The 922,746-nt window shown below is 57.9% G+C and carries 775 protein-coding genes, 8 tRNA genes, 1 other RNA gene, 8 pseudogenes and 2 riboswitches (2 of these 794 only partly in view); of the genes and pseudogenes, 356 read left to right on the top strand and 436 right to left on the bottom strand.

The annotated features are described in order from the left end of the window. The 7 genes in view from ACZ5K9_RS13135 to ACZ5K9_RS13105 are tightly spaced (at most 43 nt apart) and all read left to right on the top strand, a layout consistent with a single transcriptional unit that may run on beyond the window. Nucleotides 1–420 carry the 3' portion of a DHH family phosphoesterase gene (locus ACZ5K9_RS13135; RefSeq protein ID WP_464273976.1) on the top strand. 537 nt of this gene lie to the left of the window's left edge, so the window shows 420 of its 957 coding nt (coding positions 538–957); its start codon lies off the left edge, out of view; its stop codon occupies nt 418–420. Next, entirely contained in the window at nt 413–1,435 is a 1,023-nt protein-coding gene (gene truB, locus ACZ5K9_RS13130) for a tRNA pseudouridine(55) synthase TruB (protein WP_464271781.1), read from the top strand. The genes ACZ5K9_RS13135 and truB overlap by 8 nt, the downstream gene beginning before the upstream one ends. After that, entirely contained in the window at nt 1,419–1,688 is a 270-nt protein-coding gene (gene rpsO, locus ACZ5K9_RS13125; protein ID WP_464271780.1) for a 30S ribosomal protein S15, read from the top strand. Before truB ends, rpsO begins: the two co-directional genes overlap by 17 nt. Nucleotides 1,689–1,731: 43 nt before the next feature. Continuing rightward, nucleotides 1,732–3,828 (top strand): polyribonucleotide nucleotidyltransferase, encoded by a 2,097-nt coding sequence (gene pnp, locus ACZ5K9_RS13120; RefSeq protein WP_464271779.1) that lies wholly within the window; start codon nt 1,732–1,734, stop codon nt 3,826–3,828. Between the two features lie 10 nt (nt 3,829–3,838). After that, nucleotides 3,839–5,089: a M16 family metallopeptidase gene (locus ACZ5K9_RS13115; RefSeq protein ID WP_464271778.1), complete on the top strand. Its 1,251-nt coding sequence runs from the start codon at nt 3,839–3,841 to the stop codon at nt 5,087–5,089. 11 nt (nt 5,090–5,100) lie between these two features. Beyond that, nucleotides 5,101–5,886, top strand: coding sequence for an MBL fold metallo-hydrolase (locus ACZ5K9_RS13110; protein ID WP_464271777.1), 786 nt, complete (start codon nt 5,101–5,103; stop codon nt 5,884–5,886). 10 nt (nt 5,887–5,896) lie between these two features. Continuing rightward, on the top strand, nt 5,897–6,832 hold the full coding sequence (locus tag ACZ5K9_RS13105) for a universal stress protein (RefSeq protein WP_464271776.1): 936 nt from the start codon (nt 5,897–5,899) through the stop codon (nt 6,830–6,832). 193 nt (nt 6,833–7,025) lie between these two features. On the opposite strand, the gene fdhF (ACZ5K9_RS13100) is transcribed toward ACZ5K9_RS13105, so the two are convergent. From fdhF (ACZ5K9_RS13100) to ACZ5K9_RS13060, 9 genes are all read right to left on the bottom strand, one after another. Next, the gene (fdhF, locus tag ACZ5K9_RS13100; protein WP_464271775.1) at nt 7,026–9,071 is read right to left on the bottom strand and encodes a formate dehydrogenase subunit alpha; all 2,046 of its coding nucleotides are present in this window, start codon (nt 9,069–9,071) and stop codon (nt 7,026–7,028) included. A gap of 54 nt (nt 9,072–9,125) precedes the next feature. Continuing rightward, entirely contained in the window at nt 9,126–9,926 is an 801-nt protein-coding gene (locus ACZ5K9_RS13095; RefSeq protein ID WP_464271774.1) for a 4Fe-4S binding protein, read from the bottom strand. Continuing rightward, nucleotides 9,919–10,458, bottom strand: a complete 540-nt coding sequence (locus ACZ5K9_RS13090; protein ID WP_464271773.1) for a hydrogenase iron-sulfur subunit — start codon at nt 10,456–10,458, stop codon at nt 9,919–9,921. Before ACZ5K9_RS13090 ends, ACZ5K9_RS13095 begins: the two co-directional genes overlap by 8 nt. Before the next feature lie 44 nt (nt 10,459–10,502). After that, a complete protein-coding gene (locus tag ACZ5K9_RS13085; RefSeq protein ID WP_464271772.1) occupies nt 10,503–14,951 on the bottom strand; it encodes an NAD(P)-binding protein in 4,449 nt (1,482 codons plus the stop codon). Between the two features lie 25 nt (nt 14,952–14,976). Further along, complete coding sequence (locus tag ACZ5K9_RS13080) at nt 14,977–15,666, bottom strand: response regulator (RefSeq protein ID WP_464271771.1); 690 nt, start codon at nt 15,664–15,666, stop codon at nt 14,977–14,979. Between the two features lie 253 nt (nt 15,667–15,919). Beyond that, entirely contained in the window at nt 15,920–17,359 is a 1,440-nt protein-coding gene (locus ACZ5K9_RS13075; RefSeq protein WP_464271770.1) for a sigma-54-dependent transcriptional regulator, read from the bottom strand. Further along, nucleotides 17,356–18,582 (bottom strand): ATP-binding protein, encoded by a 1,227-nt coding sequence (locus ACZ5K9_RS13070; protein ID WP_464271769.1) that lies wholly within the window; start codon nt 18,580–18,582, stop codon nt 17,356–17,358. The genes ACZ5K9_RS13075 and ACZ5K9_RS13070 overlap by 4 nt, the downstream gene beginning before the upstream one ends. Before the next feature lie 472 nt (nt 18,583–19,054). Next, nucleotides 19,055–19,393 carry a P-II family nitrogen regulator gene (locus ACZ5K9_RS13065; RefSeq protein ID WP_464271768.1) on the bottom strand — a complete coding sequence of 113 codons (339 nt, stop codon included), beginning with the start codon at nt 19,391–19,393 and terminating at the stop codon, nt 19,055–19,057. 83 nt (nt 19,394–19,476) lie between these two features. After that, nucleotides 19,477–20,691: an ammonium transporter gene (locus ACZ5K9_RS13060; protein ID WP_464271767.1), complete on the bottom strand. Its 1,215-nt coding sequence runs from the start codon at nt 20,689–20,691 to the stop codon at nt 19,477–19,479. A 543-nt stretch (nt 20,692–21,234) separates the two neighbouring features. On the opposite strand from ACZ5K9_RS13060, the gene ACZ5K9_RS13055 reads away from it, so the two are divergent. Next, nucleotides 21,235–21,561, top strand: a complete 327-nt coding sequence (locus tag ACZ5K9_RS13055) for a DUF2845 domain-containing protein (RefSeq protein ID WP_464271766.1) — start codon at nt 21,235–21,237, stop codon at nt 21,559–21,561. A 2-nt stretch (nt 21,562–21,563) separates the two neighbouring features. On the opposite strand, the gene ACZ5K9_RS13050 is transcribed toward ACZ5K9_RS13055, so the two are convergent. After that, nucleotides 21,564–21,920, bottom strand: a complete 357-nt coding sequence (locus ACZ5K9_RS13050; RefSeq protein ID WP_464273975.1) for a response regulator — start codon at nt 21,918–21,920, stop codon at nt 21,564–21,566. Nucleotides 21,921–22,184: 264 nt separating this feature from the next. On the opposite strand from ACZ5K9_RS13050, the gene ACZ5K9_RS13045 reads away from it, so the two are divergent. From ACZ5K9_RS13045 to ACZ5K9_RS12975, 15 genes are all read left to right on the top strand, one after another. Next, nucleotides 22,185–23,258 (top strand): MASE3 domain-containing protein, encoded by a 1,074-nt coding sequence (locus ACZ5K9_RS13045; RefSeq protein ID WP_464271765.1) that lies wholly within the window; start codon nt 22,185–22,187, stop codon nt 23,256–23,258. 23 nt (nt 23,259–23,281) lie between these two features. Then, nucleotides 23,282–24,469, top strand: coding sequence for a sensor domain-containing diguanylate cyclase (locus ACZ5K9_RS13040; RefSeq protein ID WP_464271764.1), 1,188 nt, complete (start codon nt 23,282–23,284; stop codon nt 24,467–24,469). Between the two features lie 112 nt (nt 24,470–24,581). Continuing rightward, nucleotides 24,582–25,676, top strand: coding sequence for a sulfurtransferase (locus ACZ5K9_RS13035; RefSeq protein WP_464271763.1), 1,095 nt, complete (start codon nt 24,582–24,584; stop codon nt 25,674–25,676). A gap of 6 nt (nt 25,677–25,682) precedes the next feature. After that, nucleotides 25,683–26,237 (top strand): YeeE/YedE thiosulfate transporter family protein, encoded by a 555-nt coding sequence (locus ACZ5K9_RS13030; RefSeq protein WP_464271762.1) that lies wholly within the window; start codon nt 25,683–25,685, stop codon nt 26,235–26,237. After that, nucleotides 26,234–26,776 carry a DUF6691 family protein gene (locus ACZ5K9_RS13025; protein WP_464271761.1) on the top strand — a complete coding sequence of 181 codons (543 nt, stop codon included), beginning with the start codon at nt 26,234–26,236 and terminating at the stop codon, nt 26,774–26,776. The genes ACZ5K9_RS13030 and ACZ5K9_RS13025 overlap by 4 nt, the downstream gene beginning before the upstream one ends. Next, nucleotides 26,763–27,386, top strand: coding sequence for a hypothetical protein (locus ACZ5K9_RS13020; protein ID WP_464271760.1), 624 nt, complete (start codon nt 26,763–26,765; stop codon nt 27,384–27,386). The genes ACZ5K9_RS13025 and ACZ5K9_RS13020 overlap by 14 nt, the downstream gene beginning before the upstream one ends. 391 nt (nt 27,387–27,777) lie before the next feature. After that, nucleotides 27,778–28,641: a branched-chain amino acid ABC transporter permease gene (locus ACZ5K9_RS13015; protein WP_464271759.1), complete on the top strand. Its 864-nt coding sequence runs from the start codon at nt 27,778–27,780 to the stop codon at nt 28,639–28,641. A 7-nt stretch (nt 28,642–28,648) separates the two neighbouring features. Continuing rightward, nucleotides 28,649–29,539: a branched-chain amino acid ABC transporter permease gene (locus ACZ5K9_RS13010; protein ID WP_464271758.1), complete on the top strand. Its 891-nt coding sequence runs from the start codon at nt 28,649–28,651 to the stop codon at nt 29,537–29,539. Further along, nucleotides 29,536–30,303, top strand: coding sequence for an ABC transporter ATP-binding protein (locus ACZ5K9_RS13005; RefSeq protein ID WP_464271757.1), 768 nt, complete (start codon nt 29,536–29,538; stop codon nt 30,301–30,303). The genes ACZ5K9_RS13010 and ACZ5K9_RS13005 overlap by 4 nt, the downstream gene beginning before the upstream one ends. Continuing rightward, nucleotides 30,293–31,030 carry an ABC transporter ATP-binding protein gene (locus ACZ5K9_RS13000; protein ID WP_464273974.1) on the top strand — a complete coding sequence of 246 codons (738 nt, stop codon included), beginning with the start codon at nt 30,293–30,295 and terminating at the stop codon, nt 31,028–31,030. The genes ACZ5K9_RS13005 and ACZ5K9_RS13000 overlap by 11 nt, the downstream gene beginning before the upstream one ends. Nucleotides 31,031–31,158: 128 nt before the next feature. Beyond that, complete coding sequence (locus ACZ5K9_RS12995) at nt 31,159–32,310, top strand: ABC transporter substrate-binding protein (protein ID WP_464271756.1); 1,152 nt, start codon at nt 31,159–31,161, stop codon at nt 32,308–32,310. Between the two features lie 219 nt (nt 32,311–32,529). Continuing rightward, complete coding sequence (gene hutU / locus ACZ5K9_RS12990; protein WP_464271755.1) at nt 32,530–34,239, top strand: urocanate hydratase; 1,710 nt, start codon at nt 32,530–32,532, stop codon at nt 34,237–34,239. 17 nt (nt 34,240–34,256) lie between these two features. Beyond that, nucleotides 34,257–35,174, top strand: a complete 918-nt coding sequence (gene ftcD / locus ACZ5K9_RS12985) for a glutamate formimidoyltransferase (RefSeq protein WP_464271754.1) — start codon at nt 34,257–34,259, stop codon at nt 35,172–35,174. After that, on the top strand, nt 35,171–36,418 hold the full coding sequence (hutI, locus tag ACZ5K9_RS12980) for an imidazolonepropionase (protein ID WP_464271753.1): 1,248 nt from the start codon (nt 35,171–35,173) through the stop codon (nt 36,416–36,418). Before ftcD ends, hutI begins: the two co-directional genes overlap by 4 nt. A 19-nt stretch (nt 36,419–36,437) precedes the next feature. Continuing rightward, nucleotides 36,438–37,073 (top strand): cyclodeaminase/cyclohydrolase family protein, encoded by a 636-nt coding sequence (locus ACZ5K9_RS12975; RefSeq protein WP_464271752.1) that lies wholly within the window; start codon nt 36,438–36,440, stop codon nt 37,071–37,073. 244 nt (nt 37,074–37,317) lie between these two features. Here the strand turns inward: ACZ5K9_RS12975 and ACZ5K9_RS12970 are convergent, their stop codons facing one another. The 4 genes from ACZ5K9_RS12970 to ACZ5K9_RS12955 all read right to left on the bottom strand — a co-directional run bounded on the left by ACZ5K9_RS12970 (nt 37,318) and on the right by ACZ5K9_RS12955 (nt 40,027). Further along, complete coding sequence (locus ACZ5K9_RS12970) at nt 37,318–38,103, bottom strand: ABC transporter permease (RefSeq protein ID WP_464271751.1); 786 nt, start codon at nt 38,101–38,103, stop codon at nt 37,318–37,320. Next, nucleotides 38,100–39,020, bottom strand: coding sequence for an ABC transporter ATP-binding protein (locus ACZ5K9_RS12965; protein ID WP_464271750.1), 921 nt, complete (start codon nt 39,018–39,020; stop codon nt 38,100–38,102). The genes ACZ5K9_RS12970 and ACZ5K9_RS12965 overlap by 4 nt, the downstream gene beginning before the upstream one ends. Before the next feature lie 346 nt (nt 39,021–39,366). Beyond that, nucleotides 39,367–39,442 (bottom strand) — tRNA-Arg (locus ACZ5K9_RS12960). A 153-nt stretch (nt 39,443–39,595) separates the two neighbouring features. Next, nucleotides 39,596–40,027, bottom strand: coding sequence for a hypothetical protein (locus ACZ5K9_RS12955; RefSeq protein WP_464271749.1), 432 nt, complete (start codon nt 40,025–40,027; stop codon nt 39,596–39,598). A gap of 632 nt (nt 40,028–40,659) precedes the next feature. Here ACZ5K9_RS12955 and ACZ5K9_RS12950 point away from each other — a divergent pair. Next, nucleotides 40,660–40,965, top strand: a complete 306-nt coding sequence (locus tag ACZ5K9_RS12950) for a hypothetical protein (RefSeq protein WP_464271748.1) — start codon at nt 40,660–40,662, stop codon at nt 40,963–40,965. 35 nt (nt 40,966–41,000) lie between these two features. Here the strand turns inward: ACZ5K9_RS12950 and acs are convergent, their stop codons facing one another. Then, nucleotides 41,001–42,938: an acetate--CoA ligase gene (gene acs / locus ACZ5K9_RS12945; RefSeq protein ID WP_464271747.1), complete on the bottom strand. Its 1,938-nt coding sequence runs from the start codon at nt 42,936–42,938 to the stop codon at nt 41,001–41,003. A 1,114-nt stretch (nt 42,939–44,052) separates the two neighbouring features. Here acs and ACZ5K9_RS12940 point away from each other — a divergent pair. The 3 genes from ACZ5K9_RS12940 (at nt 44,053) to ACZ5K9_RS12930 (ending at nt 47,162) form a co-directional block, all read left to right on the top strand. Next, the gene (locus ACZ5K9_RS12940) at nt 44,053–44,385 is read left to right on the top strand and encodes a hypothetical protein (protein WP_464271746.1); all 333 of its coding nucleotides are present in this window, start codon (nt 44,053–44,055) and stop codon (nt 44,383–44,385) included. Between the two features lie 38 nt (nt 44,386–44,423). After that, nucleotides 44,424–45,149 carry a DUF72 domain-containing protein gene (locus ACZ5K9_RS12935; protein ID WP_464271745.1) on the top strand — a complete coding sequence of 242 codons (726 nt, stop codon included), beginning with the start codon at nt 44,424–44,426 and terminating at the stop codon, nt 45,147–45,149. Nucleotides 45,150–45,251: 102 nt separating this feature from the next. Then, on the top strand, nt 45,252–47,162 hold the full coding sequence (locus ACZ5K9_RS12930) for a PAS domain-containing hybrid sensor histidine kinase/response regulator (RefSeq protein ID WP_464271744.1): 1,911 nt from the start codon (nt 45,252–45,254) through the stop codon (nt 47,160–47,162). Here the strand turns inward: ACZ5K9_RS12930 and ACZ5K9_RS12925 are convergent. Beyond that, entirely contained in the window at nt 47,149–48,702 is a 1,554-nt protein-coding gene (locus ACZ5K9_RS12925; RefSeq protein WP_464271743.1) for a DHA2 family efflux MFS transporter permease subunit, read from the bottom strand. The two genes, ACZ5K9_RS12930 and ACZ5K9_RS12925, sit on opposite strands and share 14 nt — an antisense overlap. Then, a complete protein-coding gene (locus ACZ5K9_RS12920; protein ID WP_464271742.1) occupies nt 48,699–49,973 on the bottom strand; it encodes a hypothetical protein in 1,275 nt (424 codons plus the stop codon). Before ACZ5K9_RS12920 ends, ACZ5K9_RS12925 begins: the two co-directional genes overlap by 4 nt. A gap of 350 nt (nt 49,974–50,323) precedes the next feature. Between ACZ5K9_RS12920 and glyQ the strand changes: the two genes are divergently transcribed. Further along, the gene (gene glyQ / locus ACZ5K9_RS12915) at nt 50,324–51,208 is read left to right on the top strand and encodes a glycine--tRNA ligase subunit alpha (RefSeq protein WP_464271741.1); all 885 of its coding nucleotides are present in this window, start codon (nt 50,324–50,326) and stop codon (nt 51,206–51,208) included. Nucleotides 51,209–51,269: 61 nt separating this feature from the next. Beyond that, nucleotides 51,270–53,341, top strand: a pseudogene (gene glyS / locus ACZ5K9_RS12910) (glycine--tRNA ligase subunit beta). A gap of 226 nt (nt 53,342–53,567) precedes the next feature. Here glyS and ACZ5K9_RS12905 read toward each other — a convergent pair. Then, the gene (locus ACZ5K9_RS12905) at nt 53,568–53,876 is read right to left on the bottom strand and encodes a hypothetical protein (protein ID WP_464271740.1); all 309 of its coding nucleotides are present in this window, start codon (nt 53,874–53,876) and stop codon (nt 53,568–53,570) included. 136 nt (nt 53,877–54,012) lie between these two features. Here ACZ5K9_RS12905 and ACZ5K9_RS12900 point away from each other — a divergent pair, with 136 nt between their 5' ends. Further along, a complete protein-coding gene (locus ACZ5K9_RS12900) occupies nt 54,013–55,338 on the top strand; it encodes an IS1380 family transposase (RefSeq protein WP_464270963.1) in 1,326 nt (441 codons plus the stop codon). Nucleotides 55,339–55,516: 178 nt separating this feature from the next. Here ACZ5K9_RS12900 and ACZ5K9_RS12895 read toward each other — a convergent pair whose 3' ends face one another. After that, nucleotides 55,517–56,422 carry an MFS transporter gene (locus ACZ5K9_RS12895; RefSeq protein WP_464271739.1) on the bottom strand — a complete coding sequence of 302 codons (906 nt, stop codon included), beginning with the start codon at nt 56,420–56,422 and terminating at the stop codon, nt 55,517–55,519. 231 nt (nt 56,423–56,653) lie between these two features. Between ACZ5K9_RS12895 and ACZ5K9_RS12890 the strand changes: the two genes are divergently transcribed. Beyond that, on the top strand, nt 56,654–57,325 hold the full coding sequence (locus tag ACZ5K9_RS12890) for a YiaD family glycine zipper/OmpA-like lipoprotein (protein WP_464271738.1): 672 nt from the start codon (nt 56,654–56,656) through the stop codon (nt 57,323–57,325). A gap of 171 nt (nt 57,326–57,496) precedes the next feature. Here ACZ5K9_RS12890 and rsmG read toward each other — a convergent pair whose 3' ends face one another. Next, a complete protein-coding gene (rsmG, locus tag ACZ5K9_RS12885) occupies nt 57,497–59,017 on the bottom strand; it encodes a 16S rRNA (guanine(527)-N(7))-methyltransferase RsmG (protein ID WP_464271737.1) in 1,521 nt (506 codons plus the stop codon). Between the two features lie 58 nt (nt 59,018–59,075). Between rsmG and ACZ5K9_RS12880 the strand changes: the two genes are divergently transcribed. The 14 genes from ACZ5K9_RS12880 (at nt 59,076) to ACZ5K9_RS12815 (ending at nt 76,379) form a co-directional block, all read left to right on the top strand. Next, nucleotides 59,076–59,897 (top strand): RluA family pseudouridine synthase, encoded by an 822-nt coding sequence (locus tag ACZ5K9_RS12880; protein ID WP_464271736.1) that lies wholly within the window; start codon nt 59,076–59,078, stop codon nt 59,895–59,897. A gap of 107 nt (nt 59,898–60,004) precedes the next feature. Then, the gene (locus ACZ5K9_RS12875) at nt 60,005–60,547 is read left to right on the top strand and encodes a nitroreductase family protein (RefSeq protein WP_464271735.1); all 543 of its coding nucleotides are present in this window, start codon (nt 60,005–60,007) and stop codon (nt 60,545–60,547) included. 231 nt (nt 60,548–60,778) lie between these two features. After that, complete coding sequence (locus ACZ5K9_RS12870; RefSeq protein ID WP_464271734.1) at nt 60,779–63,454, top strand: DUF3458 domain-containing protein; 2,676 nt, start codon at nt 60,779–60,781, stop codon at nt 63,452–63,454. A gap of 765 nt (nt 63,455–64,219) precedes the next feature. Next, nucleotides 64,220–64,609 carry a Fur family transcriptional regulator gene (locus tag ACZ5K9_RS12865; RefSeq protein ID WP_464271733.1) on the top strand — a complete coding sequence of 130 codons (390 nt, stop codon included), beginning with the start codon at nt 64,220–64,222 and terminating at the stop codon, nt 64,607–64,609. A 181-nt stretch (nt 64,610–64,790) separates the two neighbouring features. Continuing rightward, a complete protein-coding gene (rbr, locus tag ACZ5K9_RS12860) occupies nt 64,791–65,366 on the top strand; it encodes a rubrerythrin (RefSeq protein WP_464271732.1) in 576 nt (191 codons plus the stop codon). A gap of 68 nt (nt 65,367–65,434) precedes the next feature. Next, nucleotides 65,435–66,631 carry an FprA family A-type flavoprotein gene (locus tag ACZ5K9_RS12855; protein WP_464271731.1) on the top strand — a complete coding sequence of 399 codons (1,197 nt, stop codon included), beginning with the start codon at nt 65,435–65,437 and terminating at the stop codon, nt 66,629–66,631. A gap of 328 nt (nt 66,632–66,959) precedes the next feature. Then, nucleotides 66,960–68,276: a cytochrome ubiquinol oxidase subunit I gene (locus ACZ5K9_RS12850; protein WP_464271730.1), complete on the top strand. Its 1,317-nt coding sequence runs from the start codon at nt 66,960–66,962 to the stop codon at nt 68,274–68,276. 27 nt (nt 68,277–68,303) lie between these two features. Further along, nucleotides 68,304–69,368, top strand: a complete 1,065-nt coding sequence (cydB, locus tag ACZ5K9_RS12845) for a cytochrome d ubiquinol oxidase subunit II (RefSeq protein WP_464271729.1) — start codon at nt 68,304–68,306, stop codon at nt 69,366–69,368. A gap of 326 nt (nt 69,369–69,694) precedes the next feature. Continuing rightward, complete coding sequence (qrcA, locus tag ACZ5K9_RS12840) at nt 69,695–70,252, top strand: menaquinone reductase multiheme cytochrome c subunit QrcA (protein WP_464271728.1); 558 nt, start codon at nt 69,695–69,697, stop codon at nt 70,250–70,252. Between the two features lie 70 nt (nt 70,253–70,322). After that, nucleotides 70,323–72,731, top strand: a complete 2,409-nt coding sequence (locus ACZ5K9_RS12835) for a molybdopterin-containing oxidoreductase family protein (RefSeq protein WP_464271727.1) — start codon at nt 70,323–70,325, stop codon at nt 72,729–72,731. Nucleotides 72,732–72,805: 74 nt separating this feature from the next. Next, nucleotides 72,806–73,567 carry a menaquinone reductase iron-sulfur cluster-binding subunit QrcC gene (qrcC, locus tag ACZ5K9_RS12830; RefSeq protein ID WP_464271726.1) on the top strand — a complete coding sequence of 254 codons (762 nt, stop codon included), beginning with the start codon at nt 72,806–72,808 and terminating at the stop codon, nt 73,565–73,567. Nucleotides 73,568–73,604: 37 nt separating this feature from the next. Then, on the top strand, nt 73,605–74,846 hold the full coding sequence (gene qrcD, locus ACZ5K9_RS12825; protein ID WP_464271725.1) for a menaquinone reductase integral membrane subunit QrcD: 1,242 nt from the start codon (nt 73,605–73,607) through the stop codon (nt 74,844–74,846). A gap of 273 nt (nt 74,847–75,119) precedes the next feature. Beyond that, nucleotides 75,120–75,908, top strand: a complete 789-nt coding sequence (locus tag ACZ5K9_RS12820) for a hypothetical protein (RefSeq protein WP_464271724.1) — start codon at nt 75,120–75,122, stop codon at nt 75,906–75,908. A gap of 24 nt (nt 75,909–75,932) precedes the next feature. After that, nucleotides 75,933–76,379, top strand: coding sequence for a hypothetical protein (locus tag ACZ5K9_RS12815; protein WP_464271723.1), 447 nt, complete (start codon nt 75,933–75,935; stop codon nt 76,377–76,379). A 140-nt stretch (nt 76,380–76,519) separates the two neighbouring features. On the opposite strand, the gene nadB is transcribed toward ACZ5K9_RS12815, so the two are convergent. Continuing rightward, on the bottom strand, nt 76,520–78,199 hold the full coding sequence (gene nadB, locus ACZ5K9_RS12810; protein ID WP_464271722.1) for an L-aspartate oxidase: 1,680 nt from the start codon (nt 78,197–78,199) through the stop codon (nt 76,520–76,522). 207 nt (nt 78,200–78,406) lie between these two features. On the opposite strand from nadB, the gene ACZ5K9_RS12805 reads away from it, so the two are divergent. The 3 genes from ACZ5K9_RS12805 to ffs all read left to right on the top strand — a co-directional run bounded on the left by ACZ5K9_RS12805 (nt 78,407) and on the right by ffs (nt 80,452). Next, on the top strand, nt 78,407–79,075 hold the full coding sequence (locus ACZ5K9_RS12805; RefSeq protein WP_464271721.1) for an HAD family hydrolase: 669 nt from the start codon (nt 78,407–78,409) through the stop codon (nt 79,073–79,075). A 13-nt stretch (nt 79,076–79,088) separates the two neighbouring features. Continuing rightward, nucleotides 79,089–79,829, top strand: coding sequence for a hypothetical protein (locus ACZ5K9_RS12800; RefSeq protein ID WP_464271720.1), 741 nt, complete (start codon nt 79,089–79,091; stop codon nt 79,827–79,829). 366 nt (nt 79,830–80,195) lie between these two features. Beyond that, nucleotides 80,196–80,452: signal recognition particle sRNA large type (gene ffs, locus ACZ5K9_RS12795), an RNA gene on the top strand. Between the two features lie 48 nt (nt 80,453–80,500). Here ffs and ACZ5K9_RS12790 read toward each other — a convergent pair. Then, nucleotides 80,501–80,953, bottom strand: a complete 453-nt coding sequence (locus tag ACZ5K9_RS12790) for a hypothetical protein (protein ID WP_464271719.1) — start codon at nt 80,951–80,953, stop codon at nt 80,501–80,503. Between the two features lie 127 nt (nt 80,954–81,080). On the opposite strand from ACZ5K9_RS12790, the gene ACZ5K9_RS12785 reads away from it, so the two are divergent. From ACZ5K9_RS12785 to ACZ5K9_RS12765, 5 genes and pseudogenes are all read left to right on the top strand, one after another. Continuing rightward, nucleotides 81,081–82,727 carry a BPL-N domain-containing protein gene (locus tag ACZ5K9_RS12785; protein WP_464271718.1) on the top strand — a complete coding sequence of 549 codons (1,647 nt, stop codon included), beginning with the start codon at nt 81,081–81,083 and terminating at the stop codon, nt 82,725–82,727. After that, nucleotides 82,727–85,510 (top strand): bifunctional [glutamate--ammonia ligase]-adenylyl-L-tyrosine phosphorylase/[glutamate--ammonia-ligase] adenylyltransferase, encoded by a 2,784-nt coding sequence (gene glnE / locus ACZ5K9_RS12780; protein ID WP_464273973.1) that lies wholly within the window; start codon nt 82,727–82,729, stop codon nt 85,508–85,510. Before ACZ5K9_RS12785 ends, glnE begins: the two co-directional genes overlap by 1 nt. 526 nt (nt 85,511–86,036) lie before the next feature. Next, a complete protein-coding gene (locus ACZ5K9_RS12775) occupies nt 86,037–87,167 on the top strand; it encodes a class II glutamine amidotransferase domain-containing protein (protein WP_464271717.1) in 1,131 nt (376 codons plus the stop codon). Further along, nucleotides 87,131–88,765: a glutamate synthase-related protein gene (locus tag ACZ5K9_RS12770; protein ID WP_464271716.1), complete on the top strand. Its 1,635-nt coding sequence runs from the start codon at nt 87,131–87,133 to the stop codon at nt 88,763–88,765. The genes ACZ5K9_RS12775 and ACZ5K9_RS12770 overlap by 37 nt, the downstream gene beginning before the upstream one ends. 28 nt (nt 88,766–88,793) lie before the next feature. Then, nucleotides 88,794–91,132 (top strand): annotated as a pseudogene (locus ACZ5K9_RS12765) (FAD-dependent oxidoreductase). 258 nt (nt 91,133–91,390) lie between these two features. Here the strand turns inward: ACZ5K9_RS12765 and murI are convergent. From murI to ACZ5K9_RS12725, 8 genes are all read right to left on the bottom strand, one after another. Next, nucleotides 91,391–92,203: a glutamate racemase gene (gene murI / locus ACZ5K9_RS12760; protein ID WP_464271715.1), complete on the bottom strand. Its 813-nt coding sequence runs from the start codon at nt 92,201–92,203 to the stop codon at nt 91,391–91,393. A 24-nt stretch (nt 92,204–92,227) separates the two neighbouring features. Continuing rightward, nucleotides 92,228–93,040, bottom strand: coding sequence for a hypothetical protein (locus ACZ5K9_RS12755; RefSeq protein ID WP_464271714.1), 813 nt, complete (start codon nt 93,038–93,040; stop codon nt 92,228–92,230). Between the two features lie 256 nt (nt 93,041–93,296). Continuing rightward, nucleotides 93,297–94,556, bottom strand: coding sequence for an iron-containing alcohol dehydrogenase (locus tag ACZ5K9_RS12750; RefSeq protein WP_464271713.1), 1,260 nt, complete (start codon nt 94,554–94,556; stop codon nt 93,297–93,299). 399 nt (nt 94,557–94,955) lie between these two features. Continuing rightward, complete coding sequence (locus tag ACZ5K9_RS12745; protein WP_464271712.1) at nt 94,956–95,780, bottom strand: DUF169 domain-containing protein; 825 nt, start codon at nt 95,778–95,780, stop codon at nt 94,956–94,958. A 57-nt stretch (nt 95,781–95,837) separates the two neighbouring features. Continuing rightward, nucleotides 95,838–96,629, bottom strand: coding sequence for a hypothetical protein (locus tag ACZ5K9_RS12740; protein ID WP_464271711.1), 792 nt, complete (start codon nt 96,627–96,629; stop codon nt 95,838–95,840). A 34-nt stretch (nt 96,630–96,663) separates the two neighbouring features. Continuing rightward, nucleotides 96,664–97,161, bottom strand: a complete 498-nt coding sequence (locus ACZ5K9_RS12735) for a YbaK/EbsC family protein (protein ID WP_464271710.1) — start codon at nt 97,159–97,161, stop codon at nt 96,664–96,666. Between the two features lie 178 nt (nt 97,162–97,339). After that, nucleotides 97,340–98,050: an orotidine-5'-phosphate decarboxylase gene (gene pyrF, locus ACZ5K9_RS12730; protein WP_464271709.1), complete on the bottom strand. Its 711-nt coding sequence runs from the start codon at nt 98,048–98,050 to the stop codon at nt 97,340–97,342. Beyond that, the gene (locus ACZ5K9_RS12725; RefSeq protein WP_464271708.1) at nt 98,051–99,313 is read right to left on the bottom strand and encodes a glycosyltransferase family 4 protein; all 1,263 of its coding nucleotides are present in this window, start codon (nt 99,311–99,313) and stop codon (nt 98,051–98,053) included. 72 nt (nt 99,314–99,385) lie between these two features. Between ACZ5K9_RS12725 and ACZ5K9_RS12720 the strand changes: the two genes are divergently transcribed. The 6 genes from ACZ5K9_RS12720 to ACZ5K9_RS12695 all read left to right on the top strand — a co-directional run bounded on the left by ACZ5K9_RS12720 (nt 99,386) and on the right by ACZ5K9_RS12695 (nt 105,137). Then, nucleotides 99,386–101,062 (top strand): glycosyltransferase family protein, encoded by a 1,677-nt coding sequence (locus ACZ5K9_RS12720; protein WP_464271707.1) that lies wholly within the window; start codon nt 99,386–99,388, stop codon nt 101,060–101,062. Next, nucleotides 101,062–101,910 (top strand): HAD family hydrolase, encoded by an 849-nt coding sequence (locus ACZ5K9_RS12715; protein ID WP_464271706.1) that lies wholly within the window; start codon nt 101,062–101,064, stop codon nt 101,908–101,910. Before ACZ5K9_RS12720 ends, ACZ5K9_RS12715 begins: the two co-directional genes overlap by 1 nt. Before the next feature lie 21 nt (nt 101,911–101,931). After that, nucleotides 101,932–103,299: a glycosyltransferase family protein gene (locus ACZ5K9_RS12710; RefSeq protein WP_464271705.1), complete on the top strand. Its 1,368-nt coding sequence runs from the start codon at nt 101,932–101,934 to the stop codon at nt 103,297–103,299. 640 nt (nt 103,300–103,939) lie between these two features. Continuing rightward, nucleotides 103,940–104,080: a hypothetical protein gene (locus tag ACZ5K9_RS12705; RefSeq protein WP_464271704.1), complete on the top strand. Its 141-nt coding sequence runs from the start codon at nt 103,940–103,942 to the stop codon at nt 104,078–104,080. Further along, a complete protein-coding gene (locus ACZ5K9_RS12700; protein ID WP_464271703.1) occupies nt 104,077–104,280 on the top strand; it encodes a hypothetical protein in 204 nt (67 codons plus the stop codon). Before ACZ5K9_RS12705 ends, ACZ5K9_RS12700 begins: the two co-directional genes overlap by 4 nt. Nucleotides 104,281–104,846: 566 nt before the next feature. Next, nucleotides 104,847–105,137, top strand: a complete 291-nt coding sequence (locus ACZ5K9_RS12695) for a hypothetical protein (RefSeq protein WP_464271702.1) — start codon at nt 104,847–104,849, stop codon at nt 105,135–105,137. A gap of 108 nt (nt 105,138–105,245) precedes the next feature. Here ACZ5K9_RS12695 and ACZ5K9_RS12690 read toward each other — a convergent pair whose 3' ends face one another. The 3 genes from ACZ5K9_RS12690 to recD2 all read right to left on the bottom strand — a co-directional run bounded on the left by ACZ5K9_RS12690 (nt 105,246) and on the right by recD2 (nt 109,545). Further along, nucleotides 105,246–105,440, bottom strand: coding sequence for a hypothetical protein (locus ACZ5K9_RS12690; RefSeq protein WP_464271701.1), 195 nt, complete (start codon nt 105,438–105,440; stop codon nt 105,246–105,248). 290 nt (nt 105,441–105,730) lie between these two features. Continuing rightward, nucleotides 105,731–107,230: a hypothetical protein gene (locus tag ACZ5K9_RS12685; RefSeq protein ID WP_464271700.1), complete on the bottom strand. Its 1,500-nt coding sequence runs from the start codon at nt 107,228–107,230 to the stop codon at nt 105,731–105,733. 98 nt (nt 107,231–107,328) lie between these two features. After that, nucleotides 107,329–109,545: an SF1B family DNA helicase RecD2 gene (gene recD2 / locus ACZ5K9_RS12680; RefSeq protein ID WP_464271699.1), complete on the bottom strand. Its 2,217-nt coding sequence runs from the start codon at nt 109,543–109,545 to the stop codon at nt 107,329–107,331. Between the two features lie 92 nt (nt 109,546–109,637). Here recD2 and ACZ5K9_RS12675 point away from each other — a divergent pair, with 92 nt between their 5' ends. From ACZ5K9_RS12675 to trpA, 9 genes are all read left to right on the top strand, one after another. Further along, nucleotides 109,638–109,874: a hypothetical protein gene (locus ACZ5K9_RS12675; protein WP_464271698.1), complete on the top strand. Its 237-nt coding sequence runs from the start codon at nt 109,638–109,640 to the stop codon at nt 109,872–109,874. 458 nt (nt 109,875–110,332) lie between these two features. Continuing rightward, the gene (gene aroF, locus ACZ5K9_RS12670; RefSeq protein WP_464271697.1) at nt 110,333–111,391 is read left to right on the top strand and encodes a 3-deoxy-7-phosphoheptulonate synthase; all 1,059 of its coding nucleotides are present in this window, start codon (nt 110,333–110,335) and stop codon (nt 111,389–111,391) included. Nucleotides 111,392–111,409: 18 nt separating this feature from the next. After that, a complete protein-coding gene (locus ACZ5K9_RS12665; RefSeq protein ID WP_464271696.1) occupies nt 111,410–112,954 on the top strand; it encodes an anthranilate synthase component I family protein in 1,545 nt (514 codons plus the stop codon). Between the two features lie 18 nt (nt 112,955–112,972). After that, nucleotides 112,973–113,560, top strand: coding sequence for an anthranilate synthase component II (locus ACZ5K9_RS12660; RefSeq protein ID WP_464271695.1), 588 nt, complete (start codon nt 112,973–112,975; stop codon nt 113,558–113,560). Continuing rightward, entirely contained in the window at nt 113,550–114,578 is a 1,029-nt protein-coding gene (gene trpD, locus ACZ5K9_RS12655) for an anthranilate phosphoribosyltransferase (protein WP_464271694.1), read from the top strand. The genes ACZ5K9_RS12660 and trpD overlap by 11 nt, the downstream gene beginning before the upstream one ends. 26 nt (nt 114,579–114,604) lie before the next feature. After that, the gene (gene trpC, locus ACZ5K9_RS12650; protein WP_464271693.1) at nt 114,605–115,426 is read left to right on the top strand and encodes an indole-3-glycerol phosphate synthase TrpC; all 822 of its coding nucleotides are present in this window, start codon (nt 114,605–114,607) and stop codon (nt 115,424–115,426) included. A 69-nt stretch (nt 115,427–115,495) separates the two neighbouring features. Further along, the gene (locus ACZ5K9_RS12645) at nt 115,496–116,146 is read left to right on the top strand and encodes a phosphoribosylanthranilate isomerase (RefSeq protein WP_464271692.1); all 651 of its coding nucleotides are present in this window, start codon (nt 115,496–115,498) and stop codon (nt 116,144–116,146) included. Continuing rightward, on the top strand, nt 116,143–117,393 hold the full coding sequence (gene trpB / locus ACZ5K9_RS12640) for a tryptophan synthase subunit beta (protein ID WP_464271691.1): 1,251 nt from the start codon (nt 116,143–116,145) through the stop codon (nt 117,391–117,393). The genes ACZ5K9_RS12645 and trpB overlap by 4 nt, the downstream gene beginning before the upstream one ends. Beyond that, the gene (gene trpA, locus ACZ5K9_RS12635; protein ID WP_464271690.1) at nt 117,390–118,187 is read left to right on the top strand and encodes a tryptophan synthase subunit alpha; all 798 of its coding nucleotides are present in this window, start codon (nt 117,390–117,392) and stop codon (nt 118,185–118,187) included. Before trpB ends, trpA begins: the two co-directional genes overlap by 4 nt. A 434-nt stretch (nt 118,188–118,621) precedes the next feature. Here the strand turns inward: trpA and glnA are convergent, their stop codons facing one another. The 6 genes from glnA to ACZ5K9_RS12605 all read right to left on the bottom strand — a co-directional run bounded on the left by glnA (nt 118,622) and on the right by ACZ5K9_RS12605 (nt 128,349). Further along, the gene (gene glnA, locus ACZ5K9_RS12630) at nt 118,622–120,034 is read right to left on the bottom strand and encodes a type I glutamate--ammonia ligase (RefSeq protein ID WP_464271689.1); all 1,413 of its coding nucleotides are present in this window, start codon (nt 120,032–120,034) and stop codon (nt 118,622–118,624) included. Nucleotides 120,035–120,213: 179 nt separating this feature from the next. Continuing rightward, entirely contained in the window at nt 120,214–122,820 is a 2,607-nt protein-coding gene (gene glnD, locus ACZ5K9_RS12625; RefSeq protein WP_464271688.1) for a [protein-PII] uridylyltransferase, read from the bottom strand. An 85-nt stretch (nt 122,821–122,905) separates the two neighbouring features. Beyond that, on the bottom strand, nt 122,906–123,244 hold the full coding sequence (locus tag ACZ5K9_RS12620; protein WP_464271687.1) for a P-II family nitrogen regulator: 339 nt from the start codon (nt 123,242–123,244) through the stop codon (nt 122,906–122,908). Then, entirely contained in the window at nt 123,241–124,890 is a 1,650-nt protein-coding gene (locus tag ACZ5K9_RS12615) for an NAD+ synthase (protein WP_464271686.1), read from the bottom strand. Before ACZ5K9_RS12615 ends, ACZ5K9_RS12620 begins: the two co-directional genes overlap by 4 nt. Nucleotides 124,891–125,165: 275 nt before the next feature. Further along, nucleotides 125,166–126,713: a sigma-54 interaction domain-containing protein gene (locus ACZ5K9_RS12610; RefSeq protein WP_464271685.1), complete on the bottom strand. Its 1,548-nt coding sequence runs from the start codon at nt 126,711–126,713 to the stop codon at nt 125,166–125,168. 55 nt (nt 126,714–126,768) lie between these two features. Beyond that, a complete protein-coding gene (locus tag ACZ5K9_RS12605; protein ID WP_464271684.1) occupies nt 126,769–128,349 on the bottom strand; it encodes a DUF4301 family protein in 1,581 nt (526 codons plus the stop codon). Nucleotides 128,350–128,525: 176 nt separating this feature from the next. On the opposite strand from ACZ5K9_RS12605, the gene ACZ5K9_RS12600 reads away from it, so the two are divergent. Further along, complete coding sequence (locus ACZ5K9_RS12600) at nt 128,526–129,320, top strand: MlaA family lipoprotein (RefSeq protein ID WP_464271683.1); 795 nt, start codon at nt 128,526–128,528, stop codon at nt 129,318–129,320. 16 nt (nt 129,321–129,336) lie between these two features. Then, the gene (locus ACZ5K9_RS12595; RefSeq protein ID WP_464271682.1) at nt 129,337–130,314 is read left to right on the top strand and encodes a calcium/sodium antiporter; all 978 of its coding nucleotides are present in this window, start codon (nt 129,337–129,339) and stop codon (nt 130,312–130,314) included. A gap of 36 nt (nt 130,315–130,350) precedes the next feature. Here ACZ5K9_RS12595 and cobA read toward each other — a convergent pair whose 3' ends face one another. From cobA to ACZ5K9_RS12560, 7 genes are all read right to left on the bottom strand, one after another. After that, nucleotides 130,351–131,874 (bottom strand): uroporphyrinogen-III C-methyltransferase, encoded by a 1,524-nt coding sequence (gene cobA / locus ACZ5K9_RS12590; protein WP_464271681.1) that lies wholly within the window; start codon nt 131,872–131,874, stop codon nt 130,351–130,353. Between the two features lie 64 nt (nt 131,875–131,938). Continuing rightward, nucleotides 131,939–132,874 carry a hydroxymethylbilane synthase gene (gene hemC / locus ACZ5K9_RS12585; protein ID WP_464271680.1) on the bottom strand — a complete coding sequence of 312 codons (936 nt, stop codon included), beginning with the start codon at nt 132,872–132,874 and terminating at the stop codon, nt 131,939–131,941. Nucleotides 132,875–132,926: 52 nt separating this feature from the next. Beyond that, complete coding sequence (locus ACZ5K9_RS12580; RefSeq protein ID WP_464271679.1) at nt 132,927–133,160, bottom strand: FmdB family zinc ribbon protein; 234 nt, start codon at nt 133,158–133,160, stop codon at nt 132,927–132,929. A gap of 51 nt (nt 133,161–133,211) precedes the next feature. Continuing rightward, nucleotides 133,212–133,589, bottom strand: a complete 378-nt coding sequence (locus ACZ5K9_RS12575) for a cyclophilin-like fold protein (RefSeq protein ID WP_464271678.1) — start codon at nt 133,587–133,589, stop codon at nt 133,212–133,214. Next, the gene (locus ACZ5K9_RS12570) at nt 133,567–134,241 is read right to left on the bottom strand and encodes a GSU2086 family protein (protein WP_464271677.1); all 675 of its coding nucleotides are present in this window, start codon (nt 134,239–134,241) and stop codon (nt 133,567–133,569) included. Before ACZ5K9_RS12570 ends, ACZ5K9_RS12575 begins: the two co-directional genes overlap by 23 nt. Before the next feature lie 306 nt (nt 134,242–134,547). After that, entirely contained in the window at nt 134,548–135,177 is a 630-nt protein-coding gene (locus tag ACZ5K9_RS12565) for a D-sedoheptulose-7-phosphate isomerase (protein WP_464271676.1), read from the bottom strand. A gap of 49 nt (nt 135,178–135,226) precedes the next feature. Continuing rightward, nucleotides 135,227–136,231: an aminotransferase class IV gene (locus ACZ5K9_RS12560; protein ID WP_464271675.1), complete on the bottom strand. Its 1,005-nt coding sequence runs from the start codon at nt 136,229–136,231 to the stop codon at nt 135,227–135,229. 212 nt (nt 136,232–136,443) lie between these two features. Between ACZ5K9_RS12560 and ACZ5K9_RS12555 the strand changes: the two genes are divergently transcribed. Continuing rightward, nucleotides 136,444–137,142, top strand: a complete 699-nt coding sequence (locus ACZ5K9_RS12555; RefSeq protein ID WP_464271674.1) for an HAD family hydrolase — start codon at nt 136,444–136,446, stop codon at nt 137,140–137,142. Continuing rightward, nucleotides 137,123–137,983: a PAC2 family protein gene (locus tag ACZ5K9_RS12550; RefSeq protein ID WP_464271673.1), complete on the top strand. Its 861-nt coding sequence runs from the start codon at nt 137,123–137,125 to the stop codon at nt 137,981–137,983. The genes ACZ5K9_RS12555 and ACZ5K9_RS12550 overlap by 20 nt, the downstream gene beginning before the upstream one ends. Nucleotides 137,984–138,249: 266 nt before the next feature. Here ACZ5K9_RS12550 and thiD read toward each other — a convergent pair whose 3' ends face one another. From thiD to ACZ5K9_RS12510, 8 genes are all read right to left on the bottom strand, one after another. Further along, complete coding sequence (gene thiD, locus ACZ5K9_RS12545; RefSeq protein WP_464271672.1) at nt 138,250–139,065, bottom strand: bifunctional hydroxymethylpyrimidine kinase/phosphomethylpyrimidine kinase; 816 nt, start codon at nt 139,063–139,065, stop codon at nt 138,250–138,252. 172 nt (nt 139,066–139,237) lie between these two features. Next, the gene (locus tag ACZ5K9_RS12540; RefSeq protein ID WP_464271671.1) at nt 139,238–140,386 is read right to left on the bottom strand and encodes a thiamine-phosphate kinase; all 1,149 of its coding nucleotides are present in this window, start codon (nt 140,384–140,386) and stop codon (nt 139,238–139,240) included. Further along, nucleotides 140,383–141,033: a thiamine phosphate synthase gene (thiE, locus tag ACZ5K9_RS12535; RefSeq protein ID WP_464271670.1), complete on the bottom strand. Its 651-nt coding sequence runs from the start codon at nt 141,031–141,033 to the stop codon at nt 140,383–140,385. Before thiE ends, ACZ5K9_RS12540 begins: the two co-directional genes overlap by 4 nt. Before the next feature lie 242 nt (nt 141,034–141,275). Beyond that, entirely contained in the window at nt 141,276–142,445 is a 1,170-nt protein-coding gene (locus ACZ5K9_RS12530; RefSeq protein WP_464271669.1) for a type IV pilus twitching motility protein PilT, read from the bottom strand. Between the two features lie 44 nt (nt 142,446–142,489). Continuing rightward, entirely contained in the window at nt 142,490–143,572 is a 1,083-nt protein-coding gene (locus ACZ5K9_RS12525; RefSeq protein WP_464271668.1) for a type IV pilus twitching motility protein PilT, read from the bottom strand. 24 nt (nt 143,573–143,596) lie between these two features. Then, nucleotides 143,597–144,241 carry a metallophosphoesterase family protein gene (locus ACZ5K9_RS12520; RefSeq protein ID WP_464271667.1) on the bottom strand — a complete coding sequence of 215 codons (645 nt, stop codon included), beginning with the start codon at nt 144,239–144,241 and terminating at the stop codon, nt 143,597–143,599. A gap of 10 nt (nt 144,242–144,251) precedes the next feature. Beyond that, nucleotides 144,252–145,178 (bottom strand): radical SAM protein, encoded by a 927-nt coding sequence (locus ACZ5K9_RS12515; RefSeq protein ID WP_464271666.1) that lies wholly within the window; start codon nt 145,176–145,178, stop codon nt 144,252–144,254. A 15-nt stretch (nt 145,179–145,193) separates the two neighbouring features. Continuing rightward, complete coding sequence (locus ACZ5K9_RS12510) at nt 145,194–145,823, bottom strand: MBL fold metallo-hydrolase (RefSeq protein WP_464271665.1); 630 nt, start codon at nt 145,821–145,823, stop codon at nt 145,194–145,196. Between the two features lie 239 nt (nt 145,824–146,062). Between ACZ5K9_RS12510 and ACZ5K9_RS12505 the strand changes: the two genes are divergently transcribed. The 3 genes from ACZ5K9_RS12505 to ACZ5K9_RS12495 all read left to right on the top strand — a co-directional run bounded on the left by ACZ5K9_RS12505 (nt 146,063) and on the right by ACZ5K9_RS12495 (nt 150,861). Further along, nucleotides 146,063–147,157, top strand: coding sequence for a hypothetical protein (locus tag ACZ5K9_RS12505; RefSeq protein ID WP_464271664.1), 1,095 nt, complete (start codon nt 146,063–146,065; stop codon nt 147,155–147,157). 34 nt (nt 147,158–147,191) lie between these two features. Then, on the top strand, nt 147,192–150,149 hold the full coding sequence (locus tag ACZ5K9_RS12500) for a DEAD/DEAH box helicase (RefSeq protein ID WP_464271663.1): 2,958 nt from the start codon (nt 147,192–147,194) through the stop codon (nt 150,147–150,149). A 100-nt stretch (nt 150,150–150,249) separates the two neighbouring features. Further along, nucleotides 150,250–150,861: a UpxY family transcription antiterminator gene (locus ACZ5K9_RS12495; protein WP_464271662.1), complete on the top strand. Its 612-nt coding sequence runs from the start codon at nt 150,250–150,252 to the stop codon at nt 150,859–150,861. A 155-nt stretch (nt 150,862–151,016) separates the two neighbouring features. Here ACZ5K9_RS12495 and ACZ5K9_RS12490 read toward each other — a convergent pair whose 3' ends face one another. Beyond that, nucleotides 151,017–152,387: a molybdopterin molybdotransferase MoeA gene (locus ACZ5K9_RS12490; RefSeq protein ID WP_464271661.1), complete on the bottom strand. Its 1,371-nt coding sequence runs from the start codon at nt 152,385–152,387 to the stop codon at nt 151,017–151,019. Between the two features lie 67 nt (nt 152,388–152,454). Between ACZ5K9_RS12490 and ACZ5K9_RS12485 the strand changes: the two genes are divergently transcribed. Beyond that, complete coding sequence (locus ACZ5K9_RS12485) at nt 152,455–152,895, top strand: winged helix-turn-helix domain-containing protein (RefSeq protein WP_464271660.1); 441 nt, start codon at nt 152,455–152,457, stop codon at nt 152,893–152,895. A 195-nt stretch (nt 152,896–153,090) separates the two neighbouring features. Here ACZ5K9_RS12485 and sucD read toward each other — a convergent pair whose 3' ends face one another. Next, nucleotides 153,091–153,969, bottom strand: a complete 879-nt coding sequence (gene sucD / locus ACZ5K9_RS12480; protein ID WP_464271659.1) for a succinate--CoA ligase subunit alpha — start codon at nt 153,967–153,969, stop codon at nt 153,091–153,093. Nucleotides 153,970–153,980: 11 nt separating this feature from the next. Then, nucleotides 153,981–155,144 carry an ADP-forming succinate--CoA ligase subunit beta gene (gene sucC, locus ACZ5K9_RS12475; RefSeq protein ID WP_464271658.1) on the bottom strand — a complete coding sequence of 388 codons (1,164 nt, stop codon included), beginning with the start codon at nt 155,142–155,144 and terminating at the stop codon, nt 153,981–153,983. A gap of 272 nt (nt 155,145–155,416) precedes the next feature. Between sucC and gatB the strand changes: the two genes are divergently transcribed. Further along, nucleotides 155,417–156,865, top strand: a complete 1,449-nt coding sequence (gene gatB, locus ACZ5K9_RS12470) for an Asp-tRNA(Asn)/Glu-tRNA(Gln) amidotransferase subunit GatB (RefSeq protein ID WP_464271657.1) — start codon at nt 155,417–155,419, stop codon at nt 156,863–156,865. A 76-nt stretch (nt 156,866–156,941) separates the two neighbouring features. Further along, the gene (gene mtnA / locus ACZ5K9_RS12465) at nt 156,942–158,003 is read left to right on the top strand and encodes an S-methyl-5-thioribose-1-phosphate isomerase (RefSeq protein ID WP_464271656.1); all 1,062 of its coding nucleotides are present in this window, start codon (nt 156,942–156,944) and stop codon (nt 158,001–158,003) included. A 111-nt stretch (nt 158,004–158,114) separates the two neighbouring features. Here mtnA and radA read toward each other — a convergent pair whose 3' ends face one another. Beyond that, nucleotides 158,115–159,482 (bottom strand): DNA repair protein RadA, encoded by a 1,368-nt coding sequence (radA, locus tag ACZ5K9_RS12460; RefSeq protein WP_464271655.1) that lies wholly within the window; start codon nt 159,480–159,482, stop codon nt 158,115–158,117. Between the two features lie 535 nt (nt 159,483–160,017). Between radA and trxA the strand changes: the two genes are divergently transcribed. From trxA to ACZ5K9_RS12405, 11 genes are all read left to right on the top strand, one after another. Continuing rightward, nucleotides 160,018–160,350, top strand: a complete 333-nt coding sequence (gene trxA, locus ACZ5K9_RS12455; RefSeq protein WP_464271654.1) for a thioredoxin — start codon at nt 160,018–160,020, stop codon at nt 160,348–160,350. Nucleotides 160,351–160,433: 83 nt separating this feature from the next. Continuing rightward, entirely contained in the window at nt 160,434–161,375 is a 942-nt protein-coding gene (gene trxB / locus ACZ5K9_RS12450; protein ID WP_464271653.1) for a thioredoxin-disulfide reductase, read from the top strand. 35 nt (nt 161,376–161,410) lie between these two features. Beyond that, entirely contained in the window at nt 161,411–162,175 is a 765-nt protein-coding gene (locus ACZ5K9_RS12445; protein WP_464271652.1) for an outer membrane protein assembly factor BamD, read from the top strand. A gap of 96 nt (nt 162,176–162,271) precedes the next feature. Further along, complete coding sequence (rho, locus tag ACZ5K9_RS12440; RefSeq protein WP_464273972.1) at nt 162,272–163,519, top strand: transcription termination factor Rho; 1,248 nt, start codon at nt 162,272–162,274, stop codon at nt 163,517–163,519. 146 nt (nt 163,520–163,665) lie between these two features. After that, entirely contained in the window at nt 163,666–163,899 is a 234-nt protein-coding gene (gene rpmE / locus ACZ5K9_RS12435) for a 50S ribosomal protein L31 (protein ID WP_464271651.1), read from the top strand. A 102-nt stretch (nt 163,900–164,001) separates the two neighbouring features. Continuing rightward, on the top strand, nt 164,002–165,072 hold the full coding sequence (gene prfA, locus ACZ5K9_RS12430) for a peptide chain release factor 1 (RefSeq protein ID WP_464271650.1): 1,071 nt from the start codon (nt 164,002–164,004) through the stop codon (nt 165,070–165,072). Nucleotides 165,073–165,094: 22 nt separating this feature from the next. After that, nucleotides 165,095–165,973: a peptide chain release factor N(5)-glutamine methyltransferase gene (gene prmC / locus ACZ5K9_RS12425; protein ID WP_464271649.1), complete on the top strand. Its 879-nt coding sequence runs from the start codon at nt 165,095–165,097 to the stop codon at nt 165,971–165,973. A gap of 52 nt (nt 165,974–166,025) precedes the next feature. Then, the gene (murA, locus tag ACZ5K9_RS12420) at nt 166,026–167,279 is read left to right on the top strand and encodes a UDP-N-acetylglucosamine 1-carboxyvinyltransferase (RefSeq protein WP_464271648.1); all 1,254 of its coding nucleotides are present in this window, start codon (nt 166,026–166,028) and stop codon (nt 167,277–167,279) included. A 316-nt stretch (nt 167,280–167,595) separates the two neighbouring features. Beyond that, nucleotides 167,596–170,232: a DNA internalization-related competence protein ComEC/Rec2 gene (locus ACZ5K9_RS12415; RefSeq protein WP_464271647.1), complete on the top strand. Its 2,637-nt coding sequence runs from the start codon at nt 167,596–167,598 to the stop codon at nt 170,230–170,232. Nucleotides 170,233–170,656: 424 nt separating this feature from the next. Beyond that, nucleotides 170,657–171,016: a response regulator gene (locus ACZ5K9_RS12410; RefSeq protein ID WP_464271646.1), complete on the top strand. Its 360-nt coding sequence runs from the start codon at nt 170,657–170,659 to the stop codon at nt 171,014–171,016. A gap of 89 nt (nt 171,017–171,105) precedes the next feature. Beyond that, complete coding sequence (locus ACZ5K9_RS12405) at nt 171,106–172,137, top strand: sigma-54 interaction domain-containing protein (RefSeq protein ID WP_464271645.1); 1,032 nt, start codon at nt 171,106–171,108, stop codon at nt 172,135–172,137. A 31-nt stretch (nt 172,138–172,168) separates the two neighbouring features. Here the strand turns inward: ACZ5K9_RS12405 and ACZ5K9_RS12400 are convergent, their stop codons facing one another. From ACZ5K9_RS12400 to ACZ5K9_RS12390, 3 genes are all read right to left on the bottom strand, one after another. Continuing rightward, nucleotides 172,169–173,431 (bottom strand): TIGR03790 family protein, encoded by a 1,263-nt coding sequence (locus ACZ5K9_RS12400; protein ID WP_464271644.1) that lies wholly within the window; start codon nt 173,429–173,431, stop codon nt 172,169–172,171. A 611-nt stretch (nt 173,432–174,042) separates the two neighbouring features. Beyond that, a complete protein-coding gene (locus tag ACZ5K9_RS12395; protein ID WP_464271614.1) occupies nt 174,043–175,368 on the bottom strand; it encodes an IS1380 family transposase in 1,326 nt (441 codons plus the stop codon). A 407-nt stretch (nt 175,369–175,775) separates the two neighbouring features. Further along, entirely contained in the window at nt 175,776–176,834 is a 1,059-nt protein-coding gene (locus tag ACZ5K9_RS12390; protein ID WP_464271643.1) for a glycosyltransferase family 2 protein, read from the bottom strand. A gap of 655 nt (nt 176,835–177,489) precedes the next feature. Here ACZ5K9_RS12390 and ACZ5K9_RS12385 point away from each other — a divergent pair. Together ACZ5K9_RS12385 and ACZ5K9_RS12380 are read left to right on the top strand one after the other, a co-directional pair. After that, nucleotides 177,490–177,720 carry a DNA methyltransferase gene (locus ACZ5K9_RS12385; RefSeq protein ID WP_464273971.1) on the top strand — a complete coding sequence of 77 codons (231 nt, stop codon included), beginning with the start codon at nt 177,490–177,492 and terminating at the stop codon, nt 177,718–177,720. A 232-nt stretch (nt 177,721–177,952) separates the two neighbouring features. Beyond that, nucleotides 177,953–180,292, top strand: coding sequence for a multicopper oxidase domain-containing protein (locus tag ACZ5K9_RS12380; protein ID WP_464271642.1), 2,340 nt, complete (start codon nt 177,953–177,955; stop codon nt 180,290–180,292). Between the two features lie 90 nt (nt 180,293–180,382). On the opposite strand, the gene ACZ5K9_RS12375 is transcribed toward ACZ5K9_RS12380, so the two are convergent. From ACZ5K9_RS12375 to ACZ5K9_RS12195, 37 genes are all read right to left on the bottom strand, one after another. Continuing rightward, a protein-coding gene (locus ACZ5K9_RS12375; protein WP_464271224.1) for an IS3 family transposase occupies nt 180,383–181,782 on the bottom strand; the annotation gives its coding sequence in 2 pieces (ribosomal slippage) (nt 180,383–181,431 and nt 181,431–181,782; 1,401 coding nt in all). Nucleotides 181,783–182,676: 894 nt separating this feature from the next. Further along, a complete protein-coding gene (locus ACZ5K9_RS12370; protein WP_464271641.1) occupies nt 182,677–182,985 on the bottom strand; it encodes a hypothetical protein in 309 nt (102 codons plus the stop codon). Nucleotides 182,986–183,602: 617 nt separating this feature from the next. Next, entirely contained in the window at nt 183,603–184,106 is a 504-nt protein-coding gene (locus ACZ5K9_RS12365; protein ID WP_464271640.1) for a hypothetical protein, read from the bottom strand. A gap of 473 nt (nt 184,107–184,579) precedes the next feature. Then, entirely contained in the window at nt 184,580–185,293 is a 714-nt protein-coding gene (locus ACZ5K9_RS12360; RefSeq protein WP_464271639.1) for a class I SAM-dependent methyltransferase, read from the bottom strand. Between the two features lie 207 nt (nt 185,294–185,500). After that, complete coding sequence (locus ACZ5K9_RS12355; protein ID WP_464271638.1) at nt 185,501–187,951, bottom strand: hypothetical protein; 2,451 nt, start codon at nt 187,949–187,951, stop codon at nt 185,501–185,503. 379 nt (nt 187,952–188,330) lie between these two features. After that, on the bottom strand, nt 188,331–189,695 hold the full coding sequence (locus ACZ5K9_RS12350) for a phenylacetate--CoA ligase family protein (RefSeq protein ID WP_464271637.1): 1,365 nt from the start codon (nt 189,693–189,695) through the stop codon (nt 188,331–188,333). Between the two features lie 21 nt (nt 189,696–189,716). Further along, entirely contained in the window at nt 189,717–191,690 is a 1,974-nt protein-coding gene (gene asnB / locus ACZ5K9_RS12345; protein ID WP_464271636.1) for an asparagine synthase (glutamine-hydrolyzing), read from the bottom strand. Between the two features lie 305 nt (nt 191,691–191,995). Continuing rightward, nucleotides 191,996–193,294, bottom strand: coding sequence for a hypothetical protein (locus ACZ5K9_RS12340; protein ID WP_464271635.1), 1,299 nt, complete (start codon nt 193,292–193,294; stop codon nt 191,996–191,998). A gap of 47 nt (nt 193,295–193,341) precedes the next feature. Beyond that, the gene (locus ACZ5K9_RS12335) at nt 193,342–194,472 is read right to left on the bottom strand and encodes a glycosyltransferase (RefSeq protein ID WP_464271634.1); all 1,131 of its coding nucleotides are present in this window, start codon (nt 194,470–194,472) and stop codon (nt 193,342–193,344) included. Nucleotides 194,473–194,479: 7 nt separating this feature from the next. Beyond that, nucleotides 194,480–195,481 (bottom strand): polysaccharide deacetylase family protein, encoded by a 1,002-nt coding sequence (locus tag ACZ5K9_RS12330; RefSeq protein ID WP_464271633.1) that lies wholly within the window; start codon nt 195,479–195,481, stop codon nt 194,480–194,482. Between the two features lie 12 nt (nt 195,482–195,493). Beyond that, a complete protein-coding gene (locus ACZ5K9_RS12325; RefSeq protein WP_464271632.1) occupies nt 195,494–198,277 on the bottom strand; it encodes a hypothetical protein in 2,784 nt (927 codons plus the stop codon). Nucleotides 198,278–198,672: 395 nt separating this feature from the next. Beyond that, a complete protein-coding gene (locus ACZ5K9_RS12320; protein ID WP_464271631.1) occupies nt 198,673–199,779 on the bottom strand; it encodes a glycosyltransferase family 4 protein in 1,107 nt (368 codons plus the stop codon). A gap of 36 nt (nt 199,780–199,815) precedes the next feature. After that, on the bottom strand, nt 199,816–200,760 hold the full coding sequence (locus ACZ5K9_RS12315; protein ID WP_464271630.1) for an O-antigen ligase family protein: 945 nt from the start codon (nt 200,758–200,760) through the stop codon (nt 199,816–199,818). A 426-nt stretch (nt 200,761–201,186) separates the two neighbouring features. Next, complete coding sequence (locus tag ACZ5K9_RS12310; protein ID WP_464271629.1) at nt 201,187–201,951, bottom strand: hypothetical protein; 765 nt, start codon at nt 201,949–201,951, stop codon at nt 201,187–201,189. Between the two features lie 12 nt (nt 201,952–201,963). Next, entirely contained in the window at nt 201,964–202,956 is a 993-nt protein-coding gene (locus ACZ5K9_RS12305) for a sulfotransferase (protein WP_464271628.1), read from the bottom strand. A 19-nt stretch (nt 202,957–202,975) separates the two neighbouring features. Next, complete coding sequence (locus tag ACZ5K9_RS12300) at nt 202,976–204,448, bottom strand: lipopolysaccharide biosynthesis protein (protein WP_464271627.1); 1,473 nt, start codon at nt 204,446–204,448, stop codon at nt 202,976–202,978. A gap of 145 nt (nt 204,449–204,593) precedes the next feature. Beyond that, nucleotides 204,594–204,806 (bottom strand): hypothetical protein, encoded by a 213-nt coding sequence (locus ACZ5K9_RS12295; protein WP_464271626.1) that lies wholly within the window; start codon nt 204,804–204,806, stop codon nt 204,594–204,596. Nucleotides 204,807–204,818: 12 nt separating this feature from the next. Further along, nucleotides 204,819–205,505: a phosphatidylserine decarboxylase gene (locus ACZ5K9_RS12290; RefSeq protein ID WP_464271625.1), complete on the bottom strand. Its 687-nt coding sequence runs from the start codon at nt 205,503–205,505 to the stop codon at nt 204,819–204,821. A 239-nt stretch (nt 205,506–205,744) separates the two neighbouring features. After that, entirely contained in the window at nt 205,745–206,077 is a 333-nt protein-coding gene (locus ACZ5K9_RS12285) for a hypothetical protein (protein WP_464271624.1), read from the bottom strand. Then, the gene (locus ACZ5K9_RS12280; protein WP_464271623.1) at nt 206,074–206,940 is read right to left on the bottom strand and encodes a HesA/MoeB/ThiF family protein; all 867 of its coding nucleotides are present in this window, start codon (nt 206,938–206,940) and stop codon (nt 206,074–206,076) included. Before ACZ5K9_RS12280 ends, ACZ5K9_RS12285 begins: the two co-directional genes overlap by 4 nt. Next, a complete protein-coding gene (locus tag ACZ5K9_RS12275; protein ID WP_464271622.1) occupies nt 206,930–208,165 on the bottom strand; it encodes a glycosyltransferase family 4 protein in 1,236 nt (411 codons plus the stop codon). Before ACZ5K9_RS12275 ends, ACZ5K9_RS12280 begins: the two co-directional genes overlap by 11 nt. Nucleotides 208,166–208,171: 6 nt before the next feature. Next, nucleotides 208,172–209,404 carry a non-hydrolyzing UDP-N-acetylglucosamine 2-epimerase gene (wecB, locus tag ACZ5K9_RS12270; protein ID WP_464271621.1) on the bottom strand — a complete coding sequence of 411 codons (1,233 nt, stop codon included), beginning with the start codon at nt 209,402–209,404 and terminating at the stop codon, nt 208,172–208,174. Between the two features lie 57 nt (nt 209,405–209,461). Further along, nucleotides 209,462–210,643, bottom strand: coding sequence for a DegT/DnrJ/EryC1/StrS family aminotransferase (locus ACZ5K9_RS12265; protein WP_464271620.1), 1,182 nt, complete (start codon nt 210,641–210,643; stop codon nt 209,462–209,464). Between the two features lie 55 nt (nt 210,644–210,698). Further along, nucleotides 210,699–212,300 (bottom strand): Gfo/Idh/MocA family oxidoreductase, encoded by a 1,602-nt coding sequence (locus ACZ5K9_RS12260; protein ID WP_464271619.1) that lies wholly within the window; start codon nt 212,298–212,300, stop codon nt 210,699–210,701. A 721-nt stretch (nt 212,301–213,021) separates the two neighbouring features. Then, nucleotides 213,022–214,269 (bottom strand): TIGR03087 family PEP-CTERM/XrtA system glycosyltransferase, encoded by a 1,248-nt coding sequence (locus ACZ5K9_RS12255; RefSeq protein WP_464271618.1) that lies wholly within the window; start codon nt 214,267–214,269, stop codon nt 213,022–213,024. A gap of 36 nt (nt 214,270–214,305) precedes the next feature. After that, a complete protein-coding gene (wecB, locus tag ACZ5K9_RS12250; RefSeq protein WP_464271617.1) occupies nt 214,306–215,415 on the bottom strand; it encodes a non-hydrolyzing UDP-N-acetylglucosamine 2-epimerase in 1,110 nt (369 codons plus the stop codon). 115 nt (nt 215,416–215,530) lie between these two features. Further along, nucleotides 215,531–216,577, bottom strand: a complete 1,047-nt coding sequence (locus ACZ5K9_RS12245) for a FemAB family XrtA/PEP-CTERM system-associated protein (protein WP_464271616.1) — start codon at nt 216,575–216,577, stop codon at nt 215,531–215,533. A 99-nt stretch (nt 216,578–216,676) separates the two neighbouring features. Then, the gene (locus ACZ5K9_RS12240; RefSeq protein ID WP_464271615.1) at nt 216,677–217,045 is read right to left on the bottom strand and encodes a VanZ family protein; all 369 of its coding nucleotides are present in this window, start codon (nt 217,043–217,045) and stop codon (nt 216,677–216,679) included. Between the two features lie 443 nt (nt 217,046–217,488). Continuing rightward, entirely contained in the window at nt 217,489–218,814 is a 1,326-nt protein-coding gene (locus tag ACZ5K9_RS12235) for an IS1380 family transposase (protein ID WP_464271614.1), read from the bottom strand. A gap of 151 nt (nt 218,815–218,965) precedes the next feature. After that, entirely contained in the window at nt 218,966–219,373 is a 408-nt protein-coding gene (locus tag ACZ5K9_RS12230; RefSeq protein ID WP_464271613.1) for a four helix bundle protein, read from the bottom strand. Between the two features lie 132 nt (nt 219,374–219,505). After that, nucleotides 219,506–220,216, bottom strand: coding sequence for an exosortase C-terminal domain/associated protein EpsI (locus tag ACZ5K9_RS12225; protein WP_464271612.1), 711 nt, complete (start codon nt 220,214–220,216; stop codon nt 219,506–219,508). Between the two features lie 84 nt (nt 220,217–220,300). Further along, the gene (locus ACZ5K9_RS12220; protein WP_464271611.1) at nt 220,301–221,671 is read right to left on the bottom strand and encodes an outer membrane beta-barrel protein; all 1,371 of its coding nucleotides are present in this window, start codon (nt 221,669–221,671) and stop codon (nt 220,301–220,303) included. A 96-nt stretch (nt 221,672–221,767) separates the two neighbouring features. Next, nucleotides 221,768–222,373: a polysaccharide biosynthesis/export family protein gene (locus ACZ5K9_RS12215; RefSeq protein ID WP_464271610.1), complete on the bottom strand. Its 606-nt coding sequence runs from the start codon at nt 222,371–222,373 to the stop codon at nt 221,768–221,770. A 111-nt stretch (nt 222,374–222,484) separates the two neighbouring features. Beyond that, the gene (locus ACZ5K9_RS12210) at nt 222,485–223,882 is read right to left on the bottom strand and encodes a TIGR03013 family XrtA/PEP-CTERM system glycosyltransferase (protein WP_464271609.1); all 1,398 of its coding nucleotides are present in this window, start codon (nt 223,880–223,882) and stop codon (nt 222,485–222,487) included. Nucleotides 223,883–223,896: 14 nt separating this feature from the next. Further along, nucleotides 223,897–224,724 (bottom strand): polysaccharide biosynthesis tyrosine autokinase, encoded by an 828-nt coding sequence (locus tag ACZ5K9_RS12205; protein ID WP_464271608.1) that lies wholly within the window; start codon nt 224,722–224,724, stop codon nt 223,897–223,899. Between the two features lie 216 nt (nt 224,725–224,940). Continuing rightward, nucleotides 224,941–226,512, bottom strand: coding sequence for a GNVR domain-containing protein (locus ACZ5K9_RS12200; RefSeq protein ID WP_464271607.1), 1,572 nt, complete (start codon nt 226,510–226,512; stop codon nt 224,941–224,943). Continuing rightward, nucleotides 226,496–227,971, bottom strand: coding sequence for a sigma-54 interaction domain-containing protein (locus ACZ5K9_RS12195; protein WP_464271606.1), 1,476 nt, complete (start codon nt 227,969–227,971; stop codon nt 226,496–226,498). The genes ACZ5K9_RS12200 and ACZ5K9_RS12195 overlap by 17 nt, the downstream gene beginning before the upstream one ends. A 1,124-nt stretch (nt 227,972–229,095) precedes the next feature. Between ACZ5K9_RS12195 and ACZ5K9_RS12190 the strand changes: the two genes are divergently transcribed. The 9 genes from ACZ5K9_RS12190 to ACZ5K9_RS12150 all read left to right on the top strand — a co-directional run bounded on the left by ACZ5K9_RS12190 (nt 229,096) and on the right by ACZ5K9_RS12150 (nt 244,352). Then, on the top strand, nt 229,096–230,304 hold the full coding sequence (locus ACZ5K9_RS12190; protein WP_464271605.1) for a PilZ domain-containing protein: 1,209 nt from the start codon (nt 229,096–229,098) through the stop codon (nt 230,302–230,304). Between the two features lie 64 nt (nt 230,305–230,368). Then, nucleotides 230,369–232,792, top strand: a complete 2,424-nt coding sequence (locus ACZ5K9_RS12185) for a tetratricopeptide repeat protein (protein ID WP_464271604.1) — start codon at nt 230,369–230,371, stop codon at nt 232,790–232,792. Between the two features lie 226 nt (nt 232,793–233,018). Continuing rightward, nucleotides 233,019–233,813 (top strand): N-acyl amino acid synthase FeeM domain-containing protein, encoded by a 795-nt coding sequence (locus ACZ5K9_RS12180; RefSeq protein WP_464271603.1) that lies wholly within the window; start codon nt 233,019–233,021, stop codon nt 233,811–233,813. A 235-nt stretch (nt 233,814–234,048) separates the two neighbouring features. Continuing rightward, nucleotides 234,049–234,915 (top strand): N-acyl amino acid synthase FeeM domain-containing protein, encoded by an 867-nt coding sequence (locus ACZ5K9_RS12175; protein WP_464271602.1) that lies wholly within the window; start codon nt 234,049–234,051, stop codon nt 234,913–234,915. Between the two features lie 262 nt (nt 234,916–235,177). Then, a complete protein-coding gene (locus ACZ5K9_RS12170; RefSeq protein WP_464271601.1) occupies nt 235,178–237,382 on the top strand; it encodes a ThiF family adenylyltransferase in 2,205 nt (734 codons plus the stop codon). A gap of 35 nt (nt 237,383–237,417) precedes the next feature. Beyond that, nucleotides 237,418–238,236, top strand: a complete 819-nt coding sequence (locus tag ACZ5K9_RS12165; RefSeq protein WP_464271600.1) for an outer membrane lipoprotein-sorting protein — start codon at nt 237,418–237,420, stop codon at nt 238,234–238,236. A gap of 11 nt (nt 238,237–238,247) precedes the next feature. After that, entirely contained in the window at nt 238,248–240,398 is a 2,151-nt protein-coding gene (locus ACZ5K9_RS12160) for a DUF1302 family protein (RefSeq protein WP_464271599.1), read from the top strand. Between the two features lie 91 nt (nt 240,399–240,489). Further along, complete coding sequence (locus ACZ5K9_RS12155) at nt 240,490–242,847, top strand: efflux RND transporter permease subunit (protein ID WP_464271598.1); 2,358 nt, start codon at nt 240,490–240,492, stop codon at nt 242,845–242,847. Further along, a complete protein-coding gene (locus tag ACZ5K9_RS12150) occupies nt 242,844–244,352 on the top strand; it encodes a B12-binding domain-containing radical SAM protein (protein WP_464271597.1) in 1,509 nt (502 codons plus the stop codon). The genes ACZ5K9_RS12155 and ACZ5K9_RS12150 overlap by 4 nt, the downstream gene beginning before the upstream one ends. A gap of 131 nt (nt 244,353–244,483) precedes the next feature. On the opposite strand, the gene pepA is transcribed toward ACZ5K9_RS12150, so the two are convergent. Next, the gene (pepA, locus tag ACZ5K9_RS12145; protein WP_464271596.1) at nt 244,484–245,317 is read right to left on the bottom strand and encodes a flocculation-associated PEP-CTERM protein PepA; all 834 of its coding nucleotides are present in this window, start codon (nt 245,315–245,317) and stop codon (nt 244,484–244,486) included. Between the two features lie 624 nt (nt 245,318–245,941). Here pepA and ACZ5K9_RS12140 point away from each other — a divergent pair. Next, a complete protein-coding gene (locus ACZ5K9_RS12140; protein ID WP_464271595.1) occupies nt 245,942–246,820 on the top strand; it encodes a transposase in 879 nt (292 codons plus the stop codon). A 1,158-nt stretch (nt 246,821–247,978) separates the two neighbouring features. Here the strand turns inward: ACZ5K9_RS12140 and ACZ5K9_RS12135 are convergent. The 18 genes and pseudogenes from ACZ5K9_RS12135 to rpsB all read right to left on the bottom strand — a co-directional run bounded on the left by ACZ5K9_RS12135 (nt 247,979) and on the right by rpsB (nt 265,233). Then, complete coding sequence (locus ACZ5K9_RS12135; RefSeq protein ID WP_464271594.1) at nt 247,979–250,252, bottom strand: tetratricopeptide repeat protein; 2,274 nt, start codon at nt 250,250–250,252, stop codon at nt 247,979–247,981. Continuing rightward, nucleotides 250,249–251,214: a hypothetical protein gene (locus tag ACZ5K9_RS12130; protein ID WP_464271593.1), complete on the bottom strand. Its 966-nt coding sequence runs from the start codon at nt 251,212–251,214 to the stop codon at nt 250,249–250,251. Before ACZ5K9_RS12130 ends, ACZ5K9_RS12135 begins: the two co-directional genes overlap by 4 nt. A gap of 209 nt (nt 251,215–251,423) precedes the next feature. Then, a complete protein-coding gene (locus ACZ5K9_RS12125; protein WP_464271592.1) occupies nt 251,424–251,867 on the bottom strand; it encodes a PaaI family thioesterase in 444 nt (147 codons plus the stop codon). 861 nt (nt 251,868–252,728) lie between these two features. Beyond that, nucleotides 252,729–253,094: a hypothetical protein gene (locus tag ACZ5K9_RS12120; RefSeq protein ID WP_464271591.1), complete on the bottom strand. Its 366-nt coding sequence runs from the start codon at nt 253,092–253,094 to the stop codon at nt 252,729–252,731. A gap of 375 nt (nt 253,095–253,469) precedes the next feature. After that, a tRNA-Glu gene (locus ACZ5K9_RS12115) sits at nt 253,470–253,547 on the bottom strand. 155 nt (nt 253,548–253,702) lie between these two features. Then, nucleotides 253,703–253,778 (bottom strand) — tRNA-Lys (locus ACZ5K9_RS12110). 93 nt (nt 253,779–253,871) lie between these two features. Then, entirely contained in the window at nt 253,872–255,215 is a 1,344-nt protein-coding gene (locus tag ACZ5K9_RS12105; protein WP_464271590.1) for an ABC transporter substrate-binding protein, read from the bottom strand. Beyond that, on the bottom strand, nt 255,212–256,546 hold the full coding sequence (der, locus tag ACZ5K9_RS12100) for a ribosome biogenesis GTPase Der (protein ID WP_464271589.1): 1,335 nt from the start codon (nt 256,544–256,546) through the stop codon (nt 255,212–255,214). The genes ACZ5K9_RS12105 and der overlap by 4 nt, the downstream gene beginning before the upstream one ends. Nucleotides 256,547–256,552: 6 nt before the next feature. After that, on the bottom strand, nt 256,553–257,227 hold the full coding sequence (locus tag ACZ5K9_RS12095) for a hypothetical protein (RefSeq protein WP_464271588.1): 675 nt from the start codon (nt 257,225–257,227) through the stop codon (nt 256,553–256,555). Nucleotides 257,228–257,426: 199 nt separating this feature from the next. Continuing rightward, nucleotides 257,427–258,134: a tRNA (adenosine(37)-N6)-threonylcarbamoyltransferase complex dimerization subunit type 1 TsaB gene (gene tsaB, locus ACZ5K9_RS12090; protein WP_464271587.1), complete on the bottom strand. Its 708-nt coding sequence runs from the start codon at nt 258,132–258,134 to the stop codon at nt 257,427–257,429. A 64-nt stretch (nt 258,135–258,198) separates the two neighbouring features. Continuing rightward, entirely contained in the window at nt 258,199–259,287 is a 1,089-nt protein-coding gene (rseP, locus tag ACZ5K9_RS12085; protein WP_464271586.1) for an RIP metalloprotease RseP, read from the bottom strand. 152 nt (nt 259,288–259,439) lie between these two features. Next, a pseudogene (locus tag ACZ5K9_RS12080) lies at nt 259,440–260,600 on the bottom strand (1-deoxy-D-xylulose-5-phosphate reductoisomerase); the annotation flags it as partial. A 3-nt stretch (nt 260,601–260,603) separates the two neighbouring features. Beyond that, nucleotides 260,604–261,431 carry a phosphatidate cytidylyltransferase gene (locus ACZ5K9_RS12075; protein ID WP_464271585.1) on the bottom strand — a complete coding sequence of 276 codons (828 nt, stop codon included), beginning with the start codon at nt 261,429–261,431 and terminating at the stop codon, nt 260,604–260,606. A gap of 145 nt (nt 261,432–261,576) precedes the next feature. Further along, complete coding sequence (locus tag ACZ5K9_RS12070; RefSeq protein ID WP_464271584.1) at nt 261,577–262,332, bottom strand: isoprenyl transferase; 756 nt, start codon at nt 262,330–262,332, stop codon at nt 261,577–261,579. A 9-nt stretch (nt 262,333–262,341) separates the two neighbouring features. Then, nucleotides 262,342–262,899 carry a ribosome recycling factor gene (gene frr / locus ACZ5K9_RS12065; protein WP_464271583.1) on the bottom strand — a complete coding sequence of 186 codons (558 nt, stop codon included), beginning with the start codon at nt 262,897–262,899 and terminating at the stop codon, nt 262,342–262,344. Then, nucleotides 262,880–263,629, bottom strand: a complete 750-nt coding sequence (pyrH, locus tag ACZ5K9_RS12060; protein ID WP_464271582.1) for a UMP kinase — start codon at nt 263,627–263,629, stop codon at nt 262,880–262,882. Before pyrH ends, frr begins: the two co-directional genes overlap by 20 nt. A 4-nt stretch (nt 263,630–263,633) precedes the next feature. Continuing rightward, nucleotides 263,634–264,227, bottom strand: a complete 594-nt coding sequence (tsf, locus tag ACZ5K9_RS12055) for a translation elongation factor Ts (RefSeq protein WP_464271581.1) — start codon at nt 264,225–264,227, stop codon at nt 263,634–263,636. Between the two features lie 184 nt (nt 264,228–264,411). Next, nucleotides 264,412–265,233, bottom strand: a complete 822-nt coding sequence (rpsB, locus tag ACZ5K9_RS12050; RefSeq protein WP_464271580.1) for a 30S ribosomal protein S2 — start codon at nt 265,231–265,233, stop codon at nt 264,412–264,414. Between the two features lie 171 nt (nt 265,234–265,404). Between rpsB and cysQ the strand changes: the two genes are divergently transcribed. The 4 genes from cysQ to ACZ5K9_RS12030 all read left to right on the top strand — a co-directional run bounded on the left by cysQ (nt 265,405) and on the right by ACZ5K9_RS12030 (nt 269,809). After that, entirely contained in the window at nt 265,405–266,214 is an 810-nt protein-coding gene (gene cysQ, locus ACZ5K9_RS12045; RefSeq protein WP_464271579.1) for a 3'(2'),5'-bisphosphate nucleotidase CysQ, read from the top strand. A 520-nt stretch (nt 266,215–266,734) separates the two neighbouring features. Further along, complete coding sequence (locus ACZ5K9_RS12040; RefSeq protein WP_464271578.1) at nt 266,735–268,096, top strand: TrpB-like pyridoxal phosphate-dependent enzyme; 1,362 nt, start codon at nt 266,735–266,737, stop codon at nt 268,094–268,096. Nucleotides 268,097–268,118: 22 nt separating this feature from the next. After that, the gene (locus ACZ5K9_RS12035) at nt 268,119–268,409 is read left to right on the top strand and encodes a hypothetical protein (protein ID WP_464271577.1); all 291 of its coding nucleotides are present in this window, start codon (nt 268,119–268,121) and stop codon (nt 268,407–268,409) included. 422 nt (nt 268,410–268,831) lie between these two features. Next, nucleotides 268,832–269,809 (top strand): SphA family protein, encoded by a 978-nt coding sequence (locus tag ACZ5K9_RS12030; protein WP_464271576.1) that lies wholly within the window; start codon nt 268,832–268,834, stop codon nt 269,807–269,809. A 17-nt stretch (nt 269,810–269,826) separates the two neighbouring features. Here ACZ5K9_RS12030 and ACZ5K9_RS12025 read toward each other — a convergent pair whose 3' ends face one another. The 6 genes from ACZ5K9_RS12025 to ACZ5K9_RS12000 form a co-directional block, all read right to left on the bottom strand. Next, on the bottom strand, nt 269,827–271,035 hold the full coding sequence (locus ACZ5K9_RS12025) for a citrate/2-methylcitrate synthase (RefSeq protein ID WP_464271575.1): 1,209 nt from the start codon (nt 271,033–271,035) through the stop codon (nt 269,827–269,829). Between the two features lie 105 nt (nt 271,036–271,140). Then, complete coding sequence (locus ACZ5K9_RS12020) at nt 271,141–271,908, bottom strand: alpha/beta hydrolase family protein (protein ID WP_464271574.1); 768 nt, start codon at nt 271,906–271,908, stop codon at nt 271,141–271,143. Between the two features lie 107 nt (nt 271,909–272,015). Continuing rightward, on the bottom strand, nt 272,016–272,513 hold the full coding sequence (locus ACZ5K9_RS12015) for a putative molybdenum carrier protein (protein WP_464271573.1): 498 nt from the start codon (nt 272,511–272,513) through the stop codon (nt 272,016–272,018). Further along, on the bottom strand, nt 272,510–273,313 hold the full coding sequence (locus ACZ5K9_RS12010) for a double zinc ribbon domain-containing protein (RefSeq protein WP_464271572.1): 804 nt from the start codon (nt 273,311–273,313) through the stop codon (nt 272,510–272,512). The genes ACZ5K9_RS12015 and ACZ5K9_RS12010 overlap by 4 nt, the downstream gene beginning before the upstream one ends. Nucleotides 273,314–273,390: 77 nt before the next feature. After that, nucleotides 273,391–274,623 carry an isocitrate dehydrogenase (NADP(+)) gene (gene icd, locus ACZ5K9_RS12005; protein WP_464271571.1) on the bottom strand — a complete coding sequence of 411 codons (1,233 nt, stop codon included), beginning with the start codon at nt 274,621–274,623 and terminating at the stop codon, nt 273,391–273,393. Then, nucleotides 274,586–275,551, bottom strand: a complete 966-nt coding sequence (locus ACZ5K9_RS12000; protein WP_464271570.1) for a 50S ribosomal protein L11 methyltransferase — start codon at nt 275,549–275,551, stop codon at nt 274,586–274,588. The genes icd and ACZ5K9_RS12000 overlap by 38 nt, the downstream gene beginning before the upstream one ends. 198 nt (nt 275,552–275,749) lie before the next feature. Here ACZ5K9_RS12000 and kdsB point away from each other — a divergent pair, with 198 nt between their 5' ends. From kdsB to ACZ5K9_RS11965, 7 genes are all read left to right on the top strand, one after another. Further along, the gene (gene kdsB / locus ACZ5K9_RS11995) at nt 275,750–276,496 is read left to right on the top strand and encodes a 3-deoxy-manno-octulosonate cytidylyltransferase (protein ID WP_464271569.1); all 747 of its coding nucleotides are present in this window, start codon (nt 275,750–275,752) and stop codon (nt 276,494–276,496) included. 1,492 nt (nt 276,497–277,988) lie between these two features. Further along, nucleotides 277,989–279,167, top strand: coding sequence for a glutamine-hydrolyzing carbamoyl-phosphate synthase small subunit (gene carA / locus ACZ5K9_RS11990; protein WP_464271568.1), 1,179 nt, complete (start codon nt 277,989–277,991; stop codon nt 279,165–279,167). A gap of 25 nt (nt 279,168–279,192) precedes the next feature. Further along, a complete protein-coding gene (carB, locus tag ACZ5K9_RS11985) occupies nt 279,193–282,411 on the top strand; it encodes a carbamoyl-phosphate synthase large subunit (protein WP_464271567.1) in 3,219 nt (1,072 codons plus the stop codon). Between the two features lie 198 nt (nt 282,412–282,609). Next, entirely contained in the window at nt 282,610–284,040 is a 1,431-nt protein-coding gene (gene purF / locus ACZ5K9_RS11980; RefSeq protein ID WP_464271566.1) for an amidophosphoribosyltransferase, read from the top strand. Between the two features lie 64 nt (nt 284,041–284,104). Next, nucleotides 284,105–285,088: a KpsF/GutQ family sugar-phosphate isomerase gene (locus ACZ5K9_RS11975; protein WP_464271565.1), complete on the top strand. Its 984-nt coding sequence runs from the start codon at nt 284,105–284,107 to the stop codon at nt 285,086–285,088. A 6-nt stretch (nt 285,089–285,094) separates the two neighbouring features. Beyond that, entirely contained in the window at nt 285,095–286,024 is a 930-nt protein-coding gene (locus tag ACZ5K9_RS11970) for a hypothetical protein (protein WP_464271564.1), read from the top strand. Further along, nucleotides 286,006–287,859 carry a M48 family metalloprotease gene (locus ACZ5K9_RS11965; protein WP_464271563.1) on the top strand — a complete coding sequence of 618 codons (1,854 nt, stop codon included), beginning with the start codon at nt 286,006–286,008 and terminating at the stop codon, nt 287,857–287,859. The genes ACZ5K9_RS11970 and ACZ5K9_RS11965 overlap by 19 nt, the downstream gene beginning before the upstream one ends. A gap of 62 nt (nt 287,860–287,921) precedes the next feature. Here ACZ5K9_RS11965 and ACZ5K9_RS11960 read toward each other — a convergent pair whose 3' ends face one another. Together ACZ5K9_RS11960 and queD are read right to left on the bottom strand one after the other, a co-directional pair. Further along, nucleotides 287,922–289,133, bottom strand: coding sequence for a DUF2333 family protein (locus tag ACZ5K9_RS11960; RefSeq protein ID WP_464271562.1), 1,212 nt, complete (start codon nt 289,131–289,133; stop codon nt 287,922–287,924). A gap of 28 nt (nt 289,134–289,161) precedes the next feature. Next, nucleotides 289,162–289,536: a 6-carboxytetrahydropterin synthase QueD gene (gene queD / locus ACZ5K9_RS11955; protein WP_464271561.1), complete on the bottom strand. Its 375-nt coding sequence runs from the start codon at nt 289,534–289,536 to the stop codon at nt 289,162–289,164. Between the two features lie 217 nt (nt 289,537–289,753). Here queD and ACZ5K9_RS11950 point away from each other — a divergent pair. The 6 genes from ACZ5K9_RS11950 (at nt 289,754) to ACZ5K9_RS11925 (ending at nt 293,922) form a co-directional block, all read left to right on the top strand. After that, nucleotides 289,754–289,830, top strand: a tRNA-Met gene (locus tag ACZ5K9_RS11950). Nucleotides 289,831–290,005: 175 nt separating this feature from the next. Next, nucleotides 290,006–290,293 carry an integration host factor subunit alpha gene (locus ACZ5K9_RS11945; RefSeq protein WP_464271560.1) on the top strand — a complete coding sequence of 96 codons (288 nt, stop codon included), beginning with the start codon at nt 290,006–290,008 and terminating at the stop codon, nt 290,291–290,293. A gap of 94 nt (nt 290,294–290,387) precedes the next feature. Beyond that, complete coding sequence (locus ACZ5K9_RS11940; RefSeq protein WP_464271559.1) at nt 290,388–291,452, top strand: MlaE family lipid ABC transporter permease subunit; 1,065 nt, start codon at nt 290,388–290,390, stop codon at nt 291,450–291,452. 48 nt (nt 291,453–291,500) lie between these two features. Further along, entirely contained in the window at nt 291,501–292,280 is a 780-nt protein-coding gene (locus ACZ5K9_RS11935; RefSeq protein ID WP_464271558.1) for an ABC transporter ATP-binding protein, read from the top strand. An 11-nt stretch (nt 292,281–292,291) separates the two neighbouring features. Next, nucleotides 292,292–293,293 carry an MlaD family protein gene (locus ACZ5K9_RS11930; RefSeq protein ID WP_464271557.1) on the top strand — a complete coding sequence of 334 codons (1,002 nt, stop codon included), beginning with the start codon at nt 292,292–292,294 and terminating at the stop codon, nt 293,291–293,293. After that, on the top strand, nt 293,290–293,922 hold the full coding sequence (locus tag ACZ5K9_RS11925) for an ABC-type transport auxiliary lipoprotein family protein (protein WP_464271556.1): 633 nt from the start codon (nt 293,290–293,292) through the stop codon (nt 293,920–293,922). Before ACZ5K9_RS11930 ends, ACZ5K9_RS11925 begins: the two co-directional genes overlap by 4 nt. A 230-nt stretch (nt 293,923–294,152) precedes the next feature. Here ACZ5K9_RS11925 and dnaA read toward each other — a convergent pair whose 3' ends face one another. Further along, the gene (dnaA, locus tag ACZ5K9_RS11920) at nt 294,153–295,517 is read right to left on the bottom strand and encodes a chromosomal replication initiator protein DnaA (protein WP_464271555.1); all 1,365 of its coding nucleotides are present in this window, start codon (nt 295,515–295,517) and stop codon (nt 294,153–294,155) included. A 552-nt stretch (nt 295,518–296,069) separates the two neighbouring features. On the opposite strand from dnaA, the gene ACZ5K9_RS11915 reads away from it, so the two are divergent. Together ACZ5K9_RS11915 and ACZ5K9_RS11910 are read left to right on the top strand one after the other, a co-directional pair. Further along, entirely contained in the window at nt 296,070–296,636 is a 567-nt protein-coding gene (locus ACZ5K9_RS11915; RefSeq protein WP_464271554.1) for an HD domain-containing protein, read from the top strand. Between the two features lie 224 nt (nt 296,637–296,860). Continuing rightward, a complete protein-coding gene (locus ACZ5K9_RS11910) occupies nt 296,861–297,808 on the top strand; it encodes a D-alanine--D-alanine ligase family protein (protein ID WP_464271553.1) in 948 nt (315 codons plus the stop codon). Here the strand turns inward: ACZ5K9_RS11910 and ACZ5K9_RS11905 are convergent. The 28 genes from ACZ5K9_RS11905 to ACZ5K9_RS11770 form a co-directional block, all read right to left on the bottom strand. After that, nucleotides 297,760–298,707, bottom strand: a complete 948-nt coding sequence (locus tag ACZ5K9_RS11905) for an iron transporter (RefSeq protein ID WP_464271552.1) — start codon at nt 298,705–298,707, stop codon at nt 297,760–297,762. The two genes, ACZ5K9_RS11910 and ACZ5K9_RS11905, sit on opposite strands and share 49 nt — an antisense overlap. Nucleotides 298,708–298,736: 29 nt before the next feature. Further along, nucleotides 298,737–299,351, bottom strand: coding sequence for a hypothetical protein (locus tag ACZ5K9_RS11900; RefSeq protein ID WP_464271551.1), 615 nt, complete (start codon nt 299,349–299,351; stop codon nt 298,737–298,739). Nucleotides 299,352–299,436: 85 nt separating this feature from the next. Continuing rightward, a tRNA-Phe gene (locus ACZ5K9_RS11895) sits at nt 299,437–299,512 on the bottom strand. Nucleotides 299,513–299,563: 51 nt separating this feature from the next. Next, on the bottom strand, nt 299,564–300,607 hold the full coding sequence (locus tag ACZ5K9_RS11890; RefSeq protein WP_464271550.1) for a hypothetical protein: 1,044 nt from the start codon (nt 300,605–300,607) through the stop codon (nt 299,564–299,566). Next, nucleotides 300,604–301,404: an RsmE family RNA methyltransferase gene (locus tag ACZ5K9_RS11885; protein ID WP_464271549.1), complete on the bottom strand. Its 801-nt coding sequence runs from the start codon at nt 301,402–301,404 to the stop codon at nt 300,604–300,606. The genes ACZ5K9_RS11890 and ACZ5K9_RS11885 overlap by 4 nt, the downstream gene beginning before the upstream one ends. 126 nt (nt 301,405–301,530) lie before the next feature. Then, nucleotides 301,531–302,319, bottom strand: a complete 789-nt coding sequence (locus ACZ5K9_RS11880) for a prepilin peptidase (RefSeq protein WP_464271548.1) — start codon at nt 302,317–302,319, stop codon at nt 301,531–301,533. 21 nt (nt 302,320–302,340) lie between these two features. Then, a complete protein-coding gene (gene topA / locus ACZ5K9_RS11875) occupies nt 302,341–304,680 on the bottom strand; it encodes a type I DNA topoisomerase (protein WP_464271547.1) in 2,340 nt (779 codons plus the stop codon). A gap of 91 nt (nt 304,681–304,771) precedes the next feature. After that, entirely contained in the window at nt 304,772–305,917 is a 1,146-nt protein-coding gene (gene dprA, locus ACZ5K9_RS11870; RefSeq protein ID WP_464271546.1) for a DNA-processing protein DprA, read from the bottom strand. Nucleotides 305,918–306,168: 251 nt separating this feature from the next. Further along, nucleotides 306,169–307,935 (bottom strand): SPFH domain-containing protein, encoded by a 1,767-nt coding sequence (locus ACZ5K9_RS11865; protein ID WP_464271545.1) that lies wholly within the window; start codon nt 307,933–307,935, stop codon nt 306,169–306,171. Next, a complete protein-coding gene (locus ACZ5K9_RS11860) occupies nt 307,932–309,518 on the bottom strand; it encodes an SPFH domain-containing protein (RefSeq protein ID WP_464271544.1) in 1,587 nt (528 codons plus the stop codon). Before ACZ5K9_RS11860 ends, ACZ5K9_RS11865 begins: the two co-directional genes overlap by 4 nt. 299 nt (nt 309,519–309,817) lie before the next feature. Next, nucleotides 309,818–312,133 carry a molybdopterin-dependent oxidoreductase gene (locus ACZ5K9_RS11855; RefSeq protein WP_464271543.1) on the bottom strand — a complete coding sequence of 772 codons (2,316 nt, stop codon included), beginning with the start codon at nt 312,131–312,133 and terminating at the stop codon, nt 309,818–309,820. Between the two features lie 67 nt (nt 312,134–312,200). Beyond that, nucleotides 312,201–313,076: an NADH-ubiquinone oxidoreductase-F iron-sulfur binding region domain-containing protein gene (locus tag ACZ5K9_RS11850; protein ID WP_464271542.1), complete on the bottom strand. Its 876-nt coding sequence runs from the start codon at nt 313,074–313,076 to the stop codon at nt 312,201–312,203. A 42-nt stretch (nt 313,077–313,118) separates the two neighbouring features. Beyond that, the gene (locus ACZ5K9_RS11845) at nt 313,119–314,540 is read right to left on the bottom strand and encodes an NADH-quinone oxidoreductase subunit N (RefSeq protein ID WP_464271541.1); all 1,422 of its coding nucleotides are present in this window, start codon (nt 314,538–314,540) and stop codon (nt 313,119–313,121) included. A gap of 22 nt (nt 314,541–314,562) precedes the next feature. Further along, nucleotides 314,563–316,038, bottom strand: coding sequence for a complex I subunit 4 family protein (locus tag ACZ5K9_RS11840; protein WP_464271540.1), 1,476 nt, complete (start codon nt 316,036–316,038; stop codon nt 314,563–314,565). Between the two features lie 71 nt (nt 316,039–316,109). After that, nucleotides 316,110–318,059 carry an NADH-quinone oxidoreductase subunit 5 family protein gene (locus ACZ5K9_RS11835; protein WP_464271539.1) on the bottom strand — a complete coding sequence of 650 codons (1,950 nt, stop codon included), beginning with the start codon at nt 318,057–318,059 and terminating at the stop codon, nt 316,110–316,112. 69 nt (nt 318,060–318,128) lie between these two features. Beyond that, the gene (nuoK, locus tag ACZ5K9_RS11830; RefSeq protein WP_464271538.1) at nt 318,129–318,437 is read right to left on the bottom strand and encodes an NADH-quinone oxidoreductase subunit NuoK; all 309 of its coding nucleotides are present in this window, start codon (nt 318,435–318,437) and stop codon (nt 318,129–318,131) included. Next, nucleotides 318,434–318,961: an NADH-quinone oxidoreductase subunit J family protein gene (locus ACZ5K9_RS11825; protein WP_464271537.1), complete on the bottom strand. Its 528-nt coding sequence runs from the start codon at nt 318,959–318,961 to the stop codon at nt 318,434–318,436. The genes nuoK and ACZ5K9_RS11825 overlap by 4 nt, the downstream gene beginning before the upstream one ends. Further along, complete coding sequence (locus ACZ5K9_RS11820) at nt 318,958–319,398, bottom strand: NuoI/complex I 23 kDa subunit family protein (RefSeq protein ID WP_464271536.1); 441 nt, start codon at nt 319,396–319,398, stop codon at nt 318,958–318,960. The genes ACZ5K9_RS11825 and ACZ5K9_RS11820 overlap by 4 nt, the downstream gene beginning before the upstream one ends. Before the next feature lie 59 nt (nt 319,399–319,457). Beyond that, nucleotides 319,458–320,444 carry an NADH-quinone oxidoreductase subunit NuoH gene (nuoH, locus tag ACZ5K9_RS11815; protein WP_464273970.1) on the bottom strand — a complete coding sequence of 329 codons (987 nt, stop codon included), beginning with the start codon at nt 320,442–320,444 and terminating at the stop codon, nt 319,458–319,460. Between the two features lie 82 nt (nt 320,445–320,526). Then, complete coding sequence (locus ACZ5K9_RS11810) at nt 320,527–321,648, bottom strand: NADH-quinone oxidoreductase subunit D (RefSeq protein ID WP_464271535.1); 1,122 nt, start codon at nt 321,646–321,648, stop codon at nt 320,527–320,529. Then, nucleotides 321,641–322,114 (bottom strand): NADH-quinone oxidoreductase subunit C, encoded by a 474-nt coding sequence (locus tag ACZ5K9_RS11805; protein WP_464271534.1) that lies wholly within the window; start codon nt 322,112–322,114, stop codon nt 321,641–321,643. The genes ACZ5K9_RS11810 and ACZ5K9_RS11805 overlap by 8 nt, the downstream gene beginning before the upstream one ends. Nucleotides 322,115–322,116: 2 nt before the next feature. Continuing rightward, entirely contained in the window at nt 322,117–322,632 is a 516-nt protein-coding gene (locus tag ACZ5K9_RS11800) for an NADH-quinone oxidoreductase subunit B (RefSeq protein WP_464271533.1), read from the bottom strand. Then, on the bottom strand, nt 322,605–322,994 hold the full coding sequence (locus ACZ5K9_RS11795) for an NADH-quinone oxidoreductase subunit A (protein WP_464271532.1): 390 nt from the start codon (nt 322,992–322,994) through the stop codon (nt 322,605–322,607). The genes ACZ5K9_RS11800 and ACZ5K9_RS11795 overlap by 28 nt, the downstream gene beginning before the upstream one ends. Nucleotides 322,995–323,006: 12 nt before the next feature. Next, the gene (locus ACZ5K9_RS11790; protein WP_464271531.1) at nt 323,007–324,860 is read right to left on the bottom strand and encodes an NADH-ubiquinone oxidoreductase-F iron-sulfur binding region domain-containing protein; all 1,854 of its coding nucleotides are present in this window, start codon (nt 324,858–324,860) and stop codon (nt 323,007–323,009) included. A 10-nt stretch (nt 324,861–324,870) separates the two neighbouring features. Then, on the bottom strand, nt 324,871–325,341 hold the full coding sequence (locus ACZ5K9_RS11785) for an NADH-quinone oxidoreductase subunit NuoE family protein (RefSeq protein WP_464271530.1): 471 nt from the start codon (nt 325,339–325,341) through the stop codon (nt 324,871–324,873). Nucleotides 325,342–325,515: 174 nt separating this feature from the next. After that, nucleotides 325,516–326,640: an ATP-binding response regulator gene (locus ACZ5K9_RS11780; protein WP_464271529.1), complete on the bottom strand. Its 1,125-nt coding sequence runs from the start codon at nt 326,638–326,640 to the stop codon at nt 325,516–325,518. 176 nt (nt 326,641–326,816) lie between these two features. After that, nucleotides 326,817–327,239, bottom strand: coding sequence for a response regulator (locus ACZ5K9_RS11775; RefSeq protein ID WP_464271528.1), 423 nt, complete (start codon nt 327,237–327,239; stop codon nt 326,817–326,819). 155 nt (nt 327,240–327,394) lie between these two features. After that, entirely contained in the window at nt 327,395–327,979 is a 585-nt protein-coding gene (locus tag ACZ5K9_RS11770; protein ID WP_464271527.1) for an N-acetyltransferase family protein, read from the bottom strand. Nucleotides 327,980–328,281: 302 nt separating this feature from the next. Between ACZ5K9_RS11770 and proC the strand changes: the two genes are divergently transcribed. From proC to ACZ5K9_RS11740, 6 genes are all read left to right on the top strand, one after another. Continuing rightward, nucleotides 328,282–329,130 (top strand): pyrroline-5-carboxylate reductase, encoded by an 849-nt coding sequence (gene proC, locus ACZ5K9_RS11765; RefSeq protein WP_464271526.1) that lies wholly within the window; start codon nt 328,282–328,284, stop codon nt 329,128–329,130. A 37-nt stretch (nt 329,131–329,167) separates the two neighbouring features. Then, entirely contained in the window at nt 329,168–331,321 is a 2,154-nt protein-coding gene (locus tag ACZ5K9_RS11760) for an acetate--CoA ligase family protein (RefSeq protein ID WP_464271525.1), read from the top strand. A 130-nt stretch (nt 331,322–331,451) separates the two neighbouring features. Then, nucleotides 331,452–331,877, top strand: coding sequence for a Crp/Fnr family transcriptional regulator (locus ACZ5K9_RS11755; RefSeq protein WP_464271524.1), 426 nt, complete (start codon nt 331,452–331,454; stop codon nt 331,875–331,877). A 15-nt stretch (nt 331,878–331,892) separates the two neighbouring features. Beyond that, nucleotides 331,893–332,393 carry an OadG family protein gene (locus tag ACZ5K9_RS11750; protein WP_464271523.1) on the top strand — a complete coding sequence of 167 codons (501 nt, stop codon included), beginning with the start codon at nt 331,893–331,895 and terminating at the stop codon, nt 332,391–332,393. Between the two features lie 63 nt (nt 332,394–332,456). Then, nucleotides 332,457–333,581: a sodium ion-translocating decarboxylase subunit beta gene (locus ACZ5K9_RS11745; protein ID WP_464271522.1), complete on the top strand. Its 1,125-nt coding sequence runs from the start codon at nt 332,457–332,459 to the stop codon at nt 333,579–333,581. A gap of 44 nt (nt 333,582–333,625) precedes the next feature. Next, complete coding sequence (locus tag ACZ5K9_RS11740) at nt 333,626–334,306, top strand: CBS and ACT domain-containing protein (protein WP_464271521.1); 681 nt, start codon at nt 333,626–333,628, stop codon at nt 334,304–334,306. Between the two features lie 72 nt (nt 334,307–334,378). Here the strand turns inward: ACZ5K9_RS11740 and ACZ5K9_RS11735 are convergent, their stop codons facing one another. The 7 genes from ACZ5K9_RS11735 to ACZ5K9_RS11705 form a co-directional block, all read right to left on the bottom strand. After that, nucleotides 334,379–335,083, bottom strand: a complete 705-nt coding sequence (locus tag ACZ5K9_RS11735) for an ABC transporter ATP-binding protein (protein WP_464271520.1) — start codon at nt 335,081–335,083, stop codon at nt 334,379–334,381. A 5-nt stretch (nt 335,084–335,088) separates the two neighbouring features. Beyond that, the gene (locus ACZ5K9_RS11730) at nt 335,089–335,808 is read right to left on the bottom strand and encodes an ABC transporter ATP-binding protein (RefSeq protein WP_464271519.1); all 720 of its coding nucleotides are present in this window, start codon (nt 335,806–335,808) and stop codon (nt 335,089–335,091) included. Further along, on the bottom strand, nt 335,805–336,791 hold the full coding sequence (locus ACZ5K9_RS11725) for a branched-chain amino acid ABC transporter permease (protein ID WP_464271518.1): 987 nt from the start codon (nt 336,789–336,791) through the stop codon (nt 335,805–335,807). The genes ACZ5K9_RS11730 and ACZ5K9_RS11725 overlap by 4 nt, the downstream gene beginning before the upstream one ends. A gap of 16 nt (nt 336,792–336,807) precedes the next feature. Continuing rightward, entirely contained in the window at nt 336,808–337,683 is an 876-nt protein-coding gene (locus ACZ5K9_RS11720) for a branched-chain amino acid ABC transporter permease (protein ID WP_464271517.1), read from the bottom strand. A gap of 81 nt (nt 337,684–337,764) precedes the next feature. Next, a complete protein-coding gene (locus ACZ5K9_RS11715) occupies nt 337,765–338,958 on the bottom strand; it encodes an ABC transporter substrate-binding protein (RefSeq protein WP_464271516.1) in 1,194 nt (397 codons plus the stop codon). Between the two features lie 280 nt (nt 338,959–339,238). Next, nucleotides 339,239–340,210: a queuosine 5'-phosphate N-glycosylase/hydrolase gene (locus ACZ5K9_RS11710; protein WP_464271515.1), complete on the bottom strand. Its 972-nt coding sequence runs from the start codon at nt 340,208–340,210 to the stop codon at nt 339,239–339,241. Between the two features lie 95 nt (nt 340,211–340,305). After that, on the bottom strand, nt 340,306–341,631 hold the full coding sequence (locus ACZ5K9_RS11705; RefSeq protein WP_464271514.1) for a CCA tRNA nucleotidyltransferase: 1,326 nt from the start codon (nt 341,629–341,631) through the stop codon (nt 340,306–340,308). 105 nt (nt 341,632–341,736) lie between these two features. On the opposite strand from ACZ5K9_RS11705, the gene ACZ5K9_RS11700 reads away from it, so the two are divergent. After that, a complete protein-coding gene (locus tag ACZ5K9_RS11700) occupies nt 341,737–341,868 on the top strand; it encodes a hypothetical protein (protein ID WP_464271513.1) in 132 nt (43 codons plus the stop codon). A gap of 352 nt (nt 341,869–342,220) precedes the next feature. Further along, complete coding sequence (locus ACZ5K9_RS11695; RefSeq protein ID WP_464271512.1) at nt 342,221–343,735, top strand: 2-isopropylmalate synthase; 1,515 nt, start codon at nt 342,221–342,223, stop codon at nt 343,733–343,735. A gap of 395 nt (nt 343,736–344,130) precedes the next feature. Here the strand turns inward: ACZ5K9_RS11695 and ACZ5K9_RS11690 are convergent, their stop codons facing one another. From ACZ5K9_RS11690 to rlmD, 4 genes are all read right to left on the bottom strand, one after another. Continuing rightward, nucleotides 344,131–345,282 carry an AI-2E family transporter gene (locus tag ACZ5K9_RS11690; RefSeq protein ID WP_464271511.1) on the bottom strand — a complete coding sequence of 384 codons (1,152 nt, stop codon included), beginning with the start codon at nt 345,280–345,282 and terminating at the stop codon, nt 344,131–344,133. A gap of 69 nt (nt 345,283–345,351) precedes the next feature. Next, nucleotides 345,352–345,969 (bottom strand): tetratricopeptide repeat protein, encoded by a 618-nt coding sequence (locus ACZ5K9_RS11685; protein WP_464271510.1) that lies wholly within the window; start codon nt 345,967–345,969, stop codon nt 345,352–345,354. A gap of 101 nt (nt 345,970–346,070) precedes the next feature. Beyond that, nucleotides 346,071–348,341, bottom strand: coding sequence for a PBP1A family penicillin-binding protein (locus tag ACZ5K9_RS11680; RefSeq protein ID WP_464271509.1), 2,271 nt, complete (start codon nt 348,339–348,341; stop codon nt 346,071–346,073). Further along, nucleotides 348,338–349,756: a 23S rRNA (uracil(1939)-C(5))-methyltransferase RlmD gene (rlmD, locus tag ACZ5K9_RS11675; RefSeq protein ID WP_464271508.1), complete on the bottom strand. Its 1,419-nt coding sequence runs from the start codon at nt 349,754–349,756 to the stop codon at nt 348,338–348,340. Before rlmD ends, ACZ5K9_RS11680 begins: the two co-directional genes overlap by 4 nt. Before the next feature lie 135 nt (nt 349,757–349,891). Here rlmD and ACZ5K9_RS11670 point away from each other — a divergent pair, with 135 nt between their 5' ends. Genes ACZ5K9_RS11670 through ACZ5K9_RS11660 form a run of 3 tightly spaced genes read left to right on the top strand, consistent with a single transcriptional unit; the run spans nt 349,892 to nt 353,332 of the window. After that, nucleotides 349,892–350,746, top strand: a complete 855-nt coding sequence (locus ACZ5K9_RS11670; protein WP_464271507.1) for a UbiA-like polyprenyltransferase — start codon at nt 349,892–349,894, stop codon at nt 350,744–350,746. A 10-nt stretch (nt 350,747–350,756) separates the two neighbouring features. Next, nucleotides 350,757–351,494: a bifunctional demethylmenaquinone methyltransferase/2-methoxy-6-polyprenyl-1,4-benzoquinol methylase UbiE gene (gene ubiE / locus ACZ5K9_RS11665; RefSeq protein WP_464271506.1), complete on the top strand. Its 738-nt coding sequence runs from the start codon at nt 350,757–350,759 to the stop codon at nt 351,492–351,494. Then, nucleotides 351,491–353,332, top strand: coding sequence for a menaquinone biosynthesis decarboxylase (locus ACZ5K9_RS11660; RefSeq protein WP_464271505.1), 1,842 nt, complete (start codon nt 351,491–351,493; stop codon nt 353,330–353,332). Before ubiE ends, ACZ5K9_RS11660 begins: the two co-directional genes overlap by 4 nt. A 5-nt stretch (nt 353,333–353,337) precedes the next feature. Here ACZ5K9_RS11660 and ACZ5K9_RS11655 read toward each other — a convergent pair whose 3' ends face one another. Further along, on the bottom strand, nt 353,338–354,594 hold the full coding sequence (locus ACZ5K9_RS11655) for a ketopantoate reductase family protein (protein ID WP_464271504.1): 1,257 nt from the start codon (nt 354,592–354,594) through the stop codon (nt 353,338–353,340). 60 nt (nt 354,595–354,654) lie between these two features. Here ACZ5K9_RS11655 and ACZ5K9_RS11650 point away from each other — a divergent pair, with 60 nt between their 5' ends. Next, entirely contained in the window at nt 354,655–356,985 is a 2,331-nt protein-coding gene (locus tag ACZ5K9_RS11650) for a cysteine synthase (RefSeq protein ID WP_464271503.1), read from the top strand. On the opposite strand, the gene ACZ5K9_RS11645 is transcribed toward ACZ5K9_RS11650, so the two are convergent. After that, nucleotides 356,936–358,093, bottom strand: a complete 1,158-nt coding sequence (locus ACZ5K9_RS11645) for a KamA family radical SAM protein (RefSeq protein ID WP_464271502.1) — start codon at nt 358,091–358,093, stop codon at nt 356,936–356,938. The two genes, ACZ5K9_RS11650 and ACZ5K9_RS11645, sit on opposite strands and share 50 nt — an antisense overlap. A gap of 206 nt (nt 358,094–358,299) precedes the next feature. On the opposite strand from ACZ5K9_RS11645, the gene ACZ5K9_RS11640 reads away from it, so the two are divergent. Beyond that, nucleotides 358,300–359,577, top strand: a complete 1,278-nt coding sequence (locus tag ACZ5K9_RS11640; RefSeq protein ID WP_464271501.1) for an AmpG family muropeptide MFS transporter — start codon at nt 358,300–358,302, stop codon at nt 359,575–359,577. Between the two features lie 133 nt (nt 359,578–359,710). Here the strand turns inward: ACZ5K9_RS11640 and ACZ5K9_RS11635 are convergent, their stop codons facing one another. From ACZ5K9_RS11635 to ACZ5K9_RS11595, 9 genes are all read right to left on the bottom strand, one after another. Beyond that, the gene (locus ACZ5K9_RS11635) at nt 359,711–360,235 is read right to left on the bottom strand and encodes a GNAT family N-acetyltransferase (protein ID WP_464271500.1); all 525 of its coding nucleotides are present in this window, start codon (nt 360,233–360,235) and stop codon (nt 359,711–359,713) included. Nucleotides 360,236–360,531: 296 nt separating this feature from the next. Next, the gene (locus ACZ5K9_RS11630; protein WP_464271499.1) at nt 360,532–361,188 is read right to left on the bottom strand and encodes a cation efflux transmembrane domain-containing protein; all 657 of its coding nucleotides are present in this window, start codon (nt 361,186–361,188) and stop codon (nt 360,532–360,534) included. An 89-nt stretch (nt 361,189–361,277) separates the two neighbouring features. Next, entirely contained in the window at nt 361,278–361,721 is a 444-nt protein-coding gene (locus ACZ5K9_RS11625; RefSeq protein ID WP_464271498.1) for a PPC domain-containing DNA-binding protein, read from the bottom strand. A 71-nt stretch (nt 361,722–361,792) separates the two neighbouring features. After that, complete coding sequence (locus ACZ5K9_RS11620) at nt 361,793–362,926, bottom strand: radical SAM protein (RefSeq protein ID WP_464271497.1); 1,134 nt, start codon at nt 362,924–362,926, stop codon at nt 361,793–361,795. A gap of 196 nt (nt 362,927–363,122) precedes the next feature. Next, entirely contained in the window at nt 363,123–364,133 is a 1,011-nt protein-coding gene (gene hypE / locus ACZ5K9_RS11615; RefSeq protein WP_464271496.1) for a hydrogenase expression/formation protein HypE, read from the bottom strand. A 281-nt stretch (nt 364,134–364,414) separates the two neighbouring features. Then, nucleotides 364,415–365,542, bottom strand: a complete 1,128-nt coding sequence (hypD, locus tag ACZ5K9_RS11610) for a hydrogenase formation protein HypD (RefSeq protein ID WP_464271495.1) — start codon at nt 365,540–365,542, stop codon at nt 364,415–364,417. 277 nt (nt 365,543–365,819) lie between these two features. Continuing rightward, entirely contained in the window at nt 365,820–368,243 is a 2,424-nt protein-coding gene (hypF, locus tag ACZ5K9_RS11605) for a carbamoyltransferase HypF (protein WP_464271494.1), read from the bottom strand. Further along, a complete protein-coding gene (gene hypB, locus ACZ5K9_RS11600) occupies nt 368,192–368,854 on the bottom strand; it encodes a hydrogenase nickel incorporation protein HypB (RefSeq protein WP_464273969.1) in 663 nt (220 codons plus the stop codon). Before hypB ends, hypF begins: the two co-directional genes overlap by 52 nt. A gap of 12 nt (nt 368,855–368,866) precedes the next feature. After that, nucleotides 368,867–369,223: a hydrogenase maturation nickel metallochaperone HypA/HybF gene (locus ACZ5K9_RS11595; RefSeq protein ID WP_464273968.1), complete on the bottom strand. Its 357-nt coding sequence runs from the start codon at nt 369,221–369,223 to the stop codon at nt 368,867–368,869. Between the two features lie 248 nt (nt 369,224–369,471). On the opposite strand from ACZ5K9_RS11595, the gene ACZ5K9_RS11590 reads away from it, so the two are divergent. Further along, nucleotides 369,472–370,449, top strand: coding sequence for a cation diffusion facilitator family transporter (locus ACZ5K9_RS11590; protein WP_464271493.1), 978 nt, complete (start codon nt 369,472–369,474; stop codon nt 370,447–370,449). 396 nt (nt 370,450–370,845) lie between these two features. Here the strand turns inward: ACZ5K9_RS11590 and ACZ5K9_RS11585 are convergent, their stop codons facing one another. Next, nucleotides 370,846–371,811, bottom strand: coding sequence for a methionyl-tRNA formyltransferase (locus ACZ5K9_RS11585; RefSeq protein ID WP_464271492.1), 966 nt, complete (start codon nt 371,809–371,811; stop codon nt 370,846–370,848). Nucleotides 371,812–372,195: 384 nt separating this feature from the next. Between ACZ5K9_RS11585 and ACZ5K9_RS11580 the strand changes: the two genes are divergently transcribed. Continuing rightward, nucleotides 372,196–373,290, top strand: coding sequence for an enoyl-CoA hydratase/isomerase family protein (locus tag ACZ5K9_RS11580; protein WP_464271491.1), 1,095 nt, complete (start codon nt 372,196–372,198; stop codon nt 373,288–373,290). Nucleotides 373,291–373,880: 590 nt separating this feature from the next. Here the strand turns inward: ACZ5K9_RS11580 and galE are convergent. Genes galE through ACZ5K9_RS11560 form a run of 4 tightly spaced genes read right to left on the bottom strand, consistent with a single transcriptional unit; the run spans nt 373,881 to nt 376,899 of the window. Then, nucleotides 373,881–374,846 (bottom strand): UDP-glucose 4-epimerase GalE, encoded by a 966-nt coding sequence (gene galE / locus ACZ5K9_RS11575; protein WP_464271490.1) that lies wholly within the window; start codon nt 374,844–374,846, stop codon nt 373,881–373,883. Between the two features lie 19 nt (nt 374,847–374,865). After that, a complete protein-coding gene (gene pyrE, locus ACZ5K9_RS11570; RefSeq protein ID WP_464271489.1) occupies nt 374,866–375,471 on the bottom strand; it encodes an orotate phosphoribosyltransferase in 606 nt (201 codons plus the stop codon). 9 nt (nt 375,472–375,480) lie between these two features. Then, nucleotides 375,481–376,629 carry a cysteine desulfurase family protein gene (locus ACZ5K9_RS11565; RefSeq protein ID WP_464271488.1) on the bottom strand — a complete coding sequence of 383 codons (1,149 nt, stop codon included), beginning with the start codon at nt 376,627–376,629 and terminating at the stop codon, nt 375,481–375,483. Between the two features lie 27 nt (nt 376,630–376,656). Then, nucleotides 376,657–376,899, bottom strand: coding sequence for a hypothetical protein (locus ACZ5K9_RS11560; protein ID WP_464271487.1), 243 nt, complete (start codon nt 376,897–376,899; stop codon nt 376,657–376,659). A gap of 217 nt (nt 376,900–377,116) precedes the next feature. Between ACZ5K9_RS11560 and ACZ5K9_RS11555 the strand changes: the two genes are divergently transcribed. The 6 genes from ACZ5K9_RS11555 to ACZ5K9_RS11530 all read left to right on the top strand — a co-directional run bounded on the left by ACZ5K9_RS11555 (nt 377,117) and on the right by ACZ5K9_RS11530 (nt 384,025). Beyond that, nucleotides 377,117–377,653 (top strand): metal-dependent transcriptional regulator, encoded by a 537-nt coding sequence (locus ACZ5K9_RS11555; RefSeq protein ID WP_464271486.1) that lies wholly within the window; start codon nt 377,117–377,119, stop codon nt 377,651–377,653. Nucleotides 377,654–377,676: 23 nt separating this feature from the next. Then, the gene (locus tag ACZ5K9_RS11550) at nt 377,677–377,895 is read left to right on the top strand and encodes a hypothetical protein (protein ID WP_464271485.1); all 219 of its coding nucleotides are present in this window, start codon (nt 377,677–377,679) and stop codon (nt 377,893–377,895) included. A gap of 237 nt (nt 377,896–378,132) precedes the next feature. Continuing rightward, nucleotides 378,133–379,203, top strand: coding sequence for a heat-inducible transcriptional repressor HrcA (hrcA, locus tag ACZ5K9_RS11545; protein ID WP_464271484.1), 1,071 nt, complete (start codon nt 378,133–378,135; stop codon nt 379,201–379,203). Between the two features lie 102 nt (nt 379,204–379,305). Further along, nucleotides 379,306–379,914: a nucleotide exchange factor GrpE gene (gene grpE / locus ACZ5K9_RS11540; protein ID WP_464271483.1), complete on the top strand. Its 609-nt coding sequence runs from the start codon at nt 379,306–379,308 to the stop codon at nt 379,912–379,914. Nucleotides 379,915–380,012: 98 nt separating this feature from the next. Further along, nucleotides 380,013–381,929 (top strand): molecular chaperone DnaK, encoded by a 1,917-nt coding sequence (gene dnaK / locus ACZ5K9_RS11535; RefSeq protein ID WP_464271482.1) that lies wholly within the window; start codon nt 380,013–380,015, stop codon nt 381,927–381,929. Nucleotides 381,930–382,105: 176 nt separating this feature from the next. Further along, the gene (locus tag ACZ5K9_RS11530; protein WP_464271481.1) at nt 382,106–384,025 is read left to right on the top strand and encodes a penicillin-binding protein activator; all 1,920 of its coding nucleotides are present in this window, start codon (nt 382,106–382,108) and stop codon (nt 384,023–384,025) included. 36 nt (nt 384,026–384,061) lie between these two features. Here ACZ5K9_RS11530 and cobT read toward each other — a convergent pair whose 3' ends face one another. Both cobT and ACZ5K9_RS11520 read right to left on the bottom strand, forming a co-directional pair. Next, a complete protein-coding gene (cobT, locus tag ACZ5K9_RS11525; RefSeq protein ID WP_464271480.1) occupies nt 384,062–385,126 on the bottom strand; it encodes a nicotinate-nucleotide--dimethylbenzimidazole phosphoribosyltransferase in 1,065 nt (354 codons plus the stop codon). Between the two features lie 116 nt (nt 385,127–385,242). Next, nucleotides 385,243–385,409, bottom strand: a riboswitch (cobalamin riboswitch). Between the two features lie 35 nt (nt 385,410–385,444). Next, nucleotides 385,445–385,720: a DUF3303 domain-containing protein gene (locus ACZ5K9_RS11520; RefSeq protein WP_464271479.1), complete on the bottom strand. Its 276-nt coding sequence runs from the start codon at nt 385,718–385,720 to the stop codon at nt 385,445–385,447. A 187-nt stretch (nt 385,721–385,907) separates the two neighbouring features. On the opposite strand from ACZ5K9_RS11520, the gene ACZ5K9_RS11515 reads away from it, so the two are divergent. After that, a complete protein-coding gene (locus ACZ5K9_RS11515) occupies nt 385,908–386,360 on the top strand; it encodes a cytochrome c3 family protein (RefSeq protein WP_464271478.1) in 453 nt (150 codons plus the stop codon). Between the two features lie 385 nt (nt 386,361–386,745). Here ACZ5K9_RS11515 and ACZ5K9_RS11510 read toward each other — a convergent pair whose 3' ends face one another. From ACZ5K9_RS11510 to ACZ5K9_RS11485, 6 genes are all read right to left on the bottom strand, one after another. Next, on the bottom strand, nt 386,746–386,931 hold the full coding sequence (locus ACZ5K9_RS11510) for a ferredoxin (protein ID WP_448383542.1): 186 nt from the start codon (nt 386,929–386,931) through the stop codon (nt 386,746–386,748). A gap of 255 nt (nt 386,932–387,186) precedes the next feature. Further along, complete coding sequence (locus ACZ5K9_RS11505) at nt 387,187–387,504, bottom strand: TusE/DsrC/DsvC family sulfur relay protein (protein ID WP_464271477.1); 318 nt, start codon at nt 387,502–387,504, stop codon at nt 387,187–387,189. Between the two features lie 41 nt (nt 387,505–387,545). Then, a complete protein-coding gene (locus ACZ5K9_RS11500) occupies nt 387,546–389,003 on the bottom strand; it encodes a cobyrinate a,c-diamide synthase (protein ID WP_464271476.1) in 1,458 nt (485 codons plus the stop codon). Between the two features lie 57 nt (nt 389,004–389,060). Next, entirely contained in the window at nt 389,061–390,161 is a 1,101-nt protein-coding gene (gene dsrB / locus ACZ5K9_RS11495; protein WP_464271475.1) for a dissimilatory-type sulfite reductase subunit beta, read from the bottom strand. 11 nt (nt 390,162–390,172) lie between these two features. Next, nucleotides 390,173–391,447, bottom strand: a complete 1,275-nt coding sequence (dsrA, locus tag ACZ5K9_RS11490) for a dissimilatory-type sulfite reductase subunit alpha (protein WP_464271474.1) — start codon at nt 391,445–391,447, stop codon at nt 390,173–390,175. Between the two features lie 132 nt (nt 391,448–391,579). Continuing rightward, the gene (locus ACZ5K9_RS11485) at nt 391,580–391,816 is read right to left on the bottom strand and encodes a dissimilatory sulfite reductase D family protein (RefSeq protein WP_445891342.1); all 237 of its coding nucleotides are present in this window, start codon (nt 391,814–391,816) and stop codon (nt 391,580–391,582) included. 322 nt (nt 391,817–392,138) lie between these two features. Between ACZ5K9_RS11485 and ACZ5K9_RS11480 the strand changes: the two genes are divergently transcribed. Both ACZ5K9_RS11480 and ACZ5K9_RS11475 read left to right on the top strand, forming a co-directional pair. Then, complete coding sequence (locus ACZ5K9_RS11480) at nt 392,139–392,756, top strand: tetratricopeptide repeat protein (protein WP_464271473.1); 618 nt, start codon at nt 392,139–392,141, stop codon at nt 392,754–392,756. 129 nt (nt 392,757–392,885) lie between these two features. Continuing rightward, the gene (locus ACZ5K9_RS11475; RefSeq protein WP_464271472.1) at nt 392,886–393,389 is read left to right on the top strand and encodes an FKBP-type peptidyl-prolyl cis-trans isomerase; all 504 of its coding nucleotides are present in this window, start codon (nt 392,886–392,888) and stop codon (nt 393,387–393,389) included. Nucleotides 393,390–393,474: 85 nt separating this feature from the next. Here ACZ5K9_RS11475 and ACZ5K9_RS11470 read toward each other — a convergent pair whose 3' ends face one another. Beyond that, nucleotides 393,475–393,810 (bottom strand): hypothetical protein, encoded by a 336-nt coding sequence (locus tag ACZ5K9_RS11470; protein WP_464271471.1) that lies wholly within the window; start codon nt 393,808–393,810, stop codon nt 393,475–393,477. A gap of 11 nt (nt 393,811–393,821) precedes the next feature. Beyond that, nucleotides 393,822–394,817, bottom strand: coding sequence for a siroheme decarboxylase subunit beta (gene ahbB / locus ACZ5K9_RS11465; protein WP_464271470.1), 996 nt, complete (start codon nt 394,815–394,817; stop codon nt 393,822–393,824). 117 nt (nt 394,818–394,934) lie between these two features. Here ahbB and glgA point away from each other — a divergent pair, with 117 nt between their 5' ends. Then, entirely contained in the window at nt 394,935–396,395 is a 1,461-nt protein-coding gene (glgA, locus tag ACZ5K9_RS11460; protein WP_464271469.1) for a glycogen synthase GlgA, read from the top strand. Between the two features lie 147 nt (nt 396,396–396,542). Here glgA and mgtE read toward each other — a convergent pair whose 3' ends face one another. Then, on the bottom strand, nt 396,543–397,904 hold the full coding sequence (mgtE, locus tag ACZ5K9_RS11455; RefSeq protein WP_464271468.1) for a magnesium transporter: 1,362 nt from the start codon (nt 397,902–397,904) through the stop codon (nt 396,543–396,545). A 227-nt stretch (nt 397,905–398,131) separates the two neighbouring features. Between mgtE and ACZ5K9_RS11450 the strand changes: the two genes are divergently transcribed. After that, a complete protein-coding gene (locus tag ACZ5K9_RS11450) occupies nt 398,132–399,205 on the top strand; it encodes a 4Fe-4S dicluster domain-containing protein (RefSeq protein ID WP_464271467.1) in 1,074 nt (357 codons plus the stop codon). 737 nt (nt 399,206–399,942) lie between these two features. Here the strand turns inward: ACZ5K9_RS11450 and ACZ5K9_RS11445 are convergent. The 3 genes from ACZ5K9_RS11445 to ACZ5K9_RS11435 are packed head-to-tail and all read right to left on the bottom strand — an operon-like array spanning nt 399,943 to nt 402,138. Next, a complete protein-coding gene (locus ACZ5K9_RS11445) occupies nt 399,943–400,686 on the bottom strand; it encodes a hypothetical protein (protein WP_464271466.1) in 744 nt (247 codons plus the stop codon). 54 nt (nt 400,687–400,740) lie between these two features. Continuing rightward, nucleotides 400,741–401,070 (bottom strand): zinc ribbon domain-containing protein, encoded by a 330-nt coding sequence (locus ACZ5K9_RS11440; protein WP_464271465.1) that lies wholly within the window; start codon nt 401,068–401,070, stop codon nt 400,741–400,743. Nucleotides 401,071–401,094: 24 nt separating this feature from the next. After that, nucleotides 401,095–402,138 carry a DUF933 domain-containing protein gene (locus ACZ5K9_RS11435; protein ID WP_464271464.1) on the bottom strand — a complete coding sequence of 348 codons (1,044 nt, stop codon included), beginning with the start codon at nt 402,136–402,138 and terminating at the stop codon, nt 401,095–401,097. Between the two features lie 53 nt (nt 402,139–402,191). On the opposite strand from ACZ5K9_RS11435, the gene ACZ5K9_RS11430 reads away from it, so the two are divergent. Beyond that, nucleotides 402,192–403,763 carry a hypothetical protein gene (locus ACZ5K9_RS11430; RefSeq protein WP_464271463.1) on the top strand — a complete coding sequence of 524 codons (1,572 nt, stop codon included), beginning with the start codon at nt 402,192–402,194 and terminating at the stop codon, nt 403,761–403,763. 308 nt (nt 403,764–404,071) lie between these two features. Here ACZ5K9_RS11430 and obgE read toward each other — a convergent pair whose 3' ends face one another. The 3 genes from obgE to rplU form a co-directional block, all read right to left on the bottom strand. Then, nucleotides 404,072–405,115, bottom strand: coding sequence for a GTPase ObgE (gene obgE / locus ACZ5K9_RS11425; RefSeq protein WP_464271462.1), 1,044 nt, complete (start codon nt 405,113–405,115; stop codon nt 404,072–404,074). An 80-nt stretch (nt 405,116–405,195) separates the two neighbouring features. Next, complete coding sequence (gene rpmA / locus ACZ5K9_RS11420; RefSeq protein ID WP_464271461.1) at nt 405,196–405,465, bottom strand: 50S ribosomal protein L27; 270 nt, start codon at nt 405,463–405,465, stop codon at nt 405,196–405,198. Then, nucleotides 405,455–405,844 (bottom strand): 50S ribosomal protein L21, encoded by a 390-nt coding sequence (gene rplU, locus ACZ5K9_RS11415; RefSeq protein ID WP_464271460.1) that lies wholly within the window; start codon nt 405,842–405,844, stop codon nt 405,455–405,457. Before rplU ends, rpmA begins: the two co-directional genes overlap by 11 nt. 440 nt (nt 405,845–406,284) lie before the next feature. Between rplU and ACZ5K9_RS11410 the strand changes: the two genes are divergently transcribed. Beyond that, the gene (locus ACZ5K9_RS11410) at nt 406,285–407,631 is read left to right on the top strand and encodes an aspartate aminotransferase family protein (RefSeq protein WP_464271459.1); all 1,347 of its coding nucleotides are present in this window, start codon (nt 406,285–406,287) and stop codon (nt 407,629–407,631) included. 413 nt (nt 407,632–408,044) lie between these two features. On the opposite strand, the gene ACZ5K9_RS11405 is transcribed toward ACZ5K9_RS11410, so the two are convergent. From ACZ5K9_RS11405 to ACZ5K9_RS11395, 3 genes are read right to left on the bottom strand one after another with little or no spacing between them, the layout of a single operon-like run. Continuing rightward, a complete protein-coding gene (locus ACZ5K9_RS11405; protein ID WP_464273967.1) occupies nt 408,045–408,722 on the bottom strand; it encodes an amino acid ABC transporter permease in 678 nt (225 codons plus the stop codon). Beyond that, a complete protein-coding gene (locus tag ACZ5K9_RS11400) occupies nt 408,722–409,474 on the bottom strand; it encodes an amino acid ABC transporter ATP-binding protein (RefSeq protein ID WP_464271458.1) in 753 nt (250 codons plus the stop codon). Before ACZ5K9_RS11400 ends, ACZ5K9_RS11405 begins: the two co-directional genes overlap by 1 nt. A gap of 21 nt (nt 409,475–409,495) precedes the next feature. Beyond that, nucleotides 409,496–410,158 (bottom strand): amino acid ABC transporter permease, encoded by a 663-nt coding sequence (locus tag ACZ5K9_RS11395; RefSeq protein WP_464271457.1) that lies wholly within the window; start codon nt 410,156–410,158, stop codon nt 409,496–409,498. A 580-nt stretch (nt 410,159–410,738) separates the two neighbouring features. On the opposite strand from ACZ5K9_RS11395, the gene ACZ5K9_RS11390 reads away from it, so the two are divergent. The 4 genes from ACZ5K9_RS11390 to murJ all read left to right on the top strand — a co-directional run bounded on the left by ACZ5K9_RS11390 (nt 410,739) and on the right by murJ (nt 416,364). Beyond that, the gene (locus ACZ5K9_RS11390; RefSeq protein WP_464273966.1) at nt 410,739–411,725 is read left to right on the top strand and encodes a TAXI family TRAP transporter solute-binding subunit; all 987 of its coding nucleotides are present in this window, start codon (nt 410,739–410,741) and stop codon (nt 411,723–411,725) included. Between the two features lie 115 nt (nt 411,726–411,840). Beyond that, nucleotides 411,841–413,931, top strand: a complete 2,091-nt coding sequence (locus tag ACZ5K9_RS11385) for a TRAP transporter permease (RefSeq protein ID WP_464271456.1) — start codon at nt 411,841–411,843, stop codon at nt 413,929–413,931. Further along, complete coding sequence (locus tag ACZ5K9_RS11380) at nt 413,932–414,780, top strand: beta-keto acid cleavage family enzyme (RefSeq protein ID WP_464271455.1); 849 nt, start codon at nt 413,932–413,934, stop codon at nt 414,778–414,780. Between the two features lie 6 nt (nt 414,781–414,786). Next, the gene (gene murJ / locus ACZ5K9_RS11375; protein ID WP_464271454.1) at nt 414,787–416,364 is read left to right on the top strand and encodes a murein biosynthesis integral membrane protein MurJ; all 1,578 of its coding nucleotides are present in this window, start codon (nt 414,787–414,789) and stop codon (nt 416,362–416,364) included. Here murJ and ACZ5K9_RS11370 read toward each other — a convergent pair. Genes ACZ5K9_RS11370 through ACZ5K9_RS11360 form a run of 3 tightly spaced genes read right to left on the bottom strand, consistent with a single transcriptional unit; the run spans nt 416,303 to nt 419,904 of the window. Then, nucleotides 416,303–418,264, bottom strand: a complete 1,962-nt coding sequence (locus ACZ5K9_RS11370; protein ID WP_464271453.1) for a molybdopterin biosynthesis protein — start codon at nt 418,262–418,264, stop codon at nt 416,303–416,305. The genes murJ and ACZ5K9_RS11370 overlap by 62 nt on opposite strands. Before the next feature lie 21 nt (nt 418,265–418,285). After that, nucleotides 418,286–419,098, bottom strand: coding sequence for a carbon-nitrogen hydrolase family protein (locus tag ACZ5K9_RS11365; protein WP_464271452.1), 813 nt, complete (start codon nt 419,096–419,098; stop codon nt 418,286–418,288). Continuing rightward, nucleotides 419,095–419,904 (bottom strand): endonuclease/exonuclease/phosphatase family protein, encoded by an 810-nt coding sequence (locus ACZ5K9_RS11360; RefSeq protein ID WP_464271451.1) that lies wholly within the window; start codon nt 419,902–419,904, stop codon nt 419,095–419,097. The genes ACZ5K9_RS11365 and ACZ5K9_RS11360 overlap by 4 nt, the downstream gene beginning before the upstream one ends. Nucleotides 419,905–420,352: 448 nt before the next feature. Between ACZ5K9_RS11360 and ACZ5K9_RS11355 the strand changes: the two genes are divergently transcribed. Continuing rightward, nucleotides 420,353–420,715, top strand: a complete 363-nt coding sequence (locus ACZ5K9_RS11355; protein WP_464271450.1) for a hypothetical protein — start codon at nt 420,353–420,355, stop codon at nt 420,713–420,715. A 38-nt stretch (nt 420,716–420,753) separates the two neighbouring features. On the opposite strand, the gene ACZ5K9_RS11350 is transcribed toward ACZ5K9_RS11355, so the two are convergent. Then, the gene (locus tag ACZ5K9_RS11350; protein WP_464271449.1) at nt 420,754–420,945 is read right to left on the bottom strand and encodes a hypothetical protein; all 192 of its coding nucleotides are present in this window, start codon (nt 420,943–420,945) and stop codon (nt 420,754–420,756) included. Nucleotides 420,946–421,203: 258 nt separating this feature from the next. On the opposite strand from ACZ5K9_RS11350, the gene ACZ5K9_RS11345 reads away from it, so the two are divergent. The 3 genes from ACZ5K9_RS11345 (at nt 421,204) to ACZ5K9_RS11335 (ending at nt 422,955) form a co-directional block, all read left to right on the top strand. Further along, the gene (locus tag ACZ5K9_RS11345) at nt 421,204–421,806 is read left to right on the top strand and encodes a YceI family protein (RefSeq protein ID WP_464271448.1); all 603 of its coding nucleotides are present in this window, start codon (nt 421,204–421,206) and stop codon (nt 421,804–421,806) included. 54 nt (nt 421,807–421,860) lie between these two features. Continuing rightward, nucleotides 421,861–422,544: a transglutaminase-like domain-containing protein gene (locus ACZ5K9_RS11340; RefSeq protein WP_464271447.1), complete on the top strand. Its 684-nt coding sequence runs from the start codon at nt 421,861–421,863 to the stop codon at nt 422,542–422,544. Nucleotides 422,545–422,622: 78 nt separating this feature from the next. After that, nucleotides 422,623–422,955 (top strand): AF1514 family protein, encoded by a 333-nt coding sequence (locus tag ACZ5K9_RS11335; protein WP_464271446.1) that lies wholly within the window; start codon nt 422,623–422,625, stop codon nt 422,953–422,955. A gap of 12 nt (nt 422,956–422,967) precedes the next feature. Here ACZ5K9_RS11335 and ACZ5K9_RS11330 read toward each other — a convergent pair whose 3' ends face one another. From ACZ5K9_RS11330 to ACZ5K9_RS11310, 5 genes are all read right to left on the bottom strand, one after another. Next, nucleotides 422,968–423,744, bottom strand: a complete 777-nt coding sequence (locus tag ACZ5K9_RS11330; RefSeq protein ID WP_464271445.1) for a S1 family peptidase — start codon at nt 423,742–423,744, stop codon at nt 422,968–422,970. Between the two features lie 113 nt (nt 423,745–423,857). Continuing rightward, on the bottom strand, nt 423,858–424,631 hold the full coding sequence (locus tag ACZ5K9_RS11325; RefSeq protein ID WP_464271444.1) for a histone deacetylase family protein: 774 nt from the start codon (nt 424,629–424,631) through the stop codon (nt 423,858–423,860). Then, nucleotides 424,597–425,574 (bottom strand): sugar phosphate isomerase/epimerase family protein, encoded by a 978-nt coding sequence (locus tag ACZ5K9_RS11320; RefSeq protein ID WP_464271443.1) that lies wholly within the window; start codon nt 425,572–425,574, stop codon nt 424,597–424,599. Before ACZ5K9_RS11320 ends, ACZ5K9_RS11325 begins: the two co-directional genes overlap by 35 nt. A 2-nt stretch (nt 425,575–425,576) precedes the next feature. After that, entirely contained in the window at nt 425,577–426,377 is an 801-nt protein-coding gene (gene xth, locus ACZ5K9_RS11315) for an exodeoxyribonuclease III (RefSeq protein ID WP_464271442.1), read from the bottom strand. 23 nt (nt 426,378–426,400) lie between these two features. Next, the gene (locus ACZ5K9_RS11310; protein ID WP_464271441.1) at nt 426,401–428,302 is read right to left on the bottom strand and encodes an ATP-dependent helicase; all 1,902 of its coding nucleotides are present in this window, start codon (nt 428,300–428,302) and stop codon (nt 426,401–426,403) included. Between the two features lie 180 nt (nt 428,303–428,482). Here ACZ5K9_RS11310 and gatC point away from each other — a divergent pair, with 180 nt between their 5' ends. From gatC to ACZ5K9_RS11295, 3 genes are all read left to right on the top strand, one after another. Further along, a complete protein-coding gene (gene gatC / locus ACZ5K9_RS11305) occupies nt 428,483–428,770 on the top strand; it encodes an Asp-tRNA(Asn)/Glu-tRNA(Gln) amidotransferase subunit GatC (protein WP_464271440.1) in 288 nt (95 codons plus the stop codon). A gap of 28 nt (nt 428,771–428,798) precedes the next feature. Continuing rightward, nucleotides 428,799–430,259 (top strand): Asp-tRNA(Asn)/Glu-tRNA(Gln) amidotransferase subunit GatA, encoded by a 1,461-nt coding sequence (gene gatA / locus ACZ5K9_RS11300; RefSeq protein ID WP_464271439.1) that lies wholly within the window; start codon nt 428,799–428,801, stop codon nt 430,257–430,259. 134 nt (nt 430,260–430,393) lie between these two features. Further along, nucleotides 430,394–432,481 (top strand): DUF342 domain-containing protein, encoded by a 2,088-nt coding sequence (locus ACZ5K9_RS11295; protein WP_464271438.1) that lies wholly within the window; start codon nt 430,394–430,396, stop codon nt 432,479–432,481. A gap of 394 nt (nt 432,482–432,875) precedes the next feature. Here ACZ5K9_RS11295 and glgC read toward each other — a convergent pair whose 3' ends face one another. The 7 genes from glgC to mfd are packed head-to-tail and all read right to left on the bottom strand — an operon-like array spanning nt 432,876 to nt 441,826. Further along, nucleotides 432,876–434,153 carry a glucose-1-phosphate adenylyltransferase gene (gene glgC, locus ACZ5K9_RS11290; RefSeq protein ID WP_464271437.1) on the bottom strand — a complete coding sequence of 426 codons (1,278 nt, stop codon included), beginning with the start codon at nt 434,151–434,153 and terminating at the stop codon, nt 432,876–432,878. 23 nt (nt 434,154–434,176) lie between these two features. Further along, entirely contained in the window at nt 434,177–434,665 is a 489-nt protein-coding gene (locus tag ACZ5K9_RS11285; protein ID WP_464271436.1) for a peroxiredoxin family protein, read from the bottom strand. Between the two features lie 29 nt (nt 434,666–434,694). Next, nucleotides 434,695–435,393 (bottom strand): cytochrome c biogenesis protein CcdA, encoded by a 699-nt coding sequence (locus ACZ5K9_RS11280; RefSeq protein WP_464273965.1) that lies wholly within the window; start codon nt 435,391–435,393, stop codon nt 434,695–434,697. Nucleotides 435,394–435,442: 49 nt separating this feature from the next. Next, entirely contained in the window at nt 435,443–436,222 is a 780-nt protein-coding gene (gene recO, locus ACZ5K9_RS11275; protein ID WP_464271435.1) for a DNA repair protein RecO, read from the bottom strand. A gap of 7 nt (nt 436,223–436,229) precedes the next feature. After that, a complete protein-coding gene (locus tag ACZ5K9_RS11270; protein WP_464271434.1) occupies nt 436,230–437,117 on the bottom strand; it encodes a helix-turn-helix domain-containing protein in 888 nt (295 codons plus the stop codon). A gap of 48 nt (nt 437,118–437,165) precedes the next feature. Next, nucleotides 437,166–438,158, bottom strand: a complete 993-nt coding sequence (locus ACZ5K9_RS11265) for a peptidylprolyl isomerase (protein WP_464271433.1) — start codon at nt 438,156–438,158, stop codon at nt 437,166–437,168. Further along, complete coding sequence (gene mfd / locus ACZ5K9_RS11260) at nt 438,155–441,826, bottom strand: transcription-repair coupling factor (RefSeq protein WP_464271432.1); 3,672 nt, start codon at nt 441,824–441,826, stop codon at nt 438,155–438,157. The genes ACZ5K9_RS11265 and mfd overlap by 4 nt, the downstream gene beginning before the upstream one ends. 223 nt (nt 441,827–442,049) lie before the next feature. On the opposite strand from mfd, the gene selA reads away from it, so the two are divergent. Next, nucleotides 442,050–443,471 (top strand): L-seryl-tRNA(Sec) selenium transferase, encoded by a 1,422-nt coding sequence (selA, locus tag ACZ5K9_RS11255; protein WP_464271431.1) that lies wholly within the window; start codon nt 442,050–442,052, stop codon nt 443,469–443,471. Nucleotides 443,472–443,545: 74 nt separating this feature from the next. On the opposite strand, the gene ACZ5K9_RS11250 is transcribed toward selA, so the two are convergent. After that, nucleotides 443,546–444,790 (bottom strand): MFS transporter, encoded by a 1,245-nt coding sequence (locus ACZ5K9_RS11250; protein WP_464271430.1) that lies wholly within the window; start codon nt 444,788–444,790, stop codon nt 443,546–443,548. Nucleotides 444,791–445,027: 237 nt separating this feature from the next. On the opposite strand from ACZ5K9_RS11250, the gene ACZ5K9_RS11245 reads away from it, so the two are divergent. Continuing rightward, entirely contained in the window at nt 445,028–445,351 is a 324-nt protein-coding gene (locus ACZ5K9_RS11245) for an IscA/HesB family protein (protein WP_464271429.1), read from the top strand. 97 nt (nt 445,352–445,448) lie between these two features. Here ACZ5K9_RS11245 and ACZ5K9_RS11240 read toward each other — a convergent pair whose 3' ends face one another. From ACZ5K9_RS11240 to ACZ5K9_RS11155, 18 genes are all read right to left on the bottom strand, one after another. After that, nucleotides 445,449–447,107, bottom strand: a complete 1,659-nt coding sequence (locus tag ACZ5K9_RS11240; RefSeq protein WP_464271428.1) for an ABC1 kinase family protein — start codon at nt 447,105–447,107, stop codon at nt 445,449–445,451. Nucleotides 447,108–447,147: 40 nt separating this feature from the next. Next, on the bottom strand, nt 447,148–447,468 hold the full coding sequence (locus ACZ5K9_RS11235; protein WP_464271427.1) for a phasin family protein: 321 nt from the start codon (nt 447,466–447,468) through the stop codon (nt 447,148–447,150). A gap of 59 nt (nt 447,469–447,527) precedes the next feature. Next, nucleotides 447,528–448,442: a DnaJ domain-containing protein gene (locus ACZ5K9_RS11230; RefSeq protein ID WP_464271426.1), complete on the bottom strand. Its 915-nt coding sequence runs from the start codon at nt 448,440–448,442 to the stop codon at nt 447,528–447,530. Between the two features lie 158 nt (nt 448,443–448,600). Beyond that, nucleotides 448,601–450,367: a radical SAM protein gene (locus ACZ5K9_RS11225; RefSeq protein ID WP_464271425.1), complete on the bottom strand. Its 1,767-nt coding sequence runs from the start codon at nt 450,365–450,367 to the stop codon at nt 448,601–448,603. 217 nt (nt 450,368–450,584) lie between these two features. Continuing rightward, on the bottom strand, nt 450,585–451,763 hold the full coding sequence (gene ftsZ, locus ACZ5K9_RS11220; RefSeq protein WP_464271424.1) for a cell division protein FtsZ: 1,179 nt from the start codon (nt 451,761–451,763) through the stop codon (nt 450,585–450,587). 137 nt (nt 451,764–451,900) lie between these two features. Then, entirely contained in the window at nt 451,901–453,124 is a 1,224-nt protein-coding gene (gene ftsA, locus ACZ5K9_RS11215; protein ID WP_464271423.1) for a cell division protein FtsA, read from the bottom strand. 52 nt (nt 453,125–453,176) lie between these two features. Continuing rightward, nucleotides 453,177–454,001: a cell division protein FtsQ/DivIB gene (locus tag ACZ5K9_RS11210; protein ID WP_464271422.1), complete on the bottom strand. Its 825-nt coding sequence runs from the start codon at nt 453,999–454,001 to the stop codon at nt 453,177–453,179. Further along, nucleotides 453,998–454,909: a UDP-N-acetylmuramate dehydrogenase gene (gene murB / locus ACZ5K9_RS11205; protein ID WP_464271421.1), complete on the bottom strand. Its 912-nt coding sequence runs from the start codon at nt 454,907–454,909 to the stop codon at nt 453,998–454,000. Before murB ends, ACZ5K9_RS11210 begins: the two co-directional genes overlap by 4 nt. Further along, nucleotides 454,906–456,318, bottom strand: coding sequence for a UDP-N-acetylmuramate--L-alanine ligase (gene murC / locus ACZ5K9_RS11200; RefSeq protein WP_464271420.1), 1,413 nt, complete (start codon nt 456,316–456,318; stop codon nt 454,906–454,908). Before murC ends, murB begins: the two co-directional genes overlap by 4 nt. A gap of 9 nt (nt 456,319–456,327) precedes the next feature. Continuing rightward, nucleotides 456,328–457,506 carry a putative lipid II flippase FtsW gene (gene ftsW, locus ACZ5K9_RS11195; RefSeq protein WP_464271419.1) on the bottom strand — a complete coding sequence of 393 codons (1,179 nt, stop codon included), beginning with the start codon at nt 457,504–457,506 and terminating at the stop codon, nt 456,328–456,330. A gap of 15 nt (nt 457,507–457,521) precedes the next feature. Next, entirely contained in the window at nt 457,522–458,946 is a 1,425-nt protein-coding gene (murD, locus tag ACZ5K9_RS11190) for a UDP-N-acetylmuramoyl-L-alanine--D-glutamate ligase (RefSeq protein ID WP_464271418.1), read from the bottom strand. An 83-nt stretch (nt 458,947–459,029) separates the two neighbouring features. Next, nucleotides 459,030–460,445 carry a UDP-N-acetylmuramoyl-tripeptide--D-alanyl-D-alanine ligase gene (locus ACZ5K9_RS11185; RefSeq protein WP_464273964.1) on the bottom strand — a complete coding sequence of 472 codons (1,416 nt, stop codon included), beginning with the start codon at nt 460,443–460,445 and terminating at the stop codon, nt 459,030–459,032. Next, nucleotides 460,445–462,031 carry a UDP-N-acetylmuramoyl-L-alanyl-D-glutamate--2,6-diaminopimelate ligase gene (locus tag ACZ5K9_RS11180; RefSeq protein ID WP_464271417.1) on the bottom strand — a complete coding sequence of 529 codons (1,587 nt, stop codon included), beginning with the start codon at nt 462,029–462,031 and terminating at the stop codon, nt 460,445–460,447. The genes ACZ5K9_RS11185 and ACZ5K9_RS11180 overlap by 1 nt, the downstream gene beginning before the upstream one ends. After that, nucleotides 462,028–464,022, bottom strand: coding sequence for a penicillin-binding protein (locus ACZ5K9_RS11175; protein WP_464271416.1), 1,995 nt, complete (start codon nt 464,020–464,022; stop codon nt 462,028–462,030). Before ACZ5K9_RS11175 ends, ACZ5K9_RS11180 begins: the two co-directional genes overlap by 4 nt. Before the next feature lie 61 nt (nt 464,023–464,083). Further along, a complete protein-coding gene (locus ACZ5K9_RS11170) occupies nt 464,084–464,347 on the bottom strand; it encodes a hypothetical protein (protein WP_464271415.1) in 264 nt (87 codons plus the stop codon). A gap of 34 nt (nt 464,348–464,381) precedes the next feature. Then, nucleotides 464,382–465,320: a 16S rRNA (cytosine(1402)-N(4))-methyltransferase RsmH gene (gene rsmH / locus ACZ5K9_RS11165; protein WP_464273963.1), complete on the bottom strand. Its 939-nt coding sequence runs from the start codon at nt 465,318–465,320 to the stop codon at nt 464,382–464,384. A 217-nt stretch (nt 465,321–465,537) separates the two neighbouring features. Continuing rightward, a complete protein-coding gene (locus ACZ5K9_RS11160) occupies nt 465,538–465,993 on the bottom strand; it encodes a division/cell wall cluster transcriptional repressor MraZ (protein ID WP_464271414.1) in 456 nt (151 codons plus the stop codon). Nucleotides 465,994–466,168: 175 nt separating this feature from the next. Then, complete coding sequence (locus tag ACZ5K9_RS11155; protein WP_464271413.1) at nt 466,169–467,407, bottom strand: HlyC/CorC family transporter; 1,239 nt, start codon at nt 467,405–467,407, stop codon at nt 466,169–466,171. 215 nt (nt 467,408–467,622) lie between these two features. Between ACZ5K9_RS11155 and ACZ5K9_RS11150 the strand changes: the two genes are divergently transcribed. After that, complete coding sequence (locus tag ACZ5K9_RS11150) at nt 467,623–467,817, top strand: hypothetical protein (RefSeq protein WP_464271412.1); 195 nt, start codon at nt 467,623–467,625, stop codon at nt 467,815–467,817. Between the two features lie 125 nt (nt 467,818–467,942). Here the strand turns inward: ACZ5K9_RS11150 and acpP are convergent, their stop codons facing one another. From acpP to ACZ5K9_RS11130, 4 genes are all read right to left on the bottom strand, one after another. Further along, the gene (acpP, locus tag ACZ5K9_RS11145) at nt 467,943–468,188 is read right to left on the bottom strand and encodes an acyl carrier protein (RefSeq protein WP_464271411.1); all 246 of its coding nucleotides are present in this window, start codon (nt 468,186–468,188) and stop codon (nt 467,943–467,945) included. Next, nucleotides 468,170–469,111: a TetR/AcrR family transcriptional regulator gene (locus tag ACZ5K9_RS11140; protein WP_464271410.1), complete on the bottom strand. Its 942-nt coding sequence runs from the start codon at nt 469,109–469,111 to the stop codon at nt 468,170–468,172. The genes acpP and ACZ5K9_RS11140 overlap by 19 nt, the downstream gene beginning before the upstream one ends. A gap of 470 nt (nt 469,112–469,581) precedes the next feature. Then, nucleotides 469,582–470,046: an NUDIX hydrolase gene (locus ACZ5K9_RS11135; RefSeq protein ID WP_464271409.1), complete on the bottom strand. Its 465-nt coding sequence runs from the start codon at nt 470,044–470,046 to the stop codon at nt 469,582–469,584. Nucleotides 470,047–470,067: 21 nt separating this feature from the next. Next, complete coding sequence (locus ACZ5K9_RS11130) at nt 470,068–470,793, bottom strand: thermonuclease family protein (protein WP_464271408.1); 726 nt, start codon at nt 470,791–470,793, stop codon at nt 470,068–470,070. A gap of 162 nt (nt 470,794–470,955) precedes the next feature. On the opposite strand from ACZ5K9_RS11130, the gene ACZ5K9_RS11125 reads away from it, so the two are divergent. The 5 genes from ACZ5K9_RS11125 to ACZ5K9_RS11105 all read left to right on the top strand — a co-directional run bounded on the left by ACZ5K9_RS11125 (nt 470,956) and on the right by ACZ5K9_RS11105 (nt 476,349). Next, on the top strand, nt 470,956–471,546 hold the full coding sequence (locus ACZ5K9_RS11125; RefSeq protein ID WP_464271407.1) for an N-acetyltransferase family protein: 591 nt from the start codon (nt 470,956–470,958) through the stop codon (nt 471,544–471,546). A gap of 44 nt (nt 471,547–471,590) precedes the next feature. After that, nucleotides 471,591–472,697: a M20 family metallopeptidase gene (locus ACZ5K9_RS11120; protein ID WP_464271406.1), complete on the top strand. Its 1,107-nt coding sequence runs from the start codon at nt 471,591–471,593 to the stop codon at nt 472,695–472,697. Between the two features lie 194 nt (nt 472,698–472,891). Next, entirely contained in the window at nt 472,892–473,404 is a 513-nt protein-coding gene (locus tag ACZ5K9_RS11115; RefSeq protein ID WP_464271405.1) for a DUF2914 domain-containing protein, read from the top strand. A gap of 6 nt (nt 473,405–473,410) precedes the next feature. Next, nucleotides 473,411–474,868, top strand: a complete 1,458-nt coding sequence (locus ACZ5K9_RS11110; RefSeq protein WP_464271404.1) for a diadenylate cyclase — start codon at nt 473,411–473,413, stop codon at nt 474,866–474,868. A gap of 509 nt (nt 474,869–475,377) precedes the next feature. Then, entirely contained in the window at nt 475,378–476,349 is a 972-nt protein-coding gene (locus tag ACZ5K9_RS11105; RefSeq protein WP_464271403.1) for an adenylate/guanylate cyclase domain-containing protein, read from the top strand. 23 nt (nt 476,350–476,372) lie between these two features. Here ACZ5K9_RS11105 and ACZ5K9_RS11100 read toward each other — a convergent pair whose 3' ends face one another. From ACZ5K9_RS11100 to ACZ5K9_RS11055, 10 genes are all read right to left on the bottom strand, one after another. Continuing rightward, nucleotides 476,373–477,773 carry a hypothetical protein gene (locus ACZ5K9_RS11100; protein ID WP_464271402.1) on the bottom strand — a complete coding sequence of 467 codons (1,401 nt, stop codon included), beginning with the start codon at nt 477,771–477,773 and terminating at the stop codon, nt 476,373–476,375. 359 nt (nt 477,774–478,132) lie between these two features. Then, a complete protein-coding gene (locus ACZ5K9_RS11095; RefSeq protein WP_464271401.1) occupies nt 478,133–478,747 on the bottom strand; it encodes an indolepyruvate oxidoreductase subunit beta in 615 nt (204 codons plus the stop codon). Nucleotides 478,748–479,143: 396 nt separating this feature from the next. Next, on the bottom strand, nt 479,144–481,006 hold the full coding sequence (gene iorA, locus ACZ5K9_RS11090) for an indolepyruvate ferredoxin oxidoreductase subunit alpha (protein WP_464271400.1): 1,863 nt from the start codon (nt 481,004–481,006) through the stop codon (nt 479,144–479,146). 18 nt (nt 481,007–481,024) lie between these two features. Next, on the bottom strand, nt 481,025–482,350 hold the full coding sequence (locus ACZ5K9_RS11085) for a phenylacetate--CoA ligase family protein (RefSeq protein ID WP_464271399.1): 1,326 nt from the start codon (nt 482,348–482,350) through the stop codon (nt 481,025–481,027). A gap of 51 nt (nt 482,351–482,401) precedes the next feature. Further along, nucleotides 482,402–483,133, bottom strand: a complete 732-nt coding sequence (locus tag ACZ5K9_RS11080) for an ABC transporter ATP-binding protein (RefSeq protein WP_464271398.1) — start codon at nt 483,131–483,133, stop codon at nt 482,402–482,404. Nucleotides 483,134–483,226: 93 nt separating this feature from the next. Then, nucleotides 483,227–484,063 (bottom strand): ABC transporter ATP-binding protein, encoded by an 837-nt coding sequence (locus tag ACZ5K9_RS11075; RefSeq protein WP_464271397.1) that lies wholly within the window; start codon nt 484,061–484,063, stop codon nt 483,227–483,229. Between the two features lie 3 nt (nt 484,064–484,066). Next, nucleotides 484,067–485,050, bottom strand: a complete 984-nt coding sequence (locus ACZ5K9_RS11070) for a branched-chain amino acid ABC transporter permease (protein ID WP_464271396.1) — start codon at nt 485,048–485,050, stop codon at nt 484,067–484,069. A 5-nt stretch (nt 485,051–485,055) separates the two neighbouring features. Next, nucleotides 485,056–485,958 carry a branched-chain amino acid ABC transporter permease gene (locus tag ACZ5K9_RS11065; protein ID WP_464271395.1) on the bottom strand — a complete coding sequence of 301 codons (903 nt, stop codon included), beginning with the start codon at nt 485,956–485,958 and terminating at the stop codon, nt 485,056–485,058. A gap of 99 nt (nt 485,959–486,057) precedes the next feature. Further along, nucleotides 486,058–487,242, bottom strand: coding sequence for an ABC transporter substrate-binding protein (locus ACZ5K9_RS11060; RefSeq protein ID WP_464271394.1), 1,185 nt, complete (start codon nt 487,240–487,242; stop codon nt 486,058–486,060). Nucleotides 487,243–487,519: 277 nt separating this feature from the next. Beyond that, nucleotides 487,520–488,083 carry an FKBP-type peptidyl-prolyl cis-trans isomerase gene (locus ACZ5K9_RS11055; protein WP_464271393.1) on the bottom strand — a complete coding sequence of 188 codons (564 nt, stop codon included), beginning with the start codon at nt 488,081–488,083 and terminating at the stop codon, nt 487,520–487,522. A gap of 291 nt (nt 488,084–488,374) precedes the next feature. Here ACZ5K9_RS11055 and pgeF point away from each other — a divergent pair, with 291 nt between their 5' ends. The 3 genes from pgeF to ACZ5K9_RS11040 all read left to right on the top strand — a co-directional run bounded on the left by pgeF (nt 488,375) and on the right by ACZ5K9_RS11040 (nt 491,265). Then, nucleotides 488,375–489,190, top strand: a complete 816-nt coding sequence (gene pgeF / locus ACZ5K9_RS11050; protein ID WP_464271392.1) for a peptidoglycan editing factor PgeF — start codon at nt 488,375–488,377, stop codon at nt 489,188–489,190. A gap of 276 nt (nt 489,191–489,466) precedes the next feature. Then, entirely contained in the window at nt 489,467–490,339 is an 873-nt protein-coding gene (locus tag ACZ5K9_RS11045; protein WP_464271391.1) for a dihydroorotate dehydrogenase electron transfer subunit, read from the top strand. After that, on the top strand, nt 490,285–491,265 hold the full coding sequence (locus tag ACZ5K9_RS11040; protein ID WP_464271390.1) for a dihydroorotate dehydrogenase: 981 nt from the start codon (nt 490,285–490,287) through the stop codon (nt 491,263–491,265). Before ACZ5K9_RS11045 ends, ACZ5K9_RS11040 begins: the two co-directional genes overlap by 55 nt. A gap of 63 nt (nt 491,266–491,328) precedes the next feature. Here the strand turns inward: ACZ5K9_RS11040 and ACZ5K9_RS11035 are convergent, their stop codons facing one another. Next, a complete protein-coding gene (locus ACZ5K9_RS11035; RefSeq protein ID WP_464271389.1) occupies nt 491,329–491,916 on the bottom strand; it encodes a flavodoxin family protein in 588 nt (195 codons plus the stop codon). A gap of 167 nt (nt 491,917–492,083) precedes the next feature. On the opposite strand from ACZ5K9_RS11035, the gene ACZ5K9_RS11030 reads away from it, so the two are divergent. From ACZ5K9_RS11030 to serA, 6 genes are all read left to right on the top strand, one after another. After that, entirely contained in the window at nt 492,084–493,217 is a 1,134-nt protein-coding gene (locus ACZ5K9_RS11030; protein WP_464273962.1) for an ABC transporter substrate-binding protein, read from the top strand. Nucleotides 493,218–493,739: 522 nt separating this feature from the next. Next, nucleotides 493,740–494,666: a branched-chain amino acid ABC transporter permease gene (locus tag ACZ5K9_RS11025; RefSeq protein ID WP_464271388.1), complete on the top strand. Its 927-nt coding sequence runs from the start codon at nt 493,740–493,742 to the stop codon at nt 494,664–494,666. A 15-nt stretch (nt 494,667–494,681) separates the two neighbouring features. Then, nucleotides 494,682–495,704, top strand: coding sequence for a branched-chain amino acid ABC transporter permease (locus tag ACZ5K9_RS11020; protein ID WP_464271387.1), 1,023 nt, complete (start codon nt 494,682–494,684; stop codon nt 495,702–495,704). Next, nucleotides 495,705–496,481: an ABC transporter ATP-binding protein gene (locus ACZ5K9_RS11015; RefSeq protein WP_464271386.1), complete on the top strand. Its 777-nt coding sequence runs from the start codon at nt 495,705–495,707 to the stop codon at nt 496,479–496,481. It begins immediately after the preceding gene. Further along, nucleotides 496,474–497,193, top strand: a complete 720-nt coding sequence (locus ACZ5K9_RS11010; RefSeq protein WP_464271385.1) for an ABC transporter ATP-binding protein — start codon at nt 496,474–496,476, stop codon at nt 497,191–497,193. The genes ACZ5K9_RS11015 and ACZ5K9_RS11010 overlap by 8 nt, the downstream gene beginning before the upstream one ends. A 15-nt stretch (nt 497,194–497,208) precedes the next feature. Then, nucleotides 497,209–498,789, top strand: a complete 1,581-nt coding sequence (serA, locus tag ACZ5K9_RS11005; protein ID WP_464271384.1) for a phosphoglycerate dehydrogenase — start codon at nt 497,209–497,211, stop codon at nt 498,787–498,789. A gap of 436 nt (nt 498,790–499,225) precedes the next feature. On the opposite strand, the gene ACZ5K9_RS11000 is transcribed toward serA, so the two are convergent. The 3 genes from ACZ5K9_RS11000 to ACZ5K9_RS10990 form a co-directional block, all read right to left on the bottom strand. Continuing rightward, a complete protein-coding gene (locus ACZ5K9_RS11000) occupies nt 499,226–499,861 on the bottom strand; it encodes a GAF domain-containing protein (RefSeq protein ID WP_464271383.1) in 636 nt (211 codons plus the stop codon). 877 nt (nt 499,862–500,738) lie between these two features. Then, nucleotides 500,739–501,812: a branched-chain amino acid aminotransferase gene (locus tag ACZ5K9_RS10995; RefSeq protein WP_464271382.1), complete on the bottom strand. Its 1,074-nt coding sequence runs from the start codon at nt 501,810–501,812 to the stop codon at nt 500,739–500,741. Nucleotides 501,813–501,888: 76 nt separating this feature from the next. Next, complete coding sequence (locus ACZ5K9_RS10990; protein WP_464271381.1) at nt 501,889–502,617, bottom strand: amino acid ABC transporter ATP-binding protein; 729 nt, start codon at nt 502,615–502,617, stop codon at nt 501,889–501,891. 246 nt (nt 502,618–502,863) lie between these two features. Between ACZ5K9_RS10990 and ACZ5K9_RS10985 the strand changes: the two genes are divergently transcribed. From ACZ5K9_RS10985 to selB, 4 genes are all read left to right on the top strand, one after another. Further along, nucleotides 502,864–502,955: transfer RNA gene (locus tag ACZ5K9_RS10985), tRNA-OTHER, on the top strand. A gap of 69 nt (nt 502,956–503,024) precedes the next feature. Then, the gene (locus ACZ5K9_RS10980; RefSeq protein ID WP_464271380.1) at nt 503,025–503,486 is read left to right on the top strand and encodes a hydrogenase iron-sulfur subunit; all 462 of its coding nucleotides are present in this window, start codon (nt 503,025–503,027) and stop codon (nt 503,484–503,486) included. A 76-nt stretch (nt 503,487–503,562) separates the two neighbouring features. Then, on the top strand, nt 503,563–504,099 hold the full coding sequence (locus tag ACZ5K9_RS10975; RefSeq protein WP_464271379.1) for a hypothetical protein: 537 nt from the start codon (nt 503,563–503,565) through the stop codon (nt 504,097–504,099). A 13-nt stretch (nt 504,100–504,112) separates the two neighbouring features. Beyond that, complete coding sequence (selB, locus tag ACZ5K9_RS10970) at nt 504,113–506,080, top strand: selenocysteine-specific translation elongation factor (protein WP_464271378.1); 1,968 nt, start codon at nt 504,113–504,115, stop codon at nt 506,078–506,080. Between the two features lie 173 nt (nt 506,081–506,253). Here the strand turns inward: selB and ACZ5K9_RS10965 are convergent, their stop codons facing one another. The 22 genes and pseudogenes from ACZ5K9_RS10965 to ACZ5K9_RS10860 form a co-directional block, all read right to left on the bottom strand. Next, a complete protein-coding gene (locus ACZ5K9_RS10965; protein ID WP_464271377.1) occupies nt 506,254–506,637 on the bottom strand; it encodes a hypothetical protein in 384 nt (127 codons plus the stop codon). Between the two features lie 300 nt (nt 506,638–506,937). Then, nucleotides 506,938–507,675: an ABC transporter permease gene (locus ACZ5K9_RS10960; RefSeq protein ID WP_464271376.1), complete on the bottom strand. Its 738-nt coding sequence runs from the start codon at nt 507,673–507,675 to the stop codon at nt 506,938–506,940. Continuing rightward, the gene (locus ACZ5K9_RS10955) at nt 507,672–508,508 is read right to left on the bottom strand and encodes an ABC transporter ATP-binding protein (protein ID WP_464271375.1); all 837 of its coding nucleotides are present in this window, start codon (nt 508,506–508,508) and stop codon (nt 507,672–507,674) included. Before ACZ5K9_RS10955 ends, ACZ5K9_RS10960 begins: the two co-directional genes overlap by 4 nt. Nucleotides 508,509–509,171: 663 nt before the next feature. Beyond that, nucleotides 509,172–509,789: a class I SAM-dependent methyltransferase gene (locus tag ACZ5K9_RS10950; RefSeq protein ID WP_464271374.1), complete on the bottom strand. Its 618-nt coding sequence runs from the start codon at nt 509,787–509,789 to the stop codon at nt 509,172–509,174. A gap of 219 nt (nt 509,790–510,008) precedes the next feature. Next, on the bottom strand, nt 510,009–510,902 hold the full coding sequence (locus ACZ5K9_RS10945) for a TonB-dependent receptor domain-containing protein (protein ID WP_464271373.1): 894 nt from the start codon (nt 510,900–510,902) through the stop codon (nt 510,009–510,011). Between the two features lie 584 nt (nt 510,903–511,486). Continuing rightward, nucleotides 511,487–511,933: pseudogene (locus ACZ5K9_RS10940) on the bottom strand (TonB-dependent receptor); the annotation flags it as partial. Nucleotides 511,934–511,958: 25 nt separating this feature from the next. Continuing rightward, on the bottom strand, nt 511,959–512,600 hold the full coding sequence (locus ACZ5K9_RS10935) for an FmdE family protein (protein ID WP_464271372.1): 642 nt from the start codon (nt 512,598–512,600) through the stop codon (nt 511,959–511,961). Nucleotides 512,601–512,727: 127 nt separating this feature from the next. Further along, nucleotides 512,728–515,016, bottom strand: a complete 2,289-nt coding sequence (locus tag ACZ5K9_RS10930; protein WP_464271371.1) for a TonB-dependent receptor — start codon at nt 515,014–515,016, stop codon at nt 512,728–512,730. A gap of 238 nt (nt 515,017–515,254) precedes the next feature. Continuing rightward, nucleotides 515,255–516,352, bottom strand: a complete 1,098-nt coding sequence (locus ACZ5K9_RS10925) for an iron ABC transporter substrate-binding protein (protein ID WP_464271370.1) — start codon at nt 516,350–516,352, stop codon at nt 515,255–515,257. A 409-nt stretch (nt 516,353–516,761) separates the two neighbouring features. After that, nucleotides 516,762–517,106 (bottom strand): annotated as a pseudogene (locus ACZ5K9_RS10920) (ATP-binding cassette domain-containing protein); the annotation flags it as partial. Nucleotides 517,107–517,189: 83 nt separating this feature from the next. After that, on the bottom strand, nt 517,190–518,203 hold the full coding sequence (locus tag ACZ5K9_RS10915) for a FecCD family ABC transporter permease (RefSeq protein WP_464271369.1): 1,014 nt from the start codon (nt 518,201–518,203) through the stop codon (nt 517,190–517,192). A gap of 366 nt (nt 518,204–518,569) precedes the next feature. Then, the gene (locus ACZ5K9_RS10910) at nt 518,570–518,761 is read right to left on the bottom strand and encodes a CooT family nickel-binding protein (protein WP_464271368.1); all 192 of its coding nucleotides are present in this window, start codon (nt 518,759–518,761) and stop codon (nt 518,570–518,572) included. Continuing rightward, entirely contained in the window at nt 518,754–519,176 is a 423-nt protein-coding gene (locus tag ACZ5K9_RS10905) for a DUF3842 family protein (protein WP_464271367.1), read from the bottom strand. The genes ACZ5K9_RS10910 and ACZ5K9_RS10905 overlap by 8 nt, the downstream gene beginning before the upstream one ends. Before the next feature lie 168 nt (nt 519,177–519,344). Further along, the gene (locus ACZ5K9_RS10900; protein WP_464271366.1) at nt 519,345–520,262 is read right to left on the bottom strand and encodes an energy transducer TonB; all 918 of its coding nucleotides are present in this window, start codon (nt 520,260–520,262) and stop codon (nt 519,345–519,347) included. Next, entirely contained in the window at nt 520,259–520,669 is a 411-nt protein-coding gene (locus ACZ5K9_RS10895; RefSeq protein ID WP_464271365.1) for an ExbD/TolR family protein, read from the bottom strand. The genes ACZ5K9_RS10900 and ACZ5K9_RS10895 overlap by 4 nt, the downstream gene beginning before the upstream one ends. Before the next feature lie 6 nt (nt 520,670–520,675). Next, nucleotides 520,676–521,326: a MotA/TolQ/ExbB proton channel family protein gene (locus ACZ5K9_RS10890; protein ID WP_464271364.1), complete on the bottom strand. Its 651-nt coding sequence runs from the start codon at nt 521,324–521,326 to the stop codon at nt 520,676–520,678. A gap of 196 nt (nt 521,327–521,522) precedes the next feature. Then, complete coding sequence (locus ACZ5K9_RS10885) at nt 521,523–522,407, bottom strand: ABC transporter ATP-binding protein (RefSeq protein WP_464271363.1); 885 nt, start codon at nt 522,405–522,407, stop codon at nt 521,523–521,525. Beyond that, nucleotides 522,404–523,444, bottom strand: a complete 1,041-nt coding sequence (locus ACZ5K9_RS10880; protein ID WP_464271362.1) for a FecCD family ABC transporter permease — start codon at nt 523,442–523,444, stop codon at nt 522,404–522,406. The genes ACZ5K9_RS10885 and ACZ5K9_RS10880 overlap by 4 nt, the downstream gene beginning before the upstream one ends. Then, a complete protein-coding gene (locus tag ACZ5K9_RS10875; protein ID WP_464271361.1) occupies nt 523,431–524,357 on the bottom strand; it encodes an ABC transporter substrate-binding protein in 927 nt (308 codons plus the stop codon). Before ACZ5K9_RS10875 ends, ACZ5K9_RS10880 begins: the two co-directional genes overlap by 14 nt. A 21-nt stretch (nt 524,358–524,378) precedes the next feature. Then, nucleotides 524,379–526,370, bottom strand: a complete 1,992-nt coding sequence (locus ACZ5K9_RS10870; RefSeq protein ID WP_464271360.1) for a TonB-dependent receptor plug domain-containing protein — start codon at nt 526,368–526,370, stop codon at nt 524,379–524,381. 419 nt (nt 526,371–526,789) lie between these two features. Beyond that, nucleotides 526,790–526,974, bottom strand: a riboswitch (cobalamin riboswitch). 38 nt (nt 526,975–527,012) lie between these two features. Beyond that, nucleotides 527,013–527,867 (bottom strand): 3-methyl-2-oxobutanoate hydroxymethyltransferase, encoded by an 855-nt coding sequence (gene panB / locus ACZ5K9_RS10865; RefSeq protein ID WP_464271359.1) that lies wholly within the window; start codon nt 527,865–527,867, stop codon nt 527,013–527,015. Then, nucleotides 527,824–528,786, bottom strand: a complete 963-nt coding sequence (locus tag ACZ5K9_RS10860) for a ketopantoate reductase family protein (protein ID WP_464271358.1) — start codon at nt 528,784–528,786, stop codon at nt 527,824–527,826. Before ACZ5K9_RS10860 ends, panB begins: the two co-directional genes overlap by 44 nt. Before the next feature lie 433 nt (nt 528,787–529,219). On the opposite strand from ACZ5K9_RS10860, the gene ACZ5K9_RS10855 reads away from it, so the two are divergent. From ACZ5K9_RS10855 to ACZ5K9_RS10830, 6 genes are all read left to right on the top strand, one after another. Beyond that, nucleotides 529,220–529,549, top strand: a complete 330-nt coding sequence (locus ACZ5K9_RS10855) for a hypothetical protein (protein WP_464271357.1) — start codon at nt 529,220–529,222, stop codon at nt 529,547–529,549. 57 nt (nt 529,550–529,606) lie between these two features. Beyond that, nucleotides 529,607–530,317, top strand: coding sequence for an RNA polymerase sigma factor (locus ACZ5K9_RS10850; RefSeq protein WP_464271356.1), 711 nt, complete (start codon nt 529,607–529,609; stop codon nt 530,315–530,317). After that, nucleotides 530,314–530,910: a hypothetical protein gene (locus ACZ5K9_RS10845; protein WP_464271355.1), complete on the top strand. Its 597-nt coding sequence runs from the start codon at nt 530,314–530,316 to the stop codon at nt 530,908–530,910. The genes ACZ5K9_RS10850 and ACZ5K9_RS10845 overlap by 4 nt, the downstream gene beginning before the upstream one ends. A 40-nt stretch (nt 530,911–530,950) precedes the next feature. Beyond that, a complete protein-coding gene (locus ACZ5K9_RS10840) occupies nt 530,951–531,430 on the top strand; it encodes a DUF3106 domain-containing protein (protein ID WP_464271354.1) in 480 nt (159 codons plus the stop codon). 12 nt (nt 531,431–531,442) lie between these two features. After that, nucleotides 531,443–531,883, top strand: a complete 441-nt coding sequence (locus ACZ5K9_RS10835) for a 4Fe-4S dicluster domain-containing protein (protein ID WP_464271353.1) — start codon at nt 531,443–531,445, stop codon at nt 531,881–531,883. Nucleotides 531,884–532,023: 140 nt separating this feature from the next. Next, nucleotides 532,024–533,769 carry an aldehyde ferredoxin oxidoreductase N-terminal domain-containing protein gene (locus ACZ5K9_RS10830; protein ID WP_464271352.1) on the top strand — a complete coding sequence of 582 codons (1,746 nt, stop codon included), beginning with the start codon at nt 532,024–532,026 and terminating at the stop codon, nt 533,767–533,769. Between the two features lie 47 nt (nt 533,770–533,816). Here ACZ5K9_RS10830 and ACZ5K9_RS10825 read toward each other — a convergent pair whose 3' ends face one another. Continuing rightward, nucleotides 533,817–534,248, bottom strand: coding sequence for an acyl-CoA thioesterase (locus ACZ5K9_RS10825; RefSeq protein ID WP_464271351.1), 432 nt, complete (start codon nt 534,246–534,248; stop codon nt 533,817–533,819). Between the two features lie 405 nt (nt 534,249–534,653). On the opposite strand from ACZ5K9_RS10825, the gene ACZ5K9_RS10820 reads away from it, so the two are divergent. After that, the gene (locus tag ACZ5K9_RS10820; protein ID WP_464271350.1) at nt 534,654–535,697 is read left to right on the top strand and encodes a patatin-like phospholipase family protein; all 1,044 of its coding nucleotides are present in this window, start codon (nt 534,654–534,656) and stop codon (nt 535,695–535,697) included. 578 nt (nt 535,698–536,275) lie between these two features. Then, nucleotides 536,276–537,013, top strand: a complete 738-nt coding sequence (locus tag ACZ5K9_RS10815) for an HAD family hydrolase (RefSeq protein ID WP_464271349.1) — start codon at nt 536,276–536,278, stop codon at nt 537,011–537,013. A 223-nt stretch (nt 537,014–537,236) separates the two neighbouring features. Here ACZ5K9_RS10815 and ACZ5K9_RS10810 read toward each other — a convergent pair whose 3' ends face one another. The 7 genes from ACZ5K9_RS10810 to ACZ5K9_RS10780 are packed head-to-tail and all read right to left on the bottom strand — an operon-like array spanning nt 537,237 to nt 544,431. Continuing rightward, nucleotides 537,237–538,574: a CaiB/BaiF CoA transferase family protein gene (locus ACZ5K9_RS10810; RefSeq protein ID WP_464271348.1), complete on the bottom strand. Its 1,338-nt coding sequence runs from the start codon at nt 538,572–538,574 to the stop codon at nt 537,237–537,239. A 32-nt stretch (nt 538,575–538,606) separates the two neighbouring features. Next, nucleotides 538,607–539,941: a CaiB/BaiF CoA transferase family protein gene (locus ACZ5K9_RS10805; protein WP_464271347.1), complete on the bottom strand. Its 1,335-nt coding sequence runs from the start codon at nt 539,939–539,941 to the stop codon at nt 538,607–538,609. 49 nt (nt 539,942–539,990) lie between these two features. Beyond that, entirely contained in the window at nt 539,991–540,698 is a 708-nt protein-coding gene (locus tag ACZ5K9_RS10800; RefSeq protein ID WP_464271346.1) for a CidB/LrgB family autolysis modulator, read from the bottom strand. Further along, entirely contained in the window at nt 540,695–541,033 is a 339-nt protein-coding gene (locus ACZ5K9_RS10795; RefSeq protein WP_464271345.1) for a CidA/LrgA family protein, read from the bottom strand. The genes ACZ5K9_RS10800 and ACZ5K9_RS10795 overlap by 4 nt, the downstream gene beginning before the upstream one ends. Then, on the bottom strand, nt 541,030–541,746 hold the full coding sequence (locus ACZ5K9_RS10790) for a FadR/GntR family transcriptional regulator (RefSeq protein ID WP_464271344.1): 717 nt from the start codon (nt 541,744–541,746) through the stop codon (nt 541,030–541,032). Before ACZ5K9_RS10790 ends, ACZ5K9_RS10795 begins: the two co-directional genes overlap by 4 nt. Beyond that, a complete protein-coding gene (locus tag ACZ5K9_RS10785; RefSeq protein WP_464271343.1) occupies nt 541,743–543,044 on the bottom strand; it encodes a (Fe-S)-binding protein in 1,302 nt (433 codons plus the stop codon). Before ACZ5K9_RS10785 ends, ACZ5K9_RS10790 begins: the two co-directional genes overlap by 4 nt. 1 nt (nt 543,045) lies before the next feature. Beyond that, the gene (locus tag ACZ5K9_RS10780) at nt 543,046–544,431 is read right to left on the bottom strand and encodes an FAD-linked oxidase C-terminal domain-containing protein (protein ID WP_464271342.1); all 1,386 of its coding nucleotides are present in this window, start codon (nt 544,429–544,431) and stop codon (nt 543,046–543,048) included. A gap of 597 nt (nt 544,432–545,028) precedes the next feature. On the opposite strand from ACZ5K9_RS10780, the gene ACZ5K9_RS10775 reads away from it, so the two are divergent. The 5 genes from ACZ5K9_RS10775 (at nt 545,029) to ldhH (ending at nt 551,180) form a co-directional block, all read left to right on the top strand. Beyond that, nucleotides 545,029–546,186, top strand: coding sequence for a TRAP transporter substrate-binding protein (locus ACZ5K9_RS10775; protein WP_464271341.1), 1,158 nt, complete (start codon nt 545,029–545,031; stop codon nt 546,184–546,186). Between the two features lie 84 nt (nt 546,187–546,270). Next, the gene (locus ACZ5K9_RS10770) at nt 546,271–546,771 is read left to right on the top strand and encodes a TRAP transporter small permease subunit (protein WP_464271340.1); all 501 of its coding nucleotides are present in this window, start codon (nt 546,271–546,273) and stop codon (nt 546,769–546,771) included. Nucleotides 546,772–546,794: 23 nt separating this feature from the next. Beyond that, entirely contained in the window at nt 546,795–548,138 is a 1,344-nt protein-coding gene (locus tag ACZ5K9_RS10765; RefSeq protein ID WP_464271339.1) for a TRAP transporter large permease, read from the top strand. Nucleotides 548,139–548,433: 295 nt separating this feature from the next. Further along, entirely contained in the window at nt 548,434–548,991 is a 558-nt protein-coding gene (locus tag ACZ5K9_RS10760) for a LutC/YkgG family protein (RefSeq protein WP_464271338.1), read from the top strand. Further along, entirely contained in the window at nt 548,988–551,180 is a 2,193-nt protein-coding gene (gene ldhH / locus ACZ5K9_RS10755) for an L-lactate dehydrogenase (quinone) large subunit LdhH (RefSeq protein ID WP_464271337.1), read from the top strand. Before ACZ5K9_RS10760 ends, ldhH begins: the two co-directional genes overlap by 4 nt. Before the next feature lie 180 nt (nt 551,181–551,360). Here the strand turns inward: ldhH and ACZ5K9_RS10750 are convergent, their stop codons facing one another. Beyond that, on the bottom strand, nt 551,361–553,355 hold the full coding sequence (locus tag ACZ5K9_RS10750) for an acyl CoA:acetate/3-ketoacid CoA transferase (protein WP_464271336.1): 1,995 nt from the start codon (nt 553,353–553,355) through the stop codon (nt 551,361–551,363). 329 nt (nt 553,356–553,684) lie between these two features. Further along, nucleotides 553,685–555,010, bottom strand: coding sequence for an IS1380 family transposase (locus tag ACZ5K9_RS10745; protein WP_464271335.1), 1,326 nt, complete (start codon nt 555,008–555,010; stop codon nt 553,685–553,687). An 889-nt stretch (nt 555,011–555,899) separates the two neighbouring features. On the opposite strand from ACZ5K9_RS10745, the gene bioB reads away from it, so the two are divergent. Continuing rightward, the gene (bioB, locus tag ACZ5K9_RS10740) at nt 555,900–556,874 is read left to right on the top strand and encodes a biotin synthase BioB (RefSeq protein ID WP_464271334.1); all 975 of its coding nucleotides are present in this window, start codon (nt 555,900–555,902) and stop codon (nt 556,872–556,874) included. A gap of 1,757 nt (nt 556,875–558,631) precedes the next feature. On the opposite strand, the gene ACZ5K9_RS10735 is transcribed toward bioB, so the two are convergent. Then, complete coding sequence (locus ACZ5K9_RS10735; RefSeq protein WP_464271333.1) at nt 558,632–559,267, bottom strand: HAD family hydrolase; 636 nt, start codon at nt 559,265–559,267, stop codon at nt 558,632–558,634. A gap of 85 nt (nt 559,268–559,352) precedes the next feature. On the opposite strand from ACZ5K9_RS10735, the gene ACZ5K9_RS10730 reads away from it, so the two are divergent. From ACZ5K9_RS10730 to ACZ5K9_RS10715, 4 genes are all read left to right on the top strand, one after another. Further along, complete coding sequence (locus ACZ5K9_RS10730; RefSeq protein ID WP_464271332.1) at nt 559,353–560,810, top strand: Type 1 glutamine amidotransferase-like domain-containing protein; 1,458 nt, start codon at nt 559,353–559,355, stop codon at nt 560,808–560,810. A 99-nt stretch (nt 560,811–560,909) separates the two neighbouring features. Further along, nucleotides 560,910–561,941, top strand: coding sequence for a GNAT family N-acetyltransferase (locus tag ACZ5K9_RS10725; protein ID WP_464271331.1), 1,032 nt, complete (start codon nt 560,910–560,912; stop codon nt 561,939–561,941). Between the two features lie 158 nt (nt 561,942–562,099). Beyond that, nucleotides 562,100–563,428 (top strand): glycosyltransferase, encoded by a 1,329-nt coding sequence (locus ACZ5K9_RS10720; protein ID WP_464271330.1) that lies wholly within the window; start codon nt 562,100–562,102, stop codon nt 563,426–563,428. Further along, entirely contained in the window at nt 563,379–564,071 is a 693-nt protein-coding gene (locus ACZ5K9_RS10715) for a PIG-L deacetylase family protein (protein ID WP_464271329.1), read from the top strand. The genes ACZ5K9_RS10720 and ACZ5K9_RS10715 overlap by 50 nt, the downstream gene beginning before the upstream one ends. A 206-nt stretch (nt 564,072–564,277) precedes the next feature. On the opposite strand, the gene ACZ5K9_RS10710 is transcribed toward ACZ5K9_RS10715, so the two are convergent. Next, a complete protein-coding gene (locus tag ACZ5K9_RS10710; protein WP_464271328.1) occupies nt 564,278–564,916 on the bottom strand; it encodes an MBL fold metallo-hydrolase in 639 nt (212 codons plus the stop codon). 227 nt (nt 564,917–565,143) lie between these two features. Then, the gene (locus ACZ5K9_RS10705; protein ID WP_464271327.1) at nt 565,144–566,901 is read right to left on the bottom strand and encodes a proline--tRNA ligase; all 1,758 of its coding nucleotides are present in this window, start codon (nt 566,899–566,901) and stop codon (nt 565,144–565,146) included. A 241-nt stretch (nt 566,902–567,142) separates the two neighbouring features. Here ACZ5K9_RS10705 and ACZ5K9_RS10700 point away from each other — a divergent pair, with 241 nt between their 5' ends. Then, complete coding sequence (locus tag ACZ5K9_RS10700; protein ID WP_464271326.1) at nt 567,143–568,117, top strand: YkgJ family cysteine cluster protein; 975 nt, start codon at nt 567,143–567,145, stop codon at nt 568,115–568,117. A 208-nt stretch (nt 568,118–568,325) separates the two neighbouring features. On the opposite strand, the gene ACZ5K9_RS10695 is transcribed toward ACZ5K9_RS10700, so the two are convergent. Further along, nucleotides 568,326–568,697 (bottom strand): hypothetical protein, encoded by a 372-nt coding sequence (locus tag ACZ5K9_RS10695; RefSeq protein ID WP_464271325.1) that lies wholly within the window; start codon nt 568,695–568,697, stop codon nt 568,326–568,328. A gap of 208 nt (nt 568,698–568,905) precedes the next feature. Here ACZ5K9_RS10695 and ACZ5K9_RS10690 point away from each other — a divergent pair, with 208 nt between their 5' ends. Further along, nucleotides 568,906–571,476 (top strand): CHASE4 domain-containing protein, encoded by a 2,571-nt coding sequence (locus ACZ5K9_RS10690; protein ID WP_464271324.1) that lies wholly within the window; start codon nt 568,906–568,908, stop codon nt 571,474–571,476. A gap of 173 nt (nt 571,477–571,649) precedes the next feature. Here ACZ5K9_RS10690 and ACZ5K9_RS10685 read toward each other — a convergent pair whose 3' ends face one another. Both ACZ5K9_RS10685 and ACZ5K9_RS10680 read right to left on the bottom strand, forming a co-directional pair. Next, nucleotides 571,650–572,582 carry an NAD(P)-dependent oxidoreductase gene (locus tag ACZ5K9_RS10685; RefSeq protein WP_464271323.1) on the bottom strand — a complete coding sequence of 311 codons (933 nt, stop codon included), beginning with the start codon at nt 572,580–572,582 and terminating at the stop codon, nt 571,650–571,652. 269 nt (nt 572,583–572,851) lie between these two features. Continuing rightward, entirely contained in the window at nt 572,852–573,742 is an 891-nt protein-coding gene (locus tag ACZ5K9_RS10680; protein WP_464271322.1) for a flavodoxin family protein, read from the bottom strand. A gap of 209 nt (nt 573,743–573,951) precedes the next feature. On the opposite strand from ACZ5K9_RS10680, the gene ACZ5K9_RS10675 reads away from it, so the two are divergent. Both ACZ5K9_RS10675 and ACZ5K9_RS10670 read left to right on the top strand, forming a co-directional pair. Then, complete coding sequence (locus ACZ5K9_RS10675; protein ID WP_464271321.1) at nt 573,952–575,292, top strand: cyclic 2,3-diphosphoglycerate synthase; 1,341 nt, start codon at nt 573,952–573,954, stop codon at nt 575,290–575,292. Nucleotides 575,293–575,367: 75 nt separating this feature from the next. After that, nucleotides 575,368–576,315, top strand: coding sequence for a carbamate kinase (locus tag ACZ5K9_RS10670; RefSeq protein WP_464271320.1), 948 nt, complete (start codon nt 575,368–575,370; stop codon nt 576,313–576,315). A 154-nt stretch (nt 576,316–576,469) separates the two neighbouring features. Here the strand turns inward: ACZ5K9_RS10670 and ACZ5K9_RS10665 are convergent, their stop codons facing one another. Further along, complete coding sequence (locus tag ACZ5K9_RS10665; protein ID WP_464271319.1) at nt 576,470–577,585, bottom strand: putative NPN-dependent ornithine cyclodeaminase; 1,116 nt, start codon at nt 577,583–577,585, stop codon at nt 576,470–576,472. Nucleotides 577,586–577,838: 253 nt separating this feature from the next. Between ACZ5K9_RS10665 and ACZ5K9_RS10660 the strand changes: the two genes are divergently transcribed. The 15 genes from ACZ5K9_RS10660 to ACZ5K9_RS10590 all read left to right on the top strand — a co-directional run bounded on the left by ACZ5K9_RS10660 (nt 577,839) and on the right by ACZ5K9_RS10590 (nt 590,927). Then, a complete protein-coding gene (locus tag ACZ5K9_RS10660; protein ID WP_464271318.1) occupies nt 577,839–578,777 on the top strand; it encodes a selenium metabolism-associated LysR family transcriptional regulator in 939 nt (312 codons plus the stop codon). Nucleotides 578,778–579,250: 473 nt separating this feature from the next. After that, nucleotides 579,251–580,342 (top strand): YedE family putative selenium transporter, encoded by a 1,092-nt coding sequence (gene yedE / locus ACZ5K9_RS10655; protein ID WP_464271317.1) that lies wholly within the window; start codon nt 579,251–579,253, stop codon nt 580,340–580,342. Between the two features lie 11 nt (nt 580,343–580,353). After that, nucleotides 580,354–580,572, top strand: coding sequence for a sulfurtransferase TusA family protein (locus ACZ5K9_RS10650; RefSeq protein ID WP_464271316.1), 219 nt, complete (start codon nt 580,354–580,356; stop codon nt 580,570–580,572). Between the two features lie 5 nt (nt 580,573–580,577). After that, nucleotides 580,578–581,132 (top strand): putative Se/S carrier protein, encoded by a 555-nt coding sequence (locus ACZ5K9_RS10645; protein WP_464271315.1) that lies wholly within the window; start codon nt 580,578–580,580, stop codon nt 581,130–581,132. Further along, on the top strand, nt 581,120–582,001 hold the full coding sequence (locus ACZ5K9_RS10640) for an NAD(P)H-hydrate dehydratase (protein ID WP_464271314.1): 882 nt from the start codon (nt 581,120–581,122) through the stop codon (nt 581,999–582,001). Before ACZ5K9_RS10645 ends, ACZ5K9_RS10640 begins: the two co-directional genes overlap by 13 nt. After that, nucleotides 581,994–583,049 (top strand): selenide, water dikinase SelD, encoded by a 1,056-nt coding sequence (gene selD / locus ACZ5K9_RS10635; RefSeq protein ID WP_464271313.1) that lies wholly within the window; start codon nt 581,994–581,996, stop codon nt 583,047–583,049. Before ACZ5K9_RS10640 ends, selD begins: the two co-directional genes overlap by 8 nt. Before the next feature lie 253 nt (nt 583,050–583,302). Further along, on the top strand, nt 583,303–584,235 hold the full coding sequence (locus ACZ5K9_RS10630) for a metal ABC transporter solute-binding protein, Zn/Mn family (RefSeq protein WP_464271312.1): 933 nt from the start codon (nt 583,303–583,305) through the stop codon (nt 584,233–584,235). After that, nucleotides 584,232–585,020 carry a metal ABC transporter ATP-binding protein gene (locus tag ACZ5K9_RS10625; protein ID WP_464271311.1) on the top strand — a complete coding sequence of 263 codons (789 nt, stop codon included), beginning with the start codon at nt 584,232–584,234 and terminating at the stop codon, nt 585,018–585,020. The genes ACZ5K9_RS10630 and ACZ5K9_RS10625 overlap by 4 nt, the downstream gene beginning before the upstream one ends. Further along, a complete protein-coding gene (locus tag ACZ5K9_RS10620; protein ID WP_464271310.1) occupies nt 585,013–585,825 on the top strand; it encodes a metal ABC transporter permease in 813 nt (270 codons plus the stop codon). The genes ACZ5K9_RS10625 and ACZ5K9_RS10620 overlap by 8 nt, the downstream gene beginning before the upstream one ends. A gap of 11 nt (nt 585,826–585,836) precedes the next feature. Continuing rightward, nucleotides 585,837–586,274 carry a Fur family transcriptional regulator gene (locus tag ACZ5K9_RS10615; RefSeq protein WP_464271309.1) on the top strand — a complete coding sequence of 146 codons (438 nt, stop codon included), beginning with the start codon at nt 585,837–585,839 and terminating at the stop codon, nt 586,272–586,274. 288 nt (nt 586,275–586,562) lie between these two features. After that, entirely contained in the window at nt 586,563–587,165 is a 603-nt protein-coding gene (yedF, locus tag ACZ5K9_RS10610) for a sulfurtransferase-like selenium metabolism protein YedF (protein ID WP_464271308.1), read from the top strand. A gap of 92 nt (nt 587,166–587,257) precedes the next feature. Then, complete coding sequence (locus ACZ5K9_RS10605) at nt 587,258–588,694, top strand: DNA integrity scanning protein DisA nucleotide-binding domain protein (protein WP_464271307.1); 1,437 nt, start codon at nt 587,258–587,260, stop codon at nt 588,692–588,694. A gap of 126 nt (nt 588,695–588,820) precedes the next feature. After that, nucleotides 588,821–589,636 (top strand): sugar phosphate isomerase/epimerase family protein, encoded by an 816-nt coding sequence (locus tag ACZ5K9_RS10600; RefSeq protein WP_464271306.1) that lies wholly within the window; start codon nt 588,821–588,823, stop codon nt 589,634–589,636. Between the two features lie 27 nt (nt 589,637–589,663). Beyond that, nucleotides 589,664–590,350: a CDP-alcohol phosphatidyltransferase family protein gene (locus ACZ5K9_RS10595; RefSeq protein WP_464271305.1), complete on the top strand. Its 687-nt coding sequence runs from the start codon at nt 589,664–589,666 to the stop codon at nt 590,348–590,350. 4 nt (nt 590,351–590,354) lie between these two features. Continuing rightward, a complete protein-coding gene (locus ACZ5K9_RS10590; protein ID WP_464271304.1) occupies nt 590,355–590,927 on the top strand; it encodes a nicotinate-nucleotide adenylyltransferase in 573 nt (190 codons plus the stop codon). Between the two features lie 91 nt (nt 590,928–591,018). On the opposite strand, the gene ACZ5K9_RS10585 is transcribed toward ACZ5K9_RS10590, so the two are convergent. Next, entirely contained in the window at nt 591,019–591,390 is a 372-nt protein-coding gene (locus ACZ5K9_RS10585) for a hypothetical protein (protein WP_464271303.1), read from the bottom strand. A 245-nt stretch (nt 591,391–591,635) separates the two neighbouring features. Between ACZ5K9_RS10585 and ACZ5K9_RS10580 the strand changes: the two genes are divergently transcribed. The 13 genes from ACZ5K9_RS10580 (at nt 591,636) to ACZ5K9_RS10520 (ending at nt 604,617) form a co-directional block, all read left to right on the top strand. Then, on the top strand, nt 591,636–592,112 hold the full coding sequence (locus ACZ5K9_RS10580) for a PilZ domain-containing protein (RefSeq protein WP_464271302.1): 477 nt from the start codon (nt 591,636–591,638) through the stop codon (nt 592,110–592,112). Nucleotides 592,113–592,405: 293 nt separating this feature from the next. Then, complete coding sequence (gene cooS, locus ACZ5K9_RS10575) at nt 592,406–594,289, top strand: anaerobic carbon-monoxide dehydrogenase catalytic subunit (protein ID WP_464271301.1); 1,884 nt, start codon at nt 592,406–592,408, stop codon at nt 594,287–594,289. Between the two features lie 128 nt (nt 594,290–594,417). Further along, complete coding sequence (locus ACZ5K9_RS10570; RefSeq protein ID WP_464271300.1) at nt 594,418–594,864, top strand: 4Fe-4S dicluster domain-containing protein; 447 nt, start codon at nt 594,418–594,420, stop codon at nt 594,862–594,864. Further along, nucleotides 594,861–596,921, top strand: a complete 2,061-nt coding sequence (gene fdhF, locus ACZ5K9_RS10565) for a formate dehydrogenase subunit alpha (RefSeq protein WP_464271299.1) — start codon at nt 594,861–594,863, stop codon at nt 596,919–596,921. Before ACZ5K9_RS10570 ends, fdhF (ACZ5K9_RS10565) begins: the two co-directional genes overlap by 4 nt. Nucleotides 596,922–596,924: 3 nt before the next feature. Next, entirely contained in the window at nt 596,925–597,401 is a 477-nt protein-coding gene (locus tag ACZ5K9_RS10560) for a 4Fe-4S dicluster domain-containing protein (protein ID WP_464271298.1), read from the top strand. Between the two features lie 75 nt (nt 597,402–597,476). Continuing rightward, a complete protein-coding gene (locus ACZ5K9_RS10555; RefSeq protein ID WP_464271297.1) occupies nt 597,477–597,941 on the top strand; it encodes a 4Fe-4S dicluster domain-containing protein in 465 nt (154 codons plus the stop codon). Between the two features lie 308 nt (nt 597,942–598,249). Then, nucleotides 598,250–599,059, top strand: coding sequence for an IclR family transcriptional regulator (locus ACZ5K9_RS10550; RefSeq protein ID WP_464271296.1), 810 nt, complete (start codon nt 598,250–598,252; stop codon nt 599,057–599,059). Beyond that, complete coding sequence (locus tag ACZ5K9_RS10545; protein ID WP_464271295.1) at nt 599,056–599,904, top strand: beta-keto acid cleavage family enzyme; 849 nt, start codon at nt 599,056–599,058, stop codon at nt 599,902–599,904. The genes ACZ5K9_RS10550 and ACZ5K9_RS10545 overlap by 4 nt, the downstream gene beginning before the upstream one ends. A 187-nt stretch (nt 599,905–600,091) precedes the next feature. Continuing rightward, complete coding sequence (locus ACZ5K9_RS10540; RefSeq protein ID WP_464271294.1) at nt 600,092–601,285, top strand: ABC transporter substrate-binding protein; 1,194 nt, start codon at nt 600,092–600,094, stop codon at nt 601,283–601,285. Nucleotides 601,286–601,374: 89 nt separating this feature from the next. Continuing rightward, complete coding sequence (locus tag ACZ5K9_RS10535; RefSeq protein ID WP_464271293.1) at nt 601,375–602,238, top strand: branched-chain amino acid ABC transporter permease; 864 nt, start codon at nt 601,375–601,377, stop codon at nt 602,236–602,238. A 123-nt stretch (nt 602,239–602,361) separates the two neighbouring features. Then, nucleotides 602,362–603,183 carry a branched-chain amino acid ABC transporter permease gene (locus ACZ5K9_RS10530; protein ID WP_464271292.1) on the top strand — a complete coding sequence of 274 codons (822 nt, stop codon included), beginning with the start codon at nt 602,362–602,364 and terminating at the stop codon, nt 603,181–603,183. Between the two features lie 8 nt (nt 603,184–603,191). Further along, entirely contained in the window at nt 603,192–603,923 is a 732-nt protein-coding gene (locus ACZ5K9_RS10525; RefSeq protein WP_464271291.1) for an ABC transporter ATP-binding protein, read from the top strand. Then, the gene (locus ACZ5K9_RS10520) at nt 603,916–604,617 is read left to right on the top strand and encodes an ABC transporter ATP-binding protein (protein WP_464271290.1); all 702 of its coding nucleotides are present in this window, start codon (nt 603,916–603,918) and stop codon (nt 604,615–604,617) included. The genes ACZ5K9_RS10525 and ACZ5K9_RS10520 overlap by 8 nt, the downstream gene beginning before the upstream one ends. On the opposite strand, the gene ACZ5K9_RS10515 is transcribed toward ACZ5K9_RS10520, so the two are convergent. Beyond that, on the bottom strand, nt 604,618–604,851 hold the full coding sequence (locus ACZ5K9_RS10515) for a MoaD/ThiS family protein (protein WP_464271289.1): 234 nt from the start codon (nt 604,849–604,851) through the stop codon (nt 604,618–604,620). A 159-nt stretch (nt 604,852–605,010) separates the two neighbouring features. Between ACZ5K9_RS10515 and ACZ5K9_RS10510 the strand changes: the two genes are divergently transcribed. Beyond that, complete coding sequence (locus ACZ5K9_RS10510) at nt 605,011–606,840, top strand: aldehyde ferredoxin oxidoreductase family protein (RefSeq protein WP_464271288.1); 1,830 nt, start codon at nt 605,011–605,013, stop codon at nt 606,838–606,840. 272 nt (nt 606,841–607,112) lie between these two features. Here the strand turns inward: ACZ5K9_RS10510 and ACZ5K9_RS10505 are convergent, their stop codons facing one another. The 9 genes from ACZ5K9_RS10505 to ACZ5K9_RS10465 all read right to left on the bottom strand — a co-directional run bounded on the left by ACZ5K9_RS10505 (nt 607,113) and on the right by ACZ5K9_RS10465 (nt 617,672). Beyond that, a complete protein-coding gene (locus tag ACZ5K9_RS10505) occupies nt 607,113–608,312 on the bottom strand; it encodes a thiolase family protein (RefSeq protein WP_464271287.1) in 1,200 nt (399 codons plus the stop codon). Nucleotides 608,313–608,328: 16 nt separating this feature from the next. Beyond that, entirely contained in the window at nt 608,329–609,186 is an 858-nt protein-coding gene (locus ACZ5K9_RS10500; protein ID WP_464271286.1) for a 3-hydroxybutyryl-CoA dehydrogenase, read from the bottom strand. 72 nt (nt 609,187–609,258) lie between these two features. Next, entirely contained in the window at nt 609,259–609,930 is a 672-nt protein-coding gene (gene rpe / locus ACZ5K9_RS10495; RefSeq protein ID WP_464271285.1) for a ribulose-phosphate 3-epimerase, read from the bottom strand. A 242-nt stretch (nt 609,931–610,172) separates the two neighbouring features. Further along, nucleotides 610,173–611,513: a 16S rRNA (cytosine(967)-C(5))-methyltransferase RsmB gene (rsmB, locus tag ACZ5K9_RS10490; RefSeq protein WP_464271284.1), complete on the bottom strand. Its 1,341-nt coding sequence runs from the start codon at nt 611,511–611,513 to the stop codon at nt 610,173–610,175. Further along, nucleotides 611,513–612,289, bottom strand: a complete 777-nt coding sequence (locus ACZ5K9_RS10485; protein ID WP_464271283.1) for a DUF116 domain-containing protein — start codon at nt 612,287–612,289, stop codon at nt 611,513–611,515. The genes rsmB and ACZ5K9_RS10485 overlap by 1 nt, the downstream gene beginning before the upstream one ends. 21 nt (nt 612,290–612,310) lie before the next feature. Further along, a complete protein-coding gene (gene fmt / locus ACZ5K9_RS10480; RefSeq protein WP_464271282.1) occupies nt 612,311–613,288 on the bottom strand; it encodes a methionyl-tRNA formyltransferase in 978 nt (325 codons plus the stop codon). Then, nucleotides 613,255–613,767 carry a peptide deformylase gene (def, locus tag ACZ5K9_RS10475; RefSeq protein WP_464271281.1) on the bottom strand — a complete coding sequence of 171 codons (513 nt, stop codon included), beginning with the start codon at nt 613,765–613,767 and terminating at the stop codon, nt 613,255–613,257. The genes fmt and def overlap by 34 nt, the downstream gene beginning before the upstream one ends. 111 nt (nt 613,768–613,878) lie before the next feature. Next, entirely contained in the window at nt 613,879–616,350 is a 2,472-nt protein-coding gene (gene priA / locus ACZ5K9_RS10470; protein WP_464271280.1) for a replication restart helicase PriA, read from the bottom strand. Next, entirely contained in the window at nt 616,347–617,672 is a 1,326-nt protein-coding gene (locus tag ACZ5K9_RS10465) for a peptidoglycan DD-metalloendopeptidase family protein (RefSeq protein WP_464271279.1), read from the bottom strand. The genes priA and ACZ5K9_RS10465 overlap by 4 nt, the downstream gene beginning before the upstream one ends. Nucleotides 617,673–618,236: 564 nt before the next feature. On the opposite strand from ACZ5K9_RS10465, the gene ACZ5K9_RS10460 reads away from it, so the two are divergent. The 6 genes from ACZ5K9_RS10460 (at nt 618,237) to ACZ5K9_RS10435 (ending at nt 623,211) form a co-directional block, all read left to right on the top strand. Next, entirely contained in the window at nt 618,237–618,509 is a 273-nt protein-coding gene (locus ACZ5K9_RS10460) for an HU family DNA-binding protein (protein ID WP_464271278.1), read from the top strand. Between the two features lie 103 nt (nt 618,510–618,612). Beyond that, complete coding sequence (locus ACZ5K9_RS10455; protein WP_464271277.1) at nt 618,613–619,338, top strand: nucleoside phosphorylase; 726 nt, start codon at nt 618,613–618,615, stop codon at nt 619,336–619,338. A 106-nt stretch (nt 619,339–619,444) separates the two neighbouring features. Next, entirely contained in the window at nt 619,445–620,497 is a 1,053-nt protein-coding gene (locus ACZ5K9_RS10450) for a DUF1786 domain-containing protein (RefSeq protein ID WP_464271276.1), read from the top strand. Beyond that, a complete protein-coding gene (ligA, locus tag ACZ5K9_RS10445) occupies nt 620,494–622,524 on the top strand; it encodes an NAD-dependent DNA ligase LigA (RefSeq protein ID WP_464271275.1) in 2,031 nt (676 codons plus the stop codon). The genes ACZ5K9_RS10450 and ligA overlap by 4 nt, the downstream gene beginning before the upstream one ends. A gap of 65 nt (nt 622,525–622,589) precedes the next feature. Beyond that, complete coding sequence (locus ACZ5K9_RS10440; RefSeq protein WP_464273961.1) at nt 622,590–622,874, top strand: acylphosphatase; 285 nt, start codon at nt 622,590–622,592, stop codon at nt 622,872–622,874. Between the two features lie 4 nt (nt 622,875–622,878). After that, entirely contained in the window at nt 622,879–623,211 is a 333-nt protein-coding gene (locus ACZ5K9_RS10435; RefSeq protein ID WP_464271274.1) for a hypothetical protein, read from the top strand. Here ACZ5K9_RS10435 and tilS read toward each other — a convergent pair. The 3 genes from tilS to ACZ5K9_RS10420 all read right to left on the bottom strand — a co-directional run bounded on the left by tilS (nt 623,208) and on the right by ACZ5K9_RS10420 (nt 627,162). Further along, nucleotides 623,208–624,620: a tRNA lysidine(34) synthetase TilS gene (tilS, locus tag ACZ5K9_RS10430; RefSeq protein WP_464271273.1), complete on the bottom strand. Its 1,413-nt coding sequence runs from the start codon at nt 624,618–624,620 to the stop codon at nt 623,208–623,210. The two genes, ACZ5K9_RS10435 and tilS, sit on opposite strands and share 4 nt — an antisense overlap. Continuing rightward, nucleotides 624,617–625,435 carry a hypothetical protein gene (locus tag ACZ5K9_RS10425; RefSeq protein WP_464271272.1) on the bottom strand — a complete coding sequence of 273 codons (819 nt, stop codon included), beginning with the start codon at nt 625,433–625,435 and terminating at the stop codon, nt 624,617–624,619. The genes tilS and ACZ5K9_RS10425 overlap by 4 nt, the downstream gene beginning before the upstream one ends. Nucleotides 625,436–625,836: 401 nt before the next feature. Then, nucleotides 625,837–627,162 (bottom strand): IS1380 family transposase, encoded by a 1,326-nt coding sequence (locus ACZ5K9_RS10420; RefSeq protein WP_464271271.1) that lies wholly within the window; start codon nt 627,160–627,162, stop codon nt 625,837–625,839. A 140-nt stretch (nt 627,163–627,302) separates the two neighbouring features. Between ACZ5K9_RS10420 and ACZ5K9_RS10415 the strand changes: the two genes are divergently transcribed. The 3 genes from ACZ5K9_RS10415 to ACZ5K9_RS10405 all read left to right on the top strand — a co-directional run bounded on the left by ACZ5K9_RS10415 (nt 627,303) and on the right by ACZ5K9_RS10405 (nt 630,510). Further along, nucleotides 627,303–628,202, top strand: a complete 900-nt coding sequence (locus ACZ5K9_RS10415) for a phosphoribosylaminoimidazolesuccinocarboxamide synthase (RefSeq protein WP_464271270.1) — start codon at nt 627,303–627,305, stop codon at nt 628,200–628,202. Nucleotides 628,203–628,208: 6 nt separating this feature from the next. After that, nucleotides 628,209–629,231: a hypothetical protein gene (locus tag ACZ5K9_RS10410; protein WP_464271269.1), complete on the top strand. Its 1,023-nt coding sequence runs from the start codon at nt 628,209–628,211 to the stop codon at nt 629,229–629,231. A gap of 82 nt (nt 629,232–629,313) precedes the next feature. Beyond that, the gene (locus ACZ5K9_RS10405) at nt 629,314–630,510 is read left to right on the top strand and encodes an SPL family radical SAM protein (protein WP_464271268.1); all 1,197 of its coding nucleotides are present in this window, start codon (nt 629,314–629,316) and stop codon (nt 630,508–630,510) included. Between the two features lie 205 nt (nt 630,511–630,715). Here ACZ5K9_RS10405 and ACZ5K9_RS10400 read toward each other — a convergent pair whose 3' ends face one another. Beyond that, entirely contained in the window at nt 630,716–631,966 is a 1,251-nt protein-coding gene (locus ACZ5K9_RS10400) for an IS110 family RNA-guided transposase (protein ID WP_464271267.1), read from the bottom strand. Nucleotides 631,967–632,233: 267 nt separating this feature from the next. Between ACZ5K9_RS10400 and ACZ5K9_RS10395 the strand changes: the two genes are divergently transcribed. Next, entirely contained in the window at nt 632,234–633,265 is a 1,032-nt protein-coding gene (locus ACZ5K9_RS10395; RefSeq protein ID WP_464271266.1) for a thioredoxin domain-containing protein, read from the top strand. A gap of 145 nt (nt 633,266–633,410) precedes the next feature. On the opposite strand, the gene ACZ5K9_RS10390 is transcribed toward ACZ5K9_RS10395, so the two are convergent. The 4 genes from ACZ5K9_RS10390 to ACZ5K9_RS10375 all read right to left on the bottom strand — a co-directional run bounded on the left by ACZ5K9_RS10390 (nt 633,411) and on the right by ACZ5K9_RS10375 (nt 637,220). Next, nucleotides 633,411–633,611, bottom strand: a complete 201-nt coding sequence (locus ACZ5K9_RS10390) for a (Fe-S)-binding protein (protein WP_464271265.1) — start codon at nt 633,609–633,611, stop codon at nt 633,411–633,413. A 282-nt stretch (nt 633,612–633,893) separates the two neighbouring features. Further along, nucleotides 633,894–635,366, bottom strand: a complete 1,473-nt coding sequence (locus tag ACZ5K9_RS10385) for a sigma-54-dependent transcriptional regulator (RefSeq protein WP_464271264.1) — start codon at nt 635,364–635,366, stop codon at nt 633,894–633,896. After that, complete coding sequence (locus ACZ5K9_RS10380) at nt 635,350–636,882, bottom strand: two-component system sensor histidine kinase NtrB (protein WP_464271263.1); 1,533 nt, start codon at nt 636,880–636,882, stop codon at nt 635,350–635,352. The genes ACZ5K9_RS10385 and ACZ5K9_RS10380 overlap by 17 nt, the downstream gene beginning before the upstream one ends. Then, nucleotides 636,879–637,220 (bottom strand): hypothetical protein, encoded by a 342-nt coding sequence (locus ACZ5K9_RS10375; protein ID WP_464271262.1) that lies wholly within the window; start codon nt 637,218–637,220, stop codon nt 636,879–636,881. The genes ACZ5K9_RS10380 and ACZ5K9_RS10375 overlap by 4 nt, the downstream gene beginning before the upstream one ends. A gap of 581 nt (nt 637,221–637,801) precedes the next feature. Here ACZ5K9_RS10375 and ACZ5K9_RS10370 point away from each other — a divergent pair. Next, nucleotides 637,802–638,710 carry a glycine cleavage system protein H gene (locus ACZ5K9_RS10370; protein ID WP_464271261.1) on the top strand — a complete coding sequence of 303 codons (909 nt, stop codon included), beginning with the start codon at nt 637,802–637,804 and terminating at the stop codon, nt 638,708–638,710. Nucleotides 638,711–639,052: 342 nt separating this feature from the next. On the opposite strand, the gene ACZ5K9_RS10365 is transcribed toward ACZ5K9_RS10370, so the two are convergent. The 7 genes from ACZ5K9_RS10365 to ACZ5K9_RS10335 form a co-directional block, all read right to left on the bottom strand. Next, on the bottom strand, nt 639,053–639,640 hold the full coding sequence (locus tag ACZ5K9_RS10365; RefSeq protein WP_464271260.1) for a hypothetical protein: 588 nt from the start codon (nt 639,638–639,640) through the stop codon (nt 639,053–639,055). A 6-nt stretch (nt 639,641–639,646) separates the two neighbouring features. Next, nucleotides 639,647–641,047: a sigma-54-dependent transcriptional regulator gene (locus ACZ5K9_RS10360; RefSeq protein ID WP_464271259.1), complete on the bottom strand. Its 1,401-nt coding sequence runs from the start codon at nt 641,045–641,047 to the stop codon at nt 639,647–639,649. 9 nt (nt 641,048–641,056) lie between these two features. Next, the gene (locus ACZ5K9_RS10355; protein ID WP_464271258.1) at nt 641,057–642,559 is read right to left on the bottom strand and encodes a two-component system sensor histidine kinase NtrB; all 1,503 of its coding nucleotides are present in this window, start codon (nt 642,557–642,559) and stop codon (nt 641,057–641,059) included. Nucleotides 642,560–643,040: 481 nt separating this feature from the next. Next, the gene (locus ACZ5K9_RS10350; RefSeq protein ID WP_464271257.1) at nt 643,041–646,418 is read right to left on the bottom strand and encodes an FAD-dependent oxidoreductase; all 3,378 of its coding nucleotides are present in this window, start codon (nt 646,416–646,418) and stop codon (nt 643,041–643,043) included. 178 nt (nt 646,419–646,596) lie between these two features. Further along, entirely contained in the window at nt 646,597–647,121 is a 525-nt protein-coding gene (locus ACZ5K9_RS10345; protein ID WP_464271256.1) for a 4Fe-4S dicluster domain-containing protein, read from the bottom strand. A 69-nt stretch (nt 647,122–647,190) separates the two neighbouring features. After that, nucleotides 647,191–649,284 (bottom strand): molybdopterin-dependent oxidoreductase, encoded by a 2,094-nt coding sequence (locus ACZ5K9_RS10340; RefSeq protein WP_464271255.1) that lies wholly within the window; start codon nt 649,282–649,284, stop codon nt 647,191–647,193. A gap of 34 nt (nt 649,285–649,318) precedes the next feature. After that, on the bottom strand, nt 649,319–649,684 hold the full coding sequence (locus ACZ5K9_RS10335; protein ID WP_464271254.1) for a response regulator: 366 nt from the start codon (nt 649,682–649,684) through the stop codon (nt 649,319–649,321). A 649-nt stretch (nt 649,685–650,333) separates the two neighbouring features. Between ACZ5K9_RS10335 and ACZ5K9_RS10330 the strand changes: the two genes are divergently transcribed. Together ACZ5K9_RS10330 and ACZ5K9_RS10325 are read left to right on the top strand one after the other, a co-directional pair. Further along, nucleotides 650,334–651,638, top strand: a complete 1,305-nt coding sequence (locus ACZ5K9_RS10330) for a sulfite exporter TauE/SafE family protein (protein WP_464271253.1) — start codon at nt 650,334–650,336, stop codon at nt 651,636–651,638. 108 nt (nt 651,639–651,746) lie between these two features. After that, on the top strand, nt 651,747–652,277 hold the full coding sequence (locus ACZ5K9_RS10325; RefSeq protein ID WP_464271252.1) for a hypothetical protein: 531 nt from the start codon (nt 651,747–651,749) through the stop codon (nt 652,275–652,277). On the opposite strand, the gene ACZ5K9_RS10320 is transcribed toward ACZ5K9_RS10325, so the two are convergent. Both ACZ5K9_RS10320 and ACZ5K9_RS10315 read right to left on the bottom strand, forming a co-directional pair. Continuing rightward, nucleotides 652,244–653,905, bottom strand: coding sequence for an acyl-CoA dehydrogenase family protein (locus ACZ5K9_RS10320; protein WP_464271251.1), 1,662 nt, complete (start codon nt 653,903–653,905; stop codon nt 652,244–652,246). The two genes, ACZ5K9_RS10325 and ACZ5K9_RS10320, sit on opposite strands and share 34 nt — an antisense overlap. A 12-nt stretch (nt 653,906–653,917) precedes the next feature. Beyond that, nucleotides 653,918–655,156: a J domain-containing protein gene (locus tag ACZ5K9_RS10315; protein ID WP_464271250.1), complete on the bottom strand. Its 1,239-nt coding sequence runs from the start codon at nt 655,154–655,156 to the stop codon at nt 653,918–653,920. Between the two features lie 161 nt (nt 655,157–655,317). On the opposite strand from ACZ5K9_RS10315, the gene ACZ5K9_RS10310 reads away from it, so the two are divergent. The 3 genes from ACZ5K9_RS10310 to fliW all read left to right on the top strand — a co-directional run bounded on the left by ACZ5K9_RS10310 (nt 655,318) and on the right by fliW (nt 657,532). Beyond that, nucleotides 655,318–656,184 (top strand): HDOD domain-containing protein, encoded by an 867-nt coding sequence (locus ACZ5K9_RS10310; protein WP_464271249.1) that lies wholly within the window; start codon nt 655,318–655,320, stop codon nt 656,182–656,184. 445 nt (nt 656,185–656,629) lie between these two features. Further along, complete coding sequence (gene csrA / locus ACZ5K9_RS10305; RefSeq protein ID WP_464271248.1) at nt 656,630–656,866, top strand: carbon storage regulator CsrA; 237 nt, start codon at nt 656,630–656,632, stop codon at nt 656,864–656,866. 210 nt (nt 656,867–657,076) lie between these two features. After that, nucleotides 657,077–657,532 (top strand): flagellar assembly protein FliW, encoded by a 456-nt coding sequence (gene fliW / locus ACZ5K9_RS10300; protein WP_464271247.1) that lies wholly within the window; start codon nt 657,077–657,079, stop codon nt 657,530–657,532. 62 nt (nt 657,533–657,594) lie between these two features. On the opposite strand, the gene ACZ5K9_RS10295 is transcribed toward fliW, so the two are convergent. From ACZ5K9_RS10295 to ACZ5K9_RS10220, 16 genes are all read right to left on the bottom strand, one after another. Beyond that, the gene (locus tag ACZ5K9_RS10295; protein WP_464271246.1) at nt 657,595–657,957 is read right to left on the bottom strand and encodes a hypothetical protein; all 363 of its coding nucleotides are present in this window, start codon (nt 657,955–657,957) and stop codon (nt 657,595–657,597) included. Between the two features lie 35 nt (nt 657,958–657,992). Next, nucleotides 657,993–658,439 (bottom strand): flagellar export chaperone FliS, encoded by a 447-nt coding sequence (gene fliS, locus ACZ5K9_RS10290; RefSeq protein ID WP_464271245.1) that lies wholly within the window; start codon nt 658,437–658,439, stop codon nt 657,993–657,995. A gap of 29 nt (nt 658,440–658,468) precedes the next feature. Continuing rightward, nucleotides 658,469–658,840, bottom strand: a complete 372-nt coding sequence (locus ACZ5K9_RS10285) for a flagellar export chaperone FliS (protein WP_464271244.1) — start codon at nt 658,838–658,840, stop codon at nt 658,469–658,471. 27 nt (nt 658,841–658,867) lie between these two features. Further along, nucleotides 658,868–660,181: a flagellar filament capping protein FliD gene (fliD, locus tag ACZ5K9_RS10280; RefSeq protein ID WP_464271243.1), complete on the bottom strand. Its 1,314-nt coding sequence runs from the start codon at nt 660,179–660,181 to the stop codon at nt 658,868–658,870. A 230-nt stretch (nt 660,182–660,411) separates the two neighbouring features. Next, the gene (locus ACZ5K9_RS10275; protein WP_464271242.1) at nt 660,412–661,245 is read right to left on the bottom strand and encodes a flagellin N-terminal helical domain-containing protein; all 834 of its coding nucleotides are present in this window, start codon (nt 661,243–661,245) and stop codon (nt 660,412–660,414) included. 106 nt (nt 661,246–661,351) lie between these two features. After that, a complete protein-coding gene (locus ACZ5K9_RS10270) occupies nt 661,352–663,025 on the bottom strand; it encodes a glycosyltransferase family 4 protein (RefSeq protein WP_464271241.1) in 1,674 nt (557 codons plus the stop codon). A 20-nt stretch (nt 663,026–663,045) separates the two neighbouring features. Next, nucleotides 663,046–664,494: a glycosyltransferase gene (locus ACZ5K9_RS10265; protein WP_464271240.1), complete on the bottom strand. Its 1,449-nt coding sequence runs from the start codon at nt 664,492–664,494 to the stop codon at nt 663,046–663,048. After that, nucleotides 664,454–665,827 (bottom strand): tetratricopeptide repeat-containing glycosyltransferase family 2 protein, encoded by a 1,374-nt coding sequence (locus ACZ5K9_RS10260; protein ID WP_464271239.1) that lies wholly within the window; start codon nt 665,825–665,827, stop codon nt 664,454–664,456. Before ACZ5K9_RS10260 ends, ACZ5K9_RS10265 begins: the two co-directional genes overlap by 41 nt. Before the next feature lie 153 nt (nt 665,828–665,980). After that, nucleotides 665,981–667,564, bottom strand: coding sequence for a CgeB family protein (locus ACZ5K9_RS10255; RefSeq protein ID WP_464273960.1), 1,584 nt, complete (start codon nt 667,562–667,564; stop codon nt 665,981–665,983). A 42-nt stretch (nt 667,565–667,606) separates the two neighbouring features. Beyond that, entirely contained in the window at nt 667,607–668,734 is a 1,128-nt protein-coding gene (locus ACZ5K9_RS10250) for a tetratricopeptide repeat protein (protein ID WP_464271238.1), read from the bottom strand. 336 nt (nt 668,735–669,070) lie between these two features. Further along, on the bottom strand, nt 669,071–671,407 hold the full coding sequence (locus ACZ5K9_RS10245) for a glycosyltransferase (protein WP_464271237.1): 2,337 nt from the start codon (nt 671,405–671,407) through the stop codon (nt 669,071–669,073). A 47-nt stretch (nt 671,408–671,454) separates the two neighbouring features. Beyond that, on the bottom strand, nt 671,455–673,725 hold the full coding sequence (locus tag ACZ5K9_RS10240; RefSeq protein ID WP_464271236.1) for a glycosyltransferase: 2,271 nt from the start codon (nt 673,723–673,725) through the stop codon (nt 671,455–671,457). Between the two features lie 124 nt (nt 673,726–673,849). Continuing rightward, a complete protein-coding gene (locus ACZ5K9_RS10235; RefSeq protein WP_464271235.1) occupies nt 673,850–677,578 on the bottom strand; it encodes a glycosyltransferase in 3,729 nt (1,242 codons plus the stop codon). 587 nt (nt 677,579–678,165) lie between these two features. Then, complete coding sequence (locus ACZ5K9_RS10230) at nt 678,166–678,645, bottom strand: FkbM family methyltransferase (protein WP_464271234.1); 480 nt, start codon at nt 678,643–678,645, stop codon at nt 678,166–678,168. A gap of 370 nt (nt 678,646–679,015) precedes the next feature. Then, nucleotides 679,016–680,938: a glycosyltransferase gene (locus ACZ5K9_RS10225; protein ID WP_464271233.1), complete on the bottom strand. Its 1,923-nt coding sequence runs from the start codon at nt 680,936–680,938 to the stop codon at nt 679,016–679,018. Between the two features lie 511 nt (nt 680,939–681,449). Continuing rightward, on the bottom strand, nt 681,450–684,521 hold the full coding sequence (locus tag ACZ5K9_RS10220; protein WP_464271232.1) for a methyltransferase domain-containing protein: 3,072 nt from the start codon (nt 684,519–684,521) through the stop codon (nt 681,450–681,452). A gap of 1,255 nt (nt 684,522–685,776) precedes the next feature. Between ACZ5K9_RS10220 and ACZ5K9_RS10215 the strand changes: the two genes are divergently transcribed. After that, the gene (locus ACZ5K9_RS10215; RefSeq protein ID WP_464271231.1) at nt 685,777–687,102 is read left to right on the top strand and encodes an IS1380 family transposase; all 1,326 of its coding nucleotides are present in this window, start codon (nt 685,777–685,779) and stop codon (nt 687,100–687,102) included. A 114-nt stretch (nt 687,103–687,216) separates the two neighbouring features. On the opposite strand, the gene ACZ5K9_RS10210 is transcribed toward ACZ5K9_RS10215, so the two are convergent. Continuing rightward, nucleotides 687,217–688,336, bottom strand: a protein-coding gene (locus ACZ5K9_RS10210) for an IS3 family transposase (RefSeq protein ID WP_464271230.1) whose coding sequence is annotated in 2 segments (ribosomal slippage) — nt 687,217–688,069 and nt 688,068–688,336 — 1,122 coding nt in all. Because the reading frame shifts where the segments join, the coding sequence is not laid out codon by codon here. 1,559 nt (nt 688,337–689,895) lie between these two features. Between ACZ5K9_RS10210 and ACZ5K9_RS10205 the strand changes: the two genes are divergently transcribed. From ACZ5K9_RS10205 to ACZ5K9_RS10180, 6 genes are all read left to right on the top strand, one after another. Beyond that, nucleotides 689,896–691,295, top strand: a protein-coding gene (locus ACZ5K9_RS10205; RefSeq protein ID WP_464271224.1) for an IS3 family transposase whose coding sequence is annotated in 2 segments (ribosomal slippage) — nt 689,896–690,247 and nt 690,247–691,295 — 1,401 coding nt in all. Because the reading frame shifts where the segments join, the coding sequence is not laid out codon by codon here. A 68-nt stretch (nt 691,296–691,363) separates the two neighbouring features. After that, nucleotides 691,364–691,702, top strand: coding sequence for an IS3 family transposase (locus ACZ5K9_RS10200; protein ID WP_464271229.1), 339 nt, complete (start codon nt 691,364–691,366; stop codon nt 691,700–691,702). An 88-nt stretch (nt 691,703–691,790) separates the two neighbouring features. Further along, on the top strand, nt 691,791–692,147 hold the full coding sequence (locus ACZ5K9_RS10195) for an integrase core domain-containing protein (RefSeq protein WP_464273959.1): 357 nt from the start codon (nt 691,791–691,793) through the stop codon (nt 692,145–692,147). Nucleotides 692,148–692,415: 268 nt separating this feature from the next. Continuing rightward, entirely contained in the window at nt 692,416–693,645 is a 1,230-nt protein-coding gene (locus ACZ5K9_RS10190) for a lipopolysaccharide biosynthesis protein (RefSeq protein WP_464271228.1), read from the top strand. Then, the gene (locus ACZ5K9_RS10185) at nt 693,642–694,397 is read left to right on the top strand and encodes a class I SAM-dependent methyltransferase (protein WP_464271227.1); all 756 of its coding nucleotides are present in this window, start codon (nt 693,642–693,644) and stop codon (nt 694,395–694,397) included. Before ACZ5K9_RS10190 ends, ACZ5K9_RS10185 begins: the two co-directional genes overlap by 4 nt. Before the next feature lie 54 nt (nt 694,398–694,451). Beyond that, nucleotides 694,452–694,877, top strand: a complete 426-nt coding sequence (locus ACZ5K9_RS10180) for a hypothetical protein (protein WP_464271226.1) — start codon at nt 694,452–694,454, stop codon at nt 694,875–694,877. A gap of 249 nt (nt 694,878–695,126) precedes the next feature. Here the strand turns inward: ACZ5K9_RS10180 and ACZ5K9_RS10175 are convergent, their stop codons facing one another. Then, on the bottom strand, nt 695,127–695,261 hold the full coding sequence (locus ACZ5K9_RS10175) for a hypothetical protein (RefSeq protein ID WP_464271225.1): 135 nt from the start codon (nt 695,259–695,261) through the stop codon (nt 695,127–695,129). Between the two features lie 621 nt (nt 695,262–695,882). Continuing rightward, nucleotides 695,883–697,282, bottom strand: a protein-coding gene (locus tag ACZ5K9_RS10170) for an IS3 family transposase (RefSeq protein ID WP_464271224.1) whose coding sequence is annotated in 2 segments (ribosomal slippage) — nt 695,883–696,931 and nt 696,931–697,282 — 1,401 coding nt in all. Because the reading frame shifts where the segments join, the coding sequence is not laid out codon by codon here. Nucleotides 697,283–697,443: 161 nt separating this feature from the next. Between ACZ5K9_RS10170 and ACZ5K9_RS10165 the strand changes: the two genes are divergently transcribed. Together ACZ5K9_RS10165 and ACZ5K9_RS10160 are read left to right on the top strand one after the other, a co-directional pair. Then, nucleotides 697,444–698,076, top strand: a complete 633-nt coding sequence (locus ACZ5K9_RS10165; RefSeq protein WP_464271223.1) for a class I SAM-dependent methyltransferase — start codon at nt 697,444–697,446, stop codon at nt 698,074–698,076. After that, nucleotides 698,073–699,254 carry a glycosyltransferase family 9 protein gene (locus ACZ5K9_RS10160; RefSeq protein WP_464271222.1) on the top strand — a complete coding sequence of 394 codons (1,182 nt, stop codon included), beginning with the start codon at nt 698,073–698,075 and terminating at the stop codon, nt 699,252–699,254. Before ACZ5K9_RS10165 ends, ACZ5K9_RS10160 begins: the two co-directional genes overlap by 4 nt. Here the strand turns inward: ACZ5K9_RS10160 and ACZ5K9_RS10155 are convergent. The 5 genes from ACZ5K9_RS10155 to ACZ5K9_RS10135 all read right to left on the bottom strand — a co-directional run bounded on the left by ACZ5K9_RS10155 (nt 699,231) and on the right by ACZ5K9_RS10135 (nt 704,662). Continuing rightward, a complete protein-coding gene (locus tag ACZ5K9_RS10155) occupies nt 699,231–700,121 on the bottom strand; it encodes a glycosyltransferase (RefSeq protein WP_464271221.1) in 891 nt (296 codons plus the stop codon). The genes ACZ5K9_RS10160 and ACZ5K9_RS10155 overlap by 24 nt on opposite strands. Before the next feature lie 39 nt (nt 700,122–700,160). Next, on the bottom strand, nt 700,161–701,225 hold the full coding sequence (locus tag ACZ5K9_RS10150; RefSeq protein WP_464271220.1) for a glycosyltransferase family 4 protein: 1,065 nt from the start codon (nt 701,223–701,225) through the stop codon (nt 700,161–700,163). 241 nt (nt 701,226–701,466) lie between these two features. Then, nucleotides 701,467–702,210 (bottom strand): class I SAM-dependent methyltransferase, encoded by a 744-nt coding sequence (locus ACZ5K9_RS10145; protein ID WP_464273958.1) that lies wholly within the window; start codon nt 702,208–702,210, stop codon nt 701,467–701,469. Between the two features lie 26 nt (nt 702,211–702,236). Further along, nucleotides 702,237–703,463, bottom strand: coding sequence for a glycosyltransferase family 4 protein (locus ACZ5K9_RS10140; RefSeq protein WP_464271219.1), 1,227 nt, complete (start codon nt 703,461–703,463; stop codon nt 702,237–702,239). 329 nt (nt 703,464–703,792) lie between these two features. Further along, the gene (locus ACZ5K9_RS10135) at nt 703,793–704,662 is read right to left on the bottom strand and encodes a glycosyltransferase family 2 protein (protein WP_464271218.1); all 870 of its coding nucleotides are present in this window, start codon (nt 704,660–704,662) and stop codon (nt 703,793–703,795) included. Between the two features lie 378 nt (nt 704,663–705,040). Between ACZ5K9_RS10135 and ACZ5K9_RS10130 the strand changes: the two genes are divergently transcribed. From ACZ5K9_RS10130 to ACZ5K9_RS10065, 14 genes are all read left to right on the top strand, one after another. Next, nucleotides 705,041–705,997: a DMT family transporter gene (locus ACZ5K9_RS10130; protein ID WP_464271217.1), complete on the top strand. Its 957-nt coding sequence runs from the start codon at nt 705,041–705,043 to the stop codon at nt 705,995–705,997. A 717-nt stretch (nt 705,998–706,714) separates the two neighbouring features. Next, entirely contained in the window at nt 706,715–707,503 is a 789-nt protein-coding gene (locus ACZ5K9_RS10125) for an SAM hydrolase/SAM-dependent halogenase family protein (protein ID WP_464271216.1), read from the top strand. 232 nt (nt 707,504–707,735) lie between these two features. After that, on the top strand, nt 707,736–707,978 hold the full coding sequence (locus ACZ5K9_RS10120; RefSeq protein WP_464271215.1) for a hypothetical protein: 243 nt from the start codon (nt 707,736–707,738) through the stop codon (nt 707,976–707,978). A 226-nt stretch (nt 707,979–708,204) separates the two neighbouring features. Next, nucleotides 708,205–709,035 carry an undecaprenyl-diphosphate phosphatase gene (locus tag ACZ5K9_RS10115; RefSeq protein WP_464271214.1) on the top strand — a complete coding sequence of 277 codons (831 nt, stop codon included), beginning with the start codon at nt 708,205–708,207 and terminating at the stop codon, nt 709,033–709,035. 3 nt (nt 709,036–709,038) lie between these two features. After that, the gene (locus tag ACZ5K9_RS10110; RefSeq protein ID WP_464271213.1) at nt 709,039–709,671 is read left to right on the top strand and encodes a YqaA family protein; all 633 of its coding nucleotides are present in this window, start codon (nt 709,039–709,041) and stop codon (nt 709,669–709,671) included. A 24-nt stretch (nt 709,672–709,695) separates the two neighbouring features. Then, entirely contained in the window at nt 709,696–711,294 is a 1,599-nt protein-coding gene (locus ACZ5K9_RS10105; RefSeq protein WP_464271212.1) for a peptide-binding protein, read from the top strand. A 98-nt stretch (nt 711,295–711,392) separates the two neighbouring features. Next, nucleotides 711,393–712,391 (top strand): ABC transporter permease, encoded by a 999-nt coding sequence (locus tag ACZ5K9_RS10100; protein WP_464271211.1) that lies wholly within the window; start codon nt 711,393–711,395, stop codon nt 712,389–712,391. A gap of 21 nt (nt 712,392–712,412) precedes the next feature. Continuing rightward, nucleotides 712,413–713,480: an ABC transporter permease gene (locus tag ACZ5K9_RS10095; RefSeq protein WP_464271210.1), complete on the top strand. Its 1,068-nt coding sequence runs from the start codon at nt 712,413–712,415 to the stop codon at nt 713,478–713,480. Nucleotides 713,481–713,563: 83 nt separating this feature from the next. After that, nucleotides 713,564–714,934, top strand: a complete 1,371-nt coding sequence (gene xseA / locus ACZ5K9_RS10090; protein ID WP_464271209.1) for an exodeoxyribonuclease VII large subunit — start codon at nt 713,564–713,566, stop codon at nt 714,932–714,934. A gap of 125 nt (nt 714,935–715,059) precedes the next feature. After that, nucleotides 715,060–715,497, top strand: a complete 438-nt coding sequence (locus ACZ5K9_RS10085; protein ID WP_464271208.1) for an exodeoxyribonuclease VII small subunit — start codon at nt 715,060–715,062, stop codon at nt 715,495–715,497. A gap of 37 nt (nt 715,498–715,534) precedes the next feature. After that, entirely contained in the window at nt 715,535–716,440 is a 906-nt protein-coding gene (locus tag ACZ5K9_RS10080) for a polyprenyl synthetase family protein (protein ID WP_464271207.1), read from the top strand. Nucleotides 716,441–716,755: 315 nt separating this feature from the next. After that, nucleotides 716,756–718,666: a 1-deoxy-D-xylulose-5-phosphate synthase gene (gene dxs / locus ACZ5K9_RS10075; protein ID WP_464273957.1), complete on the top strand. Its 1,911-nt coding sequence runs from the start codon at nt 716,756–716,758 to the stop codon at nt 718,664–718,666. Continuing rightward, nucleotides 718,638–719,432 carry a TlyA family RNA methyltransferase gene (locus tag ACZ5K9_RS10070; protein ID WP_464271206.1) on the top strand — a complete coding sequence of 265 codons (795 nt, stop codon included), beginning with the start codon at nt 718,638–718,640 and terminating at the stop codon, nt 719,430–719,432. Before dxs ends, ACZ5K9_RS10070 begins: the two co-directional genes overlap by 29 nt. Before the next feature lie 11 nt (nt 719,433–719,443). Next, nucleotides 719,444–719,902, top strand: a complete 459-nt coding sequence (locus ACZ5K9_RS10065; RefSeq protein WP_464271205.1) for a 23S rRNA (pseudouridine(1915)-N(3))-methyltransferase RlmH — start codon at nt 719,444–719,446, stop codon at nt 719,900–719,902. A 92-nt stretch (nt 719,903–719,994) separates the two neighbouring features. Here ACZ5K9_RS10065 and ACZ5K9_RS10060 read toward each other — a convergent pair whose 3' ends face one another. Next, nucleotides 719,995–720,213, bottom strand: a complete 219-nt coding sequence (locus ACZ5K9_RS10060) for a NifU family protein (RefSeq protein WP_464271204.1) — start codon at nt 720,211–720,213, stop codon at nt 719,995–719,997. Between the two features lie 217 nt (nt 720,214–720,430). On the opposite strand from ACZ5K9_RS10060, the gene hpt reads away from it, so the two are divergent. Genes hpt through ACZ5K9_RS10040 form a run of 4 tightly spaced genes read left to right on the top strand, consistent with a single transcriptional unit; the run spans nt 720,431 to nt 723,397 of the window. Beyond that, nucleotides 720,431–720,991 carry a hypoxanthine phosphoribosyltransferase gene (hpt, locus tag ACZ5K9_RS10055; protein ID WP_464271203.1) on the top strand — a complete coding sequence of 187 codons (561 nt, stop codon included), beginning with the start codon at nt 720,431–720,433 and terminating at the stop codon, nt 720,989–720,991. Beyond that, nucleotides 720,975–721,781, top strand: coding sequence for a zinc-ribbon domain-containing protein (locus ACZ5K9_RS10050; RefSeq protein ID WP_464271202.1), 807 nt, complete (start codon nt 720,975–720,977; stop codon nt 721,779–721,781). The genes hpt and ACZ5K9_RS10050 overlap by 17 nt, the downstream gene beginning before the upstream one ends. Nucleotides 721,782–721,802: 21 nt before the next feature. Beyond that, nucleotides 721,803–723,083, top strand: a complete 1,281-nt coding sequence (gene serS, locus ACZ5K9_RS10045) for a serine--tRNA ligase (RefSeq protein WP_464271201.1) — start codon at nt 721,803–721,805, stop codon at nt 723,081–723,083. Nucleotides 723,084–723,115: 32 nt separating this feature from the next. Further along, a complete protein-coding gene (locus ACZ5K9_RS10040; protein ID WP_464271200.1) occupies nt 723,116–723,397 on the top strand; it encodes an HU family DNA-binding protein in 282 nt (93 codons plus the stop codon). Nucleotides 723,398–723,637: 240 nt separating this feature from the next. Here the strand turns inward: ACZ5K9_RS10040 and ACZ5K9_RS10035 are convergent, their stop codons facing one another. Further along, the gene (locus ACZ5K9_RS10035; protein ID WP_464271199.1) at nt 723,638–724,699 is read right to left on the bottom strand and encodes a glycosyltransferase family 9 protein; all 1,062 of its coding nucleotides are present in this window, start codon (nt 724,697–724,699) and stop codon (nt 723,638–723,640) included. A gap of 343 nt (nt 724,700–725,042) precedes the next feature. Between ACZ5K9_RS10035 and ACZ5K9_RS10030 the strand changes: the two genes are divergently transcribed. The 3 genes from ACZ5K9_RS10030 to ACZ5K9_RS10020 all read left to right on the top strand — a co-directional run bounded on the left by ACZ5K9_RS10030 (nt 725,043) and on the right by ACZ5K9_RS10020 (nt 728,524). Next, on the top strand, nt 725,043–725,381 hold the full coding sequence (locus tag ACZ5K9_RS10030; protein ID WP_464271198.1) for a P-II family nitrogen regulator: 339 nt from the start codon (nt 725,043–725,045) through the stop codon (nt 725,379–725,381). A gap of 75 nt (nt 725,382–725,456) precedes the next feature. Then, nucleotides 725,457–726,839: an ammonium transporter gene (locus ACZ5K9_RS10025; RefSeq protein ID WP_464273956.1), complete on the top strand. Its 1,383-nt coding sequence runs from the start codon at nt 725,457–725,459 to the stop codon at nt 726,837–726,839. A 374-nt stretch (nt 726,840–727,213) separates the two neighbouring features. Beyond that, on the top strand, nt 727,214–728,524 hold the full coding sequence (locus ACZ5K9_RS10020) for a ThiF family adenylyltransferase (protein ID WP_464271197.1): 1,311 nt from the start codon (nt 727,214–727,216) through the stop codon (nt 728,522–728,524). 367 nt (nt 728,525–728,891) lie between these two features. Here the strand turns inward: ACZ5K9_RS10020 and ACZ5K9_RS10015 are convergent. The 4 genes and pseudogenes from ACZ5K9_RS10015 to ACZ5K9_RS10000 form a co-directional block, all read right to left on the bottom strand. After that, nucleotides 728,892–730,938: pseudogene (locus tag ACZ5K9_RS10015) on the bottom strand (3-hydroxyacyl-CoA dehydrogenase NAD-binding domain-containing protein). A gap of 12 nt (nt 730,939–730,950) precedes the next feature. Next, on the bottom strand, nt 730,951–732,147 hold the full coding sequence (locus tag ACZ5K9_RS10010) for a thiolase family protein (RefSeq protein WP_464271196.1): 1,197 nt from the start codon (nt 732,145–732,147) through the stop codon (nt 730,951–730,953). An 18-nt stretch (nt 732,148–732,165) separates the two neighbouring features. Then, nucleotides 732,166–734,025, bottom strand: coding sequence for an acyl-CoA dehydrogenase (locus ACZ5K9_RS10005; protein WP_464271195.1), 1,860 nt, complete (start codon nt 734,023–734,025; stop codon nt 732,166–732,168). 183 nt (nt 734,026–734,208) lie between these two features. Next, a complete protein-coding gene (locus ACZ5K9_RS10000; RefSeq protein WP_464271194.1) occupies nt 734,209–734,862 on the bottom strand; it encodes a TetR/AcrR family transcriptional regulator in 654 nt (217 codons plus the stop codon). Nucleotides 734,863–735,104: 242 nt separating this feature from the next. Between ACZ5K9_RS10000 and ACZ5K9_RS09995 the strand changes: the two genes are divergently transcribed. From ACZ5K9_RS09995 to ACZ5K9_RS09985, 3 genes are read left to right on the top strand one after another with little or no spacing between them, the layout of a single operon-like run. Then, the gene (locus ACZ5K9_RS09995) at nt 735,105–735,563 is read left to right on the top strand and encodes a hypothetical protein (RefSeq protein ID WP_464271193.1); all 459 of its coding nucleotides are present in this window, start codon (nt 735,105–735,107) and stop codon (nt 735,561–735,563) included. Beyond that, on the top strand, nt 735,557–736,357 hold the full coding sequence (locus tag ACZ5K9_RS09990) for a histone deacetylase family protein (RefSeq protein ID WP_464271192.1): 801 nt from the start codon (nt 735,557–735,559) through the stop codon (nt 736,355–736,357). Before ACZ5K9_RS09995 ends, ACZ5K9_RS09990 begins: the two co-directional genes overlap by 7 nt. Beyond that, nucleotides 736,354–738,012 carry a SidJ-related pseudokinase gene (locus tag ACZ5K9_RS09985; RefSeq protein WP_464271191.1) on the top strand — a complete coding sequence of 553 codons (1,659 nt, stop codon included), beginning with the start codon at nt 736,354–736,356 and terminating at the stop codon, nt 738,010–738,012. The genes ACZ5K9_RS09990 and ACZ5K9_RS09985 overlap by 4 nt, the downstream gene beginning before the upstream one ends. Nucleotides 738,013–738,082: 70 nt before the next feature. Here ACZ5K9_RS09985 and ACZ5K9_RS09980 read toward each other — a convergent pair whose 3' ends face one another. The 4 genes from ACZ5K9_RS09980 to ACZ5K9_RS09965 all read right to left on the bottom strand — a co-directional run bounded on the left by ACZ5K9_RS09980 (nt 738,083) and on the right by ACZ5K9_RS09965 (nt 740,013). Then, nucleotides 738,083–738,268 carry a hypothetical protein gene (locus ACZ5K9_RS09980; RefSeq protein ID WP_464271190.1) on the bottom strand — a complete coding sequence of 62 codons (186 nt, stop codon included), beginning with the start codon at nt 738,266–738,268 and terminating at the stop codon, nt 738,083–738,085. 164 nt (nt 738,269–738,432) lie between these two features. Then, on the bottom strand, nt 738,433–739,086 hold the full coding sequence (locus tag ACZ5K9_RS09975; RefSeq protein ID WP_464271189.1) for a LysE family transporter: 654 nt from the start codon (nt 739,084–739,086) through the stop codon (nt 738,433–738,435). 19 nt (nt 739,087–739,105) lie between these two features. Next, complete coding sequence (locus ACZ5K9_RS09970) at nt 739,106–739,693, bottom strand: DJ-1/PfpI family protein (RefSeq protein ID WP_464271188.1); 588 nt, start codon at nt 739,691–739,693, stop codon at nt 739,106–739,108. A gap of 11 nt (nt 739,694–739,704) precedes the next feature. Further along, the gene (locus tag ACZ5K9_RS09965) at nt 739,705–740,013 is read right to left on the bottom strand and encodes a hypothetical protein (RefSeq protein ID WP_464271187.1); all 309 of its coding nucleotides are present in this window, start codon (nt 740,011–740,013) and stop codon (nt 739,705–739,707) included. A 717-nt stretch (nt 740,014–740,730) separates the two neighbouring features. On the opposite strand from ACZ5K9_RS09965, the gene ACZ5K9_RS09960 reads away from it, so the two are divergent. From ACZ5K9_RS09960 to ACZ5K9_RS09935, 6 genes are all read left to right on the top strand, one after another. Continuing rightward, the gene (locus ACZ5K9_RS09960) at nt 740,731–741,468 is read left to right on the top strand and encodes a creatininase family protein (RefSeq protein WP_464271186.1); all 738 of its coding nucleotides are present in this window, start codon (nt 740,731–740,733) and stop codon (nt 741,466–741,468) included. A 340-nt stretch (nt 741,469–741,808) separates the two neighbouring features. Beyond that, entirely contained in the window at nt 741,809–743,926 is a 2,118-nt protein-coding gene (locus ACZ5K9_RS09955) for a peptidase U32 family protein (RefSeq protein ID WP_464271185.1), read from the top strand. Nucleotides 743,927–744,136: 210 nt separating this feature from the next. Beyond that, nucleotides 744,137–747,646 carry a DNA polymerase III subunit alpha gene (dnaE, locus tag ACZ5K9_RS09950; RefSeq protein ID WP_464271184.1) on the top strand — a complete coding sequence of 1,170 codons (3,510 nt, stop codon included), beginning with the start codon at nt 744,137–744,139 and terminating at the stop codon, nt 747,644–747,646. Between the two features lie 85 nt (nt 747,647–747,731). Continuing rightward, on the top strand, nt 747,732–748,073 hold the full coding sequence (locus ACZ5K9_RS09945; protein ID WP_464271183.1) for an Mth938-like domain-containing protein: 342 nt from the start codon (nt 747,732–747,734) through the stop codon (nt 748,071–748,073). Nucleotides 748,074–748,085: 12 nt separating this feature from the next. Next, the gene (locus tag ACZ5K9_RS09940; RefSeq protein ID WP_464271182.1) at nt 748,086–748,568 is read left to right on the top strand and encodes a DNA polymerase III subunit chi; all 483 of its coding nucleotides are present in this window, start codon (nt 748,086–748,088) and stop codon (nt 748,566–748,568) included. Next, on the top strand, nt 748,565–748,840 hold the full coding sequence (locus ACZ5K9_RS09935) for a tetratricopeptide repeat protein (RefSeq protein ID WP_464271181.1): 276 nt from the start codon (nt 748,565–748,567) through the stop codon (nt 748,838–748,840). The genes ACZ5K9_RS09940 and ACZ5K9_RS09935 overlap by 4 nt, the downstream gene beginning before the upstream one ends. Nucleotides 748,841–749,169: 329 nt before the next feature. On the opposite strand, the gene ACZ5K9_RS09930 is transcribed toward ACZ5K9_RS09935, so the two are convergent. The 7 genes from ACZ5K9_RS09930 to ACZ5K9_RS09900 all read right to left on the bottom strand — a co-directional run bounded on the left by ACZ5K9_RS09930 (nt 749,170) and on the right by ACZ5K9_RS09900 (nt 755,934). Further along, nucleotides 749,170–749,574 carry a glycine zipper 2TM domain-containing protein gene (locus tag ACZ5K9_RS09930; RefSeq protein ID WP_464271180.1) on the bottom strand — a complete coding sequence of 135 codons (405 nt, stop codon included), beginning with the start codon at nt 749,572–749,574 and terminating at the stop codon, nt 749,170–749,172. A 12-nt stretch (nt 749,575–749,586) separates the two neighbouring features. Beyond that, nucleotides 749,587–751,632: an ABC-F family ATP-binding cassette domain-containing protein gene (locus tag ACZ5K9_RS09925; RefSeq protein ID WP_464271179.1), complete on the bottom strand. Its 2,046-nt coding sequence runs from the start codon at nt 751,630–751,632 to the stop codon at nt 749,587–749,589. Nucleotides 751,633–751,643: 11 nt separating this feature from the next. Further along, nucleotides 751,644–752,063 (bottom strand): hypothetical protein, encoded by a 420-nt coding sequence (locus ACZ5K9_RS09920; RefSeq protein ID WP_464271178.1) that lies wholly within the window; start codon nt 752,061–752,063, stop codon nt 751,644–751,646. Between the two features lie 70 nt (nt 752,064–752,133). Beyond that, nucleotides 752,134–753,162 carry an OmpA family protein gene (locus tag ACZ5K9_RS09915; protein ID WP_464271177.1) on the bottom strand — a complete coding sequence of 343 codons (1,029 nt, stop codon included), beginning with the start codon at nt 753,160–753,162 and terminating at the stop codon, nt 752,134–752,136. Between the two features lie 325 nt (nt 753,163–753,487). Continuing rightward, a complete protein-coding gene (locus tag ACZ5K9_RS09910) occupies nt 753,488–755,344 on the bottom strand; it encodes a RiPP maturation radical SAM C-methyltransferase (RefSeq protein ID WP_464271176.1) in 1,857 nt (618 codons plus the stop codon). A gap of 6 nt (nt 755,345–755,350) precedes the next feature. Continuing rightward, nucleotides 755,351–755,755 carry a hypothetical protein gene (locus ACZ5K9_RS09905; protein ID WP_464271175.1) on the bottom strand — a complete coding sequence of 135 codons (405 nt, stop codon included), beginning with the start codon at nt 755,753–755,755 and terminating at the stop codon, nt 755,351–755,353. Next, nucleotides 755,752–755,934 (bottom strand): hypothetical protein, encoded by a 183-nt coding sequence (locus ACZ5K9_RS09900; protein ID WP_464271174.1) that lies wholly within the window; start codon nt 755,932–755,934, stop codon nt 755,752–755,754. The genes ACZ5K9_RS09905 and ACZ5K9_RS09900 overlap by 4 nt, the downstream gene beginning before the upstream one ends. A gap of 150 nt (nt 755,935–756,084) precedes the next feature. Here ACZ5K9_RS09900 and nth point away from each other — a divergent pair, with 150 nt between their 5' ends. Next, a complete protein-coding gene (gene nth / locus ACZ5K9_RS09895) occupies nt 756,085–756,750 on the top strand; it encodes an endonuclease III (RefSeq protein ID WP_464271173.1) in 666 nt (221 codons plus the stop codon). 9 nt (nt 756,751–756,759) lie between these two features. On the opposite strand, the gene ACZ5K9_RS09890 is transcribed toward nth, so the two are convergent. From ACZ5K9_RS09890 to ACZ5K9_RS09875, 4 genes are all read right to left on the bottom strand, one after another. After that, nucleotides 756,760–757,749: a tRNA 4-thiouridine(8) synthase ThiI gene (locus ACZ5K9_RS09890; protein WP_464271172.1), complete on the bottom strand. Its 990-nt coding sequence runs from the start codon at nt 757,747–757,749 to the stop codon at nt 756,760–756,762. A gap of 35 nt (nt 757,750–757,784) precedes the next feature. Continuing rightward, entirely contained in the window at nt 757,785–758,606 is an 822-nt protein-coding gene (larE, locus tag ACZ5K9_RS09885) for an ATP-dependent sacrificial sulfur transferase LarE (protein WP_464271171.1), read from the bottom strand. A gap of 71 nt (nt 758,607–758,677) precedes the next feature. Continuing rightward, a complete protein-coding gene (locus ACZ5K9_RS09880; RefSeq protein ID WP_464271170.1) occupies nt 758,678–759,847 on the bottom strand; it encodes a homocysteine biosynthesis protein in 1,170 nt (389 codons plus the stop codon). A 73-nt stretch (nt 759,848–759,920) separates the two neighbouring features. Next, entirely contained in the window at nt 759,921–760,382 is a 462-nt protein-coding gene (locus tag ACZ5K9_RS09875) for an acyl-CoA thioesterase (protein ID WP_464271169.1), read from the bottom strand. A 219-nt stretch (nt 760,383–760,601) separates the two neighbouring features. Between ACZ5K9_RS09875 and ACZ5K9_RS09870 the strand changes: the two genes are divergently transcribed. The 3 genes from ACZ5K9_RS09870 (at nt 760,602) to ACZ5K9_RS09860 (ending at nt 762,615) form a co-directional block, all read left to right on the top strand. Next, nucleotides 760,602–761,570 carry a transporter substrate-binding domain-containing protein gene (locus tag ACZ5K9_RS09870; protein WP_464271168.1) on the top strand — a complete coding sequence of 323 codons (969 nt, stop codon included), beginning with the start codon at nt 760,602–760,604 and terminating at the stop codon, nt 761,568–761,570. Between the two features lie 116 nt (nt 761,571–761,686). Next, the gene (locus ACZ5K9_RS09865) at nt 761,687–762,100 is read left to right on the top strand and encodes a DUF5663 domain-containing protein (RefSeq protein WP_464271167.1); all 414 of its coding nucleotides are present in this window, start codon (nt 761,687–761,689) and stop codon (nt 762,098–762,100) included. 251 nt (nt 762,101–762,351) lie between these two features. Beyond that, entirely contained in the window at nt 762,352–762,615 is a 264-nt protein-coding gene (locus ACZ5K9_RS09860) for an Ogr/Delta-like zinc finger protein (protein ID WP_464271166.1), read from the top strand. A gap of 51 nt (nt 762,616–762,666) precedes the next feature. On the opposite strand, the gene ACZ5K9_RS09855 is transcribed toward ACZ5K9_RS09860, so the two are convergent. The 11 genes from ACZ5K9_RS09855 to ACZ5K9_RS09805 all read right to left on the bottom strand — a co-directional run bounded on the left by ACZ5K9_RS09855 (nt 762,667) and on the right by ACZ5K9_RS09805 (nt 775,040). Beyond that, nucleotides 762,667–763,461 (bottom strand): YkgJ family cysteine cluster protein, encoded by a 795-nt coding sequence (locus ACZ5K9_RS09855; RefSeq protein WP_464271165.1) that lies wholly within the window; start codon nt 763,459–763,461, stop codon nt 762,667–762,669. A gap of 11 nt (nt 763,462–763,472) precedes the next feature. Next, complete coding sequence (locus ACZ5K9_RS09850; protein WP_464271164.1) at nt 763,473–764,189, bottom strand: YkgJ family cysteine cluster protein; 717 nt, start codon at nt 764,187–764,189, stop codon at nt 763,473–763,475. 56 nt (nt 764,190–764,245) lie between these two features. Next, a complete protein-coding gene (locus ACZ5K9_RS09845; protein WP_464271163.1) occupies nt 764,246–764,500 on the bottom strand; it encodes a hypothetical protein in 255 nt (84 codons plus the stop codon). A gap of 93 nt (nt 764,501–764,593) precedes the next feature. Beyond that, nucleotides 764,594–765,757 (bottom strand): (Fe-S)-binding protein, encoded by a 1,164-nt coding sequence (locus ACZ5K9_RS09840; RefSeq protein WP_464273955.1) that lies wholly within the window; start codon nt 765,755–765,757, stop codon nt 764,594–764,596. A gap of 29 nt (nt 765,758–765,786) precedes the next feature. After that, entirely contained in the window at nt 765,787–768,006 is a 2,220-nt protein-coding gene (locus tag ACZ5K9_RS09835; RefSeq protein ID WP_464271162.1) for a hydrogenase iron-sulfur subunit, read from the bottom strand. A 4-nt stretch (nt 768,007–768,010) separates the two neighbouring features. After that, nucleotides 768,011–769,276: an FAD-dependent oxidoreductase gene (locus tag ACZ5K9_RS09830; protein ID WP_464271161.1), complete on the bottom strand. Its 1,266-nt coding sequence runs from the start codon at nt 769,274–769,276 to the stop codon at nt 768,011–768,013. 526 nt (nt 769,277–769,802) lie between these two features. After that, the gene (aprA, locus tag ACZ5K9_RS09825) at nt 769,803–771,716 is read right to left on the bottom strand and encodes an adenylyl-sulfate reductase subunit alpha (RefSeq protein WP_464271160.1); all 1,914 of its coding nucleotides are present in this window, start codon (nt 771,714–771,716) and stop codon (nt 769,803–769,805) included. An 18-nt stretch (nt 771,717–771,734) separates the two neighbouring features. After that, nucleotides 771,735–772,181 (bottom strand): adenylyl-sulfate reductase subunit beta, encoded by a 447-nt coding sequence (aprB, locus tag ACZ5K9_RS09820; RefSeq protein WP_464271159.1) that lies wholly within the window; start codon nt 772,179–772,181, stop codon nt 771,735–771,737. Between the two features lie 164 nt (nt 772,182–772,345). Then, the gene (gene sat, locus ACZ5K9_RS09815; RefSeq protein WP_464271158.1) at nt 772,346–773,581 is read right to left on the bottom strand and encodes a sulfate adenylyltransferase; all 1,236 of its coding nucleotides are present in this window, start codon (nt 773,579–773,581) and stop codon (nt 772,346–772,348) included. A 169-nt stretch (nt 773,582–773,750) separates the two neighbouring features. Next, a complete protein-coding gene (locus ACZ5K9_RS09810) occupies nt 773,751–773,933 on the bottom strand; it encodes a hypothetical protein (protein ID WP_464271157.1) in 183 nt (60 codons plus the stop codon). A 30-nt stretch (nt 773,934–773,963) separates the two neighbouring features. Beyond that, the gene (locus tag ACZ5K9_RS09805) at nt 773,964–775,040 is read right to left on the bottom strand and encodes a lytic transglycosylase domain-containing protein (protein ID WP_464271156.1); all 1,077 of its coding nucleotides are present in this window, start codon (nt 775,038–775,040) and stop codon (nt 773,964–773,966) included. Nucleotides 775,041–775,412: 372 nt separating this feature from the next. Here ACZ5K9_RS09805 and rimO point away from each other — a divergent pair, with 372 nt between their 5' ends. The 7 genes from rimO (at nt 775,413) to tatA (ending at nt 781,643) form a co-directional block, all read left to right on the top strand. Further along, nucleotides 775,413–776,774: a 30S ribosomal protein S12 methylthiotransferase RimO gene (gene rimO / locus ACZ5K9_RS09800; RefSeq protein ID WP_464271155.1), complete on the top strand. Its 1,362-nt coding sequence runs from the start codon at nt 775,413–775,415 to the stop codon at nt 776,772–776,774. Nucleotides 776,775–776,945: 171 nt separating this feature from the next. Then, on the top strand, nt 776,946–777,971 hold the full coding sequence (locus tag ACZ5K9_RS09795) for a polyprenyl synthetase family protein (protein ID WP_464271154.1): 1,026 nt from the start codon (nt 776,946–776,948) through the stop codon (nt 777,969–777,971). Between the two features lie 126 nt (nt 777,972–778,097). Beyond that, on the top strand, nt 778,098–778,814 hold the full coding sequence (locus tag ACZ5K9_RS09790; protein WP_464271153.1) for a precorrin-2 dehydrogenase/sirohydrochlorin ferrochelatase family protein: 717 nt from the start codon (nt 778,098–778,100) through the stop codon (nt 778,812–778,814). Beyond that, the gene (gene ccsB / locus ACZ5K9_RS09785) at nt 778,784–779,620 is read left to right on the top strand and encodes a c-type cytochrome biogenesis protein CcsB (protein ID WP_464271152.1); all 837 of its coding nucleotides are present in this window, start codon (nt 778,784–778,786) and stop codon (nt 779,618–779,620) included. The genes ACZ5K9_RS09790 and ccsB overlap by 31 nt, the downstream gene beginning before the upstream one ends. Before the next feature lie 10 nt (nt 779,621–779,630). Then, nucleotides 779,631–780,935, top strand: coding sequence for a glutamyl-tRNA reductase (gene hemA / locus ACZ5K9_RS09780; RefSeq protein ID WP_464271151.1), 1,305 nt, complete (start codon nt 779,631–779,633; stop codon nt 780,933–780,935). 73 nt (nt 780,936–781,008) lie between these two features. Further along, nucleotides 781,009–781,410 (top strand): hypothetical protein, encoded by a 402-nt coding sequence (locus ACZ5K9_RS09775; RefSeq protein ID WP_464271150.1) that lies wholly within the window; start codon nt 781,009–781,011, stop codon nt 781,408–781,410. A 20-nt stretch (nt 781,411–781,430) separates the two neighbouring features. Continuing rightward, nucleotides 781,431–781,643: a twin-arginine translocase TatA/TatE family subunit gene (gene tatA, locus ACZ5K9_RS09770; protein ID WP_464271149.1), complete on the top strand. Its 213-nt coding sequence runs from the start codon at nt 781,431–781,433 to the stop codon at nt 781,641–781,643. Between the two features lie 273 nt (nt 781,644–781,916). On the opposite strand, the gene ACZ5K9_RS09765 is transcribed toward tatA, so the two are convergent. Next, nucleotides 781,917–782,384 carry a single-stranded DNA-binding protein gene (locus tag ACZ5K9_RS09765; RefSeq protein WP_464271148.1) on the bottom strand — a complete coding sequence of 156 codons (468 nt, stop codon included), beginning with the start codon at nt 782,382–782,384 and terminating at the stop codon, nt 781,917–781,919. 234 nt (nt 782,385–782,618) lie between these two features. On the opposite strand from ACZ5K9_RS09765, the gene ACZ5K9_RS09760 reads away from it, so the two are divergent. From ACZ5K9_RS09760 to ACZ5K9_RS09730, 7 genes are read left to right on the top strand one after another with little or no spacing between them, the layout of a single operon-like run. Further along, nucleotides 782,619–783,386: a lysophospholipid acyltransferase family protein gene (locus ACZ5K9_RS09760; protein ID WP_464271147.1), complete on the top strand. Its 768-nt coding sequence runs from the start codon at nt 782,619–782,621 to the stop codon at nt 783,384–783,386. Next, complete coding sequence (locus tag ACZ5K9_RS09755; RefSeq protein ID WP_464271146.1) at nt 783,383–785,062, top strand: ribonuclease J; 1,680 nt, start codon at nt 783,383–783,385, stop codon at nt 785,060–785,062. The genes ACZ5K9_RS09760 and ACZ5K9_RS09755 overlap by 4 nt, the downstream gene beginning before the upstream one ends. An 11-nt stretch (nt 785,063–785,073) precedes the next feature. Continuing rightward, nucleotides 785,074–787,314, top strand: coding sequence for a DNA translocase FtsK (locus tag ACZ5K9_RS09750; protein ID WP_464271145.1), 2,241 nt, complete (start codon nt 785,074–785,076; stop codon nt 787,312–787,314). Continuing rightward, a complete protein-coding gene (locus ACZ5K9_RS09745) occupies nt 787,311–788,093 on the top strand; it encodes a LolA family protein (RefSeq protein ID WP_464271144.1) in 783 nt (260 codons plus the stop codon). Before ACZ5K9_RS09750 ends, ACZ5K9_RS09745 begins: the two co-directional genes overlap by 4 nt. Nucleotides 788,094–788,105: 12 nt before the next feature. Beyond that, nucleotides 788,106–789,017 (top strand): quinolinate synthase NadA, encoded by a 912-nt coding sequence (nadA, locus tag ACZ5K9_RS09740; RefSeq protein WP_464271143.1) that lies wholly within the window; start codon nt 788,106–788,108, stop codon nt 789,015–789,017. Nucleotides 789,018–789,026: 9 nt separating this feature from the next. After that, nucleotides 789,027–790,103, top strand: coding sequence for a 4-hydroxythreonine-4-phosphate dehydrogenase PdxA (pdxA, locus tag ACZ5K9_RS09735; RefSeq protein ID WP_464271142.1), 1,077 nt, complete (start codon nt 789,027–789,029; stop codon nt 790,101–790,103). Further along, nucleotides 790,084–792,630: an excinuclease ABC subunit UvrA gene (locus ACZ5K9_RS09730; protein WP_464271141.1), complete on the top strand. Its 2,547-nt coding sequence runs from the start codon at nt 790,084–790,086 to the stop codon at nt 792,628–792,630. The genes pdxA and ACZ5K9_RS09730 overlap by 20 nt, the downstream gene beginning before the upstream one ends. Here the strand turns inward: ACZ5K9_RS09730 and ACZ5K9_RS09725 are convergent. The 10 genes from ACZ5K9_RS09725 to ACZ5K9_RS09680 all read right to left on the bottom strand — a co-directional run bounded on the left by ACZ5K9_RS09725 (nt 792,614) and on the right by ACZ5K9_RS09680 (nt 804,654). Next, nucleotides 792,614–793,429, bottom strand: coding sequence for a redox-sensing transcriptional repressor Rex (locus ACZ5K9_RS09725; RefSeq protein ID WP_464271140.1), 816 nt, complete (start codon nt 793,427–793,429; stop codon nt 792,614–792,616). The two genes, ACZ5K9_RS09730 and ACZ5K9_RS09725, sit on opposite strands and share 17 nt — an antisense overlap. A gap of 176 nt (nt 793,430–793,605) precedes the next feature. Then, a complete protein-coding gene (atpE, locus tag ACZ5K9_RS09720; RefSeq protein WP_464273954.1) occupies nt 793,606–793,878 on the bottom strand; it encodes an ATP synthase F0 subunit C in 273 nt (90 codons plus the stop codon). A gap of 169 nt (nt 793,879–794,047) precedes the next feature. Then, on the bottom strand, nt 794,048–794,770 hold the full coding sequence (gene atpB / locus ACZ5K9_RS09715) for a F0F1 ATP synthase subunit A (protein WP_464271139.1): 723 nt from the start codon (nt 794,768–794,770) through the stop codon (nt 794,048–794,050). A gap of 3 nt (nt 794,771–794,773) precedes the next feature. Then, entirely contained in the window at nt 794,774–795,163 is a 390-nt protein-coding gene (locus tag ACZ5K9_RS09710; RefSeq protein WP_464271138.1) for an ATP synthase subunit I, read from the bottom strand. Between the two features lie 16 nt (nt 795,164–795,179). Beyond that, nucleotides 795,180–795,413, bottom strand: a complete 234-nt coding sequence (locus ACZ5K9_RS09705) for an AtpZ/AtpI family protein (RefSeq protein ID WP_464271137.1) — start codon at nt 795,411–795,413, stop codon at nt 795,180–795,182. Nucleotides 795,414–795,865: 452 nt separating this feature from the next. After that, nucleotides 795,866–797,173, bottom strand: a complete 1,308-nt coding sequence (gene hemL, locus ACZ5K9_RS09700; protein ID WP_464271136.1) for a glutamate-1-semialdehyde 2,1-aminomutase — start codon at nt 797,171–797,173, stop codon at nt 795,866–795,868. A gap of 237 nt (nt 797,174–797,410) precedes the next feature. Further along, nucleotides 797,411–799,189, bottom strand: coding sequence for a chloride channel protein (locus ACZ5K9_RS09695; RefSeq protein WP_464271135.1), 1,779 nt, complete (start codon nt 799,187–799,189; stop codon nt 797,411–797,413). Nucleotides 799,190–799,291: 102 nt separating this feature from the next. Next, complete coding sequence (locus ACZ5K9_RS09690) at nt 799,292–800,848, bottom strand: Rne/Rng family ribonuclease (protein ID WP_464271134.1); 1,557 nt, start codon at nt 800,846–800,848, stop codon at nt 799,292–799,294. Between the two features lie 3 nt (nt 800,849–800,851). Beyond that, nucleotides 800,852–803,359, bottom strand: a complete 2,508-nt coding sequence (locus ACZ5K9_RS09685) for a TIGR03960 family B12-binding radical SAM protein (RefSeq protein ID WP_464271133.1) — start codon at nt 803,357–803,359, stop codon at nt 800,852–800,854. Nucleotides 803,360–803,475: 116 nt separating this feature from the next. After that, the gene (locus tag ACZ5K9_RS09680; protein WP_464271132.1) at nt 803,476–804,654 is read right to left on the bottom strand and encodes a cysteine desulfurase family protein; all 1,179 of its coding nucleotides are present in this window, start codon (nt 804,652–804,654) and stop codon (nt 803,476–803,478) included. A 296-nt stretch (nt 804,655–804,950) separates the two neighbouring features. On the opposite strand from ACZ5K9_RS09680, the gene ACZ5K9_RS09675 reads away from it, so the two are divergent. Next, a complete protein-coding gene (locus ACZ5K9_RS09675; RefSeq protein ID WP_464271131.1) occupies nt 804,951–805,262 on the top strand; it encodes a hypothetical protein in 312 nt (103 codons plus the stop codon). Nucleotides 805,263–805,509: 247 nt separating this feature from the next. Here the strand turns inward: ACZ5K9_RS09675 and ACZ5K9_RS09670 are convergent, their stop codons facing one another. Continuing rightward, nucleotides 805,510–807,204, bottom strand: a complete 1,695-nt coding sequence (locus ACZ5K9_RS09670; protein WP_464271130.1) for an FAD-dependent oxidoreductase — start codon at nt 807,202–807,204, stop codon at nt 805,510–805,512. Between the two features lie 128 nt (nt 807,205–807,332). Between ACZ5K9_RS09670 and ACZ5K9_RS09665 the strand changes: the two genes are divergently transcribed. The 3 genes from ACZ5K9_RS09665 to ACZ5K9_RS09655 are packed head-to-tail and all read left to right on the top strand — an operon-like array spanning nt 807,333 to nt 813,587. Then, nucleotides 807,333–809,135, top strand: a complete 1,803-nt coding sequence (locus ACZ5K9_RS09665) for an autotransporter assembly complex protein TamA (RefSeq protein ID WP_464271129.1) — start codon at nt 807,333–807,335, stop codon at nt 809,133–809,135. Nucleotides 809,136–809,159: 24 nt separating this feature from the next. Continuing rightward, a complete protein-coding gene (locus ACZ5K9_RS09660) occupies nt 809,160–809,699 on the top strand; it encodes an acyloxyacyl hydrolase (RefSeq protein ID WP_464271128.1) in 540 nt (179 codons plus the stop codon). Between the two features lie 27 nt (nt 809,700–809,726). Beyond that, entirely contained in the window at nt 809,727–813,587 is a 3,861-nt protein-coding gene (locus tag ACZ5K9_RS09655; RefSeq protein WP_464271127.1) for a translocation/assembly module TamB domain-containing protein, read from the top strand. A 185-nt stretch (nt 813,588–813,772) separates the two neighbouring features. On the opposite strand, the gene ACZ5K9_RS09650 is transcribed toward ACZ5K9_RS09655, so the two are convergent. Next, nucleotides 813,773–815,779 (bottom strand): monovalent cation:proton antiporter family protein, encoded by a 2,007-nt coding sequence (locus ACZ5K9_RS09650; protein ID WP_464271126.1) that lies wholly within the window; start codon nt 815,777–815,779, stop codon nt 813,773–813,775. Nucleotides 815,780–815,968: 189 nt separating this feature from the next. Between ACZ5K9_RS09650 and ACZ5K9_RS09645 the strand changes: the two genes are divergently transcribed. The 3 genes from ACZ5K9_RS09645 to ACZ5K9_RS09635 all read left to right on the top strand — a co-directional run bounded on the left by ACZ5K9_RS09645 (nt 815,969) and on the right by ACZ5K9_RS09635 (nt 819,013). Continuing rightward, nucleotides 815,969–817,642, top strand: coding sequence for a 2-oxoacid:acceptor oxidoreductase subunit alpha (locus tag ACZ5K9_RS09645; protein WP_464271125.1), 1,674 nt, complete (start codon nt 815,969–815,971; stop codon nt 817,640–817,642). After that, entirely contained in the window at nt 817,629–818,504 is an 876-nt protein-coding gene (locus tag ACZ5K9_RS09640; protein WP_464271124.1) for a thiamine pyrophosphate-dependent enzyme, read from the top strand. Before ACZ5K9_RS09645 ends, ACZ5K9_RS09640 begins: the two co-directional genes overlap by 14 nt. Nucleotides 818,505–818,596: 92 nt before the next feature. After that, nucleotides 818,597–819,013, top strand: coding sequence for a hypothetical protein (locus tag ACZ5K9_RS09635; RefSeq protein ID WP_464271123.1), 417 nt, complete (start codon nt 818,597–818,599; stop codon nt 819,011–819,013). Nucleotides 819,014–819,235: 222 nt separating this feature from the next. Here the strand turns inward: ACZ5K9_RS09635 and ACZ5K9_RS09630 are convergent, their stop codons facing one another. From ACZ5K9_RS09630 to ACZ5K9_RS09580, 11 genes and pseudogenes are all read right to left on the bottom strand, one after another. Continuing rightward, entirely contained in the window at nt 819,236–819,751 is a 516-nt protein-coding gene (locus ACZ5K9_RS09630) for a DUF2062 domain-containing protein (RefSeq protein ID WP_464271122.1), read from the bottom strand. Nucleotides 819,752–819,773: 22 nt separating this feature from the next. Further along, entirely contained in the window at nt 819,774–822,332 is a 2,559-nt protein-coding gene (locus tag ACZ5K9_RS09625; RefSeq protein ID WP_464271121.1) for a mechanosensitive ion channel domain-containing protein, read from the bottom strand. A gap of 98 nt (nt 822,333–822,430) precedes the next feature. Continuing rightward, nucleotides 822,431–823,150, bottom strand: coding sequence for a TerC family protein (locus tag ACZ5K9_RS09620; RefSeq protein ID WP_464271120.1), 720 nt, complete (start codon nt 823,148–823,150; stop codon nt 822,431–822,433). 14 nt (nt 823,151–823,164) lie between these two features. Then, nucleotides 823,165–824,052 (bottom strand): YitT family protein, encoded by an 888-nt coding sequence (locus tag ACZ5K9_RS09615; protein WP_464271119.1) that lies wholly within the window; start codon nt 824,050–824,052, stop codon nt 823,165–823,167. A gap of 226 nt (nt 824,053–824,278) precedes the next feature. Further along, nucleotides 824,279–826,060, bottom strand: coding sequence for a GNAT family N-acetyltransferase (locus ACZ5K9_RS09610; RefSeq protein ID WP_464271118.1), 1,782 nt, complete (start codon nt 826,058–826,060; stop codon nt 824,279–824,281). Then, on the bottom strand, nt 826,060–827,109 hold the full coding sequence (locus ACZ5K9_RS09605; RefSeq protein ID WP_464271117.1) for a D-alanine--D-alanine ligase family protein: 1,050 nt from the start codon (nt 827,107–827,109) through the stop codon (nt 826,060–826,062). Before ACZ5K9_RS09605 ends, ACZ5K9_RS09610 begins: the two co-directional genes overlap by 1 nt. A 12-nt stretch (nt 827,110–827,121) precedes the next feature. Next, nucleotides 827,122–828,459, bottom strand: a complete 1,338-nt coding sequence (locus ACZ5K9_RS09600) for a KamA family radical SAM protein (RefSeq protein ID WP_464271116.1) — start codon at nt 828,457–828,459, stop codon at nt 827,122–827,124. Nucleotides 828,460–828,577: 118 nt separating this feature from the next. Then, nucleotides 828,578–831,219: pseudogene (polA, locus tag ACZ5K9_RS09595) on the bottom strand (DNA polymerase I). Between the two features lie 72 nt (nt 831,220–831,291). Continuing rightward, a complete protein-coding gene (locus tag ACZ5K9_RS09590; RefSeq protein ID WP_464271115.1) occupies nt 831,292–832,044 on the bottom strand; it encodes a tRNA lysidine(34) synthetase in 753 nt (250 codons plus the stop codon). Between the two features lie 2 nt (nt 832,045–832,046). Beyond that, nucleotides 832,047–833,246 (bottom strand): hypothetical protein, encoded by a 1,200-nt coding sequence (locus ACZ5K9_RS09585; protein WP_464271114.1) that lies wholly within the window; start codon nt 833,244–833,246, stop codon nt 832,047–832,049. A 79-nt stretch (nt 833,247–833,325) separates the two neighbouring features. Next, the gene (locus tag ACZ5K9_RS09580; RefSeq protein ID WP_464273953.1) at nt 833,326–834,168 is read right to left on the bottom strand and encodes an AAA family ATPase; all 843 of its coding nucleotides are present in this window, start codon (nt 834,166–834,168) and stop codon (nt 833,326–833,328) included. Between the two features lie 288 nt (nt 834,169–834,456). On the opposite strand from ACZ5K9_RS09580, the gene ACZ5K9_RS09575 reads away from it, so the two are divergent. From ACZ5K9_RS09575 to ACZ5K9_RS09530, 10 genes are all read left to right on the top strand, one after another. Continuing rightward, complete coding sequence (locus tag ACZ5K9_RS09575; RefSeq protein WP_464271113.1) at nt 834,457–835,665, top strand: MFS transporter; 1,209 nt, start codon at nt 834,457–834,459, stop codon at nt 835,663–835,665. A gap of 101 nt (nt 835,666–835,766) precedes the next feature. Next, nucleotides 835,767–835,843 (top strand) — tRNA-Arg (locus tag ACZ5K9_RS09570). Nucleotides 835,844–835,854: 11 nt separating this feature from the next. Continuing rightward, nucleotides 835,855–835,930: transfer RNA gene (locus ACZ5K9_RS09565), tRNA-Lys, on the top strand. Nucleotides 835,931–837,414: 1,484 nt separating this feature from the next. Continuing rightward, the gene (locus ACZ5K9_RS09560) at nt 837,415–837,969 is read left to right on the top strand and encodes a BrxE family protein (protein ID WP_464271112.1); all 555 of its coding nucleotides are present in this window, start codon (nt 837,415–837,417) and stop codon (nt 837,967–837,969) included. Next, on the top strand, nt 837,966–838,586 hold the full coding sequence (locus ACZ5K9_RS09555) for a BrxA family protein (protein WP_464271111.1): 621 nt from the start codon (nt 837,966–837,968) through the stop codon (nt 838,584–838,586). The genes ACZ5K9_RS09560 and ACZ5K9_RS09555 overlap by 4 nt, the downstream gene beginning before the upstream one ends. Further along, complete coding sequence (locus ACZ5K9_RS09550) at nt 838,556–838,795, top strand: hypothetical protein (protein ID WP_464271110.1); 240 nt, start codon at nt 838,556–838,558, stop codon at nt 838,793–838,795. The genes ACZ5K9_RS09555 and ACZ5K9_RS09550 overlap by 31 nt, the downstream gene beginning before the upstream one ends. After that, on the top strand, nt 838,755–839,324 hold the full coding sequence (locus ACZ5K9_RS09545) for a BREX protein BrxB domain-containing protein (RefSeq protein WP_464271109.1): 570 nt from the start codon (nt 838,755–838,757) through the stop codon (nt 839,322–839,324). The genes ACZ5K9_RS09550 and ACZ5K9_RS09545 overlap by 41 nt, the downstream gene beginning before the upstream one ends. A 2-nt stretch (nt 839,325–839,326) precedes the next feature. After that, entirely contained in the window at nt 839,327–842,347 is a 3,021-nt protein-coding gene (brxC, locus tag ACZ5K9_RS09540) for a BREX system P-loop protein BrxC (RefSeq protein ID WP_464271108.1), read from the top strand. Beyond that, nucleotides 842,289–843,026 carry a hypothetical protein gene (locus tag ACZ5K9_RS09535; RefSeq protein WP_464271107.1) on the top strand — a complete coding sequence of 246 codons (738 nt, stop codon included), beginning with the start codon at nt 842,289–842,291 and terminating at the stop codon, nt 843,024–843,026. Before brxC ends, ACZ5K9_RS09535 begins: the two co-directional genes overlap by 59 nt. A gap of 2 nt (nt 843,027–843,028) precedes the next feature. Then, entirely contained in the window at nt 843,029–843,316 is a 288-nt protein-coding gene (locus ACZ5K9_RS09530) for a nucleotidyltransferase family protein (protein ID WP_464271106.1), read from the top strand. 6 nt (nt 843,317–843,322) lie between these two features. Here ACZ5K9_RS09530 and ACZ5K9_RS09525 read toward each other — a convergent pair whose 3' ends face one another. The 3 genes from ACZ5K9_RS09525 to ACZ5K9_RS09515 form a co-directional block, all read right to left on the bottom strand. Continuing rightward, nucleotides 843,323–843,523 carry a hypothetical protein gene (locus ACZ5K9_RS09525; RefSeq protein WP_464271105.1) on the bottom strand — a complete coding sequence of 67 codons (201 nt, stop codon included), beginning with the start codon at nt 843,521–843,523 and terminating at the stop codon, nt 843,323–843,325. 159 nt (nt 843,524–843,682) lie between these two features. Further along, complete coding sequence (locus ACZ5K9_RS09520) at nt 843,683–843,919, bottom strand: hypothetical protein (protein WP_464271104.1); 237 nt, start codon at nt 843,917–843,919, stop codon at nt 843,683–843,685. Between the two features lie 48 nt (nt 843,920–843,967). Continuing rightward, nucleotides 843,968–844,909, bottom strand: coding sequence for an IS110 family RNA-guided transposase (locus ACZ5K9_RS09515; RefSeq protein ID WP_464271103.1), 942 nt, complete (start codon nt 844,907–844,909; stop codon nt 843,968–843,970). Between the two features lie 269 nt (nt 844,910–845,178). On the opposite strand from ACZ5K9_RS09515, the gene ACZ5K9_RS09510 reads away from it, so the two are divergent. From ACZ5K9_RS09510 to ACZ5K9_RS09455, 12 genes are all read left to right on the top strand, one after another. After that, nucleotides 845,179–845,475 carry a nucleotidyltransferase family protein gene (locus tag ACZ5K9_RS09510; protein ID WP_464271102.1) on the top strand — a complete coding sequence of 99 codons (297 nt, stop codon included), beginning with the start codon at nt 845,179–845,181 and terminating at the stop codon, nt 845,473–845,475. Further along, complete coding sequence (locus tag ACZ5K9_RS09505) at nt 845,465–845,812, top strand: HepT-like ribonuclease domain-containing protein (RefSeq protein WP_464271101.1); 348 nt, start codon at nt 845,465–845,467, stop codon at nt 845,810–845,812. Before ACZ5K9_RS09510 ends, ACZ5K9_RS09505 begins: the two co-directional genes overlap by 11 nt. Before the next feature lie 2 nt (nt 845,813–845,814). After that, the gene (pglX, locus tag ACZ5K9_RS09500) at nt 845,815–850,632 is read left to right on the top strand and encodes a BREX-1 system adenine-specific DNA-methyltransferase PglX (RefSeq protein ID WP_464271100.1); all 4,818 of its coding nucleotides are present in this window, start codon (nt 845,815–845,817) and stop codon (nt 850,630–850,632) included. 1 nt (nt 850,633) lies between these two features. Next, nucleotides 850,634–851,383, top strand: a complete 750-nt coding sequence (locus tag ACZ5K9_RS09495; protein WP_464271099.1) for a TIGR04255 family protein — start codon at nt 850,634–850,636, stop codon at nt 851,381–851,383. Nucleotides 851,384–851,387: 4 nt separating this feature from the next. Next, complete coding sequence (locus ACZ5K9_RS09490) at nt 851,388–851,762, top strand: hypothetical protein (RefSeq protein WP_464271098.1); 375 nt, start codon at nt 851,388–851,390, stop codon at nt 851,760–851,762. Continuing rightward, nucleotides 851,743–852,165 (top strand): type II toxin-antitoxin system VapC family toxin, encoded by a 423-nt coding sequence (locus tag ACZ5K9_RS09485; protein ID WP_464271097.1) that lies wholly within the window; start codon nt 851,743–851,745, stop codon nt 852,163–852,165. The genes ACZ5K9_RS09490 and ACZ5K9_RS09485 overlap by 20 nt, the downstream gene beginning before the upstream one ends. Next, a complete protein-coding gene (locus ACZ5K9_RS09480; RefSeq protein WP_464271096.1) occupies nt 852,162–854,702 on the top strand; it encodes a PglZ domain-containing protein in 2,541 nt (846 codons plus the stop codon). The genes ACZ5K9_RS09485 and ACZ5K9_RS09480 overlap by 4 nt, the downstream gene beginning before the upstream one ends. Nucleotides 854,703–854,797: 95 nt before the next feature. Next, nucleotides 854,798–856,828 carry a protease Lon-related BREX system protein BrxL gene (brxL, locus tag ACZ5K9_RS09475; RefSeq protein WP_464271095.1) on the top strand — a complete coding sequence of 677 codons (2,031 nt, stop codon included), beginning with the start codon at nt 854,798–854,800 and terminating at the stop codon, nt 856,826–856,828. A gap of 3 nt (nt 856,829–856,831) precedes the next feature. Beyond that, on the top strand, nt 856,832–857,644 hold the full coding sequence (locus ACZ5K9_RS09470) for a BrxA family protein (protein WP_464271094.1): 813 nt from the start codon (nt 856,832–856,834) through the stop codon (nt 857,642–857,644). 7 nt (nt 857,645–857,651) lie between these two features. Continuing rightward, nucleotides 857,652–858,020: a hypothetical protein gene (locus ACZ5K9_RS09465; protein ID WP_464271093.1), complete on the top strand. Its 369-nt coding sequence runs from the start codon at nt 857,652–857,654 to the stop codon at nt 858,018–858,020. Next, nucleotides 857,999–858,394, top strand: coding sequence for an HNH endonuclease (locus tag ACZ5K9_RS09460; RefSeq protein WP_464273952.1), 396 nt, complete (start codon nt 857,999–858,001; stop codon nt 858,392–858,394). The genes ACZ5K9_RS09465 and ACZ5K9_RS09460 overlap by 22 nt, the downstream gene beginning before the upstream one ends. Nucleotides 858,395–860,262: 1,868 nt before the next feature. Continuing rightward, a complete protein-coding gene (locus ACZ5K9_RS09455) occupies nt 860,263–861,057 on the top strand; it encodes a carbon-nitrogen hydrolase family protein (RefSeq protein WP_464271092.1) in 795 nt (264 codons plus the stop codon). Between the two features lie 12 nt (nt 861,058–861,069). Here the strand turns inward: ACZ5K9_RS09455 and ACZ5K9_RS09450 are convergent, their stop codons facing one another. Then, nucleotides 861,070–861,984, bottom strand: a complete 915-nt coding sequence (locus ACZ5K9_RS09450; RefSeq protein ID WP_464271091.1) for a 4Fe-4S binding protein — start codon at nt 861,982–861,984, stop codon at nt 861,070–861,072. Between the two features lie 436 nt (nt 861,985–862,420). Between ACZ5K9_RS09450 and ACZ5K9_RS09445 the strand changes: the two genes are divergently transcribed. The 6 genes from ACZ5K9_RS09445 (at nt 862,421) to ACZ5K9_RS09420 (ending at nt 870,312) form a co-directional block, all read left to right on the top strand. After that, nucleotides 862,421–864,136, top strand: coding sequence for a bifunctional sulfate adenylyltransferase/adenylylsulfate kinase (locus tag ACZ5K9_RS09445; protein WP_464271090.1), 1,716 nt, complete (start codon nt 862,421–862,423; stop codon nt 864,134–864,136). Between the two features lie 28 nt (nt 864,137–864,164). Beyond that, nucleotides 864,165–864,707 (top strand): YIP1 family protein, encoded by a 543-nt coding sequence (locus tag ACZ5K9_RS09440; RefSeq protein ID WP_464271089.1) that lies wholly within the window; start codon nt 864,165–864,167, stop codon nt 864,705–864,707. Between the two features lie 10 nt (nt 864,708–864,717). Beyond that, a complete protein-coding gene (locus tag ACZ5K9_RS09435; RefSeq protein ID WP_464271088.1) occupies nt 864,718–865,755 on the top strand; it encodes a DUF6599 family protein in 1,038 nt (345 codons plus the stop codon). 140 nt (nt 865,756–865,895) lie between these two features. After that, the gene (locus ACZ5K9_RS09430; RefSeq protein WP_464271087.1) at nt 865,896–866,897 is read left to right on the top strand and encodes a DUF362 domain-containing protein; all 1,002 of its coding nucleotides are present in this window, start codon (nt 865,896–865,898) and stop codon (nt 866,895–866,897) included. 43 nt (nt 866,898–866,940) lie between these two features. Continuing rightward, nucleotides 866,941–868,917: a 4Fe-4S binding protein gene (locus tag ACZ5K9_RS09425; protein WP_464271086.1), complete on the top strand. Its 1,977-nt coding sequence runs from the start codon at nt 866,941–866,943 to the stop codon at nt 868,915–868,917. Between the two features lie 144 nt (nt 868,918–869,061). Beyond that, nucleotides 869,062–870,312: an aldo/keto reductase gene (locus ACZ5K9_RS09420; protein ID WP_464271085.1), complete on the top strand. Its 1,251-nt coding sequence runs from the start codon at nt 869,062–869,064 to the stop codon at nt 870,310–870,312. On the opposite strand, the gene ACZ5K9_RS09415 is transcribed toward ACZ5K9_RS09420, so the two are convergent. Further along, nucleotides 870,305–870,439: a hypothetical protein gene (locus ACZ5K9_RS09415; RefSeq protein ID WP_464271084.1), complete on the bottom strand. Its 135-nt coding sequence runs from the start codon at nt 870,437–870,439 to the stop codon at nt 870,305–870,307. The genes ACZ5K9_RS09420 and ACZ5K9_RS09415 overlap by 8 nt on opposite strands. Nucleotides 870,440–870,804: 365 nt before the next feature. Here ACZ5K9_RS09415 and ACZ5K9_RS09410 point away from each other — a divergent pair, with 365 nt between their 5' ends. Beyond that, complete coding sequence (locus tag ACZ5K9_RS09410) at nt 870,805–871,614, top strand: PEP-CTERM sorting domain-containing protein (protein WP_464271083.1); 810 nt, start codon at nt 870,805–870,807, stop codon at nt 871,612–871,614. Nucleotides 871,615–871,702: 88 nt separating this feature from the next. On the opposite strand, the gene hisF is transcribed toward ACZ5K9_RS09410, so the two are convergent. Both hisF and ACZ5K9_RS09400 read right to left on the bottom strand, forming a co-directional pair. Beyond that, complete coding sequence (gene hisF, locus ACZ5K9_RS09405) at nt 871,703–873,286, bottom strand: imidazole glycerol phosphate synthase subunit HisF (RefSeq protein ID WP_464271082.1); 1,584 nt, start codon at nt 873,284–873,286, stop codon at nt 871,703–871,705. Next, complete coding sequence (locus tag ACZ5K9_RS09400) at nt 873,286–874,290, bottom strand: glycerophosphodiester phosphodiesterase (protein WP_464271081.1); 1,005 nt, start codon at nt 874,288–874,290, stop codon at nt 873,286–873,288. The genes hisF and ACZ5K9_RS09400 overlap by 1 nt, the downstream gene beginning before the upstream one ends. A gap of 88 nt (nt 874,291–874,378) precedes the next feature. Here ACZ5K9_RS09400 and upp point away from each other — a divergent pair, with 88 nt between their 5' ends. After that, complete coding sequence (gene upp, locus ACZ5K9_RS09395; protein WP_464271080.1) at nt 874,379–875,005, top strand: uracil phosphoribosyltransferase; 627 nt, start codon at nt 874,379–874,381, stop codon at nt 875,003–875,005. Nucleotides 875,006–875,094: 89 nt separating this feature from the next. Continuing rightward, a complete protein-coding gene (locus tag ACZ5K9_RS09390) occupies nt 875,095–876,345 on the top strand; it encodes a uracil-xanthine permease family protein (protein WP_464271079.1) in 1,251 nt (416 codons plus the stop codon). A 381-nt stretch (nt 876,346–876,726) separates the two neighbouring features. On the opposite strand, the gene ACZ5K9_RS09385 is transcribed toward ACZ5K9_RS09390, so the two are convergent. Both ACZ5K9_RS09385 and speE read right to left on the bottom strand, forming a co-directional pair. After that, the gene (locus ACZ5K9_RS09385) at nt 876,727–877,674 is read right to left on the bottom strand and encodes a PP-loop family protein (protein WP_464271078.1); all 948 of its coding nucleotides are present in this window, start codon (nt 877,672–877,674) and stop codon (nt 876,727–876,729) included. 170 nt (nt 877,675–877,844) lie between these two features. Further along, nucleotides 877,845–878,756, bottom strand: a complete 912-nt coding sequence (gene speE, locus ACZ5K9_RS09380; RefSeq protein WP_464271077.1) for a polyamine aminopropyltransferase — start codon at nt 878,754–878,756, stop codon at nt 877,845–877,847. Between the two features lie 131 nt (nt 878,757–878,887). Between speE and ACZ5K9_RS09375 the strand changes: the two genes are divergently transcribed. Then, on the top strand, nt 878,888–879,766 hold the full coding sequence (locus ACZ5K9_RS09375) for a radical SAM protein (RefSeq protein WP_464271076.1): 879 nt from the start codon (nt 878,888–878,890) through the stop codon (nt 879,764–879,766). A 284-nt stretch (nt 879,767–880,050) separates the two neighbouring features. On the opposite strand, the gene ACZ5K9_RS09370 is transcribed toward ACZ5K9_RS09375, so the two are convergent. After that, complete coding sequence (locus ACZ5K9_RS09370; RefSeq protein WP_464271075.1) at nt 880,051–880,896, bottom strand: NAD(+)/NADH kinase; 846 nt, start codon at nt 880,894–880,896, stop codon at nt 880,051–880,053. Between the two features lie 134 nt (nt 880,897–881,030). On the opposite strand from ACZ5K9_RS09370, the gene ACZ5K9_RS09365 reads away from it, so the two are divergent. From ACZ5K9_RS09365 to prfB, 7 genes are all read left to right on the top strand, one after another. Next, nucleotides 881,031–882,005: a GGDEF domain-containing response regulator gene (locus ACZ5K9_RS09365; RefSeq protein WP_464271074.1), complete on the top strand. Its 975-nt coding sequence runs from the start codon at nt 881,031–881,033 to the stop codon at nt 882,003–882,005. A gap of 147 nt (nt 882,006–882,152) precedes the next feature. Then, complete coding sequence (locus tag ACZ5K9_RS09360) at nt 882,153–882,704, top strand: cupin domain-containing protein (RefSeq protein WP_464271073.1); 552 nt, start codon at nt 882,153–882,155, stop codon at nt 882,702–882,704. 86 nt (nt 882,705–882,790) lie between these two features. After that, nucleotides 882,791–883,240, top strand: a complete 450-nt coding sequence (gene speD / locus ACZ5K9_RS09355) for an adenosylmethionine decarboxylase (RefSeq protein ID WP_464271072.1) — start codon at nt 882,791–882,793, stop codon at nt 883,238–883,240. Between the two features lie 6 nt (nt 883,241–883,246). Continuing rightward, entirely contained in the window at nt 883,247–884,164 is a 918-nt protein-coding gene (speB, locus tag ACZ5K9_RS09350; RefSeq protein WP_464271071.1) for an agmatinase, read from the top strand. An 88-nt stretch (nt 884,165–884,252) separates the two neighbouring features. Continuing rightward, nucleotides 884,253–885,125 carry a hemolysin family protein gene (locus tag ACZ5K9_RS09345; RefSeq protein WP_464271070.1) on the top strand — a complete coding sequence of 291 codons (873 nt, stop codon included), beginning with the start codon at nt 884,253–884,255 and terminating at the stop codon, nt 885,123–885,125. Between the two features lie 14 nt (nt 885,126–885,139). Beyond that, the gene (lnt, locus tag ACZ5K9_RS09340; protein ID WP_464271069.1) at nt 885,140–886,690 is read left to right on the top strand and encodes an apolipoprotein N-acyltransferase; all 1,551 of its coding nucleotides are present in this window, start codon (nt 885,140–885,142) and stop codon (nt 886,688–886,690) included. Between the two features lie 83 nt (nt 886,691–886,773). Beyond that, nucleotides 886,774–887,917, top strand: a protein-coding gene (gene prfB, locus ACZ5K9_RS09335) for a peptide chain release factor 2 (protein ID WP_464271068.1) whose coding sequence is annotated in 2 segments (ribosomal slippage) — nt 886,774–886,851 and nt 886,853–887,917 — 1,143 coding nt in all. Because the reading frame shifts where the segments join, the coding sequence is not laid out codon by codon here. Between the two features lie 66 nt (nt 887,918–887,983). Here the strand turns inward: prfB and ACZ5K9_RS09330 are convergent. From ACZ5K9_RS09330 to ACZ5K9_RS09285, 10 genes and pseudogenes are all read right to left on the bottom strand, one after another. Further along, nucleotides 887,984–890,008, bottom strand: a complete 2,025-nt coding sequence (locus ACZ5K9_RS09330) for a ribonuclease catalytic domain-containing protein (protein WP_464271067.1) — start codon at nt 890,006–890,008, stop codon at nt 887,984–887,986. Then, entirely contained in the window at nt 890,005–891,840 is a 1,836-nt protein-coding gene (locus ACZ5K9_RS09325) for an N-acetylmuramoyl-L-alanine amidase (RefSeq protein ID WP_464271066.1), read from the bottom strand. The genes ACZ5K9_RS09330 and ACZ5K9_RS09325 overlap by 4 nt, the downstream gene beginning before the upstream one ends. Nucleotides 891,841–891,918: 78 nt before the next feature. After that, entirely contained in the window at nt 891,919–894,621 is a 2,703-nt protein-coding gene (gene mutS, locus ACZ5K9_RS09320; protein ID WP_464271065.1) for a DNA mismatch repair protein MutS, read from the bottom strand. 182 nt (nt 894,622–894,803) lie between these two features. After that, the gene (locus tag ACZ5K9_RS09315; protein ID WP_464271064.1) at nt 894,804–895,184 is read right to left on the bottom strand and encodes a hypothetical protein; all 381 of its coding nucleotides are present in this window, start codon (nt 895,182–895,184) and stop codon (nt 894,804–894,806) included. Next, nucleotides 895,171–895,671 (bottom strand): HIT family protein, encoded by a 501-nt coding sequence (locus ACZ5K9_RS09310; protein ID WP_464271063.1) that lies wholly within the window; start codon nt 895,669–895,671, stop codon nt 895,171–895,173. The genes ACZ5K9_RS09315 and ACZ5K9_RS09310 overlap by 14 nt, the downstream gene beginning before the upstream one ends. Before the next feature lie 10 nt (nt 895,672–895,681). Further along, nucleotides 895,682–896,158: a YfcE family phosphodiesterase gene (locus ACZ5K9_RS09305; RefSeq protein WP_464271062.1), complete on the bottom strand. Its 477-nt coding sequence runs from the start codon at nt 896,156–896,158 to the stop codon at nt 895,682–895,684. Nucleotides 896,159–896,255: 97 nt separating this feature from the next. After that, the gene (locus ACZ5K9_RS09300) at nt 896,256–896,993 is read right to left on the bottom strand and encodes a UPF0280 family protein (RefSeq protein ID WP_464271061.1); all 738 of its coding nucleotides are present in this window, start codon (nt 896,991–896,993) and stop codon (nt 896,256–896,258) included. A gap of 1 nt (nt 896,994) precedes the next feature. Continuing rightward, nucleotides 896,995–898,551, bottom strand: coding sequence for a glutamine-hydrolyzing GMP synthase (gene guaA / locus ACZ5K9_RS09295; protein ID WP_464271060.1), 1,557 nt, complete (start codon nt 898,549–898,551; stop codon nt 896,995–896,997). 13 nt (nt 898,552–898,564) lie between these two features. Further along, nucleotides 898,565–900,027 (bottom strand): annotated as a pseudogene (gene guaB, locus ACZ5K9_RS09290) (IMP dehydrogenase). A gap of 69 nt (nt 900,028–900,096) precedes the next feature. Beyond that, nucleotides 900,097–901,140 (bottom strand): Ppx/GppA phosphatase family protein, encoded by a 1,044-nt coding sequence (locus ACZ5K9_RS09285; protein ID WP_464271059.1) that lies wholly within the window; start codon nt 901,138–901,140, stop codon nt 900,097–900,099. Nucleotides 901,141–901,256: 116 nt separating this feature from the next. Between ACZ5K9_RS09285 and ACZ5K9_RS09280 the strand changes: the two genes are divergently transcribed. After that, nucleotides 901,257–901,874: an L-threonylcarbamoyladenylate synthase gene (locus tag ACZ5K9_RS09280; RefSeq protein ID WP_464271058.1), complete on the top strand. Its 618-nt coding sequence runs from the start codon at nt 901,257–901,259 to the stop codon at nt 901,872–901,874. A 189-nt stretch (nt 901,875–902,063) separates the two neighbouring features. Here ACZ5K9_RS09280 and sppA read toward each other — a convergent pair whose 3' ends face one another. The 4 genes from sppA to hisC form a co-directional block, all read right to left on the bottom strand. After that, nucleotides 902,064–902,948 carry a signal peptide peptidase SppA gene (sppA, locus tag ACZ5K9_RS09275; RefSeq protein WP_464271057.1) on the bottom strand — a complete coding sequence of 295 codons (885 nt, stop codon included), beginning with the start codon at nt 902,946–902,948 and terminating at the stop codon, nt 902,064–902,066. Nucleotides 902,949–903,053: 105 nt separating this feature from the next. Further along, on the bottom strand, nt 903,054–904,826 hold the full coding sequence (locus ACZ5K9_RS09270; RefSeq protein ID WP_464271056.1) for a 30S ribosomal protein S1: 1,773 nt from the start codon (nt 904,824–904,826) through the stop codon (nt 903,054–903,056). A gap of 87 nt (nt 904,827–904,913) precedes the next feature. Beyond that, nucleotides 904,914–905,609, bottom strand: a complete 696-nt coding sequence (cmk, locus tag ACZ5K9_RS09265) for a (d)CMP kinase (RefSeq protein WP_464271055.1) — start codon at nt 905,607–905,609, stop codon at nt 904,914–904,916. Further along, nucleotides 905,606–906,712, bottom strand: a complete 1,107-nt coding sequence (gene hisC / locus ACZ5K9_RS09260; protein WP_464271054.1) for a histidinol-phosphate transaminase — start codon at nt 906,710–906,712, stop codon at nt 905,606–905,608. Before hisC ends, cmk begins: the two co-directional genes overlap by 4 nt. Before the next feature lie 258 nt (nt 906,713–906,970). Between hisC and ACZ5K9_RS09255 the strand changes: the two genes are divergently transcribed. Beyond that, entirely contained in the window at nt 906,971–907,936 is a 966-nt protein-coding gene (locus ACZ5K9_RS09255; RefSeq protein ID WP_464271053.1) for a sigma-70 family RNA polymerase sigma factor, read from the top strand. 155 nt (nt 907,937–908,091) lie between these two features. On the opposite strand, the gene ACZ5K9_RS09250 is transcribed toward ACZ5K9_RS09255, so the two are convergent. Then, nucleotides 908,092–908,946, bottom strand: coding sequence for an amidohydrolase family protein (locus ACZ5K9_RS09250; protein ID WP_464271052.1), 855 nt, complete (start codon nt 908,944–908,946; stop codon nt 908,092–908,094). A 31-nt stretch (nt 908,947–908,977) separates the two neighbouring features. On the opposite strand from ACZ5K9_RS09250, the gene ACZ5K9_RS09245 reads away from it, so the two are divergent. Then, nucleotides 908,978–909,880, top strand: coding sequence for an inositol monophosphatase family protein (locus tag ACZ5K9_RS09245; RefSeq protein WP_464271051.1), 903 nt, complete (start codon nt 908,978–908,980; stop codon nt 909,878–909,880). A gap of 24 nt (nt 909,881–909,904) precedes the next feature. Here ACZ5K9_RS09245 and ACZ5K9_RS09240 read toward each other — a convergent pair whose 3' ends face one another. Then, nucleotides 909,905–910,348, bottom strand: coding sequence for a hypothetical protein (locus ACZ5K9_RS09240; RefSeq protein WP_464271050.1), 444 nt, complete (start codon nt 910,346–910,348; stop codon nt 909,905–909,907). Between the two features lie 129 nt (nt 910,349–910,477). On the opposite strand from ACZ5K9_RS09240, the gene ACZ5K9_RS09235 reads away from it, so the two are divergent. Beyond that, nucleotides 910,478–911,419 (top strand): AEC family transporter, encoded by a 942-nt coding sequence (locus ACZ5K9_RS09235; protein WP_464271049.1) that lies wholly within the window; start codon nt 910,478–910,480, stop codon nt 911,417–911,419. A 57-nt stretch (nt 911,420–911,476) separates the two neighbouring features. Here ACZ5K9_RS09235 and ACZ5K9_RS09230 read toward each other — a convergent pair whose 3' ends face one another. The 3 genes from ACZ5K9_RS09230 to ACZ5K9_RS09220 are packed head-to-tail and all read right to left on the bottom strand — an operon-like array spanning nt 911,477 to nt 915,180. Further along, the gene (locus ACZ5K9_RS09230; protein ID WP_464271048.1) at nt 911,477–912,907 is read right to left on the bottom strand and encodes a sigma-54-dependent transcriptional regulator; all 1,431 of its coding nucleotides are present in this window, start codon (nt 912,905–912,907) and stop codon (nt 911,477–911,479) included. A gap of 16 nt (nt 912,908–912,923) precedes the next feature. Beyond that, nucleotides 912,924–914,231: a dihydroorotase gene (locus ACZ5K9_RS09225; RefSeq protein ID WP_464271047.1), complete on the bottom strand. Its 1,308-nt coding sequence runs from the start codon at nt 914,229–914,231 to the stop codon at nt 912,924–912,926. A 16-nt stretch (nt 914,232–914,247) separates the two neighbouring features. Further along, complete coding sequence (locus tag ACZ5K9_RS09220; protein WP_464271046.1) at nt 914,248–915,180, bottom strand: aspartate carbamoyltransferase catalytic subunit; 933 nt, start codon at nt 915,178–915,180, stop codon at nt 914,248–914,250. Nucleotides 915,181–915,500: 320 nt separating this feature from the next. Here ACZ5K9_RS09220 and greA point away from each other — a divergent pair, with 320 nt between their 5' ends. Together greA and rpsT are read left to right on the top strand one after the other, a co-directional pair. After that, the gene (gene greA / locus ACZ5K9_RS09215; RefSeq protein ID WP_464271045.1) at nt 915,501–915,971 is read left to right on the top strand and encodes a transcription elongation factor GreA; all 471 of its coding nucleotides are present in this window, start codon (nt 915,501–915,503) and stop codon (nt 915,969–915,971) included. Between the two features lie 146 nt (nt 915,972–916,117). Beyond that, on the top strand, nt 916,118–916,396 hold the full coding sequence (rpsT, locus tag ACZ5K9_RS09210; RefSeq protein ID WP_464271044.1) for a 30S ribosomal protein S20: 279 nt from the start codon (nt 916,118–916,120) through the stop codon (nt 916,394–916,396). 107 nt (nt 916,397–916,503) lie between these two features. On the opposite strand, the gene holA is transcribed toward rpsT, so the two are convergent. The 6 genes from holA to ACZ5K9_RS09180 form a co-directional block, all read right to left on the bottom strand. Next, on the bottom strand, nt 916,504–917,502 hold the full coding sequence (gene holA, locus ACZ5K9_RS09205) for a DNA polymerase III subunit delta (RefSeq protein WP_464271043.1): 999 nt from the start codon (nt 917,500–917,502) through the stop codon (nt 916,504–916,506). Nucleotides 917,503–917,508: 6 nt separating this feature from the next. Next, entirely contained in the window at nt 917,509–918,027 is a 519-nt protein-coding gene (locus tag ACZ5K9_RS09200) for an LptE family protein (protein WP_464271042.1), read from the bottom strand. Nucleotides 918,028–918,052: 25 nt separating this feature from the next. After that, a complete protein-coding gene (leuS, locus tag ACZ5K9_RS09195; RefSeq protein ID WP_464271041.1) occupies nt 918,053–920,542 on the bottom strand; it encodes a leucine--tRNA ligase in 2,490 nt (829 codons plus the stop codon). Between the two features lie 318 nt (nt 920,543–920,860). Then, on the bottom strand, nt 920,861–921,805 hold the full coding sequence (locus ACZ5K9_RS09190; protein WP_464271040.1) for an AAA family ATPase: 945 nt from the start codon (nt 921,803–921,805) through the stop codon (nt 920,861–920,863). After that, on the bottom strand, nt 921,802–922,320 hold the full coding sequence (locus tag ACZ5K9_RS09185; protein WP_464271039.1) for a hypothetical protein: 519 nt from the start codon (nt 922,318–922,320) through the stop codon (nt 921,802–921,804). Before ACZ5K9_RS09185 ends, ACZ5K9_RS09190 begins: the two co-directional genes overlap by 4 nt. A gap of 63 nt (nt 922,321–922,383) precedes the next feature. Beyond that, on the bottom strand, nt 922,384–922,746 hold the 3' portion of the coding sequence (locus ACZ5K9_RS09180) for a PilZ domain-containing protein (RefSeq protein ID WP_464271038.1). 60 nt of this gene lie beyond the right edge of the window; the window shows 363 of its 423 coding nt (coding positions 61–423); its start codon lies beyond the right edge, outside the window; the stop codon is at nt 922,384–922,386.

Genomic DNA, 922,746 nt, shown 5'->3' with positions numbered 1-922,746 from the left:
GCCCAGCCGGCTTTTATTGCGGGGCAGATCTACGATTCCGGATCACCGCAGAGGTTAAGGCTTTTGGCCCGCGTGCTGGCGACAGTGGCTTTTGAAGCCGGCCATCGACTGGCGACGGCCGAACTGAGTCAGGCCATGTTCCGGGAAACGGACACCACCCGGGCCGATGCGGAAAGTTTCATTAACCATTTGCGCAGCGTGCGCACCGTGCTCATGGCCGCCTTGTTTCGCGAGGAACGCGACGGCACCGTCCATGTGAGCCTGAGGTCCAAGGACCCGGTGGACGTGGCGGCCTTTGCCCGGCGATATGGCGGGGGCGGTCACCGGCACGCCTCGGCGTTTCGGACCCATGGGACGCTGGCCCACGTGCGGGCCGTCGTCACCAAGGAAGCTCTGGAGTACCTGAACGGCCATGTATGAGAAGGCAACCGGCGCATTGGTGAAGACCAAATCCGTGGGCATCGAGGAAGCCTGTCCCTCCGTGAGTGGTGTCCTGTTGGTGGACAAACCCGAAGGGTGGACCTCCCACCAGGTGGTGGACGTGCTGCGCCGTCGGCTTGGCGTGCCCAAAATCGGCCACACGGGGACTTTGGACCCCTTCGCCACCGGTCTTCTTGTCCTGTGCCTCGGCGAGGCCACCCGCGTCGCCGATCTCCTGACCCACACGGATAAACGATACGTCTTCCGGATGCGCTTGGGCGTTGAGACGGACACACTGGACCGAACGGGCCGGATCACGCACGTCTATGACGGCCCTCCTGTGGACGGCGCACGTCTGCGGGACATCGTCTCCCGGATGGTGGGCCCACAAATGCAGCCTGTCCCTCGGTACTCTGCCGTAAAGGTTCAGGGACGCCGCCTCTACCAGTGGACGCGGGACGGCCAAGAGGTGGAAAGGCCTGTCAAGCCTGTGGAGATTTACGCCTTTCACATCCTGGAGGCCGCGTGGCCGGACGTGACGTGCAGCGTCCACTGTTCCAAAGGGACGTATGTGCGGCAATTGGCTGCCGATGTGGGCCGTCTGCTGGGCTGCGGGGCTCATGTCTCGGCGCTTCGTCGAATGGAAAGTGGCCCTTTCTCGGTCCACCACGCGCTCTCTTTAGACGCCCTGGAACGGATGGCTCATGAGGATCGGGAGTGGATCCGCCATGTGATTCCCATGCACGTGGCGCTCTCCCATCTGCCTGCCGTGGTGGTGAAGGATTCCGCCACCCGAAACCGACTGCGCCATGGACAACTGCCCGACACCTGGCCGGAACTCCTCGCCGCTGTGGCGCACGGACACCCCGGACCCGTTCGGCTCATGGGTCCCGACAACGTGCTGCTGGCCTTGTGGTGGCCCGTGCCCCAGGCCGGCGGGCGTTGCCTGAAGGTTTTTCAATCAACGGAAAATCTCACTTCAAAGAAGGAGGACAACCGTGGTTCTCACCCCTGAAAGGAAGAAAGAAATCATCGACACCTACAAAATTCACCCCAGCGATACGGGTTCGCCCGAAGTCCAAATTGCTTTGCTTAGCGAACGCATCAATTATTTGACCGAGCACTTCAAGATCCACAAAAAGGATCATCATTCCCGGCGCGGCCTGCTCAAGCTGGTGGGCCAACGACGGCAGCTCCTCAATTATTTGAAGCGCAAGAACATTGATCGATACCATACGCTGATCGAGCGTTTGGGGCTGCGCCGGTAAACACACGTTGCCGATGGACCCCGGAAAGACGAGGAACATATCTATGAAGAAAACGGTTCAGGTTGATGTGGGTGGACGCCCCCTCATCTTCGAAACGGGCCATGCGGTCCGGCAAGCCAGCGGTGCGGTGTTCATGCGCTACGGCGACACGGTGGTCATGGTGGCCGCCGTGAAAGAAGACCGGATTCGCGAAGGCATCGATTTCGTCCCGCTCATGGTGGAATATCAGGAGATGAGTTACGCAGCCGGGCGGATTCCGGGCGGTTTCTTCCGCAGGGAAATCGGTAGACCCAGCGAAAAAGAAACCCTGACCTCCCGACTCATCGACCGCCCCATCCGGCCCTTGTTCCCCAAAGGGTTCGCGTACGAAACCCAGGTGATCGCCACGGTGCTGTCCGTGGATCAGGAAAACGAGCCCGACGTGGTGGCACTTACAGGAGCCTCGGCGGCTTTACACATCTCTGCTTTGCCCTTTGCAGGGCCGGTGGCCGCCGTGCGTGTCGGTCGCGTGAACGGTCAGTACATCATCAATCCCAGTGCCGCCCAAATCGAACGCAGTGACATGAACATCGTCGTGGCCGGAAGCCGGGATGCTGTCGTCATGGTGGAGGGAGGAGCTCGGTTCGTCCCCGAAGCGGATATCCCGGAAGCCATCGACCAAGCGCATCGCGCCATCCTGCCCATTTTGGATGCTCAGGAAGAACTGCGCCGCTTGGCGGGTGTCCCCAAGGAAGCCATCGTCGAACCCGCGGTGGATCCCGCAGTGGAGCAGGCGGTCAGGGAAATGGCCGCGGAGGCCATGCGGGAGGTCATGACGACGGCCGAAAAGCTGGCGCGCCGTGACAAGAAGAAAACCTTGCAACAGAATGTCATGGCCGCCATGGCGGAAAGATTCCCCGGCTCGGAAAAAGACGTGGAACGCGTCTTTGAGAAACTGGAAAAGGAAATCGTGCGGCGGATGATGGTTCAAGAACGACGTCGCATCGACGGCCGGGCGTTCCATGAAATCCGCCCCATCAGTATCGACGTGGGACTCCTGCCCCGCACCCACGGATCGGCTTTATTCCGACGGGGAGAAACCCAGGTGCTGGCCGTGACCACCTTGGGCTCGTCCAGCGACGAACAAAAAATCGAAGCCCTCACGGGGGAATCGTTTAAATCCTTCATGCTCCATTACAATTTCCCGCCCTACTCGGTCGGGGAAGTCCGTCCCTTGCGGGGGCCGGGCCGCCGCGAAATCGGCCACGGCGCGTTGGCCGAACGGGCCGTCAAGCCCATCTTGCCCTCCGATGGCAGCTTCCCGTACACCATCCGTGTGGTCTGTGAAGTTCTGGAATCCAATGGGAGCAGTTCCATGGCCAGCGTCTGCGGGGCCTGCCTGGCTCTCATGGATGCGGGCGTGCCCGTCCAGGACATGGTCGCCGGGATCGCCATGGGGTTGGTGAAGGAAGGGGAGGACTTCCTCGTGCTTTCCGACATCCTGGGTGATGAGGACCACCTGGGGGACATGGATTTTAAGGTGACCGGCAATGAAAAGGGCGTGACGGCCATCCAGATGGACGTGAAAATCGCCGGCATCAGCCGGGAGATCATGACGCGCGCTTTGGAGCAAGCCCGTCAGGGACGACTGTTCATTCTGTCCAAGATGCGGGAAGTCATCGACACGCCGCGCCCCGAATTGTCCCCCTACGCTCCGCGCATGGAAGTCATCCACATCAACCCGGAAAAAATCCGCGACGTCATCGGGCCTGGAGGCAAGATCATCCGAGGAATCGTTGCGGAAACAGGCGCGAAGATCGATATCGAAGACTCCGGCCGCGTGGTCATCATGAGCCCCGATAAGGAGGCCTGTCAAAAAGCCATTGACAAAATCCGAGGGCTCACCATGGAACCCGAAGTCGGTCAGGTCTATATGGCTCGGGTCACCAAGGTCACGGATTTCGGTGCCTTCGCGGAAATCCTCCCGCACACGGAAGGCCTTATCCACATCTCCCAATTGGATCACAAGCGGGTTCAGAAAGTCACCGATGTGGTCAAGGAAGGCGATGAGGTCTTGGTGAAGGTCATCGATATCGACCGTGAAGGCCGCATCCGGCTCAGCCGAAAGGCCGTGCTGGGAAACCCGGAACATCGCAAATGACGAGGACACCGTGGTTCGCAAGACCATACTTCCCAACGGCATTCGGATCGTGACAGAAAAGATGCCCGGGTTCCATTCGGTGTCCACGGGCATCTGGGTCAATGTGGGATCGCGGGACGAGGAACCTCATGAGCAAGGGGTGACCCATCTCATTGAGCACATGTTGTTCAAAGGCACGGCCAAACGATCTGCGCTGGAGATTGCGAAAGCCCTGGATGCCGTGGGCGGATTTGCCAATGCGTTCACGTCCAAAGAAAACCTGTGCATCCACGCCAAAGTCATGGACACGCACCTGGACCTGGTGGTGGATGTGCTCACGGATATTTTTCTCAATTCCGTATTCGCCGACGAAGAGATCGAAAGGGAACGCCAGGTCGTCGTCCAAGAGATCAACATGATCGAAGACTCCCCCGAAGACCTGGTGCACATTCTCTTTCAGCAACATTTCTGGAAGGACCATCCCCTGGGCGTCCCCATCTACGGCACCGAAGCGTCGGTTCTGGCGCTGGACCGAAGCAAGATTCTGAATTTCCTCGGGAGACGCTTCGCCCCGGAAGCGGTGGTCGTGGCGGCGGCAGGGAACGTGGACCATGCGGCATTTGTGGACCTCGTGGCCCCGCACCTGGAATCTTTGAACCACACCCGACGCGCCCCGCAGCGGCAGGCGCCGCCCGTGTCCAACCATCGGACCATTTTGCCCAAAGACCTGGAACAGGTGCACATCTGCATGGGTTTTCCCGGATGCTCCCAATCGGATCCTCAGCGATTCGCCTGCCATGTGCTCAACGTGGTTCTCGGCAACAGCATGAGCAGCCGCCTCTTTCAGGAAGTGCGGGAAAAGCGGGGCCTGGCCTATTCCATCTATTCTTTTGTCAACAGCCACGAGGATACGGGCCTCATGGGCGTCTACGCCGCCGTGGCGCCGGGGGATGTGGATGAAACCTTGGCCGTGATCACCGCGGAAATGGACGCAATCCACCGCGATTCCATCACCGCCCTGGAGCTCTCCGCCGCCAAGGAATATCTCAAAGGGAGCATGTACCTCAACGCGGAAAGCACCGATGCGCGCATGAACCGGCTGGCAAAGAACGAATTCGTCTTCGGGCGTCACGTGCCCCTGGAAGAGGTCGAGGAAGCCATCGATAGGGTGAGCGCCGAAGACGTCCAGGAGTGGTTCCGAGAGCACTATCGACCGGAGTCAACGGCTTTGATGCTCCTCGGACCGCTCGACCACGGCCTCAACGGCGTCGCGGCGGCGTGAGCGTAGGGGCCATGGCGCTGGTTTTTCAAATTCTTGGCAGTGGATCCAAAGGCAACGCCATCTATGTGGCCGGAGGATCAACGGCCGTGCTGGTGGACGCCGGGCTGAGCGCCAAGGAAATCGTGCGCCGCATGGAGGGTGTCGGCCTTCACCCGAGACGGCTTGCCGCCGTGTTGATCAGCCATGAACACACCGATCACATCCGCGGGGTCGGTGTCCTCAGCCGGCGGTTCGACCTTCCCGTTTACCTGACCCAAGGCTCCCTGGAATCGCTCCCGAACCAGCTGGGAGAACTGGCGGGCGTCCATATCATCCAGTCGGGCCGACCCTTCGCCGTTGGGGAATTGGCCGTGCATCCTTTCTCCCTGTCTCATGACGCCGCCGACCCCGTCGGCTACATCGTGGAACACAACGGATGCCGATTGGCCGTCTGCACCGACTGCGGAACGGCAACCCAACTGGTGCGCGCCCGCCTTCAGCATTGCCACGGCTTGATCGTGGAAGCCAATCACGACGTGGATCGGCTGATTCACGGTCCCTATGCCTGGCACCTCAAGCAACGCATCCGCAGTCGCCATGGACATCTCAGCAACGAGGAGTGCTGCGATCTGTTGCAGAACGTCCATCACGAGAAGTTGCAAGTCGTGGTCATGGCACATTTGAGCGAGATCAACAATCACCCGAAGATCGTTCAAGATACCCTTGGACAACGGCTGGAAGGGGAAAAGTGGAGTCACGTCCGCTTTCTTATCGCTGCACAGCATGAGGCCACGCCTCTATGCGAATTGACCCCCTAAGGAGTTCGTGATGGATTCGACGCCTAAGTCTTTCCTGCTGCCCATCGACGGGACGGAAGAGTCCCTCCGCCCGATCCGCTTTCTCACCCGACTTTACGCCGACCGCTCTCAAATCAACCTCACCATCCACTACTTGGTGCCACCCCTGCCTCCCGTGTACTCCGAAGGGCGACTGAGCCCCGCCCAGGTGGCTAAAAAGAAAGAGTTCCTTAAACAACGGGAAGATGCGGCACAGAAGGCCTGCGCTCGAGCCAAGCAGGTGTTGTTGGAGTCGGGTTTTAGCGAGGATATCATCCACGAGCTCGTCCAGGAAAAAGAGCTGAGTGTCGCTCATCATGCGTGCCGGCTGGCGGACATCAAGCGTGTGGATGCCGTGCTGTTTCCAAAACAGTCCAGCAGCCGATTGGAAGGATTCCTCAAAGGAGACCACACGTCCGCCCTGCTCCACCACTGCCTGGTGAGCCCCATTTGGTTCGTGGACGATCCCGTGGACACCTCTCGGGCCGTGGTGTGCGTCTCTGAACACGCCGCTTCGGTTCGAGCTTTGGATCATGCGCTGTTCATGCTCGAACACACGGCCACGCGAATCGATGTGGTGCATTTTTCCAGGCGGCTTTCCAAGAAGATCGTCGTCGCAGGCCGCGAACCCACGGCAGAAATGGATCGGTGGGTGGCCGATCAGCCCAAAGAGGTGCGGGAAAATTACGCGCAGGCCCTCAAAATGATTGCCGACACCGCCATCCCCGCCGAGCGCCTGCGCCTCGTGGCCGCACCCCACTCCGGCAAGATCGCCTCGGACATTCTCGCGTACTGCAGCGAACATCACGCCGGAATCGTCGTTCTCGGCCACGGGGGCGCCGAGGGCACATGGGGGTTTCTGAAAAGCTCCGTGACGAAAAAAATCCTTGCGGATTTTCACCACCAAGCCGTCTGGGTGAATCAATAGGGATGTCGGCCCACGACCGTGCGCCGCCCCGATCCCCCATGGACCCTTGACCGACGGCTTGGCTCATGAAGCTCGTTTGTCTCGGTGTTTCACCAGGGGTTGTCGTAAACTTCGCACCGTATCGCCGCCTCAGGGGGCGCCGCATCGGCCGGTCTGTGTCCTGTGCACGCTCGGGGAACAGGACGCCCGACTTTCAATGAAGGACCTTGGCAATGGAAACCGCCCCCACTTTAAACTCGGGAATCTTCGCCAGCGGGTCATAGGCCTCGACGCTGGTCAGAATGTTGGCCGGGCTTTCCCCGAAGTGAATGGGAACGAAGACCGTTCCTCGGGCGACGCGTCGTGTCAAGCGCGCCGGGGCTTCCAGCTCGCCACGCTGAGAAGAAACTCGGACCAGTTCTCCCTCCCGAATCCCCATCTCCCGGGCATCTTCCGGGTGCATCTCCACGTAGCCATCTTTCTGTTCAGCGTCCAACTGCGGGGTAATCCGCGTCATGGTGCCCGTGTGGTAATGTGCAAACATGCGCCCCGTGGTGAGCTGAAAAGGCATAGCCGGCGTGGGCAGCTCCGCTGGATCCCTGTGTTCAACCACGTGGAACTTGCCCAAACCCCGACTGAACTGGTCTCTATGAAGAAAGGGCGTTCCGGGATGATCAATCGTAGGGCAGGGCCACTGCAAACCATCGATTCCCAAACGGTCGTGACGCATCCCGCCATAAAGCTTGGGGGCCAGCAGCGCGATCTCTTCCATGACCTCGCTCGGGCCGCTGTAGTCCATGGGGTAACCCATGGCCTGAGCCAGCAGGCAAAGGATCCGCCAATCGGGGAGACTTTCACCTACAGGATCCACGGCGCGCCGAATCCGTAAACATCGGCGTTCGGTATTGGTAAAAGTACCGTCTTTTTCGGCGGAAGATGCCGCCGCCAAAACCACATCGGCCACCTGGGCCGTTTCACTCAAGAAAATATCCTGAACCAATAAGAATTCCAGACGTTTCATGGCGTGGCGCAGATGATTCCAGTCCGGGTCGCTGAGGCGCGGATTTTCACCGATGACATACAAGGCTTTCAACTTTCCTTCCGCCATGGCCTGAGCCATCTCTGTGATGGTCAGGCCGGGCTGAGAAGGAATGGGCACCCCCCACACCTGAGCGAATCTTTCGCGCACCTCCATGTCGGTCACCGGCTGGTAGCCAGGGAGCACATTGGGCAGACCGCCCATGTCACAGGCCCCCTGCACATTATTTTGCCCCCTTAACGGATTGACCCCTCCGCCCCGCACACCCACATTGCCGCACAACAAGGCCAAATTGCAGATGGCTTTGACGTTGTCGACACCGGTGATGTGCTGGGTGATCCCCATGGCGTACAAAATGGACGCGGGTCTGTTCTGCGCGTAGAGTCGAGCCATCTTTTCCACGACGCCCGCTTCAACCCCCGTGAGCGCTTCAACCCTTTCTGGAGTGTAGGCGGTCACCGAGCGCGAAAAGTCCTCAAAGCCTTCGGTCCTCGCTTGAATGTAGGCCCGATTATGCCACCCGTTTCGCAGAATGTGATACATCATGCCGTTCAGCAAGGCCACATCCGAACCTAACCGATGCTGGACCGCCACATCGGCAAATCGGCCGAGATGAATCTTTCTGGGATCCGCCACGACCAATGCCGCTCCTTTTTCTCGTGCACGCAGCACACGTGCGGCGATCAGGGAATGGCATTCTGTGGTGTTGGATCCAATGACGAACAGGCAGGCACTGTCCTCCATCTCGGCAATAGAGTTGCTCATGGCTCCACTTCCAAACGCGGCGGCAAGACCTACCACCGTGGAGGAGTGTCAAAGTCTGGCACAATGGTCAATGTTGTTGGTGCCCAGGACCGCACGGGCAAATTTCTGGGCCAGGTAGTTCTCTTCGTTGGTTATCTTGGCGGACACAAGCACACCGATGGCTTCAGGTCCATACCGTTCTTTGATCTGGGAGAGCCGCTCTGCCGTGACTTCAAGGGCTCGTTGCCAACTGACCTTATGCAGGCGTCCAAGCGTTCGCACGAGGGGGGCTTTGAGCCGCAACGGATGGTGCACGAAGGCATGGGCATTCCAGCCTTTGATGCACAATTTTCCTTCACTGACCGGGTGGCCTTTGAAGGGCAGCACACCGGTGATCCTGCCGTTCATGACCTTGTAGAGCAGGCCGCAGCCCACACCACAGTAGGGACAGATGGACGGGACAAGCTTGTAGTCCATCGCTGTTCCTCCCTGATTTCTTTTCCCGGCGCCCCGACAACGCCCTGCCCTTTGTCAGGCGCTCGACCCTAAGGTCTCCTGTTCCCCTTCTTTCAACGGCCCCAAGATGAGCGGGACTGACTCCTCGCCCGGCACATACCCGAAGAGCTCTCGCACTAAGAGACCAACTTTTTGGTACAGCACACGCAAGGGGATGTGAGCCGGACATGCCTCTTCGCACAGCCCGCAATCGATACACCGACCCGCCATGTGGACCGCTCGCACAAGATGAAACAAAGGCACGTCCGTGGGGAGGCTCCCCGTTTCGATGAGTTGGGGATCCTGAAGCGTGCATTCGCGGCAGACGCACACCGGACAGATATCCCGACATCCGTAGCACTTGAAGCACTTCTCGAATTCATACATCCATCGGGAAAATCTCTCTTCGGCATCCATGGCTTCCACGGTCTCGAGAGTTTGCCCTTTGGGAATGCCCTCTTGGGGAATGTGAGAAGACGTGGCGCGCATGGCGAGGGCGGAACAGACCACTTGACTCTGCACGGGAGACGCACAGCACGGTTCCTGCCAGAGGTGGATTCTTTCCCGATCCATGGCTCGCAGAGCGTGCATGACGGTGACGGCTCTTTCCGTGCACCGGCGGGCCAGCAGGCCCACCCGCAGCTGGGGATCCTCCAAGAGCATCTCCCGGGCGATCTTTTCCAAGGGATACCGAAACGGTCCTTCGCGAAAGTCGTCCAGTTCATCCAGAGCGGATTTGCGAAACACCCACGGGATCGCATGCCCGTCTACGGCTCTGTAGGCTATAAAAACATCCACGACCCCGTCTTCCAGCCACTTTCGAATCGTGTCATGCATCGTAGCCTCCTGCACGTTCCCGGATCAGAGACAGGCGTGCCCCCTTTTCGGTTTTCAAAACCTCCCGGAGTCGCTCCGTTGCCACGACACCTTTGAGTGCTTCCTCCAGCGCTTTTTTCCGCGCCGTGATCGGGTTCGGACCCAAGGCTCGAATTTCCTCTGAAAAGTCACGGACCACCTTGGCAAATTTTTGAGCCTCGGCAGAAGAAATCCATTCCAGACGCAGACGGCCGTCGAGCCCCACGAAGGCAAGGAGATCTTGCAAAAAACGGATTCTTTTTAAAGCCATGTGATTACCCACCTGGTAATGGCAATCCCCCACATGACAACCTCCGACCAAGATCCCGTCGGCCCCGCTTTGAAAAGCCCTCAGAATGTGGTGCGGCGAAACGGATGCCGAACACATGACCCGGATAGGGCGAAGGTGCACCGGATACCTCAGGCGGCTCATGCCCGCCAGGTCCGCCGCCCCGTAAGCGCACCAATTGCACAGAAAGGCCAGAATCTTCGGACGAAAGCTTTCCTCTCTCATGCGCTCCTCCCCACATCGGCTCCCTTCAGCAGGCCGACCACGCCTCAAGCGGCCAAGGCGCTTTTGATCTGGGCATACATCTGCCCATGGGTGAACCCGTGCACAGCAGGGGCTTCGGCCGGACAGGCGGCCGCACAGGCACCGCATCCTTTGCACAAGGCCGGCACAACACGGGCCGTTTTCGTCGTTTCGTCCCGTTCGATGGCACCAAAGGGGCAAAGCTCCATACACACACCACAGCCTGTACATCGCGCCGGATCAATGGAACTGGTGATAGCCCCCACCGTGACCTGGTCCCGACTCAAAACAGCCATAGCTCGAGCGGAGGCAGCCAGAGCCTGCGCTATACTCTCTTCCAAAGGCTTGGGGTAATGCGCCATGCCACACAAGAAGATGCCTTCGTTGGAAAAATCCACGGGGCGAAGCTTCGGATGCGCTTCGAGGAACCAACCGTCCCGATCCAAAGGCAGCTTGTAAAGTCGAGCCAGCTCCGAGTTGTCCTGAGGCACTGTAGCGGCGGCCAGACACAGAAGATCGGTCTTCCACGCCACGGCACGGTCAAGAATGTGGTCTTGGATTTCAATACGCAATCCATCCCCCTCATGGCGGACTTTGGGTTTCTCTTCCGGGCGATACCGAAGGAAAAGAACACCGGCACGGCGGGCACGCTCGTATAGCTCTTCCCAGATCCCGTACGTTCTCATGTCCCTGTAGATCACGGCGATGTTCATGTCCGGATTGAGGGCTTTGAGTTCCAGAGCGTTTCGAATGGTATGGCCGCAGCATACCCGCGAGCAATACGGGCGCCCCTCGTCCCGGGATCCCACACACTGAATGAAGGTGACCGTGGAAAGATTTTTCAATCGTGGATCGCCCCGTTCCAACATCTCGTCCAATTCCACATTCGTGACCACCGCCGGATGTTCTCCGTAGAGATATTCCGTCGGCTTTCTTTCCCGAGCTCCGGTGGCCATAAGAACCACGCCGTGATCGATGGTCTTCAGCGAGCCGTTTTCCCGAAGGGTTGTGCGAAAGTTGCCCACGAACCCTTGCGCATCGACAATCGTCGCCTGGAGGTGCAGCTGAATCTTGGGATGGGCACACATCTTTTCTTTCAGCTGATCCACAAAAGCCCGAACGGATTCTCCACGCCATGTCTTGTGCAGGCGCGCGGCCATGCCGCCAGGTTCGCTTGCTTTTTCCACCACATGCACGGAATAGCCGTTTTCCGCCAGATTCACGGCGGCCGCCATGCCCGCGACTCCGGCCCCCACCACCAAAGCCGACGGGATGACCGCAAGCGAGGTATCCTGGAGCGGGGTCAGCAACGCGGCCTTGGCCACCGCCATCCGCACCATGTCTTGAGCCTTTCGTGTGGCCTCCTCTTTTTCTTCACTATGAACCCAGGAGTCCAGGTTTCGAATGTTGGCCATTTCAAGAAGGTACTTGTTCAGCCCCGCTTGGGTCAGGGTTTCCTGAAACAACGCCTCGTGGGTTCGCGGTGAACAAGAAGCGACGACGATGCGGTTCAGTCGCTTTTCACGGATCACCTGTACCATATGCTGCTGGCTGTCTTCGGAGCACGTAAACAGCTGATCTTCCACGTGAACAACATAAGGCAGGTTCCGCGCATGCTCCATCACCTGGGCCACATCCACCACGCCGCCGATGTTGATACCGCAATGACAGACAAAGACTCCGATGCGCGGAGCTTCACGCGACACGTCTCTTTGCGGCCTCTTTTCAACACCTCGTGTTCTGGTGTGGCGCCCTGCCGCCAATGCCGCTCCTGCAGCCGCCGCAGCCGCCGAGGCCTCCACGACCGACTGAGGAATATCCTTGGGGCCTTGGAAGGCGCCGCAGACAAAAATGCCGGGACGTGAGCAGGACACGGGAACCCATGAGGTGTGCTGCGCGAACAAATGATCGGTCAAACGCACGTCCAGTCTTTCGGCCAACTTCGCCGCCTCTTGGGAGATTTCCAAGCCCACGGACAACACCACCAGGTCGAATTCTTCGGCGTGCACAGCCCCCTTTTCGTCCACGTAGGAAATCATGAGATTCCCGTTGGTCGCCGGCACCTCTTCCAGGCTGTGCACTCGTGAGCGGATGAAACGCACCCCGTACTCTTCCCTGGCTCGCGTCACATACCGATCGAAGTCCTTCCCGTACGAACGCAGGTCCATGTAGAAAATGGCCGTATCGAGGTCTTTTCCTACATGGTCCTTGGCAATCACGGCTTCCTTGACGGCATACATACAGCAGACGCTTGAACAATATGGATGATTGCAATGATGAATATCTCGAGAGCCCACACACTGCAGCCAGGCGATCTTCCGAGGTTCTTTTTTGTCCGAAGGCCGAACCACATGGCCTGCCGTGGGACCCGATGCCGAAAGGATCCTCTCAAACTCCATGGCCGTCACCACATTGGCAAATCGCCCGTAGCCGTAGGTGTCGTACACGCTCGGATCGAACGGCTTAAAACCTGGAGCCAAAATCACAGCCCCCACTTCAAGCTCCAGCGTCTCGGGTTTGTCGTCGTGGTTCACCGCACCGGCCAAGCACGCCTCCACACACTGGTAGCATTCGGAACACACGGCACAATCGAGGCACCTCTGGGCTTCGCGGCGCACCTGCTCTGTGGTCAGGCCTAGCTGGACTTCCTTGAAATTATTCTTGCGCGCTTCCGGCACAAGCCGAGCGACCCGCTCCCGCACCGCGGGCTGCACCCCCGCCTTGGGAACTTCCTGCAAGGGCTCCCATTTCCTGTCGCGGCCTTCCCGAAGGTCTTGTCCCTGCAAGAACCGGTGGATGGAAACGGCCGCTTCCTTTCCGGCTGCAATGGCCTCCACGACTGTCCTGGGACCCGTGACGGCATCGCCCCCCGCAAAGATGTCCGGCTCATCGGACTGGAACGTCACCGGATCCACCTGAAGTGTCTTTTGGTTCGTGAGCCTACAGGCACACGCCGGCGTCAAACACGCCCAGTCGGATTCCTGACCGATGGCTGCAATCACTGCATCCACCTCCAGGATAAAATTGGACCCTTGGATGGGCACGGGGCGCCTGCGGCCGTCGGCACCCGCTTCACCCAAGGCCATCCGCACACATTCAAGACCTCGTGCGCGGCCGTCCTCTCCAAGAACGCGCACGGGAGCGACCAACGTGTGGATTTCAATCCCTTCCTCGCGGCACTCCTCGATTTCTTCCCGGCTGGCGGGCATTTCCTCCATACTGCGTCGATAAAGAATCAAAGGTCGGGAAGAACCTGTGCGCAAGGCCGTGCGCGCGCAATCCATGGCCACGTTGCCGCCTCCCACCACAGCCACTCGGTCGCCCAAAAATACGGATTCTCCCAAATTCACCCGGCGCAAGAAATCCACCCCGGAATAAACCCCCTCCAGGTCCTCCCCCTCGATGCCAAGTTTCTTGCATTCGTGAGCCCCGATGCCGATAAAGATGGCCTTGTAGCCATCCGCACGCAGCTCGGCGATAGTGAAGTCTTTGCCGATCTCGACGCCCGTTCGAAATTCTACGCCCATGTCCCGAATGACCTGAATCTCCGCCTCAACGACATCACGAGGGAGTCGGTAGGCGGGAATGCCGACCGTCAGCATTCCACCCAGGACTGGAAGTTTTTCAAAGACCGTCACCCGGTAACCTTCCAGAGCAAGAAAGTAGGCGCAAGATAGCCCTGCCGGCCCTGATCCGATAACGGCCACCTTTTCCCGGCGTTTTTCCTTGATTTGAGGGACAAAACGGGTGTCTGCGCGAAGATCCAGGTCCGCGAGATAGCGCTTGACGGCCTTGATGGCCAAGGGCTCGTCCACCCCGGCACGCGTGCAGGCCGTCTCGCACGGATGATGGCACACACGCCCACACACGGCCGGAAGAGGATTGTCCCGCTTGATGAGTTCCAGAGCCTCCCGCTCACGCCCCTGGGCCGCCAAAGCCATGTAGCCCTGGACGGAAATGTGCACCGGACAGGCTGCCTTGCACGGGCTCGTGCCACGCTTATCAATGGCAAAGGAGCCGGGCACCGCTTGGGCGTAGCGCCGATAGGCGGCGCGGCGTTCACTGAGACCCATGTCGTACTCATTTTTCACAGAAACCGGACAGACGCGGGCACACTCCCCACACCCCGTACACTTGCGGGGGTCAATAAAACGGGGCTTTCGGCGTACTGTGACGCGAAAGCGTCCGGGGACCCCGTCAATGGCTTCCACTTCCCCCAGGGTCAAAAGCTCGATGTTTCGATGCCGGCCGACCTCGACCAGTTTGGGCGAGATGATTCACATGGCGCAGTCGTTCGTGGGAAAAGTTTTGTCGAGCTGCGCCATGGCCCCCCCAATGGATGCCTCTTTTTCCACCAAATACACGGAGAAGCCCATCTCGGCCAAGTCCAAGGCCGACTGCATTCCCGCGATGCCGCCGCCCACCACCAGGACAGAACCCACCGGTTGTTGCCCATGCACCTTCACGCTGTTCATGGCCCCGCCTCCTTACCTGAGGGGCTTACCAGAGGGCTGTTTCCATACGCTTGTGCAGAAAGAGCATTTGTTTTTGCGTGAGTTCTCCAATGTGCTCGTTGATCCATGAAAGATCCCCCGAAACAATGGCCGCTTTCGCTTCCACGCTCAGGTTGTATTCACTCAAAGCCTTCGCCCCCTCTTCCATGAGTTCTCTCCAAAACTCCGGATCGTCCGCTGCACGATTTAAGACCCGCATCACTTCCCTACGCTCGATGATCCTGCCGGGATGCGTATCCTCAACCTTCGAAAGCCCCTTCGTCAAAGCCTCGAGATGCTCCCTCAGCGCCTCGTTGACCACCTTTTTGAATTCCTCTTCCGTAAAAGGCTTGGGAAGATAGTCTCGGGCTCCGATTTTCATGGCCTCCACCGCCGTCTCCACAGAAGAATAGCCCGTGATCACAACAACTTCTGTTTCAGGGCGGTGTCCTTTCACATGCCGAATGACGTCCATGCCGTTCATGTCCGGCAACTTGAGATCCGCCACCAAAAGGTCGAAGGATCTCTGGGCGCATTTTTCCAGAGCGCTCCTGCCCGTCATGGCCCACTCTACATCGTAGCCCTCCTCGGTCAGGATCATTTCCAGACCCTTGGCCACATGGATTTCATCCTCCATGAGAAGGATGTGGGGCGACCGCTCGCCCTTCGTTTGCATCTTTTCTGCGACGACACTCATAAACTCCCTCCCTTCTTGGCCTTCTCTCTCCTCGGCCTCACATGACCATAGGGCAAGTTCTATACCCAACGAAAGGAATGCCCATCGGACGCTCCGATCGTCCGAAAGGCTTGGAAAGTTGCGACATCGAGCTCCGAGCGATCGCTGCGGCGCAATGCCTCCGCACCCCAAGCGTTCAAGAACACATACGGCGTCATTCGCGTGAAAAGGAAAAATACTAAGGAAGTAAATGGCTTATGGAATGTATAACGACTTATACGGGTGGGCGCTTTTGCGCTCCCGAAGGGATACGGTGGCGTTTCATGAGTGCGGAAAAGTTGGAACGTTGCATCCCTACGGCTTGGGCGGCTTTGGAAATGTTCCCTCCGTGCTCTTTTAACGCTTGGAGCAGAAAGAGTTTTTCGATGCGGTCGTAGTGCTCATGGAGTAAAGCTTTTTTATAGTTTTTCAGTTCCGCCAAAGTCGGGGGAATCCCTTTGGGGGCCCAGGTGCGTCGGGTGTCCAGGTGGTCCAGGAGGGTGGAAAGCTCCACCACGGGATCATCCGTCATGATCACGAGCCTTTCCACGACGTTTTTAAGCTGGCGCACGTTGCCGGGCCATGGATGGTTCACCAAGGCTTCCAGGGCCTCCTCCGTAAACCCTTCAATGCGCTTGGACATTTTGCGGCAAAAATACTGGAGAAAGTGATACGCCAGTCGCGGAATGTCGTCCTTGCGTTCACGCAGCGGCGGCAGAAAGATGACGAATACGCTCAGTCGGTAATAAAGGTCCTCGCGAAAGAGTCCCTGAGCCGTCAAGGATCGAAGGTCTTTGTTGGTTGCGGAAATGACGCGCGCCTCGGTGATCTTGAACTCCGAAGCCCCCACCGGCTTGTATTCTTTCGACTCCAACACGCGGAGCAGCTTTGCCTGGGTTTCCAGGTTCAGGTTGGCGATATCATCGAGAAAGAGCGTGCCTTTGGTGGCAATTTGAAAGATGCCGGCCTTGTCCTGAACGGCGCCTGTGAAGGCCCCCTTGACGTGCCCGAAGAGTTCGCTTTCCAGCAAAGCAGGGGACAAGGTGCTGCAGTCGATCGCAATGAATTTCTCCGACGCTCGACGACTGTGCGCATGAATGGCTCTGGCCACCAGTTCTTTCCCTGTGCCGTGTTCTCCACAGATCAACACAGTGCAATCCGTGGGGGCTACACGCTGGATCTGATGGAAGACTTCGAGAATTTTCGAGTTTTCGCCCACAATGTTGGAAAATGCATAGCGGTTCACCAGCTCGGTTTTCAGTCGCACATTTTCTTCCACCAGTCTCTTTTTTTCCACGGCGCGCTGAACGCATAAAACGAGCTGGTCGTCCGTAAAAGGCTTGGTCAGGTAGTCAAAGGCCCCCAGTTTCATGGCCCTCACCGCGTTGGGCACGGTCGAAAAAGCGGTCATGATCACGATGCAAGCTTTGCAATTTTCCCTGTGGGCCTCCTCGAGAATATGCATTCCGTCCATATCCCCCAGGCGCAGGTCGAGCAGCACTACATCGAAGTCATTTTGCCGAAGCAAAGCAAGCCCCTCGGAACCTTTAAGACTATGCCAGACCTGGTGGCCCTGTTCTTCCAGAATGGATCGGCAAGCGAGGGCCAATCTCTTTTCATCGTCGATGATAAGAATACGACCCTTGTAGGCCGCTTCCGCACTGGAACACATCATGATGCTCCTCGGAACCCCTCTTCCAAGGGCAGGGTGATGGTAAAGCATGTCCCCTGACCCGGGGTGCTCTCCACTTTAATGTCGCCGCCGTGGGCTTTCACAATGCCGTAGCTCACCGCAAGACCCAAGCCCACCCCTTTGGGTTTGGTGGAAAAGAAGGGCTCAAAGATTTTGTGAAGAATCTCAGGAGCAATGCCGCAGCCGTCATCCTGCACCGACGCTCCATGAACACCATGGATTCTATCCACAAAAGTTCGAATCTGCATGGTGCCGCCGGGACTCATCGCTTCGACGGCGTTGAGCACGATGTTGATGAATACCTGCTGCATCTGGCGGGCGTCGAGGAGGGTATCGGGCATGTCCGGAGCCAGATGTTTCTGAAGGTGCAGATGGTGCAACATAAAGTCGTTTTGCAACACCGTGAGCACCCTTTCGATAATTTTATTGAGGTTTTCCAAAGACCTTTGGGGTTTCCGATCCCGGCTGAATTCCAGAAGATCCTGGAGAATGCTACGACACCGGTTCGTTTCGCTGACAATGATTTTCAGCGCCTCCTGCAGCGGACTGTTGGGTGGAGCTTTTTTCAAAGCCCTGGAACTGTACAGAAGAATACTCGCCAGGGGATTGTTGATTTCATGGGCGATGCCCGCGGCCATACGGCCCAGTGCCAGAAATTTCTCGGCCTGCAATGCCAACTGATCGTAGCGGCGTTTTTGTTCTTCGAGAAGCCGAACATTGTCCAAAGCACACGAGGTCGATTGGGCCACGGCACTGATGAAATCCAGTTCCTTTTGACTGAAGGAGCGGCGCTGCGAAAAGAAAATTCTCAGTATCCCCAGAACGTTTTCCCGGACGCACAGAGGCGCGTCAACGATCATCTGAATCCCTTCCGCGGAGGCTTCCTGGGGCGACACCACTCGAGGATCATGGAAAATATCGTCGATGACGATCACGCGATCCTCTTTACACCATCGCATCATCAAGCTCTGGTTTGAGACGCGTTCTCTGGCCAGGTAGTCTTCGCTGAGTCCATGGGCCGCATAAAGTTCAATTTCTTGTGTGGCCAGGTTCAGCACGCGAAGAATAGCGCCCTGAGCTCCCAAAAGCTCTGTAATCTTCCAAACCACCAGCTGGGAGACCTCGCGAGGGTCCGTGCTTGAATGCACCACAGTCGCCACATCTCGAAAAGCATAAAAATAATCTTCAAGACCCGTCGGTGGCATGGACTCTTCTCCAGACCCGGGAACGGCAAAATGGGCCCTGGACCTTCGGCACGATCCGGTATGTCGCCCTACCTTCGGCAAAGGGATCCGGCCCGCCGAGGCTCTCCACCTCCACGTCCCCCAGGCATCGGCCAAGGAAAGCTTCCGTGGAATCACGGCGCGCATCCCGGATTTTTTAAAAATTTTAAATAATTTGCAGCCCATGGGTCAAGCCCGCTCCAAAGGCCCCTTTGAGCTCCTCAAAACCCGAAGAATCTTTCGGGGCAAACCCCCGTGTCCGCTTTGCCGATGCCCGTCGCCACACGCACCCGGGCAGCCGCTCAAACCCTCTGGGCGGCTTTTCTCGTCGAGAAAACACGGGGGGATACCGCTGCATTTCTAAAACAAAAACCCCGTCCCTTCGGCGGGGTTTTTCTGGAAACACACGGGTCCTTCACGTGTAAGCCGACAGATAGGGTGACGTTTACCGGCATCAAATGGCAGATTCGCCGCGTTCTCCTGTACGGATGCGAATCACCTGTGTCAGGGGATAAACAAAGATCTTGCCGTCACCGATTTTCCCCGTACGCGCGGCTTTTTGAATCGTTTCCACGACCTCTTCCGTTCGAGCTTCCGGGACCACGGTTTCCACCTTGATCTTGGGCTGAAATTCCACGAGGTATTCGGCGCCTCGGTAGATTTCCCGGTGACCCTTCTGCCTGCCGAATCCCCGCACCTCCGTCACCGTAAGGCCTGTCACACCGATTGAGTTCAGGGACTCCTTGACCTGTTCCAGAACAAAAGGCTTGATGATGGCTTCGATTTTGACCATGGCTCGGTCCTTTCTTCCTCGGTGACCCTGTTGCTATGAAAACAACCTGGATGGAGTGGCACTAAAAGCACGTGACGCAGAATCTAAAACACATAGCCGGTTTCACTGTGCTGTGAGAGGTCCAAACCCTGCACTTCTTCTTCATCCGACACGCGCAGCCCCGTGACAACTCCGGTGAGCTTCAGGAGAATCCAGGAGACGATGAAGGAATAGACGACGGCCGCAAAGGCCCCGACGGCCTGGACGAGGAGTTGGTTCGGATTACCGAAAAAGAGCCCGTCAGCCCCGGCGGCGTTGTAGGCCGTGGAAGCGAAAAGCCCCGTGGCCAGGGCGCCCCAGAGTCCCCCAACGCCGTGGATGCCCACCACGTCCAGCGCGTCGTCGTAGCCGAACTTTTCTTTCGCCAGGACGGCCCCGTAGCAGAAAAAGCCCGCGAGAATCCCGATGAACAGCGCCGCCATGGGACTCACGAATCCGGCCGCTGGGGTCACGGCCACAAGACCGGCCACGGCTCCGGACGCAGCACCCAAGGTGGTGGGTTTTCCGATTTTGATCCATTCCGCCGTAATCCACGCCACCGAGGCCGCTCCCGTGGCCACCTGGGTATTGAAGAAGGCCACGGCCGCTACGGTCCCGGCGGTCAGCGCACTGCCCGCGTTGAATCCAAACCACCCGAACCACAGGAGCCCGGCCCCAAGGACCGTCAGAGGCAGACTGTGCGGCTGGAATGGTTCCTTGCGATACCCACGCCGTTTCCCCACCACCAGAGCCGAGGCCAAAGCCGCCGCTCCGGAATTGATATGGATGACCGTCCCGCCGGCAAAATCCAGTGCACCCAGCTTCCCGATCCAACCACCACCCCACACCCAGTGGCAGACGGGAAAGTACACGAACACCGTCCACAAAACCGTAAAGAGCAAAAATCCCGAAAACTTCATCCGCTCCGCGAAGGCGCCCGTGATGAGGGCGGGCGTGATGATGGCAAACATGAGCTGAAAGGCCGAATAGACGAGGTGCGGAATGGTTGCGGCGTACGGCCCGGGCTCCAATCCCACCGACCGCAAGAACACCCAATCCAGCCCCCCGATCACGCCGCCTTTGTCCGGCCCGAAAGCCAAACTGTACCCGAACAAAACCCACAGAATGGAAACAACCCCGAGACTCATGAAGCTCTGCATCATGGTGCTCAGGACGTTCTTCGAACGCACCAGCCCCCCATAAAAGAGCGCCAAACCCGGGGTCATGAGCATGACCAGAGCCGTTGCCATAAGCATGAAAGCTGTATCACCGCTGTCCATCTGTTCCCTCCCTTTCGGTTTCTCTATTTCCGTTCCACATCTTTGTGGCAGCTCACTGAGCCCGGCCTCATGTCCGGACTTACCCCCTGAAGTGGCGGACCCACGAAAGGATTGCCGCCACACCGCCATAGCCTCCAAACCCGAGAGCCCACGCCTGGGGAAAGCCGTACTCCGGGCTGACCTCATGTTGAGTTTTCTTAGGCAAGGCTTGAGCCAAGTTCGCCGCCACGGACGGCAGAAGCCGCGAAGGCCGCATCAGCGAACGGAAAAAATTCCGCCTCGGGCTGCATCCGCCCCAAAAGAGCTGAAGAACGTCTCACTCAGGTATGACAATTTTGTTTCGTGATGATCCGAGCGGATGCCCGCAACGCCCGAAAGCCCGCAGAAAGCCGAGGATTAGGCTTTTAGGGCCGAGGGCACAAAATTGTGCAGCGGGTTTGCCGAGGTTATGATATGGGAGATGCAACCTGGATTTCGGCAGCGAACGCGTTGGAGGCGGGAGCGGGGATCAAGAAGCCCTTAAGGGGGCATAAGGAGTGGATCATGAAATGGATAGCTGTGCTCGCCGTTTCGGCACTGTGGTTCATCGGGACACCCGAACTCGCGTTTTCTCAGGGTTCGTTGTCCTCGCTTCGCTGCGGTTCCCGGCTCATTCTCATCGGGGAAACAAAAGCCGATGTGGCAGTCAAATGCGGCCCGCCTCTTTACCAGCAATACGTCGGGGAGAGGATCGTCCGAACCCGGTACGGATACGACAAGATCATTGTGGAAGAATGGGTTTACAATTTCGGCCCGACAGACTTCCTCCATACCCTGAGGTTTGAAGGGGGACGCCTCGCGGACATCCGTCGTGGAGAACGCGGCTATTAGCCTCATGACTCCTCGAGGACCTCACGGACCTTGGCCGCCAGCCGGCCCATTGTAAAAGGCTTATGAATGAAGGGAACCTTTCCCTCGTGCATCCCATGACGAATGATGGTTTCATCGGTATGCCCGGACATGAAAAGAACCTTGAGTCCTGGGACTTTTTCTTTCAGTTTCTCCGCGAGTTGAGCGCCACCCATGCCCGGCATGACCACATCCGTGATCAGCAAATCCGGCCGGAAAAACCCCTCCTCCACCTGTTGGATCGCTTCCTGCCCACTGGCCGCGCTGAAGACTTGGTAACCCAAGCGTTCCAATAGAATCTTCGTGAGCTCCCGGACGCCAGGCTCGTCCTCGATGACCATCACCCGTTCGGTGCCGTGTTTTTTCCAGAGTGATCATGGATTCTCCTGCGTATTGACCCCCGCCAAAAATTCATGTTAACAGTCACATTGTCCTAGGCCACTCGGCGCCGAAACGCCACGATGAAAGACATTCCATGCCGTGGGGCATCTCGTCTTCAGGCTCTTTTTAAGGGATCGATCCTTATATCCCCCGGCCGGACATCTCTCCGACGCGATTGAAGCACAAAGCGCAGGAACAATCCGAACGCATGGGAGAAGGTCAACATGACCACGTTGAGGACATCCGGGAGCCTTCGCCCCTTGGACTTCCCAACTCTTAGGATTCTTGTGGTCCTGCCCAGCGTCGCGTTCCTTGTCGCTCTCAGCTTTTATAACTATCTGCTCTTCCACAGTCTGGTGGAACTCTTCAGCGTTGTGGTGGCCGCCTTGATTTTCGTTTTGGCGCGAACCACTCAAAACTTCATGGCAAACCACTACTTTCTCTTTTTAGGAATTTCCTATTTCTATGTCGGACTGATCGACTTGGTCCACACGCTGGCCTACAAGGGCATGGGGGTTTTTCAGGACGCCACAGTAAACGAACCGACGCAGCTGTGGATTCTCGCACGTTATATTGAAAGCGCCTCCCTCCTGACCGCCCCAACCTACGCGCGCCGCAAGGCGCCGGTGGTGTTGGTGGGCATGCTGTACACGGCGGTGACTTTCGTCGGGCTTTTGGCCGTTTTCCAGTGGAAAGTGTTTCCCGACTGCTTTGTGGAGGGAAAAGGACTCACTCCGTTCAAGATCGTCAGCGAATATGTGATCTGTGTCGTGCTTCTGGCAGGCGCCATCAGGCTCTACGGGGTCAGGACCATTCTGGACACCAAAATTTTCCGTCTGCTTCTTGCCGCCGTCGTCACCACCGTGCTCGCAGAACTGTCCTTTACTTTTTATGTCCATGTCTACGGCTTATCCAACATGGCGGGGCATCTTTTCAAGCTGCTCTCTTTTCTTTTCGTTTTCGAAGCCATCGTGGTCACTGGAATTCGAGATCCATTCGCGATCCTGTTTCGTGAAATCAAGGAAAACGAAAAGAATCTGCGCGAAGAAAAAGAGAAATTGGAAGCCGCCCTTAAGGAGATCAAAACCCTTCAAGGACTGCTTCCCATGTGTTCCTACTGCAAAAAAATCCGAGATGATCAAGGCGACTGGCACAGTGTGGAAACCTACATCCGGGCGCATACGAACGCCACATTCTCTCATGGGATCTGCCCTGACTGTCTGAGGAGATATTTTCCTGACATGGCCGAGGATGTCTTAAGGGGACTCGAGAGCCAAAAGCCCCCTGTAAAAAAATAGCTGCCGGAAGTCCTGAGGGTCTTATGGAAACAGAAGGGACATTTTATAGAGAACTTTTGGACTGCTTGGCGGACGGTGTCCATTTCGTGGACCGAAAGAGGCGAATCACCTTCTGGAACAAGGGAGCGGAACGGCTGAGCGGCTATACGGCTCAGGAGGTTCTTGGAAAATCCTGCGCCGACAATGTGCTTCGGCATGTGGACGCATCGGGGAGAGAACTGTGCGTCGAGGGTTGCCCCCTCGCGGCGGTGATGGAGGACGGCCGGATGCGGGAGGCCCAAGTTTTCATGCATCACAAGATGGGCCACCGGGTGCAGGTGACCGTTCGGGCCACTCCCATGCGCCGGAAAGTCGGCGAGATTGTAGGCGCTGTCGAGGTGTTCAACATGGTGCCTCAGGAGATCAATGTCCTGAAAGAAATCGAGCAGCTCCGAAAAGAGGTGTTCACGGACCCACTGACAGCTGTGGGAAATCGCCGTTACGCGCAGATACGTCTGCAGGAATGCGCCGAGGATCAGCGGGCGTATGGGGTTCCTTACGCGATCCTGTTTGTGGACATCGACCATTTTAAGACCATCAATGATACCTGGGGCCATGGTGTCGGCGATCGGGTGTTGTGTATGGTCGCTTCCGTTTTGGCCGATGCCGTTCGAGGTTTGGATACCGTCTGCCGGTGGGGCGGTGAGGGATTCGTGGTCATTTGTCGAAACCTTGGCGTGGAGGGCCTTCAGGCACTGGCGGAACGATTGCGCATGCTCGTTGAAACGAGTTGGCTGGATCATCAGCAGAAGCGCATTTTCGTCACGGCCTCTTTTGGCGGTGCCGTGTCCTATCCCGGTGAGGCTCCAGAGGAGGTTGTGGAACGGGCGGACAGGCAACTCTATCGCAGCAAAGCCCTAGGGCGAAATCGAGTGAGCGTCGATACCGCCTCTCTCGATTCACCGGGCATTGAGGCGGGCGGGGCCCCCGATGGTGCTCCAGATCGCCCTATCCCCCCACGCAGTGAGGCGACTTCGCCGCCGAATCCTGGAGCCCAACTTACATCGTCGAAAAGGCCCTTGAGCGGGGGCCGTTCCCCGCATAATTCTTTGGAGCGTGCTGAATTGCGCGCCGCTCTTAGATTCCAGAAGGTCAAGTCGTCCAGACACGCGGCATTCAATCCATCGATGAAAAAAAAGGGCCGCAAGCCCTTTAAAACACTCCATTTATAAAACCTCCTATGGCGCTGGGCATCATGACGACTTAAGATTTGAGTTAATCGCTCGATGAGCAGTTCCTCGGATCGGCATTGTTTTTCTTTAAGGGCAGAACACGGAGGCGTTCATGGTGCACCGAAAGTCCCCGAGATTCTGGCTTGTGCCTCTCGTGCTTCTTGTGGGCGTGGCGTGGGCCTTGGCTTCCGCCCCATCCGCACAGGGTCCTCGAGTCGGTTACCCCTGCGATAACTGCCTCGCCACGCCTCAATGGCTCCTCAAACACCACAGTGACCCCGATATCGTCATTGTGGATGTGCGCACCGACAAGGATATGGACGGGCGTTTCATTCCCGGGGCTGTGCGTCTTCCGTGGACAAAGTTTCAGGGCCACGATATGGTTCGGGGCATCGGCGCCGTCTTCGTCGGCGCAGGACCGGCACAAGAGATTCTCGGCCGGGCGGGAATCTCCCGGACAGATACGGTCGTCCTTTACGATTCCGTGGAAAGGGACGGCGGGGCCACCGCTTCCTATGTTTTTTGGGTCTTGGATTACCTTGGTCACCCAGCCAAGCGTCTTCTCGAATGCGGGATTGACGGGTGGGCGGAGGCCGGGGGGCAGATCACGGGGCAACCGACCGAACGGGCTCCGGTTCTTTACCAGGCGCCGACCAACGAAATCCAGGCCCTTCGCATGGTCGATGGTTCATTTGTGCAGAGCCGGCTCGGGGATCCTTACTATCAAATTCTGGATGTGCGTTCTTCCGAGGAGTATCTAGGACTTGAGCAGAATCGCGGCTTGGATGGAACCCCATTGGCTGCCGGCCACATCCCCGGCGCCTATAATGTGCATTACCAATCCAACTGGCAAAACGCGACCACCAAAGCTCTTCTTCCTTATGGCGACCTGCAGAAGCTCTACGCGGGGTTGGATCCGACTCGAGCCGTGATCGTCTATTGCCATTCAGGGCGTCGCGCCTCTTTTGGCTATTTCGTGCTGCGACTCATGGGGTTTCGAGACGTGCGCCTTTACGAAGCTTCATGGAATGAGTGGGGACATCCTCGTTTATATTACCCGGTGGAAAAAACAGAAAATCGCTTGCACGGGGAGATGCTGGTGCCTTCGGTCTCGGGGGTTTCAGGCGTTCCCTCCGTTCCTCGACTTCCTGAAAAGCCGCGAACCGAACCGGCTTCGCCCAGCGGTTACGTTTCCTGCGGAGGGTAAAGTCCCATGACGAAAAGATCCCGGTTGACCAATCTGAACGGCGCCGGCACCGACTCCACGTGGCCGGTGCTGCCCTCGGCGCTCGCCCTGGCGGGAATCATTGTCTTCATCTTCGCCACGTACGGGCCTCCGGCCTCTTCAAGCAGCTTTGTGAGTCTGCTCAAGGGCCTGTTGAGCCCATTTGCTCCGGAGTATTTCGCCCATAAAGCCCACTATCGGACCCTCCCCGGGCCGGGGTCCTGGCTTTTTGCCTTTGTGCTCGGCATGGCCCTCGGAGGGTATGTGGGAGGGGTCACTTCCCTCCGTCCCGTAGCCCCCGTCCCAGCCTTGTGGTCTCAGCGCTTTGGGTCTCGACCGGCGCTCCGCTACGCGGCCTGTTTTTTGGGAGGTTTCCTTATTCTCTTCGGCGCGCGCCTCGCGGGTGGCTGCACCTTGGGTCTGTTCATCTCCGGAGCCACCCAACTCGCGGTGAGCGGTCTGTATTTCGGTGCAGTGATTTTCCCGGCAGCCATGATGACGGCACGTCTCGTGTATGGGCCGAGAAAAGGAGGTCTCCGATGATCCAGGTCCTGCTCGGACTTTTTTCCGGCATGGCTTTCGGTTTCGTGATTCAGAGGATAGGGGCCACGGACCCGGATAAAATGGCTCGAGCCCACCTGATGGAGGAGCCGGAAATCCCTCAGTTCATGATGCTCGCGGTGGCCTTTTCCGCATTGGGCTTGGCCGGTCTCCAGGCGGCGGGAATCGGTCGGACACTGATTTTACCCACCAGTCTGTTGGCGACGGGCATAGGAGCGCTCATTTTTGGCGTGGGATGGGGTCTGTGCGGCTATTGTCCTGGGACCTGTTGGGCCGCCGCCGGCGAAGGACGCACGGATGCCGTGTTCGCTCTTTTGGGCGGCCTGACGGGAACCGCCGTTTTCGCCCATTTTCACGAGTCACTGATCCCTTGGCTCTATCTTTCCACAAATCAAGGACAGCTCACCCTAACCCAATGGGTGGGCCACCGATTCGCTGCAGCATCCCTCCTTGCCCTCGCTTTCCTAGGCGCAGTCTGGATCATCGGTCGCGTTTGGGGTTCGGACAATGGCCACACGTAGCCCTGGAGGACTCGTGCTTGGGGTCTTCACGGTCATGGTCTCCGTCCTGTGGGCATGTGGCTCTCCATCGACGGAAGACAGCGCGGCTCCGCGCATACCTCGAGGCTACCTCAAAGCATTGGAATTTGTGCACAACGAACGCCTGCTGCGTTTCGGACCTTTCGTCGGTTACTATTTTCGACCGGAGATTCCCGGAGATTTTCGAAGGCTCCACCTGCTGTGCTATAATGAAGGCCGATTCTACGCTTCTGACGCTCCGGACGGGGCACTCCTTTTCGAAGGGACAGCCGTCCTCACAGATCTTCCCCCTCTCCCCGTATCGCTCCCCCAAAGCGAGGAACGGATCCAACCGGTGTTTTTCCAAGACGCTCCGCCACCCTGGATCGCCTCCCGACCCGAGCCCCAAGACGTTTATCGGCATTTCCACTCATGCTCCGACGCCACGGGTGCTGTGCTCACAGGTTATTGGCTCCGGCACACTCCAGTACGGGATTTCACTTACGACATGGGCGGACGGGTCGGGCCCGCAAGCCCGCTGTATCACCAGGTTCGTATGGGTGATGAGACGGGGTTTCCCCAAATCATGGAATTCGACCGGGGCTTGAGGTGATCCAGGGGAACAGCGGAAAACCCGCTGAATCCAGTGTCAAGCCGAGTCCCCTGTTCTTTGGACCACGATCCCGGCATGGTCGGAACCGCTGGTGGGGCCAAAACCCCCTTGAGCTGTGCAAATCTTTCCCTGAGGTCCGTTTTGGAAGAACGGGCCCTGAGCTTCTCGATTGTGCGGCCCCGAAAGGCCTTTCGTTGCTGACGCGCGAAGAAAAACCCCGAGGGGCGTCAGCTTCCAATCCCCGTATCTCTGGAAGGATACCGGTCTTCTCCAAAGGTCCCGAGGTGGAGCCGGCGGCGGAGGATTCTCCCGTCCGGCTTGACGCTTGGGAAAAATCTTCTGTATAAGGCATCCGCACGCGGCACGAACCCCACGACGAGGACGACTTTTCATGCGCTTGTTTCTGGAACAGCTCCTGAACGGCGTGGCCATCGGTTCCATCTACGCACTGGTCACCTTGGGGCTCGCCCTCGTGTATGGTATTCTGCGCATCCTCCATGTGGCTCACGCCGCCGTTTACACCGTGGGAGCCTATCTCGGGCTGTTCATCTTTCAATGGACCGGGAGCCTGCTCTTGGGCTGTGCGGGTGCCATGGTAGGGTGCGCCGTCCTGGGCGTGACCATCGAGCGTTTGGTTTATTTTCCTTTGCTCAAATACCCGCCCTATGTGCCGCTCATCGCCAGCATCGCCATTCTTCTCGCGTTGGAAGAAGTCTGCCGTCTTGTGGCCGGCCCGTATATCCTCACCTTCCCGGCTCACCTGCCTTTCCCTTCGATCCATATCTGGGGTGTGGACGTCCCATCATCGGTGACGACCATCCTCGCCGTCACTGCAGCGATCCTGATCTCTCTGTGGTTCCTCACCACCCGCACGGAAACCGGCTTAGCCATGCGGGCCGTCTCTCAAGATTTGGCCATTGCGGGGGCCATGGGGATCAACAGCCATGCCGTGGTGAGCTTCACCTTCGTCATCGGATCGGCCATTGCCGCCTTGGCGGGAATCCTCGTGGGCATCTATTACAATCAGGTATACTCCACCATGGGTTCCGTGCCGGCCTACAAAACTTTGGCCCTCATCGTGGTGGGCGGTTTGGGGTCCGTCCCCGGCGCCGTGGCCGCCTCCATTCTGCTGGGGATCGCAGAAACTCTCCTTATCGGCTACGCCCACATTCCCCTGCCTCGAGACGCCCTGGCCTTCATCGCCATGATCGCGGTCCTCATGTGGCGTTCCGAGGGCTTGTTCGGCTCACGCTGAGGAGCTTATGAACGCCTACCTCATCACGGTCGCGACCCTTGTGACCATCCAATCCATCGTGGCCTGCGGACTGAACGTCATCGTGGGCTACGCGGGACAAATCTCTCTGGGCCACGCCGCCTTTTTCGGAATCGGCGCCTACGCCTCCGCGTTGCTCACCACCAAGGCGGGCCTTTCTTTCTGGACGGCCCTGCCCTTGGCCGTGGCCATCACGGCCGCTGTGGGCTTGATGTTGGGCCTTCCGAGCCTGCGGGTAAGGGACGATTTTCTGGCCATAACGACCATCGGTGTTAATTTTATCGTCGAAGCGATTTTCCTCTACATCCCTTTTTTCGGCGGGGCACTGGGCATCGGCGGCATCCCCCGGCCGACTTTCTTCGGACTGTCTCTCAAAGGTCTGCCCTACCTCATCCTGTGCGTCGTCTTCCTCGCCGTGGTGCTGGGTCTGTGCCGGGGATTTACCAAAAGCTGGGCGGGCCTTGCGTGCTTCGCCCTGAGAGAAGAGGAAACGGCGGCCTCGAGCATGGGGATCTCGCCCGTTCGGTTCAAGCTCCTGGCCTTCCTCATCGGTACGGCCATGGCCGGGCTCGGCGGCGTGCTCTACGCCCATTTCATGCGATTCATCAGTGCGGGTGACTTTAGTTTTCCCGTCTCCGTCATGCTGCTTTCCACAATCGTTTTAGGGGGCATGGGCACCTTGTGGGGTCCCGTGCTGGGAGCCCTCATTCTTGTGAGCCTTCCCGAATTCTTCCGACCTCTCCTGGAGGTGCGTTTTCTTCTTTACACCGTCCTCCTGCTGGTGATGATCCGTTTTCAACCGGGAGGCCTTCTGGGGGAGGCCAGCGCGGCGCGTCGGGTCCTTGCTCGACTACGGCCGGGAAAGGGGCACGAGCCGTGAACGAAATACTCCTGCAGGTTCAGGATTTGGTCAAACATTTCGGTGGCCTTCGTGCCGTAGACGGTGTGAGCTTTAACCTCCATGCCCGTGAAATCTTGGGGTTGCTCGGCCCCAACGGCGCGGGAAAAACCGTCTGCTTCAATCTCATTTCCGGGGTCTATGCGCCCACGTCCGGGCAGATTCACTTCGCCGGACGGCGTTCGGACGGCCTTCCCCCGCATCGTTTGGCGGCTTTAGGGCTCGGCCGCACCTTTCAAATTGTCAAGCCCTTCGCACACCTCACCGTGCTGGACAACGTCATCGTCGCCTGCGGCGTGAAGCACTACCGGAGCCTCTGGCGGGCTTTCGGGTCCTGGACGGGAAAGGCCGTTCGACAACAGGCGATGGAACTCCTGGAGAAGGTCGGTTTGGCCGACGACGCCGACCGCACGGCCGGCCTGCTTCCATTGGGGCACCTGCGCCGTCTGGAAATCGCTCGAGCCTTGGCCGTCGGGCATCGGCTCCTCCTCCTGGACGAATGCTTCTCGGGGCTGCGGGAAGAAGAAATCGCGCCTCTGATGGCACTGGTTTCGGCCATCCGACGGGAAGGCATCTCGGTGCTGCTCATCGAACACAATATGCGCGTGGCCATGCAACTCTCGGACCGTATCGTAGTGCTGGATCACGGCCGAAAAATCGCTGAAGGAACCCCGGGGGACATTGCCAAGGACCCTCGGGTCATCGAAGCATATCTGGGTCGAGGAGGGCGTGCGCGTGGTGCTTGAGGTGCACGGGATGCACATCGCCTACGGAGATGTGCAGGCGGTCCGGGGAGTGAGCTTTGGGGTGGCCCAAGGGGAACTGGTGTCCATCATCGGCGCCAACGGGGCCGGAAAGAGCTCCATCCTGAACGGGCTTATGGGTCTTGTCCCGCTGCGCTCCGGCACCGTGCGGTTTCAGGGAACGGATATTTCCGGGGAACCGGCCCACAAGCGGGCGCATCGAGGCATCCGATTGGTTCCTGAAAGAGCCCGACTTTTCCCTCGGCTTTCTGTTGCAGAAAACCTGTTGATCGGCGCCTACGGACTTCGGCGGAAAATCCCCGTCCAAAACCGCCTGGAATGGCTCTTCCAGCTTTTTCCGATCCTCAAGGAACGTCGAGACCAGCCGGCCCAAACCCTCTCCGGCGGCGAACAACAGCAGCTCGCCATCGCCCGGGCTCTCGTGTCGGAGCCTCGGCTTCTCCTGGTGGACGAAATCTCCATGGGCCTCATGCCCAAATTGGTGGACCAGGTTTTTGATCTTTTGGAATCGCTGAATCGAGACCATGGGTTGACCATCCTGTTGGTGGAACAGAACGCTCGAGCCTCCCTGGAGATTTCCCACAGGGCCTACGTCTTGGAAACAGGGGTAGTGGTCATGGAAGGCCCCGCCCGAGATCTCATGGAGAACGCGCAGATCCAGAAAGCCTATTTAGGGCTTGTCCACGATGAGTCCGAAAGGAGACAATGAGCTCGATGTGAGGCGAAGGCGGGATGACAATGAGCTCTTAAGGCGCGATGAGGGAGGCTGGGACAAGCTTGCGGGTTGAGGCGGTGTCAAGACCAACAAAGACGAACTGGAAAGAGGAGGTCGGAGTGATGAGGAGAATCGTGCTTTGGTCTTTGGTCGCGTTTTTGGTGCTGCTTCCCTGGAGCGCCGTCCGTGCGGCGGACACCATTAAGATCGGCCTGTTGAGCCCGCTCACGGGTCCTGCAGCCGCAGACGGCGCCAGCGTGAACAATTCGGTGCAGCTGGCCTTGGAAAAGGTGAATAAAGGCGGCGGAATCTTGGGTAAGAAGGTGGAGCTGGTGGTCTATGATGATCGCGCCGACGGCAAGGAAGCCGTCGGGCTTGCCCAAAAACTCATTCAACAGGATCGTGTGGTGGGTGTGGTCGGCGGATCCTATAGCACACCGAGCCGCGCTGTGGCCCCCATTTTTCAGGAAGAGCGCATCCCGTTCATTGCGGCCTATGCCGTCCACCCGGACATCACCACCGCCGGTGATTATTGCTTCCGAAACGGTTTTCTCGGCATGGTGGAAGGCCGGGCCGCCGCCTATGTCGCTGTCAACAAACTGAAAGCCAAAAAGATCGCCTTGCTGGTGAGCGACAACGACTTCGGCAGGACCCTGTCCGCCGGTTTCAAGGAATATCTCAGCAAAAACGCCCCCACGGTGGAACTGGTCTATGAGCAGGCCTATCCCTTTAAAGAACAGGATTTCAAGCCGTATCTCGCCGCCATCAAGGAAAAGAATCCTGATCTGATCTTTGCCAGCGGCTACTATTTCCAGACGGGGCCCATCGTGAGCCAAGCCCGGGAGATGGGGATCACGGCGACCATTTTCGGGGAGGAAGGCGCCGACTCTCCAAAATTTCTGGAAATCGCCGGCAAGGCAGCCGAAGGTTTCCTGATCGTGACCAATCTGAACCGGGACGACCCCAGACCGGAAGTCCAGGAGTTCCTCAAGCTCTACAGGGAACGTTACCACATTGAACCTGACATGGTCGGCGCTTCGGCTTACGACGCTTTCATGATTCTCTGTGATGCCATCCGACGGGCCGGAAGCACCGACGGGGCCGCCGTCCAAAAAGCCGTGGCCGCCACCAAGAATTTTAACGGACTGACCGGCATCATCCAGGGATTCACCCCAGTCGGGGAAGTGGTCAAAGATGTCCAGGTGCAAATCGTCAAAGACGGCGCCTTCCGCTTCTTCGATGTGGTGAAAGATCCCGCGGTGATCACCCCTTAGGCCACTGTCCGCCGGGTGCCCCGGGCCTGGAGCGTGCATGACGGAGACGAGATCCGGGACGACCAACGGGGGATGCCCCTGGGGCGCTGGAATCCGTAACGATCAACCCCGCCGGCCCTGGGGCGGCCCGGCGGGATTGACTTTTTTCAACGAGGACGGACGCCTACGGACGCGTCCCATCAGAACTTGGTTCAAAACCAATCCGAGGGAGGACCCAAAATGAGCCTCGGTCCCAAGGAAAAACTCCTTCAGGAGCTGGGCATCGGATGCGGAAAGCCTCGACCGGTCAGAGCCCCGAGAGGCACACAGCTCCATTGCAAGGGCTGGCATCAGGAAGCCGCCTTGCGCATGCTCTGCAACAATTTGGACCCCGAAACGGGGGAAAAACCGGATGAACTGATCGTCTACGGCGGTACCGGCAAAGCGGCCCGCAACTGGGCTTGTTTCGACGCCTTGGTGCAGTCCCTCCTGGAGCTGGAAAACGACGAAACCCTCCTTGTCCAATCGGGAAAGCCGGTCGGCATCCTCAGGACTTACCCCACGGCCCCGAGGGTGCTCATCGCCAACGCCAACTTGGTTCCCGCCTGGGCCACCTGGGAGTACTTCCATGAACTGGAAGCCAAAGGGCTGATCATGTTCGGCCAAATGACCGCCGGTTCTTGGATCTACATCGGCACCCAGGGGATTCTCCAGGGCACCTACGAGACCTTCGCCGCCTTGGCAGAAAAACACTTTCACGGATCTTTGGCCGGGAAGATCACCGTCACCGGCGGCTTAGGGGGCATGGGCGGTGCGCAACCCCTGGCTGTCACCATGAACGAAGGGGTGGCCATCTGTGTGGAAGTGGACCGCCACCGCATCCAAAGGCGGCTGGATACCCGTTATCTCGACTGCATGGTGGACAGCCTGGATCAGGCCATCGCCATGGCCCGGGAAGCCGCCGCGGCGAAGAAACCCCTCTCCATCGGCCTTTTGGGCAACTGCGCCGAGATTCTACCCAAAATGGTGGCCATGGGATTCATCCCCGATGTGGTCACCGATCAGACCAGTGCCCATGACGAACTCAACGGGTACGTCCCCGCAGGGATCCCGTATGAGGAAGCTTTGGTCCTCCGCACAAGAGACCCGAAGCGCTACATCGACATGGCCATGGATTCCATGGCCGTGCATTGTCGTGCCATCTTGGACATGAAACAGCGAGGCGCGGTCGCTTTCGACTACGGCAACAACCTGCGCGGCCAAGCCTTGAAACGGGGTGTCCGGAACGCCTTCGATTATCCGGGGTTCGTTCCGGCCTACATCCGACCGCTTTTCTGCGAAGGCGAAGGGCCCTTCCGATGGGCGGCCTTGTCCGGAGATCCCCAAGATATCGTCGTCACAGATCATGCCCTCATGGAAGCCTTCCCCAACAAAACCCGCATGGTCCGATGGCTCCAGATGGCGGAAGCCCGTGTGGCCCACATGGGCCTTCCCGCGCGGATCTGCTGGCTCGGCTATGGGGAACGGGATAAAGCAGGGAAAATCTTCAACGACTTGGTTCGGAAAGGTGCGGTGAAGGCGCCCATCGTCATCGGCCGCGACCATCTTGACTGCGGTTCCGTGGCTTCCCCCAATCGGGAAACGGAAGCCATGAAGGACGGCTCTGACGCCATCGCGGATTGGCCTGTGTTGAACGCCTTGGTGAATACGGCTTCGGGAGCCAGCTGGGTGAGCTTCCACCATGGGGGCGGCGTCGGCATCGGCTACGCCTTGCACGCCGGTCAGGTGACCGTGGCCGACGGCACCGATGACGGAGAAGTCCGGGTGACCACCGTACTGCGGAACGATCCGGCCACGGGAATCCTCCGTCATGCGGATGCCGGCTACGCGCGGGCGATCCAATTGGCCGAAGAACGGGGTGTCAAGATCCCCATGAAGCCGAACGCCTGATCCGAGGACGAAAGCCGATGAGCATGTGGATCGAATGTGTTCCGAACTTCAGCGAAGGCCGGCGGCCCGACGTCATCGAAGCCATCGTGGCCCCGTTTCGCGCCAAGCGCGGCTGCGCCCTCCTGGACTACCGTGCGGACCCCGACCACAACCGGTTGGTGGTCAGCCTCGTCGGGGCGCCGGACCCCATCCAGGAGGCGCTTCTGGAATCCACCAAGACCGCCATGGCCCTGATTGACTTGAACCGACACCACGGGGCCCATCCCCGAATCGGGGCCGTGGATGTCATCCCTTTCGTGCCGCTGCGGGGGATCACCATGGAGCAATGCGTCGCCCTGGCCCATGAGTTCGGCCGACGCTACCATGAGGAGACCGGCATTCCCGTGTATTTTTACGAAGAAGCCGCACTGCGGCCCGAACGTCGCCGGCTGGAGGTTGTCCGCAAAGGCCAGTTCGAAGGGTTGAAGGATGCCATTGCCGACCCGGAAAGGCATCCGGACGTGGGGCCCCCCCGGCTGCATCCGACGGCGGGAGCGACCGTCATCGGAGCCCGCAAATTCCTGGTGGCTTTCAACGTCAACCTCGGCACTTCCGACGTGCGCATCGCCAAAGAAATCGCCCAAACCGTACGCGCGTCCAGCGGGGGACTGTGCCATGTGAAGGGAATCGGGCTGGCTTTGGAAGACCGTTCTCTGGTCCAGGTGAGTCTCAACATCACGGATTACGAAAAAAACGCCTTGTATCGTGTCACGGAACTCATCCGTATGGAGGCCAAGCGCTGGGGAGTGCCCGTCGTGGAAACCGAAGTCTACGGCATGGTACCGGCAGCCGCCCTCCTGGAAAGCGCCGCCTACTACCTTCAGATCTCGGGATTTTCCCCTGATCAGGTCCTGGAACTCAAGATGCTGGAAATGCTCGGGGACGATACCTCATGATCACCAAGTTGTTTCGAAACGCCACCGTTTTCACGCCTGTGGACACCGGAAAGCCCAAGGGGGGGACTTCTCAGGGCGCGATCCGGATTCTGGAAAAAGCCGCCTTGCTCTGCCGAAACGGCCTCATCGAAGCCGTCGGCACTGAAAACGAGGTTTTGAAAGGGCTTCACCCCGCGGATCTCGACCTGGAAGTGGACCTGCAGGGACGCTGCGTCATTCCGGGCTTTGTGGATCCCCATACGCATCTGTGTTTTGTCGTGCCACGGGAGCGGGAATTCTCCCTGCGCCTCCAGGGAGTGGAATACCTGGAGATTCTTCGACGCGGGGGGGGGATTTTATCCACCGTGCGCTCGGTTCGGGCCAGCGACGAGGAGACCCTCTTTCAGGCAACCCGCCGGAGAGCTCTGGACGCCCTGCGCCTCGGCACCACCGCCATGGAAATCAAAAGCGGCTACGGGCTCGAGACGAGCACCGAGCTGAAGATGTTGCACGTCATCCGGCGCATCGGCCGGGAAACACCCCTCGATGTGGCAGCGACGTTCATGGGAGCCCACGCGGTGCCGGAAGAATACCGGGAACGCAGCGACGCTTATGTGGATCTGATCATCGGCGAGATGATCCCGCAGGTGGTGCACCAAGGAATTGCCAAGTTCTGCGATGTGTTTTGCGAAAAAGGAGTGTTTTCCATCGACCAGAGCCGGCGTATCCTGCGTGCGGCGCAGGCGGCGGGACTTAAGGCAAAGATCCATGCCGACGAAGTCCACGACTTGGGCGGAGCGGCCTTAGCCGCAGAAGTCGGCGCCGTTTCGGCCGAACATCTGCTGGCCGCAGGAAAAGAGAATCTGCGCGCCTTGGCCGAGGCCGGGACCATCGCCGTGGTTCTTCCTGCAACGGCTTACAGCTTGCGCACGCCTTTGGCCCCGGTGCGTTCCATGATCGACCTCGGGGTTCCGGTAGCGCTGGCCACAGATGCCAACCCGGGGTCGTCCTATACGGAATCCATGCCGTTTGTCTTCGGGTTAGCCGTCCTGATGATGGGTCTGTCCGTGGAAGAAGCCCTCAATGCGGCCACTCTGAACGCGGCCTATGCCATGGGGATGGCTCATCGCCTCGGAAGCCTGGAGGTGGGCAAGCAGGCGGATTTTCTTGTGCTGGATGGAGAAACCCCGGCGGTAATCGCCTACCACGCCGGAGCCAATCCCGTGAGGGAAGTTTACAAGAAAGGGGAAAAGTGCGCCCCATGAGGCGGCGGGAGTCTCAAAGATGAAAGACCTCAACCAACTCACCCTAAGTGTGTTTCTCGAGGAACTCGCTTCGGCTCAGCCTGTCCCCGGCGGGGGAAGTGTGGCGGCGCTGGGGGGCGCACTGGCCGCGGCGCTCACCGCAATGGTGGCGCGCCTCACCCTGGGCAGAGAAAAATTCCAGGACCGTCATGCGCTCATGGCCTCGCTGGAAACACGGGCCGTGGAACACCTCTCGGCATTCCAGTCCCTGGTGCAGCAGGATACCGAAGCCTACCAGGCCGTGGTGGACAGTTTGCGTCTGCCCAAAGGGACGCAGGAAGAAAAAGCGCGCCGTGCCGCCGCCCTGGAGAACGCTTTTCACCAGGCGGCTGATGTTCCTTTGCAAACCCTTTTCCGTTTAGATGAACTCATGGAAGATGCGCAGAAAGCGCTTCTTTCGGGAAACCCCAACGCGGCAAGTGATGCGGGCGCCGCGGTGCAGCTCATCCGTGCGGCCGCCACCATTGCGGCCTATAATGTGTGGATCAATCTCCAATCCATCCAAGACGAAACCTTGAAAACCGACGCCCGCCAAAAGGTCGAAGATGTACTGCAAAGGATCGAGGCCCGCGCCGCCTCGAGTCATCAGGAGCTCAGAGCCACGCTTGGCGCATAAAACCAGCGTCCATCGTGGATCTCCACAGGCCATGCCCGGCCGCACCACGAGCCGCCGTCCGTCCTTGCCGCCTTTCGGGAAAACGTGCCGCTTCGTGTTCCGGCCTGCGTGAAGGCTGCGCTCACCAGCACCCGAGGTCACCGGATCGAGACATTCCTGTCCTGGGGACCGGTGTCCTGGAAAGCGCTACGTCCGTTTCGGCCTCTTCAAAGAATCATTGAACCAGGCCGGATGCCGGGCCGGGTCAATGGATCAATCGCCTTCTCATGGCACGGATCGCAAGCACCATAAAGAGCCCGGAAAAAACACAGAGGTACACCGCACTCCACCACGGCGACGCCTCTGCTGTGCCGATTTGCGCCCGGCGGCACAGCTCCACAAGGTGATAAAGCGGGAAGGCCCGAGCGGCCATGCCGGCCCACGACGGCAAGGCCGACACGGGAAAAAAGGTTCCTGAAAAGAGAAACATGGGAGTAATCAGGAGAAACACCGGCAAGTTAAACATTTCGATGTGGGGGGTGATCCCCGTCATCCACAGCCCCACGGCGCCGAAGGCCAATCCGCCCACAAACGCCGTCGGAATGAGGCTCACCACGGAGATCGGGTTCACCAAGCCCAAGATCGCCAAGACGGTGCTCATGAGTGAAGCCGCCACCACTGATTTTGTCGCGCTCCACACAATCTCCCCGATCATGATCTCTTCCAGGCTGAGCGGGGTGGCCAGCATGCCGTCAAAAGTCTTTTGGTAGTACATGCGTACAAAGGAGGCGTAGGTCGTCTCGAAGAAGGCGTTGTTCATCATGGCGGTGGCGACCAACCCGGGGGCAATGAAAGTCGGGTAGTCGAAATGCCTCCCGCCGTAGGCGATGTCCCCGACAAAACCGCTCAGCCCCAACCCGAAAGCGGCCACAAAGAAGAGAGGTTCCAGAAGCGGTGTGAGAAAACTTACCTTCCAGATGCGTCGGTAAGTCCATAGATTCCGCCTCCAGACTTTGACGAATCTCCAGGATACGGTTCTTGTCTCTTTCATTCCCGAAGTTCTCTGCCTGTCAGCCGCAGGAACACATCTTCCAAGGTGCTGCGACGCCAGGTGCAGTGCCGAATACAGAACCGACGGCGGATGATATCCAGAATGGGGGAGCCTTCAGGAACATAGATTAAAAGACGATCCCCCAAATCATCGTGTTCCAGCCCATTGTCCCGAAGATAACGGCGCAGCGCCCCGTCCGGCTGTCCGACTTCCAGGACATCGGCTCCCGCGTATTGCGTCACGAGAGTCTCCGGGGCTCCTTCCACCAAAATTCGTCCATGATCCATGATCACCAAGCGATCGCACAGCCGGGCCGCCTCTTCCATGTAATGTGTGGTGAGGAGCACCGTCAGGCCGTCGGCTTTCAGGGATTCCAGCTTTTGCCAGAGGATGTGACGGCTTTGGGGGTCCAACCCCGTTGTCGGCTCATCAAGAATCAGGAGTTCCGGACGGTTGATCATGGCCCGGGCCAGAATCAGCCGTCGAGTCATGCCTCCGGACAGATCCGCCACTTTGGAGGACCGTTTGTGGGTCAAGGCAAAAAATTCCAGGAGTTCCGACGCCCGGATCCTGGCTTCGGCCAAGGGAATGCCGAAATATCCGGCAAAGATCCACAAATTTTCTTCCACACTGAGATCTGGATCCAAGGTGTTTTCCTGGTGGCAGACACCGAGACGGCTCTTGATGGTGCGCCAATGGGTGCGGATGTCCAGACCGAAGATGCGAATCCGGCCGGAGGTTGGTGGAGAAAATCCGTAAAGCGCCCGAATGGTTGTGCTTTTGCCCGCTCCGTTGGGGCCGAGCAACCCGAAGCATTCACCACGCCGCACGCGAAAGGACACGCCGTCTACCGCGGTCAACCGGCGGAAGCGCTTCACCAGGTCCTCCACCTCCACCACGAAAGCCATGCCGCTCATCTCAAAAGACAGTCCACGGCCTGATGAAGTGTGCAGCCGAGACCAGCACGAGGCCGCGCCGATAACCACCGCTGCGGCGCGTCCACCCACTCGGAATCGGAAATTGAAAAAGACCCCGGGCCACCCCCATCACCTCCAAAAGAGGAAATAGGATATCTCCGTGCAGACGAGGTTTCTTCGGCTTCGGCGCCCTGCCCAGATCAAGATCCCGTCTCACCGAACCAGGCTCACCAAGGCGTGAAGGCCGTGGGGGTCCGTATCCTGCCCGAAGGTTTCGCATAGGGTCACTGTGGACGGGGTTTCCAGGGTGTCCCACCGGATGGGATTTCGATTGGGGATCTGTCGCTGGCGGGCGACCCGGGGATCGAACCCGGGACCTTTGGTTCCGGAGACCAACGCTCTCTCCACTGAGCTAGTCGCCCGCATCGGCACCTCGTTTGGATGGCGTTGTGTGTAGCATACGGCTGAGGTTGTGTCAACGTCGCGGAACCCACGAGAGTTTTCCGGAGAACCGGACGGGGCCGGCGGAGAAAGGGCTCGGCGGAGTGGAAAGGTGGGAGGAAACGCCGATGCCGTCAGTCTTCCGTGGGGTTTTCGGGATTAAGCCAGCTTTCCAGCTCTTCCAGGACGCAGTGGACCAGCGCTGCAGCCTCCCACAAGCAGCCCAAAACGGAATAAAAAGCGCTTTCGGTCATCCCAGCCTTGGTGTCAGCCACCGTTTCCACCATACATCGTGCGTCATTGATATAGCCCATGGCCGGCTGGAGCATCTCTTCGAAGTCCACGATCTTCTCCGTGTAGATCCGGCACTTGTTGATTTCAAACCAAGCTTCCGCCAGGTCCCCCATGAGGGTCACCGCGGAGACGGCCCCTCGGCACACGTCTTCTTGAGACTGTTCGATGAGCTTCAACGCGCCGTAAAGATGCTCGATGGCCTTGGTCAGTTCTCGACCTCCCAGGGAGATGGGCCGGGTCGGCAGCGGGGTGTAGAGAGAAATCTTGTCCACGGAGAGCCTCCTTCCTGTTTCGCCGACCTCCCGGCAGACCCAAAACCCCTCAGGGCCGAATGGAGGTGCCGCGCTCCTAACGATCCGCTGGAAGCCTCGCCGCCCCATGGCTCACACTGGAAATCCAGGCCCCACGGAGTAAAGTTTCCCCTATCCGAGTATCCGAGGCGGTTCAAAAGTTCAAATGAAAAGATCGGCATGGCAGGCCTTGTGCCGCCTTCTTTCCACCTTAGGGGCCCTGTGGTCTTTTCTCGCGAACGCTTGTGCTGTCCGAGCATTCCTGCTCTCGGCGGATCTGGATCGCTGGGGCTTCCGAAGAGATTCTCCCTCCCGGGGTGCGGGCGGAGGCCCTTTTGGCTTTCCTTGCAAGGCTCACTCGCTTAAAATTTCTTTGTCGTCTCGGATGCTTTTTCTGTCGGAGCCAACCGTTCCTCCGCACGCTCGACACCGCAGACGCATTTCGGCCGTCACAGCACGCTCATGCGCCTTCCTGTTCCTAGTGCCGCCGCTTAACAGCGCATTGTCGCTCTAGGAGGCTTTTCGCGCCTACGGCCTTACTTACGGGGCCGGGGGCGGCCGTCAGAAGGTCCTCCGGGACCTGGAGGAGCCGATCCGTACAAAGGGAGAGGATCATGATCACGGTGGGCGAGGGAGAAATTTTGGCCAAGGTCCAGACCTATGAACTCATCCGCGGCGCCGAACGATTCCTTATCGATGTCTATGAGATTGTCGCCGGGGAGAGCCCCTATCGGTACTGGGCGTTTCCCAATCTCATCTTCGTCAAGGGCCGGCGCCGATATTTCGGCAAAGGTCAAACGGAACGGGAAGCTTTGCGCGACTGCCTGAGCCGGGTCCGGGCTGCCTCCATGGAGGATATTTTCCCGGATTTGGACGACAGTCCCAGGGGACCCGGCGAAGTGGTGAGGTTGCGCCTTTAGGGCGTGGGGCGGGGTGCAGCCCGCCCCTTGAGGTATCACCGGACCAGGCGGTTTTTGACGAGATCGTCCACCACAGCCGGTTCAGCGAGGGTGGACGTATCGCCCAAGTCTTGAATTTCGTTGGCGGCGACCTTTCTCAGGATCCGGCGCATGATCTTTCCCGACCGGGTCTTGGGCAACGCGGGGGCCCACTGGATGAAATCGGGCGTGGCGATGGGGCCGATTTCTTTCCGGACCCACTGGACGAGCTGCTTGCGCAGTTCTTCGGTGGCGTCCACGCCTTCTACCAACGTGACATAGGCGTAGATGCCCTGCCCTTTGATGTCATGAGGGCACCCCACCACGGCGGCTTCCGCCACGGCTTCGTGAGCCACCAAGGCGCTTTCGATTTCGGCGGTCCCCAACCGATGGCCGGAAACATTGATCACGTCGTCCACGCGACCGGTGATCCAGTAATACCCATCTTCATCCCGTCTGGCTCCGTCGCCCGTAAAGTACATTCCCGGATACTGAACGAAGTAAGTGTTTACAAAACGCTGATGGTCCCCATAGACGGTGCGCATTTGCCCCGGCCAGGAATCCAAAAGCACCAAGTAGCCGGAGCAGGGCCCGTGGAGAATCTGTCCTTCTTGATTGATGATGGCGGGTTGAATCCCGAAAAAGGGCCGAGTGGCCGATCCCGGCTTGAGATCTGTCGCACCGGGCAGCGGGGTGATGAGGATACCGCCCGTTTCCGTCTGCCACCACGTGTCCACAATGGGACAGCGCCTTTCACCCACAACGTTGTAGTACCAAAGCCAGGCTTCGGGGTTGATGGGTTCACCGACCGTGCCGAGAAGTTTGAGCGATTGTCTGGAGGTGACCGTGACCGGCGCTTCGCCTTGCCTCATGAGAGCTCGAATAGCCGTCGGGGCCGTATAAAAAATGTTCACCTGGTGTTTGTCCACAACCCGCCAAAACCGGGAATAGTCCGGATAGTTGGGCACGCCTTCAAACATGAGGGACGTTGCCCCGTTGGCCAGCGGGCCGTACACGATATAGCTGTGACCGGTGATCCAGCCGATATCGGCCGTACACCAGTAGATGTCGCCCTCCTTGTAGTCGAACACATACTGGTGCGTGCAGCTCGCATACACCAGATAGCCGCCGGTCGTGTGGAGCACGCCTTTGGGTTTGCCGGTGGAACCCGAAGTGTACAGAATGAACAGCGGATCCTCGGCGTCCATGACTTCAGGCGGGCAGTCCGAGGAGGCCCCTTGCATGAGCTCATGCCAATAGAAGTCCCGGCCCGCCACCATGGGAATGGCGGCGCCCGTCCGTCGGACCACGATGACTGTGTTGACTTCCGGACACTTGGTGAGGGCCTCATCGCAGTTGGCCTTCAAGGGCACCCTTTTGCCGCCGCGAAGTCCTTCGTCCGCCGTGATGAGCACCTGAGCTTCACAGTCCTGAATACGGTCCGCCAAGGAATCAGGGGAAAACCCACCGAAAACCACCGAATGGATAGCCCCGATCCGGGCACACGCCAACATGGCCACGGGCAGCTCGGGGATCATGGGCATGTAGATGGTGACCCGATCCCCTTTTTTGACGCCTTTGGCCTTGAGCACATTGGCGAATTTGCAGACCTCTTCGTAGAGTTCTCGGTACGTGACCCTGCGGTCTTCCCCGGGGTCGTCCCCCTCCCAAATAAACGCCACTTGGGATCCTCGCCGCTCCAGATGGCGGTCCAGGCAATTATAACTGGCGTTGAGCTTCGCCCCCTCAAACCATCGGATGTGAACGTCTCCGTGGAACGAAACGTCCTTAACCTTGTGCCACGGGTGGAACCAATCTAAACGCTTGGCTTGCTCCGCCCAAAACCATTCGGGATCTTTCACCGATCGCTCGTACATCTTGAGGTACGTGTCGTTGTCACACCACGCGCTCTTCTTCCACTGTTCGGGTACCGGGAACACGGCATTGGCGTTCATCTATCTCCTCCACACGGGTTTTCTCATGATCTCATGCTCCAGCCAGGCAGCCTCACAGGAGTTCTTTCCGGACCCAGACGGCACCACACAACTTTCCGCCCGACCCGAAGACAAGGTCACCGTGAAGATGCGAACGAGACATCGTGAATCGGCGGGCCGCCTTTTGGGAGGGGGCCCCCGCGGCCCCAAAACACTCTTCATGAACGGGATACCCTCCCCTCCTTCGGATGGCAGAAAAACGCCACCAGTTCGCCCTTCTCCAACGGCCGCGAAGCCGCGTCCACAACACGCCGCCACCGCCATGGCCACCGGCGGCGGATGGAGCGGCCCGCCCAAAACCGTCCGGAACGCCAAGCTTTCGCGAGGAAACCACCGACAGCCTTAAGCGATCCGACGTTTGGGCACGCCTCGGGTAATCGAGCCTCGTGCGGGCAGGGAATTTTGTGCGGCAGGGTTTTCCACGGACGACCGCATTCCACCAGCCCAGCAGGTTCGTGTAAGGGATTTAGAGAGGGAAAAAACGACAGAATGAGGAAATGAAGTCAGAGAAACCGATCATCCCGCGTGAAGATCCGTTCGCACAGCGCAATGCCACCGCATCATGAGGCGCAGGGACATCATCCTCCAGCGCGTTTTGTGCATCGGGTGAATCTATTATCAAGCTCTTGATGTCATGTCAACCCATGGGCACACATTAAGTCAATGCCGCATCCCATCATGGCTGTGGTTGTATTTCATAAATTCAATATTTTTTCACTGATACAAAAACATGCATACGCCTTATTTCCGATGACCGCCTCTGAGGGGTGCGCCGAACGCTTCTGATGCGAATCACGGCGGGCCGGACAGATAACCTCGGAAAAGTCAGAGAACCCATGGATCCACCATGGCAGGGGTCCGTCGTCCCCACCCGGAACCACTCTCGGCGGTGGAGAAGAGTGCCGCGAGTCCACAGCCCCGACCTCCGCCGGGTTTGGGCCGGCTTTGTGCGGCTTCTGGCCGGACATCTTTTTCTCAAGCGTTCGGCGGATCGTGACGATAAACAAAGCGATGCTGATGTGCCGGCAGCGAAAGCGCAACGTTCAAAACATGGCGTGAGCACGGTATCCGCTGTATGGGCTATATTTTGGAACAAACATCTCCCGTGACGGCCGAAGCCAAGGGTCGTCAGTTCTTTTTTTTGAGCTTTCACGGGCGCCTTCAGGTGGATCGGGCTCACGACGTCACCTTCGAGGCGGTCTATGAACCTTTTGAGGGGTGGAGGATCCACCGCGCATCGGACCCGGAGACTCTGCATCGGACGATCCCCGACGGCTATTTCCAAGCATTTTGCCTTGACGTGCTCAAGGAATGCCATATGGATTGTATGGTGCGATGGCACCTAGAACCCCAAGGGGCAAAACTCCATATCCGCAAGCTCAGGGCTCTGATGTCCCAACGTGCCTAGAAACACTTACGCCACAAAGGGAGCCGGAGGGCCGCTTCATGGGACGGCCATGGCGTGTCGGCACATCAGGATGGACTTACGGGCACTGGCGCGGCCGCTTTTACCCGCCGGAACTGCCCGGTTCCAGATGGCTTGACCATTACGCCGCCCATTTTGACACCGTGGAATGCAACGCCACCTTTTATCGACTGCCCGTGGCAAAGACCTTTGAGAACTGGCGGGAGAGGACACCCGAAGGGTTCCTTTGGGCCGTGAAGGCCTCTCGCCTCATCACCCACGTCCGGCGCCTTCGCGACGTCGAAGAACCTCTCCAAGTCTTTTTCTCCCGGGTTGTCCTCCTCGGGGAGAAGCTCGGCCCAGTGCTCTTTCAACTGCCTCCAAGCCTCCGTTACGACGGCGCGCTTTTTTCGGATTTCGCCCCGCTGCTCGCGCCATTGCCAATGGCAGCCATAGAGGTGCGCCACACGTCGTGGATCACCGACCGGTTCTTCGACCAGCTCCAATCCCACAGGCTGGCTTTCTGCATCTCCGACACGGCTGGTCGCTACCCATACCATGAAGCCGTCACCGCAGACTTTGTCTATATCCGCCTACACGGCTCGCAAAAATTGTACGCCTCCAGCTACACAGACGCCGAGCTCGCCCTATGGGCCGGAAAAATCCGCACCTGGAACCGCACGACCTTCATTTATTTCGACAACGACTTCGAAGGCCACGCCGTTTCGAACGCCCTGCAACTCAAGAGCTTCCTTGAGATTTCGTAGGTCCGCAGAAGCAAAATTATTTCTGGCATTGCGCTCTTCTTCATGTTACGTGTTCGCGCGTTTTACGGAATACCGTTTTTGCTCGACCCGAGGACGACAAGCATGACGTTGCAGCAACAGGAACGTGACCTACGCCTTCAGAAAGCCTATTTTGAAGCCATCTTCGAATACTCCCCCGACGCCGTGGCCATTCTTGACGCCAACGACCAAGTGGTGATGATCAACAGGGCCTTCACCAAGCTCTTCCAGTACACGCCGGAGGAAGCTCAAGGAAGATTCATCAACGATCTGGTCGCTCCACGACAAATGCGTCCAGACGCGGAGGCATTGTCCGCCAAGGCTTTGCAGGGAATCCCTTTCGAGGTGGAAACCCGCCGGGAGCGCAAGGATGGCGTCCTGGTGGATGTGGCCGTCACCGCGGCACCCATTTACATCGACGGGGCCATGGCGGCCATTTATGCGAGTTACCGAGACATCACGGCCCGGAAGCGTGCGGAACGGGCTTTGCGGGAAGTGGACGAAAAATACCGGCTCATCGTGGACCATTCCAACGATGCCGTCTTTGTCATCCAGGACGGGTTCGTCAGGTTCTGGAATCCCCGGTTCCGAGAGTTGACGGGGTATTCTGATGAAGAGATTTTCCGGACCCCCATAGAGAATTTCCTCCACCCGGAGGACCGTGCCCGGGTCCTTGAGCTGCACCGCAGAAGGCTTTCCGGTGAGGCGGTCACCAGTTCCTACACCTTTCGGGGCCAATCCAAAGACGGTCGGACCTTGTGGATCAACATTAACGCCATCACCGTCCAATGGGACGGCCGACCGGCGACCATCAACTTCGCCCGGGACTTCACCCGAGAAAAGGAACTGGAAGCCCAGCTCGCCCACGCCCAAAAAATGGAGGCCGTGGGAACGCTGGCCGGAGGCATCGCCCACGACTTCAACAATTTATTGCAGACGATCCAAGGCTACGCCGAGCTGCTAAGCCAAGATCCCCGGCGCAGCGAGAGCGATCGACACCGCCTGGAGAAAATCTACGATGCGGTGCACCGCGGCCGGGAACTCACCCGGAATCTCCTCACCTTCAGCCGCAAGATGGAACCCCACCTTCGGCGCGTGGACCTCAACCGGGAGTTGTTGAGGATTCGGGACATGCTTATCCGCACCCTGCCCAGGATGATCACAGTCACCGTGGATCTCTGCCCGCGTCTTCCGGCCGTTTACGCCGACGACTCGCAAGTGGCCCAAGTGGTGATGAACCTAGCCCTCAACGCCAAAGATGCCATGCCTGAGGGCGGCCGGCTGATGCTCAAAACATCCCTGGTGGATCTTCCCGTAGGGCATCCTTCGGGTCTCAAATCCGGTTCTTACGTGTGCATGAGCGTTGAGGACACGGGAACGGGAATCCCCGAGGAGGTGCGCGATCGCATTTTCGAGCCTTTTTTCACCACAAAAAAACCCGGGTCGGGCACCGGACTGGGCCTTTCCATGGTTTATGGGATCATGGCCAACCATCAGGGCGCCGTGGTATGCCGGAGCCAGGCCGGCCGAGGCAGCCGGTTCGATTGCTTCTTCCCCGCATCGTCCGAGGCTTTCCAAGAGTCGGAAAGCTCCACTGAGGAAAAAAAATCCTCCCCACTTCCCCCTCCGGCAACGGTGCTCCTGGTGGACGACGAGGAAAACCTGAGAACTGCCGGGCGCGAAATGCTGGAACTTTTCGGCCATCGGGTGCTCACGGCCGCTGACGGCGAAGAAGCCCTTTCCATCTACGCCCAGGAAGGCCCCGGCATCGACGTGGTCCTCCTGGACCTCATCATGCCCGGCATGGGCGGTCGCAAATGTCTCGAAAAACTTTTGGCCTTGCGGCCCGATGCCAAGATCATCGTCGCCAGCGGTTTTTCCGCGAACCATTCCGTTCAGGACATCCTCATTGCGGGTGCCTTCGATTTTCTCGCCAAGCCGTATTCCGCAGACCAGCTTCTCGAAAAAATCGCCAAGGCTCTCAGTGCCCCATGACGGCCCCGGGCGGCCGCTTGGGGCCGCGCATAACGAAGGTCAGGGGCACTAGAGCGGCGGTAAACCAGGTAAATAACCAAAAGGTGTCGTTGAAGGCCATCATGGCGGCCTGCCGAAGGGTTTCCTGATAGATCCCGGCGAGTGCCAGTTTCCGGTCGTAAAATGAGGTCGGATCGCCGCCCGTGACGGCCATCATCTTGTCGAAGGCGATCTGGAACGGCTTATCAAACGGGGTGAGTCGATCCACCAGCATGTTCTGGTGCCACTGCGACCGCTGGGAAAGGACCGTGGTGCTGAAGGCCACTCCGAAACTGCCGCCGAGGTTGCGCAGCAGATTAAAAATCCCCGTAGCGTTGCCCATTTGTTCCCGAGGGATGTTGACGTACGTCGCCGCCGACAAAGGCACGAAAAACAACCCCATCCCCAGAGCCTGAACAATGCGCGGCCAGGCCGCCGAGAAAAAATCCGCCTGGAGATTGAACCGAGACATGAGGGATAAAGCCACCGCGGCCAAGGTCAGTCCCACGGCGAGCAAACGGTTGGGACGGACCCCACGTTTCATCAATAGCCCCGCCACAGGCATGACCATGAGGCTTGCCAAGCCTCCGGGGCCCAAAACCAAACCGGCCCACAGGGCCGTGTAACCCATGAGATTTTGCAGGTACAAGGGCAGAAGGACGATGCTGCCGAACAGGCAGAAATAGCCGGTGAACATCGTCACGTTCCCCGCGGAGAACGTGGTGTCCTTGAACACCCGAAGGTTCACCACGGGGTGGGGCACCCGGAGTTCCACCAGGATGAAAGCCGTCAAGGCGACAACAGCGATGATGCTCAACGTGACGATGAACTGTGAGGCAAACCAGTCCTCCCGTTCCCCTTTGTCCAAAACGACCTGCAGACAAGCCAACCCCACCGTCAAGAGCGCCAAACCCCAGCGGTCCACGCGAATGGTCCGCGCCCGGATGTATGGCGGGTCATGAACGAAGATCCCGGCCAGGAAAACGGCCAGGACCCCCATGGGGACGTTGATGTAAAAAACCCAGCGCCACGACCAATTGTCCGTGATAAATCCCCCCAAAACCGGGCCCAAAATCGGGGCAAACACCACGCCCATGCCGAAGACGGCCATGGCCACCCCGTGTTCCCGGACGGGAAAAGTTTCCAAAAGGATGGCCTGGGACAAGGGCTGAAGGCCGCCACCCCCCAACCCCTGAAGCACCCGGGCGATCACGAGCACCTTGAGCGACGGGGCGGCTCCGCACAGCACCGAACTCACAGTAAACACCACAATGGAAAACAAAAGGTAGTTGCGCCGGCCGAATAGACTTGCCAGCCATCCAGTAATGGGAATGATGACGGCGTTGGACACCAAATAGGATGTGAGCACCCAGGTGACTTCGTCCAGACCGGCATTCAGGCTTCCCTGAATGTGGGGCAACGAGACGTTGACCACACTGGTGTCCATGACTTCAATGAATGTGGGAATAATGACCGTGAGCGCAATGGCCCACTTGCGCCCCTGCGGATTCGGCGCGTTCATCGGGAGGCCCTCTGCACTGGCATGCGCAGCCTCGGGCCGCTCCGATCGCGGGTGTCCACCGTGACTTCAAGGGAAAACCCGAGCCTTAACGGATAATCCGCGGAAAAAGGCTCAGTTAAACGGATTTTTACAGGCACGCGCTGCGTGATCTTGATCCAGTTTCCCGTGGCATTTTCTGGAGGAAGCAAGGAAAACACGGCGCCGGTCCCTGCACGAATCCCTTCCACCCTGCCGGCAAACCGCCGCCCCGGGTAGCAATCGGCACGGATTTCGGCCGGTTGACCGACACGGATGTGCTCCACCTGAGTTTCCTTAAAATTGGCCTCCACGTAAACGTCCTGGAGCGGCACCACGGCCAGCAGGGGCTGGCCGGGGGCGATTCTTTCCCCCACCTGGATCTTTTTTTGGGCCACATAACCGGCAATGGGCGCGGCAATGCGGCAGTAAGAGAGGTTCAACCGGACGACGTCCCGCCGCGCTTCCAGCTCTTTTTCGTGGGCTGCAAGGGCCTTAAGACGTTCCTGTTCCACCCGCACCCGGAGGCTCCCCGCCTGGGCTTCCCGCAGCCGAGCTTCCGCCTTGGCGGCTTCTTTCTCCGCCGCCTCCACGGCGGCCCGGGCGGCCCGAAGGCGGGCTTCGGAAGCCCCTACGGCGGACTGCGCTTTGCTGAGGGCCGTTCTCATGCGGTCTCGATCCCGCACGGAGGATGCCCCTTGGGCGGCCAAGGCGTCGAATCGTTCCCAGTCGCGTCGGGCATGCCGATACTCCGCAAGCACCCCTTCATGCTGTTGCGCGATTTCGTCCAGGTTTCCTCGAGCCGCCTGCACTTGCGCGAGCGCCGCGTTGAGCGCCGCCTGCGCGGCCTTTTCGGCGGCTTGGGTCGTCGCTGCCACATAATCCACGGTGACACGGGCCGCCCGCATCTCTGCCTGGACGCGGGCCAAGGCCGCCTCCACTTCCCGGAGCTGGGCCTCGGTATCCGCGGGGTCGAGTTCCACGAGGACTTGCCCCTGGACGACAGGATCGTCGTTTTCCACAAAAACGGCGGCAATGGTGCCGGGAATCCGGGAGGATACCGCGGCGGCGTCGGCCGTGACGTAGGCGTTGTCCGTGGTTTCCTTGCCTTTGAGGAAAAGCCACCAGTAAAGCCCGCCGCCCACGAGAGCGGCCGTCAGCCCCAGGGCGAACACGCGTTTGAAAAACTGCTTGTTATTGCGCGGCGGCTTGGAAGGCACCGCTTCCGGACCATGGAGAGCCGGGTTTTCCACCATGAGTTGCCTCGCGCCGTTATGTCTTCCTGGTCTCGAAGCCTTCAAAGCGAGGTGTCAAATCCCCACCGTGATCCCCCATTGAAGCGGACGAAGAGCCTTTTCAGGTCCATGCGCGGCGCCATGGAAGGCTCTCCCCTCATTTTTTCTCTATGGCGCGGGATGACGGATGACGTCAACGGAAAAAACCGCTCCAGCCTCGCCGGGAGCTTTTCCCTTGACAGACCTTTCCATAGCCCATTACAGATCGAAATTTACAAGGTTTTCTCGATAAAAGTCCGTGGCTTCCTCCAGGGGCCGTGATCCGCGGGTGGTTTGATTGCAGGGCGAACCTGCACAGGGAAGGAGTCAACATGACGTTTCAGGAACTCATCCACGCCTTGAACGCCTTTTGGTCCGAAAGAGGCTGCGTCATCCAGCAGCCGTATGACTTGGAAGTGGGCGCGGGAACGTTCAACCCGGCCACCTTCCTTCGGGTTCTGGGTCCGGAGCCCTGGAAAGTGGCCTACGTGGAGCCCTCCCGACGCCCGACGGACGGCCGGTACGGCGAAAACCCAAACCGGTTGCAGCACTATTACCAATACCAGGTGATCCTCAAGCCATCTCCCCCGGACAGCCAAGAGATCTACCTGGAGAGCCTGAGGAGCTTCGGCATCGACCCTCTGGATCACGACATCCGTTTTGTGGAAGACGACTGGGAGTCCCCCACCTTGGGCGCTTCCGGGCTGGGATGGGAGGTGTGGCTGGACGGGATGGAGATCACCCAGTTCACCTATTTCCAACAGGCAGGAGGGATCACCCTGAGTCCCGTTTGCGTCGAACTCACCTACGGCCTGGAACGCATCGCCATGTACCTCCAAGGCGTGGACAACGTCTACGACCTCCAGTGGACCAATGGGGTCACTTACGGCGACGTCCACCACAAAGGCGAAGTGGAGTGGTCCCACTACAATTTCGAGGAAGCAGACGTGCCCATGCTCCTAGAGCTTTTCAATATGTACGAGAAAGAATCCCTGCGCATGTCCGACCGCGGCCTCGTGCTCCCCTGCTACGACTACTGCCTCAAATGCTCCCACGTCTTTAACCTGCTGGACGCTCGCGGGGCCATCAGCGTCACCGAACGCACCAATTACATCGCCAGGGTGCGCAATTTGGCCCGACTGGCCGCCCACGGCTACGCCGCCCAAAGAGAAGCCATGGGCTATCCGCTGTTGAAAAAGCACGCTTTCAAGGCATAGGACGCCCGCGGGGTCGAAAAGGTCGGAGTGATTTTTCGCACAGCAGAAAACGAGGGACCATATGGGACAAGAATTTTACTTGGAAATCGGCAGTGAAGAAATTCCGGCGGGCTACATCGCCCCAGCGTTGGAATCCATGGCGCAACAGATGGTGCGTTTTCTGGACGATCATCGCATTGGCCATGGAACGCCTTTCACCACGGGAACACCCCGAAGGCTGTGTCTGTGGATCCCCGACGTCGCCGAACGACAGGAACCCACAGTGGTGGAGATCATCGGCCCGCCCAAATCGGTGGCCTTCGACGAACACGGCCGGCCCACCAAGGCGGCCGAAGGGTTCGCCAAGAACCAAGGCATCGACGTCTCGCAGCTCACCGTGAAAAGCACCCCCAAGGGAGAATACATCTCTCTGGTGAAAGAAGAAGCCGGCGGCCCCACCAAGGAACTCCTGGAAAGGATGCTCCCTGACTTCGTGGCGCATATTCCCTTCCCCAAATCCATGCGCTGGGGCAGCCTGAGTGTCACCTTCGCCCGACCTGTTCACTGGATCGTGTGTCTTTTGGGGGGGGAGGTCGTAGATTTCACCTACGGGGACGTTCGAAGCGGCCGCATGTCTTTCGGACATCGGTTCATGAGTCCTCAATGGGTGGAGGTCAAGAACTTCGCCGACCATCGGGAAAATCTCCGCCGCCACAAGGTCATCTTGGACACTGCGGAACGCAAACAGCTCATCTTGGAAGGCATCCGCGAAAAGGCGGCGTCCATCGGCGGGCGCATTCTCGAGGACGAAGATCTTTTGGACGAAGTCGCTCATCTTGTGGAATACCCTTACCCGCTGCTCGGATCCTTCGAGGAAAAATACCTGGCCCTCCCCCCGGAACTGCTCATTACGGTCATGAAGGAACATCAACGCTATTTTGCGGTTGTGGACGATTCCGGCCAACTCAAGGCCCATTTCGTCACCGTCGCCAACACGGTACCCCGCAACGCCGATGTGGTCGCCGCCGGAAACGCCCGCGTCGTCCGCGCGAGGCTGGAAGATGCCCGGTTTTACTATGAAGAGGATCAGAAGGTCCGCCTGGAAGACCGAGCGGAAGCGCTCAAATCCGTGGTGTTCCACGCCAAGCTGGGCACCAGCTGGGAAAAGGTGGAGCGGTTCACGGCTCTGGCCGAGTGGTTGGGCACGAGGTTGTGTCCGGAGTCCATGGAGCACGTGCGGCGTGCCGCTCTTCTGTGCAAGGCGGATCTGGTGAGCGGCATGGTGGGCGAATTCCCTGAGCTCCAAGGGGTCATGGGGCGAGCCTATGCCCGACTCCAAGGGGAACCCGAACCGGTGGCTCAAGCCATTTACGAGCATTACCTACCCATCCGGGCGGGTGGCCCGATCCCGGAGGGCATGGTCGGCACCGTGCTCAGTATCGCAGACAAAATGGACACCATTGTGGGCTGCTTCGGCGTAGGACTTCTGCCCACAGGAACCGCGGACCCCTTTGCCCTACGCCGGCAAACCCTGGGTATCCTTCGAATTATCCTGGAGAAACAGCTCCGCTTCTCCCTCGAAGACCTGATCGACCAGGCCATACCGCTGTTGCGTTCCAAAATGACCGAACCGGGGGACACGGTGAAGAAAGGAGTGCTGGACTTCTTCCGGGGACGCCTCCATCACCATCTGGTGACCCAAGAGGGTTTCGCCTCCGACATCGTGGAAGCGGCCCTCGCTTCGGGGATCGCCTACCCTGTGGACGCCGTTTCCCGGGTCAAGGCTCTGGCGGCTTTTACGCAACGTGACGACTTTGAAGCGCTGGCCATGGCCTTCAAGCGCGTGGGCAACATCATCAAGGACGGGGAACCGGAACCTGTGCGGCCGGAAGCCTTTACGGTCCGGCCGAAAAGGAACTCTACGACACCTACGTTCGTGTGGAAGCCGAAGTGGCGGCCAGAGTCTCTCAAGGGGATTACGACGGAGCCTTGGAAAGCCTGACGGTGCTTCGCGGACCCATTGACACCTTTTTTGAAGCCGTCCTGGTCATGGATCCCGATCCGGCGCTCCGCCGGAACCGGCTGGCGCTTCTCACCGCGATCCATGAGCTGTTCAACCGCATTGCGGATTTCAAGAAGGTCCAGACCGGCTAAACACATCGTCGGCAGGCCCTTTTCGGGGGATATCCTCAAAGGTGGCCCGATCCGGAGCGGCATCACGGGCAGTGCCTTCCTCCCGCAGCGGGGGGAGAACAACCGCAGAGCCGGCCCCTATGCCGGGGTCGGCTCCTGACGGTCCCAAGATTGCGCCCCAGCCTCCCCCCAAGGGTTTCGGCCAAACCCGCACGCACCGACCCACACCCCAGTCCCGAAGGGCCACTCAGGCCGTCGGGGCCGGAATGTGAAGAACCCTTTTGATCCACGGCAACAGGAGGAAGGTCGCCACAAGCACAAGGACGCCACTTCCCACGAACGCACCGCGATACCCCAGGACGGGAACCACCACCCCCGCAGCATAGTTGCCCACAAACACCCCCAAGGTCCTGACGGCATAGACCACGGCACTGTGGCCGCCCAAACGCCCCTGAGGGAAAAACGCCGCCGTCATGATTCCCATGGCCAAAATGACAGGAACGTCGCCGGTGGTGTGAAGGAGGCGTACGGCAATCATCTGGGGAAGGGATTGCACATAGGCTGTCAGTATTTCCTTAATCCGTGAGGGTGCGTCTATACATAAAATTATGTTACTGAAGACATCCTGTTGAATTTAATCCCTTTTTGTGCTATAGGGTCTCCTGTCACATTTTCACCCGGCAGGTGCACTCATGAAGAAAATTGAGATCGAACAATCTTCGAAGGCCTTCTACAGCGGGCAGGCAGGCTTGGCCCTTGTGGGGAATCTGATCAACGGCTACACGAGCCTGTGCGAGCAGTTGGAAAAGGAAGTTCCAGGGCGACCAATGATCTCGCACGCGGATGTGGTCAAGACCTACTTGGGGCTTCTGTGTCTGGGCAAGAGTGACTTTGAAGCCGCTGCAGAGGTCGCCGGCGATGACTGGTTCAAAGAGGCTCTGGACATTCAGAAGGTTCCTTCGCAAGAAACTTTGCGGCAACGTTTGGACAAGCACGCGAGAGTTTTCGAACGTGTTGCCGGCGCAAGTAGCGTAGAACTGCTTGAGAGGACTCAGGTTCCCGTGACGGCGCTTTCCACGGGGCACGTGCCTTTGGACCTGGATGTTTTCTGCCTGGACAATTCCGACACAAAGAAAGAAGGGGTGTCGCGCACGTACCGGGACTATGACGGATACGCGCCGATCGGGGCCTACCTTGGGCAGGAGGGATGGTGTCTGGGCCTGGAGCTTCGCCCTGGTTCTCAGCATTCTCAGAGCGGATTTGTTGACTTTTTGCGCAAGATGTTGGTGCATGCGCGCAAGGTGACCTGCAAGCCCCTTTTGGTGCGAACGGACTCGGCTCACGACGCCCTGGAAACGCTTGTGGAGCTTCGCCGACACCCCAAGGTGAGCTTTATCATCCAATGGAATCCGCGCCGGGCCGACGTCCTTTCCTGGCGTGATCGGGCCTTCAGTGAAGGCCGTGTGAGTGAGCCCCGCCCCGGCCAGAAAGTGGCGGTCTTCAGCACGTGGGTGACGCGACACCATGAAGAGAGAACCTATCGGTTTCGGCTGGTGATCCGGGTCACCGAGAGGATATCGGATAGCGAGGGGCAAATCTTGATCCGGCCGGATATCAAGCTGGAGGGCTGGTGGACGTCGCTTTCCGTCCCTGAAGAGGAAGTCATCGGGTTGTACGAGAAGCGGGGTCTGAGCGAGCAGTTTCACAGTGAGATCAAGTCCGACCTGGACTTGGAGCGGTTGCCGTCTGGAAAATTTGCCACCAATGCGCTGGTGTTGACCCTGGGCGGACTGGCTTACAACATTTTGCGCATCCTGGGGCAAAACGGCCTCCTGGCCCATTTTTCGCCCGTACGGCATCGGGCGAAGCGGCGTCGTATAAAGACCGTGATCCAGGAGCTGATCTATCTGGCAGCGCGCGTGATCCGAAGCGCTCGTCGGCTGAAGCTCCAGTTTGGTCGGCATTGTCCCGCTTTTCACGCTTTTCGGAGTGTTTATCTCAAATTTTGCCCAGCATAGGGATCGCCGCCGCAAAAGCCTGAAAGCTCCTTTGGCCATAAGGGGGTGAGGTGTGTCCGAAAATGTCTGAAATGGCATCGCCATGAGGGCTTTTCAGGCCTTGAAAAGGCGATGACCCGAAAAAGTGGCTGAATCAGGGCATCGGTGAGCCCCAAAATGGGTTCCGAATCCATGCTCGTCAGTCCACCCAATCACACTTCACTGATTCAGGTATTTGAAAGACGGAGGACACGACCAACCCCAGCCCGAGTAATCGCAGGACGCTTTGCCGCGCATCGAAGCCGCGCCCGGTGGCCGGGGCCATCACGGCCATCCACAGGCCGACGGACAGAAAAGCCCAGCCGACCTCCGCATTGGAAAACCCTAGGTCACGGCGCATGAGGAGCGTGTAGGAGGCCTGTTCCACACCGAAATGGGTCGCATAGACCACCCACACCACGAGAAACGCCAGCGCCCGCGGCTGTTTGAGGTCTTCGCGGTAATCTCCCAGGTTGAACCGAATGGGATCGCTGTCCTGGAGCGCAAGGACACACACGATGAGGACGACGGCCCCTCCAAGGGCAACCCCCAACATGCGCACGTAGTCCGTATCGCCCCAAAGGGTCCCCGCCAAAAGGGGCCCCACGCCGAAACCCAAATAGCTGCCCATTTGGAAAACCGCAATCTTCACTCCCCTTCCAGTGGGCGATACCACTTTGAGGAACAGCGCCTGCAGCACAGTCTGGAAAATGGCCCACGACAGGCCGCCCACTGCAGCGAGGCCAAGGTAGACATACCAGGCGGAGGCCGTGCGCAATCCGGCAAGGTGGACAAAGAGAAGGCACGCCCCGGTCAAGAGCACTTTTTTGGGACTGACCCTGTCAGACAAAATCCCCAACGGGATCATCAGAAGCAAAGCGGAGATGGAATAGAAGCCCATGATGAGCCCGATCATGGAATCGGCAAGGCCCTGGATTTTGAGATGAACAGGAAGAAACGCGAACATCATCCACATCACCGCAGTGTACAGGAATCCGCACACGGGGAACATGATGAGCCGTACCGGAGGAACGAGAGAACCCGCTGCCGCAGTGCCGATTTTCATCGCTTGAGGTAGCCTCCATCACTCAAGTCTGACATCAAAAATAGGCACTCTACACCATTCAGTGCGGGACACAAGGTTCTTGATCGGGCGGTCCGGGATTTGACACTCGAACCATCTTCAGGTACGCGTAGAGCGGTCATCATGTGTGGGCCGGTCCTCGCCTCACGAAGGCAACCGCCATGGCGGGGCCAAAAACCTGAGAAAAACACGCCGCATCAGGAGGGATATGGAATGAACGCAAAGAAGCATCGCACCGTAGGCATCGCTTTGGGGCTCATCGCCGCCTTGGCCATGACATCTTGCGCTGGCCCCCGGAACAGAACCGAAAAAGGAGCGCTTGTGGGCACAGGGGTCGGAGCCGCCACCGGCGCCGTTTTGGGTCAAGCCATAGGGCGGAACACGGAATCCACTCTGATCGGGGCGGCTGCCGGCGCGCTCGTGGGGGGCATCGCCGGGGGCATGATCGGCAACTACATGGACCGCCAGGAGCAGGAAATGCGTCAGGCCTTGGCGGCCACGGATGCGGCGAGCGTGCAACGATCCCAAGATCTTCTCGCGGTGACTTTCAAATCCGATGTGCTCTTCGATTTTAATTCGGCGGCCCTGAAACCCGGAGCCGCCAGTGAGATCGACCGGGTGGCCCAGGTGCTCAACCGTTATCCAGAAACCCGCATCACCGTCGAAGGTCATACGGACGGCGTGGGTTCCATTCAGTACAACCAGCAACTTTCCGAAAAGCGGGCACAGTCGGTCAAAGAGGCGTTGGTGAGCCGAGGTGTGAATCCGGCCCGCATCGATACCGTAGGCTACGGGGAAGCACGTCCCATCGCTTCCAACGATACGGAGGCTGGGCGGCAGCTGAACCGCCGCGTCACCATCCTGATCGTGCCTGTCCAGGGATAGCCGACAGGGAAGCCGTCAGGCTCATAGCCCGGTAAGCGGCACGGGTGGACACCTCACCGCGAAGGTCCAAAAGACCGATCGGTGCGGCTCCACATAAAGGCGGCCCACCCGTCTTTCTCATGGGGGAAGATGGAGTCCTGCAACCGACGAACACGCCGGGAGAGCAGAATGTTATGAGGCGGGGCGGGACGTTGGAGGTCGAGAAGCCCTCAGACGGTCCGCCCCAGTGCCTTTCTTCCGGCGCCGCCATTCATAGAGGGCGACGGCCACGGCCGTGGCTGCGTTGAGGGATTCCGTCCCGAAGGCCATAGGGATGGCCGCAGCCCTGTGCCTCCAGAGTTCCGGCAGGCCCGGTCCCTCCAAACCCGCCAGCAGCCCGAAAGACTGCGGGAATGACACCTTTTCCAAGGGACGGCCGTCTTGGGACAAGGCAACCATGGGCAACGTCGTGGGAAGATCCGCCAAGGAAGGCCCGGCGCGCAGCCGAAGACGAAAAACGGTTCCTGCCGAGGCACGGATGGCCTTGGGATGGAACGGGTGGGCACTTTCCTTGAGCAGCACGACGGACGTCACACCGAAAGCCGCCGCTGTGCGAAGAACCGCTCCCACGTTTTCCGGATCTTGAAAGGGGGCAAAAAGCGTACAGCCGGGTTCCAGCCCTTCCTCGGGCGACCACAAAGGCAACGGCGGCACTTGGACACTCAAAAGCGGATACGCCGTCCCGAAAATGTCCAGCGTTTCGAATAGGTCCTTGTCCAATTCCACCCACGTGGCGTGTTCGGGACATGCGGGAGGAGGCGGCGGCCCACCCTGTACCGTAACCCACGACTGGACCAGGTCCGGTCGAGTCGCCAAAACATCGAGAACCACTTTACTACCGGAAACCACACAGAGGCCTTCCTTCTTGATTCCTTTTGGGGTGAGGGCCTTGAGAAGCTTTTTATATTCTGCGTTGTCGCGGCTGAGGATGAGCCGATGCCGCCCCTGAGCGGCTGCCGCCCGGCGTGCTATATGGGGTCGTTCGACAAGCCGGGTAAAAACCACCAAACGTCTTCGATGGGAGGTTCCGGGGATGACGTAGGCTCGATCCTCCGTTAAGGCATACCGACCGGAAAAAAGCCTGAGTGCCCGTTCCAGCTCTTCATCGCAGTGAGGGCCCTTCATGAAGATGACGCTGCCGCCCTGTTCCAAACACCCGTCGATGCGCTCCAAAGTCTCTGCCATGGACTCCACGGCTCGCGTAATCACCCCGCGTACGGCCCGATCGTAATAGGGCCCGATGCGTCGCCCTTCCACGGAAACACCCTTCAGCTGGAGCGCTTCGCAGACGCTTTGGAGGAATCGGACCCGGTTCTGACGGCTTTCTGCGAGCAGCAGATGGAGGTCTGGATTGAAAATCTTCAGCGGAATGCCGGGCATGCCGGGTCCAGTGCCCAGGTCCAACAGTGGGGACGGAAGTCGGACCATGAGACCCGGCAGAATGGAATCCACATAGAGCTTGCGGACCATGTTTTCGAAGTTGTGAATCCGGGTGAGGTTCAATTCTTCGTTGTGCTTCCGGAGCCATTGGTGATAGGTCCACAGTTGCCGGAGCTGTTCCGAAGTGCCTCGGATGCCGCTCTTTTCCAGGACGGCCGCAAGCGCCTGGAGACTCGGCGCAAGGGGATTTTGGGAAGACGAGTGTGCTGTCAAGGAATCGCGCGTCCTTTCCTTTCCGACCGGATGCAGGGCTTGTCCCCCGGGGTCGGTCATGAGTCACCATGAACTCACTATGGGTGTTTCTGTGAAGACGGTTTACACCGCGGCCGGTAAATCCATACCATTCGTGCACCCGCGTTGGCCTGTCTTTTATGCCGACAACCATCTTCTGGCCGTTTATAAGCCTGCCGGGCTTCTGGTTCAAGGTGATCCGACAGGGGATCCCTGCCTCCTGGATCTGGCCAAAATGTGGGTCAAGAATCGGTACGGAAAACCGGGAAATGTCTTTCTCGGGCTGATCCACCGGCTGGATCGACCGGTTTCCGGGCTGGTGGTCTTCGCCCGCACTTCCAAGGCCGCGGCCCGGCTCAGCACGCTGTTCCGGGAAAAGCGCGTCAAAAAAGTCTATCTCGCGGTCGTCGAAGGGTGCCCGGAAAAGAAGACGGCTACACTCATCCACGGTCTGGAACGGCGGGAGGAAGGTCGTGTGACGGTCCATCCGGCGCACACCCCCGGCACCCAACAAGCCGTGCTCCACTATCAGACGCTGGCGACCGCCCTCGGTCGGTGCCTCCTGGCCATCCAGTTGGAAACCGGCCGCAAACACCAGATCCGGGCGCAACTGGCCCACGTGGGCTGCCCCATTGTGGGAGATGCGCGATACGGGGCATCCACCCTTTTACCGCATCGGGCGATCGCCCTCCATGCCTGGCACATGGAGTTGGAGCATCCCACACAGAAGGTGCCCGTCCGGTTATTCTGCCCAATCCCCATCAGCTGGCCGTGGACCGATGGAGATAATGATGCGGATGCGCACGGGAGCACCGGCCGCCCCCTATGGCATTGGAAGGACTACGGCGGCGCGCTGGACTGATTTGACCGCTCTCGGCCCCGCGTGCTTGTCACCACGACACTTTTGTGAAACAATGCCTTGGGTTGCCGATGTCCATGTCCCTGAGCTCACACAAAAGGAGGAGACCCATGGCCGAGTTGATGGACGTGATCCGCTCCCGTCGGAGTATTCGCAATTTTGAAGACAAAGACGTCCCGGATGAACTGCTCCAAAAGGTTTTGGACGCCGTCAAGTGGTCCCAGTCATGGGCCAACACCCAATGCTGGGAAGCCATCGTCGTGCGTCACCCGGAAACCAAAGCCAAGCTTCAAGAAACACTGGCGAAAGGAAACCCCGCCACCAAATCGATCACGGCGGCTCCGGTGGTTGTGGCCTTGTGCGGCAAATTGCAAAGCGCCGGGTACTACAAGGGAGAAAAAACGACCAAATTCGGCGACTGGTTCATGTTCGACCTCGGCATCGCCACCCAGAATTTCTGTCTGGCCGCCACTGATGCCGGCCTGGGCACGGTGGTCGTCGGACTCTTCGACCACGACAAGGCCAAGGAAATCCTCGGGGTCCCCGAAGGCTACGAGCTGGTGGTGCTTCTGCCCTTAGGCTATCCGTCCAAAGTGCCGTCGGCGCCCAAGCGCCGCGAAATCGAAGAATTTACCCATTACGAAAAATTCTAATGGGCGCTCATGCCGGATGCGGACGCCCCTAGCTGGGGAACCCTGCGGAAGGACATTTTGCACCCGCGCGGGACAGTGAGCCTCCCGGGTTCGCGGCCATCCAACCCGCCGCCGGCCACCAGGCAGGAAAACACTTGTTCGGATGGGCGGCTGCGTGGCCGCCCACGGAAACCCTTTTTTCCACGCACCCCCATTATCCTGTCCCACCTTCGGTCAAAAGGATACGGCCCCATGCAGGACAGACGGTATCGCTTCTCCCGTGAGGATTTTCTTCCCTTTCCCGTCACCATCCAACACATGGACATAGAGATTCGGTTCTTCGAGGACCGCGTTGAGGCCACCAACGCGCTGCATCTTCGAGCTCTCGAACCCCAAACCGTGATCACTTTGGACGCCAGGGACCTGGAAATCCATACGGTACGCTGGCGCCCCGCGGGTACCTCATCAGGAGACGCCCGGGCCGTGTCGTACCGTCTTGACAGGGAAAACCATAAACTCCTCGTCAGTCCGCCGGCTCCCATTACTGCCGGGGACAGCTTCATCATCGAAACGGTCAGCATCTGCCGGCCTTCGGACCACTTGCTGGAAGGGATTTACAAGGATGTCACGCCGCCGGGAGCCCCCCAACAATACATGTCGCAGTGTCAGCAGTGGGGTTTTCAGCGCATCATGCCCGTCATCGATGATTGCCGGGCCAAGTGCACCCTGACCACCACCCTGGAGGGCGATGCCCGATACACCCACCTCATCAGCAACGGCAACATCAGCCGGCGGCACAACCCCGACGGGATCCCTGTGCCCGTTCCCGGCCAGCCCTCCCGAAAACGGATCACCTATCACAATCCCGTCCCCATGGCGCCCTATCTCTTTATCGCGTGTGCCGGCACATGGGATGAACTGGTGGACTCCGTCACGTATCCTTCCGGCCGCACTGTGCGGCTGGAATACCTGGTGCCGCCGGGCCGTCGGGAGGATGCCAGGGTCCCCATGGCCATCTTGAAAGACGCCGTGTTGTGGGTTTTTCAGAACCAGGGCTATGAATACCCCGCGGAGACGTACCGGACCATTTGCATGACGAAGTCCAACTACGGTGGCATGGAAAATGTGGGCAATACGACTATCGTCACCGATGCCGCTTTGGTCACGGAACACAGTCTCGACAGTCATCTCGTCTATACCCATGGAGTCATCGTCCACGAGTTCGAACATAACCAGTGCGGCAGTGAAACCACCATGGAAACCCCGTTCGATATGTGGCTCAACGAAGCCTACACCGTGGATGTGGAACGCCGCTATTTGGCCGATCGCTTCGACCCCACCTTTGTCCGACTGCAGCATGTGGACGATATCCGAAATCCCCTTCTCGGCCCTTTGGCCATTGAAGACGGGGGACACTCGGTGGCCGTTGTCCGACAGGGATTTAATGATCCTGATGAACTCGTGGACTCGGTCACCTACGTCAAGGCGGCCGAAGTCATTCGCATGCTGCGGCTGGTCCTCGGCCCCGAGGTCTTCGAGGCCGGAACACGGCTGTATTTTTCCCGATTTAAGAACGCAAACGCGAATACGGACCAGTTTTTCCAATGTTTCGAAGAGGTTTCGGGAAACTCCCTGACCTCATTCAAAAGAAAATGGCTGGAAAAACCCGGTTATCCTAAAATGACTGCACGCACTGCCTACGACGCATCGACACGGACCTTCTCGGTGACGCTGCGCCAAGATCTTGAGCCCGGTGATGAGCCGTTTCCAGTCCCCGTGCTCATGGCTCTGGTGGATGCACAGGGTCGCGACATGCCTGGCACCTCACAGGTCCTGGTCATGACCCGCTCGGAACAAACCTTTAACTTTCCACAGCTCCCCGGGCCACCGGCCTTTGCCTCCCTGAATCGAGACGCGTCGTTTTACGGAACATTCATCGATGAGACCGCCGACGAATCGGTGCTCCACCGGCAGGCCCTCCAAGATCCGAATGCCTTCAACCGCGTAGAAGCCGTCCGAAGACTCACGGACCTTCAACGGATTCGGCAAATCACCTGCCCCGGTACGGCAATATCCGAAGCGTGGCTCGACCTCTACGGCCGGCTGCTCCACGACACCAACCTGCCTCCGGCCGTAAAGGCTTCCATGCTCCGCATCGACGAGCAACCCTTGGACCGAAGATATGCCGCGTGGTTCCCCGAGCTTGTCAGAGCCAGGGAAGCTTTGATGCGCGCCGTGAACACCCGGTTTCACGACGATCTCACAGCATCTTTTCGTGACCTGAAAAAATCCATGGATCCCTCGGATCCCCTTCAGGAAGCGATCCAAAAACGCCAGCTTTACGGAACCCTTGTGGAATTGATCGCCGTGGCGGATACACCGGCCGTGCACAACATGCTGTACGAACATTTCACCACGGCCCGAACCGCCACGGAACGCTATCACGCCCTCCTGGCCCTCCATCGGAGCTCCTGGCCAGAACGGTACGCCCTTTTGGAACACACTTATGAAAAATGGCACGGGGCTATTACCGGCTATGCCAACTACTTGAAGGTGGTCGCCTTGGGAACCCACCCCGACTTGTGGGCTTTGGTGGAAAAAGAAAAAAACCGTCCGAGTTTCGATCTCACCCAGCCGACGCTCAGCCGCTCGCTACTCGTCACGGTGGCCTTAAACACCAAACAGGTCTGGACCGACGCAGGCATCGACTGGATCCGGCGCCATGTCATCGAGATGGCCCCGGTCAACGCCAATGTCGCCCGCCGTCTCCTCAAGACTTTCCAACACGTGACGAAACTCCAGCCCGAATGGCGCCGCCGTGTCTGCGCCGCGTTGGAAGACATCGTCGCGCACGTCTCCTTCACGGAAAACCCCAGCATTGCCGGACAGGCTCAAAGCTATCGTGCAGCCTGCCAGCGGGACCTCTGACATTGTCGAAGACCGGTTCGGAAAAGGCAGCCCGCGACGCTGAATCTGGTTTTCCAAGGGCGGCACGGCCGGCGCGAAGGGCAGGACGCTCTGCCAGCAAGCACGAAGAGAAGCCCGGCAGCATCGTCGTTTGAGCACTCCACAACAGCCCTGAATCCGTGCGATCCCCGTAATCGCCCTGTTGTTTTGCGGTCATGGTGTGATGCCGCTTCGGGTAAAGATACCGGAGCGGCGGGACCCATTGCCCGCCTTGAAGGGGTGCGTTTCATGGAATCAGGGCGGAGCCCCGTATCCGGGCGACCACGGGGGACGCCCCGACGAGGACAACAGTGCCGTGGATGGGGTTTGGCAAGTCGATCAACCTGAACTCGCGGCACGAGACGACATGGGCTGATTTTGAGACATCCCAATCGATGCCCAAGCCAGGTGAAAATTGGATAGGAGACCCCATGGCATAAAAGAATCGTCCATGCATCCTGATTTCCTGGATAGGATGATTTTCTGCATCGACCGAATCTTATGGGTTAAGGAGAATCTTCTAACGGCTTTGGGGCACCTCGCCCGAATCGGGCCAGGGACGCACTTGGCCGCTTTAATTTACCCTACGCTGCTCCCGCCGGTCTCGTCTTTCCCCCTCAGGGTCGGCCTCTTGGGAACCGGGGAGCATCGACTTTCCATGACGCCGCCCCTCTTGACGAGACATCGTGTCGTGCTTTTATTAGGAATCGTTACTAGCTGTAATTTCATTCTTCAGGGGTGAGCACCATGGTCAGAATGACCCGACAGCGTCAAGCCATTCTCCACATTTTGCGTCGCTCCTGTGAGCACATGACGGCCGATCAGGTCTATGACGCTGTGCGCGCAACGGTTCCCCGCATCAGCCTGGGCACCGTGTACCGGAATCTGGAAGTCTTGGCCGCCCAAGGCCTGATCCAGAAGATCACCTCAGGCACAGGACCCATGCGGTTTGACGGAAATCCGCGCCGACACGCGCATCTGCGATGTGAGCGGTGCGGCGCGTTGGAAGATGTTTCTATGAAAAAATCCTTCGATCTTCATGAATTTGTGGACGTCAGCTCTGGCCAGCTGGTCCGATCCTACGTCCTGGAGTTTACCGGCCTGTGCCGTCGCTGCGCCGCCACCTCCTCCACATGAGGCATGGCGGCCGCGGCGCAGACCGCGGCCGGCGCGGCCCCGTGCCCGTAAATGGGGCCTACGATCCCACCGGAAGGTGCGGTTCCCGCCGATCCACGTGGGCGCCCCCATAACAGAGGGGACGGGAATATTGAGGCAATGGATGAGATGATCCACAGACCCAAAAGAATGGAGGAGTGAAATGACTCGCTTGAAAGGCACCCGGACCGAAAAGAACCTACTCACAGCCTTCGCCGGAGAATCCCAGGCGCGAAACCGGTACACCTACTTCGCGTCGCAAGCCCGCGAAGAAGGCTATATCCAGATGGCACTCATTTTTGAGGAAACCGCCAATCAGGAAAAGGAGCACGCCAAACGCTTTTTCAAATTCCTGGAAGGCGGAGAAGCGGAAGTGCAGGCCGCCTTTCCCGCGGGAAAAATAGGATCCACACTGGAAAATCTCAAAGCGGCGGCGGCCGGGGAACACTATGAACATACGGAAATGTATCCAGCGTTTGCGGCCGTGGCCAAGGAAGAAGGCTTTGACGACATCGCGGCTGTCTTCATGAACGTGGCCGTGGCTGAAAAACAGCATGAGAAACGCTATCGGGATTTGGCGGAAAACATCGAGAAAGGTCGAGTGTTCAAACGGGAGGCTCCCGTGAAATGGCGATGCCTGAACTGCGGCTATATTTACGAAGCGCAGGAAGCCCCCAAGCAATGTCCGGCCTGCGCCCACCCGCAAGCCTTTTTTGAACTCTTGGGAGAGAATTGGTAAGGTCAAAGGGGGCGCCTCGGCGGCCCGCCGGGCGCCCCCCTTTTTCTATGAAAGGAGGTGAAGAACTCATGGCGCCTACAGCCATCAAGGATGGGGTTTTCAACGTCGGCGTGGTGGATTGGGATATCCGAGATTTCCACGGTTATTCCACGTACAAAGGAACCACTTACAACGCCTATTTGGTACTTGACGACAAGGTCACCCTTTTTGATACGGTGAAAAAACCCTTTAAGAATGAGCTTCTGCACCACATCCGCAGGATCGTCGACCCGCAGAAGATCGACTACCTCGTGGTGAACCATGTGGAAATGGACCACTCCGGGGCGATCCCAGAAATCCTCGAGGCCATAAAGCCACAAAAGGTTTTCTGCTCCGTCATGGGTAAAAAGGCCCTGGAAGCCCACTTCGGTTCCCATGCGTGGCCCTTGGAAGTCGTTCAAAACGGTCAGGAGATTTCTTTGGGACGGCGCACGGTGCGGTTCTTGGAAACCCGCATGCTCCATTGGCCGGACAGCATGTTCAGTTACATCCCTCAAGAAAAACTGCTCATCTCCAGTGACGCCTTCGGGCAGCATTGGGCCACCAGCGAAACTTTCGACGACCAGGTGGCCTTATCGGAACTCGTGCGTCACGCCGCCAAGTATTACGCCAACATCCTCCTGCCGTATTCTCCTTTGGTCCAAAAACTTTTGGCAGCCGTGAGCGAGATGAAGCTGGAGATCGACATGATCGCCCCTGATCACGGGATCATCTGGCGCAGCCGCCCGGACGTCATCCTGGATGCTTACAAGACCTGGAGCCTGCAGAAGGCCCAGCGCAAAGCCTTGGTGATCTACGACACCATGTGGCATTCCACGGAAAAAATGGCGCATGCCATCGCTTCCGGTCTGGGCGAAGAGGGTATCTCCTACAAGGTGTTGAACCTCAAGCGCAACCACCGCAGTGATGTCGTCACCGAAGTCCTGGACAGCAAAGCCTTGATCTTCGGCTCCCCCACCTTGAACAACGGCATGCTTCCTACCATGGCCGATATGCTCTGCTACCTCAAGGGACTCCGGCCCACTGGTAAAATCGGTTCGGCTTTCGGTTCTTACGGCTGGAGCGGGGAAGCGGTCAAAGAGATCGTCCGGTGGATGGAAGACATGAAGATCGACATCGTGGAGCCGCCTGTGCGAGTGCAGTACGTCCCCAACCACGAGATTCTGTCTCAATGCGTGGAACTCGGACGGCGGATTGGGCGGGCAGTGAAAGAACGGACGGACTAAAGGGAAGGACAAATCTCCATCATGGCCGAAGCGGTCCACGGGGAATCCTCCCGAGAACCTGTCCTGATCATGGTCGTCGACATGCCTCACGATCCTTCAATGGGTTCCGTCCGAGCCGTTTGCGCCTTCCCACAGCGGCCATTCCTCCCACTTGGCGGGCGGGACGCCGCTGCGTCTCCGGCAAAGTGGATCGGGCGCCGTGTGTTCGGATACGCTCCGTTGACACCCGTGGGAAGGCGCCCGAACGCCTTTATGTCCTCAGGATCACCGACAGGCGGCTTTCTCGTCGGGAAAGACGAGCGGCCGCACAAGCTTACAGGAGGACGCAATGGATGCCTTGCTTTTGTCGCGTCTACAATTTGCCGCCGCGACTTACTTCCACTTTTTGTTCGTTCCTTTGACCCTGGGTCTCTCCATTTTGATCGCGCTTATGGAAACACGTTACGCGCGATCGGGGGATCCAGAGTATCAAAGGATGGCCAAGTTCTGGGGAAAAATCTTCCTCATCAACTTCGCCATCGGCGTGGTGACGGGAATCACATTGGAATTTCAGTTCGGCACCAATTGGTCCCGGTATTCTCGCTACGTGGGCGATATCTTCGGATCCTTATTGGCGATTGAAGCCACGGCGGCTTTTTTCCTGGAATCCACCTTTATCGCCGTCTGGGCGCTCACCTGGAACCGTCTTTCCGCCAAAGCCCACGCGGTGACCATCTGGCTCGTGGCCTTCGCCTCCAATCTTTCCGCCGTATGGATTCTTACAGCCAATGCGTGGATGCAACACCCCGTGGGATACACGATTCGCGGTGGCCGAGCGGAACTGACAGATTTCCTGGCCGTGGTCACCCAACCCTTTGCATGGCACACCATTTTGCACACGCTGAGCGGCGCCTACATTCTGTCCGGGATGTTCGTCATGGGGGTGAGTGCCTACCACCTCTTGCGGCGTCAGGAGGTGAATTTCTTCAGCCGCTCGTTCCGCATGGGAACGGTCATGGCGCTGATTTTTTCCGTGGTGGCGGTGGTTCACGGCCATGTCCAGGGATCCGAAGTCGCACGCACTCAGCCCACAAAACTGGCGGCCATGGAATCCTTGTGGGACACCAAGCAGAAGGCGCCACAGCACTTGCTGGTCATCCCGGATGAAAAAGGGGAACGCAACCGTCTGGAACTGGGAGCCATTCCAGGACTCTTGAGCCTTTTGGCCTACCACGACATCAATGCCACGGTGAAGGGACTCAAGGATTTTCCCAAAGAAGACCGCCCGCCGGTGACCCTGACTTTTCTCGCTTTTCGAATCATGATCGGGTTGGGCTTTCTGTTTCCCGTCCTGGCTCTGTGGGCCTGGTGGAAACGCCACCGCCTCCTGGAAAGTCCTCGGATGCTCAAGGTGATGCTCTACGCCATCCCCCTCCCCTACATTGCGTGCCAGGCCGGCTGGACGGTCACCGAAGTCGGCCGTCAGCCGTGGGTCGTCTACGGCGTCATGCGCACAGCGGATGCCGTTTCTCCCATTGCCCCTTCCCAGGTGGCCCTATCGTTGACGGCCTTCGTCGTGGTCTACTCGCTGTTGGGGCTGGCGGCCTTCGCGCTCATGGCCCGCTATGCTAAACGGGGACCCGCGGCGGAAACCGTTGCATCATGACAGAGGATTGAAACAGGAGGGTATTCCATGCTTGCCACCGTATGGTTTTTGCTCTGGGGCCTGCTATGGGCCGTCTATTTCATGCTGGGAGGGTTTGATCTCGGCCTCGGCGTCCTCCAGCCTTTCGTGGCTCGATCCGAGCACGATCGACGCGTCATCGGCCAAGCCATGGGGCCGTATTGGAACGGCAACGAGGTGTGGCTCATCGCCGCCGGTGGAGTGACCTTCGCCGCGTTCCCCACGACCTATGCCGTCATGTTCAGCGGCCTGTACACCGCTCTGATGCTCATCCTTTTCGGGCTTATTCTGCGAGGCGTCGCCCTGGAGTTCCGGTACCTGAGTTCCGACCCCATGTGGAAAAGGCTTTGGGATGTCTGCCTGTTTGTGGGCAGTTTTCTGCCGGCGTTTCTTCTCGGGGTGGCTTTCGCCAACATTTTTCACGGCCTTCCCATCGATGAAAACGGGGTATTTCGGGGCACCCTGTGGACTCTGTTAAACGCTTATGGAATCTTGGGTGGTCTGTTCTTCCTTTTGCTCTTTATGGAACATGGCGCTCTATGGCTGGCCCTGAAGACCACGGGAGAGCTGCATGAAAGGGCCTGGCTGGCCACGGGCCTGTGGTGGGCCCTCGCCGCGGTGGCCGTGGGCTTTCTTGCGGCAACATGGCCGGCGACGCGCCTGTACGCCAATTATCTGCAGAATCCCATGCTCTTTTCTATTCCCATTGTGATCATCCCGGTGGGAACCGTGGCGGCCCTGGTGGCCGTTCGGTTTTTTGCCGCCACGCAGCGGTGGGGCCGGGCCTGGATCGCTTCGGCTTTGACCATCCTTGGGGCAACCTTTTTTGGTGTCGTCGGCTTGTATCCCAACATGCTCCCCTCAAGCCTCAATCCCACTTACAGCCTGACGGTGCACAATGCCGCGTCGAGTCCTCTCACCCTAAAAATCATGCTTGTTGTCGCCCTTATCTTCGTTCCCATCGTCATCGGCTACCAAGCCTGGGCGTACAAACTGTTTCATGGCAAGGTGCCCGAGGAGGCGGCGGGCGGGGAGCCGTACGGGGAGCTTCCTGCCCTTCGGGCGGGAGAATAGGATCGGGGTGATGGATTTCGAGACGTGACGGGGCATGGATGGCCATGCCCCGCCGTCCTGTAACGCCCCGGACAGGAAGAGCGCCTCGCCGGGGCGGCGGCACAGTCAATTGTGTGGATCGTCTTCTCGTTTGTCCTTCGCTTCCTTTTGCGTCGTCGGTTCGTCCCTTCAGGTGCTTGACAATCCAATTAAATTGTCGGTAAAAGATCCTTGTTTGTGAAAAATTGCGTTTAGCTCCGGGCCAAACCCGGAGTGATCCCGGCCTTTCCCAGTTTGAATAGCCTGGATTTTATACCGTTAACCCTTGAAAAACGTGGGGCGGACTCATGGGCGAAGTGAAAAAGAGCGCGTCACAAAAGGGCGTCGGCATGATCGCTTTTCTTGCCGGATTCATCGGAGCGCTTCTGGTCGGGTGGATCGTCTTTCCCAACGTGCTGTACTCCACAAAGACCCAACCAATCACATTCCTCCATTCCTCCCATCAGGACAGCAGCTGTGAAGACTGTCACTATTTTCGAGAAGACGGCTCTTATAACGGGCTTCCCAAACTGGAAAAGTGCGCCGAATGCCATGCCGAACCCATGGGGGACAGCCCCGATGAAAAGAAACTGGTGGAGGAATATATTCAGCAAGAAAAAGAAATCCCATGGCTGGTTTACGCCTGGCAGCCGGATAACGTCTATTTTTCCCACGCCGCTCACACCCAAGACCAGGGCATTGAATGCGTCCGTTGCCATCGGGACGTGACCAAGGAAAAGAAGAATCCTCCCTTCAAAGAAAACCGCCTGACGGGCTACAGCGACAAGACCATGAAGATGGTCGAGTGCGAAAAATGTCACGCGGATCGCGGGGCCAGCAACGCCTGCCACGTGTGCCACAAGTAGTGCCGCGGCGGGCCGTAGATTTGGCGAAGACCCATGAGGTCCCTAACCGAATGAACGCGAGGGATTTGGAATGAGTCTCGGGCGAAGAGCGTTTTTACAGTTTGTGGGCGGAGCCATCGGGGGCACGCTGCTCACTCCCATCCCCTGGAAATTGGCCGACGATTCTGCGATCTGGACCCAAAACTGGTCCTGGCGGCCGTCGCCGGAGCGTGGGGAAATCACGCGGGTGGCCAGCATCTGCCAACTGTGCCCTGGGGGATGCGGGATCACGGCCCGTCTGGTGAACGGACGCCGGGCTGTGTCCATCTCGGGCAATGCAGCCCATGCCGTAAGCGGGGGCGGAGTGTGCCCTGTAGGGGCATCCGGGCTCCAGTATCTCTATGCCCCCTACCGGATCCAACAGCCCTTGAAACAGACGGGCACCCGAGGAGACGCGAAAGGTTTCAAGCCGGTGTCCTGGGACGAGGCCCTGAAGCTCGTCTCCGAGAAGCTGATCCAACTGCGTTCCGGTGGAAAATCTCACTCCGTGGCGTGCCTCACCGGCCAAAAACGCTCAACGACGAGCCAACTGTGGAAGCAGTTTCTGACGGCTTACGGATCTCCCAACTTTTACACTATGCCGGATGCCGCTGACAGCCTGCGCCTTGCCGTCGCGCTGACCACCGGCATGGACGCGGACTTGGGTTTCCAGTGGGACAAAGCGACCTACGTGCTCAGCTTCGGAGCTCCTCTGTTGGAAGGCTGGGGCGGTCCGGTTTACCTCCAGCAGGTGTTTGGACGATGGCAAACGGAAAAACCCGGGGTACCTCGAACCCTGTGGGTCCACGTGGAACCTCGCGCAAGCCTCACGGCTTCCAAGGCCCATCGTTGGATTGCGTGCAATCCGGGCACTGAAGCCGCGGTGGCCATGGGCATCGCTCATGTGCTCGTGCGCGACAGGCTCTACGATGCGGCCTTCATGGCCGAGAAAGTTTTTGGATTTGAGGACTGGGTGGATTTCGCGGGAGCCCAGCGCAAGGGCTTCAAAAATATAGTGCTTTCCAAGTATGGCCCGGACGAGGTGGCCAAGATTAGTGGGGTTTCTCCCCAAACCTTGCAAGAACTGGCCCGGCAGTTGGCCAATCAAAAGCATTCCCTTGTGGTCTGGGGACAGGACAAGGGGGACAAACCCAACACCCTTTATCATGACCTGGCTTTCCTGGCCTTGAATGCGCTCCTCGGGAACCTTTCCCCCTCTGGAACTCTCGCCCTTGTCCCCCGTGACCCGGGACACGATTTCCATGAACCTGTCTTGGACGCGGAAGCGCATCGGGGCTTGGGACAACCTCCCCTAGGACGCCCGGCTACGGTGCCTCGGACGAAAGTTCCGGTGAACACGGTCATGCCGTTTTTGGAAGCCCTGTCTTCCGGATCCGAATATCCCATTGAGCTGCTGTTCGTCCATGAGGCCAACCCCGCCTACAGCCTTCAGGAGAGCGCCTTGGTGACCCAAGCCTTGCAGAAGGCGGGAATGGTCGTGTCCTTTTCGTCCTACATGGATGAAACCACTCAATGGGCGGACCTCGTCCTCCCGAACCACAACGCCCTGGAGCGGCTCGATGACGTGATTGGCATTCCCGGGGCGCCTTTTGCCTACTATGCGCTGGCCACACCCATCCTCAAGGCCCATTACGACACGAAATCCACCGCCGACCTCATCCTGACCCTGGGGGCCCAGGTCGGCGGCGCCGTTGCCGAAAGCCTTCCGTGGAAAACCTACGAGGAGGTCCTCAAAAAGAAGGTGGCGGCCATCGCCCAAGCCGGTTCGGGGTTCGTGGCAACACCCGGTGCTTTCGATCCCTCCTCGTTCCAGCCCGGTAAAATCGGATCTCCCAACTACAAGGATGCATCCGATCTGTGGAACAAACTCAAAGCGGGCGCCTGCTGGGTCAACGCCCCCATGGCCTTGGAATCCTTCGCCACACCATCGAATCGTTACGAACTCGCCTGTCAGGGACTCATGACCAGCGTGTCGGCCACAGCATCGGACGAACTCTTCCTGCCCAGGTTCCATCTCCTGAAACCTTCGGGAGAGGAGGCGGAATACCCTCTCTTGCTCACCGGCTATACCTCCTTGATGGTCTCGGAAGGGTACGTGCCCACCGCACCGTTTATGAACAAACTCCTTCCCGACGATGTGCTGCGCAAGCAGGACGTGTTCGTGGAAATTCACCCGGAAACCGCCCGCACACGGGGACTGGCCGACAAAGCCGCTGCAGTGCTGAAAACCCCGCGTGGCGAAGCCACCGTGCGCGTGCGGGTCACAAGCGCCATCAAGCCTGGGATTGTGGCGGTACCGTATGGCTTTGGCCACACGGCTTATGACGAATACGTGCACAACAAGGGCTTCAACGCCAACAGCCTGATGGAGGTGCAACTGGACCCCGTCACAGGGCTTGGCACAGTGTGGGCCACGCGGGCGCAATTGCGACGGGTGTAAAGTATCGGATGCATCCGCCGCGGCGGGACAATTCAGGCGGCTCGAAGTCGTCAGCCTAACAGAGGATGTCACCCATGAGTGGAAACGCACATTCGGAGCATGCGGAAAGCAAGGTCCGTTACGGTATGGTCATTGACCTGGACAAGTGCACGGGCTGTGGGGCTTGCTCGGTCGCGTGCCAGCAGGAAAACAACATTTCCTTTCGGCCCGATGAAAGCGACAAGCTGCGCACCTTGTCTTGGATGACCCTGTATCGGCTGGAAAACGGCGCGGATTATCCCGATTATCGGGCTGCGATGCTGCCTCGGCCGTGTATGCACTGTGATTCGCCCCATCATTCCCCCTGCACTTTTGTGTGCCCGGTGAACGCCACCATCCGCGATGAGCTCACAGGGATCGTGGACCACGTGGCCGTGCGGTGCATCGGCTGTCGGTATTGCATGGTGGCCTGCCCGTATCACGCCCGGTCTTTTAACTGGTGGGATCCCAAATGGCCGAAATCCATGGAAGCCATGTTGACGCCGGAGGTGAGCCCACGGATGCGCGGTGTGGTGGAAAAATGCACCTTCTGCCATCACCGCCTCAATCTTGCTCGGGACCGGGCACGATTGAACGGGGAAGATCCCGATAGCGTCGTCTACACCCCGGCATGCGTGGAAGCCTGCCCGACACACGCCATCACTTTCGGCAATCTGAAAGATCCCAACAGCGAAGTGGCCAAACTGGCCAAGGACCCAAGGGCTTTCAGAATACTGGAAAAGCTGCGCACGGAGCCCAAGGTTTACTACCTGAGTTCTGCGCAGTGGATACGACGTCAATCGGACAACGGCCTGTGATCACCGGAGCACCCCTAGACTTTTTCAGGAGTCCATCATGGATAAGGCATTGATCCCGGAAGGTGTGAAACGTTGCCCGCTGCCGGTTTTCAGCCTTTGGATGCTTTTTCTATTCGCCGTGATCGGCTGGGGCATTTACGCCGGTCTCACCGTGCTCATCAAAGGGCTGAACGTCACCGGCTTGAACAACTACTTCGGGTTCGGCCTTTACATCACGGTCGACCTGGGTATCATCGCCCTGGGTGCCGGCGCGTTCTTCTCCGGCTTTATGTATTACGGGCTGTCCCGATTTTTCCCAAGGCTCAAGGAACTTCACAAGATCATCAACCTCGCCGTCATCGTGGGATTTTGCTGCTATACCGGGGCGCTCCTGGTCCTCTTGCTGGAAATCGGGCAACCGCTGCGAGGCTGGTTCGGCTATTGGCACGCCAACGTTCATTCCATGCTGACGGAAGTCATTTTTTGTATTTCCTGTTACGCCATTGTTCTTGTCATCGAGTTTGTGCCCATCATCCTGGAAAACCGTAAACTGGACGCCATCAAACCCTTGCATGTGTTTGGACATAACCTCCATGAAATCATGGCGGTCTTCGCCATGACCGGCACTTTTTTGAGTTTCTTCCATCAAGGATCGCTGGGCGGAGTCCCCGGCGTCATGTTTGCCCGACCCTTTGCGTACCGCACCGGGTTCTTTATCTGGCCGTGGACGTTTTTCCTGTTCACCCTGTCGGCCATGGCGTGCGGCCCGGCTTTTACGGCCATCATCTGCCGGATCATCGAAAAGGTGAGTCGAAAAACCTTGGTGGATCGCAGCGTCTATGAACTCATTGCCAAGATCACCGGCGCCCTGCTTCTGGTCTATTTCATCTTTAAGAGTCTGGACACGTTGTATTGGGCTTTGGATACGGCCCCGGGATTCGGGCAAAAGCTCAGTGACTTCTATCGAGCCCCTTACGGTATGTGGCTTCTCTTTGCGGAGCTTGGATTGTGCGGCGTCGTCCCCATTGTCCTGCTGCTGACGCCTCAAACCCGCAAATCCAACGGTCTGCTGTTTTTGGGCTTTTTCCTCAACTGCGCCGGCATCGTCATCAATCGGTTCGCCATGACCGTTGAAACCCTGGCAATCCCCGTGATGCCTTTCGATCAGTGGGCGGTCTACATCCCGACGTGGGCCGAATGGGCCCCGTGTATCGCCATGTTAGCCTACGGGGCCGTCATCGTCTCGCTCTCCTATCGGTATTTACCCCTTTTCCCGAGAGAAAAGGAATTGAACCCCTGAAATCCGCCGGCTGAGTCAGGGCTCGCCGAGGGTTCTCAGAGCAGGCACGCCGCCGGAAAACACACATCCATGAGGCGCTCCGCTGATGGCCGGGAGGCCGATCCTCCGGCGTCGACGAGTGCACGCCAGAGTTTAAAAGCCAGGGAGCCGGGCCGCGGTTGGCCCCGCTCCCTGGACCTTTTTTCCGCCGCCTTTGGGTTTGACACGCCTTGTTCCCGGTGTTACTTTTCGACGTCCGGATCCATTCTATGACGGCTGAGGCGATAGTTTCCCATGCGCACGGAAAAACCCAGGTTACTGGACTTTTTTGAGAGCAACCACCATCTGAAATTGGTTCTTTCCCTGACGGTGCTGTTTCTCCTGATCCTTGAAACGCTGATCTATCTGACGGCGGCGAGCCAAGCGGGGCAACGCACGCGGTTGATCATCACGAACACGGAAGGGCAGAAGGTTTACGAGACGACGGGCAGCACCCTGTCCAGCTACGAAAAGATGGTCTTCGAGAGCACTTTTGGGCCTCTAGACCGCTACCGCATGCATCTCCAAAGCGAGGAACGACCTTTCCCGTTTCGCGCATGGCTTTCCGCCGCGGTGGGCGTCCCGGTGGGACTGATCTTGATCATCGCCTTCGCCATCAAGGCCTTCCTGAATCTCCTCTACGGAGATCCAGAGCACTCTCCCCAGCAGGGATCCGGCACGGTTCCTCCCGAAGGCCGCTTGGGGTCCTTGTTCGAACTGTTCAAAGGGATCTCCGTCTTTCACGTGGGGGTGCTGGTGGTCGTGGGTGTCATCCTGTTTTGGATGGTGCCCAATCTGCTCGGCGACTTCGGCCGTGTGGCTTGGACCTTTCTGAGCGAATACAAACTCTTGGTCTTTGGAGGCGCGTTATTCCTGGCCGGCGTCTTGATCTGGGTCATTTATCTGCGGTATCGACTGTCAAAGCAAGTTCTCCAAAATCAGGTGGAAATCGAAAAACTCAGGCTCGAATATCACCGCACGTGTGAAGACAGGCCTCTGGAACTCTTGACGGCCTCGCAAACCGAACCCCGCTCCGACGCCTAAGGCTTTACGGGAAAGGATCCGTCCATGTTCTTCAGCCGCATTTTCAAGAAAAAAAAGCAAGAGCCCGAAGAGAAAAAGCCCGACATCAACCAGGGCATTTTCTATCTTTACCTCATTATCGGTCTTCAGGTTCTTTTTGTGTTCGGCCTGATGGCCGTGATCATCACCCTGGGGAAAGTGCTGGCGACCCCTCTGTGGGTCTTCCTTTTCAGCCTGGGGGTGGGCGTGACGGCATGCTACTACATTTACAAAAAGGCCCAGCGGCAATTCCGCAAAATGCGTGAAGCTTTGAAGCGCGTGGATTTATCGGACCGCAATTACGAAATCAGCTTCATGGGCGGAATGCTCACCATGAAGGTGGAACATAACCCGCGTAAACTCCTCGAGGACCACTCCAACGGGGTCGTGGACGCCGAAACCCTGGACGCCGCGACAGCCATTCCCCCGAAAATCGCCGGCCTGTCTCGATAGGGGGCCGCCCTCGGAAGGCCTGATCCTTTGGCTGGTTATAGACCGTAATCCCTTGGAGGGACGTCCATTTGGAGGTCCCTTTTCTTTGTGCCTCCGGAAAGGATCTCTCCGCGAAAACGTCACGCGGCCCGTGATCGGTCTTAGGAATCCTGAGTCGCAATCCTCGAAAGGCTCCTGGCCGGTAAGGTGGGTTCCTTCCACTTGGTCAACACTGTATCTTTGCGCCAGTTGAGATCGTCCTTGTGCGGATGATCCACGTTGTAATGCAGTCCCCGGCTTTCTTTTCGTGAAATGGCGCACCGCACGATCAGTTCCGCCACGAGGGCCAGGTTCTGTAATTCCACCAAATCCGGATGCAAGGGGATGTGCGGCAGGTGTTCTTTGATTTCCATCCGCACCTGGGCGATGTGAAGGCTCGCCAGGTGGAGCCGTTTGTCTGTGCGCACAATGCCCACATAGTTCCACATGAGCCGCCGGATGACATCCCAGTTGTGGGAGATGAGGATCATTTCGCTCTGGGCGCCGTTGCCGGCCGACGTCTCGATGCTCACCTCGGGCACCTGAGGAAAATTCCTCTTCTGCCATCGGGGAAGATTTTCCGAGCCATGCACCGCTGCCCGGTGAGAAAACACGGCCGCCTCTAATAAGGAATTGCTGGCGAGCCGGTTGGCGCCATGCAACCCCGTGCAGGCACACTCGCCGATGGCGTACAGATTTTCAATGGACGTTTGCCCCCAAACGTCCGTCACGATGCCCCCGCACATGTAGTGCGCCGCCGGGACCACCGGTATGGGATCCTTGGTGATGTCGATCCCCAAGCTGAGGCATTTCTTGTAAATGTTCGGGAATCTTTCTTTGAGAAAATCCGCATCCCGATGGCTGATATCGAGATAGACACAATCGTCGCCCGTGCGTTTCATTTCCGTATCAATGGCCCGGGCCACCACATCCCGAAAGGCCAGATCTTTGAGTGGATGATATTTCTCCATGAAGGCACGGCCGCGTTTGTCGATGAGACGGCCTCCTTCGCCACGCACGGCTTCAGAGATGAGAAAGTTTTTGGCATGGGGATGATAAAGGCACGTGGGATGAAACTGGACGAACTCCAGATTAGCCAAAGCCGCTCCGGCCCGATAGGCCATGGCCAAGCCGTCGCCTGTCGCCACGTCGGGATTGCTCGTGTACAGATAAACTTTTCCGGCTCCGCCCGTGCACAGCAGCGTGGCATGAGCCATAAAGGTATGAATCTCTCCGGTCTTCTCGTCCAAAACACATGCCCCCCAACAGCATTGCTTTTGCTTTACGGCCACGGACCCCACCCGGACGGCCTGATGATCGATAATGAGATCCAAGGCGAGATGGTTTTCGAATATGGCCACGTTAGGGTGACTTTCCACGGCCTCCACCAGCACCCGTTCGATGGCCTGTCCGGTCATGTCCTCGGCATGGACAATGCGGTTACGGCTGTGCCCCCCTTCCCGCCCCAGGTCAAACAGGCAATTGGACGAACGACCTCGAGAAAAAGGCACACCGATTTGGGCCAGTTCCTGGATCCGCTCCGGAGCCGACCGCACCACCAGCTCCACCACTTCGGGCTTGCACAAGCCGTCCCCGGATTTCAACGTATCCTCAATGTGTAACTGAAAAGAATCGTCCGGCCCCATAGCGGAAGCGATGCCGCCCTGGGCGTAGTTGGTGCTGGTCTCCAGTTTGTCTTTCTTGGTGACAATGGCCACCGTCGCGTCCCGGGCCACCTTTAAGGCAAAGGTCAAGCCCGCAATTCCACTCCCAATGACAAGAAAATCAAAGCGATGTTCCATGGAAGGTCCTTTTTCTAAAGAATCTTTCGGCGGCTCGAATGTACTCCCATTCCCCTCACACGTCCGCTTAGGAGCGGCCAAGAGCGTGCCTTCTTGACAGCCGAGACTCTAGTGCATTAGACAAAGACTGTAAAGTATCGGAACATCAAACACTTTTTTTAACACCGGGACCCCATGAATCATATCGCACCAAGACGCGCTCGAGAAATGTGTCGCCGTGAGCCTCTCTTCCCTGTGGGACTCCCTTCCGTGGTGGTGTTTGACTGCGACGGAGTGCTCTTCGATTCCCGCGAGGCGAACATCCGCTTTTACAACTTTGTCATGGAACGGTTCAAGAAACCGCCCTTGAGACCCGATCAAGTGGACTACATCCACATGCATTCCGCCCGGGAATCCTTGGAATATCTCCTCGGAGGCGGTCCGGAATTGGAAGAGGTGTGGGAGTTTTGTCAAAGCTTGGATTTTCGCATCTTTAACCGTTATCTGAGGAAAGAGCCTGGACTGGACGATTTGTTGCGCTATCTGAAACCCCGTTGCCGCGTGGCGCTGGCGACCAATCGCACCGTTTCCACGCGCGACCTTTTGGCTTCCTTTCACTTGGACCACGCCTTCGATCTTGTGGTCACGGCCGCCGATGTGGCCTATCCCAAGCCTCATCCCGAAAGCATGCAAAAGATCCTGAAAACTTTCGGGGCGTTACCTGACCAGGTCCTTTTCGTGGGGGACTCCCAAGTGGACGCGCTCCTTGCGCAAGACACCGGCGTGGTGTTTGCCGCGTATAAGAACCCCTCTCTGGCCGCTCGGATCCACGTGCTCTCCTTTGCGGAACTCCAGGCCGTCCTGGCTCTGTCTTTGGACGGCACATCGCAGGCATGATCTGCCCGATTCCATGGAATCCGTTGAAAAATCAAGGCAGACCGTCTTCCTTGTCGGGACATGTCACCGAGACCTTCAGGGGTTCAACCGTTCCCGCAGGCTGTTGGAGGTCCTTCGCCCCGACGTGGTTTTGGTGGAAGTGAGTCCCTTCGCCGTGCGAATCCGCCAAAAACACGGCAGGTTTTTCCTGAAGCTCTTTCGAAATCACCTGAAAAGGGCGGCGGCGCTGACGAGCATGAGCCCTGCGGCGGCCCTCCGCACGCTCCCCGTACTCTACATCTTGAGGCAACTGACCCTGCCCTTTGAATTCCGCGCCGTCCGTCGATGGAGCGCGGATGCAGGCCGACCTTACTTTTGCGCGGATTTCAGTGAAGCCAGCCGTGTGTTCGTCTTGGATTGGCCGGAAATGGTGTCCCTGAAGAACCTGGAGAACCTTTTGCGCCGTGGACTGGATACGGCGGTTCCCGCTTCCGAAGAATATCGTCGGGCCCGGGCTGCACTGACCGATCCGCCCCTTCGGCGGAACCGTTCGATGTGGGGGAAGGACGACGCCGTGTGGGAAAATCGGGAGCGATGGCTTGAGAAAGCGGTGCGGCGCACGCTCCACGTCCTGCACCCTCACCGGTTGGTCTACCTCGGGGGATGGGCCCACGTGGTCCCCAACGGCGGCAGAAGCCTTCGGGATCGACTGCGGGACCTCAAACCCCGAAGTGTCCTTTTGGAGGACGCCGATCGCCCGACGCCCTTGGAATAAACGGGAAAACCAATGACCTTGGATTCCACACCCACCTGCCCCCTGAGGTGCTTCCCGACACCATCGGCACGCCAACAGCAGCTGTCGCCCCGGTGTCGGCACAAGCACGTCTGAACCTCTCCCTGGGGGGCGCAGGGTCATGTCCCGAACCAAACGCAAAGGGAGGCAATCCCGCAATCAAGGCGCCAAAGCCGTCATGGGCTCCCGCCGATCATTCGACGAAAACCTGAGATGTCCCGAGTTTTCCGGCCTTGGGGCCGCACGAGCTGTTGTGCATTGCCATGGGCCCGTGTTTCTGTTAAAAGGAGATCGTCAGGAAAAACCAAGGCTCGAGCGGCTGCCTCTTGAGACGTGGTGAGCCCTTGGTCGTGCTAGGTGGGGAGCTAGCGGTTCCCTGGACCCGAAATCCGCTCAGCGGGGCTGAATTCCCTTTCGAGGGATCGGCCGAGGTGGCACGATCGGAACTGCATCATCGGTCGGACACCTCGCAACAGACGGATGTGAACCCCGTCAGGTCCGGAAGGAAGCAGCGGTAAGCATTGCGGTCTGTGTCGAGGTTTATTCTGACAGGATGCGGCGGGGAAGACGGGCAGATCTCGGACGGCTCGACAAAGGGTGCACGACCAAGGGTCTTTTTGTGCCGCGCCTAATCCCCCGTTTCCCGTCTTCGGTCATTCGTCCAAAGTGTGGGTCACGATATTGTAATGTTCGGCGAATACCGGCCCTCGCCCTTTGAACATGCCCACGTGGGTGAGGATCCATTCCGCGACCTCCATGCGTTTGTGTTCGGAGAGCCCATTAAAGAAGGAAAACATCGCCGCCTCCGTGGGGGCCTGTTCCATCTGTCGCCAAATATCCGAGGGATCCATGCTTTTCTCCTTGTCCTGTGCCGATAAAGCCTGCATGTGCTCGACCGCTTCCTTGGCCTGCCGAAGGACTCCATCCAGGTCGTTTTTGAGCCCCCGAACGACGTCATCCAGCTCCTGAAAGGATCCGCACCGAAAGACCGCTCCCGAGACTTGGGTTTGAGCGTCCCAGGTGAGGCAATAGATCAGCTGGTTGGGATCCTTGGAGTGTGGCGGAGTCTCCACTTCCAAGCGAATGCATGGACGAGTCGGGATCATGGGTTTTCCTTTCCTTGGAACGAGGATTTTGGGTTCATGTTGTCCTCAAACTAAAGCCTCCTTCAATCCATGACAACCGCCCGCCAAGCTTTTCGTGGCATGGGCTGTTCGCGCATGGAAAAAACTCTTGATCCCAAAGCAGACTTTCCTCAAGCTCGTGGACACTCGCGCCCGAGAGACGTGCGCGCCCGGACAACACGGCGAGGGTCTGGAAACGGCTTCTGCAGGATCTGCTCAAAACGGAACGTCTTCCTGGACGCGAACCAACTTTGAGGGGGAGGAGACCATCTCGGTGCACCACTCTTTCACAGACACTGTCGAACAGGGAGGCCGTTGGGACGGGCCCCCCGTGGCTGTATTCTGGGACCAGTCCCTGGTCTGGGGTCTTTTGTTGGTGGAAGCTCTGGAAGTTATGAACGTCCCGTACCATCTGGTCACCGCCTCCCAGATCCACGGACATATCCTGGCGAATTACCGCATCCTGGTCGTTCCGGGAGGATGGGCGGCCCACAAGGCCCGTGCCCTGGGCGCCCACGGGCTTGAAAACATTAAAGAATTCGTCGCCAATGGGGGCAATTACATTGGGTTCTGCGGCGGGGCGGGACTTGCCCTCGCGGGCGGTTCGTCGCTCAATCTCGTGCCGATCCAAAGAAAAACCCTTTCCCAACGTCTTCCCAACGCCAGTGGAGAAGTGTGGATCGAAGGGAACCCCGAACACCCTTTGTGGCAGGGCCTTCCTCCGAGGATTCCCGTATCCGTATGGTGGCCGTCTCAATTTGCTTGGGATAACGGCATGGGCGTGGAAGCCGTTGCCCGATACTGCGGCTTCGGGGAAGATTTCTGGGTCGCGGATCTGTGTGCCGCCGATGTGGCCGCGTGTGGCGGATCTTGGAAGGAATGGGAAACGGGGTACGGCATCAACCTCGATCCGACGCTGCTGTGCGGGCAGGCGGCGATTTTGGGTTGCCAGGTGGGCAAAGGCTTCGCCGTGCTTTCCTATCCCCACCTCGAATGCCCCAGCGGCTGGGGAAGGCGGCTCTTCCGCCACATTCTTGGGCTTCTTCAGGACGGATATCCCGCCCTCCCCGGTCGGGAAGTGTCACCGGACACGGAGCGAAAATCAGAGAGCGGAAACTGCCCGCACCGCGGCACATCCGTGTGGGCCCACGGTCTGGGCTTGGCAAAGGGGGTGCCTCAGGCGGCAATCGAGGTCGGACCATGCGTCTCCTTTCCCGACCATTCCACGGGGGATCCCCCCAGTGTGCAGGCCTTTCGTGTCCTGCAAGAGGCCTATGAGGACGCGGGCGCTTTGATCACTTTTGGGCAAAGGCACCTTCTGTGGCGCTGGCGGCGCCCGTGGGTGCTCCACTGGCAAAGGGGCGTCCGGGGACTGGAGTATGGTTCTTTGTTTGTGGGCTTGCGTTTCATGGTATCTCATTGGGCTAAGGACCGTCTGGCCTCTGGTCCCACGAAACCTTGGGATGACCTGGCCACAGGCGTCCGTGAGAAAACGCGGACCTTTTGCCAACTTGCCCGAAAGCTGCTCTTGGAGGAAAAGGCAGCGAGTCATCGGGGGCCCATAGGCAAGCTGCAATCCGTCAACCCGTCGGTGGATGCCCTGCGGGAGATCCTTTTCGGCCGAGGCATGAGCCACGCCGGACTTTCGCAACAGGTCTTCGATGCTTTGGATGCCCTGCTCTATCTCACGCTGCAACGCCGCCGGGAGACCCGCCAATTCCCGAAGACCTTTTGGACCGAGGAGGCATACCCGTGATGCCGGTCTCTGCGGGAGAATTCATGTCCAGCGAACTCGAAAAGATCAGTCGAGCTTCCACCTACTTGGCAACGCTCCTCCGGCGTTCTCCACAAGATGCCGAATGGCTTTGGAACCATAAAAATCTCCTTCGCCGTTACGCCGTCCCCGATCTCTACAATGACCTCACCCACACCGTCCAGACCGCTGTTTCCTGGCCCGACGTGCTGAAGGCTTTCCGCCGATTTAAACAAAGACATTTTCTTCGCATCGGTGGACGCGATCTCCTCGGGTTGGCAGACTTGGGGGAAACAACGGCGCAATTGAGCGATCTGGCTCAAGTGGCCCTGGAGGTCGGACTGCGGTGGCTTCGGGATCACCCCCAGTTGTGGGCTCCGTCTTCTGTCGCCGGGCGCATATCCAATGTTTTTGAACGCTATTCGCTGGCGGTGCTCGGTCTGGGAAAGCTGGGCGGCCGGGAACTCAACTATGTCTCCGACGTGGACCTTTTTTTCCTCAGGGAGGACAAGGAAGGTCTCGTTTCCATCGAAGATCCCGAAGAGCTCTATGAAGCCCTGTGCCTCATGTGCCAGAAATTGGTCAGCCTTCTCGCCGATACCGTCGAGGGGGACAGGGTGTTTCACGTGGACCTTCGCCTTCGGCCTCAGGGAAAAGACGGGGAACTGATCCCGCGGCTCGCGGGAGCCGCGTCCTATTATCTGCTCCATGGGCGTGCCTGGGAACGCCAGATGCTTCTGAAGGCGCGACCCGTCGCCGGCGACCGCGCCTTAGGGACGGCATTTTTGCAAGAGGTGCGACCGTTCGTGTTTCGCCGGTTCTTGGATTTTCAGGCCTTGGATGAACTGAAAGGCATGCGCGATCGGATCTTGCAGGAGCTCCGCTCCGAACCGTCGGGAGGCCCTTTTGACGTCAAGCTGGGTGTGGGGGGCATCCGTGAAGTGGAGTTTCTCGTTCAGTCTTTCCAGCTGATTTACGGCGGCCGCATGCCCCAATTGGACGAGCCCAACACCTTGGCGGCCTTGGAAAAATTAAGGTCGCAGAAGCTCTTGCCCTCCGAAGCCGCCGAAGAATTGCACGCCGCCTATGTGTTCCTGCGTCGGGTGGAGCACTGGGTCCAGCTGGACCAAAACCGTCAAACGCAAAAGATCCCGTCTTCTGCGGAAGCCCGCCGAAGGCTTGCGGAAGCCCTTGGCTTCGAAGGCGATTGGGATCGGTTGTCTAGGGTGTTGGCAGCCCATTGCCGAGCCGTCCACAACCATTTCACGGCCCTGTTCCAAAAAAACGGTGCGCTCCGGAACCGGGAAGAAGAAACGGGCCAGGCCGCAGAATCCCGGGCGCTCGGAAAACATGGTCCGCCGTCTCCATTTGTTCACCTTGTTCCTTCCCTTTCGGAGATCGCCAAATCTTTGAGCACCGCCATCCTCGATGCGCTCAAGGACCATGAAGCCCGAATCGATTCCGAGACGGCGACAGCCATGGCAGCGCGCATTGACCGTTATTTGGCCCAAGTGCGCCGACGACCGGGGCTTCTCCATTTTCTGACCGGCCATAAGGGGTTGATCCGCGAAATTTTCTCGGCCCTGTCCCGTTGCGAGTTGGTGGCGGATCTTCTAGGCCGCCAGCCCAGTTTGGTGGAGGCGCTGAGCACGTGGGACAGTCTGGACGTGCCTCATGCCCAGTGGGAACGCTCGGCCGTGGACATTCTCGCCAAAGCCTCGTCTTACGAAGAACGTGTGGAATGGCTGCGAAGGCTGAAAAACGAGCGGTTCCTCCTGCTCACCCTGGCGGACTTGGGGGGCCTCCTACCCCACGGCGCGTTGGAGACCGCCCTGTCGGACCTTGCGGACTTTGTGGTCCGCCGCACTTTGGAGGCCGTCCAGGATGCCGTCGGACTCCCCCCCGACCTCCCAATTGCCGTCATCGCCCTGGGCTCCCTGGGCAGCCGGGAAATGGACTATCTCTCGGACCTGGACCTCATGTTCGTTTATGAACCCAGAGCCGGCGAAAAGAGCGACGAGATCCCTCTCCCTGTAATCCGCATGCTGCAACGCTTTATGCGCATGTTGAGCACGCCTCTTCAGGAAGGCCCCGGCTACAATGTAGATGCGCGCCTACGCCCCACTGGATCCTATGGGCCTCTGGTGGTCACCCGGTCCACGTGGCATGACTACTACGCCCACAAGGCGGACATCTGGGAGATTCAAGCCCTCCTGCGCTTTCGGCCCGTCGCCGGCGATACCCTCCTCGGGCTGGAGCTGCACCGCAGCGTGGGACGTCTCTGCTTTCAGAAGCGGCATCCTGCGGCCGTCTGGCCCCGACTGTGGAGCCTGAGAGGACGCATGGAAGCCGAGCGCACCACAGAAAGAGACGATGCTGTGGATCTCAAGCTGGGCATCGGTGGACTGGCGGATTTGGAGTTTGTGACCCAAGGAATGCAACTGATTCACGGCCACGACGACCCGTCGCTCCGGGAAGGTTCCACAAAGGCGCTGCTGGGGGCTGCCTTGACTCATGTCCCGGACGGCCCCAAGATCTCGGCGGATATGCTCGAGGCCTTCACCTCGCTGAAAAATCTGGAACACCGCCTCCACCTGATGACTCATCGATCGGGATCGCTGCTCAGCAAAGAGCAATTTTCCCGGATGATTCAGCTTTCCTTGTGGCCCCCGCAGGCAGACAGCAGCCGGATCGAAGCCTGGGAAGATCTCGTGGCCGTGCGCCGCCGCGTGCGCCGTCTTTTTCAAAACGTCTGCGCCCAATGGAGCCAAGCGCCCGAACCCTAACCCAATTTTCTCGCCAATCATGGGGAACAGGCCCCGTAGAATCCGTCTTGTTCAGAGATGTGTTGGAAAAAGTGTCGCCGGGTGGGGAAAGGGCGATGATGCGTGTGCCCGAGTATCCCGGGCCGGGGCATGTCGGGGGGACCCCCCCGTGATCGCCCAAATACCGGGCTCCGCCCTAATTCAATGGACCGCACCGATTCGGGGCGGGCACGCGGGGGAGTGCCCGAAAACTATCTTTGGCCGAAGCCGGCATCGATTCCAAATCATGACACAAAGCGAGGGAGCGACGGTGGAAATCGCCCGGATTCAGGATTTTCTTCAGCCCTCCAACGCATGAATTTTTTGTTTGACAGAAATTGTCATTCTTGTCAGTGTGAAGCTCCTTCCAAACAAAGAGGTTTGGATTCCACCATCGAACACCGCAGTTCGAAAAGGCTCTCCGTGTCGGCGGAGAGCCTTTTGTGCCTTGTTTTCCGGACAACGTCGTCCCGATCAATAGGAACAATAGGAAGGAGAATGATCCACCATGTGTCGGCTGTGTGCCATGACCAGCACAGAACCTTTGTCTCCCATGAGGGCTATCGAGGCCTTGGACGTCATGCGCGAGGGCCACGACGGCTCAGGGGTGGGGCTTTTCCTGAGCGACCTTGGAGGGCCGTGGGAAGAACTGGAAGGCGCTCCCATCCTTTCCGGCATTTTCACCAATGACGGTCTGAAACGTTTGGACCGGTTCATGATGGAAATCGGCTTCATGACCAAATACAAGCTGTCCATCAAGATCCCCAAGACACCCCCGCCAGGCGTGCCCAAAAGAGACGTCTACCTCATTCGGGCTTATGAATTGCCCGAGGAGTGGGACTCCCTGTCGGCACCGGAAGTCGAAAACCGGCTCATGAACGTCCGTCTCCAGTTGCGCCAGATGGGCTTGGAAAAGGAGGACATGATCGTCTTCAGCTTCTGGCCCGACTGCATCATGATCAAGGAGATCGGCGACCCCATGACCGTTGCCGAGTATCTGCGGCTGGACCGCAAAGAACTTCATGCCCGGGTGATTTTGGCTCAAGGGCGGCAGAACACCAACTATGCCATCAACCTCTACGCGTGCCATCCCTTTTTCATTCAAGGGATCGCCACCATGACCAACGGGGAGAACACGGCTTTTGTTCCCATCCGTGAGTTCCTCACGTCCCGGGGCTTCCCGGGTTACATGGGGTATCAGTCCGATTCCGAAGTCTTCACGCACATCATGCATTACATGCAGCGCTTTTTGGGACTGGACATCGAATATTACAAGCACATTATCACTCCCTTGCAGGACGAAATTCTCGAAAGGCATCCCAACGGCACCTTCTTGAAACACCTCAAACGGTGCTGCCGCCGCCTGATCATCGACGGCCCCAACTGCGTCATCGGCTGTCTGCCGGACAAGCGCGTCTTTATGGTGCAGGACCGGAAAAAACTACGTCCCGGCGTTGTGGGCGGCAAACCGGGCCTCTATGCCTTTTCCTCGGAAATGTGCGGTCTGGATGCCATGATTCCTGACCGGGATAGGTCCAAGGACATCCAACCCATGCATTTGGATACGGTGATCGTGGGACCCGATCGCCAGGAGGTTCAATTATGCTCTCAGATGGATACATCAGCCCGAGTTCTTTGAGTCTTCGGGATCTCCCGTGGCAGGTGCACTGGAGTCTCGAGAAATGCACCCTATGCGGCCGTTGCACGACGGTGTGCCCAGTGCATGCCATCGAGCTGGGAGTTTTTCGCAAACGCGTGGTGAACACCGCCTTGGGGATCGCTCAAGCGCCGTCCCAAACATTCAAAGTCTTTTATGGGATTCGTCAAAAGACCGACCCCGCCTACGCCTGTATCGGCTGCGGCATGTGTTCCATGGTGTGCCCCAACGATGCCATCATGGCGTATCGTGCCGAAGAGGCGGACAAGCTGCGTTTTCACATCAACCGAGGAGGCCAACCGCGGCGCCGCGGCGGTCGCCGGAACGTCCCGGGAGGTCTCCTGGACCGCATCAAGTTCATCCGCATTTCCATGCTCACCGACCCGGCTTTGGATGCCGGCCGTCATGAATTCGAACTGCGCACCCTTTTGGGACGCGTGTTGCCGCCCGAGGAGAACCTCAAGCTTCTCAAAGAAAACGGCTGGATTCCCCCCGTTCGGGAAATTTACCCCCTTATCATCGGGGGCATGTCCTTCGGGGCCCTTTCCCCCACCATGTGGGAAGGCTTGCAGATGGGCGTCGCTTACCTCAACGAGGAGCTGGGCATGCCCGTGCGGATGTGCACGGGGGAAGGAGGTTGCCCGCCGCGTCTTTTGCGCTCCCGCTTCCTCAAATACGTTATTTTGCAGATCGCCAGTGGGTACTTCGGCTGGGACGAAATCCTCCATGCCATTCCGGAAATGAAGGAAGACCCTTGCGCGGTGGAAATCAAGTACGGCCAGGGGGCGAAGCCCGGGGACGGCGGGCTCCTCATGTGGTACAAAGTCAACAAACTCATTGCCGCCATCCGTGGAGTGCCGCCTGGGGTGAGCCTGCCCAGCCCCCCGACGCACCAGACCAAATACTCCATCGAAGAGGCTGTGGCCAAGATGATCCAATCCATGTCCATGGCCTGGGGCTTCAGGGTTCCCGTATATCCAAAAATTTCAGGAACATCCACGGCCCTTGCCGTGCTGAACAACCTCACCCGAAACCCCTATGCGGCGGGACTGGCCATCGACGGAGAAGACGGCGGCACGGGCGCTGCGTACAACGTGTCCATGGACCACATGGGGCACCCCATCGCCTCCAACATCCGAGACTGTTACCTGACCTTGGTGCGCCTCGGAAAGCAGAATGAAGTGCCACTATTTGCCGGAGGCGGCATCGGCAAGAATGGAAACCTCGCGGCCAACGCCGCAGCGCTCATTATGCTGGGCGCCAGTGGAGTGCAAACCGGCAAGTACATCATGCAGGCGACGGCCGGCTGCCTAGGGTCCGAATCCGACCGGTGCAACGTGTGCAATATCGGGGTCTGTCCCAAAGGCATCACATCCCAAGATCCTCGGTTGTATCGGCGCCTGGATCCCGAAAAGGTGGCGGAGCGCCTCGTGGACGTCTTCCTTGCCTTCGACACGGAACTCAAGAAAATCGTCGCTCCTTTGGGCCGATCCACGTCACTTCCCATCGGCATGTCCGACGCCTTGGGGATCGACGACGCAGCAGCGGCCGAACGACTGCGCATTGCTTACGTGGTCTAGACGACACCGACAATAAAGGGATGGATTTATGCAACGGACGACAGCGCAAGACGCCTACTGGATTTCCGGGCGCGAACAAGGTCGGCGCCTGGAATCGCGCATTTTGGAAGAGCGCCTCCAGCGGGCCGTGGCCCAAGGCCATCGCCGGCTGGAAGTGGAAGCCTTTGGACAGCACGGCATCGGAGGACGGCTGTGGTGCTCCGACGGGAACCCCATTCATGTCACCGTCCACGGCACTTCGGGACAGCGCTTGGGATCCATGGGCTTCCCCAACACGTTCATCGAAGTCCTGGGAGCCGCTTCCGACGACGTGGGCTGGCTGAACGCTGGGGCGGAAATCGTCGTGCACGGCCATGCGGCCAACGGTGTGGCCAACGCCATGGCCCAAGGAAAGATTTTCATCGCCGGCAATATCGGGGCCCGGGGCATGACCATGACCAAACACAACCCGCGTTTTGCCCCGCCGGAACTATGGGTCTTGGGATCCGTGGGCGATTATTTCGCGGAATTCATGGCCGGGGGGATCGCCGTCATCTGCGGCCATGAGCCGGCAAATCCCAGCAATGTGTTGGGTTACCGGCCTTGTGTGGGCATGGTGGGAGGCAAAATCTTTTTCCGAGGTCCCCACGGCGGGTACAGTCAGGCGGACGCCAAGCTCGTGCCTTTGAGCGACGACGACTGGCATTGGCTGGTGAAAAATCTTCAAAACTTTCTGGAAAAAATCAAACGGGTGGATCTTTTCCCATTCTTTGCCCAACGGAGCCAATGGCAACTCTTGGAGGCCCGCAAGCCCCACGAAAAAGCGGCCGTGCCCAGAAAGTCCATGAGCGCCTTTCACCGGGAGGTGTGGGACCGAGAGCTGGGCCCCGGCGGTCTCATCGGCGACCTGACGAATCTGGACCGCAGCCCCATCCCCGTCATTGTCTCCGGAAACCTGCGGCGATACGTGCCCGTGTGGGAAAACAAGAAATACGCCGCACCCTGCGAGGCGTCCTGTCCGACGGGAATTCCGGTGCACGAGAGGTGGCGGCTCATTCGGGAAGGCCGGGTGGACGAAGCCGTGGACATGGCCCTGGCCTATACGCCCTTTCCGGCCACGGTCTGCGGCTATCTGTGCCCGAACCTATGTATGCAATCCTGCACGAGGCACGGGCTGCGCATGGCACCGGTGGACGTCACCCAACTGGGCAAAGCGAGCCTCAAGGCCAAGCTTCCCGATCTGCCGCCGCTGAGCGGCAAACGAATCGCCGTTATCGGCGGGGGGCCTGCGGGACTCTCCGTTGCCTGGCAACTGCGCCGCAAGGGTCATGAAACCGTTCTGTATGACCGAAGCCGTGAGCTGGGCGGTAAGGTGAGCGAGGCGGTCCCCAAGAGTCGGATTCCCGACGAAATCCTGCACGCCGAGCTCGATCGTATCCGCCAGGCTTTGCCCCACGTTCATTTGCAGCAAGAACTGACCCGGGAGGATGTGGAACAGCTCAAGGCGGATTTCGACATGGTCGTCATCGCCGTAGGGGCCCAAAAACCCCGCCTGTTGCCTGTCCCCGGCAAGGAGCGCCTGATCCCGGCCCTGGAGTTTCTTCAAAAGGCGAAGAAGGACGCCGCAGAAGTGGGACCTCGCGTGGTCGTCATCGGCGCCGGTAACGTCGGCTGTGATGCGGCGACGGAAGCCTACCGGCTCGGCGCTGAAAAGGTGACGCTCATCGACATCCAGGAACCGGCTTCCTTCGGCAAGGAACGCGACGCGGCCCAAGCGGCCGGTGCCGAATTCCGATGGCCATGTTTCACCAAGGCCATCACAGCCGAAGGGGTGGAACTCACCACCGGGGAAATCCTACCGGCCGATACGGTCATCATCGCCATCGGGGATCAGCCCGAACTCGGCTTCCTGCCGGAGACCGTCCATACGGAACGAGGATTCATCAAAGTCGATGAATACTACCAGACGAGCGATCCAAAGATTTTTGCCATCGGCGACGCCGTCCGCTTAGGCCTTCTCACCGACGCCATCGGCGCCGGAAGAAAGGCGGCTCAAGCCATCGACGACATCTTGTCCGGGCGCCGGCCGACCCACCCAATCCGACCCATGATCGACCCCAGGCGGGTCAAACTGGAGTATTTTGACCCGCGCCGCCTCCGGTTCCACAGCGTCGACGAGTGTCCGGCGAATGCGCCTCGTGTGGTTCCTGCAGGGACTGCGGGATTTGTGTCGCCATTTGTCCCCAGGCCGCTATTCAGAGGGTGGGCGCCCACAACGGCGGCTTCGAAATGGTCGTGGACCCGGAGCGGTGCATCGGATGCGGATTTTGCGCCGGGGCGTGCCCCTGCGGCATCTGGAACCTGGTGGAAAACGATCCTCTGGAATGACACCCCGGGGCGGGAGGATCCGCTCCTCCCGCACTACTCCTTCATGTGTCCCTGTGCCCTGAGAACCTGCCTGGAAATCCGCTCATCCCCACGATCCGGCATGGCCGGGATCGGCGGCTGTCGGTCCCCGCGGACTCCCAAGAGCCTCCCGCCCCGACGAACCCATCCGGAATCGCGGCCAACGAGCGGCTCGGGACTGTCGGACAAGGGCTTCAGGGATCTCAGAGAGATCCTTAGGACCCTCCCTAAAGAATCCTTTCACCACCTCACCACATGCACGTTGGCCAAGGTGCGCCCCAAAAAGCGCTCCCCAATGGTTTGAAAACGCAAAGGGACATCTGACACGTAAAAGACGTACTCCGGGGGCTTTTCTTCCACCGCGGCCAACCCCGTGGCATGCAGCACTTCCGCCGTTTGATCCGCCATGGCCTCTGCCGAATCCACCAGCTGGACTCCGGGGCCCACCACCTCCTGCAACAATGGTTTGAGCAGGGGATAGTGGGTACAGCCCAGGACCATGGTATCTATGGGATGACAGAGAACGGGTTTGAAGTATTCTTCCGCCGTCAGTCGCGTCACCGGATGGTCCAGCCATCCTTCCTCCACCAAGGGCACGAATAACGGGCACGCCTGTGAAAAGATGCGCACGGAAGGATCGTAGCGGTGAATGGCCCGCGCATAGGCGTTGCTGTTGATGGTGGCCGGCGTGCCGATCACCGCCACGTAACGGGCTCGCGTGACGTGGACGGCATTGCGCGCTCCTGCGTCGATGACGTCCAAGACGGGAATGTGGGACCGTTCTTCCACCACATGCCGAGCCACGGCGGCCATGGTGTTGCAGGCGATGATCAGGAGTTTCACGCCTTGGTTCAGGAGAAAGTCGGTGATTTGCTCGGCAAAGCTGCAAATGGTCTCCACCGATTTCACCCCGTAGGGGACCCTCGCCGTATCCCCGAAATAGATGATGTTCTCAAAGGGGAGCCGCTCCATGAGCGCGCGGACGACGGTGAGCCCCCCTACGCCCGAGTCGAAAACGCCGATGGGTAACTGCTGTGCCGATCGAACCGTCACGAAATCTTCTGCCTTTCTCTATCCTCAGAGTTCCTGATTGACTTCCCATAAAACGCGCCAGACTTTTTCCACCTTCGGCGCCAAACGCCACTCTTCGGGCCGGGTGACGTAGGCTTCAGCCCCCGGCGCGAAACGATAAAAATGCACCGTGCACCCTCGGTATTCCTGATTTTCCCCGTTCCATCGGATGAAGTTGCCCGGAAAAATCCCCGCGATTTTCCAGCCCCCCTTCACGCACCACTGTTGGGTGATGTCATGCCACGTTTCGCAAAATGTGGTGAAGTATTCGGCGCCTGTGCCGGCGGCGACCTTTCGGACGAAACGACGCAGTTCGGCGGTGAGGTTCTTTTGTCGAAAATCCGGAAGAGTGGTCACCAGGGAGTATTCCACCTGGAGGTTTTTCTCATATTTGGTGAGCACCGACCCGCTCACGGCTTCACCGGTTTTCATGTCTTCCAAAACCGCCATGCAATAGACTTTGGAGCCGGCATCCTGTTCCCAGCGTTCCCACAGCGCCACCCACCGGTCATATTCGTCGGGGTCCAACAGGAATTCATGAGGGGAGCCGTAGAGTTCAGGGTAACCGAGACGCCAGAGCCGCGCGGCGGATTCAATGAGATCCTCACGCAGCAGGGTGACGCGATATTTCCCAGGCTCTACCTCCACGGGGCCGAGCTTCGGCCACCTGAGCCGCTTTACGGAAACGGGACGTGTACGACACGTGGTCGCCATGTTCCGATACGGTCGAATGCCTTCCATGGAAACCGCCATGATCTCACCCTCCTGTTCTCTTTCGGCCGTTTCCCGACAGGTTTCCATCCCGGCCTTCCCGTGCATCCCGGCGGGTCTCCCCGCTGTGGGGAGGTCATCGAGAAAATGTTTTCCCGCGCCGAGGTTCCCTCCCCCGAAGCGTTTCGGGCGGATCGGCTCCGGCGGACCAAGGCGATCTGTTCCCCAGTCCCTCAAAGGCCATCGCGTCCCGCGGCAGCCTTTGCTTCCGGTCCATTCTCCTTCTGGACACGCCTCGCAAAAAGTCTGTGTTCGGTCCCCGCGGGAAGCGACGATTTCCCCCGCTCCTGATGCCACGTCCGTTCTAGAGGGCTTTTCTCAATAGAGTGAGCAGATCCGATACCGTCGCCCGGCGGGGGTTCGTCAACACCGTGGGGTCCGACATGGCCTGTCGGGCGATCAAGGGAAGATCCTCTTCGGTCACACCGATGGCCCCCAGCTGCTCCGGCACCCCCAAATCCTTTTGGAAAACCCGCAACACGTCGATGGCCTTCTGCGCCCGAACGCGGACCGATCCCGATTCCGGCGCCTTCCCCATGGCCTCGCCAATCCGCCCGAGTCGTTCCATGCACGCGGTCAGATTATATTCCAGAACCCAAGGGAGCAGCACGGCATTGCACAATCCGTGCGGCAGGTTGTACAGGCCCCCCAGCTGGTGCGCAATGGCATGCACGGCGCCGGCACTGGCATTATTGGAGGCGAGCCCTGCAAGGTACTGGGCGTAGGCCATGGCCGCACGCGCTTCCACATCGGGGCCGCAGGCGTAGGCTCGAGGCAGGTGCGTGGCGATCAGGCCGATGGCCTCCAAAGCGCAGGCATCGGTGAGCGGCGTCGCTATCCGGGACAGATAGGCCTCGATGGCGTGCGTGAGGGCGTCCATGCCGGTCTGGACGGTGAGTTCAGGCGTCAGACCCACCATGAGCTCCGGGTCGTTCACGGCAATGAGCGGCGTCAACCGTCGATCCACGAGGGTGAGCTTTGTCTTCTTTTCCACATGGGTGAGCACCGCAAAGCGGGTGACTTCACTTCCCGTTCCCGCCGTGGTGTTGACGGCGATGAGAGGCGGGGGGGTGTTTTTGAGCTTGTTTATTCCCACGAACTCCCACAGCATGCCGTCATGCGAAACCATGACACCGACGGCCTTTGCCGCATCGTGGGCGCTGCCGCCGCCGACAGAGACAATCATGTCACAGTGCTGGTTCTGATAGAGCTCGTAACCCTCCCGAACACACGCCTCCGTGGGGTTGGCCACCACGCCGTCAAAAAGCACCACATCGAGTTGGGCGGTGTGCCTCAGGATGGTGGTCAGTTCATCGGCGATGCCCGCCGTCACAATCCCTTTATCGGTGCACACAAGAACCCGCCGGGCCGCAAACGCCCGAAGATGCCCGACAAGTTTCCGTCGGGCGCCCAAACCGAAAAGGCTGACGGGCTGAGCGAAAAACTCCGCATATCGGGTGACGTCGGCCATATTCGTTGTCCTTTGCAATCCCCCGGATTTTTCATTCACGATCTGTTCCCGTCTCTTGTCACGATCCAAGACAAGCCCATCAATCGGGCCCATGAAAACCCATCCCGAACATCCCCCGCATCCCCCATGCGTATCTGGGGTGATTAGCCTCTTCGGCGAACTTTTACGGCACAGTCCACATCTTCAGTGTCACCGACTCGGTCATGGGACGTTGAAGTTCGTCCACAGTCAAAGGCAAAAGTTGCAGGCTTTCTGGGACATCTTCCGCCTGAAAAATCTCTTCTTTGCCCGATGCGGCCGCCGGCGTTCTGCTCTGTCGGGAAGATGAAACCCGGCTCTACCCACCCGAGCGCCTCGCCAAACGCCGGCGCGAACGGGGCGGCCGGGTCATCGTCAGCGGCGCGGACGGCATGGGATCATCCGGCGGCGTTCACTGCACGCGGCCGGCGAAAAGCAGACCGTCCTATTGCTGTGGGGTCTTTCCGTCCGCACTTAGGGTTCGTCGAAAAGCCCGAGACGTGCCGCCGTGTCCTTGTAAGGTGCGGGAAATTCCGGCTCGAAATTCTGATAGAAGGTCACGGGATACCGAGCCCCGATAGCCTTGCCGGCTTCCTTAAGCCCCGTCGCCACTTGAGGCAGAAACCGTCCCGGGAAAGCCACCACCAGCTCATCGTCCTGCGTCATGGAAAAAATGCGGTCCCCCAAGCCGGGAATGGACAGCCGCGGTGCATTCAGAGCGTGCGGGGCATAAAGGGTCTGAAGGCATTCCACCTTGCCGGCGAACGATCCGGTCACCGATGGGCAGGTGCCATGACGGCCTTCGCCGCCGTTGCCACAGTACGTCAAAGCCTGAACCAAACGCATGGCCTGCGCGGGATTGCAATAAACTGCCACCGTGTGCGGCTCGGTGTGGGCTTTGGCCAAGGGACTGAGCAGAATGCCGTGAACGGTGCCTTCCGGAACGCATATCATGCCTTTGAGCTGGGCTTCGGCCGCCTCGGGGCCTGAAGCGAAACCCACGGACTGCAAGAGCTGTTTCATTTCTTCCTCTCGGTTCGAAGCCCCACTCATGCCCCAACCCAAGAGTGCCGGGACACAGATGATGTCCTCCTTTTTCAGACCCACAGTCCACCCGTAAAGCCGCGCCATGGTAATGCCTTGGCAAATCGTCACCCGCTTTTTCAAAAAAGCCTTGGGACGGCGCGTCTTCTCGGGAAAATCCTCATCCCCGGCAAGAAACCGCACCGCCAGAGGCAGGCTTCTGGGCTTCAGAGCCTCCTGAATCATGGTCTGCATCGCCGCGTAATCCACCATCATGTGTCCCCCCTATGGTTGTGGTTCGGGTAAGGTGAAAATGCCTCCCTCATGCGACCTCTACTTGGGAAAGATGTCCGGCGGCGCCATGGGATACCTCTGCCGCAGTTTCCGATAGTACCTCGTGGCATTGTCGCCGTCGGGATCATCAGCACTCTCCCCACAACACGGACGGTGCTCCCGGACAACCCATCCCTCTGACACTTTTTGCAGCAAAGCACCCATCGGCTCAAATTCGCTCATGCCGTCCCCGCCGTATGGCTCGGTTTCAATCCAGACCCAGTCTCGTCCAGCCCCGAAATGGGTGACCCAGAAAACCCAGGAACACTCTGGTGACCCTGACACCAAAGCCTCCAGCACACTGCGGTGTTCCTCGGAAACCGAAGGAAAAATCATTGCAGGAACTTCGGGAAACTTCAGCCGCATCTGTGTGTAAACCCATTGTCGAAGGTCACGGCAGTTCGGGGTGTCCTGGGTGCACACGACCCGATCGGGTCGAACCATGCCCGCCACGGTCCATGATCCGGCTTTTTTTTGCAAGAGTCCACAGAGTCGCATTCCATAGTTGTGGCCGCGCACCTCGACCCACGCCCAGGAGCCTTGGATTTTCATCCAATCCACCAAGAACCGGATGGGCTGGTCATAAAGAACCCGCACGTCGTCACGACGGTATTGAAAGCCTGGATTATACCGTTGGGGAAAGGTTTGGAGTCCTGACCTGAGGGCATCCAGGACGGCTCGCCGTTCCGTGCTTCCCGGAGCCGGAGTGTAGGGATTCTGAGCCGCACCGTGCCCTGAAAGCAGTCCCAGAAAAGCCCACAAACACAGCGCGGGAACACCGATGCGTTTCATGAGCCCCCTCCGGCATGATGCTGAATGGATGAGATCAGCTCTCCTGGGAATTTTCCCCGTTTTCCCCGATGGCATCGGACACGGCGGCTTCCATGCCGCCGGTGATGTCCAGAAGCTGATCGACGGTGACGGGAACCGCCGAACGGTCATTGCCAGCCGCCGCATAAACCACGGGAAACCGGCGCATGGAGGAATCGATGAGGACTTTGACCGATTTTGGAAGTAAGAAAGGGCATACACCCCCAGGTGCATAACCGGTGAAACGCAGGACTTCATCCTCGCCGGGAAGGCGCACCTTGCCTTTCAGGCCCGTCGCCTGTTTCAACCTGGACCCTTTGATGCGGCGGTCTCCGCACGTGACCACCACCACGGGCTGATCGCCCACCAGGAAAAGGATGCTTTTGGCGATTTCGGCCACCGTGCATCCCACGGCCTGGGCCGCCGTTTCTGACGTCGGGGTCAGTGCGTCAAATTCCCACACTTCGATTCCGTGGGTCTTCAAAAAGGCTTTCACATCCGCAATGTCAGGCATCTTGAAGGTCCTTTCCGTTCTTTGCCGTGGGCCGGGGGTTCACCTTCCGAAAGAAAAAGCTTTTTTGTCCGAACCGTGGAACGCATAAACGGTTTGGCGGTGGGAGCATTGACCCCGGTGGCCTTCGTCCACACGAGCGTGCGCCCGTCCCGTCTTCACTCCACATCGCCGGTCGGCATCAGAGCCCCGCGCGCTCTTGAAGTCCTCGGGCGATCTCGGCCACGATCTCTTCCACGAGCCGTTCCGGGTGCGCCGCATCGCGGATGGGTCGTCCCACCACGATGTGATCCGCCCCCGAGGCAAAAGCCCGGCGGGCGTCCACAGTTCTTTTTTGGTCGTCCACGTTGGCAACCGGTCGAATGCCCGGAGCCACCACCAGGAAGCCCTGCCCCAATTCGCGGCGCAGACGTGGAATCTCCAAACCTGAGGAAATCAGGCCATCGCAGCCCAAGGCCAAGGCCCTCTTTGCCCGCGACAGCACCAGGTCTTCCACAGAGCACTGAAACCCAAGGTCATGGAGATCCGCCTGATCCAAACTGGTCAAGGCGGTGACGGCCAAAACCTTCACCGACCCTTTCGCCTCCACGGCAGCTTTAAGCATGCCATCGTTGCCGTGCACCGTGGTCACCGCCACATCTCTCTTGGCCACCTGAGCCATAGCGCGTCGGACCGTCTCGGGCACATCGAAAAGTTTCAGATCCAAAAAAACCTTGGCGTCCCGGTTCTGGATCCACTCCACCATGGGAAAACCCCCGGCGAGAAACAATTCGAAACCCACCTTGAAAAACTTCACCTGGGGTTCCAGCCTTTCCACCCACGCTTTGGCCTCTTCCGGAGAAGGCAGGTCCAAGGCGAAAATCAGCCTTTCGTGCAAAGGGATGGTGTCCACTTACACCTCCAAACCGAAGAAGTTCATGAGCAGGAAATTCAACCGCCGACGCAACACGCCGTAGGAAAAATGTCTCATGGCCAGCCCGTAGTTGTGTTCCACCATGGCCCGAAGCCGTTCTTCCGACTGCAACACAGCACGGATGCGGCCCACCAACCTCCGGCTCACATATCCGTCCATGATCAGGAGATCAAACCCCAAGGGCTCGATATCCCGCACAAAGGTGGCGTACCGGTTGACGACCAACGGCTTGCGGAAATAGATGGCCTCCAGAAAAGCGTTCCCGAACCCTTCGTAAAGACTGGGGTAAGTGATGAGGTCGGCGTGGGGGTAGATGTCCCATAGCGTGATTTTTTCTCCAGGAAGCTCCCCTTCCACCCACGGATCCACCACGTGAGTGCCCAGGAAATGCAACGACACGCCGTGCTCTCGGGCTTGATAATGAAGCCAGGCGGCGTAGTCTGGATCCCCTTCGCCGATGTGGTGGGTGATCACCAAATGGTAGTTCAGATCCTTCAGGGCGGCGGCAATCTCCACGGCATATTCGATACCCTTGCGGCGGATGACCCGGGTCGGTTGGACGATGATCCTGTCCCGGGGATTCAGCCCCACCAGCCGACGCAGCAGCGCCCCTTTTTCCGGATCGGGCTGCGGCGGGTGATCGAAATCCAACACGTTGGGGATAATGCAGGAGGCCACTCCGCGCCGATGGGCCAGGTCTTCGTGGGCGGCCGAACTGATGACCACATGCTGGATCGTGGGCAGCACGGGCGGAAAGGCCATGGAGAGAAAATCCTGCACGCAGTTGATGGCGTATCGGCTCTGTTCCCAGTAAAATTCGTGGTGATGGGCGATGGTGGGGATTTTCTTTTCCGCGATGATCTCCGTCAAGGCGAGCCCCAAGGGGATGTGGAGGGGACTTGCCAAGGCGTTTTCTACAACGAGGAGGCGGATGTCGAACGCGTTGAGAAACTCTTCCAGCTTTTCCTTGAGCATGGCCCGATAGTCATGGATCCTTCGGGTCAGCTCTTGAGATCGCATCTCGCCGCTGAACGCTTCGGCGTGGATTTTCTGGTTTTCCGAATACAGGAAATGGGCTTCGGGAACGACCATGGAACGCGAGGGATCCTTATGGACTTCACCACCCCACCAAAAACATTCATGACCCGACTCCCGAAAGATTTCCGCCCACTTGCCCGCCTCCATGGTGACGCCGTCGGCGCCCGTGAAACGTGTGGACACGAAGCCGATATGGGTGCACATACAAACCCCCGATAAAGGTTGATCCGCGACGGGAATTGTGCACATAGTTCCGATAAAATGCAAGGACACCCCATGATGGAAGAACCCCACAAACTGGTTCTTTTTCATTATCATCTGTTGCGGGGCGGCGTGCGCACGGCCTTGCTCCGAAGCCTTCAATGCCTCGCTCAAGAGGGGTGGCTTTCCAGCCGCACGGTGATCCTCGCCGTAGGGCGCCCTGACGGGGTGCAAAGTTTCGCCCACAGCCTGAAGACTTTGGTCCATGACGTGCGGGTCGTTGTCGATGAACGGCTGGACTATCGGGACACCCCATGGCCTGACGAAGAGACATTCCGCCGCGACGTGCGGACGCTGCGGGACACCATCCTCTCGTGGGCGGATGGGCCGACTCTCTTTTGGCCGCACAACCCCACCCTGGGCAAAAACCCTGCGGTGACCGCGGCGTGGAAGGCCGCCGCCGAGCAGGCCTGGGCGGAAGGTCGTCCTTGCCGTTTTCTCTATCATATCCACGACTTTCCCGAATGCGGTCGGGTACAGAACATGGCACGACTCCGGCGCTGCTGGTCCCACGGCGGTCTCACGGCCATTTACCCTCAAACGCCCAACACAGCCTATGCCGTGCTCAACTCCGCGGATCACGACAGGCTGCGCCAATGCGGACTCCCCTCCGACCGGGTCTTTTGGCTGCCCAACGTGATGATTCCGCCCACCGAACCCCGGCTGGTTCTCGGCGATTCCAGGCGGCGCGTTCTCGAAGACTCCCTAGCCCGGTATGCGCTGGACCACGGCTATACGTTCGATCCCCGCCGGCCCCGCTGGCTTGTTCCCGTTCGGCTGATCCGACGCAAGAATATCTTGGAGGCGTTGTTCCTATCGGCAGGCCACCCTGAGACTCCTCAGATTCTGATCACCTTGGATGCCACGTCGGCCCAGGAAAAACCCTACGCGCAGGAGGTGAAAAATTTCGTGCGCCGTAGAAGGCTTCCGTGCGTCATCGGGTTCGGCACCGAGCTGGTCGGCCAATCCTTTTCCTTCGAAGAGCTCATGGCCTGGAGTGATGCCGTCATGACCACATCCCTTTTGGAAGGTTTCGGCTTCGCCTTCTTGGAAGGCCCGCTGCAAGGCCGCCCGCTTTACGGGCGGAACCTTCCGGACGTCACGGCCGATTTCGCCGCCGTCGGCTTCGAAGCCCGGTCTTTGTACGACACGCTCCCGGTTCCGGTCAGCGAGAAACACCGGGCTCGCCTCTTGGCCCAAGGCCGTCGCTTCGCCGAATCCTACTCGAGAATGCTTCGAACCCTTTCTCGAGAAGCTGTGGAGCGGTTTCTCACGCGGCTTGAAGACGTCTATGGTGCGCCCGAGGTGGATTTCGGCATGTTGGATATGGAGGCCCAAAAAGAGCTGGTAGATCAAGTCCGGAACCAAATGACGCCATGGGATGCCCACGGGCGGCTTGCGCCGGCCGCTCTGGATGAATCGGTTTTTGACCGTTTCTTCGCCCGCTTCGGCCCCACGGCCCATGCGCGGCGCCTGACGGCGGCCTTCTACGGGATCGAATCCCCGCACGCGGCCCATGGGACATCGGAAGGAATCGGAAAGACCCCCAGCCCGGAAGGAGCGCACGACGGCCCGATGAGAGCGCCCGAGGAGCCGGCGCTGCTTTCATCCGTTCCGTCTGAGCTCGACATCGGTATGACCGGCTTGTTTTTTGATCCTTCCTACCAGCGCCCGCTGTTCGGAGGGTGGTGATGGAAAGGTGGCGGGAATGGCTGGAGGCTCACGTGACGCGAACCCCCAAACCCACGGGTGGCAGCGGGGTGGTCCCGCACTTCGATCCCAAACCGCGCGTGGTGCTCTTCGACGTGTATGGGACCCTCCTGGCCGCCAAACACGGTGATCTAGAACACCAGATGCGCCAGCGCCTGAGCGAGGAAAGCTTTGCGGAAACCGCCCGCCGTTTCGGCTTTTCTCAAAGGGCCGCGAGGATCTGGGCAGACGGCTTCTTTCGGGCTGTGGCCGAAGAACACGAACGATGCCGGACCATCGGCATCCAACGGCCGGAAGTCCTGGTGGAACGCATTTGGGAAGATCTGCTCCGCAGTGTTCCCGATCCGCCGGCAACTCTCCCGGATCCTCTGGATACGGCCATATATCGAGAACTTGTGGCCAATCCGGTCTGCCCCTTTCAAGGCGCTGGGGACATGCTGTGCACCTTGCGCCGGCACGGCTGCGCTCTGGGCCTGGCCTCCAACGCCCAGTTTTACACCCGGCCCATCTTGGAATATATTTTTGAGGCAGCGTTGGACGATCTCTTCGATCCCGAGTGGACGTTCTTTTCTTTCGAATTGGGATTTGCCAAACCGGACCCGTACTTCTTTCGCCTCGTGGTCACCCGGGCCCGACGGCGGGGTTTGAATCCCGAAGCCCTCCTCGTGGTGGGCAACGACCCCGTCAACGACATGGAAGCCGCCCGAAACCAAGGGTTACAGGCGGTGTTGTTCACCCCGGGTCTTGCGGCATCGTCCCCAAACACCCACTGGCCCGGGCCCCGGATCGACAGCTTTGACGCGTTGGTCCAGGCCCTTGTCGGCCGCTGATCTGTGGAAAAGGAGTCCCCTATGTCCAACTTTGCCCAAAAGCATACAAAAATCGCCACCTTTTATCTGCTCACGCCAAGCAACGCAAAAATGAAAGAAGAACTCATTCACCATTCACGGTGGAAGAAAACGGTGTTGGTTATCCCGTTGCTGGCAAGCGAATTCACGGACCCGGAAAACCGCCCGGTTTTTGAAAATATTTTGGATGAGCTCCAAGGCGCCCCGTACATTTCCCGAATTCTCTTCGGGCTGGACGGGGCCACGGAAGAAGAAACGCAAGAACTGTGGAACATGGTTCGCCGGCGCAAATTGCACAACAGCTTTGTCGTGCACAACGACGGGCCGGGGTTTCGAAGCATTTACGATCAACTGTCCCAGGCCGGCTTTGCACTGGATGTGCGAGGCAAGGGCCGCAACATGTTTTTGACCTTCGGCATCGCGCTGGCTTTGGGCGCCCAAACCGTAGCTCTGCTGGATGCGGATATCCGAACCTTTACCTGCGACCAACTGGACCGGCTCATCTACCCCGTGCAGGTCCTGAACTATCAGTTTTCCAAAGCCTTCTACGCCCGGCTGAAAAACGGCGAACTTTACGGCCGGGTGAAACGGCTGCTTCTGGATCCCCTCCTCATCGCCCTCAAACGCAAATTCACCGAAAGCCAAGAAGAAAAAGTCCTGCGCCTCGTGGACTTTCTGCTCACCTTCAACTATCAGCTGTCCGGCGAAGTCGTTTTCGACATGAGCCTCTTGAAGCGCATGCACTTCGCCATGAACTGGGGTGTGGAAATCTTCACGCTCATCGAAGTCTACCGAAAGGCCAACAATATCGCTCAGGTGGAAATCTCCCACGAACCTTTCGATCACAAGCACCAACCCGTCTCTCCCGATGACAAGGATCGAGGCCTGCACAAGATGGCCATTGACATTGTGACGACCCTGTTGAGCGCTCTCGTGATCGAGGAAGGCCTGGAAATTTCGGATCATTTCATTCGGGATCTCACCTTGACCTACCTCAACGTCGCCGACACACTCATCAAGATGTACGCGGACAACGCCGCTTTTTGCGGCCTGGACTACGACCCGGACCGGGAAGAAGCCATGGCGCACGGGGTGTTCAAAAACGCCATCCTCTATGCGGGAGACCTGTTGCTGGCGCCGTATCGGCTGGCCGATCGGTTCATTTCCTTTGTGGGAAGCCAACCCGCCTTTCAACCCTACGTTTCCTCGGGTCTTATTCAAACCATTCATCAATGCGCCCAGAACGCCCGCACCCAGCTTTTCGAAACCCCGCAGACCATGTCCTGGGACCGAGTCCTTCGCAAGGTTCCCGGCATCATTTACGACATCATCAATGTGGTGGAGGAGGAAAAACAGAAGTACAGCGCCTGACCACCTCGTGGATTCGCGCCGTTCCGTCCGATGCCTCCACAGGATCTCCAGCCCGAAGAATGCGCATTTGAAGTTGTGATAGACACTCCGCCGCCGCGGTCCCTGTGGGCGGCTTCCCCATGACGGGGGGAAGCCGGGGCACGCCCGTTGCCCCACCGCGGTCTCCAAACCGAGAGACGGGATCGTTCGCACGGGAGACCGGGTTACCCTCCCGTGCACATGGACTGGAATGGCGTGAAGCTCAGTCTTTCATCAAACATGACGTTTGACACTGCACGAGAATATTAATCCATGTAATTGTTTTTCTGCATGGAACTGTCTTATATAAAATATCAATCTTCGGTTACATCCATTTTATGCTCTCCAGTCTCCGACCACATTTTCACCACACAGGTGCATCGAATAGGATGTCTGAAGGTGAGCTCACACCCTCTCGTTCCACGGATTCAGGTCTATGCTTTAATCCGTGAGAGTGCGCCTATGCATAAGACTGTCTTAAGGAAGATATCTTATTACAACTCCCTTAATCCGTGATATTGCGCCTATGCCTAAGGCCGACTTACTGGATATAATCAATTGAGTCTGCAACTCATTTATATTGTAGGGTCTCCTGTCATATTTTCACCCGGCGGCTGCACTCATGAAGAAAACTGGGATCGAACAGTCTTTGAAAGCCTTCTCCAGCGGACACGCGGGCATGGCCCTAGTGGGGAATCCGACCGACGGCACCACGCGCCTGTGCGGGCAGTTGGGAAGGGAAGTTCCAGAGAGCGGCCGATGATCCCGCTCGCGGATGTGCTCAAGACCACCTTGGGGTTTCTGTATCCGGGCAAGAGTGACTTTGAAACCGCTGCACGGGTCGCCGGCGATGAGGTGTTCAAAGAGGCTCTGGACATTGAGAAGGTGCCTTCGCAAGAAACCCTGCGGCCACGTGTGGATAAGCACGCGAGGGGGTTTTGGTCGCCTTGCCGGTGCCGGTAGTGTTGAGCTGCTTGAGAGGATCCGTGTTCCCGTGACGGCGCTTTCCACGGGGCATGTGCCTTTGACCTGGATGTTTTCGGCCTGGACGATTCCGACACAAAGAAAGAAGGGGTTTCGCGGACGGACCAGGACGACGACGGAGAGGCGCCGATTGGGGCCGACCTTGGCCGGGGGGATGTTGTCCGGGCCTGGAGCTTCGCCCGGGGTCTCTGCATTCTCAGAACGGATTCGTTGACTTTTTGCGCAAGATGTTGGTGCATGCGCGCAAGGTCACCCGCACGCCCATGCCGGTGGGAACGGATGGGGCGCATGATGCCTTGGAAACGCTTGTGGCGTTTTGCCGACACCCTAAGGTGAACTTCATCCTCCGATGGAATCCGCGCAGGGCGGACGTCCCTTCTTGGCGTGATCGGGCCTTCAGGGAAGGCCGTGTGAGTGGTCCCCGGCCCGGCAGGAAAGCGGCGATCTTCAGCACGTGGGGGACGCGACACCCTGAAAAGAGAACTTATGAGTTTCTGTAGGTGATCCGGGTGACCGAGAGGATATCGGATAGCAAGGGACAAATCTTGATCCGGCCCGATATCGAGCCGGGAGGCTGGTGGACGTCGCTTTCCGTCCATGAGGATGAAGCGATCCGGTTGTCCGAGAATCGGGATCTGATCGAGCGGATTCACAATGAGATCAAGTCCGCTCTGGATTTAAAGCGATTTCCCTCTGGAAAGTTTGCCACCCATGCGCTGCTGTTGACCCTTGGCGGATTGGCTTCCAACAGCTTGCAGATCCTGGGGCAAAACGGACTCCCGGCCCGTTTTTCGCCGGCTCGAATCGGACCAGGCGGCGTCGCACAAAGACCGTGATTCAGGAGCTGATCTGTCCGGCGGGGCGTGTGATCCGAAGCGGTCGTCGGCTGAAACTCCGGTGGGGGCGCCATTGTCCCGCTTTTCACGCTTTTCGGAGTGTTTATCTCAAATCTTGCCCACCGTAGGGATCGCCGCCCCAAAAGCCTGAAAGCTCCTTTGGGCATAACGGGGTGAAATGTGTTCAAAATTGTCCGAGATGGCATCGTCCGAGGAAGGCTTTTCAGGCCTTGAAAAGGCGATGACCCGAAAAAGCGGCCGAATCAGGGCATCGCTGACCCCCAAAATGGGTTCCGAATCCATGCGGGTCAGTCCACCCCATCACACTTCACGGATTCAGGTCAACGTGAGCTCGCGCCGTCTCGTTCCACGGGTTCAGGTTTATGGTTATGCCGAACCTTATCCGCGGCAGTGTTCTCCTCGTCGGGATGAACCCCGTGGCCGCGCCGATACGAGGCTCCGCCCTGATCCGATGGACCGCACCGATTCATGGCAGGCCCGGGGCCGGCCCCTACGGGATCATCGGCTGAGGCAAGGCGCGATTCCAAAAACAATAAAGCGGTGGCGCGGATCGCGCGGATACAGGTGAGAAGTTAACGAGTGTTGCGAGAGGTCCGCCGTCGGATCTCATCCAGAATGGACCGCCTTCCCTGATAAAAAGTCAAGGCCATGGTTTCCACCACAGCGTCCACTTCTTCCCGGTAAAACCTTTCGGCGTCTTCAGGCGGCACTCCCAGTCTTTTTTGCATGGCACGCACGGCGCCGTATGTCCGCGCCCCTAAAAGCTCGAGCTTTTCCCGGCAGAACTCAAGAAAAGCCGCCGTATAAAGATAATTGAGGCAGTCTTTGACGGCATCCACGTCTCGGAAGGCCAGCAGATGGCCTAAACTTTCGTAGAGTAGGCGGATCCAGAAGTTCCGGGTCACCCCCAAAAATTGCACCGGGTCGGCGTCCCGGGCCGAAGCGTTTTGAAGGGCATGCACTCGATCCCGAATCTCGAGAAAAGTATCGGGATTCAAGGTTTGTTTCATGGCCTTTTCGTACCGCGAAAAGCCCGAAATGAGCGTTTCGCGCTTCCGGTCCACGTCGAACACGTCCGTGAAGCCGGGATCGATGAAGGCGATGCCGGTCTTTTCCGGTCCCCAGATTACCGGCCGCTTTAGCGGTTCCTGGGAAATTAAAAGCCGGGTGATCCGACCGTCTTGATCTTCGTAGTGAAGCAGCCGATGGAGAGCCGACCCGATGACCTCTCCCGGCATCACGGACAGCTTGGCTTCATCGGTGATGTCGTGAAGCTTGGCGCCCAGATAGACTTCATAGATCACCGTTTCGGGATCCGCGATATTGTCAAAGGTGGTGGCGATGTCTGTGCCGTAGCGACGGCGGGCGTCGTCCCAGAAAGCTTCCCGTTCGTGTCGGACAGCCCCGGAAGAAAGGACGATGTCTCCGGAAATCCCTCCGGGCACGTAGCATCCCATCAAGGTGGTGAGCGGGCCGACGATGAAGCGCGTCAGCGACGCGTCCACAAAATGGCGGGCGTATCGGGCCGTGATGAAGAAGTGCCGATCCGGCCACGCCGCATGATGGTCCGAGATCACGGCGGCGAAGGTGCGAAACCACGGGTGAAAATCATTTCGCAGGTCGCCGTCGAGCAGGGTAAGGGTTTCCATGGTCGAGCAATGGGCGGTCTCGTCGAAAAGGAGTTTGAGGGCACTTCCTTTACCGGGTGTCCGATCACCTCGATAACCGTCATAGGGGGTCAAGGCGACCAAGATTCGATCCCGGGAAGATTCATCGAGGCTTGCCAAGAAGTCCCGCGCCGCAGATTCAGCGGCATCCAGTGTGGATGTATCCGGGACATCCAAAGTCCATGTGCCGTCGGAAACCACGAACGCGAGGCGCTCATGCGGGTAAGCAGCCAAAGCCGCCTCCATGACCCGGCGCAGTTCCGCCCCGATGTTGTCGGCGTTACGGAATGTGGGATGCCCCACGATGTGCACCGGAGCCCACCGCGCCAAAATGGCCCCCAAGGCGCCTTCTTCCACGGGAAAGCCGCCGCGCCACACGTTTCGGAAGACTTCGGCAAAAGCCATTTTTCCCGCTCCTGGATTCTTCTCGAGATCAAGCACGCTCAGCGAGGCGGGGGATTCCCCCGGAGCCCAGCGCTGTGCGCCGCGTGCACCCTCCCCGCTCATCGGGGAAAAACCCGCGGTCCCGGATTCACCGTCGCGTTCAACCGTGAAGCGAGCAGCGTATGGCGCTTTTGGATCCGATCATTCCGCACCGCAATGGCCAGAGCCTTGCGTGATCCCACCAGAACCACCAGTTTCCGGCCCCGAGTGACCGCCGTATAGAGGAGATTGCGCTGCAGCATCATGTAATGTTGGGTCACAATGGGAACCACCACCGCGGGATACTCGCTTCCCTGAGACTTGTGAACGCTCACGGCATAAGCGTGCGTCATCTCGTCCAGTTCCGAAAAGTCGTAGGTCACCTCACGGCCGTCCATGAGCACCCGGATTTCCTGGTTTTCTTCGTCCACGGCACGGATGCGGCCCAAATCTCCGTTGAACACCTCTTTGTCGTAGTTGTTGCGAAGCTGCATGACCTTGTCCCCCACGCGGTACACTTTTCCCGCGCGCTCCACGGCGTGCCCTTTGGGGTTGAGCGCCTCCTGAAGGATCTGGTTCAGCCGCTGGGCACCCACAACGCCGCGATGCATGGGACTGAGCACCTGAATGTCGTCCACGGGATCCATGCCGAACCGCTTGGGAATCCGGCTGGTGCACAGTTCCACCACCACCCGAAGGACTTCTTCCGGATCGTCCTTTTCGATGAAATAGAAGTCCGACAAGCGCCCTTCCTGAGCGCTCCCATTGATCGGGAAAGACCCTTCCCGGATGCGATGGGCGTTGACGACGATCAGGCTCTGCCGAGCCTGCCGGAAGATCTCAGTCAAACGGACTACGGGAAAAACCTGGGAGGCGATGATGTCCTGGAGGACGTTTCCAGCCCCGACCGACGGCAATTGATCCACGTCCCCGACAAAAATCACGGTGGTCTTGGGCGCCACGGCTTTGAGCAGATGATGGGCCAGGAGCGTATCCAGCATGGACGCTTCGTCCACGATGAGACAGTCGGCCGTCAAAGGCCTTTGTTCATTTCGCTGAAATCCCCCGGTGGCGGGGCTGTATTCCAAGAGCCGGTGAATGGTGGCGGCGTCGTGGCCTGTGGTTTCACTCAACCGCTTAGCCGCCCGTCCCGTCGGTGCCGTCAAAGCCACGCGAGCCCCCAGTCGTCTGTAAGCGGCGCAGACCGCCTTGACCAACGTGGTCTTTCCCGTGCCGGGACCGCCCGTAATGACCATGACCTTCTCGGTGAGCGCTTTGCGGACGGCTTCCAGCTGAAGTGGGGCCAAAGGAAACGGCAGTCGTGACGTAACGGCGGTCACGGCGTCGTCAATCTTGGCCGGGGGAAAACGTTTGGCGAACGAGGTCAAATAGCTCAACCGGCCCGCCAATTGGGTTTCGGCCACATGATAGCCCCGGAGGAATACAATCACCGCATCCCCCATGGATCCGGCCACTGGCTCCGGCACTGACTCCAAAACGACACGGCCGGTGGCCGCAAGCGCCTCCAACCCCTTTTCCAGCACATCCACGGGGGTTTCCAAAAGTTTTCCCGCTTCGTCCAAAAGGCGGTTCCGTGGAAGACACACATGGCCCTCTTCGGCGGCCCGAAAAAGCACGTAGTGGAGGCCCGCCTCGGCACGTTTTTCCGAATCGGGGCCGAAACCCAAGTTCCGGGCGATCTTGTCCGCCGTCACAAACCCGATTCCGGAAACCTCCATGGCCGTCCGATACGGGTTTTCCCTCAAGACTGTGAGGGATTCTTTCCCGTATTCCTTAAAGATGCGCGTCGCCAGGGCCGCGCTCACCCCATGGCTTTTGAGGAAGATCATGACTTCCCGGATTTCTTTTTGATCGTCCCACGCCTTGATGATCATCTTCAGTCGCTTGGGCCCGACGCCATCCACCTGAAGCAGCCGTTCCGGCTGCGTGTCGATGACATCAAGGGTCGAGGCGCCGAAGGCTTTCACGATGCGCTTGGCCATTTCCGGCCCGATCCCTTTGATCAGGCCCGAACCCAGGTATTTGCGGATCCCTTCCACGGTGTCAGGAGACAAGGTTTCGTAGTGTTCCGCCCGGAACTGTTCGCCATATTTGGGATGCCGCGTCCAAGCGCCGCGAAGGCGCAGGACCTCGCCGGGCACGACGGAAACGAACGATCCCACCACGGTCACCAGATCCCGTCGGCCACGCACTTTCAGGCGCAACACGCTGTAACCGTCTGCTTCGCCGGCAAACGTAATCCGTTCCACTTGACCTTCCAGGGTCTGCGCCGTCATGTCTCCTCGGCCCGTGCAATGCTTTTGACAATGACTGAGCGATTGTTAGAATAGCATTGAAATCTTCGGGATTCAAAGCAGGGAGGGCGACCATGGCTCTGTATATCAAGACGGACGATTACCGCAAATTCGGCATCAGCAAGTATTCCACCTTGGAGCAGGTGCGGGCCGTGGTCCAAAAGGAATTGAATATCTATCCGCTTTTTGTGCGGTTTGTGAATAAGCACGAGTTCATCCGGGTTGATTTCATGAAACCGCAGGCCCGCCGGAAAAGATCTCGACCGAAGGTCTCGCAGGAGCAAGGCCGCCGAGGCCGTCGTCCCCGGTGAGTTGTCGCACCCTGGGTCGTTTCCCCACCGTGGTTGTGGAGGAATGGCGTGCAGCGACGGATGGCGCAGCTCATCGGGCTTTTTCCTAGGAAAAAAGAATGGGGGCAACCCGACGGCTAAAAATTTTCTTGACAAGACCCTCTTTCCGGCATTAGGCAGAGGACGTCACGAAAGGACATATCCCCGACAAACCGAAAGGCGCAGATGGTGAATCCGCTCATGACAACGCAAAACGCTCGTTTCTGGTGGTGCTGGTGGTGGTGCGTTGTGCACGGGTGCGCCGACGGGGGTGCGTCACTTTAGACCACCGGCAGTAAGGAAGCCATCGAGACCGTGGGCCACCCGGCCCACGGTCTTCTTATTTCGTCGTCAGGCCGTGGGAGTTCATCCCTCGGCCTTTTTTCGTTGATCCGGCCGATCGGACCGGATGGACGCCACACGCTCAGAGGAGGTCCTCCATGCTTGTTGTGATGCACAAAGAAGCCACACCGGAAGAGGTCGCCCATGTGGTGCGGGCCATCGAAGCACGAGGCTACAGTGCCCGACCCATTCAGGGCGGAGAACGCATGGCCATCGGCATCCTCCACAACCGAGGTCCGGTGGATCCCAACTGGGTCCTGGGCCTTCCAGGGGTCAAGGAAGCCATCCCGGTGACTCGGCCGTATAAGTTGGTCAGCCGAGAATTCCACCCGCAGGATACCGTGGTGACCGTCGGGGACGTACGCATCGGTAACGGGTCGGTGGTGATCATCGCCGGCCCGTGTGCCGTGGAAAGTGAAGAACAGGCCCTGACCATCGCCCGTCATGTGAAACGTGCCGGAGCCCACCTGTTTCGCGGCGGCGCCTTCAAGCCGCGCACGTCTCCTTATGCGTTTCAGGGCTTGGGAGAAGAAGCGCTGAGGATCCTTGACAAGGTCCGTCGGGAAACCGGCCTGCCCATCGTCACCGAAGCGCTGGATCACACGGTCTATGACCTGGTGGAAGAGGTGGCGGACATCGTTCAGATCGGGGCCCGCAACATGCAAAATTTCACGCTGCTTCGCCGCGCCGGCCATTCATACAAGCCGGTTCTCCTGAAACGCGGCATGGCCGCCACGTTGGAAGAATGGCTCATGGCCGCGGAATACATCTTAGAAGGAGGCAATTCCAATGTGATCCTGTGCGAGCGCGGCATCCGCACCTTTACGGACCACAGCCGAAACACTTTGGATCTTTCGGCGGTGCCCGTGGTGCGCAAGGAGAGCCATTTGCCCATCATTGTGGATCCCAGCCACGCGTGCGGGCGCCGTGACCAGGTGATCCCACTGAGCCGGGCCGCGGTTGCCGTGGGTGCCAACGGGCTGATGGTGGAAGTTCATCACCGGCCGGAGGAGGCCCTGAGCGACGGGGCCCAGTCGCTCTATCCGGATCAGTTCAGGAGGCTGTGCGAAGAGATCGCCCCGCTGGCGCAACTTTACGCCCATGCGCCGGCACTCCAGGATCCCGGCCGGTCCGCGCCCGCCGCCGTTTCCCGATGACCAACGGAGCCTTCCACCATGAAGCTGAGCTTTTACCCGACCCGACAAGAATTCACGGAGATGTTCGCCCGGGGAAACCTCGTCCCCGTCTGTTGCGATATCCTGGCCGATACGGAAACCCCGGTGTCCGCCTTGGCCAAAATCCGTCGCCCCGGCCGCCCCGTCTTTCTCCTGGAAAGTGTGGAAGGCGGTGAACGGTGGGGCCGCTACAGCTTCCTCGGGACATCGGCTTCCCGCCATGTGCGCGTGTATCGAGACCACATCGAGTGGACGAACGACGGCTCGGTGCGCCGGGTGGACCACCACGGGGATCCTTTGAGAGTTCTTCGGGAACTCATGGCGCCTTACCGGCCGGTTTCGGTACCAGGTCTTCCTCGGTTCTGGGGCGGCCTCTTGGGATGGTTCGCCTATGAAACTGTTTCCTTTTTTGAAAAGATTCCCAACGCCCTGCCCCCCGATGCCCCGCTCGGTCATTTTGTCATGACGGACGAGCTGCTCATCTTCGACAACGTGCGACATACCCTCACGCTCCTCGTCCCCGTCTTCCGTCGGGACGAGGCCGACGATCCGGCAAGACAATACGAAGAAGCCGCCGCGCGGCTGGAAACGCTGGCCCGGTCACTTGCCGAGCCTTTAGCCGTCCCTTCCCTGCCCATGGCCCTGTCGGCCCCGGCATCTTCCCTTGGACGGGTCGGCAAAGGAGGTGGAACACCTGGGGATGATTTCCGTTCCCTGGTGAGCCGGGACGATTTTCTTGCCATGGTGCGCACCGTCAAGGACCATATCACGGCCGGAGACGTCATCCAGACGGTGATTTCCCAGCCATTCGTCCTCCGGCCGGCACCCGATCCATGGCTCCTCTACCGCGCTCAGCGCTACATCAATCCTTCCCCGTACATGTTCTTCATGGAACTGGACGACCGCATCCTCGTGGGCTCGTCGCCGGAGACCATGGTTCGCCTGGAAAACGGCGTGGCCACTCTGCGGCCCATCGCGGGCACGCGCCCTCGAGGCATGACGGAACAGGACGATCGGCGCCTGGCCGACGAACTGCTCAAGGACCCCAAAGAACGCGCGGAACACCTCATGCTCGTGGACCTGGGCCGTAATGACTTGGGCCGGGTCGCCGAAACCGGCACCGTCCAGGTGACCGACCTCATGGTCGTGGAACGATACTCTCACGTGATGCACCTGGTTTCCAACATCACCTGTGATCTGAGGCGTCACTGCGATGCGTGGGATCTCCTGAAGGCCACGTTCCCCGCGGGGACGCTCACCGGCGCTCCCAAAATCCGGGCCATGGAAATCATCGCCGCTTTGGAACCCACACCCCGCGGCCCGTATGGCGGTGCCGTCGGCTACATCGCCTATACAGGAAACATGGATCTCGCCATCACCATCCGGACGGCGGTCCTGCATCAGGACACGATGACCGTCCAGACCGGGGCGGGCATCGTGGCGGATTCCGTCCCGGAACGGGAATACGAAGAGACCGTGAACAAGGCCCAAGCCATGCTCAGGGCCGTGGCCTTGCTTCGAGAGGCGGAAGCCTCGAAGTCATGAAACACAGGAGGACCCGCCATGATCGTGATGATCGACAACTACGATTCTTTCACTTACAACCTGGTCCAGTATCTCCAGATGCTCGGAGCCGACGTGCGGGTGGTGCGGAACGACGCGGTCACCGTGGAAGACATTTTGTCCTGGCGTCCCCAGGGCATTGTCATCTCCCCCGGCCCCGGCCGCCCGGAAGATGCCGGGGTGTCGGTGTCCCTCATCCGCGCCGCAGCCCCCTCGGTGCCCATCCTGGGGGTCTGTTTAGGCCATCAAGCGATCGCGGTGGCCTTCGGCGGGCGAGTCGGCGCCGCACGGTCCCTCATGCACGGCAAGACGTCCATGGTGCAGCCTGACGGGCGCGGCATATACCGGGGCATTTCCGGGCCGTTTCAAGCCATGCGCTACCATTCCCTAGCCGTGGAACGCACGGCGCTTCCCGAGTGTCTGGAAATCAGCGCCGAAGCCGACGACGGCGAGATCATGGGTATCCGGCATAAAACGTACCCTTGCGAAGGCATTCAATTCCACCCCGAATCCATTATGACGCCCGTGGGAAAACGGCTCTTGCGCAATTTCCTGAACGGGCATGGAGGGAATCCCCGTGTTTGCTGAATTGCTTCGACGCATCACCCGACGCATTGATCTTACAGAAGAAGAAATGAGCGCCCTTATGGATGAGCTCATGTCTGGAGCGCTGACGGACGCACAGATCGGGGCGTTCATGGCCGCCCTGGCCACGAAAGGAGAAACCTTCGCCGAGCTGGCCGGAGCCGCCCGGACCATGCGGCGCAAGGCCCATCGGCTGCACGTCACGGCGCCCACGGTAGTGGATACGTGCGGCACAGGAGGAGACGGCGCGCACACATTCAACATCTCCACGGCTGCGGCGTTCGTGGTCGCCGGCTGTGGCGTGACGGTGGCCAAACACGGCAATCGCTCGGTTTCGAGCCGATGCGGGAGCGCCGATGTATTGGAAGCCTTGGGCGTGCGGTTGGATGTGGATCCGGAAGTGGTGGAAGAAGCCATCGGTGAAATCGGCATCGGCTTTCTTTTCGCCCCGCTTTACCATGGTGCCATGCGTTTCGCGGCCAAAGCCCGCAAGGAAGTGGGTATCCGGTCCATTTTCAACATGCTGGGACCGCTGACCAATCCCGCGGGGGCCAATTGTCAAGTGCTCGGCGTGTTTGCCCCGGAATTGACGGAAATGTTCGCCAGAGCCCTCCAGCTCTTGGGGACACGTCGCGCCTTCGTGGTCCACGGCCACGATGGTTTGGACGAAATCAGCGTGTGCGCGCCGACCCGGATTACAGAGCTCCAGGACGGGCTCATTCGCACTTACGACCTGGATCCGGAAAGGATCCTGGGTCGCTCCGCTCCTCAGGAGGCCCTCCGGGGCGGTTCGCCGGAAGACAACGCCCGGATCTTGCGATCGGTTTTGGACGGCTCCCCAGGTCCATGCCGCGATGTGGTCGTCTTGAACGCGGCGGCGGCTTTGGTCGCCGCCGGTTCCGCCGAGGATCTCCGGGAAGGGGTACGCCTCGCCGAACAGAGCCTGGATTCGGGGGTCGCTCGGAGCAGACTGGACAGCCTCATCCGCTTCACCCAGGAAAGGGCAGGGGCGATCGCATAACCAAAGGTGGTAAGGAGTTTCTGACGATGCCCGATTTTCTTTCTCAAATCCTCGAGGCCAAACGCGCGGAAATCGCGGCTCGGGCGGCCCGAACCCCTTTGGCGGACCTTCGTCGGGTGGCGGAAGCCATGCCGCCGCCACGGCCGTTCGCCGCAGCACTCGGCGCTTTTGCGGACAATGCCCCTCGGAACGGGACCTCGCCCGTGTACATCATCGCGGAAATTAAACGCGCCTCGCCGTCCAAGGGGCCCATCCGGCCGGACCTGGACCCCGCCGAGGTCGCTCGAGCCTACGCTCGCGGGGGAGCGGCCGCTTTGTCTGTCCTTACGGACGGCCCATTTTTCATGGGATCCCTCGATGACCTGGCCGTCGCGAGGAAAGCCGTGTCGCTTCCTGTCCTTCGGAAGGATTTCACGGTGAGCGAATACCAGATCTATGAAGCACGTGCCGCCGAGGCCGATGCCGTGCTCTTCATTGTGCGGGCGGTCTCCCCCGAATTCCTCCGGGACGCCCTGGATCTGTGCGACGCTTTGGGTCTGGCCGCCCTCACCGAAGTGCACGACGAACCGGAGCTGGACATCGCCCTGGCATGTGGCGCCCGCATCCTCGGCGTCAACAACCGAAACCTGAAAACGTTCACCACGTCCCTGGAAACCTCCATTCGACTTCGATCCCGGATCCCCAGGGATCGAATCGTGGTGGCCGAGAGCGGCATTCGGCACCGCGCGGATATCGAACGCCTTGTGGCGGCAGGGATATATCATTTCCTCGTCGGAGAAACTCTGGTCCGAGCGTCAGATCCGGAAGCGGCCGTTAGATCTCTCCTCCACCCGGAGGCGACTCCATAGAGAAAGTAAGGCCGGGGCGGCTTTGGCCGCATGAGCGAGACAGCGTTTTTGGAAAAACGAGAGGAGGCGATGGATATCAAAATCTGCGGGATCACCACCGTCGAACAGGCCCGAGCCGCCGCCGCTCTGGACATCCAGGCCGTGGGATTGGTTTTCTACCCTAAAAGCCCGCGCCATGTGGACGTCTCCACCGCCCGCCGGATCGTCTCCGTCCTGCCTTCCGGTATGGCCGCCGTCGGGGTGTTTGTGGACGTCCCTTTTCCAGAAGTGCTCGCCACGGCACGGGCCGTCGGACTCCACGCCGTTCAACTTCACGGAACCGAATCCCCCGAAGATGTCCGGCGTTTCCAAGATGCCGGCCTTCGCGTCCTCAAGACCCTTTTCATCAACCGACAACCCGGGCTTGACGCTCATGGGGCGTATGCCCCCACAGCGTTTCTCGTGGAATGCGCCGGGTCCCACAGGCCCGGCGGGAACGCCCTGGTGTGGGATTGGGCCCGGGCGCGCGGCGCCGTGTCCACCGCCCCCGTAATCATCGCGGGAGGGCTCACCCCGGAAAATGTCCGGGAGGCCATCCTCGCCGCGGACCCCTCCGGTGTGGATGTGAGTTCCGGTGTGGAAAGCCGCCCGGGTCAAAAGGATCCGGAAAAGATGGAACGTTTCGTGAACACCGTGCGTCGGCTTCGGCCGCGCCTTACAAAAGGAGGTATCTTCGCATGAACCCGATCCCGGCATCATCCCGCGCCCCAGATATTTCTTCACGGACATCCCGAGAACCCGCCCCGGACGCCAGGGGCCATTTCGGTCCTTTCGGCGGCCGATACGTGGCCGAAACCCTCATGCCGGCCCTGCTGGAGCTGGAAGCCGCCTACGACGCCGCCAGAAAGGATCCTTCTTTTCATGACGCCTTTGACCGGCTGCTTTGCGAATACGCCGGACGGCCCACCCCCCTGTACCTCGCTCGGCGCCTGACGGCCCATTGCGGCGGCGCAAAGATTTACCTCAAGCGGGAAGATCTCGCCCACACCGGCGCCCACAAGATCAACAACACCCTCGGCCAAGTCCTTTTGGCTTATCGCATGGGCAAAACCAAAGTCATCGCGGAAACGGGCGCCGGCCAGCACGGTGTGGCCACCGCCACCGCAGCGGCCCTGTTCGGCATGGAATGCCGCGTGTTCATGGGAACAGAAGACGTAAAGCGCCAAGCCCCCAACGTCCGCCGCATGGAACTTCTGGGCGCCCGCGTCGTCCCTGTGGCATCGGGCACAGGGACACTCAAGGACGCCATGAACGAAGCCATGCGGTACTGGGTGGGTGCTGTCCGCGACACCTTCTATGTCATCGGATCCGTGGCCGGACCCCACCCCTACCCCATGATGGTTCGCGATTTCCAAAGAGTCATCGGGGATGAGGCCCGCCGCGGGATACTGGAACGGGAAGGACGTTTACCGGATGCGCTCATCGCCTGCGTCGGCGGCGGGAGTAACGCCATGGGCCTTTTCTACCCCTTCCTGGACGACCCGGTGGAGATGATCGGTGTAGAAGCGGCGGGCAAAGGCATCGAAACAGGAAAACATGCGGCCACTCTGGGTGCCGGCTCCATTGGGGTGCTCCATGGCTCCAAGTCCTATGTCCTTCAGGATCGGCACGGGCAAATCCTGGAAGCCCATTCCATTTCCGCAGGGTTGGATTATCCGGGGGTCGGTCCCGAACACGCATGGTTGAAAGAAAGCGGCCGAGCCCGCTACGTGTCCGTGACGGACCAAGAGGCGTTGGACGCTTTTCGGGCATTGTCCACATTGGAAGGCATCATCCCCGCCCTGGAAAGCGCCCACGCCGTGGCCCACGCCATGAAGGAAGCGGCACGAAGACGCCCGGACGACATCCTTATCATCAATCTTTCCGGCCGCGGCGATAAAGACTTGAGTATTGTCTTCAAGGATCATGAGGAAAGGGACCGACCATGAGTCGATTGGAAGAGACTTTTCAGCGGCTGAAGGAAAAAGGCGAAGGCGCTTTGGTGGGTTTTGTGACGGCGGGCGATCCCGACCCGGAAACATCGCTCCAGATTCTTCGGGCCCTCACGGAAGGCGGCGTGGACATTCTCGAGCTCGGTGTGCCCTTCTCCGACCCCACGGCCGACGGCCCCGTGATTCAGCGTTCTTCCGGACGCGCTCTGGCCGGCGGCATGACCCTGGAAAAAACTTTGGACATGTGTCGGTCCCTGCGCGCGTGGAGCCCCATCCCAGTGGTGATCTTCAGTTATTACAACCCCATCCTGGCCATGGGAGGCCGACGGTTTTACGAAGAAAGCGTTCGGGCCGGAGCGGACGCTGTCCTCGTGGTGGATCTTCCTCCTGAAGAATCTCGGGAATTTCTGGATCACTGGTCGGGGAACCGACTGGATTTCATCCGGCTCGTGGCGCCCACGACTCCCACGGACCGCATGGCGGCCATCGCCCGGGAGGCATCCGGCTTTCTTTATCTTGTGTCCATGACGGGGGTCACGGGGAGTGCCGGCTTGGACCTCGCAGAGGTGGCCGCCACCGCGGCACGCCTCAAACAGGTGAGCGCCCTTCCCGTCTGCGTGGGGTTCGGCATTTCCCAACCGGAACATGTCGCGGCCGTGTGCCGTGCCGCCGAAGGCGCCGTGGTGGGCAGCGCCTTCGAACGGCTCATTGAAGAACACCTCCACGCCCCGGATCTGGCCGAGCGCGTCGCCCGGTACGCCCGTTCCCTTAAGGCGGCAACCCGTTGCTGATGTTTCCGGGGGGCCGTCGCCCGGTGGCACACCCCCCGGGCCCGACGGCTCCCCGACCTCCCGATGATTTTTCGGCGCTGCCCGGGTGCCCGCCAAAAAAAAGCAAAATGTGGTCTTCTCCGTCTTTTCCTTTGTCTCCGCGCAAGTTAGTCGAACATATTATTTCAGAAGAAAAACGCGTGTTCCGCCATTCTGCACCGTTTCCTGAGGGTTGGGAAACCCGCCGAGACCGCGGGGAGCCCCGTGGATAAGTGGCCAAGGAACATCGGCTCTTTTTCATTGGGCGCAGGGCGTAATTCTTCTGGGAAGAGAACGTCTGAAGTCGCTTTCCAACCGCCTTTCTCCGCGCCCCCTTCGGCCTCCCCCCCCCTTTAGAAAGGGGAGAGGCCGGGCAGAAGGGGAGGCGCCGCACAGCAGGATAGAACGCAATCGGCTTAGATATCGAAGTAGAGCATGAACTCGTAGGGGTGGGGGCGCAACCGAACGGGATCCACCTCGTTCGATCGCTTGTATTCCAGCCATTTCGAAATCACATCTTCGGTAAACACATCACCCTTCAGCAGGAAATCGTGATCCTTTTCCAGGGCCCTTAAGGCTTCTTCGAGAGACCCCGGCGTGGACGGCACATTGGCCAGTTCTTCCGGGCTGAGGGCATAAATGTCCCTGTCCAAAGGCTCTCCGGGATCGATGCGGTTTTCGATGCCGTCCAGGGCAGCCATGAGCAGGGCGCTGAAGGCAAGGTACCCGTTGCACGAGGGGTCGGGAAAGCGGATCTCGATCCGTTTCGCCTTGGGCGACGGGGAATACATGGGGATACGGATGGAAGCGCTTCGATTTCGACTGGAATAGGCCAGATTCACGGGAGCTTCGTAGCCGGGCACAAGCCGCTTGTAGGAATTGGTTGTGGGGTTGGTAAAGGCGCACAGCGCCGCCGCATGGCGCAACACGCCCCCGACGGCGTGCAGCGCCATTTCACTCAACCCCGCATAGCGGTCCCCAGCGAACAGCGGTTTGCCGTCCTTCCAAATACTCAGGTGGGTGTGCATGCCCGAGCCGTTGTCCCCATAGAGGGGTTTGGGCATGAAGGTCACTGTCTTTTTGTGTTTTCGGGCCACGTTCTTGATGATGTACTTAAACCACATGAGCTGGTCGCCCATCTTGACCAAGGGCGCAAAACGCATATCGATTTCCGCCTGGCCCGCCGTGGCCACTTCGTGGTGCTGACATTCCACCTGGATGCCGACCTGCTGCATCATGAGGACCATTTCCGTGCGGATGTCCTGCAAGGCATCCGTGGGTGGCACGGGGAAATAGCCTTCCTTATGACGCGGCTTGTAGCCGAGGTTGGGGTTTTCCTCCCGACCGCTGTTCCAGATGCCCTCTTCCGAATCAATGAAGTAATATCCGTAATGGGCCGCCGAGGCATACCGGATGTCGTCGAAGATGAAAAATTCCGCTTCCGGACCGAAATAGGCAGTATCCCCGATGCCGGTGAACTTGAGGTAGGATTCGGCCTTATGGGCGATGTAGCGCGGATCTCGCGTGTAGCGTTCTTTGGTCACCGGATCCACAATGTTGCAGATGAGGGTGAGGGTCGGCACCTGGAAGAAAGGATCCATGACGGCGGTGTCCGGGTCGGGGATGACCAGCATGTCGCTGGCATTGATAGGCTGCCAGCCGCGGATGCTGGACCCATCGAAGCCAAACCCATCTTCGAAGGACGATTCATCCAATTCGCAGATCGGTACGGTAAAGTGCTGCCAGATGCCGGGAAAGTCCAAGAAACGAAAATCCACCATCTGGGCGTTGTGTTCTTTGGCGAAGGCCATCACTTCCTGAGGCGTCATGCACTGTCCTCCTTGTCAGAGAATGTTTAGGGATCTTCACGATCATTTCCGTTGAAGGCAATTTCCGGGCCAGATGCACCACCCGGCACGTTTTCCCATCCGCTCTTCATGTCGGCCTGGACGGCCGAGACAAAATTGTCTCTTTTCCAGCGGCCATGAGGCGGGATGGTACAATTTCGTCATCCCTGTCCTTTGGAACGGGACGTGTCCCAGTTTTGCAGGCATCCCAGGAGTCGTTCCTCGATGATCCCGTGTCGCTCGGGATCTTGGATCTTGGCCCCCTCGAGATCTGTCACATAAAACACGTCCACCACCTGCGCGCCCGGTGTGGAAATCTTGGCCAGTTGGATCGTGAGGCCCAGTTCGAAAAGGGTTTGGGTCATGGCGTGGAGCACGCCGGGCCGATCCCACGTGTACACTTCGATCACGGTGTAGAAATCCGACGCGCTTTCATCGAGCACCACCCGGTCGGGTTTCTTCGGCCCCAGCACCGCTTTTCGGGGGATGGGGGGACGGTGCCGGGCCTTGAGGGCGGCCAAGGCCGTGGGGTCCTGAACGCACCGGGTGAGGTCACTGCGCACCCGATCCCACGTCTCATCCGGATGAAGGGGATCTGGAAGATCCTCCACGATGAGGATATCCAGGGCGATCCCGGAAGACCGGGTGTAGATATCCGCCGAGAGAATGTTCAGGCCGTGGAGCCAGAGCACACCGGTGATGGTGGCGAAAAGACCCGGGCGGTCCCGGCATGCCGTGGTCACCTGCCATAGTTCCCCTTCCATGGGACGGGCATCCAAGACGAGGATTTTTTCCGGCACCTCCTTTTCCATAGCGTAGTGCCGCACGATCTCCCCAGGCGGCTGGGACAGAAGATAACGCAGGGACAGATTTTCCAGCCATCGGGCCACGGCGGTCCTTTGCCCCGCATCACACAGCCCGAGGACTTCCGTCTGGAGCGCTTCCACCTTCGGTGCCACATCCTCAGGCTGCCACTCGCCTCGAAGGAGCACCCGATCCACTTTTCCGTAAAGCTCATCCATGAGGGAGGCCCGCCAGGTGTTCCACGCCCCGGGGCCCGTCGCTCGGGAATCCGCCACCGCCAGCAGGTAAAGCAGCCGAAGCCTGATACGGGTGCCGATCTGCATGGCGCAGCGCACAATGGGCTTCTCGTCGCTCAGGTCACGTTTCAGGGCTGTATCGGGAAGAAGCAGGTGATGGCGAATGAGGAACTCCAGCAGGGACTTTTCCTCCGCGTCCAGGCCCAGACGCTCCGCAATGGTCCGACTCATTTCGGCCCCACGCACCGAATGGTTCTTCCCCTGCCCTTTGCCCACATCGTGGAGCAGCGCTGCGAGATAGAGGACACGCCGATGCGGAAGATCATGGAACAGGTGTCGGCAGTCCACGTGGGGCTCCAATGACGGTCGGCCCTCCTCGAGACCGTGCATTTCCCGAACGGTACGCAGCAGATGTTCATCCACGGTGTACAGATGATAGACGTCGTGTTGAACCCGATAGCGCACCGGGGCCAATTCCGGAATGAAGGTCTGGAGGAAGCCCGTTTCCATCATTACGCGAAGCACTGAAAAGGACCGCGTGGGGTGCAGGAGGATGTCAAAAAACTTGGAGACCACTTCAGGGTCCGACCGGACGCCGTCCGTCACGGCCGACAGGTTTTCCCGTACGATCCGCCCCGTCTGGTGATGAAAACGGGCGCCCCGCTTGGCGGCTTCCCAAAAGAGGGTCATGAGCCATTCGGGCCTTTCCCGCAGTCTTTCCGGCTCGAGGAAGGACAGGTGATTGTCTTCTAAGAGGAACGGCCCAGGGAGGACGGTTTTGCGGCGGGAGAACTGGCGGCTCGGCTTGCGGGTTTCATGGGTGAGCCTGTCCAGGAGGAAGCCGGCGATGCGGCGGATCCGCGCCGTGTGGCGGTAGTAAAGGTGCATGAAGGCTTCCACGGCGCTTCCTTCCGTCCCGTCGAGAAAGCCCAAGCGTTTGGCGAGAACTTCTTGGTCCGCCATGAGGAGCCGGTCCTGCCGTTTGCCGCTCAGGTGATGGAGCTGCAGGCGGACACGCCACAGGAAATCCTCGGCCTGTTCCAACCACAGCGCCTCTTCGGGGGTCAGCCAGCCGGCGTCTGTGAGGGCGGAAACGGACGGTGTGCCCAGAAAGATCACTGCAATCCAGCGAATGGTGTGGATGTCGCGAAGGCTGCCCACGCCTTCCTTAAGATGCGGTTCGAGCAGATAGCTGCTTTCCCCGTAGCGGCTGTAGCGGGCTTTCCTGTACTCACGCAGATTTTCAAGAAACCGGGCGCGCTTGCTGCGATTGAAGTCCCCGAGGAATCCTTCCCGCCAGGTGCGGTAAAAGGCCGGATCGCCTCCGGCGAAAGATGCTTCCACGTAGGTGGTCTGGACGCTGAAGTCTTGACGCATGAGGTTCTTTAGATCCTTGGGAGAGCTGACCATATGGCCCACCTCGAATCCGGCGTCCCACAGGCTGGGCACGACGTCTCGGACCAAGGATTCCAGAGGGGCCGACAACCGGCGTTTGTGGAGAAAGACGAGATCCAGGTCGGACACGAAACTCAGCTGCCCGCGCCCGAATCCACCCACGACGGCCGCACACCATTCGTCGTTTCCGCTCTCATCAAGGGTCCCGATGAGCCGGCGGAGTTCTTCCAAGAAACGTGTCGCATAGGTGTGCGCGGCGATCACGCCGGGAACGTCCGAACCACATGCCTTTTTAAAATCTTCTCGAAGGGATACCAGCGTCTTGCAGTCCATGAAAGGATCCGTGTCGGTCTCGGCCGTGCCGTGCTCATGGGGGAAAGACCGTGAAGGCGCCTTGGGGCGGACGCGCTTCAGCGGACTATACCGCGTGCTCACCCCGCTCGCCAGTCCGGATGCGGAGGCATTCTTCGACCGGGATCACGAAAATCTTCCCGTCCCCGATTTTTCCGGTGCGGGCCGAGTCTTGGATGGCTTGCAGCACCTCGTCCAGTTGGTCGTCGCTCACCACCACTTCGATCTTGAGTTTCGGGATGAAGTCCACGACGTATTCCGCGCCCCGATAGATTTCCGTGTGGCCTTTCTGGCGGCCGAAGCCTCGCACTTCCGTGACGGTCATGCCCTTGATGCCCAGTTCCGTCAGGCGTTCCTTCACGTCGTCCAGCTTGAACGGTTTGATGATGGCTTCCACTTTCTTCATCGGTTTTTGTCCTCTCGATATCCGTGGGCAATGGGACACCGCCGACCGGAGCCGAAGGCCTTGGTGGTCACCCGTAACACGGGTGGGGCCTGGCGGCGTTTATATTCGTTGCCGTCTACGCGGCGCACCACGGACCGGACCAGATCCTCGGCCCATCCCATGGCGCAGATCTCCTCGAGGGATTTTCGATCCTCCACATACGCTTTGAGTATCGAATCGAGAACTTCATAAGGCGGCAGGCTGTCCTGATCGGTCTGGCCGGGGCGCAGTTCCGCGGAGGGCGGCTTTTCCAGAATGCGCCGGGGAATCCACCCGTAACGGCGATTGATGAGGGCGGCCAGCTCGTAAACCAATGTTTTGGGGACGTCCCCCAAGACGGAAAGCCCTCCGTTCATGTCTCCGTAAAGGGTGCAGTAGCCCACCGCCAGTTCGGATTTGTTTCCCGTGTTGAGCACCAGGTGGCCTAGCTTGTTGGACACGGCCATCAGCAGCAGTCCTCGAAGCCGCGCCTGGATATTCTCTTCCGTCGTATCCCAGGATCGGCCTTGAAACAGGGGCTCCAGCGTTTCACAGGCACACCGAAACAAGGCGTGAATGGGCACGACGGCACAGGGAACGCCGAGGGCCGCCGCGAGTTGTTGAGCGTCTTCCAAGCTTTCGGGAGCGTTGAACGGCCCGGGCATGGCCAGGGTGAGAACATTTTCGGCCCCTAGGGCGACACGGGCGATACAGGCCGTGACCGCCGAGTCGATCCCGCCGCTCAACCCAAGGACCACCTTTCGGAATCCGCATTTCCCTACATAGTCCCGAAGTCCTAGGATGAGCGCTTCCAGGACTTCTTCGACGGCATCATCCACCGGATCCCTGCGGTCCCCCGCCCCGCGCTCTGCATCATAAAGACAGAGATCTTCCGCGAAATCGGCCGCCCGGGCGACGCATTCCCCGCGGGCGTTCCACACCATGGAGCACCCTTGGAAGATGAGTTCGTCGTTGCCGCCTGTCTGGTTCACATAGATGACGGGAACGGCGCAGGAAACCGCATGGCGGCGGAGCAACTCCCCCACCCAGACGGCCTTTCCCCGGTGGTACGGGGATGCCGCGATGTTGATCAGAAGATCCATTCCTGCCGCGGACAACTCACGAACGGGATCGACCCGATAGAGCGGCCGGGGCAGAAAGTCCGCCTCCGTCCAGATATCTTCGCAGATGGTGAGCCCCAAGCGCCATCCCTTGAAGGAGACCACCACCGGTTCCCGGCCCGGTTCGAAATAGCGATCCTCGTCGAAGACGTCGTAGGTGGGGAGCAGCCGTTTTTTGACCACGGCTTCCAGGCGCCCGTCATGGAAAAAGAGCGCCAGGTTATGGAGCGGTTTGCCCCGGGGTTCATCATTTATGCCCACTGCGCCGCAGAGGATGGGCACATGGCGGCTCGCTTGGACCAGAGTGTCCCAATGGGCCAGGCTGCGTCTGATAAAAGACGGGCGCTCCAGCAGATCCCTGGGGGGATAGCCCACCAAGGCCAGCTCTGGGAAAACGACAAGATCCGCCCCTCGGGATCGGCCCTCGCGGGCGAAGGCAACGATCTTTCGGGCATTTCCGGCAAAGTCGCCGATGAGAGGATTGATTTGGGCCAAAGCTATCTTCATGGACCATTTGCCGCCCCAAGGGGCATCCGCACCGAACGTCCGCACTTGGCTTTTCGGGCCACCAGGAATTTATCGTTAGGCAAAACTCGTACCAGGCTCAGGGACAGGGCTTCACCGCCCATCCCCCGCCGCCGACGGGCCGACCCGAAAAGCCCTCACCAGCGGCCGCATCCTCCAGCCGCACAGCCCGCTTCTCCCCGTGTGGCCTTCCCATGTCCTCTGTCCACGGCCGCCGACCGAGCTTCACCGCACCTCCCACGTTTTCGGCGGGAGCTTCATTGGGGTTTTTCACCCTCGACAGAGCGGGTTCGTTCCGCAAACCGACGGGCATCGATGCCATATTTTCGCACCTTATACTGGACGATGCGCTTGGTGGTCCCCAGAAGCCGGGCCGCTTGGGCTTGGTTTCCCCGAGCGTCTTTCAGGGCTTCCACGATGATGTCCCGTTCGAAGGCGCCCACCAATGCCTCCAGTTTTCCCCGGGACTGCCGTTGGAGCTCCATGGGTTTCATCTGAAGTGTGGGGGGAAGGTGACGCGCCTCAATGGCGTCTCCGGTGGCGAGCACTACGGCCCGTTCGATACAGTTTTCCAGTTCCCGGACGTTTCCGGGCCAGTGATAAGCCATAAGCAGGTCGATGGCCGATGTGGAAATGCGGTTCACGCTCTTTCCCAGGAGCTGGGCGTATTTTTGGACGAAATAATCGGCCAGCAGAAGGATGTCCGGCCCCCGGTCCCGCAGGGGAGGCAGGAAAATGGGAAAAACGTTCAGCCGATAGTACAAATCCGATCGAAACCGGCCGTGGGCTGTTTCCTGTTCCAGGTCCTTGTTGGTGGCGGCCACCACCCGCACGTCCACTTTGACCACGCGGGAAGAACCCAAAGGCTGAAATTCTCTTTCCTGCAGCACGCGCAGGAGTTTCGCCTGAGCCACGGGAGAAAGTTCCCCGATTTCGTCCAAGAAGATGGTCCCCCCTTGAGCTTCTTCGAAACGGCCCTTGCGTCGCGCCACAGCCCCCGTAAACGCTCCTTTTTCGTGCCCGAACAACTCGCTTTCCAGAAGCGTGTCCGGCATGGCGGCGCAATTGACCCGCACCAGAGGCCCCGAAGCTCGGGAGCTGTTGTCGTGAATGGCCTTGGCCACCAATTCCTTGCCTGTGCCCGTCTCCCCGTGGACGAGCACCGTAGTGTTCGTGTCCGCCACCTGGTCGATGAGACGAAGCACGTCCCGGATTTCCTTGGAGCGACCGAGGATCTGGGTCTTGGGCCGGCGCGCTTCGGCGATGAGGCTCCGGAGCCGACGGTTCTCCTCCTCCACGGCACGAAAATGGACCACTTTGCCCAAAAGCTCCGCGACGGCCTCCAGGAGTTCCACCTCCCGGGCAAGGTCTTCCACATCGCGACTGAGCTTATCCGCCGAGAGAACCCCAACCACGCGCCCTTGATGAAAAATGGGCACGCACAGGAAAGCCAGCTCTTTGCGGTTGAGTTTCTTGCGGGCCCCCGTGCGGTCCAGGAAGTGCGCTTCCTCTCCCAAGTCCGCGATGGCCATGGGGCGCCCTGTCTGTGCGACTTTGCCGGTGATTCCTTCCCCCGGGCGGTAGATGATGCTTCCGGCGCTGACATCCACACCGTGGGCCACGTCCAGCCAGGCTTCCCCGGTCTTGTGATCCAGGATGGAGATCATGCCCCTGCGCATTCCGAGCTGCTCGCTCAAGACGGCCAAAACCGCCTGAAACTGATCCTTGATGTCCTCCGGACGAGCCAAGATTCGGGCGATCTGGTGAAGGGCGCTCAATTCTTTAAGGGTGTATTTTTCGCTCATGGCTTTGCGTCACGACGCACGGAAAGCTTTGCAGCCGGAGGAGAGAATCTTTCGTTCATCGTTCGTGGGGCTGTTTCGGCCGGTGTTCCGGGCGCAGCAGGTCCAAGACCGTTTTGACAGGATTGAACGTCGATGGCGGAACCTCCACAAAAATCGTGTTCCACATGGCCATGGACCCGTTCCACAACCCAGGTAACTCCAAGGCCTTCAACGGTCTGCCGTTTAAGGATTTTTTCGTGATGATCACCGCATCGGGATCGCGATAGCGCATCAGGTCAAACGGATTCCCCTCCGCGTCCCGTACCGCGCACACCAAATCCACAGGGTTGAAATGAGTCGCCCGCTCCCAGACGGCCCGTTGACGCGGGTCGTTCATGTCCACTTGGGCTTTTTCCACGATCTGGCATGTGAGGCGCCCTTCCCTGTCCCAGGCCCAAAAAGGCCCGCCGCCGGGTTCCCCCACATTACGCACCATGCCGCAGACCCGTATGGGTCGGTTCAGCACATGGAGGAGCAAGTCCCTTTGGGCTACCAGGGCTCCGCCGATGGCGCACGTGCCTCCCCAAAAGGTTGTCTGAATGAACCGTCGGGCCTGTTCCACCGTCTCGGACGACAATCTTTGGCGCAACGCCTTGATGTGCCGGTGGATGCGTTCCTGGATGAGAATGGTAAATCCTCCGAGAATTTTTTTCCACCGCACCGTTTCTCTCTTTAGGGCATCTGGAACAACGTTGTCGATATTCTTGATGAAAATGAGGTCTCCCTTGAGGCGGTTTAGGTTGGGGAGCAGGGCACCATGGCCGGCGGGCCGGAAGACCAATCGTCCGGAACCGTCCCGGAACGGACGGTTGTCTTCATCCACCGCGATGGTATTGGTCGCCGGACTTTGTTGAGACAGGGTAATCTGAAAGGAGCACGCCCATAACGTCTCATGCCGGGATCGCACCGCCACGATGTGTTTCAGGAAACGCTCTTCATGCTCGGGGCTCACCGTGAAGTGCACGGGACACAATCCGTTAGGCATGCGCACGTAGCCCGCCGCCTCAGCCAAATGTTCCTCCAAGGCCGTGCGAGGTCCGTCCGGATAAGAATGGAAAGGGATGAGCGCTTTCGGGAGTCCACCCAGGTCAAGACCTTCGGGCGTGAGCAGGACCCGCAGGGCTTTTTCGATCTTCCCTTCACGAAGTTGCTCGTTCAGGTCGGAACCCGCATCGGCCATGGCCCGACACCACATCTCGTAAAATGGCAATCGGTGCGCTTGGGCGAAAAATGTGCGCACCCTTCGGGCCGATTCGTCCCCGGATTGGGCCTCCGAGTCAATCTCCGAAAGATTCGGCACCGGGTTTCGGCCAAGGACGGCAAAAAGATCTTGAAACATGCGGGTCGCCGCGCCGGAAGCAGGGACGAATTTGATAAAACGCCCTTTCTTCAGACCCTTTTTGTAGGCGTCCTCGCATACCCGTTCCATGTTCGGATCCACCCCGATGATGCCATCTCCCAAGGTACAGGGTCTGTGTAGCTCACAGGTGATGTTTTTTTTCTCAAAAAGGGCCAGCTGCCTTTCCACTTCCCACAGGGGGATGCCCAATTGCGCCAGCTGCTTCCGATCCGCTTCGGTAAAGATATTCCCTTCCATCCATACATCCTCCGGGGAGGTTTCCGTGCCAAACCCTACTGCCCCATTTGTTACGTTGTCACATAACACAAAGCCCGCCGACGCAAAAGAGTCCCTTTGTCGTTGACAAGAATACGACGCAGCGACTTAAATGGCGGTTCATGAACGAACTCTCCCCAAAGGTGATGGAGGACCGTATGGATGGGAAATGGGCGTGCTGGCGGCCGTGGTTCGTGGTCTGCATCCTCTGTGGGCTTTTGTTTTTGAAGACGGAAACCCGCATCCCCGGGCTGTCTCCAAAATGGTTCGGCACTGAGGCGACGGCTTGGGCTGCCACCGCCTCCCAAGACGACGAAAATTATCTGGACGATCCTTTTGCCGAAAGGGAAACGAGCGTTGCAGATCCTTTGCAGCCGCTGAACCGCGCGTTTTTCCACTTCAATGACAAACTGTATTTCTGGGTGCTCAAGCCGGTGGCTACCGTCTACAAGACCTTCGTCCCCACCGGCGTGAGACTGTGCGTGCGCAACGCCTTCACGAACCTCATGGCCCCGGTGCGCATCGCCAACAATTTGTTGCAGCTGAAATTTCAGCGAGGCATCGTGGAAGTGGCCCGATTCGGCCTGAACTCAACCCTGGGTGCCGCCGGACTTTTCGACCCCGCCGAAAAGGAATTTGGTTTGAAACCCTACGACGAAGACTTCGGCCAAACCCTAGGCCATTATCGGGTGGGGAACGGGATTTTCTTCATGTGGCCGGTGCTGGGCCCGTCCACGCTGCGGGACACCGTGGGACTGGTCGCGGATTATTTCTTGGATCCCATGAATTATCTGGCATGGGAAGCCTACGGACCGGCCAAAGGGGTCAAAGAGGTGAACCGCACTTCGTTGAGCCTTGGTCAATACGAGGATTTCAAAGCCTCGGCCCTCGACCCCTACGTGTCCATGAGGAACGCCTACATCAGTTATCGGCACCGACAAGTGAATCAATAGTTCGCCGGACATTGTCATGCACACCACGCTCCTTTATGCAACGGCTGTCATCTTGGGAATTGTGGCTTTGGTCTGGGGGGCCGACCGGTTCGTGGACGGTGCGGCAGCCCTTGCCCGCCGGCTCGGTATTTCCCCGATCATCATCGGCCTGACGGTGGTCTCCTTCGGGACCTCCCTGCCCGAGTTGCTGGTGAGTCTCACCGCTACCGTAATGGGGCACCCCGATGTGGCCGTAGGGAACGTGGTGGGCAGCAATATCGCCAATATCGGCCTGATTCTTGGGGCAGCCGCCGTGTTTCGGCCCCTGATGGTTCATCGTTCCATCGTCCGTCGCGAATGCCCTCTCCTCATCGGGGTGTCGGTCATCTCGTGGCTCATGGCGCGGGACGGCAGGTTCAGCCGTTTCGAGGGGAGCCTGCTGGTGGCGGGTTTGATTCTTTTCGTGGCCCAGATGATCGCCACAGCCAAATACACCACACCCGAAACGGTGCTGAAAGAAACGGCGGACACCAGTTCGACACGGCAGCCCGCCGTTGCTCTCCGTCAATCCATCCTATCTCTGAGCCTGGGACTGGCGGCCCTGACGGCGGGCAGCCGGTTGCTGGTGTGGGGCGGTGTGGCCATGGCCAAATCTTTCGGCGTGACCGAACTGGTCATCGGGTTGACCCTGGTGGCGCTGGGAACGAGCCTTCCTGAACTGGCGACCTCAGTGGCCGGGGCCATCAAGCAGCAGGACGACATCGCCGTAGGCAACGTGGTCGGTTCGAATCTTTTCAATATACTGGCCATTCTGGGTATCCCCGCCTTGGTGCGGCCGCTTCACGTGTCCTCCGAAGCCTTTCACCGGGATTTTCCCGTCATGCTTTTGGCCACGTTGCTCCTCTGGCCCGTGTGTCGGCCATGGCGCGGGCGCCAAGGCCGGGTCAACCGTCTCGAAGGGGGAGCTCTGGTTTTGGGCTACCTCGTTTATACAGGATACCTCTTTAAACCCTAGTTTGACCTCGGGTGACTCCACGAACAGGGACGCCTTTTACCGAAGGCCCATCAGGGTGCGCACAAGCCCCGCAATGGTATACTCGTCCGCCACCAGCGTCGGTGTGATCCCCAAGGACCGTGCCGTCTGCGCCGTCACCGGCCCGATACAGGCCACGGCGGTCTTTTCCAGCAGCCGAGGACCCCGGTGCTCCCCTAACGCCTGAATGAAAAAGCTCACCGTGGAAGACGACGTAAAGGTCACCACGTGGATCTCCCCCCGCTCCAGCATGGCAGCCACCGTTTCCGCTCCTTCAGAGGCGGGCTGGGTTTCGTAAGCGGGGACGACATCCACCTGGGCACCCCATCGACGCAAGGTTTCAGGCAACACGTCCCGGGCCTGGGCGGCTCGAGGCAGCAGAAAGCGACGGCCCTGCACAGCCGTCTCCCCCAAGGCTTCCAAAAGCGCTTCCGCCCGATATTCGGCGGGAACCACGTCCAGCCGCAGTCCGCGCTGTTCCAAGGCTTCCGCGGTCTTCGGGCCGATGGCCGCCAGACGACATCCCGCCAAGGCCCGAACGTCGCGACCCGCCGCCCACAACCTCTCCATGAAAAACCGCACCCCATTGATGCTCGTAAACACCACCCAGTCGTACCCCTCGAGGCACGCTATCGCGGCATCCAAACGATCCCAAGAGGCAGGCGGAACGATGGAGATGGTCGGAAATTCCATGCAGCGGGCCCCGAGATTCTCCAAAGCCTTCCGCAGCTCGCTTGACTGTTCCCGCGCTCGAGTGACCAAGACGGTTTTGCCGAAAAGAGGTTTTCTTTCAAACCAGTTGAGGGATTCCCGCAACCGGACCACCTCCCCAACCACAATGACGGCCGGAGGTTTCAGGCCCACCTGCTCAACCTTTTCGGCAATATCGGATAGGGTTCCCACGACGGTCTGCTGGTGAGGTGTCGTGCCCCACCGGATCACCGCCACGGGCGTTTGCGGGGACCGGCCGTGTTCCGTAAGCCTTCGGGCAATTTCGGGAAGATTTTTCACGCCCATGAAGAACACCAGCGTGCCGATCCCCGAGGCAAGTTTTTCCCAATCGAGTCCTTCCTTCCCTTCGGGGGCGATGCCATCGGCCCTTTCGTGTCCAGTAATGAAGGCCATGCTGGAGGCGTAATCCCGATGGGACAAAGGGATGCCCGCATAGGCCGGCACGGCCACGGCAGCCGTGACCCCGGGAACGATTTCGAATTCGATGCCTGCCGCCGCCAGCTCCTGGGCTTCTTCGCCCCCCCGGCCGAAAACAAAGGGATCCCCCCCTTTGAGGCGCACCACGATGTGGTCCCGAGCTTTTTCCACGAGCAGGCGGCTGATGGCCTCCTGACTCATGGTGTGCTCGCCGCCCTTCTTGCCCACATAGATCCGTTCCGCATGGGGGGGAGCGTAATTGAGGAATTCTTCGTTGGCCAAGTAATCGTAGATCACCACGTCGGCAAGGCCGAGCACGTCGCGGGCTTTGAGTGTGAGCAGTCCCGGGTCACCAGGCCCTGCTCCCACAAGGTAGGCTTTTCCTTTTTTCACCGCATCCTCACGCTGCACGGGTGCCGGCCGTACGGCACCGGAAGTCTCTCACCACATTCCCCATTCAGACATTCCTCTGGGAAAAGATCGCGTCGAGAATGTCACGCGCGCCGGCATCCAGAAGCCGGCGCGCCACGTCGCGTCCGAGAATCTCTTCCTCACCGAACGGCGCGCTCCGACTCATGCGATACACCGTTGCGCCGTCCTCGGAGGCTACCAGACCCGTCAAGGTGACCGTCCCATCGTGGACCACCGCATGCCCGGCGATGGGCACCTGGCAGCCGCCCTGGAGTTCATCAAGAAAAGCACGTTCCGCCGTTATGGCCCGCCACGTGGGCTCGTGGTGCAACGGGCTCACAATCTCCCAAAGCGCATCATCGTCCTTTCGGATTTCAATTCCCAAGGCCCCTTGACCGATGGCCGGAAGAAAGTGGTCCGGGTCCATCACGGCTGTCACGGCCTCCTGCCAGCCCATGCGTCGCAGCCCCGCGGCCGCCAAAATGACGGCGTCATAGAGACCTTCGCGCACTTTGCGAAGACGGGTGTCCAAGTTCCCTCGAAGGTTTTCCACCCGGAGGTCCGGTCGAAGATGCCGGATCTGAGCGGATCGGCGCAGGCTGCTCGTGCCCACCACGCCCCCTTCGGGAAGCTCTTCCCACCCGGAGGCTTTGTGGGCAATGAGTACATCCCGGGGGTCTTCCCGGGGCGGGACGACTGCCAGAGTTAAAGGGGCCGGCAGTTGGGACGGGACATCCTTCATGCTATGGACGGCCAGATCCACCCGGCCGTCCATGAGAGCCTCTTCGATTTCCTTGACGAAAAGCCCTTTGCCTCCCACCTTGGCCAAAGGCACGTCTAGGATCTTGTCCCCCGTCGTCTTGATGATCTCCATGGTGACACGCAGATTCGGCCAGTGGCTTTCCAGCGCCTGCTTGATCATCTCCGCCTGGCGCAGCGCAAGAAGGCTTCCGCGCGTCCCGATGACCACGTGTGGCTTCACGGGTGCTCTCTCCCGTATGGATTTCGACAATGCAGCTTCCCGTGGACTCGTGTCAGTGACACGTCGTGCAGCTGCCTCCCGAGCACCCGGCGCATGATGAGGCTCCGGAACCCATGCGGCTGCTGGCCGCCCCTTTGTCCCCACCACTCTTGAACCCAAACACACTCATTTCACGATGGGCATCGCTTGAGCCGCACTTGGGACAGCAGACGGTCTCATCGGCTCGAAACACCAGGCTCTCGTAACGTTCACCGCAGCCACCGCATCGATACTCATAAATGGGCATAATGATCACCTCTCTGCTTTTATCGTTCGCACCTCAAAGTGCGTCTCCATCTTAAGTCGCAGACACAAGTCGAACAAGGTCTCCGTCTTGAATCTTTTTAAACTTCGTGGGATCGCCGCACACCTTCCCCACGATATTGACGGCACTGGCAGGGCGGATTTCCCCAGGTGCACTGATGGGTGTCGGGCCGAAGAAGATGCAAAAGGCTTTACCCCGAGGCCAATAGCCCAAATCTCCAGGGTTGACCAGCTCTTTTGCCCGAGAGTCCAAGGGCATGTCCACGGGGACGGCAAAGTAGATTTCATCGCCCCACGTGTTGGCTTCCGCCTCGATGGGCAATGCCCGAGCGATGGCCTGTGCCGTCGGGCTGTCGTTCAGGGTGGCGTCCATGATGAGCTTCGGGGTCTCAATACGAATCCGTGTCGGCATGGCGTCCTCCTTGATGAATGCTTTCCTTCACGGCTGCATAAAACAGCGGGAAAAGGATTTCGTGATGCCCCACGAAGGAAAACCCCCGTCCGGTGCCGGCCGTCGGGCGCTGGACCACGTTGACCTGAGGCCGATATTGGCGGACGAAGTCCATGTCGATGGTCGTGATCCCGGTTAAATTATGGCCGAGGTTCGCGGCAACAGCCACGGCTTTGAGGAACACCTCGGGAAGAATCACGGCCGATCCCAAGTTGATGTACACCCCGCCGGCAAGGCGAGACACCAAAGCACAAAACAGACGAAAATCCCTGTGACTCAACTTTCCCGTCGCCGCCCCGTCCATGGACGGATGCATATGAATAATATCGGTGCCGATGGCCACATGGACCGTAACCGGGATATCCAAGGCCGCCGCCGTAGCCAGGAGACTGTGGTCCACGTATGGCGCGGCACACTTCCTGAGGGCGTCTCCAACGGCACGTCCAAACCCCACCCGTCCCGAAGCCGCGGCACGACGCACCGCCTCATGGATAAAATCTGCCGTCTCCCGGGCCATTCCAAACCGGCCGGCATGAAGTTCCGAATCCACGTCTTCGGATGTTCTCCCCACAGGGGCGAACTCCACGTCGTGAATGACGCCGGCTCCGTTCAACGCCAGCCCCTTCAACCCCCCCCGAACGCATCCAGTCGATGACAAGAGGGCTCAAGCCCACCTTGATCGGATGCGCCCCCATGCCCAAAAGGACGGTGCGGCCGGCGCTCACCGCCCCGGCCGTCCGGCTGACGGCTGCCCGGAACTCGGCCCCGGCAAGCTGGTTCGGAAGGGACCGAAGAAAGCGGCGCAATGTCCCCCCCGCCACCCAAGGCACGCCCATATCTTCGAGCCGCACTTTACTCGGGCGGTCGGACAGGCTGATCGTGCGCACGTTTTGCAAAGACAAAGGTTCCATGGGCAAATCTAAACCCTCGGCGAACCTGAAACCTTCACGGAATCACCGGATCCAAAGAGCATTTCTTCGACAAGGTCACAGATCACATGGCCCACGACGATGTGGACCTCTTGGACACGGGCGGTTACGGCATCGGGCACGTGGATGATCAGATCACAGTAGATGTCCATATCCGTTTCCTGAAGACCGGCGAAGCCAAGGGTCCGCAGGCCGTGTTCCCGGGCCCATCGGAGGGCTCTCAAGACGTTTTCCGAGCGGCCGCTGGTGCTCAGCCCCAAGGCCACATCGCCCATCTCCCCGAGGCCGCGGAGCTGACGCACGAACACATCCTGAAAGGCGTAATCGTTGGCAATGCTCGTGAGTACCGAAGTGTCCGTGGTGAGAGCCACCGCCGGCAAGGGCGCCCTCTCTTTTTGAAACCTGTTGATGAATTCCGCTGCCAAATGTTGGCAGTCGGCGGCACTTCCCCCGTTTCCGAAAAGGTACAGGCGCCTTCGCGCACAAAAAGCTTCGGCCACCATCTGAGCCATCTTCACAATATTGTCCGCTTCACGTTCCTTCACGGCATCCAAAGCTCGAGCCGTCACCTCAAAGGTGGTGTGGACCCTCTGGACCCACACAATATGTTCGTCGCCCATGCCAAAGGCTCCTCGCTCGACCGTTTCATTTATGCCGGCCGACCCGGCTTCAGGATGCCGCTGCGTCGTCGTCCGACCATACGGGCGTGCGGACCCCCTGCCCCGACTCGACATCCTCCAGCATCAAGGAACGGAATCGGTGATACCACGGCCCGGGAACGCCGTCTCCGATGGGCCGTCCGTCATAGACGACCACGGGGAGGACCCCGAAGGTCGTGCCAAAGACCATGATTTCGGCGGCATCGTAGGCCTCTTCCGGGCGGATGTCCGCTTCGGCCACATCGGCAAGTTCCCCCGTCGCCGTCAGCTCCATGGCCAGCTCGATCATTCGGGTCACGGTCGTGCCTTTAAGGATGCGGTCGAACCTCGGCACTAAAAAGCGCCGATCCCGCGTGATGATGCCCACATTCTCCGTCGCACCTTCCCCAAGAAACCCATTTTCGTCAATGGACACGGTAAAATCGACTCCGGCATCTCGGGCTTCCTTGGTCATCAGGACGTTGGGCAGGTAGTTGCAGCTCTTCACGTTGGCGAAATAGGATTTTTTGATGGGAATGTGGCTGCTTTTTAGGGTGAAACCCTGGGCGAGTTTTTCCTCGGGCACGGGGTGCATTCGGGTGACGACAATGTAAAGTTGGCTCGAAGGACATTCATAGGGATCGGTGCTGAAACCGCCCGGCCCCCGAGAGATATAGAGCCTGACGAGGGCGTCGCGGACTCCGGCCGCACGAACGGTTTCCTTGATCAGGCGAACGAGTTCCCGCCGGTCCACAGGCCAGCTCAGTTGGGCGATTTCCGAAGAACGCGCCAAGCGGTCCAGATGCCGGTCGAGGAGGTACAGATAGCCGTTGACACACTTGAACGCCTCGAAGACGCCGTCCCCGCGATGCACCAAATGGTCGTCCACAGGAATCAGCATAACCCGGGCGTCCGTGCAGATTCCGCCGTACCAGCTGGAGTACATGGCAAGGTATTCGGCGTGGTAAGATTTGTTCATTTGGATCAAACGATCCACCACAGCGTCGAAACTCAACACGGGAACACCCCCGCCCATTCTCAAATCCTCCCGCTCCTGTTATGGACCCCCTGGGTTCATCGCCACCCGTCGGCATTTTGTCAGAATCGCAGTCCTATCACAAATTGTGCAGCCTTTTCAAAACGCCTCACAATAGTCAAGGCAATGGGGATGTGCAAGGCTTGTTGCGATTTCCAAAGGCGATGATATAGTTTGGTGGTCAACGGAAAACCCCCGACCTTGAGGAAGACATGCTCATCCAGACCATCCTCTTCGACTTCGACGGGACGCTGGCAGAGCTCCACATTGATTTTTCCGAAATGAAAAGGCGCATCGGCGTCATCGCCGCCGGCTATGTGGGGCGTGCCCCTGAACCTGTGCCTTTGCCCGCCCTGGAATGGATCGACGCCATCGCCCGAACTCTGCCCGACGGCCCGGCAGGGCAAGCCCAAGCATTCCGAGCCCACGCATTGGCTTCTATCGAGGCGCTGGAAATGGAAGCCGCCGCACGTGGAAATCTCTTTCCGTTCACGCGTTCCATCTTGACGGAACTGCACGACCGGGGGATCAAGATCGCCGTCGTCACCCGCAATTGCGAACGAGCGGTGCGCACGGTCTTTCCCGACCTGGATCGGTATGGGTTCCGACTGTTTGCCCGGGACCACGTGCGCAAGGTGAAACCCCACCCCGAACACCTGCGTACAGTGCTGCACGCTTTGGATGCACCTTATCCCCATGCCTTGATGGTTGGGGACCACCCCTTGGACATCGAAACGGGGAAACGCTTGGGTCTGCGCACAGCCGGCGTGGCCAGCGGCCGGATGTCTTTGGCCGACCTGGAAGCCCGTGATCCCGATTGGGTCGCAGAAAATTGCGCAGTGCTTTTGGAAAGACTCGATGCGCAGCGACTCTTGCCGAGGAAGCCGTCCGATGGCCTTATTTCAGTCTAATCACACGCCGCAGGTGCGGTGGATGGTCGTGGCCCTGAGGGGATGGCCCGATGCCGGCGGCATGGCGGATTCAGTCTTTTCGCTGATCCAGAAAAAACTCCCGTGCCGCCGGATCGCCCGCATGATGATGGATGATTTCCTGGATACGGCGGAACACCGACCAGTGGTTGAGATCCGGCACGGGATCTTGAAAGATTTACGATCGCATGCGATCGACTTTTATCAACCCGAGGATCCGGCCCACCGCCATGTGGCCTTTGCTGTTGGACCGGAACCCACTGTGCGCTGGGAAGGGTTTCTGTTTCAATTTTTTGCCGTCGTGAAAAATTGGGAGTGTGAGAAATTGCTCCTTCTGGGCAGCCTTTACGACCAAATTTTTTACGATGAGGTCCGTATCTCCGGCGTGGCCACGAATAGTGAAGGGTACAACCTGCTGCGGCGGTGGAAATGCCAGCCCGCCGATTACGAAGGGCCGGCTTCGGTGCATTCGGCGATTCTGAAGGCTTCGGTTGACGAGTCCATAACCGCTGTGAACCTGTGGGCCCACGTGCCGTTCTACCTCAAGAGTCCTCAGGAACTCCTGATCCATCGGATCATGGAGATCGTGGGAGACTTCGCGGAGATTCCTTGGGATCTCGGGGACATCCTTGAGCAATGGAAAAACCGGGAATGGGAAATCGAGCAGATCCTTTCCCAGGATCCGTCACTTGCGGAACAACTCCGCGAGCTGCGCAAACAGAACGCCTCTCCGGCCGGCGGGTCGGCGCCTCACCGCGGTGAAGTCATCGATATCTCACGGTTTCAGAAAAGAGGAAAGAACGACGACAAAGATCGTTCCTAAACACCCCACTGGCCCACTTCGCCCCTAAATCCGCACAGGCCCTTTTCACCGCCGCCCCGCGAAGCCCCAAGCAGTCCTGCACGCTCTCTTTCCGCACAACCCGCCTCGAAAAATCTTTTGAGCCTTCGGGAAAAGTCGGCTTCTCGGCAGGACAAGCCGGGAGTTGGTTTTTCAGGGCGAAGGGGCATTCCTGGCCGATTGTGCTGCGCCGGAAGCCGAGGGTCCCGAAATCGGGGCACTTTCGGGGAACTTTTGTGAGGCCCCGCTCAGGGGTGAAAACTCCACCCTGCCAGCCGGTACAACGCGTAAAAATGGTGGACAGGGCCATGACCTTTGCCCAAAGGCAGCGCTTCGCGGATTGCCCCCGTAATGTACTCTTTGGCATGGACCACGGCATCCAGCACATCCAACCCCTTGGCCAGACCGGCAGCAATGGCGGAGGCGAACGTGCATCCCGTGCCGTGGGTGTGAGGGGTCTCGTAGCGAGTTGTGGGAAAACGCACCACCCGTTGCCCATCATCCAAAATGTCCATGGGATCTCCGGGCAAATGACCACCTTTGAGGACCACATACCGAGGCCCCATTTGTGTGATCTTCCGGGCTGCCTTTTCCATGTCCTCCGCGGTTCTGACCGGAAACCCCACGAGGACTTCCGCTTCGTGCAGGTTGGGTGTGACCACGAGTGCCAAAGGGAGAAGCTCTTCCACCAGGGCCGAAACGGCTTCCCGATGCAGTAACGGATCGCCGCTTTTGGCCACCATGACCGGATCCACCACCAGAGTGGTCAAACCCAATTCACGCACATCCTGGGATACTTGACGGACAATGGCCGATGTGGCGAGCATCCCTGTCTTGACGGCATCCACCCCGATGTCTTCCACCACGGCCCGAATTTGGGCGGACACAAATGCCGGATCCACTTCCAGCACCGCACGCACTCCGACGGTGTTCTGGGCCGTCAACGCCGTCACCGCGCTCATGCCGAACACCCCCAAAGCGGCAAAGGTTTTGAGATCCGCCTGGATCCCAGCGCCTCCGCCGGAATCGGACCCGGCGATCGTCAATGCCCGGGGAATTCTCATGGGTGACCCTCTCTTTTCTGAGGCCGCACCGAAACGGTTTGTCCCCCTGGACCACCAAATCTCGATCCGACCGCGACCTTTCTTGAAAATCTTAAACCCGTCTGAAAAACGCCCTGGCACGCCCGGCCGGTCAGCGCCGAACACCTGGCTGACCCATGGGCTTCGATAGGTTCTAAGCCCGAAAATGGTCCCACGCCCGCTGCGGCGTCTCCACGGCGGATCCGTCGGAGCGGACGCATCGGATGCCTTCTTCTTGAGGCACAATCCGCCCGATCACCCGGCACGGAACAGCCCCTGATCGTGCCAGCGCTCGCTCGATGTCCCCATACCCTTGGGGATCGACCGCCGCGAGAAGTTCGTAGTCTTCTCCCCCGTACAATGCCCACAGCAGGGGATCCTGACCGACGGCTTGTGCGACCGCCTCGCAGGCCGCATCCACCGGCACGGCCTCGGCGTGAATCACGGCCCCAACCCCGCTTGCATGGCACATGTGGGCCAAATCCCCCATCAGCCCGTCGCTCACGTCAACCATGGCGTGCACCCAACCCGATGCCGCCAGAAGTCGCCCTTCCCGAAGGCGGGGTTCGGGAAGCCGGTGTCTGTGCACCGCGGCATCCCTCATTCTTTCGTCCACAGCGGGAATATCCACATTTCCTTTAAGTTTTTCCAGTGAACGATCCACGCATGCGCCTTCACTTCCGGAAAAAGGACCGGAGACAGGCCCCGAAGGGTCCGCTTCACGATCCCCGGGCTTCCCGCAAAGATTCCACCTCAGGCATTCCAGGCCCGCTCGGGATCCCCCAAGCACTCCGGTGACCACGATGAGATCCCCCACCTGGGCGCCATGGCGGAGGATGACTCTGTCTGGATCCGCTTCTCCCAGCACCGTGACATCGATAACGATGCGGTCCGGATGCTTGGCTGTGTTGCCCCCCACGAGGACGGCCCCATGGCGGGTCAAGGCATCACCCAAGCCTCGGTAGAGATCCTCGATCCATGGCACGGGCGTGCTTTCCGTTACCATCAAAGACACCAGGGCCCAGAGGGGATTGCCGCCCATGGCCGCAATGTCGCTGAGATTGACCGCCGCGGCCCGCTGTCCCAAGGCGTAGGCGGGAACGGAACAGCGCACAAAATGGACGCCCTCGATCTGGCAATCGCACGTCGCCAACAGCACACGCCCGGTTGAAGTGCGCAGAACGGCCACATCGTCCCCGATTCCGACGAGGACGGACGGCGCGGCCTGAGGGAAAAGCGATCGAATGCGGTCGATGAGCCCGAATTCGCCGACTTCTTTGACGGTAAGCGATGAGGCCGTCATGGGATCGTTCTGGAGAGTATCAGGTTTTTCAAGGTGCGAGCCGCATGTTGGGGATCGTCCTGACCGAGAACCGCCGAAACCACGCACACGCCGTCAACACCAGCGGCCATGACGTCCTGGACGTTCCCTGCGTGGATGCCGCCAATGGCAACAGCCGGGCCGCGCACCCATTGCATCAGCCTTTTCAGCCCGTCCACCCCCATGGGGCTTTGATGGTCAGGTTTTGTGGGAGTGGCAAAGACCGGCGCCAAAGAAATGTAGTCCGCTCCGCCCTGCTGGGCCTCCTCGATTTCCTTCTTGTTGTGGACCGTCACCCCGATGATCCGATCCGGGCCGAGGAGGCGTCGCGCCACATCGAGGGGCATATCGTCCTGACCCAGGTGCACCCCATCGGCGTCTACGGCCAGGGCCACATCGATGCGGTCGTTAACGATGAACCCGGCATGGTAGTGACGACACAACGCCGCCAAGGCCGCGGCTTCTTGGACCATGAGGCGTGTGGATTTCTTCTTTTCCCGGTACTGAATCACCGTGGCGCCCCCTCGTAAGGCCGCCTCCACCGTCTCGAAAAGCCCACGATGCCCGATCACTCCGGAATCGGTGATGACATAAAGGGACCAATCCAGCTTTTTTTTCAGGCCGCTCATGCCCTTTCCCCTCGACGACAGCTCAACCCACCGAAGCCCGAGCCTGAGGTTCCACCGATCTTTTTCCGAAAAACTCTTCCCCTGGGAACACCGGCTGCCTTCCCGTGGGGATCGAAGAAAAGACGCGGACCCTTTGTGGGAACATGCCCATCCACGGCCAAGTCCTGGTTACGCCGATTCCATGGACGCGGACACACCGGCCCGGGACCGGCGCAAACCCGGTTCTGGATCGGGACAGGGCGCTAGAGGATCTTTCTGGAGTATTCCTGATCGATACCGAGTCCTTCGATATCTGTCGTTTTTTCGCCCCGAGCCGCTTTGAGACGGTCCACGCCGCGTTTCACTTCCGCACGGTTGGAGGCGTAGCCCAACGCCGTCTCTTCCGTGATCAGACCCTTTTCGTACAACGCCACGATGGAATCGTCAAACGTTGTCCAGCCGAACGGGCGCGCCTGTTGCATCATTTCGTAGAACGTCTTCCCTTCGCTTTCGCCGTGGATGACCGCCTCGCGGACTCGCAAATTATTCCCCATAATTTCGAAGGCTGCCACTCGGCCGCCCCCAACCTTGGGCAACAAGCGTTGGCTGATGGTCCAGCGCATGGCGTCAGCCAGACGGATGCGGATGAGCCGTTCTTCCTCCAGTTCGAACATGCCGATGATCCGGTTTACCGTGTGGGACGCATCTATGGTGTGCAAGGTCGTCAAGACAAGATGGCCTGTTTCGGCGGCGCTCAACCCGATTTCCACCGTCTCCCGGTCGCGCATTTCGCCCACCAGGATGACCTTAGGCGCCTGGCGCAACGCGGCCCGCAATCCGTTGGCGAAGGTATCAAAATCTTGCCCCAGTTCCCTTTGGTTGAAAGTGGCTTTCAGCTGTGGGTGGACAAACTCCACCGGGTCTTCCAAAGTGACCACATGCACTGACTTGGACCGGTTGATTTCGTTCAAAATAGCCGCAAGGCTCGTTGTCTTACCGCTTCCGGTGGCCCCGGTGACGAACACAATGCCGTTTCTTTCTTCGGCGATGCGCTTGAACACCTGGGGCAGCTCCAGCTCCTCGATACTCATCACCCGGGTGGGGAGCACACGCATGACCACAGAATAGTAGCCCCGCTGTGAAAAAACATTCACACGGAAGCGGGCACGGGCATCCAAGGCGTAGGAGAGGTCGCACGAGCCGGTATCCAGGAGGTTTCGGACCAGACGTCTGTCCGGGCCGATAAGAGCAAGGGCGATATGTTCCGTGTGATACGGGCTGAGCACACCCAGACCCAGATCGGCACAGGACGGCCGAAGCACCCCGTCCACTTCCGCTTGGATGGGCTTGCCCACTGTGAAGTTGATGTCCGAGAGTGTTGGGTGTTCATCGAGAAGCCGATGCAGAATCCGATTCAAGTCTTGGCGTTTCATGGAATGGCCGCTCCCTTGTGGGGTTCGTCATTCCCCCATCTTCGTCACACCTCGGTGAAATCTGTCGGGGGTTCGGTGAGGAACTGCTTAAATTTCTCTTTCTCCACACACTTCATGTAGGCTTCGTTGGGACTGATGCGCCCGGCCCGGAGATGTTCCATGATGCCGTCGTCCAAAGTCTGCATCCCGTATTTTTTCCCGGTCTGTATGGCCGAAGGGATCTGATGGGTTTTCCCTTCACGGATCAGGGCCCGGACGGCGTGGGTGGCAATGAGGATTTCCAGAACGGCGACGCGGCCCTTGACATCGATGCGTTTGAACAGGGCTTGGGACACCACCGCCCGCAAGCCATCGGCGAGAGTGGATCGGATCTGGGCCTGTTCCCCAGTGGGAAAGACTTCGATGATGCGATCCACGGTCTTGGCCGCGCTGGTCGTGTGCAAGGTGGAAAAAACCAGGTGCCCTGTGGCCGCCGCTTCTATGGCCAAGCGCATGGTTTCCAGATCGCGCATTTCACCGACCAGGATGATGTCCGGGTCTTCGCGCAGGGCCGCACGGAGAGCAGTGGAAAACGTTCGGGTATGGGTCCCCACCTCCCGGTGGTTGATCACACAGTTTTTGCTCTTATGGACGAACTCGATGGGGTCTTCGATGGTGATGATGTGGTCTTTTCGCTTCCGGTTGGCTTCGTCGATAATGGCCGCCAGGGTCGTGGATTTCCCGCTTCCGGTCGGCCCCGTGACCAAGACCAGCCCCCGAGGCAGCATGGCCAACCGGGAAAGCACAGGAGGCAGGCCCAGTTGCTGCACCGTGAGAATCTCTTCCGGAATCTCACGAAAAACCGCCCCGATGCCGTTTTTCTGCATGAAAAAATTGGCGCGGTATCGGCCGAGGCCGGGAATTTCATAAGAAAAGTCCAGATCCCCTGTTTCTTCAAAGATCTTGATCTTGTCTTCAGGGGTGATTTCGTAGAGCATCGAGCGCAACTCATCATCATCCAGCACTTTGAATTTGACCCGTTCCAGTTCCCCGCGAATGCGCAGGACGGGCTGCTGGCCTGAAATCAAATGCAGGTCTGAGCCTTTCTGATCGTGCAAGAGTTTGAAAAACGCATCGATTCTCGCCATGTGGAAACCTCTCCGTGACGACCTTCAGACGCTGTAAAACTCCTCGTCGGGAAGACACACACAGGTCAGCTTGTTACCGTAAACCGCGCCGGTATCGATCCCGATCTTCCGTCTGTCCACGAAGGGTTTCAAAAACGGCGTATGCCCGAAGATGACTTTCTTGCCGAAGTCATAATCGGAATTGATGAATTCGTTCCGGATCCAATAGACGTCCTCATCAGACTGCTGGTCGAGGAGGACGCCCGGGCGAAACCCTGCGTGGACAAACAGGTAATCGTCCGTTTCGTAGAACTTCTTGAGTCCACGCAGGAAATTTTTGTGGGATTCTGGGATGACGCATTCCCCGCCGTCATTGCCCACGGAATAACTGTGAATCGTGCTGGCTCCCCCGTTGATGAGGAAGAACTCCACGTCCTTGTCTCGCAGGTAATTTTCCATCATGAGTTCGTGGTTGCCGCGCAGACACACCACGTCCAGACCCTGGGCCATGAGCTGGAGCACGCGGTGGATGACCCCTCGGGAATCGGGACCGCGGTCCACGTAGTCCCCCACGAAGACCAACCGATCCTTCCCCTCCCGAAAAGGGATACGGTCGAGAAGACGTTCCAGTTTGGAGAGCATGCCGTGGATATCACCCACAGCATAGATTTTTCCGATATCTTGGGCCATGATCCACCTGTCACCAGAGGATGAACCGGCGGGTTCGACGGTCCAGTCGGGTCAGTCCTGCGGATCGAGCTGCATTGAGGGCATTTTCGTATTCGAGCGCCGAGATGCGACGCCTCAGTGCCGGGACCTCCATGGCACGGCCGCACGGGTGGTACTGGTTCATGATGTTGATGTAGGTGTTGGGCGACACATTCTCGGCGATAAAGCGGCAGACCTCGGCCGTACCGGCCAGATCGTCCGGCATGACCAAATGGCGGACAAGGAGGCCTCTCACCGCAATGCCCGAGGGATCCAACGTCAGGTCACCAACCTGACGGTGCATTTCCCGTAACGCCTCCCGCGCCCGTTGCGGGTAATCTTCCGCCTGACACAAATCTTTGGCGACCTGAGGGTCCCAAAACTTAAAGTCGGGCATGTAGATGTCCACGACCCCCTCCAAAAGCCTCAGGGCCGGCACGCGTTCGTAACCACCGCAGTTGTAGACCAGCGGCACCGTGAGGCCCCGTTGCACGGCGAAAGGTAAAGCCTCAAGAATCTGCGGCACCACATGAGTCGGGGTGACGAAGTTGATGTTGTGGCACCCGCGGTTTTGCAGCTCCAGCATGACTTCGGCCAACTGTTGGGGAGAGGCTGGAACGCCGTGCCCTTGGTGACTGATGTCGTAATTTTGGCAAAAAAGACACAACAGATTGCAATGGGTAAAAAAGATGGTTCCCGACCCGTTTTGTCCCACCAAGGGATCTTCTTCGCCGAAGTGGGGGCCGTAACTGGACACCACGGCATACCGGCCGGTGCGGCAGAATCCTTTCTCGTCGGCAAGCCGGTTCACCATGCACAGACGTGGACACAACGAGCATTTTTTGAGCCACCGCAGAGCTTTTTCGATCTTTTGCTGTAAGCGCCCGGTGCGATAGGCTTCCACGTACGCCGCCGCCATGGCCCCCTCCTCTTTCTATTCCTTCTTCAGAACAACGACGCGCACGATCCCTTCCAGAGCTTTTTGGAACCGTCGCGCATCCTCTTCCGATCCCACAATGGCACCGTAATGCATGGGAATGGCAATCTTGGGCGCAATGGTCTTGGCCGCTTCAACGGCTTCCGCCGCGTCCATCACGTAAGTGCCCGAGACGGGCAGGAAGGCGATGTCCACTTCAAGCCCTTTCATTTCTGGGATCAAGTCCGTATCGCCGGCATGGTAATAGGAAACACCGTCCAGAGTGACCACGAACGAAAGCATGGCGGCCGACTTGGGATGAAACTTCTTGTTGACATTGTAGGCGGGGAAAACCTGGATGACCACCCCATCCACTTCAAGGCGGTCCCCCGGCTTGACGACCCGCACTGTTCCTGAAAGTTTTTTGGCGGAAGCGGCATCGGTCACAATGACCGTTCCGGGCTGTTGGACTTTGGCCACGTCCGAAGGTGAACAGTGATCGAAGTGTTCATGGCTGATCAGGATCACGTCCGCAGGGGGGCCACCCTTGATTTCATAGGGGTCGAAGTAGATGATCTTCGTCCCGTCCACACGAAAGGCGTCGTGGCCGAGCCAATGGATCTTTTTCAGGGCTTGATCCAGGTCCATGGAACCCTCCTTATCCTTCCTTGTGTTCATGCACTCCAGACTTTCCTAAACAATTCTTCCATGATGGACTCGTAACCGGCCCATCCCGGATATGTCAATGTCCGGGGTGTGGCCATGACGGGTCTCCTGTCCAATGCAGAAGGTTGCCTCCCCGACCCCTTTTGGGTAGGATGATGAGCAAATACCAGGCGGCCCGACGCGCCGCGAGAACGTGAAGGGACTGAGGACCCCCGAAAACCATGGCCATCAGTGTGGCGTTGATCCGAAAACTCGACCAGATGCCCCCGGATCTGCGGGAAGTTCTCCTCGCAATCATCGAGGAACTGGAGCAACGGCGCCAAATCGCGGTGAGCAAGAGCGATTTCGCAGAACTCAAAGAAATCGTCGCCGATTTAGCCGCTGCTGTGCGTGAGCTGGCCGAAGCTCAGCGTCGTACCGAAGAACGCGTGGACGCCCTTGCCGAAGCCCAAAAAAGAACTGAAGAACGCCTTAACGAACTCGCCGAAGCTCAGAAAAGAACTGAAGAACGAGTCAACGAACTCGCTGAAGCCCAAAAAAGAACCGAACTGCGCCTTAACGAACTCGCCGAAGCTCAGAAAAGAACTGAAGAACGAGTCAACGAACTCGCTGAAGCCCAAAAAAGAACCGAACTGCGCCTTAACGAACTCGCCGAAGCTCAGAAAAGAACTGAAGAACGAGTCAACGAACTCGCTGAAGCCCAAAAAAGAACCGAACTGCGCCTTAACGAACTCGCCGAAGCTCAGAAAAGAACTGAAGAACGAGTCAACGAACTCGCTGAAGCCCAAAAAAGAACCGAACTGCGCCTTAACGAACTCGCCGAAGCTCAGAAAAGAACTGAAGAACGAGTCAACGAACTCGCTGAAGCCCAAAAACGGACCGAGGTGGAAGTCGGCTCCCTGGCGAAGAACCTCAGAGGTACACGCGAACAGGTCGGCGGGTTGTCGCGCAGCTTGGCCTATGCGCTGGAAAATGAAGCTTACCGCAAACTGCCGGCCTACCTGAACAAGGTCCACAACATTCGTGTAGTGGAAAGCATGATCCGAACGGAACTGGCCGATGAGGAAGTGAACTTTTGGGCGAAGGCCTTGAAAAACGGCAAGGAAGTGCGGCTTGTGGGCGAATCCGTCCTCAGGCTGGACGATGTTTCAAAACTCAAGGCTCTCAGCCGAAAACTTCAAAAGATCAGCCGTACCCTCGCCGTGGAACTCGTCCCCATCCTGGTCACGCACTATGCCAAACCCAAGGTCTTGCAGCAGGCCACCGAAAAGGGCATTCTCGTGGTGCAAAGCTACCAATGGGACCAGGATCTATGAGAAAGTCCTTCTTCCGTCCGCCGGTCACGCTTCCATGAAAAGATTTCTCGAGCGACTTTTGGCTCACGACTGGAAAACGGCTCGCGTGGTGCACCACAGCGTCTTGCAGGCTCAAGAAGCGTGCTACGCCAAGCCCCAGACCCCCCTTCCCGAACCCATTGTTCACGCGCTGCACTCTATGGGCATCGAGCGGCTCTACAGCCACCAGGCGGTCGCTCTGGATCATATCCGAAGCGGCCGTTATGTGGTGGTCGCCACTCCAACCGCCAGTGGCAAGTCCCTCGTCTACAACGTGGCCGTGACCGAAGCGCTGCTCCACGCTCCCCAGTCCCACGCGCTTTATCTTTTCCCCATCAAAGCCTTGAGCCGCGATCAACGGGAATCTCTCCAGGCATTCTTCCGCGCGGTACCAACGAAGCCGACCTTTACGGCCGCGGTCTATGACGGTGACACCACATCCCATCAACGGTCCGTGATCCGCAAGAAACCTCCCCACGTGCTCGTCACAAACCCGGACATGCTCCACTACGCGCTGCTCCCCTACCATGGCAAGTGGGAATCCTTCTTTCGGGGGCTGCGCTACGTGGTGGTGGATGAGCTGCACACGTACCGAGGAATCTTCGGAAGCCATGTGGCGCAGATCCTGCGGCGATTGCAGCGGATCACCACGCTCTATGGATCCCGCCCCCAGTACGTGTTCCTCTCGGCAACCATCGGCAACCCCGCAGAGTTGGCGCAACAGCTCATCGGAGAACCGGTGGAAAACGTCTCCCGGTCAGGTTCGCCGCAAGCCCCCCGTCATTTTGTCTTCATGGAAACAGAAGGACCTCTGGCGGGCTTGGCGGCGCGCATCGCCCAAACCGCTGTACGCTCGGGTTTGAAGACCATCGTCTTTACCCAATCTCGGCGCATGACCGAACTGGTCCACATGAGCCTGATGCGGGCGGCTCCGGATTTGGCCGCCAAGGTCAGTTCCTACAGGGCCGGCTTTCTTCCGTCAGAACGGCGCGGGATCGAGCAAGGGTTGGCCGAAGGGCGCATCGCCGCAGTGATTTCCACGAGCGCTCTGGAAATGGGCATTGACATCGGCGGTCTGGACGTATGCATCCTCGTGGGATACCCAGGGACCGTCATGACCACCTGGCAGCGCAGTGGTCGAGTGGGCCGGAGCGGTCGGGAAAGCGTCATCATTCTCATCCCTCAGCCCGATGCCTTGGACCAATACATCGTCCGTCATCCTGAAACGGTTTTGGAAGGATCCTACGAAACGGCGGTGACGGATCCGGACAATCCGGCAATTGTCGCCGAACACCTTCCGTGCGCCGCCGCGGAAATCCCTGTGCATATCGACGAAACCTCCGGGTGGACGCCCAACCGCCGTCAAGCGTTGGCCATCGCCACAAATCAGGGTTCGCTGATCCAGTCGGAAGACGGACGTCGATGGTTCGCCGCCGTAACTTATCCCCATCGACGGGTGGACATTCGGAGCGTCGGCCCTTCATTCACCATCCTGGGCCCTAGCCCTCAGGACAAAAACCAATGGATCCCCATCGGCACCACGGACGGTGTGCGCGCTTTCAAGGAATGCCACCCTGGAGCCGTCTACCTCCATAGGGGTAGGACCTTCGTGGTGCAAGCCTTGGATTTGGAAAAACGCGTCGCTCGAGCCGTTCCCCAGGACGCCGAATACTACACCTGGGTGAAGACCGACAAGGAGACGGAAATTCTGGAAATCCTCGCTTCCAAACCGTGCAGCGCCTTCATCGCCCGACTTGGCCGCCTGCGCGTTCGGGAGCATGTCGTCGGTTACGAAAAGAAACGCCTGTTCACCCAGGAGGTGTTGGATTTCACTCCCCTGGATCTGCCGGAACAAGTTTTTGAAACTGTCGGGTTTTGGATGGAAATTGAAGATCTCATCGGAGAAAAGATCCGGCGCGCAGGACTTCATTACATGGGCGGCATCCATGCCATGGAACATGCGCTCATCAGCATGTTTCCCCTGTTTACCCTGTGCGACCGCAATGACATCGGCGGGATTTCCATCCCAGTGCATCCCCAACTGGGCAAGAGCGCCGTCTTTGTCTACGACGGATATCCTGAAGGGATCGGATTGGCGGCACGGGGCTATGAGATCGTGGAAGAGCTCCTCGAGCGGACGCTGGAGCTTGTGGAAACCTGCCCCTGTGAGGCAGGATGTCCGGGCTGCATCCATTCGCCCAAGTGCGGATCCGGAAACACGCCCTTAGACAAAGAGGCGGCCTTGGAAGTCGTGCGCTACCTGTTGGGTCGAAAACCTCTCGGGACGGGACATGAGGAAAACGTCCAGTTCGACAAGCCCGAACCGATCCCGCCGGAGGCTTCGCCGATCACTCAGGGGCCGGCCATCGCGTTTTTCGACCTTGAGACGCAAAAGCTGGCCCAAGAGGTGGGCGGCTGGGACAACAAACACCTCATGCGTGTTTCGGTGGCCGTCCTTTACGATCAAGCCAGGGAGACCTTCGAGGTCTTCCGGGAGGAAGATGTTCCACGCTTGATCGAGCGGCTCCGAAGTTTCGACCTCGTGGTCGGATTCAACATCAAGGATTTCGATCTCAAGGTGCTTCAGGCTTACACCCCGAAACCCCTCGAGGATATTCCTGCATTCGATTTATTGGAGACAATTCGGCAACAACTGGGCTATCGGCTGAGTTTGGACCATGTGGGTGAAAAAACGCTGGGACGGAAGAAAACGGCGGACGGCGTCCAGGCCGTTCGATGGTTTCGAGAGGACCGCTGGGATCTTCTGACCCGATACTGCCAGGACGATGTGGCCTTGACGCGGGACCTCTTCTTTCACGCCTTGGAGAAGGGATATCTTCTCTACGAAGACCGTTCGGGAAATCGCGTGCGGTTGCCGACCCCTTGGACGATCGCAAAGATTCTTGAACATCTTGGTCGAAAGCCCGAGAAAAAATCGGACGTTGTACAGCGTCGCCGGGTTTCGGCGGGCTAAAGTCCGATGACTCATCCGCCGATGACTCCATCAACGGGTGGGCGGAAAACGTGACGTCACCCTCAGGGATGGAACCCGGCCCACAAAAGAAGGTGGTTTGATGCTGACCGAAAAAAGGCACGGCTTGGGAAGAGACACTCACTCACCGATTGTTCTTCCGGTGGAACGTCCCATCGCTTCTCTGGAAAACACACCAGGCTGGTATGCCTTGTACGTTCAGGTCAACCACGAGAAAAAAGTGGCGGATCAGCTGCTCAAGAAAAACATCGATTGTTTCCTCCCTTTGCTGCACACGTGGAGCAGAAGGCGGGACCGGCGGGTGCGGCTGCATGTCCCGCTTTTCCCCGGATATGTCTTTGTTCACGCGGTGCTGAGCAATGAAATCCATCTGGAAATTCTGAAGATTCCGGGAAGTGTGTATATCGTGCGGAGCGGCCGAGGACCTGAGTCGATTCCGGACTACCAGGTGGAAAGTCTCCGGACCATTTTGGAGCATGCTGACAACCTGACCTTGCACCCCTACCTGACCGAAGGGGACTGGGTGGAAGTGATCCGCGGCCCGTTTGCCGGGTGCGTCGGTATCCTCCAACGCCTTAACCCCAAGAAAGGCACCCTGGTTATCAGTATCGACGTGATTCGTCAAGCCGCCAGTGTTCAACTTGCCATCGAAGACGTGGTGCGGATTTCCGGCCCGCCCAAACTCCCCCGTTGAGAGGATCGCCTTTTCCTCTCCGGCCTCTGCCCTTGTCACCTCGGGCCGTGTTCTTGTTTTTGCCTTCGACGCCGACAGCCAATGCGCCGAAAAAGAGTGGTCCCTTGGGGCTCCAACGTGCCTGTCCGATGACAGGTTCACCGAAAGAGTTCGGTTCAGGGTCTCGAGGGTTCTTCCTTCGCTGGAGGGTTGTCGCGAATCGCGCCGAAGAGATGCACCGTCACTTCCGTTCCCGCCTCATATCCTTCCACATGTTCCGGAACGATCACATATCCATCGGCTCGGGACAGGGTGCTGATCATGGCCGAAGACCCAAACACCGGCTGTGCGGACATCCTGCCGTTTTCCTCTCGCAGTTCCACGCGGACGTAGTCCGCCCGGCCATGGACGGAAGGCAGATTCCGCCGAAGCACCGCCCGGCATGTCTGGTTCTTCGGAGTACGGGCCATATCCACACCTTGAAGTCGAAGCAGACTCGGGCGCACAAACGCCGTAAAAACAATCATCGCTGAGGCGGGCTGGCCTGGTAATCCCCAAAGGATTTTGCGGCCGATGCGTGCGAGAATCGTCGGTTTTCCCGGCCGGATCGCCACGCCGTGGACCAATAGTTCCGCCCCGTCCAAAGCGTCCAGCACCTGGACGGTGTAATCCCGAGCGCCGACGGAACTCCCTCCGGAAAGAAGGACAACGTCATGCTCCTGGAGGGCTCGCCGGCATGTGGCGGCAAGCTCGTCCACATCGTCCGGCACAACCCGCATGAAACCCGGGTGAGCGCCCGCTTCCCGAACCTGTGCCGCCAGGACAAACGTATTGATATCTCGGATTTTTCCCACAGGAACGACTTCGGTTTCCGGGGAAACGATTTCGTCCCCTGTGGAGAGCACGGCGACCCGAGGCGCCCGGAAGACGGGCAGAGTTCGGATTCCGACCGCGGCCAACACGCCGACGTCTTGAGCCCTCAGCCGCCAGCCTGCCGGAAACAGCAAACTTCCTTGAGCAATGTCATCTCCCGTGCCTAAGATGTTCTCCCCCGGCGCCACAGGTCGCGTGACTTCGACGGTCCCGTCCCCCACCTCTTGGGTGTATTCCACCATGACCACGGCATCTGCCCCTTGAGGAACGACTCCTCCTGTGGGGATGGCCATGGCCTGGCCCGGACCGATCCCTTGGGCTGCTGACCGCCCCATGAACACTTCGCCGACAACCGTAAGCAGGGCAGGTAGGGATTCCGAAGCCCCGAAAGTGTCCCGAGCCCTCACCGCATAGCCGTCCATGACGGCGCGTGGAAAATGGGGGACGTCCCCCGTGGCCCGAAGCTCCCGAGAGATGACGCGTCCCGCGGCCTCTTCGAGCGGGATCTCTTCTTCATCCAAAGGCGCAAAGCCATTCACAATGGCCAGGACCTCTTCAGCGGTCTTCACCCTAAGAAATTCCGGCATGACCCATCCCTCGGCTTTCCATAAGGATTCAAGCAAGAATCGAACTTCCCCCAATTTTCGCCTCGGTTGACCTCCGACGGACACCATGCGAAGATCCTTGTAACGAAAGGGAGCGGCCGTGACAAGCCGGGCCGCGTCCATGAGGAGGAGCGCCGTGACCCAACCGAAGAAGCTCATGGTCCACTGCAAGGTCTGGGTAGAAGACGACTCTGGAGCACTTGTCTTCGGTGCCGGCCGCCGACGCATTTTGGAAGCCGTCGAAAAGGCGGGGTCGATCATCGGCGCCGCGAAGGAATTGGGCATGAGTTACTCCGCGGTGTGGGGGAAAATCCATGCCACGGAACAGCGGCTCGGACGCCCTATCCTCGAAAAGAAAATCGGCGGACTCAAAGGGGGAGGATCGGTTCTCACGCCTTTTGCCAAGGAGCTCCTAGATCGGTTTCGCGCGCTGGAAGGGCGAACTCAAGAAGCCGCCGAAAAGATTTTTGAGCACATCTTTGTTCAAGGGGGCAATCTAGGGCCGAGCGAACCAGCGGAGGGCATGGGAGTCCACCAGGACATGCCGGGAAGGGTTCGGATGGGGCCCACAGAATAAAAGGGCCGCCAGTCTCAGCAGATTGAGGTTCTCGATTCCGTCAAGAACGAAACCCGCCGGAAATCAGGCGGACGGCGCAAACGCCGTCCGCCAAAAAATTCGCCGCTCAGCTATGGGAGGAATGTCGACCGGTCCAGGAACACTGGCTCCGCCACGGCCCGCACCCGCGACCTCATCGCTCCGATTCCTCGTGCTTTACAGCACAGAGGCGAAGGCTTCCTTGCACACGAGACCCAAGTCTCCCAAGTTTTCCACCACGGTGATTCCGGCATCTTTCATGGCTCGGATCTTTCCTTGGGCCGTGCCGCTGGATCCACTGATGATGGCGCCGGCATGCCCCATCCGGCGGCCGGGGGGGGCCGTCAAGCCGGCCACGAAGCCTACCACGGGCTTGGTCATGTGCCGGGCAATAAATTCCGCGGCCTCCTCCTCGGCAGACCCGCCAATCTCTCCCACCATGACCACGGCTTTGGTTTCGGGATCTTCCTGGAAGGCTTTGAGGCAGTCGATAAAATTCGTGCCGTTCACGGGGTCGCCGCCAATCCCCACACAAGTGCTCTGACCGATGCCTTGCAACGTGAGCTGATGCACCACTTCATAGGTCAAGGTGCCGGAACGGGACACAACGCCTACGGATCCGGCCTTGTGGATGGGACCGGGCATGATGCCGACTTTGCATTGGTCCGGCGTGATGATTCCCGGACAATTCGGGCCGATCAGACGCGACGAGGATCCTTTGAGGGCATTTTTCACTTTGAGCATGTCCATCACGGGAATCCCTTCCGTAATGGTCACGATCAGGCGCACACCGGCATCCATGGCTTCCAAAATGGCGTCGGCGGCAAAAGCTGGTGGGACGAAGATCATGGAACAATCGGCGCCCGTCTGGCGGACGGCTTCCTCCACGGTGTTGAACACGGGAATATCGTCCATGGTCTGGCCGCCTTTTCCTGGAGTGACCCCCGCGACGACGCGTGTCCCGTAGGCGACACACTGTCTTGTGTGGAACTGCCCTTCCCGGCCGGTAATTCCTTGAACAAGAACTCGTGTTTGTGCATTGACCCAAATGCTCATGGTGTGTCCTCCTACGCCTTAGCGATGGCCGCCACTTTTTGGGCTGCGTCTTTGAGGTCCTGTGCCACGATGAGGTTCAAGCCCGATTCCTGCAGGATTTTCCGCCCCAGTTCCACGTTTGTCCCTTCCATACGAATCACCACGGGGACTTTGACGCCCACCTTTTTGCTGGCTTCCACCACGCCTTGGGCCAGGACGTCACACCGGAGGATGCCGCCGAAGATATTGATGAGCACCCCTTTGACATTGGGATCGCTCAAAATGATCCGGAAACCGTTCTCCACCATTTCCGCGCTGGCGCCTCCGCCCACGTCGAGGAAATTGGCCGGTTCGGCACCCGCCAGTTTGATGATGTCCATCGTGGCCATGGCCAACCCGGCACCGTTGACCATGTTGCCGATGTTGCCGTCCATTTTGATGTAATTCAAATTGTGCTTGGACGCCTCCACTTCCAGAGGATCCTCTTCATCCAAATCACGGTAAGCCAACACGTCCTTGTGTCGGAACAAGGCGTTGTCGTCGAAGTTCATTTTGGCGTCTAGGGCAAGCAGACGTCGATCCTTGGTGATGACCAGCGGGTTGATTTCCACCAGCGACGCATCGTAATCCAGGCACAAGCAATACAGGGCGTGGACCATCGGCAGAAACAGCTTGACGATGTCGGGCTCAAGGTTCAATCCGTAGGCCAGTTTGCGGGCCATGAACGGCTGCAGTCCCACCAAAGGATCCACATAGACTTTGACAATCTTTTCGGGGGTCTTGGCGGCGACTTCCTCGATGTCCATACCGCCGGCTTCGCTGGCCATGAAGACGATTTTCGCCGTAGAGCGGTCGGGCAAAAGGCTGAGATAAAGCTCCTTGGCAATGTCCAGCCCTTCCTCCACCAGAACCTTTCGCACAAGACGCCCTTCCGGGCCTGTTTGATGCGTCACCAGCGTCATGCCGAGGATGCTGCCGGCAACGGAGGCCACCTCGTCCGCTGTATGGGCCAGCTTCACTCCTCCGCCCTTGCCCCGTCCCCCCGCATGGATCTGGGCTTTGATCACCACCGGCAAGGTGCCCAGCTCCCGGGCCGCCGCTTGCGCTTCTGCCACCGTGAAGGCCACCCGGCCCTTGGGGACAGGCACACCGTACTTTTGAAAGAGTTCTTTCGCTTGGTATTCGTGGATCTTCATGGCCATCCTCTCCCGTTGATCATCCGTCGCACCACACGCCACCGTACTCAGAAAAACCGTTAGCATCGTCGCGGGAAAAGTTCGCTGCGACCCTCTCCGCTCCGGTCTTTCTAGAAGAAAAGTTTCGCAAAGTCAAAATCGTCCGTCACCCGTCCTCAGCGCTCCGTGGGACCTCGAACTTCCCGACTTCACGAATCTTCCGATCGGTGCTAAAAGGGGCGGGGAAAAATCTTCGCGGACGGAAATTCTCCGCCCCGTGCAACCGAATTGTCTTGCGAGGCGCCATCATGGAATGGGAAACGGTCATCGGATTAGAAGTCCACGCGCAATTGCTGACGCGAAGTAAAATTTTCTGCGGTTGCTCCACGGCCTTCGGAGCCTCTCCGAACACCCACACGTGCCCAGTGTGCCTAGGGATGCCGGGAGTCCTTCCCGTACTGAACCGCACCGTCGTCGAATACGCCCTGAAAATGGCTCTGGCGACCCACTGCCGGATCGCCCCCCGGTGTCGTTTCGCCCGCAAGAATTATTTTTACCCGGATCTTCCCAAAAACTACCAGATTTCTCAATACGAAGAGCCTCTGGCCACCGGGGGTTGGGTGGACATCCCTACGGAGAGCGGAACCCGAAGGATCGGCATCACGCGGATCCACATGGAAGAAGACGCCGGGAAGCTCGTCCATGATGAAACCCAACCGGTGAGTTACGTGGACTTCAACCGCACAGGCGTGCCGCTCATTGAAATCGTCAGCGAACCCGACATCCGAACCCCGGAAGAAGCCGCGGCCTATTTGCGCACACTTCGAGACATCCTGCGCTACCTCGAAATCTGCGACGGCAATATGGAGGAAGGCAGTTTCCGGTGTGATGCGAACATCAGCCTGCGGCCCGTCGGGACCCACGGCTTCGGGGTGAAAACAGAACTCAAGAACATGAACTCGTTCCGCAATGTCCAGCGGGCCTTAGAGTTCGAAGTGCGCCGCCAAAGGGCGCTTCTCGACAAGGGCGATCCCGTTGTCCAGGAAACCCGACTGTGGGATGCCGGCCGTGGCGTGACGGTGAGTATGCGGGGAAAGGAAGAGGCTCACGATTACCGCTATTTCCCCGATCCGGACTTGGTGCCGCTGGCCATCGACCCGGAATGGATCGAGGCCGTTCGGCGCAGTCTCCCCGAATTGCCCGACGCCAAACGGGAAAGGTTCATGGCCCAGTACGAACTCCCGGCCTACGACGCGGCCGTCCTCACGGCATCGAAAGATGTGGCCGATTATTTTGAAGCGGTCCTGGCGGATTTTCCGCAGCCGAAGACCGTGAGCAACTGGATCATGAGCGAACTCCTGCGGGAACTCAAACGGGACGAGCGCGACATCGACCAGTGTCCCGTGCCGCCGAAGCATCTTGCGGAATTACTGAACCTCATGGACAAGAATGTGATCAGCGGCAAGATTGCGAAATCCGTCTTCAAGGAAATGTACGAGACCGGTGCGGCGCCGTCCCGGATTGTCGAGGAAAAAGGACTGAGGCAGGTCACCGACGAAGGGGCCCTTGTGGCTGTCGTCGATCAGGTTCTTCAAGAAAACCCCAAGGAAGTCGAAGCGTATCGGCAAGGTAAAGACAAGCTCATCGGCTTCTTCGTGGGGCAAGTCATGCAGAAAACGCGCGGTAAAGCCAATCCGCAACTGGTCAACCGTCTCCTCAAAGAAAAGCTTTCGGCCTCGTAGGGCCGTGCCCTGTTGTGCGGCCTGAATCAGGAAAAGGGGCTCATCCGTTCACCCCGGAAAGCAGGGAGTCTGTTCAATGCCGACTTCATCCCTTCGGCCCATATGGTGGGACGGCGATACCGTCATGATCGTCGACCAAAGACTCTTACCCCATAAACATAAGGTCTTGCGCTGCACCACCCCCGATGACGTCATTCGGGCAATCAAGACAATGGCCATCCGCGGCGCCCCCGCCGTGGGCATCGCAGGGGCCATGGCCGCGGCTTTGGGGGCCCGAGCCATTACGGCGGCCGATGTGCCCACATTTCGACGGAAGTTCTCCCGCCTGTGCGATCGCATCCGGATGGCCCGTCCGACGGGCAACAATCTCGGGTGGGCCGTCGATGCCGTCTTCGCCGTCGTCGTCGAAAATCCCGGGGCCGACGTGCCGGAATTGCAGCGGCTCATCCGCCGCAAATCGGAAGCCATTCTGGAGGAGGACGTCCGCACGAATGAAGCCATCGGGCGCTGGGGGGCGGGAATCGTCCCCTCGGGGGCCCGAATCCTGACCCATTGCAACGCGGGGGCCCTGGCCACGGGAGATTACGGAACGGCCCTCGGGGTCATTCGTGCGGCTTTCGCCGCCGACCGGTCCATCCATGTCACGTGCTGCGAAACCCGCCCGTATCTGCAGGGCAGCCGTCTCACGGCTTACGAACTCATGACGGAAAAGATCCCCTGCACCTTGATCACCGACAATGCCGCCGGTAGTCTTATGCAGCAGCGAAAAATCGATTTGGTGATTGTGGGAGCGGACCGGATCGCGGCCAATGGGGACACAGCCAACAAAATCGGGACGTACACCTTGGCCGTGCTAGCTCAAGCTCACGGCGTCCCGTTTTACGTGGCAGCACCCCGCTCCACCATCGATCCCCTGATCCCCAACGGGTCGGGAATCCCCATTGAATACCGGGATCCGAGGGAGGTGACCTCCTGTTTCGGCCGACTTGTGGCCCCCCGAGGCATGGTCGCCGAAAATCCGGCCTTCGATGTCACCCCGCACCGACTCATTACCGGCATCATCACGGAAGTGGGCATTATTCGAAAACCCTTTACGCGAGGTATCCGAAGGGCGTTGGAAGCCCCGCGACCGGCGTGAAACCGAAGCGGACGGTTTCAGGGGATCGGGTAGTGAACCCAGGGTGCGGGGGATGTGCACAAGCAAAGGCGAAAAGGTCGTTTGCGCCCCTTTCGGAAACCGTGGTGAGGTCTACCCGAAAACTCTTTTGATGGCTTCGTCTACGGATTTCACCCCTATGCATGTTCCTTCAAGGTCGCCTGCCGTCAATTGGTCTTGGTTGCCGCGAGGGCACACGACCGTGCGAAACCCCAAAGAAGTGGCTTCGGCCAATCTCCGGGCCGCATGCCCCACGCCGCGGACCTCCCCGGCCAAGCCCACTTCCCCCCAGGCCACCAGATCTTCGGGCAAAGGCACTTCCATCGTGCTGCTCACCAAAGCCAGGACCACGGCGAGATCCGCCGCGGTTTCGGTGAGCTTTACGCCTCCCGCCACATTGACGAACACGTCCTGCTGCATGAAATGAAAACCCATCTTCTTTTCCAGAACCGCCAGGAGCAGCGAAACGCGGTTGGCGTCCACGCCCATGAAAGTGCGCCGAGGTTGAGCCCATCCGCTGGAGGAGACCAAGGCTTGCACTTCCACGAGGATGGGCCGTGTGCCTTCCATGGCGCAAACGACCACCGAACCCGAAACCCCTTTGGGCCGTTCTGCCAAAAGAAAACGCGACGGATTGGGCACCTGGGCCAAACCCGATTCCTTCATTTCGAACACACCGATTTCGTTTGTGGATCCAAATCGGTTTTTCACGGCACGTAGAAGCCGGAAGGTATGGCTGCGATCCCCTTCCAAGTAAAGCACGGCATCCACGAGATGTTCCAGCACACGCGGGCCGGCCACGATGCCTTCTTTGGTGACATGGCCCACGAGAAAGACGCCCATGTTTTTTTCTTTGGCCATGCGTTGCAACCATGCGGCCGATTCTCGGACTTGGGAGACGGAGCCGGGAGCGCTCTCCAAAAGATCCAGACGCATGGTCTGGATGGAATCCACCGCCAGAACGGTGACCGGAAGGTTTTCCAGCACGGGGGCGAGGGCGTCCACGCGGGTTTCCGCAAGCACCCACAGGGAATCCGTCCGCGTGAGACCGAGGCGCTGGGCCCGAAGCTTGATCTGGGCCAGACTTTCCTCCCCGGAGACATAGAGGACGGGGCCGAAATGCGCCATGGACCCGAGGGCTTGCAGGAGCAGCGTGGATTTGCCGATTCCCGGATCGCCGGCAAGCAGGATAATGGATCCTGGAACAAGCCCCCCGCCCAGCACGCGGTCCCATTCGTCCATGCCGGATTTGAGGCGCATGTCTCCGACAAGGGGCACATCGAAAAGACGAACGGCTTGCGGCGCGGACACGGAACGGCCCTTGCCCGCAGAAGGCGACGAAGCCGATTTGACGGCCTCTTGCAGGCTGTTCCAGGCTTGGCAGCCGGGACATCGGCCAAGCCATTTGGGACTTTCATAGCCGCATTCCACACATTGAAAGACGGTTCGATCTTTCGCCATGGGCAGACTCCCGGCACCCCAGGGGAAGAACTTTGGGCCGATCGGAGATGACGGCAACGCCCGGCTCCAGTTTTTTACCCATGCCCCGGGGCGGGTAAAGATTCTTCGAGAACACTTCGGTCCCCCAGCACCCTTTCCGCAATGCGACCCAAAACATCCCAAAGGAAAGAAGAGTGCTCCACGACGCATCGTGCCAAGGTCGGCACCGAGGCCATAGGCCAAGGGGCAATGGAGACCCTCGGACGGGGAAGGCTGGCAGGTGGAAATTCTGAAGTCCAGAAATCGGGACGGCACATGCTCCCCTTCATGAACGGCCACCCTCCATTCCCCTACTCCGCGGGACTCGACATTTTCAAGCCCAGAAAATGAAACCGATGGTACCCTGTGCGGAGGTGGAGCCGGTGCTGCGGGCGTTGACAAAAAAAAACGGGCTGGTTTATAGTGCGTTTATTGCGTTCTATGAGGGTTTGAGAGAAAAGAGTCGGGAAAAGGCCCCTAAGGACCCCAGCACAGTTTTCCAGGGAGGCGTGCTCACATGGCAGGAAAGAACATTATCGAAATCACGGACGGCAGTTTCGAACAAGAAGTTCTCCAATCCAGCATTCCGGTCCTTGTCGATTTTTGGGCGCCGTGGTGCGGGCCGTGCCGGGCCATTGCTCCGGTGATCGACGAACTGTCGGCCGAATATGCGGGAAAGCTCAAAGTCGCCAAATGCAATGTGGATGAAAATCCCAACACGCCAGCCCGGTTCGGTATTCGTGCCATCCCGACTCTGATCCTTTTCAAGAACGGGACCGTGACGGAACAGATCACGGGTGCTGTCGCCAAGTCCCAGATCGCCGCGGCCGTGGACAAGGTGGTGTCCTGAGCCTTCCCCTTCCAATGACTCGAATCGCCATGGACCCTTTTTCGGGTCCATGAACGCCCTTCGCGGATGCGTACCGAATCCCCATGACAACCCCTAAACCGTATGACATGGTGATCGTGGGCGGAGGCCCGGCGGGTCTGACGGCGGCCCTTTACGCGAGTCGAGCCCGCTACCGCACCCTTCTGGTGGAACGGATCGGCCTCGGCGGTCAGCTGCTCACCTATGAAAAGGTGGACAACTACCCAGGCTTCCCCGAGGGAGTGAGCACGTTCGAGCTGACAGAACTGTTTAAGACCCAGGCCCTCCGCTTTGGCATGGAACACCGCAGCGCGGAAATTACATCCATGGATGTCTCCGCACCCATCAAGGTGCTCCAGACGCCGGATGGTCCCATCTTCGCCAAGACCGTCATTATCGCCACGGGCTGTGCGCCCAAGAAGTTGCAGGTCAAGGGCGAAGCGGAACTCACGGGACGCGGGGTTTCTTATTGCGCCGTCTGCGACGGGCCCTTTTACCGGAATGAAGCCGTTGCGGTCATCGGAGGCGGCGATACCGCGGTGGAAGAAGCCGTCTACCTGACAAAATTCGCTTCCCAGGTGCACATCATCCATCGTCGCGACACGTTGCGAGCCATCAAGATCCTCCAAGAAGAAGCGTTCGCCAACCCCAAGATTTCCTTCCACTGGAATCGGATCGTCACCGAAGTTGTGGGCGGGCCGCAAGGCGTCACCCATCTGGAGCTGCAGGATACCGTTACCGGCGAAAAGTCCCAATTGGCCGTTTCCGGCGTGTTCATCTTCGTGGGGCTTCTGCCCAATACTCAATGGGTCCCTCAAGATATCCGAAGAGACGCCCTGGGGTTCCTCATCACCGACGACAATATGGCCACCACGGTCCCGGGTGTGTTCGCCGCCGGCGATGTGCGATCCAAAAGCCTCCGCCAGATCGTCACCGCCGTGGGAGACGGTGCCACGGCGGCATTCTGCGCCGGGCGCTATGTGGAAACCATGGCCCACCACGGATAACATCCACACCATCCCATGTCATGGAGCGGTCCACCATGAAAAGTTTTCGTCAATTCCGCCTGGGTTTGGCGCTTCGCGGGGCGACGGTGTTGACGCTGTGCACGATTCTTCTCTCCGGGTGCGGGACAAATCTTGTGACTTATTACTTCGACGACCTTTTCGGCTCAGGAGATGCCGTGGAGCGCACGCCGGAACAATTGGCCTGGGACGGTATGGAAGCCATGCGGGCCAAGAAATACGGCAAGGCTTTGGAAGCTTTTCAAAAATTAAAAGAGCGATACCCCTACAGCAAATACGCCATCCTGGCCGAGCTTAAAATCGGGGATGCCCATTTTTACAAGAAAAATTATGAGGAAGCCGCCCTAGCCTATGAAGAATTTGTGCGGCTTCACCCCCGAAACGACGCCATCCCCTATGTGCTTTACCAGTTGGGCATGAGTCAGTATCTCATCTCCCCGTCCATGGACCGGGATCAGGATCAGACCCATAAGGCCATGGAGACCTTCCGACGGCTTATCGAGCTTTACCCTGGCACGGAATATGCCGCCAAGGCCCAGGCCCAGATCTTCGAATGTGAAAAACGCATTGCCGCTCATGAATTCAGAATCGGACGCATGTATTACCGCATGGGAAAATACCGAGCCGCCCATCTGCGCCTGACCCGTCTTCAGGAAGATTACCCCCATGCGGTGGAAAAGTTAGGATATCAAAAGGACATCGAAAAGATTCTTGCCGACTGCCAAGAGTGCCTGAACCGACAGGGCGACGGCAAGAGCATTTGGACCCGCCTGGGATTTTGACGGGGAAAAGAGGAAAGGGTAATGACCGAAAATAACCACACCAATGCAGTTTCCACCACCACGGCAGCCAGGAAGGACGCCCCGGTCCATCGAGAAATGAATCTGGTGGAACTCAAGAAACGTAACATCAAAGAACTCGTCTCTCTCGCTCGCGCCTTGCAAATCGAAGGAGCCACGTCCATGCGCAAGCAGGACCTCATTTTCGCCATCCTGCAGGCGCAGGCGGAAATGAGCGGCCTCATCTACGGCGAAGGTGTCTTGGAAATCCTGCCCGACGGGTTCGGGTTCCTGCGGACCCAGGACTACAACTACCTGCCGGGCCCGGATGACATTTATGTCAGCCCTTCCCAGATTCGACGGTTCAATCTGCGCACGGGTGACACCATCTCGGGTCAGATCCGCCCCCCCAAAGACAATGAACGGTACTTCGCTCTCCTTAAGGTCGAAGCGGTCAACTACGAAGAACCCGAGGTGGCCAAAGACAAGATCCTCTTCGACAACCTCACGCCCATCTACCCTGACCGGCGGATCAACCTGGAAACCACATCGGACAACTATTCCACCCGGGTGATGGACTTGCTCACCCCCGTAGGATTCGGTCAGCGGGGCCTGATTGTCGCGCCACCCCGCACCGGCAAGACCATGCTGCTCCAAAACATCGCCAACGCCATCGCCAAAAATCACCGGGACGCCTACCTCATCGTGCTTCTCATCGACGAACGCCCGGAAGAAGTCACGGATATGGAGCGCAACGTGCGGGCGGAAGTGGTGAGTTCCACATTTGACGAACCGGCGCAACGGCACGTGCAGGTGGCCGAAATGGTCATCGAAAAGGCTAAGCGGCTCGTGGAACACCGCCGAGACGTGGTCATTCTGCTGGACAGCATCACCCGCCTGGCTCGAGCCTACAACACGGTGGTGCCGCCCAGCGGCAAAATCCTTTCGGGCGGCCTGGATTCCAATGCACTCCACCGCCCGAAGCGCTTTTTCGGTGCAGCCCGAAATATCGAACAGGGCGGAAGCCTCACCATTATCGCCACGGCCCTCATCGACACGGGAAGCCGGATGGACGAAGTGATTTTTGAGGAGTTCAAGGGGACGGGTAACATGGAAATCCATCTGGACCGTAAACTCGCCGATCGGCGGATCTTCCCGGCCATCGACATCAACCGGTCCGGAACCCGCAAGGAAGAACTTCTCCTGCCCCCTGAGGACCTGAACCGTATTTGGATTCTGCGAAAGCTCCTCTCGCCCTTAAACCCCGTGGACGCCATGGAATTCCTCTTGGACAAGATGCAGGGCACCAAAGACAACGCGGATTTCCTCGCATCTATGAATCGCTAGGGTGATCAAGAAAACCGGCGACGGCAGGCGAAGCCGGCAACACTCCTCAATGCCTCCATCTCAAAGGGTCAAGAAATTTCTTGAAACTGGGATTCCCGTCGCTATAATCAGGTGCTCTTGAAAAAAGAACCCATACGGAGGCGATCATGAAAAAGGACATTCATCCTCAGTACTTTCAGACAGTGATCCGCTGCGCCTGCGGCAACGAAATCCAGACGGGTTCCACAAAAAAGGATATCCGTGTCGAGATTTGTTCCAAGTGCCACCCGTTCTTTACGGGCAAACAGAAACTGGTGGACACGGGTGGACGCATTGAGCGGTTCATGAAAAAATATGAACAGTACCAAAAGAATCAGGAAAAAACTCAGGAAAACCGTTAAAAGCCCTGACCCGGCACCTCATCCTCGCAGGGCGGCCGCCCTCGAGGGGTTTGGAAGAGCGTCCGGGTTTTTTTGCGTCTTTTGCCACTGACCGGAATCCCTATGTTTGATCGACTGGCCGGACTGGAAGAACGTCACGCCGAGTTGGAAGCGCTGCTGAGCGACCCCGAACTGCTCAGTCAGCCCAAGGAATATCAAAAGGTCGCCAAGGAACATGCGGACCTGTCGCCTTTGGTGGAGGCTCTGCGGCGCTACCGAAAAGCTCAACAGGAAATCGAGGCGAATCAGGAACTCCTGCGCCAAGAAAATGATCCTGAAATGCGTGAGCTCATCCGGGAAGACATCAACCGGCTTCGAAAGGACCTGGAAGACACTGAACAGGCTCTCAAGCGCATGCTGGTTCCCAAGGATCCCAACGATGAAAAGAATGTGATCCTGGAGATTCGAGCGGGAACGGGCGGGGACGAAGCGGCGCTCTTTGCCGCGGATCTTTTCCGCATGTATTCGCGCTACGCTGAAAATCGTGGATGGAAGGTGGAACTTCTGGACGTGCATCCGACGGGCATCGGGGGGTTTAAGGAAGTCATTGCCGCGATCAACGGTGCGGGGGCCTACAGCCGATTGAAATTCGAACGGGGCGTGCATCGCGTGCAACGCGTCCCGGAAACAGAAAGTCAGGGCCGGATCCACACCTCCGCCGTGACCGTCGCCGTGCTTCCGGAAGCCGAAGAAGTGGACGTGGAGATCGACCCCAACGATCTGCGCGTGGATGTGTTTCGATCCTCGGGCCCGGGCGGTCAAAGCGTGAACACCACGGACTCTGCCGTACGCATCACCCATCTGCCCACAGGTCTGGTCGTGGTGTGCCAGGATGAAAAATCCCAGCACAAGAACAAGGCCAAAGCCATGAAGGTGCTTCGGGCGCGCCTGCTGGACATGATGCGTTCGGAACAGGAAGCCAAAATCGCCCAGGAACGGAAAAGCCAGGTGGGATCCGGCGATCGCAGCGAACGCATCCGCACGTACAATTTTCCGCAGAACCGCGTTACCGACCACCGCATCAATCTCACGCTCTACAAGCTCGAAGAGGTCATGATGGGCGCCTTGGACGACATCATCGACCCGTTGATCGCCGCCGCCCAAGCGGAAGCGCTTCAAGAGGGGAATCTCTAAGGTCTCCCCAAGTCCACACACCATGGCCGATGAAATCTGGACCATTCTCAAGGTGCTCCATTGGACCACGGACTATTTCCGGCGCAGGGGGCTGGAACAGCCTCGTTCCGATGCGGAAGTGCTGCTGGCCCATGCCCTGAATCTGCGCCGTGTGGACCTTTATCTGCGCCACGACCAGCCCCTTCGCCCCGAGGAACTGGCGCGATACCGCGCTCTGATTCAACGCCGCGCGGCACGGGAACCCACCCAATACATCACCGGCCGCCAGGAATTTTGGTCCCTGGAGCTGGAAGTCTCTCCTGACGTGCTGATCCCGCGGCCGGAAACGGAACTTCTGGTGGAACTGGCCCTGGAAGCCTTTGCCGACACGCCCCTTTGCGCTCTCGACGTGGGAACGGGATCCGGGGCTATCGCCATTTCGCTGGCCACCGAACGACCGCTGTGGCGGATCCTGGCCGTAGACATCTCTCAGGGAGCGTTGGAAGTGGCACGCCGAAACGCCGTGCGCCATGGGGTGGAGGGGCGCATCCATTTCGTCCGCGGGAACCTCACCGCGCCGTTTCGCCCATCTCCTCCCCCGTTTCACCTGATTTGCGCCAATCCTCCCTACATCGGCGAAGGGGAATGGCCTGCCTTGGCGCCGGAAATTTCCCGCTTTGAGCCCCGAGCCGCCCTGTGGGGTGGAGGAAGCGACGGGACCGCACTCCCCGCGCGCCTTCTTCGCGAAGCTGTGCCTCTGCTCGGCCCCCAAGGCGTGTTGCTCATGGAAATCGGAGCCGCTCAAGCTTCAAAGCTTCAGGAATGGGCGGAGTCTCTCGGAAAGGACCACGCAGTCTCCGTGCATAAAGACTACGGGGGAAAGGATAGGGTCCTCAGAATTGTGAAAAGCAAAGACGGTTAAGGCGCCGGGAGTCGGGGCAGGGTCTTGATGACGACAACGAGAAAGGGATGTGATGGACAAACTGGTCATTGAAGGTGGTGTTCCGTTACACGGGGAAATCCCCATCAGCGGGGCCAAAAACGCGGCCCTGCCTCTCATGGCGGCCACCCTTCTGGCACCTGGACGCCATGTCCTGTGGAACGTGCCTCGGCTTCGAGACATTCGCACCATGGAAAGTCTCCTGCAACACATGGGCGCCTCCACGCACCATGGCGACACGCTGACCATCGACACCTCATCCATCACCCAACCGGAAGCGCCCTATGAACTCGTCAAGACCATGCGCGCTGCCGTGCTGGTCCTGGGGCCTCTGGCCGCACGGTACGGGCGGGCGCGCGTGTCCCTGCCCGGGGGCTGCGCCATCGGGGCTCGGCCCATCGACTTGCACCTTCGCGGGCTTCAGGCCATGGGCGCCCACGTGGAACTGGAAGGCGGCTACGTCCATGTGCGTTGTGACCGACTTCGAGGCACCGATTTCACTTTTGACCAGGTAACGGTCACGGGAACGGAAAACCTCATGATGGCCGCCTGCCTGGCCGAAGGAGAAACCGTTTTGGAAAACGCCGCTCGAGAACCGGAAGTGGTGGATCTCGCCGATTACCTCACGGCCATGGGCGCGCGCATCAGCGGCGTGGGCACCGCCGTGGTACGCATTCACGGGGTGGAATCCCTCCAGGCCGGATCGCACCGAGTCATTCCCGACCGCATCGAAACGGGCACATACCTGGTGGCTGCGGGCATCACCGGAGGGCGCCTGCGGCTCATGGGGTGCCGCCCGGACCATGTGGACGCCGTAGTCCGAAAGCTTCGCGATGCCGGCATGACCATCACCCCCGAAGGAGAAACACTCACGGCCGAAGCCCCCGAAGGCCCCATCCGCAGCGTGAACGCCACCACATGGCCTTATCCCGGCTTCCCTACGGACATGCAAGCCCAGTTCATGGCCCTGATGACCCTGGGCCACGGGGTGAGCGTCATCAAGGAACAGATCTTCGAAAACCGGTTCATGCACGTGAGCGAACTGAGACGTCTGGGGGCCGACATTGTTCTGGACGGCCGAAGTGCCGTGGTGCGCGGTGTGCCCTGTCTTTCCGGTGCCCCGGTCATGGCCACGGATCTTCGCGCGTCGGCATCCCTGGTTTTGGCGGGTCTGGCCGCTCGAGGCCGCACGGATGTCAGCCGCATCTATCACCTGGAACGGGGTTACGAAAATCTGGACGGCAAACTGCAGGCCGTGGGCGCCCGCATTTGGCGGGAAAAAGAATAACGAGTCGCTTCAGACGTGGAGTTCTCCACAATGTGGGGAAGAGCGGTCTCCCCGCCGTCTGTGCTCTATCGTGCCGCTGTGCGCCTCACAGGCATGTCCATGGAATCCCGGCGTGCCTGACGCATGTGCAGGTGCGCCGCTCTGAAAAAATAACCCCGAGCGACCTCTAAGCGGCGCCCATCCCGGTGCCCCGGTGAAAACCGGTGCGGGCCGGTCCCGGATCGGCTCCCTGAAGACGATTTATGATCCTCAGGCTTGGGATCGGCTAGTGCGAGAAGGCGTCGGGAGTGCAGCGTGGATGTCCAGGAGGGCGGACATGTCTTCGGGCAACGTGTTGGGATATCGCCCCCTGGTGCCTGTGGCCGTCGCCTTGGCCGTGGGCATCGCCTGGGCGCGCCATCAAGGCCTTCACGACGGCACGTCGGCTTTCGCCGCGGCGGTGGTTTGGGCGGCTCTCGGCCTCGCGACGGCTCGGGGATCCCGGAGGGCCTCAGGGTTTTGGCGGCTGAGCGCCGCCGCTTTCCTGTGTCTCGCTGTGGCAAGCTTTGGGTCTTTCCTGTGGGGTCGAGCCGAAAAAAAAGCCGTTCCCCCTCCGTCCTTGGCGGCGTTTCTGGACGGAAAGGAACGGCGCTACCGCGTCCTTCTTCAGCCTTTCCCCGATGTCTATCCCGAAAAGACCGTGTTCCCCGTCACCCTTCTGGCCGTGGCCGAAAATCCCGACGCACCGTCATCCCCGACATTGTCAGATCAGGAAACGGCCACATCACCCCTTGGAGAGCCCGAATCATTCACGACCCTTTTCCCAGGCGGGCCGCGTGTAGGGGTTCATGTGTCCGTGCGCAAAGTGGTGCAATCGTGGAACGCGGGTGATGTGGTGGAGATGCCCCTCACTCTTCGGCCCCTCTCCAACTTTGAAAACCCCGGGCGATACGATTACGTGGCGGACCTGGCACGCCGAGGCGTTTTTGCTCGCGCCTCAACCAAAAGCGACATTTCCTGGGTTCGTGTGCCGCGAGACTCGGCCGGTGCGCCCCAGGATGTCGCTTTCTTCGGTGATATCGATGCGCTGCGCGGGCATCTTCGGCGCATTCTTCAAAAAAACATGCCTGAACCCGCAGCGGCCATGGCTCAGGCCCTTTTTCTGGGCTATCGCCATGCCGTGCCCCGTCCGCTTCAGGACCGATTTCAGAAAGCGGGCGTCTTGCACCTGTTGGCCATCTCCGGACTCCACGTGGGCCTTGCAGCCTGGGCCGCCTTTCGACTGGCACAGCTTTTTCTGCGGTTGTTTTTGCCTCACGCGCTCCTTAGAATCCCCGACGTCCACCTCGCCTGGTGGGCCGGATGCGCCGCCGCCGCAATTTATGCCCTCTTGGCAGGCTTTGCCGTCCCCACCCAAAGGGCGCTCCTTATGCTTGCCGGAGCCGCCATGGCCTTGGTGCTCTATCGCAGACCCGATCCTTTATCGTTGGTGAGCGGCGCTGCTGTCTTCATCCTTTGCGCCGATCCCAACCACCTCTTCCGCCCCTCGTTTCAACTGTCCTTTGCCGCCGTGGGGGGACTGGGGCTTTTCTATCCTCCGTGGCGCGAGCGCACTCAGAAAGCCCTGTCCCGTTTCCCCCAAAAGCTCCAGCCTTTGGTCCGACTGTTTGTGGACGCTTTCTTGATTTCCGCCGTCGCCACTTTGGCCGTGGCGCCGCTCACGGCGTACCATTTTCACGGGATCTCCCTGGCCGGCCTTGCCGCCAACACGATTATCGTCCCCTTCTTGGCCGTGGCGGTGCTGCCGCCGGGACTGGCCGTCCTGGCCGCTTCGGCGATCCTTCCGGCCTTCGCCTCCGTCGCCCTCACTCCCATCGGGTGGGCTCTGCAAGCCCTGCTTTGGCTGATCGACGCCTTTGCGGCTCTACCCTATGCCTTCGCTCACGTGGGACCGGTGTCTTTGGCCGCCGTTGCGGCCTTTTATGGAATCTTGAGTCTTTGGGCTGTGCCGTTGTCTCTGAGAATCCAGGCCGGGGCCACATCCGCTTCGGTCTTGGCCTGGATCCTTTGGGCCCTGTGGGGAACTTGGGTTTTCAAGCCGCCTCAGGCGCCGTTATTTCAGGTTACCGCGCTGGACGTGGGGCAAGGGTCAGCCACCCTGGTCCGATGCCCGCCCAACGCCGCAATGCTTGTGGACGGAGGCGGATTTTACGACGATTCCTTTGACGTCGGACGATACGTGGTGGCTCCGGCGCTGTGGGCCATGGGGATTCGACGCCTGGATGCCGTTGTCTTGAGTCACGATCATCCCGACCATCGCAACGGGCTGCGTTTCATCCTGGAAACGTTTCCCGTCGGTCGTTATGTGGAAACGGGGCTCACCTCCCAAGGCCTGACAGGATCCGCATTGGTGGACGTGGCGGCCCGACGCCGCATTCCAACCCTCATGACCCTCACCGACGGCATCGAAGGTCCCGACGGCACCGTGGATTTGGGCACCCTAGGCACTTGTCGCCTGCATGGGCTCCATCCCACGAAATCCCATGGGGGAGACGCTCAAGGCCCCAAAGACCTCAACGAAGCTTCCCTGGTGGTGGCCGTCACCTATGGACGTGCGGGAGCGCTTCTCCCTGGAGACATCGGGCACGGCACCGAACAAAGCCTGCTTCGGCGGTGGAACTTCAGGACATCCCAGTGGCTCCTCGTGGCGGCCCATCACGGGAGCGGCACCTCCACCGGGGAACCACTGTTAGACGCCCTGGCACCCCAAGGCGTGCTCATCTCGTGCGGCAATGCCAATCCTTTCGGCTTTCCTGCTCCGTCCATACTGCAGCGGCTTCAGGAAAAGGGCCTTTCTGTTTTACGGACCGACCTTCACGGCGCCGTGCACGCCACCTGGACCGGATCCCGGTGGATCCTGACCCCGACGCTCACAGAGCGCCCGAGGCTGTACAAACCTCGGCCGGGGCGATGAATCCCGGAGAGCCTTTCAATCCGTCGGCACACCGCCCCATGCCGGAAAATCGCTCCCCTTTTTGCACACTGTGCAAAGCCTTTCTCATGGCTTGAACGCCGCGCATCCTCGTTCCCCCAAAAAAAAGCGGCCATGGGTTCAGGCCTCTGGACCGAACCCAGGCCCTCACGACACGATTCGAGATTTTCCTGAACTCCCTAAGGGCCTTTGGGGGTGTCCGGCAATCCCACCGGGACGCGGTGTCCATGGCGGCCTGAAGATGTAAAGTTTTGCATACTTTTGCCAGTTTCTCGTTGACAGGGGCGACGCAGGACCGATAACATCACTTAAATCCAGGTTGCCCTATCTCGGCGTGAAGCAGGGCAGAGCGCAGGCGTGGGGAAACCGCGAGACAACCCCCTTTCATGGAGGGGACCATTCGTTCATGGCGAAAATTCTGGTGATTGAAGACGATAGCGGACTGAGAGAGCTTCTAGGGACCTTCCTCCGGGAAATCGGGTATGACGTGGTGCAGGCCGCCGACGGTCTGGAGGGCATGGAATGCATGGACCGAGAGCCCTTTGACCTGCTCATCGTCGACGTGATGCTTCCCTATGTGAGCGGCATCGGCCTTGTGAAACTGAGCAAAGAACGCTCCCCGGAGGTGCCGGTGGTCTGCATCACGGGCTACGGGAACTCCCCGGAGAAATTAGCCCAGGAGGAGCATGCTGACCACGTGCTTTCCAAGCCTTTCGACCTGAAGAACTTGGCCGAGATCGTCGAGACCCTTCTGCGGGGTCAGTGAGCCCTGGACGGCAATTGAATTGTCATCAAGGCCTGAAAGGCCGCGACGAACCGCCCCGCATGGGCTCCGATACAGGATAAGATACCACCGTGACGGAACCGCAGATCATCGGTATCAGCCCCTCTATGGAAAAGATCCGCCAGTTGGTCCGTCGTGTGGCGGATGTCAACCTGACGGTCCTTATCACCGGCGAAAGCGGCGTCGGCAAGGAACTGGTTGCTCGCGCCCTTCACTACTATTCCCGAAGGCGCCCGGAACCCTTTCTCAAGGTGAATTGTGCGGCCCTTCCCGGGGAACTTATGGAATCGGAGCTGTTCGGCTACGAAAAAGGTGCGTTTACCGGGGCGGACCGGCAAAAGAAAGGAAAGTTCGAAGCAGCCGGGAAAGGTTCCATCTTTCTCGACGAAATCGGGGAAATTCCTCTACCTTTGCAGGCCAAGCTCCTTCAGGTGCTTCAGGACAATAAATTCCCTCGCATCGGAGGCAATCAGGAAATCCCCAACAATGCTCGGGTCATCGCCGCGACGAACATCCATCTGCAGACGGAAATTGAGCGAGGCCGCTTCCGGGAAGATCTTTATTACCGCATCAATACCATCAGCATCGCCGTGCCGCCTCTCAGAGAACGCCCGGAAGACATTGAACCTCTCGTTCATTTTTTCATGAAGCTCTTCAAGAAGGAACACGGCCTGGAACCCTATCCGGTACCGCGGAGTCTCTTCAAGCTCTTTTACCAGTATCACTGGCCGGGGAACGTTCGAGAACTGGAAAATTATTTGAAGCGGTTGTGTGTCCTCAGGAACTCCCAAGAAATCGAGGACGAAATTCGACGGATTCTGGACCATCAATCTCGTGAGGAACCCTCCAACAACGGCCCGCGTCTGGCCGAAGATCACATTGTCCGCAAGGCCACGGAAGAGCTCCGTGCCATGGCCGAGGGCGAGCAAGGCTATCCTTCCCTCAAAGAAATCCGCCAACGCGCCGTGGAACGAGTCGAACGCGCCATTTTGGAATATGTCCTGCGGGAAGTGAACTGGAACCGCCGTCAGGCCGCACGCATCCTCAAGATCAGCTATCGTACCCTGCTTTACAAACTGAAAGAGATGGATCTCCACCCCTAAGAGGGCCCATCGAACGGGGTGCCGTGAAAGTTCAATTGTCAGCCGCCTTCCCGGGGGGAACTTTGCCGAAGGGGCGGTAAAGCGGATCCCCAACAAGCACAATGCGCCATGAGATAAAGGGGAGAGAGAAAAAAGCGGCTTCCGCCAGGGTGAAGCGCCCGTCCGTCAGGAAGGCGAAGAAGAGGTGCGGCACGGGAAAAGCCTGCACGTAGGGTTCATCCACGGGTCCCAGTGTGGCGGCGACCCCCTCCTCCAGCAAGCGCTTGCACCACACTTGGCTCGGCCCGGCACGAAGCGTCGAGCACTCGCTGCTGGCAATGTGATAGCCGACGGCCCCGCGGACCCAGGTAAAGGCCGGCACATAGCGGGCCAGGCTGTACCAACCACAGTAGAGCGCTGCGTGAGGAGCTTGGCCGGGCTGAAAGAGTTCTTGGCGTTCATCCACCACCACGGGAAGACGTCCGCTCTTTTGCACCGCGTCCGCCGCCCTATGGATGGAGGCATCGTAAAATGCGTAGCCGCCGTCCAGGTTCGGCATTTTTTCCGCATTGGGCTTCGGCCATCGGGCATCGAAATAGGCGGTTCCGGAGAGGCCGGCGGCCTCCACGGCGATGGCGTCGTCCACCAGGCGTTTGACAATGTCGGCGCTCGGCCCGTCCAACCGGGACACCATGAGCACCTTCTTTGGGAAGGGCATCCCGGATCGGTCTCGAAAACCCACAAACATGGGGTTGGGAATCCAGCCCTCCAGGGGAGGATTCGGTTCCATCACGAGGCTCAATTCCGAATCCACAGCGGCACTTTGGTTTTCCTTGGAAAGATTTCGGAGGGATTCCCGCCGGGCGTCCATTTCTTTTTGCAGCCGGGCCGCCTCTGCAGATCCTTTTTCCGCGCGGGCGAGGGCGTCTTTAAGCGCCGCCAGTTCCTTTTCGAGGCTGTCTTTTCGAGCCTTTTCCCCGGCATCGAGCTCCGGCGCACTGACACGCAGAGGCAAACCCCGCACGGTCACAAGACACCGAAGACCGCCCTTTCGTGAAAGATCCTGCACGGCCCGCCGCACCGGCGCGGCGATCCGAAGATCATAGTCCTCCCGGGAACAGCTCTCTTGGTCTGTCACCCACAGGATCACCAAGTGTTCTTGGGGAATGCCGCGCCGTTTCATGTAATAACGGGCAAGCCCCACACTTTCCGACGCATTCCGATTGGCGATCACCAAAACCTCGTGCGGTTCCAGGGCCGAAGCTCCAGCGCCCCACAGCAACACCCCCACTGTCACGGCAACAAAGATTCTCATATCCGCTGTTCAGCCCGCAAAACCTCAGGGTGAAACCACAGCGCCCCCTTGATGTGCTCGCAACACACAGTTTGAGGAGCCAGTGCGAGGCTGGAACTCAACAAATTTAAGCTGCTTTTCACGGTGTCTGTACTGAATTGCCCGTTGATTGGTGCAAGGGTCTTTTTAGAAATCGCCTGATTCGCTTGCATTTTTGGACGCTTAACATAGCATGTTTATACAAATAATACAATAAGTTATGTGTTATTCAGGAAACTTTAAATAAAGGGCAGAGTAATTTACTCACCTGCTTTAGCGCCATACCCAATTGCCCTCAAGAAAGAAGAAAGATACCCAAACTCTCTCACCCCGAAAAGGTGAATCAAACCAGCAGAAAAAACACGCCACCTTTTGATCCTCACCTGAATCAGTGAAGTGTGATTGGGTGGACTGACGAGCATGGATTCGGAACCCATTTTGGGGCTCATTGATGCCCTGATTCAGCCACTTTTTCGGGTCATCGCCTTTTCAAGGACTGAAAAGCTCTCATGACGATGCCATCTCAGACATTTTCGGACACTCTTCACCCCCTTATGGCCAGAGGAGCTTTCAGGCTTTTGCGGCGGCGATCCCTACGCTGGGCAAAATTTCAGATAAACACTCCGAAAAGCGTGAAAAGCGGGACAATGCCGACCAAACTGGAGCTTCAGCCGACGAGCGCTTCGGATCACGCGCGCTGCCATATAGATCAGCTCCTGGATCACGGTCTTTACGCGACGTCGCTTGGCCCGATGCCGTACGGGCGAAAAATGGCCCAGGAGCCCGTTTTGCCCCAGGATGCGCAAAATGTTGTAAGCCAGTCCGCCCAGGGTCAACACCAGCGCATTGGTGGCAAACTTTCCAGACGGCAATCGTTCCAAGTCCAGGTCGGACTTGATCTCACTGTGAAACTGCTCGCTCAGACCCCGCTTCTCGTACAACCCGATGACTTCATCTTCAGGGACGGAAAGCGACGTCCACCAACCCTCCAGCTTGATATCAGGCCGGATCAAGATTTGTCCCTCGCTATCCCATATCCTCTCGGTGACCCGGATCACCAGCCGAAACCGATAGGTTCTCTTTTCATGGTGTCGCGTCACCCACGTGCTGAAGACCGCCACTTTCTTGCCGGGCCGGGGCTCACTCACACGGCCTTCCCTGAAGGCCCGATCACGCCAGGAAAGGACGTCGGCCCTGCGCGGATTCCATTGGATGATAAAGCTCAGCTTGGGGTGTCGGCGAAGCTCCACAAGCGTTTCCAGGGCATCATGAGCCGCGTCCGTTCGCACCAAAAGGGGCTTGCAGGTCACCTTGCGCGCATGCACCAACACCTTACGCAAAAAGTCAACAAATCCACTCTGAGAATGCTGAGACCCCGGGCGAAGCTCCAGGCCCACACACCATCCCTCCTGGCCAAGGTAGGCCCCGATCGGCGCATATCCGTCGTAGTCCTGGTACGTCCGCGAAACCCCTTCTTTCTTTGTGTCGGAATTGTCCAGGCAGAAAACATCCATGTCCAAAGGCACATGCCCCGTGGAAAGCGCCGTCACGGGAACCTGGGTCCTCTCAAGCAATTCTACGCTACTTGCGCCGACAAGACGTTCGAAAACTCTCGCGTGCTTGTCCAAACGTTGCCGCAAAGTTTCTTGCGAAGGGACCTTCTGAATGTCCAGAGCCTCTTTGAACCAGTCATCGCCGGCGACCTCTGCAGCGGCTTCAAAGTCACTCTTGCCCAGACACAGAAGCCCCAAGTAGGTCTTGACCACATCCGCGTGCGAGATCATCGGCCGTCCTGGAACTTCCTTTTCCAACTGCTCGCACAGGCTCGTGTAGCCGTTGATCAGATTCCCCACAAGGGCCAAGCCCGCGTGTCCGCTGTAGAAGGCCTTCGAAGATTGTTCGATCTCAATTTTCTTCATGAGTTCACCTGCCGGGTGAAAATGTGACAGGAGACCCTATAGCATAAATGAGATGTAAATCCAATGAGATATCTAAAGTAAAATAGTTTTATGCATAGGCGCTATTTCACGGATTAAGGTAAATAGCATATGCCGTAAGAGAATCTTATGCATAGGCGCAATCTCATGGATTAAGGAATTGAAAATTGCCCGGCTCGGCAAGTGCTACAAACGCATGGCCCGCCACGAAAAGGCAGATCTTCAAGGCCTTGTCTCCCCAACAAGACGTTGCCTCTGGGCGCTGCGCCGGGCATTGCGCCGCTGTCTGGCCTCGTGAAGCTTGCGCTCCCTGCGGGCCTAGATCTCACCCCCCTCACTTCCCTCCGATTACCTAGCGAAAACCAGTTGCACCAATTTCCGGAAAAAGACTAGTGGTAAGCATGCACGAAGGACATAATCTCAATACTAGTATGAATCTGTTCCCGAAGTCTCATCGGCCGAGACCTTACGCTAAGCAAGTACAACGGGCCCAAGCCTATTGTTTTACCAAGCCGCCATACAGCTCGTGTTGTAATATCTATATCTAATCGGATGCTAGCTAGTAGTGCGGTAACGGCCAGGATCAAAAGGCCACGATATCTAGCCGCATAGGCAAGCTCGAAGAGAATCCCTGCAAGTCTCTTCTTATGCTTTCTAAGGTTCGCCTCGCAAAATGAGTTTCGAATACTTCGATGCGCCTCACTTTGGACTCGCCAAGACCCTAGAGCTAACCTTAGGCCGTCATCGCTGATGCTACCTCTCCGTCGTCTGTAAACACTAAGAACCTCTGGTATAACTGCTACCGCCCTGTCCCGCATCATCCGGAGCCACAAGTGCGTGTCCTCGCCGTTTGTTAAGACCTCCGAGAAATATAGGTTGTTCAACTTTAAGATATCTGATTGAACCGTAATGCTATCTGTGTGTATGGGGCAGTAATTCAGCAAAGAAAACTTAAATAGCGAACCGACATTTGTAATAAAACTCTTATCAGCCCTAACACTATCATTTTCATCCAACAGCCTGTAAAAGTTCCTGTGCCTAAAGGCTGAAGGGATGATCCCCACATCGTTCTGGATCGAGTAATCATTTATTGCAATAAAGCAGTTTTTTTCTTCTATTTCGCACAAGACATTCAACGCCTTTTCGAGACGACTTGGCAAATACAGATCGTCATCGTCCAGAAACGTCAAGTACTTTCCACTGGACTCTACGATGCCGCGGTTCCTAGGCGCTGACGGGCCTCCGGAGTTTTCTTGCGAGATAACCTTCACTCTTTTGTCTAGCCTAGAAAAGCGCTCAAGCACTTCCAATGTATTATCTGTTGATCCGTCATCAATAATAATCAGCTCGAAGTCAGTAAATGTTTGTTCAAGCACAGAGCTTATGGCCTCGCTCACAAATTGCGAACTGTTATACGTTGGCATAATGACAGAGACATACGGTTTCATACTCCACCTCGCATTCCATACTAAGAGGATGGCAGACAATAGCACACCATGATAACAACACTCTCCATCGGGCAGGGAAACACATAAGACATATATTTTCATATATGAACATATACCGAATGGCTCCGAGTCGAACATCTCAAGCCCAGAGAAACGAAGATCTCCGCTTCCATATTGCTCTGAATCAGATTATATGATGGAGAATACCCTCTCGGCAGAACATACCTCACATTAAAAACAGCTTAGCCCAAGTTTGTCATTCTTACGCATAACTTATGGTTATTACTGGCATGTCTATTTTGATTCTTCACTACACATTTTCAATCAATGCGCTGGACCCTTTTAAGGGGCGATAGGCTAGTCCTGGGGCATGGTCAATTTCCACATGAGTCAGCTCCGGCTCCGCTGTGTGTCGAACTGGGGGTTTTTTAAAATAGATTTTCCCAAAACGGATAGGACAATGGCCTTAGTACCCTATTCGGAACGGATGAAACTACTGCTTGACAATAGCGAAAAAGACTATTCGCCGAAGAAAAGACCATCGGGGCACGACATCAGCGACCGATTTGCAGAAGATAAGGGCGGGGCTATTCCGCCAAACGTACTCCAAATTCCGAACACTGAGAGCAACTCGCCGTAGCTCAGCTGTTGCAAAATAGTAGGTATCGCTGGCCACCCAGCCAGGTTCCCGGAGAAGCTCCATGAGTTTTTTATCCATTTTCTTACGGATGGAGGGGATACGGTTTTAGACATCCTCGCCGGTTCCAATACCACAGGCGCAGTGGCAGAGGCTTTGGGGCCAAGATGGATTGCCTTTGAAGTTGATCTGTCTTACTTGCTGCTTCAGCCTTCCGCTTTCTTGACAGAGTTGAGGACGATATTGTGAAGTCTTTGTAGAGCACGCTTATTGCCGAAGGCGCAAAGGGAGTTATGATTCCGTAAGTCGCAGTCCAGCAATTTCTTCTGGAAGAGACGGGAGGATATAGGACCTCGCAGAAATGATGGTGCAGCGGTCCGTTACATAATAGGACAGGCTAACAACGGGTTGCAGCCGACGTTGCTCCGCTGCGCTCCGCAACGCGGCAGAACCCGACCGTTAACCAAAAAAGGGGCTCGACATGATGTGGCTCGTAAGAAACATCAAAGTTGTTGGTCTGACTTTTGCCACCCTTTTTACCTGGACACCCGCCAAAGCGTCCACCGTCGAATACCAACTCACGATCGCCCAGCAGGAGGTCAACATCACCGGAAAGCCTGTATATGGCATGACCATAAACGGTGCTATTCCGGGCCCAACCTTGTATTTCAAAGAGGGAGACACCGCCCGAATCCACGTCCACAACAATATGAGCGTGGAAACCTCCATCCATTGGCACGGTTTGCTCGTGCCGAACCATATGGACGGTGTCCCCTATGTTACCTATCCTCCGATCAGGCCCGGAACAACCTTTACCTATGAATTTCCCATTCGCCAGAACGGAACCTACTGGTATCACTCCCACACTAGCCTGCAGGAGCAAAGCGGGGTTTACGGTGCCATCGTCATTGAGCCGCGCCAGAACGTCCCGAAGCCCGACCGTGATTATGTTGTTTTGCTCTCAGACTGGACCGACGAGGATCCGCGGGAAGTGATTCGAACACTCAAGCGCGATAGTGAATGGTATGCCCTCCAAAAGGGCAGTGCCCAGAGCATTCTCGGTGCCGCCCGCATCGGAATGCTCGGCGACTACTTCAAGCGAGAGCTCCAACGCATGCCGGCCATGGACATCGCTGACGTAGCCTACGACCGGTTCCTCGCCAACGGCAAGCCTGAATTAACCTTCCATGCGGAGCCTAATGAAACCGTGCGGCTGCGTATCATTAACGGCTCTGCCACCACCTATTTCCACCTTGAATTCGCCGGTGGCCCGATGGCCATCGTCGCTGCGGATGGCCTTGATGTGGAGCCGTTCAAGGAAAATCGTTTTCTCATTTGTGTCGCTGAAACCTATGATGTGATCATCCGAGTCCCCGGCTCCGGGGCCTACGAATTCCGGGCCACTGCCCACGACGGGACGGGCTACGCGTCGGTCTGGATAGGTTCCGGCGAACATCACCGTGCCCAGGATGTGCCGAAACCGAATTTATATCACACCATGGGCGATATCAGCCTGAAAAAGATCTTCTCCCTCACCCCCGCTGGCACCATGGGTATGTCCGATCGTGAGGTTGAAGCTGGCAAATTCGATCAGCCCGGAATGATGGGCATGGGCTCGATGCATATGGGAAGTATGGATCATCCATCGAGTGTGGGCACCGGGGATACATCACACGATGTAAGTATGCCGATGGAGCACCCCGCCACCTCCGCACAAGGTATGGAACACGGCGGCCACTCTATGGCGATATCTCCTCAGCCATCAAGGATAGGCAAACACTATGGCACCGATTTTTCCTTCCTTGCTGCTGATGTCTCTGCATCCAAAAACCTTGCCGTTGATGGCATGGACCCGAGCCGCCCATGGCCACCCTATGCCAAACTGCGGGCCACCAGGCCTACTGCTTTTTCCAAGGACAAACTCGTTCGCGAAATCCGCCTCACTCTTGACGGAGACATGGAACGCTATGTCTGGTTCCTCAACAATAAGCCCCTCTCAGAGAGTGATTCGATCCGCATCCGTAAGGGCGAGGTCGCACGCTTTATCATGATCAATCGCACCATGATGCACCACCCGATGCATCTTCATGGCCATTTCTTCCGAGTCATCAACGGCCAGGGCGACTACGCCCCACTCAAACACACCGTCAACGTCGCCCCCATGTCAACGACCGTCATCGAATTCGACGCTAACGAGTTCGGCGATTGGTTCTTCCACTGTCACTTGCTCTACCACATGGAAAGCGGGATGGCCCGAGTCGTGCACTATGAGGGCTTTACGCTCGACCCACAACTAGCGGAAGTCCGGCCTAACCTCTACAAGGAATCCTGGTATTTTTGGGGCCAGGCCAATGCCCTCAGTAGCATGACTGATGGCTTTCTGATGCTCTCTAACACTCGCAACATCCTGACCGCAGAGTGGGAAGTGGGGTGGCAGGAGGTGGACGACACCGAGTGGGAAGGGATTTTCACCTATGATCGCTACATCAACCGGTTTTTCACTATCCTCGCTGGTGCCGACCTCTTGGGTGAAGGGGATGATCTCGACCATACCCGAGGGGTGTTTGGATTTCGCTACCTGCTGCCGCTCAACTTGGAATCTAGGGTGTGGATTGATACCGACGGCGGTGCGAGGTTCAACTTGAGTAAATCCTTCGAATTGACGCCGCGTCTCGCTCTGTTGGGCGAAGCCCAACACGACACCCATGATAAGTGGGAAGGAAGCGCAGGTGTGTCCTACCGGGTCCACAAGCGATTATCCTTCGTGGTTCGATGGAATTCTGATTACGGACTAGGCGCTGGGTTCCAGATTCTGTTCTAACCCTAGCCCAAGTGTTTCATTTTTACGCATCACTTATTGTTATTGCTGGACGGAATGTGTCAATGAAAATGAGACACCTCCGGTAAAATGTTAGACTCTTACAGCGTCGCTTGAAGGCTTGTTGATCCAGGCGGCAGTCGGCAATGCTGGAGGCCTGGGTATCTTGCCTTTGAAACGGCTAGGATTGGCCTCGAATGCTTGCTTGAGAACCTGTTGACGATGCTCCACGATCTGAGGCGCCAACCCGTAATGGAACTGCTCCGGTGTGACCAGCCCGAGACCCGAGTGGCGATGTTCTCGATTGTACCAATTGAAAAAATTCCGGCAAAAGGAGCGGGCATCCTCGGTGGAACCGAAACGTCCTGGAAATTGCGGACAGTACTTGAGGGTCTTGAACTGGGCTTCCGAATAGGGATTGTCATTGCTCACATGAGGCCGGCTATGGGTTTTGGTGACCCCCAAGTCCGATAGCAATTGGCCAACACACTTCGAGGTCATGGAGGATCCCCGATCCGCATGAACTGTAAGTTGGCCGTGAACAATACCCTGCTTTTTGCAGGTCTCCTCAATGAGCCTCTTTGCCAGGGCCGCACTTTCCCGGTGGGCAACCATCCATCCCACCACGTAGCGGCTAAAGATGTCCATGATCACGTAAAGGTAAAAATAGGTCCACTTGACGGGGCCCAATAACTTTGTAATGTCCCACGACCAAACCTCGTTGGCGCGGGTGGCGAGCAACTCGGGCTTTTCGTAAGCGGGGCGCTGCACCTGCCGGCGACGCTCCTTGACGCTTCCATGTTCGTCTTTCAGAATGCGATACATCGTGCGCACCGAGCAATGATACGTCCCCTCATCAAGCAGGCACGCAAAGATCTGGCGAGGGGCAGCATCCTGAAATCTCTCGCAGTGGAGTAGGTCTATCACCGTTTGCCTCTCCTGATCCGAAAGAGCCAACGGCGGAGCCGGACGATTTACCTGGGCTCTGGTGGGTTTCAGTCTACGATAGAAGGTTGCTCGGGCAATGCCCAAAGCATCACAGGCCTGGACGGTTCCCACCTCGGTTCGCAATTGGACCGCCGCTTTCATAAGTTGCTCTCGTCGCTTTCGTGATTGGGTTGGGGAATCCCCATGAGGTCTGAGATTTTTTTTTGAACCTCAATGATCGTCTGCGCCTTTTTGATCTGGTCTCTGAGGCGCTGATTTTCCCGCTCCAATTGGGCTACACGTTTTGCAAGATGGTGGTCCGGGTTCGCTTTTCGCCCCCGTTTTCGGGGAGACAATGCTTTGAGCTGCCCCTCATCTCGTTGTCTGCGCCACGTGGTCAAATTCGATGAATAAAGGCCTTCCCGGCGGAGAAGGGCGCCGATCTGCCCAGGCAATGTGCAGGCATCGGCTTCCTCGAGGATGCGCAACTTATAAGCAGCCGTGAATTTGCGGCGACGTTTTTTTTCCATGACCTCCGGATCCGGTGCGTTGAGATTGGTCGCCATGAGGGCAACTCCAGACGCCCTACTGGCCCCTTCCGTTACCCCCATTCCTACCCCCGTTTGCCGATTCTGAACTGATGTCATCTGATCCTGTCTCCTACCCGCCCAACTCAAATTTAACAAGGGGTAGGTGACTCACCTTCATTGGCACAGAGGGGAATGTCTATTTTGATTTCTCACTACACATTTTCAATCACTGCACTGGACCCTTTTAAGGGGCGGTAGGCTAGTTCAAGGGCATTGTCAATTTCCCCATGAGTCGGCTTCGGCTCCCATGTGTGACGAATGTGGATAATCTGTCCTTTGTCGTTGGTCATGCAGGTGGTGACCCGTCCTTGTCCATTCAGATGCCTTCGCAAGGTGGACCAGTGGTGGCGGATGCCAGCTGGATGAAGGGTCCTCTGGAGAACGCTCAGCACATGGGAAGCAAGCACGGTGACAAAAAGGTGCCCGTGAATGCGACGCGATGGGCGGTGATGGACCGGCCGTATCGCTTTCACAAAACAAGAGGACTTCGCAAGAGTCTGCGCGTCGAACCGCCCTGACCGTTCCCGAAGGACCTTCGGGAACAACGTGTGGATCGCCCTCCGGAAAACCTTCAACCCGTCGTCGGTCCACACAAAGGTCATCGAGCCCCTTGGCGCGAAGCATCTTGAGATTTTCCTCCGTGGCCATGCCCGCATCCAGGACCACCGTGGGCCTGGGGCTCTGTCAATGGACCTGCCGTGGGCGATGGAGAAGCATCTCATCTACAACGGCTTCTAGGGTTGCCGGTTCTGAGACATTTCCGGCAAAAACCTTGCTGGTTTTGGGAAAGCCCTCTTCGTCCAGCACCAGTCCCAAGGTCACAAGGGGCCGATCCGTTCGCTTTTCCTTGGAAACGCCCCGCTGAACCTTTTAGCTCCTGGGATGAGCTTCAAAAGAGGTGTTGGTCAGATGGTAAAGGATGAGCTTTTCTCCCAGCCCCAAAAGGCTCCTTTCCTGATTCACAAGAAAGCCCTCTATGTCCTCCTTGCAGGACAGCAACCGGTCGCAGGTGCGATACAGGCTGGAAAGAGAAATGTCTTTTGCCTTGATATCCATCACCTCACCAAGAGCGCTCCTGTGGTGAAACCACCCATGGGTTTCCCGCTCGCTTGCCGGATGGATCAGCTTTCCAACCATCAAGACCTTGGCCCGATCCATATCGGCTTGCTGAAGCCACATTCCTTAAGAATCTTGCTGATCTGCACCTTATCATAGGCCCAAGCCCCCACGGTGCGCACATTCGACTTTTACCCTCATCTCGAACGTATTTTCAGCAGGTTAGGGAACCTCAGCCGAGAAATTTCTGAAAAATGATCCCCGATGCTGGCAAACTTGGGTTAGGCAGAGATAGTTTAATCTTATGATAGCATCCTACAAAGAGGGACATGTGTATCCTTCTCTTGAAATATACTTTTACGTATCCCTGAATCAGTGAAACGTGATTGAATGAACTGACCCGCATGGGTTCCGAACTCAGTTTGGGGGTCACTGATGCGCTGATTTAGCCGCTTTTTCGGGTCATCGCCTTTTCAAGGCTTGAAAAGCCCTCATGACGAGGGCCATCTTGGACAATTTTGGACACACCTTACCCCGCTTACGGCCGAAGGAGCTTTCAGGCTTTTGCAGCGGCGATCCCTGCCCTGGGGCAAATTTGAGAGTACAGCCCCGAAAAGGGTGAAAAGAGGGACAATGCCGGATAAACTCGTGCTCCAGCCGACGGCCGCTTCGGATCACACGCCCCGCCGGATAGGTCAGTTCCTGGATCACGGTCTTTATGCGACGCCGCTTGGGCCGATTCAAGCCGGCGAAAAATGGGCTAGGTGCCCGTTTTGGCCCAGGTTGCGCAAGATGTTGGATACCGATCCGCCAAGGGTCAACACAGGCGCATTGGCGGCAAACTTTCCTGAGGGCAATCGCTCCAAGTCCAAATTGGACTTGAGCTCACCGTGAATCGGCTCCCTCAGAGTCCGATTCTCGGACAACCGAATCACTTCATCCTCATGGTCGGAATTGTCCAGGCAGAAAACATCGAGCTCCAAAGGCACATGCCCCGTGGAAGGCGCCGTCACAGGAACCCTGGCCCTCTCAAGCAGTTCTACGCTACTTGCGCCGGCAAGGCGTTCAAAAACCCTCGTGTGCTTGTCCACACGTTGCCGCAAGATTTCTTGCGAAGGCGCCCTCTGAATGTCCACCTCTTTGAACCCCTCATCACCGGCAACCCCCACAGCGTTTTCAAAGGCACTCTGACCCAGACACAGAAGCCCCAAGCCGGTCTTGACCACATCCGCGTGCGAGATCATCGGTCGCCCTGGCACTTGCTTTACCAACTGCTCGCGCAGGCTCGTGGTGCCGTTGATCAGATTCCCCACAAGGGCCAGGCCCGCATGTCCGCTGGTCTGTCACCCACAGGATCACCAGGTGTTCTTGGGGAATGCCGCGCCGTTTCATGTAATAGTGGGCAAGCCCCACACTTTCCGAGGCATTCCGATTGGCGATCACCAAAACCTCGTGCGGTTCCAGGGCCGAAGATCCAGCGCCCCACAGCAACACCCCCACTGTCACGGCAACAAAGATTCTCATATCCGCTGTTCAGCCCGCAAAACCTCAGGGTGAAACCACCGCGCCCCCTTCATGCCTTCGCAAAACACCGTGTCAGAAGCCGGCGCGAAATTGACTCCAAAAGCCACACATAACGCTACGGATAACGACTCACACTGAAAAACCGAATCTTCGCCCGCTTTCCTTTGTTGCTTCAGGGAGTTCCTCGGTGAGATCAGGGTTTTCTCAAAACGGCCAGGATCCATCCTCTTAGAAAAGCCAAGGATTTGGTTTTTCGAATGAGGTGCTCATAGCACGTCCCGAGAAAAAAAATTAAACTGTTAAACATCAGATAATTGGGATATTGGCTCAGGTACTCAAACTGCTCAATGTGAAAACCTGCTTTTTCGGCGTGTCTTCTGATGGCTGAATATGTGTTGCTCTTGTAAACGGTCGGGAAGGTAGCTTCTTCCTGTCTTCCCTCGACGACCTTGACAATCCGTGGATGTAAAAACCCAGGGATAACGATGGCCATAAGCGTTCCATAGTCCCACATATTGGCCGTGAGGATGACCAAGTAACCGCCGGGTTTCAAAACGCGGTACATTTCGGCGTAAGCTGCGCGAGGATTCACCAAATGTTCGAAAACGCTCCTGGAACATATACAATCGACGGAACAATCCGCTAGTGGAATTCTCGAAACATCCGCATTGATGAGATGAATATTTTCACTCATGGGATCATCGAAAGCAATGAGATCCATCCCGATGAGCATCCGTGGTTTGGGTGAAAGTTCTTTGAGAAGACTTGCAGTTCGACCGCACCCCGCGTCCAGGATGATTTCCGCGCCAGATGTGATAAGATCTTCAACCTTTGATTGAAAAATCTTGTATGGATGAAGCTTTCCACTATAATACTTCGCCAGGAGATGATGTGTAAGTTTTCGCATTTCGTCTCAAGACCTTAGATCATTTTTTCGGGGTGTCCCAAGCTCGTTATGCCAATATGTGTTCTCTGCGATCAGGTTTATGAGAATCAGGCCGACCGCCGGGTATTGTCGGCGGTTTCGTCGCGGTCGCGAAACCATCTGTCCACAGCGTGCTCACCCATCCAACCATGGGGAGGGGAACCGTTCAGCATTCCTTGCCCCGTGACGTCACATCCGTCCGATGCGGACCGTCACCCGACCCGCAGGTCCAGCCGGGGTTTCAAACAGCGCGACCCCCTCATTGTTCGCCTGCGTCCGGTGCTCGATTCCCGCCGATGAAATCATCACGGGAGTCCCGGCCGGCAAGTTCACCATCAGATGAAACATCGGCTGAGCCCTCTCCGGGACAAGATAGGAAACCTCATCCTGGATGTTCCCGTCTTTTCCGAAAAGCACCACCGTGTGTCCCCACAGAATCCCTTCGGCCCGTCCCGCGTCAATCCGCACAGGCGGTTCTGAAAAAGTCGATGCCTCGCCGGCAAGAGAGGGCTTCAGGGCGATAAGAAAGCAGTCCGCCTTGCGTTTTCCCGCAGGTTGAATTTCCAGCCGCCACAGGCCGGCGTCAAACCAGGGCTGCTCCGATGCCCCTTCCCCCATGTTGATCCCATCCAAATCCCCGTCGTCGCCGTCCACTTCCACGTAATAGCGATAGTCGACCCCGCCCACCTTGCGAAGGACCGCATCTTCAGGAAGCAAAGTGTAGACATAAAGGTTCGCCTGATCCCTTCGGAACACGGCCAGCCGATCCTGTGATTCAAGGATGCCGTTGTCCTGTGTCCCTACCAGCACGCGTTCTCGGGCCGTTTCCGGTTTCGTCCAACTGTGGAGCAACCATTTCTTCGTAAAGTGGGGCTGGACTGCGGCCACCCGGTCGTAAATCACCAGAGCGTCTTCTCGGGCGAGGTAGACCAGGGATCGTTCCACCTTTTCGACTTTCCCATCTTCTCCGTTGTCGTCGTAGCGTGTGTTGTTGTAAGCGCCGGTCAGATCGCTCGCCACGTAGACAAAACGCGGGTCATGATTGTCAAAGGCCGTGATGGTCCCGCCCTCGTAGTGGCGCCCTTTATGGAGGTTCGCCCGCCAATCGGCAAGACTCACCACGGCGCTTCCTGTGGGCATAACGAGGCGCTGACCGCCGTCGGCCACGTTGGTTTCGAAGAACCGATTGGGCTGCACCCGTTCTCCGGGACGGAGCACAAGAAGAGAGTTGGCCGCCACGGTTCGGATGTAATAATGGAGGCGGTGCGGCGAGGTGAATCCGCCGTACGTCCCGCTCGTGATGGCCAGGGGAATCTTTTTGGTCACGGTAAAATGTCCGGCGTGGTAATGGCCGTGATGAGTCAAAGTGTGCCCCGCGTGAAAGGAAATGAATGTGGCCTTGGGTCCCCAATCCGAGCGGATGAACACCTGCCCCATGCCCATTTCGCGGCCAAAGACCGCGCTTCGAGGCACCCGGCCTTCCAGCACGCTCAAGTCCTGCAAAGCGTCTTCCGGACCATGGTCCCATTCGGCTAAGCCCCGAAAGAGCGGAATCCCCCAGCGATAACCACTGTAATAGGCCTCGCTCCCGTGAAGACCGGTGAGGTATCGCGAATAATCCCGAAAGATGGGAAGACCTGTTCCCAGCGTCACAAGATCCACGACCCGTTGAGTTTCGTCTTTCAGGTCGTTTCGAGGGCCCGTGTCGGCATAAAGGACAAAGCGCCCGATGGGCTCCGTTCCGAGAAGTGTCCAAAGGCCCAATCGGGTGAGCGTATCAACCATGAGCGCCTTGAGATCCCCTTCGCGGACGGCATTGATATGGGCCAGGCAGGCCAGGGCGAAAGGAAACGCCCGATTGTTGATCCAATAATTGTAACCTTCAGGCCATCCGCCGCTCAGGCGAAACGCTTCCACTGATTCCAGAAAATGCCGCTGGGCTTGGGCCTGAAGCAGCGTGTCTTCCGGACCGTGAGAGTCCATGGCGGCGGCCACCACCCAGGCGGAAGCCGCCAACTGGGTCCTCCCGTGCCAGAGCGATGCCGAGTCGCCGTCCAAAACAAGCATGGAATCTTGGAGATTCTTACGCAATTTGAGGTTGAGGCGCTGGCGGTTTTCCGGACTCCAGGCAGGATGGTCCCCAAGAAGGTCGTAGGCCAGCGCAATTTCCAATCCATTGCCATAGTTTCCTTCCGCCCGGGGCGTCTCCAGGACAGCGTCCAGCAATGTGTCAACCGCTTTTTGGCCGGCTGCCCGATCGCCTCGACAAACCCAGGCCACTGCGCTGCTGATGATCCCCCCACCCGCAGCCACTTCATCTACTCTTTTTTTATAAGCCACATCCGAGGCATAGCGACGTCGAAGGTCGGAGACCGCTTCTCTTCCGGAAAAAAGAATCCTCGGATGCCCGGAAAGCATCTGTCCCTGTAGACTCTTTGCCTGATACCGGGGCCCGGGCCTGACGACTTCGGCCACCTGTTCCGGAAACAGCCCGAATTTATGCGCGGCCTTCACCACAAGCTGACGCGGTGTCAGGTCATAAGAGTGCAGGATTCTGTAACCCACATAGGCCCCGCCCATCAGGCTTACCAAACCCCAGAGCGCCAGCCCATGCCAGATGAGACGGAATAAACGGTTCACTTTGTATGAAACCCTACGGGACTTTCCAAGAAGAGGACCGAGCGCCGCCTTGGTCGGGACGCTCATTCCCCGCAACGGATGAAAGAGTGGCTCGGCTCCGGCCTTGTCTAAAAGCCCCCTTCCCGGCGCCTCGGTCCGCAGTCAAAGCCCCTGGTTCAAGGGGTGTGCATTGCACTTTTCTCAATCGAGCGCCAACCCGTAGGCTCGTCTGTACCGGACCATCCGACCTATTCACCGGCGGGCAGCGCCTTGGGGGGACAGAAAAGAGCACCCGGATCAAGGCCGGTTTGCCTGGATTTATCGGCACGTGTCATGGCTCGGACACAGCGTCCTCGGTCGGCATCGCCTTCCCGTCCGCGCACATCCGCAGGTCTGCTTCTCAAACGCGGCTCGCCGTTTCGGCCACCTTGGAAATCACATAACGGTACTTTCCTGAGGCTTCCGGCGGAATGTCGGAGACATGTTCGATCCGCACGTTCACTTTTTCGCCCATGCGCTTTTTGAAACCCCGCACAATGCGTTGGTCACCGTCCCCCGGATAGAGCTCAGCGTGGACTTTGAGAAGGACTCGAACGTCGTCAAAGTCTTCCTGGATGATCCGAAACTGGTCCACCCCCTCGATGTCGCGAACCACATAGATGACGGAAAGCCCGTGCTGCCAGCGGCCGTCCGGGGTCACCACAAAATCGGTGCTGCGGCCCTGCACCCGGCTCATGAGGCTGAAGCCTCGTCCGCATTGACAACACCCGGCGAGGGGCCCCGCCACATCGCCGGTGCGGTATCGAATGAACGGCATGCCCCAGGCATCCAGATGGGTGATGACGATTTCGCCGCTCTCATCGGGCCCCACGGGTTTCCCATCCCGAAGGAATTCGATGATGTAGTTGGGGTCCATGACATGATAGGAGCCTTCCGGGCACTGGTGATTGATGAAGCCACCTTCCCGGCTCCCGTAGGAATCCACCACGGGAACGCCGCCGAAATGGGAGGCGATGCTTTGCCTCTGATGATCGTAAAGCACTTCGGCCGTGCAAAATACCACGCGCACCCCCACGTCGTCCAGCCGGTACCCTTGAGACGCCGCCATGCGGCAGAAGAGATCGATGGTGCTGGGATAGCCGAAGACGCAATCGGGCCGGAACTTTCGAAATGCCTTCACAAACTCCGGAACGCGCTGGGCCGAAATCTCAAAGGCGCTTAAGAGCAGCTGGTTCGTCAGTCGATCCCGGAGGTCTTTCATCCGATCCTGCTTGGTGATTTCCAGCGGGGAGCCCCAAAGGTACAATTCCCGATGGCCGATGTCGATGCCCCACCAGCGGTGCGTCAGCGCCCGTGCCGCCGCATCATAGGCCTGACGGCGCCGATCGAAATAAAAGACCAGCGGCTCCCCGGAGGAGCCGCCCGTGTTGTAGCGAAACAGCCCACCGGGACAGTTTTTCCACAGCATATCCTTGAGGTTCTTTCGAATCTCCGCTTTGGTGAGCAGCGGCAGCTTTTCCAGGTCCCGAAAGTCGCTGAACCGTTTCGGATCAAAACCCACATCGGCGAACCGCCGTGCGTAAAACGGGATGTTTTGCTGCGCGTGAATTAAAAGTGAGCGCAGTTTCTCCAAGCGAAGCCGCCCCAACTCTTCCGGGCTTGCCCATTGCTCTCTTTCCAGCCGCCGCAGAAACTCGAAAGTGCGGCGACCCAGGAGCCGCTCGTGGAGCGGGAAAATCACATGTTTCACCAAGCCGGGATGCATGGATCCACCTCCTTTCTCGGTTCACACGCCGGTGCGCCCCCATAATGCAAACATCATCAGACCCCAAAGGGGGGTGGCATTGTCAAAACGGCCGCTTTGGTGGGCCGCCCACAATTTTCGAACGGTATCCTCCCGGAAATATTCCCTTGTGAGGGAGTCTTTGGCAAAGAGTGTCTCCTCAACGAGCCCGCGCAATTTGCCGCGCAGCCATTGGGCCAGGGGCACGACGAATCCGTGTTTTTTTCGATAAAGGACGTCCCCGGGCAGCCGCGCTCTGTTCATGGTTTTGAAAATGGCTTTGGATTCCGAGCCGCTAAGCTTGTAGCGGCTTGCCAGCCTGCCGGCCCATTCCACCAGCCGGTAATCCAGCAGGGGGGCCCGCACCTCCAGCGAATGGGCCATGCTCATGCGGTCTACCTTGACCAGGATGTCTTCCGGCAGGTAGGTCTTGATGTCCACATACTGGGCCCGTGTGACGGGATCCCCGCTGGGGCAATCCGCAAAGTGGCGAAGAAGGACGTGTTCCGCCCGTCCCGGCGGGAGCAGCCTTTGGAACTCGGGTCGGTAAAGTGTATGCTTTTCTTCCGGCTTGAAGTAAAAAGCCATGTCCCGACAGAACGCTTCTTCGAAGGATCGCGAGAGGTTGCCCAGGAACTTCTTCAAACGAAGCGGCCGCGGCCATCCATCGAGCCGCGGGTAAAAACAGCTCAAAGGCCCCAAGACCCCGGTGCGGATCCATGCCGGAAGCGCCCTTCGAATCCCGTCTTCCAGCCGGCACATGCGATAGCGTTGGGCATAGCCGGCAAAGACTTCGTCGCCTCCATCTCCCGAGAGAGCGACCGTGACCTCCTGCCGCGCCATTTGGGAAACGTACCACGTGGGAATGGCGGAAGCGTCGGCGAAAGGTTCATCGAAATGCCAAACGATTTGATGGATCACCGAAAGCGCGTCGGGGGAGACCACAAATTCCCGATGGTCCGTCTTGTAGCGATCGGCCACCTGGCGGGCAAAAGCCAGTTCGTCATAGCGGCGTTCCGAAAACCCAATGGAGGCGGTTTTCACGGGTCTTTGAGGCTGTTGCATGGCCATGGAAGCCACCACGGCGCTGGAATCCACCCCGCCGCTCAAAAAAGCCCCCAAGGGCACATCGCTCACCAGCCGCAGCCGCACGGCGTCGTCGAAAAGTTCCGTCAATTCCTCCACCAGGACGTCTTCGGGCCGGTTTGTGACGGAGTCCCCCATTTCCAGACGCCAATAGGTGTGTACAGTGAAATCCTCCTTGGTGCACAGGGCCCATTGGGCCGGCTCCAGCTTCCGCACCTGTTTGAAAATGGACATGGGCGACGGGACGTAGCCATAGCTCAGATACGCGTCCACGGCCTCGGGGTCCACGTCACAGGGGAATTCCCCCAGTTTGCGAATGGCTTTGAGTTCGGAGGCGAAGACCAATCGGTCCCGGTCCACGGCGTAGTAGAGGGGCTTTTTGCCCAAACGGTCTCGAACGAGCCACAGAACCTGCCGCTTGTCATCCCACAACCCGATGGCGAACATGCCCTGAAACCGCCTCGCAGCCTCTTCGCCCCATTCTTCCCAAGCGTGCACAATGACTTCCGTGTCCGATGCCGTGCGGAACCGATGGCCGCGTTCTTCCAGTTCCCGGCGCAACGCCTGAAAGTTGTAAATCTCGCCGTTAAAGACGACCCACACAGAGCCGTCTTCGTTGCTCATGGGCTGATCCCCTGTGTGGAGGTCGATGATGGCCAGGCGCCGGTGGGCCAAACCCACGGTGGGCATAAAATCCCCCGGGCGCGATTCTCCAAAAGCTTCGCTGGGCAACGGGGTTGACCCTTGGCACAGGCTGAAAGGGGGACGGCTGTTCAGGTAATAGCCCTCCCCGTCAGGTCCACGGTGCCGCAACGTGTCGTTCATGCGCCGCAGGGACACAAGGGGCACGGGCTTGCCGTGACGATGAAAAATGCCGCAGATCCCGCACACTCGATTGAACTCCTCTTCTATCTTGCGGCTAACAGCCGGTCGCAGGCCGCATCAAGGACCATCCGTCAATTCCGTGAACCGCCCGCGCGAAAGAACGCTCTTCGAGAGCCCCCAGATCCAGACCGCACTTTCGAAGGAGCACCGAAGAGGCGATCCGCCTTCCGGATGGATTTTTCGAGCCCGAAAAAACCGCCATCGCGCCTACCATGTCTTGCAGCTCTTCTTGTCATTCTCGCGGCCTTCGATGCGTCGGCACCAGTAGGGTGGCTCGGGCGCCATGCACCAGCAAAAAGACCGATCCGCCGCTATCTTCGGGCGGGCTGTGAACCCTTTTCGGGCCTTTTTCGGAAAGGTTCCAGCAGGGACTGGAGTTTGGGGCGCACGTTGGCCCAATAGAGACTGAGGCTTCCTTGGAGATCATCGGCCGCCGCCACATCGTCCCGATAGCCCCACAGGGCCTTCAGGGTGTGCATCACGCGTCGGGCGGTGGATTCTTGGGGGTAATCCAGGGGCGTGAGGCGTCCCGTGACAGCGTACAGGAGGTATTTCAAGAGCGCCTGCCGGCTCGAAGCCGTGCCTTGGACCCTGGCGCCGTCATGTTCATCCCCGGGAGCCGCAGCACCGAAGGCCGCAAGAAGGTAAGCGGGTTCATCGTAGCCGCACGCGAGCACTTTGGCTGTGGTTCCCCCGAGGCGATTGTTCACTTCAAGAAACCAGGCTTTTTGCGTCCGGGGATTCCAAAGAAATTCAAAATGAAACGGTCCCACCACGCCCAGATTTTTCAGAAATGCCCGGCACCCTGCTTCCAAGTCATGGGGAATCGGCATGGGTTGGATCTCGAGGGTCACCCCTTCGAACTTTCTGGGGACCAGAAAGCCCTGCAAACCCATCACCCTACCTGTGGCCATCCGGGCCCCATGAACCACCAGGTTGGGGAGATGCTGAAAAGGCTGCCCGATCAGGGGGCCGGCAAGGCGCTTCAAACCGGAGATAAAGCCCTCCAGAGCCTCTCGGTTCGAGACCACCCGCACCTTGAAAGCCGGCTCCACCCCCCCGGCGGCGGGCCGAAGGCACAAAGGGTAGAACTCCTGGGGAATGGAACGTAATTCATGGCCCGGTGGATCGATGATCACGGTGGGGAGAACGCGAAGGCCGCTTTGCCGAGCGGCTTCAATTTGAACTCTTTTATCAAGCAGCCGCTGCAGGCGCTCGGCGTCGGGAAACCACACCGTGCACGGGAGCCCGTGACAGCGGCTTTCTCTCTGAAGCCACACGCCCACACGCTCTTCGATGCAGGCAATGCCGTCCGCCCGAAAGATCTCAAGAAAATTCCGGATCACGGAAAAGCCCTGCGGTGTTTCAAGCCGATGGGGTTCTATAGCGCACCATGCCGCCAGGTACCGAGACGCCGGGGCCACGGCGTCTCGGGGCTGCACCGCGATGAGGCCCACCGGCCAACCTTTTCGCCCCCAGCTGCGCACGCACGCCAAGACGGGGGGGCTCCAGGTCCCCAAAATCACCGGCCGCACAATCCGGCTCCCACCCCGGCACGCGGGTGCGGCAACACCTGCCGGCTCACAGTTTCCGCAATCATCTTCGTGCATCCCCCCCTCACGCCGTTTTTCATGCCGGGCATGCCCAACACGCGGTTTCAGGCCCTTGAGGCCACCTCTTGATAGAGGGCCTTGTAGCGTTGGAGCATCCTTTCGATACCGTATTCGGACTGGACCGTCTTTCGTGCCTCTTCCCCCATGGGCTGCAACATCGCCGGGTTTTCCAGCAGTGTGCGGAGGGTCATCGCGAGAGCAACCGTGTCCCCCGAATTCACCAAGAACCCTTGTCTGCCCTGCTGCACGAGTCGCACGGCTGCGCCGACGGCTGTGGCCACCACTGGAAGACCGGACGCCATGGCTTCAAGCAGGGCGTAACTCAGGCCCTCTGTGTGGCTATTGAGGACGAAAAGGTCAAAGCAGCGCAAAAGGTCGTCCACATCGCTTCGCTTTCCCAAAAAAAACACATGGTGTTCCAATCCCAGCCCCCGTGCGCGACGTTCCATGTCAGCCCGAAGCGGGCCGTCTCCCACCAGCACAAGAAAAACCGAGGTCCTCAAATCCGAAACGGCATGGGCAAAAGCCTCCAAGAGTCCCTCGTGGTTTTTTACGGGCCGAAGGGCCGCGACGCATCCCACGACTATCCCGTCCGGAGGCAGCCCTTTCCTTTGGCGCAACATCCGCTTGGCTTCCTTGGAAGGGGCGGGAGCATATCGGGCGGTATCGACTCCATTGGGAATGAGTTCGACGGTTCGGGGGTCGATTCCCGTCAGCGCCGCGAGAAGCGCTCTCGCCTCTTCCGAAACCGCCGTCACTCGGCTGCTCAGAAGTCCGGCCGCCTTGTAGAGCTTTTTTTTGGTGGAAGAAAACCTCAGCCTTGGGTCTTCAACTCCGTGAAAAGTCTCCACGCACCGGCAGCCCGACAGCCGCGACGCCAGCACCGCATCGGGCCAAAGGGCCAAGTTGTTGACATGGACCACATGGACCTTGTACCTTTTGAAAAGCATGGCCATCCGTCCGAAGGCCGTGTAAGAGCGCCCGTCAAGGCCAAGCGCATGGCAGGGAATATCCATGGCAGCAGTATTGAGAAGAGTCTGGTCCGAACCGGCAATGGTGATGGAATGGCGCAGATTCGGCTCGGAGAGGCCGTGAATAAGCCTAAGAACGCCCATCTCGGCCCCGCCTACCCCCAAGTTTCCTAGAACATGCATGACGTGAATCGGTGCCGGCATTGTCCCCTTAGAGCCAGCGGTCCATAGCCTGTTCGGCCAAGCGACGCCATGTGATGGGAGGTGGCACCTGCGGTCGGTTGTGCCTGGCGTTCCCCACCGCGTGCTCCAGCTCTTTGCGAGACAGCTCACGGAAAGTCCGCACCCGAAAGCTGGATGCATTTGCCGCCAGGAACCGACAGAGCTTGTCGAAGCGCCGGATGACGTTCCACCGGGGCCGCATTCTCCGATACTGGACGTCGTAAGGTTTGAGGAAGCTGAACGAATGCAAAAGGACCGTAATGTTTCTTGGGCCGGTTCCGTTTCTCGCCGCATTCAGAACATATTTGATTTCCTCAAAACTGACGCCGTTGATATCCAACGGCATGGAACGTAGGGGACGCAGCCCCGAGGACTCCACAAACTGCGTCACAGGAAATTCGAAAATCCCCTCCTGTTCCGTCACATCGTTCACAGCCCAGTTGGGCAGCTTGCATGTGGTCCCCACATAGGCCTGATTGTAAGAGCTGTCGATGAGAAGCCCGTTGATTTTCAAAGCTCTGAGCGTCTTCACGTCCGCTCCGAAGCATCCGGCACGAAAAGCCAAGGGCTTCGGAGCCCCCCCACGCTCGAGCATCCGAGCCGCCTCTGAGATCATCTGGACTTGTGCGTCGAGTGGATAATCGCCACAAAGATCGGAAAATTTCAGGTCCTGAGGACGTTCCAAATCAAAGTTGAGATAATTGGGATGGAGATGGAGTTGAACGTCATGGTTGCGCCGAAGAATGGTGTGAACCACCTTTCGGGTTTCCATCGGACCAAAGTAGCGCTCTTGGAATGTTTCCACAAAAAAAACAAGAGATAACCCATACCTTTCGGCGATATCCATCATAAGAGAGATACCGTACTCACGATCATGGAGGCGGCCGAAAATCCGCTTCTCACTGCCTACAGGTTTTAATGCGGCATCGGCAAAGGCGCCGCCAATACTGCACTCCACATCTACAGTCAAAAACACATGGACTTCGTGCATGGAACACACTCGTTAAGGCTCACCCGCACCCTCTGTTTCAATGTCGAGATACACTTGGTTTGTGCGGCCCAGCCACCCATGAACTTTCGTTTCTGTTCCCGCAAACATTTCATCGATAAAACTGAGCGTCGCCCGATAAGCAGGATTGATATAGGTGCTGCCTTTCACGGTGTAGTAGAACATCGTATCTCGAAAACTTTTCCTCGCCCATTGGAGGTATTCAAGGTTTCCGCTCAATCTGTAGGCGTATGCGAAAAGGTCGCCATTGAAGGTATCTTTCACCACTTCCCCGGTTTTTCCGCTTTCACTGCCGTCAGGGTCTTCCTCAACCCAGACATACAGGGATTGCAGGGGACGATAGAGTCCTTCCGCATTTGTATCGCCCCCGAAAAGATATTTATTCTTCATAAAATCGGCCATTCTCAAGATAAGTTCGCCCAGGTCCGTATCCCGTGTTTCATAGTGAATCTGGATGAGAGGATCCAAGGCATAGGAATACATTGTATTGTATTGCTGCCCTGTGACAATGGCATCACAATTGTTACCCATGCCGAAATAGCCTTGTGCCCCGGCTTTTTGTTCCCGGTAAAGGATCCTGTTTTTAGCGATGTTGTAAGCGACTTGCAAGTGCTCTGGGTCACCGGTGACTCGATACAGGTGAATCAAATTCAGCATCGGCCAGGTTTCCGACCGCGTTTCTTCCGCTGCACAGGCTTGTTTTGTCGCGTCCTTGAGCCCTCCGGTCCCAAAGTAATTCATGGCACCTCGACCGACTTCTTGAGCGGCCTCGAGGGCTTTTCGGTCCCCCGTCAGAAGGTACCAGAGCAGCAAACCGCCGTTCCACGTGTGGCTGGGGCCGGCGACACGCGAAGGCATGTAGGCGGAGATCGTCGGATCCGCATGGGCATCCGTTTCATAAAAAGCCATGTGGTTGATCCACTTGTGGTTGTTCTGGGTATCTGTGCGCTCCCCGTGATACTGATCGATGTCGTAGCGGTGCCGGCACATCTGTTGGGCGGCATCGAAAAACCCCCGTACGCCCGTTCGCATGAAGTTCAATGTCATCCCCAGACACCAATCGTAATGCAAAGCACTGGGAACCTGCCCGGACCACAAAAGGTCTCCGAAGTGCATCCACCCGAAAAACCGGTTCTGGGAGTTATAGTTCCAGTGCGGCGGAGATGCCGTGCGTAATGTATCGATAGTCCACCCATTTTCCGAAACCTGGGGATCGACGAGGGCCTTTTGCAAAAGATCAAACCGCTCCATGGCTTCTCGAATCTCTGCATCGTCGTGGTCCGTTCCCGCGGGACGGAGAAACCCCATAGCCTTTGTCTCTGCGTACCACGATGGAGAGGCCACGGCGATCAGGCGTTGTTGTAAGCTTGCAGCTAATGCTTTAGTAGATTCCGGATTGTTTTCCATGCCGAAACTGATGATCAATTCATGGGTCTTATGTCTTCCCGCGTCAAAAAGATACAGATTGGGCGTCCGCCCAGCCTGACGGCAGTAAAGATCAAACTTCGGGTCAGGGAAATCTTCGCTACGACAATAAGGGTAATAACCTTCTTCCGGCCACAATCCGATACGCAACTCCTGAGCGGATACTTGAATCTTTTTTGGGAAATTTTGCCAGAAGTGCTGGATGCCCAACCCAAGGCTCACTCCTTGAGGACCCGCCACGTGGAACCAGCCGGGATGTCTCGCCCCCTCGGCGATCACGGATTGATTGGAGAAAATCTTGTAGTACGGACCCAGTTCAAATGTGGGTTCCAAAGTCCCTTTCATTGGATTTGCCAAGTTTTCCTTCCAGTCCTGCAAAAGCGAGATCGTCTCGCCGGGCTCGACCGGCACATGGACACCTTCGGTCCAAAACTCGGAGGCTCGTCCCATGGGCTGGCGAAACACGGCCTCGAGTTTGTCAAAAACCACCGCTTGTATGGGAGCGTATGACTGTTCCGGGTTGGTCCGGCCGTTGGCGCCATTATTTTCTATGGTCAAGACAATACGGACGAAAGATTTACCCGCGTAGAAATGAATCCGGCAGTCGTAGTAAAAAAATGAATGCTCATAGGGCTGGTTGAATCGTGGGTATTGATCCGGGTTGTGCACTGCGGGCGCGAAAAATTCCCCGGAGAATGAACGCAGCACTCCCCGGACGTGAACGACTGCCCGCAATGGACCACTCTCCTCGATTTCCACTAATTCGGGTCGCTGCGAAAGCGAATTGAAAACATTGCCCAGGGCGTCCCGGAGCTCCACACCTCCCTTCCCTGCCTGGTCCAAAACGGTCACGCCCCGTGACGTCCCGCTTCTCTTGAGCCTGACCTGGTCGAAAAAGTTGAAGACCGCCCTGTTGATCACAAATTCCGCAACTCCGGTATCAATGTTCATGAGATCGCCAGAAGACGTCACGCTGACTCGAAGTTCCGGAATCACCGGCTGACTGTCGTCAACCAAAAAGTACGTCGCCGTTCCATCGGCAGGCACATCCGCTTGAAAATCCACGAGCAGCCACTTTATGGGCTTGGACTGCTCTTCAGGCGTCCCATGCCACCGAGCGAGCGCCGTCATTTGGACTGGCACTCTCCGGCCGTCGGAGCTGCGCAGGCCCAGAGCCCCGATATTTGTGATCTGTGCCTTTTCCGGCAGAGGCACCCCACTTGTGACAGGCTCCGATACCCTACGGACGTCTGGCGAGGGATTCGTCACCACCAGCGGAATGTTCAGTGCCCACACAGTCCCTGAAGTCCAGAGACACCACGTTAGAAAAAAACCCTTCACATACTTTTTCAAGAGCGTCTCTCCATCCCTTTTCAAGATTTACGAATACGTAGACATCTTAGAATACAAAGTGCACAGTGTTTAATGTCCTGGATGGTCTTGGACTTCCTCGTACACTTTCATCCGGCAGGCGGATCCCTTCGGAAGTCTGGAAGTCTGTCCACGCCGTTTCGTCCCACGGATTCAGGTTTATCGTTGCGCCAAGCCCCCTGCAGAGGGACTGTTGTCCTCGTGAAGGCGCCCCTCAGTGCCCGCCCTTGGACCCGGGCCAGGTCCGATCCGACGGACCGCATTGAGTCAGGGGAGGCCACAGGGACCTGCGCCTGCGCTGTCATCGGCATATGTGAGGCTTCGATTCAAAACCGTGACCCTAGATATATTAGTGTGAGGGTAAGTATCCCACGAATTCAGAAGAAACCAAGTTTTTTTCTTTGCCTTTGGGCGTTCCTGCCCAGGGCTTTTTCAAGAACCTTAACCACTTGAGACCGCACAGCTTCTTCTGTGTACCGTTTTACCTCTTCTCGGGCATTCCATATGAGTTGTTTGGCTTTTTCCGGATTTTCCAAAAGATCCATCACGGCACGACCTAGACCCTCCCAGTCGTCCACATCCACAAGCACCCCCGTCCGCCCGTGTTCCACCAGGTAAGGAATGCCGCCGGCGTTGGTGGTCACCACCGGCAAACCCGAAGCAAAAGCTTCCAGGAGAGCATTGGGAAGGTTGTCGATCCTGGAAGCGTTGACAAAGATATCGTGGGTGTCGAAAAGTTCCGGCATGCGTTCATGAGGAACTGAACCCAAAAAGGTGACCGCTTGCTCTAAACCGAGAGCCTTGGCCAAGTCTTTCAGGCTTCGGGCCTGAGACCCGTTGCCTGCAATGGTCAGAGAAGCCTCGGGATACTTCTCCCATATTAGTCGGAAAGCTCTTAAGATCACGTCCAAGCCGTATATGGATTCCAGATTCCGTGCCGCAAGGAGAGCAGGTTTCAGGGGAACGCGCGGGCGGAAGAAAAAACGGCCTGTATCCACAACGCTGGGGACAACGGCCGCCTCCAGATCGAATTGGGATTCAAAGACTTCGGCGAGGAAAGGCGATGGGGCGAACACCACGTCCACTCGACGCATCAACGGTTTCAGGACGCGCCGGTAGCGTCGGCAGAATTCCCCGGCGCCTCCCCCTCGAGCACTTAAAACCAAAGCTTTTCCAAAGGTGTCGGCCACGAGGATCGTCGGGTAGGTCACCCAAAAAAAATAATCGAAAAAAGCACTGAACACCACGACCACATCGCATCGCCGCACGGCGGCGACGAGGTCTCGCAAGAACCGCGCCGTATTGACGGCTGTGCGGATGATCGGCACACGGTGCACAAGACGCCTCTGCCCCGGATCTCGATTGACTCTCACGGGAAAAACCTCATACCCCCACCGGTTCATCATTTCCAAAAATCTGTGCCCCTGGAGGGCCATCCCCCCATAGGGAGGCACAAACGGCGTGACAAGACAGATTTTCGTCATGATTACCCCTTAGAACGCGGGGAGGGTGAATATTCGCTAAACGGCTGAATGAGACTCATTCTGTAAGGCTCTCCTAAGGAAGGCCGGAAGAAGCAGTAACCAGTAGAATTCCTCAATGTAAGTCGAAGAAATAAAAAAAGCCGCCGTCAAATAAATGATCAGAGCGATTCGACAGCTGAAAGAGTACAGCTGATAAAAAGTTGCTCGGGTGTTTTCCAAAGATTTCGCTTCCTCTTCGAGCTTTCCGATGCATCGAAAGGAGCTCACCACCAGCATGATCAACCCCATAGCTCCTAAAATGCCCGTTTCCGCCAAACATCTGAGATAGGTGTTATGGGTATCTCTTCCCGCAAGCGCCGCATTGTAAGTCCCAGCGTAATCGAAGAACCGTCCAATCCCGACGCCCATGGGATGCTCCTGAAACATTTGAATCGCCACATTCCAAGCTGCCAAACGGCTTTGTGCGGATGCATCACGATCCTCATCTTCCGCTCGCAGCGTTTCCATTCTTTCCCAGAAAGCTCTATCCGTAACAGTTATAGCCGCCAGGAGTCCCAGTATTAAGCCTAACGCAACTTTTTTCCTATGGCTTTTCAAGCGGGGCAGAGAAATCAAGGTCCATAGGCCACCAAGCACCAGAGCCAAAAACGCGCCACGGGACCGTGTAATGACGATCGCATTGAGCATGAAAACAACGGCTGTTAGGGAAAAACATTTCTTCTTCCAATCTCCTTCGAGGAAAACAATCCCTGCAAACGGAAGAAGCCAGGCAAAATGAGCCGCAAGAAAGTTGCTCTCGGCAAAATCCGAACCGCCGAAGCCCCTGTCAAAGCGGCCGCCCTGAAATGTCCCCTCTCCGCTGTGTAAAGAAAATGAGAGATATAACGCCGCGCCCAAAAGGATAAGGATCATTCGCTCGAAACTTTTCTTGTTTTGTATAATCCTTGAGGCCATAAACAGCATGAAGGCCACTTTGGTCATCTTGACCAAGAGGTCGTCAATGCGGGAAATAGGGGCCGTGAGCACAGAAATCCAGAGGAGAAGAATATAGATTCCGAAGCATTTTTCAGGCCCCAAAAGCTCCAATTTCGCCCCGACTTTCTTCCAATGAAGAATCAGCCCAGCGGCCGTGCATAGGGAGAAAAACAAAGCATATCGGCTTGCGAACTCGGGGAGAAAGCGCCCCCACCATTGGATGCGTGGGTTGATGTTGTACGTCACCAGATACCCGTAGACTCCCCACTCTGGATGCCACACGACGCTCAGAAGTCCTGCCATCCCAGAGAGAACAAGATAAAATAGGGTTTTTCCGGGCATCCTCTCGCGCGCTCCAGATTTAAAGCCTTATGACCTCAGAATGATTTTTCGCCACCCGCGACCTTAATCCCACTGTGTTCCCACTGCATCTCAACTGCTTGTGCGGGCTTTTGCACGAGGGAACGTTATCACATCATGAAAAAGATACTTTTTAATTGTATATTGGAGTACCGCTCTCACATAGTCCGATGTGGAATATCTCTTACGGAACAAGGGGCCCCGATACACTGTGGTGACATCGTCCATCGACAGTGTCGTCCCAAAATGTGCGTTCATTCTATCGATACACCTGGAGGGGTGAAGGAGAAACTCCTCAAAAGTCAATTCGAGGACGTTATGTCCACCAAACTGTCCCAGAAATCTTTTTAGGCTCTTATGATAATTATTCAGGATCTGTCTATATTCACCCGGATGCATATAGACTCGTCGTTTAAGAATCAAACCCGCATAGGCTTGGGCAAACTCACGAGACATCACGAGGATATTGACATCGTCGAAAGCCATGAGTCGTTTCCAGAAATGGATGGTGTAAGTCAAACGGGGATCTTTCCAGATCCACGGTCTATGGGCTTCGCACTCCTCCAAAAATTGAAGATATCGTGTCACGTCGATGGTCTCGGCGAGATCCTCAAGTTTTTGAACATCAGGCGGCGGCAGATCATTGGCGTCACGATGAAGGTAGCCGGAAAGTCTCAACAATTTCATGTTCAAGGCAACGAGATCGGCATTCTCGAACGTGTCAAAGTCCAGTTTGGCGGTTTGCCGCCCCAGGTAGAAGCCTTGCCGCGCAAGAATACCCGTGAGAACCGAACTTCCGGCGGCGCCCGTTGTGAAAATCATTATGTTGTTCAGCATGGTATGTTTCCTTTATCGCCCATGATTCCAGTACCTCGAAAGGGGGGATTGGGAGAGAATCCTTTGGATGTCCTCACTGTCTTCCTTTCTCAGGCTCGACTTCCAGGAATCCCTTGTTTTCCCAGCATTTTTAAAAACACTGTAATATCGAGTTTCATGTTTCTTGGACATTAAAAGAATATTGTCCTCAACCCTTTTGGAGAATTTCAATCCGAGATAATGATAGATATTCCTGGCCTCTCGTAAAGAGTGACCGCAGACTTCTTCATAGACGATAACCATGGCATTAGGAGAGTCTTCGCAGAGATTGAGAGCTTCTTCATTCGCAACGACCCACCAATAAGCAAATCTCTTCGCCTCTGTCATTGACATGAGTTTTTCATAAGAAAGATCATAGGCCGAAGCTCGTTCGCAGGATAGAAGTTGACGCAGACGCGGTGTTGATCGTGTGACGGGGTTATTGTCCCTGAATCGGCCCGCCGACTCACCCCGGATAATCGAGTGATATACGGCGCAAGGGTGCCTCAGGATATATAAAAGTTTGAAACCACCTAAAACCTTCCTAAAGACGGGGATTCGACCGAAGGACTCCACCGACTTGATAACCAAAGGAACATCCTCGGGAACCGATAGTATTTGCCCAAAACGGAGTGTACTGCCCAATTTGGGTAAAACTTTTTCCACATAGGCCATGAACTTCAACTTGGCCCAATCCAGGTCCTCATAGAAGGTCTTTCGAAAAAGCGGCAGGCGCACAACACATCTTAGCGGAGCATTTTCCGGAAGCCCGGAAAAAAAGGCGTTCACGCGCCTCTCATGATCCTTTTGGATCTCTTGGGATGTGAAAAAGATGGGCAGGCTTCGGGACAGCGACCCGTTATCAGGCTCGTGCAAATACAACGTGTCTGGTGAGCTGTCGAGCATCTTCCCAATCCAGGTCGTTCCACTACGGGGCATGCCGAGAATCATAAACAAATTTCGTGCCCGGCGGGCTTGTGTCGCCATGCTCGTCCTCTCTATGTCTTCAGACGATTTCGGAGAGATTTTTCAACTGATTAAGAACCCATCTTTCTGTGGATCGGCTTTCTCTTCCAGAAAGGAACCACATGCCATAAATACAGGAAAAATATATAAGAAATCCGGTTAGACCGTTGCACACAAGAGCTCCAATGGTACTTCCATTGACGACTTTATCTATAAATGGTTTCGTATATATAATGAACGCCCACATGACACAGGAACTCACAACCGGCCTGACAAAACACCGGTATATCGCCCAATACGAGACACGCAAGGATTTCCTGATTTCGAAGAACATCGTGGGTGTCATGATCAGCTCGACGCAAAAAAGCGACCACGCTGCACCTAGAATCCCAGCTTTGAGGATGGCGTAGGTCAGCCCCCCGATCATCAGAACCACTCGCACAGTCAGCAGTTTGGTCACAACGAAAGGCCTGCCTTGGGCAAGAAAAACGGATCCTGTGTTGCTTTGTTGGGTCTTGAGTGCGGCACCGAGAGATAGCACGGTGAGGATCGGAACAGCATCCATCCATTTCGTCCCAAGTAAGATGGACACGAGAATCGAGGCATTGGCCGCGATCCAAACCCCCAAGGGGATAGTGACGAAGGCAATGGTCCCTAGAACTTTTAGATAAGCCTCTTGAAACAGTTCGACGTCGCCCCGCAGCTTCACAAAGGATGGGAAGGTGGCACGGGCGATGGGGTCTGACAGCTCCGACGTTGGCAGTGTCGCCAAGGATTGGCTCACACTGAAGGTGCCGACTTGATGGGTCCCCAGGAATTTACCGATCATAAGATCCGGTAATCTCTGTGTAAGGAAAGAAAGTGTCGTATTCCAATAGACCCATTTCGACCAATTCATCAGGGGTTTAATCTGCCTCCACGAAAATCGAGGCCGATGTGCACTTATAATGTAGCTTGTTATCACTTCAGTAATTCTCTGAACCCCTATTCCCGCAACCATTGCCCAGTAATTCCTGAGCCATAACCCCATTGCCACCGACACCAGAATGCCGATAACCTTGGCAGGCACTCTTAGCATAAACTCCATATGAAAACGCATGTCCTTATGAAAATAAACGACACCGATATTACGCCATCCTCCACAAATGATTATTATCGCCATGGTATAGAAGACATTCACAAGTCTAGGTTCGTTGTAGATATCGGCAACGGGAGAAGCGATCGCAATCAGTATGCCACCTTGCAAAAATCCAAGAAGCACCTGGACAGTCCATGCACTATCCAGATCGGATGGACTGAGATCTTCCTTCTGAACCAGATAAATATTGAAACCGAAATCACCTAGCATCTCCACAAACGCTATAACGGCCATGGCCATGGCGACAATGCCGAAGTCCGAAGGTGTAAGGAGCCGGGCCAGAATGATGGTGCTGGCTAAAGATATCAATTTCAGGCTGTGCGAGATGCCAAGGACCCATATGGATCCCTTGATGAGCTCGATTTGCCAACTCATAGATCTCTACCGGGCATTCGCCAAAAACTCATTGGATGACCGCACGACGTACCGTCGTCCCGCCGCGAAAGCATAGAGCGTAAGAACGTTACCAAGATATGACAGCGGCTCACGTGTTCTCCGGGGGAAAAACCTCGCACACCGCTCATGCCGCGTCCTTCACTTCAAATCCAAAGATGAAAAATGTTGCCACCGCCCAATAGACCAATGCCCCCAGGCGAACCGGAACAACATGACCGCTGTGAATATAAGGAATATCCACCGCCAGAATATACCACCCGCCTAGTAAGAAAAGCGGCATCACCAGGACTGTCAGACAAAATAAAAACAGAATACGACTATATTTCCATCGTATCATACTCCGCCCCCGTCAATATCTCGCAATAATGGTTTGTCCGCCAAGCACCTCCTGCCCAACGTGAACAAGAACCTGGACATTCATGGGCATTTCGAGGACCACATTGCTTCCGGCCAAGACTCTGCCCAGCCTTTGACCTCGCTTCACCTTTTGCCCTTCATGAACGAAGACCTCTATTCTATTGGCAAAAAAGCTGGTGATCTGGCGGACGACAATCTCTCCAATCTCGGTCCTGAGTATGGTCCATTTCTGATATGGGGCCATTTTTTCGAGCGTGTAGTCTCCTATCGTCAGACCTCGAGACAACGGTTTTCCCTCCCCTGCTACGGTCACGACTACGCCGTCCATGGGTACACGTTGGACGTGCACATCTGTGTAGCGCATTTCAATGAGAACGTGGTGTTTGCCGTCCACAAGCCCCGCCGCAGCGATGAAACCGTCCGCCGGCGACACGATGATATTCGGATCCTCGGGAATCAGGCGATCCGGATCCCGATTGAACCAGGCCAGGAATTGTTCGTCGGTCTTTTTGTCCCCCGAATCGTGCAGGTGAACACGATGCTTTACAACGATGTGCCTAAGAAACGGGGGGACGTTTGGAAAATAATAAACAAAATAACCCACGCCAAAGGTCAAGACAATGAACAAAACTGTCTGGAAGACCCTCAGCTTCACATGCAACGCCTTTTTTCCCGGCATAGTCTGTCCCTTTCCTTTCACACTTCATGAGACATGCATGATGGTCCAAGACCTTAGGACCGGATAAAGGCCATCCATTGAGAAGACTATTTCAGAAGCATGAAATTCTGAAGTTCCGGCGGGGCGAATTCCAAGCCAACTTTTTTCATTTCGTGCCATCCCCCGGCAACCGCTACGGCATTGATGCCTTTCGATCTCCACGATCCCGCCACCCGGGCGCTTTCGCCGGCATCCCAGCCTCACCCGCAATAGAGAACGACCAACTGCTGGCTGGAAATATTAAGCCGCGACGGGTCAAATTTATAATAATCTCTCAGTAAATAGCCTCTTGGCAATCGCGGCACGTCCAGACCGACGGCGATAAATATGGCCGCTGCTTTTTGATAGAGTGTGAGAGCCTCGTGAGGGGTGATTCTCGGAACCTCCGGAAAGAATTTCATCGGTGGTATCAGACCCATCTTAATGAGCTGAGCGTTTCGAGGATGAAGTTTCTTCGATTCGGCTCGGGAGTCTTTCACCGGGAGGAGAAAACAGCATGCAAACACCAAAAAAATGGATAGCACACGTTTCATGGGAGCCCTCCTCTTTTTTCGCCCCTGGGTGTTGCACGTGTCCGAAGCACCCGGTAGATCCGACGCGCCACATGGGGATTGATGGGAGACCACTCGTTAAGGATGCGGTAGTCCCCCTCAAAGACATCAAAACTCATGTATCGGGGGTATTGCGCGACTCTCCCTTTGCCAGTGAGGAGTTTGACAGCCTCCGCCACGATGAGGCATCCTACCATGTTGGTCACGAAGTTGAGAGAGGGAGCTGTGGGATGGACGTGTGCCCGGTCGAAGTCCTCGATCTCTTCGGGGGTCTGCTCTTCCAAGGGCTTTTTTTTGCCGAACTTGAGGCGCTTCCACAGGTTCTCCAAACCGCTGGTGCACGGTGAACGGCGGTAATCAAAGACCTGGACACGGCCGCCGGTCACGGTGGCATAGCCGTTCACCAGCGGTACTTTGCACTCCCGGGCCGCCACGTAAAAGAGCTTGGCGGACGGATAGTCGGCGTTCTGGATCACCATTCCCGCTCCCTCGACGAAAATCCTTACGTTGTCGTTGTTCACCCGCTCCCGGATCCTCAGTTCGATCTCCGCGTAGGGGTTGATCTCCAGGATGCGCTCCGCCGCCACATCTACCTTCCAGCGCCCCAAGGTCTTGGAGGTGGCAAAAAGCTGGCGGTTCAAATTGGACGCTTCGTAGCGATCCATATCCAGAAGCCGAAAGCGCTTCACACCCCAACGGGCCAGGAGCTCCGCCGTGATGGCTCCCACGCCGCCAAGACCCGCTATCGCGAAAGTGGTATCCCGAATGCGATCCACGGTATTTTTGGGAAAAGCTCTGTACGTTCGATCCAGCATGTCCCGAATATATTGGTCTTTAAGCTCCATAGGCCTGTCCGCAACCTGTTTTATCATCATCCAATTCACTCTCACGTGAGTTCTTCCCAAATATGGTGTCATAAACTTTAAGGAGGCGCCTGGCGGCTTCCGAGCCGCTGAAAACTTGGGCCGCTCGAGAGGCCCTCAAGAAGACGTCTTGGAGTACTTGAGGGTCTGAAAGATCCCTAATAGCTGTTTGGATGGTTTGCACCGAGTAATAGGGAAGCACGATGCCTAAGCCATACTTCCTTACGATCTGTCCGATCTCCCCGAAGTCACCACAAATGACCGGCCTGGCTGCGATGGCCTCAAAGAGTTTGTTGGGAGCGCTGAATCGTGCATTGGCATTGGCCGGATCGAAACCGTAAAAGACCACTTGCGACATGGCCGTGTATAGAGGAATCTTGGAAGGAGGAACAAATCCTAGATATAAGATGTTCGAATATTGGGCCGCTGCATCCTTTACAAATTCAGCCGCCGGGCCTCGCCCACCAAGGATGAGAAAGACATGGGGCATGCTTTTGACGGCTTCGACAAGAGGAACAATCTGACGTTCATATCCCAAATTGGCAATGAAAGAAACCACGAACGCATCTGAGGGAATGCCCAACTTCTTGCGTTCCAGTTCGAGGGTTTCTGCGTCAAACTGAAAGTCTGCAGCCCTTTTCCAATTGCCGACGACCACCGTCTTTCGAGCGCCTCTGGATTGAAAATGGTGCTCCAGTATTTCGCCAACGGTTATAAGCTGATCCACTCGAGGCAATATGAAGTTTTCAACAAGCACGATGATTTTTTTCATCCAGAAGGGAACGTTTTCCAGCATATCTGCAAAGCTTTCGTGGGCATCGTAGACCAAGGGGACATGACGAAGCCGGGCCAGAAGATAGCCCAGCGGGAGCGTGTCGAAGTCGTGAGAGTGGATGACTCTATAATCCATGCGAAAAGCTTTGAAGAAAGCCAAGACGAAAAAGAGTCCGAGGAATAACGTCTGCCCCACGCCTCTGCTGTGTGTGGAGCGCACATAAACCCTTTCCACATAAATCCCGTTGCTCTTCTCTCTTTGGGGACGTGCACGATCCCTATCCCAACACAAGATTGTCACACGGTACCCCGCCTCCACAAGCACACGCGCTTCGTACTCCACACGCGGATCCGGATCAAAGCTATTGCTCAACAACATGAGAATGTGAGGCCGGGAGATGTGAGCTTTTGATTTCTCGTCAGTGCATCCCATAGATATTTAGTTTCCTGGCGTGAGGAGATCCGCGATGATAGCAACAATTTCCTCCGAAGCATGCCCCGTGCCGTAGGGATTGGTGTCCTTGTGCTGCTGTGATGGATCGCGTGGAAAGGGTGGGAGCGTCTTGGACCACTGTAGGACAAGTTCAAAAGCTTCCAGAATTTTTTGGGGCTCGCTTCCCGCCAGATAATTCCACCCCAATGTCACTGTTTCAACCCACTCCGTTTCGTCGCGAAGCGTAATGCAAGGAACTTTGCACAAAAAGGCTTCTTTTTGCACCCCGCCTGAATCAGTGAGTATGGCGAAGGCATGTTTTTCTAACTGTAACATATCCAGATAGGCTAGAGGTTCCACGGCCCTTATGGACGGCAATGAATGGCGGCTGGGGTTAAGAATTGAATACTTCATTTTGGAAAGTCTTTTACGCGTTCTCGGATGTACGGGAAACACGACCGTAAAGCCCTTTTCGGCAATCTTTTCCACCGCGTCCAAAATCAGGCTCAACTTGGAGGCGTCGTCCACGTTTTCCGCGCGATGGATTGTCAGGAGAACATATCTCCCATGCTCAGGGCCCTTTCCCAAAGCCAGCCGTTCCATGACTCGGGATTTCTGAGAGGCAGTCCTTTGATGAAAAAGGATCGAATCCGCCATGACGTCACCGACCCGAACCACCCGTCGAATCTGAAAAAGATCGCGCCGAGCCCCTTGGAATCCTGAACCGTCGTCGACGATGCCTTCCCGTCGGAGGTTTTCCACAGCCGCCTCCGTTGGGCAAAAAAGGATCTGACTCAACTCATCCGCAACCACTCGGTTCACTTCTTCCGCCATCTTTCTGTTATAGCTTCTCAGGCCGGCTTCCACATGGGCCACCGGGATATGCAGTTTTGCTGCTGCAAGAACACCTGCCAAGGTGGAATTGGTATCCCCATAGACGATCACAAGGTCGGGCTCTTCCTGCAGAAGAACATTCTCGATGGCTGCGATCATCAGACCCGTCTGGCGCCCATGGGAATCGGATCCCACACCGAGGTTGTAATTGGGTTCAGGGATCTGTAATTCTTCAAAAAAAACCGAAGACATGTTGTAATCGTAATGTTGTCCCGTATGCACCAAAACGTCCTCGAGACGACGGGATGCAGGAACAGATTGATTCCATCTTTCCAAAGCTCGTCGGACAGCCCCGGCCTTGATAAACTGAGGGCGCGCCCCGACGATACTCAAGAGTTTGGTCATCGCGCAGTCTTTCTCCCGTATGGGGCCCAGCTGATCGTCATGATCAAAGAATGCCGCTCATGCGAAAACCGACAAAACGGTATCCACAATCCGGCCCACCTGGCCATCCGTCAAATAAGGATGCATGGGAAGACTCAAGGCACAATTGGACAGCTGCTCAGATACAGGAAAATCTCCTCTCTTGTAACCCAAGGGGGCGAAAGCGCTCTGAAGGTGCAAAGGTTTCGGGTAATAAACAGCACTGGGAATACCCTGGTCTTGCAGAGCCTTTTGGATTTCGGGTCTTCGGTCGGAAACGATGGTGTACTGCGCCCAGGCGCTCTGATACCCTTGGGGAATCCAAGGAGTTTGGACCACGTGTTTCAGACGCTCCGTGTAATGTTCGGCTATACGCTGCCTTTGGACGAGTTCTTGGGGAAATATCTCCAGCTTCTCGAGAAGAATCGCCGCCTGTATAGTATCCAGCCGCCCGTTCAGTCCAATGCGCACATTGTCATATTTATGCGTGCCTTTTCCGTGGACCCGGATGGATCGGATAGTTTTCGCAAGCTCATCATCATCGGTGAAAACTGCTCCCCCATCGCCATAACACCCCAGGGGTTTGGCCGGGAAAAAGCTTGTGGCCGCCACTTCGGCAAGAGCGCAGGTTTTTTTTCCGTTTCGATAAACGCCGCCGAAACTCTGAGCGGCATCTTCAAGGACGAAAAGACCGTGATCCTTGGCCACACGATTCAGAGCGTCATAATCGGCAGCAAGGCCAAAGAGATCAACGGGAATGATCCCTTTAGGGCGAAGACCTTCCCGAGTGGCATTTGCGGGCAGAGGATACAGACTTGTATTCCCGGTCTCAAGCGCCTTTAAGGCTTTTTCCAGGGCCGACGGATCCATGTTGAAGGTTTGAGGATCCACATCTACAAAAACCGGCGTGGCACCCAGGAGGGCGATCACTTCAGCCGTGGCGATGAACGTGAACGGTGTGGTCAATACAGCGTCTCCCGTTCCAATGCCGAAAGCCATTAAGGGCATGAGTAAAGCATCAGTGCCGCTGGAGCACGTTATCGCATGCCGTACCCCCGCAAAATCTGCGAGTCGCTGCTCCAACTCGCCAACTTCCGGGCCCATGATAAATATTCCGTGCTCCAATACCGCCTCGATACGCTTTGTCAATCTGTCCCCCAACACGCGGCGCTGGGCCTTCAGATCCACCAAGACAATGCTCTCTATGTCACGACCTTCCACACAGTCCTCCTTGTTCGCTGGCCGCCTTGCCGGAGTTCCCTTGGACCCGTAACAATCAACACGGCGAAACGCGGTTCGGGGCTTCCAGTCTGTAGAGTGTTCCGCACTCCGTGCACTGGGCCTGGTTATCCGTAAATCGAATCCTAACGCCGCAGCGGCACATCCACCCTGCATGTCTGGCCGGGTTGCCAACCACCAGTGCATGGTCTGGCACATCGCGCGTGACCACCGCCCCCGCCCCCACGAAGGCATAGGCACCGATGGTCACGCCGCACACAATAGTACAATTGGCACCAAGCGTTGCCCCCTTTTTGACCAAAGTGGGACGAAGCTCAGCCATGCGCGATATTTCCGAACGCGGATTGTACACGTTGGTAAACGTCATGGACGGACCGCAGAAAACATAATCCTCCAGCGTGACCCCTTCGTAGACAGAGACGTTATTTTGGATCTTGCATCCATCCCCAACGGAAACGCGGGGCCCTATCATCACATTCTGCCCGATACGACAGTTTTTCCCTATGCGCGACCCCTTGAGGATGTGAGAAAAATGCCAGACCTGCGTCCCTGGGGCAATGAACACATCTTCATCCACATAGGCCGATTCGTGGATCTGCACCCCGGGATAGCCCGCGCGTTCTTGTCTCTCCAATAATGCCCCCGCACGTTGTCCGCCGCGCATGGCAATCGTGCAGCCGCCGCTGTCGAGCAATTCCTGACATGCCGTAAGGATTTTCAAAACCCTCAACCCTTCATGGCCGTCGGTTCGCGGATTTTTGCCCTCGCGGATACATTCCACAAAGTGGCTGCACTCATTTTTCAATGGTTCTGCGGCTCCCGTCGGAATAACCTCTCCCTGTGCTTTTGATGCTACAGGAATCCGGTTTTTCCACTGGATTTCATGGGGATAGACCAGCAGTTTCTCGTCCGAGGTATCGTTGAAAACTGCCATCCGGCGGTCGCCTATCACCACCAATTTCTGTTCCTTGAACGGATGCAGCCAACTGACGAAAATGTGCGCTCTAACACCGCTGGGAAAATGGAAATACGTGAGCGTCGTATCGGCAATATTTTGCTGAAGATAGCTGGCTCCATGGGCACTAAGGCTATCGGGCTGTTCATTGAGGAGCATAAGGATGGTTGAAATATCGTGTGGAGCGAAACTCCACAATATGTTTTCTTCTGTTCTGATTTTCCCAATATTTAACCTATTTGAGTAAACATAAAGAATTTTACCTAAATGTCCATCAACTATTAACTCCTTGAGCTTTTGAACCGCTGGATGATATTGAAGTATGTGTCCTACCATTAAGACACGATTTTTACGTTGCGCCAAATTGACTAACTCTTCCCCCTCGCTGACGCTGAGCGACAAGGGTTTTTCCACGAGGACATGTTTATTCATTAAAAGAGCAGTTTTGACCATACCATAGTGCATTGCCGCTGGGGTGGCCACAACCACAGCGTCCACATTTTCATCCGCGAGAACGGATTCGTAATCGGTCAGGAAGGGAATATTCGGGTAATCCTTGGAAAAACCTGCCATAAGAAATTCATTTCTGTCGCAAATGGCGTAAAGATGACCCAGTTCATAGAAGTTACGGACAAGGTTTTTACCCCAATAACCAGCGCCGACAACAACCACACGCGGGAACATAGATCGATATCTCCTTTCGGTTTGAAGAATTCATGGGGTGATGGTCTGGGTGATGAAATGTCTTTTGGCATCCCTTGGCACCACAGGGACAGGTGGTCCACTCCGTGGCAGCCTCATGTTTCCGGCGCCCGGGTCAGCCGGTAACGAAGTGATCCTTCCGAGGTGGTCCCGTGATCCACCGCCGCATCTTCCTATAAGTCTCGCATTTCGTAAACCATGGGAGGGCCCAACCTTCGGCCTGCTCGCAGCGCCGCCACGGCGTTAAGGACGGGGAGTACGTGTGAAGGAGATGGGGACGTTCAACTGTGGCCACGCTCATGATGCGGCACTCCTCGCGTCGGATTTGCAAAAATTCTCGAACGAATCGTGAACCGGTGCCGGTGAACGGGGGGTCCAAAACCGTGCGGGGAGAAGACCGAGGGGCGTAAGAAGGGGGCACCACATCGATTTCTTTCTATGGCAGCTGAGCGATAGCAGAACACTGCCTGAATGACCTCCTTTTCCACCAAAGGCATCTTCTAACGTGCCTTATGCCTGGATGATGTCCCCACTACAGACTACCAACTCGCCGCGCCTGGTCGCGAAACATATTGGCATTACGAACATATATTGGCTATAATGCGGTAGGCTGTGACCGAGGATGTGAAAGTGTTCTTCATGACACCTGAATATCCCAAAAACAGAAAGAACTCGGCAAACTTCCCCCAATGCCTCAGCGGTTTCACGAACTTGCCGCACAAGAGCCCAACGGCATGGACAACAGACATTCCAATTTGGCCATTTGATGATCCCATCGGTGATGCCGCAGCACGTATTCTCTAGCGTTCCGTTCCAGTCGACGGCGCTCTTCCACATCTTCCATAAGGTGGATCAGGGACTGGGCGAAAGCTTCCGCCCCTGCGGCGCAGAGAACATCCCGACCGGGAACCGTTTCCAAGCCTTCCAGGGCCTGAGGCGTGGCCACCACCGCCTTGGCCATGGCCATGGCTTCCAACACCTTGTTCTGGACGCCGCGAGCGAGCCGAAGCGGGGCCACCGTGCATACGGCTTCGGAGAGATACGGGCGGACATCGGGCACAAAACCCGTTACATGAATCCCGGCAGACCCGTGCAGACGGCGGATCTTCGCATGGGGCCGGCTTCCCACCACCGTAAATCCCACGTAAGGGAAGACCTTTCGCACCTGAGGCCAAACCTCCTCCGCGAACCACAGCACGCCGTCCACGTTGGCCTGATAGTCCATGGCCCCGACAAAAACTACACTAGTCCGAGCCTCTTTTAGATCCAGCTTGTCCCCGTTTACTGGACAAAAATAGTCCGTCGCCACTCCGTTGCCCACGACGAAAGGGCGCTTTGCGCTTGAAGACCTCTCCAAGAATAACTCCGCCTCTTTTTCAGAAATGAACACGGAGGCGTCAAAGGCCTCATGGACCTTGCGTTCATAGGCCAAGAGCCGGCGCGATTCCACCTGGTAAATCCAACGCAGCGGCGCCGAGGAACGATGCGCATACTGGGCCCACTTGTCCGAATCCAGGTCGCAAAAATCCATAATCTTTCGAACGGTGCGGCCGAAACCCCACAACATCTTCTTGCGCCGGCTCGAAAAGAGATATTGAGCCATGGGCGAGGAAAAGCAAAACACGGCATCGTAGTGCCGGCTTCCCAGGTGCTCGTCGACCCAACGTTGAAGACGCAGGCTATAGAAATACGAAACACTCAACGGCAAAGACCCGGGAAGATGGAAGAGGCTCCTCCAGCGGGCCTTCCACGGTGTCAACGGCACCACCTGAACTGAACGGCACCACCTGCGGAGGGTATCCGCATACCTCAGGTCCTGTGGATCATCGCACAGGCAGCCCAGATCCACATGGTGGCGGTCCGCCAGGTAACGCACCTGATGGTAGGAGCGGATCTTATCCCCTTTGTTGGGCGGATACGGGATGCGATGGGCCAGATAGAGGATCTTCATGATCACGCCGGGGGGAAAGCCCGTGGGCGGCTCATATTAGATGTCTTGCAGCAGAGCGTCCACGACGCGCTCCGCCGTACGGCCATCCCACAGCTCAGGCACACGACCAAAGCGCGCCGGGCCGCTCAAAACAGCCTCCATATCCGCCCAGAGGCGTGTCACATCCGTTAATCGGTTGCTTCCTTCGGTGAGGGTCACGGGCCGTTCCGTATTGGGCCGCAAGGTCAGACAAGGGGTCCGGAAAAAAGTTGTCTCTTCCTGTAAGCCTCCCGAATCGGTGAGGACAAACCGAGCGTTTTCAGCGAGGCAGAGGCTGTCGAGGTAGCCTATGGGATCCGTGATGTGGAGGGCGGGAGCATTTTGCACGCTGATGCCAAATGTATCCAAGTTCTTTCGCGTTCTCGGATGAATGGGAAACACCACGGGCAGACGCCTGGAAAGTTTGGCGAGTTCCTCCATGATCTTGGACAGGGTCTCTGGATGATCCACATTGGAGGGACGATGCAAAGTCACATAGACAAAACCACCCGGCTTCACATTCCAACGCATGTAAGTCCGCCGGTCCTGCGCCTGAGCGCGATTGGCCACGAGGGTATCGATCATGATGTTGCCCACCCGCCGAATCCTCTCTGCAGGAATTCCCTCCCTCAGAAGGTTTTGATCCGCGTCCGCGGACGGCGTCAGGAGAAGATCGGCTAGGGCATCGGTCACAAGGCGGTTGATTTCCTCCGGCATGGTCCGATCAAAGCTTCGAAGGCCGGCTTCCACATGGGCCACGCGGATGCCCAGCTTCGCCGCCACCAAGCTGCAGGCCATGGTGGAATTCACATCCCCCACCACCACAACCCAGTCCGGCCGAAGCCTTTCACACACTCCTTCAAACCGCTCCATAATGGCCGCGGTTTGACGGCCATGGGATCCGGAACCAACTTCCAGATTGATATCAGGTTCGGGAATGCCCAATTCTCGGAAAAAGACTTCTGACATCATCACGTCATAATGCTGGCCCGTGTGCACCAAAACCGGCGACGCGGCCCCGTTATCCTTCCCTAAAGAAGCATTGCGCCGAGCCAAGGCCTTCATGAGAGGTGCGACTTTCATAAAATTGGGCCGGGCGCCGGCGATGAGTGCGATTTTCATCCCCATGGGGAAACAACCTCCCAAAAAAACGCGTTCAACAAAAAAAGCCGCTTCTTAAAACGACTCCTTCACCCGTTTCCACTGCGCTTTGTGCTTTTCGGATAACCTTTCACAGCCCCATTTATGCCAAAAAACGGGCCACAGGGGGACCTGCCAGCCGTGCCAGCCACGAAGGAAGGCGACGCCACAGTTCAATTTGTCGCTGGTATTTCGGGTTCGCCGGGCTCACGTCCGGAATCTCATCATTTCGTAAGAGGAGGTATTGGTAAGGCAGCGCCTTAGGTTCAAAGCCCCAGTGGATCTTGAAAGCGTAAGAGCCGGTTCCCAGCTTGCTGCGCCCGAAATCAAACCAACGGTACCCTCTTGTGCAAGCTGAGCGCATAAGGTCAAAATACATGAAATCGTTGGGTGCCAGGTGTCGATATTCCACAAGGGAACCGGCATAGTAGGGCATGACCACGTCCCTGAAGTAGAAACTGAGCACGCCGGCAATGGGAAAGCCTTCCTGAGTATAAATGATTCGTATCTCCGAGGCGCCGTGAAATACCTCCACAAGCGTTCGAAAATAACGGTACGAAAAGATGGGCGTTCCCAAACGGTGAAAATTTGTGGCCAGGATCTCGTAAAAGGTCGAAAGGAGGTGCCGTCCCGTGCTGGAAAAAAGGCCCGCTTTCATCCCCACACGGACCATGCGCCGAGATTTTCTGGGAATGGCGTTTAAATTCCTTTCGGGATCCGCCGCCATTTCCTTGCGAAAGGTCACGTAGCGTTCTTTGACCGGCAGGCCCTCCATGGGTTTTTGGTTTCGAAGTTCCACGTAATCAAGACGGGCCTCGACGGTGTAAGCCCGAGCCGCTTCAATCAACGCCCGCGCGACCTCCTCGCTATCGGCAAGCGGCCCTCCTTTTTCGGCAAAAGGAACCGAGCACAGATAACGGCCGAAAAGAGGGCTTTTGAGCACAAAACTCGGGAAGACGCCCACAAGCCGAGGCGGGCCGAAGATCCCCTTCACCTTTTCTGCCAGGAAATAGACAGGGCAGTGCCCAAAGGCCCGTTCCACCACCTCTTTCCAGGCCATGGAGTGAAAAGGCGACCCCTCGGGATGCCTCATGACATAGGCATCCCAGGCAGCGGCGTCCGAAGGATGCATTCGGCGGATTTTCCACATGGCTTTCTTAGACCTCGGCTATCGGCTCTCGAAGAACATCGACCCAAGGCCGGCGGCTGAAAAACTCAGGTGGCTCTTGTCACAGGCAGGCCTTAGGATTCAAAGGCCATGCGTTCCTCGAGTGACTATCCGCGAGTAAAGGAATATGGCGCCCGCAATGCCCACAGCGTTGTAAAGGAGGTCCCCTAGGCTGGCATAACGGCCCGGAACCCAAGCCTGAGCAGCCTCGAGAAGAACGCTGTAAAGCAACGAGCCTCCACCGACCCACGCACACAGAGCCACCGTGCTCGCCCCCTTCCCTGTGTCAAAAGTGCGAAGGCCAAGCAGCACCAACAAGGCGAAGCTCGGGACATGAAGAAAGTTCTGCAATCCAGGTGACAGATCCACAAGAAAGCGAGGAGTCACCGCGTCCGTATCCATGGGCAGCAGAGCGGCCAGCGTAAGGCCTCCCGCATAGAAAGCCAGCATAGCCGCCCAAAACCTTTTCCGGAGGGAGAGGGAGCGCTGGGGAACAGGGGTACAGGGAGATGGAGTCATTAAGTCATTAAGTCATTAAGTCATTAAGTCATTAAGTCATTAAGTCATTAAGTCATTAAGTCATTAAGTCATTAAGTCATTAAGTCATTAAGTCATTAAGTCATTAAGTCATTAAGTCATTAAGTCATTAAGTCAGTGAGTCATTAAGTCATTAAGTCATTAACCTGAATCAGTGAAGTGTGATTGGGTGGACTGACGAGCATGGATTCGGAACCCATTTTGGGGCTCATTGATGCCCTGATTCAGCCACTTTTTCGGGTCATCGCCTTTTCAAGGACTGAAAAGCTCTCATGACGATGCCATCTCAGACATTTTCGGACACTCTTCACCCCCTTATGGCCAGAGGAGCTTTCAGGCTTTTGCGGCGGCGATCCCTACGCTGGGCAAAATTTCAGATAAACACTCCGAAAAGCGTGAAAAGCGGGACAATGCCGACCAAACTGGAGCTTCAGCCGACGAGCGCTTCGGATCACGCGCGCTGCCATATAGATCAGCTCCTGGATCACGGTCTTTACGCGACGTCGCTTGGCCCGATGCCGTACGGGCGAAAAATGGCCCAGGAGCCCGTTTTGCCCCAGGATGCGCAAAATGTTGTAAGCCAGTCCGCCCAGGGTCAACACCAGCGCATTGGTGGCAAACTTTCCAGACGGCAATCGTTCCAAGTCCAGGTCGGACTTGATCTCACTGTGAAACTGCTCGCTCAGACCCCGCTTCTCGTACAACCCGATGACTTCATCTTCAGGGACGGAAAGCGACGTCCACCAACCCTCCAGCTTGATATCAGGCCGGATCAAGATTTGTCCCTCGCTATCCCATATCCTCTCGGTGACCCGGATCACCAGCCGAAACCGATAGGTTCTCTTTTCATGGTGTCGCGTCACCCACGTGCTGAAGACCGCCACTTTCTTGCCGGGCCGGGGCTCACTCACACGGCCTTCCCTGAAGGCCCGATCACGCCAGGAAAGGACGTCGGCCCTGCGCGGATTCCATTGGATGATAAAGCTCAGCTTGGGGTGTCGGCGAAGCTCCACAAGCGTTTCCAGGGCATCATGAGCCGCGTCCGTTCGCACCAAAAGGGGCTTGCAGGTCACCTTGCGCGCATGCACCAACACCTTACGCAAAAAGTCAACAAATCCACTCTGAGAATGCTGAGACCCCGGGCGAAGCTCCAGGCCCACACACCATCCCTCCTGGCCAAGGTAGGCCCCGATCGGCGCATATCCGTCGTAGTCCTGGTACGTCCGCGAAACCCCTTCTTTCTTTGTGTCGGAATTGTCCAGGCAGAAAACATCCATGTCCAAAGGCACATGCCCCGTGGAAAGCGCCGTCACGGGAACCTGGGTCCTCTCAAGCAATTCTACGCTACTTGCGCCGACAAGACGTTCGAAAACTCTCGCGTGCTTGTCCAAACGTTGCCGCAAAGTTTCTTGCGAAGGGACCTTCTGAATGTCCAGAGCCTCTTTGAACCAGTCATCGCCGGCGACCTCTGCAGCGGCTTCAAAGTCACTCTTGCCCAGACACAGAAGCCCCAAGTAGGTCTTGACCACATCCGCGTGCGAGATCATCGGCCGTCCTGGAACTTCCTTTTCCAACTGCTCGCACAGGCTCGTGTAGCCGTTGATCAGATTCCCCACAAGGGCCAAGCCCGCGTGTCCGCTGTAGAAGGCCTTCGAAGATTGTTCGATCTCAATTTTCTTCATGAGTTCACCTGCCGGGTGAAAATGTGACAGGAGACCCTATAGCATAAATGAGATGTAAATCCAATGAGATATCTAAAGTAAAATAGTTTTATGCATAGGCGCTATTTCACGGATTAAGGTCATTAAGTCATTAAGTCATTAAGTCATTGAGTCACTGAGTCAGTCGGCGGTGGCGGTCAATGGATGCAATGTAGGCGTTCAGCACTTTGATGCATTCATAGGTTTCCGCCCTCAGGGCGTTAAAAGCATCCTCAGAGATATAACCTTGGTCTCGAGCGGTAATGAGATGGTCCACAAGCTCGAAAAGCGAGCCCCTCGCCTGCCGACAAAACTGTATATTTTCCTGGTAGTGAAATCGCCCAAATCCTTCTGCAATGTTTGCCGTTGCCGATATGGCGGCTCTGCGAATTTGTTTGGCTAAAACGTGTCTTTCTGCATGCGGAAAATTCTTTGAGACCTCGTAGATCTTTTTTCTCAAGTTTCTTGCAAGCTTCCAAACGTGGAGATCTTCGAAAGATTTTATAGAGGCTTTTGGTTCCTTCCGCCCCCCCTCATTCACTCTATCCCATCCCTCATCCAATGACTCAATGACTCAGTGACTCAATGACTCAATGACTCAATGACTCAATGACTCAATGACTCAATGACTCAATGACTCAATGACTCAATGACTCAATGACTCAATGACTTTTCACTCCGGCAGAAACGTATTCAATATGGGCACGACAACCCGTGCAAAATCCGTGGCCCTACTCATGGCCGCATCGACCTGGTGGTTCATCACGGGGACAATGATGCGCACAAAGGCGCCGTCGGTCCGGCGATGGATAAGGGAATCCAGGACGCGGTAAAGGCGTTCAGAGTATTCCGTCGGCATGATGCGGCCGCGCCCCTGATACCAGTAGAGGACGATCTGGTGTTCCGCCCCCTTTTGCATGAGCATCCGGCTCACCTTGATGGTCCGAGGATGCGGATTGGTGAACGTGACGGGAACCACTTGCAAATCGGCCACATCCCAGCCGGACCCGGGCATGCAATTCCTCGGAGAATGGTAAGTCTTGCCACCCCACGTGGTGGAAAAATAGCTGGCATAAAAATGTACGGTCGATCCGGGGCCGACGTACGATCGACTCACATAGTCGTCCACATTGAGCACGCGTACCACGTTTTCCGGGAGAATTTCGTCAGGGCCTGCCTGCCACGGCCCCACAATGCGAGGGAAATCACTCAAGGGCCGAGACAAAAGCAAAGGGTTCCCCTGGCCTACGGCACGGAGGAAGCCGGCGCAGATCAAAAACAGTGCACAGAGAAGCCACATGCGCCACGTGCCGGCCGTACCGCGGTCTTTTTTCCCCATGGTCAGGGGCGGCTCTGCCGTCGCGGGCGCTTGAGTGTCCGTCATTTTTTCATCCATCGTCTAGGGCCATGTGGAGGGTTTCAGGAGGAGTACTTAAAAGACGAGGTCGCTCAGGAACGCCTGTCGCCCCTATTTGAAGCGAATACCATGCTCCGGCACAAGGCTGACGCTCATCACCACCCGGTTTTCCCGATAATCTTTTTCGTTCTGGTTGGAATCCAGCTTTTGGTGCGAATAGGTCATGTTGAGGTAGAGCCAACGGAGCATGCGGTACCGAAGTCCTGCAGCCGCTGTGTACACGTTGTCATCCCGTTCGGGGTCCTCATCCAGATACTCGTTTCGGACCACAGACGCGGATCCAAAGGAATCCATGCGCTTGGTGAGGGCATAGTTGCCAGCGACCATGGCCTCATAGTACTGTGTAAAACCCAAGTTCTCCGCCCCACCGTAACTCTGCTCGTATCCCGTGCCGCCCGAAACCCGAATCGCCCCGCGGCGAAAACGCCACATCTTTCCGAGATCCCCTGAAACTGTAGGACCGCTGTCATTCGAACCGGTCTCATTGTTTTTGTAAAAAAATCCCACGCTCAGGCTTGCGAAGAAATCTTTGGACGGTTCCCAATCCACCCCCACAAAAGGCTCATACACCTGATAGTCCTTCATGTCGCCCGGAGTATCCGCCACCGTATGGCGATAGCCCACGAAACCGTTGAGATGTTCGGAAAACTCACGAAGAAACCGCATGTGCGCTTCATAGTCGTTGGTATAGTCCGTCTTGCCCGAATAGTCCCCCCGCTCATAACGCACCCCGGCATCCACCCCGTAATGATCCCTGAACCACCAGGTCACACCGAGGCTCGGGCTGTGCCGCCGGTTGTCTTCCACCTTCGGATCGTCGTTGTCCAAAACGCCGAAAAGGTAGGACGCCGTGAATCGATCCCGTTTCCCGAACCGATAGTCGGTGGCCACCGCTGTCGTGCTTTCCGTATAGGGTTCTCGGTTTCGGCGGATGGTCCGGTCAGGGCGTCGTTCCACAATGGGTTCTTGAATTTCCACAGGTGCGCCTGGCGTCTGTTCGGTCGTGACGGGCACGGTTCGAGTGCGTCGGAAAACGGGCTCTTCCAGGGTGTAGGGAAGTTCGGTGCGACGAAGGGTTTCGGAAGCTCTCAGGCGAAGTCCGCTCGTGACCTGGTTCCAGAAGTCGGCCGAGAGGTCCTGGCGGATTTCTGAGTTGTCCCGGTCTTTGGCGGCGTAGGCGAATCCCGGGCTGTAGGAGAGGCGTAAGCCTTTCGTTTTCCACAGCACGGAATAATCAATCCCCGGGCTCACCACGGTGGTCCATTCCTCACGCCGATCCGACGGGTCCAGGTCCACGTTGTCCGTGTACTCTTCACTGAGGGTCAGTCGCGGCACCAGCGTTTGAATAGATTCCGCCCACAGGGGTCCGCATAGAGCAGTCATCCCCACCAGCACCAGGGCAGCAACCCATGACTTTTTCATGCCGGGATCCTCCAAAGCCGGTCGTCGAAGCGGGCGCGGAACCAACGCCCCACACAGACCATAAAATCCCGGGGCCGTCAAGCCTCAGCCCAATGCCTAAGGAACGACCACGGTGTCTCCGGCTTGGATGAGGATATTTTGCTCGGAATTTTTCCCTTTGACGATTTCTTTGTAATTTACGGGGATGCGCCTTTCCTGCCCCCCCTCGCGTCTCAGGATGATGACCTTCTCCCTATCGGCCCATTCGGTAAAGCCGCCGGCCATGGCGAAAGCCTGCAAAACGGTGATGTCCGTCGTGAGTTCATATTCCCCGGGTTTGGCGATTTCCCCGATCATGTAGAATTTTTGGCTGGTGGCGGCCTTGAGGATGACCGTCACTTCGGGCTGTTCGATGAATTCGGAGAGGCGCTTCTGAATATCCTTCTTGACTTCCATGGGCGTGCGACCCGCCGCCTGCAGATCGTCCAGAAGAGGAAGGGAGATCATCCCGTCCATACGCACAAAAGTCTCGCGGCTCAGGACCGGTTCTTTCCACACGTGGATTTCCAACACATCCCCCTTGCCGATGCGATAGGTGCCCGCCTGCTCCGCTTTCATCCCCGTGGTGTGGGCTTTGTCTTGAGCCCGGAGTTCCCCGGCTCCCACAAGCCACACACACATGATCAGCACCATCCCTCCAAGGAGCTCTCTTCGGCGTTTCATGACTTTCATCTCCCCCTTTGTCTCGCCTTCCTGCGGACAGGCTCCGCCCAACTCGATTCCATCGATCTCGCCAACCCCTCGGCAACCAATCATGACGCAACGGTCGACGCTCTACCGTGCACCCTTTCCAAACAGCACAATCTGCACGGTCTTGAGCACGATGTAGAGGTCCATGAGAATGGAAAAGTTTTTGACGTAAAACAGGTCGTATTCCAGTTTCCTCAGGGCGTCTTCCTCGGACGCTCCGTAAGGGTAATTCACTTGAGCCCAGCCGGTGATGCCCGGTTTTACCGTGTGGCGCACTCCGTAGTATGGAAGGCGTTTGTTGAGGTTATGGACAAACTCAGGACGTTCCGGCCGCGGCCCCACAAAACTCATGTCCCCCCGCAGCACGTTCCAGAACTGGGGCACTTCATCCAGTCGGAGTTTGCGAAGCACGCGACCCACCCGCGTGATCCGGGGATCCTTTTCGCCGGCCCATACAGGACCGCTCAATTGCTCGGCATTCTGCACCATGGTGCGGAATTTGACAATGCCGAAGGGCTTGTCGTTCTGCCCGACCCGGGTCTGGATGTAGAAGACCGGGCCCGGGGAATCCGCCTTGACGGCCAGGGCGACCAAAGCCATGAGCGGGGCCGAGAGGACAAACCCCACGGCGGCAAAAGTAATGTCCAGGGTGCGCTTGACCACTCGGGTCCACCAGTGCCGGCGAAACCCATCGGAATAAATGAGCCAGCTCGGGAGCGTTCCTTCCACCAAGATTTTCCCGCTTAACGCCTCATAAAAAGTGACGCCGTCAAAAATGGGAATGCCCGCCATACGGCACCGAAGGAGTGCTTCGGCTGGAAATCTGCCGCGTTTTTCATCCAAGGCGACGATGATCTTGGACACCTTGCGTTCCAAAGCCCATTCGCACATGCCCTCGTAACCGTCCATGAAGGCCACGCGAAGCCTCTGCGCCAGATCGGCCGAACCGTCTCGATCCAAGATCGCTTCCACCTTGTAGCCCGAATCCAGGTTTTTGGCGATTTCCGAGCCGATGAGGCCGGCAAGGCGGCCGCTGCCGATGAGAAACACTTTTTCCGAGCCGATACCCTTAAGGCACATGTATTGGTAGCCGAACCGCCACGACACCAACACAAGCAGCAGCACAAAAAGGGCCAGAAAGAAGACACCCTGCTCCAGAATCAAGGGGGGATAGACAAAGTAGATGCCGGCCAAGATAATGCACGCCACCCCCGTCGCCTGGACGAGGTTCAAGCCTAGATCGAGGACGCGTTGGGGTTTCGAGACGGTGTAGAGATCATGGTAGTAAAGGCTGAGTTGAACGACGGCGGTAACCACCAGGACACGCACCCACGTGCTGTGACGGACGACATCCTGGGTGGCGTACGCGTCAGGATAGCGCAGGCTGAAACCCAGCCAAAGGGCGGTAAAGATGAGCAGGCCTTCCCCGAGGAAAAACATGAGGTTCCGAATGGGATAGTAGGTATGAAAGAATTTCAGCATGGCCGCCCCGGCTGTCACTCAGTGTTTTTCCGAGACCCGTACGCATATCCCTTATCGTAGCCATATTTGCGGTAACGTTGCATGATGGCGTCATCCCCGTTAAAAACCATCCCCAGGAGCTTGTCGCGACGGATTTTTTCCAGAGCCGCCTGGACGGAACGCCGCGGTGTCACGCCCCGGCGGACCACGAAAATGATGGCGTCCACTTCATTGGCAAGCACAAAGGTTTCCGGCGTCAATTCCAGGGGTGTGGAATCGAAGATAACAAAGCGGTCGGCGTATCGGTCCCGCACCTCCCGAATGAGGCGGCGCATGCGTTCCGACGTGAGAAGTTCTGCGGGCCGATAGGTGGAATTGCCTCCCGGAAGGATGGTCAGCTTGGGAAGGCTTGTCTTTCGAAGCAGTTGTTCCAAAGGGACTTGTTTGTCCAGGTGGGTGGACAGCCCATGGGTTACGTTGGTGAGGCCAAAGATACGATGAACCCTCGGCGCTCGCAGATCCGCGTCCACCAAAAGGACATATTCATCCAGCCCTTGGCTGATGGCCACGGCGAGGTTGGACGCGACGTAAGTTTTGCCTTCCCCCGAGAGGGCACTGGTTATCAAGATGGTGCGCGGAGGTTCGCCTTCGGCCGGGTGGACGACCAAGGATCGCAGATACCGAAAGGTTTCGCTGGCCTGGGATCCGGGCTTGTCCAAAACCACCAGCTCTCGACTGAACCCTTGCGGTAAAAGGTCCGATGGGGCAATCTCAGGGACTTGCTCCTCCGGGGGCGGTGGTGCTGCGGGAATCTCGGTTCGGCTTTTCTTCGCTCGTTCCAGAGCTTCGTAGATTTTTCCCATGCTCTTGCCCATTCTCGAAACGTCGGATGTGGAATCCGTCCGTCTTCTTGCATCATTAAGATCGGTCGGGAACCATAAAGTCTTAAAGGCTTTATGGAGACTGAACCTTCATGTCTGTGCTTTGGTCCTTTCTTCTGTCCCCACGCCGGCTGCGTTTCCTGTCTGCTCGGCCCGGAAAGTCCTCACCCGCGCCATTTTTCGAAACCGTACCAGAGGTCACGCCGCTCTGTTTTTCCTAAAAAAGGCAAAGCGCTTGCGGGCCGAGACGTCATTTTCCTTCATCAGGGGGAGGCTTACCAGGACCTTGCACCGCGTCACAGCTTCCACCTCTTCCTGAGAATAAAATCGAGGATCCAAGGCTTCCCGCACGTACGCCAGCCCGCCCCCCAGCCCCAGGCCCAAAGCCAGTGCCAACAGCAACACCTTTTTCGCATCCGGCTTGACGGGCTGCTCCGGCGGGACGGCCGGATCGATGACGCGGAATTGTTCCCCTTTCTGCCGCCTTTCCAGTTCTTCCGCCATTTGCGCGTCCAGTTTTTTTGCCAATAGACGAGCGTAGCGATCTTGGACCGTCTGATAGTCACGGACCAATTTGGTGAGTTCCAGTTCCACCTGCGGCGTTTTTTCCACACGCTCTTTGTAAAGAGCGATCTGTTCCTTCAAGGCGTCAATCTTTTTTTCGTAGTCGGCAACCCGGGCGTTGATTTGTTCGACCTGCATGGCCACCATGTCCTGGCCGAAGGAGAGTCCCATATTCATTGACTTTCCAGAGGTCTTCCCCGCCTCTTTTTGGGCTTCGGCCGCTTCCCTTTCCAGCTTGGCGATTTGTCTTTGGACAGCCACCACATCGGGATGACGCTCCGTATAGCGGGTCAAAAGTTCCTGGAGCTTTTGGCGCAATTCGTCGATTTCGCCGCCGCCCGAGTTCAATGAGGCATCCCCTTCCGTAAGGGACGAGAGGTCCGGCCCGCTTTGAGCCATCAACTGGCTCTGGGACTGAATCATCATCGCCTGCTGTTTTTCCATGGCGACGCGCTTTTCCATATCCGTGAGTTCTTCTTTAAGCTGGCTGAGAATATTGAGGTTGCTCTGCAACTGGTCCGGGAGCATGCCCATGTTTTCTTTTTTGAACTTTTCCAGAGCTTGTTCCCGAAGTTCCAGTTCCTTTCGAAGTCTCTGGGTTTCCGAATCCAAAAAAGCCGTGGTCCCCATGGCCATCTCTTCGCGAACCTTCAGGTTTTGCTCGATGAACTGGCTGGCAATGGCGTTGGCGACCGCCGCCGCGGTTTCCGCGTCATTCCATTGGAAAGAGATCTCGAAGGCGTTCCCTTCCCCCCGCACTTTGACTTCTATCTTTTTCCTCAAGTCCTCCACCAGCTCCAGCATGGGCACCTTAGGGCCCTCTTCCTCACCGGAAATCGGACGGCCCAGAATCCCATAGATGCGCTCTCGGAGGATTTTTCCCAAACTTCTCTCATGGAGGCGGGATTCGGGGTAGAGATTGAAATCTTTGATAATGCGTTCCAAATTTGTTCGGCTGTTGACTTGCTGGGAAATGGTCCTCAGTCGGCTCTGAACACTCTCGGTGACCGTCGGCTGCACGTAACTGGTGGGAATCCGTTGCGGTTCTACGAGGATCAGGGTGTTGGCCTGGTAGATCTTGGGGGCGATTTTGACGTACACGACAGCACAGATCAAAGAGAGGATCACAGGGACGCCAAGCCACCATTTGCGCCGAGCCAGCGCATCCACGTAAGGTTCGATGTTGACTTTAGGAAGTTGTACCATGTGGGTCGTCCTCTGCGGGCTCTGTGGGTTTATAGGAAGGTGCTTTGTGCATTTGTAAGGCACACATCTTGTTGTACAACGTGCGAGGGCTCACCCCCAAAAGCTGCGCCGCCTTCCGCTTATTGCCCCGGCTTTCTTTCAATGCTTCCAAGATAAGGCATCGTTCCACGTCGTCGGCCATCCGTCGCACCACGTCCTTGAAACAGGTGCGGCGAATGTCCTCCAGAATTTCCTCGGGATGGAACGCTTCCGGGTCCTCCTGGTTTGTGGCCTGCCTCTGCACCTTTTCTTGAAGGTCCCTTAGAATCTCGTCCTCGCTCCCGAGGGCCACGATGCTTTTCACGTAATTTTCCAATTCCCGCACGTTTCCCGGCCATTCATAAAGGCTCATAAGTCGGCGCAATTCCGAGGATAGCTTTGGAGTGGGGCATCCGTAAAGCGCGCTGTATTTGTTCAGAAAATGCTCCCGTAACGGACCCACGTCTTCCCGTCGATCGCGCAAAGCCGGAAGGTCAATTTGCACCACCTTGAGGCGAAAATACAGATCCATTCGGAAACGACCCCGATCGATCATGTCTTCCAACGGGGCGTTGGAAGCTGACAGGATGCGCACATCGGAGCGCACGTTTTCCAGGGCTCCTAAAGGGGCATATTCCCGTTCCTGAAGGACTTGAAGAAGCTTCGCCTGCATAGGAACGCTCATTTCCGAAATTTCATCGAGGAAAAGGCTTCCGCCGTGAGCCATATCAAATTTTCCTCGTTTATCCCCAAAAGCCCCTGTAAACGCCCCTTTTCGATACCCAAAGAGCTCGCTTTCCAAAAGGGTCGTTGGAATGGCCGAGCAATTGACTTCCACAAACGGGCCATGGCGCCGAGGGGAATTGTTGTGGATGGCGAGTGCGGCCACTCCTTTGCCCGTCCCCGTTTCACCGCGGATGAGGACACCCAAATCGGTTCGGCTTACCCGGAGGAGCGTCGCCCGCACCGTTCGCATCGCTTCCCCGATGCCTATGAGATAAGGGCCTTGCCACAACGCCCCGTCCTCCGCCGTAAGGCCGGCTTCTTGAAAAAAAACGCCGATGCGCCGCACAAACCCTTCCGTCTCCAAGGGTTTCAGGAAACACCAAGTGTTGCGCCCATTGGTCTTGGAAAGATCCGAAAGAATTTGGCGATTCTCGCTGACCACCGCCAGGGGAAACCCATCGAATGCGGACCACTCCAAGAGGGAGGTCGGTACCGACCCTTGGGTCTCTAGAACCACCAATGCGGGGCGCTCGGTTTCGAGAAAGGCGCCGGTCAAAGCCCCGGGAGAAACCAGTCGGCCCGACACACCCATTTGATCCACTAGGCTTTGCAGGAACCGGCCGTAATCCAGATTTGTCGAAGTGATGAGCACGGTATGTGCCATGCGCCTTGCCTGTGACATCTCCTGTTCGGTCCACGGGACACGAATCCTCACGTCCCCGATTCCTCAAGCACAACGCATGCCAGATGACCCTCACCGCCTTTTCTTCACGTAAATTCAGCATATTATATCCTCATTGTCATCAGTCCCACGTCGATTCCGCCCGAATTGTGCCATTTTCTTGCCGAGAATATGCAATGGAGTGCACACATCCCCCGGCCACTCACCCCCCCGCCTACTCCACCTAGGCGACTCTGCCCTAGGGATGCAAACGGATTCCGCCCTGTGCAGTTTCTTGCGCAGTTTCTATGCAACCCGATGCACACTTCGAGCCCTCTACGACCATCCGCGCCCATTGCCTTTTCGAGACCAGGGCCCGAAGGTCCGCGCACGGCGCCATGAAAAAGTTCGAAGGAATCCTAAGGGATTAAGACACTTGCGATTTTTTTCCCATTTCACGAGTTGTGAGTCCGAGGATTTGTCGCCGTTCCGGTACCTTTTTTGCTTGAACACTGTTGATTTGATGGATCCAGAGAAAGCCGCGATCGAACGACGTCGAAAGGATTCCCTGTGAGGGTGCCCCCCTTCATAATGGGAGAGTGTTTTCAACGCACTGGGGGAGAAGCCGCTGGAAAAGCGCAGCGGGTGACCAATCCACTCAATGACTCAATGACTCAATGACTCAATGACTCAATGACTCAATGACTCAATGACTCAATGACTCAATGACTCAATGACTCAATGACTCAATGACTCAATGACTCAATGACTCAATGACTCAATGACTCAATGACTCAATGACTCAATGACTCAATGACTCAATGACTCAATGACTCAATGACTCAATGACTCAATGACTCAATGACTCAATGACTCAATGACTCAATGACTCAATGACTCAATGACTCAATGACTCAATGACTCAATGACTCAATGACTCAATGACTCAATGACTCAATGACTCAATGACTCAATGACTCAATGACTCAATGACTCAATGACTCAATGACTCAATGACTCAATGACTCAATGACTCAATGACTCAATGACTCAATGACTCAATGACTCAATGACTCAATGACTCAATGACTCAATGACTCAATGACTCAATGACTCAATGACTCAATGACTCAATGACTCAATGACTCAATGACTCAATGACATACAGGGGGAGGGACGTGCAGGGACTCACAGTGAGGGGGGAACGCCGACGGGAATGTCGTGTTCCGGTTTGGCTGGACGGGACGTTGAAGGCCGGGGACGAACGGTGGGCCTACTCCGGCATTGTGGAGGACCTGCACCGGTTCGGTGTGAGGGCCCGTGTTCCCGAGTTGGAGACCCTTTCGGAAAATGAGCCCGTGGTCGTGGACTTTCCTCAAGTTCCATCGACTCAACCCGTGAGGGGACGCGTGCGCTGGGCGAAGTCTTGTGAGGAAGGGGGGATTCGGTGCGGCATCGCCCTTGATGATGTCCTCTCTATGGATCTGCCGCTGGAGTGGGTGTCGGATGCCTGCAGCCGCCTCTTGGAACAAATCCGCGGCACCGCCGTCCAAACCCCGCCCGATGCGCGCCTTTTGGAAAAAACCCTCCTGACATTTCATGGAGAAACCTGGATGGGCGGATTGCTCCGTGTGAGCTCAGAACCCACTCAAAATGTTTTGAACACGCTGAGCGCCACTCTGGAGTTGCAGGGTTTGCGCCTCCGCAAGGCTCTTTCGGAAACCCGGATCAGTAAAAGTTCCCCGGAAACACCATGGACTTCCCTTGGGCAGCGCGCTGCGGAACTCTGTGACGAACTTCAAGGAGCTTCTTCCAAAATCAAGCAATACATCCATTGCCTTCGCCTTATGCACGGAGCGTTGCTGCTTCAGCCGGAAAGCTACCTTTACACCTTGGATCCCACACAAGCGATTCAGCAGTCGGTTGCTGCCATGGAAACGATTTGTGCCTTCCTTGGAGGCAAGCTCGGCGTCTTGCGGTTCAAAATCGAAAACGGTGCCTTACCTCTTTTAGCCATCCGCCCCGTAGATTTTCGGCAGGCCATGGATGCCTGCCTTTTGGGTCTGTTGGAATCGGCAATGACCACCGATGCCTCCGCGGTGACGGTGGGCTGTTTCGTCGCTGATGGATGGATCAGGATCACTATGGGCCACGACGGATTCCGGCTGATGCAGATGGATACAATGCACATCGAGCCCGAGGATGGTCGTTTTCTGGAAAAAACATCGGGCCGCGACGAACGGACGGCTCTTCGTTTTTATCACGCCATTTTGCCGTTGCGTGATTACGGGGTGCGGCTGCATATTTTTTCCGAATCGGGTCGGAATCGGGTGCACTTGCAGTTGCCGTCCGTCCATGTGTTCCCCCGGCAGAAAGCTTCGCTTTAAAAATGAACCTTAAGAAGCGGCCCAATGGCGTTCGCCGCTGACTTTTGTCAAGGAGACACTTTCCATGATCCACGCTCTGACATTGACTCGAACCCGCTCCATGCTCACGATTTTATGTGTATCGTTCGCGATAACTCTCACCTTCGGATGCCAAAGCCCAGAAAAAAAATTCGCCAAACACATGGAACGGGGAAAGGTCTACACCGAAGAAGGTAAATTGGCGGAAGCCCTTTTGGAGTACAAAAATGCTTTGCAGGCCAACCCCAAATCCCCGGATGCTTACTTCTTTTTGGGTGAAATCCATCTGAAACAAAACGATCTTCGGAATGCCTTTGGAGCCTTCAGCCAAACGGTGGCGCTCGATCCGAGGCATGTAAAGGCCCACGTGCGGCTGGCTTCTTTGTATCTACGGGCGAACCAGATCGAAAGGGCTCGGGAAGCCGCAGAAAAGGCCCTGGAAAATCAACCGGACGATCTGGACGCTCTCGTCCTTCGCGGCAGCGCCTTGGCTGGGGACAAACGTTTTGAAGAAGCCCTTCAAGACCTGGAACGGGCCATCACAATGGACCCTAAGCGGCTGGATGCATGGCTTCTTCGAGCGCAATGCCTCCTGTCCCAGGGACGCCTGTCGGAAGGGGAAAAGGCGCTTCGTGATGCCGCCGAAATTCTGCCCGATTCCCCACAGCCTCTCTACGCCTTGGCGCAGCTCTATGCCGCGCTGCGGGATCCCTCCAAAGCCGAACAGACTCTGAAATCCATCCAGGAAAAGTTCCCCATGGAGCCCCTGCACAACTTAGCCACAGCTCAGTTTTACGTGACCCAAAGGGAATTTGCCAAAGCCGAACAAGAGCTCCAGAAAGCCGTGGGTAAAGCTCCTGAAAATCCCCAATTTCGGATCGCTCTTGCTCGGTTTTATCTCAGCCGAGGGGAAGTGGACGAAGCAGAAAAGACCTTGACAGATACCCTTTCGGCCATGCCGGAGAGCATCGAACCGTACCTGGAGCTGAGTTCCCTGTATCTGATCAAAGGGAACCCCGACCAGGCCATGGATCTCCTGCGCAAGGCGTCTCAACTCCACCCGGAAGACCTTCGGCCTTTGCGCGCTCAAGCCGCTGTCCTTTATGAACGCAACGCCTTTGACGAGGCTCGCGCCCTCTTGAAAACCATCCAAACCAAAGCCAAAGGCGATCCCATGGCTCGGCTTTTGGAAGCCCGTATCCTTTTAAAGGAACAACAGGCACAACAGGCCCTGAACGTTTTGGACGGGCTCGTGAAAGACCACCCCAACTTGGCCGATGCCCATTACTACCGCGCGCTGGGTCGGATCCAGACGGGTCATGAGCAACAAGGCAAGGAATCCCTCGAAGAAGCTCTGAAACTCAACCCGGAACACTTTCTGGCAAAGATGGTCAAAGCGGAGCTTTTGCTGAAGGAAGGCAAGGCGAACGAAGCGGAAACTTTGTGCCGAGACGTGGCAAACAAGCAGCCGCGGGACATGCGGGCCCGCCTTTTGCTCGGCAGGACTCTGGTCGCCCAGAATCTCATGGATGAAGCCGAAAAGGTCTTTCTGGAAGTCCAGCGACTTTTCCCTGACCGGGCCGATGGGTACGTGAGCGCGGCCAATGTGTTGTTTGCGGAAAAACGGTACCAGGAAGCCCGCGGCCACTATGAAGCGGCTCTGGAACGGGCCCCTCGGTCCACGACGGCCCTTCGCGGTATCGTCTTGACGTATCTTTCGGAGGACAAACCCGACGAAGCCCTTTCCTTTATCCACGGTCGACGCTCCCAGGGCGATATGGAAAAAGGGCTGGAAGCTTTTCTTCGAATGCTCGAGGGGCAGGTGCTGCTGAAGAAAAAGGATCTTCAGGGAGCGGAGAAGGCCCTCGCCGCCGCCATTGAAAAGGTCCCCGAGTGGCCCGTTCCTTACATGATGCTGGGTGAAATCTACAAACGTCTTGGGCGGCTCGATGATGCCGAAAAGCGTTATGAAGTGCTTCTCGAAAGGCAAAAGGACTACCTCCCGGCGCTCATGAACCTTGCCATCATTCACCATGTGAGGGGACGAAACGACTCCGCCGCCCGATATTACGAAAAGATTTTGGAACAAAAGCCCGATTTCGCGCCCGCGGCCAACAACCTGGCGTGGCTTTTGGTTGAAACGGGCGGCAACATCGACCGGGCGCTGACCTTGGCCCAAATGGCCAAGGAAAAAATGCCGGACGACCCGGCCGTGGCGGATACCTTGGGGTGGATCTTTGTCCATAAGAAAGCCTATGCCAGCGCCATCGCGCAGTTCGAAATTGCTCTGCACAAAATGCCGGATCACCCCAGCATCCGTTACCACCTGGCAGTGGCCCTGGCAGAAAAGGGCGATATGGCGCGAGCGCGTATGGAATTGGAAAAAACCCTTGAGACGGGATCGCCTTTTCCGGAACAGGAAAAAGCGGAGGCTTTGCTGAAAAAGGCGAGAACCCACGCGGGCTCGTAAGGCCAAAACAGGAGAGGGACATTACGGTCCGCCAGCACTCCTGCCGATTCCTCCGTCACGCCTTCAGAGGAGCTCTGGGTATGCATCATGGGTCGAACGGTTTAGAGCGACGGCGCACCATCCGCATCAAAAGATCCAACCTGCTGGACCTGAGACTGGAAGATATTGACCGCAGGCCATCAAGATCGCCGAAACCCAAGACGAATACGAACAATCGTTCCGCCTTGTGCACGACACGTACCTTCGCATGGGCTATCTCAAGGCCCCTCAGCCCCACGGGATGCTCTACAGCGTCTATTCCCTGCTGCCCGAAACGGTGATCTTCGTCGCAAAATCCTATCTTACGGTGATTTCCACACTGACAGAGATTTTCGACACCGAAGCTTTCGGTCTTCCCATGGACGTGATCTATAAACCGGAATTGGACACGCTGCGGGGTGAAGGCCGGCGCGTAGTGGAACTTTCCGCGCTGGTCACTCCACCCAAGCTGCGGTGGCGCAACCTCTTCATGCTCCTTGCCCAAGTGATGTACCAATATTCGGTGTACCGCGGCGTCGATGACCTGTGCATCGCCGTCAACCCCAAGCACGTCCGCTTCTACAAGGATATTCTTCTTTTTGAAGACTTCGGGCCCGAACGGCACTATCCCCGCGTGGACGCTCCGGCTGTAGCGTTGCGGGTCGATATGCATCATATCGCCGACCGTTTGAAAGAAGTTTACGACGCCAACGATTTGGACTGCAATCTTTACGTGTACTTTCACCGCATGACCGGCTTTCTGCCCCAAGATCCCGAAAAAACGCCTCTCGATGTCCCTGAACCCCGCACCGACGCCGAACCCCCCGTTCCCTTCATGAACGGCCGAAAAGCGCAAATTGCCCGTCATTTCTTGGACCTCTCCCCGCAGTTGTGGGAAAACCTTTCTTCGGTGCAAAAAGATTTCCTCACCACCCACTACTTTTCGCTCATGGACACTCCGCCCCCGGTTGCCAGCCTCCCCAGTGACCCAGAGAATCCGTGAGTCACGGACACGTGGAGCGCCTCCGCATTCTCGGCGGACGACCCATCAAGAGAATACCACTTGAAGACAATTCTTTCATTGACACCGAGGCCTTTTGTACCCTAAGGACGGTGAGACCGCGTAGGAACACCTGCGCGTCGGCGTGAAAAATCTCGGGGGGCGGCAAGGAGTGATGGAGCGGAGCAGCACGCCCCTATGAAATGCCGCGGCACTGGAAACGATCATGGGAGGGTCCATGGCGTCAAAAGCCCTGGCGGAACGCCACCTGGCCTACCTGAGGCGGGGACGATATCTTGTGCTGGATCCGACATGGCAGCAACGCCTGATTCTCAAATGGGCCGAGACAGTGGAAGAACGCCAGGCGGCGTTTTCCTTGGTCCACGATGAGTACCTTCGGCAGGGTTATCTTGCCCGTCCGACCCCCTCGGGCATGATCTACCGCCTACACCACCTGTTGCCCACATCCCTGACCCTTGTGCTCAAAGACGGCGACGCCACCATCGGTACCCTCACCCATGTGCTGGATACGGACCTTTACGGTCTTCCCATGGACAAGCTCTATGGTCGTGAATTGGACGCATTGCGGCGTCAGGGCTGCCGCCTTGCGGAACTGAGCGCTTTGGCCGTGCGCCGGAGCCATTGCCTTCAGAGTCTCTTCATGCTGCTCGTCCGGGCCGCTTACGGGGTGGCGTTGAAAGAATCCGTGACCGATTTTTGTATCATGGTGAACCCCCGCCATGCCGACTTTTACCGTTCCATGTTTCTTTTCGAAGATCTGGGGCCTACGCGCCCTTATCCTTTAGTGAACGCGCCGGCGGTGGCCCTGCGCGCCGATCTCGTCACTTTCCCCGACCGGATTCAAGCTCTTCTTCGTCACGTCGGGTCGGATCAGTCCGTCTATCATTTCCTTACGGAATCATGGGAAACCGCCACGGGTTGGTCACGGGTGCAGCGCTGCCTCTCTCCGCCGCCGCAACCTCTTTCCCGAACCCAGATCCAAGACTTTCTCGCGAAGGAACCCTTGGCCCTCGAAGGACTCAACGTCAGCCAGAAAATCAGCATCTCTGGTCTCTGCCCGTGGAAATCCTTACGCCTTCATTGATCCCGTGAAGCCTTTCCCCCTTGCCATGGTAGTTTTCCTGCATTAGGATTGTGCTGCTTTTCGCTTCAATTGGAACGTGATCTTTTGGTAGGTGTCGTCCACACAATCCCGGCGCGGCTTGTGCCTATGAAGGATGTCTCTGAGATCTCCGGGATTCTCGGGGATCGTCCAGTTCCCGTCTTTCCCATGGTCCGGCAACCTTTGAGATATCCACGGTTCTACAGGATCTCATGAATCACTGACGGCCGAGGGTCATGACCTCATGAATCCAACCACGCCAGACGATCACGCCGCGTATTTCAGCCAGGCTTTCTGCCGTAATCTCGGTTTGGTGACATCCACGGAACAGGCGCTGCTTCATCGGTCATGTGTGGCCATCGCCGGGTTGGGCGGTGTGGGCGGACTTCACCTCATGACCCTGACGCGCATGGGGGTGGGAAGTTTTCATCTGGCCGACTACGATGTTTTCGAACCGGTGAACGTCAACCGTCAGGTGGGCGCGACGGTCCACACTTTCGGGCGCCCCAAGCTGGATGTCATGGTGGAACACGCCGTGGCCGTCAATCCGTTCCTTAAAATCTGCAGCTTTCCCGAAGGACTGACCGAATCGAACCTCGATGCTTTTCTTTCGGGCGCCGACGTGGTTTTAGACGGCTTGGATTTTTTTAATTTTTCCATGCGCCGGCTTCTTTTCACCACGGCTCGACAACGGGGCCTCCACGTGGTCACCGCCGGTCCCATGGGATTCAGCGCCGCCGTGCTGGTCTTTTCGCCCCATGAGGGCATGGATTTTGACGAGTATTTCCACATCTTGGAAGGCCTCCCCGAGGAAGATCGACTGTTGCGGTTTGCCATGGGGTTGGCGCCTCGCCCGACCCATATCCGGTACATGGACCCGAATCGGGTGAGTTTTCGTGAAAAAACCGGTCCGTCCATGGCTTCAGCCTGCATGCTGTGCGCTGCCGCAGCGGCCACGGAAACCCTCAAGATTCTTTTGGGCCGAGGTCCTGTGCGTCCCGTCCCCCATTACGTCCAGATCGACCCCTACACGTGGACGCTGCGACGAGGACGCTTGCGCGCAGGGAACCGAAACCCTCTCCAACGCCTGAAGACCGCATTCGTCAAACACATCTTTCTGGACGAGGGTGCAGGAGCCCACGGCGCGCTTTCCAATAGATCGGCCGATTCCGTCAAGCCCGACAGCGCCCCCGGCGCCGCTGAAGCGGACGGCGATTCGCCAAAAGGGGCAAGGCGGGTTCGATCTTTCGTCCGCCGGCTTTTATGCCCCCAACCGCCGTTCTTCGTCCCCCGGTTCGACTGCCGGCCCCGAGCCCACAAGCCTCCCTCCCCGTCGCCTTCGGGGCCCATCCTCAGCGAACCCATCGTCGGCTACCTCTTGGATGCCGCCGTGCAAGCGCCTTCGGGAGACAACGCGCAACCGTGGGCTTTTTCGGCAACCGACGACACGATCGACATCTTCGTCGATCCGGACCGGGACCGATCCTTTTTCAATGTGGATCAAATCGCTTCGGTGATTTCCGCAGGGGCCGCCGCCGAAAATATCCGCATCGCCGCCTCCGGTCTCGGGCTTTCCCTCCACGTGCAACCTTTTCCCGATCCCCAGGATCCCCTTTTCTGCGCCCGGCTCCGCTTCGAAAGATCGTCCGTTACCGAAGATCCCCTGGTGGAGGTCTTGTGGAAACGCTGCACGAACCGCAAACCCTATGACCGGGCGCCTCTTTCCCCCGTGATTCGCCGCGCTCTGGAAGCCTCCCTGGACGATTTTCCCGAAGCCGACCTCCATTGGGTCGTGGACCGGGCGGGAATCAGGACGTTGAGTCGAATCGTCTTCCAAGCCGACCGAATCCGCCAGGAGGATCGACGTCTTCATGAGCATCTTCACCGCATGATTCGCTATCGAACGGAAGAAGCTGTGGCGACCCGAGACGGCTTCCCGTTGAAAAATTTAGAAGCCGGGCGTGCCGGAGAAATCTTCCTTCGCCTCACCCGCCCGTGGTGGGTCATGAACGTTTTGAACCGGCTTGCAGTGTCCCGTGTAGTGGCTGCTCACGCGGCCCGAGGGGTTCGTCACGCTGCCGCCTCGGCGCTCCTCACCGTTTCAGGAACAACTCCCGCCCACTTTTTCCAAGGGGGCCGGGCCTTACAACGCCTCTGGCTCACCGCCACGGCATGGAATCTTTCCCTGCAGCCCATGGCCGCCATCACGCTTTTCTGGACCCGCGTTCAACGCCATGGATATGTTCAGTTTGAACCACGGCATCGGCGGCTTCTGGAACGGGTTTTTGCCGATTACCAGGCGCTCTTTCCCCATGTGGATTTCTTGAATTCGGCCCACGTGCTCCTGTTCCGCCTGGGCTGGGGTGCCGCCATCCAACAGCCGACGCTGAGGCGTCCCCCCGTCCTTCTGAAAAAGGAAAATCGGCCGGAGCCGCTTTCCCAGGGCTGAATCGTGCACGCTTTGAACGGAAAGGGGTGACGGGCATGGCAAGGTCTCTCCCAGAAAGGCACAGCGACAATAAACCGGACCGGCGCCTTTCGGCCGCCCTCTGGCTTCTGATGGCCATCCTTTCGGTGCCTTGGCCCTGCAGGGCGGACCTGCCCGATGGAAGAGAGATCGCGCAACGGATTTTCGATCGCCCCGTGGGGCGCGACGCCACCACGGAAGCGGAAATGGTGCTCATCGGTTCCGGCGGTCACGAAAGGGTGCGCCGTTTTCGGGCTCTGGTTCGGACCGACGGCATGGCACGAAAGAGCCTCATTCGCTTTCTCTCCCCTGCGGACATTGAAGGCACAGGTTTTCTCGTCGTGGAACATCAACCCGGCGATACGGAACAGTTCCTCTATCTTCCCGCACTCAGACGCAGCCGGCGCATTGCGGCGGCCCAAAAATCCCAGAGTTTTGTCAATTCGGACTTCACTTACGAAGACCTGGAACGGCGGGCTGTGGACGCTTCCCGCCACCGGGTGCTTGGTGAAGAAACCCATGGGGACATTCCCTGCTGGGTGCTGGAATCCATCCCCCTGGACAGCCCACCTTCCCAGTACGGCAGGGTGCAGACCTGGGTGGCCAAAGAATCCTCGGTCCCCGTTCGCATCGAGTACTTCGACAAGCAGGGAAAACACGTGAAAACTTATGAAGTTCGAAGCCTCAAGCAAGTTCAAGGCATTTGGACCGAAATGGAGGTCGTCATGCAAAATCTTCAAGACGGCCATCGCACCGTGCTCAAGACCTTGAACGTCACGTACAACACCGGACTTGACGACAACGCCTTCACGGTCCGCGCTCTGGAAACATGGTAGAGGAGCCCCCGGTGAGCCGCGAAGTCTCCTTACCTTCCAGTGTGTTGCAACGGCGAAAGTTCAGGGAGGCTTTGCCGGCGCACAACGGGGCCTTGATCCTCGGTCTTCTGATCTTTTTCGCTTCGGCCGGTCCGGCGCAGGGCGTCGGGGCTTTTCCACACGCGCTGCACGTTTCCATGGACGAAACCCGCCTGGAAGTGCACACGATGGAGGGTCCTTCGGCGATTCGAACGTTCTTTTTGGAAGCGCCTCGGCGTTTCGCCGTGGACCTTGAGTTTCCCAGCGGGCCGCCGGCCGCGGCCGACGCCGTCATTCCGGTATCTTTGGATCCCCGCATCGAAAAAATCACCATTACCCGCCACCCCCGTCATGTGCGCTACACCTTTTTCGTGAAAAGGGGGGCATCGGCCAGGTACCGTGTGGAAAGGCACGCGTCCACAGTCTCACTTGTGGTTCAATCCGAGGTTTTGGGAACCGCCCCGATGCTCCCCGGCAAAGCCATGCTCCAAGGCGGTGCGGAAGTTCCGGACATCGCTTCGAAGTCAGATCCCGGGCTCCTCGGCGATCCCTCCAGCAGCGACGGGCTTCACGTGTCCATCAGGGACCACCGCGCCCCCACGACCGATCCCGCGCCTCGGGACTCTTATGGACACCCGGCGGGCGGCGCCGACACCGTCGCTCCGGAACGCCCGGAGGCAGCGCCGCCGGTCCAACCGACCGGGGGATCGGCCATGGCGCAGAATCCTCACCACCCCGAGACCTCAACGGTTGAAAAAGCCCCCGAGGCGGTCCGTGACGCGGTCGGCCCGGTGGTTCACCTTTTCGCAGAGGGAAATGCTCCCCAAAGGGAAGACAAAGGGGGGCGCGAGAAGTTTCGTATTCGCGGATTCGTGGAAGCGACCGGAGGATCGGATCTTGCGCGGGAGGATCCTTTCGAACACACCCAAAGCTTTCGAAACCGTATTCGGCTGGAAACCAAGCTCCCCCTGACGGCGCCTTTGGAAAAAAGCCATCTTCTCGTGTCGGGAGAATCGGACTTCCTCTGGTTCGGCCCGAATCGGGACTGGAACGATGACGATTTCTCTTTGTACGAAACCTATTTCCAAGGATCACAGGGTCCCTGGGAATTCCGGCTCGGAAGGCAAATCGTCCGCTGGGGGAAAACGGACCAGTTGAGTCCCGTGGACAACCTCAATCCGCAGGATCTCAGGCAGTTTGTCGTCCCCACCCTGGAAGAGCAGAAAATTCCCAACTGGATGGCCCTCGTCCGCTTTTTCCGGCAGCCTTTTTCATTGGAAGCCGTCGCCATTCCGTTTTTCGAGCCGCTCGAAATCGACGTCTTCGGCACCGACTGGGCCGTCTTTCGCCACACCCGGGAGGTCCTCAAAGAGGCACCGCTGCCGCTGCCGCTCCGCGAAGCCGCCGCGTCGGTGGGTACGGACAGAACCGAACCGTCCCGCACCTTCCGGAATGCACAGTGGGGGTTGCGCACGGGATTCACCGCGGGCGGCTGGGATATGGCCGCAAGTTATCTTTACGGCTGGAACCCCATGCCCTTGATCAAGAGTTTTCCCGTCAAAGGCATTCGCACGGACGGTTCCTTCGATCCGGACGACATCCTCCACGTCGCCTCCCAGGGGATGTTTGTCCCTGGGGACGTGGCCATCGGCTACCACAGAACCCACACGGTGGGCGTCGAATGGGAAACGGTATTGGGAAACTACGGCTTCCGGGGGGAAACGGCCTTGACTTCCCACGCGGTCTTTCTCACCTCGGATCTCACTTCCGTCACCCAGCGCGTCCTCTTCAGCGTGGTGGGCATCGACCGAACCTGGGCCAACGACTGGTACGCTAACCTGCAACTGGGCCACCAGGTGCTCTTGGACTATGACGATTCGGTTCTCTACTTCAAACGCCACAACCTCTCGGTGAATGGGGAAATTCGAAAGGATTTCCTTCGAGGCGACCTGGAAGCGCGCCTGCGCGGCCTCGTCCTGCTGACCGACGGGGGAAGCCTTTGGAATCCTTCGGTGACGTACCGTCGTTTCGCACCCCTTTCCATCACGACCGGGCTCAACCTTTTCGCCGGTCCGTCCGATACCTTTCTTGGAACTTACAGCCACAACGATCAGGCGTACGTGACGGTTCGTTACGATTTCTAATTCCCAAACGGCAGTCCTCACCTCATTGACGCATCGGGGCCATGGGCGCCCACAAGAGATCACGGCTGCCGGATAAGGATGATGGGCTTCCATGCGGTGGATCATGGGATGGTTGGATAAGCTCCCGGAACGGGTCACGCGTCGGCCCCGCCTCACCTTGGCGGTGACTCTCCTAGTCGGCCTCGGCTTCGGGGCCTTCGCGCCCTTTGTCCGCACCGTCAACAATGTGGATTACTTTACCCTGGAAGATCACCCGGACACTCGTTTTTACGAGCAGTTCAAAAAAATTTTCGGCAATGACGAATTCTTCGTCATCGCCTTTCAAAAGCCGGATCTTTTCAGCATGGAAAGCCTGCTCCTCATCAAGGATCTGACGCAAAAGCTGGCGGGCCTGGAAGGCGTACGCGACGTCTTGAGCTTGGCCAATGTGAACGACACGAGAGGTGGGGACGCGGTTTTCGAAGTGCGCCCGTTCCTTCAGGATATCCCGGAAACCCCTGAAGCGCTTCAAGAACTGCGCTCCCGCGCCCTTTCCACCCCGCTTTACGTGGGCCAGATCCTTTCTCGAGACGGAACCACCACGGCCATCGTCGTCTTTGTTTCGGACCGCCCTGAAGATCCCGACCTTCGCCGTCGGGTGCTGGCCGAGACGGAAAAAATTCTCGCACCGTACCGCCGGGACGGCACCACCTTTCATCTGGCCGGATGGACCGTGATCAACGTCGCCTTGAGCCGGTACATGAAAGACGACGTGTTTCGCTTCATTCCCATCACGTATCTACTCATCGGAGTCACCGTTCAGTGGATTTTCCGGAGATTCCGCCTCACCCTTTTGGCCCTCGTCAATATCTCCGTCTGCTTGGCCGCCTCCATGGGATTCTTCCGCATCGCCGGCATCACGCTGAACAACGTGACGGTGATTGTTCCGCCGCTGGTCATGGCGCTGTCCCTGTCCGACACCGTCCATATTTTTGCTCACATGCATGCGTCGGTGCTTCACTCCGTGGGAAACGACGGGCGCCGAGCCCTGACCGCCGTCCTGTCCCGAGTGATCCGTCCGTCTTTTCTCACCACCTTGACGACCTTCGTGGGGTTCTTGTCCCTTGCGGTCAGCCCCATTCCGCCCATCCGCGATTTTGCATGGACAGGATCCATGGGAATGGTTTTTGAGTTCTTTTTCGCCTTTGGGCTGCTTCCGCCGCTGATCCTCCTCTGGCCTCCGGAAGAGCTTTACGGCCGGCCCGAAGAACAACGGGCCCTGACCACGGTCCTCGAGGGAACCCGCCGGTTGGTGGTGAACCATCCGCAGGCCGTCACCGCCTGCTGTGTTGTTCTCATCCTCGGCAGTGGACTTTTGGCCCAAAGAATCCGCGTAGAAACGAGCCTGATCGATTATTTCAAACCTTCCGATCCCTTGCGGCGCTCCTTGGACTTCGTGGAGCGGAACCTGGCCGGGGTGAGTGCCTTCGACGTGGCGGTGAGCGCCGAAAAAGCGGATGCTTTCGTGGAGCCCGATATGCTCCGCTACCTGGAAGCGCTCCAAGAGCATGGAAAAGCTCTGGAGGGTGTGGACACGTCCGTATCCCTTGTGGATTTTTTAAAAGACATGAACCGGGCGTTCCACGGGGAAGATCCTGCCGAGTACCGCCTCCCTGAGAGCCGCAGTCTCGTGGCCCAATACCTTTTGCTCTACGATGCCGACGACTTGAAAGATTTTGTCACCGATTCGTACAAGGACGCCCGTGTAGCCTTCCGCCTTTCTGAACACCGCTCGCGCCTTCAGGCGCAAATCCTCGATCGTGTCAAGGATTTTGCCAAGTCGTCCGCGCCGGAAGGCATCACCGTGCGGGTCACCGGCCGGGCCGTCCAGGACGTCAACACCATTGACGCTTTAGTCACGGGACAGGTGCACAGCCTGGCGCTGGCGGTCCTCGTCATTTGGGCCGTCATGATCACCGCCTTGCGGTCCTGGAAACTGGGGCTTCTGAGTCTTGTGCCCAACGTGTTTCCCATGGCTCTCAACTTCGGCATCATGGGTTTCCTGGGCATCGCGCTCAATACGGCCACGGCCTTGATCGCCACGGTGGCCATCGGCATGGCCGTGGACAACACCATCCATTTTCTCAGCGCCTACGCGGACAACCTCCCGTCAAATCTTTCCCACAGAGAGTGCGTGGCCCGCGTCATTCTGTGGAAAGGGCCGGCCATGGTCTCCTCTTCCGTGATTCTTTTGATCGGCTTCGGCGTTCTGGTCTCCAGCCATTTTGTGCCCACGGTGCACTTCGGGCTCTTAAGCGCCGTGATCATGCTCAGTGCATTGGCCGGGGATATCCTCTTTCTTCCCGCGTTGCTGCTGTGCACCGGGGGGCCGAAAAAGCCGATTCTTCGCCGACCGGCCTGGAGGCCCGGGCCGAACTCAGCAGAAATGTTGCGAAAGGAGTCCACATGAAAGTCCTGTTCATTAACGCCAACACCTTCAAACATCCCTGGCCCGTGATCCCCTTCGGCCTGTGCTGTGTCGCCGCCGCCGTGGAACAGGCGGGCCATGAGGTGCGTGTGCTCGATTTGTGCTTCGCCTCCCATCCCGCGGCAGCCGTCCACGACGCGGTGAGAGAGCATCGCCCGGATGTCGTGGGCATCAGCGTGCGCAACATCGACAACTCCGTGGGGTACAATACGCACTTTCTCTTGGAGTCGACCAAGCGTCAGGTCATCGAGCCTTGTCAAAAGGTGTTCGACGGGCCCGTGATTCTCGGCGGTCCCGCATTGGGGATCAACGGCCCGGAGATTCTCGAGTTTTTTGGCGTCCCTTTCGCCATCGCCGGAGATGGGGAAGAAGCCATGGTCGGCTTTCTCGCCTGTCTTCAGGCCGGGCAATCCGTGCAAAACACACCCGGTCTGATCTATCGATCACCCGGGGGAACCATCGTTCACAATCTCCCCGCTCGGGTGCGCGACCTCAACAGCCTGCCGATGATCGACCCCAGCCGATATGTGGATCTCCATCTTTACCGCCGGTACAATTCCCCTTTGCAGGTGCAAACCAAAAGGGGATGCCCCCTCAGGTGTGTCTATTGCACCTATAATCGGATCGAAGGGCATCAATATCGCCTCAAGAGCCCCGACAGGGTCGCCAAAGAGATTGCTTGGCTCGTGGAGAAGACCGGCATTCACGCCGTGGAGTTCACCGACAGCACCTTCAACATTCCCTTATCTCATGCCAAGGACGTTCTGCGGGCCTTGATCGCCCGCGGCTTGAACCTTCAGGTGCGCACCATGGGGTTGAATCCCGGCGCCGTGGATGAAGAGTTGGTCGAACTCATGAAAAGAGCCGGTTTCAGCGAGGTGGATGTGGGCGCCGAATCGGGGTGCGACCGCATGCTGGAGGCTCTCGGGAAAAATTATCGGAAACAAGATATCCTCAGAACCGGGAAACTCCTTCATGAGGCGGGTATTCCGATCACGTGGTATCTCCTTCTGGGTGCCCCTGGCGAAACGCCAGACACGATCCGCGAGACTTTCGAGACCATGGAGCAGGCGGCCTCGCCATGGGATCTGATCAACGTGGCCGTCGGCATGCGCCTCTACAGCGGCGCCCCTCTTGCCGAAGAGGTCAGACAACGTTTTCCGCGGTTAGCCGTCGAGACGCGAAACTTTCTTTTTCCGGTGCATCTGCCCGACGCCTATGCCGTCGATGTCCCCACCATCAAGTATTTGACGAAACGGCAGGCGATGCAAAAGACCAACTATTTCATGTACGATGAGGACGAAAAGACCCCTCCTGTGATCCTTCGAACCGTGGCCGCGCTCATCAGGTTTCTCAGGCTGCGTCAGCCTCTATGGCGGTCTTTTATCCTGCTGCGGAAGCTCCAAAAGCTGGCCGGTTACACCGCTGTGCGTCGTCTCTTTTATGAGATGAAAATGTGGGGCCGCGCAGAGTATCGCGGTTTCTAGGGGATCTTGCTCGGGGGATGACGGCTGGCTTGTTTGCCTGACAAAAAAAGCGGTGCAGGGGATGTCCCCTGCGACCGCTCATGCCTTTTTCGGCGTGCCTGGATGCATCAGGCCCTTCGCCGAAAAGAGGGTTATTTCTTCTCCTTTCTGCGTTTGGCAAACCCGGCCAAGCCGGCCAAGCCTGTCCCCATGAGGATCATGGTCGCCGGCTCGGGCACAACGCCGACACGATACTGCCCATTGGTGCTCAACCACAGTTGGGTGGGCACATTGTTGGCCGACGGGGGATCCGGATCGAACCACTGTCCAAATTCTCCCGGCACGGTTGCATTCGGCGCCGTAAGGCTGGCGTTGGTGGTGGCCAAGGAGATGGCAATCATCGGGGCGACCAAAGTGGACATGTCCACACCCGCCGGCGTAAACCAATACCCTGGGGTCAGAGACGTCGCCACGAAAAAGACGGTGATATCTCCGTTGGGTACGGCATCTTCCAACTGCCCTCCGCCGGAGACCACCGTCCATGTGCCAATCAACGTCCCGTCGTTGGCCCCGTAGATCCCCGCCGTCGTTCCATAATTATAGGTGGGATCGGAATAGATCAGCAAAGTTCCCCCGGGATCGAATTGGAAACTTCCACTCGTCAGATCGGTAAATGTTCCCGTGGCGTCAAACAGCGCCGTAATTTGATTGTACGTGGGTCCCCACGGAGTACCGTCATGGCCTTGCGAATAAAAGGTGGCATGATCCGTGAAAGTTCCCGAACTCGTGGGATCGGTGGGATCATCCAGCGTATTTTCCACATAGGTGATCCCCGTCAGATCTAAGTACTCGTCAATCTCAACAGCTGAGGCGAAACCCGTACCGTTCGGATTGAAATACCAGTCATTGAAGAGGGGCTGGGCCTGTGCTTGGCCCACGCCAAGAAACACGGCACATAAGAGCAAGAATAGTCCTGTCTTTTTCATGTGTTCACTCCCGTATCCTAGTTTTCGTTTCCATGACCCCGGTGAGGCGAAGTTCGCCGCCATGGTCCGCCGCAGGATCCGCTCTCCCATACCACCACACAGAAACCCAGTTCTTTTTCATGCCTTCATACCTCTCGTCTTCCCATCGTCTGTTGTCACCGCCGGCGGCCGGGAAAGGCACCTTTCACGGGCATCCCTGCCATACAGCGGTTCGCCGGTAAACTGCGAAACCTTCGGGCTTACGCTTTGCGACCATTCCCCTTCCGGGCTCGCCCCAAGGATCTAGGATCCCTGCTGTTGGGCTTCTTGCAAGATCTAAACCAATAGAGACGGCTCATGGAAGTTTTGTATCTCATCGATATTCCGTGCTTTTTGCTTCTACGGCAAAAGGCTTCGGGGCCAGTCTCCGGCGAGTGTGCATGCGATTTCCTATGGCGAGTGCAATCTGTTGCACACATGAGAAAGTCCATGCATACCCAACAACCCGTAGATATATTGGGGACAGGTAAATAATACTTTCACTCTTGCGCCTTATGTGGTATGCGGATGTGAAAGAAGGACACAGCATCCGGGTGAGGGATCAGATGAGACAAGGATAGACCACGTCGAATGGGGGCGACGGCCATGGCACGCACCAGGCGCATGAAGGCTCGGGGGGAGCCCGCGTACTACCACGTGGTGTCCCGCACCGTGGGTGGGGAGTTTTCCCTGGGGGATGTGGAAAAAGAGAAGCTGCTTCAGATCATCCAAAGCTCCAGTCGGCTCTACTTTGTGGAAATCCTCGGCTTTTGCCTCATGAGCAATCACTTTCACCTGGTGGTGAAGACCCGAAGCTCCATGGAGGTGACCGACGCGGAGATTGTGGAGCGGGTCAGTGCCCATTACGGACTGGACCCGGAGGTGGTGCGATCGAAAGACCTCACCGTCCTCCGGGAAAAGCTCTGCGACCTGTCGGAATTCGTCCGCTCGGTGAAACTGGATTTTTCCCGGTGGTACAACCGAAGAAACCAGCGAAAGGGCTACTTCTGGGGCGACCGTTTCAAGAGCGTGCTTCTGGAAGGGGGCTTGGCCCTGGCCCAGTGTCTCGCGTACATCGAACTCAATCCTGTGCGGGCGCGCGTGGTGGATCGCCCCGAAGAATACCCCTGGAACAGCCTCTCTTTCCGGCTGGCGGGAAAGGTGGACTTTCTGAGCTGGGACGGTATGGACATCCAGGATGTGCGCCAGTATTGCGCCATGGTCTACGAAGTGGGCCAAGGCGGCCGGTTGGATTCCAAGGGCCGCGACCAGGGGCGGATCCGAAAGGACGCCGAGGAACCCGTGAGCCTTTGGGGGCACAAGGTTCGGTGCTTTACGGACAGCCTGGTTTTGGGGTCGAGAACGTTTGTGCTGGACGCCTATGAACGCTTTTCGGAGTGCATCCACAAAAGGGAGCGACGGGCTCACCGGGCCGCGGGTGTTGAAGGGGTGTTTTCGCTTCGGCGATTGACGGCGGCGGCGTGAGGCCTGTGGCCGTATGGCGCGAGGGTCCTGGTTTTGCACCGATGCCCCAGGCCGGCCCGCCGCTGGACAGCAGCAGTAGCGGCAGGCCCCGTTGTTTGCCCTGAATCCGTGTGGTCCATGGCATCAAGGCCGCGGCCGGGATCATAGCGACCCTGGGGATGGTCCGTCGGATGACAACTGTTGCGTGGATCTCGCTTGGGATAAGCGTCGATCCGTGAGAGTGTGTTTATCCGTAGAACTATCTTATCGAAGCTCTCATTTTGTCTTTTCGAGTCTTTTGCCTACAGGATTTCCGATAATTTTTTCATTCGGCGGACGGGTCGATTCGGATTTTTGAAGGGCGGCGCGCGTTCTCTTGTTCGACGGATATAGGGTTGTCGTTGTGCCACAGTCCATCAAGGGGTGGTTGCCGTCGGAGGGGCGGCCCCTTGGGTAATGCCCCGTAGGGTCGTGATCACACATACCGGGCGGGGGCGGGCCAGCAGATCGGGCAGGCACGGGGGCCTGCCCCTACAAAAAAACACACATGGGCGATCTTTGGGCAAGCGCGGGGAACCGGCCCCAGAATGGACGGGGGTGGGTGACATTCGGGCAGGCACGGGGGCCTGCCCCTACAATAAATACACCTGGGCGATATTTGGGCAGGCGCGGGGGCCGACCCGACAATGGACGGGGATGGGCACTATGCGGGCAGGCACGGGGGCCCGCCACAGAATGGACGGGGGTGGAAAACATTCGGGCAGGCACGGGGGCCTGCCCCTACAAAAAAACATACGTGGGCGATGTTTGGGGAGGCACGGGGGCCTGATCCCAGAGAGCCCTTCGGGCTCACGGCATCCACCACCAATGGGGCCATCTGCGAAGGCTTGTCAAAGGTCAAGTCCGCGTCGCTACCCATAGGATCACTCAGTCAGGCTGGATCGGCTTTATCCGGGACGTTTAAGAACAAAGGCCGGTTCGTGTGGAAATTGACCATGCCCTTGGGCGGCCCTTGCCGCCCCTGGTCAGGGTCATGAGGATCCAATGAAACATTTGGCCGTCGCCACAGGGGATAATCCTGACCCTGCCGTGACCTGAACTCCCAGCATACCCCGTTCACTCCTTTCTGGGAAAGCCGGCCGGTTCCTCAAGGCGTGTGGGAAGAAGAACGCCGGCGGTTCACGGGCGAGATTGGTTTTGGATGAGAGCTTTAGCCTGGACGGCGGCCGTTTCGGGAAGGCCCAGATGCAGGGCTGCTTCCAGGTGGAGGCGGGCTTGGTCGGCGTCCCCTTGGGCGGCGTAGGCCAAGCCGAGGTGGTAGGCCGCCATGGGGTTTTCGGGGGCACGCGTGCGGGCTTCGCAGAGGTACCATAGGGCCCGAGCCGTGAGGCCTTTTTTCAGATAAGCGTACCCCAGGGTATCCAACACTTCCACGCGATGCGGCAGGAGATCATAGGCGCGCTGCGCCAAAGTGAGGGCCTTGTCCAGATTGACGTTGGATTCCAGATAAAGCCAGGCTAAATTGTTAAGCAACACCCCGGATTCGGGATGGGCGGCCAGGCCTTTTTCCAGAAAGGTGCGGGCCGCGGCCGTGTCCCCTGTTTGATAGGACAAGTCGGCCAGGGCCGCGATCGGTTCGGGCGAATGGGACACATGGTTTTGAAAATCCATGAGGATCTTCGCACGTGATTCTTTGGTCGCTTCTTCGCTTTGGGCAAGGCCTCGATACGCCGACGCCATGCCGGCATCGCGCTTGAGGGCCTCGACATAGGCCGTACGGGCTTCTTCCGCCCGGCCCGTGCACAGCCAAAAATCCCCAATCAAGATCTGGAAGACTGCGGAGGGAAGGCCCTGCGAGCGGGTCCGCTCCAGGGACCTTCGGACCTCCTCGGCGCGCCGGGTTTCGCACGCCAGGCGGATGCTACACCACGCGGCATCGGCATCCTCCGGGTGGGTTTCCCACCAATGGAGGGCAGATTCGAGGGCCCGCCCTGGATCCCCCGCTTGCGCCCACAGGAGAGTATCGAGCAGGAGTGTTTTCCGAAAATCTCCGTCCAGCCTTTTGAGCGCTTCCCCATGCCGGGACGCTTCAACCACAGCGCCGGCTTCGGCGGCAGCCAAGGCCAAAAGGATCCGTGCATCGGGATTCTCCGGCTCGCGTTCCGCCAACGCTTGGGCATGGGCTCGAGCCGGCTCCGCCTCTCCCAGTTTGTAGTATGTGGCCGCCAGGATCACCCGCGCTTCCGTCAAAGCGGGATCCAACTCCAGCGCGCGGATCATGGACTTTTGCGCCAGCCGCACATGGTTCGATCGCAGGTGGGCCAATCCCGCCAGGTAATGGGCCGTGGGAATGTGGGGTTCCAAATCCAGAATCTTTTCCAGGAGGATGAGTGCCGCTACAGGTCGGTCTTCCAAAAGGCGCATCTTGGCTTCCAAAAGCCGCCCTTCCGTATCCATGAGCCCTTTGGCAGAAAGCACCGTCAGCGCCTTAGAGGCATCTTCCAGACGACCTTGGTGCAGAGCCCCTTCGACTCGGAGCTTTCCCACCACCGCCGCAGGAGCGCCCGACTTTTCCAGCCGATCCAGCGCCGCCGCAGCCTCTTGCGGACGATCCTTGGATATGGCCAGCCGGATGCGGCGCACCATGGGAGAAATATCGCCGGGATTGTGCGTAAAAGCCGCTTCGTAAGCGCGAGCCGCCTGATCCCCCTCCCCCAAGAGCTCCCAGATGCGCCCCGCATGAGCCCACACGTCGGGTTCCGTCGAGGCCATGGCGCTCAGATTTTCCACCAGACGAAGCGCCTCGCTGCGACGTCCCAGGACCAGGAGGCACGCAGCTTTCTTCGCCTGCAGCACCGCGCCGAGGGTTCGCCCGGACGTCTGGGCGCATATGCTCGGTTGGGAAGGGGATTTGGCCTGCGTTTCCTCCGAAGCCAAGGCCGCCAGGGCTTCTTCGTAAGTTTGAAGCGCCCCCCGGGTATCCCCTTGAAGCAGGAGAAAATCGCCGCGAAGCGATAGGGATTCCGCACCATCCGGGTCCAGCCACCTCAGGGTCTCCACGGCTCGAAAAGCTTCCCCCATGCGGCCCGCAGCCATGGCCAGAAAAGCCATGGCCCGCCACGCTGCATCATGCCGCGGATGCCGGTCCAGGACCTCTTGGCACAAGGCCAGAGCCTCGTCCCAATGGAACCTGTGACCGTAAGCACAGGCGAGGCGTAGCGCCAGAGCCGTGTCTTCAGGACTCAGGGTCCGCGCCTTTTCCCAAAGCGATATGGCCTTCGTGAAGCGCTGCTGGGCCCAGGCGGTTTCGGCCCGTCGCGCCCACTCTCGGGCTTTCTCTTCGGGCCTCAGGATGCACCCCCCGCATGCGACAATCGTCAGGAGCGCGACGCCCAAAGCAATGCCACGCGGCACAGGTTCAAAAAGAATGGTTTTTCCTTTTCTTGTTTTCACGGGCGCTTCTTAGAGACCGTCATCACGATGGCCACAGTCCAAGATAAGGCCACAACAAAAAAAATTGCCCCGAGAATTGCCCCTTTATGTCTGAACACAAACTCAAACACCGCCAGGGCCGCCCGTAAGATCCACGGCAGCGGCTCATCTTCACCGACGGGTCGAGCTTTCATGGGCAACGGTCCCAATGAGGGCGGTGTATAGTCGGGTACCGATTTTTCAGCGCCCGACGCTCCCGAACCCGTCGAAGCTTCGCGTGTGCCGGTGGGCGACACGGCGGCTTTCCCCGATCCAGAAGCTTGGGAACCGGAGGCGTTTGCCGTGGAGGGTGAGGCCATCATGGCGAGAAAAGACGGGGATACGGATCCTGGTTCGGCAGGCGCCGCCGCCGCCTCATCCATGGCCGCCTGCCGATAAGCTGCTCGAAGGCGTGCCAGCCTCGCTTCCAGGGAATCTTCTTCAGGCGGCGCTTGCATCGGGGCACTTGTCAGCGCCGGACCGGCCAGGGGGGGAAGATGGGTTCCGACGCCGGGCACGAGATGGTTCAAGCCCAAACCTTCGAGCACTTGGCGGGCCTGTTGCTGCAACCGCTCGTATTCTTGGAGGATGAGTTGGATCTGGACATTGGCGTAGAGTCGGTCCGCCAGGGATGATTCCGCCGAGGTCGCTCGAAGAACACTGACCCCCACCCACGGATTGGCGTCCACCGCGATGAGAGGCAAAAAATCCGGGTGGGCCCACGCGGCCACCGGAAGCGCATTTTCGGCCGTAATGGGATAGCGCAGGTTGTCGTAAAAAACGATCCGGTGAGGCGGTTTGGGGGGGCCCAGAAAAGCCCGTTCATCGGCCAGTGACACAGCATCCCACCCTTGGATCCAGGACGCTTGGACTGTCTTTGGAGGGGCGCCGTGAATGAGGGGAAAGGTCAGACACCCCACGATCACCAGGGTGAACCACCGCAACGGGCGCCGCCTCAGGGGACGTGGTCTGAACGCAGGACTCCCCTGCCCGGGAACCTGAAAGCTCGCCACTGAATACCGGGCCATGGCCTTTTCCACGCTCCTGGGACAAGCTCGGGCGGCTTTCCCAAAACACCGAAAACTCCATCTGCGGAAGGCGGGGTCCGCCGCCGACAGCCGGACGCCTCCCGAGTGGAATCCCCCTGGCCTCCTCACAGGGTTACGGATCGAATCTGGTAAAGGCCGTGGATGGACGCCGCCGGTTCCCCGGAGGCGTCCACAATGTCCGCTTCCACAACAAAATCGGCCTTGCCGTTGGCGTCCAGATCCCTCTGAATGCGCGTGATTTCCTCCGAAGACAATCCCACCTGGATCACCGCATCGGTGGTCACGGGCTTTCGATACCGAATGGTGATTTCCTTGGCCAAGGGAAAATACCTTCGGGGATCGAAGGTGCAGTAGCACAACGCCCCACCCGGGATTTCCCCTAGGGTGAACAGCGCGCCGGCATACATGGTGCCCACATGATTCTGGTTTCCCTCGAAGGGCATGCGGAGCTTCACATAGCCGGGGCGCATTTCCACAACCTGAAGCCCCGATCGAGAAACAAAAGGAATGGCCGTTTCCACCATCCGCCGGATTTCATCGATGTGCATGGGAAAATCCTCCTGAGGAATGCCGGTTGTCCACGGTGTGTTGACGAGCGTCAGAGTGTGCGGTCTCCTTGAAGCGCAGGTGATTGCCGTGATGGGGCGCCCCAGGGAATCGGGTCCTGGGCTCGAACGCGCAATAGAAACCACGGGCGGCGCGGCACTGTCAAGGAATTTGCCCTTGGAGTCATCGGGTCAAATTTTGACTTATGCGGGGGGAAATTGGGTCGAATTTTTCTTCGTTGAGAAACCGCGAAGGCCGCTTGCTTAAACTTCATCCCACGCAAAGACGACAAGGCGCAAGATGAGACCATGGCGTGGCGGGACAGTGACGGACCAAAGCGCCGCCGGTTGCAGGATGCCCCGTCTGCGGTAGCGAGCCGCATCCACGGCACGGTCCCCTGTTCGGGGATCTATGATGCGGAGGTCGAGGTCATTTTAAGCCACTATCGGCAGACGGCTGTGGAGCATTTTGGGGGCCTCGAGGGGGTCGAAACCGAGATCCCGGACTTCCATAAGGAAAAAGCCGCGCGGCGGCGATATGGCTTTTCGATGAGGGATCGCACCCCTGAGAACCGGCGGCGATCATATCCTGAGGCCATCCGCGCCATCCACCACCCGGACGCCCTGAGGCGCCTATTCCGGAGGCTCTTGGGGCCCACTGCCCGGAAGAGTTCCAAAGCGCGGCGGATACATTCCTCCGGCCGGTTATTTTTCGTTTCGCGAAGCCCCTGGGGGCCATGATTTACGCCCCTGCGAAACACGGCACCAAGGGGCCGGGAAATCGTCTTCCGAAATCCAGCGTGGACCCGCGAGGCCGGGGTCGCTTCCCGGTTCGACGCTTTAAAGAGCGCGATCGTGAGCGGGTCACGAGGGATCGTTCGAGGAAGGCCGCCGGCGCATGCGCCCTGCCGGAGAAACGGCCACGAGCTGGCGTCTTTCCACAATCATCCAGTCGCCATGCCATTCTTTCTTGTCGCCGAAAAGAAAGGCGTCCTCGATGCGCAAGGATTCGTGGTCAAAGCCGTCCAAAATGCCTTCGACTTCTTCACCGGTAGCCAGATGAAACAGCAAGCGCCGGCCGAGAACGTCATGAAGAAACGTGCGACGGCCGGACGCCGGCGTCTCGGACGATCGGCTCCTCACGCCGTCATCGCCGTCTTTTTCCCAATCTTTCTGGACCACGGTGATGATGGTTTTCCCGTCCTTCTTTTCTACGACGATACCGGACATGGGGGCCTCGTGCGATGGGGAAAGATAATGGTTTGTGCTGAATCACCCGCCGTGAGGCGTCGGTTGTCGTTGATCCTCGGCGCAGTGCCGGGGAAGGCGGAACCGACCCCGCCGGGGCGCCGACTCGCCCCTCTCCGAAGAGAGACAAAAGCACGAGTTTCGGGGAAATGTCAAGGCACGGTCGGACCGTGGGATCTGCCGTGGTGCACGCGCACAAAACGTTGTGGGGCACAGCGCAAACCCCAAAGCACAAACCAAACCCCGCACTCTCGTGGCGTCCGCAGGAATCGCCCCCATTTTCGCTTTGACGGTTCGGTCAGGAAAAATTCTTGGGACCCACGGTGGCAACGGATATGGCGGGCCGAGAGAAAGGTGTGGCGTCCCCAGCCGGATTTGAACCGGCGTTGCCGGCGTGAAAGGCCGGTGTCCTGGACCTGGCTAGACGATGGGGACGCAACGTGCGCGCTCTATAGCAACCCACACCCTGCGGTGTCAAGCGCGAATTCCTCATGGGAGAGGATTTCGTTCGACGATTGAAGCCACCTTAGGCTACATCCCTTCCCGCGTTATTCGAAAACACCTTTCGGCATCACGATGGGGAAGGGTCATGGTGGGCCGTGCAGGATTCGAACCTGCGACTCTCTGCTTAAAAGGCAGATACTCTACCGACTGAGTTAACGGCCCCCCGAAGGACGGCGGCCTGCGGGCCGCCCGAAGACCGCGCTTTCCTAACACGAACCCCGGGGAGTGTCAAGGTGGAAGATGACCGGCCTCGACTCATTCAACCCTCGAAGATTCTTCCGAAAAAGGCTCAAACGAACCATCTTTCCATCGTGCCAGAACACATCGGCGCTCCACCCGCCCCTTGTCTCCCACGGTGAGCGTCCCTGCCACGCCGGTGAAGGTCCTGGGGGAAACGTTCCCGGAAAACACCTTTTCGGCGAGTTCCGCCGCCGAGATGTCCCCCTGTTCCCGAAAAACCCGCCCGATCCAGCGCACCGCATCGTGGCCCACAGAGGCCATCCAATCGGGGTCTTTCCAGAAGTTTTGTCGAAAACGGTCCCGAAACCCGGCGTCGTGGGGCCCGTTGGGAACCGCCCCGGCCATGGGGACGACGAATCGAACCGTGTCCACAAGGGGTCCGAGGGCATCCTCCAGGGACGGCCGCCCCAGGCAATAGGGCAAAACGTACAGGGCCCGGCAGCCCGTCAGGTGGAGTATCCGGATGGCTTCCGCCGCCCACTGGGGCGATCCGACCAGAAACACCGCCCGAGGGAGTTCCGTCATGTCCAGGGGGGCCGCCTCCCGCTCGTTCCATTGAGCCCGTCTGAGCTTCATCCCCAAGCGGGCGGCTTCCCTGCTGAAAACGTCGGCCCACCGGGCGCCGTAGCTGCTCCCGTCGGTCATCACCAGGACGTTTCCCGAGGCCCTGTGGGCAGCCAGCAGTTCCGCGGCGGCTTTGGCCGCCTCCTCATCGGGGCCGAGGAAGGCCACCGTGGACCGGCCCTGGATCAAGGCATCATGCCCGCTGACGAGAGACACCGCAAGGACGCCTTTTTCCACGGCGGGCCTCAAGAGCGCATCCCATCGGGAAAGAGGAACATGAGCCAGCACCGCCCCCACCGACGCGTGGGCCACAGCGGTCGCCACGGCCTCGGCGGCGGCATTTTCCGGAAGCCATCCGTCCACGTAATGGATGTGGACTCTTTCTTCCGATGAAGCCGTCACGGCGGCAAGCTTCATGCCCCGTTGCAAGGCTTTGCCCTCTGCGGAAAAAGGTCCGGAAAGGGGCAGCACGGCCACCACATCCCGAAGCCGCCTCCCGCCCCCCGAGCCATCCCGGACATCGGCGGCCTCTTGCCCGTCGTCATCCCCGGTCTGTCCGACATCCTGCCCCGTCGGCCCATACTCCATATCGCCCGGCGCAGAAACCACTTCTTCCGACGCCGGGCCTCCGGGGCGTGCATCGTCCCCGGACGGCCCCGGAGTTCTCACGGCCGTTCGATCCCCCAAGGCCCACCAGAGCGCCGCTCCCGTCAAGACCAGCGCGAGAAGCACACGCCGTCTTCGCCGGCGGCGCCGGCGTTTTTCCGAATCGCTCCAAGAAGAAAAAAACGTCATCGGTTCTCGTCGCTTCGGCGGGATCGTTCCCGAAAAACCACACGCACAGGGGTCTTGTCCATGGCGAAGGCTTCCCGGAACTGGTTGATGAGGAACCGTTCGTAGGAAAAGTGGATTTTTTCCGGTTCGTTGCAAAAAACGACAAAGGTGGGCGGCCGAGTGGACGCCTGCGTAGCATAATAAAATTTCAAACGCCGTCCCGAGACCAAGGGCGGTTCGTGTTTCGCCGTCACCTCGCCGAGGACGCGATTCACCGTCCCCGTGGTCACCCTTTTGTTGAATTGGTCAAAGATTTCAAGCACCAGAGGGAAAACACGGTTCACCCTTTTCTTCTGCAGGGCGCTCATGGTGAGGATGGGGGCGAAGGGAAGAAAGCGGAACCGGTCTCGAACGTCTTCCAGGAACCGACGCACCTGTTTGGGGTCCTTGGGGACGGCGTCCCATTTGTTCACCGCGATGAGGCATCCCCGGCCCCGCTCCTGCACATAGCCGCCCACATGAAGATCCTGGTCCGTCACACCTTCCAGTGCATCCACCATGAGGATGACCACATGGCTGCGGTCGATACTGTCCAGCGCTTTGATCACGCTGAGCTTTTCCAGTTTTTCGCGAGTGCGGCCTTTGCGACGGATACCCGCCGTGTCGATGAGCAGAAACCGTCGGCCTGCGGCTTCCACGGGGGTATCCACGGCATCCCGGGTGGTTCCCGGCACGGGACTGACAATGACACGCTCTTGACCTAAAAGGGCGTTCACCAGGGTGGATTTTCCCGTGTTCGGCCGACCGACGACGGCCACCCGGATTTGCGGGTTGTCGTCGTCGGCGTCGTCTTGCCACTGAGCCGGCAGGGTTTTCACCACATCGTCCATGAGCTCATGGACCCCCAAACCGTGGGCGGCGCTCACGGGATAAATCTTTTCGACCCCCAAGGCGTAGAACTCCGACACAAGCCCCTCCTGCTCCCGTCCGTCCACCTTGTTGACGGCATAAAAGACCGGCTTCGATGACTTTCGCAGGAGATCCACCAATTCCCGGTCGTTGGGGTGCAGACCCGTTCGGGCGTCGGCGAGAAAGATGAGGGCGTCGGCTTCTTCCAAAGCCAGGAGCACTTGGCGGCGGGTTTCTTCGGCAAAGGTGCCGGCGTCGGGGTCCGTGAAACCGCCGGTATCCATGAGGATGAAACGTCGGTGGGCATATTCCACGGGGGCCGACAACCGATCCCGGGTAACCCCGGGGTGGTCGTCCACCAAAGCGTGCCTTTTGCGGCACAGGCGGTTGAACAGGGTGGATTTTCCCACGTTGGGACGTCCCACAATGGCCACGACGGCCATGGTTTTCTACTCCTCGTGTGCCAGCCGGCGGTGACGCCGCCCGTTTTTCAAGGCCCCGGCGACAAGACGGCCGACCCTGGCGCTGGAACGGGGTGGACGGCCGTGTGTGCGGGCCAGTTCATCGGAAAGTTCAGTTTTCACCGTCCGGCACTCGTCCTCTTCGAAAATGCGGCACGGATTGGGCCGATACCGGTGGATGGCGCAGAAGCTGCCGTTGGCGCGCCGATCGTGCATAAGGAACGGGCAAAACCGATGGCCGAACCCCAAACCCTGCCCGAAGACGAACTGCCAGGCATCCGGCGGATTGTGCGGATCCGGGAAGTCGGGAAACCCGCTGCAGATTTCACAACACAGCCCGCAATGGTCGCAATAAGATTCAATGCGGGACCGATCAGGCCCGTCGTCCAAAGCCCGGAGGGCCGGCGGGGAATGGTTCCCGGAGCGGCCGGTCACCGAACCGTCCGCGTTCAACAGTTCACGAAACCACCGGATCCTTTCCTCAACCACCCCCAAGAGCTTTGCGTTCCGACGCCGGGCCGCCCGGTCAAAGCCCTTTTCCGCTCCCAGCATTTTCAGGTTGCGTTCCAGGAAATAGAGCGGAAACAAAGGGTCCCGAAGCACCCGAAGAAACCGCCGGTTCACTCGTGAAAACCGACAATGCGCATCCGTGCCGACGGCCATGGCACCGCACCTCCGTGATGTGTCGTCCGCCGACCCATGGCACGCCGTGGGTGGGCGTTCCGCGCCGGACGGCCGGGCGCTTCTCTGGTGTGTCGGGATCACGCCGTCACGTCCGTCCGAGTCCGCCGTCTCGGCTCTCGTGGGTCCGCCCCCACAGGTCCAAGGGGCCGATAAGCGCGTTGGAAAGAACGCTCTGTCGTTATGCCGGCGAAGGCGGGTGAAGCCCGCCCCCGTGAAGTTCCGCTTCCGACGGACGCACATACAAGGGCATCACCCGCATGGGGTCCGTGTCCTCGCCGGTCCGCCATCGCTCGAGGGCGCACCGGCCCACAAAACCCGCCCGAATCCCGTGAAATCCCGGCCCGGGGTCCACCGCCCGGTCCCCGATGCAGCGGCTGAAAATGTTTTCATAAAGCAGCCAGCCGTCCCCGCACACATAAGTCTTTTCCTGGATCCACGAGGCGAGTCTGTCCGGAGCGAGCACCGACGGGGGCCGCTCTTCCCGCAGGCGGCCTTCGCCATCCGGGTGGTACAGCGCCGCGTAGACTTCGTTTTTCCGGGCATCAATCACCGCGCAGACGGGACGTCCCCCCACGGCCAAAGGGGCCGCCAGGGCTTCCAGGGACGGGACGCCCACCAGGGGTTTTCCCAAAGCCCATGCCACGGCCTTCATGGTACTCAAGCCGATCCGGATCCCGGTGAAACTTCCCGGGCCTGTGGTCACGGCGAAAAGGTCCACGTCTTCCAAGGCCCAATGGGCATCGGCAAGGATCCGATCGATCCCGTGCAAAAGGCGACGGTTGTGGGTGTGCGCCGAAAGAAGGGTCCATTCGGCGGCAATCACCTGGTCATGGAGCAGGGCCACACTTCCCGAAGCCGTCGAGGTATCCACCGCAAGGATTTTCATCGTCACGCCTTCCGGGACTCCGTACTCGGGCACCAACGTCGTTGCGCAAACCAATCGCCCCTGTTTAAGGCGCTGAGGCTCCACGGCCTGTGGGGATCAATCGCATGATGTCATTGTAAAAGACGAACACCATGAGGGCGATGAGGACGGCCATGCCCACCCTTTGGGCCATTTCCACCTGACGGACACTCAACGGCCGCCGCCGGACGGCTTCCACCAAGAAGAACATTACGTGTCCGCCGTCCAGCACGGGAATGGGCAAAAGATTGAGGACCGCCAGGTTGATGCTGATGAGGCCCATGAAATGCAAAAAGTTCATCAGGCCTTCTTGAGCCTGCTGGCCGGCCATCTGGGCGATGAGGATCGGCCCGCCGAGGGTTTCCATGGGCAGCACCCGCTGAATGAGCTTCACGACGGTCATGAAAAACAGCTTGGTCAGGCTCCAGGTCTGTTTCAGGCTGTAAACCCCGGCCATCAACGGATTGACTTTTTCCACCTCAAAAGACCCGGACGCCGTGATGCCGATCACCGGCCGGCGGATGGTTTCCCCAAAGATATTTTTCACCTCTCGGACTTCAGGGGTCACCTGGAACACCAGCCGTTGCCCGTCCCGCTGGACGAGGATCTCCAAGGGTTTCAGGCCTTCCCTTTGGATGGTTTCCGAAAGGTCTTCCCAGGCCTTGAGCCCCCGGCCGTTGATTTCCAGAACTTTGTCCTTGGGTTGGAGCCCCGCTCGTGCGGCGGGGGAATCGGCCGTCACGGTGCCGATTTCGGTGTTCAGCCGGGGGACGCCGTAGAAGGCGAACACCACCATAAAGAGGACGATCCCGAGAAGGACATTGGACAACGGACCCGCAAGAACGATGACCAAACGCTTCCTCACGGACTGATGGGAAAAGCTCCGATCGCGGTCCGCATCGGCCACGGGATCTTCGCGGTCTTCCCCCAGCATCTTCACGTAGCCGCCCAATGGCACCAAAGACAGGCAATAGTCCGTGTCGCCGCGTTGGAAGCCCACGATCCTGGGGCCGAAGCCCAAAGAAAAACGCAGGACCGTGACCCCCATGCGTCTGGCGGCCAGGAAATGGCCCAATTCATGGATGAAGATGAGGACGCCCAGTACGATGACTGTGGAGACAATGGTGGTGACCACAGCGCCTTCCTCCTTGATGGCGGTCTTGGATCGGAGCAGACGAGATGAGAGGATTCATGTCAAGGTTGAGCATTCCCTTCCTGCATCATGGGAACCCGGCACACCGCCTTTTCGGTTTCTTCGCGCGCTGGGAGCACGTGGGGCGTCCCGCGCAAGAAGTCGTCGGCGACTCGGCGAGCCCACCGGTCGGCCGCTCGGACCCGCTCCACCGCATCCGCCGGCAGAACTTCATGGGCGTCCATCACCTGGCCGATGATCTTCGGGATATCTGTAAATCCGAGGCGTCCCGAAAGAAAGGCCTCCACCGCCATTTCGTTGGCGGCGTTCAGCACGGCGGGCATGGTCCCGCCGATGCGGGCGGCGCGATAGGCCAGGTCGAGGCATGGGAAGGTTTCCATGTCCGGGGGGTAAAAGGTGAGCGAGCGCAGAGCGAACAAATCCAGCCGCGGGGCGTCCACGGGCAGGCGTTCCGGATAGGAGAGGGCATAGGCGATGGGAATTTTCATGTCCGGCACACCCAACTGGGCGATCACCGATCCGTCCACATATTCCACCATGGAATGGACGATGCTTTCCGGGTGAATGTGGACGGCCACGGCGTCCACGGGGACGTCGAAAAGCCAGTGGGCCTCGATGACCTCGAGCCCCTTGTTCATGAGGGTCGCCGAATCGATGGTGATCTTCGGTCCCATGGACCAGTTGGGATGTTTCAAGGCGGCGGCGGGCGTCACCGCCTGGAGTTCGTGGAGACTTCTCCCGAAAAAAGGCCCCCCTGAAGCCGTCAACAGCAGGCGTTTGACGGCCGAGCGGGTGTGGCCCTGGAGCGCCTGGAAGATGGCGCTGTGTTCACTGTCCACGGGGAGCAGGCGCGTGCCGGTCCGTTGCAGCATCCGGGTGACCACTTCCCCGGCGATGACCAAGGTTTCCTTGTTCGCCAGGGCGACATCTTTTCCCGCCTCCACGGCCGCCAGTGTGGGCATGAGTCCTGCGGCACCCACAATGGCGGAAACCACCATGTCCACATCGTTTATGGCGGCCACACGGCAATAGCCGGCTTCGCCCCAGAGGATTTCGAGATCCGCGGTTCCGGCCGGCAGAAGCTTTTCCAGCTCCAACGCCGCCTCCTGATCCTGCACGGCGACGCACCGGGGTTTCACCCGTTGGATTTGTTCCTTGAGGCGCCGGACGTTGCGTCCGGCCGCAAGAGCGACGATTTCGAAGCGATCGGGGAAACCGCACGCCACTTCCACCGTATTCACGCCGATGGATCCTGTGCTCCCGAGAATGCTCAAGCGTTTCCGTCGTGCTCGCATCCCTTAGTATAACCCCTGCGCACAAAACCACACGGTGGGGAAGGCGAAAAGCAGGCTGTCCAGCCGATCCAAAAGACCGCCGTGGCCCGGAAGGAGCGCGCTGGAATCCTTACAGCCGGCCATGCGTTTGAGGAGCGATTCCATGAGGTCTCCCGCCTGGCCGACCGCTTCCGTGATCACGGAGACCACCACAAGCCACAGTCCTGAAGCGCCTGCATCCCCCAGAAAGATCATTCCGAAAGCGGTGCCCGCCACGGCCGAAGCCGCCAGACCGCCCAGGGCGCCTTCCACGGTTTTCTTGGGGCTCACCGCTTCGTAGAGTTTCCGCCGTCCCATGGTCTTGCCGGTATAATAGGCCCCCACATCGCCGGCGACGATGACAAAGAGCACAAAAAAAACCCAGGCTTTCCCGTTTTCCAAAGATCCCAACAGCATGACGAAAGATAACGGCATGGCCACGTAAAACCAGCCCCCTAGGGTGACCAGCCCGCGGTGCCAGGATTCCCGGGTGAGGGGCGGCCGGGCCAGGAACTTCGCCCATAGGGCGAAGACGCTTGCCACCCCTGAGGCCACAACACCCGCTGGACCGAAAAGCCATGCCGCCGGAGGGAAAACCGCCGCCACAGCCAACGCAAAGGCCAGCTCCGACGGGGTCACGGCCGGCTGTTGAAGCATCGTCTCGTATTCCCACAATCCGATCATCACGGCCATGGTGACCCCCACCGCCCATAACCAGAGCGGCCCGAAGAGTAACAGGGCTACCAGGGGGACGGCCAAGCCCAAGCCCGTAACCCACCGCTTGGCGTGAGAGCTCCACTGCGTCGCCGTCATGGAACGTTCCATTGCGCAGTCATCGAAATTTTCTTCACCCCTCCATGTCCCCTTCGTCAAGGAGGCCACGCCCTCCCTGAACTCGGCGTCCCGTCCCCCGCTCAGGGACCGGACGGCCCGCCGTCCTCACAAAAAGCATGGACTCTCACATGAGGGGCCCCAGTCCTTCTTCCGCCACCTGTTCGCTGGTTTTCCCAAATCGGCGTTCCCGCCGCTGGTATTCCCGCAGCGCCTCGATAAACTCCGGTTCTCGAAAATCCGGCCACAGGACGTCCGTGATGTAAAGCTCGGCATAGGCAATCTGCCAGAGCAAAAAGTTGCTCACACGGCATTCCCCGCTGGTGCGGATCACCAGGTCCGGATCGGGCATATCCGCCGTGAAAAGATAGGACGCCAAAACTTCCGGCGTCATCTCCGACGGGTCCCGCTTCCCGCGGCGCACGTCTTCTGCAAACAGACGGGCCGCCCGGGCGATTTCGTGCCGGCCCCCGTAGTTCAAGGCCAGGTTGACCGTCAGTTTGTCAAAATGGGCCGTGTCGTGAATGAGGGCGGCAAATTCGGCGTAGACGTCTTCGGGAATGCCGTCGGGATCGCCCACATGACGCACTCGAATCTCGTTTTCCATCATGCGGGGCCGTTCGGAACGCAGAAATCGGCGGAACAACTGCCACAGGGCCTGGATTTCTTTCTGGGGCCGCTGCCAGTTTTCCTTGGAAAAAGCGTAGAGGGTCAGGTAGGGGATGCCGAGCTTCCGGGCGGCTTCGATAACGGCCCGGACGGATTCCGCCCCCGCCTCGTGCCCGGCCACCCGGCTGAGCAGACGTTTCTTCGCCCATCGACCGTTGCCGTCCATGATGACGGCCACATGCCGGGGCAATCGATGGGGATCGAGTCCATCCATGACATTTTCTTAGATCTCGAGGATTTCCTTTTCCTTGGCGGCGCTCAGTTCATCGATCTTCTTGATGAAATCGTCCGTAATCTTTTGAACCTCTTCCTGCCCCTTAAACTGTTCGTCCTCGGAGATCTCTTTTTCCTTCTTCAAGTCTTTGATGATTTCGTTGGCATCGCGGCGGATGTTGCGCACCGCCACTTTGGCTTCTTCGGCCATCTTCTTGACCAGCTTGACCAACTCCCGACGACGCTCCTCGGTCAAGGGCGGCACGTGAATGCGGATGACCTTGCCGTCGTTCATGGGCGTCAAGCCCAGTTCGGATTTCATGATGGCCTTTTCCACTTCACCGATGCAACTTTGATCCCACGGCTGGATCATGATGGTTCTCGGTTCGGGAACCGTCAGTGTGGCCAGTTGGTTGAGCGGTGTCGGGGTGCCGTAGTATTCCACGCGGATACCGTCCACCAGCGCGACCGAAGCCCGGCCGGTCCGCAGCTTTTTGAATTCTTTGTCCAGGGTCGTGACGGCTTTCTGCATGCGGTCTTTGGCGTCTTCAAAGACTTCGTTGAGCATCCGAGCATCCCTCCACCAGTGTCCCCACGGGCTCCCCGGTAACGACCTTGAGGATGTTTCCGCTCTTTCTCAAGTTAAAGACGATCACGGGCAGATTGTTGTCTCTGGCCATGGAAATGGCCGTGGCATCCATGACCTTCAGGTCCTTCTGGAGGACTTCGTCAAAGGTCACCCGATCGTATTTGCGGGCACCGGGCACTTTGACGGGATCGGCGTCATAGACCCCGTCCACTTTCGTGGCTTTGAGGAGCACCGCGGCGCCGATTTCCACGGCCCGGAGCGCCGCCGCCGTGTCGGTGGTGAAGAAGGGCAGTCCCGTGCCCGCCGCAAAAATCACAATGCGGCCTTTTTCCAAATGCCGGATGGCGCGGCGGCGGATGAAGGGTTCGGCCACTTCCTTCATGTCGATGGCCGACTGGACCCGCGTGGCCACCCCACGCTTTTCCAAGGCCTGCTGCAGGGCAAGCGCGTTCATCACCGTGGCCAGCATCCCCACATAGTCGGCCGTGGCCCGGTCCATGCCTTGGGAGGCGGCGGAAACCCCCCGAAAGATATTCCCGCCGCCGATGACCAAAGCCATCTCCACGCCCAAGCGGTGCACCTGGGCGATTTCCTCGGCGAATTCTTCCATGAGCTTGGGTTCGATCCCATAGGACCCGTCGCCCATGAGGGCTTCGCCGCTCAGTTTGAGGAGCACACGACGGTAGATCGGGCGCGGTGTGTCGTTCATGGGGTTAAGCCCCAAGCTGGTAGCGCACAAAGCGACGGATCACGATGCGTTCCCCCGTTTTGGCGATCAGCTCGTTGAGGTAGTCCGCAATGGTCTTGTCCGGGTCCTTGACAAAGGCTTGTTCCATCAGAACGTTTTCTTCGTAGAACTTGCGCATCTTCCCGTCCACCATCTTTTCCACGATGTTGGCCGGTTTTCCGGACTCCTTGGCCTGTTCCACAAAGATGGCCCGTTCCCGCTCCACCACATCCTGCGGGACGTCTTCACGCTGGATGCCCAAGGGGTTGGTGGCCGCAATGTGCATGGCCAGATCCTTGACAAAAGTCTGAAAGTCTTCGCTGCGGGCGGCAAAGTCCGTTTCGCAGTTCACTTCCACCAGAACACCGATCTTGCCCCCGGCGTGGATATAGGCGTGCACCGCCCCTTCCGTGGCTTCCCGGCCTGCGCGCTTCATGGCCACCGCAAGGCCCTTTTTGCGCAGAAGGTCGATGGCTTTTTCCATATCGCCGCCGGTTTCCTGGAGCGCCTTCTTGCAGTCCATCATGCCTGCATTGGTCTTATCCCTGAGTTCCCGCACCATGCTCGATGTGATTTCCACCGGATCTTCCTCCTCGTCTCTTTTCGCTTCAACGGCGGATGCGCCATCCGCCGTCTCGCTCTCAGCGTCTGTGCCTTCTGTGAGTGTTTTCAGGAAAGGGCATGCGCCCGGTGTGGGCCGTGCCGGAGCCCCGGCCACGGGCTTTCCGGCACCCTGGCGCCCCCGGGGAATCTTTCCCGGACGACTACTCGTCGTCCGCGTCCCTCAGAGGATTGATGATTTCCACCTCAGGGCCGCCCTCCTCTTCCTGGAGCAGCATGCCGGCCGGCACCTCTTCCAGTTCCGTCATGTCCTTGTCGCCCATGGCCTGACGCGACTCTTCATAACGGGCTCGACCTTCGATACACGCATCGGCGATACGGCCGGTGATCAGCTTGATGGACCGAATGGCGTCGTCGTTTCCCGGAATGGGGTAGTCGATGACATCCGGGTCGCAATTGGTGTCGATGATGGCCACCACCGGAATCCCCAGCCGATTGGCTTCCTGGACGGCGATACGTTCTTTCTGCGGATCCACCACGTAGACGGCCCCGGGAAGTCGGGTCATGGTCTTGATGCCGCCCAGGTTGCGCTCCAGTTTCTCCCGCTCCCGAGCCAGCTTCAGGACTTCCTTTTTGGGAAAACGGTTGACACTGCCGTCTTCGAACATGGCGTCCAATTCCTTCAAGCGGTCAATCCTCAGTTTAATCGTCTTGAAGTTGGTGAGCATGCCGCCCAACCACCGATGATTGACGTAGTACATGCCGCACCGTTCCGCCTGTTCGCGGATGGTGTCCTGAGCCTGCCGCTTGGTGCCCACAAAGAGCACGTTTTCGCCGGCCGACGTCGCCTCGACGACAAACTGGTAGGCCGCGCGGAAAAGCTTGACCGTACGCTGCAGGTCGATAATGTAGATGCCGTTGCGGGCCCCGAAGATGTAGGGTTTCATCTTGGGGTTCCACCGGCGCGTCTGGTGCCCGAAATGGACCCCGGCTTCCAAAAGCTGCTTCATGGAAATGGTGGACATACGCTGTTTCCTCCTTTTGGTTTGGCCTCCATCCCGCGCAAAAAACACCGGACTCTGAGGTCCGGGCACCAAAAGGGGCGGGATGTGTGGGCTGAGCTGAACCGAGGTTCTTTATCACAAGGGTTTTCCACGGCGCAACCAAAATCCTAAATCAAAAAAGGGGCCTCTGTCATGCATCCCTGGGTGAGCGAACTGGAAAAACTGATCCGTGCAGCGGGCGAAGCGGTCTTGGAAGTCTATCACTCGGAATTTGCCGTCACCACCAAAGAGGATCGAACCCCGCTGACGCTGGCCGACCAAAGGTCGCATGCGATCCTTGTGGAAGGGCTGCGCCGGGTGGCCCCGGATCTTCCCGTGCTTTCGGAAGAAGGGGCGGAAATCCCTTATGAGCGGCGACGCCATTGGGTTCGGTTCTGGCTGGTGGACCCTTTGGACGGCACCAAGGAATTCATCCGAAGAAACGGGGAATTCACCATCAACGTCGCCCTCATCCATGAGGGTCGGCCCGTGCTGGGCCTGGTGCTCGTGCCGGATCAAAACCGGCTGTTCATCGGGGATGTGGATGCCGGATGTGTGGAAAAGCATGGGAACGGCGCGCGTCGGGTGCTCATCCGGGAGCCTGACCCCACAGAGCCGCTTGTGCTGGTGGCGACGCGTTCTCACCCCACGCCCGATATGGAAACCTTCTTTCGCCACCTGCCGGCCCATGAACGGCTTGCCCGGGGCAGCGCCCTCAAGTTCTGCGCCGTCGCCGCCGGCGAAGCCCACTGTTATCCGCGCTTCGGCCCCACCTGGGAATGGGATACGGGGGCGGGTCATGCCGTGGTGGAAGCCGCCGGCGGCGTTGTCGTGGACCCCGACGGGCAGCCCATTCGGTATAACAAACCGGATCTCATCAACGGGTATTTTCTGGCAGGGCCGAGCCTGGACTGGATGGAAACCGCGGGGATCCTCGCCGCCGCACGAGCCGTCCGCTCCTGAGTGGAATCATCCCTGCCCGACTCCAGGGAACGTTGAACCTTTGGGGGTCATTGTCCAGAGCCGGTGACCCTCGGCGAAGATGCCCGTTCTTGGGCAAGAAGTCGGGTCCCCGCCGACCGGTGAGGAGCCGGGAGGCCAAGCCGCGGCGCCGATCCTTGACCCTTTTGAGCCCGACAGGGGCGTTCCGGAAAGCTTCAAATCTCGGCTTGACACATGGGCCCCCGGCATGCTAGCAAGTTCGTGCTTTGTTTCTTAAAGCCGTCGAGCACAGACCGAAAAAGACCGACCGCACAGGAGAAGCCCGTGCAAAACGGAATGCCCCCACGTGGGTGGGTGTGGTGGTGGCAGGCCCGGAACTAAGCCTGCCCACCTGAGATCTTCATGAATGCCAAAGATCGAGAGCTGTGGGTGAGGCTCCCTCCCCATGGCTCTTTTTCTTTCGGAAATCCAGGCCATGGGGTGAACCTCATGGCCTTTTTTTGTTGCCGTAATTTTTTCATGCACAGACCAAGGAGGCGCTATGGAACAGATCAAGGTGTTTTTGGACGAAAAGGAGATGCCCCGGCAGTGGTACAATATCCAGGCGGACCTGCCGACCCCCTTGCGGCCGCCGCTGCATCCCGCCACGGGCCAACCCATCAAGCCGGAAGATTTGGCGCCTGTCTTTCCCATGAACCTCATTGAACAGGAGGTTTCCACGGAACGGTGGATTCCCATCCCGGAACCGGTTCTGGAAAAATATGCCTTGTGGCGCCCGACCCCCCTGTACCGGGCCCGCGGCCTGGAAAAGGTCCTGGGGACCCCGGCCAAGATTTTTTACAAGAACGAAGGCGTGAGCCCGCCCGGCTCCCATAAGCCCAACACCGCCGTGGCTCAGGCCTATTACAATAAAGTCTTCGGCATCAAGCGGCTGTCCACGGAAACCGGAGCCGGCCAATGGGGCAGCGCCTTGAGCATGGCCTGCCAGATGTTCGGTCTGCAGTGCCGAGTGTTCATGGTCAAGGTGAGCTACAACCAGAAGCCGTACCGGCGCAGCATGATGGAAACCTGGGGCGCGGAATGTATTCCCAGCCCCAGCGACCGCACTCAAGCCGGCCGAAAAATCCTCGCCCAGGATCCCAATTCGCCGGGAAGCCTCGGGATCGCCATCAGCGAAGCCATCGAAGATGCCGTCGGGGACCCCGAAGCCCGGTATTCGCTCGGCAGCGTCCTCAACCACGTCCTCCTCCACCAGACCATCATCGGCCTGGAAGCCCAAAAGCAGATGGAAAAGCTCGGCCTCTATCCGGACGTGGTCATGGGATGCGCCGGAGGCGGCAGCAATTTTGCCGGACTGTGTCTGCCGTTCGTGCGGGACAAAATCCACGGCCGACAGGTGACCATTGTGGCCGCCGAACCCACGAGCTGCCCGACCCTCACCAAAGGCCCCTTCCGATACGATTTCGGGGATACGGCCATGACTACCCCGCTGCTGCCCATGCACACATTGGGGCATGACTTCGTGCCGGCGCCCATTCATGCCGGAGGGTTGCGCTACCATGGCATGGCCCCCATCGTGAGCCATCTGCTGGAAGAAAAACTCATCGAGGCGCGGGCCTTCGATCAGCTGGAAACCTTCACGGCCGGGGTCCAATGGGCCCGAGCCGAAGGTTTCATCCCGGCGCCGGAAACCAACCACGCCATCGCCGCCGTGGTCCAGGAAGCCCTGCGCGCCAAAGAAGAGGGCAAAGAAAAGGTCATTCTCTTTAACTGGAGCGGCCACGGCTGCGTGGATATGGCCGCTTACGATGCCTTCCTTTCGGGGCAGCTCACGCGCTACGAACTGCCCGAAGAGGAAATCCGCCGCGCTCTGGCGGCTACGGACGCTTTTCCCAAGCCCTGAGGGCGGCCGACAAGGATGCCTTATGGAAAACCACGATATCCTCGCCCGGATCGAGGCGCTGGAAACCCGATGCCCCAAGCTGGGGCACCAGGTGAATTTCGGCTATTGCCGACGGGAATCCGGAACCCTACCCTGCGCCAAGGCACTGGCGTGCTGGAGCCACCGGTTTCCTGTGGAACTCCTCTTGAGGACCCTGCTGGGAGACGAGCTTTTCGAAAAGACGTTCTGCGCGGCACCGAAAAGCCGAGTCGAGAACCTCATGGAAGCCATCGAGTCCGCCAAGGCACGATGCACCGCTTCCACCGGGCCGTGAAGGGATGGCTTGGATTTCATAAACTTTTCCACGGGGACGGCACCTACCCCGACGAGCCGCCCGGCCGCGTGACATCCCGCTCTTCGGCGTAGGAGCACGCGCCGGCGGCGGCGTCCGATCCCACGGCGAAGCGGATGAGATCGGGCGTTTGTTCGAGTGTTCTTGCGTCAAGGACGGCGGGCGCCCGCACGCCCTGAAGGCTGGGGGGTGCAGCCGTCCCGGCTCTCCGCCGGCAGCGTGCCGGAAATCGGGCGAATCTCGTGCTCCCTCGATACGTCACTCTCCCCCCGCGTCCGTGCCGTTTTCTTCACGTCCCGATGCACTCCCCCGGCCGCCAGGTTCAGGCGTCAAGCTTCCCGTGGGCGGGTTTGGCCACGCACGGATGTTCCTTTCGAAAACCGCATCGAGGAAAGGAGTCTTTTATGCCCGGCAAAATGTTTTCAGGAAAGACCCTTGTGGTCGCTCTTCAGATCTTGTGCTGCCTTGGCGTCGGCCTCCCCGGCGCCTCAAACGCCTACGATCTGCCTCCCGTGAACCTCGGCTTCACGAGCTTCCTCGACGGCGGTCCTCCCGCCGGACCCGGATTTTATTTCGCACAGTACCTCCAATACTGGTCGTCGGAGTCCTTTCGGGACAAAGACGGCGACCGGTTGTTCCCCAATGTGGTCGATGAAGACTTGAGCGTCTGGATCAGCCTCACCCAGTTCATCTACCAGAGCAATCAACCCATCCTTTTGGGCGGAAAATGGGGCCTGGACTTCATCATTCCGTATGTGGCCGCGGATTTGGACTACGCCATCGAGGCTCCTCTGCCCCAGGCGAACAGTTCCGGATTCGGGGACATCCTCATCGGCCCGTATCTCCAATGGGATCCTATCATGGGCCCGAAGGGTCCGCGGTTCATGCACCGGGTGGAGTTTCAGCTGATCTTTCCCACGGGAAAATACGATTCGGACCGCGAAATCAATCCGGGAAGCCACTTTTTCAGCTTCAATCCATACTGGGCCGCCACATTCTTCATCACGCCGCGTTGGACGGCTTCCACGCGGATCCATTACCTATGGAACGCCAAGAACACCGATCCCAACCGGGCCTTCGGTGATGCTGACGACACCCAGGCCGGCCAGGCTATGCATCTCAATTTCGCCTCCGCTTATGAGATTATTCCCAACAAGCTCCGCGCCGGTCTCAACGGGTACTATCTCAAGCAGCTCACCGACACCCAGGTGGACGGCAAGGACCTCAGCGGCCGGAAAGAACAGGTGTTTGCCCTGGGACCGGGCTTTGTGCTGCATTTTTCTCAGCACACCCATTTCTTCTTCAATGTGTACTTTGAGACGGCTGCGGAAAACCGACCTGAAGGGGATCGGCTCAACTTCCGCATCGTCCACCATTTCTAAACCCACGGCGGGGGGCCCTAGGCCGAAGGGGCCGCCTCCCGACGCTTTTCCGGTGGGATGTATTCGCAGTCCAGCTTTCCGCAATAATCTCCCACGTATTCGGCCTGGGGACGATACAGGGCGGGTTTGCCCTGGGCGTCCCCGTATTTTTCTTCGATGATGTGCGCACACCAGCCGGCGATTCGTGAAGCGGCGAAAATGCACGTCATGAGATCTCCCGGAAAGCCCAAGATGTGGTACACGGACGCGCTGTAGAAATCCACATTGGGCTGGATCTCCGGCTTGCCACGGGCTTGGAGTTCGGCCATCGCCGCCTTTTCAACGGCTTCCGTCAGTTCAGGCCAGATCCGCTGTCCAGTTTTTTCCCCCAGCTGGAAAGCCAACCGCTTGAGGATCTTCGCCCGGGGATCCATGGTTTTATAGACGGCATGGCCCATGCCCATAATGCGCTCTTTGCGATCCAGGCGGTCCCGCACCCATCCCGCAATGTCCGTCACGCCGTCCTGCACGATTTTCTGGAGCATTTCCATGACCCGGGCGTTGGCCCCCCCGTGCAATTCGCCGGACAACGCCCCGACACCCGCCGCCACGCCGGCATACATGTGCGCGCGGGTGGACACGACTTCCCGACAGGCAAACGTGGAGGCATTGAAAGTATGGTCCGCGTGAAGGATCAGGCAGATGTCCAGGATGCGGGCCGTTTCGGCATCCGGCGCGTTCCCGAAAGTCTGCCAGAGAAAATTGGCGGCGTGGGAGAGTCGTGGGTCCGCAGGGAGCACCTCGCCTCCATGGCGGATCCGGTGCCATGCGGCCACCACGGCCGGGATGCGGGCAACGAGCCGGACGGCCTTTCTCAGGTTGGCCGGCCGACTTTCATCGAAAAGCTCGGGGTCGGCCATGGCCAGGAGCGGTACCGCGGCTTGAAGGGCGTCCATGGGGTGAGCCGAACGAGGCCATTGTTTCATGCTTTCCACGATGAACGGGGGAAGATCCCGTGCCGCCCGGAGATCCGCTTCAAACGCCGATAATTGTTCCGGCGTCGGGAGCACCTCGTGGAACAGCAGGTAGGCCGTTTCGGGAAAGGTCGAATTTTCAGCCAAGTCCTCGATGCGATACCCCCGGTAAATCAGCACGCCCCGTTCCCCGTCGATGTAGCTGATCTTGGTATCGGCCACGGCGATCCCGCGGAGCCCGATGTTCTTGGTGCGGACGGTCCTTTCGGCCATGATCATCCTCCTGTCGGTGGTGTTTGGGGGATCTACCTTGGGGGAACGGAGCACCGCATGACGGTGGGATGACGCCCGTTCCGCCGACGAAATTCGCCTTCGGGTTTATGGCGTTAAGATAAAACGCCCGGCCCATAGGGCAAGGAGCCGGCCCACATACCGGGCGTCTCGTTTATCGGACAAAAGATGATCCGCCCCGGCCAAGGCGACGAAACTCTTGGGGTGGTGCACGGCCCGGAAAATGCGTTCCCCGTTCTCCACGGGGACCACCGCGTCTTCTGGAGCGTGCAGGACGAGGACGGCCCGACCGAGGGCGGCAAGACGACTTTCCACCGCCTCGTCGGGAGTCTGTTCCAGAAACCCCCGTCCCACGCGGATCTTTCTCCCGCCCAGAATCAGTTCCACCGCCTTTTCACGTCCCAAGACCTCTTGGTAGGGTCGAAGCAGACGGGAGACATGGGAAGGGTTGAAGGGAGCGTTGATGACGGCCACTGCACGACAGGATGCCACGGACGGCGCCGCATCCAAGACGGCCGCGCCGCCGAGGGAATGTCCGACAAGAAGCATCGGAGCCAATCCCCTGTGGGCGAGAAATTCGGCCGCCGATTTGACGTCGTCCACGTGGGAGACGAAGCCGGTGTCGGCAAAATCCCCTTCGCTTTCTCCAAGACCCGTAAAATCGAAGCGAAAGACCGCATATCCCGCATCGGTCAGTTCCCGGGAAAGATGGACGACGGCGCTCAGGTTTTTGGAACAGCTGAAACAATGGGCGAAAAGGACCACGGCACGGACCGGCCCTTCCGACGGGGTATCGAGCCGACCGGAAAGTTTTTGACCCTGAGCGTTTTCAAAAACCAAGGATTCCACCCGCATCACTAGGCGTCCTTTCGCCAATCGTTTTGGGCCCCATTCTCCCCGCCGCCCGGGGATCCGGGAACAGTTTCGGCAACCCAGAGGGAGTTGAAGGGCCAGGGGCCGTTTCAATCGTCCACGGAAACGCCCAGGACCCACCGCATGACGGCTTCCACGGCGGACTGCATCCCGGGGTTTTCACTTTCTCGGGGACCGGCGACGTTGAGCACGCGAATCCCGTGGGTTTCTCCCCAACGTCGGATGTGCCCGGCAAGAGTTTGCGGATCGTGAAGCCCGTCGAGGGTCACCACGAGGACCGGTTTCTTGTGTTGATGCGCCAACCGGATGGTGAGGGCCGTTCCCCCTGTGGGTTTGCCTTGGGTGAAGACGAGGGTTCCGTCCGAATCCCGCACGTTGGCTTCGGTGCGGACGTGGTATGCCGTCGAATGGTGTTCCCGGAGCGGGTACTTGTCGGGAATGCGCCCGTCTTCGGCGCGACGTCCCCGGGGACACCAGCCGCCGCACGGGTGCCCGAGGGCCAGCGCAGCGTCCAGCGCTCCACGGTCGGCACCCGTTTGTCCGCCGGAAACGATCTTCTCAAAGACCCTGCCGGGGCGTAAGGTCATGGCGTGTCCTTCCTCACGGGCGGAACTCCCGGCCCCACGACCACCCGAGCGACCGTCACCGCTCCGACCCAGACGGCACCGGCATTTTTCAAAGCATCGGCGCATTCGCTGAGTGTCGTCCCGGTGGTGAACACATCATCGATCAGGAGCACCGCTTTTCCACGAACGGCTTCTTTATCGACCACGACAAAAGCTCCCCGAACGTTGCGCAGTCGTTCCCGGCGGGAAAGGCGGGTCTGCGGTTGTGTGTGCCGCGACCGGATCAACACGCCGACCTTGAGCGGCCGGTTGCAGGAGCGGGCGGCGAATCGGGCGATGAGTGCCGCCTGGTTGAAGCCGCGGCGCCGCACCCGCCGGAGATGCATGGGGACGGGAAAGACCGCGTCGCTTCGTTCCAAAAGCGCCCTGGTTTCGGGGCGGGAGGCGGCCAGCCGGCCCAAGGCCGGCGCCCAATGGAGCCGCCCGCCGAATTTAAGCTGCAAAATCCCGCGTCGCACGGGTCCTTCATAGAGAGCCGCGGAGCGGGCGGCATCAAAACGGTAGTGGCCTAGGAGACATTCGCCGCACAGGTGGTCCGGCATGGCTTCCGAAGGGGTGTACGGCCTTCCGCATAAGGGACACAGCGGGGAACAGACGAAAGAAATCTCACGGAAACACGCACCGCACCAGTCCGAACCCAGGCCGTCCGCGGGAACCCCACCGCATGCGGCACACCGCGGCGGGACAACAACGTCGGCGATCCAGTGCAAGGCACGGGAGATCGTCCTGAGCCGACCGCGGAATCCGGACCATTTGACCATGGGTGTGCCCTTTTCATGGGGCGGGCGGCGGCCGCATCCCGCTTTCGCCATATTCCGCGGATGCCCGCCTCGCCGCCTCACCCCGCCAAACGCTCCACCACGGCATCAGCAAAGGCCGAGCACTTCACTTCACGGGCGCCGTCCATCAGACGTGCCAGATCATAGGTGACAATTTTTTCCGACACGGTCCGTTCCAAGGCTTTTTCCACCAGTCGGGCCGCCTCATTCCAGCCCATGTGTTCCAACATCATGGCACCGGACAAAATCACGGAACTCGGGTTCACCTTGTCCAAGCCGGCATATTTGGGCGCCGTGCCATGGGTGGCTTCAAACAACGCGCACTCGTCCCCGATGTTGGCCCCCGGAGCCATCCCCAGCCCACCCACCTGGGCGGCCAGGGCATCCGAAAGGTAATCCCCGTTGAGATTCGGGGTGGCCAAAACGTGGTATTCTTCCGGGCGCAGCAAAGCCTGCTGAAACATGGCATCGGCGATGCGGTCCTTGATGACGATTTTCCCGGACGGCACACGGCCCCCGTATCGCCCGAAGAGTTCCTCTTCCGTGATCGTCTCCTCGGCGAATTCGCGGGCGGCGAGTTCATAGCCCCATTGACGGAAGGCCCCTTCGGTGTATTTCATGATGTTGCCCTTGTGGACCAAGGTCACCGAGGGCATCCCGTGCGTCACGGCGTAGCGGATCGCTCGGCGCACCAGCCGTTCCGTGCCGAACCGGCTCATGGGCTTGACGCCGATGCCCGAGAACTCCCGGATACACACGCCCATTTCTTCGCACAAGAACGCGCGAACCTTCTCCGCTTCCGGGCTTCCGGCCGGCCATTCAATCCCCGCATAGACGTCTTCCGTATTTTCTCGAAACACGACCATATGCACGCGTTCCGGGTGCTTCACAGGGGACGGCACCCCCCGCACCCAACGGACGGGCCGCACACAGGCATAGAGGTCCAGCACCTGGCGAAGGGTGACATTGAGGCTGCGCATGCCGCCTCCGACCGGCGTGGTCAGCGGTCCCTTGATGGCCACCACACATCGACGAATGTCTTCGATGGTTTGGTCCGGAAGCCATTGCCCGGTTTGGGTAAAAGCCTTTTCCCCGGCCAAGAGTTCTTTCCAGACGATTTCCCGCCTGCCGTCGTAGGCCGCGCGAACCGCTGCATCCACCACCCTCTTCGCCGCCGCCCAGATGTCCGGGCCTGTCCCGTCCCCTTCGATGAACCCGATCACGGGCCGATCGGGAACATGGAGTCGCCCCTGATCATCCACGGTGATCCATTGTCCTTGATTTGCCGTCATCTGCACCTTTTGCGTCCTTTCCTGGAAAGTTCTCTTTTGCCCTTCGGGCACGCAACGAGACCAGCACCCACTCGCCGTCTCGGCTTTGCCCTTCCACCTCGAGACCGAGAACCTCGTAACACGGGACCACGTCCTGCACCTGGTCTGCAAGCACGCCACAGAGGCCGAGGCGCCCCCCGGGTTCGACCTTCAGGGCCAACGCTTCGGCCATGGCGCGCAGCGGGCCCGCCTGGATATTGGCCACGACCGTCGAAAACCGGCCTGGAACGAGCTCCACCGTGCCCGTGAGAAATTCCACCGACGCCGCGGCGGGATTCAGAGCACGGTTATCCACGGCAATCCGGACGGCTTCCGGGTCGTTGTCCACACCGACCACAGGCTGAAAACCGAGCAGGGCTCCGGCTATAGCCAGGATCCCCGATCCCGTGCCCACATCCAGCAGAGACGGCTCTGCGGAAAACGGCCGTGCCTCCATGACTTCTTCGAGCCACCGGAGGCACAAACGCGTCGTCTCATGATGTCCGGTTCCGAACGCCATCCCAGGGTCGAGGTGAATCACGAGATCATCCGGCTTGGCCCTGAAGGATTCCCACGTCGGGACGACCACCAATCGGCGTCCGATGCGCAGCGGTTTGAACCCCTCCTTCCAGCAGGCGTTCCAGTCCGTTTCTTCACAGAGCCCGTAGCGGACCGGACCCATGGGGCATAGGCCCAACGACGCATGAAACCTGCGGACGGTGTCTTCCACAATCCTCTGCCAGTCCGAAACCGCCCTGTCCTTTGGGAGGTAGAGGCGTACCGAGGTATCCTCCACGTGAACACCGACACCGAACGTTTCCGCCAAGACCGCCGCCAGTTCGTCACACTCTTCCGCCCTGCACGGAACGTCCGCGACCCACCATCCCTTGTCCACACTGTCTTCCATCATACCCAATGTTCATTCCCGGCTTGGTTTGGCGTCGTCTCAATGGTAAGTTTGCACGCCCGCGCCCACAAAAAGCAAGACGAGTCGTCAACGCCGGCCTGTTCAGCGGGCGCATGGCCTTGATGTCCGTAGCCCTGCAGCACAACGATCTTCACGTGGGCGGGTAGCATATCCAAAGGTCTTCCATCAAGGGAGGATTTCATGGCGGTGACGGTGATTGTTCCGGCTCGGTACGCATCCAGCAGATTTCCGGGAAAGCCGTTGGCTTTGATCTTGGGAAAACCCATGATCCAGTGGGTCGTGGAGCGCCTTCGGGGATGTCCCACCGTGGACCGAATCGCCGTGGCTTCCGATGACGCCCGCATTTTGGACGTGGTGCGTGCTTTGGGCGTGGAAGCCGTGCCTACCCGAGCGGATCATCCCAGCGGGACAGATCGCCTCGCCGAAGCGGCTCAAAAGCTCGGTCTTGCCTCCTCCGATTGGATCGTGAATGTCCAGGGTGACGAGCCCGAGGCGGATTCCACCATGGTGGACACTCTGGTCCACACGGCTTTGGAGGACCCCGAGACGCCTATGGCCACGTTGGCTTTCGTCACCGACGACCCCAAGGCTTACGTGGATCCCAACGTGGTCAAAGTGGTCATCGACGGGCGAGGCCGCGCGCTCTATTTTTCTCGTGCGCCCATCCCCTGCCGGCGGGACGCCGGTCACAAACCTCTGCGCTTTCTCAAACACTTGGGTTTTTACGCCTACCGGGCGGATTTTCTTCAGACCTTTGCCGCGCTGCCGCCCACACCTCTGGAAATGACGGAAAAACTGGAACAGCTGCGAGCTCTGGAACACGGATACGCCATCCGCGTGGGCATGTCGCCCAAGGATTCTTTTGGGATCGACACCCCGGAGGATCTCGTCCGGTTGGAAGAGCGCTGGCGGAACGCGGGAATCTGACGCCTTACGGGGCCGCCTGGCGGACCGTGCGGTTTCGCCCGCCCCCATTCGAGGCTTCGCCCCCCGTGGGCCACAGGTCGGGGGTCAGGCCGCCCGGAGGCTGAAGACAAGAAATTGATCCCCGCCGTCGGTATATTGTTTTGAGCTCGTAGTCTTGAATCGATGCCCGACACCGGCCAATAACAATACGGGCAGGCCCCTGTGCCTGCCGCAAAAACCATCCGCGCAGGTCCCTGCCCTACCCCCCTAACGGGTGTCCAACACCCGGATACAACAGTGTAGGGGCAGGCCTTTGTGCCTGCCCGCGAATGGCGCTATACCCTCCGGAAATCTTCCCAGCCCGGAGGATAACCGCCCCCCGAACGAAATGCGGGCGGCCACGGGGGGCCGCCCCTACACGGGTTCGATCCGCGTGGGCGTTCCCTGGCGTATGGGCCGCCCCTGAATGGCCGGCGGGCATGGGGGAACGACATCGTAGGGGCAGGCCCCTGTGCCTGCCCGCAAAAACCACCCGCGCAGGTCCCTGCCGTACCCCCCCTAACGGGTGTCCAACACCCGGATACGACAGTGTAGGGGCAAGCCCCTGTGCCTGCCCGCGAATGACGCTGTACCCGCCGGAAATCCGCCCCGCCCGGAGGATAACCGCCCCCCGAACGAAATGCGGGCGGCCACGGGGGGCCGCCCCTACAGGGCCGGTCGGGGAACGAGCCCTGGCGTATGGGCCGCCCCTGAATGGCCGGCGGGCATGGGGGAACGACATCGTCGGGGCAGGCCCCTGTGCCTGCCCTGAATCGGACGGGGCCATCGGCTCAGGGCCGCGCTGGCTGAGGGGGCGACCCTGGGGGGCGCGCCTACGATGCCGACAGTCCGTTGGATGTGGTTTGGCATAGAACTAAACCTCAATCCGCCGAATGAGACGGCCTGGGTCGACCTCTAGACGTCCCAATCGACACACCGGCCGGTTGGAAAACGAAGGAGCACGTTCCATGGCATGAAAGAGGATCCGAGATGACAGGATATGTTCGGTAAAAGGGTTTTATGAATAGACACAATCTTCCGGATCAACGGTAAGCCGCCTCTCCCTCTGCCGCTCGCCCCGGCCGTTCTTCAAAGACGTCCCCTCGGACGATCCTCGGTTTTCTTTTGCCGCACTCCCCAGGGTAAAAAACGTTTCGCCACACGGCATGAGTTTTTTCCAATCGCGGCGGCTTCGCCTCGCCGGGCATATTCACCAGATGTATCTTGTCAGCGGAAAATTTCTCGTTAGAATGGCACGATTTCGTATTCGGCCGGGATCCCGACAGTCCGGTTGAAAAGGCATCTTCACCCCCTCACGGGAAGGAAGACGGCATCCTTCGCAGGAGCCCACGCGGCCGCAGACCTCGCCGCCGGCGTGCCCCTCCCGGCTCGAAGACCCGGTCCGCCCCTCTCGGGAGATTTTCAAGGAGAATGCGACCCTGGTGTCGCTGTGGATTCAAAGAGAGACGTCACGATGAAGAAACCTTGGCAACGCCCCCCGGCCCTTCTCGTCTTGGAAGACGGCACCGTCTTTCGCGGCAGGGCTTTCGCCGCCGCCCAGCAAGGCCGTGTCCTGGGCGAGGTGGTCTTCAACACGGCCATGACCGGCTATCAGGAAATCCTGACCGATCCCTCCTACAAGGGGCAGATCGTGACCATGACCTATCCCCTGACGGGGACCTACGGGATCAACGACGAGGACATGGAGTCGGCGCGGATCCAGGTGGAAGCTTTCCTCGTCAAGGAGTATCAAGATTTTCCCAGCAATTGGCGCAGCCGCCGGTCCCTTGCGGAATTCTTAGAATCTCAAGGTGTTCTGGGCGTGGAAGGCATCGACACCCGTCGGCTCACCCGACATATCCGCGTCATCGGCGCCATGCGCGGCGTCATCGCCACCGATACGGACAACGTGCGGGAATTGCTCGAGCAGGTGCGGGCATTTCCCGGGCTGGTCGGAGTGGACATGGTCCGCAAGGTGAGCTGCTCAGCGCCGTATCGGTGGGAAAACGGCCCACGGCCGGATGCCGTCTGGAAGGAGAACCATCCGGGGTTTCGGGTGGCGGCTGTGGACTTTGGCGTCAAGTACAACATCCTGCGTAATCTGGAACGTTGCGGGTGCCAGATCCTCGTTTTCCCCGCGGGAACGCCTGCGCATGAGATTCTCGCCACCGAGCCGGACGGTATTTTTCTTTCCAACGGTCCCGGAGATCCGGCCGCCGTGAGCTACGGCATCGAGACCGTCCGGCGCCTGTTGGGTAAAAAACCCATGTTCGGCATTTGCCTGGGCCATCAGCTCATGGGCTTGGCCCTGGGCGGACGCACGTTCAAGCTCAAATTCGGGCACCGGGGAGCGAACCAGCCGGTCAAGGACCTGCGCACGGGCCGTGTGGAAGTGACAAGCCAAAACCATGGATTCTGCGTGGATGTGGCCTCCATGAAACACGTGCCGGTGCGCCCGACGCACATCAACCTGAATGACAACACCCTGGAAGGGATGGAACATTTGGAAATTCCGGCCTACAGCGTCCAATACCACCCGGAAGCAGCTCCCGGGCCCCACGACGCCACGTACCTGTTCGACCGCTTCATCGAACTCATGCGCCGCGACAAAGGCCTCAAACCCGACGACCTCCCTCATCCCCAAAAGCCCTAAACCCCGTTCACGGAGCTTCGCCCCTATGCCCAAGAGGACGGACATCCATAAGATTCTCATCATCGGATCGGGTCCCATCGTCATCAGTCAGGCCTGCGAGTTCGATTATTCGGGCACCCAAGCCTGCAAGGCCCTTCGGGAAGAAGGCTATGAGGTGGTCCTCGTCAACAGCAATCCTGCGACCATCATGACCGATCCTGAAATGGCCGACCGCACCTACATTGAACCCATCACCCCTGAAGCTGTGGCGAAAATCATCGCCAAAGAGCGGCCCGATGCATTACTCCCCACCCTGGGCGGCCAGACGGCCCTCAACACGGCCGTGCGTGTGGCAGAAATGGGGGTTCTCGAACGTTTCGGCGTGGAAATGATCGGCGCCCGCGTGGACGTCATCAAGAAGGCCGAAGATCGGCAGCTGTTCCGGGACGCCATGACCCGCATCGGGTTGCGCGTGCCCCGCAGCGGCATCGCTTACTCAGACAAGGATGTGCTCGACATTGCGGACGCCATCGGGTTTCCCATCATCGTGCGGCCGGCGTTCACCCTTGGGGGCACCGGCGGCGGCGTGGCCTACAACCGAGAGGAACTCCTGGAATTGGCCCGGGCCGGCCTGGATGCCAGCCTCATTCACCAGGTCATGCTGGAAGAATCCGTGCTGGGCTGGAAGGAGTTCGAACTGGAAGTCATGCGCGACCGCATGGACAATGTGGTCATTATCTGCTCCATCGAAAACATGGACCCCATGGGCGTCCATACGGGCGATTCCATTACGGTGGCCCCGGCCCAAACCCTGACGGACCGGGAATACCAAAAGATGCGCGATGCGGCCATCGCCATTCTCCGGGAGATCGGCGTGGAAACGGGGGGATCCAATGTCCAGTTCGCCATCAATCCCCAAAACGGGGAGATGGTCGTCATCGAGATGAACCCTCGGGTGTCCCGCTCTTCGGCCCTGGCATCCAAAGCCACCGGGTTTCCCATCGCCAAGATCGCGGCGAAACTCGCCGTGGGCTATTCCCTGGACGAATTGGCCAACGACATCACCCGGGAAACCAAGGCCTCCTTCGAGCCGACCATCGATTATGTGGTGGTCAAGATCCCCCGGTTCACGTTCGAAAAATTCCCCGAAACGGAGGACCTTCTCACCACGTCCATGAAGTCTGTGGGAGAAACCATGGCCATCGGCCGCACCTTTAAGGAGGCGTTGCAGAAAGCGGTGCGATCTTTGGAAATCGGCCGCTACGGCTTTTCCGATCCGCCGCGGGAAAGCGGCCTGGACCATAGGGAAACGCTGCGCCAGGCCCTGAGACGGCCGAATTCCAAGAGGCTTTTCCAAATCGCGGAAGCCTTCAAGCTGGGGTTCTCGGTGGATGAGGTCTATGCGCTGACGGCCATTGATCCATGGTTTTTGGAACACATTCGAGAAATCGTGGATATGGAAGAAGCCGTCCGCAAAGAAAACCTCACGGCGGACCCTGAGGGACTGCGTCTGGCCAAAAGCTGGGGTTTTTCCGATCGGCGGCTCGCCGAATTGTTGGGATCAGACGAAGAGACTGTCCGGAACCATCGCCTGACCCAGGGGATCCGTCCGGTGTACAAGCTTGTGGATACGTGTGCGGCGGAATTTGAGGCTTATACGCCTTATTTTTATTCGACCTACGAGGAAGAGGACGAGTCTCGCCCCTCAGATCACCCAAAGGTGATGATCCTCGGCGGAGGTCCCAACCGCATCGGACAAGGCATCGAGTTCGACTACTGCTGTGTCCACGCGTCGTTTGCCCTGAAGGAACTGGGCATCGAATCCATCATGGTCAATTCCAACCCGGAAACCGTGTCCACAGACTACGACACATCGGACAAACTCTACTTCGAACCGCTCACTCGGGAAGACGTCCTCCACATCGTGGAGACGGAAAAACCTCAAGGGCTCATCGTTCAATTCGGTGGCCAGACCCCGCTCAATCTGGCCGTGCCGCTGGAACGTGCCGGGGCGCCCATCATCGGCACCTCGCCGGATGCCATCGATCTTGCCGAAGATCGCAAACGCTTTCAAGAACTGCTCCACAAGCTTGGACTCAAACAGCCGGAAAACGCCACGGCCCGCACGGCCGACGAGGCGGCGGAGGCGGCCCGTCGGATCGGCTACCCGGTGGTGGTGCGCCCCTCTTATGTTCTGGGCGGTCGGGCCATGGAGATTGTCTACGACGAGCCGACACTGCGGCGCTTCGTGGAAGTGGCGGCCTCGGTGTCTCCGGGTCACCCCATCCTCATTGACAAGTTTTTGGAAGACGCCATGGAACTGGACGTGGATGCCGTCTGTGACGGGCAAATCACCGTCATCGGAGGCATCATGGAACACATCGAAGCTGCAGGGATCCATTCGGGAGACAGCGCCTGCGTTCTTCCCCCGGTCCACCTGACCCCGGACCAGCTGGAAGAGATCAAGCGGCAAACCCGACTGTTGGCCCACGGGCTCAACGTCGTGGGATTGATGAACGTTCAGTTCGCCATTCAGAACGAGACCATCTACGTCCTGGAAGTCAATCCCCGCGCGTCGAGGACGGTGCCTTTTGTGAGCAAAGCCACCGGCGTCCCCCTGGCCAAAATCGCCACCAAGGTCATGCTGGGACACAAATTGCGGGATCTCGGTTTCGATCGGGAAAGAGAACCCCGCCATGTGTCGGTCAAAGAGTCTGTTTTCCCCTTTTCTCGATTTCCCGGCGTGGATATCCTTTTGGGTCCGGAGATGAAGTCCACCGGGGAGGTCATGGGCATCGACAGAGATTTCGGGTTGGCCTACGCCAAAGCCCAGATGGCGGCAGGCTATAGTCTGCCCCTGGAAGGAACGGTTTTTGTGAGCGTCCACGATAAAGACAAGGAGGCCGTGGTGCCTATCGCCCGGGAGTTTCACGACATGGGCTTTTCCCTCCTCGCTACGGCGGGCACCCGAAAACTCCTCACCGAACGGGGCGTCCCGGCCAAGAGAGTCTATAAGCTGGCGGAAGGACGCCCCCATGTGCTGGACTACATCAAGAACCGCGATGTGCAGTTGGTGATCAACACCAGTTTCGGGCCCAAAACCTATTCGGATGCCTATCGGATTCGGCGCGCCACGCTCTTTTATAATCTCCCCTACGCGACGACGATCGCCGGCGCCAAGGCCATGGCCAAGGCCGTGGCGGCACTCCGCAAGGGGGAATGGGACGTGCGGGCCATCCAAGATTATCTGGGGGAAGCGCCATGAGCCTGCGCCCCGTGGACGGCATGGAACGTGAGCGCCCTGGCGCCGACGCTCGAGACGTCACTTTGAGAACACCATGGAAAAATGCCTGGACCGACCTTCGCGGGCATTCCGAAAAGCCACGATCCCGGGATCACGGCTGAAGCCGCCCGTCAGCCCCACGGCGACGGGCAGCCGCCGTTGGGATTTCAAGGACATGAAATGAACCGTGACAAGACACCCCTCCACAGGTTGCCCTACCACCCCAGCCGACGCGAGGAATGCGGTGTCTTCGGGGTTTTCGGCCACCCTGAAGCCGCCAAGCTGGCCTATTTCGGCCTTTACGCGCTCCAGCACCGAGGTCAGGAAAGTGCGGGAATCACCACATCGGACGGATGCCACATCTATGAATCCAAGCACATGGGTCTGGTCTCCGAGGTGTTCAAGGAAGAGACTTTAAAAGGTCTCAAGGGGCATCTCGCCATCGGCCACGTGCGCTATTCCACCACAGGATCGTCACGGCTGGCCAACGCCCAGCCCTTCGTGGTGCTTCACAAGAGCGAATACTACGGCATCGCCCACAACGGAAACCTGGTGAATGCGGCGCGGCTTCGTCGGGAATTGGAAAGGGAAGGGACGATTTTCCAATCCACCATGGACACGGAAGTCATCGTGCACCTCATGGTCCGCGGGCTCCGTTACGGTCTGGAGGAAGCCCTGGCGGAGGCCTTGGCGAAGGTGGAAGGGGCCTATTCCTTGGTCCTGTGCACCCGTGACACGCTCATCGGGGCGCGGGACCCCCGGGGCTTCCGCCCACTATGTCTGGGGCAACTGGACGGCAGTTACGTCCTGTCGTCGGAAACATGCGCCCTGGACCTCATCGAAGCCACCTACATCCGGGATGTGGAACCCGGGGAAATTGTCATCATCGACCGAAACGGGTTGCGATCCATCAAGCCCTTCTCCCCGGCGCCCACAGCCTATTGCATTTTCGAGTTCATCTATTTTGCCCGACCGGACAGCACCATTTTCGGGCAAAACGTCTATGGCTGCCGAAAGCGCCTCGGGCACCTCATGGCTTTGGAAAACAGGATCGAGGCCGATCTGGTCATGCCCTTCCCCGACTCCGGGACCTACGCCGCTCTCGGGTATTCGGAAGAATCCGGAATCCCTCTGGAAATGGGGGTGATCCGGAACCATTATGTGGGCCGCACCTTTATCCAGCCTTCACAGACCATGCGCGATTTTGGTGTGCGGATCAAACTGAACCCCGTGCGGGAGATTCTCAAGGACAAGCGGGTCATCATCGTGGAGGATTCCATCATTCGAGGCACCACCACCCGCACTCGGATCAAGACGCTTCGAGAAGCCGGAGCCAGGGAAGTGCACATGGTGGTGAGCTGCCCGCCCCACCGGCACCCGTGCCCATACGGTATCGACTTTTCCACCAAAGGAGAACTCATCGCCGCCCAGCACACGGTGGACGAAATCCGGACCTTCATCGGGTTGGATTCTTTGTCTTACCTGTCCTTGGAAGGGCTCCTGAAAGGGGCCGGGGCGTCCCCGGAGGCACATCCTTATTGCCTCGCGTGTTTTACCGGGGAGTATCCGGTGGCGTTTCAAGAAGAGGTGCGAAAGGACTGCTTTGAATAAGAGGCCATCGCGCGCAGCGAAATCCATCCCCGAACCGCCCTTGCGCAAAACCTCCAAGGGGTCTTTGAGCGCTCCAGATCTGGTGCGGATCGCCAAAGATGTTCTGCACATCGAGGCCGAAGGCCTGCTGACCCTCATGGAACATGTGGATGAGAGTTTTGCCAAAGCCGTGGAATGGATTTACGCCTCCAGCGGCCGTGTGATCGTCACCGGGGTGGGCAAATCGGGCATCGTCGGCCGGAAAATCGTGGCCACCCTGAGCAGCACGGGCACACCGGCACTTTTTCTCCATCCGGTGGAAGCCATGCATGGGGACCTCGGTATGGTGCGCGGGGAAGACATCGTCCTGGCCTTGTCCAACAGCGGCGAGACGGATGAGATCAATTTCATCCTCCCAAGCCTGAGAGCCATCGGGAGCAAGATTGTGGCCTTTACGGGAAACTTGCAATCCACCTTGGCACGACACAGCGATTTGGCCATTTTTACCGGCGTGCCGCGGGAAGCTTGTCCATTCAATCTGGCCCCTACGGCCAGTTCCACGGCGATGCTGGCCATGGGTGACGCCTTGGCCGTCGCTTTGATCAAGAAACGAGACTTCACCGTGGGCGATTTCCGGCGGTATCATCCCGGAGGTCAGTTGGGGCAGCGTTTGCAAAGCCTCGTGGTGGAAGTCATGCGCCGTGGGAAGGCCATCCCCATGGTTGCCCCGGAATGCCCGCTGAAAGAAGCCGTTCGCGTCATGTCCCAAAAAGGACTGGGCGCCACCGTCGTGGTCGACTCCCAACAACGGCTCACGGGCATCCTCACAGACGGCGATCTTCGAAGAGCCGTGGAGCGACACGCCTCCCTCGGCGACCTGAACGTGTCTCAGGTCATGAGCCCAAATCCCAAGGCGGTGGAACCGGATCGAAAGGTCGGGGAGGCGATCGAAATCATGGAAAAACATCTTGTCACGGTTCTTCCCGTCATCGACGCGGACCGCAGAATCGTGGGTATCCTCCACCTCCACGACCTCCTGGGAAAGGGACAGATCCGCTTTTCGCTATAGGAAAGGATGATGGCTCAATACCATTTGCGGGGCCTTTGGTGTCGCCTTTATATCCCTCCAGACCCGGATTCCCTGGATTGGTCGGCTTTTCTGCGCGCCACGGCCCCGTTTGTGGAGGGTTGGGTCGTGGACCCGCCCTTCTGGGGCGGGCCAAGCCGCGGAGTGCACCTCCAGGTCGGGGATATTGAACACCTTCCCGAACTGGTGGCGCGCCTCCCCGATTATCAACCCATGGCCGTGCGCATCACCGGTCGGGACCGGTCGGAAACCTGTGAAAACATTCAAAGGCTTGAAAGGCAACTGGAAAAGGACGTCCGATTCCCCCGCATTCTCTGGTTGGACACGCCGCTGTCCTATCACGGCAACCGGAACCTGCCCGCCGTATACCAGCAGTATGCCGTCCTGTCCCATCGGCCTTTCCTTTTGGAAAATGATCCCGACCGAGTCCGTCTTCTGAAGTCCTGGGGCCGGCACGTCAATCTGCGGACCAGCGTGGTGAAGACCTTGGCCCAAAACCCGCGCGTCATGGGCCTCATCCATCACGGGGCGCTCAAAAGGGTTTTCAACTATGCCAGGGCCGTGGTGAAGCGGCCGGATTTCGGGCTTTTGGACGGCGAGGAACGCACCTTCTTGGAATACCCAAGCACCACCGGTGTGGTGTCTTTGACGGCCAATGTGGTGCCTGTGCTGTGGCGAAAACTTCTGGATCGGAAAAGCCTGAGCGCTCGAGCTCACGACACCCACGGCTACATGGTGTTGATGAAAAGCCTCATGGAGGGCCTTGAGGCCATGGCCCCCGACCCACGGCTCGCCGTGCCCTGGGCCTTGCACCGCTTGGGTTTCCTCGAGCGCGGCCCGAACCTTCCCGCGGAACACGCGCAAAGACTTTCCCGATTCCTCGAACACTCCGGCGAGCAATGTACGGACAAATCCTAACGTTCATTGTGGCGCTTGCCCTCTTTTCCCTTCAGGAACCGGGGAATGAGACCCTGCGTCCGCCCGTGAAAACCCTGTCGTTGACGGTGCTGGTTTACGCCGCATTTTTCTTTTTGTGCGCCTGGCTTTTCGGCAGGTTGCGGGGAGCCCTGAAAAGAGGGGCCCCGCCGGAGTGGGTTTCCGCTCGGTTCTATAAGCTGCAAAATCATTTGAACATCCTGGCCCTGGGATTACTGGCCGTCCACGTCTTTGTGCTCAACATCAAAGACTTCTTCCAATGGATTCCGGGTTTTTCCCGTTCCACGGCGGTTTCGGGTTTGGTCGGACTCGCCCTCTATTTCCTTCATCTGGCCGCCATCTGGTTCTGGGCCCATGCCGTCCACCGACGCCTCACCGGGACAACCGCCACCCGTTGGACGTATGTCCGAGGACGATTCACCTTTTACACGGCCTTACTCTTCCCGTGGTTTTTTATTGCCGCGCTGCTGGATGCCCTCCAGTGGGTGCCTCTGCCCGGCATGTTCCGCTCAGAACCAGGGCAGATCGCGTTCCTCGGTATTGTCTTCGCCCTTTTCTTATGTCTTTCCCCGCCCGTGATCGTGCGCCTGTGGCAATGCCAACCTATCCCGCCATCGAGCCTCAAAGCGCACCTGGAAGATTTCTGCCGATCCCATGGATTCCGATTGGGCGGCCTGCTCCTCTGGCCCCTCGAAGGGGATAACCACTTTTCGGCGGCCATCCTCGGGATTCTGCCCCGGTTTCGATATATCCTCGTCACAAGAGGGCTCTTGGAACTCCTGAACCTGGAGGAGCTTCAAGGCGTGGTTGCCCATGAAATGGGGCATGTGAAGCGATTCCACGCCCTTTTTTATCTGTCCCTGTTTCTGGCGTATGCCTTCGTTTCTTATGCCTTTCACGATATTGTCCTCTTGGTCTTCCTCAAGCAAAATTGGGCGCTTCATTGGGCCATCTCCCACGACGTTCTCCTTCGCAACCTTTTCAGTCTCACCTACAGCATTCCGGTGCTGGCCCTGTTGATCATCTACTTCCGGTATGTCTTCGGTTATTTCATGCGGACCTGCGAACGCCAAGCCGATCTCTTCGCCCTCAAAACCCTCGGCAACCCGTATCCTCTGGTGTCGGCCTTGCGAAAGATCGCCATCCACAGCGGCCGCATTGAAGATCTCCCGAGCTGGCACCATTACAGCATCCGGGAACGCATGATGATGCTCCTGGCGGCGGCCGAAAACCCTGAGCTCATCTCCGGGCACGACCGCAAATTGCTCCGATCCGCCGCCGTGTTTTTTCTCCTCTTGGGATTTCTAACCCACGCGGCGGTGCAGTTTCGCCATTCCGACAAGGCCCAGGCATGGCGGCAGGAAATCCAGCTCCATATTCTGGAAGCCGAACTGCGACTGGACGAAAGAAGGCCGGAACTCTACCTCGCGTATAGCGCTCTGCTCATGCAGCGCCAACAGTACCACTCGGCTCGATTGATTCTGGAAAAGGGATTGCGCCTCGACCCAAAGCATCCGGCCATCCAAAACAACCTGGCATGGCTCTACGCCACGGCGCCGACCCCTGACCGTAACCCGGAGAGGGCTCTGGAATTGGCCCTTCAGGCCGCCGCCCAACAGCCGGACCCCTACGTTTTGGACACCCTCGCCGAAGCGTATTACGTCAACGGCCGATATGAAGAAGCCCTTGCGGCCATCCGCCGGGCGATCGCCCAGAAGCCGGAGAGGCTCTCTTATTACCTTGGCCAAGAGAGAAAAATTTTGGAGGCTTTGGAGCGGGCGGCGCCCCGGAGTCCCGGTTCGCCGCCTTCGGGATAGGCAATGAACTTTTGGGGAACAGTCTCCCAGAGCCCGCCGTCGTCGGGCTCACAGGCATCCGACTAGAACCGGCTCACAATGGTGATCAAGTGGGCCACTTCGGAGAGCGGCGCATTGAGATTCGCCCGGTGATTGGCCAGGAAGCCGTCCAGATCCCCGTCCAATACGATCCACGGTTCCATCTGCTCCGCCCGATACAGCTCATGGAGAATCTCATCCATGATGTCCACGGCATCCAAAGTGACGAGCTGCTCGTAAAATCCCACCCGTGCAACCCGCAAAATCTCATACATGACGTGGGCGACCCCTTTGGCGTAATAAAAGTAATCGTCCACATCAAACCAGCTCACCTTCCGGCCGTCGGGATATCGGTCGATGATGAGGCTCTTGTTGACGTTGCCGAGAAGATCTCCATAGGATTTCATCAGGGACATCAGGTTGTCCACACGGTAGTAGAAATTACGACGTCCTGTTTTCAGTTTTTCCAAAAACTTCTTTAAATGATCCACGGCTTCGCCATAAGACGTTTCCGCCGATGGAAACCAAAAGAGCGTCGCTTTGTTCATGAACAGGTTCAGCGCGTCTTCCAGGTCGCGATCGTACGTGTCGGCTTCGCCCATGCGGGTCAGGCTGTCCTTGAGGCGCAGCGTCGTGAACCGCATGGCCTCCAAGACACCCAGTTGGTAGTTGTTGATGTTGTCGGTAAATCGGCCCAAGATCAGATCGTTGGGACGCCACCCGAGAAAGCGACCCTTCAGCTCATAGTCCATCAAACGGATCATGGTCTCCACAAAGGTCACCCCAGGGGTCGGGGAAATTTCGGGGAGCACCACGCCGTGCTCCTCATGTCTTTCCTCCTCCGCATGTTCCGGCAAGGTGGGAGTGGGAAGTTCCACCTTGGCCCCGGGGACGGCCTCTTTCGCCCCAGGTTTGGATTCGGGTGCCAAGGGAGCGGCCGGGTGGGGAGCACCGGCTGTTCCCGGCTTTGGTTCGGCCTCCAGTCCCGTGGGCGATGACGAGGGGGGCTGTTCCTTCTCCTGGGAAGATGCCGGCCTTGGAGGCTGGGAACCTTCTGGGGCGGGCGCGGGCGTTTTGCCGGCGGATGGTTGAGACGACGCTGGAGACTCTTCCAAAGCGTGTCTCTGCAGAGCCCAGGAGTCGCCCGCACGGCCAAGAATCCCAACAATGCAGAAAACGCCCACGACGAGGACTCTCACGAGTCCGCTGGTCGCAAAGAACAAAGCTCCAGAGGGAAGTTGCGCACGTCGGCTCATGATTTGCTCCTTCTCTCTTTAAAGGCGGCTAGTGATCCCCGTAGTAGGTGGCACACGAATCCTTGGATTCCCATGCGGACACGCTGTGGACCCGGCGGTGCGGACCATTGACGACGGCCGCCAGAGTATCGAAAAGGAATCGGGCGATCAGCTCAGAAGAAGGGTTCCTGTCCTGGAAATAAGGGAGGTCGTTGAGGTACTGATGATCCAACTGCTGCAAGGCCTTTCGCAGCGCGTCTTTCACTTCCCCGAAATCCACGAGCACCCCGCTTTCTTCCAGTCGGTCTCCGCGCACCGTCACTTCCACTTTCCAGTTGTGACCGTGGAGGTTTTCACAGCGGCCTCGAAAATTGCGCAGATTATGGGCCGCTGCAAAATCCGCCATCACCTTGACTTCGTACATTTTTCCGCTTCTCCTCCAGGATGCCCAGGCCTTGCGTGGCCTTGCCGTTGGATGCGGCACACCCAAATGTGAACCGCCTTCAAGCGCTTGGCCCATTAAACTCAAGCCCTCTGTCTTTGTCAATCCACATCGGGAACACCGGCTCCGTGCGGCCCCCATCGCACAGTTTTTGCCTATTGACAGCCCCCAGGGAATTCTTTAGAAAGGGCCGGAAAACGGCGGTGTAGCTCAGTCGGTCAGAGCATGCGGCTCATATCCGCAGTGTCCGGGGTTCGAAGCCCTGCACCGCCACCATCTGGATCGGACAAATGGGGTCGAGGACGAAACCTCGGTCCCATTTTTCGTATTGAAATCCGATGGATGATTCTGTAAAGATCCTTTGGGGGAGGATGCCACATCCGGTTTTTGGTTGCGTGCGCCGGGACCATCCCAGCCCGCATCGCTCCACGCCCAAAGGAAAGGACAAGAGATGACCCTGACCAAAGCGCAGATCGTCGATAATCTCTTTGCAGAAAACGTCTTCACGAAGGCTGAATCCGCTCAGATTGTGGAAACCCTTTTTGAAATCATCAAACAGACCTTGGAAGACGGGGAAGACGTCCTCATCAGCGGTTTCGGTAAGTTCAGTGTCAAACAAAAGAATCAGCGTCGGGGTCGAAACCCGCAAACCGGGGACCCCATCCTTCTGCCGCCCCGCCGGGTCGTGACCTTCAAGTGTTCCGGTGTGCTGCGGGATCGAATCAACCACGGCGGATGAACCGCATGCCTGTCTTCATTTCATCATGACGGTCTTTCAAATTCATAGGGACGACGGGGGGGCGGGCCGCGTCACGTGGGCACCGGCCGGCCCCTTGACCCTGAAGACCGTTGCCCACCACTGGATCACCTCGCACAATCTCTTGTCGGACCCTTCGGTCAGGCATCTTGCGGTTGACTTATCTCAGATCACCGCTGTGGACAGCGCGGGTGTGGTTTTGGTGAAAAGCCTTCGGGATCGGTGTGCCGATGGGGCCATCGGCTTCGAGCTCTCAGCTGTTCCTGAGCACTTTCGGGCTTTTTTCGCCTTCGGGGGTCTGGATCGCCCCCGTCACCTCCGTCCCTCCGCCGAGCCGAGGCCACGGGATGGATGGGTGGAGCGTTTGGGCCGCCTTAGCTTACAATTTTTGGGGGATGTCCGGGAATTCATCCACTTTATCGGCAGTGTCACCGTGGCCTTCGCCCCCTGCTGCCTTCACCCGAAGCGGTTTCGCCTTAAGGAAGTCCTCTACTATGTGCAACGGTCGGGATCGGAAGCCATGCCCATTGTGTTCCTGGTGAGTTTCCTTATGGGCCTGATCATGGCTTTCCAAGCCGCCGTTCAGCTCAGGCAGTTCGGTGCCAACATTTTCGTGGCGGATCTGGTCAGCTTGGCCCTCACCCGGGAACTCGGCCCTCTCATGACCGCCATTATCCTCGCCGGCCGCTCCGCAGCGGCCTTCGCCGCCGAGATCGGCACCATGAAAGTCAACGAGGAAGTGGATGCTTTGACGGTCATGGGCTTCAACGTCACCGAGTTTCTTGTGATGCCCAAGGTGAATGCCCTGGCCCTCTGCGGCCCGTTACTCACCGTGTTCGCCAATGCCTCGGGCATCTTTGGCGGGTTGGTTGTGGGGACCCTCGGCTTGGAGCTCACCCCTGGCAGTTTTCTCCAGGAAGTCGGCCAGATTCTCACGCCCACGGACGTGCTTTCAGGGTTGGCCAAAAGCGTTGCTTTTTCCATTCTGGTGGCCCTCGTGGGCTGCCTGCGCGGGCTGCAAACGGAAAAATCGGCCGACAGTGTGGGCCGTATGACCACATCGGCCGTGGTGACGTCCATTTTCATGATCATTTTGGCCGATGCAGTCTTTACCGTCTTCTATCATGTTTTCGACATTTAGGCTGATTCTGAACCGATGAGCGACACGGCACATCCAGCAGGCGATGTGATGATTCAAACGGAAGGGCTGACCCTCGGCTACGGGGATCATCCCGTTCTCAAAAATGTCAGCTTTTCCGTTCACTCCGGGGAAATCGTGACTGTTTTGGGTGGGAGCGGCTGTGGGAAGAGTACCCTGCTGAAAGCCTTGATCGGTCTCATTCGACCCCTCAGCGGCTCAATCTGGATTCGGGGCCGTTCGATCACCGGCCGGGATCGTCAGGCGGCCTTGGCGGTCGTCCGCCGGGATATCGGCGTCTTGTTTCAATACGGCGCTCTGCTCGGCTCCCTTTCGGTGGCGGACAACGTGGCCATGCCTTTGGAAGAGTTCACCGATCTGCCACGGCCTTTCATTGAGGAACTCGTCCGCTTTAAGCTGGAAACGGTGGGTCTTGCCGACTACGCCCATTTCATGCCGGCGGATTTGAGCGGCGGGATGCGCAAAAGGGCAGCCTTGGCACGGGCCATGGCGCTGGACCCGCAAATCCTCATGTGCGACGAGCCCTCCGCCGGCCTGGACCCCATCACTGCCGCCGAATTGGACGAACTGCTCGTGGAGTGCAACCGGGCGCTGGGCATCACGATGCTTGTCATTACCCATGAATTGTCCAGCATTGAAACCATTGCCCACCGCTGCATCATGCTGGACAAATCGGCCCAGGGCGTCATCGCCATCGGGTCTCCAGGGGAACTCAAGCAGGAAAGCACAGACCCCAGGGTACGCGCGTTCTTTCACCGCCAACCGGCTTGGCTGCGCGGGGTGTCGCCTGGGGATACTGAACGCGGTTAAGGAGGATTGCCGTGGGTCGTCCCTTAAGTCCTTTTCGCATCGGCCTTTTCGTCATCTTGTGCGGAATTCTGGGCCTTGTGGCGATCATCTGGCTTGGTGCGTCTCACGTTCTCGAAGCCAAGGCCGTCTATGTCACCTACTTTGCCGAATCGGTCAAGGGCCTCCAGAAGGACGCCATCGTGAATTACCGAGGCGTCGCCGTTGGCCGCGTGGCCTCCATCGGGTTGGGGCCCGATGGGAGGCTCATTGAAGTCGTCATGCATCTCAGACCCGATTTTCCCATTGATCACAGCCTTGCCATTCGTCTCCGCGAGCAGGGCATCACAGGGCTGCGCTTTCTGGAAATCGACTCGGCCCCAGCGAACACCGACGAGGTCACCCCGAAAATCAGTTTTCATCCCCCGTATCCCGTGATCCGCTCGTATCCGTCGGAGATCCAGGAATTGAAAATGGCCTTGGAGAGCTTGTATGGGAAAATCCTGGCCATGGATCTGGAGGGCCTCACCGAGCAGTGGAAAAAAGTGGGCGCTTCGGTGGCCCAAATTGTCGGGGGCGAAGATGTTCCCTTGACGATTCAGAATATCCGCCAAAGCACGGAAGCTCTGGCGCGAGTGCTGGGGACCGTGGAATCGACTTTTTCAAAAGACGAACTGGAAACCCTCAAGGGGCACGCGCGTCGTGGCATGGAGAATTTTGCCAAAACGACGGCGCATCTTCAGCAGGTCACCGCATCCCAAGACTTCAAAGAGGGCGTCCGAGACTTGGGAGTCGGCTTGACGGCCGCACGGCAAACCGCGCAGACCCTTGCAGAATTGGTGGACGAAACCCATAAGGCCATGGTTCAATGGAAAACGCAAAGCCAAGAAAGCTTGGTTTTGCTGAATCAGAATCTTTATGCCCTAAAAACGCTCTTGGATCAGTTCACGGTGACCATCCGCACCGTGCGGGAAGAACCTCAAAAAATCCTGTTTCCCGGACGATCCCCCGACCCCTTTGAGAAACCGAAGCCATGAAAAGACTTTCTCTGCTCTGCGTCCTGATCTCGACGGCAGTGGCCGCCGGATGCGGCACGATCCTCCCCACGGCTGCCCCGCCTGTGTACTATCAAATCCGAATCCAGGAAGAGGCCCCAGCCTGCCTCACCGGAAAGGCCCAACCCCTGCGCGTCTGGCCGATGGATGCCATTCCCCCTTACGACCGCACGGAACTGATCCTCGTCAAGCCGCCCAACGTCGTGGAGCTTTCGTCTCGTCACCGCTGGATCGCATCGCCGGGCGAGATGACAGCCCAGGCCGTGGTGGAAGCAATGGCGCAAGCCAGGGTGTTTCCCCATGTGGACCGCCCGGGAAGTCCTGGGTTTGTTCCCGAGCTGCATCTGGGAGGCCGAATCCGAGAGTTCGCTTTTCGCATTGACGAAGGACGGAGGACAGCCCTGCTCGACGTGAGGGTCTTCGTCTGGCGGGAAGCCAAGCCGAAGAGACTCCTCTTCCAGAAAAACTATCGGATCGTCGAAACCGCCTCTGGGGACGCGTCGCCCGAAGAACTCACCCAAGCCATGAATCGGGCGGTGACCCGCTGGGCCGGGGAGCTCGTGAGCGACCTATGTCATGCGCCGCTGGACGCCGAAACCCAGAAGCCGTGACCGCCGGCACAGACGATAACGACGATTTACATCTCGGGCCAGCGCACGACGGCCCCCCCCGTCCCTTTCCGCCCACATCCACTCTTGGCCCGGAGTTTGGCCCGGAGACGGGTCTTCCCCGCCCCGGAAGCATTGCTTGTGGTGGTCCTGTAAGGTTTCGTCGGACGCCTGAAAAGATCCCCCCGGACGCGGACGCCGCCGGGTCCCAAGAACCGCCGCAGGAGAGCTGATCATTCGTCGAGACAGCGGGTTTCAATGCGGCGTGAGACGTGTTCCATGTGTTTTCTTATGGGACTGTCTTTCCGGCTCAGGGCCTGGTCCACTTTTTTAATGGCGTAAATCACCGTGCTGTGGCTTCGGCCGAAGGCTTGGGCAATCCCGTTGAGGGACTCCTTCGTGTATTTTCGGCACAAGTACATGGCCAACTGACGCGCCTCAGAAATGCGGCGGCTGCGCGCTTTGGACCGCAGGTCCTGTTCGTTCAAGCCGAAGCTTTTGCACACCGCGCTGGTCACGTGAGGAATGTCCAAGGTAGGGAGGTATTCCAAGATGGTTTGCGTCACATCTTGCGCCAAGCTCAAGGAAATGGGAATCCCCAAGATGCTGCTCTTGGCCATCAGCCCGACAAGGCAGCTTTCCAACTGCCGAACGTCGGTGGTGATGCGATCCGCCAGGAACTCCACGACTTCCATGGGCAGATTCACATTGTCGTAGGCCGCTTTGCGCCGAATGATCTCTTTGCGGGTTTCAAAGTCCGGCCGATCGATGGGGGCGACCAACAAACCTCCGAGCCGGGATCTCAATTCGCGATTCAGCTTGGGGATGTCTTTCGGGGAAGTCTTTCCCGTGCAGATGATTCGTCGGCCTCGATCCAGGAGTTCATCGAAGGTGTAAATGAGCTCATCTTGGATCTTGCGTTTTCCGCTGAAGAATTCCACTTTTTCCAACAACAGAACGTCGCACCCATCGCGGTAGACTCTCTTGAAATCCTCGATGCGGTCACGCTTCAAAGCCGACACCATTTCGTTGGTGAACTGCTCGGCCGTGACATAGCGGACCCGGATATTGGGGGCCTGGCGCATCAGGAAATTTCCCACCGCGTGGGTGAGATGGCTCTTGCCCAGCCCGGGATCCGCCATGAGGTAGACGGATTGGTGTTGAAACCCTTTCTGGGCCGTCATGGCCATACAGGTGGCATAGGCAAAGTGGTTGGAGCGCCCGACCACGAACTGATCGAAAGTGAACCGAGGATTGAAAGGGGAGCGCAACGGCTGCCCCATATCCAGAAAGGTGAGTTGGCCTACAGGGCGGTCCCTGAGGAGAGGATCGTCGTCCTCCTGCTCGATTTCCTGGGTCTGCGGGAGGATTTCAAACCGACACTGTTTCAATTGGGGAAAACGGTCCTGAGCCGCTTCAAGAATGCGGCGGGACAAATGGGTGCGGACCCAATCGGCGTGGAATTTGTTGCGACATCCCAAGGTGAGGCTGTGCCCGTCAAAGCGGACGAAGGTGAGGGTCGCCACATAAAAGTCGTATTGTCCTTTGGAAAGACCCTGCTTAAGCCTCTCACAGACGGCATCCCATTCATTCTGCATGGATAACGCCTCCCTGCACTACCGATCCACATTTCCGCCGAAAAAAGGGCACGCCCTCCGTCCAGAAAGCGTCACATGGGCGCGAATCCCCAAACGGCGAAAGGATAGAGGAACCCTTGTGAATGGAACGATCCGGAGTTGCCTCGGAAGCCGAAAGATTCCCAACACGAGCCGCAGGCATCGACAGGATTGGTGGATACCGTTTTTGGGGCTGCCGGTCAAAACCCGTCTTCGGCTATCTTTCATTGCGGCGCGAGGCCCGAGACGAGGAGAAACTTTCCGGCATATACAGATGTTATGAAGGGATCACTCGCAACTGGCTGATTCGCAAAACGATTACAAGCACCGAGTTTTCCCTCGCAATATCATTTTTTTGGGGTGAGCCCCCTTGGACAGTGTGACCTTGGGGTCCCTTCAGAACTCTTTCGATCTTCTCCTCTCATAAGATTTCTTCATTTTTCATCTTCCCCTTCGCACTCGAGTCCCACGTCTTGAATCTTCCACGAGTTGTGATAGGCTGAGGGCACCGTTGACGAGGAGAAGGGGGGCCGGTTGAAAATCCCGACCATGATTGAATGCTTAGATCTTTTTCGCACGGTGCGTGTTCCGGAGCACATCATCGCGCACAGCGTCCAAGTCGCCCGGTGCGCCATGGCTTTGGCGCATCATCTCAACATGAACAGCCACCGTCTCAACGAAGATCTGGTGTGTGCCGGCGCACTCCTGCACGACATCGCCAAAGACATCTCTCTGAAGACCGGAGAAAATCACGCGCATGTCGGCGCTGCCCTCCTGGAACGGTGGGGGTTCCGCGCTGTCGCCGCCATCGTGCGCGATCACATTTACCTGGACGAGCGCCTGCTGGAGGCGCCTTTTTCTGAGTCGGTCGTGGTCAACTACGCCGACAAGCGCGTCAAACATGATGAGATTGTCACCCTGGACGCGCGGTTTGCGGATCTGCTGGCCCGCTATGGAAACACCATCGAAAGAAAGACCCTTCTGAAGCGCCGTTGGGAACTTTATAAGGTTTTGGAACGAAAGCTCTTTGCCCACACGCCCATCCTCCCCGAAGATCTGGCTGATGAAACACGTAAGGTGATTTTTCCTGGGATTTTCTAGTCCACGACTGCCATGGGAACCCGATCGCCCATGAACGAAGCGATGGAAAAACCCCCTGTGGCACTGTTCACCGCCCGGTTCAGGGGCGAAGTCTTAACGGCTTTGAGTATCCAGGTCTTTTGGGTCGAGCGGACTTTCAGTCCATTTCAGGTGGATCGAATCTCTCGCCGTGTGTCCTTCAGGGGGTCCTACTCAAGTCAGAAAACCACAGCAGGGAGGGAAAAATGGCCCGGACGAAGTTGAGGGTGGCGCTTTTGGCAGGAGGCGTCTCCGCCGAAAGGGAAGTCTCCCTGAAAAGCGCCCAGCAAGTGTTCAATGCCTTGGATAAGGAAAAATACGACATTCTCCGCTACGATCCGCGGGACGATCTGCCACGCCTCGTCCAAGACGCCTCGCAAATCGATGTGGCACTGATCATCCTTCACGGTCGATTGGGCGAAGACGGCACCATCCAGGGTTTTCTGGATTCTTTGGGGATCCCGTATCAGGGCAGCGGCGTTCTTGGCAGCGCCGTGGCCATGAATAAGATCGTGAGCAAGCGACTTTATGAGCAGGATGGTTTACCCGTAGCTCCTTACCTCATCGCCGACCGAGCCAATCCGCCAAAACCCGGCGATATCGTCCGGGAGTTGGGCCTGCCTGTCGTCATTAAACCGGAGCACGAAGGTTCCAGCATTGGGCTGAGTATCGTCCGCGACCCGGAAGGTTTGCCCAGCGGCCTGGAGATGGCCTGGGCTTACGACCGGCGATGCTTGGTGGAAAAGTATATCGCCGGGATGGAGGTCACTGGAGGGGTTTTGGGAAACGACGATTTGACGGCCCTGCCGCTGGTGGAGATTGTTCCCGGCGAGCAATTTGAATTTTTTGACTACGAAGCCAAATACACACCGGGAGCGACCACGGAAATTTGCCCGGCACGGCTGTCGCCGGAGCTCACCCGCAAAGCTCAAGAACTCGCTCTCAGGGCGCACCGAGCGTTGTGTTGCCGTGGGTACAGCCGCACCGACATGATGGTCGATCGCGCAACAGAAGAGATCTATGTCTTGGAAACCAACACGATTCCGGGAATGACCCAAACCAGCCTCTTTCCCCAAGCGGCCGCAGCGGCGGGCATCTGTTTCCCTCAGCTGCTGGACCGACTGATCGCCTTGGCCCTCGAGGACAGGAAGTAGCTGGTCAGGGACAGCCCCCAGGTGATGCAGACAGCGGTGACGAGGCGGGGCATCCACAGCCAAAAAGGAGGCAGACCCAGCGGCAGAAAGAGCATGGGGTCTTCGACCATGGAATGATTCACCCCAATGGACAAATGAAGCAATTCCAGCTCGCGCGGGGACAAAGCCGTGTTCTTGGCTTCCTCGACAATGACGGCGCCACCGTAAGCCAAACCAAAGACCACGGCGGTCATCCACAACACCCCGACGCGATGGGACAACCCCATGACCTTGAGCACGGGGCTGACGGCCTTGACGATCCAGATGATCCAATGACGGGCCTTGGCCACTTCGAGCACGATCATGATGCCCATGATGATGACGAAAATTTTTAGGCAGAGCTTGGCCGTCGCCGTCGCCCAGGCCGCCGTCATGTCCAGAAACCCTGGCTCGATCACCCGCGGCACCTCATCGGCCCCGACGTCCTGCGGTGTGGTGCCGATGAGAAACTGGAGAACATAGACCGTGATCACAGCGGCGGAAATCCGAACGAGAACGGCTTTCCACGCCTTGATACCCGACCGGGACTGAATGATGGTCTCTTGGATCATGTTGTGGCAGATGAGGATGAAATTAGCCAAAAGGATCATTTCCCCCATGGTGAAGGGCAAAACCGACATGGCGGCGATGCCGCCATAGACACTGGTCAGCCCCCCCACAATGAGAGGCACGGCACCGATGGCCGGAAGGCCCAAATGGTGCATGAAGGGCTTGAGAAGGATGGTGATGGTGTCGAGCACTCCGGTCCAGGAAAGAATCGCGGTGCCGTAGGAGACGGGGACAACGATTTTGGCCATCCAAAGGAAACCCGAAACTCCTTTGAGGGCGCCTTGTTTGAGGATTTCCTTCGTCGTCTCCATGGTGCCGGTGCACGTCCTTCCGAGGGGGTCTAAGAACTCGTGAAGTAGCCTCGGGGGGCCCCCACATTGTCAAAGGCTGAATTGAAATTGCGATAAAGGGAGTGGTAGTCCCGAATACGGTGCCATTTTTTGATGTATCCCGGGGGAAGCTCATGGACCATTTGCACGCCCTTCCATTTCTCAGGGATCGGAAAGGCATAATACGGAAGGTCTTCCGGCACCCCGCGCACGACAATCACCTGAGGCACGACCCATTCCAGGTAGGCCAGGTAGAGGCGATGCATGCCGTCGTTGATCAGGTTCACCACTTGACCGTTGCGCTCCGTGGATTCTTCGACGACGGGAGGCAACAGATCAAAAGGCTCCTCGACCCCCTCCACCCAAATCTTTAGATACCCGTTGAGATGGAACAGGTCGAATCCGAACTGTTCCAGTTCCCACTTGAGATGGCGGACTTTCTGCAGTTCCTGCACGAGGACATAGCGTTGGGCGGGATAGAGGTCTTGTATGGGAATTTCTTCCAGACTGATGGCGGCATCCCGATAGACGACCACGTCAGGGCGTTTGAGCAACGTCACACGTCGAAGCCGCTCCAGCAATTCCCCTTCCGAACGGTATTGCACCTTCACTAGACGTGGTTCCATATCCGCTCCTCAGTCTAAAAGAGGAAAGCCCGCTGGTGGCGGGCTTTTTTATGGTTGGGGCGGTAACCCCGAATCAGAGTGCTTGTGGTGGCGAGGCCCAGAATCGAACTGGGGACACGAGGATTTTCAGTCCACTGCTCTACCGACTGAGCTACCTCGCCAAAACCGTGGGCGAAATTACAGGAAGAGTCTTGCCCTTGTCAAGCAGTTTGTCATTTTTCCTCGTCTTCGTCGGGTTCGATGTAGAATCCGTCTTCCAATTCCAGCACCAACCCATCGACGGCCACCTCGTCTTCCGCCGACTTCTCCTCTTTTTTGGGTTTGGACTCCGGCTCCTCCGTCAGGGCATCCAGATCTAAAACAAAGGGCTCCTCCGACCGTTCTTCTGAGGGTTCTTCTTTCGACGGCCCTTCGTCCAGAGCAAATTCTTGGACAGCTAACCCACCATCGCGTTCTTCCATGAGAATGAAAACGTCCTCGTCTTCATTCTCATCCGGTGTCTCGACCCGTATGCCCCTATCCTCGTCACGTGCCCGAACCGGCTCATCCGCCGGCGTGAGTTCATCCCCCAGATCCAGGTCCAGATCCAACGCTTCGGTCGACCCAATCGGCGGTCTGTCTGTTTCTGGGGCGATCACTTCAATATCCTTCAGAAGCTCGTCAGCCGATTCCAACTCCCGCCGGAGCCGCTCCAAAGCTTCGTCACTCAATTCCTCGTCTTGCAAGGACTCCACCACATCCACTTCGCCTTCCAGTTTAGGCCCATCCACGACATCGAGCTCTTGGATCGACTGATCGTCCAGCTCGATCTTCAGATCCAGAGCCTCTAACCCTTGTTCGAAGCCCAGCGGCTCGTCCTTGGAAGTAGAAGGGCTCTCATCCATCCCCTTCTCCAGGGACAGCGAACTATCTTCGGCGCCCACCGGCTCTGGCACGGCCAGAGATTCTTCGCCTTCGTCCAAAAGTTCCAGGGTGATTTCTTCGGGTTGTGCATCCATGTCTACCTTGAGGTCAATCTCGCCCAAAAGATCCAGAGCCTCCCCAGCCCCAGCGCCCGCTGGGGAGTGGGCAATGTCCGCCGTGGCCGCTCCAGCCCTTTGGGCCAGAGAGAGAATCGCTTCCACAAGAAAAGCCGGGGCGACCGGAGCAAAATCCCATAGGTTCAGTTCCTGACGCACCTCCGTGAGATCCTTGCCGCATTTGGTGCAGGTGCTCACATGGTCAAATCCGATAAAACCACACTTTGTGCATTTCATGGCGTCTCCATCCTTACTGCAGGTTGGAACTCTGTGTGAAACGCCTGTCCCCACACAACCTCCACAGCGGCAAGCAGGGCCGTGCAGGCGGTTTCAAAACGCAGCACGTGCCGTCCAAGGCTGATGGGAATAAAACCGTAGGCTTGAAACGCGTCCCGTTCCGCATTCTCCCATCCTCCTTCGGGTCCCACGGCGGCAATAATGCGTTGCGCGACAGGATAACGGTCCCGAAGGGCCAATAGGGATACGCGTGGATCCTTCTCCGCGGCAAAAAGACGAACTTCTCCCTCTCTTCCCCTTTCCCTGTCGCCGAGACCCCGCAGCAGTTCTTCCAGAGAATCTTCGCAGCGCATCTGCGGAAGCCAGGCCCTCCCGCATTGGCACAAGGCCTCGCGGGCAATCTTTTCATATCGAGAAAGCCGTTTTCCCTTTTGGGATCCTGCCATGCCGTATTGGCTGCGCTCCGCTTCGAAAAACCACAACTCCCCTGCGCCCAATTCCACCGCCTGCCGCACCACAAGGTCCATACGGTCCGCCCGAGCCCACGGGACGAGCAGCACTGTCGTCAGCTCGCGGAGATCCTCCTTCCAGAGGTCCACGACCTCGACTTCCACGCGTCCGTGATGATATCCCCGAATGGCAGCCCGTGCCGTCCGTCCCCGACCGTCACAGAGTTCCACGGCATCCCCGTGCCGATGCCGGAGTACCCGCCACACGTGGTGGGACACTTCGGGATTCAGCAGAAGCCCTCCACGCACGGTTTCCAAAGATTCACAAAAGAAGCGACGGCGTGTCATGATTCTCCATACCCGGCCGCATCCTAGGTCAGCACGCCGGATTACGGTCATCTTCGCTCTTCTTCCGCCGCAAAGCTCGGCGAGTTCCGGCTCGACCCTGGAAAATGCCGACGGGTTTTCCCCTCCTCATCCTCCTAGACTCTCGAAATACCAGGCTGTGAGCCTTTCTCCCCAGAACATGTAAGTAATGGCGCCCAAAGAGAGAAAAGGCCCGAAGGGAATACGCATGACCCAGCCTTTGCGGGACCACGCCATGGCCACAAGCCCCACGGCGGCACCCACCACGGACGAAAAGAACACGGTAAAGAGGACCCCTTTCCACCCGATGAAAGCGCCGATCATGGCCAGAAGCTTGATGTCTCCGCCGCCGAGCCCATCCTGCTTGCGCAGCCGTTGATACCCCCACGCTACGGCAAAAAAGAGTCCCCCGCCAAGAAGGACACCGATGAACGAATCCAACCAACGTGTATGGGGAAATACGGCAGACGCCGCCAGGCCGAAAACCATTCCACCGAGGGACAAAAAATCGGGAATGAGGTAAGTGTCCAAGTCGATGAAAGCAATCACCAACAAAAGGGAGGCAAAAACAAAGAAGATGACACCCGACGGATTCCATCCGAAAACATGAAAAATCCCCGCAGCCAGAACTCCGGCCATAAGCTCCACCGCAGGATATCGCCAAGAAATCGGATGGCGGCAGTACCGGTATCGTCCGTGCAGTAAGACAAAGCTGAGGATGGGAATATTGTCGTACCACCGGATCGGGCGGCTGCAGGCGGGGCATCGGGACGGTGGGGAGACGATGGACTCACCCCGAGGCCATCGGTGAATGACCACGTTATAAAAGCTCCCCAGGCAACACCCGATCATGAAAGCCACCAGAGCCCCCATCCCCGAAAACCCACCTTCATCCATACCCCGGTTCCTTCCCAGACCCTATGGTTCTTGCAGGGCCTTGTATCCACAGCCCGCACGGGCACACACAGTGTATTTATCGCCTTTTTTGTCGGCTTTTTCCATCATGGCCGGGGACCCGCACTGGGGGCAGACTTTCGCAACGGGTCGGCTCCACAGCACCACGTCGCAATCCGGGTACCGGGTGCAACCGTAGAATTTTCTCCCCTTTTTGCTCATCCGTTCCACAATCTCTCCATCGCACCCCGGTCGGGGACAGGGTACCCCCAAGGTGACCGGTCGCGTATTTTTGCATTTGGGGTAGGCACTGCAGGCAAAAAACTCCCCGAATCGACCCTTTTTCAAAACCATCGGACTGCCGCATTTGTCGCATGTCTGCCCGGAAGATTCCTGCGCCACCAGCTCAATCCGACCCTTGTCGTCGCGGCGGTAGTCGGCCGTAAATCGGCACTCCGGATAGTTGCCGCAAGCGATGAAAGGGCCGTTTCGACTGAACCGGATATGCAAAGGCCCGCCGCACTCGGGACACGGGATGCCCGCAGGCAAGCCCGCCGCCTTGAGGTTCAGCATCTTTTCCTGAGCTTCGCTGAGACTCACACTGAAACGTCGGTAAAATTCCTCAAGGACTTTAAGGTATGGACACGTACCGCGTTCCACCTCGTCCAGGCTCTCTTCCATCTTGGCGGTAAACGCCACGTCCACAATTTCGGGGAAATGGGCCGTCAAAAGGTCGTTGACGAGCAAACCGAGCTCCGTCGGGGCAAGCTGTCTTTTATTTTCCTGGACGTATTCCCTTTCTAGGATAGTCGTCACTATGGTCGCATACGTGCTGGGACGTCCGATACCTTTGTCTTCCAATTCCTTGATGAGGCTCGCTTCCGAATACCGCGGGGGAGGTTGCGTGAAATGCTGTTTTGGAACGAGCTTGTGAAGATCCAAAAGCTGGCCTTCCAGCAGCGTCGGTAGCCGCCCCTGGGTTTCCCCGTTCTTTTCCTGAGACTCCTCGTCTTCGCTTTCGGTATAAAGCACCATGAAGCCTGGAAAATCCACCACGGATCCCGAGGCCCGAAAATAATGGGGACGGGCCGTTTTTTTCTTCTTGCCTTCTTCGCGCTTCAAGTCATTGGGACCAGCAGGTTCCGGCACCGCCTCAATGGTCACCGTCGTCTGAGAAATCGCGGCCGGGCTCATTTGACAAGCCACAAAGCGTTTCCAGATCAAGCTGTAAAGGGCCAATTCGTCCCGGGACAAGGACTTGGCCAGCGACTCTGGCGTTCGGCCCACATCCGTCGGCCGGATGGCTTCGTGAGCGTCCTGAGCCCCTGATTTGGTTTTGTAGATGACGGCCTTGGGAGGCAAGTAGTCGGTTCCGAAGCGGTGGGCGATAAACTCCCGGGCGGCTTCGAGCGCTTCGTGGGAAAGACGGGTGGAGTCCGTTCGCATGTACGTGATGAGACCTATGGCGCCTTCGTCTCCAATCTCCACACCTTCGTAAAGTCTCTGGGCCACCCTCATGGTCTTCTTGGCCGGAAAGCGCAACTTCCGTGCGGCCTCTTGCTGCAGCGTGCTGGTGATGAAGGGCGGCGGCGCATGCTTTGAGCGCTGCTTTTTCTCCACCTTGAGCACGCGGAAGAGATTTCCTTCCAGGGCTTTGAGTACAGCCGCGGTTTGTTCTTCCGACCGAAGGTCGCATTTCTCGGAGCCGATACGCCAGAGCTTGGCCTCAAAAAGATTGGATCGATCCTTCTTGCCGTCGTCCTGCCGTGGAGAAAGCTGGGCCGTGACCGTCCAGTATTCTTCAGGCACGAACTGCTGGATTTCCCTCTCCCGCTCGCAGATGAGCCTTAGAGCCACGGATTGAACTCGTCCCGCGCTTAGGCCCCGTTTCACCTTTTCCCACAGGATGGGGGAAATGAGATACCCCACGAGCCGATCCAGAATGCGGCGTGCCTGTTGCGCGTCATACAAATTTTGATTCAGGCGCCCTGGATTTTGTAAGGCGTCGCGGATCGCTCGAGGCGTCAGTTCGTAGAAAAGCACCCGGTATAAGGGTTTTCCGTTGATTTTGAGCTCTTCCGCGATATGCCACGCAATGGCTTCTCCTTCCCGGTCCGGGTCCGGCCCCAGATAGACCGCCTCCGCCTTTGCCGCCGCCTCGCTCAACTCCTTGAGCACCTTTTTCTTGGTACGCAAAACCTGGTACTCCGGCTTGAACTGGTTTTCCACGTCAATGCCCAACCTGGCTTCAGGCAGATCCTTGACATGGCCGACGGATGCCTTCACAACGAAATCCTTCCCCAGGTACCGGTTGAGCGTCTTCGCTTTCGTCGGACTTTCTACGATCAACAACGATTGAGCCATTCTTCCTCCACGAATCCATGATGAGTTACATTCGGCATTTTTGAGGGTTTTCTACAGTGAATTCGTTCACCCATCAGGCGAGCTGCCATCATCATGAAAGCCGCACAAAATACTTGCCGGGCATCTGGCGCACAAGCCCTCTGATCTCGAGCGCCATGAGCGTCGCCATGACCACGGCCGTTTCCAGGCCGCTTTCGCGGCAGAGCCTGTCCACATGAACGGGTTCGACACCAAGCAGACCCAGGACGGTGGCTTCAATCTCGGACGTCTCCACCCCACGGGGCTCAGCCGGTTCGAGTCTCGGGCCGACCGGGGCGGAACTTGGCCGAAGCATGGGTTTGAGTTGTTCGAGAATATCGTCGGCGCTTTCCACAAGGGTCGCCCCTTGTCGGAGCAGCTGGTGCGGTCCGTGGCTCCGCAGATTCCGAGCCATTCCAGGAACCGCAAAGACTTCCCGTCCCTGCTCTAAGGCCCAGCGCGCCGTGATGAGCGAGCCGCTTTTGGCGCCCGCCTCCACCACCACAACCCCCAAGGCCAGACCGCTGATGATCCGGTTTCTTTGAGGAAAGTGGCCGGGTAAGGGGGGTGTGCCCAAAGGAAATTCGGTCAACAAAGTCCCGTGGGCCATAATGGCGGAGCGAAGCTCGGCGTTGGGACGGGGATACGGGACATCCAAACCACAGCCTAACACGGCTATGGTACGACCGCCCCCTTTGATTGCGCCACGATGAGCGGCCGCATCGATGCCCACAGCCAGGCCGCTCACCACCGTCACGCCCCGCCGCCCCAAATCTGCGCACAATCGTTCTGTGAACACAAGTCCCATGGGAGAGGCGGACCGGGATCCCACAACGGCGACGGCCACAAGATCGCGCGGTTCTGGACAGCTCGTGGCATAGAGAACCGCCGGCGGGTCGGGAATGTTCTTGAGGTTATCGGGATAGTCAGGATCCCCGAGGACAATGAGCCCCCATCCCTGAGCTCGAAGGGCCTGCCATTCCTCCTCCACCGGACGGAGGGTGCGCCGTGCAAGCAGGGCTTCTTGCGCTTGCCGACGCAGTCCGGGGACCGCGTGCACATCATGGGCATGGGCGACACAGACCGCCTCAGGGGAACCGAGACGTTCGATGAGCTTCAGAATGGAGACATTTCCTAGATCCGGCGTGAGTTTCAGCGTCAGCCACGCTCGGGTGTTTTTGTCCAATTCGGTTCGCACGGCAGCAGCTACTCCAAACACTTTCTGACGGACTGCTCCTTAGTGCCCCGCCGTTTGTTTGTCAAACTTTCATCCTGTGATGCCCTCCGCGGACTCATCACCGACGGGTCACCGCCGCGCCTCGATCCAGAAGGATCTCAGACCAGGGAGCCCGCGAAAGCCTTATGAGCCCTTAGCGGTCACTTCCTCGATCCGTGTGTTTCTATGAACACCGGCGATATAGCGACAAAGCCTCCGGTGCATGAGTTGCCCCAAGCGATCGTTTTGAAACTTCATTGGTCTTTTTTATGAAGGATCGCGGCTCCACCTAGTTCCCCCAGGCTGGCCTTTTCCAAGTCCGTCCACAGGGTGCCTTCTCCTGCATAAATAACCTGCACTTTGAGTTCCGGGTTCAGTTTGCCGGCAAACTCCCACGCGGTAAAAGCTGCTGGATCCCTAAAAGCCTGAGTCTGCAAAGCAAGCCCCTTTGCCCTTTCGCCTTCCACCCTGCGGATCACCTCAGCTTGAGCCTGCCCGAGTCTCAGGACTTTTTGGGCGCGGATTTCCGCCGTTGTCTTTTCGATCTCGGCAACTTTTTTCAGTGTCTCTCCGGCAATCTCTGCAACACTCTTTTCTTGCTCCGCCTTGATGACCGCTCGGATCCGCTGCGTCTGCTGGGCGACCTCCGCCCCGCGTTGCTGGATCAGGCTAAACTCCGTATTCAGTTGAGCCTGTTTTCGCGCCGTGTTTTGCTTTTCCTGATTGGTGAGGTCCTGTTCCTGGGCGATGCTGGACTGCTGGATGGGCTCCAAGATTTCTTCGGGCACGTTCACGTGGCGGATGAGCGCATTGTGAATGAGGATCTGACGCTCCGCCAGGGTCTTGGCCAGAGTGTCTTTCAAGTCCACCTGAAACTTTTCCCGTCCCTCACCCACAATGAAATCCGTGGCACGATAGGCCGAGCCTTTGAGGCGCGAGACACTCAGAATCTGAGGCATAAGGATTTTGTCCACGACAGCCGGGAGATCTCCGAATTGCCGAAAAACCCATGCAATGGATTCCGGCCTCATTTCAAACTCTACGGTCATGTCCAAGCTGATTTCAAATCCGTCCCGCGATGGAAATGTCACAAACTGATCCAGGACAAAGCCCGGCACGGCCGCCTCCACCATCGGATGGGTTTTGTCCACGAGCGGTCGGGGAGCTGGAGGGGCCGGGGTTTTCATGGGTACAGGGGGCGCCGGCTCTCTTCCTTTTACCGGCGGCTCGGTCACCAGCGCCCCCGGTTCTTTCGCTCCAGGGGTAGTGCGCGCCTTTTCGAGGTAGTCCTTCCGCCGCTCCATTTGTTCTCTCAGCACTTGGGCTTGAAGCGCGGAAACGGCGCCGCTCGCCTCCGGCTGAAGGGCCGCCTTCTTGGTGACCACCGCACTGCCTTCTTTGCCCAAAAGCGACACTTGGTTGATCCCGATCTCAAGCACGTCGATCCGGAATTCCTTGGGATTTGCGTAGTACAGGCCGGGTTGCAGGATGTTTTCCCGTACCCCTTTTTCTCCAGGCCCGGCGAATTCCCCGTCTGTGGTCTGTTTGCCGGAAAGGGAGGTCACAACGCCCACAAATCCGATGGGAATGCTGAGGGCATCCACCAAGTCAATCTGATACCCGTAAGGATTCATGCGGTAACGGCCCGGGCCGAGGACCCTTCTCCAAATCCCCTTCTGCCCGGGTTCGGCGAGAAATTCCCCGGGAGGCAGATCTGAGCCCACCTTGGAAGTGACGATCCCAATCTTTCCCGGTGGAATGGTGATCGCCTTTCGGATTTCCACATCGTAGAGGAACACATCACGAAAGTGGCGCCCCTCCCCCAGCACCTCTTCCTGAATCCCCTTTTGTCCCTTTCGGGCCAAGATCTGCCCCGGTGGCAGACTCCGGCCGGTCTTGGCGATGACAACGGCCATCTCCCCCGGCCCCACATAAAAACGGCAAAAGACCCACTGGTAAGTGATCCAAAGCCCGGCGATGACCAGCCCCAGCGAAACCACTCTCCAGGCGTTCCTTTTCATGGGTGATCTCCTTGCTCGGCCGCGGTAAACCCGCCCGCCCTTTGTGTCCCCCCTTTGTGCCGAAAACCTTCAAAAACACCGCCCAGAGCATCGGATCGGTCCGTAGTGAGCACCGATCCGATACGGGGCGCCAAGGCGTTGGTGAGACTGTACCGAGCCAGTCCCCATCCATCTCCAAAGGCCGAAACCTGATCCCCGATGACACGTGCCTGAGCTTCATTTTGAAGCCGGATGACCTCCTTGTCCGCATCCGCTTTGAGGAGAAGGGCCTCCGCCTGAAAGACGGCCGCATCGTTTTCCAGCTTCGCAACTTCCAGTTCCTTGAGGGCCGCCGTAAGTTTCACGTCCTGGTCCTGGCGTGCCTGGATCACGGCCCGGATCTTCTCGGTTTCCGCTTCCACCTTTTCCTTGTTTTGCTGGGCCAGCATTTCTTGTCGGGTCAATTCGGCCTTGCTCCGGGCCTGCTCAATCTGGCGGTCGAACATCTTGGCCCGCTGCACCGCCACCTCCCGGTCGCGGATGATCCTGGCAATTTCTTCGGGAGGGGAGATGTTTCGAATGAGTACCGAACGGATGGTCACGCCCCAGTCGGCGCACCGATCTTTTAAGTGCTGCTCCAGGTTGTTCTGAAACTGTTGTCTTGTTTCCCCGACGATATACGCGATAGCCGGGTGTTTGCTCCCTTCGATCCGGCTGAATCCCCGAGCCCTCGGCAAGATGATCTTCTTCAGGATATCCTCCATATCGCCCACTTTGTGGGTGAGAAGCGCAGCCTGGTCTCTGTTGATAGAGTATTCAATGGTCCCTTCCACGGTGACGTTGAACCCGTCCAAGGTGAGAAACGTGATGGCGTCTTCCCCGCTCATCTCAAACCTTTGGCTCTGAAGGGTCATCTCGGTGACCGAGACCATGTAAGGATTCAGATAATAAGTGCCCGGATCCAGCACCTCCTTGACCACGCCTTTCGCCCCTTCGGGGACCAGGTACCGATTCCGCTCCTCCACCGGGAGCTCCGCCGTGTGCACATCCACGCCCACCAAAGATGTCACCACGCCCACATGGCCCGGACGCACCGTCACGGCGTCAAAAATCTGGACCGCATATGCGTAAGGATTGATGCGATATTTCCCAGGCCGCAAAACCTCGCCCACAATGCCCTTTTTTTGGGAATTGGCGATGATCGCCCCAGGGGGAAGATCTTCTCCCCACAGTCGAATGAGCACGCCCAGTTTGCCCGACGGGATGTCGGTCACGGGATGGATCTCCCAGCCCCATGTGTAGGGATTTCGGAAATAGCGGCCTTCCGGGAGGACCTCCATTTGAATGCCTTTTTGATGGGGTTCGAAAGCCACAATCTGACCCGAGGGCGGGTCAGCGCCGGTTTTCCGGATGAGAACCGCAATCTCGTCCGTTCCCGGCTCGATTCTCCAAAAAAACCACACCCACAGGCCTGCGGCGAGAAAAAGCAGAGCCGCAAAAAACCACCGGTTCGGTTTCCAGCGCTCCGCCCATGGCGGTATCGAGCTCCACGGCCCCATGCGCACTTTTCCCGCTTTCTTTTCCTGGGTTGCTTCTTCAGTCATGGCATTCTCCGACACGATGGCAAGGGTTCTTGGAAAAATGGGGGATGGGGCGAGACCGCTGCCGTGGGACAACAAGATCAGAACCGACGGGATCATGTGAAGAACAGCCGGATATCCGGCCTGCCCGAAAAAGTCTAAATCTTGGAGGAGAAGACTCCAAGAGATTTCTTCAGGGGGATAATGACGGGTGTCTAGGAGGGGGCACGGCAAGCGGGCCGATTGCAGGTTCTTGGTGGAGCGGCATTGACGATGGACCGCGCCCCGACCCCGCGAATCTCGCGAGGTCGGGGCGAAGGGGATTACAAACGTGCGGCAAAAAACTTGAGCGACGGTTTCTCATCGGACAGAGGAAGGCGGTCGGTACCCGATCCATCCTCTTTCACCGGCCAGCACGGCCCTTTCCTGCCTAGGGAAGCGTAGCGCAACGGGCTGATCTCTTTAATCAACTGCGCAGCCTCATCGAACGCTTGGGCACGGTCGGCGGGAGCCAGATTCGGATTGAGGCGGCGGAGCACCCCTTGGATAAGGTCGAAATCGGCTTGAGCTTCACCTGGAGGCGGCATGACGGGGGTCAACTTCTGAACGCGGCGTTCACAGTTGGTCGCCGTGCCCTCCTTTTCCAAGAACGCAGCTCCGGGAAGAATCACGTGGGCGTAGCGCGCCGCTCTCGTCATTCCGCAGTCTTGAACGATAAGGAGCTGCAGTTTGGCCAGGGCGCTTTCCACCACGCGTTCCGCAAGGCCCAGCTCGAAGGGATCCACCCCGACGAGGTAAAGGGCCTTGAGATCCCCTTTCTCCATGGCTTCAAACATCTGCGGCCAGCTCAGGCCGGCTTCTCCCGGCACCTCCACCCCCCAGAGATGGCTTACCGTCTTTCGGGCACCCGCCTGGGTCACACTGCGGTATCCGGGCAGGTACTTCGGCCACGCCCCGAAATCGGCCGCGCCTTGCGCATTTCCGGAGACGCCCATGGCCGCCACCCCCCCTCCGGGTACGCCCACGCTCCCCAAGAGCATCTGCAAGGCTGCACCCATCCGATACAAGGCTTCGTTGGCCGGCTCCTGAGCCATGTCCGCACCGTAGATGAGGCACGCGGGTTTTTTTGAGGCATACAAGCGAGCCGCCTCTTGGATTTCCGTTTCCGTAAGCCCGGTGCGTTCCGCCACATCCAGCAAGGCGATCTTTTCCAGGCTCCGTTCCAACTTGTCAAACTCCTGCGTGTACTTTTCCACAAAGGCGGCATCGTAGAGCTTTTCGGAAACAATGACCTTAAGGAATCCGCAGAGCAGGCTGGACTCGGACCCCGGCCGGATGGCCAGATGCCGTTCGGCGTTCTTGGTCAATCCCACGCGATCCGGATGGGCCACGATCATCACCGCGCCTTCCCGGACGGCCTTTCTGGCGCGCAGCGCCGCAATGGCATGTTTTTCCAAGGTGTTGGATCCGAGCACAAGGAGGCTCTTTGCATGGGCGATATCGTCGAGGGATCCGCTCATGGCCCCCCAGCCCAGACTGCTGCTCAACCCTTCATAAAGGGGTAAATGCCAGGGACCGGCGATGTTATCCACGTTGTTCGTGCGCAGGGCGCCTCGGGCCAGCTTTTGCAGCGTATAGTATTCTTCATTGGTGAGCATCCCACCGGCCAGGACCCCTACGGCCGCACCGCCGTGTTTTTCCACGATCTCCGAAAGCTTGCCTGCCGCCGCATCCAACGCGGCATCCACAGCCACGGGGACCTGCTCACCCGCGCTGTCGCGCACATATGCCTGTTGCAGCCGATTGGGCGTATTCACAAAGTTGTAGTTGAACCGTCCGACTTTGCATAAAGCTCCGACGTTGGCCGGTGCCTCGAAGTCCCCGTGCACGGTGACCACCTTCCCTTTGGTGGTGTCGTAGATGGCTCCACAGCCCATGGGGCACTGGAGGCAAATGGTGGCCCCTTTTTGGACTTCCCACGCCCGGACTTCATAACGTCCGCTCCGGAACCCAATGGCATCCACAGGGCAAAAGTCCGCGCAGTGCCCGCAAAACTCGCACCCCGCATCTTGCAACGGCAGCTCGAAAGCCGTGGAGATCCGCTGCTCGAAGCCGCGCCCCACCTTGGTCCAAATATCCGCCCCTTGCACGTCATGACACGCACGGATACAGCGGCGGCAGAGCACGCACTTGTTCATGTCGATGTGCAGATAGGGGTTCGGGTCCGAATCCACAGGATGCTTGTGACGTTCCCCGGGATAGGCGTCGGGTTTGACGCGGAAACGATAGGCCAGGTCCTGCAGTTCGCACGCCCCGGTGGCCTGGCACGTCATGCAGGCGTTGGGATGATCAGACAAAAGGAGTTCCAGAATAGTCTTTCGAGATTCTTGCACCTTTTCCGAATCCGTTTCGATCACCATACCCTGGCGAGCTGGAAAGACACAGGCGGCAACGAGCGTCGACCAACCTCGGCGGACGTCCTCCACGACACAGATCCGGCAGGCTTCTTCCAGCGGCAGATAGGGATGGTAACACAGCGTCGGGATGTACACCCCTACCTTCTTTGCCGCATCGAGGATTGTCGCGCCTTCTTCCACCTGCACTTCTTGGCCATTGATCTTCAACGTGATCGTCGCCATATGTCCCATCCCTCTTCCGGTGCTTTCCTTTCGTTTCCCGAAACCGCGCTGGTTGTGTGAGATTGTGCTACTTCGCTTTTTTCTTCTTGGGTGCCATGCGCTCGCGGAAGGCCTTCTTCTTCTGGATTTCCACCAGCGCTTGGCACACCCCGGCGCGGCATTCCTTCTTCTCGATGTGTTCCAGGAACTCGTCCCTGAAATACGTGATGGCGCTCAGTACCGGCTTGGTGCTGGCCATGGCGAATCGGCAGTGCGGGGCGTAGATCATGGTCTCACACAAAAGCCCCAACTGCTCCAGATCGTCCATGGTCCCGTGACCGCTCACGATCCTTTCCAGGCTCTCCTCCATCCGCTTAATGCCCAATCGACACGGAACGCACTTGCCGCAGGACAGTCCCTCCTCAAAATCCAGGAAGTACTTCGCCACCTCCACCATGCAGACCGTGTCATCGATGGCGGCCAAAAGCCCGCTGAAACGATCGTAAAGGATGTCCTGGCGATAGGAGCGGTCTGGACTTATGGACAAATACGGGAAAAGGAGCCGGCCTTTGATCAGGGTTTCACGGACGACCTCTTCGGCGGCTGCCGGCGGCACCCGCAGATAGAAAAAGCCCTTTTGAGGAAACCCGAGGAACGGTCCATGCTCGCACCGTCCGGGGCAGCCCGTTTTGGCGTTCCCAAGCGGGATGTTCAAACCATGTTCCTTTAAAGCCTTCTCCAGGGCCTCCCGTAGCGCTGCCGCATCGCAGGAGCACCCTTCTCGGGGGGCGCACACCGTCACGCACGCCTTATGCGACCCTGGATCGCAGAAGACGTTCCCTTTCAGACTTGGTGACAGACCTTTCTCCTCCGGTGCAGGCACCACACGCTTCACCGCGACACGTAACCCGGTCTGGACCTTTTCTCGGATATCCTGCTTAAGATCCTTTAGCCGTTCCAGCATTGTCCTATCCTTATTCCTTTCCCAGGGGCCACGGCGGCACCGCTAGGGCAGCACCGCAACGGTGGCTTCCGCAAGAGCCACAAAACGATCCGGGAAAATGCCCACATAGACCATGGCGATCACCAAAGCGGCACTCATCACCCGCGTCCACGCATCCACGCGCACCGGAGGGTATTCGCGAACGGGTTCCAAGAGGTATGCCGCCTTGATGACGATGAGATAGTAGTACAGCGATATTGTAGCGTTGATCATCCCGATGATGACCAAAAGCAGATATCCCTTCTCCAAAGCCGCCGCGAACACCAGGAATTTCCCCGTGAAGCCCAACGTCGGGGGAATCCCGGCCAGACCGAAGAGGGCCAACATCAGGGTCATGGCCAGCATGGGCGATCTTTTGTGCAATCCCGCCAGTTCTTTAATCTGCAGGTTGTGGCCGTCAGGCGCCACTTTGATGATCACCATGAAGCACGCAAAGTTCATCACCAAATACGCCAGGGCATAGTACACCGCACTGGAATACCCCCGCTGGGTCATGCACAAAATCCCGATGAGCATGTAGCCCGCATGCGCAATACTGGAATAGGCGAGGAGACGCTTGATGTCCTTCTGAACGATGGCCACGAGATTGCCGAAAGTCATGGAGAGCACCGAAAGGACCACAAGGATCTGGACCAGCATCTCCGACTGACCCGTGCTCATCCCGACAAAGCGAATGACCATGGCGGCCGCGGCCATCTTGGACGCCGTGGCAATGTATGTGGTCACTTGATTGGCCGCACCCTGGTACACATCAGGCGCCCAGATATGGAACGGGAAAAGGGCCTGCTTGAAGAAGAAACCGCCCAAGGCCAGCACCAACCCCACCAAGGCCGCCGGCTGATGGAACACCTGGGGGAGCCGCTGGATGATGTCGGCCACGTAGGTGGAGTGAGTCACGCCGAAGAGGTAGCTCATGCCAAAGATCATCATCGCCGACGCCGTGGCCCCGACCATGAAGTACTTGATCCCGCTCTCCACGTACTCATCCGCGCGATGGCGCATGGGAACCAGAAGGTAAAGGGAGTAAGAGGACAACTCCAACGCGATGTAAATGGTCAGCAATTCCACCGCGCTCACCAGCATCATCATGGCCAAGGTGCACACGGCAAGCAGGAAATAGAACTCCCCGTGCTTTCTCGGCTCGATTCCATACAATTCGCTGCACACCAAAACGACGAAGAACATGCCCAATGCCAGGAAGACCTTGAAGACCTGGCTGAACAGATCCACCCTGTAGGAGTCGAAGAACAGGAATCCTTCCATCCGGGCGCACGCCACGGTCACCGCCAGCCCGATGCCCGCCAGAGTCAGCGCCCAGCGGTACAAACGCCGCGGGTCGGCCTTCTTCTCTAAAGAACAGAGGAAGAATACGGCCGCCACGGCCACATAGTACAGTTCGGGGGTAAACAGGGTCCATTTCATCATGACCAAATCATCCCTCGTCTCGCTACAGGCTGTTCACGAAAGGAACCACGGCACTTTGGATCACGTCCAGAATGAGCCTCGGGAACAAACCAAAGAAGATCAGAATGCCCACCAAGATGATGCGCGGCGACGCCAGAAACAACGGCACGTCGGGGATATGTTCCCACTTGGGATTCTTGTCCCCGTAGAACGTCTTCTGAACGACCCGCAACATGAAGAGGGCACTCACCACCAACCCCGAAACCGCCAGAATGCCCCTGACCGGATACGTCTTCACTGCGGAGATGAAAACCAGCAATTCCGCCCAGAAGCTGCTCATGCACGGGACCCCGATGCCGCAAAACGCTGCGAGGATGAAAAATGCCGACGCCTTGGGCATGGTCTTGGACAGACCCCCCAGCTCGGGAATCATCTTGGTGTGGGTCTTGTCGTAAATGTAGCCGACGGCGGAGAAGAAGAGGGCCGTCATGATCCCGTGGGAAAACATTTGAAAGACGGCGCCGTTGATCCCGTCTACGGTGAGGGTCGCGAGTCCGAGTCCGACAATGCCCATGTGGGACACACTGGAATAGCCGATGACGTATTTGAGATCCGTTTGCGCCAACCCGACGAAGGCGCCGTAGACAATCCCGATGGTGGCCAACAGGGCCATAAGGTCCGCCCAGTAAACCAAACCCTCCGGACACAAGGTCATGCCCACACGCAGGATGCCGTAGGCTCCCAGTTTCATGAGCACTCCCGCGTGGATCATGCTCACGGCCGTCGGTGCCGCCACATGGCCCACCGGCGACCATGTATGGAACGGCCACACACCTGCAAGGATGCCGAAGCCGAGATAGAGCATCACAAAAGCGATCCGCTGCACCTGGACGTCGAAGCCCAGCCGCTGCAATTCAAAAAGATCGAACGTTGTCCCGCCGGCCACAGCCCACAAGTAGAGAATGCCCGGGAGAATCAAAGCGCTGCCCGCCAAGAGATAGAGCGTGAGCTTCATGGCCCCGTATTCTTTTCGTGTGCTGCCCCAGATGGCGATAAGCGGGTACATGGGGAACAACGAGACGTCGTACCAGACGAAGATGAAAAACAAGTCCATGCTCATAAAGACGCCGTAGACCCCCGCAACCAGCAGGTAGGTCAAGGCGAAGTATTCTTTGACGCGCTTTTCCAGTTCCCACATGGTCAGCACACCGGTAAACAGGACTACGGCCGTGAGCAGGACCATGGGAACGTTCATGCCGTCGGCCGCAAGGAAGTAGTAGATCCCGAGACTTTTCACCCACAGGACCCGCTCCACGAACTGCAGCCCACCCTTCTGCGGGTCGAAGGCCACGTAGAGATACAGACTGAGCGCCAACCCTACGGCGGCAAACCCTAAACTCACCCGCTTGACCAGCTCCGGTCGGTCATCGGGAATAAAAAGAATGACCAACAGAGCCACCAGCGTGGAGAAGAGGATCGCCGACAGAATCGGAAACTGCGCAAATTCCATTGCTGTCATAAGCCTGCCCACTCGCGTCTAAACGTTCGCTTCGTTTCGTTCGTCTCCCCAGCCTTGGGGACTCCGCGCTGCTACAAGGCAAACACCAGGACCAGGACCCCCACGGCCGCCACCATGAGCACCAAGTTGTATTGGAGCATCCCGGACTGGAGGAAACTGACCGCGCGGCCGCCGCCTACCGTAAAGCGACAGATTCCGTCGATGCCGCCGTCGATGACACGCCGATCATTGCGCGTGAAGATATTGGTGAAACCGCAATAGACCAAAAGATCCAAGGCCTTGCGGTAGAAATGGTCCATATACCAGCGGTTGGCGAACAGGGTTTCCACCGCGGGAAATTTGCGCAGGAAGCCTTCCTGGGAGGCCTTCTTCCAGCCGAACTCCAAGTAGGCGAAGAACACACCGCCCAGCGCAAGACTCACGGCCGTGATCAGCAGCAGATAATGCCCGAGACCATGCTCCCCGTGCCCGCCGGCCTCGTGACCCTGCAAGACCGCTTCGTGCCCCAAAAGGTAGCCTTGAATCTCCGTCTGGAAGAATCCCAGCACCAGGGTGACGACGGCCAAGATCATCACCGGCCACGCCATGGCCCAGAACACGTGCCCATGATGCCCGCCGCCATGGTCATCCCCATGCCCATGGCCATGCCCGTGGCTCTCGTCGTGGGCATGGACCGTTTCGACCGTCTGTCTGGGAAACAGGATGAAGAAAATCAACCGGAAGCTGTAATAAGCCGTCATCAGCGCCCCCAAGAGCCCTGCACCCAAGTACAGTTTATTGGGATACGCGGCCAACACGCCAAGGATCGCTTCTTTGCTGAAAAACCCGGAGAAGGGGAAGATCCCCGCCAAAGCCAAGGCGCCGACAGTCATACAGACCATGGGGATGGTCAGCTTGCGTCCCCCGCCACGGCCGATCTCGCGCATGTCGTTGGTATGATACTCATGGATGAAAATGCCAGAACACAGAAACAGTAAGGCTTTAAATCCCGCGTGGGTGGTGAGGTGGAATACACCGGCGAAGTATCCTCCCGCAGCCAGGCTCATGACCATGAACCCGAGCTGGCTCACGGTTGAGTAAGCCCAGACCTGTTTGATGTCATACGTGGCAAAGGCCATCGTCGAAGCCAGGAGCATGGTGATGGTTCCGATGATCAAGGCCACGGCCATGGCGTCCGGAGAGGCCGCAAAGAAGGGAAAGATGCGGCTCATGAGATACACGCCGGCCGCGACCATGGTCGCCGAATGCAGCAAGGCGCTCACTGGGGTCGGACCCTCCATGGCGTCCGGCAACCAGGTGAGGAGCGGAAACTGCGCACTTTTGCCCACCACCCCGCAGAAGATCAGAAGAGCCCCCAGCGTCACCACCCTTGGATGAATATCCCCCGCCTGCGCCGCGGCGTTCATGCTCTGGATCCCAAGATCCCCAAATCCCAACAGGACGGTGATGATGCCGAGAAAGAAGCCGATATCCCCCAGGCGAGTCATGACAAAGGCTTTCTTGCCGGCCTGGGAGGCGCTCCATTTTTCGTAGTAGTAGCCGATGAGAAGGTAGGAGGCCAGGCCGACCAATTCCCAGAAAATGTACAGTTGCAGCATTCCCGGGGCGATGACCATGGTCATCATGGCCCAGGCAAAGAGAGACTGAAACGCATAATACCGACTGAAGCCGGGATCCCCGTGCATGTAGCCAATGGAGTACACCTGGACCAAGAAACTGATCACCGCCACAATGGTCAGCATGAGCAGGCTCAGACGGTCCAGGAGAAACCCGAAGGGAATGATCATGTCGCTGGAGATGATCCAGGCCCACTGGTATTCCACGGCAGCCGGCGCATGCCGCAGGCTCATGAGCAGATACAGGGCCGAGCCCAAGCACACCGTAATGGCCCCCACCGAAATGCCGCAGGAAACCCTTGGATGCCGGCGGGTGAAGATCAGGATCACCGCCATGGACAAGAACGGCAAGGTGGCGCAGGCCAAGGCTGCGGTCAGAACAGGATCGTGCGGTAGCCACATCATGGACATCGTCCTTCACACGCTGAAGTTATACGGATCACAAAGCCACACCCAACCGTGAGAAACGGGCTTTCAGCCGCGCAGCCGCTGCGCTCGTTCGATATTGATGGAGCGCAACCGCCGAAAGAGCGCCAAGATGATGCTCAACCCGATGGCCGCTTCCGCCGCCGCAATCCCCATGACAAACAAGGCTATGATCTGCCCCACCGCCGGTTCGGGCGCCAGGAAACGGTTGAAGGCCATAAAGTTGAGGTTTGCACCGTTGAGCATCAGTTCGATGGAGATGAGCATTCCGATGAGGTTGCGACGCATGAGCACCCCGAAAAGCCCTAGGCTGAAGAGCGCCGCCGCGACGATCAAATAGACGCTGAGTGAGTTCACGAAGACAACCTCCGGCTGAATCCTGTGGTCACAATGGCGCCGATGATGGCCACCAGCAGCACCAGGGAGATGACTTCAAAAACCAACGCATAGCGCGTGAGGAGCAAATGGCCGATGGTCGTGATGGTCCAGTCCGTCCCCCGTTCGGCCGCCGGCTTCCACGCCGTCTTCCAGCTCACGGCCACGATCCCGGCAAAAAAGAGCGCCGCGGCTCCAATACCGGCCGCGAGCTTCGGCATGCGCCTTTTGGGGACTTCCAAATGCAGCGGGCGTGAGAGCATGATGGCGAAAACGATGGCGATACAGATGGCCCCCACATAGATGAGAAGCTGCATCAAGGCGAGGAAGAAACTTCCAAGATAGAGGAAAAGGGCGGCCACACCGGTCAGGCACAGAATGAGCCCGAGCACGTTATAGACAATGTTTCTCGGAAAAACCGCCAGAGCGGCCCCGCCGAAAACGATGCCCACCACCACCCAAAAGGCTCCGTGGGCCAGACTGTCGATGACAAAATTCCCGCTCATGACCGGCTTTCCTCCATCCTTGCGACCAAGTCCACCACGCCGTCCCATCGGGAATCGCCTGCGAGCTCGTATTCGGTGCTGAATTTCAAGGTCTGCGTCGGGCAGCTTTCCACGCACAACCCACACAGACTGCAGCGCGTATAATCGATGACGTAATGGGTGGCCACTTTCCCGCTTCGGGCGTGGGTCTTCACCCCCTGGACCTTGATCACCCCCGACGGACAGACGCGCTGGCAGGTCCCGCACGCAATGCAGCCGTGGGTGCCTGTTTCAGGAAACACCTTGAATTCGATGTGTCCGCGGTACGCCGGGGACATCTCCAGGTGCTTTCGAGGGTATTGCACGGTGACCACCGGCTTGAACAAAGCCCGGCCCGTGACTTTCATTCCTTCAATGAGGCTCCAGCCTCCCAGCACGATGTCTTTCCAGTATCCCATAGCCGCCCTTTAACTCCGTTTAGCCCTGCGCCTTCATCCCGGAATCCAACGCAATCCCGTCACACCAGCTTCAGCACCAGTGCCGTGACGACCAAATTGAGCATGCTCAGGGGAATGAGCACCTTCCATGAAAAATTCATGAGCTGATCGAAGCGCACCCGGGGGAATGTCCAGCGGAACCACATGAGGACAAACAACAGGAAGTAGGTTTTTGCCAAGAACCACACAACCCCGGGGATTTTAAAACTAAATCCGAAGGGCCCGTGCCAGCCCCCGAAGAAAAGGCTCGTGGCGACCGCGCACACGATGAACATATTGGTGTATTCGGCGAGGAAAAAGAGCCCGAAACGCATGCCGCTGTATTCGGTGTGGAACCCCGCCACCAATTCCGATTCCGCCTCAGGGATGTCGAAGGGTGCCCGGTTCGTTTCGGCTGTGGCGCAAATGAAGTAGATGAGCGCCGCAACGGGCTGCAGGAACACAAACCACACCCGTTGCTGGGCCATGACGAGCTCACTGAACCGGAAAGAGTTCACCATGAGCACCACGCTCATGACGGACAGCAGCAATGGGATTTCGTAGGCCACGGCTTGGGCGACGGATCGAATCGCCCCCAGGAGGGCGTACTTGTTGTTGGATGCCCACCCGCCCACCAGGATCGCCAAGACGCTGAACGTGGAAAAGGCGAAGATCAGCAAAAGCCCGACGTTCATGTCACGGATGATGAGGTCCGGGCCAAAGGGCAAAACGAGAAACGCCACCAAGACCGGCATGAAAACGAGCACCGGAGCGATGACAAACAGCTTGCGGTCAGCCCGCTCGGGAGTGATGAGCTCTTTGCCCACCAGCTTGATGCCGTCCACGATGGTCTGGAGCAACCCGTGTGGGCCCACTTCCATGGGGCCCAGCCGGACTTGGATATGACCGGCCACTTTCCTTTCCAGCCACACCAGAAAGAGGGCGTTCAGCTGGCTGAAGATGAGGACAATGACCAGACCGACGATGAGTCTGAGCCAGTAGGCACCCGATGTTGCGGCGGCTTCCATCATGACGGGACGATCTCCTTACTGAAAGGTGGCACAGGCCGTCGATCCCAAGGCCGAAGGCTTCGACACGCCTCGAACCGATTCAGCGGTCGATTTCGGGGACGACGATGTCGATACTGCCTAAAATGGCAATGGCATCGGCGACGAGCGTCTCTTGCAAGACCTCGGTCAGACAATGAAGGTTGCCAAAACTGGGAACCCGCACGTGGACGCGGTACGGATAAGGGCTGCCGTCGCTGACCAGATAATACGCTGTCTGCCCTCGGGCACTTTCGAATGCAAAGTACACGTCCCCTCGGCGCGGTTTCACTTTGAGTCGCACGCGTTCCTGCCGGTACGGGCCGTCCGGGAGCTGGTCCAAGGCCTGTTCGATAATCCGACAGCTCTGTTCCATCTCTTCCAGGCGCACGCGATAGCGGTCCAACGCGTCCCCTTTGGTCCCCGTTGGAATCTCGAAATCGAACCTGTCATAGACTTCGTAGGGTTCCACCTTGCGCATATCAAAGGGGACCCCCGCCGCCCTAAGGTTGGGCCCGGTGACCCCGAACCGGCGCGCCAGATCTTTGTCGATGATTCCCACATCCCGCACCCGGTGAATGAAAATGATGTTCTTGGTCACCAGGTTGTGATAGTCGGGCCAGCGACTGCGGAGCCTTTTGAGGAAAGCCCGCGTCTGCTCGACGAACACTTCATCCACATCCCGACTCACACCGCCGAACCTGCAGTAGCTATAGGTCAGCCGGGAACCGCTCACCCGGTCCAAAATGTCCAGAATGTTTTCGCGGTCGTCGAAACAGTAAAGAAACGGCGTGAAAGCCCCCAAGTCCATAAGGAACGTGCCAAACCACAGCAGATGGCTGGAGATGCGGTTCAGCTCGGCGCAGATCACCCGGATGTATTTGGCCCGTTCCGGCGGTTCGATGCCCGTGAGCTTTTCCACGGCGAGACAAAACCCGTGATTGTAGATCAGGCCGGAGAGGTAATCCATACGGCTGGCGTTGGGCATGAACTGAAGATAGGTCCGGTTTTCGCCCATCTTTTCATGTCCTCGATGCCCGTAGCCGATGATGGGATCCGCTTTCAGGATATATTCCCCGTCCAGGGTAAGGAGCACGCGCAACACCCCGTGGGTGCTCGGGTGCTGGGGCCCCAGGTTTAAACTGTAGAGCTGCTGCTGGACCGGTTGAGGGAATTGTTCAGCCATAAACCTCTTCCCGTGTGCGGTAAGCGTGAACGGTGCCGAAGTTCTTTCGAAGCGGATAAAAATCGGCGTCTTCCGGAAGCAGGAGCCTCCTGAGATCCGGATGTCCGGCAAACCGGACCCCAAAAAACTCCCACGCTTCCCGTTCCTGCCAGAGTGCCGACGCAAAAACCCCCGTCACCGAAGGCACCTCCCCATCATGCGGGCACAGAATGCGCACCGCCATGCGGGCCTGCGGCTCGTAGGTATTCATGTGGTACACCAGTTCCAACGTGTCCTGAAAATCCAAGACTGTCAGGGATTCCAGGTAAAACCCGGTGTCGTTGAAAACCTCCATGACCGCGATGAGGGAGTCCGTGGGGCATGCCACGGTCCACGACACCCCGCTGCGAAAGTCGGGATCCGCTGTCACGGCCCCGTCACCGAGGAGCTCCCGGATGCGCCGCACCGCTTCGTCTCTTGCCGCCATGATCAACCTACCCTTTCCAAACGTTGAAAACGGCGCAACACGTTGCGCTTCTCGCCCTTGGTGATCTTGTCTTCCAGGGCCAAAATCCCTTGGATCAGGCCTTCGGGCCGTGGAGGACACCCGGGAATGTGGATATCCACGGGCACAATGAGGTCCGCTCCCGGCACAATGGCGTACTGACCGTCGTATTCAAAAGGCCCTCCGGAAATGGCGCAGTTGCCCATGGCGATGCACCACTTGGGGTTGGGCATCTGGTCCCACAGCATCTGAATGGCCGGGGCCATTTTTTTTGAAATCGTTCCAGCCACGATCATCACGTCCGATTGCCGCGGGGACGGCCGAAACACCCCGGCGCCGAACCGATCCAAGTCAAATCTCGATGCCCCTGCCGCCATCATTTCGATGGCGCAACAGGCCAGCCCAAAGGTCATGGGCCAGAGGGAATTGGCCCGTGCCAGATTGAGAAGGTCGTCCAGCAGGGCGAACTGGATTACGGGCGCTGTTCTTTGGTTTTCCACTCAAACACTCCTTTTCGCCACGCATAGACAATCGCCAGAGACAAAATGGCCAAAAACAGAAACACTTCCACAAAATCTCGAAATGCGTATTGGCCGTAGGCCAGGGTCACCGGGAAGAGGTAGAGCACATCCACGTCGAAGGCCAAGAAGATGAGAGCGTAAATATAGTAGGCGGCCGTGAACTGAATCCAGGCACTGCCGATGGTTTCCATTCCGCTTTCGTACGTTTCATCCCGCCGCCGTCCCGTGCTCCGCGGCACAATGAGATGCGAGAGGATAATGGGGATGACCGCGAACACCACACCGAGCAGAAGATAGAAGGCGATGGCGAGGAAATCTCCAAGCAGGACTTGCGGCTGCATAGAACGTCCCTCTTATTCGATGTAGATGGCTTTAAACTTACAGGACTCGATACAGATCCCGCACCGGACGCACACCTCCTCGTCAATGACGTGACATTCCTTGTTCACGCCGATGATGGCATTTTCCGGGCAGCGTCGTCGGCACACCCCACAACCGGTGCACTTGTCCACATCGATCACATATTGAATCAGGGGCTTGCAGATCTTGGCCGGGCATTTTTTGTCATAAACGTGGGCTTCATATTCGTCCCGGAAATACTGCAGCGTGCTCAATACAGGATTGGGCGCGCTTTTGCCCAGGCCGCACAGAGCCGTTTCTTCAATGGCATGGCACAGCTCTTCCAACTTTGTGAGATGCTCCGGCGTGCCCCGCCCTTCGCACATATCCACCACGAGCTCGTGCATGCGTTTGACGCCCACCCGGCACGGGATACACTTGCCGCACGATTCTTCCACGAGGAAGTTCAAGAAATAGCGGGCGACATCCACCATGCAGGTCACCTCGTCCATGACGATCATGCCGCCCGAGCCCATCATGGAGCCTGCTTCCTTCAGCCGCTCAAAGTCCACGGGAAGGTCGATGAGCCGTTCCGGCACGCACCCTCCCGACGGCCCCCCTGTCTGCACCGCTTTAAATTTGCGGCCACCCGGGATCCCGCCCCCAATATCCTCGATGATGGTGCGCAAGGGCGTGCCCATGGCCACTTCCACAAGACCCGTATTGTTGATCTTGCCCACCAGAGAGAAAATCTTGGTGCCCTTGCTGCGCTCGGTGCCGATGGAGGCATACCAGGCCCCGCCGTTGTTGATGATGAGCGGCACGTTGGCCCAGGTTTCCACATTATTGAGGTTGCTCGGACGGTTCCACAGGCCCTTTTCCACCGTGTGGATGTGCTTGCCGCGAGGCTCGCCGATCTTTCCTTCCAGTGAGGCCATGAGCGCCGTGGATTCGCCGCAGATGAAAGCCCCGGCCCCCCTGTTCACGTGGATGTCCAGACTGAAATCCGTCCCTAAAATCTTATCGCCCAGCAGGCCGTATTCCTTGGCCTGATGGATGGCCCAGATGGCGTTTTCCACCGCCATGGGGTATTCAAACCGAACGTAGATGTAGCCTTCCGTGGCGCCGATGGCGTAACCCCCGATAATCATGCCTTCCAAGACCTGATGGGGATTGCCTTCCAAAAGAGACCGGTCGATGTAGGCGCCGGGATCCCCTTCGTCGGCATTGCACATAACGTATTTGATATCCCCGTGAGCCCGCCGGCAGGATTCCCACTTGACGCCCGTGGGGAAACCACCCCCGCCGCGGCCGCGTAGGCCTGAGATTTTCACTTCCTCAATGACCTGTTCAGGGGTCATGGAGGAGAGCGCCTTCGCCAGGGCGGAATACCCGCCGCGGGAGATATAGTCTTCAATATCACGCACGAAGTTGCTTCCAGTGTCTTTGAAGACGATCCGCTGCTGTCTGGCGAAAAACGGGATTTCGTATTCGTGGACGATCCGGTTTCCCGTGATGGGATCCACGTACAGGAGATCCTCGACGACCTCAGCGCCGACCACACTGCGCTCCACAATCTCGGGCACCCGTTCCGGTTTCACCTTCTGGTAAAAAACCTCTTCGGGCTCAATGACCACGATGGGACCGGCCGCGCAAAATCCATTGCACCCCGTGGGCACCACCATGTATTCGCGCGTCAGCCCTTTCTCGGCCAACACCTGCTCAAAGGCGTCCACAAGCCGCTGGCTCCCCTGCGAGTGACACCCGGTGCCGTTGCAGACGCGGATCCGCTTGCGGATGTGTTTGCGCTTTTCGATGATCTGCTGCCGCAACGCGTCCAGATCTTGTATGCTCGTGAGCCGCTTCATGGTTTTCCACCTACGCGTTCTTGGCCTTGATCTCTTTGACCAGCGCCGCCATCTTGTTCGGAGTCACCTCACTGTAGGTTTCCCCACTGACCACCACCACCGGTGCCGACGCGCACGCCCCCACGCAGTTGACCGTCTCCAAAGTCAAGGCCAGATCTTCCGTGGTCTGACCCGGCTCCAGCCCCAAATCCTGCCGCATGCGGTCGAGGAGTTTTGGCGCTCCCTTGACGTGACAGGCCGTCCCGGTGCACACGTGCACCATGGTGCGGCCGCGCGGCGTTAAACTGAAGACTTTGAAGAAGTTGGCCACGCTGTAAATTTGGCTGATGGGCATGCGCAAGCGCTCGGAGATTCGTAACAGGCTCTCCTTCGGCAGATAGTTGAATTTGTGGTTCACATCCAACATGATCTGAAGGAGAGATTCCGGCTTGGCGCCCCATTGGTCAATGACCGCATCCACATCCTGAAGAATCTGTTCCATAGAAAGGAACCTCCACACTTCATCCGTCGGGGCCGATCCATGGGGGAGTCGAGGACAACTTCCAAGGGTGACACGTGATTTTTTGCACAACGTATCCCTGAAGGTCAAGGAAAAAATTGTGCATTCACAAGCCCTGTCCCGCACCTCCGCACCCGATCCCCGGCACCATCCAACTCATGACTTGTCCTCGAGACTTGGGTTTTCCCCACGGGCCACATGCAAAGAAAAGGTAAACACGGACCCTTTCCCCTTTTCACTGGCCACGGTCAACGTTGCTCCGTGAGCCCGCAACACCTTTTGGGCGATGGCCAAACCCAAGCCCGTCCCCTGCTGGGCACGAATCTCTCGATCCTTTCCCCGATAAAACTGGTCAAAAATGAAGGGGATCTCTTTGGCATCAATCCCTACCCCTGTATCTTCCACAGACACAACGACACAAGGCCCCTCGTGTCGCGCCCGAATGGCCACCTGGCCACCTTCGCGGTTATATTTGATGGCGTTGGCCACCAAATTGCTCAGGGCTTCTCGCAAAGTATCCGGATCCGCTTGGACGGACGGGACATCCCTAGGCAGGTCCACCTCGATGGTGACCTTTTTCTCCTTCGCCGCCCATTCCAACCCCTTCAGGGCCGCGTCCACACAGGCGGCCAGGGTCGTGGGCTGGAGCCGCTTGACAATGTCGCCTTCGCTCAAGCGGCTCATGTCGAGCCAGTCGTTGATGAGCTGCATCAAAGATTCGAGACGCTCTTTGGCCCGACCCAGCATTTCCTGCTGCGCTTCGCTCAAATCCCCGCCGATACCTCCCAGCAGCACCTCAAAGTATTGGAGAATGGCCGCCAGAGGCGAACGCAATTGGTGGGTGACCATGGTCACGAAATTGCGCTCCATGGCCTCCTTTTCCTCGCGCAGGGCTCTTGACTCGAGGTCCAGCCGCCGCTTCTCCAAGCCGCGACGCACCACAATAAGCAACTCTTCGGGCGTGAAGGGTTTGGGGAGGTAGTCGTAGGCCCCTTCCTTCATGGCGGCCACGGCGCTTTCGATGGTGGCATAGCCGGTGATCAGCACGGAGACGATACTGGGATCAAAGTCCCGAATGCGCCGCACCACTTCCACCCCGTCCATCTCCGGCATCTTGAGGTCCACCAGGACAAGGTCGCACGGATCACACATGAGCTTCTCCAACCCCTCCCGGCCACTGGACGCCAGAGTCACCTGCATGCCTTCCCGAGCCAACACGCGTCGGCACGCCACCCGAGCGATTTCTTCGTCATCGATGACCAAGATTTTTGGAGCATCCACGGGAGAACCCCTTTGCCGATGGGGTGCCATCGGCTCCCAAAGAAGCCGGCCTCTCCGAACGAACGGGGAGCGATCGGCCGACACTGGCCATGGGCACAGCCTCCACCCCTGGGGTTTGGCGAGAGCGGAGCCGGCCGCACCCCGTCCGCCCGGGGCAAGACCTTCCCGTTCGACGCTTAGGCGGATCGGCGCCGTGCCAGAAGATCGGCCACTCGATCAAGGAGTTCTTTGGGCTTGAAGGGCTTATCCAGATAATCGTCCGGCTCGGACAAAGAGCCCATGTCTTCCGCGTCGTCGAAAGCGAAACGAGACCCTGTGTCCGCCCGAACGCTGGACACCATCAAGATGGGAATATGCTTGAAAGGCGACAGCTGAGGGTCGGAGCGTACGCTGCTGACGAGGCTGAAGCCTTCAAAAATGCTTTCCATCATGATGTCCAGGATGATCAGATCGGGCTTTTCCTCTTGAACCTTTCGAAGACCTTCTTTGCCGTCTGAAGCGATGACCACTTCGTACCCATCGGCAAGCAGAATCATTTTCGTCGATTTGGCAAAATCCGGATCATCATCCACTATGAGTATCTTTGCCTTGGTCGCCATGAGCTCTTCCTCCAGCCTCTCTGGCCTTTACCTCGGGAAGGGGCACACGTACATGTGAAATGATTCTTCAACTTACCGGATCGCCCCTTGTGTGTCAACGGGATATGGGCTAGTGTGTTGTCGGTTTCTCCCCTCCGTGAGCTCACGGGGACGCCCTAAAACAAATAAAAAAAGTCCTCTTCCAAGTCGAAACGGAGTCTCTTGAGCATGAGAGCCACATCCTTGGTTTTGCCGTCACGGGTCATGAAGTAGTCTTCCAAGGTGGCTTTGACTTCAAATCCCAACTGACGGAACGCACGCACCGCCAGTTGGTTTTCCATGAGCACCTTGGCTTCGAGGAAGTACAGGCCTTGACGCGTGCCGATTTCGATGAGTTCTTTGATGAGGGAAGAACCGAGACCGAGCTTGCGATGGTCGGCTCCTACAACCACATAAATTTCGGCCACATGCCGATACCCGCCGGCCAGTCGGTTGAGTGTGGCCAGACCGACGATGCGTGTCCGGGGCGCGTTCCAGGCCGCGAGCGGAAGCACGCGCAGCTGATCCAATTGGCGGATCCAGGTCCCCACGGTTCGGGGATCGGGCACCTGATCTCGAAATCCTTCGACCTCATGATCGGGGATGTCGTGATAAAAAGCGCGCACAGCCTCTTCGTCGTCTCGAACCAAGACCTTGAAAAGGACCGGCTCACCGTTGTTCAGGAGGCTTTCCTTTGGCTTCGGGGCTTCAAAGCGCATCATCTTCTACATCCTCCGACCCGACCTTCGGGATCTCCCGGTGTCCTATCTCCCAGACATCAAATGCACAACTCCCTTTCCCTTTACTGGAAAACGTCGCTCCGCACAAGATCCAAAGCCGAAGCCCCTGGACTGTCTCCCTGCGGAGTCGACCATGAAGCATCCCCATGTCCGACCGGAAAACCCGGAAAACACCTCGCGTGCAGTCAGCCCCTCTATCGCGGACGACTCGAGCAAAAGAACCTTGGTTGCCGGATGGACCCAAAGCTTTTCGGATCTGGACCCGTTGTTCAATGGAGGAAACCATGAGAATCGGATTCATCGGTGGCGGCAATATGGGGGAAGCCCTCGTGCGAGGGCTAATTCGGGCTGATGTGGTCTCTGCCCAGAGTATCTGGGTCTATGATGTGCTCAGCGACCGTCTGGAGCACTTGGCACGACAGTACGGCGTCAACCCGGCGGCATCGCTTTCGGCCTGTGCCGCTTCCGCCGACACCGTCATCCTGGCCGTCAAACCGCAGAACGTGCCGGACGTCATCAAGGAACTGGCGCCTTCGGCCGAGCATCGCCCCTTGGTCATCAGTATCATCGCGGGTGTGCCCATCTCGACGCTGGAAGCCGCACTCCCCGCCCAAACGCCTGTCATCCGGGTCATGCCCAACACGCCGGCTTTGGTCCTTTCGGGAGCCAGCGCCCTGGCGAGGGGCCGCCATGTGGAGGACGCTCACATGACAACCGCCCTGGAGATCTTTCGAGCCGTGGGGATCGCCCACGAAGTGCCCGAAAAACTGCTGGATGCCGTCACGGGCCTCACAGGAAGCGGTCCAGCTTACGTGCTGTGCTTTCTGGAAGCCCTGATCGACGGCGGGGTCCTCATGGGGCTCCCTCGTCCGATCGCCACCGATCTCGTGACCCAAACCCTGCTCGGTACGGCCATCATGGCCCAGCAGACGGGAAAACATCCGGCGATTCTCAAAGACATGGTCACGTCCCCGGGCGGCACGACCATCCATGGGTTGGAGGTTCTCGAATCGCGTGGGTTCCGCGGGGCCGTCATGGGTGCGGTGCGGGCGGCAACGGAACGGTCCGCGGCACTCGGCACGGCCGATTCCGGCGCAAAACCCATGACGACGAAAAAGGAATCCTCACAATGAACCTTGAGAGACGGACAGGGACACGCAAGGAGGAGGCATGAAAGCTTTCCTGAATCCGGCTTCGGTGGTCCTCGTGGGGGTAACGCGACAGACCGGCGTCGGTGCCTACAACAACCTGGAAGTGATGCGGCGCTATGGCTACAAGGGCACCATTGACGTGGTCCATCCCTCGGCATCCGCCATCCTCGGCCATCGGTGCTATCCTTCCGTGGCCGATCTGCCTCAGGTGCCGGAGCTGGCCGTTGTTTCCGTCGGCCGAGACCGGGTCCTACCGGTAGTGGAAGACTGTCTCCGAAAGGGAATCAGGAATCTTTTGATAATCAGCCAAGGTTTTGCGGACGCTGATGAAAAAGGGCGGGCGCTGCAGGACACTTTGGTCCGGCTCTGTCACCAAAACGGCGCGCGGGTGCTCGGTCCGAACACCATGGGCGTTTTGAACGCCTTTGACGGCTTCAGCACAGCCTTTATCGATATCGCCCGGGATCCCTCTCCGCCGCCGCTCACGCTGATCGCCCAATCGGGCGTCCTCCAGGTGGGCATTGAATCCTTCACCGGACGACTGGGCAAAGCCATCGACATCGGCAACGGGTGTGACCTCCATTTCGTGGAAACCCTGAAGTACTGTGCTGACGATCCACAAACGGAAATCATCGTCCTGCACATGGAAGGGATGCGGGACGGGAGAGACTTCGTGGAAGTCGCCGGGGCTCTGGCCCCCAAGAAGCCCATTATTGTCCTGAAAACGGGTCGGAGCCGGGCGGGGGCACGCGCGGCGCTCTCCCATACGGGATCCCTCGTGGGAGAAGACGCCGTCTTTGATGCGGCTTTTGAAAAAGCGGGAATTCTCCGGGTGCGCTCCATGGTGGAGCTGCGGGCCGTTGCCAAGGCTTTCATGCATTTCCGCCCCATGACCGGACCCAACCTGGCGGTGCTCACCGCCACGGGGGCGTGCGGCATCATGACCGCCGACGCGTGCGAAGATTTTGGCTTGCAGCTGGCCCCGTTTCCCGAAGAGTCCCGGGGGCTTCTGGAGAACCCGAAAATCGCATGGCATCGCCTCAGCAATCCCGTGGACCTGTGGCCTTTGGGCATGGTCGGCGGCTCCTTCACGGACGTTTTGGAAAAAGCGGCCACTTCCCTTCTGGCCCGGGAAGATACCCATGCCGTGCTCGCCATTTTTCCGCGCATGGCCTCGCCGCTGCACGACAATCTGCGCTTCGAAGCCGTCATCCGCCGCGTTCAGGAAAAAAACGTCCTGCGAAAGCCTTTTGCCTGCTGGGTTTATGGAGACGGCAGTGCCGAAGAATCCCGGGTGTTGGACCGCATTCCCGGAGTGGCCTGTTTCCCCAGTATCGACGAAGCAATTATGGGCCTCGCGGCAACCTACCGGTTTGCCCAATTGAGCCGACGTGCCCCGTCCCCGGGGCAACGGACACCATCACGCAAGGGTAGCCGGTTCCCACACTTACAACGTCAATCCTTGAAGGAGACGACGTCGGAGGTTCCAGAACACACTGTCCAGCGCGGCACGATAACCTCGCCGCACGGTGTCCTCGTCGGGGACGAAGCTCTCGACTGTCTTCGCCGCTACGGAATCCCCGTGGCGCCGTCGACGGTCACCAAGGACTCGGAAGAAGCCGTCCACTGGGCCGAGAGCGTGGGTTTTCCTGTGGTGCTCAAGGTGGTTTCACCACAATGGCTCCATAAGTCCGATGCGGGCGGTGTCGTTACAGGCGTCGCCGATTCCGAAAGTGTCCGCCGCTCCTTCGAAGCCCTTCAACAGCGTTTTCGAGCCGCCTCCCCTCTGGGCGAACTCCAAGGAATTCAGGTGCAAAAACAGATGACGGGCTGGGAGATGCTCCTGGGGGTCAAAAGAGATCCTCAATTCGGCCCCGTGGTGGTCGCCGGAATGGGTGGCATCTACACCGAGGTGTTTCAAGACGTTCGGCGGGCTCTCGCGCCGGTTTCGGCCGAGGAAGCTCGGTCCATGATCGCCTCTTTGCGCCTTTTCCCCTTGCTTCAGGGTGTCCGAGGGCAACGGCCCGCCGATGTAGATGGTCTTGTTGACGTCTTGGTGCGCCTGTCCAACCTGGCGTGGGATCACCCGGAAATCGTTGAGCTGGACATCAATCCGGTTTTTGTCGGCGCCGATGGCTGCTGCGCCGTAGACTGTCGGATCGTTATCGACTAGGATGTAAGGGAGAATCCACCGGGGGTTCGGATCATCCGAAACTAACGGGGACGACGGGCTGGGACGGCAGAAAACGGGAGAGACCCGGAGACGCGGTCCGGATGCCCCCCAATGAGAGGAGCGATCGCGGATGGTCGAGGTATCCGAGCTGAGACAGAGCCCTTTCTTGGAAGATGTCCCCGAATCGGACATCCAACAGTTGGCGCGCATCGCCGTGATCACCAACTTTCGAGAAGGGGAAATCCTGTTCCAAGTCAATCACCCGGCACGGCATCTTTACCTTCTCAAATCCGGCTCGGTTCTTCTCTGTTTTCCCAACGGGCGGTCCCTCGTCGTCCGAAAATCCGGTCAAGCCTTGGGGTGGTCCAGTCTCGTCAGTCCTTTCTATCACACGGCTACGGGAATCTGCCTGACGGATTCGGTGTTCTATCAATTCAGCAACGCCGAACTCTTTGAACTCTTTCGCATGAACACGGCGTTGACGTCGCGCATCATGGCCAAGATCGAGATAGTCATCCAGGAGAGGAAACCCTACCGCGCGCGGAAAGCGGCATAAAAAAGGAGGTTCTCCATGCCGGGGTTCTCGGGCATCGCCGCCGCCAACGGATGGACTATCACCCTGGCAGGGCTGAGTATCGTTTTCCTTGGTCTGTGCCTTCTGGCCGCCTTTCTCGCACACCTGGAAAAGCTCTTGACCCTATGGGACAGGGCCATCAACACCTTGAAAACTCCGCGCCGTCGGCCGGAACCGCGAATTACCCTCAGGACTCCGCAGCCCGCTGAAGCGCCCCCTCGGTCCACCTCCCCCTCCGGCCAGGAGGTCTTCTTAGCGCCTGAAGCGATGGAGGCCTATCGGTCTTTTCGATTGCTCACGGAACGCGAAGGGGACGCCTTTTCACTACCTAAACTGCTCGAGCAGGCCGAAAAAAGGGGGATTCTCCGGCCCCATTACTACCTGGACCAACTTCTTCTCCTGGACCTCATTGAAGAACTGCCCGGCGCAGACCGGGGATTTTACCGGTGGGCCTCGTCGAAACTCGTCCGAGAAGACACGTCACGCCCACCAGTCTAGGGGGTCGATTCCCGCTCAGGAAAGTTTGGAAACTTTGAAAAGGCAACCAAAGGAACGAGATTTATGGAGACAATCCTCCACTTTCTCGCCAACACCGGCTTTGGGCTTGCGGACTACCGTCATATTCTCATGATTCTTGTCGGCTGCGCCTTTATTTACTTGGGCGTTGCCAAACACTACGAGCCGCTGCTTTTGGTCCCCATCGGCTTTGGTATTCTTATGGGCAACGTGCCGGTGTTCAAGGGTTTGGGGTTAGGTATCTATGAACCCGGAAGCGTGCTCAACTATCTTTATTTCGGAGTCCACCAAGGGATTTACCCCCCGCTTATCTTCCTCGGCATTGGGGCCATGACCGACTTTTCCACCATGCTGGGACGCCCCATCCTCATGCTCTTGGGCGCGGCCGCCCAGGCAGGTATTTTCATCACCTTCCTTGCGGCTCTGGCTCTTGGTTTTCCTCCAAAAGAAGCGGCCTCTATCGGCATCATCGGCGGCGCTGACGGTCCCACAGCGATTTTTCTTTCCGCGAAGCTCGCCCCGGAACTGATCGGGCCCATCGCCATCGCAGCCTATTCCTACATGGCCCTCGTGCCGGTGATTCAGCCCCCCATTATGAAACTGCTGACCACACGACAGGAGCGGCGGATCCGCATGAGCGATCCACAACCGGTAAGCAAAAGGGCAAAAATCATCTTTCCTGTGGTCGGTTTTCTCCTTTGCTGTTTTCTCGCCCCGGCGGCATTGCCCCTTTTGGGCATGCTTTTCTTCGGAAATCTCCTGAAAGAATGTGGCGTTGCCGACCGGCTGGCGCAAACCGCCCGGACGGCTCTCATCGACGTGGTGACCATCGTTCTCGGCATCACCGTGGGAGCCTCGACGCAGGCCGATATCTTTCTCACGTCGAAATCCGTGGGCATCTTCGCCCTCGGTGCCGCCTCTTTCATGGTCGCCACGGCTTCAGGAGTCCTTTTCGCCAAGTTCATGAACCTCTTTATCAAGGACAAGATCAACCCATTGGTCGGTGCGGCGGGGGTATCGGCCGTCCCCGACTCGGCCCGCGTTGTGCAAATGATGGGCAACCGGGAAGACCCCACGAATTACTTGCTCATGCACGCCATGGGCCCGAACATTTCCGGAGTGATCGGTTCGGCTATCGCGGCAGGCGTCATTTGGTCCTTTTTCATGTAGCCGGATCCACCAGAACGCCAATGCTCACCTACGGAGGTTAGGCCATGTTGATCAAAGAGTGGATGTCCAGCCCCGCCATCACTATCGACCCCGAGGAAACCATGCCAAGAGCGGTGAACCTCATGAAAGAGAAGGGCATCCGGTTGCTGCCCGTTCTTCAAAAAGGCCGCCTGGTCGGCGTGCTGACTGAAAGTGACATCAAGCGGGCTTCACCATCCGATGCCACGTTGCTCGAGATCCATGAATTGTTGTACTTGTTAGCCCGCGTCAAAGTTCAGGACATCATGAACAAAAATCCTGTGACCATCCCCGTGGATTTCACCGTGGAAGAAGCCGCGGAGCGTTTGCTGGAACACGGGATTTCAGGCGCGCCCGTCGTGGATGACAAGGGCGAGGTCGTCGGGGTGATCACCCGGGCCGATATTTTTAAGGTGCTCATTTCCTTGAGCGGTCTGAGGCACCGGGGTGTGCAGTTCGCCTTTGAGATTGAGGACCGCCCAGGATCGATCAAGGAGCTGACCGACCTTATTCGGGCAGCCGGCGGTCGTATCGCGAGCATCCTTGGATCCTACGATCGAGCGCCGGCAGGCTCCCGACACGTGTACATTCGAGCCTATAACGTGGAGCGGGCGGGTCTTGCGGAACTCAAGGAGGCCTTAAAGAAAAAAGCCAAAATGCTCTACATGGTGGATCATCGGGAAAATCGGCGAGAGATCTATATCTGAACGCCGGGAGCGGCATGGTTGGCCATTGGGTTCTCGCCGGCCATCCCGCTCCTCGAGAAAACCCAACCGAGTTCAGATCCCTAGGAAAGCCTCTTTGACCCGCTGGTCTTCCAGAAGCTCCCGACCTTTGCCCTCCATGACGATCCGCCCGTTTTCCAAGACGTAGGCCCGGTCGCAGATGGCCAGGGTCTGTTTGACGTTCTGTTCCACCATGAGAATCGTCATGCCTTTGTTGTGAATTTCCTGGACCAGGCGGAAAATTTCCTGGGTCAACCGTGGAGAAAGCCCGAGAGACGGCTCGTCGAACAAGACCATGCGAGGCAGGGACATGAGACCTCGGGCAATGGCACACATCTGCTGTTCTCCACCGGAGAGTGTCCCCGCCATCTGCCCGGTACGCTCTCTCAACCTGGGAAACAGCTCGAAGACCCACTCAAGGGTCTCCTTCCGCTTGGCCTTGGCTTCCCGGCTCAATGCCCCCATCTCCAAATTTTCCAAAACAGACATTTCGGGAAAGAGCTGCCGACCTTCCGGAATGTGAGACAACCCGAATTTAATGATTTCATAGGGCTGTAGCTGATCCAGCCGCACATCGCCGAAATGGATGGCCCCCCGCAGGGGTCGCAGCAGCCCGGAAATGGTTTTCATGAGCGTCGATTTTCCGGCTCCGTTGGATCCCACCAGCACGACAAATTCATTGGCATCCACATGAAAGGAAACATCCCACAGCACCTGAATGTCGCCGTAAGCCACGTCTAATTGCTCCACGCGCAGCATGCCCGCTATTCCTTTCCAAGGTATGCTTCGATGACCGCAGGGTGACTGGCCACTTCCGCTGGGCTGCCTTCCGCGATGCGCTGCCCGTAGTTGATGCAAAGGATCCGGTCACACAGGCTCATAATCACCTTCATGATGTGTTCCACGATGATGATGGTGATCCCCGAGTCTCGAATCTTGCGAATCAAGGCGACTCCTTCGGCCTGTTCCTGAGGCGTCAAGCCTGCCATGGTTTCGTCGAGCAGGAGCAACTTCGGTTCGGTGGCCAAGGCTCTTGCGATTTCCAACCGCTTACGGTGGCCCAGGGGAAGGCCTTTCGCCGACGCGTCCCTTCTGTGACTCAGGCCGCAGAATTCCAACACCTCCAAGGCCTTTTCCCGGCTCTTCTCCACGGATTCCGTGTGATTGAAGGCTGCCGTCATGACGTTTTCCAAAACCGTCATGCGGCGCAACGGCTTCACCACCTGAAAGGTCCGGCCGATCCCCAGTTTACAGATTTTCCACGTGGGCAAGCCGTTCAGGACTGTCCCTTGAAACCGGAGCTCTCCCGAAGTGATGGGATAGTAGCCGTTGATTAAGTTGAAAACTGTGGTCTTTCCCGAACCGTTGGGACCGATGAGGCCGAAGATCTCGCCCTCTCGAACTTGAAAACTGAGGTCATTGACGGCCCGAAGTCCGCCGAAGTCCTTGACAAGCTGGTGGGATTCGAAAAATGGCGCGTTCATGAACCCTTTCCTGTGGACGTGACCGCGGATCCAGCCTTTCCAGACCACAAACGCCGAATTTTGTTCCAGTCTCCGACGATCCCGTTGGCCATGTAGAGGATGACGAAAATGACCAGCAATCCGAACACAAAAACGTGAAGTTCACTGACCCACCGAGGGGCCAAGCCGAAAAAGGAGCTGCGGAAAGTTTCCTGGAGAAACACCATGATAAACGCCCCGAGGGGCGGCCCCCAGATCGTGCCCACGCCGCCGATGATCCCCACCAAGATGGCCATGATGGAAATATGGTGAAGAGAGAACACCACTTCGGGGTCGATGAAAGCCATATAGTTCATGTAAAAGGCCCCGACCAATCCGGTAAAAAACGAGCTGACGATGAGGGAGAGGCTTTTGTAGCGGAAAGCGTTCACTCCCATGGATTCCGCCGCATCCTCATCCTCACGAATGGCCACAAAGTAGTAGCCCCATTTGGACCTCATCACCAGGTGAATGGCCAAAATACAGGCCATGGCGATGAAAAGCGCCAAATAATAATAAGGGAGTTTGCTCCGGAACGTCTGCATCAACAGGATCCCCTGCATGCCCCCCGTGAAACTGCGCCAGACCACGGCGATCAACCGAAAGATTTCCCCCACGGCGATGGTGGCCAAGGCAAAGTACGGCCCTCGCAGGCGAAAGCAGATCCAGCCGATGACAAACCCGATGAGGGAGGCCATGGGCCCACCAAAGATCATGCCCCACCAGGCGGAAATGCCCAGTTTTGTCACACATAATCCCGCCGTATACGCGCCGATGCCGAAAAAGATGGCGTGCCCGAAAGACACCTGCCCCGTGTAACCAGCCAGAAGGTTCCAGGAGGACCCGATGACCACCCAAATAAAGGCGAGGATCATCACATGGAGATAATAATCGGAGCGGATAACCCACGGAAAAACCAGCGATGCCGCCACAATCAAGGCGACTTGCCACCGCACTGCCTTCATGCCGCCTCCGTCCGTCTCAAATCTTGGTCAGGCGTTTCAAGCCGCCCGGGAGAAAGATGAGCACCAGAAGGAAAATGACCATTCCCACGGCGTCTTTCAGCGCCATGGAAACGTACGTTGCTCCCAAGGACTCGGAGATCCCCAGGACCACTCCGCCCACAATGGCCCCTACAGTGCTCCCCAACCCACCAAGGATTGTGATCACAAAAGCTTTAAGCGTAAACGCGCCACCCAAGTCTGGAAAGAGATAATAAATGGGAAGAAGTAAGGTTCCGGCTGCAGCCACCAGAGCCGCGCCCAGTCCGTAGGTGAAAACCGTGATCCGCTCGGCGTTCACCCCGAGGAGGAGGGCCGCCTCTTTGTTCTGGGCCGTCGCCCGTACCGATTTCCCCATATCCGTCTTGAGAAGAAAGATGAACAGGCCGATGGTCAACAACACGGCAATGCCGAAGGCGATGCACATGGGGAGATTAAAGGCAATGGGTCCCGCATACAGGGACATGGAGGTGTAGGCCGGCCGAACCGATTTATAATCGGAGTGAAAAATCATGCGGGCAATTTCCGTCAAGACCATACCGATCCCGACGGTCATGAGCACTTGGTTTTCCGGCAAGATGGCTTCCACCTTAATGAGCGGGTTCAAGAGATAGCGCTGGAGGAGCGCACCGAGAACGAAAAGGGTCGGCATGGTGACGAGCAGCGCCACGTAAGGATCGAGATGCAGGTATTGATAGAGCACGTAGGTGATGTACATGGACACCATCATGAGTTGACCATGGGCCAGGTTGATGATCTTCATCACGCCCATGATCAAAGTCATGCCGATGCCGATGAGAGCGTAGATCCCCCCCATAAGGATCCCGGCAACAATGGTTTGTATGAAGACTCCCATGAGGTCTCATCCTTGTCGGCTGAGCCGGCTAAGGTAAAGCAAGGGAATGGAGCGCCCGGGGGGCGCTCCGTCACGCCGAAGTTATTTCCACACGGTATCCCAATCAATGGGATAGACATAGGGCTTGGTGGCAAGATCCTTGGGCCACACCAACTCGAGGCGACCGTCGATCCATTGCACCAGGTAAGTGGGAAGGCGGTTCTGGTTGGTCTTTTTATCGTAGGCGATAAATTTCACCGGACCGAAGACGGTCATCATATCGGTTTCCGACAGAGCTTTGCGAATGTCATCTGGACTGGTGGATTTGGCCCGCTTCAGCACGTCGGCGATCACGTAAGCGGCTGCGTAGGCTTCGGCCCCGTGGTATTCTGTATCTTTCTTAAAAGTCTCCACAAATTTATTGTAGTAATCCATCGCCCCGGGGTACTTGAGCGTCTGGTACCAAAGTGTGGCGGAAAAGACCTTTTCGGCGGCTTTGCCCGCGTTTTTCGGAAATTCAGGCAGAGTAAACCCGGCGCCCCCGCCCACAAACAACTTAGGCTTGATGCGCAGTTCCATGGACTGGCGCATGAGCAACGCCGCGTCCATGACGTACGAGATCATGTAGATGAGGTCCGGATTCTTGTCTTTCACCTTGACGAGAATCGGCTTGAAGTCCACTCCACCGTGTTCGTAGCCTTCCTCCACCACAACCTGGATACCGAGCTTTCCACAAATCTCTTTGAACTCCTTGGCCCCCGAACTGCCGAAATTGGTGTTTTCGTAAAGGATGGCGGCCGTCTTCGGTTGGACCACTTCCGTCAGGAAGGTTTCCAAAGCCTTGGGGTATTCACTGACCGGAGGGTTCAAACGGAAAATGTACTCCCAACCTTGCTCGGTAATTTTGTCATCGGATCCGGTGTTCACGAGAAACGGGATGCGATTCTGTTGAGCGACGCCGGCGATGGCGAAGGTTTCCGAGCTGCCGTACCCTCCGCCAAGCATGAGGACTTTGTCTTTATTGATGAGCTTTTCGGCGGCCGAACGGGCGACTTCGGGACGGCCGGTATCGTCTTCAAAGAGAAATTCCAGCTTCTTGCCGTTGATCCCTCCGGCTGCATTGATTTCCTTGAGCGCCAGGTCAAAAGAAAGCTTCTCAATTTCGCCGAAGTTGGCCTTCGCCCCGGTCAACGGCAAAATGATCCCCACGCGGAGCGTGTCTTCGGCCAAGGCCGGCACTCCCCCTAAAGCACACAGAAAACTCAAACACAACGCCACACACAACCACTTTCTCATGATGCATCCTCCCGTCCAAGGTTTCTTCTTATCCCCCACTGGTCGATGCCGAGCTTGGGTCCTGCGTGTTAGGGCGGAGCGAAAAAGTTAAGAACTCAAGATGTCCACGAGTTGTCCTAAAGAAAGCACCGGGCCGAAGGCTGTGAGTCCCGATGTCGAGGGCCTTTGGGCGATCCCACGAGGCGTGATATGTCATGTCGCAGGTACCGAATCTATCCGTGAAGGGCGGATCTGTCAAGCTACACCCTGAACGTGAACTTCAAGATTCAAGATCAGCCGATCAGTAGAAAATCGTCCGGCACCGATGGTACGGACGCCGACGGAAAACAGCCTCCTGTCCCAGCCACCACAACCAATGGTCCACGTGAGCGCTGGTTATATGGGTGTGGCCCCGGCGATGAAAGGCTTCCTTGAGCTTTTCCACCCCGATGATGGTCATCGCCCGGATTTCGATCTCTTCGCGAGACCCCGAAAGGAGCGGTTGCCCCGCGTCGATATGTTGCTCCAGATCCTTTCGATACCGGAGGATCCCCAGTTCCCTCAGCACTTGGGGTAATTTATAGTCGGCGAAGGCGGTGAGGCGATGGATGTCCAGAAACCGGCCCGGGCCCCGACCTTCGTACGCGGCGTGGAGGTCGGCGGCAAAAATCTGCGCTCGCTTCCAAAAACACACTTTCATCCCATCAATAAAAAACTCGTCGCGAAAACTGGCGAAGTCTTGGACCACACGGGCGGCAAGACGACACGCGGACCCATCGGCCCACCGCACCAGATGCATCACGTCCCCATTCCACTTTTCCACAAGCACTCGGCCGGCTTCCCGAAGGTTCTCCAACCGTGCTTTAAAAAGGGGAACCCTCCCCTTGCCGGCAAGAATTCCCTCCAGGTCGGCCGCGGTCAAATGTTTGAGGAATCGGGCGTCGGTGAGAGGAAGGCCGTTGAGGTGAGCCTTTTTGAGAGCGGCCGCAAGCCCGCAGTATCCCGAGTAGCAGGTCCCGTCCAGTTCCACTTCCCATAGGGGTTCCCCGGGGTCCGGCCAGAAACAGTGGTTGAGAACATCCACGACAAAAATCCAGCGTGCCGTCTCTTCCGTGCCGTCCCAGTAGTGGAACGGTTGTCGCCATGACGGGAGAGCCCGCATGAGGTGCCCCCAGTTTTCTACCGCAGGATCCACCGCCGCCTCATCGAGCCTCACAAACATGGCCTGCATCCCCACGGCCATGACAGACTCCAAAACGGGAAAGCCAGACACTTCCTCCTCCCTCGCAAACCCCCAAATATCCTCGGTCATGACGGGTGAGACCTTGATCGCTTCCGGTCGATCTCAGAAAGCCCGCAGGCCGTTCATCACCGCCCGACCTCGGTGACACGCTGCTTTTCAAGCCACTGCAGGAGAAAAGTTCGATCGTTCTTCGCCGGGTCCTTCAGCACCAGTCGGAAGGCTTGATTGAGAATCCTCCCGACTTCAGGCCCCTGGGACATTCCGGTCACCGCCATCACATCCCGGCCATTGATGGCCAATGCCTTGGGAGTCAGCACCGGTTTTTCATCAAGGATCCGACGGATCCTCAACGAAAGCCGCTCCACCGCTCCCAGAGCGTCTTCGTCCGTCCCGTGGGCTAAACGGTCCGCCCGAATGAGATCCAAGAGATCCTCAAGGAGCGGCTCGCCCACCCGCTGGATAAGACGCCGCACCGCCCCGTCCTTCCAAAAATCCGTCGAATGAACCATGTGATTCTCCACCAGCGTCACGACCTCTTCGGTAAGTTTTTTTGGAGCGAGCCACCGCGCCAGAATGTCTGAAGCCATCTGGGAGCTCAGCTTTTCATGGCCGAAAAACCGAAAGACACCATTGACCTTTTTACGCACTCGAGGCTTGCCGATATCGTGGAAAAGCGCCGCCAGTCGCAGGCGCAGTCGCGGCGCGCTGTACTGCACGCACAACACCGTGTGCCGATAAATGTCGTGCCGATGATAGTGGTTTTGTTTTTTCCTCCAACCTTCAAGAATCTCGGGGAAAAACACCGCCATCAGGCCGGTGCGTCGGCACAGCTCCAGGCCCTCGCCGACATGAGCTCCGGTGAGTAGCTTCCAGAGTTCGTCTCGGATTCTCTCCACGGCCACACGGTCCAACCACGGAGCGGCGCATCGCATGGCAGCGACCGTTTTGGCGCTCACATGGAATCCATAACGGCTCACGAAACGAGCCGCCCGTAAAGGCCGCACGGGATCTTCTCGGAATCTTTCCAACGGATCCAGCACGCCGCGGATCCTTCCCGCCTTGAGATCACGGTGTCCACCGAATGGGTCCAGCATGACCCCATGAGGATACGACACGGCCATGGCATTTATCGTGAAATCACGTCGTTCGAGATCCTTGAGCACACTGCCTTGGCCGTTGGTCGCCCAGGAAGTGATCTCGACCACACCGTCCGGGGTGACCACATGCACGGTGCCGTGGCGCAGCCCGAAGGTCACCACACGATACGGTGGACTCAAAATGTTCTGAAGAACCTCCGGCGGGGCATCTGAAGAAAAATCCCAGTCGGCAGGCTTCTCGCCCAACAGATGATCCCGCACCGCCCCACCCACAAGCCACAGCGCATAACCCGAGCGCGTGAGGCGATGGGCTGCGTCCCTGACGGCATTGGGCATATGAGAAAAAACATCCATGACGACTTTCACGGTCCCCAAAATTTTCTTGATCTCTGTTTTCTTTGTCTATATTAGAGGGACGGTAGGCGATGCACAAGTGGGGTCAGCACGGAGGAGAAAGCTGTGGACGCCATTCGGGTGATGGAAGAAGCCAACCGGATCATCGAAGATTTTCCGCTGCACAAGTATGTCCTCTACGTGGGGCTGTTTCTTTTGGAAATCGCCATCGCCTTCTGGATCGCCTTGAGTTTGTAAACTCGGCGAGGGCTTCGAGAGAGGCGGAACTCCCGAAGCGAATAAAGGCAAGGGAAGCCGGAATGCAACGAAACCTTCTGCGCGCTCTAAACCTTTTGTTGTTGCTTAGCCACGGGACCCAGGTGGGGGAACCCTTCGTCTTCCGTGTGCGCAGAAGGTAACGCGAGCCGCGAGGACAAAACGTGAAGGCCATGGGTTCCACCCCATGGCCTTTTTTATTTGCCTTGAAAGGAGGTGATGGACATGGGACTTGGCGGTCCAGTGGATTTGGGTGACGACGTCGGCCCTCTAGGAACGGGGAACGCCCGCAAGGGCCATCCATCAGTCTTTCAGAAAAGAGAGGACACAACCTATGAGTCGCAAGATCTACATTTTCGACACCACATTGCGGGACGGCGAGCAGGTCCCCGGCGCGAAACTGAACCGACGGCAAAAGCTGGAAATCGCCGAGCAGCTGGCTCGGCTGGGGGTCGATGTCATCGAGGCCGGGTTTCCTTGTTCTTCACCCGAGGATCTCAAAGCGGTGCAGACCGTCGCTGAACAAGTCAAAGGCCCTGTGATCGCCGGTTTGGCCCGGGCCGTAGCCGCCGATATCGACATCGCCTGGGAAGCCGTCAAAAAGGCGGAAAGACCCAGGATCCACGTCTTCCTCGGCTCTTCGGACATCCACCTGCAGAAAAAACTCCGACGCGATCGGGAAACGGCCCTGCAGCAAGCTGTGGACGCGGTCAAATACGCCAAGAAATACTGCGAAGATGTGGAATACTCCACAGAAGACGCCTCCCGAAGCGATTTCGAGTACCTGTGCCGTGTCATCGAAGCCTGTATCAAGGCCGGCGCCACCGTGATCAATGTCCCGGACACGGTCGGCTATGCCATCCCGGAACAGTACGGAGAACTCATCCGCAATCTGAGGGAAAAAGTTCCCGCCCTGGACAAAGTCATCTTGAGTGTGCACTGCCATAACGACCTCGGCCTCGCCGTAGCCAACAGCTTGGCGGCCATTCGAAACGGCGCCCAACAGGTGGAATGCACCATCAACGGCGTTGGAGAAAGGGCCGGGAACGCCTCCTTGGAAGAAATCGTCATGGCCCTGCGCACCCGCCAGTCCTTCTACGACGCCCATACGGACATTGTGACCACCGAAATCTTCCGGACCAGCCGCATGGTCAGCCGCCTCATGAATATCCCTGTGCAGCCCAATAAGGCCATTGTCGGGGCGAACGCCTTCGCCCATTCTTCCGGCATCCACCAGGACGGAATCCTCAAAGACCGCTCGACCTACGAAATCATCCGCCCGGAAGACGTGGGGGTCAAAGCCCACAGCTTGGTGCTCACCGCCCGATCCGGACGGGCCGCCCTGCGACACCGCCTCAAGGAGCTCGGCTATAACCTCACGGAGGAACAGTTCGACCGGGTCCACAAACGCTTCCTCAACGTTGCCGACCGCAAGAAAGAAATCTCCGGCCAAGATCTCACCAGCATTGTGGAAATCGAGCTCACCAAAGTGCCGGAAACTTACACCTTCCACAGCCTGCAGATCATGAGCGGCAACACCATGCAGCCGTTGGCGTCGGTGACCCTCATGAAGGACGGGCAACTCTTGACCGACGCCGCCACGGGTAACGGCCCGGTGAACGCCGTTTTCAATTGCATTGAACGGATTGTGGGTCAGGAAGGAAAGCTCCGGGACTACGATCTCAAGGCCGTCACCATGGGAAAAGACGCCCTGGGCGAGGCCATGGTCCGTGTGGAAATCAACGGCACCGTGTATTCGGGGATCGGCACCAGTCCCGACGTCATTGAAGCGAGCGCCCGGGCCTACGTGAACGCTTTCAACAGATTCTTCGCCAACGGGAACATCTAAGACTAAGATGTCTTAAGGGTTTCCCGACGGACCTGCCCCTCTTCCCCCACCATGGGGTGGAGGGGCATCCCCCGCAGAGGAAGGCATTCGCCCAGTCGGAGGGAGAATGCCGGGTTGGCCATGAATCCCGACAAGGATAGGCGCACAAGCTATCCCAGCGTCCCCGAATAAGGCAAAGTTTTTCATGCTCGTGTGCCCCGTTCCGCGTCTTTGGGATCCACTGGAAGCCTGTGGGGATACGGGATCACACTCGGTCCCCCGCGCCACGGGCATCATTTTAGGGATGGGTGGGCACCTGCGCCCAAGGCGACCCGCGCCGGCTTCGCCGAACCGAAGCGTGCGGCTGCTGCGGCCTCCGGCCTGCGTCGGGCGTCCGCTTCTCCCCGCGCAATCTGCTAATCCTCCTTCGGGGCGGAGACCTCCCCGTCGGGCCCTGAACTCGGCAACGCGCACGGTTCCTGAAGCATGTCTCGGTATTCCACCTGATAGATGTAGAGCATGACCATGGCGAAGGCGAGAATCAACGGACCGTAGACAATGCCGGCCAGCCCGAACCACTGGACCCCTCCCAGGATCGCCAGGAAAATGTAGAAGGTCGACATGCCCCCCTGCCCCTTCATGAAGAAGGGTCGCAGGAAATTGTCAATGGACCCCACAAGGATCACACACCAGAGAATCAAAAACACCGCCGAAGCCACCTTGCCGAGGACGAACAGATAAAGCGTCGCAGGCACCCAGATCAGGGCCGTACCCACCACCGGAATGAAAGACGCAAAGCCCATAAGGGTCCCCCAGAACAGGCCGGGAATGCCGACGAGCATCAGGCCGATGCCCCCCGCAAGGCCCTGAGCCACAGCTGTCAGGAAACTGCCCAGAAGCGCGGAACGGGCCACGGCCCGCATTTTATCCAGGATACGATCTTCCTGATCCTCCCGAAGCGGAGACAAGGCCTTGATCGCCGCGATCATCTTTTCCCCGTCGCGAAGAAGGTAAAACATAAAAAAAATGAGCAGAAAGAATCGCGTCACCAGTGTGGCCACGTCCCCCAAGAGAGAGGCGCCACGATTGATCAGAAACTGCCCGACATTCTTGCTCAGCGTGAGAAGATGGCTTTCCAGATTCAGCTTGGAAAAATCCACGAACGTCACATGAGTCTGCAGCCACCCGACGGCCTGGACCACCGTGGGATGCCCAGCGATTTTCTGGAGGTTCCCCTGGCGGATCCAATCCGTAACGCGGCTGACGGAATCAATCCCCTGGGCGACAAGGCGAGAGGTGAAGAAAATGGAAGGGATAGCGATCACGAAAGTCACCAACGCCACGGTAAGTACGGCGGCAAGATTCGGTCGACCCCGAACCCCTTTGAGAATCCGCCCGTAAACCGGACTGACGAGGCTGGCCAAAAGGATCGAAAAGACAAGGGTATGAAGAAATGGTTTGACAACCCTGAAAACCAGGTAAAGGGAGCAAAACAGGAGCGTGAGCAGGAAATAACGGTACCCCGTTTTTCGTGCGGTGCCCTCAGCGCCCGGACCCTCCAAACTCATCGTTTCCGCCTCTCCTCATCCGTCAAAACCCGCCGGTGTCGGCTCATCCGCATCCGAACCTCCTGGAACTCACGGGAGCCTTTGGGCTTTCTCTTTATAAGTCTTGGCGGCGTCGGGTTGATTGAGCATTTCGTAAAGGAAAGATTCCAATAGGTAAGTTTCCTTGAGGCCTTTGGGATTGTCCGCCAAGAGAATCTCCGCCTTTTTCGCGAATTCCAGAGACCGAGTGGGAGCGTTTTTCTGGAACCACACCTTCGCCAACCCCAAGAAGGCCAGCCCGTTGTATCCGTCCACCTGAACCGCCTGCTCGTAAAACCCTAGGGCGCTGTCAAGCTCTCCCTTGCCCATGGCCCGATCCCCTTCCTGGACAAGCTGGATGGAAGCAACATATTGCGGCGATGGTTCCTTGGTTTTTTTGACAGCAGGGGGCGGGCTCTGGGGTTCTTGAGCCTGCGTCAGCTCTTTTTCTTTGATGGGTCCAGAGGGCGCAGCCGGCTGGGGTCTCGGTTCCTGGGGCGTTGTCGGGGTCGTTTTAGGCGTCGGTGGGGATGTCGGCGTGGGCGGCGTCGCCGGCTGGCTGTACGTTCCTGGAAGAACCACCGGGCGTTTGGGCGTGCATCCCAAAACGATTAGTGTGAGCCCTAAAAACGCCAAGAACACTGTGCCGAATCCACGAAAAGTCGGCATCGTCCTCTCCTCCGTACGGTGTGCCTTAACGCAGACGCTTTGGTCCCGCCCCGGTCCGATCCGCTTACAGAATCCAGGCTACAAGCATTATCCGGGTGCCGTCAATTGCCATGGATAGGACAATCCGTCATCGGGGTAAGCTCATCGAGGAAATACTCCGGCTCCGTATGGGAACACCCGGCCGTAGCCAGTTCTCCGGATTCGACGCACACCCGCCGTTCCACCACCCCCGGCGGCACGGCAAATGCCTGGGGGGCAATCCACGGCTTGATGTTTTTCATGAAGCGGGCCCAGAGGGGCAATGCCCCCGTCGCCCCGCTCAAACCCGTAGGGCGGTTGTCATCAAAGCCCACCCAGACCAAAGCCAGAAGGTCACTGGTGTAGCCCACAAACCAAGAATCCCGGTAATCGCTTGTGGTGCCCGTTTTCCCCGCACATGGAAAGCCGATCCCCAAAGAAGCCAAGCCTCGCGCCGTGCCCTCTTCCACCACATGCTGGAGCATGTGGGTGATGAGAAAGGCCTTGGCCGGACTTGTCACTGTGGTCAATTCCATATGACGCCGTTCCAAGACTGTTCCCTTCGGCGTCACCACTTTACGGATGGTCAAGAGTTCCGGTCTTTGCCCTTCGTTGGCCAAAGCCGTGTAGGCTCCCGCCAATTCCAAAGGGGTGACTTCAAAAGCCCCCAAAGCCAGCGACGGAAAAGGATCGAGCCGAGACCGAAAGCCTAAGCGGCGCGCCGTCTCCACCACCCTCTCGAAACCGATCTGGGAGGCTAAATTGACGGTGGCGGCGTTCAAGGAATAAGTGAGCGCTTCTTTCAGCGTTACGATCCCGCGATAGCGTCCGTCGTAATTCCTTGGGGTCCACACGGTGCCGTCGCCTTTATACACCCGGGGAACATCCTCAATGCGGCTGATGGGAGTCCGTTGATCCAGAGCGGTCAAATAAACAAAAGGCTTAAAGGCCGAGCCGGGTTGCCGATGAGCCTGGAGTGCCCGGTTAAAACTGCTCAAGGCATAGTCTCTTCCACCGACCAAGGCGGTGAGCGCGCCCGTTTTGGGATGGACCACCACCAAGGCCGCTTGAAGCACTTCGGTGGGATCTTCAGCTCGGAGCTTGGGGTTTCTGCCCTCCAATTCGGCGAGCCCTTCCTTCACCGCCTTTTCCGCCTCCCATGCGATTTCCGGGTGATACGCGGTGTAGATCACAAGCCCCTCCGAGGACAGGGTCTCCTTGGAATAGAGAGCCTCCAGCTGCGCCTTGACCAGATCGATGTAATAGGGAGCCGCATTGCCAAGGGTCAGGCGAGGCGCTGTGCGGATGGGTTCCGCAAAAGCCTTTTCATAGTCTTCCACCCCAATGAACTGGAGTTCCCTCATGCGCTGGAGCACCACATTGCGCCTTTCGCGGCACAGTTCCGGGTTCCTGTAAGGGGAATACCGGTTGGGCGCCTGGATCATCCCGGCCAAAGCGGCCGACTCACCGAGGCTGAGGTCTTCCACATTGCGACCAAAATAGAACCGGGCCGCTTCGCCGATGCCGTGAATGGCCATACTGCGCCATTGCCCCAGGTAGATCTCGTTGAGGTACATTTCGAGAATCTGTTCTTTGGAATACCGGGCTTCCAAAACGAGAGCCATGGCGGCTTCCAGAAGCTTTCTCCTGAGGGTTCTCTCCGGTTCGAGAAAGTAATTTTTCACGAGCTGCTGGGTGATGGTCGATCCCCCTTGGACGATCCGTCGGGCCAACAGGTCCGTCCACAAAGCCCGGGCGATCCCCCACCAATCGATCCCTCGATGATCAAAAAACCGGCGATCCTCGATGGCAGTCACCGCCTTGATCAGATGGTCGGGCACATCAGCCAGCTTGATCAGAAGTCGGCTCTCACGGTCTTCTCCAAAAAGACGTGCCAGAACCACAGGCTCCACGGCGACATAAGGGAGACTCACCCCAGACTCCTGAATCCCCGCCACCCTTTCGCCCTGAAAACGGACCACCACCTCCTTGGGTTTCAGGGTAGTGCCCGGATAGGAAAAACCTCGGAAGAACACGCGAACTTCATCCTTAGAGCGGACGTATTCTCCGGGGCTGGGTCCGCCGGCCGTCGTCGGCCGATACCCCCGGGCCGATAAAACCTCCTCGAATTGCGCCGCCCCCAAAGGCATTCCGGGATAGATCATCAGAGATTGGCTCAGCACCACAGCGGGCACGCTCCACAACCTCCCGGCGAACCGCTTCTCGATGGCCTTGGCCAGGAAGGTGTAGCCGACAAACCCCAGCATCAGGGCGATGATGCTGGCAACCACACCCAGTCCGATGATGCGTCGTCTCCACGATCCACGTTTTTTGACCAAGCGTATTGTGGTCATTTGCGATCCAATCGAACGACGCATTCAATGTGCGGCGTGTGGGGAAACAGGTCGAAGGGGCGTAGAGTATGAATTCGGTACGCCTCCGACAATGCGGTCAAATCCCGAGCCAAGGTCGACGGGTTGCAGGAAACCGCCACGATCCGACGGGGCGCCAGTTCTCGAAGGACTTGAACAACCTTGGGGTGCATCCCGGACCGAGGCGGGTCGGTGACGACCACATCCGGTTGTCCTCCCAGAGCCTCCACCGTGTTGCGCCGAAGCACCTCTTTGAGATCCCCGGCAAAAAATCTGCAGTTTTCCACACCGTTCAAGGCGGCGTTCCGGTAGGCATCGGTCACGGCTTCTTCCACCAGCTCAAACCCGACGATTTTCCGACACTGAGCCGCCAGGCTCAAGGTGATGCTCCCGGTGCCGCAGTACAGATCCCAGACGGTTTCCGCCCCCGTAAGTCCGGCACACTCTTGGACCGCCTTGTAGAGATGCTCTGCTCCCAGTGTATTGGTCTGGAAAAAAGACTGCGCCGAGATGCGGAACCGAAGGTTCCCGATGTGCTCTTCGATCGCCCCGGTTCCCCAAAAAACCCGTGTGTCCACTCCCTGAGCCACGTGAGCTCGGGTCCGATTGACGGAGTGGACAAAAGTCGTCACAGGGGGACCTTCGGATTCCAGTATTCTGGCCATCCTGTCCAGGGCTCGGTCCACCCCGGGGACGTCCGCTGTAATGAGGTGCACGAGTCGCTGCCCGGTTTTCTTGGTTTCCCGAACCACCACGAAGCGCCAAACGCCCTGGTGGGAACGAATGTGATACGGGGGGAGCCCGCTCGCCTTGGCTTCCCGGCGCACGATCTCCAACACGGCCATGGCTTCCGGCGACTCGAGACGGCAATCATGGACGTCGAACACCCTATCGAACCGACCCCGCACATGCAAACCCAGCGCGAAAGAACGATCATAACTCATGTCCGTGGTCGCTACCTCTTGAGACGACAACCACCGGTAGGCCGAAAAAGTGAATTCCATCTTGTTTCGATAGCCGTAGAGCGCCGGTGAAGGCGTCACGCCCACTATGGGGGTTTCAAGTTGATCTAAAAACGGTGCGAGACATTCGCACACATGCTGATGCTTCCAGGCGAGCTGTTGAGCGTAATCCAAATCCTGCCAAAGACACCCGCCACAGACCCCAAAGTGGGCGCAGGCCGGCTCCACCTGGTGGGGTGAGGGCTCCACGACGCGGAGCGTTTGGGCTTCAGCGTAATTGGCTTTCTTTTTCACAATGCGCACAGCAACTCTCTGGCCGGGTAGCCCGCGATCCATAAAAATCACTAAGCCGTCGAGGCGGCTGAGGGCTTTGCCCCCGAATGCCAGTTTCTCGACCATGAGCTCCACTTCGCTGCCCTTGCGAAGAGATTCCATCGATTCTTGTCCCTTCCCGTTCATCAAATCTCTGTTGCCACGCAGGTCGTCTATGCTAATAGATACGCCTTCGGAACGCCAGAATCTTCGTTTTCCCGGCGTGAACGGCGGAACACCTCGGTGGAGCCCTAGCCTATGCGAGCCATTCGGACGTACGGAAGACTGATCAAGTTCAGCCATACCGTTTTCGCCCTGCCCTTCGCCCTGGCCGCAGTCACGCTGGCCCATCAGACAAAACCCGTGGCATTCACAACTTTTTTCTGGATCATCCTGGCGATGGTTGGCGCCCGCTCGGCCGCCATGGGGTTCAACCGCCTGGTGGATGCCCGTTACGACCGACTCAACCCAAGAACCTCCGACCGACCATCGGTCACCGGGGAAATTTCAAAGCGGGCAATGGTTCTTTTCATTGTCGGCTCTTCGCTTCTTTTTATCGTCAGCGCCGCTATGCTTGGTCCATTGTGTCTGAAGCTCTCTCTCCCGTGCTTGGCCGCGCTCTTCGGGTATTCATACACCAAGCGGTTTACATCCGCCTCTCACCTCTACCTGGGTGCAGCCATCGGACTGGCGCCCATCGGCGCCTGGATCGCCGTGACCGGGTACGTGGATGCCCGCATTCTCTTTCTTTCCGCCGCCTTGATGACTTACATCGCCGGCTTTGACATCTTGTATGCCTGTCAAGATGCCGATTTCGACCGCTCTGCCGGCCTGTACAGCCTGCCGTCTCGATGGGGCATCCAAAGAGCTTTACGGGTTTCCGCCACACTCCATGCGGCCACCGCGGTGTGCTTGGCGGCCCTCGGGATCGCTTTCCACCTCGGCCGGATCTTTTACGTCCTTCTTTTGGTCATCGTTGGGCTTCTCGTTCTCGAACATCACCTGGTCCAACCGAACAAACTTGACCGCATCCCCATCGCATTTTTCCATGTCAACAGTGTCGTTTCCGTCCTTCTGCTTGCCGCCGTATGGCTTGACATCACGCTGTCCTAGGAGCTTGCCCGTGTCCCGTGTGTCATTGGAAAAAAGCCCGCACCGCATTGGGTCCATGTTCGATCGGATTGCGGCAACCTATGATTGCTTGAATCACATCCTGTCTCTGGGCGTCGACCTCTGGTGGCGACGCCAGGCCGTGCGGGCATTGTGGCGTTGTGCCCCTGGGGCCGAAGCGGTTCTGGATGTGGCCACGGGGACGGGAGACCTGACCTTTGCGGCGCTCAGTGAGCGTTCAGACATCACGGTCGTCGGATTGGATCTTGCCCGAAACATGCTTCGGATCGCCGGTGAAAAGCGAAATGCTCGGGCCGTCTCGGAGAGACGTTATGGGCTTGTCGCCGCAGACGCTTTGGCCATGCCCTTTCGGGACGCATCTTTCGACGCCGCCATGATGGCTTATGGCATTCGCAACATGCCGGACATCTCCCAGGCTTTCCGCGAGTTGCGCCGGGTCCTTCGCCCCGGCGGCCATGTGCTCATTTTGGAATTCAGCTTGCCTCGCCGACCGCTCTTAAAGAGCGCCTATCTTTTTTACTTTGAAAAAATTCTGCCGCGGTTAGGCGGTTGGATTTCCCGCGATCACGAAGCGTACCGCTACTTGCCGGCATCCGTCGGGGCCTTTATTACCCCCGAGGCCCTGAGCCGTCTGGGGGCTGCGGAAGGTTTCCAGACATGCCGGATTCAGCCTCTCACCGGCGGGATCACCTATTACTGGATCGGCCGATGCACGAAGGATAAATCATGAAAACCGCTTTCAAGAACCTTCAGGATTTCGTTCGCACCCTGGAAAGAAACGGGGAATTGCTGCGCATCAAGGCACCGGTCTCCCGGGATCTGGAAATCACCCAGATTACCGACATCATGTGCAAGAGCCCTGGCGGCGGGAAGGCCCTTCTTTTCGAAAACGTCGTGGAATCTCCTTTTCCCGTGCTCACAAATGCCTTCGGGAGTGAACGGCGGATCTGCATCGCTCTGGGCGTGCGTCATCTGGACGAACTGGCCGCCCGCGTGCGTCGTTTCTTGGAAATCGAACCACCAAAATCTCTCGCCCAAGCCGTTCGCCTGTTGCCCCTGGGATTGGACCTGCTTCGATTCATCCCGCGCAAGGTGCGTCGAGCCCCATGTCAAGAGGTGATCCTGCGTGGCCCAGAAGTGGATCTCGATCTCCTGCCTGTGCTCAAATGCTGGCCCAAAGACGGCGGACCCTTCGTGACCCTTCCTGTGGTCATCACCCGAAGCCTCAAAACGGGTCGGCGGAACGCCGGCATGTATCGGCTCCAAGTCTATGACGCCCGGACCACAGGCATGCACTGGCATATCCATAAGGACGGGTCCCATTACTTCCAAGAATATCGAGCGGCCAGGAAACCCATGCCTGTGGCGGTCGCCATAGGCACCGATCCGGCGACAACCTATGCAGCCACCGCTCCGTTGCCCCGCGGCGTGGACGAAATGATCCTCTCCGGTTTTATCCGCCGAGCGCCTGTGCCTATGGTCCGCGCCGTCACTGTGCCGTTAGAGGTGCCCGCGGAAGCGGAATTCATCTTGGAAGGCTTTGTTGATCCCGACGAGCTTCGGGTGGAAGGCCCTTTCGGGGACCATACGGGTTACTATTCCTTGACAGACCATTACCCCGTTTTCCACCTCACCGCCATCACCCACAGAAAAAAACCTCTTTACCCGGCGACCGTCGTGGGCCGTCCTCCCATGGAAGACTGCTACCTGGCCAAGGCGACGGAAAGGCTTTTCCTCCCGTTGCTTCAGGCCGTCTTGCCGGAAATCAAGGACTATTGGCTGCCATGGGAAGGTGTGTTTCACAACATCACGGTTGTGGCCCTGGAAAAGGAATACCCGGGACATGCCCGCAAAGTCATGAGCGCCCTCTGGGGCCAAGGGCAAATGAGTTTTTGCAAGGCTCTGGTCATGGTGGATGCCGCGCTGGACCTCCACCGCCCGAGAAAGATCCTGGAAACCGTGCTGAACACCGTGGATCTGGAACGAGATCTCTACATTACGGAAGGTGTGCTGGATGTGCTGGACCATAGCGCTCCCGAACCTCTTTTCGGCGGCAAGGTGGGCCTGGACGCGACAGCACGGCTTGCCTCGGAACCCCAAAGGCCTCACCGGTCCCGACCTTCTTCATGGCCGACCGACGAGCAGATCTTGCGGGATGTCCAAAGAGTCAGCGAACGTTTCACCGGGTGTCGACGCCTCGACTTGGATGTCCTCAACCCCGTGCTTTTGCTGAACATGATGAAGGACGGCACGCTCTCGGCTCGATCCTTGGCCTCCGCCTTGATGGACTGCGAACCCCTCCGCCCTTTCAACATCTTTGTCATTTACGATCGCGACATCGCTCTTCAGGACGGATCTTTGGTGTTATGGAAGCTCTTCAACAATGTCGATCCACTTCGGGACCTGATTCGCAAAGGCACCCGCGTGGTTGTCGACGCCACAAAAAAAGGGCCGGAAGACGGTCATCTTCGGCCCTGGCCTGACGACATCACCATGGATCCGGACGTGGTGGCCCGCGTCGCGCGGCGAGCTCGAGAGCTGGGCATTGAGGTGTATCTTGATAGGTAGAGGTTCTACCTTTCCAGAAGCTGATTCGCCCACACAGGGTTTTCGATCTTCTTGTTTTCCAAATGCATGACGGCGTAAATGATATTGTTGTAGGGCACAGGAACGCCGTATTCTCGGCCCAAACGGACAACCATGCCGTTGAGCGCTTCGATTTCCGTCTTGCGGTGCCATTCCAGATCGCGCAACATGGAACACTTGAACTTACGGTTGTAGGAATGGGCCAAAGCCATGGCCTCCTCCACGGCATTGTCCGGCAAATCAATGCCGCACTTCTTGGCGAGATCCAGAACTTCCCTCATGGTACCTTCCAGGACCTCGCGCGTCTCCGGACAATCCAAGATCAGTCCTAAAGGCGCCCTCCCTAGAGTGCTGACACCGTGCACCCCGCAAATAAATAAAAACTTTGCCCACAACACCTGCTGGATGTTTTCGGACACTTCCGCGTCGATCCCCGCGGTTCGGAACGTCTCCAGGATTCTTTCGACTCTTTCCGTGCGCTCCCCGTTCATTTCACCGAAGATGATTTTTCCCGGTTTGCCCGTGTGCGCAATGATCCCAGGGGAGGCAATGGTCGATTCAATGTAGACTGTTCCGGCCAAGATCTTTTCGTCGCCGAAATAACTGGCGAGTTTCTGGGCATTGTCGATACCGTTCTGCAGGGTGAGGATCACCGTGTCGGTCTCCACCATGGGAGCCGCAAAACGGGCGGCTTTTTCGGTATCGTGGGATTTGACGCAAAACAGCAATAAATCTACCGGGCCGATCTCTTCCGGTTCGGACGTGGCGTGGATTCTCACCCGGAAATTTTCGTTGTTGGTAACCACCTCAAGGCCTTCTTCCTGTAAGGCCTCTAAATGCTTCCCTCGGGCCACAAAGTGAATGTCCATCCCAGCCCGTGCGAGATATCCTCCGAAGTAGCCTCCAACCCCTCCGGTGCCCATGACCCCGATCTTCATTGATCGCTCCTTGTCGCTCCTGACTCCAACACGTCCGGCCTCCCCTTTGCCGTTCCCTCCTTTGAAAGCCTTGAAGCTTCCCTTCCAGGCCATATCCGGGTATATATAGCGCCTCGCCTGAGGATCGTCAAACCTTTGAAAACACGTCGTGTTGTCGTTCCAAGACGGTCCGACGGTTTTCTGAACGGGTCTGGCGTCTCGAAATATCGGCTGGACGTCCACGATGGGACGGGGAAGGGAACCTACCCCCGAGAGGAAAAACCCATTGGCTTTGACAAAGCCTCCGAAACCATACACTATACACATGGCGGGTTTTCTTTGATCACGCCTCGCAATTTGCCGACGCCGTTTGGAGAATGCAACGATATGAGAAACGTCTTCGACAACGTGCTGCAAGCCATCGGGAACACCCCCCTTGTGCGGATCAACCGCCTCAACCCCAACCCAAGGACAACCATTTACGCCAAGCTGGAATACAAGAACCCCGGCGGGTCTATCAAGGACCGGACGGCGCTGTTCATGATTGAAGCGGCAGAACGCAGTGGTGAACTCACCCCGGATAAGACGATCATCGAGGCCACCAGCGGCAACACGGGCATCGGTCTGGCCGTGGTCGCCGCCGTCAAAGGCTACCGGCTCATTCTTGCCATGCCCGAAACCGCCAGCAGCGAGCGTCAAAAGATCCTCAAGGCCTTGGGGGCCGAACTTCTCCTGACCCCCGGCGCTCTCGGCACCGACGGCGCCATCGAAGAAGTGTATCGAATGGTGCGGGAATACCCAGAGAAGTACTTCCTGGCGGATCAGTTTAACAACCCCGCCAACCCCGAAGCCCACTACCGGGGTACCGGTCCGGAGATCTACGAACAGACGCAAGGGCTCGTGAACGTCGTGGTGACCACACTCGGCACCAGCGGGACCGCCATGGGGATCCTCCAGGCCATGAAGGAGCGCAATCCAGCCATTGAGGTGGTGGCCGTGGAGCCTTACCCGGGCCACAAGATCCAAGGGCTCAAAAATATGAAAGAATCCTACGTGCCGGGGATCTTCGACCGGCACAAACTGGACCGCATCGTCCACGTGAAAGACGAAGACGCCTTCGAAATGGCGCGACGACTGGCTCGGGAAGAAGGACTTTTCGTGGGCATGAGTTCCGGGGCATGCATGGCCGCCGCTGTGGAGATCGCCAAGGAACGCCAAGACGGCCTGATCGTCGCCGTCTTTCCCGACGGCGGAGACCGCTACCTCAGCACCAACTTGTTCACCACCATGCAGGAGCCGGATTTTCGGTTCTTCGACTTTCTGCGGCGGGAGAAACTGGACTTCAAGCCCGCGACCGAAGGAAAAATCCGTATTGCCGTCACAGGGCCCCCTTTGGATTCCTGCTTATCCTTGGAATCGGCTCGGAGGTTGATCCTCGCCGACATCCTCACCCGGTTCGCGCAATCTCAAGGATTTCGAACGGACACCGTGGTGCTGCTTCCAGACCTGGACAGCCGATCAATTCAGTGCGCCACGGAAAAAGGGGTCCCCCTCGACGACTATGTGAAAGAACGGACGGCTGTCTTCGCCTCGGAGCTGGAAAAGTTGGGCATGGCGCCTCAACTTGCCATGACCAAAACCTCCGAGCATGTCGATGCCATCGTCAATCTGGTCCGATCCCTTCTCAACAAGGGCTCTGCTTACGAAAAACTCCGCTCGGTGTACTTCAATGTCGCCCAAGTGGACGACTACGGTCGGCTGTCGCGCATCGACCCGAAGAAAATCCGCCCAGGGTCTTCCGTGGATTTGAGCGCCTTCGAGAAACTGAACCCCCGAGACTTCGCCCTGCTCAAACGGGCGACCCTCGCCGAACTCAAACGCGGCCATTACATCAAAACAGAGTGGGGGAATGTCGTTCCTTCGTGGCATATCGCCACCGTGGCCATGGTCATGGATCAGCTCGGGTTGCCGGTGGATATCTGCGTGAGCGGGATGGATTTCCTTTTCCCCCATTTGGAAAACGTCCGCACGATCGCCTGGGCCGTCCGAGGAAAACCCTATGCCAACACATGGCTGCTCACCGAAAGAATCCAAAACGCCCAAGAGGATCATCGTCCCCAAAGGAACCACCAAGACCCTTCAAAGGCCCTCGACCTCCACGACCTTTATGACCTGGGAATGACACCCGCTGAAGTCCGGTTTTGGCTGATCGCCTCCCATTACCGCAAACCCCTGAGGGTTTCTCCACAGAGTCTACGAAGCGCCGCACAAGGGCTCAAGAGGATCCGGGAATTCCTTCACCGACTGAACTTCGCTTCCATTGAAGAAGGGGCCGTCAACGGGGTGGAAGAAGAAGTCTTCTCCATGGAACAAGGCTTTTTCGAGGCCCTTTCCGACGATTTAAACACCCCGAAAGCCCTCGCGGCCATTTTCGATTTCGTCCGAAAGATGAATCTCCGGATGGAACGCGGGCCCCTGAGCCCAAAGGCCAAAGAGGCTGCGCTGAAGGCGGTGCGCAGTGTGGATCGCATCCTGGGGCTCTTCGAAATGGAGCTGCGGCCCCTATCCACAGAAGAAAAGGCTCTTCTGGACCAACGGGAAGCCGCCCGCGCCGTCAAGGACTGGGCTCGAGCCGACGCTCTGCGGGATGAACTGCGCCGGCTGGGAATCATTGTCCGGGACACACCTCAAGGGTCGCTCTGGGAGCGGGTTTTTTAACTCGTTGTGCGCCCGTTTCCACGCCGCCTGCAGAGATTTGCGTCTGCGGGGAATACCGAGCCACACCCAAGAGACGGCATACACGGTCCGCTTGTCCGGGCTCTAAGGGATACGCGGCGAAATCCCCCGCCGGATTTCGAAAGACCACACGTTCCGCCTCGATCCGAACCACCGCCGACGCCGTCACGGGCACCTTCCCCAATCCTCCGGGAAGATCCACCACGAACTGGGGAATGGCCAGGCCCGAGATGCGGTTGCGCAGGGTGGCGATGAGTTCCGGCCCATCCGCCAAGGGGGTTCGAAAGTGAGCCGTGCCCTGCATCAGGTCCATTTGCAGCAAATAATACGGGCGGACGCGCACCGCGAGAAGTTCCTTAAAGAGGGCGCCAAGGATGGTTGGCTGGTCGTTCACCCCCCGCAGAAGGACCGTCTGGCTTCCCAGGGGAATCCCCGCGTCCGCCAAGAGTCGGCAGGCTTCGCGGCTTTCCGGCGAAATTTCCGCAGGGTGATTCACGTGAATGTTCACATACAGAGGAGCGAACTTGGCAATGCGGCGCACCAAATCTCGGCTGACTCGACCCGGGTCGGCAAAGGGAACCCGGGTGCCGAGACGCACGAGGCGCACATGGGGGATTTCACGCACTTTGGCGATCAGGCATTCCAAAAGATCCGGGGGCAGCATCAGGGGGTCTCCCCCGGAAAGGATGACGTCTTGTACCATCGGGGTTTTTCGAAGATAAGCCAAGGTCTCTTGAACGAGTTCGTCGGTCAAAGGCACAGGATGGGACCAGCGGCGTTTCCGCGTGCAAAAACGGCAGTGCACGGCGCAACGGTTGGTCACGATCCACAAGACCCGATCGGGATAGCGATGCACCAGGTTCGGCACAGGGGATCGGCTCTCTTCACCCAGCGGATCGCGCAGGCCGGCAGGATCGGAATCGTCCAACTCCCGAGGATCCGGCACCACCTGCCTCCACAGGGGATCGCCGGGGGCCGTGATGAGACGTGCAAAATGACGGCTCAAAACAAAGGGATATACCTTGTGGACCGCCGCCAAAGGTTCCGCGGCCACGCGCCATTGTTTTGCAAATTCGTCCAGAGAAATCACAGGATCATCCCCGTTTGTGGTCGTCAAGGGAATGTGCTCGGAGTCCTAGCAACGCCTCTGCCCAAGGATTCGGTCGGTGTGCGCAGAGATCCAAAGAAAACGCATCCCCGACGACGTTCCAAATTTACCAGACCGCCGGTTCCCGCAGCTTCCGCTTCAAAGGGAGCGCGGGGCGGCGTTTTCTTTTTCCCCATGGTGGAGCACACGTGCCGTCTTCCTGGTTCACCGTCTACGGTCGACGCCATGTCCTGGGCCTTTTGGGTTTAGGCTTCTCGTCCGGCCTTCCTCTGGCCCTTTCGGGAAGTACCCTTCAGGCCTGGATGGTGTCCGAAAAGGTGGACATCCGCCTTATCGGCCTGTTTTCCCTCGTGGGTCTCCCGTACACCCTCAAGGTGGTCTGGGCGCCCATGATGGACCGGTTCCCCGCCCCGTTGCTCGGCAGACGTCGGGGTTGGATCCTTATCACCCAGATCCTCCTCTGTGCAAGTTTCATCATCCTGGGATCCCTGACCCCGGGAAGACACCTCCAGGCGATGGGCTTTCTGGCTTTGCTGACAGCCTTTTGGAGTGCCAGCCAGGACATCGTCATCGATGCCTATCGCGCGGAAGTGCTCCCGGACTCGGACAAAGGCGCCGGGGCGGCGGTGAGCGTCGTCGGCTATCGACTGGCCATGCTGACTTCCGGCGCCATGGCCCTGATCCTTTCCGATCACGTGCCGTGGCGGGTCGTTTATGGTGCCATGGGGTTGGTGATGGGAGGGTGCGCCCTGTGGACAATCTTCTGCCCCGAGCCGGAGGACGAAGAAGGCTCGGGGACGCGTCCCAGGAATCTCAAAGAGGCCGTGTGGGCGCCTTTTGTGGACTATTTCTCTCGACCCGGCGCGGCAGCCATGCTGGTCTTCATCATGGTTTTCAAACTCAGTGACGCGCTGGCGGGAGCTCTGACCACACCGTTTTTGCTGGATCTGGGTTTCACCCGCAGTGATGTGGGCACGGTGAACAAGGCCTTCGGCCTGGTGAGTACCATCGTGGGAACGATGCTGGGCGGTGTCGTCGTCAACCGGATCGGCATCGCCAGATCCCTCTGGGTGGCGGCCTTCCTCCAGGCTTTTTCCAACCTCGCCTTCGCAGGGTTGGCACTCGCGGGACAAAACTTCCTCTTCATGGTCGGGACCGTCGCCTTGGAAAATGTCTGCGGTGGTCTAGGGACGGCAGCGTTCCTTGCTTTTCTCATGAGCCTGTGCAACCGGCGGTACACGGCCACCCAATATGCATTGCTCTCCAGTTTTATGGCAGTTTCACGGGTGGTGGCCGGAGCGCCGACCGGATTTCTGGTGGCTGCCTTGGGGTGGGCGTGGTTTTATGTGGTGAGCGTCCTTGGAGCCTTACCCGGTCTCTTACTCCTTCCCCGCTTTGCGCCCTGGCGAGCTTCAGCTCCCGGCTACACCGTCCTCGATCGAGAAGCCGACGGCCCGCCTCCCTAAAGAGAGCCCCCGAAGCCGACCTCACTGGGAAAACGCAAACCCTCGACCTCCGCCGGCGCTGTCCGCCCAAGTTGTTCACCAGGAACGCAGGGAGAGATCGCCCTCCGCCGCATCCCCCTCTCCACGGATAACTTCAGCTATGAGTCTGAGCTTCCACGCTGAAGGCCTCATGAAAAGCGATTGTGCCTCGGGGATAGCCGCCGTCAAAGGCAAACGCGAAAAACACTTCAGGCGGGACCCCCTCCACCCCCAATCCAGGAGGACGCACGAAGCCGAATTTTGGGTAATACTCCGGATGGCCCACAAGACAGCAGCCCCGTGCGCCCATGGCCTGAAGCCGGCACAGGCCGTTTCGGATCAGAGCGCCCCCAATGCCTCGCCGCTGATAGACAGGCAGCACCGAAACGGGCCCGAGACCGTACGACCCAGGGGTCTCGTCGGAAATGGTCACCGGAGAGAAAGCGATATGGCCGATGACAATGCCGTCCCTTTCGGCAACCAACGAAATGGTTAGAGCTCCTGCAGCACGTAACGCCTCGATAATCCACGGCTCCGTGTGCCGGCTGATTTCTACCGCCTCAAAGGCCGCCGCTGTGACGTGGCGAATGGCATTCACATCAGCCGTCGTTTCATTTCGAATAACAATCTTTGATTGCATGGGCTGTCGGTTTCCAAGGTTGCGCTGAGTGGTCGTTGAATCTGAGGGGCTATCAGGCCTCCCGTCCCGGTGATGGAAGTGAAACCTGGATCCTTTGCAAGAAATCTATCGAGCCGTTCCAGCTCAACGGTGCACCATCATCGGGTGGTGACGGGATTTTTCGTCTTTCCATTAAAAAACCCGTGAGTTGACCACGGCGTGGGCCATCCAAACCTGTTGAGTCCATCCTGGAAACCTCACCCGATTCTAGGCACCTGGGCGGTCGTTAGATATGACCCGGAGAGCCGACGGCGTCATCAATCGATTCCCCGGGAAAAAACCGCTCCAAGCTCACCGGACATCACGGCACAGGCCGCCGATTCTTCGGCCTTCTGTGCCTCCTGCAGGATGGTCAGGCCGCCGCGGACCACGATTAAGGCAATGATCGTTCCCACGATGAGATCGGGGAAACGGTTGCCGAGCAGGGCAACAAGAAGGCCGGAGACAATGACCCCAAGATTGGCAAGGACATCGTTTCTTGAAAATATCCAGGAGGCCCTCATGTGGACGCCCCCCGTTCGGTGTTTGGATATCAGGACAAGACACACGACATTCGCCACCAACGCCGCGCCGCCCACCCCCATCATCCAGACGCTTTGGGGCTCGCTGCCGAAGAACAACCTCCTGAGGACTTCAACAAATACGGCCACACCAAGGAGGATTTGAAAAAACCCGCTCAGTCGAGCCGCCTTGGCTTTTTGGCCTAAGCCTTTTCCGACGGCATAAAGCGAGATTCCATACACGGTGGCATCCGCCAACATGTCCAAGGAATCCGCGATGAGCCCCGTGGATTGGGCCAACCATCCTAAAACGAACTCGGCCAGAAACATCACTGCGTTGATCGAGAGAAGAACAATCAATGTGCTCTTCTCCAGCTTGTCACTCGCTTCGCACCCACAACCGCAATTCGACATTTTTCTACCTTACCGGATGCTTGCTGGATCCGTCAGCCGGACGTCGCCAATTCAAGGGCCAGGACGCCATCGATACCCTACCGGCCGACTCAGACGCTGAGGAGGGTCAGGCCGCTTGCCGGATCTTTTTTTCGGCCTGCAGTGCTGCCCAGGATTTCCAAAAGGATCACTTCCCCCACAAGCCAGACCGTCACGCCGGCCCGGGTGCACCCGACCGTCGCCCCGCCTTCCCGTCCCGAAGCGCCATGCATGTGGAGCACAGGATTTCCGTGCTCGTCAGGGAAAATGGTCCCAACCGCCAATATTTCTTGGATACCGGATAGGACATGAACCAGCGGGACGATCTCTTGGCCGCGGCCGGCTTCGGGACCGACCACAACCCGGCTGCCATCTTGAATACCACCCAAAAGGATCGCCATGGCGCGGACCACACCTTTTTCGAGCGCGAAATTCTCGATCACCTCAGGAAGGCGTTCTCCTTCTTCCAGCCGAAGCACGAACACGCGTCCGATGTGTCCTTCGTTGTAGCGCATTCCAACCTCCATCAAAAGGGATCCGAACCGGCACAGGCTTTTTGATTCACTTACAGCACCGAGACTGGAACTTAGCACAGGAGACGACGATTGGCCAGGCGGACCCGTCGCAATCCGGCTCGCCGCGCGGCCTCCAGGCATTTTTCCGCTTCCTCTCGTGAGGTGGTGGGAAAATCGTTGAGGACAAACTGTGGGGCAAAACCCAACAAAGCGTAAGGAATGTCCGGGCTGAGCTTGGCGATGAAGCGCGCAATGCGCGACACCTCGGTTTCGCCGACATAACCCGGCACCAGGAGGGTGCTGGCGATGAGCAGTGGGGGTTCGGGCCGCAGGGGAACCCACTGGGCGAGTTTAGCGAAATTTTCCAGCACCTGCCGGTTGTCGCATCCGCACAAGGCCCAATGGATATGCGGGTCCCAAGCTTTGAGATCCACCTTGACGCATCCCCCCGTTTCCAAAGAAAGCTGGACCATGGGCCGCAGCCAGCTGGGATGCATACTGCCGTTCGTTTCCCAGCACACCCGCAGGATTTTGCCCGATCGGCTCTTGCGGGCTTCACGGGAGAACCGAAGGGCAAACGGCAGCTGGGGCACAGGATCACCGCCGAAGAAACAGATGCATGTGGTCCGCTCCGTCACAGCGGGAATCATCTCCGCCACATCCATCCAGCTCTTTTCCCGAGTCGCCGTGCGTTTGAAAGTCCAGTTTTGGCAATACAGGCAGTTAAAATTGCACGCTTCAAAAAAAACCGCCAAGTTATAGCACCCGACTTCGGGTCCTCTGGCCATGCTGTAGTGGGGAAAGCCCGCTCCGGTGCCGCCGGCGCACACCCAATCGGCGACGCAGTTTGTGGGCAGAGGATCATGGTAATAGGACACGAAGGCCACAAGCCGTCCGTCGCGCCGCAGACTTTCCATGTCGCCCGAACGGACGGCGCAGTAACCCTGTTGGCCGGGTTCCATGCGACATCGATGATGGCATAAGTTACACTCGGCGCCGATACGCGCTCGGGGAACATCCTCGGGCAACTGAAACCGCTGGCGCGATTTCCGATGCACCGCATCCAGTAGGGGATAAGCCTTGTCCCAGTCCTGGACGATGCATTGGGCACATATGCCGACGCCGGACCCCAAGCCGTCGATTTCCGAGCCACAGACTCCGCATCGGAACCCTCGCGCTCTTCCCGTCAGCCACTGAACGAACACGGCTCCTCCCTGGTCTCTTCGGACCCCCTCCTCTGCCTGCCGTCCACCGGAAAGGTGTGCAGCCGCGGGGATAAACATCCGCACGCCAAAGTCCCTCGCGGGTTTCTTCGGACGCCCTTGAACCCAGTCTAGCCCAACAACAAAAAGACCGGCAAGACCGCCCAAGTGTTTTGAGTGAGGCTCCCAGGCCGTGGGATCAACAAATCCGAGGGAGGGGTTCGCCTCGCAACATATCGACGACGCGGTGCCCGCCGATGCGGGTGCGGAGCACGACTCGACCAGGATTGTCCGCCGTCACTTCCCCGATGAACGCCGCATCCCGTCCAAGAGGGTGTTGACGCATGGTTTCCAGAGCCTTTTCGGCCTCTTCCCGAGGAAGAAACACGAGCACTTTCCCTTCGTTGGCCATGTACAGGGGATCGAGACCCAGGATTTCACACGCTCCGGCCACGTCCGCTCCAATGGGAAGGGCTTGCTCATCTAGAAGAATCCCCACCCGTGATCGCCCGGCAATTTCGTTGAGCGTTGTCGCCACGCCGCCCCGCGTAGGATCGCGCAGCACGTGGATACCCGGGCACGACTGGAGCAGTCTCGCTGTGAGTGTGTGCAGCGGCGCCGAATCGCTCCGGATTTCCCCCTCCATGGATAACCCCTCACGGGCGCACAGGACGGCCGTTCCGTGGTCGCCGATCGTCCCGTTGATCAGCACGGCATCTCCCGGGCGAGCATTCTGCCCCCCCAGCACTACCCCCGGCGGAACAACCCCGACACCGGCCGTGTTGATAAAAACTTTGTCCCCTTTCCCTTTGGGAACGACCTTCGTGTCCCCGGCCACGACGAGCACACCGGCCTCACGAGCCGCATCGGCCATGGATTCCACGATGAGCTCCAGGAGCGGCATTTCCAGCCCCTCTTCCAGAATGAATCCCGCCGTCAGATACAGCGGTCGTGCGCCGCTCATGGCCAGATCGTTAATGGTCCCATGGACGGCCAGGGATCCGATGTTTCCCCCTGGAAAAATCACAGGATCCACCACGTAGGAATCGGTGGTGAAAGCCAGCCGACACCCTGGGAAATCCATCACTGCACTGTCGTTCATGGCGTCGAGAAAGGGATTCTTGAGGAACCGGGCAAACAAACGCTCGACAAGTTCGTGGGTGGCCCGGCCTCCGCTGCCGTGATCCAACAGCACCTGTGTCTCACGCACTTATCTGACTCCTTCAGGTTCTTTTCTTCCGTCACTCGCCCCAGGACTGAATCTGTCCAATGTCAGAAAAACGACGGCCGGACGGACCACATTCCACTGGAATCCATGCCGTGTCCCAGTGACGTTCTTGCCCTGCGCCTACCGGGATACCCCCGTCCCTTTCGGGAAGACCGGAACACAGCCAATAGGGTCATGCTTACTCCCAATGAAAAAAAGTGGATTACGCAAGACGACCATGCCTCGCGCCGAAAATAAGTTTTTCGGCCAGCCCCTCATGGCGATCAATACTTTTCTTCCACATCCAGGTCGGGTCCTTCGTAGGAGTATTTGTAGTAGGCCCCGCACGTCCCTTCGCTGGAAACCATGCACGGTCCTTTAGGGTTTTGCGGGGTACAGACCTTTCGAAACAGGGGACACTCCGGGGGGAGCAGGGCACCTCGAAGCACATCCCCACAGCGACACGCCGGATCTTCTAGGACGTTGAAGCTCGGCAGCGAAAACCGCCGGGGTGCGTCAAACCTTTCCCACTCCTCCCGAAGGGCCAAACCCGACTGGGCAATTCGACCGAGCCCCCGCCAGACGGCATCCGCAGGGCGGAATATCTGGGCCATGAGTCTTTGTGCCGAGGAATTCCCGTGCCAGGTGACGCCACGCCGGTACTGGATTTCCACCCGGGCGGTATGGGCCGCTCGCTGTTCAACGAGCATGAGGAGTCCGTGGAGGATGTCCAGGGGTTCGAAGCCTGCGACAACGCAGGGGATTTGGTACCGGCTGACCACGCTTTCGTAAGCTGCGGCACCGATAACCGTAGTCACGTGACCGGGACAGAGAAAACCGTCGAGTCGAAGATTTCCCGCAGACAAAAGGGCCTCCATGGCGGGCGGAAGGAGCTTGTGTGCAGAAAAGACAGAAAAGTTCACGATATCCAGCCGATCCGCCATGGCGACAGCCGCCGCCACCGTTGGAGCGGTCGTTTCAAATCCGATGCCGATAAGAACGACATGGCGGTCTGGGTTTTCCCGTGCGAGCTCCACTGCATCCGTTGGGCTGTAGATCATCCTCACGTCGGCCCCCTGGGCTCGTTCCTTCGCCAGAGACGTGCGGCTCCCGGGAACACGAAGCAAATCTCCAAAAGTGGCCACGATGACACCAGGTTGGGAGGCGAACCACACGGCCTTGTCGATATCTTCGGGAGCCGTGACGCACACAGGGCAGCCGGGTCCGCTGATCAGTTTCACGGAGGAAGGCAGAAGCGCACGCAACCCCGAGCGGAAGATGGCCACGGTATGGGTGCCGCAGATTTCCATAAAGCGCATGGGCTCAAGCCCCGCACAGCGTTTCTTGAGCTGCACGAGGAGCTTGCGGGCCAAATCGCCATCCCGAAACTCATCAATGTATTTCAGGGACATCGCCTCCCCCAGTGGGTAAAAATAATTCTCCAGGAATGGGAAACCCTGGTCTGCTCCCCCCAGACTTCCCCCTGATCCTCAGGAGCGCCTCCAAAGGGATCTTGGCCACGACCAGCATTCCCTGCGAATACCGCAACGACAAATCTTTGTTCCATCGACCGGGTGCTCCCCGGGCTTTCGCAGTCACCGCAGGACTGTCCCCACACACAGAAGAGTACCGGAACGCCCCTTTGGACCTGCGGCACAGCGAACCAGTCGCAACAGTCCTCTTTATGGGCTACACGACACGAGAAGAGAGCTTTTCCGCCAGACACCGGCCGATGTGGGCTTGTCCCAACGAGATGCACGCGTCGTTCGGCGGCACCTGCTTGTGGACCAAGACGGTCCACTGAGCGTCGCGCAGCACACGGGGCAAACCCGTGCTCAAATACACATTCTGGAACACCCCACCGCTCAACGCCACGGTGCGCAGACCCGTCTCCTCGGCCAGCTTTTCCAAAAGGCGGGCCACCGCGTGGATAATCCCGTTATGGAAGCGACACGCCACTACGCCGGGGTCCACCCCCTCCATGAGGTCTTCGGCCGCCTGAGCCACCAGACGGGAGCTGTCCAGAACCCACAATTCTTCCTCTTTTCTCAACTCCGCGTCATAAATCACCCCATCTTCCCGAATGGACTGTTCCAATTCGATGGCCGCCTGCCCCTCATAACGAATGCGATCCCGAACGTTGCACAGGGACGCGATCACATCAAAGAGCCGCCCACAGGATGAGGTGAGTGGCGTATTCACTCGGCGTTGGAGCATTTGCAAGACGACAAGGCGTTCCTTTTCCGGCCAGCGCCTCGTAAAGTGACGGTAGCGTTCTTCCACGGCGTCCCCGGCCAGAGTCCATAAGGCTCCCAAAGCGGTCCGCCACGGCTCTTTGACGGCACGATCCGCTCCCGGGAGCGGTATATGGGAAAACCGCCCCAAACGACGATACACCTCCCCGGCGACATAAAGAAACTCCCCACCCCACACAGTCCCGTCAGGCCCATGACCGGTGCCGTCCAGGGCGACGCCCAACACTGGCCCATCATAGCGTTTTTCAGCAACCACGGACGCAATGTGGGCGTGATGGTGTTGCACTGCGATTCGATACGGGCGATTCCTATGCGCGAGTTCCACTCGGTGTCCGAGTTCGCCCGCTGTCGGGAAAGTGTCCGCATGGGCTTCCGCCCACCGCGTGCTCAGATAGTCCGGGTGAAGGTCGTGGACAATCCATGCCGGACGAACGTCCAGGATTTTCTCGAGATGCTCGATGGTTTTCTCGAACGCCTGCAGGGTTTCCAGGTTTTCCAAATCACCGATGTGTTGACTCAGAAAGGCATCGCCATCCCGTGTCAGGCATACCGTGTTTTTGAGTTCAGCGCCCGTCCCTAGGACCACCGGGCCTGGACGCGAAAGCCGCACCGGCACCGGGACATATCCGCGAGCCCGGCGCACGGGCATGGGGCCCCCGGGCAAAACACGAACGACCGAGTCGTCGCATCGGATATAGATGTCGCGATTATGCATGAGAAACACTTCGGCAATGCCCTGAAGACGCGCCCGAGCATCGGCGTTTTCCGTAACAATGGGTTCATCGCTCCGGTTACCGCTGGTCATCACCAGGGCATCATAGGAACTCTCCTCAAAAAGCAGGACATGCAGCGGGGTATAAGGAAGAAAGGCCCCAAGATAGGCGTTTCGAGGAGCCACCGAAGGAGCCACCGCGGGTGATGCCTCCAGCCGTTTGCGCACCAGCACGATGGGCCGTTCTTTGGAACACAACACACGCGCCTCTTGCGGCGTCACCCGGCACACCGCCCGAACGGCATCGAGATCCCGAAACATCACCGCAAAGGGTTTTTCTTCACGGACCTTCCGACGCCTGAGTTGGGAAACCGCCTCTTCCTGTGTTGCCGGCACCGCGAGATGAAAGCCGCCCAAACCTTTGACCGCGACAATCCATCCCTTTTCCAGGAGTCGCACCGCGGAGCGAACCGCCTCATCCCTTTCGGCCAAGATATGCCCCTGAGAGTCCTCCAGCCACACGTGAGGCCCGCATTCCGGGCACGCGTTGGGCTGGGCGTGGAAACGCCGGTTGGTGGGATCTTCATACTCGGCACGGCATGCCGCACACATAACGAAGCGGGCCATGGTTGTGTGATGCCGATCATAAGGGATGTTCTGGATGATGGTGTAGCGCGGCCCGCAGTTCGTGCAGTTGATGAATGGGTAGCGATAGCGCCGGTCCTGAGGATCCAAAAGTTCCCGCAGGCAATCGTCACACAGGGCCGTATCCGGAGAAATCAGGGCCGTGCGATGGGCGGAAGCGTCACTGGAGACAATGTGGAAGCCCAAAAGATTTTCATAAGGCTTTTCCGTGACAACAATGGACCGGATGCTGGAAAGGGGAGGCGCCTCGCGCTCCAATGTCTCCAGGAAACCGTCCACCGCCTCGGCGTCGCCCTCCAGCTCGATTTCAACGCCGGTGGCGTCGTTGCGCACCCAGCCGTTCAATCCCCAACGGCGAGCCACCTGAAAAACAAAGGGGCGGAAGCCGACCCCCTGGACAATGCCTTCGACGCGGACACCGATCCGACGCCCAATAGGGGTCCCCCCCGTCACGGTAGGTTTTTTCGCTCCCGAATCCGGGCTTCCAGCCAGGCCGTCCACGCCTCCAGCCCTTCTCCCGTGCGGCAGGAAATATCGAAGACTTCTTGGGTAGGATTCAACTGCTTCGCTCGCTGGTGGATGACGTCGAGATCGCAATCCACATAGGGCAAAAGATCTACCTTATTGACCAAAAGCACCGATGAAATCTGAAACATCAGAGGGTATTTGATCGGCTTGTCGTCCCCTTCGGCAACGCTCAAGATAATAATTTTGTAATGTTCCCCAAGGTTAAATTCCGCGGGACAGACCAGGTTTCCCACGTTTTCGATGATGAGGACATCGACGGCTTCAAGGTCCAAGTTCTCCAAAGCCGTGCGAATCATATTGCCGTCCAGATGGCATGCACCGTCGGTGTTGATCTGCACGGCTTGCACGCCTTTTCGCTGGAGGCGCTCCGCATCATAGGACGTCTGGATATCGCCCTCGATGACAGCCATGGTGTAGCGCCCTTGCAAAGCCTCCGCCGTCCTTTCCAGTAACGATGTCTTTCCCGCCCCCGGAGAACTCATGAGATTCAGGACCAGGATCTTTTTGGCATCAAAAATCTTTCGATTCTCCTGAGCCAGCCGTTCATTGACTTCCAGAATGTTTCGGACCACGGGAACTTTCATTTCCGCCACGTTTCACGCTCCATTGTCTTTTCCCCGCCCTTCGATAGACATGACCGTCATTTCGCGGCCACTTATGAGCGTAAGCCCCGAAACCACCGGGCCGCACTGGGGACAGACGTCCAGACGATCTTCCATTTCAAAAAGCTCCCCGCACAGAGGGCATCGCACAACGACAGGCACGGTTTCGATATCTAAGACGGCATTTTCGGCAGGAGTCCCTTGGGCCACCACCTGAAAACAAAAGCTCAAGGCATCCGGCACCACGGCAGCCAAGGCGCCCACCTGAAGACTGATGCGTTCCACAGACTCCACATGGTGCCGCTGACATTCTTCAAGGACGATCTCGAGAACGTTCTGAGCGATGGCCATTTCGTGCACAGGGGCTATCCTTACCCTTGGGAGGTCCACATGGGGCTTTGCCGGTGAACATTTTTCCAAAGCATAGCGCACTTAACACAGGGGCGATTCAGGGTCAAGGCCGGTCCTGCCGTGCCTTTGTCTCTTGTGCCCCGAAGTGAAGAGCCTTCCGATGGATTGCGCTCCATGATAAACTAAAGCCTTCGTCGGCAGCCCGTTTGGCCAAACCAAATTCGCCCACAAAAATCAGGCACACGCCCATGGAAGATCGTGCACAGCACACCCGCATCCGAGCCATCCTCCTTTCTCTGTGCGCGGGCTTTCTCCTCATGGCCTTCAAGTTCTTCATCTATCGCATGACGCGCTCGGCTGCCGTACTCTCGGATGCTCTGGAATCCATCGTCAACGTCATCGCCAGTGGCTTTGCCTTGTGGAGCATCTATCTCGCCGCAAAACCCCCGGACGCCGAACATCCTTATGGCCACGGCAAGGTGGAATACTTTTCCGCAGGGTTTGAAGGGGCGCTCATCGTCGTCGCCGCTTTGGGGATCTTCTGGAGCGCATGGCAGCAAATCCGCCGCCCGCATCCCTTGCCGAACCTGGATTTGGGGCTCTGGCTCATTGTGGCGACCATCGTCGTCAACGGCCTCCTCGGAGGATTTCTGGTGGCTGTGGGACGACGCACGCGATCCCTCCCCCTGGTGGCCGATGGAACACACATCATGACGGATGCCGTCTCCTCCTTCGGGGTTGCCCTCGGCCTCGTTCTCGTCAAACTCACGGGATGGTACTGGGTCGACGGCCTCGTGGCGGCTCTCGTAGGTCTGCAAATCCTCTATTCCGGCCGGTCCCTCCTCAAAACCTCCTTCGCAGGCCTCATGGACGCCTCGGACCCCGTGCTGCTCAAAGAAATCTCCGAACTCCTGAGCCGAAACCGGAAAAACATTTGGATCGACATCCACAGGCTGCGGGCTTGGCGTTCCGGTCGTCACATCTTTGTGGACTTTCATCTCATCCTCCCAAGGTACCTGCCCCTTGTGGCCGCCCACCGGGAAGTGGCCGAGTTGGAAGAGTTGTTTCGCGTCCATTACAAAGGAGTGGCCGAGGTGTTCGTCCATGTGGACCCCTGTGAGGATCCCAACTGCCCCATTTGCAGCATGCCCGAGTGCTCCGACAGGAGCCATCCCAAATCAATGTCCACGTTTTGGAATCACGGGCACTTGACCGCCCGTGAATAATACCTGACTTCCGCCGCACGTGATCCCAGGGCCGGGTCGCTTCCCGTCATCACCCCCCTGATGTCGCGGCCTTCACCCTGGGCTCAAGGCCCGAAGCCCCGAAAGAAAAAGGTCGGAACCAGTGGACCGGGAAAGGTAGACGAGGGAGGGAGTGAAGGAGGGGCCGGTTTTCGTCTTCCTGCCCAGAGGGAATGGCGCCTGACGGTCCGCGTGGAGCGACACGGCGCCCCCTCCGCAGGAAGTGACGGTGTGGCGACTCAAGAGAAAATCCGACCGTGCCTCAGATCCGGACGCACCAGCATGGGAACGCCCAAACAGGGCACGGTTCAGCCGCGGCGTGACGACAGACCGTTTGAGAGACGGGCTCCCATCAGGAGAGTCGTCCCACGAAAGACGTTAGGCGCCGGAGGGCGTCGCCGCGGGGACAATAGATTCAAGAACATCTCCCGCTTTCAGTCCACATGATCTCGCAAAATCCGAAGCACCGAGCTTTCCGGCTTCTTTTGTCTGGACCTTCTTGACCTTCAAAACCCCGAGGCCGGTTTGCACTGTAAACCCATCGTCACCGAGATCGAGAATTTCTCCCGGCGCGGCGGTCGGTCTTTCCCACGTTTCACTGGGCATGGAAGCGGCTTCCAAAATCGTCAGATTCTTGCCCTGCCATCGTGTTTCCGCCCCCGGCACGGGAAAAGCCCCTCGAATGAGATTAAAGATGGACCCCGATGTCTGGCGCCAGTCAATTCCCGTATGTTCGCGCTTCAAGGCCGGTTGAAAGGAAGCCAGACGGGGATCCTGAGGAATCCTCGGCGCTTTCCCCTCGCGGATCAGACGAACGGCTTCGGGTACCAATTTCACTCCCAAGGGATACAATTTATTGAAATACAGGGTCGTCGTCGTGTCCTCGGGGCCGATGGGCACGGCCTCTTGGAGGACAATGTCCCCCGTATCCACGCCGTCGTCGATATAGTGGATGGTGACCCCTGTCTGAAGCTCCCCATGGAGGATCGCCCAGGCGATGGCACTCCCTCCCCGGTATTTAGGCAGAAGCGAGGGGTGGTAATTGATGCCGCCATGCGAAGCCGCCTCGATAACGTCTTTACCCATATATTGGGTCACAAAAACTAAGACGAACAGGTCCGGTTTTTTATCCCGAACCCAGTCCAGGACTTCGGGCCCTTTGAGGGTTCGTGGTTGCAGAAGGGGAAGGCCACGTTCCATGGCGAGTTCCTTGAAAGGATTCGGCTTCTTCGCTCCCGGCACGTCGGGTATGGTTATGGTTCCGACGACCTGTTCTCCGCGATCCAACAGAGCTTGCAAGCAATCCCGCCCGAAGGGCGCCTGCCCGATGACAATGAGTCGCATGGATTCCCTCCCACCAATGGTTGTGCGTTCGACACTTCCTGTGGTCGTCCCATGCCTGTGACGCACGTCAGCCCATGGATGCACATTTCCATACCCATTGGGAGAAGTCCTTGGGGGCGGGAATAGGATGAGGCGCTGAGAAATGGATCCGTCAAGTCGGGAATCGCAGAGGATATGGATAAGAATCAAACAGATACATGTGCTGTCACAAGGCAGTAAAATGAGTTTAGCAATGCCCTGCAGCTCGCGCAAGAAAAATGACAGCATTGCGACGTTGAAGGAAAACTCGTCACACTCGGTGACCTCACCGTGGATCATGTTTAAATTACACAAGAATGCCTGCGAACCCGTGCCGCCACTGAAACCGATGAGGAGCGTAAAGCTATGTATGAATGGACCGCAGCCGAGCATGACCAAGTGCTCATCCGCACCGTCGGGGCCTGCCTTCACATCCGGCTGAATCGCCCGGAAGCCCTGAACAGTCTGTCTTTGAACATGGTCCGGCGCATTGCTTCCGCCTTGGATGCCGCCAAGGACGACAATGAGGTGCGTTGCGTTGTGCTGACCGGAGAGGGTTCAAAAGGCTTTTGCGCGGGAGGCGATATCAAATGGGTCGCGCTCCAGGTTCGATCCGGGGCCCGCGCCGACGCACAAGTTTTTTTCCGGGAAGAGTATGCCTTAGACTTGACCCTTCACAAGTACCCGAAACCCGTGATTGTTGTGGCTCATGGAGTGACCATGGGCGGCGGACTGGGCTTGGCCGCCGGAGCCGACGTCGTGGTCGCAACAGAGACGACCCACATGGCCATGCCGGAAACGCGCATCGGCTTTTTCCCGGACGTGGGATCCACATCATGGCTTTTTACCAAGTGCCCGCCGGGCTATCCGGAGTATCTCGCGCTCACGGGGGATGACGTCTACGGACCCCACGCGGTTCGGCTCGGTTTGGCAACCCATTTTTTGCAAACGCAACGTTTGGGCGACTTCATCCGTCAGCTGGAACACGCGGCTCCCCGGCTCCCAGACAACCGCGCCGAAGCAGCCCGCAGGCTCCGGGAGGTTGCCGCGGCCTTTGAGGAAAATACTCCTCTGCCCCAAGACCCCGAAATGGACGCTTGGGTCCGCACCTATTTCCATCACATTGCGAGCATACCCGTGTTGTTGAGTCGTCTGTCTCAGTGCCAGGTGCAAAGCCGTCTCTGTGAAGGGGTTTTTCGACGATTGTCCGAAAGGTCCCCAACAGCGGTGACACTGACACTTGCGTTGTTGAAGATTCAACAAGGTCGGCCAATCGAAGAGGTTTTTGCCGTAGATGAACGCGCGGCCCGGTGGATCATCGAGCATCATGATTTTTGGGAGGGTGTGCGGGCACGGCTCGTTGACAAAGACAACCACCCCCGATGGGACCCGGCTCGATTCGAAGATGTGCTCTCCATTGACACACTGAAGGCCTTCTTACTGAACCCGCAAGACTTTTGAGACCCTCCGAAAAAACCCGCTGGTTCGACGGATCCGGTGTCCCGACATCAGCTCGACCACATCGGGCGCCTTCCTTGTGCCGTTTGGCGTGAATTCTTCTCCCGCTCTTTTCCCTGTGGACCAGGCGGGGTACGTCCGAACAGAGCCGCGAGGTCATCAATAACCGGATGTCCGGCCATTCCCTATCCCTGAAGCCGTACGATCCCGGCCATCGCTTTATTGTGCAGTGGTCATGATGTGGAATCGATGGTCTCGGGCAACGAAATCGCAGGGGCGACCCCCCGTGCCTAACCGGAGTCGGTGCGGCCCATGGGATCAGGGCGAACTCCGATATCGGGGCGTCCACGCGGGGACCGCCTCGACGGAGACTACCCCGCCATGCATGGAGTTCGGCATAAGCCTAGAGCTGAAACCTTGGAAAGAGACGGCATGGGCTGATCTTCAGACATGCGAATCGACGGAGCTGCCGGGTGTGTGATTAGGAAATCCCAAAGCGAAAAGGGTCTGAAATGATGTCTTTAAGACAGTTTTATGCCTCAGTGCAATCTCACCGATTGAGGAATCTCACCGATGTCGGCGGGTCCGTTCCATCATACGCTCTGGAGGAAAGCCCGCTGGGTGGCCATTTCATCGATGACTTCAGGAAGCGTCTTGAAAGGGCGGCTGAACCATGTCTTGAGAAAGGCGTTGTCCGCCACCAATTCCGGGGGATCTCCAGGACGCTTGGGTTTTTCCACGACCTGGACCTTGCGTCCCAAACTCCTTTCCACAGCGGACACCACCTCCCGCACAGACACCCCCGTTCCGCGTCCCACATTGGATACTAGCCTATCCTGGTTTTCCAAAACGGTCAGAGCAGCCACATGGGCTTCAGCCAAATCCAACACATACACATAATCTCTGATTGCCGTCCCATCCGGCGTTTCATGATTCGTTCCATAGAGATAAAACGGCGTCCCGGTCAATGCCGCCCTCATGAGGTTCGGGAGCACATGCGTTTCGGGGTTGTGGCGTTCGTAGATTTCGCCGTCAGGGTCGTTTCCAACGACGTTAAAGTAGCGCAGCACCGCCAGACGGATTCCGGCCGTTGGAACCACCGTTTCCAGAATTTGTTCGCAGTGCCACTTGGAAAGGCCGTAAGGATTGGTCGGCTCCTTAGGGTGATCCTCAGGGATGGGGCATGTCTTTGCCCGGCCGTAGACAGCGGCGGAGCTGGAAAACACCAACCGGCGGACTTCTGCTCGAGCCATGGCCTGAACCAAGGCGATGGTCCCTCGCACATTGTGGTCGAAATATCGCGCCGGGTATTGCACCGATTCCTCCACCAAGGCCAAAGCGGCGAAGTGAATCACCGCATCGATCTTGAAGGCTCGAAGGGCATGGTACAGGGCTTCTTCGTCCCGAATGTCCCCGTAGACAAATGGGCCATAGCGCACCCAGTCCACCCAACCACGGCTGAGATTATCGAACACGATGGGTGTGTGCCCGCAGGCTCGAATCGTCTTCGCCGTGTGAGATCCGATGTAACCGGCGCCCCCCGTGACCAAAATGTTCATGGTCGCCCCCGCACTGCCTTTAGCGACGCCGGCTGGCATGCAAGGCCATGATGTCGTCTCTCAGGACAAGAGCATCCACGGCGTCCACTTCTTGCAAGATGTTTTCCCGGCCGTTCATTTCCTGACGATCCACCAGCACCACGGCTCGAACCACCTGGAGTCCCGCAGCCTTGCAAGCCCGAATGGCTTGGATGGTGGACCCCCCGGTAGTGATCACATCATCCACCACGACCACCCGATCCCCTTCCCGAAGATTCCCTTCGATGCGGGCAGGAATGCCGTGTTCCTTTTGAGCCTTCCGCACCACGAAGGCTTGGATCGGGCGGCCCCGAATCCATGAGGTGTAGGAGACGGCGTTCGCGATGGGGTCGGCCCCCAGGGTGAGTCCCCCAATGCCCTGGATGTCCAAGTCCTTGACTTTTTCAAAAATGAGATGGCCGATGAGGACCTGGCCCTCAGGGTCCAAGGTCACACGTTTGCAATTGAAGTAGAAGCGGCTCACAGCGCCGGAAACCAGCTTGAAGATAGGAGTGTCGGAGACTTGAAAAGCCTGGTCCAAGATTTTTTCTTGGAGTCGATGGTGCATGGCCGCGGTGTCGGTCCAGGGAAATTCGAGATGTTGCATGGCTCTCCCTTATCGGGCGTCTTGCACCTGCCGGACGGCCCGTTCGATGATGGTGGCCGCGGTGTCGATATCCTCGTGGGACGTGAACCGACCCACGGAAAACCGCAGTGTTCCCTTGGCCACGTCCAAGGGAACGCCCATGGCTTCCAACACATGGGAGACACGCACCGAGTCGCTGTGGCACGCAGCCCCTGCCGACGCGGCCACGCCCGGCATGGCGGCCAAAAGCGCATCGGCGGTCAGGCCTGGAAAACTCACGCTAAGCGTATTCGGCAGCCTCTGGTGCGGATGGCCGTTCACGCGCGCGTAGGGGAAGGCGGCAAGGAGACGCGCCTGAAGCCGGTCACGCAGGGCTTCCATGCGGGGAAGCTCCCGCGGAAGTTCTTCCATGGCCACGGTGGCGGCCATCCCCAGCCCCACGATTTCCAAAGTGTTTTCCGTCCCCGGCCGCAAGCCCCGCTCCTGGCCGGCGCCGTAAAGAATTCTCTGGATGGGCGTCCCCCGACGCACATAAAGGGCGCCGACACCTTTGGGAGCATAAAGCTTATGCCCGGCTACCGTAAGGAGGTCGACGCCCAAATCTTCCACGTCCACAACCACCTTTCCCACGCTCTGTGCGGCGTCCGTGTGGACGAGAATGCCTCGGGACTTGGCGGCGGCAGCGGCAGTCTTGACGGGCTGAAGCGTGCCCACTTCGTTGTTGGAGTGCATGAGGCTGACCAGGATGGTGTCGGGGCGCAAGGCGGCCGCAAAGGCCTCGGGATCCACCATGCCGAAAGAATCCACCTCGACGAAGGTGACGTCAAACCCCTCTTCCAACAAGGCCAAGCAGGGTTCGAGGACCGCCGGATGTTCAATGCGGCTCGTGACGATATGCCGCCCTCGGGAGACGAGTGCGCGAGCCACCCCGCACAGTGCCATGTTGTTGGATTCCGTCCCGCCGCTGGTAAAGACAATCTCTTCGGGGCCGGCATTGAGCAGTGCGGCCACGCGGGCACGGGCCTCCTCGAGGACGGCCTTGGCTTGACGCCCGTAAGCATGGGCGCTGGACGGGTTCCCGAAGACGGATTCCCAGCACGGTCGCATCGCTTCTGCAACCCGTGGGTCGATGGGTGTTGTGGCATTGTAGTCCAGGTAGATGGGGACCTGATCGTCCATGGTCATCCTCGCGCTCCAGACACCCCATTAAGTCTTCAGTGCCCCATGCCTCTCGAGTTCTTTCCATTGACGCCGGGTCAAGGTGCGGAACTGGGCGCTTTTGCATCGAGGGCACCCCAAGTACTTGCCGTCACTGGAGCGGCGCCAGAGGGTGTAGAGCAGCCCGGGAAGGAACAAACAGCACCACAGGGCGATTTCTTTGGAACGGGATCCTTTCTGTAACGGGGTGGCCTCGCCGATATAGTCACAGGACGAGCATTTGATCTTCATGGCGTCTCCTTCTGTTCTCGAAATTGGCGTCCTTTTATAATGGTTGAGAGGGGTAAGATCAACCGTTGGATGGAATACGGCGAAAGCCGCAGTGAAGTGGGACCCCCATGGGGCTTGTTGATGTGAAGAAAAAAGAGGGCGAGGCCCCCCGCGCTTTCTTGACCTCTGCAGACCTAGAGGGTATTTTCGGCAAAAAACTTCGCGAGGAACAAGGATCATGCCCAACGACGCCGTGGAGGGGCTCTCTGCGAGCTTGGAGGACTATTTGGAGGTGATCTTTCACCTGGAAAATGCCCATCAAGCCGCTCGGGCCAAAGACATTGCGGATCAGATGAGCGTGCAGCGGGCGTCCGTTACCGGCGCCTTACGTGCGCTGGCAATCCGAGGGCTCATCAATTACAGCCCTTACAGCAATGTGACGCTCACTGCCAAAGGGCGCCAATTGGCGCAACAGATCATCCGCCGTCACCGGATCCTCAAAGATTTTTTCACAACGGCTCTGCGTTTGGAACCCGAACAGGCCGAAGCCAATGCCTGCCGGATCGAACATGCCATCGGTCCCGTGGCTTTTGAACGGTTGGTCCAGTTCCTGGAATTTCTTAAAACGTGTCCCCGCGCTGGAACGGATTGGCTGCAAGCTTTCGCCGACTATTGCCAAAAGTCTGAACCGTCTGCCAATTGTTTGGAATGTGTCTTCAGATGCCTGCAAAAGGTGCAGGGGGAAAACGTCACCCCCGCGGATGAGCCCACCTGAACTTGGTTGCGAAAGGAGATCCCATGAAGAAGATGTGGATCCAGTTGAAGCCCGATTGCGATCAGAAAAGGGTGCTTCGAGAATTGGAGGAGATCGGCCGTATCGAAAAAGACCCTGCCGTTCCAGGAAAAATCATCCTCACGTTTCACAATCAGTCCGAAGCCGGCATTAAAATGAGTTGTTTCAAACTGCAGGAAGACTTCATCCATCTTTTCCAAGATTTCGACATGATACACGCATAAGAGGTTACCCAATTTAACAGAGCGCTGCATCCGAATATCCCTTTGCACCAGGCGGCTGAGGGGGAACACGCCGTACGGCCTGCGGGCGAGGGGACGGCTTGCCTTCGCCGAGGGGGAAGATCTTTCTTCCGCCTCGCCCCAACCAATGATCCTTCCTTGACAAAACGGCACGATAACACTATGTTCGCTTAGCACTCCTTGATATAGAGTGCTAATGTCGGACGGGATGCGCGGGAAATGAAACTCAGCGAGAGAAACCAAAAAGTGCTGGAAGCTGTCGTGTCCGGATACATCCGGAGTGGGGAGCCCGTGGGATCCCGCACGGTATCCAAGCACTATGGGCTGAATGTGAGTTCGGCGACGATTCGCAACATCATGGCCGACCTGGAGGACATGGGTCTCCTTCAGCAGCCCCATACGTCTGCGGGACGCATCCCCACGGACAGGGGACTCCGTCTGTACCTGGATTCCATTTTGAAAATCCGGGAACTGGAAAAGCGCCAGCAGGCGCTCATTCGCAAGGCGTTCACGTCCGGCCGTGTGGACGTGGAAGAGCTCTTGCGCCGCACGAGCCAAGTGCTTTCGAGCTTTTGCCGTCAGGCGGGCATCGTTCTGTGGCCCAAACTGAGTGCAACCCGGTTTAAACACATCGAATTCGTGCGACTTCGGGCGCGCCAGATCTTGGTCGTTTTGATCACCGGATCCGGCTTGGTTCAACACACCTTGGTGGAATGGGACGAGGATATCCCTCAAAATAATCTGGACAAGTACTCGCGGTATCTCAACGAGATTCTCCAGGACGTGCCCCTGAGCCAGGTGAAGGAGCGGATCCTGAAGGAAATGGAGGGGGAAAAGGCCCTATTCGATCAGCTTTTCAGCCGAGCGCTGGAACTGAGCCGGCGGGCCTTGCAGGAGGCTCTGGAAAACACGGACATCCACATTGAGGGGCATAAGCATTTGCTCAGCAACCCTGAGTTCGCCGACGTGGAACGCATGCGGCGCATTTTGGAGGCTTTTGAAGACAAATCGAGGATCGTTCGCTTGTTGGACCGCGCTCTGGATCCCTCCCGACAGGTGCAGATCATCCTGGGAACGGAGTGCGATATCAGCGAACTGCATGAAATGAGCGTCGTGTCATCGCCCTACGGGAAAGGCGACACGGTATTGGGCGTCCTTGGGGTCATCGGCCCGACACGGATGGACTATTCACGCATTATTCCCGTCGTGACATTTACGGCCTCCCTGTTGAGCCAGTTCCTGGAAGAACCGGAAGAACCCTCTGTTCCCCCCATAAGCGATTCATCGTAAAAAAGTTAGGCACCACCATTGCCAGGGTGGTGACAGGCTCCGTGTGGATGATTACAGCTAAACCGATTCTTGGCAGCGGGAGCCTATGGAGGTCGAAGATTTATGAGCGAGGAACTGAAAGTGGGTGCCAACGAGGAACCCATGGCCGCGTCAGATGATGCTTCAGAGGCTGTCTCTGAATCCGGGCTGAGCCCCAATGATGCGGCGGAAAATCTCAAAGCGATGTTGGAAGAAAAAGATGCGGAAATTCAATCCCTGAGAGACAAAATTCTTCGGCAGGCGGCGGACATCGAAAACACCCGAAAGCGCTTGGAGCGGGATCGCGCCGAGGCCATCGCCTACGCCAACGAAAGTTTGATTCGAGAACTTCTGTCCGTTGTGGACAATTTGGAGCGGGCCCTCCAGCACGCGGAACAGGACACGGATAAACTGTCCTTGCTGGAAGGGGTCAAGATGACCCACAAGCATTTCCTGGACACGCTGGCGCGTTTCGGATGCAGGCCGTTTGAATCCCGGGGCAAAGATTTCGACCCGTGTTTCCACGAAGCGATCCTGCAGCAGGAATCCGAGGAATTTCCGCCCAATACGGTGATCCAAGAGTTTCAGAAAGGCTACACATTGCACGAACGGCTTCTCAGGCCGGCCTTGGTCGCCGTGAGTAAAGGGACGCGGACGGCGTCGTGTTCCCAGGAATCGGAAGGGCCCGCCTGAATCGTCTGGGAGTCTCAACGGGCATAAAATCATGAATCACCACATTCACCAAGAAGTGGTCTGTTTTACATCGATGGTCCTTTAGGGAGGCATAAGCAATGGCGAAAGTGATCGGCATCGATTTGGGCACAACCAACTCTGTTGTGGCCGTCATGGAGGGCAAAGAACCCAAAGTCTTGACCAACTCGGAAGGGGGACGCACCACACCTTCCATGGTTGCTTTCACAGACAGTGGAGAACGACTGGTCGGCCAAGTAGCCAAGAGGCAGGCCATCACCAACCCGGAAAACACGGTATTTGCCGTGAAGCGGCTTATCGGTCGCAAATACAAATCCAAAGAAGTGCAGCGAGATCTGGAGATTCTCCCTTACAAGATCGTGGAAGCGGCCAACGGGGACGCTCACATCCTCATTCGCGGACGACAGTATAGTCCCACAGAAATCTCGGCGTTCATCCTCATGAAGATGAAACAGACCGCGGAGGACTACCTCGGGGAAAAAGTGACGGACGCGGTCATCACCGTACCCGCCTATTTCAACGACAGCCAAAGGCAGGCCACCAAAGACGCCGGAAAGATCGCCGGGTTGAATGTGCTTCGGATCATCAACGAACCCACGGCAGCAGCCCTGGCTTATGGGCTGGACAAGAAAAAAGACGAAAAGATCGCCGTGTTCGATTTGGGCGGTGGGACATACGATATTTCTATTCTGGAAATCGGGGATGGGGTTTTTGAAGTAAAGGCCACCAATGGGGACACTCACCTGGGCGGCGAAGATTTCGATCAGCGTATTATTGATTGGCTGGCGGACGAGTTCAGAAAAGACCAGGGCATTGACCTCCGTAACGACAAAATGGCCTTGCAGCGACTCAAAGAAGCCGCCGAGAAGGCCAAAATCGAACTGTCGTCCACCACGGAAACAGACATCAATCTCCCGTTCATCACGGCCGACGCCACGGGACCCAAGCACCTGAACATGAAGCTGACCCGGGCGAAGCTGGAAGCCCTCACCGAGGACCTCATCGAGAAGCTCGTGCCACCCATGCGTCAAGCTTTGCAAGACGCTGGACTTACGGCCGCCGACATCAACGAGGTGATCCTCGTCGGCGGCATGACCCGAATGCCGCGCGTTCAACAAAAGGTCCGGGAGTTCTTCGGAAAGGAGCCTCACAAGGGTGTGAATCCCGACGAAGTGGTGGCCGTAGGTGCCGCCATCCAGGGTGCCGTGCTTTCCGGTGAAGTCAAAGACGTGCTTTTGTTGGACGTGACCCCGCTGTCGCTGGGCATCGAAACCCTTGGCGGCGTCATGACCAAACTCATCGAAAGGAACACCACCATCCCCACCCGGAAGAGCCAAATCTTTTCCACCGCCACCGACAACCAAACGGCGGTGTCCATCCACGTATTGCAGGGAGAGCGGCCCATGGCGGCCGATAACAAAACCCTGGGGCGTTTCGACTTGGTCGGGATCCCGCCGGCACCCCGTGGCGTGCCCCAAATCGAGGTGACCTTTGACATCGACGCCAACGGGATCGTCCACGTTTCGGCGAAGGATTTGGCTACGGGGAAAGAGCAGTCCATCCAGATCACCGCTTCAAGCGGCCTGTCCCAAGAAGAAATCGAGAAGCTGGTCAAAGAAGCCGAGGCCCATGCGGAAGAGGACAAACGCCGTCGAGAACTGGTGGACACCCGCAATCAAGCCGACGCGCTGATCTACAGCACGGAAAAAACGTTGAAGGAGCTCGGAGACAAGGTGGACGCCGCCACCCGCAGCCGGATCGACACGCACATCGAAAAACTGCGCAAAGCCATGGAAGGCGACGACAAGCGAGCCATCGAAAAGGAAATGGAAGAGCTGACGCAAGCCTCTCACAAGCTTGCTGAGGAGATGTACAAGAGAACCGCGGAACAACAGGCTCAAGCGGGCTCTCAAGGGGCTTCAGCAGGCAAGGGTGCAAGCGGCAAGGCTGACGACGATGTGGTGGATGCGGACTTTGAAGAGGTAAAAGACAAATAGATCCAGTCCGCAAGCTGGAAAACCTTGCGGCTTCCTCCACATTTTGATAGGCAGAGGCGACGCACAAGGGGCACGTGGATTCCACGTGCCCCTTGTGCCGTAGAAGATCCTTCGACCGGTGGCCGCCACCGGCGAATCGTGACGAGCGCTTTCCATCACTTCGGCAAAGGGACCGCATGATCTCCAAAAACGTTTTGCGCCTCTTCTCCTGCGTGATTCTGTGCGCGGCTCTTCCACTGGGCTGCGCTCCACGGCAACAAGTGCGTGTGCTCATCCCCGAGGCCGTCTTCCACCAACCGCCTCCACCGGAAGCCCAAGCTCTATGGAAGCAAGCTATCGCTTTTCGAGACGCCGGTCGGCTGGAGGACGCACTAGCCACATTCCAGAGAATCGCGACTTTCTTCCCTTCCAACGCCATCGCCCCAGCCGCCATCACCGCGCAAGGCGATCTCTGGCTCTTGGCCCAAAATCCCCGCGCGGCCCGCCGGGCTTATGAAGCGGCGCTCAAAGAGTACCCCCAATGGCGTGACGCTGTGACCGCCCGGATCGGCCTGATCCAGGCACGGTGGTACGACGGCGAAAACCGCAAGAGGCTCATTGAAGAAGCCCAAGCCCTATGGGAAGCCACCGCTTCCCAGCCCGCGTCGAGGCAAAAACTCATCCGCCTCCTGATCGGCCTCAATCGGGACGCGGGAAACCCCGACGGCGCCCTCTTCTGGCTTGATAAGGGCTACGCAGCCCAGCCGACCGGAGAAGATCTGAAACTTCTGGACCAGGAGGCTTCTGCTCTCGTCTTGACCTTAGACGCTCCCACGATCGATCGAGCACTCAACGCCTATGGCGCCGAACGCTTGGTTCCCTTTTTGCTCTATCGCCGCACCCAATTGGCGCCACCCACAGGTCGTCGAGACGCCTTGATGCGGCTGATGTCCCAGTACCCGCAACACCCTGTAACCCGAAGTATTGAGGAAGAGCTTCGCGGTGTCATGGGGCCGCTTCCCCCGGCGGATCCTCATCGCATCGGATGTATGGTGCCTTTGAGCGGCCCGCACAGCGCCCATGGCCGGCGGGTGGTCAAGGGGTTGGCTCTCGCCCTCAAACATTGGGAAAAAATGTTCCGCGGGTCGCCGGCCCGGTTGATTCTCGCGGACACGCAAGCCAACCCCGATGTGGCAGTCAATGCATTGAACCAGTTGGTCAAGGAAGAAAAGGTCTTCGCTGTTCTCGGACCGCTGAGCCACAAAAGCGCCGAAGCCATCATGCCCTTGGCCAATGAGTACGGAATCCCTGTAATCAGTTTCACAGAGAAGCGCCGAGTCAGCTCGCCTGCCCCTTTCCTTCTTCACGCCTTTGTGGACCACCAGGACATGATCGGGGCTTTGCTGGCTTACTGTCGTCATGTCCGCGGATTCCAAAACTTCGGCGTGCTTTATCCCGAGGAACCGTACGGGCGGGCCTTGAAAGACCTCTTTGTCCAAAAGGTTCCGGAACTCGGTGGCAAGGTGCTGGTGGAATCATCCTACCCGCCGGGAACGACGGATTTTAAAGGCCCTCTCCAAGCACTAGCTCAGTACGCTCCCAAAGACTACGGCGGCGGAGCGGAAGCCACCCTCGACGCCGTCTTTATCCCGGACGCCGCCCAAACCATTGCTTTGATCGCTCCACAACTGCCTTATTACGGCGTTGTCGGCGTGACGCTTCTGGGCACAAACCTTTGGGAGGAAAAATCCTTGGTGTCCGCGGGCGGTGTCTATTTGGAGGGAGCCCTGTTTCCGTCGGCCTTCCAAAGAGATGCTTCAGGAACGCCGGATCCGGTCCAGGAAGCATTCGTGAAGGATTACCGCGAGACCTACGCGGAAGATCCCGACTTCTTAGCCGCCCAGGCCTACAGCGCCACTCTGCTCGTCTTGCAGGCCCGGGAACAGGTCCTCAAGGAAGGCCGCCCGGATCGCATGCGGCTCAGACAATGGCTCCTCCAGCTCGAGCTACCTAACGGCCCCTTGGGCCCCATGCGGTTTGCTCCCGACGGACACATGGAGCGGACCTATCCCATTCTGCAAATCACCGGGGGATCTTTGGTGCGCGTGGACCATTAGGCACCTGGCTGGAGATCCGGATCCATCGAAAAAACGTTAATGACCGGTATCCGTGACACCAGCCTCCGCGAACGTCTTGATATCCCGTAGGACCCTTGCTGAAGCTTCCACCAGACTCATGGCCAAAGCCGCTCCGGTCCCCTCGCCCAACCGCATGGACAGATCCAAGAGGGGCGCAAGGCCCAGAAGGTCAATCATGGTGGAGTGGCCGATTTCCTGGCTTCGATGGGACACAAACAGGTAATCCCGGGCTTGGGGAACAAGCCGACAGGCGATGAGGGCCCCGGCGGTCGCTATGAAACCGTCACACACCACAGGAACGCGGGCCACTGAGGCCCCGAGGACCGCTCCGGCAAGCCCGGCGATCTCATATCCCCCGACCTTGGCCAACACGTCCACGGGATCCCGTGGATCGGGTTGATTGACGTTCAAAGCCTTTTCCACAGCTCGCACCTTTCGAGCCCACGCGGCGTCGTCGATACCCGTCCCTCGGCCGGTGAGTTCGGCCACAGACTTTCCGCTGAAGGCCGCCACAATGGCCGTGGACGGCGTCGTGTTGGCGATACCCATGTCTCCTGTGCCGATGAGACGGTAGCCTTCCTCCTGGACGGCGGCCGTGACAAGGCGAGCTCCTTCCACAATCCCGCGGACAGCTTCCTCCCGCTCCATCGCCGGACCGCGTGTCATATTGCGTGTGCCTTTCGCGATCTTCCGGCGAATGACACCCCAGTCTTCAGGAAGATCCGAGGCCACGCCGAAATCCACCACCCGGACGTCAGCCCCCACATGATCCGCAAGAACATTTATGGAGGCCCATCCTCGCACAAAGCTGTAAACCATCTGAGCCGTCACTTCCTGAGGATAGGCGCTGACCCCTTCCTCGGCCACGCCGTGATCCCCGGCCATGGTGAAAATGATTTTCTTGGAAACGTCCGGTGCTAAGCTTCTCGTGATGGCACCCAGCCGAGCCGCCATTTCTTCTAAGCGCCCGAGGGACCCGCGCGGACGAATTTGAGATCGCAACCGCTCCCACGATTTCATTTCCCAATGCGAATCCACCGGGCCAATGCTTTTCATGATGCGTTGGAGTTCATCCTCCATGAGCAATCGCCTCCTGAGTCTTAGGGGTTTTGGTTCACAAAAAAAGCCTTCGAGGTCCCAAGACCTCGAAGGCTCACTTCCAGGCAGAAGCAAACGTTCGGTCTGCGCTTCGTCCGGATGGCAGGTCTTCTGACTCGCGGCTCCCTTTACTCTCCCGACCTTCCCGCTCCCCTCGGCGGAGCAGTGGTTGACTCCGGGATTTCATCCCCGCTCACAGCGCCGGCCTCGCGTGGCGGTATCGCACCGCCTTCCCTATTCTCCCCGCCGTCCCCGGGGCACCATCTCGGACCTGACCCTCCAAGTTACGGGGCTCTCGGCTTATGGCTTTTTCGAGGTACGGCGCAGCAGCTTGAGCGCCTTTTTCGTCTCCATCACCGGAACGACCTCCGCAACACCCAAATCCGTCCACTGAAACACAGCGGCCGCCAAATGCGCTTCATCTTCGGCTTCAAAAAGTCGGAAAACCCGGTGGCCTGTCACGTCGAACCATTCCCCTTTCAGGCTTGTTCCTGGAACTTCGGGGATCTGTTCCGTGCGCTGGATCACGCGGTCACGATCTTCCGGCGCATAACTGAAAATAGCCATAAAGAGCATAACGCACCTCCTTGCCCGTGCCCTGCCGCCCCTCGTTGTTTTGTGGAGTATAGCTCAAGGAGTTGACGCACTGTCAAGTGTCGATTTCGATCTTAAAAGCCTTGACGGCCGAGAAACCAGCTCACTATAATCGCGGCCGTGAAGGGAATCACAAACTCAATCGCTGACAACGAGAGGAGGTGACACAGTGAAAGGAAAGCGTAGCTTAGTGCCGCTAGTCTTTGTGGCCGTCGGTCTTTTGGTCGGGTCCCTCGTGGCCGTGGCCGCCGATGCTCCGGACGTTATCACTATGAACTCCAAGCTGTGGCCGCAGCATACGAAGGCCAATGTCCAGTTCACCCACAAGAAGCACGCCGAGGACTATAAGATCGCGTGTGCGGATTGCCACCACAAGTACGAGGGCGGCAAAAACGTTTGGAAACAGGGGGATCCCGTTCAGAAGTGCGAAGAATGCCACAACGAACCGACCATTGAGGGCGAGAAGAAGCTGCCCCCCGAACAGCAAAAACTGAATTTGAAGCTGGCCATGCATGCCAACTGCCAAGAGTGCCACAAGAAGCTGAAAGCGCAAAACCCACAGTCGAACGCTCCGACGACCTGCGTCCAGTGCCATCCCAAGAAAGAGGGAGAAAAAAGCTGAGAGCGCCGCCGGTGCCTTTCGGTGGACAACTCTTCCTCAGCGAGACGGACCGAAAACAATCCCTGATCGACTCTCACAGAGTTCGACCCCGGCTAGGGACGCGTCGCTCATGGCGCGTCCCTAGCTTTTTTATGCTGGGCCGTCGCACACGTCGCTGTCGGAGACGCCTCGCCATGCCGCCTTTGATGGTCCCCGTGCTACACCTGTGCGCTGTCGCCGCCGAGACGTTGGAACGTTTTCATCAAAATCCCCACGGCATCCCTGAGACCGTCCCCTCAGGGCATTGACTCCAGCGATCCTCTCGCGTGTATAAATCATAAAAAAAGCCCGGGGGCGAGGCCCCCGGGCTTCTTCTTACAGCCTTTTCTGCCGCGGAGTTGGTTTTTTAGACCTCTTCCACCGTGATCGCATCGCTTTCGCACACCTCAACGCAGCTCTCGCAGCCAAGGCACTCGTCTTCATTCACAGGCTCGGCCTTGCCGTCTACGAGCTCGTAGACATCCACCGGGCACACGTCCACACATTCGCCGTCGCCGGTGCATTTGTTCTTATCGACTGTCACTTTAAACATTTCTCTTCGTCCTCCTCATCTGATCTTCTGGGAATCGCCGGCAGGCCGAACGCTGTTCGTCCTTACGGCTTGTCTCATGCCGCCTAGGCCTTTACTCGCAGGGTCAAGCAAAGTCAAGCGAATACACGCCAGTTCCGGTCCGGCTGGCTCGTGATTCTTTTCTCATGTCGCCGGACCGAAAAAGCCTGCCGTCGCCATCGCATATCGCACCCCCCTGAAGGGGCACGATCTCGCCCCCCTCAGGGGTCGTTCCAGTTACACGCAGCCGGTCGGCTTCGGCAGGCCGGCCATCTTACAAGCACCCTTGCCCGGTCCGCTCGGGAATAACTCGTAGATGTATTTCAGCTTGTAGCCGGTCACCTTGGTCAGAATCCGAACCATGGGGGCGATCCCGTGCTTCCTGTAGTAGTCCTGGAGGACATGGATGATTTTCCAGTGTTCCTCCGTCAGCTCCTGGATCCCTTCCGACTCTTTGACATACTCCACCCATTCCGGGCACCAGTTGTCAAAGCTGTCGATGAACCCATCTTCGTCGAGGGTGAACACCTTACCTTTGTATTCGATCTGTGCCATAGGAACATCCTCCTTTGATTTTTAATCTTCCGTAGACAACGTCATACGGGACTGTGCCGAGCCGAAAGCGGGTCGAAGAGAACCGAGCTCATCATTTCCAATTTTCGTCCGGCTTTGTACCGTCGGGCCGCATCGACCATACCCGTGGCCCACTCCTCGCAGCCCACGGCATGGATATGCATGTAGGTTGCCAAGACATTCTTATAGCATACCCCATCCCGGCCTTCCAAGACCCCGAAACCCTTTTTCACGCGAAAAGCCCACTCCAGGGGACCTTGCACATCGACAACGCGGGAATAGTGAAACTCGTGTCCTCTGAGGTTCACACCTGCCGGGAAAAACGGCGTTCCTCGGAGCGTTTCCACCGTGGTATATCCGTGCCCTTGCGGTTTGGGGCCCATGGCCACCGCAAACGGCAGGACGCCAACCATGGGAAATACACCCTCCGCCGTGTGGATCCCTCGGCTGAGGTACATCAATCCCCCGCATTCCGCATAGACGGGAAGGCCCTCTTCCACCGCGTCCCGAATGGACTGCCGAAAGGTCTCGTTAGCCGCGAGCTGGGAAAGATGGGTTTCGGGAAATCCCCCGCCGATATAAAGGGCATCCAGTTCTGGCAACACCTGAGTCGTGGTGCTGTCGAGGAACACAAGATCAGCCCCGGCTTCTCGGAGGGCTTCTAAATTTTCCGGATAGTAGAACTGAAAAACCCGATCCTGAATGACACCGATCCGCACTGCGTCTGAAAACCCGTTCCAACGACGGCCTGCAGCGTCACCACAGGACGGCCGAGCCAAGGGTTCCGCCCTCTCCGCGATTCTGAGGAGCCCGTCCACATCCACGTGGCCGGAGATGCAATCGGCCAGCACGTCCAATGTCCCTTGCAGACAGGTGTGCTCGTGGACCGGTACAAGCCCCATATGCCGCTCGGGGAAAAGAACCCCCACATCTTTGGGAAGAACCCCCAAGACAGGAATCCCGCACACTCGTTGGATCGATTGTGTCAGAACCTGCTCATGGCGTGCCCCGGCGACGCGATTCAACACAACACCCGCCACGACCACTTCGGGGTCCAGTCGTTGGCATCCCAGGACCATGGCGGCGGCCGTACGGGTCACCTTGGTGGCGTCCAGCACCAAGATGACCGGTGCTTTCAGGAACTTGGCCAGCTCCGCCGAAGAACACGTCCCTTCAGCATCCACACCGTCATAAAGCCCTCGGTTGCCTTCAATGAGCGCCACGTCGGCCCTTTCCGACCGGTCGATGAAGGACCTCAGCAAGGGGATCGGGGGCATCAGGTAGGTGTCTAAATTGTAGCACGGCGAAGACGCCGCACAGCGCAACCATCCCGCGTCAATGTAATCCGGACCCTTCTTGAAGGGAGCGACACGCAGCCCCTTGCGTCGACGGAGAGCCGCCGCAAGGCCGGTGGCCACCAATGTCTTTCCGGCTCCACCTCGGAGCGCTGCGATCATTAGACGGGGCGTTCGGTGCAGCATCTTCGACTCACCTATGGGGAAGCCGACCCCGACAGGGTCGGCTCACCCAGTCGTTTCCTAAAACTTGAACTGCGTCGTGGTCCGCCACGTGGTCATGGCGAGACGGTAGTCGTCGATATGTTCGTGGCGGAACTCGATTCCCGTCTTCTCGAAGAACCGTTCCCACCCGATACGTTCGATCCACTCTCCGATACGCTCGTAACGGCGTCCATCGGATGCATAGGTTTCCAAAATTTTCTTGATAGCCTGGACCGTGGTCGGCCAGCGCGGCGGTTCATTGGGGATGTAGGGGACTGCGAGTTTGGAGAACTTGGGCGGCACACGGGAGTTGGACACCTTGCCTCCCACCCACAAAGCGATCCCATCACCTTCCCCATCGGCCAGAGGCAGCGCGGGGCACATCGTGTAGCAGTTGCCGCAGAACATACAGCGGTTTTCGTTGATCTCGACGCTCTTGTGGTCGCCGACCTTTTTCGGTTTGATGGCGGCCGTCGGACAGGCGGCGATGACTAAGGGGATCTCGCAGACGTTCTGCACGCGTTCATGCTCAATGATGGGCGGTTTGCGGTGCACCCCGAGGATGGCGATGTCTGAGCAATGCACAGCGCCGCACATATTGAGGCAGCAGGCCAGCGAAATCCGCACTTGAGCCGGCAGCTTGTGAGAGCCGAAATACTCGAACAGTTCGTCCATCACCGCTTTGACGATACCGGAAGCATCGATGGCGGGCGTGTGGCAGTGAATCCAACCTTGGGTGTGGACGACGTTCGTCACGCTGGCCCCCGTGCCGCCGATGGGGAACCAATTGCCGCGGCTCTTCAGCTCATCGATGAGGGGTTTGAGCTTGGACTTGTCGTCCACCATGAATTCCACGTTGTTGCGCGTCGTCCACCTGACGTAGCCACCACAATGCTTATCGGCCACATCGCAGATCTCCCGGATCAGGTCGACCGACAGGAGACGAGCTGCACCGACGCGCACCGTATAAACCTCTGCCCCGGTTTCCGAGACGTGCACCAGAACCCCAGGTTCCAAGATTTCATGATACTTCCACTTCCCATAATTGTCCTTAATGAAGGGCGGGAAGAACTTGTCGTATTTGGGAGGACCGATATCGGTAATGCGATCTTTCATGATGTCGGTGGGGTCAAATGGCATGGTATCACCTCCTATGCATGATGCCGTTCGCGGTAGCTCTTCGCATCGCGTTCCCAGCCGCCGGGAACGTCCGCCGGATCGTAGAAGATATAGGGATTGAACCGTGGTGTGTTGATCATGCGTGGGTCAGGCTGCAGCTCCACGGCTTTCAGGAATTCCCGCAGGCCGAGCCGCTGAATGAGTTCGCCCAACCGTTCACGGTTCTTGCCGTTTTCCATCCACCAATCCCACATCTTCTCCACGAACTCGTGAAATTCCTCGTACGGCGGCTCCATCTTCATAAACGGAATAACCACACTGGAAAGCTGAGCGCCCTCGAGAATCGGCGCCTTGGCGCCCACGAGAATGGTGGCCCCCACATCTGTGCCCGGCCTCAAGGCGCGCGGCATCACGTTGATGCAATGCATGCACCGGGTACAGTCCTCGTCCCAAATCTTCAGATTCTTGCCGTCCCACTCCATACACCGGGTCGGGCAGAGATCGATGACTTCTTTTTGAATGTCGAGCTTGCGTTTCTCAAAACCGTGTGATCCACCGTTGGGCACCAGTTCGCCGCCCACGTACGCTCGCACCGCTTCCTGGTCAATGCGGATTTTGTCCCGCCACGTGCCGATGATGGAGCAGTCTGCACGGGCAATGGCGGCCACGCAGTCATTGGGGCACCCGGAGGCTTTAAACTTGAACTTATAGGGGAACATGGGACGGTGGAGCTCATCCTGGTATCGGATGGTGATGTCGTAAATGATGTCTTGGGTGTCCAAGCACGACCATTCGCACCGGGCTCGTCCCACACAACCCTCAGGGGTTCGCATGTTGGAGCCCGATCCGCCGAGGTCCATCCCCAGCTCATGGGTCAGTCTGTAAAAAATAGGCTCCAATTGGTCCGTCGTGGTTCCCAAAAGGATGATGTCGCCCGTCGACCCATGCATATTGGTCAGGCCACTGCCATGCTCTTCCCAAATGTCGCACAGCTTGCGCAATACTTCGGTCGTGTAAAACTTACTGGCCGGCTGGTTCACGCGCATGGTGTGAAAATGCGCCACGTTGGGAAACAAATCCGGACGGTCGCAGTATCGCCCGATGACGCCGCCGCCGTAACCGAACACACCAACGATGCCGCCGTGCTTCCAATGGCCTTCCTTGTGCTCGTAGGACATTTCCATGAGCCCCAGAAGGTCCTCACACATGGGTTTTCTGGCCGCCACCCGCTTGATGTCGGTCACAAAGCTCGGCCATGGACCCTTTTCCAATTCATCCAGCATTGGGGTCGCATGCTTCAAAGCCATCCTTTTACCTCCTTAAGAGAATGAGAAAACCCCTGACACACTCCGTCGCCCACCAGGCCCTAAGGTTCCTCCGGCCCATTATCCGCGCCGGACTTTGACCCGACCTATTGGAGCAGACACCCCTGTAAAGGCCTATTTCATTTTCTCCTCTTCTGCCGCCACGTCGTCCACACCCGGGAGCATATAGAGGGTTGTGCTGCCGCTCGACCAATATTTGACTTTGCCTTCCTCCACAAGCTCGTTGATCACCTTTTTGGCTTCGCGCATCTTGAGTTCCGGGACGGCTTTGCAGAGATCGTTAAAATAAAGCTTTGACTTTTTTTGGCTTTTCATGTACTCAAGAATTTTTGCTTTGGCCTCTTCACTCATGACCCTCTCCTTTGTGAATGAAAATCACCCACCCCGGGGGCCCCTGTGCCCCCGACGATTCGCTGACCTGAGGACGGGCAAATGAGAAAGTGAATCTATTCACTCGCAGCCCGTCACCTCTATAAACTTGCGTTTCAAGCTTTGTCAACAGAAAACCCGGAAACGCCCACCCCTGCTCCAGCACCCCGTATCCCCTGCCTTGACAGGTCTCTGCGGCCTTGTTAGGTTCCCAGCGCTGGATGAGTTCTGAAAAAACGTGTGAGAAGAAACGAACCACATGCCTGTGTGATCTGAATGACTTAGCATCGATAAGACGAGGACGATGATGACAGAGACCGCCAACGAGTCCACAAAGGTCCACTCAGACCTTGATCAGTATATCCGCTACCTTCGAGAGCGCCTTTTTTTCGAACCCGACTCCGCCGTCTTTCATTACAACCTGGGTTTGGCCTACGCGCGCAAAGGATGGCGTGCCGAAGCCATAGCGGAGTTCCGCCAAGCCATCGCCTGTGATCCATCCATGGCCCAAGCGTATGTGAACCTGGGAGGGGTGTATTTTCAGGAAGGCGATCTCGACAAGTGCATCGAAGCCAACCTGAAGGCCGTGGAATTGGACCCCGGCCTGGCCATGGCGTACAGCAATCTAGGGTTCGCGTACCTTCAGAAAGGCAACCCGGATGAGGCCATTTCAGCATGCCGTAAGGCCGTGGAACTCATGCCCAACCTCCTTCAAGCCCACAACAACTTGGCCGTAGCCTACATCCAAAAAGGGGAATGGCCTGAGAGCATCACGGCCTCTCTGAAGGCGCTGGAAATCAAGCCCGACTTCGCCCCCGCCCATTTCAACCTCTCGGTGGCCTATGACGCCCTCGGGGAGGAGGAAAAAGCCGCCGCCCACAGGCACCAGGCCAAAGCATTCGGATATCCCGTGGATGAATGAGAAGGGAGTCCCACGCTCTTCATTCAGCGGCATGAAGAGAGCGCTGTGCTTGGATGCCTGCCAGGAAAACGGCGCCCGCGAGCAGCATGCCCAAACTATGGATTCAGCCATTTGCCAGGAGAACCTACCGTGACTTTGGACCATGAGACGTCGAGGGAAGTCCTCAAGGATCGCTTCGTTGTTTTGGAATATACGGTGACGTTGGATGACGGCTCTGTTGTCCTTGGAGGGTCTGAGCCGGCGGCCATGAATTTTGCTGTGGGATACGGCCAAATTCTCCCGGCTCTGGAAGCCAGACTGCTAGGACACAAAGAAGGCGAGATCCTTCAGTTTGTCATTCCCGCGGAGGAAGCCTTCGGGCCTTATGACATGCGCCACGTGAAGCGCCGTTCTTTCGAAGACTTCCCTCAGGGCCGGACACTCCAGCCCGGCAAATGGGTCGTCGCCTCCAACGACCGCACCGGCGCCCAGTACTCGTATTTTGTCCAATCCAAAGACGCCGAGGGGGTGGTCTTGGATTTCAATCATCCTCTGGCCGGAAAAGACCTTCACTATCACCTCAAGATCGTCAAAGTGCGGGATCTCACTGCCCAGGAGTTGACGGAATTGCGCCCGTGCAGGACCGCTTCGTAAGCACGAACATGCGATAGCCTCTCGGAAATCCTCGGCCTTGTGCCGAGAGGTAGTGAAAAAACAAAGCCTGCCACGAAAGATTCCATTAGTCTTGGGCTTTCTGGGTGCGCTCGAACCAACAGCAAAACGCCTTGAGGGCCATAGCCCGAGGATCCTGCCGGAGCAGGCTTCGACATAAATCCACCAGTTCTTTGTGATGACTGCGCAACCGCTCGTCGTTCCCTTGCGTCTGATAAAATTCCGCAAGGATCATCCCGGCTCTCACGGCCGTGGCGCTGACAATCTGCTCCCGCGGATCTTTGGGTTCCTGAAAAGGATCCCAATTTTCGTAGCCCATCTTGAGGATCCGCTGCTGACCGCGTTTGCCCATCTGGTCAAAAATGGCTCTTTTGCGGCGTTCGTACTCCTGACGGTCCTCCATATCGGTCTCTCCTATTCCGGTTCGTCCCAAAAGAGCTTGAGTCTGATTTTTTTGAATTCCTTCATGCTGAAAAGAATATTGTAGCTCGGAAGGCCCACGGCAGCGGCAAGCTTTTCGGCGATTCTTCGGCACTCCTGTTCGCTCTTTCCATGAATCATGGCATAGAGGTTGTAAGGCCACTGCGGGTAGGACGGCCTTTGATAACAATGGCTCACTTCGGGAAACGCAGCGAGAACCGCACCGGCGGCATCGATCCGGGTCGGGTCGCATCGCCACACCACCATGCCGTTGGCACCGAACCCGACCTCCCGGTGATTGAGGACTGCCGCAAAGCGGCGGATCCAGCTCGATGCGAGCCATCGCTCGACGGTTTCCAACAGATCCTCTCCACGCATCCCCAAAGCCCTGGCCAATGTATGAAAGGGACGAGGGGTCATGGGAAGATCTTCCTGCAGACATCGAACCAATTTGACGTTTCGGTCGCAAACCTGAAACCGATCCGCAGGCTCCACAGGGGCTTCCGGGAACCGGATCGTCACGGGATCGCTCTCGGAATCCTCCAGAACATCCAAAACCACCGCCAATTTGTATTTCTTCACCGCGGGAAGGATCAGGGTCGGCCAGCCTCCCGCATTGTAAGCCAAGCGTCCCACCACGTGATCCACACTTTTCCCAGGGGGGACGGCAATGGTAAACCACAGGTTGAAGGACGCCGGACGCAGATAGTTGTGGCTCACGCCCGGATATGCGCCCACAACTTGGGCTGCCTGTTCCACGTGGGCTTCAGGCACGGCCATGGCCACAAGGCTGCTTTGGTAACCCAAGGCTCCTGTGTTGAAGATGGCGCTGATTTGTCGCACCAGCCGCTTGGCCTTAAGGTTTTCAATACGCTTGAGAACCTCCAACTCTCCAACGCCCAGCCTTTCCCCCAACACCGCGTAGGGACATTCTTCGATGGGAAAAGACTTTTGGATCTGGTCCAAAAGCCGCCGGTCTATGGTATCCAAAATTAGTACTCCTCCACATGGGACATTTGGGTACAAAACTCATTTTGGGTTCCATGCGTTCTCATGATAAACATTTTAGTCGGTTGACGCCAAAACCTTTCATCTGCGGAGAACCTCATGCCCGTGAAAATCCTTTTTTGCGCTTCGGAAGCCATTCCCTTTGCCAAGACAGGCGGCCTTGCCGACGTCGCTGCGTCCCTGCCCGAGGCTTTGGTCGATCTTGGGTGCGATGTTCGGCTGTTCATGCCGCTTTATCCGACCGTGGAAAGAAGCGAGGAGTCCCTCAAGATTCTCGCCGAATGGATCTCTATCCCCGTCGGCGTCCATACCTACCATGTCCATTTCTGGCAATGGCAGCGCCCGTGGCCATTCCCAGTTTATTTTTTGGAAAAGGACGAGTTTTTTCACAGGCCCCACCTGTATGTGCATCCCCTTCGTGGGGACTACGAAGACAATGCGGAGCGGTTCATCACTTTTTCCCGATCCATCTACGCTCTCTGTAAGCATCTGGACTGGATCCCGGATGTGTTCCACCTCCACGACTGGCAGACGGCCTGTGCCGCCGCATACCAGTATTTTCACTGGCGCTTCGATCCTCTTTTTTCCCGAGTCCGAACTCTTCTCACCATCCACAACCTGGCACACCAAGGGGTCTTCCCCGAGCCCTACTTCGGGCTCACAGGCCTTCCCCCGGATGCCTATAGCATCGAAGGCATGGAATTTTACGGACAATGCAATTTCCTCAAGGCAGGGATTGCTTACAGTGACCGCATCTCCACAGTGAGTCCTCGGTATGCCAAGGAAATCCTTGACCACAAACACGGTTTCGGTTTGGACGGGATCCTGCGGCGCCGCCAAGACGCTCTGGTTGGAATTCTGAACGGCATCGACGCGGCTCGATGGGACCCTTCGCACGACGCTTACATTGCGGCGCCATTTGACGTCGATCGGTTGGACGGCAAGCGGGTGTGCAAAGCGCAGGTCATGGAAGAGATCGGCTTTCCGGAAAACGTGCGCCACTGTCCCCTGTGCGTTGTGGTCAGTCGTCTGGTGCACCAAAAAGGCATCGACCTCATCTTGGATGCCCTGGACGAAATGATGGAGCTTTCCCTCTGTGTGGCGGTGCTGGGCACAGGCGATCCCCACCTCGAACGCCTCTTGGGGCAAGCGCAATCCCGTCATCCCGAACGCGTCCGAGTGGTTTTGGCTTTCGACGAAGCACTGGCCCATCGACTGGAGGCCGGGGCCGACATCTTTCTCATGCCCTCTCGCTACGAGCCCTGCGGTCTGAATCAAATGTACAGCATGCGCTACGGCACAATCCCCATTGTCGCGGCAACGGGAGGATTGGATGACTCGGTGGTGGACGCGGCACAAGAGCTCGAAACGGGTACCGGATTCAAATTTTACGAGCACACGAAAGAAGCTTTTCTGACCGCTTTGCGGGCTGCTCTGGAGGTTTTTCGAGATCCCGATCAATGGCGCCGTCTTCAGCAAAGAGCCATGCGGGTGGATTTCAGTTGGCGTCGAGCGGCCCAATCCTATCTGAGCCTGTACGAGGAAATGCTCGCCGAATAGTGCGAGAGGTCTCGGGGCACCGCCGCTTTCTCATGGCCACGGCAATCACGCAGGCAAACCGGCGGGAAGCGCCGGGCGGAAGACAAGTGCCGCCATCGATCTAAAAAGTGGAAAGGTGAGGGGGTCAAGCCCATTTTGGCGTCCATCTCAATTCCCATAGGCCAAGATTTTTCCCATGAATAGAGTGGCAAAACCGAGGAAGAAAAAAAAGCCGCCGGTATCCGTTGCCGCCGTGACAAAAATGCTGGATCCCAATGCGGGATCCAACTTGAGTCTCCTCAGGACGATGGGCACCAGAGCACCCAGGCATCCGGCCACGATCATGTTAAAAATCATGGCGAGCCACATGATGAGGGACAGCCAAGGGTTGTGGTGCCATGCCAGGGTGATGACGGCAAGCACTGCCCCGCATAATGCCCCGTTACATAAACCGACCGTCATCTGACGCAGCACAACGGACCACGTGCTCCTGTCAAGAATCTCCCCCAAGGCGAGAGCCCGCACAACCACGGTGAGGGACTGCGTCCCCGCGTTTCCACCAAGGCCGGCAACCAGCGGCATGAGGGACGCCAATACCACAAAATGAGCGATGGTTTCCGAAAAAAGAGTTACAGTGTAAGAAGCAATGAGCGCCGTACCCAAGTTGACGAAAAGCCACGGGGCACGAAGTCTCACCGACCGGATCACCGGAGACGAAATTTTTTCGTCCGTATCCAAACTGGCGAGCAGATACATGTCCTCTGTGGCTTCTTCCGTGATGACGTCGAAGATATCGTCGTAGGTAATGATCCCGACCAGTCGGTTTTCCCCATCCACAACAGGCATGGCAAGGAAATCGTAATGGCGCATTTCTTTGGCCACCAGTTCGATGTCCATGTCCACGGGGACTGAGATCACTTGCCGGGACATGATCCGTTCCACGGGAAAATCCGGGCGCGCCATGATGAGATCCCTCAAGGACACGATCCCAATCAGGTGGCGGGCTTCGTCCACCACATAAGCATAGTAGATGGTTTCTTTTTTGGGGGCCTGGAGGCGCAGTTCGTCTAAAGCATCGCGAACGGTTTGCGCGGCTTTGAGCGAGGCGTAATCAGTGGTCATGTACGCCCCGGCGCTTTCCTCGGGATAGGTCAACAGTTTTAAGACATTTTGTCGTTCCGCTTTGATGAGCAGAGAAAGAAGCCTGTCCTGAAAGTCCTCGTCCAGCTCCTCCACCAGGTCGGCTCTGTCGTCGGGACGCATCAGGGTAATGAGCCGGGCCACAGTGTTGCGGCTGAGGAAAGGCAGTGTTTCCTTCTGCGTCTCAAAGGGCAGAAACTCGAAAATGGATAGAATATTTTCCGGCCCGACAGCCTCGACGACGCGAGCAATGTCATGGGGCTTCAAGTGGGCAAGACGCAGGGCCGCATCGGCTGGGTGGGCACTTGCGAAAATCTGCAACAGCTCATCCCAATCCTCAAGCGTTGTCCCCTGATTCAGCAGCTCATCGGGACTTCCTCGCAGTGTCATAGAAACATCCCTTCCCGTCTCATGCAAACTATTTTCACAGCTGCGCTCTGCTAGCCGATTCTCTGCTTCTTTTCAAGAACGAGTGCTTGATGAATGCCAAAAACCCTTGACAGAACCCGGCGCGCCTTCTATTGGCTGCGTGCTTGGCCGGAACCGCGAGGACATGAACGGCCCATGACACACTGCAGCACGTTCCAACCATGAGCACATTTCAAGGAGACCGGACTATGACAAACGATTCCAATGCCTACGAAAGGCTTGCGCAGCATCTCGACCGCCTTCCTGCAGGATTTCCTCGAACTGAGACCGGCGTGGAGATTAAAATTCTTCAGAAACTGTTTACGCCCGAAGAAGCGCGCCTGGCCGTTTTGCTGTCCATGAAACCCGAGGCTGTGGAAAGTCTCGCCGAACGGGCCGGGATGGCTCCCGAAGTCTTGGGCCCGAAGTTGGAAGAGATGGCCCGAAAGGGGCTCATTTTCCGCCTACGCAAAGGCTCGGAAAGCCGATACATGGCTGCGCAGTTCGTCATCGGCATATGGGAGTATCACGTCAATGCCCTGGACGAAGAACTCATCGCCTTGGTGAACGAATACATCCCCGTTTTTTTCGAAAGGTCTTTGGCTCTCAAAACCCCCCAGCTGCGCACCATTCCTCTTCCCCGCTCCATCACTCCGGAACAAAGCGTGATGCCTTATGAAGAAGCCCGGCGCATTATCGCCGAACAGGACAAGATTGTCGTGGCCCCCTGCATCTGTCGCAAAGAGCACGCCATGGTCGGTAAGGGGTGCGACCGACCTCTGGAAACCTGCCTCGTCTTTGGCACAGGGGCTCAATACTATGAAGACAACGGTCTGGGACGTCCCATCGATCACGACGAGGCGCTGAAGATTTTGCAAATGGCCGAAGAACACGCTTTGGTCCTGCAGCCGTCCAACGCCCAGAAAGTCATGAACATCTGCCTGTGCTGCGGTTGTTGCTGTCAAATCCTCAAGAATCTGAAGCGCCTGCCGAACCCGGCCGATTATGTCGCCAGCAACTACATCGCTCAGGTTCGACAGGAGGACTGCATCGCCTGTGAAACGTGTGTGGACCGGTGTCAAATGAATGCCCTCTCCGTAGCCGACGGAACGGCGAGAGTGGCACTCGAACGATGCATCGGCTGCGGCGTGTGCGTGCCCACATGTCCTCAGGAGGCCATCTCCTTAACGTCCAAGCCGGACGATCAGAAAAAGACACCGCCGGCACATCCCTTTGATCTCTACAAAATTCTCGCCATGCAGCGCATGGCATCCGGCGGCTAGAGGTCAGGGAGAGATCGAGCCGGCTGATCCTCTGAAAAAACCTTGAGGGCGTTTCTGTGGACGCCCCCGGCGTTTTGGAGGTTCGGTTGTGGCATGCCCGTGCAGAAAGGTGGGATGAACGCCACCCTTGAGAGGCTTCGGAACCTCCTCCCGTTCCTCCTGCGCCGCCCCATTCATCACCACGCTTCTGGAAGGGGGCTTGTCCGCGTTGTCGGGGACTCGGGCAGGGAACGCCGTAAGCTTCCCAGAATGGGCCAACCTATCGCCCATCTGGGGGCAAGACATCGAAACAGCCAAAAAACGACCCTGCAACAGCCTGAACGACCTCTGGATATGGCCTCGCCGCCCCTACGTTCTTCGTCGGCACCCAAGTCCGCTGTCCTCGCTTTCCGGACCCCCGCCCTGCCGACGTTGAACCTTTGAGGCCGGCGCCGTGCACCAAGCGGGTTCAAGAGATGGCCGAGGGCCTCGCAATCGCACGCCGCCCCCAATGGGTACACCTGGCAATGCCCCTGGCCGGCATGACCCCTTTGGGGTACCGAAGCATACGGAAAGCGCTGGGCCATTTGTCGGCAAGTGTTTTTTCATCAGATTCCTCGCGCCACCGCACAACCGTCTCCAGCCGAGCGTCTTCGCGAATCCGGAAGGTATCCGCAAACCGCGGACGCCAACCCTTAAGGCCACAAGGTCCCACCCACTGAAGACTCAAGCACTACCGGACAAGTTTGCGAGGAATGTTAAAGTGGATAGACATTCCCCGATTCGAGGATTCTCCACCCACTCCGCGTCTCGCCCAGGAGCAGATTGATTTGCCAGCCCACTTTGCAGTGGTCCGTAATGATTTTGGGAACCTTGACTTCCAACAGGCCTGTTTCCAGAGTCAATCCAGAGAGCACCAGAACGCCGGGCCGGACCTCTTCGACCACAAAATAGTCGTCCAATTCCTCGTTCCAGGTGCGCGGGGGATGGGTTTGGGCAAAATCGTAGAGCAATCGGGCAAGGCGCTCTGCCGCAGGAAGTTCCCGGGAGGCTTCGCCCGCAAGATCCATGGCCTTCCGAGCTTCCTCCTTAGGAGCGTAATCTTTGGCCACGAGCCATTTCATCAGCGCTTTGGTGACCGTGCCCGCGGCGCGCAGGAGGGATTCCGACGCCATCACTTTGCGGATCATGAAATAGGTCAAAAACGTCGATACTCCCGACGGGATTTTTTCCGGACCGAAAATGGCGCAAAACGTCTGGTCCTTGTAATCCACGAGGCGACGATACAAGGTGTTCTCCCCTGCCGTGGGAAGTTCCTGATAGCCGTAGAGATTCAAGGATGTATGAAGCAGGCCGATGACTTCCTCATAACGACGCAGCGTTTGGGGCTTCAACCGCTTCTTCTGCTCTGCGAGAAACTCGGCGAAGATGTCCTCAATATTGGGTTTCGCTACCGTAGGAAACGATATGATGTTGCCGTTGGCGTTCGCTTCGTTTTTCATGGATACCCCACACCGGACGTCCGTAATGACACTCTGCCCCTCAGGGCTAGCCGCTTATACCTTTCTTCCACAATAAGGGCAATACGCAAAAGAGGGATCCAAAGTCTGCTGACATGAGGGACAGCGACGCACGGGCGGCGGCACCGACACCGGTCCACGGGACGGCCGTCCCTGCAACTCATCGGGGGGTGCCGCATAACCGCAGCGATCGCATATCACCAACGGTTCTCCCTTCTTGACCGGAAAAAGAGGAATAAAGAAGAGGCTGAGATAGTGGTCGATACGTTTCAGGCGCGCCTGGGCGAGTCCACAGGCTGGACACAAGCGCGGAGTTTCGTCCAGCGTCTTGGTTTTGGGCTGGATCCCGCCGATGAAAAAAAACATGATCCATTGCCCTCCCGCAAATCCCTACACATTAAACCGAAAATGAATAATATCCCCATCCTTGACGGGGTAGTCCCGCCCCTCAAGCCGGATGAGTCCTTGTTTTCGGGCCGCCGCATAGTCGCCGGCTTTCTTCAAGTCCTGATATGCCACCACTTCCGCTCGGATGAATCCCTTCTTCATGTCTGAATGGACCACCCCGGCGGCTTCCACGGCGTGAAGTCCCTGGGGAATGGTCCACGCTTTGACTTCGTCATCCCCGACCGTGAAAAAGGTCCCGAGTCCAAGGAGCTGAAAAGACCGCCGAATCACCCGATCCAAGGCCGATGCGCTGATGCCGTAATCTTGCCGGAAAATGGCCGCATCGGCCTCACTGAGCTGCGCCATTTCCATTTCAAGCCGTCCTCGAATGACCAGGGCGTCTTCCATGCCCTGGAATTCTTCCGGCATGGCCATATCCTCATCGTCGTTGTTGACGAGGACGAGCACTGGCTTGGCCGACAAAAACGTGAAGCCTCTCAGTTCCGGGGCGGCCGAAAGGCTCGGCTCTGTCCGCAACGGTTTTTCTTCGTTGAGCAGTTTAGCACACCGCTGAAGTAGTTCCATTTCCACAACCGCAGCTTTGCGGCCTTTCTTCAGTTCCGCCTCAATGCGCTCCAGGCGTTTTTCCACCGTCGCCAGATCGGCCAAAAGAAACTCTTCTTCCAGTTCTCGAAAATCGCGGGCCGGGTGAGGCGGACCGAGCACCGGGTCTGCAAAATTACGAACGACCACAAGGAACGCTTCCACGGGCCGCATATGAGTCAGCAGCAGCGCCATGTAGTCCTTTTTCTTTTCGGCCACGCCGGCAATCCCTTGAAGATCCGTATAGGTCACCTGAGCCGGTGTTTTCTTCCGCGGATGGTACAGTTCCGCCAGCCATTCCAAACGCGGGTCGGGCACCGGGACGACACCCAAGACCGGGACAACCTGCCCGGAAGGAGTGGTGGATTCCCCGGTGCGCTGTGTCAGCGCATTAAAAACGGTGGTTTTGCCCGATCGGGCAAGCCCGACAATCCCCAGTCTCATTGGTTCACCCCGAGGTCTTGCCCCTGAGGGGGCTTGTTTGCATAATTCCTGTCATGGAAAACCACAGTGCCTTCATACACCTTTCACCGGAGTTGAGCAATGCGTTGCTCAGGGCTGCGGCGGCGTTGGAGCTGGACCCGGCCATGGACGGACCCGCTCGGCATCAACGTCTTCAGGCCCTGTACCGAGCATGGGAAGCGAAATCAAAACACCCGGCGACGGCGGAGTTCCTTCATCTCACCGAATCCCTCCATGGCTTATCTCCAAAAGCCCTCGACAAGGTGGAAGCTTTGGTCCGTGCGTGGCACGCCTTCGGCATGGGCATCGTCGCTTGTCGGTTCCCATCAGGCCATCCTTTGGCCTGCTGCCCCAAGTTTCTGTTGACATGGGGAAGTCGGCTTGAGCCCGATGTCCCATGGTATGCGGCTTTCAGTTCACGCCACGGTCAACACACACGCCGCCACGACCCTTGGGTCCAGGGACTTCGCCGGCTTTTTGAGCAAACCAAAGATGAGTCCATAGGGTGGGTGAGCAGCTTTGGGACGCCCGTCTATGACTTGTCCACCTGTTGGGCGGTTCTTCACAAAAAGCCCGTGCTTCTGGTAGCCGTTCCCTCCCGAAAGCAGTCGGCCATCCAATGCGCCTTCACCTATTTCCCCGGCATGAAACCGTTTCGGCTCGTCAGTTGTTTGCCCGGCCGTGCGGGATGTCCGCCGGCGCGTCATATGGTCTGCCGGGACCGGCTCGTGGCCGCTTTGGCTCATCATCTGTTCGTCCTTGCTGTCCGGCGGCACGGCAATCTGGCTCATGTTCTTTACGACGAATTATCCTACCGCCCTAAACCCACCTGGGTCTTCCCGCTGCGTGAGGGCTCGACGCCAATGCCGGGCAATCTCCACCTCCTTGAGGCCTTTCCCCAGGTTGTCCGGATGTGGCGTAATGATGACGGTCTGCACTCGCCCTCTTCTCCCGAAAAAATCCCTCGATCGCCACCCATGGCAGCGGATCGGACCATCATGCCGCCTCCGGCCGGAACCTTCCTGTTTCACTACACCCGCTCATGCCCGGGCCCATGGCCCGGCCAGGAGCGTTGTGCCTGGGCTGAAGATCTTTTTCGAGCAACCCCATGGGCTGACCACACAGCTCTGGATACTTTGTGGCGCATTCTTTCCGAGCGGCGCCTGCGTGCCTGCGGCCGCTTAATTCGAGGCGGAACCCCTGTCGTGTCCTGGACCTCGGTACCCCCACAGGATCTCGCCCGCCTCACCCGCTGGAACCCGGCACTGATCCGATGGACCTTTGAACCTTACGGTATCGCGGTGAGAAGAGATGTATTGAAAAAACTTGGAGCGCAGCCCGTCATTTACGCTCAGGAAACGGACTACGGAAAGATCCCCGAAAAACACCGATTTCGATTTCAGATTCACCGCCCGGGAAGCTCTTCGTGGAAAGTGGAAAGGGAATGGCGACTGCCTGGGGATCTCCCTTTGGACGATCTGCCTGCCGACGCCTGGTGGGTTTTTGTCCCGACGGTGCTGGAAGCCCAGAGTCTTGAACGAGAGGTCCGGCATCGGTGCCGTATTTATACTCTTCCCACACTCCCAAAAGGTTCCGAGAGTTCATGACCGCCCCTGTTGCCGGCCGGCACCATCCGGAAATCACGGAACCCCACCAGCCGGGTCGTTTGGGCGCAGTCGGTCAAAACTCGCGTCGCCGCTGTGCTTGCCCCACACGCTGTTTTACCGCTGCCTCACCCCGCACGGCGGGCTGACTCCCCGGAAGCATCATGAAGCACGTGAGTTCCTACGGCATGGCCATGGTCGGAGCGGGAAACGGGGAGTCACGACCTGGGGGCAACCGTTTCGCCGTTATCGTTCGCCCTGAAGGCGGGATGGGCCGGCCAGACGTCTGGGGAACTGGGGAGAAGGCGGGGCTACGGCTCTTCCGAAGCCTCGACCCTGTCCTCAGATTGCCTTGTAGCCTGCTGCAACACATGGACAAGGGTTCTCAGGAAATCGTCCAGGCCCTGTCGGGTTAGCGCCGAAATGGCCACTACGGGATGGCCGATATCTTTGTACACCTGCAGAAGGCTCTCGCGCGCCGTGACATCGGAGATCAAGTCGGTCTTGTTAAGGGCCAGCAGTCGGGGTTTCTGCGCAAGATTTTCCGAATATTGCGAAAGCTCCCTTTCGATGACCCGATAGGGTGCCAGAGGGTCTTCCGAGGGCACGGCCGCCATGTCCACCACGTGCACAAGGACACGGGTTCTTTCGATGTGTCGGAGAAATCGAATTCCCAGGCCAGCCCCCTGATGGGCCCCTTCGATAAGACCCGGTATGTCGGCCATCACAAAGGGTGGGGCATCCCCGTACTGCACCACGCCCAGATTGGGCACAAGGGTCGTGAACGGATAGTCGGCGATTTTTGGGCGTGCTGCCGAAACGGCCGCGATCAAGGTGGACTTGCCTGCATTGGGAAGTCCCACGAGGCCCACATCGGCGAGAAGCTTGAGTTCTAGGAGCAGCTCACGCGATTCCCCATCTCGGCCTTCTTCAGCGATACGCGGTGCTTGCCGGGTTGGGGTCACAAACCGTGCATTCCCGCGACCCCCAGATCCTCCTCGAGCCGCCGTCCACCGCATGCCGGCTTTATTGAGATCCGCTAAAATTTCACCCGTGTGGGCATCTTTAATCAGCGTGCCCACAGGCACCATAAGCACAAGGTCTTCACCGCTTCGACCATGTTTGTCTTTCCCTTGGCCGTGTCGTCCCCTTTGGGCTCGGTAAGAACGCTTGTAACGAAAGTCCAACAGGGTTTGTTTGCGCTCCGTGGCCTCGAAGATCACGTCCCCGCCCTTGCCGCCGTCGCCCCCATCGGGCCCGCCTCGAGGCACATACTTCTCCCTTCGAAAGCTGACGCACCCGTTTCCACCGCGTCCGGCGTGCACCTCTATACGGACTTCATCCACGAACCGCATGATGAACCCCTGACAAAAACACAACGGGGGAGCCTTGCCCCCCCGTTCCGTCGCTTTGCTGCTGTCTGCGGGACAACGAGTTAAGTCGTCTGCGGCGCCACTGGGTAAACGCTGATTTTCTGGCGCTGTTTGTCTTTATATTCGAAGGCCACCACGCCGTCGATGAGGGCGAACAGCGTGTAGTCCTTGCCCATCCCCACATTCTTTCCAGGATGAAACTTGGTGCCCAGTTGACGCACCAAGATGTTGCCCGCCCGGACGAACTGACCGCCGTATCGCTTCACCCCACGGCGCTGCCCGGCGCTGTCCCGACCGTTCCTGGAACTGCCGCCCGCTTTCTTATGTGCCATGTGTTATGCCTCCCCACTGCCCGCGGCGTCGCTTTGAGGACCGGGCATCCTGGGATGCTTGAGGGACACGGTTCTCGATCCCTTCAATCTTGACCGCCGTGTAAGCTTGCCGGTGCCCTTGCTTTTTCCGTGAATCCTTGCGCCGCTTATATTTGAAAATGACAATTTTGTCACCACGCCCCTGCTCCACGATTCGGGCCCGGACCACCTTATCGTCAACAAAGGGGCGCCCCACAAAAACCTGTTCTCCATCGGCCACAAGGAGGACGCGATCCAGCAGGACCTCATCTCCGGCTTCACCCGGCAATTTTTCCACCTTCAACAGCGCCCCGGGTTCGGCTTTATACTGTTTGCCTCCACATTCTACGATCGCGTACATTGAGTCGTCCTCCGCCCATGTGCTGCACATTCAGGCACCCCGAGCTTCTTTTGTTCCGACAAAAAAAGCGGCCCCTGGCCGCTGAGCGTCAGGCGCACGGGGTGTTCATCATCCTCGAGTGTAAGCGCCCTTCCGTGTGAGCATTTCCTGAAACTCTCGAATCTTCTCACAACTTTCCAGGCACTTGTTCTTGTCCTGGTCCTTTTTGTCACAGTCTAGGCAAGGGCTTCGCATACTCACCTCATGCGTGCTCCTTCCAGAAGCGACGTAACGGGGTCTTATAAATGGGCTTCTCGGACTCTGTCAAGCCCTTTCCTGCGGTGGACGCCGGGACACATTGACCTTCACAAATGCAGACAATTGTCATAAAGAGGCTCTGTGTCCCACACCGGAGCGGCGCATCGTTCTCGCAGAGCAAGACGAGGAAAGGAACATTGGTCATGATGCAGAATCCATCTTCAGAGCGCGTCTTCTACCGAAACCTCAGGAAAGCCTATCCTGTGGTCGACTACGGCCAAGGCATTTATATCTGGGACAAGGACGGCCGGCGCTATATTGACGGGTCCGGGGGGGCTTGTGTGGTAAGCATCGGCCACGGGGTGCCGGAGATTCTCGAGGCCATGAAGGAGCAAGCCCAGAGAATTTGCTTTGCCCACAGCAGTCAGTTCACCAGCGAGGCGGCCTTGGAATGCGCCCATCGATTGACGCAAATGGCCCCAGATCCTTCGCTCAACCGAGTCTACTTCCTATCCGGCGGGTCCGAAGCCGTGGAAACCGCCGTAAAAGTCGTCAGGCAATACTGGCGGGAAGTGGGAAAACCTGATAAATACAAAGTGATCAGCCGGTGGACGAGTTTTCACGGCAACACCACAGGAGCGCTGGCCTTAGGCGGACACACCGGCCGAAGACGCCATTACCTACCACTTTTCCTGCACACCCCTCACATCGAACCGGCGTATTGCTACCGGTGTCCCTTCGGACGGGACCCGGATTCATGCCACCTCGAATGCGCCGACCAACTGGAACGGACCATCAAGTACGAGGGACCGGACGCCGTTGCGGCTTTCATCGCCGAGCCCATCGTCGGGGCAACGGCCGGCGCTCTCGTGCCCAAAGACGGCTATTGGCAGCGCATCCGGCAGATCTGCGACGCCTACGACGTGAAGCTTATCGCCGATGAAGTCATGACGGGGGTCGGCCGGACGGGACGGCGATTTGCCTTGGACCATTGGGGAGTTGTCCCGGATGTCATCGTGACGGCCAAGGGACTGAGTTCCGGATATACGCCATTGGGGGCGGTGGTGGTCAAAGAAGAAATCCACGAGGCGATCCGGCAAGGCACGGGCGTTTTCGTCCATGGCCACACTTATTGCCAAAACCCTCTGTCGGTGGCCATCGGCGCCGCAGTGTTACGCTACATAGAGGAACATCACCTTGTGGAACGCTCGGCGAAAATGGGGAAGGTGTTGCTGGAACACCTCCAACAACTCAAAAAGCATCCCATTGTCGGCGATGTGCGGGGCCTCGGTCTCTTCGCCGGGATTGAATTGGTGAAAGACCGGCAGACAAAGGAAACTTTCCCGCCGGCACTCAAGGTGAACGCCTTGGCAGCCCAGGAAGCTTTCCAGCGGGGGCTCATCACCTATCCCGGATCCGGTGGGGCTGACGGCATCCATGGGGATCATCTGTTGCTCGCACCGCCCTTTGTCATCGACGAGCACGGCATTACGGAATTGACCCGTATACTGGACGAAGCCCTCGAGGCGGTGTCGTCCCAGGTCCTCTGAGGCTTCTCGGGGGCTTCAGGGCATCCGTGGGACGGCATCCCTGAAGCCCATCGTTCCCAAGCGCTTCCTCACCGGCCTTCCCGCATCCTTCCAGCGTCCATCCCCAAAGTGTTTTCGCCCGGTTCCCAGGCGATCCTTTGGGACCACAGGCACCCCCCAGATTTCAGAGCCCCGTTGAAAGCCCCGGAGAGATGCCTCCCTCGGCGTTCACCCGGTTCGGCGCGAGCACCTCTTTGCCCACTTGCGATGGATCAGCCCATCCATCCCAGACAGAACCCCTCAACCCAGTCATTATGGGCGCTCCATCGCCCTCGCAGCCTGTGCTCTCAAGGCTCTCACAGACCCAGGCGGTGACGAAAAATGGACGCAAAGCGGCAATGTTCGCAAGGTCCTTTCTTGCAGGCGCCAATTCGTCAACCCCTGTGGAATTCGAATCCTGGGAGGGTCAGCCGTTTTTCCAGAGCTTTCAAGACCCACGTCGCCAGGGTGACAAAAAGGAGGTAAACAAATCCGACGGCGGCAAAAACTTCGGTGTATTTAAAGGTCGACGAGGCAATGATTTTCCCTTCTCCGGTGAGTTCAATACATGTCACCATGTAGGCCAAAGACGAGTACTTGATGAGGTAAATCCATTCATTGCCGCACCCGGGAAGGGCCCGCCGCACCGCCTGAGGCAGAATGACGTGGACGATGGTTTGAAAGCGGTTCATCCCAATGGCTTGGGCCGCCAGGATTTGCCCATGCTTAATGGACAGCAAAGCCCCCCGAATATATTCGGAGTGGTAAGCGCCGCTGCACAAGGTAAAGCCGAGAACCGCAGCCTGGTAGGGTGTGAGATACAAGCCGAGGCGCGGCATGCCGAAGTACCAGATATAGAGCTGAACGAGTAGAGGAAATCCTCGGAAAACGGCCACGTAAGCACTCGCCAGCCGGCGCACGGGCGGCGCCCCATACACACGGCACGCCCCGGCCAGAACCCCACAGAAAAATCCCAAGACGGCCGAGGGGACAATCAGGCGCAGTGACACCTCGGCGCCTCGAGCCAGCGCCGGTATCAGTTCCCCGTAAAGAAAAACCAGCTCCTCAGAGATCACGGCCGACCGCCCAACTCACCGATTTTGGAGCAGAATTCCCGTGTGCGAGCGCATCGCGCCTCGTCGAGAATGACATCTGGAGGTCCCTGCTCCACAATCCGGCCGTCTTCCATAAAGATCATTTCGTGAGCCAGAGCGCGAGCGAAGCCGATTTGGTGCGTCGCCATGATCATGGTCATCCCGGAAGCCCCCAAATCTCGAATGACCGCGTGGACCTCCCCGATCAGCTCGGGATCCAGAGCCGACGTCGGCTCATCCAGGAGCATGACCTTGGGATCCAGAGCCAGAGCCCGAGCAATGGACACCCTTTGCTTCTGCCCTCCGGAAAGTTCCGCCGGGTACTTCCCGGCGTGATCGCCAAGGCCCACCCTTTCCAACTCGGCCATGGCTCGCCGGTGGGCTTCTTTTCGACTCATTTTCTTCACACGAACCAGGCCGATCTCCACATTGCCCAGGGCGCTGAGGTGGTCGAACAAATTAAACTCCTGAAAGATCATGCCCACTTTCTGCCGATAAGCGTACAGTTCGCTCTTGCGCCTGGGATCAATGCGTCGTCCTTCGAGCCGGATGTGACCCGAATCGGGCATGACAAGGAAATTGATCATTTGCAGCAGGGTGCTCTTCCCCGCCCCAGAAGGCCCAATGAGCACCTTGATTTCACCGCGCCGCACCGCCAAGGAAACCCCTCTGACGATTTCCTTGTCTCCGTAATGTTTACGGATCTCTTGCACTTCGAGAATTGTTTCCATGCTTGATTTTCAGGATGCTCCTTAGGTGTACCCTTTGATTCGGACCCGCGCGTGTATGGCTCCCAGCAGGCGGGTTCCAAGAAAAGTGAGGATCATAAAGAGAATGCCCGCGCTGATATAGACAGGCAAGTGTTGATAGGTCCGGGAGGCCACATGGTGGGCGCGGGCCATAATTTCTGCCACTCCCAAGGCGTAAGTCACAGCGGAGTCCTTTAACAAGATGGCATACTCATTGGACCATCCAGGGATCGCCAACCGAAGGGCCTGGGGGAGCACAATGAAAACAACGGCCTGGGGCTCACTCATCCCCACGGCGAGCGCGGCTTTCATTTGCCCCGCAGGCACAGACAAGATGGCACCTCTGAGGATCTGCGACTGATAGGCACCGCTGATGCACCCCAGAACGACGACCGCCACCGTGAAGGCGGAAAGATCCAACCCGAAGAAAGGAAAAATTCCAAAATAAAAGAGGAACAGAAGAACCAACAGTGGGACCCCTCGGAAAAACCACACGTAGAGATCGATGAAGCGCCGAAGCCATTTGGGGCCATAAACGGTCCCCACGGCCAGGGGGAGCCCGATGAGGAAGCCGAATGTCAAAGCCCCGGCAACCACCACAAGGGTAATCCACGTTCCTCGCAGGAGGTAAGGGAGCCCTTCTTTGAGAACCGGTATGAAATCCATCGCGTTTCTTTATCCCGTATCGGTGATCGGCCGCCTCAAGTTCCGTGGGATCGAACGCCCCGGAACAATCGGATCGTGAAGCGATCACTGATAACAAACAGCTCGCAATCCTTCAAGACAAATGGCGACCCCCGACCACTTCGGGGGCGGCGCCTTCAACCGGCGGATCTGGGGGCTCTGCGTTTAGTGGATTCAAACAGGGTTGCGTCGGAACGCATTTCTTGGTAAGCACAGAAGTCGGCTAGTCCTGGAACGATCACTGGACGCCTTTTCCGTCGGTACCGGATTGAGAATGCCTTTCTGAAGCAAGCTCAGGGGGATCTCCCGCAGTCACCGCCGGAACGACATTCAAACTCTTCGGCGGAGCGCGGCGCGACGTCGGCGCGCTGCATCCCTCAAGACCGCCGAGCCACGCCATTGTCAAACAGGCGGATTTTCCTAAATCAGGTATCGAGTCCCCTAGACGGCCGCAGGCTTCTGATTCGTATCCGAAAAAAAACGAGGGGGAGTGGGAAAAACGGAGATTGTGCCGGGCTTCTCCAACAAAAGGTCGATGGAAAAAGAAAGGAGGACGGAGATGATGCGTATCGGGAGATGTCTTGTCATGGCGTTGGTATTAGGAATGCTTGTCGTCCCTGTAAACCCTGCGCGGACTGAAGCCAAGACGGTTTTCGTGACCATCGGCACCGGGGGCATCACCGGAGTGTACTATCCTACGGGTGGCGCCATCTGCAAAATGATCAACGATAAGCGCGATACCTATGGCATCCGGTGTACCGTAGAAGCCACCGGGGGATCCGTATTCAACATCAACGCGGTTCTGTCTGGAGATTTGGAATTTGGCATCGCCCAATCGGACCGGCAATATCAGGCGGTGAAGGGTGAGGCCGAGTGGAAAGACAAGGGTCCCCAGAAGGACCTTCGAGCCGTGTTCAGCCTCCATCCCGAAGCCGTGACCCTAGTGGCGGCTGAAGATGCGGGAATCAAGACCGTTGCCGACCTCAAAGGCAAGCGTGTCAACATCGGCAATCCCGGTTCCGGCCAGTTGCAAAATTCCATCGACATCTTGGAGTCTTTCGGCATCAACTGGGAGAAAGACCTCAAAGCAGAACAAGCCAAAGCCGCCGAAGCCCCCGGGCTGCTCCAGGACGGGCGGATTGATGCTTTCTTCTATACCGTAGGGCATCCCAGCGGGGCTATCAAGGAAGCCACTGCGGGGCATCGGAAGGTGCGTTTTGTCCCCGTCGAAGGAGCCCCGGTAGAAGCCATGATCAAGAAGTATCCCTACTACGCCAAGGCGGTGATTCCCATCGCCATGTATGAAGGCGCCGCCAATAAGGAAGATGTCCCGACGGTCGGTGTGAAAGCCACGATTGTCACCTCTTCCAAGACTCCTGACGATGTGGTCTACGCCATCGTGAAGGAAATCTTCGACAATCTGGAAGGTTTCAAGGCCCTGCACCCCGCCTACGGCGTTCTGACCAAGCAGAACATGTTGGAAGGCCTATCGGCCCCGTTTCATCCCGGTGCTGACAAGTACTTCAAGGAAACAGGGCTGCTGAAATAGGGTCGCGTCTTGAGTCGGCGGCGGCCGTCGAGCCGCCGCCGCGCCCCGTACTCACGCAGCTCGCTTGCCCGGTAGCCGTCAATCCATATCGTCGATGAGTTCCGAAGGATTTTCCATGAATTCCTTACTCAAGGATAGCGACCCCGGTCTGGAATATGCTCGGAAACTGGCCGAGGAAGAAGCCGGTACGGGCCGGGCCAGCAGAGGCTTTTCCAGGGTGGTTGTTTCCAGCGTCGGGGTCGCCTGGTCCCTTTTCCAGCTGTCCATCGCCAGTTGGCTCATTTTGGACTCCTGGTACGTCCGAGCCGTCCATCTCGCGTCCGCCATCTTCATCGTCTATGTCAGTTTCCCCATGTTCCGCAAACCCCGCCTCGGGATCAAGCTCTGGGCCGCCACCGACCGCGTTCCCCTCATGGATTGGATCCTCGGCCTTGCGGCCGCCTGTGCCGCCCTCTACGTGGTCTTCGACTACCGAGGGATTGTGACACGATACGGCAGCCCCGAACCTCGCGATATCTTCATGGGTTTCCTGTTGATCGTGCTCCTCTTGGAAGCCTCTCGGCGCGCCATCGGCCCCGCTCTGACCTTCATTGCCACAACATTCACGCTTTACGCTTTTTTCGGCCCATACATGCCCGATTTCATCGCCTTCAAGGGTGTGTCCCTGAACCGGTTTATCGGGCAAATGACCATGTCCACCGAAGGGATTTATGGTATTCCATTGGATGTATCCGCCACCATCGTCTTTCTCTTCGTCCTTTTTGGATCCATGCTGGAAAAAGCCGGGGCGGGTCAATTTTTCATTCAGCTGGCCTTGAGTTTACTCGGAGGCTTCAAGGGTGGGCCCGCGAAAGCGGCCATTTTGAGCAGCGGCCTTACGGGGTTGGTTTCAGGGTCAAGTATCGCCAATGTGGTGACCACAGGCACCTTCACGATTCCCCTCATGAAACGTGTGGGATACCCCCCGACCAAAGCCGCGGCCATCGAGGTTGCGGCGAGCACGGACGGACAGTTGGCGCCGCCGATTATGGGCGCGGCAGCGTTTATCATCGCAGAATATGTCAATGTCCCCTACATCAGCGTGATCAAGGCCGCGGCCATCCCTGCTTTTGCCTCCTATGCCGCGCTCCTTTTCATTTCCCACATTGAAGCCTCGAAGCTGGGTCTTCAGGGGCTTCCCCGTGCAGAACTTCCCCCTTTTTTCCGGACACTTCTCGGCGGTCTGCAGTACCTCATGCCTTTGGCCGTGCTGCTCTACGAACTTGTGATCCTCAGGCATACACCGCAAATGTCCGCCTTCCGCGCCATCTGTGTCCTCGCAGTCCTTATGGTCGTACAACCATGCGTTCGGGCCGTGAAAGCCAAAACCTCCCTCCTCGACGCCTTGAAAAAAGGTTTCCTGGATATCTTGGCCGCCTTCGACTCAGGAGCCCGTAACATGGTGAGTGTGGCCATGGCCACGGCGGCGGCAGGGATTATCGTCGGCGTGGTGGCCATGGGTTTAGGGGGGTTGGTCAATCAAATCGTTGACGTCCTTGCGGGAGGCAACATTTACCTCCTGCTGATCATTACCGCGATAGCCAGCCTCATTATCGGTATGGGGCTGCCGACCACAGCCACCTACATCGTCATGGCCTCCTTGACGGCCCCGGCCATCGTCACCGTAGGGGGATCTTACGGCTTCGAAGTGCCCCTCATCGCCGCGCATCTCTTCTGCTTCTTTTTCGGGATCCTCGCAGACGACACACCTCCCGTGGGATTGGCCGCTTATGCCGCATCCGCCATCGCTCGATCCGATCCCATTCGGACCGGCATCCAAGGTTTCATGTACGACATTCGGACAGCCATCCTCCCATTTATGTTCATCTTTAACCATGATCTCATTTTGCATGGCGTGGACAGCTGGCTTCAAGGCATGCTCATTTTCGCCATGACCTGTTTCGGAAACTTTGCCTTTGCCTCTGCGACCCAAGGATGGCTCATAACCCGGAACCGGTTTTATGAAGTACCCATGCTCCTTGGCGTGACCTTGATCATGATGCGCCCCGAACTCATCGCCTCATGGTTGGGGGTGGACTACGGCCGTCGCTATTGGATGTATCTTTTAGGTCTTGCTCTTTTCGGGACTATCTTTCTCTTGCAAAAGCTGCGCACCCCTAAAGGGACGCCTGAAAAAAAGCCGTTCGTCGAGGAAAGAACCCTATAAATGGACAAACTCATCATTACCGTTGCCTTGACCGGGAATGTGCCCACTAAGGCCATGAATCCCAACGTGCCCATGACGCCGCAAGAGATCGCCGACGATGTCCGTCGATGCGCCGACGCCGGCGCGACGGTGTTTCACGTTCATGCTCGCGACGAAAACCAGCGCCCAACGCTTGACTTGAAATACTTTAAAGAAAACGTCCGAAGCATCAAAGACGTCGCACCGGACGTGATCATCCAACTGTCCACGGGAGCTCGAGCGGGCAAAGACTGGCAAGCCCGCGCAAACCCGGTGAGGCTTCTGCCGGAGATGGCTTCTTTCACAACGGGCTCAAACAATTTGCCGGGCATCGTCTACGAAAATTCCCCTCAGTTCATCGAATTTCTCGCCGGGGTCTTCAAAGAAACGGGCGTCAAACCCGAAATCGAGGTTTTCGAAACAGGGATGATCAATAACGCCCTCCATCTTCAAAAAAAAGGTCTTCTCAGGGGACCGCTTCATTTCGATTTCGTTCTCGGCGCCCCGGGATCCATGCCGGGTTCTGTCAAGAACCTGTTGTTTCTCTCGGAAAGCATCCCGCCAGGGTCCACGTGGAGTGTGGCCGGCATCGGCAAGGCTGAAATTCCCCTGGCCACCGCAGCCATCGTCATGGGGGGGCATGTCCGCGTCGGATTGGAAGACAATCTTTTCCTGCCCGATGGCTCACCAGCCACCAATGCCAGGCTGGTTGAGAAGGTCGTGCGAATCGCCCGTGAAACGGGACGGGACATTGCCTCTCCCGACGAAGCCCGAAAGATCCTCTCCTTGGACCCCGCCCGCAAAGACCTCATCCTGACCATGGTGGGCTAAGATCCCATGTCCTTTTGGGAACGTCGTCAAGCCATGGGATGGGCCGCCGCCCTTCTCGGCGGCAGTGTGCTGCTGTCCCGGTTCATGGGCCTGCTTCGGGACAAGGTCATTTCCTTTTATTTCGGGGCCTCAGAGGAATCCGACGTCTATTTTGCGGCGTTTGTTGTTCCGGACTTCATCAATTATCTTCTCGCCGGAGCCTACTTCTCCATCACCCTTATCCCCTTGCTCACGGAAACCTTTCAAAAAGACGAGGACGACGGCTGGGGGTTTCTGTCTGCGGTGGTTTTCTGGACTGCCCTAACAAGTTCAGCTTTGACGGCGGCGGTCATGATTTACGCGAACCCGCTTTCCCGATGGGCGGCACCAGGGCTGAGCATCGACGCGACAAAGCGGTTGGCCTTCTTTCTCCGCATCATTGCTCCGGCCCAGATTTTTTTTCTTCTGGGGTCGTGTTACAGCGCCGTGTTGTATCTGCGAAAGCAGTTTCAGGTCCCTGCCTTGAGTCCCCTCGTGTACAACGCCTTCATTATCGTTCTCGGCGTGCTCATGCGGCATACAGGCATGACCGGTTTTTGTTGGGGTGTCCTTTGCGGCGCCTTTCTCGGCAATTTTCTTTTGCCTTTTTTGGCAGTGCGTCTCGGGGGCAGCTTTCGCTGGCGCTGGCGGTTCTGGCACCCCCGGCTCACGCGATTCCTCACCCTGGCCATGCCCTTGATGATAGGTCAATCCATCGTCGTTCTGGACGAGCAACTGGTTCGGGTATTTGGATCCATGGCCGCCGTGGGGGCAATCAGTTGGTTGAATTACGCCCGACGCATTATGCTGGTTCCCGTCGGGGTCGTCGCTCAAGCCGCCGGCACCGCCTCTTATCCTTTTCTCGCCGAGGCTTACACCGCCGGCGATACGTCCAAGTTTTTTGAAACCCTGAACACCGCCTTCCGAAACACCCTCACCATTCTTATTCCCATATCTTTCTGGATGATTCTCGCGGCGGAACCCATTATCATCTTGATCTTCCAACAGGGCCGTTTTGGTGCCGCGGACACGGTGGAAACCACCTGGGCCCTGCGGATTCTCCTCAGCGTCGTCTTTTGCTGGGGTCTCCAGCAGATTCTTGGACGTGGCTGCTACGCGAGGCAGGACACCGTCACACCGGCAATCATCGGCACCCTGTGTACTGTGGCTATGGTCCCCCTTTACTATTTTGGGGCTGTGCGCTTCGGGGCCCGAGGGGTCGCCGCTGCGAGCGCTCTATCTGTAGCGCTTTACACCGGAGTGCTAAGTCTGTGGTGGCGACGCCGGTTGGGACCGTGGGCCTTCGCAGGTCTTATGGGATCCGCAATGAAAATCACCGCCGTCACGACCGCCGCCACGGTCCCCGCCGCCTTGGCTCTTTTCTGGCCGACCCTGTGGGGATTTTCCAACCTCTACTCCCAGGCCCTCTTCCAGCTTGTCCTGTCCGGCACCGTGTTCGTCGCAGGTTTTGTCATCTTGGGGCGCCGTTTTGCTGAGGATCTGCTCACGCCTTTTTTGAGTCGCCTGACCATGTCCATGAAGCGCCGTCCCAGACGGCCACAATAGCGCCGGAATCCGAGGGATCGTACCCCCCCAGAGCCTCTACGAGCTGACGGAATCGTGCCGATGCGATCACGTGGAGTAAGGTTTGGATTTTGGGATCATCCCAACAGGTGTGGGGCACTACCAGATCATACCGCTCTTCACACAGGGGCATGAAATCCAGACCCAGCGCCTTGGCCGCCGCATAAATGGCCATGCCGCAGTCGGCGCCGCCGCTGAGCACGTTTACCGCCACGGCCATGTGCGTGTACTCTTCCCAGTCGTAGCCGTGGATCCCTTCGGGGCTTCGGCCGATTTTGGCCAACTCATAATCGAGGAGGATCCGGGTGCCTGATCCCGGCTGCCGGTTCACAAAACGCACATCCGGCCGGAATAGATCTTCTAAGCCTTGGATGTTCTTGGGGTTCCCCGGAGCTATGACCAGGCCTTGACGGCGGCGCACGAGCTGCACCAGGCGCACCGGGACTCCACTAAGGTACTTTTCCACGTAGGACCGATTATAATCGCCCGTTTCGGTATCCAAGAGGTGAGTCCCGGCGCAGTGCGCTTGGCCCCGCCGAACCGCCAGGAGCCCCCCGAGACTCCCCACATTACTCGAGGACAGGTGCAGACGTGGATCGGCCCTTTTCAGTTCTGCGGCCAACACATCCACGGTGTTATCATGGCTGCCGATCATGACCAGCGTGTGCTCCAAATCCTCTTCGGCCCGCAACAGACGCACCCGAACGGATTCGCCTTCGTTGATCCCCTCGCATTCCTGGGGGATTTGCACCAGCCCGTCGGCACGAACCAGGGACGTGATGACGCCCGCTCCGCGCTGTAAGGGCATGGCCACAAGGCGGTTGTGGACTCGGCCGACAATGACCCGAAGGAATTCTTCCAGGCCTAGTTTAGAGGGCATTTTTCGGCCCATGATGGCTTCCACGGTCATCCACTGGGGTTCAACCAGGCCCTGCATCCAGTAGAGCAGGGGACGGACGAATTGTTCAAAGGCAATGATGGCGGACACCGGATACCCGGGCAACCCGATGAAGGGTTTCCCTCCGACGATCCCAAGCAACACGGGCTTCCCCGGCATCATGGTCACGCCGTGCACCAGAAGATCCCCAAATTCTTGAACCAAGGCTGCGGTGTAGTCTTCCGATCCGGCGGATGACCCTGCGTTGAAGACAATCACGTCGGCGTCAGATGCCACGGCTTCCTGCACCCGGACACGTAGCGCCCCCGGGTCGTCTGGAATCGGTTCGTACAACCAGGGAAGGCCACCTTCCTGTGTCACCATGGCGGCTATCACCATGCCGTTGAATTCCACGATCTGACCTGGCATCGCCTCCGCTGCTTTTTCCGCCGGCACCAGCTCCGTGCCCGTAGGTTGAACCCATACCCGAGGCGTCCCATAGACCGCCACCGTCGTGACCCCCGAAGCCAACAAAGCCCCTAAGTCCGCAGGGCGCAAGCGATGCTGCTGCGGCATGAGCAGTTCACCGGCGACAATATCTTCCCCGACTTTGCGCACATGTTGCCACGGGAACGCCGCCGCACGAATTTCAATGATATGTTCGTCCACGGGATGGACGTGTTCGATCATGATGACCGCATCGGTCCCCTCGGGAAGCGGCTCCCCCGTGTCGATCGGATAAGCTTGTTTTCCCACGATGAGGTGTTTCGGTCGGACAGCGCTCGCCCCGAAGGTGTCCGATGCTTTCACGGCATACCCGTCCATGGCTGCCCCATGATAACGAGGTACGGAAAGACGTGCAGTCACGGGCTCGGCCAAAACACGCCCCAAGGCTGCATGAACGGGAAGCTCTTCCACGACCATGCGTCGATCCCCAACAGCCTGTCGCCATTTTTTTCGAGCGTCCTCAAGGGTATGCATTTCCAAGTAGATTTTTCGTTTCATGAGATCCTTCCGCCCCGCCGGCTACACTCGCTGGAATCCGAACCGATTCCAAAATTCCCGTCGGTACTTTCGCACGGACCCTAAGTGCACTTCGGTAATGTGGACCTGTTCCAATTCATCCAACTGGACGGTCACCCAATCATCAAGGGTGTCCAAACTTCGGAACCAACGCCGGAAAGCGGCTTTATCCAGCAAACGCGGAGGTTGGATGACAAAACTGCCTCCGCCATGCTGATGATAGCGTCTGCCGGCGATGAGGGCATTGTAGTCCGCCGTGTTCACCCCAACAACGGCGAGAAAGTTGTCGAACGCTCGAACCAGCGCCCCGGTTTTCCAATGTCCTCGCAAGATCGGGAAGATGCTGATGTTGATAATGACTTCCACACCTTGATCCGTCAGTTGTTTGGCGGCGTCGGGCTGACCCCAGAAATCGATGCACACAGGGATACCGATTTTTCCAAAATCCACGGGGAAAGCCCGAAAGACCCCGTCCCCCGGGCTCATGTGGAGATGTTCGCGCTCCAAGGCCCCCAGATTGACCTTCCGTTGACGTCCCAGAATGCGCCCGGAGCGATCGAAGAGGGTGGCGGTGTTGTACAGCCGATCCCCCTGCTGTTCCACCAGCCCCGCCACAATGTAGGTGTGCAGATCTCGGGCCGCCTGGGCTAACACCTCTTCTCCTGCAAAGGGAAAATATTCGGGGAAGCACACCAGATCCAGTTGTTGGCCTCGGCATTTTTCCAGGAGATGCATGCCGTGGGCGATGTTTCTCGGATCGCCGAATTCCACATAAGGCTTCGGCTGCACCAACGCCACACGAATGGTGTCTTTCATTTCTCCTCCCTCATCGCTCTGCGCATCGATTGCTCTGGAGCCGTCCACACGAGATCCGCGCAATACGGAAAATGATCGGAAGGGTACCGTCCTTCGAAGTGATCCCGGATTATCCAGGCCTCGTGAACGTGGAAATGCGAGGTCACCAGAATCCAGTCCATCCGACTCTTTTGCGGCACACCGGAAAAACCATGATGAGTCTTCTCGGCCTCTCCCTCGGCCTTCCCTACGGCTTCCCAGGTGTCTTGCAAGCCCACGGAGGCGTCCGTGAGGATGCGATGGACCGGTGATCCAGGGCCATCGTTGAAGTCTCCCATGAGGATGTGGGGGCCGGGACGGCTCATGACCCAGCGGGCGAGAATCCGCCCCTGTTCCCGACGGGCCTCGGCGCCGATATGGTCCAAGTGGGTCACGGAAACATAACAGTTTCGGTTCGTGCTCCGCTCCCGAATCCGGGCCCAGCTCATCATCCGTGGAAAAGCACTGTCCCAGTCTTTACTCCGGTGCACATCAGGGGTGCGAGAGAGCCAAAACTCAGCCCCCTCCGTAACGACGCCCCATTCCTGACGAATGAACAGCGTCGGATATTGGCACGTATCGTCCACGATTCGCTTGGGAGCATGGATGGCGTAATCGTCGAATTTATCGGCCAAGTACTGGAGCATGCTCCAACGCCCTTCTTGAGTGCCCAACAGGTCGGGCTTGTAGCGCCGGACGATTTCCACCACCAAATCGCGCCTGTAGCTCCAGCTGTTTTGTCCGTCCCAGTCGTTTTCAAATCGGAGGTTGAAGGTCATCACACGCATCGCATCCCTACCGTCCTTCGGCCCCAAGGATCGGCCATAGGGTCGTCGACATCGCCAAATCTGCAGTTCCTGTCATGTGTTTACCCCAAATTTTTCTTCTCATGTTTTGGTGTGCGGATGCCGATCCTGGAAGTGAAAGGCAAGAGAATTGCATCGGTCAAAGCACTGGAGAGAAACCCAGGCGTCCATCCGGGCGCACGAAAAAGGAGACACGACATGGAGGCGACCATGGGTGTTTGTGCTTGGTTTGGCTACCTGTTCTTATGGACCTTGGGGTCGGCCGCGGCGGTATGGGCGGCCCGCAGACTCGTCTCTGAGCGCCGTCCTGCACGTCGGAAATGATACCGAAACAGGGTTTCAGGATCGACCCTAATGCCCGTGCCGCCATAAACCGAGTTGGAGCACTCGCGGAGCACCTCCATTGCCCTGTCGCAAAGGAGGTCCCATCATGCATACCTGCCAAAGTTGTTCAACCTGTCAGTGTGAAACATCAGAAAATCTCTTCGTGGACGATTTTTTCCGAAAGGCGCAGTCCTGCGGGGAGCAGGAACCGGCCGTTTTCTTCGGCGACAACCGGGACGAACTCTTTGATCGCTTCCGGCTGAGCCTCGACCCAAGCCATCAACGGTATGTGGCCGGTTACCAATGGTTCTGCCGTGTATGCGGCAAGCCCGGGGCCAGTAAGGAAGTGTGGTTTCCCTGTCGTCAAAAGTTCGTCACGGTCAAAGTGGTGTGCCATCTCGGCTGTCATAACCACTGGCGCTTGAAAATCCACGCGCAGCGGCCCATGACTGTGGCCTACGTCTGCTGAACTCCGAGGCCCTTATGGGTGAAGCGGCGAACCGCGGCCTATGACTCGTCCCTACCCTTGGCTTTGTAGAAATCCAGGAGAAACTGCGCTTCGACCGGCGACAGATCGAAGCGCAGGATCGCCTCATGGACGATCTTTTGCACGGGTTTGTCCGGAAATTCCTGCACACAGTTCGACACCCACTTGACGGCTCGACGAATTGCTTCCCCTTCAGGCATCACGGTTGCCATCGCGGCGTTCACCTTTCATCAGATGGTCTCACTTCACAAAAGTTCACCGTCCTTGCGGTCTTTTTCCACATTATTACTAGCACCTCGGCATCCATCTGTCATCCTCATTTGATGCGCCCCCCGTGGTATACTCCTCCTGCATCTGGACCGAGGTTCTCGACGGCACTAACTTACTACTACAGTAATAAGGCCTCGGTCGTCATGGAAATCGTGGCGGCTTGAGGTGCGAAGAAAACCCCGAGCGAGGGAGAGGACCCCATGAAGAAAACCCTAGCAGCCTTTGCAGCGACATGGATCATAATGGCCTCAAGTATGCTCGGTGCCGGCCAACACGGTGTCTGGACCTTTGATCCGGATCACACCAGCGTCAGCTTCACCATCCGACATATCCTGGCAAAAGTCATTGGAACGTTTGACGAGGTGCGTGGCCAAGTGGTTTTCGACCCGACACAGCCCGACAAAGGCTCCATTGAGGTGACAATTCCCGTGAAGAGCATCAACACCCGAGTGGAAAAACGAGACGATCACTTGCGGTCGGCGGATTTCTTCGATGTCGATAAGTATCCGTTGATGACTTTCACGAGCCGACAGATCGTCTCTCAAAACACTCCAGGACGGTTCATCGCTCGAGGAACGCTGACCATCAAGAACGTGAGCCGGCCACTGGATCTGCCCTTCGAGTATTTGGGCACTCGAGCCCATCCTTTCGATCCCACCAAGGAAATCATCGGCTTTGAAGCCCACGCGACCATTGACCGGTTGGAATTCGGGGTTGGCAATGGAGAGTTCTTTCAAAAGGGCTTGATCGGCAAAGATGTGGACATTGTCATTTATGTGGAGATGGTTCGCGACAAGGCATGATCACCGGGGGAAAATTCGGCCGTAAATAGGACAAAGAGGCGGGGAGGAACGCTGATGCAGCAATACTTACAACGCACGGATATTCTCGACTGGGATCATCCGCGGGTGCGGGCCTTTGCACGGGAGGCGGTCGGCCATGCCACGGATCCGGTCGAGAAAGCCGTGCGGCTTTACGAAGCCGTCCGGGACCGGATCCGCTATGACCCTTACTCCCCCTTTTATCGTCCCGAACATTATCAAGCCAGCGAAGTCGTGCGACGTGGGCGAAGTTTCTGCATTCCCAAAGCAGGACTCCTCTGCGCGACGGCACGATCTGAAGGAATTCCCGCTCGGATCGGATTCGCCACCGTCAAGAATCATCTGGCAACGAAGCAGCTTCTCGACTATTTAGGAAGCAATGTCTTCGTCTATCATGGATACACGGAATTGTTTCTCGAGGGCCGGTGGGTCAAAGCCACACCGGCGTTTAACAAGGAATTGTGTTGGCGACACGGCATAGATCCGCTGGATTTCGACGGGCGCAGCGATTCGCTCTTTCATCCCTACAACAAGAGCCAACAAAAATTCATGGAATATCTTGCCTATCACGGGGAGTACGCAGATATCCCCGTGCAGGCCATTGTGGACGCGTGGAAAGCCGCCTACGGATCGCAGAGGGTGCAAGGGTGGATTAGGGCGATGGAAAACGCCGAGCACCCTGTCCGACGGGTCTTTGAAGAGGAAGACGTGGTCTCGTGAGGCAACGGACACCGGGCCATGCAGCGCATGCCCTCCTCCATCGTTATGGAAAAGCGGTTAAGGAAAGGATCGTCTCCAATGACACGTCAAGACGCCAAAACCTGTATCCCCTTGGAAAGATCCATGTTGGATAACATTGTGGATGTGATCGAGCAGCCGGAACAACTCTCGTTTGAGGCTGCCCGCCGGCTCGCCGACCGCGAGGCTTTCAAACGCTCCCCAGATCCCATGTTGATCGCCTGGTACGACGGTCGGCGAGGTGCTTTTTCGCCCAACGTGGAATGCTGCGAGTCCCTCAAGCCGGCTTGGCTCGTGTACGCCCAGTCCCGTGGAGCTGACTGTACCGTGGTCATCAACGATCTGGAATACGTGTTCCTCTACCGACTCGCAGAGGCTGATCGGCCCTCGTGATCCCTTCGCGGTTCAAGGGGTAAGTCCGGCTTTTTTCATGAGGGTCACCGCGTGGATGATGGGGACGGCAAAACTGATCCCACTGGGGGCCTCAAGGGCTTTCTCTTTGCCTTGAGTCAGCAGGACCTTATTCACGATACCAAGAACACGTCCAGTATCGGGATCGAACAAGGGGCTTCCGCTGTTGCCTGGGTAGGCCGTGGCGTCGAGCTGATACACATCAAAGCTGTTCTTGAGCCGTTGCACCAGATCCGGGGTGAGATGCCCCCCGGACTTGACCGGGATCACCAATGGAGCGACGGCCGAAATGATCCCCCGGTGGGTCACGGGGTAGAGGCCCAGAACCATCCCTATGGGAAAACCCGTAAAGGCGATTTCTTGACCCGCCCTGGCCGTGGCCGTGTCCAACTTCAGGGGTGGGAGCGGATCCCGGTGGAAACGCAAGATCGCCATGTCGTGCTCTCGGTCCTGAGCGACTTCCTCCAGATCCGTCACCTCCACTTGGGAGCCTCGCCCCACGAAAGCCACAAAGGTTTCCCGTTGGGCCTTATCCAATTTTTCCGGCAGGACATGGGCATTGGTGAGGAGATGCCGCCCGTCGGCCACGGCAAATGCCGTGCCGAGAAAAACCGACGGGGGGCGCCGCAAGGGCTGGGAGGTCCCTACGGCGACAATGGACCGGGAGACCATATCAGCGACCTCGGGAAGTCCACCGAAGGTCTCGGTGCATGGCATCCCAATGACGAGCGCCATGAGTACCCATCGGCGCAGGGTTTTCATTGTCGACATCGCTCTGCCGCCTTTACCGTTAACGGTCGGAGGCGCATGGTCCGGGCGGGTCGATGGCCTTGTGCCATCACACGTCGGTGGCGTCGCAGTCTATGGCATCCTTTTCGCCCAGATCAGTCAGGATCATGCCGGGCGAGAAGCCCGAGCAGAAAGGCTCGGACGTTTTTCCCGAGCACGCTGTGATTATATCCTCCCTCAAGCACGGCAAAACACCCGATGTGGCGTCGCACACAGGTCTCCCGAATCATGGCCCCGATTCGATGGTAGTCCTCCGTCAAGAGCACCCCTCCCCAGTCCAGTTGGTGCGCGTCGAATCCCGCCGACACGCCGATAACATCCGCCTGCACTTCGGCCAGGTCCTTCTCCACCATGCGCAGGTATTCCTTTCGATCTTCCGTCTGGGGGTTGAGGATCGCCACATAGCCCTTCTCTCCCAAGGTGTTGACCGTCCCGTCCCCATAGTGCAGGTCGAAATCCAGCACATAGGCCGTTTGAATATGCCCGTAATGCTTGAGGTGTTCGATGGCAATGGCCATGTTGTTGAAATAGCAAAAGCCCCAGGAGTCGTCCGCCGAGGCGTGATGTCCCGGCGGACGCACCAAAGCAAAAGATGGTCTTTTCAGCCCCTCCAAGGCCGCCATCACCGCGCCGCCGGCCGCCAAAGACGCCACGCGATCCAATCCCTCCCGAATGACCTGTCGGATGTGTCGCTCGGTATGTACCCGTTGAATATCTTCCCAAGAGGCAGGGAGGACTTCATGAAACTCGCTGAAATCGGCAATAGCCTCGCGGATCGTTTCAATGCGTCCGGGCGCCGCAGCAGGGTCTTTCGTGTAGGGCTCCAAGAACAGATCATGGGTGAAGACGGGGATTCGATCCTCTTGCATGATGATCCTCCATGCCTTCAGCCGGTGCCATGATGAGCTTGCGAACAAAGTCTATCCCGTCCCGAAGATTTTGCTCACCCGTGCCCGGTTTGACCTCCACGATCACGGGGCAGCCTCGATCCCGAGCGACCTCCACCACAGGACCGAACAAGATCCGTCCTGATCCCGGCGGCAGATGGTCATTTGGTCCGTCGGCATCATGGAGATGGATGCCGCACAACCGTTGTTTCCACGTCTCCAGCATTTCCATCGGGTTTCCCCAGCCGAAAATCTCCATGAGGTGTCCGTGACCCGTATCATGCCAGTAGGCCAGAGGCGCACCCTCCAGTTCTTTAAAGATCACGGGATATTCTTCCGGACCCGGCATTTCGTGATAGTGGGCTCGGTTCTCCAGCCCCAAGGTGACATTGAGCCGCTCGGCTTCACGAGCGAGCCGATCCAGACTCCATAGAAGGGCGTGAAGGAACGGCGCGACCCGGGCGCGTCGTTCTTCCAGCTTGCGGTCCATGAGCGTCCTGAATTCCTTGCCGTCCGGCCCGGTAGCTTCCCATGACGTTATGAGGGCCGTCAGTTCAGGATCCATGACCACACGACCGCAATGCACCACCACGAGCCGGGCTCCCACATGGTCAGCGCGTTCCATGGTCCGAAGGGTCCATTGAACGGCCCGCAGACGCTCCTCCCGATCCAGGTGGCTTAAGAGGAACGGCTCCGCACAGATCCGATCCCAGGGCACAGGGGCTGGGACCGGACAAAAATTGTGAACACTCAACACCTGAAGCCCCGAGCCTCTAAGGGACGCCACAACTTGTTGAAATAACGGGGCCGGAAGGCGATAGTCCAGTTCCAGCCCATCCACGTTCATGGCTTTGCATCGCTCCACCAGCTCTCGACCGCTGGTCACTTGACCGGCTGCCCACGAGGTGGAAAGACCGACCACCATCCTCATGCCTCCCTCGAGATGCGTGACAAGTCAAAGCGGGCCACAAGAGGGGCATGATCGCTGGGTTTCGGCCTGGCGCGCATAGCGGTATCCACCAGACACTCTACACAAGCTGCCGCCATGGGTTCCGTCACCAACATGTGATCGAGACGCCACCCCAAATTGCGCTCGACGCTTTTGGGCAACCGGTAGTCCCAGAAGGTGAACTGTTTTTCCTCCGGATGCAGGCGGCGAAAGAGATCCACCAGGCCCCAATTCATGAGTTCGCGCAGTTTGGCCCGTTCCAACGGGTGAAACCCGACGTCCCCCTCTAGACGCTTCGGATCGAAAACATCGATGGGATCGGGGGCCACATTGATGTCCCCCGTCCACAGTACGGGGTCATACGGAGAAAACCGCTCGCGGATCCACCGACCTGCCTGATCCAAAAAATTCAGCTTGTACTCAAAAGCGGGATCGTCCGGGGAGCGACCCTGAGGCACGTACGAGTTGATGACCCAGACGCCACGAAGGCTCAGCGCGAGAAAACGCGCCTCCTTGTCCAACAAAGGATCCCCAGACTCCATGACCACGGACGCCGGACCGTCACGCGTCAGGACGGCCACACCGTTAAACGACTTTTCTCCCTTGACCACGCAGTGATATCCCATGGTCTCGAACGGCTCGCGCGGGAAAGCCTCATCCGGGCATTTGGTCTCCTGCAGGCACAAAACGTCGGGCTGCTGGTCGGCAACCCATTCAACAAGCTGGTCAAGCCGGGCCCGGACACCGTTGACATTGAAAGTCGCCGCTTTCCACAACATTATGACTCCTCGAACTCTAGGGTCTACCAGCTTCGGCGAACAATCCACTCTTCCGGCAGCTCCGCCAGAAAACGACTGGGGCGCACCAACTCCCCTTTGCGGGCCATGGCATGGGACACATAAAGCTGATGGGCAGCTCGGGTCATGGCCACATACAGGAGACGTCGCTCCTCCTCGAGGCCTTCCAGATTTTCCACCTCCATTCCCTGAGGCGCCGATCCCACCCCCTGCACGGAGCGCCAGTGGGGAAGCAGCCCCTCTTCCACACCGATGACGAACACCACCTGAAATTCGAGACCTTTGGCCGCATGAAACGTGGCCAAACGCACCCCATTTCCTGCATCCGCATCGTCTTGGTCTTCCCGGATGAGGGCACAGGACTCGAGGTAAGATTCCACATCCGCAGCCTGGCTCGCCGCATGGATCATCTGCTCGATGTTTTCCACCCGGGAAACAAAGTCCTCCTCCCCATCGCTCACCGCCCTTAGGTATTCTTCATAACGGCACTTTTCCACAACGGCACGGATGGCTTCATGGGGTTTGAGGCTGCGGATCTCTCGCAAGAGTTCCAGGAGATCCTCCACGACCGCAGCCACTTTTTTGCTCAACAAGCCGCGTTCCAGAGCCCGGCGGCACTTTTCCTGAAGAGGTGTACCGGATCCCCCCGTGGCCAGGATCTTTTTGAGCGTTGCAGCGCCCAATCCTCTTCGGGGCACGTTGAGAATCCGTTCAAAAGCCACGTCGTCCTTGGGGTTCAGAGCGCTCATGAGATAGGCGTGGATGTCTTGCACTTCGCGACGTTCGAAAAAACCCCGGCCCCCCATCATGGTGTAAGGAACACCTTTTTGGCGCATGGCTCTTTCCAAGACCATGGAACAAAATTTGGTGCGGTACAGGGCCGCCATATCCCGAAACGGAATGCCATCCGAGACATGCAGACGACGGCAGTGTTCCGCCACCCATTGCGCCTCTTGATCGTCGCTCAAAAAGCGTCGCACTTCCACGAGATTTCCATCTCGACGGCTGAAGCATTTCTTTTCGATCCGAGACGTATTCTTGGCGATGAGGGCTTCAGCCGCAGCGACGATCGGTCGTGTCGACCGAAAGTTTTCTTCGAGGCGCACAATCTTGGCGTGCGGATAATTCTTCGGGAAATGGATGAAAAAGGAAGGGTCAGCACCCCGGAACTGGTAAATGCTCTGGTAATCATCGCCTACAACCGTCAGATTTCCGTCCCGAAGCAACAAGTCCATGATCCGGCACTGGACGGCGTTGGAGTCTTGGAATTCGTCCACGAGCACGTAATCGAACAAGTCCTGGCACCGGCGCCGGACGGTTTCATTTTGAGTGAGAAGTTCCCGGGTTAATGCCAGAATATCGTCAAAATCCACGGCATTGTGTTGGGCCAAGATGCGGTTGTAGAGTTCGAAGACTTCCTGAACGCGTGGCAATCGCCCTGATGCGGCCAAGTAGCCGTAAGGATTGTCGCTGTTTTTGGCACGGGAAACCGCGGCCCGATAGGCGTTCAGGTAAGTAGGGTCAACGTCCAGCTCGGCCAGGGCTTTTTTCATGTCCACGCGCTGTTGGTGCTCGGAATGGATGCTCAAGGGGCGTGTGTAGCCCAAAAGCTCACAATGCTCCTTGAGGATCTGAAAGCAAGCACTGTGAAATGTGCGCACCCATGGAAAAGCGTGGACAGGTCGCCCTGTCATCGTTTCCAGGCGCCGTTTCATTTCTTCGGCAGCTTTGTTGGTAAAAGTGATGGCCAGAATCCGCTCCGGAGCAAAGCCTAACACTTTGACGAGGTAGGCAATCTTGGCGGTCAGGGTGCGTGTCTTGCCGCTTCCGGCACCCGCGGCGACGAGAACGGGACGGCCGATGAATTCCACGGCCTCCTTCTGCGATGGGGTGAGCCCGATGTCCATGGAACATCCTCTTGTGGTTTTTTCTTGAAAAGGTTTCCTCTAAAATCACGGCGGATCTTAGAGGCAACGGTCGTGGACTGCAAGCCATCCTTGTGAGCATTTCAATCTTTGTGGTAGGTTGTCCTCGGCCGGTGCTGCATAAGACCAGGCAGTAATAAGGATAGCCGAAAGGAGATGGTCGTGGAAAAGATCACGGTGGATGAGGTCCGCCATGTGGCGGAACTGGCAAGGTTGAGTCTGGATCCCCAGGAAGAACAGGCCATGACGCGGCATCTCAACATGATTTTGCAGTACATGGAGAAACTTAATGAAGTGGATACATCGAACGTTCCTCCAACCACCCACGCCATGGAACAAGAAAACGTGTTCCGCGACGACCACGTCCACGCCTCCTTGGATCGAGATCAGGCTTTGGCCAACGCTCCTCAAACCGACGGGGCAAATTTCATCGTTCCCAAGGTGATCTAAGTCTCGTGACCGAAAGGGAAATGTGGCTATGAGCTCCGTCATTTCCATGGGTATTCATGAACTCAGAGAAGCTCTCCTGGCACGGAATGTCAGCGTGAAGGAAGTGGTTCGAGCCTATCTCGAACGAATCGAAGAGCTGAACCCCCGGCTGAACTGCTTTTTGACTGTCATGGCTGATCAAGCTCTGCAGGACGCCGAGGACTACGACACGGGGCGAAAGGACCTGTCGGCGCTGCCTTTGGCAGGCATACCTCTTGCCGTCAAGGACGTCTTGTGCACCGAGGGGATCCGTACGACGTGCGGGTCGAAAATTCTGGACAATTTCTTTCCGCCCTATGATGCTACAGCTGTGGCACGGCTGAAATCCGCGGGAGCCATTCTCCTTGGCAAAACCAACATGGACGAGTTCGCCATGGGTTCATCCAATGAGAATTCGGCTTTCGGCCCCGTAAGAAATCCTTGGGATACAACCCGCGTCCCCGGGGGATCCAGCGGGGGATCCGCGGCCGCCGTGGCCGCTCACTTATGCGCCGCTGCATTAGGAACCGACACCGGCGGATCCATCCGGCAGCCGGCATCTTTCTGTGGCATTGTTGGACTCAAGCCCACCTACGGAAGGGTATCCCGCTATGGCCTTGTCGCTTTCGCCTCTTCTTTGGACCAGATCGGCCCCATGACCAAAAACGTCCGCGATGCGGCTTTGTTGCTTTCCGTCTTGGCCGGACACGATCCCAAAGACGCCACGTCCATCAATCAGCCCCCAGACGATTATCTTTCCAGCCTGGATGCACCCCTCCGTGGCCTTCGTATGGGATTGCCCAAGGAGTATTTCACCGAAGGTACGGATCCCGAGGTCGCGGTAGCCACGGAAAGGGCTTGCCGGATTTTTAAAGATCTGGGAGCGGAACTCGTCCAAGTCTCCCTACCCCATACGGACTACGGAGTTGCCGCTTATTACATCATCGCGCCGGCGGAAGCCAGTTCCAATCTAGCCCGGTATGACGGGGTGAAATATGGGTACCGGTTCCCAGAAGCCCGGGATCTCATGAGCATGTACAAGGAGTCCCGCAGCCGAGGCTTCGGCGCCGAAGTGAAAAGGAGGATTATGCTGGGCACGTATTGTCTTTCCGCCGGATATTACGATGCTTATTACCGTAAGGCGTCGCAAGTGCGCACGTTGATCCGCCGAGATTTTGTCACTGCCTTCCAGAAGTGTGACGTGATCCTCGCCCCTGTCTCCCCGACGGCAGCCTTCCCCATCGGTGAAAAAACCGAAAATCCCCTGCAGATGTACCTCAATGACGTTTTCACTTTGCCGGCAAGCCTGGCCGGTATTCCGGGCCTTTCCCTCCCGTGCGGATTGACGACCCAGGGGCTTCCCATAGGTATCCAAATCCTGGGCCCGCATTTGGGCGAAGCCGTCGTCTTGAGAGCCGGCTATCATTTTGAACAGGCAACAAAAGCAGAAAATCGTACGCCACCGTTGTGACCACACTCCGTCTGCGGCATCAGGGTAGCTCCTTTCACGGGGGGGTGTGTCAATGTCTTGACGAATGAGTGACGATTCTGTAACTTGCGAAATTACTCCGCCATGACGTCGCAACCCACACAGAGAGCCTTGCCATGGCCCAAGAGGAGAGATCGCCAAAGACGAATCCTCAGCTCGTTTTCGGCAAGCTGGTCGTCAAGTACGGGTTTGCGACGACGGAAGTCGTTCGTCAGGCATTGGAAAGCCAAAAGGCGCAGGCGCTCATCGGCAAGAAGAAACCCCTCGGAGAAATTCTTGTGGAAATGGGCGCCATCAGCCCGTCCCAAATGAAAGCTGTTTTGAGACTCCAGAAGTTTTTCCTGAATCGGGAGCAGGAAAAACCTTTGTTGGAATATGCGGTGACCAAAGGGTATCTCCTGCCTCGGGATGAGAAGCGCGTTCTCGCCCGGCAGACGGAGCTCTTTAAGCTGGAAAAAAAAGTCTATCCCATCGAACAGATTCTTTATGAAGAAAATATCCTCGACGACAGCGCGATCCAGGCTCTAAAGGATGCGTTTTCCGAAGAACGCACGCCACAGCCCGAACATAAAAGGCCCGTGTGCGCGCAGCCGGAACCACAGACTCGGCCAGATTCTTCGGTTCCCCCAGAACGTCTTAGTGTCCTCGAGGAAATCTTCGACATCACGGTGTCCTCGGACCGCCTCTTGGCCTCCCTCGTGTGGTCTCAAAGGCCTCCCCGGGATCTCACCGTTCAAGAACTGGAAGCCTTCCTGAGCCGGCGTGGCCTCTGCGGGGTTTTCCCGGCTTCCGAGCTCCTCACTCAAATAACTTCGCAACGTACGGTCAAGGGCGCCCTCGTGGTCGCCCGGGGTCGGCCTCCGGTGCCGGGGCGGGATGCTTCCATCCACTACCATTTTGATGCGGACCCTCTCAAAATCGGCCGTATCAAGAAGGGAGGTTCCATTGATTTCCGTGACCGCGGGGAAATCCCACTGGTTCGGGAAGGAGATCTCTTGGCGGAAAAAATCCCCCCAAAACCCGGAAGCCCAGGGATAGACGTCTTCGGCCTCCCGATCGATCCCCCGAAACCTGCGGACCTTATCCTGCGTTGCGGCCGAGGGGCCGTCCGATCCGATGACGGCCGCCAAGTCATCGCCATACGCGCCGGACGCCCCCAAATCAGCGCCGATGGAAAAATCAGCGTCCAGTCGGAGTTGGAAATCCACGGCGACGTGGACCTGAAGACGGGTCATGTGATTTTTGATGGGGACGTGAAGATCAGCGGTGCCATCACGGCGGGTTTCCGCGTGAAGGCGGTGACGGTATCCGCTTCTGAAATCTACGGGGGAGAGATCCAAGCTGAGGGCGACGTGGTAATCATGGGCGGCGTCATCAGCGCTTCAATCCACACTCAAGGCCACGTCAAGGCAAAGCATCTCGCGGGAAGCACGGTGCAGGCCAGCGGTGATGTGGCTGTGTCCACCAGCATCGTGGACAGCACCATCGAGACGTCAGGATCCCTCCTTGCTCCGACGGCATCGGTATTATCGTCCAACATCACGGCAGCCAATAAAATCCACGTCCTCCACGTGGGCTCCGAGAAATCCAGGGCGTGTCGACTCATCGTCGGGGAAGACCCGGTCCTGAAAAGAAAATTGAGTCTGCTTCGAGAACGTATGCAGCGTCTTAAAGATTGGTCTCAACGGTTAAAAAACGCCGAGATTCGGCAGCGTAAAGCCCTCAGCGCTCTCGAATTGGCCGTTGGGAAGAAGGTGCAGTTTCAGGACAAAACGCTTTCAAAGATTCGAAAGCTCGAAGAACAAGAAGCCAAAGATTCAGAGAAAGCCGCTATTCTCGCTCAGATTGAAACCCTCCGGAAGGAGGTTACCGAAGCGGATCAGGAGGTTGAGAGGCTTTTTCGGGCTCAGGATGCCGTCAAGGCCTCCTTGCTCCGGCTGGTCGAGCGTCGGACCCAGTGCGCTCGAGATCTGGCGGATCTGGAAGAAGAGGTGCGGGGTCTGCTCCAATGGTCCAAGATGAAGCAGGACCGACCAGAGGTTGTGGTCCGTGGGGTCATTGCCCCAGGGACGATTGTCATAGGAACCGAATCGTCCTGGAAAGCCGTAGAACAATTGCAGGCGGTGCGTATCGTGGAAAAATCCGTGGAAGATCCGCACACGGGCCTCTGGAAAAAGAAGATCATCCTCTCCGGTCTTTCCTGACGCACTCCGAACGTTTTTCGCTACCTCATCAGGTTCCGAGAGTCCGGCCGTTCCTCCGGCAATCCTTTCTCGAAAGCCCCGGACAACTCGGGGGACTATGATAAGATCGCCCGGACGCGGACTCCTTCCAGGGGCTCTTTCGTTCTGTTGGGCACCATCGCCCGCCGATTTTGCGATGCAGAACCCATGACCGCACCCGCGAAGAAAAGGGGAGGACGGCCTTCCCTTAAAGTCCCTGGACGTCGGCACCACCGTCTCATCCCATCATGAAGGAGCATTACCTCGAGTATGCTCGTGATCCTGAAAACAACGACAATCAAAACCTGACTGGGAAAGAAGCGCCTTCAACGGGATGGAGCCTCATCTCGTTCGAGTCTTATCTCCAGCCTTTCGATCAGGAGCGAGGGAAGGCCCCTCGTGGCACCACCGTAATACCCCGTGGAGTGACCACAAAGCGAGAGCGATCTTCCTGAGGGGAGACACCGATTTCCGTGTAAGGAGGAATCACGTTGTCCTTGTCAATGATGGCTTTCTTGATACGGCAGTGGTGACCGATTTCCACATTGTCCATGATCACCGATTCGTCCACCTCGGCATCTCTATTGACGATCACGTTATAGGACAAGACAGAATGTCGGACAATGCCGCCGCTGATCAGACATCCATGGGGAACCACGGAATCCCTTGCCGTGCCGGCGCGCTGAGAACCCGGTTCTCCGCCGGAAACCACAAACTTGGCAGGGGGCACTTGGCGCTGTAGACCTCTCATGGGCCATCGGCGGCCGTAAAGGTTGAAGAATGGTCTTAAGCCTGTGAGATCCATGTTGGCGTTCCAGTAGGCATCCAAACTGCCCACGTCGCGCCAGTAGCTGGAATCCCGGGTCGGATATTGCGTCTTGAAGTGGTACCCGACTTCGGGGTCATACACGGGCACGTCATCTTCAATGATATTGTAGCGTCTGTAAGGATAGGCGTAGACCTTACCCTCCCGCACCAGCCTCGGGATGACGTCCCTCCCGAAATCTTCGTCCTCACTTTCCTTAAGCGCCCGAAGGAGCACGTCTCGCTTAAAGATGTAAATTCCCATGGACGCCAAGCTCCGGGAAGGATCATCCGGCATCCCCTTCGGGTCCTTGGGTTTTTCTTCAAACCCGCAAATGCGATACTCCGCGTCCACTTCAGCGATGCCGAATGAGGAGGCCGTCGAGCGGTCCACTTCCAGAAGGCTCACCGTGACATCGGCATCCTTTTCTTCATGGAAACGACGAAACAGATGATAATCCATCTTATAGACGTGATCCCCTGAGAGAATGAGGACGTGACGGGGCCGCTCCCTTTCGATGAGGTAGAGATTTTGTCGCACCGAGTCGGCGGTTCCCCGGTACCAATCCTCTCCCAGTCGCTGTTGCGGTGCCACAATCCGAAGATAGTGGCCGAGAGCTCCCGAGAAAATGTTCCAGCCATCTTCCAGGTGGTCCACAAGGGATTGGGATTTGTATTGGGTGAACACCAAGATTTTATACAACTGCGAATTCACGCAGTTGCTCAAAGGAATGTCAATCAATCGATAGATGCCGCCGAAGGGCACAGCCGGTTTGCAGCGGTCCCGTGTCAGTGGCATCAGTCGTTCACCACGGCCCCCTGCCATAATGATGGTAAGGACATCTTTCATGAAGAGCTTCCTCGAAGAGGGTATCAGTTCAGTAAACGCCGAATGTCTGAAGGCAGTTGATGGTCACGATAGACGATTGTGCCGTCTCTGTCCACCACCACGAAAAGTGGAATCCCCCGAACTTCAAACGCTTTCGTGGCGACGCCCTCGGCGTCGTAAAGGACTTTGTAAGGCACGGGGTGAGCGCTCTGATAACGTTGGACGCGCTCGAAAGAGTCTCCCGATCCCACGTTGACGGCCAAAATCTCCAGTTGATCTTCACGGACCCTCTGGCGCAGTTTGGAAACCTCCGGCTTAACGGCCTGACACGAAGGACACCAAATCGCCCAAAAGTACAAAAGCACAGGTTTTTTCCCGCGATAGTCACTCAGGCGCACCTGTTGCCCGTCCGTGCTTGGCAGTTCAAAGTCTTTCGCGACACCAGATCCCCCGCTGGTCACCAACCCCATGATCCTATCGACCATGGACTGGCCGGCCGCCGCAACCGGACTCCACAAAAAAATTGCCATCATGATCGCAATGACTCGACGTTTCCAAGTTTTCACACCCACATTTCTCCTGCTTTGATGAAAAAGTACTCCGCAGCCCCAATCATGACCACCGCGAAAAACCGCTGGAACCTCCGCATCCACAGCCCAGACCGCGGAAGTGAAGCCAAGAGTCCCGTAAAGGTTCCCACGAGGATGATTAAAGCCCCCATCCCGTAAGCAAAAGCAAAAAGCATCAATGCGCCCCAAAAGATGTTTTGTCCGGTGGCCACCAATGTCAATAAGCCTCCAAGCACCGGTGTCGTGCACGGCCCCACCACCAAGGCTGAGGCGCTCCCGAAAAGGAAGCTCGAGACCGCATCCTGGCCGGGAATCTGTGGGATCTGAAGCCGATTGAGGAAGGTCGGAGAAGGCGTGGGAATCACCTCAAGCATCATCAGAGCAAACATCAGGCACAGGTTGCCGACGGCCAAGTATACCCACGGATTCATGGTCAATGATCCAAAAAGCCGTCCTGTAAGAGCGGCAATCAACCCTAGGGCCGAATACACCAAAGCCATACCCGTGACGTAGACGCTGGAGAGAAAAAAACCCTTGATCCGACGCCCCTGCGCGCGGCTTCCGATAAATGCGACGGTGATGGGGATCATCGGGTACGTGCACGGGGTGAAACCGGCCAAGACCCCACCCACAAAAGCCAAAACGACACCCAACCATGGAGTGCCTACGGCTATCGTCTCGAAATGACGCATCCATTCCACGGATGTCCACTCCTTCGCATCACTGCCGCATCTCTGAGACTCACTGTCGAAACTCCTCGGTCGACCGATCCATAAGGAAATCGCTTTCCAACAACCGCCGACTTTTCAAACGCCGACCCGTCTGGTCTTCCACCCACGCGCTGACGGCCTTGATCAGACTGGATGCCGTCGTCTTTCGTAACCGATACCGCCACATTCTTTCCGCAGGGGAATCAAGCATCGCCTGAAGCAGCGCGGCGGATCCCCTGTCCAAATGGACGGCATGCCCGTCTCGGACGCCATGGGCGCCGCAGGTAAACCGCCCCATAGTCAGGGATAACCTCCAAGTGGCACTGTCGGCGATCTTCCGGCCGCACTCAGCGCACCCCGCCAACGACGGAAGCACACCCAGGAGGCGCAGACCACGGACGAGAAACAGGGTCGCCACATTGGTAGGATCTCTATCGGATTCCAAGCGTTCCAAGGTGCGACGCAAAAGCTCATAAAAAGGCGGGTTCGGAAGGTTTTCGGGGTTCAGGTGAAGGGTTGTTTCCACCACAAATCCCGCATAGGCCCAACGGAGAGGATCCGAACGTAACGCCAGGTGTCCGTTCAACAGGCGGCAGGATTCCACCCACGCCAACTCCGCCCGGCGTCGTAGGCTCACCAGAACGACACTGTTGGGTTCAAATGCATGAACGAAGCGCTTCTGGCTGCGCCGCGCCCCCTTGGCCAAGGCTCGCACCAGTCCCCACGTGGGACTGAAAAAAGTGATGATACGGTCTGATTCACCATGGTCCTGGGCACGCAGGACCACCGCTTCCGACTCGATAAGGGTCATGAGGGCTTCAGGGATTTTCAAAATAACGGGGATCGGGAAGTTTCACCCTGAGGACCTCCCCTCTTTTCCCTAACGGTTTCATGGGCTTCCCATCCCACGAAACGCGGATCCCGCCGGCGTTTCCCGTCCATAACTGGACAGATCGAGAAAGGCTCCATTGGGCGCTTTCTCCCGGCTTGAGGATACGATTTTGCGGTTTTGCGTCATCCACCTGCACCTGAATCCATGACTCTTCGTCGGCCACGATGTGCAAGGTATGGGTGGTGGCGGGTGGCGTCTCAGGACTGCCTTCGGGAGGAAGACTCGAAGAACTCGATGCCCCCGACTCCATAACAGCTGTTGGAGTCTCACCAACCGGCAAAACAGGAGGTTGTGCGACCTCCTCCCCGGTGGAACCGGTGTTCGGCTCGTCCTCCCCCTTCTTCACCACGAGATCCCCCGGGAGTTCCTGCTGCGGATAGACGGATTCACGGCTTGTCTGTGTCATCGCCGCTCTTTTCATTTGATATTTGGGCCACCATACGGCCCATACCCCCGCGACGGTCACGCCGAAAGCCAAAACGAGGAAGAATACGAGGAAGGCTCCGCCTTTCTTAGGTGCGCCTTTCATCCACGATTGAAAGCGTTTCAGGCGTTCCCCTTCGTTGTCGTAACGTCGGATCTCGGTCTCGTATTCTTCCAATATCGGCTGGGGATCCACGCCTAAGGCTTGGCAATAAACCTTGAGAAATCCTCGGATAAGCAAAGGTGTCCCAATGATCTCGTACTCTCCCGATTCCACGGCTTGCAGCATGCGCACACTGATCCGTGTGTGCCGGGAAAGCTCCTCGAGGCTGATCTGCTGCCGTTTGCGCTCAGTCGCGAGAAAAGCCCCGATGTCTTTCAAAGCGTCCATAGGATTCCTCTCTTGTCGCATTTCGGAAGGCTTTGCGTGCTTCTCCCGTTAGGAGCCCGACGCCGGGGGATCCAAATGGATCTGGATAAAAGACTTGGTCTCCAAATCCCGAATCCATTGGTCGTACTTCTTGTTCACTTCCAACTGAAACAGCTCCCGCCGGACTTTTTCTTTAAGCTTTTCGTCCACGGCACCGGGAGCGGGCCGCTTCACATCCACGAGCTTTACCACATAGAATCCGTTGGCCGATTCCAAGACTTCACTGACCTGCCCCGGCTGCAAATCCCGCGTCGCTTGTTCCAAACCCGGGGTCATATCCTTCGCTTTAATCGTGCCGATGTCCCCACCATGCTCAGCCCCGGGACCTTGAGAGTACGCGCGGGCCAAGTCGGCAAAGCTTTCGCCCTTCCGGATGCGGTTGAGAATGTCCTGGGCTTTCAACCGCACCGCTTGTCGAGCTTCGGGCGCCGACGGGGCCGACAGAAAAATGACCGCCAAATGCCGCTCTTCGTCAGGGCTGCGCACCTGGCGCCTCAGGGCATCGTGAACCTGTTCGTCGGTGATCACGGTCTTTGACTTCAAAACCCTCTCAATCAGCCGAGCTCTCTCCATGTCCTGGCGGATCGTTTTCTTGAAATCTTCCAGACTGCGACCCTCCTCACGAAGCATGGCCTCCAGCTGCTGGCGGTTCACGTTATTTGACTTTTGAATGCTCTCGAGGGCCTCCTCCACCTCCGAGTCACTCACGGTAATTTTAAGCCGTGCCACTTCTTGCGCGGCCAATTTCTCGTGAATCATCTGGCGCAAGATTTCCTTGCGCAACGATTCCACGGGGCCCAGAGGGGGTGCCTCCCGGAGCTGGCCCGCAGCTTTGACCACACCTTCCACGCGGCGCTGAAGCTCACTGTTCAGGATCACATCATCGTTCACCACGGCCACAATCCAATCCGCCGTCTTTGGATGGACCGCCCCTGGAACCATGAGCATCACACACACCGCCGCTGAACCAGCCGCCAACGCTCCCCAAATCCCCCTTTTCATCGCGCCTCGCGTCCTTTCTGTCCAGAGGAGCCCCCGTCGCTTCGCATGACCGAGCTCTGCGTCATGGAAGGGTGAGGGGAAACTAACCTATTGAATTGACTAAGGTCTCTAACATGATCCACAAGCGCTTGCAAGATCCTTTTCAGCCGGACCAACGCAGCCAGGTTGGACCGCGCCTCCAAGTCCACCACCATCTTGCGTTCCCCCGGCATGCTGACGGTGCATTTGGCGTCGCTCAGAGACTCCAGATCCAAGGACACAGGAAAGGGTTCGGCAAAGGTGCAGGTAAAGGTCATTGCTGTGCCTTCAAGTCGGGTGATCCGCAGCGCCTTGAGCAGGAGTCGCAATCTGGCAAGCACGAGAAGGGCCTTCGCTTCGTCGGGCAAGGGGCCGAATCGGTCACGCCATTCCTTGGCGATGTCGTCGATTTCCTGCTGACTCTTAGCTCCGGACAAGCGCTTGTAGGCCACGAGCCGTTGATCGGGAATGGGCATGAAACTATTTGGGACATAGGCGGCGATGGGAACGGCGATCTCAGGATCCGGAAACTCTTCTTCCGGAGCCTCCCCTTTCATCTTCCGCACCGTTTCCTCCAGCAGCTCCAAATAGAGCTCGTAGCCGACGGAGGCGATGTGCCCCGACTGGGCGGAACCTAAAATAGTCCCTCCGCCCCGGATCTGCAGGTCGTTCAAGGCGATCTTGAATCCCGACCCCAGTTCGCTGAAGTCCATGAGGGCCCGAAGTCTCTTTTGGGCATCCCGGGTCACGAGATGCTCCCCCGGAATGAGCAGGTAGGCGTAAGCCTGTTCGGCAGACCGCCCGACCCGGCCCCGAAGTTGGTAAATTTGGGCCAGTCCCATCTTGTCCGCCCGGTTGATCAGTATGGTGTTCGCGGCGGGAATATCCAAACCGGATTCAATGATGGTCGTACACACCAGCACGTCCACCTTTCTGTGGACGAAATCCCTCATGATTTTTTCCAACTCGCGTTCTTTCATCTGGCCGTGGGCCACGGCGATCCTGGCTTCGGGCACCAGGGTTCGGATCTTGTCGGCCATGCGTAAAATGGTCTGAACATGGTTGTGCACAAAAAAGACCTGCCCGCCACGGTGGAGCTCCCTCGTGATGGCTTCGCGGATGGTCAGTTCGTCGAAGGGGCAGACCACCGTTTCGACGGCTTTCCGATCTTGGGGAGCCGTCTCGATTGTGCTCAGATCTCGGATGCCCGTCAGGGCCATATGGAGCGTTCGCGGGATCGGTGTCGCCGTGAGCGTCAAGACGTCGACGGCGACTCGGAGTTCTTTAATCCGCTCCTTGTGCTTCACCCCGAACCGTTGTTCCTCGTCGATGATGAGCAGTCCCAAGTCCTTGAAGACCACATCCTTTTGCAGAAGCCGATGTGTGCCGATAATAATGTCCAGACCTCCGGAGCGGAGTGCCTCCAAAATGCGTTTCTGCTCAGCCGCTGTGCGAAATCGGCTGAGCACATCCACGGTGATGGGAAAATCCTTCAACCTTTCTCGAAACGTGGCATAGTGCTGCTCGGCCAGAACGGTTGTCGGCGTGAGCATGGCCACTTGTTTGCCGTCCATAGCCGCTTTAAAAGCTGCCCGCAAGGCGACTTCCGTCTTGCCGTAGCCGACGTCCCCGCACACAAGCCGGTCCATCGGCCGCGGGGAGCACATGTCCTGCAAGACATCTTCGATAGCGCGCATTTGATCGGGCGTTTCGTCGAATGGAAACGTGGCTTCAAACTCCCGGTAAACACTGTCCGGCGGGCTGAAGACCGTGCCCTCCCGAACTTGACGAAGCGCGTATATCCTGAGCAATTCTTCGGCCACCCGCTCGGCGGATTCACGGGCTTTTTTCTTGGCGGTTTCCCATGACCGACCTCCCAACTTGTCCACGCGCACTTCGGCGCCTTCAAACGCCAAGTACTTCTGGACCTTGTGGAGCTTGTCCACCGGGACGTAAAGCCGATCCCCATCCTGATACTCGAGATGGAGGAAATCGCTCTCCAGGGGGCCCACCGTCAAGTGCACCAGTCCACGGTATATGCCGATCCCATGGTCCACATGGACCACAAAGTCTCCTTCATGCAGGTCCTCGAAAGAACTGAGAAATAACCCTGCAAGACTCTTCTTGGTCCGAGACCGGGCGCGACGTCTCCCGAAAAGTTCCGTCTCCGAGATAACCGCCAGATTTTCAGCAGGCCACACAAATCCGGATCTCATCGGCCCAACGGCAAGAAACAACTCCCGCGCCTCAGGTTTGGGAAGGGTAAGCAGGTCTCGACCCCGGACCGTGCCTGTCGCCTCCATCCCGTAATGACTAAGAAGCTCCTTGAGCCTTTTGGATTGCTCGGGACTGTCACTGACGATCACCGCGTTGAGGCCTTCCTCTTGCCATGAGCGGATGTGTTGCACCACAGGCTCCAGGAGTCTCTCCCTCTTGGGATGGGACTTCAAGGCCAGGCCCAAGTCGCTTTGGGTACGCACGCCCACGTCGCAGTGGACAGCTGCGGCGTGCCGGTCGGATAAGGCATTGACCCAGACATTTTGAAAGGCCCACGCGGAGGCGTCCACGGATTCCGGCGCCAGAAAAAGCTCTTCCACGGGGCGCCGCCACGCCTCGTCGCCCTCCCTACGTCCCCATTCCCACAGGATGCGGCCGTAAGCTTCATGCAGTTCTCTTTTAACCTCCACGAAATCGGCCCAAACCACGATGGCCTCTTGGGGCAAATAATCGAAAAACGTCGAGAGATTCTCATAAAAAACCGAAAGGACGGATTCGAACGCCGCGGGCTGATGCCCCGTTTCCAGCCTTTCGAGCCACAAGTTCCCTTGCGATGGACTCATCCGCCCCAAATGCACGTCTTCCATGACCAGACGCCGGGCTCGCTCACGAGCCTTGTCATGGAAAATGATTTCACTGGCCGGACACAGGACCACTTCCTCAAGCAAGGCGAGAGAACGTTGGGTCCCGGGGTGGAACAAACGGATGGATTCCAAAACATCCCCTGAAAATTCCAGACGCACCGGCCACGAATACAAAGGAACATACACGTCCAAAACGCCCCCACGGCGGCTGAAATCGCCGTACTCCTCCACCAAGGCAGCCGGGTAATAGCCGCCGGCCACCAAACGGCGCACCAGAGCATCCACATCCACCGCCTCGCCCACGACGCGGTACTCGCTGCTCTCCTGGAGCTCTTGAGGTGGAATGACCTTCTCCATGACCGCCGCGGCCGACGTCACCACTATGGGCGCCTCGACAAGATTTTTCAGGCTCCACAGAGTGCTCAACCGTTGTGCCGTATACTCCATTTTCCCCAGCACCTGAGCCTGATGGCCGAAACGCGACGGGAACACATGCAGCCTCCGGCTCAGGGGGTCCGGTGTCCGCGGGGGCTCTTGGTAGAAGCGGATTTCTTCGGCCAAGGACCCCGCTTCGCGGTCAGAAACGGTGACCACGATCACCGGCCTTTTCCACTTTTGGAGGAGATGCGCCGCCCACAAAGCCAGGGCCGAAGGCGGCATGCGGGAGAGAGAAAGGGGACCGGAGCTTGTCCGAAGGAGATCCATCAGCTGCGAGGCGGAATAGGAAATATCGGACCGAAAAACTCTTTCGTGCTCTTTTTCCATGGGTTGGGAATAGTTGGAGTTCAATGCTTATTTTCACCTCCACCGCTTTTTGTCCCAGGATAATCCCGAACCGTCCGGGCGTAAAGACGAAGCCTGACCCGCCCGCTTTTAAACCGTAAGGATCGCAAAATAGTTCCACACACAGGAGGTTTCCACGAGAGAATTTCTCTCCGTCGGGAGATCGGCTATAATTTTTGTTCTTTCGGGTATCTTGACCCGAGTCACACCATGGACCTGGAGAGGGACAATGCTGAACAATGAAATCACCATTCAAGATCGACTCAGGAGACTTCCCAGCGTCGATGAACTACTTCGACACGAGATCACGCAAAGCTTGCTCTCACACATGCCCAGAAAGATCGTGGTAGACGGCGTGCGCGAGGTGCTGGAAAGCGTCAGGCACCACATCTTGTCCCACCCGGACGACACGTCCGCTGTCGTTCCCAGCGTCGAGGACCTTGCAAACCGCACCGCGGTCTTGTGCGCCCAAAAGAACGCGTTTACCCTTCAACCGGTCGTGAACGCCTCAGGCATCGTGGTGCATACCAATCTCGGGCGCTCCTTATTGGCGGAAGAGGCGGTCGAGAGGTTGCAAGTGGTATGCCGAAGCTATTCCAATCTGGAATACGATCTTGTCCACGGCCGGCGAGGCTCACGATATGTGCATGCGGAAGCCATCCTCAAGGAAATCACCGGCGCCGAAGCCGCCCTGGTGGTCAACAACAACGCCGCCGCGGTGTTTTTGGTTCTGAACACCCTCGCCAAGGACCACGAGGTGATCGTCTCTCGAGGCCAGCTGGTGGAAATCGGGGGGTCCTTCCGTATTCCCGACGTCATGGCCGCCAGCGGCGCCGTGCTTCGAGAAGTTGGTTGCACCAATCGAACGCACCTGCGGGACTACGAAAACGCCATTAGTGAGCGCACCCGGCTTTTGATGAAAGTCCACTGCAGCAACTACCGTGTCGTAGGATTTACGGCCGAAGTCTCCTTAGAAGATATGGTCCGGCTCGCCCGCCGCTACAATCTTTTGGTTGCGGAAGATCTTGGAAGCGGCTCCCTGGTGGACGTCTCCCCATATGGGCTGCCTCGTGAACCCACCGCCCAGGAAGCGCTGCGAGCCGGAGTGGACGTGGTGACCTTTAGCGGGGACAAATTGCTCGGCGGTCCACAGGCGGGAATCATTCTCGGCCGCAAGGAGATCATCGCCCAATGCAAGAAAAACCCTCTCACCCGGGCTCTGCGGGTCGATAAGATGACTTTGGCCGCTTTGGAAGCCACGCTGCGCTTATACCGAGACGAGCCCACAGCGTGGCGCCGCATTCCCACACTGGAAATGATCGCCAGGCCTCTGGATACCTTGAAAGAGGCGGCGCATCGCCTGGCACTGGAAATCCAAAAGAACTTCAACGGCACCTCTGTGAATGTTGAAGTGCTGGAGAGTGTCTCCCAAGTCGGCGGAGGCGCTTTGCCGGAAAGGAATCTTCCGACCTTCGTCGTGGCCGTCTCCTCGAAGCAATGGAGTGCCGCTCGGCTGGAACAGTCCCTCAGAGCCAACAACCCGCCCATCATCGGCCGCATTGAATCGGATCGGTTCCTCATGGACATGCGGACCCTCCGAGAAGGAGATGCCGAAATCATCGTCCAGGCGTTTGCTCGATTATCCGCATGAGGAATGGCTATGGCCAAACACTGTGGGGCACCGTCCGTAGGACATTCGTCCTGGTGATAACATTGTGAGGCCTTTTAGGAGACCTCCCCTGGAAACACCGGCCCGGAAGGCCGTCCTCGCCGCACGGGAGGAAGTCCTCGAAGAGCGAGAATCCCCATAAAGAGGAAAAGCATTCCCGTGGCCGTAAACGTGGCGCGAAGGCCGAAACCGCCGGCCACCACTGCGCCGAGCAGGGGCGCCACGGCCCGGGATCCGGACACAACCGAGCTGTCGAGACCGTACACAGAGCCCTCTTCCCCTTGGGCCGTGTACGCGGCAAGAAGCGCGCTCGTGGACGGGAGGGTGCCGCCCATGGCGAAGCCGCACACGGCCTGAAGCGCCAACAGTTGCCACGCTTCCCGGACCAGGCTCTGGGGAAGGTAGGCCAAACCACTCAAAACCGCACACACCACCAATACCCGTTCGTGCCCGATCCGATCTCCGAGCCTTCCCCAGAAAACGGCGGAAAAAGCGCCCATGGCGGCCACGACAGCAAAGAGAAGGCCGGTGAAGGTATTCACCGACGCCCCTGGTTCCAAAAGGCTCTGAATAAAAAAAGGCGCGATGGGGACAATCATCATGCGCCCGAGATAAGCGCAGAAACGTAGTCCATAAGCCATGACCACGCCTGGACGTTGGAGAACATTCCGCCAGGACTCCCATAGCCCTGCGGAAAAGCGGCCCGATGGCACCCCTCCGGAGGACTGAAACACTTCTTGAACGCCCAGTGCCACTAGGACGCCGGCCGCAGCCAAAAGACCTCCCGTAATCAAAAAAGCCGATCGGTAACCTAGGGTGTCGGCAAGAACTCCTCCAAGCAGTGGCCCGATGGCGATGCCCCCGGTGAGTCCTAACTGCATGACCCCCATGGCGTACCCGATGCGTTCCCGAGGTACCGCCGCCGCCACCAAAGCGTTAGCGGCGGAAATAATCCCGGTGATCAACCCCTGAAGTGCTCGAAGGGCCACCAGTTCCTCTGCAGAGCGCACAAAAGCCATGGCCGCCAAAACCAAGGCGCCCCCGAATAAGGATCGTTCCACCATGAGTTTTCGTCCCAATCGATCGGCTAAACCACCCCAAATGGGCGAAGCGATCATCATGGTGACGGCCTGAGCCGAAAAAACGAGTCCCGCCAACAGCCTGGTATCCCAATGCCAGGCTGAGCCCAGATGTTGGACGTAAAGGGGCAGAAAGGGAAAGATGACGGAAAATCCAACGGCAGAAAGTAGCTGGGCGGCAAACATGATCCACAAATTGCGCTGCCAGCGAACCTCTTTCACTCAAACCTCCCGAAAGGGTCCATTATTGATCCATCGTGTCCAAACACAATCCGCGGCATCCTATCTGGAAGCCATGTGAGGAGACAACCACGCTTTTTCCTCCATCAGGGTCCACAAGGCCGAAAATCCCGCTTTTCAATTGGAGCAATCATTGCTAAGGTGCGCGCCTGCTCACGTTGACTCAGCGGGAAACCGTGCCTATTTGAGTGAAAAAGCCTTTAGAAAAAGGAGAACACAATGGTTCACATGACTCCGAAAGCGGAAGAGGTCCTCAAGGAATACTTCCAGGACAAGCAGATCCACCCTATTCGGATTTTCCTCCAGCAGGGCGGGTGAAGCGGCCCGTCATTGGCTATGGTTCTGGATGAACCTACAAACACGGATGCGGTCTTCAAAGTCAACGGCTTCACCTTGGTGGTCAACAAGAACTTGATGGAATTCACAAAATCTCTAACCGTCGACTTTGTGGATAACGGCATGGTTTCCGGATTCCGCGTGCTTTCCGAAGTGCCGATCGGCGGAGGAGGATGCGGGAGTTCGTGCGGCAGCTCCTGCGGCTGAGCCGGAAATCCCTTATCTGACAAATGCAAGAGGGCCCGCAAAGGGCCCTCTTTTTTGTCCCGCGGGAACTGCGATCGTCAATGGGTTTGCCCAATTGTCAAAACCGCCGGGAACGAATAATGGTCACGATGAGCCAGAGGCCGAAGAGCCCCGAGGTCAGGTAGCCGATAATCCCGAGTGCGGAATAACCGAAGAGGAATGGCTCCACCCCCGTGGTGATAATCATGGACGAACCGATGATCATCGCCGCGATGATAAGCCCCAAGGTCAATCGGTTGGACATACTGTCCAGCGTGCGCCTGAGATCGCCTAGGTTTTCATGTTGAAATTTAACATTTAAGTCCCCGCGCTGGATCTTGTCCAAAATTTGGAGGATGCGCGGCGGAACATCCCTTTGCATCTGGCCAAGGTGTCGCATCGTGCGGCGGATTCCCCGCAACAGCTCTGCGGGCTTCCATCGATCCATGGACAGACGCTTGACCAAATCCTCGGCTTCTTCAATCACATTGAGTTCCGGCGCCAGCTCCCGCGCCGTGCCCTCGGCGGTGATGAGTGCCCGAATCATCATGGCCAAATCCGACGGCAAATGCAGCTTGTAATCGCGCAACATCGTCGCGATATCCATCAGAAGCGAGCCGAGGTCCATCTGTTCCAGGGGGATGCCGTGATAGGCATCGAGGAGATCCAGAATTTCGCGGTGAATCAATGCACGGTCCGCGGAAGAATTCCCACCCCGAGCGAATTCCAAGACGATTTCCAAAACCCGATCGCTATCTTTTTCCACAATGGCATGGATCAGCTCAATGATCTCATAGCGCGTCTCGCGGCTCAAGCGCCCCACCATGCCCCAGTCCAGCAAACACAGGCTCCCATCGCCTGTGACTAAGATGTTGCCGGGATGGGGATCGGCATGGAAAAAGCCATCCTCCAGGATCTGCTTCACCATGGCCCTCAGTCCAAGCCTCGCCAATGTCAATCGCTCGGCCTCGTCGGCTTCGAACATCACTTCCGAAAGCCGCCGACCCTCGATCAGTTCCATGGTGAGCACACGGCGGCGCACGTAATCATCCAAAACTTCGGGGGCGAAACAATGCGGCACGTTTCGGAAATTTGCCCGGAAAATGCGGATGTTTCTGGCCTCCAGCGTAAAATCCAGCTCTCGGGTCATCGTTCGCCGAAGTTCCTTGGCGAGATTGGGCAATTCATAAACGCGAAAATCTTCCAATCGCTCGTGGATCTCGTGCGCTACACTTTCGAGGATGTAGAGATCCTTCTTGATGATTTGGCCAATCCCCGGCCGCTGGACCTTGACCGCCACCGGTTGTCCGGACCGGGACAAGACGGCCCGGTGCACTTGGGCCATGGAGGCCGACGCCAAAGGCTTCTCCTCAAATTGCGAAAACAGGACCTCCAGCGGCTGCTCCAGGGACTTTTCCAATACGGACCGAATCGCCTCAAAAGACACGGGAGCAACGCTTTCCCGCAGTTTTCTCAGTTCTTGGATGAGGGGATAAGGGAGAAGATCCGGCCTGAGGCTCATCATCTGGCCGAATTTGACGAAGGTAGGACCAAGGTCTTCTAAAGCCCGACGGATTCTTTCGAAAGTCGTGGTTTCGACATCAGGGGGATATTGGACTCCAGGAAGATGGCGTGTGGGAAAACCGAGACGGAACAAGACATCGTCAAAGCCGTACCGGAAAAGAATGACGGCGATGTCTTTGAATCGCCCCAGGTGCATGATCGTCTTGAAGTCCACACAGCCCCCTCATGGCCCCCGGCGGTGTCCATCCCGATCGCTACGCGCGGTTCTCACGTTCTTCCAGCATGGAGACACGTTTTTCCAGATTTTCCACTCGATCTTTCAGTGCCTCCAGTTCACTGCGCCGCGCCACATCCACACGTTCCACGGCCTTCTTGATGTTTTCGCTGAGCGATGTCTGAATCTCCTCCCACTGTTTCTCGCCGCTGCGAATGAGCTCCTCGGCCAGATTGTCGGCTTCTTCCCTGGAAAGTTTCCCCTCCTCGACAAGGGACTTAGTCGCTTTTTCCACCTTTTCTTTCGTCATCACCACGGCGCCGAGGCTTGCCAAGAGCCCTTTCTTGATCAGTTCCAACATGACACCCACTCCTTTCCCTGTGGATCCCCGCCAACCCCGAAACGGCATCGGACCGGGATTCATCCCATCCCTTCGACCCGCAGCTCGATGTATGTATCTCCCCGCACCGATGAACCATGGCGATGGATTTTTTTCCCGAGATTCTTCAACCTCAGCCGCGTGCCGTTCGAAACCCCGGGTGGAATCCTCACCGCCACCCGTTTGTTGTCTAAATGGGGTAAAGCCACTTCCATGACCGTCCCATGGAGGGCCTCTTCCAAATCGATGGTCAGTCGATACACCACGTCAGCATTTCCGGTGTCTGCAGCTGTCTTGGAGGCTCCCTCTTGACCCAAGCCCATCCAATCCAATGCCTTCCGCACCAGGCGTTTGCCCATGCTTTTGCCCGCCTGATAGAGCAGGGTCGCGCCCACCTTCAGCACGGGCAGCACAAGTGAAGATTTTTTCGAACCTTGGGGAAAATCCGAGCCGGATTCCGATCGAGGCCCGGTTTCCGGTCGGCTTGAGTACCGATAGACGCGAACGCCACCAGGCCCCCCCCACATGGTTGTCCGAAAGACAAACGTCTTCCCTCCGAAAAAGATATTGTTCAAAAAACTTTCATCGAATCGGAACCCCATGCGTTCGAATTCTCGACGCATTTCCGAGAAAACTTCTTGAGCCTGTCGGCTCATGAAGAAGTCGCGAAAGATGTCTTCCTGGCTGTACCCGAAGCCTCCTGAAGGCCCATAACTGCCGCCGTTTTGGAATCCCAACCCCCGAAATCTGTCGTATTCGGCCCGCTTGTGAGGATCGGACAGCACACCGTAGGCTTCGTTGATTTTCTTGAACCGTTCTTCTGCCGCAGGATCCCCAGGGTTACGGTCCGGATGGGTCTCGAGGGCCAATTTGCGAAAAGCCCTCTTGATTTCCTCTGGAGACGCATCGGGGGAAACCCCCAGAATGCTGTAGTAGTCGTTGCGGCCTGAGGTCATCGTTTTTCCCTTTCACCAATCAAGATTCTCGGCGCCTTCGGTGCATATGACGCCGGGTGTCCCGAAGAGCGATTGAGGACAGCAATCTATGGTAGTTTAGCATCATCTGACACCGGTGGTGAAAGAAATCCTCACTGCTTTCCACATTTTTAATAAGATCATGAGGATGCCACAACACCCGAGCGGACACACACGCCACACGTTCGGCATCCCGGCTCAGGAGCGCACGGCGCCGAAGGCACCCCCTGGAAGGCCTGCTCGTATTGACGGCGGAGGAACGATCTCTTGATTCCGTGGTCCACGATCTCCCACGGAAAGATTTCGTCATCGTTTCTTTCCCGCATCACCCAAAAATCAGGATTCAGGACCGACTCCCTGGCGGCTTGAGACCAGCTGAGATTTTTCACCACCGTCTTTTCCAGCAATTCGCCCACCCTACGGTCCCCTCGAGAAAGAAGCGCTTGGACATAGGCCCATTTGGGCAAATCGAAGTGTACACGCACATTGGCGACCTTCCCGAGAGCCTGCTGAAGCCATTTTGCTCTTGCCTTCAACTCCCCAACGCCGGCGAAAGACGCCCACTGAAATGGGGTGAAGGGTTTGGGGACGAAGGAATGGATACTGAGGGTGATCAAGCCGATTCTTTTCCGCCCACGACTGCGCTCCAACACCCGGTGTTTCACCCTTTTGACCAAATCCACCGTCGCCGCCAAATCTTCGCGCATCTCAGACGGCAAGCCGATCATCAAGTAGAGCTTCAGATGAAAAACCCCCGCTTCGGTCAGCCGTTCCGCCGCCGAGAGGACATCCTCGTCCGTCAAGCTTTTTCCGATGACCGAGCGCAGACGCTCCGATCCTGCTTCGGGGGCAATGGCGACCCCCTTCAACACACTCTCCCCTAGGGCTTTCAAGATATCCGGAGAGACTTTATCCGCCCGCAAGGATGAAAAATGGATCTGGACGCCCCGTTCCAGGAGGCCATGACATAAGAGATCCATTTGGGGGTAGTCAGAAACTGCAGGACTGACCAAGCCGATCCTTGAGGTGTGGGCCAACCACTCTTCCGCAACAGATTCGATCGCTTTCACCGCATGGAATCGAGACGGTCGATAAACGAATCCGGCAGCGCAAAACCGGCATCCTCGGCCACACCCTCGGCCGATTTCAATGAGCGCGATGTTTGAAAATTCCGTCTCTTCCGTGATGGTCACCGAAGCCGCCGGTGGAAAGCGATGCAGATCCACTTTGACGGCCCGGACCCGACGGGGTGCTTTCTTTCTTCGCTCAATTCCTTCCAAAACGCCCCTCCCCGCATAACGGGGAATGTAAAACCGGGGCACATAGATCCCGGGACACTCAGCCGCCAACGTCTCCAGCATCTCCTCCCGTGAAGGCGCCTGAGCCGCCGCCATCCACGTGTGGACAAACGGCCTGATAATCCCTTCCGCTTCCCCGATGAAGAAAAAATCCATAAAGTCCGCCAAGGGTTCCGGATTGAGAAAGACGGCCACACCTCCTGCGGCCACCAGAGGGTCCCTCTCATGCCGGTGAGCGCTCCGCATGGCGAGCCCGGCCCAATGGATCATTTCCAGGACCGCGGGGTAGTCGTTCTCAAACGATATGGAAAAGGCGATGAGGTGAAAGTCTGTCAGGGGCCGTGAAGTCTCCATGGACTCCAGTTTTGCTTCACCCGAACGATATTCCCCCACGAGCTCGGGATCTGGATAAAAGACCCTTTCACAGGTCACTTCGGGGATTTCATTGAAGAGTCGGTAGGCTGTCTGGAAACCGAGGTTGGACATCCCAACCCGGTATGTGTTGGGAAACGCGAGAACAATGCGAACCGGTCCTCCCTCCCTCCAGGAGAGGATGGTTTTCTCTTTCGAAAGCCTTAGCTGGGACAGTCTTTTTTGTTTCCAACTCATCACCGTGTGGAGCCGACAGTTCCGGAGGGAACACTCCCACAGCACGCCTCAACGAGCTGGAAACCCATGCACTATCCCCTTTCCCTGAAGAGAAGACCCCATGAGCTTATTGTCTCGGAAGCGGGACGGTCCCCCACGCCGAACCCATACTCGGGACCCGTCGCCGCTTCCTTCACACCACAGGACGGGGAGTCATGCCAGGAAAAGCCAAACGCGATCAATCCGCTTGTTTCCGAATGAATGTGGGGATGTTCCAGTCTTCCTCGTCGACCGTTCCTCCTGTGAGTCTTTTGAAGAAACTCCGCCTCTTGGGCCGATCCTCCAGGATCAGGTCATCCCGGATTGCCGCACTGGCGGCCGCGGGCATCACCGTTGTTTCCGGCACATGGGGAATGATGGGTTCCGCGGCGACACCCGGACGAATCTTTGCGACGCGCGACAAATCGCGTTTGGTTTGCGTCTTCGGTTGCCCGATCCCCGTGGCAATCACCGTCACCCGCAACTCATCGCCCATGGATTCGTCGATGGTCGTTCCGAGAATGATCTGAGCTTCGTTGTCCACTTCGTTATAAATGATCGTGGAAGCTTCTTCAAACTCGTACATGCCCAGATCCGGACCCGCACAGATATTGATCAAGGCCGCGCGCGCCCCGTGGATGGAAATGTCTTCCAACAACGGACTGGAAATAGCCATCTGGGCCGCCATGGCCGCCCGGTTTTCGCCTTTGGCCACGCCCGTGCCCATCATCGCCAGCCCCATCTCGCTCATGACGGTCTTCACATCCGCAAAATCCACATTGATCAGACCGGGATTCATGATGAGGTCCGAGATGCCTTTGACGGCGTGGAGCAGAACGTCGTCGGCTTTCCGGAACATCTCAAGGAGAGTCGCCCGCCGATCGGCTAAACTGGTCAGGCGGTTGTTAGGGATGCTTATGAGGGTATCCACCACTTCGCTTAAGGCTTTGAGCCCTTGTTCCGCATTGCGCTGTCGGACCTTGCCCTCGAAGCTGAAGGGTTTGGTGACCACCGCCACCGTCAAGGCCCCCAATTCCTTGCAGACTTTGGCGATAATCGGCGCACCCCCCGTTCCTGTCCCTCCACCGAGACCTGCGGTAATGAAGACCATGTCGCTGCCCTGCAACGCTTCCCGCACCTTATCCAAATCTTCCTCGGTGGCTTTGGCCCCTTTGTCCGGATCGCCCCCGGCTCCGAGCCCCTTGGTCAGATTGGTCCCCAACTGGATGCGCACCGATGCTTTGTTTCTCTCCAAAACCTGAAAGTCTGTGTTCGCGGCAATGAATTCCACGCCTTCCATGCCTGCATCGATCATGTTGTTCACGGCGTTGCCGCCCCCGCCCCCAATCCCTAAGACCTTGATTTTTGCTCCATTCATTGGCTTGCTCTCCATAGCGACTCCCCTTCTTCTGTCCTGTTAACGTCCCCGTCCAGCCCCGCCTGGCAAGCGGGGCACTTGAAACCTCCGCCCCGGCCGATCCATCTCAGCGCCGAGAGATCTGCAAGAACACCGGATCAAAACTCCTTCAGGAGTCTCTTGATGATCGCCCAACCCCTTTGCCACACACCCTCTTCCGAGCGCCTGGGACGGCGCGCGGGGCCATGCTGCTGTCCATAAAGCAGAAGCCCGGTGGCCGTGGCGTACACGGGGTTTTTCACCACATCTCCGAGACCGCCGAACCGATAGGGAACTCCGACCCGCACAGGAAGATCAAAGACACGTTCCGCCAAGTCCCGAATTCCGGGGAGCAGAGATACCCCGCCCGTCAAGACCACCCCGGCATGAAGGGATTCCATGTAGCCGGAGCGGATCAGTTCCAATTCTGTCACCTTCAAGATTTCCTCGACTCGCGCCTCGATGATCTCCGCCAAAATGGACCGAGCCAGTTCCCGAGGTTTCTGTCCCCCCACAGACCCTACGGCGATCACTTCCTGAGGATCCACTCGCTCGATCAAGGCACAGCCGTATTGGCGTTTGATCTTTTCCGCCTCGTCGATGGCGGTTCGGAGCCCCACGGAGATGTCGGACGTCACATGATTGCCCCCCAGGCCGATCACCGAGGAATACCGGATCGCCTGTTCCCGAAATACGGCCACGTCCGTGGTGCCGCCGCCCATGTCCACAAGGGCGACGCCCAAATGCTTCTCGTCGGGATCCAAGACGGATTCGCTGGAAGCTAAAGATTCCAATACGATATCCAGCACGTGCAATCCCGCTCTCTCGCAACACTTGACAATATTCTGCAAAGCGCTGGAAGCCCCTGTGACAATGTGCACTTTAGCTTCCAGCCGGACTCCGGACATGCCCAGAGGATCCTGGATGCCTTCCTGGTCGTCGACGATAAACTGTTGCGGGAGCACATGGAGTATCCGACGATCGAAAGGCATGGCAATGGCTTTAGCTGCTTCGAGGACGCGGTCCACGTCCGTCCGTGTCACCTCCCGGCTCTTGACCGCGATAACCCCATGGCTGTTGAGGCTCGTGATGTGCGTCCCGCCGACACTGGCATAGACCGCGGAGATCTGGCAGCCTGCCATTCTTTCCGCCTCGCTCACTGCTTTGCGAATGGCGTTGACGGTCTGGTCGATGTTGACCACCACCCCACCGCGCATGCCCACCGACGGGGTCGTCCCCACCCCCACAATGTCAATCCCTTCGGGTGTCATTTCCCCAACGACAACGCACACCTTGGTGGTCCCAAGATCCAAGCCGACGATCAGGTCGTCTCTTTTCGCCATGGTCTCCTCTTGACCCTCAGGGTTTCAACCCTTGCCGAAGGTGGGCATAGAGTTACACTCCTTGCGGTTTCTGAAACCGACCCTGAATATAGGCCCGATCGGGATACGACAGATCCGCGGCGTCCAGTCCCTCAAGGCCTCCGCGACGCTCCAGTTCTCGAATCACTGCGCGCAGTCGCCGGAACTTCCGGGAAAAATCCCCGGAGCCAAGATGAATCCGGGTTCCTTTGGGATTGGCAAATATCGTCACGCCATCCAGGGAATCCCACAAGATTTCCGATACAAACCGCACTCCGAGGCCTGGAACCCCCTCCAGAGCTTCAAGAAGCTCATGGAAGGCCTCCAAAAAGGACGCCGGAACTTGATCCCCCAGAGTCGGCCTTTTCTCGCCGACTTTTGTCACATAGGGGAGCTCCGTATAGGCTTCCGGCTTCACTTCGAGAAACAAAACCCCTTCATCATCCATGAGCAGCGGACGGCTCCCCATGACCACCGCTTTCGGTTGTCGCTCATCAATGGTGACCAGGAGGCGTCCGCTGGGATCCAAGTCCACCCGAGCGGATTTCACCCATGGGAGTTTCTCGAGTCGCTGCACCAGCACATCCAGCCGCAGCCGCAGCATATTGATTCCTTTGGGCAGGCCGAGTGCATTCAAAACGGTTTTCCGGTCCAATTTGACGGCTCCGCGAATTTCAACGGAGTCCACGGGGAGGATCGGGGCGTCCAGCAAGGCGGCATATCCTCGGGCAAGCAATCCACTCATGCCCCCGGCGATCCCCATGATCAGTCCCAGAACCAGGATGACTCCCACCCAGTGGATGGGCCCCCCGACACGACGAGGATCTCTTCGGTATCGGTTCCGTTTGGGCCGCATCATTCCAGCACCTGGACTTCCAGCTCCAAATTCACATCGAATCGTTCCTGTATGCCTTTTCGGACAGCTTCGATCACCTGAAGCACGTCGGCCCGGGTCGCTCGCCCCCGGTTGACAATCCAATTGGCGTGAATGGGGGACACCTCTGCATCCCCGACCCGAAACCCCTTGAATCCCGCCTCATCAATGAGCGCTCCGGCGGATCGGCCTTGCGGATTCTTGAAAATACAGCCCGCGGAAGGCCACCGGAGGGGTTGAGTACGGCGTCTTACACGAAGAACTTCGGCGATCCTTCGAGCGACCTCATGGGGCATGGCCGGCGTCACACGAAAATCTGCTTCCAGCACGACGCTACCTTTGGGGAGACCGCCGCAGCGATAACCCATGGAAAGGGCCGAGCGGGGCAGGCTCTTCTCCTGAAGATCCTCGTCGAGAATCCGCACGCGCTCCAGCACATCCCCAATCGAGCCCGTTCGAGTCCCGGCATTCATGACTACGGCTCCACCCACCGCTGCGGGAATGCCCGCAAGAAATTCCAATCCCGTCCACCCATGGCGCATGGACAATTTTATGAGTTGAGACAGCGGCATTCCGGCCCCGGCGCGCACGATCCCAAACCGGTCGTCTTGTGGGGGCCGCTGGAAATGACCGCAGCACTGGTCCAAGAGAATCACCACATGTTGCCAGACTCCGTCCGGAAGAAGGACATTGCTGCCCCTGCCCAGGATTGTCCACGGAACATTTTCATCCCGAAAACTCTTCAAAAGGGTCTTAAGGCCCGTTTCCGTCTTCGGCCGAACCACACATCGCACGGTTCCGCCTACACGAAACGTGTTCAGCTTCGATGCCGGCACATTCCACTGGACGTCCACTTCGGCTCCAAGAGACGAAAGCACGCGCTCCCAGCTCATGCGCCCTTCCTTCCGTGAGGGTCCGCCGGCGGACCGGCCTCCAACTGTTCCAGGAGCCACTCCCCCACCTGCCAAACATTCCCGGCGCCCAACGTCATGACGACATCCCCAGGCCGGACCCGATCGAGCAGGGCTTGGGTCACGTCTTGCAGCGTGGGACAGAAGGTGATGTCGTGATGGCCGTATTTGGCCACTTCGTCCGCTAGACGCCGCCCGGTCACCCCTTCGATGGGAGGTTCACTGGCCGCATAAATTTCCGTGACGAAAAGAACGTCAGATTGATAGAAGCAGGTGGCGAACTGGTCCATCAGGCCGAGGGTTCGCGTATACCGATGGGGTTGAAAGACCACCACCTTGCGCCGATGGGGATAACTCTCGCTGAGAGCCTTCAACACCGCCCGGATTTCTGTGGGATGGTGCCCATAATCGTCGAGGACCAAAACATCGGCACGTTCGCCCTTGATTTGGAAACGGCGATGGACCCCGGTCATGTCCTGAATCCCCAGGCGAATGGCGTCCCATTCCAATTCCAGTTCCACTCCCACAGCAACAGCCGCCAGAGAATTCAGCACATTGTGCCGGCCGGGAATCGGAATCAGCATTTCCCCCAATTCGCGGTCCTTGTGATAGGCGCGGTATTTGGTCCCCAGGCCGTCCACGGTGACTTCCCGTGCCTGGAAATCCGCCTGAGAGGAAAACCCATAAGTGACAAAGCGTTTCTGAATCCGGGGCAGGATGTGTTGAATGTTTTCATCTTCAAGGCACAAGACGGCTTGGCCGTAAAAAGGCACCTTGTTGATGAATTGCAGAAAGGTTTCGCGAATGTGCTCCAAGTCACGATAAAAATCCACGTGCTCCCAATCAATGTTCGTCACGACGGCAATGGTCGGCGACAGAAGAAGGAACGTCCCGTCACTCTCATCCGCTTCAGCCACGACAAAATCGCCCGCACCCAGTTTGGCGTTCGTGCCCCAAGCGTTGAGTTTCCCTCCGATGACCACCGTGGGATCCAGCCCGCCCCGGGCGAGCACCGTGGCCACCATGGACGTCGTCGTGGTTTTCCCGTGGGCGCCGGCCACCAAGACCGCATACTTGAGCCGCATCAGCTCAGCGAGCATTTCCGCCCGACGAATGACGGGCACCTTGCCCAGTTTCTTCGCGGCCATAACTTCTGGATTGTTTTCGGCAACCGCAGAAGACAACACCACCACGTCGGCGCCCTGCACATGGCCTTCGTGATGGCCAATGTAAATTGTCGCGCCCAAGTCACGGAGCCGGCGCGTGAGGTCGCTTTCCCTCAAGTCCGAGCCGCTCACGTGATATCCCAAGTTGAGCAGCAGCTCGGCGATGCCGCTCATACCAATGCCGCCGATGCCGACAAAATGAATATGCTGATAGCGTCGATACACCTCAGAGCCTCACGAACGAATTCGCCGGGCGACATTCAAAATGATGCCCACGGCGATGCAGTTGGCAGTCAGCGAACTGCCACCGTAGGACATAAAAGGACACGTCAAACCCTTCGTAGGAAAAAGCCCCAACACCACCCCAATATTGAACCAGGCCTGGAAGACGATGAGAAAGGTCAAGCCCAGAGCGAGTAGGCCTCCTAGGTCATCGACCGCCTTCAGGGCCACGAGGAGGCCTCTCGAGAAGAAGAACATCACGAACGCGATGAGAACCACGATCCCGATAAAACCGAGCTCTTCCGCCAAGACGGCCACAATGAAATCAGTGAAAGGCTCGGGAAGGTAAAAGAGTTTCTGCTGTCCCGCGCCAAGTCCTTTGCCCCACAGCCCACCGGATCCCACGGCGATTAGGGATTGAATGAGGTTGTAGCCACTGTCCAACGGATCAGTCCAAGGATCAAGGAAAGCCATCAGGCGGGCCAGTCGGTAAGGGGAGTGGATGACCATGGCCGCCAACCCCATTCCGGCCAGTGGCACAAAGAGAAAGAGATGGCGCCAGGGAACTCCGCCGGCCGTCCACAAAACGAAACTGACCGCCGTCAAGATGGCACAGGTTCCGAAATCCGGCTCCTTCAGCAAAAGGCAACATAGCAGCCCAAGGACGCATAAAGATGGGAAAAGGCCGGCAAAAAACCGACCCAGGTGGTCTTTCTTTCGAGCGAGGTACGTGCTGAGGTAGACCACCCAGCCGACTTTGGCGTATTCCGACGGCTGCAACAAAAACGATCCAAACCCAAACCATCGGCGCGCCCGGTTGATCTCAACCCCGATGCCTGGAACCAAAACGAGAGCCAGAGCGACCAACAGCCCCAAAAGGATGAGTTTGGACAAGGGCATGTAGAGCCGATAGGGAAAACGCTCAAAAAATGCGATCAAGGCTACCCCAGCCACGGCGAAGACCGCCTGTTTCAGTGGATAAGAGGGTAACCCACCAAGGAATCCACCCTCTCGCAGTGCCGTGGACACACTGGCACTCCAAATCATGAGAATGCCAAAAGCCATGAGCGTCAGCACGACAGCCCAAATTTGTCCAGAGGGACTCCATAAAGCCCGGGCTTCCTCTCCGTCCCTCTCCGGAGGCCCATAGCCCATCATCCCAGCTGTCGTTTCACCAGGCCCCACGCTCATGATCACGCCGCCCTTTTACCGGCCCCCCGTGGAACTTTTCTCGTGCTCTCGAAACAAGGCACGGAAATGATCCCCTCGCGCCGCATAATTGGGATACTGATCAAAAGACGCACATGCGGGCGACAGCAGCACCACGTCTCCCGGCTGAGCTCGTCTCACGGCCTCGTGAAAGGCCTCCTCCAAATCCTTGACTGCAATTGCCGCAACGGTCCCTGAGAGTTCCGAAGCCGCCTGTGGCCCCGTCTCCCCAAAGCCCACAACGGCACGAACCTTTTCGGCGCACAAGGCGGAAAGGTCCCGAAAATCCGTCTTCTTGGACCTCCCGCCCAGCAGAAGCACCACCGGCTGAGAGCAACTTTCCAAGGCTTTGAGCACGGCCCCGACGTTCGTTCCTTTGGAATCGTTGATGAAATCAACCCCATGAACCGTCCCCAGCCACTCCATCCGATGCGGTGACGGTCTGAAGGTGTCGATGGTTTCTTGAACAACCTCGGGATCAACCCCGCAACGCAGCACCGCAAGAGAAGCAGCCATAAGATTTTCCAGATTGTGCCACCCTCGCAAAGCCCATCGGTCAAGACGAAACCATCGGCGGACGCCATCCCGATCCACAACGCCCATGGTCCGGCCGTCCGTATAAGCTTCCGCGCCGACATCCAGCCGGGAAAAGAAAAGCGTCCGCGCTTCCAACGTGGCCGCCCAGCGGCGACATACGGGATCGTCCTTGTTGATCACCGCTGTTTGCCCAGCCGATTTATCCTTTCGGAAAAGGGAAAACTTGGAAGCCGCATACGCCTCAAAATCCGGGTACCGGTCCAAATGATCCGGTGTCACGTTCAAGACGATCCCAATGTCCGGCGCAAAGCGGGAGGCACTGTCCAACTGAAAGCTGCTCACCTCGAGAACACACCAGTCGAGCGCTTCTTTTGGGGAACGTCCGTCACCGGAGCCTCCGCCATGGTCAGCCAGCCACGCGGCCAGAGGTGTACCGATATTGCCACCGACGAACACCCTCAGACCGGCCTTTTGCAAAAGGGTTCCCACCAGTTCCGTGGTGGTGGTCTTTCCATTGGTGCCCGTCACGGCAATTGTGGGAGTATTAAGGGCCAGCCATGCCCATTCCAACTCGCCCACCACTGGAACCCCCCGGTTCCGCACTTCCGCAAAAATTTCCGTGTCCAAGGGCACCCCTGGGCTGACCACCACCAGGTCGGCATCCAGAAAATCCTCGAGACGATGGGGGCCCAGCCGTGTGTCAACCCCCTCGGAGGCGAGGGCCGCGGCCACCTGATGCACCCGGGCATCCCGGGAGATATCCATCGCCCGTACACGATATCCTTGCCGAAGCCCCAACCGACAAGCTGCCTGGCCTGAGATTCCCAGCCCCACCACCACAAGGAGGGGAGGAGTATGAGAGTTTTCCATAACGTCAGACGGCATCGCGGACGCCTTCTGGTCGCCTTCCGGGTTTCCTGCACTCCCGGCAACTCTTACGCTGGCCTGTGATCTCTTAGAGTTTTCTTTCAGCATGCGGAAACCGAATTCACCAGCCCCTTGGCAGACACGATTTTTTCTACAACCCGCTCCATGGTGATCCCCCGAGACCCTTTGACCAAGATCCAGGATTCCTGTTCCAGGCGGTCGAGCACCATCTGCGCCGCTTCCCCGTGACTCGACGCGAGGAAACAGCGTTGCGGCGCATAACCGGCGCAGAGAGCCCCTTCCACAACGTCCCCTGCATGCGGTCCGAGCGCCACCATGAAAGAGGGGGCTATGGCCGCAGCCTGCTCACCCACCCACCGATGCCACTGGGCGGACGCATCGCCCAGCTCCCGCATCTCTCCCAAAACCAAGGCGATGGGTTTGCCTTGCGCCCCGGTCTTAAGAGCGCGGAAAGCCTCCGCCATGGACTTGGGATTCGCATTGTACGTATCGTCCACAAGGACGATCCCGTCTTGGAGTCTCATGATGGCCATGCGCTGCTTGACCGGTCGATGGGCTTCCAAACCGGCGCGGATAACTTCCAGAGAACATCCCAAGGTGTAGCCGACGGCGGCAGCCGCCAGCGCATTCTGCACATGATGCAACCCCATGGCCGGTAGTCGGATGGGCACCTCGCCCGACGGGGTTGCAAGTCGAAATCGACTTTCCCCGGGGACAACGGTCACGGAGCCGTCCACAGAAAACTCCGCCGTGGCGTCATGTGCGGAAAAACGCACGGTTAGGGCTTTGATGGTCTTGGCGAAGGCTGCAAGCCGTTCGTCATCCGCATTGACCACGGCAGTTCCATCTGTGGGCAAGTGTTCCCAAAGTTTTCCCTTTTCCGAAAGGACAGTCTCCAAAGAACCCAAGCCTTCCAGATGGGCCGGATGGATATTGGTGATGACGCCCACCGTCGGTTGGGTTATGGAGACCAGTCTTTCCATCTCTCCGACCACATTGATGCCCATTTCGATGACGGCGGCTTCGTGATCGGCGCACAATTCCAGCAGTGTCAAGGGAACCCCGATGAGATTGTTGTAGTTTCCCGGGTTTTTCAGGACTTTGAACCTCCGGGAAAGGATGGAGGCCGTCATTTCTTTTGTGCTGGTTTTGCCGTTGCTGCCAGTAATCCCAACCACGGGCAGGGAAAAACGCTTTCTCGCGGCGCGAGCCAGGTCCCCCAGCGCCTGAAGGGTATCCTTGACGACAATGACGGCCGCCCGGTCACCCACCTGATGCACGCACTGAAAAACATCCACGATGACAGCGACGGCTCCGCGTCGCACAGCCTCTTCCACAAAGTCATGCCCATCGAAGCGTTCCCCTCTGAGGGCCACAAAAACATCATTGGGCCCCAAGACCCTGGTGTCCGTCACAATCCGTGAGGGGTGAGCCGCCGGCGTCTGCCCCAAAAGAACGCCCTGAACGGCTTCAGCCATCTGGGCAAAGGTCCACATCACGCGTTCCCTCCTGCCGCACGACACTGTCCGGTGCCGGCGCGGCGTCGGGCCAGAGCTTCCCGGGCTACATGGCGGTCGTCAAAGGGACGGGCGCACGTTCCGACGATTTGATAGGTTTCATGGCCCTTCCCACCGATGAACACAAGATCCCCAGGTTCAGCCCATCGGATGGCCGCCTCGATGGCCCGGCGACGATCCACTTCCACCGTGTAGCCAGTCTGGGGCACCACACCATCCTCGAAAGAAAAACGCACCTTGCCTGTAGAGCGCACGCCGGGTTCAATCTCTTGCACAATGGCTTCAGGGGATTCGGTTCGAGGGTTGTCGCTGGTGATGATCACCATGTCGCCGTACCGACCCGCCACACTCCCCATGATGGGGCGCTTGGTTCGGTCTCTGTCGCCCCCGCAGCCGAAAACTACCCACAGGCGGCCCGTTGTCAATTCCTTCAGGCATTCCAGAGCCTTTTCCATGGCATCCGGAGTGTGGGCGAAATCCACCACCACGTCCAGACCGCAGTCATTTTCGATCCTTTGGAGTCGCCCCTCCACCATCCCCACAGAGGCGACCCCTCTCTCAACGGCTTCCAAAGGCACCCGCATTGACTGCACGGCACCGATCGCGGCAAGAATGTTGTACAGATTGAGACGGCCCATGAGGGACGACGTAATGTTGACGGTTCCAGAAGGAGTCATGACTGAGGCCTCGATGCCTTGCGGCCCAAGCCGATATCGGGTAGGGCGCACAATCGCCTGAGGGTTGTCCACGGCGTAGATGCACCCGGATGTGCCGAAGTCGTTGGCGAGCCTCTGCCCATAGGCATCGTCACCATTAAAGACCATGGCGCCGGATGCCGGCGTCGGTCCTTTCATATGCTCTGAAAAAAGGCGTTTCTTGGCCTCGAAGTAACGTTCCATGGATCCGTGAAAATCCAAGTGGTCCTGAGATAAGTTCGTAAAAACCCCAATGTCGTAGAAAACGCCGTCCACCCGGCACAATTCGAGAGCGTGGGACGAGACCTCCATGACCACATGAGTCACCCCGCTCTTCATCATCCGGTAGAAGATGCGCTGGAGGTCCACCGCGTCCGGCGTCGTCAAATCCGCTTTTTCTTTCACGCCCTCCCAGCGATACCCTAGCGTCCCGATGACGCCTACACGGATCCCCGCGTGAGCGAGAATGCTCTCCACAAGAAGAGACGTTGTCGTCTTGCCGTTCGTGCCCGTAATGCCGACGAGTGTGAGCGCCCGAACGGGGTGGTCAAAAAACGCGGCGGCAGCTGCGGCCATGGCCTTCCGAGTGTCTTCCGCCACAACCGCCGGAACGGACAAAGGCGCTTCCGGGATCCTCTCCACCACGACGGCGCAGGCGCCACGGCGGATCGCATCATCCACAAACCGATGCCCATCGGTGTGTGCCCCGCTCAACGCAATGAAAAGATCGCCGGGGTGAACCCGACGACTGTCTGTGGTCAAACCGAAGACCAACACATTCCGAGGCCCGTAGATCCGTGCAGAAGGCACGTCTTGAAACAACGCTTCCAACGGCTTCACAGGACTGTCTGGTATCTGTTGAGAATTCACGAAAGCTCTTCCAGTTGAATTTTTACGGTTTCGCCTTTCGGCGCCCACGTACCCGCACTCGGATGCTGCTGCACCACGCGCCCCCGGCCTTGAGGAATGACGCCAAACCCGGATTCCTTGAGAAGTGCGACGGCGGCTTTCAAGGACAGTCCGTGGACATCCGGCACCATGACCATGCCGTCTTCCATGGAAGCCATCGGCACCCCTTCCGCCAGGTGTTCCCCCCGCCCTAAGGACACCGTGCGCACCATCGGCGCCAAATCCTCCGGTTTCTTATCAGGAAGTACCCCGAAATACGGCAGGGCCTTCTCCATCACCTCGCGAAACACCGGTGCGGCGACCACGCCGCCGTAATGTTCAGGCTGAGGCTCGTGAATCACCACTGTCAAAACCAGCCTCGGCTGGCTGACCGGCGCAAAACCGACAAATACAGATGTATACTTATCCTGAGAATAGCGGCGTGATCCGGGTTCCACCACCTGGGCCGTGCCCGTTTTGCCCGCGGTGGTGTATTGGGCCAGTACGGCTTTGGTTCCCGTCCCGCCAGGCTCCACAACCCCTTGCATCAGCTCCCTAAGTTTCGCTGCCGTTGTCGGGGTCAGCACGCGCCGGCCCTCATCAGCGGCAAGCGTCTTGACGAGACGACCCTGAGGATCCACGACCGCTTTGGCCACTCGCGGTGTTTTTATCAGGCCGCCATTGGCAATGGCCGCCACGGCGCTGGTCAGCTGGAGGGCCGTGACGGTCACTCCTTGACCGAAAGCCGTGACCGCCAAATCGATAGGACGCCACGATGCCACGGGCCGCAAAGTCCCTGAAATTTCACCAGGGAGATCCACGCCCGTTTTCTTGCCAAACCCGAACTGATCCAAGTAGCGGTAAAACCGCTCCGCTCCAAGCGCATCCGCCAATTTCAAGGCTCCAATGTTGCTGGAAAACTTGAGGACTTCCGCCACGGTCAACCACCCATGGGGATGCACATCCCGGATGATGTGGGACGCCACTTGAATCTTTCCATTTTCGCAGAAAATCCGGTCCTCAGCCTTGGCAGCTCGCACATCCAACACGGCAGCCAACAAAAACGTCTTGAAAGAACTGCCCGGCTCAAAAGCGTCGGCAATGGCCCGGTTCCGCCACTCCGCCGGCTGATGCATCCCGTAGTTGTTCGGATCGAAGCCCGGCCAAATGGCCAAGGCGAGTAATTCGAAGGATTGTGCATCCATGAGAAGCACTTGGCCGGCCGCAGCCTGATGCTTCTCCACGGCTTTGCGCAGCGCCTGCTCGCACACCGACTGAATATACCCATCGAGGGCCAGCTGCAAACCGTAGCGCTCTTCCGGTACGGGAGGAGGTGTTTCACGCACCCATATTTTGCGCCGGCCCCCATCCCGAAAGGCCGTCGTGGATCGCGGCGATTGGCGCAATAAACCATCATAAGCCTTTTCAATACCTTCCAGGCCAGATCCATCCAATCCGACAAAACCCACGACGTGTCCCCCAAGTTGACGAAAAGGATAGTAGCGCCGCCATTCGGAAATGATCCCCACACCTGGAAGGTTTAACGCTTCCACCTGCCGGACCTCCTCCATGGAGAGGCCCCGCCGCAGGCGAATGAACCTCTTGTTTTGCCGAAGCTTTTCCTCCAACTTTGCGGCAGGCTCACCCATGATGCCCTCCAGGCGCGCCGCCGTGCCTTTCAGGTCCTGAATCAGTGTGCCGTCAGCGAACAAACACGGAGACTTCAACGTCAGCGCCAGATCCTGGCCGCGGCGATCGATGATCTTGCCGCGATAGACCGGCACATCCACGACGCTCTGCGCCTGGCCGATGTGAATTTCTTTCCACTTCGCGCTGTCCAAAACCTGAATGTATAAGGCGCGGGCAAGGATGGCACTGCACACCACGAGCCCCAGTCCTTGCAGCACGCGGCACGAAAACCAGAACCGAAATCCCGGCCTCTTTTTTTCCGTCCGTGGCTCCCATGAGTTCATGGTGCGCCCTTTTCGTCCAGAAAACAATCAAGGAGAGGAACCTCCAGGAACCGTGATCGCCTCAGGGCTCCGGAAGATACCATCGCTCTCCCTCCCGCGCTTCCCTCAATTGAAAACGATGATGCGCAAAGGACTGCAACCGGTCTGGAGCCTGAAGCCGCCCCCATTCCAACTCCACCCGGCGCTTCACTTCAAACCACTTGGCGTATTCCTGTTGCAACTGCATGATGCGATAGCTGTCAGACACCTGCTGACTCTGAAGCCACATGTAAAAAGCCGCTAGCCCCAAGCCAAAAACGGCTAAGATCGCTGCCAACAGCCGCATCTTCCTGTCGTGATCCTTCTCGTCTTTCCCGGTTTTAGTGAACCTTTTCCACTGCGCGCAATTTTGCGCTCCGGGCCCGGGGGTTTCGATCCACTTCGTCCGCCCCGGGTCGAATCGGCTTCCGGGTGAGAAGTTTCACCAACGGACGACCTTCACACCGGCACACGGGAATACCCACGGGACAGCGGCACCGCTTCGACCATTGATGGAAAGCCCGCTTGACCAGCCGATCTTCCAAGGAATGGAAGCTCACCACGACAAATCGTCCCCCGGGTTTTAAGACCTTCAGGACAGAACTCAGCAACCCTTCCAACGCCTCCAATTCCCGGTTTACGGCAAGCCTTAGAGCGAGAAATGTTCGCGTGGCCGGATGGATCCGCCGTGTATCCGGACTTTTTGGAACCACGGACGCTACGACCTCAGCAAGCTCCGTCGTCGTCCGAAACGGTCGGGTCAGCCGACGCTCACAGATCGCCGCCGCAATCCTCCGAGCGTAGTGCTCTTCACCCAGCTCACGGAGCAACCGCGCGAGGTCTTCTTCCGGAAGACCGTTGACCAAGTCCGCCGCGGTCACGGGAATGGAAACATCCAACCTCATATCAAGGGGGCCTTCCTCAAGGAAACTTAACCCTCGGCCGGAATCTTCCAACTGATCGGAAGAAACCCCCAAATCGGCGACGACGCCATCAACTTCTGGCCATCCGTACCATGCCAGAAGGTCAGGCAGCGCTTGGAAAGAAGCTCTCTCGATAATCGCCCGAGACCCATACATCGCCAGCCGGGTCCGGACTCGCTCCACAGCCTCCGGATCCCAATCGATCCCCAGAAGGAGACCTTCGGGCGCTGACGCCTCTAAAATCGCCTCTGCATACCCTCCACCGCCCAACGTCGCATCGACGTATCGGCCACCCGATCGACAGCGAAGAAAGTCAACGGCTTCCTTCAGCAACACCGGATGATGTCGACTTGGCAGGAGACGGGTTTCTCCCACAACCTGACCTTTCTGAACTCCATCGAGAACCGTCCGTGAGCCTCCTTTGTAAACCGCCGCCCTCATTCATCGGAACGGCAAGAATCGCCACCGGCCACCCGCGCGGAACCTCAAAGACCGTTTCCTCGAATCTTGAGGGCAAAAACCCGGCCTCCCGCAAAAGTCGTTGACAGACCTTGCTTCTCTATCCAGAGGTTTCCTAAGGAGAATAGGCCTCTTTACTGAGGCGCTCGAAATTGTCTGCCGCCCACCGATCATATTCCCGCCAATGACCCAGATCCCAGATTTCGATATGGTCCAGACTCCCGACCACCAACACCTCCTGCTGGATGTTCGCCCGTTCCCGGTGCAATGCGGGAATGAGAATCCGGCCGTGTTTGTCGATCTCCGATTCCACGCCACTGGCGATGTAGTAACGAATCAGCGCGCGATAGTCCTCGTGAAGGCCGGCCTTTGCCATGATTTTCTCTTCGAGGATTTCCCAGACTTCTGGAGGGTAGGCATCCAGCCAGCGAGGCCCGGCGGCAAGGATGAGCCCGTCGGTGAAGTTTTGCTGCAATGTTTCTCTCAACTTGGTGGGAATCCGCAAGCGGCCTTTTTCGTCTAGGCGCACCACGAATTGGCCTCGAAATCGCGGCGTTTTTAGGAGTCCCACTTTTCCCCCCTATTTGCCCACTTTTTCCCACCTGGGCGACTTCTAACACCACCTTCTCCCCGTGTCAAATGCAAAAAGCCCTTCATCGGGCCCTGGAAAGAATTCATTTGTTTTTTTAAAAACATGGAATTTTAATGGGTTATACTAGGACGGCGCAGCCGGGCGGGCACGAGCTCTAAGATTGAGCAAAGATGTCCAAACGGATTTTCTTCACACTCTTCCCGCGCATTTCCAGAACGTGGAGCCGATACGGTTCTAAAGTCACCATGTCTCCCGGTTGGGGAATGCGCCCCAGGGCCTTTTGGACCAGTCCCCCGATGGTCTTGATGTCTTCTTCGGGCAGATTGATCCGGAGCCATCGATTGACATCCCTGACCAGGGTTCGTCCTTCCACGACATAGGTCGTCTCCCCAACTTTTCGCACCCAGCGGCGCTGAGGGTCGTGCTCGTCTTGAATGTCACCCACAATTTCTTCCAGCACGTCTTCCATGGTCACAATGCCGGTGACGTCCCCATACTCATCGACGACGATGCTGAGATGCGCACGGTCTTTCTTGAAGCTGAGCAGCTGTTGCCGAATGCTGCGTAGTTCTGGGACGAAGTTCGGCGGCCGGACGATGGACATCAGTCGAAAAGCAGTTCCTTTGGGCACGAGAAAGAAATCGCGCTCGTGAATAAATCCGACGATATTCGCCGGATCCCCTCGATAGACGGGATACCGGGCATATTTATGGGTTTCGATGAGACGATAGACTTCTTCATAGGTCGCATCCAGGCTGACACTGACCACGTCCCGAAGCGGCACGGCAATATCTCCCACCTGGACTTTTTCCAAAGACAGCACGCCTAAGAGCATATCCTGCTTTTCGAGATCGAGGACCCCTTCTTCCGTCCCCGCCTTGATGATCATCGCGATCTCTTCCTCGGTCAATCGAACCTGCCGGCTTGGTTTTCTGAGCCCGCCGAGCCGAATCAGCCCCTTGGCTGCCATGGAAAGCACGTGCACGAGGGGGTAGCTGATGCGGATACACCACATAAGAATCGGCGCGACGGCGAGGGTGATTTTCTCGGCGTAATAGACGCCGATGGTCTTGGGGGTGATCTCCGAGAAAAGAAGCAGACACACGGTGGTGACCCCTGTGGCGACAAGCACTCCCCGGTCGCCCATAATCTGGAGAGCCAACGCTGTGGCGACAGCCGACAAGGCCACGTTGACCAAGTTGTTGCAGAACAGCAAGACGGCAATGAGTTTTTCGGGCTCTTTAAGGATTGAACGGGCCATGCGGGCTCGCTTGTCAACTCGAGCCTTTTGGCGAAGCCGCATCCGATCAACGGCCATGTAGGCCGTTTCCGATCCTGAAAAGAACGCCGAAAGAGCCAGGCACAAAAACATGATGAGAATGTCTGTTTTCATGGAAAGTCTACCTGTTGTGATTTCCGAGTTGAAGCACCGCTCTTGCCTTCCCCTCTAGACCTGTGGTAGAAGGCCCATGGGCCGGGGGAATGCCTGCCGGGGTATTTCCCGCGGGTCCAAAAAAGCCTCTGCTTCGCCTTTCCGGCCTTCCCTCCAACCAGCAGAGGCTTTTTTCTTCTCCACGCCAGGACACTCTACCAAAACGGGGAAATAGAATGAACGCCGACGATGAAATGATTTTAAAAATCGCCAAGGAAGTGGTCATCAAATTCATCGAACTGGGAAGAGTCTCGCCGACCAATTTTGAGGCCGTTTTTCGGGCCGTCTTCTGGGCGGTCAAAAATACCCTGGTCGATTCAAGGGCATCCAGCTTGAGTCATGAACTGGAGGAAAACCTTGGAGAGGCTTAAGGGCCGTTGAGAAAGGGCCCAGGCCTTTCGGCCTGAACTTTTGTCGGCGGAGAAAAAAACCGCCTGCGAAGCGCGGGGGGACTCGGCAGGCGGTGTGCACACAGAAAGCAGTGCCGCCGGAAGACTCAGGCGGCCTGGATCTTTTCGATATAATCGTAAATATCCTGAACGGTTCGGATCTTTTCGGCCTCTTCATCGGGGATTTCCACGTCAAAGGCTTCCTCCAAGGCCATGATCAACTCCACGACGTCCAGGGAATCGGCCCCCAAATCGTCGATTACATGAGCCTGAGGCGTGATGATGTCCTTTTCCACGCCCAACTGATTGGCAATGATATCCACCACCTTAGCCTTCATTTCGTTGATGTCCATGGCTTTTCCTCCTCGCACGTCTTGAATTTTCTCACGAACCCATAAAAAAGAACTTCTCGGACCGTCGGCAGTTCCTCCACCAAAGAGTAGGTGCAGTCCTGGGCCACCCATCGCTGGATAACGCCATGGATGAAGCCCATGACCCCGTGAAACACCGTGTGGAAATTTACATCTTTCAGGATACCTTGCTGTCGGGCTTCGCGGATCTTGCGCTTCAGGTGCGGGATCCGCCGCATGATCTTCTCCACGTAAAGATCTTGAAGCCTTTCATCCAGATCCGGGTGCTCGTGGACCATCACCCGGTAGAGCCCTTGGTTGCGGTCAAAAAACTCGAAGTAGATATGGAAGTACTTTTCGATCATGGACAGCACGTCATCGTCGCTGTCCAGAATGCGCTCCGCATCTTCTTCCAGTTCCTTAAGGCGGATCTGGATGAGCTGGTGAAATAGATTTTCCTTGCTGGGAAAGTGTCGGTAAATCGTTCCTTTGCCCACCTCGGCCCGCTCGGCGATTTCATCCATGGTCGCCTGGTGAAAACCTTTCTGGGAAAAGACCTCTTGGGCCGCCGCCAAGATCCGATCTCTCGTTTTCCGCCCCTCGGCATGCCGACCAGCTCTATCGGCCGAGGATTGTTCCACAAGGCTTGCAAGGAGTTTTTCCAGAAGATCCACTTCGGAAGCTCCCGCATCGAGCGCCGCGCTCCGAAAAGCTCTGATCAGGATCGACGCCGGCGGGCGGGATTCCTCGGGCAAGTGGTTCCACTCGTTCAGTGCCGCCTCGAATCCGCGCACCAGACGATCACCGGCATCCCCCCTGCCGGTTTTCTGAGCGATGTGCCGGAACACCCGGGAGAGCTCCGCGGGGTTTTCCGTCTTTCCCGCGTTTTTCAAGATGGCTGTGAGATTGGGTTGAGGTTTCGCCATACCGGAGTCGGGCCCTTTGGATCAGTTTTTGACGGACCGGTCCGTCATAATCGGCGATGGGCCCGCTGTCAAGATGAAAAGAGTGACAGTTTCGTGAAAAAGGCATCCGCAAAAGCCCGGCTGGTCACCTCAGAAGGCGATGGGGCAACCGGCCATGCTCCACCCCCAGGCTGAATTACCCGACCGGCAAAACGCACACGTTTTGTGCCAAAGACAGATCTCCTCCGCTTCCGAGAATTCCTGTTTCCCAACCTCGGGCTCGAACACTGCCTGCTCCGATGGATTTCATGAAAGTTGTGGTTCTGTGGAGCGCGTGTCCCACGATCCTTCCCACCAGCCTCGCCCTCCCGCCCAGGCCGTCAACCGATAGGTTTGCTCAGCCGTGACTTCTTTCGGGAATGGGAAGAAACGGCGGCTCCCCCTCTGCAAGGTTCTCACGCAGATTATGACTTCCACCGATCCCGACAAGGCTAGAGGGAAGGGTCGTAAATGGGGGAACAACCCAACAGGCACGCTTCTCTCGCCCTGAGGATGACTTCGGCGGCACCTCGGGTGAGAGCTAAATCCTGCAGGGCATCAAGGGCAAAATAGGCGCACGACAACACGTCGCTTCCCGCTTGGAGTCTGCCGCCTAGGGCTTCGCAGAGGAAGTCCACGAGGACGTAATGGTAGGCGATGCGTCCGTGGGAATCTTTAACGAGGCGGTCAAGGCAGGCCACCACGTCCACCGGCCTCACCTGAAGACCCGTTTCTTCCAGGACCTCTCTGCGAACGGCCGCCTCCAAGGTTTCTCCCAGTTTGACAAGTCCCCCCGGTAGGGACCACAATCCATAAGCGGGCTCACGGCCGCGGCGCACGAGAAGCACCTTGCCGTCTGCAAAAACTACCGCTCCCACACCCACAAGCGGTCGGTCCGGGTATTTCCGCCGTGTCATCCGTGCACCCCCCCACGTTTCTCACGGCTTACACCGGCGACACGGCCGGTAGCCTTTCATGAGAGCATCCCATCGGGAACTAAACTGAACTCGACGGAGACTGCGCATACTCCCGCCGAAGGAGCAGTGGGGCCGGTGGAAAATGAAAGACTGAATATTGCCGACGTAGTACGGCTCTTCCCGGATCCTGCAGTGGCCGTGCATTCCACGGCGCCCCAGCACGGCTTGCCGCTGGAGCTCCACGAATTCTTCAAATCGAGAAAATCCCTCAGGTCCCAGCGAGACATAGGCCAATCCTTCGCGGATCAACTCTTCATTGACACAAATCCCTTCGGGCGTCGTCACGTAAGCCAGTAGCCTGCCATGGTCGTCTCTCTTCCGGATGTCATAAACGAGCCGCACCGTGCGCTTCAACACCAAGGCCGCGTTCCGCTTGGACGCCTCTGCCGCGTAACAGTCATGACGGCCATTTTCATGATCCATTTCTGGAGCATCCACACCCAAATACCGCACTTTCGTCCCATCCTGGAGCATGACCGTATCCCCGTCCACAACCTGTACAACGGTGCCGCTGTTGGGTGTGACGTCCGTCTTGGCACCGTCGACGAAACCGCCATGAGCGGTAAGAACAGTCAAGGGGACATAAAATCCCGCAAAAACCAGCGCACAAAGAGTGCGGATAAATCGGACCGTACGTGCCGGTTTTCCAGTGATCCTCCTTCTCAAGTCCCCTTCGTTTCGTCGCATCGCTTCGTGTCCCTTCACAAGAGCCCGCTCTGGAGCTGAAATCGCACGGATCATCCCTGAAGAACTTTAAAAATAAATGCAATTCAAGCACTTGACCAAGACCCCTTATTTGGATTATCCAAAAAGTACGGCCTTTAAACAAGTCGCAAAGGATCATGAATCATGGAAAAAAACATTCAAAAAGATGCTCCTGCTCCACCCAATAGCAGGAAAAAACGCACGCCGGTGACCATCCGGAATTTGGAAATCGACGATCTCGCCGAGGTGTTTCATTTGGGCGAACAGCTCTTCACGGCGGATCGGGTGCCCAACTTGTATCGGACGTGGGATCCTTACGAGGTGGTGTCTTTTTATCTGAGCGATTCAGAGTATTGCTTCGTGGCAGAATTGGACGACAGCATTGTCGGTTTTGCGTTGGGGACGACGATTTCCAAGCCGAGGTCCGCATGGAAATATGCTCACCTGGTGTGGCTCGGCGTTCGTGGAGACCTGAGGCGCTCGCACGTGGCGGAAAGGCTTTTTGAACAATTTAAAGAAACCGTGATGGAGGAAGGAGCCCGCATTCTTTTTGTGGATTCCGAGGCTGACAACGACACAGCTTTGGCCTTTTTTAAAAAAATGGGGTTCGGCAATCCCAGGGAACATATCTATCTGAGCTTGAACCTTACGGAGAGGCGGAAAAAAGTCCGCTCTGACCTTGGGTCGTCCAGGAAACAGCGAACGATACCCCCGGTCTCATCCCCATCCTCGTAAAAAACCTCATCCCGAAACGTCTCTCAAGCCGCCCGGAGGAACCCGTGGTCCGATCCGCAGGTCGAGACATCCAGCCAGCGCGACTGCGTCGCCTTTTGGAACGTTTGGTGAATATCTACAGCCCCTCGGGAAAGGAAGAGGACATCATCGACTTCCTGTATTCCTACCTCAAACGCTACGACGTGCCCGTCATCCGCCAACCTGTAGACGACCGTCGCTCAAACCTCCTTGTGCTCCCGCCGGACGAAGACATCCACGTGGCCCTCATCGGCCATGTGGATACCATTTCCGCCTACGACCTCGAAGATTTCGGCTGTGACGAAGACAACGGAGAGATTTTCGGATTGGGCACCGCCGACATGAAAGGCGGCTGTGCGGCCATGATCGAAGCGTACTTGACCGCGGCCGCCGGTGTGTCCTCTCCTATCCCCGCGGCCCTCGCATTGGTCGTCGGAGAAGAAGAGGAAGGAGACGGGGCGCGCCGGTTGGTTCGGGATTACCACTTCCCATGGGCCATTATTGGCGAACCAACCGATTTGCAGGTTTCTTTGGTTCATTATGGCTACCTCGAAATCCAGGTGGTCATTCGCGGCAAGAGGATGCACGCCTCCATGGCCAATCGATCCTCCCACCCGGCCGAAAGTCTGCTCCATTTCCTGCTCCGTCTACTTCATTATTGGGAAGAGCGCTGGCCTGAGGTGATCCCCAACATTCGAGACCTCAGCAGCTCTTCTGCGGGGTTTGTCGTACCGGACTACTGCGAGGCTTGGATGGATGTCCATCTTCCGCCCGCCCTCCCTTTGGGGGAAATCATCCTGGAGCTGGAGCAGCTCACGGAAGCTATCCGCGATGACAACCCCCATGTGACTCCGAGCCTGCGCTTCACGGAGATTCATTCGGGCTATGACATTCCTGAGCGCAGCCCTTTTGTCCAAAAGATTCGTCAGATCGTGGAAGCTCATGCCATGGGGTGGCAACCTGTCCCTTTTCGAAGCCATAGCGACGCCAACACACTTTGGACTGCGGGCGTCAAACCCATTCTTTTGGGACCCGGACAGTTGGAAAAGGCGCACTCACCGGACGAGTCCGTCTCCTTTGATCAGGTCGTGACCGCCGCCCAGATTTATGCCGACATTTTGACTTCTCTTTGACGCTGAGGCCGCCCGTAGGGGTTCTGGAAGGGGTCTGTTGACCCGGTGGATTTTCGTGATATGTTTTTTCCCTAGGGTAATCAGCTCACCAGGATTCTTCGAGCCGCGCCTGCCTTTTGTTGTCAACCCCGTTGGCGCGGGAGGCATCTAAGAAATTGCAGCGCTTTGCAAAATTTCGAGGAAAGGATCGACGCATGGATCTGGCTGGACGAGCCGATGAACGCGAGGCTTTCCCCGGACGAAAGCCTTGCCCGCTGTTCGGCAGGCGGGCGGTCCTTTACGGTGCCGTCCTGTATCTGGGTCTTGTGACCACCATTCTCGCCATCCAGCCCCCCACCGCCTTCTCACAGGACAAGCGGGAATCCCCGCAGAATCAAGACACCGGCTTGGTGATCGCCCGAGCCGGTATTTGTGAATTCATAGACAACCTCAATCCGATCAACACCGGAGCCGTTTTCTCCGTGACGCAAGGACAAATTTATTGCTTTACGGAATTCGGCTCCGTCCGTTCCCAGACGGTGATCTACCATCGGTGGTATCACCGGGATGCCCTGACCACGCAGATTCGGCTCAAACTGTACCCTCCTCGCTGGGCAACGTACAGCGTGCTCAAGCTTCGCGAGGTGGACAAGGGCCCCTGGAAAGTGGAAATCACCGACGCGGAAGGCCGCGTCTTGAGTGTGCTGCGGTTCAGCCTCGTGGATTGAAGTGTGATGAAGTCCCTCGTTGTTGTTCTTTCCTCAATTCGATGGCAGGATGTCGTGGACATCCTCATCAACAGCTATATCCTTTTCCGGGTATACGTTCTGTTTCGGCACACCAATGCTTTCCGTATTCTCGCAGGGATCGCCTCCCTCTGGGTGATTCAAGAACTGGCCGCCTCCCTCGGCTTGATCCTGACCAGCTGGGCGCTCCAGGCAATCACCGCCGCCGCGGCAATCATCATCATTGTGGTCTTCCGCAATGAAATCCGCACCGCACTCCAAGCGCGCAATCTCAAGAATTTTCTATGGGGTTCCCCGCTGGAGGAAAAATCCTCGCCCGTGCAGGTCTTGGTGGACACTTTTTTTCAAATGGCCAAGAAGCGCATCGGGGCCTTGGTGGTCTTTCCCGGCAAAGAAGATCTCCGCGAGTTGATCCACGGGGGCATCCCCTGGGAAGGGCGGGTCTCCCAGGAGATGCTCATGAGCATTTTTTGGCCCAAAAATCCTGTCCACGATGGAGCGGCTATCGTGGAAGGGGACAAGGTGACGGAAGTGGGCGTCCTGCTGCCTTTGTCCCAGAGGACGGATCTCCCCACCTTTTACGGTACCCGTCACCGGGCCGCCGCCGGCTTGGCCGAACGCTCCGACGCTTTGGTGGTGGCTGTTTCCGAGGAACGGGGGCGCGTTACGGTCGCAAAGGACGCCTGGATCAAGCCGGTGGGTCAGCCCGAAGAGATGACTCACATCCTGGAATCCCACCTGGGGATCGACCGTCAGCAAAACCCGGCGTACCGAAAAAGGGAGATGAGCAAGCTGGCCGTCGCAGGCGTCCTCTCTCTTTTCATCATCACCGCCATTTGGTTGGGATTCACCCGGGGCCGGGATACCGTCATGGAAGTCGACGTTCCCGTGGAATTCGTCAACCGACCGGCGCAGTACTACATTTTGGAAACCTCCGCCAACAAGGTGCACCTGCAATTCCACGGATCCAGCGCCATCGTCAAATCTCTGCGGCCTGAACAGATCACGGTCCGGATCAACTTGGCCAAGGCAGTGGAAGGTTTGAACATTTTTCCCATCACCAAAGAAAATATCCAGATGCCTCCGGGGCTTTTCCTGAACAGTGTCAATCCGTCAACCCTCGAAGTCACTTTGGACGTCCCAGCCACCAAGATCGTTCCCGTTCAGGTGGACTGGATCGGAAAACTCCCCGACAATGTCATCATCACCAATGTGGAAGTCATTCCCTCTGAAGTTCAAGTGGTAGGCGGCAAAACCCTCCTGGCGGGAATCCATACCTTCTACACGACCCCGCTGCGCGTAGACACACTGATCCAATCCGGTTCCCTCACGGCACCCTTGATTATTTCCCCGGCATCCCTCAAGCTCGCTGACCCTTCCCATGAGCGCGTGGAAATTCGCTACAGCGTAGTGAAACGCTTGGAAAAGAAAGGCCCTGAAGGCTAGTGGTTCGCCACAATTATTGCCGAGACCCCCTATGGCTTTCGGGGGATGGTGCTAGGCGCCACAATCAGGAGGCAATGCCATGGAAAGCATGCCTTCCGAAAGGGCACGATCGAGAAAGCTCGTAGCACTATGGATCGGCTATCTGGGATGGTTGGTCGCTTCGGCAATCATCGTTCTTTTGAAAAAACTCGGGTACAGCGATATCCGCCCACACCAGATCGGCGTCTTTGTCGCCGCGGCGACCCTCGCCCATGGGATCGGCTGGGCCATAGTCCTGTTTCGCTGGGACAGCCGATTCCGTTTCGATCCTCACTTCGTCCTGATCCCAAATTGGTTCTTCTTTGCTCCGGTCGCCGCTTACGGTTTTTATGCCGTCGGCACGGCACGTGACCTCATGCTCATCGGCTGGTTCATGGGCTTTTTCTTCCTCAGCCGGTCATGTGCGGTTCCGCTGCGTCTTTTTCACCGCCTGCTATTACATGTGCATCTACCTTGCAATCCTCGTGATCATGAGTCGCATCGATGGTCGGCCCCCGGATTATGTCCGCGAAGGCGTGCGCATCGGGGCTTTTCTCGCCGTCTGCATCTTCCTGGCCGTTCTCTTGGATCGGTTCGCCTCTCAAAAGGCCCACCTCAAAGAGTCCAATGCCCAGCTGAGGGAAAAAGACCGGGAGATCACTCGACTCAACCAGAAGCTCTCTCTGTTTGTCAGCGACCCTCTGGTGCAGCATCTCAGCAAGGATGAAGGCCGGGATCTCTTCAGGCACACCCGGAAGAAAATCACCATCTTTTTTTCGGACATCTGCCGTTTTAGCACCATCACCGATACCATGGAACCAGAGGAGATGGCGGAACAGCTGAACGAATACTTCCATGAAATGATTCCTTTGGTCCTCAGGCATCAAGGTACCCTGGACAAGCTCATGGGCGACGGCATCATGGTGCTCTTCGGGGCCCCCGACGACATGGACCCGGCCGACGGGGCATATCGATGCGTGCAGATGGCCATGGCCATGCAAGCACAGCTGAAGACCCTTAACCGAAAATGGACGCAAAAAGGCTATCCGCACGCCCTCCAGGTGCGCATGGGAATCCACACCGGATTGAGCGTCGTCGGGAGCTTCGGCTCGGAGCGTTGGATACACTACACAGCCATCGGCTCGCAGGTGAACATCGCCGCCCGACTCCAACAGATCGCCGAACCCGGTCAAATTCTTATCAGTCGCGCCACCTACGCGCTCATTGCCGAAAAAATCCAGGCCAGGGACCTCGGGCCCATGGCACTGAAGGGCCTGCACCAGCCTGTGCATGCTTATGAGTGTCTCGCTTTGAATGCGGACGGCGACCCGAAAAGGATCATCGAGGAAGGACCCGGTTATTTTCTTGACCTGCAGCCCGATTCCATGGAAATGTCGAAACTGACACAGTTTGCGGAACTTTTCAGGGCGCTTGCCGATAAAAAGAGAGGATCTTCCGGGTGATCACTTTTCGAGGGAGACCTTGGCTACTCCAAGGGCTGTGGGATTTCGGTGGAGCGCATTAAAGGGCGCCAGTAATCCTGCAGGCCCTTTTCTGTGCCGTTTCGCATGTAGTCCAGGATCCGGTTGGTGCGGGCCTCCATGTCCGGGATGATTTCGGCCAAGGCTTTCAGGCACGAAAGGACTTTTTGGGTGTGCTTCTTGTGCGGCACATCCATACCCGGATGGTTCAAAAGCGCCAAAACCTGGTCGAGAACCGGCAATTTGTCGGGAGAAAATTCCACGTAGGCCACCTGAGGCCATAAGGTGCGAATCTCCTCCGGCAAGTGCCTCAACCGGCTCGCCACCTCTTGGTCGGTTCCGACCCACACGGCTGCCTTCAGCCTCTGCAAGGTGCTTTGGACTTCCCGGCGCTGGTCTTCCCACACAGAGCTTTCTTCCAGGAGACGCTCCCACTTGGGCTGTATCTTCATGGAGACCCAATTCTCGGCTTGCTCCGGCAGAAGCGCCGTGACGAGGAACTCTTTCTGTTCGGCCAACAGGTTGCGCCCTAAGGTACCCAATTCCCCGTTGCCGTTAAGTTTTTCGATGCGGGTCTCAATGAGGTGATTGAGCCGGCCCACCAGGGTGTTCTTATCTTCCAGCCCAGCGATGTTCCTCCGAATCTCCTCTTCCCACTGCTCGCGAAGAAAACCCACTTCGGCATTGATGGCCGAAAAGATAAAACTCAGCTTCATCAATGTGTTACGCAAGTCATGGGCCAAAGCGTTACAGGAGCTGAGCCTTTGGTGGGTCATTTCACTTTGGACCTGGTTCAAGGTCTCCCGGATATGAAGAGAGAACATCTCCGTGCCCAAAATGCGCGAGAGTTTCTTGATGACCTTTGTGGCGCGATCGCCGCGCTGGATGGTGTGCGGGAGGAAATGGATCTTGATGACGGCAACGACCACATATTCTGTATCTTGCCAAATGGGATTGCCCTTCCAGTTGACCGGATACTCGATGTCCGCCCAATTGTCACCGTAAAGGTCGCTCTTCTTGACCAGAACCGGCTCCATGTGGTGCCAGTCTTCAGGTTCACCACTCAGCTGTTTGCGCACACTGCGTTGATCTTCGTAAGGATTATCCGCCGTCCAGCTCTTTTGCCGCTCCACGCACCACGCCATCGCTTCCAAAGCCCGGCCGGGGCGGTCGCGATATTGCTCCCATGTCTTTCCCGGAGGATTGTAATCGGATACCGCCGGCAAACCCCAATGAATCGTGCCGTTGCCTTGTTCTCGGATACCGGAAGTCACCCGAACCGAGCGCAACTCCGGCATGGGACCGATTCGGTAAATCGTTCCCTTGGTGGCATGATCCAAACACAACAGAATGGTCTCGATCATGTTTTTGCATGTCTTCTCGAGAAGGTCGTGCCCAATGATCATGCCCTATCCATCCTCGCCGTCAAAACGCTTGTTGGTGCTCTTTCGTAGAGCCTACTTTAATAATCGGAAAATCCACAAGCGTCAATAAGCACTTGAGTGTACTTTTTCTTAGAGCACATTTCATGCCAGATATCGGTGCTCTCCGAAAGCCACCGCACGCGGTCGGGCCCTCTCCCGCCCAACTTGTCGGCATTCCAATGACATTCAGCACGTCATGCCATTGACCCGAAGCGCACGGCTTTCCCCTGCTCATGCCGTTGTAAAGCATTCATTACGCACCGCGTTGTTAAGGTTTCCCAAGGTCGAGCCGAAGTGTGCAACGAACTGCACTCTGAGGAAGTCCGTTGCACAGGGGTGACTCAATGACGGGCTTTTCCATAACCCATATCGAAGGCTTTCTGATTGACGTCATAGAGTTTGGGAGGAAAGAGTTTTCGCAGGCAGGCGTCCCATGTGGCCTTGGCGATGGGAAGCACCTCCATCGCCGCCACGGCGCCCATGACGACCATGTTGGCGGCACGGACAGATCCCGCTTCCTTGGCCAAACTTTCTGCATCCAGAATAATCACTTGGGCGAGCTTCGCCTTCAATAGATCGACCACATCGGAAATTTCGGGGTATCGCCCCTGCCCAGCCGCCACCGTAAAAGGAACAATGGGCGACACACTCACTACCGCCCGGGTCTCGGCGTGGCACCGGTTTATGGCCCGGAGCGCCTCTAACGGTTCAAAAGCCACCAGCACATCGGCTTGACCTTCCCCCACAATGGGCGCCTGAATGTTCCCGACGACCACGGAGGATTCGACAACGCCACCCCGCTGTGCCATACCATGAATTTCGCTCATGGAGGCATGCAATCCTTCGGCCAGAGCCGCTTCCCCGACCAACCGGGTAGCCAAAAGGGTTCCTTGGCCTCCCACACCTGTAAAAAAAAGGCGCACGCCGTCACGGCCTGCTTTCCCGATTGTCTGCACCCTTCTATCCTCCATTGTAGAACGTTCTCCGGCGGCCTTATGGCGCGCCAGGTTTTCTGGGAAAATGACCTCGTGTTTGACACCTCGGACCGCAGCAGCGTCCCTGGGGCCGGCCCGGTTCGGAACAGTGGGGGGAGTTCTCCGTCCGACCGAGAGCGCAGGGGCCGCCCCTCCAAAAAGTCTCACGAAACAACATCATGTCGAGCAAAGGACTTCGTCACCCACTTCGCAGCCTCTGCGAAAACCGTCTCTTCCATCTTCAGAGACTCAAATACGGCACACCAACGACAGGGATTACCTGCAAGCCTTGATGTGCCCGAGATGTTCCCCATGAATACCGGCGAACGTTCATCTATCCCGAGCGAAACGGCCTTTTGGCGGCCTTAGTTCTCGAGCTCATCCGGCATTCAGCTTTTTCGGCTTGATGGCGTCGCACAGTTGTGCGCACACCGCACACCCGCCGCATAACACCTCATTGATCTGGACGCAGGCCTCTCCCGCTTCGTCTCTTGACCAAACAAAAGCGGAACATCCGAGCTGCGCTAAATCATCTCGGCACGGCCGGCAGTCGCCCATAACTTGGAATACGACTTTCTGTTTTGTGCCAAGCACCCGGCGTTCATAAAGCGGACATGGGGAGCGGCTGATGAGCACCGACACCCCCCCGTCTTTCATGCCGGCTTTGATATCTTGGAGCGCATGCTGCAGTTTCTTGACATGCAACGGATTGACGACGGCGACTCTGGACACGCCACACCCTCGAACCAGCATCTCCAAATCCACCTTGGGCGCTTGATTCTCCCCCTTTTTCAGCCACACGCCGGGATGGGGCTGATGGCCTGTCATGGCCGTAGTGCCGTTGTCGAGAATGACCAGCAGGAGATTGCGCTCATGGCTCACGGCGTTGATCAAGCCCGTAATGCCACTGTGGAAGAAGGTGGAATCCCCGATGAAGGCCACCACGGGCCGATCCAGCACACGGCTAAAACCTCCGGCCGTGGAGATGCTGGATCCCATGCAGATGAGGAAATCCGCCATCTGCAAGGGCGGCAAAAGCCCCAGAGTGTAGCAGCCGATGTCCGTAGGGTAGACAGCCTCATCGCCGAAGACCTTCTTGACGCCGAAGAAGGTGGCCCGATGCGGGCATCCCGGGCACAGGTTCGGGGGACGGGCCGGTAAGTTTTCGGGCACAGCAAAAATCTTTGGCGCCGAATAAGGAACCTCGAAAAACCGCCCGACGGCCTCTTTAACCTTCACGGTATCCAATTCGAAAGCCCTCGGGACGAACTCTTTGCCGGCAATCTTTCCTCGGAAGCCACACTTCTGGGCGGCGATGCGCACAAAGTCTTCTAGATACGGTTCCAGCTCTTCCACCACCAGCACGGCTTCCACACCATTGAGAAAATCCGTCACAACCCCTTCGGGAAAAGGGTGTGTCATGCCCAGTTTGAGAACGCTGACCTGATGGGCAAGGCCCAATTCTCTGACGGCATCGTGCACATAGAGTCCCGAAACCCCGCTGGTGACAATGCCCCAGCGGCCTTCCCCGACTCGGGTATTGAACGGGCTTGATTCCGCCTCTTTCTGCAGATCGACGAGCTTTTCCAGGAGCTTGAGATGGAGCTTTCGGCCCACCATGGGGACCACCACCAGGTTAAACGGATCCCTGGAAAAGGAACCTTTTAACTCCTTTTCGGGAATCTCCCCCAAAGCCACAGGACCCCGGCAGTGGTTGACCCGGGTCGTGGTGCGCAGCAGGACAGGAAGTCCATATTTTTCCGACAAGGCATATCCGGCCAGGACCATGTCTTTCGCCTCTTGGGGGGTCGCCGGCTCCAGCATGGGCACTCCCGCCATTTTCGCATAGTAGCGGTTGTCCTGTTCGTTCTGGCTGGAATGGAGGGACGGGTCGTCGGCCGACACAATCACCATCCCGGCTTTGACCCCGACGTAGGCCAAGGTCATGAAGGCATCGGAGGCCACGTTGAGCCCGACATGCTTCATGGACACCAAGCTGCGCACACCGCATTGGGCCGCTGCGCACGCGGACTCCACGGACACCTTTTCATTCACCGAGTATTCGACCTCAGCCCCGATCTCCAGGCCCAAAGCGGCGAAGCCGTCGATGATTTCCGACGACGGCGTCCCCGGATAGGCAGCCACAAAGCGCACCCCGGATTCCAGCGCCCCACGGATGATCGCCTCGTTGCCCAAAAGAAACTTCCTGTCGCCTTGAGTCCCGGTGAGTAGTTCATGCATGTCGGCCGTCCTCCCATATCATGTCGCCGTCGCTCGACGATCCACAAAAGGTTTCACTTTCCCGTCAACACGCTCCAAAGAACCTCGCTCCACAAGCTTGATCCGCGGAACGAGACCGATAAAGTTGGCCACTTTTTGACGCATATCGTCCACGAGGGTGCGTTGCTCGCGCATCTTGTCGAAAAACAATTGCTCGGTGACTTCGATCCAAATTTCAAGTTGATCCATATTGCCTTTCCGGGTGACCACAAGCTGATATACCGGGCGCTCACCCTTCACCTGTTGAAGCACATCCCCGATCCGTTCTGGTATGATATTGATTCCTTTAATGACCACCACGTCGTCGCACCGGCCTTCGATGCGGGAAATCCGGCGAAAGCTACGTCCGCATGGGCACGGCGTCGTAAGGATTCGACACAGATCGCCCGTTCGGTAGCGAATGACAGGAAAGGCCTCTTTGGTCAAGGTCGTGATCACAAGCTCTCCCGACTCGCCGGGCTCACAGGGTTCCCCGGTTTGGGGATGGACAATTTCCACGAGGAAATGATCCTCTTGCACGTGCATGCCGTTTTGTTCCAGGCATTCGCCCGCGACCCCGGGACCCATGACCTCGCTGATCCCGTAGTTGTCCGTGGCGGTCACGTACAATCTTTCCTGGATTTCACGTCGCATGGCCTCCGTCCACGGTTCCCCGGCGCACACGGCGTGCCGCAGGCTCAGCCTTTTGGGATCAACCCCCAACTCATCCATTTTATCTGCAATGATCAAAGCGTAAGAGGGCGTGCACACGAGGGCGGTCGTGCGAAAATCCTGCATGATTTTGATCTGGCGTTCGGTGCGGCCGACCGATGTGGGCAGCACGGAGGCTCCAAGCCGCTCGGCTCCGTAGTGGATGCCCAACCCTCCCGTGAGCAGTCCGTAGGCGAACGTCACTTGGATGACATCGTCGTGGGTGAGCCCGGCCGAGGCCAAAATCCGGGCCACCAGCTGTGCCCAGTTCTTGAGGTCCCGCTTGGTGTAACCCACAACCCGAGGATTGACAGACGTGCCCGAAGAGGAATGGACCCGGACGACTTCTCGCAGTGGAACGGCAAACATCTCATAGGGATAACTGTTGCTCACATCCTCTCGGGTCGTAAATGGCAGCCTTTTCAGATCCTCGAGACTCTCCAGGTCGTTCTCCGGCACGAACCCAATCCCGCGAAACATCTTCCGGTAGAAAGCCACGTTGCGGTCGACCCGGTTCAGAGTCGCCTGAAGCCGCTCCAGTTGCAGCTGGCGCAGCTCCTCGACATCCATGCACTCCTTTTCCGGTTCCCAAATGGCTACCCCTTCCGGCTTCATGGCTGTCCCCTTAACAGAGCCTTTCCATGGCCCCTGCGCATGGGCGGCATTTTAGGCATCCCAAATGTCCTTGGCCCCTTTGCCGAGGTAGGCCCTTTGGACTTCTCGGTGGGCCAACAGATCCCGGCTGTCGCCCTGGAGCACGATCTTTCCGGTTTCTAAAACATAGCCGCGATCCGCGATTTGGAGAGCCGCCCGGGCGTTTTGTTCAATGAGGAGGATGGTGCGGCCTTCTCGTCGCAGTTCCAAAATAATGTCGAAGATTTCCCTGACAATCAAGGGGGCGAGCCCCATGGAGGGTTCATCCAGGAGGAGAAATCGTGGTCGAGCCATCAGGGCCCGGCAGATGGCAAGCATCTGCTGTTCCCCACCGCTGAGTGTCCCCGCCAACTGGCGGCGCCTTTGCCGAAGCACGGGAAACCTGTCCAAAAGTCGGTCCATATCTCGACGCAGTCCGTGGTTGTCTCGACGGTGGATGAAGGCCCCCATCTCCAAGTTGGCTTCCACGGACAAAGTGGCGAAAATCTGGCGACCCTCGGGCACCAGAGACACCCCTTTTTGGACCACCGCTTCGGGTGTGAGTCGGCCAAGATCGGTGTCTTCATAAAGAATGACGCCCTTGGCGGGTTTCAGGAGCCCGCAAATGCAATGCACAAGTGTCGTCTTGCCCGCGCCGTTGGCGCCGATCAGAGCGACAATTTCCCCGTGGCGCACATGGAGCGACACCCCCTTAAGCGCGTGGATGTTCCCGTAGTATGCGTGCAGACTCTTGACTGTCAGCACAATACCTTTCCCTCAGCCCTCTGTGTCCGAACCGCTCCGCGTCCCTCGAAATGGGCCAGCGCAGGCCGGTCACCCAAGGGAGATGAGCGCTGGTTAGGGTTCTCCATTATTTTCCGACAGCCGCTCCTGGATCCGCCCTGCGCCGTCTCCCCAGTCTTCCCCCAGATAGGCCCGGATCACATCAGGATTATCCTTGATTTCCTTGGGTGAGCCGCAGGCGAGGACCTGCCCGAAATGGAGCACCAACACGCTGTCTGAAATGTCCATGACCAGATTCATGTCGTGTTCCACAAGAACGACGGTCACCCCTCTTTGTTGGATTCGTCTCAACAATTCTCCCAAGTCTTCCGTCTCGCGCGTGTTGAGGCCTCCAGCGGGTTCGTCCAAAAGGATCATCACGGGATCCGTAGCCAAGGCCCGGGCGATTTCCAGAATCTTTTGCTTTCCCAGCGGCAGCGCCCCCGCAGGCAAATCCCTTTCGTCCTGAAGTCCCACAAACTCCAACCATGCTTCCGCCTCGGCTCGAATGCGGGATTCCTCCACCCGCATGAAAGGCACCCGGAAGCCTGCCGCCCAGAATCCGGCGCGTGTCCGGGCATGACGCCCGACCATGACGTTTTCCCAGACGCTCATGCGCGGAAACAACGCGACATGCTGAAATGTTCGGGACAAGCCTCGCCGGGCAATTTCGTGGGGGGGCTTGCCATGGACGGGCTCGCCTTGAAAGATTATGGCCCCGGAGGAGGGGGGCCGCAGGCCGCTGATGCAATGGAGAAGCGTGGTTTTGCCGGCCCCGTTGGGCCCGATGATGGATTGGATGATGCCTTGGGGTATTTGAGCGGAAACCCCCTTGAGGGCCACAACTCCCCCGAAGTGCATTCGGACGTCATGGAGCTCCAAAATGGGAGACGAAGAGGATAGTTCGGTCATGGGTCACGGGCCGCCGTCGGACATGGTTTCGTGAGGTGGTCGTTTGCGGCGCAGTAAACCCTCCAGCCAGACCACAAGCCCTTGAGGCACAAAGAGGGCCATGACCAGGAGAATGCCGCCGTAAACCAGAATCTCAAAATCGGCAAAAACCTGAAGCCATTCGTTGCCGATGAATGTCAACACCACGGTGCCCAAGAGGGCGCCCCATAAGCTCTGCATCCCCCCGACCACCACCATCAGGACAAACCGGACGGACCACATGAGGTCGAAAGATCCCGGGGAAAGAAAAGACACGTAATGGGCATAGAGACTCCCGGCGATGGAAGCCGTGACGGCGCTGTAGACGAACACTTGGACTTTCAGGGAAGCGACGGGAACGCCCATGGCTTCCGCGGCTTTTTCATCGTCATGAATCGCTCGGAGCGCTCTGCCGATCCGGGAATGCAGCACGTGATGGGAAAATAAGAAGACGATGAGGACCGCCCCCCAGACAAGATAAAACCACCCGAGCTCTCCGGTGAGTTTTCTGCCGGCCACGGAAAGTCCCGGAATCCCCCCGAACCCGGAAGGACCGCCCGTCCATTCCACCTCCTCGTTCATGAGGATGTGCACGATGACCCCGAAGCCCAGAGTCGCCATGGCCAAGTAATGGCCTTTGAGGCGAAGCGCGGGAACCCCGACAATCCACGCCACGGCCGCGGCCGCTAGAACTCCGGCGAGCAAAGCCCCCCAAGGGTTCCAGTGGAAATGCACGGTGAGGATCCCCGAGCCATAGGCTCCGATGCCGAAAAAGGCGCCCTGAGCCAGAGAGATTTGGCCGGCGAATCCCATGAGAAGACTCAGACCGAGGGTGACCAGGCTGAAGATGCCGGCAAAAATCATGACATCCGTATAATGCGAGAAAGACCGGGAGAGCCCCATCAGCCATGGGAACACCGCAAGACTCACCGTCAGGCCCGCGAAGGCGATCTTTTCCCGAGGCGACATGGCGCTTAGAACCTCTTGAGTCCGGCGGCTTCCTTGCTGCCGAACAAGCCTTCCGGTTTGAAAAAGAGCGCCAGCATCAACAAGATGAGAGCCACGGCATCCTTGTAGCCGGAAGACACGTAGCCGGCGCAAAACGATTCGGATAAGCCCAAAACGATCCCGGCGACCAAGGCTCCGTAGAACTGGCCAAGCCCGCCCAAGACCGCCGCCCCGAATCCTTTGAGTCCGAGGAGCGCGCCCCGATCGTATTCCATCAACGTGATGGGACAAATGGCCGCCCCGGCTACGGCTCCAACGGTGGCACTCAGAGCGAAAGACAAGAGGACCATGGTGCGCACGGGAATCCCCACCAACCGCGCGGCGGCGGGATTATCGGCGCAGGCGAGCATCGCCTTGCCGTAAAAAGATTTCCGAAAAAAAAGGGTGAGCACCCCAACCACCACGGCACTCAACCCGAGCACCCACAGGGCCTGCGGTTGCACGGCCACACCATGCCACAAAAACGCCCCCCCTCGGCTGAATGGGGGCAACCGATAAGGGTCTTTTCCCCAAGCCAGCATGGCGCCACCTTTGAGGAGGATGGAAAAGGCGATGGTGACAATAATCATGGAAAGCACGGTGGCATGTCTCGCCCGCCGGATCACATATCGTTCTAAAAGCAGCCCGACGATCCCCACGGTCACCACGGCACACAGCACCGCCAGTCCCAAGGGGAGGCCGCAGGTTTGATAATAGAAAACGCCGAACAAACCGCCCAGCATGACGAACTCACCTTGGGCAAAGTTGATGATCTCCGTCACGTTGTAGATAATGTTGTACCCGATGGCCACCAGAGCGTAGATGGCACCGATAGTGAGTCCGCCCAATGCGTACTGAAGCCATGCCGCTCCGTAGAAGAACTCTGTCATCTGAAAATGCGTTTGCTTACCTGTGTGAAGGATTCGAGACGCCGGCGGGCAGGCGAGCTGCCCTCGCCAGCACGCCGGCGTCCACCTCAAACAATTCACTTACCACGGGGCCAGCGCCCAATCTCCGTTTTTCACCACAATCATTTCCAAATCGTCTTTGCTCAAGCCGTTATGGTCCTGGGGCGAAAAATTAAAAATCCCATGTTGCCCCACAAAACCTTTGGTGTTTTCCAGGAAATCTCGGATCTTGGCCGGATCGGGCCCCACGGCTTTAAGGGCCGCTACGGCCAGATGCAACGCATCCCATGCATGCCCACCGAAAGATGAGACCGGTTCTTTGTATTTTTTCTCATACGCTTCGGTATACGCCATAATGACCTTCTTCTGGGGATGCGAGTCCGCCAGGAGCGGTCCCACATTGACCCGAGCCAGTGGCAGCAATACGCCCTCTGCGGCATTCCCGGCCAGTTCCAAGTTTTTCCGATTGCCGAACCCATGGCTCTGGTAGAGTGGTATGTTTTCCATCCTCAGGTCGCGCCACCCCTTAATGGCCAGCACTTGCGTCGGCCCCACAGACCAGTTGACAATGGCTTCCACCTTGGCCTCACGCATTTTGGTCAATTGCGCCGTCAGATCCGTGTCCTTGGGACCGTACCGCTCATCGGCGAGCACGGTGATGCCATATTCGGGGGCAAGACGCAAGAGCTCCTCACGGCCGCTGGCTCCAAATCCCGTGGAGGCCGTCATGATACCGATCTTCGTGATGCCTTTGGCCTTCATGTATTCGTACATCTTGCCCACCACGTGTTTGTCCGACCCGGCAACTTTAAAAACCCAACGGCGCTCCGAAACCGGTTCCACAATCTTGTAGCTGGCCGCACACGAAATCAGGGGCACCTGCGACTCCTCGGCGATGGGGGCTACCGCCAAACTGGCGTCGCTTTGCGTCGGCCCGATGATCACCGGCACCTGATCCGTTTTTATGAGCTTCTTGACGGCCAGGGTGCTCTTGGTCGCGTCGCTCTCGTCGTCGTAAATGATCAGTTGCAGAGGATGGCCGTTAATGCCGCCTTGGGCGTTGATTTCCTCAGCGATCATTTCCGCCGTTTTCTTTTCCGGTTCCCCAAGGAAGGAGGCCGTTCCCGTGACGGCAAAGACAGCGCCCACCTTGTAAGGCTCCTTTCCCGCCGCCGTCGCCGTTCGAGGCCCGAAGACCCCGACCGCCCAGCTCAATGCCAGCGTCAGACCCACGACACCCCAAAACCACCGATGCTTCTTCTTCATACGTGCTCCTCCCTATGCCCAGAGTGAAAAAAAAAGCCGTGGGAACATCCCACGGCCCGGACAAAAAAGCCGTGGGCAAACCCTGATCTGCGGTCTGCCCACGGCCAACTTGGCGGAGTGTCAGCGTCACCGACGGGCAGACCGCCTGAGGTAGCCGTAGCGATAATAGGAGTACCGTTGGTTTGTCTGGCTTTTTATGCCCATCTCGTGCCCAGCTCTTCCAGATTCCTTGGACCGACTTTCACGTTCTCTGTTTACTGACACGTTCTCGGTGGTGTCAAGCCGAATCTTCACCACCCTCAGGGCTCACCGTCGGCTTTTCCAAATTTTGCCCGTTTCGCTTTGCGTCCCACGAGAACTGCAGCGACCCCCCCCCGACGCAGGACGGGCGGCGTTCTTTTGGGGACGTTTCGCAAATGTCCTTGATCACAATATGGAATTCCGCGGACGTTCCCGCTCCCGGTCTGTTGAAATCAGCCACAATCACCTCATCCCGCACCTCCCGCACCAGAAACTCCACGAGGCATCGGTTTCGCATTTCCCGGTAGATCTTCCCCGGCCGGATCCGCTCAGGCTTGTAATCGCTTCGGGGCAGCTCTTGGACCAGTTCTGGGTCGTAGGGGCCGAAAATTTCTTCGGGGGGCACATACACCCATACCGTATCGCCTACCCTCTTGTTCATGATCGCGGCTTCCACTGAAGGGTACTGGACATCGACGCCATAGACGAACGTGCATGTCCCGGGGGGAGATTCGATGATTTTCCCGTCGGGCAAGGTCGTTTTCACGGTGAAATCGATGGTCACCTTCATACACGGTTTAACTTGCAAGGCTTCCGCCATAGCCGATCACTCCTTTTTCCCACACCTCACAGTCTTTTCATGGTTTCTCGGAATCCTTAAGAATCCTTCATGCTCCTGTCCAGGCGCTGAGGCGCCAAAGCGGCCGTGTCGGGTTCACACTGAAAGCACATCGGGAAAACCGGTTCCTGCCGATTCCAAAAAATCCAGCCAATGATTTTAGACGGAACGGTTTTTTCTTGTCATCCCGACCGGTGTGCTATAAGGACATCTCCGGTTTTTGGCGGGAAACCGCCGGATTCCACAAAATCATTGAGGCGGGACCAATCCGCAATGAACACTGACAGGCGCGCCGCCGTGGAACCCAAAGACTGTCCGGACCCTTTGGTATGGCCCGAGCTTGCGGCCTTACCGGGAATTGTCCATGCGGTCTTCACTCGACACGGTGGGGTAAGCGGCCCACCCTATGCGACACTCAATGCCGGGCTGAGCAATGGCGATAATCCTGAAAACGTCTCTGAGAATCTCAGGAGGATCGCCTCCTGGGTCGGGCTTACCATGTTCGTGGCCACCTCTCAGGTGCACGGCACGGATGTGCTTGTCGTGGATGACGCGTTTCTCAGAACGACATGCTATCGGCAACACAACGGTTTTTCTCTTGCGCTGGGTCCACGGGCCGATGCTCTCGTCAGCGCTTGTGTGGGCGTGGGCCTCCTGATCAAGATTGCCGACTGCCAAGCCGTCTTTCTGGTGGATCCGGTGCGCCGTGTGGTCGCCAACGTCCATTGTGGATGGCGCGGCAGCGTCCAAAACATTTTGGAAGCCACCGTCCGCGTGATGCAGGATCGTTTCGGAACACATCCTGAGAATCTCATCGCGGCCATCAGTCCATCCCTTGGGCCATGCTGCGCCGAGTTCCGCCATTTTACAAGTGAAATACCGCAGAGGTTTTGGCGATTTCAGGTGCGCCCGACTTATTTCGACTTCTGGGCCATCAGTCGACACCAGCTGCTGACATGCGGGTTGCGCTCGGAAAACATCCACACGGCCGGGGAATGCACCGTCTGCCGAAAAGACAAATACTTCAGTTACCGAGCGGAAAAGACTACAGGGCGCATGGCCGCCGTCATCGGGTGGACGTCATGTTGAAAAATTGTCTGTCAGCGAACGGACGCCGTGGTCAGTGGGACAGGAAGGACTGCAGGGTCGACGCGCCGAAAAGCGGCGTTTTGTCGCGCGGCTCGTGCTATCCGATGCCCGGCGGCACAGGCCGCTGCCCTGCGAGTTTCACGAGGGCACAAACACGGGGTGAAAAACCGTCAGAGGGGCAAACCGGCCTCCGCCCTTCATGGCCGGTCCGAGGGTCCCGCATGAACGGCGCTAAACCGGCAGTTTCGGTTTTTCTCGAAGCACAAGGTGGAATCGGTGCCTAGGGTTCAAGAAAAAGCCAAAATCCTGGAAACCCAAAAAGAAGCCGAGGGCATCCATCGCCTTGTGCTCTATGCGCCTCGGATTGTGCCTACAGCGCGCCCCGGGCAGTTCGTCATGGTCCGTGTCTCTTCGGAAGGCTCCGACCCCTTGCTTGGCCGCCCCTTTTCTTTCCACCGCATCCATAAGGATGACGGACTTTTCGAAATTCTTTTCAAGGTGGTCGGAACGGGGACGCAAATCTTGTCACAGCGCCGGCCTGGAAGCGTCCTGGATGTGGTGGGTCCTTTGGGGCGTGGGTTCACCTTGCCTTCGGGGAGCGAACAAACGGTGGTCTTCGTCGCCGGCGGCATCGGCATCGCCCCCATTCAGGCACTACTGGATGCCGTGCTTGTTACAACCCACAAGGACCACCCGGAGCGCATCCATCTGTTCTATGGCGCGCGCACCGCAGCTGAGCTCCTTCCCTTTAAGCCGTGGAACCGACTCGGGATACATACGGTAGTGAGCACCGACGACGGGTCGGCGGGTGAGACCGGCACGGTGGTCGAGGCGCTTCATCGCCGGTTTGAATCAGGACTCGCTCTTCCCGACCGTGTTTACGCCTGCGGTTCATTGCCCATGCAGGTCAGCGTCGCCCGGTGGGCTCGAGGCCGCGACATCCTTATTGAAATGTCGTTAGAATCCATGATGGCGTGCGGCATCGGCGCATGCCTCGGCTGTGCCGTGCCCGCCGTGGATCCCTTCGATCCGCAGGCAGAAAAGTACATCCATGTCTGTCACGATGGTCCAGTGGTGGATCCGAGAAAAATACGATGGGACAAAGTCCAACCTCTCCCAGTTCGGCCCCAGACCTCAGCGTCTCGCTAGGGCCTCTGCACCTGGCCAACCCCGTCCTCACGGCCTCGGGAACCTTCGGCTACGGGATGGAATTCGCCGATTTTGTGGATCTCTCCCGGCTCGGCGGCATCGTCGTCAAAGGGATCTCCCTCAAACCGCGACCAGGCAATCCGCCGCCACGCCTCGCGGAAACCCCATCCGGCATGCTCAACGCCATCGGGTTGGAAAATGTGGGTGTGGAGCGGTTTCTTTCGGACAAACTCCCGCCCCTTCGCCAACGCGGCATCACGGTCATTGTCAACATCTTGGGGAATACCGTTGAAGAATATGCGGAACTGGCGGCCATCCTTTCGGCCGTTTCCGGTATCGCAGCTTTGGAGATCAACATCAGTTGCCCGAACGTGAAAAAAGGCGGCATGGCGTTCGGCACCGACCCTCACATGGCGGCTCAAGTGGTGTCGGCCGTTCGGGAACACTCTCCTTTACCGCTCATCACGAAACTCAGCCCCAACGTCACATCCATCGCCGAGATCGCCCGTGCCGTCGTAGACGCCGGCTCGGACATTCTCTCCTGCATCAACACGGTGTCCGCTATGGCTGTGGATCCGTTCAGTCGACGCCCGCGATTGGCCAACATTATCGGAGGACTCTCCGGACCGGCCATCAAGCCGATCGCCTTGCGCTGCGTGTATGAAACGGTCAAGGCCGTCTCCTGCCCTGTGATCGGGATCGGAGGGATCCAAACGGCTCTGGATGCGCTGGAATTCCTCGTCGTGGGCGCCTCGGCCGTTCAGGTGGGCACTGCCAATCTCGTGCGACCTCGAGCCAGCGTGGAAATCCTCGAAGGCATCGAAGGGTTTTGCCGTCAGCACGGCCTGAGCAGCCTGAAGGATTACATCGGCACCCTGGATACCGAATGCCGTTTCCCCTTTGCGGACGAAATCTGCCCCATCTGAAACCCCTCGTTGGGAATCCTACACCCCGTGTTCGCCCATGACGGTTCTTGGGCCGCTCATTCTTCATGAAGAGGCAAAGCGTTTCCCTTCCTCGCGACATCGGGCCAACAGCGCCGGATCCTTTTCGACGTCTTTTTTCCCTTCCAATTCTCTGAAACACAGCTCGCCCACCATGCGGCCGCCCAAAGCGTCCATGAAATAGGTGAACGTCAGCCGCGCACAGTCGAAAAGACGTTTCCCGCGTGTAGCCGCAGCGCTGAGCAAAAACCCACGTTTGAGATTCCTGTCCTCGGCATTCAGCCCTCGAACGTGCACCGACTCGTGAAGCGTCTTTTTCATGAACAGAGCCTGAGCACGATCAATGAGGAGCTTGGCTTGCCCGGTCAGATTATAAAAGTACACCGGGGAGGCCAGGACGATGCCTTGGGCCTCTTCCAGCAAGGGATACACCTCCTGCATGTCGTCCTTGACCACACATTGGCCCGTCTCATCGCAGCCGCCGCAGCCGATACAGCCCTGCATCTGAAGTTTTCGCACATAGATTGAATTCACAATGGCGTCGCTTTCCCGAGCCCCCTCGAGGAAGGCGTCGAGCATTTTGTCCGTATTGCCTCCCGACCGCGGTGATCCGTAAATACCTACAATCCGCATGAAAACCCCTTTCCCTGAAAAGCTTTGTGATTGAAAGTACCTACCAGCCATGCTATAGAGGCTGGCGTCTTGGACCGAGTGTGATGTCCCACAAACCCCATGATTTTTCAAGCCAAGGAGGGAAAGCCATGTCACAACGGAAGCCGCTACGAGTTTTTTTGAGCCTCATGGCTGTTGTGTGCTGCGTGTCCGCGGCGCAGGCTGCAGACACCATCAAAGTGGGTTTCAACATTCCTCTGACGGGGGACATTCCCAAAGTGGGCGAAGGTTCTAAATACGCGGCGGAAATCCTCCTGGCGGAAGTGAATGGGGCAGGCGGCATCAAAGTCGGAGACAAGACATACAAACTGCAGTTCATTTATGAAGATAATGAATCCAAAGCGGAATCCGCCACTGCAGCGGCTCTCAAATTGATCACCCAAGACCAGGTGCTGGCCATCATTGGACCGCAAGCCAGCAAGCAGGCTATTCCTGCTGGAGAAGTCTGCAACTCTTACAAAACGCCCATGATCTCACCGTGGTCCACCAACCCTCAAACCACGAAAGACCGGCCGTATGTCTTCCGCGCCTGCTTTTTAGATCCATTTCAAGGTCCGGTAGCAGCCAAGTTTGCTACGGAAGAATTTCAGGCCAAAAAGGCGGCCGTCCTTTACGATATCGCCAGTGACTATCCGAAAGGCCTAGCGGAATATTTTAAAGAAGCTTTTGAAAAAATCCATGGAGCCGGGTCGGTCGTGGCCTTCGAAACCTTCACCACCAAAGACCGCGACTTTAGCGCCCAGTTGACCAATATCATTAAATCAGGCGCCGACGTCCTCTTTACACCGCAATACTACGATGAAGTCCCGTTGATCGTGAAACAGGCCCATCAGCTGGGATGGAAGAAACCCATCATGGGGAGCGACAGCTGGGGATCTGCCGAGCTGATGAAGCTGTGCGGTGACGATTGCAAAGGCTTGTTTTTCACGACGCATTATGCGGCTGCGGGAGCCAAAGGAGCGACCAAGGAGTTCATTGACAAGTACAACGCCAAATACGGCTACATCCCGGACGACGTGGCGGCCCTCACCTGGGACGCCATCCGGCTGTTGCTTCAGGCCATTCAGAATACGGGTGGCTTGACCGGCAACCTGGAAAAAGACCGCGACAACGTGAAAGACGCGCTGGCCAAAATCAAGGACTTTGACGGCATCACGGGCAAGATGACTTTCACGCCTGAAGGCGATCCAATCAAATGCGCCGTAGTGGTCAAGATCAGCGACAAGGGCGAGTTTGAATTCTACAAGTCCGTGTGTCCGTAGCAGCCTCTGACATCGTGAACGGAAAGATGAGTAAGGGGATGCCCGCATTGGGGCACCCCTTTCTCTATCCCTCTGTTCGGGCCACCCGCCGCGCTCGGCAACAGGTCGGTCATGAGTGGTTAGGCATCCGGCCGAAGACCCGACAGAGCGACGGGTGGAGGCTTGAGACGCGCGAGGAGACAGGTCCTGACAACGAGTTTGAGGAATCCCCCGAACACGACGCGTTGCCCGAATCTTGTATGGATTGTGAGAGATACCGGCTGGTTCGGCCTTCCCATACCGGCAAGGCTGGAACCACACAAAGGGCATGTCGCGTTTTTTAATGTGGTGGACCGATGCCTGCGGTCGAATGCCGACGGCGAACCGGCGCTTTAAAAGACCTTCGGGACCGTGGAGCCTGAAGACAGGCCTGTGAGAACCCATCCGAGCGGCAAGCCCGCTTGAGTCAACCGGTGGAGACAAAGCCCGGCGACATTTTGGGAAAGCGCTGGGGAAAGCCCACCGACAAGGAACGGAAAACCGGTGGATATTCTGCTTCAAAACATTCTCAACGCTCTGCAGTGGGGAAGTTTCTATGCCCTGATCGCCCTTGGCTACACCCTGGTCTACGGGGTGTTGCTTTTGATCAATTTCGCTCATGGGGACATCTTCATGGTCGGGGCCTACATTGGGTTTTTTGTGGCCAATTTCCTCCTGGGCGCCTATGGTTTTAAACCACCGGCTTCGCTTTCACCCCCTGTGGTCTTTGCCCTCACGATACTAGGCACCATGGTGCTCACAGCCCTCGTGGGAGTCACCTTGGAACGCGTGGCCTACCGCCCTTTGCGCCGACGAGGCGCCCCTCGGCTCTATGTGGTCATTACCGCCCTCATGTGCGGCCTGCTCTTGGAGAACGGTAACCTCGCCCTCCTTGGCGCCAGTCGCCGTAGCTTCCCCACATTGATCCCTTCCGTGGTTTACGATGTGGGCGGCGTGCTGGTCACCAACGTGAAAGTCCTCGTCATCATCGCGACGGTGTTGGTGTTTTTCTTCCTTGAAACAGTCGTCCGCAAGACCAAACTCGGCATGGCCATGCGCGCCATCTCTTACGATCGGATGGCCGTCCCGCTTATGGGCATCCCCGTGGATCGCGTCATCGTTTTCACTTTCATCCTCGGATCTTCCATGGCGGCTTTGGGTGGTGTGCTTTTCGCTTCGGCCTATCCAGTCCTGGAACCCTACATGGGCGCACTCATCGGCTGGAAAGCATTCATCGCCGCGGTCATCGGTGGCATCGGTGAGATCCGCGGGGCCTTTGTCGGCGGGTTCCTTCTGGGTTTCGTGGAAATCTTCGTGGCCGCCTTCTTTCCATCCACATTGCGCGATCTCATTGCTTTCAGCATTCTTTTGGTCTTTTTGAGCTTCCGTCCCACGGGCTTCTTTGGGGTTGCCCGTGCCACCAAGATCTAGCTGCAGGACACCTCCATGCGACGTTATTCCGGACTTTGGCTCTATCTTGTCTGCTCTCTGGGAATCCTTTGGGTCTGCCACGCGCAAATGCTCACGGCCTACGCCCAACTCGTCTTGATGTTCATCGGGATCAACATCATTCTGTCCAGCTCCCTGAACCTCATCAATGGATACATGGGCGAGTTTTCATGCGGCCATGCCGGGTTCATGGCCGTCGGGGCCTACGTTTCTTCCATTCTCAATGTGTGGCTTTTTACGAGCCACAAGGTCTTTGGGCCGCCGGTTTTGTCGCCTTCATTAGCCGTGTACCTCTTCCCCGCGACACTCCTTGCGGGCGCGCTGGCCGCAGCCCTCGCCGGCCTCCTTGTCGCTTTTCCGTCCTTTCGCACCCGTGGGGACTACCTGGCCATCATCACCCTTGCCGTGAATTACATCGTGAAAAGTTCCGTGGAAAACATTCAAGCCATCGGCGGGGCCCGAGGTTTTATGGGTATGCGGAAAGTGATCGAAGAAATGGAAGCTGTGTGGCGCATTCCATGGATCATGTTCTGGATCCTGATCTTCACAGGACTCACCATTTGGGTGCTGCACCGGTTCGTTGCTTCCTCTTACGGAAAGGGCATTGTGGCCATCCGAGACGACGAAATCGCTGCGGAAATCATGGGAGTGGACACGCGGCGCATGAAGGTGGTCGCCTTCATGCTCTCCTCCGGCTTGGCCGGCCTGGCCGGCGGTCTTTTCGCCCATATCCTCGGCTACATCAACCCGGGAACTTTCACCATCATGAAATCCACAGAAGTCATGGTCATGGTGTATTTGGGGGGCATGGGATCCTTGAGCGGCTCGGTACTGAGCGCCATCGTCTTCACCTTGATTCTGGAAGTGCTTCGGCCTTTGCAGGTCATCAAATGGGTGGTGATCCCGCTTCTCCTGATCCTTCTGATGTTGCTGCGGCCGGAGGGCATTCTCGGCAATCGCGAACTCACGGACGCATTTCCCAGATTGCGCCGCTGGTTTTCCACGGAAAAGGAAGTGTAGATGCCTCTTCTTGAAATTCAGAAACTCACCCACTACTTCGGCGGCCTCCGCGCCGTGGGCAATTTCAATCTCCGGTTGGAGGGCGGGGAGCTTCTGGGCTTGATTGGTCCTAACGGTGCAGGGAAAACCACCGTGTTCAATCTCGTGTGCGGCTTCTACAAACCCACCGAAGGGCAGATTTTGTTCCTGGGGAAGGACATCGGCGGGATGAGGCCCCATGCGGTCACGGCGCTGGGAATCGCCCGCACGTTTCAGAATATCCGGCTGTGGAACACGCTGAGCGTTTTCGACAATTTGTGCATCGCCCAACATTTTCGGTTGGGCTACGGCTTGGCGGACACCCTCCTGCGCACGGCCAGATTTGTCACAAGGGAACGGCATGTGCGCCGCACGGCCGAGGAACTTTTGGAAATCATGGGATTGCGCCATTACGCCAACGAATACCCGAACAATCTGCCTTACGGCATGCAACGCCGCCTGGAAATCGCCCGAGCCTTGGCCGCTCAGCCCAAACTTCTCCTTTTGGACGAACCGGCTGCCGGCATGAACCCCGGAGAAATCGACCAACTGGTGGAAACCATTCGATGGATCCAGGAAACCTTTAAGCTCACGATCTGGCTGATCGAACATCACATGCGGGTGGTGATGAGCGTCTGCCGACGCGTGCAGGTGCTGGACTTCGGAGAAACCATCGCCGACGGATCGCCCGATGAAATCAAGAACGACCCGCGCGTCATCCAGGCTTACCTTGGGAGTGAAGAACTGAGTCATGCTTGAAGTCACGAACCTGCATGTCCGCTATGGGAACATTGAAGCCCTTCACGGGATTTCCTTCACCGTCCGCGAAGGAGAAATGGTCGCCCTGCTGGGGGCCAACGGTGCCGGAAAGACCACCACATTGTGCAGCCTCATGCGCCTGCCGCCGCCGGAAGGGCCCGTGGTGACCAAAGGCAGCCTGCGCTTTTACGGCGTCGACCTCTTGAATGTGGCACCTCACGAAGTGGTGGCAAAATATGGTATGGGCTTGGTCCCCGAAGGACGCCACATTTTCGGGAATCTGACGGTCATGGAAAATCTGCGCATCGCCACGTACGCCCGTAAGGATCAGGCAGCCGTCAAGAAAGATTTGGATCGGGTCTTCGCTTTGTTTCCCAAGCTGGCGGACCGGAAAAACCAGAGGGCGGATACCCTGAGCGGCGGGGAACAGCAGATGCTCGCCATGGGCAGGGCGTTCATGAGCGGCGTTCGATGGATCCTGCTGGATGAGCCTTCCATGGGCCTCGCTCCGTTGCTCATGCAGGAACTTTTTCGAGTCCTCAGGGAACTCAACGAGACCGGCACAACCATCCTCGTCGTGGAACAAAACGCCCATCTCGCCCTCCGCTATGCCCACCGCGCCTACGTGCTGGAAACGGGACGCATTGTCATGGAAGGACCAGCGAAGGAACTGGCCCAAGATCCAGAAATCAAGAAAGCCTATCTCGGCTAAACCAGGAGCAGGCGAATGAAGATCCTCATCTGCGACGGGATGCACGCCCAAGGTTTGGAGATTTTGCGGGCGGATCCAGAGTTTGAAGTTTTGGCTCCGGACCAGCCCAGTGTGGAGCAAATCCGCGACATACTGCCTGAGTGCGACGCCATGGTGGTTCGAAGCCGCACCAAGGTCACGGAAGCCCTTCTGGAAAACGCCCCTCGTTTGAAGGTCATCGGCCGGGCCGGAACGGGCGTCGATAACATCAACGTTCCGGCCGCCAGCGCTCGAGGCATCCTGGTGATGAACACCCCGGGAGCCAATGCCATGGCGGCTGCGGAGCATACCATGGCCCTCATGCTCGCATTGGCTCGGCATGTGCCCCAAGCAACCCAATCCATGCGCGAAGGCCGTTGGGAAAAAAAGCGTTTCATGGGCACCGAGCTCTACCAGCAGACGCTCGGCATCGTGGGACTGGGAAAAATCGGAACCATCGTCGCCGATCGCGCCCTCGGCTTCAAAATGAACGTCTTGGCCCACGACCCACACATTACGCCCGAAACAGCGGCCATCCTGGGAACCGAATGGGTGGAACTTGACGACCTGTGGGAGCGGTCGGATTTTATCACGCTCCACACGCCACTGACGCCTGAAACACGAAACATCATCAACCGTCAAACCCTCGCCAAAATGAAACGAGGAGTGCGGATCATCAACTGCGCTCGAGGGGGGCTCATCGATGAAGAGGCGCTCTATGAAGCCCTCGTTAACGGTCATGTGGCCGGCGCAGCCCTGGATGTGTTCGCCAAAGAACCCCCCGAAGGCAGCCCGCTATTGGCCCTGCCCACTGTGATCTTCACTCCGCACTTGGGAGCATCCAGCTATCAGGCCCAGGAAAACGTCTCCAAAGCCATCGCCACTCAGATTTTGGATTACCTGAAAAGGGGCATCATCCGAAATGCGGTGAATTTCCCATCCATCAGCGCTCGGGAATACGACCGTATCCGCCCCTACATGATCCTCGCCGAACGCCTTGGGCATCTTCATGGCCAACTGAGCACGCCGATTGAAAGGGTGGACATCGAATACAGCGGTCCCGAGCTCCAGGATCTCCCCTTAGATCCCCTCACCCAGAGCATCGCCAAGGGGCTCTTGGACCCTATTCTGGCCGAGAAAGTCAATTTGGTGAACGCTCCTATGCTCCTGCAGGAACGGAAAATCCAGCTCACGGCCACCCGGACCTCCGAAGCCCGGGGTTACACAGGCCTCATCCGAGTCACCGTGGAGAGCAAAGGCCAAAAGAGGTCGGCCACCGGGGCTGTGTTCCCTGGAAATGAAATCCGTCTCATCCGGTTCAACACGTATCGACTGGAAGCCGAACTGGAAGGGATCAATCTTATCGTCCAAAATAAGGACACACCAGGCGTCATCGGCTTTATCGGCACCACCTTAGGTCACTTCAACATCAATATCGCCAACATGCATCTCAGCCGCACCCCTGAACGCGATAAAGCCGTGGCCATTATCCGGCTCGACAGCGAAGCCCCGGAAGACGCCGTGAACGCCCTTCGGGCCAACCCAGCCATCCTTTCCGTGGAGCAGGTGACGCTGTAAAGGGGCCAAAAATGAACCTGCCCGGCCGGAGGGGGGTAGCCGGGCAGGCCAAGGAGGGGTTAGGAGAAGGCGACATCGCGTCAGCCTACCTGCACCTAGTTTAATGACCCTCTGAACGGAATTCAACCCCTCCTGCCCATCCTTCATGTGACATTTGGATGGCAAAACGCCCCTGCGCCCTCTGCCTTTCTGAGAGCACCCGCCACGCATAACCGGCGGCCATGCCCGCCCCCCGGATGTCCTCCCAAAACCACCTCCCAAGGACAGGGCGCGCTCACCCCCTACCGGGAGAACAAACCCGTGCCGGGCGAAATTTTCCCGGTTCCATCCAATGGACGTCGGCTCGCGCCTTTGAAAGGGCTCTTCATCCCCCGTCCACCACGGGCATCCCCCGATGACGTCTTCTCCCCATGCGAGCTGCGGGGTGCCCAAAGCGTTAGGCTGTGGCAGCTTCCCGGCGCTGGATTTCCTCAGCTCCCACGCTTATCGGAACACTCTCATACGGGGTTCGCCGTGTGGTGCGGATTTTCTGAGCCTCCCGCAATGTTTTCAGTACATCGAGACTTTCTTTGTAGCCTTTGTAAAGACGGCACATATCCAAGGCCATCCCGGCAATTTGGGCCAGCGCCTGCACAAAGTTCACATCGTCCAACGTGAATTCCCACGGCTCAGACGTGTACACTCGCATCGCTCCAATCACACGCCCCCCTGTAAGCACAGGCACAGAAAGGATGGAGGCAATCCCTTCCTTTCGCGCAGCCTCTGGATACTCAATGCGCGGGTCGTCGGTCACGTCGTAGATGGCCACCGGGCCACTGTCGAGAGAGGCGGTGATGGAACGCAAAGTGCTCAGCGGTCCCTTGTTGATGTATTCCTCACTCAGTCCAAAAGATGCTGCGAGCTCCAGGTTTTCCGTCTTTCGATTGATTAGGAACAAAGCACACCCCTTCACATCGAGCGCCGACTTAACGGCTTCCACTGTCGTCAAGACGACCTCTTCAGGGTCCCGAGAGTGGCCGATGGCGTTGGCGATTCGCAGAAACGTTTCGTAGTTTAAAAGGTGTTTTTTCATGGTCTCTTCCTTTCTCTGGAGGTTCAGAGCAAGGGATCTCGGCCGCCGGCGCCACGCCCCCTTCAAGAAGGAGCAGAAGCACCCAAACCCGGCTTGAGGGTCGAAGCAGTCCTCTCCCTTCCAACCGACATTATTCCTTCAGCGTGGGGTGCTCCGAGGGCTCTGATTTGGAGATCTTAAGAGTGGGAGGGCCCACAGGAGGGGGATCCGACGCGTGTTGGCCGTGGAATGTCACGGGATCTTCTATTGTTAGGTGAAGTGCATAATCAGTTGTCAGTTGTGAATTATTTCTAACTTGCGGGTAAGAGGAAGGCAAGGGGGGCTAGTAGGCGACGGGGAAACCGCGCCCAACATTTAGGCCGACTGTCGAACGCAGGGGGTCGCCCTCCCGTCGACTTTTCAGGAAGCCCCAAGTGTCCCCAAAGTCGGCGCACATTCCTCCTCAGGCTCAGGTGGTTCTTGGGACGTCCCAGGCCTTTCTCATGGAAGGCGGTCAACCTTTATCCATTGTTGTGTTCGTCCATCGGGCTTTTGAAACTTGTAGGGAGCGGCCAGCCATGAGATGCACCAACGTGGGGATGACGGGGAAAAACCTGGAGGACAGGCTACCCTCTGGACCGCGCATGGGGGAAAGCCTGCTCGTATCCGTTCGGGGACTATGGGGTATGTCAGGTCTTGAGACACGCCCCATCGCCCCGATCCACTTCCAGACATCATGCCCATTTAAGGCACCATGTCTCGGACCCTCCAGGTGTCGTTTGTGAGGTCTGCTCTTCTCCTTACCCCATGTCCATCGGAATCGTCAGCGGACATTCATTTTGCGCCTCGCCGGAGCCAAGAAAATTAATGACCAGAGCGCTTTTCTTAAATGCGCCCTTTAAATATCGACACGATGGACCCACCCAAAAGGATCTTCTTTGTCGCCGTATTGAATGCCTGTGATTTCGTCGTAAAAGCGCTTGGACCATTCGCCCACACCGCCGTCAGCCACCTTGTATGTCTTGTCCTTGTAGCACACCAGGCCCACGGGAGAAATGACGGCTGCCGTGCCCGTCCCGAACATTTCTTTCATCTGTCCCGAAGCGATACCTTCGATGACTTCATCGATGGTGATCGGCCGTTCATGAACCGTGAGGCCCCAATGGCGTGCCAAATGGATCACCGAATCGCGGGTCACCCCTGGCAGAATGGATCCACCGAGCGGAGGCGTGACGAGCTCATCTCCTAGGAGGAAAAAGATGTTCATGGTGCCGACTTCTTCCACATATCGTCGCTCCACGGCGTCCAGCCACAACACCTGGGTGTAGCCCTTCTTCTTGGCCACCTCTTGGGCGTAGAGGCTCGCGGCGTAGTTGGCCATGGTCTTGGCTTCGCCCACCCCACCCCGAACGGCGCGAACATATTCGTCCGTGACGTAAATCTTCACGGGGTTAAACCCCTCAGGATAATAGGCTCCCACAGGGCACGTGATCACGTAGTGGATATATTCCGTGGCCGGCCGGACGCCCAAATGGGGCTCGGAAGCAATCATTGTGGGACGGATATAAAGCGAAGCTCCCTTGCTCCGAGGAACCCATTCGCTATCGAGGCGAATCAAGGTTTCAATCGCCTGCAGGTGAAAGTGGATGTCCACTTCCGGCATGCACATGCGTCGGGCCGATCGGTTAAATCGCTTCATGTTTTCCAGCGGGCGGAAAAGGTGGATGCGCCCGTCGGAGCACCGGTAGGCTTTGAGGCCTTCAAAGATGCCCTGGCCGTAGTGGAGCACCATGGCCGCCGGATCCAACGGCAGCGGCCCGTAGGGAACGATTCGGGCGTTCGTCCACCCGTCTCCCGTCGTGAAATCCATAACGAACATATGGTCGGTGAAGATTTTTCCAAAAACCAATCCTGCATCCGCCGGTCGAACCTTTCTCCGCTCCGGTGCCACAGCATGAATGGCGATTTCCATGAAACCCTCCCCAAATTCCCGTTGAGTCTCTTCCTGCCCGTTGTGCCTCGGTGACCTTCTTCCAAAACCAATTTCACTAGTGCGTCAGAATCTTGCTCAAGAACATCCGCGTCCGCTCATTCTGCGGGTTGGAAAAAAATTCTTCCGGAGGGGCACTTTCGATCAAACGCCCCTCATCCATGAACACCACACGATGAGCCACCTCTCGGGCAAAGCCCATCTCGTGGGTGACCACAACCATGGTCATGCCTTCCTTGGCCAAATTTTTCATGACATCCAGGACTTCGTTGATCATTTCGGGGTCCAGCGCCGACGTGGGCTCGTCGAAAAGCATGATTTTCGGCCGCATGGCCAGTCCCCGAGCGATGGCCACACGCTGCTGTTGCCCGCCTGAAAGCTGGGCGGGGTAGTGGTGCGCTTTTTCCCGGATCCCCACTTTGTCCAGAATTTCCAACGCAATTTCTTCGGCGTCCTTTTTGGACATCTTGCGAACCTTTATGGGCGCCAGAGTGATGTTTTCCAAAGCCGTCATGTGCGGATACAGGTTAAATTGTTGAAACACAAACCCGATTTCCGCCCGCAATTTGGTGATGTCCGTCCGGGGATCGTTCAGGTCCATTCCGTCCACAACGATGGTCCCTTTCTGGATGGGCTCCAGCTTGTTGATACACCGGATCATCGTGCTTTTTCCCGATCCGCTCGGACCACACACCACCACGACTTCGCCCGCAGCCACCTCGAAGTCGATGTCCTTCAAAACATGCAAAGGGCCAAACCACTTGTTGACCCCCCGAAAAAGAATCATGGGCGTCCCCGTCGTCACCGCCGAACCCCTGGAGTCTCAATACCTTATCGTTGCTTGGTGTTCTTTGATTTTCACCATACGCCACTCAGGGCCGCACTGCAAGCCTCGAAAAACCCTAAGAAACATGAACGGAATAATATGAGCCTAAAATCATCGGAAATACCAATTTGACATATGGATGTCTTCGTCTTAAGAGCCAAGAACGTCAACGGTGACACGTCCTTATGACGCTGGCTTGACTCAAATGGGGGCAACGGCGCTGGGCGCCCCGCGGGCTGCAAACCCGTCGGCCCGGTCTCATCCACCGGGAGGAGGTTCGATTCCCCTTGCCCCCTCCATGGTCACCGTTGTGGACCACACCAAGGGACGGGGCGACTTTGCCAGCGTAAAAAAATGAATGGCCAGCGATGACAACCATTGATGTCTTCGAACCGAAAATCATCCTGTACTGCTGTCAGTGGTGTTCTTATACGGCGGCGGATTTGGCTGGGGCGATGCGTCTTTCTTATCCCCCCAATATCTATATTGTCCTGGTGCCGTGCACAGGACGCGTTGATCCTCTCCATCTCATCAAACCCTTGGAAGAAGGTGCCGATGCCGTCTACGTCTCAGGGTGTCTTCCAGGAGAATGCCATTATGTCTCCGGAAACCTCAAGGCGGCGAAGCGGGTGGCCGCCGTCCAGAGACTCCTCGAGGCCGTCGGGGTGGAACCTCAACGCGTCGGTATGGTCTACAACTCAGCTTCCATGGGACCGCAATTCGCCCAATGCTGCCGCGACATTGTGGACCGCATCCGTACCTTGGGGCCGTTGTCCGACTCTCGGCATAAGGCCGGTGGGTCTCGTGCAGCCGGGGCCAAGTCCGGCTGAAGATTCGGACCTGACCTTTCGAAAGGAAGATCTTCATCGGCGAATTTTCTAAAGCATCATGGGTAACCTTATATCCTTGGCCGCACACAAACGGATTCTCTTGGCCCATAAGGCTTTTCGCTTGTGCCGGTCCTATTTTCCACACGACGGTCTATGGCGCGACACAACATCGTGGATGGATTTGCCCGATCCCATCGTGCTGGCCTTCGCCTCGGAAGACCACAACGCGCAGGCGGCTCTCTATGATGTGATCATGGTGTGCCAAGAGTGCGGACGGGGTGACGACTTCAAAGCCCAGAAAATGGACAAATTATGTCACCTCCTCAACGGGTACTTCTACTTGGTGGACCTTGCCCGCTTCGAAATCATGGCTCGTCTGGATTGGGTGGAACGATTCGCTCCATTGGAAAAACCACTCATTGACCTTGCATCAGCCCCTTGGAGCTACGAACCAGAAGCCCTTTTGGAAAATCCACCCTTGCGTCCCCTTCACCCTGGATACGCACAGGGAGAACAAGAAACCACAATGGATCGCACCGTCACGACCCGTAAGGCCGTGCCCGAGGCTCTTCAGCGCTTTCGGGCCAAGATCCAAAACTTCATACAAGATTGAGGCAGAAGGCACAGTGTCACCCCATCATTTTACCCTCGGCATCGCAGGGCATGTGGACCACGGGAAAACTTCACTGGTCCGGGTTCTCAGCGGATACGACACCGACCGACTCGAAGAAGAAAAACGCCGAGGCTTGACCATCGAGCCGGGGGTAGCCCCCCTTATTCTTCCGGACGGCCGCCGCATCGCCCTGGTGGATGTCCCGGGACACAAGGACTTTCGGAAAAACACCATTCGAGGCTTGAGCGCCGTCGAGGCGGCGGTTCTCGTGGTCGCGGCCGATGACGGTGTGATGCCTCAGACACGGGATCATCTGGAAATTCTCCGTTTCATGGGAGCTCGCACAGGGATCGTTGTCCTCAGCAAAGCCGACCTTGTCGATTCTGAAACCCTCGAGCTGGCCGAATTGGAAGTGCGGGATCTTATTCGTGGCACCTTTCTCGACGGCGGCCCGGTGATTGCCTTTTCGGCCGTGGATGGTCGAGGAAAGGACGAGATCCTTCGGGAAATCCAGAAGCGTGCTCACTTGAGCCTGAAACATACAGTTCATCCGGTGTTTCGGTTATGGATCGATCGGGTGATTCAGGCGGCCGGTTTCGGCACCGTCGTCTCAGGCACCGTGGTTTCGGGAACGCTCCACGAAGGCGACATGGTCGAGATTCTGCCTCTGCGCCAGACAGCCATTGCACGGTTTCTTGAAACACACCACGAACGGGTTTCGAAAGTCGAGGCCGGGATGCGGGCGGGTATCAATCTGCGTGGCGTGCCTGCCGCAGAGCTGGACCATGGAATGTGCCTGATCAGCCCTGGATATGGGTCTGTGGCGTTTTATCTCAATGCCCAAGTGGAATTGTCTCATCACTGCGTCAAGCCGCTGCTCAACAGAACGCGGGTAAAAATCCACCTCGGGACGGGCTGTCATAACGCCCTGGCCGTGCTTATGGATCGGGAATCACTGCCCCCGGGGAACACCGGGTTGGTCCAATTCCGCATGGAAAAGCCTGTCGCCGCCTTGGCGCGGGATCCTTTTGTCATGTGCTCCCTGGATCTCGAGACCGTCATGGGCGGGGGCGTCATCTTGGAAATTTCAGGACAAAAGTACCGCGAGCGCAAGGCGCCGAAAGTCATCCCGTTTTTGGAGTGCCTCACGCGTCAGGACGTTCCCCAGGCGGTGGACATGCTGTTTGACCGCATGGGACATCGGGCTCTGAGTGCCGATGAAATCACGCGAGCCACGGGGTTTGCCCGTGAAGAAATCCTCATGTATTTGGAAAATGCCCATCAGAACGACCGATACGTCCATGTCGGCAAAGCTTTCTACATGCCGAAGATGTCTTACAATCATCGGGTGCGAGAAGTTTTCCAAGCCCTTGCGGATATCCTGGCTGCCAACCCGCTGAAGACGGTTGTGTCGGCGGAGGAAATCCGCCATAAGGTCGATCCCTCCATGGAGGATACCCTCACCGTTCATATCCTGGAGGATTTGGTCTCGCGGGGCACCATTATCCGAACGCCGACGGGTTATCGTCTGCCCGACCAAGTCACCGTCCTTCCCCGACGCCAACAGGAACTGGTGCAAAGGATTCTCGATTACGCCAACAAACTAGGGTATCGAACTTTCGCCGTCGGCACTTTCTGTGACGAGCACGGGGAACGGTACCCTCGATCGGAAGTGCAAAAATTGGTGGATTATTTGACGGCTCAAAAGACCTTGGTCCGCCTCCGGGACGGCCGATACATGACCCGTGGCGCCTTAGAGGAGCTTAAAGAAAGGGTGCGCCAAAAGATCCTTAAAGACGGCGCCGTCACCCTCGCCGATTGCACGACCTTGTTCGGTTTCGGTCGCACCCGAGGTGCGAGTGTTTTGGATTATCTGGATTCCATCGGGATGACGGTCCGCGTGGGAGACCGCAGAGTGCTCGCTCAAGATTATGCCAAAACGTTTTGGGCCGGCCGCCAAAACGATCAAAACGCCTCATAGAAGCGCCGACCGTCGGCTTCGATGGCCGGGCGGATCCGCCGCATCTCTGAAGCTCTGCGGCAAGACGAAGACTCCCAGCGGCCAAGTCGTGCGATCAGGTTTTCTAAGGGCTGGGCGCACAGCCACGATTCTCATTTCCGACGGCACAGTGGATCACAGATGCAGCCCCTCTATCAGAGGCAACGCGAACCATGGACTGACAGCACCAACGTCAGTCGTCCCGTTCCGGGATAATCCAAGCGACGCACAGAACTCCGGTTTTTTCCCCGCGCCAGGTTCACCGTGGGAACAACTTCGAGAACCCACGCGGCGCCTGAAAGGTCTTCTCTCAGGGGACCACCCATCGGCGCCGCAGGAGGGCGTTTCTCCCAGCGCTCCAAAAGCTCGTCGAGTTTTGCCGATTCCTCTTCCGAGCTTTCCCGATGCCACATCAAGCCGGGATGATCCGAGGCGAGAGCCTGCAGGCGACGCTGGAAGTCCTCCAGCCTGAGACCGAAAGGGAGCGATTCCAACGCCAGGATCACCGTGAGGCCGACATTTTTGGTCGCCCATCCCATCGTCTCTGCTGGGAACTTCCAGACCGCTCTTTCCGGCGACACGCCATGCCGCTTTTCGGCTGGCGATATCCTCCATAGAAGCCGTGGCGGGTTACCGCGGGACAGGCCCCATAAACCTTTTCGACCCTACGGAATTGCCCCCGATGCCTAAAGGACCGGATCCCCGGCTCGAACCCCGGCGTCTTGTTTCCAGGCGGCCGGACGAGTTGTCGTGCCTGGCACGTCCCGAAGCGATGACAATGCTATCCCGGTCCATCCGTCCGATTCTCCATGGCCCTCCGGTTCTGGAAATCCCCCGGCTCAATCCCGGGCCCGATCGACCGTGAGCACGGCACCGATAAAGGTTACTCCGGCCAGGAGAGCCAGCACAATATAACCGAAGGGATCGGGAGTCCGGCCGAGGGCCGCCTCCCGCATGGCCGAAGTGGCATGGGTGATGGGCAGGAACTGGAGTATTTTTTGGGCCCAGCCCGGAAGATGCGCTAGGGGGAAAAAGGTGCCGCCCAAGAAAGCCATGGGCGTGATGATAAAATTGTTCATGAAGGCTTGATCGGCATGCGATCGGACGAGCATGGCCAAAGCCACGGCAAGCCCTGAAAAGACGAAGCTGTTCAAGACAAAGGCTCCCCAAAAAAAGGCATTGTACGACAGGAAAACACCAAAAAGGGCACCAAGCCCGATGATGACCAGTCCAGCCAGCATCGCCCGACTCACTCCGGCAAGCACTTCCCCAAACACGTAATCCACGTGGCTGATGGGTGCAGCCTGGAACTCCTCAAAGATATGCCAATAAAATCGAGCAATGTTGATTTCGCTGCCGATGGCGAAAGCCTGCGTCATGCTCGTCATGGCCGCCAAGCCGGGGAGCAGAAACTGGAGATAGTCCACCCCCTGTACGGTCACTTGACGGCCCATGCCGTAGCCGAAAGCGATGAGATACAGGAGCGGCGCAATAGACCACGAAAAAATCTGACGGAAAAACCGCCGCCGCAGAATGAGCAGTTCACGAAGATAGACGGCCGTCCACGCGCGACTCATAGCACTTTCTTTCCCGTGTAGTGCAGGAATGCATCTTCGAGGTTGACCCGGCGCAACGTATAACCATTCCGATGGGATTCGGCATACTGTCGTGCCGATTCCCTATCGGGAAAATAGTGGGTCTGCATTTCGTTTTCCCGGTACGAGTCGATGGCCCATTGCCCCAAGGTGTTCATGAGCCGCTGAGGAGTGTCCAAGGCCACGATTTTCCCCTCATCCACAAAAGCCACTCTGTCCGCGAGGAACTCCGCCTCTTCGATGTAGTGTGTCGTTAAAAACACGGTCACCCCATCTTGTTGAATCTTCTTGATAAGGCTCCAGATCCGCCGTCGAATGGCGGGATCCAATCCCACAGTGGGCTCGTCGAGGAACAGGACGGTGGGGCGGTGCAACAAGGCCCGGGCGATCATGAGCCTCCGTTTCATCCCCCCTGACAGGCGTTTGACCAAGCTCTGGCGTTTTTCCTCCAACCCCACATAGCTTAAAAGGTCGTCGATTCTTGTACGGATATCCTGTTTGCCCATCCCATAAAGCTTTGCGTGGATGACCAGATTTTCCTCAACGGTGAGCTCGGCGTCGAGGTTCACGTGCTGGGGTACCAGGCCGTGCTGTCTTTTGGCCTGAAGAGGTTCTTTTTCCACGTCATGCCCGCCGATCAAGGCACGGCCGGCGGTCGGCCGGGTGAGTCCCGTCAAGATACGGATCGTGGTCGTCTTGCCGGCCCCGTTTGGGCCAAGGTATGCGAAAAGCTCCCCTGAAGCGACGCGAAGGCTTACCCCTTTGAGTGCTTCCAGCTTCTTGTAGTCCTTTTTCAGCGCGATAATTTCAATCATCGTCAGCCCCACGGCGCATACGCTGTGCCCCCTTGCTCGTCCAATACACTGCACATCTCCAAGAATCCAGACAATTTCCGGTCCATACGCGGGACCTTAGACCTGGGGGTTCTCATGTCTTTTGGCACAGCTCCACCGGGATCCATCGGCTGAGCCAACAGACAAACCAGCCTGACCGGCGACCGGAGGCCCGAACTCGTCGATCTCGGTGCCGGAGCAGCCTCCATGCCATGGTTTAGGCGATAGCGGAGAGAAAATTCAACACCCTGAGCGGCATCAGCATGCCCCGGGGATTGAAAAAACCAAGCCGCGAGTCGATGGGATTATCTCAGCCGGGAAACTCACTCCCCATGCGGGTCCCCACACCATCGAATGCCGAACCTCGGGATCTCATCAATTTTTTCGAAAGAGACGAACTGGAACAAAATATTCCGGTTTTTCTGGACCTTGGAGATTCATCCCACAAACAGTTTCCCGGCTTCGGCACGTCCTCCCTCGCGGTTTCCCTCTGCGATGGATGCCCACAGACCCGGCCGTCAGGTAGGCGGCCCCGTCCGATGACCATCTAAACACCAACCGGAATAATGGAACAACAACGCCTGGAAAGGCATCCTTTCGTCGCGGCACCCGATGTGACAGCCGGTAAGATCAAGAACCGATGGATTATTTACCCATGCCGGGGCCGGAAATTTTGCGCGCCCGCAATAGATACCGGCCCGGCGTATCCTCGAGGCTTTCCAGTTCAAGGCCCGCGCCGGCAACCAGCCGGGTCATGGCGGCAGCATCCGGCAGCACGTCGCGGCGGACATCTTCGTGGGAGGCATGATGGCGCGCCAATTCTTCGCGGCTAAGCAGGTGGGCGATCACAAGGCGCCCGCCGACTTTGAGCACTCGAGCCATCTCCGCCAAAGCCTGCGGTGGATCGTCGAAATGGGGAAAGGCGGCAAAGCACAGGACACGGTCGAAGATCCCACTTCGGCAGGGAATCGTATGGACGTCCGCTTGCAGGACCAGTTCCCCATGAAGCCCACACTTTTTGAAAGCCTCCACGGTCATGGCCCAGGCGAGATCGAAAGCCACAATTCGACCCGCAGGACCCACGGCACGGCGCACGTACGGGATGAGAATTCCGGGGCCCGTACCCACGTCCAAGACCATTTCGCCCGGATGCAGACCGAACTCAGGAAGAAGCCGTTCCAGGCGGGCCCGAACTTCTGGAGGATAACAGGATTGTTCCCATGTCTGGGCCCGCGCTTCGAAAAAATCCACCTTACCCGCCATCCTGTTCCTATCCTCCCGCGTCGGTTCTCCTTCAGACGCTTCATGCCGAGCGCCGAGGAACCCAGCCCGGGAAGGCTTGAGTTCCTCCATCCGACGGCACGGTGGACAATCGAAGAAATCCTCGGCCGGCTTCGGAAGTCGGTGCGTGCCGTCGCCGAAAGAAGGCCGACGACCCTCCCATCCGGCGAGTGACCCCGTACGGCCGCGAAACCGCGCTCCTTAGAATGTCAGCTTGGCTCCCAGCATGACATTGGTGCCAGGCATAGGATACCCAGGGAGATATTCGTAATCTTCATCCAGAATGTTTTCCACCGCCACGTAAACCGTTCCGTCTGCTTTGGCATAGGGAAGCGGGAAACGGTAACTGATCTTGCCGTTGAGGAGAAAATAGGCATCCACGGTTTGGGTATTGATGACACCGGCACGCCGAGCCTGCTCACGAACGGTCATGGATCCCACCCGTTCCCCGTCCAGGCTCAAGGTCCAGCGATCCAGGAGACGCCAATTGAGGCCGGCGCTCACGGTCCACTCGGGCGTATAAGGCAAATCTGCCGGATCTGCGTCCAGAAAAGTCGCTCCTGCGAACAACGACAGACGATCCGTAGGATAGACCGTGGCCGTGGTTTCCACCCCCTTCAACGTGTAATCTTCCACATTGTCGTAAACCGGTGGAAACGGCGGCGGGGGAATCACCACATACCGATCCGATCCTTCGTCGCGAAAGACTGTAATATCCACCGAAAGCCAAGAACCCCATCGGTGGCGCAGGCCGACCTCCACGTGGTCGAGCACTTCAGGGTCCAAATTCTTCCAAGAGTCTTTTAATGCCGGGATGACCTTTTCAGAAAAGACGACGACATCCAGGCCGGGGTAAAGGACACCGCGAGCGTACCCCGCATGCAGTTCCGTATCCTTGTATCCCACCACGACACCTGCATGGGGCGCCCATTGGGATTCAAAGTCCGTGTGGTCATAATAACGGATGCCGGCCGAAGGGGTGAGGTGGAACCCTTGGGAATGGCCGAACATGTGACTGACGGCCGCGTACGGCGAGAGAATGGTAAAATCATGACCGCTCCAGACGTCTTTCTTTCCATCTGTGTAATAGGCCACATAGTCCCCTTCGGTGCGGTCCCAGTCCAGACCTGTGACGAGCTCCCCCCAGGCCAAAAGGCGAAACGCTCCCGGGCTTTCACGCCGTAGAAGAGGAAATCATTAAAGAGATCTTCCCTCACCCCGCTTGTGGAAGTTGGTTGATCCAGCCAGTCGCCTTCACCACCGCTTCGGTACACTTTGAGAAATCCGGCGGCTCGCTCGTACTCGTTGGTCAAGGCCGCGGACAGAAGCCACAGGCGGGTTTCGTAGCGTCCTTGCCGCTGGGTCGATAAAGCCCCTTCAGCGCCGGGATCATCGGCATAGTTGTCGTTCCACAATGTGAATCCTTGGACTTTCCAGTTGGGATTGATGTCCCACCCCAGTCGGCCGTAGACGTTGCCCAACGCGCCGTCGGCATCGTCGCGATGTCCATCGGAACGGCGCCAGGCCCCGCCCACGTAGTAACTGAAGGGGGCCACATGGCCCCCATGTTCCCCTCGAACGACTACGGTGTCGTAGCTTCCGTAGGCCCCGCCGACCACGGTGGAAAAACCCTCAGAAGGCGCGGTCTTGGGCACGAGGTTCACCACCCCGAAGGCATTTCCGAACAGATGGGGCTGAGGGCTTTTATAAACTTCTACAGATTGTGCCGGATCAATGGGCAAGAGATCCAAGAGAGGATGGTTCCAAAGGCTCATGTAGACCGGCACCCCGTCCACGAAGGTCTTGATTTCGGCACCGGGACGGCTCGATCCCAACCCGCGGATGAACACGGCTCCACCCGTCGCCCCTCCAAAAGAACCCACAGGGTTATATCGTGAGATGGTGATCCCAGGAGTCCGACGAAGAGCGGTCGTCAGATCCTGGGCGTTCAGGTTGTCCATTTGTTCTTCGGTCACGACCGTTTTTTGGGCGGCAAAAGCGTCCACCACATTGTCTTCAATAATGGGCGAGGACACGACATGAACCGGTTCCAAAACGGCAGCCGTCTCGTGTTCTGCCCCTGAGGACGGAACGGGTAAAGAGAACACAAAGGTGACAATGAACATCAGGGTCCCAAACAGGTTCCTCAGGTCATGGTTTCTCATGGCTGGCAACTCCTGATATCTTTTGGACGCACGCCCGGCACAGCGCCCCCGACGGCGTGTCCGCCATCTTGCTCGGCATGGTCGGTTCCCCGCAGTCCGCGCACGGCGTGGACGGTTCCATCCGGGCCTTTTCGGGAGGCGGTCCGTCCACCCATGTCGCCTGGAATACCGATTCCGGCTCGACGTGCAAGATCTCCCGCGTCCGTTGGGCATGAAGTGCCTTAAAGCGCGCCTGCTCTACCGCATTAGCCTGGCCGCTCATCATCTTCCTCAAGAGTTGGAGATGCTCAGGGTTCCGGCCGAGGACATCCCCTTTGAGGGCCACTCGGACGCCGCGGCCGGATCCCCGGCTGAAGAGCGTCAAGGCCATTTTGCCGAAATCTTTGTGGATAAAGTTTCCCTTGCCGAAGGTGCACCCGGTGAGGACCTGAACGGCGTCGGCAAAACAGGCGTCGTTTTCCACCACGGCGACCAATCCTTCGTCCTCGGCTCGCTCTTCCCGGAGCTTTTTCATGGCCATCCGGGTCGCCACAAACCCCAGCGCCAATCCCGGACAGACATGCCCGTGAAATGCGGCGCATCGGTGCCACAAACTCTCGCTATGCTCATCAAAGGCATCTGGATGCATCTCTTCTCACTCCTCGTTCCCCAGGGTCTTGGGGGCCTAGTGTCCCCTGTGCCCGGGCTTGTCAGCCCCAGCTCCCCGTCTCTTGTTCCCTCTTGCAACGACGCGCCGCTCATTCCCGGACGGCGGGCTAAAATTCCAGCGTCGCCGAAACAATGACCGTGAAAGGTGCCCCGGGATAGTAACTCGGGTCACCGCCTCGGCTGTCATCGGAAACATTGATGAGGGAAATATATTTCTTGTCCAAAAGATTATAGATATCTAAGGAAAGGTTAAGGGTGTTGTCAAAGAGTATATTTTTGAGTTTGTAACGTGCGCCGAAATCAACAACCGTATAGGCATCGATTTCCTCGTTATGCTGAATATCCCCGTAGCGTTTGCTCGAAAAGCGAATGGAAGGAATGACTTCCAAGGCCCCGACGGTGGCCAGCAACCCCGCCCGCACCATGACCTTGGGCGTATCGACCACCTGGTCGCCTTCCACGGAGAAGGTCTGTCCTTGGTAGGTGATGTCGTCGTCGTATTCCATAAAGGTCAGCGTGGGGTTGACAAAAAGGGTGAGATTTTTCATGAGAAAAGCATCGGCTTCCAGGTCCAGTCCGTAACTTCGCGCCTTCCCGACGTTTTGCTGGTAGCTGAGATTGACTCGAGGGTCATAGACCGTCGTCAGAAGATTCTTGTGTTTGCCGTAGAAAACCGTTGGAGCCAATTCAAACCAGGCGGTATGCCATCGAACCCCGACATCAAAATTGTCCGATTCTTCCATGTCGTAACCTTTGAAAAGATCGTTCAAGTTGATTCCCGCAGCCTGGAATTTGGATCGGTTCGCATTGTAGAGATTGATCAAAGGCATGTACGCATAGGGGCGGATAAAGTTCTTTCCATAGCTGGCATAAAGGGAAAAGTCTTCTCCAAAACGGTAGCCTATCCCAAGCGTCGGCAGCCAGAGATCGTATGTGCGGGCTTCCCGGTTCAGGTCGGGAGCCGGCACCGGCGTGTACGTCGGCGCGGGTGTCGTGTACCCTTGGCTCTCGGAATCTTCAAAGCGGAAATACTTCATGCCCGCCTGCCAGTCGAAGGATCCGTGGGAACCGGAGATCTTGAGGTAAGGGCTATGAATATAGGTGGTTCCCGTGGTGGCCGCCACGCCGATCCCTCGGTAGACCAAACTCATGCCGGAAATCCCGTAGTTTTCGGAGCTGATGTTCATGTTCGATTCTTCATAGAGATATCCCAGAGTGGCCGTAAGAGACGCCACGCTGCCTCGGGCTTCCCCCACCACCCCTTTGCGGTCAATGTCCCGGAATCTTTTTTGAACGATGCCCCCCTGGCTCGGACTTCCTTGATAAATCTCCGTATCTTCGTCGGCATAGTAGGGCTTCAGGATAAAATGGAGGCTCTCCCATGGTTTGATGGTCAAGATACCGAAAACATCGCTGTTATTGTAATTTCCTTTATTGTAATCGTAGTAATAAATATCTTCAGATGCTTTACCTGTGCGTGATGAACTGTAATCCCGGTTATACTGATCGGAGAGGTCGCGGGTCTGTTGGTAGGTGAGAGGTCTGTAAAGGTTTTGATCCAGATCGTTGACGTTCACCCAGAATTTGGCGTTCAACCATTGGCCCACATCCTGGGTGAGCATGATGTTGGCGTTGTTGCGAGGGCCGACCTGACCCGGACCTTTCCATTTATCCACTTCGGTATAAGAATAGGAGGCGCTGAGTTTTGTATCCAGAGGCCCTAGACGTCCGGAATCCACGCGCGCCTCGCTCCGGGTGTACGTATGGGACCCCACGTTTTGACCCAAGTGCACACCTAGATCCTCCTGGGGCCAGCGAGGCTGCAGCCACAAGGCCCCTCCACGGGATCCCACACCGGTGCCGATGTCGCCTGGAACCGCCCCCTTGTAGATGGAAATCGATTCCACATTCATCATGTCATAGATGTAGTCCCGAGGTCCGATGGGGTTGCCGCCGTAGTTGGGAATCCCTTCCACGGTGAGGGCGCCGAGGTAGCCGCGCACACCACGAACGCGGATGCTCTGTTGTTCCGCGGCCAAGCCGAAAGGGTCCGGGCTTTCCACCTGCACGCCGGGAAGAATGCGCAGGGTTTCATAAACACTGGTGGAGGCTCGAGGTCCTTGGGCCTCGATACCTTTCCTGGTGACCGCCGTCCCCGTATACACCGTCTCGTCGGCCTGTCGCGTCGGGGCCAGAATCTTGGGGGCCTCAACCATAACATCGTCGACTTTTTTCTCCTCGGATCCCCCCTCTTCGGCGGCAAAAACCAGGCACGGCAAAAGCAGGGTTGCCACAAAGGCCCCCACCAGAACCCTTCGTCTCCATGATCTTCCGAGCACCACGGGATTTCCCGAGCCAACTCCACTTTTCGCCGTCGTCGTCTGCTGCATTTTCATGGAACCCTCCTCGATGATCGTCAGTGTCAGCACGAACGCGCTTCAGCGTCGAACGTACGGGTTCCATGCCCCGCATTTCTTCGATCCCTTCACCGGGATTCTTTTTCCCGGTCAGCCCCTCGGTTTTCCTTTGGGCATCTCACATGCCCAGGTGCTCACTACGGCGTTTGCCGTGGCGGACCTCGTGAGGCTCCATGGCCGGCTTCTCACAGGTTCACGAGGCTTTGGCGCCGAGGCCTCAACGGCTCGAAATGGCTTTCAACGGCACAACACCTCCAAGCGGCCCATAGAGTTTTTCCATCTCGTCATAGATGGGTCGGCCCACAAAGGTGCTGTAAATCCGATCCGCCGCCTGACGCACGTCCACATCGGCAAACTGTTCCGGGTAAAGCACCTTGCCCACGGCCACGGCATCCACTAGGGCCGATTCCACATTGGTCGCATAGGCATTGAAAGGAAATAGAAGGTAGACGCGCCCTGTCTGAAACGCTTTCAGCCGGCGGTAGAAGTCAGCGTGTTTTTGGGCGTCCTCTTCCACAAGCTGCAATCCCCCTCCGTCGATGAACACGACCTCGGGATCGAGGGCCAACAGTTGTTCCCTATCCAAGAAGATGTGGCCCCCGAGGCGGCTTCTGATGCCCGCCGCTGCATGCGTTACGCGGTTCCACACGAAAGGGATGTAGTGGACTTCGGTGCTTTGAATGCCGTAGGCGCCTTTGTACCCGATGCCTCCCACATAGGCTCGCGGTCTTTTTGATTCAGGAACATCCGCCGTACGGCGCCGGAGATCTTCCCGGAGTTCACCCACGAACCGTTCCAACTCCACGGCTCGCTCTTCACGGCCCAAAACCTTTCCGGCCACCCGGAGCGAGTTCAGGATTTCCTCGTCAAAGGAAGCAAACCGCCCATAGCTTAAAACCACCACGGGCACACCGGCCAGGCGGCTCACCTCATCGGCCAGAGTCGTATCCATGTACGTCACAAAAACCACATCCGGCTTGACGGCCAAGATGGGCTCCAAGTCAGGTTTCGCGTTGATGCTTGTGGGCCCTCCTGGACCGATCAGCGGTAACGTGGCCAGTTCCGGGTGGGCCATGCGGTAAGGTCGCCCAGAAGCGCCGGTTTTTTCGATGCCCTCCACGCCTACCAGCAGATCCTGGGCCTGCAAGTAGACAATGAGACGCAATGCGCCAGGGGCAAGACACACCACGCGGCGAGGTGGTTCGGCAAAACTCACCGTGCGCCCTGCCATGTCCGTAACCGAAAAAGCCTGCGCCTGACACCACATGACCGCAAGGCCCAAGCCCGTCAGGACAATGCGTGACCATCCCCTCATGGCCTATCCTTTTCGTGAATTGTCCCTTGTGCGCCTTGAAACCACCTCGGCTGCCCGGTTGCCACTGGATCACCCGCAGGAGCCTTGTCACATCTCGGCACCACCACCAAGGAGTCTTCGATCCGACACACGAGCACATCCACACCGTAGATGCGTCGCACCGTCTCCGCCGACACCTCTTGAGGGGTCGCGGCCGTTTCGATGCGGCCGTTTTTGAGAAAAGGAGCCGGTCGCAGAACCGCAGGGCCATGTTGAGGTCGTGAATCGCTGCGACTACAGCCAACGATTCTTGACGACTGATGCGGCGCACGAGCTGCATCACGTCCAATTGGTTTTTCATGTCCAAGTGGCTGGTGGGTTCATCCAAAAGGAGGACTTTGGGTTTTTGGGTGAGGGCTTTCGCCAGAAGAACCTTTTGCGCCTCGCCGCCACTGAGGGTCGAAAAACGCCGGGAGGCCAACGGAGCAAGATCCATGTCCATGAGGATCTTTTCCACACTCTCCACATCGTCACGGGTGGGCCCCCAGCGCCGGTGCGGAAGCGTCCCCAAAAGCACCACCTCAAAGACGCTCAGATCGGAATCCTGGGCTTTCTGCGGGACAGACGCCACCATTCGAGCCACGCCTTTGGGTCCTAAAAGACGCACATCCTCTCCGTCCAAAAGAACGGATCCCACGCGAGGACCAAGGACACCGTTGAGACATCGAAGAAGCGTGGATTTTCCCGCGCCGTTGGTGCCACAGACCGCCACCATCTCCCCCCGTGACACTTGAAAGCGTACCCCTTGAAGGACAGCGCGGCTGTTGTAACGAAACTCAATATCCAAAACGGTCAGGATCATGTGCGCCTTTTCAACAAGATGGATAGGAACAAGGGAGCACCAAGGAACGATGTCACCACGCCCACGGGAAACGACCCTGTTCCCAAAACGACCCGGGAGAAGGTGTCGGCAAGGAGCAACAGGGCCGCGCCCAATACCGCAGAAACGGGGACCAAGAACCGATGGTCGGCCCCGACGATGCGTCGTGCCGCATGGGGTGCGATGAGGCCCACAAAAGCGATGACCCCGTGAAAGGCTGTAGCCAAAGCCGACACGAAAGCCGCCGCGATAAGCCCACACCAGCGCAGCGTCTCCACGGAAATGCCCAGCGTCCTGGCTGGTTCTTCACCCATGTCCAAAGCATTCAGATGCCACCGCCACACAAAGCCCACCAGACCCAATCCGACCACAGCCGCACTGAGCCATTGGATCTGGGTCCAGTTGGATCGACCCACGTCGCCAAAACTCCAGGCGACAGCCATGGCAAGCCGCGTTTCATCGCTCAATACCTGCAAAAGCACTGTGGCCGCCCCAAAAAGCGACGACAAAGCGACACCTGCCAGAATGACAGCCTCTGGGGTAAGCCCCCGAAGCCTCCCCAGAACCACGATGAGCACCGTAGCCCCCAGAGATCCCGCAAAGGCGGCCACGGCCGTCCAGAAAGGGCTTCCATGAAAGAGAACGATGGTGCACGAAGCCCCAAAGGCCGCACCCTGACTGATCCCTAGGGTGGATGGAGATCCCAGAGGATTTCTCAAAAGCGTTTGAATAAAAAGACCGGCCAGGGCCAGACCTGCCCCCACGGCAAGGCTCGCGGCGATGCGCGGCAGGCGGATGTTCCAGACCACTAGGGAACGAGTGTCATCCACGAGCCGGAAAAAAGACTGCAGCAGCTGCACAGGGCTCATGGGGTAAGTTCCAAAACCCACCGCGACAGCAGCCAAGACGGCCGTCCCGCCTGCCAAGCCAAGAAGAAGTCTCTGTTTTTTTCTCGCTTTGCACCAAAAAGTTTCCGCAAGCCCTGGGGGCATCAAAGCATCCTTTCTCCAAAGTCTGTTCCCGGCACAAAAAAAAGGGCACACGAAGCCTCCCCCCTTTTTCAAGGTTTTCGGCAGCCTTCGTGGCCCCTTTTTTAGGAAAACTTATGTTTCGGCCGGGCACGTTTCGGGTGTGCCGCAACGCCCTTCAGGGCGGCATATTATCCCGGCCTACGAAACTCGAAGCTCCTCACTGAGCTTATCCAAAAAGGGCGAAAGAGCGGCGACCTTCCCGCCCCAACACAGCTTTGTACCCCTTTCAGGCCGGCGAGGTGCCCGCTCTTACGCGAACCGGCTCCTCTTCGAGGCAGCTCTTCAAAGCGTCCCCGCGGCGTCTTCAGACGTCAGTGTCGGGCACTCTCACTTTTCTTCAAAAATGATTTTGTGATCCACCAGATTCATCATCTTTATGCGTCCCCGAATCGTCTTCCGATCTCCAAAGATCCCTACGAGACGCCAGGTGTCCTCGCTTTCCGGCTCCACAACATCCACGGATTCCATGAGGAGCTCTTCTCGGCCGTCTTTGACCACATAGGCGTTGGCTTCACACATCTTCAATAACCTCCTTGATTCTCCCCTCCAGGGCGGCTTGCACCAGATGAGGCAGCGGCTCTTTGACCACACCCACAATCTCCACTCTTTCCTGATTTAAAGGAATCAGCACTTTCACGGCACGACAGGATGCCACCGCCTCGGCGATCCTGGGAGTCACTTCTCCGAGCATGCTGTGAGCCCAGGTGACGGCAATGGGCCCCACAATACAATCCGCCGTGGAAACCGTCCAGCATATGGCGCTTTCCCCCGTGGCCCCGCGATTTGCCCCGGCTTTGAGCATCTGCGAGGTGGCGATCGCGTTCGTTCCCAAAGCAATCACTTCCACGCTTTCACCATATGCGCTTTTCAGGGCCTTAATGACAGCAGCCCCAATGCCGCCTCCCTGACCGTCAATAACACAGATTCGCTTCATGGACATTCCATGAACTCGCTTTCCAATCCGTTAAAGTTCTTCTGCGTTTGAAAGAAAGTCCAGAGGCCCGGGTGAACGTGCCCTCGGACGGACTATGCCCCTTCCGACCACAGCCTGGACGCCCCTCTCCCTGGACCGGGACGAACCCAAGTGTCCGGGACCCATGCTTTATGTCAATTGAAACACCAGCCCGATTTCCACTGCCAACGGCCTGTTCACCACTTCCCGAGGAAAACCGGGAAAAGGTGCAGCGTCTCTCACCGCTTTGACAGCCGCCTCATCCAAAAGCTTTGAGCTTGAACTTTTGACGACCTCCAAACCCTCAAGGGTCCCATCCGGACGAATCACAAACCGCAGCGTGACACGTCCCTCTTCCTGCCGACGCCTGGCGGCGTAAGGGTAGTTCTTGAAGCGGTCCACGCGCTGGCGGACCTGCGCCAAGAAAAGCTTAAGCACATCCTCTGTTTCCCCGCTCGTATAAGCCGGTGGTCCTTGAGGCCGACCAAGCGCCGCCGTCTCGGAGGCCGTTGACGGAGCCGCGTCCGGGACATTTGGCTCAGCCGTCTGTTTCGCCTCATGAACTGCGTTGGAGCTTGCTGGTTTCGGCTCAGGCTTCTTCACTTTTTTAGCCGTCTCGACGCGCTGCAGCGGTTTGGGTTCGGGCTTCGGTTCGGGTAAGGATTCCGCCGGCTTGGGCCTTTCCCGAGGCTGAGGCTGGACATCGGGCATGGCCAGAGAAGGTGCCGGCGCCGAAGGTTTAACCTGTGCCGCTGTGGGCTCCGCTGAAGGCAGGAGATCCAGGTCGATCACTTGAAGAGGCTCTCTCTGGAACCAATGCGGATTGCCGGCCAAAAGCATTCCATGGATGAGGCCGGAAAGCAGAAGAAAAAGCGCAAAAACTCGATTCCCTCGAGAATTCGAGACTTCATAACCCCTCAAATCCTTTTCGAGGATCCGAGCACACGGGCGGCATACCGCAATGTCGGAGCCTTCCAGAAGCCTGAAAGTGGGCTCCGGTCCTTTGGTTTCCGAAAGGGGACCCTCGTCGAAATGGGCATGTCGTCGGATCGCAGAAGAGATTTTCATGGTGACGGCCTTTCTGTCGCAAGACGTAGTCGAGCGGCTCCGGCCGCCTTGATGATATCCATCACCTGCACCACGCGATTGAGAATCAGACTTCTGTCCGCCTTGAGCACCACCGCGGTTTCCGGGTCCGCTTCCAGGCGCTGCTTCACCCTCACCAGAAGCTCATCCAAAGGAACGGCTTTCGCTCCGATATACACGTCCCCTTCGGGACTCAGCGTGATGATCAACTCCTTGTCTTCCTGGGACACGGTGGAGAGGGCCTGGGGCAGCTGCACACGAATGCCTTCCTCGGTCAGGAAGTTGGTGGTGAGTAGAAAATAAATCAGAAGCAAAAAAACGATATCAATCAATGAAGTCAGCGGTGTTTGCACCCCGTAGGCGGGTCTTTTGCGGCGGTGAACGATCATATCCTGTCAGCCTCCGCACGTCATGGATTTGCTTTTGAAAAACCGCACGACGCCGTCCTGAAGCCGCGCCTCATAGCGGTCCACCTGGCTTGTCAGGTAGCTGTGAGCCACCATGACCGGCAAGGCGACGCACAAACCCAAGGCGGTGGTCAGCATGGCCTCCCAGATCCCGCCGGCCAAAATCGACGCATCCACCTTCCCGCCCAGTTCTTGGATGGCCATGAACGCCTTGATCATCCCCAGAACCGTGCCTAAAAGGCCCAAAAGCGGTGCGATATTGCCGATGGTGGCAAGCGCTTGCAAGTACCGGGAAAGCTCTCGCACCTCTTCTTCCACACCGTGCACCAGAACGGTTTCCAGCGTCTCGCGATCCGCCTCGATCACCTCCAGCCCTTGCGCCAATACCCGCCCCATGGGCGAACGGCTGCGGCGGGCCGCTTCTAAAGCTTCCTGCATTTTTCCTTCACGCACCAGAGCCGACACGCGATCCGCCACATGACGGCCGCGCCGTCGAAGCACCGCAAAACGCACCGTGCGTTCCAAGAAAATGGCCAAAGCCAGGACCGAGCACAACATTATGGGAACAACCAGGATTCCACCTTTAGCGAGAAACGCCACCACAACCACGAACCTCCCCGGCGGCTCTGTGCCGCTCATGTTCCTCGCACTCGGCAGAAAGCCGACCGCACAACGACAAAATACAAAAGGCCACGACACCTCGCCGTCATTCAGAGCGACGACCTTCGTGGCCTTTTTCTTCCAGCAGGAACTTTAGCGGCACCTTCGGGCGCCATTGCGGGGTGTCTTTTACCTGAAACGGCCCACTCTGTCAATCGATGCCTTTTCCTTTCGATCATCGCTTTTCATCCTCCCTGCTCACGACTCGGCGCTCACCGGCATGTAATCCCTTTTGCACGTTTTTTTCGTTCTTGGATTCCCGGCGGCCTTTCAAATATCTTCCGGGAACCAAGGTCACTCTGGGAAAACATCCCAGCGGGCTTTTGTCCACAAGGACGACGCACCCGTAGGTTTCTTCCAGGGTCTGAAAGGTGAAGACGTCTTGCGGAGTGCCCAGGCACACCACGCGCCCGTTTTTGAGGAGCATGACACGGTCTCCGTACATGGCCGCCAGATTGATGTCATGGGAGACCATGACCACCGTGAGGCCCTTTTCTCGTCGCAAGTCTTCCAACAGATCCATGAGGCGCACCTGGTGGGCCGGATCCAGGGCCGCGGTCGGCTCATCCAAAAGAAGCAGCCGGGGCTCTTGGCACAGCGCTTGGGCAAGAAAAACGCGCTGCCTTTCCCCGCCGCTCAGCGAGGTCACGGGACGGTCCCAAAGATGGGCAACGGCAGTCCGCGTCATGGCCTCCATGGCCTTGGTTGTATCGGTCGGTCCTTCCATGTGCAGCAAGGGCAGGTGGGGGTGCCGCCCCATGAGGACCACTTCCAATGCCGTGAAAGGAAAATCCATGGGCACACTCTGGGGGAGATAGGCAACAATTCGGGACCGCTCCTTCCGACGATACGCCCGGAGCGCACGCCCCATGAGCTCCACGCTCCCCGACCGGGGCTGTTCTAATCCGGCCATGATCTTGAGCAGGGTGCTTTTTCCCGAACCGTTGGGCCCAGCCACCATGAAAAACTCCCCTTCGGCCACGGCCACGGACACGTGATCCAAGGCCCGGATGGGACCATAGGCAAAAACCACGTCTTCCAGAGACACGACGGTTTTCATCGCATCGCCCGGCGCAGAAGCACAATAAACAGAGGCGCTCCGATCAAGGCGGTGACCACACCCGCGGGCATTTCCCCATGTTTGGGAATCCATCGAGCCAGGGCGTCGCATCCGATAAGGTATGCGCCGCCGCCCAAAAGACACGCTGGGACGAGCACCCGATGATCCGGCCCGAAAACCAGACGCAGGGCATGCGGAACCGCCAGCCCAACGAAGCCCAAGAGTCCGGTGGCGCAGACCGCGGCGCTGACCATGATGGTTGTCACCCCGAGAAGAAACAGCCGAGTCCATTTTACAGGCACACCCAGCGTTTCCGCGGTTTCTCGGCCCATGAGCAGGAGGTTCATGGGCCTGGCCATGAAAAAGAGGAACGTGGCGCACACGGCGAGCACGATGCCCAAACGCCACGCAGCGGGGGGATCGGCACGAGACAAGTCCCCCATGAGCCAAAAAAGGATGGTGTGGAGCCGTGCATCCTGGGTTGTGGAAATGAAAAAAAGGATAAGCGCTCCGCAGAACGCGTTGACCATTACCCCGGAAAGCAGCAGGGCGTCTCGACGCAGCCCGGACCGCCCGGACGCCAGAAGCAGCACCACAGCCAAGGACAGGGCGCTTGCTCCAAACGCGGCCGCGCTCACCCCAGGAAAAGGCGACAGCCCCAAAAGGATTCCCAGAATGGCCCCTACCGCCGCTCCACCTGATACGCCGAGGATGTACGGTTCGGCCAAGGGATTGCGCAAAAGGGCCTGAAACACGACACCTCCCAGAGCCAAAGCACCACCTGTCTCCATGGCCGTCAATACTCGTGGCCAACGGAGCTGCCACAGGATGGTCCACATCGTGGCATCCACGGCTTCTTTTCCCGTGAATGAGCGAAAGAGTGCGGCGAAATCCGCGCCCGAAGATCCTACGGCCATGCCGAAAATCATGGACGCCGCCAAAGCCGCCCCCGAAAGGAGGACCACCGCGAAGATTCGACCCGCGGTCACAGGCCCGCTGACGACATCGGGAACGAGATTCGGACTACCGTCGGTCATGAAAACGCTCCGGGTGAAGGAGCTTTGCCAGCAATTCCAATCCCTCCACCAAACGCGGGCCCGGCCGATCGAAGAGATCAGAGGGCACCAAATGGACGCGATGGGCGGCCACTGCAGGGATCCCCGGCCAACGCCGCCACTGGTCCCGGACCTGCTCAAAAACCTGCTCCCGCTCCATGGAGGAGACCACGATCACATCCGGCCGCAGCCCCATGATCTGTTCCACACTCAACCGGGGGTATGGTTCGGACCCTTCGGTAAGATTTCGTCCTCCGGCCCGAACGATGAGTTCATGAGCGAGGGTGTTTGTCCCCACGGAAACAATGGGTAAAACCCCGATTTGAAAAAAGACGCCGGGTCTTTCGGACACCCCCCAAAGAAGTTCGTCCACGGCTCGAATCCGCTCCCGCATGCGCGCCACGACGGATTCCGCTTCCTGTCGGGCTCCCAGCACGTCCCCAAGAGCCAGCAGCGTTTCCATGACACCATCCAGGCTCCTAGGGTTCACGGCATAGACGGGAATCCCCAGGTGCTCCAATTTTTCCACCGCCTCCTTGGGGTTTCCATCCTTTACGGCCAAGCACAGGTCGGGCTTCAGTGCGACGATCTTTTCCACATCCGGCTGCACATAGGATCCGACTCGGGGAATGCCCTGCGCCTCAGCGGGAAAATTGCTGTAACGGCTCACCCCCACAACGCGGCCGCCCACTCCCAGGGCAAAAGCGATTTCCGTCAGGCTCGGAGCCAGGGTGACCACCCTTTGCGGAACGTCCGCCATGCGGACGGTGCGGCCCACAAGATCCACCACTTCCCTCGCTTGGCCTGGGGAAACCGCGATAAGCACGGCCCACATCGCAACCAGGCAGAGGGATGCTTTGGAACTATGCCATGAGAGGGAGGAATGCTTTTCCATTACGCGAGTCGTGCTCCACGATTAAAATTGAAACGCGGCACCTATCATGACGGCTGCACCCGGAGTGGAGTATCCAAAAACGTGCTCGAAATCGGCATCCAAGATGTTCGTCCCCTTCAGAAAAATCTCCATGTCCTTGATGGTGGCCACGGTCGGCACCTGATAGGCCACCGACGCATCGACGACGAGATAATCATCCAAGGTCGTGCGTTTCGGTGCGGTCCAATCCCTGTAATCCGCATCGTCCCGGCTTCCCACATAATGGCCGGTCAACCGCCCATGGAATCGTTGCCAGCGGCAGTCCAACCAGCCGGTGGCGGACGTCTTCGGCCGACGCAGGAGTTGTTTCCCTTCTTGAAAAGCCACCGAATCCAACCCTCCGTCATCAGTGACCTCCGAGTCCAAAAATGTGAGGCTCAGCCCCGCGGAAAGATTCTCCATGAGGCGTCCCTGCAGCTCCACTTCCACACCGTGGACCTTGGCCGCCTGGATATTGAAGAAATTGGGATTTCTTTCCGGTGGTGGGGGAAAAGGGCTCGGCACATAGGCAATCAGGTCGGTGAATCGGCTGTGGAAATAGGACGCCGAAATCCGGGCCCGGTGGCCAAGGCGTTGCGACACCCCAGCTTCCCAGGATGTGGACTTTTCCGGATCCAGGTCCGGGTTGCCCAGCGTCCAGGAATCGTCGGCGAAATTTTCATAAAATGTGGGCTCCTTGATCCCCTTGGCTGCCGCTACGCGGAACGTGGTTCCGGTTTCCCGGACATCGAAAGCAGCGGCCCCACGCGGGGTGACTTCCGTGCCGAAGGCACTGTTGTCTTCCATGCGGAAACCACCCACCAGGTGGAGGCGTCCGAAAAGGGTCAGCTGTTCTTGCAGGTAGATGGCATCGTTGGTTCGATCCGCGCCAAGGGACGAGATGTCAAAATAGACGGTCTTTTGCCTGTATTGTTCCTGATCCCGTTCGTAGCCCAGAGTGAAGACGGATGCCACGTTTTCCGTAAAAGCCCATTGGAGATTGGCATGATAATCCAAGGTCGTCCGGGTTTCGTTGTATCGGCCGAAAGAATCGGCAAGATCGGTTTCTTCGTTGTAGGGATCCAGATTTCGCCGGCGATTTTGGTGCACGCCCAAGCTGAGGACGTTTTCCCACCACGGTTTGCTTTGGACACGGGTGGAAAGCCCCAACACGGCGTCTTGCTCTTTCTGGGTCTGGTTGGGATCCAAGGGAGAATACTTATCGCCGGTACTCTCCGTGGGATATTCATAAGAGGCGTCCGTTAACCGGCCGGTGAGCGACACTTCCCATGTGTCTTTGGGATAGAAATCGAAACGGGTGCTCAAGGTGTTGTTCCAATAGTCGTTGTTTATTTTGAGGATACCGCCGTCGTCGATGCGGCCGTAGGCTGCGGAATAGCCGAACCGGTCGGTGCCGCCGGACACACGCACCCGTTGTTCCCCCACATATCGACCCCGTTCCGAGCGCACCCCGTGGGCCGTGGACAGATCCACGGATGCGGGGCCGGATCCCGATTTGGTGAAAATCTGGATGACGCCGCCGATGGCGTCAGATCCATAAAGGGCGCTTTGGGGTCCTCGAACGATTTCGATGCGCGCAATGTTGTCAGTGGAAAGATTTTCCCAGTAAAAGTCGCCTCCTCCGAGGTTCACCTGGACACCGTCGATGAGGACGAGGGTATAGTTGGGTTCACCGCCTCGCGGGAAAATCACCGACTGCGAGCCGCGGGATCCGAACCGCACGACATGAAAACCTGCCACATCCCGAAGGAGCTCTGCCACGTCGGATGCCCGGCGCGCCTTGATCTCCTCTTCCGTGATCACCGTTGACGACACCCCGAGGTTTTCCACCGGGACCATGGTCCGCGTCGCCGTCACCACCACATCCTCTGTTTTCCACACCGGCGCCTCGGTCGCTCGGCCCAGCACCGCCGAAACACAACACGCGAAGGCCACAACCCCTGTCACCACCCAGTGCCTGCCCCTGTGCCGCATGGATTTTTACCTCCTTGACATGCGGAGCGGGGCGGCGGCCCCGCCGAACCGCGGTCTTCTTGCGTCGCCGTTTCCAAGTCTCCGAGCGCCTGTCGTGGCTGGCGCCTTCCCCACGATCGCAAGCCTCTGAGCGGAATCCGAGGGGTGCGCGGCTGTGCCCATGACTGGGAGGCGGCACCCACCCCTTCCAATCCGTCTCCCAGAGGGATCCACACTGGTGGGTTCCGTCGCCCCAAAACGGACCCGCCCGTTGATGACGAACCCAGCCGCCGTCAACATCCTTCAATCCCCGTATGCCTTTGGGGGCCGGCGACCACATGATCCGGCATAAAAAAACCCGGGTTCCCCACGGAACCCGGGATCTCCCTTTTTCATCCACCGGTCTTTTCGGTTCGCCGCCCTTGATCCCCGAGGGCTCCACCGAACGTGTGTTTCAGGCAGGTCTTCTGACTCTCGGATCATCCTACCGGCTGCGCCTTCCCACCCTCGATGGAGGGCAGTGGCTGTGGAGCAGCTTTCGTTCCCGATCACAGCGGCGGGCCCGTTCCCGACTCTCACGGGATTCCCTATTAAGCCTCTCGGCGCCTGAACGAAAAACTGCTATCAAGAGAGTCGGCGTCTGTCAAGGGTGTCGTCGGACCGTCACGAGGACGGAGTGACCCCGAAGCTGTGTTCCGGGCCGGGGAAAACCCCCGATTCCACCTCCTCCCGATAACGGGTCACGGCATCCAACAGCCGTTTCCCCAACTGATCGTATTGTTTGACAAATCGAGGCGTAAACCGATCGAACAGCCCCACGAGATCGTGGAGCACCAGAACCTGTCCATCGCACGCCGCCCCGGCCCCGATCCCAATGGTGGGAATGGGCACCGCCTCCGTGATCCTTTGGGCGACCACAGCGGGAATGGCTTCCAAAACCAGACTGAAGCATCCCGTCTCAGCCAAGGCCACGGCATCCTCCACCAGTTTTTTGGCCGCCTCCTCGTCTTTTCCCTGCACCTTAAAGCCGCCCAGCTTGGCGATACTTTGCGGAGTCAGGCCCAAGTGGCCCTGGACGGGGATCCCCGCATCCACGATGGCCTCCACTTGTTTGAGCACCGAGGCGCCGCCTTCCAGCTTCACGGCCTGCGCGCGGCCTTCTTTCAGAAAACGGCCGGCGTTTTCCACCGCCTGCGCGACGCTCATTTGATAGGACATAAAAGGCATGTCCCCGACGACCAACGCCCGTCTGGCTCCACGAGTCACAGCGCGCGTGTGGTGCAGCATCTCCTCCATGGTTACCGACAACGTGTCCTCATGCCCCAACATGACCATGGCCAGGGAGTCTCCCACCAGGATCATGTCCACCCCGGCTCGGTCCACCCAGAGGGCCGAGGAGTAATCGTAAGCGGTGAGCATGGTGAGCTTGCGTCGGCCCTTGGCCGCCATGATACCAGGAACGGTGACTTTGGGTTCAGCTTTCACGGTTTGTCCCTCCCGTGTCTCCGCCGTGGGCATAAGTACATTCCTTAGTTTTGATGAGTTGGGTCAGGGTCCAATTGACCGGAGCGGAAAGGCCGTGCTTCTCGGCGGCACGCACCACGGCGCCGTTGATGGCATCGATTTCCGTCGGCCTCCGCCCCTCCACGTCCTGGCGCATGGACGAGCGATTGGATGCCGTCGCGTTCGCCACGGCCAAGACACGCTCAACCATGTCTTCCGGAAGAGAAATCCCCTCGGCCCGGGCCACGGTCACCGCTTCCACCACTGCTGCCTCGCAAACGCGCCTTGCGGGTTCCATGGAAACGACCGCCCCGTTGGGAATGCCACACAGCGCGGTCACCGCATTGATCCCCACGTTGACACAGAGTTTCTGCCATAAAAGATCTTGGATATCCTCCCGGTACTCGGTTTCCAGTCCCGCCGCGGTAAAAAGTGCCACAATGTCGGACGCCTCGTCCGGTCTCGTCCCCGACAAACTCCCAAAGAAGGTCGGCCCAACGCCGCCGTGGCGGATCACCCCCGGGCCGAGCTTGGTCGCCCCTTGGGCAGTCACGCCCACCAAAACGCGGTTCCGACCCACCAGTCGGGCAAGCTGCTCTCCGTTACCCATGCCGTTCTGAAGGCTTAGAAAGAGGGTTCGAGGTCCCACCGATCGAGGATGCACCAGCTGCAGCGCCTGCGGTGTGGCATAGCTTTTGACCATGACCAAGACCAGGTCCGCGGGCGGGTCCCATGGCACAGGGTCCCAGGAGGCATCCAGTGGGAAGATCGTTTCCCCGCCGTCAAGTTCTCGGAGGTGCAGTCCGGAGGTTCGGATGGCTTCCACCTGAGAGACGTCCACGTCCAGAAGAAGGACTTTGGCCCCCGCTGTGGTCAAGCGGGCGCCAAAAAGACAGCCCATGGCCCCGGCCCCCACAATCAGGACATGCATCATCGGCATTTCCTTTCTCTCGCCTGGGAGCCCGTCCCGGGTGTCCCGAAAACGGGCCGACTTTTCCATGAGTCTTCTCCACTGCGCATTACACTGGCATAGATCTGTCGCCGTGGCAAGCCGTCCCGGGAGGGTGCCATGGATACCCTTGCGGGGTTCTGCCGGGACGAGGTGCCCCAAGTCTGATTCAAGATCAGCGGGCATGGCGCGCCGCATCCCAGGATTCCCTCCTTTCCTCAAACCTCACGGCAATTCAATGTCGGGCCGGGACAACGGCTTTTCTGACTAAGGGCTCATCAGATCTGAGAGCTCGAGTGTCCCCCAACAGACAAGAAACACCGTCTTTGAATCGGCCCGTAAACCCTTTACCAAGGCCAATCATCAAGAAGGGTGAAAAGCAATGTCTGATGGGGAATTTCTTATGGGAGGAACGACTATGAACAGAGGGTTGATAACGGCCTTCCTTGGAGTGGCGCTCATGGCCGTGGCTTTCGTCCCGTCGGCTCAGGCCCATAAACCGAAACCCTATCACAGCTACCACTATGCACCGGCGCCATACCCGCCCCCGAAAACGGTGGTTCATCACTATTATCCCCACACCGGTTATCGGTGCGCTCCGCCGCCGCGAAGAGTGGATGTGTACCATTACTACGGATCATGCTACCCTTCATGCGGGTATTACCCGGCTCCGCGACGCCCATACGTGAGCGGTTACATTGGAGAGCCGGGATGGTCCTTGATTTTCCAAACGGGCGGCCGCTGGTAGAATAGGTTTGGACTCGGCGTGCACGCCGATAATGGACCCCGCACAGAAGGCCTTTTTGTGACGCGTCCCATAGAGGTGCCCAACCCATGCCGGCCCACTTCGGGAGAACCCGAGGGGCTCCAGCATAGGGGGAATGGAACGGACCGGGAAAGCGGCGACGAACTCGAGCTGGTCCTCAGAGCCCGGGCCGGGGATCCGCAGGCCATCGACCAACTCGTTGCCGCCTATCAGCATACGGTGTTCGCTGTGGCCTATCCGTTATGCGGGTTCGATCGTGATGAGGCCATGGACGTCACGCAGGACACACTCATTCAGGTCTTCCGAAAAATCGGCCAATTTGAAGGCCGATCCTCCTTCGGGGCCTGGATCCGCCGCATTGCCGTCAACGCGAGCCTCCTGGCACTCAAGAGAAAAAAGCGGCGGCTTCAGTTGATTATCCCTTGGCGCTTTTTTGAGAAGGACGAGGATGAGGAACGACCCTTTGATATGCCAGCCGACGGCGACGGCGGCGAGCCCACAGATCCGCTGGAGGCCCTTTCGGCCAAGGAACTGAATCGGGATGTGCGCAAGGCCATGGAAAGCCTGTCGGAAAAACAGCGGATGGTCTTCGTCCTCAAAGTTTTTGAAGAAATGACCATTGCTGAAATCGCCGAGGTGACGGGGATGGCTCTGGGGACGGTCAAAACCCACCTCTTCCGCGCCACCCGCACCGTCCGGGACCGCTTGACAGCCCTCGGTTACGGCGACAACATCAGGGGGACACCATGAAGGGGTGCAAAGATCGCGAAGAAGCCCTCATCTTGGACGTGTTCGGCGAATTAAGTCCGGAGGAGCTTCCCGAATGGGCGGCGCATGTGGCCGTCTGTGATGGCTGCAGGGCGGAACGTGAACGACTGACGCAAATGATGCGCCAAGTGAAAACGGCCGCGGTGCGCGAGCGAATCTCTGCCCGGGAAGCTGGGCACCTGCACGCCCGGGTTCGATGGGCCTTGAACAACGCCGCCCTCGCTGAGCGCTCGAAGACTAAAATTTCCTTTTGGTGCAATTTTCTGCCCCGACCGGCCTGGGCGGTGGGGATTCTTGTGTGCCTTGGCCTTGCCGCCGGCGGCGTGGCATGGAAACAGGTTTCGAAAGAAACGACGACAGCGGTCTCCGAGATGACGGCACCTGCAGCCACCGCAGGGCTTCCGGCGCAAGACCTGGAAGTTCTAAAAAATTACGATTTTTTGAAAGATCTGGACACGATCCGAAAACTGGTCCAAGTGGTCGATCAAAACGAGGAAGAAACGGCCCCTGCCGAGACGTTGGAATCGCCACAGCCGCCGGTTTCTTCGGACCTCGGGAAAGATGGCTATGCCTAGCAATGTCTTGGAGTCTCCTACAAGATCTGCCCGCACCACAATGAGACCCCAGAGGACGGCTCTGGGATGGGTGGGCGTCTTGTGCCTGTGGGCGGTCGGCCTCATCTTTCCAGCTCCGGCATGGGGCACAGACTTTAACCCCTTTCTTCCCATCCCCTTCGCCCAACGAGAAGCTTTCACTCCAGGGACACAGGCGCCAAAACTTTATGCCAAGCGCCCTGAGGATCCGGAAGAGCGCAATGTCTTCAAGTTGTTCTCCCGGGAAAAGAACCGCCCAAAGTTCCCTCCCCAATATCAGGAATGGCAGTCTCTGCCGCCCCAAGAAAAGGACGTGATGCGGCGCCGCATGGAAGAATACCGCAGTCTACCGCCTCAGCAGCAGGAACTCTATCGGCAGCGCTGGCAACAGTGGCAGCAAATCCCCCCGGAAGACCGACGGCGTGTGGAATCGGACCTCCAGCGGTGGAAAGAACTTTCTCCGGAACAACGGGAGGCCATCCGCCGCCTGTTCAATCGATAGACGGATGCAACCATGAAAATTTTGCGCCCCTCTCACATGGAACGGTGTATCGGGTGCTATTCCTGCGCTCTCGCGTGCGCTCGACTGGTTCACCGGTGCCTGTCCTGGCAGCATGCGGGGATTCGCATCCGCAGTTCCGGCGGATTGAGCACGGGCTTTGATGCGCAGCTGTGCCTCGCCTGCGACCCCGCACCGTGCGTTGCGGTGTGCCCGACGGGCGCCTTTTCCCAGAGGCCCGGAGGGGGCGTGAAGGTCACAAAGAGCCTGTGCATTCGCTGCGGGTCGTGTGCCGACGCCTGTCCTGTGGAGGCGGTCTGGTTGGATCCGGCAAGCCGCGAACCTTTCGTGTGCATCCACTGTGGGCGCTGTACAGTTTTCTGCCCCCACGATTGCTTGGAATTGGTCGACGTGGGAAAAGCCGAAACGACGACGCATGAAATGGCCGGGGAATGAAGACACCGGGCAGCCCATAAGACGGGAGGGCCAGAATTTCCCCGCCCCCTAGGGGCGCGGCGCACCGTGTCCTCCCCGGGATCATCCTCCAAGCCCACGGGCGGATTGAGGTTTTTCAGCGATTTCAAGGAGAAGAGCTCGTGAAAGCGTCCTTCCGCATCCTTGTCGTGGATTTGGGCACGGGCCGGGCGGAAATAAAGGATTTCGGCAGCCCGGCAGAGCACTTGGGTGGAAGCGGCCTTGCCGCTGGGCTCTTTGAAGCCTACGGCGACCCAAGCGCCCCGTGGGACGACCCGCGACAGCCCTTGATTTTTGCCATCGGTCCGCTCACGGGCTATTTGCCGCTCATGAGCAAGGTCGTCCTCGGGTTCAAATCCCCGTATCACGACCAGTATGCGGAAAGTCACGCCAGCGGCAGGCTCGCTCTGGCCCTGCGTTTTTCCGGATACGACGCTCTGGTGGTGCGCGGCGTCTCTTCCCGGCCGGTGATACTCAGCTTGGGACCTCGAGAAATCCGCCTGTGGGACGCCCACTACCTGTGGGGCATGGACATCTTTGCCACGGGCAAATGGGTGCGAAAGGTTCATAAAGGCGGCGGCGGCCATCGGAGTATCCTCCGGATCGGGCCGGCCGGGGAAAACCTGGTGCCCATTGCCTCCATCAATGTGGACACCTACCGCCATTTCGGGCGGCTCGGCGGGGGAGCGGCCATGGGACGAAAACGCCTGAAAGCCGTGCTCGTCTCCGGAGATCAGAGTGCCCCCGTTCCGGAATCCAAAGCCTACGCCGCGCTTTTTAAAACGATTTATCAAGAAGCCGTCCGATCTCCGGCCATGCGCAAGTACCACGATCTCGGAACGCCCGAAAACATCCTTCCCTTGAACGCCCTCCGGGCGCTCCCTTGGCGAAATCTTCAAGCCACGCATGACCCGGCAGCGCCATCCATCTCCGGGGAGCGGTTTGCCCAAGAGCGACTCCTCAGGCAGACGGCCTGCGCCGGTTGCCCCGTGGGCTGCATCCACATCGGCCTTTTGCGGGAGCGCTTCGGTGAAGCACACGAATACATCTACCGGCAGGTGTCCTATGACCATGAACCCGTGTTCGCGGCCGGGTCCATGCTGGGAATCACAGATCCGGAAGAGGTCCTGCGTCTCTTGGAAACCATGGAACGCTTCGGACTGGACGCCATCAGCGCGGGCGTATGCCTCGCCTGGGCCACGGAAGCCTTGGAACGCGGCGTCGTGAACGAAAAGGACACCTTCACTCCGCTGCGGTTTGGCGCCGCTGAGTCCTATGAGCAGGCCCTGGCCCACTTGGCCCGAGGCACGAACGATTTTTACCGCGCCCTGGGTTATGGGGCGTCACATGCAGCCCGCCGATATGGAGGCCGGGACTTCGCCTGCGTCCTCGGCCAGGAAATGGCCGGATATGCCACCGGGGAAGTGTTTTTCATCTCGCAAACCTATGGATTCCGGCATTCCCATCTGGACAGCGCCGGCTACAGCTACGACCAGAGCGTCCCAGAAAAAAATGTCGGCGAGGCCCTGACCTTTCTTCTGGAAGAGGAGCGCCGTCGGGTGGGGCTCACCTGCATGGTGGCCTGTCTTTTCGCTCGAAAACTTTATCCCGAGGATCGCCTTCAGGAAGCCTTGAGTCTTCTGGGCTATTCCCAGGCGGCTCAAGATTTGAAAACCCTGGCGGAAAAAGTGCAGAGCATCCGGTGGCGGCTGCGCTTTCGCACGGGCTTCGACCCCGATCAGGTGAGCCTCCCCCGCCGGTTTTACGAAGTCACGACGTGGAAAGGCCCCATCGACGCGGGGTTCATGGAAGCGCTTGCCAACACCTACCGAAGCGCCATCCGCCGCCTCGCACATCGAGAGTCCTAAGCGCGCGGACGGACCTCGCCCTTGAGGTTCCCCGGGGCGCAGCGACTTTACGGGAGAGGTTCTCCTTCGTAGGCCTCCACGGCCTCGCGGAGTCGTCCCGGAACCGGCACGGGTTGACGCCCGCCCTTCTCCACCGCCACAGCCACGATGCGGCCGGTGGTGATCAAGGCGTCCGTATCCGCTTTGTAAATGGCGAAGTGGAACGTGAAACTGGTTCGCCCGATATGGGTGATCCGGGCGTGCACATTCAACACCTCATCGAACCGGGCGCTCCCCTTATAGGTGCACTGGGCTTCCACATAGAAAAAGTCAAAGCCGTCGTTGAGCATGACGTCATAACTGTAGCCGATGGCTTTGAGGTAATCCGTCAAACCCTGGTCGAAATAGACAAGATAATTGGAAAAGAAGACGTGTCCCTGGGCATCGGTGTCCGCATAACGCACCCGAACGGGCGTGAAGAACTTGTACTTTTCGGTCATGCCCCGCTCCTCGAAAAAAGTTCGTCAATCAACCGAGCGCTCCCTTTCCATCACCGTTCAAGCCTGGACTCATCGGACTTAGCACACTCCTCCCACCGTGTCGATAAGCCGAGGAGCCATTGGAGGTCGCGGAGCATCCGGCACGGTGGGTCGGGATACCGGCAGGGCGATACGAAAAAACCTGACGTCCGCGGTTCGGGTTGACGTAGCCGGGCGCCCGGTGTGGAGGTGAAGACGCAAATCTTTCGCGGAATCCGTTGATTCCCTCCGGTCGAAGTGTATGATCATGGACAAAGATCTCCCGTAAGATTCGGCTCCTGACTTTTCGGCCTTGGGCGGAACACCGGGGTCCTGGCGCCGTGTGTGCGCCCTGAGACGCCCCCCGTTCCCAAAGGAGGACTAGCCATGGCTTATCCGTTTCGAAACCTTGTCTTTGAAGGCGGCGGGATGAAGGGCATCGCCTACGTGGGCGCGCTCCAAGTCTTGGAAGAACGACACCTCCTCCCCCAGATCGTCCGGGTCGGCGGGACCTCTGCAGGAGCCATCACCGCGCTCATGGTGGGCTTGAACTACAGCCCGACGGAGATCTGGGATGTGGTGGAGTCCGCAGACTTCAGAAAATTCATGGACGACGACTTCGGCATTGTCCGCGACGTCCATCGACTCATCAACGAATTCGGCTGGTACAAAGGTCGCGCCTTCCGCACCTGGATCGGTGACATCATTGCCCGCAAAACGGGCAACTCCGAGGCCACTTTTCTCCAAGTCCAGCAGCAAAAAGCCGCCAAAGGCTTCAGGGATATGTATTTTATGGGCACCAACATTTCCACACACTTCTGTGAAGTCTTTTCCCACGAACATACCCCCCGCATGTGTGTGGCCGATGCGGTGCGCATCTCCATGTCCATCCCTTTTCTCTTCACGTCCCGGCGAAGCCCGAGGGGGGATGTCTACGTGGACGGGGGCGTTCTGGACAACTACCCCGTCAAGATTTTCGACCGCCTGCGCTACCTGGATCCGACCGTTGCGGAGGTGCACGGCCGTGTGACGGAATACTATTCGAAACACAACCAAAGTTTGAAACGTAAGGGGATCGAGGTCAGCCCTTACATTTACAACAAAGAGACTTTGGGGTTCCGGCTGGATTCAGCACGGGAAATTGCCGTGTTCCGCGATCAAGCCGAACCCGTCCCCGAAGTGGTCGACGACTTCTTCTCCTATTGCTTCAACCTGCTCCAGACCATGCTCAACGCCCAGTCCAACTACCACCTTCATAACGATGACTGGCATCGCACCATCTATATTGACACGCTGGGGGTCAAGACCACGGATTTCAACATCTCCACGGCCCGTAAAAAGGCCCTGGTTCGATCCGGCCATAAAGGCACGGAAGCCTACTTCGCCTGGTACGACGATCCGGCGAGCGACCCGGCCAATCGCGTGAGCTAAGAGGCTCGGTCCGCGGATTCAGCTGCCGCGGGCGGTCTTTTCCGGCCGAGCGGGTTCCCGGAGGATCTTGTTGCCTCGAAAGGTCCCGTCGGCCCACGGCGCGTTTTTCCCCTCGATGATGTGCTCAATGCTGTGCTCGATGCTGTCGGCGGGATTTGTGAAGGGTCTGTTATAGCTTTTCATTTGATCGCAAATGTTGTCTGATCTCCGAATTGATGCCGGAATCTTCCTGAGAATCGCTCAGGATCCTTTAAGCCCCACCACATCCGGGAAAAATCGCCTGCAAACCGATGTCATGCCGGCACAGTGCTTCGCGGCATTTCTGTGGTTTCAGGACTGATGGTCTAAAATCCTAGGCGATTGAGCGGATGCCGTGAGGAACGCTTCTCGCTCTCCGTTTTTTGTAGCGCTTTGTCCAGATTACCCCGCCGCTTTTTTCGCCGAGTCGGCCACCGGCCGCCGGGGAAACCTGACCCCCCACTCAGCCTGTGATCAGCAAAAAACCCTTTCACTTGACTTTTCCCAAGGGTTGGCCATTGTGTGCAGGACGATCCTTAGAAAAAAAGGAGGAACCCGCCATGGCCAAAAGTCCTCGGTACCGCGCGCTGTTTTCGTCAGATTGGAGTGAGTGTCTGGCCCCGAGCGGGCCGTTTGATTGCATCTTCTTTAACTATCCCGAACTCAAAGAACCGCTCATCAAGGTGTTTCGCCAGTACACGTCCAATGCCATCCCCTTGGGAGAGGCCATCCGGCAGATCGAAGCCTTGATGCCCGGCCCGGTCACGGAAGCCATGATGGATGCCTACCTGGCGGCATCCTACGGGACCTATCCCGGCGCCGCCGAACTTATCCGTTGGTGCCACGAAAACGACATTCTTTTCATGCTGAACACCACGGGAATGAAGGGCTACACCCAGCGGGTCCTGGCCAAGGGGCTCCTGCCCCATGTGCCCGCGTTGTCCGCCCATCCATTCATCGGTTACCCGGAACAGCCCACCGACCCCGAAATCTTTTTACCCCTCCTGGAAATCCAGGACAAAGCGACCAATTCCGCGGCCGTCGCCGAAAAGTACGCCATCCCGAGGGGACGCATCATCGTGATGGGAGACAGCGGCGGGGACGGGCCTCATTTTGCCTGGGGCGCCCACATGGGGGCTCTGCTCATTGCCAGCCGTCCGAAACCTTCTTTGGAGAAGTACTGTGCCGAGAGGGGAATTCCCATCCACCACCGGATCGGGACCGCCGAGGACCCCGAGAAGGGACACTTCATGGACCTGGTGCCCTGGATCCAACAGTACCTCAGCGCAGGGGCATGAAGAATTGACGACAAGGGTGTGCCCTCGCCGAAACCCTCACCGATCATCATGCCGGGCAGGTGCCGGATGATCGAAAGGTCGCAGAACTGGGAGCGGGCCCTGTCCTGAACGACAATCACTCAAGACTCGAGTGAAAACGGCGGATCTTCCAAAAGCCCGCCTCCCAATCCGACCCTTTTTTGCGGCGGGTTGCCGCTGTCTGCCGTCTTTGTGGTTGGGAACGCTAAATGGTCCCTTGCGCCCGCAGCCGTTCCAGGTCGGATCGCCCCAGGCCCAGCAACCGGCAGTAGATCATCTCGTTATCGGCGCCCACGGGGCGGCAGGCCCATTTGATCCGTGGCGGCGTGCCCGTCATCTTCCATACGGGCCCCTGCATGGCGAGCTCCCCGTAAACCGGGTCCGTGATTTTGCGGAAAACGCCCCGGTCCCACCAATTCTGTTCTTCGAAGGTCTGGGACGGTCGGCACACTTTGCCCGTGACCACGGCGGCGGCCCGGCCTTCTTTTTTGGAGGTTGCGTGGGCGACTTTTTCGATGACCTCATCCACGGTGTATTGCAGACTCCACTCCTCGAGGATCCTTTGGAGCGCTTCCTCACTTTCATAGCTCGTCCTGTTCATGAAGGTGGAAAACCGGGGATCCTGGGTGAGTTCCGGGCGTCCGATGATTTCCATCAAGGTGGCGAAAGCCTCTTCATTGTACGCGGCCATGAAGGTATAGCCGTCTTTACACTGGATGAAGGTGTAGGGGAAAACGGATGGGTCATAGTTGCCCAGCCGTTCTTTCACCGATCCACCCATGTGGTACCAACCGAGGTTGTAGTCGATGAACTTCATGATACATTCGGCCCCGGAAACGTCAATCATCTGACCTTTGCCGGATTCCTGCCGGTAAAGAAGGGCCGCCAGGATGCCGTAGGCGGCGAAGAGACCCTCCGCGTACCACCCATACCAACTACCCGTCTTGGTCGGGACAGCGTAAGGGGATCGTTCGGCATCTTCCGGTTCGCCATTGATGTAAATCAAGCCGGAATAGGCCTGATTGGCAATTTCCGAAGCCTGACGGCCTTCACGGGCTTTGGGGCCGAATTGGCCGTAGGTGTGGAGCGCCGCGTAGATCAGACGGGGTTGGAGCTCCCGAAGATGCCGGTAACCGATCCCCAAACCGTCAAGGAAGCCGGGCTCAAAGCTTTCGATGATCACATCGGCATGAACGGCCAGCTTTTGAAAGATCTCTCGACCTTCCTCGTCCTCAAGGTCCAGGGTGATGTGGTATTTGTTGCGGCCCTCCGCCACATAGGCCAAGCCGGTGTCCTGGTGCATGAGGCCGAAAGGGCTGAATTGCCGGGCCGGATCCCCATCGGGGGGTTCGATGCGAACGACCCGGGCGCCCAATTCCGCGAGGATGGAAGAGGCGACCAAGCCGCCAAAGCTTCCGTAACTTAAATCCAACACCCACAGATCATCCAAGGCTTCCGGGTGCTGCGCCGCGTCGCGGGGATCCGAGTGAGCCTTGGCCCATTCAAACCAGTGCATGGAGGTGTTCTCGGAGGTGGTGTTCATGGTTTCCCCTTTGCGCTTGTCCGAGATCTCGTTTAGAAAAACCGTCCCGCCTCACCGTCCCAGTCTTCAGGAGGTTTGGCGCCGATGCGATCCGCCCAAGTGCCCACGATGCCTTCGTCGATGAGAGTCTGCACGGTTTCGGCATCCAGTCCCAGGAGGCTGCGGAAGACAAAATCGTTATGGAACCCCACGGGCTTGGCAATCCAGCGCATGCGTCCCGGCGTTTCGGATAGTTTCGGGCCAGGGCCGTATTCCACCACGGGACCATAGAGCGGATCTTCGAATTCCCAGACGGCCTTACGGAACCTCAGGTGTTCGTCATCGTAGTGGTCCCGTGCCGAACAGACTCTTTGGGCGGAAAAACCGTATCGGCGGCCGAGATCTTCCACCTGGCGCATCGAACACCCAGCAACCCAGCTGGAGAGACGTTCGTAGATCCTGTCGCGGTTCTTATCCGTGAGCCGCCCGTTGAGACTTTCCAATTCCTCGTCTTCGGCGAAGTCGTGCGCGCCCATGGCGATGCACAGGCCTTGGAAGGCCCCGTCGTCCACGGCAGAGACCGCCACGTACCCATCTTTGGCCCGGAATACTCCCGACGGCACCATGGAGACGTCCACATTCCCAACCCGGCGCCTTTCCTTTCCGAACAGGCTCCACAGGAGCCACGTCCAGTCCTGTATGCGGATGAGGCTTTCTCCTTGGGAAACGTCGATCATCTGGCCCGAACCCGTTCTCTTTCGGGCATACAAGGCTGCCAGGATTCCCAGGGCGGCAAAAAGGGCACCCGTGTAGTCACCAATCCAAATGCCGATCTTGAGCGGCGGCCGACCCGGAAAACCCGTGGTGGCCGAAAACCCGCTCATGGCCTGAGACGTGGCGTCATAGGAGGGGCGATCCCGATAAGCGCTCCATTGTCCGAAACCGCTGTTCGCCTGGTAAATGAGCCGGGGGTTCACGGCTTTGAGCTGTCGGTAGCCTACCCCCCAACGATCCATGGTGCCAGGTCGGAAATTTTCCACCAACACGTCGGAGCGGGCCACAAGCTGTTTCAGGAGTTCAGCCCCCTTGGGTTTCCGGATGTCTATGGCCACGTGATACTTGTTGTGGTTCATGTGCGTGAAAGCCGGAGACATATTCTTGTAGAAAAATCCCCGAGGTGCGACATAGCGCATGAGATCGCCCACGCCCGGCAGTTCAATCTTGATCACTTCGGCGCCGAGATCCGCCAAAAGATCGGCTGTGACCGGCCCGAAGACCCGGGTGCACAGTTCCAGAACCCGCACCCCTTTGAGGGCTTCCGGTTTGCTAAAAATCGCCTCGGGATCGAACAGTTTTTCCGTCCAGTCGAAGTAATCCCCTGTCTCCATACACGGCTCCTTGGTCATCGGGTCGTTATTCTGGTTTTGTCCTCAGCGTTCAGGGGCTGAGCCACCACATGAGGAGTTTGATCAAGACGGGTGTCACCACAGCCGTGGCGATCCCATTGAGGCAAATGGCCAACCCACCGGAAGCCCCTTGGGCTTCACCCTCCTCCACAGCTCGGGCCGTTCCGATGCCATGGGAGGCCGCGCCCATGGCCAGCCCGAAAGCCACGGGATTTTTCACACGGCACAGGCGCAAAACCCCAGGGCCGACGACGGCGCCGAGAATCCCCGTGGCGATGACAATGGCCGCTGTCAACGGCGGGATACCCCCGATTTTTTCCGCGATGCCCATGGCGATAGGAGTGGTCACCGACTTGGGGGCGATGGAAGCCACCACCGGTGGAGACGCCCCCAAGAGGGCCGCCGTCCCGGCCGCGCTCACCACCCCGACCACAGCGGCCACCACAATGGACAATCCGATGGCCCGAGCCCTTTTTCGGATTTCTTGGATCTGGAGGTAGAGAGGAACGCCCAAGGCGACCACCGAGGGGCCCAGGAAGAAACTGATGATCTGGCCGCCTTGAAAATAGTCCTCATAGCGGATGCCTGACAGCCTGAGAAAGGCCATGAGGCCGAGGATGGCTAAAAGCACGGGGTTGAGCCAGAAGTACTTGAATCGCCAATACAGGCGTTGAGCGGCGTAAAAGGCCAAGAGTGTGAGGAAGATGGAAAATGCTTTCGACGTAAAAAACGCCATCATGATCGCTCCATCCGCTGCATCACCCAACCGACGACAACAAGAACCACCAACGTGCTCACAAAATAGGCGACAACGATGGGAACCCATTCCCGAGACAGCAGATCCAGGTACAACAGCAACCCGACCCCCGGCGGCACAAAGAAAAAGGCCATGTTCTGCACCAGAAGGTCCGCAGCCGGTTTGACACTTTTCACATCCACCCACCCCCGACACAGCGCTACGGTCAGGAGCACCATGCCGATGACATTCCCGGGGATCGGCAGCCCGAAGACGAAACTCACCAAATCACCCAGTGCCAAAAAGCCGAAAATGAGGCACAGACTGCGAATCATCATGGCGCTTTTCGTGATCGGAAAAAGTCCAACACAAACCCGATGTGGCGCCTCATGGCATTGAGGGCGCCTTCGCTGTCCCGATGTCGGATGGCTTCATAGACGGCCGTGTGTTGCTCCACGATCTTTGGCAGATTGGCCGGATCTTCATAGAGCTTTTGGAGATTCATGCGGATACCGAAAAACAGAAAATCGTAGAGGCTGCGCATCACCTTGACGTGGACGGGATTGCGGGTCGCATAGGCAACGGCCATATGGAAGCTGATGTCCGCCTCGTGCCCCAAACCGCCGGCGGCAATGTCGGCTTTCATAGCTTCCAGGCTGGTGCGCAGGTGTTCCATGTCTTGGTTGTCGGCCCGTATGGCGGCGAGAGCGGCTGCCGTGCATTCCAGTCCCAAACGCACCTCCAGGATGTGCTCCAGGGTCACGTCCTGACCTTCCATGAAGGTCGCCATGGGGTTGTCATGAAGTGGATCCAGGCTGCGCACGAAGGTCCCTTGGCCGTGGCGATGCTCCACCAGGCCCATGACCACCAGTTGGTTGATGGCCTCCCGCACCGTGGGACGGCTCACCTGGAGCTGCCGGGCCAGTTCCCGCTCGGAAGGCAACCGATCTCCGGGTTTCAGGAACCCCCGATAGATGAGCTCGGTCAGTTGCTGGGCGACCTCATCGACCACACGCTTGGCTTTGACAGGCTTGACGGGAAGGACGCTCACGGCCCCAAACTCTCTGCGTAAATCTCTATGGCATGCCGTACCTGCACGGCATCCCCGGTTTGACTCAACTGGTCATGGAATTGAATCATGCAGGCGGGACAGCCCGTGGCGAGGATACGGGCCCCTGTGGCCGCCACCATGTCCCGCTTTCTTCGACCCACCTGAGATGACAAATCATAGTGCTCCAAGCTGAAACTGCCGCCGAGTCCGCAACACCAATCCGGTTGGGCCATTTCCACCAATCGGATTCCTGAATGGGAACGGAGAAGCTGTCGGGGCTCGGCGAACACCCCCAAGGATTTCTTGAGATGGCACGGGTCATGGTAGGTCACCGGGACGGCGTCGGCACGCGGCGTCGCCGGATCGGGACGAACGCCCAGGTGACGGACAAGAAATTCGTGAATGTCTAAAGTCTTTTCACTGAGCGCCCGAACCCGTGCGGCGATGTCGTCACTGTCTTCGGGAAAAAGAAGAGGCCAGACCTTGCGAATGGTCGATGTGCACGTGGCGCAGGAGGTCACCAGCACGTCGAACCGTTCGGCAGGAAACCGCTCCAGGTTATGGCGCACAAGCTTCTTGAACGCCGCCACGTCTCCAGAAGACGCCGCGGGGATGCCGCAACACGCTTGATGATCCGGCAGATAGACACCGACCCCATGTTTTTCCAGAACTTTTAACGTCGCACGGGCCACGGAAGGAAAAATTTTATCGATGAGACACCCTACGAAAAAGGCGACCTTACAAGCCGAGGCCCCAGGGGGGCTATCCAGAGCGGGAAGCTCCACATGGAAGGGCCGCGGTGCCAATGGCTTGATGTGCCGATCGCCCAAAAGGGGGGATGCGAACCGAGCACAGGATGTCCCCAGAAGCTCATTGACCGGTCTGGTGAACAGACCCTGGTAACGGGCACCCCACTCCAAGAGTCGGTCGAACACCGCGGGGTTGGACAACATGCCGCGCAAAACGAGCTTTTTGACCGGCGACAGGCCCATATAGCCGGCGAGGATGGCCCGGGCTTTCAGGAAAATGTCCAGGACCTTGACGCCGCTGGGACAATTGGCTGCGCACGACCCACACAGCAAACATCGGTGGAGCCGCTCGGAGACGCCCTTGGGATCCCGGAACATCTCTTTGGAAAGACCTTCCAGAAGGGCCAGCTTGCCACGGGCCACATCAGCTTCCCGACCCGTCTCCGCATAGAGAGGGCACACGGCCTGGCACATGCCACAGCGCATGCACACCACCATCTGGTCTTCCAATTCCCGCATCAGACGGGCCAGGTCTCTTATGGTGGCCATGTCACGCCTCCCCGATGATCTTTCCGGGATTCAAGATGTTTTTGGGATCCAAAGCCCGCTTGATCCGCCGTGCATACTCCAGGCTCGCCCGGGTGGTTTCCCTTTCCATGAACGGAGCCTTAGCCAGCCCGATGCCGTGCTCACCGGATAATGTACCGCCCATGGCCAAAGCCCGCTCAAAAATCTCTTCAATGGCCCGTTCCACACGATGCCATTCCTCGGTGTTGCGTCGGTCCGTGAGGATGGTGGGGTGGAGGTTGCCGTCCCCGGCGTGGCCAAAGGTGCCGATGGTCAGGTTGTACTTGGCGGCAATCTCTTGAACGGCCTGGACCATGTCCGGGATGCGGCTTCGGGGCACCGTGGCATCTTCCAGGACCACTGTGGGCTTGAGCTTGGCCAGGGCGGAGAGGGCAGCCCGGCGCGCCTCCCAGACCTTGTCGCGCTCTTGAGTCGTTTCCGCCACCCGGAGCTGCCTGGCCCCCATTTTCCGGCAGATGGATTCCACCTTGGCAGCGTCCTCTTCCACCTGCGCAGGGTGACCGTCCACTTCAATCAAGAGCAATGCCGCCGCGTCTGTCGGCAGCCCGGCTCGGGAAAAAGATTCTACGGCACGAATCGTGAAATTGTCCAGAAATTCAAGGGTTGCGGGGACGATCTTTTCGGCGATGATGGCGGCCACCGTTTGGGACGCCCCGGCAACGGCGTCAAAGACGGCCATCATGGACTTCCGATGTTGGGGCTGAGGAATGAGTTTGAGAATGATTTTGAAAATGACCCCCAGAGTGCCTTCCGAACCCACCAAAAGGGATGCGAGGTTGTAGCCAGTCACACATTTGACGGTGCGGGCCCCCGTTTTCACGACGTTTCCGTGGACATCGAAAAATTCCAGCCCCATGACGTAGTCTCGGGTGACACCGTATTTGAGGCCTCGGAGTCCTCCGGCATTTTCCGCCACATTGCCCCCGAGGGTGGAGACGGCCTGGCTGCCCGGGTCCGGCGGGTAGAAAAGGCCGTGGGCTTCGGCGGCGGCGGCGAATTTCGCCGTGATGACCCCGGGTTCCACCACGGCGTAGAGGTCTTCGGTGTTGAGTTCCAGGATACGGTTGAGAGCGTTGGTGAGGATGACCAGCCCGTGGGCTTTGGGGACGGTGCCTCCGCTGAGATTGGTCCCTGCGCCGCGGACGGTAACCGGCACGGTGTTGTCGTTGCACAGCCGCACCACCTCTCCGAGGCTTTCCGCCGTGGTGGGCCGGACGACGACGGCGGGCATGACAGGTTGCACAACCGCCGCGTCGTAGGCATAGACCGCCCGATCCGCCTCTTCTGTAAAGACGTTGTCCTTGCCGATGAGATCTTCCAACGCTTTGATGAAGGTTGCCGAGATCATCTGTCTTCCTCCATGGGAATCGGGGCATAAGGCCGCCCATGGGTGCACAGGCGGCTTTCAGTGACGGCGGCCGGGCATTCTCAGGCAGCGGAGGGAAGATTTCCCGGGAATGGCATATGGTCTGACCACATGACAACCAAACCGAAGACGTCAGACTTGGCCATCGTCACGGCCTACCCTAGCAGCGTCTTCGACAGTTTTCAAGGTTTTTTGTGAAATTTTTCCTTGACAGCGCCCGGGAGGTGTGCCAAGTGTATGGTCAGGCCAGCGACCATTTTAAAGGGACAGGGCTAAGGACGCATGTCGGCGCACACTCCACTTCCCGCTCCCCACAGGGAGAGGGCCTGCCTCGGAGACCCCTCCGCAGGGTCCCGTGCCCGGATGGCCACTCCCCGTGTCTCCGGATCTTCCCCGCGCCACACACCGGAGTCGCGCCGACCATGAAAAACCGAATGAAAGGAGGTGGGAAAAGAGGGTCTGCCACGGAGCACCAACTCCCCGTTGCCCTCGGAACTCACGGCATTGAAGCCCCACCGGGGCGGGAAGGCTTTCGCACAAGGGTTTTCATCAGACGCACCCCAGTGAAGGAGAACAGTGATGAAGCGATACATCACGGCGACAATGGTCTGTATCTTGGCGGTGTTTTTGGCTGTCGGGACGGCTTCCGCAGCCAAGGAACAGCGTGGGAAGTTTGCCGAAGATCCGCGCCATGACGTGGCAAAAAAGGTGGATTTTAAACCTTCGGACAAAACCTTTCGCTGGAAGATGGTCATGCCCTGGACCAAGGGACTCCTCTTCTACGATATCGCCCAACACTTCGCGGACAGTGTTCGGTTGGCCTCTGCAGGCCGATTGGACATCAAAGTCTTTTCCGCCGACGAATTGGTCCCGGCCATGCAAACCTTTGACGCCGTTGCCCAAGGCACTGCAGAAGTGGGCCACGACTGGCCTGGATACTGGAAGGGCAAAAACGAAGCCTTCGTCGCTTTCGCGTCTGTGCCTTTCGGCCTGGATGCCGAAGGCTACAACATTTGGCTTTATGAAAAGGGCGGCCTGGCTATGATGCAGGAACTCTACGGCCGCTTCGGCCTCCATGCCTTGCCCTGCGGCCAAGTGGGCCAGGAAATGGGTCTGTTCTCCAACAAACGTGCCACCAAGATGGAAGACTTCAAGGGTCTGCGCGTCCGCACCCCCGGCTGGTACATGGACATCATGAACATGCTGGGGGCTTCCGTCAGCCCGCTTCCAGGCGGAGAAGTCTATCTCGCCTTGGAACGAGGCGTCATCGATGCGGCGGAATTCTCCTCCCCGGCCATCAATTACCCCATGGGCTTCGACGAAGTGACCAAGTACTCCATTCAGCCGGGCGTCCATCAGCCGGGCTGTCAATGCGCCGTGTTTTTCAACAAGAAAGCCTGGGACGAGTTGCCTGAGGACCTCAAGTGGATTGTTCAGATCGCCGCCATGGAAACCCAGCTTTGGAGCTACAACTGGGTGAACGCCCTGAACGCCAAGGCCATTCAGGAATTCAAAAAGCGCATCGAATTCGTCCGCATGGACACGGACGCCCTCATTCAGTTCCGCAAGACCACCAAGCAATACTTGGATTCACTGAAAGAAAAATACCCGGATGTGAAAAAGGTTTTGGACTCCCAGGAAGCCTTCTTGCAGGAATATGCCGTATGGCGCGACGCTCGGAGCGGTGTGGCCGCGTGGCCGTACGACATCTATATCTCCGGCCGGGTGACCGAATAGCCCTCCAGATCCGTTAACCTGGAACATCCTGGCGGCCGGGCGCCCCCCGTTGGTTCGCCCGGCCGCCTTGTGGAGATCTCCGTTATGGCCAATCCGTTCAGCTCTTTTGTGGATGGTTTCATCGACCGCCAGGGAAGGGTGTGCGCCCTGCTGATTCTTCCCCTGTGCGCGGTCGTCATCTATGAAGTCATCATGCGCTATGTCTTCAACGCCCCCACCATCTGGGGCTTTGAAATGACCGTTTTTCTCTACGGATTGCATTACATGCTGGGTCTGGCCTATACCGAACGGTACAACGGCCACGTGAAGGTGGACATCCTGACCGCACGCGTCAAGAAAAAATCCGCCACCATCTTGTCCATCGTCACGAGTCTGCTGATTTTCATGCCTATCATGGGTCTGCTCACGTTCTGGACGTGGGCCTTCGCCATCAATTCCACCAGGATGTTGGAAAAGAACGCCACGAGCTGGGCCCCACCCATCTGGCCCATAAAGATTCTTATGGCGTTCAGTTTTACGCTCCTGTTGCTCCAAGGGCTGTCCAAGCTGTTCCAAGACATCGAGTCGCTCAAGAGTCGTTCCTAACCCCAGCGTCGAGGTGACGTCCCATGAGTCCGGAAGTCCTGACTGTGGCCATGTTCGGCACCCTGGTGGTGGCCGTGGCCCTGGGCCATCCCCTGGCCTACACACTGGCGGGCGTGGCCACCCTGTTTGGTCTTATCGACAACGGTTTCAATGTCCAGATGCTTTTCAATATGTACGCGAATCAGTGTTGGGGGATCATGGACAACTATGTCCTCGTGGCCATTCCCCTCTTTATCTTCATGGCCCAACTCTTGGATCGATCCAAAGTCGCCGAAAAACTTTTTGAGTCGCTCTACATCGTGCTGGGCAGCATTAAGGGCGGCCTCGGGTTGGCTGTCGTGCTGGTGTGCACCGTCTTTGCCGCGACCACAGGAATCATTGGAGCCTCCGTGGTGGCCATGGGGCTGCTGGCGGCACCCGCCCTCGTCGAAAAGGGCTATGACAAAGCCATGACCTCGGGAATCATTTGCGCCGCCGGTACCCTGGGCATTCTCATCCCACCCAGCATCATGATGGTCGTCTACGGGGGTCTCACGGGGTTGAAAGAAACCTCCGTCGGCAACCTCTTTGCCGGCGCGGTCATCCCAGGACTGATCCTCTCTGCACTCTACTTTCTGTACATCTTGATCCGGTGCACCATCAGCCCGCACATGGGCCCGCCCATCAGCAAGGAAGAAGCAGGGCGATATTCCAGCGCTCAAAAGTGGGCGATGACCATGAAGTCTCTGGTGCCTCCCTTGGCTTTGATTTTCATGGTCATGGGAACTATTCTGGGCGGCGTGGCCACCCCCACGGAAGCCGCCGGCTTGGGCGCTCTTGGAGCGTTTATCCTCGCCGTGGCAAACCGGAAGCTGAGCTGGCAGGTCCTCAAAGAATCCAGCTATGCTACCCTGCGCACCACATCCATGGTCATGATGCTCTTCATCGGCGGGAAATTCTTCAGCGCCGTTTTCCTGCGCATGGGTGGGGGGGACGTGGTGGCGGATCTGCTCATCGGCTCGGGTCTGAGCAAATGGACCATCGTCTTCATCATGATGCTCATCGTCTTCATCATGGGCATGTTTGTGGACTGGGCGGCCATTTTACTGGTTACCGTGCCCATTTTCATGCCCATTGTATTGGAACTGGAAATCGACCCCTTGTGGTTTTCCATGCTCATGTGCGTCAATCTGCAGACATCTTTCCTCACTCCGCCGTTTGGATACGCGCTGTTTTACTTCGCCGGCGTCGCTCCCAAGGGCTATGAGATGATGACAATCTACAAAGGCATCGTTCCCTTTGTGGTCCTGCAGCTCATCGGGTTGATCCTCGTCGCCGTCTTTCCGACGACGGTCACTTGGCTCCCCAACCTCTTTTTCGGCCGATAGCCAGCGCGCGGTGGATCTGGTCCTGAACGAACTCGACGGCGCCGAGGGGCCGACAAGGGCAGAAGGGTAAGAGCCACGGAGGGGAGACACTGTCGGGGGGCAGTGTCCCCCGTTGGGGCACATGCTCGGGTGCCTTCCCCCCGGTCGACGGATTTCAGCCGGCGCCAATTCGGAAATGGACATCCATGGTGTATAAAGAGACTGATTGCACGCCGTCCAAGGTGTCCGGATCTGTGGAGAACACCGCGGTGCACCGTTTCGAACGCCCGAGGCACATTTTTTTAGGAGGATTCCCTTGAAGCTTTCGGAACTTGCAGAGCTCATGACCTTGAAAGCCCAGGCCGTCAACACCACCGTCCGGCACTGCACCGAGTGGGCCGAAATCATTCGCTACACCGTAGATCTCACAGTGGCCCAAGGGGGAACAACCATCGCCCCATGGGGACTGCCTGAGAACGTCTTGGACCTTCTGACTCAAGCCGGCGCTCAGCAGGGTCTCCACATTCTGTCTCCCCCGTTCCGCCATCACTTGGAAGAGATCCACACGGCGCTTACCCCCGCCGATTGGGGCATTGCCGAAACGGGCACGGTGGTTCTGGACTCCACCTCCGAAGATCTTCGGATCGCCACCATGCTCTCTGAAACCCATGTGGTCGTGCTCCCCGAGGGGCGCCTACGGTTGTCCACGTTCGATGTGGCCGAAGCCGTGAAAACGTGGCACACGAATCCTCCACGTTACGTGGCTTTCATTTCCGGTGCCAGCCGCACGGCGGATATCGAACGAGTTTTGACCATCGGAGTCCATGGCCCCCAACAGCTTCATATACTTTTCCTCAAGGAGGTCACCCCATGACAACCCATGCGCCTCATGACCTCAAGGCCTATCGACGGACGCTCCGCCACGCCCTGGACAATACCTTTTTGCGCCAAACACTCGACACCTTTGCCTCGGCCTACCGGGAATCTCGGGCCCGGGCTTTCGAAGGCATCGATTTGGAAGCTCTCATCAACGACATCGCCCGTCGCAAAGCTTCGGCGCTGCCCCGCTTGGAAGAACTCTTCGCCGAGTTTAAAAATCGTGCGGAAGCTGCCGGCGCCGTGGTCCACTCGGCGGCTACGGCCCGTGAAGCCAACGAACTCATCACGACCATCGCCCGGGAACATGGTGTGGGCAAAATCATCAAATCCAAGTCCATGACCGCCGAAGAAACTTTTCTCAACGCACACTTGGAACAGGAAGGTTTTCAGGTGACGGAGACGGACCTGGGCGAATGGATCATTCAGCTGCGTCGAGAAGGTCCGTCTCACATGGTCCTTCCGGCAATCCATCTTTCCCGCCATGAAGTGGCCGAACTGTTCCAGAAAGTAACGGGGGAAAAGCAGGACCCGGATGACATTGAAAAGATGGTCAAAGTTGCCCGGCGCACTCTACGTCGGGCGTATTTTGAAGCCGACATGGGGATTTCCGGGGCGAATTTCGCCGTGGCCGAATCAGGAACTTTGGGTCTGGTGACCAACGAGGGCAATGCTCGGCTGGTGACCACGCTTCCCCGGGTCCATGTGGCCCTTGTGGGCTATGATAAACTCGTGCCTGACCTGGAAACGGCCCTGACCGTCCTTAAAGCCCTTCCTCGCAACGCCACGGGACAAATCATTTCCACTTATGTGACGTGGATTACGGGAGCGGTGGAATGCGCCTCGTCACCCACGGGACGTAAGATCTTGCACATCATCTTTTTAGACAACGGCCGGCTGGCCCTCGCCAAGGACCCCGTTTTTTCTCAGGCTCTCCAGTGCATCCGCTGCGGGGCCTGTGCCAATGTCTGTCCCATTTACCGCCTGGTGGGGGGCCATAATTACGGTCACGTGTACATCGGGGCCATCGGGCTCATCCTCACGGCCTTCTACCACGGCGTGGAAAATGCCCGAGCTCTGGTCATGAACTGCCTCAACTGTCAGGCCTGCAAGGCGGTCTGCCCTGCGGGCATTGATTTACCATATCTCATCAAGAACACCGTGCGCCATGTTCTGGACCAGGAAAAACGCCGCCCCATAAAAAACCTCCTTTTGGCGAGGATCTTGAAAGATCGCAAGCTCTTTCATTTCCTGCTGCGCCGCGCCGCCCTTGCCCAAAAACCCTTGGCGCAAAAGGGGCCGTTCATTCGCCATCTGCCGCTGTTTTTCGACAAAGCCCACGGATTCCGAAGTCTTCCGGTGATCCAGGCGACACCTCTTCGCGACCGCTGGAAGAAAATCCGCCCCGACGTCAAAAATCCGGCCCTCCGCGTGACCTTGTTCGGCGGGTGCCTGACGGACTTCGTTTATCCTGAACAGGCGGAAGCCGTTTTGCCCATCTTGGCGGATCACCGCGTGGCTGTAGACTACCCCATGGATCAAACGTGCTGCGGGCTTCCGGCGCTCATGGCAGCTGAGAAAGAAACGGCCCGAGATGTGGCGAGGCTCAATATCGGCGCGGTGGATCTGGATCGTACCGACTGGATCCTCACCCTGTGCGCCTCTTGTGGTTCGCACATGAAAGAAAACTACCCCAAACTGCTCGGGGATGACCCTTTATGGGGGGAACGGATGCGCCGATTCGTGGAAAAGGTGATCGACTTCAGTTCATTTATGGAAAACGTCCTGAAAGTGAAGCCGGAGACGTTCGAGACTTCCGGAGAAAAAGTCGCTTATCACGCACCATGCCATTTGTGCCGTGGCTTGAAGGTTGTCGAAGCGCCCCGAAGTCTACTCAAAACGGCCGGTTTGGACTACGTGCCCACCAAGGACGAAGATGTGTGCTGCGGGTTCGGGGGGTCGTATTCTCTGGAATTTCCTGAAATTTCAGCAGCTCTCTTGCAACGCAAGCTCGATATCGTGGAGGCTTCGGGGGCTTCTGCGTTGGTCACCGACTGCCCTGGCTGCGTCTTGCAGCTCCGAGGAGGTGCCGACAAGCAAGCTCGGTCGTTCCGCGTGTGCCACATCGCCGAAGCCGTCGCCCGGACGTATCGACAACGGAAACACAGGGCACACCCTGTCGAATAAGGTTTCCGCCCCGCCCTTGGGACTCTTGGCAATTTCGCCTCAGGTCGGCCAAATCAGCGGCCTCTGGACGCCTGGCTCCCGACCCCGGCCGCACTTGATCCTCGGGAAGCCCAGGTCGTGTATCCCCGCAGGCCGAGGAATTCCCTCGCCCAAATGCGGGGGATACCCCGCATCCCGGCCTCACAGTTTCTTTAGGGCCTCCCGCGCTTCTTCCCGCCGCACATAAATGTGGGGGGCGACTCCGCGCTTGGCCAGGGCGTCGCCCAGTTTCATGCGCAGAAAGGCGCTGGTGGTGTACCGGGTCACCCCTGTGTAGTAATGGTCCACCAGGTATTTGACCATATCCGTGTAGGGGTCCACCACATCCGGAAAGATGGTGAAATTGTCGTAATTGACGATGGCATAGACTTTATGGCCCAGGGGTTTGAGAATCTTTTCCACCGCCTCCCGGATGATCTCCACTTCCTCCAGCGTCTTGACGCTGAAGCCTTCAAAGTTGACAAAGAAGAGGTTTTCCCCAGGATCGTAGACGAGACGTTCTTCAAGGGGCAGGGAGAGGAGATCTGTCTTGAGGTCCATGGGTTCATCCAAAAAAATGCGGTCGTCCATGAGGCGAGGTCTGTTGCGGATGATGGGCATGAAATCCATGTGAGCCAGGATGTCCTGTTCCAGATCCACTCCGGGGGCGATCTCGACGAGCTCCATGCCCTCGTCGGTCAGCTCAAAAACGCACCGTTCCGTGACGTACAGCACAGTCTTCCTGCGCCGCCGCGCATAAGCCCCGCTGAAGGTGACCTGCTGGACGTGGGAGACGAATTTTCTGGCCACGCCTTCCCGGAGGATCTGCAGCGTGCCGTCGGCTACGGCGATTTTCAGTCCCCCGGCCGTAAAGGTCCCCATGAACACGACTTTCTTGGCATTCTGGCTGATGTTGATAAACCCACCGGCCCCGGCGATCTTCGGTCCGAATTGGCTCACATTGACGTTGCCGTGGGCGTCCGCCTCCGCCATGCCGAGAAAGGCAATGTCCAACCCGCCTCCGTCGTAGAAGTCGAATTGGGCCGTCTGGTCAATAACCGCGTCTGTATTGACGGCGGCACCGAAGTTCAGCCCTCCGGCAGGCATGCCGCCGATGACCCCGGGTTCGGCCGTGAGGGTCACATATTCCAGAATTTTCTCTTCGACGGCAACGTTGGCCACTCCCTCCGGCATTCCGATGCCCAGGTTGACCACGCTGTTGGTTTTGAGCTCCAAGGCCGCCCGACGTGCGATAACTTTCCTTTCGTTGAGCCCTATGGGAGGCACTGTGGTCATGGGCACTCGGATTTCGCAAGAAAACGCTGGATTATACGGCACGGCGAAGGTCTGCCAGTGGTTTTCGGGAGATGCCACCACGACGCAGTCCACCAAAATGCCGGGAATTTTCACCTGTCGGGCGTTCAGGGTCCCGCGTTCCGCAATCCTCTCCACCTGGACAATGACGAAGCCGCCGCTATTGTGGGCCGCCATCGCCAACGACAGGGTTTCGAGCGTCAAGGCTTCGCGTTCCATGGTCACGTTGCCCTCGGTGTCTGCCGTCGTCCCCCGAATTATGGCCACGTGGATGGGAAAGGTCTTGTAAGCCAGGATCTCTTCGCCGTCGATCACCATGAGTTCAACCAGGTCTTCGGTGGTGATCCCGTTAAGCTTTCCACCGCCGTGTCGTGGATCGACGAAGGTTCCCAGTCCCACCGAGGTCAAAGTGGGGGGTCTTTTGGCCGCGATGTCGCGATACATATGGGTGATGACCCCTTGGGGCAGGTTGTAGGCTTCGATCTTGTTTTCCATGGCGAGTCTCTGGAGTTTGGGCACCAAACCCCAATGACCCCCGACGACGCGCTTCACCAATCCCTCGTGTCCCAGGTGGTTTAAACCACGTTCCTTACCGTCCCCTTGACCGGCGGCGTAGATGAGCGTGAGGTTTCGGGGTCTTCCCGTTTCCAGAAAGCGCTTCTCCAGCGCGATGGCCACCTCTTCGGCAAAGCCCGTGCCCACAAACCCACCGGTGGCCACCGTGTCCCCATCCCGGATCACCTGGACGGCTTCCTGGGCGCTGACGATCTTTCCCTTGCGGGTTCTCTGGGGCGGATAAGGCGAAAGAAAGGGATGGGTACCTGAAACGATCTGATCTGTCATTGCTGCTTCTCCAAGGTCGAGCAGAACGTCAAAGTCGGCAACTTTAATTCTCGTCTTTGCAGCGACCGTTTCAAAGGTTTTCCGGCAAAGGCTCCTTTGAAATCCGAATTGCTTGCATCCTGAATCAGTGAAGTGTGATTGGGTGGACTGACGAGCATGGATTCGGAACCCATTTTGGGGCTCATTGATGCCCTGATTCAGCCACTTTTTCGGGTCATCGCCTTTTCAAGGACTGAAAAGCTCTCATGACGATGCCATCTCAGACATTTTCGGACACTCTTCACCCCCTTATGGCCAGAGGAGCTTTCAGGCTTTTGCGGCGGCGATCCCTACGCTGGGCAAAATTTCAGATAAACACTCCGAAAAGCGTGAAAAGCGGGACAATGCCGACCAAACTGGAGCTTCAGCCGACGAGCGCTTCGGATCACGCGCGCTGCCATATAGATCAGCTCCTGGATCACGGTCTTTACGCGACGTCGCTTGGCCCGATGCCGTACGAGCGAAAAATGGCCCAGGAGCCCGTTTTGCCCCAGGATGCGCAAAATGTTGTAAGCCAGTCCGCCCAGGGTCAACACCAGCGCATTGGTGGCAAACTTTCCAGACGGCAATCGTTCCAAGTCCAGGTCGGACTTGATCTCACTGTGAAACTGCTCGCTCAGACCCCGCTTCTCGTACAACCCGATGACTTCATCTTCAGGGACGGAAAGCGACGTCCACCAACCCTCCAGCTTGATATCAGGCCGGATCAAGATTTGTCCCTCGCTATCCCATATCCTCTCGGTGACCCGGATCACCAGCCGAAACCGAGAGGTTCTCTTTTCATGGTGTCGCGTCACCCACGTGCTGAAGACCGCCACTTTCTTGCCGGGCCGGGGCTCACTCACACGGCCTTCCCTGAAGGCCCGATCACGCCAGGAAAGGACGTCGGCCCTGCGCGGATTCCATTGGATGATAAAGCTCAGCTTGGGGTGTCGACGAAGCTCCACAAGCGTTTCCAGGGCATCATGAGCCGCGTCCGTTCGCCCCAAAAGGGGCTTGCAGGTCACCTTGCGCGCATGCACCAACACCTTACGCAAAAAGTCAACAAATCCACTCTGAGAATGCTGAGACCCCGGGCGAAGCTCCAGGCCCACACACCATCCCTCCTGGCCAAGGTAGGCCCCGATCGGCGCATATCCGTCGTCGTCCTGGTACGTCCGCGAAACCCCTTCTTTCTTTGTGTCGGAATTGTCCAGGCAGAAAACATCCATGTCCAAAGGCACGTGCCCCGTGGAAAGCGCCGTCACGGGAACCTGGGTCCTCTCAAGCAATTCTACGCTACTTGCGCCGGCAAGACGTTCGAAAACTCTCGCGTGCTTGTCCAAACGTTGCCGCAAAGTTTCTTGCGAAGGGACCTTCTGAATGTCCAGAGCCTCTTTGAACCAGTCATCGCCGGCGACCTCTGCAGCGGCTTCAAAGTCACTCTTGCCCAGACACAGAAGCCCCAAGTAGGTCTTGACCACATCCGCGTGCGAGATCATCGGCCGTCCTGGAACTTCCTTTTCCAACTGCTCGCACAGGCTCGTGTAGCCGTTGATCAGATTCCCCACAAGGGCCAAGCCCGCGTGTCCGCTGTAGAAGGCCTTCGAAGATTGTTCGATCTCAATTTTCTTCATGAGTTCACCTGCCGGGTGAAAATGTGACAGGAGACCCTATAGCATAAATGAGATGTAAATCCAATGAGATATCTAAAGTAAAATAGTTTTATGCATAGGCGCTATTTCACGGATTAAGGAAAATGCCACGGGCGATTTTTAGGAAACCGACTCTCCATCCACACGCATGAGATCATTTTGAGGTGCCGGGAATCCCGCTTGCTCGCAGCCCCCAATTCGCCCTTTAGCCAACCGGAACACGACATATGTTTACCATATCGCTAATGAATATGCACGCAATACATGTGTTTCCTCCAACGGCTTTCCCGGTCCAAAAGCCCGTCGGCTTTGCGAACTCGTGCGCCGACCCGGACTCTGTCACGAGAGTAATCCCCAAGCAAGCCGGCTGCCAGGGCTAAGGGGAAACCCATGTCCTGCTCACCGTGCAACGCCCCCACATCGCGGTAGGGTGCACAACAATGGGATCTACGCCCTTCCCCTAGGTGAGGCTTCACCCACGATCCCCTTGAGTCCCGTGCGAAAACGGCAGCCCGCCTGTGACAGGGGTGATCTTTCGAGGGGGCAAGTGCTTGGTTTTCGCTCATCACTTTTGCACCAACGTCACAAAAGAGCCGCGGGGCCGGCTGGGATTCCCCTCGAAATGAGGTTACTCGCCACTCAAAGGGTTCTCAACGGCACCAAGTCCGCGGCGCCGCCGTGTCCGCTAGAGAATCAAGAAAAGAGCGTCCCGGAGGATTTGAACCGAGGGCAAAACCCATTTATAAAATGGGCGGGAATGCACGCCGCAGGCGCCGGACTCTAACCACAAAAGCCGGACGTGGAGAGGTTTAGGGAGGGGTGGTGGTTCGTGGCGAGGTGAAAGACCAACGGTTCTAGAAGGGGAAAATCCATGGACTTACAGGATTGGGAAACTCTTTTTCGTTTGAGTTGGGAAGACTTTTGGCCCTACCTGGTCGAGGCCGGCCGGGTCCGGGAGAGGCACTTCGGCCGAAAAGTGAGCTTCTGTGTGATTATCAACGCCAAGAGCGGCCTGTGCTCGGAGGATTGCGCTTATTGTTCCCAGTCGGTACGGTCACGGGCTCACATTTCCACCTATCCCTTACTGGCCGCAGAACGAATGATCGAAGCCGCCCAAGCCGCAGCGGACGCCGGAGCAGCTCGGTTTTCCCTGGTGACCTCAGGGCGGGGTCACCTTTCGAGCCGGGAAAAGGATGTCCTGCTTAAGACTGTAGCCGCCATTCGGGAGTCTGTGCCTATCAAGATCTGCGCCTCCTTGGGGATTGTGGAACGCTCTTATCTCGCTGAACTGCGGGCCGCCGGGCTGTATCGCTTTCACCATAACCTGGAAACCGCCGAATCCTTTTTCCCCGAAATCTGCACCACCCACACCTTTGCAGAGCGGGTGGAGACCATCCAGGCCGCCCAGGACGTGGGTTTGACCGTATGCGTCGGGGGCATTCTGGGACTGGGGGAAAGCGTGGCCCAGCGTTGGGAGCTCGCCCAAACCATCCACTCGCTGAATCCGGACTCCATCCCGCTCAACTTTCTCCATCCGTTGCCGGGTACCCCGCTCGCTCATCGGCCACTGCTTTCTCCCCTGGAGGCCCTCAAAAGTATTGTGGCATTCCGCCTGACCTTTCCGCACAAAACGATCATCATTTGCGGCGGGCGCCAGCCCACCCTGCGTTCCTTGGTGCCCCTGACGTTTGCGGCCGGAGCCGACGCGTTGATGACCGGAGATTACCTCACCACCAAAGGTCGTCTACCTGAAGACGACCGTCGGATGCTGGAAGATTTGGGCTTGGAACTGGAAAAAGAGGCCCCTTTGGGGGGCTATGCATCCAAACGCGCATGTGGGCGATGAATGTTTTTGCCGCACACCGTCGCCCATAAGGGCCCTTCCCGGGTGAGTCGGTTTCCATGTCGGCTCGGCACGGCAAGTGTGTGCCGCTCATGATCCGTGGCCGTAACGGCGAGGATCTTTTTGCCACGCTTAATTTTTCGGACACACGTCGAGCCATGGGCATTAAAATCCCCTTGACAGCCGGGATGTGTTGCGTGTGAACGGCAAACACCGCCAACTTGCGGTCGCGTTTGGTTGCCTTCGCCCTTTGCACGGCAGGCGCCTTCCGAAGGTCGTCAGGAATCCTTCGGGGAATTTCGTCATTCTCGGCATTGAAGTTTCCTCGAAAGGGCGGAAAGCTTTCCCGTACTCGCCCCCCATGGAATCGGCGCCCACGCGATCGCAATTGGCTGCAATCCGTTCGGCAACTTCTTTTCCTAAGCAGTTGCGGGAGATTCCCTGGGAAACGCCTTGGGCCTGAGCCTTGAGGATAAAAATCCACAGCTTCCGCGGGGGTAAAAAATCGAGGCGGATCGCCCCCATCATCGACCTCAGCATGCTCGTCGGCACGTGAGCGTGCGCCCGATCCTGCGCTCAGGCCACAGCGACCCGCCTCGCCTCAGACAACATGACGTGTCTTCGCTCCCCTCTCGGATTCCTTCCCCAAAAAGCCTATCACCGGCAGGGGCTGTTTCCGGCGGTGTGCACAACCTTTCCACCGGCACACGGCCCGCGTTCCGGAAAACCCACCGGCCCCTCCGAACCGGCGGAAAGTTCGTGGTTTCCGATGCGGCCTGTGAGACGGCACAGGACCCGGTCCACCGACACGAGCCGGTCCTGCACGGCCGATGCTGCAGCGCCAAGCTTTATCAAAGAAACCCGTCGGGATCTTAGCTTTCCTCCCGGACGGCTGTTCAAAAGATTCCCCTACCGAGCCGTTGACGGACACTGTTTTTACAGTCTGGCCTTCGAAGTCCATTATGAAAATCCCGGAGACACCGTCCCCGTTCTCCATCCGGCGCCGTTGGCAACGGCTCTGGCTTTTTTAGAAAGAAACTTCCTCCCGGCCCGGTGCATCAGCTGTCCCGACGGGAGACCGAAGCCGTCAACGACCAGCCGTGAATCCCGACCCATGCGGAGCCGTTACGACCCGGGAAGAAACAGCTGCCGTGCCCTTCCACCCGGTTGGAAAAGCAAACAGTCACCGAGGGTCATCCAAGAGTTCCCTATAGACGCTCTCGCCGGACACACCGCGCCTTTCCAAGAACGCTCTTGACAATCCGCAACAATTCAACCGGCTCAAAAGGTTTCCCGAATCTGTGCCACCGGCGCCATCGCTCTATTGTTTTATGGTCGTGATTTGGCCTAGACGCCCGCCTCGGCCAACGATGCCGTAGGGGCGGGCGCCCGTGCCCGCCGAGAATGGGTGCGCTCCATTGGATCAGCATCCAGCCCGGTATCCAAGAGAGCACGGCGGGCGCTCCGACGAGGACAGCCTCCCCGTGGATTGGATTTGGCATAACCATAAACCGGAATCCGTGGAAGGAGACGGCAAGGGCTGATCCTCGGACATGAGAATCGGTGCACTTGCCAGGGGAAAATTCGACGGGAGCCCTCTTGGCATGAAAGAAACGCAAATTCACCACGATTTCTTGGGTAAGATAGTTTTGTTCTTAGACGCAATCTCACGGATGAAGGACACTCTATGAGTCGCGGGCATGGAGTGTCCAAAATCCGGTCAAAAGATGGGACATTCCACTTTGGGCCTCGCGTGGGTTTCAAGGGCGAGCGCCGCCGCGGACGATTTTATCCCCCGGGAGGCCGTGGGATTCCAAAAAAACCCGAAGACCACGGGGGTTGACATACAGGTGCGACAAAATCCCCAGGGCTTCGGCGGCGGCCACGTTTTCCGGTGTATCATCAACAAAAAGGGCTTGTTCCGGTTTCACCTCAAGCCGCGCCAAGGTGCGAAGGTAGGCGTCCGCCCAGGGCTTCCGCACACCTTCCTCTGCAGAACAAAACACCAGGTCGAAGAGGGACAGCACCCCCCATTGCGCCAGCCACCGCGAAAGTCCCCGGGGGGCGTTGGAAAGAACGGCGAGAGACACCCGGCCGTAGAGGCTCTTGATGACCGTGATCACCTCAGTGTTCGGCCTTTCATCCGCCTCATAGCGCGCCCGAAACGCCGAAACGGATCCCGGGTCGTCAAGCCCCAAACGAGGCCCGATGATTTTCCAGTATTCGTCGAGGGTGCGACGACCGAGTAGGGTATCTTCCCACACGGCATCGTCAAACATGATCCTATTGAGACTCCCGGGCTCCAACCCCAGCTCTCTTTCGTAGCTCTCGAAGAGCGAGGTCGGTTTAGGAGCCGAAATCACCCGACCGAAATCAAAAAGCACCGCCCGCACCATACGGCCTGCCTTGCCATCCCTTCCAGAAGACCTTACATTGGCCAACGAATCGACCGAAACAAGAATTCGGTGAGAGTTCATCGAAATGAACCAGAATGAGCTTCAATCCACAACTCGCCCTGAGCCCTCGGGGGTTCTTGTCCTCATGGGTTCCGGGGAATTATCCCCCAGCATGGTGGAGGTTCACAAGGCCATGCTGCAGTCCACAGGAGATCGTCCTCTTGCGGTTTTTGTGGATACGCCCGCGGGATTTCAACTCAATGTGGACCAGATTTCCCGTCGGGCTCAAGAATATTTTCAAACCCGGGTGGGCTTCCCCCTCCAGGTGGCTTCCTTGAAAAGCCGAGTGGATATAGACACCGCTCCCGGTCTTCAGGCTCTCCGTTTGCTGGAAAACGCAGATTTTATTCTCATGGGCCCGGGCAGCCCCACGTATGCCGCTCGACAGTGGATTGGAACCCCGGTCCAACACATTCTGCGCAGCCGTGTGGAAAAGGGAGCCGTCGTGACGGCCGCGAGCGCCGCCGCTCTCACCATGGGCTGGAAGACCCTTCCCGTTTATGAAATCTACAAGGTCGGCATGGACCTTCATTGGGTGGACGGTTTGGATCTCTTGGGCCCGTGGGGTCTGCGATTGGTCATCGTGCCCCATTGGAACAACGCAGAGGGGGGCACTCACGACACGCGTTACTGTTACATGGGGGAACGGCGGTTCGGCGCTTTGGAGCGCCTCTTGCCCGATGGCGTCACCGTCGTGGGGATCGACGAGCACACGGCCTTGATCCTGGATTTCGCCCGAAAGCTCGCCATGGTCCGAGGCGTAGGCTCAGTGACCTTGCGGTGGGTCGGTGCCCGAGCTCCAGAACCGAGCCGTCCACTTCCCGAAGGCGACGCGCCCTTTTTACCGGAGCTGAAGTCCGGCTTTCCAGGACCCGACGGCCTTCCCCCGGATCGGCAGGGGCCGGCTTCCGCCGCCATAAGGGAAAGGATCTTTATGGCGGGAGAGACGTTTCCTCTGGATCTTCTTCGGCCCCTCCCCACGGACCGGGCACTCCAAGAAGAGTGGCGGCGCCCCGCGCCGTCGGAGTCCGCCGGCGGCGCAGCCGACCGGACCACCCCAAGCTCGACGCCCTCCGAGGTTTCCTCGACGGAAGACTTATGGGACGACCTTCGGCGGCTGGAACCCATCTTCGAACGTGGCCTGGAAAACCGCTCCCCCATTGACGCCGCTCGCGCCTTGCTGGATCTGGACCGCCTCCTGTGGCAGGCTTTAGAACACGGCGCACATCCAGAAGAGGTGTCCCAGGGCCGAGAGGTTTTTCGGGAATGGCTCGTGCACACGACCCAGCGTCTGTCGCTCAGCATCGAAGACAGGCGCCGGGTTCTCGAGCCCGTGGTGGCCGAGCTGGTACAATTGCGTGAACAATTTCGAGGAAAACGCCTGTGGGAACCGGCTGACGCGCTGCGCGTAGTCCTTTCGGCGCAAGGCATCACAGTGGAAGACACGCCGTCCGGCCCACGATGGCGCTGGAGGGACAGCTGAAGCGCCCCTTCGGCGCTGCCGGCGGCTCCGAAAAACCCCGCGGCGAACACGGCGCTCGACTTCGACACCACGGACAACGCCTAAGGATACCTCTGACGCGTGAAGGACAGGATCGTGCATAGGGAAATTGCCGAAGTTCTCAAGACAACGACGGACGGATTGGAACTTCCCTGGAAACTGTGGCGAAATCAACGCGCATTGTTCCAGGGCCGTCCTTTGTTTGTCACCCCGCCGTGGCTCCAAGCGTGGAAAGACACTCTGGGACAAGACGCCACACTCTGTGTGCTGGGCGCTGCAGGTCCCGACGGCGCCGAAGGGTATTGCCCGCTGACGTTGCGCCAGGGCGTCGGGCTATTCGCCGGCGACCCCGAAGTCTGTGATTATTTTGACGTGGTGGTGCCTTCAGGAATGGAGGACCATGCGTGTCGAGCCTTTCTCCACGGCGCCCACCTCATGGGGATTGCAACCCTGGACCTCTTCCCGGTGCGGCCCGACTCCGTGGTCATGACCCATTGGGTCCCTCTGTGCCGAGCCATGGGACGACGGGTTCTAGTGGAAACGGTGGACGTCACGGTGGAAATGCCCCTCCCGGGAACATGGGAGGATTACCTGCTGAGTCTTTCGGGAAAACAGCGTCACGAAGTCCGTCGCAAACTGCGCCGTTTGGAAGAAACCGCCTCCGTCGACTTCCGAGTCGTCACCACCCCCACGGAGATCGAAGCGGCTCTGGAGGTTTTTTTCCGTCTTTTTCGCAGCAACCGGGAGGACAAGGCGCGGTTCCTCACCCCTGGGATGAGGACTTATTTGGAAACTTTGTGTCGCACCATGAGCGAACATGGGATGCTGCGCCTTTCGTTTTTGGACATGGACGGATTCCCGGCGGCCTCCGCCATCTGTTTTGATGACGGAAAGTCGATTTTCCTCTATAACAACGGCTACAATGCCGCCTTTGCCCACGTCAGTGTGGGTTTGATGCTCACGGTGTGGACCATTAAAGACGCCGTGGAACTCGGGCGCGGACGGTACGAATTTCTCCGGGGTGATGAAACCTATAAGTTCCGGTTGGGAGGGCGGGAAGTTCCCTTGTCCCGCGTGCGCATTGCGGTGGATGCGGAAAGCGGGAGCATCTGACGGACCGAAAGCTCATGGGCAAGTGCCATCGGTTGGGTTCCAGGCCATCACGTGGGGTAGGCGGCTCTTTGCGCGAAAGTGGGCCACGGCTGCACATCGCCATGATTTGTGCCCATTCGAATCCGTTAGGGCCTCTGGGACGACGGGATACGGGGGGAATGAGCGTCTATATCCGGGAAATGTCCCGCGCCTTGGCCGCTTGCGGCCATGAGGTGTCTCTCTTTGTCGGAGAACCTCCCGACGGCGAAAGGGTCAACGGGTCGGGACAGTGCCGGGGGAGTTTGGCCCCGTATTTTTTGCCCAATGTCCGTTGGGTGTCCGTGCCCTGCGAGACGGCAGCCCCACGGGGACCGGAAGAACTGATGAACATGGTGGAGGCGTTCCGCCGAGCCGTCTTGGAAGCCACGGCAAAGGTCCCCCCCGATGGCCGTTGCACCCCGTTTGACCGGCGGGCATCGGCTCTGGAGAACTCTTCGGCGCCGCACGGCGCTAGGAAGCCGCCGTTCGACCTCGTTTTCAGTCATTACTGGCTCTCGGGGCTTGCCGGCATTCAGACCGCCCACGCCCTTGGAGTGCCGCACATAATCATGTTTCACACCCTAGCCCTCTCGAAGGCGGCGGCCCTAGGCCGTTCTTCAGATTCGGCGTGTCGGCTGTGCGCAGAAAAGCTCGTGGCTTCCCAAAGCCATGGTATCCTCGCGCCGACCCTCACGGAAAAGGACGCGCTGGTCACCCGCTACGGCGTGGCTCCTGGGCGGATCGCCGTCGTGCCTTGCGGCGTCGATGAAAATCTGTTTCGGCCCGGAGACCGCGGTACCGCCCGCCGTCGCTTGGGCCTCCCACAGGAGGCCACGGTTTTCCTTTTTGTGGGCCGTCCGGACCCCATCAAAGGGTTGGACCGCCTTCTCAAGGCGTTTTCTCGACTGCCCCGATCCATCCCGGCTCGACTGGTGGTCGTGGGGGGTGAGACCTCGGAAGAAGATCGTCTTCGAGCTCTCCGTGAGGCGGGGACTCCCCAGGGCCTTGCGGGGCGGGTGATTTTCGCCGGGCGCTGCGACCAACATCGTCTGCCGGAGTACTACGCGGCAGCCGATGCCCTGGTCATCGCTTCCCATTACGAAAGTTTCTGTCTGGTGGCCCTCGAAGCCCTGGCGTGCGGAAGACCCGTCGTCGGCCCGCCGGTGGGCGCTCTGCCGGAACTCCTCTCCCGTCCCGAAAACGGCGAGCTCCTCCGGAACAACACCCCCGAAGAACTCCTCCGCGGCCTGACACTCATGGCCTCCCGCGTGAAAGACGAGCCGCCTTCCCACCCGGTGGTGCGCCGGCGGACGGCCCAAGGCTACACGTGGAATCGGCTTGCTCAACAGTTGGTCAAGGGCTTGTCCCAAATGTTGGAACTTGACGCCACCTCGCCCGAAACGAGAGGAACCCGATCGTATGGATCCGATCTATGCCCTGATTATTGCCGCACATCCGGACGACCCTGAATTCGGTGCCGCGGGAACCGTGGCCAAATGGACTCGCGAAGGCAAAAGCGTCGTCTATGTCATCTGCACCGACGGCGACAAAGGCACCAGCGACCGCACCGTCGATCCCAAGGATCTGGCGCGTATCCGGCAAGACGAGCAACGGGCCGCGGCCCATGTCCTTGGGGTTCAAGAGGTGGTGTTCTTGCATTATCCAGACCAAGGTCTGGAAGACACTCCTGAATTCCGCAAGGAGGTTGTGCGGTGGATCCGGCATTTTCGGCCGACCATCGTGCTCTCCTCGGACCCTTACCGGCGCTATCTGTGGCACCGGGACCATCGCATTGTGGGTCAGGTGGTCATGGACGCGGTGTTTCCTTACGCCCGGGACCATCTCGCTTACCCCGACCTGCTGGCCGAGGGGCTGGAACCCCACAAAGTCAAGGAAGCGTGGTTTTGGGCGGCGGAAGACATCAATCACCGGGAAGACATCAGCGACACGTTTGACATGAAAATCAGCGCCTTGCAGTGCCACGCCAGCCAATGGAACGCCCATCCCGTGCGGGATATCCGTGCCTGGGTGGAGGAACGGTTTCGAAAAGCGGCCCAAGGCACCCCCTATGCCTATGCGGAGGCATTTCACCGCGTCGTCCTCCCCGACTGAACCGAACGCCCGCCTGATGCCCCGGTGCCTCCCACTGATCGTTCCGTGGGCGGGACGATTGATGGCAGAGGGCATGCATGCGATCCGCCCCAACCCATCGGCGACCACCCTCAAAAAAGGGCCGGGCGGATCTTCGAGGGGAAAAGCCCGTAGAGCGCCCCTTTTCGAAGTCCGCCGAAAGCGGCCTTCGGCCCAAGGGGATTCCCTTACGTCCAGACCACATCCCCGCAGAGATCTTCTGGATAGCCGCGGCGGACAAAGGCGTCAAAGGCCGCCCGTTCGTAGCCCACATTGGTTGGGGGCCCATGGCCGGGAAAGACCAACACGGTATCCGGCAGCGTGAAGATGGTGTGGGTCAAGGCATCCATAATCCGGCGAAAAGCGGCAGGGCTTTCGGTCCGTCCGGGGCCGTTGGGGAAAAGGGTGTCTCCGGAAAAAAGGATGTTGTCCCAGAGAAAACAAACGCTGCCCGGGGTGTGTCCGGGGGTATGCAACACCCGCAGGCGAAGACCGCCTACGGAAATGTCCTGGCCGTCTTCGAGAAGAAGGTCGGGACGTACGGGGAGCCGCGGCGCATCGAGGCCGTGGACCCACACGGGAAGCCCCACGCTGTCCACAAGAAGCTTGAGGCCGCCGGTGTGATCCCCGTGGGCATGGGTGAGCGCCACCGCTCCGGGCCTCACATGAAACGGGACAGCGGCCACGCCTTCCGGGGCGTCGATGAGCAGTCCCCGACCCGTTTTTCGGCACATCACCTCATAGGCATTCACGGCATAGGGACCTAGGGTGTAACGCGCCACCACGGCATCGCTTCGGGTCAATAGGACTCCGTTTTTCAACACCATCGGTCCTTCTCCATTCTGAGACGATGATGTCGGGAACCGCCCGTCCGCAGACCGCGTTCTCCACAGACGGACCGCCCCGTGTCCGCGCTAGGCAGTAACGGCCCCGGCCGCGAAGGCCCTGTCCCCTTTTGCTCCCAAGGGGACGCCTTTGCGCCTGCGAACCTCCAGACGCCCCTAAGGGTCGGAAAAGACTTAGAGCATCCCGTGGGACGTCTTTCTCGGTTCCTCTAGGGAACTTCGGGCAGAAAAGGCAAACCCTCCAGGGACGGCGTAAGCGCCTCCATGATCCGAGACAGGGCGTCGACGAGGTCGTCTTGGGGGTGGAAGGACACTTCGCCCGTCTTGCGCACCTTGATCTCGTAGGTTCCCTGCTTCAACCCCCGCTGGCTCACCACCACCCGGATGGGAATCCCTAGAAGGTCGGCGTCCTTGAGCTTCACCCCGGGAGATTCGTCTCGGTCGTCGTAGAGCACATCCCAACGGGTACGGAGCTGCTCATACAAGGCGTCGGCCGCCGCATCCACTTCGGCGCTCTTGCCCAGTGTCGTAAGGATCACCTGGAACGGTGCGATGGTCACCGGCCAGATAATCCCGGCCTCATCGTGCCATTGTTCCACGGCGGAGGCCATAAGCCGCTCGACCCCGATCCCGTAACAGCCCATGACCACCCTGTGATTGTCGCCGTCCGGGCCCAGATAGGTGACGTCCATGGTGTCCGGCGCGGTGTATTTGGTGCCTAGTTTGAATGTGTGCCCCAATTCGATCCCACGGCGGATTTCCAAACGTCCTGTTCCGCATTGGGCGCACACATCCCCATGGCGGACTTCGGCGATATCCGCCCGCTCCACCACCTGAAAGTCCCGCCCGGGCACAACGTTCTTCAAGTGGACGTCCACGATGTTCCCCCCGGCGACGTAGAGCGTTCGATCGCCCACGGAAGTGTCCAAGACAACGCGGAGCGTTTTGTCCCGGAGGCCCACAGGGGACAAAAAGCCACCGTAAAGCCCGTGTCGGTCCAGAAGTTCCTCGGAAGCCATGTCCACACGCACGGCTTTGAGATGATTGGTCAGTTTGGTCAGCGAAATGTTGAAATCTCCTCGAACCACCCCCAGAACCAATTGCCCGTCGGCCTCATAGGCCACCGTTTTGAGGAAGTGGTCTTCTGAGGTCTGGAAGAAATCCATCAGTTGAGCGATGGTCTTCACCCCCGGCGTGGGGACGGTTTCCATGGCCGGCGGATCCGCCGGCAGATCTTCCACCGCAGGCTTGAGCCCCACGGCCTTTTCCGTGTTGGCCCGGTAATCACAATGGGTACAGACAACGAACTGATCTTCGCCGTAAACCGACTCCAGCATAAATTCATGCGAGCCGGTCCCCCCCATAATCCCCGTGTCCGCCTCAATGGGTACCGCATTCAACCCGCAGCGCCCGAAAATGCGAAGATAGGCGTTGTAGATCCTCGGGTAATAACGGTCCAGGTCTTCAAAATCGGGATGAAAACTGTAAGCGTCTTTCATCTGGAATTCCCGCACCCGTAACAGCCCCGCCCGCGGCCGGGCTTCATCCCGAATCTTGGTTTGAATCTGGTAAAGCATGACCGGCAGGTCCCGGTAGGATTTCAAGAATTTTTTCGCGATATCCGTGATGATCTCTTCATGGGTCATGGCCAATACAAATTCCCGCTGGCGCCGGTCTCGGATCCGAAACAGTTCCTGCCCGATGTCATAATAGCGCTTGGTCGCCTTCCACAGTTCCGCGGGATTGAGCACCGGCATGGTCACTTCCAAACCGTCAATCCCGTCCATTTCTTGGCGGATGATGGTTTTGACCTTTTCCGCCACCCGATGTCCCAAAGGAAGCAAAGAATAAATGCCTGCCGCCGCCGGATAAATATAGGATCCGCGAAGCATGAGGACGTGCGACGGGGTTTCCGCTTCCTTGGGCACTTCATACTGCGTGTGGATGAAAGCACGGCTATAGCGCATGGGCAGGACCTCCTTGGGGATGACTTCGACTTTCTGTTAGTTATTAACACGTTAGACCTTAACACGGGACGCCTGCCCTCACAACCCGAAAACGCAGCATCCATTTGCCGCTTGGCCGATGCTCCCCAAATTGCTATGAATCGCCCGGGGACCCCGCCATGACGGCCGAACGATATGGATACGTCCGGGCACCCCGCAGAGGCACGAGAATATCCGACGACAAAGGAGATTCAGCAAGGCGATGACACTTTCCCACACACCGGAAGCCCCCTCATCCGCGAACCCGCGCTCTCCCGCCTCATGGAGCGTGGAAGATTTTCGCGACAACATCTTGGAGTCTATTCAAGAACTGATGCGTAATCCGGAAAACCGCGTCCCGCCCGAACGGGTGGTGCTCCAACTCACCCACGACCCGGATTTCCAAGCGACCCTGAAAGCATGGAACAGCATGAACGGGGGAGAGCGCGTTGCGGCCTGGAAAAAGGTGCTCGGCCTTGCCGAACAACATGCCCGCGAAATTCTTCCGGCGTGTTTGCAGTGCGGTGAGTGCTGCCGCATGGGAAGCCCCACGCTCCATCTGGAAGACTTGGAGCTTCTCCAAAAGGGCGCCATTTCCTGGAGCGCCGTTTATACCCTGAGACGGGGAGAGCCCGTCCACTCGCCTTTCAAAAAAGACCTTTTCTTTCTTTTGGACGAACGAATCAAAATCAAAGAGAAACCCGGCTCCCGGGAATGTCTCTACCTGGACCCCTCAACGCAGCAGTGCCGCATTTACGCGGACCGACCTTTGCAGTGCCGCGCTCAGGCATGTTGGGACCCGGCACCCGCCGAAGACCTGAGTCGGCAGCCGTACCTTACGCGAAGGGACATTTTTAAAGATGTGGAGCTGCTGCTGGAGATCATGGCCGAACATGACCGTCGCTGCCGCTTCGATCAGCTGGCTGCCGCGTTCAAAGAGATGGAAGCCACCCACGGGGCTTCGGTGGATCGGGTGCTGCAGCTCCTGTCCTACGAGGAGCATTTTCGACACGTGATCGGGGAAAAACTGAAGATCCCAAACGAGGAGCTCGACTTGGTTTTTGGGAGGAGTTTTGCCGCGTTGGTCGAGATTTTCGGCTGCACGGTGAAAACCGAGCCCGACGGCACCCGTGTGCTCGTCCCCGACCAAGCCGTGGGGTCGACAAGCTCTTTGGAACCGGCGCCGCAACCACGCTGAACGCCCAAGCCTGTCCTCGCCGGGGATCTTCTCTTCCGCTGCGGAAAAACGCGGCGCTGCGGGCGCTTCCATCCCTTCCATGGGAGGACGGTGCCCCGTGGGAGGGCTCCTCGGGGCCGCTGCCTCCCGCCCGCAGGGACCTTTCTCGGTGTCTTCCAAATGAGAGGGTCCCACGGGACGAGCCGTGGGACCCTCCGCGCCAGGTGGTTTAGTCGGAGGGGGAACGAAAAAGGGTATAGCGGACCTCATCGCCGACTTTGGTCGCTTTCGCCAGCTCCATATGACGCAGGACCGCAAAATCGGAGCGGAAAGTGCCTTCGTCGATCCCTAACATCGTCAGGATCATGTCCATGGACACAGGCCCGTTTTCCTCAAGAATTCGCAGGATCTCCCTTTGCCTCTCGGTCAGGCCGCCTTGCCCTTCACCAGTTTTCTTGGCGCTGTAGACAGCCCACGGATCACACACCTTCGGGACGGCCATCCGGTCAAGATAGCAGTCCTCGCAGAGCGTTTCCCCGGCAAGTTCGTAGCGGTCATCTTCCATCCCGAGTGCAGCCCCGCACCGCGCACACTGGTTCATCGCCCTTGACCTCCTTCGCATCACTCAGTTCTTTGCCTAATATCGATGTCTCCTAAAGATTAAACACTTTGCCATTGGGATTCCCTATGGCATATCTTGACCCCTTCACTAGAATTTAGCTAATGTGGATGTGCTTTGCTGTTCAACAGCCCTTGTGGCTCCGATAACAAAAACATAAGCGTTGAGTCGGAAGAAAGAAAGGTTTGGCATGCTCCGCACCCGAAGCTTTTTCGTCTTCCTGGCAGTGATGGCCTTTCTTGCCGGGGCTTCCCTGTTGGTCGTCCGATATACCCTAGTGGATGCCATGGACCGCGTGGAACGTCGCTTGGCGGAGGACGTTCTCCGGACCATTCGGACCGTGGTGGAAGCCGAAATGCTCAAAATGGTCCGGACGACCCGCGACTGGGCCTTTTGGAGCGCGACCTATCAGTTCATCGAGGACCTGAACACGGGATACATCGAAGAAAATCTCACCGCGGAATCCTTTAAAAGTCTACACGTCCATGGGATGCTCTTCTATAACAAAGATCGAGTCCTACGCTACCAGACCAGATTTGATTTCAGTACAGGTGTGGAAACCCGCTTCTCTGAGGAACTCCTCGGAAAAGTCCAAAAGACGATCTCACTCTTTTCCCCGCAGGATGAAGGAGACTGCATCTCGGGGATTTTCGTCCATGAAGGAAAAGCCCTTTTGACCGCCGCCTGCCCTATCTTGGACAGCGACGTCACAGGTCCCTCCCGGGGAACGCTCGTTCTCGTGAGAGAAATGGACCAGGAAATCATCGATTTTTTGCAGGCAACCACCAATCATACCATTGCCGCGACGGCGGACGACCTGGAAACGGATGTCTCCTCCGCCCAACCCAGGAGTCCAGAAATATCTCTGAAGTTTTTCAAGGATCAGATAGTGGGCCGCGTCGTTTTTCCGGGACTTCAGAGCCATGGCGCGTTGATCGTGGAAACTCAGATGGAACGCTCGATCCACCGTCAAGCAGTCCAGTCCATGCGGCTCTTTGCGGCGGCCTTGGCGATTCTGGCTCTCTGGAGCCTGGGAGCTCTGTGGTACTTTATGGACCGCAAGGTGCTTCGGAGAATCGGCGACATTGTCCTGAAGACCCGAAAGTTGCCCCTGGTGAGTGAAAATGCCGCGCAGGCGTCAAATCTGGACGAGATTGGGGTCCTGCGTCAGTCTATGAATGAGCTGCTCCGTAATCTAGAAAGAGCTGTGGAAGAAAAACTGGAGCAGCAGCAGGAGTTGCACACTATCCTTGAGACCAACCCTGTGGGCATCGTCCTTGTGGATCAGGAAAAGAGGACGGTGTCGTGGGCAAACTCCAAAGCCCTAGAGCTCATGGGACGGTCGCTCGATGAGGTCCGAAACAGATCGTGCAAGGATGTGGTGTGTCCAGCGAGAGGTCCGGAATGTCCCGTGTTGGACCTGGGACGGGAGGTGCGCGATGTGGAATGCTTGATGCCCACCAGCGAAGGCAAGGGCGTGCCGGTGTTGCGAAGCATCGTGGCCGTCACCTACAACCGCAGGCCTCATCTTCTGGAAGCGGTCGGAGACCTCCGAGCCCAAAAAGCCTTGGAATCCCAGTTGGACCGAGCCAAGAAGCTGGAAACCGTGGGTCTGGTCGCCGGTGGAGTGGCTCACGATCTCAACAACCTGCTCACGTCTCTGGTGGGCTATCCCGATATGCTCCTTGGCCGTATGAGCGCCGCCGACCCCATGTACCGGCCGCTCACCCTCATCCGCGACGCCGGCTTGAAGGCGGGTGCCATCGTCCAGGATCTCCTCACGCTCGCGCGCCGAGGCGTAAAAACGACAGAGCGCTTCGATCTTGGTCAGCTCATGACCCGAGTCTTTTCTTCCACGGAATTTGCCGTCCTTCGGAGTGCGCATCCCGACGTCCGCATCGTCATCCAGGTGGAGAGTCGGCATTTTTACTGCTTAGGATCTGAACCTCATCTCGAGAAAGCGCTGATGAACCTCGTGCGCAACGCCGTCGAAGCCATCGCCGACACGGGCACGGTGACCGTGGCTGTCGATGGGGTGGAACTGGATCAACCAAAATCCGGCTTTGAAACGGTGCAGGCCGGCCGTTGGATCCGCCTGCGCATCCAGGATACGGGTTGCGGCATTGCGGCGGAAGACCTCCCTCATATTTTTGAGCCGTTCTACACGAAAAAGAAGATGGGAAGCCGGAGCGGCACAGGCTTGGGCATGACCGTTATCTGGCATGCCGTCAAGGACATGGGCGGTTTTGTGGATGTCGAAAGTGCCCCGGGCCACGGCACCACCTTCACTTTGTACCTCCCGGAAGCCGATCCGCCCGCCGGCGACTCGAGAGCGGAATGGACGGAAACCCTCCCCAAAGGCTCGGGCCAAAAGATCCTTGTGGTTGAAGATATGGAAGACCAAAGAATCCTTGTGGAGAAACTCCTTACGGACCTTGGCTACCGTGTCTTTACCGCATGCACCGGGCGTGAAGCCGTGGCTTTGGCACTCACCCAGGACTTTGACGCCCTGGTGCTGGATATGAGGTTAGGCGACGATATGGACGGTTTGGATGTGTACCGGGAAATCTTGAAACACCGCCCCACCCAGAGAGTCTTGGTGGTCAGCGGCGACGTGTCTGAAGAACGCGTGGCCGCCTTGACGTCTTTGGGGGTTTCCCATTACCTGCCCAAACCGTACAGCCTGCAAAAAATGGCGGAGGCCGTCCACTTGGTGCTTCAGAGCCCTCCGGGCGATTTACCCCAAGGGGCTGTCCAATAGAAATCGGGAGGGAAGAAGGGCGTTCCGTGCAGCGGGCGGCCTGGGGTAATCGCTGAACCGCACGAACGGCGCTCCTACCGTTTCTTTGCCACGCCCTGGCGGCCTTCGATCCGCAAGGGGCCGCAGAATCGGCGTCCCCAGTCAAAGTCAGGGGTGCCGGCGAGGGGGCGGCCTTAGACGGTGGGCTGACGTCCGGCCAAGGACTCGAGGGCCAGCAGGAGCGCTTGGGTACCCTTGCGGCCGTGCCCTTGGGCCTTCACGGCGGTATAGAGCTGATGGACCAAGGCCAGACCCGGAAGGGCCAGGTTCATGCGCTGGGCCTCCTTGAGGGCGATGCCCATATCCTTGATGAAATGCTCCACATAAAAGCCAGGTTCAAAATCACGGCGCATCATCCGGGGCACCAAGTTGTCGAGCGCCCAGCAGGCCGCAGCCCCGCGGCCGATGCTCAGGAGCACGCGTTCGGGATCCAATCCGGCGCTCGTCGCATACAGGAGGCTTTCACACACGCCGATCATGGTCCCGGCGATGACGATTTGATTGCACATTTTGGCGTGTTGGCCCGATCCGGCGGGGCCGTGATGAACAATGTTTTTCCCGAGAATTTCCAGCAGAGGTCGAATGGCAGCAAAGGCTTCCGGGTCCCCTCCGACCATGATGGAAAGCGTCGCCTGGCGTGCGCCCACATCGCCGCCGGAGACCGGAGCGTCCAAGGCATAAGCCCCACGTCGGCGGGCCTCGGCATCGATGTCGCGAGCCAGACCGGGTTCCGTCGTGGTCATATCCACCAGAATCGTGCCTGGCTGGAGCCCTGCGAAAACGCCGTTCTTGCCGAAATACACCTCCCGCACATCCTCGGGAAAGCCCAACATGGTAAATAGAACTTGGGACGCCGCAGCCGTCTGCGCCGCGGACTCGCCCCATGCGGCGCCGCGTTCCAAGAGATGCTCGGCCTTGTCCCGGCTTCGGTTAAAAACCGTCACCGCATAGCCGGCTTTCAATAGATGGCCACACATGGCCGATCCCATGACACCGGTCCCGATCCACCCAAGGCGAATCCGGGCGGGATCCGCCGTTTCCAAGGCTGATCTTTCCGTCGATCCCATGGTCCCTCCAGGGAATCTCCTTGCCGAAAACGGTTTTTGTTTTACGCCGGGGTCGGGAACCAGCTTCCTCTAGATCCGCGGAAACGCCCTAAGACACTCCCCGCGGCCATGCCCGCGCATCAGCGTCAGTTGACGTGTTCTTGAGGACTCCGGACCCAACTTGTTTCGCTCCGATGGCCCTTTAAATAACCCTAAAGTCTTTCCGCCCATAGAGGTCCCCGGTCGGCCCACCCCTAAACCCGAATCATCCAGGCCAAGTTTCAGTGTGTCTATCCGTCCGAGCCTCGGTCTTTTTGGGGCCGAATCCATGTGCCCATGTCTTTGTATGCCCGGGTGACGGCCTTGAGTTGGTCTCTTTGATTCAAAAAGAGGTCCTTCATGCCCTGGAGCCATTTTAGATGCGCCACCGTGTCTTCTTTGGTGAGAAACAGGGGATGTTCGCCACGCACCGTTTCCACGACAAAAACCGTTCCGTCCCACCGCACGGTGCCTTCACTGCTGCATGTCATGCAGCGCACGGGCTGAAGCTCGGCGGCATCCCCATCCTTTCGCGGGAGCCACCGGAACGTGTCTCCCCCACACAAAGGACATCGCGGTGTCTTCGGATCCGGGGAGGCCGGCCCCTGTTCCAGAGCCAACGCCAGTCTCCGGGCGGCAGCGGGACCGTCCGCCCCTCGGAGGACTTCCCCGGGGAGCGCCCCGTAGACGACCTCGGATCCCCGATGATCCGCAAGGATCAGCTTGAGAAAACTGTCCACCATGAGCTTGGTATAGCCTTCCAGCCCCACGACACCGGCGATGGCCACACCCACTGCCGGCTTCGCCCACAAGGCGTCCACATGGGCATAAAAACTCAGTCCCCGGTCCAGAAGACGTTTCAAACTAGCGTTGGCCCCGAGAAAGTAGGTGGGAGCTGCGACGACAACCGCATCGGCGTGGACCAATGCGTCCAACACCAGCCCTAAATCATCCTTTTGGACGCATCGCATGGGCCCGAAAAGGCATTGATAACAAGCCAAACATGGGCGGATGTCCAGTTCCGGAAGTCGAATGAGACGCAAATCCCAAGAACCGTTCAGGCATCGATAGATTTCCTTGATGAAAATTTCGCTGTTGCCGAACTTTCTCGGGGAGGCCACAAGCCCCAGCAATGTTTTCATAAAGGTCTGCTCCTTTCCTGCACGTCATGGAGGAAGTCCAACGGTCCGGGCACTTGGCACGCTCCCCCTGTGCCCGAAGAATTTTAGTCTATCGGCAAACCGCTCGAGGCGCAAACGCAGAGCGCACGCACCCCGACGGAAACGTTGATCCTCGGATTACAGCCCGATAAGATGACACACACATCGTGCATCGATAAGGAGAACTGGGCGTGGTGGAAAAAGTCATCATCATGGGGGCGGCCGGTCGGGATTTTCATAATTTTAACGTCTACTTCCGAAACAATCCCAGATACCGGGTCATCGCCTTTACCGCCGCACAGATTCCCGACATCGAAGGTCGTCGCTACCCACCCGAGCTGGCCGGGCCGGGTTACCCCGAAGGCATTCCCATTTATCCGGAAGAGGGTCTCCCGGAGCTGATCCGGGAGCACCGCATTGACCTGGTGGCCTTTTCCTACAGCGACGTGCCCCACCTGGAGGTCATGCACAAGGCGTCTCTCGTGATGGCCGAAGGTGCCGACTTTATTCTCATCGGGGCCACTTATACTATGCTGCGGTCGTCCAAGCCCGTGGTCGCCGTGTGCGCCGTGCGCACCGGCTGCGGGAAGTCTCAAACCACCCGGAAAGTGTGTGAAATCCTCCGCCGCCGACAGGTTCGTGTGGTGGCCGTTCGGCACCCCATGCCTTATGGGGATATTCGGTCTCAGGAGGTGCAGCGGTTCGGCCGGGACGAGGATTTTCAAAAACACCGATGCACCATCGAAGAGCGAGAGGAATACGAACCCCTCGTGGAGCAGGGGATCACCGTCTACGCTGGAGTGGACTACGGAAAGATCCTCGCAGAAGCCGAAAAGGAAGCTGATGTCATCGTCTGGGACGGCGGGAACAACGACACGCCGTTCTATGTGCCCGACGTTCACATCGTGCTGTTCGACCCGCACCGCGCCGGTCATGAACGTTTGTACTTCCCGGGTGAAACCAACGCGCGGATGGCCCACATCGCCGTCATCAACAAGGTGGACACGGCGCCCAGAGAAAACATCGAGCTGGTGCGTCAAAACATCCGGGATCTGGCCCCGACGGCTGAAATCCTCATGGCGGAATCGCCGGTCATCGTCTCCAATCCAGAAACAATCCGAGGCAAGCGGATCGTCGTCGTGGAAGACGGCCCCACCCTGACCCATGGGGAAATGCCCACTGGAGCCGGCATGATCGCGGCACAAAAATTCGGGGCGGCCGCCGTCGTGGATCCGAGACCCTACGCCCGAGGAAGTCTCCGAGACACTTATGCCCGGTACCCGCATATGGGGCCCGTGGTGCCGGCCATGGGATACAGCCCGCGGCAAATCGCCGATCTCGAAGAAACCCTCAATGCCGTGCCGTGTGATCTCGTCGTCTTTGCCACCCCCATCCAGCTCACGCGCGTTGTGTCTTTGAAACACCCCACGGTGCGTGTGCGCTACGAATACCGAGACCACGGCGAGCCGACCCTGGAACAGGCCCTCGAGCGGCGCCTGCCACACGTCTTCGGCCCGCTCGAAAGACGGTAAAGCTGCAGGACCAACCCCGGCGCTGCGCTCCATCATTCAAGGTTTTCGAAAGTCGTGATGACCTCAGGAGTGATCATGAGCCCCGTCCCGCCCGCCAAACCGGTCCTTCTCGTCGCCCTGGGGGGAAACGCCTTAATCCGCGAAGGACAAAAGGGCACCGCTCAGGAACAATTCGACAATCTGCGGGTGCCTATGCGCCAAATCGCCAAGCTCACCGAAACCTACCGGATTGTCATCACCCACGGGAACGGCCCCCAAGTGGGCAACCTCATGCTTCAGCAAGAATCCTGCCCGGAAGTGCCCCGCATGCCCCTGGAGATCCTGGTGGCTCAGAGCCAAGGGCAAATCGGTTACATGATCGAATCGACGCTGGACAGCGAACTCATGGCCCTAGGAATCGTCACCCAAAAGTGCTTGGTGAGCCTGATCAGCTACGTGGTCGTGGACCCCAAAGACCCCGCGTTCGCAGATCCATCCAAGCCCGTCGGGCCGGTGTATCCTGAAGACGTTGTCCCTTCACTGCCTTTTCCCGTGAAGAAAACGCCTCAAGGATACCGACGCGTCGTGGCTTCTCCGAGGCCCATCACCATTGTGGAACAACGGGAAATTCGAAAGCTCATCGCCATGGATTTTGTGGTCATATGCTGCGGCGGCGGAGGCATTCCCGTGGTGCGCGAAGGCCGGAGTTTCTGCGGTGTGGACGCCGTCATCGACAAGGATCTCGCCAGCGCCAAGCTGGCCCGCCAGGCGGGAATCGACATCTTTTGCATCGCCACAAATGTGCCGGGCGTCTATCTGGATTACGGTACTCCTCGGCAGCGTTTTCTGCCGCATCTCACGGCTGACGAAGCCCAGGAGCTTCTGGCCCAAGGCCAGTTCCCTGCAGGGTCCATGGGACCCAAGGTGGAAGCCGCCGTGGAATTCGTCCAGGCTACCGGAAAGCGCGCGGCCATCGGCCCTATCGAAGACATTGCGGGGACTGTGGCCGGCACCAGCGGCACGCAGATCACCCTCCGTCCCTGACAAGCGCAGGCTTTCCGGAGCCCGCAGCAGCCCCAGGAAGATCACTTATGGCCTGGAACTTCGGTGCATTCGGTGCCCATTCCATGGCCTGTGCCCCGGGACGCCTGCATGGACCGCAATGGTGCCATTTCCCCAAGCGAGCGCGCGTCTCGTTCTACGGGGAGGTCTTGCGCGTTTCCCGGCGGCGCAGCCCGCGCTCGACCGTGACGACGAAATCTTGGACATTGGTGAGCACGGACCGAGCGGTGAGCGAACCCCGGTTGGCCAGCTTCTGCACGGCAAATTCGGACATGTCCACGGTATAAAAGAAAACGGGCCGCACCGTCCCGTCCTCCAAAACGCGATAGGAGGGCGCCATGTTGCCCGTGGCAATAGCATGGAGCTGAGTCGCCAGCGCCACGATGGTGGTGGCGTGCCTCACCACTACCCGCATCCGGTCCTGAGCCGCGTACACATCGGCGACGACTTCGGGCAGGGGCCCATCGTCGCGAATAGATCCCGCCAGCACCACAGGAATCTTGCACTTCCACGCCGTATGCATGATGCCGCCCGCCACCAGGCCCGCCTGCACGGCGGCTTCCACCGATCCCAAGGCCCGCACCCGATTGATGGCATCCAGATGATGATAATGGCCCAGCGGGGCCAGGCGCTTGGAATAGATTTCTTGCCCCAATGCCGTGCCGAACATGGCCGCTTCCACGTCGTGGACGGCTAGGGCGTTGCCTGCAAGAATCCCGTGAACATAGCCCCGGTCCATAAGGGCGCAGAAGGCGTCCCGGGCGTCTTGATCGAAAACTAAGGCCGGGCCTAGGACCCAGACGACATACCCATGATCCCGCTCGTGGATCAAAAGGTCGTAAAACTCATCATAGTCGATGGAAAAAGATGTCTCCCGAGTCAGCCGGGTTCGGAAAGCGAACTTGTCGCCCCGCCCCCCGTCTTCACCGAAGGGTTCCGCATGCACGTAAATCCCTTCTTCCCCATTTTCCCCTCGTCCGAGGGCCACGCGGTCACCCACCTGCAACCGTCGAAACTCCATCACCTCCAGGGTGCCTTCGGGGCGCTGAACCACGACACAGTCCATGCGGGATTCCTTGAGGAGCTCCCAACGTCCAGGGGCCACATGGTAGTACTCCGGGAAAATGGATGTGGCATGATACCCTTCCGGAGCCACGCCGGCACGATCCACGACGGCAAAACGCACCAGCGGGGCGTCCCGCAATGGCGGCTTGGAAAAATCCGGGGCGATATACGGTGGAAACCAGAACATGTCGGCCTCCTGTCGGGCTCAAGAGTCCTTGGCACCACAGAACGCTTGACCCGAATGGATTAACACAGGCCTGCACGAACCACAACCCGACCTTCACGGCGGCACACAAACCCATGGGACAGACGGCCATGGTCCACTGCGTGATGGTGGCAGAACGCCTCGCATCCTCGCCTTCCTTGACAGACTGTCGGTTCTTCTATAGAGCTTGTGCATTCTGTGCATCGTTTGAACCAATAATCCCAGGAGCGGGACGATGGATATTCGACGATTGGAAGTGTTTTGCAGGGTTGTGGAGCTTGGCAGTTTCACGAAAGCCGCCGAAGCGGTGCTCTTGTCCCAGCCGACCATCAGTGAGCATATCAAGACCTTGGAAGATATGGTGGGAGAAAGGCTTCTGGACCGACTGGGCCGAGAGGTTCTGCCCACCCCGGCGGGGAAAATTCTTTACCGGTATGCGAAAAAGATGATCCAGATCAAAGAGGAAGCCGTTCAGGCCATGGCGGCCTACCGAGGCGACCTCACCGGAGCGTTGCACCTCGGGGCAAGCACGATCCCAGGAACTTACATCCTGCCTCGGCTCATCGGCCTTTTCAAGCAGCGTCACCCGGAAGTCCAGATCAGTGTCCACATCGCCGGGACGAAGGAAGTGGCCGATGCCGTGGCGGAAGGACGTCACGAACTCGGCCTTGTGGGATCGATGTGGAAAGATCGGCGCCTGAGTTTCGAGCGCATCTTTTCTGATGAACTGGTGCTGGTGGTGCCCAAAGACCATCGGTGGGCCCGCGAAACTTCCATTCCCCTCGAACGGTTGGCGGAGGAGCCTTTCATCGCGAGGCATCGGGGCTCGGGGACTCGCATGGTGACCTACGACATCCTGGAAAACGCAGGGTTTGATCTCCAACGCCTCAAAGTGGTCGCGGAAATGAGCACCACGGAAGCCGTTCGCCAAAGCGTCAAGGCCGGTATCGGCATTTCCATTTTATCCCGGCAGGCTGTGGCGGAAGATGTGGCTCACGGAAGCTTGGCAGTGGTCCCCATTGACGGGGTGAGCTTCCATCGCCCGTTTTATCTGGTCAAGCGCAAAGGCCGGGAAGCCTCCCCGATATCCCTGGCTTTTGAAGAACACCTCAGAACCCACAATCATGACGATCTCAAGCTCTCCATGCGAAATAGACGGACCTCGGGAGGCTAGGATCCATAGAGAAGGTGTCCCGGGGCTATGGATGATGAGGCCCTTCAGGATTCGTGTTGGCGAGGACGTTCTCTTCGGCCTCCTTCGAACCGCTTCTTCCGAGCCGGACGCTTGGGCCCCACTCTCGGACGCGTGGACAAGCACATACCCCTTCGGGAGTTTGCGTCCAGAACAATCGGCACAGCCGATAGACCCGCCGTCGTCGCATCCGCCTTTCCTATTTGTTTTCTTCGCGGAGTTTTTTTTAACTCTCTTTGGAACACGTCTCGGGCACGGGCACTCAGCTCTTCGATTTGGGAACATCACAGATGCCGGGGCTCATGAGATGACGCCCGCACGCCGGGCCATATCCAAAGCGAAGGGCGACTTCGCGGGTCATACGCCGCCGAGGGGTTTGAGCGTTTCTTTAGAGGCATCCTCATGGAATCGGAGACGAGATCCTCGCGAGAACGATGAGAAGGGAGGAAGCATCGATGGCCGTCAAGAATGTGTTCGCGACGCGATGGGGCGTGATTCTGGTGGGAGCGGTGATCGGGGTTTTGGCACCGGTGCTTCAGAAACTGGGCAACCCGGGCAACATGGGAATCTGTGTTGCCTGTATGGAACGGGACATGGCCGGCGCCTTAGGACTGCATCGCGCCGACGTCGTCCAATACATGCGCCCGGAAATCATCGGTTTTGTCCTGGGCGCCCTCATCGCCGCCTATTTATTCAAAGAATTCCGCCCTCGTGCGGGTTCGGCCCCCATTGTCCGTTTCGTCCTTGGGGTGTTTGCCATGATCGGCGCCCTTGTTTTCCTCGGCTGTCCTTGGCGGGCGATCTTGCGCCTGGCGGGCGGGGATGCCAACGCCATCCTCGGGCTTCTGGGCCTGGCATTCGGCGTATGGATCGGCACGCTCTTTCTGAGAACCGGCTATACCCTCGGGAGAACGCAACCCGCGCCTGCGACCGTAGGATGGGTTCTGCCTTTGATCATGCTGGGCTTCCTGGTCCTCCTGCTGGTATTTCCTCAGGTTCCCGGAGAACCCAAGAGCGGGGTGTTGTTTTACAGCCTTAAAGGTCCGGGCTCCATGCACGCTCCCGTGGCCGCTTCCCTTATCGTGGGGCTCTTGGTGGGCTTTTTGGCTCAAAGGAGTCGTTTTTGCACCATGGGTGCCTTACGGGATCTCATTCTTTTCCGACAGACCCATCTTTTTGGGGGCTTTGTGAGTCTGGTCGTGGTCGCCTTCGTGACCAATCTGATCTTAGGGCAGTTCAAAGCCGGTTTTACAGGGCAGCCTGTGGCCCACACGCAACATCTGTGGAATTTCGCCGGCATGGCCTTGGCCGGATTGGCCTTCGCCTTGGCCGGCGGCTGCCCGGGACGCCAACTGTTTCTGGCCGGCGAAGGGGACGGGGATGCCGCGGTCTTTGTGATGGGAATGATCGTGGGTGCGGCCTTCTCCCACAACTTCGGCCTCGCCAGTTCTCCCCAAGGGATCGGCCCTCATGGAATTGCAGGACTGATCGTCGGCTTTGCCGTGTGTCTTTTCATCGGCTTGACGATGCGAAAAAAGACGGCTTAAGGAGGAACGCCATGGCCACAACCGTCGATGCTCGAGGGTTTTCCTGTCCTCAGCCGGTGCTCATGACCTTGGAATCCATCAAGAAAGAGAATCCTCGGGAGCTCATCGTATTGGTGGATACAGACACATCGAAGGAAAACGTCATGCGGGCGGCCCAGAGCCAAGGCTACGCCGTCAAGGACGTGGCCGGCGAAGGGGAAGGCTACCGCATCCATATCGTCAAAGAATGATCGCCATGTTTGGCTTTCTGAAAAAACTCATGCCCCGCAAGCCCAAGACCGCCGTTGGTGCGGCCGTGGATCGGGGCATTCTCGTTTTCGAAAACACCAGCGAAGTCATCCAAGCGGAAAAGCACCTGAAAGGTCTCGGATATCCCGTCACCGTCAAAGGTCCTCCTCCGGGAATCCAAAAAGGGTGCGACTTGGTTATCGAATTTCCGCTGATGGAGAAACTGTCCCTGGAACGCCACTTGGCCTCCGCCGGACTGCACCCGTTGACCATCGTACCGGTGACGGCACCGCTCTTGGAACCCGTAAGCCTTTTCCACACCAAAGACTACGGCCGCCATCTCATGGTGAGGGCCGCCAACATGAAAATCACCGTGGAAAAGGAGACCCTGCGCATTGTGAACATTTCCGGAGGCGGATGCCCCGATGTGCCGTATCTCGCCGATCGTCTTGTGGGCAAAACCTTGTCGGAGGCCCCTCAGCCGAGGGACCTCGGACACACCTTGTGCGGATATGCCCTTCAATTGGCCTATGAGGAGCTGTGCCGTCGATGCTTGCCATAGTGGGAACGGTCCCCGATCCTTCTTTTCCTCTCGTTCACGACATTGCTCGGATTTCGGACGATGGACTCTTCGTGGGGGGGCTTCGCGTCCCCATCGGCCGTGGAACGCCGGCTCTTGTGGCCGCAGCGCTGGTCACCAACGACCGGCTATCCGGACAGGACGTGATGGTGTTTCTCGTGGGAGACATCGGACGGGGCGACGGCAGCCGGATGTTGTATCAATACCTTTCGGAAAACCTTCACCGCTTTTCCTTGGATGTCTTGGTCTTTCATTACCTCCAGCCCGACGTGGACTGGCACAACAAGGTGTTGTTTGCCGTCGATGCCATGCCCCGCCGCCCATGGCTTATCGCCGATGCAGGATTCATGTATGCGGCCAAAATGAGCGGGCAGGCTTCGGCGTACGATGTTTTCACCCCGGATGTGGGCGAACTGGCCTTTCTGGCGGATGAATCGGCCCCCCACCCTTTTTACACCCGAGGCTTCCTCCTCCATGACCACCTTACGGTGCCCGATCTTGTGAAGAAAGCCTATGCCCATGGGGACGCATCCCGATGGCTTGTGGTCAAAGGGGAAACGGATCATATCGCCCAATCGGGACGCATTGTGGCCACTATAGCCGAACCGCGCTGGGAACCCATGGAAGCCATCGGCGGCACGGGGGATACCTTGACAGGGATTCTCGCAGCCCTGTGCGCCTCAGGCAAAGATCCCCTTGACGCATGCCGCACTGCGGCTTTAACAAACCGATGGATCGGGCACATCGCCCGACCCACGCCGGCCACCCAGGTCGCCGATCTTATCCCTGCCATTCCTGACGCCTTGACCCAGGCTTCGAACAGCATGGGTGCGGAGGAAGCTCTTGGATAAAGCACCGCCCATTCGACTGACAGAGACCGTCACAGGGGCCGGCTGAGCCTCCAAACTGGCTCCGGGGGACCTGGACCGAGCCCTTTGCGGCATGCGCTTTCCCACGGACGAGAACGTCCTGGTGGGGCTGGACCGGGCCGATGATGCGGGCGTGTATAAAGTGTCCGAAGACTTGGCCCTGATTCAGACGGTGGACTTCTTTACGCCCATCGTGGACGACCCTTACTGGTTCGGGCAAATCGCCGCCGCCAATGCGTTGAGCGACGTTTATGCCATGGGTGGCATCCCCAAAACGGCCATGAATCTGGTGGCCTTCCCCGCCAAAGACATGGGGTTGGAAGTCTTGAGAGCCATCATCCAAGGCGGCATCGATAAGCTGGCGGAAGCGGACGTCGTCCTCATCGGCGGCCACAGCATCGAAGACAAGGAGCTCAAATACGGTCTTTCCGTCACCGGGTTCATTCATCCGCGACGGATCCTCACCAAGAAAAACCTCCATGCCTCAGACCACCTCATTCTGACCAAACCCTTAGGCACAGGAATCGTCAACACCGCCATCAAAGCGCGTCTTGCTTCGGCAGAACTCACCGAACGCGTCACCCGGCTCATGGCCGCCCTCAACCGCACGGCTTCGGAAGTCCTGCGAGGGTTTCAGGTACATGCCTGCACGGACGTCACCGGATTCGGCCTTTTGGGACACCTGGCCGAAATGGTGGAGGGATCCGGAAAAAGTGTGGTCATCCATGCCCATCAGGTGCCCGTGTTGCCTGAAGCCGAAGAATTCGCCTCTATGGGTTTAATCCCCGCGGGCGCCTACAAAAACAGGGACTTCCGAAACCACATGGTGACTTTTGCCCCTGAAGTTCCCCTGGCGATTCAAGACATTCTTTTCGATCCCCAAACGTCCGGGGGGCTCCTCATCTGCGTGGCGGCAGCCCATGCCGACCCCCTCTACCAGGCTCTTCACGACAAAGGCATTCCCGCCGCCGTCATCGGCGAGGTGCTGGACGATCCCACGGAGCGCATCCACGTCACCGGAGCTCGATAGTCCGAGAAGCGCTCTCCCATGAAAACCCGCCGCGCCCCGGGGACAACGGGACGATTGCGCATCTTTCCGGCAGTTTTCCACTTTTCGACAAATCACACGAACCGTCCCCCCCCACGGGAAAAACTTCTTCTGACGTCCGTGAAAGAACGCATCCTTGACATTGGCGCCAATAAATGCAAATGAGTTGCAAAATAGGGCCATGGCTTTCTGATGCCGTGGTGGGGACGCTATTCAAGCATGGAGGTGCCAGCCTATGTCGGCTCGATTTTTCCGTCTCGCCATGATGGTTGCGGTTGTTTTGTCGGGATGGGCCAATGAAGCACGGCCCGCAGAGCCCCTTAAGGTTTTTGTGAGCTTGCCTCCCCAGAAGGAGTTTGTGGAGCGTTTGGGGGGAAATCGCGTGCACGTGACAGCCTTGGTGCCGCCGGGAGCGGACCCGCACACCTATGAACCTTCCCCGGCGCAGATGAAAGCTCTGACGCAAGCCTCGCTCTATTTCTCCATCGGCATCCCTTTCGAGAAAAACCTCCTGGGTCGTGTCCGCTCGCTGAACCCTCAACTGCAGGTGGTTGCCACGGATGAGGGATTATCCAAGCGGCCCATCACCGGCCAGGGTCACGCCCATGAACACATTCATGGGGAGCCAAAGGACCGACCGGGCAAGGAAGCGGAGGATTCCCATGGGCATGACGAGGGCGAACCCGACCCGCATGTCTGGTTGTCTCCGCCGATGGTGATGGCCATGGCGCGCCCCATGGTTTTGGCCTTGATCGCGGCGGATCCCGCGGACCAGCCCGGTTACGAGGCGCGCTACAAGAATTTTCTTCAGGATGTGGCGGCCTTGGACCTCGAGATTCACAAAACTTTCCGGGACGCGAAACCCCCTCGGGAGTTCTATGTCTTCCACCCCTCCTGGGGTTACTTCGCCGATGCGTACGGTTTGCGCCAAGTGGCGGTGGAATCGGAAGGCAAGGAAGCCAAGCCGGCGCACCTGAAAGAGCTGGTGGTCTCGGCCCGAGAGAAGGGCGTGACAACGCTCTTTGTGCAGCCTCAGTTTTCGAAGCGTTCAGCCGAAATGGTGGCGAAGGAGATCGGAGCACATCTGGAATCCCTTGACCCGCTGGCGGAAAACTGGATGGACAATTTACGTCTCGTCTCTCGTCGGATTCGCGAGGCTATGCCATGAAGGAAAAAGACCAAGGGGATAAAGTGGTGGTTGTTCAAGGCGTCACGTATGCCTACAATCACCATCCTGTGCTCGAGGATGTCCACCTCACCGTCAGCGCGGGGGATTTCGTGGCCGTCATCGGGCCCAACGGCGGAGGAAAGACCACATTGCTCAAAATTCTGCTGGGAATCCTCAAACCCCAGAGCGGCAAAGTGTCCCTTTTCGGGGATATCCCCGCGAAGACAGTCCACCGCGTGGGTTATGTCCCGCAAGATGCTCATATCCATCGATACTTCCCGCTGACCGTCTTGGAACTGACCCTCATGGGTCGCCTCGGCCCGGGACATCTGCTCCGCCGTTACTCGGCCCAGGATGTTTCGGCGGCGGAAGCCGCCCTGGATCGCATGGAAATGCTCCCCTACCGAAAAGCACGGTTGGATGAGTTGAGCGGCGGTCAGCGGCAGAGGGTGTTCATCGCCCGGGCTTTGGCTTCAGAACCTGATGCGCTCTTCCTGGACGAGCCGGCGGCCGGTGTGGACGCGGCAGGACAGACGGATCTTTACAGTCATCTCAAGGAATTGAACGAACGGATGACGATCCTTGTGGTCACCCATGATCTTCTGGTGCTCTCCACCTATGTGAAGTCGGTGGTGTGCGTGAACCGTTCCCTTGTCCACCATCCTTCTCCGGAAATCACGGAGGACATGTTGCGTCTTGGCTATCAATGTCCTGTGGAACTTTTAGGACACGGCCATTTGCCCCATCGGGTGCTGCCCTATCACGGAGGCAAAGATCGTGGGTGAGTGGCTTCAGCTGTCTTTTGTGCAACACGCTTTTGCCGCCGCGGTTTTGGCGGCGGTGTTGTGCGGCATTGTGGGCACCTATGTGGTGGCCAATCGCATCGCCTATCTTGCCGGCGGGGTGGCCCATGCGGCCTACGGAGGTGTGGGGCTCGCGTTTTTCTTGAAGATTCCGCCCATCTTGGGGATCTTGGGGTTTACGTCGGCCGCCGCCATGCTGATGGGCGTGTTGTCTCTTCGAGAACGACACCGCGCCGACACCGTCATCAGTGTACTCTGGGCTTTCGGCATGGCCGTGGGCGTGCTTTTGGTGGATCTGACCCCGGGTTACGGCGCCGATCTCATGAGCTATCTTTTCGGGAGCATCCTGACGGTGTCCCGGGGATCCCTCATGGCCATGGCCGCCTTTACGGCGGTAGTGATCCCGTGTGCGGTGCTTTTCCATAAAGAACTGGCGGCCGTCTCCTACGACGAATCTTTCGCGCGGGTGCGGGGTCTTCCCGTCACGGCTTTTTATCTCAGCATGGTGGGTCTGATAGCTTTGACGGTGGTCGTTCTGGTGCAGGTGGTGGGACTCATTCTCGTCATCGCTTTTCTGACCATCGCCCCATACATCGCCGAAAAACGAAGCCGCTCATTGCAAGGCATGATCTGCCGCGCGGTGGTCTATAATATGGTGTTCGGGATAGTCGGCTTGAGTCTCTCCATTGCGCTCAATGTCAGCTCGGGAGCGGCCATCATCTGCGTGGCGGCAGCCGGTTATTTCGCCTCAGTCAGCCTGGATGTTTTCAAAAACCGCAGGCGATAAGGGAACACGCCATGTGCGAGCGGTGCGATTATCGGAAGTTTCTCGAAAACGTGGGGATTCGTCCCACGGGACATCGTCTGGCCGTATTGAGAGTTTTGGGAACCGCCAAAAACCCGCTGACGGCCCAAGAAGTCTTCGATGCCCTCCAGACCGACCGAAGCATAAATCGTGTGACGGTGTACCGTGTGCTCGAATCCCTCGTGGAAGGTGGTGTGGTGGACAAGATGAGCGCCGGGGACCGAAGCTTTCGTTACGGGTTGGCTCCCAACGAAAACCATCCACGCCATGCGCATTTTTACTGCCGCCTGTGCGGCCTCATGGCGTGTCTGCCTCCGGAAAGCCTCCCCATGCTTTCCCAGAGCGCTTCTGCCGGGCTTCCAGGAATTGTGGAAAAGTATGAAATCCGCGTAGACGGCATCTGCCATGAATGTCGCTTGAGAAAACCATGAGCAGCCCGGCGGCGCCGTTCATCGGTACGGTCGAATCTCGACGCCATGAGCTATCGGAACTATCTATTTGTCCCTCATCCCCATGCTTCTCTATGCTTTTTCCGAAGGATCGTCCGTGCGCCGTTGTTCCCGCAGTGGTGACGACCCCATGGGCAGGGGGGGCCGTTGTCTATGGGAAAGGCGGCGGGCTGGCCCATTTGAGAAAGAGGGTGATCGTGCCGTATCCTGCGAAGAGACGCAAGCAGCGTCAAGAGGACATGTTCTAGAGCCCTTTGATGGAGACGCACTATGAGCGAAGAACGTTTGGATTGCCGGGGTTTGGCGTGCCCGGCGCCGGTTTTGAAAGTCAAAGACATCCTGGATCGCACGTCGGTGGATTGTATCACGGTGGTGGTGGACAATCCGGCGGCAAAGGAAAATGTGAGTCGGTTTCTCAGCCGGACGGGTTTCCATGTTCAGGTGCAGGAACATGGAAGTGACTATCTGGTTCAGGGACGTCGCGGCGCCCCTGCCAGTGCTGAGGCCGTCTCCCCCCAGAAGGATGCAGAATCGTCCCGCATCTTGGTCTTGGTGGGCACATCCCGTTTGGGAACCGGTGATGACGGGCTCGGGGCAAAACTCATGGAAAACTTCCTGGGAACGTTGAAAGAGATGGGACCCGCCCTATGGCGCCTGGTGTTTCTCAACGGCGGGGTGCACCTCACCGTCGAGGATTCTCCCGTCTTGGAAACGCTTAAGAACTTGGAAAAAGACAAGGTGTCCATTCTGGTCTGCGGAACCTGCCTCAACCACTTCGGCCTTCTGGAAAAAAAGGCGGTGGGAGAAACGACCAACATGCTGGACATCGTCACCTCCATGCAATTGGCCGATCGCGTCATCAGCCTGACCTAGCGCCAGGGGGCGATTTGCCCGATTGACAAACTCTCCGTCGTTTCTATACATGGGGTGTTTTTCCGTGACCGCAGGCTGCAGAAGGACGCCTCATGCCCTCAAAAACTGCTCGGAACCGCCTTATTTTCAATGTCCTGGAAGCGCTTCGGGAGGGCTTGACGCATTTTTCCGGGCCGAGTCGGGTCGCTTGTCTTTACGCAGAAAAGCCGGAAGATCCCATCCGAGTGTGCGACCCGGAAGACCTGCTCCGAGGCCACGAACCCAAACTCAAAGAACTTTACCTGGACAGCGACGCCTGGCGGACCAAAGCCCCGGATATCCGTGGTATGAAACGCTTCGGGCAGATTTCTGTCGAACCCAACCTGCATCTTTCCGGGCTCATCTCCTTTGGCGGCCGATCCCGATCGATTTTTTACCAAATGTGGTTCACGGAACATCATCCGGACATGTGTTCCATTATTCCCACAGAGCGCTGGTTGGAGCACGCCGCGTTTCTTTTGTCTCATGATTTCGCCACCGCCAAAACCTTCTATACCGATTCTTCTCAGTATGTGCTGCGAGAGTACGCCACTCACGCCGTGCACGATGCCCTCCTCGACGAACTCAACCTCAAACTCGGCTGGGACAGTCGTCTGCGCATCTATCCTATTTTGGACGCGGTTTTGGAACTGTCCAAGACTCCCGAAGAAGGGGCCTGGCCTCGAGGAAAGCTCGTCTTCATCGAAGACGGCTTTCTTGAGGACTTGCCGCTCATGGCCGTCTTTCCGGAATGGGAACGCCCGGCCATCAGCAATGCACGACATATTCGAAAGATTTTGCTGGCTGTAGAACATTCCGAACGATGGCTCGTCTCCAACGGCCGGACCCTTGTCGGGATCGGTAGAGGGCCGCTGCCGGAATACCGAATCAGCGCGGAGTTTTTGGGCAGTTACGGTTTTCTCCGACTGAATGGGCAACCCGTGTGCAGTTTTTCCGAAGGGCGCTTCTATTCCTCCAACCGCCGGGCGAAACTGGTGCAACTCGAAGAAGCCTTGCTCACTTCGGACATGGATCCATCGGCAGCTCATACCCTTTTTCAAATCGTTGCCAGCATCGTCCATAACGCGCAGGAACGCAAACACGGCTGCACGTTGGTTTTGGATCTGGGATCCGCGATCCTTCCCATTTCCGGGCACCTGTTGGAAAGCCCGCTGGATCTTCGGGAACCGGCCAATCTGGATTTGGCCAAATCCTTATCCAAAATGGACGGGGCATTACACATCGGCGGCGACGGGAAGCTTTACCGATTCGCTTGCCTTTTGGATGGCACCAGCGTGCCGGGCGAAGATCGATCCCGAGGCGCCCGATACAATTCGGCGTTACGGTTCAGCGCGCAACAGGAACAAACCTTCATCGTCGTCGTCTCTTCGGACCGCCCCGTGTCGGTCATTCACGGCGGCGTTGAACTTTCCGCGTCCTGCCCGTGGAGCCCCACTTTTATCTTGAGCGGTACCCCGCCCACGTTGTCCGATTGGATTTCCCTCGGCTAATGCGACATTCCCATTGTGATTTCCTATTGGATCACGAGAGGTACGGAGATTATCGTTTTCTTCAGCCCTTGGAGATCGTGATGGGGGCGTGTGTTTGGCATGGGGTAGGGAGGTGGATCAAGGTCCATGGGGAAACCCAAACTGGCGTGCCCTAATTTTACTCAGGATTGCAATCGTTTGCGCCGTTTTGCCTTGGAGGTCGGCCTGGAGGGTGTGGACTGGAGTTTCACGCAAAAGGAGCTTCCACAAAACCCTAAGGAAGCCTCGGGCATAGCGAGGAAGCTTTCCGAGCTGAGGCCTTTGGAAGTCCGTTACCATGCCGCCTTTCCCACGGTGGATTTGGGGCATGACGATCCGCGAAAGGCTCAAGCCGCTTTTCGGATTTTCGAACAGGTGTGCCGCCTGGTGTCCAAGTTGGACGGACAGTGCCTCACAATTCATGTGGGTCTCGGCCGAAATACCACGGAAGACCTCTCCTGGGACAGAACCCTGGAAAACCTCTCGCGCCTGAACACTGTGGCCCAGCGGCTCGGTGTGCGATTGTGCCTGGAAAATTTGGCATGGGGGTGGACCAGTCGGCCGGAGCTCTTTGAAAAGATGTTGCGACATTGCGGCCTATGGGGCACGTTTGACATCGGCCATGCGGTGGTCAGCCCATCCATTGTGTCAGAACGGTTCGACCTCCACGATTTCCTCACGCCTCATGCAGAACGCATCCTCAATGCCCACGTCTATCATCTGGAATTGGACGACCGCCATTTCCCCCCGGAATCCGTGGAAGACGTGGCCGATCGGCTGGATCTGCTCAGAACGCTTCCCGCCTGCGAATGGTGGGTGCTGGAGCTGCGGGACGAGCCTTCGGTGCGATCCACTCTTGACGTCATCCGATCCTATCTGCAAAAAGACAACGGCAACGTCGGCATCGGGGGATTCGGTGTGTAAAAGGTTCACCTGAAAAGGAAAGTGCTTTTGTCTTCATCCGTACCGCCCTGGCAGACAAAACCCACCGATCGGTTCATTCTTCGCTGGATCAAAATTCATCTTTCGGCACGCCTCACACCCCATGTAGCGCAGGTGCCCGGTGTGCGTCCTTGGATGATCACGGTGGCTTCCACCACCTTAGGAGTGCTCGCCGGGGTGGTTTTCGGTTTGGGATGGGGCCTGACCGCCGGGTGTCTGGCGGCGTTCGCTCAGGTTTTGGATGGCGTTGACGGCCAACTGGCGCGGATGAGGGGCATGGAAACCCCATGGGGAGCCTTCTGGGACTCCACGCTGGACCGCTATGCCGACGGGGCGCTGCTCGTGGGCATGAGCACTTACGTCGCCCAGGAAGTGCCCGCCATCCCTTTGGGGCTGCTCATCCCTTTGGCCGCCGCCGCCCTCATCGGATGCAGCCTCATCAGCTACACCACGGCCCGGGCAGAAAATCTTGGGCTGGATTTGGGTCCTCCCACATTGGCCAGCAAAGGCACCCGCAGCGCGCTCATCATTGTGTCGGCATGGGCGACGGTGTTCTGGAAAGGGGCCCCGTGGATGGCTTTGCTGATTTTGGCCGGCCTCACCAACATCGTCGTCATCCGAAGGCTCCTGCGTGTCAAAACGGCACACCTTCTGCCGGAATCTGGAAAAAACCACGCAACCCATACAAAGAGGTGACGGGATGGAACCATGGGAATCGTGCGGTGTCATTCACGGCCGCTTCCAAATCCTCCATCACGACCATCTCCGATACCTCATGGCGGGAAAGGCTCGCTGTGGGCATCTGGTCGTGGGAATCACCAATCCGGAACCGGCGCTGACCGCCGAGGACGAGACGGATCCCACCCGCAGCGACCCTGCAGCCAACCCTCTGACCTACTTCGAAAGGCAGCTCATGGTGCGTCAGGCTTTGGAATCTCAGGGGGTCCCGCTGCAGGATTTCACCGTTGTGCCCTTTCCCGTGAATTTTCCGGATCGTTACCGCTACTACGTTCCCCTGGATGCAGTTTTCTTCCTCACCATTTATGACGATTGGGGCCGCAAGAAACTCGCCATGTTTCAATCTCTTGGCTTAAAAACCCACGTGCTGTGGGAAAAACCCCTGGAACACAAGGGAATCAGCGCCGCCGAGGTACGCCGACGCATTCGGGAGGGGCTCCCTTGGGAGCACCTGGTCCCCGAAACCACCGCCTGGCTCGTTAAAGTTTGGAAGATCGCCCAACGGCTCCAGACCGCCGCGGAACGACGGGATTGATTGGAGTCTCGGCTTTTAAGACCCCGCGGGACCGTATCCGCTGAACCCCCCACGAAGAACCCGCCCGGGTCCAGCAACGGCCTCGGGCAGGCTAAGCCTTGCCTGACGGGACCTCCCACTGGAGGTCTTTGTCCAGCTCTTGGAAAAGATCTTCCAGCCGGTACAAAAGCTGATCCAAATCTCGAAGCTCCCGTGTAAGGAGTGCCTCTCGCGCCGTGTCTCGGCAGTGGACCAGTGCCGGCACGTGTTTTTCCAGCACTTTCTTCCATTCCTTGGACACTTTGGGGTCCCGCGCCGTCCGAGCCAGCTCATCCACAAGATGGTACAGGGTGGGTGGATCGTCCACCAGGTGCTTTTTGCCCACATCTCGGAACAGGGCGGCGCAGCCTGGATAGAGTCGACCGAAACCTCCCCGTTCGTATGCCGGAACAAGGCGGATCTCAATCTCCATGGTGCGACTCATGATTGCACCTCCTTCCCACTACTCGGGGCGTCCTCAACGGCCGCTCGGGCCGGTGAAGGCAGGGCGGCTCTTTTTGATGCTGCGCATCCAGATCTTCCCACCTGGCTCAAAATGTGCTAAAGACGCCTCGTGGTTCTGCCGACTCTTTCCAATGAGTTGACTTCACATCCCCGACCGTCAACCTCGTGGGTCGTTCCCCACGGAATTTCCGCAATGGAGAGGCAAGGCAGGTTTCAGGAGAAGCCATGACCCAATTTAAAGTCTTTGTCACGCAGGATGGGAAAGGAACCATTATTTGCCCCCAATGCGGTTTCACCCGCCGGGTGAATGCTTCAAGTCTTGCTTCGGAAAAGAAGGTCGTTCGAGTCCGCTGCACCTGTGGTCATTCTTTCCATGTCTCCTTTGAAACCCGCAAGTCCTATCGGAAAGATGTCTTCATTTTCGGAGATTATCGAAAAAAAACGGGGGATGCCAACACCCCTCTAAGGCAGATGATCGTCCGGGACCTCTCTCAGACAGGCTGCCAGTTTCAAACCCCCGGGGCCCACGATCTGAAAGTCGGTGATCTTGTGTACATGGAGATTCCGCTCCCCGACCAGCGGAAATCTTTAGTCAAAGTTACAGGAGAGGTGCGGCGGGTTGACGGGAAGAATGTCGGCGTTCTCTTCGTGGATTACCATCCGGGCTCCGAAAAGGCGCTCGCCTTTTTCCTCATGCCTTAGCCGATTTTTGTGTATCGCCCCGAAAGTTTTTCTCCATTTTCTTCGTGCCTTGACCCATATACCGTCCTTGGGATAAGTTTTGCGTAATATCTGACGCACCCTGAACCAGCTATGGCTCCATCAATTCCAAAGGACCGCCATGAAGGACGGCGTGACTGACAGGGGCCGATTCCGCCCACAATCCCCAACACGGGCATTGCAGCGCGAGGTTCTCCTATCTTCCCGCGCATTTTTTTGGGGTCCGCTCCAAAAACCGGGAGATCTGAAGATCTATCCCAAGGAGGGCAGTAGCCATGTTACTCAAGAAGGAAGAGATCGAAGCGCGCACCACCACGGAGGACGGGCAGCTCTTTTTGCAGAAAGCCTGCCAAGACGGCCTTGAAACGGTCTGGGACCGTTACGAAGCGCAAAAGCCCCAATGTGGATTTTGCGAACTCGGCCTCAGCTGTCGCAATTGCGCCATGGGACCGTGCCGTATCGACCCCTTCGGGGAAGGCCCCCAGAAAGGTGTCTGCGGCGCCGACGCCGACATTATCGTCGCCCGCAATCTCGGACGCATGATCGCCGCCGGTTCGGCATCCCATTCGGACCACGGGCGGGATCTTGTGGAGGTTCTTCGCAAGGTGGGAGAGGGGAAAGCCCCGGGATACACCATCCGCAGCGTGGATAAGCTCAAAAGGGTGGCGGCGGAATTCGGCATCGCCCTTGACGGCAAGACACCTCAGACCCTGGCTGTGGAACTGGCTCATGCCATGGAAGAGGAATTCGGCACCCGAAAAAAGGCCTTGACCTTTCTTGCCCGAGTGCCGGAGAAGCGCCGGGCGCTTTGGGCAAAGCTGGGAATCACCCCAAGAGGCATCGATCGGGAAACTTCGGAAATGATGCACCGCACCCATATGGGTGTCGATAACGACTGGCAAAGCCTCCTACTTCACGGATTGCGCAATGCTTTGTCCGACGGTTGGGGAGGATCCTTCATTGCCACAGAAGTGTCCGACATTCTTTTCGGGATTCCCCAGCCGGTGGCATCGGAGGTGAATCTTGGAGTCCTTAAACAGGATCAGGTGAACGTCGTCCTTCACGGACACAATCCCATTGTGTCCGAAATGATTTTCGAAGCGGCCAACGACCCGGAACTCCTCGCGTTGGCAGCTCAAAAAGGCGCCAAGGGCATCAACCTGGCAGGGCTGTGCTGCACGGGCAATGAGCTGCTGATGCGCCGCGGCATCCCCATGGCGGGCAACCACCTCATGACGGAGCTGGCTCTAAGCACCGGGCTCGTGGACATGATGCTGGTGGATTATCAGTGCATCATGCCCGCTTTGGGAGAGATCGCCACATGCTACCACACCCTCATGGTCTCCACGAGCGACAAGGCCAAGTATCCGCACATGGCCCACCACGAGTTCCACCCGGAAACCGCCGAAGCAAAAGCTCGGGAACTGGTCCGGCAGGCCGTGGAAAACTTCACGCGTCGCATCCCGGCCAAGATTCTCGTCCCCCCAAAGGAACCGACGAAAATGATGGCTGGGTTCAGCGTCGAAGCCATTATAACCGCGCTGGGGGGAAGTCCCACCCCGCTGATCGAGGCCATAAAGTCCGGCGCCGTGCAAGGGGCCGTCGGGGTCGTCGGCTGCAACAACCCAAAAATCCGTCATGACCACGGGCACGTGACGTTGACGAGGCGCCTCATTGAAAACGACATTCTGGTTGTGGACACGGGCTGCGCCGCCGTCGCCCACGCCAAAGCCGGCCTCAAGGTGCCGGAAGCCGCGGGGCAAGCCGGCCCGGGACTGCAGCAGGTGTGCAAAACCCTCGGCATACCGCCGGTCCTTCACATGGGAAGCTGTGTGGATAACGTGCGCATTCTAGACCTGGCCGCTGCCTTGGCCAACACGCTTGGAACCGATATTTCCGATCTTCCCTTGGCCGCCGCCGCTCCGGAATGGTATTCGGAAAAAGCGGTCTCCATTGCCTGTTATGCTGTAGCCTCCGGAGTGTTTACCGTACTGGGCACGGCACCGCCCATTTTCGGCAGCGCCAACGTTGTCAAGCTTCTCACCGAAGATATCCAAAACCTGCTCGGAGCCTCTTTTGCCGTGGAGCCCGACCCGGAAAAGGCGGCGGCTCGCATCATCGACCATATCCGGCAAAAGAGAAAAGCGCTGGGGTTGTGAGATCCATGGAAGGAGCCGATGATGGAAACAACCATCCTTGAGAGGGTTATGGTGCGGCTGGAACGGTGCGTCGGATGCCGTTCTTGTGAACTGGCCTGTCGGGTGGCGCATTCTCGAAGCGGCACCCTTTGGGCGGCAATCTTGGAAGAACCCAAGCCAAAGCGTCGCGTCTTTGTGGAGCAGGCGGCGGAAAGACCGGTCCTTTCCTGTGTCGTCACTGCGAGGACGCGCCGTGCGTCCGGTGCTGCCCCACAGGGGCCCTGCGCTTTGATGAGCTCACCGGGCTGGTCGCCTACTCGGTGGAGCGATGCATCGGCTGCCACGCCTGCATCATGGCCTGCCCGTTTGGCGTGATTGAGCCAGGCGGAGGGGAACCCTTTGTGGTCAAGTGCGACCGATGCCTGGGAAGAAATCAGCCGGCATGTGTGGAAGCCTGTCCGACGAAAGCTCTGGTGTTGGAAAGCGTTTTTCTTTCGGACCGACGTCGTCGCACCATCAGCCGTTTTGTGGACGCGGCCCGCATGGTTCCGGGTGAGGAGAATGTGGGCGCCTCGGGGAGCGTTCAAAGCTCATGAACAACACCGCTTGCGTTCGGACCGTATGCCCGTACTGCGCTGTCGGGTGTCATCTGGACCTCATCGTGGAACAGGACCGGGTGATTGGGCTGGAATATGCACTGGATTCCCCCGTCAACGCCGGCCGTCTATGCGCCAAAGGACATGCCGCCTTGGCGATCTTAGAGCATCCTGAGCGCCTCACGCGCCCACTCCAACGCACAGCTTCCGGCTGGACCCCTCTGCCCTGGGAAGCGGCATTGGCGACGGCGGCGGAAAGAATCCAGACGCTCATCCGCACTCATGGTCCTCAGAGCCTGGGCTTTCTGTCCACCGCGAAGGGGACCAACGAAGAGAATTATTTATTACAAAAACTGGCGCGGATTCTTGGAACACCCCATGTGGACCACTGCGCGCGCCTCTGCCATGCCAGCACCCTCGCCGGGCTTGGTCCAATGCTCGGCCTCGGGGCGGCCACCAATCCGTTATCGGACCTGGCCCATGCGGATTGCCTCTTCTTTGTGGGCTCAAACCTTGCGGAAAACCATCCGGTCGCCTTTCGATGGGTCCAGGAAGCCAAGGACCGGGGTGCTTGCATTGTCGTGGCGGATCCTCGACGCACTCCCACCACCTGGATCGCCGACCTCCATTTGCCCGTGCGCCCAGGGACGGACACGGCCCTTGTGGCGGCTATGCTTCACGTCATCTTTCGGGATGGACTTCACGATGAGGCCTTTATCGCTCAGAGAACCGTGGGTGTGGACGCCCTGCGGGCGTCGGTCCGATGGAGCGACCCTTCGTGGGCAAGCCACATCACCGGGGTGCCCGCCCGGGATATCGTCCGAGCGGCACGGCTCTATGCCAAGGCTTCCCGATCGGCCCTCATCTACTGCATGGGGGTGACCCAGCATGTTCATGGGACCACAGCGGTTCAAGCCTGTGCCGATCTGGCTCTCGTCACCGGCCATGTGGGGAAACGGGGCTCGGGGCTCTTTCCCGTCCGCGGTCAAGACAACGTCCAGGGTGCCTGCGACATGGGAGCGCTGAGTGGCCTCCTGCCCGGGTATCGGCCTGTGACGGATCCGGACGCCCGGGCCTTTTTTGAAAACGCATGGGGACTGCCTGCTGGGACGCTGCCCCCCATGGTGGGGCTGACGGTCACGGAAATGGAACAGGCGGCCGGGGAAAGCCTCCGCGGCCTGATCGCCGTCGGGGAGAATCCCGTGGTCACCAGCCCAAACAGCCAAAAGACCCGGGAAAGCCTGCAGCGACTGGATTTTTTCCTTGTGGTGGACTTGTTCCTCACAGAAACCGCTGAGCTGGCCCATCTCGTGCTGCCCGCGGCAGCCTGGGCGGAAAAAAGCGGCTCCCGAACCAACACGGATCGGCGGGTCCAGTGGTCGCCGAAAGTCGTCACCCCTCCGGGAGAAGCTCGGCCCGACTGGAAGATCCTCACGGATCTCGCCCATCACCTCGGACTCCAACGTTTTTTCCCATATAACGGCCCAGAAGACATCCTGGAAGAAATCCGCCGCGTGGTCCCCGCCTACGGCGGTATCGGGCCGCAGCGCCTCATGACGGCCATGGGCGGCATCCATTGGCCATGTCCCCATGAGGCACATCCCGGCACCCCCATACTCCATACAGAGCAATTCGCCACCGCCGACGGCCGGGCTCGGCTCTTTCCCATTGAATTTCGGCCGCTCTCCGAAAATCCCGACAGGGAATTCCCCTATTGCCTGACCACTGGTCGGGTGACGGTGCATTACAACAGCGGGGCCATGACCCGAAGGACCCCCAGTTTAAGCCTTCGAGCCCCTCGCCTGGTCGTAGACATGCATCCTGAGGACGCCGCGCGGGAAAAGCTCGCAGACGGGGATCGGGTGCGAATCGTCACGCGCCGGGGATTCGTGGAAGCTTGTCTCCACCTCACGGAGACAGTCCCCCCGGGTGTCGTCTTCGCTCCCTTTCACTTTCCCGAAACCAACGTCCTCACTCAGGATGCTCTCGATCCATGGGCCAAAATCCCCGAATACAAGACCGCGGCGTGCAGAGTGGAAAAGGGAGGTGAGAGCTAGACTATGAACGCTTTTCTTCACGTGGACTTTCAACGCTGCACGGCATGCTTCGCCTGCGAAACGGCGTGTGAAACAACGCATGGGGGCGCCTCCCGCATTTATCTCGCCTTTGTCAACGATCTTCCGGTGCCCGTGATGTGTCGGCAGTGCGAAAACAGCCCCTGCGTCATCGCATGTCCGGAGAAAGCTTTGGTCTGGCGCGAAGCCGACGGCGTGGTGTTCTTGGCTGACCGGTGCACGCGCTGCGGCTTCTGCGCCATGGCGTGTCCTTTCGGGGTCCTGACGGTTAACCCGCTCGGTTCGCCGAGCGTTGCCAAATGCGACCTGTGCCGTGACCGTCGGGGGGAAGGCAAACGGCCGGCCTGCGTACTCACGTGCCCAACGGAGGCCCTCACCGACAGGGTCACTGTCCCGCTGCGGCGACGACGCCTAAAGCAAACCCTCCCGCCGGAAAGCTTGCCGAACCGGGGCAGCCGGTAGGGTTCCGGAGAAAAAGGAACGTGAGACGCCAAGCCCGGATAAATCCACGGCGGGACAACTTTACGGAATCGGGATATGGCCATGGTCGAGCCGGGAAAAAACCGACACCTTGTCATTGATGTGGAAAAATGTTGCGGATGTTTTGCATGCGCCGCGGCGTGCCCGCACCAATCCATCCGCTTTCGGGATGAGTCTTCCGAGCGGATTTTTTCGGCACCACGTCTCTGTTCCGCCGACTGTGATGCCTGCCAGAAGGTGTGTCCTGTGAATGCCGTCGCTTTGGTCCCCGTCCCGTCCGTTGAAGCCTCCCACGCGGAGTCCGCCGTCCTTTGGTCCATTCCTTTGGCCCGATGCCGAAAATGCGGGCACCCCTACACGACGGAAAAAATCCGACATCTGCTCGCCCAAAAGCTCTCCATGGAAATCAACATTCCCGACGTCCCCCCTGCATGGATCTCCATGTGCCCCGCATGTCGTCGGGAAGACGAAGCCTATCGCCTAAGGGCCGCCTCGAGGACGCTTTCGGGATCGGTCGGCTAGGAAACCGGGCGTCGGCACGGCCACAACCCGTCGCGACCCCGTCGCGGCTGCTACGACCTGAATGCCCTGACGGCCGGAAAAATTCATCGCACATGCCGGACATCAGCCCAGGAACGCCCCCCACAGGTCATCATGAACCTGAAGAACCCACTTCCCATCTCCTCCGGACGACGGCCCCCGGCCCGGCCGCCTCGAGAATCGGCTTGACATCCCGTGGGGTATTTTTCTACATAGCAAAACAATTCATTGCAGCGTGAAATTTTGTGAACCCGTGGGGAGCGAACACAATGGCACCGAAGGTGACAATCATGGAGGACGGATCCAGGGCCTTTATCCAGTCCCTTTCCCGGGGAATGGCGGTTCTGGAAGTGCTGTCTCAGGCGGAAAGACCGCTGAACTTGACGGAAATCGCCGAAGCCGTCGGTCTCAATAAGGTCACCGTATCGCGGTTTTGTTACACATGGGTGCGACTGGGGTATCTCCATAAAACCGCGGACAAGTACTATTTCTTGGCCCCGAAAATGCTCGCCCTCGGTTATGCGGCCCTGAGCCGCATGGACATCAGACAGGTGGGCGAACCGTACTTGCAGGACTTATCGCGACGTCTCGGGGAAACCGTCAACATGGCGGTTCGCGACGGGCAGGAAATCCTCTACGTGGACCGTTACGTCACCGAACCCATCATGAAACATCCCCTTCACATCGGGGCACGGCTCCCCATCCATTGCACTTCCATGGGCAAGGCCATCATGGCCTTCCTGCCCGACATGGAACGGGAGGAGCTCCTCCAAAACCTGCCTTTTTATGCACTCACCCACCGCACCATCACCTCCCCGGAGGCGTTTCGGCACGAGTTGGAGCTGGTTCGGAGCCGAGGCTACGCGGTCAACGACGAGGAGCTCTCGGTTGGACTGCGCTCCATCGCCGTTCCTGTGCTGAAGAAGGGGTATCCGCTGGCGGCGGTCAATGTCGCTGTTCCCACCACTCGGTATACCGTGGATGAGCTGGTGGCACAGTGTCTTCCCCCGCTTCGGGAAACAGCTCAGACCATTTCGGACCTGATGGCCAAGCAGGTGTCCGTTATACGCGTTCATCGACAGAACGAGGGCGATGCATGAACAAACTGGTGATCACCGTGGCGCCCACGGGTTCTTTGCCCGTGAGATCCAAGACACCGCACGTACCCATCACTCCCAAGGAGATCGTGGAGTGCGCCCGGCGGTGCGAATCGGCCGGTGCCTCTATCGTTCACGTGCACGTCCGGGATCCTGAAACCCAGGCTCCTTCCCCACGCTATGACCTTTTTGAAGAAGTCATGGAAGGGCTCCGCGGACGGTCTCGCTTGATCGTCCAGATTTCCACCGGGGGACGAGCGGGCATGAGCTATGAAGAGCGGAGCCAGCGGCTGGCCCTGTGTCCGGAGATGGCAAGTCTGACCACGGGTTCCGTCAATTTCCCGGATTCGGTTTATATCAACGGCCCGGATCTCATCGAAAAATTGGCCGCCGACATGCTTCGGTACGGTATCAAACCGGAAATGGAAATCTTTGATACGAGCATGATTGCCAACGCCGTGGACTTGGCGGCCCGGGGGTTGGCGCGTCCACCGCTCCACTTCAACTTTGTCATGGGACTCAAAGGGGCGATCCCCGCAACGGCGGAAAATCTCATCCATCTCAAGACCAGTCTTCCGGCGGGCGCCACCTGGACGGTGTCGGGCATAGGTGCAGCCCAATTGCCCATGAACGTTTTGGGCATTGTGATGGGGGGCCATGTGCGGGTGGGACTGGAAGACAACATCTACTATAGAAAGGGCGAATTAGCGACCAACGAGCAATTGGTGGAACGGATCGTGCGGATCGCCCGAGAACTGGGCCGGGAAGTGGCCTCCCCCGATGAGGCCCGGACACTCCTCGGACTCGGCGAAGCCTCACGTGGGGTGTCGCCGCCAGGAGAAAGCTGAAAATCGCCTCCCAGATCACCTCGGCCCAGGAGAGGCTCGACCGGAGGAAGGATTCCTTGATTCTGGTCTGGTTCACGCCGGAACATCACGTCGACGGCGACCTGTGTCGCCTCGTGAGCGGAATCGTGTTGGGGGATTTTCGGTGTTGTCCCCCGGTGCTGTGGGTTCAAGACGAAGGAGGCTTTGAATGGTCTGGAAAAGAGTGCTGTCGGTTTCAGCGGTTCTCGGGCTTTGTCTTGCGGGGTTTTCTTTCGCCGATGCAGCGGAAACCCTCAAAATCGGCGTCGTCGGTCCTCGCACAGGTCCCGCGGCGGCCACGGGCGCAGCCTTTGAGGAGGGAATCGCCCTGGCGTTGGAGGTGATCAACGGCGAACAGGGCGGTGTGCTCGGCAAGAAGGTGGAAGTGGTTTTTGAAGATACAGGCGGAACGCCGGAAAAGGCAGCCTCAGGCCTCGAAAAACTCATCACGGGCGACAAGGTGGTGGTCACCGTCGGCGAAAGCCACTCCTCTTGCGCGCTGGCCGAGGTGCCCATCGCCGACCGATACAAACATCCGCTGATCATTGCGGAAGCATGGGCGGATGAAATCACCGCCAAGAATTCCCGCTACGTCTTCCGCGCCGGGCCGTGTAACAGCGGGGTCGTTAAGGACAATCTGCTGGGTTTCGTTAAAGATTACGGCTTCAAACGCGTGGCCATCGTGGCGGAAAACACGGACTGGGGTCTGGGAATTAAGAAACTGGCCGAAGACGGCCTCAAGGCCATGGGCGTGGAATTCATGACCGTGGAAACGGAACGTCAAAGCCAGGATCATTACACCGAACTGAACAAGATTGCGGCCTTTCAGCCGGATCTCGTGCTGGCTTTCATTTACGGCTTTGGCGTCCACTATTTTATCGCCCAGGCCAATGAAACAGGACTGTTCCCGCAAAAAGCGTTAATCCTGGAAGGCGCCGGTCCGCCGAGCCTGTGGCCTGAATTTTGGCAAAATGTGGGCGATGCCGGCAATCTGGAGCTGTTTCTCTCCAGGATGCACAGCAAAGTGGACTTCAACCAAGTGTCCAAGAAGTACCGGGAAGCTTATACGAAAAAGTTCGGAAAGGAACCCACGGATTACAAATCCCGCTCCATCTATGACGTGCTGCTCATCGCCGCCGACGCCATCCGCCGTGCCGGATCCACCGACAGTGAAAAGGTGGTGGACGCTCTGGAAAAAACAAAGTTGGAAGTGGGCAGTGGCGTGGTTCAGTTCGGGCTGGAAAAAGGGGATTACCGTTACCACCAGTGGCAGCCGCCGATGCTGATCGTGCAGTGGCAGAATAAGGAACAGGTGGTGGTGTATCCCATGAACGTCAAGACGGGAGAACTCAAGAAGAAGTAACCTCCGAGGGGCGGGTTGTCCCGCCCCAATTCATAACCCCTGTCGCCACGCCCGGACTCTGCGGCACTTGTGGAAAGGACGTTCTCTTTATGCAGGATTTCCTCCTCTACGCCACCAACGGCCTCCTGCTGGGCGTCATCTATGCGCTTTCCGCTTTAGGCGTCTCGCTCATCGTGGGCATCATGAACGTCATCAATTTCTCCCACGGGGAGCTTTACGTTCTGGCCGGTTATTTCAGTGCGTTGTTCGCTCGGGCTTTGGGGCTTCCCGTCGCCGTGGCCGCGACGCTCGCCGTCGTGGTGGTGTTCGTTTTCGGTCTCGTGGTCGAACGAACGCTTATCCGAAACACCTACGGCAATGACATGGCCTCTTTGATCAACACGTTTGTGTTGTCCATTGTCTTGCAAAATGCCTATTTGCTCATTTTCGGTCCCTATCCCCAAAAGCCCCCCAGTTGGGTGAGCGGCTCCACCCACATCTTTGGTTTGTTTTATTACGGAAACCAGCGTCTGGCAGCCCTGGTCGCCGGAACCGCCGTGATCGCCGTGCTTTTCCTAGTCATCAAGAAAACCTGGTTCGGCAAAACCGTGCGAGCCGTGGCGCAAGATCGGGAAATGGCCGCCATGCTCGGTGTCAATCCGACCATGGTCAACATGCTCTCCTTTGCCACGGGGTGCGCTTTGGCCGCGGCGGCCGGGGTGATTCTCGCGCCCATTTTTCCAGTCACCCCCACGGTGAGTGTCGGGGTGAGTCTGACCGCATTCATCGTGGTGGTTCTGGGAGGTATGGGAAGCCTTACCGGCTGCGTCGTCGGGGGTCTCGTCCTCGGGCTTGTCCAGAATCTGGGCGCCGCCTATGTATCCTCGGGTTACAAGCATTTTTTCGGCTTTTTCATTTTGCTCCTCGTCTTGGTGGTTCGTCCGACCGGGCTTTTCGGCCAAAAACAACTCTAAGGTGGCATCAAAGGAGCCGTGCGTGATTCACCGCTGGATTCGAAAATCCCCGTTCGCTGTAATTCCCTTGCTCGCCCTCTTTCCCTTTGTCGCGGGCGACTATTGGCTGCACACGGGAATCCTTTGCCTCTTTTATGTGATGATGGCCTCCAGCTGGAACTTGTTGTCGGGATACACGGCCAGGTTTCTTTCGCCCACGCGGCCTTTGCCGGGGTGGGGGCTTACGTTTCGGGATTGGCCGCCATCCATTTTCACATCCCGCCTCTTCTCGGAGCCCTTCTGGGCATGGCGGTCGCTGCGGCCCTGGGCCTGTTTCTTGGGCTGCTGTGCATCCGCATGGGCGGTATCTATCTGTCGTTGACAACCTTGGCCTTTTCGGAAATGCTGCGCATCATCATCGACAACGAATATGAATTCACCCGCGGCACCATGGGACTCCCGGTGCCGTTCCTCTTACCGGTTTATTCAAAAACCGCCGCCTACTTTCTCATGGCCGCCGTAACCCTGGGTCTCCTTTACGCCATCCATCGTGTGGTCCGTTCCGATTTGGGAACGGCTTTCCGGGCGGTGCAAAACGATGAAACGGCGGCGGCCTCTTTGGGCATTCATGTGGTGCACATCCGGCTGGCGGCCTTCGTCATTTCCAGCACCATGGCGGGCTTGGCCGGGGCTCTCTACGGCCACTACCATCAACTCATCACCCCCGAGATCCTCTCTCTCAACCTGATGTTTCTCGTTTTGGCCATGACCGTCATCGGAGGCATGGGCACTTTTGTCGGACCCATGATCGGTGCGGTGTTTCTCCAGTTTCTTTCCGAATACATCCGCATCTACGGCCAATTTCACGTGCTCTTTTTCGGACTCATCGCCCTGGTTGTCTGCCGCTTCGCCCCGGAAGGTCTGATGGGGCTGTGGCGCAAACGTGCACAGGCGCTTTCCTCGTGAGGCATCCCATGGCTTTTTTGGAAGTTCGTGACGTGGTCAAACGTTTCGGCGGCCTTGTGGCCGTCGCCGGCGTCAGTTTTGACATGGAACAGGGGCGGATCGTGGGGCTTATCGGACCCAACGGCGCAGGAAAAACAACCCTGTTCAATTTGATTGCGGGAACTTTTCCATGTGATGAGGGAGTCATCCGCTTCTGCGGCGAAGACATGACATGCCGCAAACCCTACCACGTTTGCCGAAAGGGCATCGCCCGCACCTTTCAAATCACGCGTCCATTCGAGAAGATGACCTGTTACGAAAATGTGGTGGTCGGGCTCATCGGCCGGGACGGTTTCACCGGAGAGACTCCGGCGCGGCGCCGCCAGGTGGAAGAGCTTTTGGATTTCGTCGGCCTCAAAGATTTCATGCATACCGAAGCCCGCCACTTGAACCTCATCCACAAGAAGTTGCTGGAAATCGCCAGGGCTTTGGCCACCCGTCCCAAGCTCATTCTCCTGGACGAAGTCCTCGGCGGCCTCAATACCGGTGAGATCCTCAAAGCTTTGGATCTCATCCGTGCCATTCGGGACACGTTCGGCGTGACCATCCTGTGGATCGAACATGTGATGGGCGCCCTCATGCAGGTTGTGGAAAAGCTTTTGGTGCTCGACCGCGGCCGACTCCTCTGTCAAGGCGATCCCGAAACCGTAGTGCATGACCCGCGCGTCATCGAAGCCTATCTGGGAGAACCTGATGATTGAAGTGAAGGACCTCCACGTCTTTATCGGGGAAAACAAGATCCTGCATGGCCTTTCGTTTCAGGTTCAGGACAACGAAACCGTGGCCATCGTCGGCGCCAACGGCGTCGGGAAAACCACGCTCATCCGGACGCTCATGGGCCTGGTGAAGCCCGCCCAAGGAACCGTGAGTCTACATGGAACGGACATCGGCCCCCTGGCCCCCCACGAGGTCGTCCGCCTTGGGGTGGCGTGCGTGCCGGAAGGACGGCGGGTGTTCAAGGACTTGACCGTTCGGGAGAACTTGGAAATGGGGGCCTATCGCCGGGAAGCCCGCGGACTCATGGCCGAATCCATGGACCGCGTGACGAGCATGTTCCCCATTTTGCGACAGCGCTGGAATCAAAGAGCCGGGACCTTGTCAGGAGGGGAGCAGCAGATGCTGGCCATCGGCCGAGCCCTTATGGCCCGCCCGAAAATCCTCCTGATCGACGAGCTGTCCCTGGGCCTCGCCCCCTTGGTCGTCAAGGAAATTTTCGACCAACTCCGAGAGATCCGGCGGGCCATGACGGTGTTATTGGTGGAACAGAACGTGGAAATGACTCTCAAGAACAGCGATCGCGCCTACGTCATGGAAACAGGTCGAATCACACGACACGGTCTCTCGGCGGAATTGCTCCATGACCCGAAAATCCGGGAAGCTTATCTGGGGCTCTGATCAGCCCCCTTCCAGAGGCGGAAAGAAAACCAAATGGTCTCCGGCCGCAAGACGGCTTTCCGGAGAGCGCGCTCTGCCGTTCACGAGAAGGATCTTGGGCGCATCTTCAGGCACACCCAACAGGCGCAACACTTCCCCCACGGTGGCCCCTTCCGGCACGTCGACGAGTTTGTCTTCGGGCAGGGTCCGCGTATACTCTCGATAGGTTGCGAAGCTTTCGACCCGAATTTTCATGGCGCCTCAAATGGGCTATGGTGCCAATGGGACGGCCGCGAACCGAGAGAATGACCGACAAGCTCCCCAAGCGACGGGAACGTGACGTTTCCAAAGATTCCGTTCGGCAATGTATCGTGAAGCTTTGTGAAAATCGAGCCTGAACATTGGAGGACAGCCATGGGATGGATGGGGAAGATCCTTCGAGTCGACCTTACGGCGGGAACCACAAGCATCGAACCTCTGGACCGGGACGACGCCATCGCGTACGTGGGAGGAAGAGGCCTCGGCGCCCGCATCCTCCTTGACGAGGTCCCGGCGGACATCGATCCTTTCTCTGCGGCGAACAAACTCATTTTTCTCACCGGCCCGCTCACGGGAACCGGAACACCCACCGGCGCCCGTTACATGGTCATGACCAAGTCCCCCCTCACAGGGGCTCTCACCTGCTCCAATGCCGGCGGCTACTTCCCGACCATGCTCAAAAAGGCGGGATTCGACGGGATCATCTTCGAGGGAAGCTCACCCGAACCCGTGTATCTGTGGATCTGCGACGGATCGGCGGAACTGCGCAGTGCCGGACACCTCTGGGGCAAAAACACCCACGAAACGGACCGGCTGCTTCGTCAAGAAACCCGAGAAGACGCCAAAACGGCCGTCATCGGACCCGCCGGGGAACGTCGTGTTCTGTTTGCCAGCATCATGAACGACAAGGATCGGGCGGCGGGCCGCTCCGGCGTCGGCGCCGTCATGGGATCCAAAAACCTCAAGGGGGTCGTCGTTTTCGGCACGGCCAAGGTCCCCATACATGATCCCGAAACGTTCAAAAAGATCCTCAAGGACATCATGGCCGGATTCAAACAAGCCACCCAGAAAGGCCCTTTGCCCCTTCGCATTTACGGCACGGCCATCACCTCCACCGGAACCCAAAACGTCGGTGCCTACCCGACCCGCAATTTCCAGCAGGGAACCTTTGAGCACTGGAAGGACATCGGGGGGGAAGTGCTCACGGAAAAGTACCTCGTACGGGCCAAATCCTGCTACAGTTGTCCCATCGCCTGCGGTCGGGTCACTCGAGTGGCCGAAGGCCCCTTCCAAGGGGAAGGCGAAGGGCCCGAATACGAAACGGTCTACGCTTTGGGCAGCAATTGCGGCGTGCGCGACTTCGCTGCCGTCATCAAAGCCAATTACATCTGTAACGAAATGGGGATGGATACCATTTCCGCCGGGGCCACCATCGCCTGTGCCATGGAAATGTATGAACGAGGCATCCTGGATGAACGGACCATTGGCCGACCCTTGCCCTTCGGGGATGCCCACGGTCTGGTGGAAATGGTTCACATGACGGCGCTCCGGGAAGGATTCGGTAATGAGCTTGCCGAAGGCAGTCTGCGATTGGCAACTCGGTACGGGTGCCCTGAGCTGGCGATGGTCTCCAAAGGTCAGGAGTTCGCCGGTTATGAACCTCGGGCGGAAAAAGGGATGGGGTTGGCCTATGCCACGTCGCCCATCGGGGCGAGCCACATGCGTGGGGACCCGGCCTATATCGAAATCCTGGGAGTCCCCGTCCTGGTGGATCCCTTGACTTGGGAGGACAAGCCCCAGATTGTCAAAGACTGGCAAGATGTTTTCGCCTTGATCGATTCAGCCGGGCTGTGTGTCTTTTTTTCGGTGAGAAACCTGGTGACCAAAACCAAAGACATCCGCCCCGTGCGCATCTTGGAACTCCTGAACGCCGCCACCGGGGCAGGCTACACCATGGAAAGCCTCATGAACGCCGCAGAACGAATCATCAACACGGAGCGCCTGTTTTTGGTCAAGGCAGGTTTCGACGCCAAGGACGACAGCCTGCCGCCGCGCATGACCCAGGAGCCCATGCCCGTCGGACCCGCGAAAGGGCACGTCTGCGAATTGGACAAGATGCTCCCGGTCTATTACCGGCTGCGGGGCTGGGACAGCTCCGGCCGGCCGACACCGGAGCTTTTGGAGCGGTTGGGCCTCACAGACTGATGCGCCTGAAGCCCGATGCCGACGAGCACAGCCAACACGCCGCAGCACGGGGGCGATCCGCAGGAAAGCCGGCCGCCCCCTTCAGCCTTATGACGATGAGACGATCGGCCGGGGAAAGAAACGTGGTTCCCACTGAGCCGCGAAAGCCTTTCCGAAAATGAACCCTTGGGCACGCGGGACCGGCGGGAACCGCTCCCGCCGGTCCGTCCTAGGCGAAGCCCTGCTTCTTTTGAAACGCCAAAAGAAAGTCCGCCGAACAAACGGCAACCCGCCTATTCCCGGGCGATAACGGTCGCCATGCCCATGCCGCCCCCGACACACAAGGTGGCCAAACCCACGCTGAGATCCCGCCGTGCCATTTCGTAGATCAGCGAGACCACAATCCGCAGCCCGGTGCATCCCACGGGATGCCCCAACCCAATGCCGCTCCCGTTCACATTGGTGATGGACCGATCCAGCCCCAAGCCTCGTTCGCAGGCGAGGTATTGGGCGGCAAAGGCTTCGTTGAGTTCGATCAGTTGGATGTCTTTCAGAGACATGCCGGTTTTCTTGAGAACTTTTTCCGTCGCGGGCACAGGACCATAGCCCATGTATTCGGGTTCCACACCGGCCGCCGCCGTTGCGACAACACGAGCCATGGGGCGAACGCCCAATTCTTTCGCCTTGGCTCGACTCATCACCAAGGCCGCCACCGCCCCATCGTTCAGACCGGACGAATTCCCGGCCGTCACCGTACCATCCTTCTTGAACACCGGCTTCAAACGGGCCAAATCGTCCATGGTCAAGCCGAACCGCGGATGTTCATCGTGTTCAAAAACAGAAGTTTTGCCTTTTGGACCGGGAACCTCCACCGGAACGATTTCGTCTTTGAACCGGCCTTCTTTGATGGCCGCTTCCGCGTTGTGATGACTGCGCAGGGCCACCTCATCCTGATCCTGTCTTGAAATGCCGTATTTTTCCGCCAGGTTTTCCGCCGTCATCCCCATGATCATGGGCTGACCCAGCAGGCGGCTTCCAGAATGGAGCATCTCCCACACGCTGTCCACCACCTCGTGGTTCATGAGCCGCATGCCCCATCGTGCGCCAGGCAGATAATAAGGCGCCGAACTCATGGATTCCACACCGCCGACCATGACCACATCGGCGTCCCCGGCTTTGATCATTTGCGTTGCTGTCGCAAGGGCCTGCATGCTGGAGGCGCACTGTCGCTGAATGGTGTGCGCAGGAATCTCCACGGGAAAGCCCGCGCGGAGCATGGCCGTCCGGGCCGTGTTGGCTTCATCGAAGCATTGCACACAATCCCCGGTGACCACTTCGTCGAGAAGACTCGGCGGGAGCTGACCCGCCCGCTTCAAAACCTCCGTCATCACATGGGCCAACAAGGCGGAAGCCCGCATGTCTTTCAGGGTCCCGCCGAATTTACCGATGGGCGTCCGCGCCGCCGCGACAATGAGCGCATCTCGATCCGTCATTCCATCCCCTCACAATTCACTTGGTGTAATCGTAAAACCCTTTGCCGCTTTTCCGCCCCAGGTAACCCGCGCGGACCATCTTGCGCAGCAACGGGGCAGGTCGGTACTTGTCTTCTCCCAACTCCCTATGAAGCCCTTCCAGAACGAACAGCAGGGTATCCAAGCCCACCATGTCCGCTAAAGCCAAGGGACCGATGGGATGATTGGCACCCAGGGTCATGGCCCGGTCGATGTCTTCGGCGGAGGCAATCCCTTCTGAGTAGACGAAAATCGCCTCGTTGATCATCGGGCACAGGATCCTGTTGACGGCAAAACCCGGGGCTTCTTTGACTTCGATGGGCACTTTGCCCATCTTTTCCACCAAGGCTTTGGTCGTCGCGAAGGTCTCATCCGCCGTCGCCAAACCGCGGATGATTTCCACGAGCTTCATCACGGGAACCGGATTGAAGAAATGCATGCCGATGACTTTATCGGGGCGTTGGGTCACGGAGGCCATCTCCGTGATGGAGAGCCCCGAGGTATTGGAAGCCAGAACGGCTTCCGGGGGGCAGAGGCTGTCCAGCTCTTGAAAAACCTTTCTTTTGAGCTCCATGTTTTCAATGACGGCCTCGATGACGAAATCCGCCCCTGCGGCCGCGTGGGCCATGTCCGTGGTGCCCTGGATGCGGGCCATGATCGCCTCGGCTTCCTCCGCGGTCATTTTGCCTTTCGCCACAGCCCGGTCCAGATTCCCCTTAATCCCGCTCAGACCTTTCTCGACGAAGCGCTGCTCGATGTCCCTCAAAGCCACTTGGTATCCGGCCTGGGCCAAAACTTGCGCAATCCCCGAACCCATAATGCCGGCACCCAACACACAAACCTTTTTCACGTCCATGGACCCCTCCTTAAGATTGTCCTGCACGGCTTTTATCGGCCGGCGCACCCCTGGCGCAGGCCGGTACTCTTGTCATGCCAAATGGTTAGGAAATCGAGATTTCAGGGCGCGGACCGTTTTTCGGTAGTCCCCGCCTTGGAACACGGCCGACCCGGCCACGAAGATATCGACGCCGGACGCCACCAAGGCGTCCATCGTGTCCACGCACACCCCGCCGTCCACCTGTATGAGCACGTCCAAAGACCTTTGGTCAATCCAGCGCCGGAGTTCCCGAATTTTGGGAAGCACGGAAGGAATGAACTTTTGGCCGCCAAATCCGGGGTTGACCGTCATGAGCAACACCATGTCCACATGTTCCAAGATGGGTTCCACCAGGCAGAGCGGCGTCGCAGGATTGACCGCCACCGAGGCCTTGGCTCCCAGCTCCCGAATGCGCTGGATCGTGCGATGCAAATGCGCGCAGGCTTCCACGTGCACGCCGAGCCAATCGGCCCCCGCGGCCACAAAGTTTTCCAGATAACGATCGGGGGCCGCGATCATGAGATGGACGTCCACCGGCAGAGTTGTCGCCCGACGGACGGCCTTGACCACGTCTGGCCCAATGGTGATGTTGGGCACGAAATGTCCGTCCATGACATCCACATGAATCCAATCGGCGCCGGCCTGTTCCACCGCCTGCACTTCTTCAGCCAGTCGACCGAAATCCGCCGAGAGGATGGACGGAGCCAGTTTGTGTTTTCCCACAGGACGGTCTCCCTCGAGGATAGCCGGTTCTTTGTGAAACCTTAAAGACTTGTCCGCAGCCGTCGTCCACCGCCGGGGCCCGGGCTTCCCGATGTTCCAAGTTCTCGTCCAGACGTCTGAAGCCCAGGAATGCGCCGGCCCTTTCCAATCCGGTTCTGCACCCGCATGCGTTCGTCGAAGGAGTCGGTCGATTTCAGGAAGCCCACGGTCAACCGCGTCTTCCTGAACCTTTCCGCACGGGGCTAGAGCCGGCGCCAGCGCGCCACATAAAACCCGTCTACACCGTGCCTATGGGGCCAGGTGGACAGATCCGGCCCATCGGCCATGGCGCGACAGGGTTGCGGAAGCACATCCACGACCGATTCTCTTTCCCACTCCGGAAAGGCATTGGAAAAATCTTCCGCCACGTCGCGATTCTCCAGCTCGAAAATCGTGCACGTGGCGTAAACCAAAATCCCGCCCCTTCTAACAAAACGAGCCGCTTGGCGCAAGACGGCCTTTTGGGTGAGGCTCGCCCGGTAAGGGGACCGAGCTCCACGCCGCCATTTGATATCGGGGTTGCGTCGAAGCACTCCGAATCCCGTGCATGGAGCGTCCACCAGCACGCGATCGAAAAGTCCTGTTTCGTCCGGGTTCAGTTCCAGCACGTCGGCGACCACAGGCTGCACACAGCGGATCCCCTGACGCCGGACGTTATCTTGCAGGGCCTCCACCTTCCAGGCCTCCCGATCCACGGCAACGATTTCCCCCTCGTTTCCCATCAAGGCCCCAAGGTGAGTCGTCTTTCCCCCAAACCCCGCGCACAAGTCGAGGAGGCGTTCCCCCGGTTGTGGATCCACCACCCTGCCGACCATTTGCGACGCCTCGTCCTGCACTTGAATCCACCCCTCCAGAAAGGGCGCACAGGTCGCGATGTCCATCCGCAGATTGCCCAAACGAACCGCCTCCGGCAAGAACGGGGACGGTTCCGCAGGGATATCCTTGTCTTGAAACCACCGGATCACATGGTCTCGATCCGCCCTGAGGACATTGACCCGGCATGTCGTTCCCGCCGGCTCGTTATTCGCCGTCAAGACAAGGCGGGCTTCATCGAAGCCCCACCGCTTCAGAGCATATTCAGCATACCAGACAGGATGAGACGTCATGACCGAAAGCCATTGCACCGGATCCTTGTCGGGATCCGGCCACGGCCAATCCTCACCCGCACGTAAAGCCCGGCGCAAAACCGCGTTCACAAATCCCACCACGCGTTGACCGTAGGCGGTCTTGGCCAGCTCCACGGTTTCATTCACCGCCGCGTGGGCTGGAATTTTTTCGAGAAAGAGAATCTGGTAGAGGCCGAGGCGCAGAAGAATTCGGACTTCCGGCTCAATCCTTTTCCTTTCGCTGAGCACCTCCGCATGCCAGTCCAAACGCTGCCTCCACCGCAGCACGCCATACACCAGTTCCGTAAGCAGTGCACGATCCCGGGGGTCCATAGCCGGGTTTCTCGCCAACGCCACCCGAAGCAGACGATCGGGATGGGCGGGGCGTTTTTCCATTTGGAGGAGCAGCCGATAGGCCAGAGAACGGACGTCGTCCATCAAAAATCCCGCAATCTGTCGCCGAGTAGTCGTGCCAACACGGTGCGCACTTCAGTCATCGGCACTTGGGTGTTCACGCACGGTCCGTTGGGGCGTTCGTTGAAAATACCATAGACAGGCAAGGGTAAAGTGTCCTGAATCCCGCTCACGAGGTCGCGTTCACAAGCCACGGCCACGATGAGATCCGGACGGGTTTCCACCACAATGCGCCGCGCGATGGTGCCACCGGTGGCCACGGCGAGGTCGATACCGTACTTGGCTTTGATTTCCTGGAGCTCGGCAATGGCGCACTTGCCACAGCGCTTGCAATTGTCCACATGAAAAGTGATGCGGACGGGACATTCTGAAAATTGGATACAGTGGGGCATGAGCAGCAGAATATGGCGGGGTTTTTTCCCCGATCGGAAAGCGGCCATGACCAGCTCGTTGTTGACGCCCACAAAGGCATGTTGGACGGTTTTTTTGGGGATGCCTATCAGGTTTCCGACGACAATGAGTCCCGGCAGGAGCACCTTGGCGCTGATGCGGCGCAGGGTCGCGGAAAACGGGACGTCGCGTCCCAACGCGATGGCCACAATGAGAAGTGCGACGGCTCCGAGCTCTGCGGCCATGAGCATAGAGAAAAGAATCGCCGCCGCATGAGGCAAAAAGGGATGGATCCGGGCAAACCCCCAATACGGCACGAAAAAAAGCACCGCGAGGATTCCGCTGACAAGCAGGCCCGTGAAAATGAGAAGAAGAATAATCAGGGATTTTTCAGAAAAGGCAGGATTCATGACGGCGACGGACTTCCTCGGTCAGACGAACACCGAGCCCGGGGGAAGAGAGTAGCCCCTGAGGAAAGCCTCTGCCGGGACCGCCTTCTTCCCTTCCAGCTGAAGCGTCCCGATGGTCACCGCACCGCCGTCCCCGGCGCACACCAGCAGACCATCCCGCGTGAGGCCCAGCACTTCTCCGGGCGCAGCGCCCGTGGAAAAGGAGGACAAACGAGCATTGAAGACTTTGATTCTTTTCGCCCCGTGAAGGACGTAAGCCCCTGGTCTCGGATCGAAAGCTCGAATCCGACACCACACAAAAAAGGCCTCCTCATTCCAATCCACGTGGGCTTCGTGCTTTTGCACAGGGGGGGCCGGCACAACGCCGTCAGGATCTTGTGGCGTGGGGCGGCACCGTCCATGCCGCCAGTTCTCAAGGGTGTCCCAAAGCAGCTCGGCGCCGAGCTGCGACAAGGTGTCATGCAGGGTGCCGAAGGTGTCCTCCGGACCGATGGGAACCCGCTTCATGGCCAGCACCGGTCCGGTATCCATCCCTTCATCCATGAGCATAATGGACACTCCCGTTTCCGAATCCCCGTGAAGGATCGCTCGCTGAATCGGCGCCGACCCGCGATATTTCGGGAGCAGTGAAGGATGGACATTTAAGGCCCCTAAGGGGAAGGCTTCGAGAAGGGCTTTCGGGAGAATCTGCCCGTAGGCCACGAGGATCAGGCAGTGGGCCCCTAGGGAAGTCAGCCGCCGAAGGACTTCGGGATCTCGAATGCGATCCGGCTGAATCACCGGCAGCCCCAACTCGTCGGCCACCTGTTTTACAGGAGACGGCACAGGCTTTTGCCCGCGGCCTTTCGGCCGATCCGGTTGCGTGACCACCAGGACGACATCCGCTCCCCTCTGATGCAGCGTCATCAACGTGGGCACGGCAAAATCGGGGGTGCCGCAAAAGACGACTCGAATCGGTTCCGTGGTCACGCCGATGCCTCGAGAGCCCGTTTTTTCCATTTCCTTTTGAAAATATCTCGCTTGACGGGATTGAGATAGTCTATGAACAAGCGCCCATCCAGATGGTCGATTTCGTGCTGCAGGGCCACGGCCAGCAAGCCCTCGGCATGAATCTGCACCGGTCTTCCATCGGCATTGAGACCGCGGACCACCACAGTGGCATATCGATTCACTTCCGCGAAAAACTCGGGGACACTGAGGCAGCCCTCTTCCCAGACCACCCGCCCCTCAGCCTGAACGATCTCCGGATTGGCCAGCACAATCAGACCGTGCGGGTCCTCTTCTCTTTGAAGGTCCACCAAGATAAGCCGCACCGGCCTACCCACCTGATTCGCCGCCAAACCAATCCCCGGAGCGTTGTACATGGTTTCCGCCATATCGTCGATGAGCTGGCGCACCGCCCCGTCCACGGCATCGATGGGGCGCGCCTTCTCTCGCAGTACCGGATCCGGATAGATGCAGATGTCCAACAAAGCCATGATATACCTCGAAATGGGTGATCATCCCGAGAACGGAAAACCATTCCACGCACAACCACAGTAATGGTCTCATGGGGAAATTGCAAGACATGGAAAAGGGGCTTCTGACTTTCAAAGGCTGGAAACCGGATCCCGATCTACGGCCACATGGACGGCGGCAAAAATCTCGGCCCGTGAAACCTCATCAAGGATTCTTTCCAACGCGGTCTGTAAACCCTCCGCCCTCCACGCTTTCAGATAAAGATTATAGCGGAAGCGCTTTTTCAGCTTCTGGATGGGTGCCGGGGCAGGACCCAAAACCCCTAGCGGGATACCTTGCACCTCCAGGGCGCTTCTTGTGTGTCGAGCGATCTGTCCCAAGGCGCCGGCCGCCTGCACGGTCACGTTCTGGTCCGGCCCCGTGACCAGTATTCGAGCCATCCGCGTAAAGGGAGGATATTGGAGCTCCCGACGCGAGGCCAATTCATGCTCGCAAAAATGTGCGTAGTCCAATGCTGCCGACGCCTGAATCACATAATGGTGAGGGTTATAGGTCTGGAGAATGACTCGACCGGGTTTTTCTCCACGGCCGGCGCGCCCCGCCACCTGCATAAGCAGCTGGGCCGTGGTTTCCCCCGAACGGAAGTCGCTGATCTGCAACGAAGTATCGGCATCGACCACGCCCACCAGTGTCACATTGGGAAAGTCATGCCCTTTGGTGATCATCTGTGTGCCCACCAGGACTTGACCCTTCTGCGATCGAAAGGCGTCCAAGGTCTGCACAAGCTTTGCCGAACAGGTCATGGTGTCTCGATCCATGCGCAACGTCTTCACGTGCGGGAACTTTTGCCGGACCTCCTCCTCGACACGCTCCGTCCCGAATCCATAGGGCATCATCACCCCTTTGGCGCAGCTCGGACACGCCCCTGGAACCGCTTCTTCTTGCCCGCAATAATGGCATAAAAGTCGCTCCAGACTCTGATGGTAGGTCAAGCTCACGGCGCAATGAGGGCACTGGGGCACGGCACCGCATGCACGGCAAAGGAAAAAAGAGGCGAACCCTCGTCGGTTTAAAAACAGCATGGCCTGCCCGCCCTCTTGGATCGTCTCCTCCAGCGCCTGCGCCAATTCCGGGGATATCACTCGAAAGGGCCCACGGTGACGCCGCATATCCACCACGTCAATCCGTGGCAGAGGGCGCTCCTCCACCCTTTTGAGCAGGGTTACCAGCCTGTAGCGCCCCGAGCGCCCATGATGGAAAGATTGGAGAGACGGCGTCGCAGAACCCAAGACAACAGGCACTCCGGTAATCCGGGCACGCATGATGGCCACATCGCGCGCGTGATAACGCACGCGCTCTTCTTGTTTGTAGGAATTGTCGTGCTCTTCATCCACTACGATGAGCCCGAGGTTTCTGAGAGGACTCAAGACCGCCGATCGAACCCCCAAGACCACCGATGTGCGCCCCGACGTAATTTTCCTCCATTGATCATCCCGAACCCCCGACGCCAACCCGCTATGCCACACGGCCAGGGTCTCACCGAATCGCGCTCGAAAAAACGTCTCCAACTGAGTGCTCAACGCAATCTCCGGGACTAACACAAGGGCCGTCCGTCCGTGTGCCACCGCTCTTTTGACGAGCTCTAAATAAATCTCGGTTTTTCCGCTTCCCGTGACGCCATAGAGAACAAACGGCGCAAAGGACGGCGTGGACACCGCTTCGGCCATGATTGCCACGGCAGCCTTTTGTTCGGGGGTCAGTTCGAAAGCCTGTGCCGAACCAAGGTTCTGAGCCAAAGGAGATTCCCTGAGCACCTGCCGCTCTTCCAAATGGATCAGACCCTCGGCCGTCAGTTTGCGGACCCAGTACCCCGCTTGAGGCACGTGGCGACGAAGATCCGCGAGGGAACACGTGCCCCCCGAATCCCGCAGAACGCTGAAAAAACGCCTCAAACGCGGGCTCGCCGACATCCGTTTTTCCGAAGGATCCTGTTTCCATACCACCACCTTTTCCTTCTTCACGGAGGGTTCCAGAGAGGGCCACGCGTAGTCCCATTGGACCCATTTGCGGGATTCCAGGCGTTTCAAATGAGCTTTCCAACCCTTGGGCATCGTTTCCAGGTCGGTTTTGTGAAGCTCCCCTCGCTCCACCAATGCCTGTTCCAAAGCCCGGGCCCCGGCCGTTCTCGGCTCCGGCGTCGGACCGTCCGTCAAAGCAGTTCGCCCTTCCGCCGTCAGGCGATACCGCTTCTGGGGACGGGCCAAGAGGCTCGACGGCAAAACCGCCTCCAGGACCGATGGCAGCGGATGGAAGTAGTACCGGGACATCCACCGGCACAACGCCATGAGGTCTTCCGGAACAATGGGCGCCTCGTCCACCACGGCGGAAATAGTTTTCAGCGGGCCTGCGGCGACCTCCTCAGGCACGCGCTCCTCGACGGCCACCACCAGGGCCACGGCTTCCCGGTTCCCCAAGGGCACCAGCACTCGTCGTCCCACGAGATCCGATCCCTGAAACCCACTGGGAAAATGATAGTGCAAACAGTCGGCCGGCCCCCGAAAAACGGCACACACTGCCAGAGGGACAGGATCCGAAGGGGTCATGGATGAACGGGCCTCGACGAGCCGTGGGCGGCCACAGTGGGGACACTGAGCCGTGAAGCGAGTTCGCGCTGCTTTTTCTGAAAATCGGCCATAAGCGATTTGGGAATGGAGCGGGCGTTGGGAAAAGACGTTTTTAAGAAATCCACCGGCCTGCCGTCCTGATAAAACCGGAAATCTAAATGAGGACCTGTGGCCAGTCCCGAAGAGCCCACGTAGCCGATGACGTCTCCCTGTTGCACACGAGAGCCGACCTTGAGCCCTTCGGCATAGCGGGACAAATGCCCGTAGGATGTCTTATAAACACCGTCATGCTGAATCTCCACATAGCGGCCGAAACCGCCGTTCCAACCCAGCCGAGTCACCTTCCCATCCCCGAGGGCACTTATAGGGGTGCCGGCGGGAGCCGCATAGTCGATGCCCAAATGAGGTCGGAAGATGCGGAGCACGGGGTGAAATCGGCGGTAGGTGAATGTGGAACTGATCCGGCGGTAGCTCAACGGAGCTTTCAAAAACATCTTCCGAAGCGACTTCCCTTCCTCGTCGAAGTAATCACTGAAGCCATCGGGAAACTCATAGAAATAGGCATGGTAGGTTTGCCCCGAGACCGTCATTTGGGCCGCCCGTATGGGACCGGCCTTGACCAGGCGACCATCCCCCACCGTGAGCTCATAGACCACGGCAAAGCGATCCCCCGCCCGAAGATCTGACGTAAAGTCCACATCGTAGGCAAACAGGTCGGCCAAATCCATGATCAGCTCTGAAGGCATGCCCTCCCGGACACAGGAGTTGTACAGGTTGTCGCTAATGGTGCCCACGATGGCCTGGGTGAGAGTAAACGTCACCGGGGTCTGGTTTCGACACACCCATGCATCCCCCTGCTTCAAGAGAAGGCGCAGCCCCCCTGCCTCCGACCTCAAGCGGATGCGGACCACCTCATTGGTCGCCCTCAGCACGTCAATATCCAGCACATCCCCCTGTTTCAGAAGCTCGGGACGGCACTCTGAAACTTCGTCGGCCATCCACGGCGCCATCCCCTGAGGGGACAGGTTCAAGCTTTCCAGAATGCGGGTCAAGCTGTCGCCCGGTTTCACCGCGTACGTCTTTCGCTCAAACTGGTCCCAGTCCCTTTGTTCCAACGCGAAGATGTCTTCATCGTCCGGGACCCGAAAAGCCTCCGACAGACTTCCCTGGAGAATGGCCGGCTTCGTGGAAACGGCCGCCTCCGTGTCGTGGGGTTTTGGAACCGGTTCAGGCAAGAAATGCCACACCGTCAGCCCAGCGACCACACACCATACGGCAATCACCGCGCCTCGGATCATCATCCCCCCGATGGACCGGCCTCTGGGATCGCCATTTTCATCGTCCTCGTTTTCGGAAGAACAGCCCGCTCACGATTCCCAAAAGACTGGAATGCCCACAGACCGGACGCCGGACTTGCACCACCTCACTGCGCTCCGTATCGCCGCCCAGCAGACCACAATTTTCTCCACTTTATGGAGAAAAAACATTTCCCAGACCCTTTCGCCCCTTCTCTAGGGCGCTCAAACCTAGCACAGCCTGTTTCAATCGGTCAAAAGAAAGAGGTGTCGTCCACTCGCAGTGTTTTTGGCCTTGAAACATAAGATATTGTTTTTTCAAGTTTATCTTTGTGCCAGCCGGGCCGGCGGGTCCGTCCGACGTTTTGTTTCCAAAAAAAACTTGATTCCATGCGGCTTTTCGGCAATTTATGGCTTGCCAAGGGCACTTCCGACAGTATAATTGCGCTGCAAACCAACGGATATTCAACCCTCGTGGATTGCGTGCCGGCAAGCGATCTCATTCTTCCCTTTGGTGTGTTGCCAAGAGTAGGGTCAGGCTGGAATCATAATTGAAAAGAGGAGGAGAGCATGACAAAGGCGGATCTGATTACCAAAATGGCCGACGAAGCGGGAATCACCAAGGCTGCTGCCGAGAAAGCCCTCAACAGCTTCGTGGCCGCCGTAGCCGACAGTTTGGCCAAGGGGGACAAAGTGACTTTGGTGGGCTTCGGCACGTTCAGTGTCGCCGAAAGAGCCCAGAGAGAAGGCCGAAATCCGCGCACGGGTGAAACCATCACCATTGCGGCAAGCAAGACCATCAAATTCAAGGCGGGCAGCAAGCTCAAAGAAGCTTTACAATAACTTTTTTCTTCCAGGGGCCAGAAAACCCGGCGCAGGCCGAAAGGTGTGCCGGGTTTTTTCCTTTTGCCGCATTAGCCCTGCCCTGATGTCCGGCTCTTTGTTTATGGAACAATACACAACCCGAGCACTCATCGAACCGTCGCGGTCCAGGAAAGAGAATCCTTTGCCTGCCGATGCCTTCCTCGTGTTCACTCCCGAGGATGTGGCCTTGTTAAAAACGCACTGGCCCTGCAGCCCGTACGGGCGACGATTGTTTCTGAGCGACGTCGCCTTGTGCTCAGGCGATGCACACGAGGTGGCGCTCATCGGCCCCATGCTCGGGGCTCCTCAGGCAGTGCTGGTTCTGGAGAAGATCATCGCCTTGGGGGTTCGTCGCGTGATTGCTTATGGGTGGTGTGGGTCTTTGCAGCCTCATGTGAACATCGGCGACGTCATCATTCCAGAAGGGGCACATTCCGAAGAAGGAACGTCGGCCCATTACCCCGTGGCGACGTCCCCGACACCTTCACAGGCGCTGGTGCGCCGTCTCGAAAACGCTCTGGAGTCCGAGCGGCGAGTGAAGGTCCATAGGGGGTTTGTCTGGTCCACCGATGCCCCTTATCGAGAGACGGAAGAGAAAGTGCTTTTCTACCAAAGGGCCGGGGTCCTTGGTGTGGATATGGAGATGTCCGCCCTGTTCACGGTGGCGGCATTCCGTCAGATTGACGTGGCTGGTCTGCTGGTGGTTTCCGACGATCTCTCCCAACTCCGATGGCGTCACGGATTCCGAGACTTTCGATTTCAAGAAACTCGAAAACTCATACCGACACTGTTGCGGCACCTGTTCTGATCCGGAATCTCCCACCTCAGCCCTTGCTCCCAACATGACACCGCGTGTATTTTTGAGAAACGAAACTTCAGCGCATTCTCTTGCCCTACGTCACGGAGGAGATCTCATGAATGCACCCTGCGGCGTTCTCGCCGTGGACATCGGAGGCGGCACCCAGGACATCCTCTGTTGGTATGAAGGACAACTCGTAGAGAACGCCGCCAAGATGGTCATGCCTTCGCCCACGCACCTGGTGGCCGCGCAGCTGAGGGCCTTTCGAGCACAAAAACAGGATGTGGTGCTTGTGGGGCGGACGATGGGCGGTGGGCCGTGCGCTCAGGAGGTTCGGCGTCATCTCCAGGCCGGCCTGAAGGTCTATGCCCTTCCGGAAGCGGCCTTGACGTTTCATGACGACTTGGCCCGAGTTCAAGCCATGGGGATCGCCCTTACGGACACGATACCGGACGGCCTCCCCCAGATTGTCATGCGGGATTTGGATCTGGATCGCCTCGGTCGGGCCCTTGCGTTGTTCCACCTGGATTTGCCCGAAACCGTGGCTGTGGCCGTTCAAGACCACGGCTTTTCTCCGAAAGAGAGCAACCGCCTTTTCCGATTCCGATACTGGCAGGACTTCCTGAACCGCGGCGGCGATCTCCGCGCTTTGGCTCAGGAGCCTCCCCCACCTTTCATGACGCGGATGTATGCCGTGCGCGCAGAATGCCCTCATGCCCTGGTGCTCGATACGGGCATCGCCGCCATCCTCGGCGCACTCACGGATCCCCGAGGGCGCGCGTGGAATCCGCACGGCTGCACCGTCATCAATGTGGGGAATTTTCATACCATCGCCGCACTCGTCCGGGACTTTCACGTCCTCGCCATCTACGAGCATCACACGGCGGTTCTCGACCCCCCAAAGATCATGAAACATTTGATGGACTTTCGCCACGGGCGACTCACCCATGAAGAAGTCTTTCATGACAACGGCCATGGATGCGCCTACGGCGCTTTGCCACGGGAAGGCCTCTTTGAAAGAACCTTGGTGACCGGACCACAGCGACGCCGCCTCTTCAGCGACGAAAGCCTTTATGCCGCCCCCTTCGGGGACATGATGCTCACGGGCTGCTATGGGTTGCTGCAAGCGGCCATGTGGAGGCACGGATTTGGAGAGCTGACCGGATGAATACCCAAGAGGACATCCAAAAACGAATCGAAGAACTTCGGGAGCGCATCCGTTATCACAACTACCGATACTACGCGTTGGACGACCCAGAGATCAGCGACGCGGAATACGACCAACTGTTTCGGCAGCTTCAGGAACTGGAAGCCGCCTACCCGCAATTCGCCTCCCCGGATTCCCCCACAGCTCGGGTAGGGTTTCCTCCTCTGGACGCCTTCGAGGCGTTCGAGCATCCCGTTCCCATGTTGAGCTTGGAAAACGCCATGGACGAAGGGGAAATGATCGAATTCCATCAAAGGATTCGAAAGTTCCTCGGGGAATCCGGTCCCATCGTTTACACCGCGGAACCCAAGATGGACGGTTTGGCCGTGGAAATCTTGTACGAAAACGGTCGGCTCACCCGGGCCGGAACACGCGGGGACGGCTACCGTGGGGAAGATGTGACCCCCAATGTGAAAACCATCCGGGCGATTCCATGGATCCTGTTCAGTCCACCGGGGGCTCCCCAAATCCCGTCTGTGATGACCGTGCGATGCGAAGTCTACATGAACCGGAGAGATTTCCATGCCCTGAACCGGCAGCGGGAAGCCGACGGCGAGCCGCCATTCGCCAATCCGCGAAATGCCGCCGCCGGCTCCTTGCGCCAACTGGACTCTTCCATCACCGCTCGACGCCCCCTTAAGGCGTACTTCTATGGGATCGGGATTTTGGAAGGCCCCGTGTTCGAAACCCAATGGGACATTCTGAACGCGCTCAGGCAATGGGGTCTGCCGGTCAATCCTTTATCCCGCCTCTGCGAAGGACTGGAAGCCGCCCTGGACTATTATCGAGAACTGGAAGCGCGCCGTCCCGAGCTGCCCTACGAGGTGGACGGCGTGGTCTATAAAGTCAACCGCCTGGATTGGCAGCAGCGACTGGGAGAAAAGACGCGGAGCCCTAGATGGGCCGTTGCCTTCAAATTCCCGGCACATCAGGCCCAAACTCGGCTTTTGGATATCCAGGTCCAGGTGGGGCGCACAGGTGTGCTCACTCCCGTGGCCCACCTGGAACCCGTCGCCTTGACCGGGGTCGTCATTCGACGGGCCACGCTGCACAACCTGGATGAGATCGAACGCAAAGACATCCGGATCGGCGATGTGGTGCTTCTTCAGCGGGCGGGCGATGTCATTCCTGAAGTGGTCCGCCCGATCCTGGAAAAGCGAGACGGCTCGCAACGGCGATTTGAAATGCCGACCCGGTGCCCCGCATGCCAGGGGCCTGTGGTCCGTTTGACGGGAGAAGCCGTCCACCGGTGCATGAACCGCAGTTGTCCGGCCCAGATCGAGGGCGCGTTGCGCCATTTTGCCAGTCGTGAGGCCATGAACATTGAGGGTCTCGGCAAACAGATCATCCATCTTTTGGTGGCACGCGGAATGGTGACAACGCCGGCGGATTTATACCGCCTCAGCGAAGCGGATCTGCTGAAACTCCCGGGTTTTGCCGAGAAAAGCGCCGGGAACCTCATCCGTGCCATTCAAAATTCCAAAGAGCCCGAACTTGCGGCTTTCCTTTACGCGCTGGGCATTCCCTTGGTGGGATCGTACTTGGCCGGTGTCTTGGCCGAACGATTCCCGTCTTTTGAGGCGCTGCGGACCGCGCGGTACGAAGATCTCATCGCCGTGGAGGGCGTTGGAGATAAAGTTGCGGAGAGTATCCGCCGATATTTTGAAAATGAAGACAACGAAAAAGCCATCCGTTCCCTGTTTGAAGCCGGGGTTCGCCCGAGGACATCAACCCAGGCGGTCTCCATGCAGGGCGCGGATGACTTCTGGAAAGACAAGACAGTGGTCCTCACCGGAACCCTTGCGTCCATGACCCGGGAGGAGGCCACCGAACGGCTTCGCCGGGCGGGGGCTCGCGTGAGCTCTTCGGTGAGCGGGAAGACCGACATCGTCATCGTCGGAGAAAACCCCGGATCGAAACTTCAGAAGGCCAAAGCGCTCGGCGTGGCCGTCATGGACGAGCACACTTTTTTGAAGCAGCTGCCTTAGGCCTGCCGGTGGAGGGTTGGGGGAGATGGCCGGGTCCGGTGACCGGGAGGCAGAAAGGGAAAATGATGGAAAAGAAGCGCGTGCACGTGTGGATTTCGGGTAGAGTCCAAGGCGTCTTCTTCAGAGCCTACACTCAGGACGCTGCGAGAACCCACGGCGTGAACGGGTGGGTGCGCAACCTCCCGGACGGCCGGGTCGAGGCGGTGTTCGAGGGAGACGCTCAGGCCGTGGACGCCATGGTCCAATGGTGCCGTCGAGGAAGCCCTTTAAGCCGCGTGGACGGTCTGGATGTTCACGTTGAACCCTACCAGGGGGAATTCACCGATTTTAGTGTGCGCACGGGAAGATGAAGCCATGAAAGAAACCTGGAACGCCGTTCTCACATTCCTGAAGGAATACAACATGACCAAAGCCGCGGAGGCATTGCGGAACGTCGACTGGAACGCCATCCTCCATCAACCGATCTTCTGGGGTGCCGTGATTCTTTTCCTCGGTTGGGTGGTCTGGAAAAAGGCCTTCCGCAGCCTTCTCGTGGCCTGTTCCTTGGTGGCATTTGTTTTTCTGCTTCACTACACCTTGCCGCCTTCTGGAGAAACCTTCACCCTGCAAAAACTTTTACCGTTTGCCGGAGGATGTCTGGGGCTGCTCGCGCTGAACATCTATTTTCTCATTATCCGCAACGGCTAATCCAGTGGAGTCCATTGGATTTCCAAAACCGTCCGGGTTTGGTCGGTCACCTTGACCCGATCATCCAGTCGATACCCGACAACCCAGCAGATCTTTTCACGGTCGCATATTAGGGGAACACGGCCGCGCACCGATCGCGGCACTTTGGCATCTGTAAAAAAGTCCTGGAGCTTTTTGGATCCCGGCCCACCCAAAGGGTAAAACCGGTCCCCAGGCTCAAAGGTTCGGACGGCAAGGGGCCACAGGACCTTCTCCGCATCCACAACGGCTGTCCCGGGATCGCGCGGGCTCGGTGTCCCGCCGGGGAAATCTTTTCGCTCGATCCGAATCTTCCCGCGAAGCGCGGGCACCCCAAAGCAGCCGGGTGCGGCGATCGTCCGTCGGACCCTCGGGAGCGGCTCCTCAGGGCGCCTGGTCAGCACAATCCTCCCGCTTTCCCGCACGGCACGCAGCCCTCGAGGAAGAACCACTTGTCGGCCGGAAGGAAATCCTCGTAAAAGGCGTTCCAAGGACTTGAGATGCACAGCAAAAATCCCGACAGGGAGACCTAAATCTTCCAGAGCCCTTCGGAACACCCTGACGGACAAGGCTTCATGAAGAGACACCATCTCCTGGGCGTCCAAGACCACAGTGTCCTCGTGTTGGGAGCGCACCACACGAGCCCACACGTTGTCGATCTGCCGATCCCAATAGGATTCCTCCTGGGCCGCCACTTCCGCATGGCGCCACAGCGTTCGTCGAACCCCGGGGTGAAAAATCTCCTCCAGTAACGGCAAAACCTCCCGTCGTAGGCGATTTCGTTGGCAGAATCCCTCCTGGTTTGAGGCATCTTCCCGAAAAGGCATGTTCTCTTCGGTGAGATATCGGACAATGTCCTGACGACCCGCCCATAAAAGGGGCCTCACGAATCCCTCCGGCGTGGCGGGGCGCATCCCCTTCATGCCGGCAGGACCTGTGCCTCGGCATAACCGCATGAGCACCTCTTCGGCCTGATCGTCCGCCGTATGGCCCAGAGCCAGCCGGTCAACACGCCCTCGGGTTAACACGTCCATGAAGAAATCCCGGCGGCACTGGCGCGCCGCCATCTCCACCGAAATGCGCCGATCCTTCTGGAACTGCCGGACGTCCCCGCAACCCACGATCAACTCACAGCCAAGCCGACCCGCAAGATGCTCCACGAACAGGCGATCGGCCGTCGAGTCTTCGCCGCGCAGGCCGTGGTCATAGTGAAGGACAACCAAGGTCTCAATGGAAAGACTGGTTTTCAGCGCGGACAGAACCCGAAGAAGCGCCACGGAATCCGGTCCGCCGGAAACCGCGACGCCCAAAACCTGGGCGGGCTCCACCAGACGGTGGGTGTGAATGAACCCTAAGGTTTTCGTTTCGAAAGGGTGAAGACAGGCCGTCACGTGTTGCAGTCAGGTGCCGGAGCCTGCGGGAGGGCTTCCTGGGCTGCCGTTCGCGATGCACTCTCCGGGGTGACGTCCAGTAAGGGGATGGCGTCTTTCCACTTCTTGCCGCGCACGAGCAGCTTGCCGTCCCGGTTCAGCACCGTGTTGTCTTCAAGGATGACCAGCCCGTAGCGCTCGGCGACCTGCGATTTGAACTGGTACTCCATGGACCGCTTTCGCAGCTTGTAGTTCATGATGAGGAACACCAGCGCAAAAAGGCAGCCGGCGGCCAGCAACGCCCCACAAGCGATCAACGCGATGCGCACGGACCGTTCCCCGATTTCGCCCACGACCCGAAGCACCACATCCAAATGGTAGACAACCCCGATGGCTGCCCCCAAAATCAGAAGCAGCCCGAGGTAGGGGAGTCTTTGCAGCCACGCCACTAGGGCTGCAGGCTTGGTCATCTGTGCTTCAGGAGTCGGCCCCTCGGCAGGGTCCTCCTGGGTCGGTTCCGCAGCGTGACCGTTCCCGTGGCCCGCAAAATACCGGTTGAACCCGGTCACGATGGTTCCCAAAAGGAAGGTTACGGCCACCGGAGCCAGAAACGCCAAAAGAAAATAGACTTTCCAGGGAAAGTGCCGCTCCACGGGCCCGAACCGGTCGTAACCGTCGGTTCCCAACTGGTAGAGCCAGCACCCGATAAAAATGGCCACCTCAAGCCAGGCCAAAAAGACGACATACTTTCGGAAAAGTTCCTTGCGCTCCGTATCATCGAACAAAGCAGCCACACCACCAGCGGTTCTTCTAATCTTGTGATCTTCTCCATTCATGGTGAACATCCACCGTTAAGCCTCTGCCGCGTCCTCTTCTTTGCCATCTGAGGCACCTTACCAAAACCCTCGTGAAAGGGTCAACCTTGAAAGGACCTGCGGCGAAATCTCTATTTCGCCATTGGCGGTGCCCTGCGCCTGTGATAAGAAAACCCTTTACCAAAGCCGGCCCCAACGAAGATTTTGATTTCCTGAATCAGTGAAGTGTGATTGGGTGGACTGACGAGCATGGATTCGGAACCCATTTTGAGGCTCATTGATGCCCTGATTCAGCCACTTTTTCGGGTCATCGCCTTTTCAAGGACTGAAAAGCTCTCATGACGATGCCATCTCAGACATTTTCGGACACTCTTCACCCCCTTATGGCCAGAGGAGCTTTCAGGCTTTTGCGGCGGCGATCCCTACGCTGGGCAAAATTTCAGATAAACACTCCGAAAAGCGTGAAAAGCGGGACAATGCCGACCAAACTGGAGCTTCAGCCGACGAGCGCTTCGGATCACGCGCGCTGCCATATAGATCAGCTCCTGGATCACGGTCTTTACGCGACGTCGCTTGGCCCGATGCCGTACGGGCGAAAAATGGCCCAGGAGCCCGTTTTGTCCCAGGATGCGCAAAATGTTGTAAGCCAGTCCGCCCAGGGTCAACACCAGCGCATTGGTGGCAAACTTTCCAGACGGCAATCGTTCCAAGTCCAGGTCGGACTTGATCTCACTGTGAAACTGCTCGCTCAGACCCCGCTTCTCGTACAACCCGATGACTTCATCTTCAGGGACGGAAAGCGACGTCCACCAACCCTCCAGCTTGATATCAGGCCGGATCAAGATTTGTCCCTCGCTATCCCATATCCTCTCGGTGACCCGGATCACCAGCCGAAACCGATAGGTTCTCTTTTCATGGTGTCGCGTCACCCACGTGCTGAAGACCGCCACTTTCTTGCCGGGCCGGGGCTCACTCACACGGCCTTCCCTGAAGGCCCGATCACGCCAGGAAAGGACGTCGGCCCTGCGCGGATTCCATTGGATGATAAAGCTCAGCTTGGGGTGTCGGCGAAGCTCCACAAGCGTTTCCAGGGCATCATGAGCCGCGTCCGTTCGCACCAAAAGGGGCTTGCAGGTCACCTTGCGCGCATGCACCAACACCTTACGCAAAAAGTCAACAAATCCACTCTGAGAATGCTGAGACCCCGGGCGAAGCTCCAGGCCCACACACCATCCCTCCTGGCCAAGGTAGGCCCCGATCGGCGCATATCCGTCGTAGTCCTGGTACGTCCGCGAAACCCCTTCTTTCTTTGTGTCGGAATTGTCCAGGCAGAAAACATCCATGTCCAAAGGCACGTGCCCCGTGGAAAGCGCCGTCACGGGAACCTGGGTCCTCTCAAGCAATTCTACGCTACTTGCGCCGGCAAGACGTTCGAAAACTCTCGCGTGCTTGTCCAAACGTTGCCGCAAAGTTTCTTGCGAAGGGACCTTCTGAATGTCCAGAGCCTCTTTGAACCAGTCATCGCCGGCGACCTCTGCAGCGGCTTCAAAGTCACTCTTGCCCAGACACAGAAGCCCCAAGTAGGTCTTGACCACATCCGCGTGCGAGATCATCGGCCGTCCTGGAACTTCCTTTTCCAACTGCTCGCACAGGCTCGTGTAGCCGTTGATCAGATTCCCCACAAGGGCCAAGCCCGCGTGTCCGCTGTAGAAGGCCTTCGAAGATTGTTCGATCTCAATTTTCTTCATGAGTTCACCTGCCGGGTGAAAATGTGACAGGAGACCCTATAGCATAAATGAGATGTAAATCCAATGAGATATCTAAAGTAAAATAGTTTTATGCATAGGCGCTATTTCACGGATTAAGGGATTTTTTTGAGGAGAACGCCATGCAGACACCACCGCTCTTTGAAACCCACTTCCCTGCGCTGAACCTCAAATCGCGAGGCAAGGTGCGAGACATCTACGATCTGGGGGATTCGCTGCTGATAGTGGCCACCGACCGCATTTCGGCCTTCGATGTCGTCATGCCCACGCCGATTCCCGACAAAGGCAAAATCCTCACGGAACTGTCCCTGTTTTGGTTCGATTTCTTGAAGGAGACCGTCCCTAACCATCTTTTGGGAACGGACGTGAAGGTCTTCCCCCACGTGTGCGCCCCGTATGCCGAAACCCTGTCAGGACGGACCATGTGGGTGCGCAAAGCCGAACCTCTTCCCGTGGAATGCATCGTGCGAGGCTATCTGGTGGGCTCCGGATGGAAAGATTACCAGAAGACCGGATCCGTGTGCGGCATTCCCCTCCCCAAAGGTCTTAGGCTCGCGGAAAAGCTCCCCGAACCGATCTTCACCCCGTCCACCAAAGCGGAAAAAGGCGCCCACGACGAAAACATCAGCTTCCAGGACATGGTCCATCGGATCGGCGAAGACCTCGCCGCCCGTGTGCGGGACGTGACCCTGACCATTTATGAGAAAGCCGCCGCCTATGCCCTGGACAAGGGCATTATCCTCGCCGATACCAAACTGGAATTCGGTGTGGCGGACGGCCGCTTGATCCTCATCGACGAAGTTCTCACCCCGGATTCCAGTCGGTTTTGGCCCGCGGATCGGTATCAGACGGGATCAAATCCGGAAAGCTTTGATAAACAATATCTCCGCGATTACCTGGTGGAAATCGGCTGGACCCCTGAACAGCCGCCCCCGGAACTTCCAGAGCCCGTCGTGGAAAACACGAGGGCACGATACCTGGAAGCCTTGGAGCGCCTCACGGGACGCGCCCTGGGAGCCTGAAAACCCATGACGCCGCAACGCCTCGTTCGCATTCCTTTCCATGGAATTGATTGGGAGGATGACGAGTTCGCCATCCCCGGCCATGTTCCCGATGAGGATCTTCTCCGATCCTTGGCAGCGGTCGGCCTCCTTCATCCCCCTGTTCTCTGGGAAAAGACACCGGGGCGTTTCGTCATCGTCGATGGATTTCGGAGACTGTCCTGGTTGCGGGTTCACACCTCCGAGGCCCACGCTTTGGTCTATCCCCCATCGTTTGATCCGAAGCGGCTTTTGGCCTTACGACTTGAGGCCAAAGTGTGTTCCCGCCCTTTGAACCTGGCGGAAAAGGCCCAGATTATGGCACGGCTCGCCGAGCGCATTCCCGAAGACGACTTCCGCTTGAGGATCTGTCGTGCCATGGGCGTCCCTCCCACAGAGGAAAGTCTTCAGCAATGGCGGTCTGTTGCCGCATGGCCCCCGTCTCATCTTGCCGGCCTGGCTCAGGGCGTCATTGCCGAAAAGGCAGCCCTGCGTCTGGCCCCATTGTCGGAAAAGGACCGCGAAGCCTTTCTGGAACTGCTCCTCGTACTGCGATGCACGGCAAGCCTTCAGGTGGAAATTTTGGACCGATGCATCGACATCGCCCAGCGGGACGGGATTCCGCTGCACGCGCTGGTGGAAAATTCCGAAATGCAAGCCATTCTCAAGGATGAAAAACGAAACCGCCGGGAGAAGACGGCCGCTGTGAGAGACCTGGTCTGCCGCTGGCGATTCCCACGGGTGACCGCAAAGATGATCCGCGTGGAGCGATCCATTGCGGCGCTCCATTTGCCTTCGACCGTTTCGCTCGTCCCGCCTCCTTTCTTGGAAGGAGACGTGTGGGAACTCAGGGTGCGGTTTCGCACTCCCTCGGAATTGATCCTCTGTCTAAACGACATGGAAGCTCTCTGTGAAACGGACCGATTCCACGCGCTCTTTGAAGAAGCCGACCGCATTCTCCCCATGGACATGACGGCACAGCGTCTGCCTCCTCCCGGTGCCTCTGCGTGATTTTATGACCTCCCCTCGTCGGCACCCCATCACACGCGTTGTTGTCGAACGGTCCGTCGCCCGAAGCCCGGTGGTGCGCACATTGCGCGAGACGCTTCCGGGCGTTCCTTTTTCTTTCGTCGACGAAGTCCCGCAGAATGCGCAAAAAATCAAGGGGCTTCTGGAAGTCGTCCACTATAAGGGACGCTTTTGGCGAACCTGCCCGGGAACGAAAATCTACGACTGCTGCGCGTATCAGATTGTTCACATCGGCACGCAGTGCAGCCTGGATTGCACCTATTGCATTCTGCAGGCTTACTTCGAAAACCCAAATCTCAGGATCTTCGGGAATATCGACGACCTCGTGGCCGAAGTCGAGGCCGTGCCACGTTCGGCGCCAGACCGCCTCTTCCGCGCGGGCACAGGGGAATTCACAGATTCCCTGCTTTTGGACCCCTGGACCGGCTTGTCCGAATATCTCGTCCCTCTTTTCGGCCGCATCCCCAACGCCGTCCTTGAGCTGAAAACCAAAACGGACCATGTGGCTCAGCTGGAAAAATTGGACCACCGGGGCCATACCCTCGTCTCGTGGTCTCTGAACGCCGAGGACATCATTCGGTCGGAAGAGTCCCGTGCCGCTCCACTCAAGGCGCGGTTGCGGGCCGCGCAACAATGCGCCCGCTGGGGTTATTTCCTGGGATTCCACTTTGATCCCATGATCGACTATCCGGGCTGGAGGGAAGGTTACCGGCGCACCTTGCACCACCTCTTTGAGGCCGTCGATCCTGCCAGGGTGGTCTGGATCAGTCTCGGTGCTTTTCGGTATATGCCCGATCTGAAACCGGTCATCCAACGGTTCCACCCGCAAAGCCGTCTCACCACCGGCGAGTTTATTCGGGGACTGGACGGGAAGATGCGCTATTTCAGCGACATCCGCTGTGAACTCTACCACATGATGGTTGACGAGATCCGGAGGTGGGACCCCCACCTTCAAGTTTACTTATGCATGGAGGGGCCGTGGATTTGGAAACGTGTGTTTGGCATGGAACCTAAAGAAAAGGGAGGTCTTCCCGCCATGCTGGATCACGCCGTCAGAGTCCGCATGGGCGTGGGGTCCATGGGACAAGGAGATGCAATAAGGGATGTCAACCCTGAAGCGACATTACCTGTGTGGGCTGACTCCTGTGCTGGCGAATGCCCGCGCCTGCGAGCCGCCGGCCCATCGCGGCACGGATCGTCTCGTCGTGCTCGCCCGCGTCAAGGGTGCGCTCGCTGCGCTCGCCGGCTTTGCCGCCCTTGACACGATCTGTGCGCGACGAGCCGCCATTAGCGCGGGCGATGGGCATACGGGTGCCTCCGGCGGGGGCTCCGGGCTCCAGGTTGCCTCGCCACTGATAGGGTGCTATCCTAGAAAAGCGGGCGGTCCGGGACCTCGAGTACGCCTGCGGGCCTTTACGGCGCGTCAGGATTTCTCCAATGGGGCATGGAGCGCCCGCAACCTGTTTCTACGCGGCCTTGACCATGGCGGCGGCTTTGCGCATGCCGCGCATCGCCTTGTGGGCCGACCACGGCTCGTTGCGTACCAGCAATGTGAACACCAGCTCCGCCAGCTTGCGTGCGATGGCACCCCCGGCGGCCTTCTTGGTCTTGCCGCGGGCCCGCAACCGCTCGTAGAAGCTTCCGATGACCGGGTTGTACTGCCGGGCGGCCGCCGAGGCCACCAGCAGCGTCATCTTCAGCATCCGGTTGCCCTTGTACGTCATGCGATAGCGGCGCTTCGCCTCGCCGCTCTCCCACACAATCGGGTACAGACCGCAGTAGCCCACGAAGTCGCTCTTCGTCTCAAAGCGTGCGATGTCGCCCACCTCGGCGAGAATCGCCGCCGCCGACACCGCGCCGATCCCCGGGATGGACGTCAGCACCTGGTCGGGAAAGACCCGCTCGAGCAGTTCGGAAATGGCACCATCAATCTCCACGAGCAGGGCATCCAGGTCGAGAATCCGCCGCGCCGTCATCTGCACGAGCATACGCGTGACCTTGGCAAGCTCAGCACAGGGTGCCTCTGCCGCCAGGGCGTGGAGCTTTTCAGCGAAGGCCGTGCCCACGCGGTGCCTGGGGCCGTAGCGCATCGCGGCCAGATCCTCGACGCTGCGCTCGATCAACAGGTGCGGCGAGCCAAACTCGGCAAGCACGACCAGCAGGCGCTTGGAAAACGTCTGGATGCCCAGCACCTTCCGGTAGCCCGGCAGGTGGTAGCGCAGCAGCTTGTGGAGCCGGTTCTTGTGGTCGGTGCGCTCTTCGACGAGACGACGCCGCGTCCGCGTGGCCTCCTTGAGCTCCTCGAACAGCTCGGGCTGGACGGCCTGCGCCTTGGGCTGCATCCGCAGCAGGAACAGCGCAATGAGATGACTGTCCAGGCGGTCGGTCTTGGCGTCCTTGAGCAGTGCCTTGCCGAAGTGTTTGACCGCCCGCGGGTTCAGCACGTGCACCTCGACCTGCCGCCGCTTCTCGCCACGCAGGGCCTGCTCCAAGCGCTTGTGCATGTTCGAGGTGGACTCCATACCGCAGACCACCTGCGCCTTCGGGCCGACCAGAGCACTGGCCGACACGATGGCAGCCCGCAGCTCTGTCCATCCCTGCTGATCGTTCACGTAGGTCGAAGGTTGGCGCACTGTGCGCCCCTCACGGTCGACAAAGGAGGCGTCGATCTTCGCGTTCGATACGTCCAGACCCACGCACAGTTTGTCTCCATTCATCGCATACCTCCATGTGCAAACTGTTACCACCTGCGAGGGAAATCCTCCAACGCGCCGGCCCCGCTTCGCCTCCTGAATTGCGCGGTCGTGCCGCAGGTTGCAATCAAAGCTCCGGGCCGGGCGCCGAGGGGTCAGTCTCCTTGTCGCGCTCATAGCGCACGGACCATGACGACCTGGTCCCCGACCCCGTGGCCCGGACAACTTAACCAACCACAAACCGCCTGGTCCACACGTCCGGGCGACCCACACTACTTATAGGAGTGGATCATGCCCATTGATGAACACGACCGAAGGATTCTCCGTTCCTGGAGCGCCCACGTGTCGGGAAAAATCTCCATCGTCCTGGAAACGACAAGAGATTCCCGCAGTGCGGCACTGCACCGGTTTGCGGAAGAACTCACCGTTTTGGCTCCCCACATCGCGGTCATCCCAGTGGTCAGGGACACGGGGGATCTGCCGGGCTTTTTCATCGGCCACGGATGGATATGGCACGCCGTCCCGTCGGGAGCCGAATTGAGACCGTTTCTGGAGACGGCGGCCCTTTATGGAGACGTTTCCACAGCGGAACCGAAAACCCAAAAAGCCAGAGAAAACATCTCCTCCCCCCAAATTCCCCCCCAACTTCAAAGCTACCTGCACCAGCTCCAAACTCCAAAGGAACTGGAGATCTTCACCGCCGCCCAGTGCCCTCACTGCGGCCACATGCTCCTGGAATTGGCCCCCATCCCTTTCCAATCCCCGTATCTTGTCCTCCGCGTGGTGGACGCAATCCTTTTCGAGGAAAAAGCAAGAGCCGCCGGTGTCCGTTCCGTGCCTACGGTGCTCTTTGGCCGCAACTTCCGCTGGACGGGCCGGACGGACCTCACCCACATCTTTGAAGTGGTCTGCCGCGAAGAAAGCACCGGGCTCTCCGCCGCAGCCGCCATTCGTCTCCTCAAAGAAGGCAAAGCCCACGAAGTAACACAGCTCATGCTCTCTTCGCCCACGGCGTGGAACGATTTCCCCCTGGTGCTCACTCACCCCGAATGGTCCGTGCGGCTCGGCGCCCTGGTGGTTCTCGAAGAACTGGCCGAAAAAGACCCTGCCAAGGCCGCAGCCTACCTCCCCAGCCTTTGGGAGAAAATGGAAACATTCTCACCCGCCGTTCAAGGTGACCTGCTCTATGCCACAGGCTTGGTCGGCGATGTTCGGTGGAAAGATTCGGTTGCTCGGTGGATTCTCAAAAACGCCAAGGATCCGGAACTGCGCGAAGTGGGGGAAGAAACTTTGAAAAGATTGGAATCGAAAAGCCCGCCATGAGATGTGCACCCGGCGGCGCTCCGCCATGGGCTGTTATAAAAGCCGATCCTTGGTTTTCTCCGGCGGCGGCCGGGGTTCGGTCATGCTGTGTGAGAACCCCGGCGACGTGTGGGCTTCAATGAGGCTTCACCATTCCCTTGCAGGGCTATGCCGCTTTGCCCATGAGCATGTTTTCGAGAGCTTCCCGCTTCGCCGCGTATTCCCCCGTAAACATGGGCGGACACGCTTTCAACTCCACTTCCTTTTTGGCCAGTTTGGCGGCAAATGCCATGCACGTGGCCTCTCCGCATTCCTTACAATTGGTTTTAGGTAAGTGCTTTAAAATTTCCACGACGTTGAGCTTCATGCTTCCACCTCCTTTCCCTCAGATTCAGGGAGTTGCTTTTCGGGCAGTGCCTTCGTGACACCGCTTCACCCATTCAAAAGCCGGAGGTCTCCGCCATGGAACACAGGTGGGAATACCACTGAGGAACCCAACTCCCACATCCGAAAAGCGACCCAACATATGGAACCGACAATCATAAATAACCAGAAATGCATGGTGTCGTCAACACCGCGCGGCCGCGCCTCCCGCCAAGGAACCTCAGAGCCTTGACCGGTCTCCGCGGTGCAGAGCGGTGAGCAGAAATCATTCTTTCGAGGCGGATGAGGACTTGTGGTTCGACTTTCGGAATCTTTCGGCATCGATGCCGAAGCGGCGCAGGATCTGTTGCAAGGCCTGCCGCTCCAGCCCGCAACGCTTGGCGGCCTGGGTCACATTGCCCCCGCTCCATGCCAACACATGCTCTAAATAGTGACGGTGAAACCGCCGAAGGATTTCCTCTTTGGCCTCTTTGTACGGCAGGGTCCGGAACGTTTCATCTTCGAACACAAGACATGAGCTGCGCTGCGTCACAAGGCCCACGTGTTCCGGCCGGATTTCGTCCCCTGGGGCGAAGAGGATGCCCCGCATGATGACATTTTCCAATTCCCGAACATTTCCCTCCCAATCCCGACCCAGGAAGATTTCCATGAGCTCCGGCGAGATGGTTTTGCGCGGTCGGCGCAGCTCGGCGCTATGTTTTTTGAGAAAATGGTCGCACAAAAGGGGGATGTCTTCGCGGCGGCGGCGCAGGGGCGGCATTTCAATGGGCACGACGTTTAAACGATAATACAGGTCTTCTCGGAACTCCCCCAATCGAATCTTTTCCTGGAGATCTCGGTTGGTGGACGCCACAACCCGCACGTCCACCTTGACCGTTTTTGTGTCCCCCAGAGGCCTAATGGTTTTTTCCTGGAGCACCCGTAAGAGCTTGGTTTGAATGGCGGGCGAAATATCCCCGATTTCATCGAGAAAGAGTGTCCCTCGATGGGCTTCTTGGAACAGGCCGATCTTGTTTTGCGTCGCGTGGGTGAAGGCGCCTTTCTTATAACCGAAAAGTTCGCTCTCCAAGATGTTTTCCGGCACGGTCGGGCAGTTCACGGCGACGAAGGGACCCTGGTTCCGCTGGCTCAGCCTATGGATGGCCCTGGCCACCAAGTCTTTCCCCGTCCCGGACTCGCCCGTGATGAGCACTGTGAGATCGGATGGAGCCACCATCTGGATGGCGTCAAAAACACGGCGCATGGCCGGACCGCGTCCGACAATGTCTTGGAAAACGCTCTCCCCCTGATATCGCCTTTGCAGTCTCAAGTTTTCCCGCAAAAGCCGGTGGCGCTCCAGGGCCTTCTTTACGGCAAACACCAAGGTGTCATGGTCGAAGGGTTTCGTGATAAAGTCGTAAGCCCCTTGGCGAATGGCCTGAACGGCGAGTTCCACACACCCATGGGCCGTCATCATGATCACCGTGACCCACGGGTGCCTCGTGCGCATGTGCTCCAAGAACTCCAGCCCATTCATCCCGGGCATCTTCATATCGACCAGGACCACATCCATCAGCTCGTCTTCCAACATCTCCAGCGCCGCTTCTCCCGAACTGGCCGTCAGGACCTCACAGTCAAGATCCTTCGCCAAACTGCGCTTCAAAAGGCGCAGAAAGTCTTCTTCGTCATCGACGATGAGAAGACGGTCCCGGAGGGTGTGTGCCTCTTCGTGGATGTGGTTGTCAGCCATCGTGCCCATGACGTTCCGCCTGTTCTGCAAATGCCGGGAGAAGGACCGTAAACACAGAACCCTTTCCCAGTTCACTGGCCACAAGGATTTCCCCCCCGTGATCCTTGACGATCCCATAACTGACCGAGAGGCCCAGCCCCGTTCCTTCTCCTGTGCTCTTCGTCGTGAAGAAGGGATCGAATATGCGCGGCAAATGCCTGGGGTGAATCCCCGTTCCTGTATCCGCGATGGATATATGGACAAACTTCCGCTCGTCCTCAAGAAAAGTGCGGATGGAGATCTTGCCATCCTTGCCGATGGCCTGCTGGGCATTCATGATCAAGTTCATGAAAACCTGGCGCATTTTGTCTCTGTCCACCACTACAGGTGGCACCCCAGGGGCGAGCTGCGCGTCCACTTCGATACGGCGCAATTCCAGATTGTGTCGGACCACATTGAGAACATCGTGAATCAGGTCATGCACGAGAGCCGGCTCCTTCTTTGTGTGGGAACGCCGCGCAAAACTCAGCAGATCCTCCACAATGCTCTTGCATGTGCGAGCGTGCTTCTCGATGGTCTTCAAGTCCTCGTAGCGTTCCGTGCCTGCAGGCTCCTCGCGAATCAAAAGCTGGGTATAGCCCAAAATAATCCCCAGAGGGTTATTGATCTCGTGAGCCACCCCTGCCGCAAGCTGCCCGATGGAGGCGAGTTTGTCCGCCTGAAGCAGTTGTTCTTGCATGGCTTTGCGTTGGGAAATGTCTTTGATGAGAAAGTGAAACACTTCCGTTCTTTCCAAAAGATCACAATCCGATGCAGCGCTGAGCAAGGCGTGGATTTCTCGCCCGTCCCGAGCGACCAATTCGACTTCGGCCTCGGCCACCGCACATTCGCTCGAAACCCTCGCCCGGAGGTTTTCCCAGTCCTGCGGGCGCACAAAGAACGCTCCAAACGAAAACCTTTCCCCTCCAGATGAAGGGTTCAGGTCGTTGATCCCCAGCATTTCCCGTCCCGCAGGGTTCATCTCCAAAACGGTCCCATCCGGCGCCACCACGGCAATCATGTCTCGAGACGCTTCGAAAATGCGCCGGAACTTCTGCTCGGAACGGGCCAACTCGGCCGTACGCTCGGACACCAGGTCTTCCAAGCTCTTGTTGAGAGAGACCAACTTTTCATGGGCCTCCTGGAGCGCCTGGCGATCGCGGAGGATCTGCTGATGCACCTTCCAGATCCTTTCGAAAAAGAGCGTCACCGCGCCGACAACGCAAAAGCTGATGGTGTTCAGCGATCCGCTGTACGGCCTCAGCAGCTCCCAGATGTGCCGGTATCCCCCCAAAATGAGCAACTGCTTCGCGATATGCCCCACTCCGCGCGATACGGCAAAAACCGCTAGAGCGTGGGAGATCATGAGCAGGTACAGCCAGAGGACGTTTTCCCGATCCTGCACGTGCAGACGATAAGAGATGCGCACGCACGCCCCGGCGAAAAACACCATGAGTGCGGAGCCCATCAAGTCCACGAAGAAAATGGGAAACACCGGAAAAGTCATGGGCCTCCATCATCCTGCGGCGAGAACCGGTGCGGTGAGCGAATCATCTCCCGCAGCGCTAAATAAAGAAAGATGATGGCTGGAACACAGAGCAGGTGATCCAGTTTGCCGATGTAAAAGATCCAGGTCAGCCACTCCCGGCCGGGATAAGGTTGAAGGTATGCCTGAAGGGGTCCTTCGGAAAATTTCACGAAAATATCATTCTGATTTTCCAAATGGTGCACCAAAATGGCATCCACATTCCAGAGAATGAACAGCACCCCTGAATACTGAAGATAGCGCCATCCTTTATACCGGATGAGCCGCCGACCTCGAAGCCAATAGATCAGCACGCCCATGGACACGATGAGATGAAGAAACCGTGTCCGAGCTGATGGCTGTACAACCCTTCGGGCTCGGCATGCACCTGAGTTGCCCACAGCTGCTGTGGAAAAAAAATCCCCGCCAAAAGCCCCAAAGCAACGCCCATCCACAACAGGCGGGTCTCCCGCGGGTCTCCCTCTGTGGGGAAAAATGTCTGTTTCGGCATCATAAAAGGAGCGAAAGACCACATTTTCCTTTCGCCTTCCCGCTCTTTCCACAACGGGCCGAAAGCCCGCCGTGTCTCATTTTCTGGAAATCGTCGCCAAGTCATCGGGAGTTTTCCCGTGCTTTTGCCCCCCGCAGAACGCCGCTTTTTGCGTCATTATCCCCGCCTGAGAACCGCGGGGATTCGCCGGGAGGCAAACAACCCTTTGAAATGACCACATAACCGGATGTGCGCTCGTTTTGGTACGTGCTTTGCCTTTACCTCAGGGCACAGAAAAGGTCAACCGCAGCCCGGTGCCTCTGATGCCACGGGAAAACAGGGATGCTGAAGGAGTGGTCCTTAACAGCCTGCGGGGCATGCCCCAAAAGGCTCGAGCCAAAGGAGAACATCATGGAAAAGACGACATCCAAAGAGAAGAAAGTGCAAGGCTTCTTGTTTGTCCAAGACGAATGCATTTGGATGAAATCGGGCATTGTGGCTTTCAAGCGCTGCGAAAATGCCTTCGATTGCACCACCTGCGCCTTTGACAAGGCCATGAGCGCTGCCATTCAATCCGGCAAGGAAAAGGCAGGCACGAAGGTGAGACCGTTCCGTGAACAGGCCAAGGAGCACAGCTATATGGAACGGGTGTGCCGGCACATGCTCACGGGCCGCGTGGCCGTTCGCAAATGCGGGAATGATTTCCGATGTGATGTCTGCGAATTTGACCAAATGCTCGAAGATGTGGACGCCATTTATCCCATCGGAACGGTGCCCGTGGTTTCCGTGGCCGGCTATCTCTACTCGGACAGCTACTATTACCATGTGGGGCACGCATGGGCTCGGGTGGAGTATGGCGGCCGCGTGCGGGTGGGTTTGGACGATTTCGGATGGAAACTCGTGGGGCGCGCGGAAGCTCTCGAAGTTCCCGGTCCCGGCAGTGCCCTTCGTCAAGAAAAGCACAGCTTTGTCATCCATCGAGAATCCCATACGGCTCCGATCCTCAGCCCGGTGGACGGCACGGTTTTAGCCGTCAATGTGGAAGCCATCAAAAATCCCGGAGTGGCCCATGACAACCCGTACGCGGACGGCTGGCTCTTTCTTGTGGAACCTGAAAGGCTGAAAAAGAATCTGGAACCCTTGTTCTTTGGGGAAATGGGAAAAGATTGGCTCTACAGTGAGGTCGAAAGACTCCAGAAGCTGGTTTTCGGGGAAGCCGCGGCCATGGCCGCCACGGGCGCTCCCCCGGTGGATGATGTCTACGCCAACGCCCCGGAGGTCGGCTGGGATCGGCTGGTCAAGGAGTTTTTCCGGGTCTGAAAGTCCCTCATTCTCCCGCAGGGGCATCCCATGCCTCTGCGGAGTGTCCACAAAATCCCCCTTCCGCGTCCAGGCCGCCAAAGCCCTTGGACCGTCTCAATCCATCGGTCCATTTTTCAGAGGGGAGCCGGCCTCAGGGCCGACACCGCTCCATCGCTTTTCCGAAAGGGCCTCTCCGTTCACGGGCAACGAGCGGCAGGCCGCCATCCCCATCGAGACCAACTCTCGCGGCTCCCGGCGAACACGCAGGAGCAAAAACCGTCCACGGCAGATCCCGGCACACGACTCCGGCAGGGCCATCGACCCTTTTTGCGGTCTCCCATTCCGAAGAAGTGCGGCTTCTTAGGCCTGTCCTGGGACTATGGGGCGGCGATCCATTTCTGCACGGATGGCCCTCCATAAATTGGCGCAGGATCGGCACAGGCGGATCTGCAAATCGTCGAGGCCGGGGATGGTGGTCACGGGCTGCATCAAGCACCCGGCATGACGGCAATGGGTCAGCCCAAAGGTGTGAAGCAATTCGTGGATGACCACTTTGGCCGCCCGCTCGCGGATGATCCGCCTCGTGGGAACGATCCCGTCTTCAGCCGCCTCCAACCGGTACAAAGAAACCACGGCGACCCTTCCCGACAACCGGGCTTCTCCATAGACATGGGTGAAAATGGGCAAGAAGAGGTCCTTGGCGACCACCGCCACGAGCCGTCGGTTTTCTTCGGCGCTTGTCTTCTCCAATGCCTCGAGAACGGCTCCGGCATGATACTGCCCTCGAAGTTCGTGGAAGGCCTCTCGAGGCAATTCCCACGGATCCCGGACCTCCACCGTCAGGGTCGTAAACTCACGGATGGACCGGGCCAGAAAGTGGGCCGTTTCCAGACTCACCTGGCGGCACGGCACGAGGGAGACAGGCTCAAGGGGCTTTTGGGATTCCATGGAAAACTAGCGGTCACCGCCTCCGGCCTTTTTCTCTCCGGTTCGGGGTCGTCCCCGTCCCCGGGTCCAGGCGATTCTGTACTGCTGCACCTTCTTGTGCAGTGTGGAGCGGTGCACTCCGAGGACTTCAGCCGCCCGTGAAATGTTGCCTTCCGTGGAAGTCAAGACGTTTTCAATGTGACGGCGCTCCACTTCGGCAAGCGTCATGTGCACCGGCGGCGGCCCTGGGGAGAGCGGCTGCAGGAAAGCCAGATCTTCAACCGTGATATGCCGTTTCTTGGCGAGAACCACCGCCCTCTCCATGGCGTTCTGCAGCTCTCGAACGTTCCCCGGCCATGGATAATTCATCAGCACCTCCATGGCGTCCGCCCGGATGCCGTCCACCGGCTTGTTGGTTTCCCGGCTGAATCGGGCAAGAAAATGTTTGGCCAAAAGGGGAATATCCTCCCGCCGCTCCCTCAGGGGAGGCACCCGAATGGAGATCACGTTCAACCGGTAGAAAAGATCGGCCCGAAACCGACCTTGACTCACCGCATGTTCCAGATCACGGTTCGTGGCCGCAATGACCCGAAAATCCACGGCAATGGGTTTTTCCCCTCCGACGCGGTAAAAACGCTTTTCCTCCAACACCCTCAAGAGATCGACCTGCATGCGGGGGGAAATCTCCCCGATCTCGTCGAGAAAGAGCGTCCCCCCGTCGCACAGTTCCAGCCTGCCTTTGCGCGCCGCCACAGCTCCCGTGAACGCCCCTTTCTCGTGGCCGAACAATTCGCTCTCCAGGAGGTGTTCCGGGAAAGCCCCGCAATTGATGGCCACAAACGGCGCATGGGCACGTGGGCTGACCCCATGGATGGCCTTGGCCACCATTTCCTTTCCCGTACCTGTCTCCCCGGTGATGAGCACGGGGGAATCCGTCGGCGCCACATCCCGGATCATGGAAAAGATCCGTTCCATGGCGGCGGATTGCCCGATGATGTTTTCAAACCGATGAATTTGGGTGACCTGCTCCCGGAGGAGAAGGTTTTCCTCCATGAGCTCTTTCAGCTGAATGAGTCGGGCCACCAGAGGATCGAGCAGGTCCGGATCCAGAGGCTTCACGAGGTAATCGTTGGCCCCTTTCTTCATGGCTTCCACAGCGGATTCGATGGAGGCATAGGCGGTCATCATGACCACGAGCGTGGTGGGGAACTCTTCTTTGATGCGGCGCAGAACCTCCAGACCGTTCATGCCGGGCATCATGATGTCCAAGAACACCACGTCATAGGGCTCGTCTTCCAGCACGTGGAGCGCCTCTTCGCCGGAACTCACCCCACGGGCCGTATAGCCCGATTTCTCGAACCACACCCGCATGGATTCTTGCACGGCATACTCATCGTCCACAATGAGAATACTGGGATTCCGCGCCATGATTTCTCCCTAACGACCCGCCACCGGAAACGTCAGCTTGAAACAGGTGCCACGCCCCACCTGGCTCTCAACATCGATGTATCCTTTGTGTTCCTTGATAATGCCGTAGACCACGGCCAAGCCCAATCCCACGCCTTTATCGTGGCTTTTGGTGGAAAAGAAAGGCTCGAAGATCTTTTCCAGGTTTTCTTCCGGAATGCCGCAGCCCGTGTCTTCCACTTCGATGGTCACCGCAGCCTGCTCGGGATCATGGCGGGTGCGCAACCACAAATGTCCCCCTTCAGGCATGGCCTCCATAGCATTGAAAACAAGGTTCATGACAGCCTGCTGAATCTGGTTCAAATCCCCTTCGACGTGGGGCACCTGGGCCTGATAGTCCGTATGGAGGCGAATGTGTTGGAGTTCCATCTTATGCTGCAACAGGAGCACAATCCGACCCAAGACGTCGTTGATGTCCACCATGCGCCGGACCATCGGTTGATGACGCGAAAAGCTCAGTAAATTGGAAGCGATTTCACCGCATCTCTTGGATTCGGCGGCCACCATGTCCAAGAACTTGGCCATTTCCTGGAGTTCCTCGGGGCCCATGCCCGTCGAACTGCGCTTCACCATCCGGAGCATGACCTTGGCGAAAGTATGAATGGCCGCCAGGGGATTATTGATTTCGTGAACCGCGCTGGCCACGAGCTTACCCAAGGCGATCATCTTATCTTCGTGGACTAGGCGGGCAAGGTCCTCCTTGATCTGTCGAGTCTTTTCTTCCACCTGTTTTTCCAGGGCCGAACTGATATCGCGCCAGATTTCCAAAACCAGAGCCACTTCGTCGCGGTCATCGATCAAGGGATAAGCCAAAACATCATAGTAGCGCGTCCGGGTCTCTCCCATGTGGTGCTCATGGATGGCATGGGCCGAGGTCTTCAACCTCAAGGCGTCTTGCAACGGGCAGGCATGGTGAGGCCCCCGGCACGGCTCTGGGTTCCTATGGCTGACTTCATGGCAAAACCTCCCTAGGACCTGATCGGCACTCATGCCCACCGTTTCCAAAAGGGCTTCGTTGGCATCCACAACCGTGCGGTCAGGTCGCAACACCAAAATGGGATCCTGGACCATCCTAAGAATCTGTTTGACATACCGTTCTTGGAAGTCCAATTGGCGCCGGCGATTCTCCAACTCCCACTCGGAAACCAGCAGGTCTTCACACAATCGAGACATGGCCACATCCAGGACGCGCAAATGCGGTGGCTTTTGCTGGAGCAGATCGTGCAAAAGCGCTTCGTTGCCGGTCAGCTCGATGACGAGATCCAAATCGGGCAAGTGGAAGAAATCAAGGTAGTTTGTCGTTGTGAAAATGCCCTTTTCCTGAGCTTTGACGAAACCGGGAGCCTGCGGGTCGATGTCGGCCACGGCGGCCACCTGGGCGCGGAAATGGCGGAGACGTCCCTGCTCGATCAAGTCGAGAATCTTGGCGCAGCGTTTTCCTCCACCGATAATGCCGATCTTCAGCGCTTTCATGTCATGGTCCTCGCCGCGGAAAGTGTCCGGGGACGGCACCTGCGTCCATTTTGCCTGAGCCTGACTCGCCCCCCGCCGTTACGAATCCCCCTAGTTCTCGTCGTCGAGGTTCGTTCGCTCCACGGGACGCCTCCCCACAATCATCCGCCCGCTCTACGCCACCTCGAAGAGGTGTCCACGGACGAGCTTCAAGAAACCTTTTTGCGGGTGAGTGAACCCGGGGGCAGCCTGATCGGGGCAATTGGGTCCGGTCCATCCACGCCGGTCCGTGGACATGGCCTCTCGACGCGCGAACCGCCAGACCCATATCCCGTGAATGACGTGTTTTCCGGACTGGTGCACGGCACGTTATCTGAAAGCGCTCGAGCCCTTTCAGGCCGCGGCCGGCTTGACGACGATATCGCAGGCGAACAGATTCTCGCTGGGTGGATGATCGGGAAAGAGAGACCGTCTTAAAAAACCGCGCGACGGTCTCTTTTCGTCACTGCACAAAACGCTCGGCCCGCACCTTTCGGACGCATTGAGGGCACAACCTCCGGTAAACCCGCTTGCCCATGACCTCGTCGGATCGCGCCCGCACGTAGTCCAAGAAGCGATCCGGCACGAAAGGTTGCCCGCACGACTGGCATACGGGAACGTCCTGGCGGTTGAGCACCGTTCCACACAAGCGCAATTCCCGAACGCCGTCGGATTCGATGAGTTCCATGGCTCCTGTCGGGCAGGCCAGGGCACAGGCGCCGCACGTGATGCATCGTTCCGAAGGCCGCCCATAGTCCGTGAGAAGCCGCTCGGTTGTGCTGATTTGCGAAAACCCCAGCGCATGGACCTGAACCCCTTCGCGGCACACCTGGTCGCACGCCCCACAGCGAATACAGATGTCACAGCGCAGGCACCGTTGAGCTTCCGCCCGGGCTTCGGCATCGGTATAGCCCAGTTCCACGGGCTCAAAGGTGTGTTTGCGGATTTCCGGGTCAACCAGATGGAGAGGCACCCGTTTCGCCAGGCGCTTTTCCTGGGCGGAAATGGATTGGAAAGGCACCCGATCCCGCCGATGAGCTCGAAAAACTGGAGAGGGCCCTGCTTTCCCTTGGAGGTAATGGTCAATGTCCAAAGCGGCCTGCTTTCCCGCCGCGATGGCTTCCACAACCGTCGCCGGTCCCGTGACGGCGTCGCCCCCGGCGAAAATATCTTCCACGCTGGTTCTCGTGGAATAGGGTTCGGTGACGATGAGGTTCCGAGGGGTCACTTGGAAAGGAGGACGATCTCCGAAAACGGAAAGTTTTGGCTGCTGCCCGATGGCTCGAATGACGGCCCCGGCTTCGATGGAGAATTGGCTTCCCGCCACGGGGATGGGACGGCGGCGTCCGCTGGCGTCGGGTTTTCCCAACCGGGCTTTCAGGCATTCCAGGTGGGTCACCCGGCCGTTCTCCCCACAGATTTTCACCGGAACCGCGAGGAAATGGAACTGCACGCCTTCCTCCATGGCCTGGCGCACTTCTTCCTGATGGGCCGGCATCTGGTCCTGAGTGCGTCGGTAGGCCACGTGGACTTCCGAACACCCCAAGCGAATGCACGTCCGCGCGGCGTCCATGGCGGCGTTGCCTCCCCCGACCACCACGACTCGATCCGCGGGCTTCTGGCACAGCCCCAAATTGACTTCTCTGAGAAACCGAATCACGCAATAGACTTGCGGGAAATCCGTTTCCCCTTCAATTTTGAGCTGGTAACTCTGGTGGGCACCGATGCCCAAAAAGAAGGCCTTGTAGCCTTGCTGTCGCAGTTCTTCCAATGTAACGTCTTGTCCCACTGTCACCCCGGTGCGAATTTCCACCCCAAGGCTCTGGATGAGTTCAATTTCCTTTTGGACGACGGATCGAGGCAGCCGATAGGGGGGGATTCCCGTGACGAGCAACCCTCCCGGGATTGGGCTGGATTCGAAGATGGTCACCCCATAGCCCATCTCGGCCAAATAATGCGCCGCAGACAGTCCCGCAGGACCGGAGCCGACCACCGCGACTTTGTGCGGCTTTCTGTGTCGGGGTGGAGCAACGTGGTAAGTGCCGCGTTGCTCGGCCCACTGCGCCGCATAGGCTTTGAGGTACCGGATGTTGAGCGGCTGATCCAGGTGAGCCCGGATGCAGGCCCGCTCACACGGATGGGGACAGATGAGGCCGCAGACCCAAGGAAACGGGTTGTCCTTGCGGATAATGTCCAGAGCTTTGTGGGGATCTCCTTGGGCCACGTACGCGAGATAGCTGGGAATGTCGATACTCGTCGGGCACGCCATTTGACACGGGGCGGGAATCAAGCGAGGACACACCCGGGCGGGACAATGCTTGTTGTCCGTGTGCATCAGGTATTCGCCCTGGAAAAATTGTAAGGAGGTGAGCAGAGGATTGACGGCACAACGAAGAAGGGTCCCGGTTCCCTCGGTGTGAACCTTCTGACAGCGTCGACGCAAGTCGTCCAAGACTTCGTTGTCCGCTTCCCCGCGAGTCAGCTTCTCCAAGAGATCCAAGATCACAGGAGCTTCCGCATCAAAAACGGGACAGCGCCCGCGCTTTTTTTCCACCACCCCCCGGAAAGCCCCTCGAACGAGTTCCACCACGCATTCCCTGTCGTCGATCAGGCGAATCTCACCGACGGCCAACGTTCCCCCAAGGGCTTTCAGGCTCTCATGATCCAGGGCAAGGTGCATGAGATGCATAGGAAAGATGCCCCCTATGGCCCCGCCGATCCACAAGGCTTTGGGGCGATGTCCGGGCAAAGGGCCGCCGCCGACACCGTCCACCACGTCGGCCAAAGTTGATCCGGCGGGCACTTCCACAAATCCGGGGTGGACCACCGGCCCTCGAAGCCGAAAGAGGCGCGTGCGGAATTCGGCGGCGTCGGCGACCACCGTTTGGCCGTAAAGAAGCTTGTGGGCAAGAATGGGAAGCACCGCCAGGGTTTCCACGGAGTGGGCCACGAGAAGCGTTCCCCGAGGCACACCGCCCATGAGGGTCTGGGCGATCGGGGCCGGATGGTCGTTGAGGAAAACATGGTCGGAGAGGGTAACCTCCAGTTGGAAATCCGGCGGAAGATCGGGGAAAAGTTCGGAAGTCCGAAGGTTTTCCCACGCCTTTTCCACACGCTCCCGGGCGGTCGCCGCCCAGGTGGGCAGCAGGATCATCACCTGAGCCGTGTGCAGCACTCCGCAGGCCAAGAGGCACCCTTCCAACAGCTGATGCGGCGCCCCTTCCAAGAGCCACTGCCCGGGATCGGCGCACGCCGCAGGGACACAGGCGTTCACCACAAGCACCGCCCTTTTTTTCGACTCTCTCGCCTGCTGCCACACGGCGGCCACGGGAACCCCGTCCACAGTCCCCCCTTCCCGAATGCCCGCCGTATCCACGAGATGGAGGAAGTCCTCGAAGCCCTGTCGCGAGAAATGGAGATACCCATCATAGCCGTCGTGATCCCGGTAGCTCTGGACGTCCGTCGGATCCACCGCCCCGACCCACTGGCTGATGGCGACCCTCTGGGAATGCTCGAAAGCTTCCAAGTCCCGCCCCGCCAGCCATTCCGATACGGGACGCCCCCCCAATAGGTGCTGTTCCACGATTTTGGGCACCATATCCGGGGTGACCATCTGGTAGAGGAAAACGTCCTGGCCCATTTGAACGCGAACCATGACGTCCTTACCCTCAATCCCACGCCAGCCCGTAAAGGCCACCTTCAAGGGGGTGATCTCTTGGGCCGACCGTTTTTCCAACGCCGTGAGAAACGCATCCTTTACAGCGACGGCGTCACCCAGGGGGGCCCCGGGAAAGGTGGCTATATGCACGGTAAAGAGCGGTTCCCTGTCATGCTCTCCCATTCACACAAACTCCCATGATCCCGATTTAGGCCTTGTCCGAGCCCGTCCATAGCCTTCTTCCTCAGACCATGGATAGCCGCCGGACATGGGCTCCCGGGCTGATCCTCGGGTTTCCTGGAAAACTTCTGAAGTCCCCCGCTCCTGCGAGGAGCGGGAGAAAGGGGCTCACCCCCCGGTCTCAACGGCCGCTCACCAAAGTTTCCAGTTCAAAGGCCACATTCTTGGCAAACCGACGACGGCGCTCTTGATCCATGTCCTCCACGGTGCCGAACTTCAAGCAGTGGGTGACGCATTTGGTCACACAGGCCGGCTTGAGGCCGCGATCCACCCGGTCCATGCAATAGTCGCATTTGACCACTTTGCCCGTCTCTGGGTTCCATTGGGGTGCGCCCCACGGGCAGGCGGTGATGCAGCTCTTGCATCCGACACACAGGGCCGCATCCACATAGACAATCCCGTCCTTGGGGCGCTTGCGCATGGCCCCCGTCGGGCACACGGCCACACACCACGGTTCCTCGCAATGAAAACATGGCATAAAGATGAAAGCCATGCGCGGCAGATCCCCCACCATTTTGGGACCCACCGGCATAATCTGACCCAAACGGGGACCCACCGGCAAACCCTTATGGGTCTTACAGTGGACTTCACAGCTGTAACATCCAATACATCGCTTTTGATCCTGCAGCAGGTAGTACCGACTCATGCATACCTCCCTCAATGTCTCATCCCCCAGGAAGTCCAAACGGGTCATTCCGGGAGCTTTTCGCAAACCTTAGCCCTTCACCGGCCTCACTTTCACCAGTGTGTGGTCCAGAGCCGGGCTACCGCCGACCATGTCCGAAACATTCTCCTGAAGCACGGAATCGTCCGCACCCTTGCCGCAGGCACGCGTTTGGGCCGGGACGGTTTTCCCGAACCCGTGGAGCATAAACACCGCCTCGGGATGGATCATATCGGTCACCTTGGCCCTCAGCCGTTGCGTTCCCGCAGAAGATTCCACCTCGACCACGGCGCCATTCTGGATTCCCAGCGCCGCAGCAGCCTTGGAATGGATCCACAGTTCGTTTTCCGAAACCAGTTCGTTCAAGTAGAGGTTATTTTGGGTCGAGACATGCGTGTGCACGGCGCACCGCCCCACCATGAGGCGGAAGATCGCCGGTTCAAGCTTCGGCATGGGGTCATAAGGCACAAACGACGGCAGGCCCGCTTTTTCCATGAGGGAGCTGACGAATTCGATGGTTTTCGACGGCGTTTTGAACTGGATGCCGTCCAAACGATCCCAGAGAATTTGTTTGTCCGTTAAAGCCACGAACCCCTTGGCGTCAAAGTCTGACAATGTAACTCCCATGTCCTTCAACTGGAAGTTCCAGATGTCTTCAATGGACTCATAAGGGAAGAAATGGCCGAACCCGAGACGGTTGGCCAGCTCTTTCCAAATCATCCACGCCGGCTTGGTGTCGTAGCGCGGGCTCACGGCCTGTTTGCGGATGAAAAGCTGAGGTTTCAACCCGGAGGCCATCTGGATGGAATCGGCCCGCTCCAAGTACATGGACTCCGGCAAGATGACGTCCGAATTCCATGCGATCTCGCTGAAATTGACATCCACGGTGACGATGAGATCCAATTTATCCAGCGCCCGCCGCAACTGGGAGCTGTCCGGGATGGACTGGAGCGGCTCGAACCGATTGGCGATGAGGGCCTTGATGGGATAAGGGTCTTCATGAAGGATGGCATGGGCCAGCCTTTGGGGATTGCCATGTGTGGCATCCGCGATGGGAAACACCGTCCCTCCCGAACCGTCGAAACGCGGGGCCGTCACCTTGGGAAGACCCTCCTGCTGCACGTATTTGCCAATGTCGCCGCGGCCGGCGGCCTTGGCCCCCTTCTTGAAAAAGATGCCCCCTTTGGCCTCGATACTTCCCATCAAGGCATTCAGGATGATAATGGACCGACGAAAATGGATCTCATTGGGATGATGGGCCCCCCGATACCCGTAGTGGAAAATCACCGAAGGCCGGGCTTCGGAAGCTTCCCTCGCCAAGGCCCGGATTTCCGAAGCGGGAACCCCCGTTTCCGCCTCCGCCCATTCCGGGCTGTAGGGGTCCACAAACGCGCGCAGCTCATTGAGGCCTGTCACCCAACGGCGCACATAGGCCGCATCGTAGAGCCCCTCCTTTAGGATGGTATGGATGAGGGCGTAGTTGAGCGCCAGATCCGTGCCCGGGCGAATCTGCCAATACCGGTGCGCCTTGGTCGCCGTCACGGTCACCCGAGGATCCACATAGACGAGCTTGGCGCCCTTTTCCATGGCGTCCAGGAGATTGTTGATGGGCTTGATTTCCAAGGATTCAAAGATGTTGCGCCCGTAGAGCACGATGAGCTTGGTGTTCGCGTAGTCGATGCCCACCTCGGCATCGGTATAGCCTGTCAGCGACCGGAAGGCCGTATTCACGGAGCCCTTACATAAGGCGTCATGGGTGAAGTGATTGGGGGATCCGAGAGCCCGGACAAAGGTTTTGCTGATGTGAGTGTTCAGATTGGTGCGTTCCCCGAAGACCACACTCGGACCGCCGTATGTCTCCACAATTGTTTTGAGCTTATCGGCAACAAAGTCCAAAGCTTCATCCCAGGAAGCCCGGCGCCATTGCCCGGACCCGCGAGGCCCCGTGCGGATCATGGGATACTGGGGCCGTTCGTGATCCTTAAGCAGGGCAAGACCGGCGGAACCTTTGGCACACAACGCCCCGTCGATCCCCGGCACGTGCGGATTCCCCTGAATCCATTGCACCTCATCGTCTTCAACTTCCACCACGATGGGACACCGCACGGTACACATGAAGCATATGCTGTGAACAAGCTTCCCCATGGTCCATTCTCTCCTTCCCAGTGGGTTCGTAAAACTACAAAACCAACCCTAAAGCCTTCCCCACACGGTCTTCCAGTTCCGCAATCTCCACCGGCTTGATGAGGTAGTCCTCAATCCCCAAAAGGGTCGCCTGCCGGGCCGTTTCCGCGGAAGGGTACCCCGTGATCATAATGACCTTGGCGGCCGGCCAGTGAGCCCGCAAAAACTCCAGTACCGACAATCCATCGTCATCCTTGAGCTTGATGTCTAAAAGAGCCAAGTCCGGCTCATGATCTTCCAACCACAACCGGGCATCATCCGCGCGGCAGAAAACCTGCACATCATGGCCCAGTTTTGTTAAGATTCTCTGCATTAAACGGCAGGCATCCCTCTCATCATCCAGGACCATGATGAGCGCCATGAATCCAAACCCCCTTTCACATCCGCTGCCCGGGGATCATCCGAGCCTTCATGGCCCAGCCATTTCCAGCACATGCAAACGTGTGGAATCCGTCCGTCCCAATTCCCGACCGAACCGTCCTCTCGAGTGGGCAAACTCTATGCCAGAGGGCGCTGGAGCCAGGACATTCCATTGCATTCCAACACGATGCATGCAGTAACCGGCGGCGCTCCCGCATCAATGCCGAAGGGCTTTTGAAAACCCAAAGCGCTCAAAAACCCTTCACCGTAAGCCCCGGCGACGGTCTTCCATCGACCTGGGAGACCCCCTCAGGACAGCAATGTTTTTATTGCACCGCAAAAATAAGATTGCACTTTGGTCTTTCCTTCCGACATTTTCGAAAATCCTCGCGAGATTCGGGGCTTAATGTCTTGAACATGATCTTTAACAGAGGGCGCCGATGTCGACCGCGACATGAAAATCAGACAGCGCGACGCGGATGATCCTAGAGTTTCAAGGCGGCGAAAGAGCCCAGACGGCTCGGACCGAGCTTGGCACAATTGGTGCTCTATGTAGGACGGAAAAGCGAAGCCGGTGCTGTGGCTTGGCATCATCCAAAGGTGTTTTCTTGTTTTTTATGAAACATTATGCGTGTGAGGAGGACGGGACAATGACAAAAAGGTTTTGGTGGACAATGGCGTGCATGATTTTGTTCGGGGCGTTCCTTTTGGGTGGGATCGCCACCGGACCGGCGTTCAGCCAACAACAGGACACCCAGGCCCAAGGAGCGCCCGCCCAACCGGCGGCTCCGACGGTGCAACCCGCTCAACCGGCAGCCCAGCCCGCGGCCCCCACAGCCGGACAACCGGCCGAGGCGGCGGCCAAACCGGTCGGAGACACCTTGGGACTCCCTGGTAAGATCGGGAAAGAAATCGCGAAAGCCCCGCTTGGCAAGGAAAAAGGCCACATTGATCCACAAGCTCCTCGAGGTGCCTTCGGTATTCCCGGCGCGCCCCGAATCAATTACGTCGTGGCCATTCTGTGGTCCGTGTGGGTCGGCTGGATTTTTTCCACCGTCGGCGCTTTCGGCGGCATCATGGCCGGTGTGGGCCACATGACGGTTTTGGGTCTTGGTCCCTACGCCAAGACTTTTTCCAAGACGGCCCCGGGTCTCAACAAGGCGCTCACCGACAGTGTGCGCACGTCCAATCAATTCCTCGTCGGACTCTCCGCCCTGATCAGCACCATTAACTATCTCAAGGCCCGCACCTTGGCCTGGCCCGTGGGCGTCGTGCTGGCCCTGGGATCCATCGCCGGCGCGATCTTCATTCCGTGGATCACGGGCGGCAAGGTGACCTTCAAGCAGTATCAGGGGTGGTTCGGCCTGTTTGTTTTCGTTGTGGGCGCTTTTCTCTTTTATGAAACCACACCGGCCGGCCAGCAAAAGAAAAAGGCCGCCAAAGAAGCCGCTCAGGCCTTCAGCAAAGCCATGAAGGAATCCAAGGACGCGGCGGCGCAGGGCATTCAGTTCAAATCCTTTTCGGTGGCCAAGGCGTCCTTTACCTTTTTCGGCACGGAGTTTCATTTCAACCCGATCGTCATCTTCATCGGCGGCGTGGTCATCGCGGCCATCTCCTCCTTTTTGGGCGTCGGCGGCGGTTTCCTCTATGTGCCGTTTCTGACGACGTTCACCGGCGCTCCCATGTACGTTGTGGCCGGAACATCGGCCATGGCGGTGCTCCTTAGCATGATCACCAGCATTGCCAGCTACATCACGGTGGCCAAGGCGGGTATGGACTGGACCTTGATCGGCCTGGAACTCATCGGCATCTTTGTGGGCTCCATGATCGGGCCGCGCACGCAAAAATACATTCCCGACATCTGGCTGAAGCGGCTCTTCGTCGTGCTTGCCATTTACGTCGGGCTTGGCTATTTCAGCCTTGGTTTCTTCGGCAAGGCTTGGGTGCCGATGTAAACAGCCGCGGAAAAAGACTAAAGCTGACGGCGCTCTTGCCCAAAGAAACGACGTCCTTCGGCCATCCCTTCGTGGATGCACCGAAGGACGCCTCAAGGAAGATCACGCGTGGTCCGTGACCAATGGATGCATCACATTGGGGGTCCGTACGGGACCTATCTCGCCGCGGTGCTGGGCCTGGCCGCCCTCGCCACCGTGGCGGGGGAAATCACCCTTGCATTGGGATACCGAATCAACCGCCGGTACCTGAGGAAACTCTCCGAGGAGCTTGCCCGTTACCAAGAACTTTCCGATGAAGCGGAACGCGTGGGCGATCACGCCGCCTATCAAGCCGTCAATAAGGCAGGAAACGAAATCTGGGGGAAATTCTTCTTTTTCAAGATCGCCTTGTCCGCCGCGGCCTTGTGGCCTATTTTCTTCGCTTTGGCATGGCTACAAAAGCACTACGGCGACCTGGACCTTCCGGTCCCCCGCACCGCCTTGAGCCTCAATTACGTGGTGGTCTTTCTCATGGCCTATGTGCTCGCCCGATTCATGTTTTCGCGCATTTCTCGAAAGCTGCCCTTCTTTCGCACCGTGCTTCGCATGGTGGATGCCGATGCCCATCATTCGGACACCGCGCCTCGCACCCAGGGGTAGAGTTCCGCAGTCAACCGTTCTTTCTTATTGTTCCACAGCTTGAGGCACGCTCTCCGGTGTTCCTTCATCTCTTCCACCATATAAGACAAAAGGAGCCGCTGTTCCTCCCTCAGGAGCCCTCGATCCAGGTCTTTTTGCAGCCGCGCCGCCATGGCGAGAACGGCAAAAGTGTAGAGACTGAGGGTGGTCACACGGCGAAGGATATATTCTTTGGCGCCGACCTTCTGCCCGTAGAGCGCCGGGAGAATCCATAAAGCGTAGCGGAGGTACCGCGCATTGCGTTTCGCCTGTCGTACCGCGCCCCGCAAATCTTTATCCGTCAGTGCAAAGTTCCACTCCATCGGGCGTGTGAGCTCCTTCCACAACGTGCGAAGCTTTCCCCACAGTCCCCCCGGAAGTTCCCCCAACTCCCTGGCCATGCGCCGAATGGCAAAAAGCGGCGGATAGATGGAATGGATTTCCGTGGTCCCTTCAAAAATGGTGGTCACGCGAAAATCGCGGAGCCGTTTTTCATAGGGCTGGGTCGTCAGGTAACCTGAACCGCCGGCCGTCTGGAGTGCCTCATAGAGAACGTCCCAGGCCCGCGTGGTGCCGAAGAGCTTCACATGGCTCGTTTCCATGGCCGTGTTGCGATAGGGATCCGCTTCCAGGAAGGTGGCCGTCAGCATGGTCATGGCATCGCAGGCGAAAGCATGGGCGCGACCCTTGACGATTTTTTCCTGGATGAGTTCGAACCGCTCGATGGGCACGCCGAACTGCACCCGCGTTCTCGCCCGACGGACCATGTCTTCCACGGACTGTTCCATCAGACCCGTGGAGGCCGCCCCCAAGCCCAACCGGCCATAGTTGAGAATCGTCATGGCAATCTTGAAGCCCTCGCCGGGTTTTCCCAGCAGATTCTCCCGGGGGACCTTCACCTCCTTGAACTGAATGGCCGCGGTGGAACTCGCCTTGAGGCCCATCTTGGGCATGTCGGCGCCGATTTTGACCCCATCCCAGTGCGTTTCCACAATGAAGGCTCCCATGTGTCCAGGGCGTTGCGGGTCAAGTTGGGCAAAAACGGTGAGGCCCCCCGCGTAGTTGGCGTTGGTGATGTAGGTCTTGCGCCCATTGAGGACGTAAACGCCTTCGCTTTCCAAAAAGACGGCTGTGGTTTGGATGTGCTTGGCGTCGGAGCCCACATGGGGTTCGGTGAGTGCATAGGAAAAGATCATATCGCCGGAAGCCGCCGGTGGAAGATATTTTTGTTTTTGCTCTTCCGTGCCGAACAGTTGGATGCCTTTGATCCCGATGGAGAGATGGGCGATGGACAGTAAAGCGACGGAAAGATCCCGCCGGGCCAGTTCACGGATGACCTCCAAGTACTCCCATAAGTTAAATCCCAATCCCCCGTATTCTTTGGCCACGGAGAAACCGAAAAGGCCTGCCTCCCCCATGCGGCGGATCATGTCGTCGGGAACCCGCCCGAGGGTTTCGATGTCCTGGGGAGGAAAATCCTTCAGGAGCGCCTCATAGGCCGAGACCACCCGCTCCACTTTGGCGGCATCCACATGGATAGGAAACTTCTCGAAAATGGATCCGTCCAAGACACCTCGGTACGCCGCTTCCAAAAAGCCCGATCGCTCCATGGTCTGTCTCCCCTATTTGCGGTCAGCCGCCGATCTTTCCGAGAGGGCCTCTTTGTCCACGAAGCGGAGCTGAGCGCCTGGATCGTTGACCCAGCCCACCCGACCATCTCGGAACAGGACATCCGAAAACCCATAGAACCACATGTTGCCGCGCACTCGAGAAGGCGTTCCTTGAACCGCGAGGACCTCATCGGCGGAAGAGCCGATGGTGAAAAAAGATGGGGCCACCCCCCCGGTCTTGGCGAGATATTCCGGAGACGGGAGAAGACGGATTTTGAGGTTTCCGAAAGAATTGTCGAAGTCCACAACCCGGTCTTCAAAGAAGCGCACCGAACTGAAGCCGTAATGCCAGACAGGCCCTCGAACCCCTGTCGGCGTTCCCTGGACACGCACCACATCGTCCTTGGTGGAGCCCAAGGTAAAAAAGTCGCCGGGGGGACCGCCGGTGCCGGACTTTTCGGAGGGTCTTAAAACCACGCGCAGCCGCCCGTCGAAATTGTCGTAGCCCACCACCCGCCCATCCTGAAAACGCACCTCCGAGAGGCCGTAGACCCATCGACCGCCGCTCCGTCGGTCCGGAGGACCTTGGACCCGGAGCACATCCCTTTCGGAACTGCCGAGGGTGAACCTCTCCACGGGCAGAGCGGGCGGGGCCATTCTTAATCGACCACCTCCGGAGGCCTCGAGGTCATGGATGGCAGGAGTCCGAGGAAAAGACAACACTTCCTCCACCCGCGCAGGAAGACCCGAAGCTTCGGGGAACGCCTGCCTCGGTATCGCGCCACCTTTGGGAGCACCTGCGCTGATAGGAACGGATGCCTTCTGCCCCCTCTGGTCGGTGGCCCAAAAAGCCCAGAGCGCGACGAGGGCCACAACGGCGCCGGCGGCGGCCCATTTCCCGAGCGATCTGAAGGGATTCGCCGGCAGGTTCCCGGCCGCCCGTGGTTTTCTCGTCCTCCGAGGCTGCGCGTCGTCCACCGGCGCTGTCGAGGGCTCTTTTTTTGGGACGGCCGTGTCTTTCTCAGCCCGGCCGGGCATCGGGCGAATGAGGATGCGTCGGTAAGCCTCCTGAAGATCCTTGAACTTTTCTTCCGCACGGAGGCGGGCCCATTCGGGCCCGTCAGTGTAACGGTCAGGGTGCCATTTCTTGGCCAATTCCCGATAAGCGCGCTTCACATCTTCCGGGGACGCTCCAGGTTGAAGCCCCAAAAGGTGATAGTCATCGGGTGTGGCGGTTTCGGTGATGGGCATGGACACAGGCTCGCTTGTGGATGGATTCGGCCGCAGAAAAAATCCAGCACTCAGAGAATAGCTTTTCCGGTTTTTTGGTTCAAGACTTTGCCTCGACTCTCCGATAAGCTAAGAGGAATCCCATGGGGTGAAGGGACAGCCTGTTGCTAGGAGAAAAGTTCATGGAGCGAGAAAAAAGCCCGCATATCAAACCGGTGGACGAAATCCTCCAAATGGCGGAAAAGCTGCCGCCCTTTCCCGACGTCGTACAGAAGGTCATGCCCTTGCTTGAACGGATGGCTCCGGTGGAAGACATCGAAGCGGTCATTCGCTATGATCAGGTCATCGCCGCCAAGGTCCTGGCCCTAGCCCGATCCCCCCACTACGCGCGCAGCCAGCCCGCACGGTCTCTCAAAGAAGCCATTATTTCTTTGGGACAGCGGGCCCTAGTGGAAATCATCCTGGCTGCGTGTTCCGCCCGATTCCAGGACAACGCCGTCCATGGCTACGACCTCCGGGAGGGCGAATTGTGGGAACACGCCGTGGGAACCGCCATTATGGCGGATCGGATCGCGGAAAAAATCGGCAGCTCGGAGCGGCTCACCGCCTATACCGCCGGTTTGCTTCATGATATCGGGAAAACCGTCCTCAATCATTATGTGGATGACTACCTCGATCGCATCATCGAGGGTATCAAAACGCGAAAGCAGTCCTTCCTTGAAGCAGAACGAGATATTTTGGGCATTGATCACCAGGAGCTGGGGGGACTCATCGCCCGACGGTGGAATTTTCCGAGTGGTGTCGTGGCCGCCATTGCCCATCACCATAGTCCGCAGGAGGCCGAAGAAAACCGCCAAGTGGCCTCCGTCGTCTATGCCGCTAACCGGATGGTGGCCGCCATGGGCATTGGCGCCGGAGTGGACGGATTCCTCAACCCCAACCAAGACCACGTGTTTGCCACCCTGGAATTGGACGCCCGCTCCATTGAACGCCTTATGGCCGACGTCTTCGTGGCCTTGGATGAAACCAAGAAGTTCTTGGCCGGCTGAGAAAACACCGCCGGGGGGAAGGGGGATACCGGACCTCCTCGTCGAGAGATGACACGCCGGTGCGGTCTCTTCCCAGGAAAGGAGCCGTCGCCGAAAGAGCCCCTTTGGGCCCTTCTCAGACGGCTCGGGAGCCTCGCCATAGTGGTGGATTGCTTTACTGACACCGGCGGTCAAAACAGCCCACATTCATCCAGACTTGGAACCAGGGATTCCATGAAGGCGCCCGATGGGGCCGAGGGCCCCTCCACGCCAAAGGTTTCAACGTGGTCTTCCTCGGTTGTTTTTGCTAAGGTGTTCCCGAAGGGTGGGCATTCGGGCCGGGGTGACGTCGCCGCCCCGAGCCCAGATCTCGCCGAAAGCCTCTGGGAATTCCGCGCCTCCGCGGTGAGTTTTTCCAATGCTTTTCGCCGAGGGGGCACGCACCACCGTCTGATCGGGGGACACCATGCTCATTTTGACCCGCAAGGTGGGAGAAGCCATCCGCATCGGGGATGATATTCAAGTGGTCATCACTGCCGCGGATCAAAACAAAGTGAAAGTCGGCATCAAAAGCCCCCGCCACGTGCCTGTCTTTCGCGAGGAACTCTATCAGAAAATCCAGGAAGAAAATCGGCGGGCGGCCGCCATACAGGCCGAGGATGTGGACGAGCTGCTGAGTCGTCTGCCCTCACGAACGCCCTGAACGCCCAGGGCCGTTCCGGACTCATGGGGGACATCGCGCGCGGGAGAAAAGAACATGGTGCGGAAACGGAAGCTCCACAAGAGACTTGGCAAGGGGCGGGCCACGGCCTCTGAACGGCGCCGAGATTCTCAAGAGCTTCCGCTTCCACATGGAGCCGGGAGAGCGGACGAGCTCTCCAACAATTGAAAACAAGGAAGACATAGCACGGACATGAAAATCGAAACCCGCCGATTCGGCATCCTGGACTTGGACGAAAGCACCTTTATCCATTTCCCGTGGGGAATCCCCGGCTTTGAATCGCTCAAGCGGTATGTGCTTTTGGAACATCGCCAGGGACCGTTCAAGTGGCTTCAGGCCGTGGACCATCCAGATGTGGCCTTTCTTGTGTCGCCACCGGATGTCTTCGGCATCCAGTACAGAGTCCCCGAAAGCCGGGCGTCGGTGCTCCAGCTGCAGGATTCGAACGACCTGGCTATCCTCGTTCTGATCTCCGTCGATCGGACCACTCGGGCGGTACGCCCCCATGTGCGGGCTCCTTTGCTCTTGAATGCCGCTAATCGCCAAGCCTACCAATGGGTGCTCGAGGGCTCGGAAAGAAAGAACGCCATCGAAGCCATCACGCCCGAAAAGTGCACAAAGGAAGAAGATGCAGGAGAGGAGGCATAAAAAGCCTCCCGACGCCTGAAGGACACGAAACCGGAAGGCTCGGTTCCGCCGCTCAGGGCGCGTCACCCCAGACCGGCGATTTTTCCGTATTGTGTCACAGCGGATTGTTTTTTCCTGAGATCCGCCAACTGGGTTGTCACGCGTTCTGCGGCCGCAGCGAGTTCCTCCACACATGCGGTATAGCCGCTCGTCAGGTTGTTGAAAATTTCGCGAAGCTGCTCCCTTTCCCCCTGACGCAGGCTCGCCGGATCCAAAGAACGCGCCAAGGTCGTCATCTCGGAGAAGTATCGCTCACAGCGCCGAACGGCCAAATCGATCGCCGCCGCCTCGCCGTCTCGACCTGCAAGGTCCTGCAGATCCTGCACACCTCGGTGAAGCTCCTCCATCGCCTCAAGCACGGATTGCAACGGTGCTGCCGAAGCCACGGCGTGCTCCTTCATCTCTCGTGAGCTTCCCCGCCTCAGGCGGTGATGGACTGCGCCCATGAGGCCATCCCTTCGGCCCCACCGGTCATGAGCTCGCCCCGATCATACTTCCTTTTCACTTCTTGCCAGGCCTCGCGAAGCTCTTCCAGAATACGGATCAAATCGCCGTAGATCTCGGGACTTTTCATGGAATTGATGCCGATGAGCTCCCGGAGGAGGTAATTGTAAATCCGAGAAAGGTTGACGGCGATCTCCCCGCCGCGCTCGAAATCAAGCCCCACCAGCAATTCCGTGATCACGTCCTGCCCATGGCGGATGCGCTCATAGGCGGCATCCATGCGGTGGGAGACATGGTGTTCTTTGGCCTGCTGCAGATCGCGAATGGTCGCATCGTAGCACATCAGGACAAGACTTGCGATATCCGCGGTCTCCACGTTTGTTCTGCGGTAGGCATGCTGCGCCCTGCTCATGTTCACTGTCATGGATCCTCACCTCCACGTCCCTTTTACCATCACGCACAACCGGCCACCTGCACCCACGCCTCGCGAAGATTTGCGGTCATGGTCAGCATCTGGGTCAGGGTCTCCTGAGCGTCCGTGTCTCGCAGTCCGATAAGCTCTCGAAGCATGTAGTTGTACAGGCGTCCCAGGTTGACGGCGATTTCCCCGCCCCGCTCGTAGTCCAAGCCCAAAAGGAGCTCGGTGACAAGATCTTGCGCGTGGCGAAGCCGATCCATCAGAAGGTTCTCGTCTCCGGCGGCATGGGCCGATTTCGCCTCCTGAAGATCTCGCAGAAGAGCATCGTAGCACCTCACAATGAGATTCAAAAAATCGGCGTTGGGCACGTCATGGGTTTGACTCATGGGTTGGGCGCACGCGGTCATTTTTTCCTCCTAGCTGCAAATTTTTCCCTAAGAATTCGTCGCAGGAAGGCTGGCAAAGAGCTGGGAAAGGCTCGACAGTTGGCTGTTCATGGTGTTCATGGCCTTTTCCATGGCTAAAAACTGGGCCTTGAGACGCTCCATGTCCGCATCGATGCGATCGTTTTGGGCCTGGATCCGGTCATCCAACGTGTCGATTTCTTCCTGGATACTCTTTTTCTTCGTGGTGACGGTGCCATCCACGGTATTCGTCAGCCCGTCGAGGACCGTGTGCAAGCTTTGGGCCGTTTCATTGAACTTGGCCACCGTGCCGGAAAAATCTTGGGACAGGGCCGTCTTGAACTTCTCGGCGTCGAAATCCAGCGTGCCTTCTTTAGAAAAAGTGATGCCATAACCAAAAAGTTCCTGGCTGAGGACGCTCTGCTGCAGGCCGCTTTTCATGGAGCGAAGTTGGACATCGCCGAAAAGCACGCCCCCGGCCGCTTGATCCCCGGTCTTGTAGGTCAACTGCTGGTTGACGTACTCCATGAGGCTATTGTAGGCGTCCACAAAGGTTTGGACCTTTTGGGTAATCCCTTCCTCGTCCCTGGCGATGTTCAGTGTGACGGTGGCGGCCGTATCCTCGCCGCGCAACTGAAGGGTGACCCCCGGGATCGCATCGCTGATCGTGTTGGAAGAACGGGTCACGGAAATCCCGTCGATGCTCAACACCGCATCTTCCCCGGCCTGAAGGGTGGAAAAGTAATCCCCCGGGGCATCGGTGAACGCCATGCCCGCCGCCCCCTCGTGATCGCTTGTGAGAATCAGCCTGGAGTCGGCATCCGCGACTTTAAGGATGGTGGCCGTGACGCCGGTGGCCCCGGTACCGCTGTTGAGGCTGTTGATCTCGTCTCGAACCTCACGGAGGCTTTTACCGTCCAGAGTGACCTCCTGTCCTTCGATGGTGATCGTTCCGGTCCATCCGGTCGGGTCGGTGTCCGAGGCGACCGAAGTGGACTGAAGCTTTTCGGCCTTGGCTAGGTTGATGACTTGAATGTCATAGCGACCCGCGGCCGCGCCGGATCCCACCGTCACCGAAAAAAGTCTTTCCGGATCAACACTGCCGGAGGATGTCAGGGAGCTGGTATAGACATCGAAGTCAGTGGGATATTTCATCTTTTGCACCGCGGAGAGGACATCCGACAGTTTGGTAGACACCGTGTTCCAGGCGGAAAGGAGGTCCTCCTGTTTCTTTTGCTGGTTTTCCAATGGCTTGATGAACTGGTTCTGCTCGACCTGGCGAAGCTTTTCCAGCACGCTTTGCCAATCGAAGCCGCTTCCCACGCCGCTGAGACTGATTCCCATGGGCGCACCTCTCTTCTTGAGAATTTCACTGCGGGCCCTTCATTGCCTTACATTATGTATATCGGCAAAAAAAGAACCTCACTTGACATATTTTCATTTGGATTCCAGTGGGATAGATAGAAAAAGCACGTCGTGTCCCGTGACGTCCCGCGGATTTCGATGAACAAGGGGCGGTCCCTTTCGGAACCGCCCCTCTTCGGACTGGTAGCGCGTGTGAAAATCCCGTCGGGCTAGCCCAACAGCTGCAGAATCTGCTGCGGTGCGGCGTTGGCCTGGGCCAGCATGGCCATACCGGATTGTTGCAAAATCTGGGCTTTGGTGAACTGGGTCACTTCAAAAGCCATGTCGGCATCGCGAATGGCCGATTCGGAAGCCGAATAGTTCTCGATCATGATGTTCAAGTTATCCATGGTGTGCTGCAGCCGGTTCTGGTAGGCTCCGATTTGGGCCATGTAGGTGTTGATGCTGGAAATCGCCAGATCCAGCGCATCCATGGCCCCCTGCGCAGCACCCTGGGTCCCAATACTGATGGTACTTACACCCAAGGCCTGGGTCGACACGCCTGACAACGTCACCTCTAACTTATCGTGGCCTGTATTCATGGTTCCGATCTGGAAAGTGAAAGAGGCGGCAGTTGATCCCGTGCTGTAGACCAAAGTCACCCCGTTGTACTGCGAGGTCTGGGCGATCCGGTCTAGTTCGGCCTGGAGTTGGGCAAATTCCGTATTCAACAATTCCCTGTTGTCATTTGTGATTTGTCCGCCGGCGGCTTGAGTGGCCAGATCTTTCATTCGAACGAGGATGTTGTACATTTCATGGTACGCCCCGTCGGCCACCTGCAACATTGAGTTGGACTCGGTGGCATTTTGGTACGCCACCCGCAAGGATGAAATCCTCGCCTTAAAGGTGTTGGCCACGGCATACCCGGCGGCGTCATCCGCCGCCTTGTTGATCCGATAGCCTGTGGACAACCGCTCCAGCGAATTCTGCAAATTCCGGTTGTTAATGGTCAGATTCCGCTGGACATTCAATGAAGCGATGTTGGTGTTGATGCGAAGTGCCATGGGAAATCCTCCTTGATTTTCTTTGATTTGACATCCCTGTCGGAATCAGGTCTACCAGCCCCTTTTCCGCTTTCATTTTCAGTATCGGCAGGATTTCCCGAGGGCTTTAGCTTTTTGTGGGGCGCAATATGCCGTGCTTGAGAAGCCAGTCCACATGGATATACGCCGTTTCTCGGGAAACCGACAAACACTGCTGGACCGTCGAAACGATTTCTCCCAGCCGCCGCCCCCCGGAAAAATCCAGCCCTCGAATCAAGCCGAGGACGTCTTGGCACACCATCGGCGCACTCTCCCCGTAAATGACGGGCATAAACCCCTCCGCCAACCTCTCCCGTCCATAGGGGCCGACCGTCAGCCATGTCTCCTCATGCAACCCATGGGATGGGTAATGACCGAAAATGCTTTCGAACCTCGGTGTCAGCACGGGCAACGACGGTTCCTTCGCCGAATCCCTCGTCCTGTCCATGCGGGCCTCCCGGGCGAGCTCCTCCCAGAGTCCGGTATATTCGGCGATGATCCTAGGCCATCGGTATCGTTGGGCTTCGCGCCGCGCCGCCTCTCCCATGGACCGTCGCATCTCGGGGCGGGTCACCAGCACGGTCAAGGCGTCCAAGAAGCTTTCCATATCAAAAGCAACCTTTTGAGCCCGGTGGTACCGAAGCACGGACACGTCCAAAATGCCCGCCAGGCTCTCCCACGGCTCGGCTTCCGGCGAGGCGTACGTGGGAATCAAGAATCCCGAAACGCCCGGCCGGACAAGATCCCGGTAGCCGTTAAAGGCCGACGCGATCACCGGCAACCCGAAGCTCATGGCTTCCAGGATCGTCAGCCCGAAGGTTTCTTGAAAATTGTCCACAAGGGAACAAAAGACATCCGATGCGGCATAGAAGAGATTTTTTTTCTCCGAGGTGAGGTTGGCCTCCACCGTGACCTCGGAACTCAGGCCGACGCAACGGCACAGCTCGCTCACCAACCGCACGTCTTCTCTTTTGCCTGCGCCGGCAAGGACAAAACGACAGGGAACAGCGCGCCCCTCCCGGCGAAATTTCTTTAAGAACCACGCCGCCCCCTCGAGAAAAGGGCTGAGGTCCATTTTTCCTCGAACGGAAAACCGCCCCACATACAACACAATGACGTCATCCACGTTCCACCCCAACCGACGGCGCGCCGCCTCCCTGGGCACAGGCGGATCGGGCGGGTCCGGGATCCCCAGCGGAATGCGCACCAACCGAGGCGGCTCTGGAAGATCGGCATGAAACGCCTCCTTGAAGCGTTCTCGAAGATCCTCAAAGGTTCGGCGGAGCATCGTTTCAGCACACAGGCTTGTACAGACGACGGCATCGTAGGGTTTTGGACGTGCAATCAAGAGGTTCAGGCACTTGGAATAGATGCTCAGGGTATCCAGAGAGTGGGTCACCCCGGTGGCCGCAAAGGGAAGAACCCCTGCAGCCCGATTTCTCCATTCCATGACATAGGGCATATAAAAAGTAAAATCCCCGTGGTGCATCACATCCACGGGTTCCCGCCGCAGATGCTCCCAGGCCAGAGCCTGCGGGACGGCGCAGGGCTGTACCGACGTCCCGAGCCCCCTCGTCAGGGTGCTGAGAAACCGCCCCATGTGCTCCGTCTGCACCGTATCCTGACAAAAGAAACGACAGGACGTGAACCGCCCGTAGCGCAAAAAGGCTTCAAGAAACTGCCTGTTGGCCACGGGCATGCCCATTTTGTCCTGCCAAAAAGCATCGCCGATGAGAAACGGATCAAAGCTCGCCCAGTGCATCCGCCATGCCCCTCGAAGCGTCACTCCGGTTCGCCGACGCGAGCACGAAGAATTTCACAGGCTTTCAGTATAGGAGGATCATCCACTCCATTGCGGACCAAGGTCTCGAAGAGCTCTAAGGCCTTCTTTTCCGAACCCATTTGCCAATAGAGATTGGCCAGCTTGACAGCCGCGCCCACATTGTAAGGATCCTCCGCCAGCACCTTCTGGAAAGCTTTCACGGCCTGCGAAAGCTGACCTTCCCGCTTCAGGAGGGTCCCGTACTGAATCCATCCCGCAAGCGACAACGGATAACCGCTCCAGTCTCGGTGAAAAGCCCGTGAGGCCAAGGACCACTCTTCATTGTCCACAGCCAGCGTCCCGACGCATTCCCAGGCCTTCCCGCGCATGGCCTCGTCGGGCAGAGAGGCGACAAGGTGCGCACAGGCTTCCATGCCCCCGAGAAAATATAAGCTGTAGGCTTGATGCCCTCGGAGGATCGAAAGGTCCACATGCGGCCAAGGAAGTCGGGTCACCGTCTGGCGGGTGAGATCGACACGACGAAAGTAACCCAGCGCGTCCTTATGGCGGCTCATCCGCTGGGCCAGCCGCCCCATTCGAAAAAGCACATACGGGTGGAGGTCCGGAAACGCCTCAACCTGCAAAAGGTAGCGCCGGCTTTGATGAGGCCTGTTCTGATCGAGATGCGTTTCCGCACAAAACAGCATGGCATCCCAGATAAAAGGGTCCAACGCTTTTTGGATATCTTCATGGCCGGCTAATCTTTTCCTTTTCATTCCGTCCAGGCATTTTTCCATGGACTTCAGGGCGTGCTCAAAATATCCGAGAATGTGATAGGAAGTTGCGCGATAATAGTGCATCGTTTCATCTTCCAGACTTCCCTGAGCATCGTCCTCCATTTTTTCGATGAGACGCAAGTTCCGCCGAATCTTTTTCTTGAGTGTGCACGCGTTGGTGTATCCATGATGTTCGATCACGATATCGGTATGGCACAAAGGAAGCCCAAGAGCCTCGAGCGTGTGATCCAGTCTTTCGTGGACAACCCCTTTAAACCTGACTTCCGGAACATTTGGAGCGCAGCGGATCTGGAGGAGGGAAACAAACGGCTTTCCGTTTCGAATGTCTTGCAGCACGAACATGTAGGCTCTTTTGCCATCGAAGCTCGACTTAAGCTGGATTATTTTTTTGACATTCTCATCGTCCACACGATCGTCAGCATCCAGCCAGAGAAAGTAACGCCCCCGGGCTCTCGCCAGAGAGGCGTTTCGAGCGGCGGAAAAATCATCCTGCCACGGATAATCGGCTACGACATCGGCATAGCGTTCGGCCACGGCCCGTGTGCCGTCCGCGGATCCGGTGTCCACCACGACGATTTCATCGGCAAAGAGCCTGAAATTGCGAAGCGCCGCCTCCAACTGATGGGCTTCATTACGCACAATCATGCACACAGAAAGATCCGGACGATTCATGGGTTTCCTCAGGGTTGGAAAATTTGCGAGCCGCCCACGCGCGCACCAGGGCCGCCGTGTGTCGCCCCGCCGTATCACGATCAAAGCTTTGCTTGTATCTTCGGTATACAGCGAGAGCTTCTCTTGGACGCCCGCTGCGAAAGTAGGCATAGGCGAGAGGGGGTGCCACATCTTCCATGGGCATGCCCAGTGTGGAAGCCTGCTCCAAACAGGTTGCCGCCTGCGCAAAGGCCCCGCAGTGAAGAAGGCTCAGGCCCTCATGGGCCAGAGCCTCAGGCGTTTTCCCGAAAGTCTGATGGTACTTACGGAAAAACTGAGCCGCCAAGGCTTCCTGGCCCGCATCCCGGGCGGCCACGGCCAATGCCCCCAGTAAAGCCTCCTCCTTGTAAAAATGCTCTTGAGTCAAAGCGGTCCGTCGTTGCAAAACGGGCAGGCGCCCGAACTGGTAAGCCCGCCATAAATGGGGGAAAGCTTCCTTGTGGCGCCTTTGCCCCACAAGACTCAACCCGAGATAGAGGTGGGCCGTGTTCTGGTGGGGAATTGTCGCCAAAGATCGTCGTGCGTAATGCTCCACCAGCGCATAATCCTTGCTCTCGTAGGCATCGAGGCAAAGAAGGTTAAGAATCATACACTTGATGACTTCTGTCGGAGGCTGCAGGGCGTACGCGGTTTTGAGCGCCCGCCGGGCTTCGTCCCGGTCACCAAGATCATAGAGGGTAGAGCCCACGCGATAATGGGCCACGGGGTCTTTCGGATTTTCTGCCAGTTGCCTTTGAAGGCTTTCCAGATTTCTCAGAAGTTTCCTGCGCAGATCCTCTTGGGATATGGCGTAGCCGTAATGGTTGATGATAAAAGGAGCCGAGATGATTTTTCGGCCGAAACGTATAAGCCAAGTGTCCACCACCTCGTGGGCTCTTCCCTCAAAACGGATGCCCGGCAGTTTTCGAAACAATCGAACCGCATAATGGACATCGAACGAACCATCCTGATGAAAGTTCCGAATTGGAACCGAAAAAGCGTCGGTATCGGTTTTTTCGCAGATAGTCTTCAGACAAACATCTTTTTGGGGAATAATCAATTCCTCGTCGGCGTCCAAGAATAATACCCAGGAGCCTTGAACCAGGGACAACGCATAATTCCTGGCCTCCGAGAAATCCCCCGTCCAGGAAAAGAAAGAGAGCTTCGCGCCGTAACGACGGGCCACATCGAGGGTCCCGTCCGAGGATCCCGTGTCGACGACCACGAGTTCATCCACATGAGCGGAAACGCTTGCAAGGCACCGAGGGAGGTGTTTTTCCTCGTTTTTTACGATCATGCAAAGAGAAATGCACATATCTTCGACCTCGATGAAAGAAACGCTCCGGGTCGGATGCGCTGAACATTGATCGCACCGCCGCCGTCTGTCCATTCCATCTTCCACGGCTGAAGAACGGGTGCGGCGAAGCACCCGGTTCATGAGATTCCATGAGGGGCGCCCGCAGCGCCATCAGTCGATGCTTTGCAGGATCCAGGCCATTCGCTGATCCATGGTGTGATCCCTTAAAACCCTTCGATAGCCGGCTTCCGCGACAGCCCGCCGTTCGTCGGCTCGATGCATGAAGTGACGGACGGTTTTTCTCAGTTCGCCGACATCCCGATAGACGATCACCTCACGGCCCACATGAAAAAGATGGGCGATGTCGGAAGAGTTTTCGGCCAGCACAAAGCCTCTGCATGCCAAAATGTCAAAAACGCGCATGGTCACAATGTCGTTCTGGTAGGCTCGCGCCACATCCAAGTTGACCCAAGACGCATTGTAGATTTTTGTGAGCTCCAAGCCATGCCCGGCCGGCCCTTGATAGACGGAAGCCGGACAGACCTCGGCCCATCCCGCGTCCCCCCAGATTTTGAAGCCGTACGGCATTTGCAGGATCTCCTGAACGATACGACGACGATGTGCCGAAGCCGACTCCTCGGCCGCACACACGCCGAGATCCACAAGCCGTCCGTCTGGTCCCGGAACCACCAGGGAATGCTTTTCAGCGTCCAGGGGACTGAGCCCATGGATATGACACGTTTTTTCAAAAAGGCGGCGGAGAACCCGAGCTTGGACTACCATGGAACTCCCCACGAAGGATAGGGGAGCTCCATAGCGCGCTTCGTCGTCGGGTGACAGCCTCAAGGGATGACGCCGCCTGGGGTTGGTCGCCAAAGGAAGGTATTCGACCTTCTTGTAGCCGGATGCGCGGTAGTGAGCGATGCGGGCCTTTCGGTAGGTGAAGATTTTTGTCCATGGAGCGTCCACGTGTCGGGGTTTGAGTCGTTCCACGGTGGGATCGATTTCCCAGGCCACATAGGTCACACCCAGTTCTTCACACAAGGACGCCAAACCCGGCATAAAATTGATGCTCAGAACGGCTTGGGGATCGACTGTTTTGATTTCGCGCCGGCTCTCTTCCAGAGAAATCCTTTGTGGATCCCACAGCCGCACGCCGCATCCCAAATGTTCCAGAGCGTCGATGACATCGTCGACGAAAAGACCGCCTGAGGCGACAAGGATTCGGCGTCCGGCGGATCCATGCCTTCTGAGACGGGCCACATTCCGATGATAGATCTTTCCGAGCCATGGGTGGTGAAACATAGCATAAGACGCGATGCCGGGCCACCGGCCGAGGATATCCGCCCCAAGGAGCAGGGTCAGCCTTTCGCTCAGCACCTCCCGGCTGAAATCATGGAGCGACAGAGCGCACCGCAACAGCCACGGATCCTGTTCGTAGGCGGCAATCCGAACACCCGCGGGAATTTTCGTCATTAAGGCGGCCAGCTCGTAACCGAGTCCAACGCCCAGGCACAAAACCTCGCCGGCTGCATGATAAGAGAAACCATCCACAGCGTTGACGGCGTCTTCCCTGGGATTTTCAGGAGACTGGATGGGAGCGCCGTCACGTGTCCACCGAGCCGTCAGATCCCCTGAGGGTGCCTGAAACAGCTCCACGTGATCGTTCTGGACGGCTTCGCACAGCCTTCGGGCCAAGGAGGGATTGCGGAAAGCCAAGGCCTTCAGGTTTCGATGGAGAGGCCCCGCATCCATAAGCACACGGACGTCCTTCCGGCCCGGGGAGATTTTCGATCCCTAGTGTGCCGCCGAAAGATCCAAGGGTGATGGGACGTCCAACGCCGGGGCGCCGTCCTCTTGCTGGATCTGCCGCAGGGCTTCTGCAGCTTGGCTGTGGGACGGGTCAAGCTCTAGGGCCGTCCGAAACATTTCCGCCGCTTCAGTATTCCGGCCAAGATTCTGCTCCAAAAGTCCAAGGCCAAAGTAAGCCTCCGCCATACCGTCGGAAATTTTCAACGCCCGCCCATAAGCCTCGATGGCCCCCTGATGATCCCCCAGGGAAGCCAACCTCTTCGCCGTTTCCACATACACTTGGGCCACTTCTTCGGAAAGGCCGTCCGGTCGCCAAGGCGTCGCCGAGGCGTGGACAAAGCGTCGGTAGTCGGACCAGGCCTCGTCGTCATTTCCATGACGGCTGAGATAGATCTCCAACAGGTCCACCGCCGTCTCCCACTGGCCCGCATCCCCCAAGGCACGGGCACTGTTGAGAAGGATTTCCCCATCCAAGGGATCCAAATCCAGGGCCCTCTGGAAGCAATCCAAAGCCGACGCCGTATCGCCATCCTGCCACGCAACCACACCCAGATTGTTCAGGGCCTTGGCGTTGGACGGGTCTTTTTCATGAGCCAATTCAAAACACACCCGGGCCCTGTCAAACCTTTGTCGGGCAAACTCCTCTTCCCCGATCCTTAAAAGCACCGTGCTTTCTGAACCGTTTTCACAAACTCCATTCGAACCCCCAAGTGCGTTCGCGGGGGGCATCCTCAGGAGATCTGGCTGCTGAACCAGAAGCTGACAGAGCCTTTCCTTGTTGTCACTCTCCCACGGGTTGCGCTCCGTATAAGCCGTGACGATGTCTCTGGCGTCTTCATAACGGCCGATGGCGACAAAGATCTTTACGGCCGCTTCAATGACCCGGGCATCGTCTGGATCCAGCATCAGCGCTTTCTCGAGGTTCTCAAGAGCTTCTCTGTGCTTTCCTGATTTCCACAAGACCATGCTTAAGCGGGTTAAAATCTCAGTATCATAAGGAAATTCCTGTAGAGCTTTCTGCAAAAGCGCTTCTGCTTCTCTCCATCGCCGCTCATCGGTGTATTTTTTTAAAAGCTCGTCGTTAAATCGATTGGCCGAATCCTTTTCCCACATGAAAAACCCTCCTTTTTTACACGTTCTCAACAGGGAACCGCATGTGACAAAGAGAGAGCAATATCGATGCCAGAATTTGCCGTCACCGGCCGTTATATGACACACCACGCGCTCAGGCGTCGCCGGCATGTTTGATTAACCGTGATAAAGGGCTGGGGTGTCCTTAGACTCTGGTTTGCTCCACTGAAGATTCCCGGTTCGCCTCTTATTGTGGTGCCGCCACTTCTGCATAGGCGTGCACTCCACTCTAACGTGAGTGGTCACCGTGGAGAAAGAGACCGAGCTCAGCGGATTCCGGCACATCCCCATGGGACAAAGCCAGGCCGCGCCCATGCGTCAATGGCGCTGGAACCTGGCAATAGGTTGGTTGTCAATGTGGTGGATCCTTTGAACCATCAGGTCCACTATCCCCGCCCAATTATAATGTCGATGGACGTATGCAGCCGCCTTCTTGGCCTTTTCCTGGGCTTCTCCATAGTTGTGGTAAATCGACCAGAGAACTCGCTGCAGATCCTTTAAATTCGGCTCGAGAACCCACCCGGCGCCCGTAGCAAACTGGACCGACTGCGCGGTGAAGGTCCGCCGGGTCGCCTTGATTCTGTTTGTCATCTCGGGCAGGCAGAAATCATCGGTCGCTCCGCCTTCCGTGACAACGACGGGCACACCACAGGCCATGGCCTCCAAGACCGGCATGGCAAATCCTTCCCCGCGATAGGGGTGGACTAAGCAGTGGCAGGCTCTGAGCAATCCGCCCATGGCTCGATCGTCCAAATCATCCGTGATATAGAGAATTTCAGGTGCCTGAGGATCTCTTTGAATCTCTTCAATTTGAGCGATAGCCCCCTGTCCTTTATAGAAGGAGTTTTGACCGAAGTCCTTTATCACAAGGACCACATCGTCCGAGTGTTTGAACACGCGGCGATAGGCAGCAAGCAATATATCAATCCCTTTACGCCAAATCGTTCCACCCACAAACAAAAATCTGAAGCTCTTTTCAGTGGCTAAGGGCAGCGGCATGACCTGGGGGTTAAAGACCAAAGGGTTTATGCCGTTAGGGATGATGCGGATTCGCTCGGCGGGAACGCCGCTGGACACATAGGTTTTCCACACATGTTTGCTGTATACCCATATTTCGTCCACAAAAGCGCTCATGGGTTCCACCCATTCGCGCGGCAATCGACCGTATTCCCAAGGTTGAATCATGATCCAGTGGCCCAGCTCGGGAGGAGAAAAATTCGGGGGCCATTCATGCCTGATATGAACACACGGAGTCATGCGCCTGGATCGATGAAAGCGTCGAGAAAGGTTTTGGAGGCTTATATCATTCTTCAGTAAGAGAGGAAGCAAATTTTTAGGGTGAATGCACAGATCCACATCGTCTCGATCCTTGAGGAGGGAGCAGATCTCTCTGTTGATATTGGCCAGAGAGCTGTAAACGAGCTGAGGCCCTTCCCAGATCACCTGCACACGAGCAGGGTCCTTAAGGACATGCCGGTCAATTTTGGTGACACTAGGCCGACTCTTGAGCTCATGCGTTATCGCTTCCAAACGATCCAGCGCCTTTTCGGCGGCCGCCCGCCAATTCCAGTGGAGGACCACGTCTTCGCGGGCCCTCGAACCTTTGAGTCGAGCCTCATGAGGATGATCATAGACTTGACGCACACAGGCCTTGAGGCTTTCCAATGACGGAGCAGCCCAACAATGACCCCGATAAAAGTTGATTTCCATTTGGTCTCCGACTTCTTCAAGCCCCACAATGTCCACCAGGTAGGAATTGCCAGAATTCATGAAAGTTAAATTGCCTCCCCAACGGGTCCCAATAACCGGTAGACCGCAAGCCATGGCCTCCATGTACGGCCGACCCCAGCCTTCACCTCGCGATGGGAGCACGAAAGCATCCGCCGATGCGTACAAGTGAGGCATCTCTTTCGCTGGAATCTGGTTTCCCAGGACGATGATAGGGGCGACGTCCTTGGTGGAAATACCCATCTCTTGGTGAAGAAAAAGATTAATTCTATGCAGGATTTCTCGCTGGGCATTCTCAGAGTCGAGCGTGTTGATGGGATAAGTTCTCAAAAGAAGACACACATCATCCCTCGGAGAAAACGCCTCCGCCCAAGCTTTCAGCAAGAGGTCCCACCCTTTCCGGTACGTCCACTCAAAGACGGACAGAAAGGCAAAACCACGCCGCCCAGGAATGGAAAGTGGCTTGAGGCCGGGTCTGAAAAACTCACAGTCAACACCTTGAGGAACGGTATGAATGGGAACCCGCACGCCGCTTCGCCGAAAGGATTCCACATTAAAGGCTGTGGGAACCCAAATTTCGTCCATTCTGTTGCATGCCTCGACCCATTGGGAAGGGATACGGTCCGTCTCAAAGATCGTTCTTCCGATGTTGTACAGGGCCTTCTGGTCGCGGACAAAAGCATAAGCCGGCAGGTTGATGACACTGATGTAGTCCTCGGCTGGAGGTCCGTTTCCCAACCTTCCGAAAAGTTCCCGATCCTCACCACTCATACCTGTTAGAAATTCCAAGGAGAACCGTCCGACGTGGCCGACACGAATTGGCCACGATTTGTGAAGCATCTTGATGAAATGGCGCGCTTCGTCACCGTAGCCGCTCGGATCATAAATCGGCGCTTTCCAGAAGACCGTAGGTCGCCATCTAGACAAAACCGCCACAGTCTCCTCCATCCTAGGGCTTGTGCAGATCGGCATTTTCAGGACATGATCCACGACAATTTGGACTTGAACCAATCGGCCGATCGCGTGAGGCTCCATTGAGTCACCACATGATGCCGAGCAGCTCGCCCGATCCTTTGCGCCTCGGTCCTGTGTTCAAAAACCCACCGCATCAATTCAGCCGTGTGGGAGACCGAAGGCTCAGCCAAACGCTGGTCGGCGGTGTAGTAGACACTTTCCGAAGACAACCGCTCGTCAACGGGAAGCAATGCTTCGAGGTCAATCAATAGGCTGTTCTCATCGTTCATGTAGTCAAGATGCCCTCCCCATCGTGTCGCTATGACGGGCAGTTCCATACTCATCGCTTGCATGAGGGGAAGACCGAAGCCTTCACCGCGGGACGGCAACACAAACGCATCTGCTGCAGCATAAAGCGAAGGCATGAATCGTTCCGGAATGAACGTGTCGAGCAATATAATGGGAGGCGATTTCTTCAGATCAAAATCTAGGCTTTCGACGTAACGTCGAATTCTCTCCTTAAGGGGCGGTTGGCGCATGCCGTAAGGATAAGCTCTTAGAATAAGACATACATCCTCATGCGGTGAGAATGCAGACAAGAATGCACGCAGAAGAACATCCCACCCTTTGCGATAAGTCCATTGGAATACGGAGAGGAACGCGAACCCACGGCGATTCTTAATGGACAGCGGGGCCACACGACGAGGATCATACAGAAGAGGATCAATGCCGGTGGGGAATACATCAATACTGCCCAGATCGACACCCCCACGTGCAAAAGTTTCCTTATTGAAGGTGCTGGGCACCCAGATTTCGTTCATGCCGTTGCACGCTTCCGCCCATCCCTGAGGCAGGCTGTCCGTTTCAAAGGTCGCGAGACCCACATAGCACGAAAAACCCGGGTTTGCTTTGCGCCAATGTGCAAAAACATCTGTCCCGTCTTGTAAGGTCGGGACAGCAAAACATAAATACGCTCCTTGACCGACCGGCTCGTCCATGAGCTTCCGCCATTCGGCAACTTCCGAGGCGGGCAGCTGGCGGACAAAGAGCTTGTCGTGCGCGGTCGATTGGACAGCCAAGGGTATCTTTGTTTGTTTCAAAGCCGTGACGATCCTTCGAGCGTGGGATGCGTGTCCAGAGAAGTTCAAGATCTGACTTTGCCACTTTATGCCTCGAATGATCCTGATGGGTGGGGGGGCGCACTTGCTCTTTTCTTCCGTGGAGCAAGGAAAAGTTGTAAGAGCGCCCATTTCCCGCTTGGAAGTCCAGTCCAGAAGCTGCTGCTCCCACTTCCGATAGAATATTTGAAAACTTCTGTCCTGTATCCCACGGAGGGCATCCGGGCCCGGAGAAGATTTACTTTCGAAATGAATCACCACACTCTTCGGACAATAAATCACTTTCCTTCCCCGGGATCGAACCTTGAGGTTTAGGTCAACATCTTCAAAGTACATATAATACGACTCATCAAAGCCCCCTACCGCCTCAAAAAGATTCCTGCCGATCACGAGACAGGCCCCCGTGACCGCGTCCACCTCCCCCTCCCGGTTGACTTCAGGAGCCGTCGAAGGATACCCACGCCACAAATGAGTAGGCCATAGGACACGGCGGCCGCTCACCTCAGTCCAGATAAAGGACATTCCCGCATGCTGGACGGTTTGATCAGGATAGAGCAATTTGGCGCCAACAATCCCGGCACAGGGTGTACTCCGGTAAGCGTCGACAAGCGCCTCAAGCCAACCGGGGAGGACCACGGTGTCGTTGTTCAAAAAAACCAGGAGCTCACCCCGGGCGATTTTGGCTCCCTCATTGCAAGCTCTGCCAAACCCATAATTGCAATCCAGAGGCACTGCCCTAAGGAAACCGAAGCGTTTCTTCGCTTCGTCCAGAAAAACTTCCGTGCCGTCAGTGGATGCATTGTTGACAACAACAACTTCGAAAGTCACCGCACTCGAAGCGCACCGTGCAATGGACCTCAAGCACTTGTCCGTGTAAATCCACTGATTGTACACGGGGATCACTATCGAGCAGAGAGGAAGCTCCGGCTCTGTAACTTGAAGCGTGCCCCCACGAACCACGGCGTCCGTGCATCGTGATAAAGTCAATCCAGCCACATCTGGGCTTGAGGATGGCGTCCTTCGCACTAAAGGACCAGGGCCGATCACGTCAAGAGAACGGTTTGAAAACAAACCATTGGAGTCTTTCCCCACAAGACAATCACTTTGTAGTAGTTTCGGTCTTAGCCCAGGGCATGGGAGGCTCTGAAGTCCTTCATTGCTTTTGCTGTTCATAGTCGAAAACACCATCCTTATCTTGAAACAATGAGCTTGGAGCCATAGCCTGGAATCTGAACTTATGAATATAGGTAAACATTTTTAATGATACCGCAATGGCATAAAACATCAGTCTCACCGTTCAGATCAGTACAGAAGTTAATTGTTTTACACTGTCTTTCCAAGTCAACCACGAGATGTGGGTGGATCTGGGGTGCCGTCCTTCACGATAGAGTTCGAGCCACTGTTGAATGGTACGGGCCAGGGCTTCAGCATCGTCAGTGTTGAAGTAGTGGGCATGTTTACCGACCACCTCGCGGAAAACGGGAATATCCCGTGCGATGATAGGCAACTCATGCCGTGCCGCTTCGATGAGCGGCAAACCGAAACCTTCTCCGAAGGACGCCGCAATCAAGCAAGTACTTGCGGCATAAATCTTTTCCAGATATTCATCACTAATACCCTCAAGCCAGAAGAGGCGATGGCCACGTTCCGGATGATGCCGCAGGCGTTCGGCGAGTTGCTCGACCATCCAACCTTGTCGCCCGACGATAACCAAGTTTACACTGATGCCGCTTCGCCACAGTTCCTCAAAAGCTCCAAGTACTTGGGCATGGCCTTTGTGCGGCTCGACTGTACCTACCATGAGAAAGGTAGGTCGACTGCGCAGGCATGTGAGCGTATGTTCCGCATCAGGGGGCATCCCTAGGGTCGGATGCCTTTGATCCCCATCGGCGCCAAGATGAAACCAACTTACGGTAAACCGGCGATGAGATTCTCGCCGATATTTTACGCTCCACTCGGTGAGTTCATCTGCAACGGCCTTGGAGATGCATATCGCCCCATCGCTTTCTAGGACCACATCTAACCATTTTTTAAACCACACGTCCTGGCCACGCGGGAAAAACTGTGGCAGTTTCACGGGAAGCAGGTCGTTAACCAAAAATTTGACCCGCACATTTTCCCTTCTCAATGCCTGAAAGAATGCACGTAGCTTTATGTGGGCGTGTACCGCGAAATCAAGCGCAAAGAATAAGTCCCCGGGTGCATAGTCGATGGGCTCATCCTCACACAAGCCGTCGTTGATCCCAAGAAAACGCTGTGAAAATTTGCGCGCATAACGGTAACCCCGCATATCCGCGGCATAGACCGGCTCAACACGATAGCCTTTTGGAGGATTGAGCAGCCATTCCCTCAGGACATTGCGCACCACCCGCTGAATGCCCGCACGGTAATCGATTTTGACCACTACAGAGACATCGACCAGCAACTGGCGCATGCGCGGTTTCGGGGGGAAATTCTTGGCAATGCTTCGGGCGGTCTCCAACAGCAGGTCTGCCCCCGCATCCACCAAATCAATGGATAAGTCTTCCGTCAGTCGCATGGCAGGGGGCGAGTTGTCGCCGTAAAAACGTTCGATAGCCTCAGCATACCGATCGGCGCATCGCTTCGGGTTGTGCTGCTGGCTGACATACTGACGAGCGCGTGCACCGAGTGCGGCACGTCTCCCGGGGTCGTCATGTAGTGTGCTTAGAGCCTCAATCAGGGCTTCATCGCTGAAATCTTCGGGCAACATCCACACAGTGTCTTGCGGTAAATCAGCCATGGCGCCGGCGGCTCTTAAGACGGTGGACACACCGAGGTTCATGCAATCCAAAACGGTTACTGGGGCTTCACCTCGCGACATCGCCAACAATTGAACAGCAACATCGGCGGCGGCAAGCCAAGTGCGATAGGTGGCCGCATCGACTGAGCCGGTGATGGTTACCCGAGCGGATTTGTTATGGTCATGAGCTTTTTTCAGCAAAGCCTGTCCGTAGGCGCCGCGGTCAGGTTCGCCAACGAAAACGAGGCGACAATGATGATTTTTCGCACATGTGGAGGCTAACCACGCATCAAGAAGTCGATGATCGAGCTTCTCCGAACCCAGGAAGCCAAAGGTGCACACAACGAAATCTGCTTCGGGAATGTTTAAGTTTCTGCGCGCCGACGCGCGGTCAGGGATTGGCTCATAGGGGCGCAAATATGGTATTATACTTAATATTTTCTGAACATCTGTGCCGTAGTAATGGGCAGCCAATTGAGCAGCGTGCCGCGTATGGACGATGGCGCCACGAGCTCGTTGTAGTATGCTCAAATTGCATGGATAGTCCCGAACATTATGCCCGTTATCTATTCCCAGGAAACGTGATGCCGCCGCGTGATAACCATGGCTGCGGTAAAGAGAATGTGTCCAAAAATGGGGTCTTCCCCCTTTAAGCTCAAGAGATGCCACAAGATCCGACAAAACAAAGTCATGGAAGACAATCACCCCGGGGCACTCAATTGCCAGATCGAGAAAGTTCCCATGCAAAAAAGAGTTTTCGATGTGGTATAGAACACGCTCATATCGCCGGGCGTTCTTGCGAAACCAGGCCACCTCTCGGATCGGGCAGTTGGCAAGCACCCATGGCTCGGAGACCGTGCCTTGAGCGACAACGACCTCGATTTCGTAATATCGCGAAAGCTCGGGCAACAATTGAGCGCTGTATTCGCTGACCGCACTGCCCTCGGGCGCCAAAGCTGAGACGTAGGCCAATCTCGGCCGTCGACTTGATCCCCTGTGAGCGCTGAGTGCGGAGCGGGCTTTGTGCGCAACCATGTGTTCTCGGGCTTTCCACGCACGGCGGGCCGTAATATCCCAAGAAAATCTCCGGGCTCGCTCTAAGGCGTAGGTCTCCAAAGAGGAACGCCATGCATCATCGGTGAGGGCCTTTGTCAACGCCCTCGTAATGGATGTCACGCTATGGGGATCAAACAGCGCATCCTCCCTGTCAATAACCTCGGGAATGCTGGAACAATTGGAGCCGATTACGGCACGACCGCATGCCATGGCCTCCAGAACGGGCAGGCCGAAACCCTCGTGGACCGACGGGAAGATAGACAACTTACACAGCCTATAGAGGTTTACCAAATCATGATCCGATACAGCACCGGTGATGACCAGGTCCCCGGGGGCAAGCCCGTATTTGCGACCTAACTCTTGAATTTCAGCGCAGTGAGTTTCTGTACTCCATCCCACCAAAGCCAGTTGGTGCTGACGGCGGACACTGATGGGCATTGCCGCATAGGCACGAACGAGGTTTGCGATATTTTTTCTAGGTTCTACCGTGCACGTATACATGACAAATGGTCGATTTAGACCATATCTTTTCCTCAGTTGTCGCTCTACCTCAGCGTCAACTTCACCCGGTTGAAAACGCTCGTCGCAGCCGGTTGAAATATTGACAATTTGATGGTCAGCAAAACCCATTAAAATCCTAGCCTCTATCCCTGACCAATTGGATATTGCCAGAAGCAAATCACAGCGGCGCAAATGGTCTATCTTACGGAGATAGAATCTTTGATACTCCGGATCTCTTAAGTAAATATCTCGATAAATCCATGGTATCAGATCATAAAAAATGCAGGCTGTCGGTATCCGGTGATCAAACACCCCCACACTGGTCACTGCACCTGTTACTCCATCCCCGATTTTTTCCGCCCGAAAGCGCTCGAACAAGGAAGTGATGACGACTGCGTCAGGATTCCAGGACTGAATCACAGCCTCACGGAGTCGCTCCGCAACCCGAAGGCGCTGCAAATGGACCTGTTCATTACCAACGACCGGACCAATGCCGTGCCAAACTCGGATGTTCTCTTGCGACATCAGTCCGTCAAACGCAGCGCGAATCGGTTCAATGGTGTGAGGAAAGAGGGCAGAAAGCGCGAGGATGACCTCGTGATCTTTCCGGTGGCGAACCATAGCCTTCGCAAAAGCCATACTGTAACGGCCGATGCCGCGGAAGCGACTTGGGGTCTGGGCACCCTGCATGTCAATGACAATGCGCATCACCTCTTCTCCTGAGCTTTTCTTGTGACACCCAATAGCAAGTTGCTGTACGTTTGGCGCACCCATGGTTTCTTCGCAAAATCCATGCCCACATCAATTTCAACCCAACGAGCGCGGACCACGGTAACGTCAATCCTTCCTGCCTGCCCATATCGTATGTTGCGGACGAGGTTCATTGCAGACTCAGGGGATGCTGAGAAACCCCTGGGCGCCGCCAAGCCTCACCGCACAGGATGGTTCATGAGATTAGAAATCTTGCTGATTAGTTCGCGTGCGCGGGTCTGAACCTGGAGGGCAAAAGCTTCGGCTTGAGCGGCTTGCATGTCGGCTTGTCGGGTACGATCTTCGGCCTGCTGAGCAGGGTTTTCGGCTTCCCAGTAACATGCTGATATAAAATTATCAAAGATTCTGGGCGGCTACTGGAATGTCGTTAAGAAATCGTCCTGTTCCTCCGCCACGTAAACCCATTTGATATCATCACAATAATCGGACTTGTAACCACTACCAAGCACGATATGTTCCCACTTTTCATAGGAATCATCTTGGTTTTTTTGTCTATATGCTCTAACCACGGTGATCCAAGGCCGCTATTTCTGCCAATTATTCCCTATCACCACCGCTGTCTCAAAACCTTCTATATCAATCTTAAGGAAATGCAACGGTTGCCCGGCCGGGACATGCTTCTGCCAGGTTTCTACGAGGGTCATCACTTCGGCTTCTTGCCGCGTTATAGGGTAAGCTGCCGCCAGCTGCTCTCGAGCCGTGATATCAGGCACCGTCGATAGATCCGTGCCCGCGATAAAATTCATTGGGAGCACGCCCTTAGGATCGCGTATCGCCAGGTTGAGGTTGTCATCCAGTGGCTGACTCAGGCACAGCTGCCTGTGAAATTCCGCATTCGGCCCAATGTTGATGCCCCGCCAGCCCCTCTGATAGAAAGCGCAAGCGACCGAACCCACCTGTGTAGAGATTGCTCCGACGTCAATGTAAAATCCACGCTTGACGCGTTTGCGCGCACGCCAGAGCATAACGTCTTCAAAGTTTTCAGCGTAAGAAATAAAAGTCATTTTTCCCCTCCCATGCGGTTCATGGACTGTAAGCCTCGAAATATTTTGAGAGCCTCAAAGTGTGGCGCACCGGTCTAAATCTGCAATCCTTGGCGCGATGCTGATACGTGAAATCGCGTTTGGCCTCCTTTTAAACGATAAGACATCAATACGGACAAGAACACCGAACAATTCAAATCGGTTCGATCTCAAACTCCGTGGAGATTTCGTTTTAGAGAAACAAGTTACCATCTGGCGGAGATGGATCACCTTATCCCTGGAAGAAAGGCCACACGCATAGGAAGAGCACACATTCTCGCGTCCCATGTGGAAGGCTGCAGGATGGCAACCATTCGATACCATAAATGCCGCCCCTTATCCGTCGCGTTCGTTAAGACTGAGGTGCCAGCGCGTCGCGTCGACGTGCCTGATCCAAGTGGAAAGCGAGGTTCAAAAGCATTTCGATATGAGCGTCTCGAGGTCCATCGTGCTGAAGACGAGAAAAAACCCGTTCCAAAGGACGAAAATATTTATACCAAACGTCATTTTCTTCATCCGGTGGCTCTTTGCCGTTCGAGCCGGCATCCCGACAACCTTTTTTGCCCAAGAGATAGTCCTTCACGCCTTCACAGAAAGCTTTTATGTTTTCGGGGGTCTGAGGCATGCCGTCCCATACGGCTTTCTTCAGTGCTTTCCAGGCTTGAAGGTTTAAGCGGTCGCATTTTTCGTGAAAAAGGAGGAAGTTTCTCGCTCCGTAATACACACTGGTTGGAGAAGAGAGCCAATCGCCGATAGAGGCTCCGCCTTTATGATAAATCCATGAACGAGGTTGGTAGAGAATCCGCGCCCCTTGCTTCCAACACCGGTAACACAGCTCATTGTCTTCATAGTAAAGGAAAAAATCCTCATCCATGAGACCCGCCGTGTCCCAAAACCATTTTGAAACGAGCATGCTGGCACTGGACACGAAAGGCACCAAGCGCAGCTCCTCGGCCAAGGGGGATTCCGACAGAGGTCTGCCCCCATAGAACACGCGAGAGCCATCAAACTGGACGTCATCCGGCCTAGAGTAACAACGGAGCATGGATCCCACTAATGCGAATTTGAGTCCCTTTTCTTCGCAGGTCATCGCCGTGTAGACCAAGTGCCATAAGCTGAAGGGATGGACCACCGTGTCGTTGTTCAACAGCCAGGTGTAATGCGCGCCCATGGCCATGGCCTGACGAATCCCTACGTTGCACCCCCCGGCAAATCCGAGATTTTTGCCGGTGCGGATGTGGATAATGCGCTTGTCGAACAACGCTTTTTCGCGTGGTGGCGAATCTGGCGAGCCGATTTGACAGAAGATGTTCTGTTTTTGACACCAATGCTGGATATTTTGACCATGCAGGGGATCACTTCCGTTTTCCACAACGATGACGTTGAAATTTTTATAGAACAGTCCTAGCGAGTTTATCGGGTTATTGTCCAGCCCATAGATCGAGGCAAGACATTCGATGGTATCCTGTGATCCATGATAATCGACCAGAATGATCGATACATTGGGATGAGCAGTTGAAATCTCGGCCTGAATGCGTCCTCGCCATTTCTTGTTCAGATGAATCAAGTTGTCCTCTGAGTGGTAGAACCGCCCTGGGGTTTGAGACTCCAAATGGATGAGCTCACTGGAAGCAACATAAAGGACCCGGTAGCCTTTTTCCCGAACACGAAAACAAAGATCCACGTCCTCACAGTCGTTCCGAAACTGATCGTCAAAACCCCCAAGCTCGATAAAAAGATCTTTCCGGATACCGAGACAGGCCCCGGTAACGGCTTGGTACTCTCTTGTTTCCCGGGCCGGCAAGAAATCCCGCGGACGGCCGCGCCAAACGTGCCCCGGGGTAATGGGGGCCGGGACATCGCTGATGATCACGCCTGCATGCTGGAGGGTCCCATCGGGGTAAAGGAGCTTGGCCCCGACAATGCCCACGGTCGGGTCCGTTTCCAAAACGTGAAGAAGCGGTTTCATCCACCCCGGCAGGGCAATGATGTCGTTATTGAGAAAAATCAAAAACCGCCCCTCTGCCAGCCCTGCTCCCAGATTGCATGCCTTGGCAAAGCCGAGGTTTTCTTGATTGTAAATATATGAAATGGAAAGATGGCGGTGGCTTTTTCGAAACGCGGCGATCAAATCGCCCGTTCCGTCCGAGGATCCGTTATCCACGACAAGGATCTCACAGGATTCCCCCCGAAGCGTGTCGGACAGGCTTTCCAAACACTCTTTCGTGAGATCACATCGGTTGAAGACGGGGATAATAATACTCGTTTGGATCATGGCTGACTGTCCTACAGATAAATGTTTCCAACGCCACATATATCCATACTTCGTGTGTCTTTGTTTCCCCTATTTCTCATGGAAGCCATTGGTTGTAAACCGGTATTACATTGAAACATAGAGATGCGCGCGGTTGTTTCTCCTCAAGCACTACCCCGCATGCCTCATCTGCGCATCGCTTCGCAAACCTGCCGGTCTGGGTAGGCTGGCGTATTCTGTCCTTGCGAGATGCTGCCTCCATAACCCCCTTCTGTCGCTGCCTCCGCCATATGCTTACATTTATGAATAAAAGACTTTCCCGACTCAAGAGTGCTTCTCCCCGCCGGATCTTCTGCAGACTGCCACATTTTAAGCTACGCGAAGCTTGCCGACAGCCGTAAGGGTTCGTCGGCACTTCTTTTCCACCATTCCGTATCTCACATATTGCACCTTGTCCCGATTCCGCTACCCACCTTATACGGATTTGACACGGGGTGGGCACCCCATTTGCTTAAAAATTCGCTTAGAATGATCATCGCATTTGGGCCACCGAATTCCAGACTTGAAAATAGACAGAGGCGGATTTTTGTATTGTGTAGTTTTCAAGTACATCCCTCATGGAATTTATTGAAATACGGCGGCGCAACCGTGAATCTTCAATAAGTTCCTCCAAAGCTTCCAACCATTCGTTTACATTTTTTCCATTGACGAGGAATCCAGTTTGGCGATGCCTCACACATGTCTTATAGGGATCAAGATTTGAATATATCCCGACGATTCCACATGCGCTATATTCCAACCATTTTATGTTACTCTTGCACCGATTAAATTGGTTATCCACTAAAGGCGCAAGTGCTATATCTATGCCACACTTTTTTAACAAACACATATATTTTATGTACTCTCCATTAAACGGGTAAACTCTAGTTCTAGGCAAAGCTTGAAGCCTTGGGGTTGTGCAGCCCATAAAGCAAAAGGCAATTTTTCCACCATATTTTTCAGAAACTTTGCAAAAGAGCTCCTCAACGAGCTCCAGATCTTCATGGTGTGTGGGAGTACCAGCATACCCGATCACCAAGGGCTTTTCGGCGGACTTTGGTGAGCTGTTTAAGTCAACAAAGCGACTGTCAATAAAGTTTGGAAGAACGAAGACATTTTTACAATGCCGACTCAAAACACTTTTAAGAGCCTCCGTGGATACGGTTGCAGCACAAAATATTGACAAACCATCCAAAAGACGTTCTTTTAAAGATTCTACTGTAATTTTGTCGGGGTGTGAACTGGGTATAGCAAAGAAGTCATCGTCTGTTTCCCATATAATCGGCTTCCCTGACTTTTCAAGCAGCCTTTTGGAAGATGCATCCAGGCAACTTGGAGCAAGCCGCTGAAAAATGACAATATCCGCCCATTCCAATAACTTGAAATCCATCACAAAAGAGTTGGCACTATATCTGACACCCCATTTTGCGAGCACATGCTCATGCAACTCCGCTATGGGCATCAATAGACGTAGCATTGGACATGCAGACCTAGGATGATCTACACTATAAATGGCAATGTTTATTCTTCCAGATGTTGATATTGAACGAAGAGGCTTCCGCTTACTAGGCTCTTTACCAATGGGCATTGAATCACATTTTCGTTGAAAGTTACAAGATATGTTTTTTTGGATAGATATGGAAAAACGACGTCGCCAAGTGTTTTGAGGAATCATCGCCAGAATGTCATTCATGCTTTTGAATACAACTTCCGGACGGATAGCGTGCATACAAAAAGATTGGCCCAATTGACACCGCGGAATGGTTATGGGGGGCGGCAATTCATGTAAACAGCCGGCACAGTCCACCGGAGCTACAATCGCAGCCTGAAAAGCTCCATAAGGACGTCGTAAGGCCGGATTTGCCATGCCATAGAGGCCGATTGCTGGCGTTCCCACCGCTGCAGCCACATGGAGCAATGCCGAGTCGGGCGCAATCAGCACATCGCTGAGAGCAATGCACGCGCTGGTCGTCAGCAGGTCGCAGCGACTGACTACACTAACCAAACGGTCGTGCTCCTCCATTTTCAGGTCTGATCCTGCACCGACCACAATTCCCGCAACATCTTCCCGTTCTCGCAGTAATTCCAAGAAGCGACACCAATGTTCCAAGGGCCATTGTCGATCAGAAGTTCCACAGGGATGCAGCGCGACCAAATACCGCACCCCCCCTTCGAACCATGAATGCAACTTTTCACCAAGTAAAACTTTTACCGCATCATAATCATAACGATTTGGATACAGTCTCAAACGCATATCGTCGAGAACCACACCCGAAACTTCAACGTAAGCATCAAGGATGTGCCGATCGGGTCTGCGCTCGTAGGCTTCATCTAGGTTGATCACAATATCATCGGAACTTGGCCTGTAACCGGAGGTCGTCGCCATCAACAGATCAATATCAGGGTTATTAATGAAGACTTCGTGGACGTCCGTACTCACTACCAATTGGTGTCCTGGATATTTTTGCCGCAATGCGTGTATTATGGGTGTTGCTTGGAGGGCATCACCTCTGGCATACCGACGCTGGACAAGCACCCGGGACCTGGGCTTAGTTTGGCGCGGACCCCTCATAACCATGAGATAAACCTCATGGCGAGAACGGTCTTCTTGAATGTTCAGCGGCCTAATTTTGGCAATCTCAAAAGGATATTCAGTAAAACGTGGTAAGTCGTATACAAAATAGTTTATCTCAGCGAAATAGGGTTCAAAAAAATTCTGAATGCGCTTTAGATTCCATGCACTCCAATGATTTCGATTGCAATGAAATCCATGCCAACGCTCGCATGGCAGGCTTACAATCATGGTTCCGCTGGGCTTCAAATGCCTTATGAGTTGCTTGAGAAAGACCTCCGGGTCGGCAGTATGCTCAATGGTTTCCAGCGACAGCACCCAATCGAATGGCTCGCCCTCCAGATCCGCCACGTCCCCAGTAAGAAACCGCCCGCGGGGGTCCTGGTTACATCGGCGTGCGAAATCCACTGCACCCTCGTCGATATCCATCCCTAAGTAGTCCTGCAATCCATTATTCCTTTTGAGCAACATTCCCGCTCCGTAACCTGGACCGCAGGCCACCTCCAGCAGCGTTCCCGACATAATGTGGGAACTCGCAAAGCGATAACGCTGAAGCAGCTGTGCGACCGTATAATAGTTTTCCATGCCCGGACACGTCCACCGACCATGTACGGCTGCCGGATCAACCCGCAGCGCTTCCTGGAATCCTGGCAGAGCAAACAACTGACGGGAGTGCAGGTTTTTACCTTCAAGCTGCTGGAATGCTTGGATGGTAAAGGAAGCTAATAGCGGGCGGGGCCAGACCCTGTAGCTATGCGGCCAGACGAGGCGTCCGCTGCGAAGCGGTAAGCCAAGTGCGATGATAAGACCATCGTCTGTCTGCAGATGGAATATCAAATCCAGATAAGGTACCCACCTTTCACCTTCTACTACGGGTTCATACCTCACGGCCACCAAACGAGGCTTCCGCGCTACGGACAAAGCCAGTTGTGCACCTGTCAATATTTGACGCTCATCCAATGTGGGATCGAATTCTATAATATCGTTTTTCATTTCTCCTCCCCATCGAATGAATAAAACTTGTTTTGCTGGTCTCGGATATTTATTTGCCTTGCATGCACTTCATGTTTAAAGCCCCAACCTAATCCCCCATCCCCTACACAAACCCCGCTATAGTGGACACTCCGGTTTCCCTTTGTGGACAGTCCGCAGGTGGGCGATCCCGCGCGAACGATTGAATGTTTCTGTGCTCGGGGCCTTGGGGCTTTGAACGAGCAGGAGAAAATCGAGGTTCTGAGCCTTTGGATCGCCGGAGCGTTGAAGGGAAGATCTTTCGGCATCGACAGGTAATGCGACTGACGAGATGGGTATTGGGTGTTAAGGGGCAATGGTATACCCTGTCCACGATGGAACCGGATCGAGTGTGGACTACCCTTTCTCTCCCCCACGAGCAGTTGATGACCATGCACGAAAAGCGCGGTTTGAGAACAAAGTTTCCCGCTAGGATCCGATCTGATTTGGATTTGCATTGAGTGGCTTTCAGAAAATTTGCTCCTTATGGTCTGGCAGTCAACATCGGCCCGTTGGCTCACAAACTTTTGCATATCCTGGGAGAGAGCCGCCCCACGGGAAACTTTTTTCCAGTTCAGCCCGAAACGAACCGCCATCGTGCGAGAACCGTTCCTGAGCGGCCGATCCAAGCAGCAGGATGGGTAACCCGCAGGGGTCGTCGTTTGAAGATCCAAATGTTTCGACATTCTTCCTGCCTCATGGCTTTCACAGCGCTTGATCCAATTTTTGCCCAGCGTAGAGATCGCGGGAGTAAAAGCCTGAGAGGTTCTCATTTTCTGGTCGTTTTTCGCTCTTGGCATTATTGGGCATCATGTCTCAACGCTTGTTAGCACTTCGCATGCCAAAAGGTCTTCTAGCCCGATCCAGTCAAGTAGCTCATGACACGATGGTTTGCTTCCTTGAAATCCTTTGGCATCTACCGACGTCATCACTAGCTCTAATGGGATAGGCAAATCATTGCCCTTGGGGACTAAGGAGATAAAGGCCAATGAACAGAGAGGGGCCCGCTGGACCTCTGCGAGAAGAGGGATATTTGGCCTGCCGAAACCATGGGCATTAAAATTATTTTGACGCGGTCGATGGTGGTGTAAACTTTTTTGTGTAAGTTCTAAGCGGTACCTTAATTTTTGAAATTGCTCCTATACCTAACACTATCTTACTGCAGATATATGATTGGATTTACATCTCATTTATGCTATAGGGCCTCCTGTCACATTTTCACCCGGCAGGTGCACTCATGAACAAAATTGAGATCGAACAATCTTCGAAGGCCTTCACCAGCGGGCAGGCAGGCTTGGCCCCTGTGGGGAATCTGATCCACGGCACCACGAGCCTGTGCGAGCAGTTGGAAAAGCAAGTGCCAGGGCGACCGATGATCTCGCACGCGAATGTGGTCAAGACCACCCTGGGGCTTCCGTGTCTGGGCAAGAGTGACTTTGAAGCGGCTGCGGGCGTTTCCGGTGATGAGGGGTTCAAAGAGGCTCTGGACGTTCAGAAGGTTCCTTCGCAAGAAACCCTGCGGCAACGTGTGGACAAGCACGCGATAGTTATCGAACGTGTTGCCTGCGCAAGTAGCGTAGAATTGCTTGAGAGGACCCAGGTTCCCGTGACAGCTCTTTCCACGGGTCACGTGCCTTTGGACCTGGATGCTTTCTGCCTGGACAATTCCGACACAAAGAAAGAAGGGGTTTCGCGGACGAACCAGGACGACGACGGAGAGGCGCCGATCGGGGCCGACCTTGGCTGGGAGGGATGGCGTCTGGGCCTGGAGCTTCGCCCGGGGTCTCAGCATTCTCAGAGCGGATTTGTTGGCTTTTTGCGCAAGATCTTGGTGCATGCGCGCAAGGTGACCTGCAAGCCCCTTTTGGTGCGAACGGACGCGGCTCATGATGCCCTGGAATCGCTTGTGGTGCTTCGCCGACACCCCAAGCTGAGCTTTATCATCCAATGGAATCCGCGCATGGCCGACGTCCTTTCCTGGCGTGATCGGGCCTTCAGGCAAGGCCGTGTGAGTGAGCCCCGGCCCGGCAAGAAAGTGGCGGTCTTCAGCACGTGGGTGACGCGACACCATGAAGAGAGAACCTATCGGTTTCGGCTGGCGATCCGGGTCACCGAGAGGATATCGGATAGCGAGGGGCAAATGTTGATCCGGCCTGATATCGAGTCGGGGGGCTGGTGGACGTCGCTTTCCGTCCCTGAAGATGAAGTCGTCGGGTTGTCCGAGAATCGGGGTCTGATCGAGCCGATTCATAGTGAGATCAAGTCCGACCTGGACTTGGAACGATTGCCGTCTGGAAAGTTTGCCACCCATACGCTGGTGTTGACCTTGGGCGGACTGGCTGACAACATTTTGCGCATCCTGGCGCAAAACGGGCTCCTGGCCCATTTTTCGCCCGTACGGCATCGGTCCAAGCGGCGTCGCGTAAAGACCGTGATCCCGGAGCTGATCTATCTGGCAGCGCGCGTGATCCGAAGCGCTCGTCGGCTGAAGCTCCAGTTTGCTCGGCATTGTCCCGCTTTTCACGCTTTTCGGAGTGTTTATCTCAAATTTTGCCCAGCGTAGGGATTGAGGTTACCCCCAAAGTTTGGACAGCTAATCGGAGATTCTAAGCTCTAAAATGGCGGGTTGGCCGAGCCGAGCGGAGCCTCGCGAAGCTCAGGCGAGGCGAGGCCAACCCTACCTTATCCCCTCCTTGGCCGAATGATACACCACCTGTGGGGTCTGGTACCCCAACGACTGATGAGGCCTCTGTTCGTTGTAAAACCGGAAATAGTCCTGCAAACCAAGGAAGGCCTCACGAGGCGCCCCGGAGTCCTTGAGGTAGACCTCCTCGTATTTCACCGACCGCCATAGGCGCTCTACCATGATATTATCCAGAGCCCTGCCCCTGCCGTCCATACTGATCTTTATGTTTCGGTTTTCCAAGACCGAAATGAACTCCTCGCTGGTAAACTGGCTCCCTTGGTCCGTATTGAAAATCCCAGGGGTTCTCTCTCCCAGTGCCTCTTTCAATGCCTCAATGCAAAAGAGGCTGCAAAGAGTGTTGGATAAGCGCCAGGTCAGCACATACCTCGAGAACCAGTCCATTACCGCTACAAGATATAGGAATCCTGCCCGAAGGCGGATGTAGGTTATGTCAGCCGCCCATACCTGATCCGGCCTTTCAATACAAAGCCCCTTCAGAAGATAAGGGAACCTCCGCTGCCCGGGAGCCGCCTTGCTCAGGTTCTTCTTCGGATAAATGGCCTCAAGCCCCATCAAGTGCATCAACCGGCTTACCCGTTTCCGCCCAATCGGATACCCCATTGCCTTAAGAACATGGGTCATCCGCGTAACACCATAAAAAAAGGTCCGCGTGTACTGCTTGTCAATCACCCGCATCAATTCCAGATTCAAAGGGCTCTCCTCGGACTCCTTGTAATAGAAGCTGGAGCGGGAAAGTCCCAACAACTCACACTGCCGCTTGATGCTGATCCTCCCGTTTCCCGGCTCAATTAGGCCCTGCTTCGCTTTATTTGAGCAGCACAGACTTTTTTTTAATCCACTCCAGCTCCATGGTTAGTTGACCCACCTGCCTGTACAACGACTCGATCAAATCATCTTTTTCCTTATTATTTCCATCGTTTCGTATTGAAAATACGTTGGGCAAATGCTCCAATGCCTCTCGCTTCCACCGGACAATCATCGTCGGGTGCACCCCATATTCGGAGGAAAGCTCAGCTACCGTCCTCGTCTCTCTTATCGCCTCCAACGCTACCTTAGCCTTGAAATCCGCACTGTACGTCCTTCTCCCCATGGCCCCTTCTCCTTCCTCACTCCTATCTCCTCCTTACCACATCAGAGCTTAAGGGGCTGTCCAGTTTTTGGGGGTAATTATAGATCGCCGCCGCAAAAGCCTGAAAGCTCCTTTGGCCATAAGGGGGTGAAGAGTGTCCGAAAATGTCTCAGATGGCATCGTCATGAGAGCTTTTCAGTCCTTGAAAAGGTGATGCCCTGAAATAGTGGCTGAATCAGGGTATCGGTGACCCCCAAGATGGGTTCCGAATCCATGCTCGTCAGTCCACCCAATCACACTTCACTGATTCAGGACCTCATCAATCGGATGACATCGATCCTGATAGTGAATCGAGCTGCGACTGACAGCAACTCGCTTCAAGCCAGTGAACAGGCTCTGTCAGAACTCCGACTACGGCTGTTCGAGAAAACTTTTGTCCGCGGGGGCAGAAACAGACCCCGACGCGACAGCCACTGTATAAGCACTGAATGTGCCATACGGCCGTTCCACAAAACTCAGAATGTGAACGTTCGAAGACGTTCGCCGGATGTTGGGCACAGCGATCTCACACCGCATCTTTGCCACCATCACGGCGGCCCAGCCACAGGATTCTCCTCTGATTACCGTGCTGACTGGTCCCGATAGGCGATTGAGTTGTCTAGAACAGGATCGCGGCCAGCTCGGAGATGAAGCTAAGATATAATGGTTAATCAATGTCTTGAAGGTTCTTGCAGCTTCGGGTCGACTCGACAGTGCTTTCAAAAAGACGTCTTTCTCCACGCGTTAGCAAGAGCCCCTGCGGCCGGAGAAAAGGATTCTTCCCCAGGAACGGAACGTCCCGCCGGCTCGGCGTTTTGGCGGCTTTGCGTCAATCCTATGACACTTTGATTCTTTCCGTTTTTGTTATTCGGGAGAAGTGGACCGTGAAATGGGTCCAATGGGAAGGGGAACCTCTGGGTATGATACTCCCCAAGAACTGGACACCCCAGTAACAAGGTGGATGGTAGCTTGTCATACGAAGAAGAAGACGCATTAGGGTGGGGAACATACGCAAGAGTCACAGCGGGGTTTTTAACCCCAAAGTAGCTTTAGAAGCAGTAAAAGGAGAAAACCCTTTCCCAGCTGTCCAGTGAGTTTTGGGTGCATGTCAATCCAATCCCCCAATGGAGAAAGCAGCTCCTCGAAGAGCTCCCAAGCCTGTTTTCCCATCGCTCTGCAAAGCATGAATGAGATCATGAAGAGTTAGTCTCTGAGCTCTATCGCCGGATCGGCCGGCTTAAGGTAGAGCTGGGACGGCTCAAAAAAGCCCCAGATGCTTCTTGAGAAGGGAAACGGGAACTGATAGACCCAGGACATGAAATGATTCCTCTCCGGAGACAATGTCAACTGTTCCGTCTTCCCCGATCCTCCTATGACTATCACTCCCCCCTCTGTGCCAATGAAGGTGAGTCACCTACCCCTTGTTAAATTTGAGTTGGGCGGGTAGGAGACAGGATCAGATGACATCAGTTCAGAATCGGCAAACGGGGGTAGGAATGGGGGTAACGGAAGGGGCCAGTAGGGCGTCTGGAGTTGCCCTCATGGCGACCAATCTCAACGCACCGGATCCGGAGGTCATGGAAAAAAAACGTCGCCGCAAATTCACGGCTGCTTATAAGTTGCGCATCCTCGAGGAAGCCGATGCCTGCACATTGCCTGGGCAGATCGGCGCCCTTCTCCGCCGGGAAGGCCTTTATTCATCGAATTTGACCACGTGGCGCAGACAACGAGATGAGGGGCAGCTCAAAGCATTGTCTCCCCGAAAACGGGGGCGAAAAGCGAACCCGGACCACCATCTTGCAAAACGTGTAGCCCAATTGGAGCGGGAAAATCAGCGCCTCAGAGACCAGATCAAAAAGGCGCAGACGATCATTGAGGTTCAAAAAAAAATCTCAGACCTCATGGGGATTCCCCAACCCAATCACGAAAGCGACGAGAGCAACTTATGAAAGCGGCGGTCCAATTGCGAACCGAGGTGGGAACCGTCCAGGCTTGTGATGCTTTGGGCATTGCCCGAGCAACCTTCTATCGTAGACTGAAACCCACCAGAGCCCAGGTAAATCGTCCGGCTCCGCCGTTGGCTCTTTCGGATCAGGAGAGGCAAACGGTGATAGACCTACTCCACTGCGAGAGATTTCAGGATGCTGCCCCTCGCCAGATCTTTGCGTGCCTGCTTGATGAGGGGACGTATCATTGCTCGGTGCGCACGATGTATCGCATTCTGAAAGACGAACATGGAAGCGTCAAGGAGCGTCGCCGGCAGGTGCAGCGCCCCGCTTACGAAAAGCCCGAGTTGCTCGCCACCCGCGCCAACGAGGTTTGGTCGTGGGACATTACAAAGTTATTGGGCCCCGTCAAGTGGACCTATTTTTACCTTTACGTGATCATGGACATCTTTAGCCGCTACGTGGTGGGATGGATGGTTGCCCACCGGGAAAGTGCGGCCCTGGCAAAGAGGCTCATTGAGGAGACCTGCAAAAAGCAGGGTATTGTTCACGGCCAACTTACAGTTCATGCGGATCGGGGATCCTCCATGACCTCGAAGTGTGTTGGCCAATTGCTATCGGACTTGGGGGTCACCAAAACCCATAGCCGGCCTCATGTGAGCAATGACAATCCCTATTCGGAAGCCCAGTTCAAGACCCTCAAGTACTGTCCGCAATTTCCAGGACGTTTCGGTTCCACCGAGGATGCCCGCTCCTTTTGCCGGAATTTTTTCAATTGGTACAATCGAGAACATCGCCACTCGGGTCTCGGGCTGGTCACACCGGAGCAGTTCCATTACGGGTTGGCGCCTCAGATCGTGGAGCATCGTCAACAGGTTCTCAAGCAAGCATTCGAGGCCAATCCTAGCCGTTTCAAAGGCAAGATACCCAGGCCTCCAGCATTGCCGACTGCCGCCTGGATCAACAAGCCTTCAAGCGACGCTGTAAGAGTCTAACATTTTACCGGAGGTGTCTCATTTTCATTGACACATTCCGCCGGGGTAATGACACCGATAACCTCCAGGTGATACACCGGATCGACGAGCAGTTCAGGAGGACGCCTTTCTATGGGTTTGAGCGGATGACCGCCTGGCTGAAACGCCAGGGAAAAGGCGCGAACCCCAAGCGGGCATGGCGCTTCATGACGCTTATAAAACTTGATGCGGTGTATCCGAGGCCGCGTTGGAGCCTTTTCAATCAAGCTCACAAGGTCTTCCCATACTTTCCTAGGAATCTGACTATGGTTCATCCTGATCAGGTCTGGTGTGCTGATATCACCTCCATACGCCTGCTCCATGGATTCGTCCATCCAGTAGCTGTCATGACTGGGACAGCCGCTGATTGCTCTCCTAGGAGATCTTAACGACCTTGGATACTTCCTTCTCCCTCTCGGACCTGGAGAATGCACTGGAAGCAACTCGGCCTGAGATTTTCAAGACCGATCACAGCAGCTGGTTTACCGGCCGTGGGTTTACCGGGAGGCTAAAGAAGGACGATATCCAGATCAGTATGGACGGTCTGGCCTGGCCTTCGATAACATTTTTCTGGGGCGTCCGTGGATGTCTGTAAAATACGATGACGTCTACCTCCATAACTATCAGGCTGTCGCCTCGGCCCGCCAGGGCCTGGCCGGATACTTTCACTTTTACAATACGGCGCGACTCCATGAATCACTCACGCATCAGATCCCTTATGAGATCTATCTCAAAAAAGAGGGAATCAATATCCTTATGCAGGCTTCAGCAATACACCTTAACTCATCCCATTTTTTGTCTAGACAATGGGGAGTATCTCAGTGTCATGCTTAGCCCCACCGTTTATACTCAAAAATGGTGGTTACTTTTCGGTCTCATGCCGTCGAAAACAATGTAGAGTGCCTCGCACTCAAATGGGTTCGCCGCACTCGGGTCAGGTTGATTGGCCGTGAAGACCCTTGACGGGTTCTTCAGCCATGAATATGCTCGTTGACGTCTGAATCCGATAGCACATGCTTGCCACCCTGATCGTATGCTGCCGCCGGCCGGTGACACGCAACGGCTGCAGCAAGCGCGCGGCGCGAGGTCAAATGAGCTGGTCATGCTGCGACGTCTAGTTGCCTGGCGCCCGGGCGGCTACCTGCGGGCCAGTGGTGTGCTGTTCGTCTGGCTCATGTTGCGCGCGGCGGCGCAGGCCGCCCAAGTCCTTTTGCTAGCCCAGCTGCTGGGTGCGGAAGGTTATGGGCTCTTTGTGACTGTGCTCGCGGTAGCGAGCTTTTTTACGCCCGTTGCTGGTTTCGGATTGGGGGGCCTTTTGCTGCGGGACGGTGCCCGTGAACCGGAAAAGCTTGCCGAGCGGTTGAGTATGGCATTGGCGCTTTGGTGCCCGGTCGCATTCCTCTGTACACTCGTTGCAGTTCCAGTGATCACTTGGGTGTTGCCGGCCCCTCTGCCGTTATTGCCGGTGTCTCTGTTTGCCGTTTCGGAGATCGCGGCAAGCTCCTTCATCGAGTTCGCAGCCCGCGTGGAACAATCCCAGCATCGGGCACGTGCCTTCGGCATAGTGCAGGGAGGGGGAGTCTTCATCCGCCTCGCAGCGCTACTAATTTACGCTGCCATACACCACCCCGAACCGGTGGGCTGGCTCTGGGTGTATGCGCTCTCTGGACTCATTTACGCAGCGGCTGTGGCCTGGCGAGTTGTGGCGAGATATCGACCGGCGTGGCCTGCGAAGCGGGACTGGAGCATGGCACGAGAGAGCTTTCCTTTTACCATTGGGGCTCTCTCCTTTCGGGTCCAAGCGGAATTCAACAAACCTGTACTCGCCCTAGCGAGCTTTGGGCACGCCGGCAACTTCAGCGTTGCACAGCGGGTGGTGGAATTTGCCGGCCTGCCACTGCAGGCGATGCTGGAGGCATTGTGGTCCAGACTGTACGCAAGCGCCTGCTACGAACAGCGATTGCTGCGCACGGGTTCCGCCTTGATCTTTCTGGCGCTCTTGGGCGGCATGGTGCTTTATGGGTTGGCACCGTGGCTGCCTGCCCTCGTGGGGCCTACTTTCACCCAGGCGGTGGACATGATCCGTTGGCTTGCCTGGCTTCCTGCCATGCAGGTGTTGCGCAGTTTACTTAACTTCCGGCTGACGGTACCCGGCCGAACGCATTTGCTCACCTGGGTTTATGCGGCGACAGCGTTGGTAAATATACTTCTTACCGCTCGACTGGTCGCAGCGTATGGGCTCTATGGAGCGGCAATGGCCCTTTATGGCGGTGAACTGGCGCTCATCCTGGCCCTTTGGGTGGTGCCAAGAGTTTTGGGGGATAAAAAATGAACCCTAGCCGAACGCTTTTTGACCGCTATGCTCGACACTACCGGGCAATGGAATTTAGGCCGCGGCTGCCGGATGATCTCGAACGGTTGAAGCGCGACCGGTTACCCCCCTGGATCGATGAAATCCCAAAGGATGCTTCCATCCTCGATGTGGGCTGTGCAGAAGGACACTGGCTTGAGGCCTTGCGACGGGTCGGCTTCACCAACCTAACGGGCATCGAGGTTTCGCCTCAATTATTGGCCATTGCAAGAAAGCGATTACCTGATACAGTGACTTTAATTGAAGCCGATTTACGTGACTGGCTGCAACACGCCCCGATAGAAGCTTATGATGTCATATTTTTTCACGATGTCCTCGAACATTTACCACGTGAGCCCACCATCCAGGTCCTGCAGTCCTTTTATCGTATCCTTAAACCCGGTGGCTGGTTAAGCGTCCGGGTACCCAACATGGCGAGCCTGGTTGGTAGCTTTAACATGGCGATCGACTTTATCCATGTGACACACTTCACTGAATATTCCTTGCTGCAGGTGCTGGAATCCGCCGGCTTTGCTTCAGAGCGTATCGTTTTGACCAGCCAAGCGCCGCGCCTGTTCTGGAGCTGGAAAAGACCCCATCGTCCTTTGTTGCGTCTCCTCAACCGGCTTCGCTGGCACATCAACAACACTCTGCATGCGGGGTGCTATCTTTTGTCGGACTTTATTCGTCCCAAGATCTTGGATCCCTATTTGCTCATGGTGGCCCGTAAATGAAGCCCCGGCTTTTATTCATCATAGCGGACCTGGCCCCCAGGCGGAGCACAACCAATGAACCTGAGCGTGGCGCAGGAACTTCAGGCCCGTGGTTGGGTCGTGCGCCTGGCCGTGTTGTTCGACCGCTGCCGTGTCATTGGCGACCAGGATTGTCAAGGACTTGACCTGACCCGGCTGGGACACCCGAGATTCACGGGTAAGATCCAAGCCTTGCGCCAGCTCGTCCCACTGGTACGTGCGGCGGACATCGTTATCGGTGGCGTGGAATGTGCGGCAACAATGTATGGCGACCTAGCCGTGGTCAAGACTCTGCTGCTCGATCGGATCGAATGGCTCGTTATTGCATGCCTCGGGACAGCGGAAATTATCGTCGCCCCGTTGACACATGCCGCAATGCAAGCGTATCAGGGGCACGAGCGCATCAGGCGTGCGGCACGCATGGTGCTCGCGCCAGTTGTGCCGCGGTTTGCGCTGTATTGATTCTCCCGCTTGCACTCTTGCTGCTGCAAGCCGATCCTTTTCCTGTATGGGCACAGGCCTATCTCATTGCCGCCATCGCCGCGGCAAGTTACAGATGGTCCATATTGCGGCATGATTTCGGCTTAAGTCTGAACTGTGCTAACGTGGATATTCACGCCCATTGGGTCAAGGGTGGTCCTTCGCGGTCGGCGGGGCAGCGCACAAAGTTTATGTGGACATCGAAAGATCATGCTCGCGCGCTTAGAGACTTTAGAAATGACCCGCGCCTACACCGCCGCCTATCGCGTCGTCGACATAGACGCTGTACCGGTTATGCCCCTTTTCGCTGCCGCGGTACCACGATTGTTCCGCGTTGGCAATGACGCACGCTCTGTGGTGTTCCATATGCGCTTCAGCAGCTTCCCGCACCGATGGGTTACGGGTTGCTTGCAGGCGTCGGACCCTGTGCTATAGTTGGATCTTACCCTGGTTGCTCGGCATGGGGTTCGCACCAGTAGTAGAGACCTTGCGCTGGCTGGCTGCCTTCCATCTCTCTGGTACCGTTTTTTCTATAAACCACTATGATCGGCGGGGGTGGCCTGCGCAAGGCCGTGAGCATTTTACTGACGGGGGGCAGTGATCAATACCGGGTTGAATCTTTTACTGATTGCTGCAATGTCCTGGAAAGGCGCAGTGTTCGCCACCTGTGATGCTGAACTCGCAATGTCGCCGATGTTCACCGCTTCACTGATGTTCAGCCAAAGAAGTTAAAGTTAGGGGACAACTTTGACGAACACCATTGAAATTCAAAGACCGCGTGCCTATTCAACTTAAGTTTATGAAATTACGGAGATTAAGATGAACAACGTGTCCAAAGAAATTTTTGACAATTATCTCCGACATTATATTAGTGTAGGCAACCGAGCACACAATACACTCCATGATGTCAAACGTTTCCATCTCGAACGCCTTCCCCGTTGGATCAACGGAATGTGTCAATGAAAATGAGACACCTCCGGTAAAATGTTAGACTCTTACAGCGTCGCTTGAAGGCTTGTTGATCCAGGCGGCAGTCGGCAATGCTGGAGGCCTGGGTATCTTGCCTTTGAAACGGCTAGGATTGGCCTCGAATGCTTGCTTGAGAACCTGTTGACGATGCTCCACGATCTGAGGCGCCAACCCGTAATGGAACTGCTCCGGTGTGACCAGCCCGAGACCCGAGTGGCGATGTTCTCGATTGTACCAATTGAAAAAATTCCGGCAAAAGGAGCGGGCATCCTCGGTGGAACCGAAACGTCCTGGAAATTGCGGACAGTACTTGAGGGTCTTGAACTGGGCTTCCGAATAGGGATTGTCATTGCTCACATGAGGCCGGCTATGGGTTTTGGTGACCCCCAAGTCCGATAGCAATTGGCCAACACACTTCGAGGTCATGGAGGATCCCCGATCCGCATGAACTGTAAGTTGGCCGTGAACAATACCCTGCTTTTTGCAGGTCTCCTCAATGAGCCTCTTTGCCAGGGCCGCACTTTCCCGGTGGGCAACCATCCATCCCACCACGTAGCGGCTAAAGATGTCCATGATCACGTAAAGGTAAAAATAGGTCCACTTGACGGGGCCCAATAACTTTGTAATGTCCCACGACCAAACCTCGTTGGCGCGGGTGGCGAGCAACTCGGGCTTTTCGTAAGCGGGGCGCTGCACCTGCCGGCGACGCTCCTTGACGCTTCCATGTTCGTCTTTCAGAATGCGATACATCGTGCGCACCGAGCAATGATACGTCCCCTCATCAAGCAGGCACGCAAAGATCTGGCGAGGGGCAGCATCCTGAAATCTCTCGCAGTGGAGTAGGTCTATCACCGTTTGCCTCTCCTGATCCGAAAGAGCCAACGGCGGAGCCGGACGATTTACCTGGGCTCTGGTGGGTTTCAGTCTACGATAGAAGGTTGCTCGGGCAATGCCCAAAGCATCACAGGCCTGGACGGTTCCCACCTCGGTTCGCAATTGGACCGCCGCTTTCATAAGTTGCTCTCGTCGCTTTCGTGATTGGGTTGGGGAATCCCCATGAGGTCTGAGATTTTTTTTTGAACCTCAATGATCGTCTGCGCCTTTTTGATCTGGTCTCTGAGGCGCTGATTTTCCCGCTCCAATTGGGCTACACGTTTTGCAAGATGGTGGTCCGGGTTCGCTTTTCGCCCCCGTTTTCGGGGAGACAATGCTTTGAGCTGCCCCTCATCTCGTTGTCTGCGCCACGTGGTCAAATTCGATGAATAAAGGCCTTCCCGGCGGAGAAGGGCGCCGATCTGCCCAGGCAATGTGCAGGCATCGGCTTCCTCGAGGATGCGCAACTTATAAGCAGCCGTGAATTTGCGGCGACGTTTTTTTTCCATGACCTCCGGATCCGGTGCGTTGAGATTGGTCGCCATGAGGGCAACTCCAGACGCCCTACTGGCCCCTTCCGTTACCCCCATTCCTACCCCCGTTTGCCGATTCTGAACTGATGTCATCTGATCCTGTCTCCTACCCGCCCAACTCAAATTTAACAAGGGGTAGGTGACTCACCTTCATTGGCACAGAGGGCAAATGGGTGGACAAACAAGCGAGTATTCTCGATGCCGGATGTGCCACTGGCTACCTGCTCGGCCTATTGCATGAGTGCGGTTATCAAAACCTCACTGGGGTCGATATATCAGAGCAGCTGTTGCATGAAGCGCGACGGCACCTTCCCGAGGGGGTGCAGCTCTTCCAGTCCGATATAGGGGAGTTTCTCGCTCACACAGCAGACGGGAGCTTCGATGTCATTTTGTTTCATCACGTGTTGGAGCACATTCCCCGAGAACACACCGTCGCCTTACTCCGTGAGTTCCGCCGATGCCTACGTGACGGCGGCCGGCTCAGCTTGAAAGTACCCAATGCAGCTTGTCTTCTGCTCGGGCATACTTGTTACGTCGACTTTACCCATGTGGTGCATTTCAATGAGTTTTCACTGATGCAGGTGTTGGAACAGGCAGGATTTTCGCCAGAGCGCATTGAATTCATTTTGCATCCGCCCGTGTTGTATTGGTCGTGGCGGCATCCAGTGCGCGCACTATTTCGTTTGCTCAATCGCGTGCGCTGGCACTTGAGTGCCTGGGTGCACTGCGCTGCTGGAGTGTTGTTCGACACCCAACCAAAACTATTGTGTCATGAAATCGAACTCGAGGCACTGGCGATCAAATGAATTGGATCCAAAATTGGCAGTTACTCGTTCGACGTACTAAACGGGCCATCGAGTGGGCGGCCTATGGTCTATTCGATTATTGGGTTTTGCACGGTAAAACGCGAGTGCCTAAACCGGATCGCACGGCAATCGTTCATCTTGAGCTTTTGGGCGATGCCGTGCTGTGGCTGCCATACGGGCAATGCCTAGTCAATCATCTGCGCGCTAATGGGCGCGAGGTGGTACTTGTGGTCGATAAAACCCTGGTGCCTCTCTTTGCGCGCGCGTTCCCCGGTGTCCTGATTGAACCTTTTGATCGTAGGGGTGTGGTCAAAAGCTTTCGGATTCGCCGGCAGAATTTGTTGACTTTGAGACTGCTAGGGGCTGTCGAAACTCTCCAGACCAGCAGTCCGCGGGATGCATTGGTCGTAGACGCAGCAGTGCATGCCTTGGGATCGCCGGCTTGGGGTTTTACAAATGTCTGCTTGGATCGTCCGTGGTTTGACCGGCAACTAAATGACGGACGTTACGCGCATCTCATCCCAGAACAAACGCACGTCCACAGGAGCCGACGTTACAATGCATTTTTGCGGGCCCTTGGGGTGGATGGGACCAACGTAAGGCCAGCCGAATTCGGCAATCTGCCGCCCTCTCCGTTATCCGGGGTGTACTGGGTACTGGCTCCAGGTGCCAGCAGGCGGTACAAACAATGGCCGATTGAACACTTTTCGAGCGTCATGCAACGTCTGGCACATTGGCGCCCCGATTGGCAATGCGTAGTGGTGGGTACGGCGCAGGAGACAAATCTGGCGCAGGCAGTGGTGCGCAACGCCAGAACAAAAGTTGTCGATTTGACAGGGCAAACCGATCTCCCCACGTTAATCGCTTTAATCGCCCACGCTCGCCTAGTGTTGTGTAACGACTCAGCGGCAGGGCATATCGCCGCCGCTACCGGCACACCAAGCATTGTGGTGGCCGGAGGCGGCGAGTGGGGGCGTTGTTACCCTTACGACCCTGAGCATACGCCGGTGCGCATGCTCCCACATGTTGTGGCATGCCCGATGCCTTGTTTTGGATGTAGGTGGCTTTGCCGGTACACCACGCGCAGTGACCAGCCTTTCCCTTGTATTGTGGGGGTGAATGTGGACGATGTGTGGGAGGCCGTGGAGCGCGTTTTAGCGCTGACAGAAGCCGGTTGAAGCCTTTTTCGCGCGTAGCAAATCGTGATCATCACCCCACGCCAGTCGCCACCCACGCCACAGCGCGCGCCAGGGGACGGCACTGCGGTAACGCAATGAGCGGAGAAGAGCGCGGGCGGGAAGGCTCATGCATCGTCCCATCATGAGGAGCAAACAATCGGCTGTATGGCTAGCAAGCTTGCGAGCCATCAACAAATGACCCACCACGATGCGAGTTTCATAAAACAAAGAACCTACCTCGCTCGATGCGTTGCCCTCGTGGTCGACTAAAACTTCAGGTACGTAGGCCATACGCTCCGTGCCAAGACGCCAGCCAAGCATCACGTCTTCACCGTACATGAAAAAGTCTTCATCGAGGAGAGGGAGACCGATGCGCTCGGGTGCGATGAGCATTGCGCAGCCAGACGGGTAACAAAAACTTCCCGACATAGGGCGGTCAAATCGCTGCAGTGCCAAGTGACGCTGGTAATGCATCGTGCCAATAATACGGCCAGCATGATTGATGCGAGGGTAAGCAATGGCAAAATGTGCACAATCCAAAGCTCGAACAAGCCGCACGAGAGCCCCTTTGCGCACGGTGGCATCGTTGTTGATGAGCATAATCCACGCTTCGGGATAGCGCTTAAGGATAACTTCGATGCCGCGATTGACTCCTGCGGCAAAGCCGAGGTTACACGGGCTTGACTCGATGTGCACACGGTTTTCGTTTGCCCAAAGCCGTCTTAGCGAAATGTGTGAGACGCCTCCATCGTCCGAGTTGTCCCAGATAAGCACGGCACACGCTCCGTCGTCTAGAAGCGATTGCACGCAGCGTGCGGTGCGCGCAGTGTCACGGTAGTTCAGCGTAAGGCCAACAACGGGTTTCATGGTACGGTGAGTCCCATAGGCGTTGCTGAGTACAATCCGCTAAGCTCGGTCCGGCCTAAAAGATTGCCGAGCGAGTGGTCTCGCCGCGAGTACGCATCGATACAGGGCTAAATAGCGGTCGATCATGGTCTCGAAATCAAAACAGGTCTCGGCACGTTTTCGCGCTGCCCGCCTCATCGCTTGCCACTGTTCTGGGTGTGCCGCCAGCCACCGGGCAGCTTCCGCAAAAGCGCGGACATCATCCTGAGGGCAGAGCAGGCCTGTCACACCGTCTTCGATGACTTCAGGGAGAGACGATCCCCGGGTGGCAATCACGGGTAATCCACAGGCTTGGGCCTCTAATGCCACCAAGCCAAATCCTTCGAGCCTTGAAGGAAAAAGAAGCGCATCCGAGGTTTGATACTGGCAAGCTAGTTCTGTCGGAGTTAAGTCTTTTCCTATAGAACGCATGTTCGTCGGTGCGCCCGGTATGCTTGGGCCGGTGTGCATCAGTTCAAATTCAGGCCCTAGTGAGCGCATGATCGGAGCAAGCAGGTCGCTTCCTTTTCTGGTCGACTGTTTGCCAACAAAGAGTAACCGAAAAGGTTTATGCGGGGATACTCGCTCTGTGTAACGAAAAAGACCATCCAGGCTGACGGCATTATAGATCACCGTTATGTCGGCATTTTGAAAAAAATGCCGCGTTCGCTCTGCGGTATAGTGGCTGACAGCACTTATTCGAGCAGCCCTTTTGATCACTTTGCGCTCGATGGGGAATATCCAAAAGCGGTGATAGAGCGCCTGGAAAAACGTTTTGTAGCGGGTGAGATCGGGACCGTGAACGCAATGGTGCATGGTCGCAACCAACGGTATCGAGGACGGCAGAAAACGGCTCGGCAGCCAGGTATTTGCATGAGCGATATTTGCCCACGGAGGAGGTTTCGGCGCCGGAAGGCTCCACGGGGCATATTCGGCCCGCAACGGCAGCCAGGTGATCTCGGCCCGCACGCCGCGCGCTCTCAGCCCGGCACACAGCCTTTCAGTAAAGACATCCACGCCGCTGCCCGCACGGATGGTGGGAAACCAGACAGCAGGGCAAATATCGGTTCTGCACACCATTTTCATTCAGATCCAGAAATGTTGTTCAAGCAAACAAGCACCTTCAAGGGGCTTGGGTCACGGGGTAGAGCGCAAGCCTCAATCCCAACCCCGGATTCTTCAGCCCACCGTCGCGGATAGCCACTAAGGGTCGATCCCCTCTACCACTTGGCCATCTGCGGCATGCCTCGCCGAATCGCAGTTTTCGTCGCTCCCCGAGAAACAATCATGCCGCGGCTGGCGGCCCAGTAAGCGACAAAGCACGTCTTCAGTGCTCCGTCAAGCTTTTGGCACCTTTGTGCAATATACAAATCAACGTCGGTATGGCAGGGCGCATGCGTGAAAGAAACGCATCGGGCAAAAAGGCGGCCGCCGTGGCCAGCATCCCGATCTTTCCTTCGATGGCCACCATTTCACGGAAGGCTTCCACCTCCACATGCCTCCAGGTCATGCCGGTTTCGGCCACCAGAGCATCAAGCTCAGCCAGAGTGAGCGGTTCACAATCATAGGCGGCACCTCGACCTCGCAGCCGTACGTAGGCAGTCCTCCACGAACGGGGTAACCAGCTAAGAAGTGCCAAGCGAAAATGGGGCTCGACCCACATCCAGCGATTGGGTGTCGCAAGATAAGCAATGCCCTTAGGAGACAACACGCGCGCGATTTCTTGCAAATGGTGACGCTGTGCCCGACGATCCCCCACGTGTTCGATCACGTGATTGCTGATGACCACATCGAACGCCTCATCATCGAACGGCAGCGTTGTCCCATCAACAAGGCGGAAAACAAAGCCTTCACGGACCCGCCGCTGATCGACGACGTCCACCGCCGTCACCTCACAGCGTAGTACCGGATGGGTTGCAAAATAGTGCGCAATGCCACCGGAGCCGGTCCCTATCTCGAGCACCTTCATAGGCTCTTTGCGCGCCTTCAAGTCAAGGAGCCGTTCGATCTTCAGGGCCTTCTTTCCGCGGGATGACAAATCAAGAACCGCATGCGGCTGCCTGAGCTCCATATCTACCTTTTTCACACTTTTTTGCGTCATGCCAGTGCCACAGCCAACCTGGCACCAAAAGAGTCCCAGGCGAAACCTTCCGCAAAACGGCGGATGCCTTGTCGCTCCAAGGGATGCTGCAACAGATCGAGCACGGCTGCCGCAAAACTTTCCGCATCTCCCGGCGGCACGAGCCGCCCGGAAACCCCGTCGGCCACAGCGTCCACCACTCCGCCGGTGGCATAGGCGACGGTCGGCAAACCGTGCGCAGCGGCTTCAATGGCCACCATGCCAAATCCCTCCGGGTCCCCTCGGATCTCCCGCACCGGGAAGACATGCACATCAGCCGCGCAATAAGCGGACTCCAGGTCCTCCCCAAAAAGCACCCCAAGCCAGCGGACATGCTGTTCCAGTCTCATCGCGCGCGCCTCCTCGAGAATGGCCTGGGGCGTCTCGGCTTTTGCAGCTAAGGCATCGCAAGGGGCATCGCCGACAATCAACAAAAAGCAATCAGGTCTGCACTGGACCACCCGATGCAACACCTCGCGGACGAAAGCCTTTATCCCCTTACGTGAGGTGAGCCGACCCACCGAGAGGAGTATCGGGCGCTCCCCCAGCTCATATTTTTTGCGAAACGCCCGCCGCCGGGCCTGTTGAACTGTTTGATCGACCCCTGCCAACTCCACTCCTGGATGAACGATGGAAAGACGCGCTTCCTGAATGCCGGCCGCTTGGGCCAGCGTCGCCGTCGCACGGCTGTTGGCAATGACGCGATCAAGGCGGCGCATGGCGGAAAACCACACCGTCCGATAGATCGGGTGGGGAAGAGCGAGATCCAATCCGTGGACGTAGGCTCCGGCTTTGCCATTAACCAGGCGCGCGGCGGCCAGAGCGATAGGGGAAGTGAGGCCGCTTCCGGCAAGCACAAAATGAGGGCGAAAACGCCTTGCCTCCGCCAGGCTCCTTAAGGCGGCGACGAGCAGGAAGCGTCCCAGCGGACGAAGCGGCGCCTCGATCACCTGAACGCCGGGCGGGGCCTTCTCACGCGCTCCCATCGGAGCAATGAGGTGCACCTGTGCATACCGAGCCAGTTGATCGGCCAAATGCCAGTTGAGCCGCTCCATGCCTCCCCAGAGTGGAGGGAAGTTGCGCGTGATGACAAGTATCCGGCGTGCCGGCTCACCCATCAAGGTTCCCTGATCCCCCTCCGAAGATTCTTCCGGTATGGCTGCAGTGCGTGCTCGGAAGATTCCCACATCCGCCCGTTGTTCCACAACCTTCTCATTTAACGAGCTTGTCCGAAAACACAAAGAACGGCATAAACGACGCCCCCGGGGGAGTGCCGCAAGGAACGGTCGCACCACACCGCGCCTGCCAGCCCATTGCCTGCCAGAGCTCCGAATGGTCGCATCCCCCTTCTCCATCGTCCCTTGCAGATGCTTCAAAATTGTTCTTGCACCTTCATTCGATCGCGGATCTCGACGATCCCATTGCAAAGATCGGTGCGGGCGCAGCGCTTCAAAAGAGAAAAAAAGCCGATCCCTCATCCACGGACAATCCCCCGGTTTTCGACACAAGAGGAGGGGCGGCTTTCACAATCCGATCATCCCCCGTTTTCCACCCGGTCGTAGCGCAGTTGGGCGACCTGTTCGCTGATGAGGCCCATCATGAAAAGGAGCACGGACGTAATGAAGAGCAGCGCGGACATGTTCGTGAAGCGGTGGGCCGTAAGGTACGTATAGGCGTAATTGGCCAGACCCAAAAGGAAGAAACAACCGCTCACGGGGAGGAAGATGCGAAGGGGAGAATAGAGCGTGGTGATCTTCAAGATGATGAGAAAAAAGCGCATGCCGTCCTTGAGTGGTTTGATCTTGCTTTTCCCCTTTCTCCTTCCCGCCTGGATGGGCACATAGCATACCGACCGGCCGCTTCTTAAGTAAGCCAGGGTGAGCGTGGTGGGATAGGAAAAGGTGTTGGGCAGAAGATACAAGTATCGAAGCACCGTTTCCCGATCCAAGACCCGGTAACCTGATGTCAGATCTTTGACGGGGAAGCGGGTGGCGTAGCGCGCCAGCAGGTTGTAGGCCGTGTTGGCCAGGCGCCGGAATCCGTTGGCATGGGTTTTGGGGTCTCGAGCCCCCACGACCATGTCGTATTTTTCGGCCGCTTCCAGAAGCCGCGGGAGGTCGGCCGGGTCATGTTGTCCGTCGCCGTCCATGAGCACCACCTTATCGCGGGAGGCCATGCGGATTCCGGTTTTCACGGCTGCGCCGTTGCCGATGTTGTAGGGATGGGACCACACGTAGGCGCCCGCCTGCCGGGCTTCCTCGGCTGTTCGGTCCCGGGATCCATCGTCCACCACGATCACTTCGGCTTCGGGAAGGATCCGGCGGATTTTGGATACCGTCGCTGCAATGGCGGCTTCTTCCTGATATGCGGGAAGTACGACAGAAACGTCCGCGCCACGTTCCAACGGGGTTTCTCCTTAAGGGACAGCCCTCGCACGTTTCAATGCGCAGGACCTCGCCTGTTCAATCTTTAAAAGCACCTGCCGTTCCGTAACAATCCACAGGACTTCATCCGTTCGACTTGTCCCCCCGAACGGGTCCGTCCAGGGAAAATCGCATCCTTTACCTTGCCTTTTAAAGTAGCAGGAACCGGGCCATCTCGACTTTCACATTCCTGACCCGCCCGACCACGCCCTTCCCATGGCTTTGACTCCACGAAAAGCCTGTGGTAGGAGCTCCTACGACACAAACGCCGGAAAATCCGGCCACTCTTAATAATGACTGTGCGGCGCCGCCGTCATTTATCCCATGGGACAAAAACGCCGAGAAATGGAGCGCGCTGGATGGAGCCGACCGCCCCACCCGTTCCTCGACGAGGTTACTTTTATGTGATCCTGGCCGCCGTGCTGTGGGCCGTTTCCGGATCGGCCGGAAAATATCTTTTCCAGCACGGGGTCACCCCCTACCAGGTGGTGCAGATGCGGGTGACGCTGGCGGCCGGCCTCCTCTTTCTTTGGCTTGTCGCCCGGGACCGCCGAAAGCTTCACATCGCATCTCGCGATATTCTCTATTTCCTGATTCTAGGGATGACGGGACTCGCCATGGTGCAGTTTACGTACTTTTACACCATCAGCAAGATCAAGGTGGCCGCCGCCATTCTTTTGGAATACCTGGCCCCGGTGCTCATCGCCGTCTATTCGGTAACCATCGCACGGGAAAAGCTCACCTGGCCGACCGTGGCGGCCGTGACGGGCGCCACCCTGGGATGCTACCTGGTTGTCGGAGGGTACAACCTGGATCTTTTCAACATGAACAAGGCGGGGCTCCTCAGTGGGCTGGCGTCGGCAGTGAGTTTCGCCTGGTATTCGGTGCACGGCGAGCACGGCATGCGCCGCTACAGCCCGTGGACGGTGCTCTTTTATGCTTTCTTTTTCGCCGCCCTTTTCTGGAACATCGCCCATCCGCCCCTGGAAGCCTTTCGCCACCACTACGCCCCCATAGAATGGGTGTGGATTCTCTACATCGCCGTCTTGGGAACACTCGTTCCCTTCGGCCTTTATTTCCACGGCATCAATTTGATTCGATCCACCCGGGCGAGCATCACCGCCACCCTGGAACCCATCACGGCGGGGTTTGTGTCGTACTTCTTTTTGGGCGAAACCCTGGAGGGGCTTCAGATCTTTGGAGGTCTGCTGGTGATAGCCGCCGTGATCCTCCTGCAGATCCGTCGGGAATTTGACGACGGGACGCCGGAACTCCTGCGGGCACGGCATGAGGCCTCTCAGGCCCCATCGCCGTAACCGTCCGCACGCGGGCGTCGGCCGTGCGGGAAGCCGTCGAAAAAAGCAACGTCCGGGCAGCCACAGGGGCCTCACGCCGGCAGTGCACGCGCTCAGGGTACGATTCGGGCAGGCACGGGGGCCTGCCCCTACAGATGGAAGGCATCCGGCGCGGTGTTCCTTTTGTGGGAGTGCCCTATGAGAACGGGCATGCCCCAATGATGTGCGTGTAGGGTCGGCCCCCCGTGGCCGTCCCGTTGGGGGACGGACACACCGAATGGGTGGATGGGGAACGCACAGGAACCTGACCCGACAATGCGCGCATCTGGACAACATCCGGGCAGGCACAGGGGATTACCCCAACAGCGCACGCATGTGCGCAACCTTCGGGCAGGCACGGGGGCCTGCCCCTACAGATGGAAGGCATCCGTCGGGGTGTTCCTTTGTGGGCATGCCCCATGAGATCCGGCACGCCCCGATGATTCCTGTGTAGGGGCGGCCCCCCGTGGCCGCCCATTTGGCGGACGGCGCACAGGATAGACATATCGTGCACGCCCACGCGCCTGCCCCGACAATCCACGTGCGTGGGCAGCGTTCGGGCACGCTAAGACGCCGGCTCCGGCTGTGCACACATGTGGGCGACATTCGGGCACGCACAGGGGCCCGCCCCGACTACGCCCGCCCGCGGGCAACGCCCCGTCACAGAAGGGAAGGCGGACGAAGAGTTTTCCAAACGCCATGGCATGCATCATCACCCTATTGACGGACTTTGGGCTTCAGGACGGCTACGTGGCGGCCATGAAGGGCGTAATCCTGAACATCGCTCCCCAGGCTCGGCTCGTGGACATCAGCCACCTTATCCCTCCCCAGGATATCCGCTGGGGTGCCTATGTGCTCAAGAGCTGCTATGCGGACTTTCCCACCGGCGCCATTCATGTGGCGGTGGTGGATCCGGGCGTGGGCACGGACAGGCACGCCGTTGCCGTGCGGACCTCCAGGCACATCTTTGTCGGCCCGGACAACGGTATTCTTTCGTTCGTTTTCGAAGAGGAACCTTGCGCGGAAACCCGGCTTTTGGAAAATCGAAGACTTTTTCGGCCCACCATCAGCGCCACTTTTCACGGGCGGGACATTTTCGCTTCGGTGGCGGCACATTTGGCCTCAGGCACGCCCTTTGATGCCCTTGGGCCACCCGGAAATCCTTTGGTGTGCCCATGGGTGCGCCCGCTCATTCTTCCGGATTTTCTTGAAGGGGAGGTCTTGGGAGCTGACCGTTTCGGAAACATCGTCACCAACATTCAGAAGCAACACCTGAACGACTTCGTCCAGGGCAAACCCTTCAATATCTTTTTGGAGAATCGGGACATCCCCGTTTTTACCTTCACGTACGCTCAGGTTCCCCCCGGGGGCGCATTGGCCCTTGTGGGAAGTTCCGATCATCTGGAGATCTCCATCAATCAGGGAAACGCCGCGGATGTCTACGGGGCTCGGAGCGGACAAAAGGTCCGCGTGATCCGGCGGGGGTGAGCTCACGCGGTTCTTTGCGCCCGAAGCCCGTCCCGCCGACCATGCGACCAGCTTGCAGGCCGCTTCCGTGGGTGCAAAAACCTTCAAGGAGGAACCTTAATGTGCCGATGCCTCAAGTAGGGATAAAAAAACATGGGGCAGGGCGCATCGTTTAAGCCGCATCCGATCTTTACGTCCCGTGTCCCCGTGCTTAGCTTAACGTTGACAATGAAATAACCCCAAGGAGGCGGACATGGATAAGGATAGAAGGCTCCAAATGCAGCTGGACTTGCTCAAAGGCACTGAAATGACCAAAGAGGGGTTTCAGGCTCATGAGGTCGTGGAATCGCCGAATCCGTCCCATTCGACCATGGAAAAAGACACTTCGGCCCATGCGGAGAACGATGTGCACGACAAAAAGCTTCAGGAAAGAATCGATCGCAGCATGGATGCCATCAGGCAATTCATTCGCAACATCGACATCAACAGCCTGTAGGGCTTGCTTCACCGGGAAGAGCCGGCCCCTCGGCCCAGGCGGGTGCGAGGGGCTTTTTCATGCCGGTATGCCGATGATCCTTGTTGCCATGGAGCCCTTTGTGATAGAAGCCCCATGCAACGGATAGACGGCCACGCACACTTCGTGCCTGGTCAAAAAACATGCCGCATGGAGGGCTTGACCCAGCCCGTGCGCATGTGATCGTAAGCGACCACGAGGACAGCCGATGGACACTTTTTCCGCCGTGGCGTTGGGTATTCTTCAAGGAATCACGGAATTTCTTCCCGTGAGCAGCTCCGGACATCTGGTCATCGGGCAACATCTGTTGGGATGGCAAGAACCCAACTTGTTCTTCGATGTAAGCCTTCATGTGGGCACCTTTCTCGCCGTGGCTCTGGTGTTTCGTCACGATATCGCCTTGCTCGTTCGAGGCGGCCTGAACTGGCTGAGAGATCCCGGAGGCGGCCGGTCCGACGAGCGCAACGAGGCCCGCCGCATTTTTACTCTGGTACTGTGCGGCACGATCCCCACCGTGATCCTCGGTTTCACGCTTAAGGACTTTTTTGAGCGCTTGTTTGCCTCGGTGACGGCTGTGGGATTCAGTTTGCTCCTGACCGGTACCCTTTTGTGGCTCACCCGCCGCAAAACATCGCGTTGGGGCATGGGGCCTTTTGATATGCGCTTTCGACACGCCGCTCTGGTGGGCCTGGCTCAGGGCTTGGCCATCGCCCCCGGCATCTCACGGTCGGGATCGACCATCGCTGTAGCGCTTCTCTTGGGATTTCAGAGAGAATGGGCGGGGCGGTTTTCCTTCCTCCTTTTTGTGCCGGCCGTCTTGGGAGCCGTGACCCTGGAGCTCCTTCATTTGAACACCGTTCCAAACCCCCTGGGTCCTGTCCTGTGGGGGACGGCAGCGGCAACGGTGGTGGGCTACCTGGCTTTGCGCTTCCTGCTTGCCGTGGTACGCCACGGCCGCTTTCACGTGTTCGCGCCGTACTGCTGGGCATTGGGGACGATGTGCCTTGCTTTGGTGTTCTTTCATCATTGGAAGCCTTAGAACATGACGACGGTGCTCCATGATCTGGCCGCGTGGGTGGTCGCCTGGGCCCATACCCCGCATGCTTCGGTGGCTCTGGCGGTCCTGGCCTTTGTGGAATCGAGCTTCTTTCCCATACCGCCCGATGTCCTCCTCATCTCCTTGGCGCTCATCCAACCCGACCATTCCTTCAGCTACGCCCTCATTTGCACCGCCTTTTCCGTCCTAGGCGGGATGTTCGGCTACGCCATCGGCCGCTACGGCGGCCGCCCCATTCTGGAGCGGCTCATGAGCCACACCAAGATTCAGGCCGTGGAACGTTATTACCAACGTTACGACGTGTGGGCCGTGGGCATTGCGGGATTCACCCCCATTCCTTACAAGGTGTTCACCATCAGTGCCGGCACGTTTCTTTTGGATTTCAAGCGGTTCATCCTGGCATCCGTGGTGGGTCGAGGCGGACGCTTTTTCCTTGTGGCCGGGTTGTTTTATTTCTTCGGTGAACCTATCGGCGAATTCGTCAAAAAATCCTTGAATATGCTGTCCGTGGCGTTTGCCGCGCTTCTTGTGGGAGGTTTCGCCGTGATCCATTGGTGGTCCAAGCGCCATGGGCATGGTTCGGGGACGCCGCAGGCCGAACGCCTTGAAAAACCCTGACACCGTTGACGACTCGGGAGGGCCATGGGGCTGAGGGCGCTGGTTTTCCTCATGATGGCGGCGGCTGTGGGGGCGTGCTTTGGAGTTTCCCTGCACGCGGCTGAACCTGTGGACGGCGATTGGCTCATCATCCACCTCGGCGCCGAACCGGGCACCTTGAATCCCATCACGGCCACCGACGCCTATGCCGGGAGGGTCAACGACCTCATCTACGAGTCCCTCGTGCGCCGGGATCCCAAAACTCTGGAACTCGTTCCCGTGCTCGCTGAATCCTGGGACATCTCCGAAGACCGCTTGACCTACACGTTTCGCTTACGCAAAGACGTGCGCTGGCAGGACGGCACACCGTTCACGGCCCGTGACGTCCAGTACTCTTTTGAAAGAATCAACGACCCGGCCGTGGATGCCGCGCATCTCCGCAATTACTACCGGGACATTGAAAAGCTGGAAGTTCTCGACGATCACACCATCCGCTATCGCTACCGCATGCCCTACTTTCGCGCGCTGGAATTCTGCGGCGGGATTCCCATCGTTCCGGCCCACCTTTTCAAGGAAGGAGAAGATTTCAACCAGCATGCCATCGGCCGAAACCCGCTGGGGACGGGCCCTTACCGGTTTGTGCGCTGGGAAACGGGCAAGGAAATCGTTCTGGAACGTCACGAAGCCTATTGGGGACCCAAACCTCACCTCAAGCGGGTCGTCTTCAAGATCATCACGGACAACACCGTGGCCCTCCAGGTGCTCAAAAAGGGCGGGCTGGACCTCATGAGTCTTCGGCCCATTCAATGGATGAAACAAACCGGCAGCGCCCGCTTTCAAGAGAGATTTTATAAGCTGAAGTATTATCTTCCCAGTTACTCCTACATCGGCTGGAACCAGAGGAAACCGTATTTCGACGATCGGCGTGTGCGCCAGGCTATGACTCTGCTTCTGGACAGAGAAACGATTCTTCAACGTCTGCTCTTCGGACTGGGCACCGTGGTGAGCGGCACCTTTTACATCAACAGTCCGGAATACAACAAAGCCGTCACGCCCTACCCGTACGATCCCGAACGAGCCCAACGGCTTCTTCAGGAGGCAGGCTGGAAAGATCACGACGGAGATGGGATCTTGGATCGCAACGGGATTCCCTTTCGTTTTGAATTCCTCATTTCCGCCGGATCCTTGTTTGCCGAACAATTGGCCACCATGGTCCAACAGAACCTCAAGAATGTCGGCATCGCCGTGACCATTCGCAAGCTGGAATGGGCCGTGTTCATTCAAAAGATTCAATCTCACGACTTTGACGCCTGCACGTTGGCTTGGAGCCTCGGTTGGGAAACCGATCCTTACCAGTTGTGGCACTCTTCCCAGGCGGACAAGGGATCCAATTTCGTGGGTTTCCGCAATGAGGAGGCGGATCGGTTGATGGAAGAAGCCCGCCGGGAATTCGACCCGGCCAAAAGGCGAACCTTGTATCATCGTTTTCATGAAATCCTGCACGAAGAACAGCCGTACACATTCCTGTTCACCACTGAAGCCTTGGTGGCCGTGGACCGGCGCTTTGAAAACGTGAATGTCTATCCCATGGGCCTGGAAGTGCGAGAATGGTGGGTCCCGCCGGACAAACAACGCTATCGATGAACGACGGAAAGCCTTTGGACCAAAGGGCGGCCCCTGGAGTTCTTTGAAGGTTTTCGTGTAACACGTCAAAAATACATTGTCTTTCTGGAGCGGACACCATGCGGGCGTATCTGGCCAAGAGACTGTTGCAGATGATCCCGACGCTTTTGGGGATCACCTTTATCACCTTTTGCATCATTCAGCTGGCCCCAGGCAACCCTGCCATGCTGAAACTGCAGATGGCGTCTCAGGGCGAAATGGCCGACACCGCCTATGCCAAGCAAATCATCGAACAGACGAAAAAGCTTTACGGCCTGGACAAGCCCCTGCCTGTCCAATACCTTCTTTGGATCAAGCGGGTCGTGACGCTGGATTTCGGCACATCCTTCAAGGATCACCGCAAGGTGATCGACAAGATCGCCGAACGGCTGCCCGTGACGATTCAAATCAACGTGCTTTCCATTCTCCTTGTCTACCTCATTGCCATTCCGTTCGGCGTCTATTCCGCCACGCATCCCGACACCGTCATGGATAAGACCCTGACTCTGTTTTTCTTTTTCCTCTACTCCCTGCCGAACTTCTGGGTGGCCGTGCTCCTCATCATGCTCTTCGGGGGAGGTGACTTTTGGGACATCTTTCCCATCTACGGCATCTCGTCCATCAATGCCGAAAACTGGCCTTTGTGGCGCCAGATCTTGGATCGCCTTTACCATCTGGTGCTCCCCGTGGCCTGCCTGACCTACGGCGGTTTCGCCTACCTGTCCCGCCTCACCCGAGCCGAACTTCTGGAAGTGATCCGGGAAGATTACGTGCGCACGGCCCGCGCCAAAGGATTGAGCGAACGGGTGGTCATTTTGAAACATGCCTTCCGCAACGCGCTGCTTCCCATCGTGACTCTTTTGGCGTTTTTGCTTCCGGCCATGTTCGGCGGCAGCGTCATCATTGAAAGCATCTTTTCCATTCCCGGCATGGGACAATTGGGCTTTGAAGCGGTGCTATCTCGGGACTATCCGGTGATCATGGCCATCACCACCATTTCTGCGCTGTTGACCTTGGTGGGGCTGCTCCTTTCGGATATCCTCTACGCCGTGTTGGATCCGCGCATCCAACTGGACTAAGGCACCCATGAAAGGGCCGTCATGGTCAGCCGCACCCTCCAAAACACCCCGATGACCGATGCATCCAATCCTATCCCTTCCGTGTCCTACTGGAAGGCCGTCTGGCATCATTTCAAGAAAAAGCGGCCGGCGCTCATGGGCCTGGGAATGACAATCTTTCTGACAGCGGTGGCCGTCATGGCGCCTGTTTTAGCCAACGACCGGCCCCTCATCGCCTTTTGGAAAGGCCGGTTGGTGTTTCCCGTCTTCAATGAGGAACTGCGGCCTGAAAACGGCACGTGGAAGGATCTCTGGAACCCGGAAGTTTTCGTTTTTCAGCGGCCTTTCGGCGATCCCGGATCATGGGCGGTGTGGCCCCCTGTGCCTTTCTCTCCGTCAGAATACGACCTGCTGGAAAACCTTTCGCCCCCCACCCGGAAACATTGGTTCGGCACCGATGATCGAGGTCGGGACGTGCTCAGTCGGATGATCCACGGCGCCCGCATTTCCCTTTCTGTGGGCTTTGTGGCCGTGAGCATTGCGCTCGTTATCGGCATCAGCCTCGGAGGGCTTGCCGGCTATTTCGGCGGCTGGGTGGATGCCCTGATCAGCCGTCTCATTGAAATTCTTCTGACGATTCCCACTTTTTTCCTCATCATCGCCATCATCGCGTTTTTGCCGCCGAGTATCTATAACATCATGGTCGTCATCGGTTTGACGGGGTGGACGGGTGTCGCCCGCTTCGTCCGCGCCGAATTCTTCAAACTGAAGAGGCTCGATTTCATCCAAGCCTCTGCGGCTCTTGGGGCGTCGCACCTCAGGATCATTTTTATGCACATGCTGCCCAATGCCATGGCGCCCGTGTTGGTTTCGGCGGTCTTTGGCATCGCGGGCGCCATTCTCACGGAATCGAGCCTGAGTTTCCTCGGGTTTGGCGTCCCGCCCCCCACGCCAAGCTGGGGGGATATTCTCAGCCAAAGCCGAGACTACATCGAATTCGCGTGGTGGCTGACCACGTTCCCGGGACTTGCCATATTCTTGGGAATCACGTCTTATAACCTTGTCGGAGAGGGGCTCAGGGACGCCATGGACCCCAAGCTCTTTCAATGACAGCGTCCGTGCGATCGGCCCCGTCGCCTGAGGTGCGGGGGTCCTGAAAACCGCCCTTGGATCCAGTAAAGGAATTTCACGCCATGCCTTCGACTTCACCCTTTGTATCCACCGTATCATCCGTCGTCATGACGGTCAGTGAGCTCAATGCCCGCATCAAGAGCTTGCTCGAAGACAATTTTTCCTATGTGTGGGTTCGAGGTGAAATCTCCAATCTCAAAATCCCTGCCTCCGGACATGCCTATTTCACACTCAAAGACGCAGGGGGGCAGATTCGAGCGGTCATGTTTCGAACCCAGTTCGCCCGCTTGAAGTTTCGCCCCAAAGACGGCATGGGCGTCCTCTGCCAGGGGCGGCTGAGTGTCTACGAGCCTCGGGGCGAATACCAAATCATCGCCGACATTTTGGAGCCCGAAGGGCTGGGGGCCCTCCAGATGGCCTTTGAGCAGCTCAAGGAAAAGCTCCAGAAAGAAGGGCTGTTCGACCCCGAACGGAAGCGCCCCTTGCCGGTTCGACCTCAAAGGGTCGCGGTTATCACTTCGTCCACCGGCGCGGCCATTCGGGATATTCTGAAAGTCTTCCAGAAGTGTCCCTATCCGGTCACCGTCACGGTGCTTCCCGTGCGGGTGCAGGGGGATGAGGCCGCACCGGAAATCGCCCGGGCGCTGCAAGCGGTCTCGGCCTTCAAGGAGACATTCGGCTGGGATGTGGTGCTCGTCGGACGGGGTGGAGGGAGCCTGGAAGATCTTTGGCCGTTCAATGAGGAAATCACTGCACGGGCCATTGCGGCGTGCAATGTCCCGGTGATCTCCGCCGTCGGGCACGAAATCGATGTGACCATCGCCGACATGGTGGCGGACTTGAGAGCGCCGACTCCCACAGCGGCTGCTCAGTGGGTGGTGAGTCGGTTGGAGGAAGTGGAGCGGCAACTCAACGATCGCGCCAAACGTTTGCAAAACGCTTATACAGCTCGACTGGAGCGGCTACGCACCCAGGTGGTTCACTTGGATTCCCGCCTCGTCGATCCTCGACGCCGCCTTGTCGATTGGCGCCTGAGCGTGGACGATCGTTTGGATCGACTCCTTCGTGCCATGGAACATCGGCTCCAGTTGTGGCACATGCGGGCGGTTCATGCCGCCCAGAGATTACAGCGGGTTCATCCGGAAAAACGGCTGGTCGAGCTGCGAAGCCGGCTCGATCCGCTCGCCCGGCGTCTGCTGGAAGCACACGACCGCGGGCAGGAGCGCCGACGCCTGCAGCTCCAAGCCATGGCGGCACAACTGGAGTCCTTGAGCCCCCTGGCCATTCTCGCCCGGGGCTATTCCCTCACATTCCTGCTTCCGGATTTCACCCTTGTGCGCCAATGGCACCAGGTGCAGCCGGGCGATCAGATACAAATCCGGCTTGCCGAGGGGCACCTGATCGCAGACGTCACCGAGAGTTCCCCAGGCTGAGGGCGTGTGCCGGCACGCTCTAGGCCCAAGCAGTGGCTCGGTGGCACAGCCTTCCCACAATGACACCGAAGGGCATGCCCCGACCCTTAGTTTAAAACGCCTGACCGGGCAGAAAGGATGGGCTGATGTTTCCTCCAGAAGTTCAGACGAAAACGAAAAAGAAAAAGGCGGAAACTTTCGAAGAAGCCATGAAACGACTGGAAGAGATTGTGGAAAAGCTGGAGAAGGGTGATCTTTCTCTGGAAGAAGCCATGGGCGCCTTCAGTGAGGGTGTCGGCCTGGTGCGGCTGTGCCACGAAAAGCTGGAGGAGGCGGAAAAGAAGGTCCAGATGCTGGTTCAGGGGAAGACGGCCGGTGGATCACCAGGCCTTTTGACAAGCCTGTGGAAGAAAACGAGCCGTAGCCGCCGCGCGACCCTGTGTCTTCAACCCGCTTCTGGATTATCCGTCTCGGCTTTGGCAACGCCGGGCTCCAACCCCGCCAATGGATCCACGGGTGCCTGCGGATTCGTGACCAAGCTTTCCGGATCCCATTTCCCACTGGCAAGGTGTCGGGGTTCGTGATACAAGGACAAACGATTTCGAGCGAGAGGGTTTTTGGGTGGAATTCTTTGATCTTAAGGCGTATTTGGCAGATAAACGGCAGGCCGTGGACAAAGCCCTGGAACGTTTTTTCCCGGCGACGTCGGGGCTGGAAAAGACAGTTGTGGAGGCGGCCCGCTACAGCCTGTTCGCCGGGGGCAAAAGGCTTCGACCGATTTTGTGCCTTGCGGCCGCCGAGGTAGTGGGAGGATCGCCCGAGGCTGTGATGCCGGCGGCTTGTGCGCTGGAAATGGTGCATACCTACTCTCTGATCCACGATGATCTGCCGGCCATGGACAACGACGACTTTCGCCGAGGGCGCCCGACGAACCACCGGGTCTACGGGGAGGCGGTGGCCATTTTAGCGGGCGACCTGCTTCTGACCGAAGCCTTCGGCCTTCTGGCGGCGTTACCCATTCCGGAAGCCTCTCTCATCCCGGCTCCACGCCGACTCGAGGCGGTGGCCATTCTGGCACGAGCCTCCGGGGCGCAAGGGATGATCGGCGGCCAGGTCATTGATTTGGAATCGGAAACCCGCGAGGTGGATCTGGCCACCGTCGAATACATGCATATCCGCAAAACCGGGGCTTTGATGTGCGCGTCCCTGGAAATCGGCGCGGTGCTGTCGGGTGCTCCCGCGGAACAATCGGCAGCGCTCACCCGATATGGCCGACATCTGGGCTTGGCCTTCCAGATCACGGACGACCTGCTGGACGTGGAAGGCGACCCTGAAGTCATGGGGAAATCCGTAGGTTCCGATGCGGCCAAGAACAAAAAAACCTATCCCGCCCTCCTCGGTGTGGCGCGCACCAAAGAAATCGCCCACGACCATGTGGAACGGGCGGTGGAAGCCGTGGAGGGTTTCGGACAGGCCGCCGAACCTCTTCGGGCTCTGGCTCGTTATCTCCTCGTGCGAAAGGCGTAAATCTCCTCAAGGGATGGTCGGGCCGCACTCCTTAGACTTTTTCCTACGGACGACGGCCTCACGATGAGCAAGACCTCGGGCCGTTGAGGGAATAAAGGCGGGGGAGCGGAGCAATCGGTTTCTGCGGGTGATTATGGGCGTGCGGGCGAGGGGCGTGCGTAAGATCATACGGGCGGAAGTCTCATGGCATAAAGGTCTCGTCCTGCAGGGCCTTTGATGCAGAGTCCATGAAGACTCCATTTGCTCAGGGCAACACTAAAGGAGCAGGCCATCGACGTGGAATCCAATTCGGGCCAAAAATCCAAACCCAAAGACATGGGAACATTGTTGCTGCAGACCATCAATTCCCCGGCGGACCTCAAGCGGCTGTCCATCAAGGAACTGGAAGCTTTAGCCGAAGAAATCCGACGGGTCATTGTGAACACCACGGCATGCACCGGGGGCCACGTGGCGCCCAACTTGGGTGTCGTGGAACTTACCTTGGCGCTCCACTATGTGTTTGACGCTCCCAACGACCGCATCGTGTGGGACGTGGGCCACCAGTGCTACACACATAAATTGGTCACCGGTCGGCGTGACAGATTCCACACCTTGCGTCAATGGCAGGGCATCAGCGGGTTTCCCAAGAGGGACGAAAGCCGCTACGACGCTTTCGGGGCGGGGCATGCCAGCACGTCCATTTCCGCCGCCCTGGGCATGGCGAGCGCAAAGCACCTCAAAGGATGTCCCAGTCGGATCATCGCCGTGATCGGGGACGGCAGCATGACCGGAGGGATGGCCTTTGAGGCCCTGAACCATGCGGGTGACTTGGGGCGGGACTTGATCGTCGTGTTGAACGACAACGAAATGTCCATTTCGCCGAACGTGGGCGCCTTGTCCGCCTTTCTCAGCCACAAGTTGTCCAGCCGCACGGTGATGAGCCTCAAGCGCGAGATGGAAAGCACCCTCAAATCCATTCCCGGAGTGGGATCCAACATTTTGCAGCTGCTGAAAAAAAGTGAGGAATCCTTTCTCGCGTTTTTCACTCCCGGAATGCTTTTCCAGGCGCTGCGTTTCCAGTATATCGGCCCGGTCAAAGGCCACCGGCTGGATCGACTCATTGAAACGTTTGAAACCGCCAAGTCACTCAAAGGCCCCGTGCTCATCCACGTGGGAACCACCAAGGGAAAGGGCTACCACCCTGCGGAATGCGACCCCGCGCGGTTTCACGGCGTGGGCTGCTTTGACCCGAATACCGGACAGACGAAAAAGGAGGACATTCCTTCCTACACGTCGGTTTTCGGCCGGTGCCTCACCGAATTGGCCGAAAATGATCCCCGCATCGTCGCCATCACCGCCGCCATGCCCCAAGGCACCGGGTTGGATATTTTTGCCCAAGTGTATCCCAAGCGGTTTTTCGATGTGGGGATCGCCGAACAGCATGCCGTGACCTTCGCCGCGGGACTCGCCGTGGAAGGGTATCGCCCTGTGGTGGCCGTGTATTCCACCTTCCTGCAGCGCGCCTACGACCAGATTGTCCATGACGTGTGCCTGCAGAACCTTCCTGTGGTGTTCGCCATGGACCGAGGGGGGCTTGTGGGTGAAGACGGGCCCACTCACCATGGGGTGTTTGATCTGTCTTACCTCAGGCACATCCCCAACATGGTGGTCATGGCACCCAAGGACGAAAATGAACTGCGCCACATGCTGAAAACCGCTCTCCTCCACAAGGGCCCCATCGCCCTGCGATATCCCCGAGGGCAAGGATTGGGCGTGTCCTTGGATACGCAGCTCATGGAACTTCCCATCGGCTGCGGCGAGCTGCTCCGGGAAGGCGACGACGCGGCGCTGGTGGCGGTGGGCGCCATGGTGCCGGAAGCCGTGGCGGCCGCAGAGATCCTTGCTCGGGAAGGGATCCATGTCGCCGTCATCAACGCCCGGTTTATCAAACCCTTGGACGTGGAGCTCATCGGCCAATGGGCGCGGCGGACGCCTGTGCTGGTCACCGTTGAAGAGAACGTGCGACAAGGCGGTTTTGGCAGCGCTGTTTTGGAAGCTCTGAGCGATGAGGGCATTGCGCCGCGGCGCATGGTACGCCTTGGAATCCCTGACAGCTTTGTGCCTCATGGCAGCCTGCGGGTGCTTCGTCGGGAATTGGGTTTGGATGCGGAGGGAATCGCCCGGAGTGTCCGAAAAGCCGTAACCGTTTCCCAAGTCCATGACATCCCGATCCGAGCGGTTAGATAAGATTCTCGTGCAACGCGGTCTGGCGCCCAGCCGGGAAAAAGCGCAGGCTCTCATTTTGGCGGGCTGTGTCCGGGTGGACGGAAGGCTTCTGACACAATCGGGTCGAAAGGTTCCCGAAAACGCTCTTATCGAGCTTCAGGGTCAAGACCATCCCTATGTGAGCCGAGGTGGCATCAAGTTGGCCCACGCCTTGGACCACTTCGGCCTGGATGTCACCCATCTCGTGGCCATGGATGTGGGCGCCTCCACGGGAGGTTTCACGGACTGCCTGCTCCAACGCGGTGCGCGAAAAGTGTACGCCGTGGACGTGGGTTACGGGCAGTTGGCGTGGAAGCTCCGCCAAGACCCGCGGATTGTCGTTCTGGAACGTCAAAACATTCGATATTTGAACCGATCCGCCGTCCCGGAACCCATCGACTGCGCCGTCGTGGACGTTTCCTTTATCTCCCTTCGGCTGGTGCTTCCCAAGGTTGTGGAATTCCTCGCCCCGAGAGCTTTTTTCGTCGCTCTCATCAAACCTCAATTCGAAGCCGGCCGGGAACACGTGGGCAAAGGCGGGGTGGTCAAAGACCCGGCCGTCCAGGATGCCGTATGTCAATCCGTGGCCGCCGCGGCCAAGGTCTTGGGATTCGATGTGCTGGGCGTGACCCCGTCTCCTATCCTCGGGCCCAAAGGGAACCGAGAGTTTCTCCTCGCTGCACGACGCGGGCCGGAGACTGAAATCACGGAAACGGCTCAGATGCGGTCGCCGTCCCCTCCGCCATGAAGATACATTTTGTGTTTGTGGGAAAAACGGTTTTTCCGGAGATGCAGCGGGCCATTGACCGATACCTGGAACGGATCGGCCATTATGCGCGTGTGGAAGTCCATGTGGTGCGCCCTGAACGAGTGGCACCCAAAGTGGATGCAACAGCCGTGGTGGACAAGGAAGCAGATCGAATTCTTGAGGTCGTTTCCGGCCGAGGGGTCATGATCGTGTGGGACGAGAAGGGCAAAGTCCTTTCCTCCATGGAGTACGCCGATTTTCTGAACAGGATGCAAACGGCGGGACTCGACCTCTGGATGATCCTTGGAGGACCCATGGGGCTCTCGAGGGCGGTCAAGGAAGCGGCTCACCACCTCTTTTCCCTCTCCCCAATGACTTTTCCTCATGACCTGGCGCGTCTTATGGTGGCCGAACAAACCTACCGAGCCTTCAGTATTCTCCGCGGTGAACCGTATCATAAGGGACATTGAGGGGGCCCGCTGCCGCACCGCCCCCTCAGCCTTTCGCGCTCGAGGCTGGTATAACCGGCCGGAAAAACTCGGATCCGTTACTTCCCCCACCTTTAGACGGCGATGACTTCGGTGACGGAAGGCACTTCCTGTTTGATGATCCTTTCCACACCAGCCTTCAAGGTCATCTGGCTCATGGGACATCCATGGCACGCTCCCACAAGACGCACTTTGACGACGGATCCTTCCACATCCACAAGTTCCACATTGCCCCCGTCCCGTTGGAGCATCGGGCGGATCTTCGACAAGGCCTTTTCCACTTGATCACGCATGCTCTTTCTCCTTCATGTTCGCAGATTGTATTCGTCTCATTATTAAGACTTCCACCCGCACAACGCAAACGCTAAACAGGCACAGGGCACAATTTTTATTGTGAATGGTTTTAAAGAGTTAAGAAAAGACAGCGATTGACCTTTGGTTTTTTTTTCGTTAGGTTGGGAACCGTTTGACTCAAAGATCCTCGACGCCGACTTTCGGGAAAGGACGGGCATGAACATCCCACATCGGTTGGTGCTCAAGATTTCCGATGGAGAGATCCAGCGGCGAGTCGAGGCACTGGCGGCACAGATCAGCAGCGACTATCGAGGTCGAGATCTCCTGTTGGTGGGCGTCCTCAAAGGGGCTTTTATCTTTTTGGCCGATCTCGTCCGCCGCTTGGAAATCCCCGCAGAAGTGGATTTCATTCGGATCGCCAGCTACGGCGCCTCCACGGAATCTTCCGGCGGCATCACCCTGTCCAAAGACCTGGAATGTCCCATCGACGGTCGAGAAGTGCTCGTGGTTGAAGACATTGTGGACACCGGGGTCACCATGCGCTGGTTGATCGAACATCTGCAGCGCCGCCATCCACGCACGGTCAAGATCTGTGCTTTGATCGACAAGTACGAAAGACGCATAGCGGAAGTCCCTGTCCATTACTCGGGCTTTCGGATCCCATCGGGATTCGTCGTTGGCTACGGCTTGGATTTCGCTGAAAAATACCGGGGGCTTCAGGGCATCTACGAAGTGGTTTTCGATGCGGTAGAGGGTGGTCATGCTGGTCAGTTGTGAATTGTGCGGAACCAAGTACCGTGTGGATCCCAAGAGGCTCCACAAGGACAAGGTGAAAGCCCGATGTACCCGATGTGGTCACACCTTTGTGGTTCGTCGCACTTCGGAGCCTGAACCTGAGCCGGATTTTGAACCCGAGGTTCCGGTTCCTGAGGAACCGCAGCGGATCCACGGCCAGGAACCCGAAGAAGCGATTCCCGTGGCGAGGCCCGAAACTCGGGTTCTTCGGCCGTCCGCAGGTAGGGAACGGCCGCGGGCGGGTCGTGCCGTGACGTACACGGTCCTGGCCGTTGTCGTGCTGGGAATCGCCGCAGCGGTCGCCTATTTGTACTTCAAAGGCACTCTGTTTCCTGGGAAGGACAAGAGTCAACAGACCCCGCTGACATCCGTGGGCATTCCTCAGGTCACCATCGATCCTGACATCCGCGCGTATTTTCTGGAAAACGTCTCGGCAGGACAGATTTTTGTGGTGGAAGGCAAAGCGGTCAATGAATCGGGAGGGCCGGTAAGTTTCGTCCTCGTGGAAGGGAAGCTTTACACCACGGAGAAACAACCCGCCCAGGTGCAGAAAGCCTATTGCGGCAATGTGATGACCCGCGACGAGCTGACGCGCATGGAGATGACCCAAATTCAAAACGCCATGATGAACCGAGAAGGCAAGGACCTGAGCAACGTCCACATTCCATCCATGGGCAAGGTCCCCTTTATGATCGTTTTCCACAATTTGCCTGAATTGAGCGTGCTTTCCGACTACAGCGTAGAAGTCGTGAACGCCCAGGCGGACAAATAATTCGGAACCGCGAGGAAACACATGCTGGATCTCAAGTTCGTGCGTGAAAACGTGGATCGAGTGGCCCGGATGCTTCAAGACCGGCACCTAGACATGGACTTGGCGCCATTCCTCAAATTGGATGAGGAACGGCGGGCCTTGCTGAAGGAGGTCGAGCAGCTCAAGCACGAACGGAATAAAGCCTCCGAAGAGATCGCGCGCCGAAAACGCGAGGGCGCTGACGCCGAAGACATCATTGAACGCATGAAGGGCGTGTCCCAGAGGATCAAGGAACGGGAATCGGATTTGGATCGAATTGAGGAGCAGTTCCGGGAGATCCTCATGTTCATCCCCAACATTCCCCACGAATCCGTGCCGATCGGTGCAGATGAACGCGCCAATCCCGTCATCAAGACATGGGGCACCCCCCCGTCGTTCGATTTCGAACCTCAGCCCCATTGGGATATTGGGGAATCTTTGGGCATCTTGGATTTCGAACGGGCTGCTCGGATGACCGGAGCGCGTTTTACACTGTATTGGGGGGCGGGCGCCGCCCTGGAACGGGCCTTGATCAGCTTCATGCTGGACGTGCATACCACCCGGCACGGTTACACGGAAGTGCTCCCGCCCTTCATGGTCAATCGAACGGCCATGACCGGCACGGGGCAGCTCCCCAAGTTCGAGAAAGATCTCTTCAAGCTGGAAGGTTGGGATTATTTCCTTGTCCCGACGGCGGAAGTTCCCGTGACCAACATCCACATGGATGAAACGCTGGAAGAAGACGACCTGCCCAAGTACTACACCGCCTATACTCCGTGTTTTCGATCCGAAGCGGGGTCATACGGCAAAGACACTCGAGGCTTGATTCGTCAACATCAATTCAACAAGGTGGAACTCGTCAAACTGGTCAAACCGGAAAACTCTTACGACGAACTGGAAACCCTCCTGCAGAACGCAGAAACCATCCTCCAGGAACTGGGGTTGCATTACCGCGTTGTGGTGTTGTGCACGGGGGACCTGGGCTTCTCCTCCGCCAAGACCTACGATATCGAAGTGTGGCTCCCGGGTCAGAAGACCTACCGGGAAATTTCATCGTGCAGCAACTTTGAAGATTTCCAAGCCCGACGTGCCAACATCCGGTTCCGCCGAAAAGGCAAAAAGAAAACCGAACTGGTCCATACCCTCAACGGTTCCGGACTGGCCGTAGGAAGAACCCTCGTGGCCATTCTGGAAAACTATCAGCAGGCCGATGGCACGGTGGTCATCCCCGAAGTCCTCCGTCCCTATCTCCATGGTTTGGAAAGGATCACCCCCCGCCGGTAAAGTTGCGAGGAAGCGCACAAGGAGCATTTGCCATGACGAAAAGCCAACTCATTGAAGCCTTAGCCAAAGCTGAGGGGATTACCCTCAAAGCCGCGGAACTGGCTGTGAACGTCACCTTCGAAAGTATGGAGAGGGCCTTGATCCAAGGTGACCGCGTAGAAATTCGGGGATTCGGCAGCTTTAAAGTCAAGAACTACGAGGGTTACAAAGGCCGAAATCCCAAAACCGGGGAGCTCATTGAAGTCCGCCCCAAACGCCTGCCTTTTTTCAAGGTCGGCAAAGAACTGAAGGAGCGCGTGGACAGCCGGACTTAGGTTCCGCTTGGAAAGACGACCGGGTTCTCACAGGGGAGCCGGCCCATCCGCAATCCATAGCGCAGATGAGCCGGCTCCCCGCTGTTTTTCCCGGTTTTGCCGACTCCAGGTGCGGGCACAGTGCCTGTCACTCCAGAAGAATCTGTCTCCACCATCCTGCCCGACAAAGACCAAACGCCCAGACGGTCGGCGTAAAACCGCCCTTCCCCGCAGAGCCCCTAAATCGGACGCCGGTACGCCTCATGCGCCGCGATCCGGCTTTCCGTCGTCGTATACGTTTCCAGAGCAGGCGCTGACCGAAAGCCTCCGCGCGAACGGCCGCAATTTCATGACTTCCATGAGTGCTTGGAGCACGTCGGGACGCATTGACGAACCGTGAACCGCTTCCCAGTGAAGCGCTTCTCCCGGATCCCACGTGTCCTGATAAACTTTGACGTGTTTTCCCCGAGGGGCCCACACGACGGGATCCGTCGGACCGAAAATCACCAGACTGGGCACCCCCATGGCCGCGGCCACATGGGAGACGCCCGAATCGCAGCCCACAAAAAAGGCCGCCCTGCGCATCACGCCTGTGAGGGCTCTCAGGTCGGCGCTCCGGAATATCGGCCATCCCCACTTTTCGGAAAACCGCTCGAGAAAAGGATCCAAAACCCCATCTGCAGGGCCTGAAAGCATCACCACCGGACTGCCATAGAAACCTTGGGTTTCCTCAAAGAAGTGCCGCCACCGGCGGATGGGCCAAACCTTTTTCAAACCACCACTCCCTAAATGGACCACTCCGTACCGGCCGGAAGAAAGTCCTTGTGCCCCAAGCCAGGAAGCCGCTTCGCTTGCCGCGGTGTCCCCGAAAACCTTAGGAAGTTTCTCGGCGAGCGAAAAGCCGAGAGCCTGGAATTGCCGGACGAGAAATCGGGTGACCGGTTCCCGGATCGATCCGTCCGGAAAGGACTGGACCCAATGCACCGGACACCCAAGGCGTGTCCTCAGGCTCTCCACGGCAGGCAAGGCACTTTTTTGTCCCACCCAGAAAAACACCCGGCATCGGAGAAGGAGATCGGGAACGGACGATTTTTGGCACGCACCGTCGGTAAAAAGCGACAGCCACAACGGATCCTGCGGGGACTCGACGACTACCGGATACGGCTTGCCGACCAAAAGATCCCGATACGATCCATGCGTCCATAGGGCAAAAGCCGTACGGGGAAACACTTCATGCCAAGCGTCCAAAACGGGGGTGAAGAGGACAAAATCGCCCAACGCCCCTTGGTGCCAAAATCCCACGAAGGCGTCATCCTGAGACATTTTTGTTCCTTTATGACCTCAAAAAAAATCTTCGAAGAACACCCGTCACCATATTTTTTCAAAGATTTTCGACCTATTACAACCTCGCCGAAGGTTTTGGCAAGCCTCTTGCCTTGGAAAGCGGTCGTCCGCTCTGGACAACCGGAACGTCCACGCCGGCCGGACCGGGCGTTCTGATTCCAACGGGGGATCGAAGGGACAACCCTCCGGTGGCCCTGGAGGGGATGGCGGTTTCGGCTCGTGCCCGTGGGCGCGCCGTCGGTCATCCCGCACATGGTCCACGGCGGGTGTGCCGCAGCTCCGTTGGAATACCTTATCTCGCTGGTGCAAAGGAGGAAAACCTATGGTGAAGGTGGAAGCGATCGTGAAGCCGTTCAAACTGGGTGAGGTTCAGGAGGCTTTACTGGGCTGCGGCGTCCAAGGCATGACGGTGTGCGAAGTGAAGGGGTTCGGGCGTCAAAAAGGGCATGTGGAGCTCTACCGAGGTGCTGAATATCGCGTGGATTTCGTCCCCAAGCTCCAAATAACCGTCGTCATCCCCGACGATCTGCTGGGCCGCGTCGTGGAAGCCATCCGTTCGGCGGCCTACACGGGGAAGATCGGAGACGGAAAGATCTTCATCAGCGGGGTGGACGAGGCCGTGCGCATCCGCACGGCGGAAACGGGAGTCGGGGCCTTGTAAAAAGTCTTCTCTTTCGTTCTCGCTTTCTGGCGACGTCAAGGAAAATACCGGAAGATCTGGGAGGATCGGGCCATGATGAAAAAAACTTTGTTATCCTTCTTTTTTCTTTTAACCCCTGTTTTCGGTTCCATTGCCGGGGCCGAAGAGGCCACGGCAGCCGACGTTCAGACACACCTCAACTACGTGTGGACGTTGATCGCCGCCGCCCTGGTCTTTTTCATGCAAGCCGGGTTCGCCCTTGTGGAAACCGGATTTACCCGGGCGAAAAATGCCGTGAACATCATGTTCAAGAATCTGATGGATTTCTGTGTGGGCAGCTTGGCCTTTTGGGCCATCGGGTTCGGGCTGATGTTCGGCACCACCATGGGGGGATGGATCGGCACATCCGGCTTCTTTCTGTCCGATTATGTCCACGGCGAAGATCCATGGGTTTTGGCCTTCTGGATGTTTCAGGTGGTCTTTTGTGCCACGGCGGCCACCATTGTGTCGGGCGCCATGGCCGAGCGGACCAAGTTTGTCGCGTACCTCATCTACAGCTTTGTGATCAGTGCGTTCATCTACCCCATATTCGGGAGCTGGGCCTGGGGAGGCCTTTTCCATGGCAAGGGATGGCTGGAAAGTCTCGGTTTCATTGATTTCGCCGGATCCACTGTGGTCCATTCGGTGGGCGGATGGGCAGCGCTGGCGGGGGCTTTGGTCTTGGGGCCTCGTTTGGGGAAATACGACGCCAACGGACGCCCTCGGGCCATCCCCGGCCATAATCTGCCTCTGGCCACCTTGGGCGTCTTTATTCTGTGGATCGGGTGGTTCGGTTTCAATCCCGGCTCCACCACAGCGGGCATCAAGGACATTGCGTGGATTTTCGTGAACACCAACTTGGCGGCGGCGGCCGGGGTCGTTGGGGCGCTCATGACCATCTGGTCCATCACCAAGAAACCCGACCTGGCCATGACGCTCAACGGCGCTCTGGCGGGACTCGTCGGAATCACCGCTCCGTGCAATAATGTGAGTCCGACCAGTGCGGTTGCCATCGGGTTTGTGGCGGGCATCCTTGTGGTGCTTTCCGTCATGGCCATCGATCGACTCGGCATTGATGATCCTGTCGGGGCGGTTTCCGTCCATGGGGTGTGCGGGGTCTGGGGAACACTCTCCGCCGCGATCTTTCATATCGAAGGCTTTTCCTGGAGTCAGCTGGGCGTCCAGGCCCTGGGGGCAGGAGCGGCTTTCCTGTGGACGTTTCCCCTCGTCTACCTTATGTTCCGAATAATCAAAGCAACCATAGGGCTTCGGGTGAGCGTGGAAGAAGAAATCGAGGGACTGGACGTCGGCGAACACGGGGAAAGCGCTTATCCCGACTTCGTGATGGTGGCCGGAACCCCGGCAATGGCAGGACTGAACGCGACAAAGATGGAAAAAGCTTACGCCATGAAAACCCACCCCGCCAAAGCGCAAACGTAAATTCGTTGAATGAAGGCGGATGTCGGGTGAGAGCCCGACACCGCCTGTCGAACGCAGGGCGGTTTTCTCAAGCATCCGTATGTCATCGCCGGCGGACCTGCCACTCGAATGAAGGGGCACGGATCTTCCACACCAACGAAGAAACGAGAATCTCCCCCACCCAAGGGGATGTTCGGCCTGTGAACAACCAGAGTCGTCGTGTGGTCAGGCGGGTCTTGAAAGCCGGTCCCAATCAAGGATGAACCGAGTCGGGTGGGTGCGGAGCATAAGCCAAAAAGTGCGCTTTCCAGAGGGCGGAAGGGAAGCGACAATAAGACACAGCGCTTCGTCAACGGGCGAAGATTCCTCAAAGGTGTGAAGGAAAATCAAAGATCATGGTCAAAGGTGCCGATTCCACACTCCAGATGCGGCACCACCGCCAGGAGTTGATTCCCGGCTGGCGTCAGGACAAGTTGACTCGGGCCGTGATCGGCGTGGTTGGAAGCGGCCCCTTCCCGACGTCTTTTTTCCTGACCGCTGCCGTCGCTTTGGGCATTCGACGGTTCGTTGTCGTCTGTCCGCAGCTTCACGAAACTTTCGTCAAACTGGCTCACACCCTTGATCCTGGCATCGAGCTGGCTCACCTTCATGGCTGGCTGACTCACCCGGCCGTCGCCGACCTCTTGGCCCCCTGCACCGTGCTCGTGGATTTTTCTCAACTGGGACTCAGCAACAAGATCCTTTTCAACGCGGCTCGGGAAAGATCCACACCTCTGGTCACGGTTCGATGTTTGACGGAAGGCAATACGTCCGGATTTCGCCTGTGGAGCTATGTCACCGGCAGGGAAACGGCCATGATCCGCACCATGATCTCTCGGAAATCCCTCACCGCAGCGGAATGGAACGATCCCGCCACAGCCATGGCCGCCGCCGGTGTGGCCTTGGAAGAGCTCAAAAGGATTCTTTTTGGAGATCCTCCAAGTGTCGCCGTCGTGGAGTATGTCCGCCGCACAGCCGCAGCTTCTTTGGAAAACATCCATATCGCCGTCGTCGGCGCAGGCGCTTTGGGCAATTTCGCCGCTTCAACCCTTGTGCTTTCCGGGTGCCGACAGCTGACCCTCTTTGATCCCGACCGGGTGGATGTGACCAATTTGAACCGCCAAATCTTTTTCGCTCACGATGTGGGCGCCATGAAAGCCCCTGCGCTGGCCCATCGCCTCAACACGTTTTTCGGAGCCCGGGCTCGCGGCATCCCTGAAGCCTTTGATGCGCAAAGCGAGTTGACACCGTTCGATGCGGTGTTGGATTGTGTGGATAACTTTGAAACCCGATTGCTTCTCAGTCGGCGGGCTCAGGAGGAGGGAAAAATCCTCATTTCCGGGGGGACCGGCCCCGACAAGGGCCAGGTGGTCGCTTACCATCCACGCCGCAGCCATGAGACCCCGGCGCAACTTCTCCACATGGATCGCCTCGCCCTGACGAGGCGCACGGCCAGACAAAGCCCCCCAGCCGGCGGCCCCTCGGGACAAGCCGCCGAAACCCGAGCCTCGTGCCTCGTTCAAGCGGACCCTTCCGTGGTCATGAGCAACCAGATTATCGGCGCGTTGATGGCCGATATCCTCCGCCGCCTGCTTTCCGGGGAAAATCCGGGCACCGTGTTCTATGAATCGTCGGAAACACACGGGCTCCGCTTGACGACCCATTGATAAGTCGGTCCCTTGAATGTGTGCGATCACAATGGAAAAAGGCGGCCCCGTGCGGCGCCGCCCCTGACACCCTCTCCCAGCCCCTCCTGCCGGATCGGGTCATGCTTTTCCAAAAACCGTTGCCCGTCGGGCACCACCCTGCCGTCCCATGGTCGGCCGGTGCGGCGGCGACTCCAGGGACCGGCTGCCATTTTTCCGAAACTCGGCAGCGCGGGGTCTTTCCCATGCGGTCGCGGAAGCCCCGGCCCGCACCGGGCGATGCTCACGGGCGTTTTTGGAATTGCATGCGCGAGTGGGGGGCACAGCAGGCTGTCCCCCCATCATCGACCGGTCGAAAGATATGTTCCGATCCATCCCCTATCGGTGCTTAGAAACTGAAAAACACCTTCTGCAGCACCTTGGGAGTGACACCCGCCATGTCCAGGTACATGGTGATGCCGCCCATGAAAAACGGCCATCCGGCCCCCATGATCATGGCGAGATCCACATCTCGGGAGCTGTCGACGATTTTTTCCTTGAGGATCAGGTCGATCTCCTTGGCCAATTGACTCAGGACGCGATCGCGGATCTCGTCGGGATGAAACTCTTTCTGACCTTTCTTGACCCAAAGCTTTTCCACTTCGGGATCCACTTTCTTGATCTTGGATCCGGGCACATAGATGCTCTTTTTGCCGGCATCCACCAATTTCTTGAAGTTGGCGTTGAGCGGGAAGCGCTCGGATCCAAAAGCATGGTTCAAGGTTTCCGCCACATGATAGGCCACGGGGAATCCCACCAGGGCCAGCAGGTCAAACGGGGCCATGGGCAGGCCCAAACCGAGAAGGGCCTCGTCCACCTGGACGAAATCGGCACCCTCGTCCACCATGGTTAGACAGTCGGCCAGCATCTTGGTCAGGATCCGGTTGACCAGGAAAGCCGGTGCGTCCTTGACAAGCACGCCCGTCTTTTTGAGCTTCTTCGCGAGATCAAAGGCAGTGGCCAACGTGAGGTCGTTGGTCTGCGGGGTCTTGATCACTTCCACCAGTGGCAGCACGGCCACCGGGTTGAAGAAATGGAAGCCCACCACGCGTTCGGGATGCTTCAGGTCCGCGCCCATTTCGGTGACGCTCAACGAGGAGGTATTGGTCGCCAGGATGCACTCCGGACCCACCACAGCCTCCACCTCGGCGAACACCTTTTTCTTGATGTCCATCTGCTCGAAGACGGCTTCGATGACGAAATCACAATCGGCAAAATCGTCATAGCTCAGAGTGCCGTGGAGCAAGCTGGACAGGTAACGGGCGCGGGCTTCCGGCATGCGCCCTTTTTCCACCATTTTTTCAAATTCCTGGCGAACATAGGCGCAGCCTTTGTCCACGAATTCCTGTTTGATATCCTTCATGACCACGGGGACGCCGAGCCGATAGATAAACAGCTGGGCCAGCTGGGACGCCATGAGGCCGGCCCCGATGATCCCGACCTTTTTGATGGGTTTCGGCTTGGCGTCGGGAACGCCTTTGACCTTTTTGGCGTAGCGATTCACCAGATCGAAGGAGTAGATGGAGCACTTGCACTGGCGGGTCTTGATGAGGTCTCCCAAGGCCTTGTTTTCTTCTTCAAATCCCTCGTCCACGCTCCATTTGACCGCCCCTTCGATGAGTTCGATGGCTCGATAGGGGGCCGGAGCCGCTCCATGCACCTTGCTATCCACGAATTCCTTGGCTTTGGCGATGGCGGCTTTGAGGTTCGTGGTTTTCGGAGCCTGTCGTTCCACTTTCTCCGTTCCGGCGATGATTCCCATGAGAAAGCGCAGGGAATCGTCGAAGAATTCCGCGCCGTCAAACAAACGATCCGCAAGGCCCATGGCATAGGCCTGAGAACCGTCGATCATGCGGTTTTGATTGAGCGCGTTGAAGATAATCGAGCTCCAAAGCCTTTTCGGGACCCAAGAGTTTGGTCGCCAGGGTGCAGCCTCCCCAACCGGGCACGAGCCCAATGAAGCATTCAGGGAAGCCCATGGCCGGCACACTGCGGGCCACCGTCCGGTAGTTGCAGTAGAGGCCGATTTCCAATCCGCCACCCAAGGCGACGCCGTTATAAGCCGCCACGGTCGGGAAGGGCAGATCCATGAGGCGCTTCATGATGGTATGGCCTGCTTTGCCGATCTGGTAGCCCTGCTCGAAAGTCGTCACAAAGGGCACCTGCGTCAGATCGGCACCGGCGGCGAAAATGTAGGGTTTTCCTGTGAGCATGAGTCCCTTCACGTCCTTGTGGGCCAGCACGGTATCGATGGCTTCGTTCAGGGACATGAGGGCGGCTTCGCTGAACACGTTGGGTTTTTTGTAATCGTGCCCGTTGTCCATGGTCACAATGGCCAGTGTGCCCACGGGAGAATTCCAGAAGTTTACGAAAAACTTGGTCACCGGTTCGCCCATGACAATCCCCCTTTATTCGGACTTCGCGGTTTGAAGGTTTTCCCAAATGACCGATCCACCCTGGCCAAGTCCCACGCACATGGCCGCCAGGCCGTAGCGCGCTTCCGGATGGGCTTCGAAGTAATGCATGAGGTGAATCATGAGCCGCGGGCCGGAAGAAGCCAAAGGATGGCCGAAGGCGATGGCGCCCCCATAGGGGTTGAGGCGCTTGTCGTCGGGGAACTTCATGCCGAATTCCTTCATGAAGACGACGGCCTGGACTGCGAAGGCTTCGTTAAGTTCGATGACATCGAGGTCGTCGAACTTAAGGCCGGTGCGCTCCAACACCTTCTTGGTGGACGGCACGGGACCATAGCCCATAATTTCAGGCTTGACCCCGGCATAGGCGTAACCGACCAGCCGCATTTTCGGTTTAAGGCCCAATTCCTTGGCCTTTTCCGCCGACATGAGCAACACGCCGCAGGCGCCGTCGTTCAAGCCGGACGCATTGCCGGGGGTGACCTTGCCCTGGACCCGGAACGGCGTTTTCAAACCGGCCAAAGCTTCCATGGTCGTCTCCGGACGGGGCTGTTCATCGCGGTCCGCCACAACCCATCCGTTTTTCGTGTAGACCGTCATGGGTACGATCATTTTCTGGATGATGCCGTCCTGATAAGCTTTGTAGGCTTTTCTCTGGCACAGCAATGCGTATTCATCGGCCATTTGCTTGGTGATTTCGGGAAACATGTCATGGAGGTTTTCGGCAGTCTTGCCCATGACCAAGGCGTCTTCGGAAACAATCTTTTCCGCAATGAAGCGCGGATTGGGATCCGCAGTCGCGCCCATGGGATGATGGCCCATGTGCTCCACGCCGCCGGCGATGGCAATATCCACGGAGCCGAGAGCGATTTCCGAAGCGGCACAGGTGACGGCCGTCATGCCGCCGGCGCACATACGATCCACGGAAAAGCCCGCCGTGGACACCGGAAGTCCAGCGAGAATGGCCGTGGTGCGTCCCATGGTCAAGCCTTGATCCCCTTCTTGCGTGGTGGCCCCCCACACGTTTTCTTCCACCATTTCCGGCTTCACCTGGGGATTTCGCCGCAACAGTTCGCGAATGACCTTGACCACCATGTCATCGGCACGGGTCATCCAAAAGATGCCCTTTTCGCCGGCCTTTCCAAAGGCCGTTCGAATTCCATCCACTAAAACCACGTCCCTTGCCTTCATGAGATGTCCTCCTTGGTTTTAGACAAGAGCAAAACTATCTTCCGGGATTTCCAAAGGCGACTTATCGCTCAACATGATGGCCCTCGCCTTGCCGGAGGCCTGGGTGAGCACCTGGGTCATCCAGAATTTGGCCGAAGCGATCTTGCCGGCGTAAAAGGCGGCACTCCGGTTGGACGCCACCAGTGCCTGTCGCGCTTTATCGTCCTTGGCCCCATGGTCGGCGTAGATTTCGTGGAGCTTGCGATCCGCGATGTAGGCCTGCCACAGGAGCAAAAGGCCCAGGGTGACATCGCCGAAAAGATCCAGGTAGGGCTTGGCATAGAGGATGGGCACATGAAATTCATCAGTCATGCCCTTGAGCCCAAAGAACTTGGTGACCTGAATAAGGTTTTCGGCGGCTTCCTCGTAAATCTCGATCATTTCCCGCATGCGGTAATTCTTGCGGAACTTGGCCGTCAACTCGGCACTGAACTTGACCGCGTTCTTGAACAGGAGCCCGCGCTTCATGGCGATCTTCCGACCGACCAAATCCAGGGCCTGAATGCCGTTGGTGCCTTCGTAGATGGAGGCGATCTTGCAATCCCTCAAGAACTGGTCCACCGGGTATTCGGACGTGTAGCCATAGCCGCCGTAAACCTGCACAGCGGTCTCGCAGACGCGGAACCCCAGATCACTGCCCACAGATTTGCAGATGGGAATGAGAAGATCCACATAGCCCTGATACAGGTCCCGTTCCTCATCGGTTTCCGCCACCCGCACGCGATCGAGACAGTAGGCCGCAAGATGCATGAGGGCGCGCAAACCTTCCGTGCTGGCTTTCATAAACATGAGCATGCGGCGCACATCCGGATGGTTGATGATGGCCACACGGTCGGCGCCGGGATCCTTCATCTTTTCTACGGGCGTGCCCTGGACCCGTTCCTTGGCGTACTGCAGCGCGTGGAGATACGCCGTGCTGGCGTGCGCCAGGCCCTGCATGCCCACAAAAAGCCGGGCTTCGTTCATCATATCAAACATGATGCGCATGCCCTTATTGGGCTCGCCCATGAGGTAACCCACACATTTGCCGTTTTCGCCGAAATTCAGCACGCAGGTGGCGGATCCGTGAATGCCCATTTTGTGCTCGATGCCGCCGCAGTTCACATCGTTGTCCACGAGATTGCCGTTGTCGTCCACCAGCAGCCGCGGGACCAGGAAGATCGAAATCCCCTTGGTGCCCTTGGGAGCACCTTCGATACGGGCAAGCACCATGTGGACGATGTTTTCCGTGAGATCGTGCATGCCTGAGGAAATGAAGATCTTCTGGCCCTCGATCTTGTAGGTGCCGTCGCCTTGAGGGATCGCCCGCGTGCGCAGGTTGCCCACGTCACTGCCTGCCCCGGCTTCCGTCAGGCACATGGTGCCACCCCACTCGCCGGAAAACATCTTGTACATGTACTTTTCCTGCAGTTCCGGCGTGCCGTATTTTTGCAGCAATCGCGCAGCACCGTGGGTCAGGCCCGGATACATGAGCAACGCCCAGTTCGCGGCAGCAAAAAATTCCACACACGCGTTGGACACCGCAAAGGGAAAGCCCTGGCCACCCACCTCGGGATCGTCGGCCATGGCCAACCACCCGCCTTCGCAGTACAGCCGGTAGGGCTGGTGAAAGGCATCGGGAACCTTGACGACGCCGTTTTCAAAACGACATCCTTCTTTGTCCCCGATCTTATTGGTGGGGTAGAATTCCTGTTCCGCAAGCTTTTCCGCCTGTTCCAAGGCCATATCGAAAGTCTCCTTGGAAAATTCGGAAAAGAGAGGATATTTACACAAATCCTCGATACCCAACTGTTCGTAAAGAACAAACTTGAGATCTCTCTCGTCCACAAGCAGCTTCATGAGCGTGTCCTCCTTTTCGGGGATAACTACCGTCCGTGTAACAATCGTTTATGGCAAGATAGCGCTGTCTGTTTGGACCCTGAAAATCCTCTTTGCACTCTTGGCCGCAGCTTGTGCCCTGACACAATCCTCGGCGCGGCGGATCCCATCGTGGATCTTTTGAGCCCCGGGGTCGGGATGCCGTCAGGGGCCCGGGGAAGGTGACTCCCTGGATGCCGCCCCCCGTGGACCGCCGGCTGGTTCGCCAAGTCCGTGAACGAAAAGATCCGTCAGAGGATCCGTCAGGGATTCCAGATCATAGGAACGCCCGGCCATGACCCATGTGGAGACGACCTCGTCCAGGGTCCCAAAAATGAACCTCTTGACCAATCCCAGGGGCACGTCCTTTCGGAACACGCCTCGGGCTTGGCCTTCTTGGACCACATCGCCCATGAGGTCCAAATACTTCTTGAGTTCCACTTTTTTGTATTCCCGCATGAACCGGCTGCTTTGACGGAGTTCGACCTGGAGCACCGCCGCCAGCTCCGGGTACGCCTGAAATCCGGCAAGATGCATGGCGATGAGCTTGCGAAACCGCTCGAGGGGGTCGGTTTCGGAAGCCAAAGCCTCACGGAATTTCACGTTGATCTCTTTCATCTTCTCTTCGAAGATGCTGATGAGGAGATCGTCCTTGTTCTTGAAATAGAGATAAATGGTCCCGTCGGCGACGCCTGCTTTGCGGGCGATGTCGGAAACCCTGGCCTGGAAGAAGCCTTTTTCCGCAAAGACCTTAACTGCGGCATCCAGAATCCGACGTCTTTTGTCTGAATTTTTGTGGTTGGTGCGTTCTTCCGCCATGGTGGCTCCACGAGGTCGGTTCATGAATGAATCATCATTCATGTGCTGATTAAACTTACCCGGCTGCTCCTGTCAAGAGAAAAACTTCACCGACCCTCGGCCACCTCGGGGACTTTATGGGGAAAACGTCGGCGGCGATCCCCCCGATCTAAGCCCGTGGTGACGCAAATCCAGGTGATTCAAGACGGCACTTTGTTTATAGTCAAAGAGACAATGCAGATGTCACCGCAGGAGGGCCGGCCATGACGACGGGACAACACGCAAGGGAAAAACCTCAAAAACGCCTCCTGCTCTACATGCTTCATTGCGGCCTCGATGGAAAATTGCTAGAAAAAATCTGCGCCCGACATGGTCTTGACGTGGAAATCCGCCAGTTTCCCAGAGAAGAGGCTTTTGCCTACCATATGCACCCGCAGTTTCAAACGCCGGATCTGATCCTGATCCGAGGCCATTTCATCCAGCTTGTCCATGAATGTGACAAGGAGCGCCACATCCCGTACGTGGTCGTGTCCTCGAAACTCAAGTACGGCACAGGACAACCGGTGTTCATCCATGCGGACAAAGGCTACGGGTCACCGGATACCCTGAGGGTCTACCATACGATTGCCGAAAAGCTCAAAGAGATGGTTGAATCGCGGATCCAAGCTTCTGCTGAAACGCAGGGTTCGCAAGCAAGCACGACGGATTCCTTGAGATGCTGAAAGTGGTCTTTCACGAGGCTTATCTCGCACGGTATCCCACGGGCGCCGTCGAAACGCCCGCTCGGGTCCGATCCATCATGGGAAAACTCCAGGGACATTATGAGGTGGTGCAGCCGCAGGCGGCCACCAAGGACGATCTTCTGAGGGCTCATTGTGCGGATCATTTGATCCAGGTGCAGCTGGAAGGCAAAGCTGTCTGGGACGCAGCCACATGGGCCGCCGGGGGCGCCATTTGGGCGGCCCGGCTTGCCGCCGCCGCACAATGTCCCGTCTTCGCCGCCGTCCGTCCACCGGGACATCATGCAGGCCGAAACCGTTATGGAGGCTTCTGTTTCTTTAACAACATGGCCGTCGCTCTTCTGGCCCTCATGGATCAGGGACTGATCCAAAGCGCGGCCGTCATCGACTTTGACATGCACCGTGGCGACGGCACAGCGGAAATTCTGGCAGGAGACCCTCGCTTCCTCTTTCTGGATGTGTCTTCCGCGGAAAAAGACGGCTTCGTTGAGCGGATCACAACTTTCTTGCGGGAGTTGCCCTCGGTGGACATACTGAGTGTCTCCGCAGGGTTTGACATGCACATCAAAGATTGGGGCGGACTGCTCACCAACAGGGACTATCATCGGATCGGCCGCGAGGTCGGGGAAGCAGCGCGCCGAAAAGCTTCCGGCAAGGTGTTTGCGACCCTAGAGGGAGGGTACATGCCTCACGAGTTGGGGAAGGCCGTGCTGGCTTTCTGCCAGGGTCTGGAAGGCAAGGACTGGATCGAAATCCCCCATTTCACCAGGTCATGATCCCGAGACACCGAGAACTGGAACACCTCAAGCGGGAACTGAGCGGCCCACCAACGGATTTCAGCGCCGCCTTTTTGAAAGTCCAGGACTTGCGCCACGTGGTCCATTGCAGCCCGGAGATTGTGGATCACGGCACGGTGCGTCTTCTTCGGAAACTTTTAACCCATGAACCGTATCAGGCTCAAAGGCAAGCTTACTTTTTCAGCCGCGAGACCGCTCTGGTGCTCCGGGACCTCGTGGAAGGGTCTCCACGCCTGGATGTCGCCGTGCACGCCCGGAGGGTTTTGGAACGGTTGTGCATAGAGACTCAAGGCGCCTGCCAACGGGCATCGTGCGAGGCTTTGGGAGCGCTTTCGGTGTCCGTGGCTCCCGCTTTCCTGCCGCCAGACACCAATCCGGAAGATGTTCCGACCATGTCCCTGAATCATCCCTGTTTCCGGACGTGGGTGTCGGGCGCTCAAAAGCCTTGGCATCGTTGCGGCCGAAGCCTTTGGGCCTACAACCCGGCCTCAGGACGCCTCTTCATCGTGAAAACGGCGGGGGAACCGGAGGCCGCCCGGGCGTTATCCCGCGAGATCCACTGGATGCGCCTTCTTCAAGAAAACCCCCACCTTGTGGATGGAGAAACGGTGGAGCTTCCCCAACCTTTGAGCGCCGAAGGCCCCTGGCTCTTCCAACTGGAATCCCTCGAAGGACTGGGTCTCCCCCGAGCATGCTCGGAACCGCACCGCGGTCCCGTTTGGGCGATCACCTTTACGGCCCCGCCAGGTTATTTTGCCTATCCCAACCAGCCGAGAAACGGCTCCATGCCGTCCAAGGCCGCATTTCTTTCCACCATGGTGCGGAGCGCTCGAGTTCTCGGGCTTTTGGCATCCTCGGGGATCGTCCATACAGCCCCTATACCCCTATTTCATAATCGAGTCCAAAGGCATCGCCGCGAAGACCGCGGCCTATACCGATGGCCTCAAGGGGGCCGACTGGATCGATGGCTGGAATCTTGCGATTATCCAAATTTCGGCGAATCCGGGGTGCGGGATTTGGAACATTTGGAACCCGTAGGGACCGGGGGCTTTTCTCTGCACGAGGCCATCGGAATGCACTTTCTGAGCTTTTGCCTCGTCGCGGGAAGCTATTTCAGGAATCGGGACCGCCGGCTTCGGGGACGTCAACCCGACGGGACCATAGTGGATGTTCGCGAATGGTTTGACGGGGCCTTTCTTGGAAAGGTCATCGAATCGGTTTTTCGAGCCTACTACAAGGCCTTCAGCGGCGGGGACGCTCCGCCAGACACCCCGGCGGATCTCGACCGATTGAGCCAAAGGATGATCGAGGAAATGGGTGTAGACCGGCACATGGAAGAAATTCTCCGCGTCGCCGACCAAGAACTCATGACGGATGAAGAATTTTGGGCATTCTTGGAAGAACGCGGGTATTCCCCCCAGGACGCCCGCCGTTTCGTCCGCGGCAAAGAAGACATCGTGCTGCTGACGGGACCGCACCTCGGCGCCTTCAATGACCGGATATCGCTGCCTGAAATGATCCATTTTGTCGGAGCGGCAGCAGCCCTGTGCCTGAGCGGCCGCCACTTTTACCTGCGTGCCCAAAAATCCGGAGTCCCTCAGGCTTATTGCGACCATCCAAGCCCCGCTCCCTGAAAAGACGGGAGTGACCTCCTCGGTTTCAGACGCCGAGGAAAGTCAGCGCCCGAGTCCCTTTCGCCGGGGTTCAGTGTCCGTCGACGGCTTGTAGGGCTTCCTGGACGGCGCGCACCAAGGCGTCGAATTGTTCGGAGCGGTGCGGATCAACCCCGCCACAACCGGCATCGCCCAATTTATCAAAAACAAATTCCTTTTCCATGTAATCCATGAGCTGGCGCGTAGCCTGTATCAGGCGCTGCACGGCTTCATTCATCAGTCTTTTCTCCTTCCACCGCATGCGGACGACGGCGAGGTGGTCTCTTTGGTTCTCACCGCTTCGCCGTGTGTTATCCGCTCTCCGTCGGACACCGCCACAGCAGCCGGCGGCTCCCATTCACTACGGCTTTCCGCCCGTCATACGACGTCTCGGATACCTTTCTAAGTCAGGGCTTGGAAGAGGAATCCCTTGGCAGACCACAAAAACCACGCCCCAAACCCGACGAGAAACATGCCGCACACGCGCAGGACCCATTGATAACTCCGATCCCCCATGAAGCGTGTTCCTTTGGTCACCCCCAGGGATACCAAACTGTACCACGCGAAATCTGCGGTGATATGGCCGATGAAAAAACATCCGACACCCCAGAGGCCCACTTTCATGGCCGCCACGAGATACCCCAGGCCGATCGTGGCCCACCACAGGGTCCAGTAAGGATTGGACAGGCTTGCCAAAATGCCGAGAAGGACAGGATTCCGACCGTATGAGGCGGCGTGCTCAACCGCATTCAAGTTCAAAGTCAGTCGGGTGGCACTGCGCACCATATCGGTGCCCATGAAGAGCAGAAACCCGCCCCCAAACAGGGCGATGGCGGCCATCACGGTCGGTTTCTTGAGGAAAGGTCCGAGACCAAGCACAACGGCCACAACCACGGCAAGCTCGAGCATCGCGTGCCCGGTCATCAGTAACGGTCCGGCTCGAAAACCTCGCCGGACCGATTCGGTAATGGTGATGGTGAAGAGGGGTCCGGGCATGAGCGCCCCGGAAAGCGCCACGGTGAAAGAGCCTGCCCCGATAGCGATGAATTCCCACATGATCGTGTCCTCTGGTCGCTCATGGTTCGATGCGACTTCCGAGCAGTTCCAGAAACTTGCGCATCCATTCCGGGTGAGCCGGCCACGCCGGCGCGGTGACCAAGGTGCCGTCCACGACGGCGTTGGTGAAGGTTTCGTTCACGTCGGCCCAAGATGCGCCGGCTGCCAGGAGATCCGGTTTGACGGCTGGATACGCGGTACAGGTGCGCCCTCGGACCACCCCCGCCGCCACCAGCACCTGTTGACCATGGCAGATGGAAGCCACAGGTTTTTGGGCCTCGGCGAAATGACGAACGATATCCAAGACCCTCGGGTTCAGCCGGATATACTCGGGAGCCCTTCCTCCGGGGATGACCAAAGCGTCGTAGTCTTCGGGCTTGATCTCGTCGAAGGTGGCATTGAGGGTAAAATTGTGCCCCGGTTTTTCGCTGTAGGTTTGATCGCCCTCGAAATCATGAACCGCGGTTTTCACCTTCTCTCCTGCTTTTTTGCCGGGACAGACGGCGTGAACCGTGTGACCCACCATGAGCAGCATTTGAAAAGGAACCATGACTTCATAGTCTTCCACAAAATCCCCCACAAGCATCAAAATCTTTCGAGCTCCCATGTTCTTCCTCCTTAAATCAGGGTTTTTCTTGAGGACACCGCGAGCCGGCGCCGTCGGATCCACAACACCGCATGATAAGCGGCGCTCCCCAGCCACTGCCCGGCACAGAAGGCTCCCACGAGTACGGTAAAGGTGTTGAAACGCCATCCCAGCCCCGACAGCACGCGTAAAGCCACGACCAGTGGCACAGGGAGGTGAATGGCCAAGAACCATGCCCGGGAAAACCGGGGGACGCGAGACCGCCAATAGCCGAACGGAAGATTCACACCGGCCACCAGCACCGCCGCCGCAGGAAGACTCAGGTGCAGAGACCACTCCATCCCCATTCCTCCAAGCGCACCCACCCTTTTCCCGGCTTTATCGCTTCCGTTCTTTTGGGGCCGACCACTGAATGACGGCTATCCCTTCCAGGCTGTCCAAACAATCGCGAACCCATTCTTAGAAAGCCTCAGCGACGGGGATGTGGATGGCTGACCCCAAAAGGTTCCGCCCGACTTCTGGGGTGTCTGTGCGGCAACGTCCCATTGTCCACGAAACCTTGCACGAATCCCCGCCTCAGGCGCATCATCCCGAACCATGACGATTCTGAGGCAACGCACCAATGGGTCCACATCTTCTCGATGCCAGAAATATGGCGCATGGACGTTAGGGTAAGGGTCGCTTGCAAAACCGGCACATTGGTGCCGACAGAGCCTAGAGCCGATCCCCCAGAGATGTTTGTGACTGCAGCCGTGAGAAAAACTCTGCTCTTCATGGGACCTCCCAATTTCCTATCACCTTCGCACAATTTCTTGTCAAGTCAAGCCGAAGAAAAAGTCCCATGGTGTTGAAAAAGTGCGTTCGACCGCTTGTCGGATGAACATAAGCGTCCACGGGCGGACGGCCGGGCCGGGCTATGACCCTTTCAAAGGGTCTTGGGAGAAACGGGCCGTATGGGGAGAGTTGGGTGAAGATTCTTGCCTCCGGGAAGGAGATCGGGATAAGGAAGGGGTGCATTGCTGGGGGTGGCCAGAGGGACTCCAACAGGGGAGGTGACCGTGCCCGTTCTGGAAGAATGCACCATGGCGTTTTTTGAGAAAGAGCGCGAAAAGATTCGCTCGGTGATTATTCCATGTGGATCTGTGGAAGAGCACGGACCCCATCTTCCGTTGGGCACAGACACGCTCCACGCCGTGGCTCTGGCCAATGCCGTGGCCCGGCGCATGCCTGTATGGGCGGCTCCGCCGCTGTGGTACGGCCTTTGTCGGAGTTCTAGCGAGCATCCCGGAACTGTGGGGCTCCGGTCCGTTACGCTCCACGCCCTGATCCGGGACGTGGTGGAGAGTTTTTACAGACAGGGGATGCGCGCCGTGGTTGTTTTAAGCGGTCATGCGGGAGGCACGCACATGGCGACGCTTGTGGACGCCGGAGAGTGCATGATGGAAAAGCTTCCCGAATTGAGGATGGCCGTCTGCTCGGTGCTGGACATCGGGCGTCAGGCGTGGGCTTCCATTCAGGAAACACCGAGGGATTCGCACGCCGGCGAAGTGGAAACATCGCTCATGCTCCACCTTCACCCCGACTGGGTCCACGGAACGGCGGAAGAAGCCTATCCCACGTTTCCTGAACACATCCTTGTGCGCCAGAAAAGGGCCTATTGGCCGACAGGCGTTTGGGGAAATCCGAAGGTGGCCTCTGCGGAAAAAGGCCGACGGTTCATGGAAGCCTCAATCTCCGCTCTCATGGTCCTGGTTGAGCGGCTCACGACCTGGCGCGATCCTGACCCGGGGGCATGAGCCCCTGAGGGGGACGTCGTGGAAGGTCAGTCCCCACATCGTGTGTGAGGCGCTTCGTCCGGAAGGATTCCCTTCGGGCGTCACCCGAAGGGTTCCACCAGGGGCGTCCTTTTCCAGCACACCGGCGTCTTTGGGATACCTGGACGGGCCCCTCTCGGCCTGTGGAATCTTGCATATCCAAATGGATTTTCCTCTTGGGGATTGAAGGATGGAAGGCCGTCACGTGCGTCACAAGAAGGACACAAAAAAGCAAAATCGTGGACGACAGGGCGTCGAGGGGGAAACTCCCATTCACCCGGTTGGTGAAGAGAACGTCCAGCGTGACGGGGGAAAATGCCCTGTGGCGCCCCCCGAGCTCTTGGCCCCGGCAGGGCACCTGGAGGCGCTTTGGGCTGCTGTGGAAAACGGTGCGGATGCCGTTTACGTCGGTTTGAAAACGCTGAGTGCCCGCGCTCATGCCACCAACTTCACTCTGGATGAGCTCTCCCGCATTCTTCCCTTCATGCGCAGCCGGCACGTGGCACTCTATGCGGCCTTGAACAGTGTGGTCACAGCTTCCGAAATCCCCGGCGTCCTGGATACCCTCCAAGGGCTGTCGGATCTCGGTGTCGATGCGGTGATCGTTCAAGACCCCGGAATCTTTTATTTGTGCAGGCGATATTTTCCATCTGTCAGGTTGCACGCGAGCACTCTCATGGCGGTCCACAATAGCGCAGGGGTACGCGCTTTGGAACGACTTGGTGCCCGCCGGGTCGTCCTTGCCCGAGAACTGAACATAGAAGAAATCCAAGCCATTCGTTGCCGCACAAAAGCAGAATTGGAAATTTTCGTCCATGGGGCGCTTTGCTATTCTTTTTCCGGCCTGTGTCTTGCCAGCAGCTTCCGCGGCGGTCATAGCGGGTTGCAGGGACGATGCGTGCAGCCGTGTCGGCTTCGGTTTGTCCAAGGACGTCACTCCGGTTATTTCTTTTCTTGCAACGACTACTGCGCCCTGGCTCGCATCCCGCAGCTCAAAAAGCTGGGTCTTTCCGCCTTCAAAATCGAAGGGCGCATGAAGGATGCGGAATATATCGCAACGGTAGTCAGGGCCTATCGGCATGTCATGGATGCCCCGGAGCATGTTTGGCCGGCGGCTGTGGAAGAAGCACGGGAGTGGCTTGCCCGGGCGCCGGCACGGAGGCTGACCGAGGGTTTTCTCGGCACGGATCCCTCTGGGGCCATCCTCAGCCCCCACCGTTCAGGGTCCAGCGGCCTGTGGGTCGCCACAGTGAAATCTGTTCTTCCCGAGGGTCTTTGGGTAGACATACGCCATAGTGTCCGTATGGGTGATCGTCTCCGTCCCGAATCCTTAGACGGCAAAGAAGCCCCGGCGTTCGTCATTGACCATATTTGCACGGGAAATTCTCAATGTGTCGAAGAATCTTCGGACCGGGGTCGGGTTCTCCTCAAGACCCGCTCCCTCCCGGAAATCCCTCCCGGTGTAAAGCTCTTCCGCATTGGGCGACAGCCCCAACCAGCCGCGCAGCTCTGGCAGAAAATCACCGGCGAAAACCTCAAGCCCCTTGTTTACCGATCCCGATTGGATCGTCCGGATACGTCCATTGAGGATTTTTTCGAGGGGACGGTCAATCCGCGCCGTTCTCATCCATCCCTGTGGATCAAGATCCGCGCCTTGTCGGATCTCGGACGGGCCATGGCCTCACCGGCCCAGAGGGTTTGGCTGGTTGCCAGCCGAGAAAACTTGGAAAGGATGGCCAAAAGGCGCCTTCATGAAGCACAGAAAGAACGGTTCGGGTGGGCGCTGCCACCGATCATTTTTGAAAAAGAGACGGAGTACTATCGCAAAGCCATAGCCTGGTATATCTCCAAGGGCTTTCGAAGCTGGGAAATCAACAACTGGGGGCATTGGGACTGGATGCCCGAAGATGGAAGGCTTTTTCTTGCGGGAGGCGCCCGCATGAATGTTCGCAACAAAGCCGCCATGGCCGCCCTGGCTCAGATGGGATGTCGCAGCGTTGTCTTGTCTTGGGAAATCACTCGCGAAGAACTTCGTGAGATCATCTCCACCCCCGTGCCTTTAGTTCCCGTGGTTTCGGTTTACTGTCAACCGCCTCTTTTCCTTTCGAGGATCCACCCCCCACTGTTGGACAACCGGCCTATGAGAACAGTGCGCGGGGAGACTTATGTGTACCGCAAGGACGGCCCCTTGTCGGCCCTTTATGCAGATCGGCCATGCAACTGGTTTGAAAAGATCCCTGAGCTGGAGGCGATGGGATATCGGATCTTCCTCATGGACTTCGGGGATGGTCCGGCAACGCCGGGTCCCGGGGATTGGGAACGGTTGCTGAGCGGATTTCAGCACCGACGCGCCGATGCCCCGTATTCCCTTTTCAACTACGAGAGAAAACCCATTCCGGAAAAACGGGTATTCCAGAAGCTTTCGGATAGTTCGGCGTGACCTTTTACTTTTAGCCCGCAAGAGAAACCCCAGGGGGCTACCCGCTCGGGAATGCGCACGGAACGGCAATGGCTTAAGCTCGGGGAGTCTTCCCGACCGATCAGGCACCCGTCATCACCACCCGCTTGGCGTAAAGGGTCACACCGAAAGAAAAGCGTTTGAAAAAATTATGACGACAGACTCGTCGCAGGAAGGTCACGAGGAGAGTCCATGCCGCCGTTTGTTCATCTTCATGTGCACACTCAGTACAGCCTTTTGGATGGTGCCATTCGAGTGGGGGATCTCGTCCAGACAGCCAAGGAATTCGAGATGCCCGCGGTGGCCATCACAGACCACGGCAACATGTTCGGAGCGCTGGAATTTTACGAAGCGGCCAAGAAGGCGGGCATTAAACCCATAATCGGGTGCGAAATCTATCTGGCACCCAAGGGGCGACATACGCGAGGCGCTCCGGGGAACGCCGGACCGGTCGCAAACGGCGCCGACGACGACAAAAACCAACACCTTGTGCTCTTGGCCCAAGATCTTCATGGTTACAAAAATCTTCTGAAAATTGTGACGTTGGGCTATCTGGAGGGCTTTTATTACAAGCCTCGGGCCGACAAGGAATTGCTGCGGACCTACCACGAAGGCCTTATTGCTTTGTCCAGCTGTATGAAAGGGGAGGTGGCTTCGGAACTGCTCCACGGCAGGCCTGACTCCGCCGCTCGAGCGGCTCAGGAATACCGGGAAATTTTTGGGGATGGGCGGTTTTTTCTGGAAATCCAGGCAAACGGCATTCCCGAACAGGCCCTCCTCAACGAAAAACTCATCGCCTTAGGGAAAGAATTGGGCATTCCTGTGGTGGCCACCAACGACTGCCATTATCTGAAGCGCAGTGACGCTCGGGCCCACGACATCTTGCTGTGCATCCAGACGGGGAAAACCGTTCTGGACGAAAAGCGCATGAAGTTTCGAACCGATCAACTCTACTTCAAATCCCCCGACGAGATGTCCCGTGAATTCGCCCATATTCCCGAGGCCTTGGAAAACACGGTCCACATCGCCGAAATGTGCGATCTCAAAATCCCCTTAGGGGAATACCATTTTCCCATTTTTCCCCTGCCGGACGGGGAATCCATCGAAACTCAGTTTCGAAAAACCGCCCTCGAAGGGTTCGACAGAAGGCTCCCGGAGATCCGTCATAACCGTCCCCACCTCACGGACCGCGATATGGAGGAGTACCGGCGACGTCTCCACTATGAGTTGGATGTCATCGTCGAGATGGGATTTGCGGCGTATTTTTTGATCGTGGCGGATTTCATCGCCTATGCAAAGAATCGGGGCATCCCCGTTGGGCCGGGCCGAGGCTCAGCCGCGGGAAGTCTCGTTGCCTATGTCATGGGCATCACGGACTTGGATCCCATCGAGCATGGCCTCATTTTCGAGCGTTTCCTCAATAAGGAGCGCGTTAGCATGCCCGACATCGACGTCGATTTTTGTGTCTTAGGGCGGGATGAGGTCTTCCGCTACGTTTCCGAAAAATACGGGAAGGACCAGGTGGCTCAAATCGCCACTTTCGGGACCATGCAGGCCAAGGCGGTGGTGAGGGACGTGGGCCGTGCTTTGGCCATGCCTTATCACGAAGTGGACAAAATCGCGAAGCTGATCCCCGGCGCCCCGGACATGACTCTCAAGAAAGCCTTCGAACAAGAGCCTCGGCTCGTGGAATTGCAGCGGGAAGACCCGCAGATCCGAGAATTATTTGAAATCGCCCAGGCCCTCGAAGGACTCACCCGGCATGCGTCCACACACGCCGCCGGCGTGGTCATCGGGGATAAGCCCCTTGTGGAGTACATGCCGCTGTTCCGTGACCAGGACGGGAAGGTGGTCACGCAGTTTTCCATGAAATATGTCGAGAAGGCAGGCCTAATCAAGTTCGACTTCTTGGGCTTGAGAAACCTCACGGTCATTCACAACGCCGTCCAGCTCATAGAAAAAAATCACGGTGTCCGTCTGGACATGAAACGCATTCCTTTGGATGATCCAGACACCTACAGACTTCTCGGCCGGGCCGACACCACGGGGGTTTTTCAGCTGGAGAGTTCCGGGATGCGGGACATCTTGGTGCGCCTTCAACCGGAACGCTTCGACGACATTGTGGCCCTGGTCGCCCTGTACCGACCGGGGCCCATCAAGAGCGGCATGGTGGACCATTACATCGACGGCAAACACGGACGCATCCCCATCACGTACGATGTCGAGCAGTTGCGGCCGATCTTGGAACCCACCTACGGGGTCATTTTGTACCAGGAACAGGTCATGGAGATTGCCCGAGTGCTGGCCAATTACACTTTGGGCGAAGCGGATATCTTGCGCCGGGCCATGGGAAAGAAAATCCCGGAGGTCATGGCTGCCCAGCGGGAGCGGTTCCTGGCGGGAGCCAGGGAAAACGGCATCGATCTCACCAAAGCGAACCATATTTTCGACCTTATGGACAAATTCGCCGGCTACGGCTTCAACAAGTCCCACAGCGCGGCCTACGCCCTCATCGCCTATCAAACCGCCTACCTGAAAGCCCACTACCCGGTGGAATTCATGGCGGCTTTACTCAACAGCTTTCTCAGCAACACGGACCAAGTGGTCAAACTCATCAACGAATGCCGGGACAAAGGCATCTCGGTTTTGCCCCCCGATGTGAACGTGAGTGAACTGGATTTCACTGTCGTGGAAGGAAAAATCCGCTTCGGGCTGGGCGCCGTGAAAAACGTCGGCGAAGGGGCCATAGAAACTATTCTTGCGGCTCGGGCCAAAGACGGACCTTTCACATCCATTTACGATTTCTGCGAACGCGTGGACCCGTCCAAAGTCAATCGCCGCGTGCTAGAGCATTTGATCAAGTGCGGGGCGTTTGATTCCATCCATCCGGACCGGGCCAGGGTCCTAGCGGCCATGGACCAGGCTTTGGAGAAGGCGCAGGCCAGACAAAGGGATCGAAGCGCCGGCCAGCTGAGTCTGTTCGACCTGCTGCGCACCACACCGCAAGAGGCCGGGAAAGAGGAAAGCCTGCCCGAAGTGCCGCCCTGGGACAGTCGCACGATTCTGAACTATGAAAAGGAAACCCTTGGGTTTTATATTTCCGGGCATCCTCTGGATCACTATGCCGATGAAATCCGCTCGCTGTGCACGGCCGACACCCAAAAGGTGCGCGAACGACAGGACGGAGCCAAGGTCATCTTGTGTGGATTGCTCACGATCACCAAAGAACTGGTGACGAAGAAGGGCGATCGAATGGCCTTCTTGAACCTGGAGGACAAAGAAGGCTCGCTGGAAGTGGTCTGTTTTCCCGACGCTTACGTGAAGGCCCGCCCTATCCTGCAAAGCGACGAGCCCTTGGTGGTCTTCGGCACGATCCAGCACGATGAAAAGGGATCCAAGGTGCTTGCCGAGCAAATCCTGACGTTGGAAGACGCCCAGAGCCAATCCGTGGAAAGCGTCCACATCAAACTACCCGCCCATGTCCTGGATCGAAATGCTTTGGAAACGCTGCGCCACCTTTTGGTCACCCACGCGGGAGAATGTAAGACGATACTGCACCTGGATGTGGACGGGCGGGCGACGGCCGTCATTGCTTTGAACCCTAAGCTGCATGTCACTCCATCCCAAGGCTTCGTGGATGCCATGACGGCGCACTTCGGCGGCGATTGCCTTGATCTCGTGCGCAAAGCCTGTCATCAATAAAGAGGTCGGAGCTGCCCGCCCTGAAAGGGACGAACGCCGGAGGGCAACTTGGCTCAACACCGATGCCCCCTTCTGGAGGACGCCGATGATCGATGACTACCGTTTCGGATCCATGGAAATCGCAGGGACGACCTACCAGGCGGATCTTAAGATCATCAAGGGGAAGGTGCACCCCCAATGGTGGCGCAAAGAAGGCCATAAGGTCTATGTGGAAGATATTGTGGACATCCTGGAGGCTCAACCCTCGGTGTTGGTCATCGGGCGAGGAAAACCGGGGTTGATGAAACCGTCCAATGAGCTCCGTCGGGTGTGCCTTGAAAAAGGCATCCAATTGATCGAGGAACCAACCGAGGACGCCGTGCGAACCTTTAATGATCTGGCCAAGGCGGGCGCCCGGGTGGCGGGGGCCTTTCACTTGACGTGTTGAAACGGCGGGACAATGTCAATCCAACTGGTTTTTGTGTCGACTTCGGCCCAAGAACAGCGCCGGGATTTGTGCCGATGGGTGGAACGGCTCGTGGAGGAAGGACACCGTGTGTTCGTTCTCGTGGGATCTACGATGTCCGCGGAGCAATTGGACGGATTGCTGTGGAGTTTCTCCAAAACGAGTTTTGTCCCTCATCGAATTGTGAGCAATGCGCAGGAGGCGATCAAAGCCCCGGAACCGGTCTTGATCGGATGGGATGTGTCGGCCCGCGGCCCAGCCAATGTGCTGGTGTGCGATGACCCTCCAGACCTCGACCGCGCAGCCTCTTTTGAGATCGTGGTGCACTTTGTCCCCATGGACGATCCGGAAAAACGGGAAAGGAGCCGGAGTTTGTGGGTGGAGGCGAAAAATCGCGGATATGCTCTCCGCCATGTCGCGAAAGAAGCGGCCGCATCACCCGAAAACCACCGAGCACGGAGCGTGTCATCCCCATGAGCCTGTTTGATTATCCCAAGAGACTCTATTACGAATACGGGAGTCGTCTGGCCATCTTTTTGGTGCGACGACGGCTCCGGAAGAAAGGGCTGGATCCGGGAGCATGGCTGGTCTTGGCCCGTCTTTATGAAGTGCGGCGGGACTTTTCCACCGCGGTTTCCACCTTGCAACAGGCGCTTAAGATCTACCCGGGAAACGCCGCTTTGGAAATGCATCTCAAGCGCATCAAAGCCCTGGCGGCGGGGGCTTCCGCTCCCGGCTCGGAAAACTGAGGGGAACTCCCCGGTGGGTCGCGGGGATCCTTTCTCCGGTTGTGCCCGCCTGTTTTTGCAGCTGAGGGCATGAAACGCCGGCTCGGCCGGTGCAGGGGCATCGGGATGCCGCCCGCCGTCGTCCAAAATCTCGACGTGCCGCTCCGGAATCCAGCACACTTCGGGGCCCGGCGAAAGCGTGGACCGATGCCGCTTCGGCCAAACCACCACAATCCCGCCCCCACGGCTCAGGGGGAATGCGGGCTTTGGCCGCAAAGCTCGACACCGGCAGGAAGAGAACAATGCCCCGGCCGCGGCCCGTCTTTGCCGTTTCGGCCCATTTCTCCTGATCAATATGCCGGCACGGTCAGATAGCGCTCGTTGGTCATCTGTCGGCCCTGATAGGTCCGCGTGCGCACGGTGGCTGTTTGCCCCTGATAGCTTATGGGCTCGGCTTCAACCCATTCATTGGTATTGGGATTGTGGTAGGTGACCGTCTGACGTCGCCTCCCAGCTTCCTCCGCCGCCCTCTGGGACACTTCAGCAATCCCATAGCCGGCCAGGGATCCTATGGCCCCACCGATGACCGCTCCACGCCATGGATTCTTGTGATCAATGAGAGCCCCCACACCGGCACCGACCACACCCAGCCATGTGGCCGATTCCAAGTGTTGCTGGGTCGTCGGACCTGGCACACACCCCATCACGGCCGTCGTCAAGAAAATCACCGCCAAGAAAAAGTGGACGGTTCTCATGTCGCGCCTCCTTTACGGGGATTTCCGTTGTTGGGGATTCACGTTGCCCTGCTGGTATTTTTCCCGAAGGTCTGCATTTTCTTTTTCAAACTGTTGTTCGACGGCCTCCAGTTCCATAGCGGTTTCTTCCCACCGAACCGTGAGCTGGAAGATCTTCTCATCGCACTCCCGGTAACACCTTTGGAGCGCCGCCACATCCTGCCGCCTCTGATATGTGGCCGGATCGGCCAACAGCACGCTTAACCTTTCCCGCTCCTCATGGAGACGATCCAGTTCTTTCTCCAGGGTTGCCAGCCGATCTTGGAGCGGTTTCTTTAAGCGATACAGAGCATTGCGACGCTCGGCTTCCCATCGCTTCCGCTCTTTCAGCTCCCCCTTCGGCCTTGACGCCCCCGGCAATTCTTCGGAAGGCTCATGGTCTGAGGGTGCTCCAGAGCTTGCGTCATCGCTGTGGAGGGCTTCCTTCCACAGCCGCTCGTAATCTTCGGCATTACCGGGCAGCAGGTCCAGCCGTCCCCGGCCGACCACCGCAATCTTGTTGGCCAGGGCGTTGATGAAGTGCCGGTCATGGCTGACAAAACACACACTCCCTGTGTACGCTTGCAGGGCCTCTTCCAGCATCTCCCGGCCCGGGATGTCCAAATGGTTTGTCGGTTCGTCCAAGAGCAACACATTGGGAGCTTGCACCAACAGTTTACATAAACTCAAGCGGGCTTTTTCTCCACCGCTCAGGACCCCGACTTTTTTCTCTACATCGTCTCCCTTAAAGAGAAAGGATCCGAGCAAAGTTCTTACCTGCGTGTGGGGCATGGCGCCGGAAACCGACAGGATTTCGGCCAACACCGTGTGATTCAGGTTCAGTTCTTCCCACAGGTGTTGCGCGTAATAGCCGATCTTCACGTTGTGGCCGATCCGGACTTCCCCGGCCGACACCGACTCTTTGCCCGCAAGGATTTTTAACAACGTGCTCTTTCCCGCGCCGTTGGGACCGAGAAAAGCGATTCGATCACCGCGTTCCACCACCAGGTCCACACCGTCATAGACCACGTGGTCCCCGTAAGTCTTGTGGACGCCGACAAGTTCCAACACCCGCCGGCCACAGCGCTGCGGTTCCGGAAACTGAAAACGGACCGTCTCCGGATCGGCAGGCCCCTCCACACATTCCATTTTTTCCAGCAGCTTGAGACGGCTCTGCACTTGGCGGGCTCGGTCCTTACGGACACGGTTTCGGGCGATGAAGTTTTCGATATGGCGGATGCGGGCCTCTTGGTTTTCTTTGGCCGCTTCCAAAACCCGGCGACGAACGGCCTTCTCTTCCACGTACCGGTCGAAGTTTCCTTGATAAGACTCCACCCGGCCGTTTTCCAACTCAATGATTCTTCGGACCACTCGATTGAGAAAGGACCGATCGTGAGAAACGACCAAAACGGCCGACGTCGATTCCTGCAAGTACGTCTCAAGCCACAGGATGGATTCAAGATCGAGGTGGTTGGTGGGTTCGTCCAAAAGGAGGACATCGGGCTTGGCAAGAAGCAGTCGGGCCAACTCCACACGCATGGCCCAGCCACCGCTTAAGGCGGTAATGGGCTTGTCGAAATCCTCCTGACGGAAACCGAGCCCCCTGAGAATCTTTTGAGCTCGGGCTTCCAAATCGTATGGACCCAATTGTTCCAGTCGATCCAGAAGAGCGGCATGACGCCGGGAAAGTGACTGGGCCAGCTCCGCTGTCCGCACCTCCCTGAGCTGGGCCTCTACCTCTTCCAGTTCACGGCGTAGATGCCCCAGTTCGGTGCACACCCCTTGCGTGTGGGCCAAGACCGTGAGGTTTTCCTGAGGCCGCCACTGTTGAGGAAGATATCCCAAGGACAGGTTTTTGGCACGGGTCACCACGCCGTCATCAGGCTCTGTCTCGCCCAAAACGATGCGGAAGAGCGTGGTTTTCCCGGCCCCGTTGGGCCCGACGACGCCAATGCGGTCGCCGGGATGGATATGGAAGGAGACGTTGCGAAAGAGCTCTTTACTGCCGAGAAACTTGCTGACGTTTTGAATGGAGATCAACCAACATCACCTCAATACACCCATTTGCCGTTGGCAAAACGAAACACTTCGGTCACGGTGCGCGTTCCGCAGGCAAACGGTCCTTTCGCCGCATCGGCACGGCTCGCCCCTTCGCTCTCACAGATTTTTTCCTCATAGCTCAACACACCCACGAAGGGACACCCTTTGGATTCCGTTTTCTTCACACGGGCTTCCTTAATCTCTCCCAATTCAGAATACCTGGCCACAACTTTCTTTTGGCCCTTGAGCTCTTCAAAGGACACCTTGTCCGGCCCGTAAAGTCCATGTTGCGCGAGCTTTTTTATCCATTCGGACTGAAAGGTTTCAAAAAGCCGACACGCTTCTTTTTCATCGGTCGCCCGAGCCTCAGAAGAAATCACAACACAGGCGATGAAAACCGCGGCCATCACAAGGGCGAATCTTTTTCCCATGGCGTTTTTCCCCCAAAAAAGAGGCTGGGCAACCTCAATTGCCCAGCCTGTGTCCCGTCATTCGACGCAATTATTGCACCACTTTAATTTCCACCCGGCGGTTGATTCGGCGTCCCTCTTCCGTGGCATTGTCCGCCTTGGGCTTGGATTCGCCGTACCCAACGGTCTTCATCCGAGAGGCGCTGATACCCTTGGAGACGAAGTAATTGAACACCGACTGGGCGCGTCGTTCGGAAAGTTTCTGGTTGTAGGCGTCCGTGCCGATGGCGCAGGTGTGCCCTTCGATGATGATACGGACTTGTTGGTTCTTCGAGAGCACGGCAACGCCTTCGTCAAGCACCGGTTTCCACTCGGGCTTGATGTCCGCCTTGTCGAAGTCAAAGTTGATGCCGCGCAGAATAATGACATCTTCTTTCTTGGCTTCCATGGCCGTGGTGTAGAACACATCCTTGACAAACTGCTTCAGCGCCGCTTGATCGGCGAGGAGAGTGGTCGCTTCGGCGTGAACCCCACAGCCTCCAATGGCGCTGATCTTCTTCAGGATCTCAGCCCCTCTGGGTTCTTCGGCAAAACTGATCACGTGGAAACACACCTGTGGGTATTTGTTGCGAATCGCTTGAGCCGCCGCCACCGGATCCGGACCTTGGTTCGCCGCTCCGTCGGAGACGATGATCACGCCGGTCTTCCCACTCAAGCCGGAAAGCACCGTATCCAGCGAGCTGATGCCGGGACCCATGGGTGTCAACCGCCCAAAGATGTCTTGATCGTCTTTAATCTTGGCAATGGCTTCCCCGAAAACATTTCGCTTGTACACGGCCGGGTCGGCGATCTTCTGCCACGGGGCGAAAAGGTCCAGGGCCCCTTTATAACCCAGCTCGGGAATTTCGTCGTTCATTTTGAACATGACTTCTTTGGCCAGGGCCATCTTCACTTTACCCAACTTGGCATGCGTCATGTACATAGAACCCGACTGGTCCGGGAAAAGAATAAAATTGTCGATTTTAGGGACAAGTTTGGTTTGGGCTTGAACCGAACCGCACAAGAGCCCTCCCACCAGAAACACCGCCATCGCGAACATCCATCTTTTCTTTCCCTTCATGGAACGCTCCTTTCTTTTCGTCTAAAGCCGTTCATGTGGTTTTTGTGAAAATACTGACCTGCCGAAAGGTCCAAAGCGCCTGGCACCCCTTTTTGCCTTCCTGTCGGGGCGGGGAGGCCCTTCGGCCTTCAGACCTTCACCCGATGGATGTCAAAACGGCCTTGGGTTTATGGGTGTTTTTCCATCCGGTCCCTTGTCGAGAGAGGACGTTCGTGAAAACTTTCAACTTTCCGTTCTCCAACCCTAAACAACAAAAACCAAGGAGTCAAGCCACATCTAGCGTTCCGCGGACTTTTAGGTCCAGGCCCACGGCACGTGGAAAAGACTAGCGGTTGGCTTCGCGCACAGCAAGACTCAAAAACCACCCATGAGACTCGAAAACGAGCCCCTTACCGACCGTGTCCCGAAAGAATGCCCGCAGCGTATCTTGTGACAAACGCGGATATCTTTTTTCTATATCTTCTAAAGTCATAGGTTCCAGACAGCTCAGATAGACATCCCGAGAAATGCCACGCAGGCGGTATGTGTCCACCACCCGCCCGTGGCAAGCCCGCCGTCGGATGAGCAGAAAACTCCCCCCGTCGCTGTACCCCAACATAGGCTTGCCCCCGCCCGGAGACCTCCGAAAGGCCGCATAGTCCCGATGCCACTTCCGAAGGAAGTCCCACACGGGTCGCCACAAGCTTTTCTGATGTTCTCTATCCGCCCGATAGCTTTTGACCATGAAGCACGCACGGCTGGCCACCGGTTCGGGGAAAAGAGCCGCATAATGAGGATGGTTCACCACTCTATAGATCCCATGACTCCGAGGGTCCATCGCCATGGGGCTGCCCTCTCCCAGCCAAAATCGCACACCTTTCAGTGGCCGAAATATCAGGATTTTTTGGAGAGTCTCCAACGTCTCGTGGACGTCCTCCGGCGTGCTGCCAGGAAACTCCATGAGCAGATTCGACCGGTTTTCGATCCCGAATTCTTCGCAATGGCGCATCCACGCCACATTGTCGATGACCCGGGTCCCTTTGCCCATGCGGCGCAGCAACTGGTCACTCATGGCCTCGATGCCCGCCTGAATGGTCCGAAAACCCGCGTGCCGAAGGGCGCTGACCTCAGCGCGTGAAAGCGGCAAACGCACCTCCCCGAAAAGGTCGAAATCCTTGCCGAGACGCTGAATCCTTTGCGTCGTCTCCAAAAGCTTCGTCGGATGCAGGGCATTGTCCACAAAGACGAACCGGAGGCACTGATATTTTTCCGACAATGCCTGCAATTCACCCGCTATCCGCTCAGGCTCCTTGGAACGGTACCCACGCCATTGGAGGTTCAGGTTGCAAAACCGGCAGGCCCTCTTGTGCGGCTTGTCTTTACGCGCCCTGTGCCACCAACAGCCCCGGCTGGATTCTATGGGAAGCGCGAAAATCGGCGTCGGCCCCTGGCTTCTGTGGGCCTCCTGAAAAAAATCGGTGTAGTCGGGCAGGGGCAAGCTGTCCACGTCCGTAATCTGGCTGAATCCCCCGCCGGACACCCCACCGGTTTCGGTGCGGTAAAAGATCCCCGGGGCCCAGGTTTCGCCGTCTTGGCAGGCTTCACCTTCAAGGCTGAGGAAGCGGGACAAAAGTTGCACTAAAGGTTTTTCTCCCTCGCCGCTGATCACGAAATCGATCCAAGGGAATGCCTCCATGAGCGATTTTCCCAGAAGACCGCTCACCACACTTCCCCCGACGATAATCTGCACACCCGGAACCCGCGCTTTCAGCGTTCGGGCGAGATAGAGGGATGAGGATAATTGGGCGAAACAAACGGATAGACCCACAACCTGAGCCTGTTCCAACTCAGTCCAGAGAGCCATGCTTTCGTGGAACTGCTGTATTTTCTGAACAATTTGAAGGAAATCCGGGGGACGGCCTGCCTCTTTGCGAGGCCATTGCTTCCAGAACAACTTCTCACAGACCGGAAAGCGATCCGGATGGAGCAATGCGGCGTAGACGGCTTCTCCAAGCCAACTGCGTTCCGCAAGACGGGCATAAAGCAGGCGGCCCAAAACCCTTTCCACAGACAGGTAGGGGTGGGCCGCCGTGATGTGGATCCGATTGGAAAAGTGCCGATCGGCAAACGCCTTCAGCGTTCCGAGTTGAATGGATGGGCGATCGGCCAGGGCCCATGGCATGGACACCAGGATGACCCGCATGGAACGCTAAAACAGCCTTTTCACCCAGACGAGGTTGAGGGGAGCGCCCACGTCGTACTTGCAAAATCGAGCAATTTCATTGGGATCCGCCGTCTGCTTCAGGTCCAACAGCCGGTCGAAATCCCGCTCCACCACGACATTACAAAAATCCATGGGGACAGATCGGATGAAGTCCAGCTCATCCTCCTCCCATAATTCTTCGGCAATGTCGGACATACTGTTTTCCAGGGCGTGATGGCCGCACACCTTGAAACACGCCCCGCACTGACATCTGTGGATGGCGTCAAAATCCGTAGGGATGGGCTGCCCCACTTCACAAAACGGGCAGACAATAATGTGTTTGGGAACCGGTCTCTTCGAACGGGCCATACTCATCGCGACATCGATCCCCCATGATTCGTGCTTTTTCATTCGTCCTCGTCCAAAATCATGTCGGCTTCATTGCCACAAATGGTGCACTTCCTCGTTTCCTTCTTTTTCTTGGAAACCACCCCCGGTTGTTCTTCCACCTCGACCCAATTGCAGGTGATCACCATATCCGCTTCGTTGCCGCAGTTTTCGCAGTGACAGACTTGGCGCAGGGTCGTCATCGAAGTCTCCTTTCCTCGTATCGAGTCCACACCTCTTTTGTCCTGGATTATAAGATCATGTCGGGTAAAATCCAACACGAACTTTGTTCCATGAAGTCTCAGCATCTCGGATGGGACCTCATCCGGCAAGCGGGAAAAGAGCCGAAATTCATGAAGAATGCGAGAAACCCGCAGGAATCCCGAAGGCAAAAGGCGCAGGAGGTTCTTGCCATCTTGAACAGGTTGTACCCTGACGCCCGGTGCAGCTTGAATTACAAAACTCCTTTTCAGCTTTTGGTCGCCACCGTTCTTTCCGCCCAGTGCACGGATGAACGAGTGAACAAGGTCACTCCGGCCTTCTTTGAAAGATATCCTTCGCCTTTCGCCGTAGCTCACGCTCCCGTCGAGGACCTTGAAACCTGCATCCACTCCACGGGGCTTTACCGGGCAAAGGCTCAGAGCCTCAAGAAAGCCTGCCAAATACTGGTGGAAAACCACGGTGGCGACATCCCTTCCACCTTGGAGGCTCTCGTCCAGTTGCCCGGCGTCGGGCGGAAAACGGCCAACGTCCTTCTCGGGAATGCCTTCGGGGTACCAGCCCTCCCTATCGACACCCATGCCGCTCGAGTTTCCAGACGGCTTGGTCTGACAGACCACCAGGAGGCGGCCAAGATCGAACGAGATCTCTGCGGGCTCTTTCTACAGGACACGTGGGTTCGTCTCTCCCACCAGCTCATCCAGCACGGCCGCCAGGTGTGCCGGTCCCGGAACCCCCTGTGTGAATCCTGTGAGTTAAAAGGCGTGTGCGACTTTTATCGGCATAGACTGCAGACGTGAAGACCCCATTCAGAGAAGGCGTCCGGCCCAGGGATCCCGGCCCACGTTTTTCACCCGGATCCAACCCTGTGCCGCTCCCTGTTTCCAACAAACTTCCACCCGTTCCCCGAGGGCCACGTCGCTGTAGGCCGCCACGATCATCGCCGCCATGCGGAAATGGGCCCGAGATTTGGGTGTCCCGATGAGGACCGCCGTCGGCCCCGGATAGGACGGAACCCGGAAGAGCGCATCGTCGGACCGGGCCATGGCCCACAAGCGTTCGTTCTCCGATTTTGTTCTTCCCACGGTTAAAAGGCACGAGGCCCCAAGGCGGAAATGGCGGCCCCATTTGAGGAGCTCCACATCGCCCGTACCCGCTTGGGGCATGACGGCGAAAAGTTCCTTCAGTTTTCTCGCAAAGCCTTCCTTGGTGAGCATGCAGCCTCCGCCCGGCTGGGGTATATCTCGGATTCCGTAACGGGCGGCAAGCTCCATTTGCCGTTTGCGGCCTCGCCCATGAATGTCCAGAAGCTTCTCCCGATCCACAAGACCTTGCATTTCCACGATGGTCGGCTCCAAGAGTTTGGCGCTGAGGGGCCGGAGGATGCGCCCGGAAAGTCCGGACATTTTTTCCACGATCTTCATGGCGGTCCGCCGTTGGCTCATGGGGCGCTGTCCGACCACTTCCCCGGTAAAGAGAAAATCGGCGCCTTCAGCGAGCAAAATCTTGGCCGCCTCCTTCAGCATCAGGCCATGGCAGTCCACGCAGGGGTTCATATGTCGTCCGTAACCGTGGGGCGGATTTTTAAGCATTTCAAGAAACGTTTCGCCGATGTCCACAACCCTCGTGGGAAGTCCCGCCAGACGACCAGCCTTAAGCCCGGGCTCCGGGCCGAAAAAAGGGGTGACGAAGGTGACTCCTAAAAGCTCTAGAGGCTGCTCCTGGAGCACTTTGACCGCAAGAATGCTGTCCAAGCCCCCGGACATCAATCCGATGCCTTTCCCTCTGACTTTCTCCATGGGTCGAATGGATCTCTGTTGGGTCCAAGGTTGGGTCAGTCCGACCGTAACGGGGCGGGATCCAGAATCGTTCGGGCAAAACCGAGCTTGGCCATATGGCCGAGGAGACGCTCCCACACCGTCGAGCGGCTCAGCAATACCCGGTCTGCCGATCCCACCTGGATTTTGGCGTCTCCCGACTGCCACCGGACGCGCACGTGAGTGCACCCAAGACGATAGAGGAAGTCCTCGGCCACCTCGATGCGTTTCAAGATTCCGGCTTCCAGCGGCGTCCCGTAGGGGACTCGGGTTGCAAGGCATGACTGGGACGGCTTGCTATCATTGGGGAGCCCGGCAAGGCGGGCCACCCGGCGGATGTCCTCCTTGGTCCACCCCGACAACGCAAAAGGGCTGCGGACCCCTCTTTCCATGAGGGCTTTGCGGCCTGGGCGATCCTCTAAAGCGTCATCTGCGTGCGATCCGTCCACCACCACGGCCCCATCCGGACGATGCCGGTCGATGGCCTCCGTCATGATCGCCTTGCAATGATAACACCGGTCAGGGGGGTTCGCCCGGACGGCTTGTTCAGCGAGAGGATCCACGGAGAGCACCGAGAGAGAAAAGCCTAATGTCCCGGCCACCGTATGGGCCGCCATTTCTTCCCGATTCGCAAGGAAAGGACTCTTCACAAGATACAGGTGGATCTGCTTCCCCACGACATGACCAAGAATCCACGCTAAAAGCGTACTGTCCACCCCTCCGGAATACGCCACGGCGACCGTTGTCCACGAGGCCACGGCAGCTTCCAAGGAGACCAGCTTTTCCGAGTCAATCCCCGCTGCCACATAGGCTCTTTTGGCTGCGCCCGAAGCCCACAAGGATTTGTCCTCGTCGTCTGCCTGACCGGACCCCGGGCACCAGGGTCTTGGAAGCTCCGTGGCTCTTTTCATCAGCTTTTCACAGGTCTCATAGGGTTAGGAAGCAGGCGCTGAGGAACGCCCAATTCAAAGCGACCTTCCTCGATCCATCGCTTGAGAATTTCAGCGATCTCCCGGGCTCGAACCACACTGGATAAGGGCACTGTCGGCACCTCTTTTTCCCCGATGCGAATGCGGCCGGATCGCAACTCCTCATAGCTGACTTCCGCAAGCGGCTCGGACTGTGTGAAGCTGTAGTCCTTGACTTGGGTGACGATTTCCGCGTCGGAGACCCCGGTATACGCCGCCATCTCCGCATCCAGAATGGGAATGGGCACCCCGATACCCACAGCCAAGGAGCAACCATACCCCTGAATGCTGACCCCCATCAACCATCGAGGGCTCATTTCTTTCAAATCGCCGACAACCATTAACGTCCCCGCCGGCATTCGAGGAACTCCATTGGCCAGACGGGGTGCGTCCGGTCGGTGTTGTGAACCATGCCAGACGATGTAACCTTCTGCACCTCCAAGGAAAATCCGGGTTCCCAAGCCTAGGGTGCGATAGTGCGGGTCATTCAAGAGCGGGCTCAACTCCCCGGAGGTGGAATAGTTGGCGTTGCCCAGACGCGGTTTCAGAGTCCCCATATAGGTGTAGATCGTTTTCTTTGAGAGATTCACCGCGCAGTTGTAGTTTTGATAAGCGTTTCTTGGGTTGCACAGCACGGCGTAAGGCAGATCCTGAAGGGTGACGGTCATTTCCACGTGTCGGTTCGGGTAGCAATCCGTGCCGTAAGCTTCTGCCCGAAGACGCACGGGCTTTCCGCTCACAAGGTCGTGGATCACATGCCCTCCGCCGTACTCAAACGTCCCCGGATGCACCTTGTTCAACGGATCGTCGAAGGCCGGCTCCGTAGCTCCCAGATACACGTCCACAGCGGCCAGGCCGGCATAGGCGGGCACATCATTGAGCCATACCTTGGCCGCTTTGATCGGCGGTTGGGTATGCCCGAAATTGATGAACACTCCAGAGGAACACATGGGGGCAAAAGTCCCGGTGGTCACCACGTCCACCTCTTGGGCCGCCCTTTCCGGACCCACTTTCTTGACCAATCGTGTCATTTCTTCCGCCGTCAGAACCACCGCTTGACCTTTTCGGATCCGCTCGTTGATCTCTTCGTATGTCCTGGAAACCTTTGCCATGGATCCTTCACCCCCATCGAAAGTCTCAGCCCTGAGACCGACACGACTCCTCGACCTGAGCCCCGGTCTTTCTTTAAAGCGTCTCATTTTGGAAAAAAATGTACCCTTCTAAAGCCCGCCGCAATTCCTCCGGAAGTTGGCAGGATCGCCACGTTCTGTCAATAGCCACCATGGAAGCATGACCTCGCCCCACCACATCCGGTCGGCCTTCAATAAAGAAGTAAAAAGCGAAGGTAATGGAACGCAAGCTCATTTTGAACACGCCGACTCGGAGCCTCAAGGGGTCACCATATTTGGCAGGCCGGAAAAAGTCGCAGGAGGCTCCCACAATGGGAAGACCAAAACCACGATCCAAATCCCGAAAGTATTTTTCGGGAGGACACCCCACATGGCGCATGAGTTCCTCAATGCCATGATGGCAATATCGAAAATAAGAAGCAAAATAGACGACCCCGTAGGGGTCCGTATCCCCAAAACGGATCGTGATGGGGATTTCCAGACAGTTCGGTGGGGCATCTTTGGGTAGTTCGGGCATGACGGCCTCCTTTCTCCCCGGGTTAACGATAGAATGAGCATAACATCCACTTCACACATGCTCACAGATTTTTTGTCCGGGTTTCCCCTTTTCAAATGGCCCACTCTGAACTAGGATGCAGTGACATTCCACGGGTGAGAAATGCGTCCCAGGACCTGTTGCCAAGTCTACGTCGTCCGTGCCTATGGGGGCCCCAAAAGGATTGGGTGGTCCGGCGCCATGAACACCAAGGCGGTTCTCTTTTTCTGCACGTTATGTTTTTTCTGTGCCCATACCCACCGAATTGTCTTCGGGGCGGCATCCGGGCAGACCTTGACCGTGGTGGCTCAGGAAAATCACATCCCGTTTTCCTACACGGACCCGTCGGGCAAACCGGCAGGGATGCTGATCGACCTGTGGAAACTCTGGACACAACGCACGGGGATCCCTGTGCGTTTCGTGCTCTCCGAGACCTCGGACGCGGAAAGCCAAGTCCTTGACGGCCGGGCTGACGTCTGGATCGGCGTTTTCCCACCCGCTCCCCGGACCGACGTTCTCTTAAGTGAACCTTTTGTGATCGTTTCTCGGGATCCTTCGGCCACGGCCCATGACAATGGGTTCGCTATCCGTGCGGCCGTGCATCCTGACCGAACAGACCTCTTGGAAGGGATCAACCAGGGATTACGACAACTGAGAGAGGAAGACCGGCACAGTGTGCTCCTTCACTGGTGGCCGCAGGGCGATTGGGTTTATTTGCCGCGCTCCAGGATCAAGACCGTGACGATGCTGGGAGCCTCCTTCCTTGGACTCTGGACCGTGGGAGTCTACATGCTTTACCGTTATCGGCTCAAGGAAAGGGCCCAGGAACACCTGAGAGTGTTGGCTGAACTGCGCCGCAAAAATAATGCGCTGCAATCGGAAATCGCCGAGCGCCGAAATGTGGAAAAAGACAAGGAACGCCTCATCCAGGAGCTTCGCGAGGCGTTGGAAAACGTCCGGAAGCTTCGCGGGTTGCTTCCCATCTGCGCCTACTGCAAGAAGATCCGTGATGACCAAGGCTACTGGAACCAGTTGGAAAGCTACATCACCCAGCACGCCGACGTGACCTTCACCCACAGTGTGTGTCCGGAATGTTCGAAAAGAATCTATGCGGAACTTCGAGCTTTCAAGGAAGGCGAGCAGCAGAAGAAAAAAGCCGCGTCCGAATGAAGGCCCGCCAAGAAACTCCCAAAGTCCTGACAACAGCGTCTCGAACGTGGTAAAGTTCGCTGACTTCCGGGGCACAGCGCCCGAAAAACCCCAATAATCGAAAGAGGGATGACACCATGCCGACACCGATTGACCTGGCCTATGAAGAAGCCACCCCTTTAAACATCCGCAACCCGTACATCGTCAATTTTCTAAAAGCTCTTGTGGACAAAAAGGGTGAACAACACAGCCCTGAAGCTCTGAAAAAGCTTCTAGACGATATGTACAAACTTTTCGAAAATCTGTTGGGTCAAAACATGGTCAAGGCCCTACCTGAAGAGAAGCGTGAGGAGTATCTAGAGCTCACGAAGGACCTTTCGAAGCTGAGCTACAAAAAGGTCGAAGAAATCTTCGACAAACATGTGCCTCACTATCAGGAAGTCATGAAAGAAACCATGAAACAGTTTACAGTACTTTTCATGAAAAACCGCCGCTTCGACCCGAAAGATTTTGAAAACCCCGAGGCCGCCTCGGAAAAATCTTCGAGCTGACGGGAGATCGTCGTCCCTGTCGGTTCTTCCATCTGGAGCCTTTGGGAGGCCGACCTTTCAACAGCCTCTGGGAGAGCCCGATGCGTCCGGATTCGTATGGGTCGCCATATCCGTGAAGCATCCAGGAGCCGGCATCCAGGTCGTAGCCTTTTCCGTCGGGTCGGGGCTTGCCCCGCCACCTGAGCAACCTTAGATTGCAAGGCATCAGCAACTTTAAAGAGCGAAAACATTCATAGAGGGAGTCACAACGAATGGAAGATCTCACCAAATGTCCCCATTGCGGAAGTCAGATGAAAAAATGGCGAACCCCAGAGTTCTCCACGTGGTCTTCGGAATACTTTTGGGTGTGCTTTAACGATGAGTGTCCGTACTTTGTGCGCGGGTGGTCCCAAATGGAACGCACTGTGTGCACTCGGGTGTCTTATCGGTTTCGATATGACCCTGACACAGGATATCGCGGCCCTTTGCCTGTGTGGTCGGCGGATGCCCTGAAATCCGGAATCATCGAAGATTAGGAACGTTCGAGGGACCGGCAAGGCCGGTCCTTTGCCATTGGACCTTCTTCGTTAAGTTGTTTTTGCCTGCAGACGCTCTTTTGGCCGAAGGGGGCCTTCACCCAACAGGAAAAACCTGAGCCACGACATGGCGAGCGCGTAGAGGATTTGGTCGTCTTGACGGACCTGCTCGACGTCAAGTCCCCCCGTGTCAAACATGTCCCGAAATCGGCTTTCACACACGAAAGATCGAAAGCGGTCGAGGTCGTATGAGGCCATATAGTACATGGGGATTTGTTTTTCAGTGAGGCCTTGGCGCACGCGGGGGTGAGTGACAATGTCCATCCATTCGTTGTTCATGCGGTGATAGACATCCAGTCCTTGGTTTTCAACCCACTCCGCAATGGTCCACGTGCGCGGCTCGTCAAATCCCCGACAATGGTCTTCGACCACCAAATAGAAAGATTCCAGCACCGTCCCGTGCACCCGATGTTTTCGGGACGCTCGGGCCAGCGGGTAAGTGCGGCATGCGGAGGGGCGGTGAGGATAGACCTGGCAACCGCCGGGAAGCACAAAGGGGCATGTGCGCCTTTCATTTTCCCGCATCTTGAGGACTACCGAAGGTAGCGGGCTCCCCTCAGCGACCACCACGTCGGTGTACTGGTCCAGGAAAGCCGACGTGGAAAGACCGAGGTGCCGGGCAAGCCTGAGGATATCGTAAGGGGTCAGCATGAGATTCAGATCCCGACAGCATTCCGTGAAGCAGGGCACACCGGGGTGACAGGCAAACCGGAATACGCCGTCCTGGATGGGTCGCAAACGGTCTCGGATTTTTTCGGGAGCGCTCCTCTCGATCGTTTCGTCCATTTGTCCACTTTCTACAAAATCGAGAAAAGCTCCTCGATTTGGCTTTGGATGTATGCGAATGCCAGAAGGAGCTTCTCTTCTTCGTTGTCCCGCACCCTTCTGTAGCGTTCCTCATCAATCCCGTAAAAGGTTCGAAAGCGCGGATCGTCCATGATGGCGTCGAAGCGGTCGAGATCGTACGCCAGGTAAAGGAGCTTTCCCAATCCGGCTTCCATCCTTTGTCCGGGCTGAAAATCTGCCGGCATGACCTGCTGAAAAGCCCGATCCATGACTTCGTACGGACCGACCCCTTGAGTCTCCAGCCATTCCCCAACGGTCCATAGCGTGCCTTCGTGGAGGCCGAGGCAGCGTTTCTTGTCGGCAAGAAGACGATAAGCCCCGTCTTCTCTCCCCAAGTCCAAGGGGAACATGCGGCAAGCCCACGGTCGGGCTTCATAAACGCGACATCCGTCGTCGCTGACAAAAGGACAGCGAAGGGTTGCAGGATCCATGGCCAGCTGGACCACGGGCACGTGGGTGACCTTGGCCAAGTAGTGGCGGGTGTATCGGCTTAGAAATTCCCCGGAACTTATCTTCAAGGCTTGACGCAGCCTCAAGATGTCATACGGGGTCAGATAAATGTTCACATCACGACAGCACTGCGTAAAGCAGGGCAAATCGGGATGACAAGCAAAACGAAGCGGGCTTTCCGCGTGGAAAACCACGGGCGTGTCTTCTGCAGGGCTCATCGACATGTCCTCTGAAAAAAGAGTCTCACCACATCTTGGGCTGTTCCCTGAGTGCATCAAGACTCATAGGGATAGGCCTGGAAATTTTTGAAGTCCGGATTCCCGTGCAAAAACATTTGGACAACCCGTAACGTCTGGGGGTCTCGGCATAAAATCACCTGGCACGTGCACTGTCTCCGGCAGGCGTCGCAGTAATAGTCCTCGTTCACTTCCTGCCCACAGAAACAATGGGGTGTCATGACCAACTGCTCTTCCACCCATTCAGCGATGAAGTAATCCCTTTGTTGCGTCTTGAGTCCTTCGGGGGTCACAGACATCTCCTTTTTTGAAACAGGCAAGGGGCGGGCATTACCGCCCGCCCCTCCATCTTAGGGTTCCGTTGTCGGGCGCACCGCCGGAAACCCTTACACATTTGCCGCCAGCAATTCCGACAGTTCGGCGATTTCCAGGTCTTCCTGCTTGCCCAAGCTGTTGCACGCGTCAATTAACATGTTCATGCAGTAGGGGCAAGACGTGGCCAGGACTTGAGCCCCTTTGGCCACGGCGTCTGTCACGCGCAACTCACCGAAACGTTCCCCCATAGGCACTTCCGCCCAAATGCGGCCGCCGCCCCCGGCGCAACACAGGCTCAGCTCCCGGCATCGACTCAATTCCACAGCGCCGCCGTTTACCGCGGCCTCAAGAAGCTTGCGCGGCGGCTCGAAAATGCCGCTGTGCCGGCCAAGATAGCACGGATCATGGAAGGCGACCTTCTTCGACACCCCTTTGGCCAGCTTCAGCCGGCCGTCTTCAAGGCATTGGGCCAACAGTTGAGTGTAGTGGATCACCTCCCACCGGCCGCCCAGTTCGGGGTATTCTTGCGTAAACGTCCACAAGCAATGCGGGGATGTGGTGATGATCTTTTTCACTCCCTTGGCGTTAAAGAGCTCGATGTTGGACTGGGCCAGCTTTTGGAAAAGTTCCTCGTCACCGAGCTTCCGCATGCTTTCCCCACAGCAGCTCTCTTCGTTGCCGATGACCCCGAAGCTGATTCCAGCGGCCTTGAGGAGTTTGACAATACTCTGAGCCACTTTGGTGCTGCGGGGGTCGTAGCAGGAATGGCAGCAGACAAACAGAAAGTATTCCGTCTCCGGACCGAAAGTCGGAATGTCCAACCCCTCCTGCCACGCCGTCCGTTTTTCTCGAGGTCCCGACCACGGATTACCGTTGGCATGGGCGCTGCCTAAAATGGGCCGCAAATTGGCCGGAGCCATCCCGGCACCCACAATACTGGATCGCATGGCCCGCACATTATCCACAATTTTCACGCCTCGTGGGCAATTGCTCTGGCACATGCTGCATGTGGTGCAGGCAAAGAGGATGTGTTCCTCCTCAAACCCTTCCATGCCCATTTGACCTAAGCGCTGCATATGACGGATGTTGAACTTTTCGCTGGTCTCTCCCGGCACCAAGCGCCATGGGCACAGGTTGGTGCACAGACCGCATTGCATGCACCAGTTGACCGTCTCCGCACCCATGCTCACGATATAATCTCGCATCTCCAGCGAGACGTATTTCGGTTCCATGATGCTCTCCTTCCGTTTTTCTCCTGCCCCGGTTAGAAACCTTTGTAAGGGTTCGGACCCACGTTTTCCAAAGTCGCAGCGAAATCATCGAGAATCTTTGGCAGTTGTGCATAGTCGGTGATGGAAACCTGTTCGAAACGGACGCGATCCGATTCCAGCACCAAACGATCCAGGGTCTCCTTGATCTTACTCATTCGGATATTGGCCAGCTCACTTCCCTTAATGAAATGGCACTGGTAATCGTCGCCATGCTTGCAGCCCAAAAGCAGAATTCCATCGATCCCTTTGGACAGGGCGTCAGCGATCCACACCAGGTTCATGGATCCCAGACAGCGCACGGGGATGACCCGCACCCAGGGGTTGTATTGGGCCCGACGAACACCCACCATATCCAATGCAGGGTAGGCGTCGTTTTCACAAGCCAGGACGACAATGCGTGGCTTCTCCTCGTCTTCTTCGGGCACTTCAATGTTTTTGATCACATTGCCGATCATGCCCACGGAGTAATTCTTAAACGAAATGATCCGTTCCGGGCAGGCCCCCATGCACACGCCGCAGCGACGGCATCGTGTGGGATTGGGCAAGGGGTTGGCTTTTTCGTCCTCGTTGATCGCGCCAAAAGGACATTCCTCGGTGCACCTCTTACACTGGGTGCAGCGTTGCATGAAGAATTCCGGATAGCTGAGATCCCCCGCTCTGGGATGGACCGCCTTACCCTGCGCCGTCATTTCCACACATTGGATTGCCTTGAGCGCAGCCCCCGCAGCATCCTCGACGGCTCGGGCGTAATCCATGGGTGCCCGGACTGTGCCGGCAGGATAGATCCCCGTGCGTCGAGATTCGTAGGGGAAACAGATGAAGTGCGAATCGGGAAAGCCGTATTTCAATGCGGGAACTTCCGGACCTTGGCGATATTCCAGGTTGAGCAGATTGGAGGTGAGGATGGTGTCCGCCGGAACCTCCATTTCCTCTTCGCCTTCCTTCGGCTGCTGGGCCTTGTACGGCTTCCCGAGAGATGCCGTGGAGACCATCCCCGTGGCAAGCACGACAAGGTCCACCGATTCGGAAGTCACCGGGGATCTCGTCAGGACGTCCTGCGCGGAAACCGTCAAGGCCCCGGCGCCGTCATCGTCCACCGACGTCACCGTCCCCCGCACGAAAACAACCCCGTCCTTCTGCACCTGCTTGTAGAGCAGCTCGTACTGGCCCGTCGCTCGCATGTCCCGATAGAAAATGTAGACGGGCATGTCCGGATTTTGCGTTTTCAGTACCTTGGCCTGTTTCAGCGACTCCACGCAGCACGCGGCCGAACAGTAGGGCAGATGCTCCGGATCTCGAGATCCGGCACACAGCACGAAAGCAACGCTCCCCGCCGGCTGTCCGGTGGACGGGCGCACCACGCGGCCTTCCTTGAGCATTTCCTCGAGACGATCTGCAGTGATGACGTCCGCATGATTCCCATAACCCAGGTGCGTCAGTTTTGAGGCATCGTAAGGCACCGCGCCCGTGGCCAGGACGATGGCTCCAACCCGCTCCAACGCCTGGGACCCGTTGGATTGAATCGTGACGTCGAACATGCACGGCGCCCCGCTGGTCTTCTGGATTTGAGCCCCCGTGTAGACTTTGATCTTGGCGTTCCCGCTCACCGCCGAGACCAACTCTTCAAGGTTCACTGGGTGGGGTTCTTCATAAGGCGGACCCAGGGGCGGCACGGAATGCACACATCGAAGATAGCCCCCCAGGCGATCACCCTTTTCCACAAGCACAACCTCGTAGTCCGCTGCGGCCGCTTCCTTTGCGGCCGTGAGACCGGTGAGACCTCCGCCGACGACCAAGATCCTCTTGCTGAGATTCTCCCCTTGGAAAGGCACCGGCGGCTCCATCTCCTTGGCCTTGGTCAGGCCCATGCGCAGGTAGTCCTCGGCCATCATCTGGGTATCTTCATCCCCCGCCGGATGACTCCACACGACCTGTTCCCTGAGGTTTACCCGATCCAGAACCTTGTCCATCCCAAAATCGAACACATCAGTCATCACCCGTGGGGAACATGCGGCGACAACCACGGTGTTGACGCCTTGCTGGGCCATGTCGTCTTCGATGAGTTTGCGCCCTTCCTCACTGCACAAAAAGCTGTGTTGGCGGCACACGGGCACCTTGTGTTCGCCGGTCGCCACCTTGATCAGAGCAGCCACATCCAGAGCGTCCCCAATGCCACAGCCCGTGCAGATATATACGCCGATTTTCCTTTCCATTGGCCTACCTCCTCACCATCGCCTGAATCGCCTTAAGGGCTGCCGCCGTCGCATCCTGGACACAAGAAGCCACGTCCACCGGCCGTTTGACACATCCCGCCGGAATGACCCCGCCGGATTGCACGGGAAGCAGGAAACCGTTGTCATCGTAAGACACGTCGGCAGGAACTTTCTCTTGCGCCGTGCTGGGCACCATCCCCGTGGCCAAAACCACAAGATCAAAGGCTTCCCGAAGGATCGCCCCGGTTTCCTGGTCCTCCACCTGCACGGTCACCCGACCTGTCTGAGGGTCCTGACAGATTTCCCCGGGTTTTCCTTTGACAAAGCGCACGCGGCTGTCCGCCTGAACTTTTGAATAAAAGTCCTCATATTTTCCCAGGGCCCGCATGTCGATGTAGAAAATGCTCACAGAGGCCTCGGGATTCTGATCCAAAACGTAGGTCGCCTGCTTGAGGGACGCCAGGCAACAAATCCCCGAACAGTACGGCAGATGGTTTTCGTCCCGAGATCCGGCGCATTGGACGAAAGCGACTTTCTGAATCGGGCCGCCGTCCGAAGGACGTCGAAGGGCCCCTTGGGTCGGACCGTTGGTGGAGGCCAGTCTTTCCATCACCACATTGGTAATGACGTTCTTGATCTGACCCGACCCGTAGTAAGCGATTCTCGACGCATCGTAAGGTGCCCATCCTGTCGCCCAAACCACAGCCCCAACCTTCAGATCGAAGACTTTTTCCTTCATTTCCACGTCGATGGCCCCATAAGGACAGGCGGCTCGAATCTTTTCCGCTTCGGCCGTTCCAATGACCTCCGGAGCCACCACGTACCGCAGGGGAAACGCAAATTCGTGAGGAAGGTAGGCCGCCTTCACGGTGCTCAATCCATAATCGAACGGATTGGGAACCTGGGTTTCAGCCGCCTCGGCACACAACCCGCAACCCGTACACTTTTCGTTGACGTAACGCGGCGAAATCTTCACCGTCACGTCCATGTCTCCGGGCTCACCGGAGATCTTGGTCACCTCGGCCATGGTGAAAAACCGCACCAAAGAATTATTCTTGATCCGGCGAAAATTGATTTCCAATCCGCACGAAGGAGGACACAATTTGGGAAAATACTTGTTCATCCTCGCCACGCGCCCACCCAGATAGGGCTCCTTTTCCACGATGTAGACCGGGAAACCGGCTTCCGCCGCCTCGAGAGCTGCACTTAAGCCGCTCATCCCGCCACCTACTACCAAGATACTGCGATGGCCCTTCGACACATCCGACATGGATTCTCCTCCAATGCTCCGAGTTCTCACCAACTCACACCGTTCCACAACGTTTCGTCCGGTTGTCTCTCAAAGGCCTCGATGCCTGAGATGTTTCACGCTCTCGTTCTCCGCGGAAGCGCCCCCACCCCTTCTCTCCCTTCGCCCGATTACGGCCCTCCGCTCCCCGATCACTCACACGCTCCGGGATCCCCACCCGACGACTCTCGACGCACCCTTACCGGAGTTATCCGGCACCGCCCAGAGGAATGCCGACCAACCCGCCCTTTCATCTCCTAGGCATGCTCGCAAAGGCGGGTTTTCCAAGGCTCTGTAAGCCGAGGGCCTCTGCCCGAACTCTCGTGCAGGCCACCGCCCGGGATGTTTCCGTCCCACGAGCCGGGCTTCTGTTTGTGAGAACGATCACCCGGGTCCCATAGCACAGAGGCATTTGCGAGGCAAGAATCCGCACTTGAGCTCTTTCCATTAAAAAACCCCCTGGGGCCCACGCGGGGCACCCAGGGGGTAAGGTTTTCAGACTATCGGTTTAGACATCCAGATGGATGACCGGGACCTTCTTCATGGTCCATTCCCCGGTCGCCGGATTCCAGACCGAGTTGACGAAGCAATGCCAATTCTTCTCGTCCATATCCGGGCAGTCGGCGCGGAAGTAATAGCCCGGCCACCGGCTTTCTTCGCGGAACAGGACGTGACGGAGATGGCTTTCGGCGATCCACATCCGTTGCACGTTTTCCCAGCACCGCATCAGTTCATGGAGATTTTCGGCCGCCAGCTTTTCGGAGTCTTCCTTCAGCATGGTCAAGAGCTCAAGGCCGCGCTCCAGCAAGTGCTTGTTGGTGGTGAACTGAGCCGACACGCCGGCGCAGTATTCATCCATAATCTTCTGGAGGCGGAACATGAACATCTTCGGCTTGATGAAGTTCGGGTTGATGTCCGGATCACTGGACAGGGGCGCGAACTCTTCAAACCGGGCCAACGGGGCAAGAATCTTGTCACGCAGCGCGGCGACTTGGGCTTCATCAACAGCCGGGGCCTGGTTGTGGTCCAAGATGTACGCAATGGCGCCCTTGGCCGCGATACGGCCTTCGGCGTGGGAGCCGGAGGAGAACTTGTGCGAGGAGGCGCCTGCACCATCACCTGCCGTGAACAACGCCGGAACGGTGGTCATATGGTTGTAGACACCGATGGGTTCCCATTGCTTGCGGTACTCGGCCGGCATCAGGTCTTCGGGACCGCACACCCAGGCGCCCGAGGCACCGGAGTGGGAGCCGATGAAGTACGGTTCGGCCGCCGCGATTTCCGAAGGCTTTTCTTCGGGCTGGATGTTCATACCGGCCCACAGAATGGCCTGGCTGATGGTCATGTCGAGGAAGTCTTCCCAGGCTTCGGCTTCCAGTTCCTTCATTTTCTTCTTGAAGGCCTTGGGATCGTCTTTGTACTTGGCCGCCAGGTTGGCGATGGCCTCTTCCGTCCTCATGTAGATGGGACCCTTGCCGGCCATGACATCTTCCATACCCAGCCAGTTCCGCAGGTTGGCCGGGATGGGCTTGCCGGTGCCATACGGCGCCCATTTGGGCAGCTCGTCGGCGCGCGTCACCATGTACTCTTCACCCAAAGCGTTCGTGGCGCGGGACTTGAACAGCAAGAACCACGCACCCACGGGGCCGTAGCCGTCCTTGAAACGCACGGGAATGAACCGCACTTCCTGGCAGGTCATTTCCGCACCGGCCCGGATCGTGAAGTACGCCGTCGACCCACTGTTCCACGGCGGGTACCACGCACGACCCAAACCTTCACCCACCGAACGCGGACGGAACACGTGCACGGCGCCGCCCATGCAGGCGATGGTCGCTTTGGCCGTGAACACGTAGAACTTGTTTTCACGGACGCTGAAGCCGACGGCGCCCACGCACTTGCCGTTGTTCAAAAGCGGCTCGACGATGAAGACGCGCTCAAACAGCTGGCCCTTGTCGCCCATCGTAGCCAGAGCGTTTTTGGCGGCTTCGGCCACGACGACCTTGTAGGATTCGCCGTTGATCATGATCTGCCACCGGCCTTCATGGACGTATTCGCCGTTTTCATCTTTCCAAATGGGAAGACCCCATTTTTCGAAAAGATGGACCGAGCTGTCCACATGGCGGGCGATGTCGTACACCAGGTCTTCGCGGGAGATGCCCATGAGGTCCTGACGCACGTACTTGACGTAATCTTCCACCGTGTTTTGGCCCTTGCCATAGCCGATGTATTGGTTGATGGCGGAAAGCCCCATGGCGACGGCGCCGGAACGGTCCATCGCCGCCTTGTCGACCACGGTGACCTTCAAGCCGTATTTCTTGGCCCAGTAGGACGCCTCAAAAGTGGCGCCGCAGGCGGACATACCACCACCGAGAATCAGAAGATCGGTATCGACGCGTACAGTTTCGAAATCGGAAGGCTTCATCTGTTCACCTCCTTAGGGTTACTTCTTCAGGGTGGGAAGTTGGGCCGCCAAGGTGGAAGCCGGTTCCGTGCAGAGCACCGGGCTCTTGATGTCGTCGGAACCCGTCTGCCACTCATCGGGCCACGGCTTGGCCTGGCCTTCCGGGGTGGTCCGGATGGGGAACTTAAACCGTTTCACCTGGCCGTTGCGGAACTTCACGGTCCACATAATGTCTTCGGAACCGCGGAGCGGCACAACCGAGGCGCCCATGGGGACAAAGTCCGCGTAGCCGCGCACATCCACTGCCTGCTGCGGACAGATCTTCACACAGTTGTAGCATTCCCAGCACATTTCAGGGGCCCGGTTGAAGGCCTTCATTTTTTCCTTGTCCAGGACCATGAGGTCGTTGGGGCAGATGTACATGCACGCGGTCTTGTCCTGCCCCTTGCAGCCGTCGCATTTTTCTAGGATGACGTAACTAGGCATCTTTTCACCTCCTAAAGGTTGTCACGAAACCACCGACCTATGCGAGCCCTTGCGGGGCCCGCCCCAAAGAAACAGTCGTTGCACCTCCTTTCCTTGGATGCAAACACCCGTTTCCCCTGTGGGAAGAGGCCCCAACGGCCCCCCTCCCAACGAAATGCGGTCCTCTATTTCTTGACCGGAGCATCCCCAGTGGCCGCTCCATGGAGCTTGATTTCCACTTTCTCTTCCAGGCTGGCGTAGTATTCCTTGAGAATGTCGAGAACTTCAGGTCTCGAGAAGTGCGGATCCAGCTCTCCACCCTCAGACAACGTCTTGCGGACCATGGTACCCGAAAGAATAAGGCGGTCCGCCTTACCGTGCGGGCAGGTCCTCATGGAGGCCATGCCGTCGCACTTGAAGCACCAGAATGTCCAGTCGATCTTGAGCGGCTTGGTGATCAGCGCATCCTTCGGGATTTCGTCAAAAATTTTCTGTGCATCGAAGGGACCGTAGTAATCGCCCACACCGGCGTGGTCGCGGCCGACGATGAGGTGGCTGCAGCCGTAGTTTTGACGGAATACGGCATGGAGCAACGCTTCGCGGGGACCGCCATAACGCATTTCCGCCGGATAACCGCCCACCACGATGGTGTCTTTTACAAAGTAGTTGTCAACCAACGCGTCGATGGCTTTTTTGCGCACGTCGGCGGGAATGTCTCCCGCTTTCAGTTTGCCCAACAACTGGTGAATGTAGACCCCGTCCATCACTTCCACGGCGATCTTACAGAGATACTCATGGCTCCGGTGCATGGGGTTGCGGGTCTGGAAAGCCGCCACCCGAGCCCAGCCTTTCTCATCGAAAATCTTTCGGGCTTCGGCCGGGGTTTGATAGGTTCCCTTGAACACTTCGGGATAGAAACTTTCGCTCAGCACCTTCACCGGACCGGCCAGGTTGAATTCCTTCTGCGCCATGACCTTGGCCACACCCGGATGGCCCGCCGCGTCGGTTGTCCAGAAAACGGACTTGCATTCATGTTCCTTGTCGATGGTGTACTTCTCGGTGACCTTCATGGTCCCCAGGATCTGGTCATTTTCCACATCCCACAACGCCACCTCTTCATTGGGTGCCAAGCTGTTCGCCAGGTCTTTGTCGGCGGAAAGGGTGATGGGAATGGGCCAGAAAGTGCCGTCGGCCGTCTTGTATTCGTCGCAGACGCCCTTCCAGTCGTCATAGCCCATGAAGCCGTCAAGGGGCGTGAATGCGCCGATCCCCAACATGACCAAGTCCGAAGCCTCCCGGCTTGTCATGGGGACCTTTTTCAGCGTCTTGGCCTTTTCCATCTCGGCCTTTCGGGCTTCACCTTCCAAAAGCAGGGGTTTGAGCTTTCTTTCTTTCCCATGGGGAGGAACCAGCTTGGACATCTTCCACTCTCCTCGTTTCGTTGTTAGCTATAGGTCCTTTCCGCGAGAGGCGGCACTCCAGCTTGTGCTTTCCGTATCAATCGCATTATAAAGGGCAGCGCCTCCATGTCAAGTGAAAAAATACGCAAAGAGACTCACCCCTCTCCGTTTCGGGAAGCGTCGGATCTGTTCAGGTCTTCGCCCCCTCCAAAGCCCCTTTCAGCTGATCCCGCTCCCTTTTCGCCTCCACCAAAGCCTTTTCCACCGCTTGCCGTTCGGGGTCGTCCGTCGGTAAAGACGCCAATTTTTTTTCCAATTCCTCAATACGCTTCAGACTCTGATACAGCTCCTGCGCCACGGCTCGAATGCTCATGAACTCTCCCCACAGTAAACTCTTAAAGGGCTACGTCCTCTTATTGATAAACTTTTCGTAAGCCAAAAGAAAGTCCTCCACCGCCGCGGGCGGCAGCCGCAGTTGATACCCCGCCCCCCCAGGTATTTGATCTCGACGCAAGGCCGGGTTGAGCCGCCTCAAGTCCTCAACAGGGACACCCGTCCACGCAGAAGCCTGCTTGAGCGTCAACGGGCGTTGGACCCACACGGTGGTGAAAGCCCAGAAAGGAGCATAGAGAGGTTTTTGGAGTCCGTAATCTTGAATGTTTCGCAGCACCTTCACCGCCGCGAGCACTCTCGGGACAAACTGCCTGGTTTGGTACGGCAGCACCTGTTTCTTGTACAGAACCCAAAAATCCCGAGTCCCACAGCGCCCCAGAACCTCTCTGATCGCCCCGTCCCCGGCATTGTACGCTGCCAGGGCCAATTCCCACGAGCCGAACTGTTCATAGAGGTCCATGAGATATACCGCGGCCGCACGTGTGGATTTGATGGGATCGAACCGCTCATCCACCCATGAATCCACACGCAGTCCCAAGGTGCGCGCGGTTGACGGCATGAGTTGCCAAAACCCAGCGGCACCCGCCCCTGATCTCGCTTGACCGCGAAAGCGACTTTCCACGAACACCACAGCCAAAAGATCGGACGGTGCCCCCACAACGTCCAGGATCTCTTTCATCATGGGGAGATAGATCCACGCCCGGTCCAGCACCTGCTGGAATCCGTCAGGATCACGGACCACGTGTTTTTGAATGTAGGCAAGAATACTGGGATGATCTTGGTAGGCTAGGGAGCGCTGGGGGGAATGATCCTCCGTGGGGTGGGGCGTCGTCCCCGGGTAGGATCCAGGACCCCCGAACTTAACGGGAACCGCCGCCAAGAGCGAACCGGTTGCCGCAGGGCTCATCCCTAGGCCGATCCCAAGGAAATGCTCGAGTGGATCGACCGTCACGCTGGAAGCCGTGGCAACCTTCGGAACCAGGACGCTCAACACGACGCAGAGCACAAAGCACAGTGGAAAAGAACGGATCGTCCCAGCGCGCTTTTCCCGTGGCCGGAAAAACCCATGCCTGAGGATAGCCGCCATGCTCTCTCCTTGTTAAAGATCCCGCCAATGGCCCGGTGGTGCAGCCGGCCGTTGGTAGCCTAGTCACCTTTAGCCGCCCGAGCGGCTTTCAGACAAACCCCATGAAAGCCCGTTTTAGGCCATTTGGGCGCATATTCTCGGATTCGCCCCTTAGGCCGGACGTGGAGGAGTGCCTGTGATGCAAAGCCTTGAGCGCTGATTTGCCACTGCGCTTTTTCTGACCTATCCTCCTCATTCCGGACAAAAACTTTTTTTCACTCGCCTTCACCGTGTGAATTTTTGTATACAGAGACCCTTTTTGGCACTCTTGATGCAATCAAACGGGATCTGTCGGAGAGCGTGAGAGAGACGCGCCAAGTGAGGAAAAAAGAGATGCACAGTAAGCCCAAAGGAGCCGTGGTGGTCAGCCTCGGCTGCTCCAAGAACCTCGTGGACAGCGAGGTCCTCGCCCACCAGCTTCACCTGTTGGGCTTTGAGGTGATCGACGATCCTTCGCAGGCTCGACTCATTGTGGTCAACACATGCGGTTTTTTGGAATCGGCGGTCCAGGAAGCCGTGGACCACATCTTGGAGATGGCGCTCTACAAAAAGGAAGGCTCCTGCGCCTATCTGGTGGCGGCCGGATGCATGGTCCAGCGCTACGGCCGAAAATTGGTGCCTCTGTTACCGGAAGTGGATCTATTTCTGGGAACCTCGCATTATGACCGCTTCGCCGCCGTTTTTCAGGAATCCGAGAGGCGAGGTTTTCCCAGAATCCTTCTTGAGCGCCCCCGCTACCTCTATCACTCCGGGACTGTTCGTCGGCTGTCCACGCCGTCGCACTGGGCCTATGTCAAAATCGCCGAAGGCTGTAGCAATCGCTGTTCGTTTTGTCTCATCCCCGCGCTTCGAGGTTCGTGCCGGAGCCGCCCCGTGGAGGATGTGCTGACAGAAGTCAAAGCGCTTGCCGAGGCCGGTGTGGTGGAAGTGAATCTCGTCGCACAAGACACGACGGCCTTTGGTATGGATCGGGGAGATCCCGAAGCTTTATGTCGGCTGTTTGAAGGCTTTGAGGACATCCCCGGACTGCGATGGGTCCGGCTTCTCTACGCCTACCCATACGGCATCAGCGACAAACTTCTGCAAACCATGGCATCTTCCTCCAAGGTGGTTCCTTACCTTGATGTTCCTTTTCAGCATTGTGTCCCCAGGATTCTGGAGGCCATGCATCGCCGCGGGAAAGGGCTCCATCCGCGGGATGTGATTGAACGCATCCGCCGCTACCTTCCGGACGCAGCCTTGAGAACGTCCCTCATGGTGGGCTTTCCAGGGGAAACCGAGGACGACTTTCAAGAGCTGTGCCGGTTCGTCGAGGACGTCCGGTTCGACCATATGGGCGTTTTTGCTTTTTCGCCCGAAAGGGGGTGTCGGGCCTCACGCTTCCCGGACCCAGTTACGGAACCCGTGAAAGCCGCCCGTCGAGACACCCTCATGTCACTGCAACAACAAATTTCTCGCGGGAATTTGCGTCGACTGGTGGGACAACGCGTCCCTGTGCTTGTAGAAGGGCTGCACCCGGAAACGGAGCTGCTCGCCGTCGGGCGGTTGCCTGGACAAGCCCCCGAAGTCGATGGGACTGTGATCATTGTTGAGGGCACCGCCAACGCCGGAAACGTCGTGTTGGCGGAAGTTTTGAAATCCCACGACTATGACCTGGAGGCCCGACTCCTGACTGATCCTCCCCATGTCGTCTAACCGGGGCGACTTTTACGCAGTTGGCTTTAAAAGTCAGATCTCGGATGAAGAGAGAACGGAAACTTTTTGACACGATTCCTCTTTTTCGCTATGAACCGAGTCGTGTTTTCTGGAACGAACGCCTCGATGCCAGGCCATTTTCGGACGCCTCTTAGGAGTGAAGCCCCTGTCGTGACCGTACCCGCCGCCCCCTCACTTTCCCCTCCTTCCGCGATCGGCGATCTCCTTAAGGCTCGGATCTATCAGAGCATCCGCCCGGAACTGGATCGCATCGAGCACGCTATTCGGCGTCATTTAAGCTCGAGCGTGCCCTTGATCGAGGTCGTCGGCCGCTACATCATGGAAAGCGGCGGCAAGCGCCTCCGGCCCCTTCTCATGGTGCTTTCCGCCAAGCTTTGCGGGTACCAAGGGGATCGGGACGCCGACCTTTCGGTCGTCTTCGAGTTTCTTCACGCAGCGACCCTTTTGCACGACGATGTGGTGGATAACGCCGAAATCCGGCGCACGAAGCCGGCCGCCAACACCCTGTGGGGTAACCCGGCCGTGGTCCTGGTCGGGGATTTTCTCTATTCCAAAGCCATTCTCATGACCGTGCTTTACGAAAACCTCCGGATTCTCGAGGTCCTCTCGGAAACAACCACGCGGATGGCCGAGGGGGAAGTCCTTCAGCTGATTCACTCGGATGATTTGGAAACCGATGAGTCGTCTTACATGGAGGTCATCATTCGGAAAACGGCCGTTTTGATGAGCGCTGCTTGCCAGATCGGGGCCATTTTCGCTCAAGCTCCTTCCTTCCAAGAAATGGCCTTGCGTGATTACGGGCACCATTTGGGAATTGCATTTCAGCTTGTCGATGACGCCTTGGATTACGTGGGAACTGTGGGCGAACTGGGAAAACCGGTCGGCAACGATCTTCAGGAAGGCAAGGCCACTTTGCCGCTCATTTACGCATTGACGCACGCCGATGCTCAGCGCCGGGATCTCATCCGAGCGGTTTTCACAGCTGAGCATCAAGCCCCTGGCGACATTGAGGCGGTGCAACGAGTGGTTCAGGAATTGGGCGGGGTGGATTACACCCTGCAACGCGCCGCCGAACATGTGGCTACGGCGAAGAAGAACCTCCAGTCCTTTCCCACAAACCCCACCCGATCGCTTCTCGAGGACATTGCCGACTACGTTTTGTGCCGGCGTTCTTAGCGATTCCGATAACATCTTGCCCGCCCCCCTCCCGCTTGCCCAGCCAAGCCCTGCCATGGTAAACGGAAGGCATTCTCTTGAGAGATTTGCCCTCTCTCAAGGCAGTGGAACTTTTTGGGGGTTGACGTGCAGGAAGCACGATTTTCCTGGTCAGAGCATTCTCTCTATCCTCTTTTCCTTTCCCTGGCGGATCGCGTCTGTCTCGTCGTGGGAGGCGGCGGCGTGGCGGAAAGGAAGGTGCGCAAGCTTTTGCAGCATGGGGCACAGGTGAGGCTCATTGCCAAGGAGCTCAGTCCATACTTAGAGGACGCCGCAAAGCATGGGGCCCTGCGTTACCTCGGCGCAACGTATCGGGCGGAACACCTGAACGGCGTGGATGTGGTTTTCGTGGCAACCAATGACGAAGAACTTAACCGTCGGATCGCCGAGGACGCCCGAGATCGCCGGGTGTGGTGCAACATGGCATCGGCCCCGCACCTGGGAACGTGCCTTGTCCCCGCTTCTTTTCGCCGCGGTCCGCTCACCATCGCCGTGGCCACAGAGGGGCTAAGTCCTGCCATAGCCAAGAGGATCCGCCGGAAGCTCGAGAACCAATTCGGTGCCGAATGGGAGCCGTGTCTACGGTTCCTTGGGGGGTTACGGCTGCTGGTGCAGGAAAAAAGCCGCGACAGCACCGCCAACCAGGAATTGTTTCGCAAGGTCGCGGACTTACCCCTAACGGATTGGATCCGTGAGGGGAAATTTACCAAAATGATCGACGCGGTCTCCGAGGTCTTCAAAGAGTTCGTGCCGCATGAACAGGTGGCCGCCTTATGGGACAGAGCATGGAACACATCCTGCTGATCTTGGCCGCTTGTGGCTATTGCGTCGGGTCCGTGGGATATTTCATTTTTTTGGTTCGAAACGGGCAGAATGTTCATCGTGCCGCCCTTTCCGCGCTGGTGTGCGGTATGCTCTGTCACGGTACGGCCATCGGGCTTCGTTCCATGTCGGTAGGGCATCTGGCGGTGACCAGCATTTCAGAAGCGCTTTCTTTTTTCTCATGGCTTCTGGTCGTCGCCTATATCCTCATCCAAAACCGATTGCGACTGCGCATCCTTGGCGCCTTCGTCGCCCCCTTGGCGGCTGCCTTCATGTTCGGATCGGCCATTTTGCCCTCCCACATGGTCCCCGCTTCCCCTTTGTTAAAAAGCGCCTGGGTGTGGGTTCACGTCAGCACCCTGTTTGCCGCCAATGCCGTATTTGCCGTGGCTTTCGCCGCTGCATTTCTCTATCTCTACCAAGAGCGGAGCATTAAGAAAAAAAAGCGCGGCTCCCTATACGACCGCCTGCCCGCTTTGGAACGACTGGACAGGGTCAACCATGTCTGCCTGCTGATCGGTTTCCCTTTGATGACCGTTGGGCTGTTGGCCGGCTTTCTCTATGCCAGCACCGTGTGGAAATCCCCGTGGAACTGGGACCCCAAGGAAATTTTCGCGTTGATCACATGGCTCATCTACGCGGTTTTGCTCCATGAGCGCCTCGCGGTCGGCTGGCGGGGCAAAAAGGCGGCCTGGTTGGCCATATTCGGCTTTTCTGCGGTTTTGATCACTTTTCTGGGCGTCAATCTTCTCTTCAAAGGCCATCACACCGTGTTCTTTACGCAATGAGGATGTCGACATGGACATCTATCTCATGGGAATGAATCACAAAACGGCTCCTGTGGAAATCCGCGAACGCATTGCCCAGGTTTGTCGGATAAACGCCAGCCCGTTGGAGCATCGGCATCATTGCAAGGCGGTCGAAGAACTTTTCTTCCTCTCCACCTGCAATCGGGTGGAGTTCCTTTTCACGACACGCAATGGAACCGACGGGGTCGAAGAAATCACGAACCTCATGGTCCAGTTAGTGGGACTTTCGAGAGAGACCGTGACCCAGCATCTTTACATCCACAGGAATCTCGAAGCCGTGCGCCATCTTTTCCGCGTCGCGTCGAGCCTGGATTCCATGGTGGTCGGCGAACCCCAAATCCTCGGACAAATCAAGAACGCTTACCGGGAGGCCGTCCGTTATCGGACGGTGGGCGTGGTGCTCAACCGATTGCTCCACAAAACCTTTTCCGTAGCCAAGCGTGTGCGGACGGAAACCAATATCGGAGGCCACGCCGTTTCCGTGAGCTACGCCGCGGTGGAACTGGCCAAGAAAATTTTCGGGGAGCTGAAAGGCAAGCGCGTCATGCTCCTCGGCGCCGGAGAAATGGCAGAGTTGGCTGCGGAACATTTTCGCTCTCAAGGTGTGCGGGACATGATCGTCGTTAACCGCACCCTGGAGCGCGCCGTCGAGCTGGCCCGGCGTTTCCACGCGCAAACGGTCCCATTCGCCCATTTTCTCGACGCCCTCCAGGATGTGGACATCGTTTTGTGCTCCACCGCCGCTCCCCAGCCCATCCTCTACGCGGGCGATTTGAAACCCCGCATGCGGAAACGTAGAAATCGGCCTGTGTTTTTCATCGACATTGCCATGCCCCGGAACGTGGATCCCAAGGTCCATGAAATCGACAATGTTTACCTCTATGACATCGACGATCTCAAAGGCATCGTGGACCTCAACCTTTCGGAAAGGCGCCATGAAGCCGAAAAGGCACAGTTTATCATCGACACCGAGATCCTTCAGTTCCAGCAATGGCTGCAGACCTTAGACGTCGTGCCGACCATCATCGCCCTGCGTCGCAAAGCGGAGGCCATTCGGCAGGCGGAACTTCGCAAGACCCTTTCCCATTTGCAGGGTTTGAGCGATAAGGAAAAGGAAGCCATCGGGATTTTGACGGAGTCGATCGTCAAGAAATTGCTCCACGACCCGATTTTGTTCTTAAAGAAAAAATCGGTGCGGGATTCCAAGAACCTATATGTCAACTTCACGCAACAGCTCTTTAACTTGGATCAAGATGACGCGCCGACAAGCTCGCTTGACTGCACCGATGGGTGATGTTAACGATCTGAGCTGTCGATCATGCTGGAGTTTTTAGGGCGGGTCGGCCCAAAGGAAAGCGAGGGGCGCCATGGCCGAAATCATCGAATTCGGCAAACGATCTGATGGGAGCAAAGCCGAAAAGGACGCTGAAAGCCGTCGGCGCAAGGTGGAAGCTTTGCGAAGCCTGTTTCAGTGCAGCCGTTGTGCTTTCAAGTGCGCCAAATGCGGCACGCAGCTGGACCAGGCGGAACGCACCGGCCAGAGATATGCCAGCCCGTATCCCTTTTGCAGCCATTGTTTTGAGGAGTATCAGGAATACAGAACCCGGCTGGACCATCCGGATCGGCCTGCCGCGCAGTACTGGCATAACGCTCTGTGGATGAAGGTGTGGGAAAGTTGGCTGGAACATCAACGCCGGCTTGACGAGTACCGTCGCTCCAAGGAATTCCTCCAGCTGGTCCAGGAAGTGGAGCAACTCTTAGGGACATAACTTTAAGGAAGGAGCCCCCCATGATCGGTGGCATTGGCATGCCCGAATTGCTGGTCATCCTCGTGATCGTGCTCATCATTTTTGGAGCCGGTAAACTGCCCGAAATCGGCGCCGGTTTGGGCAAAGGCATTCGGAATTTTAAGAAAGCGACGCAGGAAGAACCGGAACTCTCGGGAAAAAAGACGGAAAAGATCGAAGCGCCTGCTGGTGGAGCGGAAAAACCGGTGGACTGAGCCTCTTGGGCGGCATCCCAACCGACCGGCCGTTCCCCTGCCGAAAACGAAAGCGGGTCACGGGAACGGCCCTCGCGCACACCCCATCGAATCACAACCCTCCACGAGAGGGTCTCCCACGGCCTCACCTTTCAAGGCATGACCATCGCCACAGCACGGTCGACACGTCCGGCGCCTCGGGGCGCCGGACGTCTGTTGCGTCCCCTCTTGATCCATGAAACCGAAAATCCCATCGTTCCAGCCGGATCTTGCCACGACCCCGCGTCAACGGATTCAGAAAGGGATGTCATCCTCCGAGGATCCGGGCATTGCCGGTATTTCCGGGAGGTCGTTCGGTAACGGTTCTTTCGGCCTCGGCTCTCGGCGTGGAGGCGCTTGGTTGGCTTCGACCTGAGCCAGGGCGTCACGGCTGCTGTCAAGAAAGCCCACATCGGAGGCGACGATTTCCGTGGTGAATCTCTTGATACCCTGAGAGTCATCCCACTGGTTCGTCCTCAGCCTTCCTTCGACGTAAACCAATCGACCTTTGGAAAGATAATTGGCGCAGTTTTCGGCGGTTTTGCCAAAAACCACGACGCGGTGCCATTCGGTGCGCTCTTCCCGTTGGCCTTCTCCCACCGACACCCATTCATTGGTTGCCAGGTTAAAACGCACCACGGCCAGTCCGCTTTGAGTATACCGGACGTCGGGATCGGCACCCAACCGGCCGATAAGGATAACCTTGTTCAATGTCCGTGCCATGACGCCGCCCACCTTTCTATGGCCCCCGAGGCCGTTGTCTTCAGGTGCACGAGAAACGCTCACGAGTTGAATGACCTTGGCTCTATGGTCGCTCTATACCACATGGCTCTTTTGTCAACAAGCGTGGCGTCGCCGACACCGGAAGGAAGTTGACTCCACCAGGGAAAGCCTTTACACTTTCGAGCGCTGCAAATTTTAGTGTCTTTTTCTCAATAGTTAAATCGGGAGAAACGCATGAGTTGGGTCCGGACGGTGACGTTTTACGTGATGCTGCTCGTCTCAACGATCGTCCTGGGTATCTTGGCCATCGCCATAGTGCTTGTCACCCGGCGGAGCGATTGGGCGCACCTGTGCGGCCGCCTCTGGGGAAACCTCAATCTCTGGGCGGCCGGGGTTTCCGTGGAAGTGAACGGCCTGGAACACCTCGATCCCTCACGACCTGTGGTTTACGCCGCCAATCATCAAAGCTGGTTCGATATTTTTGCCATTCTGGGAAAACTGCCGGTGCAGTTTCGATGGCTGGCCAAGGAGGAACTCTTTCGCATACCCATCATGGGACACGCCATGCGGTTGATCGGCTACGTGCCCATCGATCGGTCCGACCGGAAAAAGGCTTTCCAAAGCCTCGACATGGCTTCTCAACGGGTCCGCAGCGGTACCTCCATCGTCATTTTCCCCGAAGGTACACGAAGCCGCGACGGGGTCCTTCAACCTTTTAAGAAAGGCGGGATCATCTTAGCCATTCAATCCGGACAACCCATCGTGCCCATTTCTTTGAGCGGATCTTACGGAATTTTACCCAAGGGGCAATGGCGGGTGCGTCCTGGGCGGATCCGGATGACCATCGGCAAGCCCATCGACACCGCATCCATGAGATTGGAAGACCGGGACCATTTGATCCAATTGGTCCGAGAAGCCATTCGGCGTCACCTCACCGAAAGGGAGGGAGGGATTCTGAACGCAGATCCAACCGCCGAACAGGTCCGCTCCGCAGTTCGATGATGATGAAACCCACCGAGACACATCCGCTTCGACTCATTCCCCTTGGGGGATGCGGCGAAATCGGCCTCAATATGCTGGTGATCGAATACGGGGACACCATCGTCGTGGTGGACGCCGGCTTGATGTTTCCCGAGGAGGAAATGCCGGGCATTGATATTGTCATTCCCGACTTCACCTACCTCCGCGAGCACAAAGAAAAGGTCCGGGCCGTGGTGGTCACCCATGGACACGAAGATCACATTGGGGCCATCCCCTTTCTTATCCGGGAATTTGCGGTCCCCATCTACGGCACGCCTTTGTCTCTTGCGCTGATTGAAGAAAAGCTCAGGGAACACAGGCTCTTGGAGCGCACGGTTTTGCACCGGATCCACGCGCGGGAGCGGTTGGCCCTCGGTCCGTTGGTACTCGAATTCATTCAAGTCTGTCATAGTATTCCGGACGGTGTCGGTTTGGCTGTCGAGACGCCGCAGGGGATCATCGTTCATTCCGGGGATTTCAAGATCGACCACACGCCCTTGGACGGCAAACGCTTCGACGCCGCCCGATTTGCCGCCTATGGGGAGCGGGGTGTGCTGGCTCTGCTGTCCGATTCCACCAACATTGAAAAAGAAGGCTACACCCTCTCGGAAAGGGACATCGGGCACACGTTTCGCGAGATTTTTCGGGAGTGTTCCGGGCGGATCATCGTGGCCGTCTTTGCCAGCAACATTCATCGGATTCAGCAGGTGTTGGACCTTGCCGAAGAATTCGGCCGAAAGGTCCTGTTCAGCGGCAAATCCATGGTGACCAACGTCCGCATCGCCAGGCAGTTAGGGTATCTTCGGTTTGATCCCGACAACGAAACAACCTTGGCCGAACTGCAACATCTGCCGGATGACAAGGTGCTGATGCTCACAACCGGCAGTCAGGGGGAGCCCATGAGCGCTCTGACCCGAATGGCTTTTAACGTCCACAAGAAACTTTCCATCAAGGCCGGGGACACCGTTGTGTTCTCTTCCAAGTTCATCCCGGGAAACGAGCGGGCCATCCACAACATCATCAATCATCTTTACCGCCATGGAGCCCGGGTGATCCACGACCAGGTGAAGGACATTCATGCCTCGGGACATGCCTACAAAGAAGAGCTGAAAACCATGATCAATTTGGTGCGTCCCGACTATTTCATTCCCATCCATGGTGAATATCGGCACCTGGTGCAACACAGACACCTCGCCATCCACCTCGGCATTTCCGAGGAGCGCTGTCTCCTGGTGGAGAACGGAGACGTCATCTCCTTTGAGGCCGGGACGGCCGCCGTCCGTAAGCGGATCGAAACGGGCAGGGTGTTTGTCGACGGCAAAGGCGTCGGGGATGTGTGCGATCTGGTCCTTCGGGACCGTCGGCATCTGTCCGAGGATGGCATGGTCTTGGTTTCCTTGGTGGTCAGCAAGGAAACGCGCGAGATCCTCAGCGGGCCGGATGTGGTCAGTCGCGGTTTCATCCTTGAAGAGACGAAACCAGAGATCTTGGACAGTGCCCGATGCCTCATCCTGGACGCGCTCGAACGCTACCAGACCGAAGGTGAGGCGATGGATTGCGGGGATTTTCAACTGGAAATCCGAAGGGAGCTGAAAAGGTTTTTCCAAAAGGTTCTGGATCGCCGACCGTTCATCCACCCCATGGTCGTGGAAGTCTAAGGGGGCACGGCGTGGAACGCAAAAAGCACGAAGCCTGGGCTTTGGCTGTTTTCACAGTAAGCATCCTTACGGCGATCAGCCTGGTGTCGTATCACAGCACGGATCCCACCTTCTTCGGCTCTGCGGGCGTGGGGCGCGCTCCGGAGAACCGCATCGGTCTCTTGGGCGCCCATATATCATGGCTTGCGTTTTTTTTGATCGGCGTGGGGTCCTATGCCGTGCCGCTTTTCGGGTTGTGGTGGAGCTGGTCGCTTTTGCGAGGTCGTCCTGTGTTCCCCTATGGGCGAATGCACCTCGTTGGTCTGCTGCTCATGCTATGGACGGTCGTCACCCTGGCGGCCTTTCATGGCCCCAAGTTTTCCGTTTTCGGTCAGGAGATCCCGGCGGGAGGACAGGTGGGAACTTTGTCGGCCTCGTTTCTGGCCGGCCGCCTGAACCTGCTGGGAGCTCAAGTCCTCTTGGGAGGCCTTTTCCTCATCGGGCTCGTTCTCTCCACGCCTTTCACTCTGGGTTCCTTCGGGCGCTTCCTTGTCGGAATTCCGAAACGCCTTTTAGCGACGCCGGCCGCTCAAACCTCTGCGCCCAAGCGCAGTGAGACCCAGGACGTGTCCTCTTCCCCGGTGCCTTCTCAGCGTCCGCCTCGTCGGGCCAAAACGGCTTCCGGCGCCGAGCGCAAGGATCGAGAAGCTCCAAGCCCCCTAGGGTCGCCTCATCCGCCGGTAAAACCCACGGCCGTCGTTCGCGAAAAGCCACCCGCCCCGGAAGACCCTTCCGGGAAGGCGTATGTATTGCCCACCGTGGATCTTCTGGATTTTTACGAAGCCGAGGAGGCCCCACCCGATCCGGGGTTGCTTCAGCACAAGGCGAAGATTCTGGAAGAGAAACTTGCCGATTTCGGGGTCCAGGGCCAGGTCGTGGGAATCAATCCCGGCCCGGTTCTCACCATGTATGAATACAGCCCGGCCCCAGGAATCAAGATCAGCCGCATCGTGGGACTGGCCGATGATTTGTCCATGGCGCTCAAGGCCTCCAGCGTCCGGGTCGTGGCCCCCATTCCCGGAAAGGCGGCTATCGGGATTGAGATCCCCAACGAAAAGAGAGCAACGGTTTCGCTCCGATCCATTATTGAATCCAAGGCCTTCGCCGCCTCCACCTCCGCTTTGACCATCGCTTTGGGGAAAGACATCACCGGCAACCCGGTGGTCACCCAACTGACCCGCATGCCCCACCTGCTCATCGCGGGCGCGACCGGGACGGGAAAATCCGTATGCATCAACGCCATCCTCATGAGCCTGCTTTATCGCAATACGCCGGAAACTTTGCGTTTTCTTTTGATTGATCCGAAGCGGATCGAACTCAGCTCATACGAAAACATTCCCCACCTCCTGCACCCAGTCGTCACAGAACCCAAGATGGCCACCCGCGCGTTGCGCTGGGCCGTCCAAGAAATGGAGCTGCGCTACAAACTTTTGGCAGACAAGAACGTTCGAAACATCGAAACCTACAACCGCGTGCTGGGAAAAGAGCAATCCCCCAAAACCGACCAGGGGCATCCCAAAGAATCCCCGAACGGCACGCTGTTAGAGCATCATTTTCTGCCCTACATCGTCGTGATCATCGATGAATTGGCCGATCTCATGATGGTGGCTTCTCGAGAAGTGGAAGAATACATCACGCGGCTGGCCCAGATGGCCCGAGCGGCGGGGATTCATCTGATCTTGGCCACACAAAGGCCGTCGGTGGATGTTTTGACCGGGATCATCAAGGCCAACATCCCGACACGCATCTCTTTTCAGGTATCCTCCAAAGTGGATTCCCGAACCGTGTTGGACACCAACGGGGCGGAGACTTTGTTGGGGGCCGGCGACATGCTTTTTCTTCCTCCTGGGACAGGAAAATTGCAGCGCATTCAGGGCGCCTTCGTCTCGGATATGGAAGTCCAGCGCGTTACGGATTTCTGGCGCGAACGGCACCCCGAAGTGGATCCCATGGCGAGTCGAGTCTCTTTTGCAGAAAAGGAGGCGACGTCGCAAACGACTGAAGAGGACATGGACGAAAAGTATGAGGAGGCGGTCCGACTGGTTGTCGAGAGCCGCCAGGCGTCCATCTCTATGATTCAACGGCGGCTGCGGATCGGGTACAACCGGGCCGCTCGAATGATCGAACTCATGGAACAGCAGGGGATCGTCAGCCCTTCGGACGGAAGCAAACCCCGCGAGGTTCTTGTCCCTAAGGAGACCTTGGACAGATGAGAAAAACGTGGAGGTCGGATGACGCAGGGTCGAGGTGGGTTTTATCCGTAGGATCGGCTCTCACTCTTATGGTTCTTTGCTTGCCCCTCTGGAACGGTCCCGCTCTGGCTGCCCCGGGAACCGCTGAAGCTGCGGAGCCCGGCGTGCAAGAGCTCCTCGCCAAAGTGGAAGAGCACTACGGAAGCATTGTGGCCTATACCGCGGATTTCTCCCAGTGGACAACCTCCGTGGCCACTTCCGGGGCGACCACAGAGGCCCGAGGTGTCTTCTACTATCAAAAGCCTCGGCGCATGCGCTGGGAGTATGAAGCGCCCGAACGACAGGTGTTCGTGGCATTCAAAGATACCGCCTGGCTTTACGTTCCGGAGGATCGTCAGATCGCTCTTTTTGAGATGAAGGAGCTCCTCCATTCGCCGATCATGGGCACGTTTTTCGAAGGGGTCGTGCAGTTGCGGGAGAATTTCGTCGCAACGTTCGACGCCGCCGCCGGTACGGAAGAAACCGCAGTGCTGCGCCTCAGCCCGAAGCAGGAAGACCCCAATGTACGCGCTCTTCGTTTGTGGGTCGATACCAAAACGTTCAACATCACGGAAATCGAAGCCCAAGATGCCTTGGGCAACATCAACCGTATCCAATTTCATAATCACAAGGAAATCAAATTGCTGCCCAAAGGCCTGTTTGCCTTTGACCCGGATGATACCGTCGTTGTGTTGGATTCTTCCGGGCGCAAACTCAATCGAGACGAAATCGGCGCCATGAAGCGCCGTTTGAGAGATTAGACGGAGATCCCGATGTCATTCGATGATCAGCTCATCCAAAGGATCGGCGACCTCAGGAAAGAGAGGAACGCCATTATTTTAGCGCACAATTACCAGCCTGGAATCATTCAGGATATTGCCGACCTTACGGGCGATTCCCTAGAACTGAGCCGCAGGGCACGGGAGACGGATGCAGAGGTGATCGTCTTTGCCGGGGTGCACTTCATGGCCGAAACCGCGGCGATCCTCAATCCCGACAAAATCGTCCTCCTACCCAACCCAGGGGCCGGGTGCGCAATGGCCGACATGATCACAGCGCGGGATGTGCGGCGGATCCGGGAAGAGTTTCCCGGAGTGCCCATCGTCACCTATGTGAATTCCACGGCTGAAGTGAAGGCCGAGAGCACCGTGTGTTGCACTTCGGCGAACGTTACCCGCGTGGTCGCGTCTTTCCATGAGGAGAAGGCTCTGTATCTGATTCCGGATCAAAACCTGGCCCAATATGCAGCACGCCACACAGAAAAAACCATCCATTTCTGGAAAGGTTATTGCCCCATCCACCACCAGCTGACAGCCGAAATGGTTCGCGAAGCCAGAAGATCGCACCCAGAAGCGCTCTTTCTCGCTCATCCGGAATGTCGCCCGGAGGTGCTGGATCTTGCGGATGTCGTCACGAGCACTTCAGGGATGCTTCGGTACGCGCGCACCAGCTCCCACCGCTCGTTTCTCATCGGCACCGAGACGGGCATTCTTCATCCTCTGCGTCGAGATAACCCCGACAAGGTCTTTTATCCCGTCTCGGACCAGATGGTGTGCCCGGACATGAAAAGAACGTCGCTCGAGGACATCGTGCGCAGCTTGGAAACCTTGACCCCCCAAGTCCGTGTCCCTGAAGAGGTCCGTATCCGAGCCCTTGAGGCCGTGGAACGCATGCTTCGCATCTGAGGGTGAGCCATGGATCGGGACCGCTCTTCCACACATCGGCCGGTCCTCGCCGTCACCATGGGGGACCCTGCGGGCATCGGCCCGGAAGTCATCGTCAAGGCCATCCGGGATCCCGGGCTATTGGCGGTCTGCCGGCCTTTGGTCATCGGAGACGTCACGGCCCTGCAGAGGGAGACGGAGCTGTTGGGCGTCCGGTTCCCTTTGAAGGTCTTTACCGACGAGAAGGAGATCCCGGAACAGCTGCCGGACGACACCGTATGCATGCTCTGCCCGAATCCGTTGATGCCGGAGGATATCACCTATGGCAGGCCGTCAGCCGCCGCCTGCCGGGAAACAATCCACTATATCCGCACAGCCGTGCATCTCACGATGACCCGACGGGCCGACGCCGTGGTGACCGGCCCCATCCATAAGGACGCGCTCCACCACCATGGCTTCCCGTTTCCGGGGCACACGGAATTTCTTCAGGATCTCACAAAGGCGTCCCATGTGGTGATGATGCTCGCCGGGCCAAAACTTCGTGTGGCCCTGGCCACCATCCACTGCCCCCTGCGGGAGGTGCCCGATCGGATCACTCGAGAAAACCTTGCCGAAACACTGGAGGTTTTGGTGACATCACTGATCCGGGATTTCGGCATTTCCCATCCCAGAGTGGCGGTCTCAGGCCTCAACCCTCATGCCGGCGAAGCCGGCCGCTTTGGGCGTGAAGAATTGGATGTCATCGCGCCGGCCATCGAGCAGTTCCGCAGGAAACATCCTCACGGCGCCGTCACGGGTCCTTATCCGCCGGATACGGTCTTTTTCCGTGCTTTTGAAGGGAGTTTCGATGCCGTCCTCGCTTTGTATCACGATCAAGGACTCATCCCGCTCAAATTGGTCCATTTCCATGAAGCCGCCAATGTGACCCTTGGCTTGCCCATCGTCCGAACATCCGTGGATCACGGCACAGGGTACGATATCGCCGGAAAGGCTCTCGCTCATCCTGGAAGCCTGACCTACGCCATGAAAACCGCGATGGTCATGGTGCGCAACCGCTGTCTCCGAGCGCGGGCTTTGGAGGGAAAGGGTGAGCACGGCGGCGGCTGAGGCGTGGATCCGCATCCGTGGGGCCCGCCAAAACAATCTGCAAAACCTTGATGTGGACTTTCCCAAGAACAGCTTTGTGGTCGTCACCGGTGCCAGCGGGTCGGGAAAGTCCACGCTGGTCTTTGATGTCCTCCACGCCGAGACCCAAAGGCGCTACCTGAGCACTTTTCTGCCTTCATCCGGCATGGCCCTCATGCCCACTTTTCGGCGGGAAAAACCCGATGTGGACACCATCGACGGACTCAGCCCAACCATCGCCGTCGAGCAGGGTCGGTTCCCTTCTCATGGGCGATCCACCGTGGGTACCTTCACCGATATCTACGATTTCTTGAGGCTGCTCTTTTCGCGGCTGGGGACCCCCATGTGCCCGTCCTGCGCCATCCCCATTCAAACGTCCAGCATCCGGCAGATGATCGAGCGCCTGCTGGAAGCCCCCGAAGGCTCTCGAGCCATGCTCCTCGCTCCCTTAGAGCCCGTTTCAGAAAAGAAACTTCCCGGCGCACTGGCGACTTTGAAAAAGGATGGCTTCATGCGCATCCGCTGGGATCACCAAGTGTATTCTCTGGATCCCTTCCCGGTTCTTCCTCGGCGCCCCCAATATGCACTGGAATTGGTCGTGGATCGGGTGAGCTTAAAACCTGATGCCGTGAGCCGGCTGTCCGGATCTTTGGAACTGGCCGCCCGGTATGGAAAAGGCATTGTGCGAGTCGTCATGGAAACAGGGGACACAATCACCTTTACCCAAATCCCCCAATGCCTCCGGTGCGGATATCGAGTCGCCCAGCCGTCCATGGCTTTATTCTCCTTTTTTCACCCGAAAGGGGCATGTCCTCGATGCGAAGGGACCGGCGTGGAGCCACCGACAAAGCCGAGGAAAAGCAAGGATGTGGATGTGGATGCGGATTTCGTTCTCGAGACCCCGTGTTCGGCATGTGGAGGAACGCGACTCAACAAAGAGGCCATGTCTTTTCTGGTCGGAGGCTGCTCCATCGGGGCTGTGAGCGCCATGACCTTGACGGACGTGGGCGCGTGGCTGAACCAACTCGACCTCCCTTCCTACGAGAGCGGGATCGCGGAGAAGATTCGACAAGAAATCCTTCCCAGACTGGAGGCCCTCCAGAAACTGGGCCTCGGCTATCTGACCTTGGATCGGTCCATCGCCACCCTCTCATCGGGGGAAACCCAGAGAATTCGACTGGCCCAGCAACTGGCGGACCCTTTTTCCGGAGTCGTCTACATTTTTGACGAACCCAGCGTCGGACTCCATCCCCAGGACATGGACCGCCTTCGGATCGTCCTGAAGAACCTCTGTGACCAAGGAAACACGGTCATCGTCGTCGAGCACGACGTGGCAACCATCCGAGAAGCCGAATACGTCGTCGAGCTCGGCCCGGGAGCCGGGCCGGCCGGAGGAAAGCTTGTCTTCACCGGAACGCCGAAGGAGATGGTCGCATGCCCCCATTCCCCCACTGCTCCCTTTCTCCTCGGGTCGAGTGCCCAAAGGATCGAAAGGCATTCCCGGAAAAAGACACTTTCGCACTTTCTCACCCTTTGGGGCGCCAAAGGCCACAATCTGAAAGATCTCACGGCGCGCTTCCCTCTCAAGGCGCTCACCGGCGTAACGGGGGTCTCCGGGTCGGGTAAAAGTTCGCTTGTCATGCAAACCCTCTTTCCCGCACTGCAACGACATCTTCAAAGAATTGAAGCGCCGTCGCTCCCTTACGACAGGCTTGAGGGCTGGGAAGCTTTACACACGGTCCAGGTGATGGATCAGTCTCCAGTGGGGCGTATGCCCAGATCCGTGCCTGCCACCTACTGCGGCGTGTTCGACCCTCTGCGCTCTCTCTTTGCCGGGCTTCCCGAAGCCAAGGCGAGGGGATATACCGCGGATCGTTTCTCGTTCAACCTTCCCGGAGGTCGATGCGACTTCTGCCGCGGCGAAGGGCGGATGCGTGTGGAAATGGTCATTCTCCCCGACTTTTTCGTCACCTGCCCGTACTGCAACGGGGCACGCTATGAACCGGACACGTTATCCGTGCGGTTCAAGGGGCATTCCATTGCGGATGTGCTTCAACTGACCGTCTCTGAGGCCTTGGATCTTTTTCGACATCTCCCCGCCATCCGCCGGAAGCTCCAGGCAATGGACGACGTGGGATTGGGATATCTCCAGCTCGGACAGCCGGGCAACACTTTGTCGGGTGGAGAGTCGCAACGTCTCAAGCTCGCCAGGGAATTGGGTCGATCCGCGACAAAACCCACCCTCTATCTCTTGGACGAACCCACCACAGGACTTCATCCCCGGGACGTCGCACGGCTCGTCGCCCTCCTTCACCGATTGGTCGCAAAAGGCCACACCGTCATTGCCATTGAACACGACCCCCAGTTTCTACGGTCCGCCGACTACCTTATCGACCTCGGCCCAGGGGCCGGGCCTGACGGCGGCCGCATCGTGGCTGAAGGCCCTTTGGAGGATGTGCTCGCAACGTGCGACACACCGACAATTCGCGCACTTAGGCACGCGGCTTGATCCCAAACGAAATCCTGCCACAGCTCCAGGCCGAATCGCGCGGAGTTTCTCGTTGACGCGGCTTAACGGAGGATCTGTGGGGACCCGAGCCCGCACGGAGGCGACCACGCGGGCATTGCCAGCCGGTTTCAACACCGGTGGACAAATGGTAGGCGATGCAGTCCAGCTTGATGGTGAAATCCACGTTTTCCACGTGGCAACAATCCGGCACCTGGATCTGCACCGGAGCAAAATTGAGGATGCCATTGATGCCGGCGAGGATGAGTTGGTTGGCCACACTTTGCGCCGCGCTGGCCGGTGTCGCAATAACCCCGATGTGGACATCCCGCTCGCGCACCACCTCTTCCAGCTCATCCACATGGTTGACAATCAATCCATTGGGGAGCTTTTTGCCGACTTTCTGTGGATCCACGTCGAAGGCCGCTGTGAAGATGTAACCATGCTTGATGAAATTGCCGTGGCGGATCATGGAAGACCCGATGTTTCCCAAGCCCACCATGGCCAGGTTCCAGGTCCGATTAAGGCCGAGGATCTCCTTGATCTGGTTGACCAAATCCGCAACATGGTAGCCGACACCACGCACGCCGAATTCCCCGAAGTAGGCCAAATCTTTCCGGATCTGCGCCGGGTTGACACCGCATTGCTTCGCCAGCCGCTCGGAGGAAATGACGTCCACGTCATCTTCCAGCAGCTCCTGAAGCGTTCGGACGTAGATGGAAAGGCGGTTGATGGTCGCCATGGGGATTTTGGCAAATTTCATCCTCTGCCCCTCATGCAGCCGTGTGCGGGCCGTGCTCATCGAGCGTCTCGGTTCTTGTGCATGGTTCCATGCACCCCATCCGTGTTGTGCCGCTCTTCACATGGCACCGATGAAAAGAAGGCCAACCCGCCCACAGAGGGGGGTGAGGATCTCGGGCCCAGCCCTCGACCCCCACCTCGGATTCGGCCTTCTCAGAGTTCCCGTATCCTCGCCGTTTAGTGGGCCAGACCCACGAATCCCTGGATCAGCTTGGAGACCGGGTTCGCGTAGATGAGGATCAAGGCGATGACCAACGCGTAAATACACAGAGACTCGATCATGGCCAGACCGATCATCATGGTCACGGTGATTTTACCGGAGGCTTCGGGGTTGCGCGCCACACCTTCCACCGAGCTCTTAATGGCCATACCCTGGCCCAAGCCCGTACCGAAAGCGGCGATGGCGATCCCGAAACCGGCGGCCACAGCCGAATACATGAAGAACCGCAGCCCTTCCACCTTTTCGGCCGATCCCGCATCCGCAGCCATGGCCAACGTGGTCAACCCGAGAACCAACAGCGTCGTGAAGAACCCAACTTTCCTAGACATCGATACAACCTCCTTGGATTGAGAATTAAGTTTATGCGGCCTTTCCTCCAACCGTAACCGCCAATGGGAATTAGTGCGCCTCTTCAATGGCGCCTGCGAAATACATGGACGACAACAGGCAGAAGATGAATGCCTGCACAAAGCCCGTGAACAACCCGAGGAACATGATCGGCAGCGGCGCGAGATAGAGGCCGGCCAGGAAGAACAGAATGGCCAAAACCAGCTCTTCCCCGAAGATGTTTCCAAAGAGACGGATGGACAGACTCAGGACACGGGCTGTGTGTCCGATAAGTTCGATGGGGAAGATTAACGGGGTCAGCCACCAAATGGGGCCCATGAAATGCTTGATGTATTTGATCCCGTGGAATCTTACGCCGATCACGTGAGTAAAGACGACGACAATCAGGGCGCACGCGGCTGTGGTGTTGATGTTCGCCGTGGGCGCAAAGAAGCCGGGGATCATGCCCATGTAGTTGCTGAGGAGGATGAAGAAGCCCAAAGTGGCGATGAGCGGGAAGGCGAAGCGGCCTTCTTCTCCGGTGATCCCCACCATGAAATCTTCAATCCCGGTGATGACCATTTCGAAAAAGTTTTGGCCCCCCGAAGGCACCAACTCCAAACGGCTCACGGCCAACTTGGCCAGAATGAGCAGCACGGCGGCCACCACCCATGTGTAGACCACATGGGGCAGGAGCAGCTTTTGAAGGAAGGTGTGGGCTTCATCGGCACTGTGGACGATGGGAAGTCCCAGCTTTTCCAAGAGAATGCTGAGAAACAAGACCGGATGTTCCATAGCTTACCTCTCTCCCCTCATGACCATTTTCACGGCTTCCTGTATGGCCACCAGCACGATGCTGACCATCACCACCGACAGTCCCGCCAGGAACGCCGGCGGATCCACCCAACCGTAATAGAGCACCGTGAAGACCAAAAACACGGTGCCGAGAAACCGCAGATAGTATTTGACGAACAGCACCCCTTTTGAGGGGGGGCGCCGGGGTTGTTGGAAGGCCCGACGCATTTGCCATTTCATGACCTGGAAGCTGACCGTGACGGTCACCCCTCCCAAGAAGACGCCCAACGCATCGCGCATGGAAAAGAACACCGCGGCGATGGCCACCGCGAAAATGAGAAGTATCACATTCACAAGCTGGATGCGCCGGATCAGCCTCTCGTCGCTTAACAATGTTCCCCAAAACCCCTTACGGCGCGCGCTGATCCTCGCGCTGTTGCTTCCGCATAAACCGCACGTAGTTGCGAAAGCCGGCGATGATCCCCATGACCAGGAAAATCAGTGTAAGCCATGGGAACGTTCCAAAACTGGCGTCCAGCCAATAGCCCAGAGCCACGCCGATGAAAATGGCAAAGGCCACCGAAAAGCCTAGGGTGCTTGCCAGTCCCACCTGTTTGAGGTATTTTTTGGTCTCTTCTTTCATCGGCCACTTCGTGTAAATTATCACAGACTACCTAGCACAGCCCCCTACCCAAGTCAACGCTATTTTTCGACGCTTCCATCCAACCGGTGTCCGGGGGCAAAGTGGAGCTTTCCCGAATGGCCTGCTTCGCGGGCATCGAAGGATATCCCGCAAAGATGTTCTCCACCCCCATGGAATGAGAAAAACGCACGCCGCCCTCCGTGTGAATCCTAACCTGAAACGGCGGTACCTGAAACGGCGGTCTTCCAAACTTCGCCGACGGCCTGCGCAAAACAAAAAAAGTCATTCGCCTCCTGCGCCTTCTCCAGATGGGCAAAAGGTGCTCGTCGATGAATCAACACCCCAACGGCGACATTCCTCGGATCCGATTGATCATGCCGTCCGCTCATCCCTGGAGCAGCCCTTATTGCCCCCTTCCTGGTCCCGATGAAAAGAGAGCCGTGCGGGTGCCCTTATGATTTCGGATACCACCGTCTGACCGTTCGCAGCGATTCCACAGCGGCCTCGGCGGTTCGTTCCAAATCCGCCTGTGTGTGGGCCGTGCTCACAAAGAAACTTTCAAACTGTGACGGTGCCAGGTACACGCCCCGGGAGAGCATCTCTCGGAAAAACACCCCGTAGGCATTGCAATCCGAGAGGGAAGCTGTAGCGAAATCCTTCACCGCTTCACGGGAGAAAAAGGCGGTGCCCATGGATCCGATGCGATTGATCGTCATCGGTATGTCGGCGATCCGGGCCGCCTCGCGAAGCCCCGCTTCCAACATGGCTCCCTTTTCTTCCAGCGATTCATAGATCCCGTTTCCACTGAGCACTTGAAGGGTAGCCAATCCCGCGGCCATGGCCAACGGGTTTCCTGACAGTGTTCCCGCCTGATACACGTCCCCCAGCGGGGCCACCTTTTCCATGATATCTCGTCGGCCGCCGTAAGCCCCTACAGGGAGCCCGCCACCGATGATTTTCCCGAGGCAGGTGAGGTCCGGACGGACACCGAACCGTTCTTGGGCACCTCCCGGAGCCAGTCGAAAACCGGTGATGACTTCGTCGAATATGAGCACACTGCCGTAGGCATCGCACAACCGACGCAACCCCTGGAGGAACCCTGGTTCAGGGATGACCGTGCCCATGTTCCCGGCCACAGGTTCCACAATGATGCACGCGACCTCTTCGCCGTGCGCTTTCATGGCGGCCTCGACCGAATCCAGGTCATTGTAGGGCAATGACAATGTGGGAGCGACGATTTCGGGCGGGACACCGGGACTTCCGGGAATCCCAAGCGTGGCCAACCCGGATCCCCCTTTCACTAGCAGACAGTCGCTGTGGCCGTGGTAGCACCCGTCGAACTTGATGATTTTTGATCGCCCTGTGAAGCCTCTGGCCACCCGGATGGCACTCATGGCGGCTTCCGTCCCGGAGTTGACCATGCGCACCATCTCCATGGACGGCACCATGGATACCACCTTTTCCGCCAATTCCACTTCCCACCGGCACGGAATGCCGTAGGATGTCCCCTGAGTCGCCGCAAAGCGCACCGCTTGGATCACCTCAGGGTGGGCATGGCCGATGATCATCGGCCCCCAAGATCCCACGTAATCAATAAGAATCCGGCCGTCCTCGTCTTCGAGCCGACACCCCGATGCTCTCTTGACAAAAAAAGGGGTGATCCCCACCGATCGGCAGGATCGCACCGGGCTGTTGACCCCTCCGGGAATGACTGCCTGAGCCCGCTTAAAGAGCGTTTCGGATACCGTGTCCTGTGCCATGAGCCTTCTCCTCTCGATCATCTTTTCCCTGAGCCGCAGTCCTGGGATACGCCCCGGGTTTTCGTCCTGGGTTCATCGCTGCCCACCCAACGTCTCTCTTCCGATGGACCCGCTGAAGGCCTCACTGAAGGGAGCATGCGGGATATCCGCCGAAGGCCTTGAAATGGAGTCCCACCGGTCGGGAGACACGGTCCCCTGGAAGCCCAGGTCCTATGGGGGTTCATTTCCCCGCGACCGTCAGTCCTCCAAGAGTTTTTGGATCTCCTTGTAATACGCATGCATGAGCTCTTCCAGGCGAAGCATCCCCACGACCCCCAGATCGTTTTCCTCCACTGGGATTTGCCCATAGCCTGAAGCAAGAAATTTGATCAACGCCTCATAGAGGCTCTCATCCGGGGTGACCTTCACGGGAGGGGATGCCAGCTCTCCCACGACCAAAAGCTCGGCTACGGCCTCCTCAAAGAGCACCGTTCGAATGTCATGCAGCGATAAAATACCTTTAAGGTGAAACCGATCATCCACCACGGGAAAGAAAGATTCGCGTGTGTGCACCATAAACCGCTTGAGTTCACGGAAGGTCATGTCCTGCGGCAAGCTCGTGACGGGCAGGCTTGGGTCATAGGCATCGCGCACTTTCAGATCTTCCAAGACATTCATCACCATGTCCGTACGGTGAGCCGGGGAATGAAATTTGTTCAACACCTGTTTTTCGTAGATGGACCAGCCGTGGGAACACAGCACCGCGATGACGGAGGTAAACATCAAAGGGACCACCAATCCGTAGCCTCCTGTCATTTCACACACCATGAGAAGTGCGCCGATGGGGGCCTTGGCGACGCCGGCGAAAAAGGCTCCCATGCCCACCAGAGCAAAAGCTCCGGGCTCCCCGACCCATTGCGGAAAAAGTCCGGAGCAGACTTGGCCCACAGCCCCCCCCAACATGGCCCCGATAAAAAGGGAAGGGCCGAACACACCCCCGCTCCCCCCGGAAGAGATGGTGAAGGATGTGGCCACGATTTTCAGCACGGCGAGGCCCCCCATCAAAGTCGCCGGGAGATGCCCCATGAGGGCCTGTTGAATGGTCCCGTAGCCGCCGCTCATGACTTCCGGCCGCCAATAGGCGATAAGCCCCACCATGAGTCCGCCGATTGTTGGAATCAGGGCCTTTTTCAAGGGAAGCCGACGAAAAAAATAGTCGCGCATTCCATAGAAAATTTTCACGTAGGCAAAGCCGAACGGGACACACACCAAAGCCAAAACAGCGTAAAACAGAAGCTCCATGGGATTCGCGAAATGGATGGGAGGAATATCAAAGATGGAACTCTGCCCAAAAATGCTGATGAAAATGGCGTTGGCGATGACGGAGGACAGGATGCATAAAATGATCCCCTCCGTCTCGAAGTCTTCCCGGTACAGCACTTCAACGGCCGTGAGAGCCCCTCCCAAAGGAGCGCGGAAGATGGCTCCAAGGCCGGCGGCGCATCCGGCCAAAAGCATCAGGCGTCGTTCCCGGACGTTCATCCGGAGGAGCCGGGCCACCCACGATCCGAAACCGGCGCCGATTTGAGCGATGGGGCCTTCGCGACCGGCACTCCCCCCCGTGGACAAGGTGATGATGGACGCTAAACCTTTGACGTAGGGAACACGGGTTCGAATGATCCCGTGCTTATTATGGAAGGCGTCGATGAGCGCATCGGTGCCGTGCCCTTCGGCTTCCGGGGCAAATCGATAGACCAAAAGGCCCGACAGCAGGCCGCCCAACGCCGGCAAGAAAAGGAGCATCCATCGGCGGAAAACCGGGGAACGTTCCAAGGTGACGAGGTGTTCGCCTCCAGGCTTGGTTAAGGGAAGGCCGGCCAAATACTCCAGAAAAAAATATGTGCCCCACTCCAGCAAAAAGAAAAACAAACACGCCCCAAGCCCGCTGACCACTCCGATGATGACGCTGTAAAGCGTGTAGCGCAAAGTTCTGTTGTGTTCCAGAGCAACGCGAATCCCAGCAGATCGGGTCACCACGGATTCATCCCCAGGAGGCTCAACCGTTCAGCCCGAGAACTTCTCATTCCCCTAATTTTCACCTTCCGGGGGAAAAATCTGTCGTCAAAAAGCATTCCACCGTCAGTTCTCCTCCAAGGTGATTTCATACTGTTCCAAATGGAAGCCACGATCCCCCTGGACATGAAAACAGGCATGGAGCGCCTCCTCTAATCGCTCCAACGACGACCGCTCTTCGTCCAGCAGTCTGGCGGCCACGTGGGGATGCACCTGAATGAGCACGTTTCGGCCGAAAAGATCCCGTTGTTCCCTTTGAATCTCCCGCAGAATCTCGTAGCATATCGTCTGGGTCGACTTGAGCTGCCCGTGGCCTTCGCAGTAAAAACACGGTTCGCACAGCGTCCGCCCGATGCTTTCCCGGGTTCGCTTGCGCGTCATTTCAATGAGGCCGAGTTCCGACATCCGCAGAATGTTGGTCTTGCTCTTATCCTTGCGCACGGCCTCTTTTAGGGCGTTAAAAACCTTTTCCCGGTTGGCCTCTTTTTCCATGTCAATGAAGTCGATGATGATGATTCCCCCAATGTTCCGCAACCGCAGCTGGCAGGCGATCTCTTTGACCGCTTCCAGGTTGGTCTTCAGGATGGTCTCTTCCAGATTGCGTTTGCCCACATATCGGCCGGTGTTGACGTCGATCGCCGTCAGGGCCTCGGTGGTTTCAATGACGATATAGCCCCCCGATTTCAGCCACACCTTCTTGCTCAACGCCCGTTGGACTTCCATTTCGATGCCGTAGGCGTCGAAGATGGGCTCCGCACCTTCATAAAGCTCTACACCGTTTTTGAGCGACGGGAGAAAGGTTTCCGTAAACTGAAGGACTTTCTTGTATTCTTGGGGATTATCGATGACTAGGCGGTCCACTTCCTTGGTGAAGAGATCGCGCACCGCCCGCAAGGTGATGTCGAGATCGCGATAGACCAGAGAGGGCACCGGAGCGGTTTCGGCCCGGCGCTGAATATTCTGCCACAATTTCAGCAGGAATTCCATTTCCGCCTGAATCTTCTCGGGGTCTTCCCCTTCCGCTGCCGTACGCACAATGAAACCGCAGTGAGCCGGCTTGATTTCCAAGACCAGATCCCTCAGGCGTTTGCGTTCCTTTTCGTCTTCGATGCGGCGCGAAACTCCCACGTGGTCCATAAGGGGCATGAGCACCAAGTTTCGGCCGGGGAGAGTCACGTGGGTGGTGATTCTCGCTCCTTTGCTTCCCAAGGGCTCCTTGGCCACCTGAACGAGGATTTCCTGACCTTCACGCAACCTGTCCTCTATGGGCACATGAAAAAGCTCTTTGCCCTCCAGAGGAGCTTCAGAATCTCCGGAGTCTTCATACGGAACCGCCTCGGCTGTGTCCTCCCTCACCGGTGTGGAATCCTGAAAAATCTGGTCCATTTCCATCAAAGGATGGTGGACGTCGCTCACGTATAAGAACGCCGCTTTTTCCAAACCGATGTCCACAAAAGCGGCCTGCATGCCCGGTAACACCCGGACCACACGCCCTTTGTAGATATTCCCGGCAATGCCTTCATCGGACGCTCTTTCGATATAGAGCTCCGCCACCTGGCCGTTTTCCACAAGAGCGACCCGGGTTTCGTAGAAATCGGCGTTGATAATCAACTCCGCAGCCATTTTCTATTCCTCGAAAGGTGCCACGAAAACCTTGCACAAACGGCACGCCCTGAGGGCTTCAAGATCATCCGGCAACAGCACCTCGAAAAAACTCTGAGGACGAAAGCGGGCCGTCGGCCTCTCCACGAGCTCCATGGCCACGCTTGTTTCATCGAGCCGGCGCACGGAAAGCAGAACGTCAGCGCATCGCGCCTCAATGCGCCCTTTCTTGGTCTTCTTGCTCACAATTCGATCCGCACACATGGGAAAACGTGTTATGATAGCTTCCGCCATTTCTTCGGTCAAACCGGAAACACGGTATGTCACGCGAAGGGCGGAGGGTTTTTTGTCTGCCTGAGCCCATGGTTTCGCACTGAGAATCTGCAATCCCTCAGGCAAGTGATCATTGAGACGCTCCAGGATCATCCGCCCCTCAATAGCTTCTTCCAATTGAATGTCCATTTCCTCGGTTTCGCTTTCCATCCCCACCGGCAAAGCCTCCCGAAACGCAATCTTCGCATGGGGATGGAAGCCGTGGCTGAAGGCCACCGGAAGGCCTGATCTTCGCACAGCTCGTTCCATGATCCGGCTCACTTCCAGCTGACCGTAAAAACGGGCGCGATCCTTCTTGGAATACTGGAGCGTATAGGTGTAAAGCGGCCGCATCTTATCGGCAGACTTTTCCCAATCGCCGGGTGCGGCCGGTTCTTCCTTCGATTCTTCCCACAGGCGTGGGGCCACGGCCTGATGGTCACACACGCCACACCCCAAGCACGGCTCCCACCGGCAATCCCCCGTCCTTGCGGAGGCAAAGGCTTTGTCCCACTCCTCCTGGAGGTAGCTTTTGGTGACGCCTGCGCTGAGATGATCCCACGGCAAAGGATCCCGGAGATCATAGACCCGTTGCGCCTCGGCGTCGGCGGACAGGCTGCACCGGGCGAAGGCCTCGTCCCAGGGAAGGCGTCGGAAGTGTTCTTCCCACGCGTCAAACCGCGCCCCCTTAGACCACGCCGACAGCACAACTTCGGCAAGACGCCGGTCCCCTCGGGCCAAAGCCGCTTCCAAGACGCTCAAGTCCGGCCTGTGCCATTTAAATCGAATTCCCGGACGCTTGAGGCGGTCTTTGAGAAAGTCCAAACGGCGAATCATCTCATCTTGCGGAATTTGGCCTGTCCATTGAAAAGGTGTCATCGGTTTAGGCACAAAAGTCGATACCGCCACGTTGACGCTGGCCCGATGAGGTTTGCCCAAGCGCCACACCTGGAGCGAAAGACGGACGATTTCTTCCAGATCTTCTAAAGTTTCCGTCGGCAGCCCCATCATGAAGTAGAGCTTGATCCCCTTCCAACCTAGGGCATAAGCGTCACAGACCGTTTGAAAGAGGTCTTTCTCCTCGATGTTCTTGTTGATCAGGCGGCGCAGCCGTTCGCTGCCTGCTTCCGGAGCCAGTGTGAAGCCGGTCTTGCGCACACGACGAATGCCTTCCATGAGGTTGTGGGAAAGGGTGCCCACGCGCATGGACGGGAAGGACACCGCAACGCGCCGGGATTCCATCTCCCGCATTACAGCGCTCAGCAGCCATCCTAATTGGCAGTAGTCCCCCGTGCTCAGGGACAGGAAGGATATCTCCTCAAAACCGGTCTCGGAAACGGCTCGACATGCCTTTTCTACAAGAGTTTCCGGACGGCGCTCCCGAACAGGCCGATACACATAGCCCGCTTGGCAAAATCGGCAGCCTCGGGTGCATCCCCGCGCGATTTCCAGCCCCAGCCGGTCGTGAACGATCTCTACGAGAGGCACTAAGGGCCGATCGGGCAACGGGCTTTCAAGATCGAGGTCCGAAAGCACCCTTTTCTGCACCCTCGTGTAGTCCGGGTAGCGCGGCTCGATCGCTTGAAGCCGACCCCGGTCGTCATACCGAGGCTCAAAAAACGAAGGGATATAAACCCCTGGAATCTTTCGCACATGCTCCAGAAATTCGTGCCTTGAACCCTCCGATGCCTTCCAATCCCTGTAAGCGGCCGTGAGATCCATCAGGACCTGCTCGCCTTCGCCCAAAACAAAAAAATCAAAAAACGGGGCCAGAGGCTCCGAATTATAGGCACAGGGACCGCCGCCCACGACGAACGGGTGCGATGAATCGCGCCGGCAGCTATAGAAAGGAATTCCGGCGAGATCCAGCATGGTCAGGATGTTCGTGTAGCTCAGCTCATACTGCAAGCTGAATCCCACAAAATCAAAATCCCTCAGAGGACGCCGGGTTTCCAAAGCAAAAAGGGGTGTGCGGCTCTCTCGAAGGCGCCGCTCGAAGTCCGGCCACGGCGCGTACACTCGATCCGCCAGAACACCTTCCACATCGTTCAATCGATGGTAGAGCAGTTGGATCCCCAGGTGACTCATACCGACTTCGTATACATCGGGGAAAGCCAACGCGTACCGGACATCGGCGTCCTCGAATCGCTTCCGGCGGGCGTTGATTTCTCCGCCGAGATAACGTCCGGGCCGCTCAATGTCCCTCAGGAGCTCGTCCATCAAGGGCTCCGGCAGTATGCCCCCCTGTGTCCATATGTCTCCGAGGGTCATGAGTGGTAGAGCATCGTTGCCGCAACGATCGAAGACACCGAAAGCATGGCGCATTATGACGAACCTCAAGAAGACGCCCGGCCGAGATACAAAGGCGACATATTCCGAAGTCGTGACACCACGTCACCTAGAGTGTCCACAGCCTGGATCACTTCGTCCTCTGTATTTTCCTCGTCGAGGCTGAACAACAAGGTGCCGAAAGCCCCATCACCCAGGAGGCCCATGGCTTCCAGCACATGAGAGGCCTTCGCCGTGATGGACATGCATGCGGAAGCCCCCGCCACGCAAATCCCGCGCAGATCCATGTGGAGAAGCAGCGCTTCGCCTTCCACGTAACGAATGGACACATTGACCAGGCCTGGAAGGTGCTTTTGCGGATGGCCGTTAAAGCGGACGTCTTCAATGGAGTCGGCGATGCGTTCCCGCAGGAGCCTTTCCAGTTGTGCGCACCGGCCCATTTTTTGCGGAAGCCTCGAGCGGATCCTCTCCGCGGCGGCCCCCAGCCCGACGATTCCGGGCAGGTTTTCCGTGCCTGTCCTCCGTCCGTCTTCCTGACCGCCTCCATGGAAGAGCGGCCACAGGGAGACACCTTTCCGGCAATACAGTGCCCCCGCCCCTTTCGGGCCATTAAACTGGTTGGCCGCAAGGCTTAACAGATCTACGCCCAGTTCTTTCACATCCACGGGAATACGCCCGACCGAGGCGATGGCATCAGTGTGCAACAGGGCGCCACGGGCATGAACGACACGAGCGATTTCCGCCAAAGGTTGAATCGTGCCCACTTCGTTGTTGGCGTGGATAATGGAGACCAGCACCGTGTCGGGACGCATGGCCTTTTCCACATCTTCGGGGTCCACGAGGCCATGCTTGTCCACAGGGACCAAGGTCACCGTAAAGCCGAATCGTTCGAGGGCCTTGGCAGCATAGAGGACGGAGTAGTGTTCGATGGCCGAGACGACAAGATGCCGGCCTTCGTCCAGGCGATTCAAAGCCACGCCTTTGACCCCTAAGTTGTTGGCCTCCGTACCACCGGACGTAAAAATGATCTCTTCGGGTTCTGCACCGATGAGGGCTGCGGTTTGGGCACGGGCTTTAAAGATGGCATCCTGGGGTGCTTCACCCAGATGGTGGATGCTGGCAGGATTACCGTAATGTTCTACGAAAAAAGGCGTCATCGCCTCGAACACCTCCGGGGCCAACGGCGTTCCCGCGATGTGGTCCATGTAGATTCTTCGGCTCTGCATACCGCTCCCCTCTCTGACACGTCGTACGGTGGAAAAATCCATAAGGCTTTCATCAAAAAAAGCATGTATCTATACGTTCCCGACCGGGGCAGCGTCAACCCCTAAGGCCGAACGGCTTGGCGCAGGGCCGCGCTGACTTTCTCCTTGCAAAACCCTCTGGGCCGTGCTAGACGGTGCGTGAAATCTTTATCATGCCAAGGCCTGCCGACAAGGCAGAACGCCCGGGTCTGGAATTTTCACCATAGGGATTAGCGGCTGATCAAGAGTCCATCGGAGAAGCAGAAGGAGGCAAAGCGATGAAGGTTTTCCTAGGCGGTCTTGCCGCAGCTTTTTTCGGCATTATCGGGATTTTCATTTGGTTCAAGCCGTTCCTCAACCTCCTGGCGGGCGCCATTCCCTTGATGCTGCTCCTCGGCGGTGCCATGGCAGCCTATCTCGGCTATGACGAGGTCAAGGATCAACTGCCTTTTGGGAAAAAGAAAGAAGAAGAAGCCGTTCCGGCCGCTCCGACCGATGACCTGTCCAAGTACAAAGAGGAAGCCGAAAAATATAGGCAAGAGGTCGAAAAGCTCAAGGCGGAATTGGAAAAGTCCAAATCGGCGTCCTAAGTGTGCCGAGTCTGCAAGAGGGTCTTGTCAACGCCTCCCCCAAGCGGGAGGCGTTTTTATTGCGCTGCGTCCCGTGCAGCCGATTCATTCCCCCCTTTGAGGCCGGCTCTCCGTGGGGGACGTCTCTCCCATCCCCAAGGGGACGGCACTGAATTTGCCGATCGGCGGCGCCCACGGCAGGGTGACCTTGCTCTGTCCATAAAAACTGCGCCGCCACCTGTGACACTCAAGCCGGAAACTCCAAGGCTCAGACGGGCTCCCCATCCAGCCCCCGGGACTTTCGCCACAGGGTATAGGTTCGATAGCCGCCGCTGAGATTTTTTGCACGATAGCCGTACTGGCGGAGGGCTCGAGCGGCCACGTAGGAACGCTGCCCCACGTAGCAATAAGCCCAAATCTCTCGGTCTTTGGGTAATTCGCTCATACGCTGCCTCAAAGCCCCCAATGGAATATGGACGGCACCGGGGATGTGCCCGCGGCGAAACTCAAAGGGTTCGCGCACGTCTAAAACCACAACGTCGTCCGGTGGACACTCCATGTCCTCCGCATGCACGACTTCCACATCCCCCCGCAGCACATTGGCGGCGATCATCCCGGCGAGGTTCACCGGGTCTTTGGCGGATCCAAATTGCGGCGCATAGCACAGTTCCGCTTCTTCCAAATCGAAAGCGGTCGCTCCTTTTTGCATGGCCAGGGCAATCACGTCCGTGCGTCGGACCGCGCCTTTTTTGCCCACCGCCTGAAACCCAATGATGCGCCCGTTCTTTCGAGAAAAAATCAGTTTCATGGCAATGGTTTCCACCCCCGGATAGTAGCTCGCGTGGTGTCCCGGATGGAGATAAATCTTTTCGCACTGATACGGCTCATCCCATAACCCTAGAGCCTTCAACATCTTTTCACTGGGGCCGGTCATGGCGAGCACCTGGTCGAACAGCCCCACCACGGCGGTCCCCTGGACGCCTCGAAAACGCACATCGCGCCCGCATATGGCATCGGCGGCGAGCCGTCCTTGTCGGTTAGCCGGCCCGGCAAGAGGCAAAAGCGTTTGGCGTCCCGTGATCACATGGAACGTTTCCACGGCGTCTCCCACCGCCCAGATAGCCGGGTCACTCGTCTGCATGGTTTCGTTGACAAGGATGCCTCCCAGCCGGCCCAAGGCCAGTCCGGCCTTTTCGGCCAACTCCACCTGTGGACGCACCCCCACAGCCACAACGACCATGTGGGCCGTGATGTCGTCGCCGGATCGAAGCCGCACCCTGAGGTCACCCGCTGGGGTGGTCTCAATCCGTTCCGCCTGTGTCCCCAATCGCACGTCCACACCTTTTTCCATCAAGGTGTCCTGAAGAGGCACAACCATCTCGGGGTCACACACAGGCATTAGCTGGCGCTGCATTTCCACAACGCTCACCTGCAAGCCTCTCCGGACCAGATTCTCCGTCATCTCAATGCCGATGTAACCCCCTCCGATGATAACGGCGCGCCGAGCGTGTCTTTCTTCGATCATCCGCCGAATTTCCCGACTGTCCGGAATAGTGCGCAGGAAGAACACGCCCGGGAGATCCAATCCCTCGATGGGGGGCCGAACGGGAGAGGAGCCCGGTGAAAGGACCAACGCGTCGTAAGGCTCCTCATATTCGCGCCCCTTTTCGAGATCCCGAACCAGGATTCGACGTCTCTCCCGATCAATGGCCACGACTTCCGACTGTAACCGCACCTCGATATTAAACCGCTGTCGAAACGTCTGCGGGGTGGCCACCAGAAGGTGTTCCTCACGTCGGATCACATCGCCCACGTAATAGGGAAGTCCGCAATTGGCAAAGGAAACGAACGGTCCCTTTTCGAAAATGATGATTTCCGCCTGTTCATCCAGTCGGCGGGCCCGTGCCGCGCAGGAAGCCCCTCCGGCAACGCCGCCGACGATGCAAATGCGTTTTCCGGTCATGTGTTCTGTTCCTCCGCCGTCTGGGAATCGCTGGTTCGTCGTTTGCTTTTTTCCTCAATGAAACTACAATCCCCTGCCATGTGGTGTAAAAGAAATTTTTGTCATGAGACATCACACGACAGGAGTCCATGTTGGACCCTTACGGAGCGAGGCGTTATCCAGGTTCACGATCCCTGATGGCGGCCCTTGTGGCCCTGATATGTGCCGCCCAGGCCGCCACCGCGAGCACCGTTTCCTATACGGTGGCGTTTGATGAGTCAGTGGAGGCCGAGTGGGTCCGACGCCTCATGGACCTTTCCGTCAGCGTGACCATGCAACCCGAGGGTGCGGTGTCCATCAGTCAGATCAGACGCCGCGCGGAAAAGGATCAAGACCTGTTCCTCAAGGCTTTGCGTTCCGAAGGGTTATATGGTGCAGTCGTCGCCTTTCGCCTGGATGTAACTACGGAACCCGTGACGGTGCGCTTCTCCGTGGAGCCCGGCCCACTCTACGTTCTCGATGAAACCGAGCTGGATGTCTCCCAGGTTGAGCCGTCACTTTTTCATCAGCTCGCCTCGGCGGTCCAATCCTCTCTGCCTGTGGGTGCACCGGCCCGTGCAGCCCGCATTGTCGCCACCGATGAGGAAATCTTGAATCTCCTCAACGAAAACGGCCATCCTCTGGCACGAATTGAACAAAGAAGAGTGGTGGTCAACCATGACACCCACCGGGTGCAAACCCATTATATGGTGGATGCCGGGCCGAAAAGCCGTTTCGGGCCTGTGGAGTTCAAGGGATTAGAAAGTGTGCGCAAAGAATCGATCCTTCCTCGGATTCCTTGGCAAGAAGGGGATGTCTTCGATTCCCGTTTGCTTACCAAGCTTCAGACTAATCTCATTCAGATGGACCTCTTCTCGATTGTCCGCGTGGCTCATGGTCCATCGGTAGACCCTCAAGGGCGCCTGCCCATCCAAATCACGGTGGTGGAAAAAAAGCCTCGAACGTTCAAAGGAGGGCTTTTTTATTCCACGGATGTGGGTCCCGAATTGACGGTGTCGTGGGAAAACAGAAATATCACCGGGGGTAGAGCCAAAGTGGCGGCGGACTCGTGGATTTCGCCGGAAAAAAAGGTCTTGGAAGGCATCTACCTTAGGCGGGATTTCCTCCGCACGGACCAATTTCTCCAGTTGGAGGGTAAAATCGCCGAGGAAGATTGGGACGCCTACTGGACGCGCAACGTCGGCGCCGCCGTCTCCGTCTCACGGGATATCACGGCCATCGTGAGGGCCAGTGCAGGAGGTGGTTTTCGAATTTCCGCGGTGGAGCAACAATCAGATCGAAACACATATGGCCTTTTCTTTCTTCCGGCCATGCTTCGGGTGGACACCACAGACAGCCCCTTGGACCCGACCGAAGGGGTTCGTCTGCTGGTCCACACGGCACCCTATTGGGATGCAGGTGACCCTTCTCTTTTTTTCTGGAAAACCTCCACAGCGCTAAGTAGTTATTATGACTGGACCCAAAATGGGCGGCTTGTCCTTGCATCCGTATTGGCCGGCGGAGCCATCGCCGGCGCCGCTCAAGAGGCCGTCCCGGCCGATGTGCGCTTTTACGTCGGAGGTGGCGGGAGCGTGCGGGGCTATGGATACCAGAGCCTCGGCCCTTTGGACGGTGACAACCCCTTGGGAGGTCGTTCTTTTCTCTATTGGAACGGTGAATTACGCTGGCGTTTCAAAGAAAATTACGGTCTGGCAGGCTTTTTGGACGGAGGCACGGCCTACGACAGCCCCGTGCCGGACTTTCAGCGGAGTTTCCGGTGGGCCACAGGCTTGGGATTCCGTTATTACTCGCCCCTTGGGCCCTTTCGCATCGATGTGGCATTTCCGTTAAACCGGCGGGCGGGCATTGACGATGCCTTTCAAATCTATGTAAGTTTGGGACAGGCGTTTTGATCCTCCACGAGGCAGGAGATGAGCATGCACGGGCGAATCTTGGTGTTTGTGGTGGCCTTGGGTCTCATTCTCGGTGCGCCCTCCTCATGGGCCGCGGAAAAACTGGTGTTCGGCGTCGGCCTCAGATCCGGTTTCACCGCCCTCGAAAAACAGGAAACATTTCACCTCCATGAGTTGATCGCCTATCACACCTTGCCGTGGGATCGGCAATGGGGCAGCGGCTGGATGCTGGATACCTTTTGGGAAATCCACTTCGGCCTCCTCACCGCTGCAGATGAGGAGGCGGTGTTGTTATCCACAGGGCCCATGGTCACATTGCAGACCCCGTGGAAAAGGGTGGCGTTCATGGCCGCCGTGCGACCCGCCTTCTTGGAGGATCACATTTTCGGCAAAGAAAACCTTGGCGGAGAAATTCAGTTCACCGAAGAGATCGGGATCAACGTGACCCTCACCAAGTACATTTCCATCGGGTATCGTTTCCAGCACCTCTCCAATGCCAACCTTTACGACAACAATCCGGGTCTCGACTTCCATGCGCTGGAAGTGCGATGCCTTCTTCCATGATCCCCCCAGGACCGGGCATAGAGTGCCATGAGGCGCGCTCTTCGCGCTGTCGCCGTTCTCGTCGGCTCCCTGATCGTGCTCTTGGGCGCACTGTGGGGTGCAAGTCAGAGCCCTGCAGCGAAACGATTTTTTGCCCGGCAGCTCTCCCAGAGACTGTCCCGCCCAGATTTTGTCGTGCGCATTGGAACCCTGAGCGGATGGATCCCTTTCGAAATCGGCGCAAATGAATTGACCATCGCCGATGCCCACGGACCATGGCTCACCCTCCGTGATGTCTTCTTGCAGTGGCGCCCCATGGCCCTGCTTTCCGGCCGGATCCACATCGAGCTCTTGAGCGCCCGGCACCTTCACATCACCCGATCCCCTTCCACCCCGGATCGTCCTCCAGAAAGGAATTCCCAGCCTATTCAATGGAGTGTTCCTGAATATCCCCTGCCGGTGATCCTGGATCGCATCCTTGTTCATCAAGCCGTTCTAGACGCCCCGGTCACGGGAATGCCTCTGATCGCCGCCCTTAATGGGTCGCTCACTCTTGACGAAAACAATCAAACCCAACGCGGCTTTCTTAAAATCGCCACCAATCATGCCCAAAGAGAAACGTCCTTGACTGTTGAGGTGACTTTGCAACGGGAAACTCCACGACTCCGCGGGCAGATCACTTTCTCGGAAGAACAAAGCGGATGGGTTTCCTCTCGGTTTGATCTCAAAGACGTCGGTCCGATTCAAGGGACGATGCATGTGCACATGAACGCCTCAACCGACCCGGCGAGAATTCTAGGGATTGATGCGCTGGAATTGCGGGCGCGCGCCGTGATGTTATCCGCCCATGGGGCAATGGATTTGGCCACCGGGGCCTTGAAAGCCTTGTCCTATCGGCTGAACGTGGAAGATCTGGGTGAACTGAGCCCGCTTTTCGGCTTTTCGGTGCGCGGAAAAGGCGTGGCCGAGGGCACCATAGAGGGCCCGCTGTCGCAGGTCACCGGAGAACTCGCCCTGCGGCTGAGCGCCTTGGCACGCCCATCTTGGAAACTTTCCGAAGCAGACATGCATCTGAAATGGACACTGAAACGCAAGGCCGAAGCTTCATTCCCTGAAGTTTTCGTGACCATGTCCGGAAAGACGTCTTCCCTCGAAACCCGTGGAGCGGTTCTGCCGGGAATGAACCACCTCTTCGTGGAGACTTCGGCGATGCTGACCCACGAGGGAACAGTAAACATTCAAAAATTCCGCGTGGACCTTCCCGATCTCGGGGAAGCGGAGCTCACGGGGTGGGCGGACCTTCGAGGGCGCACGCTGGATTGTCAAAGCACCATTGCGCTTTCCGATCTTTCCGCTTTTTCCCCTCTGGCACCGCAGCCCCTTCAGGGTGATGTCCACGGAGAAGGGTTTCTCTCCGGACCTTGGGACAACATGACCGTCCACACCACCCTCCGCGGAAGTGCTCTCGGCTACGGTCAGGCACGCTGGAAGGACTGGAACGTGGAAATTGCTGCATCCGGCCTTCCGGGCCACCCCAAGGGACAGATCACGTCCCGGGCTTTGTATGCGGACAGCCCATGGACGGTGGACGTCGATTTCGCCAAAGACGGTCCGATGCTGTCTTTACCGCGCCTAAGCTTTCACTGCCAAGACGCCTCTGGAGAAGGCAGCATCCGGACCCATTTGGAGACTTGGCTGTCCTCCGGCGCGCTTCGAGTGTCTATTCCGAAGCTTGAGATTTTTCAACCGCTCTTCGAAATGCCTCTCCGGGGCGCGCTCAAAGGGGCGATCTATTTGGATGACGAAAATGCCCGTCAAAAAATGCGTGGGAATCTCACCGCTCATGCCCTCACCATCGCCGATGTGGATGTGGACTCGGCGAATTTTTCCGTCCAACTGGACTCCATCGGCCCAAGCCCATCCGGAAAAATGCTTCTGACGGTCCACAACCTCCAGAAACCGCCCTTGACAGTCGCCACAGCGCAGGGAACCGTTGAGGGGGGCCCTGAAGAGCTTGCTTTTTCATCCCAGATCCGCGGACATCTCCGTCATCCATTTTCTCTGAAGACCATGGGCTCAGCCCGAATCCAGTCCTCGGTCACGGATCTCCGTTTCAAAGTGTTTTCCATGCGGAGCGGCCCTGTGGATATCCAACTGGAAAGTCCGGTGGATGTCAGACTGAATAAAAGGAATGTGGAGACATCCCCTGTCAAAATCCGAGCAGGCAAAGGGCGTGTCGTCGCCCAAGTGCAATGGAACCCGGAAAACCCTCTGGCATCTCTCGAGTGGGAGAATATCCCCCTGGAGCTTATGGAGCACCTTGGCGGCCCGTCGCTGGAAGGACGATTCAACGGTCAAGGCACCTTGCAACAGGTGCGAGGAATCCCGCACGGCACCATGAAGGTTCAGGTGAGCAACCTGAGGCATGCCACCTGGCCGCCGAGTGAAACCCTATCCCTGAAGGGTACGGCACGGGCCCGAGCTGAAAGTCTTTTCGTTGAGGCAGCATTGTTCGGCCTGGGCTCGGAACCCACTCGTGCACGCGTGTCCTTACCCGTCCGATTTCAAGTGGATCCTTTCGCATTCCGTGTCCTTAAGGACCAGCCCATGTCCGGCACCCTGTCTGTGGCTGCGGCGCTGGAGCAGCTCGGCCGCCTTTTCAATCTGGACGAACACCAAATTCGAGGTCTTCTCCACGGACAGTTGAACTTCGACGGCACCCTCAGCCGCCCAAATCTGAGCGGGGACGTGCAGCTGGACCAAGGGCGCTATGAACACGAGGACTTCGGCATTGTGCTGGAGGAGATCACGGCGGTGGCGGACGGCACAGGAGACCGGGTCCGCCTCCGGGAATTCAAGGCTTCCGACGGCAAGAAAGGTTCGATTCGAGGCAGCGGCGAATGCCGACTGGATCCAGAGGCCGGGTTCCCTTATGAAGTCCGATTGACCTTGGAAGACGCTTCCCCCCTGCACCGTGACGACATCTCCGGAAACGCCGACGGCGCCGTCACCATCCACGGCAGCCTTCAGGAAACCATCCTTCAAGGCGCCCTGAGGGTCCGGCCCCTGCGCCTCATCCTCCCTGAACGACTTCCAGCAAATGTGGTCGACCTGCATGTGGAAGAAATCGGCGGGCGCGAAAAGCCCTCCTCTCGGGCGACACAGCAGAATTCCCCGGCTGATTTCCATAGGATCATTCTGGATCTTTCCATAGATTTCCCGGGCATGACCACCGTCTCCGGATGGGGGCTGGAATCGGAATGGAAGGGAACATTGAGCCTCAGTGGAGAAGCCTCCCGTCCGCTTCTGACCGGCCGATTTGATGTCATTCGAGGCCAATTGGATTTTCTCACCAGGCGCTTCCGATTGACGGAAGGTCAGGTGATCCTTTACGGCGATGTGCCACCGGATCCGATGCTCAATATCTTAGCAGAAACACCGCTCCGGGATATGACAGCCCAAGTGCGCGTTTCGGGCCGATCCTCTCAGCCCCGCCTGACGGTGGAATCCAGGCCCCAAAGGCCGCAGGACGAGGTATTGGCTCAGATTCTTTTCGGGCGAAGCGCCACAGCACTGAGTCCCTTTCAAGCCATCCGTCTTGCCAGGATTCTTCACAGCCTCTCGTCCGCTTCGGGCCGGGGTTTAGATCTTGACATCATAGGGAAAACCCGTGACATCTTGGGTCTCAGCCACTTGGAACTCTTGGGGCAGAAAACCGGAAAGGACCTGCAGGTGGGGCTCGGCAAATATCTGGGCGAAAACGTCCGGGTCGATGTGAATCAAAGGCTTGAAGAGGGTGATGTATCCCTAAGAGTGGAAGTGGAACTCACCCCGAACATCACCCTGGAAACTCAGCTCGGTACGGAATCGCGCACAGGCGCCGGGGTCTTCTGGAAATACGACTACTGATCAAGTCCTGCACGAGCTGGTGGATCCACACCATGGTTTGCCGCAGTAGGGGCAATCCCTATCCTCCCGCCAGCCTTTGGGAAGCACGGCGCCGCACGAGGCACACGATTTCCTTTGACGCTGTTTTGACTTTTTCTTCCATGGCTGCAGCAGCACCAGAAGGCTTCCGAGCAATCCCGCCATGGTCACCTCCGCAGCAGGGGAGCCGCGCCCGTAATCACGGGGTGAATATTTTGGATGTGAGGCATGCGGCCGAAGAGGACCATCACATCCTGGGGTTTGAGGATGATGTCCGGTCCCGGGTTGGCAATCCATTCACCGTTTCGTCGTAACGCCACAACGGTCACGCCCCAATTTTTGCGTAGGCCCAGCTCCCCAATGGTCTTCCCCGCCATGGGCGAGCCCACTCCCATCCGATAAGAACGCACCTCCACATCGGGCAGATCCCGAAGCACGTCACACCAGGGGATGGTCGGCACGGGCGGCCCCTCTGCCGAAGAGTAACCACCCTCCCTCACCCGAGCAATCAGAGCCTCGATGTCCTCGCGAGGGACCAAGTATTTGGTCAGCACACGGGAAAAAATCTCAATCGACGTCTCCAACTCCTCCGGAACGACCTCATCGGCACCCAAAGCTTTCAATCTTCCCACCTCCGACAGAAACCGGGTACGCACGATGAGATACACCGTCGGGGCCTCCGCGCGCACCGATGCCGTAATCCTTCGGACAGTGGACGGATCCGCCAAGGACACGGCGACCACCTTCGCATCCCGGAGGGATACATGATCCAGAATCGTCCTTTGGGAGGCATCGCCGTAAACGATGGGTTCGCCCTTTTTCTTTTCATTTCGAACTGTTGTCGGATTCATCTCGATCACAGCGTAGGGAACACCGGCACTCTTCGCCGCCCGAACAAGATTGCGTCCCACCGGCCCGTACCCCACAATAATGAGGTGGTTCTTGAGCGGCTCGAGTGCGTCTTCGCTTTTCCGAAGAGAGACGGACGCCAAGCCGGCAAGGATTCTCCGGGGCAGCGGCCACCGGGAGGCCGTTTCCGCCACACGGGGCGCTGCTTCCACCACAAACGGGGTCACCATCATGGTCAATGTGGAAAAGGCCATCAGGAGAGAAACATTTTCCCCTCCAAGGACATTGCTGCTGACGCACACCGCACAGAGAACGAAGGAAAATTCGCCCACTTGGGCAAGAACGAGGCCGCAGTGTACCGCGGTGCGCCATGGGTATCCTAAGATCAGCACCACGAGGAGACACACCGCCGTTTTCAACACCATCACTCCCACGGTCCAGGACAAAACGGTCGGGAGGTGGTGCAGCGCAAACGGCAGATCGAGACTCATCCCAACGGAGATGAAGAACAAACTGGTAAACAAGTCCTTGAAGGGAAGCATCTGAGCCAAAGTTTGGTGGCTGTATTCCGATTCGGACAAAACGAGGCCCGCGAGAAAGGCACCAAGCGACAGAGAAAGGCCCGCTGCGGAAGTGATCCATGCCACGCCGAAACAGATGACCACCGCCGTCAGCAAAAAAAGTTCCCGGCTGCGGGTCCCGGCCACCAAATCAAGGACCTTTGGCAGAACATAGCGTTGGGTCAGGAAGATGAACAGGAAAATCCCGGCGGACTTAAGAGCGAGGATCCCCACAGCGCCATAGAGGCTTTCCACCGGTGCGCCCAACAAGGGGATCAAGAGCATCATGGGGACCACGGCCAAATCTTGGAAAAGAAGAATGCCCAGGCTGATCTGTCCGTGGGGGCTTTCCAATTCCATGCGGTCTTGAAGCGTTTTCAAGACAATGGCCGTGCTGCTCAAAGCCACGAGAAAACCTAGGGGCAAAGCGGATCCTGAATCCCCGAGAATGTATTTGACCCCGGCCCACACCGCTGCGATGGTCGCCAAAACCTGAATCCCGCCCCCCAAAAACACGATGCGCTTGATGCGGAGCAGTTCTGAAAGGGAAAATTCCAGGCCAATGGAAAAAAGGAGAAGCACGACGCCCAGTTCGGCAAGAATCGTGACATCCTCCGAAGTCCGGATGAGTCCAAAACCGTACGGCCCCGCAAGGCAGCCGGTGATGAGAAAACCCACTATAGGGGGAATCTTCAGACGATGACAGATCGGGAGGACCACGACGGCCGAGGCGAAAACAATAAGCATGTCTGTGAGCGTATGCATCCCTGGTCCTCGTCCGACGGTTTGATGGTCATCGATAGGCTCGAGAAGCTTTGTATGAAAACAGAAGGGAGAGTGCCGGTCAAGAGAAAGACTTCCTGACTTCCCAACTGCGCAGCCATGGTGTAGACAAGTCATGAGCCATCACACGTTTTCGGTCAACCCCTGTGACAGAGAAAGGACCATCCCGCCATGGATTGCACCATCACCATCGCAGGCAGTGCCGGCGAAGGCGTTCAGACCATCGGGGACGTACTTGCCGACACTCTTTCCGGCCATGGATATGCCGTGTACACATGGCAGGAATATGAATCGCGCATTCGAGGGGGCCAGAATTCCTGTACCCTCCGGGTCACGGATACCGTGATGAACGCCCCGACGATGGATGCCGACATCCTCCTGTACCTTAACCCACAGGCTTTGGAGAAGTATCGACCTCTTGCCGGGCCTCAGGCCATCCTTGTGGGGGAAACGTCGCCCGATGAAAGAACGGTCGTGGTGCCTTTCAAAGAAATGGCCCGCAAGGAGCTCGGCCATCCCATTTATGCCAACACCATTGCCATGGGAGCACTCGCCGCCGTCGCCGGGTTGGATCACGCCATTTTGGGTAGAGTGTTGGCCAGGGAGTTTGCCGCCAAAGGGGAGGAAGTCATTCAGGCGAACCTGAAAGCCGCTGCGCTGGGTTACGACTTCGCCCACCGCGCCTGCCGGGATCGGTGTCCTTGGTTTTTTCCTCCGAGGAACCAGGCTTTTTATTTAATCTCAGGGAACGAGGCCTTGGCTTTGGGAGCCTATCATGCCGGATGCCGTTTTATGGCCGCATACCCCATGACCCCGTCCACCGGGATCATCTCGTATTTGGCCAAAAATTGGGAAAAGACCGGAGTACTTTGCGAGCAGGCTGAAGACGAGATCGCGGCCGTCAACATGGCCTTGGGCGCTTCTTTTGCCGGGGCGCGGGCGATGACCGCCACTTCCGGGGGCGGGTTCGCCCTGATGGTGGAATCCATCAGCTTGGCCGGCATGGTGGAGGTGCCGGTGGTCATCGTGTTGGCCCAAAGGCCCGGACCCGCCACGGGATTACCGACCCGGACAGCCCAAGGAGACTTGCTTTTCGCCGTGCATGCCGGCCACGGCGAATTTCCCAAGGCCGTCTTGGCCGCCTCGGACGCCCGGGACGCCATCCATATCATGTGCCGGGCGTTTGACCTGGCCGATCGGTTCCAAATTCCCGTTATCGTTTTGAGCGACCAACTGCTGGCCGACTCTCGATTCAGCGTCCAGGATTTCCACCTGGAAGAAACCGTGAGGCGATCTTCCATTGCCGATCCCTCGGCTTTCACCCGCTACCAACGTTATGCCCTGACGGAATCGGGCATCTCGCCCCGCCTCTACCCCGGCCAAGGAGCGCACCTTGTGACCGCCGACAGTGACGAACATGATGAATGGGGTCACATCACCGAAGATCTGGTTCTGACGGCGCCGTCCATGCACGCCAAAAGACTGAGAAAAACGAAACTCCTCCAACAGGCCATGCAGCCTCCCGAACCTTACCGCCTGGAAGACGCGGAAGAGGTCTTTTGCACATGGGGTTCCACCAAAGGGGCGGCCGTAGAGGCCGTGGACCGGCTGCGCCGCGACGGTGTCCGGGTGGGCCTGCTGCACTGGACGGATCTATGGCCGCCTCCGGCGGCTTCATTGCCGGAAAAAGCGCGTCTGTGGGCGGTGGAAAACAATGCCACCGGGCAATGGGCCGCCTTGATGGCCCTAGGGTACGGCCAAAGAGTTGCCAAGACCATCCTGCGCAGCGACGGCCTGCCGATTACAGCGGAAGCCATTCGGAGGGCGTACCATGAACTCGCATGATCCTTTCAAAAACGAAGTGGAAATCCAGTGGTGCCCCGGCTGCCCCAACTTTGCCATCCTCACGGCCGTTAAAAAGGCCTTGTCCAGCCTCGGACTGAAACCCCAGGACGTGTGCCTGGTGTCCGGCATCGGGCAGGCCGCCAAACTCCCTCACTATCTCCACTGCCATTTTTTCAATGGACTCCACGGTCGTGCCTTGCCGGTCGCCACAGGCATTCACGCCGCCAATCCCCATCTGACCACTTTGGTTACCACGGGTGAAGGGGATTGTTACGGAGAGGGGGGCAACCACCTCCTGCACGCACTGCGCCGAAACCCGAACATCACGGTGATTGTCCACAACAACGAATTTTACGCCTTGACCAAGGCCCAAGGCTCACCAACCACGCCCGTCGGGGAGATTCGCAGCCTTCATGTGGACGGCGTTGAAGCGGCGCCCCTCAACATGCTCGCCGTGGCCATAGCCCACCGCTGCCCGTTTGTGGCCCGTGGCTTCGCTCTCGATCCGGAATCCCTGAGCGGTCTGATCATGGAAGCCATCCGCTGGCCGGGGCTGGCCCTCGTGGAAGTCATTCAGCCCTGCATCACGTGGGGACGCCATCCATTGGATTGGTACCGGCACCGGGTGCGTCAGATCCCCCAATCCCACGATCCCACAGACCTCGCCGCGGCTCTCGCCTTAGTCCTCGACGAAGAAAACCGATACATGGTCGGCTGCTTCTTCAAAGACACCACCCGCACGATCTTCGGGGCCCGATTCCGACAACGCCACGGCACCATGCCGCTTTCGTCGGGCGGTTTTCCCACGACAGCGCGCACTCTGGAATTACTGAACGATTTTCGAGTCCCTCAGAAGACATAACCTCTTCCGATAGGCGACAAGATCATGTATAAAAATTCACGTGTGCGCTTCTTCACCATCAACCTCATCAACTCAAAAACAAAGGAGTGGGTATGCGACGGTTTATCTGTGTTTTCATGGCTTTGGGTCTGATCGTGTCCTTCGGCTGCGCCAAAAAGGAACCCCCCGACGCCGCTAAGGCTTATGTGGAGGAACAAATCGCGAAACACAAGGGATTTCAACTCGACACATCCAAATTGAAATACGAGGTGGTGGAACAGACGGCGGACAGCGCCAAGGTGTCCGTGACAGGCACCATTGAAGTGAAGTCGGTGCTCCCGTTGGTCAAGAAGGGGAACGATTGGGTGGTGGCGGAAAAGGCTGAGCCGGCAAAGCCCAAAGCGAACGTCCAGCCTCCGGCGGTCCAGGCGGCCAAAGCCCCGGCGGAAGCGAAACCTGCTCCCCCCGCTCATGCTCCTGCCGCCAAACCGGCAGCCAAAGCGGAACCCAAGGCTGAGAAAGCCCACTAACAACAGTCTTCGGCGATTCAGGGCACGGTCCGCCGTGCCCTGCCCCTCCATACCAACGCCGGCGGCCCGCACCGGTTCGTGGAAACAGGGTGTTCGGTCTCCCGCGAGGAGGCGCCCATTCGTGCAAGACCCTTGGGGGCCCGGTCCACGTCGCCTCCCGCCGATGGCATCTCAATGGAGGATTCGAACTTGGGAATGCTCCAAGGACCTCAGGAAAGGTGTTTATGCATCGGCATCCGATCTGCGCTGTGCACGTTCCTCACGCCGCCTCTGCCTGATTCGTTCCAAGCGCCCCTTCACCTGAGCGCGATAACGCCCCACAGCCCACAAAGCCAGCCAATACCCCGCACACGCCACCGGTATTCCCATCACCACTCCCCCAAGGATCATCGAAGCCATGACATGGGGAGTTTTCGCGAATATCCCTCCCAGACCGCCTTTCAAATTCTGGGCATAGGCGACGGTTTGGGGAAAACCCCACTTGAGGAGAGATGAACCCACCCAGTAATTCACCGAATAGACAAAAGGCGCGGTCACAGGATTGGTGACCCACACACCAGCAGCGGCGCTCCATTTATTCCATCCCAACAAGGCTGCACAAAAGGCGGCGATGGCCATTTGAAAACCCATGGTAGGGGACATGCCGATGAAGAGCCCGAGAGCAAACCCCAGGGCAATTTCTCTCGGATGGCCCCGCATCCGGACGAAACGGTCGTAAAAACGGCGAAACCTTTCCATCCTCCAAAACCCGGACACACTCTCACTCCACTTTGGGTGCGCGCTCTGGGGGTCCAGGATCCCCCATCGCGGATGGAGCCTCCCGCACGGGGTTGACCCTCACAACAGGATCCATCCTCGCCGAGGGCTCAGGCATGGTTCTGATGTGCACATCCATTTGGGGAAAGGCAATCTCGATCCCCCGTTCTTGAAACAGCCTGTGAATGGCGAACCGAAGATCCGTTTCCACCTGAAGACATACGGGCACCGTGGTCCACACCCGCAGTCGGAAAATCAGTGCGCTGTCGCCGAAATCGACAAACAATACGGTAGGCTCCGGGTGCTTATAGACCAGAGGGTGATTTCCGGCGACCTCCAACAGCGTCTCCCGCACCAATTCCACATTCGATCCGTAGGCCACACCCACATTGATGTTGCGCCGAATTCTCAGGTCCTTGAAACTCCAGTTCGTCACCCGCCCACTGATGAACTCTGAATTGGGAATAATCAGGGAAGCGTTGTCCACGGTCTGCACGATGGTGGACCGGACATTGATTTTACGCACTTCTCCCCATGTCCCATCGATTTCGATGGAATCCCCCACCTGGATGGGTCTTTCGAAGAGCAAAATCAAACCGCTGATGAAGTTGTTGAAAATATTTTGAAGTCCGAAGCCGAGCCCGACGCCGAGGGCGCCGAAGGCCACCGTGAGCGAGGTGCCGCTGAAGCCCAGAGCATTCAGCGCGCCAAGGATGCCCATGAACCACAGCACATAGCCGGCGATGGCCACGATGGATTCCTGCAGGCCCATCTCCAGACCGCTGTGCCGAAACACTCGGCTCTTAATAAAATGCTTCAGCCAGGTTGTGCCCACATGGGTGACGGCCAAAATGAGACCGGCATAAATGAGGCCTAGCAGACGAAATTTGAGGCCCCCAAAGGGCAAAGGGGTGTCGAGGAGTTGAAAGAAGGCGACAATGAGGGTCTGCTTGGCGCCCCAGGCCAGCAACATCCCTACAATGGCGGCCAGAAGCCACACAGCCCACAAAGTTTTCACCGTCAACCAACGCACAGAGCTCCTCGTCTCTTCGTCGGCTTCCGGAGCGAAGGCCGAGGCTGTGCCTATGGAAACGTCCCAATCCGTCAAGCTCCTGTAAAAGAGGAAGCCCCAAAGCCCCAAGACCAAGCTTCGCGCCCACCCCACGTACCAATAGATCGCCAACTGAGCGTAGCCGGCCAGCTCCAGCATGACACCTCCCAGAGCGATCCCATATCCGGCTCCCATGAACACATTGAAAATCCACGGCCGACCCAGCATCCACCTCGGGGGATTCACGGAAATCTGTCGTTTGAGCTCCCTCCAAAAGATGAAGCTCCAGGCCAAGAGCGCCACCTCCAAACCCAACCGGTAGAGGAGCAGCAGGACACTGGACCGCCCGAGGCTCTCCTGAAGAACAACATAGCCTAACAGCAGCCATCGGCCCGTGGAAACCAGGACGCGGACCCGCCGTACGACAAAAACAAAGCGCTCCGGTCGGAAAGTCTCCTTGACGGCCTGCAGAAAATGGATCACCCAGGAGGTGAGCAGCCACAAGAATAAAACCTGGCACAGTCCTCGCAAAAAAGCCGACGTCTCGTAAAGGTCCCGGGCGAGGGTGTAGCCATAGACAAAAACAGCGGCCCCAAGGAGAGGAAACGAACGGTTCAGCAGGTGCAACGTAAGAAAAAACCAGACCCTTCCAGTCCGCTCTTGGCGGGAAAGGAAGGTTTCCCCCAATGCCCGCAACCGGAAGCACAACCAGGCCACAATCCCGAAGACCACCAAGGACGTGACCAAAAGCACCCCGCCGGCTTTCCATAGGGCTCTGGCTTGCTCCGCCCAGTAAGCAGACTGGAGTCCCTGGGTGATAAGCCCTGCCACGTGATCCAAATCCCGTCGGAATTCCGCAGGCGTTACCGCCACCAGGGGGTTTCGACTCCTGCGGAACAAATCTTCACGCTTGCGTTCGGCAATCCGCTTGCTCAATCGTTCCAGAAGTCCGGTGCCCTCATCGCGGACCGCACTCCATTCCTCGATGAGTTTCCGATAAATGTCTTGAAACTCGCCCAAGCGCTTTTCCTTCAGCTTGAAGAGTTCGTTGGCTTCCTTCAGTTGGTTTGTGAGTGTACGGATGAGGGGCAGATCGTCCCGACGGGTTTTCAGGGATTCCATCCGGTTCTGATTGGCGGCTCTTTGGTCTGCCAAGGCGCCGAGCTTGGCGGCGATATCTGTTTGTTTGTCCTGGAAGTCTTTGACTCTGGCGGAGGCATCTTCCACGGTCTGCTTGAGGGACGCCAGGGCCTTGTCCAAGTCTTCCAAGGCAGGGGAGGAAAGGGAAACGAGGTTGCTTACGGCGGAAATTTGAAGCCGCGCCGCATTGAGTTCCTTCGCCCAGCCGGCCTGCCATCCTTTAAGTTCTTCAAGATTTTTGACGAGTTGATCCAGGTCGAGCTTTTCTGCCTGAATCGCCTTTTCCAAAAAGGACGACAGGTCGCCATACTGCTCTTGGACTTCGGCTTCCGAAATATCCGGGCTTTGGGCCTGGAGGAGGCCTGGAGCCATCCCAAGTGTCCAGCCTAGGATCCACAGGAGGCACCATCTTCGGACGTTGAAAAACATCGCTTTTCCCTTGAGTCTCCAAAGTCTGCCATATGGGATCATCACGTCTGCGCCTGTCTCCGGACCCTGAGATTCAAGACTTCCACAAAGACGGAAAAACCCATGGCAAAATAGATGTAGCCCCTTTCGATGTGTTTTCCGCAGCCTTCCGCCACCAACATGACCCCGATGAGCAGCAGGAAGCTCAGGGCCAGGATTTTCAATGTGGGATGTCGGTCAATGAAGGTGCTGACCACGCCGGCAAAGAGCATCATCGCCCCCACAGCGAGGGCGATGGCGAGAATCATGACGGTTAAATGTCGGGCCATGCCCACCGCGGTGATGATGGAATCCAAAGAAAAAACGACGTCGAGCAAGAGAACTTGGAACACCACCGACGCGAAATCGGAATGGATGTTAACCTCTTTTTCCACACGTTTCGACGGACCTTCCAGTTTGTTATGGATTTCATGGGTCGCTTTGCCGATCAGGAAAAGCCCTCCGGCGAGCAAAATGAGATCGCGCCCCGATACGGGATGGGAAAGCAGGTGGAAAAGGGGCGTGGTGAGCCGCATGATGAGGGTGATGGTGAGAAGCAAACCGATACGCAAGAACATCGCTCCGAAAAGCCCAAGACGGCGGGCGCTTTCCTGGCGTTCTTTGGGCAGTCGCGCAGTCACGATGGCAATGAAGACGATGTTGTCAATCCCTAGGACCAATTCCATGGCGGTGAGGGTCACCAAGGCCGCGGCATTTTCCACTGTGAACAGGTTCTCGAGCATTGTCCAATTTCCTTCTAATAGACTTTCAGTCTTCCGTGCCGTTTGCCCAGAACCTCCAACGTGTCGTTGATAATCACAAAGGCCTGGGGGTCCCGCTGGAAAACCGCCTCTTTCAGTTTAGGCAGTTCCGTTAGGGTGGTGACGGTAAGGATTACATCTCGATCTTCGCCGGAATACCCCCCGGAGCCTTTCAGGAACGTGACGCCCCGTCGGATGCCGTGCAGGATGAAATCGGCAACCTCCTGGGCTTTCGATGTGATGATCAAGACCATTTTCCGACGATTGAAGCCGACCATAACGGCATCGACGACGCGCCCGCTTGCGTAGACATAGACAATGGAGAAAAGAGCTTTTTCAAGGCCGAAAAAGTAGCCGCCTACGCCGAGCACGACCACATTGGCCGCCGTATACGTCATTCCGACGCGAATTCCCCAGCGCGTGTTCAGGTACACCGCCAAAATGTCGAGCCCTCCGGCGGACCCCAGGGACCGGAGGACGATCCCACCCCCCAGCCCGCACCACACCCCGGCGAGCAGCGCGGCGAGCAGAGGATCGCTCAGGGTGACAGCCGGGACTTTCACCCAGGAAGCCGCCAAAGAAAAAAACACCATGCCGAAAAGAGTGTATCCCATGAAACGGCGGCTGATGGAAAACCAGCCCAAAAGCATCAAGGGAATGTTGATGGCCAGGTACGCATGCCCCACGTCGACGGCAGGATACAGGTAGTGCATGATGACCGCCACTCCGACGACGCCGCCACTCAGCAGTTTCTGAGGAATGAGCACTGCGTTCATCCCCAGGACGTAGATCAGGCTTCCGATGACAATTAAACCCAGATTGACGCCGACAGACCGCCAGTCCCGAGCCGTTGGTCGGCGCTTGTTGTCTTTCCGTAACTTCATCCTTAAGCTCCGTTGAATGCAAACCTTTTCCCGATAAGGCGTGGGCGTGAATCCGATTTTCCTTTGGGCCGTCCGCCTCCTCAGGCCCTCGTCCCCACGCCGGCCGTCCGTCGTCGCCGCATATACCACACCGGGCGTCTTCTTTGGGATGCCCAAGTCGATCCCCAAGAGAAACGCCTCTTCAAACAGGTCATGACAGACCCAAAGCAGAGCTCCCTGCGGGTCCTCACAGCGTCTTGCAGTAAATCACCTTGTGGTCGTCCGGACAGTAGAAATCGGGAAGGGAGGCGACAAAAGAATATCCGGCATGGAGGTAAAAACGGCGGGTCGGGGCATACAAATCCCGCGAAGATGTTTCGACATACACCCTATTGCCGCCGGCATTTTTTATGGCTGCCTCGGCAGCCTTAAGAAGAAGTCGGCCCACACCGCGTCCCTGCCATGCCGCATCCACGACGATCCAGTAAAGGTCGAACCGGCCGGCGGTTCCGAGAACGGGACCGTAACAGGTAAAGCCGACCACGACGCCTTCGTGTTCCGCAATGATGAACTCATAGCCGGACTCGGGCCCTCGGGTGAGGCCCTGCTGGGCAAGTTCTCTGGCAACGGCGATCTCTTCCTCATTGAAAAAGCCCGTTCGGGCCGTAATCCCCGCGATCGCTTCCACATCTGAGGGGCGCAGCCACGAACGCAACGTGACCGAACCATCTCCGTCGGAGCTTTTCAGAGGATGGACAGGCACATGGGCCAGGCCTTGCGCCGACGACCCCTGGGAAAAACCGCCCCGCCTTCCCAGAGCGTCCTCGAGAAGACGCTGCACCACCGTCTCCAATTCCAGACCGGCGCGTCGGGCTGCGGCCATAAATCCCGCATCGGGAGAAAGACACGGATTGGCATTAATCTCTAGAATCCAGGGTCGGCCTTCCGAGTCCACTCGGAAATCGACCCGCGCATATCCTCTGAGCCCGAAAAGATCCCAACACCGGCGCGCCAGATCGGACAGTCGATCTAAAACAGGCTGATCTTTCTCGCAAAAATCAAAAGATCGGACCGTATGGCTTTCGGCGAAGGAACCCTCCGCCCATTTGGCGTCATAGTCCACAATCCGATGCCGTTCCGGGCCGAAATCCACAAAGCACATTTCGGCCGCGGGAAGCACCTCGACACCGTCGGGACCGGCCAGCAAAGCGAGATTGAATTCCCGTCCGTCGATAAAACGTTCCACAAAAAAACCGCCGGGCCCGAACCGGCTTCTCGCCCGAGCGACGGCACGTTCCACGTCTTGGGATCGATGCAGGGCCACGACAGCCTCTTGGTCGATTCCCACGGAAGCGTCTTCCCATATGGGTTTGACGATGCCGAAAGCCCAGTCCGATAACATCGCCGCAGTTTCGTCGCCCACCCGTCCCTCGACCCACCGTGACCGGGAACCCCGGCGCCTCGCCGCGGAACGCCGGGATTCTGCACCAGGGGACCTCACCAGGAGAAAGCGCCCCCCCCGATCCGGCACATGCCGGCGTCCGCGCATTGTCGGCTCAACCCTTTCGAAGGCCCGCCCTCTCGCCGATCTCATGCGGGCGTTTTCTATTGCTTTCGGCAACACCAAGCCACGCCACGGCCCGGGTGCCCCATCCGGCACAAACCACTCCGGCGTTGGAAGACCCCGGACGGCAAGCCATCTCTTGGTCAGGACTTTGTGGGAGGTCAAAAAAAGGGCCTCCGGAGGGCATCCTGTATACGGGATCCCGTCCAGTTCCAGAATCTCGGGCACCATGTGGATCAGACGCCCGGTTCCCTCCACGGTTTCCACAAGATTCACCACCACCGCCGGACGTAGGTGTCGAAGCGCACGGCGCACGGCCCCGAAATCCGATCCGAAAGGCAGATTGACCACTTCCCAGCCGAGGCGCGTGAGGGCTCCTCCCAGGAAGTCAGCCTGCACCAAAACGTCCAGCTCATCGGGGGGAGCATCCGGCGCCACGTGGGAATGAAGCACCACGGCCCGCATTAGAGGTTTCCTTCCCTCGCCTCTTTGAGGTCCACAGGCGTGCGGCTCCACCAAGGTTCCTCCGCGGCGGCCGTCCGCCGCACTCTCTCGGAAGCCTCATCCAGAATGGCCGCGATGAGTTCCCGGTAGGACATCCCGATCAGCGTGCACAAAATCGGCAGATCCGAATGCTCAGGGTGGAGCCCCGCCAAGGGATTCGCTTCGAGGAAATGGGGACGTCCCGCGCCGTCAGAACGGAGATCAATCCGTCCGGCGTCCCGGCATCCCAGGACTTTCCAGGACTCCACGGCGACCCGAACCGCCTCTTGCGCTTCTTCGTCATCGACCAGCCGGTAAATGACCCGCTCTTCACACCATTCCTTATTGGTGTAGGAATAGACCTCAGCCTCCGCGTTCTCCCTAAGGAGGACCTCCATGACCCCGAGGGCTCGTGTGGACTTCCCCGTCCCCAAAAGACCGACGGTGAATTCCCGGCCGGGCAGAAACGTTTCCAAGAGCACAGGCTGCCGGAACGTCTTCAGGAGCCGTTCGCACACGGCGCTCAACTGCTTCATGGACACAACCTTAGAAGCCGCGGTGATCCCCTTTCCCGTCCCTTCCCTCACCGGCTTGGCAAACACGGGCCACGGCAGCGCCACGTGTTGGACATCTTCCACGTCACCCACGACGGCGAATGGCGCCGTAGGCAATCCGGCGTCGCGCACCAGGCGTTTCGCCACCGATTTGTCCAATGTGACACACAGTGCCACCGGATCGGAAAACGTGTAAGGAATCCCGTAGGCATCCAAAACAGCCGGCACTTGAGCCTCCCGGCCCGACCCCAACAACCCCTCGGCGATGTTGAACACCAGATCCCATCGCTCTCCCGACACTAAACGGCGCACCAGATCCTTAAGGCGTCCGATGCGGTCCGTTTCATGACCCAAGGCGCGGATTTCCGCTTCCAAAGCCTCGATGGTATCGGCGCGGTCGAACTCGGCCGTCTCTTCTTCCGAATACCCTTCCGCCAGGTAGACATCCCGGAGGTCATACGTCAGCCCGATTTTCATGGCCTCCATCCTTCAAAACGCCTCATGAACCAGCCGGCACGGCCCCGGGGGTGATTGGAAAGCCTTCGGATAACGGAAAAGACGATGTTCATAATTGCGAAGGATCAGATCGTCTCCATCCACCCCCTGCACGTAATCCGGCAAGAGTGGGATTTTCCCGCCTCCACCGGGAGCGTCCACCACGTAGGAGGGCACCGCATAGCCGGAGGTGTGGCCGCGCAAACCTTCCATGATTTCCAGGCCGCGATGGATCGTCGTCCGGAAATGTGCCGAGCCCGAGATGGGATCACACTGGTAAAGGTAGTAAGGGCGCACGCGAAGCCGCAGGAGCCCTTGAAACAGGGTCTTCATCGTCATGACGTCGTCGTTGATGCCTTTCAAGAGGACCGTTTGACTGCCCAGAGGAATGCCCGCATCCGCCAATCGGGCGCACGCTGTTGTCGTCTCAGGGGTCAGTTCGTCCGGGTGCGTAAAATGCAAACTCATCCACAAGGGATGATACCGACGCAGCAGGCGGACCAAATCCCGAGTCACCCGCTGCGGTAATACGGCCGGCACCTTGGTGCCGATCCGGATAATTTCCACATGCCGAATCGCCCGAAGCCGATCGAGAAGCCAGCCCAGAGCTTCGTCAGCCAAGGTGAGCGGGTCGCCGCCGGAAATGAGGACATCGCGGACGGTGGGTGTCGCTTTGATGTAGGCGATCGCCTTTTCCCACTGACGCCGGCCGGCATGGCCGCCTCCACCGTGTCGGCCCACCACCCGGGATCGAGTGCAATACCGGCAATAGGTGGAGCAAAAACCCGTGACCAAGAACAGCACACGGTCCGGGTAGCGGTGCACCAGTCCCGGCACCGGAGAGTTCCGATCCTCACCGAGAGGATCGTCGGACTCTTCGGGGCCGCGGAGCCATTCATCCGGCAGCGGCACGACGGAGCGTCGCAAGGGCTGGTCAGGATTGGTCGGGTCCAAAAGGCTTGCATAATAAGGCGTCACGGCCACAGGAAAACCCGCCGTGGTGTTCTGCAGTGCCGCGGATTCCTTGACCGTCAGATCCAGAATGCGGTTCAGTCCGTTGAGCGACCGGAATCGATGCTGCACTTGCCAGCGCCAATCGTTCCAAAGCGCGGGGCTGATGCTGGGGAAATGTTTTTTTCTGAAATCTTTTGATCGGTTCCCTATTGGCATTGTGGCGGATCTTCGGGAGGGACGACGCGGGACCCGCCGCGATGAGGCTGTAGAATCCTCCGGATCGGCACCCGGAGGTTCGCTTGGAGGCTCCTCCGCCTCAGACGACTCTTCACAAAAAGAAGAGGTCTCCTGCTGCCATTGTCGATCGGTATTGTCCATTTGGTACCCTTTCTGTCGTTTCCACGTTCAATTCATAAGTCATACATTCCGCAAAGACGGTTCCGTCGCACGGACCATTTACCCGAAAAGCCGAGGAAGAAAAACAATTTTTTAAGGCTCAGGCATGGGCTTCAGCCCAATTTTTTCCCCAACCCATGTCCACCACCAGAGGGATCCGCAGGTCGAGCACCCGCTCCATTCGATCTTTGACCAACTCTTGCATCTGAGGCAACTCCGCCGTGGGTACCTCGAACACCAGTTCATCATGGACCTGGAGCAGCATGGCGCTTGCCAGTCCCTGAGATCGGATTTCCCGGTCGATTTCAATCATGGCCTTTTTGATCAAATCCGCCGCTGAGCCTTGAATCGTGGTGTTGACGGCAAGCCGCTCCCCTTGTTGGCGCACCGTACGGTTGCGGCTCTGGAGCTGGGGATGAACCGGCGTCTGCCCAGAAGGGTTTCCGCATAGCCCCGCTGTTCGGCCTCTGAAACCACCTGCTGAATCCACCGCTTGACCCCTTGATATTTTTCGAAATAGCGATCGATGGCCGCCTTGGCGCTGGTTTGACTGATCTTCAGCTGCTTTGCCAATCCATAAGGTCCCATGCCGTAGATGATCCCGAAGTTGATGGTTTTGGCATGGCGCCGCATCTCCGCGCTGACCTCCTGCGGCATCACTCCAAACATCTCGGCCGCCGTCCTTCGGTGGATGTCGTCGCCGGCCTCAAAAGCGGAAAGGAGCCGTTCATCGCCGCTGTAGTGAGCGAAGATGCGCAGCTCGATCTGGGAATAGTCCGCCGCAAGGAGCACATGGCCCTCATCGGCCACGAACGCTTCACGGATGCGGCGGCCTTCTTCGGTCCGGACAGGGATGTTTTGTAAGTTGGGTTCAGAACTGCTGAGCCGTCCGGTGGCCGTCACGGTTTGGTTGTAGCTCGTATGGATCCGCCCCGTTTGCGGGTGGACCAAAAGCGGGAGGGCGTCCACATAGGTGTTTTTCAATTTGGCCAGACTCCGGTAGGCGACGATGTGTTCGACAATGGGATGATGCGCCGCCAATTCTTCCAGAACGGTAATGTCTGTCGAAGGCCCCGTTTTCGTTTTCTTGATTATCGGGAGTTGGAGTTTGCCGAAGAGGATATCGCGCAGTTGCACCGGGGATTGGATATTGAAGGGGGTGCCGGCCATCTGGTAGATGGTTTGCTCCTCCTGAAGCATCCTTTCCTCAAAGATCTTGGAAAGCTCCTGAAGCTTTTGCGTATCGACACGGACACCTCTGAGTTCCATGCGCGCCAGCACGTCGATGAGAGGCCGCTCGAGGGTCTCCATCAATGTGGAGAGTCCCGATTCGTCCAATTTCTTCCGTAAGACGGGCACGAGCCGAAAGGTCGTTTCCGCATCGCTGCAGGCATAAGCGGCGGCTTCGGGAATGGGCACCTGGGAAAAGGGGATCTCTTTGGCCCCGGATCCTGTCACGTCCCGATAGGCCGATTTGGGTTCCCCAAGGTGTTCGGCCACGATGCGTTCGAGGCGATGAGACGGATTGCCCGGATCCAAGAGGTAACTGGCCACCATGGTATCGAAATCGATCCCGCGCAGTTCCACGCCGTGTCGTTTCAGGACGACCCATTCGTATTTGATGTTCTGCCCGACCTTTTTGGGTGTGTCCGCTTCCAGGCATTCCCGAAGCCCGTCCAGGACGACGGACAGAGGCAGTTGGGCTTCCTGTTCCGGGCCCGCATGACCCACCGGAATGTAGGCCGCCTCGTGCACGCGCCAGCTCAGGGCCACTCCCACAATATCGGCCCGCATGGCGTCCTGGGACGTGGTTTCCAAATCAATGGACAACAGGGGCACATGCCGGAGCTCTTCAAGGATTTTTCGAAAGTTCTCCTCGTCCCTGACGATCCGGTCATGGCGAGCCGCCGGACGAGGTCCGGCGACGGGCGCTTCCGAAGGAAGATCTTTGGCCAATTCGGCCAAGAAACGACGCAGACCCAACCGTTCGTAGAGTTCTCCGAGCGCCGCCGTCTGTGGGGGGCGCCTGCGCCATTCCGACACCGCCGCACCGACCGGAGCGTCGTCACGCAGGCTCACCAAATCCCTGGAAAGCCGCGCGAGATCTTTGGCCGCCTCGACTTTCTTGCGCACGGAAGCATTGGGGATGTCTTCCACCCTCCTTAGGAGTTCATCCAGAGTTCCAAAATGTCGCAACAGTTCTTCCGCCGTCTTTTTCCCCACTCCGGCCACTCCGGGCACATTGTCCGAACTGTCTCCCATGAGGGCCAAAAGGTCCCGAACCTGCTCGGGGCGCACCCCCAGCCGGCGGACCACTTCCTGTGCCGTAAACCACTCGTCTTTCTGAGGATCCCACTGGAGGACACGGGGCTCGTCCACAAGCTGATGAAGGTCTTTATCCCCGGAGACAATGACCACAGGATGCCCCGCTTCTTTGGCGAGCTTGACCAGCGTGGCGATGACGTCGTCAGCTTCATATCCGGACACCTCCAAAGAAGGGATCCCTAAAAGATTCACCATCTCCTTGATGATCGGCACCTGCACCACCAGCTCCTCCGGCATGCGGTCCCGTGTGGCCTTGTAAGCGGGATACATCTCGTGGCGGAAGGTGGGACCGGGCGGATCATAGACGACGCAGACCAGTTCCGGCTGCTTTTCCCGCAGAACCTTGTGCAGCATCTGATGAAAGCCGAAAACCGCCTGGGTGGGCGTGCCGTCCGGTGCCGTGAGCCGCCGGCCCATGGCGTAAAAAGCCCGGTACATGTAGGAACTCGCATCGATGAGGTAAAGGGGCGGCTTTGCTTCGCTCATTTCTTACAGCTCCTCAGGGGGTCGCCGGACCAACGGAGGCGGCAGATACTCCAGATTCACGTGACTCATGGCATGAAAAATGTTCCCCCGAATCTTCCGGTTGGACCGGTAAAGGCGAAACAGGAACTCCCGGATTTCCGTCCTTACGTTTCTTCCGGCCGAAGGGCACGGGTTTTCCACAACGGGCAACCCGAGATGCCGGACCATGCGAGCCACCTTTTCCGTATCGATTAAGGCCAAGGGGCGGATGACCACCAGCGTGCCGCCGAAAAAACTCTGGCGCGGCACAATGCCGGCGGTCTGGGATCCGTAGAGGATGTTGATCAAGAAGGTTTCAATAAAATCGTCTTGATTGTGCGCCAAGGCCACTTTGGTGCAGCCCAGGGTTTGCGCTTCCCGGAAAATGGCGGCTCGGCGCCTTCGGGCGCACAAAAAACACGGGTTTTCCCGATTCTGGGGGCCGTGGGCCTGGAGCCCGTAATCCGTCCGGATTATGCGATACGAAAAACCTTCCGCTCGGAAAAAGTCTTCCAATGGGTCGGCCGTGCTCGGCTCGAACCCCAAATCCACATGGACAGCCACCAGCTCATAAGAAACGGGAACGCGCCGCAGACGATCGCGCAGCAGCCACAACAGGAGCAGGCTGTCTTTGCCACCGGAGACGGCCACGGCGATGCGATCTCCAGGTTCGATCAGGCCGTAGCCATGGATGGCTTTGCCCATCAACTTGCGCACTTTCTGGTCGATGTAGGCCACCTTTATGCCGCCTGGTCGACTCCTTGGCCTTGAACATTGAGGTACGCCACGGCGCTCTTGATTCCCCCCAAGGTGAGGTCTTCCATGTGGAAGATCCGGCCGATCCGGCCGATGGTGGGACTGTTCCACCCCCAATGGTCCCGAGGAATGGGGTTGAGCCACACGCTTACCGGGAACGCTTCACGCAGTTCCCGAAGCCAGACGAAACCGGGCTTGCGGATGGCCGTGGCCGGATCGATGGACCCGTATGAGGCCATGAGCTCGGCAGGGGCCATGTTGGCATCGCCGATGATGATGAGCCGTGTCTTTCTGCCGGCGGCAAGGAGCTTGTCCCACGGGACCGATCGGCGTCGCTGGGGATCGGCGTAGACGGTGCCGTAGATACAGTTGTGGAAATAATAGAACCGCACGTCCCGGAAGCTGTCGCGGATTTTGTTGAACACGGTCCTCACCAAATCCACATATGGAAGCATGGAAGAGCCGCCGTTGTCCACCAAAACGACGAGTTCCACCCGGTTGCGCAGTTCCCTTTGGAAAACCAATTCGATCTCCCCCCCGTTTTTCGCCGTTCGGAAAATGGTGGCGTCCACGTCCAATTCGTTTTCGGGACCTACGGGACGCAGGCTTTTCAGCGTGGAAAGAATCTGGCGAAGGTTTTCACTCCGCAAGGGGGTGTCGTCGCTGTAATGGATATAGCGCCGGGCCCCGATGACCTTCTGGGCTGTGCCGTGGACACTCTCCCCATAGACCCGGATCCCTCCCCCATGTCGGCCGCTGTGTCCGAACGGGGATCGGCCGCCGGTGCCGACCCAGGTGTTGCCTCCGTGGTGTTCACCCTCCTGGGCCAAGATGGTGCGCCAAAACCGCTCCATAAGGGCCTCGTTGTCAAATTCCCTGAGGGCTTCCGGAGGCAGCCGTCCACTTTCCACCTCACGGCGAAGCCATTCCTCGAAAGGTTTCCCCCCAAGAAGAGCTTCCCAGTCTTCCGGCTCCACCGAGGGATCCCCGAGAAAGGTCTGTCGAAAAACCTGTTCAAAGGCGTCGTAGTGCTCCACCTTTTTGACGAAAACAAGCCGGGCGAAAAGAAAAAGTCGATCCAGATCCCGGGCGATGCCGCAGCGCAGCCCTCGGTAGAATTCCAAAATGTAATGGACGCTCACGGGAATGCCCGCCCGAATCAGCCCGTAGATGAAGTCAATCATGGTTTCCCCTTATGCGGGTCCGCAAAGCCCCGACATGTCTCGTGACAGGACGGGCCGTCTTTTTTCAAAAGATCCCGTCTCAAAAACGCACGCTTTTTCGAATGCCTTTAAATTTCAATATATCTTGGGTTCTCTTGAGCAACGTCCCCACATGGGCCACTTCTTTCCCTGCACCAGGTCCCCGAACGCCGCTGGAGCGCATGGCGCCGATCCAGTCCAGAAGTTCGGCCGTTGCAGGAGGCTTTTCAAACCCTTCTTCCCGAAGACGATAGAACGTCTCCAAAGACGCACGCAAAAAGGCGTCAGGGATATCCGGATAGTGCAGCCGAACGATTTTCACCATCTCCTCCGGACCCGGAAAGGGAATGTAATGGCAGAAACAGCGACGCAGAAAGGGGTCCGAAAGTTCGCGCTTGGCGTTACTCGTAATGATGATGATCGGACGCCGTTTCGCTTGGATCTTGTGATTGATCTCCCGAATGATGAACGCACCATCCTCCAGCACGTCCAGAAGATTGTCCTGGGTGTCGGAATCCGTCTTGTCAATTTCATCCAAAAGGAGCACGCGGCGGTCGTCGCACGTGAAAGCCCGTCCGATCGGCCCGAAGCGGATATAATCCCAGATGTTGTTGACGTCCCGGCCCGTGTCGGCTGTCCCGAAGCGCGAATCGTTCAAGCGCAGCACGGTGTCATAGACGTAGCAGAGTTCTTCCCCCTTGAAGGTGGACTTGCACCGGGCTTCTTCCATGCGCAGGCCCAGTGCCCGAGAGATTTCAAAGGCAAGCTGAGTCTTACCCGTCCCGGCCTCGCCGGTAAGCAGCAGGGGCTTTTCCATGGCGATGGCGATGTTGACGATCTCACGCAGTTCAGGATTGAGGTAGTAGCGGTCGGTGCCTTCAAAGCGTTTGGAACCGGAATCCATGACCACGGTGCACCTCCTCTGAGGGCGATGTCCTCTTCCGCCCCGATGTGGAATTTCGGCCGATCGCATCCATCATAGAGCATTTCGGGACGGTCTTGAAGCCTGGAACGGCGGGAAAGCTTCACCTCAAGACTCCATTCCAAGAAAGCCTTTCAGCTGTCGGCACCCTGTGGTATAGGCCGATAAGGGATTGCCTCGATAACGGGACACGTTCAGAGGTAACGAAAAGCGGCAATGCAGCGCCGAACCCGCCGCGTTCGCAGGCGCATAGGGGAGGAGGTCCCAGACGTGAAACGGAGCGCCATGGCAACCCTCAGTGTTTGGGCCGGACGACCGGCGCCGTCTTTTCGGATGAGCCTCTTTCTCGCCTGTGCCCTGACTTTTGGATTTTACACCGCCTCCTACATGCGCATCCCCGTGGTGCCGCTTTTCGCCAAAAGCCTCGGAGCCGATACACCCACGGTGGGCTGGATCAACTCCGTCTTTTTCTTGACCGCCGGCTGTCTCTCTTTACCCGTCGGTCTCTTATCGGACCGATGGGGTCGGAAGCGTTTGGCCCTCGGGGGCGTTTTCATTGTCAGCCTCACCTCCTTCGCTCTGGCCTGGGCGACGGTGCCCGCGCACGTGATGGGCATCTACTTTTTCTTCGGGATCGGACTTTCGGCCTACGGCCCGACCATGATGAGCTACGTCGCGGACATTTCACCCTTGACGCACCTCGGGCGGTCCTACGGCTGGTACACGACCTCGCTTTATGTGGGCATGAGCGTCGGGCCCGCCATCGGGGCGTGGATCGCCGAGCGGTTTGGGTATCAAGATGTGTTCGTCGCTGCGGGCATCCTGACGGTCGGACTGCTTCTCGTGTTGGCTTTTTTTCTGCCGTCGCCGCCCTCCGTGGGTCAAGCCGAAGACAAACCGCCGCTTCGCCGGATGGGACGGCAGGTCCTGCGTTCCCGCCCGTTGTGGGGCTGTTGGCTCATCACCTTGGGGCTGTGTTTCGGGTTGGGAATGTTTGTCACCTTCATCCCGCTCCATGCCCGACAGAGCGGGATTCCTGTCGCGTCCATCGGGCTGATTTTTATGGTCCAAGGCGTCTCCAACGCCGTTTTCCGCATTCCTTTCGGCCATTGGAGCGACCGGACCTCGGACCGGAGACGCCTGGTGGCCTTGGGCTCGCTGGCGACCGCAGGAGCCTTGGTGGGGTTTGGCACAGCTCACGGATTGTGGCATTTTCTCCTGTGGGCCGGGGTCTTGGGCGCCGGATTGGCACTGGCCTTCACCTCCATCGGCGCGCTCATCGCCGCCGTGGCTGAGCCGCGCTCCCGTGGGCTCGCCATGGGTGGTTACAACACGTCCATATATATCGGCATCATGGCGGCATCAGCAGCCATGGGCACCGTGATCACCCACAAAGGCTATGATTTCGCTTTTGCCATGGCGGCCGGATTTACTGCGCTTTGCCTGATACTCTTTGCCGCCTTCCTGCAGTCCCGATAAGATCGCCACGGCTGATCCCGTATCCCCCGGACCGGGAAAAACGCTCTTGACACTCGGGCGCCCCTGGGCTACTAAAGAGCGCCGTTTGTCAGTGCGACCATGCGCCCGTAGCTCAGCTGGATAGAGCGTCGGACTTCGAATCCGCAGGCCGCAGGTTCGAATCCTGCCGGGCGTACCAGACATGATCGTGGGCCGTTAGCTCAATGGGTAGAGCAGCTGACTCTTAATCAGGAGGTTCGGGGTTCGAGTCCCTGACGGCCCACCATGAAAACCAAGGGGTTGGGTTGCAAGACCTGACCCCTTTTTTTAGGTCGCATTGAGGCTGCAAATCGGCGCTGTTTGGTTTGGAGGGAAGGATTTCAAGGGAGGCGGCGCCCACCAGAGCAATCGGCTTGAAGTCGGCTGCTTCATGAGGCGCTGCAAATCCAAGCGACAGCGCGCCCTTTTCAGTAAACGAACGCGCCGTGCTCGTGCTCGGACGCAACTCCCGGAGTATCTTTGGGGACGAAGAAAAAGCAACAATGATCTGATGCGCGCCGGGCGGTTCGTCGGCACCCTTAAGAGCACCGGCCGCAACCTCGAACGCCCCTTCCGCCACGGCTTCCCGCCGAGGTGGACAGCGGGATTCTGTTCCGCCCGGGCGTCAAGGCCGCCCGACACGGTGCTATGGATATCGGAAAGCACAAGGCGCCGTCCATCCCTGCCGCGGGAGCCTCACCGCCGTCATCGCTCGGCGGACCGACCTATGAACCGTCTTTGGGCTCTGGGGTACCAGCCGTTGGAACTGCGCCGGCAAGTCCGCCGCAAGGTCGTCCTCTACGCTTCCGATCCCGCATAACTCGAGGCCGTGCCAGCCCGGCGAAAGGGCCGCACTCATATCGCCGTCCCGTCCAAGCGCCGGGCGCTGCTCCGCGGCGATGACCCAGCCGCATGGTTGGTGGAGCGGTTGGAGTCGGTCGCCCGAGAGAGAAAGGGGGAGGGTTGATTGCGGGTTTCCGATCGGGGATTGCGCTTTTTTTCGGGAGCGGGCGGTTTTTGCGGAAGCCGCGGCCACGGTGAGGATTTCGTCGGGTTCGGGTTTCGGCTCGATCGGGCGCTTTTCTTCCATCAACCCGGTTTCCACAATCAGTTCCATCCAGTAGATGGACTCAGGGCATTCCTCCTCGACGACGGCCGTCTCGGCGGTAAAATCGGCGGGACACTTGGCACGGCAGGCGGCCCGATAATTCGGATCGACCGGGGAGCCTCAGCGCAGCAACGGGTTTCCGAACCCCTTCCCGTTTTGCTTTTAAGCCGGCGCTTCAACCAGCAACATCACCCCGACCGCAAAAGCTTCGGGTCTGCTGCCGAGACCGCATATCCCGGGCTCGGGCCGCTTCCGTCCCGCATGCGGCGTTCCTGAAATCCGGCACGACCAACCTCTAGATTTCCTTTGCGTTTCTGTATGTATACTGATAATAATATCAACAAGTCGCTTAATAAGAGACCGTGGTTTGTCATTCAGATAAGAGATCCAATGAATGGACACAGAAGGTCGAAGACTCCCGGGATCGGCGAAAAAGACACCGCGTCGGTTTCCTTGAAACGAGGAGACCGGGCCGCGCAGCCGGGCTTCAGCTATGCGACCGTCAACCGATGCCGAAAGGGTCTGTCCGATCCTTCCAAGCCCGCAAAGGCCCGACTGGAAACCTTCTGTAGGAAGATGACCGGTCAGGACGAGTCAATGCTTCAGCAGGGTGGTGGACAGAGATGACGAATGAGCTCGAAAAGCAGAAACCGCCGCCGGCTTTTCTTGTTTTGCGCCTCCGTGCCGTTGTGCTTGCCCTCGGAGAGTCGGTCTCTCCCGCGTGGTGGAAAACCGGATTCATGAATGAAACCGGGCTGAGGTTCTTGGAGCGTCTCTATCCGAGGACGGTCTTTCACGCAGCGGTCCACGCCGCAGGGAAGGCCGCACGCGATGTTCACGACCGTGCCGTCGGACGCGTGGGTGTGTACCACCTCTTCAGACTGCCTGAATCTCTGGAAATAGAACTCCATCGAATGCCTCCGGCCCAAGCCGAAGATTTCTTCCGGACATTGCGCAACGCCCTGGGGCGGCCTGACGAGCTGATGAAACTGCTGGCCCCTATGGGCGACGGCGAGAGAGCGGACGCCGCTCCGGGAGCACGAAAAATCGGCACCGACAAGGACATGATGACGACGGCGGGCATCAGGAAAACCGCCGCTTTTTACCATACGGCGTTTGCGCGGAATGAACCCGGTTTCCCCTATTTCACCGCCGAAAGGGACGGAGGCCGTGGATGACCGAAACCATGGACAAAGAAGTCCAGAGGAAATACTCGACCGCGATCAGCAAGGGCGCCGGTATGATCGAAGAGATGCGTCGTCTCCTCGAACACTGGCGTCCTGATGAACCGCTCGATGACTTCACGCGCAGGGTCCAGACGGAAGGGCTGCTCGGCAACTCGACAGCCTACAGAACCCGAGACGTCGTGCGAAGAGTGTTTGCTCCGCGGTTCTTGAGACCGAGGGACAAACCCGCACGGATTCTGCAACGGGTGCTTGCATCAGGCCTGCCGAGGCGTGCTTTCACCGAACTCCTGTTCGTATTTGCGGCACGTCAGGACCCCCTGGTCTACGACTTCGCGATACGTGAATACTGGCCCGCCGTCCGAAAGGGGAGACACGTCATGGACACGGGCCCGATGCTCTCTTTTCTGTCTGAAGCACATCACGACGGCCGTTTGGACAAACAGTGGTCGGAGAAGGTGTCGGTGCGCATCGCCCGCTGCGTTCTCGGTCTCCTGCGGGATGTCGGATTCCTCCGCGAAGTCGTCCGGGGCCGCGGGGAGATCGTCGATTACCGCATGTCGGATGAAGGGCCGCGATCTTGGCCAAGGAACTTAATGAAGCGGGCGTGACGGACTCCTCCCTTTACAACCATCCCGACTGGGGGCTGTTCGGAATGACGCCGTCCGAGGTGGTGGAGCGTCTGGACGGAATCGGGGAACACCGAGGAATGATCGTGCAGCGCGCCGGCTCGGTCGTACATTACACCTGGTTCGTTAAATCCATCGAGGAGCTGATCGATGTACTCGCTCGACAACGCACTCAACGAACTGCTCGATAAAATCCGGGACCCCGACGCGCTCAATCCGGCTAAAAGCGCACCGGTCTTTTATTTCCGTTACCCGCCCGAAATGATGCTCACCGTCAAGAAACACCTTCCCCGTTTGACAGCGAGAATCAAACAGGAGGCCGGCCGTGATGTGCGCCGCGTTTCTCTTGCCGACGTGATCTGGGACATTGTGGATAAGTCGGGAAGATGGGATGACTGGCTCGATCTGGAAAGCGGCGCCGACATCGACGAAATCAACGAGGCGGTTCGTGATGTTCTGCGCCAGGGAAACATGCTGATCAACCGCGTCACTGAGTCGATTACATCCGCACCGGAGGGAACGATCGTCTTCGTGACGGAAGCCGAACTTCTGCACCCCTTTCTGCGAACGCGCGTCATCGAGGAGCATCTGCATAACAAAGCGACCGTCTGTACGATCATATTTTACCCCGGTGAACGAAGCGGCCAATTCGGGTTGAAGTTCCTCGGGTTCTACAAAGAAGACAGCGGATACCGCTCCACGATTATCGGAGGACTTTAACGGTGACGAAAATCCACGAATATTTCAGGCGCGACATCAACAGGACCATTGAGAAAGTCATCGACTATTACGCGCAGGAGGAGGACCGCCTGGCCCGAGAAGTCGCCGAATACGAGGTTACGGACAACATCGAGTCCTGTTTCCGCAAGTTCCTTGACTTCTTCGGCGAAGGCGTCCGGGGCGGTCAGGTGACCGGGGTCGGCATCTGGGTGTCCGGCTTTTACGGCAGCGGCAAGAGCTCGTTCACCAAATACCTCGGGGCGGCCCTCGACCCGACGTGCACGGTCGGCGGCAAACCCTTCCTCGACCTTCTGTGCGACCGATTCCCCCGCAACGAGATCCCGGCCGCCCTGCGCACCATCGCCAAGAAACACCCGACGGCGGTGGTGTTGCTTGATCTCGGCGCCGAGCAGCTCGCCGAAAGCGCGGCCGCCCCGGTTTCCAACGTGCTCTATTGGAAGGTGCTGCAGTGGGCGGGTTTTTCGAAGGAAAAGAAGACCGCTCAGCTCGAGTTCACGCTCGACCGCCGTGGAAAATACGACGAGTTCAAGGACAAATACCGACGTCGGTACAACGGCGAATGGGAGGACATCCACAACGATCCCTTGATCGGCGTGGCCCGCGCGGCGGAAATCGTGCCGGAGGTTCTGCCGGATGATTTCCCCACGCCGGAAAGCTTCCGCGGCCTGCGGTTCGAGCACGCCCGGGACGTCCGGGACCTGGCCCATGAGATCATCGACATCTGCAGGCGAAAGACCGGATACGAAAACATTCTGTTCCTGGTGGACGAGGCCGGTCAGTACGTGGCCCCCCGGGGCGAGTTGATCCTCAACCTCGACGGCTTGGCGCGCAACCTCAAAGAACTCGGCAAAGGCAAAGTCTGGATCGCCGCCACCGGCCAACAGACCTTGAGCGAAATCGTCGAAAAGGCCGCGCACAACTCCGCCGAGCTCAACAAGCTGCGGGACCGTTTCCCGATATCCATCCATCTCGACGCGAGCGACATCCGTGAGATCACACACCGGCGTCTGCTTGACAAATCCGAAGAAGGACGGAAGAAACTGGAAGCCCTGTTCAAGGAGCACGGAGAGTCTTTGATCAGCCACACCCGGCTGTCAGGTACGGCCCTGTTCAAGGGTGACCCCGACCTCGGAACGTTCACGCGCCTCTATCCGTTCCTGCCGCAGCACTTCGACCTTCTCCTGGAGCTGATCCGGACCCTCGCCCGTTCCACCGGCGGCATCGGCCTGCGGTCGGCGATCCGCGTCCTTCAGGATGTGCTGGTGGACAAGAGCCGCGTCCTCGGCGCCGACGCCGTCAAGCTCGCCGACCGTGAGATCGGCGCGCTCGCCTGTGTGGACGATTTCTACGACACGCTCCGCGCGGACATCGCCAAGGTCCTGCCCCACGTCATCGGCGGCGTGGAGAAGACAGCCAAGATCTTCGGGGCGGCTTCCTTCGAAACCCGGGTGGCCAAGGCGGTCGCCGCCCTTCAACCCGTGGAGACTTTCCCCCGCACCGCGGAGAATCTCGCGGCGCTGCTTTATCGAGAAATCGGGTCCCCCGGGCTGCTCGACCAGGTGCGGGAGGCTCTCCGGAAAATCGCATCCGAAAAGGAATGCGGCCTCATCGAGGACCCGCAGGCGGGCGGCTGGGTCTTTCTGAGCGACGCCGTCAAGCCGATCCGCGACAAGCGCAACAGCTATGCGCCGACCTCCGGAGAAGCCATGAGGGCGAGGATCGACATCCTCAAAGAGGGTACGGCCGACCATTCATTATTCCGGGCGCAGCCCGCCGTGAGGCTGGAAAACATCAAGGAAGTCAAGGCGGCGGTTAAACTCGGCCGGACGCCGGTCGTGGGCGGCGCCGAAGATGTCGAGCTGCGTTTGGAATTCGTCGATCCGGCCCTCTGGGACGGCAGGCTGAAGGAATTCCTGATCTCCACCAATACGCAGGTGGAGCTGAAGAACACCGTGGTCCTCCTGGTGAAAAACGACGACACCGTGGAGGAACTCCTTGCCGAAATCGTGCGCTCGGAAAAAATCCTCGGCGACGTCGACGAGCGGACCGCGGATCACGTGGTGGCCCAGTATCTGCGCGCCGAACGCCGGGCGGCCGAGCGCTGCCGTGAGCGGACGGCCGCCGCCATGGAAAAGGCGATGCTCGAAGGCGTCTTCATCTTCCGCGGCAACCTGAGACCGGTCCGCGAGGCCGGGGAGACGCTGGAGGCCGCCGTGCGCGCCGTTCTCTCCGACGCCGTCAAGGAGGTCTTTCCTCATTTTCATCTGGCCCCGATCCGGCCTTCCATGGACGCGGCGGCCAAGTTCCTCGGCATCGAGCGTATGGACCGCATCACCAGGGAACTCGATCCTCTCGGCCTTGTGGTCAAGGGCAAGGGGGCTCCTCGGGTGGACACCGCCGCCCCGGTGCTCGCGGAGGTCCTCAGGGTGTTCCGTACCAAGACCGCCGACTCCGGTTCCGGAAGGCTGCAAGGTTCCTATCTTCAGGATTTGTTTTCCGCGCCGCCTTACGGATGGACCAAAGACACCGTGCGTTACTTGTTCGCGGCGCTGCTGCGCGCCGGGGAGATCGAGTTCCACGTCCCGGGTGCGGGAGGACCTGGTGCGCACCGCGGGACCCCAGGCGGTGGAAGCGGTCAAAAGCACGGTCTCCTTCAACAGGATCGGTGTGTCGCCCCGCGACGCCAAGCTGCCCCCCGACGCCTTGGACAGGGCCGCCCGGCGTCTGGAAACGCTCTTCGGCGACGAAGTACTGCCGCTGGAAGACCACATCAGCCGATCCGTCCGGCGGCACGTACCCGATCTTTTGGAAAAACTCGGCGCTTTGCCCGACCGTCTGCGTCTGCTGAGCCTTCCCGGCGAGAGCCGCTGCCGGCGCCTGCTGGCCGAGGCGGCCGATCTGCTGAAGGGCGACGCCGGCGGAGCGGCTTCGGTCCTCGGCGGTGTGGAATGTGCGCTGCCCGACGAGATCACCTGGGCCAAGGCCGTCTTCGACGCCCTTGAGTCCGGCGCGGAGACCGATGTGCGCACCGCCCGGTCGGTGCTGGATTTCTCGGCCGACCTCGAACGGCTCTTCCCCGGGGTCGTGAACGACCTCCTCAGCGCCGAGGACAGGACCGCCTTGGAGGAGGTGCTGGCGGACGAAAGGTTCTTCGAGCGGCTGCCCGAACTGCGTGGCGTGATCAGATCCATCACGGACTGCACGGAAAAGAGATACAAAGCCGACCGCCCCGCGTATGAAGAGGACCTCAAGAAAGCCCTGACCCTTCTCGAAACGGAACCAGACTGGGCGAAGCTGCTTGAGGAGGACCGCGGGGAGATCGCGGGACGATTGAACTTGCAATGGGCGGAAGGCGGCGGGCAGGATGAAGAACCTGCGGAGATTATTCGAAGATATCGCGATCTCTTGATCGCACGGCGGACCCTGCCGGCTTTGATCGAAGAGCTGAAGGGGGAAATCAAACGGAGACGGCCGGCCGAAAGTGATGCGCGGGAAGACGCCGGGGAGGTGAGAGAGCCGCAGGCGGATATGGTGGTTGAAGCCGATGCGGTGCTGGAACCCGCCTTGATCGCTACGCCGGCCGATTTGGATTCTTGGCTGGCGCGCGTTCGGGAGAAGCTGATCCGACTGCTCGACAAGGGGAAAAAGATCAAAATTTCCGGTTTCCGCAAGGAGCCCTAATCATGGACAAGGAAAAGGTCATTGAAATCTTGAGAGACAACAGGCGGTTGCTCGCCCGGTTTCACGTGCGCTCCTTGTCGGTTTTCGGGTCGGTGGTGCGGGGAGAGGCCGGTCCGGACAGCGATATTGATATTCTGGTCGAATTCGAGCCCGGCGCGGCTGTTGGTTTATTTGAATTCATACGGCTGAAACGCGAATTGGCTGATCTGCTCGGGACGGAAGTGGACTTGGGAACGCCTGACGCCCTCCACCCCGCCCTCAAGGAAGCCATCCTCAAGGAGATGCAATAAGGGATGTCAACCCTGAAGCGACATCACCTGTGTGGGCTGACTCCTGTGCTGGCGAATGCCCGCGCCTGCGAGCCGCCGGCCCATCGCGGCACGGATCGTCTCGTCGTGCTCGCCCGCGTCAAGGGTGCGCTCGCTGCGCTCGCCGGCTTTGCCGCCCTTGACACGATCTGTGCGCGACGAGCCGCCATTAGCGCGGGCGATGGGCATACGGGTGCCTCCAGCGGGGGCTCCGGGCTCCAGGTTGCCTCGCGACTGATAGGGTGCTATCCTAGAAAAGCGGGCGGTCCGGGACCTCGAGTACGCCTGCGGGCCTTTACGGCGCGTCAGGATTTCTCCAATGGGGCATGGAGCGCCCGCAACCTGTTTCTACGCGGCCTTGACCATGGCGGCGGCTTTGCGCATGCCGCGCATCGCCTTGTCGGCCGACCACGGCTCGTTGCGTACCAGCAATGTGAACACCAGCTCCGCCAGCTTGCGTGCGATGGCACCCCCGGCGGCCTTCTTGGTCTTGCCGCGGGCCCGCAACCGCTCGTAGAGGCTTCCGATGACCGGGTTGTCCTGCCGGGCGGCCGCCGAGACCACCAGCAGCGTCATCTTCAGCATCCGGTTGCCCTTGTACGTCATGCGATAGCGGCGCTTCGCCTCGCCGCTCTAGTAGCCCACGAAGTCGCTCTTCGTCTCAAAGCGTGCGATGTCGCCCACCTCGGCGAGAATCGCCGCCGCCGACACCGCGCCGATCCCCGGGATGGACGTCAGCACCTGGTCGGGAAAGACCCGCTCGAGCAGTTCGGAAATGGCACCATCAATCTCCACGAGCAGGGCATCCAGGTCGAGAATCCGCCGCGCCGTCATCTCCACGAGCATACGCGTGACCTTGGCAAGCTCAGCACAGGGTGCCTCTGCCGCCAGGGCGTGGAGCTTTTCAGCGAAGGCCGTGCCCACGCGGTGCCTGGGGCCGTAGCGCATCGCGGCCAGATCCTCGACGCTGCGCTCGATCAACAGGTGCGGCGAGCCAAACTCGGCAAGCACGACCGGCAGGCGCTTGGAAAACGTCTGGATGCCCAGCACCTTCCGGTAGCCCGGCAGGTGGTAGCGCAGCAGCTTGTGGAGCCGGTTCTTGTGGTCGGTGCGCTCTTCGACGAGACGACGCCGCGTCCGCGTGGCCTCCTTGAGCTCCTCGAACAGCTCGGGCTGGACGGCCTGCGCCCTGGGCTGCATCCGCAGCAGGAACAGCGCGATGAGATGACTGTCCAGGCGGTCGGTCTTGGCGTCCTTGAGCAGTGCCGTGCCGAAGTGTTTGACCGCCCGCGGGTTCAGCACGTGCACCTCGACCTGCCGCCGCTTCTCGCCACGCAGGGCCTGCTCCAAGCGCTTGTGCATGTTCGAGGTGGACTCCATACCGCAGACCACCTGCGCCTTCGGGCCGACCAGAGCACTGGCCGACACGATGGCAGCCCGCAGCTCTGTCCAGCCCTGCTGATCGTTCACGTAGGTCGAAGGTTGGCGCACTGTGCGCCCCTCACGGTCGACAAAGGAGGCGTCGATCTTCGCGTTCGATACGTCCAGACCCACGCACAGTTTGTCTCCATTCATCGCATACCTCCATGTGCAAACTGTTACCACCTGCGAGGGAAATCCTCCAACGCGCCGGCCCCGCTTCGCCTCCTGAATTGCGCGGTCGTGCCGCAGGTTGCAATCAAAGCTCCGGGCCGGGCACCGAGGGGTCAGTCTCCTTGTCGCGCTCATAGCGCACGGACCATGACGACCTGGTCCCCGACGCCGTGGCCCGGACAACTTAACCAACCGCAAACCGCCTGGTCCACACGTCCGGGCGACCCACACTACTTATAGGAGGCGGGACCATGGACAAGGAAAAGGTCATTGATATCCTGAGAGACAACAGACAATTGCTCGCCCGATTTCATGTGCGCTCCTTGTCGGTTTTCGGTTCAGTGGTGCGGGGTGAGGCCGGGCCGGACAGCGATGTCGACATACTGGTGGAGTTCGATCCGGACGCCCATGTCGGTTTGTTTGAGTTCGCCAGGTTGCAGCGTTGTCTTCAGGAAATCCTCGGCAGGAAGGTCGACCTAGCAACACCGAAAGCGCTTCACAAGGCCTTGAAAAAAGACATTCTGGAGGAAGCGATTCATGCCTTCTAGAGATTGGAGACTCCGCATTCAAGACATCCTCGAGTCGATCGCTGATGTTCAAAGCTATGTGACGGGGATGACCTTCGAGGATTTCGTGCGAGACCGACGGACCGTCGACGCCGTGGTCCGCCGCTTCACGATTATCGGGGAAGCGGCAAATCATGTGCCTGAGGAAATCTGCACACGCAACCCTGGAATTCCGTGGGCGGACATGCGGGCCATGCGCAATTTCGTTGTTCATGAGTATTTCGGTGTGGATGAGAAGACCCTTTGGGACACGATTTTTGAAGACCTTCCAGGTATTATTGGACCGCTTCAGCGCCTCCTTGGTCAGGAGAACGATTGACCATGGCTTTCGACAAGGACACCCGAAATCTACTGGCCAAGACCGTCGCAGCCTGCCGGCGTCGGCTGGCCGGGGACGTCACCGACCAGCTCGGCGGCGTTTTCGGACTGTACCCCGACGGTACGGTGCTCCCGCTTGAAAAGCTGACGCACCTCTCGCCCGATCAGCACGCGGCGGCCCGCCGTCTGCGCGATCTTCTCGATCACTACACTGCCGGCGCGGCGGGGAAGGATTCTGACCGCCGCAAGGCCGCCTATGAGCGGATGGTCCTGGAGATCTCCTTCACCGCCCTCAACCGGTTGGCGGCCCTGCGTCTGTGCGAGGAGCGGGGGCTGGTCGTCGAATGTGTCCGCAAAGGAACGGGTTCGGCCGGTTTCCAGATGTTCGAGCGCATCTCCGGCGGCGCGCTCGGCGGGCGCTACGACACCTACCGCGTTTTCCTGGAGTGCCTTTTCGACGAACTCGCCCTCGACTTGGGCGTTTTATTCGACCGGATGACGCCCCAGTCGGCGGTGTTCCCCTCGGAGCGCTGCATGGAAGACGTCCTCGCCGAGCTCAACAAGACGGAACTGACGCACCTCTGGACCGAGGACGAGACCATCGGCTGGGTCTACCAATATTTCAACCCGCCCGAAGAACGCAAAGCCATGCGGGATGCGTCCCAGGCTCCGCGCAACAGCCGGGAGCTGGCGGTCCGCAACCAGTTCTTCACGCCGCGGTACGTCGTGGAGTTCCTCACCGACAACACATTGGGGCGCATCTGGTACGAGATGCGCAAGGGTGACACGGTCCTCAAGGAGGAGTGCCGCTATCTCGTGCGGAGACCGAACGAGGTATTCCTCGGCCCGGGAGAAAAGTCTCCCGCCGGTAAGGATGACGAAACCGATCTTTCCCAAGAGGAACTGTTCAAGCGTCCGGTATACATCGAGCACCGACCGAAGAAAGACCCGCGCGACCTGCGTGTTCTCGACCCTGCCTGCGGCTCAGGCCACTTCCTGCTGTACGCATTCGACCTGCTGGAACGGATTTACGAAGAAGCCTGGGAGGAACAGTATGCAGTATGCAGTAGGCTGAAGGCAGAAGGAGATAACGATGAGTGGGAAGAACTATCGGGATCTGGTCGCCTGGCAGAAAGCGATGGATCTGGTGGAGATGATTTACGAGGTGACCAAGAGGTTCCCGAAGGAAGAATTGTATGGGATCACATCGCAAATCCGCAGGGCGGCTGTCTCGATACCATCGAACATAGCGGAGGGGCAAGGGAGGACATCAAACAAGGAGTTTCAGAACTTTCTGTCGATAGCCCACGGCTCGCTGAGGGAAGTCGAAACGCAGATATTGATCGTTCAAAGACTGGGGTATCTGCCGTACAAGGAAGTGCAAGCGATCTTGGGCTTGGCGGGCGAAACGGGACGATTGATCAACGGGCTCTTGAACTCGCTCTCAAAGAGATAGGCTACGACTACTCCGATTCTGCCTACCGCCCTCTGCCTACTGCCTACCCATCGAGGGACGCTTTCTTGAAAGCAGTCCCGAAGATGATCGTCGAGCACAACCTGCACGGCATCGACATCGACCCGCGCGCGGTGCAGATCGCCGCGCTGGCGCTCTGGCTGCGGGCGCAGAAGACCTGGAAGAACCTCGGCCTCAAGGCGCAGGAACGGCCGCGCATCGCCAGGTCGAACATCGTCACCGCCGAGCCGATGCCCGGCGAAGAAGACATGCGCCGCGAGTTCACCGCCGGCCTCAAACCCCGGGTGCTGGGGCAGATCGTGGATGAGGTGTTCGAGAAGATGAAGGTCGCGGGCGAGGCGGGCTCGCTCCTCAAGATCGAAGAGGAAATCAAGGACGCCGTGGCCGCGGCCAAAAAGCAGTGGGAGGAAAGCCCGAAACAAGAACAACTGCTTCTCTTCCCGGAAAACGCCCCACGGCGTGACCCCGCTCGATACGATTTCTCCGATCTCAAACAGCCACGGAGAAGCGTAAACCAATCGACCGCCGCTTCACTGCCTACTGCCTACCGCCTACTGCCTACTGACTTCTGGGAGCAGGCGGAGGACCGCATTCTGGATGCCCTGAAGGACTATGCTGAAAAGGCGGAAAACGGCCTGGCGGTCCGCCGCAGGCTGTTCGCGGAAGATGCGGCCCGCGGGTTCGCTTTCATCGACCTCTGCCGCAAGCGCTACGACGTGGTGCTGATGAATCCTCCGTTCGGCGAGGCATCACATCCAAGCAAGGGCTATATTGATGGACGATACGGACGCAGTTCCGGCGATGTATTTCAGGCATTCGTTGAGGCAATGCTCGCCCTGCTGCAGATACAGGGGCGAGTCGGAATCCTCAGCGCCCGCACAGGATTCTTCCTTGGCAACAGTGAAGATTGGCGTCGGGATGTTGTCTTTCAGAATCGGTTGGCGTGCTTTGTTGACCTCGGTCTCGGAGTCCTTGATTCGGCGCTGGTGGAGGTGGCTGCCTACGTCATAGAACGCGGCGAACCTGATTCAAGAAAGATATTCGTCAACCGGCAACTATCGACTCGCGACAAAGAGCCGGGGCTCTTTGATTCAATTCGGCTGTTAGAAACCGGACTGAATGCTGACACCTTCTTTGTTGAGCAAGGGATCATCTCGAAAGTACCAGGATGCGTCTTCGCCTATTGGGCACCCGCACGGCTGCTACGTCGTTACAGCACAGCAGACCTGTTTGGGACAGCCGTGGCACGAGTTCGGCAAGGTTTGGCAAGCGGAGACGATTTCAGGTTTGCAAGATTAGGTTGGGAGGTTTCAATTTCCCAGATAGGGCGTCAACGCCGATGGCAGCGATTCTCCAAAGGGGGCGAATACTCCCCTTACTTCGATGACATTCATCTCCTTGTTGACTGGATTAATGATGGACGCCAATTGGCGTGCTATTCCGGGTCACGATTTCAAAACACCTCTTTTTATTTCCTACCGGGTGCGACTTACACAGTTAGAACAGCAAGCGCTTTTGCCTCTAAAGTGCTTCCGGCTGACTGCGTCTTTAGTCACAACGCCCAGAGTTGGTTCCTCGACTCGAACGACCGTTGCTTGTTGTCGATAGCCTTTCTGTCTTGCAGGGTTCCCCAGGCTTTCTTGGAATTAGCCGTCGGAGCGGGCGACATCGCGACCGCCGGAAGCGCGGCCAGAAGATACACAACCGCTGTTGTGGAGAGCGTACCTGCGGAGCCGATCGAACGACTTGACACCGCGCGTAATCGAGAACTCACCCGCCTGCTGATTGCGAACCGAATTGAAGAATTCGAACGCCTTGAAACAAGTTGCCTGTTTGGTCGGTTCGCCACGGTCGCAGGGAGAGGAGGAATTAAAGATTCGGCGTTTTGTGCCACATCGGAAATCCTCGACGGAATCCTCCATGGCTTGGAATGGTCGAAGGAGCTTGATGATGCCGTCTCAACCGCCTTTTCGCTGGTTGATGAAGAAGCGGCTTTCGTTGAATCCGAAGTAGGGCCTCATCCATGTTCTTACACCAAGGACCCGGAACCAAATGAGGTTTCCCGCCTCCTTAACTGCTCTGTGGAAGAACTGATGAGGGTGGCCGTCGATAGTCAAGGTTCCAAACGCTGGTTCACGAAAAAGAGCTACTTCGTTGACAGGCGGATCGAGATAACCAGCCACATTCTGGAGGCATCTCCGAAGAGTATTGTAGAGACCGCTAAGAAGCTTGGGATCGTTCTTGATCTGAAGGGGTATGCCGAATCGGTCCTCTCGGAGTGTATCGGCATCCTTATGGGCCGCTGGGACGTCCGCATCGCCATAGACCAATCGCTTGCGCCGAAACTCCCTGACCCTTTCGACCCGTTACCGGTCTGTCCGCCGGGGATGCTGGTCGGCCCGGACGGCCTGCCCGCCGAACCGAACCGCATCGTCAGCGAGGAGTGGCTCCGCGCCCGACCGGACGCGAACACCCTGCCGCCGGACGGCTCGGTCAAGAACCCGACCATCCCTGATTCCGAGTACCCGCTCCGGGTCTCCTGGGACGGCGTCCTGGTGGACGACCCCGGTTTCAACGGCGACCGGCCGCACCGGGACGACATCGTCCGCCGTGTGCGCGAGGTCTTCGACCTGCTCTGGAAGGACAAATCCCACGAGATCGAACAGGAAGCCTGCGACATCCTCGGTGTCCCCGACCTGCGGGATTACTTCCGCCGGCCTGCGGGCTTCTTCCAGGACCACCTGAAGCGCTACTCCAAAAGCCGGCGCAAGGCCCCGATCTATTGGCCGCTTTCCACCGCTTCGGGATCGTACACCATCTGGCTCTACTACCACCGCTTGAACGACCAGACGCTCTACATGGTCGTCAACAAGTATATGGAACCCAAGATTTCGGAAGTGGAACGCGGGATCGCTCAGATTGAAAACGAGCTGAAAGCCGCCTCCGGCCGAGAGGCCACCCGTTTGACCGACCGGCTGAACGAGGCCCGCGCGTTCCTCGGCGAGCTGCGGGACCTGCGCGAGGAATTGCTCCGCATCGCCGCGCTGCCCTACAAGCCGGACCTCAACGACGGCGTGATCATCAACGCCGCGCCGCTGCATAGGCTTTTCCGCCTGCGCTCATGGGCCAAGGACACGGAAGATTGTTGGAAAAAGCTCGCCGAGGGTGATTACGACTGGGCGCACCTGGCATACACGATATGGTCCGACCGCGTCCGGGAAGTCTGCAAACGCGACCGCTCCATCGCCATCGCCCACGGGCTTGAGGACCTCTGCGAGGTCGAAGCCCCGGAATCCAAGAAGAAAGGCGGCCGCCGAAAGAAGAAACTTCATTCAGAAGGAGAATGATATGAACAACAGAATCCCCGTAAGGCTCAAGAAAGAGCCTCTGCTTGAAGCGATATGGGAAATCCGCTTCCCCGGCGCTAAATCCCCGGTGGCCGACTTGCTTCCGGGAATGCTTTTCAAAACGTTTCCCGGCAAATACGATACGGCTTCCAAGTTACCCGTTGCGGACATACCGGCCCCTATCATCGAGCATGACCCGAACTTACGGTATGTTCCGAAAATTCGACTTGAAGGCTCCAATCAGATCGTCCAGATCGGTGATCGCGTCGTCTCATTGAGCTGTCGCCGGCCTTATTCCGGATGGTCGAAGTTTTCCGCCGATATACGCGAACTCGCCAAAGCGGTTCAGGAAACAGGGTTGGTCGACCGGTTGGAAAGATTCTCTCTCAAATACATAGACCTGATTGAGTTGGAAAAACCCGTCGGTCTTGCCCATCTGAATCTTGATCTAAGAATGGGGAAATACGAGTTGGCCGCAAAACCTGTTCAACTGAGAACGGAAATCAAGGAGGGCGATTTGGTTCATATTGTCCAAATCATCTCGCCTGCGGAAGTAGGTCTACCGGGAATGGAAGGTCGGCTTAAAGGCGTTCTCGTAGACATTGACAGCATCAAGCCCATGGCGGACGGTGAGTCATGGGATGTCCTTGATCAAAGACTTGATGAAGTTCATGCCTCATGCAAGAAAATGTTTTTCAATATCTTAAAACCGGAAACGATTGAAGCTTTGGAACCGGAATACGAAGGGTGAGCATATGACTGGAACAATGGCTTTGACGAACGAGATTTCAGGTCGCATGACCGGAAGCAGTCTGTTTCCGTTTTCTTGGGAGGACTGGCTGGGTGTTGCGAATAGGAGTCGTGAAGGCACTCCCAGGGAGCCTGCCGTTCCTAATATGGTTTTCATTATGCCGGTTGAAAAGAAAATAAGCACCTGTCAGTCGACGAAGGTCTCTTTATCCGAGTGGGAGCTGGTATTCACGCCAAGGACGGACTTAGGCAAGAGACTTTATGCTTTGCGCACTAAAGCCGTGGTTTCAGGAATAAGACTGCTTTCCGAAGAAGAGGTGCTCGATGAAGTCAAACGACGCCGGGGAGAATTAGAAGAAGATGAAAAGGACCTATATTGACGCAAACGTCCTTATCGCCGCATTTCGAGGAGAGGAACAGGTTGCTCAAAGAGCCCTGCGGGTGCTGGATGACCCAGGGAGGAAGTTGGTGGTGAGCGATTATCTGCGCCTCGAGGTCCTGCCGAAACCGACATTCCACAAACGGCAGGAAGAAGTTGAGTTCATGCAGACGGTCTTTGACGGAGCCGCAGAGAATCTGGAAACCTCTTCTGATCTGACCAGCCGTGCGCTCGCTATGGCTTCGAAATATGACATGACTCCGATTGACGCTCTACACATCGGGGCCGCCGCGGTCGCCGGTGTGGACGAATTCGTCACGATGGAAAAACCGACGAAGCCGATGTGCAAGGTTGAAGAAGTCAAGGTGGTTTCAATTCATTCTGAAGCCGAGGCCGCCCGATGAAGTTCACCTCGTTCCTGCACAAGAAGATTGTCGATCTGTTGGGCGACCGCCGCATCGTGGTCTGGTACGACGCCGAAGGGGACTTCAAGTCCTTCGCCGCGGAGTTCAACGCGCCGAACTGCGAGGTGTTGTCCGCCGAAGCCTCCGTCCTTAAGACCCGCCGCCGGGCCGACGAGATTTACCGGCTGATGAACGAATCCGAGAACCCGGCCGAACGGGACCGTTGCCTGCTCATCTACATACCGCGCCGCCGGGGCGCGGGCGAGGAAGAGAAAATGCGGGACCCCTTCGAGGTCTACGCCATGGCGGGCGCTCCCTTCGGCGACGCCGAAGACCAGAAGATCGAATCGCTCGCCCGCCAGGCCATGCCGGACAAGGCCGACGAGATCACAAGGCTTTTCCGCGAGGGAAAACCGGACATCGCACTTCTGGACGGTTTGGAAAAGACGCAGCGTTGGCCGCTGCTTAACGACGTTTTCCGGACGGAAACCCCTGCGGAAATCATCGCCGCGGCCCTCTGCGACACGGCCAAAGCAAAGGAAGCCGCCGCCAAGCCGGGCTGCGTCGATGAGCTGCTGCGGTTGCTTGACGCAGCCGTCGGGTTCAAACCCACCGGCGGCGGCCGCGATTGGAGTGTGCTGAGGCCGAAAGCCGCCGAATATATCTTCTTCAGCGAGTTCGTGTTCGATCTCCCGGAAAGCGTTCCCGACGCCTTGAGCGCCGTGCCGCGCGCCGGCGTCGAAGCCAAGCCCGTGGTCTTTGCGGCCTGCGACAGGATGCGCAGCGACACGGGTCTGCGTGAAACCTATGTCGAGCTGGCGCAGGGGATCGAAAGCGGACTCCGCCTTCCGAACCTCATGCCGAAGGATTTCGACCCCGGCGGACGCGACACCTTCCCCTTCGAGGAACGGCGTCTGCTCGGCCGTGCGGTCGAGCTTGTCGTCGCCGGGAACATTGAGGCCGCGCGAACCGTGATCGAGAAAGGGAAAGGTTCCATCTGGCGGCACGACCCGCAGAGGTCGCCGGCTTGGACGGCGCTTGAAAGGGCGGCCGCAATGATCGAATCCGCCGCCGCGGTTTCGGGAGGCTTGACCGGGAAAGAGAACCTCACGACTCTGATGAGCGCTTACACCGAAGGCGGTTGGTCGGACCTCGACCGGGCGTCGCGCCTGTTTGAAACAGCCTTCACCGCCTGCACCGACGATGACGTCATCGCCCCGGTCGTCGACCTCTGTCGCCGCCGCTACCGCGAAGCCGTCACGGCCTTGCAGGATGCTTTCCTCGCGGCGGTTCAAGCGGAGGGCTGGCCGCCGGACGGAGCGTCGAGGCAGACCCGTATTTTCGACGAACATGTGGCCCCGTTGCTGGAACGCCGCGAGAAAACCGCGTTCTTCATGGTGGATTCCCTCCGCTACGAAATGGGCCGCGATTTGGGCGAGGCCTTGGCGGGAACGGGCGAAGTCCACGTCAGCCACGCCGCGGGGGTTGTCCCGACGGTGACCGGCTGCGGCATGGCGGCGCTCATGCCGGGTGCGGACGGAATGCTCCGGCTTGTCGAGAAAGACGGGGGCCTTGTCCCGGCCCTCGGAACCCGCCTGCTGAAGACATCGGCGGACCGTATGAAGCTGTTGGCCGACACTTACGGCGACCGGTTTTTCGAGACCACCTTGGACGACCTGCTCGGCTCGCCGAAAAAGGCCGCCGCCAACCTGAAGAAAGCGGAGCTCTTTGTGGTGCGGACCCAGGACCCGGACACGGTGGCCGAGAACCTCGGTGCCTGGCGCGCCCGGCGCTACCTCTCAGACGTGATCGGGGATATCGCAGCCGCGGTCCGGTGGGCGGTTTCCCAGGGGGTCGACCGTGTGGTGATCAGCGCCGACCACGGCCACATGATGCTGCCGGAAATCCCGGCGGGCGATGTGGTCCAACCTCCGCCCGGCGGCTGGTTGGAGAACAAGCGTCGCTGCCTCTTGGGTTCGGGGCTTTCCCGTGCGGCGGGGACCATCACCCTGAAGGCGGCCCATGTCGGGATCCAAGGCGATGTGCAGGAAATCTGTCTGCCCGTCGGGTTCCGTGTTTTTTCGGAGGGCGACGGCTACTTCCACGGCGGATTGAGCCTGCAGGAAGCAGTCGTGCCGGTGGTCGTGTTCCGGGCCGGAGGGGAGAAACCGGTCTCCGCCGGAAAGCCGGAGATCGAGATTCGCTACCGTTCGGACAAGTTCACCAGCCGGGTCATCGGTTTGACCGTGGTGTATGTGGTCAAGCAGATGTCGATTCACGGGTATCTTCCGATTCGTGTGCGCATCGAGGCCTATGACGGTTCGGGTGCGAAGGCCAAGGCGGTCGGCGAAGCCGCCGACTGCGAGGCACGGGACGAAAAGACCCGTGAAGTGACCCTGGAGGCGGGCCGGGAAACACCCGTTCCTGTGTTGATCGACCCGGATTTCGACGGGGCGGAGATTGAAATCCGGGTGATCGACCCGCAGACGCGCCTGGTGTGGGCGAAGCGGAAGTTGAAAAACGCGATTCTTGATTGAGAGGGCGGCGGGCGCAAGGGAATGGGCGGGTTGCGTCCGGTCGGTGCTCAGTCTGAACAGCGCTTGTCACCGGCCGGTCGCCGTCGGGAGGAAATATGGACCAGGACGATCTGGACAAGAAAGCAACGGTCGTGTTCGCCGGGAAAGTGGTGCGCAAGGACCTTCTGCATCAGATCAAAGGCGGCGAGAACGTTCCGTCCTATGTGCTCGAGTACCTCTTGGGCAAATACTGCGCCTCGGACGACGACGAGGAAATCCGCATCGGCGTGGACGCCGTCAAAGAAACTTTGACGACGAATTACTTCCGGCATGATGAGGCGAACAAGGCCCAGTCCATGGTCGAGCGGAAAGGCAGGCATCGGTTCATCGACCGCGTCGAAGTCCGATTCCTCCCGAGCGAAAACAAGTACTGGGCGTCCATGGACCATTTCGGATACGCCAAGATCCACATCCCCGAGGAATTCCATCGACGGTACGAGCGGCTGCTTGAGGGCGGCATCTGGGCCGTTATCGACCTGGAATTCAGGGTGTCCGAAGAGGGAAAAAGAGACAGTCCTTTCCACATCGTCGATTTGAAGCCCATCCAGCTCGCCCGCTTCGATCTGGAGGAGTATTTGGAGGGGCGGAGCAGAATGACAAGGGACGAGTGGATGAATCTCCTTCTTCGGAGCGTCGGGTTGGAGCCCCTGCGCATGGAGCGCCGGCTGAAACTTCTCCTGCTCACCCGCTTCATCCCGTTTGTGGAGAAAAACTACAACTTCATCGAGCTCGGGCCGCGCGGCACAGGAAAATCCTACGCCTTCAGCGAGATGTCTCCCTACTGCATGCTGCTCTCCGGTGGCAAGGCGAGCACGGCAAACCTGTTCTACAACAACGCGCGGAGACAGGTCGGGCTCGTGGGGCATTGGGACGTCGTGGCCTTCGACGAAGTCGGCGGTATGAAAATCACCGATCCCGACGTTGTTCAAATCATGAAGGATTACATGGCCAACGGCCGTTTCAGCCGCGGGATCACCCAGGTGCTGGCGGACGCTTCCTTGGTGTTCATCGGCAACCTCAACCAACCTGTGGAGAGTCTGGTCCAGAACTCGGCCACGGACCTTTTCCAGCCCTTACCGAAGGAGTTCGATCTGGCCCTGCTCGACCGGATGCACTTCTACCTGCCCGGCTGGGAAGTTCCGAAGAATTCGAAAGACATGCTCACGTTTCACTACGGTTTCGTCACCGATTATCTGGCCGAAGCGTTCCGGGCGCTCAGAAAACAAAACCGCTTCGACGAGGCCGAGCGGGTCTTCCGTTTCGGATCGCACGTTGAAGGCAGGGACGCAACGGCAGCCAAAAAGACGGTGAGCGGCCTTCTCAAAATCCTCCACCCGGGCGGAGGCTGGACGAAGGAGGAACTCACGGAGTACGTCGAGCTGGCCTTGGAGGGACGCCGCCGGGTCAAGGAACAGCTCAAGAAACGCGGTTCGTTCGAATTCTACAAGACAAGTTTCTCTTACATCGATCTTGAGGACGACACCGAACGGTCCGTGGGCGTCCCCGAGCAAGGGGGTGCCGGCGTCATTTCGCAGGACCCTTTGCCTCCCGGAACGGTTTACACGGCCGCGGTGGATTCCGAAGCCAAGGTCGCTTTGTTCAGGCTCGAGGTCACATTGACGGCGGGTACGGGCAAGCTCCGGACCCCGACGGGCCTCGAGAAATCACTGAAAGAATCCCTCAACCGGGCTTTCAGTTATCTGCAGAGCGTCAAGGACAAGCTCGGGCTCACACAGGTGCTGGCGCAGAAAGACATCTATGCCGAAGCCGTGGACCTGTCCGGCGGCCGCATCGACTGTCCCTGCGGTGTGGCGTTTTTCGCCGCCATGATCTCCGCGATCCGCAACCGACAAGTGCAGGCCGGCACGGTCATCCTCGGCGACCTGACCATCCAGGGGAACATCAAGGGACCGGCTTCCATCGCCGAACCCCTGCAACTGGCGCTTGAATCAGGGGCTCTTCGCGCCCTGGTCCCCGTTTCCAACAAAACGCAGTTCGCCGGGCTGCCGGAGGATGTGATCGAACGCCTGGACGTGGTGTTCTACGGCGATGTAGACCGGGCCGTGCTCAAGACGTTGGAGATGTAAAGGATGCCCGAGGGAAAGCGTTACACCATCGCGATCTGCAAGGGCGCTGCACTGTTGGAGGAGACGCGGACCTTGCTTACGCACTGGCAGTTTGGTGAGCCGGCTGATGCCTTTGCGAGACGTGTCGAACAAGAAGGACTTTTGGGCAAAGCCACTGCATACCGGGTGAGGGATATAGTTCGAAGGGTTTTCATTCGGCGCTATTTAAAACCTGATGACCAGCCTGCTAGGGTGCTGAAAAGGGCTATAGAATGCAACTTACAGCCTGCTGTGTTTAAGGAACTTGTTCTTCTGTATTCCTCACGGAATGACCCGCTGTTGCACGACTTCGTGGTTCACGAATTTTGGCCCTCTGTTCGGCGCGGCAGGTTTTCTCTGGATATCTCGAATGTTCTCCTCTTTTTCTCGGAAGCCATAACGGACGGCAAAATCGATAGGCCTTGGTCGGATCAGGTAAGCAGAAAAGTGGCGCGGGGATTGCTATGTTTTCTGCGAGAAGTCGATTTTATTCGAGAACCCCGAAAGGGCAAAAGGGAACTCATTGACTATCGAATATCCGACGGAATGATGGTTATCCTCGCTCGAATACTCAAAGAGGAGGGGTTCTCAGATTCGGGAATTGTGGATCACCCGGATTGGAATGTGTTCGGTCTGGAAAGGAAGAGCGTTCTAGAAAGGTTGCATTTTTTAGGTGAAGAAATGGGGCTGCTTGTTCAACAGGCTGGAAGTGTGGTTTGCTTCAACTGGAAAGTTAGATCCATGGAAAGTCTCATGATTACGTTAAGTTTAAATCGTCAGTTCAATGGGCGTGGTTGAGATCATCATGTCCAGTGTGGAAGAAGAGGAACTAATCCTTGCCTTTGACCTCTACTGCCGCATCCCTTTCCAACAGACCAAAGCAAGTAACCCCAAAGTACAGGAATTGGCCGCGCTCATAGGTCGCACTCCTTCTTCCGTGGCCCGCAAGCTGGGGAATTTCGGTGCTTTTGATCCAGAGCTACGACGCAGCGGTATTTCCGGCATAATACATGCCAGCAAGCTAGACAAAGAAATATGGGATGAATTCCACCAAAGTTGGAACGACCTTGTTTTGGAAGCCGCAAAATTGCGGGAGGCGTTTCTAAGACATAACTGCTTGATTCAATTACGAAGGCCTGATGGCCCAGTGAACTGGTCCGTGAGACCAAGGTAAGGATTCATCAGAGCTTCTTTCGTGAGGCAGTTCTTAGTGGCTACAACTCAACGTGCTGCGTCACAGGAATTCGTGTTACAGAGTGTTTGATCGCCAGTCACATCGTCCCTTGGAGTATTGATGAAGGCAAACGAACTGACCCGACAAAAGGGCTTTGTCAGAGCGCCACCTTTGACCGATTGCTCGACAAGGGGTTTATTACCATAGATTCTGACATGAAGGTTTTGATATCCAAAGAGTTGCTATCTCGACAAGATCCCGTCATTGAGGGCCAAATCGCTTGTTTCCATAACCAAGAGATAAGATTGCCGGTCAGGTTCCTGCCTTCAAAAGATTGTCTTAATTGGCATCGGAAGAATGTTTTTCGCTCTTAAACACCGGAGAAAATGATTTGGAAGCAGAAAGGCTTTATGCTCCCCCACAAGCGTTTCTCCGTGATCCGCCTGTGGCAGCATGAACTCGAGGAGGATTTCGACGGGTGCATTGATCGGATTATTGCCGCGGTCCGAGGAAGGGCAAAGAAAACCCACTCAAAGCAGGAGTCATGAAGATTCCGAAGCCCAAAACTTACAACGTGACACCCGGCACCGAAGGCGGCCGGAAGGTCAATGGAGCGGACTTCCCCGGGCCGGTGATCAGCAATTCCTGAAGCCGATGGTCTAGGGCCGAAAAGAGGGCCTGAAAGGGGAGTCTTAGGATTTTCCACGAGGGATTCGGGGTGATCGCGGGCACGCACGTCCGGTTGAGGAACGCTGCGTGAAGAACGGCGAGCTCGCATCATTGGTTTGACGTTGCACCCCCGACGGTTTTTCAGGTCGGAGGTTCCGGTTCTGCATGAGGGTGATTCCCTTCTCCGCACTGCGAGTTATCTTGCGCAATGATAGGGCTTCAGCCTCAGGCGTCCCGTGTATGCGAGGGCAGTGAGGGTCCTTTCGCGGAGTGTGCTGAGGTCCTCACGCATCCAGACCATCGCCCATCTGCGCTCCGCGCCGGACGCGAACGGGTGCGTCGCGTCACGGATGTCGTGCGTCGCGACGACAACGCCACGGCGGGCCGCCCGGGCGTGGAAGGAGTTTCGAAGAATGCCGGTATGCATGAGCGTCTTTCCGTGTCCGTCGGCCGCTCGTGGGAATGGCTCCCACGGCCACCGGAGACACGCCGATGGAAACCCGCCAAGGAAACATCGTCGGTCACGAAGCCGGGGTCTCTGGCCCCTTGGAGAACGTTTTGGCCCGCGGCCCCATGGATCCTATGCTTTTTCCCGCTTCCATGAATGAAGAAGTTCAACGGCTTTCAAAACGTTAGGTGCGCCGCGGCGTTTTCAGACCAATTCATCACGGCGGATCATCTTCAGGTGCGCATCTCAAGAAAATCCCGTTCCGGGATGAAAATCCATCTCCATGAAGCCCGCAGTTGCAATCAAGGTTCCCCCACATGTTGAGAGAGCTTTTCAGGACAAGCGGGTTCTGCCGACCCGGCCGAATGTCCCAGGTTCGTAAAGACTTGCGACGATATCCACAATAAAGAGTTTTTCCGAACACTGTCACTTCTTTTGCCCGCCCGGAAGGAGTCCATCCCACGGGACTGCACGCCGATATCCACCACATCAGTCGGCTCTTCTCATGGACGGCCTGCTGCATGGGGTTGGTCTGCCGCCGGCGGTGCCGGGTTCCGAGCGTCAGAATCCCGGCCGTCAAAGAGAGGGCTCTCATCGCCCTGGGAGCCGAAGATGCCCAGGAACTCTCGGGCAAGAGGACGGGAGAAGCGCATCGCCGTCTCCAGGATCATGACATGTCCCCCGCGGGCCCCACATCCAGGTGTCCCTTAGAGTACAAAGCCGCCGTGGCTGTTGTGACCTGTTTGGTCGCCCCCCACGGGACGCACTTCAGCCATGACGGTGGACAAGAACGGGGTCATAATGGATTTGTTTTTTTTGTGGGCGCCTGTCCTTTTGCGATATCAACAAAAGGTTTATACTCCTTTCTCGAAACATCACCCGAGGCACCACCTATCGGTTTAGGAAAAACCTGGATCGGTGAAAACGAGATGACGTGGGCTGACCTTCAGACGTCCGAGTCGATGTGCCTTCGGGGTGAAAATGGGACACGAACCCCTTCAACACAAAAGTGTCTCAGTATCTCCATCATATTCTAGTTATGACAATTTCACGCATCGTCGCAGTTTCACGGATTAAGGTTTTTTTCAACCGTTCGTGTCTCGTGAAATGAAAGGTGTGTTCGAAATGGATGCGACCCTCACCGTGGCCCTGGCGCAAGTGGAAGGGAGCCCTGATCCCGCCCGAAACCTGGAAAAGGCCCGTCGCTACGCCCGGACGGCGAAGGAAAAAGGCGCGCAGCTTCTCGTTTTCCCGGAAATGTTTCAAGCCCTCCCATCCTCCGGTCGCCCGCCTGTGCAGATCCTCCGCGATGCTTCGGTGGATTTTTTCGGGGAAATGAGCGCTCTGGCCAAGGCGTTCCAAATGGCCATCACGGCCGGGGGGTGGGAACCCTCCCCGGACCCCGAGAGGGCCTACAACACGGCGGTCCTTTTCGGCTCTGACGGCCACATCCTTGCCACGTATCGGAAACTCCACCTTTTTGATGCGTTGAACGTGCGTGAATCGGCCACCATGAGGCCGGGCGATCAGCCGCCTCCCGTCGTTTCTCTTCACGGCCTGCGAGTGGGAATCGCGATCTGCTATGATCTTCGTTTTCCTGAGCTCTTCCGATATCTTGCCGACCAAAAGGCCGACCTGGTGATTGTGCCCTCGGCATGGTATCAGGGGTCAGTAAAGGAAGAGCACTGGCTCACGCTGCTTCGAGCGCGAGCTGTTGAAAACACGTTTTACGTGGCCGGGTGCAACCTGATCGGCACCGCCTTCTGCGGCCGCAGCACGATCTTCGATCCCTTCGGGATTCCCATTGCTTCGGCCGCCGAAGGGGAAGACTGCATCCACGCCTGCATCTCCATCGGACGCATCCGATCCGTTCGGGAAAAACTCCCTTCCCTTGCAAATCGTCGAAGGGACCTGTTTTGAGGATTCGGCCGCTTACCAAAGCCGAGAGGCCAAGCGGTGCGCGGCCCGGTCTTCCAGACGGATGGCCTCCTGCTCGCACTGAGCGCGGCAGATGCCGCACCCATAGCACCGAAGCACGTCCACAAAGGCGGTCCGGCGGTAGGCGGAATAGCCCAGAGCGCCGAACTGGCAGGCCGTGATGCACCGTCGGCACCCGATGCAGCGTGTCTCATCGATACAGGCCACAAACTCTGCGCGGAAAAACAGGTGAAACCCGTACTGGTAAGCCTTCATGGCCAAACAATCCGCCCGGTCGCAGTTGCACACCGCCCCGATGAAAGGGGTTTTGAAGGTCCAGATGGTGTGGATCAGCCCTTCTTTTTCAAACGTCTCGGTCAGTGCTGTGGCCTGGGGCGCCGTGAGCCGCTCAAAGGGTTCGACGTAAGGTCCAAATTGGAAGGTTTCGAGGAAGGCGTCCCGGATATCGAGAATCTTCTCCGGGTCCAAAGTCAATCCGATACAATAACGGGCCTCTTTGACACCCGTGCTGCTCTTTCGGCATACGCACGGCAGACGGACGATAGCACTAGCCCGCTCGTAGACTTCCTGAAGGTCTTCCTTGGGAACGACCTGGCCGAAGTGGTCGCGGCGATAGCGCTGTTCATAATACCGGTATCCGAGTGCTCTTAACCAAGAAGGCACTTTCATGGCCCGTTGAAACGTATGTTCCAACCGATCCGCCTTGTCCGTGGCGACGTCTCGAATAAACTCCATGATATAACGACGTCGCTCCAAATCATTGAGGAGATCTTCGGCGTAATGCGCCGCATTGTGGTACCATTTTTTCCTTCCCCGTGTTGGTGGCAGAATCGGCACATGGGATATCCTCACCTTTTCGTTGACATTTCTGAGCGCCCCCCTCCCCATCGCCTGAGCAACACCGCACATGTTACGCAAAGATCCTTTGCAAGGCCAGGATTACCCGCTCTCCGTGCCATTGGGGATGTGTTGTGGACCGGCCTCGTTTCCTGCACATTATGGAATCCCATTGGAGCACAATGGAAAACGGCGCCAAGGGCGACGGGGTGGACCTGTGAGAGCCCGCCCGCGTCATTGACTCCCGCGGAGAGCCTTTCATTTTCCAACACATCGCCCACTCCGGATTTCATCGGCCCTCGGATGTCGGCGCGAGAGCCGGACATCGCGAACCTCACGGTTCCTGAGGTCGTCCGTCCCTGTGCCCGGCAGCCCGGAGGATTTATGTCATCTTTTGCGTTTCACGAATTCGGGCGGCGTGTTAAAGAAACGGCACGGTTCCACGCCCATGGGGAAGATCAGGCGAATCCGCGGAAAATCCGACACATCGAATTCGGCAGGAGAAACCATGACAGATGAGACACTGTCGGCGCACGGCGGCGAACTGGTCAACCTGGTGGTTGATCAAAAGCGCGCCCAAGTCCTGAAAGACCTGAGCCGGGAATTACCCAGTCTGTCCCTCAACGCGCGCCAACTGGCGGATTTGGAACTGCTCCTGAACGGAGCCTTTTCCCCCTTGCGCGGTTATATGACCAGCGCCGACTATGAATCGGTGCTGGACCGCATGCAACTGCAAAGCGGCCTCCTATGGCCCTTGCCCGTGTGCCTCGATGTGTCGGAAGCTGAAGCCCGCTCGCTGGACGCGGGTCAATCCGTGGCACTGCGCGACGTGGAAGGTTTCATGGTCGCCGTGCTCCATGTGGAGGACATTTGGTCGATTGACAAGCTGCGGGAAGCCGAGGTCGTCTACGGCACCACGGATCCGGCCCATCCCGGAGTGCACGCCCTTTACCACAACACGGGCACCCATTACGTGGGCGGCACGGTCGAAGGAGTCCAACTGCCCATGCATTTCGCGTTCAAGCGTCTGCGTCATACGCCCCAGGAACTGCGCGCTCTTTTCAAGAAGTTGGGGTGGCGGCGCATCGTCGGCTTTCAGACGCGCAACCCCCTCCACAGGGCTCAGTTCGAAATGACCTTGAGGGCCATGGACCGTGCCAAAGCCAACCTGCTGCTGCATCCTGTGGCACGGCGGGCCATGCCGGGAGACATCGACTATTACACGCGCATCCGGTGCTATCAGGCGCTCACCCGATATTATCCTCCCAACATGATGATCCTCAGCCTGCTGCCTCTGGCCATGCGGCTCGCCGGCCCTCGGGAAGCGTTGCTCCACGCCATTATCCGCAAGAACTACGGCTGCACTCACTTCATCGTGGGCCGGGATCATGCCAGCCCAGGGCCGACCCCGGACGGACGGAGGTTCTACGACCCGGAATCGGCCGTGAAAACGGCCATGGCCTATCAGGACGCCTTGGGGATCGAGATCATTCCTTTCGAGGAAATGGTCTATGTCTTCGAAGAGGACGCCTATATGCCGCTGCGGGAGGCGCCGCCGGGAAGCACGATCAAATCCATGTCTTTGGAAGAATTCCATCGCAGACTGCGGGAAGGAAAACGTGTCCCGGAATGGTTCAGCTTTCCTGAAGTCATCGAGGAACTCCAAAGAGGCTATCCACCCCGGCACAAGCAAGGATTGACCATCTTTTGCACGGGTCTTTCCGGAGCGGGAAAGTCCACCATCGCCCGGATCCTCTATGCGCGGCTTCTGGAAATGGGCAACCGACCGGTGACCCTGTTGGACGGGGATGTGGTGCGGCGCAATCTTTCCAGCGAACTGGGTTTTTCCAAGGAACATCGAGACATCAACGTCCGCCGGATCGGATTTGTGGCCAGTGAGATCACCAAGAATCGCGGGATCGCCATCTGCGCCCCCATCGCCCCCTACGCGGCGACGCGGCGCCAAATCCGAAATTTAATAGAAACCTACGGCGGCTTCGTGGAAGTCTATGTGGCCACCCCCCTGGAGGTGTGCGAAAGTCGGGATCGGAAAGGGCTCTACGCCAAGGCCCGGGCGGGACTTATCAAGGGTTTCACCGGCATCGACGACCCTTACGAACCCCCTCAGGCTCCGGAAGTCGTCATCGACACGACAGAACTCACCCCGGACGAAGCCGCCCAAGAGGTGTTGCTTTACCTGGAACGCGCGGGCTACATCAAGTAGGGGATAAGCCGACTCCAGGAGGATACCCATGGAAGTTTTGATCCAGCGCATGATTCGAGCGGCGAAACTCGACGTGAGCCTCTACGAGGAGGTGGAAGCCGATCCGAAAAGCATGGGGCAGGCCATGGCCGTGGTCATTCTTTCCAGCGTGGCCGCAGGGATCGGCACCATGACCGTCGGCGGCTTCAAGGGCGTGCTCTCCTTGGGGCTGATGGCCTTAGCCGGGTGGTATCTCTGGGCCTACATCGTCTATTTTGTGGGAACCAAATTTTTGGCCGAACCGCAGACCCTCAGCAGCCCTCAAGAGCTTTTGCGGACCATCGGGTTTTCCAGCGCCCCGGGGGTCCTCCGGGTCTTGGGAATCATTCCCGGCCTCCAAAGTTTCGTCATGCTGGTGACCGGCGTCTGGATGCTGGCAGCCATGGTCGTCGCCGTCCGGCAAGCCCTCGACTATAGCGGGACAGGTCGAGCCGTGGCTGTATGCCTCATCGGGTGGGTCATCCAGACGGTTCTCCTGGCCTTTGCTTTCAGTCTTTTCGGCGGTTTCGGCATCCACCCCCATCCGCGTTAGGAGCCTCTCCGTGGCCGGACGATCCAGGCCTCAACCAAGCCGCGCCGAACGCCGATTCTCCTGGACGCTCCTCGGTCTCTTGGTAGGCATCGCCGCCGGGGTTGTGGCCGTTTCTTTCCGCCAGGAGCCTCTGCTTACGGGAACCCAGGGCACCGAGCTCACCCTCACCTCAAAAGGTCAAGCCAAGCCCCCAGCGCCTAGCCTCATAGATCTGTCAAAGATTTCCTCCGGGCCGTTTTCGGCGTCGGGGCCGCCCGAAACCTTCGATGCTCAAACGCTGGCGGACAAAATCGACGGCAAGGCCGATCTTTATCTGGAGGCGGGGTTTGTGTCCCTGCACACCCAGCGAATTTCTCTCTCGAAAAACCCCGATCTGTGGGCGGAGGTTTTCATTTTTACCATGAAAAGTCCGGAAAGCGCTTTTTCCGTCTTCAGCCGCCAGAGGCGATCGACCGGGGTCCGGATCCCCTCGCTCACCTTCGGGTATCGTGCCGCCAACGCGCTCTGCGCCGCCGCCGGTCCCTATTACATGGAAATCATCGCTGCAACGGAAGACTCAGAGATGATGACAGAGCTCACGACGGCCCTGCAAACCGTGATGGAACCCATCCCACCCGCCGAAACCGTCCTCCACGCCTTGGAACGATTCCCTCCGGAAATGAAAGCTTTTGAACGGGGGGTGCTTTATATCGGAAACGCTTTCGGTTATGACGGGTTTCAAGAAACGTACGCCGTACCTGTGGTGGAGGAAGGATCCGCCATGAGCGTGTTCCTGGCGGTGGGCAAAGCCGGCCGAAGCGGTCGTTCGGCCGCGGAGGATTTCCTGCGGTTCCTCCAAGAAAGCGGGGCACGGCGCCTCTCAGGGGCGGATCCCGATAACGACATGGTGATTTTGGATTTTTTCGGCTTTGTGGAAGTGGTGTTTTCGCATGGGCGTTATGCGGCCGGCGTGCACGAGGCGGACCGGCGGGAAACGGCGGAACTGAAGGCCGCGGCGCTGCGTAAACACCTGAGCGCGAAAGAGCCGCAACAGGAGAAAATAAACTAGAAAAAACATGAGCATGACGTGATCACAATCTCCAAGTCTCATCAGGGTGGGGCGTGCGCCGGACCAGCCCCGCCGGGGCGGACGGCCCCACATTTCATCGAGAAAGCCGCCCAGCCGGAAAACGCCGGGAAACGACTCTTATGGAACATTCTCCACAGCCTGTCACCTTAGATCATTCGAGGCGCCGGTTTTTGATCCGCGGGATGCGCTACGGCGCGGGTTTGGCCGCCTTGTGGAGCCTCGGTTGGAGCCTGGCCGATTGGGCCGGGCCGACAGATCATCCCGACCCTGCAGGAACCTTGGAGGGCCCTTTCGATTGGTCGGTGCCGACTGCACCAAGAGCTGCGGCCGTGGTCTCGGGGACCGGCCGCGCGGCGTGCTTTGCCGCAGGCCTGGAGGCGCTCGGCGGCATGAAGCGTTTTATCGCCGCCAACGACCGGGTTTTCGTCAAGGTCAACGCGGCCTTTGCCAGCCCACCGTCTCTTGGGGCCACATCTCATCCGGAGCTGGTCGAAGCGGTCGTCCGGAGTTGCGTGGACGCCGGGGCCTCACAAGTCATCGTTTCCGACAACCCGATCAACGATCCGACAAGTTGCTTTCGCCTGACGGGAATCGCCGACGCGGTCCGCCGTGCCGGAGGGCTGCTTTGGGTGCCCGAAGCTCGGCGCTTTCAACCTGTCACGCTTCCCATGGGTCGCCACCTCCACCGGTGGCCTTCATGGGCGATGCCATTTATTGAAGCCGACAAGGTGATCAACTTGGCTCCGGTCAAACACCACCATCGCGCGGGCGCCTCCATGATTTGCAAAAACTGGTATGGGCTTCTCGGAGGTCCCCGGAACCTTTTCCACCAGCACGTGCACGAGGTCATCGGAGAACTGGCGGCTCTTTTCCGCCCTACTTTGGTCGTCCTGGACGGGATCACGGCCATGGTGACCAACGGCCCGACGGGGGGATCCCTTGCCGACCTGAAAGAAACCCGGACGTTGATCATGAGCCCCGATCCCGTTGCGGCAGACGTTCTCGGCGCCCGGATCCTCCAGTTGGACCCGGAAAAACTGCCGTATCTCCGATGTGCCCAAACGTTCGGCGCCGGATCCCTGGATCTCGGCACGATCACCGTGCATCGCCTCTCTGTTTAGTAGGAGCGGGAAACGGCTTAAAAAACACGGAGAGATTCGATCCATGCGCATCCATCACGTGCGGCGCCTCAGTCAGGGGTTTTTCTTCGCGCTCTTCGTCTTTTTCTGCGCCGTCACCCGAATGGGCACGCGCTGGCCGGACATTCGGGGCTGGCCTGTGAATTGGTTCCTCCAACTGGATCCCCTCACGGCCGTGGGAACGGCCCTGACCACAGGAACCCTGTTTGCGGGCATCTTGTGGGGTGTAGTCACTCTTTCCCTGACGCTGATTGTCGGGCGCTTCTTCTGCGGCTGGGTCTGTCCTTTCGGCACGATCCACCACGCCGTAGGCTGGCTGGGAGCCCGCACCAAGAGCTTTTCGGAACGCGTGGCCGCCAATGCTTTCCACCCGGCGCATCGCGTGAAATTTCATATGCTCTGTCTTTTTCTCGGTATGGCCGCCGGCCCCTTATGGACCGCAAGCCGATGGAGCGGAACCGCCTCGGCCCTGAAAACCCTCGGCCTAGGAACGGCCGTGGCGCTGCTCCTCATGGGGGAAGTTGCACGCCCGAGACGCCTTGCATCCAAAGGATCCCCATGGCACCACGACGTCCCGATCGTTGTCGTGCTCTTTACTCTGGGTCTTCTGCTGGGAAGATTTCCCGCAGCCGTGGGATCGCTCCAGACAGGTCTCTTGGATCCCCTCCCTTTTTTTCAAAGGTCGCTCAACCAGATCGTCTTTCCGGCACTGGGGATATTCCAGCCTGAGGGACTTGCGGGAGATCGCTGGACGCACGGTGCATGGCTGACGGCGGCCTTACTGATAACGGCCGTGGGGGTAAATCTCATCCGACCGCGCTTTTACTGCCGATACGTCTGCCCTGCCGGAGCGCTGATGCACCTGGCGGGACGGCGTCCCTTATGGCACATGCAACGAATTGTAGAGCGATGCACCAATTGTCAACGGTGCGAAGCCGTCTGTGATGCCGGATGCCGTCCGTCTTCCGATCTCGTGGTCGGGGAATGCACCTTGTGCAGCAACTGCCTGGTGGTCTGTCCGGAAGGGGCCATCACATACACGGTTATGCCGGCCGAACCGTCCGCATCAGGGAGCGGTATCGACCTATCCCGCCGGCGGATTCTGGCTTCACTGGGCACCGGTCTTTTCTCTGTTTCGGCTCTCCGCTTGGACGGTCTCACAAAAAGGCGGTTCCCCCCGTCGGTCGTGCGTCCTCCGGGGGCTCTCGCCGAATCAGAATTCCTTGCCCGATGCATCAAATGTGGGCAATGCCTCCGTATCTGCCCCACGAACGTTCTTCAGCCGGCCTTGTGGGAAGCGGGCTTGGAAGGATTGTGGACCCCTGTGTTGGACTTTCGCGCCGGAACCAGTGGTTGCCAGTACCAGTGCGTCGCATGCAGCCGCATCTGCCCGACGGCCGCCATCCGGCGTCTCACTCTCGACGAAAAACACGGCACCGGAGACTTTGCGGACCGAGGACCCGTCCGGATCGGAGCGGCTTTCGTGGATCGGAGCCGCTGTCTTCCTTGGGCCTTCGGCAAGCCGTGCATCGTGTGTGAAGAAAACTGCCCGGTCAGCCCCAAAGCCATCCAAACGATGGAGGTTTTGGAAAAGCTTCCCGCTGGGCCCCTTGAAGTGAAAAAACGTGAAGGTCAGCGCTGGATCGTGGATGGTTTTCGGCCGCCGCACAATCCACCGCCGCTGGACAGTTTATATCTTGTCAAAAGCCTGGGCGATTCCTCTCACCAATGGCCGGTGCGCGCATGGGGCGAAGGATGGATCGAGGCGGCCCCCGGCGGCGATGACAACCACACGGCGCCGCCCTTGGGCTCGGAAAGCATGGTCTTTCTTGCCGTGCGTCTGAAACGCCCGGTGGTGGATCATGCTCGGTGCGTCGGGTGCGGCATCTGCGAACACGAATGCCCCGTTCGAGGTCTTCCGGCCATCCGGGTTTCGGCGGAAAATGAATCGCGCCACCCGGAAAGATCCCTGATCTCCGGAAAGATACGGAGCGGAACCTGACACGCCCGGGCGATGCCATGGCGTTCCAAACCCGCCCCCTGTCATGCGACAGGGGAACACGGCCCGTCACCCGACGAAGACGACCGGCGTTGTCCGGTCAGGCCTCACGCGTCCCGTACGGACATCCACACAGGAGGATCGACCATGAGTGGAAAAGGACCACATGAGGGAAAAGCTTTTTCGGGCACTGTGTCCCGCCGGGAATTCTTGAAGGCGGCGGGCGTTATCGGACTCGCATCGAGCCCGGGGACCGCCCTGGTTTTTCCATCCATGGGGTTTGCCCAGGAACCTTCGGTTCAGAAGGTGCCCGTGCGCCCTTTCGGCGCCTCCAAAATCCCTGTGTCCGTATTGTCCCTCGGGGGCATGTTCGATACGGGGGCCAACCATACCTTGCTTCGGCAGGCCCTGCGCTGGGGCGTGACCTATTGGGATACCGCGGATTGTTACGGAGGCGGCCGGAGCGAAGAAGGTATCGGAGCTTTCTTCGCCCGGTTTCCCGAAACCCGGAAAGAGGTTTTTTTGGTGACAAAATCCGATGCTCGAGACCCGGCCGGGATGACCAAGCTGCTTCACCGAAGCCTGGAGCGCATGAAGACGGATTGGATTGATCTTTATTTTCTCCATGCCGTCGACTCCGTCCAGGAACTCACCAGCGATGTGCGTCGTTGGGCCGAACAGGCGAAAGCCTCGGGGAAGATCCGCCTCTTCGGATTCAGCACCCACGCCAACATGGCCCAATGTCTGGAAGGGGCCGCCCGGCTGGGTTGGGTGGACGGCATCATGTGCACCTATAATTTCCGACTCATCCACGATGACGCCATGAAGCGGGCCGTTGACCGGTGCGTCGCCGCGGGCATCGGTTTGACGGCCATGAAAACACAAGGGGGCGGCCCCTATCGGGTGGACTCGCCTGAAGAAGGGGCGTTGGCCGAAAAACTGCTCGGTCGGGGTTTTACGGACAAACAGGCCAAGCTCAAGGCCGTGTGGGAGGATTCCCGAATCGCCAGCGTGTGTTCCCAAATGCCCACCATGACCATCCTCATGAGCAATGTCGCCGCGGCTCTGGATCGCACGACGCTCAGCTCGGAAGAACGAAACAAGCTGGCCCGGTACGCCCAAGCCACCCGCCACCAATACTGTGCCGGATGCGCCGTCGTGTGCCGCCACGCTGCGCAGGCTCCGATTGCCGACATCCTGAGAAGCCTCATGTACGCTCATGATTACGGTGACATGTCGGCCGCCCGAGAGGTGCTGCTTCCGTTGGCTCAATCGGGCCTTTTTGAGACTTTGGACGCGGCACGAGTGCACGAAGCCGAACGTCGGTGCCCTCAGGGACTCCCCCTTCGACACCTCGTGGCCCAAGCGGCGCATCTAGCCCGCATTTTCGTCACCTAGGAAAGGCGCGCACCTGCAAAACAAGGCTTGTCAGTTCCACAAAACCGGGAACCCATTTGTCGGGAAAAAGGTGGGTTCCCGTATCCCGCGGGCCGGTTCGACGTCGCTCCAAAGCAGCGTTTTCCATGATTCCTCGGACATGCAGGGGCGACACTTTTTCCGCCCCTGAGATCAGACGCCTGGGGCGGCCGGGATCGGTCCTTGTCTTTTGCCCACCGAGTGTGCAACGACTGGCACGCTGTGCAATGGATTGCATACATCATGTGGACATTGTTTGCACACCCCTCCGCGTCCACGTCCATGTATCTCCCAGGCTTTTTGCCGCCAGAGCATATCCAATTGATTTTTATAGATGATTATCTTTTCCTCCAACGCCCTTCCAGCCCTCATGTTTGGTACGCTCCTTGCTGAGGACAGCCACGCGAAAAGGTCGCGGCGTTTTCTGAGCACACCGCCGATGGTTTTCGTTTGGTTTCCTCGCGGAGGGTTGTTATGAAAAGGTTGATGTCCACGGTGGTCGTCTTTGGAGCGTGTCTGCTCATCACGCTTAATCCCGGCGTGTCTTCATCCCTGACCATCAATTTTACCGACAACACCACCTACTGGCCCCAGTGGGGAAATACGGACCACGATTCCTGGCCGGGGACGGACAACAATTTGGATACCATCGGGTTTCCCAATTTCACGGGCGGCAGTGTGGAAGTGAACAATTTCTATTTAACCGCAATCACATTTTCTTTCGCTTCCTGGGGCAGCGGGTCCGGGTGGAACAAACTGGAGCCCGGGGATCTTTTTTTGAACGTTGACGAGGACACAAACTGGGAATACGTCATTTATGCCGATAACAATCCAAACAAACAAGACGGGCAGCTCCCCGGTTCGTGGAACTATAATCTTTATGCCACCGATCTGGCCCTGAACGATACGACCGCCTATGTGATGTCGGGGAAAGACAACACGGGATATTGGTCAGGTTATTTAATCCGCGACACCCACCCCATCGGACTGAACCCGACCGTCGTCTCGAATTCACCCTCCCTCGGTGCTGTCTCTTTTAATGGGTGGACAACCAGCAGCCTCGTTTTCACCTTCCCGGCCCAGACGATCCCATTGACTTCGGGCATCTTCACGATCGGCTTTACCGTGAACTGCGCCAACGATGTGGTCTACGAAACCTTGGAGCTGCCCCGGCCTCCGCAGCAAGTGGCACCCGAGCCCGCATCCATGCTTCTTATGGGTTCGGGCTTGGTAGGTCTGGCGGGATTTCTCCGGGCTCAACGAAAAAAGGACAAGAAGGTCTAGCCGGGTCGTCATCGAGAGTGGGTGCCGCGAAGGCACGAAGCTGAAAACCCGGCGCCGCGTGCCCGCGGTGCCGGGTTTTTTTCTGTCTTTAGGAACGCACGCGCCGAACGGGAACTTTTCCGTCGAGGAATGCCTTGACGGCCCCGATGGAAACTTCGTTTCGGTGGAAGATACCGGCGGCCAGAGCCGATTCGGCGCGTGTGCGCGTGAAAACCTCCAGGAAATGTTCCGGGCACCCCGCACCGCTGGAAGCGATCACCGGGATGGTGACGGCCTCTTTTACAGCGGTGATGAGCTCCAGGTCGAAACCGAGGTTCGTTCCGTCCCGGTCGATGCAGTTCAGCAGGATTTCCCCGGCGCCAAGATCTTCACAAACCCGGGCTAAGGTGACCGCATCCACAGGCCGACCTTCCCGCCCCCCCTTGATGGTGCACTGGTACCAGCAATAACGCTCCCCGTGGGGACCCGGCAGCGCCGTTTCGATGACCCTGTGCGGCACGGCAGAGGGAATGGGCACGTAAACCCTCCGGGGATCAATGGAAATGACCACCGCTTGGCTTCCGTACACCCGGGAAATGGTTTCAATGGCGCTTCGTCCGGACGGCTTCCCTGTGCGCAACACATCTTCCACGATGAGCACCGCATCGCTCCCAATGGAAACCTTATCCGCTCCGGAACGGAAGTAGGCCGAGGCGACTTGGAGGGCGCTGTGGGCGGTGGCGTCTTTGTCCACGTAATCCCGGATGCCTCCCCCGATGGTCAATGGAACGAAGACCTTTTCCGAGGTGCGTTCCAGGACTTCCAGCATGGGCAGATCTTTTAACGGGAAATCCCGAAAACCCGTGATGTTGAGAAACGTGATCTCATCGGCGCCCTCCTCGTAATAGCGGCGAGCCAGATCTACGGGCTTGCCGAGATTGCGCACCACCCCGGCCTCGCGCACGTCATATTGATCCCCTTTGGTGACCACGAGGTCCCCCTGGTCGTTGGCCCGCACATCTAAGCAGGCGATGATCCGTTTGGCGAGTTCTGTCCGCGGCGGTACGCGCGGGGGCAGGACCGCCGGCGCATCCCAGCCTTCGAGAAAATTCCTCAAGATCTTCAATCCGGTTTGGCCGCTTTTTTCCGGGTGGAACTGTACCGCCGACACCCGCCCTTTCTGGATAGCGCTCACGAATTCCCGGCCATAGTCCGTGGTCGTCAGCACCACATGGGGATCTTCCGGATCCACGTGGAAGGAGTGGACAAAATAGACCTTCTCGTCCCCGTCCAGACCTTGGAAAAGGGCCGAGGGCTTTCGGGCCTTGATGCCGTTCCATCCGATGTGGGGAACGGCGAGATCCACGCGAAACCGACGGACCATGCCTTTCAGAAATCCCAGGCCGTCTTCACCCGGAGCCTCTTCGCTGCCTTGAAACAAGGCTTGAAGGCCCAAACAGATGCCGAGAAAAGGGCGATCGGCTTCCAAATAGCGACGCAACGGCTCCACATAGCCCTTGTCCCGAAGAACGCGCATCATGGAACCGAAGGCGCCCACACCGGGAAAAACAAGTTTTTCCGCCGAAAGAATGTCTTCCGGTTGCGAGACGAAGCGCACGGAATGACCCAGTTTCTCGATGGCATTGACCACACTGCGGACATTCCCCGCGCCGTAATCCAGCAGAGTCACCATCAATGGGAGTCCTCCTCGAGGTGTGTTTCGGGCAGAAGTTTATGGGGCCGGTCGGAAATGACGGCGGAAACTCCCCAACGGCGAAGCCGCGGGAGCTTTTCGGGGTCGTTCACCGTCCAGGCGATGACAGGAATCCCCGCCGCCCGGCAACGGTGCACGGTCTCTGCGTCCAAGTGGGCTTCAGCGGGGTGATATGCGAAGGTCCCCAAAGCTCGGACACGAGCCACAGGGTCGTCCACGGGGTGCTGGGTGACCAGCCCGGTGAGGAGATGCGAATCCAAGGACGAGACGAGTCGCAGGACGGTCTCGTGAAACGAGGATATGAGCACGCGAGAACTCATTTCCAATTCCGCGATCAAAGCGACGGTTTCTCGGACCAGCCGGTCGTGCTGGGAAGCGGTACCTTTGATTTCGACGTTAACCAGCCAGTCGAGGGATCTCGTCAGGACCAAGGCTTCCCTGAGGGTCGGAATGCGGCACGAAGCCCAAGATAACCCCGGCATGGGCGACGGTTCCGAGCCGAAAAGCCGGTCGGAAAGCCTGTCTTCCTCCGAAGGAAGGGCGGCCGTCGGAGTCTCGGAAAGCGCAACCTTCTTGCCATCCCGGCTGTCCGGCGGGATCGGTTCCCGCCGATCTTCGGCCCCGCACAAGCCATGTCTGTGAGGGGACCCGTCCAGGCCGCCCTCAGGTTCTTGGGAGCGTGATTTTTCCGTGGGGACAATCCGAAGGGCCCTCAGCTCGGCCCACGTAAAGTCCCACACCTGCCAGGGGTGACGATCGGGATAGAGGATCGGGGCGTCCGTGGTGCGAACCAAGGTGTCGTCGTGAATCACCACGGGCACACCATCCAAGGAGAGCTGGACATCCAGTTCCCAGAATTGGGCGCCGGATCGAAAGCCCTTAGCCGCCGTCCCCAACGTGTTCTCCGGGCCCAAACCGACCCCTCCCCGATGGGCTCCGACCCAGAAAACACCCGGCGAATTGAGATCAATCCATGAAGCCATACCGGTCCTTGACACCCCTTCGGCTTTCCTCTATAGCCTCCGCCCAAGATTAAACCCTTGCGTCTTATAGCACAGAAAGGAGCCATCCGTGCCTGTTCATATTGTGAATCATCCTTTGGTCCGACACAAGTTGGGGCTGATGCGCAAGCACAATATCAGCACCAAGGATTTTCGGGAACTCGCTTCGGAATTGGCCCGCCTCTTGACGTATGAAGCCACCAAGGACCTGGAAACGGAAAAGAGGGTTATTCAGGGCTGGAGCGGTCCGGTGGAAGTGGAGCGGATCAAGGGGAAAAAGATCACCGTGGTGCCCATCCTGCGGGCGGGATTGGGCATGATGGACGGGGTGCTGGACCTCATCCCCAGCGCCAAAGTGAGCGTCGTCGGGCTGTACCGGAACGAAAGCACTTTGGAACCGGTACGCTATTACGTGAAGCTTGCCGGGGACATGCACGAGCGGATTTCACTTATCCTCGATCCTATGCTGGCCACAGGCGGTACCTTGGTGATGACCATCGACCTTCTCAAAGAAGCCGGCTGTCGAAACATTCGAGGGATATTTCTTGTGGCGGCTCCGGAAGGAATCCGCCGCTTGGAAAATGCCCATCCCGATGTGGACGTCTATGTGGCGGCCGTGGACGAAAAACTGAACGCGGACGGATACATCCTTCCCGGACTGGGAGATGCGGGAGACAAGATTTTTGGGACGAAGTAGAGTCCCAGACAATCCGGCAGGACAACCGGACACGCCTTCCAAGCGTATCCACCAGCCTCCTGAAACGGAGACACCAGCGAAGGGATCTTATGGAACATCACGGGTATTCCACAGAATATCGACTGCGGGCCAGGGACATCCTCATCGGGGCCCAAATGTTGTTCGTCGCTTTCGGAGCGTTGGTTTTGGTGCCGCTTCTCACCGGGCTGGACCCCAACGTGGCGCTGTTCACCGCCGGGGCCGGGACCTTGTTGTTCCAAGCCGTCACGCGGGGCAGGGTACCGATTTTTTTGGCGTCTTCGTTCGCTTTCATCGCCCCTATCATCTACGGGGTGAAAACGTGGGGTGTGCCGGGCACTTTGTGCGGACTCGCTTCTGCAGGAGTCGTGTACGTCTTGTTCAGCGCCGTCATCCGGTGGAAAGGGGCCCGTGTTTTGGACAGGATCCTGCCTCCGGTGGTCATCGGTCCGGTCATCATGGTCATCGGGCTCATCTTGGCTCCCGTGGCCGTAAACATGGCCATTGGAAAAACGGGGGACGGGGCCATGGTGCTGATCCCTGAAAAGAAGGCCATGATGATTTCCATGGTGTCCCTGGCCACGACGATTCTCGTGTCTCTCAAAGGCCGCGGTATCCTCCGACTGGTCCCGATCCTATCCGGGATCGCAGCCGGGTATCTCCTCAGCCTGACGCTGGGGCTGGTGGACTTTACCCCGGTAAGGCAAGCGCCGTGGATTGCCGTGCCGGCCTTTGTGTTTCCGGAATGGAACTGGCAAGCCATCCTTTTCATCGCCCCGGTCGCCATCGCCCCGGCCATTGAACACTTTGGGGACATTTTGGCCATCGGTTCCGTGACCGGGAAAGATTATCTGAAAGATCCGGGCATCCATCGAACCCTGCTGGGAGACGGCCTGGCCACAAGTCTGGCCTCTTTGCTGGGCGGCCCGCCCAACACCACCTACTCGGAAGTCACGGGGGCAGTGGCCCTGATCAAGGTCTTCAACCCGGCAATCATGACTTTGGCCGCCTTATGGGCCGTTGCTCTGGCCTTTGTCGGTAAACTCGGAGCATTGCTCCAGACCATCCCCGTGCCCGTCATGGGCGGGATTTTGATCTTGCTTTTCGGGGCCATCACCGTCGTGGGACTGAACACCTTGGTGCGCGCCGGAGAAGATCTGATGGACCCTCGCAACATGGCCATTGTCGCCGTCGTGGTGGTGTTTTCCATTGGTGGGATGGCTTTTTCTGCCGGGGAGTTGACCATCAAGGGCATCGGGTTGGCGGGCCTGAGCGGCGTCGTCTTGAACCTGATCCTCCCAGGACGGAAGTCCATTTCTTGAAATCGCCGCCAAGGCCGTGTCCCGCCGGGAAGATCGGCCCGTCGACAACCTCCGCCATGACAATGAAAACCCCCATTTCAGGGCAGGCTGGGCAGGCTGGGCAGGACATCAACGCCGTCCAAAACGCCCCTCCCGCAGGCTGTGAAATCGTCAGGGGCCGCGTCGGAAGCGGCATCGCATCGCGTCGATCCCAGGTGCTCGGGGCAGCCGAATTGTGCGAGAGGGTGCCTTCCGTCCGCTTCCGTGCAGCGGGCTTCTTTGGCTTCGCCCGGACACGGCGGAGCGCATTCCGTCAGGGTTTCAGAGAGGGTTTCCGTCTGAGGCGGCAGGGCTTTTTTGGATCCCGCCCCCCTCAGAGGTGGTCTGTGCACGGCGTGTGTGTCAGCTTTTTTCGGCCTGGTCTTCGTCCTGCTCCCGCAGTCGGTCCATGAGCGCACATACGCTGCAGCGTTCGGCGTAACTGGGCTCGCCGCATCGGTCGCATGTCCTAAAGTCCTCCACGGGCCTCGGTGCGGAACGGGTATCGAGATAGGCAAAGAGAAAATCCCTCTTCGTCCCAGGCATCTTGCCCTCCAGCATCTCGAGAGCCTCTTTGAACATGTGGCTTGTGGCTCCGCGCGACAGCGGGCACGCCCCGCTAAAGTAATCAATGCCCTCCACACCACAGTAGGTGCGAATCTCATCCGAGGAAACCCGGTAGAGGGGTTTGATTTTTTCCGGCAGCCGAGGATGGGCGGAAGGCAAATAGGGGTAGTGTTTCTCGATGTATTCGCGCCGATTCCGAACGAGGTTTCCCAGAAGTCTGCCGGCTTCATCGTCCAGGTTATGGCCCGTAACAATGACGCGAAAGCCCTCCCCCACAGTGACCCGGTTGAGCAGTCGGCGTTTGATCATGCCGCACACGGAACAAATGGGCCGGCGTGTGCGCTTGCGGATCTCCGTGATCGAATAACCGAAGAGATCCTTGAGGGAATAGCTCGCCCACGCAAGACCTCTCGTGCGGGCAAAGGCGGCGATGGCATCGTAGGACGCTTCCGAAAACGAGGGGATACCCAGATCCAGGTGGACGCCTTTGGTGCGATACCCCAGATCTTGAAGCACCGCCCAAGCCGCCAGAGAGTCTTTGCCCCCGGAGACGGCCACCATGAGCGGCTCGTCGGCCCTTATGGGAAATCTTTTCATGGCCCGGAGAACTGAACGGCGAAAGAAAAAGACAAAGCACGCTTCGCAGAAATTCGCATGATGGCTGGGCAGGGAAATGACCGCCCTCTGCCGACATCGAGTGCACTTCGCCGAAGGAGGAAGCGGCCCTCGTTCTGTGGAATACATCGCCGATCCTTTTCAGGTCCAACAAACCCCGGGGCTCAGGGCCCCGGGGGATTGCAACATTTCGTCGGTTGCACGCTCACCGAAAGGTTGCCGTCCAACGAGGTGCGTTTCCACGCGGCCCGCCCGACTTTCTGAGATAGGGATCCCGAGCTTCCGGCAATTTCTGCATCCTAAAAAGGTTCCGTCTGGATGACGAAGGGAGCCGCGTCGGTGGAAATCTCACAGGGCTCGTTCAAGATGCGCTGCATATAACCCGGGAGAGTACGGAATTTTTCCAGAAGTTGGGGCGTGTAAGACAGCAGGCCGGTGATGCCCCGACGAACGGCGCGCCGCGCCAATTCTTCTTCGTCCACGTCCAGCACATTGTCCAGGGAACACACAGAAAAAGCGAAATCCAACATATAGCCGACAATGTAGGCGGCGTATTGGCGCCGATAGGGGAAAACCGCATCCAAGGTCTTGGTGATCACGTTATAGGCTTGGGGGAAAAAGAACGGGGAATCATTATGCAGTCCCAGGATCCCCCCTGGTCGAAGCCTCGAGGCGCACAAAGTGTAAAATTCCTTTGTGTAGACATACTTGGATGGTTCCATGGGATCGGTCAGATCCAACAGGATAACGTCGAACGTGGTTGAAGTCTCTTCCACGAATTTTCGTCCATCCCCGATGATGAGCTGAACCCGAGGGTCTTCGAAAGCCGCCCCGCAAATGCTGCGCAGATGCGCCTTGGCAATACCGACGACTTCCGCGTCCAACTCCACCATAGTCACGGCGTTCACCGACGGGTACTTCAGGACTTCTTCCAGAGTGCCCCCGTCGCCCCCGCCGATGATCAGGACGCGTTCCGGATCGGGATGGAGCATCATGGCCGGATGCACCAAAGATTCGTGATAAAAAAACTCATCCTTCTCCGACGTCTGGAAACGACGGTCAAGAAAAAGGGTCACGCCGAAATCATCGGTTTCCACCACTTCCACAAGCTGGTAGGGAGTCTGTTGGGTGTGGATCACCCGACGGACATGAAACCGGCGTCCCATGGTGGCAGTGAAAGGTTCGTAGATCGTTTTGTCATGGTCGGTCATCAACGGAGCCTCCTCGCTTGAAAAATTTTGAGCGGCTCACTATAGAGGAAGTGTTTGTAAATCTCAAACTCGGAATGACATCCGGGCACTGGCCGCCGCGGATGAACTTTCTTAAGCCGAGGAGTTTCACCATGGACGGCATGCACTATGAAGGGATGATTATCCGCCCCCCCAGTGAGGCGGATAGTATCCTTCTGCAGGTTACCGTCGGCTGCAGCCATAACAAATGCACCTTCTGCGGCACCTATAAAGGGGTGCGCTTTCGCATCAAAGAGCAGGAAATCATCGACCGGGATATTGCCTATGCATCCCGCAATTTCCCTTTCCTTCGCCGGGTGTTTCTGACGGACGGCGATGCGCTCATTGTGCCTCAACCAAGGCTCGTGGAAATCCTGCAAAAAATCCGCCGATCCATGCCGTGGATTCAGCGGGTGGGCTTGTACGGCAACGCGAAGAGCATTTTGCGCAAGAGTGTCGAACAATTGAAAGAGCTCAGAGAATTGGGCTTAGGTATTGTCTACCTTGGGGTGGAAAGCGGCGATCCGGACACACTGCGCGCCATTCGCAAGGGGGTCTCTCGGGAAAAGTTGCTTGAGGCTGGGCAACGAGTCCGCAAGGCGGGATTGAAGCTTTCGGTGACCGTGCTTCTGGGCATCGCCGGACGTGAGCGATCTTTGCAGCATGCTCAGGCCACCGGATCCCTGCTCACGGCCATGGATCCCCATTACGTCGGCGCCCTTACCCTGATGGTGCTGCCCAACACGGAGCTCGGCGCTCAGGTCCGCCAAGGTCTCTTCCCTCTGCTCACTCCGAGGGAACTTCTTCAAGAACTCGGCGTCATGCTGGCCCACACCTCTTTATCCCGCGGATTGTTTCTTTCAAACCACGCCTCCAATTACCTGCCCCTCAAAGTCAAGATGCCCTCGGAAAAAGAAAAGGGGCTGGCTTTGATCGAGGCGGCGCTGAACAATCAAGTGCCGCTGAAACCCGAGTGGATGCGGGCCTTATGACACATTGCCCCACGGCCGTCCTCGGGGTATCCCTAAGAGGGGCTCGACACGGACCGGAAAGCTTTGAGGGCACCCCGCTCCATTGATACGTCACGTGGAGTCCTGGGATCAAAAAGAGCGGTCCTTTTGATCCGCAGTCTGGGTCGCGGATGGCAGCGGGGGGCTTACGCCCGCCCCTGCGCATTCGAAAACACGCCCGGCACCTCTTTCCTGTGGGATCTCGAATCGAATAGCCACATGAACTGAGAAAGGTTTGGCGAAGCTCTTAAAAGCCGACCGTCGGATTACGTTTGCCCCCATTTGAGTTTGGTGCGCAGGATTTCAAAATAGTCGGTGGTCACAGGTTTAATGAGCTTCAGCGTATAGGGGGACATGGCAATGGAGATGGTGTCGTTGGGGGCGAGCCGATGGCCCACCTGCCCATCGCAGGTCAGGGTCACATCCTGGGCCTTGTCGTCCAATTTGACCTGGATTACCGACGAGGCCGGAAGAATGATGGGCCGATTCGTCAAGGTGAAGGGGCAGATGGGCGTGAGGATAACCGCCTGGGCGGTGGGATAGACGATGGGCCCGCCCGCCGAAAGGTTGTAGGCCGTGGATCCAGTGGGGGTGGCGACAATGAGGCCGTCGGCCCGGTAGTGCGTCAGGTAGCGCCCGTCAATGTGCGTATCCAGATCCACAATGCGCGCCAGCGCCCCTTTATTGATGACCGCGTCGTTCAACACCGTCTGGACGAACACCTGTCGGCCCGCCCTTTCGATGACCACGCGCAGGCGCATCCGTTCTTCGATCTCGTAAGCCCCGGCTAGCACATGCCCAAGATCGTGAAAGCACCGTTCCCGGCTGATTTCCGTGAGAAAACCCAACCCCCCCAGGTTGACTCCGACAATGGGAATGGCTTGGTGGGCCACTTGTCGGGCGACACTGAGCAAGGTTCCGTCCCCGCCGAGAACGACGATGGCGTCCGCGTCCATGGGTGGGGAGGACGAGGGTTCGAATGTGCCCGTGTCGGGAAGGTTTTCTCGAGCCGTCGCCCTGAAGCCCTCGCTGATAAGCCAAGCGATGAGCTCCTGGGCCAGGCGCGCGGCGTCCTCTCGGCCTCTTTTATAAATAATCAGGATGTGTTCCATGAACCTCCGGCCTCTCTGCCGTCTGCCATGGGAATCTTTGGCGTGAATTCATCACGAAAACCCGTTGCCAAGAACACCGGGACAACGTATTTTAATTTATCCTTTGGTGCAACGTATTCTTGGGAAAACAGTGGATGAAAACACAGCTCCGAAACGGTAGTTACGATCCGCAGCGGATCCTCGTCGTGGATGACGAGCGCAGCGTGCGGGAATTGGTGGCCGAAAGCTTGAGCTTCATCGGCCATCAGGTGGAAATGGCCGCCGACGGCCTGGAAGCCGCCGAAAAACTCAAAAGCGGCGTCTACGATATCGTGGTGACGGACATGGATATGCCACGGATGGACGGCATGGAACTTATCCGCCACATCCGCCAGCATTACCCGAACACGGACACTATTGCTATCACGGGACATGCCACCAAGTATAAGTATGTGGACGTGATCAATGCCGGAGCGGCCGATTTTATCACGAAACCCTTTGGGCTCGACAAGCTTGAGGCCAAAATCCGACGGCTTCTGCGGGAGCGGTTCCTCCGCCGGGAATTGGAACAGCTGGCCACCCGGGATCCATTGACGGGCCTGTACAACCGGCGCCATTTCCGAAGCATCCTGACCCAAGAGGCCGTGCGGTCCACGCGTTACGGGCATCCGCTGTTCCTGCTTTTCATCGATATCGACCAATTCAAACGGTACAATGACGAGGAAGGGCATCAGGCCGGAGATTCCTTGCTCATCGAATTGGGATCGATCCTCCAGCAGTCCATCCGAGAGCATGTGGATTCGGCCTTTCGTTACGGCGGGGACGAGTTCACGGTAGTCCTTCCCTATTTGAACGATGAACAGGTCCGTTTGGTTGCCGAACGCATTCAGAAACGTTACGCCGCGCTGGACGTCGGACCGACGAGTCTTTCCATCGGGGCGGCGCAGTTTCGTTATCTGGACGGCGACTTGGAAAAGAGCATTGACGATCTGATCCAAAGGGCCGACAAGGCCCAGTATCGCGCCAAGAAGGAATTGGGCGGCAACCGGCTGTGCGTGGACGGCAACGACGCTGTGCCGCCGCAGAATGTGGAACCTGCGGTTTCACAGGCCTTGCGTTCTGTGAAGTGACCGGTTTTGTCGCCCGTGCCTTCCCCGCGTTTTTCATCCGCCTCGTTTGTCTGAAGGAAAACCTCGTAAATTTTTTCTTGACATCGGGGGGCTGTGCCCTTATACAAAGCGCGCTTTTTTAAACTTTCTGTTTAATATAGGTAAACCATGGAGGACGGCCTCAAGATCGGAGATAAACTCCGACGGCTCCGCATGGAAAACGGCCTGACCCAGGAAGAACTGGCCAATCGGGCTTATCTGACCAAGGGATTCATCTCCCAGCTGGAACGGGACTTGACGTCTCCGTCCATTGCAACGCTGAAGAGCATCTTGGATGTCTTGGGGATGGACTTGGCGGAGTTTTTCCAGGACATGCCAAGCCCTACGGTGGTAGCCCGAAAGAAGACGCGCGTGCTCAGTTCCGAATCCACGGAAGAGTGCGCCATTTACTTCCTTTTGCCGAGGGCGCTCGGACGGGTCATGGACCCGGTGATCGTCAAGATGCAAAAAGGGGGGCGAACCGTCGAACACACGCCCCATGAGGGGGAAGAATTCGGGTTTGTCATCAAAGGATCGATCACCCTGTGGTTCGACAACAAACCCCATCGATTGAGTGTGGGGGATTGTTTCTATTTTAAGAGTTCCACGCGGCACTGGGTGGAAAATTCCGGCCGGGGCGAAGCCCACATTCTCTGGGTGGTGAGCCAATCCCGGTTTTGAAACATCGGACCTTTGGTCCAAGAATGCCATGACCGGCAGCCTTCGGCTTCCCGGTCGATCCATCGCACGGGCGGGGAGGTGCGAAAATGACCACGAAAAAACCGGAATTCGGCTTCGGGGTCCATTTGATGCTGGATGGCTACGGGTGTGACCCTGGAGTTTTGCAAGACATCAACGGGATCTACAACTTTCTGGATGAGTACCCTCAAGAGATGGAGATGACCAAAATCATGCCCCCCTACGTCTTTCGATACCATGGGGTGGTCCCGGAAGATTGGGGCATCTCAGGATTTGTGCTCATTGCGGAAAGTCATATCAGCATCCACACCTTCCCCGAGAAGAGGTACTTGAGCTTGGACATGTTTTCCTGCAAGCCCTTCGATACGGATAAGGCGGTGGCGGCTGTCAAAGAGCGCTTTCGGATCCAGAAGTGCGAGATCAACGTCTTGGATCGGGGCCAGGAATTTCCCAACACCATTAAAGATTCTACCCACGTGGTTCGCATGGACCGGATGCTGCGTCAACGGAGCCGCTGATTCTTCATGGAAATGAACAATGATGTGCTGGGGACCGAGGTGTTGGAGCACCTCGGTCCCTGTTTGTCTTTTTTGGGGCTTCCGCAGTACGCGCGCCCCGTGGAAGAGGCCCGCGCGGTGATCGTGGCGGCACCCTACGACGGGACGACCACCTTTAAGGTCGGCACCCGGGAGGGACCTCGAGCCATCCTGTGGGCATCCCGGGAGTTGGAATCGTACGAAGAAGACACACAAACCGAACCCTATCGGAACGGCATCGCCACTTTGGGGGAACTGAACGTCACGGCTGCGTCCCCTCGCGATATGGTTGAGCGGGTGCGAATCGTCGGGGCGGCACTATTTGAAGCCGGCAAAATCCCTGTCCTCCTCGGCGGGGAACACCTGTTGTCTTTGGGGATGATTCAGGCGGCAGCCGCCCGTTTCCGCCCGCTGACGGTTCTCCATCTGGACGCTCATCCGGATCTTCGCGAGTCCTATCAGGACACCCCGTTTAGCAATGCGTGTGTCATGAGTCACGTCCTGGACGTAGCGGACCTCGTGCAAGTGGGGCTCCGTTCCATGAGCCGGGAAGAACATGCGCTGATCCAAAAGAAAGGCATCCCGGTCTTTTCGGCCGAAGAGGTGGTCCGGGGAGCGGCGACGGTTTCCCAAATCATGGATCACATAGGCCCTTATGTCTATCTCAGCATTGACCTGGACGTGCTCGACCCATCCATTATGCCGGCCGTGGGCACACCTGAGCCGGGAGGGCTGGGATGGTACGATCTGCTGTCCATCATTCGAGCCGTCACCGCCCGAAGCCGTGTCGTGGGTTTTGACGTCATGGAACTGTGCCCGATCCCCGGCATGGTCGCCCCCGATTTTCTCGCGGCCCGACTGGTTCACAAGACGCTCGCCCATATTTTTCTAGACAAGCGTTCATAGGGCTTGCTAAGTTTATACAGTCTTGTGGGCTTCGCCGGTCCCCCATGGACTCCGGCTGTATTCCGACGTGCAAGATTGAGGGAAAAATTTGGAAGAAGAATCTGCCAAAGGCTTGTCGCGCTGGCTCAAGAAAGCCCTGCGCCGCCTCTCGCGGATCGATAAACCCAAAGATCTGGAAAAAGAGATCCAACAGCTGATAGATGAGGGGGAAGAGCGCGGGCTCATATCTGAAGACGAAGGAGAAATGATCCAAGGGATTTTCTCCTTCCGGGATACGGTGGCTCGCGAGGTGATGGTGCCCCGGACCGACACCGTCGCAGCTCCCGATGAATCGTCCGTAGAATCTCTCATCACCTTGATTGTGGAATCGGGCCATTCCCGAATCCCTATTTATCAGGATTCCATCGACAACATCATCGGCATCCTCCATGCCAAGGATCTCCTCCAGCATTGGGGAAAGACCGAGCTCCAGCTTCGCGATATTCTCCGGCCGCCTTATTTCATCCCTGAATCCAAGAAAATCAGCGAAGTCCTTCGGGACCTGAGGCACCGAAAATCCCACATGGCCATTGTCATCGACGAATACGGCGGCACCGCCGGCGTGCTCACCATGGAGGATATCATCGAGGAAATTATCGGTGACATCATGGATGAGTACGACGCTGAGGAAAACTGGCTGGCGGAACAGGACGACGGGACCATCTTGGTGGACGCGCGGCTGGATGTTGAGGAGCTGGAGGATTATTTGGATATGGAGTTTCCCGAGGGGAAATTTGAATCCGTCGGCGGCTTTATCATCAGCCGTTTGGGGCGGGTGCCTGCCGTCCACGAGAAGGTTCTGTACAAGAACCTGGAAATGGTCGTGGAAGCTGCCGACAGTCGAAAGGTGGAGAAAGTCCGCATCCGCCGCCATCAAGGGCTGATTGAAAATGCCCAGGCGGAATCAGAATCGTCCAGTTGACCGGGAGCCGTTCTTTGACGACCTTGCTCACCTCTCCTTGGACGGCCGCCTGTGCCACGGGACTGTTACTCACCGCGGGTTTTCCCTCCTGGAACCTTTATGGGGCGAGTTGGATCGCCCTCATCCCTCTCCTGATCCGTATCGACGGCTTTTCTTCCCGGTCAGCGTGCTTTTTCGGCTTCGTCGCAGGCTTTGTCCATAACCTGACCACGCTCTACTGGATCACTTATGTGGTGACCCATTACGGGAACCTACCCTTGGTAGTGTCGGCGGCCGTGTTATGCCTTCTCTGTGCCTACTTGGCGCTGTATCCCGCCGTGTTCTTTTTGGCCGCCCAGCGTTGGCACGCCTCCCCCGCCCTCTGGATCTGGGGCCTGCCTTGCTTATGGATCGCTTTGGAATGGCTGCGAGCTCATGCCCTGACCGGCTTTCCTTGGGCGAATTTGGGCTACACACAAACCGCGGTCGATCCCCTCCTACAAACCGCCGACATCGCCGGGGTCTACGGAGTCGGGTGGTTGGTGGTGCTCGTCAATACCGTCCTTGCGCGACTGCTGAAGCACAGATCCGGGCTGCGCCACGTCGTGGCCGCTGTCCTCTGCTGTACCGTTTTTGTCGGCTATGGGTTATGGAGAGGGCACGCCCTGCGGCGGGAAACACCCGATGCGTCGTCGGCCATCCACATTGCCCTCATCCAGGGCAACATCGATCAATCCGTGAAGTGGGACCCAACTTTTCAACAAAAGACGCTGGACATCTACCGCAACCTTTCTGAAGCGGCCTTACAGGAAAACCCTCTGGATCTGTTGGTGTGGCCGGAAACGGCGGCGCCCTTTTTCTACGGCCTCGAAGAAGCTCCCACCAGAAAGTTCAACGAAATCGCCACTTCCTTGAACACCCCCATCCTGCTCGGCATCCCATGGCTGATCCCCGACGGGACATCGCCACGCCTGCAGAACCGCGCCGTGTTGTTTCATCCTCCCGAAGGGATCGCCGCCGCATACGCCAAACGCCACTTGGTCCCTTTCGGCGAATATGTGCCCCTCAAGCGTGTGCTCTTTTTCGTGGAAAAGCTCGTGGCGGCTGCAGGGGATTTCGTGCCGGGGGAAGATCCGGCGGTTTTTCCCTTCAAGGGGACCGCCCTCGGGGTGCTCATCTGCTACGAAGCCATATTCCCAGAATTGGCCCGTGACGAAGTGCGCCATGGCGCCCGCTTTCTCGTCAACCTCACCAACGACGCCTGGTTCGGCCGCACAGCCGCCCCATATCAGCATTTGGAAATCGCCCGCTGGCGCGCCGTAGAATGTCGAGTCCCCCTGGTGCGGTGCGCCAATACGGGCATCAGCGCGGTATTCGACCGAACGGGCAAGACCCTCACTTCGCTCCCTTTAGACGTGACGGCTACCGCCGGGGCCGCCATCGTCCCTGGTCCAGGAGACCCCACCTTTTTCGTCCGCTACGGGAATCTCTTCCCTTGGGTTTGCACCTTGACGACACTGCTTTGTGTCGTGTATGGGGGACGGGCTTGGCAGGTGCCGTCAACAATCAGTTCCCGCAAGCTCTGATCTTCCTGTGGGTCGGCGCCGAAATTTGGTATATTTTGAATACAATACGCCGTTCAAAAACGGCTCTCGAGGAGGGACACACCATGGTCATTGAACCCGCAGAAATCCGCAACACCATGAAAGAATTACACCAGCGTGTCGACACTCTCGGAGGCTATCTTTGACATTCCGGCAAAACGCGAAAAACTCCGGGAACTGGATCGCCTCATGTCCCGGCAGGAGTTTTGGGACGACCCTGTAAAATCCAAAGACGTCCTCAAGGAAAGAGCCCAGATTTCGGAAATCACCGCAGAATTCGACACGCTGAAAACAGAGCTGGAGGAAAACGAGCTTCTTTTAGATCTGGCCTTGGAAGAGGACGATCAGGACACGGTCCGAGAAGTCGCTCGGAAGGCAAAGGAGCTCCAGAAAAAGATCAGAGCCTTGGAAGTCCGCCAGATGCTCGCCGGGGAAAACGATGCCCGCAATGCCATCGTCAGCATCAACGCGGGCGCCGGTGGTACCGAAGCACAGGATTGGGCGGAAATGCTTCTGCGCATGTATCTGCGCTGGTGTGAACGTCGAGGATTTCAAACCGAGGTGGTGGATCTATTGGAGGGGGAAGAAGCCGGCATCAAGAGCGCCACGTTCACGGTTTCCGGCCCGTACGCCTACGGGCTGCTCAAAGGCGAATCCGGCGTTCATCGGCTAGTGAGGATCTCACCCTTCGACGCCAGTGGACGCCGGCACACGTCTTTCGCCGCCGTTTTTGTTTACCCGGAAGTGGACGACTCGATCGTCATCGACATCAAACCGTCGGACCTCCACGTGGAAACCTATCGCTCCAGCGGCGCCGGCGGTCAGCACGTCAATAAGACCAGTTCGGCGGTCCGCATCACCCACATCCCCACGGGCATTGTGGTGCAGTGCCAAAACGAGCGTTCCCAACACCGCAACCGAGATATCGCGATGAAGGTTCTTCGGGCACGACTTTATGAAAGAGAGATGCAGAAAAAACAGGCGGAAATGCAGGAACTGCATGACAACCTGGACGAGATTGCCTGGGGAAACCAAATCCGCTCCTATGTGCTCCAACCTTACCGATTGGTCAAAGACCACCGCACCCAGGTGGAAAAGGGCAATGTGGACAGCGTCCTGGACGGCGAGTTGGACGACTTCATGGAAGCTTTCCTCTTCCAGCAACTGCAAGACCACTCGGCCGGCGTGGCCGCCTCCACCTCCCCTTGAACCCCTGTGACCGACCTTCGAAAAGCGCCTGCCGGGAGCCGGCACGCCGGCTCCCTGTAAGTGTTCTCAAACGATTTGGACACGGAGCAGATCGTCCCGAGGGTTCAGACGTTCAATTTTGAGCCGGACCATCTCCCCGGCTCCCACAGGTTGTTCTTGGGGCAAAGGCGCCTGCACCTCCAGGAGGAAATCGGGCAAAAGAAGGTAGGCGAACTTGGCGTTTTTATCCAAGACAATGGCGTTGAGCGTTTGGATGTCCTCCTGCTCCAGATAGCGAAGAATCCAGTAGCGGGTCCATTTGCGGTGAACGAAGGCGACCTTGCCCAGTTGCACTCGTACGGAAGTGAGGATCTTTTCGAGAGCCTCCTGCGAATAGGCGGGCCGGCCTTGGTTTAAATCGGCTTTGATCTGACGTTGAACCACCAGATCGACGTAACGCCGGATCGGGGAGGTCACCGTCGTGTATGGATTCATGCCCAGACTACAGTGAGGACCCGGCCGTGTCTCCAGTTCCGCTCTGGCAAACAACCGGCGTTGCCGATAGATGTGAAAGATGGGGTAATCGCTTTGGATTTGTTCCGTTTCCGGACGACACTCCGCCTGGCATCGATAAATGGCCGGAAGATCCCTCTCGGCAAGGTAAGAGGCGGCGATACCGTTAGCCGCGATCATCCATTCGGAGACAATAATCTGGCTGGGGCTCTCTTTCTCGTAGCGCTCAAGCTGAATCATGCCATGGTCGTTAACATTGATGTGGATTTCCGGCAGGGGGAGCAACACGGCTCCCCTGTCCCGACGCTGTTCCCTGAGCCGCTCGCTGAGGTGGAACAGTGTCTTAAATGTCTCGTCGGTTTCCACCAGGCTGTCCACCTGTTCGTACGTCAGACGGCGGGTGACTCGAACAATACCGGGCCGGATCATCCATCGATGGATCCGGCCGGACGCATCCACTTCCATGATAAAGCTCAAGGTGGCCCGGTCCTGCCCGAGGCACAAGCTGCATGCTTCTTCGGACAAGATCGGGGGCAACATCGGGATCCGCCGGTCCGGCAGGTATATGGAGGTGACCCGAGAAGCTGCCTCGCGATCCAGGACATCGTCTATGGGCACAAAATGGGCGGCATCGGCAATGTGCACGCCCACTTCCCACCGATCTTCCCCCACAGGGCGAAAACTCAAGGCATCATCCAAATCCCGCGTGGAAGCACTGTCAATGGTGAAGACTCCGAGGGACCGGAAATCGACCCGTTCTTCCCCCGAAGTGATCTGATGCACCCGGGTCCTCGCCGCCTCGGCGGCGCTTAGAGCTTCCGGAGGAAAATCCGTGGCCAACCCCTGCTGATGGAGATACAGATTCTCGTTTTCGGACCACACCCCGAGGCGCACCAGCAGTCGAAAGGCCGCCGCCTGCTGCACGGGAATCCCCGCCCGACCGAAAAGTTCTTTGACAAAGGGGGCGCTTTCCGCCTCCTGGCCGAAAAGGCAGTAATCCTTGATCTTCTCAATGATTTCCTGCCGAAGGCCATCGTGTTTTCCTCCGGGTTTGGCCTGCCAAACTCGTCGAAGCCCGAGAGCGCCTTCCTCAAGAAGGCGTTCCCGTTCCGCCTCCCGGGCCATTTCTTCCCGCCGACGCTCCACCTGGTCCGCCGTTCGGGCGACAAATAAGCCGTCTTTGTATTGAAAATAGAGACGGTCAGCAAGGAGCACGCGATGGACGGCCGCCACATGGTCGTCGGTCACCCCACCGGTAAAGACCAGTTCGGCCAGATCTCGGGGATGATAGGCTTCTGTTTCGCCTTCCAGGACAGACCATAATTCCGCCACGTCCACTTGCGCGGCCAGAGATTCGCGCAGCTGTCGGATGTTCTTGAGAGCTCGGACCAAATCGTCCCGGCTGTGCGTCGGATTCAGCTTGGCAGGAGACGCCGTGACCACGCGGCGGAGCACCAGATTCATCTCCCGGTTGGTCTCCGCCAAGACGTTGAGTCTTTGATCTTTGACGACAAGGCAGACGCCGAGGAGGAGCTCCTTGGCCTCGAAAAATTCGACAACGGTTCCGGGCGCCACTTCGGCCCACTCGGACGCGCTCATGCGCCTTCCCCACGGCGGCCGACCTGAGCGAGCCGGTCCTTGTAAGAACGGATCCCGACAGAGATGGCTTTCGCCAACTCGTTCTGGAAGTCGGCATCCTTCAGCAGGCGTTCTTCTTGGACATTGGAAATGAAACACGCTTCAATGAGAATGCTGGGCATTTGGGCTCCTAAGAGCACATAAAAGGGGGCTTGTTTTACGCCAAGATCCCGAACCTTGACGTTCGGTTCGAGGCTCTCGATCAACCGATGATGGACTTCTTGGGCCAACCGAGAGGATTCGCTGATCTTGGTGTTGCGCAACAAATCGTTCAAAATGGCCTCCAGATCGCTGATCTGCTTGGCGGATGTGGCGTTTTCAAAGGCGGCCACCCGGGCCGATTCCTTGTCCTTGGAAAAATTAAGGAAATATGTCTCAATACCGCCAAGACCTGGGTCTGTGTGGGCATTGGTGTGAATGGAGAGGAAAAGGTCCGCCTTTTTCGTGTTGGCAATCGCCGTCCGTTCCTCCAAACTCAGGAACCGGTCCGTGCTCCGGGTAAGGAAAACCTCATATCCTCCTTCCTTTTCCAGAATGCTCTTCAATCGCTTGGCGATAGCCAGGGTGATGTCCTTTTCAAACACGCCGCTGGGGCCTATGGCCCCTTTGTCCTTGCCTCCATGGCCGGGGTCGATGACGATGCGGCGCACCGTGAGCCCCAGTTGTTCGATCATGCTGGGCATGCCTTTTTTAAGAACGGGCGTGGCCACAGCATTGGGTGGAGGGGGAGCCGGAGACGTTTTGGGAGGTGCGGCGGCCGCCGCAGGCTCCGCTTTTCTTTCGCCCAGCACGTCGATCACCACGCGGAACGGATCCGCCAAGGAGAAGACTCGGTAAGACTCCACGGACTGGAGATCCAGCACCACTTGCGTCTTGTCATTTCCCGCCGATTCCACGCGCACATCCTGAAGCAGACCGTCCATAATGCGGATCATGGGCTTCAGTTTCGGTCGAACGCCGCAGCGTTCCAGGTCGAGGACGATTCTGGGGGGACGTTTCTCCTTGGGTACCGCAAGGAATTCTGAGCGGGTGTATTTCACGGGGCGGCTGAGATATACCACAACGCGGGTGTATTCATCCGCAGACCAATGATGGATTTTTTCCACCACGGCCTTGGGGTTCTCCGCGGATGGCTCCCTAAGCTGTCCGGGCTCGTTGCCCAAGCCTTTCCCTTCACCAGGGGAACTGGTCTTCTGCGCTGCTTGAGCCTGCTGACCGGAAACCTTTGGCGCGTCAGGGGGCGGTGTCGAAGGCTTTTCGTTCAGCTTCGCCGCCAGGTCCTGGGCTTTTTGCCGCGCTCTTGGCGATAAATCCCCTTGGGGAAACAGCACTGACACCCGCTCAAATTCCACGTACGCATCGGCCGGATTCCGGGCTTCCAACAACACTCCGGAAAGGAACAAAGCGTCATCGGCCAAAGGGCTTTGGGGATACCGCAAAGCTGTCTGTTTGTAGAAGACCAGAGCATTCTTGTAATCTTCTTCCAACTTTTGGGCGTCGTAGAGGTGGTGGTACGATTGAGCGATCATGAAAAGGCATCGGTCGGCCAGGCGATCCGCCCCGTCTTGTCGGAGAATCTCCTGGAAATTTTCCATGTTTTTCCGAAACAGCGGCCGATTTTCAGCAACATCCAACCGGCTCACGAGCTTTTGATATTGCCGGCGGGCCTCTACGTAGCGGCTTTCCAGCGCCGATGGCGTCTGCGCATGAGCGAGCACGTCAAACAGCCCCAGCGTTGCGACGATGACCCACATCCAGACCAGGCTATGAGGTCTCCTTGATGATCCTTTCATGGTGCACCTCCGCCGTTCGACCACAATGCCATGAAAAGGAACGCCCGTGCAAGGTCTTCGGGGCTCCATCGTGGGCCTTCAACCCTCGGGGCCGGCCGATACCCCCTCCGCGGATGCCGCCCCGACACCGCCGTCGGCCCCGGATTTGGACACCCCTGCAGTGGATCGCTCCTTGATCTGCTCTTGAAGTCCATACAGGGTCTTCAGGGCTGTAAGAGGGGTCATCCGATCCAAATCCAAGGCCATGATGGTATCCCGAAGCCATTCCATGCTCGGCCTGAAGAGGCTCATCTGAAACCCTGCCCGAGGTTTCCGGCGGGGAACCTGGCGCCCGGCATCCTTCAATCTTTCGGGAGGGCGATGGCTGCCCGCCTCCAATTGGTTGAGAATGTCTTGCGCCCGCACAATGACTTCTCGAGGAAGGCCTGCCAGGCGGGCCACATGGATGCCGTAGCTCTTGTTCGTCCCCCCGGGCAGCAGTCGGTGGAAAAACACGATGTCAGTCTCGAATTCCTTGACGGCCACATTGTAGTTCTTGATCCGCGGCAGCCTCTCCGCCAACTCCGTCAGCTCGTGGTAGTGCGTGGCAAACAAGGTTTTCACGCCGACCCCGTGCAGATCGTGAAGATATTCGGCCACAGCCCAGGCCAGGCTCATCCCATCGAAGGTCGATGTGCCCCGGCCGATCTCGTCCAAAACGATCAGACTCTGCGGTGTGGCCTGGTGCAGGATGTACGCCGTCTCCTGCATCTCCACCATGAACGTGGAGCGTCCCCGGGCGAGGTCATCCGAGGCGCCGACTCGGGTGAAAATCCGATCCACGACGCCGATGCGGGCTTCTGCCGCCGGAATATACGAGCCCATTTGAGCCATGAGGACGAGTAGCGCCGTCTGCCGCAAGATGGTGGATTTTCCCGCCATGTTGGGCCCGGTGATGATAAGGATCTGGTGGTCCTGGGAATCCAGACGGACATCGTTGGGCACGAAAGCTCCCTCAGGCAAAAATCTCTCCACCACGGGATGCCGTCCTTCCCGAATGTGAATGGCACCCCCGTCGTCCACCACCGGCCGACAGTAACCCCAACGGCATGCCGTTTCCGCCAGAGCCGCGAAAACATCCAAATGGGCGAGACGTCGCGCCGTCTCCAGTAGTCTTTCGGCATGGTGAGCCACCCAGAGCCGAAGCGCCTCAAAGTGGCGCTCTTCCAATTCGCGGCGCCTTTCGTCGGCCTGGAGCACCTGCTCCTCAAAGTTTTTCAGCTCCTCGGTGATAAAACGCTCGGCATTCACCAAGGTCTGTTTGCGCACGTAATCGCCCGGAACAAGCCCCAAATTGGCTTTCGAGACCTCGATGAAGTAGCCGAAGACTTTATTATATCGGACTTTGAGGGAGTTGATGCCCGTCCGGGCCCGTTCCCGCGCTTCATAATCGGCCATCCAGCCCTTGGCATCCAGGGCCAGTCGGCTGTAATGGTCCAGCTCAGCGTCCACTCCCGGACGAATGACACCTCCTGAGGCCAACGAATAGGGAGGATCGTCCACGAGGGTCGACGCAATGCGCTGGGTCACATCCTCCAAGGAATCCCAGCGCTCTTTCAATTCCAAGAGAAACTCGCAGGCAGCGTCGTGCAGGAGTTCCTGGATCTCCGGCAGTCTCTCCAGGAAACGACGCAGTGCCGCCAGATCCTTAGGTCCCGCCGCGCCGACGCTCACCCGGCCCACAATGCGCTCTATATCGCCTATTTTTTTCAGGATATCCCGCAGTTGGATACGCACGCCGCCTCTGCTGATCAGTTCGGCGATCGCCTCCTGTCTTCGGCCGATGGCCCTGACATCCAGCAGAGGATAACGGATCCATTTATGAAGCAGCCGAGCCCCCATGGGGGTCTGTGTCTCATCGAGGACGTGGAGCAGGGAGCCCTTCCGGCTTAAAGTGGACGCCGCCTGGAGCACCTCCAAGTTCTTTAACGTCGCCTCATCCAAAGCCATGTAATCCGTGGAACGATAAGGGCTGATCTTTTTAAGGTGCGCGCAGGCTTCCATGTGATTGGCCCGCAAGTACTCCAAGATCGCCCCGGCCGCCCGAATCACCAGCGGACTCTCCCCAAGGCCGAAGCTCTCCAGCGAGTAGACCTGAAAATGATCCAGCAGCTTTTCCCGGCCCCGCGCTGCGTCGAAGGCTGACTCGTCCAAAACCGTGACCGCCACAGGATGGACGGACGCAAAATCTGAAACCCACGAGACGGCCTGATCGTCGGAGACCAAAATCTCTTTTGGGTTGACCCGAGCGATCTCGCGGAGCAGAGCGTCCCGGGATTCCACCTCCACCACCTGAAAATCGCCGGTGGAAACATCCACATAAGCCACACCGTAGCGGCCTCCCTTGTGGGCCACAGCGGCCAGGTAGTTCGGGTCCTTTGCCGAAAGATTCTGGCCTTCCACAACCAGCCCCGGCGTAATGACCCGTGTGACCTGCCGCTTCACCAAGCCCTTGGCCTTCTTCGGGTCCTCCACCTGGTCGCATATGGCCACCTTGTGTCCCGCCCCGACCAGACGCGCAATATAGCTTTCGGCCGCATGATACGGAACGCCGCACATGGGCACCGGGTGTTCCGCGTTCTTGTCCCGAGAGGTGAGGGCAATGTCCAAAAGGCGGGATGCCGTGACGGCGTCATCGAAGAAAAGTTCGTAGAAATCCCCCATGCGATAGAGCAGCAAGGCCTCCGGATACTGAGCCTTGATTTCCAGGTATTGCTGCATCATCGGGGTGATTTTGTTCATGGCCGCGTACCATCTGGAACATGCTCGCTCCGAGCTTGTTCGCACACATCGTTTCACCGTGGCTGGTGGTTTGCCGCGTGATCCTTGGAAGGGGTGGTGTCCTTGCCGTTTGAGCGAAAACGCAAAACCCGGGGGCTCCTCTCAGCCGGATTCCGGCATGTCTTCCCGGCGTGAGCACATCCTCAGAACACCGTCTCTGACGTGGTTTCCACCACGGCCGCCTCCGGAGGTTGGGCTGTCTCGGCGGTTTTGTTCAGCCCCTGAGCGCTTTCCATGGCTCTGGCCCGCTCGGCCAAGAGTCGTTCTTTCTCGGAGCGCTCCTCATGCAGGGCCCTGCGGGTCTGATACAAGGGACGAAACATGAGCGCCAGTCCCACCAAAAAGCCCAGGAAACCGGAAAGGAAAATGATGGTGGAAACCTTTAACGTCCAACGCACATCCTCACGAATGAACAGGTACAGACTGAAATCCAGATCCCTCTGAAAGGTCGCCATATTTTGGCGCACAAACAGGACAATCACGCCTACCAGCAGGAGTGTCGTTAAGAGCCTAAACAGCTTCATGGAGCTTCTCCTTGTCGAAATGCGGCCGCAATTTGTCGTAAGTCTGTCTCAGGTGCTCAGGAATACTCCGAACGTCGGCAAAGACCGTCATGAAATTCGTATCCCCTTCCCAACGAGGCACCACGTGAAAATGCAGATGGTCTTCCACACCGGCCCCGGCCGCCGATCCTAAGTTGAGACCCACATTGAAACCGTTGGGCCGCATAAGCCGGCGGAGAATCGTGATGCTCATCTGCATTTTCTTCATCAGGTCGGTCATTTCCTCTTCCGTGAGATCTTCCAGACGACTGACATGGCGCCATGGCGCCACGAGGAGATGGCCGCTGTTGTAGGGATATTTGTTCATCATGACCATGGTCAGCCGACCGCGATAGAGAATCAGGCGTTCCGCGTCGCTCAGGCCATCGCCTTCCGGGCAAAAAATGCAATAGGGCTCCCGTTTTCCCAGAATGTATTCCATACGCCACGGTGCCCACAGATTCTGCATGATCCAACTCCTACAGAGCGATAATCTCCGCGTGCAATGACGTGCCCACATCCAGCAAACCCAGGGTCCGCGTCTGCAAGCCTCGACCTGAAAACACTGAACCCGGATTGATCAGGAGCCGCCCATCCCTCTTTTCCACAAGGGGCCGATGGGTATGACCGAAAAGCACCACATCCGCCGTATCGAATTCGTGGAGCAGCTGTGCCTGGATATCTCTCCCATACCCCCAGCCGTGGGTGAGGGCGATGCAGTAGTTGCCCACTCGAAAGGTTTTCCTGGTCGGCAACCGCAGACGCACCGAAACGTCGTCCATATTCCCACACACGGCTTCCAAGCGGTAGTGCTCGAAAAAGTCCAGCACACACCCTGCCGTCCAGTCCCCGAGATGCACGACAAGATCCGCCGGATCACAATAACGAGCGCACACGTCGTGTAACTCGTCGGTGACGGTCGTGAGATGGGTATCGGAGAGCACAACAATGTTCATCTCTTCTTGCCGCGCATTTTCAAAAAATGCTTTGAATCTCAATGGTTATTCGAGCATATAGCAGCCCGACCCCGGAAACACAAGGTTTTTTTGGAAATCAGGGGACTGTCAAGGTGATGTGTCCCCACGCGGCGAGGCGATCGCGGAAGACCACCAGAGCCCCGAAGATCCCGGGAATGGATTGCACCCACTGCAGGGCCGGCTCCAGGTCGTCGACGGTTCGGATCCGGTTGCCGAGAGCTGTGGCGCAGGCATCTGCCAGAGCGGCGTCTTTGGCGAGGACCGTGGCGGCGTCGGCCAGTCCGAAACTGAGGGAATGGCCCAAGGTGCCCGAAGAGGTGCAGACAGCCATCGGCAATTCTTCGGCGGCCAGTTTCAGAGCCAGCCGGTCCCGAAAGGGGGAGGTCTCTCCAGGATAGACGGCCACCACCAGATCGTCCTGGCCCGCAGCATAGCAGTCCCCGCCATTTTCCACGACCACCGACGACGTCCACGCCATGAGTCCCTCGGCCACCGCTTGGGCAATAGCCCCCGCCACGGCGGCCATGGGGCCGACCTGGGCCATGCGCCCGGCACGCAGCATGCGCCGGACGATTCCCGGGGCCAATGGGTCATCGGGAAGCGGTTTCAAGGCGGTCAAAAACCCCGGAACCGTTCGGCCGTATTGGAGGATCTGACGTCGGTAAGTCAGCACCAAGTCGTGGGTCCGGTGCGAGAGATCGGCGTCTGCGCGCACCCACAGGTCGGTCTGGTCCACCTTCACGTGGAAAGTGTGCCACGGCCCGGCCTTGTGGCGCTCTCGATAAAACCTATGGACCGGCTGGGCGGCCGCCATGTCATTCCCACTCAATGGTGCTTGGGGGTTTGGACGAAATGTCGTAGACAACCCGGTTGACGCCCGGAACCTCGTTAATAATGCGGTTGGACAGGCGTCCAAGCAAGTGGTAGGGCATTCTCGCCCAATCGGCGGTCATGGCGTCCACACTTTCCACCGCTCGAATGGCCACCACCTGTTCATAGGTGCGTTCGTCACCCATGACCCCTACGGACCGCACCGGCAACAGGACGGCAAAAGCCTGCCACACCCGATCGTACCAATTGGCCGCTTCCAACTCTTCCAAGACGATGGCGTCAGCCCGGCGAAGGATTCTGAGACTCTCCGGCGTCACTTCGCCGATGATGCGAATGGCCAAGCCCGGCCCCGGAAAAGGATGCCGCATAATGATCCGTTCCGGCAGCCCCAATTCCCGCCCCAACTGGCGCACCTCATCTTTGAAGAGCTCCCGCAGGGGCTCGATGAGTTCAAGCTTCATCCGCTCAGGCAGCCCCCCCACATTGTGATGCGTCTTGATGGTTGCCGACGGTCCCTTGAAGGACACGCTTTCAATGACGTCGGGATACAAGGTCCCCTGGGCCAAATAGCGTGTGCCTTGGATCTTGGACGCTTCTTGCTCGAAGACTTCGATAAAAAGGTTCCCGATGATCTTGCGTTTCTGCTCGGGATCGGTGACCCCCTTGAGCCGATGGAGGAAAAGATCCGTCGCATTGACTGAAATGAGGTTGATTTCAAAATGATCCCGAAAGACCCGTTCTACCGTTTCCGCCTCTCCTTTGCGAAGCAGGCCGTTGTTGACGAAAATGCACTGGAGCTGATCGCCGATGGCTTTGTGAAGGAGCACGGCGACCACGGAAGAATCCACGCCGCCGCTCAAGGCACAGAGCACGCGGTCGGAGCCCACCTTTTCACGGATCGCCGTGACGGCCGAGTCCACGAAGCTTTTCATGGTCCATGTGGGCTTGCAGCCGCAGATATGAAAAAGGAAATTGTCCAAGAGCGTCCGGCCGCACGGGGTATGGGCCACTTCAGGATGAAATTGGACGCCGTAGAGCTTGCGGGACACATCGGCCATGGCCGCCACCGGCGAGTTGGCGCTGTGGGCCAAGATGCGGAAGTCGGGCGGCAGCTGAATGATGCGGTCACCGTGGCTCATCCACACACGCACTTCTTTCGCGTCAATATCCTGGAACAGGACGGCGGGCTCGTCCACATCCAACAACGCTGGTCCGTACTCCCGGCTGTCGGCCCGTTCCACTCGCCCTCCCAAAAGGTGCGCCATCAACTGCATGCCGTAGCAGATGCCCAGCATGGGGATGCCCATCTGAAAAAGAGCTCGAGGGGTGTGGGGCGCGTCGGCGTCGTGCACACTGGAAGGTCCTCCGGAGAGAATGATCCCCTTCGGGGCATAGGCGCGCACGGCCTCCAGCTCCATGGTGCACGGGTGAATCTCACAATACACATGGCTCTCCCGAACCCGTCGGGCAATGAGCTGCGTGTATTGGGATCCAAAATCCAAGATGAGCACACGATCCGGATGCAAGGAATGCCAGTCCATAAAGGCTCCGTTCTTATTTCAGATCCACCTGATAATTGGGAGCTTCTTTGGTGATGATCACATCGTGCACGTGGCTTTCTTTCAAGCCGGCACTGGTAATCCGAACCACCTGGGTCTTGGTGCGCAGTTCTTCCAAGGTGCGGCATCCGGCATAGCCCATGCCTGCCGAAGCCCCCCCACGAGTTGGTGGATCGTGGACGCCAAAGGTCCCCGGTAGGGCACCATGCCTTCAATACCTTCCGGCACCAGTTTGGTCGGCTCCTGGACCTGATCCTGAAAGTAACGGTCCCGGCTGCCTTCCCTCATCGCCCCCAAAGACCCCATGCCCCGATAAACCTTATAGCTGCGCCCTTGGTAAAGCACGGTCTCGCCGGGGCTCTCGTCGGTGCCGGCAAAGAGGCTTCCAATCATGACCGAGTCGGCTCCGGCAGCCAGGGCCTTGACGATGTCGCCGCTGTATTTGATGCCGCCATCGGCGATCACGGGAATCCCGCGCGGCCGAGCCACCCGGGCACAGTCCATGATCGCGGTGATCTGAGGCACACCTACTCCGGCGATGACGCGCGTGGTGCAGATGGATCCGGGTCCCACGCCCACCTTCACCGCATCGGCTCCCGCCTCGATGAGGCTTTCCGCGCCACTTGCGGTCGCCACATTCCCGGCGACAACCGGCATGTGGGGATATTCGGACTTAATCCATTCGACGGTGCGCAGGACGTTTCTAGAATGACCATGGGCACTGTCGACGACGATCACGTCCACCCCGGCCTTAACCAAAGCTTGGACGCGATCGGGCGTGTCCGATCCGGCTCCAACAGCCGCTCCAACGCGGAGTCGCCCCAATTGATCCTTGCAGGAATTGGGATATTTCTTCACCTTCATAATATCTTTGATGGTAATCAAACCCCGAAGTCGCCCTGTGTCGTCCACGACCAGGAGCTTTTCAATACGGCGTTCCTGCAACAGCTTTTTGGATTCTTCCAAGGAAATGCCCACAGGGGCCGTGACCAGGTTGTCTTTGGTCATGAGTTCCGAAACACGGCGGGTCGGATCGGTTTCAAAGCGCAGGTCGCGATTGGTGATGATACCCACCAGCTGGTCGTCTTTGACAACGGGCACCCCGGAAATCCGGTACTGGGCCATGAGCTCCATGACGTCGCCGATGGGCTGATCTGGGTGAACCGTGATGGGATCCACAATCATCCCGCTTTCTGACTTCTTGACCTTGTCCACTTCCCGCGCCTGCCTCTCAATGCTCATGTTCCGGTGGATAATTCCAATACCTCCTTCGCGGGCCATGCTGATCGCCGTATCGGCTTCCGTCACCGTGTCCATGGCCGCACTGAGCAAGGGAATGCGCATGGAAATCCCCGCCGTGAGCACAGTGCTCACATCCGTCTCCGTCGGGAGCACTTCCGAATAAGCCGGAACGATGAGAACATCGTCGAACGTCAGTGCCACCGGTATCTGCTGCATCGCTTTTTCTTGCATGAAAAGCCTCCCTGTTTTCGGTATTCAGAAACGCCGTAAACCCGTTCTGCTCTGTCAAGGAATTTGCCAACGCAGCTTCAACGGGTCGCTGGAAGATGCCGCGACGGCATGAATGCCGTCACAAACCAACCCTTCCAGCAAACCTGCGTCGGTGACCGTCAGGTGAGGAACATCAAAAGCCGCCAATATTTCCTCCACGATCACGGCTCCGCCCACGATGATGTCCTCTCGGCCTGGTTCCAGCCCTGCAAGACACCGCCTCTCTTCAAGACTCATGGACGCAAGGGTCCGAACAATGTCGGCGATCCATGTCTTGGTCAATGTGCGGTTGTTGATCCGGTATGGAACATATTGGGTCATCCGAGCTTCCATGGCCGCCAGAGTGGTCGCGGTCCCCGCTGTCCCAACCACGCTCAGTCCCTCAGGACTCCTCGACCGCTGTCGAACCTGTTGCCGAACGGCCTTCACAACTGGTCGAAGGGCTTCTCGTGCCTGGTCTGCAGCTCGACGCAACTCGTGTGGAGAAGCCGGAGCGTGACAGAGGCACATCTCAGTGAGGGTGGCCGCGCCGATGAAAACACTGCCCTCCCAAAGCGGCATCGGGTTTCCGCCCTCCACCAGAGAAAATTCTGTAGAACTCCCCCCAAGGTCGAAACACACCGTTGGGCCGTCGAGAGGCGGGAGCACACTCAGCATGCCGTGAAGTGACAGTCTCGCCTCTTGCACTTCCGTGAGAATGGAGACCTGCCAACGTGTCCTTTCATGGATCCGCTTGACAAAATCTGCGCCATTGGCCGCTTTTCGAACCACTCCCGTCGCACCGCAGCGCAAGTGACGCAGCGGGAATGCCTGGAGTCGATCCGAAATATCCGTCATGACCCGCAAAGCGCGATCCATGGCCTCGTCCGTCAGCACGCCCTGCCGAGCGAACCCTTGAGCCAGCCGGATCACGTGCCGTTCGTGATGCACGGGGCGCACAAACCCCTGGGAATCCCAATCCGCCACGAGCACTCGGATGGTGTGAGATCCGATGTCCACGGCGCCGTAACTACCCCAAGGTTCCTCGGGACCATAGCGCTTTGCGGTTTCACGAGACATCGTTGTTTTTTTTCTTCCTTTGTGTTTTCTTTCTTTACAAGGGGAATCGGTTCGGGCGACCGACTTCCACCATCAGGCTTCCGGAGCACTGCACCGCGAGAAGGAGAGGAACGCCTATGATCCTGGAAATCAACCCCCGTAATCCCGAGCCTCGAAAAATTAAACAGGTAGCCGAAATTCTAGCCAAAGGAGGTGTCATCGCCTATCCCACGGATACGTACTACGGGATCGGATGTGACCTGTTCAACAAACCGTCCATCGAAAAAATCTATAAGCTGAAACGCCGTTCTCCCCAACAGCCGTTCAGTTTCATCTGTAGTGATCTAAAAAGCATCAGCGAGTATGCCCAAGTGACGAATTACGCCTATAAAACGATGAAGCGGCTGCTCCCCGGCCCCTATACCTTCATCTTGGAGGGCTCCCGGCTTGTGCCGCGCATCATGCTCACCAAAAGAAAGGCTGTGGGGATCCGCGTGCCGGATCATCCCATTTGCACCGCCATCGTCAAGGAACTGGGACACCCGGTCATCAGCACTACGGCCACAAATCCCGAGACGGGTCAGATTTTGGAAACACCTCAAGAAATCCGAGACGTCCTAGGCCACTCCTTGGATCTTATCGTGGACGGCGGCCCCGTCCCGGGACGCCCGTCCAGTGTGATCTCCCTTATCGAAGACGTTCCCGAGGTCATCCGCCAGGGCAGCGGGAATGTCGAAATTTTCCAGACACCTTAGGCACACGCTCGCCGACACCATCTTCGTTCCATGCCATCCAGGCCGAAGGGACGCCGCCTTCACCGTTCGCGTCGCGGTGGGCGGCTCCCGCCGGCCCATGGGGACATGCACGAAAGCGCCCGGCTGGAAAATCATACGGCACGCCGCCACGCCAACCAGAAGGGCCTGCGTGGATGACTTCTCAGTGGACTACTGCCCCAGAAGAAGTTCGTAGCGCACCGGGCTCACGGCCGGGTCCATCCATCGATCCAGCTCCCGGATTCCGGCGGCTCCCAGGATCAATCGCAGGAGGCTTTTGCGTTCCTTCTCCGCATAGATCACGTGAGGTTCCCCCGCAATGCCACCCAATTCTCGGGCCTTAGCCAAGGCGTCCTGAAAGTTGCCCAAGGCGTCCACCAATCGGAACTCCAAAGCCTTTTCCCCACTGAGCACCCGGCCATCCGCAATGGGCGTAACGTCTTCTACGGTAAGCCGCCGCCCTGCCGCCACGTCCTTGACAAACTGGGCGTGCATCCCCTCGATGGTTTCCTGAAGCAACGCCTTTTCGACTTCGTTCATTTCCCGCCCCGGGTTCCCCACATCCTTGAACTGGCCGCTTTTGATCGTCACCGTGCGATACCCCACCTTGTCAAACAGGCCTTGGAAATTGGGAAGATGGGCCACCACCCCGATGCTCCCCGTGAGCGTCCCCGGGTTCGCGAAGATGTACGAAGCCGCCGCCGAGGCGTAATATCCACCGGAAGCCGCCACCCCGCCAAAGGATGCCACCACAGGCTTTTCCGCGGCCGTCCGCTGAACTTCTCGATAAACCTCCTGGCTTGCCCCGACGCCCCCACCGGGCGATTCCACGCGCAGAACCACGGCCTTGACGTAAGGGTCCTTGCGGAAGTCGCTCAGAGATTCCAAAATCGGCCGAGCGTCGCTCAAAAGCCCCTCGATCTCCACCACGCCGATGCGGTTGGGTTCCTTTTTCCAGTCCAATTGCGGCGCGACCAACCACAGGTAGAGTCCCACGAAAGGAACGAGGACCACAAAGGCGATCATCACGAGGATTTTCAAAATCTTTTTGACCATGGAGGTTTCCCCTAAAAGCGAACACCCGGCGTGCCCAAAAGCCGGGTGTTCCATATCCTCAAAATGAAAACATGTCCGTCAATCCCCGGGAAAACGCCGGGATCTCTAGTCCTCCTGGGCGCTCTCCGCATTCTGGCGAGCCGCCTCCAAGACCTCTCTAAGGTTCGTAGTGGCCGCCTTAGGGCTGTTCATGTACTCCTTATAGTCCGTCCGCTCTTCGTGCTCATCGGCCTTTTTGATGGACAAACCGATCTTGCGGTCTTTAGGAGAAATGTTAATGACTTTAGCGGTAACCTGATCCCCCACTTTGTACTCATCAGGGGCACCCTTGGCCTTTTCCTTGCCGATTTCCGACACGTGGACGAGGCCTTCAATGCCCTCTTCCAGTTCCACGAACAGGCCGAAGTCGGTCACATTGGTTATCGGGCCCGTGATGACACTGCCGACAGGATAGCGCTGGGCCACACTTTCCCACGGGTCGGGTTCCAGCTGTTTGATGCCCAGGGAAAACCTTTCGTTCTCTTTATCGATGTTGAGCACGATGGCCTGGACTTCCTGACCCTTCTTGTAGATTTCCGAAGGATGGCGAATCCTCTTGGTCCAGGACAGGTCCGAGATGTGCACGAGCCCGTCAATGCCCTCATCGATCCCGATAAAAATGCCAAAGTCCGTGATGTTCTTGATTTTTCCGGAAATGATCGTGCCAACGGGATATTTTTCCGAAATCACACTCCACGGATTCGGCTCCAGTTGCTTCATCCCCAAGGAGATGCGCTTCCGACCGGGATCGATGCTCAGGATCACCGCTTCCACCTTGTCCCCTACGCTGAGGATTTTGGAGGGATGGCGGATCTTGCGCGTCCAAGACATCTCCGACACGTGGATCAATCCTTCGATGCCTTCCTCGATCTCCACAAATGCCCCGTAATCGGTCAAACTCACGACCTTCCCATGAATCTTGGTGCCCACGGGATACTTTTGGGCGGCATTGGTCCACGGATCGGGTTGGAGCTGCTTGAGGCCCAAGGAAACGCGTTCATTTTCCCGGTCGAAATGGAGGACCTTGACCTTGATGGTGTCGCCAATCTGGCAGAGTTCCGAAGGATGGCCCACCCGTCCCCAACTCATGTCGGTGATGTGGAGCAGACCATCGATCCCGCCGAGATCCACAAAGACCCCGTAATCTGTGATGTTCTTCACCACCCCTTCCATGACCTTGCCTTCTTCCAGCAAGGACAGGGTCCGACCTTTCTGCCGTTCGCGCTCTTTTTCCAAAAGCACACGCCGCGACAGGACGACGTTTCGGCGTTTCTTGTTGTACTTGAGGATTTTGAAATCAAACGTCTTACCGATGAGCGCGTCCAGGTTACGCACGGGCCGCAAATCTACCTGCGAGCCGGGCACAAAGGCTTGGATGCCGATATCCACGGCCAGGCCACCTTTGACCCGGGAGACCACACGACCCTGAATGACGCCATCTTCATTGTAGATGCGGCTGATATCGTCCCAAACTTTTATCTTTTCCGCCTTTTCCTTAGAGAGAAAGACGGTTCCTTCATCGTCGTCATGATATTCCAAAAGCACATCGACCTCGTCGCCGATGGAGACTTCCAGATTGCCCTTCTCATCCTTAAACTCGGCAATGGGAATTTCCCCTTCGGACTTATAGCCGATATCGACCATGACATAATCGTCTGAAATCTGCACAACCCTTCCCCGAACCACTTCACCTTCCTGGATGTTTCCGAAGCTCTGGGCATAGAGCTTCTCGAAGGTGTCCCCGTCCACGTCGTCGGTGTCGGGTTCACGTTCCGCTACGGCTCCTGGTGATTCTTGATGCTGCATTTCTAAGTTTTCCGTGGTGTCTTTCGTGATCATTGAACTCACTACCCCCTTGTCCGAATTTCGGCTTACGCCTTTTATCCTGGGTGCGCACTGTAGCAGACACCCAAACCCTTGACAATCCTAATCTGCACGGGATCTTTCGAGGGAAGTCTCTTTTTTGTTGATGTTCTCCACAAGATTCACCAGGACCTGCACCACTTCGGCGATGGAAAGATGGGATGTGTCGACAAGCACAGCGCCATGGGCAGGTTTCAGCGGGGCGATGGGGCGGTTCGTATCGGCATGGTCTCTCGCTGCAATTCCTTCCAATACGTCTCCAAAATCGGCTTCGACCCCCTGCTCGCGGTATTGGGCCACGCGGCGCCTGGCCCTCTCCTCAGGTGTGGCTGTTAGAAACACTTTGACGTCAGCCTCCGGAAAGACCACCGTGGTCATATCCCGTCCTTCGGCCACCACGGTGCCTTCGCACGCCACACGCCTTTGTTGATTCAAAAGAAAACGGCGCACCGGCTCCCGCTGAGCAATCGCGGAAGCCATGCGGGTTATTTCGGGTGTACGGATTTCCACGCCCAGAGGCACCCCTCGCCAAAGGATTTGCACAGCCCGATCCCGGACGACGAATTCGAGGGGCAAGGTGGGCAGGACGCGTTCCAGCTCGGTGTCTTCCGCGTCCACCAAATGGTATTGCCCAAGCGCCCAGGCGACAGCCCGATACATGGACCCGGAATCCAAATACACGCCCCCAAGCCGTTCGGCCAAAAGACGGCTGACGGTGCTTTTTCCTGAACCTGCCGGCCCGTCAATAGCGATGATCATCGGTCCAACTGTTCCAAGACTTCGGCGAATGTTCTGAGAAATCTCTCGTTTTCCTCAGGCAGCCCCACATTGACCCGTATATGGCGATCGAGTCCGTAGGCGTTCATGGCTCGAATAATCACACCCTTGTGAAGCATTGCCTCGTAGACCTTGTTGGCATCAACGGGAACGCCGATAAGAAAGAAGTTGGTGTGGGTCGGAATGTAGCCTACCCCAAGGGCATCCAAGCCCCGGTAAAGAAACTCCAAGCCCTCGCGAACCGATTGCAAGGTTCTCTCCAGAAATTCATGGTCGTCCAATGCCGCGAGAGCTGCCGCCTGGGCCAAAGTGCTCACGTTGAACGGTTGGCGAACGCGATGGAGAAACGCCGCCGTCTGAGGGTCCATAATGCCATAGCCCACACGGAGCCCTGCAAGACCGTAGGCTTTGGAAAAGGTCCGAGCCGTGACGACCCACGGCCCCTGGCTGCTCGTAAAGTCCAATCCGCTGAAGGTCGACCCGTCCGGGGCGAATTCGATGTAAGCCTCGTCGATCACCACCACCACATCCGGAGGTAATTTCCTGAAGAATTCTCGGAAAGCCTTTTCAGAAAGGACGGTCCCCGTGGGATTGTTGGGATTGTTGATGAAAATGAGGCGGGTGCGTTCTGTGACCGCCTGGAATATCCCCTCCAAGTCGATGGTGTAGTCCTTCAGCGGTACGAACACCACGGTGCCGCCCACCGATTGCACGGCCAACTGATAAACCAAAAAGGAGGGGTTGGGAATGATCACCTCCACACCTGGCCGCACGAACGTTCGGATGACCAGTTCGAGGATTTCGTTGGATCCATTGCCGATAACCACTGCATCCATGGGCACTTTGAGCTTTTCGGCGATCCTTCGGCGTAAATAGTACCCACTGCCGTCAGGATAACGGTGCAAGCCGTCCAGCTTCTCTCGAATCGCCTCCAGTGCCTTGGGAGAGGGACCCAAAGGGTTTTCGTTGCTCGCCAACTTAATGGAGTTCGTGACGCCGAGTTCTCGCTCCAGTTCTTCAATGGGCTTTCCGGGGGGATACGGGTCAATGGCGGCGATATGCGGGGGCACCAGCCTGGAGATCAAGGGTTCGAGCTCCTTTCACGGGTTGGGGTATCCATGCGGTCCAAGGCCAGGCTTATAGAAAAGAGCCGCCGAAAACGCAAGCTTTTGTGGCGTCTTGAAGCAATTCTGGTAATATGTTTTAAACGATCTCCGGGCGGCGGTGGCACGGGGTTCACCCGAACCTGAGACGTGGCACTGCGAACCGGCACAGGATGGAGGCGGATAAAGGCGATGGTCAAGAAAAAGCACCCAACAGAGCCGATTTTCGAGGAAGAACTCGTGTCTGAAAGACTCTTGGACGAGGATCCAGGGGCTGACACCGATGATTTTCTCGATCAAGAATCCTTGGCACTGGATACCCCGACCAAGGACTGGCCGCAGGTCTACGACCCTCTTCGGGCTTATCTCGAGGAAATCAAAAGGTATCCCCTGCTGAGTCGTGAAGAGGAAACCCAGTTGGCCATTCGATACAAGGAAAAAGGCGATGTGGAAGCCGCTTACAAGCTGGTCACCTCCAATCTGCGCCTCGTGGTGAAAATCGCCATGGATTTTCAGCGCCATTGGATGCAGAACCTCATGGATCTCATCCAAGAAGGCAATATCGGCCTGATGCAGGCAGTCAAAAAATTCGATCCCTATCGAGGCTACAAATTCTCCTACTATGCCTCTTTCTGGATCAAGGCCTACATCATCAAGTTCATCATGGACAACTGGAAGCTGGTCAAAATCGGGACGACCCAAGCCCAAAGGAAGCTCTTCTTCAACCTCCGCAAGGAAAAGGAACGGCTGGAGGCCCAAGGCATCGAAGCCAGCCCCAAACTCCTGAGCCAGAGGCTGGACGTTAAGGAATCGGAAGTCACGGAAATGGACATGCGGCTGGCCAGCGGGGAAATCTCCCTGGACGCGCCGCTCGATCACGACTCCACAGACACGCACAAAGCGTTTTTGCCGGCCCGGGAAATCCCCGTCGACGACAGGCTTGCCGATGCTGAAGCAAAGGCCATCCTCCAGGAAAAGCTCCAACGATTCCGGCAGGGTTTGAAGGACAAGGAAGCCGTGATCTTCGATCATCGGCTGCTTACCGACGAACCCATGACCCTTCAAGAAATCGGGGACCAGTTCGGCATCAGCCGGGAGCGGATCCGGCAGATCGAAAGCCGATTGAAGAAAAAACTGAAGGCATACCTGGAAGAAGAGGTGGAGGATTTGGAACTCCTCCAGGAAAGCCTCATTGACGCGTCCTAAGAGGCCAGGCCGATCAGACGAAAATCTCCGCAGCCGACACCGACCCGCCGGATTCTCGAGGAGGAGGGAGAGGGTTTAAACCGTCCTGAGAAAGACGCGGAAACGCCCCTCTGCCCCGGGAAATGGGCTCCGGTAAAGGGCGTGCATCGCCTGTTTCATGAAATGGCGCAGATCTCGGCAATGAGTCGGGAGGCATTCCCGCCCATGATCTCGGATTTTTCTTCTTCTTTCAGTCCCGCCGCTTCCATTTCTTTTTCATAGCGGCTCGGAGGCAACAAAGGATAATCGCTTCCGAACAAGATCCGGCCACGGCCCACAATCTCCAGGGCGCGCCGGTAGATATCATGGCGGTAAAGGAAAGGTGATGCGGCGGTATCGTAAAAGACATGGGTGAGCATCTCAGGGACTTCTTTTTTCAACAGCTCATAGAACAAAAGCCCCCCGCCCCAGTGGGCCAAAATCAAGCGCACATCACCGCCTTTCTTCGCAAGTTCGTAATAGAACCGTAACCCAAAGGGCGCTTTTCCGGGATATGCATGGCCTAAAGGCTCGTTGGCATGAATGAGCGTAAGTTTTTTTCTTTCACGACACAGGGCCATCAACGATTCATAGGCGTCCAATGCGCGGCTTTCCTCACATCCCTCGTAGACCGCCAATTCCCCCAAGCCGGCGGCCCCTTGATCGAGGCATCGAAAGGCTTCCTCCATGGCCCAGGGCGCCAAAGGATCAAAACATGCCAAAGCAATCAGTCGATCTGGATGTCGAGCGGCGGATTCGAGGACGTAGTCGTTGTGACGGCGGGCCTTGTCCTTGTCTTTCCATGGGAATCCAAAAACCACGGCGCGGTCGAGGCCGTTTTCTTCCATGGCCCGGAGGACCCCATCCGTGTCCACCAAGCGGGCCTTGGGATGCCCATAAAGGCTATGAAACGCCGGCTCGCCGTGAAAAAACCGTTCCCGGAAGGCAACGACCTCCGGGGGAAACGTGTGCACATGAAAATCTATTTTCATCGGGCTCCCCTTCAGTGATAAGGAATTCCCCATGATGAGAACGATGCACCTTAACGCACATGAGATCGAGGCGGCAACAGTGAAAGATGATTCGAAGGCGCATAAAGACTTGTTCCTTGAGCCCCAGGAAGCTCACCTGGCACGGACGACAGCCCGATTGGCCATCTTCGAAGCAGGCGCTCTGATTCGGGAAAAATTTGAATCCACCGGCCCTCTGACCATCGAAAGCAAGGGCGCTTTCGATTTTGTCACGGACATCGACCGTTTTTGTGAAGATCTCATTTTGGACCGGATTCGAAAAGCCTTTCCAGATCATACCTTGATGTCGGAGGAGCGGCCTCTGGAAACCCGGTCGCGGACCCATGTGTGGATTGTGGATCCTCTGGACGGCACCACGAACTTCATCCATGGTTTTCCCATGGTGGCGGTCTCCATCGCCTTGGCGGTGCGAGACGTCGTTGTCATGGGATGGGTGTTTGACCCGTTGCGCCGTGAGCTCTTTGAAGCCCGACGAGGTCAAGGAGCCTGGTGCAATGGCCAGCCTTTACGTCCTTTGCGGAACACGGCTCCTGAAGAATCCCTCGTGGCCACCGGGTTCCCTTTCCGATCGAAAGACGTGCTGGATCCGTACCTTGCGGTTTTTAAAGCGGTTTTTGCCAAGGTCACCGGGATTCGCCGAGCCGGTTCCGCGGCCTTGGATCTCGCTTATCTGGCGGCCGGTCGGGTCCAGGGTTTTTGGGAAGCCGGCTTGAAACCCTGGGACATCGCCGCCGGAGCGCTGCTGATTCAAGAGGTGGGTGGGATCGTCACCGACTTTTGGGGAACGGAAAACTACTTGTCCAATGGGCACATTGTGGCGGGATCGGGCAAAATCCACCGCTTCCTTTCGGAAAACCTCGGGCCCCTCAAGGAAGCTCTGGCGCGGCGCTCCTGATGGTCCCCGGAGCGCCGCGACTTTTCACGCCACTGGAGAAGGCTCCGAGCCCCTGCTTGGGCCTTTGGCGCCAGGGGAGGTCCCCGACGCAGGCGGAATGACGTTCATGGCCATGAGTTTCTTGCTGTCCTCGTAAACCACTTCCATTTTTCGCTGCGTGATCACATGGCTCACGACTCCCAATCCGAATACCGGATGCCAGATGAGATCCCCTTCTTTGTAACTGTCTGACATGCTGTACTCCGGAACCCCTTCCCGGCTGGCTTCCAGAAGACGGGCGCGCCAATCTTCCTCCGTCTTGGGCTTGGAACTTCCTTTAAGAAGCACGGACGGGACGATGTCGTCCTCGTCTTCAATGAGGATCCCTTCCTCCTCGTCCTCAAAATCCAGGTCGCCACCGGTTTCAAAATCGAGACTGTCGTCTTCGTAATCTTCCATCAATTCGTCTTTATCAATGTCTTTGGGCATCGCCGTTCTCCCCTTGCATTCTGGACTTTACCCCGTAAGGGTCCCGAGTCTATTAAAGCCGAGGCTTGCCAAGGTCAAGCCTTTTCAGTTCATGTGCCCAGATCCATTCTCGCACGGCGGAGGCGGCGGATGTTGAACGTTTTTGTCACCCACATTCTTCCTGTCTTTTCCATCATCGGTCTCGGGTATGTGCTGATGCACCGAGGATTTGTCGGGAAACCCTTCATCACCTCAGCCAACCGGCTGGTCTATTATGTGGCCGTCCCTGCCATGTTGTTTCACGAAGTGGCCCGATCCTCGTTTTCGGAAAACTTTCACGCGGGCGCTGTCCTGGCCATGCTGACCGGTCTCGCCGTCGTGACCGTCTTCGCCCTTGTCATTGCCCATTTCAGCTCTAAACCGAAAGCTTTTAAGACGACTTTTGTGCATAGCGCTTTTCATGGCAACTTGGGTTACATGGCCTATGCCATCGCCTTCTACGCCCTTGGGGAAAAATTTTTCGCCCAGACGGCCCTCCTGAGCAGCTTTTTGATTGTGGCCCAAAACCTGCTCGCCGTTTGTGTCTTTGCTTACTACAAGCCAAAAGAGCTGGACACCTCCGTGCACGGCCGTTTCGACCCTTGGGAAACCCTTAAACGCGTCGCCACCAATCCCATTATCGTTTCGGTAACGGCCGGAACCGGTTTTTCCTATCTTTCCGTCCCCTTGCATCCGGCGTTTTCTCAATCCCTGAAAATCCTTTCGGGCATGGCGCTTCCGTTGGCACTACTCCTCATCGGCACATCGCTGTCGTTCGGGGCGTTCCGAAAGCTTATTCCGGCCATGGGCACCATCGGGGGACTGAAACTGATCCTGTTTCCGATCATCGTCTATGGCCTGATGCGTTGGTTGCGCGTTCCTCCATCGTTTCACACGCCGGTGCTCATTCTCACAGCGGCTCCGCCGGCGACCATCACCTATATCATGGCCTCGGAACTGGGCGGGGACACGGAGTTGGCTGCGGCGGCCACTTCACTTTTGACTTTGGTGTCCGGATGGACCTACGCCGTTTTACTGTCTTTTCGTTGGTAAGGGGCCAGGTGGAAGGTCTTTTCCGGGACCCTCGAAAATGTCGGCCCAAGCGTGTCCTCACCCTCGAGAAGGCGAAGGCTTCAAACCGGATTCCTCGTCGTCGTCTTCCGTGGTCAGGCCGTGTTTGAACAGTCGATAGCGAAACGATCGGAAAGACAACCCCAAGAGCTGAGCGGCTCTTTGCTTGGATCCCCCGGACCGCTCCAGAGCCTGAAGGAGCAGAGTCTTTTCCAGATCCGCAAGAAACTTGGAAAGATCCATGCCATCCGGAGGCAGCACGGGCTGGAAGCTTTCAAGGTCGTCGCGACGCCTCCTGCGGGACGTGGCGATGGTCAAACTTTCGGGCAATATGATGCTCGACGATTCCAAAGCAACGCCCCGCTCAATAATGTTTTCCAGTTCCCGGACGTTTCCTGGGAAATCGTAATTTTTCAAAATGTCCAAGGCATAGGCGGAAATCTTTTGGATATCTTTACCGAAGGCTTTGGAGAACTTGGCGAGAAAATAGTCGGCAAGCAGCGGAATGTCCTCCCGCCGTTCTCTGAGGGGAGGAACCCGCAGTTGGATCACGTTCAGTCGAAAGTACAAATCTTCCCGAAACTGCCGGTCGAGGACCATTTGTTCCAGGTCTCGGTTCGTCGCGGAGATGATGCGCACATCCACAGGGATATCGTTAGTGTCGCCGACCATGCGGATGGTTTTCTCTTGGACGACCCGCAATAATTTGACCTGCAGGCTCGAAGACAATTCCCCGATCTCGTCCAAAAACAGGGTCCCGCCCTGGGCGGCTTCCACCAGCCCTTTGCGATCCGAGGCCGCCCCTGTGAAGGCGCCCTTTCGATACCCGAAAAGCTCACTCTCGATCAGGGACTCCGGCACGCCGGCGCAGTTGACGGCCACGAAAGGCTTGTCTGCCCGCGGACTACGACGATGAATGGCCTTGGCCACCAGTTCTTTTCCTGTGCCGCTTTCCCCCGTAATCAGGACGTTACTGGTGGTCGCCGACACCCTCTCGATCAGCTCATAGATTTTTTTCATGGCCGGGCTTTCCCCGATCATGCACCCGAAATATAAGGGACCTTGACGGGCCTGAAGCGTGACTTCCCGACCTTGGGTTTTGAGGGCGCTTTGGATGACCCGGCGCATCTCGTCGATTTTGAACGGTTTGGGCAGGTAGTCATAAGCCCCCTCACGCATGGCGGCGACCGCCGTTTCCGTGCTGGCGTATGCCGAAATCATAATGACCACGGTCGAAGGGGAAAGATGCTTGCACTGCCGCAGGACTTCCAATCCGTCCACAGGTTTCATGCGGATGTCGGTGATGACGAGGTCGAACTGCTGCTGCTTGAGGATTTCCAGAGCCTCCAGCCCGCTGGCCGCGCAACGGACGATGTAGCCGTCCTTTTGAAGCATGATCTCAAGGAACTCCCGCATGCTTCTTTCATCGTCCACGACAAGGATCCGACGACCGTTGGCATGGTGTGGCATGCGGCTGTGTGCTCCCCTAGCTTAAAGAGTAACGCACGATGCCATCGACCACGGTCAAGACCGTGCGTCCCTTCACGGCCCATCCCCGGAAAGGGCAATTGCGCCCTTTGGATTGAAAGCTTTCGGGGTCAATGATGTATTCCGCATCCGGGTCGATCACCGTCACGTGGGCGGGCCCCCCCTCCCGAAGGCTTCCCATGGGAATACCTAATATCTTCGATGGATTACACGTGACACGAGCCAAAACATCCAAGGGTTCCCCCACTCCTTCCTCAATCAATCGGAGGACCAAGGGGAGAGCTGATTCGAGGCCGATCATGCCGTTGGCGGCATCTTGAAATTCTGTGTCTTTTTCTAAGACACTGTGCGGGGCATGGTCCGTGGCAATGGCATCAATGGTCCCATCCGCCAAACCTTCCTTGATGGCTTCCACATCCCGTCGGGACCGCAGGGGAGGATTGACTTTATAGACGGTATCGAAACCGTCCACGTATTCTTCGGACAGAGTGAAGTAATGAGGGGCTGTTTCACAGGTCACTCTGATGCCCCGCCGCTTCGCCTCACGAAGGATCCAGACCGACGCCTCGGTGCTCACATGGGCGATATGGAGGCGGCCGCCGGTGAGTTCGGCCAGAAGCACATCCCGGGCGATCATGACCGCTTCCGCGGCGGCGGGTATCCCTTGGAGTCCCAACGTCGTGGACACGATCCCTTCGTGCATGTGGCCGCCTCGGGATAAGGCTTCGTCTTCGGCGTGGCTGATGACCAAAAGGTCAAAGGCCTTGGCGTATTCCAAGGCGCGCCGCATCAGAGCGGCATTCATGACGGGTCGACCGTCGTCGGACACCGCTACGGCGCCGGCCTCACGAAGCTCTCCGAACTCGGAAAGCTCCTCTCCCTTCAGCCCCTTACTGATAGCCGCCACAGGATAAACTCGGCATGATCCTTCTTCTTGAGCTCGGCGCCGAATAAATCCGGTCACCGCCGCGTTGTCGTTGACAGGTTTCGTATTGGGCATACAGGCGACTGCCCCGAAACCACCCGCCACGGCAGCGGCCGTTCCCGTGGCGATCGTCTCTTTGTATTCTTCACCGGGTTCCCGCAAATGCACGTGCATGTCCACCCAGGCCGGGACCACCCATTTGCCGGTCACGTCGATCACGCGGATGTCCTCGGACGGCGTCACCGGGCGTGGCACCCACTCCAAGGCATGAATGCAGCCGTCCCGGATGACCAGGTCTCCGACCCTGTCGATGCGCTGTTCGGGATCCAAGATGCGACCCCCGCGAAGAATCAGCTCCCGAGCTTTTTCCCCTACCGTCATCGGGCATCCGCTCCCTTCAATCGGCCGATTCATCTCTTTGGACCAGTAAATAGAGCAACGCCATGCGCACGGCCACCCCGTTGGTCACCTGATCAAGAATGACAGAATGAGGACCATCCGCCACCTCAGGGCTGATCTCCACGCCGCGATTCATGGGACCGGGATGCATGATCAGAACATCGGGCTTGGCCACGGCCAATTTCTTTCGATCGAGGCCGTAATAAGTCGCGTATTCGCGCAGCGACGGCAACAAACCTTGCCCTTGCCTCTCCCTCTGAAGCCGGAGGACCATGATGACGTCCGCCAATCCAATCACCGGTTCGAGGCGCGGTGAGACCGTCACGGGAAGCTCATCAATGTGGGACGGCAAGAGCGTCGGGGGGCCACAGACAATGACCCGCGCCCCCATCTTGGTCAGCCCCCAAATGTTGGATCGGGCCACCCGACTGTGGGCGATGTCCCCGACGATCAACACCGTCAAACCTTCGAGGCGCCCCTTATGGTCCCGGATGGTCAACATGTCCAAGAGCGCTTGGGAGGGGTGTTCATGCATCCCGTCCCCGGCGTTGATCACCGAAGCCGTGGTGCGCTGCGCGATGCGGTGCGGGGTCCCCGAGGCCGAATGCCGAATGATGAATACATCCGGGCGCATGGCCTCCAAATTCTTTATCGTGTCCAGGAAAGTCTCGCCTTTGACCAGAGAACTGGTGGTTGTGGCGATACTGTAGGTATCCGCACTGAGCCGCTTCGCAGCAATGTCGAACGAGGTGCGCGTCCGAGTGCTGGGTTCGTAAAAAAGATGAACGACGGTCTTCCCTCGAAGGGTGGGAACCTTTTTAATGGATCGACGATTGATTTCCTTCAGGGATTCGGCGGTGTCCAAAATGGTTTCGATTTCATGTCGCTCCAAATCCCTCATGCCAAGAAGATCTTTCCTCGAAAAGGCCATGTGCGCATCCTCAATGCGTGTCCAAAGACCCTACGAGATGTTTTCGTGAAAAATTACCATGTTTCGCCCCTAAAGGAGAGCAAAAAAATCAAATCCTCTCGAGACATCAAAGGATTCTTGACACTCCGATGTAATCTCTATAAAGGAATCGACACCACGGAGCCGTGCACAATGCTTTCGCCATCCCGATGTTCAGCAACGGCCGCCTTCCGCCACCCCATGACGATATGCGGGGGCTTACGGTACGGGAAAGTGTCGGGTTGTGTCGACCTTTTCCTGCACGGTTCCGACGGTGACTTCATTGGACCTGGAGGCAGGACATGGAAAGGGTTCCCATCACCAAAGAAGGTTACGAAAAACTCCGTCAGGAACTGCAGCGACTGCAGAAGGAAGAACGGCCCAAAGTGATCAAGGCCATTGAAGAAGCCCGCGGACACGGCGATCTTTCGGAAAACGCCGAATACGAGGCAGCCAAGGAAAAGCAGGCCCTCATCGAGGGGCGCATTGCTGATCTTCAAGAAAAACTGGCGCACTGCGAAATCGTGGAAACCAATGGCTCCAACGGTGACAAAGCCATGTTTGGCTTGACCGTGGTGTTGGAAGATCTGGACAGCGGCGAAGAGCATACCTACAGACTGGTCGGTCCTTATGAGGCCGACATCCAATCTGGAACGCTTTCTGTGACGTCGCCGCTGGGCAAGGCATTGATCGGCAAGGAAGAGGGTGAAACGGTGTCGGTGCGCACGCCGAAAGGGATCCGACAGTTGGAAATCGTTGAAGTGCGCCTTTAACAGCGCCGTGCGACGGAACCGCACGACATTCTATGCAGGAAGCATCTTGACAGCGAGAAAATCAAAAGATAGAAGCAAAGCCTTTTGAGCAACTTTGAGCATTTTCCGGGCATCATGACGGTAAACAACCAAAGGAGGTAAAGGTCTTGGCCAATCACAAGTCAGCCATCAAGCGAGCCAAACAGAGTGAGGCACGACGCATGCGCAATCGTGCGCGCAAGAGCCGCATGAAGACAGCCATTCGGAAGTTGGAAGAGGCCATCCGCAACAACTCAGTGGACGTGGCCGTCGAGCGCCTCCGGGAAGCCACGTCCATCATTGCGAAAACCGCCGCTAAGGGCACTATCCATCGTAATACAGCGTCGCGGAAGATCTCCAGGCTGACCAAAAGAGTCAACGGGTTAATGGCTGCACAAAGCGCGTGATGCTTGCGTGCGGGCATTTTCGTCATTCCGCGGCACCCGCTTTTCGACGTCCCACGACTCCCCCGACAGCACCTGTGAGGCGGCCTCAAAAGATGGGCCGCCTTTTGTCATCTCCTGAGAAAGCACATCTTGTAGGTGAGCGTCTCCAAAACTCTTTCCGAAGCCATGCCGGTGGTTTTTAGGGACAGGTCCATGGCCACGAGGCTTGCGTGGAGCCCCATGAGGGCGTCTTCTGAAAAGTGCACGGCGTGACGAGCCATTTTTTCCACAACGTAAGAAGAAAGATGGAGCTTTTGGGCGATGGTCACCGTGTTCCATCCCCTTGAAAGGCCATCCTTCACTTGCCACAACAAGCGCAGGTGACGCGAGAGGAGAGCCAGGAGTCCCAAAGGGGAGTCTCCTTTGAGCACAAGATACCGCAGCGCCTCTAAGGCGAGGTCCGCACGGCCTTCAGCCACATGGTCCATGAGCTTGAACACGTGCTCCGGACGAATGCGGCTGGATGCGGCTTCCACGTCATGTTCGGTGATTGCCGAGGCTTCCCCCACATAGAGGCACAGCTTTTCTATTTCGCTTTCTAGAGCCTCAAGGTCTGTTCCCACCGCATTCACCAGCGCAGCGGCTCCAGCGGAGGTCATGGTTTTTCCGAGCGCTGCAGCTTTTTCACGAACCCATGCGGGGAGCTGAGCTTCGGGAACCGCCTGAAAGTCCACAATGAGGCCATGTTTTTCCACAGCCTTTTCAAGCCCTTTCCAGCTCTTCTTGGCACCTACGGTGAAAACCACATGACTCTTGGCACAGGGCTGGGCCAAATAGCCCTCCAACACCTCTCGCTGCTCCTTGGACCACTGGTCCACATCGCGAACTCTGAGCACGCGGCGAGGAGCAAACATGGGAATGGTGCGAACCCTGCCGATCACCTCCTGAATCGAGACGTCCTTAGCTTCCAAGGTTTCGCCGGAAACCGGCCGACTTTCCACAGCCGTCAGCGCCTGAACCAATTCCGCCCAGGCTTTGTCCATGAGGCGGTTTTCATCACCTCGGAAAAGATAGAGATTCTTGAAGGGGATTTCGTGCAGGCGTTTGAGGAAGAGACGACTGTCCATGATGTGTCAGAACCGGCTCATAAACCGGTCGAAAATTCGGGCGGCCGTCTCACGCGCCGCCCTTCTCAGGGCTTCCTGGCGGCTTTCGAAAGCCATCATGGCATCGGGATTCTGACGATAATCCTCGAAGAAAGTGAGCGAGCGGTCCTGCCAGAGGATGGTCCCCGTAGCCCGATCCACGCACCGGACGTCCAAGGTGACGGTCAGCCGCGTCAGGGCGGTCTCCTGAGCCTTGCGATGGGCGACATCGGTGGTGGTCAGGCGCCGGATCTGCCCGATGAACACAGCGTCAGCCTGAGGTTCCGGAACCACCTGAAGACGGCTCTTCATCAGGAACTCTTGACGCAAAGCCCCCGTGAAAACCGCTTCAATCCCGGGCTCTGCCGTCAGGTTTTCGAAAACGGGAATGGCCACAGTCCGAATTCTCGGGTCCACGCCCGCGCCGTCCCCGGCAAACCGATAGCCACAGGAAAAACAGCACAGGAGGAGACTCAGCCCAAGAACGCTCCCTCGACTCCAGCCCACGAGCTCCTCCCTGTGGGATGTAGTTCTAGATCACGATGTTCACGAGTTTTTTCGGCACCACAACGACGTTACGCACGGGCTTGCCCGCCAGAAAACTTTGAATCTTGGGATCCGCCAGGGCGGCTTCCTTCAAAGCCTCCTCGGTAATGTCCGCCGGCACCGTGAGACGACTGCGCAGTTTGCCGTTCACCTGAACCACCACCAAAACGGTGTCGGCCACGAGCGCTTCTTCCCGGTAGGCCGGCCACGGCATTTTCGCCACGCTGGCCGGCAACCCCAATTCGCCCCACAATTCTTCGGCGATGTGCGGAGCCATGGGTGAAAGCATCAGGATGACCGCTTCCACCGCCTCCCGGATCACCGGCCAACTGGTATTGTCTTCCTTGGCTTTGTCGATGACGCCGTAAATTTCGTTCACCAGCTCCATAACGGCGGCAATCGCCGTGTTGAAATGGAACCGCTGCTCGATGTCTTCGGTGACCTTTTTAATGGTCAGGTGGGTTTTACGATGGAGGCTTTGGAGTCCTTGAGGCAAGGGAGTCGAGCCGTCGTAAGGCCGCACGCTCTTGAGTCTTTCCTGATTTTCTGCCACGAGCCTCCACACGCGTCCCAGAAAACGGTATGCCCCCTCCACGCCTTGATCGCTCCACTCCAGCTCCTTTTCCGGTGGTGCCGCAAAGAGGCAGAACAAACGCACCGTATCTGCGCCGTAGGTCCGGATCATGTCGTCGGGGTCCACGACATTGCCCTTGGATTTGCTCATCTTGGCGCCGTCTTTAATGACCATCCCCTGGGTGAGCAGGTTGGTGAAGGGTTCATCCACCTGCAGATACCCCATATCCCGAAGCACTTTGGTGAAGAACCGCGAATAAAGCAAATGGAGCACGGCGTGTTCAATCCCGCCGATGTATTGATCCACAGGCATCCAATAATGGACTCGGCGGCCGTCCAATGGCCCTTGGTCGTAATCGGCACAGGCAAACCGAGCGAAATACCAGGACGACTCCACAAAGGTGTCCATGGTGTCCGTTTCCCGGCGCCCCGGGCCTCCACAACGAGGGCACGAAGTCTTCACGAAGGATTCGCTCAAGGGGAGTGGCGATGCCCCGTTTTCCGGCATTTCCAATTCCAGAGGCAAAATGACGGGAAGGTCCTCTTCCTTGACGGGAACCGTCCCACAACGATCGCAATAAACGATGGGAATGGGCGCCCCCCAGTAGCGTTGGCGGGAAATACCCCAGTCCCGAAGTCGATACTGGACCGTCAGACCGCCTTGCCCCGCGGCCTCCAAATCCCGCGTGATGGCCTCGCGGGCTTCCGCTGAGCTCATGCCGGTATAGGCCCCTGAGTTCACAAGGACGCCGTCTTCCTCGAAAGCATGGGACAGCTCGTTGGGATCCGGCGCGGTCGCGGCATCGCTGGGCCTGATGACCACCTTAAGGGGAAGGTTGTACTTCCGGGCAAATTCGAAGTCCCTTTGGTCATGGGCCGGGACGGCCATCACAGCCCCCGTGCCGTATTCCATGACCACGAAATTGGCCACATAGATGGGCATCCGCTCCTGAGTCATGGGATTGATGCAGTAACTCCCGGTAAAGATGCCTTCCTTTTCCAGCAGGTCGGCGACACGTTCAGCCCGTTTGGCCTGCTTCGCCCTCTCCGCAAAGGCAAGGACGGCGTCTTCATATTCCGATCCACGACACAGCTCGGGGACCAGAGGATGTTCCGGGGCCAGGCTCATGAAGGTCGCTCCGAAGAGTGTGTCGGCGCGCGTGGTAAAAACCTCGATGAAACCTTGACCTGAAGCCAACGGAAACCTTATGGTGCTCCCGAAACTCTTGCCGATCCAATTGCGCTGCATGGTGAGGACGCGTTCCGGCCACCCGGGAAGTTTATCCAACCATTCCAGAAGCTCCTCCACATAGTCCGTGATCTTGAAAAACCACTGCTCCATTTCCTTCTGGATCACGGGCTGATCACAGCGCCAGCACGCCCCGTCTTCCACCTGTTCATTGGCCAAAACGGTTTGGCAAGTGTTGCACCAGTTGACGTAGGACTTTTTCTTATAAGCCAAACCCCGTTCGAACATTTTGATGAAAAAAAGTTGTTCCCACCGATAATACGACGGATCGCAGGTGGCGAATTCCCTGGTCCAATCGTACGAAAAGCCCAGCTGCTTCAGCTGGCTTCGCATATACTCGATATTCTCATAGGTCCACTTGGCCGGATGCGTCTTGGCTTTGATGGCCGCGTTTTCGGCAGGCATCCCGAAGGCATCCCACCCCATCGGATGGAGGACGTTGTAGCCACGCATGGACAAAAACCTGGCCACCACATCCCCGATGGAATAGTTGCGCACATGGCCCATGTGGATGCGCCCCGAAGGGTACGGAAACATTTCCAAGAGATAGAATTTTTTCTTTCCGGGATCCTCCGTGGCCTTAAAGAGCTGCTCCCGCTCCCAATAGTCCTGCCATTTTTTTTCAATAGTCTTGGGATTGTATCGGCTTTCCATCACTGGCTTCCTCATCATGGGTCTTTCCGGCCCGAGCCGGGATCATGAGCAAACGGACAAAAGCGCTTGCCTTGTAGCACAGGCGCCCGAGGTTCGCAACGGTGGACGCCCGAAACATTCCATGATTTGAAGCGGATTCCTTAAGAGTGATGGGGAGGAGCGCAGCATGCATGCCGCGATGGGGCTCGAATTCACGGGTGCCCTGTGGGGAATCTTTGGCGGCCGGTCATTTCACGGCGTCGCCCCTGCGGAACACAGCAGACTTCCGCCAGAGCGCTGAGCCGGCGCATCACCGCAAGCGACTCGGCGCACACCGGCTCAGCTCAACAGCGTATCGTTTCCGGCGACACGCCGCACGAGGTCTCGATAGTCTCTGGCTCCCGGCGATCCCGGAGCATACTCATAGATGGTCTTACCGTACCCCGGCGCTTCGGACAGGCGCACATTGTATCGAATCGGGGCACACAGCCGGCTGTTGTAATAGGCACTGAGCTGGTTCAAAATTTCTTCCGATTGTTTGACCCGTTTGTCCATAAAAGTGGGCACCACGAACTTCACCGCGAGGTCCTTATGGTAGGTCTGGACGGAGGCCAAACTCCGGCTGAATTCCAGAAGCCCCTGAATGGCCATGACCTCGAGACTCACGGGAATGAGGACCTCTTGGACATAAAATAGAACGTTGATGGTCAGCACATCCCAACCCGGGGAAGTATCGACGATGACGTATTCAAATCGACCGTCAAACGGAGCCATGGCTTCGCTCAGGGTCATCTCCCCTCGAAAATCCTTGCGAGCGATCAGGCGCTTCACCCCAGCCAACGAACGGCCCCCCGATAGGAGAAACAAACGTTCTCGAGCTTTTACGAGACACTCTTCATGCGGAACTTCACCGGTCATAAGTTCCGTCAAGCCCGCTTTAGGCTTGACGCCCAACATGTAGGACGCCTGCCCTTGCGTGTCCGTGTCCACCAGGAGCACATTGAAGCCCGCCAGAGCCAACCCGGCTGCCAGGTTCACCGCCGTGGTGGTTTTTCCCACCCCTCCTTTGCTCAAAGACACTGCAATGCGGCGCATAGACAAGGCCGTCCCTTCGGAGGAGGGCGCGGGCTCCGTGGAAGCCTGCGCCTCCGGCTCTGAGGTGTTCGGCTTTGGGATGGGAAACTTATGTCCGCAAAAAACGCACTTTGCCGCCTTCACTTTATCAGAAAGGCGAGTTTCATCCACTTTGTGCTGCCTTTTGCAGCTGGGGCAAATGATAATCATGTGACATCTTCTCCCGATCTCGTCACGGCGCTATGCCTCGATTCTTCGGCTCTCCGGCACACGTCCTGGAGCATTTGAAACAATCGGCTTTGGGGACCATTGGCGTTCAAATCTTGAAACGCCGTCCTCAGAGCCGTTTCCACAATGACAGATTTGGAAATTTTGGACTTGGACCCCTCAGCTTGGATCGCCATGAGCCTCTCTTGCGCCTTTTCCAAGCTCTGGATGATCAGTTTTGTCAAATAATAGGTCACTTTCTTCTTGGGCCGAGCGTCCACAGGCCGGGACAAAGGTTTTATGGAGTCTTTCTCCTCACCGGAGGCGTTGCGGTGTTCCAGCCGTCTCAAGTAAAAGGCCAGCCGCTCGATGATATCGTTTTCTTCGGTCGTGATTTGAGGCGCTTCCCCATTAAGCAGGGCTCCCATTATGTCCATCGGTTCTTCCTTGCGAGACGGCGCCACCGGAAATCCTCCTCGATAAACCAGATCTTCCAAACCCCAGAACGGTTCGCCCATGACTCGGCATCCTTGCGAGAAATCCGCAGTGTGCGGCTGTCTGTGCGCCTTCGTTCCCGCACACTAGTCCTGTGCGAAAAACCGCTGTCGGGCTTTTTGCACAAAGCTCACCATGAAGGCTCGATCCTCATCATTGTGCAGATCCAGAGAAAGACCGTAGAGAAACATCTTGTCTTCCAGCGGCGTCACGTGGCGAACCGTTCCCTGCGCCTGCATTTCGCGGCCTTCGCATCGGAGCTCCACCGACTCCATACGTTGGCCGACCTCCGCCAGGTCGCCTTGTTCTGCCAAAAAGCCCACACCGCCTTCACTAATGTTGGCCACCCGGTAGGCTACGCCGCTGATGGACAAGGAGACCGGTGTCTGCTCGTTCACCGGCACCCGGAATGTTTTTCGAACCACGGCTTGGTCCCCGAAAACGCCGCT

The organism is Desulfosoma profundi (genome assembly GCF_055387865.1).
The sequence above is the reverse complement of the archived record's forward strand: the minus strand, read 5'-3'. Positions and strand labels throughout refer to the sequence as shown.

Coding starts and splice junctions, on each gene's coding strand:
- ACZ5K9_RS11135 (WP_464271409.1), bottom strand. CDS start 470,046: ATGACACGGCGGAAATACCCGGACCGACCGCTTGTGGGTGTGGGAGCG.
- ACZ5K9_RS10260 (WP_464271239.1), bottom strand. CDS start 665,827: ATGTGCATTTCTCTTTGCATGATCGTAAAAAACGAGGAAAAACACCTC.
- ACZ5K9_RS09440 (WP_464271089.1), top strand. CDS start 864,165: ATGGAAGTTTTGATCCAGCGCATGATTCGAGCGGCGAAACTCGACGTG.
- ACZ5K9_RS11030 (WP_464273962.1), top strand. CDS start 492,084: ATGGCTGTTGTGTGCTGCGTGTCCGCGGCGCAGGCTGCAGACACCATC.
- ACZ5K9_RS09480 (WP_464271096.1), top strand. CDS start 852,162: ATGAAGTTCACCTCGTTCCTGCACAAGAAGATTGTCGATCTGTTGGGC.
- aprB (WP_464271159.1), bottom strand. CDS start 772,181: ATGCCTAGTTACGTCATCCTAGAAAAATGCGACGGCTGCAAGGGGCAG.
- greA (WP_464271045.1), top strand. CDS start 915,501: ATGGAAAGGGTTCCCATCACCAAAGAAGGTTACGAAAAACTCCGTCAG.
- ACZ5K9_RS09505 (WP_464271101.1), top strand. CDS start 845,465: ATGCCTTCTAGAGATTGGAGACTCCGCATTCAAGACATCCTCGAGTCG.
- ACZ5K9_RS10720 (WP_464271330.1), top strand. CDS start 562,100: ATGAGCGTCTATATCCGGGAAATGTCCCGCGCCTTGGCCGCTTGCGGC.
- ACZ5K9_RS10095 (WP_464271210.1), top strand. CDS start 712,413: ATGGTCAGCCGCACCCTCCAAAACACCCCGATGACCGATGCATCCAAT.
- wecB (WP_464271621.1), bottom strand. CDS start 209,404: ATGACCAAACTCTTGAGTATCGTCGGGGCGCGCCCTCAGTTTATCAAG.
- hpt (WP_464271203.1), top strand. CDS start 720,431: ATGAACATCCCACATCGGTTGGTGCTCAAGATTTCCGATGGAGAGATC.
- ACZ5K9_RS09965 (WP_464271187.1), bottom strand. CDS start 740,013: ATGGAGTGGTCTCTGCACCTGAGTCTTCCTGCGGCGGCGGTGCTGGTG.
- ACZ5K9_RS09510 (WP_464271102.1), top strand. CDS start 845,179: ATGGACAAGGAAAAGGTCATTGATATCCTGAGAGACAACAGACAATTG.
- sat (WP_464271158.1), bottom strand. CDS start 773,581: ATGTCCAAGCTGGTTCCTCCCCATGGGAAAGAAAGAAAGCTCAAACCC.
- ACZ5K9_RS09485 (WP_464271097.1), top strand. CDS start 851,743: ATGAAAAGGACCTATATTGACGCAAACGTCCTTATCGCCGCATTTCGA.
- ACZ5K9_RS10535 (WP_464271293.1), top strand. CDS start 601,375: ATGCAGGATTTCCTCCTCTACGCCACCAACGGCCTCCTGCTGGGCGTC.
- nth (WP_464271173.1), top strand. CDS start 756,085: ATGAAGAATGCGAGAAACCCGCAGGAATCCCGAAGGCAAAAGGCGCAG.
- ACZ5K9_RS09360 (WP_464271073.1), top strand. CDS start 882,153: ATGGAGGACGGCCTCAAGATCGGAGATAAACTCCGACGGCTCCGCATG.
- ACZ5K9_RS11150 (WP_464271412.1), top strand. CDS start 467,623: ATGAACGCCGACGATGAAATGATTTTAAAAATCGCCAAGGAAGTGGTC.
- prmC (WP_464271649.1), top strand. CDS start 165,095: ATGGCCGATGAAATCTGGACCATTCTCAAGGTGCTCCATTGGACCACG.
- ACZ5K9_RS11810 (WP_464271535.1), bottom strand. CDS start 321,648: ATGGCTGAACAATTCCCTCAACCGGTCCAGCAGCAGCTCTACAGTTTA.
- ACZ5K9_RS09880 (WP_464271170.1), bottom strand. CDS start 759,847: ATGGCAAAGGTTTCCAGGACATACGAAGAGATCAACGAGCGGATCCGA.
- ACZ5K9_RS10285 (WP_464271244.1), bottom strand. CDS start 658,840: ATGACCGCGTGCGCCCAACCCATGAGTCAAACCCATGACGTGCCCAAC.
- ACZ5K9_RS13045 (WP_464271765.1), top strand. CDS start 22,185: ATGACCACGTTGAGGACATCCGGGAGCCTTCGCCCCTTGGACTTCCCA.
- ACZ5K9_RS09670 (WP_464271130.1), bottom strand. CDS start 807,204: ATGACCGGAAAACGCATTTGCATCGTCGGCGGCGTTGCCGGAGGGGCT.
- ACZ5K9_RS10485 (WP_464271283.1), bottom strand. CDS start 612,289: ATGAATCCTGCCTTTTCTGAAAAATCCCTGATTATTCTTCTTCTCATT.
- ACZ5K9_RS12395 (WP_464271614.1), bottom strand. CDS start 175,368: ATGAAGAAAATTGAGATCGAACAATCTTCGAAGGCCTTCTACAGCGGA.
- ACZ5K9_RS10980 (WP_464271380.1), top strand. CDS start 503,025: ATGACAACCATTGATGTCTTCGAACCGAAAATCATCCTGTACTGCTGT.
- ACZ5K9_RS10965 (WP_464271377.1), bottom strand. CDS start 506,637: ATGGGATGGGCGACCAAAAATGTCGGCCTCACGGTGATCCTGGCGTTG.
- ACZ5K9_RS12555 (WP_464271674.1), top strand. CDS start 136,444: ATGCTCATCCAGACCATCCTCTTCGACTTCGACGGGACGCTGGCAGAG.
- ACZ5K9_RS09985 (WP_464271191.1), top strand. CDS start 736,354: ATGATCCCGAGACACCGAGAACTGGAACACCTCAAGCGGGAACTGAGC.
- ACZ5K9_RS10380 (WP_464271263.1), bottom strand. CDS start 636,882: ATGACTTTTCCGGTGTTTCCCATTTTCTTCGTGGACTTGATGGGCTCC.
- ACZ5K9_RS12200 (WP_464271607.1), bottom strand. CDS start 226,512: ATGGTACAACTTCCTAAAGTCAACATCGAACCTTACGTGGATGCGCTG.
- ACZ5K9_RS12015 (WP_464271573.1), bottom strand. CDS start 272,513: ATGACCTTACGCCCCGGCAGGGTCTTTGAGAAGATCGTTTCCGGCGGA.
- ACZ5K9_RS12000 (WP_464271570.1), bottom strand. CDS start 275,551: ATGATGGAAGACAGTGTGGACAAGGGATGGTGGGTCGCGGACGTTCCG.
- ACZ5K9_RS13030 (WP_464271762.1), top strand. CDS start 25,683: ATGACGAAAAGATCCCGGTTGACCAATCTGAACGGCGCCGGCACCGAC.
- ACZ5K9_RS11100 (WP_464271402.1), bottom strand. CDS start 477,773: ATGATCATTGGGCACGACCTTCTCGAGAAGACATGCAAAAACATGATC.
- ACZ5K9_RS12745 (WP_464271712.1), bottom strand. CDS start 95,780: ATGATGGTGGATTACGCGGCGATGCAGACCATGATTCAGGAGGCTCTG.
- pyrE (WP_464271489.1), bottom strand. CDS start 375,471: ATGCAACATCTCGAATTTCCCTGGACCGACACCGCGGCCATGCACCAT.
- ACZ5K9_RS10810 (WP_464271348.1), bottom strand. CDS start 538,574: ATGAACACCACCTCCGAGAACACCTCCATGCACTGGTTTGAATGGGCC.
- grpE (WP_464271483.1), top strand. CDS start 379,306: ATGAGCGAGGAACTGAAAGTGGGTGCCAACGAGGAACCCATGGCCGCG.
- ACZ5K9_RS12290 (WP_464271625.1), bottom strand. CDS start 205,505: ATGCCGGGAAAAAAGGCGTTGCATGTGAAGCTGAGGGTCTTCCAGACA.
- iorA (WP_464271400.1), bottom strand. CDS start 481,006: ATGCATGAACTACTCACCGGGACTCAAGGCGACAGGAAGTTTCTTTTG.
- ACZ5K9_RS09400 (WP_464271081.1), bottom strand. CDS start 874,290: ATGGCTTCATGGATTGATCTCAATTCGCCGGGTGTTTTCTGGGTCGGA.
- ACZ5K9_RS10185 (WP_464271227.1), top strand. CDS start 693,642: ATGAACCCTAGCCGAACGCTTTTTGACCGCTATGCTCGACACTACCGG.
- ACZ5K9_RS13105 (WP_464271776.1), top strand. CDS start 5,897: ATGGATTCGACGCCTAAGTCTTTCCTGCTGCCCATCGACGGGACGGAA.
- nadB (WP_464271722.1), bottom strand. CDS start 78,199: ATGGAACATCGCTTTGATTTTCTTGTCATTGGGAGTGGAATTGCGGGC.
- ACZ5K9_RS10600 (WP_464271306.1), top strand. CDS start 588,821: ATGGGGAAACCCAAACTGGCGTGCCCTAATTTTACTCAGGATTGCAAT.
- ACZ5K9_RS09755 (WP_464271146.1), top strand. CDS start 783,383: ATGATGATGAAACCCACCGAGACACATCCGCTTCGACTCATTCCCCTT.
- ACZ5K9_RS11350 (WP_464271449.1), bottom strand. CDS start 420,945: ATGGCAACCGTGATGCCTGAAGGGGAAGCAATTCGTCGAGCCGTCAAG.
- serS (WP_464271201.1), top strand. CDS start 721,803: ATGCTGGATCTCAAGTTCGTGCGTGAAAACGTGGATCGAGTGGCCCGG.
- murB (WP_464271421.1), bottom strand. CDS start 454,909: ATGAGCTGGGAGCGCGTGCTTTCGTCTCTTGGAGCCGAAGTGGACGTC.
- ACZ5K9_RS11705 (WP_464271514.1), bottom strand. CDS start 341,631: ATGGATGTTTTTTCTCATATGCCCAATGCCGTCAGGGACGCAGCCCAT.
- nuoH (WP_464273970.1), bottom strand. CDS start 320,444: ATGGAAGCCGCCGCAACATCGGGTGCCTACTGGCTCAGACTCATCGTC.
- ACZ5K9_RS12150 (WP_464271597.1), top strand. CDS start 242,844: ATGAAAGTCCTGTTCATTAACGCCAACACCTTCAAACATCCCTGGCCC.
- ACZ5K9_RS10780 (WP_464271342.1), bottom strand. CDS start 544,431: ATGATCTCGGCAACCTTCATCAAAGCGTTGGAAGATCTCATCGGCAAG.
- ACZ5K9_RS10110 (WP_464271213.1), top strand. CDS start 709,039: ATGACGACGGTGCTCCATGATCTGGCCGCGTGGGTGGTCGCCTGGGCC.
- ACZ5K9_RS10815 (WP_464271349.1), top strand. CDS start 536,276: ATGGCCAAAAGTCCTCGGTACCGCGCGCTGTTTTCGTCAGATTGGAGT.
- carB (WP_464271567.1), top strand. CDS start 279,193: ATGCCCAAGAGGACGGACATCCATAAGATTCTCATCATCGGATCGGGT.
- ACZ5K9_RS10190 (WP_464271228.1), top strand. CDS start 692,416: ATGCTGCGACGTCTAGTTGCCTGGCGCCCGGGCGGCTACCTGCGGGCC.
- ACZ5K9_RS10375 (WP_464271262.1), bottom strand. CDS start 637,220: ATGGGCGTGCTGATCTATTGGCTTCGAGGTCGGCGGCTCATCCGGTAT.
- ACZ5K9_RS10820 (WP_464271350.1), top strand. CDS start 534,654: ATGGCTTATCCGTTTCGAAACCTTGTCTTTGAAGGCGGCGGGATGAAG.
- cysQ (WP_464271579.1), top strand. CDS start 265,405: ATGCATCCCTGGGTGAGCGAACTGGAAAAACTGATCCGTGCAGCGGGC.
- ACZ5K9_RS09875 (WP_464271169.1), bottom strand. CDS start 760,382: ATGCCCGAACTACCCAAAGATGCCCCACCGAACTGTCTGGAAATCCCC.
- ACZ5K9_RS13090 (WP_464271773.1), bottom strand. CDS start 10,458: ATGAGAGAGGAAAGCTTTCGTCCGAAGATTCTGGCCTTTCTGTGCAAT.
- murA (WP_464271648.1), top strand. CDS start 166,026: ATGGACAAACTGGTCATTGAAGGTGGTGTTCCGTTACACGGGGAAATC.
- kdsB (WP_464271569.1), top strand. CDS start 275,750: ATGGCGGTGACGGTGATTGTTCCGGCTCGGTACGCATCCAGCAGATTT.
- ACZ5K9_RS11970 (WP_464271564.1), top strand. CDS start 285,095: ATGATGGCTCAATACCATTTGCGGGGCCTTTGGTGTCGCCTTTATATC.
- ACZ5K9_RS10895 (WP_464271365.1), bottom strand. CDS start 520,669: ATGATCGTTCACCGCCGCAAAAGACCCGCCTACGGGGTGCAAACACCG.
- ACZ5K9_RS12125 (WP_464271592.1), bottom strand. CDS start 251,867: ATGCACATCGATGAAATCCGGCGGATGGTGGAAACGGCCATTCCTTTT.
- ACZ5K9_RS11880 (WP_464271548.1), bottom strand. CDS start 302,319: ATGGATGAAGGTGGGTTTTCGGGGATGGGGGCTCTGGTGGCTTTCATG.
- ACZ5K9_RS12105 (WP_464271590.1), bottom strand. CDS start 255,215: ATGACGTTTTTTTCTTCTTGGAGCGATTCGGAAAAACGCCGGCGCCGC.
- ACZ5K9_RS12275 (WP_464271622.1), bottom strand. CDS start 208,165: ATGGGATGCACTGACGAGAAATCAAAAGCTCACATCTCCCGGCCTCAC.
- ACZ5K9_RS13010 (WP_464271758.1), top strand. CDS start 28,649: ATGAACGCCTACCTCATCACGGTCGCGACCCTTGTGACCATCCAATCC.
- glnD (WP_464271688.1), bottom strand. CDS start 122,820: ATGGACTGCAAGACGCTGGTATCCCTTCGAGAAGATTTTAAAAAGGCA.
- ACZ5K9_RS11935 (WP_464271558.1), top strand. CDS start 291,501: ATGATTCAAACGGAAGGGCTGACCCTCGGCTACGGGGATCATCCCGTT.
- ACZ5K9_RS10990 (WP_464271381.1), bottom strand. CDS start 502,617: ATGATTCTTTTTCGGGGGGTCAACAAGTGGTTTGGCCCTTTGCATGTT.
- ACZ5K9_RS11795 (WP_464271532.1), bottom strand. CDS start 322,994: ATGCAGCCGCAAGTCCTGCTTGGAGATTTCCTCGCCATCGCCTTCTAT.
- tatA (WP_464271149.1), top strand. CDS start 781,431: ATGATCGGTGGCATTGGCATGCCCGAATTGCTGGTCATCCTCGTGATC.
- ACZ5K9_RS09415 (WP_464271084.1), bottom strand. CDS start 870,439: ATGGAAAACGCTGCTTTGGAGCGACGTCGAACCGGCCCGCGGGATACG.
- ACZ5K9_RS09630 (WP_464271122.1), bottom strand. CDS start 819,751: ATGGAAAGGTTTCGCCGTTTTTACGACCGTTTCGTCCGGATGCGGGGC.
- ACZ5K9_RS10955 (WP_464271375.1), bottom strand. CDS start 508,508: ATGATTGAAATTATCGCGCTGAAAAAGGACTACAAGAAGCTGGAAGCA.
- ACZ5K9_RS09490 (WP_464271098.1), top strand. CDS start 851,388: ATGACTGGAACAATGGCTTTGACGAACGAGATTTCAGGTCGCATGACC.
- ACZ5K9_RS11335 (WP_464271446.1), top strand. CDS start 422,623: ATGACACGTCAAGACGCCAAAACCTGTATCCCCTTGGAAAGATCCATG.
- ACZ5K9_RS13055 (WP_464271766.1), top strand. CDS start 21,235: ATGAAATGGATAGCTGTGCTCGCCGTTTCGGCACTGTGGTTCATCGGG.
- ACZ5K9_RS11565 (WP_464271488.1), bottom strand. CDS start 376,629: ATGGACGATCAGGTCCCCATCTACCTGGACTACAATGCCACAACACCC.
- ACZ5K9_RS12035 (WP_464271577.1), top strand. CDS start 268,119: ATGGAAAACCACGATATCCTCGCCCGGATCGAGGCGCTGGAAACCCGA.
- ACZ5K9_RS09725 (WP_464271140.1), bottom strand. CDS start 793,429: ATGAGCACGGCCCGCACACGGCTGCATGAGGGGCAGAGGATGAAATTT.
- ACZ5K9_RS11750 (WP_464271523.1), top strand. CDS start 331,893: ATGCCGGGGTTCTCGGGCATCGCCGCCGCCAACGGATGGACTATCACC.
- ACZ5K9_RS10465 (WP_464271279.1), bottom strand. CDS start 617,672: ATGATGATCCGAGGCGCGGTGATTGCCGTATGGTGTGTGGTCGCTGGG.
- dxs (WP_464273957.1), top strand. CDS start 716,756: ATGGGAACATTGTTGCTGCAGACCATCAATTCCCCGGCGGACCTCAAG.
- ACZ5K9_RS10005 (WP_464271195.1), bottom strand. CDS start 734,025: ATGAAGCTGCTTGTGGACGAGAGAGATCTCAAGTTTGTTCTTTACGAA.
- recO (WP_464271435.1), bottom strand. CDS start 436,222: ATGACCCTTATCGAGTCGGAAGCGGTGGTCCTGCGTGCCCAGGACCAT.
- ACZ5K9_RS12620 (WP_464271687.1), bottom strand. CDS start 123,244: ATGAAGAAAGTGGAAGCCATCATCAAACCGTTCAAGCTGGACGACGTG.
- radA (WP_464271655.1), bottom strand. CDS start 159,482: ATGGCGAAAGATCGAACCGTCTTTCAATGTGTGGAATGCGGCTATGAA.
- xth (WP_464271442.1), bottom strand. CDS start 426,377: ATGTTGTGGAAAGCGGCGACTTTCAATGTCAACGGTGTCCGGGCCCGG.
- ACZ5K9_RS11000 (WP_464271383.1), bottom strand. CDS start 499,861: ATGAAAAAACACCTTTTAAACTACGAAACGTTTCTGCGAATCGCCAAC.
- ACZ5K9_RS10745 (WP_464271335.1), bottom strand. CDS start 555,010: ATGAAGAAAATTGAGATCGAACAATCTTCGAAGGCCTTCTACAGCGGA.
- ACZ5K9_RS13060 (WP_464271767.1), bottom strand. CDS start 20,691: ATGGACAGCGGTGATACAGCTTTCATGCTTATGGCAACGGCTCTGGTC.
- mutS (WP_464271065.1), bottom strand. CDS start 894,621: ATGAACAAAATCACCCCGATGATGCAGCAATACCTGGAAATCAAGGCT.
- ACZ5K9_RS11140 (WP_464271410.1), bottom strand. CDS start 469,111: ATGGCGAAACCTCAACCCAATCTCACAGCCATCTTGAAAAACGCGGGA.
- ACZ5K9_RS09905 (WP_464271175.1), bottom strand. CDS start 755,755: ATGAAAAAGCACGAATCATGGGGGATCGATGTCGCGATGAGTATGGCC.
- ACZ5K9_RS09665 (WP_464271129.1), top strand. CDS start 807,333: ATGTTGGACCCTTACGGAGCGAGGCGTTATCCAGGTTCACGATCCCTG.
- ACZ5K9_RS10155 (WP_464271221.1), bottom strand. CDS start 700,121: ATGAAACCCGTTGTTGGCCTTACGCTGAACTACCGTGACACTGCGCGC.
- ACZ5K9_RS11355 (WP_464271450.1), top strand. CDS start 420,353: ATGCATACCTGCCAAAGTTGTTCAACCTGTCAGTGTGAAACATCAGAA.
- ACZ5K9_RS12210 (WP_464271609.1), bottom strand. CDS start 223,882: ATGCTGAAATTCTTTCATACCTACTATCCCATTCGGAACCTCATGTTT.
- ACZ5K9_RS11630 (WP_464271499.1), bottom strand. CDS start 361,188: ATGTCGAATTGCGGTTGTGGGTGCGAAGCGAGTGACAAGCTGGAGAAG.
- ACZ5K9_RS11210 (WP_464271422.1), bottom strand. CDS start 454,001: ATGATGCGGCCCAAACGGAACCGATACCGAAGAGATCCTCGTCGTGTC.
- ACZ5K9_RS12305 (WP_464271628.1), bottom strand. CDS start 202,956: ATGGCGACACAAGCCCGCCGGGCACGAAATTTGTTTATGATTCTCGGC.
- ACZ5K9_RS10880 (WP_464271362.1), bottom strand. CDS start 523,444: ATGACCGACGGTAGTCCGAATCTCGTTCCCGATGTCGTCAGCGGGCCT.
- ACZ5K9_RS11555 (WP_464271486.1), top strand. CDS start 377,117: ATGCCCAACGACGCCGTGGAGGGGCTCTCTGCGAGCTTGGAGGACTAT.
- ACZ5K9_RS11595 (WP_464273968.1), bottom strand. CDS start 369,223: ATGGCCATCGCTCAGAACGTTCTCGAGATCGTCCTTGAAGAATGTCAG.
- ACZ5K9_RS10930 (WP_464271371.1), bottom strand. CDS start 515,016: ATGAAAATGCAGCAGACGACGACGGCGAAAAGTGGAGTTGGCTCGGGA.
- aroF (WP_464271697.1), top strand. CDS start 110,333: ATGCTTGTTGTGATGCACAAAGAAGCCACACCGGAAGAGGTCGCCCAT.
- ACZ5K9_RS11445 (WP_464271466.1), bottom strand. CDS start 400,686: ATGAAAAACGAAGCGAACGCCAACGGCAACATCATATCGTTTCCTACG.
- ACZ5K9_RS11650 (WP_464271503.1), top strand. CDS start 354,655: ATGAGAAACGTCTTCGACAACGTGCTGCAAGCCATCGGGAACACCCCC.
- ACZ5K9_RS11065 (WP_464271395.1), bottom strand. CDS start 485,958: ATGACAGAGTTCTTCTACGGAGCGGCATGGCTTCAGTACGCATTGGGC.
- purF (WP_464271566.1), top strand. CDS start 282,610: ATGAACCGTGACAAGACACCCCTCCACAGGTTGCCCTACCACCCCAGC.
- ACZ5K9_RS11485 (WP_445891342.1), bottom strand. CDS start 391,816: ATGAGTGAAGAGGCCAAAGCAAAAATTCTTGAGTACATGAAAAGCCAA.
- ACZ5K9_RS10825 (WP_464271351.1), bottom strand. CDS start 534,248: ATGACCGAAAAGTACAAGTTCTTCACGCCCGTTCGGGTGCGTTATGCG.
- trxB (WP_464271653.1), top strand. CDS start 160,434: ATGACAACCCCTAAACCGTATGACATGGTGATCGTGGGCGGAGGCCCG.
- ACZ5K9_RS09945 (WP_464271183.1), top strand. CDS start 747,732: ATGATCGATGACTACCGTTTCGGATCCATGGAAATCGCAGGGACGACC.
- ACZ5K9_RS09230 (WP_464271048.1), bottom strand. CDS start 912,907: ATGCCACACCATGCCAACGGTCGTCGGATCCTTGTCGTGGACGATGAA.
- ACZ5K9_RS10705 (WP_464271327.1), bottom strand. CDS start 566,901: ATGCGCTATAGCCGTGCTTTCATCCACACGCAGTATGAAGTGCCCAAG.
- ACZ5K9_RS11695 (WP_464271512.1), top strand. CDS start 342,221: ATGAGTCGCAAGATCTACATTTTCGACACCACATTGCGGGACGGCGAG.
- ACZ5K9_RS09370 (WP_464271075.1), bottom strand. CDS start 880,896: ATGGAACACATCCTGATTATTTATAAAAGAGGCCGAGAGGACGCCGCG.
- ACZ5K9_RS11720 (WP_464271517.1), bottom strand. CDS start 337,683: ATGGGAGTCTTCATACAAACCATTGTTGCCGGGATCCTTATGGGGGGG.
- ACZ5K9_RS11130 (WP_464271408.1), bottom strand. CDS start 470,793: ATGCGACGAAACGAAGGGGACTTGAGAAGGAGGATCACTGGAAAACCG.
- ACZ5K9_RS10735 (WP_464271333.1), bottom strand. CDS start 559,267: ATGGTGCGGGCGGTGCTTTTTGATTTCGGTCGGGTGATTTCGGCTCCT.
- ACZ5K9_RS13025 (WP_464271761.1), top strand. CDS start 26,234: ATGATCCAGGTCCTGCTCGGACTTTTTTCCGGCATGGCTTTCGGTTTC.
- ACZ5K9_RS11680 (WP_464271509.1), bottom strand. CDS start 348,341: ATGACCACAATACGCTTGGTCAAAAAACGTGGATCGTGGAGACGACGC.
- ACZ5K9_RS12205 (WP_464271608.1), bottom strand. CDS start 224,724: ATGGGAAAAATCTACGAAGCTCTGGAACGAGCGAAGAAAAGCCGAACC.
- ACZ5K9_RS10900 (WP_464271366.1), bottom strand. CDS start 520,262: ATGAAAATCTCTTCTGCGATCCGACGACATGCCCATTTCGACGAGGGT.
- ACZ5K9_RS13040 (WP_464271764.1), top strand. CDS start 23,282: ATGGAAACAGAAGGGACATTTTATAGAGAACTTTTGGACTGCTTGGCG.
- rpsB (WP_464271580.1), bottom strand. CDS start 265,233: ATGTCCACCATTTCCATGAAGCAGCTTTTGGAAGCCGGGGTCCATTTC.
- ACZ5K9_RS10645 (WP_464271315.1), top strand. CDS start 580,578: ATGTTTGGCTTTCTGAAAAAACTCATGCCCCGCAAGCCCAAGACCGCC.
- ACZ5K9_RS12715 (WP_464271706.1), top strand. CDS start 101,062: ATGGAAAGGTGGCGGGAATGGCTGGAGGCTCACGTGACGCGAACCCCC.
- ACZ5K9_RS12295 (WP_464271626.1), bottom strand. CDS start 204,806: ATGATACGATGGAAATATAGTCGTATTCTGTTTTTATTTTGTCTGACA.
- ACZ5K9_RS12315 (WP_464271630.1), bottom strand. CDS start 200,760: ATGACCAAAGTGGCCTTCATGCTGTTTATGGCCTCAAGGATTATACAA.
- ACZ5K9_RS11265 (WP_464271433.1), bottom strand. CDS start 438,158: ATGAAAAGGGGGATTTGGGGAGCGTTGGCGGCTGGTTCAGCGGCGGTG.
- ACZ5K9_RS12495 (WP_464271662.1), top strand. CDS start 150,250: ATGCTGACCGAAAAAAGGCACGGCTTGGGAAGAGACACTCACTCACCG.
- ACZ5K9_RS11905 (WP_464271552.1), bottom strand. CDS start 298,707: ATGGAGACGACGAAGGAAATCCTCAAACAAGGCGCCCTCAAAGGAGTT.
- ACZ5K9_RS12665 (WP_464271696.1), top strand. CDS start 111,410: ATGAAGCTGAGCTTTTACCCGACCCGACAAGAATTCACGGAGATGTTC.
- ACZ5K9_RS09900 (WP_464271174.1), bottom strand. CDS start 755,934: ATGACGACCCTGCGCCAAGTCTGTCACTGCGAAAACTGCGGCAACGAA.
- ACZ5K9_RS12835 (WP_464271727.1), top strand. CDS start 70,323: ATGAGTCTCGGGCGAAGAGCGTTTTTACAGTTTGTGGGCGGAGCCATC.
- ACZ5K9_RS11060 (WP_464271394.1), bottom strand. CDS start 487,242: ATGAAGAAGAAGCATCGGTGGTTTTGGGGTGTCGTGGGTCTGACGCTG.
- ACZ5K9_RS10905 (WP_464271367.1), bottom strand. CDS start 519,176: ATGAAGCGAATCTGTGTTATTGACGGTCAGGGAGGCGGCATTGGGGCT.
- ACZ5K9_RS10685 (WP_464271323.1), bottom strand. CDS start 572,582: ATGGGATCGACGGAAAGATCAGCCTTGGAAACGGCGGATCCCGCCCGG.
- ACZ5K9_RS12445 (WP_464271652.1), top strand. CDS start 161,411: ATGAAAAGTTTTCGTCAATTCCGCCTGGGTTTGGCGCTTCGCGGGGCG.
- rlmD (WP_464271508.1), bottom strand. CDS start 349,756: ATGGAATCTCTTCGCAAGGGCAGCGAAGTGGAGCTCATGGTCGAGAAA.
- ACZ5K9_RS10770 (WP_464271340.1), top strand. CDS start 546,271: ATGGCCAATCCGTTCAGCTCTTTTGTGGATGGTTTCATCGACCGCCAG.
- aprA (WP_464271160.1), bottom strand. CDS start 771,716: ATGAAGCCTTCCGATTTCGAAACTGTACGCGTCGATACCGATCTTCTG.
- ACZ5K9_RS09625 (WP_464271121.1), bottom strand. CDS start 822,332: ATGGCTCCAGGCCTCCTCCAGGCCCAAAGCCCGGATATTTCGGAAGCC.
- ACZ5K9_RS11320 (WP_464271443.1), bottom strand. CDS start 425,574: ATGGTGGTCGGTCTTTCCACCTCGTGGGCAGCCGGTCAAGTGACCAGC.
- ACZ5K9_RS13075 (WP_464271770.1), bottom strand. CDS start 17,359: ATGATGTGTTCCAGTGCGGAAGCGGCCTACAAGGGTCGTATTCTTATC.
- ACZ5K9_RS10355 (WP_464271258.1), bottom strand. CDS start 642,559: ATGAAAGCGCTGAAGATCGGCATTATCGGTGGAGGAAAACGCTGCGCC.
- ACZ5K9_RS10460 (WP_464271278.1), top strand. CDS start 618,237: ATGACAAAGGCGGATCTGATTACCAAAATGGCCGACGAAGCGGGAATC.
- ACZ5K9_RS12415 (WP_464271647.1), top strand. CDS start 167,596: ATGTCTTCGGGCAACGTGTTGGGATATCGCCCCCTGGTGCCTGTGGCC.
- ACZ5K9_RS09270 (WP_464271056.1), bottom strand. CDS start 904,826: ATGATCACGAAAGACACCACGGAAAACTTAGAAATGCAGCATCAAGAA.
- ACZ5K9_RS09605 (WP_464271117.1), bottom strand. CDS start 827,109: ATGAAAATCGGGCTGACGTATGACCTCCGGGATGTCTACCTGGCGGAA.
- holA (WP_464271043.1), bottom strand. CDS start 917,502: ATGGACAGTCGTCTCTTCCTCAAACGCCTGCACGAAATCCCCTTCAAG.
- ACZ5K9_RS11400 (WP_464271458.1), bottom strand. CDS start 409,474: ATGGAAACAATTCTCGAAGTGCAAGAGATCCGTAAACATTACGGAGAC.
- ACZ5K9_RS10765 (WP_464271339.1), top strand. CDS start 546,795: ATGAGTCCGGAAGTCCTGACTGTGGCCATGTTCGGCACCCTGGTGGTG.
- dnaE (WP_464271184.1), top strand. CDS start 744,137: ATGCCGCCGTTTGTTCATCTTCATGTGCACACTCAGTACAGCCTTTTG.
- ACZ5K9_RS09385 (WP_464271078.1), bottom strand. CDS start 877,674: ATGTATTCCACAGAACGAGGGCCGCTTCCTCCTTCGGCGAAGTGCACT.
- tsaB (WP_464271587.1), bottom strand. CDS start 258,134: ATGAAAATCCTTGCGGTGGATACCTCGACGGCTTCGGGAAGTGTGGCC.
- ACZ5K9_RS11845 (WP_464271541.1), bottom strand. CDS start 314,540: ATGATGAAATGGACCCTGTTTACCCCCGAACTGTACTATGTGGCCGTG.
- ACZ5K9_RS09680 (WP_464271132.1), bottom strand. CDS start 804,654: ATGCAGAGCCGAAGAATCTACATGGACCACATCGCGGGAACGCCGTTG.
- ACZ5K9_RS11040 (WP_464271390.1), top strand. CDS start 490,285: ATGGGACAAAGTCCAACCTCTCCCAGTTCGGCCCCAGACCTCAGCGTC.
- cmk (WP_464271055.1), bottom strand. CDS start 905,609: ATGATCATCGCTATTGACGGGCCGGCAGGTTCAGGAAAAAGCACCGTC.
- ACZ5K9_RS11655 (WP_464271504.1), bottom strand. CDS start 354,594: ATGTGTATAGTGTATGGTTTCGGAGGCTTTGTCAAAGCCAATGGGTTT.
- guaA (WP_464271060.1), bottom strand. CDS start 898,551: ATGGACTGGCATTCCTTGCATCCGGATCGTGTGCTCATCTTGGATTTT.
- ACZ5K9_RS10680 (WP_464271322.1), bottom strand. CDS start 573,742: ATGAAAACATTGCTGGGGCTTGTGGCCTCCCCGAGAAAGTTCGGCAAC.
- ACZ5K9_RS10130 (WP_464271217.1), top strand. CDS start 705,041: ATGGAGCCGACCGCCCCACCCGTTCCTCGACGAGGTTACTTTTATGTG.
- ACZ5K9_RS10750 (WP_464271336.1), bottom strand. CDS start 553,355: ATGACAGATCAGATCGTTTCAGGTACCCATCCCTTTCTTTCGCCTTAT.
- ACZ5K9_RS12510 (WP_464271665.1), bottom strand. CDS start 145,823: ATGGACCTGGATCAAGCCCTGAAAAAGATCCATTGGCTCGGCCACGAC.
- ACZ5K9_RS11500 (WP_464271476.1), bottom strand. CDS start 389,003: ATGCTGCACCGAACGCCCCGTCTAATGATCGCAGCGCTCCGAGGTGGA.
- ACZ5K9_RS11910 (WP_464271553.1), top strand. CDS start 296,861: ATGGCCCGGACGAAGTTGAGGGTGGCGCTTTTGGCAGGAGGCGTCTCC.
- ACZ5K9_RS10785 (WP_464271343.1), bottom strand. CDS start 543,044: ATGGCCACCATAAGAGACCTGGCCCGTCTGATGCGGGAATTGGAAGAC.
- ACZ5K9_RS11430 (WP_464271463.1), top strand. CDS start 402,192: ATGGAAAACCACAGTGCCTTCATACACCTTTCACCGGAGTTGAGCAAT.
- ACZ5K9_RS11530 (WP_464271481.1), top strand. CDS start 382,106: ATGATCTCCAAAAACGTTTTGCGCCTCTTCTCCTGCGTGATTCTGTGC.
- ACZ5K9_RS10240 (WP_464271236.1), bottom strand. CDS start 673,725: ATGAACAGCAAAAGCAATGAAGGACTTCAGAGCCTCCCATGCCCTGGG.
- ACZ5K9_RS11755 (WP_464271524.1), top strand. CDS start 331,452: ATGGTCGAGGTATCCGAGCTGAGACAGAGCCCTTTCTTGGAAGATGTC.
- ACZ5K9_RS09300 (WP_464271061.1), bottom strand. CDS start 896,993: ATGGCGGCCGCCCAGCCGGTCCATAGGTTTTATCGAGAGCGCCACAAG.
- ACZ5K9_RS09910 (WP_464271176.1), bottom strand. CDS start 755,344: ATGCGGGTCATCCTGGTGTCCATGCCATGGGCCCTGGCCGATCGCCCA.
- ACZ5K9_RS09430 (WP_464271087.1), top strand. CDS start 865,896: ATGGAACATTCTCCACAGCCTGTCACCTTAGATCATTCGAGGCGCCGG.
- ACZ5K9_RS12660 (WP_464271695.1), top strand. CDS start 112,973: ATGATCGTGATGATCGACAACTACGATTCTTTCACTTACAACCTGGTC.
- pglX (WP_464271100.1), top strand. CDS start 845,815: ATGGCTTTCGACAAGGACACCCGAAATCTACTGGCCAAGACCGTCGCA.
- ACZ5K9_RS09365 (WP_464271074.1), top strand. CDS start 881,031: ATGAAAACACAGCTCCGAAACGGTAGTTACGATCCGCAGCGGATCCTC.
- sppA (WP_464271057.1), bottom strand. CDS start 902,948: ATGGTCAAAAAGATTTTGAAAATCCTCGTGATGATCGCCTTTGTGGTC.
- ACZ5K9_RS10515 (WP_464271289.1), bottom strand. CDS start 604,851: ATGAAAATTCGGGTCGAAAGCTTCGCAACCTATCGAGAGTATACGCGG.
- ACZ5K9_RS10630 (WP_464271312.1), top strand. CDS start 583,303: ATGTCGGCTCGATTTTTCCGTCTCGCCATGATGGTTGCGGTTGTTTTG.
- ACZ5K9_RS11230 (WP_464271426.1), bottom strand. CDS start 448,442: ATGACCTCAGGCCGCAACGACTACTACAGCATTCTGGGGGTTTCCCCC.
- ACZ5K9_RS10730 (WP_464271332.1), top strand. CDS start 559,353: ATGAACCAGAATGAGCTTCAATCCACAACTCGCCCTGAGCCCTCGGGG.
- ACZ5K9_RS09850 (WP_464271164.1), bottom strand. CDS start 764,189: ATGAGCCCTGCAGAAGACACGCCCGTGGTTTTCCACGCGGAAAGCCCG.
- ACZ5K9_RS09765 (WP_464271148.1), bottom strand. CDS start 782,384: ATGGCACGGACATTGAACAAGGTTATCCTTATCGGCCGGTTGGGTGCC.
- ACZ5K9_RS10365 (WP_464271260.1), bottom strand. CDS start 639,640: ATGGAATCCCAAAAGCCCCTTGAGCCTGTCTCCCTCGTGCCGTGCCGC.
- fliW (WP_464271247.1), top strand. CDS start 657,077: ATGAAAATCGAAACCCGCCGATTCGGCATCCTGGACTTGGACGAAAGC.
- ACZ5K9_RS10125 (WP_464271216.1), top strand. CDS start 706,715: ATGGCATGCATCATCACCCTATTGACGGACTTTGGGCTTCAGGACGGC.
- ACZ5K9_RS09890 (WP_464271172.1), bottom strand. CDS start 757,749: ATGGAGAAAGTCAGAGGGAAAGGCATCGGATTGATGTCCGGGGGCTTG.
- ACZ5K9_RS12410 (WP_464271646.1), top strand. CDS start 170,657: ATGGCGAAAATTCTGGTGATTGAAGACGATAGCGGACTGAGAGAGCTT.
- ACZ5K9_RS11635 (WP_464271500.1), bottom strand. CDS start 360,235: ATGCAATCAAAGATTGTTATTCGAAATGAAACGACGGCTGATGTGAAT.
- rpmE (WP_464271651.1), top strand. CDS start 163,666: ATGAAAAAGGACATTCATCCTCAGTACTTTCAGACAGTGATCCGCTGC.
- ACZ5K9_RS12370 (WP_464271641.1), bottom strand. CDS start 182,985: ATGTGGCTTCAGCAAGCCGATATGGATCGGGCCAAGGTCTTGATGGTT.
- ACZ5K9_RS10670 (WP_464271320.1), top strand. CDS start 575,368: ATGAGCCCCGTCCCGCCCGCCAAACCGGTCCTTCTCGTCGCCCTGGGG.
- ACZ5K9_RS11580 (WP_464271491.1), top strand. CDS start 372,196: ATGTATGAATGGACCGCAGCCGAGCATGACCAAGTGCTCATCCGCACC.
- ACZ5K9_RS10035 (WP_464271199.1), bottom strand. CDS start 724,699: ATGTCTCAGGATGACGCCTTCGTGGGATTTTGGCACCAAGGGGCGTTG.
- rbr (WP_464271732.1), top strand. CDS start 64,791: ATGACTCGCTTGAAAGGCACCCGGACCGAAAAGAACCTACTCACAGCC.
- ACZ5K9_RS10360 (WP_464271259.1), bottom strand. CDS start 641,047: ATGGCGCGGAATCCCAGTATTCTCATTGTGGACGATGAGTATGCCGTG.
- ACZ5K9_RS10180 (WP_464271226.1), top strand. CDS start 694,452: ATGAACCTGAGCGTGGCGCAGGAACTTCAGGCCCGTGGTTGGGTCGTG.
- ACZ5K9_RS09980 (WP_464271190.1), bottom strand. CDS start 738,268: ATGAATGAAGCCGTGCAGCGCCTGATACAGGCTACGCGCCAGCTCATG.
- ACZ5K9_RS12800 (WP_464271720.1), top strand. CDS start 79,089: ATGGAATCCGTTGAAAAATCAAGGCAGACCGTCTTCCTTGTCGGGACA.
- ACZ5K9_RS10795 (WP_464271345.1), bottom strand. CDS start 541,033: ATGATGATTCGCAGTCTGTGCCTCATTTTCGGCTTTTTGGCACTGGGT.
- ACZ5K9_RS09420 (WP_464271085.1), top strand. CDS start 869,062: ATGAGTGGAAAAGGACCACATGAGGGAAAAGCTTTTTCGGGCACTGTG.
- ACZ5K9_RS12940 (WP_464271746.1), top strand. CDS start 44,053: ATGGGCTATATTTTGGAACAAACATCTCCCGTGACGGCCGAAGCCAAG.
- ACZ5K9_RS12710 (WP_464271705.1), top strand. CDS start 101,932: ATGTCCAACTTTGCCCAAAAGCATACAAAAATCGCCACCTTTTATCTG.
- ACZ5K9_RS12975 (WP_464271752.1), top strand. CDS start 36,438: ATGAAAGACCTCAACCAACTCACCCTAAGTGTGTTTCTCGAGGAACTC.
- selA (WP_464271431.1), top strand. CDS start 442,050: ATGCTGAACAATGAAATCACCATTCAAGATCGACTCAGGAGACTTCCC.
- ACZ5K9_RS09225 (WP_464271047.1), bottom strand. CDS start 914,231: ATGACGGTAGGGGAAAAAGCTCGGGAGCTGATTCTTCGCGGGGGTCGC.
- ACZ5K9_RS12400 (WP_464271644.1), bottom strand. CDS start 173,431: ATGAGAATCTTTGTTGCCGTGACAGTGGGGGTGTTGCTGTGGGGCGCT.
- ACZ5K9_RS12720 (WP_464271707.1), top strand. CDS start 99,386: ATGATGGAAGAACCCCACAAACTGGTTCTTTTTCATTATCATCTGTTG.
- ACZ5K9_RS10500 (WP_464271286.1), bottom strand. CDS start 609,186: ATGGACGTGAAAAAGGTTTGTGTGTTGGGTGCCGGCATTATGGGTTCG.
- ACZ5K9_RS12815 (WP_464271723.1), top strand. CDS start 75,933: ATGTTCTTCAGCCGCATTTTCAAGAAAAAAAAGCAAGAGCCCGAAGAG.
- ACZ5K9_RS09940 (WP_464271182.1), top strand. CDS start 748,086: ATGTCAATCCAACTGGTTTTTGTGTCGACTTCGGCCCAAGAACAGCGC.
- ACZ5K9_RS11790 (WP_464271531.1), bottom strand. CDS start 324,860: ATGAAGCGGCTCACGAGCATACAAGATCTGGACGCGTTGCGGCAGCAG.
- ACZ5K9_RS11085 (WP_464271399.1), bottom strand. CDS start 482,350: ATGAAGCCGGAAGGGGTAGCCATTTGGGAACCGGAAAAGGAGTGCATG.
- ACZ5K9_RS12095 (WP_464271588.1), bottom strand. CDS start 257,227: ATGGCCGTCGGCACGGATGCGCATTGTCGGTTTTCACGAGTGAACCGG.
- ACZ5K9_RS12365 (WP_464271640.1), bottom strand. CDS start 184,106: ATGATCTCGCACGCGGATGTGGTCAAGACCGGCTTGGGGCTTCTGTGT.
- ACZ5K9_RS12820 (WP_464271724.1), top strand. CDS start 75,120: ATGCGCACGGAAAAACCCAGGTTACTGGACTTTTTTGAGAGCAACCAC.
- ACZ5K9_RS12595 (WP_464271682.1), top strand. CDS start 129,337: ATGCACACCACGCTCCTTTATGCAACGGCTGTCATCTTGGGAATTGTG.
- sucD (WP_464271659.1), bottom strand. CDS start 153,969: ATGAGCATTTGGGTCAATGCACAAACACGAGTTCTTGTTCAAGGAATT.
- speB (WP_464271071.1), top strand. CDS start 883,247: ATGGAAATGAACAATGATGTGCTGGGGACCGAGGTGTTGGAGCACCTC.
- ACZ5K9_RS11390 (WP_464273966.1), top strand. CDS start 410,739: ATGCGTATCGGGAGATGTCTTGTCATGGCGTTGGTATTAGGAATGCTT.
- ACZ5K9_RS09495 (WP_464271099.1), top strand. CDS start 850,634: ATGAACAACAGAATCCCCGTAAGGCTCAAGAAAGAGCCTCTGCTTGAA.
- ACZ5K9_RS12280 (WP_464271623.1), bottom strand. CDS start 206,940: ATGGAGCTTAAAGACCAATATATTCGGGACATGCTGGATCGAACGTAC.
- ACZ5K9_RS11560 (WP_464271487.1), bottom strand. CDS start 376,899: ATGAAGATCAAATGCTCGTCCTGTGACTATATCGGCGAGGCCACCCCG.
- ACZ5K9_RS09390 (WP_464271079.1), top strand. CDS start 875,095: ATGGAACATCACGGGTATTCCACAGAATATCGACTGCGGGCCAGGGAC.
- fliD (WP_464271243.1), bottom strand. CDS start 660,181: ATGGGAATCAGTCTCAGCGGCGTGGGAAGCGGCTTCGATTGGCAAAGC.
- ACZ5K9_RS11660 (WP_464271505.1), top strand. CDS start 351,491: ATGAAAACCGCTTTCAAGAACCTTCAGGATTTCGTTCGCACCCTGGAA.
- fdhF (WP_464271299.1), top strand. CDS start 594,861: ATGAACAACACCGCTTGCGTTCGGACCGTATGCCCGTACTGCGCTGTC.
- ACZ5K9_RS11330 (WP_464271445.1), bottom strand. CDS start 423,744: ATGTCGACAATGAAAACCCTGCGCCGATGGGTACTCATGGCGCTCGTC.
- hutU (WP_464271755.1), top strand. CDS start 32,530: ATGAGCCTCGGTCCCAAGGAAAAACTCCTTCAGGAGCTGGGCATCGGA.
- ACZ5K9_RS11850 (WP_464271542.1), bottom strand. CDS start 313,076: ATGCTGGAACGGCTAAAGGATCTTAAGCAGGATATCCGAGAAAAGGTC.
- ACZ5K9_RS12245 (WP_464271616.1), bottom strand. CDS start 216,577: ATGTGGAAAATCCGCCGAATGCATCCTTCGGACGCCGCTGCCTGGGAT.
- ACZ5K9_RS11280 (WP_464273965.1), bottom strand. CDS start 435,393: ATGCGTCATTTCGAGACGATAGCCGTAGGCACTCCATGGTTGGGTGTC.
- ACZ5K9_RS11380 (WP_464271455.1), top strand. CDS start 413,932: ATGGACAAACTCATCATTACCGTTGCCTTGACCGGGAATGTGCCCACT.
- ACZ5K9_RS10555 (WP_464271297.1), top strand. CDS start 597,477: ATGGCCATGGTCGAGCCGGGAAAAAACCGACACCTTGTCATTGATGTG.
- ACZ5K9_RS11185 (WP_464273964.1), bottom strand. CDS start 460,445: ATGTGGACCTTTGCCCAGATGGCTGAAGCCGTTCAGGGCGTTCTTTTG.
- ACZ5K9_RS11470 (WP_464271471.1), bottom strand. CDS start 393,810: ATGGAGGACCGTCAGGAGTACGAACGCCGCAAAAGAGCCATTTTTGAC.
- ACZ5K9_RS11395 (WP_464271457.1), bottom strand. CDS start 410,158: ATGGATTTCATACCGGTTCTCAAAGAAGGGCTCCCTTACCTCCTGCGA.
- ACZ5K9_RS10665 (WP_464271319.1), bottom strand. CDS start 577,585: ATGTTCTGGTTTCCACCGTATATCGCCCCGGATTTTTCCAAGCCGCCA.
- ACZ5K9_RS09775 (WP_464271150.1), top strand. CDS start 781,009: ATGGCCGAAATCATCGAATTCGGCAAACGATCTGATGGGAGCAAAGCC.
- ACZ5K9_RS09545 (WP_464271109.1), top strand. CDS start 838,755: ATGTACTCGCTCGACAACGCACTCAACGAACTGCTCGATAAAATCCGG.
- ACZ5K9_RS10505 (WP_464271287.1), bottom strand. CDS start 608,312: ATGACGGATCGAGATGCGCTCATTGTCGCGGCGGCGCGGACGCCCATC.
- ACZ5K9_RS10855 (WP_464271357.1), top strand. CDS start 529,220: ATGAACAGAGGGTTGATAACGGCCTTCCTTGGAGTGGCGCTCATGGCC.
- wecB (WP_464271617.1), bottom strand. CDS start 215,415: ATGGGGATGAAAATCGCACTCATCGCCGGCGCCCGGCCCAATTTTATG.
- ACZ5K9_RS10040 (WP_464271200.1), top strand. CDS start 723,116: ATGACGAAAAGCCAACTCATTGAAGCCTTAGCCAAAGCTGAGGGGATT.
- ACZ5K9_RS10545 (WP_464271295.1), top strand. CDS start 599,056: ATGAACAAACTGGTGATCACCGTGGCGCCCACGGGTTCTTTGCCCGTG.
- ACZ5K9_RS10255 (WP_464273960.1), bottom strand. CDS start 667,564: ATGGATGCGGGGCCTCTCCATCGAAACCTGAAGGCCTTGGCTTTCCGC.
- hrcA (WP_464271484.1), top strand. CDS start 378,133: ATGAAACTCAGCGAGAGAAACCAAAAAGTGCTGGAAGCTGTCGTGTCC.
- csrA (WP_464271248.1), top strand. CDS start 656,630: ATGCTCATTTTGACCCGCAAGGTGGGAGAAGCCATCCGCATCGGGGAT.
- ACZ5K9_RS09520 (WP_464271104.1), bottom strand. CDS start 843,919: ATGCTGAAGATGACGCTGCTGGTGGTCTCGGCGGCCGCCCGGCAGGAC.
- ACZ5K9_RS12685 (WP_464271700.1), bottom strand. CDS start 107,230: ATGGCTTTTGCCGAAGTCTTCCGAAACGTGTGGCGCGGCGGCTTTCCC.
- ACZ5K9_RS10020 (WP_464271197.1), top strand. CDS start 727,214: ATGGTCAAAGGTGCCGATTCCACACTCCAGATGCGGCACCACCGCCAG.
- ACZ5K9_RS11775 (WP_464271528.1), bottom strand. CDS start 327,239: ATGGCGACCAAGGCAAAGATACTCATAGTGGATGATGATCCGGATTTT.
- ACZ5K9_RS12525 (WP_464271668.1), bottom strand. CDS start 143,572: ATGGCGAGAATCGATGCGTTTTTCAAACTCTTGCACGATCAGAAAGGC.
- hutI (WP_464271753.1), top strand. CDS start 35,171: ATGATCACCAAGTTGTTTCGAAACGCCACCGTTTTCACGCCTGTGGAC.
- qrcD (WP_464271725.1), top strand. CDS start 73,605: ATGGATAAGGCATTGATCCCGGAAGGTGTGAAACGTTGCCCGCTGCCG.
- ACZ5K9_RS09650 (WP_464271126.1), bottom strand. CDS start 815,779: ATGCATACGCTCACAGACATGCTTATTGTTTTCGCCTCGGCCGTCGTG.
- sucC (WP_464271658.1), bottom strand. CDS start 155,144: ATGAAGATCCACGAATACCAAGCGAAAGAACTCTTTCAAAAGTACGGT.
- ACZ5K9_RS09185 (WP_464271039.1), bottom strand. CDS start 922,320: ATGGGCGAACCGTTCTGGGGTTTGGAAGATCTGGTTTATCGAGGAGGA.
- ACZ5K9_RS12285 (WP_464271624.1), bottom strand. CDS start 206,077: ATGAAACGTGTGCTATCCATTTTTTTGGTGTTTGCATGCTGTTTTCTC.
- glyQ (WP_464271741.1), top strand. CDS start 50,324: ATGACGTTTCAGGAACTCATCCACGCCTTGAACGCCTTTTGGTCCGAA.
- ACZ5K9_RS09325 (WP_464271066.1), bottom strand. CDS start 891,840: ATGAAAGGATCATCAAGGAGACCTCATAGCCTGGTCTGGATGTGGGTC.
- dnaA (WP_464271555.1), bottom strand. CDS start 295,517: ATGCAGAATGAATGGGATGCCGTCTGTGAGAGGCTTAAGCAGGGTCTT.
- ACZ5K9_RS10580 (WP_464271302.1), top strand. CDS start 591,636: ATGACCCAATTTAAAGTCTTTGTCACGCAGGATGGGAAAGGAACCATT.
- ACZ5K9_RS12220 (WP_464271611.1), bottom strand. CDS start 221,671: ATGAAAAAGTCATGGGTTGCTGCCCTGGTGCTGGTGGGGATGACTGCT.
- hypB (WP_464273969.1), bottom strand. CDS start 368,854: ATGAAAGTTCCCGTGGTCCGAAACATTCTGGAAGTCAATGAACGGCTG.
- ACZ5K9_RS11125 (WP_464271407.1), top strand. CDS start 470,956: ATGGAAAAAAACATTCAAAAAGATGCTCCTGCTCCACCCAATAGCAGG.
- ACZ5K9_RS10275 (WP_464271242.1), bottom strand. CDS start 661,245: ATGGCACTTCGCATCAACACCAACATCGCTTCATTGAATGTCCAGCGG.
- ACZ5K9_RS11170 (WP_464271415.1), bottom strand. CDS start 464,347: ATGCGGCTGTTGGCAGCGATCTTAGCCGTTTTTGGCTTGGGGCTAGCG.
- ACZ5K9_RS12025 (WP_464271575.1), bottom strand. CDS start 271,035: ATGGCCGAAAGGACCGTCCGCACCAAGAACATCGGGCTCCGCGGGATC.
- ACZ5K9_RS10660 (WP_464271318.1), top strand. CDS start 577,839: ATGGATATTCGACGATTGGAAGTGTTTTGCAGGGTTGTGGAGCTTGGC.
- ACZ5K9_RS10695 (WP_464271325.1), bottom strand. CDS start 568,697: ATGAACCAGTGTGCGCGGTGCGGGGCTGCACTCGGGATGGAAGATGAC.
- ACZ5K9_RS09445 (WP_464271090.1), top strand. CDS start 862,421: ATGACAGATGAGACACTGTCGGCGCACGGCGGCGAACTGGTCAACCTG.
- ACZ5K9_RS11855 (WP_464271543.1), bottom strand. CDS start 312,133: ATGGCGACGATCACGTTGAAGATCAATGGCCAAGAAGTGCAGGTGGAA.
- rimO (WP_464271155.1), top strand. CDS start 775,413: ATGCACAGTAAGCCCAAAGGAGCCGTGGTGGTCAGCCTCGGCTGCTCC.
- ACZ5K9_RS09240 (WP_464271050.1), bottom strand. CDS start 910,348: ATGCCCAAAGACATTGATAAAGACGAATTGATGGAAGATTACGAAGAC.
- hemL (WP_464271136.1), bottom strand. CDS start 797,173: ATGGCACAGGACACGGTATCCGAAACGCTCTTTAAGCGGGCTCAGGCA.
- murD (WP_464271418.1), bottom strand. CDS start 458,946: ATGCCGTCTGACGTTATGGAAAACTCTCATACTCCTCCCCTCCTTGTG.
- ACZ5K9_RS12335 (WP_464271634.1), bottom strand. CDS start 194,472: ATGCCGGCACCGATTCACGTCATGCATGTTCTAGGAAACTTGGGGGTA.
- ACZ5K9_RS09760 (WP_464271147.1), top strand. CDS start 782,619: ATGAGTTGGGTCCGGACGGTGACGTTTTACGTGATGCTGCTCGTCTCA.
- ACZ5K9_RS09655 (WP_464271127.1), top strand. CDS start 809,727: ATGAGGCGCGCTCTTCGCGCTGTCGCCGTTCTCGTCGGCTCCCTGATC.
- atpB (WP_464271139.1), bottom strand. CDS start 794,770: ATGGAACATCCGGTCTTGTTTCTCAGCATTCTCTTGGAAAAGCTGGGA.
- ACZ5K9_RS09315 (WP_464271064.1), bottom strand. CDS start 895,184: ATGAAGCTGTTTAGGCTCTTAACGACACTCCTGCTGGTAGGCGTGATT.
- ACZ5K9_RS11840 (WP_464271540.1), bottom strand. CDS start 316,038: ATGACAGCAATGGAATTTGCGCAGTTTCCGATTCTGTCGGCGATCCTC.
- ACZ5K9_RS12515 (WP_464271666.1), bottom strand. CDS start 145,178: ATGGCGGCGGCGTACGTGGAAGCCTATCGCACCGGGCGCTTACAGCAA.
- ACZ5K9_RS11070 (WP_464271396.1), bottom strand. CDS start 485,050: ATGTCGCCTCGGGAAAAGATCGCCTTCGCGGGCCTGACGGTGAGTCTT.
- cydB (WP_464271729.1), top strand. CDS start 68,304: ATGCTTGCCACCGTATGGTTTTTGCTCTGGGGCCTGCTATGGGCCGTC.
- ACZ5K9_RS09600 (WP_464271116.1), bottom strand. CDS start 828,459: ATGGACAATACCGATCGACAATGGCAGCAGGAGACCTCTTCTTTTTGT.
- ACZ5K9_RS12725 (WP_464271708.1), bottom strand. CDS start 99,313: ATGTGCACCCATATCGGCTTCGTGTCCACACGTTTCACGGGCGCCGAC.
- ACZ5K9_RS12010 (WP_464271572.1), bottom strand. CDS start 273,313: ATGGTCAAATGGTCCGGATTCCGCGGTCGGCTCAGGACGATCTCCCGT.
- ACZ5K9_RS10885 (WP_464271363.1), bottom strand. CDS start 522,407: ATGAAAACCGTCGTGTCTCTGGAAGACGTGGTTTTTGCCTATGGTCCC.
- rho (WP_464273972.1), top strand. CDS start 162,272: ATGAATCTGGTGGAACTCAAGAAACGTAACATCAAAGAACTCGTCTCT.
- ACZ5K9_RS12805 (WP_464271721.1), top strand. CDS start 78,407: ATGTGTCGCCGTGAGCCTCTCTTCCCTGTGGGACTCCCTTCCGTGGTG.
- ACZ5K9_RS11925 (WP_464271556.1), top strand. CDS start 293,290: ATGAAAAGACTTTCTCTGCTCTGCGTCCTGATCTCGACGGCAGTGGCC.
- acs (WP_464271747.1), bottom strand. CDS start 42,938: ATGAACGCCAATGCCGTGTTCCCGGTACCCGAACAGTGGAAGAAGAGC.
- trpC (WP_464271693.1), top strand. CDS start 114,605: ATGCCCGATTTTCTTTCTCAAATCCTCGAGGCCAAACGCGCGGAAATC.
- ACZ5K9_RS09375 (WP_464271076.1), top strand. CDS start 878,888: ATGGACGGCATGCACTATGAAGGGATGATTATCCGCCCCCCCAGTGAG.
- ACZ5K9_RS11745 (WP_464271522.1), top strand. CDS start 332,457: ATGGAGACAATCCTCCACTTTCTCGCCAACACCGGCTTTGGGCTTGCG.
- ACZ5K9_RS10175 (WP_464271225.1), bottom strand. CDS start 695,261: ATGGAACACCACAGAGCGTGCGTCATTGCCAACGCGGAACAATCGTGG.
- ACZ5K9_RS11900 (WP_464271551.1), bottom strand. CDS start 299,351: ATGGAACCACGTCTAGTGAAGGTGCAATACCGTTCGGAAGGGGAATTG.
- ACZ5K9_RS10690 (WP_464271324.1), top strand. CDS start 568,906: ATGCTCCGCACCCGAAGCTTTTTCGTCTTCCTGGCAGTGATGGCCTTT.
- ACZ5K9_RS10915 (WP_464271369.1), bottom strand. CDS start 518,203: ATGCCCCCAGGGCTTGCGGAAACTTTTTGGTGCAAAGCGAGAAAAAAA.
- ACZ5K9_RS10870 (WP_464271360.1), bottom strand. CDS start 526,370: ATGCGGCACAGGGGCAGGCACTGGGTGGTGACAGGGGTTGTGGCCTTC.
- ACZ5K9_RS12600 (WP_464271683.1), top strand. CDS start 128,526: ATGGATGGGAAATGGGCGTGCTGGCGGCCGTGGTTCGTGGTCTGCATC.
- ACZ5K9_RS10925 (WP_464271370.1), bottom strand. CDS start 516,352: ATGAGGGGATGGTCACGCATTGTCCTGACGGGCTTGGGCCTTGCGGTC.
- trpA (WP_464271690.1), top strand. CDS start 117,390: ATGAGTCGATTGGAAGAGACTTTTCAGCGGCTGAAGGAAAAAGGCGAA.
- ACZ5K9_RS11520 (WP_464271479.1), bottom strand. CDS start 385,720: ATGCTCTTTATGGCTATTTTCAGTTATGCGCCGGAAGATCGTGACCGC.
- ACZ5K9_RS12030 (WP_464271576.1), top strand. CDS start 268,832: ATGCCCGGCAAAATGTTTTCAGGAAAGACCCTTGTGGTCGCTCTTCAG.
- ACZ5K9_RS10560 (WP_464271298.1), top strand. CDS start 596,925: ATGAACGCTTTTCTTCACGTGGACTTTCAACGCTGCACGGCATGCTTC.
- bioB (WP_464271334.1), top strand. CDS start 555,900: ATGGACTTACAGGATTGGGAAACTCTTTTTCGTTTGAGTTGGGAAGAC.
- hisF (WP_464271082.1), bottom strand. CDS start 873,286: ATGGTGACTCTGCTGGATTACGGCGCGGGGAATGTCCGCAGTGTGGTC.
- cooS (WP_464271301.1), top strand. CDS start 592,406: ATGTTACTCAAGAAGGAAGAGATCGAAGCGCGCACCACCACGGAGGAC.
- ACZ5K9_RS10420 (WP_464271271.1), bottom strand. CDS start 627,162: ATGAAGAAAATTGAGATCGAACAATCTTCGAAGGCCTTCTACAGCGGA.
- ACZ5K9_RS10710 (WP_464271328.1), bottom strand. CDS start 564,916: ATGGTGTTGAAAAACGGAGTCCTATTGACCCGAAGCGATGCCGTGGTG.
- ACZ5K9_RS11825 (WP_464271537.1), bottom strand. CDS start 318,961: ATGAGCGGGAATTTTGTCATCGACAGTCTGGCCCACGGAGCCTTTTGG.
- ACZ5K9_RS12950 (WP_464271748.1), top strand. CDS start 40,660: ATGATCACGGTGGGCGAGGGAGAAATTTTGGCCAAGGTCCAGACCTAT.
- ACZ5K9_RS10220 (WP_464271232.1), bottom strand. CDS start 684,521: ATGAAAAACGATATTATAGAATTCGATCCCACATTGGATGAGCGTCAA.
- ACZ5K9_RS10775 (WP_464271341.1), top strand. CDS start 545,029: ATGAAGCGATACATCACGGCGACAATGGTCTGTATCTTGGCGGTGTTT.
- ACZ5K9_RS10390 (WP_464271265.1), bottom strand. CDS start 633,611: ATGAAGCTCAACGTCGTGGAAATTTTAAAGCACTTACCTAAAACCAAT.
- ACZ5K9_RS11225 (WP_464271425.1), bottom strand. CDS start 450,367: ATGAGTTGGAAACAAAAAAGACTGTCCCAGCTAAGGCTTTCGAAAGAG.
- proC (WP_464271526.1), top strand. CDS start 328,282: ATGAGAATCGGATTCATCGGTGGCGGCAATATGGGGGAAGCCCTCGTG.
- ftcD (WP_464271754.1), top strand. CDS start 34,257: ATGAGCATGTGGATCGAATGTGTTCCGAACTTCAGCGAAGGCCGGCGG.
- ACZ5K9_RS12865 (WP_464271733.1), top strand. CDS start 64,220: ATGGTCAGAATGACCCGACAGCGTCAAGCCATTCTCCACATTTTGCGT.
- ldhH (WP_464271337.1), top strand. CDS start 548,988: ATGACAACCCATGCGCCTCATGACCTCAAGGCCTATCGACGGACGCTC.
- ACZ5K9_RS12770 (WP_464271716.1), top strand. CDS start 87,131: ATGCTCTCAGATGGATACATCAGCCCGAGTTCTTTGAGTCTTCGGGAT.
- ACZ5K9_RS12170 (WP_464271601.1), top strand. CDS start 235,178: ATGAATCCAACCACGCCAGACGATCACGCCGCGTATTTCAGCCAGGCT.
- ACZ5K9_RS11860 (WP_464271544.1), bottom strand. CDS start 309,518: ATGACTGAAGAAGCAACCCAGGAAAAGAAAGCGGGAAAAGTGCGCATG.
- ACZ5K9_RS11965 (WP_464271563.1), top strand. CDS start 286,006: ATGTACGGACAAATCCTAACGTTCATTGTGGCGCTTGCCCTCTTTTCC.
- ACZ5K9_RS12540 (WP_464271671.1), bottom strand. CDS start 140,386: ATGACGGCCTCATCGCTTACCGTCAAAGAAGTCGGCGAATTCGGGCTC.
- ACZ5K9_RS10525 (WP_464271291.1), top strand. CDS start 603,192: ATGGCTTTTTTGGAAGTTCGTGACGTGGTCAAACGTTTCGGCGGCCTT.
- queD (WP_464271561.1), bottom strand. CDS start 289,536: ATGTACGAAGTCAAGGTGATGGCGGATTTTGCAGCGGCCCATAATCTG.
- ACZ5K9_RS11670 (WP_464271507.1), top strand. CDS start 349,892: ATGCGAGCCATTCGGACGTACGGAAGACTGATCAAGTTCAGCCATACC.
- fmt (WP_464271282.1), bottom strand. CDS start 613,288: ATGGAAAAAACGGGCTCTCGAGGCATCGGCGTGACCACGGAACCGATT.
- ACZ5K9_RS10215 (WP_464271231.1), top strand. CDS start 685,777: ATGAACAAAATTGAGATCGAACAATCTTCGAAGGCCTTCACCAGCGGG.
- ACZ5K9_RS09745 (WP_464271144.1), top strand. CDS start 787,311: ATGAGAAAAACGTGGAGGTCGGATGACGCAGGGTCGAGGTGGGTTTTA.
- ACZ5K9_RS10160 (WP_464271222.1), top strand. CDS start 698,073: ATGAATTGGATCCAAAATTGGCAGTTACTCGTTCGACGTACTAAACGG.
- ACZ5K9_RS10550 (WP_464271296.1), top strand. CDS start 598,250: ATGGAGGACGGATCCAGGGCCTTTATCCAGTCCCTTTCCCGGGGAATG.
- yedF (WP_464271308.1), top strand. CDS start 586,563: ATGAGCGAAGAACGTTTGGATTGCCGGGGTTTGGCGTGCCCGGCGCCG.
- ACZ5K9_RS12735 (WP_464271710.1), bottom strand. CDS start 97,161: ATGCCTGACATTGCGGATGTGAAAGCCTTTTTGAAGACCCACGGAATC.
- ACZ5K9_RS11805 (WP_464271534.1), bottom strand. CDS start 322,114: ATGGCGGCAAGAGACGAAGCGGTGCGGCGCATCCGGGAGCTCCTCGGT.
- ACZ5K9_RS09990 (WP_464271192.1), top strand. CDS start 735,557: ATGCTGAAAGTGGTCTTTCACGAGGCTTATCTCGCACGGTATCCCACG.
- rsmB (WP_464271284.1), bottom strand. CDS start 611,513: ATGGACGACGTCCGTTCTCTGGCCTATCGGCTGCTCCTCCAAATGGAA.
- ACZ5K9_RS12740 (WP_464271711.1), bottom strand. CDS start 96,629: ATGAAACGCATCGGTGTTCCCGCGCTGTGTTTGTGGGCTTTTCTGGGA.
- ACZ5K9_RS09860 (WP_464271166.1), top strand. CDS start 762,352: ATGGAAGATCTCACCAAATGTCCCCATTGCGGAAGTCAGATGAAAAAA.
- ACZ5K9_RS11155 (WP_464271413.1), bottom strand. CDS start 467,407: ATGAAAACAGACATTCTCATCATGTTTTTGTGCCTGGCTCTTTCGGCG.
- ACZ5K9_RS12610 (WP_464271685.1), bottom strand. CDS start 126,713: ATGAGCGAAAAATACACCCTTAAAGAATTGAGCGCCCTTCACCAGATC.
- ACZ5K9_RS11105 (WP_464271403.1), top strand. CDS start 475,378: ATGAGTCGCATCGATGGTCGGCCCCCGGATTATGTCCGCGAAGGCGTG.
- ACZ5K9_RS09190 (WP_464271040.1), bottom strand. CDS start 921,805: ATGATTATCATTTGCCCCAGCTGCAAAAGGCAGCACAAAGTGGATGAA.
- ACZ5K9_RS09585 (WP_464271114.1), bottom strand. CDS start 833,246: ATGATTGACTTCATCTACGGGCTGATTCGGGCGGGCATTCCCGTGAGC.
- ACZ5K9_RS10070 (WP_464271206.1), top strand. CDS start 718,638: ATGACATCCCGATCCGAGCGGTTAGATAAGATTCTCGTGCAACGCGGT.
- ACZ5K9_RS10030 (WP_464271198.1), top strand. CDS start 725,043: ATGGTGAAGGTGGAAGCGATCGTGAAGCCGTTCAAACTGGGTGAGGTT.
- ACZ5K9_RS10225 (WP_464271233.1), bottom strand. CDS start 680,938: ATGATCCAAACGAGTATTATTATCCCCGTCTTCAACCGATGTGATCTC.
- ACZ5K9_RS12020 (WP_464271574.1), bottom strand. CDS start 271,908: ATGCGGGTGGAATCCTTGGTTTTTGAAAACGCTCAGGGTCAAAAACTT.
- pnp (WP_464271779.1), top strand. CDS start 1,732: ATGAAGAAAACGGTTCAGGTTGATGTGGGTGGACGCCCCCTCATCTTC.
- ACZ5K9_RS10890 (WP_464271364.1), bottom strand. CDS start 521,326: ATGAGCGGCACAGAGCCGCCGGGGAGGTTCGTGGTTGTGGTGGCGTTT.
- ACZ5K9_RS12965 (WP_464271750.1), bottom strand. CDS start 39,020: ATGAGCGGCATGGCTTTCGTGGTGGAGGTGGAGGACCTGGTGAAGCGC.
- ACZ5K9_RS10605 (WP_464271307.1), top strand. CDS start 587,258: ATGCCCTCAAAAACTGCTCGGAACCGCCTTATTTTCAATGTCCTGGAA.
- ACZ5K9_RS09915 (WP_464271177.1), bottom strand. CDS start 753,162: ATGAAGGGAAAGAAAAGATGGATGTTCGCGATGGCGGTGTTTCTGGTG.
- ACZ5K9_RS13080 (WP_464271771.1), bottom strand. CDS start 15,666: ATGAGTGTCGTCGCAGAAAAGATGCAAACGAAGGGCGAGCGGTCGCCC.
- ACZ5K9_RS10000 (WP_464271194.1), bottom strand. CDS start 734,862: ATGGCGGAAGAACGCACCAACCACAAAAATTCAGACAAAAGACGTCGG.
- frr (WP_464271583.1), bottom strand. CDS start 262,899: ATGCTCAACGAAGTCTTTGAAGACGCCAAAGACCGCATGCAGAAAGCC.
- speD (WP_464271072.1), top strand. CDS start 882,791: ATGACCACGAAAAAACCGGAATTCGGCTTCGGGGTCCATTTGATGCTG.
- ACZ5K9_RS13015 (WP_464271759.1), top strand. CDS start 27,778: ATGCGCTTGTTTCTGGAACAGCTCCTGAACGGCGTGGCCATCGGTTCC.
- ACZ5K9_RS09830 (WP_464271161.1), bottom strand. CDS start 769,276: ATGTCGGATGTGTCGAAGGGCCATCGCAGTATCTTGGTAGTAGGTGGC.
- ACZ5K9_RS09970 (WP_464271188.1), bottom strand. CDS start 739,693: ATGGGAGCTCGAAAGATTTTGATGCTTGTGGGGGATTTTGTGGAAGAC.
- ACZ5K9_RS12615 (WP_464271686.1), bottom strand. CDS start 124,890: ATGAAGATAGCTTTGGCCCAAATCAATCCTCTCATCGGCGACTTTGCC.
- gatA (WP_464271439.1), top strand. CDS start 428,799: ATGAGCTCCGTCATTTCCATGGGTATTCATGAACTCAGAGAAGCTCTC.
- ACZ5K9_RS11760 (WP_464271525.1), top strand. CDS start 329,168: ATGAAAGCTTTCCTGAATCCGGCTTCGGTGGTCCTCGTGGGGGTAACG.
- ACZ5K9_RS11020 (WP_464271387.1), top strand. CDS start 494,682: ATGCGACGTTATTCCGGACTTTGGCTCTATCTTGTCTGCTCTCTGGGA.
- ACZ5K9_RS11725 (WP_464271518.1), bottom strand. CDS start 336,791: ATGAAGGCAGTGCGGTGGCAAGTCGCCTTGATTGTGGCGGCATCGCTG.
- ACZ5K9_RS11175 (WP_464271416.1), bottom strand. CDS start 464,022: ATGAACTCATGGGAGCCACGGACGGAAAAAAAGAGGCCGGGATTTCGG.
- ACZ5K9_RS10025 (WP_464273956.1), top strand. CDS start 725,457: ATGAAAAAAACTTTGTTATCCTTCTTTTTTCTTTTAACCCCTGTTTTC.
- ACZ5K9_RS11740 (WP_464271521.1), top strand. CDS start 333,626: ATGTTGATCAAAGAGTGGATGTCCAGCCCCGCCATCACTATCGACCCC.
- ACZ5K9_RS10100 (WP_464271211.1), top strand. CDS start 711,393: ATGCGGGCGTATCTGGCCAAGAGACTGTTGCAGATGATCCCGACGCTT.
- ACZ5K9_RS10085 (WP_464271208.1), top strand. CDS start 715,060: ATGTTTCCTCCAGAAGTTCAGACGAAAACGAAAAAGAAAAAGGCGGAA.
- ACZ5K9_RS11785 (WP_464271530.1), bottom strand. CDS start 325,341: ATGGAACAGATTCTTCAGGATGTGGATGCGGTCATTGACCAATGGGGC.
- ACZ5K9_RS10120 (WP_464271215.1), top strand. CDS start 707,736: ATGGATAAGGATAGAAGGCTCCAAATGCAGCTGGACTTGCTCAAAGGC.
- ACZ5K9_RS09660 (WP_464271128.1), top strand. CDS start 809,160: ATGCACGGGCGAATCTTGGTGTTTGTGGTGGCCTTGGGTCTCATTCTC.
- ACZ5K9_RS12235 (WP_464271614.1), bottom strand. CDS start 218,814: ATGAAGAAAATTGAGATCGAACAATCTTCGAAGGCCTTCTACAGCGGA.
- ACZ5K9_RS11310 (WP_464271441.1), bottom strand. CDS start 428,302: ATGGACATCGGGCTCACCCCATCGCAGAAGGAGGCCGTGGAATTCATC.
- ACZ5K9_RS09530 (WP_464271106.1), top strand. CDS start 843,029: ATGGACAAGGAAAAGGTCATTGAAATCTTGAGAGACAACAGGCGGTTG.
- ACZ5K9_RS12705 (WP_464271704.1), top strand. CDS start 103,940: ATGAAGAAAACTGGGATCGAACAGTCTTTGAAAGCCTTCTCCAGCGGA.
- pdxA (WP_464271142.1), top strand. CDS start 789,027: ATGGATCGGGACCGCTCTTCCACACATCGGCCGGTCCTCGCCGTCACC.
- ACZ5K9_RS11235 (WP_464271427.1), bottom strand. CDS start 447,468: ATGTTGGAACTGATCAAGAAAGGGCTCTTGGCAAGCCTCGGCGCCGTG.
- ACZ5K9_RS12070 (WP_464271584.1), bottom strand. CDS start 262,332: ATGGATGGACTCGATCCCCATCGATTGCCCCGGCATGTGGCCGTCATC.
- ACZ5K9_RS10845 (WP_464271355.1), top strand. CDS start 530,314: ATGAAGGGGTGCAAAGATCGCGAAGAAGCCCTCATCTTGGACGTGTTC.
- ACZ5K9_RS09465 (WP_464271093.1), top strand. CDS start 857,652: ATGTCCAGTGTGGAAGAAGAGGAACTAATCCTTGCCTTTGACCTCTAC.
- ACZ5K9_RS11055 (WP_464271393.1), bottom strand. CDS start 488,083: ATGGCGGAAGCCTTGCAAGTTAAACCGTGTATGAAGGTGACCATCGAT.
- ACZ5K9_RS12605 (WP_464271684.1), bottom strand. CDS start 128,349: ATGGAAGGGAATATCTTTACCGAAGCGGATCGGAAGCAGCTGGCGCAA.
- ACZ5K9_RS11685 (WP_464271510.1), bottom strand. CDS start 345,969: ATGCCGACTTTTCGTGGATTCGGCACAGTGTTCTTGGCGTTTTTAGGG.
- trpB (WP_464271691.1), top strand. CDS start 116,143: ATGAACCCGATCCCGGCATCATCCCGCGCCCCAGATATTTCTTCACGG.
- ftsZ (WP_464271424.1), bottom strand. CDS start 451,763: ATGAATGGAGCAAAAATCAAGGTCTTAGGGATTGGGGGCGGGGGCGGC.
- ACZ5K9_RS11385 (WP_464271456.1), top strand. CDS start 411,841: ATGAATTCCTTACTCAAGGATAGCGACCCCGGTCTGGAATATGCTCGG.
- glnE (WP_464273973.1), top strand. CDS start 82,727: ATGCCGGTCTCTGCGGGAGAATTCATGTCCAGCGAACTCGAAAAGATC.
- ACZ5K9_RS09685 (WP_464271133.1), bottom strand. CDS start 803,359: ATGGACGAGCTCCTGAGGGACATTGAGCGGCCCGGACGTTATCTCGGC.
- truB (WP_464271781.1), top strand. CDS start 413: ATGTATGAGAAGGCAACCGGCGCATTGGTGAAGACCAAATCCGTGGGC.
- ACZ5K9_RS10310 (WP_464271249.1), top strand. CDS start 655,318: ATGGAGCGAGAAAAAAGCCCGCATATCAAACCGGTGGACGAAATCCTC.
- ACZ5K9_RS11550 (WP_464271485.1), top strand. CDS start 377,677: ATGAAGAAGATGTGGATCCAGTTGAAGCCCGATTGCGATCAGAAAAGG.
- ACZ5K9_RS10875 (WP_464271361.1), bottom strand. CDS start 524,357: ATGGAAAAGCATTCCTCCCTCTCATGGCATAGTTCCAAAGCATCCCTC.
- ACZ5K9_RS09615 (WP_464271119.1), bottom strand. CDS start 824,052: ATGAAGTTACGGAAAGACAACAAGCGCCGACCAACGGCTCGGGACTGG.
- ACZ5K9_RS09310 (WP_464271063.1), bottom strand. CDS start 895,671: ATGCAGAATCTGTGGGCACCGTGGCGTATGGAATACATTCTGGGAAAA.
- ACZ5K9_RS11110 (WP_464271404.1), top strand. CDS start 473,411: ATGAAGTCCCTCGTTGTTGTTCTTTCCTCAATTCGATGGCAGGATGTC.
- ACZ5K9_RS12850 (WP_464271730.1), top strand. CDS start 66,960: ATGGATGCCTTGCTTTTGTCGCGTCTACAATTTGCCGCCGCGACTTAC.
- ACZ5K9_RS10935 (WP_464271372.1), bottom strand. CDS start 512,600: ATGCATCCAGATGCCTTTGATGAGCATAGCGAGAGTTTGTGGCACCGA.
- ACZ5K9_RS11440 (WP_464271465.1), bottom strand. CDS start 401,070: ATGTTTTTTTTCATCGGCGGGATCCAGCCCAAAACCAAGACGCTGGAC.
- recD2 (WP_464271699.1), bottom strand. CDS start 109,545: ATGACGGCGCAGACCCTGGAAGGTCAAGTGGAACGGATTACGTTTGCC.
- ACZ5K9_RS09515 (WP_464271103.1), bottom strand. CDS start 844,909: ATGAATGGAGACAAACTGTGCGTGGGTCTGGACGTATCGAACGCGAAG.
- glgA (WP_464271469.1), top strand. CDS start 394,935: ATGCCCGTGAAAATCCTTTTTTGCGCTTCGGAAGCCATTCCCTTTGCC.
- ACZ5K9_RS09930 (WP_464271180.1), bottom strand. CDS start 749,574: ATGAGAACCGTCCACTTTTTCTTGGCGGTGATTTTCTTGACGACGGCC.
- ACZ5K9_RS09975 (WP_464271189.1), bottom strand. CDS start 739,086: ATGTGGGAATTCATCGCTATCGGGGCAGGCTCTTTCACCGTGGCGCTT.
- ACZ5K9_RS09610 (WP_464271118.1), bottom strand. CDS start 826,060: ATGCGGGCCGTGGTGCTTCATTCCCACGTGGCGCCGGATGCTCCCCCC.
- ACZ5K9_RS10995 (WP_464271382.1), bottom strand. CDS start 501,812: ATGGAAATCGCCATTCATGCTGTGGCACCGGAGCGGAGAAAGGTTCGA.
- ACZ5K9_RS09640 (WP_464271124.1), top strand. CDS start 817,629: ATGAACTCGCATGATCCTTTCAAAAACGAAGTGGAAATCCAGTGGTGC.
- brxL (WP_464271095.1), top strand. CDS start 854,798: ATGGACCAGGACGATCTGGACAAGAAAGCAACGGTCGTGTTCGCCGGG.
- prfA (WP_464271650.1), top strand. CDS start 164,002: ATGTTTGATCGACTGGCCGGACTGGAAGAACGTCACGCCGAGTTGGAA.
- ACZ5K9_RS12970 (WP_464271751.1), bottom strand. CDS start 38,103: ATGAAAGAGACAAGAACCGTATCCTGGAGATTCGTCAAAGTCTGGAGG.
- ACZ5K9_RS11325 (WP_464271444.1), bottom strand. CDS start 424,631: ATGCAAGAGGATCGAATCCCCGTCTTCACCCATGATCTGTTCTTGGAG.
- ACZ5K9_RS12500 (WP_464271663.1), top strand. CDS start 147,192: ATGAAAAGATTTCTCGAGCGACTTTTGGCTCACGACTGGAAAACGGCT.
- serA (WP_464271384.1), top strand. CDS start 497,209: ATGAAGATCCTCATCTGCGACGGGATGCACGCCCAAGGTTTGGAGATT.
- ACZ5K9_RS09995 (WP_464271193.1), top strand. CDS start 735,105: ATGACGACGGGACAACACGCAAGGGAAAAACCTCAAAAACGCCTCCTG.
- ACZ5K9_RS09245 (WP_464271051.1), top strand. CDS start 908,978: ATGATGAGAACGATGCACCTTAACGCACATGAGATCGAGGCGGCAACA.
- ACZ5K9_RS10910 (WP_464271368.1), bottom strand. CDS start 518,761: ATGTGTGAAGCCAACGCCTATGTGGTCAAAGACGGCCGAGAAGAGCTC.
- nadA (WP_464271143.1), top strand. CDS start 788,106: ATGTCATTCGATGATCAGCTCATCCAAAGGATCGGCGACCTCAGGAAA.
- mtnA (WP_464271656.1), top strand. CDS start 156,942: ATGCCGACTTCATCCCTTCGGCCCATATGGTGGGACGGCGATACCGTC.
- qrcA (WP_464271728.1), top strand. CDS start 69,695: ATGGGCGAAGTGAAAAAGAGCGCGTCACAAAAGGGCGTCGGCATGATC.
- ACZ5K9_RS09675 (WP_464271131.1), top strand. CDS start 804,951: ATGAAGGTTTTCCTAGGCGGTCTTGCCGCAGCTTTTTTCGGCATTATC.
- ACZ5K9_RS13110 (WP_464271777.1), top strand. CDS start 5,101: ATGGCGCTGGTTTTTCAAATTCTTGGCAGTGGATCCAAAGGCAACGCC.
- ACZ5K9_RS11505 (WP_464271477.1), bottom strand. CDS start 387,504: ATGGCACAGATCGAATACAAAGGTAAGGTGTTCACCCTCGACGAAGAT.
- carA (WP_464271568.1), top strand. CDS start 277,989: ATGAAGAAACCTTGGCAACGCCCCCCGGCCCTTCTCGTCTTGGAAGAC.
- dnaK (WP_464271482.1), top strand. CDS start 380,013: ATGGCGAAAGTGATCGGCATCGATTTGGGCACAACCAACTCTGTTGTG.
- ACZ5K9_RS12520 (WP_464271667.1), bottom strand. CDS start 144,241: ATGGCCCAAGATATCGGAAAAATCTATGCTGTGGGTGATATCCACGGC.
- ACZ5K9_RS10410 (WP_464271269.1), top strand. CDS start 628,209: ATGACGCCGCAACGCCTCGTTCGCATTCCTTTCCATGGAATTGATTGG.
- ACZ5K9_RS13070 (WP_464271769.1), bottom strand. CDS start 18,582: ATGCCACCGACGGGTCTTGAAGATTATTTTTATGCTTTTCGAGATGTG.
- ACZ5K9_RS10700 (WP_464271326.1), top strand. CDS start 567,143: ATGACACTTTCCCACACACCGGAAGCCCCCTCATCCGCGAACCCGCGC.
- ACZ5K9_RS10615 (WP_464271309.1), top strand. CDS start 585,837: ATGTGCGAGCGGTGCGATTATCGGAAGTTTCTCGAAAACGTGGGGATT.
- ccsB (WP_464271152.1), top strand. CDS start 778,784: ATGGGACAGAGCATGGAACACATCCTGCTGATCTTGGCCGCTTGTGGC.
- ACZ5K9_RS12645 (WP_464271692.1), top strand. CDS start 115,496: ATGGATATCAAAATCTGCGGGATCACCACCGTCGAACAGGCCCGAGCC.
- ACZ5K9_RS13095 (WP_464271774.1), bottom strand. CDS start 9,926: ATGCATGACACGATTCGAAAGTGGCTGGAAGACGGGGTCGTGGATGTT.
- ACZ5K9_RS09305 (WP_464271062.1), bottom strand. CDS start 896,158: ATGAACATTGTTGTGCTCTCCGATACCCATCTCACGACCGTCACCGAC.
- ACZ5K9_RS10235 (WP_464271235.1), bottom strand. CDS start 677,578: ATGCGCATTGTCATTGACATGCAGGGTGCCCAGACCCCAAGTCGCTTC.
- ftsW (WP_464271419.1), bottom strand. CDS start 457,506: ATGAGCGTGGGGCCTGGTGAAACGACAGCTGGGATGATGGGCTATGGG.
- ACZ5K9_RS11435 (WP_464271464.1), bottom strand. CDS start 402,138: ATGAGACTGGGGATTGTCGGGCTTGCCCGATCGGGCAAAACCACCGTT.
- acpP (WP_464271411.1), bottom strand. CDS start 468,188: ATGGACATCAACGAAATGAAGGCTAAGGTGGTGGATATCATTGCCAAT.
- speE (WP_464271077.1), bottom strand. CDS start 878,756: ATGACCGACCATGACAAAACGATCTACGAACCTTTCACTGCCACCATG.
- ACZ5K9_RS09250 (WP_464271052.1), bottom strand. CDS start 908,946: ATGAAAATAGATTTTCATGTGCACACGTTTCCCCCGGAGGTCGTTGCC.
- ACZ5K9_RS12690 (WP_464271701.1), bottom strand. CDS start 105,440: ATGGATTCGGAACCCATTTTGGGGGTCAGCGATGCCCTGATTCGGCCG.
- ACZ5K9_RS09555 (WP_464271111.1), top strand. CDS start 837,966: ATGACCGAAACCATGGACAAAGAAGTCCAGAGGAAATACTCGACCGCG.
- ACZ5K9_RS12320 (WP_464271631.1), bottom strand. CDS start 199,779: ATGACGAAAATCTGTCTTGTCACGCCGTTTGTGCCTCCCTATGGGGGG.
- ACZ5K9_RS11270 (WP_464271434.1), bottom strand. CDS start 437,117: ATGGACGCTTTGAAAGACATCGGGGCTTTTCTCGCGACTGAGCGCAAA.
- cobT (WP_464271480.1), bottom strand. CDS start 385,126: ATGGAGGATGAACTCCAACGCATCATGAAAAGCATTGGCCCGGTGGAT.
- ACZ5K9_RS11345 (WP_464271448.1), top strand. CDS start 421,204: ATGAAGAAAACCCTAGCAGCCTTTGCAGCGACATGGATCATAATGGCC.
- ACZ5K9_RS09525 (WP_464271105.1), bottom strand. CDS start 843,523: ATGCCCATCGCCCGCGCTAATGGCGGCTCGTCGCGCACAGATCGTGTC.
- icd (WP_464271571.1), bottom strand. CDS start 274,623: ATGACGGCAAATCAAGGACAATGGATCACCGTGGATGATCAGGGGCGA.
- ACZ5K9_RS10510 (WP_464271288.1), top strand. CDS start 605,011: ATGGGATGGATGGGGAAGATCCTTCGAGTCGACCTTACGGCGGGAACC.
- ACZ5K9_RS12120 (WP_464271591.1), bottom strand. CDS start 253,094: ATGTCCGGTATCGTCGTAGAAAAGAAGGACGGGAAAACCATCATCACC.
- ACZ5K9_RS10835 (WP_464271353.1), top strand. CDS start 531,443: ATGAAAATTTTGCGCCCCTCTCACATGGAACGGTGTATCGGGTGCTAT.
- ACZ5K9_RS12155 (WP_464271598.1), top strand. CDS start 240,490: ATGCGGTGGATCATGGGATGGTTGGATAAGCTCCCGGAACGGGTCACG.
- rplU (WP_464271460.1), bottom strand. CDS start 405,844: ATGTACGCGATCGTAGAATGTGGAGGCAAACAGTATAAAGCCGAACCC.
- ACZ5K9_RS10415 (WP_464271270.1), top strand. CDS start 627,303: ATGCAGACACCACCGCTCTTTGAAACCCACTTCCCTGCGCTGAACCTC.
- ACZ5K9_RS11770 (WP_464271527.1), bottom strand. CDS start 327,979: ATGATGCGCTTTGAAGCCCCGAAGCCAAAGGAAAGCCTCCTGAACAAC.
- ACZ5K9_RS10960 (WP_464271376.1), bottom strand. CDS start 507,675: ATGAGTCGCGCGTGGACGGCCGTCTATCTTCGTGAACTGCTCATTCTG.
- ACZ5K9_RS12920 (WP_464271742.1), bottom strand. CDS start 49,973: ATGGTGGAAAACCCGGCTCTCCATGGTCCGGAAGCGGTGCCTTCCAAG.
- ACZ5K9_RS12575 (WP_464271678.1), bottom strand. CDS start 133,589: ATGCCGACACGGATTCGTATTGAGACCCCGAAGCTCATCATGGACGCC.
- thiE (WP_464271670.1), bottom strand. CDS start 141,033: ATGAGCGGCCTGAAAAAAAAGCTGGATTGGTCCCTTTATGTCATCACC.
- ACZ5K9_RS12390 (WP_464271643.1), bottom strand. CDS start 176,834: ATGAAACCGTATGTCTCTGTCATTATGCCAACGTATAACAGTTCGCAA.
- dsrB (WP_464271475.1), bottom strand. CDS start 390,161: ATGCCATTTGACCCCACCGACATCATGAAAGATCGCATTACCGATATC.
- galE (WP_464271490.1), bottom strand. CDS start 374,846: ATGAACATTTTGGTCACGGGGGGCGCCGGTTACATCGGATCTCACACG.
- glgC (WP_464271437.1), bottom strand. CDS start 434,153: ATGAAAGATGTCCTTACCATCATTATGGCAGGGGGCCGTGGTGAACGA.
- panB (WP_464271359.1), bottom strand. CDS start 527,867: ATGCCCACGGCGGAGACACGGGAGGGACAAACCGTGAAAGCTGAACCC.
- ligA (WP_464271275.1), top strand. CDS start 620,494: ATGAATACCCAAGAGGACATCCAAAAACGAATCGAAGAACTTCGGGAG.
- ACZ5K9_RS10115 (WP_464271214.1), top strand. CDS start 708,205: ATGGACACTTTTTCCGCCGTGGCGTTGGGTATTCTTCAAGGAATCACG.
- ACZ5K9_RS10805 (WP_464271347.1), bottom strand. CDS start 539,941: ATGGAGACAGGGGATTACTTCGACTGGACGGAAAAACTGTTCGATCCC.
- ftsA (WP_464271423.1), bottom strand. CDS start 453,124: ATGGCGAAAAGAGACGACCTGATCGTCGGCTTGGATCTTGGGACCACC.
- glnA (WP_464271689.1), bottom strand. CDS start 120,034: ATGACGCCTCAGGAAGTGATGGCCTTCGCCAAAGAACACAACGCCCAG.
- ACZ5K9_RS09870 (WP_464271168.1), top strand. CDS start 760,602: ATGAACACCAAGGCGGTTCTCTTTTTCTGCACGTTATGTTTTTTCTGT.
- ACZ5K9_RS12040 (WP_464271578.1), top strand. CDS start 266,735: ATGGAACAGATCAAGGTGTTTTTGGACGAAAAGGAGATGCCCCGGCAG.
- ACZ5K9_RS12490 (WP_464271661.1), bottom strand. CDS start 152,387: ATGGTGTCCGTCGGAGGTCAACCGAGGCGAAAATTGGGGGAAGTTCGA.
- ACZ5K9_RS10385 (WP_464271264.1), bottom strand. CDS start 635,366: ATGGGCACGATGGCTGACAACCACATCCACGAAGAGGCACACACCCTC.
- ACZ5K9_RS10395 (WP_464271266.1), top strand. CDS start 632,234: ATGCCCATTGATGAACACGACCGAAGGATTCTCCGTTCCTGGAGCGCC.
- ACZ5K9_RS10590 (WP_464271304.1), top strand. CDS start 590,355: ATGGAACCATGGGAATCGTGCGGTGTCATTCACGGCCGCTTCCAAATC.
- ACZ5K9_RS10950 (WP_464271374.1), bottom strand. CDS start 509,789: ATGGCGGGTAAGGTGGATTTTTTCGAAGCGCGGGCCCAGACATGGGAA.
- ACZ5K9_RS11295 (WP_464271438.1), top strand. CDS start 430,394: ATGGCCCAAGAGGAGAGATCGCCAAAGACGAATCCTCAGCTCGTTTTC.
- ACZ5K9_RS11835 (WP_464271539.1), bottom strand. CDS start 318,059: ATGATGTGGCTACCGCACGATCCTGTTCTGACCGCAGCCTTGGCCTGC.
- ACZ5K9_RS11010 (WP_464271385.1), top strand. CDS start 496,474: ATGCTTGAAGTCACGAACCTGCATGTCCGCTATGGGAACATTGAAGCC.
- ACZ5K9_RS12900 (WP_464270963.1), top strand. CDS start 54,013: ATGAAGAAAATTGAGATCGAACAATCTTCGAAGGCCTTCTACAGCGGG.
- ACZ5K9_RS09865 (WP_464271167.1), top strand. CDS start 761,687: ATGCCGACACCGATTGACCTGGCCTATGAAGAAGCCACCCCTTTAAAC.
- ACZ5K9_RS11510 (WP_448383542.1), bottom strand. CDS start 386,931: ATGTTTAAAGTGACAGTCGATAAGAACAAATGCACCGGCGACGGCGAA.
- ACZ5K9_RS10540 (WP_464271294.1), top strand. CDS start 600,092: ATGGTCTGGAAAAGAGTGCTGTCGGTTTCAGCGGTTCTCGGGCTTTGT.
- ACZ5K9_RS12310 (WP_464271629.1), bottom strand. CDS start 201,951: ATGCTGAACAACATAATGATTTTCACAACGGGCGCCGCCGGAAGTTCG.
- ACZ5K9_RS10330 (WP_464271253.1), top strand. CDS start 650,334: ATGACAAAAAGGTTTTGGTGGACAATGGCGTGCATGATTTTGTTCGGG.
- ACZ5K9_RS10650 (WP_464271316.1), top strand. CDS start 580,354: ATGGCCACAACCGTCGATGCTCGAGGGTTTTCCTGTCCTCAGCCGGTG.
- ACZ5K9_RS10340 (WP_464271255.1), bottom strand. CDS start 649,284: ATGGGGAAGCTTGTTCACAGCATATGCTTCATGTGTACCGTGCGGTGT.
- leuS (WP_464271041.1), bottom strand. CDS start 920,542: ATGGAAAGCCGATACAATCCCAAGACTATTGAAAAAAAATGGCAGGAC.
- ACZ5K9_RS12755 (WP_464271714.1), bottom strand. CDS start 93,040: ATGCACGGGAAGGCCGGGATGGAAACCTGTCGGGAAACGGCCGAAAGA.
- ACZ5K9_RS12175 (WP_464271602.1), top strand. CDS start 234,049: ATGGCGTCAAAAGCCCTGGCGGAACGCCACCTGGCCTACCTGAGGCGG.
- ACZ5K9_RS11410 (WP_464271459.1), top strand. CDS start 406,285: ATGATGCAGAATCCATCTTCAGAGCGCGTCTTCTACCGAAACCTCAGG.
- ACZ5K9_RS12075 (WP_464271585.1), bottom strand. CDS start 261,431: ATGACGGCGACGCAGTGGAGCTCTCACGCCAAGCGGTGGGTTACGGGC.
- ACZ5K9_RS11370 (WP_464271453.1), bottom strand. CDS start 418,264: ATGAAACGAAAAATCTACTTGGAAATGCATACCCTTGAGGACGCTCGA.
- topA (WP_464271547.1), bottom strand. CDS start 304,680: ATGGCTCAATCGTTGTTGATCGTAGAAAGTCCGACGAAAGCGAAGACG.
- ACZ5K9_RS09705 (WP_464271137.1), bottom strand. CDS start 795,413: ATGAAAGAAGAGACCAAAAAATACCTCAAACAGGTGGGACTGGCAAGC.
- ACZ5K9_RS11820 (WP_464271536.1), bottom strand. CDS start 319,398: ATGGGATACTGGAAAGACATCGTGCTGGGAGGCTGGAGCCTCATTGAA.
- murJ (WP_464271454.1), top strand. CDS start 414,787: ATGTCCTTTTGGGAACGTCGTCAAGCCATGGGATGGGCCGCCGCCCTT.
- ACZ5K9_RS12935 (WP_464271745.1), top strand. CDS start 44,424: ATGGGACGGCCATGGCGTGTCGGCACATCAGGATGGACTTACGGGCAC.
- ACZ5K9_RS11075 (WP_464271397.1), bottom strand. CDS start 484,063: ATGACCGAACTATCCTCTTCGTCTCCCATTTTGGAGCTCCATGACGTC.
- ACZ5K9_RS10640 (WP_464271314.1), top strand. CDS start 581,120: ATGCTTGCCATAGTGGGAACGGTCCCCGATCCTTCTTTTCCTCTCGTT.
- ACZ5K9_RS12580 (WP_464271679.1), bottom strand. CDS start 133,160: ATGCCCATTTATGAGTATCGATGCGGTGGCTGCGGTGAACGTTACGAG.
- ACZ5K9_RS09805 (WP_464271156.1), bottom strand. CDS start 775,040: ATGGCGGCTATCCTCAGGCATGGGTTTTTCCGGCCACGGGAAAAGCGC.
- ACZ5K9_RS12895 (WP_464271739.1), bottom strand. CDS start 56,422: ATGAAAATCGGCACTGCGGCAGCGGGTTCTCTCGTTCCTCCGGTACGG.
- ACZ5K9_RS12790 (WP_464271719.1), bottom strand. CDS start 80,953: ATGATCCCGACTCGTCCATGCATTCGCTTGGAAGTGGAGACTCCGCCA.
- ACZ5K9_RS12675 (WP_464271698.1), top strand. CDS start 109,638: ATGGCTCTGTATATCAAGACGGACGATTACCGCAAATTCGGCATCAGC.
- ACZ5K9_RS10800 (WP_464271346.1), bottom strand. CDS start 540,698: ATGATGGCGTTTTTTACGTCGAAAGCATTTTCCATCTTCCTCACACTC.
- ACZ5K9_RS10400 (WP_464271267.1), bottom strand. CDS start 631,966: ATGAATGGAGACAAACTGTGCGTGGGTCTGGACGTATCGAACGCGAAG.
- ACZ5K9_RS11885 (WP_464271549.1), bottom strand. CDS start 301,404: ATGACACGCCGTCGCTTCTTTTGTGAATCTTTGGAAACCGTGCGTGGA.
- ACZ5K9_RS12875 (WP_464271735.1), top strand. CDS start 60,005: ATGGCCGAGTTGATGGACGTGATCCGCTCCCGTCGGAGTATTCGCAAT.
- ACZ5K9_RS11360 (WP_464271451.1), bottom strand. CDS start 419,904: ATGCGTGTGATGACCTTCAACCTCCGATTTGAAAACGACTGGGACGGA.
- ACZ5K9_RS11690 (WP_464271511.1), bottom strand. CDS start 345,282: ATGAGTTTGGAGGGTCCGGGCGCTGAGGGCACCGCACGAAAAACGGGG.
- ACZ5K9_RS09450 (WP_464271091.1), bottom strand. CDS start 861,984: ATGTGCGGTGTTGCTCAGGCGATGGGGAGGGGGGCGCTCAGAAATGTC.
- ACZ5K9_RS09410 (WP_464271083.1), top strand. CDS start 870,805: ATGAAAAGGTTGATGTCCACGGTGGTCGTCTTTGGAGCGTGTCTGCTC.
- ACZ5K9_RS11890 (WP_464271550.1), bottom strand. CDS start 300,607: ATGAAATGCACAAAGTGTGGTTTTATCGGATTTGACCATGTGAGCACC.
- ACZ5K9_RS10860 (WP_464271358.1), bottom strand. CDS start 528,786: ATGATGCATGTCCTGATTGTGGGGGCCGGGGCCATGGGCTGTCTTTTT.
- ACZ5K9_RS12260 (WP_464271619.1), bottom strand. CDS start 212,300: ATGTTCCCGCGTGTGGTTGTTGTCGGCGCTGGTTATTGGGGTAAAAAC.
- ACZ5K9_RS11365 (WP_464271452.1), bottom strand. CDS start 419,098: ATGAAAGACACCATTCGTGTGGCGTTGGTGCAGCCGAAGCCTTATGTG.
- qrcC (WP_464271726.1), top strand. CDS start 72,806: ATGAGTGGAAACGCACATTCGGAGCATGCGGAAAGCAAGGTCCGTTAC.
- ACZ5K9_RS09620 (WP_464271120.1), bottom strand. CDS start 823,150: ATGCTCGAGAACCTGTTCACAGTGGAAAATGCCGCGGCCTTGGTGACC.
- ACZ5K9_RS13050 (WP_464273975.1), bottom strand. CDS start 21,920: ATGGTCATCGAGGACGAGCCTGGCGTCCGGGAGCTCACGAAGATTCTA.
- ACZ5K9_RS11715 (WP_464271516.1), bottom strand. CDS start 338,958: ATGAGAAAGTGGTTGTGTGTGGCGTTGTGTTTGAGTTTTCTGTGTGCT.
- ACZ5K9_RS09855 (WP_464271165.1), bottom strand. CDS start 763,461: ATGGACGAAACGATCGAGAGGAGCGCTCCCGAAAAAATCCGAGACCGT.
- ACZ5K9_RS12930 (WP_464271744.1), top strand. CDS start 45,252: ATGACGTTGCAGCAACAGGAACGTGACCTACGCCTTCAGAAAGCCTAT.
- hemA (WP_464271151.1), top strand. CDS start 779,631: ATGGACATCTATCTCATGGGAATGAATCACAAAACGGCTCCTGTGGAA.
- ACZ5K9_RS13065 (WP_464271768.1), bottom strand. CDS start 19,393: ATGGTCAAAATCGAAGCCATCATCAAGCCTTTTGTTCTGGAACAGGTC.
- ACZ5K9_RS10455 (WP_464271277.1), top strand. CDS start 618,613: ATGGAACAATACACAACCCGAGCACTCATCGAACCGTCGCGGTCCAGG.
- dsrA (WP_464271474.1), bottom strand. CDS start 391,447: ATGGCTTTGAAGCATGCGACCCCAATGCTGGATGAATTGGAAAAGGGT.
- ACZ5K9_RS10345 (WP_464271256.1), bottom strand. CDS start 647,121: ATGAGTCGGTACTACCTGCTGCAGGATCAAAAGCGATGTATTGGATGT.
- ACZ5K9_RS11115 (WP_464271405.1), top strand. CDS start 472,892: ATGGATCTGGCTGGACGAGCCGATGAACGCGAGGCTTTCCCCGGACGA.
- ACZ5K9_RS10625 (WP_464271311.1), top strand. CDS start 584,232: ATGAAGGAAAAAGACCAAGGGGATAAAGTGGTGGTTGTTCAAGGCGTC.
- ACZ5K9_RS11015 (WP_464271386.1), top strand. CDS start 495,705: ATGCCTCTTCTTGAAATTCAGAAACTCACCCACTACTTCGGCGGCCTC.
- ACZ5K9_RS12340 (WP_464271635.1), bottom strand. CDS start 193,294: ATGCACGAAGATGATTGCGGAAACTGTGAGCCGGCAGGTGTTGCCGCA.
- pgeF (WP_464271392.1), top strand. CDS start 488,375: ATGAACACTGACAGGCGCGCCGCCGTGGAACCCAAAGACTGTCCGGAC.
- ACZ5K9_RS10010 (WP_464271196.1), bottom strand. CDS start 732,147: ATGAAGGCAAGGGACGTGGTTTTAGTGGATGGAATTCGAACGGCCTTT.
- ACZ5K9_RS10145 (WP_464273958.1), bottom strand. CDS start 702,210: ATGGAGCTCAGGCAGCCGCATGCGGTTCTTGATTTGTCATCCCGCGGA.
- ACZ5K9_RS11450 (WP_464271467.1), top strand. CDS start 398,132: ATGACAAACGATTCCAATGCCTACGAAAGGCTTGCGCAGCATCTCGAC.
- ACZ5K9_RS10060 (WP_464271204.1), bottom strand. CDS start 720,213: ATGCGTGATCAAGTGGAAAAGGCCTTGTCGAAGATCCGCCCGATGCTC.
- ACZ5K9_RS12255 (WP_464271618.1), bottom strand. CDS start 214,269: ATGAAGATCCTCTATCTGGCCCATCGCATCCCGTATCCGCCCAACAAA.
- ACZ5K9_RS11730 (WP_464271519.1), bottom strand. CDS start 335,808: ATGAACGCGCCATTTTTCGAATCCCACCAGCTTGTCAAGGACTTCGGC.
- ACZ5K9_RS13020 (WP_464271760.1), top strand. CDS start 26,763: ATGGCCACACGTAGCCCTGGAGGACTCGTGCTTGGGGTCTTCACGGTC.
- ACZ5K9_RS09455 (WP_464271092.1), top strand. CDS start 860,263: ATGGATGCGACCCTCACCGTGGCCCTGGCGCAAGTGGAAGGGAGCCCT.
- ACZ5K9_RS10585 (WP_464271303.1), bottom strand. CDS start 591,390: ATGAGTCGCACCATGGAGATTGAGATCCGCCTTGTTCCGGCATACGAA.
- ACZ5K9_RS12880 (WP_464271736.1), top strand. CDS start 59,076: ATGAGTCACCATGAACTCACTATGGGTGTTTCTGTGAAGACGGTTTAC.
- ACZ5K9_RS09220 (WP_464271046.1), bottom strand. CDS start 915,180: ATGGCCTTTTCGAGGAAAGATCTTCTTGGCATGAGGGATTTGGAGCGA.
- ACZ5K9_RS09285 (WP_464271059.1), bottom strand. CDS start 901,140: ATGTCTCGTGAAACCGCAAAGCGCTATGGTCCCGAGGAACCTTGGGGT.
- ACZ5K9_RS12225 (WP_464271612.1), bottom strand. CDS start 220,216: ATGACGGACACTCAAGCGCCCGCGACGGCAGAGCCGCCCCTGACCATG.
- ACZ5K9_RS09235 (WP_464271049.1), top strand. CDS start 910,478: ATGTTGAACGTTTTTGTCACCCACATTCTTCCTGTCTTTTCCATCATC.
- ACZ5K9_RS10350 (WP_464271257.1), bottom strand. CDS start 646,418: ATGGGAGAGCATGACAGGGAACCGCTCTTTACCGTGCATATAGCCACC.
- ACZ5K9_RS13035 (WP_464271763.1), top strand. CDS start 24,582: ATGGTGCACCGAAAGTCCCCGAGATTCTGGCTTGTGCCTCTCGTGCTT.
- ACZ5K9_RS10315 (WP_464271250.1), bottom strand. CDS start 655,156: ATGCCCATCACCGAAACCGCCACACCCGATGACTATCACCTTTTGGGG.
- ACZ5K9_RS10270 (WP_464271241.1), bottom strand. CDS start 663,025: ATGCACTGGGCGAGCTTTGATCCGTTTCTCATCGGCGATGCTTTTTGG.
- ACZ5K9_RS12165 (WP_464271600.1), top strand. CDS start 237,418: ATGGCAAGGTCTCTCCCAGAAAGGCACAGCGACAATAAACCGGACCGG.
- ACZ5K9_RS12185 (WP_464271604.1), top strand. CDS start 230,369: ATGATCCACGCTCTGACATTGACTCGAACCCGCTCCATGCTCACGATT.
- ACZ5K9_RS09330 (WP_464271067.1), bottom strand. CDS start 890,008: ATGAGCGCGTCCGAGTGGGCCGAAGTGGCGCCCGGAACCGTTGTCGAA.
- ACZ5K9_RS10450 (WP_464271276.1), top strand. CDS start 619,445: ATGAATGCACCCTGCGGCGTTCTCGCCGTGGACATCGGAGGCGGCACC.
- ACZ5K9_RS10715 (WP_464271329.1), top strand. CDS start 563,379: ATGGATCCGATCTATGCCCTGATTATTGCCGCACATCCGGACGACCCT.
- hypD (WP_464271495.1), bottom strand. CDS start 365,542: ATGTCCCTGAAATACATTGATGAGTTTCGGGATGGCGATTTGGCCCGC.
- ACZ5K9_RS11735 (WP_464271520.1), bottom strand. CDS start 335,083: ATGCTGCGCGTGGAGCAATTAGACGTGGCTTACGGCGACATTCAGGTG.
- ACZ5K9_RS12380 (WP_464271642.1), top strand. CDS start 177,953: ATGATGTGGCTCGTAAGAAACATCAAAGTTGTTGGTCTGACTTTTGCC.
- ACZ5K9_RS12550 (WP_464271673.1), top strand. CDS start 137,123: ATGGCCTTATTTCAGTCTAATCACACGCCGCAGGTGCGGTGGATGGTC.
- ACZ5K9_RS12750 (WP_464271713.1), bottom strand. CDS start 94,556: ATGGGCCCGATTGATGGGCTTGTCTTGGATCGTGACAAGAGACGGGAA.
- ACZ5K9_RS10335 (WP_464271254.1), bottom strand. CDS start 649,684: ATGGCGCTCATCATGGTCCTGGATGATGAGAGGGATGCCTGCCGTTTA.
- ACZ5K9_RS12530 (WP_464271669.1), bottom strand. CDS start 142,445: ATGAAACGCCAAGACTTGAATCGGATTCTGCATCGGCTTCTCGATGAA.
- ACZ5K9_RS09920 (WP_464271178.1), bottom strand. CDS start 752,063: ATGGGAAAAAGATTCGCCCTTGTGATGGCCGCGGTTTTCATCGCCTGT.
- ACZ5K9_RS09280 (WP_464271058.1), top strand. CDS start 901,257: ATGATCCTGGAAATCAACCCCCGTAATCCCGAGCCTCGAAAAATTAAA.
- ACZ5K9_RS10150 (WP_464271220.1), bottom strand. CDS start 701,225: ATGAAAATGGTGTGCAGAACCGATATTTGCCCTGCTGTCTGGTTTCCC.
- ACZ5K9_RS09580 (WP_464273953.1), bottom strand. CDS start 834,168: ATGGATTCCGGTTCCAAACGCTTTGAAGGCACCGACCGCTACTACCTC.
- pepA (WP_464271596.1), bottom strand. CDS start 245,317: ATGAAAAAGACAGGACTATTCTTGCTCTTATGTGCCGTGTTTCTTGGC.
- ACZ5K9_RS10265 (WP_464271240.1), bottom strand. CDS start 664,494: ATGAATCGTCCGGATCTTTCTGTGTGCATGATTGTGCGTAATGAAGCC.
- ACZ5K9_RS12140 (WP_464271595.1), top strand. CDS start 245,942: ATGGCACGCACCAGGCGCATGAAGGCTCGGGGGGAGCCCGCGTACTAC.
- ACZ5K9_RS09470 (WP_464271094.1), top strand. CDS start 856,832: ATGCCCGAGGGAAAGCGTTACACCATCGCGATCTGCAAGGGCGCTGCA.
- ACZ5K9_RS12870 (WP_464271734.1), top strand. CDS start 60,779: ATGCAGGACAGACGGTATCGCTTCTCCCGTGAGGATTTTCTTCCCTTT.
- ACZ5K9_RS11625 (WP_464271498.1), bottom strand. CDS start 361,721: ATGCGCTACAACGAAGGACACATCGGACGCGTGTTCGTGCTTCGGCTG.
- ACZ5K9_RS12215 (WP_464271610.1), bottom strand. CDS start 222,373: ATGAAACGCCGAAGAGAGCTCCTTGGAGGGATGGTGCTGATCATGTGT.
- ACZ5K9_RS12360 (WP_464271639.1), bottom strand. CDS start 185,293: ATGCGAAAACTTACACATCATCTCCTGGCGAAGTATTATAGTGGAAAG.
- ACZ5K9_RS11945 (WP_464271560.1), top strand. CDS start 290,006: ATGACCCTGACCAAAGCGCAGATCGTCGATAATCTCTTTGCAGAAAAC.
- ACZ5K9_RS09935 (WP_464271181.1), top strand. CDS start 748,565: ATGAGCCTGTTTGATTATCCCAAGAGACTCTATTACGAATACGGGAGT.
- ACZ5K9_RS12855 (WP_464271731.1), top strand. CDS start 65,435: ATGGCGCCTACAGCCATCAAGGATGGGGTTTTCAACGTCGGCGTGGTG.
- ACZ5K9_RS10370 (WP_464271261.1), top strand. CDS start 637,802: ATGGAAAAGACGACATCCAAAGAGAAGAAAGTGCAAGGCTTCTTGTTT.
- ACZ5K9_RS10250 (WP_464271238.1), bottom strand. CDS start 668,734: ATGTGGGAAAAGGATTCGGCCAATCGATTTAACGACGAGCTTTTAAAA.
- ACZ5K9_RS12300 (WP_464271627.1), bottom strand. CDS start 204,448: ATGAGTTGGCAAATCGAGCTCATCAAGGGATCCATATGGGTCCTTGGC.
- yedE (WP_464271317.1), top strand. CDS start 579,251: ATGGCCGTCAAGAATGTGTTCGCGACGCGATGGGGCGTGATTCTGGTG.
- ACZ5K9_RS11285 (WP_464271436.1), bottom strand. CDS start 434,665: ATGATGGCAATTTTTTTGTGGAGTCCGGTTGCGGCGGCCGGCCAGTCC.
- ACZ5K9_RS10050 (WP_464271202.1), top strand. CDS start 720,975: ATGCTGGTCAGTTGTGAATTGTGCGGAACCAAGTACCGTGTGGATCCC.
- ACZ5K9_RS12925 (WP_464271743.1), bottom strand. CDS start 48,702: ATGAACGCGCCGAATCCGCAGGGGCGCAAGTGGGCCATTGCGCTCACG.
- ACZ5K9_RS09635 (WP_464271123.1), top strand. CDS start 818,597: ATGCGACGGTTTATCTGTGTTTTCATGGCTTTGGGTCTGATCGTGTCC.
- ACZ5K9_RS10320 (WP_464271251.1), bottom strand. CDS start 653,905: ATGGAGCGATCGGGCTTTTTGGAAGCGGCGTACCGAGGTGTCTTGGAC.
- xseA (WP_464271209.1), top strand. CDS start 713,564: ATGCCTTCGACTTCACCCTTTGTATCCACCGTATCATCCGTCGTCATG.
- ACZ5K9_RS11960 (WP_464271562.1), bottom strand. CDS start 289,133: ATGAGCCGACGTGCGCAACTTCCCTCTGGAGCTTTGTTCTTTGCGACC.
- ACZ5K9_RS12565 (WP_464271676.1), bottom strand. CDS start 135,177: ATGGGCGACGAACATATTGTGTGGGTCCAGAGGGTCCACACCACCTTT.
- rpmA (WP_464271461.1), bottom strand. CDS start 405,465: ATGGCACATAAGAAAGCGGGCGGCAGTTCCAGGAACGGTCGGGACAGC.
- ACZ5K9_RS09690 (WP_464271134.1), bottom strand. CDS start 800,848: ATGGCTGCGGAGTTGATTATCAACGCCGATTTCTACGAAACCCGGGTC.
- ACZ5K9_RS10425 (WP_464271272.1), bottom strand. CDS start 625,435: ATGAATGGAGAAGATCACAAGATTAGAAGAACCGCTGGTGGTGTGGCT.
- ACZ5K9_RS10105 (WP_464271212.1), top strand. CDS start 709,696: ATGGGGCTGAGGGCGCTGGTTTTCCTCATGATGGCGGCGGCTGTGGGG.
- ACZ5K9_RS10230 (WP_464271234.1), bottom strand. CDS start 678,645: ATGACTTTTATTTCTTACGCTGAAAACTTTGAAGACGTTATGCTCTGG.
- ACZ5K9_RS11340 (WP_464271447.1), top strand. CDS start 421,861: ATGCAGCAATACTTACAACGCACGGATATTCTCGACTGGGATCATCCG.
- obgE (WP_464271462.1), bottom strand. CDS start 405,115: ATGCGGTTCGTGGATGAAGTCCGTATAGAGGTGCACGCCGGACGCGGT.
- ACZ5K9_RS11480 (WP_464271473.1), top strand. CDS start 392,139: ATGATGACAGAGACCGCCAACGAGTCCACAAAGGTCCACTCAGACCTT.
- ACZ5K9_RS12775 (WP_464271717.1), top strand. CDS start 86,037: ATGTGTCGGCTGTGTGCCATGACCAGCACAGAACCTTTGTCTCCCATG.
- ACZ5K9_RS11590 (WP_464271493.1), top strand. CDS start 369,472: ATGGAAGATCGTGCACAGCACACCCGCATCCGAGCCATCCTCCTTTCT.
- ACZ5K9_RS09645 (WP_464271125.1), top strand. CDS start 815,969: ATGGATTGCACCATCACCATCGCAGGCAGTGCCGGCGAAGGCGTTCAG.
- ACZ5K9_RS12560 (WP_464271675.1), bottom strand. CDS start 136,231: ATGGGCGGGGGTGTTCCCGTGTTGAGTTTCGACGCTGTGGTGGATCGT.
- ACZ5K9_RS12700 (WP_464271703.1), top strand. CDS start 104,077: ATGATCCCGCTCGCGGATGTGCTCAAGACCACCTTGGGGTTTCTGTAT.
- ACZ5K9_RS12995 (WP_464271756.1), top strand. CDS start 31,159: ATGAGGAGAATCGTGCTTTGGTCTTTGGTCGCGTTTTTGGTGCTGCTT.
- ACZ5K9_RS09835 (WP_464271162.1), bottom strand. CDS start 768,006: ATGGAAAGGAAAATCGGCGTATATATCTGCACGGGCTGTGGCATTGGG.
- def (WP_464271281.1), bottom strand. CDS start 613,767: ATGGCTTTGTTGGACATCTGCATCTATCCGGATCCGGTACTGCGAGAG.
- ACZ5K9_RS09425 (WP_464271086.1), top strand. CDS start 866,941: ATGCGCATCCATCACGTGCGGCGCCTCAGTCAGGGGTTTTTCTTCGCG.
- ACZ5K9_RS12505 (WP_464271664.1), top strand. CDS start 146,063: ATGGCCATCAGTGTGGCGTTGATCCGAAAACTCGACCAGATGCCCCCG.
- ACZ5K9_RS09560 (WP_464271112.1), top strand. CDS start 837,415: ATGACGAATGAGCTCGAAAAGCAGAAACCGCCGCCGGCTTTTCTTGTT.
- der (WP_464271589.1), bottom strand. CDS start 256,546: ATGGCCGTCGTGGCCATTGTGGGACGTCCCAACGTGGGAAAATCCACC.
- ACZ5K9_RS09810 (WP_464271157.1), bottom strand. CDS start 773,933: ATGAGCATTCGAGCCGTGGCGCAGGAGCTGTATCAGAGTCTGAAGCGT.
- ACZ5K9_RS12330 (WP_464271633.1), bottom strand. CDS start 195,481: ATGCACGAAGTCCATGTGTTTTTGACTGTAGATGTGGAGTGCAGTATT.
- trxA (WP_464271654.1), top strand. CDS start 160,018: ATGGCAGGAAAGAACATTATCGAAATCACGGACGGCAGTTTCGAACAA.
- ACZ5K9_RS10840 (WP_464271354.1), top strand. CDS start 530,951: ATGAGACCCCAGAGGACGGCTCTGGGATGGGTGGGCGTCTTGTGCCTG.
- ACZ5K9_RS11585 (WP_464271492.1), bottom strand. CDS start 371,811: ATGCGACTCATTGTCATCGGGCAGGCGCCCTTCGGGCGGGATTGCTTG.
- ACZ5K9_RS11865 (WP_464271545.1), bottom strand. CDS start 307,935: ATGAAAAGGAACGCCTGGAGAGTGGTTTCGCTGGGGCTGGTCATCGCC.
- fliS (WP_464271245.1), bottom strand. CDS start 658,439: ATGACAGTGAACATGAGCAGGGCGCAGCATGCCTACCGCAGAACAAAC.
- ACZ5K9_RS10440 (WP_464273961.1), top strand. CDS start 622,590: ATGGAAAAGAAGCGCGTGCACGTGTGGATTTCGGGTAGAGTCCAAGGC.
- thiD (WP_464271672.1), bottom strand. CDS start 139,065: ATGAGAATTCCCCGGGCATTGACGATCGCCGGGTCCGATTCCGGCGGA.
- ACZ5K9_RS12890 (WP_464271738.1), top strand. CDS start 56,654: ATGAACGCAAAGAAGCATCGCACCGTAGGCATCGCTTTGGGGCTCATC.
- ACZ5K9_RS12240 (WP_464271615.1), bottom strand. CDS start 217,045: ATGCTGGCTTTCTATGCGGGAGGCCTTACGCTGGCCGCTCTGCTGCCC.
- ACZ5K9_RS10435 (WP_464271274.1), top strand. CDS start 622,879: ATGAAAGAAACCTGGAACGCCGTTCTCACATTCCTGAAGGAATACAAC.
- ACZ5K9_RS12350 (WP_464271637.1), bottom strand. CDS start 189,695: ATGCATCCCGGCTTGGTGAAACATGTGATTTTCCCGCTCCACGAGCGG.
- mgtE (WP_464271468.1), bottom strand. CDS start 397,904: ATGACACTGCGAGGAAGTCCCGATGAGCTGCTGAATCAGGGGACAACG.
- ACZ5K9_RS11035 (WP_464271389.1), bottom strand. CDS start 491,916: ATGCGGATTGTAGGTATTTACGGATCACCGCGGTCGGGAGGCAATACG.
- ACZ5K9_RS10520 (WP_464271290.1), top strand. CDS start 603,916: ATGATTGAAGTGAAGGACCTCCACGTCTTTATCGGGGAAAACAAGATC.
- pyrH (WP_464271582.1), bottom strand. CDS start 263,629: ATGAACGACACACCGCGCCCGATCTACCGTCGTGTGCTCCTCAAACTG.
- priA (WP_464271280.1), bottom strand. CDS start 616,350: ATGACCCCTTCGGATCCTGTCCCTCTGGCAGTGTGTGCCGTTTTTCGG.